Genomic DNA, 922,746 nt, shown 5'->3' with positions numbered 1-922,746 from the left:
ACAAGGTATTGATGTGTCTGTTAGATGTCAGCTCAACTCAAGCCAGATCGGCGCATGGTCCGAAGGTTTTTCCATGCCTCGCAGTTCATAGTCCACACCGGCGGCCTTCACCCGTGGCAACAAGCCGTGGGAGGCGAGGATCAGGTCGATGCGCAGGCCACGCTTGGGCTCGTCTTCGAAGCCACGGCTGCGATAGTCGAACCAGCTGAAGGTGTCGGTCACGTCCGGGTTCAAGTGACGGAAACTGTCGACCAGGCCCCAGTTCTTCAGACGGGCCATCCACTCGCGCTCTTCCGGCAGGAAGCTGCACTTGCCGGTTTTCAGCCAGCGCTTCATGTTGTCCGGGCCGATGCCGATGTCGCAGTCTTCCGGGGAAATGTTCACATCGCCCATCACCACCAGCGGCTGGTCGTTCTTGAACTGGCTTTCCAGCAATTGCTGCAAATCGCCGTAGAAACGCTGCTTGGCCGGGAACTTGGTCGGGTGGTCGCGGCTTTCGCCCTGTGGGAAATAACCGTTCATGATGGTCACCGGCACGCCGTTGGCGTCGGCGAAGGTGCCCCAGATGAAGCGTCGTTGGGCGTCTTCTTCGTCGGTGGCGAAACCTTTATGCAGGGCCAGCGGCTTCTGGCGCGAGAGCAGGGCGACGCCGTAATGGCCTTTTTGCCCGTGGAAGTACACGTGATAACCCAGGGCCTGCACCTCGGCCAGCGGGAACTGTTCGTCGTGGACCTTGGTTTCCTGCAAGCCGATCACATCGGGCTGGTGCTTTTCGATCAGCGCCGCCAGCTGATGGGGGCGGGCGCGCAGCCCGTTGATGTTGAAGGAGACGATCTTCATGGTCGGCAGTCCTGGCAAAAGGGCGATGCTAGCTGACATGTGGGAATCGGGCCAGTGTGGGGTGAGGGGATTCGGTTGTGCCTGTCAGATGTATATGGGCAGTGATGGCCCTTTCGCGAGCAAGCCCGCTCCCACAAAAGCAAGGCTGGCGCATCACCTGTGGGAGCGGGCTTGCTCGCGAAGGCGATTTCATTGCCTACACTCATTTCGGAACTGTGTCAGCGCCAACAGGCTCGTAACAACAAGAGCGCAGCCACCCGAGCTGTGCCGGGGAGATCAACCGTCATGCCCGAAACCTCGACCGCCATCGCCGATATTCACATGCTCGACAGCGGCTACGGCCGCGAAGCGCGTTCGTTGCTGTACCAGGCTTATCGACACGAGCCGACCTTCGGTTATCTGTTCGAAGCCGAGCGCCCCGGCTACGAACAGCGGGTTCGCGCCACCGTGCGCGAGTTGGTGACCCAGCACTTTTTTCAGGACCTGCCGGCCATCGGCCTGCTGGTCAACGACCGCCTGATCGGTATCGCCCTGATCGCACCGCCGCAACGTCGCCTTGGCGTCACCGAAAGTTGGGCCTGGCGCCTGCGCATGGTGCTCAGTACGGGATTTCGCTGCACCCGTCGCTACCTCGAATATCACGCGGCCGTGGAGGCCTGTGTGCCGAATGAATCGGTGCACGTCTTGCCGTTGCTGGGGGTTCATCCGCAGTTCCAGGGCAAACATTTCGGTGAACAACTATTGCAAGCCGTGCACAACTGGTGCGCAGTGGATGAAAATTCACAGGGCGTGATCCTCGATACCGGGAACCCTCGCTACCTGGAGTTCTATAAGCGCCAGGGCTATCAGGAAATCGGTGAAGTTGCCGTAGGACCGATTCGCGAGCACGTGTTTTTTCACCCCAATCCCCAGGTGTTACAAACAGCAACGGCTTGAACGGCGAACTTTCTTTGCATGTCAGGCTCTATCACGCTTCCATGTTCATGATCCATGCTCGTGATAGCATCCGCGCCTATGAAGTTTCCAGGAAGAATTACCAGCGGTGTGCTGATGCTGATGACCAGCTGCGCAGCGCTGGCACAAAGCGAATTGGATGTACGGATCAAACCGTCCAATGACGAGCTGAAAGCCAATATCGAAGGCTATATCGGCAGCCTCGGCGATCGCGATGAAGAAGCGTTGCTGCGCTTCAGCCGTGGCGCCGAAGAACAGGCGCGCAAGGCCGCCCAGGCCTTGGGCTATTATCAGCCGCACATCGACAGTGAAGTGAAGGGCGGCGAAAAGCCGCGCCTGGTGTTGACGGTCGACCCCGGCGAGCCGGTGCACTTGCGCAACGTCACGGTACGTGTCGACGGTCCGGCAGCCTCCCTCAAGGCCTTTCGAATTCCCAAAAGCGACGCGCTCAAGCCCGGCGCCGTGCTCAACCATGGGCATTACGAGGACGCCAAGCGCCTGATCCAGAATCAGGCTTCGCGTTATGGCTTTTTCAGCGGCCGTTTCACCCGTTCAAAATTGTCGGTCGATCCGCGGGCCGGCGTTGCCGATATCGAACTGATCTATGAAAGCGGTCCGCGCTATACCTTGGGCAAGGTCAGTTTCGAGGGCGATACGCCGTTCGATGACGAGTTGCTGCAACGCATGGTGCCGTTCAAGACCGGCACGCCGTATGACTCGGAGCTGATCGCCGAACTCAACCAGAACTTGCAATCGAGCGGCTACTTCGAAGGTGTGCGCGTGGACGCGGCACCCACGGCGTCCAGGGACGAGGCGATCCCGGTGGACGTCAAGCTCGAAACCCGCAAGCCGCGGACCATGGGCCTGGGCCTTGGTTTCTCCACCGACGTCGGCCCGCGGGCCAAGGCCAACTGGACCCGGCACTGGGTCAACGCGCAAGGGCACAGTTATGGCTGGGAAACCGAAGTCTCGGCACCTCGGCAAAACGTCGGGCTGTTCTACGACATTCCGCTGGACCCGCCACTGACCGACAAACTGCGTTTTGCCGGTGGCTACCAGAATGAAGAAATCGCCGATAAGGACAGCCACAGCAAGCTGCTGACCCTCGGCCCCGAGTGGCACAGCAAACTGCCCAGCGGCTGGCAACGGGTGGTGTCGCTGAAGTGGCAGCGCGAGGATTATCAACTGGGCGATGACTCGGGACTCAGTACCTTGCTGATGCCCGGTGTGAGCTATTCGTACCTCAAAAGCGACAACCGCATCGACCCGCACAACGGTTATCGCCTGCAATTCGAATCCAAAGTGGCCAAGGAAGGTCTGGGCTCCGACAGCAACCTGCTCTACGGCACGGCATTGGTCAAAGGCCTGACCACGGTGTTCGATAAACACCGCCTCCTCGGGCGGGTGCAGGTCGGCGGCAGTGCCACCAACGGTTTCAAATCGGTGCCGCCATCGCTGCGCTTCTTCGCCGGTGGCGACCAGAGCGTGCGTGGCTACGACTATCAGAGCCTGTCCCCGGAAAACTCCGACGGCGACCGCATCGGTGGCCGCTACATGGTCGCCGCCAGCGCGGAGTATCAGTATTCCATCGCCGAAAAATGGCGGATCGCGACCTTTGTCGATCAGGGCAACTCCTTCAACACGCTCGAACTGCCGAACCTCAAGACTGGCGTCGGTATCGGCGTGCGCTGGGTATCGCCGGTGGGGCCGATCCGCCTCGACCTGGCCCATGCGCTGGACGACGATGGCGGTATTCGACTGCACTTTTCCATGGGGCCTGAGCTGTGAAGCGTGGTTTGAAAGCAACACTGCTGACGATGGCGGCGCTGCTGGCAGTGGTTGTCCTGACGCTGGCCACGGTGCTGGCCACGGCGACGGGCAGCCGCTGGGCATTGGGTTTCGTGCCGGGCTTGACCCTGGAAAACTTCCAGGGCCGGCTGGGCGGGCAGTGGAGTGCCGACCGGGTGCTGTGGCAGCAGGACAGCAACCGGGTTGAACTGAGCAAGGTGATTTTCGCCTGGTCGCCGTTGTGCCTGACCCGCATGACCCTGTGCATCGAGCAATTGCAGGCCGATCAGGCCAGCCTGACGTTCCCGCCGGGTGCCGAAGAGCCAGACAGCGGCCCGATCACGCTCCCGGAGCTGAAGTTACCGTTGGCCCTCGAACTGGGAGAGATCAAGGTCGGCAGCCTGTTGTTCAACGGCAGCGAAGAGCTCAAGGGCCTGCAACTGGCGGCGCACTGGACGACGGCCGGTTTGAAGATCGACGCAGTGTCGTTGCAGCGCGATGACCTGAGCCTGGACCTGTCCGGCCTGTTGCAGCCCTCCGGCAACTGGCCCCTCAGCGCCTCCGGCAAGCTGACCCTGTTGTCGACACCTGCCCCCCTGGCGCTGGCGCTGAAAGTCGACGGCGACCTGCTCAAGACCCTGAACCTGAACGCCGACAGCAGCGGTTACCTCAACGGGCAACTGACCGGCGAACTGCAACCGCTGGTGGAAAACCTGCCGGCCAAGGTGCGGATCACCGCCGATGGCTTCAAGCCCAGCGCCGATCTGCCGGACACCCTGCAACTCAATCAGCTTGAACTCACGGGGGCAGGCGACTTGAAGAACGGCTACGCGCTGCTCGGCAAAGCCACGCTGCCCGCCGAGCAAGGGCCCGTCACCCTGGCGCTGCAAGGCAAGGTCGACGCCAAGGGCGCGCAGATCGCCGCGCTGGACCTGACCGCCAACGACAAGCAAAGCCTCAAGCTCACCGGACAGCTGGATTGGAGCAAGGGCTTGAGCGCCGAGGCGAAGATCGACTGGCTGGATTTCCCGTGGCACAGGCTCTATCCGCTCATCGACGAACCGCAGGTAGCGCTTCGCACGTTCACCGGCGAAGTCTCTTACACCGACGGCAAGTACCTCGGGCATTTCGCCGCGGCGGCGGATGGTCCGGCCGGCGCCTTCACCCTGGCCAGCCCTTTCGCGGGCGACCTGACGAAAATCTACCTGCAACAGATTCAACTCCAGGCCGGGCAGGGCAAGGCTGAAGGGCACCTGAACCTGCAATTCGCCGACGGCATTGCCTGGGACACCGCGCTGGACCTGTCGGCGATCAACCCGGCGTACTGGGTCGCAGAGCTGCCGGGCACACTGGCCGGGCCGTTGCGCAGCACGGGTGAGATGAAGAACGAGGTGCTCAGCCTCAATGCCGATCTGGACCTCAAGGGCAAACTGCGCGGTCAGCCAGCAGTGATCCAGGCCAAGGCCGATGGCCGTGGCGAGCAATGGAACCTCAATACCCTGCAAGTTCGCCTCGGCGACAACAGCATCAGCGGCAAAGGCAGCCTGCAACAGAAACTCGCCGGCCAGATCGATCTCAAGTTGCCGCGCCTGGCCCAGCTCTGGCCGCAACTGCGGGGCCAGCTCAATGGCCGCGTGGATGTCGCCGGCACACTCAAGGCGCCCCAAGGCAAGCTTGACCTGCAAGGTTCGCAGCTGGCTTTCCAGGACCATCGCCTGCAAAGCCTGAACCTGGACGCCACGCTGGACAGTGCGCAACGGGCGAAAGTCGACCTCAAGGGCAGCGGCATCCGGGCGGGCGACACTTTACTGGGAACCCTGACCGCCAGCGGCCATGGCGACATCAAGAACCAGAAACTGAACCTCGATCTGCAAGGGCCGAAGCTGAAACTGGCGCTGGGTCTGGACGGTGCGCTGGACAAAGGCAATTGGCGCGGACGCCTGGCCAGCGGTGATATCCAGGCCGGTGGCCAGGACTGGAAGCTGCAAGGGCCGGCGAAACTCGAACGTCTGGCGGACGGCAAAATCACCTTTGGCGCCCATTGCTGGGCCTCCGGCCAGGCCAGCCTCTGCGGTGAAGACTCGCGCCTGATGCCCGAGCCGAAGCTGCGTTATCACCTCAAGCAATTCCCGATCGACAGCCTCGCGCAGTGGTTGCCGAAGGATTTCAGCTGGCAGGGCCGGCTCAACGCCGAGCTGCAACTGGACCTGCCGGCCAGTGGCCCGAACGGCCAGGTCAGCGTCGATGCCGGCGGCGGCACGTTGCGCATCAAGGACAAGGACCAGTGGCTGGACTTCCCGTACCAGACCCTGAAACTCACCAGCAAACTCACGCCCAAGCGCATCGACACCGAGCTCAACTTCGTCGGTGGCAAACTCGGCGAACTGATGGTGCAGGCGCAGCTCAATCCGTTGCCGAAGAACAAACCATTGAGCGGCTCGTTCCGCTTGAGCGGGCTGGACCTGTCGGTGGCGCGACCGTTCGTGCCGATGGTCGAGAAGCTGACCGGTCGCTTGAATGGCAGCGGCACGATTTCCGGTGGGCTGCTGGCACCGCAGGTCAATGGCAGCCTGCAACTCAGCGACGGTCAGATCTCCGGTCCTGAATTGCCGATGGAGCTGAAAAATCTGCACCTCCAGGCGCTCATCGCCGGTGAAAGCGTGCAACTGAACGGTGGCTGGGACAGCGGCAAGGCCGGGCATGGCAGCCTGAACGGCAACGTCGCGTGGGGCCAGGCGCTGGTGGTGGATCTGGCGCTCAAGGGTTCGCAGTTGCCAGTCACCGTCGAGCCTTACGCCAAGCTGGAAGTCGCGCCTGACCTGAAAATCTCGATGAAGGGCGATGAGTTGGTCATCGCCGGCAAAGTGCTGGTGCCCAGGGGCGACATCACCATTCGCGAGTTGCCGCCATCGACGGTCAAGGTCTCCGATGACACGGTGATCGTCGGTCAGCAGACCGAGGAGGGCAAGCCGCCGCTGGCAATGAAAATGGATATCGAAGTGCTGGTCGGCGAGGACAAGCTGAGCTTTGCAGGATTTGGCCTGACCGCGAATGTGCAGGGGCACGTGCACATCGGCGACAACATGGACACCCGTGGCGAGCTGTGGCTCAACGATGGGCGATATCGCGCCTACGGCCAGCGGCTATCGGTGCGCCGGGCACGCTTGCTGTTTGCAGGTCCCATCGATCAGCCGTACCTGGACATCGAGGCCATTCGCAAGACCGACGACATCATCGCCGGCATTCGTTTGAGTGGCAGCGCCGAGCAGCCGACCACGCAGATCTTCTCCGAACCGGCCATGAGCCAGGAGCAGGCCTTGTCCTATCTGGTGCTCGGGCGTCCGCTGAGCAGCAATGGCGAAGACAACAACATGCTCGCCCAGGCGGCCCTCGGGTTGGGCTTGATGGGCAGCTCCGGGGTGACCAGCGGCATCGCCAAGAACCTGGGCATCCAGGACTTCCAGCTGGACACCCAGGGCAGTGGTGACGCCACCAGTGTGGTGGCCAGCGGCAATATTTCCGAGAAGCTCAGCCTGCGCTATGGCGTCGGCGTGTTCGAACCGGCCAACACCATTGCCCTGCGCTACAAACTGAGCAAGAGGGTCTACCTCGAAGCCGCCGGCGGCGTGGCCAGTTCGCTGGACATCTTCTACAAGCGGGATTTCTAGGCCCGCATTCCGTACAAAAGACCGAGTCGCCCCATTCGCGAGCAAGCCCGCTCCCACAGGTTCAGCGTGATCCCTGTGGGAGCGGGCTTGCTCGCGAAGGCGTCTGAGTTATCACCGCAATACCCGACTGCGTTTATCAGGTATTTAGCAAGCAACCTAACTATTGCGTTGACATTCGCTGCCTAGGCAGTAACATCTTGACATACATTCACTGCCTAGGCAGCTAATTGGTGGTCAGATGAAACATTTCTCCCCGGAAGATTTCCAGAATTGCCATCTCGGCCTGTTGCTCGGGCGTGCCGCGCTGCTCAAGGACCGGATCCTCGACACCCGCATGGAACCCCACGGCATCACGGCCGCGCAGTTCAAGGTGTTGATCATCATGGCCCAGTACGGCGTCGATTCGCCGGGCGAGTTGTGCCGTCACCTGTCCCTCGACAGCGGCTCGATGACGCGCATGCTCGATCGTCTGGAACAGAAAGGTTTCCTTGCCCGCCAACGCTCCGAAGCGGATCGCCGCCAGGTGCAGCTTGTGCTCACGGAAGAAGGGCAGAAGCTCGCCGGGCGGTTGCCGCACATCGGCGCAGAAGCCATGAATGAACTGGCCGGTGCCATCACTCCGGAAGAACTGAAAACCCTGGAGTTGATCCTGAAGAAAATTTTGGTGGCAGCCGGTGACGCGATCACCCTGCTGCGGGTAGGTGACAAATGAGCAGTAACCCCTTGCGTACCGGCTTGAGCCTGGTGCTGTTGGCCATGAGCGTCGCCGGTTGCGCCAGTTACAGCGGCCTGAAAACCGAAGGCGTCAGCCTCGACGCGAAGACCCTCAAGGCCGGGCAATCCCTCAGCGGTGTGACGTTGTCCCCCGCGGCCTGGCCAAAAAGCGACTGGTGGAAAAGCCTCGGCGACCCGCAACTCGATGACCTGATCCGCGAGGCCCTGCGCGACAGCCCGGACATGCAGATCGCCGATGCCCGTGCCCATCAGGCCAGCGCCGCAGCCTACGCCGCCGACGCTGCGCGGATGCCGACCCTGGATGCCAGCGCTGGTATCAGCCGCTCGCGCCTGGCCCGGGACCAGGACCCGCTCGGGCAGGGTGACGCTTACGCCACCGTTCGCAACATCAGCACCGGTTTCAACTACGACTTCGACCTGTGGGGCGGTCAACGCGATGCCTGGGAAGCGGCCCTCGGCCAGGCTCGCGCCGCCGAAGTCGACCAGCAGGCTGCGCAACTGACGCTGGCCGCCGATGTCGCCCGGGCCTATAGCGATCTCGGTCAGGCGCACATTGTCTACGACCTGTCCAACGAGGACCTCAAGCGCACCCGGCAAATGCTCGACCTCAGCCAGCGGCGCCTGACTGCCGGGATCGACAGCCAGTACCAGTTCCAGCAGACCGAAAGCCTGGAAGCCACTTCCCGGGCCAACCTGATCGACGCCGAAAAACGCTTGAACAGCGCGAAAATTGCCCTGGCCGTTCTGCTCGGCAAAGGCCCGGACCGCGGCAATGAAATTGCCCGACCCAACATTCTTCAGTCGAGTGCGGTAGCGCTACCTTCGGTGCTGCCGGCCGAACTGCTGGGGCGTCGCCCGGATCTGGTGGCCGCGCGCTGGCGGGTCGAAGCGGCGAGCAAAAGCATCGACGCCGGCAAGACCCGGTTCTATCCCAACCTGAACCTCAGTGCCGCTGCCGGCGCCGAATCCTTGCTGGGCGATGCGATGTTTGGTTCGGCCAGCCGTTTCTTCAACATTGCACCGACGATCTCTGTGCCGATCTTCGACGGTGGCCGCTTGCGCGCCGACCTCGATTCCCGTGACGCCGATTACGACCTCGCCGTGGCGCAGTACAACAAAAGCCTGGTCAAGGCGCTGGGGGATGTCAGCGACAGCGTCAACCAGTTGCGTGACATCGGCCGGCAGATCGCTGCCCAGCAGCACGCCACCGACATCGCCCAGGATTCCTACAACACCGTGGTCCAGCGTTACGGTTCCGGCATCGGCAACTACCTGGACGTGCTCAGCATCGAGCAGCAATTGCTCCAGGCCCAGCGCCAGCTGGCCAACCTGAATGCCGAGCAGATCGACCTGTCGATCCAACTGATGCAGGCGCTGGGCGGCGGTTTCCAGCCTGAGGCCATCGCCTCGGCCAACGCCACGTCAGCCACGCTGACCCACTAATTCAAGGTACTTGTCATGGCCACTGCCGATACAACTCAACCTCCTGAAAACACCCGGGGCAACCCCAATTCGGGCAAGCGCAAGTTCATGCTGCTGGTCCTGGCTGCCGTCGTCGTGCTCGGTTGCGCGGGTGTCTGGGCCTACCACGAATTCTACGGGCGCTGGAGCGAAAGCACCGACGACGCCTATGTGAACGGCAACGTGGTGGAAATCACGCCGCTGGTCACCGGCACCGTGGTCAGCATCGGTGCCGATGATGGCGATCTGGTCCATGAAGGCCAGGTGCTGGTGAACTTCGACCCGAACGACGCCGAAATCGGTCTGCAAAACGCCCAGGCCAATCTGGCGCGTACCGTGCGTCAGGTGCGTGGCTTGTACAGCGATGTGGACGGCATGAAGGCCCAGGTCAACGCCCAGAAAGCCGAAGTGCAAAAGGCCCAGGACAACTTCAGCCGCCGCAAGAACCTCGCCGCCGGCGGGGCGATTTCCCAGGAAGAGCTGTCTCACGCCCGCGACGACCTGACCTCGGCGCAAAACGCCCTGGCCAATGCCGAACAAAAGCTCAAGACCACCAGCGCGCTGGTCGATGACACCGTGGTTTCATCGCACCCGGACGTGATGGCCGCCGCCGCGCAACTGCGTCAGGCCTACCTGAACAACGCCCGCAGCACCTTGATTGCGCCGGTGACCGGTTACGTGGCCAAGCGTTCTGTACAACTTGGCCAGCGCGTGCAACCGGGTACCGCGCTGATGGCGGTGATTCCGCTGGATCAGCTGTGGATCGACGCCAACTTCAAGGAAACCCAGTTGCGTGACATGCGCATCGGCCAACCGGTGGAGATCGAGACGGACCTGTACGGCAGCAGCGTCAAATACAGCGGCACCATCGACAGCCTCGGCGCCGGGACCGGCAGTGCGTTTGCCTTGCTGCCAGCGCAAAACGCCACCGGCAACTGGATCAAAATCGTGCAGCGCGTGCCGGTGCGAGTCCACGTCAACGCCGAGGAGCTGGCCAAACATCCGCTGCGGGTCGGCCTGTCGACCATGGTCGATGTGGACCTGCACGACCAGAGCGGGCCGGTGCTGGCGCAACAGCCGCCGCAGAAGGCTTCGTTCAGCACCAGCGTCTACGACCGTCAGCTGACCGAGGCCGACGCGATGATCACCCAGTTGATCCACGACAACAGCGCCGCGGTCAGCAAGACCGCGCAACGCTGATATGCCATTACATCGACCCTGTGGGAGCGGGCTTGCTCGCGAAGGCGGAGCGTCAGGCGACATCCATGTTGAATGTGCCGACCTCTTCGCGGGCAAGCCCGCTCCCACAGGGTTAGCTGCGCCCGTCTGGTTTCAAAGGATTTGCGATGAGCAATAACGCGTCTTTCACACCGCCCAGCCTGTTGCTCAGCACCATCGGCCTGTCGCTGGCGACCTTCATGCAAGTGCTCGACACCACCATCGCCAACGTGGCGCTGCCGACGATTTCCGGCAACCTGGGCGTGAGTTCGGAGCAGGGCACCTGGGTGATCACCTCGTTCGCCGTGAGCAACGCCATCGCCTTGCCGCTGACCGGTTGGCTCAGTCGGCGTTTCGGCGAAGTGAAGCTGTTTGTCTGGGCGACATTGCTGTTCGTGCTGGCTTCGTTCCTGTGCGGAATTTCCACCTCGATGCCGGAGCTGGTGGGCTTCCGGGTGCTGCAAGGGGTAGTGGCCGGGCCACTGTACCCGATGACCCAGACCCTGCTAATTGCGGTTTACCCCCCGGCGAAACGGGGGCTGGCGCTAGCGCTGCTGGCGATGGTCACGGTGGTCGCGCCGATTGCCGGGCCGATCCTCGGCGGCTGGATCACCGACAGCTACAGCTGGCCATGGATTTTCTTCATCAACGTGCCGATCGGCCTGTTCGCGGCATGGGTGGTCACCCAGCAGATGAAAAAGCGCCCGGTGGTCACCAGCCGCCAACCGATGGATTACGTCGGTCTGATCGCGCTGATCATCGGCGTCGGGGCTTTGCAGATCGTGCTCGACAAGGGCAACGATGCCGACTGGTTCGAATCCAGCTTCATCGTGATCGGCTCGGTGATTTCGGTGGTGGCCCTGGCGTTCTTCGTGATCTGGGAAATGACCGACGAACACCCGGTGGTCAACCTGCGCCTGTTCGCCCATCGTAACTTCCGCTACGGCACCATCGTGCTGATCCTGGGCTATGCCGGGTTCTTCGGGATCAACCTGATTTTGCCGCAGTGGCTGCAAACGCGGCTGGGCTATACCGCGACCTGGGCCGGTTTTGCCGTGGCCCCGCTGGGGATCCTGCCGGTGCTGCTGGCGCCGTTTGTCGGCAAGTACGCACCGAAATTCGACATGCGCCTGCTGGCGGGCGGGGCGTTCCTGGCCATCGGCCTGAGCTGTTTCATGCGCGCAGGCTTCACCAATGAAGTGGACTTCCAGCACATCGCCATGGTGCAGCTGTTCATGGGGATCGGCGTAGCGCTGTTCTTCATGCCGACCCTGACCATCCTGCTCTCGGACCTGCCACCGAACCAGATTGCCGACGGTTCGGGGCTGGCGACGTTCTTGCGGACTTTGGGCGGCAGTTTCGCGGCGTCGTTGACCACCTGGATCTGGATTCGTCGGGCGGACCAGCACCACGCCTACCTGACCGAAAGCATCACCCCCTTCGATCCGGCGACCCGCGAAGCGCTGACCCACCTGGGCGGGGCAGGGGCCAAGGCCTACACGCAGCTGGAGCAGACGGTGATCAGCCAGGCGTACATCATGTCCACGGTGGACTACTTCACCTTGCTGGGCTGGATGTTCCTGGGGCTGATCCTGATTGTCTGGCTGGCCAAGCCGCCGTTTACGGCGAAGGCCGGGCCAGAGGCCTCGGCGGGACACTAAACACCGCAAAACCATTGTGGGAGCGGGCTTGCTCGCGAAAGCGGTGGATCAGTCGATATAGATGTCGACTGACACGCCCTCTTCGCGAGCAAGCCCGCTCCCACAGGGTTATGTGTCTGGTTTCAGTTCGCGGGTGCTGCCAGTTGCGGTGGCGGAGTGAAATCAAACGGCGCCAGCGCAAACCCTTGCTCATCCACCTGCAATGCCCACCCTTGACGATCCCAGTCCCCCAGCACAATGCGCCGGGCCGCTTGCTCGCCAAGCTGCAACTTGTGAATCGCGGGACGGTGGGTATGCCCGTGGATCAGGGTTTTCACGCCGAATTCCTGCATGATCCGCGGAATCTCTTCGGGCGTGACATCGACGATGTCATTGGCCTTCATCCGCGTTTGCGCACGGCTTTCACTGCGCAGTTTGCGCGCCAGCTTGTGCCGGGTGCGCAGCGGCAGATGCCGCAGGATGAACAGGGTGATCGGGTTGCGCAGGTAGCGACGCAGCTTCATATAGGCTTCGTCGCGGGTACAGAGGCTGTCGCCGTGCATCAGCAGCACCGGCTCGCCGTTGAACTGCACGACACTCGGATCCTTCAACAAGGTGCAGCCGGCTGCTTTGCAGAAGGCCTTGCCCAACATGAAGTCGCGATTGCCGTGCATCAGGAAAATGGCCGTGCCGCTGTCGCTCAATTCGCGCAGGGCCTGGCAGATGGAACGCTGGAAGGGTGTCATGGCGTCGTCGCCAATCCACACCTCGAAGAAGTCGCCCAGAATGTACAACGCACTCGCCGAGCGGGCGCGTCCGGCGAGCAAATCCAGAAACGCCCGGGTAATGTCCGGGCGCTCCTCTTCCAGATGTAAATCTGAAATCAGCAATATCACTCAATGATCTCGGCTTTCTCGATGATCACGTCGTCTGCCGGTACGTCCTGGTGGCCGGACTTGGAAGTGGTGGCCACGCCTTTGATCTTGTCGACAACGTCGGTGCCTGCGGTCACTTTACCGAATACTGCGTAGCCCCAGCCCTGAACGTTCTTGCCGCTGTGGTTCAGGAAGCTGTTGTCCGCCACGTTGATGAAGAACTGTGCGGAAGCCGAATGCGGCTCCATGGTGCGGGCCATGGCGACGGTGTACTTGTCGTTGGAAAGACCGTTGTCGGCTTCGTTCTGGATGCTTGGGCGCTTGTCTTTCTTTTCTTTCATGCCTGGCTCGAAACCGCCGCCCTGGATCATGAAGTTACCGATGACACGGTGGAAAACGGTGTTTTCGTAGTGACCGGCTTTAACGTACTCAACGAAGTTGGCCACGGTGATCGGGGCTTTGTCAGCGTTCAGTTCGAGGACGATGTCACCGAAGTTGGTAGTCAGTTTGACTTGGGTCATGATCGTTACTCACTTGAGGAATTCGTGGTGTTGGAACATCGCGTCCCGCCACCGGTTCAGCCTTTTTGGCCAAGGTGCGCAGTTTAGCGTGCCAGACGCGAATTTCGAGGCTGTTTTTTCATTTGCAGCCTATTAAATGCGACGGTTTACAGAGTGCGCTCTGTCAGGTACTTGACGGCATCGGCTATGATAGCGGCTTTGTTTTGTCCGGCCTTCATTACGGCCACGCACTTGTACGTTCAAGGATCCTATGAGCAAGCCCACTGTCGACCCTACCTCGAATGCCAAGACCGGCCCTGCCGTGCCGGTCAACTTCCTGCGGCCGATCATCCAGGCAGACCTGGACTCGGGCAAGCACACGCAGATCGTCACCCGTTTTCCGCCTGAACCCAACGGCTACCTGCACATCGGCCACGCCAAGTCGATCTGTGTGAACTTCGGCCTGGCCCAGGAGTTCGGCGGCGTCACGCACCTGCGTTTCGACGACACCAACCCGGCCAAGGAAGACCAGGAATACATCGACGCGATCGAAAGCGACGTCAAATGGCTGGGCTTCGAATGGTCCGGCGAAGTGCGCTACGCCTCGCAGTATTTCGACCAGTTGCATGACTGGGCGGTGGAGTTGATCAAGTCCGGCAATGCCTACGTCGACGACCTGACCCCGGAACAAGCCAAGGAATACCGTGGCAGCCTGACCGAGCCGGGCAAGAACAGCCCGTTCCGCGACCGCAGCGTCGAAGAGAACCTGGACCTGTTCGCCCGCATGAAAGCCGGCGAGTTCAAGGACGGCGCACGGGTGCTGCGGGCCAAGATCGACATGGCCTCGCCGAACATGAACCTGCGTGACCCGATCATGTATCGCATCCGTCACGCTCACCACCACCAGACCGGTGACAAGTGGTGCATCTACCCCAACTACGACTTCACCCACGGTCAGTCGGACGCCATCGAAGGCATCACCCATTCGATCTGCACCCTGGAGTTCGAAAGCCACCGTCCGCTGTACGAGTGGTTCCTCGAGCACTTGCCGGTACCGGCCAACCCGCGCCAGTACGAGTTCAGCCGCCTGAACCTGAACTACACCATCACCAGCAAGCGCAAGCTCAAGCAGCTGGTCGATGAAAAGCACGTCAACGGCTGGGACGACCCGCGCATGTCCACGCTGTCGGGTTTCCGCCGCCGTGGCTACACGCCTAAATCGATCCGCAACTTCTGCGAAATGATCGGCACCAACCGTTCCGACGGCGTGGTCGACTTCGGCATGCTCGAATTCAGCATCCGCGACGACCTCGACCACAGCGCCCCGCGCGCCATGTGCGTGTTGCGTCCGCTGAAAGTCGTGATCACCAACTACCCGGAAGGCCAGGTCGAAAACCTCGAACTGCCGTGCCACCCGAAAGAAGACATGGGCGTGCGCGCGTTGCCGTTCGCCCGTGAAATCTACATCGACCGTGACGACTTCATGGAAGAGCCGCCCAAGGGCTACAAGCGCCTGGAGCCGGCCGGTGAAGTGCGTCTGCGTGGCAGCTACGTGATCCGCGCCGACGAAGCGATCAAGGACGCCGATGGCAACATCGTCGAACTGCGCTGCTCCTACGATCCGGACACCCTGGGCAAGAACCCGGAAGGTCGCAAGGTCAAAGGCGTGATCCACTGGGTGCCGGCCGCTGCCAGCGTCGAGTGCGAAGTGCGTCTGTACGATCGTCTGTTCCGTTCTCCGAACCCGGAGAAGGCCGAAGACAGCGCCAGTTTCCTGGACAACATCAACCCTGATTCGCTGCAGGTACTCACCGGTTGTCGTGCCGAGCCTTCGCTGGGCAATGCACAGCCGGAAGACCGTTTCCAGTTCGAGCGCGAAGGTTACTTCGTCGCCGATCTCAAGGACTCGAAACCAGGTCAGCCGGTATTCAACCGTACCGTGACCCTGCGTGATTCGTGGGGCCAGTGATTTAGCGTCAAGGAATAAACGTGCTTACGATCTACAACACGCTCACCAAGAGCAAAGAAGTCTTCAAGCCGCTCGATGGCAACAAGGTGCGCATGTACGTGTGCGGCATGACCGTGTACGACTATTGCCACCTGGGCCACGGCCGCAGCATGGTCGCGTTCGACCTGGTGACGCGCTGGTTGCGCTTCAGCGGCTACGACCTGACCTACGTGCGCAACATCACCGACATCGACGACAAGATCATCAATCGGGCCAATGAGAACGGCGAGTCGTTCGAAGCGCTGACCGAACGCATGATCGCGGCGATGCACGAAGATGAAGCGCGCCTGAACATCAAGAAGCCGGACATGGAGCCGCGTGCCACGGATCACATCCCTGGCATGCACGCGATGATCCAGACCCTGATCGACAAGGGCTACGCCTACGCCCCGGGCAATGGCGACGTGTACTACCGCGTCGGCAAGTTCATGGGCTACGGCAAGCTGTCGCGCAAGAAGATCGAAGACCTGCGCATCGGCGCACGCATCGAAGTCGACGAGTCCAAGCAGGACCCGCTGGACTTCGTATTGTGGAAAGCCGCCAAACCGGGCGAACCGAGCTGGGAATCGCCATGGGGCGCCGGGCGTCCGGGCTGGCACATCGAGTGCTCGGTGATGTCCACCTGCTGCCTGGGCGAGACCTTCGACATTCATGGCGGCGGCAGCGACCTTGAGTTCCCGCACCACGAAAACGAAATTGCCCAAAGCGAAGCGGCCACCGGCAAGACCTACGCCAACGCCTGGATGCATTGCGGCATGATCCGTATCAATGGCGAGAAGATGTCCAAGTCCTTGAACAACTTCTTCACCATTCGCGACGTGCTCGACAAGTACCACCCGGAAGTCGTGCGTTACCTGCTGGTGTCGAGCCACTACCGTAGCGCCATCAACTACTCGGAAGACAACCTCAAGGACGCCAAAGGCGCTCTGGAGCGTTTCTACCACGCGTTGAAAGGCCTGCCGAACGTGGCGCCAGCGGGCGGCGAAGCCTTCGTCGAGCGCTTCACCCAGGTGATGAACGACGACTTCGGTACGCCGGAAGCCTGTGCGGTGCTGTTCGAGATGGTCCGCGAGATCAACCGCCTGCGTGAGAGTGACCTGAACGCTGCGGCCGGTCTGGCCGCCCGTTTGAAAGAACTGGCCAGCGTGTTGGGTGTGTTGCAACTCGAAGCCGATGACTTCCTGCAGGCCGGCGCCGAAGGGCGTGTGGATGCAGCCGAAGTCGAGGCGCTGATTGCCGCGCGTCTGGCGGCACGCGCCGGCAAGGACTGGGCCGAATCCGACCGCATCCGCGACCAGCTCACCGCCATGGGCGTGGTGCTGGAAGACGGCAAGGGCGGCACGACCTGGCGTCTGGCTGACTGATTGCCTTGTTGGCTACGCCTTTTACAAAAGCAGAAACCCGCCTTGTGCGGGTTTTTGTTTGTGGGTATGGCAGGAAAATGCTATTCCAGCAGTGCTGACGCCTTCGCGAGCAAGCCCGCTCCCACATTTGATCTACGGTGTGTTTGAGTTTGGTGTACGACGCAAATCCAATGTGGGAGCGGGCTTGCTCGCGAACGGTCTCAAGCCGAACATTGCCAGTGCCGATCACTCGTCATTCCACTTGGCGCAATCGCTTGTAAAGGGTATTACGGCTTACTCCGAGCCTGCGCGCCAGATGGGAAATATTCCCCCCAACCGCCTGCAGCTGCCGATTCAACTCCTCGGCATCATCAAGATCAACCGCCAACGGCTCCGGCGTCTCCACCGGCTCCATCTCCAGATCGACAAAAAAATCATCCGGCAAATGCTCCGGCCTTATCGGTTGTTCCTCGGCCATGGCCAACGCCACCTGCATCACGCTGCTGACCTGACGCAGGTTTCCCGGCCACGGATGGCGCTCGAACAGCTCCAATACCTCGCGGCTCAGTCCGGCCCATTGGCTTGGTTCGCGATGCTGTTCCCACAGGCGTTTGAACAACGCCTCTTTATCACTGCGCTCTCTTAACGGTGGCAGTTCCAGGGTCAGGCCGCCGATGCGGTAATACAGGTCCTCACGAAACCGCCCCAGTTGTACCTGTTCGCGCAACGAGCGATTGGTCGCTGAAATGATGCGCAAGTCCACAGGAAACAACTCGCTGCTGCCCACGGGCTGCACGCAACGCTCCTGCAACACCCGCAACAGTCGCGCCTGGGTTGGCAGTGGCATATCGCCGATTTCATCGAGGAACAGCGTGCCTTTGTCAGCCTTGCGGATCAGGCCGATGCTGCCTTTCTGGTTGGCGCCGGTGAACGCGCCTTTCTCGTAGCCGAATAGCTCTGACTCGACCAGTTCGGCGGGGATCGCTGCACAGTTCACCGCAATAAACGCCTGTTTGCTGCGAGAGCTGGCCTGATGCAGGGCTTTGACGAAAACTTCCTTGCCGACGCCAGTCTCGCCGTGGATTAACAGCGGAATGTCTTTTTCCAGCAACCGCTCGGCCTGGCGCACAGCTTTTTCCACGCGGCTGTCGCCGAAGTGCAGGGTGTTGAGGCTGATCGCGGCCGGTGTTGGCGCAGTCACGGCAGGTTCGGCGAACACTCGCGGCTGAATCGGAACCTGCTTGGGTCTTTTCAGCAGACACTGGAAGCGGTTGCGCCCGGAAGCCTGCAGCGAGAAGGGCAAGCCTTCGGGTTGGTTCAACAACTCCAGCAGCGAGACCTTGAACAGGCTTTCGACACTGACCCGCGACAGGCTGATGCCCAGCAGGTTGTCGGCCCGGCGGTTGGCCGACAGCACTTGGCCGGTTTCATCGAATATCAGCAATCCGGCCCACTGACTGTCGAGGTTGTTCAGCCCGGTGTTGAACGTCAGCTGAAAATGCTGGCCATGGAACAGGTTGAGGATCAACCGGTTTTCCACGGTCTGGCTCATCATCTTGACCATGCCCAGCGTGTGGGAGGGCGGCAGGTAGCTGTCGCTAGACACGTCCAGCACCGCGATCACCTTGCGCTCGGTATCGAATATCGGCGCGGCGGAACCGGTCATGAAGCGGTTGGCCTTGAGGAAATGTTCGTCGTGCTCGATGTGCACCGCTTGCTCGCAGGCCAGGGCGGTGCCAATGGCGTTGGTGCCGGTGCAGCGTTCCATCCAGCTGGCGCCGGCGCTGAAACCCCGGGCCAGTTTCGGTTCGATAAAACGCTGGGTGCCCCACGACGTGAGTACCTGGCCCTGATGGTCGGCGAGCATGATCAGGCAATTGGAGTTGCTCAGGATGTTCTCGTAGTAGGGCAGCACTTCCTGATGGGTGGTTTGCACCAGTGAATGCTGGCTCTCCAGCAGTTGCGCGATGCCCGCGGCCGGCAATTGGTCGAATGCCGGTGTGCTCTGATGACTGAGGCCGAACGCGCGGCAACGGGACCAGGAGTCCTGGATGATGGCGTCGTGGGACAGCGGCGAGGCGGGTGCGGCCATGGCAGTCAGTCTCTGAATCAGCATTTTTATTGTTGTTATGGGCAGCTCGGCAACACACCGAACTACAGGTGGGAGCGGGCTTGCTCGCGAAGGCGGTGTATCAGTCAGATCATCGCTGAATGACACACCGCCTTCGCGAGCAAGCCCGCTCCCACAGGATCTGCGTTTATTTCCATGTTCCGGGAAAGGCACAAAACATCCGTAGAGTGTTGTTCACTAATGTTCATTGTCAACCGTTGAAGTGTTCAGTTGTTCAGTCGCGGTTGTTCATTTGTGTTCAGCAATGAACGTGACTCTGTAGTCATTTTCAGGAATTTCAAACTGAATCAATCGTTTGCAATTTCTGGCACAAATGTCGCTATACAGCTCCGGTCGCTTGACTCCAATAAGAAAAAGGCCGAGCCATGTCACTCACCCTGGAACACGTCAGCCGCACCGTCGAGGGCCAGACCTGGATCGATGCTGCCAACCTGAGTTTTGAACCCGGTTCCTTCAACGTTTTGCTGGGTCGCACCTTGTCCGGCAAAACCAGCCTGATGCGCCTGATGGCCGGTCTGGACAAGCCCGACAGCGGTCGCATCCTGATGAATGGCGTCGATGTCACCCAGCGCCCCGTGCGCTTGCGCAATGTGTCGATGGTCTATCAGCAGTTCATCAACTACCCGACCATGACGGTGTTCGACAACATCGCCTCGCCGCTGCGTCAGGCCGGTGTTTCCAGCGAGCAAATTCAGAGCAAGGTGCTGGAAACCGCGAAGATGCTGCGCATCGAGAAGTTTCTCAAACGCTATCCGCTGGAGCTTTCCGGTGGTCAGCAACAACGCACGGCCATGGCCCGGGCGCTGGTCAAGGACGCCGAGCTGATCCTGTTCGACGAGCCGCTGGTCAACCTCGACTACAAGTTGCGCGAAGAGCTGCGCCAGGAAATGCGCGAGCTGTTCAAGGCGCGCCACACCATCGCGATCTACGCCACCACCGAACCCAACGAGGCCCTGGCCCTGGGCGGCACCACCACCATTCTTCACGAAGGCCGGGTGATCCAGAGCGGCCAGTCTTCGTCGGTCTATCATCAGCCGCAAACGGTGCTGGCGGCGGAGCTGTTTTCCGAGCCGCCGATCAACCTGATGCCGGGGCGCATTGCCGGCAACGAAGTGAGTTTCGCCAACTTCGTGCACTTCCCGCTGAACGTCGATCTGCGCCCGGTGGGCGAGGGCGAGTTCCGTTTCGGCGTGCGACCCAGCCATATCTCGCTGGTGCCGAGCAACGACGATGACCTCGAATTGGCGGTGACTGTCGAAGTCGCGGAAATCAGTGGCTCGGAAACCTTTCTGCACGTGCGCAACGAGCATTTCCTGCTGGTGCTGCACTTGCCCGGCGTTCACGAATACGACGTCGATGCGCCGATCCGCATCTACATCCCGACCCATAAACTGTTTGTGTTCGATACGCAGGGGCGGCTGGTCCAGGCGCCGGGCCGGCGTGTCACGAGGGTTGCCTGATGGCCGAAATCCGTTTGCAGAACCTCGCCCACAGCTACACCAAGACTCCGGCGGGACCGGAGGACTACGCGATCCGCGAGATGGACCACATCTGGGAGCAGGGTGGCGCCTACGCCTTGCTCGGTCCGTCGGGCTGCGGTAAATCAACCTTGCTCAACATCATTTCCGGGCTGCTCAGCCCGTCCCAGGGCCATGTGCTGTTCGACGGCAAAGCGGTCAACAACCTGACCCCGGAGAAGCGCAACATCGCCCAGGTTTTCCAGTTCCCGGTGGTCTACGACACCATGACGGTGTTCGACAACCTGGCCTTCCCGCTGCGTAATCAGGGCATGGCCGAGGCCCGGGTGCATAGCAAGGTGCAGGAAATCGCCGAAGTTCTCGACCTGCAGAACCTGTTGAGCAAAAAGGCCCGCAACCTCACCGCCGACGAAAAACAGAAAGTCTCCATGGGGCGTGGGCTGGTGCGCGACGACGTGTCGGCGATCCTGTTCGATGAGCCGCTTACGGTGATCGACCCGCACCTCAAGTGGAAACTGCGGCGCAAGCTCAAGCAGATCCACGAACAGTTCAATATCACCATGGTCTACGTCACCCACGATCAGCTGGAGGCCTCGACCTTCGCCGACAAGATTGCGGTGATGTACGGCGGGCAGATCGTGCAATTCGGTACGCCAAGGGAGTTGTTCGAGCGCCCGAGCCACACCTTTGTCGGCTACTTCATTGGCAGCCCCGGGATGAACCTGATCGAGGTGCAGCCGCAACCGGGTGGCGTCGGTTTCGCCTCGACTCACCTGCCGCTGTCCGAGGCGATGCAGCAGCGTATTGCTGAATCGGAGTGGAAAACCCTGAAGGTCGGCATTCGTCCGGAGTTCGTCCATGTGTGGGACGAAGCCTTTGATGACGCGCTGCGGGCACAGGTCGTACACGTTGAAGACCTGGGCACCTACAAGATCATGACCCTCAACCTCGATGGCGTCCCCCTGAAAGTGCGCCTGGCCGAAGACAAACCGGTGCCGCAAGGCACGGCCTACATCAGTTTTCCGGCGCAGTGGCTGATGGTCTACGCCGATGAATTTCTGCTCGAAGCCAATGCCAACCAAGAGGCGCAGCCATGAACAAGGTGCAGAACAACAAGGCCTGGTGGCTGGTGCTGCCGGTGTTCCTGCTGGTGGCGTTCAGTGCGGTGATCCCGATGATGACCGTGGTCAACTATTCGGTGCAGGACATCTTCGACCAGTCCAGCCGCTACTTCGTCGGCGCCGACTGGTACAAGCAGGTGCTGCTCGATCCGCGCCTGCACGACTCGTTGCTGCGCCAGTTCATCTACTCGGCCTGCGTGCTGTTGATCGAAATCCCGCTGGGAATTGCGATTGCCTTGACCATGCCGACCAAGGGACGCTGGTCGTCGGTGGTGTTGATCATCCTGGCGATTCCGTTGCTGATCCCGTGGAACGTGGTCGGCACCATCTGGCAGATCTTCGGCCGGGCCGACATCGGTCTGCTGGGGGCGAGCCTCAAGGCCATGGGCATCAGCTACAACTATGCGGCGAACACCATGGACGCGTGGGTCACCGTACTGGTGATGGACGTCTGGCACTGGACCTCGCTGGTGGCGCTGTTGTGCTTCTCCGGCCTGCGGGCGATTCCGGACGTGTATTACCAGGCGGCGCGGATCGACCGTGCCTCGGCCTGGGCGGTGTTCCGGCATATCCAGTTGCCCAAGCTCAAGAGTGTGTTGCTGATCGCGGTGATGCTGCGCTTCATGGACAGTTTCATGATCTACACCGAGCCCTTCGTGCTTACGGGTGGCGGTCCGGGCAATTCCACGACCTTCTTGAGCCAGACCCTGACGCAAATGGCGATCGGGCAGTTCGACCTGGGGCCGGCCGCCGCATTCTCGCTGGTGTACTTCCTGATCATCCTGTTGGTGTCCTGGCTGTTCTACACCGCCATGACTCACTCCGACGCCAACCGCTGAGGCCATCATGAGCAAGAGAAAGCTGATTCCACTGCTGATCTACATCCTGTTCCTGCTGGTGCCGATCTACTGGCTGCTGAACATGTCCTTCAAGAGCAACAGCGAAATCCTCGGTGGCCTGACGTTGTTTCCGCAGGATTTCACCCTGGCGAACTACAAGGTGATCTTCACCGATCCGAGCTGGTACACCGGCTACATCAACTCGGCGTACTACGTGAGCCTGAACACGATCATTTCCCTGACCGTGGCCTTGCCGGCGGCCTATGCGTTCTCGCGCTACCGCTTCCTCGGTGACAAGCACCTGTTCTTCTGGCTGCTGACCAACCGCATGGCGCCACCGGCGGTGTTCCTGTTGCCGTTCTTCCAGCTGTATTCCTCGATCGGGCTGTTCGATACCCACATCGCCGTGGCCCTGGCCCATTGCCTGTTCAACGTGCCGCTGGCGGTGTGGATTCTCGAAGGCTTCATGTCCGGCGTGCCCAAGGAGATCGACGAAACCGCCTACATCGATGGCTACAGCTTTCCCAAGTTCTTCGTGAAGATTTTCATCCCGCTGATCGGCTCCGGCATCGGCGTCACGGCGTTCTTCTGCTTCATGTTTTCCTGGGTCGAACTGCTGCTGGCGCGAACCCTCACTTCGGTGAACGCCAAACCGATCGCAGCGGTGATGACCCGCACCGTCTCGGCATCCGGTATCGACTGGGGCGTGCTGGCGGCGGCGGGGGTGTTGACCATCCTGCCGGGCATGTTGGTGATCTGGTTTGTTCGCAACCACGTGGCCAAGGGCTTTGCCCTGGGCCGGGTATGAGGAACTGATGATGGAATGGATGAGTTGGACCGTCCCCACGGCGGCGTTCTTCGGTGTCATTGCCTTGATCCTGGTGGGCATGACCACTTGGGAATTGCGTTCGCCGAGCGTGCTCAGGCGAGGTTTTCTACCGATTGCCACCACCCGTGGCGATCGGTTGTTCATCGGTCTTCTCGGCAGCGCCTACCTGCATCTGCTGGTAATCGGCGTCACCGACTGGAGCATCTGGGTCGCCTTCGCGATGTCCCTGGTGTGGCTGTTGGCTGTGATGCGTTGGGGCTAGTCGAATCGCTCGGCAATGTTGCTCCGAAACTCAATAAGGAGGTCTCTATGTTCGACAAAAACAATAAGCTGCGACATAGCATTTCATTGGCAGCCATGCTGGCACTCAGCGGTTTGAGCGCATCTGCCTGGGCTGATGCCTATGAAGACGCGGCGAAGAAATGGATCGGCAGTGAATTCAAGCCGTCCACCCTGACGGCCGATCAACAACTCGAAGAGCTGAAGTGGTTCATCAAGGCGGCTGAGCCGTTTCGCGGGATGAGCATCAAAGTGGTGTCGGAAACCATCGCCACCCACGAGTATGAGTCCAAGGTGCTGGCCAAGGCCTTCACCGAGATCACCGGGATCAAGCTGACCCACGACCTGCTGCAGGAAGGCGACGTGGTGGAAAAGCTGCAGACCCAGATGCAGTCGGACAAGAACATCTATGACGGCTGGGTCAACGACTCGGACCTGATCGGTACACACTTCCGTTACGGCAAGACCGAATCGATCACCGACCTGATGGCCAACGAGGGCAAGAACTTCACCTCGCCGACCCTGGACATCAAGGACTTCATCGGCATCTCCTTCACCACCGCGCCGGACGGCAAGATCTATCAATTGCCCGACCAGCAGTTCGCCAACCTGTACTGGTTCCGCGCCGACTGGTTCGAACGCGCGGACCTGAAAGCCAAGTTCAAGGAAAAGTACGGCTACGAGTTGGGCGTACCGGTGAACTGGTCGGCCTATGAAGACATCGCCAAATTCTTCAGCGAAGACGTCAAGGAAATCGACGGCAAGCGCGTTTACGGGCACATGGATTACGGCAAGAAAGACCCGTCGCTGGGTTGGCGTTTCACCGATGCCTGGTTCTCCATGGCAGGCGCTGGCGATAAAGGCATACCTAACGGCTTGCCGGTGGACGAGTGGGGGATCCGCGTCGAGGATTGTCATCCGGTCGGCTCCAGCGTGACCCGCGGTGGCGACACCAACGGCCCGGCAGCAGTGTATGCGACCACCAAGTACGTTGACTGGATGAAAAAGTACGCGCCACCGGAAGCGGCGGGCATGACTTTCTCCGAATCAGGTCCCGTGCCATCCCAGGGCAACATTGCCCAGCAGATCTTCTGGTACACCGCGTTTACCGCCGACATGACCAAGCCTGGCCTTCCGGTGATGAACGCCGACGGCACGCCGAAATGGCGCATGGCGCCGTCGCCGAAAGGTCCGTATTGGGAAGAGGGCATGAAGCTCGGTTATCAGGACGCCGGTTCCTGGACGTTCATGAAGTCCACGCCTGAGAAGCAGAAACTGGCGGCCTGGCTGTACGCGCAGTTCGTGACCTCGAAAACCGTGTCGCTGAAGAAAACCATCGTCGGCCTGACTCCGATCCGCGAATCGGACATCAACTCCCAGGCCATGACCGACCTGGCGCCGAAACTCGGTGGCCTGGTGGAGTTCTACCGCAGCCCGGCCCGCGTGCAATGGACCCCGACCGGGACCAACGTGCCTGATTATCCTCGCCTGGCGCAGTTGTGGTGGAGCCACATCGCCGAAGCCGCCAGCGGCGAGAAAACCCCGCAAGAGGCGCTGGATGGCCTGGCCAAGGATCAGGACGCAATCATGACCCGTCTGGAACGCTCGAAGGCACAAGCCACCTGCGCCCCGAAAATGAATCCAGAGCGCGACGCGCAATACTGGTTCGACCAACCGGGCGCACCGAAGCCGAAACTGGCGAACGAAAAGCCTAAGGGTGAAACCGTGAGCTACGCCGAACTGCTGAAATCGTGGGAGGCGGCGCGCAAGTAAAGCACTGGAGTTGTGAAAGGCGAACGGCACCGGGAGGTGCCGTTTTTTATAGTTGCTTGTGTCACCGCATTCGCCGGCAAGTTGGCTTGTTGGGTCGCCGCATTGCAGCGAAAACGTCGTTGAAACGATGTCGATAGTTCAGATCACCGCGCCACCCTCGGTTCGTGCAAGCCGGTCAGATCTCAATTGAGAGCTCGCCACCCTCGGCATATGTGCAACAAGCTAATGCGAAACCCGCCTCCAGTTCCGTAGTGCTGAGCGAGAAGTCAGGCGCTCTTTTGCATGCCCCGGAAATAACCTTGATCCTGCAACTGCCACAGATGCCTGAGCGACACTGACTGCGGATGGGTACCTGGTTGGCTTCCAACGCATCAAGCAGCGTTTGTCCACTACTGACCTGGAAATGGTGGTCCTGCTGATTTGATCGAGCACAGACAGTGGTCAGCGGGCTGTGTTCGGCTGCTGGTTCTGACTGTTCCACGCTGCTGAACGCTTCAATGAAACAGGGGATGTTGTGATTCAGCTCCTTGACCAATACCTGCTGGGCGACGGAAAAGCCATGGCTGCCGCAAATGACTGCCGCGTCGACGGGAACTGAATCCGGTAAGGAAAGTTTAACCAGCCGTCCTCCGGTAAAGTGGTGAGAGTGTGTATCGATTGATTCTCGAGTAATAAAAAAACGAACGTTGAACCAGTTCGATCGAAACGCTAAGGCGAGGAGTTCCGCGAGGAAAGGTATGCTCGCAATCGTAGGTGAACTAACCAGCAGCGTTACTCTGGGAATGGGTTTATCTTTGCTTTCAAGCTCGACAAGGCTACGGATCAGCGCGATCGGCAATGTGATGCCGATACCGCCTGCCAGCATCAAGACATGCCGGTAGGCGATAATACTGTCCGAAGTGATGTTGCCACCAACGTTGGAAAAACAAAGGAGTGATCCGCAGCCAACGTTCGAATACAAAGTGTCCGATACTCCATTGTTGCCGGTGCGCTTGACCGTGATTTCAATTTGATTGATATCTCGCACCGCCGTGATCGAGTAATTACGTTGTTGTGCCGTGCCAGAGCGGTCTGGATGATTGATCGCAATATATCGTCCCGGCTTTAATTCATTGGGTTCAATGCATTGGGGCAATCGCAGCAGGTAAGTCTTCGTGTTGGTTGCTGCATCTGAGATTTTCTCGCAACTCAAGAACGTAAGCCGCTCCATGGTCGTCCCCTTCATGGTAAAGAGATAAGTACGTTTTTAATGAGTTGTTCAAGAAGTGCCAACTGATATCAGTGGGTTTCTTCGAGACCTATTCTGCTCAGCAATTTGTCGACCGACTCGGTGTAAACGTTGACTTCGCCAAGTGTTGCCGTGTCGTGGATGATGTCCGCATAGCGAGGCAGGCGAGCATGAGAAAATGCCATTTCCCACGCCCCCATTTCATTGTTTGCAAACATTGATACGGTTTTCTTGATAATGGTCTTTAAGTGCTTTTTTTCATGTTGAGACAGCGTCGATATCAGATCTGCCGCTACATAACTGAATACGCTGGAATGGCTCCATTCATCCATTGCATGGGTCTTGGTGACTTGATGGCAAATGCTTTGAACGGAACTGTCTTCGGCCAACGTTTTAAGATAGTCCGTAATCAGCGTTTCACTGGCACAGGCGATACCGAAGCGAGTGAGCCTGCGCTCCCATTCGGCAGAACAGGACGATAGCACCCAGTTTTTCCATTTGATCAGGTTGAAGTCGGTGAAATTCAGGTGTGCAAGATCTCGGTGGTGATAAATGTAGTTGCATGCAGTGACCGACATCTTGGTGTGCAGTGCCTCATCAAGCAGTGCTTCGGAGATAGACTCCTGAAGCAATGCTCGATTCCTGGTTGCGCTGGGTGGCGTTTTGATGATGTCTTCGCAGGCTGGCGTGACGATGTCGCATTCGATATAAATGGTTTTCAGGTTGTAGATGATCCATGCATAGGAAAGGCATGTTGATTTCATTTCGGGAGAGGCTTCGATCCAGGCAGGGTGATTTCTGAAGGGAAGCAAGCTCTCGCAAAAGTCGTTTTTGCCGGGATCGAAGGCTAGCTCGGAATAAGTAGGTTGTTTGTTATTGACTGCGGCTCGGGTGCTCCAAAGCACCGAAAGTTTTTCGAGCATCTGTGCAACCGAGTAAGTTTGAATGTCGTGAGTGTTCATGATAGTTACCTTTTGTTCTAAATAGTCGGCCCGATGAGCTTTGTTAGAGTGGCAGGTCGAGCCAGTTTGAAATGATTTTCGGGGCAACGGTTTTCAATGACTTGCCGTGTAAAGCTACCTGTCGACGCAAGTCGCGAGGGTCAATTGAGGCCATGTTCAATTCGGCTGCGTGACCGATCAGCCATTGTTCAAAGCGGTCAGGATCAATTTCCAGGTGGAACTGTAGACCCAGTATGTTTTTGCCGACACTAAACGCCTGATTGGCACAGAGTTTACTGCTCGCCAAGTGATGAGCCCCTTTGGGGATGTCGAATTGATCTCCGTGCCAATGCAATACGGCGACATCGTCGTTCAATAGATCAAGGCAGGAAGGGTGTGCGTCATTACTCAACTGTAAAGGGCTGAAGCCAATCTCCAAGTGCCCCATTGGATAAACGGAGGCTCCCAACACCCTCGCTATCAGCTGGGCACCAAGACAGATTCCCAACGTTTTCTTGTTGCTTTGCAAACGTGCGGTGATAAGTGCAATTTCATTTTCTATGAATGGGTATTTTTTTTCATCATAAGCACCGATCGGCCCTCCCAATATCACCATCAGATCAGGCGTTATGGGATCAACTGCCTGCAGCTCTTCCGAAGTGGCATCAATAATATGAATATTATAATTGCGTTGAATCAACGGCTGTTCAAGTGTGCCAAGATCTTCAAAGTTTAAGTGTCGAATCACGAGTGCGTTTTTCATTGTGGCCCGTTTCTTGTAGTTGATCTGGGCGATAAATTAAACTCGGTACTCAGGTGTTGTCGAACGGCAAAATGTAAGAATTATGCAATAACATCTTTATTTGTTTGGGTTTTTATCCGTCGCCGGCCTCAATTCACTATGAATGCGAGGACTTTCTGACTCGGTCTTTAGGGGGGAGCGTGATGCAAACGCCGAATAAAGATTGAATATATGTGACAAGAACTGACGTTCACATGGGAAGCATCCCTTCGGAAACCTGAATCAATAGCTGTTTGCAATGCTTGGTTCTTGCTGTCGGCGATTTCTGATGGGACATACAGATATTCTCCAGCAATAGGGTGGGCATCGATCTTAAAAAAAACAAACGCAAAAACGCCACTCGGAGGTGCCGTTTTGTTTGGCCAGTGCCCCCGGATCGCCCCCGGAGCGGGCTCGCGAACAGGCCATCCGCTGCGCTGACATAAATGTCGGCAGCGTTCTCAATGAGCTTTCTGGCTTTACCCGAAAGCTGCGGATCATCACTGAGTGTCCAGAGTAAATTACGCGTGTCGAGTAGAAGCCTCATTCGTGAGTGCTTTCAAAAACATCAAGCATTTCAACTGGTAGTGGCGCGTCAAAATCTTCTGGAAGCACCAATTTGCCTTTCAACGTTCCGATTCGCTGCCCGACATTACCTTTGCGTTCGGCAGCAAAGGCATCGAAACCCTCTACGATTTCGGAAAAAATCTCACGTTTTATTGTTAATTCTCGCATTGGTTTATCAATCTAGAAGTCATTCAAGATAGAACCAAGTGCTCAATGCTGGATGTAGGACGAGGCGGGTAATCCCGCGTGAGCTTTCGGGGATTGTCGGAGGAGGGGAGCGCGCCGGTAACATATCCTACAAACGCAAAAACGGCACCCGAAGGTGCCGTTTCTGTTTACTACTGAATGGCTCTAAGCGATCAACCCGCCAGGCCCGACTGTTGAACCAGGTTCAGCAGCGGTTGTGGGTACAGGCCGAGGAAGAAAGCCAGTACCGCGATGGCCAGCAGCATCACGCCGCCTGCCTTCTGTTCCCAGTGCAATTGAGCGTCGACGCGGCGCAGGTTTGGCTCGATCAGGTACAGGGTGACCATCACTCGCAGGTAGTAGAACACGCCGATGGCACTGCCCAGTACCAGGGAGCCGACCAGCCACCACTGATGGGACTCGACGCCGGTGGCGATGATGTAGAACTTGCCGATGAAGCCTGCGGTCAGCGGGATACCGGCCAGGGACAGCATCATCACGGTCAGCACGGCGGTCAGGTACGGACGGCGCCAGAACAGGCCGCGGTATTCGTACAGGGCGTCTGCGTCACGGCCTTTGTACGGCGAGGACATCAGGGTGATCACACCGAAAGCGCCGAGGCTGGTGATCACGTAGGTGACCAGGTACACGCCGATGGCTTCCACGGCCAGGCCCTTGCTCGCCACCAGGGCGATCAGCAGGTAGCCGAAGTGGGCGATGGACGAGTAACCCAGCAGACGCTTGAGGTTGCTCTGGGTCAGGGCCAGCAGGTTACCGAACAGGATCGACGCGATGGCGATGATGGTCAGCACGTCGCTCAGCACACCGCTGCTTGCCGCTGGCGAGATCTGGAACAGGCGCACCATCACCGCGAACACAGCCACTTTCGAAGCGGTAGCGAGGAACGCTGCGACCGGCGCCGGAGCACCTTCGTAAACGTCTGGTGTCCAGAGGTGGAAGGGCACCAGCGACAGCTTGAACGCCAGGCCGATCAGCATCATGCCCAGGCCCAGTTGCGCCAGCGAGCTTGGCAGACCAGTGGCCGCCAGCGCCTGACCGATGCCGACGAAGCTCAGGGAACCCGAGTCTGCGTACAGCAGCGCCATGCCGAACAACAGGAACGCGGAGCCGGCAGCCGACAGCACCATGTACTTGATACCGGCTTCCAGCGAACGCTTGTTGAAGAAGGCATAGGCCACCAGACCGTAGACCGGCACCGACAGCAGTTCCAGACCGATGAACAACCCGGCCAGGTGCTGCGCGCTGACCAGCACCAGGCCACCGGCGGCGGCCATCAGGATCAGCAGGTACAGTTCTTCACGGTTGCCCGGGTAACCCGTGCCGCCATCGCCGAGGTAGGCGTGGGCGAGGGTGACACAAGCGAGGGTGGCGACCAGGATCAGCGCCATGTACAAGCAAGCGAAGCTATCGATTTGCAGCAGTGGGGTCACAGCCAATGGCGCGACCTTCAAGGCTGGCAGGATCGACAGCAACGCCAGGTTCAGACCCGCCACCGACAGCAGGAAGGTCTGGGAGTGGTTGCGGCGCCAGGCGATCGCCAGCATCACCACGATGATCGTGGCGCTGGTGATCAACAACGGCGCAAGCGCGATAAAGTGTTGAGTCGTGAATTCCATAGCGCTCTTACCGGGCCGAAGCGAGTTGAGTGAAGGCGGTGCCGAGCCATTGCTGCACGCCATGCATCGTAGCGGCAGAGGTATCGAGGAACGGTTGTGGGTACACGCCGATGTAGATCAGCAGTGCAGCCAGACCGACCACCATGATCAGTTCGCGACCGTCCATGCCATGCAGCACCGCGTCCGACTTGGCCGGGCCGAAGAAGGCACGGTGGACCATGATCAGCGAGTAGACCGAACCGAACACCAGGCCGGACGTCGCGATGATGGTGACCCATGGGGCGATCGGGAAGGTGCCGATCAGGATCAGGAACTCACCGACGAAGTTACCGGTACCCGGCAAGCCCAGGGACGCCGCCGCGAAGAACAGGCTGAGGGCCGGCAGGTAAGCGATCTTCGACCACAGGCCACCCATCTCGCGCATGTCGCGGGTGTGGGTGCGTTCGTACAGCTGGCCACTCAGGATAAAGAGTGCCGCCGCCGACAGACCGTGCGCCAGCATCTGCATCACCGCGCCCTGCAGCGCCAGTTGGCTGCCGGAGTAGATGCCGATCAGTACGAAGCCCATGTGGGAAACGGACGAGAAGGCAATCAGACGCTTGATGTCGGTTTGCGCGAACGCCAGGAACGCACCGTAGAAGATCCCGATCAGGCCCAGGGCCATTGCGAACGGCGCGAACTCGGCCGAAGCATTCGGGAACAGCGGCAGGGCGAAACGCAGCAGACCGTAGGCCGCGGTCTTCAGCAAGATACCGGCGAGGTCGACGGAGCCTGCAGTCGGCGCCTGGGCGTGAGCGTCAGGCAACCAGGAGTGGAACGGTACGACCGGCAGCTTGACCGCGAAGGCGATGAAGAAGCCGAGCATCAGGATGTACTCGGTGGTCATCGACATCTTGGTCTTCAACAGGTCGGCGTAGTTGAAGGTAATTACGCCGGTGTCGTTGAAGTTGACCAGTACCAGGCCCAGGATCGCCACCAGCATGATCAGGCCGGAAGCCTGAGTGAAGATGAAGAACTTGGTCGCCGCGTAGATCCGGGTTTTCTTGCCGTCCGAAGAACTGTGACCCCAGAGCGCGATGAGGAAGTACATCGGCACCAGCATCATTTCCCAGAAGAAGAAGAACATGAACAGGTCGAGGGCGAGGAACACGCCGACGACACCGCCCAGGATCCACATCAGGTTCAGGTGGAAGAAGCCCACGTGACGCTGGATCTCTTTCCACGAGCAGAGTACCGAGAGGACACCCAGCAGACCGGTCAGCATGATCATCAACAGCGACAGGCCGTCGAGGGCCAGGTGCACGTTGATGCCGAAGCGCTGGATCCAGACGTGCTTGAACTCAAGCGCCCAGGTCGGGTCGGCGCCAGGCGCCGGGGCAAATGAATAATCACCGTTGGCCCACAGCCAGAGGCCGAGGGAGAGCAACAGGGACATGGTGATCAGCGCAATCCAGCGGGGGAGGGTGGCGCCGAAGCGCTCACCCATCCAGCACAGCAGGCCGCCGATGAAGGGGATCAGGATTAGCCAAGGCAGAATCATGACGGGCTCAATTCCTTTCGCAAGTTCGCAAGGTTCATATCAGACCGCTACCAGCACGACGGCGCCGATAACCAGCACGGCACCAGCAGCCATCGAGGCGGCATACCAACGCAGTTGACCAGTCTCGGTACGGCTCAGGGCGGTGTGACCGCCTTTGGCCATGCGCGGGATCAGACCGATGGTCTGGTCGAGCGGGTCTTTGCGCAGGATGTGGCTGATCGCCAGGTATGGCTTGACGAACAGTTTGTCGTAGATCCAGTCGAAGCCCCAGGCAGCGAACCACCAGGCCGAGAGGAAACGGCCGATGCCGCTGTTGGCGATGGCGGTGACGAAGCGACGCTTGCCGAGGAACAGCAGCGCGGCCAGCAGGATACCGGCCAGGGCGATGGCGCCCGAGGCGATTTCCAGGCTGTGCTTGGCTTCGCCGCCGGCATGGCCGACGCTTTGCGGCAGTACACCGTGCAGCGGTGGAACGATCATCGCGCCGACGAAGGTCGACAGTACGATCAGCACCGACAGTGGCAGCCAGTGAGCGATGCCGTGACCGGCGTGGGCTTCGGTCTTCGCTTCACCGTGGAACGCAATGAAGATCAGGCGGAAGGTGTACAACGAAGTCATGAATGCGCCGACCAGACCTGCGTAGAGCAGACCGTTGTTGCCGCTGGCGAACGCTTCCCAGAGGATTTCGTCCTTGGAGTAGAAGCCTGCGGTTACCAGTGGCAGGGCCGCCAGGGCCGCGCCGCCGACGATGAAACTGGCGTAGGCCAGTGGCAGCTTTTTCCACAGACCGCCCATCTTGAAAATGTCCTGCTCGTGGTGGCAGGCAACGATCACCGCACCGGAGGCAAGGAACAGCAGGGCCTTGAAGAAGGCGTGGGTCATCAGGTGGAAGATCGCGCCGTCCCAGGCGCCGACGCCCAGGGCCAGGAACATGTAGCCGATCTGGCTCATGGTCGAGTAGGCGAGGATACGCTTGATGTCGGTCTGGACCAGTGCTGCGAAGCCAGCCAGGACCAGGGTCACACCGCCGACGATGCCCACCAGGTGCAGGATTTCCGGCGCCAGGGTGAACAGGCCGTGGGTACGGGCGATCAGGTAGACACCGGCGGTCACCATGGTTGCGGCGTGGATCAGTGCCGAAACCGGGGTAGGACCGGCCATCGCGTCCGCCAGCCAGGTTTGCAGCGGCAGTTGCGCGGATTTACCGACAGCACCACCGAGCAGCATCAGGGTGGCCATGACCATCCAGAAGTCGCCGGACTGGAATTTCTGCGGAGCCAGCACCAGCAGCTCCTGAACGTTCAGCGTGCCCAGTTGGGCAAACAGAATGAACAGGCCGATGGCCATGAACACGTCACCGATACGGGTCACGATAAAGGCTTTGAGTGCGGCGTTACCGTTGTTGCGGTTGCTGTAGTAGAAACCGATCAACAGGTAGGAGCACAGGCCCACGCCTTCCCAGCCGAAGTACAGGAACAACAGGTTATCGCCCAGCACCAGGAACAGCATGCTGGCGATAAACAGGTTGGTGTAGGCGAAGAAGCGCGAGTAACCGGCTTCACCGCGCATGTACCAGGACGCGAACAGGTGGATCAGGAAGCCGACGCCAACCACCACACCGAGCATGGTCAGCGACAGGCCGTCCAGGTACAGGGCGAAGTTCGGCGTGAAGCCTTCCACCGCCATCCACTGCCACAACACCTGGGTGTAGTGGCCGCCTTCAGGTGGTGCGACATTGAATTGCCAGATCACGTAAGCCGCGACGATGGCAGACAAGCCGACGGAACCGACGCCGATCAGCGCCGAAAGGTTTTCCGAGAGACGGCCGCGAGAAAACGCCAGCAGCAGGAAACCGATGAGAGGGAACAGGAAAGTCAGATAGAGAAGATTCATCCGCGCATCTCACTGGCAGCGTCGATATCGAGCGTATGGAAGCGGCGATACAGTTGCAGCAGAATCGCCAGGCCGATACTGGCCTCGGCGGCTGCCAGGCTGATCACCAGGATGAACATGATCTGTCCATCCGGCTGCGCCCAGCGGCTACCGGCAACGATGAACGCCAACGCGGAGGCATTCATCATGACCTCCAGGCTCATCAGCACGAAAAGGATGTTGCGGCGGACCATCAGGCCGACCAGACCGAGGCAGAACAGGATGCCGGCGACCGCCAGACCATGCTCCATGGGGATAGCAGGCATCGTCATTGCTCCTTGGCTTCGTTGCGGCCCAAGTGGAACGCCGTGACGGCTGCGGCGAGCAGCAGCATCGAGGCGAGTTCGACCACCAGCAGGTACGGACCGAACAGGCTGATGCCCACGGCCTTGGCGTCTACGGTGGTATGGCCGATGGCTTCACCGGTCTGGTGGGAGAACAGCACGTACAGCAGTTCCACCAGCAGCAGCGCAGCGAGGAGCACCGGGCCGCCCCAGATACCGGGCTTGAGCCAGACGCGCTCTTGCTGAACCGAGGCCGGGCCAAGGTTCAGCATCATCACCACGAACACGAACAGCACCATGATGGCGCCAGCGTAGGCGATCACTTCCAGGACGCCGGCGAACGGCGCGCCGAGGGCGAAGAAGGTCATCGCCACGGCAATCAGCGAAATGATCAGGTAGAGCAGGGCGTGCACAGGGTTGGTGTTGGTGATCACGCGAAGCGTGGACACCACAGCGATACCCGATGCGAAATAGAAAGCGAATTCCATCTTTCTTCCTTAAGGCAGCAAGCTCTTCACGTTGATCGGCTGGGCTTCGTTCTGCGCGGAGCCTTTCGGCTTCCCGGCAATCGCCATACCTGCAACACGATAGAAGTTGTAATCAGGGTTTTTGCCGGGGCCGGAGATCAGCAGATCTTCTTTCTCGTAAACCAGGTCCTGACGTTTGAACTCGGCCATTTCGAAATCCGGTGTCAGCTGGATCGCGGTGGTCGGGCAGGCTTCCTCGCAGAGGCCGCAAAAAATGCAGCGCGAGAAGTTGATGCGGAAGAAGTCCGGGTACCAGCGACCGTCTTCGGTTTCAGCTTTCTGCAGCGAGATGCAACCGACCGGGCACGCCACGGCGCACAGGTTACAGGCTACACAACGCTCTTCGCCGTCGGGGTCGCGGGTCAGGACGATACGACCACGGTAGCGCGGCGGCAGGTAGACCGGTTCTTCCGGGTACTGCAGCGTGTCACGCTTGCGGAAGGCGTGGCCGAAAATCATCACCAGGCTGCGAAGCTGGGTGTAGAAGCCATGCACGATGTCAAATATGTACTTCATGATTCTCTATCCTCACTGAGCCGCGACGGCGGGCGTGTTGAGCAACACGATCGCAGCGGTCACCAGCATGTTGACGAGGGTCAGCGGCAGGCAGAACTTCCAGCTGAAATCCATCACCTGGTCATACCGTGGGCGCGGAATCGAAGCGCGCAACAGGATGAACATCATGATGAAGAACGCGGTTTTCAGTGCGAACCAGATGAACGGGATCTGCGGCAGGATGCCGAACGGACCGTGCCAGCCACCGAAGAACAAGGTCACCAGCAGCGCCGAGATCAGCACGATGCCGATGTACTCGCCGACGAAGAACATGCCCCATTTCATGCCGGCGTATTCAATGTGGTAACCGTCTGCCAGTTCCTGTTCCGCTTCCGGCTGGTCGAACGGGTGACGGTGAGTCACGGCCACGCCAGCGATGAAGAAGGTCAGGAAGCCGAAGATCTGCGGAATGATGAACCACAGGTTCTGCGCTTGATATTCAACGATATCGCGCATGTTGAACGAGCCGACCTGGATCACGATGCCCATCAGCGACAGGCCCATGAACACTTCGTACGACACGGTCTGCGCCGAGGCGCGCAAGCTGCCCAGCAGGGCGAACTTGTTGTTGCTCGACCAGCCGGCGAACAGCACCGCGTAGACCGACAGGCCAGCCATGGCGAAGAAGAACAGGATACCGATGTTGATGTCCGCCACGCCCCAGGTCGGGGTGATCGGGATGATCGCGAAGGCAATCAGCAGGGCGCTCATGGCGACTACCGGTGCCAGGGTGAAGATCATCTTGTCGGCGAATGGAGGCGTCCAGTCTTCCTTGAAGAACATCTTGATCATGTCGGCGGCGATCTGGAACGCGCCGAACGGACCGACGCGGTTCGGACCGTAACGGTCCTGCCAGAGGGCGAGCAGACGACGCTCGACCCAGCTCAGCAGGGCACCGCAAACCACCACGGCGAGCAGAATCACCACGGCCTTGAGGACCGTGATGATGATGTCGATCACTTCAGGAGTGAACCAGGTCATTGAGCTGCCTCCTGCAGACCATCAACGGATTTGCCAAAGATCGCTGGCGGAATGCCGGCGATGCCCGCAGGCAATGCCACCAGACCGGCGCCGAGCTCTTCGTTGATGCGCAGCGGCAGACGCAGGGTCTGGCCAGCGACATTCAAGCTCAGCATCGCGCCGTCATTGACACCCAGGCGGTCGGCTTCGGACTTGGCCAGTGACACGTAGGCGGCCGGGATGCGTTCCTGAACCGGAGCGGCTTTCGAAGAGTTCTCTTCACTGCCGAACAGGTGGAAGAACGGCACGACTTGCCAGGTGCCCTGGGCCGGGTTGAACGCGCGCGGAACACTGGCGAACCAGTTCAGCGAGTCACCGCTGCTTTCGATCAGGCGGGTGCCCGGGTCGCCAGCGCGGATGTGACCACCGACTTCGTCCTGGAACTTGTTCCAGGCCTGCGGCGAGTTCCAGCCCGGAGACCAGGCGAATGGCACTTGCTGACGCGGTTCGACCGAGCCCGAGTAACCTTCCATCGAGAAGTTGAACGCGGTGTCGTTGTCTTGCGGGGCACGCGGTTCGTGCACGTTGATGTCGGCGCGCATGGCGGTACGACCGGAGTAACGCAGCGGTTCGCGGGCCAGTTTCATGCCCTTGATGCGGAACGCGGCGGACGGTGCGGCATCGACGATGCGATTCAGGATCGAAGTGCTGGAAGCGACGGCGGCGGTGGCGTGGTCCAGTTGGGTCCAGTCGATCGGCTGGTTCAGCAGGGTCGCGCGCAGGGCATGCAGCCAGCGCCAGCCTTCGTGAACCAGGATGCTCGCGTCCATGTACTTCGGATCGAAAACCTGGAAGAAGCGCTGGGCGCGGCCTTCCTGGCTGACCAGGGTGCCGTCGCCTTCAGCGAAGCTGGCGGCTGGCAGAACCAGGTGCGCGCGATCGCTGGTGGCAGTCTTCTGATGGTCGGCGACGATCAGCACTTTGGCGGCGGTCAGGGCGGCATCGACCTTGGCCTTGTCGGTACGGGTATACAGATCGTTTTCCAGTACGACGATGGCGTCGGCTTTGCCATCGATCACGGCTTGCAGCGCGGCGTCGACCGATTCGCCACCGAGCATGGCCAGGCCGAGGCTGTTGGCCTCTGGCACGATCAGGCTGATGGAACCGTTCTTCTCGCGCAGCTTCAACGCTTTGGCGATGTTCGCAGCAGCTTCGATCAACGCCTTGGAACCCAACGAGGTACCGGCAATGATCAATGGACGCTTGGCGGCGAGCAGGGCGTCGGCAATGCGCTTGGCCAGTTCGAGTGCTTCAGCATCCAGGCCTTCAACGGCTGGAGCGCTGGCGTCGAGGGCGTGAGCCACGGCGAAACCGATGCGGGCCAGGTCGTCTGGAGCGGCGTGAACGCATTCTTCAGCGATGTCGTCGAGCTTGGTTCCAGCCAGGCTGGCGATGAACAGCGGGTTCAGCGCGTGCTGGCCGATGTTTTTCACCGCGGCGTCGAGCCAAGGCTGGACGCGCATGGCGTCGGCCATGTCTTCGGCCTTGCCCTTGACCGATTGACGCAGGGACAGCGCCATGCGCGCAGCAGTCTGGGTCAGGTCTTCACCGAGGACGAACACGGCGTCGTGGTCTTCGATGTCGCGCATGTTCGGTACTGGCAGCGGGCTGTCTTTGAGCACTTGCAGGACCAGGCGGATGCGCTCCAGCTCGGCAGCTTCGATACCGGAGTAGAAGTGCTCGGCACCGACCAGTTCACGCAACGCGTAGTTGCTTTCGAGGCTGGCGCGGGGCGAACCGATACCGACGATGTTGCGACCGCGCAGCAGGTCCGCGGCTTTATCCAGCGCTTCGTCGAGGCTCAGCTTGGTGCCGCCCGCCAGCTGCGGTTGGCGTGGGCGGTCTTCGCGGTTGACGTAGCCATAGCCGAAACGGCCACGGTCGCACAGGAAGTACTGGTTTACCGAACCGTTGAAACGGTTTTCGATACGACGCAGTTCGCCGTAACGCTCGCCCGGGGAGATGTTGCAACCGCTGGAGCAGCCATGGCAGATGCTCGGCGAGAACTGCATGTCCCATTTACGGTTGTAGCGCTCGGAGTGAGTCTTGTCGGTGAACACACCGGTCGGGCAGACCTCGGTGAGGTTGCCGGAGAACTCGCTTTCCAGGGTGCCGTCTTCAACGCGACCGAAGTACACGTTGTCGTGGGCGCCAAACACACCAAGATCGGTGCCGCCGGCGTAGTCCTTATAGAAGCGCACGCAGCGGTAGCAAGCGATGCAGCGGTTCATTTCGTGGGAAATGAACGGGCCCAGTTGCTGGTTCTGGTGGGTACGCTTGGTGAAGCGGTAACGGCGCTCGTTGTGGCCGGTCATTACCGTCATGTCTTGCAGGTGGCAGTGACCGCCTTCTTCACAGACCGGGCAGTCGTGAGGGTGGTTGGTCATCAGCCATTCGACAACACTGGCGCGGAAGGCCTTGGATTCTTCATCTTCGATGGAGATCCAGGTGTTGTCGGTGGCAGGGGTCATGCAGGACATCACGATACGACCACGGGTGTCGTTCTCGTCGGTGTACTGCTTGACCGCGCACTGGCGGCAAGCGCCAACGCTGCCGAGGGCAGGGTGCCAGCAGAAATACGGAATATCGAGGCCCAGAGACAGACATGCCTGTAACAGGTTGTCTGCCCCATCGACTTCGAGCGCTTTGCCGTCTACGTGGATAGTGGCCATGGTTCAAAGTTCTTCGTTGGCCCGGTGTCAGCGGGCGTGGCTAATGGAATCTTGTTATCCGCGTGAATCAACACAGCCGTTAAAGGCGTCATCACACGAAAAGCGAAGGGCGCGGACCCTTCGCTTTTTAAGCGTTTACGCGCCGACTACGATCGGCCTTGCCAGAGGCGGGACGGCGGCGCTGACAGGCGCGATACCGGCTTCGAACTCATGGCGGAAGTATTTGATTGCGCTGCCCAACGGCTCCACGGCGCCCGGTGCGTGAGCACAGAAGGTCTTGCCTGGGCCGAGGAAACCGACCAGACCCAGCAGGGTCTCGATGTCGCCTGGCTGGCCTTCACCGTTCTCGATGGCCATCAGGAGCTTGACGCTCCATGGCAAGCCATCGCGGCAAGGGGTGCAGAAACCGCAGGATTCGCGGGCGAAGAACTGCTCCATGTTGCGCAGCAGGGACACCATGTTGACGCTGTCGTCCACCGCCATGGCCAGGCCGGTACCCATGCGGGTGCCCACTTTGGCGATGCCGCCGGCGTACATTTGTGCGTCCAGGTGTTCCGGCAACAGGAAACCGGTACCGGCGCCGCCAGGCTGCCAGGCCTTGAGCTTGTAACCGTCGCGCATGCCGCCGGCGTAGTCTTCGAACAGCTCGCGACCGGTGACGCCGAACGGCAGTTCCCACAGGCCCGGGTTCTTGACCTTGCCGGAGAAGCCCATGAGCTTGGTGCCCATGTCTTCGCTGCCTTCGCGAGCCAACGATTTGTACCAGTCCACGCCGTCGGCAATGATCGCCGGCACGTTGCACAGGGTTTCGACGTTATTCACGCAAGTCGGCTTGCCCCACACGCCAACGGCGGCAGGGAAGGGCGGTTTGGAGCGCGGGTTGGCGCGACGGCCTTCGAGGGAGTTGATCAGTGCGGTTTCTTCACCGCAGATATAACGCCCGGCGCCGGTGTGAACGAACAGCTCGAAATCAAAACCCGAACCCAGGATGTTCTTGCCCAGCAGGCCGGCTGCCTTGGCTTCTTCCACGGCACGGTTCAAGTGCTTGGCGGCGGTGGTGTATTCGCCACGCAGGAAGATGTAGCCACGGTAGGTTTTCAGTGCGCGGGCACTGATCAGCATGCCTTCGATCAGCAGATGGGGCAGTTGCTCCATCAGCATGCGGTCTTTCCAGGTGTTGGGCTCCATTTCATCCGCGTTGCACAGCAGGTAGCGGATGTTGATGGATTCGTCCTTTGGCATCAGGCCCCACTTCACGCCAGTGGGGAAGCCTGCACCGCCGCGGCCTTTGAGGCCGGAGTCTTTCACGGTCTGGACGATGTCGTCCTGGGCCATGTCGGCGAAGGCCTTGCGCGCAGCGGCGTAACCGTTCTTGGCCTGGTACTCGTCGAGCCATACGGCTTCGCCGTCGTCACGCAGACGCCAGGTGAGCGGGTGAGTCTCGGCCGAACGCTTGATGCGGTTGGCCGGACCGAAGGAAGTCAGGGTCATACGTAGCCCTCGAGCAATTTGGCAACGCCTGCAGGCTGCACATCACCGAAAGTGTCGTCGTCGATCATCAGCGCCGGCGCCTTGTCGCAGTTGCCGAGGCAGCAGACCGGCAGCAGGGTGAAACGACCGTCGGCGGTGGTCTGACCCAGGCCGATGCCGAGCTTGCTCTGGATTTCGCTGACCACGGACTCGTGGCCGCCGATGTAGCAGACCATGCTGTCGCAGACGCGGATGATGTGACGGCCCACTGGCTGACGGAAGATCTGGCTGTAGAACGTCGCCACGCCTTCAACGTCGCTGGCCGGGATGCCGAGGATCTCGCCGATGGCGTACAGGGCGCCGTCCGGCACCCAGCCACGTTCCTTCTGGACGATCTTCAGGGCTTCGATCGACGCCGCGCGCGGGTCTTCGTAGTGATGCAGCTCGTGCTCGATGGCCGAGCGCTCGGTTTCACTCAAGGTGAAACGGTCTGTCTGGATAAGCGTGCTGTTCATGCTTAGCGGTCCACGTCGGCCATAACGAAATCGATACTACCCAGGTACGCAATCAAGTCCGCGACCATGCTGCCTTTGATCACCGAAGGGATCTGCTGCAAGTGCGGGAAGCTTGGGGTACGAATCCGGGTGCGGTAGCTCATGGTGCCGCCATCGCTCGTCAGGTAATAACTGTTGATGCCCTTGGTCGCTTCGATCATCTGGAAGGATTCGTTGGCCGGCATGACCGGGCCCCACGAAACCTGCAGGAAGTGCGTGATCAAGGTTTCGATGTGCTGCAGGGTGCGCTCTTTCGGCGGCGGCGTGGTCAGCGGGTGATCCGCCTTGTACGGGCCTTCCGGCATGTTGCGCAGGCACTGGTCGATGATCCTGATGCTCTGGCGCATCTCCTCGACACGCACGATGCAGCGGTCGTAGGCATCGCCGTTGGCGGCCAGCGGCACTTCGAATTCGAAGTTCTCGTAGCCCGAGTACGGACGCGCTTTACGCAAGTCGAAATCGCAACCGGTCGAACGCAGGCCGGCACCGGTGACGCCCCATTCCAGGGCCTCTTTGGTGTTGTAGTCGGCGACGCCGATGGTGCGGCCACGCAGGATGCTGTTGTCCAGGGCGGCTTTCTGGTATTCGTCCAGACGCTTTGGCATCCACTCGACGAAGTCCTTGACCAGTTTTTCCCAGCCCCGCGGCAGGTCATGGGCGACGCCACCGATGCGGTACCAGGCCGGGTGCAGGCGGAAACCGGTAATGGCTTCGATCACCGTGTACGCGCGCTGGCGGTCGGTGAAGGTGAAGAACACCGGGGTCATGGCGCCGACGTCCTGGATGTAGGTACCCAGGAACAGCAGGTGGCTGGTGATCCGGAAGAACTCGGCCATCATGATGCGGATGACGTCGACCTTCTCCGGTACCTTGATGCCGGCCAGCTTCTCGACCGAAAGCACGTACGGCAGGTTGTTCATCACGCCGCCGAGGTAGTCGATACGGTCGGTGTACGGGATGAAGCTGTGCCAGGACTGACGCTCGGCCATCTTCTCGGCACCACGGTGGTGGTAACCGACGTCCGGTACGCAGTCGACGATCTCTTCACCGTCCAGCTGCAGGATGATGCGGAACGCACCGTGCGCGGACGGGTGGTTCGGGCCGAGGTTGAGGAACATGTAGTCCTCGTTCGGACCGGAACGCTTCATGCCCCAGTCTTCCGGCTTGAAGCGCGCGGACTCTTCCTCGAGCTGTTGCTTGGCCAGGTTCAGGGTGAACGGGTCGAACTCGGTGGCACGGGCCGGAAAGTCCTTGCGCAGCGGGTGACCTTCCCAGGTCGGCGGCATCATGATGCGCGACAGGTGAGGGTGACCTTTGAAGTCGATGCCGAACATGTCCCAGACTTCACGCTCGTACCAGTTGGCGTTCGGCCAGATGCTGGTGACGGTCGGCAAGCTGAGGTCGCCCTCGGACAAGGCAACCTTGATCATTACGTCACTATTACGTTCGATCGACATCAAGTGATAGAACACGGAGAAGTCGACGCCGTTCGGCAGCCCTTGACGCTTGGTGCGCAGACGCTCGTCCACGCCGTGCAGGTCATAGAGCATGACGTACGGCTTGGGTAGGTTACGCAGGAAGGTCAGGACTTCGACGAGTTTGGCGCGGGCAACCCAAAGCACCGGCATGCCGGTGCGGGTCGGCTGGGCGGTGAACGCCTCCGGGCCAAAACGGTTGTTCAGTTCGACGACCACATCCTGGTCGTCTGCCTTGTAAGGCGGGATGTACAGAGCACTGCCTGTAGTCATGGTTATTTATCGCTTTCGGTCAACGTAAAGAATGAAGCCAGGTTCTCGTTCTATTTAAGAAGCAGATCTGGATCAGACTTCGTCGGGGCTGCGCAGGTTGGTGACTGCGATTCGCTGTTCGCGGCGCTTTTCCTTCTCGGAAGGCATCTCGGCGCGATAGACGCCTTGATCACCAACGACCCAGGAAAGCGGGCGACGCTCCTGTCCAATCGACTCCTGCAACAGCATCAAGCCTTGCAGGAAAGCCTCAGGGCGGGGCGGGCAGCCAGGCACGTAGACGTCCACGGGCAGGAACTTGTCCACCCCTTGAACGACGGAGTAGATGTCGTACATGCCACCGGAGTTGGCGCACGAACCCATGGAGATGACCCATTTAGGCTCGAGCATTTGCTCGTAGAGACGCTGAATGATCGGCGCCATCTTGATGAAGCAGGTACCGGCGATAACCATGAAATCCGCCTGGCGCGGCGATGCCCGGATAACCTCGGCGCCAAAGCGCGCGATGTCGTGGGGCGCCGTGAAGGCGGTGGTCATTTCCACGTAGCAGCACGAAAGACCGAAGTTATACGGCCACAGGGAGTTCTTGCGCCCCCAGTTGATCGTGCCGTTAAGCACGTCTTCGAGCTTGCCCATGAAAATGTTTTTGTGGACTTGATCTTCTAACGGATCGGAAACGGTTTCCCGCTGGCCAATCGGATACTGCTCGTTAGGAGCATCGGGGTCGATCCTGGTGAGATTGTATTGCATTGCCAAAGCCTCATTGTTTCAGCTTCGCTTGCCGCTTGCGCCGAGCTTCCGGAGCCCAGTCAAGGGCGCCCACTCGGAATAGGTAGACAAGGCCTGCCAACAGAATTGCTATGAAAACGAGAGCTTCGACGAATCCGGTCCAGCCGCTTTCGCGGACGGACACAGACCATGCAAAGAGAAAGAGGGCTTCGATATCGAAGATCACGAACAACATCGCGACCAGATAGAATTTGGCTGAGAGCCGCAAGCGGGCGCCACCTGTAGGTAGCATGCCGGACTCGAACGGTTCGTTTTTGCTGCGGCCCCAGGCTTTTGACCCAAGGAGGCTTGAGACGCCCAGCATGAAGGCACAGAGGCCGACGACGCCTAGAAGGAAAATGGCAAAGCCCCAGTTGTGGGCCATGAGTCCTGTCGCTTCGGGCATGCTGGTAATCCTTAACAGAGAGCAAAGGTCTCTGAGCTTGAAAAGAAACAAAAGCAGTGACGATATGTCGCAGCAATCAATCCCGCTGATTTTATGGCTAAACACCCGGCAAGTAAAATTCCTATAGCGAAATTATTTATAGGAATAAGGACATAGCGCGCTTCAAAAGCCCCGCAGGCCTTGCGCCTTGGGCATTAGCCGGCATTTCGTCAATTATGTTTTGTAGGGAATGTAACGAACATAGTTGGCGCTAAATGATAATCAATATTGTTTGGCTTGGTTTTCAAACTGCTTATCCTTCGGATACTCCGGAAGTTGTCTTATATGGGCGTTACAGCAAGTAGCGGCGGAGAGCGTTTTAGCGGATTTTTCTGACGGTCGTAGCACTCTGGATCAATGTTTTTCCAGGTCACCACCATCCCCTGTAGGAGAGAGCCTGCTCGCGATGGTGGTCAACGATGACGCTGGGGGCCTGACACCCCACGGCGTCCTCAGGTTCATCGCGAGCAGGCTCGCTCCTACAGGGGGGGGCGCTCATTGAATCGCAGGCAAAAAAACGCCCCGAACCAGTCGGGGCGTCAGAGGTGCAGCGCTGCGGTTAGCTTTCTATTCGGCCCGCAGCGGCTGATGTCTCAGGCGAAGCAGATCAGTGGAACTGTTCTTCTTCAGTCGAACCGGTCAGTGCGGTTACCGAGGACGAGCCACCCTGGATCACGGTGGTCATGTCGTCGAAGTAGCCGGTGCCCACTTCCTGCTGGTGCGCCACGAAGGTGTAGCCCTTGGAAGCGTCAGCGAATTCCTGCTCTTGCAGCTTCACGTAGGCAGTCATGTCGTTGCGGGCGTAGTCGTGCGCCAGGTTGAACATGCTGTGCCACATGTTGTGAATGCCGGCCAGGGTGATGAACTGGTGCTTGTAACCCATGGCGGACAGTTCGCGCTGGAACTTGGCGATGGTCGCGTCGTCCAGGTTTTTCTTCCAGTTGAAGGAAGGCGAGCAGTTGTACGACAGCAGTTGGTCCGGGTATTCCTTCTTGATCGCTTCAGCGAAGCGACGAGCCTCGTCCAGATCCGGCTTGGCGGTTTCGCACCAGATCAGGTCGGCGTACGGAGCGTAGGCCAGGCCACGGGCGATGGCTTGATCCAGGCCGGCGCGCACTTTGTAGAAACCTTCCTGGGTACGTTCGCCAGTCACGAATGGCTGGTCGTACGGGTCGCAGTCGGACGTCAGCAGGTCAGCGGCGTTAGCGTCGGTACGGGCCAGGATGATGGTCGGAGTACCGGCAACGTCAGCAGCCAGGCGGGCGGCGGTCAGCTTCTGTACGGCTTCCTGGGTAGGAACCAGTACCTTGCCGCCCATGTGGCCGCATTTCTTCACGGAAGCCAGCTGGTCTTCGAAGTGAACGCCGGCGGCGCCTGCTTCGATCATGCTCTTCATCAGCTCGTAAGCGTTCAGTACGCCACCGAAACCGGCTTCGGCGTCAGCCACGATTGGCGCGAAGTAGTCGATGTAGCCGTCGTCGCCCGGGTTCTTGCCGGCTTTCCACTGGATCTGGTCGGCACGACGGAACGAGTTGTTGATGCGCTTGACCACGGTTGGAACCGAGTCCACCGGGTACAGCGACTGGTCCGGGTACATCGATTCGGCGGAGTTGTTGTCCGCAGCCACTTGCCAGCCAGACAGGTAGATCGCCTGGATGCCGGCCTTGACTTGTTGCACAGCCTGGCCGCCGGTCAGGGCGCCCATGCAGTTGACGAAATCTTTCTCAGGACGGAAGGCTGGCTTGGCACCCTGGGTCACCAGGTTCCACAGCTTCTCGGCGCCCATTTTTGCAAAAGTGTGCTCAGGTTGAACCGAGCCACGCAGGCGGACGACGTCAGCAGCGGAGTAAGTGCGTGTCACGCCTTTCCAGCGCGGGTTTTCAGCCCAGTCTTTTTCGAGGGCTGCAATTTGCTGTTCGCGTGTCAGTGCCATGGGAGATAAACCTCGTCGCGTCTTTATGAAAAGTTGTTCTGCGGTGGAAAATTCCTGCGCTCGCTGACCAGAAGCTTAAGCGGTCAAGTCGGATTCGGCGGGGAGGGCGACGGGATGAACGATCGGCTCGAGGGGAAGTGAGCAGGTAAAGGCGAACTGCGGGCGCATTCGGGCGTCGTGGGCCTTGGTGCGAACATCAGTGTGGTGCCGGGTTACCTATTACGCTTCCGTCCCTCGGGACAACTTCGTTCCAGTCGACAACCTCGTCAAACACACCTTGTGGGCGGTACAGACACGAAGCGGTTCGCGGGGTAGGTGCGAACATCGCCTCGAAGGCCCTTGCCAGGGCCTCTGATTAGCGGGAGCGAGGCCATCATGCCTTCGCTTTTTTGGCTCGTCAAACGTTTTGTAGTGCTTTTTTTAAGGCACTACATCTTTGGTCTAATACGACTAGTCAGTCAGTTTTTGGTGCTTTAGTCCAAGGTGTCGACTTTCACCCGCAAAGTCATGTCGTTGCGGCTCTGGGTCGAGTAGCTGCGGGTCAGGCCCTGTTTGTCGGCCTGGGTCTGGCCGTTGACCCCGGCCAGCAGGATCCACTCGCCGAGGTGGCCGGTGACGGTTGTGTCGGTGCTTTGTACGTTCACTACATCGGGACGTTCCTGGCTCATGCGGTCACGGTTGGTACTGATCGACAGGTGGACGATGTCGCCGGTGACGTTTGCGGTGACGTAGAAGCCCTGGGTGACGTTGCGGTATTCGGTCTGGCTGCGCAGGTCGCCGTAGGAATCGGTCTGCGAGCTGGTCAGCGGCACGCTCTGGCCGACCTGGATCAGCGCCGGTGTGCCTTCGCTGGCCTGCACCTGCTGAATGCCGCCGTCACGACTGTCGGTGGTGTAGTTGATGATGCGGGTCTGGCTTGGCTTGGCGCCGTTCACCGAATAACCCTGGTCACCCTGGAAGTTGTTGTCGCTGGTGTCGACGGTGATCAGCAAGCGCTTGGGTGCGGTGTCGAGTTGGGAAAGAAGGGCTTTAAGTTCGTCGATCTTGCGTTGATCGGCGTTGACGATCAATTGATTGCCATAGGCGCTGACCTGTCCGTCCTTGCCGACGAAATCCTGCGCCACCGGCAGCAGGTCGGCACTGGTGTGGTATTTGAGGGGGATGATTTCTGTGGCAGCCAGCACCGAAAAACTGCAGCCGAGCAGTAGGGTGGTGAGCAGGGTGCGTAGGGACATGTCCGTTATCTCCGCGTTCTAAAGGCTTGATATTGCCACTTTGTCGGCCCGGGGTTTGTAGGAGCGAGCTTGCTCGCGATGGGCGTGAACGATAATGCTGGAAGTCTGACACCCCCGCGGTGTTCTCAAGACCATCGCGAGCAGGCTCGCTCCTACAGTTTGTCGGCCCGGGGTGGGGTAAGTTGAATCGTAGACAGCAAAACGCCCCGGTATCCGAAGATAGCGGGGCGTTTTGTGGTGTTCTTCAGGCCGCCATCGCGAGCAAGCTCGCTCCCACAGGGATCGATGGTGTTGCTGAAATCTTCAGCAACTCACAAATCCAATGTGGGAGCGAGCTTGCTCGCGATGGCGGCACCTGGGCCTTATGCCGAATGGCGAACCATGTCCACGTGCGGAATCCCGGCTTCCAGGAACTCCTCACTGACCATGTGAAAGCCCAGCCGTTCATAGAACGCCGTGGCTTGTACCTGGGCGCTGAGCATCTGCTGCTTCAGCCCGCGCTCTTCGGCTTCACCAATCACTGCTTGCATCAGCGCATCGCCGACTTTCAGGCCGCGCCAGTCCTTGAGTACCGATACCCGGCCGACGTGACCGTCAGGCAGCAGGCGGGCGGTGCCAATCGGAAAGTCGCCTTCGAGGGCGAGGAAATGCACGGCCGTTACATCATCGGCATCCCATTCCAGCTCGGGCGGAACGGATTGCTCGGCGACGAACACCGTCTCACGAATGCGCCGGATCTCGGCGTTGTCCTTCTGCCAGTCTGCGACACGTACGTGAATCTTATTCATCGGCAAACCCCAGGCTTCCTTGCTTGACCAGTTCACACAGCAGCCCGCGACCGTCTTCGTCGCTCAGCCAGTCGCCAAGGTTGTCGGCGTGCAGCGCGTCGGCGGCGCAGATCATCTTCAACAATTCGCGCAGTTTGCCCGGCAGGTAACGGCTCTGGCCGCTGGCGAACAGCAGCAGGTCGTCATCGACTTCAGACCACGCCAGGCGTGCGCTCGGGTTGCGAATCAGGATCGCGCCTTGTTCCAGGGCGGACATGAAGTCCTCTTCTTCGACGTCTTCCGGGCCCACCACCAGTTCCGGGTAGCGTGGCTCGGTCATGAACTGGCCGAACCAGGTCAGCAGCAGGCGCTCGTCGCTCATGTGCTCGGCCAGCAGGCCTTTGAGGCGGTCGAGTGCGTCGCGCTGGATCTGGTGAGGATCGGCGGTCGGCAAGGCGTCGGCGTCGGTGTAGCGTTCTTCGTCCGACAGGAACTGGCTGAGGAAGTCGGTGAAGTGGGTCAGCACTTCAGCGGCGCTCGGTGCACGGAAGCCGACCGAGTAGGTCATGCATTCATCAACGGCAACGCCGCAATGGGCCAGGCGCGGTGGCAGGTAGAGCATGTCGCCCGGTTCCAGCACCCATTCATCGGTGGCTTCGAATTCGGAGAGGATGCGCAGGTCGGCGTGGGCCAGCATCGGGCTCTCGGTGTTGCACATCTGGCCGATCTTCCAGTTGCGCTTGCCGTGGCCTTGCAGCAGGAACACGTCGTAGTTGTCGAAGTGCGGACCAACGCTGCCACCCGGTGCGGCGTAGCTGATCATCACGTCGTCGATGCGCCAGCTCGGCAGAAAGCGGAAATTTTCCAGCAGTTCGCTGACTTCCGGGACGAACTGATCCACGGCTTGAACCAGCAGGGTCCAGTCAGTTTCAGGCAGCTTGCTGAATTCATCTTCGGCGAACGGGCCGCGACGCAGTTCCCATGGGCGCTCGCCATTCTCGATGATCAGTCGCGATTCGACTTCTTCTTCCAGCGCCAGGCCGGCCAGTTCGTCGGCGTCGATCGGGCTTTCGAAATCAGGAATGGCCTGACGGATCAGCAGCGGCTTTTTCTGCCAGTAGTCGCGCAGGAATTCCCGTGCCGTGATGCCGCCCAGAAGTTGAAGAGGAATATCAGGATTCATGTGTAACCTATTGAAAAAATGCACTTTTCAGACGGGAATAAAAACGCCCGGCGCGGCCGGGCGTCTTATAAAGGGTCTAGCGGTCGATCAGATGCGTTTGGCTTGTTCTACAGCGTTGCCGATGTAGTTCGCCGGGGTGAGCAATTTCAGCTCGGCCTTGGCGGCGGCTGGCATGTCCAGGCCGTCGATGAAAGTCTGCAGCGCTTCTGGGCTGATGCCCTTGCCGCGGGTCAGTTCTTTCAGCTTTTCGTACGGGTTTTCGATGTTGTAGCGACGCATCACGGTCTGGATCGGCTCGGCCAGTACTTCCCAGCAGGCGTCCAGGTCGGCGGCAATCTTCTGCTCGTTGAGCTCAAGCTTGCTGATGCCCTTGAGGCTGGCTTCGTAAGCGATCACGCTGTGGGCGAAGCCGACACCGAGGTTGCGCAGTACGGTGGAGTCGGTCAGGTCGCGCTGCCAGCGGGAGATCGGCAGTTTGCTCGCCAGGTGCTGGAACAGTGCGTTGGCGATACCCAGGTTGCCTTCGGAGTTTTCGAAGTCGATCGGGTTGACCTTGTGCGGCATGGTCGACGAACCGATTTCGCCAGCGATGGTGCGCTGTTTGAAATAACCCAGGGAGATGTAGCCCCAGATGTCGCGGTCGAAGTCGATCAGGATGGTGTTGAAGCGGGCGATCGCGTCGAACAGCTCGGCAATGTAGTCGTGCGGTTCGATCTGCGTGGTGTACGGGTTGAAGCCCAGGCCCAGCTCGTCTTCGATGAAGGCGCGGGCGTTGGCTTCCCAGTCGATCTCAGGGTAGGCCGACAGGTGGGCGTTGTAGTTGCCGACAGCGCCGTTGATCTTGCCCAGCAGCGGAACGGCAGCGACTTGAGCGATCTGGCGCTCCAGGCGGTAAACCACGTTCGCCAGCTCTTTGCCCAGGGTGGTCGGCGAGGCCGGCTGACCGTGGGTGCGCGACAGCATCGGCACGTCGGCGAAACGGATGGCCAGTTCGCGGATGGCGTTGGCAGTCTGGCGCATCAGCGGCAGCATCACGTCATCACGGCCTTCGCGCAGCATCAGGGCGTGGGACAGGTTGTTGATGTCCTCGCTGGTGCAGGCAAAGTGGATGAATTCACTGACCTTGGCCAGCTCCGGCAACTTGGCCGCTTGCTCTTTGAGCAGGTACTCGATGGCCTTGACGTCGTGGTTGGTGGTGCGCTCGATCTCTTTGACGCGCTCGGCGTGCTCCAGAGAGAAGTTTTCCGCCAGGGTGTTGAGCACAGCGTTGGCTTCGGCGGAGAACGCCGGCACTTCACTGATGGCAGGGTGAGCGGCCAGGCGCTGGAGCCAGCGCACTTCAACCAGAACGCGGGCACGGATCAGGCCGTACTCGCTGAAAATTGGGCGCAGGGCCTGGGTTTTGCCGGCGTAGCGGCCGTCAACAGGGGAAACCGCAGTGAGCGAAGAAAGCTGCATGGGGTGTTCTCGGACAGTCGGGCAACGAAATGGGGCGCGTATCATACATGAAAAAATCCGCCGGTCCGTCGCCAACTGACCGGCGTATTACGCGTATTGCTGAGTTCGGTTCTGTCGATGCGGGTTATTCGTTACGCATCAAGGGGTAAAGCTCTTTGAGCAATTTGCGGCGGCTGATCACCAGTTGCCAGCGATGACCGCCCAATTGCCGCCACAGGCGTGCTGAGCGAATGCCGGCCAGCAGCAGGGCGCGAATTTTCGAGGCGTTGCTCGGTTGTTGCAGGTTGCGCATGTCGCCGTGCACCTGAATGCGCTGGCGCAGCGTGCTCAGGGTGTCCTGATACAGCGCACCGCAGGCGGCGATCACGTTTTCGTGGGCCGGGCCGAAGTGTTCGACCTGGGACTGAATCTGCGGCAGGCGTTTGCCGATCACGTCGAGCATGTCGCCGCGTTTGGCCAGTTGACGCTCAAGGCCGAGCATGGCCAGGGCATAACGCAGTGGCTCGCGCTGCAGGGCACTTGGGTCGCGTTCGAGGGCACCGATCAGCGCGCGGTAGCCTTCGCGCAGGTTGATGTCGTCGCCACCATAGACTTCCAGCGTGTCCTTGGGGTCGCGGATCAGCAGGCTGCCGAGCATGCAGCTCAGGCCGGCTTCGTTGGTCTGGCCGGTCTTGGCGATCCTGTCCACCAGCACCGCGGCGAGAAACACCCCGCCCAGTGCCGTCAGTTGCTCCTGAATCGGGTTCATAGGGCCTGGCCCTTGCTCGTCCACGGCTCGGCTACTTCAATCACGCCGCCGCCTAGGCAGATTTCACCGTCATAGAACACCACGGACTGGCCCGGAGTGACGGCGCGTTGCGGATCATCGAAGGTCGCGCGATATCCGGTGGCGGTTTTTTCCAGGGTGCAGGGCTGGTCGCTCTGGCGATAACGCACCTTGGCGGTCAGTTTGCGCGGCTCGGTCAAATCGATCGGGTTGACCCAATAGATGTCCGAGGCGAGCAGGGCGCGGGAGAACAGGTAAGGGTGATCATTGCCCTGGCCAACGATCAGTTCGTTGTGTTCCAGGTCTTTGATCAGCACATACCACGGCTCGTCGCCGGCGTCTTTCAGGCCGCCGATGCCCAGGCCCTGACGCTGGCCGATGGTGTGGTACATCAAGCCGTGGTGACGGCCGATGACTTCGCCTTCGGTGGTCTTGATCTCGCCCGGTTGCGCCGGCAGGTATTGCTTGAGGAAGTCGCTGAAGCGGCGTTCGCCGATAAAGCAGATCCCGGTGGAATCCTTTTTCTTCGCGGTCGCCAGCTCGTACTTCTCGGCAATGGCGCGCACTTGCGGTTTTTCCAGCTCGCCGACCGGGAACAGGGTCTTGGCGATCTGTTCGCCACCGACGGCGTGCAGGAAGTAGCTCTGGTCCTTGTTCGGGTCCAGGCCCTTGAGCAGTTCGGTGCGACCATCGATGTCGCGACGACGCACGTAGTGGCCGGTGGCGATCAGGTCGGCGCCAAGCATCATGGCGTAGTCGAGGAACGCCTTGAACTTGATTTCGCGGTTGCACAGGATGTCCGGGTTCGGCGTGCGTCCGGCCTTGTATTCGGCCAGGAAATGCTCGAACACGTTGTCCCAGTACTCGGCGGCGAAGTTGGCGGTGTGCAGCTTGATGCCAATCTTGTCGCACACGGCCTGGGCGTCCGCCAGGTCATCCATGGCGGTGCAGTATTCCGTTCCATCGTCTTCTTCCCAGTTCTTCATGAACAGGCCTTCCACCTCATAACCCTGCTCGATCAGCAGGAGGGCGGAAACGGAAGAGTCCACGCCGCCGGACATGCCGACAATGACGCGCTTCTTTTGTGTGTCAGAAGGGGCTGGATCACGCATAGGGATTCAATGAGTGTCTTGAAAAAGGACGCGATTCTAGCAGGCTCAGGCCCGCAAGGCTAAAGAGAAGGACGGATCAATTCGAGGCCGAAGTGTTGGCCTGCCAGATAGTCGTCGATGCAGCGGATGATCAGCTCGCTGCGCCAGTTGTCGCGCTGCTCGATTAATTCCTCACGGGTCAACCACTTGGCGCCGACGATGCCGTCATCCAGTTGATAATCCGCGTGGTGTTTCAGTGGTTTGGCGATGAAGCAGACCCGCTGGTAGGTCACGCCATTGCTCGGGGCGGTGTAGAGGTAAATGCCCAGTACGCCGGTCGGTTCGACGTCCCAGCCGGTTTCCTCGAGGGTTTCGCGCACGGCGGCTTCGGTCAGGGTTTCGTTCGGGTCCAGATGGCCGGCGGGCTGATTGAGCACCACGCGTCCGTGCTTTTGTTCCTCGACCATCAGGAAGCGGCCGTTGTCTTCGACGATGGTGGCGACGGTGATGTGGGGTTGCCAATCCATATGGTTTCCTCGGTTTCCAGTGTTGAAATACAGTCAAATGTGGGAGCGGGCTTGCTCGCGAATGCGGTGGGTCAGTCAACATCGATGTTGAATGATAAACCGCATTCGCGAGCAAGCCCGCTCCCACATGGGGTGTGTGTAAGGTCTGAAAGCACAAACCCCGGCACAGGGCCGGGGTTTGTGATGTTCCCTTACAACCTTAAACCAGCGCAGCGACAGCCGCGTTGAAGGTTGCGCTTGGGCGCATGGCCTTGCTGATCAGCTCGGCGTCGGCGTGGTAGTAACCGCCGATGTCCACGGGCTTGCCCTGAACGGCGTTGAGTTCGGCAACGATGGTCGCCTCGTTCTCGGTCAGGGTCTTGGCCAGGGTCGCGAACTGCGCTTGCAGTGCAGCGTCTTCGGTCTGGGCAGCCAGGGCCTGAGCCCAGTACAGCGCCAGATAGAAGTGGCTGCCGCGGTTGTCGATATTGCCGACTTTGCGCGATGGCGACTTGTTGTTGTCCAGGAACTGGCCGGTGGCCTGGTCCAGGGTCTTGGCCAGAACCAGCGCCTTGGGGTTGTTGTAGGTCACGCCCAGGTGTTCCAGGGATGCGGCCAGGGCCAGGAATTCACCCAGCGAATCCCAGCGCAGGAAGTTTTCTTCCAGCAGTTGCTGAACGTGCTTCGGAGCCGAACCGCCGGCGCCGGTTTCGAACAGGCCACCGCCGTTCATCAGCGGCACGATCGACAGCATCTTGGCGCTGGTGCCCAGTTCCATGATCGGGAACAGGTCGGTCAGGTAGTCGCGCAGTACGTTGCCGGTTACCGAGATGGTGTCCTTGCCTGCGCGGGTGCGCTGCAGGGTGGACTTCATCGCGTCGACCGGGGCCATGATCTGGATGTCCAGGCCGGCAGTGTCGTGATCCTTCAGGTAAGCCTGAACTTTCTCGATCACTACGCCGTCGTGGGCGCGCATCGGGTCCAGCCAGAAGATCGCCGGGGTGCTGCTGGCGCGAGCACGGTTGACGGCCAGTTTGACCCAGTCCTGGATCGGCGCGTCTTTGGTCTGGCACATGCGGAAGATGTCGCCGGCTTCAACAGCCTGTTCCATCAGCAGGTTGCCCTTGCTGTCGGTGACGCGAACAACGCCGTCAGCCTTGATCTGGAAAGTCTTGTCGTGAGAGCCGTACTCTTCGGCTTTCTTCGCCATCAGGCCAACGTTCGGCACGCTGCCCATGGTGGTCGGATCGAACGCACCGTTGGCTTTGCAATCTTCGATCACGGCCTGGTAGATGGTGGCGTAGCAACGATCCGGGATCACGGCTTTGGTGTCGTGCAACTGGCCGTCGGTGCCCCACATCTTGCCGGAGTCACGGATCATTGCCGGCATCGAGGCGTCGACGATCACGTCGCTCGGCACGTGCAGGTTGGTGATGCCTTTGTCGGAGTTGACCATCGCCAGGGAAGGGCGAACGGCGTAGACCGCCTGGATGTCAGCTTCGATCTGCGCTTGCTGCTCGGCAGGCAAAGCCTTGATACGAGCGTACAGGTCGCCGATGCCGTTGTTCAGGTTGAAGCCGATCTGTGCCAGCACGTCAGCGTGCTTGGCCAGTGCGTCTTTATAGAACTCGGCAACGATCTGGCCGAACATGATCGGGTCGGAGACCTTCATCATGGTGGCTTTCAAGTGAACCGACAGCAGCACGCCTTGTGCCTTGGCGTCTTCGATTTCAGCCGCGATGAAGCTGCGCAGGGCGTTTTTGCTCAGTACCGCGCAATCGAGGATCTCACCGGCTTGTACGCTGGTCTTTTCTTTCAGGACGGTAGCGGAGCCGTCTTGGGCGATCAGCTCGATTTTCACGGCGTCAGCGGCGTCGATCAGGGCGGCTTTTTCGCTGCCGTAGAAATCGCCGTTGCTCATGTGCGCGATGTGGGACTTGGAGTCCTTGGCCCAAGCGCCCATTTTGTGCGGGTGCTTGCGTGCGTAGTTCTTGACCGACAACGGTGCGCGGCGGTCGGAGTTGCCTTCGCGCAGGACCGGGTTCACGGCGCTGCCCTTGATCTTGTCGTAACGCGCCTTGGCTTCCTTGTCGGCGTCGCAGGTCACGGTTTCCGGGTAGTCCGGCAGTGCGTAGCCCTGGGCTTGCAGCTCTTTGATCGCGGCTTGCAATTGCGGAACCGAGGCGCTGATGTTCGGCAATTTGATGATGTTGGCTTCAGGCGTAACGGCCAGGGCGCCCAGTTCGGCGAGGTGGTCGGCTACGGCTTTGTCACCCAGTTGCTCGGGGAAGCTGGCCAGGATGCGCCCTGCAAGAGAGATATCGCGGGTTTCAACGGCGATATCAGCCGAGGCGGTGAACGCCTCTACGATAGGCAACAGTGAATAGGTGGCGAGGGCAGGAGCTTCGTCGGTGAAGGTATAGATGATCTTCGAGCGGGTGGGCATATTCGGATTAACTCTCTCTTCTTTGCTAAAGCGTGCGCAGAAACTCGAGGGCGCCGGGTAAGCGCGTTCGTTCAAAGTCATCCATGAGCCGAATATCGAGGTTTCGTTGCTGTGATGTTGGGTGCATCAGTAGGGCGTCAAGTAGCCGGACTGCGATAACAGGCCGGCTTGCCGGGCGGAAAGTCTCATCGTAGAGCACTTCAGCCGTCGTGACCCTGTGGTCAGCGGGCGGCATTATACATAGGTAGCTGGCAATCTGCCGATGGTTCATATGCAACGAATGTCGTCCATTGGTCTAAAGGTCGCAGGGGCGAGCAGGGCGTAAGGTCACTCGTCGTGCTTGGTTTTGGCGCTTTTCCCTTTGCTTTCAGGCTTGTAGCGCGCAAGTTGCAAGGCTTTGCGCCAGATCGATGGAACATAGGGTTTGCGCGCCGATTCAACTGGGTTACGCTCGAACCAAGCCAGATGTTCAATCCAATCAATGGAGTTCAGCATGGGTTACAAGAAGATTCAGGTTCCAGCCGTCGGCGACAAAATCACCGTCAATGCAGACCATTCTCTCAATGTTCCTAATAACCCGATCATCCCCTTCATCGAAGGCGACGGCATTGGTGTCGACATCAGCCCGGTCATGATCAAGGTTGTCGATGCTGCTGTTAAGAAGGCCTACGGTGGCGAACGCAAGATTTCCTGGATGGAAGTGTACGCCGGGGAAAAGGCGACTCAGGTTTACGATCAGGACACCTGGCTGCCTCAGGAAACCCTGGACGCGGTCAAGGATTACGTGGTTTCCATCAAGGGCCCGCTGACCACCCCGGTCGGTGGCGGCATCCGTTCCCTGAACGTGGCCCTGCGTCAGCAACTCGACCTGTACGTCTGCCTGCGCCCGGTGCGCTGGTTCGAAGGCGTGCCTAGCCCGGTCAAGAAGCCAGGCGATGTCGACATGACCATCTTCCGCGAGAACTCCGAAGACATCTACGCGGGCATCGAGTGGAAGGCCGGTACGCCGGAAGCCACCAAGGTCATCAAGTTCCTGAAAGAAGAAATGGGCGTTACCAAGATCCGTTTCGACGAGAACTGCGGTATCGGCGTCAAGCCGGTGTCCCTGCAGGGTACCAAGCGTCTGGCGCGCAAGGCCCTGCAATATGTGGTCGACAACGATCGCGATTCGCTGACCATCGTGCACAAAGGCAACATCATGAAGTTCACCGAAGGTGCCTTCAAGGAATGGGCCTACGAAGTGGCGGCTGAAGAGTTCGGCGCGACCCTGCTCGACGGTGGCCCGTGGATGCAGTTCAAGAACCCGAAAACCGGCAAGAACGTCATCGTCAAGGATGCCATCGCCGACGCCATGCTCCAGCAGATCCTGCTGCGCCCGGCCGAGTACGATGTGATCGCGACCCTGAACCTGAACGGCGACTACCTCTCCGACGCCCTGGCGGCGGAAGTGGGCGGTATCGGTATTGCGCCGGGTGCCAACCTGTCCGACACCGTCGCCATGTTCGAAGCCACCCACGGTACGGCGCCGAAGTACGCCGGCAAGGACCAGGTCAACCCGGGGTCGTTGATCCTGTCGGCTGAAATGATGCTGCGCCACATGGGCTGGACCGAAGCGGCCGACCTGATCATCAAGGGCACCAACGGCGCGATTTCCGCCAAGACCGTGACCTATGACTTCGAGCGTCTGATGGAAGGCGCGAAACTGGTGTCGTCTTCCGGCTTCGGTGATGCGCTGATCTCGCACATGTAAGAAAACGCAGGCACACAAAAACCGCCTGATTCAAGTAGATGAGTCAGGCGGTTTTTTTATGGCGCTATGACGGTGTGGACTTACACTGTAACGGTCTGTTGCGGGGCGGATGCCGTTGCTTTCGAAGCGCCCGCCGGGTTGCCGATGTTGACCGCGTGCAGGCCTTTGGGGCCCTGGATGATATCGAATACGACAGCTTGTCCGGCTTTCAGGGTTTTATAACCTTCCATCTGGATGGCGGAGTAGTGGGCAAACAGGTCTTCTGCCTTGCCGTCCTCATTGATGAAACCGTAACCCTTGGCATTGTTGAACCATTTGACCTTGCCGCTGACCTTGCCGCCTGACATACCCAACTCCCTCTGCAACAGACTCCATCACTGGAGTATCATCCAGTACATCCGCAGTCGAATCTGTAAATAAGATTGACTCCGCGGACCTTTTTTACCCACTGTGGGCTCTATTGGTTGTAACACCGTTTTGCCGATAGTCAAGCTGACCCGGCAGTCGGAGTTGAAATCGCTGATAGCCGCCCCCACCACTGTATTTGAACAACTGACGAACCTTTCTTTCCATGCATGCAATCAGCCAGATTCGACTAACATTCAATCAGGATCGCCCGACTCTCCAGAAGGATCGCCCGGAGGAACACGACGACGATTCCGCAGGCATTGCTGTTCAGGAGGCCAAGCCTGCTTTACAGGCGCCGCCGATGTACAAGGTGGTTTTGTTCAATGATGACTACACACCGATGGATTTCGTCGTCGAAGTGCTCGAGGTGTTTTTTAACCTGAATCGCGAGCTGGCGACCAAGGTCATGCTGGCCGTCCACACAGAAGGACGGGCAGTATGTGGAGTGTTTACCCGCGACATCGCCGAGACCAAGGCCATGCAGGTCAACCAGTACGCCAGGGAAAGCCAGCATCCGCTACTCTGTGAAATCGAGAAGGACGGTTAATCGCCGGACACTTGGGTATGAGGTGAAGCTATGTTAAACCGCGAGCTCGAAGTCACCCTCAATCTTGCCTTCAAGGAAGCTCGTTCGAAGCGTCATGAGTTCATGACCGTCGAGCACCTCTTGCTGGCCCTATTGGACAATGAGGCTGCCGCCACCGTTCTGCGTGCGTGCGGCGCAAACCTCGACAAACTCAAGCATGACCTGCAGGAGTTCATCGACTCCACCACGCCATTGATCCCCGTGCATGACGAGGATCGCGAAACCCAGCCAACCCTGGGCTTCCAGCGTGTGCTGCAACGTGCTGTGTTTCACGTACAGAGCTCGGGCAAACGCGAAGTGACTGGCGCCAACGTGCTGGTCGCGATCTTCAGTGAGCAAGAGAGTCAGGCGGTGTTCCTGCTGAAACAGCAGAGCGTTGCCCGTATAGATGTCGTCAACTACATCGCCCATGGCATTTCCAAAGTGCCGGGGCATGGCGATCACTCTGAAGGTGAGCAAGATATGCAGGACGACGAGGGCGGTGAGTCTTCTTCCTCAGGCAATCCCCTGGATGCTTATGCCAGCAACCTCAACGAACTCGCGCGCCAGGGTCGCATCGATCCGCTGGTGGGGCGTGAGCTGGAAGTCGAGCGCGTTGCGCAGATCCTGGCGCGTCGGCGCAAAAACAATCCGCTGCTGGTGGGCGAGGCGGGCGTGGGTAAAACCGCGATTGCCGAAGGCCTGGCCAAGCGCATTGTCGACGACCAGGTACCGGACCTGCTGGCCAACAGCGTGGTTTACTCTCTTGATCTCGGCGCGTTGCTGGCCGGGACCAAATACCGTGGCGATTTCGAGAAGCGCTTCAAGGCGTTGCTCAATGAACTGAAAAAACGTCCGCAGGCGATTCTGTTCATCGACGAGATCCACACCATCATTGGTGCGGGTGCCGCGTCCGGTGGCGTCATGGATGCCTCGAACCTGCTCAAGCCGCTGCTGTCCTCGGGTGATATCCGTTGCATCGGTTCAACCACCTTCCAGGAATTCCGCGGCATCTTCGAGAAGGACCGTGCCTTGGCCCGGCGCTTCCAGAAGGTCGATGTGTCGGAGCCTTCGGTGGAAGACACCATTGGCATTCTGCGCGGCCTGAAAGGGCGTTTCGAAAGCCATCACAATATCGAATACAGTGATGAGGCCCTGCGCGCGGCTGCCGAACTGGCCTCGCGTTACATCAACGACCGTCATATGCCGGACAAGGCCATCGATGTCATCGACGAGGCGGGTGCCTATCAGCGCCTGCAACCGGTCGAGAAGCGTGTGAAGCGCATCGAAGTGCCGCAAGTCGAGGACATCGTCGCGAAAATCGCGCGGATTCCGCCAAAACACGTCACCAGTTCCGACAAGGAGCTGCTGCGTAACCTCGAGCGTGACCTGAAGTTGACCGTGTTCGGTCAGGATGCCGCTATCGACTCGCTGGCAACTGCGATCAAGCTGTCCCGTGCCGGCCTCAAGTCCCCTGACAAGCCTGTCGGTTCGTTCCTGTTCGCAGGGCCTACCGGTGTCGGTAAGACCGAAGCGGCGCGTCAGTTGGCCAAGGCCTTGGGTGTCGAGTTGATTCGTTTCGACATGTCCGAGTACATGGAGCGCCACACCGTATCGCGTCTGATCGGTGCGCCTCCTGGTTATGTCGGGTTCGATCAGGGCGGTCTGCTCACCGAAGCCATCACCAAGCAGCCACACTGCGTGTTGTTGCTCGATGAAATCGAAAAGGCGCATCCGGAAGTCTTCAACCTGCTGCTGCAGGTCATGGACCACGGTACGTTGACCGATAACAACGGGCGCAAAGCGGATTTCCGTAACGTGATCGTCATCATGACGACCAACGCCGGTGCCGAGACCGCAGCCCGCGCTTCGATCGGTTTCACCTATCAGGATCACTCGTCCGATGCGATGGAAGTGATCAAGAAGAGCTTCACGCCGGAATTCCGCAACCGTCTGGACACCATCATCCAGTTTGGTCGCCTCAGTCATGAGGTTATCAAGAGCGTGGTGGACAAGTTCCTTACCGAGCTTCAGGCGCAACTGGAAGACAAGCGAGTGTTGCTGGAAGTCACCGATGCGGCCCGCAACTGGCTGGCCGAAGGTGGTTATGACGCGGCGATGGGGGCTCGCCCAATGGCTCGCCTGATCCAGGACAAGATCAAGCGTCCGCTGGCGGAGGAGATTCTCTTTGGCGAACTGGCCGAGCATGGCGGTGTGGTACACATCGACATCAAGGACGGGGAGCTGACCTTCGAGTTCGAGACCACGGCCGAGATGGCCTGACGTTCAAAAGCAAAACAAAAAGGCGCCGAGAGGCGCCTTTTTGCTGTCTGTTGATCGGCATATCCGCTGTCTGTAGGAGCGAGCCTGAACTGGCCTAATAATTCCGGACACCTCTTAAGGGCGATATGATTTCGCCAACTTGGAGGTTCCATGAACGAAAGAAAGGTCTATACCCGCGAGTTCAAGCTGCATGCTGCCAGCATGGTGCTTGATGATAACTGCCCGGTTCCAGACGTTTGTGCATCGCTGGATATCGGGCCCACCGCTTTACGGCGCTGGGTCGATCAGGTTCGCAAGGAGCGCGAGGGGCAGCCAGTTAAAGGCACTAAGGCGATTACCGAAGATCAACGCCAGATCCAGGAACTGAAGGCCAAGATCAAGCGCATGGAAATGGAAGCCGAGATCTTAAAAAAGGCTACCGCTCTCTTGATGTCGGATCCCGATCGTTTTCGATGATTGCGGAACTAAGAGAGTCGTTCCCGACTGCCATTGTGTGTCGTGTTTTCGATGTGAAGCGCAGCAGCTTTTATGAGTGGCTTCAGCGGCGAGCCAAACCGCGGATCAGACGCGAAGAACTCAAGCTGAAAGTGGTTGAACTGCACAGCGAAAGCCGGGAAGCCATGGGTTCCAGAATGATCAGCAAGAACCTGAAGTCCCAAAACATCGCGATCGGAAGAGGCCTTGTCAGAACGCTAATGAGGGAGGCCAACATTGTCAGTAAACAACGCCAGCCTCACCCATTCAGATCCAAAGGTGTTGAAGCATTTGTCGTGCCCAATCGGCTCAAACGCAATTTTAAGCCGGCTGCAGTCGATCAGGTCTGGTGTGGCGACGTGACCAGCTTGATGGTGGGTGAGCGCTGGGTTCATCTGGCCATCGTGATCGATTTGTTTGCTCGCCGCGTCATTGGCTGGGCGTTTTCGCTGGTCAATGACGCCAACTTGGTCAGCAAGGCGCTACGCATGGCAATAGAGGTTCGAATGTGTCCTCCGGGACTGATGTTCCATTCGGATCAGGGCTGTCAGTACACCAGCCGCAAGTTTCAGGAAGAACTGAAGCGTCGAGACATATTGCAAAGCATGAGTCATCGCGGGCAGTGTTGGGACAACGCTCCAACAGAGCGATTTTTTGGCACGCTGAAATCAGAATGGGTGCCTCGTAGTGGCTACAGCAAGATCGAGGAAGCAAAAACCGATATGGTGCGCTTCTTCATGTACTACAACCGCACGAGGCTCCACAGCTACAACAACTATCTGTCGCCAATAGCCATGGAGCAAAAGGCGGCATAAGCACCGTAACCGGTGTCCGGGATTACTTGACCGGTTCAGCCTGCTCGCGATGGTCGTTAACGATGACGCGGGAAGTCTGGTTTCACGTGGCGCCCTCGGGTTTTTCGCGAGCAGGCTCGCTCCTACAGGGGGGAGGTAAATTACAGACAAACAAAAACGCCCGGCATAAGCCGGGCGTTTTGTATTGACTTGCTTAGCGAGTGAGCCCTATCTCTGTAGGAGCGAGCTTGCTCGCGATGTTCGTCAATGATGATGCGGGGACTCTGACTTGACGCGGTACCGTCAGGTTTTTCGCGAGCAGGCTCGCTCCAACCTTATCGAGCGCGGTAAGTGATGCGCCCTTTGCTCAAGTCATAAGGAGTCAGCTCTACGCGCACTTTGTCGCCGGTAAGAATACGGATGTAGTTCTTGCGCATCTTGCCGGAGATGTGCGCGGTTACGACGTGCCCATTTTCCAACTCCACACGAAACATGGTGTTGGGCAGGGTGTCGACGACAGTGCCTTCCATTTCGAAGCTGTCTTCTTTCGACATGCAGTAAAGCCCTCGGTGTCCAATGAATGGCCCGGTGCAACTGCGCCAGGCAAAAGCGGCGTGCATTGTGCCCGAAAAATGGGGTTTAAGCCAAGGGGTTTAGGGCCGGCTCTAGTTTAGAACCACCCAGCGCTGATTAATCAGCAACTCGATAGGGCGATATTGAGTCTTGTAGTTCATTTTTTTGCAGTTTTTGATCCAGTAGCCGAGGTAGACCGCATCCAGCCCCAGCCGCCTGGCCTCGGCGATTTGCCACAGGATCGCATAGCGCCCAAGGCTGCGACGCTCTTCGGAGGGTTCGTAGAAGGTGTAGACCGCCGAAAGACCGTTCGGCAGTAAATCGGTGACGGCGACGGCCAGCAGCCGGCCATTCAGGCGAAATTCATAAAATCTTGAAAACGGCAGGTCCCGCACCAGGAATGTCGAAAACTGGTCGCGACTCGGCGGGTACATGTCGCCATCGGCGTGACGCTGTTCGATATAGCGCTGGTAGAGGTCGAAGTATTCTTCGTTGAAACCGGGCTTGGCTGGACGTACCTGCAAATCCACGTTGCGCTTGAAGATGCGTTTCTGTTGCCGGTTGGGCGTGAACTGTCCCACGGGAATGCGCGCCGGAACGCAGGCATTGCAATTCTGGCAATGCGGCCGATAGAGATGATCGCCACTGCGACGAAACCCCATCTCCGACAGGTCTGCATAGACATGCACATCCATGGGCTGGCTAGGATCGAGGAACAGGGTTGTGGCCTGCTCCTCCGGCAGATAACTGCAAGAGTGCGGCTGAGTGGCATAGAACTTCAATCGCGCCAACTCGGTCATGATCAACCCTCGGGATAATGCTTTTGAATAAGTGTAAGCCACCTGCGCAAAAGTCGCTCAGCAAACCCAGCTAGCGCGATTGGGCTGGTCCAGATGCCTGGCCAGATAGTTGGCAAATTCATGGCGGGGTATCGCCCGGGCTCCGAGACTGTGCAGGTGATCGGTGGGCATCTGGCAATCGATCAGTACAAAACCCGAGTCTTTCAGATGCCGCACCAGTGTGGCAAAGCCGAATTTCGAGGCGTTGTCAGCGAGGCTGAACATGGACTCGCCGAAAAACAGCTGGCCCATTGCCAGGCCGTAGAGTCCGCCCACCAGTTCGTCCCCGTCCCACACTTCCACCGAGTGCGCGTGGCCACGCCTGTGCAGTTCGATGTAGGCGTCCTGCATGGCCTCGGTGATCCAGGTGCCGTCGGCGTAATCCCGGGGCGCGGCACAGGCGCGGATGACGGCGGCGAAGTCCTGGTCAAAGGTCACTTGATAGCGTTGCTGGCGTAGCAGTTTGTTCAGGCTGCGCGAGACGTGCAATTCGTCGGGAAACAGCACCGTACGCGGGTCCGGAGACCACCAGAGGATTGGCTGGCCCTCGGAAAACCAGGGGAAGCAGCCGTGGCGATAGGCCGAGATCAGCCGATCGGCGGACAGATCACCACCGGCAGCCAGCAGCCCGTTGGGGTCGCGCATGGCCTTTTCCAGTGGAGGGAAATGCAAGGTATTGCGTTGTAACCAAGTCAGCATGGCATCCGGGCTTGCAGAAGGGGAGGGCAGTGGCGGGTGTTGGCCCGCCATAAAGTTTGCCTTCAAACGGTTGGAATGTCGTCCAGGTATTTTTCAGCGTCCAGCGCCGCCATGCAACCGGCACCGGCAGATGTAACGGCCTGGCGATAAACGTGGTCGGCCACGTCACCGGCGGCAAACACACCTGCAATCGCCGTAGCGGTGGCATCGCCTTCGCTGCCACCCTTGACCAGCAGATACCCGTCGCGCATTTCCAGCTGGCCTGTGAACAGGTCGGTGTTGGGTTTATGGCCGATGGCGATAAACACCCCGGCCAGCGGCAGCTCCCGGGTTTCACCCGTGTGACTGTCCCGCAGGCGGGCACCGGTCACGCCGCTGGCATCGCCGAGCACTTCGTCCAGGTTTTGGTTCCAGTGCAGGCGAACATTGCCGTTGGCGGCCTTTTCAAAGAGTTTGTCCTGGAGGATTTTCTCCGAGCGCAGTTTGTCGCGCCGATGGATCAGGTGCACTTCTTTGGCGATGTTCGACAGGTACAAGGCTTCCTCGACCGCCGTGTTGCCGCCGCCGACCACGGCAACCACTTGATTGCGATAGAAAAATCCATCACAGGTCGCGCACGCCGAAACCCCTTTGCCGGCGAACGCTTCTTCCGACGGCAGGCCCAGGTATTGCGCGGAGGCGCCGGTGGCAATGATCAAGGCGTCGCAGGTGTAGGTGCCGCCATCGCCGATCAGCTCGAACGGTCGTTGTTGCAACTTGGCGGTATGGATGTGGTCGTAAACGATCTCGGTGGCAAAGCGTTCGGCGTGTTTTTGCATGCGATCCATCAGCACCGGTCCGGTCAGGCCTTCAACGTCGCCTGGCCAGTTATCCACTTCGACGGTGGTGGTGAGCTGGCCGCCTGCCTGGATGCCGGTAATGACAACCGGCTTGAGGTTGGCGCGGGCGGCATAAACTGCCGCGCTGTAACCGGCAGGGCCGGAGCCCAGGATAATCAGGCGGGAATGCTTCGCTTCACTCATAAAAAACACCTCATAAGCCTTTGTCACCAAAGAGAATGCATGCTCAAATTGAATGGCATGTCATGTGCTGTTGACTATGCTGCATCCAAGGGTCTCAAGCATGGCGTCGTGCGTACAAACCCGTACAATGCCCTGCGTGTTACATATATTCAGTGTGCGCCGTGTTTATAGAAACAGGGGTGCAGTGTTAAAAGTAGTCCCGGTTACACGTGTTAACTTTATTACCTGCCTGGATTGGGCAGTTTTTTCGCGGTTTTTATAGACATTCACCAGATGGACGCGCCATTGGCGCAGGAAAAGAAGCGTTTTGAAGAAATCCACCGCAGCACCCAAACCAGCCGTCGTGCCGCTCTGGCGCCAGCACTTGCACTACCGACTCAAGGAAGGTGCGCTGATCGCCATCGGTGCCTTGTGCCTGTTCCTGATGATGGCCTTGTTGACCTATGGCAAGGATGATCCGGGCTGGAGCCATAACAGCAAGATCGACGACGTGCAGAACTTCGGCGGACCAGCGGGCTCCTACAGCGCCGATATCCTGTTCATGGTGCTGGGTTACTTCGCCTACATCTTTCCGTTGCTGCTGGCCATCAAGGCGTACCAGATCTTCCGCCAGCGTCACGAACCGTGGCAGTGGAGCGGGTGGCTGTTCTCCTGGCGCCTGATCGGCCTGGTGTTCCTGGTGCTGTCGGGCGCCGCTCTGGCCCATATCCATTTTCATGCCGCGACCGGTCTGCCGGCCGGTGCGGGCGGTGCGCTGGGGGAAAGCCTCGGCGAACTGGCCAGGAACGCCCTGAATATCCAGGGCAGTACGCTGTTGTTCATTGCGTTATTCCTGTTCGGCCTGACCGTGTTTACCGACCTGTCGTGGTTCAAGGTGATGGACATCACCGGCAAGATCACCCTCGACCTGTTCGAACTGTTCCAGGGCGCCGCCAATCGCTGGTGGGCGGCCCGTACCGAGCGCAAACAGCTGGTTGCCCAGTTGCGTGAAGTCGACGACCGTATGGATGAAGTGGTTGCGCCGACCGTCACCGACAAACGCGAGCAGGCCAAGGTCAAGGAGCGCCTGATCGAACGTGAGCAAGCCCTGAGCAAGCACATGTCCGAGCGCGAGAAGCAGGTGCCGCCGGTGATTGCGCCCGCGCCGCCAAAGCCCGCCGCACCGAGCAAACGCGTCGAAAAAGAGAAGCAGGCGCCGCTGTTCGTCGACAGCGCCGTGGAAGGCACCTTGCCGCCGATTTCGATTCTCGATCCGGCGGAAAAGAAACAACTCAATTACTCGCCTGAATCCCTGGCTGCGGTTGGCCACTTGCTGGAAATCAAGCTCAAGGAATTCGGCGTTGAAGTCGCAGTGGATTCGATCCACCCGGGCCCGGTGATCACCCGTTACGAAATCCAGCCGGCGGCCGGGGTAAAAGTCAGCCGAATCTCCAACCTGGCCAAAGACCTGGCCCGTTCCCTGGCCGTGACCAGCGTGCGCGTGGTGGAAGTGATTCCGGGCAAGACCACGGTCGGTATCGAGATTCCCAACGAAGATCGGCAGATCGTGCGTTTCTCCGAGGTGTTGTCGACTCCGGAGTACGACAACTTCAAATCCCCGGTCACCCTGGCCCTGGGCCATGACATCGGCGGCAAGCCGGTCATCACCGACCTTGCGAAAATGCCGCACTTGCTGGTCGCCGGTACCACCGGTTCCGGTAAGTCGGTGGGTGTGAACGCGATGATCCTGTCGATCCTGTTCAAGTCTGGCCCGGAAGACGCCAAGCTGATCATGATCGACCCGAAAATGCTGGAACTGTCGATCTACGAAGGCATTCCGCACCTGCTGTGCCCGGTTGTCACCGACATGAAGGACGCCGCCAACGCCCTGCGCTGGAGCGTTGCCGAGATGGAGCGACGCTACAAGTTGATGGCCAAGATGGGGGTGCGAAACCTGTCGGGCTTCAACGCCAAGGTCAAGGAAGCCCAGGACGCCGGCGAGCCGTTGAGCGATCCGCTGTACAAGCGCGAAAGCATCCACGACGAAGCGCCACTGCTGCAGAAGCTGCCGACCATTGTGGTCGTAGTCGACGAATTCGCCGACATGATGATGATCGTCGGCAAGAAGGTTGAAGAACTGATCGCCCGTATCGCGCAAAAGGCTCGTGCGGCCGGTATCCACTTGATCCTTGCGACCCAGCGTCCGTCGGTGGATGTGATCACCGGTCTGATCAAGGCCAACATCCCGACCCGCATGGCGTTCCAGGTATCGAGCAAGATCGACTCGCGGACCATCATCGACCAGGGCGGCGCCGAACAACTGCTGGGCCACGGTGACATGCTCTACATGCCGCCGGGTACCAGCCTGCCGATTCGTGTTCACGGTGCTTTCGTGTCCGACGATGAGGTTCACCGTGTGGTGGAAGCCTGGAAGCTGCGGGGTGCGCCGGAATACAACGACGACATCCTCAATGGCGTCGAAGAGGCGGGCAGCGGCTTTGAAGGCAGCAGCGGTGGCGGCGACGGTGACGATCCCGAGGCCGACGCGCTGTACGACGAAGCGGTCCAGTTCGTGCTGGAAAGCCGTCGTGCCTCCATTTCCGCGGTTCAGCGCAAGCTGAAGATCGGCTACAACCGCGCTGCGCGCATGATCGAAGCCATGGAAATGGCCGGGGTCGTGACGTCCATGAACACCAACGGTTCGCGAGAAGTCCTGGCCCCGGGGCCGGTGCGCGACTGACCCGAGTATGAAAGGGGGGCGCCTTTGCGCCTCCCGCACTCCCACGAATGTTATGAGGACTCCCATGCGTCTGATCCGCATGCTGTTGCTGCCGGTACTGGCCTTGACCACGCTCCAGGCTAACGCCGATGACAAGGACGTGGCGCGCCTGACCCAACTGCTGGAAAAATCCCAGACCCTGACCGCACGTTTCTCGCAACTGACCCTTGATGGCACAGGCACCCAATTGCAGGAAACCGCCGGCGAGATGTCCCTGCAGCGTCCGGGCCTGTTCTACTGGCACACCGATGCGCCGGCCGAACAGACCATGATCTCCGATGGCAAGAAAGTCACCTTGTGGGACCCGGACCTGGAACAGGCCACCATCAAGAACCTCGACCAGCGCCTGACCCAGACCCCGGCCTTGCTGTTGTCCGGTGACGTGTCCAAGATCAGCCAGAGCTTCGACATCAGTGCCAAGGAAGCCGGCGGCGTGATTGACTTCACCTTGAAGCCGAAGACCAAGGACACCCTGTTCGACAGCCTGCGCCTGTCGTTCCGCAATGGCCTGGTCAATGATATGCAACTGATCGACAGCGTCGGCCAGCGCACCAATATCCTGTTCACCGGGGTGAAGGCGAACGAGCCGATCCCTGCGTCCAAGTTCAAGTTCGACATCCCCAAGGGTGCCGATGTAATCCAGGAATAAAACGCAAAACCCTGTAGGAGCGAGCCTGCTCGCGATGAACGCAAAGACACCGCAGGGTGTCAGGCTGCCAGCGTTATCGTTGACGTCAATCGCGAGCAGGCTCGCTCCTACAGGGAATAGAGGACCAGTGAGGTTTTAAACGTACGCCATGGATCTGTTTCGCAGCACCCCCATCGCCCAGCCATTGGCCGCCCGCCTGCGTGCGGCCAATCTGGACGAGTACGTCGGTCAGGAACACGTGCTCGCTCGCGGCAAGCCCCTGCGCGAAGCGTTGGAGCAGGGTGCCCTGCATTCGATGATTTTCTGGGGGCCGCCGGGCGTGGGCAAAACCACCCTGGCGCGATTGCTCGCGGAAGTCTCGGACGCGCACTTCGAAACGGTCTCGGCAGTGCTGGCCGGGGTCAAGGAGATCCGTCAGGCGGTGGAAATCGCCAAGCAACAGGCCGCGCAGTACGGCCGCCGCACCATTCTGTTCGTCGACGAAGTGCATCGATTCAACAAGTCCCAGCAGGATGCGTTCCTGCCCTATGTCGAAGACGGTACGCTGATTTTCATCGGCGCAACCACGGAAAATCCCTCGTTCGAACTCAACAACGCCTTGCTGTCGCGGGCGCGGGTCTATGTGCTGAAAAGCCTCGACGAAGCGGCCCTGCGCAAACTGGTGCACCGCGCGCTGACCGAAGAGCGTGGCCTGGGCAAACGTAACCTGACCCTCAGCGACGAAGGCTTCCAGATGCTGCTGTCGGCCGCCGATGGCGATGGTCGGCGCCTGCTCAACCTGCTGGAAAACGCCTCGGATCTGGCGGAAGACAACGGCGAAATCGGCACCGATCTGCTGCAAAGCCTGCTCGGTGACACCCGCCGACGGTTCGACAAGGGCGGCGAAGCGTTCTACGACCAGATTTCCGCGCTGCATAAATCGGTGCGCGGCTCCAACCCCGACGGCGCCTTGTACTGGTTCGCACGGATGATCGATGGCGGTTGCGACCCCTTGTACCTGGCCCGGCGCGTGGTGCGCATGGCCAGCGAAGACATTGGCAATGCCGATCCCCGCGCCCTGAGCCTGTGCCTGGCGGCCTGGGAGGTGCAGGAGCGCCTCGGCAGCCCCGAAGGCGAGCTGGCGGTGGCCCAGGCCATCACCTATCTGGCCTGCGCGCCAAAGAGCAACGCGGTGTACATGGGCTTCAACACGGCATTGCGCGCCGCCGCCGAGCACGGCTCGCTGGAAGTGCCGCTGCACCTGCGCAACGCGCCGACCAAGCTTATGAAACAATTGGGCTACGGCGATGAATACCGTTATGCCCACGATGAGCCGGACGCCTATGCCGCTGGCGAAGACTATTTCCCGGAAGAACTCGACCCGATCCCGTTCTATCAGCCCGTGCCCCGTGGCCTGGAGTTGAAGATCGGTGAAAAACTCAATCACCTGGCGAAACTCGACCGTTTAAGCCCAAGGCAGCGGAGAAAATAGTGCTTCCCTTGATCGTTGCGGTTTCCGTCGGCGGGATGGCCGGCACGTTGTTGCGCTTCGTCACGGGCAACTGGATCAACGCGAATTGGCCGCGGCACTTCTATACCGCGACGCTGGCCGTTAATATCGTGGGCTGTTTGCTGATCGGCGTTCTATACGGTCTGTTTTTGATACGCCCGGAGGTGCCCATCGAGGTGCGTGCCGGGTTGATCGTTGGCTTCCTCGGGGGGCTGACGACTTTTTCATCCTTTTCACTGGATACGGTGCGCCTGCTGGAAAGCGGGCAAGTGCCGCTAGCCCTGGGCTATGCGGCGCTCAGCGTATTCGGCGGGCTGCTTGCCACCTGGGCCGGCCTGTCCTTGACCAAACTTTGATAAACGAGAAACCGACATGCTCGATTCCAAACTGTTACGTAGCAACCTTCAGGACGTAGCGGACCGCCTGGCATCCCGTGGCTATACCCTGGATGTTGCGCGCATCGAAGCGCTGGAAGAACAGCGCAAGACCGTCCAGACCCGCACCGAAGCACTGCAGGCTGAACGTAATGCGCGCTCCAAATCCATCGGTCAGGCCAAGCAGCGCGGCGAAGACATCGCGCCGCTGATGGCGGACGTCGAGCGCATGGCGGGCGAATTGAGCGCGGGTAAAGTCGAACTGGACGCGATCCAGACCGATCTGGACTCGATCCTGCTGGGTATCCCCAACCTGCCGCACGAATCGGTGCCGGTCGGCGAAGACGAAGACGGCAACGTCGAAGTGCGCCGCTGGGGCACCCCGACTGCCTTCGATTTCCCGGTTCAGGACCACGTCGCCCTGGGCGAGAAGTTCGGCTGGCTGGACTTCGAAACCGCCGCCAAGCTGTCCGGCGCCCGTTTCGCCCTGCTGCGCGGCCCGATTGCCCGTCTGCACCGCGCCCTGGCGCAGTTCATGATCAACCTGCACGTCACCGAGCACGGCTACGAAGAGGCCTATACGCCTTATCTGGTCCAGGCCCCGGCGCTGCAAGGCACCGGCCAGCTGCCGAAGTTCGAAGAAGACCTGTTCAAGATCGCGCGCGAAGGCGAAGCCGACCTGTACCTGATCCCGACCGCCGAAGTGTCGCTGACCAACATCGTCGCCGGCGAAATCGTCGATTCGAAACTGCTGCCAATCAAGTTCGTCGCCCACACGCCGTGCTTCCGCAGCGAAGCCGGTGCATCGGGTCGTGACACCCGCGGCATGATCCGCCAGCACCAGTTCGACAAAGTTGAAATGGTGCAGATCGTCGAGCCATCGAAATCCATGGAGGCGCTGGAAGGCCTGACCGCCAACGCCGAGAAAGTCCTGCAACTGCTGGAACTGCCTTACCGCACTCTGGCGCTGTGCACCGGCGATATGGGCTTCAGCGCGGTCAAGACCTACGACCTGGAAGTGTGGATCCCGAGCCAGGACAAGTACCGCGAAATCTCGTCGTGCTCCAACTGCGGCGACTTCCAGGCCCGCCGCATGCAAGCGCGTTTCCGCAACCCGGAAACCGGCAAGCCGGAACTGGTACACACCCTGAACGGCTCCGGCCTGGCGGTGGGCCGTACCCTGGTCGCGGTGCTCGAGAACTATCAGCAGGCCGACGGTTCCATCCGTGTGCCTGAAGTCCTCAAGCCCTACATGGGTGGCCTTGAGGTCATCGGCTAAATGAACTATCTGCCGCTGTTTCACAACCTTCGCGGCAGTCGTGTGTTGGTCGTCGGCGGGGGGGAGATTGCCTTGCGCAAATCCCGCCTGCTGGCCGATGCCGGTGCGCTGCTGCGGGTGGTTGCACCTGAAATCGAAGCGCAATTGCGCGAGCTGGTTGCCGGCAGCGGTGGCGAGTGCCTGTTGCGTGGCTACGCCGAGGCGGATCTGGACGGTTGCGGGCTGGTCATTGCCGCCACCGACGACGAAACGCTGAACGCACAAGTTTCCGCCGATGCCCATCGGCGTTGCGTGCCGGTCAATGTGGTGGACGCGCCGGCCCTGTGCAGCGTGATCTTCCCGGCCATCGTCGACCGTTCTCCCTTGATCATTGCAGTGTCCAGCGGCGGCGATGCGCCGGTGCTGGCACGCTTGATTCGCGCCAAGATCGAAACCTGGATTCCTTCCACCTACGGTCAATTGGCCGGGCTGGCTGCGCGATTCCGTCATCAGGTCAAAGGCCTGTTTCCGGATGTGCAGCAGCGTCGGGCGTTCTGGGAGGATGTTTTCCAGGGCCCGGTTGCCGATCGGCAACTGGCTGGGCAGGGCGGTGAAGCCGAGCGGTTGCTCCAGGCGAAAATCGATGGTGAGGCGCCAGTGGCGACCGGTGAAGTCTATCTGGTGGGTGCAGGGCCAGGTGATCCCGACCTGTTGACGTTCAAGGCATTGCGTCTGATGCAGCAAGCCGACGTGGTGCTGTACGACCGTTTGGTGGCACCGGCGATTCTCGAACTGTGCCGTCGCGACGCCGAGCGGGTTTACGTCGGCAAGCGCCGATCCGATCACGCGGTGCCGCAGGATCAGATCAACCAGCAATTGGTGGATCTGGCCAAGCAAGGCAAGCGTGTGGTGCGATTGAAGGGCGGCGATCCGTTCATCTTCGGTCGTGGTGGCGAGGAGATCGAAGAACTGGCGGCCCATGGCATCCCGTTCCAGGTCGTGCCGGGGATCACGGCAGCCAGCGGTTGCGCGGCCTATGCCGGGATTCCGCTGACCCACCGCGATTATGCGCAGTCGGTGCGTTTCATCACCGGCCACCTCAAGGACGGCTCCAGCGATTTGCCATGGGCCGATCTGGTCGCCCCGGCGCAAACCCTGGTGTTCTACATGGGGCTGGTGGGCTTGCCGATCATCTGCGAACAGTTGATCAAGCATGGTCGCGCCGCCGATACCCCAGCGGCACTGATCCAGCAGGGCACCACGGTCAACCAGCGGGTGTTTACCGGCACCCTGGCGGACCTGCCACGACTGGTGGCAGAGCATGAAGTGCATGCGCCGACCTTGGTGATCGTGGGTGAAGTGGTGCAACTGCGCGAGAAACTGGCGTGGTTCGAAGGGGCTCAGGGGCAGGTCTGAGACCGAGTTGCCCTCATCGCGAGCAAGCTCGCTCCCACAGGGGATTTGTGAACGACACAAATCAATTGTGGGAGCGAGCTTGCTCGCGATGAGGCCTTCAAAACCTGCACAAATCTCAAGCTCTGCGCCAAACCCCTTTCCCACTCAACCGCTCCCGATCATGGGCCGCGGTGAAGTCCTGCGCCGGCCCTTTCGGCACCACACCCGTCGGGTTGATGGTGCGGTGGCTGGCATAGTAGTGGTTTTTGATGTGGGTGAAGTCGACGGTCTCGGCAATCCCCGACCACTGATAAATCTCCCGCAGCCAGTTCGACAGGTTCGGATAATCCGCAATCCGCCGCAGATTGCACTTGAAGTGCCCGTAGTACACCGCATCGAAGCGAATCAGCGTGGTGAACAGGCGGATGTCCGCTTCGGTCAGGTACTCGCCCGCCAGATAGCGGTTGGCGCCCAGCAGCAGCTCCAGTCGGTCCAGCTCGGCAAACACCTCGTCGAAGGCTTGTTCATAAGCCTGTTGCGAGGTAGCAAACCCGGCGCGGTACACGCCATTGTTCACCGCCGGGTAAATCCGCTCGTTCAACGCATCGATTTCTCCCCGCAGCGGCGCCGGGTAGAAGTCCAGGTCGTTACCGGTCAGATCGTCGAAGGCGCCATTGAACATGCGGATGATTTCCGATGATTCATTGTTGACGATACGCTTTTGCTGTTTGTCCCACAGCACCGGCACGGTGACGCGACCGGTGTAGTCGGCGGTGTCGGCGGTGTAGCGCTGGTGCATGAATTCGAAGTGGTCGAGCTTGTCGCCGGTCGAACCCAGGTTCCGGTCGAAGGTCCAGCCGTTTTCCAGCATCAACCAACTGACCACCGAAACGTCGATCAGGTTTTCGAGGCCTTTGAGTTTGCGCAGGATCAGTGTGCGATGGGCCCACGGACAGGCCAGGGACACGTACAGGTGATAGCGCCCGGGTTCGGCCGCGAAACCGCCGATGCCGGTCGGTCCCGGCTTGCCGTCAGCGGTCAGCCAGTTGCGACGCTGCGCCTGTTCGCGCTGGAACGCGCCGTCCTTGCTGCTTTCGTACCACTTGTCCTGCCAGCGGCCATCCACTAACAAACCCATGTTCAAGACTCCCGAAACCCATAATCGATGGAGTCGAGTCTATTCCGATGAGTTCGAACAAAAAGCGCAAAGATCGGACGCGAATGATCGATTAAATCGATTTGTCCCGCGCGGCCCAGTATTTTTCAGCGGTTTCGAAGGCCTGTTCGCGGGTCTGGCCAAGGCCACGCAGGGCCAAGGCCATGGTCGAGATCAGGGCCATTTGCGGGTAGCTGTCGACCACGTCGCCACGCCAGACCGCTTTCAAATGCTCAGGATCAAGCGAGGCAGGTTTGACGTGACGCTGCGCCGACAACTGCGGCCATTCCTCGTCCCAGCTCTCGCCCCCGGTGGTGCCGTACAGGTGACTGTCGGCGTCCGGGTTGATCTCGATCTCGCCGCCATCGCCCTTGATCACGATGGCGGTATCACCGAGCAATCCACTGGCGTCGCGATGCACGGCCTGATAACCCGGGTGGAAAATGCTCTGCAGGCCGCAACGGGCGCCCAACGGATTGAGGATCCGCGCCAGGGAGTGGATCGGCGAGCGCAGGCCCAGGGTGTTGCGCAGGTCGATCATGCGTTGCAGCTGTGGCGCCCAGTCCATCAATGGCATGAAGGCCAGGCCGCCGTTATCCAGCGCCGAACCCACCTGTTGCCAGTTACGGCACAACGGGATGTTCAATTCGCCCAGCAGTTGCTCGCTGTACAAGCGTCCGGCCGTGTGGGCGCCGCCGCCGTGCATGAAAATCCGCACGCCGTTTTGCGCCAGGCACTTGGCCGCCAGCAGATACCACGGCAAGTGCCGCTTCTTGCCGGCATAGGTCGGCCAGTCCAGATCCACTGCCATTGCCGGAGGATTCAGGCGTTCGCGCAAGGCTTCGGTGAAACCCGCCATCTCCTCGAAGCTTTCTTCCTTGTGCCGCAACAGCATCAGGAAGGCGCCGAGCTGGGTTTCCTCGACCTTTTCATCGAGCACCATGCCCATGGCTTCGCGGGCCTCGACCCGGGTCAGGTCACGAGCGCCGCGCTTGCCTTTGCCAAGGATCCGTACGAACTGGGCGAACGGATGCTCGGCGGGCGTTTCGAGTGTCAGTGCTGGGTAATCGGTCATACCTTCCGGAGCCTTGCTAACTGTTATATGTGGTTTATCTTCCATAAATCAGTCACTTACCTAATCTAACTATTTTTTAGTGTTTTTACGCGTGGAACGACTGAGTGACTGCCAACCTGCCTCATTGCAATCTCTTTGCAACCCCTCATTTCAGCGTTCGTCAGAGGAGGAGGTTAGTCTATGGCGGTCAGAGGGCACACGATCTCAGATTCGATTATATAATCGACTCAGCGAGTTCATCGAGGTGATGAGAGTGCTGTCCGCTAACAGACGGTTGGGCACCCTGTCCATTGAGAAGACGAAGCAGCGATGGCGGCCTTGCGAGGCAGAGTAAGTGGGTCCCCTTCAGCAGTGCCAGCGATCGGCAACGCAGCATCAATGAGATGCTCCTCGGAATCTGGTTCGGCTACTTCGATCAAGCTGCAGCGGCCAGTGACCTGGTGGTCCGTCGTATTCCGGTTTTGGGTACTGATACTCGCCTGTAAGCTCCTAAATACCACTTTGTAAATAGGAAAAGCTTATGACGATGCCTCACGAGCGTACTAGGGCGGTGATTGCCGCCGGAGTGTTTTTGCGAGAAATTTCTGAAGACATTACTCTGAACTATGAGTTGCGTGATTTGGCAGATCAAATACTTCGCCACTACCCCAGCAGGAGCGAGGTTTTGATGCAAGGACAATTCGAAGCAGGCTATCCCGAGACATTTGGGGTGTCGCCATTCTTCAGCCCAAGCGTAAGGCTGAAATAGCTACCTAGACGTCATTCACGAGCCTTCGAAAATGAACATTCGGGGCGTGAGTGTCGGTTGATGACCATAGACAATAAGGGCAGATTCCGGCCGATTCTGTTGAAAAAGTCGGCCATGGTTTCCTCAGCAGAAAAGTATGCGTCCGAGATTGAAATCTTTACTTTCAGCAGTGGCTCCCGGACTCAGATTTCACGTAGCAGCGTGCAAAAAAGGCGTTTTCACCAGTCAATGTCCAAGCCGTTTGGCCGGACCGACTTTTTCAACAGAATCGGCCAGAAGCTGCCGTTCAACAAAGGCCAAAAGCGAGCAGTAGCAAATAACTAGCGTCTGCCAAGTCCGGGAAGTTTAGGAACGAGCTCCAGCCTATTCAAGTAAGCAAAGGGATTGAGCGCACGCTTAGGTGAAAGGCTTTAAGCGTCATTTCAGAAATAAAACTCCCGCCGAGTGAGGTGAGTATTTTTGGCTCTGAAGGTGATATTCAGATCGGTACGACACGATATTTCAGCGGTAGATTAAATTTCAGCTGCAAGTAATTCAGATACGCTTGATCTTCGGGTGACAGGGCTTTACGTCCAACCGCGAACAGTAGGGTAACCCGCTGGGAATCAGCATCATGCGAGGGATAGTAAAAACCGTACTCCAGCAGTTGTCCCAGCGCCAGTCGAAGCACAGTACGCGGCACAAGATCAGACTTGATTTCAAAAAGCATTCGTTCGCCGGGTGTTTCTACAGTGATATCTACAAAATCTTTCTCGCAACAAATATCCGCGTTCGGGTATTCAGCTTTCAGCTCTTCAAGCAGTTTGGCTTGAATGAGTCCATGCTCCGGCGTGCATATTTTTCCAGCAGAGCCACTGCGATAAAACGGATTTTGATTCGGTGCATCCGGACGACCTTTCCGGCCCAGATGCCTTCGATCAATAAAAGGAACCTGGGCATTGTTTTTGATTTCATTGAACTGGTAGCGTCGAAGGGTTCGTACGTATTCATCCTCTTCGGCATAGGTGCCTGCTGGATACCAACGCACATTCTCCTGACGGAAACGTACGTTGATCATCCCGTTGACCCAATTCGGGTCGCCTAATGTAGAGACATTTCCATTCACTGCCACAATATCGGCCTGCATCTCGGCCAGCCAGCCATTAGCAACAAACTGAGCATGGATGGCTTCCGATTGTGAGTAACTGAGGCATTCAACATCCAGAATCTTGGCGACATACCGACGCTGCGACCCCGGCTCACATGTATAAAGCGTGACGTCGACCGCTTCTTCCATGCCAGCAACCGTTGAGCGGCTGTTATTTACGCCCTGCAAAAAACCATACTGCCAGCCATCAATTTGCCAATCAAACCGGAACAACCACTCTTCGTGACCGTAACCAAACATACGTGAAAAAGAGGGCGGGTTAGCAAGCTCAAGCAGCCGCGCCTCGCCAGTGGGACGTCGCCATCCTTGAGAGTTGAAACAGATCCTAGACAGATATTCCATGGGGTACGTCTCATTCTGTTCAAAATGGCCAGAATTAGGCCATTTTTTTAGCGATATTACATAGCAGTATGTTCAAGTAAATCCAGTAGTAGACTTGGGTCCAGCGTACGCTTCAGGCTGATAGCTTCCCTTTTCGAAGGGCTGCTTTGAAAGCGGGCTGTGGGATTGCTCATATTGCAGGAGGTGGGAAGTTTCAGGCAATACCCTGCTCGTGAGAGATCCTGTATGGAGCTAGCAGGCTACCCAAGCACCCGTAGTTTGTAATCCGTTGCCGTCTGATACAACCGTTCGACGTGAAGCAGCAGCCGCGCTAACTCTTCCGGCGGCGCACCGGATTCTTGCGCCTCTCGATAACGCTAATGAATGACCTGTAAGGCCTCATGTGGGGCTTGTATAATTACGCTAATAAAGCTACTAACCAATCGGTTGATCCGCCCCTAGTAACTGGATGAGTTTTAGGCCTTTTACCTAAAAAGTTTTTGCAAGATATTATTTATTGTCGGCGCTGATTGAAAACTGACCCACCCTGCCGATTGAAAATTGACCCAGGGCGGATTGCTGATTTTGGCATCAGCAATTGTGGATAAGCTTAGCAGTCGTGTCCCGGTGGAAGAGGCATTAAAGCCCCACCGCATTTGGGCATGCGGCAGGGTATTTTCGGTGCGGATCAAAACAGCTCATCGTCCTCGGCACCATCATTGTCTTTGCGCTTTCGTTCACGTGATTTGATCTTGGTCTGGGCGACCAAGCTGCTGTGTTGCAGGCGGTAGGACTCGTTGCCCGTTTCGACGATGTGGCAGTGGTGTGTCAGCCGATCCAGCAACGCCGTTGTCATCTTGGCGTCACCAAACACGCTCGACCATTCCGAGAAGCTGAGGTTGGTGGTGATCACCACGCTGGTGTGCTCGTACAGCTTGGACAGCAAATGAAATAACAGGGCACCACCGCTCTGGCTGAAGGGCAAATACCCCAGTTCATCGAGTATCACCAGGTCTGTTCGTAGCAGCCCTTGAGCGATGCGGCCCGTCTTGCCGTCGTACTTTTCGCGTTCCAGCAGATTGACCAGATCCACCGTGGAGTAGAAGCGCACGCGTTTGTGATGCATCGTGATCCCGGACACAGCCAAGGCGGTGGCGAGGTGTGTTTTGCCTGTTCCAGGCCCGCCGATGAACACGACATTCTGCGCGGTATCGGTGAACTCCAGGTTGGACAGATCCCTGATCAGGCGGGCATCTGCGCTGGAAGCGCTGAAGTCGAAGCCGGCCAAATCACGATGCATGGGGAGTTTGGCCATGTTCATCTGGTGGTTCACTGAGCGCACCGCTCGATCCGCATGTTCTTGTTGGAGAAGATGCTCAAGTAGCCATTTCGAGGATGCCGTCGAAGCTTCTCCTTGCGAGGCTAGTTCTTCCCAGGCGCTGGCCATGCCATGCAGACGCAGTTCTTTGAGTTCCGCCATAAGATCACGCATTGCGAGTCTCCTCATCGGTGGTACGGAGCCGGTCGTAGCGTGCCGTATTGGCGACAGGCGCTATCTTGAGTTGAAGGCTGGTTTCGGCGGACGGAGGGGCTGCTGTCGATGTCAGTCGAGCCAGGACATTCAGGATGTGCTCAGCACTCAAGCTGCCGGATTCAAGTACCAACTCCACAGCCACCAATACGGCGTCGAGCCCGGCGATGGGAACAGCCGCCAGTACTTGAGTCATGACTCGATCACCATTGGTGTGCCGCCTCAGACCGCGTTTTAGCAGTTGCAACGGCTTCGGCAGATCGGCAAACGGAGCGCCATTACGCAGCGCACCGGGCTTGCGTTCGATGAGCGGGATGTAATGCTGCCAGTCAAAACTGACCTGATCTCGATCAAACAGGCGCTCGTGACTGGCAATCATCGTTTCATCGGCGATGACCACCACCCGTGTGGGATACAAACGGCTGCTGACCCACTGACCGACCCGCTCACACGGCACCGAGTAGCGATTTCGCGCCACGCTGATCAGGCAGGTGCTGGAGACCCGTACGGTGCGCTCGACGTAGCCATCAAAGGCAGTCGGCATCGGCATCAATTCGGCGCGTTCCAGCTCCAGGACGTCCGCCACTGACAGCCCGTTGTACTGCGGGTGCACCAGTCCGTCCCAAAGCGCACGGCAGCGTTGGCCGAGCCAGGCATTCAATTCCTCGAAGGTATGGAACATGCAGTTTTGAGCATCGAGCCAGATGCGCCGTCGGCTGTCTTGAACGTTCTTTTCAACGATGCCTTTTTCCCAGCCGGAGGCCACGTTGCAGAAGTCCGGATCGAATAGGTAGTGGGCACACATGACGGCAAACCGGGCATTGACTGTGCGGCCTTTACCTTTGTTGACCTTGTCGACAGCCGTTTTCATATTGTCGTAGATGCCGCGACGCGGCACCCCACCTAACGCGCCAAACGAGCGGGTATGGGCATCGAACAACATCTCGTGGCCTTGGCTGGGATACGCAACCAACCAAAATGCGCGACTGGCGCACAGCTTCATATGGGAGACCTGGATGCGTCGGAACAGGCCGCCGATCAGCAGACCTTCTTCGCTCCAGTCGAATTGAAAGGCCTCCCCGAGTGCAAAGGTCAGCGGCACAAAGGCCCGTAAAGACTTGCCTTGCTCGCCGCGCCACGCGCGTATGAAGGCGGTGAGCTGGCTGTAGCCGCCGTCGTAGCCCACGGCCTTGATCTGTTCGAAGAGTGCTTTGGCACTCCTGCGGTTGTGCTTTGCCCGAAACGAATCGGCCTTGAGCGCCTGCTCCAGCGTCTCGTGAAATGGACTGAGTTTGTTGAAGGTTGCGCACCGTTGGTACGCCGGCTGGGTGGCTTCGGGTGCTCTGACCCATTTTCGAATGGTGTTTCTCGACAGTCCGGTACGCTTGGCTATCTGATGCAGCGAGAGCTTGTCGCGGAAGTACATCCGCCGGATTTTTCCCAACATTTCCATGCTGATCACCCTGTGTTCTCCTGCTCGAAAAGTGAGCAGAAGCAGTTGAACACCTGGGTCAGTTTTCAGTCGGCAGAACAGCCTTTACTGGGTCAGTTTTCGGTCAGCGGCAACAGTCTGGATGCACAAAAACGCAAAAAAAACTGTGGCTTCATATCAGTTCACTGATCCTTGCGGCAGCTCTGAACATGGGAAATGTTCATGCTAAGGAGTCGCCACTTCCTGAAGTGCGTGGCAACAATGGTTTGATGCAACTCATGGTTGATAATCGAGCGTACATCGCGCTGGGGGGTGATCGAACCGAGTTCAGCTATGACTCGCACAGCGATCAATATCAGTGTCTTGCTGGCAATCCGCTGACACTCAAACAACTGAGCAAAGGCGAACGAATCTATCAGGCCGCTACGGAAGTTGTCCGATGAAGACCCGCTGCGCCAAGGCCGAACGCCGATACCTAACGCGTCATGCCCATGAGGCGGCGTTTGAGAGAATGGAGCAACGAATGAAGGCCCATCCTGAAATGACGGTCAATCGTTGAGCATCCCTTCGGCAATTTCAAACAATAAATCTTCGGCAACGGCCGGTTCTTGTTGCGCCAGTTGCAGGGCGCTCGCGAAGAAATGGCGCTTGCGGTACAAGCCTACGACTTGAAAAGGGCAATCCAGATGCTGGGAGCACAGCGGCTGATGGCGCTGATGGGTTGAGAAACCCTTTATTCTCCGATTTCAGAAAAGCAAATGCCCCGACAAGTCGGGGTATTGCTTTTTAGGCGGGGCAGATTGTGTTTTCACACAGTCTGCACTGAGCGGCGTTTTCGATTGTGTGTAATTTGTTCGGCTGCAACAAAGAGAGGCCAGGATCTCTAGCTCCAGTCCGGCATTTTCTGAAAGAGTTCTTTCAATCCCATTCTTCAGGATTACAGATGCCGGCGAGAAATCCTTCGAAAATTAGTGGTTGGTCGAAAAGCTAGACTTCATCTAAGGTGTGGGCTGAAGTGTAGGCTGGGAAACTTTACCAAAAACCAGAAAAGCAAAGCCCTGATTAATCAGCGCTTTGTCGTATAAAAATGGCGGAGGCGATGGCGTCCTGTCCTGAAAAGGGCCGCGTCCGCCGGAGGGGGCTGTCAATGGCTCTTTATTTTCGATTTGCAAATTTCTCTCATGAGATCCTGGTACTCAAGTTTCTCCCAATTAAGACACTTTTATCAAGGTTATGTCTCATTCCTCCAGGATGACGCTCTCCGGAAATACCAAACTCCATTGATTTTTCGATTTAATTCCAATCTCAGAAAGAGCGTTTTATAGAAAATTTACTTCGTTTCTGGTTTGCCAATCAACGGCAATTTGGTCAACATATTTTTAAGTGCCAATGTATCCCACGGTAGGTGTTCGGCAATGCCTATCCCGACCACATCCACAACTTTTGCCACATCACCGAGTAGGCGAATAACTTGCTGCATGGTCATCTTGCCCTGAGCGATGCCATCCCAAGTGCTGGCAGGGACGTCCGGCTTTGCGAACAGTAATGAGCGGAATACGGAGGGGTCCAGCACATCAAGGTCGAAATGGATTGCCAGGTGTTTTGCCCCTGTGGATTTCAACCACTGCAAGACGGGTTCGCTGGTGTGCGCCAAGTCGGAAGGGCTTGCGCTCGACAGCCCGAGTCTGGCAATCATTGCGGTTTCCACCTCCATTGTTTCTTGCAGGCCTGCATACATCACATTGGCGGGTTTGATCGGACGTTTGACGGCTTTGACGAAGTCAGAATCTCCTTCACCCAACAGATTCCCCAGGACCATCGCATGGGCATGTTGAAAATCTTTGGGAGTGAGGATGTCCGGGTGGGCATCCACCCAAAGCACCGCCAACTCGCCATCATAGCGCTCGTTCAGGTAGGCGAAAGGCGCCAGGTCCACGAGGCAGTCACCGCCTAAAACCACCATGCGGTCGGGCTGGTGTTTCTCGATCAAATGCTGTGCATGGCTCAGTTGTTCCAAAAGCGCGCCGCGTGCAATGAGGCCATTCTCGAGTTCGAGTGTTTCGCCGCGAGGCTCGGCAACCTGCACTTCTTCAACGGGTCCAGTCGCTTCGGGCGCGAGCCAAGAGAGCAGTTGAGCGCCGAAATAGTAAGGAGCGTTGTTCCCACCCTGCCATTGAGGGAAGAGCAGGCGTAATGTTTTGCCAGGGGGATTACTCATCAGGAGTTTCCTTATGGTTGATTAAAAAAGCGCTTGTTCTTCACACCGCCGCGGGCAGTACGGGCTTCACTGACTCCTTCGCCTCCGCGGCAAAAATGGACAAGGTGACCAGCACCAAGGCTATGCAGTCAGTCGTGTGCAGTTGTTCGCCATAAAACAGAATCGAAAAGAACGACGCCGAAAGAGGAACCATCGCGAACGCCATACCCGTAGCGCTGGCAGGAATTTTGGTCACCCCCATGAAAAACAAAACGTAGGGAACTGCCCAAACCAGTGCGGCGTAATAGATCATTACTCCGGCGTTGCCGGCAGTCAGTTGGTGCCAGTCGAAGGAAAATCCCTGCAGGATCGCCATCGGCAGTGTGAAAAGCGTGCCGGTGAGGCAGACGCCGGCTGCCATGGTCGCCGGGGGCAGTTGGACGTCCAGTTTCTTGGCCGCGATCACGCATCCTGCGGACGAAATCGTCGACAGCAACAGGAAAACGATGCCGATCAAGGTGTTCTGTCCTGAGGTATCAGACGCCGGAATCGTCAGTACCAGTACGCCGCCAACTGCCAGGAGGATGGCGAGGATTTTTCTTATGCTTAACCGTTCTTTCAGAAACACTGAGGAGAGGGTAAGCACTGCTGCAGGTGCCAGACTGGTGAAGACCGAGGCAACAATAGCCGTAGCTGAAGAAAATCCGTATAGCAGAAAAACGGTGTACAGAACGGCTCCGAGCAGTGATTGGGCACTGATCGCTACCCATGCTCGTAGACCGATCTTGCTCAGGGCAATCTTGTCAAACACCCGAACGACGGGGTAAAGCATGGCGAAGGCCACGGCAAAGGTAATCGCCGTAAAGATCCAGATAGGGATTTGTGTCATCGCATCCTTTGCGATGGGATAGCTAATCCCGATCAACGCGTAGCACAACAGGACGTATACGTAGCCAGGGTTCATGTTAGACCTCAATTATTAGATTTATGGCAGCTACAAAAGGCAAAGCGTTCGCTCGATGGGGCGATTCGCAACAGGCATATCGAATTTTTTGTGTTTTAAATACAGGACTAGTCGGTCCAGTACGTTATCGATACTGGCCCTAACTGGATGCGGAGGCTTTACTGAGATTGCCAAGCATTGTGCCTGGCCCGCCAATTGGCTCAGTGATGATGCAGGAGTTGCTGAGGCGACACGCCATAGGTGTTCTTGAAGGCGCGACTGAAGTGGGAAAGGTTCGTGAAGCCGAAGGTAAGGGCTGCATCGCTCACGTGCTGGAAGCGTCCTTTGAGCAGCGCGTTATGACAAGCCGACAGTCTTTGATGCCATAGCCATCTGATGGCGGTTGTGCCTTCTTTCGCGAACAGTCGGTTCAAGGTTCGAGGGGAGACATAGGTGGCTTGTGCGACGGTATCGATCGTCAACTCTTGGTCATGAAGATTCGCTAATAAAAACTGTTTGATACGCTGCAGTTGCTCGGTTTGATGCGGCTTTCGCGTGATGTCAGAGGTTTCGAAGGCTGATTCGAAAGCGGTCGATAACACATCCAGAAACGAGGAATTCAAGCGCTCGCCGACTGAATCCGGCAAGGCTTGGGTGCTCCATATCTCCATTAACATCGTCTTGGCGAGACTTCCCAAAGCTGATTGGCTTTCCAAGGTCCGGCTCAGAAAATGCTCGGCATTGGAAATATGCTCCAGCAGGAGGGGGCGGGGCACTGCCAGGACAATTTGATTGTCCCCTTCGGGAAAGCTACAAACATAAGGTTGCGCACTGTCGAAGAGGACGATATCTCCCGCTCGTTGTATCGATCGCCTGTCATTTTGCGTGACATGCGCTTCAGGGCATAACGAGAGCGAGATGAAAAAGTGATCGTTATTATCGTCCCGACGGTGACGTTCATACTCGATTGGCAGGGATTTTATTTGGCTGAATGTCACACTCCCGAGCGTCTTGACATTTAATAGACCATCGAATTGCTCATCGCTCAGCTTACGGTTGTCCGTTGGTGCATAAGTCGAACACACCACATCCTGCCAGTAATCGAAACGCTCCTTAGCTCCGAGATCTTTCGTAGGGTAGAGAATGGCCATGAGAAGCCTCTGAGGTTGCATCGCATCGACAATGTATTTTTAGCTGAATCAGATTATCCGACATTTCGTCAGTGAGAGACACCAGCACAGCTTGATGCTGTCTGACCGAAACCGAATCTGGTCGCTAGACGCGCCGAAACAAGCATCGCGAGTAGGTAGGTGTATATCGCATTCATGTCGTAGGGAGCCAATTGCGGAGGCGTAAGGAGTCAAGCACCACCTCTGGTTTTGCGCTGCAATGGAACTCCAATTTCAGGAAGCCACTACCGTGCACATCATCGCTTATGTCATGCGTCGTAAACCTGGGCTGAGCCAGGAAGAATTTTTCAAATTGTATGCAGAACATGGACAAGTCATGGCCATGGCCGCCCGTGGCCTTCTGCGCTACGAGCAATACCCGCTGCGTGTGGCCGAGTCGCTGGGTGATGTTTACAGCACGGGTCTGCCGGAATATGACGCGCTGTCGGTCTATACCTATGAAACCGCCGAAGACGCCGAATTCACGTCGCGGTTAAACGAGGTGATTGAGGACAGCGAACGCTTTATTGATTTCGCGACAATGATCACGCTGCCTGTCAACAAACGTACCGTTGTTTGATGGTGTAAGGGAGAGAATTACCTTGAAGCAGCGCTGCTAAAAGCAGCGCTGCTTTGCCTGGCGGCTCATTACGGTATGAGTGTGATCAGAATAGAGTGACGATCTTCAGCCCAGCCACCACAGCATCATCCACCTGTTTAACACCCCCTGGATTGTGTACGTACTGAATGTTCGGACGAATCGTCAACCAGTTGGTGGCGTGGATGCCATAGTAGAGTTCACTGCTGTATTCAGTCCCTTGAAGGGGCATGTAGTTCGGCTCACTATAATCCGCAGCGCCGGATCTCTGATTCAAGAGCTCTTGGGAATCCCGAATCTTGCTGTTCACATGTGCGCTTGAGACGGCGAATCCGATCTGGTCTTTCGGACGCGAATCGAAGGGGCCAGTGGCAACTACACCAGCACTGTAGAAACGATCGACGAAGCTGGTATCGCGATCGTTGGCGTGGGCCTGCGCGAAGATCTCAACTGGACGGTTCGGGTCTGATGCAAATTGAGCAACCTGTTGGCGTGCCATTAACCAAACGCCACTACGCTCATCTCGATTGCGTGGGGCGGCGCCGGTTAAAACCCGTGGTTGCCCGTTCTCATCTTCAAAAACGTCATTGGCATTCATATTCATATGATAGGCGCCAACACGGTACTCACCCGGCAGTCCGAACAGAGCGTGTTGTGGCTTCCAGATCAGCTCGACCGGGAGGTTGACGCCGTTCGCACCGCTGGTGCTCACTTTGAAACCGTTGTCGTGTTCGAGCATCGTACGGTTATGTTCATAGACACCCGCTTGCAAGTACAACTCGGGCGCTACTTGCACTTTCAGACGTGTTCCCCAGACACTGACCGGCCAGCTATACCAGTCATCACCCGCCCAAACGCCTGCCTGGGAGGAGCAGAAAGACAAATTTTGGAAATCGCAGGGGAAGCTTTGGAAGTCTTCGCTTGGTGAGCCTCGACCTACCTTAAGGTCGACTACGCCGTTCAGATACGTTTGATGGAACCACATTTGGGTAAGACGCCAGATCTGCCCTCGTCCAGCGACCTCCATCGTAGACCCTACAGGTCCGCTGCGCGGATCGGTGAGACGCTGGCCGGTAAAGTCTTCGCCGTTTCGGTCAGTGATAAATAACTGGAAGTCCGCATTGTCGAGGCCGACGGTCTTTTGCAGGTCTACATTGAGACCAAAGACGAACTGGTCGGCGTAACCGACCTTGCCGTTCTTATCGTAACCACCATGAACGTTTGTCGCCGTGTTGGATACGTACTTTCCGATGAAGGAATATCCTTTATCTTGCCATTCCTGGCGAGTGCCACCCCAATCGCCCAGCATCCATGGTGAATCGCTGGAGAATGCATCAGCTGCCTGTGCGGTCAAACAAGGGCTAATTCCAGAAAGTGCAACAAAGCTCAATTGAGCCGCATTTTTTTTTGAAAGCTTGCTTAGGACGCTCATGGATTGGATCTCTTATTGTGCATGTTGAGTGACGAGCTGTTTTTTATGGCGATACGGGTCGTGCAGACGTGCTCCAATAAAACGCAGTTAGCGTCTAACGGTTTTTAAACTTGGTATTGCGGGTTTTTTAAAACTCTCTAGAACGACTTAATATTATTCAGACAAGAAAAAGCCGCCCTGACTTCACGCGACAATCTATGGGTTGGGCGCGACAGAATAGGGGGGAATAATATACGTTAATAGATTAACGATACGAATCTACGCATCGCATTGTTACGTTTGGGAGCAGGGGGTGAAATGACGTGGCCATGCGATGTGTTTAGCAGTCATGGCCATCTACGGGCGGGGAGGGAGGGCCTTAGCAGGTGAGTGCGTTAGCGTTGAATCAAGGTGTGCGGGCATACGCCGAAGGCTTTCTTGAAGGAGCGACTGAAGTGAGAAAAGTCGCTGAAGCCGCAATTCAGCGCTGCGTCGGTCACCTGCTTGAAGCGACCCTCACAAAGCGCCTTGTGGCTGGCATTGAGGCGCTGTTGCCACAGCCAGCGTATGGCGGTGGTCCCATCCAGGGCAAACAATCTGTTGATAGTCCTGGAAGTGACATTGTGCGTTCGGGCGATACGTTCAATATTCATCTCCGCGTCGTCCAGATTGGCAACCATGTAGTGCTTGATGGTGGCGAGGATGTGCTGGTGGCGAGTTGGCACCTCCTGTTGGCGGCTCAGTTCCATATCCATCGCGGTAGTGAGCATGTCGAGAAGGGCTGAGCCTGCCCGATTTTGCGCCGCCGAGGTGGGTAATTCCTGCAAGCGATGGCTATGGCGAATGGCGGCGGCTGCTATTTGGCCGATGGCCGTGTTGCCTTTCAGGGTGATCGCGGTCAGGTCGCTCGCCTGGCTCAGTCTTGAAGACAGCAGGTGGTGCGGGATCTTGAAATTCAGGGACTTGTGCGGTGTCGTGAAATCCAGTGCAAATGGGTGCGCGGCCTCATAAAGCACCATGTCTCCTGAACTCAGCACAGCCTGCCGCCCTTGCTGTGTGACATGGGCGGTCCCGCTCTCCAGCAGCATGAGCTGAAAGTCCGAGCAGGAATCCTCACGGAAGCCTTGCGCTAACCGTTTGTATTGCATCGGGATACTGCAGCGGTGATCAGTAAATTTGAGACTGCCAATGTCGGTCTGCGCGACCTGCGCACTGAAGTTGTGATTATTGATCAATTCGCATTGGACGCGTACGTAGGTCTGGCAAGCGACGTCCTGCCAGAATGCGGCGCGTTCTTTTGCCTTTACCTGCGTTGTGCTCTGCGTGACAGTCATGGCGCACCTTCACTTCTGGGTCTTGATTCGACATTGATCAAAGGCGTTAGCAAGAGCCATGCCGTTTTTGGTGGCTAGAGAGTGGCGTGCAGCATTGAAGCCTTGCATGTTAGTTAATATGTGAATGAATGTGCCGAATTTTTCCGTCACTTAACACATTTCGTGAGCGCGAGTTGTGCATCGAAATGGCGCGTGAGTGCGCCGTTGTGAGTCATAAAATTTTGTCGTTGTGAGTCTATTTAATGTCGCGGTGAAACAGGTCGACGCAACGTCGGCTTTCTATGCTTGTTCATAATTACATCGCCAGTAAGTTGTGAAAATATTCTTCTCGGAGTGTGGATGGAAACCTCAGGGTGGAAAATTTAGCGACGGTTGACTTTTAAAGTGCCCGGTGTGATGGCCGAAAATTTAAATGATGTCGAACGAGTGATTATTATGAATAACGAAGTGGTACTTCTCGCCAGAGGATTAACAAAAAAATATGGCGGCGTTGAAGCACTCAGTGACGTAGGTTTTGATCTGGTCACCGGCGAAATCCACGGATTGTGTGGCGAAAACGGCGCGGGTAAAAGTACGCTTATTAAAATACTGGGAGGGCTGGTCAAACCGGACAGCGGCTCAATCATGGTTCACGGGCGGTCGTTACGTTTGGGTAAGCGGGTTGACCCGGCGCTGATTTCGATCGTTCACCAGGAACTGTCGATCATCCCGCATTTGTCGGTGCTGGATAACATCATGCTGAGCTGTCCAGGCGGTGTTCTCTACTGGCGCGGCAGCTTGAAAAAACGGGCGCGTAACCTGCTGGACATCGTTGGTCTGGAGCATATCGACTCCGGGATGCTGGCACAGAAACTGTCACTGGCCGAGCAACAACTCGTCGAAATCGCGCGAGGTATTGCCACCGAAGCCCGAGTGTTGTTGCTCGATGAGCCGACGGCCACATTGTCTGATGCCGAAATCGGAAAAGTCTTTGCCGTCCTGCGCAAGCTGCGTGACAGCGGTTCTACAATCGTGATCGTCAGCCACCGTCTGGATGAGATCTTCGCGCTGACCGACAGGGTGACGGTGTTCCGCAATGGTCGACATGTGTGCACCCACCCGACCCGGACGCTGGACGGAACTTCGCTCGTCAAGGCGATGATTGGTCGCGATGTGGTTCGAGGGGCCCATCATGAAAAGCCTTTGGTGGAAGTGCAAAACAAGCCCTGTTTAAAAGTGCAGGGACTGACACTCAACGGAAAATTTGGTCCATTCAACCTCGCGTTTGGCCAAGGCGAGACAGTCGCTGTCGTAGGGCAGTTGGGATCGGGGGCCGACATCCTGCTGGAGGCGCTGGCCGGGCTTCACCCGCACATGCGCGGCGAAGTCTTCCTGGGCACTTCAAACCTGAACCTTCGCAGCATCAATGACGCCTATCACGCGGGAATCGCTTATGTGCCCGAAGACCGGGCAGGGAAGGGTGTGTTTCTTGATGAAAGCATCGAGATCAACATCACCACTCAGGTGCTCGACCGCGTCAGCGCCAAAGGCATGATTGTCCACGCCAAAGCACGTCAGTTGGCAAGTCGACTCGCCGGTGAGTTCCAGATTGACGGGAGCCGGTTGGCGTTCGACGTGTCGACCCTCAGCGGCGGAAACCAGCAAAAGGTTGCGCTGGCCAAAGCGGTGGCGATGAATCCGAAAGTCCTGCTGCTCAACGAGCCGACCAGAGGTGTGGATATCGGCGCGCGTGCCGAAATTTACGAACGATTGAACCTGCTGACCAAGGCTGGGATGGGCATCGTTTTTTACTCGTCGGATCTGGAAGAAGTCATGGAAATCGCCGATCGCGTCATTACGGTGTATCGAGGTCAGGTTGTGAGCGATAAGCCAAGGTGGGCCGTCAGTGCCGACGATGTGTTGCATGACATCCTTCACGGGAAAGACAACCTGGAGGCCTGTGCATGATGAGTAAGTCATCTACGCGTACGCACACATTTCGGGTATCGGCAGGGGCGGCCAGCGGAGTTTTGCGCAACAGTTTTTCGCCGCTGCGTATTCATGCGACGTCGGTCCGACTGGCGACCCTTCTACTGTTCGTCATCGCTGCCATAGGAGTGCCCAATTTCGCATCGGCGAGCAACATAGCGGCGATTATTTATGCGGCAGCTACCGTCGGAATCGCAGCAGTAGGGTTGGCTACGATCACGTTGAGTGGGAACTTGTTTTCACTGTCATTAGGGGCTACGGCCGCGTTTGCCTCGATAATCTTCGCGTCGTTTATTTCCAGCGGAATTTATCTTGCCGTCGCCGGCGCATTGGGCATGGGCGTGCTGGTCGGGCTGGCGCAAGGCGCTGCCATTGGAATGATGCGCTGTAACCCGATTATCACCTCGATTGCTGTCGCCTCGATTGTTACAGGCATCGCCTCGACCTTATCTGGCGGTCGCACAATCATGGGGCAAGGTGACACCAGTTGGTTAGGGTCGGGCGTGATCATTCCAGGGTTGCCCAATCAAGCCTTGGTCTTTTTGTTGGTCGCTTTGGTATTGGATCTAATTGTTCAGCGGATGCGCATTGGACGCGAATTGCGATTGACCGGAAGCAATTCTGTCGCTGCGCAGATGGCGGGATTGCGCACCAAATCTGCGGTGGTCATGGCCAATGTGATTTCTGCCACGACGGCGGCCGCAGCAGGCGTACTGATCGCCGCTCAGTCATCCACAGGTAACTTGCTGGTAGGCGCGGATCTGGATTTCAACGCGATATCCGCGGTGTTGGTGGGAGGCATTGCCATCGCGGGCGGACGCGGAAGAGTTCTGGATGCGGCAGTGGGCGCTTTGTTTTTGGCGCTGCTTGGCAACATTCTCCTGGTCAATAACTTTTCTTATGAAGTGCAACTAATGGTCAAGGGGCTGGCAGTACTGCTGTCGGTGGCTTTGGGTGCCATGTTGCTGCGCATGCGCCGCTGAACTGAACTGGAGACTCTAATCATGAAAGTATTTGCTTTTTCCCGTTCGGCCTTTATTCGTGTCGCCGTACTAGTGTGTCTGGTGGCATTTTTCAGTGTGGTAAACGGCGATTTTCTCGCACAGGGCAATCTGTATGCGCTGGGACAAAACTTCGCATTACTGGGGTTAGTCACTCTGGGGCTTGCGCTGACCATGATTGCCGGAGAGTTCGATTTGAGTCTCGGGGCAATTGTCGCTATCGCCGGATTGGTTATGGTTAAAACCGGAGACGCCGTGCCGCTTGTCGGACTCGGGTTGGCAGTAAGTTGTGGCGTGCTGCTGGGATTGATCAATGGCGCTCTGACGCTTGGGCTGGCGGTTTCCTCACTGGTCACCACACTCGGGACGATGATTTTATTGCGCGGCCTGGCGGTCTGGATTGAAGGTGGCGAAGTGGTCAGTTACTCCAACTTCGATGCTTCTGATGCGCTGGATCAACAGATATTGGGTGTTTTCTCACCGCGGAGCCTGATCACTATCGCCTGTTTCGTTTTGATCGCGGTTTTGCTTCGAGTTTCTCGAGTGGGCAGAAATATTATTGCAACCGGGAGTCGTCGCAAGGCGGCCGTGGCCAGTGGCGTCAACGTGAAACTCTCTATTTTCGTAGTCTTTGCGATTTCCGGAGGGTTTGCCGCGCTGGTCGGGGCACTAATGTCTATCAGCCTGGCTAGTGCTTCATCGCAATACGGCTCCAACCTTCTACTGCAGGCGGCTACCGCGGCCATTCTGGGCGGGGTCGCGTTGTCCGGAGGTATTGGGCGCCCCCTTCATATCGCATTGGGCGTGCTGATACTGACAGTCCTCAACAACGGGTTGAATCTGTTAGGAGCACCTTCAGCGCTGATCCTGCTGCTCAATGGTTTGATGTTGATGTTGGTCATGTTGTTTGATCGGGATACCAGCAGTTTCCTGCGCAAGATAAGTTTCAAATCGCTAAAAGCTCGTCCGTAACTCCCATAAAAAATCCAAGTTATCCGGAGCGTTAATCATGTTCGAAGTGTCTGTATTCCGACGTGCCCTGTTGGCTGTTGGTGCAAGTGTGTTGCTGGCCAGTGGAGTCGCCCAAGCCGAGTCGAAATCCTCGCGAGTGATCTTTCTCGGCGCTGATGATGTGTGTAGCTATTGCGCGGCCTACAACAGCACATTGCGCGACTATGCAAAAGAAAAGAACCTTGACCTTGAAATCGTTACAAACAAGTTTGACCCCGCCCAGCAAGCATCACAAATCGATCAAGCCATCGCCAAAAAGCCAGATGTGATTCTGCTGTGGGCCATTGACGGCGCGGCGCTTATTCCGTCCATTCGTAAAATCGATAAAGCCGGCATTCCGCTGTTGCTGACGGATGTTTTGCCGGATCGTAAATTCGAAAAATATTGGAAGAGTTATTCCGGCGCCGATAACGAGGCCGAAGGACGTTTAGCCGCACAGTTGATGGTGGATGGATTCAAAGCCAAAGGTTTCGAACTCAACGGGGACATTATCGCGATTACCGGCATCGTTTCTCAGGCACAGGTCATCGATCGCACCCGTGGGTTTGCCGAGGAACTCGCCAAGATTGCCCCGGACATCAAAATTGTCGGAGCTCAACCTGGCAATTGGGATCAGGGGATTGCAACCAATGCGACGGCGGGCCTGCTGACGCGATTTGGCAAAACCATTAAAGGCATTTATTCACATGAGGACGCGATGGTTGCAGGCTCGATCGTTGCTCTGGAACGTGCAGGCATGGATCCTTCCAAACTAGCGATCGTCAGTATTGGTTGTGAGCCTTCAGGGGTCAGCCTGCTTAAATCTGACAAACTGTACGCGACCGTCCTTCAGTCGCCGATTGATGACGCCAAGTACGCTATTGATAACGTCGTTGACTATCTGACCGGCAAGCCGTTGGAAAAACTGAAAATACAGCCGATGTCGGCGGTCACCAAGGCTAACGTCGATGAGGTCTGCGAACCTTGGCCGGCAAGCTGATGGTTGCTTGAAGCCAGGATGAAGAGTCGCGACAACCGCTAATGGGTTGTCGCGCAGTGCCCTGCGCGCAGGCATAGGATCTCGGCCCGTGTGCAGAGCATTCAGGCAACGTTCGGCTTACCAATCAGTGGCAGCCTTGCAAGCATGTTTTTCATGGCCAGGGCGTCCCAAGGTAGATGCTCGGCGATACCGAGGCCCACCACGTCCGCAACCTTAGCCACTTCTGAGAGCAATTGAACGACTTGCTCGATCTTCAGCTCTTCTTGCGCGATGTCATCAAATGTCCCCTCTGCAATGTCCGGTTTTGCGAACAGGAGAGAGCGGAAAAATGCAGGGTCGAGGGCGTCCAGGTCAAAGTGAACAGCAAGGTGCTTGGCGCCCGTCGACTTGAACCAGTCAAGGACAGGCTTGCTGCCCTGTTGGGCGAGTTGCGCCGGGCCGACATTTTGCAGTCCTAGCCGCTCCATCTCGCCGGCTTCCCATTCGCCAGGATCATGCAGCCCTACGTACATCACGTTCTGCGGCTTGATAGGGCGTGACACTGCTTCGACAAAGTCCGCATCCCCGTTGCCCAACAAGTTGCCAAGCACCATGGCGTGGGCATGCTGGAATTGTTCTGGCGTGACGATATCCGGATGCGCGTCAACCCACAGCACGGCCAACTCACCATCGTACCGTTCGTTGAGGTAGGCAAAAGGCGCCAGATCCACCAGGCAATCGCCGCCCAGAACGACGAGGCGATCCGGTTGATGCTTGTCGATCAGCGCGCGCGCATCGTGCAACTGGCGCAGTAACGCGCTACGGCCGACGATCCCACCTTCCATTGGCAGTGTTGAACCGTCAGGGACGCTGACAGGGACTTCTTCGACCGGGCCGATGTGTTCAGGTGCCAGCCAGGACAGAAGTTGGGATCCGAAATGATAGGGAGGTTGTTGCCACCCTGCCATTGTGGGAATAGCAATCGCAGGTCTTGCCGTTGGACTCAGACATTGTAAATTCTCCTGTCTAGGTACAAGCGGAATTAGCAGCGCAGCAAAACCGCACCGGTGGCTTGGCGAGAGGTCAGCCGCTGGTAAGCTTCGGCATACTGATCCATAGGAAATACGCTGTCGATATGAGGTCGCAGCTTGCCCTCATTGATGAACTGGCCAATCGCTTGCAACGCGTTAGCGACATCCTCATCGGTCTCAAGCCAAGCGTCATAGCCCAGGATTCGTTTCTCATAAATGACCACGTCAGGCACATCGAAGGTAGCCGTCGTGCCAGCGGCAAAGCCTATGGATATCACCGCTCCGCGAGTGCGCAACCCACTGATAAGCTCACCGAGAAGGGCGCCTCCGACCGGATCGAACGCCAAATGGGCACCTTCACCATTGGTTGCAGCAAGCACAGACTCCAACAATTTCTGCTTGGAAAGATCGATAACGACTTCTGCGCCTGCCTGGCGAGCGCGCTCGATCTTGGCGGTAGTGGAAACAATGGCAATCGGAACGGCGCCTAGCGCCTTTGACATTTGAATCAGGGCTTGACCCAAAGCACCTGATGCACCTGAAATCAGAACCAATTGACCACGTTTCACTTGGGCGACACGGGTGAGCGCTTGGTGGGCGGTGACGTAGTTGATAGGCAATGCGGCGCCTTCGTCCAAGTCAAAACTGGCCGGCAATTCGATGATGCGTTTGTCTTCGACCAGCGCCCACTGCTGCTGTAGGCCATCTTCAGTAATGCCTAACTGAGCCCCACCGTAAATCGCAACCCTGGTGCCTGATTTGAAGCGGTCACTTTGTTCGACCACTCCTGAACCATCATTGCTCAATACCAGTGGGGCCTTTGACTTGGCAACGAACCCGGTACGGACCTGGTTGGACAGAGGGTTTACCGTGGACGCATGAATCTTGACCAAGGTGTATCCGGGCTTGCATACCGGCATGGCTCGGTCTTCAATTTGCATCTGTGGGGGGGCCCCGAGCTGGATGGCAACGAGTGCTTTCATATGAACCTCCAAGAAACGGTTACGCCAAGGCTCCTCCGAAAAAGAGCGTGCTGGCAGTGATAGGTTGATTAGGTCTGCGAATTAAGTCAGAGCGTGCATGAGTGTTTTTTGCAGCTCAGCCATAAGCATCTCTGCACCTTGGTACAACGCGGACGAGGGAATGACGTGGGTCTTTTCGCCCTCGACCGCTAATAGCTGTGGTACCCCTTGAATCCTGTGCTGATTCATCAGCTTTTGCGCGGCCAGGAGACGTCTCTGCGTTCGCAAGGCAAGTTCATCATCTCGTTCGAGACGACGCTTGAAGGCGGATGCATCAATTTCCCAGCCGGACTTGTTCTGAAACGTGGCAGCGGCCTGCGCGACTACCTCGGTGTTCGATGTGTCCCGGCCCAGTATGTATCGCTCGATCTGCAATCGCTTTAGCAACAACGGTTCCAGCGGGGGGGGCTGATGGAAAGCGTTTCCGTCAGAGCGCGATTGATGGCACTCGAGTCAAAGCGACGCATGGAGTCCATCAGAACGTTGCGGTGATAGGCCTCGGTGAAATCCAGTCCCGTGAGGGAGGCGATACGCTGATCGCAGTTCCATGCGTAGGTCGCCCAATCAGGCGTCATGTCTCTTGCGCCTTTTTCTGAAAAAAGGCCGCAGGGCAGCATCTCCAATTGGTCAGGCCAACGTTTGGCTAGTTCAGCTACCGCTGAGGCGCTAGCGGATAAAAAATGTATTGAAAACGAACGACTGCCATCGTCAGCACCTTAAGTGAACGCAAGGCTGTACCTTATTCGCTTGTCTGGTGTGGATATACAGGGCAATAGTGGACGCTTTGTTGCACAGAGCACGCATATGGATCGATTAACAGCGGCGAAAGTCTTTCTTGAGACTGTGGCGAGAGGAAGCATCTCGGCCGCAGCCACTCATCTGGATATGTCCAGAGCGATGGCCACGCGGTACATAGGTTTGATGGAGGAATGGGCCGAGGTGCGGTTGCTGCACAGAACCACGCGCAAACTCAGCCTGACAGCAGCGGGCGAACAGTTGCTGCCCATTTGTAAAGAACTCGTGGCGCTGTCGACAGACGTTAAGGTGCTTGGCTCGCAAGCCGAGAGTGCGCCAAAGGGATTGCTGCGGGTCACTGCACCATCGATTTTTGCGGAATACTGCCTTACCGATGTGCTGATGGAGTTCCTTCAAACTTACCCTGCTGTGACCGTCGATCTGCAGGTTGCTGATCGCATCAGCAATCTCGCTGAAGATGGCATCGATTTAGCGATTAGAGTGACCGATAACCTTGATCCGGGCGTGATAGCGAAGAGACTCGGCCAAGTGGACTCGTACATCTGCGCGAGTCCTGCGTATCTCCAAAGGCATGGATTACCTGCCGATGTCAGAGACCTGGCCGCTCACAATTGCCTGACCTATGCGTACTACGGGCGTAGCCTCTGGCATTTTATCGTTGACGGTGAGAACGTCATGGTGCCGGTCACCGGCAGCTTCAGCACAAACGAAGCCTCCATCATCGTGCGTGCAGTACTGAGCGGGACAGGCGTTGCGATGCTGCCGCACTTCGCGGCCGAGCAGGCTATGAAGGAAGGGCGTTTGATTCGGCTTTTTCCAGAGTTTCGAATCAAATCCATTGGAATTCATGCTGTTTACCTGTCTCGCCAGCGTATGCCGAACGCCCTCAAAACGTTGATCGACTTTCTCTCCAAGCGCCTTGCAAGTTAAAGGCGTAGACCCTCGTGAATTACGATTTTAAATTTGAACGGGACTCAATTTTCAGAGAGTCCCGCTTGATCAGAAAGTATCAATCTATATGTTAGAACGCATAAACATAGCGCATCCGTACCCCTCTGTTCTCGAACGCATTGTCGACTTTCACATCGTGTATGTACTCAACCTGGATATTGTTTTTAGCATCCAGTTGCTTAGCCAAGCCCAAGGCGACTGTTTGGCCTGTCGTTCGGTCATTTTGACGGATGTCGTCCACCTCGGTTTCTCCCCCATTGACATAGCTGTACTTCGCCGACGCCCACAGCGTCGGAGTCAGATTGTACGAGTAGATGGCCTGCAGCGTAATTAGATCGTCCTTCTTCTGTTGCCTGCCAAAGTAGTCATCATTGTTTCCATAAAAATCAATGGCGGCTATCAGGTCAACATAGGTGTTATCCCCGAAACCTTGGGACAACCCGAATTCTGCGGTATAACTCCATCGGTTTGAGCCTAAACTGACGCCTGGCTGAGTGGAGTCGTACTTCCCGGTCGGAGCGGTGATATAGGGTGTGAAGGCTATGTAGGTTTTACTGTCAGGGTTGTTGACGAACCAGAAGGAGCTGAGAAATATCGCATCCCCCATGCCGCTACGCCGATCATCGACAGCGCCCGGTATATCCACATTCAGATTACCCATAGGTAAGATAATCTGTGGATCAATGATCATTCCGCCCAATTCCATAAAGTGGACATAACGAGCCACTACAAGATCGGATGAAAACTTGGCATCTATTTTTTTGTTGTCGGCGACATAGGTGTCGGATTGCTTGTGAACGTAGTAAAGGATGCCAAGGTCTACGCCCGCGGGTGCCGGTACATAGTCTCGAGCCATGGCGTCCCCTGCGGCGTGAGCTGCGTTACAGGCTATAACTGAAGTGATAAGGCCAAACGTGAGTGTTGATACTGTTTTCATTGATATACCATTTTTTATTTTTATTTTTTAATAGTGAGGGACGGAAAAGTTGACCAGTTTTCTTGCGTGAGTAGACCTCCTGATGTTTTAGGACGATGTTTGAGTGTTAGAGGGTTTTGTGGTGCCGGTCATGGCGTGGCGTGACCGGCTATTGATAGTGGCGTAAGTTCAGTACGGCCCAGTTTCGAGCAGGGTTTAGTGGTCAGCTCAGGCTTCTGGGCTTAGTACTTTCCTGTTCGTCACCAGCGAGTCTTTGCGTTTGCTGTCATAACGCCAGGCCAGCGCGAAGAACACCACGAGGATGCACGGTAGAAGAGTAGCGGTCTGAAAGATCGACGTCGTGGCAGCGACCAGAACCTGATCAAGTGCGGCGCTGCCTTCCTTTAGTGCCTCAAAGGCAGTAGCGCCACCGGCATTCGAAATTTTTGCTTCGTCGAACAGTTTTCCAAATATAGGCATGAGTGCGTAAGTCGATGACATGCCGGCAGACGCGGTTACACCGATAGCCAGCGATCCCCCGTTCGGAAAGCGTTCCGAAGTGGCAGCCAGCATCGTCGGCCACATGACGCTCGTCCCGATTCCGAATAGCAGGGCGGCGAATATGCCTGCCGATGGGCTTGCAGCTTGGCTCAGAAGGAAGAGGCCAGCCAGTGCAAAAAGCGACCCAAAGAAGAGAATTCCGCTGGACCCCAAAATGCGATAAAGCACCCCGGTAAATAGCCTTACTACGATATGGACGGTGTAGATGAAGGCCACCAGCCAAAACCCTTGGATGCCGACAATTTTGGTGAGTGTCAAATCGATCCAGCTTCCCGGAACCAGCTCCGTTGCTGCGGTCAGGAACATCGCACAAAGAAACAGATAGAAGGCCGGGCGGGCAAAGGTTTGTTGAAACATGCCCTTGAAAGATATGCCATGAGCGACGCGCTCGCTGGGTGGGTATTTGACGCGCGCGATCAGCACCAAAGCGATGATTGCGGGAATGAATACCAGGCATAACTGAACGCGCCAGCCCAGGGCGAAATGTTCGATCAATACACACGCGGGGGCAGCCAGCAGCATGCCGAGTGCATAAGCCGCATGGAAAAGATTGAGTTTGGGGACTTTGCGGGTGGGGTAGAGGGTCACCACTAACGGATTGAGTACTGCTTCTATTGATCCCCAAGCCAGTCCTTGTAGCAGCGAACCGCCCCACAGCAGCATGTAAGCCTGATCGGTTCCAGGAACTGCCATGACAATAGTCGCGGTGCCGGCTAGATAAAGCAGCACGCTGAGAATATGCACGCGACGTAAGCCGATTGCATCAACGAAGGGCGACATCACCAGGTTGGCAATGGCGAACCCGAGGAACAGTACCCCCAGAATCTCTCCGATCATTGCGCCAGAGGTCAGAACGTTTGTCGCATCGAAAAAATCATGCTTGATCGGGCTTGCGGCGTTGAGTCGAAACAGCACTTCAAAGCCCATACAGAACTGAGTCACAAAAGCTGCTATGAAAATCTGTGTGACCGGTATGCCTTTCAAGTAATTGGGATTACTTGTTTGATTTTGATTAGTCATTGCAGCAGGCTCCTTTCGCCAGAATTCGTTTGGCGAATGCGCGGGTTATTTTTGTTTTATTCGGAACGCAGTTGTTTAAAGCGATGTGTTATTTATGGCCTCCGATGCCGCCCTGAGGCGGCGTAAAGTAAAAAGGGCGCTTCGTCTGAAAAGCGGACTTAACTTTAATGTTTAGGGAGGTTCTGATTTACCCATTCCTATCGACTCAGACGGTCAGACAAGCGGCCGACTGAATGTGAGCTTGTGATGTGCTCTGTTGATCCGGCTTTTTGCTTAACGTGCTTACCGTGATAGGACTGGCTTTTTCGCTCTGTCTGATGAAGTCGACCAATCGCTCGGCAATCATGACCACTGGAGCCGTTGTGTTGCCTCGAACCAGGACCGGTATGACCGAAGCGTCAGCGACTCTAAGCCCCGAAATACCTCGAACCCTGAGTTGCAAATCGACCACCGCGGCATCATCGGCGCCCATGGCGCAGGTGCCGGCGGGGTGGAAGGCATTCTGAGCATGATTGCGCACGTACGCTTCCAACGACGCTTGATCGTCACCCACATCAGGACCTGGCATGATTTCGCCGTCAAGGAAGCGAGCGAGAGACGGGGCTTTGAGGATGCTTCTGGCCAATCTCACGCCGCGAACCAGATTCTGGACATCGGCGGGCTCGCTCAGGTAGTTCGCATTCAGGACCGGCGCAGCAGCAGGATCCTTACTGCGCAGTCGCACGCGCCCACGCGAATGGCTGGTCAAGCAGCAAGGAGCAACCGAGTAGCCATGGACGGGAGCAGTACCATCGAGTTTGCCCCAACTGGTAGAGGCCATCGCTAGCGTATGGATCTGGATCTCGGGGCGGCCATCGCCATCGAGGTCGAAAAAGCCTCCGTTTTCGACCAGGTTGGAACTGAGCAAGCCGCTGCGATACAGCATCCACTCCAGGCCATGGCGGAGCGCCTTGAGACCCCGGTCCTGACCGAGAAGACTGATGGGGTCCTTGAGTTTCCCATCGACGGGTACAACCAAGTGGTCCTGATAGTTTTCCCCGACGCCGGGCAAGTCACTGACCACCTCAATACCGTGTGCCCGCAGGTGTTCGGCGGGACCAATGCCCGAAAGCATCAAGAGCTTGGGGGATATCAGCGTACCGGCGCAGAGAATCACTTCTTTACGAGCAGTGATGAGAGTCTCGTTGCCCGATTCACCGACCAGTGCGACACCCACTGCCCGTTGATTTTCAATCAGCAGGCGAGCCACTTTGCTGTTGGTGCGCACAACCAGATTGGGCCGACGCAGGGCTGGACGAAGGTAGCCGCGAGCGGTGCTGCATCGTTCGCCGTTCTTGCTGGTGGTTTGGTAATAACCGACACCCGTCTGGGACGTACCGTTGAAGTCGTCATTGTAGTTAATAGGGATTCCGGCCGCTTCGCCCGCTTCTTGGGCCGCCTTAATGAAGGCCTCGCTGAGGATGTGTCGATGGCTGCAATCAGACACCGTTAATGGGCCGTCATTGCCATGCAACGCGCCACTCAGTCGTTGGTTGTTCTCGGCTTTTTTGAAGTACGGAAGAACATCGTCAAAGGACCAGCCCACACAGCCATTGGCCGCCCAGCCGTCGTAATCCTCACGCTGACCACGGATGTAGACCATCGCATTCAGCGAGTGTCCGCCGCCGAGCGTGCGTGCCTGCATCACGGGAATCGAGCGGTTGTTGGCATGGGGTTCAGGTTCTGTTTGGTAAGAAACGGTACGTTGCGTACCCATCAGCCTGAAGTAACCGCCATTCATGCGAATGAACAGGTTTTTGTCATGGGAGCCTTCTTCAAGCAGCAGCACGCGCTTTGAAGAATCTTCGCTCAGACGGGAGGCAACCACGCAGCCGGCAGCGCCGCCACCGACCACGATGTAATCGAAGGCATCAGTATTCATCTACTCACCTGTATCGCTAATTGTATTTTTTATGAAGGGTGCATGAGTTCATCCTAGGCTTACCGGGGAGGTGCAGCTTGGGTGGGCGCGCCAACTGCTTGGCTGGCTGCGCCAATCTTTTGCGAGGGCAGGAGCGGGTCAGCGAGCGGTGCGAAGCAATTGGTGCGGGGCGATACCGTAGGTTTTTTTAAAGGCTTTGCTGAAATGCGAGAGGTCATTAAAGCCGCAGTTGAGCGCGGCTTCGCTGACCTGCCGTACGCGGCCTTCGCTCAGGGATTTGTGGCTGGCGGCCAGGCGCTGAAGCCATAACCAGCGGATGGCGCTGGTGCCTTCGGCGGCGAACAATCGGTTCAGGGTTCTGACGGAGATATTGTGCCGGCTGGCGATACTCACAATGTGCAGATCCGGATCGCCGAGATTGGCCTGCATGTGCTGTTTTATCTGATCGAGTGGGTTGTGTCTTGATGATGCACAAGGCGCGCCTGAGTTGTATTCAAGCGTTGCGCTGATGATGTCCAGCATTCCGCTGGCCAGGCGCGCGTCGTTGGGCAGGTTGAGCCCTTCATCGAGCTGGAACGACTCGCGGATGAGGTTGCCGATCATGGCGCCCATGACGGAATCACCCTTCAGCGTGATAGCGGTCAGGTTCTCTGTGCAGGCAACCCGCGCAGCCAGTAACGGCCGTGGGATTTTGAGCACCAGTGAGCGTGATCCTTTCGGATAGGAAACCAAGGAAGGCTGCGCAGCACCGTAAAGTGCCAGATCACCTGATCTCAGGACTGCCTGGCGACCGTTCTGCTGGATGCACCCATTGCCCTCAGTGAGCATGACCAGTTGGTAGTGCTCTTCATGGTGGTCTTTGAGCTCCGAAACACCACGGCGATAGTCCATCGCAGGGGACAAAACATCGCTCATCTCCAACTGCCCCAGTTGGCGAACGTGAAGATGCCCATTGAGCGGCTCGTCAAGCTGAGGTCGGCAGTCCACGGCCAGATACGTTCTGCAGATCACCTCGTTCCAGTAGGCAAGGCGCTGGACATTTTCAACTTGTTGAGTACTGAAGGTAGTGGGCATGACGGACAAGCCTCGACGTTCTTATGATTATATAGTTAACAAGTTAACTATATAGCCTCGTCCCGTCAATCATTGGGCTCGGCCAAGCGCCGGTTGGCGCAGCGAGCCTAGCGAATGGCGCCCGCAACCAAGCGCCCGAGGATGAATCTGCCTAGCCTGAAAAAACGCTACCCACAATAAGAAAGGCCCATCCAATGTCCATGCCTAAAGCACTTGACCCTGCGCCTGCGGAACGTGATTTCGACTACATCGTTGTCGGTGGCGGCGCGGCCGGTTGCGTGGTTGCCGCGCGGCTGAGCGAGGACCCTTCAAAACGCGTACTGCTGATTGAAGCGGGGCCTCATGCTCGTCATCCGCTAATTCGTATGGCAGGCGGTTTCTTCAAATTGCACGGCACGTCGCGTAGCTACCTGTTCAAAAGTGAACCCGCAGAGGCGGCGAACGGACGACAAATGCCATTGTTGCAAGGCAGAACCCTCGGCGGTGGCACGGCGATCAATGCCATGGTTTATATCCGTGGGCAGCGCGAGGATTTTGACGGTTGGGCCGCAAACGGCTGCGAAGGCTGGAGCTATGAAGAGGTGCTGCCCTTCTTCAAGCGCGCTGAAAACAACAGTCGCCTCGGCGGACGACTTCACGGCTGCAATGGCCCCTTGCGCGTTTCCGATAACGCACACCGTCATGTGCTCAGCAGCGCGTTCATTCTGGCTGCTCAGCAGACGCAAGGGGAGGACGGACTACCCACGGCGTATAACCATGATTTCAATGGAGAGCGGCAACAGGGTGTCGGTTATTACCAGACGATGTGCTATCGGGGCGAACGCAGCAGCACCTTCTCCGCCTACATCGGGCTCGGTAAAACCCGCGACAACTTGACGGTCTGGACAGACGCCAATGTCTGCAAAATACTCTTCAGCGGAACCCGCGCGATCGGTGTGCGTGTTCGTATGTCTGAAGACGATCTGGATATTTTTGCCGCGCGTGAGGTGGTGCTTTCCGCCGGTACGTTCATGACGCCCAAACTGTTGATGCTTTCTGGTGTAGGCCCGGCTGAGCACCTGAAAGAACACGGGATCGAGGTGATTCTCGACGTTCCCGGGGTGGGTGAAAACTATCAGGATCACTTGCTGGTCCCTGTAGACGCGGACCTCAAGCAGCCTATCAGCCTCATGGGGCAGGATCGCGGTTGGCGCGCCGTTTCCAATGGCCTGCAGTGGCTACTGTTTCGCAGCGGCGTGTTGACCTCCAACGTGGTCGAGTGTGGCGGTTTTTATGACCTGGACGGCGATGGTCGGGCGGATACCCAGCTCAACGCACTGGCGGCGTCTTCATGTGGCTGGGGCGATCCAATCCCTCAGGTTCACCGGTTTTCGCTCGCGCCTTTGTGCAATACCTGTCATTCCCGGGGCACGGTTCGCCTGCGCAGCGCCGATCCGGCAGATATGCCCAAAGTGCAGGGCAATTATTTGAGCGGAGCCCAGGAAGTCAGCAACCTTATCAAGGGCATTCGCCTAGCCCGCAAAATCATGGCGGCGCCCGCGTTGGCACGCCATATCAAATCCGAATCCTTGCCTGGTCCCGGTGTGGGTGACAGCGACGAGGCGCTTGAAGCCTACGTGCGTGCCCGAGTGGGTACTGCGCTTCACCCAGCGGGCACATGCGCCATGGGCCTGGGGCCGAAAGCGGTGGTCGATGCTCAATTGCGCGTCCATGGACTGCAGGGATTGCGCATTGCGGACGCCTCTATCATGCCGAACATCGTGCGAGGCAATACCGCTGCCGCCACGATCATGATCGCTGAGCGCGCCGCTGTATTTATCAACCATTTTGAACAGCCACAGAGGTAGGACCGTGAGCAGAATTTTTCAGCCGTTTACCTTGCGCAGCGTCACCTTGAAGAACCGGATCGTGATGGCGCCGATGTTGATGTACACCGGGCAGGAGGACGGCAAAGTCAACGATTTGCATATTGCCCACTACGGCGCCCGAGCGTTGGGCGGCATCGGCCTGATCACCACGGAAGTGGTGGCGGTCGAGCCCCGAGGGCGCATCAGTCATACCGACCTGGGGCTATGGAACGATGAGCAGATCGATGGTCTAGAGCGTCTGTCCGGGATGATTCGTTCCTGTGGTTCCAAAAGCAGTTTGCAGTTGGCCCACGCGGGACGCAAATCGATGGTCGACGGCGTCATTTTCGGGCCTTCGGCGATACCCCACAGCGAAAAGCATCGCACGCCAAAGGTATTGACCACGCAGGAAGTTCAGGCAGTTGTCGAAGCCTTCAGACGTGCAACTGAACGTGCCATCGATACCGGTTTCGATTGTCTGGAGATTCATGCCGCGCATGGCTATCTGATCCATGAGTTCCTGTCGCCGCTCAGTAACCAGCGTGACGACCAGTATGGCGGCAGTCCTGAAAACCGATCACGGTTACTCCTGGAAATTGTCGCCGCCGTCAGAAGCGTATGGCCTGAAAACAAGCCGCTGATCGTTCGTTTATCAGCAGACGACAAGGCGGGTGAGGGCGGTAATACCATCACCCAATCCGCCAGGCTCGGCGTTCTGCTGAAAGAACTCGGGGTTGATTTGCTGAGCATTTCTGCCGGCGGGCTTACCCCTGTTTTTCATGGCGAGATTGTTCCGGGTTACCAGGTCGAATACGCCGCGCAGATGCGTCAAGCGCTCGAGTTGCCCGTGGGATGCAATGGTTCCATCACGTCCAGCGAGCTAGTCGAATCGATTTTGTACTCGCAATCGGCCGATCTGATTTACATGGGCCGAGAGCTACTGCGTAACCCGTTCTGGTTACTCGATGTAGCCCGTAAAGCCGGCGTTGAACCGCCGTTGGCGATACCGACCTATGCGCGTGCAACGGGGCCGTATGAACGTGGCCATTGATAATGCGCGCTCAGCCGCGATTTCGAGAAGATCAATATGAATGTAAATATCGGCAGTACCTCACAAGACACCAGGCTCGAGATTCTTCACCTGATTTATCAATATTCGTGGGGTTATGACTCCAACGATATGGCGCTTTTGGGCAGCGTATTCAGCGAGCAGGCCAATACGGGCGGTGTTGTGCAGGGCACGGACATCGGCTGGGGCTCTTGGGTAGGCAGGGATAATATCGTTAAGGAGTTATCTGCAATTCGCGATTCACAATCAGACAGACGTCGCCACGTCATTACGTCGACGCTGTTTGAAGAACTTTCCGAGCGCCATGCAACTGTCAGGGTTTATTTATCCCTCTTTGCCTATGGCGATGGAGAAAAGCCCCACCTTATTACCACTGGGAACTACATCATGAAAGCTTCAATACATGATGGCGTATGGCTGATGGACTTGCTTGATGAAGTTTTGGAATCACCCTTCTGATCGCTCCGCTATTGCGGCGTAGCTTGCAGTTGGATGGATTGAAAACTTTGCGCTACTTAAAGAGTTGGGAGTATGAAAATGACTAAACAAGTATACGTCTGGGCAAACGGGCAAGAAGTGCTGAATGTTCTGCATTCCTATGCTTGGGCCTTCGATTCAAATGATCGGGAGCTGCTCGCTTCCGTTTTCAGCGAGGGCGCGAAAACCGGCGGTATCGTGAGGGGCACCACATCGGGTTGGGGCCCTTGGGAAGGCCGGGACGAAATAGTGCGTAACCTGGGTGCCATTCGTGACGGACAGACCGACCGCCGTCGCCATCAGATAACGACGCCGCTGTTTGTCTCTCTGACCGATAACCACGCAGAAGTTAAGATCTATCTGTCTCTGTTCGGGATCGATTCTTCCAAAAATGTTCGGTTGGTCACCACCGGTGAGTATTCCGCGAAATTATCTAAAACCGATGGCCAATGGCGTATCGATGCACTCGAAGCCTTGTTGGACGGCGAGTTCTGATTTTTGCTTGAAGTAAGTTCGTGACTGGCTTCGATACCATGCAGCCTCTTGCATAGCAGTCGCTGGGTAACGATATTTTGGACTGGACTATTTATGACAAATCTTTTTGATACGTTCCAACTGGGTGATCTTCAATTATCGAACCGACTGGTTATGCCACCTCTGACGCGAGCACGTGCTGGCGAAGGTGACATACCCACTGAATTGATGGCGGAATACTACGAACAGCGCGCGAGTGCGGGTCTGCTGATCTCGGAAGCGACTAACGTCAGCCCGATGTCGCGTCCATTCGATAGAGCGCCGGGTCTTTTCACCCAAGAGCAAGTCGAAGGTTGGCGCCAGGTCACGTCACGTGTGCACAAAGCGGGCGGTAGAATTTTCGCACAGCTCTGGCATGGTGGCCGAATCGGCGCGATGGGTTTGCTGAACTGGCAACAGCCTTTGTCACCTTCAGGTTTCAACGAAGATATTGAAGGTCTGCATGTGTGGGCACTGCTCGCTAACCAAAACTATGTACGAATCAGCGCGACGCCTTCACGTGCAATGACGATTGAAGAAGTGCGCTCGACAATTGCCGAGTACAAACAGGCTGCTGCCAATGCTGTTGCCGCCGGTTTTGACGGTGTGGAAATCCATGCGGCTAACGGCTACTTGCCTCATCAGTTCCTCTCGGCCCATGTAAACCGTCGTACTGACGAGTACGGGGGGGCGGTGGCTAATCGTGCACGATTCCTGGAAGAGATCGTGGAGGCGGTTGCTGAGGTATTGCCACTGTCGCGAGTCGGTGTTCGTATTTCGCCTTACACCGCGTACAACAATGCCTTGGACGATCAGGTGCCTGAACTCTACGGGCACGTCGCGGGCTACCTACAGAAAAAGGGTGTGGGGTATTTGCACATTGCCGACGTGAATGGCTGGTACGGCGCACCTGATCTCGACAAAATCATGGATATCGTTGCTGGACCCTATCAGGGGCCAATCATTGCCAATGGCGGCTTATCGGTCGACAAGGCAAAAGAGCTGGTTGAAAACGAGACAGTGCCGCTGGTCGCCTTTGGTCGGTACTTCATCGCCAATCCGGATTTGGTCGAACGCTTGAAGGTGGGGGCGCCCCTGAACGAACTTCGTGAAAGCGAGTTGTATGGCCGCGGTGAAGCAGGTTACACCGACTACCCTTGCCACGTTTGACCGAAATATCTTCATCAAAATGCTGGCGGAGTTCTACTCTGTCAGCAGTTCCTCAACCAGTGACGAAACCTTCAGCTCCTGAACACCAGGAGGGCGCTTAAATAGCGCATGCGGTTCGTTTAACTGGAGGGGACCGAAGCCCCCCTCAGCAATGCTCATACGCGGAACTGATTGACCAATCGGCGCTGGTTCTCCGCCAGTGTGGTCAGCTCAACACTGGCCTGACTGGACTCGCCGGCTCCGCCAACCACTTCCACAGCAACCTGTCCGATGGTGATGATGTTGCGGTTGATGTCCTCGGCGACCGCGCTCTGTTCCTCGGCGGCACTGGCAATCTGAGCGTTCATATCGTTGATTACTGTCACAGCTTGAGTGATCGATTCCAGCGCCTGAGCCGCCACCTGGGCCTGCTGTACGCTCTCGTTGGTACTCGCTTGGCTCTGTTCCATTACGCTGACCACGTCGCGAGTTCTGTGTTGCAACTGCTGGATCATCGAGTGGATTTCTTTGGTAGCCAACTGGGTTTTCTGCGCGAGGTTGCGAACCTCTTCGGCCACAACGGCGAAGCCGCGTCCTTGTTCACCGGCGCGGGCCGCCTCGATGGCGGCGTTGAGCGCCAGTAAATTGGTCTGCTCAGCGATGCCGCTGATTGTCGTCAGGATGACATTGATGTTCTCGCTGTCCTTCGCCAGGCTCTGTACGACACTCACAGCACGAGCGATCTCTTCGGCCAGGGCACTGATATGACGCGAGGTATCATGCACCACGCGCTTGCCATGACTGGCAGCCTGATCGGCGCTTGCAGCTGCTTGCGCGGCATAGTTGGCATTACGCGCCACGTCTTGAGCGGTGGCACTCATTTCCTGCACCGCGGTCGCCACCTGGTCAATCTCGGCCATCTGTCGCTGCACGGCATGGTTTGTACGTGTGGCGATGCTCGCAGTATGTTCTGAGGTGTCACCGATCTTCTGCACCGAAACCACCACATCGCCAATAGTGCTCTGCAGCTTTCTGAGAAATGTGTTGAAGCCGTTAGCGATATCGCCGACTTCATCAACACGGTTGACCTCGAGTCGCACGGTGAGGTCGCCGTCTCCTTTGGCGATGTCATCGAGCATAGTGACCATCTTTTTCAGCGGGCGAGAGATACCGTAGCCAACGAATCCAATCACCAGAAGCCCGAGGCCGGCAATCAACAATCCAGCTACAGTCATGCCAATAATGTCGGATTTACGCTGTGCGCTCAGATCGCTCTGCAGTTGAGTCAGCTCCCTCATCACCACCTGCACCGGCAACTGGATCAGTAGCGTCCATCGTGCGTCTGTGTCACCTATACCAAACGGCACCATCAGTTCTATACGTTGGCTTGCCTGGTCGATGCGATAGGCCGGCGTTGAACCGGAAAGGCCGCGTAAGATATCCATCGTACTGGCGTCCAGGACCTTAGCGGCCTCTTCACCCACTTTGCTGCCGTCCTTCGAGTAGGCCACAAGGCGATGGTTTGTGCTGATCAGAGCCAGGTCTCCCGCGCCCCCATAAAGCTCCGTGCCGGCCTTGCCGAGCACATCCTGGATGAAGTTCAGCGAGAGGCTGGCGCCGCCGATGCCAAGGAATTTGCCCTTCGCCAGGATCGGGGCGTTGAATGAGGCGAGCAGTAAAACCTTTCCACCCACCTCATAGGGCGACGGTTCCATTGCACAGAGCTTTTTGTGCTCTTTAGGACAAAGGTAGTACTCACCCTGACGCACGCCGGTTGGCAAGATTTTCTCACTTTCCATAAAGTCGATGGTTCCCTGGTTGAGGCTACCGTCGGCATTACGGAACCACCAAGGCACAAAACGGCCGCTGGCGTTGGAGCCCTTATCCTTCTGATCGGCGTAACGGACATCCAGGCCATCAACAGCGTTGGGCTCCCAAGCGATGTAGTTACCGGTAAGCGAAGGATTACGTTCGATGGTTTGGCGTAACACGTTGGCCATTTGCTCGCGATTGATGCTCAACTGCGCTTGGCCTGTCTCGTTCGTCTCGCCTAACAGACTATTGAGGTTGGCCGTATTTTTGGCCATGGTCATGGGGAGATCCAGTTCTCGCTGTATCTTGCTGACCTCAGCGCTGGCCATGGCTAGCAAACGCTGTTCAATGACCTCTGCGAACAGTGCTTGGGTGCGTTGCTGCACCAGTTCTTGAGTACGAGCTGTGGAGAATTGTGTATAGAGTACCAAGGCAATAACCACAGCCAGCACACTGGTTCCTGCCAGAGCAGTAATTGAAAACTGGATAGACTTGAATCTCATATCATCACCTCTAAAGACCGAAAGAATGGGTCCTGCACTAGAGATGACCGCTGCTGATTTTCAACTTCTGCCGACGCACTTTTGAACCTGTAGTTGTGCGGCCAGCCCAGCCGCCTGACAGAGCGATATGCTCGCTGATGGTATTGCTGATCGCACGGAGCCTGCATTGTTCAGATCCTTATTATTTTTTAGCAATTCGTGCGCGACACTATGCTGATCAGGCGATAGCCGCTTGGCTCCCGCGGACATTCTCTAAGTTCTGCGCGCCAACCACACGTGCATAGCCAGGGCCGGTCATTGATGCGAAGGCATCTTTAATGACCGGCTTTCGGCTGCATTAATCTGATGGTGGTCGGTGTAAGGTGGCTCTGGATTTAACGACCGAGAAGCACTCGAACCCGTTCAACGGCTGCATTGGCGCAATGCCCGTCAATGGCCTCGGAGGAGCCGGACACACCAATGGCACCGATCACTTGACTGTCGAACAAAAAAGGCTCGCCCCCGCCGAATAGCGCCATATCACGTTGTAGAGGCAACCCCTGGCGGACACCTACCGAGCACTTTTCCAGACGTGCCTGCCAATCCTGCGTGGAGATTCCAAATCCCACGGCGGTCAGCGCTTTCTTCAGGGCAATTTCCCGCGATGGTCTGGACGCCATGTCCATATGAGCACTGTGAATCGGTTGGCCGCTGGCATCGACGACCACTACGCTGATACGTACTCGTTCCTCTTCGGCTTTGTCCAAAGCCGCTTGAAGTGCTTGCATGGCCAGTCGCAAGGTGAGGGTGTGTTGCTGACGTAAAAAATCGCTCATGCTCTTTGGCCTCGATAGGTGGCAGTTGAACAGTGTTATCTCGCAAGCAGTGCCTGGCCAAGAAGTTGATAGCTGGCAAGCCGGGCTTCGAACCCATGGGTCACCGTAACGATGCCAGCTTCACGTGTGCCAAACGCATCGCAAAGTCGGAGGATTTCCGCGCGGCAAGATGAGGGCGAACCGACGATCATACTGTCCAGAATTTCATCAAATGCGGCTCGCTGAGCGACGTTCATTTGCTGCTTGCGGCGTTCGACTTCCTCCGGACTCAGAAGCGGTTCGCGCAGGCCTCGGCCAGTCATCATTTTTCGATAGACGGCAGTACCGGCGATAAAGCGTGCCTGTTCATTCGTCTCGGCACAGACGACTGCCAGCGCCAGCAGTCTCTGGGATGGTTGGGTATGACCCGCCTTGATGAGCGCCTGATCATGATGACCAAAAATAGCCGGCGTGCAGGTTTGCGGCGCAATGAATCGCGCCAACGCCAAGCCCATTCCCAACTGCCCGGCCAGGCCCGCACTGCCGCCACCGGAACCGAGCATCCAAAGCGATGGACAGGCTCCTTCATCGGGCAGGCAATGCAATTGCGAAAAAGGGTGGCCGGCCGCAAAGCTGTTGCGCAAGAACGCGCATAGCTGCCCGGCTTGCTCTGGAAAGTAATCCACGTCATTTGGTTGTGCAGGGAACGCAAGGGCAGCACCACTCAACTGGCTGCCCCCAGGCGCGCGTCCGATACCGAGATCAATACGCCCTGGAAAAAGTGTGGCCAGCAGGCGAAAGACTTCGGCGACTTTGTATGGGCTGTAATGGGTCAGCATCACACCGCCACTGCCTATGCGCATGCGGCGCGTATGGCTGGCGATAAGCGTCAGAAGAATTTCCGGGGCCGGACCGGCGAACTGGATGCTGCTGTGATGTTCGGCGAGCCAGTAACGATGGTAACCGAGCTCGTCACAGGCTTTCGCCAGCTCCAGCGAGGTGTGCGGAGCCTGTTGAGCGGGGCGATCACCGTGAACAGGTGTTTGGTCAATCACAGTGAGTTGCACTGGCATGGATGTCGTCTCTGGATCGTATTGGGATGACTCGCATCAGGTGCCAGATTCGCCATTTCGACGTGTTGGACCGTTCGCGGGAACGGCATGGTTACAGCCGTTTTCCAGCGCTGCAAGCGCTACAAGTACCCCTCTATGGAAAGTGCAATCTTCCATCTGGAACGTGCATTTTTCTTCCGCGTATTGGCTTTCATACTGGGCTCGCATTCTTCAGTGGTTGTCTCGCAACACCCCAAGTGACCGAGGGCTCACGCCCTCCAATCGTCACGACTGTGTTGGTCATGAGCGATCGCTACGCACCCAATAATAAGCAGAGTCGAACCATGAAAAAGCCTAACCCCTTGCTCGAAGATCTCAAGTCTCTTTTGCCGGCCATCGCTGCCAACGCTTTCCAGGCTGAAGAGGACCGTCAGGTCCCGGCGGAAAACATCGCGTTGTTGAAAAGCATCGGGATGCACCGGGCGTTTCAGCCGAAAAAATTTGGCGGCATGGAGATCTCTTTGCCGCAGTTCGCCGATTGCATTGCCTTGCTTGCCGGCTCCTGCGCCAGCACGGCCTGGGCCATGAGTCTGTTGTGCACCCACAGCCACCAACTGGCGATGTTCTCGGCCAAGCTGCAGGAAGAGGTCTGGGGTGACGATCCGCACGCAACCGCCAGCAGTAGCATCGCGCCTTTCGGCCGTACCGAGGAAGTCGACGGCGGCGTCACGTTCAGCGGTGAGATGGGTTGGAGCAGCGGCTGTGATCACGCCGAATGGGCGATCGTGGGTTTCCGTCGCAAAAACGCCGAGGGCACTCAGGATTACTGTTTCGCAGTGCTCCCCCGCAGCGATTACGAGATCCGCGATGACTGGTACGCCATCGGCATGTGCGGCAGTGGCAGCAAGACATTAATTATCGACAAGGCCTTCGTTCCTGAGCACCGTATCCAGAAAGCCAAGGATATGATGGAAGGCAAATCCGCGGGGTTCGGTCTGTATCCGGACAGCAAGATTTTCTATTCGCCGTACCGTCCGTATTTCGCCAGCGGGTTTGCCACTGTCAGCCTGGGTGTGGCCGAACGCATGCTTGAAGTGTTCCGCGAGAAGACCAAAAACCGCGTTCGCGCTTACACCGGTGCAGCCGTCGGCGCGGCCACCCCGGCGCTGATGCGCCTGGCGGAATCCACCCATCAGGTGGCCGCCGCCCGCGCGTTCCTGGAAAAAACCTGGCAAGAACACGCCGAGCACAGCGAGGCGCACCGGTATCCGAATTCTGAAACCCTGGCGTTCTGGCGCACTAATCAGGGCTATGCCACCAAGATGTGCATCCAGGCCGTCGATCGTCTGATGGAAGCCGCTGGCGGCGGTGCCTGGTTCAAAACTAATGAGCTGCAGCGATTGTTCCGCGATTCACACCTGACCGGCGCCCATGCTTACACCGACTACGACGTCTGCGCGCAGATCCTCGGCCGCGAGCTGATGGGCCTCGAGCCTGATCCAACCATGGTCTGATCGTTCCTCAGTAACCGTCGCGCAACTCACATAACAACAATCAGGGCTGCCGTTCAACGCAGCCCGGGAGACTCCCATGTCCGCAGAACTCGATACTACCTTCGACACCCGCGCCTTTCGCCGCGCCCTGGGTAACTTTGCCACCGGGGTGACCGTTGTTACCGCAGCCACGGTCAGCGGGCGCAAAGTGGGTGTGACCGCCAACAGCTTCAATTCGGTGTCCCTGGACCCGCCGTTGATCCTCTGGAGCATCGACAAACGCTCGAGCAGCCATGAGGTGTTTGAAGAGTCCAGTCACTTCGCCGTGAACGTTCTGGCAGCCGATCAGATCGACCTGTCCAATAACTTCGCCCGACCCAAGGATGATCGCTTCGCCGGTATCGAATACGATCCGGGCGAGGGTGGTGCGCCGGTGTTCGCCGATTGCTCGGCACGCTTTCATTGCGAGAAATTCCAACAGGTCGATGGGGGGGATCACTGGATCATGATCGGCAAGGTCGTTGCGTTTGACGATTTCGGACGTTCACCGTTGCTGTATCACCAAGGCGCCTATTCGATGGTGCTGCCGCACACGCGCATGACCCGGCGCGAAGAAGGCCAGGCACCGAGCAGTCACTTTCAGGGGCGTCTGAGTCACAACCTTTACTACCTGATGACCCAAGCCCTGCGCACTTATCAGGCCGACTATCAGCCACGGCAATTGTCCACCGGGCTGCGCACCAGTGAAGCGCGCATGCTGATGGTGCTGGAGAATGACGCCGGTCTGAACATGGCCGATTTGCAGCGAGAGGTGGCGATGCCGGCGCGTGAGATTGAAGAGGCGGTCTCTAATCTGAAGCGCAAAGGCTTGGTCGATGATGAAGGCGATCGCGTGCGCCTCACCATCAAAGGCATCGACGAAACGGAAGGGCTGTGGGCAATCGCCAAAGAACAGCAAGACAAGGTGTTCGGACAGTTCAGTGATGAACAGGTCGAGCATTTCAAAACCGTACTCAAAGGCATTATTCAAGCGAGCTGATACGTCACTGGCCCTTGTAGGAGCGAGCCCGCTCCTACAGGAAAGCCGTACCCGTGATGACGCAAGCAATCAACGACCGACGATGGTAGAGTTTTAGTTAACAAATTAACTAAATCGAGTCTCGACGGTATCCCTATGCCTAAGCCGCGCCAATCATTGACTTTGACATTGCTCCAGGCCCGCGAAGCGGCCATGGGGTTCTTCCGTCCCTCTCTGAATCAACTCGGTTTGACCGAGCAGCAATGGCGAGTGATCCGGATTCTTAGCCAGCAAGGCGAAATTGAGATGAATCGCCTGGCCGAACTCGCCTGCATACTCAAGCCGAGCATGACCGGTGTACTCGCGCGTATGGAAGCGGCGGGCATCGTCGATCGCCGCAAGGCTGAGAAAGATCAGCGGCGGGTGCTGGTACGACTGGCTGAAAAAGGCGAGGCATGCTTCAGCTCGATGAGCCAGAACATGGAAGAGAACTACCTGCGCCTTCAGGCGCAATTGGGAGAGGAGAAACTGCAAACGCTGCTGTCGTTACTCGATGACTTGAAAGCGCTCAAGCAGCGCTAATCCTGTGCGCAGCGGTTGAGGGCGCGATGAACCAGGATCGCTGGCTCATCGTGATACGCATTGTCAGGCTGTACCGATCCCCAGGCACATGTACTTCTGCTCGATGTAATCATCTATGCCGTACTTCGAACCTTCACGTCCCAGCCCCGACTGTTTGATGCCGCCAAACGGCGCCACTTCGGTCGAGATCAATCCTTCGTTCACACCCACCATCCCATACTCCAGCGCCTCGCTCACGCGCCATGCGCGCCCCAGGTCGCGGGTGTAGAGGTAGGACGCCAGTCCGAACTCGGTGTCGTTGGCCATTGCAATCGCCTCGGCCTCGGTCTCGAAGCGGAACACCGGCGCCAACGGGCCGAAGGTTTCATCTCGCGCGACCAGCATCTCCTGAGTCACTTCACCGAGTACGGTCGGCTGGAAGAAGTTACCGCCCAGCGCGTGAGTTTCTCCGCCGGCCAGCAGGACGGCACCTTTGCTCAAGGCATCGCTGATATGCTCCTCGATTTTCGCCACCGCTTTGGCATTGATCAGCGGTCCTTGTTGAGCGTTATCCACGTCAGCGGCGCCGACTTTGAGTTGATTGACCGCAGCCACCAGGCGTCGAGTGAATTCATCGTAGACACTGTTCTGCACTAGAATTCGATTGGTGCAGACGCAGGTTTGCCCGCTGTTGCGGAACTTCGAAGCCATGGCGCCTTCGACCGCAGCATCGAGGTCGGCATCGTCAAACACGATGAAAGGCGCATTGCCGCCGAGTTCCAGGCTGACCTTCTTGATGGTCTCCGCGCATTGCGCCATCAGGGTTTTGCCGATGCCGGTAGAACCGGTGAAAGAGACCTTCTGAACAGCAGGATTGCCCGTCAGCTCGGCGCCGATTTCACGGGCACGGTTGCCGGTGACGATATTGAGTACTCCGGCGGGGATGCCCGCACGTGCGCCCAGTTCAGCCAAAGCCAGTGCCGACAGCGGGGTTTCCGACGCGGGCTTTACCACAACCGTGCAACCTGCGGCCAATGCCGGACCGACTTTTCGGGTAATCATCGCATTGGGGAAATTCCACGGCGTGATGGCAGCCACCACGCCGATGGCTTGCTTGATCACCACCAGGCGGCGGCCCTGCTTGTCATGCGGGATCACGTCACCGTAGATGCGCTTGGCTTCTTCGGCGAACCATTCGATAAAACTCGCACCGTAGGCAATTTCGCCACGGCTCTCGGCCAATGGCTTGCCTTGCTCCAGGCTGAGCAAGCGGGCGAGGTCCTCCTGGTTGACCATGATCAAGTCAAACCATTTGCGCAGGATGGTGCTGCGCTCCTTGGCGGTCTTGCCGCGCCAGGCGGGCAGGGCCGCCTGGGCCGCGTCGATGGCGCGAGCGGTCTCGGCCTGGCCAAGGGAACTGACTTCGGCAATGACTTCGCCATTCGCCGGGTTGGTCACCGGGAAACGATTGCCGTCATCGGCTTCGATCCATTGGCCATTGATGTAAGCCTGTTCGCGCAGCAGTTTCAGATCATTCAGTTTCATCGGACTTCTCGAAAAAATCAGTACACGCCGCCGGAGCTGGTGGGCGCCGGAGCATCTTTGAAGGTCGCGGCGAGGGTTTGCAGACCTCGCATCAGGACCGTGGTGTCAACTCCAACGGCAACGAATGCCGCGCCCAACTCGATGTAGCGCTTGGCCAGTTTTTGGTCCGCGCTGAGAATGCCGGCCGCTTTGCCGGCCTTCTGAATGCGTGCGATCGCATCTTCGATAGCCGCTTGCACGTCGGGATGCCCCGGGTTGCCGCGGTGGCCCATCGACGCACTCAAATCCGCCGGGCCGATAAACACCCCGTCAACGCCGTCGACTGCTGCGATGGCATCCAGATTGGCCAGACCTTCGCTGTTTTCGATCTGCACCAGCAGGCATATTTGTTCATCGGCTTTGTCGAGGTAGCCGGGGATGCTGTTCCAGCGCGATGCACGTGCCAGCGCACTGCCGACACCGCGAACACCGTGGGGTGGGTAGTGGATGGCTCTCACCAGTTCCCGCGCCTGATCCGCGCTTTCGACCATCGGTACCAACAACGTCTGCACGCCGATATCGAGCACTTGTTTGATCAGTGCTGTATCGCCAATGACCGGTCGAATGATCGGATGGCTCGGGTAGGGCGCCACGGCCTGAAGCTGGCCAAGCATCCCGCGCAGATCGTTGGGCGCATGTTCGCCGTCGATCAGCAGCCAATCGAAGCCGGCATTGGCGGCCAGTTCTGCGCAGTAGGGATCGGCCAGACCCAGCCATAGGCCGATCTGCGCTTCACCGCTTTTCAGGCGCAGCTTGAAGGTGTTGACAGGCATATCCATGGGGAAGACCTCCGATCAAACGAAACGACAGGCGATGGAGCCGAGCATGTCGTAATCGACATGGAAGGTGTCGCCAGGGTTCGCCGCCACAGGACGGGTGAAAGAACCGCCGAGGATGATTTGTCCTGGCAGCAAGCCGACATCATAGGCCGCCAGTTTGTTGGCGAGCCAGGCCACGCCCTTTGCCGGGTGATTGAGCACCGCTGCGGAGACGCCGGACTCTTCGATCACACCGTTGCGGTAGAGCACGGCGGGCACCTTGCGCAAATCGATCTCGGTCGGGCGCACGGCACGGCCACCCATGACCACGCCCGCGTTGGCGGCATTGTCGGAGATGGTGTCGAACACCTTGCGGGTGGCTTTGCTGTGCGGGTCGACCTGCTGGATGCGCGCATCGATGATTTCCAGCGCCGGGATTACCCATTCGGTGGCGTCCAGCACGTCAAAAATCGTCACGTTCGGGCCTTTCAAAGGCTTGCCCAGGATGAACGCGAGCTCGACTTCAACCCGTGGCACGATAAAACGCTCAAACGGAATGTCAGTGCCTTCGTCGAAGAACATGTCATCCAGCAGCGCGCCGAAATCCGGCTCGGTGATGTTCGACGACACTTGCATGGCCCTGGAGGTCAGGCCGATTTTATGCCCAACCAACTTGCGGCCGTCCTTGATTTTTTGTTCCACCCAGGCGCGTTGAATGGCATACGCGTCTTCGATGGTGATCTCTGGATGGTCCAGGGAAAACTGACGCACTTGTTCGCGTGAGCGCTCGGCGTGGTCGAGGCGGGCGGCGGCTTGTTGAATAAGCTGTTGATCAAGCATGACGATGATCTCTTATTGAGGGTTGACGATGGAGGACTGGGTGCGCAGCACCAGAAAACCGCCGAGCGCGATGAGCAGCGCAAGCAGATAAAGGGCCAGGTTGGCACTCTGGGTTGTGTCGCGCATCCAGCCGATCAGATAGGGCGCGAAGAACGCGGCGATGCTGCCAAAGGAACTGATCAGGGCAATCCCGGCAGCCTGGGTGCGGTTGGACAGAAACGCGGGAGGCAGTTGCCAGAACATTGGTAGCGCTGCGCAGGCACCCATGCCGGCGAGGATCAGACCGCCCAAAACCATTGTCGGATTGGTGGGGATGAGCCCGGCAATGGCGATGCCGGCAGCCGCCATCAGCAGTGGCACGCAAAGGTGCCAGCGGCGTTCATGGTGGCGATCGGACGAACGTCCGCAGCCGATCATGAAAAAGCAACCCGCCAGATACGGGATGGCGCTGAGCAGACCGACTTTGCCGTCACTGCCGATACCGGCACTGTGGATCAGCGTCGGCATCCAGAACGCCAGGGTATTGACCGCCAGCATCACCGCGAAATACACCGCCACTAGCAACCAGACCTGCGGGTTCTTGAGGATCGCGGAGAACGAGGTGATCGATTTGCGCTGTTCTTCATTGTTCAACTGTTCGCGCAACTGTTGCTTCTGCTGCGGTGCCAGCCAACTGACCGTTTCGAAGTTGTCCGGCAGACACTTGAGCACCACCAGCCCGAGCAGGATCACGGGCACGCCTTCGATCACGAACATCCACTGCCAACCGCGCAGGCCCGCCACATCATGGAAGCTTTCGAGGATGCCACCGGACAATGGGCCGCCAATCACGCCCGCCATCGGTACCGCAATGGCAAACAATGCGGTGATCTGCGCCCGGCGACCAGCCGGGTACCAACGATTCAGAAACACCAGAATGCCCGGAAAAAACCCGGCCTCGGCGACGCCCAGCAGAAAGCGCAAGACGTAGAATCCGGTCGCGCTGTAGATCAGGAACATGCTGGCCGACAGCGCACCCCACACCACCATCAGCGTTGCGATCCAGCGCCGCGGGCCGACGCGATCCAGCGCCATGTTGCTCGGCACACCAAACAACGCATAGGCAATGAAGAACAACCCAGCGCCGAAACCATAGACCGTGTCGCTGAAATTCAGGTCGGCGCTCATCTGCATCTTGGCGAAGCCGATGTTGATCCGGTCGAGGTGGGCGAAGAGGTAGCAGATCAACAGCAACGGCATCAGCCGCCACGTGATAGTGCTGTGAGTTCGGTCGCGTGCGACGGCGTTGAGGGTGTCGGCGGTAGTGGCTGTGCTCATGGTTTTATACTTTTTGTCTGAGAGGCCGATAAAACAAGCGGGCAGGGTGCCTTAACGGGCCTGAGCCTTGAGGAAGGCGTGCACGTTGTTTTCCTTGAAGTTGAGTTGTTCGTGCAGCTCGATCATTTCGAACGACAAGGCCAGCAGGCGTTGGGCCTGCAGGTCGGCGAAATGGCGGGTAATTACTTCGAAAAGTTGCTCGGCGACTTTCTGCCGGGTCGCCAGATCACGACCATGGCCAACCTTCAAGGTCATGTGGACGAAGGCGTAGTCATGTTTGCCGTCGGCCATGCGCCAGGTGTCCAGGTGCACGCCGCGGCTGCGGATACCGCCCAAGGGAAACACACCGCTGTCGCCCAGCGTTTGGTGGACTTTTTCGAACAGGCCGGGCAAGTCGGCTTGCTGTTCAATATTGTCGGTGTACTCAGCAATGAAGTGGGGCATGGGAGGGCCTCCTGCGTCGGCGGCGTTGAGTTGCAAGCTACAAGCGCCACATTGGGTGTCATTGGCTTGTAGCTTGTAGCTGTGGTTTAAACTGGAAAAATGGCGTTGATCTGGCCGGTGCCCGAGCTACCGAAAGGCTGCGTGATGATTTCCGCAGGCTTGTCGTAATCGGGTCCGCCGAGCAGACCGAGGAGCATGGCGGTGTCATGCATTTTGCCTTCGCCGAAACAGTGCTCGGCGTAGTCCGGGAGCATGGCGCAGAATTCTTTCCAGCGCCCCTGGCGCCAGAGTTCCACCACGTGCAGGTCGACCTGTTTGTCGAATTCGCGCGTCCAGTTATGGATATTGGCTTCGGCATTACGGTCATCGGAGAAACGGTGCGAGAGCGAGCCGGAGGCCAGCACCAATACTTTGCGATCACTCTTCTCGATCGCCCGGCGTACCGCGGCACCGAAGGTGAAGCTGTCTTGCAGACGGTGCCACGCGCACCAGGCGGCAATCGAAACGACTTTCAATTTCTGATCGTCCGGTACGCCCATGTGCATATAGCGCATCGGCACCAGCGTGCCATATTCCAGCTCCAGGCTCGGGATGTTGTGGGCCAGGGTGCGCACGTCGGCGGCGTTGGCCTCGGCGGCGATCAGTTCGCCCAGCTCTGGACAGCCCGGGTACTCGTACTCCATGTCTTTGATGAAGTGCGGCAACTCATTGCTGGTGTAAATACCTTTGAAGTGCTCGCCACTGTTGACGTGATAGGCGCTGTTGACCAGCCAGTGAACGTCAAACACCACGGCAGTATCGGCACCCAGCTCGCGAGCCCGACGACTGATCTCCTTGTGGCCGGCAATCGCCGCTTCGCGGCAGCCGTGATGCTTGCCAGGGAGTTCCGACAGATACATCGAGGGAACGTGGCAGATTTTTGCAGCCAGAACGACTTCGCCCATGTGATGCTCCTGAAGTTGTTGTTATGCGTTTCAATCTGATGGTAAGTGGAGCCCCGATAGGCCGATGCGCGACCCGTCGAAGGCTTCAGCAATCGATATTGTGGTTACAGTCCCCAGCGTGGAATGTGATGGCTGCCCATCGAGATGCAGATGTTCTTGATTTCGGCGAACACTTCGAAGCTGTACTGGCCGCCTTCACGGCCCGTGCCAGAGCCTTTCACGCCGCCGAACGGCTGGCGCAGATCGCGCACGTTCTGGCTGTTGATGAACACCATGCCGGCTTCGATGCCATAGGCCAGACGATGCGCCTTGCCGATATCCTGGGTCCAGATGTAGGACGCTAAGCCGTATTCTGTGTCGTTAGCCAGTTGCAGGGCTTCGGCTTCATCCTTGAACGGAATCAGGCACACCACCGGGCCAAAGATTTCTTCCTGGGCAATGCGCATCTTGTTGTTTACATCGGCGAACACAGTCGGCTGGATGAACTGGCCTCGATTGAGGTGCGCCGGCAAGTTCGCCGGCCGGTCAAGGCCGCCAGCGAGAAGGGTGGCGCCCTCTTCGATACCGATTTTGATGTAGCCGGTGACCTTGTCGTAATGCGCCTGGGTGATCATCGAGCCGACCTGGGTTTTCGGATCCTGCGGGTCACCGACAATCAGGCGTTTGGCGCGAGCGGCAAACTCGGCGACAAACTGCGGGTAAATGCTTTCCTGAATGAAGATCCGGCTGCCGGCGGTGCAGCGCTCACCGTTCAACGAGAAGATGGTGAACAGCGCAGCGTCGAGCGCGCGTTCAAGATCCGCGTCTTCGAAGATCAGCACCGGCGACTTACCACCCAGCTCCATGGAGTATTTTTTCAGGCCGGCGGTCTGCATGATTTTCTTGCCGGTGGCGGTGCCGCCGGTGAAGGAAATCGCCCGGACGTCGGGGTGGCGAACCAGCGCGTCACCGGCAGTGGCGCCGTAGCCCTGGATGACATTGAGTACACCCTTGGGAATGCCGGCTTCTAGAGCCAGACGACCGAGTTCGTTGGCGGTCAGCGGCGACAGCTCGGACATCTTCAACACGGCGGTATTACCCAGCGCCAGGCACGGTGCGGTTTTCCAGGTGGCGGTCATGAACGGCACGTTCCATGGTGACACCAAGGCACATACGCCCACCGGTTGGTAAAGGGTGTAATTGAGCATCTGGTCGTCGACCGGATAGCTGTGACCGTCCATGCGAGTGCAGACTTCGGCAAAAAAATCGAAGTTATGCGAAGCACGTGGAATCAACACATTTTTGGTCTGGTGAATCGGCAGGCCGGTATCCAGGGTTTCCAGATCGGCCAGATGCGGCACATTTTGCTCGATCAGTTCGCCGAGCTTGCGCATCAGCTTTGCGCGTTCCTTGGCTGGGGTCGCCGCCCATTTCGGGAATGCTTCCTTGGCAGCTGCTACCGCTTGAGCGACTTCCTCGGCACCGCCGCTGGCGACTTCGCCGATCGCCTCACCGGTGGCCGGGTTGTAGTTGACGAACACGTCTTTGCTTTCGACCTCACGGCCGTCGATCCAATGTTTGATCATGCTACTCAAGCCTCTTTCCGGGCGGAGAAGAATTCCGCTTCGCTGACAATTCGATTAACCAGACGGCCTACGCTTTCCACTTCCACAATTACCTCATCGCCCGGCACCACATCGGCCAGGCCTTCCGGCGTGCCCGTGGCGATCATGTCGCCGGGTTGCAGGGTCATGAAGCTGGACAGGTATTCGATCAGGTAAGGGATGTCGAAAATCATGTCCTTGGTGCTGCCTTCCTGACGCAACTCACCGTTGATCCAGGTGCGCAGTTTCAGGTTGCTCGGGTCCGGCACATCAGCGACGTCGACCAACCACGGGCCGACGGGCGTCGTGGCGTCGCGGTTCTTCACGCGCAGATTGGGCCGGTAGTAATTTTCCAGATAGTCACGAATCGCGTAGTCGTTGCAAACCGTATAGCCGGCCAGGTAGTCCAAGGCGTCTTCACGTTTGACGTTGCGCGCCGGCTTGCCGATGACGGCCACCAATTCGCACTCGTAGTGCATGTAGGCGACGTTATCCGGACGCCATGTCACCTGATTGTGGCCGGTGTAAGTGCCCACAGATTTGATGAAGGCCAGCGGCTCGGTCGGTGGCTTGAAAGCCAGCTCGGCGGCGTGGTCGGCATAGTTCAAGCCCAGGGCGAACATGTTGCCGATCACCGGTGGCAGCCACTCCACTTGATGCTCGGCAAGCAGGCGGCCATCGGCCAAACGGACCTGATTATTGTCTTCAACGGTGACGGCGAGGATTTCGCCTTCAAAACGAACACGTGCGTGTTTCATGGGAGCTCCTGTTACTGGGCCGCGATGTGATTGACGAGGCGGCCCAAGCCGCTGATTTCAACTTCTACGCGGTCGCCTGGCGCCACGTCGACGCGGCCTTCAGGGGTGCCTGTGATCAGTACATCGCCGGCATGCAGCGTCATGAATTCGCTGATTTCGGCAATCAATCGTGGAACGTCGCGAACGAAGTTGGCGGTGTTGTTTTGCTGACGAACCTCGCCATTGACGTACAGCGTAATGGCGAGGCTGTGCGGGTCGGCGATCTGCGCGGTCGGCACCAGCTCAGGCCCGATGGCACAGAATCCATCACGGCATTTCGCTTTGACGGCGGGGCGGTAATAGCTGTCTTCCGGCAGGCTGAACTCATTGACGATGGTGTAACCGGCCACGTAATCGAGTGCCTCGGCCGCGCTGACCCGGCTGATGTTTTTGCCGATCACCACACCCAGCGCCGGACCGGGTTGCAGACGCAGGCCGTTACCTGGATGCACAACTTCGGCGCCATGTTGATTGCGCGTGTTGGGCGTCTTGATGAACAGCACCGGTTTGACCGGCGGCTTCTGATACGGCGGTTGTTCGAATTCGGCGAGGTGCTGTTTCAACAGACCCTGGTAGTTCAGCGCGACACCCAAAAGGGTGCCGGTCGCGACGTCATGCAAGGCACGGCTCATTGCATTTCTCCTGACAGAGCTGGCAGGCTCTGGGATTGTTAATGTGTTAACAGTTATAGTTAATATGTTAATCATCGTCAAGCGTGACTGAAGCGCTGGGCAGTGGTTGTCATCCCGATTTAGGCGCAGGATGAAAGTGCCTGCCGTGTATGAGTCAAAATAAAAAACGAGTAAGCCGCGATGATTGACCGTCAACCCATTCCCAACATCAACATTGGCCAGGTCTACGACCAGCGCTACAGCGATGCGGAAGTCCATTACGACAAACTCTGCAACCTGGCCGGTTTCTTCGGCCGGAACATGCCCGTGCACCGCCACGACAGATTCTTCCAGGTGCACTACGTAAAAAGTGGAACGGTGCGGGTGTATCTGGACGATCAGCAGTACGTCGAGTCGGGGCCGATGTTCTTCCTCACGCCGCCCACCGTCCCGCATTCGTTTGTGACCGAGGCCGACAGTGACGGGCACGTACTGACGGTGCGTCAGCAGTTGGTATGGCAGTTGATCGAAGCGGATTCCAGCCTCGCGCCCGCTGGCGCACAACTGCCGGCGGCCTGTGTCGCGCTGACGCATCTGGGCCCGGAATATGCGAGCGAGGTGCGCCGTCTTGATTATCTGTTCGAGGAGTTGAGCGAAGAGGTGGTGAGTGAACGTCCGGGACGTAGCGCCGCGTTGGACAGCTTGACGCGACTGATCATGATCAGTCTGTTGCGCTTGTGCTCCAACTCGCTGAAGGCGAGGCCGGCCAGGCATGAAGATCTGAAGATATTCCACCGTTTCAATGAGTTGATTGAAGCGCATTATCTGCAACATTGGCCGCTGTCGCGTTACGCCGACGGTATCGGGGTCACGGAGGCGCGACTCAATGATGTGTGCCGACGGATCGCCGACCTGCCGTCCAAGCGCCTGATCATGGAGCGCCTGATGCAGGAGGCCAAACGCTTGCTGTTGTTCACCGGCAGTTCGGCCAACGAAATCTGCTATCAGCTCGGGTTCAAGGACCCGGCCTATTTCAGTCGTTTTTTCCAGCGCTACGCCCAGGTCACTCCGGGGGAGTACCGCCAGCGGCAGCCGGGTTTGCGTTGAGCAGGGCATAGGTTAACTGGCTGTGGTCTTGTTGATCTTGTGCTGATCATCATGGCCGCCGAGCCGGCACCGCAGAATGGCTTTTACGGTGAACTGATTGCACTTTTCACAGCGCGTCGGCAGGGAGTGAATTGACCTTGTGACAGGGGTAAAAAATGGGCAAGCAGGCGTTGCGCCGGTTGGCTGGCGACACTAAGCTGCCGACTCGCCCATTCAAGTAGTTCGATTATGGCTAACCCCAGACCTTCACTGACGCTGACCTTATTGCAAGCCCGCGAAGCCGCAATGGCATTTTTTCGGCCGGCCCTCAACAAGCACAATCTGACGGAACAGCAATGGCGGATCATTCGGATACTGCGTCAACAAGGAGAGCTTGAGAGCCATCAGCTTGCCCATCAGGCCTGTATTCTCAAGCCAAGCATGACCGGTGTTCTCAGTCGTCTGGAGCGCGATGGCCTTGTGCGTCGGCAGAAGTCCAGCCAGGATCAGCGCCGCGTTTTCGTCGCGCTGACAGAACGAGGTCAACAATGCTTCGTCTCGATGAGCGAAGGGATGGAAAGCAACTATCAGAGAATTCAGGAGCAGTTTGGCGCGGAGAAAATCGAGCAGTTGCTGGCCTTGCTTAATGAGTTGAAAAATATCAAACCCTGATGGCAGGCCGGTGGATTGATCATCCTCAAGTGGCCGGCGAATTTCGCTGCGAGCCCACGTGGCCTCAACGAGGATTTTTGCGTCATCACGATCAATAGACGCGGCGTGGAGTACAGGGTCGGATATCGCAATAAATGGAAGAACTGAACCGGAGTGGTCATCTGGCAGAGTCGCATAATGCCCTGTCCACGGACCTCGCGATTCTGCGGATTCAACACGGCATGGCGATGGCTAAAAGTCCCTCGCTTACAATCCTCACCGCTCAACCTCACATCAATACTGGCAGACAGCACGTAGGTAGGGTAGGGCGATGGTGTGCATCTATTTAAATGGATATCATTTTTAGCCCAAACAAGCGGTTTACCATGCGCCAACGAACCTCATATTTAAAGCCTCCAAAGCCTCCAAAGCCTTCAAAGCGCAAGTCGACTAAGAATGCTTGCAACCGGGCGCCTCTGTTGCCAGTGTCTCAATGAATCACGGCATTGACGCCAATGGTTGCTGGCCACGGCAATCTGAGTTAGTGCGCCGGTGCCGTCATTGATTGAAAATGCGGTGATCGTGCAGCTTATTTCACCGACCAGAACAGGTGTTTGCCATCGGGGAAAAAGGCCGAGGGACGAGGCCCGACGTGGGGCCTGATCAGCATTCTGGCGAGGCAATTTGATGGGGTGAATTGGAGGTCAGTGTCGTACCCCGCTCAGGCTAGAGACTTAGTCCTGACCTTAAGATACCGCGGCCACGATTTTTTCAGTCAGCGCTACGGTGTTAGCCTGGTCAATCGTCGCGGGCGTGAACGACTGCCCTATCGCCAACTCTCCGAAAGAGTCTGCCGTGTCGATATAGCGCATGGCTGACTTCATGTCCTTCCAGCCTACGTACGTCATCAGTGCTTTGATATCCCATCCATTGGCCGAGGCCCAGGTGGCGAAGCCGCGACGCAGTGAGTGACTGGTGTACCGATCGCCAGACACCCCCGCGCGCTTAAAAATTCGCCGCAGCAGTGGAATCAGACTGTTGGCATTCAAGCCGTCTTTCGCCAGATGCCCCTAACGATAGAGCTTTCTGAAGACGGGGCCCTGCGCAATACCGGCGACGGTGATCCAGTTCACATAAGCTTGCACCGGACAAAGTTTCTTCAAGGCGGGCGTACGGAACGTCGTGCCGTGGTGCTGGCGATCGCCCTTGCTGTGCGGCAGGTAGAAGGTGATGCCCACTCCGGCTTGCGCCTGGGTTTTTTCAACCTGCAAGCGCGACAACACATCTCCGCGAAAACCGCGCCAGAACCCGATCAGCACCAAGGCCATGTCACGCCGGCTGCGCAACAGCGCGGCCAGGTCCTAGCGGGCTGCGGCTTCGGGCTGTGGGGCTTGAAGCTGGATGCCGGAAGCGGACGGTCGGGGACGGGGAACCTGCCCGTCGGGGACGATGGCCAACCGGACGACAGTTACGCGCGTGCTGGCGGCGCGGTCAAAGTCAGAATTTCGAACACGGTGTTGAAGTTCGGGCAGATGATACCCAACTCGCCGGTATTCGCTCAGAGCACCAGTCGCCTGATGCCGCAGACGGCGACTGGCTTCAACCTGCTGAGTACCGACATCAGGAATCTTTCGATCGATGCAGGGCACTTCACCTCCAGTACCGATCAGGTCAACACCAACCGGGATGGAGAACTGTGGGCGACCTATGCCCACGTCACCACGCCCACGGTCGACTATGCTGGCGGCAAGTACAAGGTGAATGACAACTTTGCCGTTTCTCTCTACGGCAGCCGTTATGAGGACATCTGGAATCAGTACTACGGCAATGCGAACTACGTCTACGCGATCAATAAGGACCAGGCGCTGACGCTGGATTTCAACGTCTATCGAACGCTGGAGAGCGGCGAGGCCAAAGCGGGTGAAATTAATAACACGACTTTTGGCCTGTCGGCGGGTTACAAGTGGTCAGCACACACCTTCACCCTGGCTTACCAGCAGGTGCGGGGTGATCAACCATTCGACTACCTGGGGTTCGGCGATACCGGCCGCGCAGGCGGCTCTGTGTTCCTGCCCAATTCCGTCCAATATTCCGACTTCAACGGCCCCGGCGAAAAATCCTGGCAACTGCGCTACGACTTGAACATGGCGAGCTATGGCGTGCCAGGCCTGTCGTTCATGGCGCGTCACCTGCGCGGCTTCGACATCGATGGCAGCCATGTCACCAGCGGTGCCTACGCCCGCAAGTACGGCAGCGACGATCGCGAATTCGAGACCAATCTCGAAGCCCGCTATGTCGTCCAGTCCGGCCCGGCAAAAAACCTCTCCGTGCGCCTGCGGACCGCCTGGCACCGCGGTGATCTGAGCACGGGCGGTGCCCAGGATCAGTTCCGGGTGATTACCGAGTATCAGATCAATATCTTTTGATTATTCGCTGAGATCCGGGTTGAGTGCTTCCGACACGAGGCATTCAACCCGGGCAACGCTTGTTTGACGTCTTTAGCCATTGTGCAGTCGTTCCCGCCCCAAGACTACATCGGCCCTTATTCACCAATTCACGCTTCTGGCCAATGATGGCTACCCCTTGGCCTATACGGTGCTTCGGCGAAGCTTGGCCGCTGCTGCTACCCACGAAGGGCTGAAGGCGAACTTCGAGCATCGCTTGAAGCCGCTGCTCTATACAGCGGATAAGCCGGATTTCCAAATCTGCTATAGCGCTTTCGCTGCCGTCGCAGAGCGACTGCTGAACCACACCGCTTGACGTTCGATTTCCCGCTGATGGTTTAATCATCGCGGGCGATCGGTATTCCGGATTGCTCGATGCGGGATGTTATTTCGCAGTTTGTACGAGATGCGCCCATCCTTGCGTCACATCGAGGGCCGATGGATCGATGTTCTTCTGTCCAACATTGCGCTCGATCTATTTCTTCAGTACTGCCCAGCGTGATGGCTGGGCTTGGGTGTACCAGGGTGGGATTATCCGTGAAGTCAGTAGGGTCAGCACCTAATCAGCATTTCGCGCAGTGAGCACGTCAGTATCGACCGTGCGCGGCCATCAGTTTCCGCCTAGCGCGAAGGCTGTCCGTTTGCGTATTAGCCTCTAAGACAGGAACTCCGACTCCTAGGAGCCTGGTTGGACAATATTCGCCCGATGTTTTGCGCGATCATACTCGTCCGCGCGATGGGGGCAGAATCGTAAAATGACGAATGATGCTCCTAGCGGCTGATGGGCCTTGAAACCTCCTGAGGCTATAACCAACCGGGGGGTTATAGTCAGCTTCGGGTCCAGAGTGTGTAATAACGCATGCGCCGTTTTGAAGCCTGCGTTGTTACGTAAAATCTGCGGGTGCTTGTGTAATCAGTAGAAACAAAAAATTTGGATAGGAAAGCGGTTTTTTGTTCCAGCCTCGTCTGTCGATCGTGTTCTAAAAAGTTTTTATACCGCCTCGGTCGATTGCTGCCAGTGGTGCTCCCAGAACCCTAGGTCAGCTAGAAGCGAGGTCATTAAGCTCCAGCTCAACACGCTGCAAAAGCGCGGATACATCTTCCCCCTCCAATACGTAACTTTTTGCCAAAAGGGTAATTGGGTGGATACCTAGGGCCTTCGCGAGATCTTCAACCTTTTCGATTGAAGGGCTTTTCTTTCCATTCTCAACCTCGCTTACATACGCTTGGCTGGGGGCTAGCGTCTCCTGCGACAACCCCATGTGCAGCCGACTTTTTCTTAGCGCTAATCCAAACGCGATCTTCCGTTCCATTTTTACGACTCATAAAAGGAACGATGAAGCCGGTCAAGCGCGGAAAGGACTATACTCGATGGCGATATTATGACGACGGAGGTGCACCGTGTTCCGCACTTATGACTGGGCTGAAGCCATTTCAGTACCTTTTTTCGAGGATGATTTTCGCGTTTGGACATATGTCGAGTACGACGTCGGCGGGGTTTGGTTTCACGTCCAGATCGAGGAACGTGAACGCACAAAATGGCGTCGTTTTAATCTCATGATTAGCGGCGAATTCGCATTGCGATCTTTGATTGCCCGACAGTCTGAGCAGCTGGCAATAGTCAACGTACAGCTAGTTAGCGATAGTGAGGTTAACAACAGCGGACGGCTACTGATGGAGCCATTAGTCAAAGCTGAACATCTTTACCAAAAAAGAATGAAGGGCATCCTTTACGAGGTCGATAGTGGTCAGCGCTACTTGGTGGGTGATCCAATTCTTGATCCTGCTCAGTCTGATGGCCATGACCTGATTTTTGATTCATCCATGTGTCTAGGCTCTCAGCTTCGTGATTTGAAAAGCAGTGTGAAAAAATAAATACTAGATTTTCGTGCCAATTCAGTCTTGGTTGATGGCTATAAGTTCTAAAATTACGGCTTTATGCGCAATTATGCAGGAAATCATAATTCGTCTCAGGGAGTGGAAGGGAATGGTCATAGCCGCAGATGGATTATCGTGTCGGGCTTTAGCGTTGCCCAAAAAATGCTGATAGCAAGGAAAAGAAATGTTCCCTGTAAGTGCTGAAATCAGCCTTAAAGACAACATTTCTTTACTTTCGGCTAACCACTGCGCGGCATTGAGGAGCCCAGTTCAACCACATTTTTTTCTTTCAGCTTTTCCCTGAGCGTCTGGTTCTCGTCCAGCAGTACCTCATTGATGGATGCGATGCTGGCAAGCTTCGCCCGCAGGGCTTCAATCTCTTGACGGTAGTCTGCTGACTTTAGCCGTTCGACGATCAGATCTTGATGTTTCACATCCCGCATAGCGCGGCTGGATCGGCCCTGCTTCTGCCGTATGGTCTCCGCGATTGTGGGATAGTGATTGTGGATCAGCGCTGTTGATACGCCGGTTTCGCGTGCGACGGCGGCGATGGTCAGCTTGGTCTCTTTGGTATGGGCGCGACCGCCCTCAATCCGATAGATAGCCAGCCTGAGATCCTTTTCTCGATCCACGGCAGGCTTGTAATTGGCTGTTTTGTCCTTGTTCTTCATGCGGTCAGATCCTCCGAAGGCATGCCCAGCTGAACCAATACGTCTCGGCAGCGGTTCAGGTCGCGTATAACGCGCTGGCGACCTCCCTCTCCAATGTCTTTGCAGTGCATCAGCCCTTTAAGCTCATCGTACAGTCGCTGGTAGAAGGGTGCATGTGTACTCCCGATCACTGAGTGGTCGCAGCCACTGCAGCGAGAGCGTTCAAAGGTGTTGCCGACGCAGCCGTTGTTGTCCGCCGTACACCAAGCGTGACCGTTGCTGCGAATCGCTGTGCTCTCAGCAATGGACTTCAGCATCGAAGCGTGATCCTTGAAGATCAGCAGGTTTTCTGGCTCCCGCTGCCAGCCCTTGATGGCGCGCCCGTAGCCCCCTGACAGAGATTCATCGCTCATCCAGTTGTCGACGACGCCAAGCTTGATGTCTTCCAGTTCTCCTTGGATTTCCAAGTACAGATCAAGATCAAGATGCTTTCCCCAACTATCGTCCATCGCATAGCCCAGGGTCATGTCCATGGACCAGTGAGCGTAATGCTCTTTGAGGTAACGTAGGTCGCCAAAGCGGCTATGCGCGGCGTAGTTGGCGAGCTTGCGCCGAAATTGATGGCTAGTGAGGTTCCAGTTTAATCCGCAGTCTTCGGCGAATGCTTTTAAGAGGTTGACCCAACTGCTGTTTGAAAGAGTACGAACCCGGTTATCTTCATTAAAGTAAACCCCCAAAAACAGCGAATTACGATGTTTGTAAGCTTCAGCGATCTGAGGATCTTGCGGGTTGATTCGACGCCGCTTAGTGATTTCGTTGGCAATCATCGCTTGGTAAGGCGCAGCCCAGCGCTCCATGACGCGCAGAGCACGCACCGCAGCCTCTGGGATCATCCAGTCATGGATCCCTTTATCTGTCTTCTCTGACTTAGAGCGCATCCAGTGATAGATCTTGCCCTCATCATCCTCCGTGCGGTGGTACGCCCCCGATTGCAGGTTAGTCAGTTCATGATTACGACAGCCTGAGGTGCTCGCCAGGACGACGTAGCATGACATGCGCAAGTCTGAGAGGGACTTACTGAAAGTTCTTACGCCACCTTCCCAGCCCCTAGCATCCAAATACCGTTTTTTTGCATCGTACATACTACCTTTACTTAGGCTTTTGCAGCCCGCCGCGAAAGCTTCAAGATCATCTCGCAGATCGAGCAGTAGTTTGCCGCGCTCCACCTGCTGATGAGCCTTTCCGAACAACGTGCAGAACACGTCATCGGGAATTAATGGCGTTTTTCCGCCACGGGGCATACCGATAGTGCCAGCCATGGCTCTTGCAGAGGTTTCGGGCCATGGATGCTTAGGTATCTTTTCGTCGGTGTACTGGCTTAGCTCATAAATCGCCTCAACGATTGAGTAACGCTCCGCAAGTGATACTGGTTGCAACGGCTTGTTAGATTTGGTGATCCTGTGAACCTTGCAGGCCGCGACGTAGGTTGCTGCAATCATAGGCGTCACCGCCCCTAAATGATCGAGCCCAAGGGTCTCCAGATGTCGCAAGAATGGGATTGCCGATACAAAAAGGCGACGAATTCCCCCGCCCTTAGGCTGATAGCCGTCAACGCGACCACGCCTCATGTAGCGATAAATTATTGCTTTCATAGCCACCCGAAATGGCTTTGGCATGGTGGTGAAGTTTAGGTTTCTTTGACAGGCTGGGACGTTACTGGGCAGGCCCTGTAGCTGCCAAATGTCCTCACCGTAGCGGCTACGAATGACCCACTGCCCATCAACCTGAATTGCGTTGATGATCAGCATGTCGCGCTCTGAGTCGGACAGCCCACGTACATCGCCAGGCTGAGCGGTGATGGCCTCCCATATTAATTCGTCAGAGATATTGTCACTCATAAAAAGATCTCCAAGCTGGCAATGAGATCAACTGACCAGAAAGGGTGTGGTTTGGTACGGGCGCGCTCACGAGCGGCGTCCACGGCCGCGGCCTTGAAGGTGCCACGGCGAAGCCCCTCAGCGACGATGTAATGGTCGATAAGGCGCGGGATGTGTGCGTACTCGCGTGCCCAGCGCCGCTTGTCCATGCGGGAGCATTCAGTCAGCACGCGGAAGTAAAAGCTGAACAACTTGTACAGATCTTCGGCGGTCACTGCGTAGTGCTTACAGCGCAGGCAGTTCATGAAATTCATGCAGGTGGCGCCATCATGTTTTGGAGCAAACTGACCATTTAATGGGTCGCTACAGCGACCGACGGGGGTGTCCTTGTAGGTTGCGCCGATGGTCGCTGTTATCAGTTCCTGTACCAGTACCTCTCCCATGAACCGCCAGTTTCGACGAGCATCCTCGCTTGGCGCGAGATAGTTTTGATCAGCTATTCGCGGCGTATTCCCGAGAGCGGAGGCGGTGATTGCGAGATCTCCGTCCGTCAGTTCGAAGATGCGATTTGCAAAGGTTTTTCGTAAGCGGGAGATGTTGATGCGCAGAGGCTTTCCGTCGCTATCCTTCAGTTCGTACTTTTCTACGAGGCGGCTTATCGCGCTATGTAATATGGTCGTTTGCAGTGGAATGACTTGATCGTATGCAAACGTAGCCCGACTGCGGAATAGCCACACACGTCCTTTGAGGTCGTCAGGAGCTTCTGAATCTAAGGGCTCGGTCAGCATTATCACTCGACGGATTAGACGTTCTACGTTGATTCTGATGCTGGGCATCGCCTCAAGCAGATGTTCGCCTTTCGATTCAGCCCGCAAAGCTATTTTGCTGGTGTTGTAGCCACGCCGCTTCCAGAGAACCAAGAAGACGGTGTCGTCTTTAGGATGAGGGCGCAGGCAATTACGGCTCATTTCCAGCAACGGCGTGAGATTACGTCCGGTGTGGAGGGCTATGACCAGTAAGGCATATGCCATTAGGTCGCCAGTGATAGGAGTTCCATTGATCCATATGGGCTTAATGGCGTGCCGTAATGCCGCTGTAAACTCTTGTCGCTCACGCTTCGATAAAGCTGTCTCGCCCTTGCGCTTACGGTTGGAATTCGGAAATGGGTTGCGTGGGAAGGTGGCCTCATCGCCAGATATCACTAATGTGAAAAAACCGCGCTGCCCGAGTGCAACAAGCACTGACTTGGTATTCGTGTAGTAGTTTTTCTGTCCGGTGCTCGTTAGATCTTGCGCAGATAGGTGTACAAGATAGCCGTCGATCAAGCTCCGATTCAGATCATCCGACGTCAACGCACGCTCGAAAGCCATCGCTTGGAGTAGGCAATAGTCAAAAAAATTTTTAATCCAGTGCAATAACCAACCACAGTAGCAACCGAGGGGGCGCCATCTTGCCCCGCTAAGAAACGCTCAATTTGTCGCTGGCAGGCGTAAGTGATGGCATCAATGCCCGCGCCATACCACCTCGCAAAATCGAAATTTCGTCTGGAACTGGAGTTGCGCCCGAACGACACCATCGTAATCTTTGGAGGGATTGCTTCAGAAAGGATGACCACATTCCCTGCCGTGTCGATGTTGTGCTCGATTTGCGGAATGCTGAGGTCAGTCTTGGCAAATACCTTTCGCTTTCCCATCAGGCTGCACCCGCTATTTCGTTTAACTCGTCGTCATATGCCAGCACAGCCTCATCGGCCATTTCGTTGATCAGGTGCAAGTACACCATGGTGGTTTGAATCGAGTTGTGGCCAAGCTGCCGCTGAAGGTACACTAGGGGGTCGACCCCATTCTGGGGGGTGCGCTGAAGATTGACCAAGGTGTGGGTTGCATAGGTATGGCGCAGGATGTGCGTATGGACTTCTATTCCAGCTAATTTCCCTGTCTTGCTGATGATCCGGTTTAGGCTCTTGCCGGCGCTGGCATAGGGTTTTCCGAGATGGTTGAGAAGCAAAGCTTTTTGGTCCTCGCCTAAAGATGCCCGCTCACCACGCACCTTTGAAACGTAGCGATAGAGTTCAGCCATAAACTTGCGACTGACCCAGATTTGTCGCTCTTTACTACCCTTTGTCTCCATACCGCTGCCGTCGTACGGATCAAGGAGAATTTGAAGATTGCGCTCGGTTCGCCCAGCTTTGTCCGGATCGAAAACATACGCCACGGGGAAGGTGGCAAGTTCGTTACGGCGCAGGCCTGTGCGCAGCGCTAGCTGAATCATGATCCGATGATGTGGATTCTCCGCGGCAGCCATAAATGACTTGGCCTGGGCCATGCTCAGGAACTCGGGTAGGAGCCTGTGACGGCGAGGCATCACGTCGTTTATAAACGCTTTACCTCCGCTGGCGTCCACATGTTTAAGAAAGCCTATTTCGCGCTTTACGGTGCGCTCTACGTGACCAAACGGTAAGCGCTTCACCCAGCCCTTATTCAAGGCGAATTCATAAAACTTGCAGATGTACATCAGACGCTGGCCAGTAGTGTTGCGAGCCAGCCCGCATGTTACCAAGCAGTAGTCTCGGTAGGCAGCCACAAGGTTCTTGGCCTCTCCGCGATCTACGTCCCGCCAATCAAGATCATGGGCTTGCAGGAAGCTGAAGAAGTCGTACAGTGCCCGCCCAGTGCTTGGCCAGGATTGCTTTGAACCGATGTCCCCGTGAAGGAGGTAGGAGCGGAAGAACTGATTGGCCTGGCTGCAGCTCTCCATCGAGTCCCACAGCAGGATCGGAAACCCTTGGTAAGGTTGTCCGGCGATTACGAAATTCTTGGTGCCCCAGACAAGTTCCATCAATCACCCTGTCATTGACCAATCGATCGGTATCCCGTCTGAATGTACTGACTGAGGGCTACTGCTGCAGCCTTCCACTCCCGATCAGGTAGACCTGTGATTTCAATAACAGATAAATCTAACTATTACAACGCTCCGGATCATAAGCAATTCGTCGGTTTGGGCAGGCCCGCCAGTTTCGCGGCGAGTTTGGCGGGAGTGCCTTTGAACAGTCGGTTCAGGTGCAGGCTGTTGCCTTTTTCCGGGCCGAGTTTCAGGGCGGTGTACTTGATCAACGGGCGGGTGGCCGGTGACAGCTGGAATTCGGCGTAGAAACTGCGCAGCAGTTCGAGGACTTCCCAGTGTTCGGGCGTCAACTCGATGTCTTCGGCAGCCGCCAGGGCACTGGCCACATCGGCGGACCAGTCACTCAGTTCGACCAGGAAACCGTCCTTGTCCAGTTCGATGGCGCGGGGGCCGACCGTCAATGCCTTCATAGCCAACTGTTGACCTTGTCGTAGTGAATCGACAGCTCGACGAAGGCCGGGTAATCGATGGCACTGGCCCAGTCTGGAACCGCAAGCGCACGGGCCTGGGCATCTTCGGCCAGCACGAACAGCTTCAGGCCGCGCGTGCTGAGCGCAGTGAACGGCGCGGTGCCTGGTTGCAATGCATAGGCGGCATCACCGGACAATAGCAACCCGTCGTTGGCGCCGATCACGCGCAGGCAACTGGTCAGGCGTTCGTCGCCGAACGGGGAATGAGACAACACATGCAAAGTCGACATCAGAGGGTGATCACCTGGTCGTAACGGTCAATGAGGGCGGTGATTTCGTGGGCGGCCAATACCTGGGCTTCTTCCAGCGACAGGCCGCTGGGGTCCAGGCCACGCTGGGTGATGCTGTCGCCACAGGCAAACAGTTCCTCGACACCGAACATCGGCAGGGCTTGCAGGTTGGCGCTCAGGTCTTTCTGTTGCAGGGCCTTGGCGTTCTGACCGGCGGCCAGCTGGAACACGCCGTCATCGAGAAACAACAGGCCGATCGGCAGATCGAAAGCGCCCCCGGCCAGCACGATATCCAGCGCTTCCCGCGCGCCTGGGCCGGACCATGGCGACTGGCGGCTGATGATCAATATGGATTTGGCCATGTCATGCGCCTCCGAAACAGATCAGACGGTCGGCATCCTGCGCCGCGTCATGCAATTGGCCGAGGCCGGACAATTCCCACGGTGCGCCGACGGCTACAGCCTCACGCTGATAGCGCCTGGCTTCTTCCTCGTTCAACACGCCACGACGCAGCGCGGCGGCGATGCACACCACGCCATCGAGTTGATGGTCGCTGACAAAGGCGTGCCATTGCTTGGGCAAGTCCGGTTCATCCTGGGGCGTGACCACGCTGGCGGACGCGTTGTAGACGCCGTCCTGATAGAAAAACAGCCGGACAATCTCGTGCCCGCCGGCCAGCGCGGCCTGGGCGAACAGCAGGGCTCGGCGCGAGGAGGGCGCATGGGCGGCGGAAAATACGGCGATGGCGAACTTCATGACGGACTCGATCAGCGAAACTGCCGCCATGATAATGCTTTATCGGCGGGGCGGCTAAAGTGATGTTGTCTGGGCGGGCCTCATCGCGAGCAAGCTCGCTCCCACAAGGGATTTGCGTCGGACACAAAATCAGCAACCACCACAGGTCCACTGTGGGAGCGAGCTTGCTCGCGATGAGGTCCGCCCAGTCAACACCAGACTCAGCGCGGCATATACCCCAACTGCCAACGCCGCGGGATCTTCAACGACAGCACCCCGAGCCCGGCAGCCAGCAGGCCACTGGCAAACAACGCCTTGAGCCCCAGGTGGTGTTCCAGCACGGCACCGAGTACCGCGCCGGCGAACATGCCGGTCCAGGGGATCAACTGCACCCGCCAGCCGCTACGGCGCTCACCGAGCATCCAGCGGCCCAGCCCGCGGCCGAAACGCGACAGGGCACCGGTAACGTAGGTCAGGCCCACCGGCAGGCCATTTACTTCTTCCACCGCGGCGTTGAGCATGCCCATGGCGATGATCGCCGCCAGCAGGGCTGGCAGTTGCTCGTCATACGACCAGGCCGCGGCGGCGCACAGCAGGGCGGCAATGCACAGTAACAAGGGCAGGGTCCGGCGTCTGCCCAGGCGGCTGACGATAATGCCCAGCGCGTTGCCGACGATGAAGGTGGCGATGAGGATCACCAGGCGCAGGGTCAACCCAAGGTCGCCAGTACTGATGGCGACCGCCATCCGGGTGGTATTGCCGCTCATGAACGAGACGAAGTCGCCGCTGGCCATGAAACCGATGGCGTCGGTCATGCCGGCGAGTACCGAGAGCATGGCCACCAGGCTCAAGCCTATGCGCCCGCGCCATTTCTGTGTGTGCAAATGACCTGGGCTGGCGTGGGTCCTGGCGGTGTTGGGCAGCATCGGCGATGGCCTCCATGAACAGTGTTTACGGTTTTATCCCATTCAACTCGCAATATTCCAGCCAGTCCATGCCGGCCATTTCCGCCACTTCCCGGTGCACTTCAAGGCGCTGCGCTTCGTAGTCCCGGGGCGTGGCGGCAGTTAACTGCAACGTCAGTTCCCAGGCGAACAACTGCTGGCGTTCTGCTTCAGCTTCAAACGCTTCGTGCAGCCGTTCTTCGCGATACTGTGCCGCCGTTTCACCCTTGGCCTGGGCCAACAGCGGGTTGAGGTGGTCGAGTTCTTCGCGCAACTCGGGGCGCGCATCGAGAAACCGCTTCAGTGCTTGCTCATGCTGCAGTTCAGTTGCCGCCATGGTCGCTCCTTGTGAACGGGTTACGAGGATTGCTTCTTACTGGCCTTGGCCGCTGCCGCCAGGCATTCGAGGGCAAACTGTTCGGTGTAGGTCATCTGGATCGGCGTGGTTTCGCCTTTGACGGTTCTTTCGCCGTCGAGGATGTAACGAATACGCTTGTCGGTGACGCCGATTCGCTTGGCAATCCAGGAAGGCGTCTGACCGATCTGGCTGATCAGCTTGTCGGCATATTCAGTGCTCGGTTTGTAGAACTCGGCATTAGGTGTCATCAGGTTTCCAGTCATGGGTGCGATGGGGCGATATTGGCGCGACAGGGTGCGCGAATCGTTGCGCGCTGTCGCGGTATAAATGCAGTAAAGCAGAACGGTACGGCCCGCCGGGGTGATAAAGTCCGCTTTTTCCTGATGAGTGAATGCAATGCGAATTCTGATGGTGGCGCTGGCCGTGACGTTGCTGGCCGGATGCGCAGGCTCGGCGATGAACGACGCCCGCACCAAGGCCCCGTACAAGACCCTGAACTCGGAAAAACCGGGCAAAGACGTCGCCCAGTGCGTGCAGTTTTCCTGGCAGGACGAGGCCGTGTTCGGCGTCGATGCCGCTGCCTACCTGCAACCGGGGGAGAAGGGCGGCACGACGGTTTACACCCGTTCGGCGGAGTCCTTCGTCGACGTGACCACCGATGCCTCGGGCACGGTGTTGAGCTACTACGCTCAGAAGGATGATTTCGTGGCCAAGCGCCGGTTGGCGGCGTTGGCGACTTGCCTGTGATTCGAAGGCTTGCGCAGTAACTTGTGGGAGCGGGCTTGCTCGCGAAGACTTAGTGTCAGTCGCAATCAATGTTGGTTGATAGACCGCTTTCGCGAGCAAGCCCGCTCCCACAGTTGTTTTGTGTGTGGTCAGTAATTCAGGCGCTTCTGGAAGAAGAAGTGCTTGTGGCCCGGCGGGTAATCGGCAATGTGGCCGATCTCGCTGTAGCCGCATTTCTTGTAGAACTCCGGCGCCTGGAACTCGAAGGTTTCCAGCCACAGACCGACGCATTCCTTTTCCCGTGCAAGGTCTTCGGCCATCTGCATCAACCGGGTGCCCATGCCTTGTCCCCGGGCCTGTTCCGGCACCGCCAGCAAGTCTATGAACAACCACTGATAGAACAACCGGGCGTAAACGCCGCCGACGATTTCGTCGTTGTCGTCGCGTATCAGCAACGCGATATGTTCCGGTGGCGGGCTTGCAGACTTCGAGGAGTTGTAGGCGCGTAACGGCACGAGGATCGCCTCGCGCTCTTCGGTGCTGGGGTTGTGCTTGCGTTCGATACGCAGGTTCATGGCTATATCCTTATGGCAGTGAAACCGCAGCCTATCCCGGTTGTCGCGATTGTTCCATCCCCGGAAAAGTTGAACCGTGGCCAACGCGCAGCTGTCATTCCTTAAGACGCGTCACTCCAGAACGCAGCTGATGAGGAAAACCACCCCGTGAACATTTTTGAAGCCTTGCGTGAAAGCCACGAACGCCAACGGACCTATGCAAAGGCGCTGATCCATACCAGCGGCGATACGCCTGAGCGGGTCGAGGCGTACAAGCAACTCAAGTCTGAATTGCAGGCACACGCCACGGCCGAAGAGCGGCATTTCTACATCCCGTTGATGGAGGTCGACAACGGTATCGACCTCAGCCGTCATGGCATCGCCGAACATCACGAAATGGACGAAATGATGGAGGAACTGGACGACACCGAGATGTCCAGCCCGGCCTGGCTGGTGACCGCGAAGAAACTCTCGGAGAAAGTGCATCACCACCTCGAGGAAGAAGAGCAGAAGTTCTTCCAGATGGCTGGCAAGCTGCTCAACGACAAACAGAAAGAGTCATTGGCCGGACAATACGAGAAGGAGTACAAGGCGCAGCTTGCCTGAGGGGGCAAAGGCTGTGCGTTTTCACTTAACATGTGGACCCTCAGACAAATCACAGGACGCGTTGTCATGTCGAACACAGCCGAGCGGGTCAACATCCTTGAGTCTCAGGTATTGTCCCACGACTGGTACCTGCTCAAGAAAATCACCTTCGATTACCAACGCAACAACGGCGAGTGGCAACGCCAGGTCCGGGAGGTCTACGACCGTGGCAATGGCGCGGCGATTCTCCTGTACAACCGCGAAAAGAAAACCGTGGTACTGACCCGGCAATTTCGCCTGCCGGTATTCGTCAACGGTCACGATGGGCTGTTGATCGAAGTGGCGGCAGGGCTGTTGGAAGGCGCGGCACCTGAAGACCGCATCCGCGATGAAGCGGAGGAGGAGACGGGTTACCGCGTGCACCATGTGCAGAAGGTGTTCGAGGCGTACATGAGCCCCGGTTCGGTGACGGAAAAACTGCACTTCTTCATTGCCGAATACGACACGAAGTCGAAAGTCAGCGACGGTGGCGGGCTGGAGGCGGAAACCGAAGAGCTGGAAGTGCTGGAGTGGACGTTCGAGGACGCGCTCGAAGCGTTTTACCGTGGCGAAATCTGCGACGCCAAGACCATCATGCTGTTGCAGTATGCGGCGATGAAAAATCTCTTCGCCCCAACCTGACCCTGTGGTGGAAGGGCTTTTGTGGCGAGGGGGCTTGCCCCCGTTCGGCTGCGAAGCAGTCGTCATCGCGGAGCGTGCGAACGTCCAGAATAAAAGTACAAATGCTTTTGGGACCGCTGCGCAGTCCAACGGGGGCAAGCCCCCTCGCCACAAAGATGCAGTGCGTCCCTAAAACAAATCATCCATGTGACTGGCGCCTGACCACTCGCAGCCCTCCAGCGTCAGCAACAACGCCTTCGCCTCAAGCCCACCGGCAAACCCGGTGAGCTTGCCCGACGCGCCAATCACCCGATGACAGGGCGCCACGATCGAAATCGGGTTCTTGCCATTCGCCGCACCCACCGCCCTGACCGCTGCCGGGTTACCGATCTGTTCGGCGATCTGGCTGTAGCTGCGCGTCTCGCCGAACGGAATGGTCAGCAGCGCCGCCCAGACCTTCTTCTGAAATTCCGTGCCGGCAAAATCCAGATCCAGTTCGAAGCGATCGCGGGTGCCGGAAAAATATTCGCGTAGCTGCGCAGCCGTGCGCACCAGGATCGGATTGTCCGGCGCTTCGCTCATCGGTCCCAGGCGCACCCGCCCGGGTTTGTCGTTTTCCCAGAGGATGGCCGCCAGTCGTGAACCGTTCGCGACCAGCTTCAACTGGCCCACGGGGGAGGCCACGGTGGTGCAGGTATAGGTCATGCCAGGGCTCGCGCAAAATTGCTGAACAGGCGTTAAGGATACTGCCTCGGCGGGGAGGCGCAATACGTAATCCCGACCATACTTGCCTACTGCTTTCGTAACGTTCCCCTGTTTAATAACAAGAAGAGACCGACTCATGAAGTACGAACCTTTTGCCAAATCGCTGATTGCGACCTCCTTGGCGCTCAGCTGCCTGACCGCCCATGCCGCCTCCGTGGCCCCGGCTACCGGGGAAAACGGCATGGTGGTCACGGCCCAGCACCTGGCCAGCCATGTGGGCGTGGATGTGCTCAAGAACGGCGGCAATGCCGTGGATGCGGCGGTCGCGGTCGGCTATGCGCTGGCAGTGGTGTACCCCGCGGCAGGCAACCTTGGCGGCGGTGGTTTCATGACCATTCAACTGGCGGACGGGCGCAAGACCTTCCTCGACTTCCGTGAAAAAGCCCCTCTCGCCGCAACCGCCAACATGTACCTGGACAAGGAGGGCAACGTCGTTCCCGATCTGAGTACCCGTGGTCATCTGGCCGTGGGCGTGCCGGGCACCGTTTCGGGCATGGAACTGGCGCTGTCCAAGTACGGCACCAAGCCGCGCAAGGAAATCATCGCCCCGGCCATCAAGCTGGCCGAAGACGGTTTCGTGCTGGAGCAGGGGGATGTCGATCTGCTGGATTACGCCACCGACATGTTCAAGAAGGACATCAAGGATTCCGGCTCGATCTTCTTGAGTAACGGCGAGCCGATGCAGGTCGGCCAGAAACTGGTGCAAAAGGACCTGAGCAAAACCTTGCGGGAGATCTCCGAGAAAGGCGCCGACGGTTTCTATAAAGGCTGGGTGGCCGACGCCATCGTCACCTCCAGTCAGGCCAACAAGGGCATCATCACCCAGGCCGACCTCGACAAATACAAGACCCGTGAACTGGCGCCCATCGAGTGCGACTACCGTGGCTATCACGTGGTTTCCGCACCGCCACCGAGCTCCGGCGGCGTGGTGATCTGCGAGATCATGAACATCCTCGAAGGCTACCCGATGAAGGAACTGGGCTACCACTCGGCCCAGGGCATGCACTATCAGATCGAGGCAATGCGCCACGCCTATGTGGACCGCAACAGTTACCTGGGCGACCCGGATTTCGTGAAGAACCCGATTGCCCATCTGCTGGATAAAAACTACGCGACCAAGCTGCGCGAGGCGATCAAACCACAAAAAGCCGCGGTATCCAGTGAACTCAAGCCCGGCGTAGCGCCCCATGAAGGCAGCAACACCACCCATTACTCCATCGTCGACAAGTGGGGCAACGCGGTGTCGGTGACCTACACCCTCAACGACTGGTTCGGTGCTGGCGTGATGGCGAGCAAGACCGGGGTCATCCTCAACGATGAAATGGACGACTTCACCTCGAAGATCGGCGTACCGAACATGTACGGCCTGGTGCAGGGCGAGGCCAACGCCATCGCGCCCGGCAAGGCGCCGCTGTCGTCCATGAGCCCGACCATCGTCACCAAGGACGGCAAAGTGGTGATGGTGGTCGGCACTCCGGGCGGCAGCCGCATCATCACCGCGACATTGCTGACCATGCTCAACGTGATCGACTACGGCATGAACATCCAGGAGGCGGTGGATGCACCGCGTTTCCACCAGCAGTGGCTGCCGGAGGAAACCAACCTGGAAGCCTTCACCACCAGCCCGGACACGGTGAAAATCCTCGAGAGCTGGGGCCACAAGTTCGCCGGTCCCCAGGATGCCAACCACCTGGCGGCGATCCTTGTCGGCGCGCCATCCTTGGGTGGAAAACCGGTAGGCAATAACCGTTTCTACGGGGCGAACGACCCACGGCGTAACACTGGGTTGTCGCTGGGTTATTGAGGGTTGTGTCCGGAGGGGGACGGGCTTATGTTCGTCCCCTGATCCCTCGACATATCAAGGAAGGAAATCATGACCACTGCGTTATTAATCATCGACGTCCAGCAAGCTTTGTGTTCCGGGGAGTACGAGTGCTTCGAGATTGGACGGGTCATCAACACCATCAATGACCTGTCTGCCCGGGCGCGCAGGGCCGGCGTTCCGGTGGTGCTGATCCAGCATGAAGAAGAGGATGGTCTGTTGAAACACGGTGTCCCGGGCTGGCAATTGGCCGAAGGGCTGCAAACATCGCCCGAAGATCATCGCGTACGCAAAACCACTGGCGATTCGTTCTATCAGACCAACCTGCAACGGTTGTTGCCGGTAGAAGACTTCGAAAGGCTGGTCATCTGCGGCCTGCAAACCGATTACTGCGTGAATGCTACCCTGCGTCAGGCGCATCAATTGGGCTATGACGTGGTGTTGGCCGCCGACGCGCACTCCACCGTCGACAATGGCAATGTCACTGCCGAGGACATCATTGCCCAACACAACAAGGATTGGGCAGATCTGAGCGGCTCGGTGGCCCGGATCGATGTGGTCCCGGCTGCTGAAATCCGCTTCTGATAACACCATTGCGCCCCCCTTGTAGGAGCGAGCCGGCTCGCGATGGACGTTAACGATAACGCGGGGGGCCAGATACCCAGCGGTGCCCGGAAGTCCATCGCGAGCAGGCTCGCTCCTACAAGGGTGAACCGAAAATCTCGATCAGCTCGTTCAGGAACGCACTCACCAGATCCCGCTGCCGCGCCGAATGCCGCACCGCCGCATGAAAGCTCACCTCATAGCGCAGCAGGTCCGGGTTCAGCGGGTGCAACTGCCCCAGCTGTTCATGCCGGGTCGCGTAGTGCTGCGGCAGAAACCCCAGGTGCTGGCCGGACAGAATCAGCAGGGCCGCGCCGTCCATGCTGTCGGTGAGCACGGTCAGGCGTTCGATGGAGGTGGGGGCCGGCATTTCCGGTAGCGGATGGCTCGGCCAGACCCAGTCAAACCCGCTGACATCTTCCCGGGTCAGCGCGCCAACCTGGTCGAACAGTGGATGCGAGGGCGCGCAGTAGGCAATCTGGGTTTCCGGGAACAGCGGGAAATAATCGATGCTGGGCAAACGGTGCCAGAAGTAACCGATGGCCAGGTCGATATGGCCATTGATGATTTTTTCTTCCAGCAGCGACGACGACAGCTCGGTGAAGTGGAAGTACAGCCCCTCGTGCCGCGCCCGCAAACGGGCAATGGCCTGGCCGATTTTCCTGTTCGCCACCGGGTCGATTTGCCCTAGCAAACCGATGTTGATACTGCCCGAGACTTTGCGGTTGATGTGTTGCACTTCCACCCGGAAACCCTCGGCCGCCGCCAGCAGGCGTCGGGCCGCCTCGATGAATTGAGTACCTTTGGGCGTCACGGAAAACCCACCGCGCCCACGCTCGCACAGGCGGAAACCGACCCGCGCTTCCAGCGTTGCCAGTTGCGCGCTGATCGTGGGTTGCGTGGTGTTGAGAGCGGTTTGTGCCGCCGAGATGCCGCCCGCTTCGACGACGGTCAGAAATACCCGGATCAGACGCAGATCCAGCTCCGTAACAGTTCCCAGCATGGGGGCTCCCGATTCTCGCTTACATAGATACCGATCTATGTGAACAGTGTGCCTGCGATATTTTACTGCCAGAACTCACGCCCTACATTGCCGTGAAACCAGCGTCATCGTCAGCTTTTTCTGGAGTTTCACCTGATCTGGACGTCGTAGCGAGCGCTGTACCCACAAAAACAACAAACAACAGCATAGGAACAATCGTATGTCAGGTTCCCCAGTGTCTGCGCACGCCACCGAGGCGAGCGGCGGGTTGGCCATCGAAGGCCACTCCATCGATTACATTCCGGAAAACGAACGTCACGCCAAACTCGGCAGCCAGGGCCCATTCTGGTTCCTCGGCAATTTCCACTTCTTCACCATCTCCATCGGCTTTGTCGGCCCGAGCCTCGGCTTGTCGGCGCTGTGGACCATGCTCGCCGGTGCCCTGGGCATCATGTTCGGCACCATTTTCATGGCGTTCCACGGCTCCCAGGGCCCGGAAATGGGCCTGCCGCAGATGATCCAGTCCCGTGCGCAGTTCGGTTATCGCGGGGTGATCCTGGCGTTGATGGCGACGATGTTTGTGTTCGTCGGTTTCAATGTGGTGAACATCTCGCTGATCATGAACGGCCTTGAACATGTGTTCGGCATCGACCCGACCATCGTCGCCGTAGCCGTGGTACTGATCGGCGCGCTGTTGTCGATCTACGGCCACGACCTGATGCACAAGGCCTTCAAGTGGGCCTTGCTGGCGACCTTGCCGCTGTACGCACTGGTGACCATCGCCCTGATGTTCGGCGCAGGTTCCGAAGGCGTCACCCCGGCAACCGACCTGGGCTTCAACTGGGTGGCCTTCGCCACGTTGTTCGCCATCGGTGCCAGCTACAACATTTCCTATGCACCCTACGTGTCCGACTATTCCCGTTACCTGCCGAAAAACACCAGCCGGACGAAACTGATTGCGGCGGTGTTCATCGGCGCCTCGTTGTCGGGCAGCTGGATGATCGGCCTCGGTGCCTGGCTGGCGCAGCAATTGAAAGCGGCGGATGCGCTGGTGGCGTTGAATCAGGTCGGCTCGTCGATGATTCCGGGGCTGGGCAATCTGCTGGTGATCGTTTCGGTGGCGGGCTTCCTGCCGATCATCGCGCTCAACACCTACAGCGCCATGCTGACGCTGCTGACCGGCGTCGACTCGATCAAAAAAATCACCCCGACACCCCGCGCCCGTGTGCTCTCGATCAGTGTGATCAGCGTCATCCTGTTGACCTGCGTGCTGTCGATCAAAGGTGACGGCATCGCTCTGCTGAACACCTTCCTGGTGTTGCTGCTGTACTTCCTCGTGCCGTGGACCGCCGTCAACCTGGTGGACTACTTCTTCGTGCGCAAGGGCCGTTATGCGATCCCGCATTTCTTCACGCCAAAAGGCATCTACGGCGCCTGGCAATTTCGCGGCATCGTTTCGTACCTGATCGGCTTCGCCGCGATGGTGCCGTTCTTCTACATCTTCAACGCAGCGGCCAACAAGGAAGTGTTCGTTGGTCCGCTGGCGCGGATGCTTGAAGGCGTGGACATCGCCTGGCTGGTGGGGCTTGTGGTGTCGGGGCTGACCTACTACCTGCTCAGTCGCTCGATTGATCTGGCCGCCGAACGCCGGGTGATCGACGCGCTGAGCGAAAGCGACATCGTCGCCATGACCCATTCATCTGCGGAGACAGTGCGTTGAACAACGCTAAAAACACAGTGGTCGCCTGCTGCCAACTGGCACCGAAAATAGGCGACCTGGCCTACAACCGCACGCTCACCGAACGCGCGATTCGCCAGGCAGCCTTTCAGGGCGCGCAAGTCGTCGTGCTGCCCGAACTGGTGCAGAGCGGCTATCTGTTTGCCGACCGCTTTGAGGCGCTGGGCCTGGCGGAAACCGTTGATGGTCCGACTTTGCAACTTTGGCAGACCCTGGCCCGTGAGCTGAACCTGGTGATCGTCGGCGGCTTCTGCGAGCGCCTGCCCGCTGATGAACTGGCCAACAGCGCGGCGATGATCGACGCCAACGGCCTGCGCGCGGTGTACCGCAAGGCGCATCTGTGGGATGCCGAGAAGGACATCTTCACGGCCGGCGATGCGCCACCGCCGGTGGTCGAAACGCTGCATGGACGGCTCGGCATGCTGATTTGTTACGACCTGGAATTCCCCGAGTGGGTGCGTCTTGCGGCGCTGGCCGGGGCCGAACTGTTGTGCGCGCCGGTCAATTGGCCCGACGGTCCGCGGCCGCAAACCGAGCGCCCGGCCGAAGTGCTGCGGGTGCAGGCCAATGCCTCGGTCAACCGCATGTTCATCGCCGCCTGTGATCGCTATGGCCATGAGCGTGGAGTCGGTTGGGTCCAGGGCTCGGTCATCGTCGATGCCGACGGCTACCCGTTGGCCGGGCCGGCGGAGCAGGGTGGCGAGCAGATGTTGCTGGCCACGCTGAACCTCGCCGAGGCGCGCAACAAACGCATCAGCGCGCGCAATGACCTGCATCAGGACCGCAGGCCACAGCTGTACGGGCTGCACAGCACTTTGTAACCGATGATGTCATTGCGTGCTGGACGCTCGTCACGGGCCTATGGCATCGTCGAAACCAAAGGCCATGCAGTGAACGGGAACGCAATGATGGGGGAGGGAAATAAAGTCGAGGGCGACGCAACGATGGCCACGCTCAAGGCGTTCAATCATTGCGTATTGCACCTGGGGCGGCTGGCGCGGGAGAGCGGGGCGTCGCGGTTCATCGCCGATGGCCTGCAGGCATTCGGTCAGCTGGTGCCCTTCGCATCTGCCTGGTGGGGCGAAATGTCTGCACCAGGTCCTGAGGTGCCCATGCAAAGCTGGATGCATGGCAGCATCAATCTTCCTGAATCCTTTGCCGCCGAATGGCATCCGGTGGCGGCCAACGATCAGTTCTCCTACGCCACGCTCAATCGTCCCGGTGAGGTGGTGTGCGACACGGGTTTCAACGACCCTTGCGAGGCGGTCAATGATTTCGCCCGGCGCTTCGATCTCTATCACTTGATGAGCATCACCTACGAATTGCCCGAAAGCGGCCTGATGTTTTTCGTCTGCCTCTACCGGGGGCAGGATGAACAGGCGTTCGAGGAGAACGAAGCCGAGCTGTTTTCGGCGTTCTGCGATCACCTGTTCCAGCTGTGGCGGTTTCAGGTGCAGGACATGATTCGCTTCGACAGCGAAAACGGCGCGAGTGATTTTGGCGTCGCACGCATGGACGGCAGTCTGCTCTATGTGGGGGCCAGGCTGTGCGTCGCCATCCAGCGCGAACTGCCCGGCTGGAGCGGTTCCACGCTGCCACCGGAGGTAATCGCGCAATTGTCCAAAGCCCCCTGCGTGATTCGTCTGGGCCGCTGCGCCCTGACCCTGAGCCCCAACGCCGAACACGTCATCCTGTCCCTCGAAGCACCGTCGGGCGGGGACGGCCTGGCACCTCGGGAGCGCACGGCGGCGATGCTGTTCGCCGCGGGCCACTCCTACAAGGAAATCGCCAGAATGCTCGCCTTGAGCCCGTCGACCGTGCGCACCTACCTGCGTAACTGCTACTTGCAGCTCGGTGTGAAAAGCAAGGTGGAACTGGGCTCCGTCCTGCGTTCACCGGGTGCGCTGACGGAGTCCGTGCGCCGGGACTGATCCCCGCTGTTTCAATTATTTGCCTGACCCCTCCTCATTTGCAGAGGTCCATTCGCGCGCCGCGCCCTATAGGGTAGGCCCTGTCTATACAAGGGCTTGCGCAGTCGCTTCGGGCCGCTTCAAAACAATAAGAACAGGGGTGAGGCATTTGAGACTTTCCAGGTTGTTCATCGCCGTTGCATCGACAACGGCGTTTTCCTGCGTGGCGTTGGGCGCGACGCCCGCCGACACGGTCATGCGCAATGGCTACGTCTACACCGTCGATGGCCAGAATTCCGTGCAGCAGGCCATCGCCATTTCAGGTGGCAAGATCGTCTACGTCGGCAGCGATGCCGGGGTCGACGGCTACATCGGCAAGCAGACACAACTGATCGATCTTGCCGGGCGCATGCTGATGCCGGGCTTCGTCGATGCGCACATGCACCCGGGGGATGGGGGTCGCGCCATGACCTTGTGCGACCTGAAATACCAGACCATGACCCGCGCGCAGTTTCAGGCAAGCATCCAGGCCTGCCTCGATGCCGAAAAGGACAAGGGCCCGGACGTCTGGCTGGAAGTCGGCAGCTGGGACCGCATGGGCATGACCGGGCTCGACGGCGACGCCGACAAATCGACCCTGGACGCGCTCAAGACCCAGCGTCCGATCCAGGTGCGCTCCACCGATTTCCACACCGTGCTGACCAACTCCCGCGGCCTGGAACTGGCCGGGATCAACAAGAACACCGCCGACCCCGAAGACGGCAAATACCGACGCGACAGCGCCGGCAACCCGAACGGTATTTGTGAAGACGGCGCCGCCGAATCGTTGGCCGCCGTGGTGCCGCCGGCGACCGACACGGAAAAACTCAATCAGATGCGAGCGGCCCTCGACGCCATGCGCCAGCAAGGCATCACCAGTTTCTTCGATGCGCTGGCGGGGCCAGAAAACGGCAAGGCCTTCACCCGCCTGCAAAAGTCCGGCGAACTGACCGCCCGGGCCTTGCTGGCGATCAAGCTGGACCCGGCCGCCGCGGCCGCCGACCCGGTGAAAACCATCGCCGAGGCCAAGGCCCTGGCCAGCACCTACGACCAGGGTGAGGTGAAGGTCGTACCGGGCGTGAGCATGCGCCACGTCAAACTGTTCTTGGACGGCATCATCAATGCCCCGGCGGACACCGGCGCCATGTTGACCCCGTACCTGCACAACAGCGGCACCGACAAGGCGCCGCAGTGGACGCCGGGCAAGAACCTGGGCGAGCTGTACTTCCCGCCGCAGGTGCTCAATCCGCTGGTGCTGCAAGCGGTCAAGGCCGGTCTCGATCCGCACCTGCACGCCACCGGCGAGCGTGCGGTGCGCGATGCACTGGACAGCGTCGCCTACGTGCGCAAGGAACTGCCCGGTCAAGACTTCCGCCCGGCCATCGCTCACGCCGAGTCAGTCGACCCTGCCGATTACGCACGTTTCAAGGCACTGGACGTCACGGCCACCATGTCGTTCCAGTGGGCGCAGCAGGCCCCGTCCACGGTCGACGGTACCAGCGATCACCTTGGCGCCGCGCGATTTGCGCGCATGGAACCCTCGGGCAGCATCGCCCATGCCGGCGGCCGAGTGGCGTTCGGCAGCGATTGGCCGGTCGATCCGCTGGATGAGTTCCTGGCGCTGAAAGTCGGTGTCACCCGTTCCGGCGACCCGAGCAATCCGCACAGCTATGGCCCCAAGTATGCCGGGCGACTCAACGCCGATCCGGCGCTGTCGCGAGCCGAGGTGCTGCGCAGCATCACCCTCAGTTCCGCCGAACAGCTGAAGCTGGACGCGGTGCTGGGCTCGGTCGAAGTCGGCAAGTTCGCTGACCTGATCGTGCTCGACAAGAACTTCATGCAGGTGCCCGAGGAGGAACTGGGCCGCAATGACGTGCTGCTGACGTTGGTTGGCGGCAAGGTCGTGTGGGCCAAGGCGCCGTTCCTGGGACTGGCGCCACAGGTTGTTTCCCAAGTTGTCACTTCTCGATCCGTCCAATAAAAACTAGAGAGCGTTCCAATGCGATTCATTCCAAACCTGTTGGCCGCCGCGCTGGCATTGTCCTCGGTACAGGCGATGGCCGCCGCTGACCTGGTGTTGTTCAACGGCAAAGTGTTCACCGCCGAACCCGGCCAGGCGCTGGTGCAGGCTGTTGCGGTGCAAGACGGCAAAATTCTGAAAGTGGGCAGCGATGCCGAAATCAATGCCCTGGCCGATGCCAAGACCCAGCGCATCGACTTGGCGGGCAAAGTGTTGATGCCGGGCATGATCGACACCCACAGCCACCCGGTGGTAGGCGCTTTCGACAGCATGAAGGCCAACCTGCTGGACGAGGTCAAACCCTTGCCGGAACTGGAGCAATGGTTGATCGAGGAAGACAAGGCTGGACGCGCGCGCGCCGGTGATGTGATCAGCGTGGCCGGGGTCAGTTCGGCTTACTGGGAGAAAAGCCGTGAACTGGGCAAGGTGTTCAACCAGGGACGCTGGGCGGACCAACCGATTGTCTTCAGTGGCATCGACGGGCACACCGGTTGGGCCAACAACGCGATGCTCAAGCGCCTGGACATCGACGCGGCGCTGGTCAAGAGCCTGCCGGAAAAGGAACGCGGTTACATCGGCCATGAAGCGGACTTCACCCCTAACGGCTACTTTGCCGAATCCCGCTGGGACGTGGTGCGTAACGGGATTCCGGCGCCCAGCCCGGAGGCCATGCTCAAGGCCGCTCGCGAGGCGGTGAAGATCAACAATCAATTCGGCGTCACCGCCTGGATGGACGCGGCGGCGAACGGCGGCAGTGAGGATTCGCTGTTCGATTTCCATGCCACCGCCGAAAGTGTCGGCGTGCTGCCGCTGTACAAGGAACTGGCGCAGAACGGCGAACTCAGTGCCCACGTCGCCGCGCTGATGGTCACCAATCCGAAGAGCAAACCTGCCGACCTGGAGGTGATCGCCACAGTAATGAAACAGTTCGAGGGTGTGCCTAACCTGACGTTCCCCGGCGTCAAGGTGTTTGTCGACGGCATTCTCGAATTCCCGGGGCAAACAGCGGCGGTCGTCGTGCCGTACAAGAACAGCCACAAGGACGGTCAGCTGCTGACCGACCCGGCGCACTTTGGCGAACTGGTGGTGGCAGCGGAAAAACGCGGCTGGATCGTGCACATGCATGCCGTCGGCGACCGCGCGGTGCGTGAAGCGCTCAATGGCGTGGCGTATGCGCGCAAGCTCAGCCCGACACCTGTGCCCCACAGCATCGCGCACCTGCAACTGGTCAATCCCAAGGAGTTTGCGCGCTTCAAGCAACTGGGCGTGATTGCCTCGATGCAGCTGCTGTGGGCCACTGGCGAGTCCTACACCGTCGAGCTGGTCAAGCCTTACATCAGCGCCTTTGCCTACGGTTACCAGTATCCCGCGCGGTCCTTGCATAACGCCGGCGCGACGATTGCCGGTGGCAGCGACTGGCCGGTGTCGAGCGCCAATCCGTTCAACGCCATTGCTCAGGCCAGCACGCGCAAGGGGCCGTTGGGTGTACTCAATGCCAAGGAAAGCATCGACCGCCAGACCATGTTCTACGCCTACACCATCAACGCGGCGAAAACCCTGCGCCTGGATCAGCAGATCGGTTCGCTGGCACCGGGCAAGCAGGCCGACCTGATCATCCTCGACCGCGATGTGTTCAAAGTCAGCGATGACGAACTGTTCGAAACCAAAGTCCTGAACACCTTCTTCGCCGGCAAGCAGGTCTACGCCCCCGCGTCCTGACCTGCGTACACCCAGCACACGCAAAAACCGCCAGCCCCTCGTAGCGCGAGGGGCCTGGCATCGCCATGCCTGAAATTCCCGTACGCCATAACAACAAGAGAATTGTATGAACGCACTTTCAGCATTGACCCTCGCGACACTGGCATTGATCCCCCTGAGCAGCCAGGCCCTGACCCTCAACGATGATTTCAGCCTGGACATGACCCTGGGCGTGGTCAGCGATTACCGCACCCGGGGCATCTCGCAAACCCTGGGCGATCCGGCAGTACAGGGCGGCGCAACGCTGTTGCACAGCAGCGGCCTGTACATCGGAGCCTGGACCTCCAACGTCGATTTCGGCGGCGGCTTCGATACCCGCCAGGAGCTTGAGTACTACGCCGGTTATTACTGGCAGGCGACGGATGCCATCAGCCTGGATCTGGGCTACATCAAGTACGACTACCCGAAGAATTCCGACTTCAACCTCAGCGAGGTCTACGCCGTCCTCGACCTGTACGGCGTGAAGCTGGGTGCCTATTACTCCAAGGACACGCCGAACTTCTTCGGCGAGGACCAGGACACTCTTTACACCTACCTGGGCTACAAAATCGATTTGCCGGCCGAAGTCGGCCTGGACCTGCGCTTTGGGCGCAACGATGTAAATGACCCCGCGTTCTGGTCCGCCAATGGCGATAGCCGTGAGTCTTACTACGAGTGGGAAGCCAAGCTGACCCGCGACTTCGTCGGCGTCACCTGGGGCCTGAGCTATATCGACACGGACTTGTCGAAAAGCGAGTGCGCCAGTTGGTACGGCTATGACGACCTCTGCTCTGCAACGGTTGTAGCCAGTGCAACCAAGACGTTCTAACTTCCAACCCTGACAACAAAAACAGTTCCTCAAAGGAAACATCGTCATGAGTGCGCAACGAAGTCCGCTGATCGAGACTCGCTCGATCGATTTCATTCCCGAGGCTGAGCGTCACGGCAGCCTCTATAGCCAGTTCACCTTGTGGCTCGGCGCCAACCTGCAGATCACCGCCATCGTCACCGGCGCTCTCGCCGTGGTGCTGGGCGGCGATGTGTTCTGGTCACTGATCGGCTTGCTGATCGGGCAGGTGCTGGGTGGTGCCGTAGTGGCGCTGCACGCGGCGCAAGGTCCGAAGCTCGGACTGCCGCAAATGATCTCCAGCCGAGTGCAGTTCGGGGTGTATGGCGCGGCAATCCCGATTGTGCTGGTGTGCCTGATGTACCTCGGTTTCAGCGCCACCGGCGCGGTGCTGTCGGGGCAGGCGATTGCGCAATTGATCAGCGTCAGCGACAGCGCCGGCATCCTGATTTTCGCCGCGTGCATCGCGTTCCTGACGATCTTCGGTTATCGGGTGATTCACTTGGTCGGGCGGGTGGCCAGCGTGCTGGGGATCATCGCGTTCGCCTACCTGTTCACCCGGTTGATGACCCTCAACGACATCGGCTTGCTGCTCGACAATCGTCATTTTGGCTGGAGCACCTTCCTGCTGGCGGTTTCGCTCTCGGCATCCTGGCAGATCGCCTTCGGCCCCTACGTGGCGGACTACTCACGTTACCTGCCGAGCAAGACCTCATCGTGGAAAACCTTCGCCGCCGTGGGCCTTGGCACCGTGCTGGGGGCCCAGACTTCGATGGTGCTGGGGGTGTTCGCCGCCGCACTGGCCGGGGCGAATTTCCGTGGGCACGAAGTGGCGACCATTGTCGGCCTGGGCAGTAGCGGTGTGATCGCGTCCTTGCTGTACCTGAGCATTGTGTTCGGCAAGGTCACGGTGTCCACCCTCAACGCCTATGGCAGTTTCATGTGCATCGCCACCATCATCAGCGGCTTTCGTCGTCGCCTGGAAATCACCGCCCGCCAGCGCATGCTGTTTGTGCTGCTGATCGTCGCGGCGTCCACCGCGCTGGCATTGCTGGGGCAGTACTCGTTCCTCAACTCGTTCAAGTACTTCATCCTGTTCTTGCTGACGTTCTTCACCCCCTGGAGCGCGATCAACCTGGTGGATTACTACTTCATCAACAAGGAACGTTACGACATTCCTGCGTTGTCCGACCCGAACGGGCGCTACGGTCGCTGGAACGTGCTGGGGATCTGCGTGTACGTGATCGGCGTATTGATCCAGTTGCCCTTTGTCGACACCCATTTCTACTCCGGGCCGATGGTTGCACAACTGGGCGGCGTGGATATCTCCTGGATCGTCGGGCTGCTGGTGCCGGGTGTGATTTATTACGCGCTGGCCAAGCCGTCGATGAGTGGCGTAGTGGTTGAGCGGGGTTAATTCCCGCATTTGTGGCGAGGGGGCTTGCCCCCGTTGGACTGCGTAGCAGTCCCTTTTTTGGGTGCACTTCGTGCCCCAACGGGGCGATGCGGCGTTCCGACAAGCCCCCTCGCCACAGGGTTCAGCGTTTACTCGCGTTCGGGAAGTTCCCAGCGCTGGCGCAACTGTTCGTACTGCGCTTCGGGCAGTTGCACCAGCATCGGGGATTTTCCCGGGTCCAACCAGTTGAACAACCGCGCGATATCCGCCGGGTCCATGGCCGTACAGCCACGGGTCGGCGCCGTGGGTCCACGCCAGATGTGGAAGAAAATGCATGATCCGGCAGCGGGAGTGGCCAGGGTGTTGTGCCGGATGAAAATGCCCTGGCGATACAAGTCATCGCTGCGGCGCATGCGTTCGGAACTGTTCCAGTCTCTTGCAATGACCGAGCTGTCGACCAGCTCGTTGTAGCGAGCCGACTGGCTGTCGTCCACACATTCGATGGTCGCTGTCAGCGCCAGGTAGGGCAGGCGGGTATTGGCCGAAGGCTCGTAGCCAAACGCCGTGCCCAGGCTGAACATCCCGGCCGGCGCCTTGCCGTCGCCTTCCTTTTTGATCGGCCCTTCAGGTCGCCCGGGGTTGAGTTGGCCCTTGCCCCAGCCCATGCCATTCTTGCCGAGCACCACTGCAAAGGGCGCTTCGAATTTCTGCAAGGTCTGCCCGTGCCGTTCATAGCGCTGGGCAGTACCCTGGATGTCATCCCAGCCTTTACTGGTGACCACGATCAGTTGGTCACTGCCGTCGAGTCCCTGGGCCATGGCGGCCAGCGGAAAAAACGCCACCAACAGGGTCTTGAAGAGAATGTTCATGGTGCGAGCGGCGTGATGGGGAAGTTCATGACGTCCGGCTTCGGCGGATTCCCGCTGTACGTGAAGTGCCACCACTCGGCCGAATAACCCACAAAGCCTTCCTTGGCCATGGCACTGGTCAGCCGCTGGCGATTGGCCTTGGCCGTGGCGTTGATCAGCGCCGAGTCGGTGTGCGCCCGCTCATCGAAGCAATCGAAACCGGTGCCCATGTCGAGCGCGCCGTCGTGCCAGCGCTCGCCGTAGGGGGCGGTGCAATCTGCCGGTATCGCCGAAGGTGTCCAGGTGTCGGCGGGCAGGGCGTCAGGGCCGGTCAGGGTCAGGTCGACGGTGTTGCCTCGGGAGTGATTGGACACCCGGGCCACATAACCCAGGCGCCAGAAGTCCTGCTTGTCGACCCGTGGATAGAACTCGGTCTTGAGCGGGTCGCCGGGTTCGCTGGCGAAGCGTCCCATGTCCGCCACCGCGCGGGTCGGGCGATAGCAGTCGAATACCTTCAAGCCGTAGCCTTCGGCTTTCAGTGAGTTTTGCACTCGGGCTAACGCCTTCGCCGCATCCTCCGACAGCAGGCACTCTGCCGCCTGGTAGCCGTCGAGCGGGTGCCCGGTGAAGTTGTGCGCGCTGGCGTAGCGGATGTCCTGCGCGATGCCCGGGTCGACGCTGCGCACATACACCATGTGCCCGGGTTTCGACTCGTCGGCCATGCACGGCGTGGCAAGGCTCAGGCACAGCAACATCAGACAGGGTGAACGCGACATCGGGAACGGCTCCATGCATGACCAGTCATTCCATCATGGCTTGAAACCGTCCGTACCTCCATGAAGTTGTTGATCGGCGTGATAGGACGAACGCACCAGCGGCCCGGACGCCACGTTCTTGAAACCCATGCGCGTGCCTTCTTCGGCAAACCAGGCAAAGGTGTCCGGGTGCACGAAGCGCTGTACCGGCAAGTGACTGCGGGACGGTTGCAGATACTGACCGAGGGTCAGCATGTCGATGTCGTGCTCGCGCATGCGCTGCATGACTTCGATGACTTCTTCGTCGGTCTCGCCCAGACCCAGCATCAGGCCGGACTTGGTCGGAATGTGCGGCATCATCTGCTTGAATTTCTGCAGCAGGTCCAGCGACCACTCGAAGTCCGAACCCGGCCGCGCGGCCTTGTACAGGCGCGGTACCGTTTCCAGGTTGTGGTTGAACACATCCGGCGGCTCATGGGCGGTGATCGCCAGGGCCACGTCCATGCGTCCGCGATAATCCGGCACCAGGGTTTCCAGTTGAATGCCGGGCGACAGCTTGCGGATCTCGCGCAGGCAATCGACAAAGTGCTGGGCGCCGCCATCGCGCAAATCGTCACGGTCCACCGAGGTGATCACCACGTACTTCAGGCGCAGCTCGGCGATGGCCACGGCCAGGTTCATCGGCTCGTTGGCGTCCAGCGGCTTGGGCCGGCCATGGCCGACATCGCAGAACGGACAGCGACGGGTGCAGATGTCGCCCATGATCATGAAGGTCGCGGTGCCACCGGAGAAGCACTCGCCCAGGTTAGGGCAGGACGCCTCTTCGCAGACGCTGTGCAGCTTGTGCTTGCGCAACAGTTGCTTGATGCGGTCGACCTCGGGAGAGATCGGCATGCGCACGCGAATCCAGTCGGGTTTGCGCGGGAATTCATCCGCGGGAATGATCTTCACCGGAATCCGCGCAACCTTTTGCGCACCGCGCAGTTTGGTGCCGACCTCCACTTTGGCCGGGCTGTTGCCGGTCGACTCGACAATGGCGTTCATGATGCTTTCCTTTTGCAGCAATGGGCACGAAACCTGTGGGAGCGGGCTTGCTCGCGAAGAGGGAGTGTCAGTTGAAATTAATGTTGACTGACACACCGCCTTCGCGAGCAAGCCCGCTCCCACAAGGGGTTTTGTGTTGTGTGGTCAGTCGCGGTAGACCGGGAAGTCCGCGCACAGGGCGGCAGCCTGCCGTGCGACATTGGCTTCGATATCGGCATCGCCAAGGTGGTCGAGGATGTCGCAGATCCAGCCGGCCAGGGCAATGCTCTGCGCCTCCTTGAAGCCACGGCTGGTGATCGCCGGGGTACCGATGCGCAGGCCGGAGGTCACGAACGGCGATTGCGGATCGTTGGGCACGGCGTTCTTGTTCACGGTGATGCCGGCGCGACCGAGGGCGGCGTCGGCGTCCTTGCCGGTCAGGCCCTGGCGGATCAGGCTGACCAGGAACAGATGGTTGTCGGTGCCGCCGGACACCACGTCATAACCACGCTCGATAAACACCTGCGCCATGGCCTGGGCGTTGCGGGTCACCTGCGACTGATAGGTCTTGAATGCCGGCTCCAGCGCTTCCTTGAAGCACACGGCCTTGGCGGCGATCACGTGCATCAGCGGGCCACCCTGACCACCTGGGAACACCGCGGCGTTGAGCTTCTTCTCCAGTTCCGGATTGGCTTTGGCCAGAATCAGACCGCCACGGGGGCCGCGCAGGGTCTTGTGGGTGGTGGTGGTGACCACGTCGGCGTAGGGCAGGGGATTGGGGTACAGACCGGTCGCCACCAGGCCGGCGACGTGGGCCATGTCGACGAAAAAGTACGCGCCGACCTTGTCCGCGATCTGACGGAAGCGCGGGAAGTCCAGGGTCTTCGAATAGGCCGAGAACCCGGCGATGATCATCTTCGGCTTGTGCTCGACAGCCAGGCGCTCGACTTCGTCGTAATCGATCAGGCCCGTGGTGGTGTCGATGCCGTATTGCACGGCGTTGTACAGCTTGCCGGAAAAACTCACCTTGGCGCCGTGGGTCAGGTGACCGCCGTGGGCCAGGCTCATGCCGAGCACGGTGTCGCCGGCTTGCAGCAGGGCCAGATAAACCGCCGCGTTGGCCTGGCTGCCGGAGTGCGGCTGGACGTTGGCATAATCGGCGCCGAACAGCTGCCTGGCGCGGTCGATGGCCAATTGCTCGACCACATCGACGTGCTCGCAACCGCCGTAATAACGCTTGCCCGGATAGCCTTCGGCGTACTTGTTGGTCAGGCCGCTGCCCTGGGCTTGCATCACCCGCTGGCTGGTGTAGTTCTCCGAGGCGATCAGTTCGATATGGTGTTCCTGCCGTGCATCCTCGGCGTTCATCGCCGCCAGCAGTTCGTCGTCATAGCCTTTGATCTGGTCGTGCTTGCTGAACATGGTGTGGTCCTTTTTCGGATTCGGGAAATGCGTAGGGGGCTTCAAGCGTCGGCGTGTTCTGCGGTCAGGCGTTCATAGGCGTCTTGATCCAGTAGATCGCTCAACGCCTGGACATCGACCGGTTTGAAGCGAAAGAACCAGCCTTCGCCCAATGGGTCTTCGTTGACCAGTTCCGGGGTGTTCTCCAGTGTCGCGTTGATCTCGACCACTTCACCGTCCAGCGGCATGCCGATACTGCTGGCGGCTTTCACCGATTCCAGCACCGACACTTCAGCGCCTGCATCGAAGGCGCCCAGCTCAGGCACCTGAACGAATACCACATCCCCCAGCGCCTGCTGGGCAAACGCCGTGATGCCGACGGTGACCAGGCCATTGCTCTCAAGGCGCAGCCATTCGTGATCGACGGTAAAACGCAATTCGCTCATCTCAACTCCTTATTGTTTTAAGGCTCGTGGCGGGGCGACGAGCGGGGTTGGAGGAGTGATAGCAAGGGTGGTGCCAATGTTTTTTATTTGTTTTAAATCAATGGCTTGAAGTGATTCTGTAAGGCGTTGGAGATTCCGGCTGTATTGAAATGAATACAGGAAACCCGGGCTGTGGGTGCGGACGCCGTAATTGTGGGTGGGAAAGGTTTTGTCTTGATTTCGCTACGCTGTATCGATTTGAAGACGGAGAGCTCGGCAACAACACTGAGCCCCTGTGGGAGCGGGCTTGCTCGCGAAGGCGTCATCGCAGCCAATATCGATGTTGTCTGACCGACCGCTTTCGCGAGCAAGCCCGCTCCCACATTTTTGACCGAGCCAGGTTCAGGGTTTATTGGGAATCCCGTACTTGCGCAGGCGAATCGCGATGGCGCTATGGGATGTCTGCAGTCGTGCCGCCAGCAACCGACTGGACGGATAGCTGCGATAAAGCTGTTCCAGCAGGTTCTTCTCAAAGTCGCCAACGGCCTCTTCCAGGCTACCGACTTCGCCGTCGTTCTGCCGCTCTACCGCCGTGCGGGCGATGTCCAGATCGTCGATGTCCACCAGCGGATTTTCGCAAATCGCCGCTGCACGGAAGATCACGTTCTGCAATTGCCGCACATTGCCCGGCCAGCGGTTGCCGAGCAGGGCGCTGAAGGTGCTCGGTGCCAAACGACACGCCGGTCGCTGGATCTGCGCACAGGCCTGTTGCATGAAGTGATTGGCCATCAACAGGATGTCGTGACCGCGCTCGCGCAGCGGCGGTACTTGCAGGTTGAGCACATTGAGACGGTAGAACAGGTCTTCGCGAAAACGCCCTTCGGCGACCATTTTTTCCAGGTCGCGGTGGGTCGCGCTGAGCACCCGCACATTGACCCGGACCTCTTTATCGCCACCGACCCGACGGAAGCAGCCATCGCTCAAAAAACGCAGCAACTTGGCTTGCAGGTACGGCGACATTTCCCCGACTTCATCGAGGAACACCGTGCCCTGGTCGGCCAGTTCCAGCAGGCCGAGCTTGCCGCCCCTTTGCGCACCGGTGAAGGCGCCGGGGGCGTAGCCGAACAGCTCGCTTTCGGCCAGGCTCTCCGGCAGTGCCGCGCAGTTCAGGGCCAGAAAAGGCGCGTCGTGCCGTGGGCTGATGGCGTGGCAGGCGCGGGCCACCAGCTCCTTGCCGGTGCCTGTTTCGCCCTGGATCAACAGCGGCGCGTCGAGGGCCGCCACTCTTTGCGCACGCGCCTTGAGCGCGCGGATCGGCGGTGATTCGCCGAGCAGCGCATCGAAGCCTTCGGCATGGTCATGGTGCAGTGCCGACAGGCGTTCACCGATGCGATTGGGTTGATACAAGGTGAGCAGGGCGCCGGCGTCGGTGATCGGCATCGCGTCGAGGAGCAAGGTCTGGCCACCGAGGCTGACCTCGTGCATCGGCAGGCGGAAATGGTGAGCGATCAAGGTGCGTTGCAAATCGGCATCGTCGAACAGCGCGGTCAGCGATTCACCGGCCGGTTCGCGCCCGCACAGGGCGATCAGCGCCGGGTTGGCCAGCAGCACATGACCTCGGTCATCCACCGCCAGCACCGGGTCGGAACTGGCTGCCAGCAACGCGTCCAGTTGCAGGCGCCGGCGTTGCCCCGGAAGGATGTCGACCATGGTCACCGCTTGCACGCCGCGCACACCGAAAAGCGCCTCGCGCAACTCCTCCAGCACCTCGGCGCCGAGGGTCGGTGCATCGATGTAGACGTTCGGCGGCACCATCTCCACGGCGTCCAGATTGAAACTGCGTCCACCGAGCAGGGCCAGCACTTCCTGGGTGATTCCGACGCGGTCGATGAAGGTGACGTGGATGCGCATGACGGGCCTGCAAGGTTGGCGAACCGAATCAGTATGCCCGGCAAATTTTCAATTTGGCGAGTGTCACATCACAGCTGGCCGGTTTTACGGGCGCTGGCGGCCAGGTCTTCCAGGAACGCCTGGAGGATCGGCGGTGGTGCCGTGCCGCGACGGGTGATCACGTCGAACGGCGATTTCAGGCGCAGGCTTGCGGGTGCCAGTTGGTGCATCTCGCCGCTTTTCACCCACTGGCTGGCGAAGTGCTCCGGCAGGAAACCCACATAAGCGCCGGAGATGATCAGGATGGCCGACGCCTCGATGTTGTCCACGGTGGCCGCCGCTTTGGTGATACCCAGGTGTTCCAGGTCGTATTGCTGCATGTAGCCGCGCACGACGATGCGCCCCGCGCCGACCTCTTCGAGCAGCTCGGCGCCCTCGGCCTGGCTGCCGAACAACGGGTGTCGCCGGCCGCAATACAAACCCAGCGCTTCCTGGTACAGCGGTGATTGCAGCAGGCCCGGCACATGGATCGGGAAGTGCCCGATGGCCAGGTGCAGGCGACCGTCGAGCACCCGTTCTTCGAGTTCCGCCGGGGTGCCGACGTACACGTTCAGGTGCACGTCATGCCCGCGGGAGACGAAGCGCTGTGTGGTGCGCGGAATCGGCGAGTCGGGGTCGGTAATCGTGGTGTCGATGATCCCCAGGTTGAGCTTGCCGCTGATGTGCTGCTTGAGCACGTCGGCGTCCATGCAGAAGTTTTCCACCGCCGACAGCAGGCGCTGGGTGGCTTCATGAATCGCCACCCCTTGTTCGGTCAGGCGAAAGCCGCTGCGCCCACGCTGGCAGAGTTTCACCCCAAGACGGGTTTCCAGGTGGGTCATCTGTTCGCTGATGGTCGACTGCCCGGCATTCAACGCCGCCTGCGCGGCCGAGAAGCCACCGCAGCGCACAATCGTGGCAAACACCCTGAGCAGTTTCAGGTCGACGTCGTGCAGCTGGATCATCTTGAACCTCCGGCATGTGGATGCATCGGGAATGCCGATATGAGTATCTGATGTTTAGCATTTTTTCCACGAAAACCTGCGCCCATAGTCTTTCCAACGGCGGTCGCCTTGCAGTCCGTCAAGCCGATAACAAGAAGTGGAGAGGCTAGAAATGTCGAACAACGGTTATGAATCCGGTCGCCTGAACCTGCCATTCGTGGGTCATTGCACCTTTGGCAAATCCCCGGTGTGCACCGATTGGGATGCACTGGATGCCGACGTCGCGGTGCTCGGTGTGCCCAACGACATGGGCACCCAGTGGCGCTCCGGCGCACGCTTCGGACCACGCGGGATTCGTGAAGCATCGACGCTGTTTTCCTTCGGCCACGCCGGCGCCTACGATCATGAAGATGACGTGATGTACCTCACCGCATCGGACGTGCGCATGGTTGACGTCGGTGATGCCGACATCGTCCACACCGACATGGCTACCAGCAACAAGAACACCGAATACGCCGTGCGCAAGATCCTCGACGCTGGTGTCATGCCGGTTGTTCTCGGCGGCGACCATTCGGTGCACGCACCAGTGATCAAGGCCTTCGAGGGCCGTGGCCCGATCCACATCATTCACTTCGATGCGCACCTGGATTTCGTCGACGAGCGCCACGGTGTTCGCTATGGCCACGGCAACCCGCTGCGCCGCGCCTCGGAAATGAACCACATTGTCGGCATGACCCAAATGGGCATTCGCAACGTGTCGTCGTCCAACCGTGATGACTATGAAGCGGCCCACGAAGCCGGCTCGAAAATCCTCTCGGTGCGCGACGTGCGTCGTCTCGGCGTCGAAGGCGTGCTGGCGCTGATCCCGCAGAACATCAACTACTACATCACCATCGACATTGACGGTTTCGACCCGTCCATCGCCCCCGGCACCGGCACCCCGAGCCACGGCGGCTTTCTCTACTACGAAGTGCTGGAAATCATCCAGGCCCTGGCCAAGCGCAGCAAGGGCAACATCGTCGGCATGGACCTGGTGGAAGTGGCTCCGGTCTACGACCCGACCGGCATGACCTCGATCCTGGCCGCACAACTGCTGCTCAACAGCATCGGTTTCATCTTCCACGAACGAGGCAAGGTGCGGGCGGCCGCCGAAAGCGAAACCGCATCAGCCTGATCATCGAAACCAGTGACCCGGCAGGCCCTGACTGCCGGGCAGAGAGAACAAAAATGGACACGATCGTCAAAAGTTACCTGCAAAAATTCGGCGTCAGCGAAGCCACCCAGACCTTCCTCGGCAAGGTCCAGAAAATGTTCATCGGCGGCGCCTGGGTCGAGGCCAGCAACGGCGAAACCTCCGATGTGATCGAACCCTCGACCGAAGGCCTGATCACCCGCATTCCCATGGGCACCACCGATGACCTGGACCGCGCCGTGCAAGCCGCCCGCGCCCAGTTCGACGGCGGCGCCTGGCGCCAGGCCAAACCTGCGGAACGCGAGCGCATGATGCAGCGCCTGGCCGACCTGATCGAGCAGAACGCTGCTGAGCTGGCGCAAATCGAATCGATCGACATGGGCAAATCGGTTGCCTTCGCCAAGGACGTTGACATCCAGGGCACCGTCGATACCCTGCGCTACTTCGCCGGCTGGGCCACCAAACTGCACGGCCGTACTGTCGAACCTTCGCTGCCGGGCAACTACCTGGCCTATACCCGCAAGGAAGCGGTAGGTGTGGTCGGCGCCATCGTGCCGTGGAATTTCCCGCTGCAAACCATGGCCTGGAAGCTCGGCGCGGCGCTGGCCACCGGTTGCACCGTGGTGGTCAAGCCCGCCGAACTGACTTCGTTGTCGGCCCTGCGCTTCGCTGAACTGGTGCAGGAAGCGGGCATCCCTGACGGCGTGATCAACATCGTCACCGGGCGCGGCAGCGTGGTCGGCGCGGCCATGGCCACCCATCCCGGCATCGACAAACTGACCTTCACCGGATCGACCCCGGTCGGCCAGACTGTCGGCCGCGCAGCGCTGGATGACATGAAGCGCCTGACCCTCGAACTCGGTGGTAAATCACCGGTCATCGTCTGTGCCGACGCCGACATCCCGGCCGCCGCCCAAGCAGTCGCCAACGGCGTGTTTTTCAACTCCGGGCAGGTATGCGACGCCGGTACGCGGGCCTATATTCATAGCAGTGTCTACGACGAATTCCTGCGTGAGCTGATCGCCTACACGCGCACCCTGAAAATGGCCCCGGGCCTGGACCCGGACTGCTTCATCGGCCCGCTGGTCTCGGCCCTGCAAAAGCAGCGCGTGACCGAGTACATCGAAACCGGCAAGGCCGAAGGCGCCGAACTGGTCTACGGCGGTCAACCGGTCGATGGCCCTGGCTTCTTCGTCGAGCCGACCATTTTCGCTAATTGCCGCAACGACATGCGCATTGTCCAGGAAGAGATCTTCGGCCCGGTGCTGGTCACCGCACCGTTCGACGACGAGGAAGAAGCGCTGGCCCTGGCCAACGACTCGCCATACGGCCTGGCTGCCGCACTGTATTCCAACGACCTCGGGAAAGTGCACAGCCTGATCCCGCGCCTCAAGGCCGGTTCGGTCTACGTCAACGCCCACGGCACCCTCGATCCGTCGATGCCGTTCGGTGGCTACAAGCAGTCCGGATTCGGCAAGGACCTGGGCGCCGAGCAGCTCGACTACTTGCTCGAAACCAAGGCGGTGTGGATCACGCTGCCAGGCTGACCCGCCCCTTGTGGGAGCGGGCTTGCTCGCGAAGAGGCCGGCACATCCAACATTGATGTCGGCTGGTGCTCCGCTTTCGCGAGCAAGCCCGCTCCCACAGGTTTTGCACTAGGGCTGAAGGCAATCGAGCCTTTGAAAAACGGGAACGGCAAGGAAGCTCCCGGGCGTCGTTCACCCGAAAGAACGCGGTTATCTCGTCATGATCTTCCAACAATAAGAGTCCGTCATGAACACTAACGCCAAGTCCGCCCCGAGCGTGTCCAGCCTCGACGAAAAATCCGTCGTCGAGGGGCATTCGATCGACTTCATCCCCGAGAACGAGCGCACCGACAAACTGTCGAGCCAGGGCCCGTTCTGGTTCCTCGGCAATTTCACCTTCTTCACCATGACCATCGGCTTCGTTGGCCCAAGCGTCGGCCTGACCGCACTGTGGACCACGCTCGCCGGCACGCTGGGCATCATGTTCGGCACGCTGTTCATGGCGTTTCACGGCTCGCAAGGCCCGCACCTTGGCCTGCCACAGATGATCCAGTCCCGCGCGCAGTTCGGTTATCGCGGGGTGATCCTGGTGCTGCTGGCGACGCTGTTCGTGTTCGCCGGCTTCAACATCGTCAACCTGGTGCTGATGATGCAGGGGCTGCACACGCTGTTCGGCTTCAACCCCGCGGTGATCGCGGTGGCGGTGACCATACCGGCGGCGGTGCTGGCGATTCTCGGCCATGACTGGATGCACCGCAGCTTCAAATGGGCGTTGTTCCTGTCGCTGCCGCTGTATGGCCTTGTCACCGTGGCGGTGTTGATGGGTTGGGTGCCGGACGCGGTAATGCCGGCGCTGGCGGCGGGCGAAGTGGCCCGGGAGCCGCTGGGTTTCAACTGGACCGGTTTCATCGCGCAGTTTGCGGCGGCCGCCAGCTACAACATCGCCTATGCGCCTTATGTGTCGGACTACTCGCGCTACCTGCCGAAGAATACTTCCAGCGGCAAGCTGATCGCCGTGGTGTTCCTTGGGGCGTCGCTGTCCGGTGCGTGGATGATTTCCGTGGGTGGCTGGCTGGCCGATCACCTGCACTCCACTGACGTGCTGGTGGCCCTCGGGCAAGTCGGCAACACTGTGTCGCCGCTGGTGGGCACGGCGGTGGTGGTCGTTACCATCCTGGCGTTCCTGCCGGTGATCGCGATGAACATCTACAGCGCCAAGCTGACCACGCTGACCTGCGTCGACTCGATCAAGCACATCGAGCCAACCCGCAAGGCACGCATCCTGGCCATCGGCTTCGTGATCCTGCTGCAACTGGGCGTGGCCCTGAGCATCCAGAGTTCCGGCAAAGGCCTGTCGGTACTGGGGATCTACCTGGTGGTGATGCTGTACTTCCTGGTGCCCTGGACCTCGGTCAACCTCACCGACTACTTCTTCGTGCGCAAGGGCCGCTACGCCATCCCGCACTTCTTCATGCCCCACGGCAACATTTACGGCAGCTGGGGACTGCGCGGTATCGCCGCTTATGCCATCGGTTTTATCTCGATGATCCCGTTCTTCTACATCTTCGACGGCGTTGAACAGCGCGAGGTGTATGTCGGTCCGCTCGCCAAGGCGCTGGGCAGCATCGACATCGCCTGGTTGGTCGGGCTGATCGTATCGGGCCTGGCGTACTACTGGCTGAGCCGCTCGATCGACCTCAAGCGCGAAGAAGCGGTGATCCAGCAGATTGAGAAAAACTCCCCGCAATACACCACCGGCGACACGCTGACCCACAAACAGCAGCCTATGCCGGTATTCACTGAATCGACGGTCGGGAGATGACCATGGCTACGCAAAAATACGACTACATCATCATTGGCGCAGGCTCGGCAGGTTGTGTGTTGGCCAACCGCCTGAGCGAAGACCCGGCCACCTCGGTGCTGGTCCTGGAATTCGGCGGCAGTGACAAGAGCGTAGTGATCCAGATGCCGAGCGCATTCTCGATCCCGATGAACACCAAGAAGTACAACTGGCGCTACGAAACCGAGCCGGAGACCCACCTCAACGGCCGGCGCATTCACTGCCCACGGGGCAAGGTGCTGGGCGGCTCTTCGTCGATCAATGGCCTTGTGTACATCCGTGGCCATGCACTGGACTTTGACGAGTGGGAATCCCTGGGTGCTGAAGGCTGGGGCTATCGCAACTGCCTGCCGTACTTCAAGCGCGCCGAGAGCTACGAGTCGGGTGGTGATAGCTATCGCGGGCAAACCGGGCCGCTGCACACCACCAACGGCAATCACATGAAAAACCCGCTGTACGGTGCCTGGGTCGAAGCCGGCGCGGAAGCTGGCTACATCAAGACCGAAGACTGCAACGGCTACATGCAGGAAGGTTTCGGTGCCATGCACATGACTGTGAAGAACGGTGTGCGCTGCTCCACGGCCAACGCCTATCTGCGCCCGGCCATGGGCCGTCCGAACCTGACGGTGATCACCCATGCGATGACGCGCCAGGTCATCCTCGAAGGCAAGCGTGCGGTGGGGGTCATGTATGACCACGGCGGCCAGACCCACCAGGTGTATTGCAACCGCGAAGTGCTGATCTCGTCCGGGCCGATCGGTTCGCCGCACCTGCTGCAACGCTCGGGCATCGGCCCGGCGGACGTCCTGCGCAAGGCCGGGATCGGCGTACGCCATGACCTGCCGGGGGTAGGGGAGAACCTGCAGGATCACGCCGAGGTGTACATCCAGTTCGGTTGCAAGGAGCCGGTGACCCTCAACAGCAAGATGGATCCGCTGAGCAAGCTGATGATCGGTCTGCGCTGGCTGCTGTTCAAGGACGGCCTGGGCGCCACCAACCACTTCGAGGCCGGTGGATTCATCCGCTCCGAGAAGGGCCTGCGCTGGCCGGACATCCAGTTTCACTTCCTGCCGGCAGCGATGCGCTACGACGGCAACAAGCCGATCAAGGGCCACGGCTTCATGGTGCTCACCGGGCCGAACAAACCGAAAAGTCGTGGTTACGTGCGGGTGCGCTCGGCCGACCCTTACGAGCATCCGGAAATCCGCTTCAACTATCTGGAGCGGGAAGAGGACCGCGAAGGTTTCCGCCGCTGCATCCGCCTGACCCGCGAGATCATCGGCCAGAAAGCCATGGACCGCTTCCGCGACGGCGAAATCGCCCCGGGGGCGCAAGTAACCAGCGATGAAGACCTCGACGCGTTCGTGCGCGACAACCTGGAAAGCACCTACCATCCGTGCGGTTCGTGCCGCATGGGCGAGGACGACATGGCGGTGGTCGATTCCGAGTTGCGCGTGCGTGGTATCGCCGGTCTGCGGGTGATCGATTCGTCGGTGTTCCCGACCGAGCCGAACGGCAACCTCAATGCGCCGACCATCATGCTCGCCGAGCGGGCATCCGACCTGGTGCGTGGCGTGCAGATGTTGCTGTCGGCGGATGTGCCGGTGGGGCTGGTCGAGGGCTGGGAAAGCAGCCAGCGTACTTCGCTGCCGGGGCGTAATGTGCGGGTCTGACCGCAATCCGCAATCCAATGTGGGAGCCTAATGTGGGAGCGGGCTTGCTCGCGAAAGCGGCGTGTCATTCAACATTTATGTCGACTGACACGGCCTCTTCGCGAGCAAGCCCGCTCCCACAGTAGGCGGCGGTGTTTTCAGAAAATTTTACGTCGCTGTTGCCTCGCCATTGCTAGTCTGTAATTCCTTGAGACCGCAATGGAGCACCCTCATGGCTATTCAGGCCCTGCGCGCCGACGCATCGCACATCGACCAGATCGCCCCTTTGTTTGACGCCTACCGGATGTTCTACAAGCAGCCGTCGAACCTTTCGCAATCGCGCGCCTTTATCGCCGAGCGCCTCGCCCGGGATGAATCGGTGATTTTTCTTGCCCGGGACAGCGATGGTGAAAACCTCGGCTTCGTCCAGCTGTTCCCGACCTTTTCCTCGATCGACGCCCATCGCACCTGGCTGCTCGGTGACCTGTTCACCACGCCCGCCGCCCGGGGCAAAGGCGTCGGCACCTTGCTGATGAACACCGCCCGGGATTTTGCGAAGCTGGCCGGTGGCAAAGGCATGACCCTGGAAACCGCCACCGACAACGTCACCGCCCAGCGTCTGTATGAATCCCTGGGCTGGGTGCGCGACCCCGGTTATTACACCTATTGCCTGGATCTGCAAAAAGGCTGACTCAGCGCGCCTGCTCGCCAAACACCGGCCGCATGAATGAACGCTCGTAGCTGAGGATGAATTTCTTCTCCTCGGCGTACTTGAAGGCCGCGATGCACTCTGGATCGTTCATCGACTGCTGCCGGTAATGCTCGTACGCCGCCAGGCTGGGGAAGGTGAACAGCGCCAGGGCGATGTTGTTGGCGCCCTCCGACGGCAAAAAGTAGCCATGGTGCTGGCCGCCGAACTTTTCCACCAGGGGAATCCACATCTTGCCGTAGTGCTCGAAAGCGTCGAGCTGGTAGGGGTCGAGCACGTATTTCAGGTAGCAAGTGACCATTTTTTCGTTCCTTGATCAGGTTTTGAGGGCAGTCGCCACTGTAATGAACAGTGGGCGTGCGGCACAGCCGCTTGTTCGACATTGACCGGTAATTTTGCGCCAAAGGCAGCTACTGGCGCCGCAGCACTATTGGTTCAGTCAATAGTCACCATCAAGAATCGCAAGTTCTGTTTTTTGCGCAAAGGCGGAAAATTGCCTGCATTGAACACGCTGCTCAAGGAACCTGCGCGATGAAAATCTTGACCCGACTGGCTGTGATTGCCCTGTTGCTGGGCAGCGTTGCGTCCACCGCATCGGCCTTTGCCGAAGATGCACGCGCCTGCCATCTGCCGCCGATCACCGGCGGTCACAGCGGGCTGCAATACGGTCAGACGGTCGGGGTGCTCTACAGCGACAACACTGTGGAAAACCTGCAATACCTTGAGCAATACCACTCGGTGGCCGTCAACGGTGCGAAAAACGCACTGGATACGCGGATTCGCCAGGCGTTCGTCAACAGTTCCGATCCGGACCTGGCCATCGACTGGCTGATGGGTTCGTTGCACCACACTTTTCTGTCGGTGACGGTCTACGAAAATCTCGATGCCCTGGTGCAGGCCCATCCCGATGTGGTGGTGATGCTCGATACCCACAATCAGTTGCTGACTCAGCGTAACGACCGGGTCGAGGCGCGTTTCGCCGCGCGGTTCTACGACGCCAACCTGCAGTACATCGGCAAGGCCGAAGGCGCGGTGGAAAAACAACTGCCGTCGGTATGGGTGCATGACAAGACCGCGCCCGAGATCGCCGCGCAAATCGAACAGCAACGCGACCTGCAACTGACCGCGCTGAAACAGTTCGATGCATCGTTGAAGGCGCTGGTAACCGCCGGATTGACCGCAACAACAAATTAACAAGCCCGACGCCCATTGAGCGGCGGGCAACCCGATCCACCGTGGATTTCTATTCAGGACCTGATTCATGCGCACTGTTTTTGCCCCGACCCTGGCCTTCGCTTCGCTGCTGCTGGCCGGTTGTGCCACGCCGAATGATCCGACCATGACCTTGCAGACCAGCAAGTCGCCGGAGGAGTACACCCATTGCGTGGTGCCGAAGTTGCAGCACGATGCGCTCAACCCAACGGTGTCGCAGACCCAGCGCAGCTACCGGATCGTCGTATCAAGCAAAGTGTCGGCGGACAACGTGCTTGAAACCTATAAAGCCTCGAACGGCGGCAAGGTATTCCTGTACGAGCGCAAGCTGCTGGCGTCGACCTTCGTGCCGTCGACGTTCGAGCGTGCGGCGCAGGAGTGTTTGTAAGGGCAATTTCAGGCAAAAAAAAGCTGCCGGGACTGGCAGCGGAAAGTTAAAGCACGCATTGGATGGACTGAGTATGGCGCTCGGTTCATGACGATTCGATGACAGCTTGATGGCCATCCATCAGGATGCCGAAAATCCTGCCACTGTTGTGGTGTGGCTCAGAACTCCAGGCCTGTCATCCGGGTGTCATCAAAGCAATGGCAAGATCCTCGCAATCCGTCTTGAGTGCCCCGGTGGCCGTCTGAACCGGGTCTGCGGTTTGGCGTTCTGCATGGATTGATGAGCAAACACTAAAAACCTGCCAGCCGAGGAAAACCCATGACCGACCCCCGTCGCGTGCTGTTCGTCTGCGCCCGAAACGATGTCCGCTCACCCATGGCTGAAGCCCTGCTTCGCCACACCGATCCTGCCGATTTCCAGGCCTTCAGCGCCGGGCTTGAGGCCAGCGAGATCGACCCGCGCACATTCGAATCCCTCGATCACATCGGTGTCGATGCCAGCGGCTTGCGCAGCAAGTCCCTCGAAGATTTCGAAGGTCAGGAATTCGACTACGTCATCACCCTGTGCGACAAGTCTTGCGAAGAGGCCTCACGCATGCCGTTTACCGGTGAAGTGATGGTCTGGAGCTTCGAAGACCCGACCACCAGCGAAAGACACGACCCGTTCCGCCATACCCTCCAGGAAATCGGCGACCGCATCAAAATGTTCGTCACCGTGAAAACCCGCCCCATGCCCCAGGCGCCGTCAGTCAGCGACTCCTGAAACCCCTCGAACACCGTCTACCCTCATCGGTCACAACCATCATGATGAGCACAGGTCCCCTGTGGGAGCGGGCTTGCTCGCGAAGAGGCCTCCACATTCAACATCGTAGGTGGCTGGACTACTGCTTTCGCGAGCAAGCCCGCTCCCACAGGGATTGCGTCCATTTGACCACTTGGGATATCCCCGACCCGCATGTTCCAATAGCCATCCGGCAACACCCGACTGGAAACGGAACATGAAAAAACTCGCAGCACTGACCCTCGCCTCGGCGCTCACCGCGGGCCTGTTCAGCACACCCATCCTTGCTGCAGGCGATGTCCAGGCCGGGGAGAAAGTGTACAAGCGCCTCTGCAGCGGCTGCCATCAGATCGGTGAATCGGCTCGTGCCTTCTTTGGTCCGCAACTCAACGGCGTGATCGGTCGCCATTCCGCCGTCACCACGGACTACGTGTATTCCGATGCGATGAAATCCGCCAACCTGGTCTGGGACCGCGAAACCCTGATCGCCTACCTTGAGGCGCCGAAGAAAGTCGTGCCCGGCACCCGCATGATTTTCTGGGGCCTCAGCGACCCGGAAAAAATCGAAGACCTGCTGGCCTACCTGCAAACTTTCCCGGCGCAATGATCACGCCGCGGTCTGCTGCTCGGCCGCCAGGTTGTCGACCAGCCACTGGGTAAAGGCCCGCGCCATCGGGATGTTCTCGCTGTCACGGTGGGTCAGCAGCGCCCAGTTCGGGCCGCGGATGGTTTGCTCCACCATCGGCTGCAACAGCCCGGTGGCCCGTGCCTGCCGACTCAGCAACTGGCTCACCAGCGCAATGCCCAGTCCGGTACAGGCTGCGTCCAGCAGCAAACCCGGATCGGAAAAATTCAGCCCCTGATCCATCTGCCCCACATCTATGCCCGATTCCACCGCCCAGTGGCTCCAGTCCATTTCCCGCTCGCCATGCAAGGTGGTGCGCTGTTCCACGGGCACGGCCAACAGGCTCGGGTGACACGCCGGGTAGAGGCGGTCGGCGTGCAGCACCTTGAAACTGCATTCGGCCTGGGAGCTGATGTCGTCGCGCACCGCCAGGTCGATGGTCTGGCTGGCCATGTCCGGCACTTCATCGGTGCTGAAAATCCACAGATCGACCTGCGGATGCAGCCGGCGGAAATCCCCCAGGCGCGGCAACAACCAGTGCCGGGCAAACGCCGGGGTGGTGTTGAGCACCAGTTGATTGGGCTTCTGGTATTGCCCCAAGCGGCGAATGCCCACCGCCAGTTGCTGCAACAACGCCTGGGTGGTGCTCAGCAGATCGTGCCCGGCATCGGTCAGGCTGACGCTGCGCCCGCTGCGATGGAACAACGGTTGTTCCAGGTAGGCCTCAAGGCTGCGGATCTGCTGGCTGATCGCCGATTGGGTGAGGTGCAACTCGTCGGCAGCCTTGTGAAAACTGCCCAGCCGGGCGGCGGCTTCGAAGCCGCGCAGGGTGCTCAGGGGCGGCCAGTGTTTGAGCATATCGATAAGTTCCTCTAATCAGTTGTCTGCAAAATCCATCGTTTGTTTGCCCGTTTTTACAGCCGTAGCATGCATGCCAAGACCGCCAAGGCCGTTTTCATTGAACACAATGACTTAACTCAGAGGTGCTTGTCATGCAGCAGAACGTAATTCAAAACAGCGGTTGGACGATGCCGGCCGAGTGGGTCACTCACGCCGCCACCTGGATGGTCTGGCCGCACAACAAGACCCTGTGGGAGTCAGGCTGGCGGGTGACACTGCCACAGGTTCAAGAAGATTTCGCCCGCGTGGCCAACGCCATCGCCCGCTTCGAACCGGTGAAACTGGTGGTCGATCCTTCAGCCGTCGCCAGCGCCAAGGCGTTGTGCGGGCCGAACATCGAGTTGATCGAACTGGCGGTCAACGACAGCTGGTGCCGCGACTCCGGCCCGAGCTTCGTCTGCCACCCGCAGCAAGGCCTGGCCGGTGTGAGCTGGCGCTTCAATGCGTGGGGTGGCAAGTCGGCCCACGATCTGGACGAAAGCCTGGCCCGCCGTGCGCTCAACCATTTGGGGCTGGAGTGCTTCGGCACGGCGTTGAGCAATGAGGGTGGCGCGATTCATGTGGACGGCGAGGGCACGCTGATCACCACCGAATCGGTGTTGCTCAACCCCAATCGCAACCCGGGCGTGAGCAAGGCCGAGATCGAAGAGATCTTCACCCGACTGCTGGGCGTGAAGAAAACCATCTGGCTGCCGGGCGATCCGGACTACGTGACCGGCGACATGACCGACGGCCACGTCGATGGCGTGTGCGCCTTTGCCCGTCCCGGCGTGTTGCTGGTGGACGCCACCCACGACAAGCAATCGGTGTACGCCGAAGTGGCCCGGGAGAACCGCCGCGCCCTTGAACTGGCCACCGACGCCCAGGGCCGCCAGTTCGAACTGATCGAACTGTTCGAAGCCACCGATGCAGTGGACACCGAGGCCGAAGTGTTCTGCGCCTCCTACACCAATTTCTATATCGCCAACGGCGCGATCATCATGCCGGCCTACGGCATCGATGCCGACAAGGTCGCTGCCGAAGTGCTGGCGCAGGCGTTCCCCGGTCGTGAAGTGGTGCCGGTGCGGATCAACCATCTGGCCCATGGTGGTGGCGGTGTGCATTGCATCACCCAGCAACAGCCGGCCTGGCCGGTGCGGGGTTGATGCCATGACACTGCTGACCATCGCCACCACCCAGATGCCCTGCACCTGGGACCTGAAACACAACCTCGACCAGGCCGAGCAACTGGTCCGCGAAGCGGCGGCCAAGGGCGCGCAGGTCATCCTGTTGCAGGAGCTGTTCGCCACGCCGTATTTCTGCATCGAGCAACACCACAAACACCTGGCACTGGCCGAGGAGTATCGCGAAAGCCACGTGCTCCAGCGCTTCGCCGCATTGGCGAAAGAGTTGGGCGTGGTGCTGCCGTTGAGCTGGTATGAGAAGGCCGGCAACGCCTACTTCAACTCACTGAGCGTGGCCGACGCCGACGGGCGCCTGTTGGGTGTGTACCGCAAGACCCACATCCCCAACGCCATCGGCTATCAGGAGAAAGAATACTTCAGCCCCGGCGACAGCGGTTTCCGGGTCTGGGACACCGCGTTCGGGCGCATCGGCCTGGGCATCTGCTGGGATCAGTGGTTCCCCGAAACCGCTCGCTGCCTGGCGTTGATGGGGGCCGAAGTGCTGCTGTTCCCGACGGCCATCGGCTCCGAACCGGGTTGTGCCACTCTCGATTCCCGGGATCACTGGCAGATGACCATGCGCGGCCACGCCGCCGCCAACCTGCTGCCGGTGGTGGCGGCCAACCGGGTCGGCCGGGAAGCGGCGACCACCGACCCGACTCTGCAAATGAGCTTCTATGGCTCGTCGTTCATCTGCAACCACAAGGGCAAGTTACTCGCCGAAGCCGACCGTGACAGCACCGGCGTGCTGGTCCACAGCCTGGACCTGGCGGCCATGCGCGAGGACCGCCTGACCTGGGGTATCTACCGCGATCGCCGTCCGGAAATGTACGGCGCCTTGTTGACCCAGGACGGTCGTCAGATCCATTCACGCTGGGCAACCCAAGGGGTGTGACATGAACACGATCAACAAGCTGTGCCTGGCCATGGGGCTGGCGCTGAGCTGTGCGGTGCCTGCGTTGCACGCCGAAGAGAAAACCCTGCGGCTGTACAACTGGGCCGACTATTTCGCCGAGGACACCTTGAGCAAGTTCACCGCCGAAACCGGGATCAAAGTGATCTACGACGTGATGGACGGCAGTGAAACCCTGGAAGCGAAAATGCTCGCTGGCGGCAGTGGCTACGACCTGATCTTCCCCGGTGACACCGTGGCCGAACGCCTGATGCGCGCCGGCAGTTTGCAGCCCTTGGATCAGTCAAAACTTACTGCTCTGAACGACGTCGAGCCAGGGTTGCAGAAATTGCGCTCGCACTACGAGCAGTCGCGCCAGGCCACGATCCCGTACACCTGGGGCACCATCGGCCTGACCTACAACGCCGGGCAGATTGCCCAGCGTGCGCCGGATGCGCCGGTCGACAGCCTGGACATGCTGTTCAAGCCGGAACTGGCGGCGAAATTCGCCGACTGCGGCATCTCGATGATCGACTCGCCGGACGAAGTGCTGGCCGTGGTGCTCAATTACCTGGGCCGCGACCCGCGGAGCGCCAAACCGGCGGACCTGGCGGCGGCCAGTGACTTGCTGATGAAACTGCGGCCGTACATTCGCAAGTTCCAGTCGCAACCGGTGACCGACCTGGTCAACGGCAACCTGTGCATGTCCCTCGGCTACAGCGGCGACATGACCCAGGCGCAACGCACGTCTGACGGCGCTGGCAAGAAAACCGCCTTCCACTACCGCATCCCCCGCGAAGGCACCACGGTGTGGATGGACACCATGGCCATTCCCGTCGACGCCCGGCATCCGGAGTACGCCTACGCGTTCATCAACTTCGTGATGCGCCCGCAAAACATGGCAGCCATCAGCAACTTCACCGGCTACCCGACCTCCAACGCCAAGGCACGCCCGGATGTCGATGCCGCGATGCGCAACAACCCGGACATCTACCTCGATGATGCCACCTACGCGCGGCTGATTCCCGGCAAGGACATTCCCCAGGCCGACATGCGGGCACGCATGCGCACCTGGACCAAGTTCAAGACCGCTACAGTCAAATGATCATCGGCCGGCCCGAGGGCCGGCCAAACCTCGATTTCAGGAAATCACATGCCGACACGTCGAACATTCATCAAGCAGGTATCGGTCGCTGCCGGACTGGGCGCGCTGGCGTCCATGGGATTGGGCTTTGCCTCCCAGCCGGTGCGAGCGGCCGGTAAAGGCAACTGGTACATGCCCGATGAAGGGGACAAACACCAGCGGGCCTTCATCGCTTTCGGGGCACAGGCCGCGATCTGGGAGGACTTCACGCCCCATGTGCAAGACGCCCTTGGCCGGATCGCCCGCAGCATTGCCGAACACGAGCCGGTCACCGTGTTCTGTCGCCAGAGCGAACGGCGCCTGGCCGAAGCCAAATGCGGCAGCCACAACACCACCTTCGTGATCACCGAACTGGACGACATCTGGATGCGCGACATCGGCGCCAATTTTGTCGTCGACGGAAGCGGCGGCCTTGCTGCCGTGGACTTCAACTTCAACGGCTGGGGCAACAAACAGCAGCATGCGGACGATGCGCAACTGGCCGCCCTGGTCGCCGAAAACGCCAAGGCGGATTACCAGCAAAGCGAACTGGTGGGCGAGGGCGGTGGCATCGAAGTGGATGGCCACGGCACCGGGATCATGACCGAAAGCAGCTGGATCAACCGCAACCGCAATCCCGACTGGAGCAAGGCCGAGGTCGAGGCAGAGCTGAAAGAGCGTCTGGGGCTGCGCAAAATCATCTGGCTACCAGGCATCAAGGGCAAGGACATCACCGACGCCCACGTCGATTTCTATGCGCGCTTCGTCAAGCCCGGCGTGGTCATCGCTAACCTCGACAATGACCCCGAGTCCTACGACTACAAGGTCACTCGCGCCCATCTGCAGATCCTGGAAAACGCCACGGATGCCGATGGCCGCAAGTTGCAGGTGCATACCGTGTCGCCGCCACTCAACCCGCGCAACAGCCGGTTCAGCAAGGACAACCCGGATTTCGCCGCCGGCTACATCAACTACTTCGTGATCAATGGCGCGATCATCGCACCGCAATTCGGCGACGAAGAAGCCGATGCCAAGGCCTTCGACCTGCTGTCCGAACTCTACCCGCAGCGCAAGGTGGTGCAACTCGACATCGACGCGATCTCTGCAGGCGGTGGAGGGATTCACTGCGTGACCAGCCACCAGCCGATGGTTTAACGGTTTGCCCCTGATTTCAGGTTAAACACAAATCCTGTGGGAGCGGGCTTGCTCGCGAAAGCGGAGTGTCAGTCAACATCTTTATCGACTGGTTCGCCGCCTTCGCGAGCAAGCCCGCTCCCACAGGGATTTTTGGTGAGTCAGGTAAGTCAGGCCTTGCTGGCCTTCAGGTAAGCCCCCAACCGTCGCCCCATTTCCTCACCCAGCGCCTGCAAGCCACTGAGCGGCCGCACCATCACTTCAAACTCGACAATCTTGCCCTGTTCGTTGAAGCGGATCATGTCGATACCCTTCAGCTCTTTCTCGCCGACCCTGGCGCTGAATTCGAGAATCACGCTCAAGCCATCCGCCGTCGTCAGCTCACGGTGATAGGCAAAATCCTCGAACACGTCCATGACCGTATTGAGGATCATCGACACCACCGGCGCTCCCGGATACGGCGTGTGCGCCATCGGCGAACGGAACACCGCCTGCGGATCGAGCATTTCGGGCAAACCGCTCAAGTCGCGGTTGTCGAGCATCGCGTGCCACTGCTTCAGGGACGCTGCGACATTGGGGTTCAGTTTCAGCTCAGACATCTTCAACTCCTGTTTTTATTGTTGTGGTGCGAAAGCGTTGGTCGATCACCCTGGCGGCATCGTCGGCCCATTGACGGTAGAGCAGCGGCCCCGGATGAAAACCATCACTGGCCATCAGGCCCGGTTCGGGCGCCAGCGGGGTGGTCAGCATCGTACATTGATCCAGGCGTGCGGCCAGATCCGCAAGATGTGCATTGAACTGCCGCGCCCTGAAACCCAGAAACCAGCGCAGCGGCTGGGGCAGCGCGGGGAACAAATGCATCGGCGGAAGCGGCGACACCACAATCTGCCTCACCGCGTATTTATCGCACAGCAGCGCCATCAAGCGCCGTTGCCGAGCGAGCCACTGATCCAGGGTGAGAGAGCTGGTGACATCGTTGACACCAATCGACAACAGCGCCACATCGAACGGCTCGGGGGCGTGCTGTTCGAGCAGCTCCAGCAACCCTTGTGAATCCAGCCCCGAGTGCGCCCAGAGTTTCCACGACAACTGGTAATCATCGGCCAGGCGCGCGACCAGCCGACCACTGAGGGCTTCACCTTGAGTCGCCGCACCCACCCCCGCTGCGGCGCTGTCGCCGACAATCAACAAGCGCAGCACGTCACCGCTACCAGCCTCGCCCTGGCGGTCACCTTCGGCCTCCGGCAACTTGGGCGTCACCCGCCGCGTATACAGGCCCTGTACCAGCAATAACGGGCCGAGCAGGATTTTGGCGAGGGTTTCAATGTGGCTCATTTGACGTTATCGCCCTGCAATACACAGCTCCCCGGTCGCACGAATCATCGCCTGGCCATGCAAATAATCCTTGATCAGCGCGGAACGTTCGGTGGCCAGCCATTGCGGGCAGTTCGGGTCGTTGCGGTAGGGCAGGAACGCGGCGTACTGCGTGAGCAGCAGGTTCTGCAGGTTGTCGAGCTTGGGCCGGATGTCGTTGCCCAGGTCTGGCCGTGGCGTGTCCGGTGCCTTGTGCGCCGCTTGCCATTGTGCGAGCCGGCCGTATTGCACCAGTTTGCTGGCTTCAATCTGGGCGGCGATCAGGACGGCGACATCGTCGGGGTCAAGCTGGCGTTCAGCCGCCTGCTTCCTGGCGTTGGCGATGACTTGCGCTTCCCGGGTGTTGTCCTGGACCGGTTTGCCGCTGTCCCACTTGGTCAGCGCCACCAGTTCGCTGATGTTCAACCGCTCATTCATCGTCGCCAGCAAGGGCTGCAAGGCATCGGGCGCCGGGGGTGTCGTGCCGGCCTGGGCGCTGCCAGCGAGCAAACCGAGCAGGGCGCAGGCCAGCCAGTGCGGCAGGCGCAGGGAACGGGGCATGGGCAGAACCTCCTTGGACGCGAAAATCACTCCGGCTTGTGTATCACAAGTGCGGCCAGGGAACGACAGGTTGCGAAAGATTCAGGCCAGCAGCCGTTCAATCTGCGCCAGCTCCCAGGTGCTGAGCAAACTCACCGGGTCGGTGCCGAAGCGCTGCCCGTTGTCGAACACATATTCACGGCCATCGGGGCTTTGGCCGTGCAGGCAGTGGCGCAGGTGACCGGCGTCGACGTCGAGCGTCAGGCGCCAACCGTCGATGTCGACCTGTACATGGTCAGGCTCGCAGGCGTCGTCGACTCGCTTGAAGGTGCAGATGCCTTGAGCGGCATCGCGCAACGGCTGGTAAACCTCGCGGGCGGTGAGGGCGGGCACAGGTGTCTCCGGGGCGGAATCGGGGAGGCACAGGATAGATCATCAGCCTGCAAAAAAGCCCGGAAACGCCAAACAACCTTGTGGGAGCGAGCTTGCTCGCGATTAGGCCGGCACATCCAACATCGATGGCGCCTGACACACCGCCATCGCGAGCAAGCTCGCTCCCACAGGGGAATGCAGCCACCCGCAAATCCCGGAAACGCCAAACAACCTTGTGGGAGCGAGCTTGCTCGCGATTAGGCCGGCACATCCAACATCGATGGCGCCTGACACGCCGCCATCGCGAGCAAGCTCGCTCCCACAGGTTAATCAGCGCTCGTCTATTTCCTGTTCAACGCCGCCTCCGCCGCGGCAATTTCAGCCTGGCGCTTGACGATCATGTCGCCCACCGGCGGCCCCTGGAAGCGCCGGGCTTCAAAACCGAACCAGACGATGGCCGTCAGGATCAGGAAACCGATGGTGATGTACAGCGCCCAATTGTTCGGTGGCTGGATGCCGATGACGAAAATGATGACCATCGACAGGATCGAGAGGATGGCGAACACCGAGTACCAGAAACGCCCCAAGTTCCACGGTCCCATGGTCGGCCACTTCGCCGTCCCAAAGGTAAACAGGCCGAGCGCGATGGGAATGGCGAAGGAGAAGAACAGGAAGATCACCGTGCAGGACACCACGATCGTATAGACCGGCGTTGCCCCGACCGAGATCACCGACGAGCCCCAGTCGAACAGGACGGCGAGGGTGGCACCGGTCCAGATCGCCGCCACCGGGCTTCGAAAGGTCGGCGAAACGGAGGCCAGTGCTTTGGAACAGGGCAGGCCACCGTCCCGGGAGAACGCGAAAATCATCCGTGAAACCGAGGTGACGGTGGCCAGTCCGCAGAGCACCTGCGAGATGAAAATCGCCACGAAAAGCACCAGTTTCAAGGTCGGGTCGACCTGGGTGTTCATGGCCCAGAAAAACACGTTCCAGCCTTGCTTGGCCGCCTCGTCCATGTTCGGCAGCATCAGCACGAACGCGCTGAGCATCAGCCAGCCGAACAGCAACGACCAGACCACCGACATGACCATGCCGCGCGGCACCGACATGGCCGCGTTGCGGGTTTCCTCGGAGGTATGCGCAGAGGCGTCATAGCCGGTGATGGTGTAGATCGGCAACAGCAGGCCGAGCATGAAAACCCAGCCGTTGGAGACCTGCGGCCAGACGCTGCCACCCGCTTCGCCGGAATAGTTGCCGAAGGTCCACAGCCGTGCGAATTCATAGCTGGGTGCCGATATCAGGCAGACGATGGTCAGGGCCAGCGCCGTGGCGAAGATCAGGTAACCTGAGAAGTCAGTGAGTTTGGCGGTCAGGCCGATACCCAAGTGGTTGCACAAGGCCTGCAGGCCGGTGAGGATCGCCAGGAAAATCACCCTGACCGTGGTCGTGTCTTCCATGCCCAGTGCCGGCCCGAAGGCACCGAAAAAGAAGTAATAGGTACCGACGTTGATCGCGCCCAGCACCGTGACCAGCCCCAGCAGGTTGAACCACGCGGTCAGCCATCCGGTGAAGCGGTTACCCAGGATCGAACCCCAGTGGTACAGGCCGCCAGCGGTGGGGTAGGCCGAAGAAATCTGCGCCATGGCCATGGCGAATACCCCGGAGATCAGGCAACCGATTGGCCAGCCGATGCCGATGGATATACCCCCCGCGCCCGAGGTGCCCTGGGCCAGGGAGTTGATGCCACCCGAGAGGATGCAGATGATCGAAAAGGAAATGGCGAAGTTGGAGAAAACGCCCATTCGTCGTGAGAGTTGCTGGGCATAGCCCATGCTGTGCAGCACCTTGACGTCATCGTCGTGCGTTTCGGTGCCCGGCTGGCTTGCTGGGTTCATGATGTGTGCCCCTTTTCAGGTTTTGGACAGGCCGAACTAAGCCGCCGTAGGCTCGACCTTGGTTTTCTGTAGGAGCGAGCTTGCTCGCGATGAACGTCAACGATGACGCGGGGAGCCTGACACCCCGCGTCATCCTCAAGTCCATCGCGAGCAGGCTCGCTCCTACAGACGGCCGTGAAGTGCCGCGTCGAAAATCTTTGCCACGCCGTCCCGGGTCAATGGCAGCGGGTTGCCGCCAGCGGAAGGGTCGACAATCGCCATGTCGGCGATCAGGTCGGCCTGCCGGCCATCCACGCCCAGTTCAACCAGGGTATGGGGCACGCCGATGTCCTTGCGCAGCTTGAGGACGAAGGCCAGGAAACTGTCGAACCCCGGGGAGGGCAGGCGCAGGTACGCCGCCAGGCGGGTGATGCGCTCCTCGATGGCCGAGCGATTGAAGTGCAGGACATAGGGCATGAAGGTGGCATTGGTCATGCCGTGATGGGTGTCATACAACGCACCCACCGGATGGGAGAGCGCATGCATCCCGCCCAGGCCTTTCTGGAATGCCGTGGCGCCCATGGCCGCCGCCGCGAGCATTTGTGCGCGGGCCTCAAGGTCCGACGGCGTGTGTACCGCCTTCACCAGTGAGTTGGCCACCAGGCGCATGCCTTCCACGGCAATGCCATCGGCCAGGGGGTGAAAGCCGGGGGCGCAGTACGCTTCCAGGCAATGGGACAGCGCGTCCATGCCGGTGCCTGCGGTGATTTTGGCGGGCATGCCGACGGTGAGGGCCGGATCGCTGATCACCACGCGGGGCATCATTTTCGGGTGGAAGATGATGCGTTTGGTGTGGGTGCGCTCGTCGATGATCACCGCCGCACGGCCGACTTCGGAACCGGTTCCCGCCGTGGTCGGCACGGCAATGACCGGGGCGATGCGGCTGTCGTCGGCGCGGGTCCAGTAGTCGCCGATGTCTTCGAAGTCCCAGACCGGACGGGTCTGGCCGCTCATGAAGGCAATGAGCTTGCCCATGTCCAGGCCACTGCCGCCGCCGAACGCGATCACACCATCGTGCTGGCCGGCACGCCAGGCATCGAGCCCGCCGGCCAGATTGGCTTCCACCGGATTGGGCTTGAGGTCACAAAACAGCGCCACGCCAAGACCGGCGGCGCGCAATGCGTCCAGTGCCGCCGTGGTGATCGGTGCGCGCGCCAGGCCGCTGTCGGTCACGAGCAAAGGTCGCTGGATACCCTGGCTGCGACAGACCTCGGCCAGTTCGGCGATGCGCCCGACACCGAAACGAACGCTTGTGGGGTAGCTCCAGTTTCCTGTCAGGTTCATGGTCTACACCTCGTGACGCAGATGAAAGGATTTGGCCCGGGTCAGGTGCTCGTAACCCAGTGGCGACAGGGTGACGCCGCGACCGCTGTTCTTCACGCCGGTCCAGGCCAATGCCGGGTCCAGGTAGTCGCAGCGGTTCATGAACACCGTGCCGGTGGCGATCTCGTTGCCCAGGCGTTCGGCCGCTGCGAGGTCCAAGGTCCAGATGGAAGCGCTGAGCCCGAACTCACTGTCATTCATCAAGGCGATGGCTTCTTCATCGCTGGCCACCGGCATGATGCCGACCACCGGGCCAAAGCTTTCGTCGCGCATGACCGACATTTGATGGTTCACGTCCACCAGCACTTGCGGTGCCAGGTAGGCGCTGCCCGGCACGTCGGCGGGAAAGGACTTCGGATCGATCAGCGCTTTGGCGCCCTGGGCCAGCGCATCGGCAATCTGGCCGCGAACGAAGAATGCGGCGCCCGGTGTCACCAGCGGACCGAGGGTGGTGGCTTCATCCAGTGGGTTGCCCAGCACGTACTGGCGGGTCAGTTCGGCGAAGCGCTCGACAAACACCGGGTAGATTTTCTGGTCGACGTAGATGCGTTCCACGGCGCAGCAACTCTGCCCGGAATTGAAGAAACTGCCGTCCACCAGATTTTCCACCGCCTGTTCAAGGTTGGCGTCTGCCCGGACATAGGCCGGGTCTTTGCCACCGAGCTCCAGGCCCATACCGAGAAATTGTCCGCTGGCGACGCTTTCCATGACTTTTCCAGCCTCCACGGAACCGGTGAAGTTCACTTGCTGCACGCGCCCGCAAGCAATGATCGCCCCGGTCGACACATGGTCGAGCAGCAGATTCTGGAACAACCCCTCGGGCAGTTTTGCGCGACGCATGGCCTCGGCGAAACGCTCGCCCACCAGCAGCGTTTGCGATGCATGCTTGAGGATCACGCTGTTGCCGGCCATCAGCGCCGGGATAATCGTGTTCACCGCCGTCAGATAGGGGTAATTCCACGGAGCGACCACCAGCACCGTGCCCAGCGGCTCGCGTTTGATATAGCGGCGAAATCCCGCCACAGGCACCGGCTCTACGGCGGCCAGGGCTTGCGGCGCAATGGCGATCATGTGCCGGGCGCGTTCGGCAAAACCGCGCAGTTCGCCGGCGCCAAAACGCACCGGGCGGCCCATCTGCCAGGCAAGCTCCGGCACGATGTCGGCCTGCATCGACAGCATCGCGTCCACCGCGGCGCTACAGAACGCTGCGCGCTCGCTCAGTGAGCGGCGTTGCCAGGACGCCTGTGCGTTGGCAGCGGCCGTCAGTGCCTGCTCGATCTGCGTCGCATCGGCCACCTCGCGTTCGGCGTACACCCGGCCATCGACCGGGGAGATCAATTGAACCTTCGCAGTCATGATGTTCTCAATAGCGCTCGAAACCGCGCTGCAATTCCCAGTCGGTGATTCGCCGGTCGTACTCTTTCTGCTCCCACTCGGCGGTGTGCACGTAATGGTCGACCACCTCATCGCCGAACGCCTTGCGCAACATGCCGGAGGCCTTGAGTGCGGCGCTCGCTTCGCGCAGGGTCTTGGACACCTCCGGCAAATGCTCATCCAGGTAGGCGTCGCCTTCGAACGGCGGCGCCAGTTCGAGCTTCTCGTCGATACCGGCCAGGCCCGCCGCGATCAGCGCGGCGAAGGCCAGATAGGGGTTGAGATCGGCACCGCCGATGCGGCATTCGATGCGGATGGCCTTGCTGCCTTCGGCACACAGGCGAAAGCCGGCGGTGCGATTGTCGCGGCTCCAGACCGCCCGCGTCGGCGCAAAAGTGCCAGCCTGGAAGCGCTTGTAGGAGTTGATGTAGGGCGCGAGAAAACAGGTGATGTCGTTGGCGTACTTGAGCTGGCCGGCGACCCAGGAACGCATCAGTTTCGACATGCCGAATTCGGCTTTCGCGTCGAAGAACAGCGGCTTCTTGGCGTTCTTGTCCCACAACGAATTATGGATGTGACTGCTGGAGCCGGCAGCGTCGTAGCGCCACTTGGCCATGAAGGTGATCGCCTTGCCCTGCAATTGCGCGATCTCTTTGCAGGCGTGCTTGATGATGACGTGGTGGTCGGCCATGGTCAGGGCGTCGGCGTAGCGGATGTTGATCTCTTCCTGGCCCGGGCCCCATTCACCCTTGGAGTTTTCCACGGGAATGCCCGAGGCCTGCAAGTGCTTGCGAATCGCCCGCAGCACCGGCTCTTCGCGGGTGGTCTGGAGGATGTTGTAGTCTTCGATGTAATGGCCGGCGGTTTTCGGTTTGTGATAGTTGCGCTTGTGGATCGCCTCGTAACTCTCATCGAACAGATAGAACTCGAGCTCCGAGGCAAACATGCCGGTGTAGCCACGCTCGCGCAGGCGCTCGACCTGTTTTTTCAGAATCGCCCTTGGGCTGTGGGGCAGGTCCTGGCGATGGTGATGATCGAGCACGTCGCACAGCACCAGCGCCGTGCACTCAAGCCAGGGCACGCGCCGCAGGGTGGACATGTCGGGCTTGAGCACGAAATCGCCGTAACCCTTGCTCCAACTGGCCGCGGCGTAACCCGGCACCGGCTCCATGTCGATGTCATCGGCCAGCAGGTAGTTGCAGCAGTGGGTTTCTTCGTGGCCGCTGTCGATGAAAAACTCGACCTGGAATCGCTTGCCGACCAGGCGTCCCTGCATGTCGACCATGCAGACCAGTACGGTATCGATTTCGCCGGCAGCCGCGGCGCGCTTGAGTGCATCAAAGCTGAGGAGGGGCTCTGTCATCACGGCAATCCTGCGTGAAAGGTTTGGGCCAGTCTGGGATAGCTGTTGCAGACGCTCTCCAGAAAAACCCAAAACCTGCAGAACCGAGCATCATGAGCAACGAGTTGCTCAAAGCTTAGCCTACCGTTGCAATTGTAGGAGCGAGCTTGCTCGCGATGGATTTGAAGACACCGCGACTAATCAGAAAACCCGCGTCATCGTTGACGACCATCGCGAGCAAGCTCGCTCCTACAGGGTGCTCGTCTTCACTCCGGTAGCCCGGCCAGCCGCAGTCCATCGACGAAACGGGCGAAATCCTCAGGTCGTTGAATGGGCAACCAGTCCTTGAGGGTGCACAGACGCAAAGAAGGATCCAGCTTTTGCAGACGCTGCATCGCCAGATCCGCTTTTTCCATTCGACCGCCGAGCGCATCACTGGCCGCCACCAGCGCCGCCGCGACCAGCAGACTGGGCAGGTTGCCCAGGGCCTTCTCCGCCCACTGCGCAGCGGCATCGAAGTGCCCGGCGAAGAAATGCGCGAGCGCCATCCCCACCTGCATCCTGAACATTTCCGGATCCAGCGGACTCAAGCGAACGGCATGGTTCAAATGCTCGATGGCGGCGTCTGTTTCACCGTGCAGTGCCCGCAGGATACCGCCCAGAAACCAGGCGGGGGCGAGGTTGGGATTGAGCAGGCGCGCCCTGTCGAGCAGCGCAATGCCGCCGTCGACTTCGCCGGCGAGATGAGCAAGCGCATGTCCGCCCCGGGTCAACGCGACGGCATCGTCGCGGCCGAGGGTCACCGCCAGACGCGCCAGGCGTATGCCCTCGGCGATTTCTGCGGGTCGATCGCTCATCCAGCCATTGAGCTTGCGCCAGAAGTGGCACCAGGCGGCCATGCCATAGGCCGAAGCAAATTCCGCATCGAGTTCGATGGCCTGGTAGAACATCGGCAGCGCCTGCTCGATGGCTTCCCGGCTGCCGCTGTGCAGTTTTGCCATGGCCCGCAGGTAGTAGTCGTAGGCGTCCAGGCTTTCCGTCGGCTTGCGCTTGGCGCGTTCGATTTCTGCCCGCTCCAGTTGCGGCGCGATGGCACCGACGACGCTTTCGGTGATTTGGTCCTGCAGCTCGAAGAGGTCGTCGAGCAGGCCTTCGAAGCGCTCCGCCCAGATATGCGTCCCGCTTGTCGCGTCGATCAGTTGCCCGGTAATGCGCAGCCGGTTCCCGTACTTGCGCACGCTGCCTTCGAGCACATAGCGCACGCCCAGTTCCTGGCCGACGCCCTGTGCGTCCACGACCTGGCCCTTGTAGGTGAAGCTCGAATTGCGCGCAATGACGAATAGCCAGCGGATACGCGACAGGGCGGCGATGATGTCCTCCACGACGCCATCGGCGAAATACTCCTGCTCCGGATCGCCGCTCAGGTTCTGGAAGGGCAGGACGGTGATCGAGGGTTTGTCCGGCAGGACGAGCGTAGGGGAGGGGATTTGTTTCGGGGCAGCGCTTGCGCGTTCGTCGATGTCAGACTGTGGTGTTTGCCCGCTCAAGTCGCCGTTGATCCGACCAACGAAGCGGTAGCCCTTGCGGGGGACGGTGCGTACCAGGCGCTGCTCCTCACCGGTATCACCAACGGCCTTGCGCACCGCATTGATGTGGCTGGTGATCGTCGATTCTGAAACGATCCGGTCGCCCCACACCGCCTTGAGCAACTCGTCCTTGCTGACGACGCGGTCGGGATTGTTGACGAACAGCAGCAACAGATCGAAAACCTGCGGTCCGACGGCCACGATTTGCCCGCGCAGGGTCAGCTCCCGGCGCTCCTGATCGAGTACGTAGTCTTCAAACGTGAATGGCAAATTGAGCATCCCCTGGCGAAGCGCCCTCAACTCCGTGTCCCAGGCGGCTGGCGGTTGGTAACTGAGGCAGATGATACGGCAGCTCGACACCCGCTGCACCGTCTGCGGCAAGGGCGGCTGGACGAACGTCAATAGCTTTGGACATAAATCCAAGCACTCGCCAAGGCAAACCCAAGCCCGGCGCAAGGACTTGCCTGGTGCGCGCAGGCACTCTTTCTACACCGACGCAATGGTTGCAGTCGACAAGTGGAGAAAAGTCATGAAGATCGTCGTCATCGGGGGCTCCGGCCTCATCGGATCGAAACTTGTGAACACCCTGCGCGAGCGCGGCCATGATGCGCTCGCCGCCAGCCCCAGCACGGGCGTGAACAGCATCACCCGCGAAGGCCTGGCCGAAGCGATGGATGGTGCTGATGTGGTGGTCGACGTGGCGAACGCGCCGTCGTGGGAAGACCAGGCCGTTCTCGATTTCTTTGAAACGTCGAGCCGTAACCTGCTGGCCGCCGAAGCCGCTGCCGGGGTTCGTCATCACGTAGCCCTGTCGATTGTCGGCAGCGAACGGCTTCCCGATACCGGCTATTTCCGGGCCAAGGTCGCGCAGGAGGCCCTTATCAAGGCATCCGGCGTTCCTTACACCATTCTACGTGCCACGCAGTTCTCCGAGTTTGCCGGCGGCATTGTCCAGTCGTTCGCCGTTGGCGAGGAAATTCATGCTTCGCCGGCGCTGATCCAGCCGATAGCGTCCGACGACGTGGTAGCGGCGCTGGCCGATGTCGTGCTGGCAGCACCGGTCAATGGCACGGTTGAAGTCGGCGGCCCGGAAACCATGCCGATCGACGAACTGGCCAGGCGCTATCTGCAAGCGACCCAGGACAACCGCAAGGTCGTGCCGGATGTACATGCCCGTTACTTCGGCGCCGTGCTCGACGATCAATCGCTGGTCACCGGCAAGAACGCACGCCTGGGGGCGATCCGCTTCGACGACTGGCTGGCCCGGTCGACAGCGCAGTAATGGATCGCATCCGCACATTACTTTACGAATCCAGGAGAAATCCCATGGTTACCCGTTTGCTAATGGCCGCTGTCTTCGCAGCGCTCTCGATCAGCGCCGCATCAGCCGCCGAGCCGCCCCCCGGCAAGGTGACGGTGGTGTTCGACCGTCCCATTCCCAACATCCCTGGCAAGAGCATGAGGGGCGTGGTCGTCGAGTATGGGCCGGGTGCCGCGTCGCCGGCCCACACCCATCCGAAAACGGCCTTCATCTATGCAACGGTGCTGGAGGGTTCGTTCCGCATCCAGGTCAAAGGCCAGCCGGAAAAGATCTACAACGTCGGCGAAAACTTCGTAGAGGAGCCGGGCTCCGTGCACCTGGTCAGCGCCAACGCCAGTGACACCCAACCTGCACGCCTGCTGGCGGTGTTCGTCCTCGACACCGAGGAAAAGGTGCTCGTAACACCGATCAAACAGTGAGCCGATCACGCGCTCATGAAGGCTCGACCGCCGGGCGGCAGACGCTGTCGCCCAGTGGCTGAGTCAGTTCTTGGCACTGAACAGGAAATGAAAAAATGAACTCGCTCCTGGACAAGGCCGCCATTGCCACCAGCGCAAGTAGCGGCACTCCCGTGGCCGTGGTGCGGCGAAGCAAGCGCAAGATCATCGGCCTGTTGCTGTGCGTCGCGGCCTTGATGGTCGTGGCGGTTTGGGGAGCCATGGCGTTTTCAAGTGGCGTGACCTCGACCGACAACGCGTATGTCCGCGGGGACGTCACCTCGCTGGCCGCCAAGGTTGCCGGCTATGTCACGGCGGTCGAGGTCCGGGACAACCAGGCCGTGCGTGCCGGTGATGTGCTGTTTCGAATCGATGACCGCGACTACCGCGCCAAACTTGCGCAAGCCGAGGCCAATGTCAGCGCCGCCCAGGCGCGCCTGACCCATGTCGACGCACAGATCCAGCTCCAGCATGCGCTGATCAGGCAGGCCGAAGCGCAAAGGCGCTCAGCCTCCGCCGACATGAGCCTGGCGGCCAAGACCCACGACCGCAGCCGCAAACTGATTGTCAGCAATGCGGTGAGCCAGGCCCTGGTCGATGAAACCGGCACCGCGCAATCCAGAGCCGCGGCCTCGGTTTCGGCCGCTTCGGCAACGGTCGAGGCGCAACAGCAGCGCATCACGGTGTTTGTAGCCGAGCGCGAGGCTGCCGTGGCCGCTGTGGGCCAGGCAGAGGCCGCACGTGATCTCGCCCGGATCGATCTCGAGCACACCGTGGTACACGCACCTGTGGATGGCGTGGTCGGTAACCGTCAGGTTCGCCTCGGTCGTTTCGTCACACCGGGCGTTTCCCTGCTCGATATCGTGCCGGTCAATGATGTATGGGTCGTGGCGAACTTCAAGGAAACCCAACTGGAACATATTCGCCCCGGTCAGCCGGTGCGCGTCACGGTCGATGGCTACCCCGATGCGGCACTCGATGGCGTGGTCGACAGCTTTGCACCCGGCAGTGGCTCGGCGTTCAGCCTGCTGCCGCCCGACAACGCCACCGGGAACTTTGTGCGTGTCGTGCAGCGCGTTCCGGTGAAGATCCGCCTGGCTGAAAACCCCCTGCCGGGGCGCATCGTGCCGGGCCTGTCCGCGCGGGTGGAAGTTGCACAAGGGGCCGGCTCATGAGTCGCGTTGCCTGCACCACGCCGAGCAGCGCCAGGACAATGAACGGCGTCCTGCTCATGGTGGGCATCGTGCTGGCGACGTTGACGGAAGCGATCGCCAGCACCGTGCTGGCCCTCGGTCGCGGCGACATCATCGGCGACACCTATGCCACGCCCGACGAGTTCGCCTGGCTGGATGTCGGCTACATCGCGTTCAAGCTGATCGGGTTCATGCTCGCCCCTTGGCTGATGCGGCGATTTTCTGCGCGCAACGTGATCATCGGCGCCACCCTGGTCATGGGCCTGGCGTGCTGCGTGGCTGCCGTTACCGCCTGGCTGGAACTGCTGATCGCATTGCGCGTCCTGCAAGGCTTCGCGGGAGGTGCTTTGCTGGTGGCGGGCCAGGCGATCATCTTTCGCGGCTATCCGCGCGCGCTTCAGCCGATCCTGCAAGCCCTGTTCGCCATGGCGGCGGTGGTCGCGTCGGCGACCCTCGCGCCAGCCCTGCAAGGGTGGTTGATCGACAGCCAGTCCTGGACCTGGATTTTCTTCAGTGTGGTGCCGTTGGCCCTGGCGGCGATCGGCTTCTTGCTCATCGCCGACCACCCCATGCCCGCCAAGGGCCGGCAACCTTCGTTTGACTGGCTCGGCTGTGCACTGATCGGTGCCGCGCTGTTCTGTTTCACCTACGTGCTCAGCCAGGGCAGCCGCTGGGACTGGTTCGAGGAACCGCGCATCCTGGCACTGACGGTGATCGGTGCCGCCGCGCTGCTGGCCTTTCTCGGTCAACAGGTGTTGACCAACGGCCAGGGGTTGCTCGATTTCAGCCTGTTCAAAACAAGCGATTTCACCTTTGCCTTTATCGTCAGTTTCGTCGCCGGTGCCGCCCTGTTCGGCAGCGCCTACCTGATCCCGGCGTTCGCCCTGTCGGTACTCGCGTTCACACCGACCGATGCCGGCCTGCTCCTATTGCCCAGTGGCGGTTTTTTTGTCGGTTCGCTGCTCATCGCCGCCTATCTGTTCAGCGTGCGCCGCGTGCCGCCCGTGGCGACCGTGCCGTTGGGTATCCTGCTGATCATGGGGGCGATGTGGATGCTGTCCGGCTCCAACAGCGAAAGCGGCACCGACGACATGATGGCGGCCATCCTGTTGCGCGGCCTGGGCCTTGGCTTCCTGTTTCTGTCGATCACGCTGATCGCTTTCAGCCACCTCAACAGCCGCAACCTGGCCAGCGGCATCGGCCTGTTCAACACAGGGCGCCAGTTGGGAGGCTTGATGGGCGTCGCCGGGCTGCAGACCTTGATCGACCATCAGGTTGTCAGCAATGGCGTGGTCCTCGGCGCCAACGTCACCCCAGGGGGACACGCGGTCATCGAACGGCTGATGACCACAACCGCGATGCTGGCAGGGAAGGGCATGGATCAGGTGGCCGCTGGCCGGGCAGCCACGAGCTTGCTGGGCAAAGCGGTATCAGGTCAGGCCACGGTGATTGCTTTCGATACGGCGTTCTTCGCCGTGGCCCTGCTGTTCGTCTTTGCCGCGCCCATACTGGTGGGCATCAAGATTGGCCTCTCGCGATCCGCGAAAGTGCATGAACTACAAACGAATTGATAACCCGCACGAAAAAGCCCGGCTGTTGAAGCCTGATGCTGTTCAGTTAAATGAAAACGATCCCCTGTAGGAGCGAGCTTGCTCGCGATGGTCGTTAACGATGCCGCGTGTTTACTGACTAAACGCAGCGCTCTTGAGTCCATCGCGAGCAAGCTCGCTCCTACAGTGAGTGGATCATTCTCGCTTGATTGAGCAGCATCAGGCTGTTGAGGCCGGGCTTTTCGTTGAGTCTTGCGGTAAAGCACTGCATTCAGACAGCGCGGCTTTCGATCAGACGGTCGGAACCGCCTTCGGCAACACGTTTTTCCAGCAAGCGATCCGAGCCACCTTCAGCCACACGGCTTTCAATCAGACGATCCGAGCCGCCTTCAGCGACCACAGGTTGAGCAGAGTTTGCGGCGAAAGCGTTAACTGCGAAAACCGAGAAAGCGATGCTGAGGAGGGTTTGGCGTTTCATGATGGTGTGCTCCGGGGTGCTTATGGGTTGGTATGGAGCAGATGTTACGCCGGGGAATTTTCAAGAGAACTTCATTGAAATGATGGTGACTATCGATGCGCTCAATGGATCGCAGATCCCTGTGGGAGCGAACTTGCTCGCGATGGCAATTTCACGTTCAACATATGTGTCGATTGACACACAGCAATCGCGAGCAAGCTCGCTCCCACAGGTTTTCATGTGCCTGACAACGGGGCTCAAGCCTCACTGATCTGACTGACACTGGTGATCTGCCCATTCCAGACCATCTCGTAATGCGCCGTCTGCACAATCGACGAAACCGGCCTCGGCGTCATCAACGCCCAGCAATGACTGCCCGGCATCCGCACCGAGTGATAACGCAAACCGGGGCAACCGGCATCGCGCACCGCCTGCCCCAGCACACGGGAGTGGCTGTAGTCGTCTGGCGCATACACCGGATCGCTCATCGGCAGGGCCGTGGCGTCCTTCATCCCGCCATCGCCAAATGCACAGGCCAGTCCACGAAACACAAAGCGCTCATAGTTCAGGCTCGGCACCCTCGACCAATACAGCGCCTGGTGATGCCGCACCTCGGCCAACGCCGCTTCCATCGACTCCGCCAGGTACAACACCCCAAAACGGCCATCGCTGAAACGCGAGCCCGCCGGGTTGACGTGGGTAAACGGCGCAATGGCGTAGGAGCAACCCGGAATGCCGAACGGGATCTCGCGGCGCGCAATCAACTCCAGTTGACCCACCTCATTCTTCAACCGCGGATTGGTCAGAGCCTGAATCTCGAACAACACCTCGAACTCAGCCGCATCCGCCACATCATCAAACAACGCAATGGGCGGAAACTTCGAATTGACCAGGCGATAAGCCTGCAACGACTGACCGGCAAACACCGCCAACTCACTCGCCATCACCATTGCGCACCCCGCAGCATGTCGATGCGGCGGAAGGTTTCGTACAGCGAAATCATGTCGCCCTGGGCCATGATCTCCAGCGGCGAACGCCCGTTGAAAAACTCGTTGTCATTGGCCATCGAGGCAAAGCCGTACACGTTATCCGGGTTGTCGAACACCAGCCGCAACGTCGCGTGAATGTTCAACACAAAACTGATGCGCTGCATCTGGTCCGCATCCAGCGCCACCGCCCAGTCCGGGTCTCGCTGCCGGGCGCGGGTGTAGGTGCTGCGGGAAATACGCAGGATGCGACAGGCCTGGTCACTGTTGGCCTTCCACTTTTCCAGAATGCTCACGGCGGCACGCAGGCCGGTGACGCATTGGTTTTTGCTGAAGGATTGGGGTTGCAGGGGGACGGCCATGATCAATACCTATCTTGACTCCATAGACTCAAAGATAGGTTTGTTGAGTCTGTAGAGCAAATCGGTTCGACCAACGGAAAACTTCTCCCGTCGAGCATCATTGATGAAACGTCCGCCCCAACGCATCCAGCCGGGTCGCAATGGGCGGCAAGCGCCGACTGCTCAGCGCCAGTGTCTCCACATCATCCGCCGTGTTTTGCGCAATGCTTTGCACCGACTGCAAGCGCCCGACAATCTCGAAACTCGCCGTGGACTGTTCGCGGGTCGTTGTGACGATCCGCCCATTGAGCTCATCGATCTGCGAGATGTCGCTGCCGACGGCCTGCAACATTGCAGCGGCCACCTGACTGTCCTCGACGCAGCGCACTACACCTTCGCGGCTGTCCTGCATGGCCTCCACGGCTTTGCGGCTGCCTTGCTGCAAGGCCTCGATGATGGTGCGGATTTCCTTGGTGGACACCGCCGTGCGTTGCGCCAGGCTGCGCACCTCATCGGCCACCACCGCAAAGCCCCGGCCTTGCTCGCCGGCGCGCGCCGCTTCAATCGCCGCGTTGAGCGCCAGCAAGTTGGTCTGCTCGGCAATGCTGCTGATCACCTCCAGCACCGTACCGATCTGCTGCGCCTGCCCGGCCAGTACCTGCACGGTCTGGTTGGTGCCTTCCAGGCGCGAGGCCAGTTGAGTGATTTCCTGCCGCGCACGGTTCACGCTTTCCTGGCCGCGAGTGACTTGCGCGCTGGCCTGGCCGGCATGGGCAACGGCATGCTCGACATGCACCACGATGTGCTCCATCGCATCGCCCATGCGCTGCATCGACCCGGTCATCTGCGCGATTTCCGTCAACTGATGCTTCGCGCCTTTCTCCAGCGTGTTACTGGCCTTGGCCAACTCCTGGCCCAACTGACCCAAACCCTGAGAGTCACGCACCACCCCGTCCACCAACGCGGTGATCTGCATCAAAAACTGATCGAAGCGCTGTGCCAGCGACACATGCACTCGCGCCTTGTCACCTTGGCCGGCACCGACAGTGAACTGGGACGTGGTGGCGAGCATCTTGTCCAGCATGTCCTGGCTCTCCACCGCATCGGCCTGGCTGTGCATCGCCAGATAGAGCAGCGCGACGGTCTCCATCACCACATAAAAAGCGTGAACGAACACCATCGTCCAGCCACCGTGATGGGCCATCACAAACACCGGAAAACCCTGATGCTGCAGCGCATGAAACACCACGTGATGCAGCGCAATCGTCACCGCCGCCACCAGAATCGGCAGCCAGTCCCGATAAAACGTCAGCACTGCCAACAACGCAAAAATCCCGAAGTGCGACTCAATGACCCCCTCGGCCTGATTGATATGCAACGCCGCCATCACCATCAAACCCACGCCCAGCAGACAACGCATCAACCGCGTTCCGCCAATGGCTCGATACAACAGCGTCAGCAACACACTGGTGCCACCGCCCACCAGCAGCGCCTGCTTCAACGTGTCGTGCCAGAACGCCAGGCCGATAGCGAACGCGAACATCAGCCAGATCAGGCCCAGCATGATGCGGTCGGCTTTGCGGTAGTGGTCGAGGAAACGAGGGGGGAAGGGCATGTACGCTTACTCCATGTAAATGAGCCAGAAAAAAGCAGGGTTTATGGCAACACGGGACATCGCGAAGGCTTGGGTACGTTAAGGGGCAGACGTTTTCAGAGTCAGGGATGCGAATCTGTTGGCGGCATGGTCGAGCTGTATTTGAGATGTCGTGGAGAGCGTAGCCTTTGGCCATCATTCTAGGCAGCTACGACGTCGCTCGTGGAAAACAATGTCCGATATAGAGGCAAGTAATGCTGAAGTGACGGGGGAGTGCGACAGACTCCGTTGCAAAGCCTGTCGTACACCCGAGGCAGTTACGACTTCTTCGGCGGATAGTTACCGCGCAAGCCACCGGACTTGTTGCCGGTTTTGCTCGGCAGGTTCGGCACCAACGGACGGGATCTGGGTTGGGGGTTGGAGCGGCTTTGGGGTTGCGGTTGTTTGCTCATGTTCGCCTCCTGAATTTTCAGGGATTCGCGAAGTGGGTTACTGATGAAGTTTAGCTAATCGACTGTAAGCAGGGTCGTTTGGCGCTTGGGGAATGTGTTATGAGCGATCAGCTTTTCTGTTTCGGCCCCGTTGATAGACCCCCTTACGCAATTCTCGGATTCTGCCTACAACTTCGGCAGGAGTGACCCGCTATTCCAAAAAATGAAAAACGGGGAATATTGAAGGGGCAGGAAGGGGGACACTGGCCGTTCGGTGAGAGCCTTTTTAATAGCAAAGCCCGACAGGATGATCCATGCTACAAAACGACCGCGACAATCTGGAACTCGATAAACTACAAGTCGAGATCCGAAGGTTCATGGCCGAAGAAATGCGTAGCCCGACCTCGACCCGCGCTACTCTGCTGCCATTCGGCATCGGTGCCGCCCTGGCACTGATAATCTTTGCCGCCGCCGCCATAGTCGTCCGACTGCTCTAGTCACTTGTCCTCCCCCTGATGGCTGGGGCGTCTTGTTGATTCATACGAATTGAATCGAGCAGACGAAAAAAAGCCCGCGATGGGGAGAGCGGGCTGGAAATCACAAAGGAGCTGGATCCACCGTATGCCAATGGATGTGAAAATACTGTGATAGATGTCTGATTACTTGCTCGCGTTCGATTTGACGTAGCTGTGTGCCCTGCGAAGTCATACCGGTTGCATCACCTTTCGATGCACCCACTGAGCCTCGCTTTGCAGTTCCAGAACTTGCCAATGGAGGCGTTCCAGCGAGGCATTGTGGCCGACGCTGATCAGGATCGTCTCCGGCAGCGTTTGTTTGAGGAACTGATAGCAGCGCGCCTCGTTCGCCGCATCCAGCGCCGAACTGCTCTCGTCGAGGAACAGCACCGCGGGGCGGGCCAACAGGGCGCGGACGAAGGCACAGCGTTGCTGTTCGCCAACGCTCAGGATTTGCGACCAGTCCAGTTCGTCATCCAGTTGCTCGCTCAAGTGTTGCATTGCCGTAGCCGGACGGTGCGCTGATCAGCAGGCTGTCACCGGGCTCAAGTGAAAGGTTGAAGCTATTGAGCAAGCGCCGACCGTTCGGCAACCAGATGTCCAGATCCTTGCGAATGCCAGTCAGTTAAGCGTTTAAGCACCGCAAACCTTGTGGGAGCGAGCTTGCTCGCGATGACGGTTGGACAGTCACATAAGGGGTGACTGACGGTCCGCTATCGCGAGCAAGCTCGCTCCCACAATGTCCGGGGCTTAACTGACAGGCATTGGCCGAATAGGCGCCTTTTTTCATCACTGAGGCGGAGTAAAAATCCAGTCGTAATCGTCTGCTTTTGTCCGGTTGCTGCCTGTCGTGAAGGGCAGTAAACGACCCAACGCGGTCTCCGAAGAATCATGAGGCTGCCGCAAGATGGACTTAGACGCCTTCAGCCCCTTGCCGCAGGACTTGTATCAGCTGTCCAACAACGTGTGCTTCGACGGCACCTTCACTTGCGCCCGCCTCAAAAGCAGCGCAACAAGCCGATGCGTCGCCGTTGCAGATACGGTAAACGGCAATGACACTGCCAGGTCCGCAGCCTGTGTGTCCGCATAGGGAAAGTCCGCCGTCAATCGAACCCTGCATCACACCAAGGCCATAGCCCGGGGCGATCCATGGGCGCCCGGGAATCGGGCCACCCAATGTTCGTGCTGCCTGCATCTCCAGGAGCAGGCCCGGGGAGAGAAGGTCTCCAGAGAAGAGTCGATCCAAGAATAGCGCTGCTTGTGAAATTGGACCGATCAACAAACCATGATAGACCCAGGCGGGGTCATAATTTAAGGTCCCTCCAAGATGGGCCGTATGTAAGTCTGCACGCGTTTTAGCGAAGCGAACGTTCGACAGGCCCAGAGGGATAAGTACACGTTGACTCACTGCATCATCAAGCGTCAGATCCGTTAGCTGTTCAATGAGCCTGCCGATGAGCAAGTAGCCAACATTCGAGTAGCGCCAATCGGTTCCGGGGCTGTATCGAAGTCGAGCACCATCAAGGCGTTGCATCATTTCACTTGCCGACCAAGCTGACTCATTGTTAGCAACGGCGGCGTGATACTCCGCAAGTTCGCCATAATCGGCGAGACCTGCCTCATGTCGCAGTAGTTGGCGTAACGTGAAAGGCTGATCAAGAATTGGGTCGTCCAATCCGACCAACGCATCACGCACCAATGATAGGGCTGTCGCTGCCAGGACTGTTTTAGTAAAACTCCACCAGGGGGCCATCAGTTCTGATCGGTCAGGCGTTCGTGGTTGACCATTTGATACGAGTGAACTGAGCATTGGCTTCCTTGGAGTGTTGAGCGGATCGACAGCTCCACAAGATATCTCATTCACTTTACTTCGCCAGAGTGAAAAGCCAGTCGTTTGTACTGTCATGAACGACGGCTCTTGGCCGATAGCTGCCTATCGAGTAGACAGCTATTGACCCGTCGGTACCGGTCAAGTTCTTGCGCGGTTCTTTCTTGAGTAACAGTCTGGGCAGTGGAGGGACGGCTACCTGGTGGTCTTGGCAAACGTCAGTCGTAGTTGATGATCCCTAGTTGTTTGGCCATGAACAGTTCGTTTCGTTCTACGATTTCTTCGACAACCTTACCTTCCCCGTTAAAACGGAAATACGTAAGGGCTGTCCAAGTCAGGCTCTTACCTTCAACGTTAAAACCATGCCACGTATTTGACCCGGTGGCGAAATGCGTCAATGCGACCACCACAACGTCATCAGTGACGACTTCCTTACTGAAGGTAGTGTTAATTGCCTGGTATCGATCGAGAACATTTGTGCTCAAGGCTCGCTTGAAGTTTTCCAGGCCATGGATTGGAGCGTCGCAGTCAGGCCGGTGCACAATTACGTCGATGTCAAAGTATTCGGAAACTCGCTCGGCATCTTTTCCGTCTACGCAGTATTTAAAGTAATTTTTAACGGTTTCGAGGTTTTTGGCACTCATATAGTTCTTGCTCCGATTATGTTGATGATGGCGAAACTAGCCAGCAACTAAAAGCAACGACAAGAAAAGCTCTTGCTTTCAACTGTTAAGTTTTCAAGTCTGGTTGAGTGTTGTCGCTTCGGCGCGGCAACAAAGGCAGTGCATGTTGCTGGTGATATTTTCTATTAATCCGCCCTAGGTCTTTTAGGGGGGCTTTAATCATGCGTTCGAGTAGGAAGACGGCTCCCATGGACAGATTCTAGGGGGGGTTATGGTATTCGTAAATCTAGAATATAGTGATGGTGGTATCGGGAATTGGAATATCACATGGGACTGGACAGACTGGAAAGATGGGCGACAGTAAGGCACTTTCGCTTAGCTATAGCCTTGTTCGAATATGGCAGTGTCGTGCATGCAGCGCGCTCGCTTCACCTCTCACAGCCAACTGCCAGCAAGCTCTTGCAAGACCTTGAAGAGGCCGTGGGGGCTCAGCTCTACATACGGAACCGTCGAGGCGTTACACCTACAGAGCTTGGTCGGGCCTTTGTAGAGCGCAGCCGAATGGTGCTTGCTCAGCTAGACCATGTCTCCCAAGCTATTGATGCTCTTGGCAAGGGGCATGCGGGACGTGTTGCCATAGGAAGTGTGCTAACCGGATCAAGTTATCTCGTGCCTGCGGCTATTGCACGGCTTTGGAAAAAACAGCCAAGTGTCAGTATTAAAATTGTCGATGGAGTGAGTGGCGAACTGATACCTCGACTTATCTCGGGAGAGCTAGACTTCCTGATCGGGAGGCTTTCCGATGTTGGCTCAAGTGCTGCTGTCTCTCAGGAAGCTCTTTTTAGCGAGAATGCCATCGTTGTTGCGAGGAGGGGACATCCTCTTGTTCAACAATCAAAGGTTCAACTTGAAGAACTCGCACGCGAAGCCTGGATTCTTCCACCCGCAGAGACGACCTTGCGGAAGCAGTTTGATAGCATCTTTTATCGGGAAAATGTTGATCCGCCGTGTGCAGCTATAGAAACGGTGTCCTTCTTCAATATACTTTGGCTATTAAAACAGACAGACCTTCTTGGGATATTGCCCCAGTCGGTTGTTTTCGATCCGGCACACAGTAGTAGCCTTGTTCCGCTTCCCGCTTTAGAACCTATGATTCTGGAACAGATCGGTATTTCCCGCCTGGCAGGTACTACTTTACCGCCTGCCGCTTCCGCTTTAGTGGTGGCATTAAGGGAAGTGATGCATGGCACCTTAGACATCAGGGTGGACTTTCGAGGATGACTGAATTTAGTTCTCTGTAGTGAATGCTATGAGTCATGTTCAATCAGTCGCCATTGGCATGAATTTCCTCAGCCACCTGCGTTTCTGTCTGTGATGTTTTCGGCTGCTTCTGGCTGAAAGCGGTCCTTGGATGAGCGTCCGGTCTTGGCCTGTTCCCTTCGATACCGGCCGATCTATCCCTGCCGACCGGGTCTCTGGCAACGTTTGATAGCCCGCATCCGGCAACCCGATCCTAAGAGCGACCTGCCAACAGCGTCATACCTCAACTTCGCAAAACCCTCAAAGCAACCGTTCAATGGCAGAATCTCCTCAACTTGATCGTTTTGGAGAACTCCATGCTTCGTGCGTTTGAACGAAGGCTCGACCCCTTTCCTCCTGACGAGGTACCACCGCCACCCGATGGCCTGGCTCGCTTCCTGTGGGCCTGTACGCGGGGCGCCCGCGGTTACATCCTTGCACTTGCGCTACTAAGTGCCGGTGTGTCGATTTACGAAGCCTGGCTGTTTTCTTTCCTCGGGCAGGTCGTGGACCTGCTCTCGACCTGGCAGGCAGGCGGTGAAGCGGCTGCGCAGGAAAGTCGCGTGTTGTGGGGCATGGGCATCGTAATGGTGACCAGTGTCGGGCTGGTGGCGTTGCGCACCATGGTGCAGCACCAGATATTGGCGATTAACTTGCCGTTGCGGCTGCGCTGGGACTTCCATCGCCTGATGTTGCGACAAAGCCTTTCGTTTTTTTCCGATGAGTTTTCCGGCCGAGTCACTACCAAGGTGATGCAGACTGCGCTAGCGGTGCGCGACGTGCTATTCACCCTTATCGAGATCGCACCCGGGATCGGGGTGTATTTCATTGCGATCATCGCACTGGCCGGCGGCTTCGCTCTGAAACTGATGCTGCCTTTCGTTGCCTGGGTCGTGTTGTTCGGCCTGGCCATGCTGTACTTCGTGCCCCGTCTGGGGAAAGTCGGGCAGGAACAGGCTAATGCGCGGTCGATGATGACCGGGCGTATCTCGGACGCCTACACGAACATCACTACGGTGAAACTGTTCTCCCACTCCAATCGTGAAGCGCACTTCGCGCGCGCAGCGATGGAGGATTTCAAGCACACCGGCTTTCGCCAGATGCGCCTGGTAAGCCAGTTCGAAATCGTCAACCAGGCATTGGTGGTGGCGTTGATCATGGCAGCGGGTGGTTATGCCCTGTGGCTATGGCACCAGGGTGAGGTCGGCGCAGGTGCCGTGGCGGCAATCACCGCCATGGCGTTGCGTATCAATGGCATGTCGAACTGGATCATGTGGCAAATGACCTCGCTGTTCGAGAGCATCGGCACCGTGCAGGATGGCATGGCAACGCTGACCCAGGGCACCAAGGTGCAGGACGCGCCGGGTGCCGGCGTGCTGGTGACCTCCGGCGGCGCGGTAACCTTCGATAAGGTGAGCTTCAATTACAATGGTGAACGCCAGGTGCTCGATGGCCTGAGCCTGAGCATCCGCCCGGGCGAAAAAATCGGCTTGGTTGGCCGTTCTGGCGCCGGCAAATCCACGCTTATCAACTTGCTGCTGCGTTTCTATGACGTCGACAGCGGGGAGATTCGCATCGACGGCCAAAACATCGCACAAGTGACGCAAGACAGCCTGCGTGGCTGCATCGGTATGGTCACGCAGGATACCTCCCTGCTGCACCGTTCCATTCGCGACAACATCGCCTACGGCCGTCCCGATGCGACCGACGCGCAAATCCGCAGCGCCGCGGCCAATGCCCAGGCCGATGAATTCATAAGCCAATTGAGCGACCGGCAAGGCCATACCGGTTACGACACCCTTGTGGGTGAGCGCGGCATCAAGCTGTCGGGCGGCCAGCGCCAACGCGTCGCGATTGCCCGGGTGATGCTCAAGAACGCCCCGATCCTGCTTCTTGACGAGGCCACCAGCGCGCTGGACTCGGAAGTCGAAGTGGCCATTCAGGAAAGCCTCGATGAAATGATGCAGGGCAAGACGGTGATCGCCATCGCCCATCGGCTGTCCACGATTGCAGCCATGGATCGGCTCATCGTCATGGATGACGGACGCATCATCGAACAGGGCACCCACACCGAATTGCTCGGGAAGAACGGCGTCTATGCGCGGCTTTGGCAGCATCAAAGCGGCGGGTTCCTGGGGGAGGATAAGGGCGTGGTAGAAGAGGCTATGGATCAGGCGTGAGTGTGAAGGGTGCGTAGCAGGGGAAGGGGCTTTGAGCGGTGCAGTGGGACGAGAGGGGAGGGTCACGACCGTCGCCACTCGTCAAGGGCTGCTCTGATTCAGATTGAGCAAGCCGGTCTCTCACCCAACCGCTCTACCAACCTTACGAGATAACCGTCGGGATCCTGGACGATGAATTCGCGCTGGCCTACTTCTACATTGTCAGCCCGATACCAGGTGTCTTTGCATTCTCGATAGAGAGGAAATCCAGCCTGATCAAGTTTTTGGATGATGGGTGCGACAGCCTCAACATCAATCTGCAGGTTGATGCCTCTTCCAAACGGCTTGGTCAACGGCGCAGTCAGCCATTGACCCGCGTCCGAATCAACCTGCTCAAGCATTACTTGAGCACCATTCAAATCAAGGTATGCAAATCCATCTTCCGGGCGTTGATAAGCTACTTTGAACTCCAGGCAATAAACCCAAAAAGCCAGGCTGCTATCCAGGTTGCTTACCATTAACTCCGGAACCAGTTTGTTACGTTCGAACATGAGATGACTTCCATTTCAAAAGGCTCATTTTTGCGGGCGGACAGGTTCTGCACTTATGGCTTCGATTCTTCCCTTCCGAAAATCGTGTAGGAGTTTACCCCTCGTGGCAGGTGACGGAAAAATTGAGTCCATCAGGTTGATCAGGGCTTGACCCGAAGGCTCAGAGCACCCCGGGCACCACCAGGGTCAACCAGGCAACACAGGGTCCCACCAGGGCAACCACCGCGCTATAGATCAGCAGACTGCGCAACACTTTTTCTCGCTCCAGCGGGGGGGTATTGGCAACCACCAGCGCACCATTGGTGGAGAACGGGCTGGTGTCGACGATGGTGGTGGAAATGGCGATAGCCGCGACCACGCCGACCGCACTGATGTGGCCCTGGCTCAAGAATGGCACGGCCAAGGGAATGATCACCCCTAGCAACGCCGTGGACGAAGCGAAGGACGAGATAATTGCGGCCGTGAAGCACAGCAGCAAAGCGACCAGCAGCGGTTCACCCAAGCCGGAGATGCCATGGGCGACATAGTCGATGGTACCGATGGTCTGCATCACTCCGATGTAAGTGATGATCCCGGTAATCAGCAGAACAGTCGACCAACTGACCTTGTCGATGGCCGCCTTCTGCGCCTTGGGCGCGAACATGGCCAGGACTACCGCGACCGTCATGGCCACCAACCCGATATTGAACTTGAACACTAATGCCGAGATCGCCAGGGCCAACAGCCCGACCAGCGTCGACAGCTTGGCCCCGTCCAGGCCGCTGAGGGTATGTAGCGGCGCACCGGCACCCGTCAGGTCAGTACGATGATAAGCAGGGGACGCCGGCGTACCACCGTGGCCAAGAATGGCCAGCGATGCACCGGCAGCATGCAATTCGGGACCGGACGGGACCACCACCATTGACACGCGAGCGCTACGTAAACCACCGAAGACTACGAATACCACCATGGCAATCCCCAGGTTGAACAGCAGGCTGGCGATGAACAGAGTGAACGGTGCATAAGGCAGCCCGGAGGACGCAACGATCTGATTGGTTATGCCACCGAAAATACTCACAGGGGAGAAACTGCCGCCTTGAGCGCCGTGAATCACCATCAGTCCCATGAGCACGGGGTTGATGCGGTACTGCACGGCGAAGTTGAGAGCAATGGGCGCGAGGATGGCTGCCACCGCAGGGCTCAGCGCACCGAAACCGGTGAGCAGCGCCGCCACCACGAACATCACCCAGGGTATCCAGGCGACATGGCCACGCACCATCAACACTGCCCGTTCGATCAGCCAATCGATGGTGCCGTTGTTCTGGGCGATGCCGAATAAATAGGTGACACCGACCAAAGTCAGGAACAGGTCACTGGGAAAGCCGGCGAAGATGGCCGCCGGTGTCATGTCCATTATCACCGAACCGACGATAAAGACCGCCGCGAACGCCAGCGCGCCCATATTGATGGGCAACACGCTGGCGATGCCGAAAATGACCACTAGCACTAAAATCGACAGAATTTCATTATTCATTTCAATCTGACTCCCCGCATTCGGACGGTCCCGCAGGTACCGTCCTTGTTGTTATTGTTTCGGGATGTTTAGCAATCGACTCGCTTCGGGCCGAGCGTGACGAAACGAGGAAGCGTGGCTTGCCTGCGAAGTCGGTCGTACAAACACAGAAGCTTTCAACGCTGTCGTGCTAATTGCCATTAAATGCTGCTGGCCGGCGCTCGGCAAAGGCTGCCAGTCCTTCGCCAAAGTCAGCACTTTCGCAGGCTTGTCGGCGCAGTTCGGCAATCTGCTCCATCGCCTGCACCGGAATCGGTTGCAAGTCTTCGAGGATACGCAGCTGTTCCTTGACCGCCGCAACGGCTAGCGGCGCTTTGCAGGCGATGCCGTGTGCCAGCTCCAGCGCGGTCGCTTCCAGCACATCAGTGTCGACCAATCGGTTGACCAGACCAAACCGTTCCGCCCGCACCGCATCGAGCTTTTGTGCAGTGAAAAACATTTCCTTCAACACATGAATCGGCAAATTGTTGAAGAAGCGCAGCAATCCACTGGTGGTGTAGGGCAATCCAATGTTCACCGGAGTCATGGCAAAGCTTGCGCTGCGGTCCGCGACGACCATGTCGCAGCTCATTACCAGATCCACCGCGCCGCCCCACACCGAGCCGGACACCAGGGCAACCACCACGCCGGGATAGGCGCGGATGCGGCGCAATACCTGTTCGAGCGGTTTGCCATAGGCAATCGGGTCGCGGTCGTGTTGCAGTTCGCGGATATCGTGGCCGGCACTCCACACGGATTGGCCGACTTCGCTGCCGAGGATCACCACCGGGATGCGTTGTGACGCCAGTGCGATGAGACTTTCGTCGAGCGCCGTCAGCAGTTGCGCGCTGAGTGCATTGCGGTGTGTGGGGTTGCTGAAGACCAGCCGCGCGATGCGTTCATCGACCCGGTTGACGGTCACTGTTGTGGAAGAGGCTGAATTCATTGTGCGGCTCCTGTCGATTGCGCGCCGGTCATGTCATCGGCGTTCTGGAACACTATTTTAGCGGCGAGCAGTGCGTTGATTGATGCAGCGTCGAAACCGGCTTCGCGCAATACTTCGACGGTGTGTTCGCCAAGCAGCGGCGGTGGGCGGCTGACAACGCTGTCATTGGCGCAGAACACCGGGGTCACTACCTGACGCAGTGCACCAAGGGTCGGGTGCGTGAGTGTCTCGGTCAGTTGGCTGTGCAGTACCTGCGGGTCGTCGAAGACCTCATCGAGTGTGTTGATCGGGCCGGCGGGTAATCCTGCGTCGACGAACAGCGAGGTCCACTCGCGTTTGCTGCGGGTTTTCAAACGACTTTCCAGAATCTCTCTCAATTCGTCACGACGTTCGACCCTCGCTTCATTGGTGGCGAAGCGCGAATCATCCGGCAGCTCGGGCAAATCGAGCAGTATGCACAAACGCCCCCACATGGCCGAGGTGATCGGCGCCAGATTGAGCGGGCCATCCTTTGTCTGGAACACGCCGTAAGGTGCAATCACCGAATGGGCGTTACCGGTGCGGCGCGGCACATCCCCCAGGCTGAGGTAGCGTTGGCCGTGCACACTCAGCAACCCGACCAGACTGGCCAGCAGCGACGTGCTGACATGTTGGCCACGCCCGGTGCGCTCGCGCTCGAGCAGCGCGGCCAGCACCGCTGTCACCAGCCACATGCCCGAAGTCAAATCGCCGATGGCGGTGCCGGTGCGTGTCGGGTCGCCATCGACGAAACCGGTCAGGCTCATCAGCCCCGAGTAGCCTTGGGCGATCTGGTCGAAGCCCGGCCAACTGCTCATCGGCCCGTCGGCGCCAAAGGCGTTAATGCTGCCCAATACCAGTCGCGGATTGCGGGCGCTGAGCACCTCATAACCGAGGCCCATGCTTTCCAGCGTGCCCGGTTTGAAGTTCTCGATGACGACGTCGGCGTCATCGATCAGCTGCTCGATGGTGGTCAACCCTTCGGGGGTGCGCAAGTCAATGCACATGCCGCGTTTGTTGCGGTTACACGATAAATAGTAGGTGCTCACGCCACGGTCGAAGGGGCCCCAGGTGCGGCTCATATCGCCAGTCGGGCCGGGCTCGATCTTGATTACATCGGCACCGAGGTCTGCCAGCACCATGGTGCAGAACGGCCCGGACAGTGCGCGACTCAGGTCGACGATTTTCACGCCTTGCAAAGCTTGCATAGGACTCTCCATTGAAGGGTTGAATACCGGCCATTGCACCAAGGCCGTTGAAGCGCCATTCGCCTGTGACGACCGTTAGCGCTTCGTGTTGTGAGACGAGTCTAGGCGCCGTATCTCATAACCTTCAAATATGATATTCCTCTACATTCATCGGAAAATCATATGGCTTGGGAGGTACACATGGACCTGCGCCAGTTGCGGTATTTCATCAAGGTGGTCGAGTGCGGGAACATCACCCGCGCCAGTGAAACGCTGCATATCGCGCAGCCAGCCATCAGTCAGCAGATGCGCAACCTGGAACAGGACATGGGCATGCAACTGCTCGAGCGCAGCGTGCATGGCGTTGTTCCCACGGCGGCTGGGCAAACGCTTTATCGGCATGCCATCGAACTGCTGCGCCAGGCCGACGGCACCCACGAACTGCTGCGCCAGGACGCCGAATTCCCGCAAGGCAAAGTCTCGGTCGGCATGCCGTCGAGTACGGCGCGCATGCTGGCAATTCCGCTCGCACGCACGATTCGCAGCCGTTATCCGGGTATCAAGTTGGAATTGATTGATTCTCCGAGCGCCGAACTCGGACGTCTGATCACGGTAGGGCGAGTGGCACTGGCGGTGAATGTCGATGTGGTCGAAACCCGGGGCATGGCTTTCCGGCGGCTGTTAACCGAAACGCTGTACTTGGTGGCGTGGCCGGAGTTTTCATTACCGGATGAACCGGTGTCGATTGAGGCATTGGCGAAGATGCCGCTGGTGCTGCCCTGTGCTCCGAACACCATTCGCAGTCGGGTCGAATTTGCACTGCAGGAGGCCGGCCTGAAATGCGAGGTTGAATTCGAAGCCAATTCCACCGACCTGTTGTTCTCAGCCGTCAAGGCGCAGCTCGGTGTCACGATCCTGCCGTGGGCCGCGGCCCATGTTGAGCTTGTGCAACACAGGCTCAAGCTGGCCAGGATCGATCATCGACTGTTCAAGCGGGATCTTTCGCTGTGCTGGCATGACACGGTTGTAGAGAGCAATGCCGTGCAGAAGGTCAAGTCGACCATTTTCGAGCTGTTCGAGGAGTTCGAGCGGCAGCCGGGGTGGGCAGATGAACTGGTCAAAGGAAAGAACCTCCAAGACTACTGACAGGCTATATTGGGTCGAAGTAGTCGTTCGTGAGCGGCTGCTTTTGACGATTGCTGCCTGTCGCGAAGGTCTGAAAACGAAAACAGACGAAATTTACGCCACAGAACAAAAAGCCGCTTTTCTCGTCGGACAAAAAGAACGGGCACCTTTGGCGCCCGTTTTCATTCACTCCGCCACCTGCGCCCGCAACCGCCGCCCAATCACATCCATCAAATCACAACCATCCCTCAACGGAATGACCAGCAGCTTGGAAAAGTCCTCCAACACCACGGTGTCGCAACCAAGTTCTGATCGGTAGGCAATGTTTTCCAGCACTTGCGTGACTGTCCGAATACTGTAGTCGGCCATGGCTTGCAGGACGTCGAGGGGGGCTTGGGTGTCGATGAGCAGGGAGGCCGGAACCAGGTCGATTCCGGTGAGGGGCATGTATCTTTCCATAGATGAAACTCCGATCAGTGCAAAGGTTGACTGCCGCTCACTCGTCGCCAAACGAATGGGTGACAGCTGTACGCAGGTTGGCGAACCGGGATCGGAAAACCGGCAGACCCGAAGGTCTCCCGCGCACAGCTGCCATAAAGACAGCTTTGCGAAGGTGCAACAGCATCTGCAAAAAAGCACAGAGCTTTTGCATCCGATCGAACAGGTCGCCAAACCTGGTCGCCATTTGGGCGACGGGGCGGACTATAAGCTTCATCAAGGCCGTGGGCAAGGTGAGGGCTTCTGAGGTTGTCGTAGGATCGCCGATGATGAAACTTCAGACCTTTCACCTCACGTCGCTGGAAATATAAACACAGACCTGAGATGTTCACGGGCCCTTGGATTCAGCCACCCACGCTATCCTTAATCATCGCTCCGGCCGTCGAGATGGACCTTCCCGAATGCAAACCCAACCCCAACGCCCCCTCTGGAAAACCTACCTGTTGTTCCTCGCCCCCATGGTCCTGTCGAACTTCCTGCAATCCATGTCCGGTACGGTCAACAGCATCTACATCGGCCAGATGCTCGGCACCCAGGCCCTGGCGGCGGTGTCGGGGATGTTCCCCATCGTGTTTTTCTTCATCGCCCTGGTGATCGGCCTCGGTGCTGGCGCGGGTGTGTTGATCGGGCAGGCGTGGGGGGCGCGGGAGACGCATCTGGTGAAGGCGATTGCCGGGGCGACGTTGTTGTTGGGGGTGTTGATCGGGTTGGTGGCGGCGGTGGTGGGGAGCGTGTTTGCGCGGTCGGCGCTGGTGGGGTTGGGGACGCCCGCGGATGTGCTGGACGATGCGGTGGCGTATGCCCATGTGATGTTGTGGATCATGCCGTCGCTGTTGGTGTTCGTGTTGTTCACGCAGTTGCTGCGCGGGGTGAGCGATACGTTGTCGCCGTTGTTGGCGCTGGTGGTGTCGACCTGTGTGGGACTGGCGCTGACACCGGCGTTGATTCGCGGGTGGCTGGGTTTTGCGCCGATGGGGATTCAGAGTGCGGCGATTGCCGGGTTGGTGGGTAACCTGGTGGCGATGGGGTTGCTGGCATGGCGCTTGATCGGCAAGGGCCATCCGTTGGCGCCGGATCGCGAGTTCTTTGCGGCGATGAAGCTGGACGTGGCGATCCTCGGCAAGGTGCTGCGCATCGGTTTGCCCACCGGGTTGCAGATGGTGGTGTTGTCGCTGTCGGAGTTGGTGATTCTGGCGCTGGTGAACCAGCACGGGTCCCAGGCGACGGCGGCGTATGGCGCGGTGACGCAGATCGTCAATTACGTGCAGTTCCCGGCGCTGTCGATTGCGATCACCGCGTCGATCCTTGGCGCCCAGGCGATTGGGGCGGGGCGCATCGAGCGCATCGGGCCGATCCTGAAGACCGGGCTGATGATCAACGTGTGTTTGACCGGTGGTCTGGTGGTGCTCGGGTACTTGTTGTCGAGTTGGTTGCTGGCGTCGTTCCTCACTGAGGAGGCGACACTTGGCATGGCCGAGCACTTGTTGCACATCATGCTCTGGAGCCTGTTGGTGTTTGGTTTCCAGGCGATTATCGGCGGCATCATGCGCGCCAGCGGTACGGTGATGGTGCCGGTGGCGATTTCCATTGTGTGCGTGGTGGGCGTGCAGTTGCCGGCGGCGTATCTGCTGGATGCGAAGTTTGGATTGCAAGGGGTGTGGATGGCGTTTCCGGTGGCGTATCTGGGGATGCTGGTGTTGCAGACGCTGTATTACAAACTGGTGTGGCAGCATCAGAAGATTGAGCGGTTGGTGTAGGCGGAACGCTGCGGGAGGGGCATGCTGTTCACAGGTCCCTTGCCACAAAGCCCCTCGCCACAAAAGGACGGTGTGACTGAAAAAGACAGGCGCTATCGCCTGGGGAGGTTTTCAAATGAGCCCCTTGTCCCATTCCATCCTGCAAGACCGACCAGCAGCCGGGCGGCGTTTGATTGAGCCGTTGCTGCCTTACGCCAATCGCCCCGACGTCATCGTTCTGGCCTTGCCCCGTGGCGGCGTGCCGGTGGCTTATGAGGTGGCCACGGCGCTGAAGGTTCGCCTGGACCTGATGCTGGTGCGCAAGCTCGGCGTGCCGTCCCACCCGGAGTACGCCATGGGCGCGATTGCCAGCGGTGGTATCCAGATTCGTAATGAAGAGGCGCTGCGGGTGCACCCGATTGATCGCGCCGCTTTCGACGCCGTGGTCGAACGGGAAAGCCGCGAGTTGCTACGCCGCGAACAGGTCTACCGTGGCACGCGACCGGCGGTGCAGCTCAAGGATCAGGTGGTGATCCTGATCGACGACGGCTTGGCCACCGGGGCTTCGATGAGGGCGGCGATCCAGGCGCTGCGGGCGCAGGCGCCATCGCGCATCGTGGTGGCGGTGCCGGTGGCGCCGATCGAAACGGTGGAGGCGCTGCGCAGCGAGGTGGATGAGTTGATCTGTCCGCTGATGCCCGAGTGGTTCACGTCGATTGGTCATTGGTATATGAATTTTTCCCAAACCTCGGATGCCGAGGTGATCGACCTGTTGCGGCGGGCGTGGCAACGCGGGGAGTGCGGGTAGCGCTGGCGGCCAGCGGCAGGTGGTCGCAAATCAACGGGTGAGGTGGAATAAACGCCGGTTGTTTGCTTTAGTCCATCTGATACGACCCGACTTGTGCGGCACGCCAACTCAGGACGGGAGCCCTCCCGGAGAGCGTCATGAACCTTCGATCCGCGCGTTGCGTCGCTCTGGCCGGCACGTTGGTGTTCGGCCTGGTGCCGTTTGCTGGAGCCGTGGAATACAAGGATGTGAACGCCAGGGCCAGTACCTTGAGCTTCACCTATGAGCAGATGGGGTCGAGAGCCTACGGCACCTTTGGCAAGTTCAAGGCCAAACTGGACTTCGACACCGATAACCCCGGCGCCGCCCATGCCGCGCTGACCATCGACCTGAACAGCATCGACGCTGGCAACAGCGACGCCAACACCGAGCTGCAAAAACCGGCGTGGTTCGACACGGCGACTTATCCGGTGGCGACCTTCGAGTCGACGTCCATCAAGGCCCTGGGCAATAACCGCTACACCATCACCGGCAAACTTTCCCTGCGGGGGCTTACTCGAGAAGTGAGTGTACCGGTGCTGCTCAAATCCGAGAGCGCCATCGGCATCTTCGAGGGCCAACTGGTGCTCAAGCGTGACGACTTCAAGATCGGCGAGGGCGAGTGGGCGGACAGTGTGGTGTCCAACGAGATCAATATCCGCTTCCGGATGGTGGCGCCGCAAAGGTGACTGGGACCTCATCGATAGTTCGTCGGCCAATCATGTGACCATGCTGCCAGGGGGATGGAATGTGGTTTGTCTGATAGACCGAGGTGCCGCCATCGCGGGCAAGCCCGCTCCCACAAGGATCTTCAGCGAGCCTATAAATTATGCTCGACGCAGACCCCCTGTGGGAGCGGGCTTGCCCGCGATGGCGGTGTAACAGTCAATACCAAGGCTGAGATCCATCAGGCACTTTGCGGATAGAGCGGACAGTCAACAAAACCCACTTCGGTCCCACCGCACGCTGCACAAAAGAAAAACGCCCGATCCACATTGCATGGGCCGGGCGTCGATCAATCCGCTCTAGTTCGCCTTTATCGGCACCGTCACGGTTTTGCCGAAGGCCGATTTGATGGTCGCCGTCGGGCTAGGCGACGGGCCGCTGCCGGCGGTGGTCACTGCTATATTCCAGCGCGCGCCTGTGGCCGTAGGCGTCAGGACGGCAGCGCCAAGGTTCACCGTACCGGTTGTGGTGGTGGCCGTCGCCGTGATGGTATTGCCCGTGCCACGGGAGGTGGTGCCGGACAGGACCCAATACCAGCGGCTGTTGCTGCGGGCGGTGACGGTGGCGCTGGTAACGATCAGGCTCTCGTTGACCGCTGCCGAGACCGCCACGGATACCGGCGCCGGTGCCGACTCGGCACCCTTGGCATCGGCGGCCTTATAGGTAAAGGTCGCGGTGAACGGCGCAGGGACCGTGGCCGGTGGTGTGTAGGTCACGCGCAGGCCATCGGTGCTGACCACGCCCTTGCCGGAGTCCGGTTGCTCCAGACCCACCACTTTAAGTGGCACGTTACCGTCAGGGTCGCTGTCGTTGGCCAGCACGTTGATGATCACCGGTTGGCCGGTGTTACTGATGGCGCTGTCGGCGTTGGCAATCGGTTTTTGGTTATCGGGGTCCTCGACACGTGTATCGCCAGTGCGGAAAGTCGGCAGCGCCGCGGAATTGACGTAGGTGACGCCGTCCCAGCCGGGCAGGGGGGTTGGCATCAACTGGAACTGGCCGGGGTGCTCGACATCCCAGCGCAGCAGCATGGAGGTGTCCTCGTGCTGGGTGTTGTGGCAGTGCTCCATGTAGGTCCCGGCGAATTCGCGGAAGCGGATCGCTATCTCCACGTCCACCGAACTGTCGACTTCTTGCCCGATGCGATAGACGTCCTTGCGCGCCCATTTTTCCCATTCCGGCGGTGCCTTGCCGTCGCGCTTGAGGACGATCCCTTCTTCGAAGTGCACGTGCACCGGGTGGCTCCAGCCGTTGCCGCCGTTGATGATTTTCCACACTTCCAGAGTGCCGTCGCCGGAGAACCCGGCAGCGGTCGGGCCGGTAGCCAGTTGCGGAGCGGCGCTGATGATCCGAGGGTCCATCTGGTAGCCGAAACCGCCGTCGGTCTTGATGGTCCAGGGTTCTTCGTCGGTACCGTCGGAGCGGCCGAAGGTGAACTCGCGATGGCGCGCCGCCTTGAGCGTGGCTTGCACCGTCGGATCGTCACGGTTGAGGGTCAGCGGGATCATGCTTTTACCCACCGGCTGGCCTGGCTTGGCGGGTTCGTAGTCGGCGGGGTTCATGCTCACGTCCTGGCCGGCATAAGTCTGCACCACCATCTGCATGAACTTGCCCACCACCGGGTCGCCGGCGTCCCATTCCAGCCCTTTGCTGCCCAGCTTGAGCACCGCCTTGTACCTGCCGGACAAGACATCGGCCAGGCTCTGCGATGCAACCTCCGGACCCTTGCCGTCGTGGTGCTCCATCAGGTTGACGAAGTACAGCTTGTCGCCGGTCTTGATCCCGTGTTTCGAGAAGTTGACGATGATGTCGTAACGCTCGGCGATGGCCAGGGTGGGCAGGATAGCGTTGTGGTCCTGCACATCGCCGTCGGCGTCCAGGTCCATGCTCCCGTCGAACGGCACCGCGTGTTCCATGAGGTTGCCGTCGTTGGCGATCATATGGAACGGCACGCGGGTGTAAGACAGGCCGGAACCCGCCGGGCCGGGGAATTCGCCACCGGTACCGGCGATCTCACGCACCAGCGCGATCTTGAAGTAGCGCGACACCGAGCCATTGAGAATGCGGAAACGATAGCTGCGCGCCCGCACGTTCAGGCGCGGCTGGTACTGCCAGTTGACCAGCATCTGATCGCCAAGAAAACCATCGGTGTTGAACGGGTTGAACCACAGTTGGCCATTGGTATCCCAGGCCTTGTCGGCAATCATCAGGTTGACGTCATAGTCGCGGTTGCCCCAGGGCAACGCCGAACCGCTGGGCAGGCGCAGGTTGACGCCGTCTTGCAGCGCTTCGTTGCCACGATCCATGGCGCTGTAGTAGTTCATCATCACCGCGTTGCCCTTGTAGACGTTCTGCGCGGTGAAATCGAGCATGTGGTCGTGGAACCAGTGGGTGCTCATGGCTTCGCGCCAGTCGCCACGGATCTTGATGCTGCCGTTGTCGCAGGTCTTGAAGCCCGGCGTGGCATCGTTGACGAACAGGGTTTCACCCGGCGCGCAGGGGAACGCCGCGCGCGGATCCTGAGCGCTGGTGTTGATGGTGTCGTAACCGGCCAACTGGATCGGCCAGCGATAGTCGTAGTACTGCCCCGGAAAGAAAAACGCATTGGAATAGCCGTCGCTTTCGGCCGGGGAGTGGCCGTTGTGTTCGTGGGTGCTGAGGGTATGCAGGCCGAACCCCATGTTGGCCGACGGATCAATCGGCAGGGCGTTGTAGTGGCGCATCAGCACCGGTTGGCCGTACCGCACCATCAGCAGTTTTGGCGGAAAGGTGCCGTCGAAAGTCCAGAGCGCCTTGTGGTTCTGAATCGGCATGTTGGGGTGAAAACGGGTGTCGATACCTTTGGTGGTGCCTGTTATGACCGGGGTGTCCGAGGTCTGGTTGTAGAGCCCGCCCGGCCCGAACTCACCGACGGCGTAGTTGTGCAGCTGCCGGCGGTCGCGCATGCCGCCGTTGAGCTTGGCGCCGGCTTGAGCGGTCTTGAAGGCGACCTGTGGGTAGAACTCGTTCCAGCGCTGGTGCGACCAGCCTTTTCCTGGCGGACGACCTTCGGCCGGCGAGCCCACCGGATGGCGGTTGAGGAAGGCTTCGATCTGCGCTTTCCACGGGTTGCGGTCCAGCACGTTGGAATACTGCGCCGGAAACGGGTACAGCCCCGGCTGGCGCATGAAGGCTTCCAGCGCCGCGGCCGAAGGGCCGCTGCGGGCGATGTTGTTCGGGTCTTGCGTGGGCGCCGGGCCGACGATCGGAACCGGGAAAGTCAGGGGCGGTGCCGGCAGTGTCGGGTCGAGTTTTTCCGTGCCGAATTCTTCGAACAGCAGCAGTTGCTGAGTGTACGGCTGGGCCCCGAACAATGGGCTGGGCTTGCCGTTGGTGGGGATTTTGAAGGATGTCTGCAGGGCTGGCGGCAGCACGTTGTCGGTCGTTGGCGTGGTGCGGGTGCCGTACACACCATTGGGCAGGGCGTAGGAGCCCTGGTTGGTGGGAGGCATGGTCTCTATGGCATCCAGCGCGGCCTGGGGGTCGGCCGGCGGGTTGGTATACGCCGACGGATCTGTTGGCGGCGGCGGGCTAACATCGTCAAGCGGTGCTGCGTTGACGATGCCGAGGCTGACGTTGATCAGCATCACAGCGGCGATGCCCGGTTTGCTGAAAAAGCCGAGCGATTTGAGGTCAGTTTTGTTTTTCATCTTTTTTCCTCGGGACGCGTCGGTGTGGCTGACGTTCGCAAAACGCTGGACGCAATAGGTGTGCCAATCGCGGGGAAATTTGGGGGAAACAAAAAACTGTTTGATATCAAAAGGCTGGCGGTTTGGGTTTTGGTCCTGATGGCGCAGTAGGTGGGAATCCTCAACGTTGGGGGCTTTCACCCACCCGTTCTCCCCCGTTCATACCCGAGGTCGGTGTGGTGGTAACCGCTTTCGCGAGCAGGCGAGCTCCCACAGCAGATTGAGGTGTGGGCAATACCGCTGTCCCCTGAAGGAGCAGGCCTGATCGCGAAGAGGCAAGTTCATCCAGCACAATGTGTGCCGGACTCACTGTTGTCGGCCTTGAAAATGATGCGCATGGCTCAAGGAGGGTGGATGTCTGTCCATCACCTTCGGACCGGACGTGCCGGGCGCGCTATGATAGGCGGCCCTTGCCTCCCGGAGCCTGTCACCGCAATGCCCCTGATCAGCCATTTCAAAACCCCGTGCCCCGAGCACATCAATAGCCAGATCCTGCAGATGGTGGTCGACAACCTGACCGACATCAGCATGGTCGCGATCCCGCCCAGCAACCTGCTGTACAACCTCTATCAATACGCGATCGGCTATGAGGTGCACCTGTATCTGGAAGCGCTGAACGGTGAAAAAGGCATTGCCGTGGAGTTGATCGTCGCCACGGACGAAGACGACCCGCAAAAGGTAACGGGCTTTGTGCTGTACCTGCCGGTGCAGGACGACCCCGAGGCCTGCGGCGTGGCGTACATGGCAGTGCAGGCCGAGTATCGGCGCCAGGGCGTGGCCCGGCGGATGCTGCGGGAAATGGTCGGTCGCTACCCCCATGCCGAGCTGACCTGCGCGGTGGCCAAGGTGCCGTATTTCGAGGCGATGGGCTTTGGGGTGGTGGGCGTGCGTGCGACCCAGGTGTTGATGAACACTCGCGACCACGCTACCGCTGGCTTGATGGCGCTGCTGGATGTGGCGTCGATCTACAGCTCGCTGGAAGTGCGGCAGATTCATACCTACCTGCTGCAAAAGCATGGCAAGCGGGCCATGACCGACGCGGAAAAACAGCGCGACCGGCATCTGGACCAGCTGACGCGCAAGGCTCAGGCGTTTGTGCGGGGGCGGTTGGGTGACGATGCGGTGCCGGCCGCTGGCCCTCGATTGCGCCTGGTCTGATCGCACTCTCCTGAACCCCCACAAATCCCCCTGTGAGAGCGAGCTTGCTCGCGATGAGGCCGGGTCAGTCGACATTTACTGTGGTTGACCCCACCGCTATCGCGAGCAAGCTCGCTCCCACAATGAACAGTGTTGGTTTTCAGAGGTAAAAAAAGAGCCTCAAAGCTCTTGATGGGGAGGAAGTGGAGCCGTGAGGCTCAAGATGCGCATGAAACAAGTGGTGAGCTTGGTAGGGGTTCAGTTCACTCACCACCTACGCAGCGGCTTGCGCAAGCAAGCGGCTGCGTAAGTTCATCCTAAAAAGACCGAGTGTTTCACTCAAGTACCGCTAGTCGCATCCCCCGGCCAGCCGGCGCGGCGCAACGCCTTGAGCAAGGTTTCGGCATCCAGCCCCTGCACCCCATGCCCGTTGCCTTCGGCGGTGTCGGCGGCGAGCAGGGCATTGATGATGGCTTCTTCCACGGCTTCGGTGGCGGCCAGGAACAGCTCGCTGATGTGGTCGTTGTTGACCATGCTCAGATTGTGGGTGGTCGGTGCTTTCTTGCTCTCGTAGGCAGCCGGTGGCACGTGATCGTTACCGGTGGCGAAGGCGATGAAGATGTCGCCGCTGTGGTCTTCATTGCCGCCGCCGGTGCGGGCCAGGCCGAGGCTGGCGCGCTGGGCCAGGCGTGTGCACTGGTGCGGCAGCAACGGCGCATCGGTGGCCAGGCAGACCACGATCGAACCCATGCCCGGATGGGGCAAAGAGGCCTTGAGGAACGGCGAATCGACCTGTTCCATGTAGCGCCCGACCGGGTAGCCATCGACGCGCAACTCATTGCGAATGCCGTGGTTGGCCTGGACAATCGCCCCCACTGTCCAGCCGCCCTGGGCACTGTTCAAGCGGCGCGACGCGGTGCCGATGCCGCCCTTGAATTCGTGGCAGATCATGCCGCTGCCACCACCGACATTGCCTTCGGCCACCGGTCCGCCCGCCGCCGAACGCACGGCCTGGGCCACGTGTTCCGGCTTCACGTGAAAACCGTTGATGTCGTTGAGCAGGCCGTCGAAGGTTTCCAGCACCACTGGCATATTCCAGTAGAGGCGCCCGTCATCCGGCTGCTGCTCGCGGTCGAGCACGATCAGCGCGTCGCGCACCACGCCCAGGCTGTGGGTGTTGGTGAAGGCGATGGGGCTGGTCAGCAAGCCTGCCTCGCGTATCCACTCCAGCCCCGTGGCATCGCCGTTGCCGTTGAGCACATGCACGCCGGCAAAGCAGGGTTGCTGACTGGTGGAACCGGCGCGCGGTTCGATGACGGTGACGCCAGTGAGGATGTCGCGGCCATTGGCCGTGCGACCTCGTACGTCGCTGTGGCCGACCCGTACGCCGGGGACGTCGGTGATGGCATTGAGCGGGCCGGGTTGCAGTTGGCCGATCGGGATGTTCAGGTCGCGGGCGCGTGGCTTCATGGTTTTTCTCATCTTCGATTCGTGGCAGAAAAAATTGGTGGGGCACTGCAGTTTCTTGTGGGAGCGGGCTTGCTCGCGAAAGCGTCGTATCAGTCGCCAATAATGTTGGCTGGCACACCGCTTTCGCGAGCAAGCCCGCTCCCACAGGGACATGCGGTGTGTTTATTGACCGTTTTTGACCTTGCTCCAGATCCGCGTGCGCACGCGCTCGGTAGCGGGTGGCAGTGGCTGGAGGGTGAACAAGGTGGCCATGGCTTCGGCGGGTGGATAGACGGCCGGGTTGCTGCGGGTCGCTTCGGCCACCAATGTGGTGGCGCTGCGGTTGCCGTTGGGGTAGTTGAGGTGGTCACTGACCGGGGCGATGACTTCGGCGCGCATCAGGTAGTCGATGAAGGCCATGCCTTGTTCCGGGTGCGGAGCGTCCTTGAGCAGCACCAGCGTATCGAACCACACCGGCGCGCCTTCCTTCGGCAAGCTGTAGGCGATCTTCACGCCGTTGCCGGCCTGCTCGGCGGTGGATTTGGCTTCGAGCATCGCGCCGGACCAGCCCACCGCCACGCAGATGTTGCCGTTGGACAGGTCGCTGATGAACTTCGACGAGTTGAAGTAGGCGATGTGCGGACGCAGTTTCAGCAGCAGCGCTTCGGCCTTCTTGTAGTCCTCGGGGTTGGTGCTGTTGGGCGGCAGGCCGAGGTAGTGCAGGGCAACCGGCAGCATCTCCGACGGCGAGTCGAGCATGGCCACGCCGCATTCGCCGAGTTTCGCCAGGTTCTCTTCCTTGAACACCAGGTCCCAGGAATCCACCGGCGCCTTGTCACCCAGCAGCGCGCGCACTTTGTCGATGTTGTAGCCGATACCGTTGGTGCCCCACAGGTAGGGTACGGCGTACTGGTTGCCCGGATCGTTGTTGGCCAGTTTCGCCAGCAGTTCGGTGTCCATGTTCTTGAAGTCCGGCATCTGCGCACGGGGCAGGGGGGCGAGGGCGCCGGCCTTGATCAGCGTGGGCAAACTGAAGTTGCTGGCCACCACCACGTCGTAGCCGCTGCGGCTGGTGAGCAACTTGCCTTCGAGCACTTCGGCGCTGTCGAAGGTGTCGTAGACCGGTGCAATCCCGGTGTCACGCTTGAAGTCCTGCAGGGTGGTGGGGCCGATGTAGTCGTACCAGTTGTACACGTGCACGGTCGGGGCTTCGACCGCAAAAGCCGACAGCGAAACCGCCAGACAGGCACCCAACCCCAGATTGAAATACAAGCGGTGACGACTCATGATGCGGCACTCCTGGCCTGTTGCGGCCGGTGGTAATCAGGAGTTTGCAGCGTATCGACCGGGGTGGCCTTCACCCATTCCCATCATGGGTTACTCAAAAGGGGTAGTGCGTGGACGCGTTGTTGAAAGAGTTGCCGGTGCATCAGGGGCTGGCGCGGGTCTTTACGGCGGTGGGGCAGGACAGTTTCTGGCGTGCACTGGTCGATACCCTGCGCTTGCTGGTGCCGCTGGATAACGCGCTGGTGGCGCTGATGCGCCCGGGGCATGTGCCGCGCCTGCTGATTGACTTCGATGCCAAGGGCAACAGTGCTGAGCAGGAAGAGCTGGCGGACTACCGCGCCGGCATGTACCTGCTTGATCCGTTCTATCAAGCCGCTTGCGCCGGCATCGCCGACGGCTTGCACAGCCTTGATTCGGTGGCCCCCGACCAGTTCCAGCACAGTGAGTACTACCTGAGTTACTTCAGCACCGTGGTCGGTGGGGACGAATTGCAGTTCATGGTCAACGTCGATGGCGCCGTGCTCGGCCTGTCCCTGGGGCGTTCGACACGCTTCAGCCTCGAGGAGCAGGGCCGTCTGCTGTGCGTGCGTGACTGGGTGCTGGCGGCGATGCGCCGACACCTGGATTTGCTGCCACCGGAAGGGCCGGTCGCCGAAGCACCGGCCGGCGATCTGGCGACCTTGCTCGATCGCTTCGACGCACGCCTGACCCTGCGGGAAATCGAAACCGCGCGCCTGATTCTCCAGGGGTTCTCCAGCAAGGCCATCGCCCAGCAAATGGGCATCTCCCCGGAGACGGTGAAAGTGCATCGACGCAACCTCTATCACAAGCTCAACGTGAACGGGCATGGCGAGTTGTTTGCACTGGTGTTGCGGCCGCGTTAATCCGGATTGTCCGGTTGACCAGGCCGCTGCCTTCGCGAGCAAGCTCGCTCCCACATTTTGATCGCTGCCGAGCGCAGATTCCGTGTGCGCTGAAAATCACTGTGGGAGCGAGCTTGCTCGCGAAGAACGATGACTCGGTCAACCTGCCGAAACACCAGCCGTACCCCGCACCACAGGCCCGTCCGTCCGGGCCTTTTCAACGCCGATTGAATTATTGCGCCGTTCGCTGGCTCTGCTTGGTTAGGAGACGTTTGCATTCAACGTCCAGGCGCGAAGCAGGTGAGCCATGCCCCGCAACCTCGATGACTACAACCGCATGCGTGATTTTTCGGCGACCACCAAGCCCGCCGCCAAACTTTCACGCCCGGGAAAATCATCGCCACTGACCGGCGCACGCAAAGCCAGGCTGCCGGACCTGCTAAAGCCGGAGTTGGCGACGCTGGTGGAAAAAATCCCCGACGGACCATGGCGCTACGAAATCAAGTTCGACGGCTACCGGATCATGGCCCGCATCGACCACGGCGAGGTGAAGCTGATCACTCGCAATGGTCACGATTGGACCCACAAACTGCCAGGGCAGGCCATGGCCCTGGCCGCGCTGGGCCTGGAATCGGCGTGGCTCGACGGTGAAGTGGTGGTGATGGACGAGCAGGGGTTTCCTGACTTTCAGGCGCTGCAAAACGCCTTCGAAGCGGATCGCAGCGACGACATTCTCTACTACCTGTTCGACCTGCCGTACCTCAATGGCATGGACCTGCGCGAGGTGCCGGTCGAAGAGCGTCGAACTGCGCTGGCGACGGTGCTCACGGCCAGTGAGGAGCCGTTGCTGCGTTTCTCCAAGTCGTTTGGCGAGGAGCCCCGCGCCTTGCTCGACAGCGCCTGCCAGATGCACATGGAAGGGTTGATCGGCAAACGCCAGGGGTCGCCCTATGTATCCCGGCGCAGCAGCGATTGGATCAAGCTCAAATGCCAGCATCGACAGGAATTCGTCATCGTCGGTTTCACCGATCCGAAAGGCTCGCGCCATGCCTTCGGGGCGTTGCTGCTGGGACTGCATGATCACGATGACGGCCAGTTGCGTTATGCCGGCAAAGTCGGCACCGGGTTCAACGAGGCGACCCTGCGCAGCCTCCATGATCAGCTCAAGCCCTTGCAGGTGAAAAAGCCGCCGGTGGTCAATCCACCCGGCGGTTCGCAGGCCAGGGACGTGCACTGGCTCAAACCCCGGCTGCTGGCGGAAGTGGCCTTCGCTGAAATGACCAGGGACGGTTCGGTGCGCCATGCTGTGTTTCATGGCCTGCGCAATGACAAACCGGCACGAGCCATCACCGAGGAGCGCGCGAAAACCGTGAAAACCTCCACTGCGAAAAAGGCTGGCACGGCGAAGCCCGCTGCCACGGGAAAGAAAACCGCACCCGCCCCCTCACAACTCGGTCTGGAGGAGGGCAAGGTACGCATCACCCACCCGGACCGGATGATCGACCCCGGCAGCGGCACCACCAAACTGCAACTGGCGCAGTACTACGCCAGCGTCGCCGAGTGGATCCTGCCCGAGCTCAAGGATCGTCCGGTGGCGCTGGTGCGTGCGCCGGACGGTATCGCTGGCGAGCTGTTTTTCCAGAAGAATGCCGAGCACCTGGCGATCCCCAGCATCACCCTGCTGGACAAACAGCTTACCGGCCAGCCGATGATGCTCATCAACAACGTCGAGGCGCTGGTTGGCGCGGTGCAGATGAATGCCGTGGAACTGCATACCTGGAATGCGACGTCTGACAAACTCGACAAGCCGGATCGTTTTATCCTCGACCTTGACCCGGACCCGGCGCTGCCATGGAAACGCATGGTCGAGGCCACGCAGCTGACGCTGTCGGTGCTGGATGAACTGGGGCTCAAGGCGTTTCTGAAAACCAGCGGCGGCAAGGGAATTCACGTGGTGGTGCCGTTGACCCGCAAGCTCGGTTGGGATGAGGTCAAGGATTTCAGCCATGCCATTGTCAGTCACATGGCCAGGCTGTTGCCCGAGCGTTTTTCCGCGGTGTCGGGACCGAAGAACCGTGTCGGACGGATTTTCATCGATTACCTGCGCAACGGTCTGGGGGCGACCACCATTTGCGCCTACGCCGTACGTACCCGCGAGGGGTTGCCGGTGTCGATGCCGATCTGGCGCGAAGAGGTGGCCGAACTCAAGGGCGCCAATCAATGGAACCTGCACAACGTGCATGAACGTCTGGCCGAAGTCGGGGATGAGCCCTGGGCGGACATGCCCAAAACCCGGCAAGCGATCACTGCCGAGATGCGCCGGCGGGTGGGGATGAAGAAGTGAATTGTGCCGATAGGAGCTGCTGAAGGCTGCGACCTTTTTATGGTTTCAATAACCTGAAGATCAAAGGATCGCAGCCCGCGGCAGCTACTACGCGAGCAACCTGTTCTTACTTGAGGAACGCCTGGAAGTCGGTACCCAGTTTGTCGATCGCTGCCTTGAAGTCCTTGGCGGTAATCTTCTGGCTTTCGTTTTTCAGTTCGGTGCCGAACACCTTGCGCACCACTTTGGCTACGGTCTGGTTGCTCTTGGCGTCGACGAACTCGGCTTCGATGAACAGGGTGGTTTCCTGGTCACGGTGACCGGTGGCTGCCTGGGTTGCCCCGACTACGGCCGCGATGGGCACCACTTCATACCACTTCATGCCTTCGTTCTCGGCGTTCACCCCGGTAATCGCCGCGCGCATGATCAGAGGGCGCGAACCCGCCGGTGCGGATGAGGTGTTGGTCACTACGCGGTATTTCTGACCCAGCGTAGCCTTTGCCTTGCTGGTCATGTAGTTCTGAATGTCGGTCAGTGTCTGCTGGTTGACACGCTCATCGGGTTTGGGGGCCGGGTAGAGCTCCAGTTTGTTGAACACCACGGTGTCATAGGCATTCGGGTTCCACGCAGGGCTGACCCAACGCATCGCGGTGCCGCCGCTCGGCGTTTCGACTTCCTGCAGGTTGTTGTAGTTGGACAAGAAGCCTGAATATTGCTCCTTCTCAGTCACTTTCGAGGTGCAGCCGCCTAGCAACAGACTGGCCAGCGTAGCGCCGACGAGCAGTTTTCGGGACAGATTCATAGTGGTGTTTACTCCTTGGTTTAAATCGTCATTCTTTCGTTTACAAGACATCAGAATCGCCAGGTCATGTTTCCGTTTATAGCCTGAATCCAGGCATTGTCGAATTGACCGGAGATTCGATTGCCCGATACGGACTTGGCCTGGTCCACCGGCATGTCGCCGAGCCAGACCATGGCCCAACTGACGTTGACATCGGTGTTCTCGTTCAGAGCATAGGTGGCTCCTGTCGCAATGCGCCAGGATTCATTCATCGGCACGACCACGCTGCGGTTGCTGTCCGAGACGGCGCTGCTGTCGTAGGCCACACCGACGTTCCACAACCACTGCTCGGTGGCCTGGTATTGCGCGCCAAGGGAGAGGTGCCAGGTATCCTTGAAGCCGGCGTCGACTGTTGTCGATTGCGCTCCAAATGCCGTGGTGTCGACCTCTACGGCGATGTCGCCGAACTCGGACCAGTCCTGCCAGTTGGCCGAGGCGAGCAACGCCCATTGCCGGTCCAGTTGCTGGAAAAGGCTCAGGGTGACGGTTTGCGGCACCTTCATGTCTAGTTCGGTATCGGTGTTGTTGACGCGCTCGAGCAGGCGGCCGTCGCCCTTGACGTCCAGCCGGTCCTTGAAGTCCAGGTCGACCTGGCTGGTGTAGGTCAGGCCGATGCGCGTGCCGGGTTGTGGGGCGTAGATCACGCCCACGTTGGCGCCATAGCCCCAGGTGTTGTCCCGGTACTTGTATTGGCCGTCAGAGCGGTCAGTGAAGCCGAAAGGGGAGCGGTCGATGGCGGTGTCTGCCTTTAACATGCCGTACATGGCCTTGATGCCCAGGCCGACCGACCACTGCTCATTGAAGCGATAAGCCACGCTCGGTACCAGCGACAGGCCGAGCAGGCTGGAGTTCTGCGCAAAGTAGCGGCCGGACCAGTCGTTGTCGTAATTGACCGCCAGGCCGAAGTCGCCGTACTGGCCGAACCCGACGCTCCAGTGCTCGTCGAGTTCATGGCTGATGAAGAAGCTGCCACCGGGAATCGGATCGAGGGCGTTGCCACTGCCGCTGCCCGGGGTGTTGGTGCCGGAGTCGCGGTCGAAGCTCAGGTCGCCGTACAGAACCTGCAAGCCGGCGGTGATTTGCGTGCCTGGCAGATAGCTCATGCCCGCAGGGTTGCTGGCGATGGTCGAGGGGCCTTGGGCACGGGCGGCGGCACCGGCGTTGGCCAGGCCGGCGTTATCGGTGCCGATTTCATAGAGCATGATGCCGCCGGCCCAGGCTTGCTGGCAGCACAAGGCAAGTAGCGCAGAGGCGGGCAGGGTAGCTGTTTTCGTCGGCATGGAAATCCCTCAGCAATTGTCCATTTCGAATACGGGTGGACTGAACCCGCCACCCGTGGATTCGGCTGTTACTTGGCCATCTCTGCCCGAGCCGCGGCGATCTTGGCTTTAACCGAGTCGAGGTTGAAACTCGCGCCTTTTTGCATTGGTGGGAACTCGATCGCTGTTTCTGCCAGTTTGGCCACCTGCTGCTGGACGAACACGAAGCGCCAGAACTGGAATTTGAACCAGTCGAAGTATTGTTGCGAACCCTGCGCGGCCTGATTTTCCGGCCAGCCCATGCGCTCGAACGGGTCGAGTCGAAGATTGGTCAGTATCGGCACATCCACAGCAACTTTAGCCCCCATCCAACCACCCGGTTGGTCAATGAAGCGATATTTGTAGTCGTCTATGCGCACCGCACCCAAGGAGCTCTCTCCGAAGTAGAAAACTTCATGCCGGTTCGACGGACCTTTTCCGGTGATCATTGGCGTTTGATCATAGCCGTCCAGGTGAACTTTGTAGGTGGTGTCGCCCAATTGTTTGCCTTTGAGCAGTTCCGCCGTGATGTTCGGGTTACCTGCCGCCGCGACCAGGGTCGGGAACCAGTCCATGCCGGACATGATGCCGTTGGCAATCTGGTTGGCCGGCACCTTGCCTGGCCAGCGAATGATTGCCGGTACCCGGAAGCCACCCTCCATGACCGTGCCTTTGCCCATGGCGAACGGAGTCGTGCCGCCATCGGGCCAGGTGAAGTTTTCCGCACCATTGTCGGTGGTGAAAATCACGATGGTGTTGTCGTCCATGCCGTCTTTTTTCAGCTTCGCCAGGACGTCGCCCACAATGTCATCGAGCTGCGCCATACCGGCTTCCTGTTCCGACCAGCCATTCTGCGAGTTGCGCATGGCCTCGTACTTGTCGGACAGGTGCGTGACGATGTGCATGCGGGTCGGGTTGAGCCAGACGAAGAACGGTTTGTTGTCCTGCTTGGCCTTGTCGATGAACGAGAAGGCCTTGTCGCGAATCTCCTCGTCGACGGTTTTCATCCGCTCCGGATAGAGCGTTCCGGCGTCTTCGATTTTCTGCTTGCCGACCTTGCCCCAGCGCGGCATCACGGTCGTGTCATCCGTGGTGGAGGCCCAGCTGTGGACCATGTTGCGTGGGCCGACGCTGTCTAGCAGCTCCTTCGGATAATTGGGGTGTGCCGGATCTTCCATGGCGTCGAGGTGATAGAGGTAGCCGAAGAACTCATCGAAACCATGGACGGTGGGCAGGAACTGGTTCAGGTCGCCCAAGTGGTTCTTGCCGAACTGGCCGGTGGCATAACCCATGGCCTTGAGTGCGGTCGCGATGGTGACGGCTTCGGCGGGAATACCCACGGGCGAGCCGGCCTGGCCGACGGTGGTCATGCCTGTCCGAATCGGCAGTTCGCCGGTAATGAAGTTGGCGCGCCCGGCGGTGCAACTGGCCTCGGCGTAATAGTCAGTGAAACGCATGCCTTCGTTCGCTAGCTGATCAAGGTTGGGGGTTCTGCCGGCCATCATGCCTTGGTTGTAGACGCCGATATTCGACCAGCCCACATCGTCGCCCATGATAACCAGGATGTTGGGAGCTTTGTCGGCGGCCAGGGTCAGGCCGGGAAACGCCATCACAGACAGCAATAGGGGGGCCGCAAACAGCGTGGATAAGGTTGTCCGATTCATTTCGAGCTCCTGCGCACTCGCGTGAGTACATCGAGACGAGCCCCCAACCGTCGTTGAATTTCGTAACCCCCGCGAAGAGCGTAGGTTTGAATTGCGAAATATCCAGTAATGGATAGTCAGAAAGCACTGATTCAGGAGCATTGCGCCGAAAGAGTGTTCGCTCAAAAACACCCGCTAAATTGAGGCGGCGAGCGCTACTCGCCGCCTCAATCGCCATTACCGGTCGGCAGTGGCAGCCAGCAATGGTGCAATTTGCTCATCGGTCAATGCGGCATGCACGTCCATGCTCATCAGGTCGTTCCACTCCAGCACCCATTTTTGAATCGGCACCAGATCACTCGCCTCGGCAATGCCGAAGCCGGCCGAGCTCCCTACGGCGTGCCAGCGTCCGTGCATGGTGACGCCTTCGGGCGGTGCGCCACCGGTCTTGAGGAAACGTGCGATTGCGGCATCACGGTTGTCCGGGCTGATTGTCCAACTGACGATGAATAACATCGGCTACCTCCTGTTACGGATTGGCACCGGTTTTTATGCGCGCACCTGGCTGGCGCCGGGGCCGTGGCCGCGCTTGGGTTTGCAGTTCCATCCTGGCTGGCTTGCGGCAAAATCTCCCATGGAAGGCATAGCAGCGCCTCGCGATTCATGTACGACCGCTGATCTTGTTCAGGTGCCTGTTCGAGGGGGTAACGGATGCGTGTTTCACCAGCGAAACATGGGCAGCGGGCGCAGCGGCGAGCGAATGAATTGACGGGCAGAAAGCTTCATCAGCATCGAGTGAAAGCCGTGATCGGGAAAGGTCGACTGCACGGTTTTGATGAAGCTGCGGGGCAGGCCGAAACGCACCAGGCCCAGGGACACATCCACCAGATCGGCCTGGCGGAAGGGTTCGACGCTGGCAGCGTAGGCGCCGCGATACCGGCGCAGTTTGTGATGCTCAAGTATCAATGCGCTGACTTCATCCTTCAGTTCCGCTCGTTGCTGGTTGTCGAGGTACTCGGTGGCCAGGGCAATGGACGGCGGCAGGTAGTCGAGGGTGTCATCGGTCCAGATGCCCAGGTCATGAAACGCCGCCGCGATTTGGACGGCGGCCGGGGGCAGGCCATCGGCACCGCTGAGGGCTCCATGGAAATTCAGCACCCGGTAAATGTGGTTGCGGTAGCCCTGCAGGTCGGCCCCGATGGCCAGGGCGAACGAGGTGAGAATCTCGTCGGTGAGGGGGAGTTCGAGAAGAAGCTTCATCAGGCGTCACGCAACAGGTCGTTGGCATTGAGCAGTTCGTAGGCGATCTCCGGGCGCTTTTCCATGGCCCGGCGAATGGCGGCGGGGATGTTGGCGCGGGTCTTGCGGCACAGCCCCGGCAGTTCGCCAATCTGGATGCCGATGCCGCGCATGGTGCGCACTTCGTTGAAACCGGGAGCGATGTCCACGCGGATGCCCAACTGTTCGAGCATGCGCCGTTGCAGGTGCTCCAGATCGCTCAGGCTCTGCAGGTTCTCCAGGCGTTCGATCAGGCGTTTTTCTTCGTTGCGGGTCAGAAACAGAATGCGCAGGTCCGCCCCTGGTGTTTCCAGCAACGGGTCACGCCCGCAGTCGCAGGCGCCGGGCGGGCAGGGTGAGCGGATCGCAGCGGTGGTGGTCATGGGGATCAATCATAGAGCGCTGTGATCGAGTTTGCCCATAGGGATTTGGTGTGAAGGCGATCTAAAAATGTGGGAGCGGGCTTGCTCGCGAAGGCGTCCTGTCAATCGACAATTGCGTCGACTGACACTACGCCTTCGCGAGCAAGCCCGCTCCCACAGGGGGGGCGGTGAGCCAGCTTGTCTTACTTCAGTACCAGCATCCGGTAAACGCCATCTTCGACTTCGATCCCGTGGGTGTCATGGGTGAAGCCGGGGAAGGATTTGTCGAAGGCTTCCAGTGCCTTGAGATACGCCAGCAACGGACCGTCCGCAGGCCCTGCGTTCTCACCCGGCATGAGCAGCGGGATGCCTGGTGGATACGGCACGATACCGGTCGCGGCAAGGCGTCCGGCGGCTTCGTTGAGCGTCACCAGCTCGATGTCGTTACGCACCAGTTTTTCGTAGGCCTCCACCGGGCTGAACTCGGCTTTTGGCAGGGTGCCGAAGGCCTGGGACATGTTGGCGGTGGTCTTGTGTTTCTTCATGGCGGCGAAGATTTCGTCGGCCAGATCCTTCAGGCCCATGCCGGCATAGCGATGCTGGTTGGCGTTGTACAGGTCGGGCAGGCACAGCTCGAGCTCGGCGTTGTCGTCGTAGTCACGCTTGAAGTCGAGCAGGGCGTTGAGCAGCGTGCCCCACTTGCCTTTGGTGATGCCGATGGAGAACAGGAACAGGATGGTGAAATCGGTGGTTTTCTCGACCACGATACCCTGACGGCCCAAGTACGCCGTGACCACGCAAGCGGGGATACCGGAGGCGAGCAGGCTGCCGTCGTCGCCCATGCCCGGGCTGAGCACAGAGACCTTGATCGGGTCGAGCATGCAGTAGCCGTCTTCGATGTCGCCGAAGCCGTGCCATACCGCGTTCGGGTGCAGGACCCAGCAGTTCGGATCGGTTTTCAGCGTAGCCGGGTCGACCTCATGGAACGGCACGGCCGCTGCGCCAACCTGTACGGTCGGCGGCTGCCAGCAGGTGAAGAACCAGTCGTTCTTGCCCACCATCTCGTTGTGCATGCGCGAGAGAACCTGGCGGAAGCTGATGGCTTCTTCAATCGACTCGTTGGTGAGGATCTGCCCGCTCGGTGCTTCCATCATCGCCGAGCTGACGTCGCAGGACGCCATGATCGCGTAATTTGGCGAGGTCGAGGCGTGCATCATGTACGACTCGTTGAAGCGCGCATGTTCGATCGGGTTACGCCCGTCACGCACGTGGATCATCGAGGCCTGGGACAGGGCAGCCAGCAATTTGTGGGTCGACTGGGTGGCGAACACGGTCGGCTTGGACTTGTCGTGATCGGCCGGGTTGCCGTGCATGGCATGGCGTCCGCTGTACAGCGGGTTGAAGCGCGCATAACCGTACCAGGCTTCGTCGAAGTGCAGACGGTCCACGCTTTCGCCCAGCAGCTCTTCGACCCGGGTGACGTTGTAGGTCAGGCCGTCGTAGGTGGAGTTGGTGACAATGGCGTGCACTGGTGTCGGGTCGATGCCTTGCTTGACCAGCGGGTTGTTGGCGATGGCGGCTTTCACGCCTTCGGCGCTCAGGGTCTGCGGCAGGATCGGGCCGATGATGCCGTAGCGGTTGCGGGTCGGCACCAGGTAGGTCGGAATCGCCCCGGACAGGGTCATCGCGTGCTCGGCGGACTTGTGGCAATTGCGGTCGCACAGGGCGATCTGGTTGCGCGTGACGCTGGCCATGAGGATGACGCGGTTGGACATCGACGAGCCGTTGGTCACGTAATACGTGCGGTGGGCGCCGAAGACCTTGGCGGCATAGCGTTCACCCTGGCCGATAGGGCCACTGTGATCGAGCAGCGAACCGAGTTCGCCAACCGAGATCGACAGGTCGGAACGTAGCAGGTTCTCCCCGAAGAACTCGTAGAAGGCCCGGCCTGCGGTGCTCTTCAGGAAAGCCGTGCCGCCGGCATGGCCTGGGGTGTGCCACGAGTATTCATAGTTGCGGGCAAACTTCACCAGCGCGCCGAACATCGGCGGCAGGGCGGCCTGGCGATAGCGTTCGATGGCCGCCAGGATGCGCCCGCTGAGGAAACGGGAGGTGTCCTCGGGCAGCCAGATGAAGTCGTCGGCGTGTTGCATGACCAGCAACGGAATGCTCGACGCGGTGGTGCGGTCGCTGATCAGGAACACCGGCACTCGCGTGTTGCGCTCGCGCAGCTTGACCAGCAATTTGGTGCAATCGGCGTGGCCTTCGCTGGTGTCCATTTCCCACCGGATGAGCACGCATTGAATGGCAGGGTCCGAGCGCAGGATCGAGGCGGCGTCGGTGAGGCTTTCCGAGGCCAGTACGCTGACACCACGTCCCTCTACGTCGTGGACCAGTTGATCCAGGGCGCGGCCAAACACCGTTCGCTTGTCCGGCGGACTGCTGACCAGTAGCGCCAGCATGCCCAGCGAGTGTTTATATTCCGTCATGATTGATCCTCCAGAGTTAATTCAGGTTGTTGACCGGCACTGGCTCGGCAGTGAGGTGCTGCGCGCTGACGGTTTGTGTCGGTACGCTGTTGTTGAGCGCTTCGAGGCGGATCAGGCGGTTGTTGACGAAGCCGAACAGGGTGTAACCAACGATCGTGGCCACGCCGCCCAGCATCAGCGCCTGTTCACCGGAGCTGTATAGCGCCAGGTAGCTGTAGGCCGCTGCGATCAAGGCAATGATGTTGGTGGCCAGCGCCTTGCTTTCCGGCACGTTGGAGACTTTCTGCATGGTCATCAGCGCGGCCATGGACAGGATGTACGGCACCAGGTTGGTGACCACCGCGAGGTTGACCAGGGTGTCGAACTGCTTGCTCAAGTCGGGGCTGATGGTGAGCAGGGCCAGCGCGGTCTGCGCCGCCAGCAGCACCAGCATGCCGACAATCGGCGTTCCCGCTTTGTTGCCTTTGGCAAAGATCGACAGGAAGTAACCGGTGTCCGCCGAGCTTTTGTACACCTGGGCGATGGTGAACTGCCAACCCAGCAGCGAACCGATGCAGGCGAGCACCATGGCCGCCATCACGATGTCGCCGACCATCGGGGTGAACATCTTGGCGAACACCAGGCCGAACGGCGCAGTGGACGCGACCAGTTCTTCGTTGCCGACGATACCGAAGATGACGTTGGTGGAGACGATGTAGATCACCGCTGCACCCAGGGTGCCGCCCAGCACGGCAATCGGTACGTTGCGCTCAGGGTTTTCCACCGCGTCGGTGTTGGCGCAAGCCGATTCCAGGCCAAGGAAGGCCCACAGGGTAATTGCCACCGAGGCGCCTGCCGCTTCGAACCAGCCTTTGTCGTGGGGGTTCCAGCCAGCGGCGTAAACACTGCTGTCGAACCAGAACCAGCCCACCGTGGAGACCAGCACCACCGGTGCAATCACACCCCAGACCGTCACCGCGCCGATACGGCCGGTAATGCTGGCGCCGCCAAAGTTGGCGAAGGTGGTGATCCACAACAGGGCAATAGTGGCCAGGCCTACTTGCAGTGAGTCGAGTTCTATCCCGAACAACACCTGAATATAGCCGACCGCTGTAATACTGATCGCCACGTTGGCAATCAACAGCGAGAGGCCGTAGGTGTAGTTGGTGATGTAGTTACCTGCTTTACCGAAGGTGTATTCGGCATAACCGCCCATGCCGCCGGTCTTGCGGCTGAGCATCCCGCATCGCGCAAAGGCGTACGCCAGAGCGAGGGAGCCGGTGGCCGTTATCAGCCAGGAGAGGATCGAAATTGCACCGACTTCCGCGAGTTTCGTCGGTAGTAGCACAATGCCTGAGCCCAACATGTTGACCGCGGTCAACATTGTCAGTTGCCCCACACTCATTTTCTTTGCGACTGACATTCCGTTGCCTCACTTAGTTGGCGATTGAGAGTCTTAGCTATAGCAAAGGATTGAAAACTCGCAAGAAATAACGTCACTCATCTCGTTTTCGCATTAATTTGCAAAAAAGGCACGATGCTGGCCCCCAAGTTTAAAAATCCTCAGCAAAATTAGTTCATTTTCAGCTAGTTAAATAGGTCAAGATGCGCAAGACATGGATCTCGTTAATGCCGTTAGTTATCGCGGGTGTAGCCCATTCGGCTCAAGCCAAAGAACTGGCCACCCATGATCAATACATGTGCAGTTGGGGGGCGGGAACCGCCGCAAGGGCACAGGAGCTCAAGCTTTCAGGCGTTTCTCTGTACGCCGCACGCCAAAAAATCCAGGTCTACAAGTTTGCAAAATCCTGGATGCGCATGATGGCACTTGGCATTACAGAGCAAACTTATGACAGTCCGTCGCGATTCAAACCGACTGCTGTACGCCAGAGCTTTTATGAGGACTGCGTCAGGTACAAGTTGGCGCGTAAATAAAGTAGAAGGGGGCGCTGGTCGGATCGACCGCGGGGCGGGGCTGCGACGACTATATTGATTGACCATCCCAGCGACCCGATGGGGTGAAAACCGGTTTTTTACAACTCAATCAGGAGGTCATCATGAGCCAGATCGATAAAGTGTTGTACACCGCCCAAACCCACACCACCGGCGGGCGTGACGGCGCGTCCCGCAGCTCCGACGGAATCCTCGATGTGAAGCTGTCGTCCCCGGGCGCGGGTGGCGGTGGAACCAATCCGGAGCAACTGTTCGCTGCCGGGTGGTCCGCCTGTTTCATCGGCGCCATGCAAGTTGCAGCCAGGGAAATGAAAGTGGCGTTGCCCAAGGATGTGGCCGTCGATGCCGAGGTTGATTTGGGCACCAATGAAGGCGGCTATCTGCTGCAGGCGCGGCTCAATGTCAGCCTGCCGGGGCTGGACCGTGAAACCGCACAAAAAATCGTCGACACCGGGCACCAGTACTGCCCGTACTCGAAAGCCACGCGCAACAACATCAACGTCGTGCTCAAGCTCGTTTGAGATGACGTGAAAAGGACTCGTATTCACTGAAGATCAAACTGTGGGAGCGAGCTTGCTCGCGATGGCGGAGTATCAGGCGACATCGATGTCGAATGTTCCTGCCTCATCGCGAGCAAGCTCGCTCCCACAGGTCCTGTGTTTTAACTGACGGAGCAATCAATTCATCTTGCTGTGATCATGCATCATCTTGCTGTGATCCATGGTGCCGATCGCCTTGGCAACGGCTTCGACCTGAATCGATTCTTTCTCGCCCTTGGCGTCTTCCACGGTCAGGGTCAGTGGCACCTTGTCGCCTTCCTTGATCTGACCTGTGAGATTCATCAGCATGATGTGATAGCCATTGGGATCGAAGCTCACCGGCTTGCCGGCTGGCAGCGCAACGGACTGCACCTGCTGCATTTTCATCACGTCGTCTTTCATGCTCATTTCATGAATCTGCACTAGCTTGGCAACCGGCGTTTGCACGCTCAGCAACTTGCTGTCGCTGCTGGCGGTGACGGTCATGAAGGCGCCGCTCGACGGCTGGCCGGCCACGGTGGCGCGGACCCAGGCGTCGTCGACCCGGGTTTGTGCCGATACCTGAAAGGCCAGGCCGACCAGGGACAAGCCCAGTGCCAGTTGCTTGCAGCCTTGCACGAAGCGGTTTTTAGCTTGCGGGGCATTCATTTCAGCAAACCTCCATCACGGTGAGCAGGTCTTCTGCGCACTCTTTGGCCGTCAGGGACGCGGACAGCCCCAGGCGCAGATTGCCCCGGGAGTCGAAGACAAAACTGGTCGCGGTATGGGAGAGGGTATAGGTATCGCCGCTCGGGACTTTCTCAAAGAACACGCCGAATTCCTTGGCGGTGGCGGCGGTTTCTTCAAGCGTGCCGTACAGGGCTTCGAAACTCGGGTCGAACGCCTTGACGTACTGGTCCAGCAACTCTGGCGTGTCGCGTTCAGGGTCCAGGGTGATGAAGATAACCTGCAGCCTTTCGCCATCGCGACCCATCAGCTTCTTGGCCTGCGCGGCGCGGGCCAGGGTGGTCGGGCACACGGCCGGGCACTGGGTGAAACCGAAGAATACCATCGGCATCAGGCCGCGATAGCTGCCCAGCATCCTGGTTTCGCCCTCAGGGTTCTTGAGCTTGAAGTTACGCCCCATGATCTTGTCGCTGAGGTCCTTGCCGTAGTTGAACGACAGCTTGCTGCTGTCGTCGCAACCGGCGAGCAGGCCCAGGCTCAACAGGCCCATGCCTTGCAGGACAGTCCGGCGGGTATACAAAGTACTCATGAAAAAAGCATCCTGTTGAACAGGCTGAAATGACAGCGTGATGACTGTACAGACGAAAAAATCGGGGGGATGTTAACAAACTGTGCCGGTGTCCGAGGGGCGGATACGACCATTGGACCGACGCACAGGCGTGACATAGTGTCGCGCCGACAGGCCGACACCTGTGGCGAGGGGGCTTGCCCCCGTTGGACTACGAAGTAGTCCCGATCCAGGCAATGCGGTTAGTCTGAGTAACCGCGATTGCAGGGTTCAGGGTCGCTGCGCGACCCAACGGGGGCAAGCCCCCTCGCCACAATGTATCGGTCGGGTTTAGCGACGCAATTGCGCGCAATGATCCTGTTCCGGTTGCGCGGCGGTGTACCACACGTAATCCGCATTCTCGGCGGTCACGGTCTTGCCAGCTTCGGCCAGGATCAGCACCGCATTCCCTTCACCGGCACCGAGGTCCTCCAGGTGCAGTGGCACCCCCAGATCCTTGCGCACGTGGAAAGCACCGGCCAGCAGCAACGCCGGCGTCGGCGCGGCCATCAGGCGCTCGGCCATGCGCCGGTCACGCTGTTGTTGCACGGCGAGCATTGCCGGCATCTGTGCTTCGGGCAACAGGCCGCAATGGGATTGGCGGATGTCATCCAGCAAGGTCGCCCGCACCTGTTGGGTGGTGGACGCTTGCCCCGTAAGTACCGGGCGCTGTTTGTAGATCTGCATGATCTGCGCGCGGTCCAGGTTCGCCGCCAGCAGCGGATACGGTTGCCGCAGCGCGTAGGTGACGAGTGCGCCATAAACACTCCAGTCCCAATTGGCCTGCCAGGCCAGCGCCGTGAACGCATCGGCCGGTGGCTGGCCCGCGCGGGTCACGGCTTGCGCGGCATCGACCCTGGCCTGTTGATCGGGGTTGAGCATCTCCATCAGCAGGCTGCCCTGGGGGCGTTGTGTCGCCAGTTCGCGCAGCAGCCATAATTGCAGGGCGTGGTGGTCCGGGTTGTCGTGCTGTTCACCGACCAATACCCGAGGCACAACGGCCAGGCGTTGGACAAGTTCTTGCGGCGTCAGCGTACGGCCCGTGGCGAGTTCACGGATGACTCCGAGGTCGGCGTGATCACGGCCGTGCGGGGCGATCGGCGCCGGCAGTGGTGTGACCTGATGGATTTGGCAGGCAGCCAACAGGCTGAATGCACAGAGCAACAGAAAGCGCATCGGTTTTCCTTATTGGACAGGTGCCCCCTCAATGACGGAAGAGGGGGCGGCATCAGCGCGCGATGATCAGCGGGTGGCCGCGTTCCGGATGCTGGTGAATCAGCACTTGTAGTCCATACACCGCCGCCATCGCTTCGGTGGTCAGCACTTCTGCCGGTGGACCGTAGGCGTGGGGCAGGCCCTGATGCAACAACAGTAGTTGATCGCAGTAACGGGCAGCCAGATTGAGGTCGTGCAGAATCACCAGCACGGCAACCCCGCGCTCGGCGAAATCACGCACGGCTTGCAAAATGGTGTGCTGATGCAGCGGATCGAGCATCGATGTCGGTTCATCGAGCAGCAGGGTTTGCCCCTCGGCACCCGGCCAGAGCTGAGCGAGTACCCGCGCCAGATGCACGCGCTGGCGTTCACCGCCGGACAGGGCCAGGTAGCTGCGTCCGGCAAGATGAAGCGCATCGGCGGCTTTGAGCGCCTCGGCGACGATTTCGGCATCGCGCACGCGGCCGCTGGCGTGAGGCAAGCGACCCATGCCGACGATTTCATTGACCGAAAACGCAAAGCTCAGGCTCGAACTCTGCGGCAGCACGGCCAGGCGCTTGGCCCGTTCCTGTCCCGGCCAGTCGGCGAGTGGACGCTCGTCGAGGCTGACCCTGCCTTCACTGGTCGCCAGCTCACCACACAAAGCGGCGAGCAGGGTGCTTTTGCCGGCGCCGTTCGGCCCCAGCACACCCAGCACTTCACCGGGGCGCAACTCGATATCGATGTTGGTCAGCACCGTGCGCTTGCCACGGCGTACCAGCAGGTTGTTTGCCCGCAGCATCAGGAGCGTCCTCGCACCAGCAGATAAAGAAAGAACGGAGCGCCGATCAGTGCAGTCACGATACCGATTGGCAATTCGGCTGGCGCCAACAACAAACGCGCCGCCAGATCGGCCAGTAACAGCAGGCTGGCACCGGCCAGCAACGACGCGGGCAGCAACACCCGGTGATCCGGGCCGACCAGCAGGCGCATCAGATGCGGCACCACCAGGCCGATGAAACCGATCAGTCCGGCCGCCGCGACTGCCGCGCCGACGCCGAGCGCCGTGCACAACACCAGCTCAAGTTTGATCCGCTCGATGTCAAAACCCAGGTGACGGGCCTCCGATTCACCCAGCAGCAATGCATTGAGCGCCGCCGCCCTGCGGGGCAACCACAACGCCACGCCCAGGGTGACGATCAGCAACGGCCACAAGCGCGGGTAACTGGCACCGTTGAGGCTGCCCAGGTTCCAGAACGTCAGGGTGCGCAAAGTGGCATCGTCGGCCAGGTAGGTGAACAGCCCGACCCCGGCACCGGCCATGGCCGTCATCGCCACACCCGCCAAGAGCATGGTGGCAACGTCGGTTTGCCCGTTGCGGCGACCGAAGCGATACACCACCGCCGTGACGATCAAGCCACCGGCGAAGGCGCTCACCGACAGCAGGTAGGGTTCGATCGCAGGCGGCAAGCCACCGAGCAGGCTGCCGCCGACGATGGCAAGGGCGGCACCGAGCGCAGCACCGCCGGACACACCGACCAGACCCGGATCGGCCAAGGGATTGCGGAACAACCCCTGCATCGCCACGCCGGACAACGCCAGTACCGACCCCACGGCGATGCCGAGCAAGCTGCGTGGCAGTCGAATCTGCCCGAGGATCAACTCCGCCTGCTGCGTGTCACCACCGTCAAGTGGCAACCCGAGCAGACGCATCCCGCCCAGCAAGGTATCGCCCAGGGGCAGGCTGACCGGTCCGAGGGCCAGGGACAGCCAGAACACCAGCACCAGCAACAGCAGCAAAAAGATCAACGTCGGACGCGGCCGAAAAATGGCCGTCATGAGCTGATCCCGGCGGTCTGTGCTTTGGCGTCCGGGCAGGGCGTCGTGGCACAGGCCGGCAGTGTTTTGATACGCATCGGGACTATTCCTTAGCCGATCATAGGGTGGGGGCGGGTATCGAAACTTTCGTAGCGGGTGATGATGCCATCGACGCCCGGCTTACGCACACGCCACGGTTCGGTCATGCCAGAGGTTTTCAGGCGCAGGTTGGACATCGGGGCGAGCGCCTTGAACCAGATGTCCATCCAGCGCCAGTTGCGCAGTGCTTCTGATCATGAGAGGAACTTGTGATCATCACGATTAAAATGAGTTTGTCTCACTCGCTGACACTGTCGACAATGGCTCCCATCGAACGTATTGGAGTTATTTGACATGGCTGTGGCCCATTCCCTTGGTTTTCCGCGCATTGGTCGCGACCGCGAACTGAAAAAGGCTCAAGAGGCGTTCTGGAAGGGCGAACTCGACGAAGCCGGTCTGCGCACCGTGGGCCGCGACCTGCGCAAGACCCACTGGGACTTGCAGAAAAAGGCCGGCATCGAGTTGCTGCCGGTCGGCGACTTCGCCTGGTACGACCAGGTCCTGACCCACTCGTTGATGTTCGGTGTGATCCCTGAGCGATTCCGCCCGCACGATGGCAAGGCCAGCCTGCAAACCTTGTTCGGCATGGCGCGTGGTGTGAGCGACAGCTGCTGCGGCGGCGCGCATGCCCAGGAAATGACCAAGTGGTTCGACACCAACTATCACTACCTTGTCCCTGAGTTCAGCGCCGATCAGCAGTTCCAGCTCGGCTGGGACCAGTTGTTCGAAGAAGTCGAGGAAGCCCGCGCACTGGGGCACAACGTCAAGCCGGTGATCATCGGCCCGCTGACTTACCTGTGGCTGGGCAAGGCCAAGGGCGTCGAATTCGACAAGCTGGAGCTGCTGGATCGTCTGTTGCCGTTGTACGGCCAGATCTTCCAGCGCCTGGCGGCACAGGGCGTCGAGTGGGTGCAAATCGACGAGCCGATCCTGGTGCTCGACCTGCCGCAGGACTGGAAAAACGCCTTTGAGCGGGCCTACAACCTGATTCAGCGTGACCCGTTGAAGAAACTGGTCGCCACGTATTTTGGTGGGCTGGAAGAAAACCTGGGCCTGGCCGCCAACCTGCCGGTGGACGGCCTGCACATCGATCTGGTGCGTGCGCCTGAGCAGTACCCGACCATCCTCGATCGCCTGCCGGCCTACAAAGTGCTGTCGCTGGGCCTGGTCAACGGCCGTAACGTCTGGCGCTGCGACCTGGAAAACGCTTTGGCCACCCTGCAGCATGCTCATGAGCGTCTGGGTGATCGCCTGTGGGTCGCGCCATCCTGCTCGCTGCTGCACAGCCCGGTTGATCTGGGGCGTGAAGACAAGCTCGATGCCGAACTGAAAAGCTGGCTGGCGTTTGCCGTGCAGAAGTGTGAAGAAGTCGCGGTGCTGGCTCAGGCCGTCAACGAGCCGGAAGTGCCGAAGGTGCTTGAAGCGCTGACCCAAAGCCGCGCCGTGCAGGCCAGCCGTGCTGCGTCGCCACGCATCCACAAACCGGCCGTGCAGGCGCGTGTGGCCGCCATCACTGTCAAGGACAGCCAGCGTCATTCGCTGTTTGCCCAGCGTATCGAGAAACAGCGCGCCGGCCTGAACCTGCCGCTGTTCCCGACCACCACCATCGGTTCATTCCCGCAAACCGCGTCTATCCGTCTGGCTCGCCAGTCGTTCAAGCAAGGCAAGCTGACCGAAGCCGAATACACCGAAGCGATGCACAGTGAGATCCGTCACGCCGTGCAAGTGCAGGAAAACCTGGGCCTGGACGTGCTGGTGCACGGTGAAGCCGAGCGTAACGACATGGTCGAATACTTCGCCGAGCAACTTGACGGCTATGTGTTCACCCGTTTCGGCTGGGTCCAGAGCTACGGCTCGCGTTGCGTGAAACCGGCGGTGATCTTCGGTGACCTGAGCCGTCCGAAAGCCATGACCGTGGAGTGGATCCGCTACGCCCAGGGCCTCACCGACAAGGTGATGAAGGGCATGCTGACCGGTCCCGTAACCATGCTGATGTGGTCGTTCCCCCGCGAAGACGTGACCCGCGAAGTGCAGGCTCGTCAACTGGCCCTGGCGATCCGTGATGAAGTGGTGGACCTGGAAGCCGCCGGGATCAAGATCGTGCAGATCGACGAAGCCGCGTTCCGCGAAGGCCTGCCGTTGCGCCAGGCGCAGTGGCAGCACTACCTGGACTGGGCGACCGAAGTGTTCCGCCTGTGCGCCTCCGGTGTGCGCGACGAAACCCAGATCCACACCCATATGTGCTACAGCGAGTTCAACGATGTGATCGAGTCCATCGCCGCCATGGATGCCGACGTGATCACCATCGAAACCTCGCGCTCGGACATGGAACTGCTGGACGCGTTCGAAGCCTTCGCCTACCCGAACGAAATCGGCCCGGGCGTGTATGACATCCACTCGCCAAGGGTGCCGGACTCCTCGGAAATGGCCAACCTGCTGCGCAAGGCCGCCAAGCGTATTCCCGCCGACCGCCTGTGGGTCAACCCGGACTGCGGCCTGAAGACCCGCGGCTGGCCGGAAACTGAAGCGGCGCTGGTGCACATGGTCAACGCTGCGCGTCAGCTGCGTAAAGAGTGGGCCTGATGCTGTATTGAGTGCACCACTGAAACCTGTGGCCTCTTCGCGAGCAAGCCCGCTCCCACGGGGATTCCGGGTGAATACAAGATTTGTGTTCAACAGAAATCCACTGTGGGAGCGAGCTTGCTCGCGATGGCGGCGTGTCAGGCGGCAGGGATGCTGGCTGTGATGGCCTCATCGCGAGCAAGCTCGCTCCCACAGGGATTCCGGGTGAATACAAGATTTGTGCTCAACAGAAATCCACTGTGGGAGCGAGCCTGCTCGCGATGGCGGCGTGTCAGGCGGCAGGGATATTGGCTTTGATGGCCTCATCGCGAGCAAGCTCGCTCCCACGGGAATTCCGGGTGAATACAAGATTTGTGTTCAACAGAAATCCACTGTGGGAGCGAGCTTGCTCGCGATGGCGGCGTGTCGGTTTAAACCGTCATTCCTTCACGCTCATGAACTCCTCCGCGAAGCGGATGTATTCCTCGGGTTGCGTATAGGTGTGCGTCAGCTCGGTGGCGCTCAGGTCCGACGTCTGGGTGAGGATCTGGCGTTGTTCGCGCAGGCTGTCGTAGGTCGCCTTGATCGCGGCGAAGTACGCGCCATGGCCGTCGATGGTCACGCGCACACCCAGTTCGGCCAGGCGTTTGTCATCGCGCAGCAGCGGGTTGCCATAGGTCACCAGCATCAGCGGCACGCTCAGGTGCTCGGCGATCTGCTCCAGATGGTCGAAGTCCTTGATGCCCACCATGCAGATCCCGTCGGCGCCGGCGCTCTGGTATTGCCGGGTGCGGCTGATGATTTCCTGCACCGGCAGAATCCCGGCATGGGTGCGGGCGATGATTGCCATTTCCGAATCGCAGCGGGCTTCGAGCGCCGCGCGGATCTTGCCGACGCCTTCGGCGACCGTGATCAGGTCGGTGGATTTACGGCCGAACTGCGCGGGCAGCAGGGTGTCTTCGATGGTCAGCGCAGCCACGCCCGCACGTTCGAGTTCGACGATGGTGCGCATGACGTTGAGCGCGTTGCCGTAGCCGTGGTCGGCGTCGGCAATCACCGGCAACTGGGCGACACGGCCGATGCGAGTGGCCTGTTCAGCGAATTCGCTGAGGGTGATCAGGGCAAAGTCAGGGGCGCCCAGCACTTGCAGCGATGCGACCGAACCCCCGAGGATCCCGACTTCGAAGCCCAGGTCGGCGGCGATGCGGGCCGACATCGGGTCGAAAACCGAGGCCGTGTGGTAGCAGGTGTTGGAGGCGAACAGTTGGCGAAAATTGCGGCGCAAATCTTGATGGGAAAGCCTGGACATATGAGTTCCACCAATGGAATGGAAGGGCTTGAGCAAAAGTGTCAACGCCGAAGGAATAAAAGGCTATCACGCGCGCAAGGGGAGAATGATGACGAATTTGCTGGGTCAGTCCGATTGACATCGCCGCGATGGAACTGATAGGTCACGCCGCCACGGCCTGTTGTCGTTGGTCAAGCAGCGGCACGGCGCGCACCGAGTCTGCGGGTTGCAGCTGCAGGCGCTTGGCGGTCAGGCGATCAACCACCAGGCTGTTGCCTACCTGTCGGGCCGGGGCACAGGTAATGCGACAGTTTTCCAGGCGGCGGTTGTGAATCAGCCAGAGGGGCGCTTTATCGTCCGGTGAGCCGATGGCCAATGACAGCGGTCGGCTGTCGCGCACGGTGCGGATCCCGGAAACCGGGGCTTCGATGACCGGTCCGCCGTCGAAGATATCGATGTAACCCTGGTGGGCAAAGCCCTCGGCGCTGAGGATTTTCAGGGCTGGCTCGGTATTGGGGTGGGCCTTGCCGATCACCGCCTGGGCTTGTTCGGTGAGCAGGCAGGTGTACAGCGGCTGGCGCGGCATCAGTTCGGCGATGAACGATTTGTTGCCCAGCCCGGACAAGTGATCGGCGTGGCTGAAATCCATCTTGAAAAAGTGCCGGCCGAGGCTGTCCCAGAACGGCGAGCCACCTCGTTCATCAGCGCTACCGCGTAATCCGGCGATGAGCCGGTTGCCGAACAGCTGGGTGAACTCGGCCACAAACAACAAGCGCCCGAGGGAAAGCAAACGGCCGTTGCTGCCCTGGCGCTGATCGGGGCGCAGGTACAACGAGCAGACTTCCGATTGCCCGGTCAATTCATTGCTCAGGAACAGGGTCTGGATCTGGCGCTGGATACCCAGATCCGCCGAAGCGCTGACCGTCAGTCCGACCCGGTAGTTGTACCAGGGCTCGCGCAGACCGACGCCCCCCGTCAGGGCGCTGACGCCCACCACTTGCTGCTCGTCATCCTCGAGCACGAACAGGTAATCGGCATCGGCCCGGTCGACCTGTCCGGCGAAGGTGCGTTGGGCCCAGCGAATCCGGTAGGCCAGGCGTTCTTCATCGGCCGGCAGGCTGGTAAGCCCCGGAATGGCCTGCCGCACCAGCGTGAACAAGGCGGGCAGGTCGGTGATCTGGACCGGACGGACAATCATGGGGCGGTTCCTTGTGCGCGGGTGCTCGGGCGTTGAATCTGGCGGGTGTTCACAGGGCCACCAGCCGGACGGGGCTGCCCTCGGTCACCTTCAGCGCCGTGCACATGGCGGCGTCAAGGGTCACGGGTTGTCCGGGGATGTAATCAAGATCGGCGACGATGGCTCGGTAATCCTTCAAGGACTCGTTGCTCACCAGAAAGCGGCCGCGGGTGTCGATCACCGGGCCAGGCTGCGTTATGCCGCACTGGCTGTGGGCGATGGAGCGAATACCCGAGGTACGCGCATAGAGCGTCGGGCCTCCATCGAACAGATCGATGTAACTGTTGGTTTCGAAGCCTTCCCGTTCGAGGATATCGAAGGCTTCCTGGCCATCGGGGTGGATGCTACCGATACAGTCCTGTGCCGCCTGGGGCAGCATGGGCACGTAGATCGGATACTGCGGCATCAGCTCGGCGAGAAAGGTGCGGCTCTGCAGACCGCAAAGCCGTTCGGCCTCGACGTAGGGCAAGTCGAAGAAATGCTTGCCCACGGCGTCCCAAAATGGCGAGTGGCCTTCATCACTGCTGTAGCCGACGATCTCGGTGATCACCGTTTCGGAAAAACGCCGGGCGTGGGCGGCGATGAACAACAGGCGCGCCCGCGACAGCAGTTCGGAATGTGCGCTGCGCACTCGCGCGGCATCGATATGAAAGCCCCGCAGCAAGGTGTGACCACTGAGGTCGTGACACAACGACAGGGCCGGTACACCGTGCTCGATGTTCAGTTCCCGCGAGGCGCTGGTGAAGTGCCGGTTGCGCAGGCTGTAGAACGGCTCGTTGTAACCCGCCGTGGCGAGGATTTCCGAGCAGCCGGCCAGGTGCCGTGTCGTCAGGTCTTCGAGTACAAAGAAATAGTTTTCCGGGCCATGAGCCTGCACGTCCTTTTCGAACGAGGCACAGGAATCGAGGATTTTTCCGCGCAACCGTTCGCTATCGTCGGGCAGGGACGTGACGCCCACGAGGCTTTCACGGGCCAGCCTCTGCAACTGGGGCAGGTCGGCCAACTCGACTGGACGCAAGACCAGCATGGAGACACTCCTGTATCAAACGATTCGGCGGCTTGAGCCGAACCTGACTATCACTGTCGGTTTTTCCACACATTAAATCGGTGGTCATCTGAACGTTGTCAGGCGCCACGCTTTTTCTTATCGGATGTTTCTTGGGATGGACCGCATTAAACGAGGAGCAGGCGGTTCGGTCGGAGGTGGTGCCTGGCCAGGCGCTTGGATCGGGTATTCGAGTAAAGGCATCCGGGCTCCTGCTGGATGAGTGTGGCACGTGTTTTAACAATCCGTTGAAAGGAGTATTTAATCATCGCGTACTGCCTGTCTAGTGAATTTTCGCGTGGTCTGCTCGTGCCCGGAAAAGGTGCGAAGTGCCTGTACTACGGGGCTACGCCGATGTCGTAAAGTCTTGTAGGCGATTGCCTGCATTGCGGTCAGCCATGACAGAAAGTCTTGCAGGAAATGACTGAAGGAATCCGTTTCAAACAGGAAAATTAAACACCACCCGGGCCTGCTTTCTTGCGGCACAATTGCGCGATGGCGGTCACCTGACGCCGTCGTTTCTTTCCATCCCTGGAGTGATTGCTGGTGCAGGCAACCCGTTTAACCCTGATTTGCCACGCTCGAACCGTCGCCCAGAAATTGGCGCGCTTTCCTCTGGACGAGCCTCTGGAGATGGATTGGCAAGCGCTCAGGCTTTCCCGTTGCAATCAGTTCAAGGGCGCTCCACGTCTTGTCTGTGGTCCGGAGTTGCGCACCCGGCAAACCGCTGGACTGTTCGCCAGCGCGCCGCAGATTGTCGACGCCTTGAGGGACTGCGATTTCGGGCGCTGGGGCGGTGAGCGCATCGGCGATCTGCAAAAAACCGAAGCCCAGGCGCTCCAGCATTGGCTGGACGACCCGGCTTCGGCCCCCCACGGCGGTGAGTCGCTGGTGCAACTGGGCGAGCGGGTGGGTGCCTGGCTGACAACCTTGCAATCGACGCCGGGGCACATCGTTGCCGTTACTCATCCCTTTGTCATCCGCGCCGCGCTGACGCAAGTGTTGCAGGGGGGCGCGTCCAACCTGATCGACGTCGAACCCCTGTCGGCCATCGAGTTGAGGTTCCATGACCGCTGGCGGCTGCGCTTTCCGGGCATCGATCCCGAGGACCTGCTGTGATGAAAAAACTCCTGGTCATCGGCATCGGTGCCGGCAACCCCGACTACATCACGATGCAGGCCGTGAAGGCGCTGAATCAGGTCGATGTTTTTTTTCTCATGGACAAGGGCCAGAGCAAAGACAAACTCATCGATCTGCGCCGCGAAATCTGCGAGCGCTACATCACCGGCCACGACTACCGTTTTGTCGAAGCCCACAGCCCCGAGCGTGAGCGCGGTGAGGTGGACTACAAGACCAGTGTCGACGACTTGAACCTGGCCAAACAACAGACCTTCGAACGGCTGATCAATGAAGAGCTGTCCGACAGCCAGTGTGGCGGTTTTCTGGTGTGGGGCGACCCTGCGCTGTACGACAGCACCATCCGTATCCTTCAGGCGATCCAGGCCTCGGGCGTCTGTGGGTTCGAGTTCGAGGTGATTCCCGGGATTACCAGCGTCCAGGCATTGGCGGCACAACACAAAGTGCCGCTCAACCAGATTGGCCGCTCCGTTGAAATCACCACCGGCCGGCGCCTGGCGGCAGGGCAGGTGAGCGATGCCGACAGCCTGGTGGTGATGCTCGATGCCCAGGATGCTTTCCATCAGGTGGTGGATCAGGACACCGAGATTTACTGGGGGGCCTATCTGGGGACGCCGGATGAAATCCTGATCAGCGGCAAGCTCAAGGATGTCGCGGATGAAATCGAACGGGTGCGCAAGGCGGCGCGGTTGGCCAATGGCTGGATCATGGATACCTATCTGCTGCGAAAACCCTGATCAGTCGGTGATCGGGCTGACGCCTTCGCGAGCAAGCCCGCTCCCACAGTGGATCTTCAGTGTTCACACCATCGGTGTGGGAGCGAGTCTGCTCGCGATTGGGCCTTGAAGGTCAACCGAAGGTAAAGTGTTACCCCCCACGCCCAAACCGCTCCCGATACACCGAAGGCGGCACGCCAACCACCGTTCGAAACGCCACCCGGAAACTTTCCACCGAGCGATAACCACAGCGTTCGGCAATCTGCTCGGTGTTCTGGTCGCTGCTTTCCAGCAGTTCACGGGCCCGGCCCAGACGTTCGTGCTGCAACCAGGTTTTCGGTGACTGGCCGCTGGCTTCGGTGAAGCGGCGCAGGAAGGTGCGTTCGCTCATGGCGGCTTCGCTGGCCAGGTCGCGCACCTCCAGCGGCTCGTGCAAACGCTCACGTGCCCACTGCATGACGCGGGAAAGATTGCTGCGCGGTGCAGGACTGACCGGCGTCGGAATGAATTGCGCCTGGCCACCGCTGCGTTGCGGCGACATGACCAGGCGTCGCGCCACGGAGTTGGCCACCTGGGTGCCGAAATCCCGCGCCACCAGGTGCAGGCAGGCATCGATGCCTGCCGCGCTGCCGGCGGAGGTGATCAATTGGCCGGAATCGACATACAGCACGTCCGGGTCCACGAGGATGCCGGGAAACCGCTCGGCCAGTTCCGAGGTATAGCGCCAGTGCGTGGTCGCACCGTGCCCGTCGAGCAACCCGGTGGCGGCGAGGACGAAAACACCGGAGCAGATCGACAGCAACCGCGCCCCTCGGGCATGGGCCTGGCGCAAAGCAGCGATCAGTTCTGCTGGCACCGTGGCGCTGCGGTCGCGCCAACCGGGGATGATGATGGTGCGGGCATCGGCGAGCAATTCCATGCCGCCATCGGCGAGTACCTGGATGCCGCCCATGGCCCGCATCGGACCTTGATCGACCGCGACGATACGATGCTCGTACCACGGAAAATCGAATTCAGGTCGTGGCAGGCCGAAGATCTCCACGGCAATGCCGAACTCGAACGTGCACAGGCCGTCGTAGGCCAGAATCGCGACCATTCCTGGGGTGGGTTGCATTTGGCGGAAAGTTCCCGGTTAGTGTCTTGTGCGCCACTGTAGCCGCAAGTGGCTGGCGGATAAAGTCTTTCCACACCCACCACCTCTTTGGAGTACAGCCCATGACCAGCCTGGTTCGCGAAATTTCCGCCGCCCCATCGGCCATCGCCCTGATGCATTTCAGTAACCGTCTGACGTTCGAAACCGACTGTTCTGACGTCTACGGCAGCCAGCAGGCTGGCGAAGTCGATTTCATTCTGGTGGATGTACGGGGGCCGCTGGCGTTCGAGCGCGGGCATGTACCGGGAGCGATCAACATTCCCGGGCGCTTGCTGAGCGCCGAAGGTTTGGCGGGTTATCCGAAAAACTGCCTGTTTGTGGTCTATTGCGCCGGGCCTCACTGCAACGGCGCCAACAAGGCGGCGGTGAAACTGGCGGCCCTGGGTTATCCGGTCAAGGAGATGATCGGCGGCGTGACAGGGTGGCTCGATGAAGGGTTTGAGTTGAGTGTCGGGGTGCCGCGGCCGGTGAATGCTGTGATCGGTTGTGAATGCTGATATCCAGACACCATTGATCATTGTGGCGAGGGGGCTTGCCCCCGTCGGGTTGTGCAGCAACCCTCTGAAATAGTCGGGAGCGCTTCGCACTCCAACGGGGGCAAGCCCCCTCACCACAGGTATGTATTTCAGCGAAAGGAAGCGGCCGCCCACCACTCATCCAGTGTCGCCTGCAACCACGCCAGCACATCGGCGTAGGCCGCATCGTCCTGCGGACCTCGGGGCAACGGCGACTCATCGCCAAAATGCGCATTGAGCAGGGCCACCGACTCGGCGTTCCACTCCGGATGAAACTGCAGACCCAGCCGCGCCGGCCCGGCGCGGTACATCTGCTGCACACAGTGCTCGCTGCTGGCCAACAGCTGCGTGGCAGGCGGCAGGTCGATGGCGTCTTCGTGCCACTCCAGCACCTTCAGCGTTTTCCCATCGATAAAGGTCACGGTGGTCCATCCGGTTTCGGTCCGGTCCATCCGCCGTACATTCCCGCCCAGGCTCAACGCCAGCAACTGAGCCCCCAGGCATATGGCGAACACGGCCGCGTCCTGATCCAGCGTGCCTCTGAGCCATTGCCGTTCGGCTTCCAGCCAGGCCGGGCCGGCATCGGATTCATAAGGCCCGCCCAACAGGATCACGGGTTCGGCGCTGACGGGCGGCAATTGGCCGAGGTCGGCGCGAAACACCTTTAGCGTCAGCCCACGGGATTCGGCCCAGATGGCGATGGCGCCCGGACCTTCGGCGCAGTGGTGCTGGATCAGGTTCAACGTGGGCATCACGCTACTCTCGATGGGACGCAAGGGCGCTCAATGTGCCGCAAAACACCGGGCATCGCCAGCCGTCCCATTCTGTCGGATGGAGCCGGAAAGTCTGTAGGTCTGGTGTGAAATTGCGATATGTCTGACAGACTTTGCACCGTCATGGCGCGTTCACCTCGATGCCTCTCTCCGCGTGCCACTTTTCTATAAATATTTGTCGCCTCGGCGTAATTTGCCCTCCTGTAGCCGCTCTAGACTGCCGGCCACTTCGGTTCCCGCTCACGAAGCGATGACCGAGCGCTGCCAATCGAAGCTGCCAATAAAAGCCTCCGCACACAGGAGTTAAAAATGAAGAAGCTAGTGATGTTCGGTGCCCTGGCACTGTCGATGTTGTCCCTGACCGCCGTGGCCGAAGACGCCAAGCCGATTCGCATCGGTATCGAAGCCGGCTACCCGCCATTCTCGATGAAAACCCCTGACGGCAAACTCACCGGTTTCGACGTGGATATCGGCGATGCGCTGTGCGAGCAGATGAAAGCCAAGTGCACCTGGGTCGAACAAGAGTTCGACGGCCTGATCCCTGCGCTGAAGGTCAAGAAAATCGACGCCATCCTGTCGTCCATGACCATCACTGACGACCGCAAGAAGAACGTCGATTTCACCATCAAGTACTACCACACCCCGGCGCGCTTCGTGATGAAGGAAGGCAGCGACGTCAAGGACCCGCTGACCGAACTCAAGGGCAAGAAAGTCGGTGTGCTGCGCGCCAGTACCCACGACCGCTTCGCCACTGAAGTGCTGCAACCGGCCGGGATTGTCCTGGTGCGCTACGGTTCCCAGCAGGAAGCCAACCTGGACATGGTCTCCGGCCGCATTGACGCGCTGCTGGCCGACTCGGTCAACCTGGACGACGGTTTCCTGAAAACCGACGCCGGTAAAGGTTTTGCCTTCGTCGGCCCTGAGTACAACGATCCGAAATACTTCGGCGGCGGCGCAGGCATTGCCGTGCGCAAGGGTGATAAGGAACTGGCGGACAAGTTCAACACCGCCATCACCGAAATCCGTGCCAACGGCAAGTACAAGCAAGTGCAGGACAAGTACTTCAAGTTTGACGTTTACGGCGAGTAAGCGAGCGGGCTGAAAAAATGGCAACCGTCAGACGCGGTTGCCATTTTTTTTGTGCAATCATTTTCAGCGCAGAGAGACCTGTGGGAGCGGGCTTGCTCGCGAAAGCGTCGTATCAGGCAACATCGATGTTGAATGTACCGACGCCTTCGCGAGCAAGCCCGCTCCCACAGGTGATCTCACCGTGCAGACATCAGGAGTTTATATGCAACGCATCGACCACCAACTGCCCTGGAGCCACCTGGGCAGCGAGCGCACCCTCAGCGTGTTTCGTTATGGCGCGGGCACGCGCAAGGTGTACATCCAGGCCAGCCTGCACGCCGACGAATTGCCGGGCATGCGCACCGCCTGGGAGTTGAAAAAACGCCTGGCCGAACTTGAACAACAGGGACAATTGAAGGGTGTGATCGAACTGGTGCCGGTGGCCAATCCCATTGGCCTCGACCAGCACTTGCAAGGCAGCCACATGGGGCGTTTCGAGCTGGGCAGCGGCAAGAATTTCAACCGCTCGTTCGTCGAACTCAGTGCGCCGGTGGCCGCGTTGATCGGTGATCGTCTCGGCAGCGATGCCCAGGCCAACATTGCGTTGATTCGCCAGACCATGGGCCAGGTCCTCGACAGCTTGCCGGCAGCGGCATCGCAGCTGGAAGCCATGCATCGACTGTTGCTGCGCCATGCCTGCGACGCCGACATCACCCTCGACCTGCATTGCGATTTCGATGCGGCGATCCACATCTACGCGTTGCCGCAGCACTGGCCGCAGTGGCAATCCCTGGCGGCGCGTTTGCAGGCCGGCGTGGCGTTGTTGTGTGAAGACTCCGGCGGCAGCTCGTTCGATGAATCCTGTTCTTCGCCATGGTTGCGCCTGGCCAGGGTGTTCCCGGCGGCAGCGATTCCACCGGCCAACCTGGCGACCACCCTGGAACTGGGCAGCATGGGAGACACCCGCGTCAATCAGGCCCAGGCCAATTGCGAGGCCATTCTCGGGTTCCTCGCCGAGCAGGGATTCATCTCCGGCACCTGGCCGGCGGCACCGGCCGAATGCTGTGAAGGCATGCCATTCGAAGGCACCCAATACCTGTTCGCCCCGCATCACGGCGTGGTCAGCTTCCTGCGCGAGGCCGGGGAGTGGGTGGAGAAGGGCGATGCACTGTTCGAGGTGGTCGACCCGTTGAACGACAAGGTCACCACCGTGCAGGCCGGCACCAGCGGTGTGCTGTTTGCCATCGACCGTGGGCGCTACACCCAGCCAGGCAGCTGGCAGGCGAAGGTCGCCGGGCGTGAGCCGATTCGGGTGGGCAAGTTGATCAACGACTGAGCCAGGTACTTCGCCGTCTGTTCTGGCCTCTTCGCGAGCAAGCCCGCTCCCACACTGGATCGTTGTTGCACACCTATTATGTGTTCACTGAAGATCCAGTGTGGGAGCGGGCTTGCTCGCGAAGGCGGCATCGGCCACGCCTGAGATGTTCCTGTCTACTGCACAGTGTTAGGCTCTTGCGCGAATCCTGCATTCAGTGAAGGAAGACCCATGTTGAAGATTCTCGCGCTGCTCACGCTCCTGGTATCCACCGCTGTCCACGCCCAAACTCCGCTGCAAACCGATCTACCGCTCAAGTACCTGGCCCAGGCCAACGCCGATTCGAACCATCAACCCCTGGTGATTTTTCTCCACGGTTACGGCAGTAACGAGCAGGACCTGTTCGGCATCAAGGAAGTCTTGCCCGCGTCCTACACCTACCTGTCGGTGCGGGCACCCTTGGTGATGGAGGCGGGCAGCTACCAGTGGTTTCGCAAGAAGGGCGAAGGGGCCTACAACGGCGAGACAGATGATCTGAAGTCCAGCGGCCAGTTGTTGCTGGATTTCGTCGCACAGGCCACGAAGAAATATCACACCGAACCGGAGAAGGTGTTCCTGGTCGGCTTCAGCCAGGGCGCGATCATGACCTACGAAACAGGCCTGCGGCATCCCGAGGCGCTAGGCGGGATCGCTGCGTTGAGCGGACGGATTCTGCCGGTGCTCAAGTCCGAGCTCCAGCCGGATGAAAAACGCCAGTCGCTGGCTATTTTCATCGGGCATGGCGAGCAGGACAAACGCCTTCCCTACAGCGACGGTACTGAAGCCAACAGCCTGCTGCAGAGCGTGTCACTCGAACCCGAGTTCCACGGCTACCCCGGTGTCGGTCACAGCATCAGCGCCGACGAGATACAGGACTTGAGCGCCTGGTTGCAGCGTCTCAACCCCTGACGTTCATTTTCCGCTGACGATCTGCTTGACCAGGGTTTCGTGGGCCGCCATGTCGCCGGGGCGGGAAATCACCTGGATCACCGCCATGCGAGTGCCGGAGGCGGCCATTAGCGTGGTGGTGAGGGTCATGCCACCGCCCTGCGTGGCGGTGCCGTCGATCTGGCGCAGGCCCAGCCCGGTTTTCTGGGTCAGGGCTTTCTCGCTGAGCTTGTTGTAGTCGGGCAGGGATTTGTGTTGCGCCGCATCGAAATCGGCCACGGTGCCGTCGAGGAACCCGCCGTCGTTGTCCTTGACGCTGATACCGTTGGGTAGAGTGTTTTCAGCGGCGATCACCACGGTCTTGGTGGTTTCATTGCTGTAGAGGGTGCCGCTGGCACCGTCCGGGCTGGCCGGCAGCGGGTTGGCGACGAAACCCTTGGGCAGGTTGAAGGTGAACTTGCTGCCGAGCATGGAGACTTTATGGGCGGGCGCATCGCTGGAAGTGGCCTTGGCGGCCTGCGCATTCAAAGCCCCAAGGCCGGTAGCGGCTGCCAGCAGCAGTACAAGGGCTTTTTTACTCAACAATGACATTGGAATCTCCAGGGATGGGCGCGCGGTGGGGCGCGATCATCCCATGGAGGTTGCGATGCATTCCAGCGTGCTCTACCCAGCGGTCACCTTGGCTGAACACCCACCTATGCTCAGGGCCGCTCGATGAGCTGATGCAGCTTAGCGTTTGATGGCTGCTCTTTGAGTGTCAGTCGCCGGGCCGGCTGGCCGCGCCAGCAGGCGTTTGGTCACGCCCAACATGGCCACCGACACCGCGACGCCCAGCACAAAAGCGTTCATTCCCATCGTCGGCAGGGCCAGGGCCAACACCAGGCAGAAGGCGGCGAACGAGTACATGCCGGTGGCAGTGGCGCGCAGCAGCGCGGCGGTAAAGGCCGGGCCACGGGTTTGCTGGGAGAACACCGCCATCACGCTGCCCAATACGGGGAACACTGCCAGCAGGCCGCTCCAGCGGTCACCGACGGTGCTGGCCAGCAGTGTCACCACCAATGTGAGCAATGCACCGGCCACCATGCGCAACAGGAGCTTGTCGGATTTCGGCGCCAGGCCACTGAGCACGGGTTGCACAGTGGGGAACAGGTACGGTGCGGCGAGCAGGGCGGTGGCGGCGGCGCACACCGAAAACACCAGGGAGGCCGGGATTAACGACAGGACAACCGCCACCAGTGCCCAGACCGACAGCGAGATCAACAGCGCCAGCGGCCATCCGGCCCGTTGTGCGACCTGGGCGTAGCTCACGCAAAACGCAATCATCGCGAACATGGCCGACAGCGCGGCGGTGGCCGATTGCGCAGCGAACACCTGGCCTTGTTCGAGGGCGAGGAACAACAGGATCGGCCCGACCACCACCGGCAACCCCGACAACCAACCGGCCACGCTCGGCCCCCAGCGTTTGCCAGCCAGGGAAATCAGCAGCAGGAAGCCTGGGATCACCAGCAGTTTGAGGATCAACACGCGCACGTCTCCGACCTTGTGAGGTGGCAACGGTAACATTGCAGCGGGTAGATTGCTTTATGTGTATGTAGGTTTTGTATACAAAAATTGAGATTTTCGGGGATTCTACGAAAGGCTCTTTTGCGCAAACGTTTTATCAAGGCATCCCACGATGAGGACAGCTCACCTTGAAACGCCAACGTTTACCCCTGCGCCATGGTCTGTGGCTGCTTGTCTTGCTGAGCTGCCAGGCCCTGGCCAATTGGCAGGACTCGCTGCCCGGCGCGCAAATCCTCGGCAGTGGTGAGTTTCGCAAGTACGGCTTCGATGTCTACAGCGCACGGCTCTGGAGTACTTCGCGACCCCTGGCGAACGATCAGCCGTTCGCCCTGGAGCTGATCTACCAGCGCAGCATTTCCCGTGATGACCTGGTGAATGCCAGCGTCAGGGAAATCAAGCGACTCGCTGGCACTTCGGTCAGTGCCGAGCAACTGGCGTCCTGGCAGGTGCAGATGCATCAGTCGTTCGTCGACGTACAGGCCGGCACGCGGCTGACCGGTGTCTATCTGCCGGGGCAGGGCGTGCGGTTTTTTCTCGGTCAGCAGCTGCTGCGTGATGTGAAGGACCTGCAATTCGCCAAGGCGTTTTTTGCCATCTGGCTCGATCCGCGTACCGGCAACCCTGTGTTGCGTCAGCAGTTGCTGGGCGCGGCCCCGTAGACTTTGCATTTTGCCGGACCTGGCCCGAGGTTCGTGGTGATCAGTTGGTTGATTCTGCAGTTTCCAGGGTGACAGAACTGGCCCCTTCGCGGGCAAGCCCGCTCCCACAGTAAACCGCGTTCGTCTGGACAACTCGGTCAATTGTGGGAGCGGGCTTGCTCGCGAAGAACGATGACGCGGTCTAACTGAAAAAAACGCAGGCAAAAAAGAACCCGGTGCGACTTGCATCACACCGGGTGTTTTTCCAGGCGGTCACGGATCTTCGTGGGTCGCCGTGCCGTCTGTTGAACGCTGTTGGCTTAAGCCCGTTCGAGCGCCAGTGCCACGCCCTGACCACCACCGATACACAGGGTGGCGAGGCCTTTCCTGGCGTCACGCTTGAGCATTTCATGCAGCAGGGTCACCAGCACGCGGCAACCCGAGGCACCGATCGGGTGACCCAGGGCGATGGCGCCGCCGTTGACGTTGACCTTGTTCAAGTCCCATTCCAGGTCCTTGGCCACGGCCAGCGATTGCGCGGCGAAGGCTTCGTTGGCTTCGATCAGGTCCAGCTGGTCGATGGACCAGCCGGCCTTGTCCAGGCAGCGGCGGGTGGCCGACACCGGGCCGATGCCCATGATCGCCGGGTCGACGCCTGCGTTGGCGTAGGCGGCGATTTTTGCAAGGACTGGCAGACCCAGGGCCTTGGCCTTTTCAGCGCTCATCAGGATCACGGCCGCGGCACCGTCGTTCAGCGACGACGCGTTACCGGCGGTCACCGAGCCGTCCTTCTTGAAGGCGGCTTTGAGTTTGCCCAGGGATTCGGCGGTGGTGCCGGCCCGTGGCTGCTCGTCGGTGGCGAAGGACAGCGGATCGCCCTTGCGCTGCGGGATCAGGATCGGCGTGATTTCATCGACGAAGCGCCCGGCTTCGATGGCGGCCACGGCTTTCTGCTGCGAGGCGGCGGCGAACGCGTCCTGCTGCTCGCGGCTCAGGCTGTATTTCTCGGCCAGATTCTCGGCGGTGATACCCATGTGGTAATCGTTGAACGCGTCCCACAGGCCATCGCTGATCATGGTGTCGACGATTTGCGCGTGACCCATGCGCAGGCCGGTGCGGGCACCGGGCATGACGTAGTTGGCCAGGCTCATGTTTTCCTGGCCACCGGCGATGATCACCTCGGCATCGCCGCAGCGAATCGCCTGGGCACCCAGGTGCAGGGCCTTGAGACCGGAGCCGCAGACCTTGTTCAGGGTCATCGCCGGTACGGCGAAGGGCAGGCCGGCCTTGATTGCGGCCTGGCGCGCAGGGTTTTGCCCGGCGCCGGCGGTCAGCACCTGGCCCATGATCACTTCATCGACTTGCGCAGGATCCAGGCCGGTTTGCGCCAGCAGCTGACGGATCACCGCAGCGCCCAGGTCGACGGCGGACACATTGGCCAGCGAACCCTGGAAACTGCCGATCGCGGTGCGCGTGGCGGCAACAATGACGACTTCTTGCATGGAATGATTCCTCACTGGGCAGCGAACTGCATTTCCGGCACGTGGTCCGGCACGATCAGTTTACCGGCAGTCTTGGCGACGATCTCTTCGACGCTGACGCCCGGCGCACGTTCTTTGAGAATGAACGCGCCGTTTTCGATTTCCAGGTAGGCCAGGTCGGTCAGTACACGCTTGATGCACCCGGCGCCGGTCAGCGGCAGGCTGCATTGGGACAGCAGCTTGGACTCACCATCCTTGGATGCGTGGGTCATGATGACGATGATGTTGTCTGCGCCGGCGACCAGGTCCATCGCGCCGCCCATGCCCTTGACCAGTTTGCCGGGGATCATCCACGAGGCGATGTTGCCTTGCACGTCCACTTCAAAGGCGCCCAGCACGGTCAGGTCGACATGACCACCGCGGATCATCGCGAAGGACTCGGCCGAGGAAAAGATCGAAGCACCGATACGTGCGGTCACGGTTTGCTTGCCGGCGTTGATCATGTCGGCATCGATGGTGTCTTCAGTAGGAAAAGGACCCATGCCCAGCAAGCCGTTTTCCGACTGCAGCATGACTTCCATGCCTTCAGGGATGTAGTTGGCGACCAGGGTCGGAATGCCGATGCCCAGGTTCACGTAGAAGCCGTCCTGCATTTCGCGGGCGACGCGTTGAGCCATTTGTTCGCGGGAAAGTGCCATTGTTTTTATTCCTTCATTCGGTCCGGGGGCAGAGGATCACTTACGCACGGTGCGCTGTTCGATGCGCTTCTCGAACGTGCCGCAGATGATCCGGTCGACGTAGATGCCAGGGGTGTGGATCTGCGCCGGGTCCAGCTCGCCGGGTTCGACGATTTCTTCGACTTCGACCACGGTGATCTTGCCGGCGGTGGCCGCCAGCGGGTTGAAGTTTTGGGCGGTGTGGCGATAGATCACGTTACCGAAATGGTCGGCTTTCCAGCCTTTGACGATGGCGAAGTCGCCGGTGATGGATTCTTCCATCAGGTACTTGCGACCATGGAATTCGCGGACTTCCTTGCCGTCGGCGACAGGCGTGCCCACGCCGGTGGCGGTGAAGAACGCCGGGATGCCGGCGCCACCTGCACGCATTTTTTCAGCGAGGGTGCCTTGGGGGGTCAGGGTGACTTCGATTTCGCCCTTGAGCAGTTGCTCTTCGAACAGCTTGTTTTCGCCGACGTAGGACGCGACCACTTTGCTGATCTGGCGGTCGGTCAGCAGTACGCCAAGGCCGAAACCGTCGACGCCGCAGTTGTTGGAAACCACGGTGAGGTCGCGAGTGCCCTTGCGCTTGATCTCGTTGATCAGGTTCTCCGGAATCCCGCACAGGCCGAAGCCGCCGGCGATCACGGTCATGCCGTCTTCAAGACCTGCCAGAGCTTCCTCGTAGGAACTCACGCGCTTGTCGAAACCTGCCATATGCACCTCTTTTATTCTTTGTGGGCGGCTGGCTAGCCGAATGGGATGGAGTGTCTCGCTGTCAGATTCATTTGTTAAGTTGTTTTTTAGAGCGGATTGATTGATAAAGCTCAATAATGTGCTGCCCAGTCTCTTGCAGCTTAGAACCTGTAGCTTACAACCGGAGCGTTGCCCCATGACCGTCAAGCAGATCCGCGCCTTTCTGGCCGTGGCCCAGAGCCTGAGCTTTGCCGTGGCCTGCGAGCGCCTGCACCTGTCGCAATCGGCCCTGAGCCTGACCATCAAGGCGCTGGAGGAGGGCCTGGGCGGGCGCTTGTTTACCCGCAACACGCGTAACGTGGCGCTCACCGCCGAAGGCGAATCCCTGGTGCCGCTGGCGCGCCGGTTGATCGCCGACTGGGACAATGCCGAGGATGAACTGCGTCAACGCTTCACCCTGCAGCGCGGTCGCGTGACCCTGGCGGCGATGCCGTCGTTCGCCGGCAACCTGCTGCCGCCGATCCTCAAGACCTTCCGCGCCCGTTATCCGAATGTCAACGTGACGGTCAATGACGTGATCAACGAGCAGGTGCTGGAAATGGTCCGTGACCGCCAGGTAGAGCTGGGAGTGGCCTTTGAACCGACCCAGAGTTCGTCGCTGCAATTCACGCCGTTGTACATCGACCGTTTCGTCGCGGTGGTGCCTCTGGATTCGGCACTGGCCGAGCTCGATGACATCGACTGGCAGACCCTGCTCAAGGAGCCGTTCATTACCTTGCAGCGTCCGTCCACTGTGCGAGTCATGCTTGAAGAGCATCTGCAGGCCCGCGGGATGAAGCTGCCGGTGGAATTTGAAAGCCATCAACTGGCGACGGTCGGGCGCATGGTCGCCAGTGGCCTGGGCGTGAGCGCGGTGCCGGCTTTGTGCGCGGGGCAGATGCGTGAACTGGGGGCGCGTTGCATCACCTTGCGCGACCCGGTGGTGGAGCGGGCGCTGGGGGTGTTGACGTTGCCGGGGGGCGAGCTGTCGGCGGCGGCGCAGGCGATGTTTGATGTGCTGAAAGAGGAAAACCTTGGGCAGCGATTTTCGTGAGTTGTATGGGGGACCTTGTGGGAGCGAGCTTGCTCGCGATGAGGCCAGCACATCCAGACAGTTTATTGGCTGATCCACCGTCATCGCGAGCAAGCTCGCTCCCACAGGGATCGGGTTTCGTCAGTTGCCAAGTAGCTTCGCCAATATTGGCAACAACCGCTCGCACGCCCCCTCGATCTTCAAGTCCAGAATCTCGTCCGCCCGGGTCTTGCCCAGGTTGATCGCAATCAACGGCTTGCCCTGATCCACCACCGCCCGGCACAAGCGAAACGCCGAGTAAGCCATCAGCGACGAGCCGACCACCAACAGGCCGGCAGCCTGTTCGACGGCGGCCATCGCTTTCACCGCCGTGGCCTGTGCGACGTTCTCGCCAAAAAACACCACATCCGGCTTCATCCGTTCCCCGGCGCAATGCGGGCAGTGCGGGACCTGGAAGCGTGCCTCGAAGGCCGGGTCGAGCAAGGTGTCGCCGTCCGGCGCTTGCACCGCGTCGACGCCGGCCAGGTAGGGGTTCTGTGTTTCCATCAAGTGCTGGATCGAATCGCGCTCGCTGTGCCGGCCGCAATCCAGGCACAACACCCGGTGCAGACTGCCGTGGAGTTCGATCACGTCACGGCTGCCGGCCTGGTCGTGCAGGGTGTCGACGTTCTGGGTGATCAACCCTCTGATCTGCCGCGTGCCTTGCAAGCGCGCCAGGGTGTCGTGGGCTTCGTTCGGCTGCGCCAGACGCACCCTCGGCCAGCCGAGCATCGCCCGCGCCCAGTAGCGTCGCCGGGACTCCGGGGCCGAGAGAAACTCCTGGTACATCATCGGCTGCCGGCCCCGTCGCACGCCCTGGCTGTCGCGATAGTCCGGGATGCCCGAAGGCGTGCTGATGCCGGCCCCGGTCAGCACGGCAAACGGCTGATCCGCCATGAGCTGATGGAGGCGATCGAGTTGGTCACGGGTCTGGCGGTCGAGCATGCCGGGAAACCTGTAGGAGCGAGCCTGCTCGCGATGGTCGTCAACGATAACACTGTTAGCCTGACACCCACGCGCCGTGATCGCGTTTATCGCGAGCAATCGAGCGTCGACCGGCTGCTCCTACAGATGGCGACGGAGATTATTTACGCGCCTCCAGGATCAGGTTGAACGGTGTTTCCGTGGCCCGACGGAAACGGGTGAAACCGGCCTCGCTGAACACCTTGCGCAAACGCGCTTCACCGGCCTGGGCACCGAGGCCGAGGCCGACTTCCTGGGACAGCGAATTGGGCGTGCAGATGAAGGTCGACGCCGCGTAGAACAGGCGACCGATCGGGTTGACGTTGTCGTCGAGCAAGTCGTTGGCGTAGGGCTCGACCAGCAGCACCGTGCCGTCGTCCTTCAATGACTCATAGGCATGCTTGGCCGCGCCCACCGGGTCGCCCATGTCATGCAGGCAATCGAAGTAGCAGATCAGGTCGTAGTCGCTGCCGGGGTAGCTTTTGGCCGTGCCCTGGAAGAACCTGGCCCGACTGGATACGCCCCCTTCTTCGGCCCGTTGGGTGGCAACGGTAACGGACGGCGCGTGGTAGTCGAAACCGACGAAGCGCGAATCCGGAAACGCCTGGGCCATGATCACCGTCGAGGCGCCATGGCCGCAGCCGATGTCCGCCACTTTGGCCCCGGCTTCCAGTTTGGCCACCACGCCGTCGAGGGCCGGCAACCATTCGGCGACCAGATGAGCTTTGTAGCCGGGGCGGAAGAAGCGTTCGGTCCCGCTGAACATGCACGGATGGTGATCGCCCCAGGGCAGGGCGCCGTTGCCGCGCATGGCGTTGACCAGTTTGTCCTTGTCATGGAAAAACGACGCGACCACGCCGATCCCGCCCGCCACATAAACCGGTGAGTCTTCTTTTGCCAAAGCCATGGCCTGCTCTTCGGGCAGGCGGAACTGGCCGTCCTGGTGTTCCATGTAGCCTGAGGCGGCGTGGGCACTGAGCCATTCGCGCAGCAGGCGGGTGTTGCAACCGGTTTTCTCGGCAAGGGTTTCAGGGGTGATGGGCTGACTGTCGGCCATCGCCCGGTACAGGCCGAGTTCTTCGCCGAGGATGACGTTGGCGAGCATCGCCGCGCCGCCCATGTCATTAACCAGTTTGCCCATGAAATCGTTGAGTCTGGCCTCGTCCATCATGTGTGCTCCTTCAGCAGGATCACGGTCCAGAGGCATTGTCTGGCGAGGTGGTCGCCACTGGGCGGTGGTCGTGGGAATGTACAGGGCACCAAGCGGGCCCTGTGTGCAGTAAGTTTAGTTCGGGCCTTGTACCGCGCGGTCTGGCGCGACGAAAGCAACGTTTTTTCTGCCGGTACACGACCCTGTGGGAGCGGGCTTGCCCGCGAAGAGACCGGCACATTCAAAAGAGATATTGGCTGACCCACCGCTATCGTCGGAACGCCGCCCGGACCAAGCCCGCTCCCACAGGTATCGGCAGTGCCCGCAAGGATCGTGTGTATCCCACTGTATCCAGCCCCCTTTTCGACACAGTGACCTCTAATTCCGGCCCCAGCCGAACACAGTCCTGATACACCCCTTCGATTAACTCTGTCACATGGCGGGCACCGGCTCGCGTCCTTGAACATCTTGTGAGATCGACACCATGCAGACCTCCATTCCCCCCGTAGCCAAGGCCAGCGCAGGGCTTGGCCTGCGTCGCGGTTTACTCAAAGACCTCCAGGCCGCACCAGCAGGCGATTTCGACTTTCTGGAAATCGCACCGGAAAACTGGATCGGCATCGGCGGTGCCCACGGCGCGGCATTGCGGGCCCTGGCGGAACGCTATCCGTTGTCCTGTCATGGCCTGTCCCTGTCCCTCGGTGGGCCGTCGGCGCTGGACGTTGGTTTTTTGCAGGAAGTCCGGGTTTTTCTCGATCACTACAACGTGCCGCTCTACAGCGAGCATTTGAGCTATTGCAGCGATGACGGTCACCTGTACGACCTGTTGCCGTTGCCTTTTACCGAAGAGGCGGTGCACCACGTCGCCGCGCGTATCCGTCAGGCCCAGGACATTCTCGGGCGACGCCTGGCGGTGGAAAACGTCTCTTACTATGCCGCGCCTCAACAGGACATGGACGAGGTGACCTTCACCAATGCCGTGCTGCGCGAGGCCGATTGCGACCTGTTGCTGGACGTCAACAACGTGTACGTCAATTCGATCAACCACGGCTTCGATCCGCAGGCGTTCCTGGCTGGCATCGATTCGGGGCGGGTGGTGGCGATGCACATTGCCGGGCATTTCGATGAGTCTGACACCTTGAAGATCGACACCCATGGCGCTTCGGTCAAACCGGCGGTGTGGTCGTTGCTGGCCCAGGCTTATGCCCGGTTCGGTGCGCAACCGACCTTGCTGGAGCGGGATTTCAACTTTCCCGTCTTCGCTGAACTGGTGGCGGAATTGAAGACCATTCGCCGCCTGCAACAGGAGGGCGTGAACCGTGGGTAAGTCGAGTCTTTTGCATCAGCAAACCACCATGGGCCTGTACCTGCGCGACCCTGAACGCAACGGGCCACCCACCGAAATGGACCCGGCGCGGGCCCTGGTTTATCGCGACCTGGTGTTCGCCAACCTGTCTTCGCTGCTCAGTGGCACCTTTCCGGTTTTGGTTAAGATTCTGGGTGACGAGCACTGGCGTTCGCTGGTGCGGATCTTTCTGCGGGACTACCGCGCCCGCACGCCGAAATTCGGTGAGATCGCCCAGGAGTTTGTCGAGTTTCTCGCGGCCGGGCCTCAGGCGTTGAGTGATGGGCCGTGGCCGCCGTTCATGGTGGAGCTGGCGCATTACGAGTGGGTGGAAATGGCGCTGCAACAGTCTGACGCCGAGCTTCTGGTGGGTGGTGATGCCGCGTTGCTGCTGGATCGGCCCTTGCGGGTGTCGCCGCTGGCCTGGCCGTTGGCGTATGCCTGGCCGGTGCAAAGGGTGGGGCCGGATTACCAGCCTGATGTGGCGCCTGCTCAGCCGACCTTGTTGCTGGTGCGTCGCGCCGAGGACTGGAGTGTGAGGTTTTCTGAATTGAGTCCGTTGGCGTGGCGGTTGTTGCTGCGAATTGGCGAGTTTCCCGAGTTGACCGGGCGTGAGCAGTTGCAAGAACTGGCGATCGAGGCGGGGGCGGTGGGGGCTTCGGAGTTTCTGGAGGGTGGGTTGGTGTTGTTGCGGCAGATGCATGGGGAGGGGGTTGTTGGTGTTGGTTGATATTCTTTGACCTTGGCGGCCTTTGGGCTGACCAGGTTCTTGGTTGATTGAGTACATATCCGTTGCTGCGGTAACGGCGGCTGGCGGTTTCGCCCTTACGGCGAGTCCCTTTTGTCAAACGACACAAAAGGAACCAAAAAGTCTCGCCCCTTACGTACGGCCCCTCGCTGAGGCTCGGGGTTCCTTCGCTCCGGCATTCATCCGGGGGCATCGCCCTCCGGTTGGCTTCGCTGGCACCTACATGCGATGTGTTCGACTGCGTCGAACGGCGCTGCGCGCCAATCCCCGGATGAACACCTCCACTCAGCCTGCCGAGGGGGCGGGTGGATCAAGATCAAAAGCTGCAGGCGAGCTAACGCTCGACCTGATGAGTGGTGAGAAGCGTCTGTGTACGCCGATCTGTTTTTGCTCTTCTGTGGGAGCGAGCTTGCTCGCGAAGGCGGCCTCACAGTCGACCGAAATCTTGCAGATGTACTCGATACCTGTGGGAGCGAGCCTGCTCGCGAAGACGGCCTGCCGGCCGACCGAAATCTTGCAGATGTACTCGATACCTGTGGGAGCGAGCTTGCTCGCGATGACGGCCTGACAGCTGACCAATGTCTCAAAGGTGCACCCGATCCCCTGTGGGAGGCTCGCTCCCACAAAGAGTCGCTTTTCAGGGTTGGCCGCCGCTGGCACTCACGCGTGGTTGCTCGTTTGTTGCATTCACACCCTTGTCCCAAAGAGCAACCAACCCACCGAAAGTCCCGACATAGGCCGTGCCGTCCGGCGCCAGTGTGATCGGCGACCAGTTGTTGTCGAAGGCCTGGCCGACCCCGCTCAGCGCCTTGAATCGGGTCTGGCCGCTGTCGAAATCCAGCGCCATCAGGTACCAGGCGTTCTCGCCGTCGGGCTGCGGCTCGAAGGTGTAGAAGTACAGCAGACCGTTGCTCACCGAGAGTTTGGGGACCACCGAAGGCGAACGTTCCTTCGATTCCCAGATCCGGTCGCAGCCCGACTCATCGCTGCGGATGTCGATGCGGCTGATGCCGCCGTGCACGGCCTGCCAGTCCTTCTGCGCGAAGGCGCTGGTGTAGCCGGCGTTGTTCTCGAGGATGATCGAGCGACCCCAACCGATGGCCGAGTTGTCGGTGGCCGAGGCGTTGTTGTCGAACACCGGCAGCTTGCAGATCAGGCGATTGCCGGCGTAGTCCTGCTCGCGACGGTAGACCGGCAGGTTGATGCGTCCGTCGCTGTTGTCGGTGATGGTGACGTAGCGCTCGCCGAGCAGGGTCGGGGTGGTACCGCTGCCCTGATTGATCGCGCCGACCTTGCGCCCGGTGCCGCGGTCATAGACTTCGCGCCAGCCTTGCACGGGCTTGCCCTCGGCATCGGCGACGAAGCGGTACATGGCGTGGTCGGACACCAGGTAGACACCATCGGCCGCCACCGACATGCCGTTCTGGATTTCTTCGTGGGCCAGTTGAATGCCCTGGACCTTGCCGGTGTCGGGGTTCAGGGTGCCGATGCGGCCGCGCCGGGTGATCCACCAGATCAAGCCTCGGTGATCGGGCATGACCCCGGTGACGGGGTCGCATTCGCCTTTGGGGAACCAGTTGGCAGGCTTCACACAATCGTGGGGGACCTTGTCGCTCAGGTCCCAGTTGTCGACCGCTTCGAACGACCACGCACCGGACTCATCCTGACGATGCACGACGCGCTGGATGTGCTGCTCGGCATCGGCGATGACCACGCGATTCTGTTCGTCGACATAGAAATAGGCGCCGGAGGTGTCGGCCATGATCTTGTCCGGGTCCAGGGTAATCAGCGCGTGGAAAGTCGACGGACGCGGCGGCAGCGGGTAGCGGGCCAGCAGCTTGAGGGTGCGTGGTTCGAGCAATTGCAGTTCGAACTGCATCAGGTTGGCGCACAACACCACCAGGCGACCCTGCTGATCGAAGGTATGGATCGGGCACATGCCGCCGGGCTTGCGGCTGCCATCGCGACTGTTCACCTGAACATCCCGGCCCAACGGGCCTGGCCCCGGGTGCGTGTCGGAGCTGTAGCCATCGGAATGCATGTAGCTGCTGCCGTTGCTGGTCATGTAGGGGTTGGCGGGAATGGTACCGTTCAGCGGTTGCGCGACAGCGGCGCTACCGATCAAGGGTGTGGCGCTGCCGTTGCTGGCCAGCGGTTGCGGGTCATAGGGCTCGGAACAGGCACTGAGCAGGCCGAGCAGGGGCAGGGCAAGCAGGAGTGGAGCACGCATCGAAGCCTCGCGATCTTGTTATTGGTGTGATGCGCAATAAGCGGCAACGAGGCTGCCCGGGCATCGGCTGATTGGACTAACCTCGGTGAAAGGCCTCGCACCGCTGATCAAAGCGGACATGTATTTTGGCCATTTCGATCTCCTTTTGGCCTGCCTCACGCTGTGAACCGGCGACGCCGTCAGCAAGAATCAGACGCGGGTCGCTGAGTCGGCAACCCAAGGTGAAAACCACGACCAGACGCTTCACTTCCTTGCCCTTGGCTGTTTTCAAGGCTGCTGCCGTGTACAGAACATAAAAACCATCGAACTCACGCCACACTTGGGGAAATGATCCATGGACTCAATGAAACGCATACTGGGCGCCACCGTTTGCGGACTGTCGCTGCTGGCCAGCGCGGTGCATGCCGAACAGCGCGAATTGCGGGTGTACAACTGGGCGGACTACATCCTGCCGTCCGTGCCCAAGGATTTCGCCAAGGACACCGGGATCAAGGTGACCTGGGACACCTTCGACACCAACGAGTCCCTGGAAGCCAAGCTGCTGACCGGCAACTCGGGCTACGACCTGGTGGTGCCGTCGAACCAGTTCATCGAAACCCAGATCAAGGCGGGCGTGTTCCAGAAACTCGACAAGTCCAGGTTGCCGAACTGGTCGCACCAGGACCCTGCATTGCTCAAGCTGCTGGACAAGAACGACCCGGGCAACCAGTACGGCGTGCCCTACATGTACGGCACTGTGTTGATCGGTTTCAACCCGGCCAAGGTCAAGGCGGCGCTGGGCGAGAATGCGCCGGTGGACAGCTGGGACCTGGTGTTCAAGCCCGAGAACATGGAGAAGCTCAAGGCCTGTGGCGTAGCGATGCTCGACTCACCGTCGGAGATCCTGCCGCTGGCCCTGCATTACCTGGGGCTGGATCCGAACAGCCAGAACCCCGATGACTACGAAAAAGCCAAGGCATTGATGCTCAAGGTTCGCCCCTACGTCACCTACTTCAACTCCGCCAAGTACATGACCGACATCGCCAACGGTGATATCTGCGTGGCCATCGGTTACTCCGGCAGCTTCTATCAATTCGGCAATCGCGCCAAAGAGGCGGGCAACGGCGTGGTCGTCGACTGGCGCCTGCCGAAAGAAGGCGCGCCGATCTGGTTCGACACCTTCGCCATCCCGAAAAGCGCGAAGAACGTCGCCGAGGCCCACGAATTCCTCAACCACCTGCTGGACCCGAAAGTCATCGCGCCGATCAGCGACTTCCTCGGCTACCCGAATGCCAACAAGGACTCGCTGGCGCTGATCAACAAGGACATCACCGGCAACCCGAACCTGACACCGACCAGCGAGGCATTGAAGACGCTGTACGTCGTGCAGCCACTGCCGCAAAAGCTTGAGCGGGTCCGTACCCGGGTCTGGACCAATATCAAGTCCGATCAGTAACACCGGGAAATGGTGTGAGATATCTGTGGGGGCACAGATTTTGTGTACACCCATGATCCCTGTGGGAGCGGGCTTGCTCGCGAATGCGCAGTCTCAGCCAATGCAGGTGTCGACTGACCCACCGCTTTCGCGAGCAAGCCCGCTCCCACAGTTGAATGTGTTGTGCACAAATCCTGCGTACGAAGTAATGCTCCTTGTGGGAGCGAGCTTGCTCGCGATGGCGGACTGACAGGCAACAGAGATGTACGGTGCAGGGCTCAGCGAAAAAACTCCCCCGGTGTTTCACCGAATTGCTGGCGGAAGGCAGCGATAAACGCCGACGTCGAGTCGTAGCCACAGGCCAACGCGACGTCGGTCACTCGTTCGCCCTGTTCCAGTGGCGTCAGGGCGCCGAGCAGGCGCAAGCGCTGGCGCCAGGCGCGAAAGCTCAGGCCGGTGTCGCGCAGGAACAGGCGACTGAGGGTTTTCTCGGTGACGCCGAATTGGTCGCTCCAGTGACTGAGCGTGGTCTGTTGCTCCGGGTGTGACTCCAGGCTTTGAGCGATCTGCCGCAATCGACTGTCCTGAGGCAGCGGCAGCATCAAGTCGATCTGTGGCGCCTCGGCCAACTGATCCAGAATCACCTGGGCCAACCGACCGTGCGGCCCGTCCTGATCGTATTCCACCGGAACCTGACTGAAGGCGCGGATCAACTCGCGCAACAAATTGCTGACCCCCAATACATGACAGCCCGGCGACGCCCACGTCGAGACGCTGCAATCGATGTACAGGCTGCGCATTTCCGTGCGCGGCGAACTGAACACCCGGTGCGGCATGCCCGCCGGAATCCACACGGCACGCTCTGGCGGGGCCACGAAACGCCCGACGCCGGTCTGTATTTCGAGCACGCCCGCAATCGCATAGGAAAGCTGCACCCACGGGTGGCTGTGGCGCCGGGTCAGTGCGCGATTGGGCAGCGATTCGGTACGGCCGTAGAGCGGTCGTGGCAGGCTGGACAGCCCGGGAATACTGCGTCGAACACTCTTGTCATGTCCTTTAGGCGGCATCGGCTGGCTCATCGGCGTTAGTCGGTAATTATCAGGCACGTTAGAGTCACTTTCATGTACTGGCAACCCCCGGATGATCAACCCCATGACTCGCCCCCGTTTGTTACCCGACAACTTCACCCTGACCCTGATCGGCGTAGTGACGCTCGCCAGCCTGCTGCCCGCCAGCGGCCAGGTCGCGCTCGGTTTTGGCTGGCTGACCAACATCGCCATTGCGCTGCTGTTTTTCCTGCATGGCGCCAAGCTGTCCCGCGAGTCGATCATTGCCGGTGCCGGGCACTGGCGCCTGCATTTGCTGGTGTTCAGCCTGACCTTTGTGCTGTTTCCGTTGCTCGGTCTGGCGCTCAAGCCGCTGCTGTCGCCGCTGATCGGCAATGATCTGTACATGGGCATGCTCTACCTGTGCGCGCTGCCCGCCACGGTGCAGTCGGCGATTGCCTTTACTTCGCTGGCCCGGGGCAACATCCCGGCGGCGATTTGCAGCGCGGCGGCGTCCAGCCTGTTCGGGATTTTCCTCACGCCGTTGCTGGTGACCCTGCTGCTGAATGTCCATGGCGAAGGCGCCTCCACCCTCGACGCCATCCTCAAGATCAGCGTGCAGTTGCTGCTGCCGTTCATTGCCGGGCAGATCGCGCGGCGCTGGATCGGCAACTGGGTGGCGCGCAACAAGAGCTGGTTGAAATTCGTCGACCAGGGTTCGATTCTGCTGGTGGTCTACGGCGCGTTCAGCGAAGCGGTGATCGAAGGCCTCTGGCAGCAGATTCCGTTGTTGGATCTGCTTGGGCTGGTGCTGGTCTGCTGCATCGTTCTGGCGCTGGTGTTGGTGGCCTCGACCGTACTGGGCAAGGCATTCGGCTTCAACCAGGAAGACCGCATCACCATTCTCTTCTGCGGCTCGAAGAAAAGCCTGGCGACCGGCGTGCCGATGGCGCAGGTGCTGTTTGCCGGTAGCACCATTGGCTTGCTGATCTTGCCGCTGATGTTGTTCCACCAGATTCAACTGATGGTCTGTGCGGTGCTGGCGCAGCGTTATGCCAAGCGGCCGGAATCGATTCCCGAGCTGATGGCCCAGGTTGATCCCTGATTTGCCAGCCATGGCGGCTCGAGTGAGCCGCCACGGGTTACGGGTCAGCGCTTGTCAGCGACCAATGGCGGGGTACGCGGCGGGATCATGCGTTTGCTGCCGGTCGATTCGAACGCCGACGCCAAGTGCAGCAGCGACGAGTCGTCATAGGCGCGCCCGGCAAACGTCAGGCCGACCGGCATGCCGATGTCCGGCATCACGCCCATCGGTACGGTGACCGTCGGCACACCGAGATGACGGATGGCGAGGTTGCCATTGGCGACCCATACGCCGTTGCTCCAGGCGATATCCGCCGATTGCGGATCGACATCGGCATTCGCCGGACCCACATCGGCCACCGTCGGGAACAGCACCGCGTCGAGGCCCAGGCGATCCATCCAGTCTTCCAGATCGATCTTGCGGGTCTTTTCCAGGCCGCGCAGGCCGTCCGGCACCGTGCTGATCTGATCCCACGGCGTGATGCCGCGTTCGGCCATGCGCACGTATTCATCCATGCCGGCGGCCAGGTCACCCTCGCGGTTGGGCAGGGTGCCCGGGTCATGAGGGAAGATCTGCGGGCCGTCGACATCGACGAGGCGATTCAGTTTGGGATCGCCGTTCGCTTGCAGGAAATCATCGAAGGCCCAGGCGGACAGGTCCCACAGTTCATGGTGTAAAAATTCCTTGGAGACGATGCCGCGATTGAACACGGTCGGCGCACCAGGACGATCGCCCTCGCAATTGGAGACCAGCGGGAAGTCCACTTCGAGCACTTCGGCGCCCGCGGCTTCGAGGGCCTTGCGCGCCTGTTCCCAGAGCCCGATCACCGAAGGACGGGTGTTGATGCGTTGGCCAGTCGGGCCACCGATGCCCGGTGCTTCGGAGGTACCGGCTTCAGGGTCGGCGTTGATGTACATGCGCGGGATGCCGAATTTCTTGCCTTTGAGCGCATCGCTATTCGCGGCCAGCGCGGCATAGGACTCAGGGCGTACCGAAGAAGATTTCGGGATCGGTACCCAGGGCTGCAGGCGCCACAGGTCGCCACGGGTGTCCGGGTCATCGGCCACGACCACGTCGAGCACTTCGAGCAGGTCGGCCATGGTCCGGGCAAACGGCACGACCACGTCCATGGTCGGGGTCAACGGCCAGTTGCCGCGCACCGAGATCACGCCGCGCGAAGGGGTGTAGGCGCACAAGCCATTGTTCGAAGCCGGTCCACGGCCGCTCGACCAGGTTTCTTCCGCCAGGCCGAAGGCCGAGAAACTGGCCGCGGTCGCCGTGCCGGCACCGTTCGACGAGCCGGAGGCGAAAGGGGCGGTGAGGTAGTCAGCGTTGTACGGGCTCTCGGCGCGGCCGTAGACACCACGCTGCATCCCGCCGTTGGCCATTGGCGGCATGTTGGTCTTGCCCAGGCAGATGGCCCCGGCGGCGCGCAGGCGTTCGATGGTGAACGCATCGCGATAGGCGACCAGGTCCTTGAAGGCCGGGCTGCCGGAAGCGGCGGTGAGGCCCTTGACCAGATAGCTGTCCTTGGCGGTGTAGGGGATCCCGTCCAACGGCCCCAGCGTCTGGCCCTTGGCGCGACGGGCGTCGGACGCCTGGGCTTCGGCGAGCGCCTCGGGGTTGCGAACCACGACCGCATTCAGCGCGGTAGGCGTTTCGGGGCCGTCAAAGGCGTCGATCCGTGCAAGATAAGCCTGGACCAGTTCAACCGAGGTGGTCTGGCCGGATTCGAGCGCGGCGCGCAGCTCGGCAATGGAAACTTCGGTAACTTCGATCATGCTGCCACCGCCGCTTGCAGGTGGAGGGTCCCAAACACTTCACTTTTCTCGAAATGGACTTTCATATCGTTATTCTCGTTGCACTGTGTGGCACGACAGGGTCGGGTGTTAAAAATACTGAGCACTATTTAGCATTAAACCGGGATTTTAGGAATCCGTTGTCCAATTTATCTTACAGGCGACAGAAAAAAGGCCACCACAACCCGACGTTGTGGTGGCCCGAGGGTGACTTATTATAGTGGCCCGCGCGCGCAGGCCAATGGATCAGTGAGCGCCGGCGGCCTTGTTCAGGTCGCTTTCGGCCCATTCGGTGTAGACGCAGGCATCCGCGGTAGCCCAGCGCACCCGCACCGGGTCACCGGACTTGAGCGGCATGCCGGCGGCGGACAGCGCCTTGACCGTCATCGAGGTGCCGCCAGCGGTGACCACGCTGCACGTCTGGCTTTCACCCAGAAACAGCACTTCCACGACCTTGGCCGAGACTTCGTTCCAGCCGGCGGCCAGCGGTTCGGCAATGGCTTGTTCATTGCTCAGGGCCAGGGCTTTTTCCGGACGCACCATCAGCAGCACGTTCTGATCGGTTTGCAGGCCGGCCGTGAGTCGGATCGACAGCGGTTGCCCCTCGAAGGTCGCCACCGCATTACCCTGGGCCTTGAGTTTGAGGAAGTTGGAGTTGCCAAGGAACGAGGCGACAAAAGCATTCGGTGGATTCTGGTACAGGTCATAGCCGCTGCCCAGGCCGACGATCTTGCCGTGGCTGAAAATCGCGATGCGCTGGGACAGGCGCATGGCTTCTTCCTGATCGTGGGTCACGTAGACGATGGTGATGCCCAGGCGCCGATGCAGCTGACGCAGTTCGTCCTGCAAGTCTTCGCGCAGTTTCTTGTCCAGCGCACCGAGGGGTTCGTCCATCAGCAGGATGCGTGGCTCATAAACCAGCGCCCGTGCAATGGCGACTCGTTGCTGCTGGCCACCGGACAGTTGCGAAGGGCGGCGATGGGCAAACTGCTCAAGCTGCACCAGCTTGAGCATTGCATCGACCCGGCGTTCGCGTTCGGCGGCGGCCAGTTTGCGGATGGCCAACGGGAAGGCGATGTTGTCGCGTACCGACAGGTGCGGGAACAGCGAATAGCGCTGGAACACCATGCCGATATCGCGTTTGTGCGGCGGCACATTCACCAGCGACTGGCCGTTGACCAGGATCTCGCCGCTGCTCGGGGTTTCGAAACCGGCCAGCATCGACAGCGTGGTGCTTTTGCCCGAGCCGCTGGAGCCGAGGAAGGTGAGGAATTCACCGTCCTTGATGTCCAGCGAGATGTCGTCCACGGCGGCAAAGTCGCCGTAGTATTTGTTCAGGTTGCGCAGGCTCACCAGGGGCTTGTCATTTTGCTGCGCGGAATCTTTGATCACTGCACTCATGTCGTACTCCTGCGCGCTCAGGCGCTGATTTCATTGCGCCGGCGCAGTGCGGCGGCGATCACCATGACCAATACCGAGAGGCCGATCAGCAGCGTCGAGGCGACGGCGATCACGGGCGTCAGGTCCTGGCGCAGGGTGGTCCACATTTTCACGGGAAGGGTTTGCAGGGTCGGGCTGGCCATCATCACGCTCAGCACCACTTCATCCCAGGAGACGAGGAAGGCGAAGAGGGCGCCGGCCACCATGCCCGGACGAATCGCCGGGAAGGTCACCTTGAACACCGCTTGCAGGCGCGAGGCGCCGCAGATCACCGCTGCATCTTCGATCGACTGATCGAACAGCTTCAGCGAATTGATGATCGAGATGATGGTGAACGGCAGCGCGACGATGACGTGGCTGACCACGAACGCGAACATGGTCCCGGTGTAGCCCAGTTTCAGGAACAGCGCGTACACCGCCACGGCGATGATCACCAGCGGCACGATCATTGGCAGAGTGAACAGACCGTAGAGCATTTCCCGGCCGGGGAAGCGGCCACGCACCAGGGCAAAAGCTGTGGGCAGACCCAGCGCGACGGCGAAGAACGTGGTCAGCACCGCGACCTTGAGGCTGGCCATGGCCGCGCTCATCCAGTCGGCGTTGGAGAAGAACTGGCCGTACCATTTCAGCGTCCAGCCCGGTGGCGGGAACACCAGCCATTGCGACGAGCCGAACGACAGCAGCACGATGAACACAATCGGCAGCAGCAGGAACAGCCCGATCAGCCCGGTGGTGGCATACAGGCCGAAGCGCATGCGCCGGCTCATGGCATTGGGGGTCAGGAGCATGACGGCTTACCTCGCGTTGCTGGCGCCAACCGGGGATTCCGGCTGGAGCTTCAGGTAGAAGTAGAACAACACCAGCGTGATCACGATCAGCAACGCGGCGCCGGCGCTGGCCAGGCCCCAGTTGAGGAACGACTGCACCTGCTGAATGATGAACTCGGGCAGCATCATGTTCTGCGCACCGCCCAGCAGCGCCGGGGTCACGTAGTAACCGAGGGACATCACGAACACCATCAGGCCGCCGGAGAACAGCCCCGGCCGGCACAGCGGCAGGAACACCCGGAAGAAGTTGGTCCACGGACTGGCGCCGCAGATCGAGCCGGCCTGCAGAATCATCGGGTCGATGGCCTGCATGGTCGCCTGCAACGGCAGCACGATGAACGGGATCATGATGTAGCTCATGCCGATCACCACGCCGGTGAGGTTGTGCACCATCTCCAGCGGTTGATCGATGATGCCCATGGCCATCAACGCCTTGTTGATCACCCCGGAGGCTTGCAGCAACACCAGCCAGGAGTAGGTGCGGGCGAGCAGGCTGGTCCACATCGACAGCAGTACGATGTTCAGGATCCAGCGGCCCCAGCCGCGCGGCACCAGGGTGATCGCCCAAGCCAGCGGGAAGCCCAGCAACAGGCTGAACAGCGTCACCAGGCCGGCCACCGAGAAGGTGTTGAGCAACACCCGCGCATAGGCCGAGTTGGCGAACAGTTGCTCATAGTTGCCCAGGCCCGGCACCGGTTCCAGCACGCCGCGCAACAGCAGGCCAATCAGCGGCGCGAGAAAGAACAAGCCGAGGAACAGCAGGGCGGGGATCAGGTTGCTCGATCCGCGCCAGCGTTGCGCCAGGGTAGGGGATTGCGTCATCGCAGCCGCCTTGCCGACAGCGCCGGAGGCGCTCCCGACTGGCGTGGACGGACGGGACGCGGTTACCGCCATTTTCATTTGACCAGCCATTCGTTCCACCGTGTCGCGATGGCCGGACCGTTCTTGGCCCAGTACGCGAAATCAAGAGTGATCTGATCCTTTGCGTAGGCGGTCGGCAGGTTAGGGGCCAGCGCCGAATCCAGGCGCGCCACACTGTCGACGTTGACCGGGGCGTAGGCGGTCAGGTTGGAGAAGTCCGCCTGTCCTTTGGCGCTGCTGGCATTGGCCAGGAACTTCATCGCCGCGTCCTTGTTTTTCGAACCCTTGGGAATGACCAGGATGTCGGCCATGACCAGGTTCTGCTTCCAGCTTACGCCGACCGGGGCGCCGTCTTCCTGCAGGGCATGGATCCGGCCGTTCCAGAACTGGCCCATGCTCGCCTCACCGGAGGCCAGCAGCTGCTGTGACTGCGCGCCGCCGCCCCACCAGACGATGTCTTTCTTGATGGTGTCGAGTTTCTTGAAGGCACGGTCCAGGTCCAGCGGGTAGAGCTTGTCCGCCGCTACACCGTCGGCCAGCAACGCCAGCTCAAGCACGCCTGGGCTTGGCCATTTGTAGAGGGCGCGTTTGCCGGGGTAGGTCTTGGTGTCGAACAGCGCGGACCAGTCCTGCGGCTTGTTGGCGCCGAGCTTGCCTTCGTTGTAGCCGAGGACGAAGGAGAAGAAGAACGAGCCGACGCCGTGATCGCTGACGAAGCGCGGGTCGATCTTGTCGCGTTCAATGACTTTGAAATCGAGGGGTTCGAGCAAGCCTTCGGCGGCGGCGCGCAAGGCGAAGTCGGCTTCGACGTCGACCACGTCCCACTGCACGTTGCCGCTCTCGACCATGGCCTTGAGTTTGCCGTAGTCGGTCGGGCCATCCTGCACGACGGTGATGCCGCTGGCCTTGCTGAACGGGTCGGCCCAGGCCTGCTTCTGCGCATCCTGGGTGCTGCCGCCCCAACTCACGAAGTTGACGCTTTCAGCCGCCAGCAATGCCTGGCTGGTCACGCTCAGCAGTCCCGCAAAAAGAACTGCGGTCGCACGTTTGTTCAACACCATTTTCACGCCCTCATTGTTGTGTTTATGAGCGGGGCTTTGGAGTGCCCGCCTATCGGGAGCAGTAGGTCCGTCGAGTCAGTGCTGACTGTCCGGTCTATGGAATATCATATTATGGTATTCCAAACTTTGTGCAAGCATTTTGCCGTACCGGCTATCAGCCAAAAGGTGTTTTTTCTGTGGATCTGAACTTCGTCCGGCGACGCAATCCCCTGTGGGAGCGGGCTTGCTCGCGAAAGCGGTGTGTCAGACAACTTTGGGTCGACTGACACTCCCTCTTCGCGAGCAAGCCCGCTCCCACAGGGGATTGCGTTAAACCAAGAGTCACTCGGTGAATGGAATACTCTCCACCACCTCCAGGTCATACCCGGTCAAACCGGCATATTTCAGCGGCGGCCCGAGATGGCGCAGCTTGCCGACACCCAGGTTTTGCAGGATCTGCGCACCGGTGCCCACCTCCGAATAAATCCGCGACTGCGAACGGCTGAACTGCCGGGGCGTCTGGGTCAATTGCGGCACGCGTTCGAGCAACGCCTGGGAGGATTCGTGATTGGCCAGCACCACCACCACGCCGTGGCCTTCGGCGGCGACACGCTGCAAGGCGGCCCACAAGGTCCAGTTGGTCGGCCCGCTGTACTCGGCACCGACCAGATCGCGCAACGGGTCAATCACATGCACGCGCACCAGCGTCGGCTCATCGCGGCGCAGATCGCCCATGACCATGGCCATGTGGACACCGCCTTCGATGCGATCCTCAAAGGTGATCAGACGAAAGGTGCCGTGCACGGTGGGCAGATCACGTTCACCGATGCGCACGATGGTGTGTTCGGTGCTAAGGCGGTAGTGGATCAGGTCGGCGATGGTGCCGATCTTGATCCCGTGCTTGCGCGCAAACACTTCCAGGTCAGGGCGCCGGGCCATGGTGCCGTCGTCGTTCATCACCTCGACGATCACCGAGGCCGGGGTATGGCCGGCCAGGCGGGCCAGGTCGCAACCGGCCTCGGTATGACCGGCGCGGGTCAGCACGCCGCCTTCCCGGGCACGTAACGGGAAGATATGGCCGGGTTGCACGATGTCGGCAGGGCCGGCGCTGGCAGCGACGGCGGCGGCCACGGTGCAGGCACGATCGGCGGCGGAGATTCCGGTGGTCACCCCGACGGCGGCCTCGATGGACACGGTGAAGGCGGTGCTGAACACGCTGCCGTTGCTCGGCACCATCTGCTCCAGGCCCAGGCGTTTGCAGTGCTCGTCGGTCAAGGTCAGGCAGATCAGGCCACGGGCTTCGCGGGCCATGAAGCTGATCGCCTCGGGCGTGCAGCAGTCGGCGGCCAGCAGCAGGTCGCCTTCGTTTTCCCGGTCTTCGTCGTCGACCAGCAGGACCATTTTGCCGAGGCGGTAATCTTCGATGATTTCTTCGATGCTGTTGAAGGCCATGCTGGAGTCTCAGTGTTTGTTGGATGGGTATTGTGGTATACCATAATACAAAACAAACCGAGAGGTCACTATGAAGGCGTACTGGATTGCTCATGTGGATGTCACCGACCCCGATCAATACAGCCAATACACCCAGCGGGCGCCGAAGGCGTTTGCCCTGTATGGCGGTCGGATTCTGGCGCGGGGCGGGCGCAGCGAGGCGATGGAAGGCCGGCCTACGCCGCAACGCAGTGTGGTGATCGAGTTTGATTCCTATGAGCAGGCGGTGGCTTGCTATCACTCGGCGTTGTATCAGGAGGCCAGGGGACATCGCGAAGGCGTGGCGAAGGCAGAGGTCATTATCGTCGAGGGCATGGCGCCGCTCTGACCAACACCGCTTGACCCTGTAGGAGCGAGCCTGCTCGCGAAAAACGTTAGAGCAACGCGTTCGGTCAGTCAGCACGCGTCATCGTTGACGACCATCGCGAGCAGGCTCGCTCCTACAGGGGGAGTGGGGTTTTTTCAGCGAATGAAGTGAATCTTCCCGCTGTCGTCATTGCCCATGTAGATGCCATAAACCCCGGCCTGGCGCTCCTCGATATAGCGCTCAAGGATCTGCCGGATCGCCGGATAGTAGATGCTGTCCCAGGGAATGTCTTCGGGCGCGAAGAACTTGTAGTCGAGGGTTTCCGGGCCGTACTGCCCGGTAATCTCCAGCGCGATGGCGCGGAAGATGATGTACACCTCGCTGATCTTCGGCACGCTGAAGATCGAATAGGGCGAGACGATTTCGGCACGCACGCCGCTTTCTTCCCAGACTTCACGCAAGGCCGCCTGTTCGGTGGTCTCGCCACTTTCCATGAAGCCTGCCGGCAGGGTCCAGGTGCCGGGGCGCGGCGGAATCGCGCGTTGGCACAGCAAATATTTGCCGTCCTGCTCGATGATGCAGCCGGCAATGATTTTCGGATTGATGTAATGGATGTAGCCGCAACCGCGGCACATCAGGCGCTCGTGCGTATCGCCCGGCGGCAACTGTGACCTGAGGTCTGCGCTGCCGCACTTGGGGCAAAAGCTCGGGCTGAACATTTCAGCGACCTATGCGCGGTTCTTTCAGCGCGATGGGCAAGGTAATCGCCGGGATGTCGCCGGTTTCTTCCTGCTTGCGCTTGAGGTAGTCCAGGGCCACGGCAGCGGCCGCACGCACGTGGTCGACGCAAGCCTGGTGGGCGGCCAGCGGATCACCGCCCTTGATCGCCTCGACCATGCGTTCCATTTCCTGGTTACTGGCGCCGCGACGGTTCTCCTGGGATACCGAGGTCGCGCGCAGGTAGCTGATGCGTGCCTGCAACTGGCGCAATTGAGTGGCCGCGACATGGTTGCCCGAGCCTTCGAGCAGCACATCGTAGAAACCTTGCACCGAGTCGATGACCTGTTGCAGCTCACCGTCCTTGAGCGCCTTGCGATTTTCTTCGAGGGCTTTTTCCAGGGCCTTGATGTCCTTGGCCTTGGCGCGCAGGGTGAACAGTTGCACGATCAGCCCTTCGAGTACGCAGCGCAGCTCGTAGATGTCCACGGCATCGGCCAGGGTGATGATCGCGACACGCGGGCCCTTGGCGTCGGCGAATTCCACCAGGCCTTCGGATTCCAGGTGACGCAAGGCTTCGCGCACGGAGGTACGGCTGACGCCCAGGCGATCGCACAGATCGCGTTCGACCAGACGGTCTCCCGGCAGGAGCTGGAAGTTCATGATGGCGCTTCGCAGTTTATCCAGCACGATTTCGCGCAGGGTAACGGGGTTGCGATTGACCTTGAAGCTGTCGTCGAGTGGCAGGCGTTTCATGGGGTCCGCTCTGATTGTGGCTGTCCATGCAAAAAAGAGCACTTCGATTACGGGAATCTGGGTGCCCGGTCAGATCAAACAGCCAAGGGTTAACTGGAGGCCTCGGCATCGGCTTCGGCGAAGGCTTCACGGGCGAGCCGGAAACTGTCTACGGCAGCGGGGACACCGCAATAAATGCCGACCTGAAGCAATATTTCGCGTATTTGCTCACGACTCAGGCCGTTACGCAAGGCGCCGCGTACATGCAGTTTGAGTTCATGGGGCCGGTTGAGGGCCGAGATCATCGCCAGGTTGATCATGCTGCGCTCCTTGAGCGACAAACCCTCACGACCCCAGACATGACCCCAACAATACTCGGTGACCATTTCCTGCAACGGTCGGGTGAAGTCGTCGGCGTTCTCGATGGAACGATTGACGTAGGCCTCACCCAGCACCTGGGTACGGATCTTCAGGCCTTTTTCATACTTTTCGTTGTTCATTTGCGTAGCTCCCGCGGGCTCAAAGGCCGCCCATCAAGGTGTATTTGAGTTCCAGGTAATCCTCGATGCCGTACTTCGACCCTTCACGGCCCAGCCCCGAGGACTTGATCCCGCCGAATGGCGCGACCTCAGTGGAAATCAGCCCTTCGTTGATTCCGACCATGCCGTACTCCAGCGCCTCGCTCATGCGCCAGGCGCGGCCCAGGTCGCGGGTGTAGCAGTAGGCGGCCAGGCCGAATTCGGTGTCGTTGGCCATCTCGACGGCCTGGGCCTCGGTGTCGAAACGGAACACGGCGGCCAGCGGGCCAAAGGTTTCATCCCGGGCGACTTTCATCCGGGTGGTGACGCCGATGAGCACGGTCGGCTGGAAGAATCCATTGCCCAGCGCATGGCGTTCGCCGCCGCACAGCAGTTGTGCTCCGTGGGCCAGAGCGTCTTGCACGTGTTCTTCGACCTTGGCCACGGCGCGCTCGTTGATCAGTGGCCCTTGGGTGACGCCATCATCGAAACCGCTGCCGACCTTGAGTTGCGAAACCCGCTCGGCCAGGCGTGCGACAAAGGCGTCGTGGATGCCGGCCTGCACCAGGAAGCGATTGACGCAGACGCAGGTCTGCCCGGCGTTGCGGAATTTGGCGATCAGCGCGCCGTCAACCGCGCGTTCCAGATCGGCATCGTCGAAGACAATGAACGGCGCGTTGCCGCCCAGCTCCAGCGAGACTTTTTTCAGGGTCGGCGCGCACTGGGCCATCAGCAGTTTGCCGATGGCGGTGGAGCCGGTGAACGACAGTTTGCGCACAAGGCTGCTGGCGGTCAGCTCGCCACCGATGGCGATGGCATCGCCGGTGATCACGTTGAAAATGCCCGCTGGAATCCCGGCCTGTTCCGCCAGCGCAGCCATGGCCAGTGCCGAGAACGGAGTTTCCGGAGCCGGCTTGACGATGCACGGGCAACCGGCCGCCAGTGCCGGGCCGGCCTTGCGGGTGATCATCGCCGCCGGGAAGTTCCACGGCGTGATGGCCGCGACGACGCCAATCGGCTCCTTGCTGACCACGATGCGCGCATCGCCCTTGTGGCTGGGAATGGTGTCGCCGTAGATGCGCTTGGCCTCTTCGGCGAACCACTCGATGAAGCTCGCGGCGTAGAGGATTTCGCCTTTGGCTTCGGCCAGTGGCTTGCCTTGTTCGAGGGTGAGGATGTGTGCCAGGGCGTCGGCGTTCTCCAGCATCAAGGCATGCCAGCGCTTGAGCGTATTGCTGCGCTCCTTGGCGGTCAGTGCGCGCCAGGCCGGCCAGGCCTTGTTGGCGGCCTCGATAGCCAGGCGCGCATGCTCGGCGCCGAGGTTCGGCACTCGGCCGATCAGTTCACCGGTGGCCGGGTTGAAGATGTCCTGACAGGCGCCATCCGGCGCGTCCAGCCACTGGCCATTGATGTAGGCCTGTTGGCGGAACAGTTGCGAGGCTGCTGGGCTCATGCCGGCTCCTTAGTAGAGTGGTGGACCCTGTGGGAGCGGGCTTGCTCGCGAAGGCGGTGTATCAGGCGCCATCAATGTTGGATGTGCCGGCCACTTCGCGAGCAAGCCCGCTCCCACAGGGGGATTGTGTTCAACCATCAGGCCAGGGTGGGCAGGGGGCCCAGTTTGCCTTTGTGGTAGATCATCGGCGTCACCGGTTGGTCGGGCAGGATCAGGTTCTTCACCGCGCCGACGATGATCGCGTGATCGCCGCCGTCGTATTCGCGCCACAGTTCGCACTCGATGATCGCCGTGGCCTTGGCCAGGATCGGGTTACCCCGTTCGCTCAAGTGCCACTCGATGCCTTTGGCCTTGTCCTTGCCTTTACCGGCGAAGGCATAGGCCTCGGCGGTCTGCTCGGCGGACAGCAGGTGAATCGCGAACTGCTTGCTGTCGCGCAACACCGGGTAGGTATCGGAGCCGTAGTTGGGGCAGAACAGCACCAGTGCCGGGTCGATCGACAGCGCACTGAAGGCGCTGGCGGTGATGCCGACGATGCCGCCGTCCGGGTCCAGGGTGGTGACCACCGTGACCCCGGACGGGAACGAGCTCATCACGTCTTTGTAAATGCCGGGTTCGATCATTTTCCAGGACTCCTAGCGCATCACGAAGGGATCAGGCATCGGTGCCTGGGACAGGTTGATCCACACCGTTTTCAGCTCGGTGTAGGCCAGCACCGAATCGATGCCGCTTTCGCGTCCATAGCCGCTGTTCTTGAAGCCGCCGATCGGCGCCATGGCCGAGACTGCACGGTAGGTGTTGACCCAGATGATCCCCGAACGCACGTCCCGGGCCAGGCGATGGGCGCGGCCCAGGTCGCGTGTCCAGATGCCGGCGGCGAGGCCGAACTGCGAGTCGTTGGCAATCTCCAGCGCCTGGGCTTCGTCCTTGAAACGGATGACCGAAGCCACCGGACCAAAGACTTCTTCCTGCATGATCTTCATCGAATTGCGGTCGCACTCGAACAGCGTCGGTTCGTAGAACCAGCCGTCACCCAGATTCTCTGGACGCTTGCCGCCCAGGCGCAGGCGCGCGCCTTCTGCGATAGCATCGGCCACCAGGCCTTCGACCACGGCCAGTTGCTGTGCGGTGGCCATCGGGCCCATTTCGCTGCTGTCGTCCTGCGGGTTGCCAATGCGGATGCGCTTGGCGCGTTCCACCAGACGACCGACGAACTCATCGTAGATTTCGTCCTGCACCAGCAAGCGCGAACCGGAGACGCAGCTCTGCCCGGAGGCGGCATAGATCCCGGCGATGGCGCCGTTGATCGCGCTGTCGAGGTCGGCGTCGGCGAAGATGATGTTCGGCGATTTGCCCCCCAGCTCCAGCGACAGCTTGGCAAAGTTCTCGGCACTGCTGCGCACCACATGCCGAGCCGTCGCCGCGCCGCCGGTGAAGGCGATCTTGCGGATCAGCGGATGGCGGGTGAGGGCGGCGCCGGTGCTTGGGCCGTAACCGGTGACGACGTTGACCACCCCCGGCGGAATCCCGGCTTCCAGTGCCAGGCGCGCCAGTTCAAGAATCGTTGCCGAGGCGTGTTCCGACGGCTTGATCACGATGGTATTGCCCGCGGCGAGCGCCGGGGCGAGTTTGATCGCGGTCAGGTACAGCGGGCTGTTCCACGGAATGATCGCGGCAACCACACCCATGGCTTCGTGCACGGTGTAGGCAAACAGGTCCGGCTTGTCCAGCGGCAGGGTGCCGCCTTCGAGCTTGTCCGCCAGGCCTGCGGTGTAGTGGAAGAACTCCGGCAGATAGCCGACCTGGCCGCGGGTTTCGCGGATCAGCTTGCCGTTGTCACGGCTTTCGAGCTGCGCCAGTTGTTCTTTGTTCTCGGCGATCAGGTCGCCCAGGCGTCGCAGCAATTTGCCGCGAGCGGTGGCCGTCAAACCGCGCCATGCCGGGCTGTCGAAAGCCGTCTGCGCAGCCTGCACGGCACGCTCGACATCGGCTTCGTCGGCATCGGGCAGTTCAGCCCAGGGCTCGGCCAGCGCCGGGTTGAGGCTTTCGAAGGTCTTGCCGGACAGGGCATCGACCCATTCACCGCCGATGCACATCTGGAAGCGTGCGAGTGTCATGCAACGATCCCCTTGATCTGGTTTTGTTTGGAGTGCGCGGTCTGCAGAAACTCCAGCAACAGCTGGTTGACCAGGCGTGGCGACTCTACCGGCATCATATGCCGTTGCTCGGCGAGTACGGCAACGGTCGCGCCGGGAATGCGTTCGGCCAGTTGCCGGGCCATTTCCGGGGTTGAGCCGGGGTCCAGTTCGCCGGTGGCGATCAGCGTCGGCACCTGGATGCTGGCCAGGTCGTCGGCGCGGTACATGTCCTGGGTGGCGAACAGTTCATAAGTGGTCAGGTAACCCTGAGGGTCATTACCGGCCAGGGTCTGGCGAATCGCGGCGATCTGCGCCGGGTTCGCGGCCTGGTATTCACGGCTGAACCAGCGCGACAGTGCGGCTTCGGCATTGGCGTCCGGTCCGTGTTCGGCAGCCTGGCTGGTGCGGGCGATGACCCCGGCACGCTGTTCGGCACTGCGGTTGAACACGCTGTTGAGCACCACCAGGCCTTCCAGGCGTTGCGCGTAGTGCAGGGCAAAGGCCCGCGCCACCAGCCCGCCCATGGAAAAGCCGATCACCGTTGCCTTGGGCAATTGCAGGTGGTCGAGCAGCTCCAGCAACTGGTCGGCATAGCCGAGCAGCGGCGTGCCACTCTCCGGGCGCGGGCTGGCGCCATGGCCGAGCATGTCGTAGGCGATGACGCGGTACTTCGTGGCCAGGCCAACGATCTGGCCGCCCCACATTTCTTTGTTCAGGCCCACGCCGTGGATCAAGACCACGGGCTGGCCTTGGCCGGTCGCCAGGTAACTGGTGCCAGCCGGGGTGAGTTCAGCGGTGAGCCGAATCATGGAGCGCTCCTGCAATGCCTTCTTGTTGTCGTTCTGCTGGCCGGTTACTGGGCTTTTTCGGCGGCCAGTTCTTCCAGGTCGATGTAGCGGTTGCCGATGCGCGGGTGCAGGCGGCCGCCATCGGCGCAACCCAGGACCACGACGATTTCGTCGGCACGCGGCGCGTCTTCGATCTGCATTTCCAGGGTGATGTAGTGCGAGCGCAGGCCTTCGTCGTCCTTGTGCATCATAGGGATCTGGATCGAGGTGCCCGGGCCGCCGCGCTTGTTGGTGAAGCTCAGGTAGCTCTTGGCCTTGACCGCTTCGCGGTAATGGTTGCCGAAGCGCAGGGTGTGGATCACCGCCGAAGCGTGCTCGATTTCGCCATCGGCGCCGACCACGGCCGCCTTGCCGTACGCCTCGATTTTCTCCGCGCCGCCAATGATGCCCACCAGGCGCTCGACCATCAGCGCGCCGAGGTCGGAGCAGTTGGCGCGGATCTGTGGTTTCAGGTCTTCGACGAAGCCGTTGCCCAGCCAGGGGTTCTTCATCACCACGGCCAGACCGACCATGGTCACGGGCTTATCGGTGGCTTTGCCGCCTTCAATAAAGGTTTCTTCGACATAGCTGACGATCTTGCGGATTTCGAAACTCATGAGCTGCTCCGTAGAGGTTTGGGTGTCTGTGCGTCTGATGGTATACCATAATACCGGAAGCACAAGTCCCCGAACGGAGTTTCTGGCTGGATGGCGATAAAAGGGGGGCGGGCGAGGCGCTATGCGTGTCGGGAAGGACTTATAAAAGACGTAAAAAAACCCGGCTGATGAGGCCGGGTTTTCGTCGATTCCTGCGGTAAAGCACTGCATTCAGACAGCGCGGCTTTCGATCAGACGATCCGAACCGCCTTCGGCTACGCGGTTTTGCAGGAGTTTGTCCGAGCCGCCTTCGGCAACACGTTTTTCCAGCAGGCGATCCGAACCACCTTCGGCGACACGATTCTCGATCAGGCGATCGGAACCACCCTCGACCACACGGCTTTCAATCAGACGATCCGAGCCGCCTTCGGCGACCACAGGTTGAGCAGAGGTAGCGGCGAAAGCGTTAACTGCGAAAACCGAGAAAGCGATGCTGAGGAGGGTCTGGCGTTTCATGATCGTGTGCTCCGGGGTGCTTATGGGTTGGTATGGAGCAGATGTTACGCCGTGGATTTTTTAAGAGAACTTCATTGAATTGATGGTGACTATCGACGCAGTCAATGGTGGATTCGGCGATCCCTTGTGGGAGCGGGCTTGCTCGCGAAGGCGTCGGCATTGCCAGCAATGTTGTCGACTGACACAACGCCTTCGCGAGCAAGCCCGCTCCCACAGGTTTTTGCAGTGAACACAGGGTTCGCGGTGTTAGCGGGAAATAAGCCCATGATCGATCGCGTATTTGACCAGCGCCGCCGGCTTGTCGATGTTGAGCTTGCGTCGGATGCTCAGGCGATGGGTTTCCACCGTGCGCACGCTGATGTCCAGTTCCCGGGCCATTTCCTTGTTGTTCAACCCCTGCGCCATCTTCGACAACACCTGGCTTTCCCTCGGGGTCAGTTCGTTGTCGGTGTTCCTGTCGGCGATCAGCCGCTGGGCGATTTCCGCGCTGTAGAAGGTTCCGCCGCTGGTGATGGCCTCGATGGCGGCGATGATTTCCCGTGACGGGGCGTTCTTCAGCACGTAGCCGCTGGCGCCGGAGCGCACCGATTCACTGACGTATTCGTAATTGTCGTACATGCTCAGCACCAGCACCTTGAGCGACGGGTACTGGCTGCGCAGCACGCGGGTCAGTTCCAGGCCGTTCATGTCCGGCAGGCTGATGTCGACCAGCAGCAGGTCCGGCTGGCAACGTCCGACCATCTCGATGGCCGCGGCGCCGTTTTCCGCTTCGCCGACCATTTCCAGGGGCGACATCACGGCCAGCAGCGCCTTGATTCCGTCGCGGACCAGGGAGTGATCGTCGACCAGGGCGACGCGGATCGGGGAAGGCAGGTTCATCGCAGCTATTCACTCTTGTAGTTTTGGGCCGGGTCAGCGTTATGCGTCTGGTTTCATTGGCAGCCGCACATCCAGCTCACTTCTGCCCGGCATCGAAATCAAATCGAAGCGCCCACCAAAATGTTCGACGCGCTCGCGGATGTTACGCAAGCCAATGCCGGCCTGGCGACGTTCGACCTGGGCGACGTTGAAACCGATACCGTCGTCGACCACCGTCAGCCGCACGGACTCGTCGCAGCCGCGCAGTGTAATGGACACGTTCTTCGCCCGGGCGTGGCGTTCAATATTGGTCAGGCCTTCCTGGACGATGCGGAACAGCGAAACAGCCGCGCCGTCGACCAGTTGGCAGTCGAATTCATTTTCGTCATAGGTCACGGTCAGCCCGCTGCGCTGCTCGAATTCCGCGGCCAATTGGCCGATGGCCGCCGGCAGGCCGAGGGTGTCGAGCAGGGACGAGCGCAGATCATGGGAGAGGCTGCGGACTTCGCCGATGGCATCGCCCAGGCGCTCGGTGGCGTCTTTCAGCGTGCTCAAGCCCTTGTCGGGGGCCTGTCCGCGTTCCAGCAAATGGCTGGCCAGTTCGAATTGAAACTTGATCGAGACCAGCACCTGGCTGATGCCGTCGTGCAACTCGCGGGACACTCGTGATCGTTCTTCCTCCTGCAGGCTGACGATGCGTTGGGTCAGGCGCTGCAGTTTCTTGTCCGCCAGGCGATGTTCGCTGACGTTCAGGGTCATGCCGGTGGCGAAGACGAACAGCACCGCGACGAGGGCGACCACGGCAATCGCCATCATGGTCTTGCGGATGCCCATGGCCACTTCGGCACGGGCCTGCTGGGTGGCGCGTTCGACGTCTTCGAGGTAGATGCCGGTACCGAGCATCCAGCCCCAGCGATCGAGCATCACCACGTAGGCGAGCTTGTCGGTCACCTGGCCGGAGGAGGGTTTGTTCCAGGCATAGCGTTGAAAACCTTCGCCCGATTGCGCGCTTTTGAGCAGCGCCTGGATCACCGGCAGGCCGTGGGGATCTTTCATGTCCCACAGGTATTGGCCCACCAGTTCCGACTGGCGCGCATGCATCAGGCTGCGGCCTTCGTGGTCGTAGACGAAGAAGTAGCCGTTGATGCCAAAGCTGAGCTTGCGCAGTTCTTCCAGCACTTGTTGTTGGGCGTGGGCATCGCCGTGGCCGTCGTCGTACAGGGGCGCGATCAGGCTCTGGGCCATTTCCACGTAGTTTTTCAGCTCCGCGCGCTTGCTCGCCAGAATGCTGTCTTCGATCAGTTGCGCCTGTTGATCGCCCAATTGGCGATTGAGGGAAATCACCAGCGCGCAGATGACGGCAATGGCCAGCACCAGCGGCAGAATCCCGAGGGCGACGATCTTGTGTTTGAGCTGCATGTTGACTCCTGCCCGCGCGAAGGCTCGGGATCATATGCCAAAGATACATAGCCTTGTTGGACGGAATGACCATTGGCCGGGGTGAAATGCGAAACCAATGTGGGAGCGGGCTTGCTCGCGAAAGCGGTGTGTCAGCTGACATCAATATTGACTGATCCACCGCCTTCGCGAGCAAGCCCGCACCCACAGGGAGATCGGCGTCATCTACGTAGAACTACGTAGACGCCACGTACGTAGTAACGCGGATTTATTTGTGGACGACATGCGCAGATATTGGGCCAGCTCCGCACTGCGGACACAATTATAAAAATTACCGCCGCAGTCACTGGCTGTCGGCAGGAGACACGCTATGCCCCGTCTGGCTAAACACCTCGCCTGGTTTGCCGTGGCTGTCCTGGGAGCGATTGCGCTGAGTGTCGTGGCCCTGCGCCGCGGCGAAGCGATCAACGCCCTGTGGATCGTAGTCGCAGCCGTCGCCATCTACCTCGTTGCCTACCGCTACTACAGCCTGTTCATCGCCAACAAAGTGATGCAACTCGACCCCAATCGAGCCACTCCGGCTGTGCTCAATAACGATGGTCTGGACTACGTGCCGACCAACAAACATGTCCTGTTCGGTCACCACTTCGCGGCCATTGCCGGTGCAGGTCCGCTGGTCGGCCCGGTGTTGGCGGCGCAGATGGGCTACCTGCCCGGCACGCTGTGGCTGATCGCCGGCGTAGTGCTGGCCGGTGCGGTGCAGGACTTCATGGTCCTGTTCATGTCCACCCGCCGCAACGGTCGTTCCCTGGGCGACATGGTCCGTGAGGAAATGGGCCGCATCCCCGGCACCATCGCGCTGTTCGGCTGCTTCCTGATCATGGTCATCATCCTCGCGGTGCTGGCGCTGATCGTGGTGAAGGCCCTGGCCGAAAGCCCTTGGGGCATTTTCACGGTGATGGCGACCATTCCGATCGCGATGTTCATGGGCATCTACATGCGCTACATCCGCCCGGGTCGCATTGGTGAAATCTCGGTGATCGGCGTGCTGTTGCTGCTGGGCTCGATCTGGCTCGGCGGGCAGATTGCCGCGGATCCGGTGTGGGCCAAAGCCTTTACCTTTACCGGTATCCAGATCACCTGGATGCTGATCGGTTACGGTTTTGTCGCGGCGGTACTGCCGGTGTGGCTGATCCTGGCACCCCGTGACTATCTCTCCACCTTCCTGAAAATCGGCACCATCGTCGCCCTGGCCATCGGCATCCTGGTGACCATGCCCGAGCTGAGAATGCCGGCCCTGACCCAGTTCGTCGACGGCACCGGTCCGGTTTGGAAGGGCGGTCTGTTCCCGTTCCTGTTCATCACCATCGCCTGTGGCGCGGTCTCCGGTTTCCACTCGCTGATTGCTTCCGGCACCACGCCCAAGCTGCTCGCCAGTGAGGGGCATGCCCGTTACATCGGTTACGGCGGCATGCTGATGGAGTCGTTCGTGGCGATCATGGCCATGGTCGCGGCTTCGGTCATCGATCCGGGTGTGTACTTCGCCATGAACAGCCCGGCCGCCGTAGTCGGTGCCGATGCGGTCGCGGTTGCACAAACCGTCAGCAGCTGGGGCTTTGCCATTACCCCGGAAGCCCTGCAAGCGGTCGCCCATGACATCGGTGAAACCACCATCCTGGCCCGTGCCGGCGGCGCGCCGACCCTGGCGGTCGGGATCGCGCAGATCCTGCACCAGCTTCTGCCAGGTGAAAACACCATGGCGTTCTGGTACCACTTCGCGATCCTGTTCGAAGCGCTGTTCATCCTCACCGCAGTCGACGCCGGTACCCGTGCCGGTCGCTTCATGCTCCAGGACTTGCTCGGCTCTTTCGTGCCGGCGCTCAAACGCACCGAATCCTGGACCGCCAACCTGGTGGCCACCGCCGGTTGCGTGGCCATGTGGGGTTATCTGCTGTACCAGGGCGTGATCGATCCACTGGGTGGCATCAACACCCTGTGGCCGCTGTTCGGTATCTCCAACCAGATGCTGGCCGGTATCGCGCTGATGCTCGGCACCGTGGTGCTGATCAAGATGAAGCGCCAGCGTTATGTGTGGGTGACCTTGCTGCCGGCCGTATGGCTGCTGATCTGCACCACGACAGCGGGCTTCATCAAGCTGTTCGACGCCAACCCGGCGATCGGCTTCCTGGCCCTGGCGAAGAAGTACAGCGATGCGCTGGCCAATGGTCAGGTGCTGGCCCCGGCCAAGAGCATCGACCAGATGCAGCATGTGATCTTCAACGCCTACACCAACGCGACCCTGACTGCGCTGTTCCTGTTCGTGGTGTTCAGCATCCTGTTCTTTGCGCTCAAGGTCGGCATCGCTGCCTGGGGCACCAAGGAACGCACGGATAAAGAAGCGCCATATCAAGCGCTGCCGGATGCCTGATCATGTTCAATGACCTGAGTCGCCTCGGTAAATACCTCGGTCAGGCCGCGCGCCTGATGGTCGGCATGCCCGACTACGACAACTACGTCGAGCATATGCAGACCAAGCACCCGGACAAACCGGTGATGGACTACGAGGCGTTCTTCCGCGAGCGCCAGGAGGCCCGTTACGGCAGTAAAGCCGGACCGAAGTGCTGTTGAGTGACATAAAAAAACCGGCTGAAAGGCCGGTTTTTTATTGAATACAGGAATGCCCTGATGACAACGTCCTTGCAGCCAATGCTGCTCATCCACTGTGCAACTCGTTACTGATTTGAACTGTTTATCAGCTATCTCCAAAGATGAAGCGACAGTTTCCCCGACCGGGACTTTAATGGAGGGTCTGGAGCGACTGATCGCGGGGCTGTCATAGCCTCAAGGCTATGGATCCCATACCGAAAAGCTATTTCATCAATCGGTGATCCGGAGCCACGCTCAAAGGTGGTTAGCTGAAAACAAAATCAAGAGGAGATGCCATGTCAACTGAATCGAAATGCCCGTTCAATCACGCCGCTGGCGGTGGCACGACGAACCGCGACTGGTGGCCGAACCAACTGAACCTGAAGATCTTGAGTCAACACTCGCCCAAGTCTGACCCGCTGGGAGGCGACTTCAACTACGCCGAAGCCTTCAAGAGCCTGGACTTCCAGGCGCTGAAAAACGACCTGACTGCGCTGATGACCGATTCCCAGGATTGGTGGCCAGCGGACTTCGGTCACTATGGGCCTTTCTTTATCCGCATGTCCTGGCACGCCGCAGGCACCTATCGCACCGGTGACGGTCGGGGTGGTGCCGGTTCCGGCCAGCAACGTTTTGCGCCGCTCAACAGCTGGCCGGACAACGTCAGCCTCGACAAGGCCCGTCGGCTGCTCTGGCCGGTCAAGCAAAAGTACGGCAACAAAATCTCCTGGGCCGACCTGATCGTCCTCGCCGGCAACGTCGCACTGGAATCCATGGGCTTCAAGACCTTTGGTTTTTCCGCTGGCCGCCCCGATGTCTGGGAACCGGACGAAGACGTCTACTGGGGGGCTGAAGGCAAGTGGCTGGGTGGCGACGTGCGTTATGGCAAGGATGCCGGGCAAAATCCCGTAGAGCGCACTCTGGAAACCCCCCTCGCAGCCGTGCAGATGGGCCTGATCTACGTAAACCCGGAGGGCCCTGAAGGCAACTCCGATCCGGTTTCCGCCGGGATAGATATCCGTGAAACCTTTGCGCGCATGGCAATGAACGATGAGGAAACCGTCGCGCTGATCGCGGGCGGTCACGCCTTCGGCAAAACCCACGGTGCAGGTCCCGTCGATCATGTCGGACCTGAGCCCGAAGCCGCCGGCCTCGAACTGCAGGGCCTGGGCTGGAAGAGCACGTTCGGTACCGGTAAAGGTGGCGACACCATCTCCAGCGGCCTGGAAGTCACCTGGACCACCACGCCAACCCAGTGGAGCAACAACTACCTGGAGAACCTGTTCGGTTACGAATGGGAACTGACCAAGAGCCCGGCGGGGGCAAACCAGTGGAAGCCGAAAAACGGCGCGGGTGCCGGCACCATTCCGGATGCACACGATCCGTCCAGACGGCGCGATCCGACCATGCTGACCACGGACCTGTCGCTACGCTTCGACCCGATCTATGAACCGATTTCGCGGCGCTTCCTGGCCAATCCAGACCAGTTGGCCGACGCCTTCGCCCGTGCCTGGTACAAGCTGATTCACCGTGACATGGGTCCGCTCTCACGCTACTTCGGCCCGGAAATGCCGAACGAAGAACTGCTGTGGCAAGACCCGATCCCTGCCGTCGATCATCCGCTGGTCAATGACAGTGACGTGGCGGGCCTGAAAAGCAAGGTGCTGGCGTCCGGCCTGTCGGTCTCGCAGCTTGTATCTACAGCTTGGGCGGCGGCTTCCAGCTTCCGTGGCTCCGACAAGCGCGGCGGTGCCAACGGCGGGCGTCTGCGCCTGGCACCGCAAAAGTCCTGGGAGGCCAACCAGCCAGAGCAACTGGCCAATGTGCTGGCCAAACTCGAAGGCATCCAGAACGAGTTCAATAGCGCGCAAACCGATGGCAAGAAAATCTCCCTGGCCGACCTGATCGTGCTCGCCGGTGGCGCGGGTGTCGAACAGGCTGCGAAAAACGCCGGCCACAGTGTGACGGTGCCGTTCAGCCCGGGACGCATGGACGCCAGCCAGGAACAGACCGATGTCGAGTCCTTCGGATTCCTTGAACCGATTGCCGACGGCTTCCGTAATTACCTGAAGCAACAGTACCGGGTGCCGGCCGAAAAATTGCTGATCGACAAGGCACAACTGCTGACGCTCAGTGCGCCGGAAATGACGGTATTGCTGGGTGGCTTGCGCGGGTTGGACATCAATGTCGGCCAGAGCAAACACGGTGTGTTCACCACGCGTCCGGAAGCCTTGACCAACGACTTCTTCACCAACCTGCTGGATATGGGCGTGGAGTGGAAGCCCGTGTCGGATGCCCAGCAAGAGTATGAAGGACGTGATCGCAAAACCGGTGCAGTGAAGTGGACGGGCACCCGGGTTGACCTGGTCTTTGGTTCCAATGCGCAGTTGCGTGCGCTGGCTGAAGTCTATGCCTGCGCCGATGCGCAGCAGAAGTTCGTCAAGGACTTCGTCGCTGCGTGGACCAAAGTGATGAATTTAGACCGGTTCGACTTAAACCGCACTGTCTAGAGGGGATGTTGTCATAACGCTGGTTGTTGATGTTTGGTGGGCTGGCATGGGTAGTTTTAATGTGGTTCCTGCAAGCTATGATCGATACACACACTCAACACAAAAACCCGGCCACCGTGCCGGGTTTTTGTTGCCCGTTCATCTGCTCGAATGCACCCTGCAATCCACACAGCTTCAAACCAATACGACTTGCACTGTGACAAGACGCCCGGTGGGATCGATCGGCGAGCCAAGTAAGTCGCGACACGTTTCGCGAATCGTAAGCGTCTGGCCAAGGCATGATGGTCACCTTCCGACAAGAGAAAGCGAGCTCTCTCCTGTCGGTCCCTTTCATACATTGGAGCTTGTCAGCGCTTGGCAAAGCTGTGCCCGAATGATCGCGCCCTGTGATTTACGATAATGACGGGATTACTTCTCGACCAGTATTTTCGGGTTGGCACTGCCCCAGACGGTATAGAGGTCGGCCAGTAGCGCACCGTTGATCTCTTCGACTTCAGCCTGGCTGACCTCGCTTGCGCCTTGTTTGCCAAACAGCACTACTTCATCATCCGCCTTGACGTCGGGTGCATCCGTGACATCGACCATCACGGTGTTCATCGAAACCTTGCCTACCACCGGCACGCGATGACCATTGATCAACACCACGCCTTTATTGGTGAACACACGGCGATAGCCATCGGAGTAACCGACCGTGATATTGGCCAGTTTCGAATCACGTGTCAGTGTGAAGGTGCGGTCGTAACCCACTGTGTTTCCAGCGGGATAGTTATTGACCGAGGCGACATGCGATTTGAACTGCATCACGCGCCGATATTCAGTGCGCGAAATGACGGTATCGCCAAACAATGCGCCGCCCGTGCGCACCATGTCCAGGCGCGATTCGGGTACTTCCAGGGTGGCGAAGGAGTTGGCCGCGTGCAGGGTGATTTTCTTGCGATCGAGCTGGGCCACGTCCATCAGCCAGGCCGCTTGTTCGTTGAAGGTTGCCAGGCCCTTGCGTACATCGTCCTTATCTTCCACGGCGAAGTGGGTCATGATTGCGACCACTTCCAGATTCGGTACCTTTGTGATTGCCACGGCGTCTTTCTTGCCCTGTTCGGTGGCCATTTCCACGCCGTTACGGCTCATGCCGCTTGAGTTGAGACCGATGTGCACCTGCAGTTTGCGACCGTGTTTATGTGCAAGATCGGCCGCCTGGCGGGCGAAATCGAGGTTGCCAACCAGTTCCTCGACGTTGTACTGCAGAGCATTTTCCAGCTCCCCCAGGGAGGCGGTGCGAACACGGATTAACTGGCCTTTAAAACCGCTTTCGCGAACCACTCGCGCCTCTTCGTTACTGGCGACCGCTACACACGGTACACCCAGCGCGATCACTGAAGGCATCACCAATCCGATACCATGACCATAAGCGTCGGCTTTCAGTACCGCACAGAGTTTCGACTTGCCGGCCAGCTCGGCTTGCAGGGTACGGATATTGTGTTCTAACGCGGTCTTATTGATTTCTATCCAGGCATTACTGATTTGCGCAGTCAGCTCGGAGTTACCGTTAGCGAGTGACAGCGGCGGCGCCGCCTGGGCATTGCTCTGTAAAAAAACCAGGCCGAGGGACAACGCTAGAACAGTACGGGTAAAGGGCATTTGAAACTCTCCATGTAATCGGTCTTTTTATTATTCCGGTGCCGATTATTGGAAGGCGATGTAAGTTGCCGTTGTACGCCGGGTTCGAAGATGTAAAAACATGTAAGGAATTTGTTCGCGCTCAGCTTGGCCCTAAGCGATGGCATCAGGAAGGTTTGTTGCCAGAACGGTTACCGCACAACAGAAATTCATGTCGCGACATTGGAGAGGGCACGACCAACGCCACTCGCCTGCACGGGCACGCTCAGGTGCAGACCAACATCATGGTGAAGTGAACTGTTCAATGCTGTGGATTCATCTGTCTGCACCAGCTACTTTGAGATTTCACGCAAGGAGTTCGGACATGGCAGATAAATATGTTGGAAAAATAGTTGGGGTTGGCACAGATAACCAGGAATACGTGATTAACATCTATCAGGACGAGACCGTTGAGCGCTCACCAACTGGCATGGTTCGACATGAAGGTCTGAAGCATTTCGAAATGCAATTTGGTGGTGCCGTGAATAAAATTTCCGAAACTGAGTACGAGATTGTCGCTACGGGAGTTAGGGTCACTGTGCATGATGGTGAAAGCTAAGAGGCTCGGCCTCTCATGCCTGACGGTGAAAGAGTTCGGCTTCAGCATTGCCTGGTCATTCGCAACGGCTGGCTTCATCGGCGTGCTCGGCGTAGAGCAGGCTCGTCAGCTTGGCAAGCGCTGGGCTGAGCGAAAGGCAGACGAGATCCAGTTCGCGACACGTTTCGCGAATTAGCAAATTGTGTCGCGGATACCGGGAAGGCTCGAGTGCTATTCGCGAAGCTATCTGCCATCAATCGAATACTTGCCAGGACCAGTAATGCCCAGCAGCAGCAAGCCGCCCATGATACTGAGGTTCTTGAAATATTGGGTCATGTTGGCCGCGCGCTCTGGGTCAACCATAGTCCAAAAGTGATGTCCGATTAGAGCAGTACCGAGTACGAACAAGACGTAGAGAAATGCGAGTGGGCGGGTGTAGAAACCCACGACTATCGCTATAGCGACAAAGAACTCCATGACGACCGCAATCCCCGCAGCGACCATGGGCATGGGCACGCCGAGAGAGCTCATGTAAGTAGCGGTACCGTCAAAGTTGGTCAGTTTGCCCCAGCCGGAAATGATGAAAAGGATCATCAGAAGGATGCGCGCGAGCAGGATGATCTCGTTTCTCTGATTCTCGAACAGGTTGTATCTCATGACTACCTTCCTTTTGTGATGGGCAGTTTTATATTAGCTGCCGCCTGGAAGTTCGCCCGGGCACGACAACGCACTCTCTTCTGGTAGGACTCTGAAGGATTCCCATGACAACCAAGCAACCCGACTGGGAGGCAATTGAACGTGCCTACCGGGCCGGATTGCTTTCCACCCGTGAGATCGCATCTGCCTAGGGCATCACCCACGGTGCAATCAATAAGCGCGCCAAGCGTGATGGGTGGGAGCGAGACCTCAAGGTGCCGGTCAACAGCATCACTCACCTGCCTGTGCCAGCGCGGCAACCAGTTCATCGGTGGTCAGGATGGCGTGAGCGAAGGTCGGACCGTTCAGCTCATGGGCAGAATGCATCATCTCCGGCTTGAAGGCCGCGGTCGCATCCCGCACCAGGGTGACGTGATAGCCGAGTTCCTGAGCGTAACGGGCGGTTGCCTCGATGCAGGTATTGGCCAGCAGGCCGACGATGATCACGTGGGTGATGCCCTTTTGCTTGAGGCGAAAATCGAGGTCTGTATTGGCAAAACCGCTGGAGCCCCAATGTTCCTGCACGACGATGTCACCGTCCTTCGGCGCGAAGTCGGGGTGCCATTCGCCGCCCCATTCACCCCGTGCGAAGTGATGCATATGCATGACCTTGCACTGGGTGGGGCTTGGGTGATCCCAGTTTTCGTAGTCGCCTTTTTCCCAGCGGCGGTGCGGTACGATGACCACCGGGATGTTGAGCGCGCGAATGGTGCGATCAAGCGTGCGCAGGTTGTCGAGCAGGCCGACTTGCTTGGCCATCGGCTCGATCAAGGGGTAGATCTTTCCGCCCTCCGACAGAAAGTCGTTGTAGGGGTCGACCAACAGATAGGCAGTCCGGTCAAGAGGGTAGGTGGCGTTGGGCATGACGGTTCTCCGCAAAACAATCCGTGGATGGTGAAGTGTAGTTGCTCAGGAATTACGTTGATATGATAATCATAGCAACTAGGAAAGAGGCAATGCCGCATGTCGGTGAAAACAACCGTTTCTGAAACCCTGTGTCCGATTTCCCGGGCCGAATCCGTTGTGGGCGACCGCTGGACGGTGCTGGTGCTGCGGGAGTTGTTCATGGGCAGCCATCGCTTTGATGACATCCAGGCGCAGACCGGCGGTACGCCGCAAATGGTCGCGGCGCGCTTGAAGAGCATGGAGGCCGACGGGCTCGTAGAGCGCCGCGCTTATAGTGAGCGGCCAAAACGCTACGAATATCACCTCACGGAAAAAGGCGACGCGTTCTACTCGGTGGTCCTGGCGTTGCGGGCCTGGGGTGAAACCTGGTGCAAGTCGCCCGAGGAAGGCCTGGCGGTGGTCTATACCCACCGCAGTTGCGGCGAGCCGGCCGGGCTCGGACCGATGTGCGCCCATTGCGGGCAGCCCTTGCGCCGCGCGGACCTGATCAGTGAGCCGAGTGCCGCCTATGTCGCCGAACGCAGCGCCCGGCGCGACGCTTTCAAGGGCAGTCGCGGGGCGGCGGGGGAATAAGACCAACGACGTGCCCGCAGCTGCGGGTTTGTATCCGCAGGTATCCGCAACGCCCGCCGTTACCGGGGCATACAAAACCGCCGTTTCCCGACACCCGGGCGATACACGGCGGCCTTCAAATGGAACCACCGGCACCGCGTCACTTTCGGCGCGGTCTGGCGTGGTTCAATTGGAGGAAAGACAATGTTGCGTACCCACACCCGTCACACCCTCGGCAAGCTTGGTCTGGCTCTGGCCGCCGCTGGGCTCGCTACCGTAGCGAGTCTCTCTCAAGCCCAGGAAACACAGCCGGCCCCGGCGATGAAAAGCTGGCAGCAGGGCCTGCATCGCACCGACCTGGTACGCGAAGACCTGGGCGCCGCCGATCGCGAAGTCCTTCAAGTACTCGTGGACTTCGATCACGGCGTGACTTCACCCAAGCATGCTCACCCGGGCGTCGAGGTGGCACACGTGATCAGCGGCACCTTCGAGTATCAACTGGAAGGGCGGGCACCGGTGACGCTCAAGGCCGGTGATTCGCTGTACATCCCTGAAGGCGTCGCCCATGTGGCGAAGAACGTGGGTGGAGGCAAGGCCTCGGAACTGGCGACCTACATCGTGAAGAAAGGCGAACCGCTGCTGATCCTGAAGGAATAGTAGGAGCGAGCTCGCTCCTACACCTACAGCAATTGCGGTGTTCAAAAAGCCTGGCCTGACCGGTATCAAGACGTCAGGCCAGGCTTGTCCGCATCGGTCAAACCAGATTGATTTCGACGTCGATGTTGCCGCGGGTCGCTTTGGAGTACGGGCAAGTCTGATGCGCCATTTCCACCACCTTGCGTGCGATGGTCGGGTCCAGGCCCGGCAGGCTGACATTCAGACGGGCTTGAAGGAAGAAAGCGTTTTCGGACTTGCCCAGATCGATTTCGGCATCCACCGCAACGTCGTTCGGCAAGGCCACGTTCAGCGCGACGGATGCCTTGCCCATCGCCCCGATGAAACAAGCCGACCAACCCGCCGCCAGCAGCTGCTCAGGATTGGTGCCGGCACCTGAGGAGCCGGGAGGCGAAAGCTTGACGTCCAGACGTCCGTCGGTGCTGCGCGCCTGACCGTCGCGGCCGCCGGTGGTGTGGGTCTTGCCGGTGTACAGCACGGTATCGATTGCATTGATCATGGTGGTTTTTCCTGTCAGTGGGTCGCTGGAATGCTCGGAAAACCTGCGCTTTCCGATGCGCCACACTTTTTCATTTCCATGTACTGCACATATGTCCTGAACCTGGCGGATTTGTATCGCTGTGTAAGGTGGCCGAGGGGAAGTACAGTTCGATACAAACCGCTTGAATGCCTCCGACTGGGGAGGGTGTGGCGGTCAAACTTGGCGTTCCACACTCAGTTTCCCGGTGGTGTTATTGACTGCAAACCTCCCACACGCACCCGCGTAGCCAGCGATGCGCCGGGTCGGCGTCCATGCGCGGGTGCCACAGCATCGAAACCGTGATCGCCGGCGTGGCGAATGGCAGGGCAAAGCAATGCATTCCCTGGCACAGGTTGCCGACGTGCCGCTGCGGTACGCTGGCGACCAGGTCTGAAGCCCGCGCCAAAGCAATCGCCGAAGAGAAGCCAGCGACAATGGTGGCGATGTCGCGCGTCAGTCCCAGCTCATTCAAGGCGTCGTCCATGACGCCTTTTTCGTGGCCCCGACGCGAGACCAGGATGTGCCGGGCGGCGGCATAACGAACCGCTGTCATCTCGCCTCGAGCCAGTGGATGACCCTTGCGCACGACGCCAATGAACCGGTCGCGAAACAGCATCCGGGTCCGCACTTCCGGGCTGGTCGATTCGCCGATCACACCGGTTTCCAGGTCCACCGAGCCGTCGCGCAGCAGGATGCTGTCCTTGTTCAGCTTCTGCACGAAATTCAGGCGGACACCGGGTGCTTCCTGGTGGAGGCGGGCGATCAGTGGTGGTCCGAAATTTTCCACGAAGCCATCGCTGGTGCGCAGGGTGAAGGTGCGCGCCAGTTGATTGAGGTCCAGTGCCTCGGCGGGGCGCAGGACGGCTTCGGCATCCTGCACGAGTGCGCCGACGCGTTCACGCAGCTCCAGCGCCCGGGGCGTGGGAACCAGTCCGCGACCGGCCCGCACCAGCAGCGGATCACCCGTGGTTTCGCGCAACCGCGCCAGCGCCCGGCTCATGGCTGAGGGGCTCAGGCGCAAACGCTGCGCAGCGCGGGCCACGCTGCCTTCTTCGAGCAACACGTTCAGGGTGATCAGCAGATTCAGGTCTGGCATCGAATCAATTCCTGTGGGAGCGAGCCCTGTGGCGAGGGGGCTTGTCGGAACGCCGCACCGCCCCGTTTGAGTGCGTAGCACTCACAAGATCTTTGGTACATCAGAGATTTTGGGGCTGCTTCGCAACCCAACGGGGGCAAGCCCCCTCGCCACAGGGCTCGCTACCACATTTTTGAGTGTGGCGTTGTATGCACGTATAAAGTGCAAATGCTGCGTCTTCCGCCATGTTAGGTGCGGGCTTAGGCTCGAGACAACCTATTTGCGGAGTCGCGAGAAAATGAAGTCCATATCGATTCGGGGTGCCTTGGCCAGCCTGTCGTTATCCATGTTGCTGTCGTCCCTGGGCACCAGCATTGCCAACGTGGGTTTACCGACACTGGCCGCAGCGCTCTCGGCCTCCTTCCAGCAAGTGCAATGGGTGGTGCTCGCTTACCTACTGGCGATCACGGCGCTGATCGTGAGCGTCGGCCGGCTCGGCGACATCATTGGCCGTCGGCGATTGCTGCTGATCGGCATTGCGGTGTTCACCGTCGCCTCGTTCCTGTGCGCCCTGGCGGCCAGTCTGTGGTTGCTGATTGCCGCAAGGGCATTACAGGGCATCGGCGCGGCCATCATGATGGCGTTGACCATGGCGCTGGTGAGCGAGGCAGTGCCCAAGGCAAAAATGGGCAGCGCGATGGGCCTGCTCGGAACCATGTCGGCTATCGGCACGTCGCTCGGCCCGACCCTCGGCGGTTTTTTGATTGCCAATCTGGGGTGGCAGGCGATTTTTCTGGTCAATGTGCCGTTGGGTGTTTTGGCGATTGGGCTCGCGCATCGTTTTTTACCGAAAGATTGCCGTGAGAAGAGGGTGGATCGAGCGGTTTTCGATGTCCTCGGCACCCTGGTACTGGTCTTGACACTGCTGGCCTATGCGCTGGCGATGACCCTCGGGCGTGGCAGTTTTGGTCCGCTGAACACGGCACTGTTGCTGGTGGCGATGGTTGGAGCGGGCGTGTTTGTGTTCGTCGAGCGCACAGCCGAGTCACCGCTGGTTCGACTGACGATATTCCGCAACCTGCAACTGAGCGCAGGTTTCGCCATGAGCATGCTGGTGACGACCGTGGTCATGGCCACCCTGGTGGTGGGGCCGTTTTATCTCACCGGCGCACTGGCGTTGAATGCTACGAGCGTTGGCCTGGTGATGTCGGCGGGGCCGCTGGTCGCTGCACTGGCCGGGGTACCGGCGGGTCGATGGGTCGACGGATTGGGCGCACATCGATCCACCACACTCGGATTGATTGCCATGTTGACCGGCGCTTGCATCCTGCCCGCCGTGCCAACGGGCTTCGGTGCGTTCGGCTACATCGTGCCACTGGTGGTCATTACCGCCGGTTACGCGCTGTTCCAGGCGGCCAACAATACCGCCGTCATGTCGAATATTGCGACGCCGCAGCGTGGTGTGGTGTCCGGTTTGCTCGGGTTGTCGCGCAATCTTGGCTTGATCACCGGCGCTAGCGTGATGGGCGCAGTGTTCGCCTTCGGTTCGGCCAGCAACGATGTTTTGCAAGCGCAACCCGAAGCCATCGCACAGGGAATGCGGCTGACGTTCGTGGTCGCCGCCGGGCTGATCCTCGTCGCCCTGGCGATTGGCGCAGTCAGCAAAATCGTTTCACGATCGCCTGATCGCGCCGTGCTGAAAAACGGCGCGACTGTCGTGAAAACGACCTGTTTGCGCTGAACGCGAAGCCTCGCGAGTTTTCTGTTGAACGAGTGTTCAGTCTGGACTATGTTGAGGGCCACCTTCCCCCGGCTGGTTGCGGGCTTGCGTTTCTTCAATTCGAACGAGGCACTGGCATGCGGTTTTCACCCTTTGTTGAACGGATCAGTGGCCAAGGCGTTGCTGCCTGGGATATCCACTACGCGGCCAACGCTGCGCAGCGCAATGGCGAGGACGTGATCATCCTCAGCGTCGGCGACCCGGATTTCCCCACTCCCGATTTCATTACCGATGCCGCCATCCACGCCCTGCGCGAAGGGGATACCCACTACACCGAAATCGCCGGTCGCCAGGCCCTTCGCGAGGTCATTGCCGGCCGCTACAGCCAATTGATCGACCGCGAACTGCAGGCGACCAACGTCATTCTCACGGCAGGTGCGCAGAACGCCTTGTTCGCCACCTCGATGTGCCTGCTCGGTGCCGGCGACGAAGTGATTGCCTTCGATCCGATGTACGTCACCTACGAAGCGACCCTCAAGGCGTCCGGCGCCACGCTGGTGCGGGTGCCCTGTGCGGCGGACTCGGGTTTCCGCCTCGATGCCGCCGTGTTGGCCAAGGCCATTACCCCGCGCACCCGGGCGATTTTCTTCTCCAACCCGAACAACCCCACCGGCGTGGTGCTGGGTCGTGAAGAACTGCAAGCCATCGCCGACCTCGCCATTGCCCATGACCTGTGGGTGGTGGTGGACGAGGTCTACGAGAGCCTCGCCTATGAGCGTGAACACCTCAGCCTGGCAGCTTTGCCGGGCATGGCCGAGCGCTGCGTGGTGATCGGCAGCCTGTCCAAATCCCATGCCATGACCGGTTGGCGCATCGGCTGGGTCGTGGCCAATGAAGCCCTAGTCAACCATGTCGAAACCCTGGTGTTGAGCATGCTGTATGGCCTGCCCGGGTTTGTCATGGAAGCGGCGCTCAAGGCCGTGCAGTCCCATGACGAAGTCACCCACGGCATGCGCGAGATCTATCGTCGGCGCCGCGATCTGGTGGTGTCAGGCCTGGCCGATTGCCCGGGCATCAGCGTGCTCAACCCCGATGCCGGCATGTTCGTGCTGGTGGATGTGCGCGGCACCGGCTTGACCTCGCTGGAATTCGCCTGGCGCCTGCTGCGCGAAGCCGGTGTCTCGGTGCTGGATGCCGCGGCATTCGGTGAGCCGGCCCAAGGGTTTGTACGGCTGTCGTTCACCCTGAGTGACGAGCGACTGGCCCAGGCCTGCCAGCGCATTCGCGGCTTTGTCCAGGTACTCAATGGTGAAGCGCCCAGGCCGGTGATCGGCACGGTGACCAGCACCGCGACCGTCGAACCGGCCGCGGCCAGGACCATGATCGAGGTCGATGGCCTGCACAAACGCTTCGGCAATATCGAAGTGCTCAAGGGTGTTTCCCTGACCGCCCGCGAGGGCGAAGTGATCTCCCTGATCGGTGCCAGCGGCTCGGGCAAAAGTACCTTGCTGCGCTGCATCAACATGCTCGAAGTGCCGGACCAGGGACGCATCCTGGTCGATGGCGAAAGCATTCACCTTAACCAGAATCGCCCCGGCGCACCGCTGGTGTCAGATGCCAAACAGCTTGTGCGCATCCGTTCCAGCCTGGGCATGGTGTTCCAGAACTTCAACCTCTGGCCCCATCGCACGGTGCTGGAAAACCTCATCGAAGCGCCGACCCAGGTCCTGCGTGAAAGCCGTGCGGAGGCCACTGAACGGGCCGAAGCCCTGCTCGAACGCGTCGGGCTGGCGGCCAAGCGCAACGAGTACCCGGCGTTTCTCTCCGGGGGACAGCAACAACGGGTGGCCATCGCCCGGGCCCTGGCCATGCGGCCCAAGGTCATGCTGTTCGATGAACCCACCTCGGCACTCGACCCGGAACTGGTCGGGGAAGTGCTGCGGGTGATCCGCTCCCTCGCCGAAGAAGGCCGGACCATGATCCTGGTGACTCATGAAATGGCTTTCGCACGCGATGTCTCTTCCAAAGTCGCTTTTTTGCACCAAGGGCTGATCGAGGAAACCGGTTCGCCGGACGAAGTGTTCGTACACCCACGCAGCGAGCGTTGCCGACAATTCGTCAACGCTCATCAGACTCGCTAACTCATCATAAAAAGACGGGAAAACAACATGGGAAATCGACGTTTTGCAAACTGGTTGACCGGTGCGGCCTGCGTATTGCTGGCCGGCATGAGCGCGGCACAGGCACAACCGATCAGGTTCGCGGTGGCAGCCGAACCCTATCCGCCATACACCGAAAAACAGGCCAATGGTGAGTGGAAGGGCTTTGAAGTCGACCTGATCCACAAACTGTGCAGCGAAATGAAAGCCGATTGCGAGATCAAGGAAGTGGCGTGGGACGGCATCATTCCGTCGTTGCTGGCGAAGAAGATCGACGTGATCTTTTCCTCGATGTCGGTGACCGAAGAACGCGAGAAACAGATCGCCTTCAGCAAGGCCTACTACGATTCGGCGATTGCCGTCGTCGGCCCGAAAGAGGCGTCTGTGAAGAAGTACCCGGATGACCTGAAGGGCAAGATCATCGGCGTGCAGAACTCGACCGTGAGCGCCAGCTACCTGAAGACCTACTACGAAAAAATTGCCGACGTTAAGTACTACGACACCCAGGACTCGGCCAACGCCGACCTGATTGCCGGGCGCATCGACCTGATGATGGCCGACGGCACTGCCATGGCCGCATTCATCAAGACCCCGGATGCCAAGGACCTGGCCTACCTCGGCACCGTGCCTTATGACCCGATCTTCGGCAAAGGCGTGGGTGCCGGCCTGCGCAAGGACGACACCGAACTCAAGGCCAAACTGGACAAGGCCATCCAGGAACTGCTGGCGAGCAAGGACTACGACGACCTCTCCCAGAGCTACTTCGGCACCAGCGTGAAGCCTGCGTTCTGACGGCTGGTTAAACGCAGACCCCCTGTGGGAGCGGGCTTGCTCGCGAAGACGGCATCACATTCAGCAATGATGTCGACTGACACACCGCCTTCGCGAGCAAGCCCGCTCCCACATGGGTTAAGTGGCGCTATTGAGGTCACTGACTGGAGAACGAAATGCCAGCAATGTTCGATCTGATCAATTTCACTGAGCAGGGATGGGGCAGTGCGCTGTTGAAGGGGCTCTGGATGACCCTGCAGATTTCCGCCGGGGCCTTTGTCCTCGGGCTGGCTATCGGACTGGTAGTGGCGTGTCTCAAGCTCGGCGCGCCGAAGCCGATTGCAGCGCTGATGCGCGGCTACACCACGTTGTTCCGGGCGGTTCCGGAATTGCTGTTGATTCTGCTGCTGTACTACGTCGGCTCCATGCTCCTCAATTCGCTGATGACCCGGCTCGGCTACGGTGTAGTCAATGTCAGCGGCCCGCTGGCGGCCATCGTGGTGCTTGGGCTGGTGCAGGGCGCCTACGCCTCGGAGATTTTTCGCGCGGCGATCCAGGCGATTCCCTTCGGCCAGATCGAAGCGGCCAAGGCGTTCGGCCTGAGTGGTTTTGGGCTGTTCCGTCGAGTCACGCTGCCGATCATGGCGCCGTATGCGATGGCCGGGATGGCCAACCTGTGGATCAACCTGATCAAGGACAGTGCGCTGATCAGCGTGGTCGGCACCAACGAGTTGCTGTACACCGCCAAGCAAGGCGCGGGGTCGACGCGCCACTATCTGTTGTTCTACCTCACGGCTGCCGCGTTGTATTACGCGGTGACGCTGGCGTCGAACTATCTGTCGGGTCGGCTTGAGCGACGTATTCGTCGCTGGATGCCTTTGGCTGAGTGAATGAAATGATTCCAGCGTGGATAGTCGAATACGCGGCACTGTTGGGCCGGGGGCTGCAAACCACCCTCGTCATTCTGTTGGTATCGAGTGTGTTCGGTTACCTGCTGGCGGTGCTGGTGGCGCTGGCACGGATCTCGAAAAACAAGGTGATCGCCAAGGTCAGCCTGTTCTACACCAGCGTGACGCGCGGCACGCCGTTGCTGATCCAGATCTACATCTACTACTACGGGCTGGGCAGCCTGTTTGCCCAGTTCCCGCTGATTCGTGGCAGCTTTCTCTGGCCGTACCTGCGTGATGGCTACTGGTACATCGTGTTCGCCCTGGTGGTGTCGATGGGGGCCTATGTCGGCGAAGTGATTCGCGGTGGCCTGCTGGCGGTGCCCAAGGGTGAAATGGAAGCCGCGTCGGCCTTCGGCATGACCGCGCGCCAGTCGTTGTTGCGAGTGCGCTTGCCCCGAGCCCTGCGCCTGCTGTTACCAACCCTGGCCGGGGAAACCGTGATGCTGCTCAAGTCCACGGCACTGGCCTCGACCATCGCCGTGATCGACCTGCTCGGCGCCGCCAACGTGGTCCGCGCGCAGACCCTGCAGGTGTACGAACCCTTGTTGCTGGTGGCCGCCGTCTACGTCTGCCTGACGTTCCTGATCGAAGCGCTGTTTGCCTTTGCCGAACGGCGCGGGACGCCCGTGCGCAGGTCAGTCTGATGAGTTCGCCAACGGTTGACCGTTCGCTGCAGGGCATTGGCCTGTGCACCCTGGGCTACGCGTTCCTGGCCTTGCAGGACGCGGTCATCAAATGGCTGGTGGCCGACTATTCGGTGGTGACCATCCTGTTCTGGCGCAGCCTGGTGGTGGTCGCCGCGGTATTGTTGGCGGGGCGCCTGCGCCTGATCCAGCGGGCGTGGCGTTCACCGAGCCGGCGCTTGCTGGTGGTGCGCGGTTTGCTGTCGATCGTCGCCTGGGTGCTGTACTACACGGCGGCCCGGGACCTGACCCTGGCCGAGATGACCACCCTGTATTTTTCCGCGCCGATCATGGTCACGGTGCTGGCGGCGGTGATCCTCAAGGAGCGCGCCAGCGGTTGGCAGTGGTTCAGCCTGATCATCGGTTTTGTCGGGGTGGTCATTGCCTGTCGCCCCGACAACATGACCGATCCGTTGCCGATCGTCCTGACCCTGCTGGCGGCGATGTGCTGGGCGTTCACCTATATCCAGTTGCGTCAGGTGGATGAGCAGACCTCAGTGCTGGAGCAGATGCTGATCACCAACGTGGTGTTCGTGATTTGCATGGCGGTTGCCCTGCCGTGGACCCACACGCCATCACCGACGCCCGCCTGGCTGGGCATGCTCGGCGCCGGCCTGGTGGGCGGCATCGGCCAGTTCCTGTTGTTCGCCAGTTTCCGCCGCGCCACCGCCACCTTGCTTGCGCCGTTCGAATACACCGGGCTGATCTGGGCGTTTGCGCTGTCGAGCCTGGTCTGGGGCACGCTGATGGACATGTCGCTGATGATCGGCGCCGGGCTGATCGCCGTCAGTGGCACCCTGGCGATGATCTTCGGCCGGCATTCTTCACAGGATGTCGTCGGTGCTGAATGCTCCGTGACGCAGCCCCTTTATCCAGCAACGGCAGATGTGGAGTCCGTTGGCGGCGCTGAAGGTCTCGGGGTTCAGGCACCACTCGAGCCAGAGACCGTCGAGCATCGCCGATAAGCCGATGGCGGCCAGGCGCGTGTCGTGAATCACGAAGCCTTCGCTGGCGGCCAGCCCGTCGAGCAACTGACGGATCAGGTCGAGGTAGGCGCGGTAACTTTTTTCGTGGGACTGGCTGACGTGTTCGGAGTGACGGATCAGGCTCCAGAACACCACCCACACGCCGAGCAGTTGCGGGTCCATGACCCGGGGCGAGAACGAGCCTTCCAGGAAGGCATCGATCTTTTGCGCGGGTGTCTGGGCCTGCTCGATTTCCTGGAGCAGGGCGGTGGTCAGTTCGTTCGCGAGCCGTTGATAGGTGTCGGCGATCAGTGCCTCGATGCTGCCGAAATGGTGGTTGAGCAACCCCACGGACACGCCGGCTTCGGTGGCAATGCGCCGTACGGAAATCCCGGCGTGACCGTCGCGGCCCAGGCAACGCAGAGTGGCGGCCACCAGCATTTCGCGACGGTCATCGGGTTCGGCGCGGCGGTTTTTCGGGGCATCGGTTGTCACAGGGGTGTCCTTGGGTGAGGTTCCACGATTCCGAGCTTAGTTGAACGTCTGTTCAATCACCAGCTACAGCAGCGATACCATGTTTTTCAGCATTCATGACGGGAGGAAAGCCAATGCCGCAGGATATTTCGTTCAGTGTTCGCAACAACAATGGCGATGCCGTGCGGGTCGGTGCCTGGCGTTATGCAGGCGACGGCAGCGGGCCAAACGTGCACCTGCAAGCCGGCGTACACGCCGATGAAATCGCCGGGATGCTGGTCCTGCACCTGCTGATGCAACGACTGCACACCGCCGAAACCCAGGGCCGGCTCAAAGGCAACATCACCGTGGTGCCGCAGGCCAATCCGCTGGGCATCGGGCAGTTTCGCCAGGGGCGGATCCTTGGCCGTTATCACGACGCCACCGGGCATAACTTCAATCGCTCGTTCGACCAGTCGGCGGCCATGGCGCGACCTTCGACCTGCGTTCAGCAATGGCAAAAGAAACTGGTGCAACTGGCCGCCACGGCCGATGTGATGCTTGACCTGCACACCGATGACGAGGCGCTACCGTACCTGTACGTGCACCGCAGTTTCTGGCCCCGTGGCCGCGAACTGGCGGCGGCGATGAAGATGGACGTGGCGATCATCTGGGATGACGGCGGCGATGGCTCCTTCGAGGAAACCATCATTGCCCCGTGGATACGCGACGGAGTCACAGCGGGGCGGATGGCTGCGACCCTGGAGCTGCGCGGGCAGGGCGATGTCAGCGACCGTTTTGCCGAACAGGATGCCGCAGGGCTGTACAACTGGCTGTGCGGTTGCGGTGTCATCGATGAGTCAGTGGCGCCTGCAGAATGGCCCGTCGAAGCCGTGGAAATGGGCCACATGGAAACCATCCTCGCCCCGCAACCCGGGGTGCTGATCTTCGAAAAAGAGCTGGGGGATTTCGTCGAAGAGGGGCAGCGCTTTGCACGGATTCTCAGGACCCCGGGCGACCCATCTTCCGAAGTGGTACTGCACGCCGAGCAAGCGGGGCGCCTGGTGACGCGCTATCGCGACCGACTGATACCCCAGGGCATGGGGGTGGCGAAATTCACCGGCAGCCGGGTGTCGCGCAACTGGAGCGGCGGGTTGCTGGACCCGAACTAAGCCTCACCTTCGCAATTGTAGGGTCATGACATTTGTGGCGAGGGGGCTTGCCCCCGTTGGGCTGCGAAGCGGCCCCCGCTTTTCTTCAGTCAGATAGTGCAGGCAGGTTTTGCGACGGCTTCGCCGCCGAGCGGGGGCAAGCCCCCTCGCCACAGGTTCAGTGTAAGTCTCAGCCAACATCGGCCCGGCTCAGTTGTCAGGGAATGCTGAGGGTAATCAGGTAGCTCCCCGAGCGGACAGGGGAGCCTGCATCATCCACCAACACATACTGCTGATCGAAATAGCGACCTTCCCGACCACTGTCAGCGAGCAGTTTGACGTTGACGCTGGATTGACCGACTGCGACCACATTGGCGGTTGGCGCGATGGTGTTTGCTTCAATCCCCATCGCGCGACTCTGGGCCGGGCATTGGTAAAGTCCGAATGTGCCGTGCGTACCCACGCGTGACTGACAGCCCGGCTCCACAATGCTGCCTTGAAACCTGATGGTGCCCGGCGCCGCCAGGCACGCACCACTGAGTGCGAACAAAAGACTCAATCCCGCTGCTATACGTTTGCCGTTCATGCTTAACGCTCCTTGAGTTGTAAGGTCTAGGTCGTCAATGAACTCTAGAAGCTTGAGGCTTTTGTTGTATCGCCGTGTATCAGGGCGCCACATCTTCGTACAGCCATACAAAACCAGCGCTTTACGGATACAGCCGGGATACACCACCGGGGCCAAATAGACCTGCCAAAGCGAGAGGCACAACGCAGCTCGCAATCAGGTTTATCAACCCTTGTGGCACGACCAATAGTGGTCCAGCCGCGCAAATGATCCGGAGTATCAACATGTCTCGTATCCAGTCGAACAAAACCCGTATTGGCCTGCTCGCTGTTGCACTGGTCGGCGGTATCAACTTCGCGTCCACTGCGTTTTCCGCTGAAGCCTTGCCTCAGGGCTATCAACTGGCTTCCGCGGAGAAGACCAGCGAAGGCAAGTGTGGCGAAGGCAAGTGCGGTGCCAGCGAAGCCGGCGCGCAAAAGACCCAGGCCGAGGGCAAGTGCGGTGAAGGCAAGTGCGGCGATGCTTCGTTCGCGCGCACCGATACCGATGATGACGGTCGCGTGTCGCTCAAGGAACTGCTGGCGGTGGCGCCCAAGGGCACTGAGGAATTCAAGGCGATGGACACCAACGGTGATGGTTTCCTGTCCGAAGGTGAGGTGTACAAGTTCCGCACCAACCAGTACATCTCCAATGGCAAGAAAGTACCGACCGAGTTGTTCACCAAGTTGAGCCAGGCTAAAGACTGATCGGCCGCAAACAAAAAACCCTTCCTGTGTTGAATCGCAGGAAGGGTTTTTTTGCGTGGGCAGTACTGTATGGGAGAACTTTGTGAAAGTTCACTCAAGGAAGACTTATGTGTTTCTCAATATTTCATTACTTCAGCGGGCAATGACCGCTTTTCAACCCCTCCTGCCCTGGAACTCTGGAGCTAGCCATGTGGCAGGGTGGAGGGTTGGCGAATGCTACAGGGCTCATCAACACGCGGCTGCATTCGCGATAAACGGTCAGGTCAAAGTGGCGCACTTGCGATCCCTTGGAGTTGTCTAACTAGCCTCAACCCGCTGTAACGCAGTTCACGCTTACCATCTCCATCAACGGAGGGTAGAACCATGGCTACTATCCCTGGCACCCTGGGTGATGACTTTCTGCTCGGCACCGAGGAAGACGACCAAATAACCGGCCTGGCCGGCAACGACAGCGTGTTTGCCCTTGGCGGCAACGACAATGTCGACGGCGGTGACGGCAACGATGACCTCTTCGGCGACCTCGGCAACGACACACTTCTCGGAGGCAACGACAACGACACTCTCGACGGCGGATCAGGCGCCGATATCCTCACCGGCGGTGCCGGCATCGACAGCTACTTCTGGACCGTGGAAACCGGTAACGAGTCCAGCTCCCTGAGCCAGGACCGCGTCACCGACTTCGAAGGTGCAGGTCAGGTCGGCGGCGACATCCTGCGGCTCTCCAGCTTCCCCAACCGCCTGGTCTTCCAGGGCGTCCGCAACGACGTACCCACGGTGGGAACCAGCCTCGGTTTCGGCAATAACGGCTTCACCGAAGTCTTCTTCGCCCTCGGTGCCGCCAGCACCCTGCTGTTCGCCGACTCCAACGACAACGGCATCTTCGACGCCACTGACTTCGCTGTGCAGCTGGACGGCGTCCACAACCTGGACAGGAGCGACTTCGGCACCACCGCCTTCGTCCTGCGCGGCACTGAAGGCGGCGACGTGATCAATGGCACCAACGATCCCGACACCATCTTCGGCCTGGGCGGCGGCGATGTGATCAACGGCAATGGCGGCAACGACATCATCAATGGCGGCGACGGTAACGATACTCTGAACGGTGACGCGGGCATCGACCGGATCTCCGGCGGCACCGGCAATGACATTATCAATGGTGGCGCCGACCGCGACCTTCTGACCGGCAATGAGGGCAACGACATCATCAACGGTGGCGCCGGCAACGACACCACCCTGTCCGGCGGCGCTGGCAACGACGTCGTCAATGGCGGCGAAGGCAACGACACCCTCGACGGCGACGACGGCAACGACGTCCTCAATGGCGGCGTGGGCAACGACGACTTCTTCGGCGGCGACGGCAATGACCAGATCTTCGGCGAAGACGGCAACGACGAACTGTTCGCCGGCCCCGGCAACGACATGCTCAATGGCGGCGCCGGCAACGATCTGATCATGGGTGAAGGTGGCCAGGACAGTCTCACCGGTGGCGCCGGCGACGACGAATTCGAGTTCTTCACCGGCTTCAACCCCAGCTCGCCCTTCGCCACCTTCGACACCCTGGTCGACTTCCAGGGCGCTGGCGTAGTGGGCGGCGACACCCTGGAACTCAACAATGAGTTCTTCTTCCGCGGCCAGGTCAATGTCAATCCGCAACTGGGCGCCGTACTGGTGGGCGGTGGCAACGGCGTGACCGACCTGTTCTACAGCCTGCGCCCTGGCAACACCTGGCTGATCGCCGACGAAAACGACGACGGTGTGCTCGACAGCCTCGACTTCACCCTGCGCCTGCAGGGCACGCACAACCTGACGGCGGGCGACTTCGGTCGTAACACGAGCCTCGTCACCGCTGGCACCGAGGGGAATGATGTGCTCACCGGCACCGATGGCGACGATCGCATCTTCGGCCTGGGCGGTAATGACCAGATCTTCGGCCTGGAAGGAGCCGACTTCCTCGACGGCGGCAGCGGTGACGACGTCATCGATAGCGGCCTGGGCTTCGACGAGCTGCTCGGCGGTTCCGGCAACGACACCCTGATCGTCCAGGAATTCGCCAATGCCAGTGGCGGCGATGGCGACGACCAGCTGTTTGGGGGCGACGACCCCTTCGGCTTCCAGTCCAACCTCGACGGTGACGCCGGCAACGACACCCTGACCGCGGGCGCCAGCGGCGCCGTCATGGAAGGCGGCGTAGGCGCCGACGTATTGGTGGGCAGCAGTGTCGACGACTTCATGGTCGGTGACGTCTTCTTCGAGCCGAGCCTCGGTGCGGACAAGTTCCAGTTCGGTGCGGTGTGGGGAGCGGACACCATCTTCGACTTCGAGGACGGCACTGACCTGATCGACCTGAGCAATAGCGGTTTCACCTTCGCGAGTCTCGATATTGGAGAACAGTTCGGTGAGGCATTCATTACCGTCACTGGCCAGCCGGATGTGGGAAGCATCACCTTGACCGGCGTCCCACAGGCCGCGATCACCGAGGCGGACTTCGCCTTTACCTGAGTGATCGGCGCATGCTCACGCCGGGGATGGCGTGAGCATGCCGAGTCGCTCGCGTCTGGACCTGGGGCCTGGCTGGAGCTTTGTGGTGGCAGTGAAACCAGAAGGGGAAAGGGGACAGGGGAAAGGGGACCGGGAAAGGGGACTCCGGACCGGGAAAGGGGACTGATCTATTTTTTTATTCCGAATGTCGGGTCGATTTCAGCCGGTCGAGGAAGGCAGAAGTCGGCCATAAGCAGTCACTGTGGATCTCCAGGGCAGTGCGAGCAATGGCCCCTAATCGTCCTTCTGCAGGTACGATCAACTGCCAGTCCTGATCTTGCTCCAGAGACGGGTACGTACACGCTCCATTTTCAGCGATATCGGCTCCAGCGGGAACAGAGTATCCAAAACCTGCTTCGACGGATAAACGTCAGGGTTATTGCGAATATTCTCCTCGACCAGCGCGGTGGCGTCCTTGTTGGCGTTCGGATATGCCAAATAGTTGGAGGACTTAGCGATGACCTCAGGGCGAAGCATGTAATTGATGAAGGCCATTCCCTCCGCTGGATTCGGGGAATCGTTAAGCAGCACAAGGTTTTCCACCCAAACCGGGGCACCTTCGCGAGGAATGCTATAGATGATCTTGCGACCGTTGCCAGCAAGTCTGGAACTCTCTTGTGCCCCGAAAACTCCGCCAGCCCAGCCGAGCACAACACAGACGTCGCCATTGGCCAAGTCAGCGCTGAATTTAGATGAGTCGAAGTAACGGATGTACGGGCGCAGCTTCAGCAACAGCGCCTCAGCTTTGCGGAAGTCCTCAGGATTCTGACTGTTATAAGGCAGCCCAAGGTAATGCAGTACTATCGGAAAAATCTCGCCCGGTGCGTCCAGCATGGCCACGCCGCATTGGCTTAACTTGGCGAGGTTCTCCTCCTTTAAAATCAGGTCCCATGAATTGACCGGAGCATCCAGACCAAGAATCGACTTGACCTTGTTCGCATCATAACCAATCCCGGTGGTAGCCCACATATACGGAACGGCGTATCGATTGCCTGGATCGTTAGCTTGCAACTTGGCAAGGATATCCGGGTTGAGATGGTGATAATTGGACAATTGCGCCCGGTCTATTTCCTTGAGGACACCGGCCTTTATCAGGTTTGGCAATAGCCCATCGGTAGCAATTACCACGTCATAGCCGCTGCGGCCGGCCATGAGTTTACTTTGCATGACATCGGCGTTATCGAATGAGTCATACGTCGCTTTGATGCCGGTTTCTTCGTGAAAATTTTTCGTCGCATCCGGTGCGATAAAGTCGTACCAGCTGTAGATATTCATCTTGGGCTCAGAAGCCTCAGTACAGAGGATGCTTGTACTCAACAGTGAGGCAAGGACTAGCTGTAAACCGACTTTCGGGTTCATCTGGAGACTCCGGAGCGGTAGCGCTGTTTAAAAAAAAACAGCGCTGCGCCTGCTGATTGTTAGATTTATATGGCAGGGCCGACATCGGCAAGATCAATAACGTATTACGGGGGAAAAGAATTCGAGCGACTCAAGGAATCAGCAGCTCGCGACGACCGTCCGTATGCTCAAGTTGCTCACCTGTCAGATGCAGGCGACGGTCGTTGAGATAGTCGTAATCCCGACGGGAATCCTTGAGCTGGTCAAGATCAAGCGTGACCACCTGCTGACACTCCTCGCGGCCGGCCTCAAACATTATTTGTCCGAGCGGATTGACCACTGCGCTGCCCCCTGCAAACACCAGGCCGTCATCTCCTTCTCCCACCCGATTCACCATGACAGCAAACGCTTGGTTTTCCTGGGCGCGAGCCATGATTGCCGTGCGATGGACCGGGCCGTAGGGATCCATGTTGCCGTTAGTGACCAGTATCAACTCGGCGCCGAGCTGCCCAAGGGCACGGGCACTTTCCGGGAGTTCGATGTCGTAGCAAATCAGGATGCCTACACGCAGGCCCTTCCACAGTGCCGTGACATAGCGGTCACCCGGCTGGAACAGACCACGCTCCGATGGCCACAGGTGGGTCTTGCGGTAGCGCAAGGCGATACCTTCGGGAGTCACCAGCACTGAGGTGTTGTAAAAGATGCCGCCATCATTCTCCGCAATGCCGACGACGACCGAGACATTACGCTTGCGCACCAGCTGCTCGATGGCCTGCAAGGTGGGGCCATCCAAGGGTTCGGCAACACTCGCCAATTGCTCGGCATCGACAAATCCCGTCAGGTGGGTTTCCGGGAAAATCAACAGATCCGTGTCAGCCGCGCAGGTAGCGATGGCCTCCAAGGTACGCCCGAGGTTGTGAACGACATCGCCGTCACGGCCAGCCAGTTGCACCAATTCAATCTTCATCTCTGTTCCTTGCACAGTTAAGTAAGGGCCCAACCCGCCAGGGCTGGCCAGAGTATGGAGCGCGGTAGAGCGACATGTAATTACCCCCCAGGGGTAACCACAAATGAGTAGTGACGTGAAAGCGACATTGCAGGATAGGGTCGGAATTAAGTGAGCGCCCGTTAATCCAGACGGGGGACCGCCCCAGTTTCTGATTGACTCAGTCGCCCTGATGGACTCTACGTCCACATTAGGAATGGCAGCTCTGGGTCGGCTGCCACCCTTCGCGACAGGCAGCAAACGGCCGATTCTGTTGAAAAAGTCGGTTCTTCCAGACTGCTCGCAAACTGACCACTGAAAACGCCTTTTTCGCGCGCCGCCATGCGAAATCTGAACCCGGAATCCTCTGTTCAAAAAGTAAAGATTTCAATCTCAAGCGCGTACTTTTCTGTCGTGGAAACCATGGTCGATTTTTTCAACAGAATCGGTCGTTTTCTGCCGATCATAGCCATAAAACGTGGTAGTCAACTCCATACAAATGGTTGCTCAGCTCGAATGCAATCAGGTGAGCAAATCCATGCAATCCCCCATCACGCCTTAACCCAACGCTGCCGACTCCAACTACTCAACCCATCAACCGCAAACACCAGCACCAACATCGCCAGGATCACAGTACTAGCCTGGGCCTCCTGGAACAGGCTGAGGCTGACATAGAGCATCTGCCCCAAACCGCCGGCACCGACAAAACCCAGCACGCTGGCCATGCGGATGTTGTTTTCCCAGCGGTACAGGATGTACGCCAGCAGCTGTGGAAACAGGTTGGGCAGGGTGCCATAACAGAAGGCCCAGACGACGTTGCCGCCCTGCAGACGGATGGCTTCGGCCGGTTGCGGCGGGGTGTTTTCCAGCGCTTCGGCGAACAATCGACCCAGCACCCCGGTGGTGTGCATGGCCAATGCCAGGGTCCCGGCGTTGGGGCCGAGTCCGGCTGCCAGCACCATCAGCGCGGCCCACACCAGTTCGGGAATTGCGCGCAGGGCGTTAAGCACAAGGCGCGACGCACTCTGCAACGGCCAACCGAAACGACCGGCCGCCGGCAAAGCCAGGACCAGGCCGAATACCGCCGCGAGCAGGGTGCCGAGGGCCGACATGGCCATGGTTTCCACGGCGCCACGGCCGATGGCTTGCAGATGGCCGGTGCTCAGGTCCGGGCTGAGAAAACGCAGCACGTAGGCGCCCATCTGCTTCAGGTTACCGCTGCCCGTCAGTTCGCCGAGGTCGATGCTCAGGTAGCTGAACGAGGCCACGACCGCCGCGCAGATACAGAGGATCAGCAGCAGGTTGAAAAGGCGATTCATGCGAACCTCCAGCGCAACAGGCGGCTGATCTGATCGGCGAACAGCACCAGGACGAAAAAGGTCAGCAACATGCTCGCCACTTCACCGCCGGCGAACATGCGCAACGACAAGTCGATCTGCTGGCCCAGCCCGCCGGCGCCGACGAAGCCCATCACCACCGACGCGCGGATCGCGCATTCCCAGCGATACACCGTATACGACAGCAACTCCGCCCCGACATTGGGCAGGATGCCGTAGCAGAACGCCGCCAATCGGCTGCTGCCGGCTTGCAGCAGTGAGTGGGCGGGACGCTGGTCCACCGATTCGAAAATCTCCGCGTAGACCTTGCCCAGCATGCCGCTGTAGGTGATGGCAATGGCCAGCACCCCGGCCGTCGGGCCAAGGCCGACGGCGCGCACGAACAGCAAGGCCCAGACGATTTCCGGCACGCTGCGCAGGAAGATCAGCAACCCGCGCACCGGCCAGCGCAACAACCGTCCCAAGGCGCTCGGGCGACCGCTGCGCGAAGCCGCCGACAACGAGAGCGCCCGGCTGGCCAGCAGGCTGGCGGGGATGGCCAATAGCAAGGCCAGGGCCATGCCGGCGGTGGCGATGGCCAGGGTTTGCAACGTGGCTTGCCACAGCAACTGGAGGAACTCTTCGCCATGGGCCGGTGGCCAGAAGGCCGAGACAAACCGGCCCATCTCGCTCTGGCTGTCAGCCTGGAGCAGCACACCCAGGTCCAGTTCGCTGAAATGAATACCGGGCCACAACAGGGCAAGCGCCAACAGACTGAGCAGCAGGCGGGGCAGGGTGGCCGGGTCTCGTGTATCGCGGGTCAGCATCGTGGAATCTGCAGGCTCAAGGGCGCCACCGGCGCGGGCGGCGATTGCAGTTGCTCGTTGGCGTAGAGCTTGTCGAGCAAATCATGGTCGACGTCGCTGGCGGGAAGATCGAACAGGATCTGCCCTTCACGCAATCCGATGATGCGCGAGAAGTGCGCCAGGGCCAGTTCCACCGCATGCAGGCTGGCGACCAGTGTCACCTGGTGTTCCCGGGCGTGTCGGCAGAGAACTGACAGGGTGTGCCCGGCCAGCACAGGGTCCATCGCCGACACCGGCTCATCGGCCAGCAGCACTTCGGGCGCCTGGTACAGCACCCGGGCAATGCCCACGCGCTGCAGTTGGCCGCCGGACAATTGCTGGCACTGGGCGAACAGCTTGTCACCCAGGTCCAGCTTGAGCAGTGCCGCCCGTGCGCCTGGAACATCCACCGGATGCAGCAGGCTCAACAGGCTTTTGGCAAAACCCCATTGCCCCAGCTTTCCGGCCAGCACCGCCGTGACCACCCGTTGCCGGGGGGGCAGGGGTGGTGCCTGATGCACCAGGCCGATGCGCGCCCGCAACTGCTGACGCCGACGCGCGCCGAGCTGCCAGGCGTGTTCGCCGAGTACCTCGACCGCGCCGTTGTCCGGGCGCAGGGCGGTGGCCAGCACGTTGAGCAGGCTCGACTTGCCGGCACCGGACGGGCCGATGATTGCGACTTGCTCACCGGCGCCGATGTGCAGGTCGACCTCATGCAGCGCACGCACGCCGTTACCGTGGGTGATGCTGACCCGGTTCAGGTGCAAGGTCATTTCAGCAGGTCGGCAGCGCGCGCGGCTTCCTCGATGCCCTTGTAGTTCTCAGGCTTGGTCTCGATGAAGCGGCTGGCGGCTTGCAGGTCCAGAATCGCTTTTTGCTCCGGGTTGGCCGGGTCGAGCGCGAGGAATGCCGCCTTGATTTTGCCAGCCAGGGCCGGGTCGAGGGTGCCGCGCACGGTCCAGTTGTAGTCGAAGTAGGCCGGTGTGGTGGCGAAGACCTTGACCTTGTCGGTATCGACCTTGCCGGCCTTGACCAGTTTTTCCCAGACGCTGGCATTGAGTACGCCGGCGTCCACTTTGCCAGCCTGAACCCAGGCGACCGTGGCGTCGTGGGCGCCCGAGTAACCGACGCGACTGAAATAGGTTTCCGGCTTGATGCCGTCCTGCAGCATGAAGTAACGCGGCATCAGACTGCCCGACGTCGATGAGACCGAACCGAAGGCAAAGGACTTGCCCTTGAGGTCGGCCAGCGACTTGACGGCCGGGTCGGCGGTGATGAATTTGCTGGTGAACTGGGCGTCCTGCTCACGCTGTACCAGTGGAATGGCATTGCCGGTTTTCAGTCGCGCCTGCACGAAGGTGAAGCCGCCCAGCCAGGCCATGTCGATGCGGTCTGTGGCCAGAGCCTCGACCACCGCCGGGTAGTCGGACACCGGTACGAACTCGACCTTCATGCCCAGTTGCTTCTCCAGATACTCGCCCAGGGGCTTGAACTTGCGCAGCAATTCGGTGGGGGCTTCATCAGGAATGGCGCTGACCTTGAGGGTATCGGCGGCCTGTGCCAACAGGGCGGAAAAGGATAGGGACAGGCCGACGGCCAATGCCAGGGTACGTTTGAGCATGGAAGTTCTCCGGTTCAATAGCGGAAAAATGTCGATGCGCCCCGCACAAGCTGATTGCTGCACGACGCTTCGTGAGGGTAGACGAAAACGGCGCGATTATAGGGGCTCTTGCGTGCTTGACCAGCGTTGCAACAAGACCTAAGGCCAAAAAAAGACCTGTGGGAGCGGGCTTGCTCGCGAAAGCGGCGTGTCAGTCACATCGATGTTGGATGTGCCGCCGTCTTCGCGAGCAAGCCCGCTCCCACAGGTTTTGCGGTGTCCCACCATTCAGGTGATTTACATCCTTGCCAACGCCTGCGCCAGATCGGCACGCAGGTCCTCGACATCCTCGACGCCCACCGACAACCGCACCAACCCATCGCCAATCCCCAGTTCCGCGCGGGTATCGGGCGGGATGGTGGCGTGGGTCATGATTGCCGGGTGTTCGATCAGGCTTTCCACGCCGCCCAGGCTTTCGGCCAGGGCGAAGATCTGCACGCTTTCAAGGAAGCGTTTGGTACCGGCCAGGTCACTGTTGAGGTCGAGGGAGATCATCCCGCCGAAACCGCGCATTTGCCGCTGGGCCAGTTCGTGTTGCGGGTGCGACGGCAGGCCTGGGTAGTAGACCCGTGAGACTTGTGGCTGGCGCTCCAGCCACTGCGCCAGCTCCAGTGCGTTGCTGCAATGTCGCTCCATGCGCAGCGCCAGGGTCTTCACGCCGCGCAGGGTAAGGAACGCATCGAACGGGCCGGCGATGGCGCCGACGGCGTTTTGCAGGAAGCCCAGGCGCTCGGCCAGTTCGGCGTTCTGCCCGACCACGGCGATACCGCCGATCACGTCGGAGTGACCGTTGAGGTATTTGGTGGTCGAGTGCAGCACGATGTCGAAGCCAAGCTCCAGCGGGCGCTGGATCCACGGGCTGGCGAAGGTGTTGTCGGCCACGCAGATGATGCCGCGGGCGCGGCAGGTGCGGGCGATGGCGGAGAGGTCGGTGAGGCGCAGCAGCGGATTGCTCGGGGTCTCGACCATGACCATGCGTGTGTCGTCTTGCAGGGACGCCTCGAACGCCGCCAGGTCGGTCAGGTCGACGAAGCTGAAGCGGTGCCCGGCGCTGCGCTGGCGCACCTTGTCGAACAGGCGGAAAGTGCCGCCGTACAGGTCGTTGCCCGAAACGATGTGCGAGCCGGCGTCGAGCAGTTCGAGCACCGTGGAAATGGTCGCCAGCCCCGAGGCGAAGGCAAAGCCCCGGGTGCCACCTTCGAGGTCGGCCACGCAGCGTTCCAGCGCCCATCGCGTCGGGTTGTGCGAACGCCCGTAGTCCAGGCCTTTGTGCACCCCGGGGCTCTGTTGCAGGTAGGTGGAGTTGGCGTAGATCGGCGGCATCAACGCCCCGGTCGAAGGGTCCGGCGCTTGCCCGGCGTGGATCACCCGGGTGGCGAAGCCCTGTGGCGGGGCGCTTTTATCCTGTTGACTCATGGCAGGGATCTCCGCAAATGGTTGAGCATGTCGGTTCGGGTAATCAGGCCGTGAAAGCCCGAGGCATCCTGGATGATCGCCACCAGTCCACGGCCCAGCTCGGCTTCCAGTTCAGCCAGGGTGGCATCGGGGGACAGGGTTTGCAGTTTGTCGGTCATGGCGCTGGAGACGGCCCTGCGAAAGTGCGCAACGTCTTCATGCACGCCCAGCAGGATGTCGGACTCGTCGATCACGCCGACCAGTTGCTGCCCCTTCACCAGCACCGGCAGCTGCGAGACATCCGCCAGGCGCATGCGCTGGAAAGCCGTCAGTAGCGTGTCATCCGGGCCGACGCTGATCACTCGGCCATCCTCGAAGCGCCGCGCGATCAGGTCGCGCAGGTCGCCGTAATGCTTGCGTTGCAGCAGGCCCTGATCGTTCATCCACTGGTCGTTGTAGACCTTCGACAGGTAACGCGTACCGGTGTCGCAGACGAAGCTGACGACCCGTTTCGGCTGGGTCTGTTCGCGGCAGTAACGCAACGCCGCCGCCAGCAAGGTGCCGGTCGACGAACCGCCGAGAATCCCTTCGGCGCGCAGCAGTTGGCGGGCATGATCAAAGCTTTCTTCGTCGCTGATCGAATAGGCGTGGCGCACGCTGGACAGGTCGGCAATCGACGGGATGAAGTCTTCGCCAATGCCTTCCACAGCCCAGGAACCGGGGGTGGGGAGGGTGCCACCGCGGCTGTATTCGGCCATCACCGAGCCGACCGGGTCGGCCAGGACCATTTCCAGGTCCGGCTGTACCCGTTTGAAGAAACGGGTCAGCCCGGTGAGGGTGCCGGCCGAACCGACGCCGACGACGATGGCGTCCACATCATGCTGGGTTTGCGCCCAGATCTCCGGCGCGGTGCTGCATTCGTGGGCCAGCGGGTTGGCCGGGTTGTTGAACTGGTCGGCGAAGAACGCATCGGGAATTTCCGCTGCCAGCCGTGCGGCGACGTCCTGGTAATACTCGGGATGGCCCTTGCCGACGTCGGAGCGGGTGATGTGCACCTCGGCGCCCATGGCCTTGAGGTGCAAGACCTTCTCGGTGGACATCTTGTCCGGCACCACCAGCACCACTCGGTAACCCTTGGCGCGGCCGACCAGGGCCAGGCCGAGGCCGGTGTTGCCGGCGGTGGCTTCGACGATGGTGCCGCCGGGGCGCAGGCGGCCATCGCGTTCGGCGGTGTCGATCATCGCCAGACCGATGCGGTCCTTGATCGAGCCGCCGGGATTCTGGGATTCGAGTTTGAGAAACAGCGTACACGGGCCGGTATCGAATCGGCTGACGCGTACCAGAGGTGTATTGCCGATCAGTTCGAGCACGGCAGGGCGGGAGTTGTCAGTCATGTCGTCACTTCCTTGCGCTATTCGCACTGGGTGGACATCGACCGGCGCTGTGCCATCAGGCGTCAATCGCCGGCATTGCATCGCTAGGACCATAGGCCGGGATCAGGCCTCCCGCAACCTTGCACAGCCGACCGGTCGGCTCGACGCTTTTTCCTCGCCAGCAACCACAAAAAACATAATTTCGCTATTTCCCGGCTCCGAACAGAATGCGGCCAACACCCTGACACCGATAGCCGCAGCAGAAGAACAACAGTGATCAGAATCGAGGCGGCAGCCATGACCGACCTGAATCAAACCACCTTTCAGAAGTGCACAGCCATGACAGTTGATAAAACCGAAATTGATACGCTTGTTGTTGGCGCCGGCCAGGCCGGCGTGGCCATGAGTGAACACCTGAGCAAGCTCGGTGTGCCTCACCTCGTTGTGGAGCGCAATCGTATCGCCGAAGCCTGGCGCACCGGTCGCTGGGATTCGCTGGTAGCCAACGGCCCGGCCTGGCACGACCGCTTCCCGGGGCTGGAATTCGACGGTCTGGACCCGGATGCCTTCGCCGGGAAAGAGCAGGTGGCTGAGTACTTCGAAGCCTACGCCCGCAAGTTCAACGCGCCGATCCGTACCGGCGTGGACGTGAAGAAAGTCGAACGCAATACCGACCGTCCCGGTTTCACCGTTGAAACCTCTGATGGCGTGATCGAGGCCCGGCATGTGGTGGTCGCCACCGGTCCGTTCCAGCGTCCGGCCATTCCGCCGATTGCCCCACAAATCGCCGGCATCGCGCAGATTCACTCCGCCCAATACTACAACCCGCAGCAACTGGCCGAAGGCGCGGTGCTGGTGGTGGGCGCAGGTTCCTCGGGCGTGCAGATCGCCGATGAACTGCAACGTTCCGGCAAGCAGGTCTACCTGTCGGTGGGCGCCCACGATCGTCCGCCGCGTGCCTATCGCAACCGTGATTTCTGCTGGTGGCTGGGGGTGCTTGGCGAGTGGGATGCCGAAGCCATGCAACCGGGCAAGGAACACGTGACCATCGCCGTGAGCGGTGCCCGTGGCGGCCACACCGTGGACTTCCGCCGGCTGGCTCACCAGGGCATGACCCTGGTTGGCCTGACCCAAGCGTTCAACGGCGCCATGGTGAGTTTCGAAAACAACCTCGCTGACAACATCCAGCGCGGCGATGAAAACTACTTGGCGTTGCTCGACAAGGCCGACGCCTACATCGAACGCAATGGCCTGGACCTGCCGTTGGAACCCGAAGCCCGGGCCATGCTGGCGGACCCGGATTGCGTGACCAATCCAATCCTGGAACTGGATCTGCTCAAGGCCGGTGTCACCACGATTATCTGGGCCACTGGTTACTCAACCGATTACAGCTGGCTGAAGGTCGATGCCTTCAAGGAAAACGGCAAGCCGCAGCACCAGCGCGGTGTGTCGGCCGAGCCGGGGGTGTATTTCGTGGGGTTGCCTTGGCAGTCCCGTCGTGGCTCCGCGTTTATCTGGGGCGTTTGGCACGACGCCAAGCACATCGCCGACCACATCGTTAAACAGCACACCTATCTCAACTACCGGGATGCGACCCAGCGTCAAGCCGAAGCCGCCCGTGCACCTATTCACAAAGCCAGCCTCATGGGAGTTCGTTAATGCCTACTCATACCCGCATCCGCATGTTCAACACCAAAGACACCTACCCGAACCAGACGCTGGACAACGATTTGTGCCAGGCCGTGCGCGCCGGCAACACCGTGTATGTGCGTGGTCAGGTCGGTACCGATTTCAACGGCCAACTGGTGGGCCTCGGTGATCCGCGCGCCCAGGCCGAGCAGGCCATGCGCAACGTCAAGCAACTGCTGGAAGAGGCGGGCAGCGACCTGAGCCACATCGTCAAGACCACCACCTACCTGATCGACCCGCGCTATCGCGAGCCGGTGTACCAGGAGGTCGGCAAGTGGCTCAAGGGCGTGTTCCCGATTTCCACCGGCCTTGTGGTCAGCGCCCTCGGCCAGCCGCAGTGGCTGATGGAAATTGATGTGATCGCTGTCATCCCTGAATAAGGAATTCGCCATGACTTTTTCCATCGTGGGTCGCTGCGCCGAGACCGGCCAGTTGGGCATTGCCATCAGCTCTTCGAGCATTGCCGTCGGCGCGCGCTGCCCGTGGCTGCGGGCCGGTGTCGGCGCGGTGTCGAGCCAGAACATCACGCTGCCGGCCCTCGGCCCGCAGATCCTCGATGAACTGGCCAACGGCTCGGCGCCGCCCCAGGCGCTGGACCACTCATTGACCCGCAACGGCTACAGCCAATACCGCCAGGTGGCGGTGGTCGATGCCCACGGGCGCACGGCGGTGTTCAGTGGCAACCATGCCCTGGGCATCAATAACGCTGTGGCCGGTGACCAATGCGTGGCGGCCGGCAACCTGCTGGCCAACAGTGGGGTGATCGAGGCAATGGTCGCGGCGTTCGAAAACAGCGAAGGCTGCCTCGCCACCCGGCTGATGAGCGCCTTGCAGGCCGGGCAGGACGCTGGCGGCGAAGCCGGCGCGGTGCACTCGGCGGCGTTGTCGGTGGTGGGTGACCTGACCTGGCCGATTGTCGACCTTCGGGTGGACTGGGCCGAGGAAAACCCGATTGGCGAGCTGGGCAAACTGTGGACGGCCTACGAGCCGCAATTGCAGGACTACCTGACCCGCGCCCTCAATCCGACCCTGGCCCCCGCGTATGGAGTGCCCGGCGATGAGTGAGTTGCGCAGCCGCGCCATGCTCGCGCGATTGATCGGGTTCGCCACGGTCAGCCGCGATTCGAACCTGGAGCTGATCGAGTTCGTGCACGACTACCTGCACGAACTGGGCGTGGATTGCGAACTGATCTACAACGCCGAGCGGACCAAGGCCAACCTGCTGGCCACGGTCGGCCCGCGTGTGGCTGGCGGCATCGTGTTGTCCGGGCACACCGACGTGGTGCCGGTGGATGGCCAGGCCTGGACGGTCGAACCGTTTTGCCTGAGCGAGGCGGACGGCAAGCTTTACGGTCGCGGCAGCGCGGACATGAAGGGCTATCTGGCCTCGGTGCTGGCCGCTGTGCCGATGTTTCTCTCCAGCCCTTTAAAGCGCCCGGTGCACCTGGCGTTTTCCTATGACGAAGAGGTCGGTTGCCTCGGCGTGCGCGGCTTGCTGGAAGTGCTGCCCCAACGCATCCCGACACCAGCGTTGTGTTTGATCGGCGAGCCGACCGAACTCAAGCCGGTGCTCGGTCACAAGGGCAAGCTGGCGATGCGGTGTCACGTGCGCGGCGCCGCCTGTCATTCGGCTTACGCGCCTTATGGGGTCAATGCCATCGAGCAGGCTGCACGCCTGATCGGTCGGCTGGGGGACATCGGCGCCACCCTGGCCCGGCCGCCATTGCACGACAAGCGCTTCGATCCTGCGTTCTCGACCGTGCAGGTCGGAGTGATCCAGGGCGGTACGGCGCTGAACATCGTTCCAGCGGACTGCCGTTTCGATTTCGAGATCCGCGCCTTGCCGGACTTCGCCCCGCAAGTGGTCGTCGATGAGTTGCAGGACTACGCCGAGCAGACGTTGCTGCCGGCCATGCAGGCCGTGGACACCGATACCGGTATCCGCTTTGAAAAAATCTCGGCCTATCCCGGCCTGGCGACACCCGCCGACAGCGCAGCGGCCCGGCTGATTGCCCAGCTGTGCGGCAGTGACGAGTTCAGCACCGTGGCCTTTGGCACCGAAGGCGGGCTGTTCGATCGGGCCGGGATTCCATCGGTGGTCTGCGGTCCCGGCAGCATGGACCAGGGGCACAAGCCCGATGAATTTGTCAGCGTTGATCAGATGGCGGCCTGTGACCGCTTGATGGATCGCCTGGCGGCTTACTTGAGTGAATCCGAACACCCATAACAACAACGGGCCGACAAGCCCCGAGGAAGCGATCCATGTCCAGATCCTTGCGTTGCAGTGTTCCGTTTGCCCTGGCGTTGTTGAGTGCCAGTGTGTGGGCGGCCCCCCAGGACCTCACCGTGATTTCCTTCGGTGGTGCTACCAAACAGGCCCAGGATAAGGCCTACTTCCAGCCCTTCAACGCCAGCGGCGCGGGCAATATCATCGCCGGGGAGTACAACGGCGAGCTGTCGAAGATCAAGGCCATGGTCTCCGCCGGTCACACCAGCTGGGACGTGGTGGAAGTCGAAAGCCCCGAGTTGTTGCGTGGCTGCGAAGAGGGCCTGTTCGAGAAGCTCGATGCGGGACGCTTCGGTGATTCGGCGAACTTCGTGCCGGGTGCGCTGACCGAGTGCGGTGTCGCAACCTATGTCTGGTCGATGGTCATGGCCTACGACCAGAGCAAGCAGGCCAAGGCGCCGCAGTCCTGGGCCGACTTCTGGAACGTCGCCGACTTCCCGGGCAAGCGCGGCCTGCGCAAGAGCGCCAAGTACACCCTGGAAATCGCGTTGCTCGCCGACGGAGTCAAGGCGGACGACGTGTACAAGATCTTGAAAACCCCGCAAGGCGTGACGCGGGCCTTCGCCAAACTCGACCAGATCAAGCCGAACATCCAGTGGTGGGAGGCGGGTGCGCAGCCGGCGCAATGGCTGGTGGCCGGTGACGTGGTGATGAGCGCGGCCTACAACGGCCGGATCGCTTCGGCGCAGAAGGAAGGCATGAAACTGAGCATCGTCTGGCCGCAGAGCCTGTACGATCCGGAATACTGGGCGGTGGTCAAAGGCACGCCGAACAAGGCATTGGCGGAAAACTTCATCGCCTTTGCCAGCCAGCCGCAGACGCAAAAAGTCTTCTCGGAAACCATCCCCTACGGGCCGGTGCATCGCCAGACCCTGCCATTGCTGCCCAAGGATGTGCAGGACCAACTGCCGACCGCCGAGGCCAACCTGGCCGGCGCGCGGGCCGTGGACGCGGAGTTCTGGGTTGACCATGGCGAGGAACTTGAACAGCGCTTCAATGCCTGGGCTGCGCGCTAACACAGGCACCACATAACCCCTGTGGGAGCGGGCTTGCTCGCGAAAGCGGTATGTCAGTCACATCGATGTTGGATGTGCCGCCGTCTTCGCGAGCAAGCCCGCTCCCACAAAAAAGCCTGGTGCAAACCCTCAGGTTCAAACTTTGCCGCCTTCGCGCAGTGGTGATGGTAGTCAATTAAAACGCAGGACCCTGTGGGAGCGAGCTTGCTCGCAAAAGCGGTACTTCAGTCACATCGATGTTGGATGTGCCGCCGTCTTCGCGAGCAAGCCCGCTCCCACAAAAAGCACAGTGCAATACCTCGGGTTCATGCTTTGCCGACTTCGCGCAATGGTGATGGTAGTCAGTTAAAACGCAGGACCCTGTGGGAACGAGCCTGCTCGCGAAAGCGGTATGTCAGTCACATCGATGTTGGATGTGCCGCCGTCTTCGCGAGCAAGCCCGCTCCCACAAAAAGCACAGTGCAATACCTCGTGTTCATGCTCTGCCGACTTCGCGCAGTGGTGATGGTAGTCAGTTAAAACGCAGGACCCTGTGGGAGCGGGCTTGCTCGCGAAAGCGGTATGTCAGTCACATCGATGTTGGATGTGCCGCCGTCTTCGCGAGCAAGCCCGCTCCCACAAAAAGCACAGTGCAATACCTCGTGTTCATGCTCTGCCGACTTCGCGCAGTGGTGATGGTAGTCAGTTAAAACGCAGGACCCTGTGGGAGCGGGCTTGCTCGCGAAAGCGGTATGTCAGTCACATCGATGTTGGATGTGCCACCGTCTTCGCGAGCAAGCCCGCTCCCACAGGGATTTCGTCGTTCAGTTGTCATGGTGTTCTGATCAATATTTTATTTTTATTGGTTTTTTCTGCCGGTTATTCCGGAAAACCACGCAATCTTTTTTAAGGTTTAAAGGCACAAATTAACTAATTTTCCTCCCCACACTCTTTGGCCATGATCGCCTCCAACAAGAAATGCGCAGGTATGCCCGCGCACACCGAAGTACGAACACGTACTCATCCTTGCCTTGGAGTTCGTCATGTCCACCACCGCTTCATCCGCCCCGCTCATCGAGAAACACACGATCGGGTACGTCCCCCCTGAGGATCGCCAAGGAAAGGTCAAAGATCTGTTCACCCTGTGGTTCGGCGGCAATATCGCGCCGTTGCCCATCGTTACCGGCGCGCTTGGCGTGCAGTTGTTTCACCTGAACCTGGTCTGGGGCATTGTCGCGATCATCGTCGGCCACCTGGTCGGCGGTGTGCTGATGGCGCTGCACTCGGCGCAAGGCCCGCAGATGGGCATTCCGCAGATGATCCAGAGCCGCGCTCAGTTCGGTTCGCTGGGCGCGTTGCTGGTGGTGGTGATTGCCGGCGTGATGTACATCGGTTTCTTCGCTTCCAACATCGTCCTGGCCGGCAAGTCGCTGCATGGCGTGGTCGAGAGCGTGCCGGTGTCCGTCGGCATCGTCCTCGGCGGCCTTGGCTCGGGGATCATCGGCATCATTGGCTACCGCTTCATCCACGTGCTCAATCGCATCGGCACCTGGGTGCTGGGCCTCGGCATCGTGCTCGGTTTCGGCTACATCCTGACCCACGTGCAGACCGATGACTTCCTGACCCGTGGCAGTTTCAACATTTCCGGCTGGCTGGCCACGGTGTCGCTGGCGGCGCTGTGGCAGATCGCTTTCGCGCCCTACGTGTCCGACTACTCGCGCTACCTGCCCAAAGACGTGAAGGTCAGTTCGACGTTCTGGGCGACCTACCTCGGCTCCTCGCTGGGTTCAATCCTGTCCTTCGTGTTCGGTGCCGTCGCCGTGCTGGCAACGCCGGTGGGCATGGACACCATGGACGCGGTGAAACTCGCGACCGGCGCCATCGGCCCGCTGATGCTGGTGCTGTTCCTGCTCAGCGTGATCAGCCACAACGCCCTGAATCTGTATGGCGCCGTGCTGTCGGTGATCACCTTGCTGCAAACCTTCGCCCACCGCTGGATTCCGACTGCTTCGAGCCGGGCGGTACTGTCGCTGATCATCCTGGCCGGTTGCTGCGTGGCGGCCATCGGCGCCTCGGCGGATTTCATCGGGCATTTCGTCGACCTGGTACTGGCGTTGCTGGTGGTGCTGGTGCCGTGGACTGCGATCAACCTCATCGACTTCTACGCGATCCACAAGGGCGAGTACGACATCGCCTCGATCTTCCGCGTCGACGGCGGCATCTATGGCCGCTTCAACCCGCAGGCGCTGTTGGCCTACGCCATCGGCATCGTGGTGCAGATCCCGTTCATGAACACGCCGATCTACACCGGCCCCGTGGCAGTGCACATCGACGGTGCGGATTTATCCTGGTTGGTCGGGCTGGTGGTCACCACACCGCTGTACTACTGGCTGGCGAACCGTGATACGGCTTACCGTCGGCGCCAGAACATGGCCGGGTTGATGCCGACCAACAGTTGATCGGACCTGTGGCACAGGCGTACCGGGTTGAAATGATTGTGTAATTCGGGATGGTCGTTTGCCGGGCGTATGGCTATGCTCAGCAAGTTTGCCAAACGCCAATGATAACAATCACAGTGAAACCATGAGCCAATCAGACACGCGTGCGACTGTTCTAGCGCTGTATCCAGAAGACTCCCGCGAGGCGGCGGCGTTGCTCAAGCAGGCAGTGCCGCTGATGGTTCGTCACAACATTCCGCCCAACCCGGTGCACTACGCGCTCTGGTACACCTACAGCAAGGGCCAGGAGCCGGAGCTCAATCGGCACCTGGACCGGGTGGTCAATGACTTCGACTACTTCCCGCCGGAGTCGGCCGCCAAACTGTTTCGCGAGTACATCATCCGCGATGAACTGGCGGACGCCCGCTCCGGGCAGCAGGACGCGATCAATCTGGTCGACGACATGGAGCGCGATGTATCGCGCAGCGTGAAGGGTAACCAGGATTTCCAGGCCAGCCTCGGCCAATACCTGCAGATGCTTGAAGAGCCCGCCAGCGAGCGCTTGCCGAGCATCCTGACCCAACTGCAACAGAGCACCCGGCTGATGCAGGGGCAGCAGGAACACTTCCTCGCCCAGTTGCAATCGGCACAGCATGAAATCAAAAGCCTGCGTGACAAGCTGGAGCGCGCCCAACTGGCCGCGACCCTCGATGGCCTGACCGAATTGCTCAACCGCACCACCTTCAACCGCCAGCTTGAACAGGCCTTGAGCAACGTGGCGACGGGCGTGGCGCTGGTCATGCTGGATATCGACCACTTCAAGCAATTCAACGACCAGTACGGCCACCCCTTGGGCGACCGCGTGCTTCAGCATGTCGCCCGGGTGCTGCGTGATTCGCTGCCTGGCGAAGCGTTCGCGGCACGTTATGGCGGCGAGGAGTTTTGCGTGGTGCTCAAGGATTGTCCGGACCTGGCCGCCGCGGGCGCTTTTGCCGAGCGCCTGCGTTTGAAAATCCAGTCGCTGCGGGTCAAGGCCCGGGGCACCGACACGGTGCTGGACACCATCACCGCCTCGTTCGGCGTGGCCCATGCACAACCCGGCGATACACCGGAAAGCCTGGTGACCCGCGCAGACGACGCGCTGTACCAGGCCAAGCGCAACGGGCGCAATCAGGTCTGTCAGCAGCCTGACGTAGCGGTCGGGGCCGTTTAGCCAAGGATGAAGTAGACCTTTCGCACCGTGGTGAGGTTTTCCCAGGTGCCATTGAATCCGCTGGCGACCACAAAGGAATCACCGGGGCCGAACGTGCGCGCGACGCCCTCGGCATCGGTCAGGCGCACGGTGCCTTCGAGGATGTGACACAGCTCATCGTAATCGCACTGGCAATGCTCCCGGTGCGGTCCTGCCTCCCAGATGCCGGCCACGGCGTTTTTCTCAGGCGTCACAAAGTGCCGCCAACTCTTGCTGCGGTAAGGCGCGTCGACCACGGCCGGATCGTTGATTTCAGTTTCACGGGGGGCAAGGTCGCTGGCGAAGTCGATGACGTGCCGGGGCAGGGCTGTGGACATGGTGGTCTCCGGATCAGGAATCGAAACCGATGCCAAAGGCATCGAAGGTCTTGAGCAGCAGGTCACGGTGACCGTCGCGGTCCTCCCGCGCCAGTGAGCGCTGGGCCAGTTTCACGCCGACGTAACGCAAGGGTTCGGGCGGAAAGCGGAACGGCGCCTTGGAGGTCATCAGCAGTTCGGTGCGTTCGGTGCGCTCGCCGCCCAGCAGGTCGAGCATGTTCAGCGCGGCGAAGCGGCTGGCGGACACCCCTTGTCCGGTGAAGCCCAAGGCATAGGCGACGCGGCCCTGGTGTTCGCAACCGGTGAACATCGTGGTGCGCGCCGAGGTGTCGATGATGCCGCCCCAGGCATGGCTGAAGCGCACATCGCCAAGGGCCGGGAAAGTTTGGTGAAACTGCTCGGCCAGGCGCTGGAAGCTTTGCGGTCGCTGGGTCAGGGCTTCGTCGCGGCGCCCGCCGAAATGGTAGATGGCATCAAAGCCGGCCCAGAGAATACGGTTGTCGGCGGTCTTGCGCAGGTAGTGGAACTGGTTGCCGGCGTCGGCGATGCCGTAGCGACCGGTCCAGCCGATGGCTCGCAGCTGCGCATCGCTCAATGGTTCGCTGACCAGGCTGTAGTCGTAGACCGGGATCACGCTCGATGCCAGATGGCCGAGCAGCGGCGGGGCGATGTTGGTGGCGAGGGCGATTTGCCCGGCGATGACTTCGCCGTCGGCAGTGGGCAGGCACAGGCTGTCGCGGCGGGCATCGAGTTTCAGGACCGGGCTGTTTTCGAACAGTTGGACCCCTTGTTCAAGGCAAACGCGGCGCAATTCAGCGGCCATTTTCGCCGGGTTGAGGAGGGCGTAATTGGGTTCGAACAGGCCGGCCACATACGCCGGGGAGTCGAGTTTCTGCGTCAGAGCGCGGCCTTCCAGCCACTCGCAGTCAATGCCGAATCGCGCGTAGTTACGCTGCATCGAGCGCAACCCGTCGACCTGCCACGGTTGGCTGGCGACGTTGAGTTTGCCATGGCGTTCGAACTCGACGTGCATGCCAAAGCGTTGCAGGTCGGCGGCCAGTTCATCGAGGTTCTGCCGGCCGAGGCGGATCAGTTGCTCGGCTTCATCCGGCCAGCGCTTGAGCGCATTGGACACTCCATGGGAAATGCTCGGCGCGCAGAAACCGCCGTTGCGCCCGCTGGCCTCACCGCCGCAGCGTCGTGCCTCGATGATCGCAATGCTCAGCCCGGGGTTGCGCTGACGCGCCAGCAGGGCGGTCCACAATCCGGTGAACCCGCCGCCGACCACGGCCAGGTCGCATTGCACCGTGCCGGTGACGGAAGGTGCGGCGGGCGGCGGGGTGACGGTGTCCTGCCAGAAGGGATGGGGCAGGACATGGTCAAGCGCATCGAGAAGCGATGGGGCATTCATGCTGAAACTCCGGCGGTGTGTCGGGCAGCGACGATTGCGTTCGGTTGCCCGACGGTTTTTGTTGTTATGGCTAGAGTGCCAGGATCGCCCGCGCGGCAATGTCGGTGCCGCGGGTCGCCTGCATGCGCTCGCTGAACGATGTGAGGCGTTGTTTCATCGCTTGATCGGCCAGCAGTTGTTCGAGGGCGGCGGGCAGGGCGGCCAGGGGATCGGCAAAGCGCGGCAGGTAGCGGCCGACGCCGGTTTCCTCGGCGCGGGCGGCGTTGTCGTGGCCGTCCCAGCAATAGGGGATGATCAGCGATGGCAGGCCGAAGTACAGCGCTTCGCAGAAGCTGTTGTTGCCACCGTGGTGGATGAACAACTGGCATTCCTTGAGCACCGCCGGCTGGGCAAACCAGCTGTCCAGGTACACGTTGTCCGGCACGGTGGTGTACATGTCGCGGTAGGCGCCGACGTTGACCAGGAAGCGGTACGGCAAGCTTTCGATCGTGCTGATCAGGCGTTTCATCATCCCTGTGTCGGCGGCGCCGAGGCTGCCGAAGCTGAGGTAGATCAGCGGCGCGTCGTTGTGCCGTGGAAAGTCCGGGACAATGTACGGCGCTTCGCGGCGCACGCAACCGTCGAGGTACACGTAGCGTTGCGGGGCCAGCGGTTGCTGGCGCTCATAGCGCACTGGCGTCGGTGACAGCAGCAGGTTCAGCCATGGCGAGTCGGTGAGGAACTGCCCCGCTGGGCACGGCGCGGTGCCGTTGCCGAGGAGAAAATGCGAAAAGCGTTCATGAGCTGGCGCGACAGCCTTGAGGTACTGCTCGGTGTAACGCTCACAGGCCTGGGTGTCGCTGGTCAGGCACCCGGACAGGTACGGCGGAACGGCCGCATCCGGCAGTTCGGTTTCGGCGCAGGACACCACCCGCACCCACGGGCAACCGGCGTTGGCGATGGCCGGGAACATCACCACGTTGTCGAGCACGATCACGTCGGGCTTGAGGCGGCCGAGCAACTGCTGCAAGGGTTTTTCCGCTTCGATGGCGGTATCGATGATGGCTTCCCAGGCCGGCGCCACATAGCTGTCGATCTGTGCCAGCGGGGTCTGGTCGAAGTAGGGAATGCTGCGCTCGATGAAGCGTTCCCAGTAGTGCTGGTGTTCCGCCGCCGACAACGGGCTCGCTTGCGGAATCGGGTACTCGTCGAAACCGTATTCGGCGAACAACCCCTGGAAATGTTCATGGCAGATGAACACCGGCTTGGCGCCCAGTTCACGCAGCGACTGAGCGATGCCAATGCAGTTCAAGGCCGCGCCGAAACTGGCTTCCGGAAACAGGGCGATCAGTTTTTGTTTTTGCATGGCGAGGACTGTCCATGGCGGGTCAGACCCGCCGCTCCTGAAGGTGTTTTTGATGCTGTCTTATTTTCAAAAAAAAATCATCATGTTTTTGCGAGCTGGTTAGCGACGCCCGAACAGATGGCTTTGCGGGATGCCACGGTTGGCGGTTTGCGGCCGTTGCGCGGCGCTCAGGCGCAGGTGCAAACGCAGCAGGTCGGCGGCGATCTCCATCTGCCCGCGTTCGATCTGCGCGATGATTTGCAGGTGTTCGCGTAGCGCTTCCTGCAGGCGGTGCACGCTCACCGATGGCAGCAGGTTCGGCAGGCGGCGCAGGCCCTGATGCTGGAGCAGGGCGTCGCTGATGAAGCGGTTACCGCAGCTCTGGGCCAGCAGTTCGTGGAAGCTGATGTCCAGTTCGCGAAATTGTTGGATGTCGAAGTCTTCCACGGGGCGGGCGAGCAGGCTTTGCGTGGCGCTGCGCAACAGCGCCAGGCGTTGCGGATCGGCATTGAAGCTGGGGCTGAGCAGGGCTTCAGGCTCAAGGATCAGGCGGAATTTCAGGCTTTCTTCGAGGGCGGCCAGGCTGTTCAGCGACGGGCGAAACAGCCAGGACTGGCCGGGGCCGCGCTCGATGGCCTGGCTTTCGCTCAATTGCTGCAGGGCCTTTTGTGCCGCCGGCCGGCCGATGTCGTAGCGGCGCATCAGTTCGCTGATGCTGATGCTGTCGCCCAGGCGCCCGGCCATGCGGTCGCGCAGCACCGAGGCGGCCAATTCTTCTTCCTCGGCTTGCGGCAGGGTGGCGTTGAAGACTTGGCCCGCCGGCGAGGCCAGCAGTCGGTAGCCCTTGCCGGCTTCGTGGCTCAGCAGGTTTTCTTCCAGTAGCACTTTCAACGCGCCGCGAATCAGCGTGCGCGAGACCTGGAAGGTCCGGGCCAGGGCTTGTTCGGCCACCGGGTCGCCGGCCACCATTGCGCTTTCCTGGGTGTGCTCGAGGATGCGGCGGGCCAGCTCCAGGTGATTGGTGCGCGGTTTTTTTTCGGCTGTCGTGCTCAAGCGTCTTTTCTCGTTGTGATCCGCTGTCGGACTCAGGTGCTCATCTTATGTCATGCGCTGGCGAAGCGTCAGGCCGTAAAAAAGCGTTGACATCTTTTGATACTGGTCCTAATTTCTAAAAAAAAACACAAGCAATCGTTTCTCGTTTTGCCGTACTGCCTTCGAACACAACAATAAACAATCGTCGGGTGAGTATTTATGAGCAAGCTGAATGATCTTCTGTGCGTGGGATTGGCCGTTTCCCTGGCGATCGCTTCACAGGCTGCAAGTGCGAAAGACATGGTGATTTCCATCTGGGACGGCTACATGGCCCCGGATGCGCTGGAGAAGTTCAAGGCTGCCAGCGGTGTGGACGTCGACAAGGCGTTGCACGCCACCAACGAAGAAATCATGGGCAAGCTGATGGCCTCCGGTGGCGAAGGGTATGACGTGGTGTTCGTCTCCTCGCCTTTCGCCGAAGTCCTGCACAAGCAGGGACTGCTGGCGGACATCGATCCGGTCAAAGTCCCCAACCTGAAAAACCTCTACCCCGAAGCCACTCACCTGGAATATGACCAGGGCAACCGGTTCTCCGTGCCTTACACCTGGGGCACCACCGGCATCTGCTACCGCTCCGACAAGGTGACACCAGCGCCACAGAGCTGGAACGAGCTGCTCAATCCGAGCGATGCCCTCAAGGGCAAGGTCACGATGCTCGCCACCGACCGCTGGATGCTCGGCGCCGGTTTCCTCGCCAAAGGCTGGTCGGTCAACGACAGCGACCCCGCGCAAATCGCCGCGGTTCGCGACCAACTGATCGCCACCAAAAAACGCATCCTCTCCTTCGACGACACCACCTTCTATTCCAAGCTGGCCTCCGGCGAATCGCTGATGGCCCACGCCTGGGACGGCTGGTGCAACTACGGCACGCAAGCCAACGCGGCGATCAAGTTCGTGGTGCCCAAGGAAGGTTCCGACCTGTGGGTGGACACCATGGTGGTGCTCAAAGGTTCGAAACACCAGGACGAAGCCTTCAAGTTCATCAACTTCATGCTGGCCAAGGAAAACCACGCCTGGGTCGCTGAAAACATCCTCTACAAAGTCCCCAACCAGGCGGCTATGGCCGGGTTGTCCGCTGACTTGCTCAAGCAATACCCCAATCTGACCATCGCCCCCGCCGAGCTGCTGAAAATGGAGCAGTTGCGCGACCTGGGCGGCACCACGCAAAAGGCCTACACCCGCGCCGTCACCGAAATCATGGCGGCGCAGAACTAACGCCACGTCGATCCGAGGCATGCCCGGCATGCCTCGCCACGCTCGCAAGCCGCCTCTGTCCTGAGGCGGGAGGATATGGGTAATGAGTGCTTTGCATGCTGACAGGCGTCTGTCGGCCTGGCTTCTTGCGCCCGGCTTCGGCTGGCTGCTGATGTTCCTGGTGATTCCGTGCCTGCTGGTGCTGGTCTACAGCTTCGTCGAACGGGGTGCGTATGGCGGCATCGACTGGTTGTTCACCTGGGAAAACTACCAGCGTGCGTTCGATCCGCTGTACCTGGGCATCCTGCTCAAGTCGGCGAAAATCGCCGGGCTGGCCACGGTGTTCGCGGTGTTGATCGGCTACCCGGCGGCCTATGCGATTGCCCGCGCGCCACGGCGGCGTCAGGCGGTGTATCTGTTTCTGGTGATGCTGCCGTTCTGGAGCAACTACCTGATCCGCACCTACGCCTGGATCGTGCTGCTCAACCGCGAAGGCCTGATCAACCGCATGCTGCAATTATTCGGCTACAACGGCGAACCCATCAGCCTGCTGTACACCGAGTCGTCCGTCGTGTTGGGGCTGGTCTACAACTACATCCCCTTTGTGATCCTCGCGATTTTCTCGTCGCTGTCGCGGATCAACAACGAACTGTGGGACGCCTCGAAAGACCTCGGCGCCTCGGGCTGGATGACCTTTCGCCGGATCATCCTGCCGTTGAGCGTACCGGGTATCGCCGCCGGTGCGGTGTTTGTCTTCGTGTTGAGCATCGGCAACTTCATCACTGCCGATCTGCTGGGCGGCAAGCAGGTGCAGATGGTCGGCAACCTGATCTATTCGCAATTCCTCACGGCACGGGACTGGCCGTTCGGTGCGGCGCTGAGTTTCTTCCTGATCGCAATCATGCTGATCCTGTTGTTCATCCAGGCACTGGTGGCCCGTCGTGCAGAAGGGGCGCGCTCATGAGTCAGTCTCGTTCTGTCAGCGGCACCGTGCTGGGTTCGCATCTGGGGTTGGTGTACGCCTTCCTTTATATACCGATCCTGGTGTTGATCCTGCTGTCGTTCAACAAGTCCGGATTGCCCACCGCCTGGGGCGGCGTATCGCTGAAGTGGTACGCGGCACTGGCGCACAACACGGCGATTCTGTCGGCGGCACTCAACACTCTGGTCGTTGCGTTGTCAGCAACCTTCATTGCCTGCGTGTTTGGCACGTTCCTGGCGCTGGGCATCGAGTTGCGCCGCAAGGGCAACGACAAAGGCCAGGTGGTCGACACCTTGCTGATGGCGCCGATGATCATTCCCGACATCGTGCTGGCGATTGCGCTGCTGAGTTTCTTCAACCTGCTCAAGGTCGGCCTGGGGTTGCACTCGATCATCATCAGCCACGCGGTGTTCAACATCGCCTTCGTCTGTGCGGTGGTGCGCACGCGGCTCAAGCACTTCGATTATTCGATCCTCGAAGCCTCGATTGACCTGGGTGCGAGCTGGTTCACCACCTTGCGCCGAGTGCTGCTGCCGGTGATTTTTCCCGGTGTGCTGGCCGGCGGTTTGCTCTCGTTCACCCTGTCGGTGGACGAATTCATCATCGCTTTTTTCAACTCGGGCTCCGGCCAGGCCTCGACCACGTTGCCCATGCAGATCTACGCCATGATCCGCTTCGGCGTCACCCCGGAAATCAACGCTCTGGCGACGCTGGTGATGCTGGTCAGCATCACCGCGCTGCTGGCTTCGCAGCGTCTCAACAAGGCTCCTCGCACCCATGAATAATTCACCCGCGGTACTGATCCTGGATAAGGTCAGCAAGTCTTATGGCAACGGTCTGGCGGTCAACGAGGTGTCGCTGAGCATCCGCGAGAACGAGTTCTTCGCGTTGCTCGGGCCGTCCGGCTGCGGGAAGACCACGCTGTTGCGCATGCTCGCCGGTTTCGAGACCCCCAGCGGTGGTTGCATCTACCTGGACGGCAATGACATTTCGCCGCTGCCGGCCAACAAGCGTCCGCTGAACCTGATGTTCCAGTCCTACGCGCTGTTTCCCAACATGACCGTGCGCAAGAACATTGCCTACGGCCTGGAAATGGAGCGTCTGCCGGAAACCGAAATCCGTCGCCGGGTGGATGAAGTGTTGAGCACCGCGCAACTGGGTGAGCTGGCCGAGCGCAAGCCCGATCAGCTTTCCGGCGGCCAGCGTCAGCGGGTGGCTTTGGCCCGGGCACTGGTCAAGCGTCCGCGGGTGTTGTTGCTCGACGAGCCCTTGGGCGCCCTCGACAAGAAGCTGCGGGAAAAGATGCAGCTGGAACTCAAACGCCTGCAACACGAGAGCGGCATCACCTTCATCATCGTCACCCACGACCAGGAAGAAGCCCTGGTGATGTCCGACCGCATGGCCGTGCTCGATGGCGGCAAGGTATGCCAGTGCGGCAGCCCGACCGAACTCTACGAAAACCCCAACAGCCGCTTCGTCGCCAACTTCATCGGCGTCAGCAACCTGCTCGAAGGCGTGCGCTCGGGCCAGCACTCGGTGCGGGTCAACGGCCAGGAACTGAACGTCGAAACCGACGCGCCGCTGGTGACCGGCCAATCCGTCGCCGTGGTGGTTCGCCCCGAACGCCTGCTAGTGCTGACGGAGCAGGGCGGCGATTGCGCCAATCAGGTCAGCGGCAAGATCGTCGAAATCGCCTACCACGGCCTCGACACCAACCTGCACGTGCAGACCCCCCTCAGCGACAAACCGCTGATCGTGCGCGTGCCGTCCTCGCAGTTTGAATTCGCCCATTTTGCAATCGACACGACCATCCGGCTGGGCTGGCAGGCCCGGCATGCCCGCGTACTGACGCGCTGAACAATAAAAAGACCAGGCAGGAGCAGCACTCGATGAAACAGAAAGTGATCGCATTCTTTCCGGAAGCCGCCTACGGCCCGGCGCTGAATTCAGTGGGTATCGCCCAGGCCTGTGAAGCCCTGGGGCATAAAGCGGTGTTCCTCACCGACCCGGGCATGAGCGGTGTCTACGCCGGTTATGGTTTTGAAGAGCACATGGTCAACATGTCGGCGCCGATGCCGGCCGAAGAGATGGCCCGCTACTGGGTGGATTTCATCAACGGCCACATTCCGAACTTCCGCAAGTCGCCGCTGGAGCAGATCGACAACTACGTCAAGGAATGCTGGGCGGCCATCGTCGAAACCGCCAAGTGGGCGCAAAAGGACCTGCCGGCGGTGTTGGACAAGGTCAAGCCCGACCTGATCTGCGTCGACAACGTGATCCTGTTCCCGGCAATCAAGCAATACGGCAAGCCGTGGGTGCGGATCATTTCCTGCTCGGAGAACGAGATCGAAGACCCGGATATCCCGCCGCACCTGTCGGGCATGAGCATCGACGACAAGGCGGGCCACGCGCAATTCCGCCAGCGCTTCGAGGAAGTGGTCGGGCCGATCCATGAGGACTTCAACCAGTTCCTGCAAGCCCATGGCGAGCAGCCCTATCCGCTGGGGACCTTCTTTGAAGCCTCGCCGTTCATGAACCTGCTGCTGTACCCGGATGCGGTGAAGTTCGACCGACGCCATCCATTGCCGGCCGAGCGCTTCCATTACCTGCAAGGTTGCGTGCGCCACGACACGCCGTACGAGATTCCGCAGTTCCGTGCGAACCACGACAAGCCGCTGTTGTACGCCAGTTTCGGCAGCCTCGGTTCCGGCGATGTCGAGCTGCTCAAGCGCCTGATCGAGGCGGTGGGCAAGCTGCCTTACCGGGCGCTGTTCAACGTCGGCGAACACCTCGACGAATACCCGGACCTGCCGGACAACGTGCAGATTTCCAACTGGTTCCCGCAGCCGTCGGTGATTGCCCAGGTCGACGCGGTGATCCACCACGGCGGCAACAACAGTTTCACCGAGTGCCTGTTCTTCGGCAAACCGGCGATTGTCATGTCGTACGTCTGGGACGGCCACGACAACGCCATGCGCGCCGAAGAAAGCGGCCACGGCTTCAAGCTCGATCGCTACGAATGGAGCGAAGAACAGCTCGCGGAAAAACTCCACGCGTGCCTCAACGACGGGGCGATGCGCCAACGCCTGCAGCGCACCAGCGCGCAGATGCAATCACGCAAGGGGCCGCAAGACGCGGCCGCGATTCTCGACAAGGTGCTCAACGATGCCTGATTCATCCACCACGGCGGGTATCACGCCGTACCTCGAAGCCGTCAGCAGCCGCACCGATCTGGTGGACTGGGGCGTGCAGAGCGACGCCGTCGAAGGTGTCTCGCATTCCAGCGGCCGCTTGCTGTTCAAGGGCCCGAACAACAGCCCGGAAACCGGATTGTGGGTGTGCACCCCCGGTCGCTGGCGGCTGTCGATTCCCCGGGACGAGTTGTGTCACTTCATCGCGGGGCACGCCACTTACCGTAACGACAACGGTGAAGTGATTGAAGTGCGCCCCAACACCTTGGTGCTGTTCCCGGCCGGCTGGACCGGCGAATGCCACGTCCGGGAAACCCTGCGTAACGTTTATATGCTGGCTTGAACCTGTGAGAAACACTGCAATCCCTGTAGGAGCCAGCCTGCTGGCGAAGAACGTCAGGACAACGCGTTCATCCAGACAGCACGCGTCATCGTTAACGTCCATCGCGAGCAGGCTCGCTCCTACACACACACACAACCTGGAGAGCAACACATGACAACCCCGTTTCTGTACGACCCGCTGAGCATCACCGACGTCAAGGATTGGGGCGTGATCCCGACCATGCTTGAAGGTGAGTCCCGTGTATCCGGCGTGGTGCTGCACAAGGGGCCGGAAGGCCAGTCCGAATGCGGCATCTGGATCTGCACCCCGGGCAAGTGGTTCTGCCATGTCACCAGCGACGAGTTCTGCCACTTTCTCGAAGGTCGCTGCACGTACGTCCACGAGTCCGGTGAAGTGATCGAGATCAAGCCGGACACCGCCGCTTTCTTCGGCAAGGACTGGAAGGGTGTGTGCACCGTCCACGAGACCATCAAAAAGGTCTACATGATCCGGTGACTGCCATGACAGATGCACTGGCGTCATTGCCAACCCGTGACGACCAGCGCGCCGCCTTTCTGGCCCGCGCCGGTTTCGCCGGGACCTTGCTGGTCGCCTTGCCGGCGGATGCTTCGACCCGGCGTTATTTCCGCCTGGACGGCGCGGGCCTGCTGCTGATGGATTCGCCGCCCGACAGCGAGCCCATCGGCCCGTTCGTGCGGATCGCCCGGCAGTTACAGGGGCTGGGCCTGTCCGCGCCGGCCTTGCTGGATGTGGACGAGGCGGCGGGGCTGGCGTTGATCGAGGATTTCGGTCACGACACCTACACCCGGCTGCTGCTGGCCGGGCATTCGGAGTCGGCGTTGTATCACCTGGCGGTCGATACGCTGGTGGCGTTGCATTGCGCAACGCCAGCCACGGAACTGGCGCCTTACGACGAACAGCGACTGGCGGCCGAGTACGCGCTGTTCATCGACTGGTACGTGCCGCTGCTGATCGGCAAAGAGGCGGCGCACAACCTGCGCGATGAATATCTGGCGTTATTCGCCGACGCCTGCCGTGATGTCGCGAAACGCCGCGAAGCCCTGGTGCTGCGCGACTTTCACGTCGACAACCTGATGCTGCTGCAAGGCCGTGAAGGTGTCGCCGCCTGCGGCTTGCTGGATTTCCAGGATGCCCTGGTCGGGGCGGCAGCCTATGACCTGATGTCGCTGCTCGAAGACGCCCGGCGCGATGTGCCCGAAGCGCTGCGCAAGTCACTGATCAGTCATTACCTGTTGCAGCGCCCGGAGCTGGATGCGTCGGGCTTTCTTGAAGATTACCGGCGCCTGGCCGCCCAGCGTCACGCCAAGGTGCTGGGGATTTTCGTGCGCCTGGCCGGCCGTGACGGCAAGCACGGTTACCTGGCGCACCTGCCGCGCACCCTGAGTCTGTTTGTCCGCGCCCTGGACGCCGAGGCCTTTGCGCCGCTGCGCCAATGGCTCGACCGGCACGTGCCGGGCTGGCGTGAAGAACTGCCCGCCCAGACCCTGGCGACGTTGCGTGAAACCCCTTATCGATTGGTTCAAGGATCATCCCATGGCCACGTTCAACACTGACATTACATTGCGTTTCATCAACCCCGAGTTCCTGCCGCTGACTGAGGGCCGCGTGCGCGAAGTGCTCGACCCGGCGACCCTGCAACCGGTCGGGCAAGTCGGCGTGTGTGGCGAAGCCGATGTGCAAGCCGCCACCGATGCCGCCACCGCCGCGCAACGCCAATGGCGCCTGATCGACGCGAAAAGCCGCGCCGCGCGCCTGCATCAGCTGGCCAACGCCATCGAACAGAACGCTGCCTGCAACCGTGAAGTCGCGAGCCTGATGACCCTGGAAATGGGCAAGCCGTTTCCCGAAGCCATGGGCGAGCTGGCCAACTGCGCGCCGATCTTTCGCTACTACGCAGAAATGGCCCGGGACGATGCCGGCAAGGTCGCCGGCACCACGCAGATCGGCTCGTTCCAGCATGTGCGTTACGAGCCGTATGGTGTCAGCGTGCACATCATGCCGTTCAACTTTCCGATCCTGCTGATGTGCTGGACGGTCGCCGCGTCCTTGGCGGCGGGCAACGCCTGCATCATCAAACCGGCGGAAGCCACGACCCTGTGCACCCTCAAGTTCATGGAGCACTTCACCGCGTTGCTGCCTGGGCTGGTGTCTTGTGTACCGGGCGATGCGGTCACCGCGCAGTTGCTGGTGCAGTCGGCGCAGACCCACGCGGTGGCCTTCACCGGCAGTGTGGCGGCAGGCAAAGCGGTGGCCGTGGCCTGTGCCGAACGGATGAAACCTTGTGTGATCGAGGCCGGTGGCAGCGATCCGCTGATCATCTCCAGGCATGCACCGCTGGAAGTGGCAGCGGCAGGCGCGGTGACCGCGGCGTTCCACTTGAGCGGGCAGATCTGCACCTCGGCGGAACGCTTCTACGTCGTCGATGATATCCATGACGAATTTGTCGCGAAATTCGCCGAGCGCACCCGTGCCTTGCGCATTGGTCATGGCCTGGAACGCTCGGAGATCGGGCCGATGGTCAGCGAAGCCGCGCGCAATAAAGTCATGCGCCTGGTCGATGACGCCGTGGCCAAGGGCGCGAAAGTGGTGTGTGGCGGGCGCATTCCACCCGGGCACAGCGTCGGCTGGTTCTATGAACCGACCATCCTCACCGGCGTGACCGGTGACATGGCGATTTTGCAGGAAGAGTGCTTCGGCCCGGTGGCGGCAATCTGCCGGGTCAGCGATTTCGATGAGGCGGTGCGGTTGGCCAACGACTCGCCGTTCGGCCTCGGTGCCTCGCTGTTTTCCACTGACCTGGCCGAAGCCATGGAAGCCGCCGAGCGTCTGGAGGCGGGGATGGTCTGGGTCAACAATCCGCTGATCGACAACGATGCGCTGCCGTTCGGTGGCTGGAAGATGTCCGGCCTTGGGCGCGAACTAGGGCGTCAGGGGCTGGAAGCGTTCCGCCGTTCGAAAATGGTCATCATCGACCACCAGCCGAAGATTCAGGACTGGTGGTACCCGTACGCCGACGATGTGTTCTATCGCGATCCGGCCTGAAGCCGGGATGCACGCAGGAGGATGGTGATGAGCGACAACTTTGGTTGGCCGACGCTGGCGGTGATTCTCGCGGCCGGGCAGGGCACGCGCATGCGTTCGCCGCTGCCCAAGGTCTTGCACCCGGTGGGCAACCAGCCGCTGCTCGGTCATGTGCTGGCGGCGGTGGCGGCGGCGGGTATCGAGCAACGGGCTGTGGTGGTGGGCGCTGGCGGCGGGCAGGTGGCCGAGTACCTGCAACAGGTGGCACCGACGGCGCAGGTGTTTACCCAGCACGAACAACTGGGCACGGCCCACGCGGTGCTCGCGGCCCGACCGGCCTTGCAGGCGCACGAACAGCAACAGGGTTGTGTGCTGGTGCTGTTCGGCGACTCACCCTTGATCACCCCGCAGACCTTGAATCGCTTGCGCAGGGCATTGATTGACGGCGCGGCGGTGGCGGTGGCGGGTTTCCACACCCAACAGCCCGGGCCTTACGGGCGGCTGCTGGTGGAGCAGGGGCGCTTGCGGGTCATTCGCGAAGCCAGGGATGCAAGCCCGCGGGAGCTGGACATCAACTTCTGCAACGGCGGCGTCATGGGCCTGCGCGCCGATACCTGTCTGTGGCTGCTGGAGCGTATCGGCAACCTGAACGCCCAAGGCGAGTACTACCTCACCGAAGCGGTGGCGGTGGCCAACGAAGCGGGACTGACGGTGACGGCCGTGGAAGTGGATGAAGTCGACGTGCTCGGGGTCAATGACCGCGAGCAATTGCAGGTCGCCGAACAGCTTTACCAGCAGCGTCGGCACCGCAGGATCAAGGAGTGTCCCATGGGTGACTATCAACGGTTGTACATCGGTGGCGAATGGATCGCCCCGGTTCAGCGCGGTGTTTTCGACACGCTCGATCCGAGTGACGAGTCGGTTCTGGCGCGGGTTGCCTCGGCGACCGCAGAGGACATCGATCTGGCCGTGTCGGCGGCGCGCAGGGCGTTTGACGAGGGCGACTGGCCACGCTGGCCCGGTGCCCGACGGGCGCAAGTGTTGAGGAAAATCGCCGAGGGCATCCGCGCTCGCCAGGACGAACTGGCGGCCATCGAAGTGCGTGATAATGGCAAGCCGTTGCCGGAAGCATTGTGGGACATCGCCGATACCGCCGGGTGCTTCGACTTCTATGCGGGACTTGCCGAGCAGTCGGACTCACACAACGAGCAGTCGATTGAGTTGCCGGATGCGCGCTTCACGTCATCGGTGATCAAGGAACCGATGGGCGTGGTCGCGGCGATCATCCCGTGGAATTTCCCGATGCTGATGGCCGCGTGGAAAGTCGCCCCGGCACTCGCAGCGGGTTGCACCCTGGTGCTCAAGCCTTCCGAACTGACCCCGCTGACTGCCCTCGAACTGGCCGGCATCGCCGACAAGGCCGGGTTGCCGGCCGGGGTGCTGAATGTGGTCACGGGCTTGGGACGCGAGGCGGGCGCGCCGTTGGCCGAACACCCGCAGGTCGACAAGATCGCCTTCACCGGCAGCGTGCCGACCGGACGCAAGATCATGCAGGCCGCCGCCAGCGAGATCAAAAACATCAGCCTGGAACTGGGCGGTAAATCACCCTTCGTGATCTTCGCTGACAGTGACCTCGAAGCGGCGGTGGAGTGGATTCTGTTCGGGATCTTCTGGAACCAGGGGCAGGTCTGTTCAGCCACCTCGCGGGTGCTGGTGGAACGCCGGTTGTACCCGGCGCTGTTGGAGCGCTTGATTGCCGCCACCGAGCAGATTCAGATTGGCCAGGGCTTCGAGGAAGGGGTGAAGCTCGGGCCGCTGGTCAGCCAGGGGCAGCTGGACAAGGTGCTGGCGGCCATTGCGGCCGGCCAGACCGAGGGCGCCCGACTGGTTTCGGGCGGTGTGCGGCCGGTTAATCTGCAAAAGGGTTATTACCTGACGCCAGCGATTTTCGCCGATGTCCCCGAGGACAGCGCCGTTTGGCGCGAGGAGATTTTCGGCCCGGTGGTGTGCCTGCGCGCCTTCGACACGGAAGCCGAATCGATCCGTTTGGCCAATGACTCGCCGTTCGGCTTGGCGGCGGCCGTCATGTCCCGGGATATCCCGCGTTGCGAACGGGTCGCTCGCGGTTTTCGCGCGGGCATCGTGTGGGTCAACTGCTCGCAGCCGACTTTCGTCGAGGCACCCTGGGGCGGCTACAAGCAAAGCGGCATCGGTCGTGAACTGGGCGAGTGGGGGTACAACAACTACCTGGAAACCAAGCAGATCACCCGCTACAACGGCGAACCCTGGGGGTGGTATCTGAAGTGACGTGAGCGCCAGAGCGGCCTGCCTCAGAACAGGGGCAGGTGATTTTTTCCGATCTGTGTGCCTATGTGTGTAATCCCGGTGACACGCCACTCAACTCAGAGCCAGTACTCCCAAAGGCGCGCCATCTGCTCCTTGGCTTTCACACCGAGCGAGCGGCTCTGCCACTTTTCCATCTTGATTTCGTTCGACTTGGCCAGATCGGCCAGGAATGCCTCCTGCATTTTTTTTCCAAACCCGGCGCCCAGCACAACAACGTTGACTTCATCGTTGTGCAGGAAACTACGCCAGTCGAGGTTGGTGGAGCCGACAGTCGACCACACGCCATCGATTACTGCTGTCTTGACGTGGAGTAGCGCGTCTTTGCGTTCGTAAAGCTTGACGTTGGCTTTCAACAGCTCGCTGTAGTAGGCGCGTCCAGCATGGAACACCAGCCACGAATCGGTGCTGCTGGGCAGCACCAGCTTGACGTCGACGCCACGTGCTGCAGCCTCCTTGAGGGCCGCCAGCAACTGCGGGTCGGGAATAAAGTAGGCGTTAGTCAGCCATATCTCGGATTGCGCGCTACGCAGCGCCGAAATCAGCGTGGCATAGATCAGGCTGAACGGCTCATTTGGCGAGCTTCCGATGGCCCGCACCACCTCGGTGCCTTTGCGCTCAGGTGGCGGAAAGTAGTGGCGAGCCGCGAGTGGTTCGCCTTTCTGGGTAGCCCAGGTTCCGATGAACAGCTTCTGGAGTTCCGCAACCACAGGCCCCTCGATGCGCAAGTCGGTATCGCGCCAGGGCAAATCACCATTTGGGCGAGTCTTTGAGTAAGAATTGAACGAGCTCCCCGAATAGACGCTGCTGATGTTGATCCCGCCGAGAAAGGCAATACGGCCGTCCACTATCAGCAGCTTTCGGTGGTCGCGCTGGTTCACGTCCCAGCCCGCTTTGGCCGTCACCGGATTGACTGGGTTGTACTCCAGCACCTTGACGCCTGCGTCGGTCAATTGAGAGAAAAACGCCGATGATGTTTTAAGGGTTCCGACGCTGTCACGGATCAGATTGACCTGTACGCCTTGCCGTTGCCGAGCGATCAGCGCGGTGGCGAAGCGCTGGCCGACTTCATCATCGTCGAGGATGTAGGTCTCCATGTTGATGTGGTCGCGCGCTGCTTCCACGGCTTTGATCATCGACTGGTAGGTGGTGGGGCCGTCCTGCAGCAAGTCGACCTTGTTTCCTTCCGTCAGCGGGCTGCCGACGATGGACTCTTCGATTGCGAGGTGCACGTCGAAGATGTCGGTCTCTGCGCCGGTGGACTCGAGTCGCTCGAGAATGGCCTTGCTGCGCTCGGCTGACAGAGGCCCGTGTACCCCGTCGAGCTGCACTGGCGCAGAGGGCGCGTGAGCCATATCGGGCACTATCCTGGGCAATGTACTGCAGGAAACCACAAATGCCAGGAGCACAGCCATGCACAGAGCCAGAGGAACACACACACCCTTACATGTGGCAAGAAGATTCATCAGGCCCCCTCTTTGTGAGGACGGTGATAGCGAGTGGCGATGCCGTCACTTGCTTTGACTACTGCGTAAGGGCAGGGTTCGTCGTCAGAGAGTGCTTTTGGCCGATCGTCACTTTTCGGGAATGGGCCGATTGCTGCCGAGCAAACAAGACCGCCGGTGCGATCTTGCCAGTTCCTTACATCTCCACCTGTGTGCCCAGTTCTATCACCCGATTCAACGGCAACTTGAAGTACTTAAGGTTGCTGTTGGCGTTCTTGAGTAAAAAGGCGAAAAGGCTTTCTCGCCAACGGGCCATACCGATGCGCTTGGTCGGGATCACCGTTTCCCGGCTCAGGAAATAGGTGGTGCGCATCGGGCTGAAGTCCAGCTCGGCCAAGTGACAGAGACTCAACGCCAAGGGGACATCGGGCTCCTCGATAAAGCCAAAGTGCAGACTGACCCGGAAGAACCCTTCGCCATACGCTTCAACCTCAAACCGTCTATCAGCACTTACACGAGGGCTGTCTTCAGACACCACCGTAAGCAATACCACTTGCTCATGCAAAACCTGGTTATGCAGCAGATTGTGCAGCAGCGCATGCGGAACGGCATCGGACCTGGCTGTCAGAAATACCGCCGTACCCAGTACCCGATGAGGAGGCTGCGTGCGGATGCTACCGATAAACAGTGGTAGAGGCAGCGCGGTTTCGTCCAGCCGTTCAACAATGATCTTGCGCCCACGTTTCCAGGTGGTCATCAAAATGAACAGGCCAATGCCAGCAATCACCGGGAACGCACCGCCCTGGAAGATCTTCGGAGCATTGGCCGCGAAGTACAGGCTGTCTACCAGCAGAAAACCGAGCAGCATCGGAACGGCCAACCAGCGCGGGGTTTTCCATAGCAGCAGGACGACGGCCGAGGACAGGATGGTGGTGATCAGCATGGTGCCCGTTACAGCGACCCCATAAGCGGCGGCCAAAGCACTGGACGACTCGAAACCAAGTACCAGCAGCACAACACCGACCATCAACGCCCAGTTAACGGTACCGATGTAAATCTGTCCCTGCTCCTGGCTGGAGGTATGCTGGATAAACATGCGAGGGACATACCCAAGCTGGATGGCCTGGTGTGTCAGGGAAAATGCGCCGGAGATCACGGCTTGAGAAGCGATGATGGTCGCCAGTGTAGAGAGTGCGACCATCGGCAGCAGTGCCCAGCCCGGCGCGAGCAAATAAAATGGATTGCGCACCGCCTCAGGGTTTTCCAGGATCAAGGCACCTTGGCCAAAATAATTGAGTACCAGTCCTGGCAATACCAAAATGAACCAGGCGCGGGCAATGGGTTTGCGACCGAAGTGCCCCATGTCTGCATACAGTGCTTCGGCGCCCGTCAGCGCGAGCACCACTGCCCCGAGGATGGCCACACCGATTCCCGGATGAGCGATGAAAAAATGCGCTCCCCAGTATGGATTGAGCGCTTGCAGCACTTCCGGCCGCTGTAAAATGCCATAGACCCCCAGCGCACCCAGCACGACAAACCACAGCACCATCACTGGGCCGAACAGAATGCCGATACGAGCCGTGCCGTGTTTCTGTATCAAGAACAGCGCCACCAGCACGATCACTGACAAAGGCACGACCCAGTGTTCAATTCCGTCAAACGCCAGCTGTAGCCCTTCAACCGCAGAGAGCACCGAAATAGCCGGGGTGATCATGCTGTCCCCGTAAAAAAGTGCCGCACCAAACAGACCAAGCAGAACGAGTATTTTACTCATGCGCGGATAAGGGGCGGCTGCGCGGCGGGCTAAAGCCGTCAACGCCATGATGCCGCCTTCACCCTGGTTGTCGGCACGCAGGATGAACAGCACATATTTGATCGAGACGACCCAGATCAGTGACCAGAAGACCAACGACAGAATACCCAGCACGCCGTCGTGGTTGGCCTGAACTCCGTAGTGGCCAGAAAATACTTCTTTGAGCGTGTAGAGGGGGCTGGTGCCAATGTCCCCGTAAACCACTCCGACCGCGGCGACGAGCAAGCCCACTCCTGACGCTTTGGATTGCGAGTTTTCATGTACTCCGATTGCTGTTTCACTCAAGGGTCGCTTCTCTCGAATTACGGGGAGGAAATGCATGCCATCCTTGGGCAAAACGATGTGCCTGGGCCACTGAAGCCTCAAGGCGCATGGACGATCTAAAAAGTCGCGGCCAGTATCTTTGAGGGCGCAAACAGCAGTCGTAAAGAAAGCGTAAAAAATTTACGGCAGATACTCGAAACATCAGATCCAGTGGCTTGGGCCTGTCCCGCCCCAGCCCTGGCAAGCCGGGACGACGCGTCGTGCGAGCAATCAGACCTGCGCCTCGCCCGGGAACGTCGGCAGCCCGTACGTCAACGCAAGTTCCAAGGCCGGTTACAAGGGGTATAACTATCAGAACAAAAGGCGGGTCACCCAGAATCGGCCCTCCAAAGGCAGCGCCCGGGACGGGCGCCCCAGGCCTGATCGGCGCCAGCGGCGCGGAGCGATGTGATGAGTTCCAGAGCATGGCGATGGGCTCGCAAGAGCTTTCTTGGCTGCATCGAGCTGGCCGTGCTGGTCACTCCACTGTGCGCCAGCGCCATGTTCAAGTGCCAAGCCAGGGACGGAGCCATCAGCTACACCAGCCAAGCCATCGCCAGCGCCCGCTGCACTCGCCTCAATGGCATGGCGGGCGCCGGTGTCGGCGCCAAGGCAATGGCGCTGCCACGGGTTGTGCGGGACGACACCCCAGGCGCGGTGCGGATCCGGGTATGGACTTTCATCCACAAGGGTAATCGTCAATATGTGAGCCGGCGCCCAGTCGGGATCTCCGCACGGGTCGATGTCCTTGAGCTCTATTACATCAAGGGCTGCTATCTGTGCATGGCGCCGAAGGATTTCAAGGTCGCCTCACTGCGCCTGGACACCCATTCCTATCGACGGGAGATCGAAGCCGCTTCGGGTCATTATGGTGTCGACAGGGCGCTGGTCCGCGCAGTGATACATGCCGAATCGGCGTTTCGCCCCAACGTCATTTCCGAAGCCGGCGCCCAGGGGCTGATGCAGTTGATGCCCGCCACCGCCGAGCGCTTCGCCGTGGACGATCCGTTCGACGCACGACAGAACATTCGTGGCGGCGTGCGCTACCTGGCCTGGCTGCTCAAGCGCTTCAACGGCAACCAGATGCTGGCGTTGGCAGGTTACAACGCCGGCGAAGCGTCTGTGGTCCAGTACAACGGGGTGCCTCCCTACGCCGAGACGCAATCCTACGTCACCCTCGTGCAGTCCTTGACCGAACGCTATCGCAACCATAGCGGCCGTCCGTGAGGGGCAGAAACCGGCCAGGAGCGGACCTCGAACACATCACCTGATCGGCTGTTTTTTTTAGGACGAAGCGGTCACCCGTGTTCCGCTGCCAACATTGACCTGAACTGCGAAATGATCTCTGAAGATAACCCGGCAGCTTCGAACACTGCGCAGGTAAAGCTAACGGGTGCAGGACCTGGCGCAGTTATGATGCGGTCGGCAACCACCGCTACTTGACTGCTTCGATAAAGCGTGGCCCCGTCATAACCTGCGGCATTCTGTTGTAAAAAGTCAGCGCTGTTCGAAGTATGAGGGACCGTGTCGAGAAGCCCGGCCCTCGCAAGTGCCAGCGTCCCCCCACAGATACCTGCAATTGTCGCTCCACTTGAACGACTAGCATGAAGAAAGTCCCGAATGTCCGGTGCATCTGCACGCTCCCAGATCATTCCACCGATGACGACAACAACGTCCGGCTTCCAGTCCAGGCATTGTTGCAAGCTGCTATCCACAGTTACAGCCAATCCACCCTGCGAGCGGAACTGCCCCGTAGTAGAGGTGAAAAACCTGACGTCGATCCCGTAAAACGGGGATGCGGTTCCTGCAATGAAAGCGTATTCCCAGTCCGCAAAACCGGGTGTCAGTATCAAGCCCAAGCGTGCCATCAGTCCGAATCCTCCATGAAAACGAACAACATAAAGCGACAACAAACAGATCTCAACGTCCGCTCAGGTCTATTGTGTTGAAAAAAATCCCAACGCCATCCTGACTGTTACTGGACTTGAGAAAAAAACAATGAAGTCGCCGTTGCCTCTGTAGTTACCTCTTCAACCAGGTACTTGCCGGTTCTTCGCCTGCCCTCCATCCACATCCGCATGATTGATCCTCGTCTGAAGGTGAAATGAGTGGAGCTACCTCCAACAGATACCATAGAGGACAACCACTGACACGCCTCTGGGCGCTTGATACAGGGCAAAGGGATGACTGGAAAAACGGTGGGCAAGTCTGTGCAATTGCTCAGCCGGTGGAACTGCAAACCATTCTGGCAATCGAAACCTTAAAGGGCGAGACGGGCGTAGTATGGGTTACGCATTCGCATTGAACGCCCTGTAGGGCTGTAAAGCCGGGAGGGTTGCATGGAAAGGGACGCGATGTTCAGGTTCCTTGCGGGCTACCTGTTGATGTGTGTCCTGCTGGCATGGGGGGTGATCCAGGCGTCGCACTGGATTGCTTCTCGCTTGCTGCTGTATTGGATTATTTAGCGCCGACCCTCGCTGCTTCGCTTCTCCTTGTCGATTCTTCCAGTACCACAATGGTGCGATCCACTGTCTGGCCTTCTCCCTCTGACCCTCAGCCTGCTCGATCAGTCGCTGCAATCACGCGATCAGGCCGGTTCGCTGAACCGGCAACTGGCCCCATTCAAGGATTGAGCCAGTTGCCGATGCTGCCAGGTTAGTGGAACGGAAAGATGTAATTCATCCATGCCGCCATGCGCAGAAGGATTTTGCGCATCATCGCGATGTGATGGAAATGCTGGCTGTACAACGCCGCCTGGCCGTAGGCGCCGCCGGGCATCTGGTCGGCGTACTGGGCATAGTCGGGATCGGTGATCTCAATGATCACCGGAACCCGGCCGGCCGGTGGTGAACCGGTGAAGCTGATCAGTGTGCCTGACGGTTGGATCTGGCCTTCGGCGATGACCGAAACGACGGTCTTGACCTTGCCTTCGAAAACCTTGCCTGGAATGCCGTCGAAAGCGACCTCGGCCTCGTCGCCCTCGGTCAGGCGCAACAGGCTGTTCTGGCGCATCCACGCGGAGAAGTAATGTCCTTCGGCGGGAATGAAGACCATCGAAGGGCGCAGCGGCAACCTGGTCGCCATCATGCCCGGACGCAGTGAAACATGGGTGACGAAGCCTTTGCTCGGCGCACGGACGGTGGTGTTGTCGAGTTCGTACTGCGCGTTGTCCAGTTGTGCCTTCAGGTCATCACTGCGAGCGACCACCATATCCAGTTCCCGTTGGGTACTGAAGTTACGCTTGATCAGCTCGGTGATCCGGGCGCGATCGGCCTGGGCGGCAATCAGCTGTGCCTTGAGGGATTTCACCCGGTATTCGAAAGGCGCAGGGTCGATGCGAAACAGCACATCGCCTTTTTCCAGGGGATGGTTGGTCTTCACCGATACATCGATCACCTGGCCGCTGACCACGGGTATCACCGGAACCGATACAAAATAGGAACGCGCCACCTCGGAGTAGGGGTGGTTGTAGTTCATCGTGAAAATCAGCGTGCCGATAATCACGATCCCGCCCAGCACCGCCGTGGGCACCGTCCATTTGTTCAGGGGGATGCGGAAGATCTTGAAGATGGCTACGCAGAGAGCGGCATACGTCAGAATGAGTAAGAGATCCATGGCTCAAATGCCCTCGCCGAGATTGTCCGTTGGCACACGGTTCTGTGCCGTACCCATCGCTGACTCCAGGCGCTCGATCCGGCCTTGCAGCTCGGCGACCTGTTGTTCGAGGTGAACCACATGACTTTTGGGTGAGTGTCCGTCACTGAAACCCCAGCCCCGGTCCTCCCGATAGGCCATCGCCCAGATCCACAGGAACGGCCAGAGTGCGTGCAAGGTGAAGAGGCTGACCCAGCCGGTGGCGTGGATCGCATCCTGGTGAGGGTGGTTGCGGTGGACGGCAATTTCATAGGGGATGTCGTGGAGCAGGATGATCCCGTAGAACAAGAAGAGTCCTACAAATATCAGTACGCCCAGGGCGAAGTATTCAAGCATGAACCAGTCCTCTTGAAGCAGATAGCGTGTGCGCCTGAGTGTAGCCGTTCAATCTACACTTGACGGGGATGCGGATATCCAGCCGGAACAACCGGTGCTTGACCGACGAGGTGAGTTCATGCCAACCAATGCTCAATTCGAAAGGGCGCCTGTACTTGACCCTGTCGAGCGCATTACCGAGGTGATCTTCGGCCTGCTGATGGCCATGACGTTCACCGGCACCATCAGCGTGGCTACGGCAGACCAGGCCGCCGAACGCACGATGATGATTGCCGCGCTCGGCTGCAATCTCGCCTGGGGACTGGCCGATGCGGTCATGTACCTGTTGCGCGCACTGGTCGAGCGCACGCGCAGGATCAAGCTGTACATGGCCTTGCGTAATGGCACGGACGCCGCGGCCGGTCAGGCGCTCGTTGCGCAAGTGTTGCCGTTGCAGTTCGCGACGGCGGCCGGCAGTGAGGGCCTGGAGTTGTTGCGCCGTCGGCTGCTCGAGCAGCCCCCCTTGCCGATCAGGGCCGGCCTCGGCTGGAGCGACTTCAGGGGCGCCCTCGGTGTTTTCCTGTTGGTCGTGTGCTCGACATTTCCGTTGGTGGTGCCGTTCATGCTGCTCGATCAGACGGCGCTCGCCATCCGCCTGTCCAACCTGATCGGACTCGTGGTGCTGTTCATCGCAGGCTGGCTGCTCGCCAGATACGCTGGCGCCACGCAATGGCAGGGTGGGGTGATCATGGCCGCCACGGGGGGCGTGCTGATCCTTGCAATCATTGCGCTGGGTGGATAAAAACCGGGCATCATTCAACACACTAAAGACTCGTTCTCATTTACAATTGCCCTTCCATTTACGTCGGGCAGCCTGGCATGGATGTTTTCGCCGCAATCCATCTTCATTTATCCCAGTGGGTGATCGAGCCGGTCACCCGGCAGTTCCTGGGCATTTTCGACTTCAACGGCAGACTCGGTCTAGCCTTTCTCTGCATGTCTTACAGCGTCGCCTATTGCCTGTTCCGCTACCGCAAATCCCGGGGCTTGACCGACGCGCGCTCATTCGGGCAGTTCATCGGCGGCTGCCGGGTGTACCTGCATCGCTCGGCGCTGCTCGACTACCGCTACTACTTCGTACTCGCCATCCTCAAGGTTACCCTGGTCCTGCCCATCGTCGGCCTGGTCGATCCGTACGTCTTGCGTTCAGCGGACTACATCGCGTTCTTCACCCAGCTGTGGGGCGCGCGTACGCAAGTGGAAGAGAACCTGGCGCTGACCCTGCTCTATGGGCTGGGCGTATTTCTGGTCAAGGATTTCAGCCATTACTGGGGCCATCGCGCCTTCCATTCGCGGTATCTGTGGGCCTTCCACAAAGTCCATCATTCGGCGCCCGTGCTGGTGCCGGCGACGGCCAGCCGCGTGCACTTTCTGGAAGAAGTGGTCGAAAAGCTCACGGATATCATCTGCGTCGGCGCATTTGCCGGGGTCTTCTGGTACGCCTGCGGCGGGGAGATCAGCCGCTATACCTTGTTTGGCGTGACCTACATGGTGTTCATCTTCAATGGCCTGGCGGCCAACCTGCGTCACAGCCATGTCTGGTTTTCCTTCGGGCCGGTGCTGGAACGGGTGCTGAGCAGCCCGGCGCAACACCAGATTCATCACAGCGATGCGCCGCGACACTTCAACAAGAACTTCGGCATCAATCTGTCACTGTGGGACTGGATGTTCGGCACGCTCTACGTAACACAATCCAAACCCGAAACCATCCACTTCGGCACCGGCGAGCACGATCACGAGCGTTACTTGACGCTGCAGGGTTTGATCGTCACGCCGTTTGTGGACATCGCGCGCAAATTCCTTCCTGCAAAACGCCCGAAAGCACAGCCTGAAAGCGGATCTGATCCGTATTTTTCAGCGCAATCTGCCTCTGTAACGGATACAGCCTCCAGCCCACAATAAATCTCCGGTACGGCAGCCCCCGACGCTGCTGTACCGCCAATTCATAGTGTGGGAGGCCCTATGGCCAAGATGACGATTTTTCTCGGCGGTTTTCTGCTGTTGACCATCCTGATCGGTATGCTGGCGACGATTCCGCCGACTTGATTACACCCGTTGCCAATCAGGAACTCTGCCGATCAATATCGCGCCGCAGAACGACAGCGGTGGTGATGTCTTCAACGATTTCGTGACTGGCTACTGCATCTCTGACCCGATTCAGATCATCAATAGTTCGCGATTCGACCTCAATGACCAGGTCGAGCTGGCCACTGACCGAGGAGACTCGTCGTACCTGCGAGTTTTGGGCAAGCAGGTCCAGCAAGCTGATTGCGGGTGTGCGTTTCAGGCATACAAGAAGGATTGCGCGAATCACGTTGGCATCGATTTCGCCGATATCAGCTCGGTAGCCTCTGATCACACCATTGCGTTCAAGGTTGATGACTCGCTCGCTGGTAGCACTTCTTGAAAGCCCGATTCTCGCTGCCAGGGCCTTCAGGGCAATTCGAGCCTCTTTGGAAAGAATTTCGAGTATTTCGCGATCTTTCGTGTCCAGGTCGCGCATCAGAACTCCCTAATTTTGCTACCGAAATTGTGCCGGTCGATTCCGGCAATATGCAGGCTGAAGCCGACCGTATACCTACTGCCGTCCAAGGCTTTGCGTGCCAAGCTATCTGAAAAAAATGGCTTGGAAAACAATTACCATGACAAATCTTTCCCATCCTGCCCCCCAGTTCTCGACAGGGGATGCCGAAAAACTGAGTGAGCAGCTTTTCAACGTTATCGGTACGGCCACGCCTCTGGATGGCGAGCGCGACCGCAACTACCGGTTGAATACAGGAACCGATGCCGGATGGATTCTGAAAGTCGTCAACTCGACTGAACCTCGAGTTGAAAGCGAGTTTCAGACAGCCATTCTCAGTCACCTCGCCACGCACAGTCCCGAGCTTACCGTGCCTTTTCTCAAGAAAAGCCTTGCCGGTGAATACCTGGCCTCTGCGGTAGCGCCCTCCGGCGAAACCCATGCGGTCCGCCTGGTCAGCTGGTTGCACGGAACGCCGCTTGCCGAGGTCGAGCGCACGTTCGAATTGATGCGCAGCCTTGGCCAATCGTTCGGTGAGATAGATCGTGCACTTCAGGGCTTCATGCATCCAGGCGCGGTACGTGATCTCGACTGGGATTTGCGTCACGCCGCACGTTCGAGTTCACGCCTGCATTTCGTGAAAGATCCTGGCAGAAGGGCCATTCTGGAACGCTTCATAGAACGTTTCGAAAAAACCGTTCAACCGAAGCTTTCGCGACTGCGTGCACAAGTCATTCACAATGACGGCAACGACTGGAACATCCTCGTCGATTCCCGCAATCATCAGAAAGTCTCGGGCATCATCGATTTTGGCGATGCGGTCCATACGATTCTGATTGCCGAAGTCGCCATCACCTGCGCCTATTCCATTCTCGACACGGAAGATCCAATCGGCGCGGCTGCCGCCCTCACGGCCGGTTTCCATGAGAAGTACCCTCTGCAGCCGGAGGAGCTTGACGTCCTCTTCAATCTCATTGCGATGCGCCTGGTCACGAGCGTCACCTTGTCGGCATCGCGATACGACCGAACGCAAGACAATCCCTACCTTGGCATCAGCGAAGCGCCGGCCTGGCGCCTTCTGGAAAGGATGGATCGCATGAACCCTCGTCTGGCGACTGCGATCTTGCGTAAAGCCTGTGGTTTTGACGCGATCGAAGGCGCTGGTGCGGTTCGCCGCTGGGTGGCCGAAAACAGCAAGTCCTTCGCGGATATCGTGCGTCCATCCGCTGCGACGATGAACAAGGTCATTGCTCCGTTCGGAGACGCTTCGCATGTGATGACTATCGCTTCAGCCGAGCAACGTCCAGCGCAGGCAACGAAGTGGTGGAATGATTTTTCTGCCGAACACAAGGTGCCGCTCGGTATCGGGCCATGGGGAGAGGAAAGGACCATCTACACCGACACGGCGTTTGAATCACGATTCATTGAAGGGCAGCGTCGGATCCTTCACGTCGGTGTCGACTTGATCATGCCCGCTGGAACGCCTCTCTATACGCCCGTTGCCGGTGTGGTGCAGAGCGTCGAGGTCGAGCATGAGCCGCTTGGTTATGGTGGTTTGATCATGCTCGAGCACTCGCCTGAAGGTTGCCCGCCATTCCTGACGCTGTGGGGGCATATGGCTCATGAAGCCTTGGCGCGGCTCAAGCCCGGTGACCGCCTGGAGGCTGGCGAGCTTGTGGGATACATGGGAGCGGATACGGAAAATGGCGGATGGATTCCCCATGTGCATTTTCAAATGTCTACGGACACAGCGTTGAAAGCGAGCGAATTCATCGGCGTAGGTGAACGGGCTTATCTTGAGGTATGGGCCGACATTTTTCCCGATGCATCGAGTCTCGCGGGGATTCCTCCGGAAACCTACAGCCAGGACGGACGCACCAAGGCAGAGATTGTTGCGAAGCGAAAGGAGTTGTTGCTTCCAAACCTGTCGATTTCCTATTCAGATCCGATCAAGTTCGTTCGCGGTGATGGGGTCTGGTTGATCGATAACTTTGGTAGGGCGTATCTGGACTGCTTCAATAACGTGTGCCATCTCGGCCACTCTCATCCAGATGTGGTGCAAGCGCTTTCGCGGCAGGCATCACGCCTGAACACGAACACGCGTTATCTGCACGATAATATCGTGGAGTATGCAGAGCGACTCACCGCTACCTTGCCTGAAGGTCTGGCTGTCGCTTCCTTCGGCTGTTCGGGAAGTGAAGCAAACAGCCTCATGCTGCGTATGGCGCGCAATCACACGGGGCGTAACGATGCAATTGTGCTGGATTGGGCTTACCACGGCACTACGCAGGAACTGATCGACCTCAGCCCTTACAAGTACAAGCGTAAAGCCGGTAAAGGGCGTGCAGATCATGTGTTTGAGGCGGCCGTCCCGGATGCCTACCGTGGTGTGGATCACTGGTCGTTCGAGGAACTTGGCAAGCGTTTCGCTGAAAGCGTGGCGGATCAGATTGAACTCATGCGCAAGCAGGGCAGATCCCCGGCGTTCTTTTTGGCGGAGTCCATTCCAAGTGTCGCCGGGCAACTTTTCTTCCCGGAAAACTACTTGAAAGAAGTCTATGCAATGGTTCGTGCAGAGGGCGGTCTTTGCCTGGCTGACGAAGTCCAGGTCGGCTTTGGTCGCGTAGGTAGCCATTGGTGGGCTTTTGAAACCCAGGGTGTCGTTCCCGATGCAGTGTCCATGGGCAAACCCATTGGCAATGGGCATCCCATGTCGGCGGTTGTGACCACGCGAGAAATTGCAGACAGCTTCAACAATGGCATGGAGTACTTCAATACCTTCGCCGGCAGTCCGGTTTCCTGTGCTGTAGGGCTCTCGGTGCTCGATGTAATTGAGCGCGATAACCTGAAACTCAACGCACTGACCGTTGGCAACTATCTGCTCGACGGCTTCCGTAAGTTGCAGCAGCGATACGATGCAATAGGCGATGTGCGCGGGTTGGGTCTTTTTCTCGGGATAGAACTTGTCACGGACCGCAAAACGAAAGTTCCAGCCACGGAGCTGGCCAGGAAAGTAGCCGATGGTGCAAGGGAGCGAGGCATCTTGATCGGTACTGAAGGCCCCCATGACAATGTTCTGAAAATGCGCCCATCGATGATTTTCAGTCAGAAAAACGCTGATTTTCTGCTTGAGGTCCTGGACGAAAGCTTTAAGGCCGCACTCCGGTAGATCGCAAAGGGCGGGGCGTGCGACAAGACACCAGGTTGGACGATGTGGCTCCCCGACATAGTGTCGGCCAACTCCGGCAATGTGTCAGGTTGGCTGACACCTTGCCGGGTGCTTTCCAGAAGTGCCTATGCAAGACTTTTCATGAAGGCCGGGTGAATAACCCCAAGAAAATAATAAACAATTCTTCCAAGGTGCCATCCATGCTAACTAAAAAGCTCAAGGGTTTGATTGTCGCTTCTACCGTGGCGGCAGCGGCGCTACTTTCCACTTCAGCTGTTCATGCTGATGATTTGAAGTCGATCCAGGATTCCAAAGAGATCCGTATCGCGATGAGCGGTCAATACTCTCCCTTCAGCTTTGCAAACGAGCAGAACCAGATCGTCGGATTCGACGCCTCCATCAGCGAGGCGCTGGCTGAGCGGATGGGGGTAAAGGTGACGATCATCACGACGCCATTCGACGGGATAATTGCAGGACTTCTCGCGAAGAAATATGACGCCATCGTCGCTTCGATGACCATTACCCCGGAACGCCAGAAAGCAGTGGATTTTGTTGGGCCTTATTACCACGCTGGCCGAACGATCGTAGTGAAGGACAACTCTTCGATCAAAAGTCTTGATGATCTTAAAGATGTTGTTGTCGGCGTTACCCTTGGGGATGCACACGATAAATGGGCCAGGGCCCGCGGCAACCTGAAGGTGAGAACGTACAAAGGTCTACCCGAAATGCTTGTCGACCTGGAGGCCGGGCGCATCGATGCGATAGTGATGGACAGTGTTCCGGTGTTGGTCGCCGTCAAAGAAACAGGGCAGAAGGTTCGCATCATTACTCCACCGGATAGCGATGGTGGCATTGAAGGCATGGGCATTGCCCTGCGCAAGAATAACCCTGAGCTCAAGGCGACCATGCAGAAGGCGCTTGAAGACATGCTCGCCGATGGCACCTACGAAAAGATCTCGATGAAGTGGATTGGCAACGATATCCGCTGATTCATGTTCAGCATGGCCCGACCTGTCGTCGGGCCAGCCAATCCGACTTTTCCGAGCGTTCCCATGGATCTGACTCTCATACAACGCACATTCCCGTTTTTCCTGGAGGCGGCCTGGATTACGGTGCAAATCTCTGTACTTGCTCTTCTGCTTGGTTTTCTGGTCGCAATCGTGCTGGTTGCTGCCCGGTTGTCCACTGCTCTCGCATTTCGATACCTTGCAAGACTCTACATCAGCGTTTTTCGCGGCACTCCCTGCCTGGTTCAGCTGTTCATCATTTACTTTGGTGGGCCGCAGATCGGAATTGAACTGGAGCCGTTTGCCGCAGGGGTAATCGGCTTGGGCCTGAACATCGCTGCCTACATGGCGGAATCCATTCGTGGCGCTATCACCAACGTTGACCCAGGCCAGGAAGAAGCTGCACGTTCGATTGGTTTCGGGCGTGGCCAGACCTTATGGTTTATCACGCTGCCACAAGCTGCAAAGTTGATGATCAGGCCGCTGGGAGTGAACGCTGTCGCTCTTATCAAAGGTTCTGCACTGGTGTCGACGATCTCTGTTGTTGAGCTTTCATATACAGCGCAACGCTTTATCAGTTCAACGTACAAACCTTTTGAGATTTTCATGGTGTCGGCACTGCTTTACATCGTGATGGTCTACTCGGTCAGATTTGTTGTTGACTATCTCGATAATCGCTTCGCGGCAAGGTGAGAGCATTCAGATGCAAAGCCTGGATCTTAGTATAGTTACACCCTATTCCGAGCTACTTGCGACCGGTCTTTGGTGGACGGTTGTGATGTTTGTAAGTTCCAGCATATTGAGTTTGATGGCAGGGGTAGCCTTTGCACTCATCGTTCTTTATGCGCCCAGGATCCTGGCGCTGCCCGTGCGTTTTATGACGTGGTTGCTCATGGGCACTCCACTGCTTCTTCAGTTGTACTTGATTTATTATGGTCTTGTACAAGTGGGGATTGATATTCCTGCCCTGGTGGCAGGCATCATAGGCCTCAGTTTGCACTTTGCCGTCTACAATGCCGACGTTATTCGTGCCGGTGTGGTATCGGTAGACCCTGGTCAGATTGAAGGTGCCCGCTCCATTGGTCTCAGCCGTGGACAGACTCAGCGTTACATCATCGTACCGCAGGCGCTTCGCAGGACTATTGCGCCGCTGGGAAACAATCTGATTGTCCTGTTGAAGGACACCTCTCTGGTTTCCATAATCGGTATTGCCGAGTTGGTGTACAGCGCACAACTTGCCGTGAGCGAGACCTATAGCCCGTTTGAGTTTTATCTGACTGTCGCGGTTATTTATTATGCAGCCAATCTAGTTCTCGAAGCCGGTCTGCATCTTCTCGAAAACAAGGTAGAGATGTCACGATGATCAGCAAGGAATTCATGGTTGAGGTGAAGGGCGCTCGCAAGGCTTACGGAGCACTTGAAGTACTCAAGGGAATCGATCTTTCCATATCTCGCGGACAAATTGTCGCCATCATCGGCCCAAGTGGATCTGGCAAAAGCACGCTTCTGCGGTCAATCAACCACCTGGAGGTGCTTGACGATGGCGAGATATGGTTAGAGGGTGAGCAAGTCAATCGGCCATTGAAAGGTCGTGCGTTTGAACAGCATATAAATGCTGTGCGTCAGCAGATGGGTATGGTATTTCAACACTTCAATCTATTTCCGCATTTGACCGTGTATGAAAACATCGCTCTTGGTCCGATAAAACTCAAGGGCCTTACAAAAAAAGCATCTCGTGAGTTGGCAATGGAATACTTGTCAAAAGTTGGCTTGGCCAACAAGTTCGATGAGTATCCTTCTCGCCTGTCAGGCGGACAGAAACAGCGCGTTGCCATAGCAAGGGCACTGGCGATGCAACCAAAAGTCATGTTGTTCGACGAGGCTACATCGGCACTGGACCCTGAGCTTGTCGAAGAGGTCAACCTGGTCATGAAGCAACTCGCTGCGGAGCACATGACAATGTTGATCGTCACTCACGAAATGCGCTTTGCCGGCGAAGTGGCAGACCGGATTGTCTTTATGGACGGCGGGGTTGTAGTGGAGGAGGGGGCACCGCAAGAGATCCTGCAAAACCCTGTCCAGGAACGAACCCGGTCATTCTTGAAAAAGCATCTGCACGACAGATAAGTTGCGCCTTCCCACAAATCTTGCGTGATCTTGCAAAACCTAGTCTCGCAGACAAAGCCGGCACTGGTGGACAAGCTGGCGGACGTTTTCATCGGTGGTCAGTGACAACGCTGGCGCTCACCGGTACTCATCATGCCGACGCCACCAGGGCCCCGTTTCATTGCGTCCCTTGGGCGCGCGGTCGAGCCATTGGTACATGCTCCACAATCCGTCCAGGCCCCGCGCGTAGGTGGAGTAGGTGTGATAAATCTCGCCGTCCTCCAGCACAAACGTACTCAACCCCGGCCTGTCGCGGGTATAGGTCGGCGCATCGGTGCCACAGGTCGCGGCGAATTGTTTCACCGGTTCCGGGATCTGGCTGGCGTCCATGGCATGGCCGCCGCGCTGGTAGTTGTATTCGATCAAGCCTTCGCGCTGCTGCGCTTCGGTGAAGTAGACATTGAAGTCGGCGGTGAAGTCGCTATCGGCGGCCGAGGCCCAGGGGAAGGTCCAGCCCATTCGGCGCTTGTAGGCCTGCAGTTTCGCCAAGGGTGCGCGGGATATCGCCATCAGGGTCACGTCGTGGTTCGCCAGGTGGACGACGATGGGGTCGAAGCCATCGGCGATGGCTGAGCAGGAAGGGCAGCCGGCTGTGTAGTCGGGGCCGAACATGAAGTGGTAGACCAGCAGTTGCGAGCGCCCTTGAAAGAGTTCGGCCAAGGTGGCGCTGCCGTTGTCGGTATCGAAGCGGTACGTCTTGTCGAGGTGAAACCATGGCAATGCCTGGCGTTGCCTGGCCACATCATCGCTGCGTCGGGTCAGTGCTTTTTCCGCTTCAAGCAGTTGCAAACGTGCCGCCAGCCATTGTTCCCGGGTCGCGGTTTTGTGGGTGTTCATCGTTGTACGCTCCTGGTGAAAGCTCGTGATTTAGACTAAACCCGGGTATCGAATGATGGGAGTGACAAGCGTGGCGGGATTACGATGGACTCGATGATCACGGCAGCTGCACAGGCGCTGGCGGCGGGCAATCCGCTGGGCGCACTGGACCGCGTGGCCTTGCGCGACGATGCGCCGGCCCTGGCCCTGCGCGGTATCGCCATGGCGCAACTGGGCGATCTGGTGCGGGCCAGGGCGCTGGTCAAGCGGGCGCAACGGGCCTTTGCGCCCAAGGAAGTGCTGGCCCGGGCGCGATGTGTGGTGGCTGAGGCCGAAATCGCCCTGGCTTCGCGGGAGCTCGGGTGGCCGGTCAAGGCGCTTGAAACGGCGCGGGTCACCCTTGAACACCACGGTGACCGGGTCAATGCCGCCCATGCGCGTTATCTGCAAATCCGCCGTCTGCTGTTGATCGGCCAGCTCGATGAGGCACAGCAGTTGCTGGCCGGACTCGACCCCGGCCCATTGCCACCGGCCTTGCGGGCAACCCATGAACTGGTGCTGGCGGGGATCGCTATTCGGCGCCTGCAATCGCACGCGGCGCGGGAGGCGTTGAACAGGGCCGGGCAGGCTGCCGGTCAAGCCGGAATTGCGGCGCTGATGGCTGAGGTCCAACACGCTGTGTATCTGCTCGATGCCCCTGCGGCACGCCTGATTGCCCAGGGTGAAGTACGGCCGCTGTTGCTCGATGATGTTGAAGCGTTGTTCTGTTCAACGTCACTGGTGGTGGATGCCTGCCGGTACGTTGTGCGCGGTTGTGGCATGTCGGTGTCGCTCGCGACGCGGCCGATCCTGTTCGTGCTCGCCCGTGCGTTGGCCGAGGCGTGGCCCGCCGACGTTGCGCGGGAAACGCTGATCGCCCGGGCGTTTCGTCTGAAGCTTTCGGATGAATCCCATCGCGCCCGGCTTCGCGTGGAAATCGGCAGGCTGCGTAAAGCACTCAAGCCATTGGCCGGCGTTATCGCGACAGCGCGCGGTTATGCCTTGCATTCGCCGGTGTGTACGCATGTGGTGACGCTGGCGCAACCGGTCGAGGAAAAATTTGCCGCGGTGTTTGCCTGCCTCGCCGATGGCGAGTCGTGGTCGAGTTCCGCCCTGGCACTGGCGCTGGGCACCAGCCAGCGCACGGTGCAACGGGCGCTCGATGCGCTGGCGGAGCAGGGCAAGGTGCAGTGGTTTGGCCGTGGTCGAGCGCGGCGCTGGATGACGCCGCCCGTGCCGGGATTCGCGACGACCTTGTTACTCCCGGCGCCGCTGCCCGGTGGCTAGGATGAACGGCACCAACCCCATCGAGGAATGCCAGATGAAACACGCAACTGCTGAAATCATTCGTGAATATGGCCCGTTTGCCGATGTCGACCACGTGTGCGGCGTCACCTGGGACGGCGAAAAGGTCTGGTTCGCATGCAACAGCAAAATCAACGCCCTGGACCCGGAAAGCGGCAAGGTTCTGAGCTCGATCGATGTCGCTGCCCATGCCGGCACCGCGTTTGACGGGGAGCACCTGTTCCAGATCGCCGAAGACCGCATCCACAAGATCGACCCCCGCACCGGTCGCATCCTTTCGACGATTCCTGCTCCCGGCGCAGGCGCCGATTCGGGGCTGACCTGGGCCGAAGGGACGTTGTGGGTGGGCCAGTACCGCGAACGCAAGATTCACCAGATCGACCCCGAGAACGGCAAGATCCTGCGCACCATCGAATCCAACCGTTTCGTCACCGGCGTGACCTGGGTGGACGGCGCGCTGTGGCACGGTACGTGGGAAGGCGATGAAAGCGAGCTGCGCCGGATCGATCCGCAAACGGGCGAAGTGCTGCAGAGCCTGAAAATGCCCGAAGGCGTGGGCGTGTCGGGGCTGGAGTCCGATGGTGGCGAGCGGTTGTTCTGCGGTGGCGGCGATAGCGGCAAGGTGAGGGTGGTGCGCCGGCCTGCCTGAGTGAGGCCGGGTTACCAAGTGCAACCTGTGTGGGAGCGAGCTTGCTCGCGATTGCAGAGTGTCAGGCAACATCGATGTTGACTGATTTGACGCCATCGCGAGCAAGCTTGCTCCCACAGGGTTAGTGGATGTACGCAAAATCTGCGAGCAACCGAAATCACTGTGGGAGCGAGCTTGCTCGCGATAGCGGTGGGTCAGTCGATATCAATGTTGAATGTGCTGACCTCATCGCGAGCAAGCTCGCTCCAGCCACTCAGTCCGTTCGTGGATGCTGATCGTTGATGTCGTACCAATCCGCTTTCGAGCTGACAAAAACATGTTTTTGCTTGTTTGGTCGTAACGCCGTATCCAGCGTACCGAGGGCAATCGAAATCCACTCGGAAAACGCTCCTGTCGAGTCAGTCCAGAACAGTGAAGATCCGCAGTGAGAACAGAACTGCCGTGTGACACCCCTGGACGATTCATACGTCTTCAGCGAATCTGCGCCGGTCATGATGCCAAGCGCCGAGGCGGGTGCGCTGGCATAGGTTGCAAATGCAGCCCCATGGCCCTTTCGGCATTGGCTGCAATGGCAATGGGTGACGGCTTTCAGCTCGGTCGACAAGCGATATTTGACGGCGCCGCAGAGGCAACTGCCGTGGTGAAACTCATCCATGTAAAGTCATCCGTGGATCGATAGTATTTTTCCGTCCTGCCATGTTTTCTGCTGGTCGAAATCGGTCTAAAAGCCCGGTTGGCAAATGTGTCTGTTTTGCTATCCTCAAACCTGTAGGTGAAGACGCAGACTGATGCGCAAAAGGATAGCAAGGAGACGTGGGGCGCGTTCCGAAGGGTACACGGTTAGAAAGATCCCCGCGCTGGGATCCAGCCCTTATGCCGTGTGAAGCAGAAGAGTTCCATTACAGTTTCACGACTCTTTTGTGGGAGGCCTGATAAACCTTGTAAGCCGGAGACCAGCACCGGCCACCTACTTGTTACATTCACCCACAAAGCCCGCTCAGTGCGGGCTTTTTAATGCCCGCAAGGTGGGTCCGGTCAGCGGCTCAAGGCGCGCCAAACAGCATCGTCCAGTAAACACCGTTGTCGCTGCGCGCGTTGGCGGCGTAAGCGGCACCGACCTGGGTGAACATCGGGTTCATCAGGTTGGCGCAGTGCCCGGGGCTGGCGAGCCAGCCGGCCATGGCCTTGCTGGGTGAACCTTGCCCGGCGGCGATGTTTTCACCGATCTGCCGGCCACGGTAGCCAGCGGCCCTGGCGCGGTCGGAGGGCATGTCACCGTCGGCGTCCTGGTGGGCGAAATAGTTGCCGTAGGCCATATCCTTGCTGTGGCTTTGTGCTGCGGAGCCCAAGGCTGCACTCCAGGACAGCGGCCGTGCGGCGGCGAAACGCTGGCGACCACACAGTCGCGGTTTGGCCCGGGCTGCGTTGACCTGCGCCAGCAACGCCTGAGCGGCGCTGCGTGGATCGCCGGTTTTCCCGTCGAGCACCGGCCGTGCCAGCACCACTTGCCACTCACTCCCAGCGCGGCTGACGCCGATGTCGGCGTACTGATTGTCGAGCAGTGCGGCGCAGTGCTCGTCCTGGAACATGTCGAAGGCTTCTTCGGCATCCCGTGCACCCACCACGCGGATGGACCTCACCATGGTGGCCTGATAGCCGGAAGCCTTTAACCGGTCCCGCAACCCACCGCCATAGCCAACGGGCAGGGCCAGGTTCGACTTGAGCGTCAGGGGTGATAAGCGTTGCGTCGGCCGCCGGTCGCAGCGTTGCGGATGGGCGCGATAGTCGTTGATGGCGTCTACCAGTTGCCGTTGCCCATCGGCGTGGGCGGGGCTTGCAAAAACGGGGAGCAGGGAAAACAGGCACAGCGAAGATAAGCGCAAGGCAACGACAGTTTGGCGCATGGACGGACAACTCTGATGAGATGACAACGAAGAAAGTGGGGAAAAACGCTGGGCTATGACTGGTGCCTTGAAACAAGGTTCACGGCGGGCACCTGTCTATTTGCGGGCGAAGCCATGAGTCCGACGAAGGGTGTCAGGTCGTCGGAAACCGGCAGCAACGGTTGTCACGCCAGCGCTAGGCTGGCTGATCGGTATTGCCTGAAGCAGGCTCTGTCGCGACGTCCGGGGTTTCGCTCGGACGCAACCTGAAGCGACAGACATGCCCGCCGCGCACCATGCACTCGCTGTGCTCGACTTCACCGCCGCCCAACGCGCCAATCAAGGCCAGGTCCAGTTCGCAGACCACCGGGTGGGCAGCGGCCAAGCGATGGAACACGCAGTTATGCGCGACGATTTCCGGGGGGCCGCCTGAGCGAAAAAACACCTCGGCTTCGTAGCCCGCCTGGTTCATGTGCTGGACGATCCTGGCTTCATCCACGACCTGCTGTTCACGGTCCGAAGCCAGTTTGCGGCCCATGCTGCGCATCAGCGAGGCCAGGGCTTCAGGGCCGATGATGGCAGCGACTTCATCAATCAATACGCTGGCCAGTAGCTGATAATGGCGAGGGAACTGCTCCCGCGCGTGGTCGGTGAGCTGATACAACTGCTCGGGGCGACGGCCCGTCGGCCGGGTGTCGCCGCGCAGCACCAGAGCGTCACGCTCCAGCGCCGCCAGGTGTTGGCGGATCGCCGTGCGCGTGACTGCCAGGTGCTCAGCCAACTCGTCAATGCTCATGCCGCCCCCATGGTGCAGCAGTGCGTTGAGCAGGTCCTGCTGTGTTCGGCCCAGTCCTTCCAGCATGGTGTGCCCTCGCGCGATATCAGAACTTGTCCGGGAATTGCTTGACCAGCGCGCCGGTCAAGGCGTCGGCCAGGGCCAGGATGTGCGTGCGCATCATCGCCCAGGTGCGGGCTTCGCCGGTGTAATCGTGTGCCGAGAATTCATCGATCTGGGCAACGTGGTGACCGCCATGGGCCGACAACATGTTGACCAACGTGGCTTCAGGCAGATTGGGGTTGGCGGTGGCCAGGAAAGTCGCAATCGCCTTGGCATCGCCGGTCAACTCGGTAACGGCAGCCTGCTTGCCTTTCGCGTCTTTCGCGACGGTGGCATCGCTGTAGTGTTTCACCGCGCCCCAATGACCGGCAAGCAGCTTGAGCAACTGATCGGCTGCCGGTTGGCCGTAGAGCGGGGCGATGCTGTTGGCGATTTTGGTGGCGTTGTCGACCACTTGGTCCGCCGCCACTTTGGCTTGCTTCTGGTCGGCGGATTGATTGGCCAGCGCGTAGTTTCTGATCCAGAAAATGTGTTCGACCCAAAGGTCGCGAAGGGCCAGGCGCGTGGTCAGCGCGGGGCTGTCGGCAGCGGCAGGTGAGGCGGCAGGCGTCTGGCTCCAGACCGGTTGCGCACAGAAAGCCAGCAGGAGCAAAGCCAGGATCTTGATATTCATGACGGCACCCTCTGAGAGTGGGAATGTTCGACAATATCAATATAGGCATAAAAATATGTTTTTATTCGGCGTGGGTGAACTCTCGGATTAACGGTCGTATTTCGTCATGGGAAAAGGCACCTCGCACTCAGGTTTTACAACCCTTCACGCAGACGTTTGAGGTAGTCGGGGCTGTCACTGATCGAGTTATGGCCCGACCCCGCAATGACCTGCAATGACGCCACACCACGGGTGAAGTGACTCAACAGGCGCTCGGTGCTTGAGCGCGCAATCACCTCGTCATGCTCGGCCGCGATCAACAATGTCGGCACGGTGATGCGGGCGGCGTACCGCCAGGACTGAAACTTGTCCTTCAACAACCAGCGCACCGGAAACCAGCGGAACTGACGGGCAGCGAGCCCTTCGAGGCTGTTGTAGGGCGTGATCAGCACCAGTCGCGCCGCCGGGCGCTCGCTGGCCAGGCGCACGGCCACCCCGGAGCCCAGGCTGCGTCCGACCACTGCCACATGCGGATGGCTGGCATGTACCTGGTCGAACAAGGTGATGGCATCGCGGGCAATGGCCTCTTCGGAAGGCGAGCCGGAACTCCCGCCATAACCCCGGTAATGCAGCAGATACAGGGCGTAGTCAGGGAATGCTTGGGAGAACCCGGGCAGGTTGCGCGAGACGTCTTCGGCATTGCCGCCAAAATAAATCAGCGCGTTGGGACCCTCGTGCGGTCGGATGGACACCAGCACCTGTGCGTCGGCAGTCGGCAGGGTGAGCAGCGTCGCGGCAGTCCCGACGGCGCGCGGTTGCGGGTAGTAAATCAGCGCTCGCTGGAAAACGAACAGCGCCACGCACAGCGCCAGGTACAACGCAGCGACGATGACGACGAGTAACAACAGGGTGCGCGACATTCGACTAACGTTAGTGGGCGGCATTGACTGCTCGGGGTTTGAAAATGGCTGGCGCCACAAGGCTTTCTGAGTGTAGTCAATCGACCCTTGGCGCGGGTTATCCGTATTGTCGGCGCAACAGGCCGGACCCTGGCGACTGGTGAGAAGCGTTTTATGAGCCATCCTGTGGGGTACACCCGTAGAGCAATACTCACGCTGGCTGCCGGTGCTTCGGCGGTCTTCACGTTCGGTCAGGCGGGGGCACAACCCGTGCCGTCGACGGGAACAGGAGGCAAGACCATGCAGACCCGCGCCATTCCTTCCAGCAACGAGTCCTTGCCGATCGTAGGGTTGGGCACTTATCGCGGATTCGATGTCGAGCCTTCGCAACCGGCCTACAAGGACTTGCCCGCGGTGCTGGACGCGTTGTTCGAGAAGGGTGGCAAGCTGATCGACAGCTCGCCGATGTACGGTCGCGCCGAACAGACCACCGGCGAACTGCTGTCGATCCATGAGCCGCGCTCGCCGGCCTTTCTGGCCACCAAGGTGTGGACCCGGGGCCGCGAAGAAGGCATCGCGCAGATGGAACAATCCTTCGCCCTGTTGCAGACCGACCGGATCGACCTGATGCAGATCCACAACCTGCTGGACTGGCGGACGCACCTGCCGACCCTGCGCCACTGGAAGGAAGCTGGGCGCATCCGCTACATCGGCATCACCCATTACACGGCGTCGGCCTATGAAGAGGTGGAAGCGGTACTCAAGGCCGAGCCAGTGGATTTCTTGCAGATCAACTACGCCCTGGATGATCGCGGCGTAGAGAAACGCTTGCTGCCGTTGTGCCGCGAGCGGGGAGTGGCGGTGATCTGCAACCGGCCGTTTGGCGGTGGCGGCTTGCTGGCCAAACTGAAAGATAAGCCGCTGCCAGGCTGGGCGGCGCAAGTCGGGGTCAAGAGCTGGCCGCAACTGGCACTGAAGTACCTGCTGTCACATTCGGCGGTGACCTGCGTGATTCCCGGCACCGGCAACCCGCGCTACATGGCGGAAAATGTCCGGGCCGGTTTCGGCCCGATGCTCACCGATGCCCAGCGTCAGCAACTGATTGCGCTGGTGGGCTAGCGACGTGTTCAACCCGTTGCGGCGAGTCGCCGAACCTCTCCTATACTGAGTCGCGTCCATGCCGCGGGAAGCGCATTCGCTGCCCTGACGGCGTCCCTGTCCATCACTGCAAGGAGATCGAACATGGCTATCCGCATTGGCGACGAAGCACCGGATTTCACCGCCGACACCACCGAAGGCACCCTCAACTTTCACCAATGGATCGGCGATGGCTGGGCCATCCTGTTTTCCCATCCCAAGGATTTCACCCCGGTGTGCACCACCGAACTGGGTTACCTGGCCAAACTCAAACCGGAATTCGACAAGCGCAACACCAAGGTCCTGGGCCTCAGCGTCGACCCGGTCAGTGACCACAACCGTTGGGTCGGTGACATCGCCGAGACCCAGGGCACGGCGGTGAACTACCCGCTGATCGGCGACGAAAACCTGGTGGTGGCCAAGCTCTACGACATGATCCACCCCAATGCCAGTGGCGGCGCGCGCACGGCAGTGGACAACGCCACGGTGCGTTCGGTGTTCATCGTCGGCCCGGACAAGAAGGTCAAGGCCATGCTGATCTACCCGATGAGCGCCGGGCGCAATTTCGATGAAGTGTTGCGTCTGCTTGATTCCCTGCAACTCAATGCCAAACACACCGTTGCCACGCCAGTGAACTGGCGGCCGGGTGAAGACGTAATCATCCCGACCTCGGTGTCCGATGAAGACGCGAAGAAGAAATACCCGGATGGCTTCAAGACCCTGAAGCCGTATCTGCGGACCGTGGCTCAACCGAAGTAGTCACCAACAGTCATACCGCCATCGCGAGCAAGCTCGCTCCCACACTGGATCTCCAGTGAACACAAGATCTGTGTGCGACAGAGATCCATGTGGGAGCGGGCTTGCTCGCGAAGGGGCCAGCCCCGGACTTCCAGTCAAACCAGATACTTGCGAAACCACCCCAACGTCCGCTCCCACGCCAGCTTGGCCGCCGCCTCGTCAAAGCGCGGCGTCGAATCATTGTGAAAGCCATGATTGCAGCCCGGATAAATGTAGGCCTCATAGGTCTTGCCCCCGGCCTTCAACGCTTGCTCATAGGCGGGCCAGCCTTCGTTGATCCGCGTATCCAGTTCGCCGTAGTGCAACATCACCGGGGCCTTGATCCGGGGCACTTCCTCGGCCGTTGGCTGACGGCCATAAAACGACACGGCGGCCCCCAGTTCCGGATAGGCCACGGCAGCGGCGTTGGTCACGCCACCGCCGTAGCAGAATCCGGTGATGCCGACTTTTCCGCTGGCGGCAGGGTTTTTCATCATCCATTCGACGGCGGCGAAAAAGTCGTTCATCAGCTTTTCCGGGTCGACCTTGGCCTGAAGCTCGCGGCCCTTGTCGTCATTGCCCGGATAACCGCCGACCGAACTCAGGCCGTCCGGGGCGAGGGCGATGAAGCCGGACTTGGCCAGCCGCCGGGCCACATCTTCGATGTACGGGTTGAGCCCGCGGTTTTCGTGCACGACCACCACTGCTGGTACTTTGCCGGTGGCTTTGGCCGGACGCACCAGATAACCGCGAACCTGGCCGTGGCCCTTGGGCGACGGGTAGGTGATGTACTCGGCAATAATCTCCGGATCGGTGAAGGAGACCTGCTCGGCCAGCGCATAGTTGGGGCTTAGCGCGGCGAGCAGGGCTCCAGCGGTCAAACCGCCGAAGGTAAACAGCGCCGCACGGTCGAGAAACTCCCGGCGGTTGATCTTGCCGTGGGCGTAGTAGTCGTACAGTTCCAGCAGTTCGGGGGCGAAGTCTTTTGCGGTTAGACGGGTCATGGATTCAGCTCCTCTCGTCTGGTTTAACGGGGCCCCTGTGGGAGCGGGCTTGCTCGCGAAAGCGGTCTGTCAGACAGCAATGTCTTCGACTGACACTCTCTCTTCGCGAGCAAGCCCGCTCCCACAGGGGAAAAGGGTGAAGCCAACATCTCATTTCAGGCTCTGCGCCCCGGCCTTAGCTACCTGCGCATCCTGTTCGGGCTTGACGCCCGACACCCCGACAGCACCAATCACCTGTCCATCAAAAACAATCGGCACGCCACCCTCAAGCGAAGTCAGCAAGGGTGCCGAGAGGAAAGCGTAGCGCCCAGCGTTGACCATGTCCTCATAGCTTTTCGATTCGCGCCGCCCGAGGGCTGAGGTGCGTGCCTTTTCGGTAGCGATATACACGCTGGCAGGCGTGCAGCCATCGAGGCGTTCGAGGGCCAGCGGGTGGCCGCCGTCATCGACCACCACTATGGTCACGGCCCATTGATTGGCCTGTGCTTCGGCGCGGGCGGCGGTGAGGATCTGGCCGACTTCGGCCTGGCTCAGGACAGCTTTGCGGTTCATGGGCATCTCCAGGGTTCGGTTAAGGCAAGTTGGCTTCGACCAGTTCGATCCAGTGCCGCACCGGGGTTCGCCCTGCGCCGTCGAGGTGCGACTGGCAGCCGATGTTGGCCGTGACAATGACCTCCGGATGGCCGCTTTCCAGGGCGTCGAGCTTGTTGTCGCGCAGTTGTCGCGACAGTTCGGGCTGGGTCAGCGAATAGGTGCCCGCCGAGCCGCAGCACAGGTGCCCGTCGGGGACAGACGTCAGGTTGAAACCGAGTCCGGTCAGCAGCGCTTCCACGGCACCGCCGAGTTTCTGCCCGTGCTGCAAGGTGCAGGGGCAATGGAAGGCCAGACGTTGCGAGGCGTGAATGCCGAGTTGCTCCAGCGGTTCGTCGCGCAACACTTCCACCAGATCCCGGGCCAGCGCACTGACCTTTTTTGCCTTGTCGGCATAGGCCGGATCGCTGGCGAGCAGGTGGCCGTAATCCTTGATGAAGGCGCCGCAACCGCTGGCGGTCTGCACAATCGCCTCGGCGCCTTTTTCCAGGCTCGGCCACCACGCGTCGATGTTGCGACGGGCACGATCGAGGCCGATGGCCTGGGCGTCCAGGTGGTAGTCCACGGCGCCGCAGCAACCGGCTTCGCGGCTCGCGATGACGCTGATCCCCAACCGGTCCAGCACCCGCGCCGCCGCGGCATTGGTGTTGGGGGACAGGCTGGGCTGCACGCAACCTTCGAGCATCAGCACCTGACGCTCGCGCAGGGTCATGGGTCGCGGCTTGGCCGGGTAGACATTGCGCGGCAACTTGCTTTGCAGGTTGCCGGGCAGCAGCGCGCGGAACACCTGACCGCTATTGACCAGGCTCTTGAACAGCTCTGGATGCGGCACAGTCTGCCGCAAACCCTCGCGCAACAGGCGCTGACCGAGCGGGCGTGGCACCGCCGCATCGACCACAGCCCGCCCGATGTCCAGCAGGTTGTGGTAGTCGACGCCCGACGGACAGGTGGTTTCGCAGTTGCGGCACGATAGGCAGCGGTCCAGGTGCTGCTGGGTCTTTTGCGTGACGTCGTTGCCTTCCAGCACCTGCTTGATCAGGTAAATGCGACCCCGTGGTCCGTCCAGTTCATCGCCGAGCAATTGATAGGTCGGGCAGGTGGCATTGCAGAACCCGCAGTGCACGCAGGTGCGCAGGATGCTTTCGGCTTCTGCGGCGCGTGGCAATTGGCTGGCGCGTTCACTCAAGGTCGTCTGCATGGTTCAAAGCTCCGCGTACAGGCGTCCGGGGTTGAAGATACCCCGTGGATCGAGCTGTTGTTTCAGGTTGCGGTGATAGCGCATCAGGGCCGGGGGCAGAGGCTGGAATGGAGTGTCGGTCAGGCCGTGGCTGAAGCAGGTGGCATGGCCACCGACCTCGTCGACGACCTGACGGATGTACGCCGCTTCGGCATCGGATTTCAGCCAGCGCTGGGCGCCCCCCCAGTCGATCAACTGGCGCCCCGGCAACGACAGAAGCGGCGTGTTGTGTGGCAGTGACAGGCGCCAAAGCGGTTGGTCTTCATCGAAGAAACTCAAGCGCTGTTCGTTGAGATCGTCCCACCAGCAAGACTCCAGCCGTTCGCCTCCGAGGCGCTCATGGGCCGCCGATACCGAACCTTCACCGCCCTCAAGCCGCAGGTGCAGGCGTGAACCGTCGTGACAAGCCGCGCTGATCGGCAACGGCTGCTGGCCCCATTCCGCCAGGCGCAACAAGGCCCGTTCGGCGTCCATTTCCAGGCTGATACTGAGGCACTGCCGGGGTTTGGGCAGCACTTTGAGGGACACTTCGGTAATCAGCCCGAGGCTGCCGTAACTGCCGGCCATCAGGCGCGACAGGTCGTAGCCGGCGACGTTTTTCATCACCTCGCCACCGAAGCGCAACAGCTTGCCTTGCCCTGTGATGACCCGCGTGCCGAGCACGAAATCGCGCACCGAACCGGACCACGGGCGCCGTGGCCCGGACAGCCCGCAGGCGATCATGCCGCCGACGGTAGCGCCGTCGCCGAAGGATGGTGGCTCGCAGGGCAGCATCTGTTGCGCGGCGTCCAGTACCTGCGTCAGTTGCGACAACGGTGTGCCGCAACGGGCGGTGATCACCAGTTCAGTCGGGTCGTAACTGACGATACCCCGGTGCGAGCGGGTGTCGAGAATCTCCCCGGCCGTGGTGCGGCCGAGAAAGGCTTTGCTGTTGGAACCCTGGATGCGCAAGGGCGTGGCGTTTTCCAGCGCCTGATTGACCTGTTCCAGCAGTGACTGGCTGTCATCGAAATCTTCAGGGCCGTGCATCAGAAGCGCTCCAGCTCGGGGAAGGGCAATTGACCGCCATGTATGTGCATGGCACCGAATTCGGCGCAGCGGTGCAGGGTCGGAATGTTCTTGCCGGGGTTGAGCAGGCCGCTGGGGTCGAAGGCGGCCTTGATGGCATGGAACAGGGTCAGCTCATCGCTGTTGAACTGCGCGCACATCTGGTTGATCTTCTCGCGGCCCACGCCGTGTTCACCGGTGATGCTGCCGCCGACTTTCACGCACAACTCCAGAATCTTGCCACCCAGGGCTTCAGCTCGATCAAGTTCACCGGGTTGATTGGCATCGAACAGGATCAGCGGGTGCATGTTGCCGTCGCCGGCATGGAACACGTTGGCCACCCGCAGGCCGTATTCGTTCGAAAGCTCGGCGATGGCGTGCAGTACGCCGGGCAGTTCGCGACGGGGAATGGTGCCGTCCATGCAGTAGTAGTCCGGCGAGAGGCGACCCACCGCCGGGAAGGCATTCTTGCGCCCGGCCCAGAACAGCACGCGCTCGGCTTCGTCCTTGGCCTGGCGTAACTCGGTGGCGCCGGCCTGTTGCAGTACCTGGCGCACCCGGTCGCAGTCCTCTGAGACATCGGCTTCGACACCATCGAGCTCGCACAGCAGAATGGCCTGGGCATCCACCGGATAACCGGCGTGGATGAAGTCCTCGGCGGCGCGGATGGCCAGGTTGTCCATCATTTCCAGGCCACCGGGGATGATGCCGGCGGCAATGATGTCGCCGACGGCGCGCCCGGCTTTTTCCACGGAATCGAACGCCGCCAGCAGCACTTTGGCGGTCTGCGGTTTGGGCAGCAGCTTGACCGTGACCTCGGTGATCACCCCGAGCAGGCCTTCGGATCCGGTGAACAGCGCCAGCAGGTCGAAACCGGGGGCGTCGAGGGCGTTGGAGCCCAGGCTCAGGTGCTCGCCATCGACGGTGAGGATGTCGACCTTGAGCACGTTGTGCACGGTCAGGCCGTACTTCAGGCAGTGCACGCCACCGGCATTTTCCGCGACGTTGCCTCCGATGGAACAGGCGATTTGCGAGGAAGGATCCGGCGCGTAATACAGGCCGAAGGGTGCCGCTGCCTGGGAAATCGCCAGATTGCGTACGCCGGGCTGAACCCGAGCGGTACGGGCGGCTGGATCGATGTGCAGGATGTTGTTGAAGCGCGCCATCACCAGCAGCACGCCTTTCTCCAGGGGCAGCGCGCCGCCGGACAACCCGGTGCCCGCGCCACGGGCCACGACGGGGACGCGCAGTTCATGGCAGACCCGCAGCACCCCCTGGACTTCGTCGATGGAGCGGGGCAGCACCACCAGCATCGGCGTGGTGCGATAGGCCGACAGCCCGTCGCATTCGTAGGGCTTGGTTTCCTCGCGCTGATGCAGGATCTCAAGAGCTGGCAAGCGGGTTTGCAGTGCGTGCAACAGCGCCTGTTTGTCGACGTCGGGCAAGGCGCCGTCAACGCGTTCATCGTAGAGAATGTTCATCGGCGCTCGACACTCGTTTTGTTGATGCGTGAGGTCTGTTTTCGCGGTCCACTGTCTTAATCATTGGCCCGTCAGGCTCAGCTGTCCATGGGATCGTTGTCTGCTCGACGTACCACCATCCATAGATGTGGGAGCGAGCTTGCTCGCGATAGCGGCAGACCATTCGACATCTATGTTGAATGACACTCCGCCATCGCGAGCAAGCTCGCTCCCACAGGGATCAGGTTTCCCACTGGGATCAGGCTCAAGCAGAATTACGCTTGTATTCGACTCAATGCCCGCCCACCACCATATGGCTGAACGGCGCGACGTAGGCCTGCAGCGTCACCAGGCCACCGACCAGGATCGCCAGCACAATCGAGTGGAAGAATACGTAGCGCAGGATTTCCCCTTCATGGCCGTACCAGCGGGTGGCGGTGGAGGCGACCACGATCGACTGGGCGTCGACCATCTTGCCCATGACCCCCCCGGAACTGTTGGCGGCAGCCATCAACACCGGGCTGATGCCCAACTGCTCGGATGTCACCCGTTGCAGGCCACCGAACAGCACGTTTGACGCGGTGTCCGAACCTGTCAACGCCACGCCGAGCCAGCCGAGCAGGGTGCCGAACATCGGGTAGAAAATGCCCGTCGCGGCGAAAGCCAGGCCCATGGTCGCATCCAGGCCCGAGTAGCGCGTGAGGAAGCCCAGCGCGAGCATCGCCGCAATGGTGATCAGCGAATAACGCACCACCCACAAAGTGCGCAGGTACTGGTGAATCAGTTGCGGGATCGAGTACCCCATCAGCAAACCGCCGACAATCGCCGCCAGCAGAATGCCGCTGCCGGTGGCGGTGAACCAGGTGAACTTGTACACCGCTTCTTCGGTTTTCGGCGCGGCCACCACGGGCGGGACTTTCTCGACCTGCAAGTGCAGGGTGGTGAAGGTCACGACCGGCGCAAACAGCGGGTTCGCCTCGCGCATCGGCTTGCCCTGAGGATCGAGCTTGGCGGCACTGGTTTGCGGGTCGATGGCGGGGCGGGTGTCGAAGGTGTTCTTGAAGCCCTGGGTGCCCCAGATGAACACGAAGACCGTGAGGATGAGCCACGGCATCCACGCCCGCATCACTGCCGGTTTTGCTTCATTGGCAAAGGTTGCAGTGGGTACAGGCTTTTCGTCGTGCTCGGCGTCGATCTTCGAGTTGTCGACCCGGCCGGACAGGGCGGCGGAGGTATGCACGGTGGCCGGTTTCCACACTTTGAGGAAACCGGTCAGGCAGGCCATGGAAATCAGTGCGGCGATCACGTCCACGAGCATCGGCCCGTGATAGTTGGACACCAGGAACTGCGGCACGGCAAAACTGACCCCGGCCACCAGGATCGCCGGCCAGATTTCCACCATCTTGCGCCAGCCGGCAAAGGCCCAGATCAACCAGAACGGCACCAGCACCGAGAAGAACGGCAACTGTCGGCCGACCATCATCGACAGCTCCATTTCATCCAGTCCGGTGACCTTGGCCAGGGTGATGATCGGTGTGCCGAGGGCGCCGAACGCCACGGGGGCGGTGTTGGCGATCAGTGCCAGCCCTGAAGCGGCGAGCGGCGAAAACCCCAGCCCGATCAGAATCGCCCCGGTCACCGCCACCGGCGTACCGAAACCGGCCGCGCCCTCGAAAAACGCCCCGAAGCAGAAGGCGATCAGCAGCAATTGCAGGCGCCGGTCATCGGTGATGCGCGCCAGGGAGTCTTGCAGCACCTTGAACGAACCGTTCTCGGTGGTCAGGCGATGCAGGAAGATGATGTTCAACACGATCCAGCCAATCGGCAGCAGGCCGTTGGCCGCACCGAACAGCGCCGCGGAACCGGCCATGTTCGCCGGCATGCCGAAGGCGAAGATCGAGATCAGCAAGGCCGAGGCCAGGGCGAGCAACGCCGCCAGGTGCGCCTTGATATGAAAAAACGCGAGGGACGCCAGCATCACCACCACCGGCACAGCCGCCATGAGCGTTGAAAGCACCGGGTTACCGAACGGATCGTAGACTTGCTGCCAGACCATGTTCCACCTCTGCTTTTTATTGTTGGACGTGCAGATCCCCAGGGGGGAGGTGGCCTTGAGTATAGGTGGCATTGCGCCGCTGTCAGGGCCGGCCTCCGGTCCTGCCAATCGGCGCATTCCGGAGGGCTGAGCTAGCATGGCCAGTAGGGTTTGAATTCAGTCAGGGGAGCAATGCAGTCATGACCGAGCGCCATATGGAGCACAAGGAAACGCTATCGAACGGATGCAACATCAAAGTCAAGGCAGAGATATTGAAGGACGGTTCGTTGGGTATGTTCATCGGTGTCTATCGGCCGGACGGCTCGGCCATCGATGAGAACCACGACCCGCGGCCGCACATGCTGGACATGGAAGCGGCGATGGATTGGGGGATTGATATTGCCAAGGGGATCGGCAATAGCCAGCGAACGTTGTGAGCGGTTGCCGTCCGTGCCCGGGCGACCGGCGGTCGCTGTCAGAACCCGAACGAACGGGCCGAGCTTTTTGCCAGTTCGACATCCAGCAGATGCTCGACCAGCACATCATTCAAAAAACGGAACTGATCATTGAGCCCGACCACTTCGTTGCTGAAGTGATGATCGGCTGCCGGGATCAGCAACGCCTCGAACTTCTCGTCGAACAGAAGAGTCAACTCTTTACGTGACTCGAATTCCTGCGCGTAGAAATTGTTGCCGAACACCGGAAAACGTACGGCGAGGGTGACAGTGTGAATCATGATGTTTGTTCCTCGCTCAGGACGTACCAGGCAAACACACTCAATGTGAACGCCGTCAGGGCCAGGCAGGTCAGCAGATGGATCAGCATGAGGTTCCCCTCCGATTCGGGGTTTCGTGTTGGCTTGGAATTGATCCTACGCTGACGGCGTTCAAGCGGAAGGCAATCGCGGCGATGGTGAATATCGACGCCAGTGATGGTGGTTTTTGTGTTGTTGATGCGGACCCCTTCGCGAGCAAGCCCGCTCCCACAGGTTCACCGCCAACCAAGGTGGGAGCGGGCTTGCTCGCGAAGGCGGCCTCAAGGGCACAGCCACCTATACTTAAACCGATGGTTTCGAGTATCGGGCATTTCGTCCGGTGCACACTGCGGGAAGTCGCAATCTTGAGCCTGCGTTCGCTGATCGTCGCCGTGCTGGTGGTGTTGGCGGGGTGCGCCACACCGCCGCGTGCGCCGGTGGAAGTGGCGCCAGTCATCGTTCCCGCCAGCACCTGGCAGCAAGTGGACCGGGAGATCGTCGCTGCGTCGCAGTCAGCCACCGAGCAGACCAGAATCTATGCCCGCGGCGCCATGGAGTACTGGCGTACACGGGTCTATGAGTTGACCGAACAGAATTTCATTCCGTGGTTCAGCAGCTACTGGACCCAGGAATGGCTGTCGGTGAAGGTCAGCTGGTACACCCTCAGCGCCAGGGGTGAGCAGGACGCATCGGAAAAACGCCTGGCGGCGTACCTGCTCGAAGCCTATCAGGAGAAGGTCCTGGCCCCGGCGGCATTGGAAGTCGATCCCGATGCGATTCTCGGTCTGGCAGCGGCGTTCTACGTCGACATCCTCAAGGAAGAGCTGCAGAAAATCTCCACCCGCCACGGCGTGCCGATGGCCCAGCTCAACGGGCGCATCCAGAAAATCCCGGCCATCGCCCTCGGGCCGCCGCCGGCGCGGGACGCTTCGTTGTACCAGATCGTGCACACCGAATCGCTGAACACCTTGCCGGCCTTCGCCGCGCTGGTCGACAAAATCCACAAGGCCGGTGGCGACAAGGGGGTGGGCTCGACCGACACCGCGATGGCGCCGGTGGCCAGGCGCGCCAGCCGGCGGATGGAAGCCGAGATGGCCCCGCGCGGGGCCGCCAGCGCCGTGGCCGCGGCAGCCGGGAGACTCGCCGGTGGCTTGATCACGATAGGGGTGGCGGGCATTCGCGCACTGATTCAGGCCAATGACCGGCCCGACAGCGAGGCGCTGATCCGCAGCAGCCTGGGCAATACCTTCGACAAGGCCTGGCTCAAACTGGTGCAGAACCCGACCACCGGCGTCATGGCTGGCACGCTTTACATGGCGGGGCAGATCGAAGGCAGCCTGGCGGTGAGTACTGAACCACCGGTCGGTTTGAGTACCGGCGCTGTCGATTGGACGCCAGCGCAATCGACTACCCAGCAGAACACCCCATGACCCAAGGAGAGATACTCATGTCATATGTCGATGGTTTTATTGCTGCCGTACCTACCGCCAACCGTGAGCAATACATCAAACACGCCGAAATCGCCGCCTCGATTTTCAAGGAAAACGGTGCCTTGAGCGTGGTCGAATGCTGGGGCGAGGATGTCCCGGAAGGCAAGGTCACCTCGTTTCCAATGTCGGTGAAGCTCAAGGAAGGCGAAACCGTTGCCTTTGGCTGGATCGTCTGGCCGGACAAGGCCAGGCGCAATGCCGGAATGGACAAGATGATGCAGGACCCGCGCATGAAACCGGACGTCAATCCGATGCCCTTCGATGGCCAGCGCATGGTGTACGGCGGGTTCGAATTGCTCTTCCAGGCCTGACGCCGCACGCGGGATCACTCCGGCGTCGGGGTGATCCTGCAACTCTTTCGATGGCGGATCTCGTCGTCCGTCGGCCGCTCGCGGATGAACTCGAAGCGCGGCTCGCCTTCGCTGTAGTGCACCAGCCAGCCCCATTCCAGCTTGAGTTCATCCTGGCCGGGCTCGGGCGGTCTGGCCCACCATGGTTCCTTGCTGATGATCTGTCGCATGGCCCCCTCCGGTTTTTCGGGATGCTAAAACTATAACGCGCTTGCCCCACGATGCCAGAAATGCGCTGGTCGGTACGCGAGTGTTGGGTACACTCAGGCAGTCTTCCCACGAGGTGTCCGGCATGAACGACGAATCCCGCGAGCCGTTCAAGCGTCTGTTCTTTGCGCTGAACTGCGCCCCGGCCCAGCGCCGGGAGATAGCGCAGTGGCGCAGTGCGCTGCAACTGCGCAACGGACGGCCGGTGCCGGCGGAAAACTTTCACCTGACGCTGAAGTTTTTGGGGGCGGTGGGCGCGGCGCAGATTGCCGATATCTGTACCGCTGCGGCGGCGATCCGTACACCGGGCGAGCGTTTGACGGTGGTGCTGGATCGGCTGGACGTGTGGCGCAGGGCAGGGGCGCTGGTGCTCGCACCGGAGCAGGCGCCCCCGGCATTGTTACGCCTGGTGTACGCCCTGGAACAGGCGATGTTGCCGTTCGGGCTGGAGGAAGCGCCAAGGGAATACCGTCCGCATCTGACCCTGGCACGGCAGTATCGGGCACCGGTGCCGGAGTCCGCAACGGCGCCGGAATTCCTCCTGCGTGCCGACCGGTTCACCCTGTTCGAATCCCACAAGGGCCGCTATCGGGCGCTGGCCGAATGGCCTTTGATCGATCCCCAATAAAAAAGGCGCCCGAGGGCGCCAAAATTCACCTGAACCGAGGGAGCCAGGTGAGGCCGTTCTACTTGCAGGAGAGGCAGCGGTGGTAAGGCGCTGCGTGAACGGAAAATGTTGAACCCCTCCGATCAACTGTGGGAGCGGGCTTGCTCGCGAAGAGGCCGGCACATTCAAGAGAGATGTCGACTGACCTGACGCCTTCGCGAGCAAGCCCGCTCCCACATTAGGTAGGTGGGGTTCTGGATTACTGGCCCAACTTCACCTTGGTCCAGCCACGGGTCATGATCCGCTGGACGGCAATCGGCTGGTCCGGCACGGCATAGAGCGTGGCCATCACCGCTTCCGGCGGGTAGGAGCCCGGATCGTTGCGGATCGCTTCATCGACCAGTGGCGTGGCCGCAGCGTTCGCGTTGCTGTAGCCGATGTTGTTGGTGATGTCGGCAATCACGTCGGGGCGCATCAGGAAGTTCATGAACAGGTACGCGTTCTCGACGTTGGCGGCATCGCGCGGGATGGCGAGCATGTCGTAGAAACTGGCGGCGCCTTCTTTCGGGATGCTGTAGTCGATCTTCACCTTGTCCCCGGCTTCCTGGGCGCGGGCCTTGGCCTGCAGCACGTCGCCGGAGTAACCGACGGCCACGCAGATGTTGCCGTTGGCCAGGTCCGAGATGTATTTCGACGAATGGAAGTACGCCACGTTCGGGCGAATCTTCATGAACAGCGCCTCGGCTTCGGCGATGTGCTGTTTGTCCTGATCGTTCACCGGGTAGCCCAGGTAGTGCAGGGCGGTCGGGATCATTTCAGTCGGCGAATCGAGGAAACTGATGCCGCAGGCTTTTAGCTTCTCGGCGTTTTCCGGTTTGAACAGCAGGTCCCAGGAGTTGGTCGGGGCGTTGGCGCCGAGCACTTCCTTGACCTTCTGCGGGTTGAAGCCGATGCCGATCGAGCCCCACATGTACGGGATGGCGTGGGCGTTGTCGGGATCGCTCGCGGAGGCGTTTTTCAGCAGCACCGGGTTGAGGTTTTTCCAGTTCGACAGCTTCGACTTGTCCAGTTCCTGATAGACACCGGCCTTGACCTGCTTGGCCAGGAAGCTGTTGGACGGCACGACGATGTCGTAGCCGGATTTGCCCGCCAGCAGGCGTGCCTCAAGGGTTTCGTTGCTGTCGAAGACATCGTAGGTCACCTGGATGCCAGTCTCTTCCTCGAACTTCTTGACGGTATCCGGGCCTATGTAATCCGACCAGTTATAGACGCGCAGAACCTTGTCATTGGCCTGGGCGCCGGTGGCGATTGCGCCCAATAAGGACAGTGTCAGCAGAGTCCTGCCAAACATTTTCATCGGTACAACTCCATTTTTTTATTCAAAAACACAAAACAGTGAACACAACACCTGTGGCGAGGGGGCTTGCCCCCGTTGGGTCGCGCAGCGGCCCCAAAACCGGATTCCGCGGTGTTTCAGTTACACCGAACGCACTGGTTTTACGGTTGCTGCGCAGCCGAACGGGGGCAAGCCCCCTCGCCACAAAGAGCAAACCACAGCGTCTTAGGCGGTGGCTTCTAGCATTTTCTTTTCAGGTTGCTGCCAGGATTCGCTGGCGGTCTGGTCCATGGCTTCCTGGATCGCGCGCTTGCGGCTTTCTTCGGCACGGCGGCTGAAGTACCAGACCATGAAGGTCACGATCGACACTGCCAACAGGATCAGGCTGGCCACGGCGTTGATCTCGGGCTTGACGCCCAGACGCACCGCCGAGAACACCTCCATCGGCAGGGTCGTGGAACCCGGGCCGGACACGAAACTCGCCAGCACCAGGTCATCCAGCGACAGGGCGAACGACATCATGCCGCCGGCCGCCAGTGACGGCGCGATCATCGGAATGGTGATCAGGAAAAACACCTTGAACGGCTTCGCACCCAGGTCCATGGCCGCTTCTTCGATGGACAGGTCCAGTTCGCGAAGGCGGGCGGAGACTACCACCGCCACATAGGCGGCACAAAACGTGGTGTGGGCGATCCAGATCGTGACGATGCCACGCTCCATCGGCCAGCCGATCAACTGCGCCATGGCCACGAACAGCAGCAACAGCGACAGGCCGGTGATCACTTCAGGCATCACCAGCGGCGCGGTGACCAGGCCACCGAACAGCGTGCGGCCCTTGAAGCGTGTGACGCGGGTCAGGACGAACGCGGCCAGCGTCCCTAGTGCGACTGCCGCAATCGCGGTGTAGCAGGCGATTTCCAGCGAGCGCAGCACCGAACCCATCAACTGGCTGTTGTCGAGCAAACCGGCGTACCACTTGATCGACCAGCCACCCCACACCGTCACCAGCTTTGAGGCGTTGAACGAGTAGATCACCAGAATCAGCATCGGCAGGTAGATAAACGACAGGCCGAAAATCAGCATGAACTTTGAAAATCCGAAGCGTTTCATCCCCGTGCCTCCATCTCTTTGGCCTGGCTGCGGTTGAACAGCAGAATCGGCACAATCAGGATCAACAGCATTACCACCGCCAGGGCGGACGCCACTGGCCAGTCGCGGTTGTTGAAGAACTCTTGCCACAACACACGGCCGATCATCAGGGTTTCCGGGCCGCCCAGCAGTTCCGGAATCACGAACTCACCGACCACCGGAATGAACACCAGCATGCAACCGGCGATGATGCCGTTCTTGGCCAAAGGCACGGTGATTTTCCAGAAGCTGTTGAAGGTGCTCGAACCCAGGTCCGATGCGGCCTCCAGCAGGCTCTGGTCATGTTTGACCAGGTTGGCGTACAGCGGCAGCACCATGAACGGCAGGTATGCATACACCACGCCGATGTAGACGGCGGTGTTGGTGTTGAGGATCTCGATCGGGTGCGACGTCAGCCCGGTCCACATCAGGAACCCGTTGAGCAGGCCGTTGTTGCTGAGGATGCCCATCCACGCATAAACGCGGATCAGGATCGCGGTCCAGGTCGGCATCATGATCAGCAGCATCAGCACGTTCTGCGCTTCCTTGCTGGCCTTGGTGATGGCGTAGGCCATCGGGAAACCGATCACCAGGCACATCACGGTGCTGAAAAACGCCACCTTCAACGAGCCCAGGTAGGCAGACAGGTACAGCTCATCCTCGCCCAGCAGGGTGTAGTTGCCGATGTTGAGCAACAGCTGGAATTTCTGCTCGGCGAAGGTGTAGATCTCCGAGTAGGGCGGAATGGCCAGGGCTGCTTCCGAGAAGCTGATCTTCATCACCAGGAAGAATGGCAACATGAAGAACAGGAACAGCCAGATGAACGGAATCCCGATGACGAACTTGCGCCCGCTGGGGACCCACCTCAGGAATTGCTGATTGAAGGTTTTCATGCGCGCAGTACCACGCCGCTGTCGTCTTCCCACCACACGTAGACCTGATCGTCCCAGGTCGGACGCGCACCACGGCGTTCGGCGTTGGCCATGAACGACTGGACGATCTTGCCCCCAGGCAGTTCGACGTAGAACACCGAGTGCCCGCCCAGGTAGGCGATGTCATGCACTTTGCCAGCGGACCAGTTGTAGCGGTTATCCGGCTTGACGGTGCTGACCAGCAGTTTTTCCGGGCGGATCGCGTAGGTGATCGACTTGTCCTGCACCGAAGTGCTGACGCCGTGACCGACGTAGATCTTCTGCTCCAGGTCCGGACTGTGGATGATCGCGTGACCTTCCAGGTCCTCGACCACGGTGCCGTCGAAGGCGTTCACGTTGCCGATGAATTCGCAGACCATGCGGCTGACCGGTGCTTCATAAATGTCCACCGGGCTGCCGATCTGGGCGATCCAGCCCAGGTGCATGATCGCGATACGCTGGGCCATGGTCATGGCCTCTTCCTGGTCGTGGGTCACCATCACGCAGGTCACGCCCACGCGCTCGATGATCTCCACCAGTTCCAATTGCATCTGCGAACGCAGCTTTTTATCCAGTGCGCCCATCGGTTCGTCGAGCAGCAGCAGCTTCGGACGCTTGGCCAGGGAACGGGCCAGGGCCACGCGCTGACGCTGGCCGCCGGACAGTTGGTGCGGCTTGCGCTTGGCGTACTGGGTCATGTGCACCAGGCGTAGCATCTCCTGCACCCGGGCGTCGATTTCGGCCGCTGGCAAACGGTCCTGCTTGAGGCCGAAGGCGATGTTCTGCGCTACCGTCATGTGCGGGAACAGCGCGTAGGACTGGAACATCATGTTGATCGGTCGTTCGTACGGCGGCATGTCGGTGATGTCGACACCGTCGAGCAGAATCCGGCCTTCGGTCGGGCGCTCGAAACCGGCGAGCATGCGCAGCAGGGTCGATTTGCCGGAACCGGAACCACCGAGCAGGGCGAAGATTTCACCCTGGTGGATCTCCAGGGACACATCGTCCACAGCGATGGTTTCGTCGAACTTCTTGGTGACGCGATCGATTTTCACCAACACCTTTTTCGGTGCCTGGTGACCCTCAAGAGCCTTCCTGTAGATGCTGGAGGCGTTTGCCATGTGAAACTCCCAACAGGTTTCAGTCGCCCGGCCAACACGGCCCGGCTTAATAGTGGATTGCAAACCCTTATCAGATGATGTCTGTCAGTCCAACGCAGGACCCTGTGGGAGCGGGCTTGCTCGCGAAAGCGGTGTGTCAGGCGACAGCTGTGTTGATTGTGTCGCCGCCTTCGCGAGCAAGCCCGCTCCCACATGGGGTTGCATCAGGTTGACCGGCATTGCACTGCGGCCGGGTTTATTCGGCGCCGCCATCCTGGCTGCCTGGTCGTACTTGTTGTTATTGCAGTGTGTTGTTTTCGCGAGCGAGGCACGCACAAGCGCCTGCCCGCTCGCGTTGGGCAGTCAATCGTTGAATGTGGATATCAGGTCGTCAGCTCGAGTGACGCAATGCCGCCCGTTGCCGGCAGGCTTCGCCGAACGCCCGGAAAATACTCAAATAAGGAGGGTTGTTCAGCACTTGCCATTCCGGGTGCCATTGCACACCGAGGGCAAAGGCCTTGCTGTGCTCGACGGAGATCGCTTCGATCAGGCCATCAGGCGCGACGGCTTCGGCGCGCAGGCCGGGCGCGAGGCGGTCGATGCCCTGGCTGTGAATCGAGTTCACCTGGAACACCGCAGGCAGCTCCAGCGCTTCGAACACACCGCCGGGCTGCACATTCACCTCATGGGCGGGTGCGTATTGCACGGCCAGGTCCGGATGGTCGGCCTCGCGATGGTCGAGCAAGCCAGGCAGTTCATGGACCTTTTGATGCAGGCTGCCACCGAACGCCACGTTCATTTCCTGGAAACCACGGCAGATGCCGAGTACCGGCACGCCCGCTGCAATAGCGGCGCGGATCAGGGGAAGGGTGGTGGCATCCCGCGCCGGATCATGATCCGTGCCGGGGGCGCTGTCGGGGCCTTGATAGTGGAAGGGTTCCACGTTCGACGGCGAGCCGGTCAGCAACAGACCGTCGAGCTGCGGCAGCAGGTCATCGATTTCGGTCAGGTCGCCTAAGGAAGGAATAACGACAGGCAGCCCCAGCGCCGCAACGCTGACAGCACGCAAGTACTTGTCACCGCTGATGTGGTAGGGGTGCAGGCCAATCTGTTTGACGCACGCAGTAACGCCGATCAATGGCTTGAGTGCCATTTTTATCACCTCGAAGTTTCACACTTGAACGAGCTTTTCCGGAGCTTAGCCTTGTTGATTTTAATTAACAACTCTCATGTAAAAAATTCTAAACGCCGCACGTCCGATCTTCAGGGTTTACGCGTGTTTGAGGGCGTATCTGGCACTCTCGTCCCCCTGTGAGGCCCGAAAATAAACGTTGAAAGGCCAGGTGTTCGCTATTGACTTCACTTTGCCTTTCGGATTGACTGGGCTCGTGAAAGGGCGGTGAACATAATAATTAACAGTAAAAAAATAGGTGCATCATGTCGGTCCCTCTGCGTGCCGTTCAACTCAACGAAGCAAACGCATTCCTTAAGAAACATCCTGAGGTTTTGTACGTCGACCTTCTGATTGCGGATATGAACGGTGTGGTGCGCGGCAAGCGCATCGAGCGCACCAGTCTTCATAAGGTTTACGAGAAAGGCATCAACCTGCCGGCCTCTCTGTTTGCTCTGGACATCAATGGTTCCACGGTGGAAAGCACCGGCCTGGGTCTGGACATCGGCGATGCCGACCGGATCTGCTACCCGATCCCCGGCACCCTCAGCATCGAGCCATGGCAGAAGCGCCCGACCGCGCAACTGTTGATGACCATGCACGAAATCGAAGGCGAGCCATTCTTCGCCGACCCGCGTGAAGTGCTGGCCAATATCGTGCGCAAGTTCGACGACATGGGCCTGACCATCTGCGCCGCGTTCGAACTGGAGTTCTACCTGATCGACCAGGACAACGTGAACGGTCGTCCGCAATCGCCACGTTCGCCGGTGTCCGGCAAGCGTCCGATGTCGACCCAGGTGTACCTGATCGACGACCTCGACGAATACGTCGATTGCCTGCAAGACATCCTCGAAGGCGCGAAAGAGCAGGGCATCCCGGCTGACGCCATCGTCAAGGAAAGCGCCCCGGCGCAATTCGAAGTCAACCTGCATCACGTGGCTGACCCGATCAAGGCCTGCGACTACGCGGTCCTGCTCAAGCGTCTGGTGAAGAACATCGCCTACGACCACGAGATGGACACCACCTTCATGGCCAAGCCGTATCCGGGCCAGGCGGGTAACGGTCTGCACGTGCACATTTCGATTCTCGACAAAGAAGGCAACAACATCTTTGCCAGCGAGGATCCCGAGCAGAACGCCGCGCTGCGACACGCGATCGGCGGTGTGCTCGAGACCCTGCCGGCGCAGATGGCGTTCCTTTGCCCGAACGTCAACTCGTACCGTCGTTTCGGCGCACAGTTCTATGTACCGAACTCGCCGAGCTGGGGCATCGATAACCGCACCGTGGCCGTGCGTGTACCGACCGGCTCCAAGGACGCCGTGCGCATCGAGCATCGCGTGGCCGGTGCCGACGCCAACCCGTACCTGCTGATGGCATCGGTATTGGCCGGTGTTCACCACGGTCTGACCAACCAGATCGAACCGGGCGCCCCGGTGGAAGGCAACAGCTACGAGCAGAACGAGCAGAGCCTGCCGAACAACCTGCGCGACGCACTGCGCGAGCTGGACGACAGCGAAGTCATGGCGCGCTACATCGACCCGATGTACATCGACGTGTTCGTGGCGTGCAAGGAAAGCGAGCTGGCCGAGTTCGAGAACTCCATCTCGGACCTTGAGTACAACTGGTACTTGCATACCGTTTAAGACGGATCACACCGATCAACTGTGGGAGCGGGCTTGCTCGCGAAGAGGGCGGCACAGTCAACACTGATGTCGACTGACACATCGCCTTCGCGAGCAAGCCCGCTCCCACAGGGGATCGTATTTCCAAGGTCGTAATTGGTTGGCGTTCAATCCGGCGACCACCTATTCCCCTGCGTCGAGTCACAACCATGACAAACACTCGCAGCGATTGGGAGCAGCGCTTCCAGTCCCTAACCATCGAAGGTCGCGCATTCATTGACGGCCAATACTGCGCAGCCGCCAGCGGCGCGACGTTCGAATGCATCAGCCCCGTGGACGGTCGTTTCCTGGCGAACGTCGCCAGCACCGACGAAGCCGATGCCAATGCAGCGGTCGCCGTGGCGCGCCGCACTTTCGAATCCGGCGTGTGGGCCAACCTGGCCCCGGCCGAGCGCAAGCGCATCCTGATCCGTTTCGCCGACCTGATCCTGGCGAACCAGGAAGAACTGGCCCTGCTCGAAACCCTCGACATGGGCAAGCCGATCAGCGACTCCATGAGCATCGACATTCCGGCGACCGCCAACGCGATCCGCTGGACCGCCGAAGCCATCGACAAGATCTACGACGAAGTCGCCGCCACGCCCCAGGATCAACTGGGCCTGGTGACCCGCGAAGCGGCCGGCGTGGTCGCGGCCATCGTGCCGTGGAACTTCCCGTTGATCATGGCCAGCTGGAAATTCGCCCCGGCCCTGGCGATGGGCAACTCGTTCATCCTCAAGCCTTCGGAAAAGTCCCCGCTGACCGCGATCCGCATCGCCCAGTTGGCGCTGGATGCCGGCATCCCGAAAGGTGTGTTCAACGTCCTGCCGGGCTACGGCCACACCGTCGGCAAGGCACTGGCGTTGCACATGGACGTCGACGTGCTGGCCTTCACCGGCTCCACGGCGATTGCCAAGCAGCTGATGGTTTACGCCGGGCAGAGCAACATGAAACGCGTATGGGCCGAAGCCGGGGGCAAGAGCCCGAACGTGGTGTTCGCCGACGCGCCGGATCTGCGCGCGGCAGCACAGGCGGCGGCCAGTGGCATCGCCTTCAACCAGGGTGAAGTCTGCACTGCCGGTTCTCGCTTGCTGGTGGAACGTTCGATTCGCGAGCAGTTCATGCCATTGCTGGTCGAAGCCCTGCAGGCCTGGAAACCGGGCCACGCCCTCGACCCTGCGACCACCGTCGGCGCGGTCGTCGACCAGCGTCAACTGGACAACGTACTGCGCTACATCGGCATCGGCAAAGAGCAGGGTGCCGAACTGATCGCCGGCGGCAGCCGCACCCTCGAAGACACCGGTGGCCTGTACGTGGAACCGACGATTTTCGACGGCGTGACCAACGCCATGACCATCGCCCGGGAAGAAATCTTCGGCCCGGTGCTGTCGGTCATCACCTTCGACACCTTCGATGAAGCCCTGGCGATTGCCAACGACAGCATCTTCGGCCTGGCCGCCGGTGTATGGACCAGCAACCTGAGCAAGGCCCACACCTTCGCCCGTGGCCTGCGTGCCGGCAGCGTCTGGGTCAACCAGTACGACGGCGGCGACATGACCGCGCCGTTCGGCGGGTTCAAGCAGTCGGGTAACGGTCGGGACAAATCGCTGCACGCGTTCGACAAGTACACCGAACTCAAGGCGACCTGGATCAAGCTCTGATAACAATAAAGCGACGGTCGCCGGCTCTGTCGGCGGCCATCGGAGAACTGTATGAAACAAGCACATGTAAACAGCTACTACGCCGCCACCCGCAACTTCACCGGTGATTTCCCAGTGCTGGAAGGGGCGGTGGACTGCGACGTCTGCGTGATCGGCGCCGGCTACACCGGCCTGTCCTCGGCTCTGTTCCTCGCCGAAGCGGGCTACAGCGTGACCGTGCTCGAAGCGGCCAAAGTCGGCTTCGGCGCCAGCGGTCGCAACGGCGGCCAACTGGTCAACTCCTATAGCCGCGACGTCGATGTCATCGAAGAGCGCTACGGCGACAAGACTGCCGAAGTCCTCGGCAGCATGATCTTCGAAGGCGCCGACATCATCCGTCAGCGCATACAGCACTACGACATCCAGTGCGACTACCGCCCCGGCGGCATCTTCGCGGCGATGAACAAAAAGCAACTCAAGGGCCTGGCCGAACAGAAGAAGAGCTGGGAACGTTACGGCAACAAGAACCTGAAAATGCTCGACGCGGCCGACATCAAGCGCGAAATCGGTTCCGATGCCTATGTCGGCGGCCTGCTGGACATGCAGGGCGGCCACATTCACCCGCTGAACCTGGCCCTCGGCGAAGCCTCGGCCATCATCGGCCTGGGCGGCAAGATCTACGAGCAATCGGCGGCGGTGGAAATCACCTATGGCGAGCCCATCACCGTGCGCACCGCCAAAGGCGTGGTGAAGGCCAAGTACCTGCTGATCGCCGGTAACGCCTACCTGCCGCAGGGCCTGGACAACCGCGTGACCAGCAAGAGCATGCCGTGCGGTTCGCAGATCGTCGTCACCGAGCCGTTGTCTGAAAAGCAGGCCCGAAGCCTGATCACCAACAACTACTGCGTGGAAGACTGCAACTACCTGCTCGACTACTACCGCCTGACCGCCGACAACCGCCTGCTGTACGGCGGCGGCGTGGTCTACGGTGCGCGCGAGCCGGACGACATCGAACAACTGATCCGCCCGAAGATCCTCAAGACCTTCCCGCAATTGAAGGACGTGAAGATCGACTACCGCTGGACCGGCAATTTCCTGCTGACCATGTCGCGCATGCCGCAATTCGGCCGTATCGAGAAAAACGCCTACTACATGCAGGGCTACAGTGGCCACGGCGTCACCTGTTCGCACCTGGCCGGCAAACTGATCTCGGAAATGATCCGTGGCGACGCCGAGCGCTTCGATGCGTTTGCCTCGCTGCCGCACATGCCGATGATCGGCGGGCGTACCTTCTCGGCGCCGTTGACCGCCCTCGGCGCGGTGTACTACTCGCTGCGTGACCGTTTCGGCATCTAAGCTTTACCTCGCCGGCGGCATCTCCCCAAAGGGTGCCGCCGGCTTTTTAATACCAGAAACACCAAATCCCCTGTGGGAGCGGGCTTGCTCGCGAAGAGGCCATATCAGCCAAAACTGATGGCGCCTGACACACCGCTTTCGCGAGCAAGCCCGCTCCCACAGGTTGTACAACTTCGTGGCAAATGGCTATTTTTCCAGCCGTTTATCGAACCTGCTGAGCATTACCAACAAACGTGATTTAATAGCCGCCTTTCACGTTTCCGGGACCGGAAAACGGCGTGATCCGCGCCTGCACTCCACCCCTCCATTATCCCTGTAGGAGCGAGCCTGCTCGCGAAAGCGTTGGTTGAGTCGACATCAATGTTGAAGGTCAGATCGCAATCGCGAGCAAGCTCGCTCCTACGGGTTGGCACATAAGGCTGTCATGGACACGGGCTCACGACTCAAATTAGTACGCGAAAGCTACAAACTGTCCCAGCGCGAGCTGGCCCGGCGTAGCGGCGTCACCAATGCAACCATCTCCCTGATCGAACAGAATCGGGTCAGTCCTTCCGTCAGCTCCCTGAAGAAATTGCTGGAGGGCATCCCCATGTCCCTGGCCGACTTCTTCACCTTCGATCAGCCGCCGCGCGAACACCAGTACGTCTTCCGCGCCAACGAACAGCCCGACCTCGGCCGCCATGGCCTGCGCCTGCTGCTGATCGGCGCGTCCGTGCCAAGCCGGCAGATGCGCTTGCTGCGCGAGCAATACGCACCGGGCGCAAGCTCCGGCGAAGAGCCGATCGTGCATTCCGAAGGCGAGGAGTGTGGGTTGGTGACCCGGGGTACCGTGGAGTTGACCGTGGATGGCCAGGTGAGTGTGCTCAACGCCGGGGACGGCTATTACTTCCCGACGACCTTGCCGCACCGGTTTCGCAATATCGGGGCAGATGAGGCGGAAATCATCAGCGCCAACACACCGGCGAACTTCTGATAACCGCTTTGCGGGCAGGGATCATCAGGATCCAGCCGTTAAAACCCGCATCTGATGCGGGTTTTTTTATCATTTGAATCTGGTTTGGCCGGGCATCTTGAATGTGCAGTGTTGGTCATTTCCAATGTTCAAGACGAAATACTGCACCCTTTGCGGGTTATTTCGATCTGTTGGTAGTCGGCACGCGTTTCTTTCTGCAGGGTGGCCAACAGAGATAAAGTGGCTTGCGGATCATTGAGCGGTAATGTCTTGAGTACCTCGACATCAACATCCCACCACTTGCTGTTGATCAGCGCCTCAATCAACTCGGGTGTATGCCGATACTTGACAATTTTTGCCGGGGTGCCGGCAACAATGGCGTACGGTGGCACGTCATGGGCAACCAGGGCGCGGGTTGCGATGACAGCGCCGGTGCCTATAGTCACGCCTTCCAGGATCATCGCGCTATGGCCGATCCAGACGTCATGCCCAATCGTGATGTCCGCAACCTCCGGGTCGTAAACCAGCGCAGTGTCGGTATATTGAAAGGGATGTGAACTGAGCCAGCCCAACGGATGCGAGCTCTTTTGTTGGCCGATAAAACAGCTGCTGCCGATGGAGCAAAACCTGCCAATGGATGAGACCGCGGAAAGGACGCAGTCACTGCGGATATAGGTATGCGCACCGATCTCCAGCTTTTTTGACTCTATGACCACATGCCCAAGCGTCACGCCTTCTTCTAGGGTCACTGTCGATCTTTTGTGCAGCGACAATAAACCGCCCGCCACTTTGCATTTGTGTTTGCGGATCCATCTTTTCCAGTAACTATTTCGCAAATAACTAATTATTGTTTTCATGAACCGCTGTCTTGGATATCCGTTATCGGGCATGGCCCGGCCCCATGAGCCAACGGCGAGTCTAAATGAATCGGCCGGGGTAGATGAGCTTTTTAGACGTTACTCAAAAACGGTTTTTGCGCGTTTCAGTCTGCTGATGGCTGCTGTAGCCAACTGAACGGTGGCCATTGAAAACCCGCAGAAATGCGGGTTTTTTTTTGCTTGAACAATGTCACTGCTTCTTCGGCCCCTCAAACCCCCGCTGCTCGATCACCCCAAACACATCCCGCACATCCTGAAGCAGAATCCGCGAAATGTTGGTCACGGTGTTGATGTCGTTTTCGGCGTAGTCGGGGAGGCTGGTGCAGGCCATGAGGTTGAGGTATTGCAGGACGGCGTTGAGGCGTTCGGCGGCGCAGTTGTGGAGCTCGCGCAGCGGGGCGTCGCTGTCGATGAGGAGGACGGGGTAGCTGGTGGCGATTTGTTTCATGGGGGTGAAGCGGGGATGCGGACTGTTAGTCGTCATAAGTAAAACTTCCTCGTATCTGTAAGAAGAACTACTCCCGGTCGCTGCGATTCGAATGGGGTGGTAGCTATGTGCGGGTTCGCAGACCGAGGATACGAGGAACCCGGCAGACCCGAAGATCTCCCACACACAGCCACCATAAAGCGACATGCGGGCGCAGATGCGACCGTCATCGGCTTGATGGACTGCAAGGTTACTACACGTATCTACAGGGCTGCGAAACCCTGTCGCCAATTCAAGTCAGCGACGGGCGCACATTAGGTGTCGATCTCCAGCGCTGCAACCGGCCTGTAGGACGCCAAATGACCCCTGTGGCGAGGGAGCTTGCTCCCGTTCGGCGGCTCTGCCGCCGTAAAACCGGGCACTGCGATGGGTCTGAGGAAATGAGTTGCAAAGGATCAGGGCCGCTTCGCAGCCCAGCGGGAGCGAGCTCCCTCGCCACAAAGGGACAAGTCCTACAAATTTTCCAGACGTCAAGATTGAACGTTCGTCGGATGGCGGGTTGCTACCATCGCAATTGCCTGCCGATATCAACACGGCTGCTACGCTTGGTCGTTGCAGTGCCCGAGTTCCATTCCTGCTCACGCTGCAAGGGTAATCACGGAGTGCGACATCCATTCCTGTCGGCAACCTGCACGGAGGCAGGCGATGGTGATCAAAAGCATGGCCGATTCGACTGCGGCGGGGAGACCCGAGCCGCTCGATCGGGAAGAAATCGAGCGGGTGCTGGCGCTGTTGCTGGTCAGCCCGTTGTTTGCCAAATCCAGGCGCATGGGCAGTCTGTTGCGCTTTCTGGTCGAGCACGACCTTCAGGCTTGCAATACGCCGCTGACCGAACACGCCATTGGCATCGCGGTGTTTCGTCGTGACCCGGCAGTGTATTGCACGGGCGACGATCCGGTGGTGCGAGTGCAGGTGGGGCGCTTGCGGCGCAAACTTGCAGCGCATTACGCCGGCAACGGCCAGCAGGACCCGGTGCGCTTCAGCATTCCACCCGGGTGTTATCGCTTGACCTATCAGCGGCTGCGGCCCAAGGGCGTCGGCACTCGCCATCCCGTGGTCCAGATCCAGCCGTTTACCTGCCTCACCCGCGATGGCGATGACTTTACCCGGGGCTTGTGCGAGGAGTTGAGCTGCCGACTGTTCGAGTCGTTCGAGCAGGCGCAGACCGGGACCAATCATGTGTTGATGCGGGTGGCACGCAACAGCGAGCCGGTACCGGACTTCAAGCGTGGCGGGCGTTACAGCTATTGCCTGGAGGGCAGCGTGCGGGTCGAGCCTTCGCGGGTGCGAGCGTCATTGCGCCTGGTGGATGTGGCGCAGGGGCGGATTCGCTGGTCGGCGCAGTTCGATCGTGATCGACCCCATGGCATCGCCACCCAGGAGGACCTCGCGCAGTCGATCTGTCGCTCGCTGACGGGCTACTTCGCCACGACGGGCAAAGAGGAGTGAAAGGGCAACCGCAAGGTTGCCCCGGCATGACGGTTACACGGTTTTCCACTGACCGCCTTCGTAAAGGCGACCTGCGGTGTTATCGAACGTCAAGTCGATTTCGATCGCCTTGGAGCGTGAGGTACTGAACATGGTGCTGGTCTGTACGTTCTGTTCGAACCACACGAGGATGGTTTCCACCGGCGTCAGCACGGTTTCACCGGTGACCACCTGATCCACCGCAACGTAAATGGGGGTGCTGACCTGATTGCCATCAATGCCGGTAGATAACTGGTTGATACCCGGATGGATGGGGTCGTAGTCATTTACAAAGGTTATGGAAATGTTCGGTCCCCCGGTAACCGCCGAACTCAGCAGACCGTGCTCATCGAGTGTCGATGTTTGCCCCAGGCCGATATTGACGATGTTGGTCGAGACTTTGACCTGCACATTTGCCTTGAACAGGTTGGACGCAAACAGCTGATATTGAGGCGTCCAACTGAACTCGTTGTTGCTCAGGTAAGCATCATAGGACTGCCAGACCACGTTGTAGTCGGCGTCACCCACCTTCTTGGCAAAGCACAGCTTGTAGCCGGACTTCTTGAGCAGCGCCAGGTCGCCGGCGGCGATTTCGATGGTGACGGTTTTTTGCGAAGCCGCCAGGGCCGACCTCAGTACCCGGCCGTAATCCGCCGCTTTCAGTTGCGTTGCACCCATGATCGACTTGACGGCTTCTTGCACATCATTGTGAAGCTGCTGGCTCTGTTGGCTGACAGCGATTGATTTGCTCATGGTTTCCTTCTTCCTTGGTGGTGTGTTGGGCAAACAATGGGCTGCTGGCGCTTGGCGCTGCTGTCCATTGACGGCTTCACTCTAGGGGCGAGGGGCAGGGCGGCTAAGTGTCTTGGTGTTACAAGCGGGTATCGGGGGTGTATCAGGGGCCGGGTCAGCGGGGCAGCCGATCGGCCGCCCCGCCTTGACCTCAGGCGGCCCGGGCATCGGCCCAGACGAAGTTCCAGCTGGTGCGTTTGCCCTTAGCGATCTCGATCAGCTTGTTCTCGTACACCGTGTGATTGACCACGCCGGTGTAGGTCAGGGTGCGGGCCGCATTGGTCCCGGTGACCTCGCCCGGCTTGCCGCCCGACTCGACCATGGCTTTTTTCATGTCGGCATCCGACGGGGCGCTGCTCTGGTTTTTTTCCACTTTGACGAAACTCATGATTCACCTCTTCCGTGATGGGGGGATCGGTGCCAACGCGGGCCGACAAGTCGACGACCCTGTTCCACACCGACGGCCATACTCTATTGGCCAGTTCGGCGGCGCAGAAGTGACAACTGTGGCGCTGAGGTAACAATCGGGAAACAGCGCCACGCATTGAAGTATCTGCGACGTATCAAGCGTGGATGCACATCGAAGAAGGTTGCAGCGAATGCCTGGACGCGAAACCTGGCTTCGAGGGGATGAGCGCAGACGGTTCATGGCTCTGTGACTCGATGGAACCAACTACGTCAATAGCGTCTAAATTTCAGGGAACATTTCCCACCACGAAGGAGCGACTCATGTTCAGGTCTCGATCTTTGATTGCAGCAATCACCTGTTTGACCCTGATCAGCGGCTCGGCGACGGCGCTGGCTGATCCCGGTAACGGCCAAGGTGGCGGGAAGGTCAACCATGGCAACCAGGGCAGTCATGGCAACAAGAACAAGAATTCCGGCGGAGGGGACTGGAGCAATGGCCCTAGCATCAACCGCAGCAGCGTGCTCCAGATCATTGGCGTGAACACGGGCTACTGGAGCCCCGGGCCTGATTTGCCACCGGGCATTCAAAAGAACCTTGCCCGAGGCAAGCCGCTTCCACCCGGCATCGCCAAAAAACTGGATGGCCGGCTGGTCGGCAGGCTGCCCCACTACGATGGCTACGAATGGCAGCAAGTCGGTACGGACCTGATCCTGGTTGCGCTGGCCACCGGGCTTGTCTATGAGATTCTCGACGGTGCGTTTGATTAACGTGGGGAAGGTCGTCTTCCCGTTGACTGAGGGCGCTCCAGCCGTCTGTCGTGGCACTTGAACTGTCCGAGGGATATCGCGTCATACGTCACGCGATATCAACCTCCTACGGAAGCAATCATGCTTTTTAAAAACAAGAGTCTCGTTGCTGTAATGTCATGCGCCATGATGCTTGCAGCCGCTCCGTTACTCCCTGATGGCCTGTCGATCATGGGTTCCGCATACGCGAAGGACGGCGGTGGCGGTGGCGGCGGAAACGGCGGCGGTGGCGGTGGCGGAAACGGCGGTGGTAATGGCGGTGGCAATGGCGGCGGAAACGGCGCAGGTCACGGCGGCGGTATGGGGGGCGGACACGCCGGTACAGGCCACTCCGGCAGTAACGGCCGCGGCAACGGGCTGGACAGCGACCATGCCGGCAAATCCGTGCGCGACCATGGCCTGAGCGGGAACCACTACGGTAGTGAGCGCAACGATGATAACGGTCATGGCACCACGACCTCAGGCATCGCCCATTCCAAAGATACTCGCGGCATCTCCAAGGCCAGGGCTATTTCGGCCTCGACGCCGGGTGAGCACAACACCAAGGGCTTGAGTAAAGCAGGGCAGTCGACCTCGAAAAAAGCCCATTGAGTTCGCGGCGACAGATCAGTTTCTGAAAAGCAAAAAACCCGCTGGAAGGCGGGTTTTTTTATACCTGGAAATTGACCACCGGCCACCACACACCGCGTTCCCCGCCAGGCACATCACCCTCAACCAGCCCCCCCCAGCGGGCATTACACGGACAGAAAACGAGCCGCCTGGACACATCGCGCAGTGATTTGCGTTCGCGGGCGATTTGTCATGTTCAACGCCATTTCATTGTAGATATTAGTCAGCCCAACGCGATTTCAATGAGGCTGCACTGTGTTCCAACGACTTGTGTGTTCGCTGTCTGTTTTGAGCCTGTCCATCGCTGCCGCCCAGGCGGCCGAGACTGTCCCCCTCAACACTCCTCGCCTGAAGAGCATCGATAACCTGCGCGATGTCGCCGGTCTTGCCACCGCGTATTCCACGGCCAATGACGGCACCATGCGTGGCGGGGTGTTTTACCGCTCCAACGCGCTGACGCCATCGGCGGCGGATCTGGTAACCCTCAACGGTATGGGCATCAAGGCGGTCTACGACCTGCGCACGCCAACCGAAATCGCCGCCACGCCCGACACGATGCCCACGGGTGCGACGTACACCAACATCGACATCATCGGTGGCTCCACGTCGGGTGCGAACATCACCAACGTTGCGTTCCACAGCGCCGCCGAAGCCACCGCAATGATGCAGGACACCAACCGTGATTTCGTCCGCAACCCGGGGATGCGCAGCGAGTTCAACCAGCTGTTCAATGAACTGGCCACGGTCGACGGCGCCGCGCTGTTCCATTGCACCGCCGGCAAGGACCGTACGGGCTGGACCGCCGCCGTGCTGCAAAGCATCGCCGGGGTCGACGATGCCACCATCATGAGCAACTACCTGGCGACCAACGACTACACCGCCGCGCGCATCAAGGCGACCCTGGCGGCGTTGCCACCGAGCCTGGCGACCATCTATGGGCCGCTGATCGGTGTGGAGGCCAGTTACCTGCAAGCCGGCCTGGACGAGGTGACCGCGCAATACGGCACGATGGATAACTACCTCAAGCAAGGCCTCGGCCTGTCCCAGGAAACCATCTACGTGCTGCGCGGCAAGATGGTGTTCTACAACAGCCTGCCTGGCGCAGCGGACCTGGCCGGCAACGCCGCGGCCGGCGCGCAGTTGTTGCAGCAACTGCAGAACAGCAACCTGTCGGGCACCTACAGCGCCTACAACTACTACCTGCAGTCGGCCATCGATGCCCGCAGCCTCGGGGGCGTGGAGTCCACCGTCGGCGGTCAGGTGCACGCCGACGCCGCGAGCTACCTGCTGCGTCAGGGCGCGATGATCGAACAGGCCGCCGCGCCGTTCACCAGCGGCATCGACCTCAAGGCCGGGCAATATCGCCTGTGGAGCACCGCCCTGGCGGGGTACCTGGGCACGGATGGTTCGTCCCAGGCCTCCAGCAGCAACGAGCATAGCCAGGGCATGATGATTGGCCTGACCCAGCGCTTTTCCGAACAGCTCAGCGCCCATGCCGGCTTCGGCTACAGCAGCGGCAATGTCGGTGGTGCAGGTGGCGAAGCCGATACCGACCTGACCTTCTTCAGCGTCGGCGCACGCTTTGCGCCGAACGGTCTGGAACGTGGCCTGTTTGTGGATGCCAATGCCAGCGCCGGCTATCTCGATTACGAGAGCAAGCGAGAACTCGGCGGCGGTCTGGGCACGGCCAGGGGCGACAGCCATGGCAACCTCACCGGCGCGACCCTGGCGCTCGGTTACCGTGTGCCGGTGAACGGCGTGACCCTCGAGCCGAGCCTCGGTGTGCGGGTCAGCCGCGTCAACCTGTCGGGCTTCCAGGAAAAGGGCAGCGAACTGGCCCTGGACGTCGACGGCATCCACGAGACCCGCAAGAGCGCGGTGGCCAACCTCAACGCATCCTTTGCACCTGTCAGCCTCGGTGCCTGGCAAGTGGTGCCGGGTGTGCAAGTGGGCTACGAGCATGTGTTGGGCGACCATGAAGTCGACAGCGAAGGGCAACTGCTGGGCCTGGACATCGAACAGCAAGCCGCCTTCGACAACCGTGACCAGTTCACCGGTGGCGTCAATGTCATGGCCAACCTGGGCCCATGGAGCGTGGGTGCGCAAATCGGCGCCAGCGGTGGCGGCGACAGCCACGGCTTCAATGGCGGGTTGAAGGCCAGTTATCTGTTCTGACGATCAGTCAAGGCAATCTGTGTGAGTGAGCCTGCTCGCGAAGAGGCCGTGTCAGTCGACGTAGATGTTGAATGTCACTCCGCCTTCGCGAGCAAGCCCGCTCCCACAGTGGTTTTTTGTCGTACGCGGGATTTGTGTTCGGCACCGATCAAAGTGTGGGAGCGGGCTTGCTCGCGAAGGCCAACTCACAGCCAACGAATAGGGCGGCTGACACTCCGCTTTCTCCCACACATCCTCAATTGGTCGCCATGGGTCGCGTTCGCCGGCCTTTTCTCACGTCTGCGGGACTGATGCCGTAGGCACTCTGGAAATACTGGCAAAACCGGCCGACATTGCTGAAGCCGTGTTGCAAGGCCACGTCCGTGACCGAAGGCGACACACCCTGGGACAGCGCGGCAAAGGCGCGCTCCAGGCGTACCTGGCGCTGATAGGCAACGATTGAAGTGCCCATGAAACGCTGAAAACCCTCCTGCAATGCGCGCAGGCTGACGTTGGTCAATTGCGCCAGTTCGGTACCGCTGGCCAGTCGGTCGGGATGCGCCTGAATGTACTCGACGGCCAGTTTCACATGTCGCGGCGCTATCAGTGGGGAGGGGCGCTGAAGGGCCTCGGTGAAGTTGTGCGGCCAGGTTTCGAGCACCGCGTCGACCAGCATTTCGCGAAGGCGTGAGGGCATCAGCGAGCCCGTATTGATCAGCAGGTCGAACTCGGTTCCGGTGGCCAGGTCCACCAGCGCCTTGATGCCCTGCAAGGCGGGTACGCTCAGATCCACCACGGGCTCAAAACAGATTTTTTGCAGGATCGGCTTGCCGAGCAACATCGACAGTCGTTCGGTGATCAGCGCCCGGCTGATCGAGATCCCGTGTTGCGCATGATTGTCGACAAAGCGCGCCGAGCGGACCTCGGCCTTGTCGATGGCCAGGCCGATCTGGGCGAAGCCAACCGACTCGGTGACGTGGTTGAAGATGATCTTGCCGGCGGTGGGAATGACGAACGTGATTTCATCAAGGGGGGCGGGAAATGCCACCGTGAAGTCACCGTGAAAGTGCATGCGACGAAAGCTGACACCTTCGTGTCTGCCGTAGACCCCGCCGATGCTGATGCTTTTTGGCGGCGGCGCAGAGTCGGAGTAAAGGTTGCCGAACAGGTTCAAGAACAACGCGCCAAAGTCGTCACAGCTCATGTCGTTGGACCTGATGATGATTTGCTTGCGCGTCGTGCTTGAGTACACCTGTAGTGTCACCTTGAGCGGTTGGGCAAAGCCCGGTACGGGGAACTGCCGATCGGAGTTCGAACGGATGCGGTTCGGGAAAGCGCTAGGACGTTATCAGTGACTAATGACAGGTTTGTTACCGGTTGTTGCCACTGTCGTCGCCGGCTCCGTTCACCCGACGCCACCGCTCGCACCGCACAACGGGTGGCACGAGCGGTACCGGGGCGTGGGCGGCCTGCAATGGCCGCGGCTATTTCACCGGTTCTGTTGCCTTGATATCCCCGCAAAAAATATCGACGTTGCCATCGGTCGAAGCCGTTCGCACGACCACCGAATACTTGCCGTCAAGCAGGGTTTGCAACGGCACAGGCGCGGTTCTGGTAAAAGACCAGCCGCGTACGGGTTGGCGTTCGGTGTTGACGGTGTCGTTCATCGCGTAGGCGACTGACCCGGGTTGCTGGCAGGTGCCGTTATTGATGAAAGAGTAAAGACGCAGGGGCAGCGTAACCCCCATTGGAGCACCGCTGATGAAGAAACTGAGTCCGGTTTTCTTGTCCCAGTCGGTCAAGGTGACGGTGCCGATCTGACCGGCGTTTTGCCGGGTGGCGACCAGGTTAACGTTCACGCCGTGGGTCGAAGAAGTGGTGCAGCCGAAAAGGCTTGCCGCAACCACGAGTGCTGCCAGTGAGGTTTTGAGCTTCATTGCCAAACTCCTGAGTTGAAGAACTGCAATGGGGAGAATTAGCGGGTATAGCTCATTTATCGCTTTCATGACGTCGTCCATACGAGGCTTCCACTTTCAGGAAGGACGTGTTGGAGGTATTCGGGCTCAATCAACGAATCCCTTCATCGCCGCGCAAACCGGCTACATTTGTAATCTACCGAGCCCGATTGCCCGGACGTTTGCCGGTGTATTCAACCCATGCCCCACCCTTGGAATTTCCTCAACCTGAGCTGATTGCCCGCCGGCACACGCGCTTCGATGCCTTTGAGGGTTTGCAATGGTTGCGCGTGCAGTTAAAGGATTGTGCGGTCAGTCGAGCCCACTCATCATCCGCATGGAAGATTTGCCACTGGAGTGACCGATGAATCAACAAGGCAGCCATCCGCAAGAGCGGATTCCAGGCACTCCACAGCGGAGAACCTTGCGCAGCCTGTTGATCCCGGAGTGGCTCGGCAGCTACCGGCCAGACTGGCTGCGCAGCGATGTGGTCGCGGGGCTGACGGCAGCGGCCGTGGTCATTCCCAAGGCGCTGGCGTACGCCACCATTGCCGGCCTGCCGGTGCAGGTCGGGCTGTACACGGCGCTGGTACCGATGGTGATCTATGCCGTGCTCGGCACGTCGCGCCCGCTTAGCGTCAGCACCACGACCACCCTGGCCATTCTCGCCGGCTCCGCGTTGGGCCAGATCAGCCCCGATGGCGATGCGGCGACCTTGCTCGCCGGTTCCGCCACGCTGGCCCTGATGGTGGGTGCGATCCTGATTGTCGCGGGGTTGCTGCGCCTGGGTTTCGTCGCCAATTTCATTTCCGAGCCGGTACTGGTGGGTTTCAAGGCCGGCATCGGCGTGGTCATCGTGCTCGACCAGTTGCCCAAGCTGTTGGGCACGCACATCGACAAAGGCGGCTTCCTGCACAATCTGGTGGCCACGGTCCAGAGCGTCGGCCATGCCTCGCTGCCGACCGTGGCGGTCGGTGTGTTCATGGTCCTGCTGCTGGTGGGCATGAAGCGTTTTACGCCCCGGCTGCCCGCACCTTTGATTGCGGTGGCGCTTGGCATCATCGGCATGAGCCTGTTTGGCCTGGAGCGCTTTGGTGTGTCCGCCGTCGGCGTGGTGCCGATCGGGTTGCCCGCACCGACCCTGCCGGTTTGGTCGATGGTCGAAACCCTGTGGTCCTCGGCGATGGGTATCGCGCTGATGAGTTTCACCGAAACCATCGCGGCGGGACGCGCTTTCGCCCGCAGTGACGAGCCCGCGCCACAACCGAATCGGGAACTGCTGGCCACAGGCGTTGCCAACATCGGTGGCGCGTTTCTCGGGGCCATGGTCGCCGGTGGCGGGACCACCCAGACGGCAGTGAACCGCCTGGCCGGCGCCCGTTCGCAACTGGCCGCACTGGTCACCGCCGCACTGGCGCTGGGCACTTGCCTGCTGCTGGCACCGCTCATTGGCCTGATGCCCAACGCCACGCTCGCCGCCGTGGTGATCGTGTATTCGGTGGGCCTGATCGAACCGGCGCAATTTCGCGAAATCCTGTCGGTTCGCCGTACCGAATTTGCCTGGGCCGTGGTGGCCATGATCGGCGTGATACTGCTGGGCACGCTGCAAGGGATCGTCGTGGCGATTATCGTCTCGTTGCTGGCCCTGGCCTACCAGGTCTCGGACCCGCCCGTGCACGTACTGGGACGCAAGCCTGGCACCAACGTCTATCGTCCGCAGGCCACCGACAACGAAGACGACGAACACTTTGACGGATTGCTGTTGCTCAGGCCCGAAGGCCGGGTGTTCTTCGCCAATGCCGAGCGCATCGCCGACAAGATCCGGCCGCTGATTGACGTGGCGAACCCCAAGGTCGTGGTCCTGGACCTGCGCAGTGTGTTCGACCTGGAATACACCGCGCTGAAAATGCTCACCGGCGCGGAGCAGCGCATGAGAGAGAAAGGCATTTCACTGTGGCTGGTGGGCATGAGTCCGGGCGTATGGGACATGGTCATCAAGGCACCCCTGGGCCATGTGCTGGGCGAGGCGCGCATGTTCCTGAACCTGGAACAGGCGGTTGAACATTACCAGCGCAGCCGACGCTGAATGAACGCGGCCGGGCGCGTTCCGGACACTGTGTAACGCATTGAAGGAGGTAACGGGCATGGCAAAGAAGAAGGCGGCAACCAAAAGCAAACCGGTCGAAAGCGGCAAGCTAAAGAACAAGGATTATCTCGAGGAACTGGCGCGGCTGCATGTCGAGCTGGTCAAGCTGCAAGAGTGGGTGCAGCACTCGGGCGCCAAGGTCTGCATCGTCTTTGAGGGCCGTGATGGCGCCGGCAAGGGTGGGACAATCAAGGCGTTGACCGAACGGGTCAGTCCGCGGGTGTTCCGGGTGATGGCGCTGCCGGCACCGACCGAGCGGGAAAAAAGCCAGATGTATGTGCAACGTTATCTGCCGCACCTGCCGGCGGCCGGTGAAGTGGTGATCTTCGATCGCAGCTGGTACAACCGCGCCGGTGTCGAGCGGGTCATGGGGTTCTGCAGCGACGAGCAGGTGCACACCTTTCTCACCGGGGTGCCGCGCGTCGAGCAGGCACTGGTCGAATCGGGAATCATCCTGATCAAGTACTGGCTTGAAGTGAGCCAGGAGGAGCAGACCCGACGCCTCAAGTCGCGTATCACCGACGGGCGCAAGATCTGGAAGCTGTCACCCATGGACCTCAAGTCCTATAACCGCTGGTACGACTACTCCCGTGCCCGGGACGACATGTTCAAATTCACCGACACCGAATTCGCCCCGTGGCGGGTCGCCAACTCGAATGACAAGCGACGGGCGCGACTGAACATCATCAGTGATGTGCTGAACAGTATTCCTTATGAAGAAATACCGCGGGCAAAAGTGAAACTGCCCAAACGCCAAAGTCCCGGAAACTATCGGGATCCGAACTATCCGTTCAAGTACATCCCGGAAAAATTCTGATCGATGCATTGGGCAGGAGCCGGCCCACGCCAGCTCCTGCTGCATGCCATCAGGCCTTGATCACGTACCCATACGCCCGGGTACGCCCGCCTTCCTGCTTCAGGTACACGCCCTGCAGTTCCGGTGTGAACCCGGGCAAGCGGTTGATGCCTTCCTCCAACGCCAGGAAGTACTTGAGCACCGCGCCTCCCCAGATTTCACCCGGCACCACGCACAGCACCCCCGGCGGATAAGGCAACGCACCCTCGGCCGCAATGCGCCCGTCGGCATCCGCCAACGCCACCAGTTCGACGTTGCCGCGGATGTACTCGATTTGCGCTTGCTGCGGGTTCATGGCCTTTTTCGGGAAGTGTTCCTTGCGGAACATGTCCTTCTGCAACTGCTGCACATTGTGGTGGCGGTACAGGTCGTGCATTTCCTGGCAGAGCTGGCGAATGGTGTAGTTGCGATAGCGCTCCTGATGCTGCGCGTAGATGGCCGGCAGCACCCGGCTCATCGGTGCGTCATCGCTGATGAAGCGTTCGAAGCGGGCGATCTGCGCGGCCAGGTGGGTCATCTTCGCCCAGTCTTCGGCCGGGGTGAGCAGGAACAGGATGGAGTTGAGGTCGCATTTTTCCGGAACGATGCCGTTCTCGCGCAGGAAGTTGGCCAGGATGCCGGCGTGAATGCCGAAGTCGGTGTAGCTGCCATCCACCGGGTCGATGCCCGGCGTGGTGAACAGCAACTTGCACGGGTCGATGAAGTACTGCTTCTCGGCGTAGCCGGCAAAGGCGTGCCAGCGGTCCTTGGGATGGAACTCGAAGAAGCGGATGTCATTGGCAATGTCTTCGGTTGGATAGTCTTCCCAGGCGCGCCCTTCAATGGTATCCGGCACGAACGGGCGGACCATGGTGCAGGCTTCGAGGATCAACTTGCGCGCTTCGATGCCGAACTTCACACAGTCTTCCCACAGGCGCAGGCCGCTGCGGCCCGAGTGAATGCGCGCATTCACATCCAGCGAAGCGAACAGCGGGTAGAAGGGGCTGGTGGACGCCTGGGCCATGAACGCGTTGTTGAGCCGGTGATGGTTGCAATAGCGCGCCTGGCCTTTGATGTGGCGGTCCTTCTTGTGCACCTGGGAGGCCTGGGAAAAACCGGCCTGCTGTTTGTGCACCGACTGGGTGACGAAGATGCCCGGGTCGTTCTCGTTGAGGTCGAGCAACAGCGGCGAGCAGTCTTTCATCATCGGGATGAACTGCTCGTAGCCGACCCACGCCGAGTCGAACAGGATGTAGTCACACAGCTTGCCGATGCGGTCGACGACTTGGCGGGCGTTGTAGACGGTGCCGTCATAGGTGCCCAGTTGAATGATCGCCAGGCGGAACGGCCGTGGCAGTTGCGCCTTGTCCGGGGCGACTTCGGCGATCAGTTCGCGCAGATAGTCTTCGTCGAAACAGTGGGCGTCGATGCCGCCGATGAAGCCGTAGGGGTTGCGCGCGGTTTCCAGATACACCGGCGTGGCGCCGGCCTGCAACAGCGCGCCCTGGTGGTTGGATTTGTGGTTGTTGCGGTCGAAAAGCACCAGATCGCCGGGGGTCAACAGGGCGTTGGTCACCACCTTGTTCGACGCCGAGGTGCCGTTGAGCACGAAGTAGGTCTTGTCGGCGTTGAACACCTGCGCGGCGTGTTTCTGCGCCAGCAGCGCCGGGCCTTCGTGGATCAGCAGGTCGCCGAGCTTGACGTCGGCGTTGCACATGTCGGCGCGAAACAGCGTCTCGCCGAAAAAATCGAAAAACTGTCGCCCCGCCGGATGCTTGCGAAAGAACTGGCCGCCCTGGTGACCGGGGCAGGCAAAGGTTGCGTTGGCCGCCTCGGTGTACCGTTTGAGCGAATCGAAGAAGGGCGGCAGCAGGCTTTCTTCATAGGCTTTGGCCGCTGTCTCCAGTTGGTTGCCATGGTATTCGACGTTACTGGGGGACAGGTCGAAGATGCCGTTCACTTGCAGCAGCACGTCATTGAGGTGTTTGTAGACCTCCCGGGGGCGGGTGCTGGTGCCGGGGGACGGCACCAGGAAAATCGGCACATCAAAACCGGTGCGCTGAATGACGTCCAACGCTCCAGCCAACACATCATTGACCGACACCACGGCCACGGCGACGTCGGTGAAGTCGGTTTGACTGAGCGGGACCACCTCCCGGGTGTTCAGGAAACATTCGGAGGTGCCATCGCTGGCGGCGATTTTCAGAGCTTTCATGGGTGGTGTCTCCTGGCGGGCACTCATTTGTCCGCGGCTTTTTTAGAGAGCAACTTCCGAGGGAGCCTTCCAGTTCCCCTGATCGGAAATCATGTCACCACTGGTTATAGAGCATATTTCTGATCTGTCAGGCGTTTTACCGCGACCTTGCACAACTTGACGTCTCACGACCTGTCGGTCAGGCGTGTACCAGCGCAATCGTGAACGAGACCACGATCATGCACGCAAAAGCAAAATTGATATTCATGAGGTTTCCATCCGAAACATGAGTGACGGCGCCATCTTGAACAGGTCACAGCAAAATAAAAAATTCGGCATAATGATTTGAAAGATCGAAAAAAATGATACTTGGAGGTGTTTGCCCGGCCGCCCGTTTGTGTTTGTCCCATGCTTTGGCTAATCTCGCCGAAGAGCGCAATTTCACGCATAAGCGGGCAAAAACATGCACGACAACCATTCCGCTGCCGAACTTCCATCCGTACGCCGGCAAAAAATCCTGTTGATCCTCGAACGTGACGGCAAGGTCATGGCCTCGGAGTTGATCCAGCATTTCGCGGTGTCCGAAGACACCATCCGCCGGGATCTGGCGGAACTGGCCAGTGTCGGCCTGGTGCAGCGGGTACACGGCGGGGCGTTGCCGCGTCCCAAGGACACGGGCAAGGACTATTTCACCCGGATCAGTGAAACCGATGAGGTGAAAACCCATCTGGCGCAACTGGCTGCGCGACGGGTGCAAGACGGTCAGATCGTGGTGTTCGATTCCGGCACTACCACCTTGCAGATCGCGCGTTCGCTGCCGGGGGACATCGCCATTACCGCGATCACCGCGTCGCCGATGACCGCCATCACCTTGTCCGAATACAAAGGCATCAAGGTGATTCTTGCGGGCGGCCAGCTCAACCCGGTGACGATGTCGGCCAGCGGTCACGAAACCCTGCGGTTGCTGGCGGGCATCAAGGCCGACCTGCTGTTTACCGGGGTTTGCGCGATTCACCCGCAGGTGGGCTTGAGCTCACTGCATTTTGATGAAGTGCCGGTGAAACAGGCGATGCTCGACTGTGCCTCTCACGTGATTGCCGTCACCACGGCGGACAAACTCGGGGCGGTGGAACCCTTTGTCGTCGCGCCTTGCAACCGCGTGCACACGCTGATCACCGAACGACATGTGGCGTCTGGCAATGTTGAAGACTACCGGGGGCTGGGGATCGAGGTGGTGCAGGCGCAGGCTTGAGCAGTTTTTTGTGTCCACCGAAGATCAAACTGTGGGAGCGGGCTTGCTCCGGGCGGCGATCCGACGAAGGCGCTGTGACTGCCGCTGAATATGTGTTGAATGTACCGACCCCTTCGCGAGCAAGCCCGCTCCCACAGGGATTGATGTCGAGCTCAAGTATCGAGGCCAGCACAAACACGTGATTGCCGTCACCACGGCGGACAAACTCGGGGCGGTGGAACCCTTTGTCGTCGCGCCTTGCAACCGCGTGCACACGCTGATCACCGAACGGCATGTGGCGTCTGGCAATGTCGAGGACTACCGGGGGCTGGGGATTGAGGTGGTGCAGGCGCAGGCTTGAGCACTTTTTTGTGTCCACCGAAGATCAAACTGTGGGAGCGGGCTTGCTCGCGAAGGCGGTGTGACTGCCGCTGAATATGTGTTGAATGTACCGACCCCTTCGTCGGATCGCCGCCCGGAGCAAGCCCGCTCCCACAGGGATTGATGTCGAGCTCAAATATCGAGGCCAGCACAAACAACATCCATGTTGAATGTATTGGCCGGTAACCTCAGCGCAGTCGCTCAAGCATCTGGTAGTACCACATGCCGGCGGCGAGCATCGGGTTGCCGAGCAGGTCGCCCATGGGCACGCGGATGTGCTGGCAGGCGGCGAAGGTGTCGAACTGTTCCAGCTGCCCGGTGATCGCACGGCCCATTATTTCGCCCATGATGTGGGTGGTGGCGATGCCGTGGCCGGAGTAGCCCTGGCAATACCAGACGTTGTCCGACAGCTTGCCCAGTTGTGGGATGCGGTTGATCACGATGCCCATCGCGCAGCTCCACTGGTAATCGATGGCCACGCCTTTGAGCGCCGGGAAGGTCTGCTCGATGCACGGACGCAGCTCGGCGGCGATGTCGCGCGAATCCTTGCCGCTGTAGTTGGCGCCGCCCCCGAACAACAGGCGACCGTCAGCGGTGAGGCGGTAGTAATCGAGCACGAAGCGGCAGTCATAGACCGCCAGGTCTTCGGGGTTGATCTGTCTGGCCAGATCGCCCAGAGGCGCAGTGGTGACGATGCCGCCCATGGCCGGGAAAATCTTGCCCTTGAGCTTGCCCGGTTCCAGCTTGTGGTAGACGTCGCCGGCCAGCAGCACCTGGTTGGCGTCGATGTGTCCGTGGGCGGTGCGCACTCCAGGCGTGTCCCCATGGATGATCTCCAGCACTTCGCTGTTCTCGAAGATCAACGCACCGAGGCTTTCGGCTGCGCGGGCCTCGCCGATGCACAGGTTGAGCGGGTGCAGGTGCATGTTGCGGGTGTTCTTGATCGCGCCGTGGTAGAGGTCGCTTTGCAGCAGATCGCGCACCTGGCTGCGGTCGAGCAGGCTGACCTCGTCGCCCATGCCACGGTGCACCGCCTCTTCGTAATCCTTGCGCAAGCCGGCCATGTGCGCGGGTTTGTACGCCGCATGCAGGTGGCCGTGCTTGAGGTCGCAGGCGATGCCGTATTTTTCCACGCGCTGCCGGATGATCTGGTGCCCGCGCCAGCGCAGGTTCCAGATGAAATCATCGACTTCATCACCGATGGTGCGGCGCATCTGTTTGCGCATGGCTTCATCGCCCGACAGGCTGCCGGTGACCTGGCCGCCATTGCGCCCGGTGGCACCCCAGCCGATCTTGTGGCTTTCGACGATGGCGACCTTCAGGCCTTTTTCCGCCAGCTCGACGGCAGTGGCCACGCCAGTGAAACCGCCGCCGATGATCACCACGTCAACCCGGTGCCGGCCTTGCAGCGTCGGGTAATCGGTATCCTGGTTGAGGGTGGCGGTGTAGTAGGAATTGCAACGTTGAGTCATGTCGGTGTCCAGGCAGAATTGGGAGAAACCAATGCCGGTCAGGTGAGCACAGTCATTGTGGGAGCGGGCTTGCTCGCGAAGAGGCCCGCACATCCAGCACTTGAGGTGACTGACACACCGCTTTCGCGAGCAAGCCCGCTCCCACAGGTTCTGTGTATGGCTGAGCAGGGTTCACGCGTACCGGGATAGCGAAGGAGGGGGCTCGCCGATCAGGCGAGCAGGGCGCTATCCGGCGGACGTGCGGAGTGACGCAGTTTGGAGCGGCGCAGGGCCATGGGCAGGTTGACGATGCGCTTCATGCAATGCCGTCCACGGCCAGCAGCGAGGTGGCCTGGATCGAGAGGTTCAGCAGGTGCTGTTCTGACGGCAAAGTACGCATGGCGCAGGTTTCCGGCGGCGGAAATCGTCGGTGGCCAGTAGCACAAGCCATCCGGGGGATGGCTGGATACTAGGGAGGATTGCGGCGCGTGTAAATGTTTGATTCAGAACATCAGGTGCACACCCAGGCCGATCAACCCGCAGCCGATCAACACCTCGATCACCCCGCGCTTGAATCCAAGCAATGCAACGCCCGCGACTATCGCGATCAGCAGCGAAGGCCAGTCCAGTGCTCCTTCGAAGCCTTTGGGCCACAGCACGTGGTAGGCAAAGAAACAGGCCAGGTTGAGAATCACGCCCACCACGGCGGCCGTAATGGCCGTCAGTGGCGCGGTGAACTTGAGTTCGTTGTGCGTCGATTCCACCAACGGCCCGCCGGCGAGGATGAACAGGAACGAGGGCAGGAAGGTGAACCAGGTCACCAGCGATGCGGCGATGGCGCCGGCAACGAAGGCCTGATCCGGGCCGAAGACCTGATGCACGTAGGCGCCGATAAAACCGACGAAGGCGACAACCATGATCAACGGACCTGGTGTGGTTTCACCGAGCGCCAGGCCGTCGATCATCTGCGTCGGCGTCAGCCATCCGTAGTGGCCGACCGCGCCCTGGTAGACGTACGGCAACACCGCGTAGGCGCCGCCAAAGGTCAGCAGCGCGGCCTTGGTGAAGAACCAGGCCATCTGGGTCAGCGTGCCTTCCCAGCCGAACAGTGCGGTGAGCATGGCCATGGGCAGTGTCCACAAGATCGCACCGATCACGGCCAGACGCGCCAGTTTCCAGCCACTGAAGCGGGCGTGTCCGGGGGTTGGGGTGTCGTCGTCGATCACTGCCGGGCCGTAGGAGCGTTTCGCAGCGCTGTGGCCACCGGTCCTGAATTTTTCCGGTGCCAGTCGCCCGCCGAAATAACCGATGACCGCCGCGCCGAGCACGATCAACGGAAACGGCACATTGAGCACGAAGATGGCCACGAAGGACGCGGCGGCGATGCCCCATAACCAGCCGTTCTTCAGCGCCCGCGAGCCGATCCGGTGAGCCGCCTGCACCACGATTGCCGTGACCGCAGGCTTGATCCCGTAGAACAGTCCGGCGACCACGGGCACGTCACCAAAGGCGATGTACACCCAGGACAGCGCAATCAGGATGAACAGCGAAGGCAATACAAACAGCACGCCAGCGATCACACCGCCCCAGGTCCGGTGCATCAGCCAGCCGATGTAGGTCGCCAACTGCTGAGCCTCAGGCCCGGGCAGCAACATGCAATAGTTGAGGGCATGCAGAAAGCGCCGCTCGGAGATCCAGCGCCGGCGTTCGACCAGCTCCTGATGCATGATCGAAATCTGCCCCGCCGGCCCGCCGAAACTGATGAAACCAAGCTTGAGCCAGAACAGGAAGGCTTCGCGCAGGCTGATGGACCGGGGTTGCAGTACATCCTGTTGCGTGATCGGGGAGGGCGTGGGGCTCAAGCGGAAACTCCTTGTGCAGAAAAGCTTTGAGCCGATGACTGTAGCTAGGCCGGAGCGCGTTGCATAGCCGCCTCATACGGCCTATCTGCCCAGCGCTCGACGGCTGACCGGTCGCTGTCACGGGCATCGACCCAGCGTGCGCCGGACGCCACGTCTTCGCGTTTCCAGAACGGTGCGTCGGTTTTCAGGTAGTCCATGATGAATGCACAGGCTTCGAAAGCGGCTTGACGATGGGGGCTGCTGACGCCGACAAACACGATCGGCTCGCTGATCGACAACGGGCCGATCCGATGCACGATCTGCACGGCGTTCAATGGCCATCGGGCCCTGGCATTGTCGACGATTTTTTGCAGCGAACGTTCGGTCATGCCCGGGTAGTGCTCCAGAAACAACCCGCTGACCGCCTCACCCTGATTGATGTCGCGCACATAGCCGACGAAGTTGACCACGGCACCCACCCCCGGATCGTTTGCCTGCAGGCTGTCGATCAGCCGGCCGACGTCGAACATTTCACGCTGGACCCGAACCGTCATGTCTCAACCCCCGGTGACCGGTGGAAAAAAGGCGATCTCGTCATAGTCCTCGATCACCCGGTCTGGATGGCACAGCTCCTGGTTCAGTGCACACATCAGGTTGCTTTCACCCAGCACATGGCTCCACACCTCACCGCGAGCCATCAGCAGTCGGCGCACGTCCTCGATGGTCTTGAGGCTGTCGGTCAGGGGCAGTTTTTCACCGCCCAGGTTGAGCTGCTCGCGGTAGCGGGCGAAGTAATTGATCAGGATCATTGCGCGTCCTCGAACTTGAAATGACCGGAGCGGCCACCTTGTTTACTCAGCAGGCGGATGTCATCGATGACCATGCCCCGATCCACCGCCTTGCACATGTCATAGAGGGTCAGCGCCGCCACGCTGACGGCGGTCAGGGCTTCGAGTTCGACCCCGGTCTGGCCCTCGACGCGGCACGTACTGAGGATTTTCACGCTGTCCGGAGTGCAGGCCTTGAGTTCGACGTGGATCGAACTGAGCAGAAGGGTGTGGCACAGCGGGATCAGCTCATGGGTTTTCTTTGCCGCCATGATTCCAGCGATCCGCGCCACGGCAAATACGTCGCCCTTGGGGTGGCCGTCGCTTTGAATCAGCTTCAGGGTTTCCGGGCGCATCCGCACCCAGGCCTGGGCCTGGGCTTCACGCAGCGTCGAGGTTTTTTCGCTGACATCGACCATGTTGGCGCGACCCTGGCTGTCGAGGTGGGTCAGGCCATTGGGCGATGCATCTGAAATGTTTGTCATGGGAGGTTCCTGCGCTAACGGTTGGGGCGCGAGGGCATTGGTGTCGCTTCGAACATCGGCTTGTTCAACTTGGCACAACATGAAAAGAACCTCGAAGCGCTGAATTAAGTTCAGGCTACGGGTAACTTTAAACAGCGTCCAATCGCTTGTTCCGATGTGCCGATTGGTGATGTCTATCAAACTGGGCAAACATGTCCGGTTCGGTTTTATATAAAGCCGAAACTTGATCAGTCAGTCCGGCTGAATAACGTTCGTGCTTCGGCGAAACACTTTTCGGCAATCGCCGAACGCGGTTCGGTCTTGCGCATCACCAGGCCCAGGGGCGCGAGTACGCTGGCATCCGGCAGTTCGATGAACGCCAGGTGTTCGATGGGCTCTTCCAGGCCACTGTCCAGCGGCATGATCGCGCAGCAGAAACCCTCGTGAATCGCCTGCAGCAACTGGTAAGTCGAATCGCTTTCCAGGATCGGCTGCGGGTCCAGTCCGCGGCTGCGAAAGCTCAGGTCGATGGATTTGCGGTAGTGCATGCCGTTGCTGAGCATCCCCAGCGGCAGTTCGGCGGCGTCCTCCCAGCTCATTTGCGTGCCGTCGAAATGGAAGTGACGATTGTCGTACAGCAGGCCGACGCGGGTTTCGCCGATCTCGAAAAACTCGAAATAGCTCGGGTTGACGTGATCGAGGTAGCACACGCCCAGGTCCAGCTGATTGTTGCCAAGGCCCTCGATGATCTGGTCGGAACTTAAAGACGACAGGCTGTACTTGAGCTCGGGAAAGCTGCGGGACAGGCCCTGAATGTAGGTGACCGGGTTGAAGCTGCTGAGGGGTACCAGCCCCAGGCGCAGGTTGCCCACGAGCTGGCCCCGGCACGCGGCGGCCTCGGCGAAGAGCCCGTCGTGGGCGGCCAGCAGGGTCCTGGCCCACGCCAGCACCCGTTCGCCGGCCTCGGTAAAACCCTCGAAGCGCTGGCCTCGGGTGACCAGCACCAGGTCCAGTTCATCCTCAAGGTTGCGCAGGCGCATCGACAGCGTGGGCTGGGTGATGTGGCAGCGCGCGGCCGCCTGGCCGAAGTGGCGGGTCTGCTCCAGGGCGATCAGGAACTTGAGTTGTTTGATGTCCATGACGGCACCTGCTGGCGGGGAGTGAAGGGTTAAGTATTGACTCAGGTGCGCAAGACACAAGGCGAGGCAGAAATCGTGAGCCGAGACGATCTCATTGTCTTCGGTGTGCGTCCAATCACTGCTATCTAAGGTGTTATCGACGGGCTCTATCATTGCTGTTGTTTCTGGTCTTTTTATATTGATAGATTGGCTCGATAGTCTGGTTGGTTAGAGTGATTAGACACGGCTTGAATTATCGAATTAGTCTCCGGAAGTCATTTAATCAATATCTGCCGGAGAACCCCATGAGCGTCAAACCGGATGCATTGTTTATACCCCTGAATATTGCCGTGTTGACCGTTAGCGATACCCGCGAATATGCCAATGACACCTCCGGCCAACTACTCGTCAGTCGTTTGCTGGAAGCCGGCCACACCCTCAGCGAGCGCAACCTGCTCAAGGACGACCTGTACAAGATCCGCGCGCAGGTGGCGAACTGGATTGCCGACGACGGCATCCAGGTGGTGCTGATCACGGGCGGCACCGGGTTTACCGGCCGCGACAGCACACCCGAGGCGGTGGCCTGTTTGCTGGATAAACAGATCGAAGGCTTCGGTGAGCTGTTCCGGGCGATTTCGATCCTCGACATCGGCACCTCGACGGTGCAGAGCCGGGCATTGGCCGGGCTGGCCAATGGCACGCTGGTCTGCTGCCTGCCGGGTTCCACGGGTGCCTGCCGCACCGCGTGGGAAGGCATCCTCGCCGAGCAACTCGACGCGCGCCACCGGCCGTGCAATTTCGTACCGCACCTCAAGCCTACGCAGGCTTGCGGGACGCGGGGATGAGCTATTCACCCTTGATGCCGGTGGAGGATGCCATCGAACGGTTGCTGACAATGGCCGAAGCACAGAGGATTGAAGACAGTGAAGCGGTGCCGCTCAGTGCCGCACGGCAACGGGTGTTGGCCAATGACCTGGTGGCGACCCTCGATCTGCCGCCGTGGCCGAACAGCGCCATGGACGGCTATGCCCTGAATGTCGACGGTTGGGACGGGGCACCGCTGACCGTGTCGCAACAGGTATTTGCCGGTCACGCCCCCCAAGCACTGGCACCGGGAACCTGCGCGCGCATCTTCACCGGCGCCCCGGTTCCGCCGGGTGCCAACGGCGTGGAGATGCAGGAGAACACGCAAGTACTGGATGACGGACGTATCCGCTTCAAGCAGCCATTGAGCGCCGGCAGCAACATCCGCCCGCAAGGTCAGGAGAACCGCGTCGGCGATGTGCTGCTGCGCGCCGGCAAGCGCCTCGGTCCGTTCGAACTGGCGGTCGCGGCAGCGCAGGGCTGCACCCATGTGCAGGTCGTGCGGCGACCACGGGTGGCGTTGCTGTCCACCGGCAATGAACTGGTCGATCCGGGCACACCGCTCAAGCCCGGCAGCATCTACAACAGCAACCGCACATTGTTGAGCCATTGGTTGAATGCGTTGGGTTGCGAGGTCATCGAGGCCGGCATTCTCCCCGACGAGCCACGCCAGACGCGACTCAAGCTCGAACAGCTGCAACACACGACGGACCTGATGCTCAGCACGGGCGGCGTGTCCGCCGGTGACGCCGACTGCCTCGGCCAGGTACTGCGCGAGTGCGGCAAGCCGTTGCTGTGGAAACTCTCGATCAAACCCGGCAAGCCATTGACCGTGGGCCACTTCGGCCGCGTGCCGGTGATTGGCCTGCCGGGCAATCCGACATCGGCGTTGGTCACTTTCGGTCTGTTGGCCCGGGTTTATCTGTTGCGAATTCAGGGTGTCGAAGACGTCGAGCCTTTGAGCTTCCCGGTCAGGGTCGGCTTTGCCTGGCCCAAACCCGGAAGCCGCCGCGAGTACCTGCGGGCGAAACTCGAAGCCGGTCGCGCGGTGCTTTATCCGAACCAGAGTTCCGGCGTGTTGCTGGGCGCATCCTGGGCCGATGGACTGGTGGAAGTGCCGGAAGGTTGCACGCCGGAAGCTGGCGACACGGCGCGGTTTATTCCCTTCAGCGAGCTGTTCTGAATACACCTGAAATACCTGTGGGAGCGGGCTTGCTCGCGAAGAGGCCGGCACATTCAACAGAGAGGTTGACTGACCTGACGCCTTCGCGAGCAAGCCCGCTCCCACAGGTTTTGTGTTTTTCCTGAAAATCAGTTCAACACAAAATCCACCGGCTCCAGTTGCGGTGGCAGTTCCGTCACACCCAGGGCCGCCAGCACATCGCGCTCGATATTGCGCACGATGGCATCGGTGGGCAGGTCGTTTTCGTCGCGGCCGAAGGGGTCTTCCAGTTCATCGGCAATCGCATCCAGGCCGAAAAAGGTGTAGCTGACAATCGCGGTGAAAATCGGTGTCAGCCAGCCCAGGGGTTCGGCCATGGCAAAGGGCAAGAGGATGCAGAACAGGTAGATGGTGCGGTGCAGCAGCAGGGTGTAAGGGAAGGGTAACGGGGTGTTCTTGATCCGTTCACAGACGGCCTGGGCATGGGTCAGGCTGGTCAAATGGTTGGCCATGAGCGTGTAGCGCCAGTCGTTGATCGCCCCGGACTCGTTGAGTGACGAGCACTGTTGACCGACCTGCATCAGTATCTGCCCGCTGATGTCCGTGGTGTTGCCCTTGGGCATCGGGTGCAGCCAGTCGCCACTGGCGGCCATCTCGTTTTCCTGGCGCAGGCGCGCGTTGAGGGCATGGGCGAAGCCGCAGAGGTTGCTGAGGATCGTGTGGCGCTCAGCGGTGTCCTTGATCATCAGGGTTTCACGAATCATCGAGCGGATCTCCACGATCACATCGCCCCAGGCCTTGCGCGCTTCATACCAGCGGTCGTAGCAGGCGTTGTTGCGAAAGCTCATGAAGATCGACAGCGACAAACCCAGCAGCGTGAAGGGCGTGGCGCTGACCTTGGAAAAGTAGCTGGGATGCAAGGTTTCGATGAGCACGATGGCCGAGGCGAGCAGCGTCACCATCAGGCTGCGCCAGGCGATGCGTTTGGCAATCGAACCCTTGAGGGACGTCAGCACGCCGATCAGGTTGGGTTTGGGTCTCACGATCATGGGTTTCAGCCGCCCGTCATGTTCATGAAGCGAATGACCTGAACATCGTCGTTCACTTCGAAGTTGTGTCGATAAGGCTTGAGTTTCATCGCCTCGATAATGGCTTTTTCCAGGCGCTCGGGCTGTCCGGGGTGGCTGCGCAAGACCGCCTTGAGATCCACGGAGTGCTCATTGCCCAGGCACAGCAGCAGGCGTCCCTCCACGGTCAGCCGCACCCGATTGCAGGTGCCGCAAAAGTTGTGGCTGTGGGGTGAGATGAACCCCAGGCGAATCTGCGGCGCCTCGGCCAGGCGCCAGTAGCGCGACGGACCCTGGGTCGACTCGGCGGAATCAATCAAAGTGTAGCGTTCGGCAATGCGTTCGCGGACCTGGGCACTTGCGAAAAACGATTCGGCGCGGCTGTGCTCGTCGATGGTGCCCAACGGCATTTCCTCGATGAAGGAGATGTCGAGGTTACGGTCGATGGCGAAGCTCACCAGATCATTGATCTCATGGTCGTTGCGGCCTTTCATGACCACGCAATTGAGCTTGGTGTTGCGAAATCCCGCCTGGTTGGCCGCGTCGATGCCCTTGATGACCTGCGCCAGGTCACCGGTGCGGGTCAGTTCGCGAAAACGTTGCGGGTCCAGGCAATCGAGGCTGATGTTGAGGCGCTTGACCCCGGCTTCGAACAACGGCCCGGCCAGTTTGGCCAACTGCGAACCGTTGGTGGTCATGCACAGTTCACGCAGGCCGGGCAGGGCGGCGATCTTCTCGCACAACTGCACCACGCCCGGACGGATCAGCGGCTCGCCACCGGTCAGGCGGATCTTGCGGGTGCCCAGCGCCACGAAGCTTTGTGCAAGTTGATAAATCTCTTCCAGGGTCAGCACCCGTTGGCGGGGCAGAAACTGCATGTCCTCGGCCATGCAATACACGCAACGGAAATCGCAGCGGTCGGTGACCGACATCCGCAGATAGTCCACGCGCCGGGAGAATCCATCGATCAAGACTTGTTCTGACATGACACCCTCGCTTGGCACGCATTGAATGAATGTTCCGTGTAGGAGCGAGCCTGCTCGCGATGGTCGTTAACGATTACGCGCGCTTGCTGGCTGAACGCGGTGCTCTTGAGTCCATCGCGAGCAGAACTCGCTCCTACAAATATTGCGCTGATAACGGGTTTATTGAGCGCAGATGTAGGAGCGAGTCTGCTCGCGATGGTCGTAAACGATTACGCGTGCGTGCTGGCTGAACGCGGTGCTCTTGAGTCCATCGCGAGCAGAGCTCGCTCCTACAAATATTGCGCCGATAACGGATTTATTGAGCGCAGTTGTAGGAGCGAGCCTGCTCGCGATGGTCGTTAACGATTACGCGTGCTTGCTGGCTGAACGCGGTGCTCTTGAGTCCATCGCGAGCAGAGCTCGCTCCTACAAAAAATGCGCTGAAAACGGATTTGTTGAGCGCAGGTGTAGGAGCGAGCCTGCTCGCGATGGTCGTTAACGATTACGCGTGCGTGCTGGCTGAACGCGGTGCTCTTGAGTCCATCGCGAGCAGAGCTCGCTCCTACAAATATTGCGCCGATAACGGATTTATTGAGCGCCGGTGTAGGAGCGAGCCTGCTCGCGATGGTCGTTAACGATTACGCGTGCGTGCTGGCTGAACGCGGTGCTCTTGAGTCCATCGCGAGCAGAGCTCGCTCCTACAAATATTGCGCCGATAACGGATTTATTGAGCGCCGGTGTAGGAGCGAGCCTGCTCGCGATGGTCGTTAACGATTACGCGTGCTTGCTGGCTGAACGCGGTGCTCTTGAGTCCATCGCGAGCAGAGCTCGCTCCTACAAAAAATGCGCTGAAAACGGATTTGTTGTGCGCAGGCTAAGAGCAACTTGTCGGCCCGTCCAATCACTATTAGTAACCGGTTGATCGAGTGCATCTATGATGGATAAAGTTGCAACGTGAACAGCTGTTTAAATCTTACAATCTATTGATAATCAACAATAAATATCGATGATAAATATCCTCGATCATGTGGTCGTAAATAGCGATTAGACAATAATTATTCCCTGTTCATATGCTTTCTCCGTCAAACGATCAATGGCCTGAATCAGGTCACGGAGAAGTACCATGTCTCAAGTCGACCGCTACAAACCCTACAAAGGTGCCGCCGCTGGTTGGGGCGCGCTGATTGCTGTTACCAAAAACTGGCTGGGCAGTGAAAACGCGCTGAAGAATATTCGCGCCATGCTCAAGACCAACCAGAACGGCGGGTTCGATTGCCCCGGTTGTGCCTGGGGCGAGTCGCCGGAAAACGGCATGGTCAAGTTCTGCGAGAACGGTGCCAAGGCGGTTAACTGGGAAGCCACGGGCCGTTTGGTCGACCCGGCCTTCTTCAACAAATACAGTGTCTCGGCGCTGGCCGAGCAGAGCGATTACTGGCTGGAGTATCAGGGCCGCCTGACCCACCCGATGCGCTATGACGCGGCCACCGACCGTTACGTGGAAACCACCTGGGACGAAGCGTTCGCGCTGATCGCCCGGCACCTCAACGCGCTGGAATCGCCGGACCAGGCCGAGTTCTATACCTCGGGCCGGGCCAGTAACGAAGCCGCCTTTCTCTATCAGCTGTTCGTCCGGGCCTACGGTACCAACAACTTTCCGGACTGCTCCAACATGTGCCACGAAGCCAGCGCGGTGAGCATGATCGAAAGCCTCGGCGTGGGTAAAGGCACCGTGGTGTTCGACGACCTGGAACATGCCGATGCGATTTTCGTCATCGGTCAGAACCCCGGCACCAACCACCCGCGGATGCTTGAACCGTTGCGCGAAGCGGTCAAGCGCGGTGCCCAGGTGATCTGCATCAACCCACTCAAGGAGCGCGGGCTGGAGCGCTTCCAGCATCCACAGCACCCGATCGAAATGTTGATGAACGGCTCCGAGCCGACCAACACAGCCTACTTCCGCCCGGCACTGGGCGGCGACATGGCAGTCATGCGCGGCATGGTCAAGTTCCTGCTGCAATGGGAGCGCGAAGCTCAGGTCAGCGGCGGCGAACCGGTGTTCGACCATGAGTTCATCGCCGAACACACCTCGGGGATGGGCGCCTACCTGGGCGAAGTCGACGCAACCAGTTGGGAGCACATCGAGCAGCAGTCGGGCATGCCATTGGCGGACATCGAACTCGCCGCCCGCATGTACGCCCGGTCCAAGCGGGTGATCATGTGCTGGGCGATGGGCCTGACCCAGCACACGCACTCGGTGCCGACGCTGCAGGAAGTCATCAACCTGATGCTGCTGCGCGGCAACGTCGGCCGCCCCGGCGCAGGCCTGTCACCGGTTCGCGGTCACAGTAACGTGCAGGGCGACCGCACCATGGGCATCAACGAACTGGCGCCCACCGACTTGCTCAATGCCCTGGAAAAACGCTTCTCCTTCAAGCCACCGCGCGAGCACGGTCACAACACCGTGATGGCGATTGGCGCGATGGAGCAGGGACGTTCGAAAGTGTTTATCGCCCTGGGTGGCAACTTCGCCCAGGCCACCCCCGACACGCCACGCACCCACGCCGCGTTGCGTAAATGCGACCTCACCGTGCACATCGCCACCAAACTCAACCGCAGCCATCTGGTCACCGGCCGTGAAGCGCTGATCCTGCCGTGCCTGGGCCGCACCGACATCGACATCCAGGCCGAAGGGCCGCAAGGCGTCACCGTGGAAGACACCTTCAGCATGATCCACATCTCCCACGGTCAACTGAAACCGAAGTCGAAACACCTGCGCTCCGAGCCTGCGATCATTGCCGGCATCGCCGCCGCGACACTGGGCAAGCACCCGATCGACTGGAACTGGGCCATCGGCGACTACGGCCGAATCCGCAACATGATTGCCGACACCATTCCCGGTTTCGAAGATTTCAACCAGCGCTTGCTGCATCCGGGCGGTTTCCACATGCCCAACGACGCGGCCAGGCGCATCTGGAAAACCGCCAGCGGCAAGGCCCAGTTCACTCCGAGCGTGCTGCCGGAGCACCTGATCAGCGAGGGCGTGCGCAACCTGACGGTCAAGCCACACCTGATTCTGCAGACCATGCGCTCCCACGATCAGTACAACACCACGCTGTATGGCCTGGATGACCGTTATCGCGGGGTGTACGGCATGCGCGACGTGGTGTTCGCCAACGAGCAGGACATTCGCCGGCTGGGTTTTGAGCCTGGGCAGAAGGTCGACCTGGTGGCGCTGTGGGACGACGAGCGCGAGCGTCGGGTCAGCGGTTTCACCCTGATCGCCTACGACATTCCGGCCGGTCAGGCGGCGGCGTACTACCCCGAGACCAACCCGCTGGTGCCGCTGGAAAGTTACGGTGACCGCACCTTCACCCCGACTTCCAAGTTCATCGCCATCCGGCTGGAGCAGGCGAAGGCCAGCAACCTGATTTCGACTTCCGCCGCGTAGCACCGGGGGCGGCCGGGTGCCGCTCACCTAACCCTTTCGACTTGTGTTGGCTGCAGGCCCCCCGGCCTGACGGTGGCCCGGTCGTGTGCCGCCGTTTTTCAGCCGCAATGAGGATATCGACATGTTTAACCTGGAGGCACTGGACCTGGCGCGCATTCAATTCGCGTTCACGGTTTCGTTCCACATCATCTTTCCCGCCATCACCATCGGGCTGGCCAGTTTCCTGGCGGTGCTCGAAGGGCTTTGGCTGAAGACCCACAACGACACCTACCGCGATCTCTACCATTTCTGGTCGAAGATCTTCGCCGTCAACTTCGGCATGGGCGTGGTCTCGGGGCTGGTCATGGCTTATGAGTTCGGCACCAACTGGAGCCGTTTCTCCGACTTCGCCGGCAGCATCACCGGGCCGTTGCTGACCTATGAAGTGCTCACGGCGTTCTTCCTCGAGGCCGGTTTCCTCGGGGTCATGCTGTTCGGCTGGAACCGGGTAGGGCGTGGCTTGCACTTCTTCTCGACGGTCATGGTCGCCATCGGCACCCTGATTTCGACCTTCTGGATTCTTGCGTCCAACAGCTGGATGCAAACGCCCCAGGGCTTCGAGATCGTCGACGGTCGGGTGATGCCGCTGGACTGGCTGGCCATCGTGTTCAACCCGTCGTTCCCGTACCGCCTGGCGCACATGGCGATTGCCGCGTTTGTGGCCACGGCATTCTTTGTCGGCTCGTCGGCGGCGTGGCACCTGCTGCGCGGTAACGACACCAAACAAGTGCGCAAGATGCTGTCGATGGCGTTGTGGATGGCCTTGATCGTCTGCCCGATCCAGGCGGTGGTCGGTGACGCCCACGGCTTGAACACCCTGGAACATCAACCGGCGAAGATCGCTGCCATCGAAGGGCACTGGGAAAACAACGGGAGCGAAGCCACGCCCCTGGTGCTGTTCGGCATCCCCGACATGCAGGCCGAGAAAACCAGGTACGCCATCGAGATTCCGTACCTGGGCAGCCTGATCCTGACCCACAGCCTCGACAAGCAGATCCCGGCGCTCAAGAGCTTCCCGAAAGAGGACCGACCCAATGCGACGGTGGTCTTCTGGAGTTTCCGCGTCATGGCCGGGCTGGGCATGTTGATGGTGCTGGCCGGCGTGCTCGGCCTGGCCCTGCGCAGCAGCGGCGCCATCTACCGCAATCGCTGGTTCCTGCGCCTGATGTTGTGGATGGGGCCAAGTGGCCTGATCGCCATGCTGGCCGGGTGGATCACCACCGAAGTCGGGCGCCAGCCGTGGGTGGTGTATGGCCTGCTGCGTACCGCCGATGCCGCGTCCAATCACAGCGTCGCGCAGTTGAGCATCTCGCTGGCGCTGTTCGTGGTGATCTATTTCTCGGTGTTCACGGTGGGCATCGGCTACATGATGAAACTGGTCGGCAAAGGACCACAGCCCCATCACGGGCATCCGGTCGACGGGCACTCCGATCAGCTGGTCACACCGCGCCGGCCGCTGTCCGCCGACGCAGAAATTCTCGAAACCGACGCCCGCGTCAATTGAAGGAAGGGAGTTGAGTCATGGGTATTCAAGGTATCGATTTATCGCTGATCTGGGGCGTGATCATCGCCTTCGGCGTGATGATGTACGTGATCATGGACGGCTTCGATCTGGGGTTGGGCATTCTGTTTCCGCTGATCCCGGATGCGAAGGAGCGCGATGTGATGATGAACACCGTGGCACCGGTCTGGGACGGTAACGAGACCTGGCTGGTGCTGGGCGGCGCGGCGCTGTATGGCGCGTTCCCGCTGGCCTATTCAGTGATTCTGGAAGCGCTGTACCTGCCGCTGATCCTGATGTTGTGCGGCTTGATCTTTCGCGGTGTGGCGTTCGAGTTCCGATTCAAGGCCAGCCCTGAAAAGCGTCATGTCTGGGACATGGCGTTCATCGGCGGTTCGCTGCTGGCGACCTTTTCCCAGGGCGTGGTGATCGGCACTTACATTGCCGGCATCCCGGTGGTCGATCGCCAGTTCGCCGGCGGTTCGCTGGACTGGCTGGCACCGTTTCCGCTGTTCTGCGGTGTCGGTCTGATCGTCGCTTATGCGCTGCTCGGCAGCACCTGGTTGCTGGTCAAGACCGAAGGCATGCTCGAATCGCGGATGCGCCTGTTCACCCGGCCCCTGGCGTGGCTGCTGTTGGCGGTGATTGGTGTGATCTGTGTGTGGACGCCCATCCTCCATCCGGAAATCGCCACCCGCTGGTTTGCCCATGCGCACCTGGCGGTGTTCGGAGGCCTGGCGCTGCTGGCCTTGCTGGCGATGTTCGGCTTGCTCAGGACCCTGCGCCAACGTCACACCCATTGGCCGTTCGCCTTCACCCTGATGCTGGTGTTCCTGGGTTACATCGGCCTGGCGTTCAGTATCTGGCCGAACATCGTGCCGCCGTCGATCAGCCTGTGGGCAGCGGCGTCACCGCCAACCAGCCAGTTGTTCATCCTGATCGGCGCGCTGTTTATTCTGCCGATCATCCTGATGTACACGGTCTGGAGCTACTACGTGTTTCGCGGCAAAGTGAGGATTGGCGATGGCTATCATTGATTCTTGTGAACGGGCACCTTGGTACAAGCGACTTGGGTGGCTGGTGGTGATCTGGTTGGGCAGTGTGGTTGCGTTGGGAGTGGTGGCGGGGGGATTGAGGATGTTGATGCATGCGGCCGGGATGAGTAGCCACTGATGGCAAGTCATTAAAGAGCTCCAGCTCACTTTGATGCGTATGTATGGATTGGGTGAATATCCATTCCTGCGGTAACGGCCACCTATGGTTCCGCTCTTACAGCGGGTCACTTGGAAAAGCGGAGCGCCGCCCGGCCCCAAGTAACCAAGGGCTCTTGCCCCTGACGTTCGGTGCCTCGCTGTGGCTCGGCATGCCCTCGCTCCGGTCCTGCTCCGTGGGCCCGCCGCCATCGGCCATCCATGGCCGGCGGCGGCTAACCCGGCATCCATGCCGGGTTGCCCACTACGCAGAACCTCCGCTCGGCCTCACGAGGGGGCGTGTACCGCAAAAGCGCCCGAGGCGGCCTATCGGCCGGCCTGATCACAATTGAAGTCGTTTCCCTGTAGGAGCGAGCTTGCTCGCGAAAAACGTCAGGACAACGCGGGCATTCAGACAACCCGCGTTATCGTTGACGTCCATCGCGAGCAGGCTCGCTCCTACAGGTACGAGGTAGCTCGGGCTTTTGATTTTGATCTGCCCCATCGGCCTGCCTGCCCGATCGCAATTGAACTCGTTTCCGTGTAGGAGCGAGCTTGCTCGCGAAAAACGCCAGGACAACGCGGGCATTCAGACAACCCGCGTTATCGTTGACGTCCATCGCGAGCAGGCTCGCTCCTACAGGTACGAGGTAGCTCGGGCTTTTGATTTTGATCTGCCCCATCGGCCTACCTGCCCGCAATTGAGCTCGTTTCCGTGTAGGAGCGAGCTTGCTTGCGAAGAACGTCTGAACAACGCGGGCATTCAGACAACCCGCGTTATCGTTGACGTCCATCGCGAGCAGGCTCGCTCCTACAGGTACGAGGTAGCTCGGGCTTTTGATTTTGACCTGCCCCGTCGGCCTGCCTGCCCGATCGCTATTGAGCTCGTTTCCGTGTAGGAGCGAGCTTGCTCGCGAAAAACGCCAGGACAACGCGGGCATTCAGACAACCCGCGTTATCGTTGATGTCCTTCGCGAGCCAGCATCGCTCCTGCAGGTGCCCCGTTGGATGGCCCGTCCGCGACACATTCAGAGTCTTGTCATTACTGCGCCCCAAACATCGCCGTCCAGTAAATCCCCGCATCGCTCTTCGGATCGGTCGCGTAAGCCGCGCCCAGTTCGCGGAACTGTGGGTTCATCAGGTTGGCGCAATGGCCGGGGCTGGCCAGCCAGCCTTCGACCACCTTGTGTGCGGTGTCTTGGCCGGCGGCGATGTTTTCGCCGATCTGCTGGAAGTCGTAGCCGGCCAGTTCCGCGCGGTCGCCCGGGGTGCGGCCATCGCGGTCCTTGTGATCGAAGTAGTTGTTGTTGGCCATGGAGCGGGCGTTGCCTTCGGCGGCGGTGGCCAGCGCGGCGTTCCAGGCCAGCGGTGGCGCGGCGGCGAAGGACTGCGCGCCGCATTGGCGTGGTCGGGTGCGTGCGGCGTTGAGTTCGGTGAGCAGCTTCTGGCCTTCGGCCTGCGCGTCGCCCAAGCGTGCGCTCAACAACGGCCGTGCGACCACGATGCGCCATTCACGGTCCTGGCGGCTGACGCCGACATCGACGAATTGCGGGTCGAGGACGATCTGGCAAAAGCTCTCCTGAATCGCCTTCATCGCCGAGGCGGCATCGCGAGGCCCGGACAGGCTGATGGCTTGCACATTCTTCATGGGATAACCGGCAGTGACCATGGCCTGCTGCAGATTACCGATGTTCGGGGCGGTCAGCACCAGGCGCGGGTCGGCCGACAGGGGTGGCAGCTCCGATGAAGCCTGGCCTGCGCAGCGCTGCGGTTGGCTACGGTAGACGTTGATCGATTCGATCAATTGCGCTTCGTCGGCCGCCACGGCGTTGGCGGCGAATACCAGGCCCAGTGATACACCGGCCAAACGCATTGCGGATGAAATGAAACCCATGAAAATCCCCCTTGAGCAGATTGCGCCCATGATGCGCGAAGTTGGCCCATTTAAGACAACGGATTTATCCAGAGTGTAGTGGGGTGGGCGAAATCATTTCACTACTAGACTCAATTGAACCACTCACCATGTGACACCGACCATGCGCTTCGACTGGATCGCCACCTGCCTCGCCCTGACGTTGCTTGCCGGCCCGGTATCCGCTACGGATCAAGCGCAAAAGCAGGAATCGGCCGAGAACAAGGCCGAGGTGCTGGAACAGAAAGCCGCCGAGAGCAACAACCCGGCACCAGCGCCCAAGGCAGAAGCCATTACCCCGTCAGAAGTCCAGGCTGTCGACCCGGCCGGCGCCGCGCCGCTGGACGATGCGATCACCTGCCTGGCCCGGTCCATTTACTGGGAAGCCAAGGGCAAGGACGCCGCCGACATGGAGGCGGTGGCCAATGTGGTCATGAATCGCCTGGGCCACGAGGGCTTTCCGGACACGGTGTGCAAAGTGGTCAAGCAGGGTTCGGAAACCAAGAGTTGCCAGTTTTCCTGGTGGTGCGACGGTAAATCCGATTCGGTCCAGGAGGAAGTGCCTTACGCGATGGCCAAGGAAATCGCGCGCAAGGCCCTGAACAAGGAACTGCCGGATCGCACCCAGGGTGCACTGTATTTCCATGATCGTACCGTCAAGCCGGATTGGGCCAGGCAATACATCAGGACCGTGGATATCGGTTTGTTCCGGTTTTACAAACCCCATGGCGGATCGGCCAGATAACCACGGTGTTTTCGGCCGGATATTTTTTTTCGAGGTGGCGCGAGGCGTTATCCAAACTGAAATGTGTCTGTTTTATAAGCTTCATAACGCAACCGTGCGCGAATGAAGCCATAAGCAGGGACTACACATGAAGTTGACGAGGGTCCGGATCAGTCATCTCGCGTCGATCGCGGCGCAGTCGCCGGCGCGTTTCCCATGACCGTACTGGTCACCGGTGCGGCCGGTTTCATCGGCTTTCATACGGTCCAGCGCTTGTGCCGCGAGGGTCAGGAGGTCGTTGGTATCGATAACCTCAACGACTATTACGACGTGGAACTCAAGCACGCACGTCTCAAGGTGCTGGAGACTCTGCCGGGTTTTCGCTTCCGGAAAATGGACATCGTCGACAAACCTGCCCTGATGAGCCTGTTTCAACAACACGCTTTTACCGAGGTGGTGCACCTGGCGGCCCAGGCCGGGGTGCGCTACTCGCTGGACAACCCGGATGTCTACGGGCAATCGAACCTGGTGGGTTTCCTCAATGTGCTCGAAGCCTGTCGGCACCATCGCCCCGACCACCTGATCTACGCCTCGAGCAGTTCGGTGTACGGCGCCAACAGCAAGATGCCGTTCAGTGTCGAGGACCCGGTCGATCATCCCGTTTCGCTGTACGCCGCCAGCAAACGCGCCAATGAACTGCTGGCTGAAAGTTACTGCCGTTTGTATGGCCTGAAAGCCAGTGGCCTGCGCTTCTTTACCGTCTACGGCCCGTGGGGTCGTCCGGACATGGCGCTGTTCAGGTTTACCGACGCCATCCTCAAAGGCCTGCCCATCGACATCTACAACCAGGGGCAGATGTACCGCGACTTTACCTTTGTCGACGACATTGTCGAAGGGATCGCCCGACTGCGGCCAAGGCCTCCGGTGCCGGAAGGCTCTGTCGCCGGGGTCAACCGGATCTTCAACATCGGTCGCGGCATGCCGGTGGCATTGCTGGATTTCGTCGAGTGCCTGGAGTCAGCCCTGGACCTGCAGGCCCGGCGCAACTACTTGCCAATGCAGGCCGGTGACGTGGTCAAGACCTGGGCCGATGTCTCGGCGCTGGCCGATTGGGTGGGCTTCAGCCCGCAGGTGACGCTGGAAGCCGGCGTCGGTGAGTTCGTGAAGTGGTATCGGCAGTTCTATCAGATTTGAAGCGTTCGCCTCTGATCTCGAACAATCAAAAAAGGCGAGAGAGCCCCCATGAGCCAAGACATTTTTGTATCCGTACTGATTCCCGCCAAAAACGAAGCGAACAACCTCAAGCCATTGCTTGAAGAAGTCCGTGTGGCGCTGGCCGATGAGGCTTACGAAATCATCGTGGTCGACGATGGCAGCACCGATTCGACCCTGCAGGAACTGCGGCAGATCCGCCAAAACGGCTTGAACACCTTGCGCATCCTGCATCACGAGCGGTCGCTGGGGCAGAGCACCTCGCTGTACCACGCGGCCCGTGAGGCACGCGGGCAGTGGCTGGCGACCCTCGATGGCGACGGCCAGAACGACCCGGCGGACATTCCCGGCATGCTGGCGCTGGTGCGCGGCGAACCGGGCAAGGTCGATGTACAACTGGTGGCCGGGCACCGGGTCAATCGCCGTGACACCGCGAGCAAGCGCTACGCCTCGCGGTTCGCCAACAACCTGCGCCGGCGCCTGCTCAGGGACGCCACCCCGGACACCGGTTGTGGCCTGAAGCTGATCGAGCGCGCGGCGTTCTTGCGCCTGCCGTACTTCGACCACATGCATCGCTATATTCCGGCGCTGATCCAGCGTCATAACGGGCGCATGATCGTGCACCCGGTCAACCATCGTCCGCGCACGGCTGGGGTGTCGAAATACGGCAACCTCGACCGTGCGCTGGTCGGCATTCTTGACCTGATCGGCGTCTGGTGGCTGATCAAACGCACACGCCTGAACACCCAGGCCCAGGAGCTCGAAGGATGATTCTGACCCGTGAAACTCTGTGGTTGCTGGTCGGCTTTGCCGGGCAGGCTGCCTTTACCGGGCGGTTTGTCTTGCAGTGGTTGTACAGCGAGTACAAGAAACGCAGCGTGATCCCGACCAACTTCTGGTACCTGAGCATCGTCGGCAGCACCTTGTTGCTCGCCTATGCCATTTACCGCCAGGACCCGGTGTTCATCGTCGGGCAGGCGTTTGGCTCCCTGGTCTATTTTCGCAACCTGCAATTGATTGCCAAAAGCAAAAGCGCAAAGGAATAAGCAATGCGTAGATCGTTGTCGCCCAGGGTCGAGTGCCTGGGTCTGATGCTGCTTGCCCTGTTGCTGATCGGCGCGGGCATGGGGTTGCGTCAGGCTCAGAATGTGGACGAAGAGCGTTTCCTCGGTGTCGCGCTGGAGATGCTGCAGAACGGCTCGTGGCTGATCCCGCACCGGGCCGCCGAGATCTACGGTGACAAGCCGCCGATTTTCATGTGGACGGTGGCGTTCTTCACCTGGCTGACCGGCAAACCCAACATCGCGCTTTATATCCCGGGACTGTTTTCGGCGGTGACGGTCACGGCGATGGTCTATGACCTGGGCCGTCGCCTGTGGACCCAGCGTACCGGGCGCAACGCCACGCTGTTGTACCTGGCGACCTACCAGACCTACAGCATCCTGCGCACCGGTCAGATCGACAGTTTCTTGATTCTGTTCACCTCCCTGGGCCTGTACGGTCTGGCACGGCACCTGCTGCTGGGACCTGCGTGGCGCTGGTTCTACGCGGGCTGCGCGGCCATGGGCATTGGCGTGATCACCAAAGGTGTGGGTTTCCTGCCGGCGCTGTTGCTGATTCCCTACGCCTATGGGGTGCGCAAAGGCTGGCCCGGTGTGGTGGCGATGCCGGGCGAGGCGCGCAAGTGGTTGCTCGGGTTTGCGCTGATGCTTGGCGCCATCGCGATCTGGCTGTTGCCCCTGGCCTTGTCCATCCTCTTCAATGGCAGCGCGGACGAAGTTGCCTATGCACGGGAGATCCTCCTGCGCCAGACCGCGGGCCGCTATGCCGCCGCGTGGCATCACCGCGAACCGTTCTGGTATTTCTTCACCAACGTAATCCCGCAGTATTGGCTACCACTGGTGCTGGTGCTGCCATGGCTGGTGCCGGCCTGGCGCCGTCAGTTGCAAAAACGCGACGGCCGGGTCTTGGTGTTGCTCGGTTGGGTGGTGCTGGTGGTGCTGTTTTTCTGCATCAGCACAGGCAAGCGCAAGTTGTACATCTACCCGGCGCTGCCTGGGCTGGTGCTGGTCGCCGCGCCGTTGATCCCGTGGCTGCTCAGGCGCTGGTTCAAACGGCACCCGCGTATGCGTCGGGTGTTCCCGGCACTGGTGGCGACCTGGTTCGCGTTGTGGTTCGCCCGTGGTTTCATCGAACCGCTCAAGGACGGCACCAACGTTGATCAGGTGCTCATGACCCAGGCGGCGTCCATGACCCGGGGTGCCGATCTGGTGCTGGTCAACTGGGAGGAGGGGCACTGGTTGTTCGCTCGGCAACCGATCGTGCATTTCGGCATGGACAATTCGACCGTCGAAAAGGCCGCGCGGTATCTGCGCGAACACCCCAAGGCCTACGCATTGGTGCCGGATGACGTACTGAAGCAGTGCTTCAAACCCGAAGCGGCCCGTGAATTGGGGGAAAACGCCCGGGCGAACTGGTCGATCGTGGGCGCGGATGCCGACAACGGCAAATGCCTGCCGCAAGAGGCCGGCAAAGCCTATCGGTTCACCTGGATTGACCCGCACATGCCATTGGCGCCTGCGCAGGTAGCCAATCCCTGAGGGGATTTGTAGGAGCCGGCTTGCCGGCGATGGACTCAAATGCGCCGCGTTTATCCAGCTCACGCGCGTTATCGTTAACGACCATCGCTGCGATGCGGCGACCCGACAAGCCAGCTCCTACAAGAGACCGCGTTTGAGTCGAAAATGAAGTGACTTCCAAACCAGTCTTCGTTCGTCGCCTGTCACTGACTGGCGTCCAGCACCACGCGGTAGCGCGCCTTGCCACTGCGCAAGTGATCGATGGCCTCGTTGACGCGGCTCATGGGAAACATCTCGACCTGCGGCACAATCTGGTGGCGTGCGCAGAATTCCAGCATGGTCGCGGTGTTGGCGGGCGAGCCGACCGGTGAGGCGGACATGGTTTTTTGCTGGGGAATCAGCTCGAACACGTGCATCGGTATGGCATCGGGCACGACGCCGACAAAGTGCAGGCGACCCTTGCCGCGCAGGGTGGCGAGCATGGCGCTCCAGTCGAGGTTGGCGTTGGCGGTGACCAGCAGAAAATCCAGGGTGCCGGCAATGGCATTGAGCGCATTGGTATCGGTCGAGGCGACCACCTTGTGTGCGCCCAGGCGCCTGGCTTCGTCCTGCTTGCTCAGCGATGAGGTGAACGCCGTGACTTCGCAGCCCCAGGCGTTGAGAAAACGTAGCGCCAGGTGACCGAGACCGCCAATACCCACCACGCCGACCCGGTCAGTGGGCTTGATGCCGAATTCCAACAGCGGGTTGAACACGGTCGAACCAGCGCAGAACAGCGGCCCGGCCATTGCCGGATCGAGTCCGGCCGGGATCGGCAGGGCCCAGGCCCAGTGCGAACGAATGCGGTCGGCAAAGCCGCCGTTGCTGCCGATGATGGTCGGTTGCACGGTGCGGCACAGGTTATGGGAACCTTCGATGCACGACGTGCAATGCATGCAACTGCCCTTGTACCAACCGATGCCCACCCGTTGCCCCATTTCCAGACCGCGAACCTGGTCGCCCAGCCGCACGATACGGCCGACCACCTCATGGCCGGGAATAAACGGGTAGTGGCTGATACCCCAATCGTTGTCGATCAACGACTGGTCGGAGTGGCAGACGCCGCAATACTCCACGGCGACTTCCACCTCGTCGTTGCCCAACGGACCGGGATCGTAGCTGTAGCGTTCCAGTGGCGCGCCCGCTGCGGTGGCGGCCCAGCCGGTAAAGGTGGTGAGTTCGCTGCTGTCGCTCATGGGATACCTCCAGATCAGAAGTCAGGGGTCTTGACCGCTTTGGTGCCGCGGCGGAGCGAGGAAAGTGTAGCGGGTTGCCGGCGTTCCATCGGGTGCGAGCCTGGATACATGAAAATACAAAGGCGCCCGATGTGGACACAGTGCAGATACATGAGCGCGGTTTCATGGGGCAGGTCCCACGCATACAGAGAGATCAGTCATGTTCCGCAAACTGCAGCAGGTTGCCAGATTGTTCAGCCAGAGCGCCCGATTGATGGTGGGCGTTCCCGAGTACGACAACTACGTGGCACAAATGGCCCGCAACCGTCCGGGCGAGCCAGTCATGAGCTATGAGATGTTTTTCCGCGAACGCCAGGAAGCGCGTTTTGGCCGGGGCAAATGCAATACGCGGTGTTGTTGAAGGCGTTGGGCGTATACGCGGTTTGAAAGAATCCGACGCATACGCCCGTCATGGTCACAACGGCCTAATCGAGTGGCTTGCCGGCCGTTTCCTTGACCATCGCCAGCCCGATCAAGGTCAGGCACAGGCACGCCATGACATACAGCGCCGGGGCGTTGTTATTGCCGGTCAGGCCGATCAAACCGGTGGCGAAAAACTGCGCGAAGCCGCCGAACACCGAGACACCCAGGCAATAGATGATCGATAACCCGGTGGCGCGAATCGCCCTTGGGAACAGTTCAGTGACCAACACCAGGGTCGGCACGGTGATCAACACCAGCAACAGGGTGGTGACCAACGAGACGGCCAGCAGCATGCCGAGCGTCGGGAACTGGTTCATCAGCATGAACGCCGGATAGATCAGCAACAGCATCGGGATACTGCCCAGAGCGATGGTGCGGCGCCGGCCGATACGGTCGCTGAGCCGGCCGGCCCAGATCGACAGGCTGATCTGCACCAGCGCGCCGAGGCAGGCGGCGGTGGTGCCCATGGTCATCGGCAGGTGCAGCACCGTGACCGTGTAGTTGGTCATGTAATCGAGCACGATGTAGCTGGACGCGGTGCTACCGATCACCAACAGCACCCCGGTCACGATCAGGCGACGGTAGCCGGTGAAGATCACCCGCACGCTGGAGAACGCTTCATGACCTTGTTCGGCGGCGGTTTCCTTGAGGTGACGACGGATATAAATGCCGACCGGGATCACCAGCATCCCGAGGGCAAACGGCACCCGCCAACCCCAGCTCTCCAGCGCCTCGGGCGGCAGGGACGAGCTCAGTGCCAGGGCCACCAGTGCGCCGAGCAGAAAGCTCAAGCCCTGGCTGAACAGCTGCCAACTGCCGTAGAACCCGCGGCTTCTGTCATCGGCGTGTTCCATCAGCATTGCCGTAGAGGCTCCGACCTCACCGCCGATGGCGAAGCCCTGGATCAGGCGTGCCAGCACAATGATCAACGGTGCGAAGACGCCGATCTGCGCATAGGTGGGGGCGATGGTGAACAACAGCGAACCCAGCGCCATCAGCCACAGGGTGAGCATCATCGCCGGTTTGCGCCCGACCCGGTCGGCATAGGCGCCGAGTACCAGGCCACCGATGGGGCGCATGCCGAAACCGACACCAAAGGTCGCCAGGGATAGCAGCAATTGCCCGAGCGTGCTCTCGACCGGGAAAAACTGGCGACCGATCAGCGTGGCGAAGAAGCTGTAGACGGAAAAATCGTAGAACTCGAGACCGGAGCCGATGGTGATGGCGGCGATGGCTTTCGCACCAATCGGCTGCCGGGTCGCAGCGGTATCAGGCATGGCGGTAGAGACGGGAGTGGACATTTGACGAACTCCAGAAGACGAGGGCGATAGGGATGAGGTCAGGCCAGGAAGGTCTCGACCAGCCGCACCCAGTAGCTCGCACCTGTCGGCAGGCAGTCATCGTTGAAGTCGTAGCCGGGGTTATGCACCATGCAGCCGCCTTCGCCATCACCGTTGCCGATCAGCAAATAACAACCGGGGCAACGCTCCAGCATCACGGCGAAATCCTCACTCCCGGTCAGCGGTTGCATGTTCGCGATCAAGCCGTCTTCGCCCACCCAATCAAGCGCTACTTGCCGGGCGAACTCGGTGCTTTCGGGATGATTCAACAGAGCCGGGAAGCGTTGCGCCTCGTCGACCGTCACCGTGGCGCGGGCGCCGAAACTCGTAGCCTGGGCCTCGGCCACGGCGGTGATCCGTACAATCAGCTCGTCACGCACCTGCGCCTTGAGCGCACGCACGCTCAACTGCAACTCGGCGTGATCGGGAATCACGTTGGCGGCAATCCCGGCGTGGAACGCGCCGACGGTCACAACCGCTGTGTCGAGCGGCGCGACATTGCGCGAGACAATGCTTTGTAATGCCATGACGATGGCCGAGCCGGCCAGTACCGGGTCAACGGCCTTGTGCGGCATGGCGCCGTGACCGCCAACGCCGTCGACCCGAATGGTCACGGTGTCGGTCGAGGCCATGAACGGGCCAGCGAGGAAGCCCAGTTTGCCCACCGGCAGTCCTGGCATGTTGTGCATCGCGAACACCGCGTCGCAGGGGAACAGCTCGAACAGACCGTCATCGAGCATGCGCCGAGCGCCGCCGTCGCCTTCCTCGGCCGGCTGGAAAATCACCACCAGCGAGCCGTCGAACTCTCGGCTCTCGGCCAGGTAACGGGCGGCCGCCAGCAGCATCGCCGTGTGCCCGTCGTGACCGCAGGCGTGCATCACGCCTTCGTGGCGGCTGGAGTAGGGCAACCCGGTCTGCTCGATGATCGGCAGCGCATCCATGTCGGCGCGCAGGCCGATCGTTTTGCCGCTGGAGCCTTGGCGCAACAGCCCGACCACACCGGTGCCGCCCAGGCCGCGATGTACCTGGTAACCCCAGGCCTGGAGCTTGCTCGCCACCAGGTCAGCGGTGGCGAACTCTTCAAAGCTCAATTCCGGATGGGCGTGGATGTGTCGGCGCAGGGCGATCATCTCTTCTTCGAGTGCACGAATGCCGGGCAGGGCGGGCAAATCGGTCATCAGATTCTCCTCGTTTTTATTGGTCGTTTTCGGCTGTTGGACTGATACCCTGTGATGCTAATGAGTTGGCGAATGTCGCGGCAGTCGCAAAAAAGGTGGGCTGAAAACCGCTGGTTTACACCCTGGTGCATCAGGAGGAAGGGATGAAGCTGCATCAATTGCGGGCGCTGGTGATGATTGCCGACTGCGGCAGCATTCGTGCGGCGGCGCGGCAACTGGGGGTGTCGCAGACGGTAGTGGCCAAGGCGTTGCGCGAGCTGGAGGAACACTTGAACCTGCCACTGCTGTTGCGCAATGCCAGCGGTGTGGTGCTGACCACCTACGGTCAGTCACTGTTGCAGCATGCGCGGCAGATGCTCAGCCAACTCGAACGCGCGCAACTGGAACTGGCACACCTGAGCGACCAGGCCGAAGGGCAGTTGCGCCTCGGCATTTCGCCGTGGATGGGCATGACCTTGTTACCCGAGGTCGTGACGCTATTCCGCCAGCGCATGCCACGGGTACGCCTGGAGATTTTCGAAGGCTTGATGGCGGTGACGTTGCCGCGATTGCGCGACGGCACCATGGAGTTTGCAGTGGGGTTGGTGTCATCACTGCTGCCGCGCCCGGAGTTCGTCAGCGAGCAGATTCTGTCTTACCGCATGGCCGTGGTGGCCCGCCATGAGCATCCACGGCGCGACAGCCGCTCGATCCACGATTTGCTGGATCAGGATTGGGTGGTCAACTACCCGGATGCCAGCCATGAAGGTTTGATGACCGAGTTGTTTTGGCAACACGGTGCGCAGATCGATATGCAACACATCCACCGCGCGCATTCACCGCAGTTGACGCTTTCATTGGTGGAGCAGACAGACATGCTCAGTTACTTCCCGGAGCCGATGCTCACCATCCCGGGCTACCGCGAACGGGTGGGGCGCCTGGCGCTGGCGGAAACCTTCGCCACCGACACCATCGGCATCGTCACCCCGCGCAATGCCCAGTTGGGGGTCGCCGGGCAATGCTTCGTCGACTGCCTGTTCCAGGTCATCCGCCGCCGCGCCCGGTCGACACGGCCGGAAGATGTCGAACTGTTCGATACGCTGGAACTGTTGATTTGAGGGTCGCTTCACAGATCCAGATCGATCACGAAGGCATCATCGAAATCAGGATTTTCATTGATGCCATTCTTGGCATAGCCCCGGGGGTTGCAGACCACGCGGGTGTTACCCACTCGATAATCAAAGCTGCCATGGGTATGGCCATGCAGCCACAGTGCCGGCTGCCAGTCCTTGATCCGCGCTTCGAGGTCCGAGACAAAGCTTGAGTTGATCGGCGAACCGGCAAAGGTCGGGCTGATGCTCGACTTTGTCGGGGCGAAATGAGAGACCACCACCGTGGGTGTGCTGCTGTCGCGGGTGAAGCAGTCTTCCAGCCAGGCGACCGTCTGCAGAAACACCAGCTGGGAAATGGCCGGCGTGAACAGGTCAGGGAAATCGGGGGCGATCTTGATGTGGCTGAAGTCACGAATCAGCCGGGTCGCCAGATCGATGCCCAGCGCCCGGTCCTCGGGGCCGTCGAGAAGGCGATAGTCAGACCACAAGGTGCAGCCGAGAAAACGCACGCCGTCGTGGACGTACTCCGAACGTTCCAGAACGTGGATCTGCGTACCTTGCGTCAGGCTGTTCAACTGTTCGTAGGTGGAGACCAGGTCACTGCCATAAAACTCGTGATTGCCTGCCACGTACAGCAATGGAACCGGGCAGGCTCTGGCCCACTCGATGGCCTTGGCCGGCCGGGCGATGTCCCCGGCGAGCACGACAATATCGGCATCCACGACGGGAAACGGGATCGTGTTGACGGACAGGTGCATGTCGGACAGCAAGGCGATGCGCATGGATCAACTCCGGCGTGTCGTTAAGGGCAGGTCATCAACTTACGCGTAGATAACCCGTTGCCACAAGTCTGCCGCCCACAGTTTTGATCTTCAGTGAACGCTGATCCAACGACCGGCCACCATCCCTCTGGAAGGGGTTCAAACGCTTACCTGACTGGCATTGCTCTCCAGGGGCCACTTTTGTGAGCAAATGTCCTGATCAGAAATATTTGAGCCATCTGATATCGCGACGGCGTGCCTTCAATGCCGCGAACCAGCGCACGGGTAAATACAGGGATAAAGCCAGGAGCACCGCCGTCAGCCACACAGCCCAAATGCTGTCGAAACCGAAAAAATTTCCCTGGTTCAATCCGAACAACGCCACGCTGACCAGATACAGCGCCTTGAGTACGTAAAGGTGGAGCAAGTAGAAGAACATCGGCGCCGCGCCAAAGACTGCCAATGCATTGACCCACTTGCGTTGTTGAGCCTGTTCCAAGGCGCGAAGCAGTAACAGGCCAATGCCCGACGTCAGCAAAAGGAACAACAGGGAGGGCGGGTATTTTGTAATGTTGAAGAAGCTCATGAGGGTTTGCGTGATGCCTTCATGAGCGACCCAATGCACCTCGCCATAACCATTGACTGCTCGCAGTGCGACAAACCCGACCAATGTCCCGGCCCCGGCAAGCAGCAGAGTACGTTGACGCTCCGCGGCCAGAACCTGGCCAGCAAACCAGGGGCCGATACTGTATCCAAGGGCGATCACACCGATCCAGGGAAGCACAGGATAAGAGGTGCGCAGACGTAAGCTGTCGCAGACATCGATCCAGCCGCGATCATGCAGAATGGCCCAGGGTATATGCATGGGCGAGCCTGTCGCGAAGTGCACATTATCCAGCAGATTGTGCCCGGCCACGATCACCAGGCCCAGGCAGCACAGCATGAGCCTGGGTAACCAAACCAGTCCGGCCAGGGCAATCATGCAGATGCCAATGGCCCAAATCACTTGCATGTAGATCGCCGTAGGTGGGAGCTGAAATGTCCAGGCGAAATTCACCAGGGTGAACTCCAGCAGTACCAGCAATAGACCGCGCTTGAACAAAAAGGCTGACACATCGCCCTTGCCCTGGTGCTTTTGGCCATACAGGTAAGCGGAAAGTCCAGTAAGCAGTATGAACACCGGCGCACACAAATGAGCAAGTGTGCGGCTGAAAAACAGCGCCGGCTCAGTGGATTCGATGTCCATGGGGTCTGCTACTTGACGGTGCAAAAAGAACGTTTCGCGCACATGATCCAACAGCATAAGGAGGATTACCAATCCCCTCAGGGCATCAATGGACAGCAGGCGTTGGTTCAAGCTTTTGATGGGGGGGATGTGAGTAGAAGTTGTCATCGAATGTCGCAAGCAGGGGGTGGACGGCTCTGCCAGTGGCGACTGACAGTTCATGTTTATATAAGATATAACATAACATGTTTGCCTGCCGCGTGTGCATTCGCATGGGGTGGCTCGGCGTCATCGGAACTGGAGGAGGGCGGCAGCATAACCATGATCGTTTGCATATCGCCTTCAACGTCGGCGAGGAGGGCGAAGGGAGTCGCTCGTACCTCGTCGACGTTTCTAGCCAGCTTCTACAACCCAATGAGCGAGTACAGCTGTTTCGGGCCGGTTTCGCAGGTTGGCGGTGCATCGCCGGTGTTGCAGGCGAATTGCCCTTGGCGTCGCACTAGCGACGATAGTAGCGGCGATCGTCCTCATAGCGGTGCCGCATGGCCCGATCATGGTGGCGTTCCCAATAACGTTGGCGTTCTGCTTCGCGGCGGGCCTGCTCTCTGCGCCAGTTATCTCTGCGCCAGTCGTCACGGCGCCAATCGTCTCTACGAGAGTGCCAGCGGCCGTCATGCCAGTATCGGTCGTCATGGGCAAGCAACGGCCCTGGTTGCTTGCTGACCATGCTGGCCAAGGTCGGCCAAGGATTGCCGGCAGTCTGGGCCGGCACCTGAACGACTGCGACTTCAGGTGCGAAAACAGGGGTTGAGGTCTTCATCTGTGTTGCTGATGCCGAGCCCACTGCCGCGAACGCGAACAGGCCGAAGAGCACCATCCGTGGGTCATGGAATTTCATGAGCGAAGACAACCTCTGGTTGATTTGTGGGGGAGCCTGCGGGTTCGCGTTTACCGAACGGATGTGGCTATCCACATAGACCGATAAATAGAGAAAAGTTCTAGGGGCCGCTGCTTAAATAGCTAACGGCGCCAGGGTGCGGCCCCTTTGAGGCTTGCTATCTCGATAACCGTTCCTGGCGGTTTACAGCCTTTAGTGAACGCCAGTAAACGACTGTGGACTCAACTGGTCATGCGTCCAGTAAATCGGGGCGACTCAAATACAACGCGCTGACAGTGGGCTTTCGGTCGAATATCGGCGACGGCGACCGGCAGCGTTCAGTCGATTCTGTTGAAAAAGTGGACTCGGCCAAGTAGGGGGATGATGGCATCCAGGCGTATATTGATAGTGTCGATCCAGATAGTTGAGGCGATAGTAAATCGTCGGTGGTGTGACAGGCGACAACGCTGGGGGAGCTAGATATCCCGAAGCATTTGGAGGTGTTACATGAGCCAGTATCAACGACTCTTTCTGATAGCCGGTCCAGTCATGCGTCACACCCCGGCGTTGGAGCGAGCTGTCGCCATTGCCGAAGCCACTGGCGCAGCGCTGCATATCACGGTGTTTATCGAAGACTCCAACCTCTTGGGTTTGATGAGCGCCGGTGCGCGTTTTCGTGAGGCCTGTCAGCAAGAAAACGAAAAGTGGCTGAAGGATGAGGCCGGTCTAATCCGCGGACGCGGAGTTGCAGTGAGCACCGAAGTGATTGTTACGCGCACCGCGCTGCAAGAAATACTTCGGCATGTGGCAGAAATGCAACCGGATCTGGTTATCAAGGACGTGCAACACGAGTCAGCGCTCAAACGCGTTTTCATTACGCCTCTGGATTGGCACTTGTTGCGCGAATGTCCGGTGGCTGTGCATCTGGTCAGCGAACTCAGGTGTCCACTTCCACGGGTGGTAGTGGCGGCAGTCGATCCGTCACAACCCGAGACCCAGATCACTGGCATCAACGACCGTATCATCCAGGCGGCGAACGGGTTGTCGATGCAATGCAATGCGGAGTTGCATCTGCTGTATGCCTACGATCTATCGCTGACACATATATCCGACGCAGGCGCTGGTGCAGTGACGATGCCAGGCTTCAGCAGCGATGTACGCAAGTCACTGCAAAAGTCGTTTATCGCATTGGCCGACCACTATGGCGTACCCACTGAGCGGCAACACTTCGTTGCAGGACCGCCTGGCAAAGCGCTGGCCGACTTTGCAGCGCATCACCGGGCCGATGTGATCGTCATGGGAAATGCGCATCGCAAGGGACTGGGCAAATGGGTGGGCAGTACGACGGAGCATGTTCTGTATCAAGTGCCCTGCAACATTTTCGCCGTTACGGGTTCTGCGGATCAGTGATCGAGAAGACACCGCAAGGCGTAGGTGACTGGAATATTCCCACTGACGCATGGTTATGACGGAGTTTGGTTGATTGCAGCCAGTGACCATGGGAAAGGCTCGGGCAAAGCGCATGACAATGCCAAATGAGTCGCAAGCCCCGAAGCGAAGTGGGGTTTGCGACTTTTTTTCGAGATCTGTCGCACAGTCCGAAACACTGGCACGGGGTATCGGTGCCGACGCTTTCAGCGACTTCGAGACGATGGTCAAGGCATAGGTTGGAGGCTGGTTTTGAAGGTAGTGACCACTCGGTTACGGCCTTCGTGTTTAGCGTGATACAGGCGTTGATCGGCTGTACGCAGAATTGCCTCGATGGTGTCGCCATCGCGACCGGATTGCGATACGCCGATGCTCACTGTGACCACGGTGGAGCGCTGCTGGCCATGAAAAGAACTATTTGCAACGGTGCTTCGCAGACGCTCAGCGATTTCGTGCGCGCCTTCAAGTGAAGTCTGAGGCAGCAGTATCATGAATTCCTCCCCACCCACTCGGGCTACACCGTCATACGGGCGGATCGAATCGAGGCATTTCTCCACGAAACTCTTCAGGATGTCATCGCCAACCTGATGCCCGAAGCGATCGTTGATGGACTTGAAATTATCCAGATCGAGTGCCAACACGGAGAACGGCGCACCGCCGCGTTTGGTCCGGCCAATTTCGACTTCGACCCGCTCCATGAACCGACGACGATTATCAGCGCCGGTCAGTGGATCGGTCGCCGCAAGGTGCCCGAGTTCTTGATTGGTGCGCTGGAGTTCCTGCAGGGCGCTCTCGGCATACGCCATCGCTTCGGCAAGACGCACCATCAACTCCTCTTGGCTGTAAATCTTCGAAAACGACCGCGTGGTGAGGAACGCTTGCACTACCCCATAGCTCAACATGAAGAATCCACCGGCGAAGATCGCATGAGCGAGCCACCACATATGGTTCCAGGGACGTGCAAGGATGAAGGCAAGAGAGGACAGCGCGAACGCGGTGACCGAGATGATAAAAATGGTCATCAGCGGCGAACGGATACGGCGCAGCAGGAGTATTGTCACGGTCAATGTGGAAAGAACGAGGGCACCACCTTCCATCGATAGGCGCACCGCGAGATTGCTGGCGATCGGCGAATTCGCGACGTACGCCACTGCCACGTCAACCAGCAGGAACAGTCCTATCCAGGTCAACCACGGGCGGGCCTTCATTCGTTGGTCCGCGGCAACAGGTGGGCGGTGGTACGACAGCATTCCGACTAACAGCAGAATCGACATGACCAGGCGAGAGGCCGGTCCATAAAGCAGGAAGAGCCAGATATTGTGGTGTGCTTGCCCGGTGAACGCGCCATGCAATGCATAGATCAGTACAAAGCCGAGAAAACCAAGCGTCATCCATCGCAGCAGCGGATCTCCCGATGACTGATAGCAGCGCCACGTTACGTACGTAACAAACGAGCCGGCCAGGGTGGCGGTCGTGATCGCAACTATATGGAACAGGTGATTCTCGAATGTAAGCGTGGGGTCCTGAAAAAAGTACAAGTACCCAATCAGATAGGCCGGAACAAACGCAAATCCTGCGAGCAGCAAGTAGGCGTAAACCCTGACCATGAGGCGAACGGCTTCAGGTGACTCGTCGGTGGCGATGAGATTGTTCATGGTTCCCTCCAGTTTTAAATCAATTCAGAGTTCTTTCAGGAAGCCCAACAGCAGCTCATTGACCTCTGTCGCGCGCTCTTGCTGTATCCAGTGGCCGGCACCTTCGAGGATATGACACCCGCGCAGTCCCGGCAGAGTCTGCGCGAAGGCTTCGATCTGCCGCGGGGAACTCGGAAACTTCAGCACGCCGTCGCGGCTCCCGGCAATGAACATCGACGGCTGCCGGATAATGCAACCGCGCCAAGGTGCCAGAAGAGCCCATGAGCGCGTCATGTTGCGGTACCAGTTCAAGCCGCCGCGAAATCCGCTGCGGGTGAATTCGCGGGTGTAATAGGCAATGTCCTCAAGGCTTAGCCAGACTGGCAGGGTTTCGGGCTCGACCATCGCGCCCAGGAAGCCCTGGCCCGGCTGCAGCTGGCCGAACACCGGCCAATCGGGTCCGTCACCCGAGCCACTGAAGTAGATGCGCCGGATCGACGACTCGACGTCCCTTTCCAACTCGGCCTCGGCCACACCCGGCGTCTGGAAATACTGGATGTAGAAGTCGCTGATACCCCGCGAGGCAAGCGCGCTGAGGAGCTCCACGCGCGTCGGTGGCGAAAAGGGAACGCTCATGCCGACCACCGCGCGGAACAGATCGGGTCGCATCAATGCTGCGCCCCAGGCCACCTGCGCGCCCCAGTCATGGCCGACGATCACGGCTTGCCGTTCGCCGAGTGCGTTGACCAACTCGACCATGTCGCCTACCAGGTGGAGCGTGGTGTAGGCGTCGGGTTCGGCCGGCGCATCTGTGCCGCCATAGCCGCGCATGTCGGGCGCTACCGCTCTGTAGCCGGCGGCCGCCAGCGCAGCAAGCTGGTTGCGCCACGAGTACCCCAGCTCCGGGAATCCGTGGCATAGCAAGACCAAGGGACCGGAGCCCTGGATGGCGACCTGCATGCGGATGCCATTGATGTCTAGCAGTTCGAGGTGTGGCTCGTTCATGTGCGCTTCCTGCGATTCAAGCGATGACCTCCAGCAAACGCGGCAGATTCGTCAGAGCCTGTTGCCTGCTGACAGAGAGCCGACGCAGCTGTGCCAGTTTCTCGGTGTCGGTTTCTTGCAAGCCCCTGACCACCGCCGTCATGAAGTACAAACGCGACTGCCTGATCCAGCGGGACAGACCTTCATGCTCTCCCCAGCGTAGCTGGTTACCCAGGTAGACGGCCCAGATTCTGATCCAGTCCGTGGGGACGTGAGGCGGGGGGACCATTGTGCAAAACGCGTTCATTTGCGCTTGATCGTCCAGGTGGCTTTCCACATAAGCGATCAAGGCCGCGCTGAACAAGGGTTGGCAGCTGCTTACCATCAACAGGTTGATCTTGCCGCCGTCGAACACCTGCATTTCAGGGAGTGTCGGGATGGCACTGGCGCTGCAATCGATGTGCAGAGCATTTGGGCTCGTGGCGATGCTGCCCTGCTCGAGCACGATGCGCGTTGGCTCGATAACGCTCACTCTCCCCAGGCGCACAATGTTGTCGATGCGTCGAAGCTCGCGTAATTCCGCTTGAGTGACGGTGGCGCAGCGGTAAGCAGTGGGTTCGACGGACGTATCCAGGCGCAAGAGCTGGCCCGCCGCCTCAAGCCTGGAGAACAGGTCCGGGATCGAGTCCGCGGCTGCGATAGCCTCGAGCTGTGCCGTGAGGCCGCCGATTGTTCGTTCGAAGCTGTCGAGGCCGGGTTGCAAGTTGGCCCGGTCGATCAACCACGGATCGTTCGGCATGATCCAACAGATTTTTTCGGGCGCAACACCGTTTTGCAGACACCACAGGCAGGCGTCGATCCCGGTCTTGCCCGATCCCACCACTACGTAGCCAGTGTGTGGGTGCCGGATCTTCGGCAGGTCGTTGAGTGGCACGCATTGCACGCCGGGCTCCACCTTGTATCTGGGCGGGTGGGTCGAGGGCACCGCCGTCTGGGCATGGGTGGCGTCCACCACCTTTTTGTGCACCCGCACCTGATGGCTTACGCCGCTGATCAGCGAGGTAAACCGGTGGTCGTCAATGCGGTCGCCGGTGTAGTCGCACATGGGGAAGTAACGGACCTGACCTGACGGCAGAAACTGCTGATTCATCACCTGGTCGAAGTAGCTCATCACCTCGGCGCCGGAGGCCAGCTCATACAAGCCCTCGTTCAGTGCCGTTGTGTCTTTCGTTGCGCTGCCCAGTTCCCGTGAGTTGACGCCATAGAAGGCCGAGGGCTGGTGCAATCGGACAAAAGGGTAGGCATCATTCCAGTGCCCGCCAGGTCGACCGTGCCGATCCACCATCACGATACGTGCATTCGTTTCCTTGAGTAGCGTATCGACGAAGGCCATGGCCGTCGCGCCAGCCCCGATGATCAGATAGTCGGTTTCGATCGGATTTGCGTCCATATGGTTGCACCTTCCTGACGGTTGCCCCCCTCAACCTCCGTAGATTAGCCACCCATGCCGCGCGCAATAGAACGAATGCTCCTCACCCACATAACCAATGGAATTAATGGCTGCAGCCTGAATGTCCATACTCAAGCCGGCATGCGCGAAGAAAAACTACGCGGCCTGGATTTCAGTTAACCGGTGGTCATGACATTGCCGAACAGATGGCAACTGGCGTAATCAGGCAAGGTCGGATCGCCGCACGCTACCGTGCTGGCGCTATTCGTCCATGCTGACGCCCGATCCCCCTAATTCGCTGGGGACATCCTTCAGCTTGGGCAACCCGTCTTTGATGTGCAGCCTGGCCTCTTGATAGTGCACGTGAACTCCTGGCGAATACGCGAGATCCGGGATGACAGCGGCATACACGTCGATGAGCCCCATCCCTGGGTGTTCGGTGAAGAGGTGCCCGCCGCAACTCTTGCACCATTTGCGATAACTCTGCGGTGTCTTGTTGTAGGTGCCGATGTTGTCAGCCCCCCGAGTTACTTGCACCGCCTCGGGTTTCCACAGCGTGAAGGCATTGACCGGCGCTGCTGACCAATGTCGACACGACTCGCAATGGCAATAGCCCATTGCGGCCGGCTCTCCGCTGACGGTGAACTCGACTGCGCCGCAAAAACAACTGCCTTTGTAAGACCTTTGAATGCTCATGGAATGACTCCTTCATCAGTTATTACACATACCGTCGAAGTTGGGATGGATCGCCTTAGCGTTGGTTAGCGTCACTCGTCGATGAGGCGCACCGCTGTCGCCGGCGTGCGTCGCACCTGCAGTTCGAAAATGTCAGGGCGCGCATAGTGCCCGGTGACGTCGAGCGTCCGTCGCGCTGGCGCCACGAGTGAGGTGTCGATGTCCGCATACAGAATGCCTGCCTCACGGTGTAATGGACCGGCTGTGATCCGGCCTTGAGGGTTGACCACCACCGAGTCGCCATCGTTGATCCACTCTAGCGGATCGGGAAACAGTTGCATGCGAGCCGGGAAATCATCGGGAATGTCGCTGCCACGCAACGAGGTGCCACTGCCGATCACCCAGCATCGACCTTCCAGTGCAATGTGACGCATCGTGCTGATCCAGCCATCGCCGGTGTCGTACGTGGGGGCGACATAGATTTCCACTCCCTGGGCATACAATGAATAGCGCGCCAGGGGCATGTAGTTTTCCCAGCAGATGAGCGCACCAATGCGGCCGACGGGTGTATTGACCGTACGCAACCCTGACGCATCACCGAAACCATGGACCATGCGCTCGGGGTTCGTTGGCATCAGCTTGCGATGCCGGTTGAGCACTTCACCGTTCGTACCGATAACGACTACGCTGTTGTAGAGCGTGCCGCCTCCATTGCGCCGCTCGCATTCATTGATGCCGCACACGATCGTCACGGCATGAGTGCTGGCGGCCTCGCACAATTCGTTCAGGTCACCGTTCGCGATATCAACGGCGTTGGCCAGCAGACGCGTGTGTAACTGGCCCATTAAAGCCCCGTCTTTTCCCGCCGCCAGCCGCCAGATCCACGACGGGTAACCTGGAATGAACGATTCGGGTAAAACAACCAACGAGGCTCCAGCCGCCGCAGCCTCAGCGACCGATTGCACGGCTCGGGCGATCGTCGCGCTGCGATCGAGCAGCACTGGCGGCCGCTGAATGATGGCTATCTTGGTCATGGCGTTCTCCTGATACGGTGGCTTTGGCAGGTTTCAGCGTGCGCGTGGCGATACCGCGAGGCTAGTTCAGAATCTGAAGCGTTGTATTTGCGGAGTACGGGCGATGGATGAAAGCTACGGTCAGTTCTGTACGGTCGCGCGCGGTGCTGAAGCACTGTGCGAGCGCTGGACGCCTTTGGTCGTGCGCGAGCTGCTGTGCGGCAGTAAACGCTTCAATGAACTGCACCGCGGCGTACCACGTATGTCCACCAGCTTGCTGGCACAGCGGCTGCGCCACCTGGAAGATATCGGTGTCGTACATCGCACGGCCACGGGCAAAGTCTGGGAGTACAGCCTGACCGAGGCAGGCGAGGAACTGCGCCCCATCATCATGGCGCTAGGGCATTGGGGCGCGCGTTGGATAGGTAGTCGCCTTCGCGATAACGAACTCGACGCGGGCCTGCTCATGTGGGACGTGCGCCGGTTCGCGCGCATCGAGATGTTCCCGTCCCGGGCGGTGGTCATTCACTTCAGGTTCCGCGACGCGCGGTCCGGCGAGCAAGAGTGGTGGCTCGTGGTCGAACATGGTGTGGCAGATCTGTGCCGCGACGACCCCGGACGCGAACTCACACTCGTCGTGGACTCCAGCGTGCGCGCGTTGACCGAGGTGTGGACTGGCGACCGCACACCAAGGGAGGTTCTTCAGTCGCGAGAGCTGCGTGTAGACGGCGCTGTGCAGGATGCGGAAAACCTGTGGCGCTGGCTTGGCACGAGCGCGTTCGCCGGTACCCGGAGCGCTGCAATCCAGCCTTTGCAATAGCCATCTCGAGATTGCGATAGAGCATCAGCAGCTTGTCCGCCATCCGAATGGCTCGGCGACAGGGGATGGGCTTCCAGTTCGCCGAATGGCGCGGCGAAGTGCTGTTGCTGCAGGGGGCTCCCAGGCTGCAGTCCTGGGGCGGTCTGCATCAGGCTGCGCAATTGGAGAATCGCCTGCGCAATCGGGGAGGTTGGCAGGCAGGGCAATCGCTAGCTTAGGGCCCATCCAACAACAAGAACTCGCTTAAGGAAGGCTTATGCAATTCAGGCTTGCCATCTCCCACCGTGTGCCCTGCGCTTTTGAGTCGACTAAGGGAAACCTTTAGCCGGGTTGAAGTTTTCCCCCCAACGGATGCTGTTCATCTCGATATCGGCGCGGCGCCTACTCACTTACCTTGGGTAGACAAGAGGCGTGTCGTCTTGGCTGGCTGTTCCACTGAGCCCGCCTGGCGCTTTACCCCATAACAACAATAGGTCTGACAATGCTCGAACCCATCGTTCTTTATATCCCTGATGCAATCCGCCTTCCTGTGCAAGAAGGCTCGGTGTTCGGCTGCCGGCATTTTTAGTTTTTAGTTCGAATCTGCTCCTATAAATACAGTGCCCAGCACATACAGATGTGGAGAAGTTAGATGTATCAGGTAAAGCAATGTTGCCGTGGGCTAGGTATTGCCGGCGTGTTGGGAATTATCTGTTCGCCATTGACGGCCTATGCCGATGTTGTTGATGACAGTCACTTGAAAGTGGATACGCGAAACTTCTACTTGCACCGTAACTACACCAATACCAATGCGCCGGTTTCCGAAGTGCATAGTTGGTCCCAGGGTTTCGATGCACAGTTTACCTCCGGTTACACCGACACGGCCCTGGCAATCGGCCTTGATGTGGATGCGCAGTACGCGGTGCGCCTGGACTCGTCGGGCAATGACGGTTCGCTGCCGTACAGCGTCCGCGACCAGCAGACGGCCGATGACTACAGTCGCGCCGGTGCAACTTTCAAGATGCGCTACAGCAAGACCGAGTTGAAGGTCGGTGACCTTCGTCCACAACTGCCGGTGGCGTCCGATGACCCCAGTCGGCAACTGGATACGATCTATCAAGGCGCCGTGGTCGAGTCCAGGGAAGTCGATGGGTTGACGATGACCGGTGGCCGGTTCTGGTCTGCCGTGACACGGGAATCCTCCAACCACGAGAAACTGTACAAGTTTGGTTCCACCGATAATCTCGACAGTGACGGCCTGGACTTCGGCGGCGCAACTTACGACATTACCAAGAACCTGCAAGCCAGTTATTTCTACGGCGTGTTGCACGACATTTATCAGCAACACTATTTCGGCCTGATGCATATGGCTGACCTGGGCAGTGGCTACAAACTTAAAACCGACTTGCGCTACTTCAATAACAATGAAGATGGCAATGCCTTGAACGGTGAGATCGACAACCGTTCCTACGGCGCCTTGTTCACCTTGCTCAAAGGCGCCCACATGTTTGGCCTCAGTTACCAGCGCATGCTCGGTGACAGCGTGTTCCCGACGATGAACGGTTTTATCCCGCAACCTTACCTGGTGCACTGGTCGTCCCTGGGGTTTGTCCGCCCGGATGAAAAGTCCTGGGGGGCGCGCTACAGCTATGACTTTGCCGGGATGGGCGTGCCGGGGCTGAAGCTCTACACCCGCTATATCAAGGGAACCAACTGGGACCGTGGCAACAACCTGAGCGACAACCAGGAAAGCGAACGCTTTCTGGGTCTCAGCTACGTGGTCCAGAGCGGGGCGCTGCAAGGCCTGGGGCTGGACCTGCGCAACATCGACGTGAAACAGAAGTACGGCTACGACTACAACGAATTCCGTGTCGCCACGACCTACACCTGGAAGTTCTGGTAAGCCCGGTCCACCCGGGATTTGTCCCCATAACAATAAGAGGCCTGACCATGTTCGAACCCTTTGTCCTTTGCATCTGCCCCGCAACTTTCCAGTCGTTGTTCTGCGCACCGCTGCACGCATGAGCGGATTCCAAGAGGAGCAAACACTAGTGAATATCCAGGTCGATAACGCGGTCCTGCAGAAGAAGAAAACCTACATTTACGAGTGGTACGTGGTCGGCCTGTGCATGATCGCCTACATCTTTTCATTTGTGGATCGGCAGATCCTGGCGCTGATGATCGAGCCGATCAAAGCCGACCTGCAGATCAGTGACACCCAGTTCAGCCTGCTGCACGGGTTGGCCTTTTCGTTGTTCTACGCCTTCATGGGCATGCCCATCGCCTATCTGGCCGACCGTTTCTCCCGACCGAAGATCATCGCCGTCGGCGTCGTGTTCTGGAGCCTGGCGACGGCAGCCTGCGGCTTGAGCAAGAACTTCCTGCACATGTTCCTCGCCCGCATTGGCGTCGGTGTCGGCGAGGCGGCCCTGTCGCCCTCGGCCTACTCGATGTTCAGCGACATGTTCCCCAAGGAGAAACTCGGCCGCGCGGTGGGCATCTACTCGATCGGCTCGTTCGTCGGTGGTGGCCTGGCCTTCCTGGTGGGCGGCTATGTGATCGCGATGCTCAAGGACATGAACACCATCGAGGTCGCCTTTCTCGGTGCGATGAAGGCCTGGCAACTGGCGTTCTTCATCGTCGGTCTGCCCGGCATCGTGGTCGGCCTGTTGATCTGGCTCACCGTGCGCGATCCGGCGCGCAAAGGCCTGCAGGTGGATGCGCAGGGGCGGGCCAAGAAGGTCGGGATGGGCGATGGCCTGCGCTTCCTCGCTCGCCACCGCGCCACCTTCACCTGTCATTACCTGGGCTTTTCATTTTACGCCATGGCCCTGTTCTGCTTGATGAGCTGGAGCCCGGCGCTGTACATCCGCAAGTTCGGTCTGTCGCCGATGGAGGCGGGCTACATGCTCGGCACCGTGCTGTTGGTGGCCAATACCGGCGGGGTGCTGTTCGGTGGATGGCTCACCGATTATCTGGCCAAGAAAGGTCATCAGGACGCTGCCATGCGCACCGGCGTCATCGGCGCCCTCGGCATGGCGGTGCCGGCTGTGCTGTTCTCTCAAGTCGATCAACTGTGGCTGTCGGTGACCCTGTTGGTGCCAGCGATGTTCTTCGCCTCGTTCCCGATGCCGGCGTCCACGGCGGCGATGCAGATCCTCGCACCGAACCAGGTGCGCGCACAGGTCTCGGCCGTGTTCCTGCTGATCAGCAATCTGCTGGGTTTGGGCCTGGGCACTACGCTGGTGGCGCTGTTGACCGACCGCTACTTCGGATCGCCCGCGGCGGTAGGGTCGTCGATGTCACTGGTGATCGCCGGTGCATCGGCGTTGACCGTGCTGCTGCTCTGGCGTGGTTGCCGTCGTTTTCGCGAAAGTTATGCCCGGGAGTATCCGACCCGGGCTTGATTGGTCATAGTCCACGATCGGCGTCTCGGCCTCGCTCCTGTCAAAGGGAGCGGGGCCGAGACGCTCCACGTCAGGAGAACCCTTGATGTTGAATGACGTACACCTGCTGGAACGGCACAGCCTGCTCAGTTCGGCCGATTACCGCGAGATCAAGGACAAGGTCAGCCAATACCTGTGCCCGCACAGCTTCAACGTGCTGCGTGACGAGCCGATCTACACTCGGCTCAACGGCGTATTCTTCGGCGATTCGGCGCTGCTCGACCTGCGTTATGGCGCGCCGGTGGAGATCACCATCGGCGACATTGCCGATCAGTACCTGTTTCGCATCACCTTGCAGGGGCATTGCGAAGTGGCCCACGGGCGGCGCAGCGCGGCGATGCAGTCGGGCTACCTGAGCGTTTCCTCGCCGTTCGCGCAAAGCCGCATCGTCACCGATGGCGAGTGCCGCAACCTGATCCTGCGTGTCGACCGTGATGCCCTGGAGACGCAGCTGCAACGCCTGCTCGGCCGCAGCCTGCGCCAGTCGGTGATCTTTGATGTCAGCGTCGACCACCTGGGCGCCGGCGTCGTCAGCCTCTATCACACCCTGGACTACATCTGCCGGCTCTACGGCAGCGGCGTTGACGGTTCGCGCCTCGCCAGCGGCCTGTCCGAATACCTGATGCAGTTGCTGCTCACGCAGCTGCCGCATAACTACTCCGCGGATCTGTTGATCGATTCGCGCGTGCCGCTGCCGCACCACGTGAAAAAGGCCCGTGACTACATCGAGGAACACCTCGACGAACCGATCAGCCTGACGACCCTGAGCGAACTGTGTGGTGTCTCGGTGCGCACCTTGCAGAACGGCTTCAACCAGTTCCTCCGGCAGGCGCCGGTCGAGTACATCCGCGACCGGCGCCTGGCGGTCATCCACGAGTCGCTCAAGCAGGGCAGGGCCGGCGAAACCGTCACCGATATCCTGTTGCGTCATGGCATCAACAGCTTCGGGCATTTCTCCAGCGCTTATCGGCAACGCTATGGTTGCCTGCCGTCGGACACCCTGCGGCGGCAGAAGCATTGAGACACCTGCGCAATCGGTCATTCGGCTGCGCAATCGGAGGAGTCTGTGGCGGTGCGGCTCGATAGGATCGAGTCTCTGACAAAAAGGAGTATCTGCATGAATATTACCGTGCTGGGTGGTGGTCACGGCTGTTACGCCGCTGCTGTCGAAATGGCTGAAAAGGGGCACCAGACCCGCCTGTGGCGTCGAGATTCCACAGCGCTCAAAGAGCTGCTGGCCATCGGCAGCCTGACCATCAAGGACTACCGGGGCACTCGCCAGTTGTCAGTCGGCCAGAAGGGCGACAAGTTGTCGTTCACCGACGACCTGGCCGAAGCCCTGGGCGACGCGCAACTGGTGATCATCCCGCTGCCGTCGACCTCCCACGAAGACCTGGCCAGACATGTTGCGCCGCACCTGCACGACGGTCAGGTGGTGTTCCTGCCGCCGGGCACCTTTGGCAGTTTCGTGTTTGCCAAGGCCATGGCCGATGCGGGCAACCGGAGCAAGGTCGCCTTCGCTGAAACCGGTACGCTGCCGTACCTGGTACGCAAGCATGGCGCCAGCGACCTGGTGATCAGCGGCTATGCCACCCGCCTGCCGACCGGTGTATTCCCCAGCAACCTGTCCGAGCATGCTTTTGCGGTGCTGCGTGAAGCCTACCCGAGCGTCGAACCGATTGAAGACGCCCTGAGCGGTGCGTTGATGAACGCAGGACCCATCATCCATCCGCCGCTGATCATGATGAACGCGGGGCCGCTGGAGCATTTCGAGGCCTGGGACATTCACAACGAAGGCACCCAACCGTCGATTCGTCGCGTGACCAACCAGCTTGATGCCGAGCGCATGGCCGTGCGTGAAGCGCTGACCTACGGCGCGCCGCACTTTCCTCTCGCCGACCACTACAACACCACCGAAGGTGATGAGTGGATGTACGGTCGCGGTGCCCATGGCAAGTTGACCGACAGCGGTGACTGGCGCGAGGACATCGACCTGCAGAAGCATCGCTACATGCTCGAAGACACCCGCCTGGGCCTGTCCTTCCTGGTGTCCGTCGGCCGCTGGGCCGGTGTGCCCACCCCGGTCGCGCAGGGCCTGCTGAGCATTGCCTCGGTCGTCGCTGCACGGGATCTCTACGCCGAAGGCCGCACCCTGGAAAACCTCGGTCTGGCCACGCTGAGTCGGGCGCAGATGACCGAACTGCTGACCAGGGGCTACAACTGATGAACGCCGCGCTACCCCAAGTCAGCGTGGTCGGCGCCGGCCGGATGGGTGAGGGCATTGCCCTGGCGTTCATCCATGCGGGCCTGCCGGTCACCCTCATCGATATCAAGGATCGCGCCGAGGATGAGCGGCACGGCTACTTCGAACGTGTGCGCAACAACATCCGCAGCGAATTGCAGATGCTGGTACGCCTCGGCATGCTCCGGCTGGAACAGGCCGACATCGCGATAGCCCGGTTGACGCTGCAATCCAGATCCCAGGCCGCAGATGCATTGCGCAGGTGCGACCTGGTGTTCGAAGCGGTGCCGGAAGTCATCGCGGTCAAGCAGGAGACCTTCGCCTGGGTCAGCGAGCATGTGCCGGCGTCGACCATCATCGCGTCGACCACCTCGACTTTCCTGGTCACGGAACTGAGCGAAATGGTCAGTACGCCTGCGCGCTTCGTGAACGCGCACTGGCTCAATCCCGCGTACCTGATGCCGCTGGTGGAAGTCAGCCGCAGCGAAGCGACCTGCCCGCAGGTGGTCGAACGGCTGCTGCAACTGCTCAAGCGCATCGGCAAGGTGCCCGTGGTGTGCAACCCGGTGGCTGGCTACATCGTGCCGCGCATTCAGGCATTGGTGATGAACGAAGCGGCACGGATGGTGGAAGAGGGCGTGGCCAGTGCAGAAGATATCGACACGGCGGTACGCGTCGGCTTTGGTTTGCGCTTCTCGGTGCTGGGCCTGCTTGAGTTCATCGACTGGGGTGGCGGCGACATTTTGTACTACGCCTCGCGTTACCTGAGTGGAGCGCTGTCACCGCGTTTCGAGTCACCACAAGTGATCGCCGACAACATGCAAAACGGCCGCAATGGCTTGCGCGATGGCCAGGGTTTCTACGACTACCGTGACATGGACGTGGACGCCTACAAGCAGCAGCGTCTGGGCGACTTTGTCCGCAAGCTGGAGTTGTCGGGGCTGACGCCCGCATTCGATGGAGCCCTGAGGCAGGCTTGAGCATCAGGGCCCGGAGGCCGGGCCCTGACACGCTTGACGATTTTCCGGTCCTACAGGCAGTACTGGCTGGTGGGCAGCACGTCGATCTTGTCGAAATCGATGAAGCGGCTGCAGCTGTCCATCATCGCCGCCAGGTTGCGCTGGAATTTCGCTTCGTCGCCCGCCGCATCGAAAAAGGCCATGGGATCGGTCATGGCCGCTGGCGGAAAACATTCTTCGACGATGGCATCGATCCGTGGCGCGCCGTGGGTCAGTGCCGACACCACCAGGTTTTGCACGTACTGGAAGTTGGCTTGGGTGTCCACGGCCACCGTCGTGTGATGGTTGCGCCAGATGTCCAGCCAGGCCTCGGGAGTCAGGCGTGGAGGGCGGGTCAGCAGGGCCAGTTGGGCAAACCCGTGGGTACGCTCACCGGGTGTTGCAGGGACGCGGGTATTGGCGATGGCGACCGACTCGCAGACCAGGTAGGCGGCCATGCGCGCCGTTGCCGCGCTGATCAGGGTATCGAAAGGGCGGCGAGCCGGCCCGTTGGCACTGTCCAGCCACAGCGACAGGCTGCCATCGGGCAATGGTCGGTTGTTTTCCTGGCGCAGGCCGGCGGCGGGTTGCACATCGGCATCGGCCAGGTTCAATTGCACACCACGGGCGCCGAGTGCCTGCAATTGCCCGGCGACCTCACTGCGCAGGCGATGGGCGAAGGTTTCAGGACTGACTTGGGTATCACGCCACAGCAGATAGATGACTTTTTCCATAGCTATCAAGCTCCTCGTTGCGGTTGATGGATGGAGCGGCGGTCGTGCTGCCTGGTCCATCCGGATGACCGAAAATCCCTGGCGTCATAGTCAATCAAGGTCAGCGTTGGGTAATACCTCAAACAGACTATTGACCCACACTATGAGGGCAACGGCTGACGCTTCTGGTTCGGGCTCGGCGCCGGGCAGGTCCGCAGAACAGCAGCTAAGCTCTCTTGCGCTGGGGCGGCGCTGGAAGTGTTGCCTCGGGATGTCCATTTCCGGCAAGGGAGCCATCCGCCATGAGTGCCGAACAGAGTCATTACAGTCCGCCGACCCTGCTGGTGGTCGATGACACGCCCGACAACCTGATGCTGATGACGGATCTGCTCAAGGATCGCTACCGGGTCAAGGCTGCCAATAGCGGTGAAAAGGCTTTGCGCGTACTACAGGGCGACGCACTCCCTGACCTGATCCTGCTGGACGTGATGATGCCCGGGCTGTCCGGCCATGAAGTGGCGCAGCAGCTCAAGCGCGACCCGCGTACCCGTGACATTCCCATCATCTTTCTGACGGCCATGGCCGACACCGAAGACGAGATCCATGGCCTGGAACTGGGGGCTGTCGACTACATCACCAAACCAATCAGAGCGGCGCTGGTCCTGGCGCGGGTGGATACCCAGCTCAAGCTCAAGGCGGCGGCAGACTTCCTGCGCGATCACAACGACTATCTGGAGAAGGAAGTGGCGCGTCGGACCCGCGAGGTGATTGCGATCCAGGATGTGGCCATCCAGGCCATGGCTTCACTGGCCGAGACTCGCGATAACGAAACGGGCAACCATATCCGGCGGACCCAGCATTACATCAAGGTGCTGGCCGAGCATCTGCGTGCTCATCCGCGCTTCAGTCACTTTCTCACCGAGGACACCATCGAATTATTGTTCAAGTCGGCGCCGCTGCACGACATCGGCAAGATCGGCATCCCCGACCATATTCTCCTCAAGCCGGGACGCTATACCGAGGAAGAATTCGAGATCATGAAGACTCATACAACGCTGGGACGTGACGCCATCCAGCATGCCGAGGATCAGCTCGGCATTCGCGCCGAGTTCCTCAGCCTGGCCAAGGAGATTGCCTACAGTCACCAGGAAAAATGGGATGGAAGTGGGTATCCGCAAGGGCTGGCGGGTGACGACATCCCCGTCAGCGCCCGGTTGATGGCAGTGGCGGACGTCTATGACGCATTGATCAGCCGTCGGGTCTATAAAGCGGGGATGCCCCACGCGCAGGCCGTCGAGATTATTCGTCAGGGGCGAGGTACGCACTTCGATCCCGATATCTGCGATGCCTTCCTCGATTGCCTCGAACAGTTCCAGACCATTGCCGAGCGCTTCGCCGATACCGACCAGGATATGGCCGGCAAGCGGGCTGCCCTGGAGCGTATCGGCCAGGCTCCGTGAACCCGCCATTGCCCCTTCGTCAGTGTTTTCATCAGGTCCACGAGGATAGTCATGGCCGGATTGCGTACCCTGCTTGAGCGCCTCGCGCTGCTTCACAAACTGATCCTGGGGTTCTCGGCGCTGCTGCTGTTGGTGCTGGTGCTCGGCGTGCAAAGCCTGCGCACCCAGCAATCGCTGAAGCAGGACATGCAGAACCTCTATCTGCAGGAACTGGTCGGCATGGAGCACCTGCAGGAAGCCCGTGTGCAATTGCCCCATATGATGCAAGCACTGCAGCGTGCGGTGGGCACCGACAGCGCGCAGATTCGCGTCGAATCCCTGCAGCAACTGCATGATATCCGCGAAGGCCTGCAGCAGGCCGTGGCCCGCGCCAAGGTGACCTTAAGGCGAGCGGACAATCTGGCGCGCCTCGCCGAGCTCGACCTGCTGCTGCAACAGTTGCAGCGCCATAGCGACCAGGCCTTTCTATCGATCGACCAGGGCCAGCAGAACAAGGCGTTGGTGCTGCTCAATAGCAGTGAATTCCAGCAACTTGCCCGGCAGGCCGACGGCCTTTTGTACGCGATCGTCCAGATCAAGGAAGCCTCGATTCGCGACACGGCCAAGGACATTGCCGAGTTTGCCGAACACAGCACCAGGTTGACCTACGTACTGTTGTTCGGTGGTTTGTCGCTGGCGTTGCTGTTGTCCTGGGTCGTCAGCCAGTCGATCCGCAATCCACTGAACCGGGTGCGGGTGGCGGTAGACCAATTGGCCGCGGGGCAGCTCGATCAACCGATTCCCCACACCGACCTGAACAACGAAACCGGCGATCTGGCGCGGGCCATCGCCAAACTGCAGACCGAATCCCAACAGCTTGAGCGCCAGCGCTGGATCAAGGCCCATACCGCCCAATTGCAGGTCGATCTGCAGCAGGCAGAAACCCCGGCGGAACTGGCGCAGGTGTTCCTGCAATGCATGGCCAGCCTGCACGGAATCTGCCAGGGGGTGCTGTACAGCGCGCAGGAGGATTCCGGCACGCTGCTCTTGATGGGTCGTTATGCCACCGATTCCGAGCGGCCACCCGAGGCGCAAGTCATGTTCGGCGACGGCCTGTTGGGGCAGTGCGCGGTGGATCGCGTGCCGCGTCAGTTTCAGGCGATACCGGAGCAATACTGGCGTTTGCGCTCGCCCCTTGGCGAGGTCCCGGCCCGTTGCCTGCTGCTGCAACCCATTGTCCGTGGCGAGCGGTTGCTGGGGGTGCTCGAACTGGCCGGGCTGGAGCCCTTGGGCGAGCGTGAACTGCTGCTGTTGCAGGAGGCCACCCCACGTTTGGCCGCAGCCATGGCGATTCTGGAGCGCAATCAGGCGGTCAAGACCCTGTTGGCGGAAACCCGTCGCCAGGCCAATGAAATGGCGGAACAGGCGCTGCAACTGGAGCAGCAGGCGCAGGCACTGGAAACCCAGCAATCGGCGTTGCGCGCCACCGAAGCCTGGTATCGCGGGATTATCGAAGCGGCGCCGGACGGCATGCTGGTGGTCGATGCCCAAGGACAGATCCTGCGCACCAATCGCCAACTGGATCAGCTGTTCGGCTATAGCGCCGGTGAGCTGCTCGGCGAGTCCATCGATCGTTTGGTGCCGTTGGCCAGCAGAGGGCGCCACGAGGCGCTGCGCCAGGGCTTCATGGCCCACGGCGCCACTCGCCAGATGGGGGCCAACCTGGACGACCTGCAAGGCGTGCGCAAAGACGGAAGTCTGTTCTCGGCAGAGATCAGCCTGTCGCATCTGCCGAGCCTGGAAGGGGACGGCGTATGCGTGTGCGCGTCGGTGCGCGACGTGAGTGAACGGCGTCATCTGCAGGCGGCACTCAAGACCAGCGAGGCACAGTTGCGCGCAGTCCTCGACAGCAGCCCGGTGGCCATGGTGATCAGGGACGTCGATGGCCGTCCGACCTACTGCAATCCGCAGTTCGACAGTCTGTTCGGGACTCGTCTGGCTGAACTCGAAGGTGCGGATCCGGCGCAGTTCTGGGTCGACCCGCAGGCACACCAGCGCTTTCTCGAAGCGGCAGCGCAAGGTGCAGTGCTGAACTTCGAGACCACCCTGCAGCGCGCTGGAGGCGAGCGCTTCGACGTACTGGTTTCGGCCGTCACGATGACGCTGGGGGAGCGGGGCATGGGGGCCAACTGGTACTTTGACATCACCGACCGCAAGACCGCCGAGGCCGAGGTGCAGCGCGCACGGGAGGCCGCAGAAGAGGCGACCCGGGCCAAGAGCAACTTCCTGGCCACCATGAGCCACGAGATCCGCACACCGATGAACGCCATCATCGGCATGAGCTACCTGGCATTGCGAACCGAGCTCGACCACCGCCAGCGCAACTACATCGAAAAGGTCCATCGCTCGGCGGAATACCTGTTGGTGATCATCAACGACATCCTCGACTTCTCCAGGATCGAGGCCGGGAAAATGCACCTGGAGCACATTCCCTTCCACCTCGAGACCGTGCTCGACGGCTTTGCCAGCATGATCGGCCTCAAAGCCGAGGACAAAGGCCTGGAATTGCTGTTCAGCACCGATGCCGAGCTGCCGACCGCCTTGATCGGCGACCCGTTGCGCCTTGGCCAGGTGCTGATCAACCTGGGCAACAATGCGACGAAGTTCACCGAGCAGGGCGAGATCGTACTCGGCGTAGAGCACCGGGGCGCGGCAGGAGAGCAGGCGCAGCTGCATTTCTGGGTACGCGACACCGGGATCGGCATGAACGCCGAGCAATGCTCGCGCCTGTTTCAACCCTTCAGCCAGGCCGATAGCACCACCACCCGCAAATACGGTGGCACCGGGTTGGGCCTGGCCATCTCTCGGCATCTGGTGGAATTGATGGGCGGGCGCATTTGGGTAGAGAGCGAGCCGGGCCTTGGTTCCACTTTCCATTTCGAGGTGAGCCTGGGGGTGCAGCGCGACAGCCATTTACGGCGCATGGTGACCGCCGACGAATTGCTGGGCAGCCGTGTGTTGGTGGTCGATGACAACGCCAGCGCGCGGGAGATCCTGTCCAGCATGGCGCGCAGTTTTGGCGTGGAGGTGGACGTCGCGCAAAGCGGCCGGGCCGCACTGGCCATGCTGGTGGACGCCGAAGCGAAGGTGCTGCCCTATGATCTGGTGCTGATGGATTGGCGCATGCCTGGCATGGACGGCGTGGAAACGGTGCGGCAGATGCAGGCCGCCAAACTGGCGCAAACGCCGTCGGTGATCATGGTCACGGCGTTCGGTCGCGAGGAAGCCCGCGAAGAGGCCAGTCGGTACGGCATTCATTTGCCGGTGGTGCTGACCAAACCGGTGACGCCGTCCACTTTGCTTGAGGCGCTGGGCACGGTGCTCGGCAAGATCCCCCAGGCCGATACCCGGGCCATCTCGCGACTCGGCCAGAGTGCCAGCGCCATGGCCAGCCTGCGTGGCGCGCGACTGCTGTTGGTCGAAGACAATGAGCTGAACCGCGAGCTGGCCTGTGAACTGCTGGAGAGCGCCGGGATCGAGCTGTGCCTGGCCGTTCACGGCGCAGAAGCGCTCGACCAACTGGAGCGTGACGCAGACTTCGATGGTGTGTTGATGGACTGCCAGATGCCGGTGATGGACGGTTATACCGCGACCCGCAAGATACGTGAGCAGCCACGCTGGGCGAATCTGCCGGTGATCGCCATGACTGCCGACGCCATGGCGGGGGACCGCGAGCGGGCGTTGGCCTGCGGCATGAACGACCACATCTCCAAACCCTTGAACGTCGACGACATGTTTGCCACGTTGGCCAAGTGGATACATCCGCGAGCTGACCGTGGCGCGATGTCGGCCGACGTTTCGCCGGTCACCACGGAGTCAGCGGCGAGCCTGCCAGCCAGCCTTCCCGGCATTGATTTGAAAGCGGGCCTGGGCACCTGCATGGGCAAGGTCGAGCTCTATCTGCGGCTGCTGCGCAAGTTTCGCTCCAGCCACCAGGCTTTTTGCGCCGAGTTCCTGGCTGCCCGAGGCCAGGGCGATCGTTCGACGACGGTCAGGCTGGCCCATACCCTGCGCGGAACGGCGGGCAACATTGGTGCCGTTGAAGTGGCGAATGCAGCCGCCGCACTGGAGCAGGCGTGTCTGAACGATGGGACGAGCGATGGGGTGGAGCAGGACCTGGCTGACCGGCTGGTGGAGGTCGAGCGTTGCCTGACAACGGTGCAGGAAGGCTTATCGGTGCTCGGCGAGCCGACATCGTGCGCAGACTCATCAAGCGTGCCACCGGGCAGCGAATGGCACGCGCAATTGGCCCACGTCCGGTCTCTGCTGGCCGAGAGCGACACCCAGGCGCTGACGGCCTTGCTCAAACTGCAGGGGCTGGCTTCAGACCCGCGGATGACCGAGCAATTGCTTCGGGTTGTGCGGCAAGCGGAGTGCTTCGATTTTGATCAGGCGCTGGAGCTGCTTGAAAACCTGTCCTGAGGAATCAACGCAACTTCAGCGGATCGACCATCTGCGCCGCGATGGCCATGCCCACCAGGTCCGGCAGCGTGTTGGCCTGCATGCGTTTCATGACGCGCGCGCGATACAGATCAACGGTTTTTGCACTTACGCCCAGTTGTTCCGCGATTTCGCGGGTGGTGTAACCCTGCACCAATGGCAACAGGATATCGCGCTCGCGCGGGGTCAAGGTCAACAAGCGCGCCTGCAAGGCTTCGTGGCCCTGGTTGCCCGAACGGTTGGCGGCACAGTTGCTGAGCGCCTGTTGCACGCTGTCCAGCAACAGCTGTTCGTTGTAGGGCTTCTCGATAAAGTCATGGGCACCGGCCTTGAACGCGCGCACCACGATCGGCACATCCGCATGCCCGCTGACGAAGATGATGGGCAGGTTCAGTTGGCGCACACGCATTTCTTCCTGCACGTTCAACCCGCCCATACCGGGCATGCGAACGTCCAGCAGCACACAAGCATCGAGGCTTGCATCGCAGGCATCGAGGAACGCGACGCCACTGGTAAACGGCAAGGCCTTGAGCCCGACCGACTCCAGTAACCAGACCGTCGATTCGAGCATGCCCTGGTCATCATCGACCACGTACACAACGTGCTCCGTTACACCTGCCATTACCTGATTCCTATTGTTGTTTTGTTGGGCCGGCAAGCGGCAAGCGGCAACACATCAGCAGCCCGACAGGCTGGCGCCGGGCATTCAATTCGCCACCGAAACCTTCGATGATGCTGCGGCTCATGGACAGACCGAGCCCCAGGCCATCGGCCTTGCTGGTGTAAAACGGGGTAAATATCTGTTCCAGTTCCGGCTCGCTGACGCCCGGCCCCTGGTCTCGCACACTGATTTCCACGCAGGCGCCACTGCCATGCTCCACGGCCATCACGATCACAGAGGGTTGCCCGGGATGTTGCTCACGGTTGGCATCGATGGCATTGCGCAACAAATTGAGCAACACCTGTTCCAGCAACACGCGGTCGGCATAAACGGGGGGCAGATTATCGGGCAGTCGATCCTCGATTGTCACTTGGCAATTACTCGCCTCCCAGGCACACAAACGCACGGCTTCGCGGGCGACGTCGGTCAAGTTCAGCGCCTGCATGCGACGCTGTCCCTTGCGCAAAAAGGAGCGTAACCGTCGGATCACTTCGGAGGCGTGGGTGGCGTGATGGGTAATGCGTTCCAGGCCCTGGGTCACTCTGGCAGCGGCCTGGGGATTGGAATCCAGCGTTTGTAGATAGCGCTGGCTTGCATTCGCATAGTTGACCACGGCAGCCAGCGGCTGGTTGATTTCGTGGGCAATCCCCGAGGCCAGTTCACCGAGAGTGACCAGCCGTGCGGTGTGTGCCAGTTCGTCCTGATGACGGCGCTGTTGCACTTCCCGCAGCTCGCGCTCGGTCATGTCGCGCGCGACCAATGAGTAATAACGCTCACCGCCGGCGGAACGGTGCGCCAGCAGTACCAGCGACACCGGCACCGATGTGCCCCCGCCCGGTGGTTGCAAACGCGCATCGGTGCTCCAGACACCGTCGCGCTCGGCGCGCCTCCAGCCATCGCGTTGCAGGCGCGCAAGGTCGCCGCTTGCGAACAACGTGGCCAGGGCCGGCATGGGTTGTTGCTCATCAATCCCGAGGATGCGTCGCGCGGCTGGATTGAGGTAAGTGACCTGGCCCTCGGGAGCGATGAACAACACCGGGTCAATGTTGGCCTCGACCACTTCGGCCAGGCGTCGCTTGTTCTCCTCGGCCTGCACCCGGGCCGTGATGTCCCGGGATATGCTGACGATTTCGACCACCGCCCCGGTGTAGGTTTCGCGGATCGCCCGGCTGGCGGTTTCGAACCACAGGTAGTGGCCGTCGCGATGGCGAATGCGATAGGTCATGGTGTGATAGCCATCCTGCTCCAGCGCATCGCGCGCGCGCTGCACCAGAGCGGCCAGGTCCTGGCTATGAAACAGGCCCTGGGCCATTTGCCCGCGCAACTCTTCAGGCCAGTAACCGAGCAGGGTCCAGGACGCCGGTGATGCATCGATAACGCGACCTTCGGGGGTGTGACGGGATATCAGGTCAGTCGTGTTTTCGATGATCAGCCGGTACAGCCGTCGTGCGGTGGCCGCTTCACGCTCCGCCAGCACTTGCGCCGTGGCGTCGCGGCAACGGGCGAGCACTCGGTTGTCCTGGGGATCGGGAATGAACGTCCAGATCAGGATCTGCGTTTCAAACTGAGCCTCGACACCTTCGACGGCGCGTTGCTGGTCCAGGCAGGCACGCACCAGCACCCGATGATTGACCGGTAAAAAGCCCAACACATCGGTCAGTGACTTCTCGGCGAGCAGCGCCATCAGTGCCGCGTTGAACTCCAGCGGTCGACCTTGCGCATCGAGCAACAGGCTCGGTTGCGGATCGTGACCCAACAGTGGCGAACCACGCAGCAGGCCGTTGACGCTGCTCAGCAGCGTCGTCAGCAAATCCTGCACCCAGCCCAGCCAATCGAGACTCACGCCCTCGCGCACTTCCACCAGCAACAAGCCCGGCTGCCCCGGCTGCAAGGCCAGATCAAATACCTGGCCATGGCTGATCGCGGCCCGGCGCAACCGGCCGGACAACCAGCAATCGAGTTGACGGACTTGAGCCAGGTCCAGGCGGCCTGCCTCGACCAGATGCTCGAAGAGCAACTGGTCGCTGGCCAGCGCCGGGTCGCCAAGTCCCGGCGGCAAATGCTGAGCGGCGCCCTCATGGCTGTAGATCCGCGCATTGGGCTGCCAGCTCAGGTAAACCGCCCGCTGCACCTCAGGGCAATCCTGCAGCGCCCGACACAGCGCATCGGCCCGGGTGGCCAGAGACACACCCTCGCGCTGCAGGCGCAACCAACTGTGCAATCGAACGGGCGTCAGGGTCATTGCGGGTCCACTTTCTCAGGGAAACCAAGCATATACCAGCCTTGGAGCGTTGGCGGCATTGATTCGGACTTAATAGAAATAGATATAGTATTAATACTATACGACGTAGGTTCTACTTCCATATCAATGACGCAGTGTTATATAAAGTCATCCGGACTTTGAAGGTGACTGCGGCGACTACGCTGCAAGGTCAACCATAGAGCTAACAATCAGCCATCGAGTACCCGCACATGTCTATCTATGACCAAGGCCTTGGCCCTTCGGCTGTCAATCACATTGCCTTGTCTCCGCTGAGTTTCATCGAGCGCACCGCCAGCACTTATCCCGATCACCTCGCCGTCATCCACGGTTCGATTCGCCGCACCTGGGCGCAGACCTACACCCGTTGCCGACGCCTGGCCTCGGCGCTGGCCGGTCGCGGTATCGGCAAGGACGACACGGTGGCGGTGATGCTGCCCAACATTCCCGAGATGCTTGAAGTGCATTTCGGTGTGCCGATGATCGGCGCCGTGCTCAACCCGCTCAACGTGCGCCTCGATGCCGAGGCGATCGCATTCATGCTGCAGCATGGCGAAGCCAGGGTGTTGATTACCGACCGCGAGTTCCATGATGTGATCCAGGCAGCGCTTGGCATGCTGGATCACCCGCCTTTGGTGATCGACGTCAATGACCCGGAATACGGTGAAGGTCAGGCCGCGAGCGACCTTGACTACGAAGCGCTGTTGGCCGAAGGCGACCCGGCATTCGACTGGCAATGGCCGGGCGACGAGTGGCAGGCCATTTCGCTGAATTACACTTCAGGCACCACCGGCAACCCCAAGGGCGTGGTCTACCACCATCGCGGCGCTTACCTGAGCGCATTGGGCAACCAGATGACCTGGGCCATAGGCAACCATCCGGTGTACCTCTGGACCCTGCCGATGTTCCATTGCAATGGCTGGTGCTATCCATGGACCATCACCGCCCTGGCGGGTGTGCACGTTTTCCTGCGCCGGGTCGATCCACAGAAAATCCTCACGCTGATCCGCGAGCATCAGGTCACTCACCTGTGCGGTGCGCCGATCGTGCTCAATGCACTGGTGAACATGCCCGAATCAGCGAAAGCGGCCATCGATCACCCGGTCAATGCCTTGGTCGCGGGCGCTGCGCCACCGGCCAAAGTCATCGGTGCCGTCGAAGAGATGGGCATCAAGGTCACCCATGTGTTTGGCCTGACCGAAACCTATGGCCCGGTGACGGTCTGCGCCTGGCACGCCGAATGGGATGAGTTTTCCCTGGAGGAGAGGGCGCAGATCAAGTCGCGACAGGGCGTGCGCTACCCGACGCTGGAAGGCTTGATGGTCGGCGATAGCACAACGCTGGAGCCAACCCCGCGTGACGGCCAGACTATCGGTGAGATTTTCATACGCGGTAACACCGTCATGAAGGGCTACCTGAAGAACCCGAGCGCCACTGCCGAAGCGTTCGAAGGCGGCTGGTTCCACACCGGTGACCTGGCCGTCTGGCATCCTGACGGTTACGTCGAAATCAAGGACCGGCTCAAGGACATCATCATCTCGGGCGGCGAGAACATTTCCACCATCGAACTTGAAGGGGTGCTCTATCGCCACCCGGGTGTGATGGAAGCAGCCGTGGTCGCCCGTCCCGATGAGAAATGGGGCGAAACGCCCTGTGCCTTCGTCACCTTGAAGGCTGACCACCAGGACGTTCGCGAGGCTGACATCATCAGTTTCTGTCGTGAGCATCTGGCCGGATTCAAAGTACCGCGCACAGTGATCTTCACGCTCTTGCCAAAGACTTCCACAGGCAAGATCCAGAAGTATGTGTTGCGCGAGCGGGCCAAGGCGCTCTGACCCGATCTGACATTGCATCCATCTGGCAGCAGGTGTTTGACCTGCTGCTGCGGGTTCGTGCAGGCCGAATTCGGCTGTGCCGTGCCCATGACACAACCGTGCCAACGAGGTTTACGTTATGCCCGAATTCAAAGTCCCGCTGCGCGACATGCGCTTTGTGCTGCACGAAGTGTTCGATGCTCCGGCCATGTGGGCGCGCCTGCCGGCCTTGACCGACAGCATCGACACCGATACGGCAGACGCCATTCTCGAGGAGGCGGCCAAAGTCACCTCGCACCTGATTGCGCCCCTCAATCGCAGTGGTGACGAAGAAGGCGCGCAGTGGCACGAGGGCCGGGTCACCACCCCCATCGGTTTCAAACAGGCTTACGCAACCTACATCGAAGGCGGTTGGGTGGGACTGTCCGGCAACCCCGGGTTTGGTGGCATGGGCATGCCGAAAATGCTGGCCGTGCAGTTCGAAGAGATGCTCTACGGCGCCAACTCAAGTTTTGCGCTGTATTCCGCATTGAGTTCCGGTGCCTGCCTGGCGCTGGACGCCCACGCCAGCGATGCCCTGAAAAACCTCTATCTGCCGCCGATGTATGAAGGCCGCTGGGCCGGCTCCATGTGCCTCACCGAGGCCCATGCCGGTACCGACCTGGGGCTGATCCGCACCCGCGCCGAACCTCAGACTGACGGCAGCTACAAGATCACCGGCAGCAAGATTTTCATCACCGGGGGCGATCAGGACCTGACTGAAAACATCGTTCATCTGGTACTGGCCAAACTGCCGGACGCGCCTGCTGGCCCGAAGGGCATTTCGCTGTTTGTCGTACCTAAAGTCCTGGTCAATGCCGACGGTTCCCTCGGCGCGGCCAACGCCGTGAGTTGCGGTTCGATCGAACACAAGATGGGCATCAAGGCCTCGGCCACCTGCGTGATGAACTTCGACGGCGCCAGTGGCTGGCTGGTCGGTGAAGAGAACAAAGGCTTGGCGGCGATGTTCACCATGATGAATTACGAACGCCTGTCGATTGGCATTCAGGGCATCGGCTGCGCCGAGGCGTCCTACCAGAGCGCCGTCACCTATGCTCGCGAACGCGTTCAAGGTCGGGCTCCCACCGGTGCCTTGGCCCCGGACAAACCGGCCGACCCGATCATCGCTCACCCGGATGTGCGGCGCATGCTGCTGGGCATGAAAGCCATGACCGAAGGCGGTCGCGCATTCGCCTGCTATGTCGGGCAACAACTGGATCTGTCGAAATTTTCCGACGATGCCAGCGAGCGCGATTGCGCGCAGATCCTGGTTGCGTTGCTGACGCCAGTGGCCAAGGCGTTTTTTACCGACACCGGCCTGGAAAGCTGCATCAACGGCCAGCAGGTTTTCGGCGGCCATGGCTACATTCGCGAATGGGGTCAGGAACAATTGGTCCGTGATGTGCGTATTGCACAGATCTACGAAGGCACCAATGGTATCCAGGCATTGGACCTGCTCGGACGCAAAGTGCTGGCCAACGATGGCGTCGCGCTACGCCTGTTCGCTCGGGAAGTGCGCCACTTCGCGCTGCACCACGAAAGCGCGTATGGCAGCGAACTGCTGAAGGCCCTGGAGCGTCTGGAGGGCCTCAGCAACTGGCTGCTGGAGCGGGCCAAAGCCAACGCCAACGAAGTCGGCGCAGCCTCCGTGGAGTACCTGCACCTGTTCGGCTATGTCGCCTACGCCTACATGTGGTCGCGCATGGCCGCCGTGGCCCGGTCCAGACTTGACCGGGACCCGCCGTTCTACGCTGCCAAACTGGCCACCGCCGAGTTCTACTTCGCCCGCCTGCTGCCACGGACGCTGAGCCTGGAAGCCAGCATCCGCGCCGGCAGTGCGCCCCTGTACGGCCTTGCAGACGAACAGTTCTGACGATTGAGCGTTGCGCGGCGCCTTGCCACTCCCCGGGCCCGCGCTTTTTATTCACTGGCCCTCTCAAAGTACGGCAGGAAAGCCTGATGAATATGCAAACAAGTACAACGCAAGGTCACTTGAACTGGGACGACATGCGCTTCTTTCTCGAGGTCGCTCGTGCTCGCACCGCAAGCGGTGCAGCTCGCCGCCTTGGGGTGGACTACACCACGGTAGCGCGACGCATCCGCGCCCTGGAGCAGAGCCTGGGCGCCATGTTGTTCGAGAAATCGCGAACCGCGGGCTTCGTGCTGACCGTGGAGGGGCAGCGCCTGGTCTGTCACGCCGAAACCCTGGAAAGTACACTGCTGGTAGCCTGCGAACAGGTTTTCGGCACCACCGGAGGGCTTGCCGGGCACCTGCGCATCGGCTGTACCGAAGCCTTCGGGTCCTGTTTCATCGCAGCGCAGATGAGCCACTTCCTCGAGCACTACCCGAATATATCGGCGGATATTTTGCCGGTCCCGCACTTCGTCAACCTGTCACGGCGCGAGGCGGACATCGCCATCACCCTGGAACGGCCCGAGCGCGGTCCGTACGTGTGCTCGCGGCTGTGCGATTACCGCCTGCGTGTGTATGCGACGCCGGAGTACCTGGCCAGTCATCCGCCGATTGGCTGTCGCGAGGATCTGGCCGGTCACCCGTTCGTGACCTACGTCGATGATCTGGCCTTCAGCTTCAAGCTGCTCTACCTGAACGACCTGATGCTCGGCGCGCGCAGCCGCCTGCGCAGCACCAGCGTGGTCGCCCAGTACCATGCGGCTCTGGAAGGGCGGGCGCTGGCGATCCTGCCTTGCTTCCTCGCCGGTCCCGACCCGCGCCTGTGCGAGGTGCTGCCGGATCAGGTGGAGGTCACGCGACAGTTCTGGATGTACTACTGTGAGGACCTGCGCAACCTCAAGAGGATTACCCTGGTGGCCGACTACCTGCGCACCTGCGCGGAGCTCAATCGTCCGCTGCTGATGGGCGAGTCACACCAGATGGTCTACCCGCCGTTGCTCTGAGTTGCAGGTCTGGGCATCGATTGGACCCTAAAAAAATAAAAATCAGGTGTCTCTATGCTTCTCGAACATGCGTTGTTAACCGATGCCAGCGGCAAGCCGATTCACCAGCATCACAAAAGTTTTTCAACCGAGTGGGATGAAATCAGCGACTGGTCGGATCGCATGTATATGCCCTACCGTGTGGCACCCAAAGGGCAGGCCATCAAGCCGCACGCCACCATGCATTCGTCCAGGATTGGCGAGTTGACGCTGACTCGTTTTGCCTATGGCGTGCCGGTGAGCGTCGATGAATTTTCGCCCGAAGCGGGGAATGCGCTACTGCTCACCACTATTCGCGGCAATGCCCGGCACTGGACCCGGCGTTCCGTCACCGAGGATACGGCAATGGGTGAATCATTCGTTGCCGATTGCAGTCGTGTCGATTACCGGATCGACCTCGACCCTGATCACCTGCAACTGAATCTGACCATTCCTCATGCCGTATTGGAGCGGATGGCGCTGCAGTGGTTTGGGTTCGTGCCCGATGATCAGTTCTGGAGACACAAGTGCGTCATCGGCGGAGTCGGGTCGAGCTGGCTGAGTTTGCTGGAGTACACGGTTCGTTGTATTGCCGAAGCTCCCGCACACATGGCTGAAGGGCGAATGGGTACTCACCTGGAGCAAAGTCTTTGCGTTCATATGCTGCAAGAATGGGCTGGCCGCGCCGGGCGGGCAGGGCTTGATTTGAATAGTCCACTGAACCGGATTGCACCCCGTTATGTCAGGGCTGCCGAAGAGTTCATGAGTGCCAATGCTGCGAGCCTGCCGACGATGGGTGAGATTGCCAGTGCGGTAGGGACCAGTGTGCGGACATTGAGTGGTGCCTTCGCGCGTTTTCGCGGCATGACGCCCGGTGCGTTCCTGCGTGAGCAGCGATTGCAGGGGGCGCACCGCGATCTGCTGGCGGCGGACCCGCAATCGGGAACCACCGTTTCGGCCATCGCCTTTCGCTGGGGTTATCTGAACCTGGGTGAATTTGCGGGGATCTATCGCAAGCGTTTCAGTGAATTACCCTCCCAGACCTTGCAGCGCCGGCTGCGCTAGCGATTCGAGGCGGTACGAGGGCATCGAGAGCGGTGTCCATCCCGCTCTCGGTGCCATTCACTGTGGGTCAGAACACCCACAACAGCCTTAGGTTAACCCGCTGGTTTTCCTTGAAACCGTTGTCGACCGAGACGTCCTGGCCGTAGTTGAGCAGGGCCTGGAAGGAGGGGGTTATCCAGTATGACGAGCCGACACGGTATTTGCTGGTGTCGGGTTCATCGTTCTGATCCTGACCGTCAATGCGCGTCTCACCACCCCAGAGTCGAGACGCACCCACATGCACCGAAAGCTTTGGTGTCACGGCGTACCTCAGGTAGGTCTGGGTTTGCCACTGCGGCTTCTGGCGCAACGTCAGGTCTTGACTCGTGAGATCGTCATTTTTGCCAAAGAAGGTCACATCCGCGGTGAGGTCCAGGGAAAGTTTTTCAGTGAGACCGGTCACATAGCCTGTCTGCAATGTCATCTTCCAACGGTTTTCGCCAAGGTTGAGTGCATCGTTGCGGTCATAGTTTCCGGTCGGCACGTACAGGTAGGGTGCAATACCCCAGTAACGATTTTTCGCCGGGTCATTCACGAGCCATAGAGTGGACGCCAGAATCAGATCGCCCATGCCACTGGTTTGTCCCAGCGAGTCGTTATCGCGTGTTCCTTCCAGGCGACCGAAGGGCAGCAGGAACTGTGTATTGATCGTGTAGTCGCCCAACTGCTGGTAATGCGCGGCGCGCAGTATGCCGATATCCGAGTCGAGCCCCGCTTTGATCGCAACCTTGTGACCATCACTGTAAAGCGACCGCCGCTGCGCATGCTGCAGGTAAAGCAAACCGATATTGCTGCCGGCTGGAAGCGCAGCGGTGTATTCGCCGGCGTCCACATCGATGGCCTGGGCGTTGCCCGCCAGAATCGCCAGCACGAGGCCGGCACCGATCGTTGAAGTGTCAAGTGCGCGCACCAGGGGCCGAACGCGCGCAGGGGTACGTGTGGAGATCTCCATGAATCACCTGTTTTGTTTTTGTTGGTTTTTGGAGAGGAATTTTTTCGTGCAGCATCGCCTGGAGCCCCGGGGGGCTCTCATGCGATCTGCATCGAATCAGTGCCGGGTCAGCGGGTCAGATAGCGGTAGGCCGCCGTTTCGAAATCCAGATAGGCATTGACCGAAACGGAATCGGCGAACGGCAGTATCTGGGTGGCCCAAAAACCGCCGATGCCGTTCTTGCGGTCGATCCAATAGAAAAGATTGGCCAATCCGGCCCACGCCAAAGAACCCGCAGGGCGACCGGTGGGGGCGTCTTGATCGTTGATCATGAAACTCATCGCCCACGACTTGGGCATGCCCGGGAAGAACTCTGCGGTATTGGTGAGACTGGGGATAACGCCGGGAAGGGCTTTTACTTTCAGGTTTTCGAGACCATTTTTTTCCGCGAAACGAATCGTTTCCGGTTTGAGAATCCGTCCGTGATCCCCCTGTCCATCGTTAAGCCAGGCACGGATAAACTGACAGTAATCCTTCACGGTCGAATACAGGCCATGGCCTCCCATGTGCACTTCGGGAGCCTGTGGCAGGATGAAATCCTCGAGTGCGCAAAGCGATCCATCCTCTGCGCGTTGGTGCATGCTGGCTCGCCGCTGGAGCATCGACGGGGTCATGGTAAAGGCGGTATCGGTCATGCCCAGCGGCTCGAAAATACGCTGCTGCATGACTTCACCCAGACGCTTGCCGGTGATGGCCTCGACCACCAGGCCGGCCCAATCCATGTTGGAGCCGTATTCCCACTGTTCACCCGGCTCAAACAGCAAGGGTGTTTGAAGCGCCGCCAACGACCCGCTGATGATGCTGGGTTGTCCTTGTGCCTGGGCTAGTCGGTTGTAGTTTTCGTTGAAGAACTCATAACCCAGACCTGCCGTATGAAGCAGAAGCATTCGAGTGGTGATGTGTTTTCTGGGGGCGCGAAGGCGAGGCGTTCCGTCGCTATCAAACCCTTCGAGCACCTGCAGTTCGCCGATCATCGGCACATAGTTCCTGGCAGGCGCATCGAGATCCAGTCGGCCCTCTTCGAACAACTGCAGCACCGCCGTGGCGGTTATCGCTTTGGTCGTGGAAAACATGGCGAAAACGCTGTCGGTCGTCATGGCAGGGGCTTGACCCTGCGTCCGTTGACCTGACGCACCCTCATAGACCAGACCGTCACGCCCGACTAATGCCGCGACTACGCCTGGGACGCGCTGCGATCCAGCCGTGGCAGCATCGAGCAAGTGGTTGAGTGATGATGTAAAACCTGGATTCATTATTTTTATTCTCCTTACACCCGACCCATAGCCCGCTGGGCTGGAGCTTATGGTGGGGTGTGCAGTGGCAGGACTGATTGACCCGATGTGAAGCGATGAACATCGGGGCCAGTGGAGAGTAAGAAAATAAAATCCGAGGGTTTGTCGGCTGTCGGCAGAGGGTGTCGGAATCAGGTACTTATTTAAGTGCCTGGGAGGAGGGCGATGCGTGAACGACTGCCGTCTCAGTTGCCCGCAATGCACCCTGCAGGGTACTCATCACCATCTCATGCAGCAGCTTGCGGCGTGCTCCAATGCCGGCCTTGGGCTGCCCAACCCAGGCCGGTAGTTGATTGAGCAAGGACACGATGCCGCTAACGGTCGCGCGCCGGGTGACGCTAGCCGGTTTACCGGTGAGTTGGTCTATGGTCTCCACCAGATGCTGCTCGTAGTGTCGGCGCAGGGTCAGAATCGAGGCTTGCTGTTCGCAGCTCAAACAATGGAGGTCGTACTCAGCCAGGCGGAAATGCGCGGCCATACGCTCGTGGAGCCGCAGGTGCGCCTCAAGCAGGCCGTGCAGTCGTACAGTGGGGGCGGATTTGCGACGGGTCACCAGGCTGGCGCCGTCAAGCAACGCTTCGTAGAGCTCCTCGATCAGTTCAAACAGCAGTTCCTCTTTGCTATCGATGTGGTTGTAGAGGGAGCCGGCGGTGATCCCCAGGCAAGTGGCCAGGTCGCGCATGCTGACTCGGCTGAAACCATGTCTGGCGAACAACTCGACAGCCTTGTGCCGGGTTTCCAGGTAACGCGTGTTGCGTTCTTCGTCGACAGGCACGGCAAAAAGGGTTTTGGAGGGCTGCATGTGACTCATCGACCTCATACGCGAAACTGTCCCAATAGCCGATTGAGCTGACCCGCAAGTTGGCCCAGTTCCTGGCTCGCCTCGTTGGACCGGTCTGCTGCCTGGGCACTTTCGTGGGCCAGGGAGGCTGCGCGGGTCACGTTCTGGTTGATGTCTTCGACCACGTGTGACTGCTCCAGGGTGGCGCTGGCGATCGAGGCGTTCAGTTCAGTGACATTGCGTAGTGCGCCGAGTACCTGGTGCAGGCTTTCAGCCGTTTGGTGGGCCTGTTCCACGGTTTGTCGAGCGGCTTGGCTGCTGGCATTGATGACATCTACTGCAGCTTGCGAGTTGCCGTGCAGGCGCTCGATCATGTCCTGGATTTGCGCGGTGGACTGCTGGGTGCGCTGGGCCAGCAGGCGCACTTCGTCTGCTACCACGGCGAAGCCGCGACCCTGTTCGCCAGCGCGCGCCGCCTCGATGGCAGCGTTCAGCGCGAGCAGATTGGTCTGCTCGGCGATGGCGCGGATCACTTCCAGCACGCTGCCGATCTGGGTGCTTTCCCGGGCCAGGCTCTGGATCACCTCGACGGCCTGGCCGATGGTATCGGACAACTGGTCGATCTGGAGCAGGCTGATGTCGATGTTGTGCTGGCCTCGACGTGCCTGTTCTTCGGCCTGGCGAACTTCGTTGGCAGCGTGCTCGGCGTTCTTCGCCACTTCCTGCACGGCGTAGGAGACCTCGTGGATGGCGGCGGCCACCAGTTCCATCTGCTGCGATTGCTGCTGGCTGTGGTTGTGGCTATCGGCGGCGATTTCGCCGAGCGACTTCGAAGCCTGGTCCAGGCTGTCAGCGGACTGTATGGACTGACCGATCACGCCGCGCAGCTTGTTGGTGAACACGTTGAAATGGCCGCTCAAGTCTGTCAGTTCATCGCGCCAGCGGTTATCCAGATTGCGGGTCAGGTCGGCTTCGCCGCTGGCGATGTTCTCCATCGCATCGACCACCCGCGCCAGTGGCGAGGCGATACTGCGGGCAATCAGCAGGATCAGCGCACTGAGCAGCAGGGTGATCGTCAGCAATATGACGCAGGCCTGAATCAGCTGGCGGCGGAACTCGACTTGCACGTCGTCTATGTAGATCCCCGAGCCGACAATCCAGCCCCAGGGCTTGAACAATTCGACGTAGGAAACCTTTTCCACCGGCGCGTCGGAACCCGGTTTTGGCCAGCGGTAGTGCACCAGGCCGGCGCCATCACGTTTGGCCGTGGCGACCATTTCGTCGAACAGCGCCTTGCCGTCCGGATCGAGTGTACCGGCCATGCGCTTGCCCTCGAGCCCGGCGTTGGGGTGCATGATCATTCGCGTGTCGAGGTCTTCGAGCCAGAAGTAATCCTCGCGGTCGTAGCGCAAGTCGCGCATGACCGCGATGGCCTGCTGCTGCGCCTGCTCACGACTGAGGCCCTGGCCTTCCAGGCTTTGGAAGTGACGCAGGATGCCGCTGGCGGTCTCGACCACGTGGCGGGTTTTCAGCGCCTTGGCGGTATAAAGGTCGTTATAGCTCTGCTTGAGCATCAGGCCGGCGAGTATCAGCAGCATCAGGATGGATGTCAGCAAAATCAGCCACAGACGGCGGCTAATGGAAATATTGCGCAAGCCGGGCATGGGCAGCTCCACAAGGGGCAAGACAGGGAAAAGCCGGACGCGGCAGTCGCGTCCGGCTGGAGGAGGTCAGAGCGCGTAGTGGCTCAGTTCGCGGGCGATCAGCAGGCGCTGGACTTCACTGGTGCCTTCGTAGATCTGGGTGATGCGCGCGTCGCGGTAGTAGCGCTCTACCGGGTAGTCTTCCAGGTAACCGTAGCCGCCATGGATCTGCATGGCGCTGGAGCACACGCGCTCGGCCATTTCCGAGGCGAACAGCTTGGCCTGGGAGGCTTCGGACAGGCACGGTTGCCCGGCGCTTTTCAGGCGCGCCGCATGCAGGATCAGCAGGCGGGTGGCGTTGAGTCGGGTGTGCATGTCGGCGAGCAGGTTGGACACGCTCTGGTGCTCGATGATCGGCTTGCCGAACTGGATGCGTTCGCGGGCATAGCCCAGGGCAGCCTCGAAGGCGGCGCGGGCGATACCCAAAGCCTGGGCGGCGATGCCGATGCGGCCGCCTTCCAGGTTGGACAGGGCAATGGCCAGCCCCTTGCCGCGTTCACCCAGCAGGTTGGCCTCGGGGATGGTGCAGTTGTTCAGAGTCACCGCGCAGGTATCGGAGGCCTTGATGCCCATCTTGTGTTCGCTGCGGTCGACCACGAAGCCGGGGTTGTCGGTCGGTACCAGGAAGGCCGACAGCCCCTTCTTGCCCAGCTCCGGATCGGTGACGGCGAAGACAATGGCCAGCTTGGCGCGCCTGCCATTACTGACGAACTGCTTGGCACCGTTGAGTACCCACTGACCGTCGCGCAGCTCGGCGCGGGTGCGCAGGTTGTGTGCTTCGGTGCCGGCCTGTGGCTCGGTCAAGCAGAAGCAACCGATCGCCTGGCCACTGGCCAGAAGCGGCAACCAGCTGTCTTGCTGGAGCGGGCTGCCATATTTCAGCAGAGGGCCGCAGCCCACTGAATTGTGGATGCTCATCAATGCGCCGAGGGCACCGTCGCCGGCCGAGATTTCCTCCACGGCCAGGGCATAGGCCACATAGTCGGTGTAGCTGCCGCCCCAAGTGTCCGGCACGACCATACCCAGCAGGCCCAACTCGCCCATCTGCGCCACCACGGCGTCATCGATCCAGCCGGCCTTCTCCCAGGCCTGGGCATGCGGCGCGACTTCGCTGCGGGCGAAGTCGCGCGCCATGTCGCGGATCATGCGTTGTTCTTCGGTCAATTCGATATCGTGCATTGCAAAGTCTCCTGCCGATCAGGCGGTGCGTACGGGCTTGCCGCAGGCGCGTTGAAACTCGTTGAAGAAGGCCTGCACCCGGGCAGGTTCCAGCTCTGCCAGGGTTGGCGGGTTCCAGCGTGGGCGCTTGTCCTTGTCGATGATCAGGGCGCGCACACCCTCCATCAGGTCGCCCTTGTCGAACCACTGGTAGTCCAGGTGCAACTCCAGAGCGAAGCACTCGGCCAGGCTCAGGTAACGACCACGGCGCAACAACTCAAGCGTCGTGGCCATCGCCAGTGGCGAGCGGCTGTCGAGCAGTTTCACCGTCTGTTCGGCCCAGTCTTGCAGCTCGGGGCGTTGTTCACGCTGCAGCGCGGTACGAATGGCCGGGACATCGGGCAAGGCGAAGTACTCGTCGATCGCCTGGCGACAGGCCTTGAGCTCGGACCCGGCAAGACGCTCTGTGGCCATGTCGGCAAGCAGATCCTGCAAGTCTTCGTCGGGCGCAGCGGTCCAGTTCAGGTGGTCCAGACAGGCATCCAGCTCGGCCAGCCGTTCGCTGGGCAGGTAGTAGTCGGCAAGGTTCGCATAGAGGGCATCGGCGGCACGCACCTGGCAGCCGGTGATGCCCAGATAGGTTCCCAGTTCCCCCGGCAGGCGCGGCAGGAAATAGCTGCCACCGACATCGGGGAAAAAGCCGATGCCGACTTCCGGCATGCCCATCCGCGTACGCTCGGTGATCACCCGCAGCGAGGCGGCCTGGGCCAGGCCCATGCCGCCGCCGAGGACGAAACCATCGAGCAGCGCCAGCACGGGCTTGGTGTAACCATGCAGGTATTCGTCGAGGGCATACTCTTCCTCGAGGAACAGCTCGTGCTGGTTGTCGCCGGCCTTGTAGCTGTCGTACAGCATGCGAATGTCGCCGCCGGCGCAGAAGGCCTTTTCACCGGCGCCGCGAATGGTCACGGCGACGATCTGCGGGTCTTGTTCCCAAGCCCACAGGTGCCGGCATAGCAGGCGCACCATGGGCAGGTCCAGGGTGTTCAACGCGCTTGGCCGATTCAGTGTCAGGTGGCCGACGCGGTTGCGTACGCTGGCCAGCACCGGGGCTTGCTGCTCGCTCATGCTCAGGCTTCTCCGCGGAACAGTTGGATGATGGCGGAGAAGTCCAGGCCGCCATTACCTTGCAGGCTGAAGGTCTGGTACAGCTGCTGGGCTACAGCACCGAGCGCAACCGGTTGACGCGCGTGCCTGGCCGCTTCGGTGGCCAGGCCCAGATCCTTGAGCATCAGGTCGCTGCCAAAGCCGCCGCTGTAGCCGCGTGAGGCCGGCGCGTTTTCCAGTACACCCGGGAACGGATTGTTGACCTCCGAGCTCCAGCAGCGACCGCTGGAGGTATTGATGATCCCGGCCAGCACCTTGGCTTCCATACCCAGGGCCACACCCAGGGCCATGGCTTCGGCGACGCCGACCATGGAGATGCCGAGCAGCATGTTGTTGGCGATCTTGGCCACTTGGCCGTTGCCGGCTGCGCCGCAGTGCACGATGTTCTTGCCCATGGCCGATAGGATCGGCAGGGCCTGGTCGAACACACTGTCCGGGCCACCGACCATAAAGGTCAGGGTGCCTGCCGCCGCGCCGCCGGTGCCGCCGGATACCGGCGCGTCGAGCATCGGGTTGCCTTGGGCAAGGGCATATTTGGCCACTTCGCGGGTGCTCAGCGGGTCGATGGTCGAACTGTCGATAAGCAACACGCCTGGGCCGATATTGGCCAGCAGGCCGTCCTTGCCGCGATAGACCTGCTTCACGTGTTCGGCGGTCGGCAGCATGGTGATGATCACCTCGACCCTGGCCTTGGCCACGGCGGCGGGCGAGTCGGCGGCGCTGGCACCGGCCTCTACCAAGGCGGCGACCGCCTGGGGGAAGGGATCAAAGACGGTCAGGCTGTGGCCAGCCTTGAGCAGGTTACGGGCCATTGGGCCGCCCATGTTGCCGAGGCCGAGAAATCCGATATGCATGTTGGCTACCTTTTACGATAGGGGGCAGTGGCGCAGGAAATCCTGCGCGCGCTTGTCGTCGGCCGACGCAAGGCGCCGGCCGGCAAAGGTCATTTCAGGGTGATGGTGGTGTTCACCGCGCCGCTGGTGTCGTCCTCGTCGAACCAGCGCTGGGTGATCGTCTTGGTCTGGGTGTAGAAGGTCACCACTTGCTTGCCGTAGGGGCCCAGGTCGCCCAGCTTGGAGGCGCGCGAACCGGAGAAGGAGAACAGCGGGACCGGTACCGGGATTGGCACGTTGATGCCGACCTGGCCGACGTCGATCTCTTCCTGGAAGTGACGCGCGGCAGCGCCGGAACGGGTGAACAGGGCAGTGCCGTTGCCGTTCGGGTTGGCGTTGATGATCTCGATTGCCTCATCCAGGTTGGCGGCGTGCATGACGCACAGTACCGGGCCGAAGATCTCTTCGCGGTACACGGACATTTGCGCCGTGACGCCGGAGAAAATGGTCGGGCCGACGAAGTTACCGTCCTGGTAGCCCGGCACGCTCGGGTTGCGCCCATCCAGTTCAAGCTTTGCACCTTCTTCGATGCCGCTGGCGATCAGGCCGTTGACGCGGTCCAGGGCGGCGCAGGAAATCACCGGGCCGATGTCGGTGCCTGGCTCGGTGCCGCCATTGATCTTGAGGGTCTTGGTTCGCTCAATCAGGTCCGGTAGCCAAGCCTGCGCTTCACCGACCAGGATCACCACGGGCAGAGCCATGCAGCGCTGGCCGGCGGCGCCGAAGGAGGCGCCCAGCAGGTTGTTCAGGGTCTGCTGCCGGTTGGCATCGGGCAGGACGATGGCATGGTTTTTCGCGCCCATCATGCATTGCGCGCGCTTGCCGTTCTGGGTGGCGCGGTTGTAGACGTGGGTGCCGACCTTGGTCGAGCCGACGAAGGACACGGCCTTGATATCCGGGTGGTCGCAGATCAGGTTCACCGCGTCGACGCCGCCGTGGATGACGTTGAGTACACCCTTGGGTACACCGGCTTCCAGCGCCAGTTCCACCAGGCGCATGGTCACCAGCGGGTCTTGCTCGGACGGCTTGAGGACGAAGGTGTTGCCGGTGGCAATGGCCATCGGGAACATCCATAGCGGGATCATCGCCGGGAAGTTGAACGGGGTGATGCCGGCGCACACGCCCAGCGGTTGCAGCAGGGTGTAGGTGTCGACGCCGTTGGCCACGTTGTTGGCCAACTCGCCCATCTGCAGGTTGCCGATGCTGGCGGCGTGCTCGACCACTTCCAGGCCGCGGAACACGTCACCTTCGGCATCCGGCAGGGTCTTGCCTTGCTCGGCGGTCAGCAGGGCGGCCAGTTCCTTGATGTTCTCGCGGATCAGTTGCTGGTACTTGAGGAAGACACGGGAACGGGTACCGATCGGGGTCTTGCGCCAAGTCTTGAAGGCTTGCTTGGCGCTGGCGACGGCGGCGTTCATTTCCTCGGCGGTGGCGAAGGGGACGCGGGCCAGGACTTCCTGGGTGGCCGGGTTGACTACGTCGCGCCACTGAGTGCTGCGCGATTCGACGAATTCGCCGTTGATGAGAAGCTTGACGCTTGGAATGCTGGAAGAGGTCATTTTCAGTTCTGCCTACTTTCTTTGGGTCGAGTTAAGCCACTCGGCCTGGATGGCCGAGCGGTCGGATTTGGATTCAGAAGGGCCGGCGTACCGGCCTGGGTTCAGCCCTTGAGTTGCGGGAAGTCTTCTTCGAAGTATTCCTGCGGGCCACGTGCGTCGCCCTGACGGCGCTGCGTTTCCATTTGCCGCAGTTCCACCCGGCGGATCTTCCCGGAGATGGTCTTGGGCAGCTCGCTGACAAATTCGATGCGCCGTACCCGCTTGTAGGGCGCCAGGTGCTCGCGGGCGAACGCGAAGATGCTGCCGGCCAGTTCGTGGCTGCCCTGGGCTTCATGGGCCAGGATCAGATAGGCCTTGGGCACTGCCAGGCGCACCGGGTCGGGGCTTGGCACCACGGCCACTTCCATCACCGCCGGGTGCTCGATCAGCGCGCTTTCCAGCTCGAAGGGGCTGATGCGGTAGTCGGAAGCCTTGAACACGTCGTCGGCGCGGCCGACGAAGGTGATGTAGCCCTCTTCGTCGATCTGCGCGGTGTCGCCGGTGCGGTAGTAGCCGTCGCGCATCACTTCGGCGGTCTTTTCCGGGCTGTCCTCGTAGCACAGCATCAGGCCGAGCGGGCGCACATCCAGCGGCAGGGCCACTTCGCCTTCGTTACCCGGCACGCCATCAGGGTCGAGCATGGTCACCCGGTAGCCCGGCAGCGGACGGCCCATGGACCCCGGCTTGAGCCGCTGGCCAGGCGTGTTGCCGACCAGGGCGGTGGTTTCCGACTGGCCGAAACCGTCGCGCAGCAACAGGCCCCAGGCGTGCTGGATCTGCTCGATGATCTCCGGGTTGAGCGGCTCACCGGCGCCCACCAGTTCACGCAGGCGCAGGCGTGTCTTGTAGCTGGCCAGGTCTTCCTGGATCAGCATGCGCCACACGGTAGGCGGCGCGCACAGGCTGGTGACGCCGTAGCGTTCCAGCACGCCGAGCAGGGCTTGCGCGCTGAAGCGTGCGGTGTTGTGGATAAAGATGCAGGCACCGGCATTCCATGGTGCGAAGAGGCAACTCCAGGCGTGCTTGGCCCAGCCCGGGGACGAAATGTTCAGGTGCAGGTCGCCCGGCTGCAGGCCGATCCAGTACATGGTCGATAGGTGGCCGACCGGGTAACTCTGGTGACTGTGCAGCACCATCTTCGGCTTGGAGGTGGTGCCGGAGGTGAAGTACAGCAGCATCGGGTCGGTGGCGAGCGTTTGGCCCTCGACTTCGAACTGTTCGGAATATTCGCTGGCAGCGCTGTGCGGGGTCCAGCCTGCGGGGGCCGGGCCAACACAGATGCGGCTGCAGCCTTCACCCAGGCCGTCGAACTTTTCGACATGAGCGGCGCCGACCACCAGATGACGCACATGGCCACGCTCGATGCGATCACGCAAGTCTTCAGGGGTCAGCAGGGCGGTGGCGGGGATGACCACGGCGCCGAGCTTGAAGGCAGCCAGCATGGTTTCCCACAGGGCGATGTCGTTACCGAGCATCAGCAGGATGCGCTCTCCGCGGCGCACGCCCAGGGCACGCAGGTGATTGGCCACCTGGTTGGAGCGCGCGGCCAGCTGCTGGAAGCTGTAGCGTTGTTCGCTGCCGTCCTCTTCGACGATCCACAGGGCATTGGCCTGGTTGCCCTCGGCCATGGCGTCAAAGTAATCCAGAGCCCAGTTGAACTCGGTCAACTGTGGCCAGCGGAAATCACGCACAGCTGTGGCGTAATCGGTGCGGTGTTCCAGCAGGAAGTCTCGGGCGGCGAGGAAAGGTTGGCAGTTGTTGTTCATTGGAGTCTCCCGAGACGCGCGCGGGTACCTGAACGTGGGGAGACGACGGCAAGCAAGAATGGCTTCACGGTGGGTGCCCTGTTTATTTTTATTGGGACTGACCTGGTTCATGACCAAGCGGTTGAATCGAGTATAGGCAGGCATAAATCAAATAAGAATGCTCAAAAAGTCTCGTGCGTTGTGCAAAAAAACACAGGCTGGCGGCATCCCCGATGCGCCAGAAATGCACAAGGCGGGTGCTGCCCGCACCGTCAAGCGATGTGAGCGGCACCCGCCTTGTGCGGGGCCTTACCAGAGCGCCAGGGTATAGCTGAGGATCAGGCGGTTCTCGTCGAGATCGTTGCCGAAGTGGGCGGTGCGCACCGTAGCGTTGCGCCACTTCAGACCGAGGTTTTTCAGCGGGCCGCTCTGCACCACGTAGCCGATGTCGGTGTCGCGCTCCCATTCGCGACCCTCAGGCCTGCGGGCGCCCAGATCGATGCTGTCGCCGGCCAGGTAGCGGGTCATGAAGGTCAGGCCGGGAATGCCGAGCGCCGCGAAGTTGTAGTCGTAGCGCGCCTGCCAGGAACGCTCGTCCTTGTTGGCGAAGTCGTTGATCTGCACGAAGTTGACCAGGTAGGCGTCGCTGCCATTGACGTAGGCAAAGCCGGTGTCGCCACTCATGCGTTGGTAGCCCAGACCGAAGGCATGGCCGCCGAGGGCATAGGTGAACATGGCGCCGAAGGCGTTGTTGTCGATGTTGCTGTTACCGTCGTCGGTGGAGCGGGCGTAGCGCAGGTCGCTCTTGAGCATCTGGCCTGGGCCCAGCGGCAGCACGTGGACCAGACTGAACTGGTGTTGGTGGTAGAAGTCGTCCAGGCCGCCGTAGTTGTAGCCCGTGTTCAGCCGGTCGTTCCACTGGTAGGCAAGGCCGGCGAAATTGAAGGCGTCACTGCGGGCCTGGCCACTGACAATGCCCTTGGCGCCGGTGGTGGTGATCGCCATTTTCTCGTAGTCCGAGGAGTCGCGCTGGTTGACCCGATCCACGCGCCCGGCATCAACGCTCAGGCCTTTGATCTCCTGGACGTTCAACTGCCCACCGCGGAATGTTTGCGGCAACAGGCGCGAGTCATTGGCCAACAGCACCGGCAACTTCGGGGTCAGGGTGCCGAGCTTGAGCACGCTGTTGGACGCTTTGAACTTGGCCGTCAGGCCCAGTTCGCCATACTCGTCCTTGGCGCGTTTGGGCGGCTCGTTATCGCGCTTGAGCAGGCCGGAGCCGGAGCGATCGGGACTGGAATCGAGCTTGACGCCGAGCTGGCCAAGAGCGTCGATACCGACGCCGATCATGCCGTCGGTATAGCCGGATTCGTAGCGCAGAAGGAAACCCTGGGCCCATTCTTCTTGCTTGGACTGGGCGGCATTGGCCTGGCGGAAGTCGCGGTTGAAATAGAAGTTGCGCGTTTCCAGCCTGGCCGTGCTGTCTGCGAAGAAATCGGCGTGAGCCTGTGCGGCGAGGCCGGTGCCGGCCAGGAACAGGGTGAGGGTGGTGGGTTTCATTGGTTGCCTTTTGTTGTTTTTGTTGTCGACGAGCCGCTCCCGCGCCGCTTGGCGTTGGCGAGGGAGGGGCGCTTCTGGGGTGTCCTGCGCCGAGCGGCGCAGGTCGGGCGTAAAAAAGCGCGAAGCAAAGGAGCGGACTCGCGCTCGGGGCGTCAACCCCGGAAAAAGCAGCGTCAGTGACTGCTGGCCATGGCAGCTCCAAGGCCGGTCTGGGCACGGACGAACTGGTCGGCATAGGCGGCGCGCTCGCGGTCGGCGCGTTCGCTGCGGTCAAGCCTGGAAGCGACCACTATGACCAGGAAGGCCAGTGGCATGGAGAACAGCGCCGGCTGGTCGTAAGGGAAAAGCGCTTGGGCATGCCCCAGTACGCCGACCCACACCGACGGCGAGCCGATCACCAGGGCCAGTGCGCTGACCAGGCCGGTCAGGCCGCCATAGAGGGCGCCGCGGGTGGTCAGGCCGCCCCAGTACATGGCCATGATCAGTACCGGGAAATTCGCCGAAGCGGCGATGCCGAACGTCAGGCCGACCAGGAAGGCGATGTTCTGCCCCTCGAACAGAATGCCGAGGGCAATCGCAACGATGCCCAGGCAGATGGTGGCGATGCGCGACACGCGCATTTCCTGTTTCTCGTCGGCGCAGCCCTTCTTCAATACCGACGCGTAAAGGTCATGGGAGATGGCCGAGGCACCGGCCAGGGCCAGGCCAGCCACCACTGCGAGAATGGTGGCGAAAGCCACGGCAGAGAGGAAACCGAGAAAGAGGTTGCCACCCACCGCCTTCGCCAGGTGCATGGCCACCATATTGCTTCCGCCAATCATGGCCCCGCCTAGCTTGCCATCGACGTAGTACTGAGGATCGGTGCCGACGATGACGATGGCGGTATAGCCCAGGACGCAGACCACCAGGAAGAAGAAACCGATAAACACCGTGGCGAACAGTACGGATTTACGCGCTTCCTTGGCATTGGGCACCGTGAAGAAGCGCATCAGGATGTGCGGCAGGCCGGCAATGCCGAAGACCAGCCCAAGGGATAAGGACACCGCGTTGATCGGGTCGGCCAGCAAGGTGCCCGGGCCCATGATCTGCACGCCGCTGGCATGCACGGCCACAGCCTGGGCGGCCAGCGTCTCGAAGCTGAAATCGAAGCGACTCAGGGCCATCAGCACCAGGGTCGTGCCGCCCGCCAGGAGCAGGACCGCCTTGGTGATCTGTACCCATGTGGTGGCGAGCATGCCGCCGAAGATGACATAGACCAGCATCAGCAGTCCGACTACCACCACCGCCGTGCGGTAGTCGAGACCGAACAGCAGTTTGATCAGTTGACCGGCACCGACCATCTGCACCACCAGATAGCAGCACACCACGGTCAGCGATCCGAGGGCGGCGAAGCTGCGCACGCGGGTTTGATCGAGGCGGTAGGAGACGATGTCGGCGAAAGTGTAGCGCCCCAGGTTGCGCAAGCGCTCGGCCATCAGGAAGGTGACGATGGGCCAGCCGACGAAGAAGCCGATGATGTAGACGAAGCCGTCGTAGCCCTTGGCGAAGACCAGGCTCGACAGGCCCAGCAGAGTTGCCGCCGACATGTAGTCACCGGCGATTGCCAGGCCATTCTGGAAGCCGGTGATGCCGCCACCGGCGCTGTAGAAGTCGGCGGCGGAGCGGGTGCGTCGTGCCGCCCACCAGGTGATCAGCAGGGTGGCGAGGACGAAGACGAAAAACATGCCGATGGCGTGCAGGTTGAGCGGTTGCTTCTGCGCAATGATGGGCTCGGCATGGGCCAGCACAGGGCTGAGGGCGAGAAGGGCGGACAGGCGTTTCATGCGCGGGACTCCTGCAGGATCTGCGAGCTGAGTACGTCGAAGCGGGTGTTGGCGCTGTGCACGTACCAGGCGGTGAGTAGCCAGGACAACAGGATGATCGTCACGCCGATTGGCATGCCGAGGCTGAGGTGGCTGCCGTCGTAGAGCGGCAGGTGCAGCCAGGCAGGGGCGAAAGCCACCACCATGATGAAGCTGTAATAGATAGCCAGGACCGCGCCGCTCAGCGTCCAGGCCAGCAGTGCACGCTGGCGCGCGAGGCGGTGGAACTTGGGGTTGGCCCTGACCAGTGCACAGGTCTGGACGTGGTTCGGATGGTCGGTCGTCATGGTGCAGCTCCGCATTTCTAGTTGTTTTTGTTGTTCGGCCTTTTGAGGGGCGTACGGGTACCCGGGCAGCGACCCGATGCGGGACGCCACCTGAATGCTGATGTGCTGGAGTTATTGCCGCCCGGATGACCTTGCGGTGGAGAGAGGGCGGTGCAGGAGGGCGAGCCCGATCCGCTGCGCGGCGAGCAGTGGATCGGGCCAACGGCAGACGAGAACCGTGGCCGCGATTGCGCTGTTGCGCAGCTGTTTGTGTCCGGCGTGCAAGCCGGTGTTTATCCATGCGCTCATGCTGTCAGCCCTCGGTATTTATTATTGGGGTGGGGGGCTTTCCTGGCCTGAAAACGACGCTGGCCAAGTTGGGTGAGATGCGAGTATATAAGTGCATATTTCCCATATGTATTGGCAGAAAAGCCCGATGGATATGCAAAAAAGCACAACGCAGAACCCACTGAACTGGGACGACATGCGTTTCTTCCTCGAGGTCGCCCGTGCCCGCACCGCCAGCGGTGCAGCTCGCCGCCTGGGGGTGGACTACACCACGGTGTCGCGGCGCATCCGCGCCCTGGAGCAGTGTCTGGGTGCTCTGTTGTTCGAGAAGTCGCGAACCGCAGGTTTTGTCCTGACCGTGGAGGGGCAGCGTCTGGTCAGCCACGCCGAATCCCTGGAAAGTACGCTGCTGGTAGCCTGCGAGCAGGTTTTCGGCACCACCGGGGGGCTCGCCGGGCACCTGCGCATCGGCTGTACCGAAGCCTTCGGGACCTGTTTCATCACTGCGCAGATGAGCCACTTCCTCGAGCACTACCCGCATATCTCGGCGGACATTTTGCCGGTCCCGCATTTCATCAACCTGTCACGGCGCGAGGCGGACATCGCCATCACCCTGGAACGGCCCGAGCGCGGTCCGTACGTGTGCTCGCGGCTGTGCGATTACCGCCTGCGTCTGTATGCGACGCCGGAGTACCTGGCCAGTCATCCGACGATTGGCTGTCGCGAGGACCTGGCCGTTCACCCGTTCGTGACCTACGTCGAGGATCTGGCCTTCAGCTTCAAGCTGCTCTACCTGAACGACCTGATGCCCGGCGCCAACAGTCGCCTGCGCAGCACCAGCGTGGTGGCCCATTACCACGCAGCCCTGGAGGGGCGGGCGCTGGCGATCCTGCCTTGCTTCCTCGCCGGCCCCGATCCCCGCCTGTGCGAAGTGCTGCCCGGTGAAGTGGAGATCACGCGGCAGTTCTGGATGTATTACAGCGAGGACCTGCGCAAGCTGAAGCGGGTCACTCTGGTGGCCGAGTACTTGCGTGCTTGTGCGGAACTGAATCGCCCGCTGCTGATGGGCGAGTCACGTGTGATGAGCTATCTACCGTCACCCTGAGGGGGGAGTTGTGCAGCCAGAAGTAAAGCGAAGTAGTCAGTCAGAGGTGTTTTCGAAATCAGAGGCTACTCACACCACCGCAGTCAGCTATGAACACTCAATCGTTATGGTTTGACTGCGTGATCACTGTCAATGTGGGGAGCGTCCGCCGGTTACTTTTGCGGAACGATAAAACTCACTGTCGTACTGGTGAGGATTTTGTGAGTCGGGTCGGCCACTTCAAGCAGAACCTTGTGAGTGCCGGGCGTCAGTCCAACCAGGATGATCGGGTCTTCGCTGGTGTGCGCCCATGTGCCTTTCCAGTCGTCGACCGTCACGTGGAGGTGACCGAGACGTGGTGATACTTCAACAGCTGCTTTGCCAAATACCGGCATGATCCTGGCGTGTTCTGTTCGATACTGGATAATGACAACACCGCGGGCGAGTGGCTCGGCAAGCGGCGGGTAGGCAATGAGTTTTGGCGCAGTCTCGGATGCCAATGGAAGTATTGCCGGTGGGGAATCGGTGTCTGCTACCCCTTGTCCGTACACGGCTGTGCAAAAGAAGACACCCAAAGCCAGGGCCAATAGATTTCCGGGAGCGAGGGACATGGTTTTTTTCCCGCGTGATTTCATTCAAGCCTAGATCAAACCGGGTATCTCCCAGTGTTTATTTGAAACTGGAACCACTCACGTATTTCATCCGTGCCATCCAGGCAGGTTGACCATGGACGACTCAGCGCTTGTAACGCAGCGCGTCCACCACTACGCCGAACGCTGAAGAATGCTCACGGCGATTGGGGTAGTAAAGGTGGTAACCGGCAAAAGGCTGGCACCAGTCTTCGAGTACCCGCACAAGGCTTCCGTCGGCAAGCTCCCTGGCCACCATATCTTCTGGCAGGAACCCCAGCCCGCATCCGGCGACAGCAGCGCGCAGGATCGGCACGCTGCTGTTGAACGTCCACTGTCCTTCGACACGCGCCTTGAGTTCGTGACCGTCCTTCTCAAAATCCCATTGCATCAGGTTCCCGTGGGTGGGCAGGCGCAAATTGATGCAATTATGTGCGGCCAAATCCCTTGGCTCTTTCGGATACGGCCGCTGTTTGAAGTATTCGGCAGACCCCACTACGGCGATGCGCAACGGGGGGCCGATCGGGACGGCGATCATGTCCTTGGCCACCTGATCGCCCAGGCGCACGCCCGCGTCGTAGCGCTGCGCGACGATGTCGCAGAGGGCGTAGTCGACGGTGATTTCGACCTTGATGTCCGGGTAGTCGGGAAGCACCTTCGACAGCTTGGGCCAAAGGATGTTGTTCGCCGCATGTTCGGAGGCTGAAATCCGCACGTTGCCTGCCGGGGTATCGCGAAACTCGCTGACCGCAGCCAGTTCAAGTTCGATTTCGTCGAAGCGCGGTGCCATGGACTGATACAACCGCTGGCCAGCCTCTGTGGGGGATACGCTGCGCGTGGTTCGGGTCAACAGGCGAACGCCGAGCCTGGTTTCGAGAGCGCGCATGGTGTGGCTCAGCGCGGACTGCGAGACGCCCAGCTGTGCGGCGGCGCGAGTGAAGCTGCCTTCGCGGGTAATGACCACGAAGGCTTGCAGATCGTTGAGATTGGCGCGAGACATTGATGAGAGCCTCTCATGCGGAGAGCGGGATTATTCCATGTAATCAGGTTCCGCATGGATGCGCGACCCCAACGAACCAATCACAAGGTTCTTGCGTAGAACGGCGTCAACTTGCCGAGTGCAGCGTCCACATACTTGGGAACCCAGTAGGTTTCGATGTGCGTAGCGCCGTCGATGATGAACAACTCCTTGTCCTTGGTACCGGTGGCCTTGGGGAACGCATCCTGGGTCATGTACAGGCTGTCGGCCTTGCTGCCGGCGATCATCAGCAATGGCTGATTGATCAGTTCGATCTGGTTGGTGGCGTCGAAGCGCATCAGGTCCAGCAGGCTGCTCGTGGTGTACTTGAAGGTTGAATCAGGGTGGGCATGGGTCTTCCAGTAGTACTCATAACCCTGGCGATACAGCTCGAACGGCAGTTTGGCGATCTGCTCGTCGGTGAGGTTGGCATCGCCCGAATAGAGCACTTCACCTCCGGCCGCTTCCTGGGCGCGGGCAGCGGAAGCCTGTTGCAGGCGTTGCTCGATGGTGTCCAGTTGCGAGTCGTTGTAGCCATTGCGACGCACCCGGCCAGAGTTGAACATGCTCACGGTCGCCACCGACTTGAATCGCTTGTCGGTTTGCGCGGCGGCCAACGAGTAGCCACCGCCACCGCAGATGCCGAGCAGGCCCAGACGCTTGCCGTCGACGCCAGCATACTGGGTGATGAAGTCCGCCATGCCGTGGATATCCTCGATGCGGTACGCCGGCTTGTCGATGCTGCGCGGTTGTCCGCCACTTGCGCCCTGATACGCGGCATCGGCGGTAATCGTGATGTAGCCTTGTTCGGCCAGTCGCTGGGCATACAAACCGGCGACTTGCTCTTTCACACCGCCATTGGGGTGCGCCACCACCACCGTCGGGTAGGCCTTCTTCACATCGTAGTTGGCAGGGGTGTAGACGTTGGCAGCGATGTCCAGGCCATTGAGTTTGTAGCTGACCGGATGGATGTTGACCTTGCCGGGTTCATTCTTGGTAATTGCACCGTCGTAAGCCAAGGTGAACGGGTTCTTTTTGTAGTCGGCGGCGCCGGCTTCGCCAGCAGAAATACCGACCATGGCGGCCATCAGCGAGGCTTTCAAAATTGTATTTCTCATAAGTGTCTCCGAAGCATTAAAAGGCGCGTTAAAAAATGTGCTGAAGCCGTCAATCCAGATGCTTTTCTGTCAGAAACCCGGACACCAGGTCCGCGATCTGCACGTTGTTCAGATCCGACATGGGGAAGTGGGTATTGCCCTTGATGCCAATCTCCGGCAAGTGGATCAGCCTCACGTCACCGCCGTGTTTGTTGACGGCATCGCGCCAAAGTCGGGCCATGGTGAGTCGGGCGCGCCAGCTGTCCTGAGCGGGCAGGTCGACGGCTTGCTCCGGGATGTTGTCGCCGTAGAGGATCAGGATCGGAATGCGCGTGAGCGCCATGAACTGATCCATCGGCACCGCTGCGCCTTGTACCGTGTCGAACGCGCTGGGAATCGGCGCGGGTACTTCACCCTGCGGGAAGACGAAGCTGCTGCCCGGCTCGAAAGCCACGATGGCCTTGACCTTGTTGTTCTTGATCGCCGTCAACCAACCAGGCCCGCCACCCTGAGAGTGCGTGAACAGGATGCCGTGGCCGATTTTGTCGAAGACCGCCGACACGCCATCGGAGACCACGCCCATGTCGAATGGACCGGTGTTTGGCGTCATCGCGCGGAAGAACTGGTCGCGGGTTTGCGCATCCCGGGCAACCTGCACACCCTCGAAATAGTTGGGCCACAGGCCGATGCGGAATTGGTTGAACCAGAGCTGCTCGTCCGGGACAGGCTTGACCGTTGCTTCGACCATGCTGCGGCCGGCATCGCCACGGCGCGGCTGGTCGATCAGATACACGCCGAACTGGCGCCGCAGAAAAATATTCTGGAAGCCTTCGCGGCCATCCGCGGTGGTTTCCCAGGTCTTGGAAAACTGGCCTGCGCCGTGCCACATGACGATGGGCAGTTTTCGCGCATCGACCGAGATTTGGTAGAAGGTGTAGGCATGGTCGCCGTGGTAAGTCTGGCCGTCTGGCGTCATCGGTTTGCGCGGATTGAACGTGCCCGGTGCGGTGATCATCGTCCCGCCGGCGGCGAAGCTGCCTTGCTCCTGAATCATCAAGGGAGCAGCGGCAGTGGCATGGCTTGCACAGGCGGCAAGCACGCTCAGCAGGGTGAAGTTCAGCAGGTTTTTTCCAGTCTTCATGTTCAACCTCCCGAGGCAGCAAGTGCCTGTGTCAGGGCAGTGCTTGCACGTTTGGCGGATTGTTCATCGCCGTGCTCGGCCAGTACCTCGATGACTTGGCGCAATTGCTCCACGCTCAACCCAACCCGCAGGCTCGCCCCCATGTGCGAGCGCAACTGCGACTCCACACCCGGCGTTGCGGCCAGAGCGCCGACGGTCGCCAGCTCGCGGCTTTGCCAGTCGAGGTTGTCGCGCTCGAAGATGTCGCCGAACAGATGGGTTTGCAGAAACCGGTTGATGACCGGGGCGAAATCGAACACCGGCCCCTTGACCGGCCCACCCGAAATTCGGGTTTGATTGGCCGTTCCTGCCGCGAGCAATGCCTCACCGGTTGCAATGGCACGGCTGGGTTCACGTCCAGGCTCATCGTGAATGCCACGTTGTTTGCGCGCTTGCACCACCGTCATCAGTTCATTCAACGCATTGAGGCTGCGCGGGAAGCCGACATAGGCGTAGAGCTGCACCAGGATTTCCTTGGTTTCGCTGACCGTCAGGCCGGCGTCCAGGCCTTGGTTCAAGACAGCGTTGAGCCTTGGCATGTCACTGGTCGCCATGAACGCTGCGATCAGTGGAATGGCCTGTTGCCTGGCCGACAGCGTTTGTGCCGCAGGTTGTGTGCTGGTCATGGGTTGCGATGCCTCGGCGTTCTGAGTGGCCACACCCGACATCAAGCCAAGGCCCAGACACAGGGCTATCAGCGCGGGGAGGGCACCGGTCTTGCGATGTGCAATCGGTGTATCAGTGGTCATCGTGAAAGCTCCATCCATTGCTCATCACTGCCTGGCAGGCGGTGCTCGATTGAGGTTGATCTACAACAAACAGCTACAAGCCCTGCGCGGGCGATTGACCTTCGTACTGCGCATCCGAGACTTTTTCCGCCCAGGTGACAGCCTTGCCGTCCTCGGCTTCGGCGATGGCGATGTGAGTCATTCCGTGGGTGGCCGTCGCGCCGTGCCAGTGACGTGTGTGCGGCGGGATCCAGACAATGTCGCCCGGACGGATTTCCTGACGTGGGCCACCCTCTTGCTGCACATAACCAACCCCGGCGGTGACGATCAGCGTTTGCCCCAGCGGATGGGTATGCCAGGCCGTGCGGGCGGCGGGTTCGAAGGTCACCGTGCCACCGCCGATGCGGGCAGGGGAATCCCCCTTGAACAGGCCATCAACCCGAACCGTGCCGGTGAAGTTTTCCGCAGCCCCCTTGATGGAGGGCTGGGAGCCGGCGTGGGTGATGCGGATCTCGTTGGAGGACTGGGCGCAGGCTTCCCCGGCCATGAGCGATAAGGCCACCAATGGGGCGATCAAGGGATTCATCAATGTTGCTCCTAAAGGCGGGTCAGCCAACTGCGAGGCAGCCGCCGTGGGTGTTGAAGGGGAGATGGTTTTCCCTCTCAGGTCGTGGGCCGTCAGGAACGAGCACACAACGGGCGGGATGGTTTCACCCCAAATTCCCGCTTTTGATGGTCAGGTTGCACGTCAGTGGTATCGGCTGGGTGCAGGACCGCCGGGGAAACAGTAAGCGAGCTAATGGATGAGTACTAGACGGGTAAATCGGCAAGGGTTCATGAGGCTTGTTCATCAATCCGGGCAAGTGCGCCATGTCACTCAACATCGCCGGAGAGCGTTTGTTTAACGGTGTTTAAGGTTACTTCATGCAAGCTACAAGACCTTGCGCCGTTGCCTACGGTTACGCCAGAATCCGCCGGCTTGTGCGCCTTGGGGGCCATCGGTAACTTGATTCGCGTCACTGCCCATCAGTGATCGGGTTTAGTCGCCCGTTGGTTTCACGAAGCGTATTTCCATTAAGGCAGTCAGGTCATTGCATGCCTGCACTTCATGGTAGCTGTGCGCAGGGCGCCTTCGGGCGCGCCGGTTTCGTGTCTCCCCGGTCGACTAACCTGCGTACAGCTGCCACCCCCTTGTTTAGTCGCAAGTCGGTGATGGCTCCATTTTTTGGAGACAGAAATATGTTCAAGGTAACGCCAAACCCACCGGAGGTTGATCCGGTCTCCCCACATGAACCCGACTCAAGCAGGCTCAACGAAGCCGCCCCCGATTTTCACATCCCCTCGATAGCCGATATCAAAGCCACACCGCGTGCCCCCTGTACCCTGTTCACCGTGGACCCGCAGGCGAGTCCCGAAACCTTGATGGTTTATCAGGTCGAAACCCTCGCGTCGGTCGATGTGATGGTCCATCAGTTGGTGGATCACCTGGACGGAGGGTCGCGCAATGCGCTGCTGGGGATTTCCAACAGCGTGATGCTGGCGGAGATCACGGCGAATCGGGTGCTGGATCAAATCGACCCGTAGGAGCGAGCCTGCTCGCGATGGAGGGTAACGATGACGCGGGAAACCAGACGGACCGTGGCGCCCTTGGGTTTTGCGCGAGCAGGCTCGCTCCTACAGGGGGCGGGATGTGGTTTGGAAGTGAAAGCAATGGACCCGCCAGGGTGGCGGGTCCGAAGGGGGGTCAAAGTTTCGGCAATTGCCCGATGCGGCCCATCATTTCGGTCACGATCTGCAAGTCCAGCAGGAACTGCTCGGTGGTCTTGAACTCGTTGTCGTTGTGACCGGTGTATTTGACGTCCGGCATGGCCAGGCCGAATTGCACGCCGTTGGGCAGTTCATGCACGGAGGTGGCGCCGGCGGAGGTGCCGAACTTGTGTTCCATGCCGAGGTTTTCGCTGGTCACAGCGAGCAAGGCCTTGACCCATTCACCCTCGGGGTTGCGGTACATCGGTTCGGCGATCGACAGGTCGAAGGTTGGTGCGATGCTGGTCTTCTTGCTCCAGGCGTCCAGCTTTGCGGCGATTTCGGATTTGAGCACATCCGGCGTCTTGCCCTTCGGCACGCGTAGGTTGACCGCGAGTTTGAAGGCTTTGTCATCCATCCCGACATAGGTCAGGGAGGTGGTCAGCGGGCCCATGAATTCATCGGAAAAACCGACTCCCAACTTGCCACCCAGGTAATCCAGCCCCCAGTTGTCGGCGGCGTAGCGGGCGGCGTCGGTGATCTGGTTGTGCTTGAGCGCGACCTTGCCGTCGAGGCCATTGATGAAGTCGAGCATCCTGGCCACCGGGTTGACGCCGGACTCGGGCTCGGAGGAGTGGGCGGACACACCGGTGACCGTCAGTTTGACGTCCTTGCCGTCGACCTTGGCAGCGACCTCGAAGTTGCCGCCGTTACGCTTGGCATATTCGGTGCCGGCCTTTTGCAGGCTGGCGGCCAGTTCGGCGGGCTTGTCGGTCACCAGGGTCGCAACCGATGTCGATGGAATCTGGTTGGTGGCCAGGCCGCCGGTCATCGAGGTGATCTCTGCGCCCTTGCCTTGCGCGGTGCGCTTGGCGAAGCTGGCCATGACCGTGCCGTAGCCTTTCTCGGCGATCACCACCGGGTAGCCGCCATCCAGCGCCAGGTTGTAGTTGGGTGTGGGGTTGCGTTCGAAGTAGTAGGGGATGGCGTCGCCCGTGGTCTCTTCGGTGGTGTCGACCAGCAGCTTGAAGTTGCGGGCCAGCGGCAGCTTCTCCTCCTTGATGATCTTCATGGCGTAGAGCGCCACCACGATGCCGTTCTTGTCATCCTCGGTGCCGCGGCCATACATGCGATCGCCGATCAGGGTGACCTTGAACGGGTCGAGGCGGGTGCCGTCCTGCAGCACCCAGTTTTCTGGCGTCACCGGCACCACATCGGCATGGGCGTGAATGCCCACGACTTCATCGCCGCTGCCTTCCAGGGAGATCTCGTAGACGCGGTTGTCGATGTTGCGAAAGTTCAGGTTGAACGCCTGGGCCAGGCCCTTGATCTTCTCGGCAATCTTGAGGAATTCGGGATTGTCGTGCTGGTCGACACCGTCCACGCGCACGGTCGGAATGGCCACCAGCTCCTTCAGGGTTTCGGTGGCCGCGCTGCCGTATTTCACCCGGGCATAGAGGCCGAGCAAACGATGGATTTCGTTTTGTTGCCCGGCGGTAAGGGGCTTGTTGTCGAGGAAGGCACGGATGGCCGGGCCGAGGTCGTCGGTCTTGGCGATATCGCTCTTGGCCAGGCTTCCCAGGAACTGCCTGAAATCCTTGACCGATGCATCACTGAAGGTCTTGAGGATGATCGCGTTCTGTTGCGGGGTGATGTTGGCGTGGGCAGCGGTGGTGAACGACGAAAGGCTGGCGAGCATGAGGGTGGTCGCAGCCAGGTGCTTGAGGGAGAAATCCATTGCTGGGGGCATTCCTTTGCAGGCGGTTCGTAGGAAATATCTGATCGACTGATCAGAAACATCTCAAAGCTAACACCGCGAGCGTGTGAAACGGGAGACCCTGAAGTGGGATCTGTCGCACAGAAATGCAAAAGCGGCGCAGAAATGAAAAACCGCTCTATCAATGCTTACATTCCGCCATCACCACTTTGCAGGTACTTGGCGTGCCGCCGGATCGGCCGGAATAGCGTATGCAATTACTCAGGGATTTCTGGCGAGCCATGTCCAGGGTGTCGCCCCAGGCGAGGCCTCCTTCGCCGACAGTGGGGAGGGCTTTTGCATAGCAGGTCGAGCCGACGCTGGGGGCAGAATGCTGAGCCGTGCTGGCTTTGCCTGAACAGCCGGCTATCAGCGCCAGATCGACGGCGAGCAGGGATAGCAGGATCCACGACGAGCATTGGCGCACAGTGTGTCCCGTCATCCCGGTTCCCCTGTAGCAAGAGGCGCATTTGAGATCGTACCTGGCCGGATCAGGGCTGGGGCACTCTCTTACTTGAGCCTATCCTTGCGGCATCGATCCTGCTGCTCCTTTCGTCCGCTTTCCCAGGTTCGGTGTGTCCGGCCGTCCGAGAGCCGGGCCGAGGTCGCTACAGACCACTGAACATGCTGATGATCACGGCATTGACCAGGTCAATGAAAAAGCCACACACCAGCGGCACGATCAGGAAGGCCTGGTGCGCCGCGCCGTACTTTTGCGTCACGGTCGACATGTTGACGATGGCCGTTGCCGTGGAACCGAGGGCAATCCCGCCGAATCCGGAAGCGATCACGCTGGCTTCGTAATTGCGCCCCATAAAACGGAAGACCACAAAATACGTATAGGCGACCGTCAGCAGGATTTGCAGGGTCAATGCGCAAAGAATGAACATCAACGCGCCGCTGAGTTGCCAGAGCTGAAGACCCATCAGGGCCATGGTCAAAAACATGCCCAGACAGATATCGGAGATCAGCGACAGGCCCAGGCTGGCACCGCTCCAGGTTTTCAGTCGCTGGTCACCGACAAAGGCCAGAACGAGGTGGTGAATGACGATGCCGGCGAACAGGCAGCTGACAAACTTGGGCAGGGTGATGCCGGCATCGACCAGCAACAGGTTGAGTCCATAGCCGAGCATCAGGGTCAGGTTGAGCCACATCCAGGCCCAGAGCACGTCGTAGTAGTCCAGCGCCTTGCTCGGTTGTTGCTCGAGAATGCCGACTTCCAGCTCCGCATCCCTGGACGGCGTCAGTTGATAACGGCGTATCAGCTGGTTGGCGATAGGGCCGCCGATGACGCAAGCGGCAATCAGGCCGACAGTGTTGCTGGCGATGCCCAGTTCGTGGGCGTTGCTGATGCCCAGCTTTTCGACGAAGAGCGGTGCCCAGGCCAGGGTCGTGCCCACCCCACCCGTGAGGGAAATGGAGCCCACCATCAACCCCGCCTTGGGATCAAGCCCAAAAGCCTCGGCCACGCCCATGCCCAGCGAGTTCTGCAGCAGAATGAACACAGCGGCGAGTAACAGCAGGATCAGCAGCGGGCGCCCGCCCTTGAGCAGTTGGCGCATGTCCGACTTCAAGCCGATGCCGGCAAAGAAATAGAGCAGCAGGGTGTCGCGAACTTGCAGATCGAATTCGATCTGGATATTCAGGCCAAAGTAAAGCAAGGACGTAACCGCCGCACAGACGAAGCCGCCGACGACCGATTCGGGGATACAGTATTGACGGAGAAAGGCGTTGTGCTGGACGAGGGTTTTGCCAAGGAAAAGCAGGAGGATGGCAAGGGTAAAACTCACGAGGCCGTGAACCTGGAAGAGCTGTGAAGTCATTTAAGGCCTACCTAAAACTGAAAAGTCATTATCAGGATTCGGTCATTCAATGTTTAGACCTGGATCAATGAACGGTCGAAACACCCTTGCTCGTCCAGATGGCTTCCCAGTCATCAGGTGCGTCTGTACGCCAGGAGTGAGGACAGCCTAGCCTGAAGGGGAACCCCCATCCGGGTTGGCATGGCCGCCATCACGCTCCCGATGGCCAGTCAGACGGTGACGTCAGCGCTTGATCAGAGAAATCTTCGTTCCCTCGATACTGACCCCCGCCATTAACCCTTGCTGGTCGAAGATAAACGCGTAGGCGTCGTCTTTGAGCGTCGAGCTGGACAGGTTCTTCGCAACCCCTTCATCCACAAACACAACAGTTGGCCCGACACCGATTTCCCAGCCCTTGGTTTTGGCGACATAGTCCACGGCTTTATCGGTCATCAGGAAAACCACATAGCCGTACGATTGGGCGCCGGCCTGCAGCCCCCATGAACCGCTGACAGAGTTGTAGTAGTTCTCGACTTTCGTGCCCTTCATTAAAACGCCTTCGCCATAACTGCCGCCGAATACAAGTCCCGCCTTGATGATGTTCGGGAAGACCAGCACAGCCTTGGCTTGGTGCGAGATGGTTTCGGAGAATGGATTGGTCTTGTAGAGCGTCTGCAACGCTTGTCGAGCGTCGGCATTCAGATCCTCGGCGGTGGCCGCTGCGGCATTGTTCAGGAAACCGGCCGATGCCAATGTTGCAATCGCGAGGAAGAACGACCGGAAGAACTGCATTGATCGAGTCATTTGCGTACTCCGCTGAGGGAGCAGGGGATGAGAGCAGCGGCAAGTGCCTGCGTCACACAGGAACCGAACCCGCTGAGGTTATCCGGCGCACCCTGAAATGTGTGAATTGCAGGCTGCGCTCGTGAAAGAACTGGGCTCTGGGCCACTGATCGTTTGCGCTGCCATCAGCTGTTATGACCACTGCGTATCGGCCGGGTTCGCTGTCAGTTTTGCTTCTGGCCGATGGTTTTCCGCCTCGCATGCATTCGCGACTAGAATTTCACTGCCAATCATTCTTGAGCAAGATCAGTTTTTTCGCCCTCCGGGAACCAGATATGACAAATTCTCAAGATAAAGCCGAATCCGACGCGGATTTAGCTCAAATGGTTATAGGGCTAGGGCCCTGCACTTATCTGTTGTTGCTCTTGCTAGGGTTGATCCTCCTGTTTCCCTTTCTTGAGGAGGGGCTGATTGCTCGCATGTTGCTCGGCATTCTGTTTTCGGCCGTGCTGCTCGTGGGTGCTTTCGCCACCCGGCAGACCCGGCGGGGCTTCATCCTCAAACTGTGCCTGGCGTTGCTTGGGATTTGTCTTCAATGGGCGGCCTTGTGGACCGAGAGTGTCGCGACGCTTGAACTTGCCGGGATCACCTATGCGGCGTCACTTGCGGTTTCGTTCAGCGGAGTGCTTCGCTACCTTCTCAAACGCGGGCCAATTACAGCCGACAAGCTTCATGGCGCGCTTGCGGGCTACATCATGCTGGCCTTCGCTTGGTCCTTCATCTATGCCCTGGTCGAGATTTCCGCCGCGGGCTCATTCGGCCCTGGCAACTTCGATTTCAGACAAGCCGGCACTTTCTTCAAACTGATCTATTTCAGCTTCACGACGCTCACGACCACCGGTTACGGGGATGTTATCCCGTTGACCAACCACGCCCGCTCACTGGTGATGGTCGAAGAGTTTTCAGGCGTCTTTTACGTGGGGGTCGTGATAGCGCGGCTTGCCGGCATTTATCCGTCGCATCAGGCCAGGTGACGCCCGATTTGCCTGGGCCACCACCGGCCTTCCGCTGCCCCGGTATTTATTGGGTCAAATGACTTTAACGATCCATGGATTACCGGAAACAGGCTTGAGTGCTGACGAGCTGAGGAATCGAGCGGTCCATGCACTTTTATAAAGCGCCATGCCTAACAACGTGCACCAGTCGGAAGCGCCGCAAAGCGCTATCGCCTGCGGTAACTCCAACGTCGTGACAATCCCCCCTGGCTCAAGAGTCAGTGTTTCCAGATAGTTGAAGTCTCTGTGTCGCTGGCTGGCACAAAGGCTGCAAGGCTGACTTCAGGTCCACCTGGAACGCATTCGTGTGGACAGCCCCCTCGGTCAACGACGATCGATTGGCCGGACAGGTCGTGGGCAGCATCGGTGGATCAGGCATAGATGCCTGGTTTGTACACCGCAAAAGAACAGGCAAAGACGCCTGGAACCGAAAGGTTTCAGGCGTTTTTTTTTGCTTTTAAAACCGTGATTGGCTCGGGCTGGGTGCTTTCTATGAATTCCAATGTTGCCACGTTGAACAAGATGCAAACGCTGATCGTGATCGGTAATGGCATGGTCGGACATCATTGTGTCGAACAGCTGATCGAGCGGGGAGCGCTTGACCATTACCGGCTGCACGTCTTCAGTGAGGAGCCGATGCGCGCCTATGACCGTGTGCATCTTTCCGAGTACTTCTGCGGTCGTGATGCCGAGTCGCTGGCGCTGTCCGATGCGTCGCTTTACCAGACGCCCGGCGTTACGCTGCATTTGGGTGTGCCGGTATTGGAAATCGACCGCGCCCGTCGCCAGGTGGTCACCTCGCAAGGTTGCGTCTCGTATGACAAATTGGTGCTGGCCACCGGTTCTTATCCGTTCGTTCCGCCAATCGAAGGCGCCGAAGGGGAATCGCGCCTGGTCTATCGCACCCTGGAAGACCTCGATGCCATTCGGGCTGCTGCGGCCAATGCCCGGCGCGGCGTGGTGGTCGGCGGTGGCTTGCTGGGGCTGGAAGCCGCGAACGCGTTGAAGAGCCTGGGCCTTGAAGCCCACGTGGTGGAGTTCGCGCCGCGCCTGATGCCGGTACAGCTGGATGACCTCGGTGGCCAGGCGCTCAAGGCGCAGATCGAACGATTGGGCGTCGGTGTACACCTGTCCCGCGCCACGCAATCGATCAGTGCGGGCGAGCAGTACCGCTATCGCATGAATTTCGCCAATGACGAATTCCTCGAAACCGACCTGATCGTGTTTTCCGCCGGTATCCGCGCTCAAGACGCGCTGGCTCGTCGATGCGCGCTGGAGATCGGTCCGCGCGGTGGCGTGGTGATCGACGACACGTGCCTAAGTTGCGACCCGAACATCTACGCCATCGGTGAATGCGCTTCATGGAACGGCAGCCTGTTCGGCCTGGTCGCACCGGGCTACCAGATGGCGCGCAGCGTTGCGGCCCGTCTGTGCAACGAAGTCGCCGAGCCGTTCACCGGTGCCGACATGTCGACCAAGCTCAAGCTGCTGGGGGTGGATGTCGGCTCCATCGGCGACGCCCACGGCAACACCCCGGGCGCGCGCAGCTATCAATTCATCGACGAAACCAGCGCCAGTTATCGCCGCCTGGTGGTGGATGCAAGTGGCAAACACGTCCTCGGTGCAGTGCTGGTCGGTGACAACAGCTATTACGACACCCTGCTGCAATACATGCAGAACGCCATTGCCTTGCCGTCGGAACCGGCCAGCCTGATTCTGCCGTCCTCCGAAGGCGCGCCGGCCCTGGGCCCGGGTGCGCTGCCCGAGTCGGCCACGGTGTGTTCATGTCATAACGTCACCAAGGGCTCCATTTGTTCGGCCATCGACGGCGGCTGTACGGACCTGGGCCAGCTCAAGTCGCAGACCAAGGCTTGCACCGGCTGCGGCGGTTGCGCCGGCCTGCTCAAGCAAGTGTTCGAGCATGAGCTGATTGCCCGCGGCGTCAGTGTCGACAAGAGCCTGTGCGAACACTTCGCCTATACCCGTCAGGAGCTTTATGCGCTGGTACGGGTAGAGGGAGTGATCACCTTCGAAGAACTGTTGGCCAAACATGGCCGTGGCCACACCGGTTGCGACGTCTGCAAACCGGCGGTGGGCTCGATCCTCGCCTCGTGCTGGAACCAGCCGATCATGGACACGTCGCTGGTGCCCTTGCAGGACACCAACGACACCTTCATGGCCAACATGCAGAAAAACGGTACGTACTCGGTGGTGCCGCGTATTCCCGGCGGCGAAATCACCGCCGACAAGCTGATCGCGATTGGCGTGGTGGCGAAGAAATACGACCTCTACACCAAAATCACCGGCGGGCAGCGCATCGATCTGTTCGGCGCTCAGTTGCATCAGTTGCCGGACATCTGGGCCGAGCTGATTGAAGCGGGTTTTGAGACCGGGCACGCCTATGGCAAATCGACCCGGACGGTGAAGTCCTGTGTCGGCAGTACCTGGTGCCGTTATGGCGTACAGGACAGCGTACAAATGGCCCTGACCATCGAAGACCGCTACAAGGGCCTGCGCTCGCCGCACAAGCTCAAGTTCGCCGTCTCCGGATGCACCCGTGAATGCGCCGAGGCGCAGAGCAAGGACGTGGGCGTAATCGCCACCGAGAAAGGCTGGAACCTCTACGTGGCCGGTAACGGCGGCATGCGTCCGCGCCACGCCGAGCTGTTTGCCACCGACCTCGATGACGCGACCCTGATTCGTTACATCGACCGCTTCCTGATGTTCTACATCCGCACCGCCGACAAGTTGCAGCGTACCTCGGTCTGGCGCGAGAGCCTGGAAGGCGGCCTCGACTACCTCAAGGACGTGATCATCAACGACAGCCTCGGGCTGGGTGAGGAGCTCGAGTCGCAGATGCAGCTGGTGGTCAACCGCTACGAGTGCGAATGGGCCAATGCCCTTAAAGACCCGGAAAAGCTCAAGCGCTTCCGCACCTTCGTCAACGATCAACGCCCGGACCCGGACATCCATTTTGTCCAGGAACGCGGTCAGCGCCGGCCGATCATGGCCGCTGAACTCCACCTTATCCCTGTCATTGAGGAGATTGTCTGATGAGCCAGTCCGATACCCAGCGCGCCTATTCCAGTTCCTCCCTGGTCCATCCCGATGCCTGGCAAGCGGTGTGCAGCCAGGATGATCTGGTGAGTAACTCCGGCGTCGTCGTCTGGCTGGACGGTGCACAAGTGGCGCTGTTCTACCTGCCGGCTGCCGAAGGCAAGACCCTCTACGCCATCGATAATCATGACCCGCAATCCGGGGCGAATGTCATCGGTCGCGGGCTGATCGGCAGCATCAAGGGCGATCTGGTGATTGCCTCGCCACTCTACAAACAGCATTTCCGCCTTGAGGACGGCAGTTGTCTGGAGTATCCGCAGCAGCGTCTGCGGGTCTGGCCTGTGCGCCTCAACGGAGGCCAGGTGGAGGTCGCGGTGGCCTGACCACATGGATTTCCACGCGGTCTGAACGCTCACTCAATTAATGATTCATGCCAGGCTCCGGCGGAGTCGATGATCAATGACAAACAGTATCGGAGGCTCGTATGAAAACAGCCGCACAACTGCTCAAGCTCAAGGCCGTGCAGAACCGACGGGTGCATAGCATCGCGCCAGACCAGACGGTGCTTGAAGCGTTGAAGATGATGGCCGAAAAAAATGTCGGTGCGTTACCTGTCATGGAGGAGGGGCAGGTGGTCGGCGTTATCAGCGAACGCGACTATGCGCGCAAGGTCGTTCTACAGGGGCGCTCTTCGGTCGGTACGCCAGTCCGGGCCATCATGAGTGCGCCCGTGGTGACAGCAGACAGTCAGCAGAGTATTGAGCGTTGCATGGCGGTCATGACCGACAGTCACCTGCGCCATCTACCGGTGGTGGAGGGCGACCAACTGATTGGCCTGTTGTCGATTGGTGATCTGGTTAAAGAAGCCATCGTCGAGCAGGCCGAACTGATCCGGCAACTGGAACACTATATTCGCGGACATTAAAGCGACCGGGGCAGGGTGGATCGAAGGCTTGTGAGTACATGCAGTTTTCAGATGTGCCGGGCGTCGGGCGGGAATTGATCAGGGAGCATATGACATGGCCAGGTTGAGCACGGCACAACGTATCGTCATCGGCTTTGCAATTGCGCCGTTGGTACTGACAGGTTTGGTGTTGTATGCGTTGCACGATCTGGCAACGCTAAAGGAACAGGCCATGCTGATCGTCAAACGGGACTGGCCGAAAATCGATCCGATCATGGTCATTGCCACAGGTGTACGGGACAACGCCAGGAACACCCGGGACTTGCTGATCGACAAAGACAATCAGCAAGTGCAAGAGGCCATCGATGCCACCAAAAAGCGTATCAGCCTGGCCCTGAAAACCCTCGAGCCGCTGTTCGATCTGCCGGAAGGCAAGACCGCCTATGCTGCCCTGAAAAAGAACCGCGAGGCTTACGTCGACGCATTCACCCAGGTGCAGGTGTTGATCCGGCAAGGCGCTTTTGATGCCGCGATGGCGCAGTTGAAACAGCACGTCGTCCCCGCCGAACAGCAGGTTTATAAAAGTCTGGACGCCTTGATGGCGCTGCAAGGGCAGATCTTCGCCGACCGTGAAAGATCGGCGCAGGCGCTGTACGAAGAAGCGTATCTGAACATGTTGGGGCTGCTTGCATTCTGCCTGGCCTCGGTCATCGCCGCGGCGGTCATCGTGACGCGCAGTGTCACCCGGCCCTTGGGTGGCGAGCCCGATGATGCCGCGCGGGTCTTGAGTCAAATCGCGCAGGGCGACCTGACGATTCAAGTGCCAGTGAATGCAAATGCCGACGGTAGCGTGATGATGAACATGCACCGGATGCAGCAAAGCTTGAACGCGATGGTCAGGCACATCGCCGTGTCGGTCGATCAGGTGGCCAGTTCGTCCGAAGAGCTGAGCACGGTCAGCAGTCAGACCAGCAGCAGTTTGCAACTTCAGGGCCTGGAGATCGAACAGGCTGCGGCGGCGGTCAATCAGATGACGGCGGCCGTCGACGAGGTCGCACGCAATGCCGTCAGCACCAGCGAGGCGTCCCGGGTTTCCGAGCAAACGGCACAACGCGGCCGTGAGCAAGTTCAGGAAACGGTGGCCTCGATAGGTGCGCTGGCGGACGGCATGATGGATACCTCCGAACGTGTTCAGCAATTGGCCGGACGTGTACAAGACATTAGCGCGGTACTGGATGTAATTCGCAGCATTGCCGAGCAAACCAATTTGCTGGCCCTCAACGCAGCGATTGAAGCGGCTCGTGCCGGTGATGCCGGGTGTGGTTTTGCGGTAGTCGCCGATGAGGTGCGGGCGCTGGCCCATCGCACTCATGTGTCGACCCAGGAAATCGAGCAGATGATTGGCAATATTCGGCTCGATACCGGGCACGCGGTGACCGCAATGCAAAGCAGCGGTCACCTGGTGCAGACGACCCTGGAAGTCGCGCAACGCTCCGGCGAGGCACTGGAGGAGATCACCCGGTCGATCTCGCAGATCAATGAACGCAACCTGCTGATCGCCAGTGCCACGGAGGAGCAGGCCCTGGTGGCGCGTGAGGTGGACCGCAACCTGGTGGGCATTCGTGACTTGTCCGAGCAGATCGTACTGGGTGCCCGACATACCCACGCAGCCGGTCAGGAGCTGGCGCAGATGGCTGGAGCGCTGCACCAGACGGTGGCGCGCTTTAAAACCTAGGCAGATTCGTTTTGCTTGTAGCAAGAGGGCCTCAAGGAGGCCCTCATCGCCAACGCCTGGTTGTACTCAGTTCGCCTTTATCGGCACCGTCACGGTTTTGCCGAAGGCCGATTTGATGGTCGCCGTCGGGCCAGGCGACGGGCCACTGCCGGCGGTGGTCACCGCTATGTTCCAGCGCGCGCCTGTCGGTGTCTGCGTCAGCACGGCGGCGCCAAGGTTCACCGTACCGGTTGTGGTCGTGGCCGTCGCCGTGATGGTATTGCCCGTGCCACGGGAGGTGGTGCCGGACAGGACCCAATACCAGCGGCTGTTGCTGCGGGCGGTGACGGTGGCGCTGGTGACGATCAGGTTCTCGTTGATCGCTGCCGAGACCGCCACGGACACCGTTGCCGGTGCCGACTCCGCGTTCCTGGCATCGCTGGCCCTATAGGCAAAGGTCGCGGTGAACGGCGCAGGGACCGTGGCCGGTGGTGTGTAGGTCACACGCAGGCCATCGGTGCTGACCACGCCCTTGCCGGAGTCCGGTTGCTCCAGACCTACCACTTTAAGTGGCACGTTACCGTCAGGGTCGCTGTCGTTGGCCAGCACGTTGATGATCACCGGTTGGCCGGTGTTACTGATGGCGCTGTCGGGGTTGGCAATCGGTTTTTGGTTATCGCCGTCCTCTTCACGTCTATCGCCAGTGCGGAAAGTCGGCAGCGCCGCGGAATTGACGTAGGTGACGCCGTCCCAGCCGGGCAGGGGGGTTGGCATCAACTGGAACTGGCCGGGGTGCTCGACATCCCAGCGCAGCAGCATGGAGGTGTCCTCGTGCTGAGTGTTGTGGCAATGCTCCAGGTAGGTCCCGGCGAATTCGCGGAAGCGGATCGCAATGTCCACGTCCTGCGAGCTGTCGATGCCTTCGCCGATGAGATAGACGTCTTTGCGTGCCCATTTTTCCCATTCCGGCGGCGCCTTGCCGTCACGGTTGAGGACGATACCTTCTTCGAAGTGCACGTGCACCGGGTGGCTCCAGCCGTTGCCGCCGTTCCTGATTTTCCACACTTCCAGGGTGCCGTCGCCGGAGAAGCCGGCAGGGGTCGGGCCGGTGGCCAGTTGCGGAGCGGCGCTGATGATTCGAGGATCCATCTGGAAGCCGAAACCGCCGTCGGTCTTGATGGTCCAGGGTTCTTCGTCGGTACCGTCGGAGCGGCCGAAGGTGAACTCGCGATGCCGCGCCGCCTTGAGCGTGGCTTGCACCGTCGGGTCGTCACGGTTGAGGGTCAGCGGGATCATGCTTTTACCCACCGGTTTGCCCGGCTTGGCGGGTTCGAAGTCGGCGGGGTTCATGCTCACGTCCTGACCGGCGTAAGGCTGGACCACCATCTGCATGAACTTGCCCACCACCGGATCGCCGGCGTCCCACTCCAGCCCTTTGCTGCCCAGCTTGAGTACCGCCTTGTACCTGCCGGACAAGACATCGGCCAGGCTCAGCGGTAAAGCCTCCGGCCCCTTGCCATCGTGGTGCTCCATCAGGTTGACGAAGTACAGCTTGTCACCGGTGCTGATCCCGTGTTTCGAGAAGTTGACAATGATGTCGAAACGCTCGGCGATGCCCATGCTGGGCAGGATGGCGTTGTGGTCCTGCAGGTCGCCGTCAGCGTCCAGGTCCATGCTGCCATCGAACGGCACCGCGTGTTCCATGAGGTTGCCGTCGTTGGCGATCAAGTGGAACGGCACGCGGGTGTAAGACAGGCCGGAGCCTGTCGGGCCGGGGAATTCGCCACCGGTGCCGACGATTTCACGCACCAGCGCGATCCTGAAGAAGCGCGACACCGAGCCGTTGAGGATGCGGAAACGATAGCTGCGCGCCCGCACGTTCAGGCGCGGCTGGTACTGCCAGTTGACCAGGATCTGATCGCCAAGAAAACCATCGGTGTTGAACGGGTTGAACCACAGCTGGCCATTGGTATCCCAGGCCTTGTCGGCCACGGTCAGGTTCACATCGTAGTCGCGGTTGCCCCAGGGCAATGCCGAACCGCTGGGCAGGCGCAGGTTGACGCCGTCTACAAACGCTTCGTTACCGCGATCCAGGGCGCTGTAGTAGTTCATCATCGTCGCGTTGCCCTTGTAGACATTCTGCGCGGTGAAATCGAGCATGTGGTCATGGAACCAGTGGGTGCTCATGGTTTCGCGCCAGTCGCCACGGATCTTGATGCTGCCGTTGTCGCAGGTCTTGAAGCCCGGCGTGGCATCGTTGACGAACAGGGTTTCACCCGGCGCGCAAGGGAACGCCGCGCGCGGATCCTGAGCGCTGGTGTTGATGCTGTCGTAACCGGCCAACTGGATCGGCCAGCGATAGTCGTAGTACTGCCCCGGAAAGAAAAACGCATTGGCAAAGCCGTCGCTTTCGGCCGGGGAGTGGCCGTTGTGTTCGTGGGTGCTGAGGGTGTGCAGGCCGAAACCCATGTTGGCCGACGGGTCGATCGGCAGTGCGTTGTAGTGGCGCATCAGCACCGGTTGGCCGTACCGCACCATCAGCAGTTTTGGCGGAAAGGTGCCGTCGAAGGTCCAGAGCGCCTTGTGGTTCTGAATCGGCATGTTGGGGTGAAAGCGGGTGTCGATGCCTTTGGTGGTGCCCGTTATGATCGGGTTGTCCGAGGTCTGGTTGTAGAGCCCGCCCGGCCCGAACTCACCGACGGCGTAGTTGTGCAACTGGCGGCGGTCGCGCATGCCGCCGTTGAGCTTGGCGCCGGCTTGAGCGGTCTTGAAGGCGACCTGAGGGTAAAACTCGTTCCAGCGCTGGTGCGACCAGCCTTTTCCTGGCGGACGACCTTCGGCCGGCGAGCCCACCGGATGGCGGTTGAGGAAGGCTTCGATCTGCGCTTTCCACGGGTTGCGGTCCAGCACGTTGGAAAACTGCGACGGAAACGGGTACAGCCCCGGCTGGCGCATGAAGGCTTCCAGCGCCGCGGCCGAAGGGCCGCTGCGGGCGATATTGTTCGGGTCCTGCGTGGGCGCCGGGCCGACGATCGGAACCGGGAAGGTCAGGGGCGGTGCCGGCAGTGTCGGGTCGAGTTTTTCCGTGCCGAATTCTTCGAACAGCAGCAGTTGCTGAGTGTACGGCTGGGCCCCGAACAACGGGCTGGGCTTGCCGTTGGTGGGGATTTTGAAGGAAGTTTGCAAGTTTGGCGGCAGCACGTTGTCGACCGTTGGCGTGGTGCGGGTGCCGAACACGCCGTTGGGCAGGGCGTAGGCGCCCGTGTTGGCGGGTGGCATGGCCTCTATGGCATCCAGCGCAGCCTTGGGGTCGGCCGGCGGATTGGTAAACGCCGAGGGGTCCGTCGGTGGTGGTGGGCCGAAATCATCCAGCGGCGCGGCTTCTGCCGTGGCCAAGGTAAGGAACATCGCACAATGCAGGCTTGATTTGCGCAGCAAGCCGAAGGAGTCGCAAGATGGAGTAGTGCGTTTCATTTTTCACCCCACGCGTGATGCCCCGTCGTCTCCAAATCCGGGGCGACAGCTGTTACGGGTACCAGGGGGTGTGCAACTAATGAGCCATTACTGTAGGGCGAAGAAAAAATTCAATCTAATTAACAATCTGTTTCTAAAGTGTTTTAAGCCAGAGAAGGGGGAGTGGGGAATATTCCTCAAGTTTGGTGGTAAACCCCTGTTTGGGTGGGTGTAGTGCCCCATTTATGGCGATAGTCGCGGAGAAGGACCGCACCTGCTTCAACCACAGCAAAACTGAACAAGAGCTTGGCCTGAGTTTCCGGGCGCTAGAGCTGACAATCACCGACACGGTGGCGTGGTACCGCGATCACGATTGGTTCGAGAGTCAAACCTTAAGTTCCCGGAACCGCACTTCTTCCACATTGACCGCACACCTGAACAAGGACGTAAACATACTGTGAGTAGGGAAATAATCCTGATGCGTCACGGCCAGCCAAAGCTGGTCGCAACCGACAAAATGTCAGCGCTCGATATGAAAGACTGGATCGAGCAATACAACCAGTCCGAAATAACCGATCAACCCGTCCCGGATGCCAGCATGCAGCTCGCCGCAACCGCCACGGTGATTGTCTCAAGCAGCGCGCCTCGTGCGCTGACCTCCGTCCAGGCTCTTGGCCTGAAACCCGCCCTTGTCGACGCGCTTTTCTGTGAAGCGCAACTGCCTTACGGTCACTGGAAACTGCCACGGCTATCGCCGTTTACATGGGCATTTATCCTTCGAGTCTTATGGTTGTGCGGTTACTCACGCAGAGTCGAATCCGCCGGCACTGCGAGGATGCGCGCCAGCACGGCAGCTCGACGACTTCAGTCCCTTGCCAGCGAAGGACCGGTTCTGCTGCTCGGTCATGGCTTTATGAATCGAATGATCGCCAAACAACTGGTGGCAGATGGATGGATTCGCCAAAAACGTAACGGCAGCCAGTATTGGAGTGCGACGGTGTATCAATATGGCGGTGCTTAAAAGGTGCCTGGACAGATACCTGTTGCTGCGGGTGGCGACAGGCAGAATCCGGCCACAAGCGGTCATTCCTGACCGCTAGCAAGCGGCCCTACGATTGCGCTGCATGGGTTGCTGGCCTGACGCCTGTGCACGATGCCCTGCAACCAGGCATCACTCCCTGTTCAGCACATCGATGATAGGGCAAGCGGCCCCGCCGTCGCCTGCATCGCACTCCTGCACCAGTCCGCCCAGCACCTGCCGAATTGCGGCAAGGTCGGCCATCTTTTGCTCGATCAGGGCCAGTTTGCGCACGGCCAGTGCTCGAGTCTCGCGACAAGTGCAGGCCGCATCAAGTGTCAGCAGTGCGCCCACCTCATCCAGCGTGAATCCCAGCGCCTGCGCCCTCTTGATGAAGCGCAACCGTTTGACCTGCTCCGGTAGATAGTACCGATAACCACTGAGCGGCTTTGGCGGCACATCCAGCAAGCCGCGTCGCTGGTAATAGCGAATAGTCTCGATGTTCACCTCGGCAGCTTCCGCCAACTTGCCGATACTCAGCCCTGTCGCCATCACACGCCCCTTGATTCTGTACCCGGGTACGGAGTGTAGAGTGACTCTAGGTTAGATCGATTCAATGAAGAAAACGATGGCTCAACAGATCGGCGGACCCTGAGGCGTTGACCAAGGCGACGACGAATGCGGGTTATCCCTCCACCATGCACAAATGAGGCAACCATGAGCGCCGTCATCCTCGAATCCGTGTTGACCTGCCCGCATTGCGGTTTCGCCAGGCAGGAGGCCATGCCCACGGATGCCTGCCAGTTCTTCTACGAGTGTGGCAGTTGCAAAACCCTGCTACGCCCTAACCCCGGTGACTGCTGTGTGTTCTGTTCGTTTGGCACGGTGAAGTGCCCGCCGTTTCAGGAGCAGCGCGGATGCTGTGGTACGGCCTAACCTATGTTTATTCCGTTGATCAGACGCCCCTGACGCGCCTCCAACGGTGGTTATGGGAGGTTAGTGACATGTGGAATCACGCTCTGGTGCTCGTGATGGTCTACCTCACTATCACCCTCACCATCGGCTGGTTGTATACCATGGCTCTCCTGTATTGGCTTTGACCCAATTGGTGACGATCGGTCGGTCCGCATTTGGTGCCGTTTTCGGCAGCTAGCTTTGTCCCGATTACAGTCGTTGGGGAGTGCCTGCAATGGGTCGGTTGCTACTCTTGGTGACAGGCAGAAATCGGCCAAAAAGCGGACGCTCGCAATAGGCGGCTGTCGGCCAATAGCCGTAAGTAAAAAAATATTGTCTTCATGGCTATTTTCAGCACTTATAGGAAATATTCTTTTCCTTACTGCTGGCATTTTTGGACAAGGATTAAGTACGGGACAACAATCGCGCGTGCGGCCATAAACCGTCACCGTTCAGATTTGACCAACGCGCCTCGTATTCTGACCGGCAGAAAACGCCCCAAAGGCCTAGGTTCTGTACGAAAAGTCGGTGCGGGTAGAATCGCCGCCATGATTGGTTGGAGGCCCGCATGGCAAAAGGGGTACGACGCGGAGCACCTGCGTCAGTACTGCGACCGCTACCGCATGCAGCCGGTGATCCCACAGCGCACCATGAAGCGCAAACCCAACCCTGGGCTGCCCCGGCTGTTTGACCGTCCGAAGTACCGACAGCGGAACATCATCGAGCGGATGTTTGCCTGGCTGAAAGAGAGCCGGCGAATCGGCACCCGCTACGACAAGTTGGCCAAAAGCTTTGCCGCGATGGTCACGCTGGCCTGCACGCTTCGATGCCTACGGCATTACTTTTCGTACAAAACCTAGTAAAAACTGCGCAAAATCAGAACATTCTAGGTATCTGGATGCCAACTCACCAATACCTTGTCATAGTTGAAAATAGTCGGCATGGAGCAGTCAGTTATCATGCTCCATGCCGAGATGGGTTTATGTCAGCAGATTACGGTGCAGTTCGATAAACTGCGCAGGGGTCAGCAGGGGCTGGCCGATGATAGCGGTACCGATGCTGTCTAAACCTTCCAAGCGCCTTTCACGTTGGTCAATCTTTACTGCACTGAAATGCGAAAAATAGGAGCGATCGTGGTCCAGACCCAGCAGGGAGACGAAGTCCTCAACCGGGATCTGTTCAAAGCGCACCTCCTTGCCTAGAACAGTGCTCAGGAGGCCGGCTAGTTCCTGGTGGCTGTATTCTTCTGGCCCATGCAGTTCATAAGTCTGATGGCCATGCCCTTCAGGATTGGTCAGGATACCTGTAACGATGCGTCCGATATCACTTGCAGCCAAGGGAGCAAATCGGCTGTCAGGGTCGAATGGCGTGACATACCGGCCAAACCGAATCAGGGGCGCAATGTAGAGCATCCACTCGGCAAAGAAGGTAATACGCAGATGAGTGGTGGGGATCCCAGTCCAACTAAACACTTGCTCGGACATCCAGTGATTTAGGGTGGCCGGACTGCGCGCATCGGGACGTGATTGCTTTTGGGACAAATTTACAATGTGCTTTACCCCTTGTTCTCTTGCCGCTTGGGAAAATATCACTGCCGCTTCAACTAATCCCGCGGTTAGTGGATAGCAGAAGTATGCCCCATCAACGCCTTCCATTGCCGTGCGAACGTGCTTGAGGTTTAGCAGATCTCCTACAAAGACATTAGCACCCTGATCTTGAAGTTTTTGGGCGCGCGCATCTTCGCTGCGAACAAACGCATTTACTCGATGACCTTTCTCCAACAGGAATTTGACAGTCGGAGAACCTGTTGCGCCGGTAGCGCCTGTAACCAGAAAAGTTTTCATCAGTAAGCACCTCTAGTTGTAGGCAAGGGAACTTCATTAGAGACTCGAAGTTCCCCGCACATTGGGATCGTCACATGCTGGGTTGAGGGCACCACTTCTATCGACAGAATATTCAGTGATGCCACGGTTCCGGCGCAACAAATCAGACGGTTAACTGAGTTAAAAGCCGGAGTTAGACCAAGTTGATTTCAACATCGATATTGCCGCGAGTCGCCTTCGAATAGGGACAGGTAGAGTGCGCAGTATCGACCAGCGAGCGAGCAACTTCGGGATCTACACCGGGGATGCTGACATTGAGGCGTGCTTGTAGGAAATATGCGTTGCCGTTGATGCCGAGATCCACTTCGGCATCAACGGTCACATCCGTGGGGCGCGTTACTTTCAGCGTGACAGCGGCTTTTCCAATGGCCTCGATGAAGCACGATGACCAACCAGCAGCTAGCAACTGCTCGGGGTTGGTGCCAGCGCCGGAGGATCCTGGAGTCGACAACTTTATGTTCAGACGACCATCGTCGCTGTGCGACTCGCCAGCACGCCCTCCGGTGGTGTGAGTTTTTCCGGTGTAAAGTACGTTTTCGATTTGGTTGATCATGGGGATACCTTATCAATTGGATGTGTGCCATTTATTTGCGAGTGTAATCGGGCAATGGCGTAAACCCGATATAGCTAAATAGTTAACTTGCAGATGCAGGCGTGCCCCTACATTTGAATCAGTGGAAACTCTGAGTCAAATCTTCCACACGAATTCAAAGCTCTAAAGCACTTAGGATTTGTTTGCGAATACACCTAAACTAGTTTTGACAAGTAGAGATATGTTCACGTCTTCTATCAGCTTGGTTTCAACGCCAGGTCGTTGCCGTCGCTGAGATCGGCTTCAAGTACTTCAACCGTCCGCTGAGTCTCTCGGGTGATGCGGTTAGCCAGGGCATTAAGACGTTCGCGATTACGGGCCACGAGGATCAAGTCGTAGCCGCGACGCGCCAGACAGTCTGCGTAGGTCGCACCGATACCGAATGAGGCTCCGGTGATGAGTGCGCTGCTGGGATGTGCGTGAGCCATGTTGGATCTCCGAGGGAGAGTGAACCTGAAGCTGATATTGCACCGATTTGACGGCGGCCTAAATGACGTTTATGGTCGTCTTTTAGGACATCGGAGGAAAAGCGTATGCACCGCATCGGCTATCTGCTGACGGATGGGTTCCAGATGCTTACATTGGGGACGCAGACGGTGTTCGAATACGCTAATTTCGTTGTGAAGAGCCCTTTCTACACGATAGGGATTTTCTCGCCGGCTGGTGGCCTGGTGCGCTCGTCGCTGGGGCTCGCAGTTGATACGCGCCCAATGGAGGCGCCCAGACTGGCTGACACGTGGATCATCGTCGGGGTCCCCGATCCACTGACCGCGGAGCCTGTGGAGACCGTGTTGGACTTCGTGCGACAGGCCGGTAGTCAGGCACGGCGCACCGCTGGCGTCTGCACCGGTGGCTTCATATTGGCCGAGGCCGGTCTGCTCGATGGGCGCCGCGCCACGACCCACTGGTTTTTCGCCCAAGAAATGCAAAAGCGCTATCCGAACATCGATGTCGACGATGACCGCATCTACATTATCGACGGACCAATCTGGACCTCTGCCGGCATGACCGCAGGACTCGACCTCGCCCTAGGTATGGTAGAAAAGGACCTTGGGGCAGACGTAGCGCGTTCGGTTGCGCACAATTTAGTGATGCACCAGCGCCGTTCGGGTGGGCAATCGCAACATTCAGAGATGCTTGACTTGGCCCCTAAGTCGGATCGCATCCAGAACGTGCTGAACTATGTGCGTCAAAACCTGACGCGGCCGCTCAGCGTAGAGGAGTTGGCAGAGACCGCACACTTGAGCCCGCGCCAATTCACCCGAGTGTTCACCGCGGAAACAGGGCAATCGCCAGCGAAGGCCATCGAAGGTCTGCGGCTGGAGGCTGCGCGGTTAATGATCGAACAAAGCCGCCACTCTCTAGAAATGATCGCGAGGGAAACCGGGTTTCGCGATCGTCGACACATGCGCGAAGCTTTTATGCGAGGTTATGGTGTGCCCCCCCAGGCGGTGCGCCAGGATGCTCGAGGTGTCGCGCTTTAGCTACGGTAACTGGGTCAATGCCGACCCGTACGCGAGATTCGATGAAAAGCCCCTCCCTCAGTAACCCTGATTGCTCTGAGTTTCGCCGGCCTGGGAGGGGGCATATTGATTGCGATAAGAGTCATTTGGCGCCCGTAGCCCTAGGTTTTGTACGAAAAGTAATGCCGTAGGCATCGAAGCGTGCAGGCCAGCGTGACCATCGCGGCAAAGCTTTTGGCCAACTTGTCGTAGCGGGTGCCGATTCACCGGCTCTCTTTCAGCCAGGCAAACATCCGCTCGATGATGTTCCGCTGTCGGTACTTCGGACGGTCAAACAGCCGGGGCAGCCCAGGGTTGGGTTTGCGCTTCATGGTGCGCTGTGGGATCACCGGCTGCATGCGGTAGCGGTCGCAGTACTGACGCAGGTGCTCCGCGTCGTACCCCTTTTGCCATGCGGGCCTCCAGCCAATCATGACGGCGATTCTACCCGCACCGACTTTTCGTACAGAACCTAGGATACTGAGAGACGGTTTTATTCACCTTATTTCCCCAGCCTCCTGCACACTTGGCTTTTCGTCGCCGAGACATGTCTGCAGATAAATTATGATTTTTTGCATAATTGCGAATTAAGCCAATAACCTAGGCTTTTCTGCCAGCCACTACCAGAAAATGGCAATAAAAATCTAAAGCATCTAGCCGTTAAACTATTCTGGCATCTGCCTTTTTGCTCTTGCTCCGCGTATTTCAACTTTTGCTCTGGCTACAGCAGCTTGTTTGGTCGATTTCTGTCTGTCGCAACCGTCAGATTTGGGTCGATTTCAGCCGGTTGTCGCAGGCAGAAATCGGCCAATAGCAGTCGTCCAAACTGATCGTAATACTGCGCAAGCCTTTCTGCTCCCGGTCGCAGATCACTTTTATAGCGCATGACGCTTGTGCCAGCCCAAAATCGGGCATTGGTCATTATTGTTTTCAAAAACCGACATGTGAGTGTCGGTTACAAATAAGTCGTCGTTTATAGGCATCTCTCGCGCATGTGCTACGAATGTGCACACGCTTGATAAGCACGCGCTCAAAATCAAGCGTTTTCCTTATGGCTCCCGCCCTGAAAACCCTCAGCGTAGAGACATTGGGTGATGTCGTTTTTGGATCCGTTCAAACATAGGTAATTGGGTATGACCTTTGCAGGTTGAATAGGACCAACCCCACCAACTTTTGGATGGGAGTATAAAAAGAGCCTTTGCCTGAGGCCAATCACCCGCTTTGTGTGAGGAGATACCGCGATGACGACGTTCAACTCCGGGGCTCAACCCCAGAACCGTGCGCCTCAATCCATCGGCTTTCTGTTGCTGGACAATTTCACGCTGATTTCTCTGGCGTCCGCTGTAGAACCGCTGCGCATGGCCAACCAGTTGTCCGGTCGCGAGCTGTATCGCTGGACCACCCTCACCGTCGATGGCGGCCAGGTCTGGGCCAGTGACGGCCTGCAAATCACCCCTGACGCTTCCATGCACAAAGCCCCGCCGATGGACATGATCATCGTTTGCGGTGGCATCGGCATTCAGCGCACCGTTACCCGTGAACACGTATCCTGGCTGCAAAGCCAGGCCCGCAAGGCCTGCCGACTCGGTGCGGTGTGCACCGGCAGCTGGGCCCTGGCTTGCGCCGGACTGCTCGATGGTTTTGATTGCAGTGTGCACTGGGAGTGCCTGGCGGCGATGCAGGAAGCTTTCCCGCGGATAGTAATGAGTACCCGTTTGTTCACCCTCGACCGTAACCGCTTCACCAGCTCCGGCGGTACTGCGCCGCTGGACATGATGCTGCACCTGATCAGCCGTGATCACGGGCGTGAACTGTCGGCGGCCATTTCGGAAATGTTTGTCTATGAGCGCATCCGCAACGAACAGGATCACCAGCGCGTGCCGCTCAAGCACATGCTCGGTACCAATCAACCGAAGTTGCAGGAAATCGTCGCGTTGATGGAAGCCAACCTCGAAGAACCGATCGACCTGGACGAACTGGCGGTGTATGTCGACGTGTCCCGTCGCCAGCTGGAGCGGCTGTTCCAGAAGTACCTGCACTGCTCGCCGTCGCGTTACTACCTGAAACTGCGCCTGGTCCGTGCGCGCCAGTTGCTCAAGCAAACGCCGATGTCGATCATCGAAGTGGCGTCGATCTGTGGCTTTGTGTCCACGCCGCACTTCTCCAAGTGCTACCGCGAGTACTTCGGCATTCCGCCGCGTGACGAGCGCGTCGGCTCCAATACCACGCAGCAGGTGGCGATGATGCCGCTGCCGCAAGCATTGGTGCTGTCGCCGTTGTCCGGGCCGTTGTCAGCGTTGAGCCAGGCACGTAACGAGTCAACCTTTGCCAGCGTTCGTCTATAAATCTTCACCCCTATCCTGCGAAAGCATAACGTTCGCAGGATAGGGGAGGGCGCGTCATTTAAGTGTTGCGCAGAGGGTTACTCGACGGCTTTGACCATGTCTTCGATGACCTTTTTAGCGTCGCCGAACACCATCATGGTCTTGTCCAGGTAGAACAGTTCGTTGTCCAGGCCGGCGTAGCCGCTGGCCATCGAGCGCTTGTTGACGATGATGGTCTTGGCCTTGAACGCTTCGAGGATCGGCATGCCGGCAATCGGCGATTTCGGATCGTTCTTCGCGGCCGGGTTGACCACGTCGTTGGCGCCCAACACCAGTACCACGTCGGCCTGGCCGAACTCGGAGTTGATGTCGTCCATCTCGAACACCTGGTCGTAAGGCACTTCGGCCTCGGCCAGCAACACGTTCATGTGGCCGGGCATACGACCGGCAACCGGGTGGATCGCATACTTCACGGTCACGCCGCGATGGGTCAGCTTCTCGGTCAGCTCTTTCAGTGCGTGCTGCGCACGTGCCACCGCCAGACCGTAGCCCGGCACGATGATCACGGTGTCGGCGTTGGTCAGCAGGAAGGTCGCGTCGTCGGCCGAACCGGACTTCACCGGACGGGCTTCTTTCGAACCCGCCGGGCCGGCCGCGTCCGCCGTATTGCCGAAGCCCCCGAGCAGTACATTAAAGAAGGAGCGGTTCATCGCCTTGCACATGATGTACGAGAGGATTGCACCGGACGAACCTACCAGCGAGCCGGCGATGATCAGCATCGAGTTGTTCAGCGAGAAGCCGATGCCCGCCGCTGCCCAGCCGGAGTAGCTGTTGAGCATCGACACGACCACGGGCATGTCCGCGCCGCCGATCGGGATGATGATCAGCACGCCGAGCACGAAGGCCAACGCCAGCATCACGCCGAAAGCGGTGTAGTCGCCGGTGAGCATGAACGTCACGCCCAGGCCCAGTGTGGCCAGGCCCAGCAGCAGGTTCAGCTTGTGCTGGCCACTGAACTGTACCGGTGCACCCTGGAACAGGCGGAACTTGTACTTGCCAGACAGCTTGCCGAAGGCGATCACCGAACCGGAGAAGGTGATTGCACCGATGGCGGCACCGAGGAACAGTTCCAGGCGGTTACCGGCCGGGATCGCGTCACCGAGTTGCTTGACGATGCCCAGCGACTGCGGTTCGACCACGGCAGCCACGGCGATGAACACCGCGGCCAGGCCGATCATGCTGTGCATGAAGGCGACCAGCTCCGGCATCTTGGTCATTTCAACGCGTTTGGCCATGATCGAACCGGCGGTGCCGCCGATCAGCAGGCCGACGATCACGTAGACGATACCGTCCTGGGCCAGTTCGGCACCGAGCTTGTAGATCAGGCCGACCGTGGTGAGGATCGCCAGGCCCATGCCGAGCATGCCGAACAGGTTGCCACGGCGCGACGTGGTGGGGTGCGAGAGGCCCTTGAGCGCCTGGATGAAGCAGACCGAGGCGATCAAATACAGGGACGTAACCAGGTTCATGCTCATGCTTGCTGCACCTCGGCCTTGACTGCTTCAGCTTTGGCGGCCGGAGCTTTTGCCGGCGCTTTCTTCTTGAACATTTCCAGCATGCGGCGGGTGACCAAAAAGCCACCGAATACGTTGACCGCGGCCAGGGCCACGGCCAGGGTGCCCATGGTCTTGCCCAGTGGCGTCACGGTGAGGGCGGCGGCCAGCATGGCACCGACGATCACGATCGCCGAGATCGCGTTGGTCACCGCCATCAACGGGGTGTGCAGCGCAGGCGTGACGTTCCAGACCACGTGGTAACCGACATAGATCGCCAGCACGAAGATGATCAGGTTGTAGATACCGTCAGAGATCAGCATGTCTTCCATTGTTTTTATCCTCAGCCGTTCTTGCGCACGATCTGGCCGTCGCGGCACATCAGGCACGCGGCGACGATATCGTCTTCAAGGTTGATCACCAGTTGTCCTTCTTTATCGAACAACAGTTTCATGAAGTCCAGCAGGTTGCGGGCGTACAGCGCCGAAGCGTCAGCCGCCACGGCGCTGGCCAGGTTGGTCGGGCCCACGATGGTCACGCCGTTTTCGACGACCACCTGGTCGGCCACGGTCAGCGGGCAGTTGCCGCCCTGGGCGGCCGCGAGATCGATGACCACCGAACCCGGTTTCATCTGGGCCACGGTTTGCGCGCTGAGCAGCGTCGGTGCCTTGCGGCCCGGAATCAGCGCGGTGGTGATAACGATGTCCGCCTGCTTGGCGCGTTCGTGCACGGCCGCGGCCTGGCGCTGCATCCAGCTGGCCGGCATCGGGCGAGCGTAACCGCCGACACCGACGGCGCATTCGCGCTCTTCATCGGTCTCGTAAGGCACGTCGACGAACTTGGCGCCGAGGGATTCGATCTGTTCTTTTACCGCAGGACGCACGTCAGACGCTTCGATCACCGCCCCCAGGCGCTTGGCGGTAGCGATGGCCTGCAAACCGGCCACACCGGCACCCAGAATCAGCACGCGGGCCGCTTTCACGGTGCCCGCAGCGGTCATCAGCATTGGCATGAAACGCGGGTAGTAGTGAGCGGCCAGCAACACAGCCTTGTAGCCGGCGATGTTGGCTTGCGACGACAGTACGTCCAGGCTCTGGGCGCGGGAGGTGCGCGGCGCGGCTTCCAGGGCAAAGGCGGTAATGCCGCATTCGGCCATTTTGGCGATGGTTTCATTGCTGAACGGATTGAGCATGCCCACCACTACGGTGCCGCTCTTGATCAGGGCGAGCTCGCTGTCGCTGGGGGCGACGACTTTGAGAATCAGCTCGGCAGCAAACGCATCGTTGGCGCTGCCAATGCTTGCGCCTGCCGCTTCATAGGCACTGTCGACAACGCTGGCATTGATGCCGGCGCCGCTTTGTACAGTGACCTTATGGCCCTGGCCGATCAGCTTCTTGATGGTTTCCGGGGTTGCAGCAACCCGTGTTTCACCGGTCTGGGTTTCGAGAGGAACACCAATGTGCACGTCAAATCTCCTGCGTGATCTTATTGAGTAAACCCATGCACTACGGATGAATGGGGGCGGCAGGGACGTCCTGTCAGCACGACTCCGCCAAGTCGAAACGATCAATCATTCGAACACTGGCAAAAGTCGATTCGTTTCGTGCCTGGTCGAGCGCTGTCAGTGGTTTAGTTGATGACTGCTGCGTAGTCGCAAGCGTTGCCGGTTTGCGACTCATGTCAGAGCCGGAACGCTCGTCGCTAGGTGGAACACCAAAGTACTCGCGATAGCACTTGGAAAAGTGTGGTGTGGACACGAAACCGCATACGTACGCCAGCTCAATGATCGACAATGATGTTTGCTTAAGCAGTTGTCGCGCTCGAATAAGACGTAACCTTAAGTAGTAGCGTGACGGCGTACAGTGAAGGTATTTCTGAAATAGCCGTTCCAGCTGTCGACGTGACAGATCAACGTATTCTGCAAGGTTATCCAGGTCGATCGGTTCCTCGAGATTGGCCTCCATCAACGCGACGATCTCCTGCAGCTTAGGCTGATGAGTTCCCAGCACATGCCTGAGCGGAACCCGCTGATGGTCCTGTTCGTTGCGTATGCGCTCGTAAACAAACATCTCAGAGATGGCTGCGGATAGTTCACGACCATGATCGCGACCAATCAGGTGCAGCATCATGTCCAGCGGCGCTGTTCCCCCGGAGCTTGTGAATCGGTTTCGGTCCAGGGTGAAGAGACTCGCGCTGATGCTGACTCGCGGGAAAGCTTCCTGCATGGCGGCCAAGAATTCCCAATGCACGCTGCACTCGTAGCCGTCGAGCAGCCCGGCTTTGGCGAGCGCCCAGCTGCCGGTGCACACACCTCCCAACCGTCTGGATTGACGCGCCAAGGCTTGCAGCCAGGTAATGTGCTCGCGGGTAATCACGTTCTGGATTCCAACACCACCGCACACGATTACAGTGTCCGCCACTGATGGATTGTTCCACGAAGCATCCGGAGTGATCGGCACGCCGTCACTGGCCCAGACAGGCTCTCCATCGGGGCTGAACGTATGCCAGCGATATAGCTCTCGTCCCGACAACTGATTGGCCATGCGCAGTGGCTCTACTGCGGACGCCAGGGAAATAAGTGTGAATTTATCCAGCAGCAGAAAACCAACGGATTGAGTCGTACCGTCGGACACGGTGGAGTTCGATGACATCGTGGTCATGTCCTCACAGAGAGCGATTACGGCCTGAGACGCAGGAGCTGGTAATACTCCCCAGCCTTGGCGCAGGGAGCAGGTTTGGCGCAAATACCTCCTTGGTTTATCCCACTGACGTCACCCTCGCAGCGTGCGCAGGGTGACGCGACGTCACAAGGCCGATAAAGGAAATCGCCAGCGCCAGGCCAATGGTTGTGCTGACTTCGGTACGGTGCTCAGGGGTGATCATCATGACTGCCAGCGCTGCGCATATGAACGCAATCACCAGCCACGTCAGCCATGGAAACAGCCACATGCGAAAGGTCAGCTCAACGTTCTGCCGACGCAACATCCGGCGCATGCGCAGTTGCGACACCGCAATGGCCAGGTACACCAGCAAGGCAATCGCGCCGGAGCTGGCCAGCAGGAAGTTAAACAGCCCGGCGGGCATGAAGTAGCTCCACACGGTGATCGCCGCGCCCAGCACGGTGCTGGCGATGACTGCTGCACGCGGCACGCCCTCGGAGGAAGTCGCCTTCAGCGACTTCGGCGCATCGCCACGACGGCCCAGCGAGTACAGCATGCGCGAAGCAATGTAGATCGAGGAGTTCATGCAACTGGCCACGGCGATCAGCACCACCACGTCCACCATGAACTTGGCGTGGGGAATGTTCATGATCTCCAGTGCCCGCTGGTAGGAGCCTACCTGGGCGAGCAGCGGATCGTTCCAGGGCACCACGGAGATGACCACGAAAATCGACAACAGGTAGAACACGCCGATGCGCCAAATCACCGAACGCGTGGCCTTGGCAATGTTCTGCGAGGGATTGTCGGATTCGGCGGCGGCGATGGTGACCGCTTCAGTACCAATGAAGCTGAACATGATGGTGATGAAAGCGCCGACTACCGCCGACAGGCCGTTGGGGGCAAATCCGCCATGCTCGGCCATCAGTCCGCTCAAGCCGCTGACTTCCCGATCGGGAACCCAGCCCATCAGCACGGCAAAACCCACGCCGATGAAACCGATGATCGCCACCACCTTGGCCATGGCGAACCAGAATTCGAATTCGCCGTACTTGGAGACACTGAACAGATTGGTGATCACCAACGCAATGATCGACACCAGGGCGAACAGCCAGGCATCGATCTGGGGAAACCACTGGTTCAACACATGGCCGGCGGCCAGTGCTTCGATAGGGATCACTAGTACCCAGAACCACCAGTACAGCCAACCGATGGTGAAGCCTGCCCAACGACCTATTGCCTGGTCGGCATAGGTGGAGAACGAGCCTGTGTCCGGGTTGGCCACCGCCATTTCACCGAGCATACGCATGACCAGAACGACAAGCAGGCCTGAGAATAGGTAGGCCAGCAGGACGGCCGGGCCAGCAGCTGCAATGGCATGTCCTGAGCCAACGAATAAACCGGCGCCGATAATTCCGGCGATTGACAGCATTGTTACGTGACGAGGCTTGAAGCCCTGTGCCAATTGGCCATTCGAATCCTTGGAGCTCGGGCTAATCATCGGGTTTTTTTTCTCTGCTGATCGACATTTAAGCGAAGTGATGGGGGCAACGGATCATCATCGTTTCCTGCTGCCGCTTCCTGAAAGTGGCACCCTTCAAACGCTGCCGTACTTATCAAACCCATCGTCGCGATGTGGTTATTTCCATGAAAAGAGGCGCCACCTTACCCGGCTTGTCCGATAATTCAGTTACCTGTTCACGCCACCTCCTTGCCTGATATCGACACGTGCCTATTTAACGTTCACAGCGAAAACCAATCGGTCACGAATTGGCCAGGTGGAATCGTTTTGTTTTTTTGAGGATTCTGCTAAAGCAGCAACGAATGGGGATTGTCTGGAAGGTTTAAGCGGCCGAGAAGGTTTCGGGCCGAGGGCCGCGAGATCTCTGCGGGAAGAGCGGATTGGATGATTACTGCCTGTCGCGACCGGCTGAATCCATAGCCGTTTACTGTCGGTCAAGAAGGTCAGTTGGCGACCTTTTTCCTGTAGCGGCGCTTTCAGCTTGGTCGAGGGGTTACCAAATGGTTTTGTAACGGCTCTGAAAAGCAGCACCGATTCCCAAACCCCAGAAACGACAAAGCCCTGAATAATCAGGGCTTTGTCGTATAAAGATGGCGGAGGCGATGGGATTCGAACTCATGGACCTGTTACAGTCGACGGTTTTCAAGACCGTTGCCTTAAACCACTCGGCCACACCTCCGTTTGCGTTGCGGGCGCCATAATACCTGAATGAAACACACTGTCAAACTCTCTGCATAGCTTGTTACAGAGCGTCTGTTATGATCTTTGCGACTGAACGTTTCAAACCAACAGGAGTGTCGCCATGCGCGAACAGGATTACGCAGTTAATAACAGCGTGCAGGCTGAGCAGCTAGAGGTTAGCCGCGTCCTGCGCAACACATACGGCTTGCTCGCCCTGACCCTGGCTTTCAGCGGTGTGACAGCCTACGTTGCCCAGCAGATGCATGTTGGCTACCCGAACATTTTCGTGGTGCTGATCGGCTTCTATGGTCTTTTCTTCCTCACCAACAAACTCCGTGATTCGGCCTGGGGCCTGGTGTCGGCATTTGCCCTGACCGGTTTCATGGGTTTCCTGCTTGGCCCGATCCTCAACCGTTACCTGGGTATGCAGGGCGGCGCTGAAGTGGTCAGCTCGGCTTTCGCGATGACGGCGCTGGTGTTCGGCGGACTGTCGGCGTATGTGCTGATTACCCGCAAGGACATGAGCTTCCTCGGTGGTTTCATCACGGCAGGCTTCTTTGTGCTGCTGGGTGCGACGCTGGCGAGCCTGTTCTTCCAGATCAGCGGCCTGCAACTGGCGATCAGCGCAGGTTTCGTGCTGTTCTCCTCGGTCTGCATTCTGTTCCAGACCAGCGCCATCATTCATGGCGGCGAGCGTAACTACATCATGGCTACCATCAGCCTGTATGTATCGATCTACAACCTGTTCGTCAGCCTGTTGCAGCTGTTCGGCATCATGAGCCGCGATGACTGATCCTCGGCCTTGAACTAAAAAACCCGCTCAGGCGGGTTTTTTATTGCCACAAATCCAGGCCTACTCTGTAATGACGATGCTGCCGTCGGCTTGCTGGCGGTAGATTGTGTAGGGCAGCAGCAGTGTGTCCATCGCCCCGGACACGACCACGTCGAGCAGCACGATAGCGGGGGCGGGACCATGTACCTGCGCATCCCGGCCGTCTTCGAGGGGCGCGTTCAGGTAGCAGAAGTCGTAGGTCACGCCGCTGTAGATTCGCGGTACCGCGCCGCAGTAACTCTTTTGTTCCTTGAGACTTTTCGAGGCCACTTCGTCACTGCGCACAACCGTCTGAATCGTGCCGCAACCCGCCAACATCGTAGCCACCAGTAACATTGCCTGAGTTTTCATGCCGTCAATCCTTCGCCGGAAACCATCAATCTACTTCAGTCTGAAATAAATATCACTCACGCCATGGGCGGCAACCGGCGCTTGACCGGGGTTTTCTTGACGATCGCCGTATTGGTTTCAGCGTGGGTGTTGAGTCGGTCGAGCAGGGTGTCCAGTTGTTCCATCGAGCGCACATGCAGGCGCGCGATGAAACAGTCGTCGCCGGTGACCTTGTCGCACTCGGTGAATTCGGGAATGGCCATGATTTGTCGCTCCACTTCCTGCAATTGCCCCGGCAACGGGCGAATACGCACGATGGCTTGGAGTTGATAGCCGAAGCATTTCGGGTCGATTTCAACGGTGTAGCCCTTGAGCACGCCTCGCTCTTCCAGGCGGCGCAGACGCTCGGCAACACTGGGGGAAGACAGGCCGCTGATTTGCGCCAGGGCCTTGAGCGAGCGTCGCGAGTCCTCCATCAGCGCCGTGATCAGCAGCTGGTCGATGTCATCGGTCATGGCGAAACCCTCTGTTAGGCATTTTTTAAAAAAGGCCTTGATAAAAAAGGCAGATCACGAGTTTAGCCTGCTTTTTGCTCTGGAGTAGCCCCTGGGTGCATTGGCATACTTTGGCCACAAACACAGGAGTCTGATGATGGACAAAACCCTACGCCGCGGTTCGTTCGAAATGACGGCCGCCATGCTGATCTCCGGCACCATCGGCTGGTTCGTGCTGGTGTCCGGGCAACCGGTGCTGGATGTGGTGTTCTGGCGCTGCCTGTTCGGTGCTGGCACCTTGCTGCTCATTTGCGCGGCTTTCGGCTTTCTGCGCCCCGGCATTCTGACCCGCACCACGTTCCTGCTCGCAGTGCTCAGCGGTGTGGCGATCGTCGGCAACTGGGTGCTGTTGTTCGCGTCCTATTCCCGGGCGTCAATTGCCATCGGCACCGCCGTCTATAACGTCCAGCCTTTCATGCTGGTCGGGCTGGCGGCGTTGTTCCTCAACGAAAAGATCACCGCGCAGAAACTGACCTGGCTGGGTGTTTCGTTTCTCGGGATGCTGGCGATTGTCAGTGCCCATGGCAGCCAGGGCGAAAGCGGCAGCGATTACCTGACGGGCATTGCCTTGGCGTTGGGCGCGGCGTTTCTCTACGCAATTGCCGCGTTGATCATCAAGCGCCTGACTGGAACCCCACCGCATTTGATCGCGCTGATCCAGGTCAGCACAGGCGTGCTGTTGCTCGCGCCCTTCGCGAATCTTTCCGTATTGCCCCAGGCGCCAAGCGCGTGGGCCAGCCTGGTGACGCTGGGTATGGTGCACACCGGCGTGATGTATGTGTTGTTGTACGGCGCGATTCAAAAACTGCCGACGGCGTTGACGGGCGCGCTGTCCTTCATCTACCCGATCGCGGCGATTTTCGTCGACTGGTTTGCCTTCGGTCATCGCCTGGAGCCACTGCAATGGATTGGAGTCGCGGCGATTCTGTTGGCCGCTGCCGGCATGCAACAAGGCTGGTCGCTGAAGTTTCGGCGCACGGTGACGCCTTGAGTGCCAACCAGGGGCGTCAGATGTTCCAGCGCGGCGCGCTCTTGGCCAAGCGCTGGCGCATCTCCCCGACGTTGGCGGCCAGTTGTTGGGTCAGCAAACGATACCCGTCCAGCGTGTTGTAGACCGGCGCATCAAGGCTGACAAGCGGTACATCCACGGGGCGATTGAGCCGCTGGGCGGCGCCTGATTTCAACGCCCGGGCCATGCCGATCAATTGCACGCGAATTTGTCGATGCTCGGCTTTCAATGCCGTTTGCATCAGCGACATCGCCTCGAGGTCATTGGCATCCGGTCGGGTATTGCCGAGGATTTCCAGGGTGCTGACGCACATGCGCAAATTGCGCTGGAGGGCATCGAGTTCGGTCATGGAAATCTTCACTTCCTTGGACACCGAGGGCATCAGTGAGCGAAGTTGCACCATCGCCGCGTTCAGGCGAGTCATGAGCTTGAGGTGTTCGTCGGCGGTGATGGCCTGGCCGTCAATGATGCGCCCGTAGACTTTCGCGCAATCACGTAGCGCATCGGCCAGGTTGTAGCGCCAGGAATAAACCGCGTACAGCGGCAGGGCAAAGGAAAACGCCAGGGCCAGGGCAATGCCGATCAGGATATCCACCCCGCGCCACAAGCCATCGGTGACCGGGTTGTCGCCGTGCCCCGCGACGATGAACACGGTAATCGCCGACAGCAGCGCCGTGTAACCACCCTTGCCGATGGCGTGATACGAGAAAAACCCGCAGACCACCGACATCGCGAAATAGGTCAGCCAGGGCATCCCCAGCCAGGCCTGTTGTGCCACCAACACCAGGCCGACACCGGCGCCGATCAAGGTGCCAATGGCGCGCTCGGCGGCTTTCTTGCCGATGTTGCCGTGGTGCTGCAAGCCGCCTATCACCACCAGCATGGTCACCGACGCCCACTCACCGTGGGGTAGATTGATGCCGGTGGTCAGCAGGATCGTTGCCAGCAACCCGAGCGACACCCGCACCGCATGGATCACCCGGGCATGGCGGTAGCGCCGGTACGGGTCCAGTAACGGACGCAGCAATCGGCGCAACAGCGGTGGCAATCGTTGGGCTCTGGATGTACTCAGGCTGGCTCTCCTCAGAAGATGTAGTCGGTGGTCAGGAAGCTCGAACTGCGGCCGCTGATGATCTCGCTGATCAGGTCTTTGTTGGTCTCCTGGAACTTGGTCGCCACCAGGGTGCGGATCGAAAACACCCGCAGTGCGTCATGGACCGACAAGGTGCCTTCGGCCGAGTTCTTGCGACCATTGAAGGGATAGGTGTCCGGGCCGCGCTGGCACTGGGCATTGAGGTTGATGCGCCCGACCTGATTGGCGAAGGTGTCCACCAGCCGGCCAACCGCCACCGGGTTGGTGCCGAAGATGCTCAATTGCTGGCCAAAGTCCGACTCCAGCACGTAGTCGATCACGGTATCCAGATGACGGTAGGGCACGATGGGGATGACGGGGCCGAACTGTTCTTCCTGATAAACCCGCATCTGCGGCGTGACCGGGTACAGCACCGCCGGGTAGAAGAATGACGCACGAGCCTCGCCACCGTTGGGGTTGACTACCTTGGCGCCTTTGCTTTCGGCATCCGCCACCAGTGCATGCAGATAGTCGACCTTGCCCGATTCCGGCAGTGGCGTCAGGGCTACGCCACTTTCCCAGGGCATGCCGGGTTTGAGGTTGGCGAGCCTGGCATTGAATTTGTCGATGAAGGACTCGACCACGTCTTCGTGGACAAACAGGATCTTCAGAGCGGTGCAGCGCTGGCCATTGAATGACAGCGAACCGGTCACCGCTTCACTGACCGCGTTGTCCAGATCCACTTCGGGCAGGACGATGCCCGGGTTTTTCGCATCCAGGCCCAGCGCCGCGCGCAAGCGGTGGGGTCTCGGATGGAGTTTTTTCAGGTCACTGGCGGCCTTGTTGGTGCCGATGAAGGCAAAGATGTCGATCTTGCCGCTGGCCATCAACGCACTGACCGTCTCGCGGCCGCTGCCGTAGATGACGTTGATCACCCCGGTCGGAAAGCTGTCGCGGAAGGCCTCCAGCAGCGGGCGAATCAGCAGCACGCCGAGCTTGGCCGGCTTGAACACCACGGTGTTGCCCATGATCAGCGCCGGGATCAGCGTGGTGAAGGTTTCGTTCAACGGATAGTTGTAAGGCCCCATGCACAGGGCCACGCCCATCGGTACGCGACGGATCTGGCCGAGGGTGTCCTGTTCCAGTTCGAAACGGCTGGAGCGGCGGTCGAGTTCCTTCAGGGCGTTGATGGTGTCGACGATGTAGTCGCAGGTGCGGTCGAACTCCTTTTCCGAGTCCTTGAGGTTCTTGCCGATTTCCCACATCAGCAACTTGACCACGGCGTCGCGCTGCTCGCGCATGCGCCCGAGGAAGGTTTCGACGTGCTGGATGCGTTCGGCCACGCGCATGGTCGGCCACAGGCCCTGGCCACGGTCATAGGCGCGGACTGCAGCGTCGAGGGCGGTCAAGGCGGTGTCGGCATCCAGCAGCGGTGTGCTGCCGAGGATCACCTGTTCATCGCCATTCGGGCCTGCCAGGTACACCGGGCTGCGGACCAGGGCCAGCGGCCCGTTCCAGGTTCTGAGTTGGCCATCGACCAAGTACTCGCGCTGCTCGGTCTGGCCGTCAAGGCGGTACTTTTCCGGGATCTCGGCGGGGCTAGGGAACAGGTTCTGCAGATTATTGGCTGTGGTCATGTCGCTACCCCTCTGGATTGGCTGATGCACTGATGAATCGTTTTAGCAGACCTCAGCAACGCTTGTCATGACTCATCTCAGGGTTTTGCCGAACAGCATGATGTCCGGGGACTTATCGGTGCCTTGCGTCATGGCCTCAGAAGCGCCCCTTGTTGGCCCCCAATGCCCTCAACCTGCCCGCGCGGGGTGCCTTAATGTTGACTCTCCTTGATCACAACAAAAAAGTGCACCCGGCCGGCCGGGCAGCCATTGAGAGGACAGCCATGCGGGCAAGCCGATTAACTGAAAAGCCTAGCCTTTGTTTGGCCTTGGTGGGCTGTGTCTTTGCGGCGTTGCTTGCAGGGTGCGGCAAAGAGCCGAACAACCCGCCGACCCGCAGCGAAGCAGGTGCCGCGAGGCCCGCCGACGCGGAACTCGCGCAGGTCTACGACAACAGCTGCAAGCTTTGCCATGCCAATCCGGCGGCCGGGGCGCCGCTGACCGGCGATATCAAGGCCTGGCAACCACGGGTGTTACAGGGCGCCGACACGCTGCTCGATCACGCGATCAACGGTTACAACGGCATGCCGCCGATGGGGATGTGCATGCAGTGTTCGCAAGAACAGTTCCTGGCGCTGATTGCCTTTATGTCCGGCCAGCAAATCCAATAACAAGAACGGCAGGGTGCGATTCATGACGATGGACCTGACACGGCGTCAGTTGTTGCAACGGGCGAGCGTCATTGGCGCCTTTACCGCGCTCGGCTCAACGCCGGCAGTGGCCGAGCTGCTGCGCGCGCCACGCCTGATTCCCTGGCGCAATTGGTCGGGAGGCCAGAGTTGCCTGCCGGCTGCGCGGTTGGCGCCCAAGAACCTGGATGAGTTGACGCAAGTGGTGCGCCAGGCCCCCGGCAAGATTCGTCCGGTGGGCTCGGCGCATTCCTTCAGTGCGCTGGTGCCCACCGACGGCACCTTGCTGTCGCTGAGCTATTTCACGGGTTTGCTCGATCACGATCGGCAAACGCTGCAGGCCGAGTTCGCCGCCGGCACGCCGATGTCACGCATGGGCACGCCGCTCAAGGACATCGGCCAGGCCCTGCAAAACATGGCTGACATCGATTACCAGACCCTTGCCGGCGCGATCTCGACCTCGACCCACGGCACCGGCAAAGACTTTCAATCGTATTCGGCGCATGTCTGCGGCTTGCAGTTGGTGGCCGCCAACGGCGACGTGCTGGACTGCGATGCCAGCCGCCATCCTGAAGTGTTCAGTGCCGCGAGGGTGTCCCTGGGCGCGCTGGGCGTGGCCACCAGGGTACGCCTGCAAAACCGCCCGGCGTATCGATTGCGGGAGCGCCAATGGATCGCTAAAACCGAAGAGTTACTGGAAGACCTGGACAAGAACACCCGGGAAAACCAGCACTGGGAAATGCTCGTGGTGACCCATTCCGACTACGCCCTGTCGATCGCCCTGAACGAAACCGGCGACCCGGTTACACCACTGGTCCCGGCGGATGAGGAGGGCGGCAACGAGTTTGTCACGCTGATCGAGAAGATCGACAAATACGCCAGCGACTTCCCGGACCTGCGTCGCACGACGCTCAATAACTTGCGCCACCTGGCCAGTTTCGATGACCGGGTGGGTGACTCGTTCGACATCTATGCCAACGTGCGCACGGTACGTTTCAATGAAATGGAATACTCCGTGCCGGCCGAGTACGGCCCAGCCTGTTTGCGCGAGATCCTCAAACTGATCCAGGACAAGGACCTGCGCACCTGGTTTCCGATCGAGTACCGTTACGTCAAGGCCGACGACATTCCCCTGAGCATGTTCGAAGGTCGCGACAGCTGTTCGATCTCGGTCCACCAGCATTACCAGATGGATCATCACAACTTCTTCGCCGCCATCGAGCCGATTTTCTGGAAGTACAACGGCCGGCCGCACTGGGGCAAGTTGCACACGCTGAATGCGAAAAACCTGCAGCCGCTGTACCCGCGCTGGCAGGAATTCATCCAGGTGCGGCAGGCGCTCGACCCCAGCGGCAAATTTCTCAACGCGCACTTGTCATCCATTCTGGGGGTGAGCTGATGGCCGTCAATCGCCGCAATTTCTTGCTCGGCACCGCCGGTGTCGGCGCCTTGTTGGTGGGTGTCGGGGCGTGGCTGCGGCCGGGTGACCGAGGCGCGCCGTACAGCGATTACTTCCTTGCGCTGAACCGCGAACTCAAGGACCACGGCCCGATGCGACCGGTGATGCTGATCGACCTTGATCGGCTGGATCACAACATCGATGTGGTGATGCAATCGGTCAAGCGCGCCGGCAAGCACCTGCGCCTGGTGGAAAAATCACTGCCGGCACCGGGGCTTCTGGCCTACATCGCCCAGCGCGCCGGTACGCAACGGCTGATGTCGTTTCACCAACCGTTTCTCAATCATGACGCGGTGCAGTTTGCCGAGGCCGATATTCTGCTGGGCAAGCCGCTGCCGGTGCGTTCGGCCGAGTTGTTCTATCAGTCGCACAAGGGTTCTTTCGACCCTTCGAAGCAATTGCAATGGTTGCTCGATACGCCGCAACGCTTGCAGCAATACCTCGCCCTGACTCAAGGGCTGGGCACGCGAATACGGGTGAACATCGAACTGGATGTCGGGCTGCATCGCGGTGGCGTCAGTGACCTTGGCGTACTCGGGCAGATGCTGGCGCTGATCAGCCAGCACCCGCAGCACCTGGAATTCGCCGGGTACATGGGCTACGACCCGTTCGTGGGCATGGGCGTGCCGGGGATCCTGGGCTCGCCCGAGGAGCTGTTCGCCAAGGTGATGGTGGTTTACAACCGCTGCGTCGATTTCACCCGTCAGCAATACCCCGGTTTGTGGCGCGAAGGGCTGACCCTCAATACGGCCGGCAGCCCGAGCTATCGCATGCATGAACACGAACAGCTCAGCAGCGAAGTGTCGGTGGGGACGGGGCTGCTCAAGCCCACTCATTATGATTTGCCGTCACTGGCGGAGCATGTGCCGGCCGCTTTTATCGCCACGCCGGTGCTGAAAAGCACCGGGGCTGTAAACATCCCGGCGCTGGATGGCAAGTCCAGGCTGTTTTCCTGGTGGGACACCAATCAGCGCGAGACGTATTTCATCTATGGCGGTAACTGGATGGCGGAGTTCGAATCGCCAGCGGGGTTGCAGAGCAATGGCGTGTATGGCCGCAGCTCGAACCAGGAAATGGTCAATGGTTCGGCCGCGGTGGGGCTGACGGTTGAGGACCAGGTGTTCTTGCGGCCTGCCCAGACGGAGTCGGTGTTGTTGCAGTTCGGGGATTTGCTGGCGGTTCGGGGTGGGCGGATTGTGGATAGCTGGCCGGTGTATTCCTGATGTTTTTTGGGTGATTGTCCCGACGCCTTCGCGAGCAAGCCCGCTCCCACATTTGGAATGCATTCCCCTGTGGGAGCGGGCTTGCTCCGGGCGGCGTTCCGACGAAGGCGTCAGTTCAGTCAGAACGCATAGGGAATACTGACCTTGGTCCAAAGCATTTCCCCTTCAGGCCGGTTTTCCACGTCGAACTCCTTGGCCCAGCGAATCTCCGCGCTGGCGTATTCGAGAAAGGTCCAGTGCAGCGCCGGACCAATGGCAAACACCTGGCCGCGCACCCCGTCGTTCACGTCCTGGCCATTGAACTGCACGGTGTGGCCGAACTGTTTGTCGTCGGTAGTTTGCTTGAGATAGTAGCCGTTCAATCCGAGCATCAGGTCGTCGGTGATCTTGAAACTGGCGGAATAATCGAAGTGGAAAATCTGCCCCGACTTGTAGTCGGTGTCCTTGTTTTTCTCGTTGAAACTGTAGGTGGTCTTCATCGACACCTCGGTTCTGTCCGTCGGCAGCCAGGTGAAGGAGAACAACGGTTTGTAGGTGTAGAAGTTGTTGCTGGTGTTGGCCAGGCGGTCAACGCTGTACTCGCCGGTCGGCACGGTGATTTCGATGGCGGCGCCGAGGGTCAGGTTCGGGCCCATGTCCCAGAGAATGATCGGCGCAAACGTTGTGTCACCCATGCCTTCACGGGTGTCCTGCGGCAGTCCGAACACCGAGACTTCCTGCTTGAGCCAGGGCTGCGCGATGTAGCCGGCCAGCCGGCCGCCAAACACGCGCACCGGGCTGAGGTAATCCAGGCGCGGAATGACCGCCGTGGACTCGATCTCGACGTTCGGCACCTTGCCGCCGAGCGAGCTGATATTGAGCTTCGTGGCTTTGTAGTGGTTGTAGTAGAGGTTGAACGCAACCATGTTGTCCGGAAGGCTGTCGGGCGAAAGCGGCAACACGAAAAAGCCGTCGGTGCCGGTGCCGATGTTGTCCACGCCAGTCTCGGTGGCCAGTGCCGGTTGCAGGGCGCAGACGCCGGCCAGGCCAATGACCATCAGGGGGAGTGTCGTGCGGGTCGGGATCATGGGTGTACTCATTATTATTGTTGTCGGGCTGTCCGGCATCCATACGAGGGCCGCAACATAGAAATAAGCTGTCTGTGCCCTGCAAGGCAGGGTATTGGCGGCCATTTAGGGGGACTTCTGCGGACAGTCTTTGAGCCCTGTGCTAACTTCCTTCGACATAACCGGTTACAAAAATAAGAATGCAGCTCGACCCGGAATGTATAGCCCCATGCAAATGAAAGTGATCGATCCCACCTTTGAACTGGCGCTGGTGTCGCCGTTTCTCCTGCAGACCCTGGCCGAAGTCGCCGAGCAAAAAGGCATCCACCCCGAGAGCCTGTGCCGAGGGTTGGGCTTTACCTTTGAAGACCTGCAGGACCCGGCGCAGCGTATTTCCCATCGCCAGGCCGTGGCCATGATTCAACGCGCGCTCAAGGCCTTGCCCAATCAGGGGCTGGGCCTGTGGGTCGGCGCGCAGAATGTGCTCGGCACGCTGGGGTTGTTGGGGCATGTGTTGTCGCTGTGCAAGACCCTGCGCGATGCCTTCGAACTGGGCATTCGCCATCAACACACCTCAGGCGGCATTGTCGTGTCGAGTGTGGAGGAGGCGGGGGATCGGGTGTTTGTCGACGTTGAATGCCGCTTGCCGTTCGCCGACGTGCAGTTGTTCGCGGTCGAGGAGTTTTTCGCCAGCCTGCTGGTGTACGGCCGGGCGCTGGTCGGGGCGGATTTCAAGCCGACGGCCGTGGAGTTCGTGCATGCCGCGCCGGACTATCTCGGCGAATATTCGCGCCTGCTGGGGCCGGACGTGCGTTTCGGTTGCCTGCAAAACCGCATGGTGATCGATGCGCATTGGCTGGACGTTCAGTTGCCCAATCACCATTCCCTGGCCCTGCGCCAGGCCGTGAAATTGCTCGAACTGGAAGCCGCGCAGGTGCACCAGAAAATGGATCTGATCCAGGCGGTGGAACGGGCGATTGCCCGGGACCTGACCGAGGGCAGCCACATCGAGAAAATCGCCGGCGACCTGAACATGAGCAGCCGCACCTTGCGCCGCCGTCTCACCGAACATGCGCTGACGTTCGAAACGCTGCTGGAACAAGTGCGCCAGGCCCGCACCATGAGCCTGCTGGCCAACCCGGACATGTCCATCGAACGCATCACCGAGGAAGTCGGCTACAGCGACGTGCGCAGCTTTCGCCGGGCTTTCAGGCGCTGGACCGGCAAGAGCCCGAGTGCGTTCCGCAACGAAAGCCCCGGCGTGGTTTGATCTTCTGTGGCGAGGGGGCTTGCCCCCGTTGGGTTGCGAAGCAGCCCCAAAACCTGGCGACTCGGTATGACTGAAAATATAGGGGAGCGCTACGCGCTCCAACGGGGGCAAGCCCCCTCGCCACACAAGCCCCCTTTGCCACAGGTTCCTGGCCTCTGACGGCACACAAACCCTCGTACTCCGGTTAAACTCCATGCTCTTTTTCGAGGAGTTCATATGAGTCATTACCAGCCGGGCATTCTCGCCACCCCCGTTCCGCCTCAAGCTCGCCATATGTTCTTCGCCCTCGAATCCGTTGCTGCTCTACCGACCGCGCTCGATAACCTGCAAGGCCTGGTGGACGGCAAATCGGTGGTGGTCGGCTTCGGTGAATCCCTGGTCAAGGCGCTGGACGGGCAGATCGAAGGCCTGCGCACTTTCCCGGCACTGACTGGCGTCGGCGTCGACAATCCGTCGACCCAACACGCGCTCTGGTGCTGGCTGCACGGTGAAGACCGTGGCGAATTGCTCAACCGCAGCAACGCCATCTCGGCGGCACTGGCCCCGGCGTTGCGCCTGGTGCAGATGAACGAAACCTTCCGCCACATGACCGGCCATGACCTGACCGGCTACGAAGATGGCACCGAGAACCCCCACGACGCAGCCGCCGTGACCGCCGCCCTGGTGGGTGAGGGCGCGGACGGCACGGTGGGTGGCAGCTTCGCCGCGATCCAGCAGTGGCAGCATGACTTGAAAGGTTTCCATGGGCTGTCGGCGGATGAAAAAGACAACATCATGGGTCGCCGCTTGAGCGATAACGAAGAGATCGACGACGCGCCGGTTTCCGCCCACGTCAAACGCACCGCCCAGGAAAGCTTTGCGCCTGAAGCCTTCGTGGTGCGCCGCTCGATGCCGTGGATCGAAGGTGACCGTGCCGGCCTGATGTTCCTGGCCTTCGGTTTTTCCCTTGACGCCTTCGAAGCCCAACTGCGCCGCATGAGTGGCCTGGAAGACGGCATCACCGACGGTCTGTACCGCATCAGCCGTCCGCTCACCGGTGGCTACTACTGGTGCCCGCCGCTCAAGGACGGTCGACTGGACCTGCGCGCATTGCGCGTCGGCTGAGCCGCAAGGAGTGCCTATGAACCTGGTGCGCTGGGGCATGATCGGCTGTGGCAGTGTCGCTGAACGCAAAAGCGGGCCGGCCTTTTACAAGGCACCCGGATCGGCGTTGGTCGCGGTGATGGGCCGGCGCCTGGAAGCCGTCACCGACTACGCCACGCGCCACGGCATCGCTCGGGTCTACACCGATGCGCAGGCGCTGATCAACGATCCCGAGGTCGACGCGGTGTACATCGCCACGCCGCCCGACAGCCATCACGCCTATGCTTTGCAGGTGGCCGCGGCCGGCAAGCATTGCTGCGTGGAAAAACCGATGGCGCTGAATGCCGGGCAAAGCCGTGAAATGCAGCAGGTGTTTGCCGATGCCGGGTTGCACCTGTTCGTGTCCTATTACCGACGTTCGCTGCCACGCTTCCGGCAAGTGCGGCAATGGCTGGAAGAGGGGCGGATCGGCGAGGTCCGGCACCTGAGCTGGACCCTCACCAAAGCCCCGTCGGCAGCGGACCGGAGCGGCACCGATAACTGGCGCACCGACCCGGCAATTGCCGGTGGAGGTTACTTCGCCGATCTTGCCAGCCATGGCCTGGACCTGTTTCAGTACCTTCTCGGCGATATCGTCGAAGTCGCCGGATTCACTGCGCGGCAGGCTGGTTTGTACGCGGCCGAAGATGCCGTCAGCGCCACTTGGCGGTTTGCCAGCGGGGCACTGGGCATGGGCTGCTGGAACTTCGTTGCAGACCGTCGCGAAGACCGGGTCGAAGTGATTGGCAGCGAAGGCCGGATCACTTTTTCAGTGTTCGATGAACACCCGGTCGAGCTGCACGCCGACGAGCTGCACGCTGGCGAGCACCTCAGCCTGAACATCGAGCATCACGCACACATTCAGTGGCACCACGTATTGGGCATGAATGCGCATATTCGTGGCGAGACGCAGCACCCCGCCGTGGCCGAGCAGGCGCTGAAGACCGATTGGGTGATGGACCAGATTCTCAAGCGTGATCACACATAACCCCCTGTGGGAGCGGGCTTGCTCGCGAATGCGGTTCAACATTCAACATCTGAGTTGACTGACACTCCGCCTTCGCGAGCAAGCCCGCTCCCACATTTGTTCTTGCTTCGCACTTCTAACCTTATGCGCATTCGGTATTTCTCAACCCTGTCATAACTTATCTAAGATCACGTCATAACTCGTTATAACAAGTGATCTGCCATGACCGATAACGTTCTATCCCTGAGCAGCGTCCCGTTGCACACCCAGCTGCGAGATGTGCTGCGCGCCCGCATCCTCGACGGCGAATACCCGCAAGACAGCCAGATGCCTTCAGAAAGCGAGCTTGGCGCGTTGTTCAAGGTCAGCCGCATCACCGTGCGCCAGGCCTTGGGCGATCTGCAAAAGGAAGGGCTGATCTTCAAGATCCACGGCAAGGGCACTTTCGTCGCCAAGCCGAAAACCTTCCAGAACGTCAGCACCCTGCAAGGCTTGGCCGAGTCCATGACCGATCGCGGCTATGAGGTGATCAACCGCCTGCGCAGCTTCAAGTTCATTGCCGCCGACAAGCTGGTGGCCGAGCGTTTGCAGGTCGCCGAAGGGGAGGTCGTGGCGCAGATCAAACGTGTGCGCCTGATCAATCGCGAGCCGGTTTCCCTGGAAATCACTTACCTGCCCAAGGCCATTGGCGAGCGCCTGGAAAAAGCCGACCTGGTCACCCGCGACATTTTCCTGATCCTGGAAAACGACTGCGGCTTGACCCTGGGGCACGCCGACCTGGCCATCGATGCGGTACTGGCCGATAGCGACCTGACCCACGCGCTGAACGTTGAACCCGGCTCGCCGATCATGCACATCGAACGCCTGACCCACGATGTCGACGGTCGGCCGCTGGACTTCGAACACCTTTACTACCGTGGCGATGCCTTCCAGTACCGCCTGCGGATCGACCGGGAAAAAGGGGAGCAGGCATGACCCGAAGCACATTGGAGCAGGAATACGACATCGTCGTGATCGGCGGCGGCACCGCCGGCCCCATGGCGGCGATCAAGGCCAAGGAACGCAACCGCGACCTGCGGGTGTTGTTGATCGACAAGGCCAACGTCAAGCGCAGCGGCGCGATCAGCATGGGCATGGACGGCCTGAACAACGCGATCATTCCCGGCCACTCGACACCGGAGCAGTACACCAAGGAAATCACCATCGCCAACGACGGCATCGTCAACCAGACCGCGGTGTACGCCTATGCCACCCACAGTTTCGAAACGATCGAACAACTGGACCGCTGGGGCGTGAAATTCGAAAAGGACGAAACCGGCGACTACGCGGTGAAAAAGGTCCACCACATGGGCGCTTATGTGTTGCCGATGCCGGAAGGGCACGACATCAAGAAAGTCCTCTATCGGCAGTTGAAGCGCGCGCGGGTGAGTATCACCAATCGCCTGGTCTGCACCCGATTGCTGACGGATGAAGAGGGCACGGTCAACGGCGTGATGGGCTTCGACTGCCGTACGGCGGACTTCCACGTGATCAAGGCCAAGGCCGTGATCCTCGCTTGCGGTGCCGCCGGACGCCTGGGGTTGCCGTCTTCGGGCTACCTGATGGGCACCTACGAAAACCCGACCAATGCCGGCGACGGCTACTCGATGGCCTACCATGCCGGGGCCGAACTGGCGAACCTGGAATGCTTCCAGATCAACCCGCTGATCAAGGATTACAACGGCCCGGCCTGCGCCTACGTCACCGGCCCCTTGGGCGGCTACACCGCCAACAACAAGGGCGAACGCTTCATCGAGTGCGACTACTGGAGCGGGCAGATGATGTGGGAGTTCCATCAGGAACTGGAAAGCGGCAATGGCCCGGTGTTCCTCAAGCTCGATCATCTGGCCGAGGAAACCATCCAGAACATCGAAGAGATCCTGCACAGCAACGAGCGTCCGAGTCGTGGCCAGTTCCACGCCAATCGCGGCACCGACTACCGCACGCAGATGGTCGAGATGCACATCTCGGAAATCGGTTTTTGCAGCGGGCATTCGGCGTCGGGGGTGTGGGTCAACGAGAAGGCCGAGACCTCGGTCAAGGGTTTGTACTCGGCTGGAGACATGGCTGCGGTGCCGCACAACTACATGCTCGGTGCGTTTACCTATGGGTGGTTCGCTGGCCAGAACGCGGCGGATTTTGTCGCCGGGCGCGAGTTTTCAGCGCTGGATGCCCGGCAGATCGAAACCGAAAAACAACGGGTCTACGCACCGCTGGAGCGTGAGCACGGCCTGCCGCCAGCCCAGGTCGAATACAAGCTGCGGCGCTTGGTCAACGACTACCTACAACCGCCGAAAGTGACCAGGAAGATGCAGATCGGCCTGCAGCGCTTCAGCGACATCCAGCGCGATCTCGACCAGATCAAGGCGCACAACGCCCACGAGCTGATGCGCGCCATGGAAGTCAGCATGATCCGCGACTGCGCCGAAATGGCCGCCCGCGCTTCATTGTTCCGCGCCGAAAGCCGCTGGGGGCTTTACCACCATCGCGTCGATCACCCGCAACGCAACGACCGCGACTGGTTCTGCCATTGCCACCTGAAGAAAGACGAAAACGGTTTGATGAGCAGTTTCAAGAAAGCCGTCGAGCCTTACATCATCCCGCTCGATGCCGACGAGATGCAGGCCTACGACCGGCTGCGGGTCGGCGCGGATGCCGCCTGAGCATCACCCCAAGAGAGACCGTGAAATGGCCTATCAAGCCCAGGAAATTTTCTTCCGTTCCAACGCCCCCGTCACCGTCGACGAGGACAAATGCATCGCCCACAAAGGCTGCACCGTGTGCGTAGACGTCTGCCCGATGGACCTGCTGGCGATCAACCCGGCCACGCAAAAGGCCTACATGGCGTTCGACGAATGCTGGTACTGCATGCCCTGTGAAAAGGACTGCCCGACGGGTGCGGTGAAAGTCGAAATCCCGTACCTGCTGCGCTGAAACACTGTCCCTGTGGGAGCGAGCTTGCTCGCGAAGAGGCCGGCGCAGCTGGCATCTTCATTGACTGAAAGGACGCATTCGCGAGCAAGCCCGCTCCCACAGTGGATCGAGGCCAGTCGCAAGTCCTGCATACACCATAAAAACCTGTGGGAACGAGCTTGCTCGCGATGAGGCCCGCTCGAACAACCCAAAACGCCATCCGGCACCACCGGACGCCTGATTCAAGACACCCCTCGTTTCCCACCGCGCCCTGATCGTGGCGGAGACGAACATCCTATAAATGATTCGAGGGGAAACACTCATGATGTTGCGTGCAGCTTTGGCCGGTCTGGTACTGGCTTCATTCACCCTGTCGGCCTCGGCCGAAACCATCCGCATTGCCATCGGTACCCAGGACACCACCATCAACTGCGCCGCCGGCGGATTGTTGATTCGCGAACTCGGGCTACTGGACAAATACCTGCCCCACGATGGCCCCTACAAGGACGCCCAATACGAGGTGCAGTGGAAAAACTTCACCAGCGGCGCACCCCTGACCAACGAAATGGTGGCCGGCAAACTCGACTTCGGCGCCATGGCCGACTTCCCCGGCGCGTTCAACGGCGTAGCGTTCGAAACGGCGGGCAAGCACAGCCTGTTTATCAGCGTGCTGTCGGGCAGCATCAAGGGCAGTGGCAACGGCATCGTGGTACCGAGCGCATCGGGTGTGCAGTCGCTGGCAGAGCTGAAGGGCAAGACCATTTCCGTGCCGTTCGCTTCCACTGCCCATGGCATGCTGTTGCGCGCCGTCGCGGCCCAGGGCTGGGACCCGCTCAAGGACGTGAACATCATTGCCCAGCCGCCGGAAGTCGCCGGCTCCGCGTTGCAGGCCGGCAAGATCGATGCTCACGCTGACTTCGTGCCCTTCGCCGAACTGTTCCCCAGCCGTGGTTTCGCCCGCAAGATTTATGACGGCGCCCAGGCCAACGCGCCGACCTTCCACGGTGCGCTGGTCGATCAGGCCTATGCGAAAAAGTACCCGGAAATCGTCGTCGCTTACCTGCGGGCGAGTATCGAAGCCAACCAGCTGCTAGCGGCTGAGCCGGAGAAATACAGCGAGTTGATCGCCAAGGTCACCGGGGTCGATGCCGAGGTCAATTATCTGTTCCATGGCCCACTCGGTGTGCAGACCCGCGACCTGAGCTGGAAGCCGGAATACCGTCAGGCCGTTGGCACCGCCATCGATACCCTCAAGTTGTTGAAGAAGGCCGATCGCGGTCTGGATCTCAACACCTTCATTGACGACCAATACATCCGCGCCGCCTTCAAGGCCTCGAACCTGGACTACAGCGCGCAACTGGCCAGTTACGGGCAGGCGCCGCTCAAGGCCGTCGATGCCACCAGCGGCCAAGCCATCACCGACTTCAGCCACGTGGCGGAAATCTGGGTGCGCGGCGAGCCGAAAGTCCGCCAGTACGCCTCGGCGCAAGCGGCGTTTGCCGCGCTGGCCAGCCTCAAGCAGGAAGGCAGGAGCATCCGCGCGGTGTACGCCCAGGCCCGCGACAGCGGGATCAAGTTGCTGGCGGATCAGGCGTGGTTTGCCACCGACGGGAAAGGGCAGCTGAGCGCGTTCCTGCTCAAAGGTCAGGCCCAACAGTTCGCCACGGCGCAGGGCGGCAAGGTCCTCGACTTCACTGATGCCACTGCCCAGGCCGTGGCTGTTCGCTAATCCCAAGTACCCCTCGGGCAAATGTGGGAGCGGGCTTGCTCGCGAATGCGGATCAACATTCAACATCTGAGTTGACTGAAACACCGCTTTCGCGAGCAAGCCCGCTCCCACAGAGATCTTGGTTGTGAGGAGGAATTGTGTACCTATCATCTATACGCTGGATCCCCAGAGCCGCATCCTTGCTGCTCTGCCTGCTGTTCTGGCAACTCGCCGCCAGCTACCACTGGAACCTCGGCCTGGTGACCTTCGCCAACGTCCCGACACCCGTGGCGGTCATTGAAGCCGCCCTCGGCCTCGGCGACTCGGGCAAGCTCGCCCAGCACCTGGGCAGCAGCCTCGGCCGGGTGTTCGCCGGTTACCTCGCGGCGCTGATCATTGGTGTGGCCCTGGGCCTGGCCATCGGTCGCTCGAAATGGGCCGAAGATCTCTTGCTGCCGCCCCTGGAGGTGCTGCGCCCGATCCCGGCAGTGGCGTGGATTCCCCTGGCGATCCTGATGTTTCCCTCGTCGGAACTGTCGATGGTGTTCATCACCTTCACCGGCGCATTGTTCCCGATCCTGCTCAACACCGTGCACGGCGTCGAAGGCGTCGATCCACGGCTGATCGCCTCGGCGAAAAGCCTCGGGGCAGGGCGCCGGGCAATCCTGCTGGAGGTCGTTCTTCCGGGTGCTGCGCCCAGCATCATCACCGGTCTGGCCATCGGCATGGGCACCTCGTGGTTCTGCCTGGTGACGGCGGAAATGATCTCCGGCCAATTCGGCATCGGTTATTACACCTGGGAGTCCTACACCATCCAGAACTACGCCGACATCGTCGTCGGCATGCTGCTGATCGGCGTGCTCGGGATGGGCAGCAGCCTGTTGATCAAGCGTCTGGGCGGGCTGTTCACGCCTTGGCATCGACCACGAGGAAAAGCCTGATGAGCGTTTTTCAACACCTGGAAGGGCGTATCGACATCCGGGGGCTGTCGATCAGCCTGGGCGAGGGGGGCGCGGCTTTCGAAGCGGTACAGGGCCTCGACTGCCGGATCGAGCCAGGGCAGTTCGTGTGCATTCTCGGGCCGTCCGGTTGCGGCAAGTCCACCTTGCTCGGCGCCCTGGCCGGCCACCTGCAACCGCGCACGGGCATGCTGAATGTCGATGGCGCAGCGGTGTCGGGCCCATCGCCCCAGCGCGGCATGGTGTTCCAGCAGCACACACTGTTTCCTTGGCGCACGGTGCGTGACAACGTCGCCTTCGGCCTGAAAATGCGTGGCGTCGGCAAGGCCGAACGGCACAAGGCGGCGGATGAAATCCTCGCCCTGGTGGGCCTCGAAGGTTTTGCCGGGCGCTGGCCCGACCAGCTCTCCGGTGGCATGCAGCAACGGGTGGAAATCGCCCGGGTGCTGGTCAACCGTCCGCGCCTGTTGTTGATGGACGAACCCTTTGGCGCCCTCGATGCCCTGACCCGGTTGAACATGCAGGAACTGCTGCTGGATATCTGGACGCGCATCCGCACCACCGTGGTGTTTGTCACCCATGACATCGACGAAGCGCTGTTCCTCGCTGATCGCCTGTTGGTCATGAGCTCGCGCCCCGGGCGAATCATCGAAGACCTGCGCCTGGACTTCCCCAGGCCGCGCAGCACGGAACTGATGACCCGCCCTGAATTCTCGCACCTCAAGCGCCATTGCCTCGAACTCCTGCGCCACGAAGACGGTCGGCAACTGCCGCGCCTGAACCCGCTCGGACTTCCCCCTGAAAACAAACTGCCGCGATTTGCCCTATGACCTCACTATTCGATGTAACCGATAACGACGACATTCTTGCCCTGCAACCGCGCCTGACCGATGACGACCCCGGCGTACGCCGGATCGCGCTGATCGAACTGGCCGATCTCGAGGAGCCGGATGGCCTGCAGTGGTTGATCAATCGGCTGGCCGAAGACCCGATTGCAGACGTTCGCGCCGAAGCCGCGCGGTTGCTGGAAGCCTGGGAGGACGAGCCCGTAGTCGAGGCGTTGTGCCAGGCGCTGACGGATCCATCCCCGGCGGTGCAGGCGGCCGCAGCGCAGAGCCTTAGCCTGCTCAAGAGTGAAGCGGCGGGCCGGGTCATTCTGCCGTGGACCGGGCACGCCGACAGCGGTGTACGCATTGCCACATTCAGGGCGTTGCGCGAGTTGCGTTGCCCCGATGCCGCCGATGCGGCTGCCCGGGCACTGGACGATGAAAGCGCCAGTGTGCGCCGCGAGGCGGTGGGCGTGCTCGGCTGGCTCAAGCAACTCGATGCCTTGCCGACCCTGGCGCGGTTGGCCAGCGCTGACCCGGACACTGAAGTTCGGCGTGCCGCCACCGGGGCGTTGGGCCTGGCGTCTGACGCGCAGGTGCTGCCGGCCCTGCGCCAGGCCTTGCGCGACGCTGCCTGGCAAGTCCGCGAAGAAGCCGCCACCACCCTGGGCAAGGTCGGCCACCTCGACGCCGGCCCGGCCCTGATCGACGCCTTGGGCGACGATTACTGGCAAGTGCGTCTGCGCGCCACCCGCAGCCTCGGTCGCTTACGTTATGGACCGGCGATCGATGCGTTGATCGACACCCTCGGCCACCGCATCAGCAACCTGCGCAAGGAAGCCGCGTTGGCCCTGGGCGAATTGAACGACCCACGGGCCATCGCGGCATTGCAGGCCGCGCAGGACGACGGCGACCCGGAAGTGCGCAAGGCCGTGCGCATTGCCTTGAGTCAACTGCAATGAATCCGCTGGCGGTGGGTAATTCTCGAAGCAAACAGCAGTTGCGACTGAACTGGCCGGATGGTCGCGAACAGGTGTTGGACCATGCCGAATTGCGTCGCCAGTGCCCGTGTTCGCAGTGTCGGGCGTTTCGGTTGCGGGGGCTGACGCCGATGGTTGATGGGCGGGTTCGGGTTATTGAATTGCACTCGCAGGGGTATGGACTGCAACTGGTGTTCAGCGATGGGCATGAGCGGGGGATTTATCCGTGGGCGTATCTGGCGCAACTCACCTCTTGAGTCACTGAAATCCAATGTGGGAGCGAGCTTGCTCGCGATGCGGCCCGGTCAGTCGACACACATGTTGAATGAAAGACCATCGCGAGCAAGCTCGCTCCCACAGGTCACTGGTCCTGTCACCAGATGATTGACGGTCCTTGCCAGGCAAAAGCCAAAAGAGTACAAATGTACTCCATGACGACTCTGACTCCCCGCCGTACCGCCATCCTGACCTTTATCCGCGATCGCATCGCCGAGCACGGTCAGCCTCCGAGCCTCGCTGAAATCAGCGAGGCGTTCGGTTTTGCCTCCCGCAGCGTGGCGCGCAAGCATGTGCTGGCGCTGACCGAAGCCGGGTTTATCGAGGTCAACCCGCATCAGGCCCGGGGCATTCGCCTGCTCGGGCAGCCGCCGCGTCCCGAGTTGCTGGACATCCCGGTACTCGGCCGGGTGGCGGCCGGTGCGCCGATCGGGGCCGATGCTGAGGTCCATAGCCGCTTGCTGCTCGATCCGTCGATCTTCTCGCGGGTGCCGGACTACATGCTGCGGGTCCGGGGTGACTCGATGATCGAGGACGGCATTCTCGATGGCGATCTGGTGGGCGTGCACCGCAACCCCGAGGCGCTCAATGGCCAGATCGTCGTGGCGCGACTCGACGGCGAAGTCACCATCAAGCGCTTCGAGCGGGTCGGCGATGTGGTTCGCCTGCTGCCACGCAACCCGGCCTACAGGCCGATCATTGTCGAAGCCGACCGGGACCTGGCCATCGAAGGCGTGTTCTGTGGCCTGGTGAGGCAAGGCTGATGGGTGCCGTCGTTGCGCTGGATACGCTGTTCAATGGCGGCCAGGTCTGGAAGGGCCGGCCTGCGCCACCGGCCGCCAGCCCGCAACCCACCGGGCATGCCGCGCTGGACGCCGCATTGCCCAGCGGAGGCTGGCCGGAGGCGGCGCTGACGGAAATCCTCTTGGCCGGGCAGGGCGTGGGCGAGTTGCAACTGGTGTGGCCGACGCTGGCACGGCTGTCGGCGGCGGGCGAGCACATCGTGCTGGTGGCGCCGCCTTATGTGCCGTATCCCCAGGCGTGGCAGGGTGCCGGGGTCGATCTGCGTCAGTTGTCGATCATCCAGGCCAGCGAGCGCGATGCGCTGTGGGCCGCGGAACAATGCCTGCGTTCGGGCAGTTGCGGTGCTGTGCTGTGCTGGCCGCACAAGGCCGATGACCGTGCCTTGCGCCGCTTGCAGGTGGCGGCGGAAACCGGCCAGACCCTGGCCTTCGCCTATCGTCCCCTCAATGAAGCGATCAACCCTTCGCCGGCAGCCTTGCGCATCGCCATCGATACCCGACCGGCACAACTGCGTGTGCTCAAGTGCCGCGGCGGCCTGGCCCGTTCGGCGCCGATTGCCTTCGCCGTGGGGCATTGAGGTTGCCATGCGCTGGGTCTGCATTGTTTTCCCGCAATTGGCGCTGGACGCAGTACTGCGTCAGCGCGCCGATCCCGAGGAACCCCTGGCGTTGCTGACCGGCCCGGCCCAGCGCCGGGTGCTGCAGGCGGTTAACGACGCGGCGCGGGCGCTGGGCTTGCGTCCCGGTCAGTCCATGAGTGCGGCACAGGCCTTGAGCAAAGGCTTTGCCACGGCTGAATACGACGCCGCCGACATCGAACACTGGCAGCAGTTTCTCGCCGCCTGGGCCTATCGCTTCAGCTCCCAGGTCAGCGTGCATTACCCCCGGGCCGTGGTATTCGAGATCGAATCCAGCCTCGGTTTGTTCGGCGCCTGGCCGCAATTCGAAGCGCTTTTGCGCCGTGAGCTCGGTGAGCTGGGGTTTCGGCACCGCATCGTGGCCGCGCCCAACCCGGTGGCGGCGCGGGTGCTGGCCAACGCCTATGACGGTCTGGTGGTGCCGGACGATCAAGCCTTGCAGCATCACCTGGGGCAAATGCCTGTCGACCGGATCGGCCTCGAAGCCTCGGTCGCCACGGCCTTGTCGCGCATGGGCTTGCGCACCTTGAGCCAGGTGCAGGCGCTGCCCCGGCATAGCCTGGCCCGGCGTTTCGAGGCTCAGGTGCTCAAGCATCTGGATGCCCTGTCGGGTTTACGGCGGCTGGCGCTGGCGTTTTACCTGCCGCCGGACCGCTTCGATGTGCGTATCGAGCTCAATTTCGATGTGCAGTCCCATCAAGCCTTGCTGTTTCCGTTGCGCCGGCTGACTGGCGACCTGTCGGCGTTCCTCTGTGGTCGCGACAGCGGCGTACAGCGTTTCGACCTGCATCTGGAACATGCCGGGTTGCCGGATACGCTCATCAAGGTCGGCCTGCTCAGCGCCGAGCGCGATCCGGCGATGCTCTTCGAACTGGCCCGGGGGCGGCTGGAGCAAGTCCAGGTCGAGGCGCCGGTGCGCGGCTTTCGCTTGCGCGCCGAGGATTTGCCGACCTTCGTGCCCCAACATCAGGAACTGTTCGACGATCGCCCGCAGCAGTCCTTGCCCTGGGAGCAACTGCGCGAACGCCTGCGTGCACGGCTGGGGGATGACGCGGTGCATGGCCTGCGCTTCCAGGCCGATCACCGCCCCGAGTGTGCATGGCAGGCCAGTGCCGACAGCCAGCCTTGCGTGGTGCCGGCCGCGGTGAAACGGCCGGGCTGGCTGCTGACTGAACCGCTGGCCGTGCATCAGGGCTCGGCGCGGATCCTCATGGGGCCGGAACGCATCGAGTCCGGTTGGTGGGACGGTGACGACGTACGCCGTGACTATTACCTGATCGAAACCCGTGCAGGCCAACAGGGCTGGGCCTACCGGGCGGTCGGTGAGGACGGCCCGCTGTGGTTGCAGGGCTGGTTCGCATGAGCATCGACTATGCCGAACTGCACTGCCTGTCGAACTTCAGCTTCCAGCGCGGTGCCTCCAGTGCCCTCGAGCTGTTCCAGCGCGCGAAAAAACAGGGTTATCAAGCCCTGGCGATCACCGACGAATGTACCCTGGCGGGCATCGTGCGCGCCTGGCAAGCGGCGAAGTCCGTGGAGTTGCCGCTGATCATCGGCAGTGAAATACGCATCGAGAACGGTCCGAAACTGGTGCTGCTGGTGGAGAGCCTCGAGGGCTATCAGGCGCTGTGCCGATTGATCACCCGCGCCCGGCGGCGCACGCAGAAAGGCCAGTATCAGGTGCTGCGCGAAGACTTCAGCGAACCGTTGCCGGGCCTGTTGGCGTTGTGGGTGCCGGACGCTGTCGATGCCTTTGAACAGGGGCGCTGGCTCAAACAGGTCTTCGCCGAGCGCGTGTGGCTGGCGGTGCAGTTGCACCGCGGTCAGGACGATGCCCGGTGCCTGAACGATCTGCTGAGCCTGGCCAGGGAGTTGCGTATTGCGGCCGTGGCCAGTGGCGATGTGCACATGCATGCTCGCGGCCGGCGCGCCTTGCAGGACACCATGACCGCGATCCGTCATCACCTGCCGGTGGCCGATGCCGGGCTGCGCCTGCATCCCAACGGCGAACGCCATCTGCGCAGCCTGGACGTGCTGGGGGAACTTTATCCGCCCGGCTTGCTGGCAGAAACGCTGAACATCGCCCGGCGCTGTACCTTTGATCTTGGCCAGTTGCGTTATCAATATCCTCGCGAACTGGTGCCAGAAGGGCACAGCGCAGAGTCCTGGCTGCGGGCGTTGACCGAGCGCGGCATGCGCGAGCGATGGCCCGACGGTGCAAGCGAAAAGGTTCGCGGGCTGATCGACAAGGAGCTCGGGCTGATCGCCGAGCTGGGTTATGAAAGCTATTTCCTGACCGTTCAGGACATCGTCGCCTTCGCCCGGCGCGAGAAGATTCTCTGCCAGGGCCGAGGCTCTGCGGCCAACTCGGCGGTGTGTTTCGCCTTGGGCATCACCGAGATCGACCCCGAGCGAATGAACATGCTGTTTGAGCGCTTTCTCTCCAGGGAGCGCAACGAGCCACCGGATATCGATGTGGACTTCGAGCACGAACGCCGCGAAGAAGTCTTGCAGTACGTGTTCCAGCGCTATGGTCGGACCCGCGCGGCACTGACAGCCGTGGTCAGCACTTACCATGCGGCCGGTGCGGTACGCGATGTGGCCAAGGCGCTGGGTTTGCCGCCAGACCAGATCAATGCCCTGGCCGATTGCTGTGGTCACTGGAGTGATGAAACGCCGCCCGTGGAGCGCCTGCGTGAAGGCGGTTTCGACCCTGAAAGCCCGGTGTTGCGCCGGGTGTTGAGCTTGACACAGCAACTGATCGGCTTCCCCCGGCACCTGTCCCAGCACCCCGGCGGCTTCGTCATTTCCGAGCAGCCGCTGGATCACCTCGTGCCGGTGGAAAACGCCGCGATGGCCGAGCGCACCATCATCCAGTGGGACAAGGACGATCTCGATGCGGTCGGGTTGCTCAAGGTGGATATCCTGGCCCTGGGCATGCTCAGCGCGATTCGTCGCTGTTTCGACTTGCTGCGCCGTCATCGCAACCGGGACTTGAGCCTGGCAACGGTGCCCTCCGAGGATTCACAGACCTACGACATGATCGGTCGTGCAGACACCATCGGCGTGTTCCAGATCGAGTCCCGGGCGCAAATGTCGATGCTGCCCAGGCTCAAGCCCCGCAAGTTCTATGACCTGGTGATCGAGGTGGCCATCGTTCGCCCCGGACCTATCCAGGGCGGCATGGTGCATCCCTATCTGCGGCGACGAAACAAGGAAGAGCTCGAAAGCTACCCCTCCGAAGAGTTGCGGGAGGTGTTGAAACGCACCCTTGGCGTTCCTCTGTTTCAGGAACAGGTGATGCAGATCGCCATCGTCGCCGCCGACTACAGCCCCGGCGAGGCCGACCAGCTACGCCGCTCCATGGCTGCCTGGAAACGCCACGGCGGGCTCGAACCGCACAAGGATCGACTGGCCGCCGGCATGAAGAAAAAAGGCTACACGCCGGAGTTTGCCGCGCAGATCTTCGAACAGATCAAGGGCTTTGGCAGCTACGGTTTTCCCGAGTCCCACGCGGCCAGTTTTGCCTTGCTGACTTACGCCAGTTGCTGGTTGAAATGCCACGAGCCGGCGGCCTTCGCTTGTGCGCTGATCAACAGTTGGCCGATGGGGTTCTACAGCCCGGACCAGATTCTGCAGGACGTCCGGCGCCATCATTTGCAGGTTCGCCCGGTGGACGTGCGCGCCAGCGACTGGGATTGCAGCCTGGAACCGATCAGCGGTGCGCAACCGGCGATTCGCTTGGGGCTACGCATGATCAAGGGCTTTCGCGAGGACGATGCCCGACGCATCGAGGTGGCACGCTCCAAAGGGGCGTTTGCCGACATTGCCGACCTCGGCGAACGGGCGCGACTCGATGCCCGCGCCCAGGAGCAACTGGCCGATGCGGGCGCGTTGCGTGGTCTGGCCGGCGACCGGCATCGGGCACGTTGGGAAGTGGCCGGGGTACAAAAGCAGCTGGGCCTGTTTGTCGGCCTGCCGAGCCGGGAGGAGGACGCGGTGTCGTTGCCAAAACCCACCGTGGGCGAAGACCTGCAAGCCGATTACGCCAGTGTCGGCACCACCCTCGGGCCGCATCCGTTGGCCCTGTTACGCGGTGAGTTGAAGGCGCGGCGCTGCCGTAGTTCGAAGGAGTTGCTGGACGTCGAGCACGGTCGGCCAGTCAGCGTTGCCGGGCTGGTCACCGGCCGACAACGCCCGGCCACCGCCAGCGGCGTGACGTTCGTCACCCTTGAGGACGAGTTCGGCAACGTCAACGTGGTGGTGTGGCGCGACCTGGCCGAGCGTCAGCGTCAGGTGCTGGTTGGCTCGCAGTTGCTCAAGGTCGATGGGCGCTGGGAGAAAGAGGGCGAGGTCCGGCATCTGATAGCCGGACGCTTGAGTGACCTGAGCCCGTTGCTGGATGGCATTACTGTGCGCAGCCGGGATTTTCATTGATCTGCTGCGGGAGCTTTTGTGGCGAGGGGGCTTGCCCCCGTTCGGCAGCGAAGCCGTCGTAAAACCGTTGAATGCGGCGTGCCTGAAATTATTGCGGTGAGTGGTTTGGGGGCTGCTTCGCAGCCCAACGGGGGCAAGCCCCCTCGCCACAAAAGCCGCTCCCCCCAGGGTTTGTGTTAATGCCTGTTATTTGGCCAGCGGCCAAAACCGTTCCCCACCCCCCGGCGCATCCGTCCAGGCCTGCAACGAGCGTGTCGGCAAGTCGAAGTAATCCCGCGTACGCGCATAACCATGCCCGCCCATGCGTCCGATCGCATCCAGCCCCAACTGGTCGATGTACAGGGTTTTCGGATCGATCAGTTCGTCACGCACATGGGCCATCAGCACTTCACCAAAGATAATCTCCCGGGATTGGCCGATGGACAGGGCCATCATCCGCCGACACTCCAGCGCCACCGGAGCTTCGCCGATGCGCGGGCATTTGACCGTGGTGCCGGGGATGGCAGTGAGGCCGGCGGCGGTCAGTTCATCGAAGCCGGGGGCGAAGGGCACGGCGCAGACGTTCATGGCTTCCACCAGGGCATCGCTGACGATGTTTACGGTGAATTCCTGATTGAGCTGGATGTTGCGAGTGGTGTCCTTGGGGCTTTGGTCGCCGTAGTTTTCCACGCCCAGGGCGAGGATCGGTGGATCGGCGGAAAGCGCATTGAAGAAGCTGAACGGCGCTGCGTTGATCCGGCCTTCGCCGTCGACGGTGGTGACCAGGGCTATCGGCCGTGGCACGACGCTGCCGATCAGGATCTTGTATTTGTCCCGTGGGCTCAATGTGCTGAAGTCGAAGCTTTGCATGGGCAGAAATCTCTAGAGAAGTGGATCAATCGCGCTCAGTGGTGCCTGTGCGCTGTAGTCGTCGGCGAACGGGATGGCGGGCTGGAACAGGCTTTTCCAGTCCGGTTGATCAAAGGCCCGGTCGCTGTGGCTGCGCATCAATTTTTCGAATTGGCGTTGGGCCTGGCGTTGCAGGGCGGGGTAGTCGAGGCCCTCGACCTGGCCGTCCCGCATCACGCAGCGGCCGTCGATGTAGCTGGCGATACAGTCGTCACCGCGACCGGCCAGAACAAGATTTTTCAGTGGATCGAATAGCGGCCCCAGGTGCATCCCGCGCAGGTTGAACACGGTGATGTCGGCCTTGGCCCCGGGCGCCAGGCGTCCGAGATCGTCGCGGCCCAGTGCCTTGGCACCGCCGAGGGTCGCGGCGTTGTACAGGTCCAGCGTGCTGGTCAGATCGTTACTGCCTTCCATAAGGCGAGCGATGTTCAAGCCCTGACGCATGTTGTCCAGCAAGTCCGCCGGCCAGGTGTCGGTGCCCAGGGCGAAGTTGATGCCTTTGGCCCGATAGCGTCCGAACGAATTCAGCGCCTCGCCATCCCGGGCGAACACCACCGGGCAATGCACCAGGCTTGCGCCACCGTCCACCACCCGTTGCAGGTCGTCATCGCCGCGGGTGTAGATGCCGTGGGGCAGCAGGCTGCGCGGGGTCAAAAGCCCAAGCTGCTGCAGCCAGCCCAGTGGCGAGGTGTCGCGCAGTTGCTCGACCATCGCCACTTCACCGAGGCCTTGGCAGCAGTGCAAACGCATCGGTGCGTTGAGTTCGCGGCTCAGCGCGGCGGTGCGTTGCAGCAACGCCGGGGTACAGGTCTGGATGCGATCGGGCAGCAGCGCACCGCGAATCAGGCCGTTGTGCGCGCCGTCGAAATCCCGGAAAAACCGCTCGGCGGCGTCGAGCCCGGCCATTCCCCGGGCTTCGTCCCAGTGGTGCGCCAGGGTTCCATCGGCCTGCCAGTAACTCATGCCGCTCATGTAGCAGGGACCGAGGTAAGTGCGTAGCCCCAGTTCGACGGCTACACCTGCCACCGCCGCAAATTCGTCGTAGGTCTCGGCCCACTCGCGGTAATACATCGAGGTGATCGGCATGGCCGTGGTGATGCCGTTGCGGATCAGTTGGGTGAAGGCGTAGCGGTATTTGAAGACTTCTTCTTCGGGGCTGTAGCTTTCCCGCGATCCACGCGCCAGATACTGCGCCGACCACATCCGGCCCATGTCGCGCTCGTCGCCGTTGTCCAGGGTCAGCACCGTGGAATCGAGATCGCCCAAGGCATCCAGATCGATGAAGCCGGGACCGATCAGCGCATTACCGTAATCAACCCACTGATCCACCGGCCCCGCATAACCACGCCCGACAAACTCGATGCGCGCGCCTTCGAACACCACTTCGCCATCGCGCCACAGCACATGCCGCGTGCCGTCGAAGCCGACCACGCAACTGGCCCGCAAGCCGATGCGCTTCACAGACGGCTTTCCAGCAAACGGCCACCCGCAGCAATCAACTGACCCGCGCGATAGACCTGACGCAGCGGCCGTGAAACCACCGCCTCACCCAGTGTTTGTACCGGCATCAACAGGAAGTCCGCCGGCTGGCCAATCTCCAGGCGATTGGCTTGGCAACCCAGCGCCTGGGCGCCGTTGACGGTCGCCGCCTCGAACGCTGCCGCCAGTTCTTCGTCCTTGTTCAAGTCGAAGCGGAACGCCAGCAACATCGCCCGCTCCAGCATGTCGCCGTTGCCCATGGGCGACCAGGCATCACGAATACCGTCCGAGCCCAGGCACACATTCACGCCGGTTTCGCGCAGGGCCAGGAACGGCGGCACCGCGCAATCGGCCGGGGCCGAGCTCATCAGCGAAATGCCCAATGTGGCCAGACGTTCGGCCACCGGTTTGACCTGGCTCCACGGCAACATCCCCAGGCAGTACGCGTGGCTGATCATCACCCGGCCTTGGCGGCCGAAGCGCTCGGTGTAGTCGGCGATCAGGGCGATCTGCCACAGGCCCAGCTCACCTTTGTCATGCAGGTGAATGTCGACGCCCCGGTCGAATTCGCTGGCCAGTTTGAAGACGAAATCCAGTTGTGCGACAGGGTCGTTATCGATACCACACGGGTCCAGCCCGCCGACGTTCTCCACGCCCAAGGCCATGGCTTCGCGCATCAGTTCGGCGGTGCCGGGGCGGCTGATCAAGCCAGTCTGCGGGAACACCACCAGTTGCAGGTCGATCAGGTCGCGGTAGTTTTCACGCAGTTGCTGCATGGCCTCGACATGCCGCAGGCCGAATTCCGGGTCGATGTCGACGTGGCAACGCATGGTCAGCGAGCCGCGGACGATGCAGTTTTCCAGCAGGGCGCCGGCGCGTTGCGCAATCGGTGTGGTGACTTCACGCAGGATGCGCCGTTCGTTGGCGATGTAGTCCTTGAGGGTCGGGCCGGCACTGTTGGGGCGCCACGGCTGGCCCCAGAGGGTTTTGTCCAGGTGCACGTGGCTTTCCACCAGGGCGGGGGTGAGCAACTGGTCCTGGCCGTCGATGTCGGTGGCCGACAGGGCTTCGTTAGAAGCGGGGCGGCGTTGGCTGAAGCGGCCGTTTTCGATCAGCAGGTCTTCGGCGGTGGTGCCGTAGGGGCGCACGTTGCGCAGCCAGCGGGGTTGGGTCATGAGTAACCTCAATGAATTCTCAGGTGTCTGTGTTGGCCTCTTCGCGAGCAAGCCCGCTCCCACATTGTCCGTGTGAACACTGGAGATCCCTTGTGGGAGCGGGCTTGCTCGCGAAGGCCGCGACGCGGTTTCAAGTCAAACGATCAGCCCTTGAGCTTGGCCCAAATGCGGTCCTGCAGCTCCCGCGCCTTGTTGCTGCATTCCTTTTCCGGGCGCAGGCGCGCGGCGAATTCGTCGGGCATGTTGATGGCGTCCATCACCCGCCATTTGGCGTCGATCAGCTTGTCGCTCTGGATGCCGTTGGCGTAGGCGATGGCGTTGGACACGGCGGCGGCGTTTTCCGGTTTCATCATCCAGTCGATGAAGATCTTCGCGTTGCCGGGGTGTGGCGCGCTTTTCGGTACGGCGAAGTTGTCCTGGAACATTGCCAGGCCTTCACGGGGGTAGACGTACTTGATGGTGCTCTTCTGCAGGGTGGCCCGCGCTGTAGAACCGTTCCAGTTCTGCATCATGATCACTTCACCGCTGGCCATGCGGTCGACCGTGTTGTCCGAGCTGTACATCTTCAGGAAGGGTTTCTGTTTTTGCAGCAGTTCGAGGATGCGCTTGGCGTCCTGCGGGTTTTCGCTGCACTCGTCGACATTCAGGTAGTGACTGGCGGCGTTGATCACGCTGCTGGAGGTGTCGAGGGCGGCGAGCTGACCTTGCAGTTCCTTGCGCGGCTCGAAGAACTCTTTCCACGAGTCGTCAAGCTTGCCGCCGGGCACCCGGGCGCTGTCATAGGAGAACCCGGTGGTGCCCCACAGGTACGGTGCCGAGAACTTGCGGCCGGGGTCGAAGCTCGGGTCGCGGAACGCCGGTTTGACGTACTGGAAGTTGGGCAGGGCCGAGGCGTCGATTTCCAGCAGCAGGTCCTGGTTGATCAGGGTGCGCATGATCGATTGCGACGGCACGATCACGTCGTACGCCGCGCCGCCGGCCTGCAACTTGGCCAGCAGGGTTTCGTTGCTGTCGTAGCCGTCCATGGTGACCTTGATCCCGGTCTCCTTTTCGAACTTGGCCAGCAGCTCCACCGGGTAGTAGTCGGTCCAGTTGTAGAAGAACAGTTCCTTGGGCTCGGCGGCCTGGGCGCTGAACGCCGTGAACGCCGTGAAGCAACTCAAGGCCAGACCGGCAACGGCGAAACGCATGCTTTTCACTTTCTTGCTCATATAGAAGTCTCCAGGCTTATTGTTGTTTGCCGCGCTGTCCCAGCCAGAAGGCCAGCACCACCAGCACGATGGAAATCACCAGCATCAGGGTCGAAATCGCGTTGATCTCTGGCGTCACGCCGGCCTTGATGGCCGAGAAGATGTACACCGGCAGGGTGGTCGAACCGGGACCTGCGACGAAGAAGGTCATGATGAAATCGTCGAGGCTGACCACGAACGCCAGCACCGAACCGGACAGCACCGCCGGCCACAGCAGCGGCAAGGTCACCCGGCGAAACACCTGCCAGGGGTTGGCGTACAGGTCGTTCGCCGCTTCCAGCAGGCTCTTGTCCAGGTCGTTGAGCCGCGCGCGGATCGGCAGGTAGGCGAAGGGAATGCAGAAGCCGATGTGCGCGACGATCACCGTCAGCAGACCGAGCTTGATCCCCAGTGCCATGAACAGCAGCAGGGTGGCCACAGCGGTGACGATCTCTGGCAGGATCAACGGCAGGTTGATCCCGCCCTCGACCATTTTCTGTCCGTAGAACGGCCGGTAGGTCGCCAGTGCCGCGAGCAGGGCAATCGCGGTGGCGCAGACCGTAGCGATGCTGGCGACGATGATCGAGTTGAGCGCTGCGGTCTGGATCGACGGGTTGGCCAGGATTCGCCCGTACCAGTCGAACGAGAACTCGGTCCACACCGTCGCCGAGCGGTTGGCGTTGAAGCTGTAGGCGATCAGCACGAATATCGGCAGGTACAGGTAGGCCAGCATCAACAGGCTGACTTCACGGGTCAGGGGCAGTTTCTTCAGGTGCAGGGCGATCATGCTTGTGCTCCCGGGCGTTGGGTCTTGGCGGCTTTGCGGCTATAGAGGGCGTAGAGCACCAGGGACAGCAACATGATCCCCAGCAACAGGAACGACAGCGAACTGCCCAGCGGCCAGTTGCGCGCGGTACCGAACTGCTGCTGGATCAGGTTGCCGATCATCAGCGTTTTGCCGCCGCCAAGGATCGCCGGGGTAATGAAGGCGCCCAGGCTTGGCACGAACACCAGCAAGGCACCTGCGATCACCCCCGGCATCGACAGTGGCAGGATGATCCGCCGCAACGCGTGCCAGCGATTGGCACCCAGGTCATAGGCGGCTTCCACCAGACGCCAGTCGAGTTTTTCCAGGGTCGAGTAGATTGGCAGGATCATGAACGGCAGGAAGCTGTAGACCAAGCCGACGCTGACCGCGAAGTCGTTGTAGAGCAGGGTGATGCCACCGGCCTGGGGGAACAGCGCGTTGAGGCTCTGGGCGACCCAGCCGTGCTCGCGCAGGATGATCAGCCAGGCGTAGTTGCGGATCAGCAGGTTGGTCCAGAACGGGATGGTGATCAGCAACACCATCAGGTTGCGTCGACGGGGTGTCAGGCTCGACATCCACAACGCCACGGGGAAGCCGAACAGGAAACACAGGACTGTGGTGCCACCGGCCTGGAACACCGAACGCAGCAATGCCTGGGCGTAGACCCAGTTCAGCTCCAGTTCGCCGTCGAAACCTTCCTGGAAAAACAGTTGCACGTAGCTTTGCAATTGCCAGTCGGCCTGCCAGTCGACGCCGCCATAGACGTTGCGCGGCAGCAGGCTGATGTAGCCCATGATGCCCAGCGGAATGGCGATCAGGGCCAGCAGGGTCAGGACCACCGGGCTGAGCAACAGCGCGCGGTTGAGGGCTGGGGAAGTGCTGCTGACGCTCATCTCAGGCCTCCATCAACAGGCAGGCGTGGGGCGGCAGGTTGACCGCGACGCGATCACCCACCACCCGACCATGGTTCAGGCCTTCGTTGTTCTCGCGCAGCATGACCTTGATGTCGTTGTTCAGGCGGCATTGATAGAGCGTGGCCGTGCCGACATACAGCACGGCCTCGATCACACCGCGCAGGTGATGCGGCTGCGTCGGCTCGACCAGTTGCGAACGCTCCGGGCGGAAAGCCAGTTGCACCTTGCTGCCGTCAAAGCCCTGGGCCGGGCAGGGGATTTCCACGGGCATGCCGTTGGGCACGAAGAGCTTTTCGTTCTGCTGGCCGCGCTTGAGGTGGCCGGGGAGAAAGTTGATGTCGCCGATGAATTGCGCGACGAACTGGTGTTGCGGCCGTTCGTAGATTTCATTGGGCGAGCCGATTTGCAGGATCTTGCCGGCGGACATCACGGCGATGCGATCGGACAGGGTCAGCGCTTCTTCCTGATCGTGGGTGACGAAAATGAAGGTGATCCCGGCTTCTTTCTGTACGCGCTTGAGTTCGACCTGCATTTCCTTGCGCAGCTTGAGGTCCAGGGCCGACAGCGGTTCGTCCAGCAACAGCACTTTGGGTTTTGGCGCCAGGGCCCGGGCCAGAGCCACCCGTTGCTGTTGGCCGCCGGACAGCTCGGCCGGTTTACGCTTGGCCAGGTGCTGCATTTGCACCAGCGCGAGCATCTCATCGACCCGCTGCGGAATCAGTTTGCGATCAAGGCCCTGCATCTCGAGGCCGAAGGCGATATTCTGCGCAACACTCATGTGCGGAAACAGCGCGTAACTCTGGAACACCGTGTTGACCCGACGCTTGAACGGCGGCAAATCGTTGACCGGCTCGCCCGCGAGGCGGATCTCACCGTCGCTGACATGCTCGAAGCCGGCGATGGTGCGCAGCAGGGTGGTTTTGCCGCAGCCGGAGGGGCCGAGCAGGGTGAAGAATTCGTTGTCGGCAATGTCCACCGAGACGTTATCGAGGGCTGGTGCCAGTCCCGGATCGTCGGAATATCGCTTTGAGACGTTTCGCACTTCGATTGCTGTTGGATGACCCATTATGGTGCATTCCTCTAATTATTGTATGCAAAATCTGGATGCAATTTAGAAATACCCGGATTAATCTGTCCGTGCAAGCCCCTTTTTCAATGGCTGTTCATTCGCCAGGGTCGTTTGCACAGGGCGCAAGGAGTTGATGAATGACGGAAAAGAAACTGGAAACTACGGTCGACCGCGTCTACCAAGGGGTTTACGAGGCGATCAGCAAGCGCTCGTTGCGTCCGGGCATGAAGCTCGGCGAAGCCTCTTTGGCCGAGCTGTTCAATGTCAGCCGCACGTCTGTCCGGGCCGCGCTCAAGCAATTGGAGGCCGACGGACTGGTCACCACCGAGCCCAATAAAGGTGCGTCGGTGTCGCTGCCCAGTGACGAAGAGATCCGTTCGCTGTTCGAAACCCGTCGCCTGGTCGAGATCGGCATCGTCAGCGAACTGTGCCGTCGGCGTGATACGGCGGTGACTCAGGACCTGCGCGATCACTTGCTGTTGGAGGATGAAGCGCATCAAAGCGGTGATCACGAGCGGTTGATTCACCTGCTCGGCGAGTTCCACATCAAACTGGCCCGCAGCCTGAACAACCCGGTGCTGCTCGACTGGTTCCAGAAGCTGATTTCCCGGGCGTCGCTGTATGCCGCCGCTCTGGATGACGACAGCCACGAAGCCTGCCGCGACGACGAACACCTGCGGCTGATCGAATACATCGAAGCAGGCAACCAGAGTGCGGCCATCGAACTGACCTGCATGCATTTGAATGGCATCGAGAAGGCCATTCTGGATGTCGCGGCCACCCTGAAAAGCAGTTACAACCCGCTGAAGCACTTGATCGAGGTGTAGTGCACGGACTCTCGGTTACCGAGGACCAAATTGTGGGAGCGGGCTTGCTCGCGAAAGCGGTGTATCAGCAGACGAATATGTTGAATGACACACCGCCTTCGCGAGCAAGCCCGCTCCCACAAGGGATCTCCAGTGGCCCGCGAGAATCAGCTATACCTCTATGAAACGAATAGCGTGCAGGATGCTCGAAACAAACGGGTGCAACTTACCGGGATAGAGCCAGCCGATGCAGTTTCTAGAGGAAAGCCACGGGTGCTCCGGGTGGAACGGCGAAATGGCCGGGCGCATTCGTGCGTTCGACTGGAGCCGGACCGAACTTGGCCCGCTCGATTCATGGTCCAGGAGCCTGAGCAGCGCGGTGCAGTTGATGCTCGCGTCCCCACTGCCGATGGTGATGCTCTGGGGCCAGTCCGGGTACATGATCTATAACGACGCTTATTCCAAGTTTGCCGGTGGGCGTCATCCGTATCTGCTCGGCTCTGCCGTAGAACTGGGTTGGCCGGAAGTTGCCGAATTCAATCGCCACGTGGTCGACACCTGCCTGGCGGGCGGCACCTTGTCCTATCGCAACAAAGAACTGGTGCTGCTGCGTGACGGGGTTCCGGAAGATGTCTGGATGGACCTCTACTACAGCCCGGTGGCCGACGATGACGGGTGCCCGGCCGGGGTCATGGCCATGGTGGTGGAAACCACCGATCGGGTGATCTCCGAACACCGGCGACAGGCGGCTGAAGACGCCTACCGCGCCGACAACGAACGGGTACGCCTGGCGCTGAACGCCGGCGCCTTGCTCGGTTCCTTTGTCTGGGACATCAAGGCCAACGTGATGTCGGGTGACGAGCGCTTCGCTCGCGCGTTCTCTTATCCACCCGGGCAAGACCTGCAAAACCTGTCTCAGGAAATCGCTGAAAGCCGGATCCATCCGGATGACCGCAGTTGGGTTCAGGAACGAGTCAGACTGTCGGTGGAGACGGGCGAGCCCTACAACGTCGAATACCGGATCCGGCGCCCGGATGGCAGCTACCTCTGGGTACTCGCCAGTGGTTGTTGCGAGTTCAATGAGCAGGGCGAGGCGTTTCGTTTCCCCGGCGTGCTGATCGACATCCACGAACGCAAGACCGCCGAAGAGTCCCTGCTCAAGTTCACCCGCAACCTGGAGCAGCGGGTGGCCGATGAAGTCGAGGCGCGGCTGGCGGCGGAAGAACAACTGCGCCAGTCACAGAAGCTCGAAGCCATCGGCGGTCTCACCGGTGGTGTGGCCCATGACTTCAACAACCTGTTGCAAGTGATCGCCGGCAACCTGCACTTGCTCGCGCGTCATGAGCCGGGTAACGCCAATGTGCAGCGCCGGGTCTCGGCGTCGATTGCCGCTGTCGAGCGCGGTGCCAAGCTGTCTTCGCAATTGCTGGCATTCGCCCGCCGCCAACCGTTGTCACCCGCGGTCTTCACCTTGCGGCAGATTTTCGATGGCCTGGCGGAGCTGTTGCTGCGTGCCCTGGGTGAAACCCTTCAGGTTCACATGACGGCACCCGAAGATTCCTGGAATGTGTTTGTCGATCGCAACCAACTGGAAAACGCCATTCTCAATCTGGCGATCAATGCCCGTGACGCCCTTCAAGGCGAGGGCAGGATTGACCTGTGCGCGGAAAATATCGTCCTCGATCGCAAATTTTGCGCCGCAAAGGGCATTGCCCCCGGGGACTATGTACGGGTGTCCGTGACGGATACCGGCGTCGGCATGCCGCCGCAGGTGCTGGCCCAGGCGTTCGAGCCGTTCTTCACCACCAAGGCCGACGGGCAGGGCACCGGCTTGGGCTTGAGTATGGTGTTTGGCTTCGTCAAGCAGAGTGGCGGTCATATCGAAATCGCCAGCGACGTGGGGCGGGGGACCCGGGTGCAGCTGTACTTCCCCCGCACCTTGCGCGCGGCACCCAGCGAAACGCCGGGCCCTGATGTGCCGCAACGGGGCGGGCACGAACGCATCCTGGTGGTCGAGGACAATGAGGCCGTGAGGGTATCGGCGGTGGAGTTGTTGCGCGAGGAGGGCTATCAGGTCCTCACGGCCACCAACGGTGACGTCGCCATGCAAATGTTGCTGGAAGGGCTGGCGGTGGACCTGATTTTTACCGACGTGGTCATGCCCGGCCTGATCAAGAGTTCGGACCTGGCGGCCTGGGCGAAAGTGCAGGAGCCACCGGTGGCTGTGTTGTTCACCTCGGGGCATACCCGCGACATTATCTCGCGCAATCACCAGCTCAGCCCCGACACCCACCTGCTGAGCAAACCCTACAACCCCGAGGCACTGACGCAGATGGTGCGCACGGTGCTTAACGGCTGACAAAAACAGGTGATTCTCCACGCAGGTTTTCAAAGGTGACCGAGTGATCGTCAACCGGTGGAGGCGCCAGCGCAGGCAAGGTTTTATCCCATTGGCGACCGGACGACGAACGGACACCGCTGGTCTGACAGGTGGTCGACAGAACAGGCTAACCGAGGCCATTCTGATAGTTGGTGAACGCAATTGATCGCGTTTCGCTGCCGATCAACAAACGGAGGTGTTCCATGCCGGTGCCCCATGACCTTTATCAGGATCTGAAACGCTCAAAGGAAGAAGTCCAGCAGAAACGCACCAAGGATCCGTTACTGGATTCACTGCTTAACAAGTATTCCCAGGCGGATGCCGAAGTGGTGAAAGCAGAGGAGGCCAAGTCCAACGATGACACCGTAAGGAAGCTCAAGGAGGCACGTCTGCTGGTCAAGGACAAGATCGTCAAGCAACTTGGCTCGTCGTCCTGACCCAGCGAGCTGCCACCGACGACCGGTGGCGGGAAAGTTGGAACGGCATCACAACCGGCACCTCGAATGTTCAGAGACCGCTGTTATGGCTCTCAACGAGGTGCCTCATGACCCAGCCCAAATACCCCAGTGAACAACAGGGTGGCTACGACCCGATCCCCACTCATCCCGAACCCCTGAGCCCCGAACACACCACGGTCAATCCCGAGGAAGAGCCGGGCATCGATGAGTGGCCGGATGATGAGGGTGTCGACATCGATCCAGAGTGAACACCGCCCTCTGTAGGAGCGAGCTTGCTCGCGATGGTCGTTAACGATGCCGCGTGTTTACTGACTAAACGCAGTGCTTTTGAGTCCATCGCGAGCAGGCTCGCTCCTACAGGGGGGCTTCGGTGAATTCAGGAAGGGGGACTGTTCATTGCAATGCCTTGCTTAGCGGCAATCGCACCATGTTCCGGGCTTTCAGCGAACCGAAATACAACCAGTCCCCATACTCGCGCACGGTGGTGATGGGGGAGTAATTGTCGCTGCTGCCGTCCTGCAGGTTGGCGATCACTTTGCCATCAAGGTCCAGGCCCAGGGCAAATCCGTGTTTTTCCACGGGCTTGGGCAACACGGTCATGGCCCGCACGATCATCTTGCGCACGAACGGATGCGCCGCCGTGGCGTCGAGCAAGGGGTTTCGGGGGGCATACAGCGCCACCCAGAACCGGTCGTGGCCATTGAACGACAGGTTGTCCGGCAGCCCTGGCAGGTTGTCGATAAACAGGTCGTGGGTGCCGGCCTTCGGACCGCTGAGCCAATAACGAGTGATGCGGTAGGCGCCGGTTTCATTGACCAGTACATAGGCATCGTCCGGTCCCAGGGTCACGCCGTTGGCAAACTCCAGCTTATCCAGCACAACCGAGGTTTTGCCGGTCTGGAAATCGTAGCGCAGCAGTCGACCGTCGCCGCCGTGTTCGATCACGGCCTCACCGTCGTGACCATAGCCGAAGCGGCTCGAAGCATCGCTGAAATAAGCGTAGTGGCCGGGTTTGTCGATGACCACGTCGTCGGTAAAACCGAAGGGAACGCCGTCGGCCTCTGTGGTCAAGGCCACCAGGCGTCCCTGGGCGTCGAGGGACAACAAGCCTTTGACGGCATCGGCGATCACCAGCAGGCCATTGGGATGCCGGGCCAGGCCCAGTGGCCGGCCACCGGTATCGGTCAGGATTCTGGTGGTCTTGCCGTCCAGGCTCGTACGGATCAGGCGCCCGTCGTGCAGGCCGGTGATGAGCGTGTCGTTTTCCAGTAACAAGGCTTCCGGCCCGTCGATATTGGCGGCGCCGACGCGTTCCACCTCCTTGAGCCGCTGATTGTCGGCGTAGATTCCGCTGGTGAGGGACGGCGCGGCTTGTGGTGTCCAGGCCACCGGCCGCACCTTGGTCGGCATCAGCAGCAGGAAGGCGCCGATGACGACGATGACCAGCAACAGACATTTGAAGGTTCTGCTCACACGCCGACTCCTGTCGCGGCCAGATACTTCTGTGCCATGTCGCGCAATGCCAGCATCGACGCCGCCGATTCCCGGTCGATGCGCCGCTTGAGCAACAAGCGGTTGGCAATGCGCATTGCCACGCCGCTGAATTGATATTCCAGGGTGCGGACGAAACGTGTGTCTTCGCCTGTGGCATCGCATTCATAGGTCACCACCAGCGACAGGCCGTGGTCACCCCGGGCCTCGGCGCTCCAGCGCCGCCCGGGCAGGTACTCCGCCACCTCCCAGCGCAAGTGCCCGTCGCGCCCGCCGGCATGGATGTCTTCCTCGAAACGTGCGCCGGCATGCAGCGGGCCTTTTGGCCCGTCGATGCGCAGCGACGACGGATGCCATTGCGGCCAAAGGGTCACGGTGCTGGCGTAGGCAAGTACCTGGATCGGGTTTCCGGCAATGACAACCTGATGCTGCATGCGGGTCATGGGGGTTCTCGTCGGGTTGAGCGGCTCAGGTTCCGGCTCCCAATAGAGGGTGCCGAACAGGTAGTCCATCAGCGGGAAAACGATGTTGAAATTACGCGCCTGCATCAGTTCACGGCGGTGGTGCAGTTCGTGCAGCCGGCGCATCTGGCGGATCCACGGCAGCCGTGTGAGCGGGTTGCGCGACGGCAGATGCTCGCAGGCATGAAACACTTCATAGGTCAGGTAGCCGAGGACAAGAAGGCCGCCGACCAATCCGGCGACGTTGGTATTGATGTGCTTGAGCAGCCACCAGAGGGGCAGGGCGACGACGAGGGTGTGCAGCACGATCAGCCACGCCGGAAACAGAATCACCCGCCAGTCGCGGGCGTTGTCGTAGGTCATGTGGCCGGGGGTGAAAAAGCTGTGGTGGTCGCCTGCGTGACGGGCGTAAAACAGCCGGGCGAAGCTCTTTTTATGATGCCCCAGGTGGCGATGCACCATGTACACACCGAGGCTGAACAACAGCAGCGTGACGGGCACCGCCAGCCATTCCGCTGGCCGCACCTGTTGTACGTTGCTCCAGAACACGCTGATTGCCAGTGCCCCGAACACCAGGACAAACGCGCCATGCAGCCAGGGGTTGTAGAGCGGATGAATGTCGGCGCGGTAACGACCGCGGAATCCTTCGGTGGTCTGCCTCACTGCAATCACCTGTCGTTTTTGTTATCTCTTTCAGATTAGCCGATCCCGGTGATTTGACGGACCGAACCTTAAGGACACAACGGCCATGATCCGGTGCAAACCGGTCTCAGGTCAGTGGATCCCATCGCTGCGACCAGTCTTCGTCGGAGTCGATGACTTTGCGCAGCAGGTCGAAGGCGCGTTGCAGCGTCGGCGAGTCACGATCGCGCGAGTAGACCAGATAGGTCGGGTAGTTGAATTCCGGCGCCTTGGGCACCCGTTCCAGGGCGCCGCTTTGCAGATAACTCTGCACCACGCGGGTGCGGAAGTAGCCACTGCCGCCGTTTTCGAGAAGATACTGCAAGCCCAGCGGGCCCAGATTGAAACTCAGCGCAGCCTTGGCCTTCTCCGGCAGCGCGGCGTCGTGCTGGCGTCGGAAATCAGCGCCCCAATCGATGTACACATAAGGATCGGGCTTGTCGGCCAGGCGCACGAGAATCAGTTTTTCTTCGAGAATCTGCTCGACCTGCAGACGCGGCCAATATTCGGGCTGATACACCAGCGCGGCATCCAGAACGCCCAACTCCAGTTGGCGCAGCAGGTTTTCCCCGTCGCGGATTTCCATGCGCAGGGCATGGCTGGGGATGTTCTTGCGAATTTCACCGGCCCAGCCGAGCATCAACGGGTTGCACAGACTCACCTCGCCACCGATGTGCAGCACATCGCGATAACCTTCGGGCAACGGCAAATCACGCCGCGCGGCTTCCCAGGTTTGCACCAGCTGATTGGCATACACCACGAACGCTTCGCCATTGGGCGTCAGGCGGGCGCCGGCACGATTGCGCACGAACAGGGTGCTGCCCAGTTGGCTCTCGAGTTTTTGTACCCGTGCGGTGATCGCGGTCTGGGTGACATGGAGCTTCTCGGCAGCCGCGGCCAGGCTGCCATGGCGAACGATTTCGAGGAAGGTGCGGGCGAGGTCGATGTCCATGGGGTGGCCGGTGGTGTAAGTGCCCGCATTGTAAGAGCACCACCTGACCTGTGGCGAGGGGGCTTGCCCCCGTTGGGCGCGAAGCGGCCCTTGACGTCCTTCCGATAAGTCGAAATCTCTGGTTGTGCGACTGCTTCGCGGTCGAGCGGGGGCGAGCCCCCTCGCCAAAGGACCAGCAAAAACGACGAATCCCGCCACTAAGGGCGGGATTCGTTTGCAGCAGGCACGCTCCCGAAGTTCGGGAACCAGGTGCTTACGACGGGAACAGCTCAGACAGTTTCATCGCCAGCATCATGTCGCCTTCAGCGCGCAGTTTGCCGCCCATGAACGCTTGCATGCCGTCAGTCGAACCGTCGACGATGCCTTGCAGGGTTTCGCCGTCCATCACCAGGGTCACCTGGGCGTCCGGGTTCTCGCCTTCCTGCAGCTCGCAGGTGCTGTCCTTGACGATCAGCGAGAAGTTTTTGGTGTCGTCGATGCGGAAACCGAAGACCAGGTCCAGACCGGCGGCAGCGGCTGGGTTGAACTTGGCTTTCATTGCTTGTACGGCATCAGCTACGGAGGTCATGGTTCGATCCTTTCTTGGGTAATAAGAGCTGGGTGATTACAGCCAGGGTCACAATAGTCCGGACTCAGCGAAACGTGATGAGTTCCGGGGCCTTCAACAGTTGCAGGTGCGCATGACTGTTGAAGGAAGCCAGGGACACCTCGCGACCACGAAACTTAAGCTGGTTGAGCGAGGTGTTGACGATTTGCCAGTTCAATTCAAAGGCCTGCCGGGCAGGCATTTGCGTAATCAGGTGGAGCAGGGCGGTGATGGTGCCGCCGGACGTGAACACGGCGATTTTCTGGGTGTTGTCGGCCTGGTCGAGAATGCGGTGCAGACCGGCCCGCACCCGCTCGACAAACCCCAGCCAGCTCTCCAGGCCCGGTGTGTCGTAGGTGCCGGCCAACCAGCGCTCGATGATCAGGGCGAAGATACGCTGGAACTCACCACGGTTTTGCGCGGCGTTGCGCAGGATGTCCAGGGCCTCGGGTTCGTCCGGCAGCATGGCCGGCAGCAGCGCGCGGATCACTGCATCGGCGTCGAACTCGTTGAAGGCGGAGTCGGTTTCCAGCAGCGGCACCGGCAGGCCCGCCGCGGCGAATTGTTCCAGCGCGCTGTTGGCCGTGTGCTGCTGGCGGCGCAGATCCCCCGCCAGGCAGCGGTCGAAGCTGATCCCGAGTTCGGCCAGGTGCCGACCCAGGATTTCCGCCTGACGAATACCGGTCGGCGACAGCACGTCGTAGTCGTCTGCACCGAAGGAGGCCTGGCCATGTCGAATCAAATAGATGCTGCCCACGTCCGCGTCTTCCCGGTACGTTGAAGGTTTGGCGAGGTTATGAGGATGGCGGTGTGCTGTCAATGAAAAAACATACGCTTGTTTGAAATGCCCGTTACAGGCCTGTTACCAGAGCTTTCACGGCTGGTAGCAAGGTCGACGCATGGGTATGCTGGAGGTATCCCGCGCGCGTTCAAGCCGCGCATCGTTTGAGGAGTCCCTGTGGAGTTTTTTTCCGAGTACGCCATTTTTCTGGCCAAGACCGTGACCCTGGTGATCGCCATTCTGGTGGTCCTGGCCAGTTTTGCGGCCTTGCGCAGCAAGGGGCGGCGCAAGTCGTCGGGCCAGTTGCAGGTCAGCAAACTCAATGATTTCTACAAAGGGCTGCGCGAACGCCTGGAGCAGACGTTGCTCGACAAGGATCAGCTCAAGGCCTTGCGCAAGACCCAGGCTAAAACCGACAAGAAACAGAAGAAAAAACCGGAGGCCAAGCCCCGGGTGTTCGTGCTCGATTTCAATGGCGATATCAAGGCTTCGGCCACCGAAAGCCTGCGCCACGAAATCACTGCCTTGCTGACCCTGGCCACACCGAAGGACGAAGTGGTGCTGCGCCTGGAAAGCGGCGGTGGCATGGTTCACAGCTACGGCCTGGCCTCCTCGCAACTGGCGCGTATCCGTGAGGCCGGCGTGCCCTTGACCGTGTGCATCGACAAGGTCGCGGCCAGCGGTGGCTACATGATGGCGTGCATCGGCCAGAAGATCATCAGCGCACCCTTCGCGATCCTCGGCTCGATTGGCGTGGTGGCGCAGTTACCCAACATCAACCGCTTGTTGAAAAAGCACGACATCGACTTCGAAGTGCTGACCGCCGGTGAGTACAAACGCACACTGACCGTGTTTGGCGAAAACACCGAGAAGGGCCGGGAGAAGTTCCAGCAAGACCTGGACATCACCCATCAACTGTTCAAGAACTTCGTGTCGCGCTATCGCCCGCAACTGGCGATCGATGAAGTGGCCACCGGCGAAATCTGGCTCGGCGTGGCGGCGCTGGAAAAACACCTGGTCGACGAACTCAAGACCAGCGACGAGTACCTCGCCGAACGCGCCAGGCAGTCCGAGCTTTATCACCTGCACTATGCCGAGCGCAAAAGCCTGCAAGAGCGCATTGGCATGGCCGCCAGCGGCTCGGTCGATCGTGTGCTGCTGAGCTGGTGGAGCCGTTTGACCCAGCAACGCTTCTGGTAACGGGGCAGGAGATATTGCAAAACATCCAGCCGGGGCATTAGCCCCGGTTTTTTTGCCTGCGAATACTTGCCTGATGTCCTCCACGGCCCGGCGAAATCTCTGTAGGCAGCAGGCGACCGTTCCTGCTTTCGGTAATGCGGCGGTTGGTTATGTTGGTGTTCCGGAATAATTGCCATGGAACGCATATGAATGACCATCAGACACCGCTTCATCCCGATCTTGTGCCGCTGCGCGAAACACTGACGTCTGTGGTGGGTGCGGCTTTGCCGCAGTCTCCCGAGCAGTTCGGTGCCCAGTTGATCAAGGCAAAATGGGGGCCAGACATCGACCCGCAAAAGGCCCTGTTGGTCACCCTGGATTACCGCTATCGCGGGCACCCACCGCAGGACGGTATCGAGCAAGGCCAGGTGGCAAACACGCAAACCCTGGTGCAGGCGTTGCTGGCGAACTACCAGACCGTCGGTGACGGGCGTTTTGCCGAAAGCGCATTTGGCTTGTACACACCGCCCGATGTCGGTCCGTCCGTTCGCATCGTGGAGCATGTCGATGAATTCGCCGATCACGGCAATGGCAATCACCACACCTACGAAGGGATTTATCGCCAGACCACGCCACAGGTGTATGGGCCGGCAACGCAAATTGCCCTGAGGCCTGCGGCGTTCAAACAGTGGGTGTGGGAGCTGGATCTGCAAACCCGCTATCAGGCTTACCTTGATCGCGCGTGGCCCTCCGATAAGCGTATCGTCCAGGCGGCGCCTTACGACCTGAGAACCTCGGCCAAGGCCGCCTTTATCATGAGCGCCTGCCTGCAACATCAGGAGGGCAGTTTGAGTCAGGAAGGCCTGGTCTTGGCCATGCAGGCCGCCGGGTTGCCAGCGCAGCAGACCTGGAATGCGTTGACCATCGGCCAGGTGCAGGCGCCCACCCGCATCAGTGCGCCGATCGAGGTCGGGCGGCTGACGATCTATCGCTATACATCGGACGATATCTGGTGTTATCGCTACCGTCACAGCGGCCGGGTCTTGCTGAACATTCCCGGCAACTCCTCACCCTTGCATGAATTCGCCGACTTCCGGCACCTGCGCCAATGGATCGTGGACCAAGGCAGGGTTGCCGCCAAACGGCAAGCGCTGGTCGCGCATTTTGCCGAGGACGATCGTGAAGACGGTACCTTCCATGCGGGGGTGTCGACGGCGTTGGAGGGCATGGCGGTTTACCCGAAGGAACACTGGCTGAAAAAGAACGCAGGGTTGTTCAACAACGACGGTTTCTGGGACCCGCAGGACTACATCGACCTTGAACGTGCACCGACTGACACCGACCCGTTCGCGCAATTGGTGCTGACCATGAAGCAGGCCTCCATGGCCAGCGTCAAAACCATCCGCGACGATGCCCAGGTCAATCGCGACAACCTGAGCGCGGTGGTGGAACCGCTCGTGCAGTGGATCAACCGGCTGGGGCCATTGGCATTGTTCATTCCGGGAGGTGAGGGCGTCCTGGTACTGGCCGGGCTGATCGACGCCGGTTATGGCCTCGATCAGGCCGTCAACGGTAAAACACCGGAGCAGCGCTCCGAGGGCGTGACGCGCACGGTGTTTGGCTTGCTCAATGCACTCCCGCTGGCCGGGGCGGTGGCGGCACTCAAGGGCGAAGAAGAAATCGCCGGAACGTTGCACGAACCGCGGGAATCCGGGAGCGAGCCGCATCCCGAAACGCCGGCCGAGCTGGCCCCCGGATCGGCTCCGGTGCCCGTGTCGACACGTGTGGAGCTGATGCGTGGCGTCTGCACCCCCCTTGCTGCCTTCAGTGATGAGGTATTGGCGCAGATCGCCCGGGTCAGTACGGTCGATGACGATATGCTGCGCCTGATGCATGCTGGCCGTCCGCCGACGCCGTTGCTCGCCGACACCATCACACGCTTCAAGCTCGATCAGGAACTCGAAATCGTCGCCGACCCGCAAGCACGGGCCGGATTGTTCAATGCCCGATATCAGGCGCTCCAGCACTCGGACCAGGAGTGGGTTCGCCTGTTTCAGCGTGAGTACCAAGGTTTGCCGAAAAGCGCCGTGGAGCAGATCCTCGACCGTTCGGGAGTTGACATCAATCGGCCCGTCGATGCTGACGAGGCGCTGCTACTGTTCAAGCGCCTGGACAGCAAGTCGCGGGAGTATCAACAACATGTACGACTCAACCGGGCTTATGAAGGTCTGTACTTGCGTTCGATCGTCCATCCGGAAACCGATGTCCTGGCGTTGCATTCCCTGCCACGCCTGCCCGGTTGGCCGAAAGACTTACGCATCGAAGTGCACGACGGGTCAATCAGTGGCCGGGTCCTGGACCGTTGCGGCCCGCCCGATTCGGCGGATTGCCGGCGCTTGATCAAGGTCGGTGATCGCTATCGGTATTCCACGATGGCGGCCACCGACGGCGAGGGTTCGGATCTGTTTACCGCACTGGTCGATCTATTGTCAGGGGAGGAACGCGCGGCGATGTCGCTGCGCTCCCCAGACGCGGCCAGCCAGTTGCGCCTGCGTATTGGCACACATGCCTTGCCCCGCTCCGAGCTGATACTCGGCTTGAATCGAATGGATTCGCGGTTGCCCTTCGAAGCCAGGGGGTTGCGCGGCGGCGGCTTTCCGAATACGCCACAGGCCGCTGCGCTGACCCATGAAATCATGCGACTGCAGGTCAAGAATCTGTATCCGGATTTCACCGATGCCCAGGCGGATGAGCTGCTCCTGATGGCGGGTAACGGCGCTCAAGCGCTGGTGGATCGCCTGATTCTCGAGATGCAGCAGTTGCATGCCGATCTGCGCCAGTGGATCGACCAGGCCGTGCTGGATGTCGATGACATGGATGTGGATTTTCTTGCGGTGGACGATGATGACGCCGCAGGCATGAGCCCTGAGCAGGTGGCGGCACACAATGTCGAACTGCTGCAAACCGTGATTGGCTATGAGCGTGAAACGCGAATTGAATTGGGCGACGAACTGATGGGTATCTGGCAAAAATGCCCGCCCCAGATCAATAGAGTCATGTCCGGCGAGACGTTCTCTGGTTACAGGCTGGATATGGGGTTCGAGGACTACGTTACAGGCTGGATATGGGGTTCGAGGACTACCATAGGTTGCCAACGATGAACGTACGCTTCAATGAGGTCGTCGAGTTATCGATGCGGGGCTTGCACCTGGTCGAGCGCGAGAGCCTGAGCGACTTTCTCGAAAGTTTTCCGAACCTGCGTTCCCTGAACCTGGAACGTGTCGACCTGCGGCAACTCAACGCAGACGGCGTGCTGGAAGGTGTGTTGCCTCCACCGATTCGGCAAATGACCCGCCTCACTACGCTCAACCTGAGTTCCACCTTTTTGCAGCTTCAAGAGAGCACGGCTTCGCAGTTTCGTGAGCTGGCGAGCTTGCAAATGCTCGATCTGAGTGACAACCCGTTGACTGTGCCGCCCGTGGTATTGGGGATGAATGAGCTGCGTGTGTTGAACCTGAGAAACACCGGAATCAGCCATTGTCCGATAGGCATCGCCGATCAGCCGTACTTCACCTCGCTCGACTTGCGAGGCAACCGGATCGGTCGGGTTCCCTACTCGATACTGATTCAGGCGGTGTCCCGGGACCGGGTGAAACTGTGGGGCAATCCGCTGACGGATGAAGACACGTTGTTGCGCCTGGTGAGTCATCGTGAGCGCACCGGTATCAATTTGTGGTTGAGTGAGCCGGGTGCCGATTACGGCAGTGCGACGCCCTGGCTGGAGGAGGGTGATGAAAGCGTGCGCGAGACGCGGCAACAGATCTGGCAACGATTGGCCCTCAAACCATCGGGCAGTGCGTTGCTCCGGGTCGTGGATGGATTGAGCCTGACGGCGGATTTCCGGGTCGGTTATTGGTCGCTGCAGGCGCGTGTGTGGCGCTTGCTCCACGAAGCGGATGCGTCAGAAGAGTTGTGGGGCTGGTTGCTGCACTGTGTCGAAACGCGGATGGTCGATGCGGACAATCCGTTCAGGCTGTTCGTGGTGCTGGAGGATCGAGTCCGGCTGTACTGCGACTGGGTCGCCATGGGGCGTCCGATTCCGCTGGTGGATAATCCGGTGTTTTAGCGCGAAGGGTAAAACCCCTTGAACCCCGGTTCGGGGTTCAAGGGGTGACGGTCAGCGACGACGGAACAGCGGCAGCGGTTCGTCGGCAGCGGCCTGGTAGGTCACCGAGAAGTCCTTGAGGCCTTCAAGGGCTTCGTGCGGGTCTTTGTCGGCGCGAATGGCGAACGCGTCGAAACCACAGCGATGCATGTAGAACAACTGGTCACGCAGCACGTCGCCAATGGCCCGCAATTCGCCCTTGAAACCGTAACGGTCACGCAGCAGGCGGGCGTTGGAGTAGTTGCGGCCATCGGTGAATGCCGGGAAGTTCAGGGCGATGACCTGGAATTGCGCCACGTCTTCTCCGATTTCCTCGGCTTCTTCATCGGCATCCAGCCAGATGCCCAGGCCACCGTCGCGGGCCAGGAGCATGCGGCTGTGTTCGCGCCACAGCTGTAACGGCACGATGAGGTCGTCGCAGTTGCTGATCTCGTCGATGTTGAAGTCCTTGGGCAGCAGGTGCCAGGTTTCGTCGACGACCTCGTTGTTCTTAATGATTCGCTGCATAGACACGCTCCTTGAAGAGGTCGATACCAATACGCTGATAGGTGTCGATGAAGCGTTCGTCTTCGGTACGTTGTTCGATGTACACGTCGATCAGCTTTTCGATCACGTCAGGCATGGCTTCCTGGGCAAAGGACGGGCCGAGGATCTTGCCCAGGCTGGCGTCACGGCTGGCGCTGCCGCCGAGGGAAACCTGATAGAACTCTTCGCCTTTCTTGTCTACCCCCAGGATGCCGATGTGGCCGACGTGGTGGTGACCACAGGCGTTCATGCAACCGGAGATGTTCAGGTCCAGTTCGCCGATGTCGAACAGGTAGTCCAGGTCGTCGAAGCGGCGCTGGATCGATTCGGCGATCGGGATCGACTTGGCGTTGGCCAGGGAGCAGAAATCACCGCCCGGGCAGCAGATGATGTCGGTCAGCAGGCCGATGTTCGGCGTGGCGAAACCTTGCTCGCGCAACTCGCCCCACAGGGCGAACAGCTTGTCCTGCTCGACGTCGGCCAGGATGATGTTCTGCTCGTGGGAGGTGCGCAGTTGACCGAAGCTGTAGCGGTCGGCCAGGTCGGCCACGGCGTCGAGCTGTTTGTCGGTGATGTCGCCCGGTGCAACGCCGGTTGGTTTCAGGGACAAGGTCACGGCCACGTAGCCCGGCTTCTTGTGGGCCAGGGTGTTGCGCACGCGCCAGCGGGCGAAGCCCGGGTGCTGCTGGTCGAGCTCGGCCAGGGCGGCGGACTGGTTGTCCAGCGCCTTGTAGTCCGGATCGACGAAGTGTGTGGCGACGCGCTGCACTTCGGCTTCGGTCAGCGTGGTCTGGCCACCGCGCAGGTGCTCCATTTCCGCATCGACTTTCTGTGCAAAGACTTCAGGCGTCAGCGCTTTGACCAGGATCTTGATCCGCGCCTTGTACTTGTTGTCGCGACGGCCATAGCGGTTGTAGACCCGCAGGATGGCGTCGAGGTAGCTCAACAGGTCTTGCCACGGCAGGAATTCATTGATGAACGCGCCCACCACCGGCGTACGACCCAGGCCACCGCCGACAAGCACGCGGAAGCCCAGTTCGCCGGCTGCGTTGTGCACCGGCTCAAGGCCGATGTCGTGGACTTCGATGGCGGCACGGTCGGAAGTCGAACCGTTGACTGCAATCTTGAATTTGCGCGGCAGGTAGGCGAATTCCGGGTGGAACGTGGTCCACTGGCGGACGATCTCGCACCATGGGCGCGGGTCGATCAGTTCGTCGGCGGCGACACCGGCAAACTGGTCGGTGGTGACGTTGCGCAGGCAGTTGCCGCTGGTCTGGATCGCGTGCATCTGCACGGTGGCCAGTTCAGCGAGAATGTCCGGAATGTCTTCCACGGCCGGCCAGTTGAACTGCACGTTCTGCCGGGTACTGATGTGGGCATAGCCCTTGTCGTAGTCGCGGGCAATCCTGGCCATCATTCGCATCTGGCGCGAAGTCAGTTGGCCGTAAGGCACGGCGACTCGCAGCATAGGCGCGAAACGCTGGATATAAAGGCCATTTTGCAGGCGCAGGGGGCGGAATTCTTCTTCGCTCAGCTCGCCTGCCAGATAGCGTCGGGTCTGATCACGGAACTGCTTGACGCGGTCCTCGATGATCCGCTGATCGTATTCGTCGTATACGTACATATAAGTCCTGTTCTCAGGCTTGGGCCGGTCGGAAACAGCGGCGTTTTTTGGCTTGCTGGCGTCCGATAATACCTCGGCAATTCTGCGCGCACGGCCGCGCACTCCCTACGGAGCCGGGGCACGATACCAGTTTGCAGTTATGCGTAAAAGTGATGTTTGAGCATATGTAAAGAACCAAATCGACTAATGAGAGTCGTTGTTACGAAGACCCTGTTTGTGATGCGGGCAATCGTCGTCTTTACTCTGCTCGAGTCTTTATGCAATCACCGATAAAACCGACAAGAGGCGATGCAATGAGCAACCCAACCAAAGCACGGAAAAGCGATAGCACCGTTGATGCATGGGCCATTTTGTTCCTGATCATTCTGGTCGTGGGGACCGCGGTATTCTGGGTCAGTCATCAGTAAGCGACCCCGTCCGGGCCCGGTTCCGACGATTGTCTGACAAAAACCGGAAAAGTCGCCGTTTTACGGACGTTCGCTGGCTATAATGCGCGGCGAATTTCCGGGGGCTCGGACGACACATGTTGAAGTTTCTAAGGGGTGTATTACTGGCGCTGGGCATGGTCGCGGGACCGTGCGCTCAAGCGGCGTCAGTGCTGTTCCTCAACCCGGGAACCACCAAGGAAGCTTTTTGGGTCAGTTACTCGCAGTTCATGCAGGCCGCCGCCAGGGATCTGGGCATGGACCTGCGGATCCAGTACTCCGACCGGGTGCCTGAAAACATCATCAAGCAGGCGCGCGAAGCCCTCCAGGGACACAATCGTCCCGACTACCTTGTGTTCGTCAACGAACAATCCGTTGCCCCCGAAGTGCTGCGCCTGGCACAAGGCAGCGGGGTGAAGTTGTTTCTGGTCAACAATGCCTTGACTGTGGATCAGGTAAAACTGCTCGGCGCCCGACCCGACAAGTATCCCGACTGGATCGGCAGCCTGGTGCCCAACGATGAGGAGGGCGGCTACCTGATGCTCAAGGAGTTGATTCGGTTGCATCCCCCGGTGGCCCCGGGCCAGATGATTGACCTGCTGGCTTTTTCCGGTTTGAAGGTCACGCCGTCGGCGCAGTTGCGTGAGAAGGGCATGCGTCGGGCGCTGGCCGAACACCCGCAAGTGCGTTTGCGTCAGTTGGTGTACGGCGGCTGGACACGTCAGCGCGCGTACGAGCAAGCCAAACTGTTGTTCACGCGTTATCCGCAGACTTCACTGGTGTGGGCGGCCAACGACGAAATGGCGTTTGGCGTCATGCAGGCGTATGTCGAATCGGGCGGTGTTCCCGGCAAGGATGCATTGTTCGGCGCCATCAACAATTCACCCGCAGCATTGCAAGCGCTGCTCGACAACCGCCTGAGCGTGTTGCTGGGCGGGCATTTCAGCCTGGGCGGCTGGGCACTGGTTGAACTGCATGACTATGACCAAGGGGTCGACATCAGCCAGTACGGCGGTCGGGACCGACAACTTCCGCTGTTGCAACTGATTAACCGGGCGCAAGCCAAACAACTGCTGGCGTTGGGCAGCGCACAGAATTTCGGGGTGGATTTCCACAAGCTGTCGGCGAAGGGGCGACCAGCGTCCTACCGCTATCCGTTCAGCCTGCAAATCCTGATGCACTGAGCCGTTTCAGATCCCTGCCAGCAGCAACACCAGTTTGACGATGCCAAACAGCGTCAGGGCAAACACCGTGGTGAACAAAATCCCCAGGATCACGAAATGACTGGGCTTGCCGTGGGTAAAATCCCGCGCCCGGTTCTTGTTGCTCTGCACTCCGAACGCTGCCGCCATGACACTGTGCAACATCTGCCAGAAGGTTGGCGGCTTGTTGTCGACCGGATCGTCCATAAATCCCTCGCCTGTCAGTAAGTCCTCAGAGCATAGACAATCTGCCGGCCAGTGGTGCGGCCGGCCTGCGAATCGACGCATTTTGAAATCAGTCTGGGCCGATGCGATAACTATCTACCGCAGATACGGTTCACTGAAATGATGTTCTGTCGTTCCATTTTTCAGGAGCGACACAATGTCTACCCATCCCCCCTCTGTGCCCCGTCAACCTCTGGTTGCGGGCCAAACCAGCATTCACCGCGAGCTTCTTGAACAGCTGACGCCTGATTGGTTGATCGATGCCACGCCGCAGCGGCGGGCAGCCATAAAAGCCAGCGGCTCACTCGCGCCGCGCTGGTACTCGCGAGCCTCCAGCGAGCAACAGCAGGCACTGAAAGACCGTTTCAACGACAGCCTGGTTTGCCAGACCCTGCTCGACAAAACCATGTCGTCGCTGCCAGATGCCGAAAGCTTTGCCGAGCCGATACTGCAAAAGGCGCTGAAGGATCAGTTCGGGGTCGAGGCCGATGTCAACAAAACCCTGGTGTGCCTGAGGCGAGCGCTGGAAGTCAGCGATCTTGAAATCGAAATCGGCACATTCGAGGTCATGAAGCTTTCGTTGTTGCAGGCGGCACTGCATAACTTCGAAGCGTCCGAATGCGAGGCGGGCGCCTTTCATCGCGGGTCGGGCTTTGTCGTCGAGACTTCCACGCCTGGTACGTTCGAGGTCGCTACCCTCAACATGTCGGTCACGCAATTCCTTTCACTCTGCCGCAAGCTGGATATCGGCGCGCAGTATCAAACCCGTGTCGAGGCGTTTTTCCAGGCAACGGCTGCGCAGAAGAAATCGACAGTGTCCGAGCAATTCATTGCCAGTCAGAAAGCGGCAATGAGAGCAGCCGCTGAATTGGCGCTGCTGAAAAAAGATATCGAACCCGACGATTACGCAATGATCCTTTCGGTGGTTAATGGCGAGGTCCATCCCCGTGTAGGCAACAGGCCAGTCTGGTTTCGTGACCTGAACCTGATGAAGCGCAGGATGACGGGCTGTGTCGTGTTCAGCATCAGTGAACAATATCGCTATACCAACGACTACATCGTCTACATTCCCCACGATCCCGAGCACCCGCTCAAACGCTATACCTCTGAGCAGCTGCGTGAAGAATTCAAGCGCCAGTTCACCGCCCAGGACGCATTGCCCGCCAGTGGCAGCGAGCCGACCGTCCACCAGCGTTTTTTCAGCCAGTTCGTCGCCTACGCCGACCGCCCTTATTACTTCAGCCAGTTCACCCGCAAGGCTGCCGACTCTCCGACTGATCCTTTGCATTCATTCTGGTTGAAGGTCCTCCAGTACGTGCCCCCGTTGTCGTCCGTCGCCCGCATCAAAGAGCTGCCGCCAGAGCCTGCGGGTAAGCGTGAGCCGGTCGAAGATCCTTATCTCAATCCATTCGGGATGATTCGCGAGGGCGTGGCGGGCATCTGGTCCGCCAACAGCGATCTGTGGACTTATCTCTACGAGCAAAACCGCAAGAAAGTCATCGCCGACGCACGCAGCCATGCGGTGCCCACGGCGGACGTCGATGCGCGAGTACGGGCGCAAAAGCTCAACCACCTGCTGGAAATCGGCATGCTCGGATTGAACATGGTGTCGATGTTCGTGCCGGTGCTGGGGGAGATCATGCTGACGGTCATGGCGGGGCAGTTGCTGTACGAGTCGTTTGAGGGGGCGATCGAGTGGAGTGAAGGGGATCGAACGGCGGCCAAGGCGCACCTGGTCGATGTGGCCGAGAATCTGGCGCTGGCCGCGGTGATGGCCGGTGCGGGCAAAGGCTTGGCCAAGCTGACGGCGGTGAAACCCGAGCCGCTGGTTGAAAGCCTGCAGCCCATCCAGCACGCCGACGGCAAAACCCGCTTATGGAAACCTGACCTGAGCGGTTACGAACGTAACCTCATCCTGCCTCGCCATTCAGTCCCTGATGCGTCGGGGCTGCACCGGATAAATGGCAAAACCTTCATTCGGCAGGGAGGCAAGGTCTACGAAACAACCTTTGACCCATCGCTGAAAAAATGGCGCATTCGGCATCCGACGGATACCGACGCCTGGCAACCCATACTCGAACACAACGGGCATGGCGCCTGGCGCCATGCGCTGGAGCGTCCCCGGACCTGGGATCGGCTGACACTGCTGCGGCGCATCGGCCATACCACCGAGGCATTTTCCGATGAGCAACTGCTCGACATCGCCGAGGCCTGTGGTGTCGAGGACAATGCCTTGCGCAAGATGCACATGGATCACCTGGCGCCGCCGCCGGAGCTGGCCCACGCCTTAGGGCTGTTCGAAGCCGACCCCGGCACCGGCGGACCACTGCTCGAAAAATTGCAACGCGCCAGCCCGGGGCTGAGCAATGCCGCTGCCCGCAGGATTCTGCTCGATGCCAATGCCGAAGAGCTCACCCGCCTGAAATCAACGAGTCGAATTCCCCTGAAAATGCTGGAGGAGGCCCGTTGGTATACGCAACGGGGGCGCCAGGCCCAGGCTTTTACGGGCCTGCGCGCGGAATCTGCGCTGTCCGCTGACAGCCGCTGGCTCGCACTGCATGCCCTGGAAAAAATGCCGGGCTGGTCCGACGAAGTGCGGCTGGAGATCCGCGATGGCCACATCGGGGGTTCGCTTATCGATGGGATTGGCAGCGAGGCCGCGACGATCCGCAAGTACCTGGTTAAAAATGGCCCGTCCTATCAGGCATTCGACGAGCTTGGCGAAACACTTAACGGCGTGCCCGCCACCGGCGATAACTTTTACGCCTCGATCATGCACGCATTGCCCGATGAATCCCGTCGCGCATTGGGCGTTCCACACGTAGGTCAAAGCGCAGGTCTGAAGCAGGGAGTGATCAAATCGGCGTTCGAGCATCGCGCGCAATTGTCGCGCATGCTGGAGCAGCGCAGCGGTCACCGCAAGGCGTTCAAACCACCCGTACGCGTAACCGAGCGCCGGGTCGGCTACTACGCCAGCGGGCGCGGGCAAGGTTTGAATCCTTCGCTGGTGTCGCGGGTTCAGGATGTCTACCCGGCGCTGACGGATCAACAGGCCAATGGATTTATCCTGGCGCAACTGCGCGCGGGAAAAACCGACGCACAGATTTATAGCCTTCTGCAGGAGCGTATGCGCGAGTGGGAGACCCTCGAGGCAACGCTCGATCAATGGGTTGGCGAGCCGACAGCGGGTACTGTCCTGGAGTCGATGCTCGGAGGCAAGGCCTCGGTCGCCGAGAGTCTCAAGGAATCCTGGCGCAATTCGCCACTGGCCGCAGAGCGTTCGCGCTACAGACTGCTTGACCTGGTTTGTGATGACCCAATCCCCGCGCTGTCGGCGGACTTCTCCCATGTGCGAGATCTGTATGTCCGGGGTCGAAGCATCACCGACGCCAATGTCGATGCGATGCTGGCGAATTTTCCAAAGCTCAATCGACTGCGGATCAATGGCACAGGCAACAATTTCAGCACCGTGCCCCAGGTACTGAGCAGCATGCCGGATCTCAGAGCGCTTAGCCTGTATTCTGCTGCGCCCTTCGCCGCAGACATGCCGTCGAGGCTGGGGGCGTTGACGACGCTCGAGGAACTCAGCGTGTATTCAACCTGGGGCGTTCCCGTGGCGCTGGACGTCAGTCGGCTACGCAATCTGCGTCAGCTTGAAGTGATTGCACCGTCCATGGATCAATGGCCAACCGGGGTTCTGGAACTGCCCCGTCTTGAACGTCTGAACCTCACCGGGACTGCCATTAGCACCTTCCCCGATGGCATTTTCGAAGGGCATGAAAAACTCTGGTCCGGGTTGTCGCTGGATTGGTCGAACATGCCGCGTCCAAACTTCAAACAGGCCTATGAGTATCTCCGGCGTCAGCCCCGGCACCTTGTTGTTCTGGAAGAAATGGTCAGGGATTACTGCAAGGGCGAGTTGAAGCGTCTTGCTGAAGGCATCAATTCCCCGTCCGCGGGATTGTTCAATCAATTTGTCGAGCAGTGGCAAGACGCAGGGGCGAGATTCGACGCCGTCGAAGCATTGAGCGAGCAGCATCATCAGCTCAACCGGCAGCTTGATGACTGGTCCCAACGCGCGCTGCAATTGCCCGGAGCGGCGAACGAGATCATGGGGCGTACATTGACGGCAAATGCCCTGAGAGCCTGCTGGCGCAACGGCGCATTCAAACGCTACGGCTCGACGGCTGAAGCTTCGGTACTCGACTGGCCGAGCCTGGCGTTGAGTGAGTTTCCCGAATTGCCGGACGGCGCCTTCCCTGAAGTACGAACCTTGTATCTGAAGGGTAATAGAGCCCCCGTCGAGCAGATCCGCAATTTCGTACGCAAGTTTCCCGGGCTTGAAAAACTTGACGTGAGTGGCGGCGGTCTGGCCGAAGTGCCCTTTGCGCCCGGTGATCTTGAAAAGCTGACTGATCTGGATCTTTCCAATAACGCAATTGTTGGCGACGCCGGGGTTCAGCAAGCTTTTGATGGATTGCAGGCACTGCAATACCTGGACTTGAGCAACAACCCGTTGAATGCCTTGGATGTCAGTGCAATGACCCGCCTCAAGTCCTTGAACCTAAGTGGCACAGCGCTGCAAGAATGGCCGACCGGGGTACAGGAGCTGCCAGAGCTGTATTGGCTGGACTTGCGAGACAGCAGGGTCAACGCGCTGCCGGAGCCGCTTGCGGATGAGACGCTGCTCAAGACCAACCTCGCGGGCACACCTTTAACCCCTCAAGCCGTCGCCATGCGCAACGCAGCCAGGCATCGAATGGAAATGGCCAAATGTCTTCCGGCCGGCGCGCTGGAACGGTTCGACCTGGAACAGGTGCCACAGGATTTCCCGCCGTTCGAAAGCGGCAGTTCGATCGCGCTTCAATTGTTGCCGCTGCCGGAAGTCCCGGCGGGAGAAGGGGTTGCGGTTTTGACAAAGCGCCTGCAACGACTGAAACCGACACTCGCCGATGATGACGCTTTGCAAATGATCGAACAGATGCAGGGGAGCGAAGCTGCGAGCGTGAAAATTGCCGAATGGGAGAAAACCTATGAAACGCTCACGCGCCAATTGAATGGCTGGCTGTTTACCCGGGGATCCCGCGGTAATGGCTGGATGACGTCTTCCAGCATTCGCAGGCAGGCTGCCTTGCGGATCCTCGAATGCTGGCAAACAGGTCTGAGCGGCACGGGCGCGGTGGCTGATGCGGTGCTGGATCTGAACGGTCTGCAACTGGGTGACCTGCCTGAGGTGCCGGTATCGTTCGAGCATGTTGGCACGTTGAAACTGACGAGCGTAAAACTTACCCGGCAAGGTTCCGATGGGTTCCTCAAGGCCTTTACTCGCCTGAAAACCCTGGACCTCAATGGCAATGGGCTGGATGCCGTTCCAGAGCCGGTCCGTTACATGGACAGGCTCGAGCGTCTGGAAATGTCCTCGAACCAGATGGCCGATACCGAGCAGCTGTATGCCTCATTGAACAGTCTGGAGCGTTTGCGCTGGCTGGACTTGAGCTACAACGCATTGGATGCCTTTGATATCAGTATTTTCGAGCAATTGGAGACGCTGGATCTGCGCAACAATAATTTGACCGAATGGCCGGACGGGGTGTTCGACAGCCAACACCTGGGCACGCTCAATCTCAGTGGCAACGACATCACGTCGATCCCCGAGCAGGCCCTGAGTGGCGACCATGACGTTTTGACGGCCGGTACGGATCTGAGCGACAACGACAACCTGTCGCTTGAGAGCCTTGAACGACTCAGGGATTACCGTGAAGCGGGTTTCCACGACACGGTGCTGGGGATCTCGCGGGCCGATCTTGACGAGTTGATCGATGACGCCAACGGCGATGGCGGCGATAGCAGTGAAGGCATCGATACGGATGAGGACCTGTCAGAGACCGAGCCGGATCCCGAGCAGAAAACACCGTGGTTGGCCAATCTTCCTCCTGAGGAGGTGGCGAGCAAAACCGCGTTATGGAATCAACTCGCGGCGGAACCGGGCAATGAGGCGTTTTTTCATCTGCTTTCACGACTGCGGGATACTCAGGAGTTCAGGGTGGCAAACGCCGATCTGACGCGGCGGGTATGGACGGTCATTGAAGGCGCCGCCAGCGATTCCGAACTGCGGGAGATCCTGTTTGCCAGTTCCAGCACCCACGGCACGTGTGTCGACGGTCGAATCCTGACGTTCAGCGGACTGGAAAGCAGAGTCTTCACCCACAACGCCTTGCTTGATATTCCCGTCGGGCGCCCGAGTGTGAAGGGGCATGCACTGCTGAATCTATCCCGGCAGCTGTTTCGACTGGACAAGGTCGACGATCTTGCGAGGAAAATCGCCGCGCAAAGCGGGCAGGATGAAGCCGAAATACGCTTAGGCTATCGAATCGGGCTGACACAAGGGTGGGCGGACGGCCTGGAGCTGCCAGGGCAACCGAAACACATGACCTATGCCTCGGGAGTGACCGCTCAACAACTGGCGGACGCGCGAATCGAGATCGTCAACGCAGAGCAGTCCGATGGTTTCTTTGAAGACTTGATCCAGCGCGACTATTGGGAAAGTTATCTCAAGGAAAAACATCCTGACGTGTTCAAGGCTCTGGATGAGATGGATGTGCAGGAGGAAGTTGAAAACGCTGACGATGCGGCATTACTGACTCAGCTTTTCGAGCAGAGGGCGGCGCGTAACGCGAAGATGATCGAATTGTCCCGACAGGAGGTCGCGGAGCTGACGACTGCCTCAAACAGGTAAATCACCTGTGGGAGCGAGCTTGCTCGCGATGGGGGCTTGATGTTCAACATCAATGTTGACTGATACGCCGCTATCGCGAGCAAGCTCGCTCCCACAAGGTTTTTTTCAGTTGATCACTCAGTTGTCGTAACCGAGATTCGGCGCCAGCCAGCGCTCGGTAACGCTCAGTTCCTGGCCTTTGCGCGACGTGTAGCTCTGCACCTGGTCCTTGTCGATCTTGCCCACGGCGAAGTACTGCGCCTGCGGGTGAGCAAAGTACCAGCCGCTGACCGCTGCCGCCGGGAACATCGCGTAGTGCTCGGTGAGGAATACACCGCTGCGGCCTGCGCGCATTTCCTGGGCCTCTGGGTCTAGCAGGGCGAACAGCTGGGCTTTCTCGGTGTGATCCGGGCAGGCCGGGTAGCCCGGAGCCGGACGAATTCCGCTGTACTGCTCCTTGATCAGAGCCTCGTTATCCAGCGCTTCATCCTTGGCATAACCCCAATAGTCTTTACGCACCTGCTGGTGCAGCCACTCGGCGCACGCCTCGGCCAGTCGGTCGGCAAGTGCCTTGACCATGATCGAGTTGTAGTCGTCGCCAGCGTCCTGGTAGGCCTTGGCCACTTCTTCGGCGCCGATGCCGGCGGTGGTGATGAAACCACCCACGTAGTCGGTCACTTCACTGTCCTTGGGCGCGACGAAGTCGGCCAGGGAGAAGTTCGGCTTGCCGTCGGTCTTGATGATCTGCTGGCGCAAGTGATGCAGCTTGGCCATTGGCTTGCCGTCATCGCCATAGAGCTCGATGTCGTCGTCATGCACCTGGTTGGCCGGCCAGAAGCCGAACACCGCGCGAGCGCTGATCAGTTTTTCGTCGATCAATTTGCGCAGCATTTCCCTCGCGTCGTTGTACAGCGAGGTGGCGGCTTCACCGACCACTTCGTCCTGGAGAATGCGCGGGAACTTGCCGGCCAGGTCCCAGGATATGAAAAACGGCGTCCAGTCGATGTATTCGGCCAGCACGTCGAGGTCGATGTTGTCCAGCACCCGCGCGCCGGTGAAAGTCGGTTTGACCGGCGTGTAGGACGCCCAGTCGAATTGCGGCTTCTTGGCAATGGCTGCGCCGTAGCTCAGACGCTCGGTACGGGCACTGCGGTTGGACGTGCGCTCGCGAACTTCGATGTAATCCTGGCGGGTTTTCTCGACAAAACCGGCCTTGAGTTCCTTGGACAGCAACTGGGTCGCCACGCCCACGGCGCGGGAGGCGTCGGTGACGTAGATCACCGCGTCGTTGCTGTACTTCGGCTCGATCTTCACCGCCGTGTGCGCCTTGGAGGTGGTGGCGCCACCGATCATCAACGGCAGGTGGAAGTCCTGACGCTGCATTTCGCGGGCGACGTGGACCATCTCGTCCAGCGACGGGGTGATCAGGCCGGACAGGCCGATGATGTCGCACTTCTGTTCCTTGGCCACCTGCAGGATTTTTTCCGCCGGCACCATCACGCCCAGGTCGACGATGTCGTAGCCGTTGCAGCCCAGCACCACGCCGACGATGTTCTTGCCGATGTCATGCACGTCGCCTTTTACGGTCGCCATCAGGATCTTGCCCTTGGCCTCCGGCTTGTCGCCTTTTTCCAGTTCGATGAACGGGATCAGGTGGGCCACGGCCTGTTTCATCACGCGGGCGGATTTCACTACCTGAGGCAGGAACATTTTGCCGGCGCCGAACAGGTCGCCGACGATGTTCATGCCGGCCATCAACGGGCCTTCGATCACTTCGATCGGGCGAGCGAAGGACTGGCGCGATTCTTCGGTGTCTTCGACGATGTGGGTGGTGATGCCTTTGACCAGTGCGTGCTCCAGACGCTTGTTGACGTCCCAGTTGCGCCACTCTTCGGTCTCGGCTTCCTTGACGCTGCCGTCGCCCTTGTACTTGTCGGCGATGGCGAGGAGGGCGTCGGTGCCTTCCGGGGTGCGGTTGAGGATCACGTCTTCCACGGCATCGCGCAGTTCCAGCGGGATCTGGTCGTAGATCTCCAGTTGCCCGGCGTTGACGATACCCATGGTCAGCCCGGAGCGGATCGCGTACAGCAGGAACACCGAGTGGATCGCCTCGCGCACCGGGTTGTTGCCACGGAACGAGAACGACACGTTGGACACGCCACCGGAGGTCAGGGCATACGGCAGTTCGTCACGGATGTAGGCACAGGCATTGATGAAATCGACGGCGTAGTTGTTGTGTTCTTCGATACCGGTGGCCACGGCGAAGATGTTCGGGTCGAAGATGATGTCTTCCGGCGGGAAGTCCACTTCGTTGACCAGAATGTCGTAGGAACGTTTGCAGATTTCCTTCTTGCGCGCTTCGGTGTCGGCCTGGCCGGCTTCGTCGAAGGCCATCACCACCACGGCGGCGCCGTAGCGCTTGCACAGTTTGGCGTGGTGAATGAACTGCTCGACGCCTTCTTTCATGCTGATCGAGTTGACGATGCCCTTGCCCTGGATGCACTTGAGGCCGGCTTCGATCACTTCCCACTTGGAGGAGTCGATCATGATCGGTACGCGGGAGATGTCCGGTTCACCGGCAATCAGATTGAGGAAGGTCACCATGGCCTTCTTCGAATCGAGCATCCCTTCGTCCATGTTGATGTCGATCACCTGGGCGCCGGCTTCGACCTGCTGCAGGGCGACTTCCAGGGCTTCGGTGTAGTTGTCTTCACGGATCAGGCGGGCGAACTTGGCGGAACCGGTGATGTTGGTCCGCTCGCCGACGTTGACGAACAGCGAGTTGCGATCGATGGTGAACGGCTCCAGACCCGAGAGGCGGCAAGCCTTCGGGATGTCCGGAATCTCGCGCGGCGCATAACCGGCCACGGCCTTGGCGATGGCCTCGATGTGGCCCGGCGTGGTGCCGCAGCAGCCGCCGACGATGTTGAGGAAGCCGCTCTGGGCGAACTCTTCGATGACCTTGGCGGTTTCCGACGGCAATTCGTCGTACTCGCCGAATTCGTTCGGCAGGCCGGCGTTCGGGTGCGCGGAAACGTGGGTGCTGGCCTTGTTCGACAGCTCCTCGAGGTACGGGCGCAATTCACGGGCGCCAAGGGCGCAGTTCAGGCCGACGGAAATCGGCTTGGCGTGGGCCACGGAGTTCCAGAATGCTTCGGTGGTCTGGCCCGACAGGGTGCGGCCGGAGGCGTCGGTGATGGTGCCGGAAATCATGATCGGTAGTTCGACGCCCAGTTCCTCAAACACGCCTTGTACGGCGAAGATCGCGGCCTTGGCGTTCAGTGTATCGAAAATGGTTTCGATCAGGATCAGGTCGGCGCCGCCTTCGATCAGGCCTTTGGTGGATTCGGTGTAGTTTTCCACCAGTTCATCGAAGGTCACGTTGCGGTAGCCAGGGTTGTTCACGTCCGGCGACAGCGAGCAGGTGCGGCTGGTCGGGCCGAGCACGCCGGCAACGAAGCGCGGCTTGTCCGGGGTTTCCAGGGTCTTGGCGTCGGCGACCTTGCGCGCCAGGCGTGCGCCTTCTACGTTTAACTCATACGCCAGGCCTTGCATGCCGTAATCGGCGAGGGATATCTGGGTGGCGTTGAAGGTGTTGGTTTCCAGAATGTCGGCGCCGGCATCCAGGTAGGCTTTTTCAATGCCGCCAATCACGTCCGGGCGAGTCAGTACCAACAGGTCGTTGTTGCCTTTGACATCGCTTGGCCAGTCAGCGAAGCGTTTGCCACGGTAATCCTGCTCTTCGAGCTTGTAGCTCTGGATCATCGTGCCCATACCGCCATCGAGAATCAGGATGCGCTCTTTGAGGGCGTGCTTGAGAGCTTGAAGGCGAACGCTGCGATCGGACATTTGGACTACTCGGTAAGGCCATGACGAAGGGCCGGGATGATAGCAAACCTGTGCGCTTTTGGAGCGTGACTCGAATTTGCATGAATATCGTTCATGTTGGTAAGGGTGACAGACCGGTAGAATCGCGACGTTTTTTCAGGATTCGGGACCAGGGACATGTCGTATCGCTTCGTCATCGGCACATTGCTGCTGTTTTTAAGCTGGGGCGCCGTGGCGCAAGGCCCGGCGATTTCCTCTGCCATGTCACCTGTTATCTCCTACAGCCGCGACATTCAACCGATCTTCACTGAAAAGTGCGTGGCCTGCCACGCCTGCAATGACGCCGCCTGTCAGCTCAACCTGGGCAGCGGTGAGGGCGCGGTGCGGGGCGCGACGAAAGTCCCTGTCTATGACGGTGACCGCCGCCAGGCGGTTGCACCGACCCGACTGTTCTATGACGCCTCCGGCAAACAAGCCTGGCAGCAAAAGGGCTTCTATTCGGTGCTCGATGCCCAGGGCAGTCAGGCCGCACTGATGGCGCGGATGCTGGAGCTTGGCCACAAGACTCCGTTGCAACCCAACGCGAAGCTGCCGGAAGACATCGTCCTGGGCCTGAACCGGGAAAACATGTGTGCCATGCCCGCGGAGTTCGACGGCTATGCCGCCAAGCATCCGAAGGAGGGCATGCCGCTGGCAGTGACCGGCCTGACCGACCAGCAGTACCAGACGCTGCAACGCTGGCTGGCGGCAGGCGCGCCGATCGATCAGCAAGCGCTGGCGCCCAGCGCCAGGGAAGCCTTGCAGGTGGTGCAATGGGAAAACCTGCTCAATTCGCCGGGAGCCCGGGAAAGCCTGGTGGGGCGCTGGCTGTACGAGCACTGGTTCCTGGCCCATCTCTACTTCAAGGACGGTGAGCCTGGGCATTTCTTCCAGTGGGTGCGTTCGCGCACCCCGACCGGCCAGCCGATCGACCTGATCAACACCCGTCGCCCGAATGATGATCCGGGCACGCAGTTTTACTATCGCCTGTGGCCGGTACAGGGCGTGATCGTGCACAAGACCCACATCACCTATCCGCTGGGTCCGGCGAAGCTGGCGCGGGTCAAGAGCCTGTTCTACAGCGGCAACTGGCAGGTCGACGCATTGCCGGGCTATGGACCGCAGAGCCGGGCCAACCCCTTTGCCACTTTCGAAGCGATTCCGGCCCAGGCGCGCTATCAGTTCATGCTCGATAACGCCGAATACTTTGTGCGCACGTTCATTCGTGGGCCAGTGTGTCGCGGCCAGATCGCCACGGACGTGATCCGCGATAATTTCTGGGCGCTGTTCCAGGCGCCCGAGCACGACCTGTATGTCACGGATCCGAACTATCGCGGGCAGGCCACGCCATTGCTGGCGATGCCGGGGCAGAACGATGATGTCGGCAGCGTCCTCAGCCTGTGGCACGACTACCGTGACAAGCGTAACGAATACGAAGCCTTGCGCCGGGACAGCTACGCCGATGAACCAGCACCGAGCTGGTCGACCCTGTGGGCCGGCAACGACAATGCGTTGCTGAGTATCTTCCGCCATTTCGACAGTGCTTCGGTGACCAAAGGCCTGATCGGCGAGGTGCCGCAAACGATATGGCTGTTCGACTATCCGCTGCTGGAGCGCACCTACTATCAACTGGCAGTAAACTTCGATGTGTTCGGGAACCTGTCCCATCAGGCTCAGACGCGCTTGTATTTCGACTTGATCCGCAACGGTGCCGAACAGAATTTCCTGCGCCTGATGCCCGCCGACTCCCGGGATGACTACCTTGATGACTGGTATCAGAACAGTGGCAAATTCAAGATGTGGCTCGACTACGAGACCATCGACGACGACAAGCCGACCGCGCTGAAGCTTGACGCGCTGGACCCCAAGCGCGACTTTGCCATGCAGTTGCTGGCCCGTTATGGCGATCTCAATGCAAGGCCCGACCCGATCAATCGCTGCGACGGCGCTTACTGTTCGCGGCCAAACATCGATCCGGACCTGCAAAGTGCCGAGCAGGCATTGAGCCGCCTGACTTCGCGTCCGGCCGCCGGACTGAGGGTCATCGATCAGTTGCCGGAGGCCACGCTGCTGCGTATTGAAACCGGCAGCGGCAAGCGTGAGGTCTACAGCCTGTTGCGTAACCGTGCCCACAGCAACGTGGCGTTTTTGCTCGGTGAATCACTGCGCTATCAACCGGGGCTCGACACCCTGACGATTTACCCGGGTGTGCTCAGCAGCTACCCGAACTTCATGTTCAACATCCCGGCCGGGCAAGTGCCGGCGTTTGTGGATGCGATGGAAAGCGCCAAGGACACCGACAGCTTCGAGAAAATCGTCGAACGCTGGGGAATACGCCGCAGTCATCCGCAATTCTGGGCTTATTTCCATGACCTGAGCCGCTACATCCACGAAAACGATCCGGTGGAAGAGGGCGTGCTGGACATGAATCGCTACGAGAACCTCTGATCGGACGCAGATCCCCTGTGGGAGCGGGCTTGCTCGCGAAAACGGTGTGTCAGTCGCAATTGATTTGCCTGACACGACGCCTTCGCGAGCAAGCCCGCTCCCACAATTCTTTCCCGACAAAAATACTAGGACTTTGTCCGGCGCGTTGATTGGCGTAAACTGCGCCCAAGCCTGCGAGGAGTTTCCATGACCGCTATTACCATCACTGACGCCGCCCACGATTACCTGGCTGATCTGCTCTCCAAGCAGAACACCCCGGGCATCGGCATCCGCGTCTTCATCACCCAGCCTGGCACCCAGTACGCCGAAACCTGCATTGCCTACTGCAAGCCGGGCGAAGAAAAACCCGAAGACACCGCGCTGGGGCTCAAAAGCTTCACCGCGTACATCGACCACTTCAGCGAAGCCTTCCTGGACGATGCCGTTGTCGACTACGCCACCGACCGCATGGGCGGCCAGCTGACCATCAAGGCGCCAAACGCCAAGGTACCGATGGTCAACGCCGACAGCCCGATCAACGAGCGCATCAACTACTACCTGCAAACCGAGATCAACCCGGGGCTGGCCAGCCACGGCGGTCAGGTCAGCCTGATAGACGTGGTCGAAGACGGCATCGCCGTCCTGCAGTTCGGTGGTGGTTGCCAGGGCTGCGGCCAGGCCGACGTGACGCTGAAGGAAGGCATCGAGCGCACCTTGCTCGAGCGCATCCCGGAGCTCAAAGGTGTTCGCGACGTGACCGACCACACGCAGAAAGAAAACGCCTACTACTAAGGTGTTCGCTGCGAATTGAAAAAACGGCGCCCCGTGAGCGCCGTTTTTTTATGGGTCGAATTCACTGAAGCCTTCGCGAGCAAGCCCGCTCCCACAGGGGAATGCATTCCAAATGTGGGAGCGGCGGTGCGGCGATCCGACTTGCTCGCGAAGAGGGCGCTATGGGCGATAGAGATGCGCATGCCCCGCACGATACAGCGATGACTCGCTGAAGTGGTCACTGCCCAGCACCCGACCCACCAGAATCAACGCCGTACGACGAAATCCCTTCGATTCAACCTTCCCGGCTATATCTGCCAGCGTGCCCACCACCCAATCCTGATCCGGCCAGCTCGCGCGGTGCACCACTGCAATCGGGCAATCGGCGCCGTAATGGGGCAGCAGTTCCTCGACGATCTTCGCCAGGTGACTGACCCCCAAATGAATCGCCATGGTCGCGCCGTGCTGCGCCAGGCTGGAGAATTCCTCTCCGGGTGGCATGGCGGTTTTGTCGGCGTAGCGAGTCAGGATCACGCTCTGCGAAATGTCCGGCAGGGTCAGTTCCGCGCCCAAGAGCGCTGCACAAGCGGCTGTGGCAGTCACGCCGGGTACGATTTCGAACGCAATGCCCAGTTCACGCAGATAGCGAATCTGCTCGCCAATGGCGCCATACAGGCTCGGATCGCCAGAGTGCACCCGGGCCACATCCTGGCCTTTGGCGTGGGCGGCCTTGATCAGGTCGATGATCTGTTCCAGGTGCAGTTCGGCGCTGTTGACCACCTGTTCGGCACAGTGACCTTCCAGTACGGCGGCCGGCACCAGTGAGCCGGCATATATGATCACCGGGCAACTGCGAATCAGCCGCTGGCCCTTGACGGTGATCAGTTCGGGGTCGCCGGGACCTGCGCCAATGAAGTAGACGGTCATCGTCGGTTCCTGTGGGAAAAAGGGGCTGAACAGGTCTTCAGATGAAGAATGTTCATGATCAAAGGCGGGGATTATCGGTTTTTACGCAGCACCAGCCAATGCCAGGGTTGCCTGGGCATATTTTTGTCGTGGAATCAGCAGTTTTGCCGGGGCCTGGGCCAGTTGTTCGGCCAGGGCCAGTGCGGCGCTTTCCGCAACGCCGTAGCAACCGGTGCGTTCAAACGCTATTTGCGATTGATGGCTGAGTTGCGGTTCATAAGCGGCCAGTTGCTCACTGCTGAAATACATCAGTTCCAGGCCGAGTTGCTGAGCCAGTTCGATCAGTGCAGGTTCGTCGCGCTTCGAATCGATGCTGGCCAGCGCCTTGATTTCATGACGGGCAATCTGGTGCGCCTCCAGCGCCTGATCGAGCAGCGCCAACAACGTGCTGACGGGGCAGCCCCGTTGGCAGCCCAGACCGACCACCAGGGTCGGCGCTGTGCTGACGTCAGTCATGCGTTGTATTGACCATCGCTTTTGCGACGGAACAACCAGGCGCTGATCAGGCCCAGGGCCAGCCAGAATGCCACGTTGGTCAGTTGCGAAGCGATTTTGAACCGGGTTTCCAGTGCCTCTGGAGCAAGCATCGAATGCACCTCCGGTTGCGGCGCGCCAATCACATGGGGAACGGCGAGGATCGCCGCGCCGAGGACTTTCATCAGCCAGTGACGGCTGAACACGATCAGCGCAATACCGACGGCGGTGGAGGCGGCGGTACCGACCCACCACAGTTGCCGTTGTGCCAGGTCGGCGGCGGCAGTGCCTGGCAATTCAGGCGGCAGGCCGAGGGTCGGGGCGAGCACGAAGGTCGCGTAACCGGCCAGGCCCCAGAGCAGGCCTTGAGAGGTTTTGGTCGGCGCACGCAAGGTGTACAGGCCGGCCAGCATCAGGGCGAAACCGACCGCCACCACCAGGTTGCCACCGGTGGTCGACAGCACGCGCTGCCAGCCGTCTTGCGGCTCCCAGGCTTGAGCATCATGAGTGTGGGCAGCCACCGCACCGTCGGCGTGTTCATGCATTTCAACAGCGGCCGGTTCGGCTTTTTCGTAGGTCTCGGCCTGCAAAATCAGCGGGGCGACCCAGAAACTTTGCAGCAGGGTCAGCAACAGGGCGGCCAGCAGCCCGGTGAAACCTGCGGTTTGCGCAATACGCTTGATCATGTCGACAGCTCTCAATGGCACGGGAACGCGGAGCTGTGACGGGTATCGTGGGCGGCGTTGTGCACCGCTTCGATGTGCGAGAAACCGGCGAAATACACAAGGCACGCGCCCAGGATCGACGCGCAGACGGCGGCGGCCAGACGTTGAGTCAGGGTTGAGGTGGTGCTCGCGGCTGTGTGTTCGGCGCTGCTGATGATCGACATGGCGTTTCCCTCTGGTCTGTCAGCGGGGAATTAAGAGCGCATGTAAAAACCCGCACGACCAGGCGCGCAAGGTTTCAAACAGCGCCCGCCCACCGCGGGTTTGTTGGTTCAGTGATCGTACTGGTCACTTTGTGTTGCGGGCCGGTCTCCGGGCTCACGAGGGGCAAAGGCTTGCGCCTGGACCTGAAAGCATCACCTTCCCATGCCGCAGTGGCACAGTGGATCTGACGCTTCGCTCGCTTACCGTTGCGGGGGCAGCACCGGACTGACATGGCTTAAGAGTAAAGCACATGATTCACCGGTTTCCCGTTTCACCCTGTGAAGGGCACCCGTAACAAGGTGTGTAGGAGAGCATGGGCGGGGGTTGGGCGTCAATTGGCAGGGGTTCTCGTTTGAGTTTCTGTGGCGAGGGGGCTTGCCCCCGTTGGGCTGCGAAGCGGCCCCCTTACTTTTATCCAGACAAAGCGTGCACTCTGGATTTGCGACGGCTTCGCCGCCGAACGGGGGCAAGCCCCCTCGCCACAGGGATCGCAAGCATTGACCCGCCCCAAGACCATGCGTAGCCTTGCGCTTTCGAGGTTCTTCGGCGTTTGTCGAAGCTAAGAAGGGAACGCGGTCAATGCCGCGGCTGCCCCCGCAACTGTGAACGGTGATGTTCGTTGCCACGCCACTGCTGACTCAATTCATGAGGCCGGCGGGAAGGCGCAGCGAATGCCAGGCTCAAGCCCGGCACACCGTCAGCCAGGAGACCTGCCTCGTCACAGATTCTCACTTTCAACCGGGCGGGGTGATCCGGTGGCGAACTCTTCAGGTAATCGCGTGCGCGTTGCCGGTCGTCGTCCCGTATGCCCGCCAGCTTAGCCATAGGGCATCCGATGAAAACACTGGCCAAACTCCCCGTCACCATCGTCACCGGCTTTCTCGGCTCGGGTAAAACCACGCTGCTGCGCCACATGCTCGACAACGCCCAGGGTCGCCGCATTGCGGTGATCGTCAACGAATTCGGTGAATTGGGCATTGATGGCGAAATCCTCAAGCAATGCTCCATCGGTTGCACCGAAGAAGAAGCCAACGGCCGTGTCTATGAACTGGCCAACGGCTGCCTGTGCTGCACCGTCCAGGAAGAATTCTTCCCGGTGATGCGCGAACTGGTGGCCCGTCGCGGCGATATCGACCACATCCTCATCGAAACGTCCGGTCTGGCACTGCCAAAGCCGCTGGTGCAAGCCTTCCAGTGGCCGGAAATCCGCAGCGCCTGCACGGTAGATGCGGTAATCACCGTGGTCGACAGCCCGGCCGTGGCCGCCGGCACCTTCGCCGCGTTCCCGGATCAGGTCGACGCCCAGCGCAAACTCGACCCGAACCTGGACCACGAATCGCCGCTGCACGAACTGTTCGCTGACCAACTGGCCAGCGCTGACCTGGTGATCCTCAACAAAACCGACCTGATCAACCCGACGGACCTGGCCCGTGTGCGCCTGGAAGTCGCCGAGGAATTGCCGCCAGCGGTGAAAATCATCGAAGCCAGCAGTGGTCGCCTGCCGCTGGACGTGCTGATCGGCCTGGGTGTCGGCTCCGAAGAACACATCGACAGCCGCCACAGCCACCACGACCATCATCACGATGGCGACGACGATCATGATGACCACGATCACGACGCCTTCGATTCGATCTCCATCGAACTGCCGCAAGCCGACGAAAGCCTGCTGCTGGACGCGCTGACCCAGTTGGTGGTCCAGCACGGCATCCTGCGCGTCAAGGGCTTTGCGGCGATTCCGAACAAGCCGATGCGCCTGCTGATCCAGGGTGTGGGTACGCGTTTTGACAAGCATTTCGACCGCCAGTGGGGCGCCGAAGAGGCGCGAGTCTCTCGCCTGGTGCTGATCGGCCAGAAACTGGACGCCACTGTTCTCGAAGCGCAACTGCGCGCCGCGCTCAGCGTGTAAGCCATGCACCTGCTCAGGACCCAGCCCGGCGGTTTCGTGTCGGATGACAACATTGCCGACCTTGGACAAACCCCCGCCGAGCTGGTGGTCCTGTGCAGCGGCGATTCCAGCCTGGCGCTGCTCGCCGAAGCTGCGCAGCAGTTGCCCGACGATTACCCGAGCGTGCGCCTGGCCAACCCGATGCAGGTGCAGAACCATGCCTCGGTTGACCTGTACGTCGATGAAGTCTTGCGCCACGCCAAGGTCATCCTGATCTCGCTGCACGGCGGCATCGCCTATTGGCGTTATGGCATCGAGCGTCTGGTCGAGCTGTCGCAGCGCGGCGTGCAGCTGATTCTGGTGCCGGGTGATGATCGCCCGGACCCGGAACTCAGCGACTTGAGCACCGTCGGTGCCGAGGATCGCGACCGGCTCTGGCAGTTTCTGCGCCAGGGCGGCATGGGCAACGCCCTCGACTTCTTCCGCTGCCTGGCCAACCGCTGGCTGGCGAGTGATTACACCTGGGGCGAACCGCAAACCCTGCCACGCACGGCGATTTACCATCCGCACAAACATTCTGCCGCACTGAGCGACTGGCAGGCCGATTGGCATGCCGATCAACCGGTGGCGGCGGTGCTGTTTTACCGCTCGCATCTGCAGGCGGCGAACACCGCTTTCATTGACGTTTTTTGCCAACGGTTGCAGGCGGCGGGGTTGAATCCGTTGCCAATCGCGCTGGCGAGCCTGAAAGAACCCGGCTGCCTTTGCGTGGTCGAGGACTGGCTCGACGAGGCCTGCGTCTCAGTGATTCTGAACACCACCGGCTTTGCCCAGTCCAGCCCGGAAGCACCGCATGTGCGGCCATTCCGCCGCAATATTCCGGTGATCCAAGCGATTTGCGCCCAGGACAACGAACCGGGTTGGCGCGCCAGTGAACAGGGGCTTGGCCCTCGCGACCTGGCGATGCACATTGCCTTGCCGGAACTGGACGGGCGCATCATCAGCCGCCCGATCAGCTTCAAGGACCTGGCGTGGCGCAGTGAGCGCAGTCAGTCGGATGTAGTCTGCTACCGGCCACAACCGGAGCGCATGGACTTCGTTGCCGAACTGGCGCGGCGCTGGATCGATCTGGCGCGGGTGCCCAATGCTGAAAAACGCATTGCCTTGATTCTCGCCAACTACCCGACCCGCGACGGTCGCATCGGCAATGGCGTCGGCCTCGATACCCCGGCAGCGGCGCTGAATATCCTGCGGGCGTTGCATGCCGAAGGTTATCCATTACCGGCTGAGTTACCAGACAGCGGCACCGCGCTGATCCAGCAGTTGCTCGGCGGCGTCAGCAACGATCTCGAGACCCTCGACCTGCGTCCGTGCCAGCAAAGCCTGGGCATGGATGATTATCTAGTGATGTTCAACGCCCTGCCTGAAGCCAATCGCGCGGCGGTGCTCGAACGTTGGGGGGCGCCGGAAAACGACCCGATGTGTCGCAGCGGGCGGATGATGATCGCCGGCCTGCGTTTCGGCCTGACCTTCGTCGGCATTCAGCCGGCCCGGGGTTATCAGGTCGACCCGAGCGCGGTGTATCACGACCCGGACCTGGTGCCGCCCCACGGCTACCTGGCCTTCTACTTCTGGCTGCGCAACACCTATGGCGCCCACGGCGTGATCCACGTCGGCAAACACGGCAACCTCGAATGGCTGCCGGGCAAGGGCGTGGGGCTGTCGGAACATTGCTGGCCAGACGCTTTGCTCGGGCCGCTGCCGAACATCTATCCGTTCATCGTCAACGACCCGGGCGAGGGCGCCCAGGCCAAGCGGCGTACCCAGGCGGTGATCATCGATCACCTGATGCCACCGCTGACTCGCGCCGAAACCTACGGCCCGCTGCGTAACCTCGAGCTGTTGGCCGACGAATATTACGAAGCGCAGCTGCTCGATCCGCGCCGAGCCCGAGAGTTGCAGCGCGACATCCTGCAACTGGTGCGTGACACCCACATCGACCGTGAACTGCAACTGGACGAACAACTCGACAGCGATGCCGACGCGGCGATCTGGTTGCCGCGACTCGACACTTACCTGTGCGACTTGAAGGAGTCGCAGATCCGCGACGGCCTGCATGTGTTCGGCGAATCGCCCACCGGACGTTTGCGCATCGATACCTTGCTGGCGCTGTTGCGCATTCCACGGGGCGATGGCCGGGGTGCGCAGTCGAGTCTGCTGCGGGCGCTGGCCAAGGCCTTGGGACTAGGATTCGATCCGCTTGATTGCGCCTTGGCCGAGCCGTGGACCGGGCTCCGACCGAATGCCTTGTCGTTGATCAGCACTGAACTGTGGCGCACCACCGGCGATACCCGCGAACGCCTCGAACTGTTCGCCACACAACTGATTTCGCAGGCATTAGCTGACCCCTGTGGGAGCGAGCTTGCTCGCGATGGTGTGTCAGTCGACACCAATGTGGCTGACACACCATCGCGAGCAGGCTCGCTCCTACAGGAGGCGGGCTGGTCTGAGGTGCAAGCCATCCTCGACAGCCTGCGCGAAGTGGTCGCGCCAAGGCTGGACGCCTGCGGTCCGGCGGAAATGCGCGGATTGCTCGACGCGCTTGGCGGTCGCTTCGTCCCGGCCGGTCCCAGCGGCGCGCCCAGTCGTGGTCGTCTTGACGTGCTGCCCACCGGGCGCAACTTCTATTCGGTGGACGTACGCAACCTGCCGACCACCACGGCGTGGCGCATCGGGTTCCAGTCGGCCAACCTGATTCTCGAACGGCACCTGCAAGACCACGGCGATCATTTGCGCCAGCTCGGCTTGTCGGTGTGGGGTACCGCAACCATGCGCACCGGTGGCGATGACATCGCCCAGGCGATGGCGCTGATGGGCGTGCGCCCGGTCTGGGCCACCGGTAGCCAGCGGGTCGATGATTTCGAGATTCTGCCGTTGAGTTTGCTCGACCGCCCGCGGGTGGACGTGACCTTGCGTGTGTCCGGTTTCTTCCGTGATGCCTTTGCCAATCTGATTCGTTTGTTCGACGCGGCGGTGCAAGCGGTGGCCGATCTCGATGAGCCGGACGACCTGAACCCGTTGGCGGCCAAGGTACGCGCCGAGCGTGCAGCCTTGCTGCAGGCGGGGCTCGATGAAGACGCAGCGCGACGTCAGGCCGGCTGGCGGATATTCGGGGCCAAACCCGGTGCCTACGGCGCGGGTGTACAGGGCGCCATCGACGGTCGCCTGTGGCAGAGCCGCGAGGACCTGGCCGAGGTCTACCTCAACTGGGGTGGCTACGCTTACGGCGGTTCCGACGAAGGCACCGCCGCCCGCGAACAGTTCAGCCAGCGCCTGAGCCAGGTACAGGCGGTGCTGCAAAACCAGGATAACCGCGAGCACGATCTGCTCGACTCCAACGATTACTACCAGTTCCAGGGCGGCATGCTCGCGGCGGTGGAGAGCCTGAAAGGCGAGGCGGCGGCCAGCTATCATGGCGACCACAGCCAACCGGACCTGCCGAGGATTCGCACCTTGAAGGAAGAGCTGAACCGGGTGATCCGCTCCCGGGCGGCCAACCCGAAGTGGCTCGAAGGCGTTAAACGTCACGGCTACAAAGGTGCGTTCGAATTGGCTGCGACGGTCGACAACCTTTTCGCCTTCGACGCCACCACGCAGTTGATCGACGATCACCAGTACGCGTTGCTGGCCGATGCCTATTTGCTCGATCCGGGCACCCGGGATTTTGTCCGCGAACACAATCCTCATGCCTTGCGCGATATGACCGAGCGCATGCTCGAGGCGCAACAACGGGGAATGTGGAAGGAGCCCGGCGAGTACCGCGAGGCGCTGGAGAATCTGTTGCTCGATATAGAGGAAGACAGCTAATCACCGCAAATCCTGTGGGAGCGGGCTTGCCCGCGAAGCCGTCAACACAGTCGACATCGATTTCGACTGTCAGGCCGCCATCGCGAGCAGGCTCGCTCCCACAGGGATTGGGGTGGCTGTGACGATTACCGACCATGACCGAGATAGAACAATGACCGACACCCCGCATTTCCCGCTCTGCGCCGTGGTCGGCGCCGACGATTTGAAGCTGGCCCTGTGCCTGACCGCCATCGACCCGAAAATCGGCGGCGTCCTGATCGAAGGCCCGCGGGGCATGGCCAAGTCGACCCTGGCCCGCGGTCTGGCGGATCTGCTGGCCAGCGGTCAGTTCGTCACCTTGCCGCTGGGCGCCACTGAGGAGCGGCTGGTCGGCACCCTCGATCTCGATGCGGCACTGGGCGAAGGTCGCGCACAGTTTTCCCCCGGCGTACTGGCCAAGGCTGACGGTGGCGTGCTCTATGTCGACGAGGTCAATCTGTTGTCCGATCATCTCGTTGACCTGCTGCTCGATGTGGCCGCCAGCGGCACCAATCTGGTGGAGCGTGACGGCATTTCCCATAGGCATTCGGCAAAATTCGTGCTGATTGGCACCATGAACCCGGAAGAGGGAGAACTGCGTCCGCAATTGCTTGACCGTTTCGGTTTGAACGTCGCCCTCGGTGGTCACACCGCGCCGGTCGAGCGTGGTCAGATCATCCGTCGTCGCCTGGATTTCGACGCCGACCCGCAAGGTTTCTGCGCCGAATGGGAATCCGCACAGGCGACTCTGCGTGACCGTTGCCAGAACGCACGCAATGCACTGGCAAGCATTCCCCTCGACGACCAGGCGCTGGCACACATCACCGAACGCTGCTTCGCCGCTGGCGTCGATGGTTTGCGCGCCGATCTGGTCTGGCTGCGCGCTGCCCGGGCTCACGCTGCCTGGCGCGGGGCGAACGCCATCGCCGAGGAAGATATCGACGCAGTCGCCGAGTTCGCCTTGCGCCATCGCCGTCGCGAACATTGCGCACCGACGCCTCAGTCATCCCAGGCGACGCAACAATCGGCGCCTCAGCACGCCAACCCGAGCGAAGGGCAGGGCCAGTGGGGCGAGTTGCCTGCCCAGGCGCTGGCGGTCGGTGCACGACGTGAAGTGCCGAGCTGGCCAAAAAAGCCCTAGGCATTCGCCCACGCTCCCATGCGGGGGCGAATGCCAGACCCCGAGCCGGGCGGCTGGACCACGGCAAACAGGGTAAGCGTCATACGGCCCGTAGCGGCTCGGTCAACTGGCCTGGCACATTGCTCAATGGCCGACCGCGTCAGCGCGACGACCTGTTGTTTCAGCTGCGCACTCGCTCGCCCCACGAACTGTGGCTGGTGATCGTTGATGCCTCCGCATCGACCCGTCGTCATCAGGCATTGAGCGATGCCAAGGGCTTGCTGGCGCAGTTGTTCGACGATGCCTATCGCCAGCGTGCGCGCCTGGCCCTGCTCACGGCCAGCGGTGCTGCACCGAAGTGGCAGGTGCAGGGGTTGAAGGCCTCGACCGGGTTGCGCCATTGGCTCGATGGCCTTGGCGCCGGGGGCGGTACGCCGTTACTGGCCGCGTTGGGCGAAGCGGGGCGATGGCTTGGTGCACGGCAAAAGCGTTTTCCGGCAGAGCAGCAGCGGTTGTTGCTGGTGACCGATGGACGGCTGAAGGACTGGCCGTTGTTGCCCGTCCTGGAGTGCCCGGGGTTATTGATCGATATCGAGCGCGGGCCGATCCGGCTTGGGCGCAGCAGGGTGTTGGCGACGCAGTTGCAGGCCGAGTATCGGCACATTGACGAGCTGCTTCCTGGCTGAAGTTTACTTTGTCTGCACGGGCCTCATCGCGAGCAAGCTCGCTCCCACATTGGTCCGGGTGAACACAAAGTCTGTGAACACCGAATGATCCCTGTGGGAGCGAGCTTGCTCGCGAAGGCGGAGGGTCAGTCAACATCAATTTCGGATTACTCCCACATTGGTCCGGGTGAACACAAAGTCTGTGAACACCGAATGATCCCTGTGGGAGCGAGCTTGCTCGCGAAGGCGGAGGGTCAGTCAACATCAATTTCGGATTACTCCCAAATTGGTCCGGGTGAACACAAAGTCTGTGAACACCGAATGATCCCTGTGGGAGCGAGCTTGCTCGCGAAGGCGGAGGGTCAGTCAACATCAATTTCGGATTACTCCCACATTGGTCCGGGTGAGCACAAAGTCTGTGAACACCGAATGATCCCTGTGGGAGCGGGCTTGCTCGCGAAAGCGGTGGGTCAGCCACCACCAACTTCGGATTACTTGCCCATCGCCTGCCGGTATTGCCGGGTGCGCTTGCCAATGTATAACCGGTCGAGAATCAACGCCCACAACGCCGAGACTTCAGGTCGGGTTGTGCGCCCACGGCTCAAGCGATGCAGCTGGAACTTGACCACCGCCATGCTCGCCAGCGCCGCCAGTGGTTTGCGCTTCCAGCGGATCGGCGGCAGTTGCGGATGACTGTCCTGGCCTTCGCGCCAGTGCTTGACCAGCTGTGGTTCCACAGCGAGCGCGGTGCCGATGCCGGCCATGGCAAGGCCGCTGTCGAGGACCTGTTCGACGATTGCCAGACGCCGGATCCCACCGGTCACCATCACCGGCATCCGTGCCACGCTGGCCAGTTCGCCGGCCATTTCCAGAAAGTACGCCTCCCGCGCCAGGGTTCGGCCGTCGCGCGCCTCGCCTTGCATGGCAGGTGCTTCGTAACTGCCACCGGAGAGTTCCAGCAGGTCGATCGGTTGTTCGTTGAGCCACTGGATCACTTGCCGCGCATCATCGGCATCGAAACCACCGCGCTGGAAATCTGCTGAGTTGAGTTTTACCGACACACAAAATTGCGGCGACACCGCTTGGCGAACCGCCTCGACGACGGACAACAGCAGACGCGCACGATTTTCCAGGGATCCGCCCCATTGATCGGTGCGCCGATTGGTCAGCGGCGAAAGGAACTGGCTGATCAGGTAGCCGTGGGCGGCGTGGATCTGCACGCCGGTAAAACCGGCTTTCTCGGCCAGTGCGGCGCTGGTGGCGAAACGTCGGATCACCTCCTGGATGTCGTCCGCGCTCATGGGTTTGGGTTCGGCGAACATCTTCGAGAACGGGCCCAGATCCAGCGCAACCGCCGACGGCGCCAGAGCTTGCTGACCAAGGTTGGCCATGGTCTGGCGGCCAGGATGGTTGAGCTGCACCCAGAAATGCGCACCGCCGGCCCGACCGACGCTGGCCCACTGGCGGAAGCGCTCCAGGTGGCGCTCGTCTTCCAGCGCTACTCCGCCGGGACCGGTCATGGCGCGACGGTCGATCATTACATTGCCGGTCAGCAACAAGCCGGCCCCGCCCTCGGCCCAGGCCTGATACAGGCGAAGCAGTGCCTTGTCGGGTACTTGATCGGTATTGGCGAGGTTCTCTTCCATCGCGGCTTTGGCAATGCGATTGCCGATGGTCTGGCCGTTGGGCAAATTCAACGCTTGAAAGGGCGACATGCTTGACTCCTCGTAGTGATGAGCAGAGGCTAAGCTTAAAGTTAACTTTAATGTCAAGCAGGTAAATGAGGCCGCAATGAAGATCGGTGAATTGGCGCAGTTGAGCGGGTTGACCGCATCGCGGATCCGCTTTTACGAGTCTCAGGGGTTGATCCGCCAGGTCGAGCGTTCTGCCAACGGTTATCGGCGTTACTCGCAACAGGCGCTGCAGACCCTGCAAATCATCCAGTGCGCACAACAGGCCGGTTTCAGCCTGGAAGAACTCAGGCAATTACTGCCGGATAATGTGACGGGCGCGTTCTAGCACGATGAGTTGATGGCCGGCCTGTATCGCAAGATCGAGCAGATCGAAGAGATGCAACGGCACCTGGCCCATAGCAAGGCGCAGTTGCTGGGCTGGATCGACACCCTCCAGGCCCGGCCCGAAGGCATGAGCTGCGATGAAAATGCCGAGCGGGTGATGACGTCATTCAAGCACTAGGTCAGCCAGGGACACGGGAACGGGATCGCGCATCAGTGTACCGGCCCTGCGCGCGCCCGACTGTGAGCACGTTTCTCGCGGGATTTTTACTGTTGAGCGGGCAAAACAGTTTGAGTGACAGGGTAGGCAAAAGACTCAGTGTTATCGATAGTCGCAAAAACGATTTGCTCCTCTCCCGGCTTTATGGGAGCAGATACGTTTCGTGAAAAGCTGATGTATCGGTCTGGTTTCCAGCGGGTTGTACTCAAGCCTATGAGATACGGGATTAAAGTAGCCCCCGTATAAAACTCGCCAGGTGGAACAGAGAAAATGGTGGTAATGGAGGTTTTAATTGGAAAAAAGATCGCGCCAGGGTAAGTGCCACATAACGGATAGTTCGGAGCTCCTTGTGAACATTTTGACGGTGGCTCCTGGCCGACTACCAGTTTGGTGGGTGGTGAACTTACACCCGTGACCACAACCGAAAATGAAATGCCCTTGCCTGGCAGGCTTTGCAGATTCAATTGTGACATCGTGAAGTTACCGTTAGACAGCGTGGATACCTGCTTCAAAATGACGTCATCGCTGGTTTTCGCCGTTACCATGAACGGGCCTGTAGCCGTGGTCCCAACGATCGTGCCCGAGATGGATGTGGCACTTTTTGAAAGCGGTGTCGTAATGCAAACTTCAGGGCCATTCTGGCCGATGTACTCTCCATTGACCAGGCTGCTGCACTCTTCGCTGACCGTGGAAACAGTCGCGTCCGGATCAATATTGCAACCCGTTAAACCCATCCCCAGCGTCGCGCAAAAAAATAAAGTTCTCGCCGTATTCATGTTCGATCCCCTTTGGTTTCGATAGTCGATGCGGCGCCAGTATTTCCTTGCCTACTCAGAAGCGTCTACTGTCATAGTTGACAGTAGCAAGCAGATTGGTCGGGTTTAAACAGATCTTTTTTCGGTGGCACACATCGCTCGGTTAGCGATGAGGACGCGCGGTGCGGTAGGTGGGATAGATAGCTTTATTGATGAAATGTGTAGCGATCCTTCCTGGTATGTTTTGACTCATACAAGGCCGCATCGGCCTTGATCAGCGTCTGGTTCAGTGTGTCACCGTCGAGCACCCGGGCCAGGCCGTGCGTTTGGTAACGTTTTTTTTTCTGTTTTACGCATCCTTTGATTCAAAACAAATTTCAATCTGCCTCACATTCCCTCCGCATCCTGTGGCACACTTTCTGCCGTCTATTCCGTTGTTATATACCAAGTTCCGCTATAGCGGAATTAATGAGGCGGCGGACAGTAAGCTCGATAGCGCTATGGTCCGCGACAAACTGATTGTGGTTGCCGGCAGCACGAATGCGCCTTGGCACCTCCAGGACTTTTCAAAAGCACGCGCTTTCAACCTTCACTTTCAATCAGGAGAAACACGCATGAGCATTACTCGTTACGGCACCGGCAGCACCGCCGGCGGCGGTCAGCCTCGTCCATTCGCCCGCGCTGTCGAAGCCGATGGCTGGCTGCACGTGTCCGGCCAGGTGCCGGCGCTGGATGGCGAGATCATTGTCGGTGGTATCGTCGAGCAGACTCACCAGACCATGAAGAACCTGATCGCTATCCTTGAAGAGGCCGGTTATGGCCTCGAAGACGTGGTGCGTACCGGCGTGTGGCTGGAAGACCCGCGGGATTTCTGGAGCTTCAACAAGGTGTTCTCCGAGTACTTCAAGCCAGAACATGCCCCGGCGCGGGCCTGTGTGCAGGCGAACATGATGGTCGACTGCAAGGTCGAGATCGACTGCATTGCGTACAAGAAAAAGGCTTGAACCGAGTCGCGCCCATCGCGGGCAAGCCACGCTCCCACAGGTTTGTGTGCTGCCACAGATTGCAGACACACCACCATTCCCTGTGGGAGCGGGCTTGCCCGCGAAGGCGGCCTGACGATCAGCGCGGCACACTGGGTAAACTCCAGGCGACCATGAATGGGAACCACTGAAATGACCGAAGACACCATCAAGCGCCGGGCACGCGGGCTGGACCGGGCGTTCGATATCCTCGATTTCCTCAAGGAGATCGGCCAGCCCTTGCGCCCGAACGACATCGCCAACGGTATCGGCAGCCCCAAATCCACGGTCTACGAACTGGTGGCCTCGCTGCTGGAACGACGCATCCTGGAGCCGGTGGGCAAGGACGGTCATGTCTACCTCGGTCGCCAGTTGTACTTTCTCGGGCAGGCACACCTGCGACATTTCGACCTGACTCGCGAGGCCGATCACGCCTTGCAGGAAATCGTCAGCCAGACCCGTGAAACGGCGCAGATGTGCCTGCTCAACGGGCGCAAGTACACCGTTGCGCTGATGAAGGAGGGGGAGCGGCATTTCCGCATTTCCTCGGACATCGGTGAAAACGCGCCCATCCCCTGGACCGCATCCGGGCGCTTGCTGCTGGCGCACCTGAGCGACCAGGCAATCGTCGACCTGATCGACCACGACGACTTCATCCTGCCCAACGGCGAACGCTTGGAACTTGCGCAATTTCTCAAGGAAATCCGTCAGGCCGGTATCGATGGTTTCTTTTCCTTCGATAGCGTCGCCGACACCTTTACCCATTGCTTCGCCGCACCGGTCAAAGACCCCAACGGCGTGGCCATCGCGACCCTGTGCATCGTCGCCCCCCGGGCCGATGCCAAGAACAACTACAACGACTACCGCCGGGTGCTGATCGAAAGCGCCAATAGCCTGGCCCGTCGCATCAACGAATAACAGCGGCTGCCTGCGGCCGCGTGAACGAGGAGTTCGACCATGTCTTCTGCCCCCAATACCGCCGCCGTGGAAAAAGGCACCGCACCCAAGGGCGCGAACCTGGTGCGTGACGTCAGCCTGCCTGCGCTGGTACTGCACCGCGAGGCACTGGAACACAACATTCGCTGGATGCAGGCGTTCGTCAGCGACAGCGGAGCGGAACTCGCGCCCCATGGCAAAACCAGCATGACCCCGGCGCTGTTCCGGCGCCAACTGGACGCCGGTGCCTGGGGCATCACCCTGGCCAGCGCCACCCAAACCCGTGCGGCCTACGCTCATGGTGTGCGCCGGGTGCTGATGGCCAACCAGTTGGTCGGTACGCCGAACATGGCGCTGATTGCCGACCTGCTGGCCGACCCGACGTTCGACTTCTATTGCATGGTCGATCACCCGGACAACGTCGCCGACCTCGGCGCCTATTTCGCTTCCCGTGGCGTGCGTTTGAACGTCATGATCGAATACGGCGTGGTCGGTGGTCGCTGCGGTTGCCGCAGCGAGCAGCAAGTGCTCGACCTGGCCAAGGCCATCGCCGCGCAACCGGCGCTCGCCCTGACCGGGATCGAAGGCTACGAAGGGGTGATCCATGGCGATCACGCAGTGACCGGTATCCGCGATTTCGCCGCATCACTGGTGCGCCTGGCGGTGCAGTTGCAGGACAGCGGTGCCTTCGCCATCCCCAAGCCGATCATCACCGCGTCGGGTTCGGCCTGGTATGACCTGATTGCCGAGTCGTTTGAAGCACAGAACGCCGCCGGGCGTTTCCTCAGCGTGCTGCGTCCCGGCAGTTACGTGGCCCATGACCATGGCATCTACAAGGAAGCGCAGTGCTGCGTACTCGACCGTCGCAGCGACCTGCACGAAGGCCTGCGTCCGGCGCTGGAGGTGTGGGCGCACGTGCAGTCGCTGCCGGAGCCGGGGTTTGCGGTGATTGCCCTGGGCAAGCGCGACGTGGCCTACGACGCCGGTTTGCCGGTGCCATTGCTGCGCTACAAGGCGGGCGTCGTGCCGGCCAAAGGCGATGATGTGAGCGTCTGCAAGGTGACTGCGGTGATGGACCAGCATGCGTTCATGACCGTGGCACCGGGGGTTGATCTGCGGGTGGGCGACATCATTTCGTTCGGCACTTCGCACCCGTGCCTGACGTTCGACAAGTGGCGTGTCGGTTGCCTGGTGGATGAGCAACTGAACGTTATCGAGACCATGGAAACCTGCTTCTAAGACTGAAATCGCGGCGCGGCTTTCGCGAGCAAGCCCGCTCCCACAGGGTTGTGTGTACACCGAAGATCCAATGTGGGAGCGGGCTTGCTCGCGAAGAGGCCCTACCAGACAAAAAGAGAAACCCGCGTATGAACACCATCAACACCTTGGGCCCCGACACTCCACGCATCGCCCTGATCGGCGAGTGCATGATCGAGTTGCAGCATCGCGCCGATGGCAGCCTGCAACAGAGCTTCGGCGGCGACACATTGAACACGGCCGTGTACCTGTCCCGGGAACTGGGAGAGGACGGTTCCGTGGACTACGTCACCGCCCTGGGCGATGACAGTTTCAGCGACGCGATGTGCCAGAGTTGGGCGGCGGAAAATATCGGGCTCGCCATGGTCCAGCGTCTGCCCGGACGCCTGCCGGGTTTGTATTGCATCCAGACTGACGCTGCCGGTGAGCGACGCTTCCTGTACTGGCGCAACGAAGCGGCCGTCCGCGATTGCTTCACCACCCCGGCCGCCGCGCCGATTCTCGCCGCGCTGCCGGATTATGATGTGCTGTACTTCAGCGGCATCACCCTGGCGGTACTCGGTGCGCAAGGTCGGGAAAAACTGCTGGAAACCCTGATCGAAGCCCGCCAGCGCGATGCGCGGATCGTGTTCGACAACAACTACCGGCCACGGCTTTGGGCATCGGTCGAGGACGCCCGGGCGGCATATCGCAGTGTGCTGGCGTATGTCGACCTGGCGTTGCTGACGGTGGATGACGAACAGGCGTTGTTTGGTTATGCCGATGCTGACGCGGTGTTTGCCGCGTATGAGCAAATCGGTACGCCGGAAGTGGTGCTCAAGCGCGGCGCACAAGCGTGCCTGATTCGTTGTGATGGAGAGTCGTTCGAAGTGCCGGCGCAGAAGGTCGAGCGGGTGGTGGACACCACGGCGGCGGGGGATTCGTTCAGCGCGGCGTATCTGGCTTCGCGGCTCAAGGGCGGCAGCCCTTCGCAAGCCGCCGAGGCCGGGCATCGGTTGGCGAGCCGGGTGATTCAGGTGCCGGGGGCGCTGATTCCCAGAGATTGAAATGCATTAACTGGGGCGAGGGGGGCTTTGTGGCGAGGGGGCTTGCCCCCGTTGGGCTGCGAAGCAGCCCCAAACCCTGTCTACCGGATTTATCTGACATGCCGAGTGCAGCGAACTCACGAGTGCTGCGCACTCGAACGGGGGCAAGCCCCCTCGCCACAGGGGCCTGACCAGCCACTCAATCCCGGTAAAACACCTGCACCAGGTGATACCCGAACTTGCTCTTGATCGGCCCATGCACCACCCGCAGCGGTTTCTTGAAGATCACCGCATCAATTACGCCGACCATCTGTCCCGGCCGCACTTCACCGAGATCGCCGCCGCGCTTGCCCGATGGGCAGGTCGAATACTTCTTGGCCAGTACGTCGAACGCTTCGCCCTTGGCGATGCGTTGTTTGAGCTGCTCGGCTTCTTCCGAGGTTTTCACCAGAATATGGCGGGCTTGAGCTTTCATGTGGCGGTTACCTTGCAACGGTGGTGGCTATGTGGGCGGCAGTGGGGGGCGCGCGATTATGCCTCAACTCAGTCCGGTTGACTGATCATCGTGCGAATCTTGTTGGCCAGCAGATCGATGGAAAACGGCTTGGCTACCATGTCCATGCCCTCTTCGAGAAAACCCTGGCGCTCGGCGGCGATCTCGGCGTAACCGGTCATGAACAGCACTTTCAGTTCGGGACGATGCTGGCGGGCGATTTCCGCCAGTTGGCGGCCGTTCATGCCCGGCAACCCGACGTCGGTCACCAGCAGGTCCACCCGCAGGTCCGACTCCAGCAGTGGCAGGGCGCCCTTGGCATCTTCGGCTTCATGGGCGCGGTAACCGAGCTCATTGAGCAGGTCCAATACCAGCATGCGCACCGCCGCATCGTCCTCGACCAGCATCACGGTTTCGCCGGCAATCGCCGCCGGTGCCTCGCCGATGACGGGCGACAAAACTTTTTCCGACTCGGTCGAATGCAGGCGCGGCAGGTACAAACGCACGCTGGTGCCCCGTCCCGGCAGGCTGAACAGACTGACGTGGCCCCCCGATTGCTGGGCGAAACCGTAAATCATCGACAAGCCCAAACCGGTGCCCTGGCCGATGGGCTTGGTGGTGAAGAAGGGGTCGAATGCCTTGGCCAGCACCGAGGGCGTCATGCCGGTGCCGTTGTCGCTGACGGCAATCATCACGTAGTCACCGGCCTTGACCGGTTCCAGGGTCGTCATGTCACTCCCGTCGAGGTACACGTTGGCCGTTTCGATCTGCAGCTCGCCGCCATCGGGCATGGCGTCCCGGGCGTTGATCACCAGGTTGAGCAGGGCGTTTTCCAGCTGGCTGACATCGGTGTTGACCCGCCAGATGTCCTCGGCCAGTTGCAGGTCGAGCTCGATATGGTCGCCCTTGGTACGCCTGAACAAGTCTTCCAGAGAGTGGATCAGCTCGTTGGGGTTGAGCGGCTTGCGATTGAGTGATTGGCGCCGGGAGAACGCCAGCAAGCGATGGGTGAGGGCGGCGGCGCGGTTGGCCGAGGACACGGCCGCTTCGGTGAATCGACCGATCTCGCTGGCGCGGCCGTCGGCAATGTAGCGTTGCATCAGGTCGAGGCTGCCGATGATGCCGGTGAGCATATTGTTGAAGTCATGGGCGATGCCGCCGGTAAGCTGGCCGACCGCTTCCATTTTCTGCGCATGGCGCAAGGCGTCTTCGGCACGTTCGCGCTCGAACATCTCGTTCTGCAGACGCTCGTTGGCTTCGGCCAGTTGGCGGGTGCGGGCGGCAACCCGTTCTTCAAGGGTTTCGTTGAGGTTACGCAGGGCTTCTTCGGTCTTTTTACGCTCGGTTTCATCGATCACGAAGATGTAGAAACCGTTCACGGCGCCATCCGCGCCGTGGCGTGGCAGGTAATTCATCAAGGCCTGGCGGATGCTGCCGTCGCGGTGTGGCGTGCTGATGCTGAAACAGCAGGGCCGGCCGGACAGCGCCTCCTTGATGTGCGGAGCGCGCAGCGCATAGGCTTCTTCGCCGAGCACTTCAAGAATGGTTCGCCCGTAAAGCTCTTGCGGCGTCAGCCCGTACCAGTCGAGGTACGCCGCATTGTTCAGGCGAAAGCGCTCTTCGCGGTCGACGTAGCTGATCAGGACCGGCATGGCGTTGATGATCAGTTGCAGCTCGGTCTGGCTCTGGCGCAGGGCCTGTTCGGTGTGTTTGCGCTCGGTCAGGTCCAGGGCGGCGCCGAGGAAGCGCACCGGCCGGCCATGGTGATCCTTGTAGCAGCGACCCCGGGCAAATACCCAGCGCATCTGACCGTCGGTTTGCAGCAGGCGATACTCCTCGGCGTATTCGGTGCCATGGGTGATGCAATGCTTGATGCTGCGGGCGATCAGGGCGCGGTCTTCGGGGTGTACGCCGTGCAGGTATTCACTGATCGGCAATTGACTGGCCATGGCCGGGTCGATGCCATGCAGTTGGGCAAAATGCGCATCGGCGATGAAACGGTCCTCGCTGATGTCCCAGTCCCAGGTACCGACCGCATCGGTGGCGGCGAGGGCCAGTTGCAGGCGTTCCTCGGTTTCACGCTGGGCCTTGAGGCTGGCCGCCGAGCGCTGTTCGAGTTCGAGGGCGATGCGCCGGCGTTCGTTGGTTTCGATGGCGGTGACCAGGATCCCGGACACCTGGGCACCTTCGTCGCGGATCGGGCTGTAGGTCAGGTCGAGCCAGAAGTCAGACTCCCGGTCCCCGCGTTGCAGGGTAAAGCGCTGCTCGCTGTAGGTGCGCACCTGACCTTGCAGGACGGCGCTGTAGATCGGGTCGGTGAAGTCTTGCAACTCTGGCCAGATCAGGTGTGTCGGTTGTCCGAAAGCGTGCGGATGCTTGTTCCCGGCGAGCAGGGCGAAGCCGTCGTTGTAGATTTGCGTCAGTTGCGGGCCCCATAACAGCAGCATCGGCATCGGTGAGTGAATGACGATGTCCACGGCGGTTCGCAGGCTTTGTGGCCAAGTGCTGGCAGCGCCCAGCGGGCTGCTCGCCCAGTCGATTCGGGCGATCAAGGCCTGGGCATCGCTGGCGGTTGGTATTGCGTTCATCTGGGAGTCCTGCGCCAATTCGCTATAGCTGGCGTCTATTCTTGCACAGGTGACAGGCGCAGGTTGATTCGAAGGCTTGAGCGGCTACTGTGGGAGCGGGCTTGCTCGCGAAGAGGGCGTGTCAGTCGACATCTTTGTTGGCTGACCTGCCGCCTTCGCGAGCAAGCCCGCTCCCACAGGTTTTTGTGGCGCTTCAAGACTGGAGTTCGGGCCTGTTTCGGTACTGCTCCAGCGCCTCGGGATTGGCCAAGGCATCAGTGTTCTTCACTTTCTGCCCATGCACCACATTGCGCACCGCCAGCTCAACGACCTTGCCGCTGATGGTCCGGGGAATGTCCGTCACTGCAACAATCTTCGCCGGCACATGACGCGGCGTGGTATTGGCGCGAATCACCTGGCGGATCTGCCGTTGCAGGGCCTCGTCCAGTTCGAGCCCGTCGCGCAAGCGTACGAACAGCACCACCCGCACGTCATCCTGCCACTGCTGACCGATCGCCACGCAGTCGAGCACCTGGGGGACTTTCTCCACCTGGCGATAGATTTCCGCCGTGCCGATGCGCACGCCGCCGGGGTTGAGCACGGCATCGGAGCGACCGTGGATCATCATCCCGCCATGGGGCAGTTGCTCGGCGTAATCACCTTGGGCCCAGACGCCGGGGAACAGGCTGAAATAGGATTTGCGCAGTTTTTCGCCATCAGGATCGTTCCACAGGCCAATGGGCATCGCCGGGAAATGCCGGGTGCAGACCAGTTCGCCTTTTTCACCGATCACCGGGTGGCCTTCGTCGTTCCACACTTCAACGGCCATGCCCAGGCTCTTGCCCATGATTTCGCCGCGCCGCACGGGCGACATCGGGTTGCCGTTGACGAAGCACGAGACGATGTCGGTGCCGCCGGACATCGAAGCCAGGCACGCGTCAGCCTTGAAGTCGCGATAGACGAAGTCGTAACTGTGCGGCGACAGTGCCGAGCCGGTGCAAAGCAACGTCTTGAGGCTGCTCAGGTCATGACTTTCACGGGGCTTGATACCGCTGCTTTCCAGGGTTGCGAGGTATTTGGGACTGGTGCCGAAGACGCTGATGCGTTCGTCGTCGATCAGGTCGATCAAGCGTTGTGGATCGGGCTGGAACGGTGAGCCATCGTACAGCACCACGGAGCTGCCTGTGGCCAGTGCCGACACCAACCAGTTCCACATCATCCAGCCGCAGGTGGTGTAGTAGAACAGCCGTTCACCGGGGCCTAGATCGCCATGCAGGCCGTGTTCCTTGACGTGTTGCAGCAACACGCCGCCGGTGCTGTGGATGATGCATTTGGGCACGCCGGTGGTGCCGCTGGAGTAGAGGATGTACAGCGGATGGGCGAAGGGCACGGGGACGAAATCCGGCTCGCCGCCGGGTTCGTAGAAATCGTCCCACAGCGTCACGTTGGCCTGGGTGTGGAATTCTTCGATGTGCGCCTGTGGCCGGGCGTAAGGTACGACGATCAGCTGTTGCAGCGAAGGCAGACGCTGGAGGATCTCGTTGACCTTGGCGGTCTGGTCTATCTCCTTGCCGGCATAGCGGTAGCCGGCGCAGGTCACCAGTACTTTCGGTTCGATCTGACCGAAACGGTCAACCACCCCCTGGGTGCCGAAGTCAGGTGAGGAGCAGGACCAGATAGCGCCAAGGCTGGTGGTGGCGAGCATGGCCACCAGTGTCTGCCAGGTGTTGGGCATGCACGCGGCGACCCGGTCACCCACACCGACACCGGCGGCGATCAAGCCATTCTGAAAACCGGCGACCTGCTCGGCGAGTTCAGCCCAGGTCAAATGTTCACGCTGACCGTTTTCGCCGACGGCTATCACGGCGATCGCATCGTCGCGACGCTGTAGCAGGTGTTCGGCAAAGTTCAGCGTTGCACCGGGGAACCATTGGGCGCTGGGCATCCGGGGGCCTTCGAGCAGCACGGCGTCGGGCTGATCGTGGAAGCGGATGTCGAAGAAATCGACGATGGCCTGCCAGAAGTCCGGGCGTTGATCGATGGACCACTGGTGCAGGGCAGGGTAGTCGTCGATCTTGAGGTGGTGTCGCTGATTGATGAAGCGGCGAAAGGCTTCCATGCGGGTCTTGCCAATGCGTTTGGCGTCGGGTTGCCAGAGGATGTCGGACATGGTTTGCCTCTTCTTTTTTATGCCTTCACACAGGCTGATGTGGCGCCGGCTTTTGTGGCGAGGGGGCTTGTGTGGCGAGGGGGCTTGGCCCCGTTGGGTGGCGAAGCCGCCCCAAAAACTCACAGACGATTCAGGTTGTCTGATTCACGACTGCTTCGCAGCCGAACGGGGGCAAGCCCCCTCGCCACAAGGGTCTATCAGCCAGTCACTGTGCCAACCACCCACCATCAACATTCCACGCCGCGCCCCGCACCTGGCTGCCGGCTTCGCTGCACAGGAACAGCACCAGTTCACCCAGTTGCGGCGGTGTCACGAATTCCAGCGATGGCTGCTTTTCAGCGAGCAAATCGTGCTGCGCCTGCTGCGGGTCAACTCCACTGGCGGCACGATCATCAATCTGCTTTTGCACCAGCGGCGTCAATACCCAGCCTGGGCAGATCGCGTTGCAGGTGACCTGGGTGGTTGCGGTTTCCAGCGCGACCACTTTGGTCAAGCCGATCACCCCATGCTTGGCGGCGACATAGGCAGCCTTGCCCACCGAACCGACCAGGCCATGCACCGAGGCAATGTTGATCACCCGGCCCCAGCCCTTGGCGCGCATGCCCGGCAGGCTCAAGCGGGTGCTGTGGAACACCGACGACAGGTTGATGGCGATGATCGAATCCCAACGCTCCACCGGAAACTCATCCACCGCTGCCACGTGTTGAATGCCAGCGTTGTTGACCAGAATGTCGACGCCGCCGAACTCGCGCTCGGCGTAGGCGATCATGTCGGCAATTTGTGCCGGATCGCTGACATCGGCCGGGTGATGGCCGACCTTGCCGCCAAACTGTTGCACCTGGGCGATCACTTGGGAGGCATCGCCAAAGCCATTGAGGATCAGGTTGGCCCCGGCCTTGGCCAGGCTGAGGGCGATCCCCAGGCCGATGCCGCTGGTTGAGCCGGTGACCAGTGCGGTCTTGCCCGAAAGAGTCGTCATGAATACCTCACACAATGCCAGTGGCGTAGAAAGTGCCGATCACCACGAAAACCGCCAGGGTCTTGATCAGCGTAATACAGAAAATATCTTTGTAAGCCTCGCGGTGGGTCAGCCCGGTGACCGCCAGCAGGGTAATCACCGCGCCGTTGTGCGGCAGGGTGTCCATGCCGCCGCTGGCCATCGCGGCGACCCGGTGCAGCACTTCCAGCGGAATGTTCGCCGCGTGGGCTGCGCTAATGAACTGCTCGGACATCGCCGCCAGCGCGATGCTCATGCCGCCGGAGGCGGAACCGGTGATGCCGGCCAGCAGGGTCACGGTAATCGCTTCGTTGACCAGCGGGTTGGGAATGCTCTTGAGCCAGTCGGCCAGAACCAGGAAACCCGGCAGGGACGCGATCACCGCCCCGAAACCGTATTCCGAGGCCGTATTCATCGCCGCCAGCAAGGCACCGCTGACCGCACTTTTACTGCCTTCGGCCAGCTTTCGGCTGATCGCCTTGTAGCCGAACACCAGCACCATGAGGATGCCGACCAGCAAGGCTGCCTGTACCGCCCAGATCGCCGTGAGCTTGGCGATTTCCGTGGTCACCGGCGTGGCCATGCCCGGCAGCGCGAGGCTGTGGGTCTTGCCGTACACCTGCGGAATCCAGTGGGTGAACAGCAGGTTCATAATGCCCACCGCCAGCAGTGGCGACAGCGCCAGCCACGGGTTGGGCAGCTTCAGGTCGGGGGCGGTTTCCGGCTCGTTGCGCAGGTCCGAACCATAGCCTTCACCGGTACGCTGGGCCTTGTTGCGCTGGCGCTGGAGAAACAGCATGCCGGCGCAGAACACGAAGATCGTGCCGATCACGCCCAGCCACGGCGCCGCCCAGGCGGTGGTGTTGAAGAAGGTGCTGGGGATGATGTTCTGGATTTGTGGCGTGCCGGGCAGGGCGTCCATGGTGAACGAGAAGGCGCCCAGCGCAATGGTCGCCGGGATCAGTCGCTTGGGGATGTTGCTCTGGCGGAACATTTCAGCGGCAAACGGATAGACCGCGAACACCACCACAAACAACGATACGCCGCCGTAGGTCAGCAAGGCGCAGACCAGCACGATCACCAGCATCGCCTGGCGGGTGCCGAGCAGGCGAATGGCTGCCGCGACGATGGAGCGCGAGAAACCGGACAGTTCGATCAGCTTGCCGAACACCGCGCCGAGCAGGAACACCGGGAAATACAGCTTGATGAAGCCGACCATTTTTTCCATGAACACCCCGGTGAAAGCGGGGGCGACGGCAGACGGGTCAGTCAGCAGGACAGCGCCGAGGGCGGCAATCGGGGCAAAAAGGATAACGCTGTAGCCACGGTAGGCAGCCAGCATCAGCAGCGCGAGGGCTGCCAAGGCAATGATCACACTCATGGTGTGTCTCCTGGGTTGTTATTTTTGTTGGGTGAAGCCTGGTGGGAGAGGCGTATAGCGAGTTTTGTGCCATCTTGTTAAGTTGTTGAAATATAAGAATATATTTGATTTATGAGGGTTGAGTTCGAAGGCTTTGTCTCTAATTTGAGACTTTTGGCGATGGTGCTGCCCTCATCGCGAGCAAGCTCGCTCCCACAGGGGGACGGAGTAGTTCAGTAGAGCAAGGTCTAATGTGGGAGCGAGCTTGCTCGCGATGATCTGTCTATCAATGGAGATTGCTGTCTCTCTATTGAGACTCGGCAATCCCCAGCGCCGCCATTTTCTTGTACAACGTCGACCGCCCCAGCCCCAGTCGCGCCGCCGCATCAACCACCTTGCCCCCGCATTGCGCGAGGGTGGTTTCGATCAATTGCCGGTCAAATCGCTCCCGCGCCACACTGAACGTCTCGTGGGCAAGCGGTTCGATGGTCAAGGGCGCCACGCGTTCCACCGGTATGAATGTACCGATCGCCCCGCGGATGTCCGCCACCGTCAGGCGCAAATCATCACTGAGCAGCGCGGCCCGCTCCAGCACATTGCGCAGCTCCCGGATGTTCCCCGGCCAGGCGTGTTGCCCCAGCAGTTCCAGGGCCTCGTGGTGCAATTCATGCTGGCTGCGCAGTTCTTCGAGAATGGCCTCACTGAGCGCCGGCACGTCATCGAGGCGGTCACGCAGGGGCGGAACCTGGATCGGCAGCACGTTGAGCCGGTAGTACAAGTCGGCGCGGAATTCGCCGCGCTTGATCGCGGCTTCCAGGTCCGTAGAGGTCGCGGCGATTACCCGCACATCGCTCTGGATCACTTCGTTGGAGCCCACCGGCTCGAATTCCTTTTCCTGCAGCACACGCAGCAGTTTGCTTTGCAGGGGCAGCGGCATGTCGCCGATTTCGTCGAGGAACAGCGTGCCGCCCTGGGCGATCTGCAATTTGCCGGCGCGGCCCTTGCGGTCGGCACCGGTAAACGCGCCGGGGGCGGTGCCGAAGAATTCGGCTTCCAGCAGCGATTCAGGAATCGCCGCGCTGTTGATGCTCACGAAAGCCTTGTGCGCGCGGGGCGAGGCGTTGTGGATCGCCTGGGCCAGCAACTCTTTGCCGGTACCGGTCTCGCCGAGCAGCAATACCGGCGATTCGGTGCTCGCACTGCGCCGGGCGCGGCGTTTGACTTCCAGGCTGGCGGCGCTGGTGCCGATGAAGTGGGCGAAGTTGTATCTGGTCTGCCGCGCCCGCAGCAGCGAGCGGGTGGAGGCCAGTTCTTCCTGCATGCTCATGTAGCGCTTGAGCATCGGCGACAGGCTGCGCAACTCGTCGAACAGGGCGAAACCGATGGCGCCGATGACTACGCCGGCATCGTCGTGAATCGGCAGGCGCATGACCACCAGCGGTTCTTTGGAGGTGTCTTGCATATCCAGCAGAATCGGCCGGCCGGTGCGCACCACCTCACGCAGCAGGCTGCCGGGGATCACGCTTTCGCAGGGCTTGCCGATCGCGACTTCGGCCGATGGCAGGCCGAAGCGTCGGGCATAGCGCTCGTTCATCCAGACGATGTTGGCATCGCGGTCGACAATCACCGTGCCCTCGCTTGATTGTTCGATGATTTCGAACAGCGAACGGATCGCCAGCAAGCGAACGCGCTGGTAGTCCTTGAGGCTTTCGGTGGTGTTCATGGGTTTGATCCTGATGATTTATTGCCTGTGGCGGCCCCTTCGCGAGCAAGCCCGCTCCCACATGGGATCTGTGAACGACACCGATCAACTGTGGGAGCGGGCTTGCTCGCGAAGGCCGCAACGCGGTTTAACGGCCAGATTATGCCTGCCCCAACATCGCCGCCGCCAATAGCTCCTTGGTGTACGGATGCTGCGGTGAGTCAAACACCTCATGGCTGGCGCCGCGCTCCACCACTTTTCCGTCCTTGATCACGATCATGTCGTGGGCCAGGGCGCGCACCACTGCCAGGTCATGACTGATGAACAGATAGGTCAATCCGTATTTTTCCTGAAGCTGACGGAGCAGGGCGACCACTTGTTTTTGCACCGTGCGGTCCAGCGCCGAGGTCGGTTCGTCGAGCAGGATCAGCGCCGGCTTCAGCACCAGCGCCCGGGCGATGGCGATGCGCTGTCGCTGTCCACCGGAAAACTCGTGGGGATAGCGATGGCGACTTTGGGGGTCAAGGCCGACTTCGTTCAGTGCCCGGATCACTTCGGCATTGCACTCTTCAGTGCTCAACTGGCTGTGCACTTCCAGGCCTTCGCTGATGATCTGCGCGACCGACATCCGCGGGCTGAGGCTGCCGAAAGGGTCCTGGAACACCACCTGCATCTTCTTGCGCCACGGCCGTAGCTGTTTTTGCGTCAGACCGTCCAGCGCCTGGCCTTGAAAGCGAATACCGCCTTCGGAGTCGAGCAAACGCAGGATCGCCTGGCCAAGGGTGGACTTTCCCGAACCGGACTCGCCGACGATGCCCAGGGTCTTGCCGCGTTGGATATTCAGGCTGATGCCATCCACTGCACGCAGCCAGGTCTTGCGCTGAAACAGGCCACCACCGACGGGAAACCGCACCTGCAGGTTGTCCACCTCCAGTACGTTTTCGCGCTCGTCCCGGGGCAAGGCTTCGCCCTCGGGTTCAGCGTGCAGCAGTATGCAGCTATAAGGGTGCCTGGGTTCGGTGAACAGGGTTTCGCACGGCGCCTGCTCGACAATTTCCCCGGCCTTCATCACGCACACGCGCTGGGCGATGCTGCGCACCAGATTGAGGTCATGGCTGATCAGCAGCAGCGACATGCCCAGCCGCTGTTGCAGGGATTTGAGCAGCAGCAGGATTTTGCGCTGCACCGTCACATCCAGCGCGGTGGTCGGTTCGTCGGCAATCAGCAGTTCCGGTTCACACGCCAGGGCCATGGCGATCATCACCCGTTGGCGCTGCCCGCCAGATAATTGGTGGGGATAGGCCTTGAGGCGCTCTTCGGGTTTCTGGATGCCTACCAGATGCAACAATTCGAGGATCCGCGCTTGCGCCGCCTTGCCCGCCAGGCCTTTGTGCACCAGCAAGGTTTCACCAATCTGTTTTTCGATGCTGTGCAGCGGGTTGAGGGAGGTCATCGGCTCCTGGAAGATCATCGCGATGCGATTACCGCGCAGTTTGCGCAACTTGCCGGCATCGGCGCCCACCAGTTCCTGGCCGCGATAGCGGATGCTGCCTGTCGTCTCGGTATCGGTTTGCGGCAGCAGTTGCAGGATTGAGTGGGCCGTCACCGACTTGCCCGAGCCCGATTCGCCCACCAGCGCCAGGCATTCGCCGGGGCGGATGTCCAGGCACAGATTGCGCACCACGGTCTGGCCACTGAAGGCCACGCTGAGGTCACGGATTTCGATCAGGTTGGTCATATCAACATCCGCATCAAGATCGAGGGTCAAGACCGAGGATCAAAAGCGTCGCGCAGTGCTTCGCCAATGAACACCAGTAAAGAAAGAATCAGCGCCAGGGTGAAGAACGCCGTCAGTCCCAGCCATGGCGCTTGCAGGTTTTGCTTGCCCTGACCGATCAGTTCACCCAGGGAAGCGCTGCCCGCAGGCATGCCGAAGCCGAGGAAGTCCAGCGCCGTCAGGGTGGAAATCGCCCCGGTCAGAATGAACGGCAAGTAGCTCAAGGTCGCGTTCATGGCGTTGGGCAGAATGTGCCGCACGATGACTTTGCGGTCGGTCAGGCCCAGCGCGCGCGCGGCCTTGACGTATTCCAGGTTGCGCCCGCGCAGGAACTCGGCGCGCACCACGTCCACCAGGGCCAGCCATGAAAACAGCGCCATGATTCCCAGCAGCCACCAGAAATTCGGTTCGACGAAGCCCGACAGGATGATCAGCAGGTACAACACCGGCAACCCGGACCACACCTCCAGCAGACGCTGGCCGAGCAAGTCCACCCAGCCGCCGTAATAGCCTTGCAGGGCTCCGGCCGCGATGCCGATCAGGGCACTGACAAAGGTCAGCATCAAGGCAAACAGGATCGACACCCGGGCACCGAAGATCACCCGGGCCAGAACGTCCCGTGCCTGGTCGTCGGTGCCCAGCCAATTGATGCTGGAGGGCGGACTGGGGGCGGGTTTGTTCAGGTCGTAGTTAGGGGTGTCATCACTGAACGGAATCGGCGGAAACAGCAACCAGCCACCGTCCTTCCTGATCAGCTTCTGCACGTAGTCGCTGCGGTAGTCGGCCTGAAACGGCAGTTGTCCGCCGAACTCCTGTTCGGTGTGGCGCTTGAAGACCGGGAAATACCACTGGCCCTGATAGCTGACCATCAGCGGTTTGTCGTTGGCGATCAGTTCGCCGCCCAGGGTCATCAGGAACAGGCCGACAAACAGCCAGAGCGACCACCAGCCCCGCCGGTTTTTCTTGAACCGCTCAAAGCGGCGACGCGCCAGCGGTGAAAGCTTGAGCATCAGGCGTTCCTCGCGGCGAAGTCGATACGTGGGTCGACCAGGGTGTAGCAGAGGTCGCCGACCAGTTTTATCAGAAGGCCAAACAGGGTGAAGATGAACAGCGAGCCGAACACCACCGGATAGTCCCGGGATACTGCCGCTTCGTAGCTCATGCGGCCGAGGCCGTCGAGGGAGAAGATCACCTCGATCAGCAGGGAACCGGCAAAAAACACACTGATGAACGCCTGGGGAATGCCCGACACCACCAGCAGCATGGCGTTGCGGAACACGTGCCCGTAGAGCACCCGTCGTTCACTCAAGCCCTTGGCCCGGGCGGTGACCACGTACTGGCGGGTGATTTCATTGAGGAACGAGTTCTTGGTCAGGATGGTCAGCGTGGCGAATCCGCCGATCACCAGGGCGGTCACCGGCAGCACCAGATGCCAGAAGTAGTCGGCCACTTTGCCAAGGGTCGACAGCGATTCGAAGTTGTCCGAGACCAACCCGCGGACCGGAAACCAGTTCAGCGAAGTGCCACCGGCAAAGACTACGATCAGGAACATCGCAAACAGGAACGCCGGCATGGCATAGCCGATGATGATCGCGGTACTGCTCCAGATGTCGAATTGGCTGCCATGGTGCACGGCCTTGCGGATGCCCAGGGGAATCGACACCAGGTAGGTGATCAGCGTCGCCCAGAGTCCGAGGGAAATGGTCACGGGCATTTTTTCGAGGATCAGATCGGTGACGGTGGCGCCGCGGAAGAAACTCTTGCCGAAGTCCAGGCGCGCGTAGCTGGTGAGCATCAACCAGAGGCGTTCGTGTGCCGGTTTATCGAAGCCGTACTGCTTTTCAATGTCCTTGATCAGCTGCGGGTCGAGACCGCGACTGGCCCGGGACTTGCCGCTCACGGACTCGCCGGAACCGCCGCCGACCGCAGCGCCGCCAATGCCTTGCAGGTGCGCGATGGCCTGTTCGACCGGCCCGCCCGGCGCGGCCTGGACGATGACAAAGTTGACCAGGAGAATAATCACCAGCGTCGGAATGATCAGCAGCAGGCGCCGCAATATGTAAGCCCACATCAGTGCGGCCCTCCGGGTTTGCCTCGGCTGATACGCTCGGCCGTCATCTGTTGGTTGGTCAATGGCGTGGTGCTCATCTCCCACCAACTCTCGATGGCTTCGTCATTACTCGCTTGCACGTTCGGGATGCCGAAGCGGTTCCACCACACCGTTGAGGTGCCCGGCGGGTAATAGTTGGGAATCCAGTAGTAATTCCATTGCAGCACCCGGTCCAGGGCATGGGCGTAATGCAACATGTCAGCCTGGGTATTGGCGCGGATCAGCCCGGTGATCAGGGTGTCCACCGCCGGGTTCTGCAACACCATGTAGTTGTTGGAGCCAGGGTCGGTGGCCGCCTCCGAACCGAAGTAATTGACCAGTTCGCCCCCCGGAGAGGTGGTGACCGGGTAGCCGGTGACGATCATGTCGTAGTCGCGGCTCATCAGGCGATTGACGTACTGGGACGAGTCGATGCGGCGGATGTTCAGGTCGATGCCGATCTGTTTCAGCGTGCGTTTATAGGGCAACAGCAGGCGGTCCATGCCGTTTTGACTGACCAGGAACGTGAAGCTCAGCGGTTCGCCGTGGGCATTGACCAGTTGGTCGCCATCGGGTTTCCAGCCAGCCTGTTCGAGCAAGTCCAGGGCCTGCAACTGCTTGTCGCGAATCACGCCGCTGCCATCGGTCTTCGGCGCCTCGAACACTTTGGTGAAGACTTCGTCGGGAATCTGCCCGCGCAACGGTTCGAGAATCGCCAGCTCACCGGCATCCGGCAGTTGCCGGGCCGCGAGATCGGTATTGGAAAAAAAGCTCTGCTGGCGGATGTACATGTCGCGCATCATCTGCCGATTGCTCCACTCGAAGTCCCACAGCATCACCAGTGCCTGGCGCACTCGACGGTCCTGGAACATGGGCTTTTGCAGATTGAACACAAAACCCTGGGCCGGTTGCGGCGCCTCTGTGGCGAGGTGGGCTTTTTGCAGGCGACCATCGCTCAGGGCCGGGCTTTCGTAGCCGATGGAGTAAGCGGTGGCGGAAAATTCCCGGTTGTAGTCAAAGGCGCCGCCGCGCAACACCTGGCGCGCCACGTCGGTATCGCCGAAGTACTCGATGCTGAAATGATCGAAGTTGTACAGGCCACGGCTGACCGGCAGATCCTTGCCCCACCAATCGGGGTTGCGCTCGAAGGTGATGCTGCGCCCCGAATCGATCTTGCCGACTGTATAGGGACCGCTGCCCAGCGGCGCTTCATAGCCGCCGCCACCGGCGAAATCGCGGCTCTTCCACCAGTGTTCGGGAAACACCGGCAAGGTTGCGATATCCAGGGGCAGGGTGCGATTTTCGTTGTTCTTGAAATCAAAGCGGATGGTCAGTGGCGATTCCACTTCGACGCTTTTGACGTCGGCGAATTGGGTTCGGTAGCGCAGGCTGCCCTGGGTCATCAGCAGGTCGAAGGTGTAGCGCACGTCTTGGGCTGTAATCGGTTTGCCATCGGCAAAACGCGCCTTGGGGTTGAGGTAAAAGCGCAGGGACAGGCCGTCCTCTGAGCGCTCCATCTTCTCAGCCACCAGACCGTAAACGGTATAAGGCTCGTCCAGCGAGCGTTGGGCCAGTGGCGAGTAGATCAAGCCGTCAATCTGTGTAACGCCGATGCCTTTGTCGATGTAAGGCAAAACATGATCGAACTGACCGATTTCGATCGCCGATCGCCGCATCGTGCCACCCTTGGGGGCCTGCGGGTTGGTGTAGGCGAAATGACTGAAGCCGGGAGGGTATTTCGCCGGTTCGCCGTACACGGTCATTGCCGGTTGCGGTGCCGCATGCACGCCCGAGGCACCCATCAGCAGGGCCACGGCCGTGAACAGCAAAGTAGGGAAAGCCAGTCGCATTGTCAGCCTTAGAACCGGGAGGTCGTTAACGACAATTTGTACGCTAGCGGCGCGTCCCTCGCCAGCCGTATTGCGCGTTGAAAACACAACGGCCCACCAATAGGCGGGCCGTTGAGTGAATAGCTCAAGCGTCGATCAGTCCTGACGGCTGGTCACTTCCAGAAGGTGGAAACCGAACTGGGTCTTGACCGGGCCCTGGACCACGTTGAGCGGTGCGCTGAAGACCACAGTGTCGAATTCCTTGACCATCTGGCCCGGACCGAACGAACCCAGGTCACCGCCCTGGCGGCTGGAAGGGCAGGTGGAGTTTGCCTTGGCAACTTCGGCGAAATCGGCGCCAGCCTCGATTTGGGCCTTGAGTTCGTTGCACTTGGCTTCGGAGGCAACAAGGATGTGACGGGCAGTGGCTTTAGCCATGGGAAAATACTCCTTTCAATACTCGATAAAGTGCTGAGCCTACCGGATTCAGTGAGCTATTTCTCCTCAAAGTTCCGTTCCACGCGGGATCCGCGGCAGTCGGACCTCAAAGGCCGGCGTCCCTCAAGCGCCTGGCGTGCTGGACATACAGTTCAATCGGGTTGACACCTTTACGCAGTTGACCGGCCGGCTGGCCAATGGTGTCCAGATGATCCAGTGGATAGTCGGACCGGATAACCGTTCCCAGATGGGAGCTGAAACGACCGACCAAACCGTCGTTCTGCTCGCTTTCCGTGACGAAATAACCGGAAAGGGCTCGGCATAAGACGTTGAACGGATCGAGCGCATAAAGCCCTTCTTCGAGCGCATTCGACGGCAGCACGCCGCTCCACGAGTAGTAATGAACACCGTTGACCCGTTCGCACCCCTTGCCACCCCAGGTGGCTGGCAGTCCTTGTGGGTATTTGTCGTTGAATGCGCCTACGCCTTCGGTGGTCAGCGCGTTGAGGGCGGCAATGGCGTTCCGCGGTAGATACTGATTGTCGCTTAATGCCGCGAGGAAGTCGGCGAACAGGGTCACCACTGTCTCGGCCACATGTTCCGGCAGGCAGCCCGGTGTCAATGCCTTGCGCAGGAAATCGGCCAGTTCCGAACCATGGTTCGGCCCGCTGACGGAGGTGACCGATGCCACGTTGTGTGGCGCAATCGCCGCGGCATAACGTGCTGTCAGTGCGCCCTGGCTATGACCTATGAGGTTGACTTTGTGTGCACCGGTTCCTTCCAGTACCCGCTCGATCTGAGCGAGCAATTGGTCTCCGCGTACCTCGTTGTCATGGATGGCCGACAAGTGGGGAACGAACACCCTGGCTCCGGCGTTCCTCAGCGCCTGCCTGATGTCGTGAAAGAGCTCGAACTTGCCGATTCTTTCGAAGCCGAAAAGGCCGTGGACCAGCAGTATTGGGTAACAAGTGCTTGCATTCCTTTGCATGTTCATACCTTTACGCAGAAGTTCATTGAGACTGCATGGCGCTTCACTCTAAAACACTCGAGGTTGGCGCGATGTATGAAAAGTCCGGCGAAACTTGCGGAAAACGGAATAGAACAAGTGCGAATACCCACGAGTGGCTGAAGCCTTGGTCGGAATCGATTGAGGACTTTTCGCGGCAATCAGCTTGTTGCTGATCAAAGACCTACTTTGCATGTATCGACTTTCCGAGCGGGTCAGCGTTTGAGGCCGACATCGCGATTGTTTGCCATGGGGTTAAATAGCCGTCCAGAGCCGGCCACCTGTCCGGTGTCTATTCCAGGGAATGGAGCGAATGAATGACTGCTTATGAACCCGATACCTTGAATCTCGCGCAGCAACCATTACCACCACCCATGCTGGAGCAGGCGCAAAACGGTGTTCTGAACCCTTCCGACAAAAAAGCCGTCATCAGGGTCCAGCCGTATCCAGGCATGACCTGCGGCGACAAATTACTGTTGAGTTGGGCGGGGCTGGATGCCGATGGCCTCGCCTGCAAGCATCAGGTGGCGCGTTTCGTCAGTGAGGAACGGGTCGGCGAGGACATCATCTTTGCCGTAGGTAGTGCACATATCGCGGCGCTTGAGGGGGGCTCACTGGAAATCGGTTACTCACTCACGAGCACCCGATTTGCCGAGCCCGTGCATTCCCATCGTCTGCAGCTGAGTGTCGGTGACGTGCAATGCGACCTGTTGCCCGCGACGGTGAACGATGCGGTGGGTAGAACGCTTGATCCCGATAGGGTAAAAGAAGGGGCGATCGTTACGATCAAACCCTATGCGCGCATGGCGGCGGGCGACTGGGTGTTGCTGACCTGGGCGGGCGTTTCGGTCGACTCAAGTTTCAGTGATGCACTCAAGGTCGAGTCCTTCGCGGTGGGGGACGAACTGTCGTTCTGGGTCAGTCCGGAGTGCATTACGCTGAATCTGGGCTCCTCAGTGTCCGTCGATTATTGCGTCAAGCAAGCAGGGCAGGGGCCTCGTTATTCTGAAGTAACGGCACTGATGATTGGCATACTGGAGCGCCGACCACTGCAAGCACCCACTGTGCTGGAAGCCGACGAAGGTTGGGTGGACCTGCAGGATGCGCAGGATGGCGTGACCGTCGTCATCGAGAACGCCAGCGCTGAAAAAGGAGAACGGATTTACCTGGAGTGCGACGGGGAGAAACTCAATCACCATGACGACCGCGAAATAACCAGGGACACCGCTGGCGAGCCGTTGGTGTTCATCATTCCCTACCCGTTCTGGAGGGAACATCGAGATTCGGCGATCCGTATTTCCTATTCAGTCGAGCGCCTTGACGGCGCCCGACAGCAATCGGAGGTGACGCTGGTTCAGGTGCAGTCCCTGATGGGACATTGATTGCCATTTGCCCTCCAGTCTTTCCATGAAGACCGGAGGGCGGACGGATGATGTCGATTAACGGGCGCTGTCTTGCGCTTGCAACCGATCCGCCGCTTCAAGCAGCAGTTGTTCTGTTCCTCAAGTAAATCGTTGAACACGGCTTGCAATCGACCATGATTCGAGCCGGAATCCTGAGTCTGGTCAGGTGGCTGTTTACCTGGGCGACCGCGCGGTCAGTGCTCCGTGGTGAGGTCCTATGAGGTTGACTTTGTGTGCACCGGTTTCTTCCACTACCCGCTCGATCTACGTGAGCAATTGATCATCGAGTACTTCGTTGTCATAGGTGGCTGATAGGTGGGGAACGAACACTCTTGCTCCGGCGTTCCTTCGCGTCTACCTGATGTCGTGAAAGACCTCGAACTTGCCGACTCATTCGGTCTTCGCCGGAATGTCTGAACGTAATTCGTCAGAAAGAAAATTGTAAAGCGCCAATTCCTACCGCATCAATATCAATATTCTCCGTGGCGCGAAGTGCTCTCCCGACATCATGAGATTTTTTTATGACGTTTAATAGGCTTCGTTCGATGCCGATTGTTGGGAAACGAACTTTCAATGGATTGATAGGGAGAAGTTACACGTGGCAGATAACGGATTTGTTCGAGGCGAAACTTACTATATTAAACCTACGCACATTGTTGCTGGGCGTCAGCAAACCTTCGGTCCGGGTGGTGGCGGTGGTTACAGCGGAAGTAATGGTGGATGGGGGTTGCAGGAAGGGCCTCGTAGAGGGGAGGGAGGCTCAAGTGGAATTCGGGATATCGCGTTGCCAAACGTTATGGCTGAGTTTATGAATGAACAAGTCTACAATCAGCAGCAGATTGATAATGAATACAATGCACGATTCAATACACTCCTCACCGATACCACGCGTGAACTGGAGGAAAGAAAAAACGCCGCAAAAAGTGCTCAGGTTTTAGCTCCCCCAGAATCTGCTGCCGTAGACCAACAGGTCACCCTAGAGCTTATTGACTTAAAAAAGAAGCAGTACATATCCATCGCACCAAATATCTATGGCCTTTTTGGTCAGAGCCCCTTCTTCATGATGGAGGTGCTGCCGCGTCAGAAGATGCGTGAGTTTCTGAACTCCGGTAGTGCCGACTCCCAAGCACTCATGAGCCTATATGCCATGTTTGACAATGTCTATAAATCGGCATTGGAGCTAAAAGCGCTTTCACTCTCGGTGGACATTCTGGCTGGCAAACTCGCAGATCTAGCTAACAGCAGAAACCAAGCGGAGTCGGTAGTTCCTCTAGATGGTACCGCATGGTTCGCTGTGCAGAGCCAGAGACTCAGCATTATTGGTTTGGAACTGAATATTCACGCTCAGCAACTTCCCGAGTTTCTTCAAACAGAACTCGTTGCTGCAGCAGGTTCCCTGACAGGCATGACCCAAACTCAAGTGTTATTACATTACAAGGCGACGCTAGAGCGTATGGCTTCGACCAAAATGGCAGAGATCAAACCTGTCGTTGCACCGCCTCCATACAAAAGTGGTGGGATAACCATCAATTTTCGAGCGAATAACCCGAAAATCAGCGCACCTCTGAGCAAGCCAGAATTAGAGGCCCTCAACGAGTTGGTTTATCTGCAAACCCACACCCCGATAGGGACAAAGTGGCTCAGCTACCACGACGCATTGTTGAAGGCCGAATCTGCGAGGCACCTGACTTCAACTTCAAATGCGTTGGGTGGCTTGGCAGAACGGTCAAATGAAGCTGAACAGATCCAGAGTGCAATCAAATTTACTACGGATTTTTATAAGGAGGTGAGTGAGAGATTTGGTGTAAGAGCCGAGGCGCTGGCGAAAGAGCTTTCGGAAAATGCAAAAGGGAAGACGATTCGTAATGCTGGTGAGGCAATAAAGGCCTTTGATCAGTATAAGGATGTTTTGAGCAAAAAGTTTGGAGTTCAGGACAGGGAGGCGATTGCTCGGGCTCTTGACGCTCTTGATAAAGAGGTGATGTCTAAAAATCTGACAGCATTCGGTAAAGGGCTGAAGACTATTGGTAATCTCACTGATCTTTTCAGCTTGCTCGCAGAAGCGCAAACATCATCAAAGAGTGGTGATTGGATACCGTTTTTTGTCAAAGTTGAGTCTTTAGTTGTGGGCAAGGGGGCAACCGCTCTGGTGGCGTTCATGTTTGGTCTGACGGCTGCGACACCCATGACTATTCTAGGATTTGCATTGCTAACGGCTGTGATTAGTTCATTGATTGATGACGCGCTCGTGGGCAAGATCAACGACTACGTGATAAATCTCTGATATGTAAAAGGGGTGGCAGCTTTCACCCCCTTTTTAAGATCATGCATATTAAGTAAGCGCTGCCCAGTGGGATGGCGAAGGCGAGGCAAAAAAATATAAATAGTGCATTTATTCCTGTAGAGTCACCCTTGATAAAAAAATCCTTTCTCCAGAACTCAGGTCCTGTCAGTTTATAGGCGCTGGCGGTTATCCAGTACCTGGAAAACGGGTATAGCAACGTGCTGAGTAGCATGAGTGTGACAAGCTTAATGTCATGGTAGAAAAGTTTGTCACCAATATAAAAAGCAGCACTAGCTGTAATTAGGTACAGCGCGCTCAATAGTAAATGTTTAGTAAAATATTTTTTATCCATCCTTGACCTCGTTACTGTTGATGACAATGTGCCGTGCCAGCTTGAATCGAGCTGGCGTCACTTTCTTCTTACTCTGTAGATTTGCCTCCATACATAATCATCCAGGTTTTTCGACAGAACTCTTGTGCTTCAATCGTCCTCCAAAAGTTTCACGAGTGCAGCGTCTAAACGTTACAAATTGTTCGGGGGGTGAGGAGCTCAGCTTGCGTCATATGGAACGCAAGGGAGCTCAACACCAGAGCGATTGTTAAGTGCGAATTTGTTTCCGCAATCTATCCGCTGCATCGCGCAACAACGTTTCCGTCCCAGACCAGCCCAGGCAACCATCCGTAACCGACACGCCATACTTCAGCGTCGAACCTAGCGGCTGGCAGCCTTCGAACAAATGGCTCTCGATCATCATGCCGATCAGCGAACGATCGCCTTGCAGGCGTTGTTCAAGTACATCGTTGAAAACGGCTGGCTGGCGCAACGGGTCTTTGCCGCTGTTGGCATGACTGCAATCGACCATGATTCGAGCCGGAATCCTGAGCCTGGTCAGGTCGCTGTTCACCTGGGCGATGCTGGCGCTGTCGTAGTTCGGGCCGCGATGGCCGCCGCGCAGTACCAGGTGCGTGTCCGCATTACCCGGGGTTTGAATGATCGCCGGATGTCCCTGGCTATCGACACCGAAATGGCGATGGGGATGGGCGGCGGAGCGCATGGCGTCGCTGGCGACGCCGACACCGCCGTCTGTCCCGTTCTTGAACCCTACAGGCATGCCCAGGCCGCTGGCCATTTCCCGATGGATCTGCGACTCCGTGGTCCGGGCGCCAATTGCGACCCAGCTCAACAGATCATCGAAGTAGCCGGCCGCCATCGGTTGCAGCAGTTCAGTGGCAACGGGCAGGCCCAGGCGGAGCATTTCGCGCATCAACTCGCGGGACAGCGTCAGGCCGGCGGCCATGTCATCGCTGCCATCGAGGTGCGGGTCGTAGGCCAGGCCTTTCCAGCCAACCGTGGTACGGGGTTTTTCGACGTAGGCACGCATCACCAGCAGCATTTCGTCGCTGACTTCGGCGGCGAGGCGGGCAAGGTTGCCAGCGTATTCGAGGGCTGATTCGGGATCGTGTATCGAGCAGGGGCCGACGATGACCAGCAGGCGGGAATCTTCACCGTTGAGGATCGCGCGAACCGCCTGGCGGTGGGCGGTGACTTGCCGGGTCAGGGCGTTGCCGAGGGGCAATTGCTGTTTGAGTTGCAATGAGCTGGGCAGGCGCAGGGTCAGCGCTTCATTGGCAGGGCTCAAGGTGGACAGCGGCAGTGCAGAGACGGACGAGTTCATATTCAAGGCTTCCTGGGCTGGTGGCGGGTTCGTGCCCGCGCGCTCGGCCCTACTGGGGTGTTCGACAATTGGCCGGATTGGCTGCGTGTGTGTGCTTGCCACCTGTGGGTGACCGATCGGAGGCGGCAGGCTGTCCCGAGCGGAGGGTGGTAAATCGCCAGGCGGTAAAACTGTCGTAACGGTAATAAGTGGCGTAGTTCATGTTCTTAATCCTCTGAATGTCTGGTGTGTCGCTAAAAGTGTTGGGGCTGAAAAAACAAAACCCCCGGTCGGGAGGCCGACCGGGGGTTGAGAATTCTCTGGTGGCGACCCGTTTAAAGTGGGCGCCGTGTGGGTATCAGGCGCGCCAGTGGCTAAACCAATACCCAAAATAAAAGCTGACCGGAGCACAACCGTCGTTCACCCGGGCAGCCGCAACCGAGCGCGGGGCGCTGGCGGTACCAAGCTGTAAGAGGGCGTTGAACATGGTCTGTCTCCGATGGATGGGTCGAGCTTACTAGAGGCCGGTACGCAGATTCAATCAGAAAATGCTATCGGCCAACGTCGTCCCTTTCTATCGCTTGAGTACCCCGAAGGTTGTGACACACTCTGCGCTTCAATAAAAAACATATCGTCACAAGGACGCACCTGACCCTCGCCGTGGAGCTGGAATGATGGAATGCCAATGGCGTCCGGCAATACCGGATGACCTGGAATTTGCCCGCGAACTGACCCGTAGGGGCATGCTGCGTTACTACATTGAGCATGACCTGTTGTGGCTGGACGAAGCGTTTGACGTGGCCTGGGCCGGGCGGGACAACCGCTTGATTGCATGGGGCGACAAAGTGCTGGGTTATGTCAGCCTGAGCCGTGATGCCAGGGCCTTGTATATCCGTGAATTGCATATCGTCGAAGCGTTTCGTGGGCAGGGCGCTGGATCCTGGGCGATCGATCAGGTACTGGTTCTGGCGCGCCAGGAGCGGCGCCCGGCGTTGCGCCTGACGGTTTTCGAAAACAACCCGGCGCAAGCGTTGTACGAGCACAAGGGATTGAGGGTAGTGGGCAAGGACGAATGTTTCCTGAGGATGCAGCTGGATATCCCCGGCCTGGATCGCTGCAACACGCTTGCGGCAAGCCTTTCAAGATGAATTGAAACTTTTAATCTGACGCTTTCCGCTAGGTCTGCCAGATGCTTTTTGCTAAGGTGTCTGACAACCCAATAAGACCAAATCGCGAGGTGTCTGCTTGATTAGGGTGCTAGTAGTCGATGACCATGATCTCGTTCGTACAGGCATTACACGAATGCTGGCTGACATCGATGGCCTGCAAGTAGTCGGCCAGGCCGAGTCGGGTGAGGAATCCCTGATCAAGGCGCGCGAGCTGAAACCCGATGTGGTGTTGATGGACGTCAAGATGCCGGGTATCGGCGGTCTTGAAGCCACTCGAAAATTATTGCGCAGTCATCCGGATATCAAGGTCGTCGCGGTGACCGTGTGTGAAGAGGACCCGTTTCCTACGCGGCTGTTGCAGGCCGGTGCGGCAGGTTACCTGACCAAGGGGGCAGGTTTGCCGGAAATGGTCCAGGCCATTCGCCTGGTGTTTGCCGGGCAACGCTACATCAGTCCGCAAATTGCCCAGCAATTGGCGATCAAGTCCTTCCAGCCGACCAACGATTCGCCTTTCGATGCCTTGTCGGAGCGGGAAATCCAGATCGCGCTGATGATTGTCGGCTGCCAGAAAGTACAGATCATTTCCGATAAACTGTGCCTGTCCCCGAAAACCGTGAACACCTACCGTTACCGCATCTTCGAAAAGCTTTCGATCAGCAGTGATGTCGAGTTGACGCTGTTGGCGGTTCGTCATGGCATGGTCGACGCCAGCCTCTGAAAATGAACGACACCTTTGATCCGAGCGCCTTTCTGTCGACCGTTAGCGGGCGCCCCGGTGTGTACCGCATGTTCGACAGCGAGGCGCGGTTGCTCTACGTCGGCAAGGCGAAGAACCTCAAGAATCGCCTGTCGAGCTACTTTCGCAAGACCGGGCTTGCCCCCAAGACCGCCGCGCTGGTGGCGCGTATCGCCCAGGTCGAGACGACGATCACCGCCAACGAAACCGAAGCCTTGCTGCTTGAGCAGACGCTGATCAAGGAATGGCGCCCGCCCTATAACATCCTGCTGCGCGACGATAAATCCTACCCCTACGTCTTTCTCTCCGACGGAGAGTTTCCGCGCCTGAGCATTCATCGCGGCGCGAAAAAGGCCAAGGGCAAGTATTTCGGGCCTTATCCGAGTGCTGGCGCGATCCGCGAAAGCCTGAGCCTGCTGCAAAAGACGTTTTTCGTTCGGCAATGCGAAGACAGTTATTACAAGAACCGCACGCGCCCATGCCTGCAATACCAGATCAAACGCTGCAAGGCGCCCTGTGTCGGGCTGGTGGAGCCGCAGGTGTACGCCGAGGATGTCCGCCATTCGGTGATGTTTCTTGAAGGGCGCAGCAATGCACTGACTGACGAGTTGTCCGCCGGGATGGAAGAGGCGGCGATCAATCTCGAATTCGAACGTGCAGCCGAGTTACGGGACCAGATTGCGTTACTGCGCCGGGTCCAGGATCAACAGAGCATGGAGGGCGGGACCGGGGACGTCGATGTGATTGCCGCCTTCGTCAACCCGGGCGGCGCCTGTGTCCACTTGATCAGCGTGCGGGGCGGGCGGGTACTGGGAAGCAAGAACTTCTTCCCTCAAGTCGGTATAGAAGAAGACGTTTCTGAAGTCATGGCCGCATTTCTAGGCCAGTACTTCATCAGCAGTCCTGAACGCGACTTGCCAAGCGAACTGATCGTCAACGTGGTCCACGATGACTTTCCCACGCTGATCGCCGCCATCGACGAGTTGCGCGGTCGTGAACTGACCATCAGCCATCGCGTGCGAGGAACGCGGGCGCGCTGGCAGCAATTGGCGGTGACCAATGCCGAGCAGGCACTGAGTGCGCGCCTGGCGAATCGTCAGCACATTACGGCGCGCTTCGATGCACTGGCCGAGGTGCTGAAGCTGGATGAACCTCCACAGCGCCTTGAGTGCTACGACATCAGTCACTCCAGCGGCGAGGCGACGGTGGCGTCCTGCGTGGTCTTCGGTCCCGAAGGTCCGATCAAGGCCGATTACCGCCGGTACAACATTGAGGGCGTTACGGCCGGCGATGATTACGCGGCGATGCATCAGGCGCTGACCCGACGCTTCAGCAAACTGAAGGACGGGGAGGGCAAGCTGCCGGATATCCTGCTGGTGGACGGCGGTAAAGGTCAGTTGTCCATGGCCCGTGACGTGCTCGATGAGCTGGCCGTGCCTGACCTGATTCTGCTCGGCGTGGCAAAAGGTGCGACGCGCAAGGCCGGTTTCGAAACCCTGTACCTGAACGACGCCGCACATGAGTTCACCTTGCGCGGGGATTCACCCGCGCTGCACCTGATCCAGCAGATTCGCGACGAAGCCCACCGGTTTGCCATTACCGGGCACCGCGCCCGACGTGGAAAAACCCGTCGGACGTCTACACTGGAAGGCGTCGCTGGCGTCGGACCCACACGTCGGCGTGATTTGTTGAAACATTTTGGTGGATTGCAGGAGCTGTCTCGTGCAAGCATCGAAGAAATTGCCAAAGCCCCCGGGATCAGTAAAAAGCTCGCAGAGTTGATTTATGCAAATCTGCACAGCGAGTAGAATGCCCCCTCACCTCGTAGCCAGTTGTGCCGATGAATATCCCTAATCTGATTACCGTTCTACGCGTTCTGCTCATACCGATCTTCATTTTGCTGTTCTACCTGCCTTACCAGTGGAGTTACATGGCCTCCGCTTCGGTCTTCGCATTCGCTGCCGCGACCGACTGGCTGGACGGGTACCTGGCCCGCCGGCTGGAACAAAGCACACCGTTCGGGGCTTTCCTCGATCCGGTTGCCGACAAGCTGATGGTTGCGGTTGCATTGGTCCTGTTGGTGCAGGAACACGGAAACCTGTGGCTCACGCTGCCGGCTGCCGTGATCATCGGTCGCGAGATTGTCGTCTCGGCACTGCGCGAGTGGATGGCCGAACTGGGCGCTCGTGCCCACGTCGCCGTATCGAACCTGGGCAAATGGAAAACCGCCGCGCAAATGCTGGCGCTGGTGATCCTGCTGGCCAACTCCAAGGATTTCAGTTTCTGGGTCTTGCTGGGCTACACCTTGCTGATGGTGTCGGCTGGCCTGACTTTGTGGTCGATGGTCCAGTACCTGCGGGCTGCCTGGCCACATCTGAAGACCGACGTTGAAAAGAAATAAAACTTTTTTGAATCAAAGGGTTGACGGGGCTTCTGGATTCTATAGAATGCGCCACACCAAGACGCGGGAATAGCTCAGTTGGTAGAGCACGACCTTGCCAAGGTCGGGGTCGCGAGTTCGAGTCTCGTTTCCCGCTCCAAGTTTGTACGCATTTGATGTCGCGCTACTGACAGCAAATGTTTTGAGGCCGAGTAGCAAAATGGTTATGCAGCGGATTGCAAATCCGCCTACGCCGGTTCGATTCCGACCTCGGCCTCCACTAATAAACAAGCTCCGTAGATCTATGATTTACGGAGCTTTTTTATTTGCAGTAGCCTGCAAGATTTAGTCTTGAAAAGGGTATTTGCGAACTTGCTTCACTGGGGCGGGATGTATATATTTCCACCTCTGCTGCACAAGCGTCAGAACTGCCAGAGCGTTATTTGGCAAAAGCTTGACGCTTCACCGCGCTACCGCCCGAATGGCGAAACTGGTAGACGCATGGGACTTAAAATCCCCCGCTCGTAAGGGCGTGCCGGTTCGATTCCGGCTTCGGGCACCATATATATCAAGGGTTTGCGAGCGAAAGCTGAGCAAACCCTTGTTCGTTTCTGGTCCGCAATTATTGATCTGGTCCGCAATTCACTTCGTTGGAGAGACCTTTTTCCCCTTTCGATTGCGGATGTACTGCTCGGTCATTACGACGGTCGTATGCCCAAGTTGATCTCTGGCCTGCAAAATATCGCCGCTTGACTCCGCCTTGTCCGTGCCGGCTTTAGCGCGCAAATCGCGCATCTGGAACTCGGATTTTGCAACCCCGGCTGCTTCTCTGGCCAAGTCAAACCTTCCCCGCAACATCGCCACCGACATTGGTGTGCCATCCTCGGTAACGATCAGCCGCGTTGAGCGAACATTGTGTTCTGACTTTCGGGACATGATTCGATCAATCAAAACCTTCAGCTCCCCAGTGATTTCGATTCGGCGCTTGGCGTTTGTCTTGCCCTGCAGCACCCATATCTGACCCTCTCGGACGTCGCGTTCATCCATCAATCGAGTGTCGGTCACCCGTTGGCCAGTCAAATAGGCAAGGTCCATCGCATCCCGTAGGCCGGCGTCCGCTTTCTCGTACACGCGCTTGAACAGTGCGTCCTCGATGTAGATGTCCCGCCCCGTTTCCTTGTTTCCCTTGATTCCTGCGCAAGGGTTGGCGAGCGCGGTATAGCCGATATCCCGGGCGAAGTTCCATATTGCACTGAGCAGGGCCTTCTCCCTGTTGGCGCGCACCGGCGCCGCCTTGCGCCAGGTCAGGTATTGGCGGACGTGCAGGGGCTGGATTGTTTCGAGCGGAGCCGGCGGGTCGTCGAAGAATGACATCAGGTTTTTCAACTCCCTGACGTTGTCCTTTTGCGTTGCTGGTTTCTTTGATGGCACCACGTCGACCAAATACTTCTCGGCCACGTAACGGAGGGTGATCACCTTGGCCACCAGGTCGGTGGCGGTGCGATCACGCTCGAGTTTCGCGTACTCCATGATCGCCAGACCGTAATCGCTGCCCAGCGGAATTTCTTTGCGGTCCTTGCCGCCGGTGTCGTAGTAGTAGAAAACCCGGCCGCTGGCTTTCTTGCGCTCTCTCAGCCGGGCGATTGATCCGGGTTTGCTTGGTCGTCGTCCCATGTCAGCTAGCCTTGCGTGGTGTCCATACGGGGTTCTCTGGCTCAAACATACCGACCGCCGTCACAGCCACCGCCGTAACACTTGGCCAGCCATTCACCTTAATGGTGTGCCTGACACCGTTCTTCTTCAGGTTGAGGATTTGGCCTGCCTTGGTCCGTGCGCCGGTAAGCTCGCAGACCTCCGTGTGGGAAAGAAACTGAATGTTCATAAGCGTCTCCATGCCGTGGGTGGCGGCAGAAGGTGGGTGAGTGGAGGTGGCAGTTCGTTTGCTGAAGGCGCCAAGTCGGCGGCTGTTGCGCTGATGTTAATCAGCGTCTTGCGGGTCCGGGTGAAACCGGGTGAGTCGGTTTTCTGTGGGCATGGGGATGTCCTTCGCCGATGATCGGCTACAGTTGATAGGTCACTGATATGGAGATCGAATATGAAGTGCTTAATCTGTCAGGCTGCCGCTAGGATTGTTCAAGCGCCTGGAGACTGGTCAGAGGTCAAATGCTCAGCTGGTTGTGGACACTTCAGGGTTTCAGCGAACCTTGTTGCGAGGATGAAGTTTAAGAAGGAATCCTTCGACATCGAACGCACAAGGCGATGGCTTGATATGTCCCGGAATGAGGAGCCTGTGCCATTGATATCGACCTACGATTACAACGTTTCCTTACTACATCGGGGTGCAGAAGAGAGATCTACAAACCTGCGGAATCGTTCTAGAAAGTCGGTAACTTCAGATTAGATAGAAGTTCTTGCTTCGATCTGGCGAAGTGCATGCCGCACGGCGGTGATGACCAGCTTCATCACCGTCGTGCGCTCATCCTATGGCGGCACGACAGATTTGGTTTTCTGTGGGCATGGGGCGTCCTATGCCGGGGCTTGCCATTCTTATCGCGGACGACAGGGGCTGGCTGGATCAAAACGATTTCTTCAGGCATGACTTCGTCCTTGCCGCTATAGCGGCTGACTTTGAAGGGGAAAGTGGTGTTACTTGTGGGGAGAGGCAGAGAATTTGGAGTAAGTGTTGATATCAGTTGTGGCAAGAAGGCTGCGGCCATCTTTGAATTTTGCGTAGAAAGTTATTTCCTTTTCTTTATCACATAGCCACCAGCCTGCAACTAGTCCAACCGGACCTAAAAGCAATGCTCCAGCCAGACTCCATCGAATAACGCTCCCTTTTTTATTAACTATTTCCTCGGTTGCTGTTTCTAAAGTTTCTAGTTTTGAAATGGGTATCTTTATTTTAAGAGAGGGTTTTACTGCGGATTGTAAAATGAACAGTCCAGATTGAAATTCAGCATCACCTGCCAGAAAGTCACCGGATATCACCGTTATCTTCGACATGGTGTTTCTCTTCCGATCAGGTTTAGCCAGCTGATTACTGGGCTCCAAAGGTCCCTGTCAGTCAATCGGCTTGCGACAAAAGGTGGGGTTGATGGTCTCCATCGATACCAGATCATGGGCCTTCACAACCGTCATGCTGAGGCGGCCAGCGATCAGCACTTCCAGTCCTGCACCTTTCGAATGCTCCCAGCCAGGGAGCGTTGCCTCGGTGTCGCAGTTCATCAGGGCTGCGATGTCGCGGCACATGCAATCGTTCCAGGTTCCGCAGCCCGGGTTGAGTTCGCACAGCACCGACCTGCGCCCCTCCTGTATGGCGACTACCGCCGTGGTAACAGCGCCGCCCTCCGTGACCGGATGCGACAGGGTGTAGTGGTACTTTTGTTGTGGGTGAGCTATTAATCTTTCAGGTCGGCATGGGGTCGGTTCAAGGAGTTTGAATGGTCAGTGATCGCGAAATTGCACTTGAGCAGGCGCTTGTAGCAATTATTGGAGCGGCCATCGCCAGCGGGCTTGATGTAAAAAGCCTGATTGACAACGCGACAGCCGGCTTACTTGGAAATGCTTCATACCGCTGGGCTGAACATCCGCATGTATCAAACGCCATTAAAGTGATGATTGATGCATATGATCAAGTCAAGTAGTGGGCACTGCGCCAGTGCAATAACTAGACCGTCAGATTTCGACACCGGTCTTGGCAGACTCTTCAAACTGTCGCGACCACTTTTCCTTAACGACGATTTCAGGTCGCGACATGCTCGCAAAGCGGGCGGACTCTTCGGCAGGCACGGTTGCAAGGGTGATCAGGAGCGTTGATACAGTCTCCTGCCATTCCTTGAGCCTGTGGCGCTCGCCTAGCACCTGTCAGCCACAATTCAGCAATCAGACACCGCCATCCGTGACCGGATGCGGCAGTGTGTAGGGGGTATTCAGAAGAGAAGGGTGAACCAGTTGGCAGAATGCAGGTCCATCGAATCGGGGATTGGTACTCAGAACCTGACAGGCTTTATCCTCATAAAAATAATAAGGAGGGCGCCATGAGCTGCCTGATTTGCGCCGGAAGCGCTGAAAACATCCAGGTTGGTGGTGACTTTGAAGAGCGCGACTGCCCTTCATGCGGCCACTATCGAATTTCCAGAGCGCTGGTTTTAACGCTCATGGAGCAGGGTCAGATTTTCGATGTGAAGAGAATGAGGGGCTGGTTGGCCGAAAAGCGCGAGCTTGTCGATATTCCCGCCATTGAAATCCATGAGGCACTGCTCGTTCCCTGAGATTGGGTCGAGTGGGATCGAGGAATTGCCGAGCTCATCAATTCGGCGCGAAGTGTTCGTCGCCCGGGTCTTTTCGCAGCTCCCGCAAACTCTCATCTCGAAACATTCGCGCCACGTTTTCGCTTATCTGAACTTTGTGGCGCGGACTTTCAATCGCTTGGAATGACAGGGTTGGCCCGAGCGCATGAGCGTTCAGAATTAGGTTCTGCACCGCCTCGCTCATTTCCTCGATTCCGTTCCAGGCCATCAATTCATCAAGCTTCTGTCTTGTACCTAGTCTGACCCGGTGCCGCAGTTCCTTCTCGTCGAACTGGATCCGTTTCTCGGCGGTCTTCGCCGATCGCTCTTGTCCGCTCTTGGACATGGCCTGCCTCTTCAATTCCGTGGGCCGGTAAATCCAGCCATGTCTGTCGTCGGCGTTGCTGCACCTGGTTGCTGATGCGTCTCATGCTGCCCTCTGCTGATTCCAGACATCCACGGCGTCGAACACCTGGGCGGCCTGCTCTTCAGTCAGCGATATTTCGGCGGGGATGGCGATCCAGCCCGAAGCGACCCGGTGATTCGGATTGCTCTCGGCGACCAAGTCCTTGTAGGTTTCCTCGATCACGTCTTCGAGGTGCGCGGCCAGATAGTTGCCTTGGGGAGCAACCTCTATTGATTTAGTGTAGCGGTGCCCTCGTTGATCGCGACACTGGACGCTGAGATAGATCGTCCAACGGTGGGGGAAGTCGCAGACTGCTTCGGCCATGCGTTGTCCTGGCGGGATGCTCTTGTAGCTCTTCCTGTTGATCATCCCTTGGCGCCCGCTGGGGTCGATGTGGACCACCGCGACGTCTGGCGATTGGCCTTGGCTTCAAACTGTATGGCGAGTTCGTGAGCGGCCTTGTAGTCGTCACGGAAGGCGCGAGTCTTGCCGGTGGTGCGGTCTTTAATCTGGTACATGCCGACGCTTCTCCCGGCGACTTGGTAGCGCACCGGTTTGGCTAGCGCTGGTCGATTTATACGGCCGGCCCGGGCGGCATTAGTTTTCTGCAGTAGCACACCGAGTTCATCGAAGCGCTCTTGAAATGATGGATGCATACTGATCCCTCGGAGTAGGTGATGTGTATTCGTCAGCACTCCGCCTACCTGCTGGTTGATTAATTACCGGGGTTTGGACAGGCCCGCTTCAATGCGCTGGGTGATCTCTTCTCGATGCACTGCGACTTCCTTGGGAGCGCTTGTCCCGATGCGTACTTGTTGGCCGCTCACACCCAGCACGGTGATCGTTATGTCGTTGCCTATGTTGATGCTTTCGCCTGCTTTACGAGTCAAAATCAGCATTGTCCATTTCCTTGCATGAGTTGGTTTACATCCCGCTGCACCCTGTCGCCAAGGTGCAGCAGTGATGCTGTCCATCCAATTGCCGCCGGAGGGGCGGGGCGCATTGCTTGCCGGGTCATTCACACGGTTCTGGGGTTCACCATCGAGCAGCCGCCCAGGTTGTTCCTGTCGTTGGCAGGCTTTCGGGCCTGTCTGCTTGCCGGTCGCCGGTAGAGGCAATGCGGTCTGTTGTTTGTTGCGCTGATTGTTAAAGAGTGGCGCGGCTTTCGCTGCTGAGCCGATGGCTTGAGAAGCAAATTACTAGCGATAATAAAACCAGTCAAGACCGCAGGTAATAAAAAATACGACAGATAATAAAAAACCCGCTCAATTGCGGGCCCTCTTCACGCTTCGCAGTACTCTCGCCACCCGATCCTGATGGCACCACTCTCAAGCCGATCCATGCGGATCCCATCGGTTTCTTCAATTTCCTGCAGAACTTGGAGCCATGCTTCGGCAGATTCGTTCTCTGACCTGGTGATTACGACGGATTGGATCTTCTGCGCATGCGGCGCAGCGATCAGGCGTTGGATTCGTCGGCGCAGAATCGCACATGAAGTCTCAGATGAGTTTGCAGGAGGTGGGCGATGCATACGGTGATCCTTAGTTTTTTCATTTGGAAGCGCCACCACAAAATGTCAAACATTTGACGGGTTGGGATAGTCCATTTCGGCAAGCTGCAAAAATCTTTATACAAAAAAGAGGAATACACGCCGCAAACTTACGAAAGTGAAAGAGTTTGTGAGGACCAAAGACGAAAAAGCCCGCGCATGGCGGGCTTTCTAAAGGCAGGCTAGATGGGGGACCAATGTCCTATAGCTTTTGCAGCGCCCTTACCACGACTCCAACGATTCGGCAGTTCTCTGCACACATCTCGGTAGGGTAGGCAGGGTTCAAGGGCCTTAAGTAACGTCGACCACCGTCATCTACGAGCTTCTTGAAGGTGGCTTGGTCGCTGTCAGCCAATTTGGCCACAACAAGTTTTCCAGACTGAACATCAGCCTCGGTATCAACAAGGATCAGCGTTCCTTCAGTAATGCTTGTCCCGACCGGAGATGTCATCGAGTCGCCCTTCACCTCAAGCCAGAAGGCCGGCCCCTTAGAGTTGTAGTCCGATAACTCGTATCGATCTGAAAACCCAGGAGGGAAGGGTTCGACTGCTTCCGCCCAGGCGCCAGCAGCAACCCAGCTGATGACCGGGTAGCGGAATGACTCATTAGGTTGTCGAGTTGAAGCGACATATGAAGGTTCAGAGCTTGAAAGCTTGTCGATTTCTTTAGCAAGGCGCTCGCTAAAGGCTGAAACGGGGACTTTCAAATAGCGCGCAAAAACAGAAGCGGCCTCGATATTCAAGGCGTTTCGCCCTGTCAAATAATGGCTCGCAGCGCTCTGGCTATTGGCCTTGAGGCCTTCTATAGCAATTTTTTCTTGGCTAAGCCCGAGTTCTTTTTTCTTCGCTTTATAGAGCGCGTTCAGCGCGGCGCATTCCTGCTGCTCTACGTCGCTCAAGGGGCGTTTTTTCAAAGGTTTATTCATAAACGCACTGTATTACGTCAGGTAATATCAATCTAAGACCGCCGATATTGACTTAATAAAGACCGCAGGTAATACTTTTGTGCATGCACAGTGAAAGAGGTCCTGTATGCAGCGCATACCACTCAAAGATTTTGTGACCAAAGTTGGTCAGCTAAAAGCGGCGTCAGCGCTTCGTATGAGCCAGGGCGGCATCAGTAAAGCCTTGAAGGCAGGGCGGGAGGTTTATGTGACCGTGTTTGATGACGGCCGCTTCGAGGCGGAAGAGGTGAAGCCCTTTCCCGGCCAACCCCAGCGCTTCACAGGTTAACCAACACATTATCTAGCGCTCCATTGAAGCCAGATTAGGAGAGAGCAGTTCATATGGAAACGTCCAGTCCAAGACACAGCATTCAAACCCGGGATCAGGTGCTAGTCGCGCATGCGGCAAATCAGATCGCGCGCACCAACCTGAGTCAGGACGATTTCGCCCAGGCGCTGAGCCGGGAAATTTACGTAATCGTCCCTGCCGCGAAGATCGAATTAGCGAAGGTTCCTGATTTCGATGAACTGGCGCGGTTGAACGATGTTCTTGGGTTCGTGAGGGCAACAGGACGCTGGCTCAAGCGTGTTCAACGCTGGCTATCGAGCGAGCAAGAAATTCCTTCTTGGCTGGAAGAGTCCTGGGTCAATGCACTCGAGCCTGAGTTCCGTGATCACTGCGTGAATGAACTGGCCAGCCGTCACGGTTTGATTGGTGCCCGCCAGATGGCGACCGAACAATGCGGGAACAAAAGCTTCAGTGCGTTGATCCGCGCCTTGGGGGATGTGATCGACACGGGAAGCGAAGTTTTCGACGATCAGGTGATGAGCGAAAAGGACATGCCGCACCTACCAGCGTTCGCCAAGGAATGTCGACAAGTTGAAGCAAGGGCAGGGGAGCTTGGTCGGAAAGCCGAGGAGATGATCGAAAAGTCTCGCTCAGCATTGAAGTCGATCGCCTGAGTTATAGACACAAAAAAACCGACGGAGAAGGTCGGCTGATTCGCAAAACTAGAGAACAATGATTATGCACAGCCACATTGCCCCAAGCAATACCCTCGATGTCGTGACACGTTTCGGTCAATCGCAAAACATCTCATGCCTCACCATGTCGTCACACGATATTGCCGAGCTGATAGGCAGTTCGCATGACAATGTCCGGAAGACAGTCCGAGCGCTGGCTACCAAGGGTGTCGCGTCCTCAAATGACACCCCCTACAAAGTAACAGCCCTGAAGCCTGATCCGGAAGCCAGCATCCAGCGAGCTGCATTCGACCCTATGGTCACCCCGAAAGGCCTTGTTCGCCTTGCTGAGCTTCTGCAGGAGAGCATGTAATGGCCGGCGATTGGATCAAATTCGAACTCACTACCCTAGATAAGCCAGAGGTCTGCCAGATCGCTGACCTAGCCGACATCGATCCGGACGCGGTAGTGGGCAAGTTGATGCGTGTATGGGGTTGGTTCGACCAGCAGACGGAGAGCGGTAACGCTCCTAGCGTTAGCAAAAAGTTACTTGATCGGCTGGTGGGCGTTATCGGTTTTTGCGAGCACATGAAATCCGTGGCATGGATGCAAGAAGTGGATGGCGTAATCAGCCTCCCGCATTTCGAGCGTCATAACGGGAAAACCGCCAAAAACAGGCTTCTCACTGCCAAAAGGGTAGCCAACCACAAAGCAGCTAACGCCAAAGGTAACGTTCCAAGCGTTAGCAATGCGTTACCTAAAGAAGATGGAGAGAAGAATAAAGATCAACACAACACTCTGGGCGCGAGCGATCGTTCGGCGGCAGTCGAGATGTCGCTTGAGTGGGTGCCTGATCAACAGCTCTTGCAGGCTTACGCGCTACGTATGGCCCTACCGCTAACTACGTTCAGCGCGGAGGCCACGGCTGCTTTCGTTTGCCATTACACCGCGAGTGGTCGTTTCGAGACGCAAGCAGCCTGGGTCAGCCTGCTCGTGAAGTGGATCAAGCGCGATGTTGCCAAAACGGCCAGTTCCAACATTCGGCAATTTCCCGTGAAGCAGGTCAACGGCCCAGATTTCGACGACACGACCTGGTCTGATGACCTGGGTGACTTGTGATGACCCAAGCCAAAGGCGTGCCTCAGAGCGCCAACCGACTGCTGAGCAAGATGAGCAACCTGCCGCTCGTGACGCTGGAGCAGCGGAAACAATTGCCGCCTGGTACCGCTGATGTCGTTAACGCGCTGTTCAAGGAATTGCAGGCGATCTTCCCCGCGTGGAAGCAAGCTTGGCCCGATGATCAAGCCCTACGCGCTGCAAAACGCAGCTGGGTCAAGGCTTTCGTCGCCGCCGAGATCAATACTCTCGAGCAGATTCGGTACGGCTTGCAGAACTGCCGACAGCACGGCGGCGATTTCGCGCCGAGCGTCGGTAAGTTTGTGAAGTGGTGTCAGCCAACTCCTGAAATGCTGGGCATTCCTTCGCACGATAAGGCCCTTCGTGAAGCGCTGGTCAATTTGGACCCGAGCCGAGCACTTTCCCGCGAGTGGTCGCACCCGGCGGTACGTCATGCCGCCCTTCAATGCGAGATGCATAACCTGAACAGCCTGGTGTCCGAGAAGGCCAGCAAGGTCTTTGATCGCGCCTATGACATCACCATCCGGATGTTGGTCAGCGGACAGCCGCTCGAAGACATCGCCATTGGCATCGGCCACGACTCGCAAAAGCTCGAAACGCAACTCGCGGAAGAGTACGGCGAGGCGCGGTTGTTGATGACCATGTCGCAACAGTCGATCCCGCTTGACGGCAAGGTCGCCCGTGCCCAGTTGCTGGCTCGTTTTGCCAGTGGCCCGGGAAAACGCGAGCAGCAACAAGCCTCGCTTCCAGGTACCGGCTTGAACTCCCTCCCTGATCCAATCAATCCCACAGGTGGCTTCTGATGAATGCAGCCAAGCAACAAAACATGCTGGCCGGGCAATCTTCACTTGCCCGCAAGGTGTTCCAGGTCGTGCCAATCCAGGAGCGTTGGAGTGCCCACGACATTTTCAATTCGTTGATGGTTTCCGAAGCCACGGGGGCTCAGTTTCCGGCTGTCCGGCGCGGCTTGGGTGAGTTGAAGGAGGCAGGTCTCATTCGCGAACCCGTTAACGGTCACTTTCAGCGTACCGCCGTTACCATCAAATCCCCGAGAGAGCAGGGCATGCCAAAAGAAACCCAGTCAGCCGTTTGGACCATTAAAAAAGCCGATGCCAGCGCCCTGGATACGTTGGCGGTGCTGTCTGGCGAGGTCATCAGCTTTGCCGAGGAGGTCGGTCATCGCATGAAAAAGCTCGCCGCGCGTATCGAGGAAGTGGCGTTGTCCGTTGAGGCAGAGCGCGAGGTCAATGCTGAAGCACTCGACAAATTCAAGCTCCTGCAATCTCTGCTGAAGGAGGGCTAATGGGTAATTGGATAGCTGTGGTGAAGACCCTGACGGTGAAGCTGTCGGACGCCGAGATCGAGCGAAACGCCAAAAAATTGCATGTCCGTGATCTGCGTGATGCGAGTCATCCGGCGTTGCATTTTCGCTTCGCAAAGAATCGTTCTCGTGGCTCTTGGTACTTGCTCAGCAAGCGCGCCTGGCATCGTATTGGTGGATTCCCGGATCTGAGCACCAAGCAGGTGGTTGCGGCGCTGCCGACTGTCCGTCTGCGGGTTGCTGCCGAAGAAGGTTCAACCGTTTCTAAGTGGGTCATGACCGGTGAGCTGATTGAGTGGTACGCCGAGCGCATGGCGCGTGATCGCAACTTGTCCGGGAAGCGCAAGAAAACCGGTGCCTCCATGATCAAATGCCACCTGATGCCGCGCCTCGGCGAACTGCCATTGGCCGCCCTCGACAAGGCGACCCTCGACAGCCAGCTCATGTGGCCTCTGCAGGAAAGCATTTCCATCGACTACGTGCGTTCGGTGTTCCAGCTGCTGGCCCTGGCTTTCCGTCAGGCGTTCAAGTTGGGCCTGATTTCGTCCAACCCAATGGCGAGCATCAAGTTCAACGACTTCTCCAAAGCCAAGGTCGGGATCAAGCCTTCTCGGTTGCGTGGTACCCAACTCCAAGACCTGATGAGTCGCTTGCTCGGCGCCATGGCGAACAACCCTGCGGACTGCCTGTTGGCTCTGATGATGCTCTGCCATGGCACCCGCATCGGCGAAACCCGGCAGGCACGCTGGTCGCACATCTGTCTGGCTGAGCGTGAGTGGTTCATTCCGGCCGAACACACCAAGACCGGCGTCGAGCATCACCTGCCGTTGACCGACCAGGTGCGCAAGGTGCTCATCAGCTATCGCGAGATTCAGCGGGCCAAAGGGTATGACGGTCAGTTCCTGTTCCCGTCCCGTAACGGGAAGGCACTCAGCGAAGGGCAGGCGAGTACCGTGTTCGTGCGGCTGGGGCAGGGTGAGTGGACCAGTCACGATCTGCGCAAGGTAGCTCGTACCGGCTGGGCAGACCTCGGCATCGACCACTTGATTGGCGAGCTGCTGATCAACCATGCGATGGGGCACAACGTGAAGGTGTACATCCAGTCGGATGTGATGGGTCGCAAGCGCGATGCCCTAGAGCAGTGGCATGCGCTTCTAGATACGAAGGGTTTTGACCAGATTCATATGTTGACCGGCGTTAGATTCGGAGATTCCGGTAATGCGCTGGAAGCCACACAAGACAAGGGCTGCAAGGCCATTCAAGAATCAACCATAGGCGAGGATTTAAAACATGCAGAACGGGCAGGAGCTTGGCTTTAAGAGGCTGCGGATCGAGCTAGAGCCTTGCCCGACCTGCAAGGGCAAAGCCGTAGTGAAAGGGCTGTTTTACGAGTTGATTTGTACTGCTTGCAATGGCTCAGGCTGGGTTATTCGGGATAGCAGGTTGGTACTTTCTTCGGACGAGTTGGTGACTCAATTGAGCTTCAAATTGCAGCGGGCTCAGCGAGAGATTGAAGCCCTCCAGCGTGGCTCGTCGATACCTGGCCCGGCCGAGTACTACCAGCAGAACAACCGTCGCGGCGCCGGCGGATCAAATTACACAGGGGATTGAGAATATGATGATTCGCAAGCCGGCAGGCCGACCTTTGGGCGATACCGAGTACTTGCTGGAACAATGGGGATGGTGGCGGATGGACGGGGCGGGGATACCCCATTACACCTCACCAACCTTTGCGCTGATGCGCCAGGCAATGCCGCAGATGTCTCCGAGTAAAAATTATTGCATTACCGACGACTGGGCAATTGCTATCGACAATGCTGTGGCCAGGCTTGCGCACCGCGATCAGCAAATGGGCGATATTATCTGGCTGTACTACGGCGCTAAATGGCCCATGGTCCGCGTTGGCAAGCACTACGGCATAAGCGAAGGGAAATCTAGGGAATTGGCTAGAGCAGGAGCGGCATGGATCGATTGCGCTGTCGATGCAATACGCCAAGCCGCTTAATCAACCTGACCACCTGCTTGGAACGAATTTGACCTAGAAGCTTCGATGCATTAGCCGGCGCAAAATGACCAAAATCAGCCCTTCGTTAAGGGCTGATAGACCAGAAGCGGACGCTCGAGTATGGACGTCCAAGCAAGCTGGTTACTTGGATCTGGTTCGCCTCCGGACAAAAGCAGGTAATTCAGTGTGCCTAAGTATATAAGGATGATTGAACTTGCTATAGGTTCTGTAGGTTTTTGGCCTCCAAGGGTGTAGTGGTTCTATCGAGCCACGCCATGATGGTGTCCTCAAACAAGTGTATTTTTTGCAGTTTAGGAGCGGTCACACGTTGAGTAACATTAAGAAGGACAATCATTATGTCCCGCAGGCCTATCTTAGGCAGTGGACGATCAAAGACGAAATACCTACATACCGATTGTTAGTTCCGCATGAAAACTGCGAGATGTGGAAAAAACACTCTCCCGGCAGCATTGCCAAACATCAACATTTGTATACTTACTATTCAGGTAGCGCAGATACTGACGAAGTCGAACGCTGGCTTGACAGGGATTTTGAAAGTCCGGCGATTGTATCGATTAATAAGGTAGTGATGGGTAATCCTATTGATCCTGAGGATTGGAATAACTTATTTCGCTTTGCTGTAGCCCAGTCTATTAGAACGCCAGCCGGACTCCATCAATTTACCGAAAGGCAACAAAAGACCCTGCCAGGCTTGATCGACGACACCTTGAAAAAATCCATAGCCAAACTGGAAGCAGCGGTAAAGACCGGTGTGAAGTTACAATCCAATCCTGCTGAAGATGTCGGTAACAAGCTGCCAATCAAGGTTTCACGCGTTAAGATTTCTGATGGTGCGGAAGGGGTACAAATAACAGCGCTGAATGGGAGGAAGATGTGGATTTGGCAATTGCGTCATTTACTAACCCACACAATTCATCGGCTGCCAAAATATCGTTGGACTATCTTGCACGCCCCTCCAGGAATAACTTGGCCTACAAGTGATAACCCTCTAATTAAAATCTGTTTCAATGCAAGAGGTGAATATTACCTCAATGGCGGATGGGCCACACCCGGAGTGCAAGTAATACTCCCACTCAGCCCTAAGCATCTTCTTTACACGAAGCTGGGGACTCGCCCCCCTCCAAAAGGCACCACTATCAGTTGGCAAGAAGCAGTTTTTTTCCGCCAGGTTATTCTTGAGAGTGCGCTTCGATATGTTTTCGCTGTTGATCCCACCGAGATTCATATTATTAGACCTCGCACAGTCTCCCAAGAACGGTGCCGACATGAAATTAAAATGTGGTCGGATTGGCATAACACTCAATCTAAAGAAGAGGCTGAATACCCAGATTGAGTGCTGATGAGCGAAATAGGATTATAAGTCAGCTTAACTGGCCGGAGACTTCTAGAGAAAAACCGGGGCAAGCAGCGCTTGCCCCGAATGAGGCATTGAGTTCGTCTACCGTTTTAGGATTTTTCATAATGGGAATCGAATTCTTTAAGAATATTCGGATTATAAAAAATCTTTGGAATCCCGGTAGTGCTGCCTGGAGTGAGGTAACGCTTATGCGCAAGCTTCTCATCAGTCTCCAATACTTTACGTATGGAGTGATAGTTGTTATTTTGTTTAAAGTTTTTAAAGCGGCGAGCTAGGCGCGTGGTAAGATTCTGATAATCCCATGGGTACTTCTCAGATATATCTAGCTCAGTGATGATTATTTTTGTTGCAGTGCTATCTGTAGAGTATTGGATTGGCAATCCAGAGTCGCTTTTTACCTTTTGAAATTTTATATCAACCCTTAATGTTAAGTTATAAGAGCTTATATCGTCATCGTCATAAGTTTTTTCAATTTTACCTATGTAATCCAATACTTTCTTTTCTTTCGGATTCAGCATGATTCCTGGCGCTTCGTCAAACCCTCTAAAAAAAGAAATGGGCATTAAGTAAAAGTTGTATCTTGAAAGAATGTCGCCATGCCAACTCTTGACAATATTTGCGTAGTTTTGAAGTGAGGCACTGCCCAGTTCTTGTATTTTCAAGCTCAGCAAAAGGTCATCATTGATGAAGTGAATCGAGTTATCCCTGATTTCGCTTAGCGCCGTTATATTATCAATGACTGCCTTTTCTATCTTGCTTCCAAACTCCTCTGTAATTATCCGAAATGCTTCAAACATACTAATAGACATTGGATTTCCAGATCGATTGGTTTTCGGTCTAGAGAGCTTGGATTTTTCACCACTCTTAAGTGTTCGATATTCCATGGCATAAAGTGAAGCTATTTTATTGCTTGATAGGCTTAGTATTTTTGCCTTGAATAGTAACTCCCAAGCGTTGATGCATAATACCGAGAAACTTTCTTCTCGGTATTTAAAGTCAGGCTTATTATAAATCTCCATTGCTGATAGCATTGCAGATATGGATTTCTCCAACATGCTTCGCGAGCGTGACTTCATGCTCAAACCTCCCTGAGATATTTCATAAGAACGTGTTGAGGCTAGTGTCAACTCGGCGTCAAAGAAATTCAAGAAAAGTTATGTATTTCAGCGAGCCTTTCCCCTCTTCCCACGCTCATTCCCGAAATAAAATCGAAATCGATAGCAACCATCGCGAGCCTACTAGCCTGTCGATATTGCCTAATTCGCAAGAAAGTCGCAGATAAAACAGCCAGATCCGTAATGTATGACAGGCAATTAATGGTCGAAGTCCCTGTCGTGGAAGGCTTTATGCTATCGGCGCGCATGCGTTTTTTATGACTTGAGCTATACCTCAATGGCCACATTGCAAAGGAGGCAACCATGAGTAAAGACCGAGATAGGACAATATCCAGGCGATCCGACGGAACCTGGGAAAACAAGCGTAATGACGCAAGCCGCGCATCAAGCGTCCATGACACCCAGGTGGAGGCCCAAAAAGCCGCTCGCGAGATGCTCAAGAATCAAGGGGGAGGCGAACTGACGACGAAAGGAGTGGATGGACGAATTCGCGACAAAGATACGGTAGCTCCTGGTAACGACCCAAATCCGCCGAAAGGCTAAATTTAAGCCCCCTGACGGGGGCTTTTTACTTGCGTGCCAGAGCATTTGCTTTGAAGGGATAGTCGGGGTGCAATTTCACATTTACGCAGAAAAGCCTTTTCCGCGCGGAATAGACCTGCTTTCATAGCAGCGTGTGTTGCTGTGAACGCAGCGAGACGCCTTCTAAGAGCCCGACCATTGAGTCGGGTTTTTTTGTGTCCTTTACAAGCCCTGCCATCGAGCAGGGTTTTTCGTTTTCGGCTCCGCCACACCCATCGCTCCAAGCTTGGAGTGCTGCTGGAGCCGGACCTATTGCGCTCCCCCGAAAGGGAGGAAACCGGATGACCAGCATGCCCGACAAACCAGACACATGGCTGCTCGTTTTCGCGTGGTTGGGGCAGCATGCGCCGACGATTTACGCCGGAGCATTGTCATTCGTGGTCGGTGCCTTGCGGATCATTTATGGCGGCGGCACGCGACGACAGGCACTGCTTGAAGCTTCGCTTTGCACGCTGATCACCATCGGTTTGATCCCGTTGCTCGAGTACTTCGGTCTACCGCAGAACTTCGCCACGGCTGCGGGTGTGTTCATCGGATTTCTTGGCGTGAAGAAGATCGCCGATCTGGCTGATCGGTTCGCCGACTTCAAGTTTCCCAAATCGGATTCGACGCCATGAAGCGCTGCCCTTGGGTACTGCCTCTTGTACTCCTGCTGGCCTACGCCGTGACGGGTCACATCCACTGTGGTGATTCGTCCGCATGTCAGCCGCTTGCCGCTCAATCATTCAATCGTGAGATTTAGAGAATGGCCTACACCCAATACGAAACCGTCGTCGCCAACACGCCCGAGGAGTTGACGGCCAAAGTGGCACAGGCCATTGCCGATGGTTGGCAGCCTTATGGTAGTCCTGTCTCCATCACTGAAGGCTTTCAAGTGCTTCAGGCTGTAGTGAAGGGATCAAGCAATGTTGGCAGTGCACCGGGTGACATCACCTCTGACAACATCACGGACGCGTCGGATGTCGGTAAGGCGGTGCTGGTCAGTGTTGACGCCGCGGCTGCGCGTGCCGCAATTGGCAGTGGGACTTCGGACTTCTCCGGTAGCTACAACGATCTGACCGATCTGCCTGCCATTCCCGTCGAAGGTGATGCCGCGATGCTGGAAGCCGGCACTGACGTCGTTGCGCATACCTGGTCAGCCAAACTGATCCATGACGAGGTTGCCCGCCAGATTGCTGCGATATCCGTATGAGCCGTAAACAAGCGATCTCATCATGCAAAGTAATGCTCTTAGTCGACTGCCTCCGTTTCAAACGCAGTGAGTGACTTCGACAGACGGCAGAGGCCCGGGGACCCTGGCAACTTCCAAGGAACACGGGGCATAAGACTCGCGCAAACGCGTTAGCGGCACCCCGTCAAAGTTAGTTAACTGGTTAACTCGATTGGTTAACCAGGCTGAAAGCCTTATGGGCTGTGGCTTACAGGGCGGTTAACTTAGGAGTTAACCAGGTTAACGCGGTTCACCCATGATTCGTCTGTAAGCCACGCGGGCCGTGGTCTGTAGAGCGGTTAACTAAGGAGTTAACCGAGTAAAACAGTTGGTTAACTCCCACAGTCGCTATAAACACGCCTGAAAGCCAAACGGGCTGCGGCTTTCCAGCGGTTAACCAGAGTTAACCGAGTAAATTAGTTGGTTAACTCTGTTAACTCGCGACTCCGCCGGGTTAACCGAAAGGCATGGACATGACAGCACTCACCAAAGCGGAGTTCGCCGCTCGCCAAGGCTGGTCGAAACCTTATGTGTCGAAACTGGCCAAGAGCGGTCGCCTGGTTCTGATGGCGGACGGCATGGTGGATGTCGAGGCCACGGACCGACTCCTGTTCAGCACAGCGGATCCGAGCAAAGCTAATGTGGCGGCGCGGCATGAGCGCGAACGAACTCTGCGCAAGCCGGAAGGGCAAGCCTCAGTCCCGTCCATTGAGTACGAGCTTCCACATTCAGTTTCAAGCCAGGCGCCATTGTCCATCGAGGGCATTCCGGACTTTCAGGAGTCTCGCGCCTATCGCGAGTTTTATGAGTCACGCCTGACCGAGAGCGAGTTTCACAGGAATCGCGGCGCCCACGTCGAGTTGGAGGCCGTTAAAACGGCGGCGTACACGACCGGGCGGATGTTACGGGATCTGTTGTTGGGTATGCCGCCACAGTTGGCCCCCGAATTGGCCGCCATGAGTGATCACTGGCAAATCGAGAAGCATCTCACTGCCGCATTGCGCCGGGTGTTGGACGATGCCGAACGGATGTCCTCGACAGACCTCATCCATTCTTTGACTGCAGCGAGCTAATCCATGTCAGCGGAAATGCCCGACGGTGCAGCGGTGTACCGGGAGGCGTATTTCCGCGGGCTGCGGCCAGAGCCGGATGTCTGGATCGATCAGTGGGCTGACGAGTTCATGCGCATCCCGCGGGATGCAGGGGCCGCCGAACCCGGGCAGTACCGCACGGCGCGTACGCCGTATGCCCGCGAGCCCATGCGTTGTTTGTCACCAGCCCATCCGTGCAAGCGCGTGGTCACCATGGTGGCCTCGCAGTTGATGAAAACCCAGATCGCTTTGAACTGGATTGGCGGCCTGATCCATATGGCGCCGTCCAACATTCTCACGCTGCTGCCCAGCCTGGGGTTGGCCAAACGAGTCTCGTCGCGCATCGGCAAGACCATCAAGGCGACCCCAGTGCTGCGCGAACGAGTGGCGGCGAACCGGGCGCGCGATTCGCGCAACACCATGGACACCAAAGAGTTTGAAGGTGGTTCGCTGTATGTCACCACCGCGGGCTCGGCGGCGAACCTGTCGGAGTTGTCGGCCCGGTACATCTATGGCGATGAAGTGGATCGCTGGGTGGTGGACGTGGGCGAGGAGGGTGACCCGATTGAGCTGGCTGAAACCCGGGGCAGTACGTTTGGCCGCAACGCCAAGTTCTACTTTTCCAGTTCGCCGACGATCCGGGGCGCCTCGCGCATTGCCGATCTGTTCGAGACCAGCGACCAGCGTTTTTACTACGTGCCGTGTCCGAATTGCGGGCACATGCAAGTCCTGGAATGGGAACGCCTGCATTACTCGGCGGATTGCCAACGGGCACACTACCAGTGCGCCGGGTCTGACTGTGATGTGTTGATCGAGGAGCACCATAAGGGAGAGATGTTGGCCAAGGGCGAGTGGCGCGCCCATGCCCAAGGTGATGGCGAAACCGTCGGCTTCAACCTCAATGCGTTGTACTCGCCGCCCGGCTGGACCGGTTGGGCAGCTCTGGCCAAGCAGTTCGAGAAGGCCAAAACAGCTATGTCCCGTGGTGATCTTGAGCCGATGCAGGTGTTCTACAACACTCGTCTGGCCAAGGTCTGGGACAGCGCCCAAGAGCAGACCAAAGCCGATGTGCTGATGGCTCGGGCCCGCCTGGAAACCTATGGTTTGGGGGCGATGCCATTCGCCGTGCTGATGCTCACAGCCGCGGTCGATGTCCAGGCCAACCGGCTGGAGTTCATGGTGGTGGGTTGGGGGGCCGGCATGGAGCGCTGGATCATCGACTATCAGGTGATCTGGGGCGATCCCTCCGACGAACGCACCTGGTCCGTGCTCGACGACAAACTCAAGGCGCGTTATCCGCATCCGTGTGGCACGGACCTGACAATCCGGGCAGCCGGCATCGACTCCGGCGGCAACCACACCGACGAGGTGTACCAGTTCTGCCGGCTGCGGCGCTGGCGCAACATCTTCGCGGTCAAGGGCGCGAGTAAGTCGGGTCGGCCGGTGATTGCGCAGCGGCCATCGATGATGGATGTCACCTGGAAAGGCCTGACCGAGCGCAAAGGTGTCGAGCTCTGGTTCATCGGTACCGACACGGCCAAGGACTGGATTTACAACCGCTATCCGGTGGAGGACGGTCCCGGCGCGTTGCACTTTGCCAACGACCTGCCGGATGATTTCTTCGCCCAGTGCGTCGCCGAGCGCAAGGTGACTCGCTACATCAAAGGCTACAAAAAAATCGAATGGGTCAAGGGCAAAGCGGAGCGCAACGAAGCCCTCGACTTGATGGTGTACAGCCTGGCGATGGCGCATTACCTGGGCCTGAATCGCTACAAGGAACACGACTGGGAACGAGTGAGAAGCGCCCTGTTGCAGGCGGCGCCTGCGGGTGAAAAAACCATTGCAGTCGAACGTGTCCGCGCTCCGGCACCATCTCCGCAGCAACCACCTGATCCCGTATCGCCACCGGCCAAGCCGGTAATAGCACCGCTGCCTATTGCACGGCCGCCACAGCGTCGAAGCTCCAGCAGCGGCTACCTCAAAAAACGACGCTGAGTGAAGGCGCACCGTTGCAACCCACGTTGTCTTATTACTTTAGAGCGATCCCCATGGCTTTTACCCAACAGCAACTCGATGCGGTCGAGAAGGCAATTGCGCGTGGCGAAAAAATCGTGCGTTACGCCGATCGCAACGTCGAGTACCGCGACATCGACGAATTGCTCAGGGCACGCGACGAAATTCGTAGCTCGTTGATCGCGGCGGCCGGACCTCGTTCGCGCATCGTGCGGCTTTACCATGGAGGCAAGGGACTGTAATGGCTCGTCACTTTCCCACCTTGGGCCGCAGCGGATTCTTGATTCCCTCGAACATCAAGGCCAGCTATGAAGGGGCTGCCGAAGGGCGCCGCTCTGCCAGCTGGGATGCGCCCGACGCCGGTTTCAACAGCATTGCCATTCCGGCGCTGCGCAACCTGCGCTCGCGTTCCCGCGCGGCGGTGCGCAACGACCCGTACGCCTTCAACATCATCGACAAGCGGGTCAGCAACCTGATCGGCACCGGCATCACGCCGCGGCCAAAAACCCAGGATGACGAGCTTCGGCATTTGCTGCAGGAGCTTTGGGCCGACTGGACCGAAGAATCCGACGCCGATGGTCTCACCGACTTTTACGGACAGCAGGCGTTGATTGCCCGGACAGTGGAAACAGCCGGTGAATGTTTTGTCCGCCTGCGCCCGCGCAGCCGCGATGAGGGGCTGGTGGTGCCGCTGCAACTCCAGGTGCTGGCGCCGGAGTTTGTGCCACACGACAAATCCGAAATGGCCCGTAACGGCAACGTCATTCGCGCCGGCATTGAGTTCAGCCCGGACAGCCGCCGGGTGGCGTACTGGATGTATCGCTCGCATCCTGGCGATGCCTCGTCGTTGAACAGTGGCTACAACCAGCTGGTGCGCGTACCGGCCAGCCAGGTGCTGCACATTTTTGAGCCGGTCGAACCGGGTCAGCTGCGTGGTCTGCCGCGTTTATCGCCGGTGCTCAAGCGCCTGCGCAGTCTGGACAACTACGACGATGCGGTGTTGTTCCGCCAAGAGGTGGCCAACCTGTTCGCCGGCTTCATCAAGAAGCCATCACCGGATGACATTCAGACGCCGGTTGACCCAGTGACCGGTGCGCCGCTGAATCTCGCCTCGGATGGCTTCACGCCCATGGTGGCGTTGGAGCCCGGGACCATGCAGGAGTTGCTGCCAGGCGAGGAGGTCGAGTTTTCCTCGCCGCCAGATGCCGGCAACAACTATCCGGATTTCATGCGTCAGCAATTGATGGCGGCAGCGGCCGGCGCCGGGATGCCATACGAGATCCTCACCGGCGACATGCGCGAAGTGAACGACCGAGCGCTGCGAGTGGTGCTCACTGAGTTCCGGCGTCGACTGGAGCAGCTGCAATTTGGTGTGTATGTGCACCAGTTGTGTCGCCCGGTGCGGGCTGCGTGGATGGACATGGCGGTGCTCAGCGGCGCCGTGTTGTTGCCGGACTACGCCCAACGACGCCGTGAGTACCTGCGTACACGCTGGGTGCCACAAGGCTGGGCGTATATCCATCCGGTTCAGGATGTTCAGTCACGCACGATGGAAGTGAACGCCGGCTTTGCCTCGCGTAGCGAAATGGTCCTGCGCACCGGTTATGACGCCGAAACGGTGGACGAAGAAAACGCCGCCGATGCCGAGCGCGCTCGCGGCAAAGGTCTCAATTACAGCACGCTCGTCGAACTGCTCCAGGCGTTCGACGACAAGGAGCAGACATGAGCAAGAAAACGCCGCCGCGTATTTACAACAAGGCCGGCCAGCAAGTGCCGGTGCAGGATAAAAGCTGGTACGCCGTACACGCCAGCGGCGAAGCGACCGAGCGTGTAATCGAAGTCTTTGTGTATGGCGAAATCGGCACCTGGGGCATTACCGCGAGTCAGTTCATGCAGGATCTACGCGCGGTCGACGACGGCGTGTCGCCGGTGATCGCGGCGTTCAACAGCATCGGCGGCGACCTGTTCGACGGGTTGGCTATGCACAACACCTTGTCGCGGCTGGGCGAACGTTGCACGGCGCGTGTCGATGCATTGGCTGCAAGTGCGGCCAGTGTCGCGGTGTGCGGCGCACACAAAGTGGTGATTGCGTCCAATGCGATGCTGATGATCCACAACCCTTGGACCTATGCGGCTGGGGATGCCGATAGCTTTCGCAAAGTGGCGGATGTCCTCGATCAAACCATGGAGGCGATCATCGCGGCCTACAAGGCCAAGGCACCGGACATCGATGAGGCGGAGCTGCGAGGTTTGGTGGCTGCCGAAACCTGGTTGACCGCCAGCGAGGCGGTTGCCTTGGGGCTGGCCGATGAGGTGGGTGACGGGGTGCAGGTCAAAGCGTGTCTGGGGCAGGGCGGGGTGATGCAGCGTTATCAGCACACCCCAGCTGAATTGCTGGCCCAGCTCGATGAGTTGCCTGAGCCAGATTCGGAGCCGGCGCCAAACGACCCACCCAAGCCGGTGACGGACTCGGCCAAGTTGGCGTTGTTGATCACTCAACGTTGCGCGGTGGCGGGGATCAGCAATCTGGTCGCGCCATTGCTCAGTTCGACCCAGCTTGAAAGCGAAGAAGTCGTCCAGGTGGGGTTGACCCGGGCCAAGGCGGTGTATGACCTGTGTGTCGCGGCACGACTGCCAGAACTCAGCCTCGAGTATGTGGCCGCGGGGCTGGATGAGCCGGCGGTACGCGCGCGGCTGTTCGACAAGATCGTCAGTAGCGGCAACGGTTTCGAAATCGACAACAGCGTGCCCCTCCACGAGGACCCAGCACCGAAGGTGCAGGCGAAACAACCGAATCCGTCTTCGATCTGGGCAGCCCGTCAGGCCGCGCAGGCGGGGCAATCCAACAGTGCAAAAGGAGCACGAGCATGACCGTAAAGTACGAAACGCTGCACGCTGGCGAGTTTCTGCTCTCTGAAGGGGCCGGGAAGATCTCTCGTGAATCCATTCTGGTGGCCGCCGGTGCCGCACTGAATGCCGGCCAGGTGCTGGGGCTGGTCACGGTGACCAATGAGTTTGCCCCCTACGATCCCGCCGCCACCGACGGCTCCGAAGTGGCGGCCTGCATCCTCTACGGGCCGCTGGGCGAGTCGACCGAGGAGCGTCGCGCCAGTGCCGTGGTGCGGCTGGCCGAGGTCAGCGAGGTGCATTTGACCGGTTTCGACGCTGACGCTGAAGCCGCCTTGGCGGCTCAATTTGTGATTGCCCGCTAAGTCTGCCCCCTTTTATCCCAACCCCGCCTTGTGCGGGGTTTTGCTTTTCTGGAGAGTCCCTTCATGGCCGACATTGGCATTTTTACCGACGATGTTTTTTCCGTGTCTTCGCTGACCGCGGCGATCAATGAGCAGGAATACCTGCCGGGTCGCATCAGCAGCCTGGGCCTGTTTCGCGAGGAAGGCATCAGCACCCTGACCGTGCAGATCGAAAAGGACGGCAACACCCTGGCCCTGGTGCCGGCGGGTGAGCGCGGCACCTCGGGTCTGGTCGTGGGTGCCAGCAAGCGTCAGATGATTCCGTTTAACACCGTGCACCTGCCGCAGCGTTTCACCATCAAGGCGGACGAAATTCAGGGCATTCGCGCCTTTGGTACGACCACTGAGTTGCAGGCCGTGCAGGGCGTGGTCAACACGCGCCTGAGCAAGGCCAAGCGTCAGCTCGACGCCACCCATGAATTTCAGCGCATGGGCGCGCTGAACGGCCTGGTGCTGGACGCAGATGGTTCGACGGTCCTGCTGAACATCTATCAGGCGTTTGGTGTGGAGCAACAAAGCTTGTCCATGGGCCTGAACGACCCGGCTACCAAGGTTCGGGTCAAGTGCGCCGAAGCGCTGGACATGCAGGACGATGAACTGGGCAGCGTCACCAGCTCGGGCGCGCGGGCCTTCTGTGGCAAGAATTTCTGGAACAAGCTGGTCACGCACAAATCGGTTGAGGAAACCTACCTCAATACGATCCAGGCAGCTGAGTTGCGTGGTGATGCGCGGGACAGCTTCGAGCTGGGCGGCATCGTCTGGGAGCGCTACCGCGGGCGGATCGCCGGGGTGTCGTTTATCCACGACGATCAGGCGTTGTTGATTCCCGAAGGCGTGCCGGAACTGTACATCTCCTGCTTTGCCCCAGCGGACTACATGGAAACCGCCAACACCCAAGGCCTGCCGTATTACAGCAAGCTGGAACCCCTGCCGTTCAACAAGGGCATGGCCGGTGAAGCCCAGTCCAACCCGTTGCACCTGTGCACGCGTCCTCGGGCGCAGATCCTGCTGACGCTCTGACCATGGCCTTTCGAGACCTGGTCGTGGAGATCGACAGCGTGGTGTTCGACACCCTGGCCGATGTTGGCTTCATTGAAGGTCGGCGCGTGCTGGGCATGTTCTCGGCGCCTTGGTTGCAGCCCAAAATCGGACGCTTGAACACCGGCTTGCGCGAGCCGTGCTTTCACATTCGGGTGGCCGACGCCGCGGGCGTTGAAAAAACGCAGACAGTACAGATCGAGTTGCCCGTCCTGGACGGTGGTGGCGAGTACACCCTGATTCACCTGGAACCGGCGGGTGATGGTCTGGTGGCCTTGTCATTGAGGTTAAAAGCATGAGTGCCGTACCGGTTTCTCTGCAGTTTTCCGCAGACGATATGCAGGCTTTTAAACAGCTGGCCAAGGTGGTGCCCAAGGCCGCTGCCGCGGCGCAACGGCGGGCAATCAACAAGACGTTGGGCTGGCTGGCCACACACATGGCGCGCGATGTCAGCAAGCAGGAGCGGATTGCCGTCCGCGCGGTGCGCCAGCGCTTGCGCAGCTATCCCATCAAAGGCCAGGGGCAGTTGGGCAAACTCTGGTTCGGCACCAACCCGATGGAGGCCAGCCGGATTGGTAATCCCCGGCAGGGCAAGGCCGGTGTCTCGGTGGCGGGGCGGCGCTACCAGGGCGCCTTTTACAAGCGCGTGTATGGCAACAAGGCGGACATCTGGATCCGCACCTCCAGCAAACATTTCAACCCGGATGACTATCCCGGCAGCAGCGCGTCCGCCGGTGGAGGCACAAGTTCGGGCTGGATCGCGGAAAACGACAATCGCTTTCCACTGGCCAAGGCCAAGGTCTCGCTCGAAGACGTTGAAGGTCCGTTTTACACCTGGGCCAACAAGGCCGACGAGCGTCTACTGGTCGTGTTCAAACAAGAGATGAACTTTGAACTGCACAAATACCTGAAGGGGAGCGCTCGTGTCTGATCCTGCCTTTTCGCTGGATGCGTTGTACGCCGCCATCGAGGACCACATCCGCCAGGCACTGCCCACGGTGCGGTTTGTGGCGACCTGTCCGGACATTCAGGACCGGATAGCGTTGCCGGCGGTATTTCTCGAGCCGGTTGAGTTTGAGCCCGGGTCCGACATCGGCACCGGTGAAACCGTGTTGATCCAGCGCTTTGAAGCGCGGGTCATTGTCGCGCCCGAGTTGGCCCGTCATCAGCAACTTGGCGCCCAGTTGGCCGCACAACTTGCCGTTCTGTTGCGGGCACAAACCTGGGGGCTGGATAACGTCGAACAGGCGCAGTTTGTTGCGTCGCGTCAGGACTGGACCAAACCGGAACTGGATGGCTACACCGTGTGGACGGTGGAGTGGACCCAGCAAATCTACCTCGGCGAGGTTGAGTGGCTGTGGCCTGTCGAGCCTCCGGGCACGCTGTACCTGAACGTCGATGGCTGCACCGGTACCGGCAATGAAGATCACTACTTTCAGCCGGAGGATCTGGCATGGGATACGCAAGCGCCGAACACGACCGGATGATTGCAGCGATGCTGATGCCCTGTGTGGTGGTCGGTCTCGATCTGAGCGCCGGGCGGGTGCGGGTCAAGGCCGGCAACTGGGTCAGCGCCTGGGTGCGCTGGCACAGCCAGGCGGCCGGCAAAGCCCGTCACTGGCGGGCGCCGAGCCTGAATGAACAGGGCGCGCTGTTCAGCCCCAGCGGTGATCCGGCCATGGGTACGTTTCTCCCGGGGCTGTATGGCAACGCCGGGGCTCCGCCGGACAACCGCGATCACGTCGAGGCCTGGTACTTCGACGATGGCGGCTCGCTGGTCTACGACTGGCAAGCCGGCAGCTACAGCATCGCGTTGCCCGCCGGCAGCCGCGCGACCATCACGGTCGGTGGCTCGCAGCTTGACGTGACGCCGGAGCAAATCCGGGTGACGGCCAGCCAGATCACCCTGGCGGGTGAGGTGAGCATCGACGGTGCGTTGAGCGTGTCCGGCGACATCAGCGGCGCCGGCACGATCATGGATGCCGGAGGCAACAGCAGCAACCACTCGCATTGAGTGAACATTCACCTTCAGCCCGCCGCGTGCGGGTTTTTTTATACCTGGAGTAATCCATGACAAGCAAAACCAAGGAAGTAGCAGCCGCCAGCGAGGCGCCCGCGTCGGCCACGCAGAGCGTCTTTCGCGACACGTTGTACACCTCGCGGGTGCTGGTCCTGCTGGACGCCGAGCGCACCTTGAAAGTCGCAAAAGGCCAGGTCGCGGTGGCCTCGGATGACACGGTCGCGCTCGAGTATTTGCATGCCCGCAAGGATTTTGTCGCGGTCGAGGGCTGATCCCATGATCGGGATGATCGGACTGGATCGCCACACCGGCCAGCTCATTTCCGGCCTCGATCACCTGCGCCAGTCCATCGAAGACATCTTGTCGACGCCCTTGGGCAGCCGGCGCATGCGCCCAGAATACGGCAGCAAGCTGCGGCGCTTTGTCGACCTGCCGGTCAATGACGGCTGGAAGAGTGCCGTGCAGGCCGAGGTGGCCAGCACGTTGGGCCGTTGGGAGCCACGGCTGAAACTGGGCCGGGTGCGCGCCGTGGCCATCCTCGACGGGCGTATCACGTTCGAGCTGACCGGGCAGTACCTGGGCAGCGACGTGACTTTGGAGGTGTCCGCATGACCATGGAACTGGCGGCCCTGCCGCCGCCGCAAGTGCTGGAGGACCTCGACTTTGAGGAGGTTTACCAGGAGAAACTGGAAGCCTTCCGCCTGAGCATGGGCGACAACTGGAGCGCGGAGCTGGAAAGTGACCCGGTGCTCAAGCTGATCGAGCAGGCCGCGTACGGCGCCTTGCAGAACCGGGCGCGGGTCAACGACGCGGGCAAGGCCTTGCTGTTGGCCCATGCCGAGCGGGCCGACCTCGATCACTTGGCCGCCAACGTCAACCTGCAGCGCCTGGTGATTCAGGCGGGAGACCCGAGCACGGTGCCGCCGACGCCGCAGGTGCTCGAAGAGGACGATGCCCTGCGCGAGCGGGTGCAGATGTCTTATGAGGGCCTGACCACGGCGGGGCCGCGCAACAGCTACATTCTGCATGCGCGTAACGCCTCGGGCTTGGTGGCTGATGCCACGGCGGAAAGCCCGTCACCGGCCGTGGTGGTGGTCACCGTACTCAGCCTGGAAGGTAGCGGCGCCGCCTCGCCGGAGTTGCTGGAACAGGTCCGCCTGCACCTCAATGACGAGGACGTGCGGCCGGTGGCCGATCGGCTCACGGTGCAGAGCGCCGTGGTCATCGATTACCACATTGAAGCGGTGCTGTACCCGCAGGCACCGGGGCCGGAAAACGAAGCCTACCTGGCCGAAAGCCAGAAACGCCTGAGCGAGTGGATCAACCCGCGCCGCCGCCTGGGTCTCGAAGTGGCGCGCTCGGGGATCGATGCGCAATTGCACGTTCCCGGCATCGCCCGGGTTGAGCTGCTCGACTGGACGGACGTCAGACCGAGCAAGGCCGAGGCGGCGTACTGCACGGGCTACAGCGTGACGCTGGGGGCCTGACATGAGCAGCCAATTACCGCTCAACAGCACGCCGCTGGAGCTGGCCGTGGAAGCGGCCAACTATGAAAACACGCTGATTCCGCTGCGCAGTTTGTACAACGCCGACACCTGCCCCGAACACTTGTTGCCGTACCTGGCCTCGGCCTGGTCGGTGGACCGCTGGAACAATAACTGGACCCAGGAGGCCAAGCGCACGGCGATCCGTTCGGCGTACGACGTGCATGCACGCAAAGGCACCATCGGTGCGCTGCGGCGGGTGGTCGAGCCTTTGGGCTACCTGATTGACGTGGTCGAGTGGTTTGACACCGTGCCGGAAGGCGTGCCCGGTACGTTCGCCCTGGAGGTGGGGTTGAATGACGCCGGCATCACCGAGGAACTGTACGAGGAACTGGCGTGGTTGATCGACGACGCCCGTCCGGTCAGCCGGCACATGACCAACCTGGCGCTCAGCCTGCAGACCGAGGGGGTGCTGGGCATTGCCGTGTGCGTGCAAGAAGGTGAAGAGATCGACGTGTACCCGCCGGCCCCGAAAGACATCGACGTGACCGGCACTTTTGGCCCGGCGCTCTGCGTCGATGAAACCGATACTTTGGACGTTTATCCCTATGATTGATAAAACCAGTCAGTTTTTTGCCATTCTCACGGCGGTCGGCGAAGCCAAACACGCCAATGCCATCGCCATGGGCCTGGACTGGATGTTTACCGAGATGGGCTTGGGGGATGCCAACGGCACCGACCCGATTCCCGACCGTCTGCAAACCCAGTTGATCAACGAATGGCGCCGGGCGCCGATTAACCAGATCCGCGTTGATCCGGCCAACCCCAACACCGTCATCACCGAACAAATTATTCCGCCCGAAGTCGGCGGTGAGTGGATTCGCGAGATCGGTCTGTACGATGTCGACGGTGATCTGGTGGCGGTGGCCAACTGCGCACCGAGCTATAAACCATTGCTGGACCAGGGCAGTGGCAAAACCCAAGTGGTGCGGATGAACTTCATCGTCAGCAGCTCGGCGAACATCGTGCTGAAGATTGACCCGGCGGTGGTGCTGGCCACGCGTGAATATGTCGACCTGGCTATCAGTGAGGCGCTGGCCAAGCTGGATCACAAACAGTCAGCGCGGGTGGCGGCCACGGTTCCCATCACCCTGAGCAATGTGCAGACCATCGATGACGTGGCCGTGGCCGCCGGTGATCGCGTGCTGGTGACCGCCCAGGCAGAGACCCAGAACAACGGTGTCTATGTCGTCAGCGCCGAAGGCTGGACGCGGGCCGCTGATGCCGACAACAGCCTGGAAGTGACACCGGGGTTGTTTATCCACGTCGAGCAGGGCACGACCAACGGCGACAGCCTCTGGCAGTTGGTCACCGACGCGCCGATCACCCTCGGCACCACCGGTTTGCAGTTTGAAATGATCGCGGGCGGCAGTGGGGGCGGTGTCGGCACCTTTCGCAGTGTCACCGTCGATGCCCTTGGGCGTGTGATCGCTGGCACCAACCCGACCACCTTGGACGGCTACGGCATCACCGATGCGATGGCGGTCAGCGAAAACCTGGGCGATGTTGCGGATGTGGTCGAGGCTCGGAATAACCTCGGGCTGGGCACCGCCGCAACCGCTGCTGTGCAGGTCCATCTGCACGATGAAACGCCTGATGTGCTGATGAAGGTCGGAGCGTTCGGCTGGGGCGGGCCCGCCTATGCGGTCAGTGATGTTGACATCGGTGGCTTGAACGCGGAGACGGCCCTCTATTTCATCAGCAATGGCATAGGAGGGCCAGGTGGCGGGATCTATGAGGGTTGGGTTCGCGTCTCGGCGATTACACCAGGTCAATACGCCTTCCAGGAGATTTATGGGAATGCCGACCACACCCTAAACCGCCGGGCCTTGACTGCCGGTGTTTGGAGCGAATGGGAAAGCACCTGGGACTCAAGCGATCTAGTTAAACAAATCTACCCCCAAGATGACACGCCAGGCCGTGTACTGCTCACGGGTGCTTATGGCATCGGTCACGGGGGGATTGTCCTTCCCGACGGCACCGATCTAAACACAGTCACCACCGTGGGTATTTACCGGGTGAACCCCGGCCCGAACGTTCCAGAAGGGTGTCAATTCTCCCCCATGCTGGTTGCGGTCAGTCAAGACACCCTCTGGCAACAAATCATCGGCTATAACACCGGTACAACTATTACTCGTGGCGGTGTTCAGACCCCAGAGGGATACGTATTCAGTGCGTGGGTAACGGGCTGGGACACTAGTAACTTTGACCCTGCTGCGTACCAACCTGCGTTGGGCTTCACTCCCGTGCAGCAAAGCGGGGGGGCGGGTCAGGACGCCAATAAAATCTACATTGGTTATCACAACGCCTCGGGCCAAATAAAAATACAGGTTGATGCGCAGGATTTCGGGGCGCTCTGGACCCAGACCAACTTTGATCCTGCTTCCATATTTGCCGTCCCTGTCGGCGTGCCGTTTCCATGGCCAACCGCTACGCCGCCCGAAAAATGCGTCCTGATGGCGGGGCAGCCGTTCAACGTCGAGTGGTACCCAGTATTGGCCAATCTGTATCCCGGCGGCATCCTGCCAGATCTGCGCGGAGAGTTCGTTCGAGGCAGCGATAACAATCGGGGGGCTGATCCGGGACGAGCCCTGCTTACCTGGCAAGACCATATGTTTGCAGCGCACGCTCACGTGGCATCGGTGGGCAGCGGCAACAACGTTCTGGATGGTGGAGGCGTTCCCGCGCCAACGGTGGGGAGCACAGACACATCCTCAACGGGCGGGATCGAAACACGGCCGCGTAACTTGTCCTTTAACTACATTTGCAGGATGTATTGATGCCTATATTAGTGGATGGTTTTTTTGATGAGAGCGGGTGGATCGACGTCTACACGTACAGTGAAACCACGGCGGAGTACCTCGGCCACCATGCAGCCTATGTCAGCACCGGTTGCGGTCTGCCGGCGGGCGCCACGTTAGAGGAACCGCCCGAAGCCGGTGACGGCGAGGTGGTCGTCTGGAGGGATGAGGTCTGGGTGGTGGTGCCCGATTACCGTGGCCCGGTGTTTCAGACAGCCGATGGCGCCGAGGTAAAACACACGATGCCGGGCGAGTTGCCCCCCGAGCTGACGACCTTGCCGCGACCGAGTGCGGCCCATCTCTGGGCTGGTCTCGATTGGGTGCTGGATGCTGCCCTGGACCTGCAGCTTCACAGCCAGCAAGAGCAGACGTGGATCGAAAGCGAACTGCGGTTGGCGGGCCGAGAGATCGACAAGCATCAGGATGCTTACCTGGGCGCGATCAGCACGGAATCCGCCTGGCGCACCTACCGCAACGAGCTGCGGGCCTGGCCAGCCAACGCCTTATTTCCTACCAAGGAGGAGCGCCCTGTAGCGCCAAGTACCTCCTAAAACGCCCCGCATTGCCGGGGCGTTTTCTTTTCCGTTACGCGTCACGTCATTCACAGCCTCGCTTATGCGGGGCTTTTTCGTTACTGGAGCATCACTCTATGAGTTTTTTTCACGGCGTCACCGTGACCCTGGTGGACACCGGCGCCCGGCATATCGCCACCCCGTCCGCGTCGATCATCGGCCTGTGCAACACCTTCACCGTCGGGCCGCCGGCAACCGCAGCGGCCAACGAATTGCTGCTGATCACCCGCGAAAGCGAAGCGGTGGCGGCCTGGGGCCCGGACGCGGCGATCACCCAGGACTGCAAAGCCATTTTCAAACGGTCCAAGGCGGTGATTGTCGCCGTCGGCGTGCCGCTGCTGGAAGACCCGGCCGAGCAGCTGTCCGCGATCATCGGCGGGGTTTGGGCCGACGGCAGCCGTACCGGCATGCAGGCGTTGCTCAACGGTAAAAGCAAGTTCAACGCCCAGCCACGGTTGTTGGTGACTCCGGGGTACTCGGCGACGCTGGCGGTCGCCACCGAGCTGGTCGCGCTGGGTGACAAGATGCGGGCTATGGCCATCATCGACGGGCCGAACACCACCGACGAAGCCGCGATGGCCTATGCCGAAAACTTCGGCAGCAAACACGCCTACATGGTCGACCCGGGCGTGCAGTTCTGGGATACCGGAACCAGTGCCACCGTCAATGCACCGGCTTCGGCTTGGACTGCTGGCCTGTTTGCCTGGACCGATGCCACCTACGGTTTCTGGGCCTCGCCGTCGAACAAGGAGTTTGTCGGCATCACCGGCACCACGCGGCCAATCGAGTTTCTCGACGGCGATGCCTCGTGCCGGGCCAATCTGCTGAACAACGCCAATATCACCACCATCATTCGTGACGACGGTTATCGCCTGTGGGGCAACCGCACGCTGTCCAGCGACCCGAAATGGAAGTTCGTCACCCGCGTGCGCACGCTGGACATCGTCATGGACGCCATCCTCTACGCGCACAAGTGGGCAGTCGACCGCTCGATCACCGCGACCTACGTCAAGGACGTGACCGAAGGCCTACAGGCGTTCATGCGCGACCTGAAAAATCAGGGCGCGATTATCAACTTCGAGGTGTATGCCGACGAAGAGCTGAACACTTCCAGCGAACTCAGCGACGGCAAGGTGTACTGGAACATTCGGTTCACCGACGTGCCGCCGGCTGAAAACCCGAACTTCCGCGTGGAGGTGACCGATCAGTGGATCACTGAAGTGCTGGACACCGCTGCCTAAGGAGACCGTTTTATGATTCCGGAAGTGCTCTACAACACCAACCTGTTCGTGGACGGCATCAGCCTGCAAGGCGACGTGCCGAGCCTGACCCTGCCCAAGTTGACCCTCAAGACTGACGAATACCGCGCGGGCGGCATGGACGCAGCGGTCGAACTCGACATGGGTATGGAGAAACTGGAAGCCAGCTTCCTCACCAATGGTGTGCGCCGCGAGGTGCTGAAGTTCTTCGGTCAGTCCGACTTGACCGGGTTCAACGCCTCGTTCCGGGGCGCCTTCAAAGGCCAGAAAGGTTCGGTCAAGTCGGTGGTCGCCACCCTGCGTGGCAGCCTCAAGGAAGTCGATCCGGGGGACTGGAAACCGGGTGAAAAAGGCGAGTTCAAGTACGCCGTCGCGGTGACCTATTACAAGCTGGAAATCGACGGCAGTGTGATGTTTGAAATCGATCCCCTCAACTCGATCCGCGTCATTGACGGCGTCGACCAATTGGCCGCTGTGCGGTCTGCCCTGGGCATGTAAGGAGCCACACCATGAGCAACGCAAAAGACATCCTGCCCAAGTGGCTGCAACTGGGTGATGGCATTGCCACCGTGGCCCTGTCTCGGCCGAGTCAGGCCAACGGCATTCAGGTCGACAAACTGACCCTGCGCGAACCGACGGTGCGCGAGATGCGCGCCGCCACCCTGCAGGGCGGGAGCAACGAAGAAGAGCAGGAGATGGTCTTGTTCTGCAGCCTGGCGAGCATCGGCCGCAGCGATCTGGAGGGGCTGCTGATGCGTGATTACCGTCGTCTGCAGACCGCCTATTTTCGTCTGGGAGCAGACGACGGGGTTTAACCCCCAGCTGCAAAAGGCCCTGGCCAAACGCTTGGCCGTCGAGCTGAATTTTTCGGCGGCTGAGATTCAGGGGCTGTCGTTTTCCGAGATGGTCTGGTGGCTCACGGACTGAGCCCATCCCCCTCTGCACACAGGTACCCTGCATGGCGAACAAACTCTCGCTCGGGTTGGTGATTGGCGGCGCCGTCGATTCCTCCCTGGGCGCCGCCTTCAAGAATGTCAGCGGCGAAATGAAAAAGCTTGAGGCGCAAACCACCCGTGCCAAAGGTTTGCAGAAAGCCATCGGCGAGACCATGCGTCTACGCGATGAATGGAAAAAAGCCCACGACAGCGGGGCGGCCAATGCCGACTCCTTGTTGCGCAAACTGGAAACCAACACCAGCAGCCTGCGCAAACAGGGTGTCGAAGTCGGGCGCCTGCGTCAGGAGTACCTGGCGCTGGGCAAGGTGGTGCGCAGTGCCGAGTTCAAAGCCAAAGGCATGGGGCAGGTCGAAGAGGGACGGGAGAGCTTGCGCAGCGGTTTCGGTACGGCGGTGGCCGGTACCACACTGGCAGCAGTGCCGACCAAGGTCAGCGCGGATTTTCAGGCGATCATTCGCGACATCGCGATCAAGTCCGGTACCGCCAACACCCAACAGGAAGTGGACACCGCCCGCGACATCATCCAGACCTCAAAAGACACTGGCATGGCCAACACCCAGGTGGCTGACCTGGTGAACCAGTTGGTTGGTGGCGGCATGGATCTGACTGACGCGCTGAAGTACGCTCCGGTGGCCGCCAAGTTTGCGGTCGGGCAGGGCGCGTCGGGCACCGACACGGCGAAGATGATTCTGGCGATGCAGAACAACGCCAAGATCACCGCCCCCAAAAAAATGGAACAGGCCTTGGCGTCGGTGGCCCTGCTGGGCCAGCAAGGCAGCTTCGAGGCGGCCGACATGGCCAAGTGGTTTCCGGAACTGTTGGCGCAGATGGCCAGCAGCGGCATCACCGGTCAGGACGCGGTGACCCAGCTGGGCGCCATGCTGCAGGTGCAGATCAAGAGCGCCGGCAGTGCCGATGAGGCGGCGAACAACCTGAAAAACTGGATCGCGAAAATCGGTTCAGGGGAAACCGTCAAAGGTTATGCCGATGCCGGGATCGACTATCAGGGCTCGATGAACGCCGCCATCGCCAAGGGGCTGTCGACCTTTGAAGCCAGTTTTGAACTGGCCCGCCGGTACGTGGAAAAGACCGACCCGAAAAAGGCCAAACAGCTGGATCGGGGCCTGATCAAGATCAGCCAAGAGACGGACCCGGCCAAGGCGCAAGCGATGGCCGATGCCCTGGCCGCGACACTGCGTACCGGCGATCTGTTTGCCGACATGCAGGTCAAGACGGCGCTGATGGCGTACACCCAGAACAAAAAATTCTACGCGGAGCTGAAAAAAGGCGCCTCGGACCCCGACGGCCCGCGCAAGGACATTCTCGACAAAAACCTGAGCGAACGTCGCGAGAGCTCGTCGCAACGTTGGGCCGAAACCGGTCAGGCGTTTAACGATTCGCTGCGTGCGATCGGTGATGCCCTGCGGCCGGCGACGGATGCGCTGGCCACCGGTATCGGTGCGGCAGCGCGTGGCTTGACCGCCTTGTCCGAGGAGACGCCCAAGGTGGTGCTGGGCCTGGCGGCGTTGAGTGCCGGAGCATTGCTGACGGGCAAGGCCTGGGCCGCGCTGAAGATCGGTCGGGGGCTGCTGAACATCGCGCGCGGTTCGGCCGGCGACCGGTCCAATATCGTGCAGCGGGTGTTCGTGACTAACGCGGAGGACGGCGATGACAACGGGCTGGATTACGATTCAGGTCGAAAGAGAAAAGGCCCTGCAAGTCGGCCGTCCCGTGGCATGAAAGTGGGCGGGGCGCTGGCGGTGGTCGGTGCCGGCGTTCAGATGTTGAACACTTACCAGAATGCGACCACTCGCGATGAAAAGGCCGAAGGCTACGGCGAGGCAGCGGGTGGGCTTGCCGGTGGATTGGCCGGTGCAGCAGCTGGTGCCGCCATCGGTTCGGTCATCCCGTTGCTCGGTACCGCAGTGGGCGGAATGATCGGTGCCTGGCTCGGGGCGTGGGGCGGCGGCGACGTGGGCGCGACCATGGGCAAGGCGTTGTTTGGCGGGCCGGACACACCAATCGTACCCAAAGCACCGCTCGGCATCTTGCCCGTGGCTGCACGCCAAGGTTTGGGTGATGTCGTGCGTTCGATGGACAGCGCCCCCACCGCGCCGGTCACGGCAGCGGCATTGATGTCGACCGCAACAGCAAAGACGCCCGAATGGCCAAAGGTCGATCAGCAATTCACCTTCGCCCCGGCGCCGATCATTACCGTGCAAGGCGATGTGAAAGACCCGGCGCAGCTAGCCCAGGAGCTGATGCCACACCTTCGCCGTCAGTTTGACGACTTCGCCCGCGAGGCGCGCGCCCGGCAGTTGTTTGATGCGCCCCACGTGGGCTGAGGAAGTGATATGGCGGATGAAAAAACCTACCTGCAGCAACTGCAGGGTGGGCTGAAGTATATGGTCGACGCGGGGGAGGCCGGGCGCACTGACCTGGAGTCGATGACCGGGCCCATGAATGGCGCGCTCAATGAGATCAGTGGGGCGGCCGATGCGCTGGAAGGTCTGCCCTTTATCAGCGAGGACCTGAGCGACAAGACCCGGCGTCTGCAGGATGCGATCAACTCGGCGCAGGCCAAGATTGGCAAGGTGGCCAGCTTCTACAACCAGACCCAACGCGCGCTGGCCCAGTTCGATGAGCACTTTTCCGCGCTGACCGAACAGATCGGCCGGTTTGGCGCGGCGTTCAACAAGGTGGCCGGCAAGGCCAATGCCGCGTTGGGCAACATCTTTCCCACGGAATGGTTTGCCGGCGACATGTCACCGATTCCCGACGCGGTGAAGCCGTTTCCGCACCTGCTGATCCTCTACCCGCTGAAAGCCAATGAGCGGCCGTACTACTTCAACCTGGACACGGCAGCCTTCGATGAACTGCGCCGACAGACGGCGTTTCGCTGGGCCGCGCAGGAACGCCTGACGCGGCGGCCAGCGCAGCAGGCGGTGGGCTTGGGGGAGGAAAAAATCACCATCAAGGGCGCGATCTACCCGAGCTTCAAAGGCGGGCTGAAGCAGCTGGATAGGCTACGCAGCATCGGTGCCAAGTTGCTGCCACTGAACCTGACTACCGGTTATGGCGAGGTGCTGGGCAACTGGTGCCTGACCAATATCGACGAGGAACAAAGCGCGTTGCTGCCTGGGGCGATCCCGCGCAAGCAGGGCTTTTCATTGGAGTTTGTCCGTTATGGCGATGACCTGCAGAACGGCTGACGGGGATCTGCTCGACACCCTGTGCCACCACTATTACGGCCATCTGAACCGCAGCGTCGAGGCGGTGCTGGCCGCCAATCAGGGCCTGGCCGATGAGCCGCAGCCGTTCCGGGCCGGCCTGCTGATCACGCTGCCGGACCTGGTGGTGGAGACTGATAGCGTGATTTCACTGTGGGATTAATCCCGTTACCCAGCCCGCCGCGTGCGGGCTTTTTCTTGTCTGAGGTACCGTCATGCAACCACTTTTCCGCATCGTCGCCGATGGCGCCGACATCACCACCTTGATCAATGATCGGCTGGTGTCGCTGCAGCTCTCCGATCGGCCCGGGATGGCCTCCGATTCGTTTGAGCTGCGCATTGATGACCGTGACGGCGCGGTGTCGCTGCCCGTACGTGGCGCGAGCATCGAGGTCTACCTTGGTTATGCCGGCGCCGACCTGACGCGCATGGGCCGCTACACCGTGGACGAGGTGGCCGTCTCCGGCCCGCCGGACACGCTGGTGATCAGCGGCAAAGCCAGCGACATGCGTGGCAGCGGCAAGACCACGCGCAGCGGCAGTTGGGAGAACGTCAGCCTGGCGCAGATTGTAGGCGATGTCGCCGCGCGCAATGGCTGGCAGCCGTCGTGCCCGGTCGACACCCGGGTACCGCGCATGGACCAGCTCAACGAGTCCGACTACAACTTCATCACCCGGGTGGCCAAAAAACACGACTGCACGGCCAAGGTGGCCGACGGCAAGCTGCTGGTCCTGCCGCGACAGGGCGGGCAGAGCGCCAGTGGCAAGACCTTGGCGATCATCACCCTGCAGCGCAGTAACGTGACCCGCTGGCAATTTCGCTTGAGCGACCGCAGTACTCATCAGGGTGTCAGCACCCAGTACCAGGACCCGGCCAGCGGGGAATTGTTGGTCTCGCACCTGGACAATCCCAACGTGCCCGAGGGCCTGCCGCCGGTGCACACCGATCGCCATATCTACCCGGACCGCTCGGCAGCTGATGAGGCCGCCAAGGCGCGCCTGGCGGCGTTCAACCGCTCCACCGCCTCGGTGCGCCTCGACCTGCCGGGCCGGACCGACCTGTTTGCCGAAATCATGATCCAGGCGCAAGGCTTCAAGCGCGGACTCGATGGTGAATACCTGGTGGAGTCGGTGGATCACACCTTCACTCCATCGGGGTGGACGGTTTCGGTTGAGTGCAATGGTGGCAAGGAGGGCAAGGCCAAGGCCTCCGGTAAGCCGCAGAAAGTCGTGCTCGACGTGGCCGATTGATTGCCCGGGCGTGTGAGTCGCCCCGGGTCAAAGAGGGTTTAACCCCGAATTAAAAGGAGCGGCCAGTCTGGATGCGTCAACATTCAGCCTGGCCACCGTCCCCGCAGATTGTCCCTGCAAGTCCCGCCAAGGCTCCTGCTCTGTGCACAAAGCAGAGCGAGCCTAGCACCTGTTTATTTATACAGTAAAGGTCTTGCTATCTATGTCTTCACCCATCATCCCTTGGATGGGCGGCAAACGCCGCCTGGCCGATCGTCTTATCCCGCTGTTTCCACCCCACGAATGCTACGTCGAAGTCTTTGCCGGCGGCGCCGCGCTGTACTTCATGCGGCCCCAGGCGGCACCCGTCGAAGTGCTTAACGACATTAATGGCGATTTGGTGACGCTCTATCGCGTCGTGCAGAATCACCTCGAAGAGTTCGTGCGCCAATTCAAATGGGCGCTCAGCTCACGACAGGTGTTTGAGTGGCAGAAGATGACCCGCGTCGAAACCCTCACCGACATCCAACGCGCCGCCCGATTCTTCTACCTGCAGCATCATGCTTTCGCCGGTAAGGTATCCGGGCAGACGTTCGGTACGGCGACCACCGGCCCGGCCATCAATCTGCTCCGTATCGAGGAAAACCTCTCAGCCGCGTGGCAACGCCTGTCAGGCACCTACGTGGAGAACTTGCCTTGGCTGGAATGCGCCGAACGCTACGATCGGGAGCACACCTTCCACTACATGGACCCGCCGTATTGGCAGACCGCAGGGTATGGGGTGGATTTTCCGTTTGAGAACTACGAACGCATGGCCGATTTCATGCGCCGCTGCAAGGGCAGGGTGATGGTCAGCATCAACGACCACCCAGACATTCGCCGGGTGTTCGAAGGCTTTCACTTTGAGAGGCTGGATATTCGTTACACCACGACCAACCAGCGGCAGGGTAAGGCCGAGGTCAGTGGTGAACTGGTAATCATGAACTGGGAGCCTGAAGCATTGGGAGGCCTGTTTTGAAGTAACTGCTTTCAATTGTGACATTGGCCAAAGGCAGAAATCGGCCAAAAACGGTCATTCAATTTCGCTGCTCATCTACCCCCCGAGCGTGCGAAATTACCATCCTTTCAATTTCTCTCAAAGGCATGTGTCTAGTTTGTCGGGCATGATTGGCATCTCAGGTCCTCCCGATGCGGGAGCAAAAAAAAGCCCCGGCGTGATGCCGAGGCTTGATGCGATACTTCTTTGTGGCTTCGAGGCTTTTAATCATCTGGCTTGGGGCTTGTGCCAGGGTTTTTCTTTTCCTCTTCCAGCGCCTTTTCACGCAAAAACTGCTTCGTTTGCTGCGCCCAATAAAGCGCACCAACAGAGATGCTCGCCGCCTCCCAATTGGAAAAGATTCCTACAATCTTCTCCCCTTCATAAACCACCCAAAGCAACTCCGGAGGGTTTTCTGGAATCGTTACTCCATCACTCCATTTGCTCTTCAGGCTTTGAATTTGAATGACGTTACGCTGCTTTACTTCAATCAAGCCCATTTATGCTACTCCCCGGCGACAGCCGCTAGAGTAAAGGCTGATATATCAAGTAGCAAGACAGACAGGAGCTTCGGCACGCCGGGCTTCGTGTACCTCCGTCAAGAAGGCTGCCTCCCCGCACCGGGCGGCCTTGAGCACAGGCGCCATACCCTCATCCACACGTGGGATTTGCGGCGTCGCGTCCTCGCGTCCACATCCCGTTTCCGCATCCAGGTAGTCCGAATCTCCTACCCCGATTGGGAGTATCGGACCATGCCCAGTCCCCCGGCCGTTCTTCATAGTGATGGCGTATAGCAATGCAAGGTCAACGGTCAGGCCTCGATGACCGGAACTCCATTGGAGAACGTCATGGCTATCACGTTGAGCGGCAGCATCACCATTGATGAATCAGGCAACATGCAGAACGCCACGGCCACACCCGGCATCCCTGGCGACAACACCGATAACGACATTGCCGTTGCCGCAATCAACGGCACCGACGAAACCAACGACCTCCCGTTGGCGTTCGAGTCCCGATTGTTCACGCTGTTGGGCGCCGTTACTCCAATGCAGACTGCACTGAGTGGCTATACCGGCGCCGCTGGCAACACCGGTACCGAGCTGATCACCATCACCGGCAACTACCTCGATCTCGCCTTCACCGATGCCGAGGGCAAAGCGCTCGGCGACCCGACCAATGCCAATGCCGGTACGGACTGGAGCGGTCTCTATACCCTCGATGGCAGGAGAATCTTCCTGTACACGGACTCCACCAACAACAACATCGTCCTGGGCCGCATAGGCGCTGAGGGGGCCACCGACGCGCCCGAGGACGACGTGGCAGATCCGAGCGGCACCATCGTTTTCTCCGCCTATCTGGAACAGACGGCAACCGGCGCCAAGGTCTGGATGGCGCAGCTCGCGCCGCTCCAGAACCCGGACACCTCGAACCCCGACGACGTGGTCGACATGACGGACCACCTCTGGGCCACCGCCAGCCAGGATGCCGCCTTCGACTTCGCCGGAGTACCGTCGGGGCAGAACAAGTTCCTGATGTTCAAAGCCGGCAGCTCTGACGTGGGGCTCGTCGTCACCGGCCTGGATCCGGACAAGATCGTCAATGGCAAGGATGCGGGTGACACCGTCAATACCAGCCAGGGCGGCGGCGCCACGACCATCGGCACCAACAACCAGGGGGTCGATCCTGGCGAAGGGATGATCTTCACCTTCGTGACCAACCCCAACCCGGCCTACACCGTGCCCGGCCTGACGCACGGCGAGGCGATCGTCGAAGACAACATCGACTTTGGCGGACTCTTCGGCGCGACGGGTGCGACCTTTGTCATTGCGCAGCAGACACCGCCCAAGGCGTCCACGGCCACGATCAGCGCCTACACCACTGATTTCGAGGAGAAGAGTGTCTACTACGAGGGGCTCCTGGACGCGGACGACAACCTGGCCTACATCACCAGCGTCACGATCCGCGATGGCAGTGGCAATATCATCACCGGTCTCGACGGAGTCACCGCCAACACGACGGTTGGCAATATCACCGTGACGTTCAACCTCAGCAATGGCGGCGCCGATCGCACCGTGACGATTGCTGGCTTCCAGTCCAAATACTCGATCGAATACACCACCAGCGAACTGCACAACCGCGTGTTGATCGAGAACATCGGAAATGCGAATGCCCAGCTTAACTCCCCCTTCGATATCGGCGGCTTCCGTTTGCCCAATATCGTCGCCGTGCCCCAGGAAATCGGCAGCGCGGTGAACTTCGAGGACGATGGCCCGACAGCCTCGGCGGCGCTCGGTGCTGGCCTGGTCCGGCACGATGAAACGACGGGCAATGACGCTGATGCCGACGACGTGACCGGCCCGCTTGCCGTGTTCGCCGCCGTTGCCACCGTCAGCAGCGACATGACCGCGGCCTACGCCCTGGGCAGCGCCTCGGTGATCGACTCCAGCGCCAGCAGCGGCGGCCAGGATGGTCTGGCCAGCACCGTCTACTCGCTCAATGTCGCGAGTGCCGGCGTCGACTCCGGCCTGGACACGACGGAAGGCAATAACATCCTGTTGACCAAGGAAGGCGCGCTGGTGGTCGGTCGCATCTCCGGCGGCGCCGATAACGGCGAAGCCGCCTTCGCCGTGGCGATCAACGCCAGCACCGGCGTACTCAGCATCGTGCAGTACCACTCGATCAAGCACCCCACCGGCGGCGCCAGCCACGATGAGTCGCTCGCTATCGACAACGCCGCGCTGCTCGCGGTCGCCACTGTCACCGATGGCGATGGCGACACCCAAGCCGCCTCGGTCGGCATCGGCGCCCGTGTCGCCTTCCAGGACGATGGCCCGACGGCCTCGGCGGTGCTCGGCGCGGGCCTGGTCCGGCACGATGAAACGACGGGCAATGACGCTGATGCCGACGACGTGACCGGCCCGCTTGCCGTGTTCGCCGCCGTTGCCACCGTCAGCACCGACATGACCGCGGCCTACGCCCTGGGCAGCGCCTCGGTGATCGACTCCAGCGCCAGCAGCGGCGGCCAGGATGGTCTGGCCAGCACCGTCTACTCGCTCAATGTCGCGAGTGCCGGCGTCGACTCCGGCCTGGACACGACGGAAGGCAATAGCATCCTGTTGACCAAGGAAGGCGCGCTGGTGGTCGGCCGCATCTCCGGCGGCGCCGATAACGGCGAAGCCGCCTTCGCCGTGGCGATCAACGCCAGCACCGGCGTACTCAGCGTCGTGCAGTACCACTCGATCAAGCACCCCACCGGCGGCGCCAGCCACGATGAGTCGCTCGCTATCGACAACGCCGCGCTGCTCGCGGTCGCCACTGTCACCGACGGCGATGGCGACACCCAAGCCGCCTCGGTCGGCATCGGCGCCCGTGTCGCCTTCCAGGACGATGGCCCGACAGCCTCGGCGGCGCTTGGCGCGGGCCTGGTCCGGCACGATGAAACGACGGGCAATGACGCTGATGCCGACGACGTGACCGGCCCGCTTGCCGTGTTCGCCGCCGTTGCCACCGTCAGCACCGACATGACCGCGGCCTACGCCCTGGGCAGCGCCTCGGTGATCGACTCCAGCGCCAGCAGCGGCGGCCAGGATGGTCTGGCCAGCACCGTCTACTCGCTCAATGTCGCGAGTGCCGGCGTCGACTCCGGCCTGGACACGACGGAAGGCAATAACATCCTGTTGACCAAGGAAGGCGCGCTGGTGGTCGGCCGCATCTCCGGCGGCGCCGATAACGGCGAAGCCGCCTTCGCCGTGGCGATCAACGCCAGCACCGGCGTGCTCAGCGTCGTGCAGTACCACTCGATCAAGCACCCCACCGGCGGCGCCAGCCACGATGAGTCGCTCGCTATCGACAACGCCGCGCTGCTCGCGGTCGCCACTGTCACCGATGGCGATGGCGACACCCAAGCCGCCTCGGTCGGCATCGGCGCCCGTGTCGCCTTCCAGGACGATGGCCCGACGGCCTCGGCGGTGCTCGGCGCCGGCCTGGTCCGGCACGATGAAACGACGGGCAATGACGCTGATGCCGACGACGTGACCGGCCCGCTTGCCGTGTTCACCGCCGTTGCCACCGTCAGCACCGACATGACCGCGGCCTACGCCCTGGGCAGCGCCTCGGTGATCGACTCCAGCGCCAGCAGCGGCGGCCAGGATGGTCTGGCCAGCACCGTCTACTCGCTCAATGTCGCGAGTGCCGGCGTCGACTCCGGCCTGGACACGACGGAAGGCAATAGCATCCTGTTGACCAAGGAAGGCGCGCTGGTGGTCGGCCGCATCTCCGGCGGCGCCGATAACGGCGAAGCCGCCTTCGCCGTGGCGATCAACGCCAGCACCGGCGTACTCAGCGTCGTGCAGTACCACTCGATCAAGCACCCCACCGGCGGCGCCAGCCACGATGAGTCGCTCGCTATCGACAACGCCGCGCTGCTCGCGGTCGCCACTGTCACCGACGGCGATGGCGACACCCAAGCCGCCTCGGTCGGCATCGGCGCCCGTGTCGCCTTCCAGGACGATGGGCCGACGGCCTCGGCGGCGCTCGGCGCCGGCTTGGTCCGGCACGATGAAACAGCGGGACTTGATGGTGATGCGGACGACGTAGCCGGCCCGCTTGCCGTGTTCGCCGCCGTTGCCACCGTCAGCAGCGACATGACCGCGGCCTACGCCCTGGGCAGCGCCTCGGTAATCGACTCCAGCGCCAGCAGCGGCGGCCAGGATGGTCTGGCCAGCACCGTCTACTCGCTCAATGTCGCGAGTGCCGGCGTCGACTCCGGCCTGGACACGACGGAAGGCAATAGCATCCTGTTGACCAAGGAAGGCGCGCTGGTGGTCGGCCGCATCTCCGGCGGCGCCGATAACGGCGAAGCCGCCTTCGCCGTGGCGATCAACGCCAGCACCGGCGTACTCAGCGTCGTGCAGTACCACTCGATCAAGCACCCCACCGGCGGCGCCAGCCACGATGAGTCGCTCGCTATCGACAACGCCGCGCTGCTCGCGGTCGCCACTGTCACCGACGGCGATGGCGACACCCAAGCCGCCTCGGTCGGCATCGGCGCCCGTGTCGCCTTCCAGGACGATGGGCCGACGGCCTCGGCGGCGCTCGGCGCCGGCTTGGTCCGGCACGATGAAACAGCGGGACTTGATGGTGATGCGGACGACGTAGCCGGCCCGCTTGCCGTGTTCGCCGCCGTTGCCACCGTCAGCAGCGACATGACCGCGGCCTACGCCCTGGGCAGCGCCTCGGTAATCGACTCCAGCGCCAGCAGCGGCGGCCAGGATGGTCTGGCCAGCACCGTCTACTCGCTCAATGTCGCGAGTGCCGGCGTCGACTCCGGCCTGGACACGACGGAAGGCAATAGCATCCTGTTGACCAAGGAAGGCGCGCTGGTGGTCGGCCGCATCTCCGGCGGCGCCGATAACGGCGAAGCCGCCTTCGCCGTGGCGATCAACGCCAGCACCGGCGTACTCAGCGTCGTGCAGTACCACTCGATCAAGCACCCCACCGGCGGCGCCAGCCACGATGAGTCGCTCGCCATCGACAACGCCGCGCTGCTCGCGGTCGCCACCGTCACCGACGGCGATGGCGACACCCAAGCCGCCTCGGTCGGAATCGGCGCCCGTGTCGCCTTCCAGGACGATGGGCCGACGGCAAACGGCACGCCCGTGACAGCGACGGTGGACGAGGACGGCTTGCCCGGCGGGATCACAGGCGGGACCAACGATGTAAGCGGGGAGGTCGCGTTCGCCTCAGGCAGCATCGCCTCGATCTTCCAGTCCGGCGTCGACAATCCGCTGACCTATGGCCTGTCCACGGACACCAGCAATCTGCTGCAGACGCTGACCTCCAAGGGCGAGGCGGTGAAATATAACGTGACCGGCAACACGTTGACGGCCTACGTGGACGTCGGAGCCAGCGACGGCATTTACCAAGCCGCTGACCGCGAAGTGTTCACCTTTGCGCTGATCGCGGCGACCGGCGCCTACGTTTTCACGCAGCTCGACCAACTCGACCACCCGAGCCTCAATGGGGTGGCGGGCGACAACACCGAGAACGACCTTGTCCTCCAGCTCGGCACCATCCTGCAGGCTACCGACGCAGATGGCGATACGGTGACGGCCGCAGCCGAAAAGCTGGTGATCACGGTCGATGATGACTCGCCGGTGGTAACGGCCAAGTCGAACCTGGTCTACCCGAACTCTGCCAATCCGACCCCCGGTGGCACCGGCACCTTCGCTTACGACATCGGCGCGGATGATCGACTGGGAACACTCTACAGCGCCTCGAACAGCGACTTGTCCCTGAGCATGACGGGTGTCTCGGTAGGAGCGAACGCCATTACCAACAGGTCGGTAACCTGGTTCTCGGAAACCGACGCCTCGGCGGTGTTCAACATCGCCTTTACCTATGTGTCCAACAACCCGACCCAGGGCGCTACCACCAATGCGACCGGTACGCTGACGTTCGACAAGGTGGCCGACACCTATACGCTGAGCCTGACCGACGAGATCGACAGCTTCAGCATCCTGAGGACGTCGACTGCGAAGGGTTTCACCGGCTACGCGATCAACAGCATGACGCCGATCAACCAACAGCCGCCGGTCTCGGTGGCCAATCTGGCCGACGACTTCTTCGTGCAGTTCCGTGGGTACGCCGAGCAGCAGGGCGGAACCGGGGCCAACAACATCAAGGCGGGTGGCGACAACGCCTTCAGCCCTGGTGAGCTGTTCTCGACGGCGACGTCCTGGGTGAGTGTTTCCGGGACCGCGGCCGGCGTGGCCGGTGATACGATCCAGCAGGGCGAGGTGATGGATCTGGCTTTCTACGCGAAAGATCCAAAAGGGGTAATCGACGGACCAGACCGTACCACGAGCAATGGGATTTTCATCAAGTTCGACGGCATCGGCAGCGAGGATCTGGTGCTGGTGCTGAAGCTGATAGATCCCGACGACCAAAGCCAGATCACCCGGGCGATCATCGTCGACAGCCAGGACATCATTCTGAAAAACCCCTCCACCACCGCCAACAACTTCCATCCAATTGCGAATCCCGCGGCGTACGGGATCACACTGGATCAGAACGACGGCGCGGTGATCCTCGAGCGCAATGACTACAACTTCGGCGCCGAGAACTACCTGATCCAGGGCCTGCAGGTGCTGGTTTCCACCGAGGGCGTCACCGGCAACGGGTACAACCTCAATGGCAACGTCGGCGTCAGCGGGGCAAGCACCGGTGCCACATTGGCATTCGGAAACGAAGATGGTGAAGGCAGCAAGAGCAATCCCGTGGAGGCCGGCGAAGCAGGAACATGGGACGGCGACGTGGTCAAGATCGTCGACATGGGCTTTGTGACCTCGTCGACGCCTGACGCCCGCCTGACCTTCGACGTGACAGTGACGGACTTTGACGGAGATTCGACCGCTGCCCAGACCCTGGACGTGACCATCGCTGGTGGCAAGACCTTCACCGGCGGCGCGGGTATGGACACCTTCAGCTTCAAGGCCCTGGATGCCGATATCGACGCGCTGCTGTCCGCAACGACTAGCGTGATCTCCGCCGGCTTCGTCTCCGGCGTCGACAAGCTGGACTTCACGACGGCAGGTTCTGGAGCCAACTACAGCGAAGTGCTGGCACCCGTTGCCAACCTGGCCGGATTCATCTCGGCCGCCGATGGCGCGCTGAACGGCACCACCAACTACTACTTCGGCGTCGTTGGAGGCGACGGCTACCTGGCACAGGACGGTGACGGTGTGGGTATCACCAACATCATCCAGTTGGTCGGTGTGACCAACATGGCAAGCACTGACATTGTCTGAATGCTGCTGCAGGTAGACGGTCTGGCTCCCCCAAACGGGGCCAGGCCGTTTTCATTGGGCAACTGCGTTCCTGAACCCATGCGGCCAAAGGAACTGATACGCAGGCGGATGGGGCAAATAGAGGAGGGATCGACCAGCGGGTCGCTAAGTGCATTCTACAAAGGAGGGGCCTAGGAGGCCCTAGCAGCAGCCCGCCTGGTGCGCTGCATCGGCGGACACTTCACCAATCTGTGAAAGGAACCCCGTCATGCCGATGATCGACAGCGAACACCTCAAGCCCGGCCTGCGACCGGTACAGATAGCAGAAGCAGCTTGGTATGAGGCATTGGTGGCCCGCGAAGTGGCCGCTCCCGAAGACTTGCCCGCCGCCCGTGAAGCGGCCGATAAGGCACTCAAAGCGTATACCGATGCCTGCGTGGGGCTGTATAGCTTTATTCAAGGCGCGATGCAAAACGCCGAGGCGGAGGCCGTACAAAAAGGTAGCCCAGAATCCCGAGCCTAGGGCCGAACAGATGGTGCTGCTTCAGGGGGAGCCTGCTGAGGACTTGTGCTTCAAAATTAACCCCGCGCTGGGCAGCGCACGTAACTAGGGATGCGGATTGATTGAACCGGGAGGAATCTGCAATGAGTATCCAAAATCGCAAACTCACAGATTTCATCTTGAAGGCCGGCCCGTTTGAGGCTATGCATCGGTTTCAATGGGCTTGAACTTCACTACATCCTCGTCAAGCCATTCGTTGATTCGATCAAGCTTGAATGACCGCTTGTGGCCGTTTTCTGCCCGTCGCGAGAGGCAGAAAACGACCCATAGCAGTTATTCGCTAACGTCCAAGTGAGCGATACTGATCGACTTTTTTGGTAACCATTTATTTGGGCCGAGTAAGCAATACAAATAAGCCAAGAATAATGTCACCAAAAACCCAAAGGCCAATAATCATGACAGCTCCAATACCTGTACCTATAGCGGCTCCAGCTTGTTCTGCACTGGAAGCTGCTGTATCTATAGCTGTCGTTGCGACTCGCATGCCGGCAATAAGCCACCACCCCATGAGGATATTGAATAGCACAAAAGTGTACTTTATGAGCTTTCCAAAAAAGCCTCTTTTGGGCTTTCTTAATTGAACCCCGCACTTTGCACAGCTCAGTGCAGAATCGCTAACTTCGGTAGAACATTCTGGGCATATTATAAGCGCCATTCTTACTCTCCTTGCGTAGATAAATATTTTATTGGCTTACTATGGAAAAATCTTTAATAAAGCATGAAGATGAATTCGCCTGGTCGTGAATGAACCCCATGTTGAATTTCAAATAGCGACTTTCCGATTTTGCCTTTATTATTTCATATATAGTTCTGTTGTTTGAATCAATCTTCGTTTCGCTTTTTGCAAAGTGATTACACTGTATCTCAATATCTTTTATATCTGCGACACTATTGTTTTTTATTAGTAAATCCGCCTCCATGATCGCACCAAGACTTTTCTTTTTCCACGTGTACTCTAGGCTTACTTCGTTGGATACTTTCTTTTTAATAGTAGCCGGGCTTTCGGCTTCTTCTTGAGGCTTTGGTTTGCTCGATGAATTTATTGCCCCAATGACAATTAACGCGCCAAAAATAATTCCAACCCATTGAATTGCACTAATTTTTTTCACTTTTTTTCCGCAGTCAGGGCATTTTTGTGCAATCTTTGAGATCGTCTTGCCACAAGACTTGCATTTTGTAAAAAGACTTTCACTAGGCATTGTTATTACCTCGATAAACCAAACGCTTAATCTGACTGAAAGGTAAAAGCGGAGCTTTTGACCATCCAAATAAATAGGTGATCCTGCGCCATAAAATTAGGGCCCCTTCATCAGCGGCTATAGCTTCGCTCGAGAACTCCGGCATTTTTCGCATATCCAGGATGCGCTGAACGGAAACACGCAGAGGATTTTCATCGTAGGCAGTTCGAGTCATGGTTTGCGGGCTCACTTTTTTCAGACGCTCAGAAGCTACTATTTCGCCATCATCTTGTCCACGATACAGAAAGGGTATGATCCATAGTGACCGCTTATGGCCGATTGCTGCCTGTCTTCCAGGGTAACAATCGACTGTGTATTCAACCTGTCGAGCTTCTGCTGCGCTTCATGTGTATAAGGGCCGAACGGCCGTTTCCCAAAGAAGGTCGCTCCTCAATGGCATAAGGCACAAACCCAAGCTTAGGGTAGAGCAGCAGCCCTGCCGTGTTTTTGTTGAAACAGGAAATCTGCACCTCCTTGGCTCCGTAACGCTCGAATGCCAACTTGGTCATCGTCTCTACGATAAACGTCGCCACTCCTTCGCCCCGAGCGCTCGGCGAGACGATGACATTGCCGATACAGCAAACGCCATTGCATTCAACTCGATAGAAATTGGCAAACCCAACGACAGTCCCGTTGATCTCCACGACGGTAGAGTCGAAGCGTTGGGAGATCGCGGACATCAACTGCGCTTCCGTTAGCGGGAAGTGCGCCTTCGGAAACATGAAAAACAACTCTTGAGCGTTCTGAGGAAAGCCGCAGATCATTTTAACGTCGCTAGCCTTCACTGGCCTGTGGTTCAGTTTCATTGCTCGTCTCTAAGCTCCATGACCCAGTACTTTAGCTGCTAGTTCAGGGGGCTGGAAAGCAATGGCATATCCGCGAATGGCTGATGGCTGCCCTTAGTGAGAGGCAGCTTCTGGCCGTTTGCAGTCACTCTGGCGCCATCATCACCGCGAGCGTCATCTTGATGAATTCTTCGTTCTTATCGATGGCTTCCAAGGCGCAGCGCACGTTGTCGGCGACATCGGCCGATCCGCGCTGTTCGACCCAGTTCGACAGTTCCAAGATGGCTGCTTCCAGGGCGATTTGGTTTTCGTTGAGCTTGAACAGCAGGGAAGGGAGCAAATCTGAGTTTGGCATCGCGAATCCTCCGTGGAGATTTCAGCGTAGCATCGGCAAATTGGGCATGAGGGGATTGGTGTTCGGTCGGCAGGACGCCAGGGGAGGGTGCCAAAAAGGCGTGCGTGACTTTTGCGTGACTTTCTCACGCACTCGTAAGCTCTTATGGGCATTCGATTGCAGCGAGCGCCAGTAAAAACGGCCATTACAAAGGGGGTTGCATGGGGCCAGCGTGCATGGGGTGCTAGGGGGCGAGACGACATCAGTAGAGCGCGTGAAGTATGCATGATCGGCATAGCACTGATGGTTATCACGCTGCCTGAGTGCACATTTTCGATGCTTGAATCATGGGTTTTTTTTGGACCGCAACCTTCTAAGGTTATGCGGAAACATTGGGCTGTATGGCAAGCCAATAGGCTTGATTGCGGTCCGGAAAACCTATTGGAAGCCCCGGTCTGATTGATTTTCCCTCGGGACTTAAAATCCCCCGCTCGTAAGGGCGTGCCGGTTCGATTCCGGCTTCGGCACCATATAAATCAAGGGTTTGCGAGCGAAAGCTGGGCAAGCCCTTGTTCGTTTCTGGTCCGCAGTTATTGGATTGGTCCGCAATTCACTTGGTTGGTGAGACTTTGTTCCCTTTCCTGTTGCGGATGTACTGCTTGGTCATTACAACGGTTGGGACAGATCTTTCACACCGAGCGCCCCCAACAGTTCTTGCTGATCCATTCTCGGTCGGGCCAAGTGCCTGCGATTACGCGTATCGAGACTACAAAGCATCGATTGATTGTGGAGAGCACGCGAAAAGGGTTAGGGTGGCTCAAGCGCCGTACTCCGTGACCGGATGCGACAGGGGGTAGTGGCAATTTGGTTGTGGGTGAGCGATTAATCTTTCAGGCCGGCATGGGGTCGGTTTAAGGAGATGCAGTGGTTAGTGATCGCGAAATTGCACTGGAACAAGCGCTTGTAGCAATTATTGGAGCGGCCGTCGCCAGCGGGCTTGATGTAAAAAGCCTGATGGACAACGCGACAGCCGGCTTACTTGGAAATGCTGCATACCGCTGGGCTGAACATCCGCATGTGTTAAACGCCATTAAAGTGATGAATGATGCATATGATCAAGTCAAGTAGTGGAGACTGCGCCAGCGCAGTAGCTAGACCGCCAGATTTCGACACCGGTCTTGGCGAACCCTACTAGCTTTCGCGACCACTTTTCAGAAACTACGATTTCAGGTCGCGACATGTTGGCGAAGCGGGCAGACTGATCGGCAGGTGCTTTGGCCAGATTGATGAGGAGCGTGGACAACGTCTCCTGCCACTCCTCGAAGTCGTGGCGCTCGCCCTGCACGTGGTTGTTGATAAGGGCTTCCAGAGTTTCTTGTTGGATGGTTTTTTTATGACTCATCCCACCGGAACGCGGCGAGATTTTCCATCCCGCTAAAGACCAAGTTCATCGTCGAATGATAGCCGCAGCTGATGCTTTCCAGCAGCATGACGGTCAGGTAGGCCGCTATGAAATCGACTTCATTCTGCTGATCTCTGGCTTCGTTCATTTGCGAAATGATGGGAATCATGTAGTTGACTTTTCCCTCAACCGACAACGCCATAAACCCAGGTAGTCCGCCTATGTCGTTTTCCAGGGCCCGTTGATACTTCCGCAACCTGTGAGACGTCATCAGCTTGATGGTGGTACTGAGGGGTTTGAGACGGAGCGAGAGTCCCTCGAGGTCTAGTTCAAGCGCTAGTTGTCGCTCGGGTTTGAAAAACAGCATGCCGAACTTCCTTTCTGATTAGCGTGTTCACTCTTAAGCCGCAAAATGTATGCACTGGTGCACCAGCGGTTTGGGGGCTTCGTTGCCATCAGCGGCGCAGCTTTCAACCAGCAGCGCCTTGTCTGTACCGGGCAATTGGACATAGCCCCCGTCAGTCGTAATGCGCGGGCTACCTTTTTGCTGCGGCCCGCGCTTCAGCGTTTTGCACCGCTCCTTGAATGTAGTCAAAGCCCATCGATCACCGGCAAGGCTTGCAGCGGATCCCGATCAACCCCTGAACTGTCTCCCATACTCAAGCATGATCCATGCCCGTTCGTTGTTCACGTCGGCCACCCACTGCGTCGCTTCCTCGGTTCTGATCTCCCCGGCCAGGCATTCGTTTCTTGCACCAGATGCTGCGCCTTGGCGTACTTGGGGGCGGAGGAGGGATTTTTGACCAGGCGCGCGCCGTCGTCCCCCAGCCACGCCTGCGGTCTGAATGTGTCGTTTTTTCTGCATACCTGCACCCGTCTAAAACAGGCCCAGGTTGGGGGCTGTGTACGCGAATGTGGGGCGGAAAAAGCCTGCAGATCGATGGGTCAACATGAAAAGCCTGAAGCACCCAGGGGGAGGGTGCAGGCAGAGGTCCATCTGCTGTTTGTGCGTGCAAACACACAAACGGACCCCAATATGCACGCAGCGGCGTTCTTTAAGCTTGTGCTGCTCGCCAGTTCACAGCGCATGGGATCAAGGGGATCTCGTATCTGAACTGCAAAAAAAATGCGAGGGTGGTTTCCTAGGCCACCCTCGCATCCGTTCACGCGCAAAGCTTCAAGCACTGCCAAAAAAGACGTCGGTATTCAGAACATCAACCCCGACCAAGGTGATGGTCGTTGTTTGTCCGCCCGTCTCGGCAACCGTCACGATGCTGTCGGCACCGGTGTTGTTGATCGATTGGACAACGGCGTTCGGGTCGCCGTTGAGTACCAGCTTGTCCCGCACGCCCAGGCCCGCATCGAAGCCGGTGACCTGGTACAGGTTCTCATTGACTGACAGATCGATGTTGAACGCATCTTGCTCACCGCCCGTGCCAACCAGCGTGAAGTCGAAGGAAGCGTTGGCCGGGTCGTTGGCGAACAGGTTGGCGTCAAAGGTACTCGTCGCCGAGTCCCCGTCCTTGTCCGTCAGCGTCGCGCTGAACGCCAGCTGGACATCGCTGGCCAGACTCTCGCTCTGCTGAATGAACTGGATCACCGGAATCTTGATATCGCCCCGGCCCATCGTCAGCTGAACCGCGTCGATCAGTGTCGTACCCGCCTTCTCGACGAGGAAGGACACTTGCCCTCCAGCCTCCGGCGTCAGGGTGTTCACCTCGATGCGGTCTGAAAACGTGCCATTCTCGTAGTAGATCCTGTAGTACAGGTCTTCGGTCGCGGTGTTGTAACCCGCCACGGAGTTGTCGATGAAGACCTTCATTCCCGTCAGCAGGCTCTCTGGATTGATGACGAAGCTTTCATCGGCGGCGCTGATTGCCGCCAGGTTATCGCCCTGGAACACGTTGTTGGCGACGCCGATGCCGGACGTGCTGACGTTCATGGCCGCCGGGTCGATGTACCCCGGCAGGGGGTTGGTCTGTAGCGCCGCTTCGGTGGGGTCGGGTGCTCCGAGCCCGATACCGGTCAGGATGTCCGCAGTCGACGCCAGCGCCTTCGCGGAAAAGAACACGATCTCCTCGGATGTCGAAGGAATAGCCGGGTTACTCGTCTGCGGAATCAACAATGTGCGCACCGGGTCCGGGCCACCGGCAGTGAGCGAGCCGTCGGCACTGCTGAGCACGATCGTCGAACGGAAGCCTTGCACCAGATCCAGTGCATAGCGACCATCGGCATAGGCGGTCAACGTGTAGTCGACGGTGGTATTCGCCGTTGCGGCGTTGTTGTCGAAATCACCGGTCAAGGTTCCCGCGAACTGGTACGCGCCATTGGCATCCGGTGACAGCGCCAGCTCGTTGAGCGTGCCGGTCCCGGTCGTGGTCGTGTTGTCTGGCCTGACGAGGGTGAACTGGTTATTGACCAAAGAGATATCCAGACCCGCCGCCCCCAGGCCATCGGCTCCCGTCGCCATACTCCAGAACCCGGATTGCGCAAGGACGCTACCGGTCCCGATCAGGTTGCCGAAACTGAGTGCCGGCCCGTCGTCCTTGAACACCAGGTTCTGCCCGATGTTCAGCGTTGCCTGGGCGCTGTCGCCGTCCCCGTCGGTCTTGATCGCCGTCAGCGTCACCAGATTGTCCGAGGTCAACGACTTCGAATCATCGGGATTGCTTGGGTCGGAATGCACCACGGCGCGGAGCTGGTCCAGCGTGACGCTGCCATTGGCGGCGACGCTGACCGTGAACACCAGCAGATTACTCGTGGCCGTGCGGCCTTCCACCACGGTGCCATTGAGCGACAGGTTCACCGCCTGGTTCGAGGCCGTGTCCGTCAATCCGGAAGCCCCGGCCACCACGCCCAGCGCATAGCTCAGGGTGCCAGCCCCATCGGCGCCAAACGCCGAGGTGAAGTTGGCGGCGAAGCTCTGGGTATCATTGGTCGCCAGTACCGTCTCGTCCACTGTCAGGGTTGGCTCCGTGCCGGTGGTGGTGATGCTCGGCCCGTCGTCCTTGAACACCAGGTTCTGCCCGATGTTGAGGGTCGCCTGGGCGCTGTCGCCCTCCTTGTCGGTAATGGTCGCGGTCAGCGTCACCAGGTTGTCCGAGGTCAGGCTCGTCGAGTCATCGGGATTGGTGGCGTCGGGATGCACCACGGCGCGGAGCTGGTCGAGGGTGACATCACCGTTGGCAGCCACGCTGACCGTGAACACCAGCAGGCTGGTGGTGGCCGTGCGGCCTTCGACCACGGTGCCGTTGAGCGACAGGTTCACCGCCTCGCCTGTCTCCGTGTCGGTCAACCCGGAAGCTCCGGCCACCACGTCCAGCGCATAGGTCAGGGTGCCGGCGCCATCGGCGCCAAACGCCGAATTGAAGTTGGCGGCAAAGTTCTGGGTATCGTTGGTCGCCAGCACCGTTTCGTCCACTGTCAGCGTCGGCTCCGTGCCGGTGGTATTGATGCTCGGCCCGTCGTCCTTGAACACCAGGTTCTGCCCGATGTTCAGCGTCGCCTGGGCGCTGTCGCCGTCCCCGTCGGTCGTGGTCGCCGTCAGCGTCACCAGGTTGTCCGAGGTCAAACTCGTCGAGTCATCCGGATTGGTTGGGTCGGGATGCACCACGGCCCGGATCTGGTCCAGCGTGACGCTGCCATTGGCGGCCACGCTGACCGTGAACACCAGCAGGTTGCCGAGGGCCGTGCGGCCTTCGACCACTGCACCGTTGAGCGACAGGTTCACCGCCTCGCCTGTCTCCGTGTCGGTCAACCCGGAAGCTCCGGCCACCACGCCCAGCGCATAGGTCAGGGTGCCGGCACCATCGGCGCCAAACGCCGAGGTGAAGTTGGCGGCAAAGCTCTGGGTGTCGTTGGTCGCCAGTACCGTCTCGTCCACCGTCAGCGTCGGCTCCGTGCCGGTGGTGCTGATGCTCGGTCCGTCGTCGTCGAAGATCATCTTGGAGCCGATTTCGGTGGTCGTGACAGAGGCTCTGACCAGCGTGAAACCACCGATATCAAAGTCGGCGTGGTCATTGCCCTTGGCAGTGACGGCCGCACCGTTCTCGATAAGCACGCGGTTGTGATCCGCCGTAGTGGTGTATTCAATCTGGTAGCCGGCTTTAATGCCGGTGAGGGTTGCGACCCCTGCAGCAAAGCTGATGGTAATGGCCGGATCATTCACCGATCCGTCTGAATTCTCGATCACCAGCCCGGTGCTATTGTTGATCACGCGAACATTGGTGATGGCCACCGACGTATCGCCTGCGTATCCATTGATGAAGTTCACGCCAGGTTCAGCCGCGGTGCTGAATGCGCTGATTTTTACGATAGCGCTCTTGCCGCTTTGCAATTGCACGACGTCGAAATTGGCCGACTTCGTGTTGTAGACGTCGGTAAAGTCGACGTTGGATTCAAGGTCGGCTTCGTTCTGATCCAGGTTGGGAATGGTCACATTCTGCCTGGCACCCGTGACGAACGAAAAGCGGATGCCCTCTTGCTCCACAATCATCTGATTGTTGGTGCCGAAGGTGGTCGGGCCACCCGCCTGGCTGGTATTGATCGTGTCGCCAGTGTTTATGTTGACGCCGCTTGACTGGTCTGCGGGGTCCTTGCCGGTGGCAATGATGGTGGGATCCGTGATCCGCAACACACCACCGACATCGACAACGTTCGGGTTCGCCTTCGTGAACATCAAGAACAGGTTCTGACCGGAGGGCGCATTGGCCAGGCTGAACACCAGATCCTCACTGGCTCCGATGAAAACCTTATTCAGCAGATTGAGCGAGTCATCGGCATCCGTCATATCGGGATGCTTGAGCGGTTGGTACTCCACGGTCCAGATCTTGCCGCCCGTGACCGGCGAACCGGTTTCTTCAATGTAGGCAGCGAACACGATCGCACCGGCCGGGCCACCGGCTCGACCCAAAACGATGTTATTGTCGTTCGTATCGGTATAGAGAAGGATGCTGGTGCCATCGAGGGTATCGAGTCCGCTGTCCAGGCCATTGAGCGGTGCGCCTGAACTGTCGGTGAAGCTGATATCGGTAATGCTTCCTCCGGGCGCGGCGGTGACGGTGAATGCATCGCTGCCCGTGTTGCCCGCGGCACCGGTATAGCCGCTCAAGGCCGCACCCGTGGCGGTGCCTGCTCCCAGTCCGGCCAAACGGTTAGCGAAGGTCGTGGGCAGGGACGCCACCAGGATGTCGTTGTCGTCAACGTCCCCCGCTGGGGTTGGCGTGGCAGTGGCGTTCTGCAATCCGGCCGTTTCATCCAGGGTCACGTCTTCGCCGGTGGCCACGACGCCCAAAGCGCTGGCTGTAACCGACGTTGTCACCAATGACTCGTTGAGGTCAGTGGTGAGGGGCTGGGTGAATAGAGCGATCTGATCGTTCGTTGACGATGAGTTTTTTTTCTGAGTAGCCATGACTTTCTCCAAAGCAATTGCAGTCACCAAGGCCGGACCGCGGACCTTTTTTTGGTACATGCCACAACTATGGATAAACGCCGGGCGATATACATCGGCCGATACTCCCAGGCGGGGCAGGAGATTCAGACTACTGGGAAGGGGAGACGGGATGACGCGAAGGAGCGGAGTCGAATATTCCGCCTGTGAATGAGGGCATGGCGCGGGTGTTCAAGGTTGCCGGGGCTTTAACCTCCAGCGTGTCGAACTGAGGTTGAACCTGCTCAGGCGGCCGGGTAGTAAGGCGACATGGATTTAACTGGTCGAGAAGGGCCGCTTTTTGCCGAGGCTGTGTAAAAACGGTTTAGAGCAGGTTTGACAGTCAGAACCAGAACGAAAGTCGCGTTCCCACGTAAATTTCAGGTCGGGCCGATATACCAATCATTGGCAGTCTTTACGTAGCGATGCAGATTTCAAAACAGTCTCTGCGTTTACACAGCCTGGACCCATTGCTGCCGGTGGCGATAGTCAAAGAACGGCCTTTAGCGGTCGTTTGAACTTGAAAGGCTTATGAAGAATTCGATCCAACGCTTTCAGGTTCCAAACTGGCTCCCGATTACTATTCGACCTTCAAGGCTCCCGACCCTGGCAAGTCCGTCACCAGATCGGCCCCCAGCAGCCTCGCTGGTGTGTAAGTGCCGCCAGCCGGACGCATCTGCAACAGGTAATCGACCACGGTCAACGCACCGTAGATCGTCAAGCTGTAGACGTTCGCGGTGTGCACGCGCGCCACTTTGCATTCTCCGTGAGCGTTACGGGCTTCGCCCCACACATAAGTGCCTTGATCTGCACGCTTTTCGTCATCAGGGCCGATCACCGTCTTGCCGATGCGTGCCTTGAGCAGCCTCTGCACGAACGGCAAACCCAGCAGCGGACGAATGAAGTTGGTGAACCTGGCGCCGCGAATCATACCGGCAGAGCCTGGTATGAACACCTCAATGTTGGGAATGCCGGTGGTGTGCCACGCCGTGGAAACGTCACCCCAGGGAATGGTCATCGCCAGCTTCTCGCCGTCGCCGAAGTCGATACGACGCACCTGATAGGCCAACGGAACAGACACGATTTTCCCGTTGCGACGTATCTTGCCGCCCTGCGCCATGCCTTCGATTGACGTCTTGGCAGTGCCAGGCGAAAAGCTGGAGCGAGAATCAAAACCCAGCGCCAGATGCGTTGCATCCGGCAGCGCACTCTTGAGTGCAGCGGCGACACAGTCAGTGGGGATCACGTCGAAGCCGACTCCAGGGCAAATGACTACGCCCGCCGTTTGCGCACGTTCTTGCAGGGACTGGGCATGTTCGAATACGGCAATTTCGCCGGTGATATCCAGGTAGTGCGCATTGGCACGCAAGCAAGCGTCCATCATCGGGGCGGCGGTCGCCGAAAACGGCCCTGCGCAGTGCAGAACCAAACCATGACCCTTGATCTGGGCGAGCAATCGCGCCTCGTCATCCAGTCCGAAAACACGGGCTTCAAGACCCAGCTCCCGGGCCAGGACTTCGATCCTGTCGCGGCTTCGTCCCGCCAAAACCGGCCTGAGTCCACGCTTGACGGCTTCGCGAGCGATCAACTCGCCGGTATAACCGTAGGCGCCATAGATCATCCATTTCATCTGCGTCACAGGGTTGTCTTGCTGACTCATGCATTGCTCCTGACAGAATTGATGAAGTGCGTTATTGCCTTGCCCAATCAGCGTCAGACGCTAACGTTAAAGTCAGGTTTAGAGTCAAGCAGAAGTTTGCCAACGCCGACGGCAAACCTTCAGAGGTGCAGGGGTTGACCTTAAAGAAAGGTTTAAGGTGAGCATGCACGGACATGCATGACTGTTGGAACCCGGATGATGTTAAAGACCTTTCTTTCTTGTGCGTTGGTATTGATTGGCGGTGCTTTCATGACCTTTTCAAATGCTGAGCCGAACCCTTCCACTGCTATTGCGAAGGATCGCCAGATACTGGTGATCATGACCAATCACGCAAGCTATCCCTCACGAACCGACACCACGGGGCTGTGGCTGACCGAGCTGACGCATTTCACCGATGTTGTGGAAGCGGCCGGCTACACGACGGTTTTTGCCAGCCCTAAGGGTGGAGCTGTTCCTTTGGACGAACGCAGCCTCGGTTGGCTCTATATGGACAAGGCCGCCCGTGAGCATTTGCAGTCACCGGCCTTTCGCGCTCGACTGAAAAACACGATACCGGTTGCCGATATCGATCCGTCTCGATTCAGCGTCATCTATTTCACAGGGGGGCACGGTGTCATGTGGGACTTCCCCGGAAACCCGGACCTGCGTCGTGTCGCCGAAAAAATCTACAACCAGGGCGGCATCGTCTCTGCTGTCTGCCATGGCGTAGCGGGACTACTGGATCTTAAGGACGAGCAAGGCCAGTTGATCATCAGCGGCAGAAACATAACCGGATTCTCTGATCGCGAAGAGCTGTTTTCAGGCATGAAGAGTCAGGTTCCCTTCTTCCTGGAGGACAGGCTGATGAAACAAGGTGCGCGTTACCGCAAGGCCTGGCTGCCATTCACGCCATTTGCCATCACCGATGGAAGGCTCGTGACGGGCCAAAACCCTCAGTCGCCCAAGGCCGTGGCTGAAGCCGTAATGGCCGTGCTCTCCGCTGGCACTGTAACTCGCTAAGCCTTTGTCGACGAAACGCTGAAAACACTGCTGCGAGCAAACTTGAAAATCTGTCTCCATGGTGCTTGACCTTAAAGTTCAGTTTAACGTTAAGGTTTCTTTCGGCAGGCATTAAAGCCTGCTCTGGCGAATTTCGACTGGCGTGACCAGCGCGGGTTATCAAGCGCAGTGAGTGCTCAGCGAAGTTCTCTGGTCGACGCCATCAAGCAGATGCAATCACCTGGTGAGAGAAAGATTGAAACTCGCAAGCGCCGTTTTAACAGGATTGCTTTTCAACACTTTTGCCAACCATGCGTTGGCGGGGATGCCTGAAATGCCCAGCCAGAACGACACAACCATGATCGATATCGCAGGTCACCAGGTGCCTGTCGTCAAGGGCGGCTTGTACGATCGCTTTCGCTCCAATCCTCCTTTGTCGGTGATTGCAGCAGAAGTACCGGGCGTTGATTTAGGCTGGTTCAAAGGATTGGAGAAGACCAAGGTCGACATTGGCTTTGAGTCGTACTCGCCAAACTTTTACTACGAGAACAACCGCGTGACGGCTGTCTATACGGCGGATCTGAACAAGCTCCGGGAACTCATGCCACCCGAGGTACTGGCAACCGTCCAACCCCTGCAGATCTGGCCGGGCCGAGGCTTGATCGCATTTACCGCGTACACCTATCAGCACTGCGATAACGACGCTTATAACGAAGTCGCTGTGTCGATCATCACCAACAAACCTGGCAAAGCCAATCTTGGTCCGCTCACGCTGATTGGCCAGTCGATGTCTGGAGATTTCTGGGGTTATGTGCTCAAGCTGCCGGTCAATACCGAGCTTGCGAGGGTTCGCGGTGTCGTCGGTTACAACCTGCCGAAATGGCTGACGGGCATTGACCGAAAAGAGGATGCCCAATCGGTGGTCTATGACATCACCGACAGCCAGACCGGCAAAGTGGACGCGTCCTTCAAAGCGAAGAAGCTCGACGACCTGTCCAGTGACGTCGATATTGTCACCAGCAGTTTCACCAATCTCGATCACCAAGGCCAGTTAGCCTATGGATATGCTGTTTCCCGCCAGCTCAGCCACGGCTCCAGCAGGAACGAGGATTCGGCAACCCTCACGCTGGGCGACGGCAGCCTGTCGAACTACATCCGCTCCTTGAAGCTGGGGAAAATGATGAAGTACGAATACGTGCCCGCGTTCCAAAGTGCGCTCTACGCGCCGAAGCCGTTAGCAGCACTGGCTAACGCGCACTGATTCAACGATCCGGCAAAAACCTGTCAGACCTCACAAGCCTGACAGGTGACATTTTACTTGGACGACGCAGTACCACGGCCGCGTGGTGCTGCCGCCACGCCTTCCTCGCGTAGACGATGCAATAACAACTGCGTGTTGTCCACGCAACCCATGCCTTCAGGCTTGCTTTCAACGCCCTCGATAACTAGAAGAAGTTGCGCTTTATTGTGGGCCAGCCGTTGTTGCAGGACTTCGATTTCCTCAACCTTGCGCTTGAGTCCACTGAGCAACTCTTCATGCCGCCAACCGTTCGCATTCATCGGCAGTAATTGTCGGATTTCTTCCAGTGAAAACCCCGCCGCCTGGGCGCCTGTGATGATCTCCAAAACCCACTCCGTATCAGGTGCATAGTCCCGATACCCATTGGCTTTGCGCCCGACAGATGTGATCAGGCCGCTCGCTTCGTAAAAGCGGATCCGTGAAGGCGCCAGTCCGCTGATTTTCGCCAGTTCGCCTATTCTCATATTCCACTCCGGAAAACCATTGACCTTAAAGTTGACTTTAAACCTAAAGTTATTTGGCGACCAAGCGGCGCAGATGTAATGCGTTGCTAAATCGCCATGGAATTCTGGGGTAGGCGAAAACCAGACCAGGACCATTCCCTCTGAACTGCCTATTGGATGGGCTGCACGTTATTGAACAAGGGCAAGGTTCAACAAGGGGCACGATCAGAACACGATTGGTCATACCCTCCATTTCATTCGGGAGATGCGAACATGGGTTATGTCACTACGCAGGACGGTGTTGAGATCTTTTACAAAGACTGGGGACCACGCGATGCCCAGGTGATCTTTTTTCATCACGGATGGCCACTCAGTGCGGACGACTGGGATGCGCAGATGCTCTTTTTCCTGGCGAACGGCTACCGGGTCATTGCACACGACCGGCGTGGTCACGGGCGATCCAGTCAGGTCTGGGACGGGCACGACATGGATCACTATGCTGATGACGTCGCGGCCGTGGTCAACCATCTTGGGGTACAAGGCGCAGTTCATGTGGGGCACTCCACCGGCGGTGGTGAAGTCATCCATTACATTGCGCGCCACGGCGAAGACCGAGTGTCGAAGGCCGCCATAATCAGCGCCGTGCCACCCTTGATGGTTCAGACACCGAGCAATCCAGGCGGCTTGCCAAAGTCGGTTTTCGATGACTTGCAGGCACAGCTGAAGGCCAACCGCGCACAGTTCTACCATGACGTTCCAGCTGGACCTTTCTACGGTTATAACCGCCCTGGTGCAAAACCGTCTGAGGGCATCATCCGGAACTGGTGGCGACAAGGCATGATGGGCTGTGCAAAGGCGCATTATGACGGGATCGTGGCCTTTTCCCAGACCGACTTTACCGAGGATCTAAAGAGCATCACGATCCCCGTGCTGGTGATGCATGGTGATGATGACCAGATCGTGCCTTATGAAAACTCGGGGCTCTTGTCAGCCAAACTGTTGCAAAACAGCACGCTGAAAACCTATTCGGGCTTCCCGCACGGAATGCCTACGACGAACGCCGATACAATCAACGCCGATTTGCTCGCTTTCCTACGAGGTTAGACAACTGGGGGGTGGGTAAAAAACTGCCCCCCAGTTTCTTCAAAGCCAAAAAATCGATGCGTTGAAGATTCGACTAAGTGGCTAAAAAACTGAGCTGACCGAGTGTCCGCTTGCGATTCACTTCGTCTATGTTTTCTGTTCCTCACTGGACTAAAAAAATGGGGCTGTTAATCAATTAATTATTTGCCCTGTTCAGGCTGCCCAGCGTAGTCCGGCGACGCTCAGCAGGATCATGCCGATCCAGACAAGTTTCCAGAACGATACCGCATCACCCATCCAATACATTCCAACGACGGCTGTGCCGGCAGCGCCGATGCCGGTCCAGACCGCATAGGCGGTTCCTACAGGCAGCACCCGCAAAGCCATCGTCAACAGGCTCAAACTGCCGGCCAATACTACGACCGTGCCGACCAGCAGCCAGGGCCTTTCAAGGCCATTGGCAGATTTCAAGCCGACCGCAAAGAAAATCTCCAGGAGTCCGGCAACGATCAGCAGTAACCACGATGCGTTGTAAGTCATTCGATGAAACCTGTGTGGGCAAAAAAAAAGCGAGCCGGTCAAGGCTCGCCAAAGGGAGGTAAAAGGTCAGTTGGCCAACAGTTTGCCGCTGAACAGGCTGATCAGGGTTTTCACCAACAACACGGTCAGTGCCACGGTGAGAAACAACAGAATTACAGCAGCGATTACCATCAGCGCGGTGTTGTCCTGGGCATGTGCATATTTCAGCGCGGCATTGCTCAGGGCCGCGATGGGAAAGCTGATTGCCCACCACGAAGGGGTAAAGGGCACATCGCGACGGAACACTTTGAAGCCGAGCACCACGAACAGAAACAGGCCGAAGTAGAACAATACGCTGGCAAACCTGTCGATCTCGCCGAACACGTTGGTGTACGCCAGGAAACCGACTTCAAAGGGGGCAATAAGGACCATCAGCGAAGGCACCATGCCTTTGGCCAGCGTTGTCTCATGCACCAGCCGCGAAAAGATCCGGGTGAAGAAAACCAGCGCCAGCACCGCACCCACGGCGAGGGCAAACAGGTTGAACTCAGCAACCCAGGCCATGGGCATATGCGCACCGGTAACCGCGATATCGAGGGTGGCAACACCCGGAATCAACCAGGCAGGTACGGCATTCAACGAATCCTGATTGCCCGACAACAGACGAAAAACCACGAGGCCTGCGAGCAACACCGTCAGTGCGCTGCCCAGTATCCAGAGAGCCCGTCCGAGCAATTCGTTGTGGGGCGCGGCGACTGCCGAAAGCAGCAACAGTGCAATGGTGACGGTGCCGAAAAAGTTGCTGGCGATCGGATGGTTGAACTCGGCCCTTACCGCTTCTGGATGTTTCACCCATTTGCCCAGGTAACCCAAGGTCAACAGCACGAATGCCAGGCCGGCCAGGGCGCCAATCGCTTCACCCAACACTCCGCCGACGCCGTAATACTGACCACTCAAGCGCCAAGCCAGTCCCAGACCGGCCAGACCCATGACCGAGCCGAACAGATTGACAGGCAGGTTTTTGATCGACGTATTGCTGGTTTGCACCGATTGAGCGGCAGCGACCGTGGGGGTATATGCAGTGTTCATGGCAGTCTCCCGTTTGACTGAATTTGCTGTTGGGGCTATTTTCAGCCAAACAGACTTTGGCTGAAATAGTCATTAAGCGACGTATTCAGCCAATGATTCGACGAGGACAGACATCATGCGCATAACCCTCCTGGCCTTCCCCCGCGTGCAACTGCTGGACGTTGTCGGACCTGCCGATGTCTTCGCCGAAGCAGCCAGGCAACTGGGCAACCCACGCGCCTATCGGGTTGAAGTGATCGGCACCGGCAAAGGGATGATCAAAAGCTCAAGTGGTTTGAAGCTTGCCATCGACGACACCTTTGAAACGTATAAAGGCAAGATTGACACCTTGCTTGTCGCTGGCAGTCCACACATCGATGAAATTGCCCTGGACCCTGCATTGCAGGAATGGCTACGCCGGCAGGCGAAATCCGTACGTCGTATCGGCTCCGTCTGTAGCGGTGCTTTTTTGCTGGCCGCCGCCGGGCTGCTTGACGGACGCCGTGTCACCACTCACTGGAACTCCAGCGCAAAGCTGGCCAGGGAACACCCGCAAACCCATGTCGACCCGGACAGCATCTTTATCAAGGATGGCAACATCTACACCTCGGCAGGGGTCACGGCGGGCATGGACCTGGCTTTGGCGCTGGTCGAAGAAGACCACGGCAGAGAACTGGCGCTCAGCGTTGCCCGTGAAATGGTGATGTTCTTCAAGCGGCCCGGCGGACAATCGCAGTTCAGTGCGCAATTGGCAGCACAAACCGCCGAACGCAGCGTGATCCGAGACGTGCAGGATTATGTTGTGGAACACCTGAAGGCCGACTTGAGCGTACCCATCCTGGCCGCCCGCGCCGGTATGAGCGAGCGCAACTTCGCCCGTACCTTCAAGGCCGAAGCCGGTTCAACCCCGGCCGAATTTGTCGAACTGGCGCGCATCGATGCGGCCAGACGGTTAATCGAAGACTCGGACGTATCACTCAAGCGCTTGGCCGATACAGTAGGTTATGCCAATACGGACGGGTTCAGGAGGGCATTCATGCGGCGTCTCGGGGTTGGTCCCAGTGATTATCGAAAGCGGTTTTCATCGGTGTAATGTAGAGGGGCCTCATCGCTAAACGTTGCCGCCACATCATGGGCAACCCGAAGCGTGAGCTCCAGGATGGCGGCATTTAGGGCGGGTAGGGCGAGCTGATTTGGGTTGATTTTGAAACGCAGGCATCGCTGGGTGCTGCGGCCTGAAGGTTCGCTGTTTTGGTAATTCACATCACTCAATGCTCATGGGCATGCGAATGGATGGAAAGGGCACCAGGGACCTTGGTGCGTTCGAGCCCCCCACGTTCCAGCCACCGAAGGGTCTGCTCATAGGCACGCTGCAGCAAAGACTCGGTCTGGTCAAAGTTGAAAACCGAGACATCCACCGGGCACAAGGGCGGGACGATGTGCAGACTGGTGACAGTGCGGAAGTGTTCGATGTCGCTCACCAGTTGGCGCATGCTCATCAGATTGACGGTGTGCAGGGCCAAGGCGACCAGTCCTCGGGGAGGTTGCGTCAGGTCGCAACTCACTCCGGTGGGGATTACCACGACGTTGGTGGCTCCCAAGGCTACGGCAGTCGAAATAGGTGTATTGCTTGCCACGCCGCCATCAACCAGAAACTGATCGGCGATTTGTACGCAGGGGAACACCAGCGGAATGGCAGCGCTTGCCAGTAACGCCTGCTCGAGTTCGCCACTGGACAGGACCGTCTCGGCACCACTGAGCAGGTTGGTGGTGACGATGTACAGGGGCAGCACCGCATCCTCAATGCGGTGAATGGGCAGTGCCTGACCCAGCAGCCGATTCAAGGCCGACGGCTGCAACAGATAGCCACGCCGTTTGATCAATCCTCTACAGGTATCGAACCAAGAGAGGGGGAAGATGTCAGTTTTACTCAGCCCGCGCCAGAATCCGGCGAGTGCCTGGACGCCATCGGAATCGGGTCTTGCGGCAAAGTAGGCACCGTTGATAGCGCCTACCGAAGCACCAATCACCATGTCAAATCGAACATTGGTTTCGACCAGGGCCCGCAACATTCCCACCTGCACCGCCCCCAAACTGCCACCGCCAGCGAATACGATTGCGGTTTTGGTCGTCATGGCGGAAGTCTCTGTGCGGAAATGTATCGAATGAGTGTAGCTGGCGGGGTCCAGGACGATGAATTCGCGCTGGCCTACTTCTACATTGTCAGCCCGATACCAGGTGTCTTTGCATTCTCGATAGAGAGGAAATCCAACCGGATCAAGTTTTTGGGTGACGGGTGCGACAGCCTCAACATCAATTTGTAGGTTATGCAATTGCCGGTAGCCGAGCATCTGAATCAACACTTCGTAAAAAACGAACAATTCGCAACGAATAAACGATTTTTACTGATGCTACATGCCCGTTAGCATGACCTCTTCCAGCCCATTTACTTCATGCGGAGACAGTCATGCAAATGGCCATCCAATGCCGCGGTTTCGAGATTACTTCAGCAAGCGCCTGGCCTACAGCTTAAGTCACTGCGCCGCCCGCATTGGGGCGGGTGATCGTGCGGCGCTATATGAGTATCGGCCAACCTTGGATAGTTAAATGACCACCATTAGCGTCGGCCAATCTTGGATGTGGGTCGCCTTTATCGGGTTCGTCCTCGCCATGCTGGCGCTGGATCTTTTCGTCTTCGGCGGGCGCAAGGCGCATCGTGTTTCAGTACGCGAAGCGCTGGCCTGGGTCATCGCCTGGACCAGTTTGGCGTTGGTCTTCTCCGTCCTGCTCTGGTGGTATCTGCGCGGCATGTTCGGCGCCGAAGTGGCCCAGCGTACAACGCTCGAATTCCTGACGGGCTACCTGATCGAGCAGTCGCTGTCGATCGACAACATGTTCGTTTTCGTGATGATCTTCGGCTATTTCGCCGTGCCGCCAGAGTTGCAGCGCCGCGTCCTGCTCTATGGCGTGCTCGGCGCCATCATCATGCGCGCCGGTATGATTTTCGCCGGTGTCTGGCTGGTGCAGGAGTTTGCCTGGCTGCTCTATGTCTTTGGCGCTTTCCTCCTCATCACCGGCTTCAAGATGCTGATCTTCGCCAACCAGCAACCAGACCTCGAAATGAACCCTTTGCTGCGCTGGCTGCGTAGCCATCTTCGCATCACCGACGGTTTTCACGGCGAGCGCTTCTTCGTGCGCCAGAACGGCCTGCGCTGGGCGACGCCGATGTTCCCGGTGCTGGTACTGATCGAGGCCAGCGACCTGGTGTTCGCGGTCGACAGCATCCCGGCTATCTTCGCCGTCACCACCGACCCCTTCATCGTGTTCACCTCCAACATCTTCGCCATCATGGGCATGCGCGCACTGTATTTTCTGCTTGCCGACATGGCCTACCGTTTCCACTTGCTCAAATATGGTCTGGCCATCGTACTGGTGTTCATCGGCGGCAAGATGCTGGTCGCGCCGTGGTGGCACATGCCGATCCAATGGTCGCTGACCACAGTCGGCGGCATCATCTTGATTTCGGTACTGTTGAGCCTGACTTTGACGAAGAGCAAAACACGGGTTACGGGAGAACAATGATGAATTTGAGGCAAGAACGGGCGATGGCGGCACCGACGCTAGCTGAGCGCGACAGTGATGGTCGACTGATCGGCATAGTCATCGACCGGTTGAATCCACAACCCAAAGCAGACGGTGGCGACAGGCAAAAGTCGGCCAATAGCGGCCTACCTGAAAATCAAGCTTTCAACAAAGCATCCGCGATTGTTCCTGAAAAAGTCGTCTCTACCGGCCCGGTGAGAAAAACTGATCCCTCGCCATCCCATTGAACCGTTACAGCTCCGCCGTCACATTCGACCTCAACGCAATTGTCTAGCAAGCCACGACGAATTCCGTTAACTGCGGCGCCGCAAGAGCAGGAGCCTGAACCCAGCGGGATACCGCCCCCGCGCTCCCAAATTCGCAACCGGATGTGCTTTCGGTCAATGATCTGGACGAAATGCACGTTCGTCCTGAGGGGAAACAAGGGGTTGGTTTCAACTCCCGGTCCAATCGTTGCAATCTCAACGGCTGTCAGATCATCCACAAAATAGGTGCAGTGCGGATTTCCCATGCTGCAAGCTGTTGGGTGACCGGCAAGTGGCATCACTAAAGTGTCCATTTCCAAAGCCAGAGGAACATCCGACCAACCCAAAAGTGGCTTTCCCATGTTTACAGAAATGGCGCCGGTTGAAGTTCGTTCGCAAGTCAGCAGGCCACGGTTGGTTCGCAGTGCTGCCGAAGTCATATTGGATTCACGCATCAGCATATCAGCGGCCCCGCGCGTTGCGCTGCCACAAGCATCCAGCGTTGAGCCATCTGCATTCCAGAACATCAAACGCGCATCTGCATCATCGCAATCAAACACCACCGCGAGTTGATTGAAGCCGACTCCTCGGTTCCGATCTCCCATCAGACGAGCCATATTGCTGGTGATTGGATTCGGTGATTTTCGCGAGTCGACGATAACGAAATCATCGCCATTGGCGTGCATTTTATGAAAGCTGAGCGGCATAAATAGACCTGGCAGCGAGACATGTGATGAGTTGACGTTTCAAAGTGATCTATCCCTATTCGCATGATTTTTTCAAGCTATGTGAAAACTCATGGGGCGAATGTGTTTGGCAGACCGGACACATCGTTGTGTTTGATTCGTCACCGGCTGCTTTTGGCCGAATTAGGTCAGTTTCGACAGGCGAAGACCGACCCGATGCAGGGAGTCCCTCTCACTTTTCGAGACTCTCGGTATGGCTGACAGCTACCTGCCGCCCGCGCTCCAGGTTGACGCCGGCCAGGATCAGCAGGCCGACAACGAAATAGCTGCCGGTAATCAGCATCGCCAGGCGGTGATCGCCTCCGGACAGCCAACTGGTCAGGCCGTAAGTCATGGGGCCGAGGATTGCCGACAGTTTGACCGCCAGCCCCCAGAGGCCGAAGAACTCCGCCAGCCGTGTCGGCGGCGCGAGCAGACCGACTATCGCACGTCCGGCCGATTGGCTGGCGCCCATGCACAGACCGGCGAGGTTGGCCGCCAGCCAGAACAGCCCGGGGCCGCGCGCGACCCAGACCAGACCGACCATGCCGAGCCAGCCCAGCAGGGTCAGCGCCAGCGTGGTGCGATGGCCGAGGCGATCCTGCAGCCAACCGAACAGCACGGCACCGATGGAGGCCGTAATATTCACCACGAAGATCAGCAGCAGCGTGTCCTGGGTATTGAAGCCCATGACCTGATTGGCATAGATGGCAGCCAGGGTGATCACCGCCGAGATACCGGCCTGGTAGCAGACGGTGCAGGCAAGGAAGCGCAGCAGGTCACGATAGCGGTCGGCTTCGCGCAGCGTCTGCGCGAAGCGCGCCAGCGCCGCCTGCGGGATAGGCCTGTCGCTGCTCCCTGTCTGCGGCAGGCTGCGTTCACGCAAGAACAGGAAGGTCGGTACGCTGGCCAACGCGAACAAGACCGCAGTGATCAGCATGCACACCGGCACGAACTGCGCCGCCGTCTGGCCTTGCGCCTGGGCCCAGCTGACGAAGGCCAGGCAGGCGCCCAGGCTGACCAAACCGCCAATGTAACCCAACCCCCAGCCCCAGCCGGACACCTTGCCCAAGGCATCCGCACGGGCGAGCTGGGGCAGGAAGGCAGCAATCAGGTTCTCGCCGCTGCCGAAGCAGTAGTTGGATAGCACGATGAACAGAATCGCAACGCCGAGCTCCCCCGGCCCGGCCAACGCCAGTCCAGCGGTAAAGACGACGCAACCGACCGTGCTGAACAGCAGCAGACGCTTCTTGCAGGCGAAGGCGTCGGCGTAGGCACCGATCAGCGGAGCGGTCAGGATGATCAGGGCGTAAGAGAGGGATATGGCGCTGGTCCAGGCCAGCGTACCCCAGGCTTCGCCCTTGGCGACCACGGCGACGAAGTAGGCGTTGAACACGGCGGTGATCACCACGGTCGTGTAGCCGGAGTTGGCGAAATCGAACATCGCCCAGGCCCAGATTTCTCGGCGTGTCACTCCGGGGGCAAGGCTGGCTGGCATGGCAGATCTCTCTGCAGGGGCTGCGTTCTTCAGAAGCCTAGCCCCGGCTCACCCATCCTGCGAGCGCTGCAGCTGATGATGGCATTCCCAGTCGCCTCCGTAGGCGCATAATGGCAGTTGGCAAGGATCTACACACAGAGTGTTCTGTCATGAGGGGCTGCCGATGCCTCGTCCGCCTCCAGAAACCCGTGCCGTTCCCCGTTGCGATGGGGACGCGGAAAAATTGCTCGAAATTGTCCGGCGCACCGTGGTCGAGCTGCGCCCGCAAGCGGCAGAAGGTTTGCAAGTCACCTTGCACAGCGTGCTGGATCGGGATCTGGGCGTAGACAGCCTGACTCGAGTCGAGCTCTGGTCACGTATCGAGCACGAATTCGGTGTGCGCTTACCGGAAAACCTGTTCGCCTCGGCAGACACCCCCACCGACATACTGCGCGTGCTGCGCAGCAGGCATGGCGCCGAGGCCGTACGTCCGTTGCCCTCCAGCGACTCCAGCGAGACTCTGATAGCAACGGGGCAGCCGCCAGACGCCGCGCGGACCTTGATCGAGGTACTGGACTGGCATGTGCGCCAGCAGCCGCAGCATCTCCACGTGCGCCTGCTAGGTGAAAGTGACCAGCAGGAAGATATCAGCTATGGCGCCTTGCACCATGGGGCCTTGGCCGTTGCCGCAGGGCTGCAGCGCAGTGGCTTGCACGCCGGTCAAACCGTGGCCCTGATGCTGCCCACAGGCCGCGACTTTCTCCAGGGCTTTTTCGGCATCCTGTTGGCCGGTGGTGTGCCGGTGCCCATCTACCCACCGCTGCGCCTGTCGCAGATAGAGGATCATCTGCGCCGCCAGGCCGGCATTCTGCGCAACGCCGAGGCCAAAGTGCTGATTACCGTGACGCAAGCGAAGCTGCTCGCCCGGTTGCTCCAGCCGCAGGTCCCGAGCCTGACGCGCATTGCCAGCGTGGCCGAGCTGACAGGCGAGGGGGGCGAGTGCATCACACCACCGCGGCAACCGGATGACATCGCCTTCCTGCAGTACACCTCGGGCAGTACTGGCCAGCCCAAGGGTGTGATGGTCAGCCACGCCAATCTGCTGGCCAATCTGCGCGCCATGGGGAGGGCTCTGAAGGTGGGACCGCAAGACGTGTTCGTCAGCTGGCTGCCCATGTACCACGACATGGGATTGATCGGTGCCTGGCTGGGCAGCCTGTACTACGGCTACAGCCTGATGCTGATGTCGCCGCTGGCTTTCCTGGCACGGCCGGCGCGTTGGCTATGGGCCATCGACCGCTTCCGAGGCACGATGTCGGCGGCGCCCAACTTCGCCTACGAGCTGTGTCTGAACAAACTCGCTGACGACGATCTCGAGGGTCTGGACCTGAGCAGTTGGCGCCTGGCCTTCAACGGTGCCGAACCGGTCAGCCCGCAGACCTTGCAGCGCTTCGCCGAACGTTTCGTACGCTACGGCTTGGCCCCTACCGCGTTGGCGCCGGTCTATGGGTTGGCCGAGGCTACGCTGGGCGTGGCCTTTCCTCCCCTGGACCGAGGACCGCTGATCGACCGGGTACAGCGCGACGCGTTCCAGGCCCGTGGCAATGCACTGCCCGTCGAAGCGGATGCCGGTGCAACGCTGCGCTTCGTCTCCAGCGGTCGACCACTGCCGGGCCATCAGATTCGTATCGTCAATGGCAGCGGAATCGAACTGCCCGAACGCAGCGAAGGGCACCTGCAATTTCGCGGGCCGTCTACCTCGGCAGGCTACTACCGCAACCCCGAAGAGACCCGCCGGGTGCTGCGCGATGGCTGGTTCGACTCGCTCGACTTCGCCTACATGGCCGGCGGCGAGGTCTACCTGACCGGCCGCGCCAAGGACTTGATCATCCGTGCCGGGCGCAACATCTACCCCTACGATGTCGAAGCAGCGGTCGGCAATCTGCCCGGGCTGCGCAAAGGCTGCATCGCGGTGTTTGGCAGTCCGGAGCCGGCCACCGGCACCGAGCGCCTGGTGGTGTTGGCGGAAAGCTACGAGAAGGACGCTGCTGCGCGGCAACAGCTGCAGCAGGAGGTCAACCGTATCGTGTTCGACCTCACCGGTGTGGCGCCCGACGATATCGTTCTGGCGCCACCGCATAGCGTACTGAAAACCTCCAGCGGAAAGCTTCGCCGTGCTGCCAGTCGTGAACTGTATGAGCGCGGCGAAGTGGGGCGGCCGCACCTGGCCGTTTGGCGCCAGCTGCTGCGCCTGGTATTGCAGGCCTTGCGCGGGCATTTCGGTCGCAGCTGGCAGACCTGCCGCGCCGCGTTGTATGCCACTTACATCTGGCTGCTGTTCTGGCTGGTCACACCGCTGACCTGGCTGGTCGTTGCGATCCTGCCGCGCCAGCGTTGGTGTCGCAGCTTTACCCGTGGGGCCTCCCGGCTGTTTCTGCGCCTGGCGGGTGTTCCGTTCAGTGTCACGGGACTCGAGCGCCTGCCTTCCTCCTCGGTGAGCGTGCTGGCTGCAAACCATGCCAGCTACCTCGATGGTGTCATTCTCAGCGCGGCCCTACCGCCGCAGTTCAGCTTCGTTGCCAAGCGCGAATTGGCTGGCCAGTGGATCGCCGGCCGGTTCCTGCGCAAGCTCGGCGCCCGCTTTGTCGAACGCTTCGACCTGCAGCGCAGCGCCGCAGACACCGAGCCCCTGGCCGAGGCGCTGCAGGCTGGCCAGCCCCTGGTGTTCTTTCCCGAGGGAACCTTCACCCGCGAGCCAGGATTGCGAACGTTCCACATGGGCGCCTTCGTGCTAGCTGCGCGTGCCGGCGTGCCGCTGCTGCCGGTCGCAATTTGCGGCACGCGCAAGGTGCTGCGCGACGGTCAGTGGTACCCGCGCCATGGTGCAATCCACGTCAACGTCTGTCCTGCGCTGTTGGCAGACGGGCCGGACTGGATGGAGGCAATCAAGCTGCGGGATGCGACGATAGCGGTGCTGCTAGAGCACCTGGATGAATCGGAACGAGCCCAGCGCGCAGGTTAGGCGACTACTTTGCTACCGTCGTTTTTCCGGAGCCGTTTATAGAGTGGGCACACGTCAAAATCTAAATCCGCTGTGAGCGCCCGCTTTTGGCTGACTGCTGCCTGTCGCGAAGGGCCGAAAGCGACTCAGTCACTCCGGTGCCATCATCACCACAAGCGTCATCTTGATGAGTTCTTCAATCTTATCGATGGCTTCCAGGGCACCGCGTACGTTGTTAGAGACACCGGCTGACCCAAACTGCTCGACCCAGCCCGGCGCTACAGCGGAGGGCGGGCCTGCACCCGGCCCAGGGCGGTTTCATGCTCTGGGCGCAGCTGCTGGAATATTTCGACACACTGCTTGAAACGGGCTTTACTGGAACAAGTCGTGCGGATTATCGAGGGCTGCATGTGCTCGGCAGCCAGTACTGGCTGGATGTTGAGTTCAAAAACTACACCCGTTGTGGTTGAGGAGCAGTCCTTGCCCATGTCCCGGTTTCTCTGCGCCATGCTGTTCGCGCTGCTGCTCGTCGGCTGCGCCACCACGCGCTTGCCTCACGAATTCAGCGAGGCGATACCCGCCAGCGATTCGGCGTTCGGGCGCTCGATCCAGGCTCAGGCCGCCGAACATGAGGGGCGCTCGGGTTTTCGCTTGCTGCCCAACAGCAGTGAAGCATTCCGGGCGCGCGCCGAGTTGATCCGCAATGCGCAGAAAGCCGTCGATCTGCAGTACTACATCGTGCATAACGGTTTCAGCACTCGGGCGCTGGTGCATGAAATGCTGCTGGCAGCAGATCGCGGCGTACGGGTACGCATCTTGCTCGATGACACTGCCAGCGACGGCCAGGAAGAAGTCATCGCTACCCTGGCGGTGCACCCGAACATCCATATCCGCGTCTTCAACCCTTTGCATCTGGGGCGCAGCACCGTGGTCACTCGAACCATGGGCCGCCTGCTTGATCTTTCCCAACAACACCGACGCATGCACAACAAACTGTGGCTGGCCGACAACAGCGCAGCCATCGTCGGCGGACGCAACCTGGGGGATGAATATTTCGACGCCAGGCCCGACCTCAACTTCACCGACATGGACCTGCTGGGCATCGGCCCGGTCGCCGAGCAATTGGGGCACAGCTTCGATCAGTACTGGAACAGCGCCTTGAGCCAGTCGATCAGTGACTTCCAGCTCAACAAGCCAACAGCGCAAGACTTGCTCGAAAGCCGCCAACGCCTGGAGCAATCGCTCCAGACATCACGAATCGAGAGCAAGGCGTTGTACAACCATCTCATGACCTACCAGACTCAACCGCAACTCGAGACCTGGCGCAAGCAGCTGATCTGGGCCCATAGCAAGGCGATGTGGGACGCTCCAAGCAAGGTCCTGGCCAGCGGCGAACCGGCCCGCGCGCTATTGATGGCCACACAGCTGCGGCCTGAACTCGATAGCGTCAATAGCGAGCTGATCATGATCTCGGCCTATTTCGTCCCGCAAAAGCCGGGCATGGACTATCTCCTGGGTCGTGCCGATGCCGGCGTTGATGTGCGCCTGCTGACCAACTCACTGGAGGCCACCGATGTGCCGGCGGTGCATGGCGGCTATGCACCGTATCGCAAGACTCTGCTCGAACATGGCGTGAAACTCTATGAGCTGCGGCGCCAGCCGGACGATCCTGGTCGTAGCTCCTCGTTTGGTTTCAGTGGTGGCTCTGACTCCAGCCTGCACACCAAGGCCATGATCCTGGACAGACAGAAAGTGTTCGTTGGCTCGTACAATTTCGACCCGCGTTCAGTGTTCTGGAACACTGAAGTCGGGGTGCTGGTCGATAGTCCCGAACTGGCCGGCTACGTACGCCAGCTGGCGCTTGAGGGCATGGCGCCGGCCCGGAGTTACCAGGCCCGACTGGAAAACGGCGAAATTGTCTGGCTCACCGAGGACGACGACCGCCTGCATACCTTGCGCAAGGAGCCCGGCGGCAAGTGGCGCAGCTTCAAGGCCTGGCTCAGCGACAAGATCGGCCTGGAGAAAATGCTCTAGATCGAAACCCGGAGTACACCCACTGACCTCACGCCCACGTGTGAGCATTCAATCAGTGCGCAGGGCTTGCGTCAGGCCGCCGTGCAATAGGGACTTACAAAGAAGCCTCTCGATAAGGGTGACGCGATCAAGCTGGATGTCTTCTGACGTTTTTGTCTTCACCTGCATGACTCAGGCGCCTTGCAGTAAACGGAGGGTACCTTATGCCCTTATTTTTGAGGGTAATGAATGAAACAAGGACAGGTTCTGCTGTTGGCTTTGTTGATGCTGTTTTTAACGGGGTGCACGACCACGCCGCCAAAAGACCAAGGCAATCTCTGCAGTATTTACCGTGAGTATCCCGACTGGTATGAGGACTCGCTGCAAATGCAGAGTGAATATGGGACGCCTCTGCATGTGGCCATGGCGATCATGAAGCAGGAAAGCAGTTACGTGGCGGACGCATTGCCGCCTCGTGACTACCTGCTCTGGGTGATCCCCTGGGGGCGAGTCAGTTCGGCCTACGGTTATGCGCAGGCTCAAGACCCTGTGTGGGGTGAGTACAAGGACAGTACAGGCAACGGTGGTTCGCGTGACAGTTTTGACGACGCGATCATGTTTATCGGTTGGTACACCACCGGCACCCAACGCCAACTCGGAATCTCCAAATGGGACACCTACAATCAGTACCTGGCCTATCACGAGGGGCGTGGGGGCTTTAGCCGCAATACCTATCGCAGTAAACCCTGGCTGATGCAGGTTGCCCAGAAAGTGCAAAAGCAGTCAGAGATTTACAACGCTCAACTTAAAGTGTGTCGCCAAGAGTTGGAAGATGATCGTAGCGGGTGGTTTTAACGCATTTACGAAAAAAAAACCCGCATCTCCTGGGGGAAGATGCGGGGAAAAGTATTGCACATGGTGAGGAAGGTCGGCCTCCTCGAAAGCAGACTGGCTGTATTCGAAGCGTCCGTTAAAGGTGTCACCTGTAAACCTCACCTTGGCCAACGCCCCCTCGACGCATATTTAAAGTCGAGGGAGAGGGGCGAGCGAAATCAATAATTATCAAAGACAGATTAATAAATACGGATATGACGTCGTGGATAGCTTCTCGGTGATGGCGTCGCGAGGTCAAGCCTGTTCCAAAAGAAGTCTGGCGGTGCTGATAGGCAAGGGGTGAGGTGCATTGATCCGGCCTTCCAATCTGATCACGAACGCCAAGGCCTCTGCGTAGCTGCGAAACTCAACGCACCACGCGTTCATCCATACATTCCAGCCTTCCGGTTTGCTCGCTTTCTCGATTTTTATCAGCATCCTGGAATCCCTCCATGTGGTGGTTTAGCCTGGTCTCGAACCGGGGAAAACCGAAGTGCGGTATGTGAATGTTTGTCTGCGTGGCCTGGGTGACGACGCGGGACAAAACAGTGAATCTGCTCAGGAAAGTCAGCCTCTGCAAATGCGGTTTTGATGGCGGTCGAAGCTTTCGTCAAAAACGTCACCTGCAGGCCCTGCCATGGCTAACCCTCCTCTTGGCACATTTAAAGCCGATAGAGGGGAGTGTTTGGAAATTAATAATTATCAAAAATGGATTTACGGCGGCGGGGGGATTCAGACGTTGGAACCGTATTTGCGTTCGATTGGGCATTCTCTAAAGCAAGGGCTTGCAAGCGAAAGCGGATGCAAGCCCTTGGTTTTTTCTGTTCCGTTATTTCTATCCTGATCGTGATTGCCTGATGTTTTTCAGGACGTCGGATCTGCCTTGCGGCGATCGCTGCCGGCCGGGTTGCCGGTATCGATCAGCCTTCTTTCCAGCAGTACGTTTTCCAGTGCCTGGCGGTCTGACGGGTTCATTTGATGTTCTCGCTCCTTGAGTTCCAACAGGATCGGGGTCGACCACTGGCGGTAGGTTTGTTCAGCACTACGATTGAGTGACATGGGTTCCTCCTTGATCAGGCTCCTGCCAATAAAGGCGCCGCACTTCGATACGCCAAAAACCCTAGTCGACGAAGCCTGTTCCCGCCACTGCTTTACGTCGGACGGCCATTGCCCCAGATGCCCGTAGCGGCGGTGCGCCGTACGTAGTCGCCAAAGTCGCGCGCCGGCCGGCCCAGCGCCCGCTGTACACCATCGGCTACGGGTGTGTTGCGCCCGTCCAATACAGTCGTGAGGAGATACAACACTAGGTCGATCAACGCCGGGGGAAGTTGTTCCTGTTCCATTGCCTGTCGATACGCGTCTGCCGGTACGGCCACGAATTCGATGTTGCGACCGGTGGCGCGAGCAATCTCGGTCACGGCTTGGGCAAAGGTCAACGCCCGAGGGCCGGTCAGTTCATAGAGCTGGTTGGTGTGTCCGGGTTGGGTCAGTGCCGCGACGGCACACTCGGCGATGTCTTCTGCATCGACAAAGGGCTCGGCGACCTGGCCGACGGGGAGTGCAAGCTCACCTTGCACAATGGGTTCAAGAAAGTGTGCCTCGCTGAAATTCTGGCAGAACCAACTGGCTCGCAGAATCGTCCAGTCAATCCCGCTGTCCTGTACGACGCGTTCGGCCTGTTGTGCTTCAACTTCGCCGCGCCCGGATAACAAGACCAGCTTGCGGACGCCGCTTTTCACCGCAAGTTCGGTGAACGCCTGGATGGTTTCAACGGCGCCTGGAACGGCGAGGTCCGGTTGAAAGGAAATGTAGACGCAATGAACGCCATCGATCACGGCGTCCCAGGTCGATCGATCTTCCCAGTCGAAGGGCGGATTGGCATCGCGCGAACCCCGGCGAACGGGCAGGCCGGCAGCCTCGAGCCGTTGTGTGATGCGCCGTCCGGTTTTGCCGGTGGCGCCGAGGACCAGCGTGATGGGTTGGGTCGTTTTCATCGCGTTCATCTCCATCGATTAATGTGAGTGATGCTCATGTTTAAAAGATGATAGATGCTCATGTTTCGCCGTCAACCCATCAGATCGAATTCCCCGACGTGTGGCATCTGTTGTTGGGCGTAGGGAATGGCGATGCTAAGGTGAGTACATGTCACGTTTTTGATCGGGAACTCACTCGTGCGCAAAAAAACCTCTGAAACCCTCGAACAGCCTGCTGCAGAAGCGGTTCGACGCAAACCCACGCAACAGCGCAGCCGCGATCGTCAGGAGCGGATTCTGGCCATGGCCACTCAATTGATCGCGGACAAGGGCAGCGATCAACTCAAGATGAGTGAAATCGCCGAGCGCTCCGAGATCTCGATCGGTTCCCTTTATCAGTACTTCCCCGACAAGAGTTCCGTGATCCGTACGCTGGCCGAGCGCTATAACGCTGAAAGCCGTCGTTGCATTGCCGAGGCAATGGAGGCTGTCGAGGATGCCCGGGGTTTGCGCGCCGCCTATTCGCAGTTGCTCGATCAGTATTACGAGATCGTGATGGCGACACCGGTGATGCGTGACATCTGGTCCGGCATGCAGGCCGACAAGCAGTTGTTGCAGCTGGAACTGGAGGAGAGCCGGGTTGCCGGAGCCCTGCTGGCCCAGGCGATGCTACGCGTGTATCCCGACTGCGACGAGCAACAGGTCGAGGAGTCCGCGTTTTTGATCTGGCACCTGGGTGAGGCGACCATGCGGTTGGCTGTCACTTGTGCACCCGTTGAGGGGCGAGCACTGGTCGAGGCGTTCAAGCGCATGTCCCTGCGCGAGATCATGCAGCCCGCGCGCAGGGACATCGACTTGCCGTAAAAACCTGGCAGCTACTTCATGCTCCCTAAACGAAGGGTTGGCCGCCAAAGCCACGGGGCAATCGTTGCAGGCCGGCCATCGCGGTCAGCCGCTCGGTCCAGGCTGAACGCCAGTCATTGGCGGTATGCACGGCTTTGGCTTTGCGTGCTGCGCGGCGGGCAGCGTTGCGCTCAGCCTTGCGGGCTTCTTTGTAGGCGTCGGTGTTTCGGCAGCTTCGGCATTTCACCCGGTTGAGTTCGCGGGTCGATACGAGGTTGTTGCCGTGGTGACCGCAGGCCAGGTGCCCGCTGACTTTGAAATGAGTGACCATTGGAACGTCTCCTTCGTGACGTGTGAGCGGTTGACTCCACGTGAGCGGGGACGTTCGATTGGTTTTGCGCAACAAAAAATCCCGGTTCCAGGCCGGGTTGTGAGAAGGGATGGAAATCCAGCAGGCAGCCAAGGGTGTGGAGACGTACGGTCACCGATCATGCTGCCCGAATAGGGCCTTTTCCCGCACCGCGAATTCGTGACGGATCATCTGAACCGGGGCAGAGGCCGGTCGACAGGCTTGAGAGACGACAGCGTGTGCCGGATCAGCGGCGTGTCCTTCTCAATGTCGTTCAGGCGATCACGAATTCTGAGGGCGGTGGGGTGTCCGCCTTGATGATCGACCCAGTCGGCGATTTCCTTGCAGGCGGCGGCCAGGCGAGCCTGACGGGAGTCCAGCAAGGTGAGCAGGGTGGTGATGGACTCTTTTTCGGACATGGGAAGCACCTCCGTTCAAGAAACCTGGGTGTGGCAGCAAAAAGCCCGCCTGGGGCGAGCTTTCTGCCGAAAGGGTTACTGATCCTTCAACTAACTCAGTATAGACCCGTTAAAAAAAGGTGACGAGCCGTCAACTTTGTCGGGCTGTCACTTGTGATTGAGCGTTCAACTGATGGCAAACACGCACAGCGTCTTCTTCGTTATCGTAGCCATCTCCGATGAAGCCTTGGGTGCGGGTATCGGCGATGCGGTACCAGACTGCGGCATCCGGTGGCAGGTGGTCATATTCACCCGCACGTCGACCATGGATGATGATCTTTTTGCAACGCTTCACGACGAAAATGTCTTCCATGGCGTCTCCGCAGCGGATACGTGTTCAGTTCAACTATAGAAGCCATTGGTGATCGTGCAAAAAACAGGCAGGTCAATTCGTCGGTTCAGGCGCTGACCTCTGCCCGGTGCAGTCGTGCCTTCGGATTTACGCCAGCACCGCGACCGCTTTGATTTGTGCCCACAGTGGCTGGCCGGGATGGATGTTCAGTTGATCACGGGAATAACGGGTGATCCGCGCAAGCAATGGCGTGCCGGCGGCGTCCAGGCGAATCAGCACGTGGGCGGCGTTGTCGGCGCTCATTTCGCTGACCACAGTGACCGGCAGGCGATTGAGAATGCTGCTTTGCCCGGTATTGTCCAGGCTCAGGCTCACATCCCGTGCCTGGACCTTGCAGCGCAGTGCCTGGCCCGCATCCAGTGGCGTATGAGGCACACGGATGTTGAGGGTGGTGTCGGGCAATTGCAGGCTCAGCAATTGATAGTCGGCGTCATAAGCGCTGACGCGACCTTCGATCACCACACCAGCGTCATCCCCCATTGCCAGCGGCAAGTCAAGGCGTGCCAGAGTCTGGCCGATCGGGCCGCTGGCCAGTGCCTTGCCGTTGCTGAGCAACACGATATGGTCGGCCAGCCGCGCGACTTCATCCTGGGAGTGGCTGACGTACAGCACCGGGATGTCGAGTTCGTCGTGCAGGCGTTGCAAGTAGGGCAGGATTTCACCTTTGCGTTGGGCATCCAGCGCCGCCAGAGGTTCGTCCATCAACAACAGTTTCGGGCTGGTGAGCAAGGCGCGGGCGATGCCGACGCGCTGTCGCTCACCGCCTGAAAGGTGTTGCGGGTGCCGGTCCAGCAAATGGCCGATGCCCAGCAACTCGGTGGCGTGGGCCATGTCGACGCGGCGTTGCGGCTTGGGGATGCGCTTGAGGCCGAATGCCAGGTTGGCCAGCACCGACAGATGAGGAAACAGGCTGGCTTCCTGGAACACGTAGCCCAGCGCGCGCTTGTGCGGCGCGACGAAGATCCGGTTGTCGCTGTCTTGCCAGACTTCATCGTTGACCTGGACAAAGCCTTGCTCAGCCCGCTCCAGGCCGGCGATGCAGCGCAGGCAAGTGGTCTTGCCAGAGCCGGAGTGGCCGTAAAGCGCAGTGACGCCACGGCCAGGCACCTGCAGATCGACGTCCAGGGCGAAGCCCGAATAACGTAGTTTCAGACGCATTTGAATCATCGGTCAGCTCCAGCCCGCTTTGGTTTTACGACTGGAATACAGCGCCAGCAGGACGACAAACGAGAACACCAGCATTGCCCCGGCCAGCCAATGGGCCTGGGCATACTCCATGGCTTCGACGTGATCGTAGATCTGCACCGAGACCACGCGGGTCTTCTCGGGAATATTGCCGCCGATCATCAGCACCACGCCGAACTCGCCGACGGTGTGGGCAAAGCCGAGAATGGCCGCGGTAATGAAACCGGGGCGGGCCAGGGGCAATATCACGCTGAAAAAGGTATCCCAGGGATTGGCCCGCAAGGTCGCGGCCACTTCGAGCGGGCGCGTGCCAATCGAGGAAAAAGCGTTTTGCAGCGGCTGGACCACAAACGGCATCGAATACAGCACCGAACCGATGACCAGCCCCGCAAAACTGAACGTGAGGGTGCCAAGGCCCAGTGATTGGGTGAGCTGGCCAAGGTACCCGTGAGGGCCGAGGGCCAGCAACAGATAGAAACCAATCACCGTCGGTGGCAGCACCAGGGGCAGGGCGACAATCGCCCCGACCGGGCCGCGCAACCAGGAGCGGGTGCGCGACAGCCATAACGCAATCGGAGTGCCGACGATCAGCAGGATGACGGTCGTCAGGGACGCCAGTTTCAGGGTCAGCCAGATGGCGGAAAAATCGGCACTCGATAGCGACATTTAGATTTCGTAACCGTAGGACTTGATGACAGCTGCCGCTTTCGGCCCCTTGAGGTAGTCAACCAGTGCCTTGGCGGCCGGGTTGTCCTTGCCCTTGTTGAGAATCACTGCGTCTTGCTTGATCGGGTCGTGCAGGTTGGCGGGAACGATCCAGGCCGAACCGCTGGTGATCTTGCCGTCCTTGTAGATCTGCGACAGGGCGACAAAACCCAACTCGGCGTTGCCGGTGGAGACGAACTGGTAGGCCTGGCTGATGTTCTGGCCTTCAACGATCTTGTCCTTGACCTTGTCGGTCAAACCTTCCCTGGCCAGTACCTGGGTCGCCGCCAGGCCATAAGGCGCGGCTTTGGGGTTGGCGATGGACAGGTGCTGGTATTCGTTCTTTTTCAGCACATCGCCCTTGGCATCGACGTAGCCTTCCTTGGCCGACCACAGCGCCAGCGTACCGACGGCGTAGGTGAAGCGCGAACCCTTGACGGAGTCGCCTTCGGCTTCAAGCTTTTTCGGGGTGCTGTCGTCTGCCGAGAGGAACACTTCGAACGGCGCGCCGTTTTTGATCTGGGTGTAGAACTGGCCGGTGGCGCCAAAGGAGGCGACCAGTTTATGCCCGGTGTCTTTTTCGAAATCAGCGGCGATGGCCTGGATGGGGGCGGTGAAGTTGGCGGCGACGGCCACCTGGACTTCGTTCGCCTGGGCTGAGCCGAAGGCGAATACGGCGAGAAGGCTCGCCAGGCAGGTCGGGGCAAAACGTGAGGCACGAATGGTCATGAAACGGCTCCGTTAAAGGCAATGGCGGCAGGTTAATCGTTATGTACAAAAATATATAGCGAATTGCCTTTAAACGGAATGTGTTGCCGCAAAATTGTATACAATTTTGATGGGAGTGATGCTCAGGGACGACCCAGCAGTCTCGCTAATCCTTCTTCAGCCAGCTTTCTAGTCAGTGCCTCGGTGGTCAATTCGACCCCGAGGGTAAAGGCCTGGCCGGCCCACAGGTTGCTGAAGTCCGCTTCACCTTTGGCCCGCAACGGCATCAGCGCGCCACCGGCAAGGGGGAAGGCCGGGGCCTTGGCGCTCATGGGCCCCAGTTCACGCATCACCCGATTGAGGATGCCCCGGGCCGGGCGGCCGGTGAACACGTTGGTGACGGCCGTCTCGCTTTCCCGGGCGGTTCGCAAGGCTTTGTGATGGGAAGGGCTGACCTTGGCCTCTGGCGTGAACAGGTACGCCGTACCCACCTGCACCGCCGAAGCACCGAGCATGAAGGCCGCGGCGACGCCTCGTGCGTCAGCGATGCCGCCGGCGGCAATCACCGGCACCTTCACCGCATCGACGACTTGGGGCACCAGGGCGAAAGTCCCCACCTGACTGCTCAGGTCATCGCTGAGAAACATTCCGCGATGGCCCCCGGCTTCGTAGCCCATGGCAATGATTGCATCACAACCATGCTGTTCCAGCCACACGGCTTCTGCGACGGTGGTGGCCGAGGACAGCACCTTCGCGCCGGTGGCCTTGACCCGGTCGAGCAGGGATTTTTCCGGCAGGCCAAAGTGAAAACTCACCACTTCAGGGCGAAACGCTTCGACCACTTCGCAGGCCGCGTTATCGAACGGCGCCCGGTTGGACACCGGCGTCGGCGCATCGAAGTCGGCGCCGAGTTCCTGGTAGTAAGGTTGCAGCAGGTTTTTCCAGTCCTGCACGCGTTGCTCATCCGGAGCCGGTGGCTGATGACAGAAGAAGTTGACGTTGATCGGGCGCTGGGTGTGTTGGCGGATGGTTTTGAGCTCTTCGCGCAGTTGATCCGTGCTGAGCATCGCCGCTGGCATCGAGCCCAGGCCGCCGGCATTGCAGGTTGCAATCACCATGGAAGAGTTTGTGGCACCGGCCATCGGCCCCTGAATGATTGGCAGTTCGATCCCGAGCAGGTCAAGAATGCGGGTATCTGGCCATTGGTTCATGTGCTGTGTTCTCCGACGTTGAATCCGGGTAGGGGCGGTAGAACAGGATTTGTAACGCAACGACTGGCGCAAGGCCAGTCGTCATTTCAGCGGGTGAGGCTTATGTGTTATTTCAATTGCACCACCCACAGACTGATTCCATTGAGAGGTCGTAATGTTCAAAGGCATTTTGATCGACAAAGACGACAGCGGTTACCGGGCCACACTGCAAGAGATCCAGGACGATCAATTACCCGAGGGCGATGTCACGGTGCGTGTGGCCTACAGCACGCTGAACTTCAAGGATGGCCTGGCAATTACCGGCAGCAGTCCGGTGGTGCGCAAATTCCCGATGGTTCCGGGCATCGATCTGGCCGGTGTCGTCGAAGTCAGCGGGCATCCGGACTACAAGGTCGGTGACCAGGTCCTGCTCAATGGCTGGGGCGTGGGTGAGGGGCATTGGGGTGGATTGGCGCAGAAGGCTCGCCTGAACGGTGACTGGCTTATAGCGCTACCCAAGGCGTTTACCGCGGCTCAGGCGATGGCCATCGGTACGGCGGGCTACACGGCCATGCTGTGCATCCTGGCACTGGAGCACAACGGCGTGACGCCCGGGCAGGGCGACATTCTGGTGACTGGCGCCAACGGTGGCGTCGGCAGTTTTGCCATCGCCTTGCTGAGCAGGCTCGGCTACCGGGTGGTCGCGTCCACCGGACGGACCTCGGAGCACGACTACCTGAAGCAACTGGGCGCCAGAGAAATCATCGATCGCGCCACCTTGTCCGCGCCGGGCAAGCCGTTGGCCAAGGAGCGCTGGGCAGCCGTCATCGATTCGGTCGGCAGCCACACCCTGGCCAACGCGTGCGCCAGCACCCAGGCCAATGGCACCGTCGCGGCCTGCGGTCTGGCCCAGGGCATGGACTTTCCCGCATCCGTTGCGCCGTTCATCTTGCGCGGCGTGACCCTGGCCGGCATCAACAGCGTGACCCAGCCCAAAGCCAAGCGCGTGGAAGCCTGGAATCGCCTGGCCCGGGATCTGGACTTCCACCTGTTGCCGCTGATCAGTCACGAAATCGGCTTGAGCGAAGCCATTGAAGCCGCGCCACGCTTGCTGGCCGGGCAGTTGCGCGGGCGCGTAGTGGTGGATGTGAATCGCTGATCACTGCGATTCGCGCTGCAGCAATTGACGTTTGCGCTCGACACCCCAGCGATAGCCCGACAGATTGCCATCGCTGCGCACCACGCGATGGCAAGGGATCGCCACGGCCAGGCTGTTCGCGCCGCAGGCCTGGGCCACGGCGCGAACGGCTTTTGGTTGATCGATGCGTTGGGCGACATCAGCGTAGCTGGCAGTGCTGCCCACGGGAATCTCCCGCAGCGCTTGCCAGACACGCTCCTGAAACGCCGTGCCGCGTACGTCCAGCGGCAAATCAAGGCCAATGGCCGGCGCCTCGATAAAGCCGACGACCCGGGCAATCAATTGCTCGAACTCATGATCGGCACCGATCAGGTTGGCGCGGCGGAATTTGTCTTGCAGATCACAGACCAATTGGTGCGGATCATCGCCCAGCAGGATCGCACAGACCCCGCGCTCACTCTGCGCCACCAGAATCGCTCCCAGCGAACACTGGCCGACGGCAAAACGAATGTCGTTGTTTTGACCGGCCGCGCGGTAGTCCCCGGGTTTCATTCCCAGCAGTTGGTCTGCCGCTTCATAAAACCGGCTGTTGGAGTTGAAGCCGGCGTCATACAGGGCATCGGTCACCGAGCCGCCGTGCGCCAGTCGCTCGCGTACCTTGCGTGAACGATGGGCATCGGCGTAGCCCTTGGGCGTCAGGCCGGTGACGGCTTTGAACACGCGATGGAAGTGGAAGCTGCTCAGGCCCGCCGCCTCGGCCAATTCGCCCAGGGCGGGCAGCGTTTGCGCGCTTTCGATCTGGCGGCACGCGGCGGCCACGGTGGCGGCATGTTGCGCGGCGAGTTCGCTCTGATCCTTCGTCGCGCGTTTGCTCGGACGATAACCCGCGGCCCGGGCCTGCTCGGCGCTATCGAAGAATTCGACATTGTGTGGCTTGGGCAAGCGCGCGAGGCTGCTGGGGTTGCAGTAGATGCCTGTGGTCTTCACGGCATAGACAAACTGCCCGTCAGCCTTGGGATCGCGCGCAACCACGGCGGCCCAGCGCGGATCGTTCTCAGTGGCGATTTTGGTCGATCGGGTTGTCATGGCGTCACGTCCATTGAGGGGTTGCCTGCACATTAACCGTGGGGCAGTTGCCACACACTCCGGCGCTTGCGGTCAAATTCGAAGGCTTTATCCGGCGGTACGGAAGGTGAAGTTGATGCGTTGCTCGCCCAGTTTCGGATGATGGCCGTCCTTGATCGGCAACACGCCGTGATAACGCAGGCGATCCACGCCACCCCAGACCACGATGTCGCCATGGAACAGGGGAACGCGCTGACTTTTGTCGCTGCGTGCAAAACCGCCGAACAGGAACATCGCCGGCAAACCCAGGGATACCGAAACGATGGGGGCGGCGTAGGAATGTTCGTCCTTATCCTGATGCAATGACATTTTTGCCCCGGGGATATAACGGTTGATCAGGCAGGAATCCGGCGCAAAACCGGTGAACCCTGCTGCCTGTGCCGCCGCTTGCGCCAGTTGGAAAAACACCTCGGGCATCATTGGCCAGGGCTTTGCGGTTTGTGGATCGAGGCGGGTGTACCGATAACCGCTGAGGTCAGTGGTCCAGCCGAATTGGCCACAACTGCTCAGGGCAACCGACATGGTGAAACCGCCGGGTGTGACCATCTGCCGAAACGGCGCCGCCGCCAGCACTTCTTCCAGGGCAGGCAGCAAACGCTCCAGCCAGGGCAGGGCGAAGCCTCTGAGCACGTAGGACTGTTCGCCGATCTGCTCGCGCCTGGGCTGTTGCTCGGGTTCTGCATCGGCAAACAGATCGAAAGTCTGTGGATTCATGGGGTCATGACGCATCGTGAAAGATGATTCCAAGGGTATGCCGTTTACCGCTGTGCAGGCGACTCACGCCGTGGCGCAGGGTAACGCGGTAGTAACCGCGAGTGCCTTTGACTGGACGCTGGTTGACCGCAAAGATCAGCCCGTCACCTTTCTTCAGGCCGATGACCATCGGGCGTGACTGCATTCGCGGGCGCTGTTCAGTCAGGACAAATTCGCCGCCGGTGAAGTCTTGATCCGGGTCTGACAGCAGGATCGCCACTTGCAGCGGGAAAACGTGCTCACCGTACAGATCCTGATGCAAGCAGTTGTAGTCCTGCGGACCATATTGCAGCAACAAGGGTGTCGGACGGTTCTGACCAGCGGCATGGCAACGTTCGAGGAAGGCTGGAAGGGTTTCAGGAAAACGCTCCGGCAAGCCCATCTGTTCATGCCAGCGATTGGCGATGGGCACCAGTCGTGGGTAGAGCGCGCTGCGCAAGCGGGCCACAAGTTCCGGCAAGGGGTAGTTGAAATACTTGTACTCGCCTCGGCCGAACCCGTGGCGAGCCATCACCACGTGGGAGCGAAACAGTTCAGTGTGAGGGTACCAGGCGCTGACCTGCCCGCAAGCCTTGTGACTCAGCAGTGACGGGATGACGGCGCAGCCGTCCTGATCAAGTTGCTGCTCCAGCCGGGGCCAGTCCAGCCTGTCCAGATATTGCTCGCTCATTGCCGGGCCTCTTGTTATGGAGGTGGTCAGTCTGCAAGGCAAAAATAAAACTGGCACTCCGCTGCTTGCGGTCGAACTGCGAGCGGGAGCCGACGTCCATTGTCGCTCCGGATCGTGTTACAACGCTTTGCTGACGCTGATGTCGCTGATGACGTCGTCCTGTCCATGAATGGCGTCCAGCGCCGCCTTGGCTTCTTCCTGGGTGCCGTTTTCAAGCTGGGCAAACTCGAAGCGGCGCTCACCGTTGAGTTTGTATTTGATGACGTACTTGGTCGTTTGGGCCACGGTTGTATCTGCCTGTCTTGTGTTTCGGGTTCGCTGATCAGCTCAGTTTCGTGCTGGAGCGGCGAATGATTTTGATCGAGTGCGTCAGGGTGGGTTTGCGCGTCACGCTGATAGCGCGGCGGTTGACGGTGTCGATCGTGATGTTCCAGAAACCGGTGCTCGGGGCTGTGATGCGGGCTGGAAACGTGTCGAATGCACCGCCGTGATAGGTGTGACGACCACCATTCTTGAAGCTGCGGAAGTTGGCGTCGTTCATCAAGCGGATGTTGCACATTTGGGAGCATTGAATGACGACGATGTCGTCTTCATTGAGGTGCTCGCGCTGATGGATAAATTTCATGAGGCGCCTCCAGAAGGGCTTTTTCTACAAAATCAAAACGATAGCATGGGCGATTGGCGCAGTTTATCAGCCCGAAGGCCTTATTATCCGGTCGCTTCGACAATTAAAAACGCTTATTTCACATTTGATGAGCGATAAAGCAGTTTGTCTCGGAGAAAAATCGCAGTTGCGCTGTCCGAGGGTCTTTAATGGAGGTTTGGTATGAAGTGGGGTTTGTGGTTGTTGCCGATGGCATTGACGATCAGTGGTTGCGCGAACGTCTCGGACATCAACGAGTCCTTGCCGACGATGAACGTGATTTCTGGCAAGAAGCCCCATGAATACGCGCAATGCCTGAGCGAAAAACTGGCCGATAGCCGAGGCGCCTTGCAGATCCAGTCGCACAAGGATGGCTTGCGCGTGATCGTGCCGCTCAAGTTCTCCGTGGGGCCGTCTGCCGTGTTTGACATCGAAGAACGCTCCGGCGGCAGCAGCATCAAGTTGCACGAGAGCATGTCCAATGTCCCGGTGCGGCCAAAGGATGTACAGAAGGCTGCCAACGAGTGCATTTCAGGCTGATAGACTATCGACCATCAGCACCGATGCCGCCAAAGCCCTGCTTTGGCGGCATCGTTATTTCTGGAGTCGAACATGAAGCGAGAGCAGGTACGGGAGCGGCATGCAGAGGGTTTAATCTCTGCCACCCATGTGATTCAGAATCCGGCGGAGCTGGGGGAATGGATCGTGTTTTTCAAGAAAAGCGCCGGGCGCAGCTATTTCCTGGTGGATGACAATGATGAAGTCGAGTCCTTCAGCCGCCTTGATGATCTGATCGATACCGTGCGCGGGCTTGGAATCAAATTCGCCGAAATCCATATGTAGGGCGCGGCGGGTTACCTGCAGATCACCACGACGTTGCGGCTCTTGTAGTTACCGACGTCGGCGCCGAGAGTCTTTTCGCTCTCTTTGAGCGAGGGGGTACCATCGGTTCCGACAATCTTGTAGCCGGTGCCCGCGCAGGACGCATCGGCCTTTTCGTAGCACGCAGCCCAGGAGTTGGCTTCACCGGAGCAGTCAATCGATAGACCCTGCTCTCCGTTAGCCAGGTAGGTTTGTTCCGACGTTGCGCAGCCGCTCAGGGCCAATACCGTCAGCAAAGGCAAAACTTTATTCATGGCTTGATCATCGTCAGGGGGGTGGGCTAAGGCTGAGACAGCGCCGGATTCAAAAGGTTATAGCCAAAGGCCACTTCTTTTTCAGTATTCATAAAAAAGCCCTGCGCTATGCCAGGGCTTTTCGCATCGGGCGTCGATCAGCTCTTGTCCTTGCCGCGTCGCTTGGGTTCCGGGTGCTCAAGCTCCAGCACCGAGGCCACTTCGATTGCCAGGGCTTCGGAAGGGAAAGGCCCGGCGATATTTTCACCGGCGACACTGGCCACCCACCATTGGCCGTCTTTCTCCTGATTGATCAGGAATCCGTTGACGCTTTTTACTGCCGACATCTACTTGCCTCGTTGTCTGGTTCAATCGCGCCATGATACCGCCAAACGCACGCAGCAGGTGCCATTGGGGGGATGGCGGGATGTCAGTTGCGGTAGAAAGCGTGCATTTGTGCGAATCTCTGCTATGCATAAGAGTTTGCCCGGTAACCTGCACACCCGCGCAGGGAACTATCGGCAAGAATATTTCTCTATGTTGGCATCGGTTAGCCAGCGCGGGGCATTGTAAGGTACACGCCGCCTGATTAGACTGCGCCGAAACTCGTACACACAGCCGTTACAAGGACTTATATGATCAAGAAATGCTTGTTCCCAGCAGCCGGTTACGGTACTCGCTTCCTGCCAGCGACTAAAGCCATGCCCAAGGAAATGCTGCCGGTGGTAAACAAGCCACTGATCCAGTACGGCGTCGAAGAGGCACTGGATGCCGGCTTGAACGAGATCTCCATCGTCACCGGTCGCGGCAAGCGCGCCCTGGAAGACCATTTCGACATCAGCTACGAGCTGGAAAACCAGATCAAAGGCACCGACAAGGAGAAATACCTGGTCGGCATCCGCCGCCTGTTGGATGAGTGCTCGTTCTCCTACACCCGTCAGACCGAAATGAAAGGTCTGGGTCACGCGATCCTGACCGGTCGCCCACTGATCGGTGACGAGCCGTTCGCCGTGGTGTTGGCGGATGACCTGTGCGTCAACCTGGAAGGTGACGGCGTACTGAAGCAGATGGTCAAGCTGTACAAGCAGTATCGCTGCACCATCGTCGCGATCATGGAAGTAGACCCGCAAGAAACCAGCAAATACGGTGTGATTGCAGGCGACCTGATCGGTGACGACCTGTACCGGGTGCGCAACATGGTCGAGAAGCCAAAGCCGGAAGATGCCCCGTCGAACCTGGCGATCATCGGTCGTTACATCATGACGCCGGACATCTTCAGCCTGATCGAACAAACCGAGCCAGGCAAAGGCGGCGAGATCCAGATCACTGACGCCCTGATGAAACAGGCGCAGGATGGTTGCGTGATTGCCTACAAGTTCAAGGGCAAGCGCTTCGACTGCGGTGGCGCCGAAGGCTACATCGACGCGACCAACTTCTGCTTCGAGAACTTCTACAAGACGGGCAAGGCGTACTGATCGCTTTCGACCTGACTGTATTGAAAAGCCACCTTCGGGTGGCTTTTTCATTTTCAGGCCCCATATCGACTGCAGCGCTTGCCCAACAAATGTCTGCGGGTATGCTGGTCACCTGCCGAGGAGATTGAAAATGGCCTACGATTTTGACCTTTATGTGATTGGCGCCGGTTCCGGCGGTGTGCGGGCTGCGCGGTTTGCCGCCGGGTTCGGTGCGAAAGTGGCTGTGGCCGAAAGCCGCTACCTGGGCGGGACCTGTGTGAACGTCGGCTGCGTGCCGAAAAAATTGCTGGTCTACGGTGCGCACTTTGCCGAAGACTTCGAGCAGGCTTCCGGTTTTGGCTGGGGCCTGGATGAGGCGCAGTTCGACTGGCCGACGTTGATCGCCAACAAGGACCGCGAGATCAATCGCCTCAATGGCATTTATCGCAACCTGCTGGTCAACAGCGGCGTGACCTTGCATGAAGGTCACGCGAAGATCGTCGATCCGCATCAGGTCGAGATCAATGGTGAGCGTTTTACCGCCAGGAACATCCTGATCGCCACCGGCGGCTGGCCGCAGATTCCGGAGATTCCGGGGCATGAGCATGCCATCAGTTCCAACCAGGCGTTCTTCCTCAAGGAGCTGCCCAAGCGGGTGCTGGTGGTGGGCGGTGGCTACATTGCGGTCGAGTTCGCCGGGATCTTCCATGGCTTGGGTGCCAAGACCACGCTGCTGTATCGCGGCGAACTGTTCCTGCGCGGCTTCGATGGTTCCGTGCGCAAGCATTTGCAGGAAGAGTTGACCAAGCGCGGCATGGACCTGCAGTTCAACGCGGACATCGAGCGAATCGACAAGCTGGCCGATGGCAGCCTGAAAGTCACGCTCAAGGATGGTCGCCAGCTGGAAGCCGATTGCGTGTTCTACGCCACGGGTCGTCGTCCGATGCTGGACAATCTGGGGCTGGAAAACACCGGGGTGAAACTCGACAGGAAAGGCTTTGTCGAGGTCGATGAGCTGTATCAAACCGCCGAGCCGTCGATCCTGGCGCTGGGCGATGTGATCGGCCGTGTTCAGCTGACGCCGGTGGCCCTGGCTGAAGGCATGGCGGTGGCGCGACGCCTGTTCAAGCCAGAGCAGTATCGTCCGGTGGATTACAAGATGATCCCGACGGCGGTGTTCAGCCTGCCGAACATCGGCACCGTCGGTTTGACTGAGGAAGAAGCTCGCGAAGCCGGTCACGAGGTGCAGATCTTCGAAAGCCGCTTCCGGCCGATGAAGCTGACCCTGACCGAATGCCAGGAGCGCACGCTGATGAAACTGGTGGTGGACGCCAACACCGACAAGGTCCTGGGTTGCCACATGGTCGGCCCGGAAGCTGGTGAAATCGTCCAGGGCCTGGCGATTGCCTTGAAGGCCGGCGCCACCAAGCGCGACTTCGACGAAACCATCGGGGTGCACCCGACGGCCGCCGAAGAGTTCGTCACCATGCGTACGCCGGTCGCCGGTTAAGCGTCCTTCGCTGCGTCTGCCGCTGCCGCAAGGGTCGCGGCCAGACGTACGCGTTCTTCCAGATCCGCCCGGGTCTTGGCCAGATCCATTTCCAGTGACCTGTTGAGCTGCGACTGCTCGTCGACGTTCTGCTTGAGTGCCTGGCTTTCCAGCAGGGCGACGCGCAGGCGTTCCTGGAGGAGGGTGCGCTCACCGTCGACGCGGGTGGCCTGTTCCAGCAACTGATCCTGACGGGTATTGCTTTGCTTGAGCTGTTCTTGCAGCAGGCTCAGTTCGCGCAGCGTGCCGCGGTTTTCAGTCAGCAAACGTTCGTTGTCGCGGTGCAACTGGGTGATTTCATCCTGACGTACCAGTGCGCTTTGTTGCGCCTGACGCAGTTCCATCTGTATCTGTTGCACCTGGCCTTCGTGGCGACTCATTTCCTGTTCGCGCTGTTCCTTGACCGCATTGCGGTAGTGCTCCAGTGCGTCGCGAGTGTGCAGGTGTTTTTCTTCAAGGGAGCGGATCTGCTCGTCCTTGTCCTTCAAACGCAATTCGAAATCAGCCAGCGCCTGATTCAACCCGGCGTTGCGGGTTTGCTCCGTTTGCAGCATGGCTCGGGTTTCTTGCAGGGCCTCGGATTCCTGAGTCAGCGCCAGGCTTTGAAACTCGTATTGCTGGTGCAGTTCGCTGTTGTCCTCTTGCGCTTCGCCGAGCTGGTTTTCCAGCGCCTTGCGTTGTTCTTCGTACTGCGCGCGCGCCTGGTCGATGGGCTCTTGCGCCTGCTCCTTGAGTCTTTGCGCGAGCCGTGCCACCAGCGCCATCAGTTCGTCGTCGATCGGTTCTGTGGGTGCCTCGACAGGTTCGACCCGGTCATCGAGCTCCTTGAGGTAGCGATGAATCGTGGTTTTCGAGCCGGTATTGCCCATTTCGATGCGTACGGCATCGATGCTGGGGTTTTCGCCGCGGGCGAGGATCGCCAACCGAGCGGCTTGAACCACCGCTTTATTTACACCGCCGCGTGCCATGAGATCTCCCGGGTTTTGATGATGTGGTACGTACCACGTAAATACACATTGTACCATTCAATTTAAAAAGTTAAATGCCGAATGTAACTAACACGGGATATACTGGTATTACCCCGTGTGAGCGAAATTTTTAGGTATTCCTCGCACTGTTTCCGTACACCAACCCTTGTAGGAGCGAGCTTGCTCGCGAAAAACCCGAGAACGCCGCGGGGCACCTGGCAGCCAGCGTTATCGTTGACGACCATCGCGAGCAAGCTCGCTCCTACAGTGTTTTGTGTTTTTCGCGCCAGCGGCCGATACCCCTTGTAGGAGCGAGCCTGCTCGCGAAAAACCCGAGAACGCCGCGGGGCACCTGCCAGCCAGCGTTATCGTTGACGTCCATCGCGAACGAGCTCGCTCCTACAGCGTTTTGTGTTTTTCGCGCCAGCGCCGATACCCCTTGTAGGAGCGAGCCTGCTCGCGAAAAGCCCGAGAACGCCGCGGGGCACCTGCCAGCCAGCGTTATCGTTGACGATCATCGCGAGCAAGCTCGCTCCTACAGTGTTTTGTGTTTTTAACGCCAGCGACCGATGCCCCTTGTAGGAGCGAGCCTGCTCGCGAAAAACCCGAGAACGCCGCGGGGCACCTGGCAGCCAGCGTTATCGTTGACGACCATCGCGAGCGAGCTCGCTCCTACAGTGTTTTGTGTTTTTAACGCCAGCGACCGATGCCCTTTGTAGGAGCGAGCCTGCTCGCGAAAAACCCGAGAACGCCGCGGGGCACCTGGCAGCCAGCGTTATCGTTGACGATCATCGCGAGCAAGCTCGCTCCTACAGTCGGTTAAAACAGGTTCATTTCCTATGAGCGATCTGGATCGCTATCTGCAAGCAGCGACTCGCGACAACACCCGTCGCAGCTATCGGGCGGCCATCGAGCACTTCGAAGTCACGTGGGGCGGTTTTCTGCCGGCAACCGGCGACAGCGTGGCGCGCTACCTGGTGGCCCATGCCGGCGTGTTGTCGATCAACACGCTGAAACTGCGTTTGTCGGCATTGGCGCAGTGGCACAACAGCCAGGGCTTTGCCGATCCCACCAAGGCGCCGGTGGTGCGCAAAGTTTTCAAGGGCATTCGCGCGCTGCACCCGGCCCAGGAGAAACAGGCAGAACCCTTGCAGCTTCAGCACCTGGAACAGGTGGTCAGTTGTCTGGAGCAAGAAGTGCAGACCGCCAGGGCCACAGGCGACCGACCGGGTTTGCTGCGGGCCAGGCGCGACATGGCCCTGATCCTGTTGGGCTTCTGGCGTGGCTTTCGCAGTGATGAGTTGTGCCGGCTTCAGGTGGAACACGTGCAGGCCAGCGCCGGTTCCGGCATCAGTCTCTATCTGCCGCGTAGCAAGAGTGATCGCGATAACCTTGGCAAGACCTATCAGACACCGGCCTTGCAACGCTTGTGTCCGGTGCAGGCTTATATCGACTGGATTACCGAGGCGGCACTGGTGCGTGGGCCGGTGTTCCGTGGCATCGACCGCTGGGGGCATCTGGGCGAGGAGGGCTTGCACGCCAACAGCGTGATTCCGCTATTGCGTCAGGCGTTGGCGCGAGCAGGTATCGCCGGTGAGCTTTACACCAGTCATTCCTTGCGTCGCGGCTTTGCCACCTGGGCGCATCAAAGTGGCTGGGATCTGAAGTCGCTGATGAGCTATGTGGGCTGGAAGGACATGAAGTCGGCCATGCGCTACATCGAAGCCAGTCCGTTTCTCGGCATGGCGCGTATCACGGAAAAGCCCGTCTCACCCTAGATACCGTTTTCTTCTATTAATACAGCTGGCTAATAGCGAAAGCCAATCAGCAGCATCAGGTTTGCCAATGAGCCTTCCGTTCGTCGAGTGGGTAAAGTTCTTTCCATCAACTTCTTAACCCCCTGACGGAGAGTCAACGATGCCTATCATCAACAGCCAAGTTAAACCGTTCAAAGCTGACGCATTCAAAAATGGCGACTTCGTAAAAGTCTCGGACGCAGACCTGAAAGGCAAGTGGTCTGTGGTGTTCTTCTACCCGGCCGACTTCACCTTCGTCTGTCCGACCGAGCTGGAAGACCTGGCTGACAACTACGACGCGTTCCAGAAACTGGGCGTCGAGATCTACAGCGTTTCCACCGACACTCATTTCGCCCACGCTGCCTGGCACAACACTTCGCCAGCCATCGGCAAGATCCAGTACACCATGATCGGCGACCCGACCCACGCCATCTCCCGCAACTTCGACGTGCTGATCGAAGAAGCAGGCCTGGCTGACCGCGGCACCTTCGTGATCAACCCTGAAGGCCAGATCAAGATCGTTGAACTCAACGACGGCGGTGTAGGCCGTGACGCTTCCGAGCTGCTGCGCAAGATCAAGGCTGCCCAGTACGTCGCTGCTCACCCAGGTCAGGTTTGCCCGGCCAAGTGGAAAGAAGGCGAGGCCACTCTGGCGCCGTCCCTGGACCTGGTCGGCAAGATCTAAGTCTGTGATCGCACCATCAGGGCGGAACTCCGCACCTACTCGGTAAGCTGCACCGCCCAATAAAAACGCCCGGGCGAGATTCTCTCGGGCGTTTTTTTATGCCTGCTCTAAATGAATCAGTCAAAAGGAAATCGCCCGTATGTTGGACGCCAATCTTAAAGCCCAGTTGAAATCGTACCTGGAACGGGTCACCCAGCCGATCGAGATCGTTGCCTCCCTCGACGACGGTGCGAAATCCCAGGAAATGCTTGAATTGCTGAAAGACGTTGCCAGTCTTTCCAGCCAGATCACTTTGCTCGACAACGGTGACGATGCACGCAAGCCATCGTTCTCGATCAATCGCCCGGGTGCCGATATCAGCCTGCGTTTCGCCGGCATTCCGATGGGCCACGAATTCACTTCGCTGGTGCTGGCCTTGCTGCAAGTCGGCGGCCACCCTTCGAAGGCCAGTGTCGAAGTGATCGAACAGATCCGCTCGCTCAAAGGCGAGTTCAACTTCGAGACTTACTTCTCGCTGTCTTGCCAGAACTGCCCGGACGTGGTCCAGGCGCTGAACCTGATGGCGGTACTGAACCCGGACATTCGCCACGTCGCCATCGACGGCGCGCTGTTCCAGGCTGAAGTCGATGAGCGCCAGATCATGGCGGTCCCCAGCATCTACCTTAACGGTGTGAACTTCGGCCAGGGCCGCATGGGCCTGGAAGAAATCCTCGCCAAGATCGACACCAGCGGCATCGAACGCCAGGCCGAGAAGATCAGCGCCAAAGAAGCCTTTGACGTGCTGGTGGTCGGCGGTGGCCCGGCCGGTGCTTCGGCGGCAATCTACGCGGCCCGTAAAGGCATTCGCACCGGTGTCGCGGCCGAACGTTTTGGTGGCCAGGTGCTGGACACCATGGCCATTGAGAACTTTATCTCGGTGCAGGAAACCGAAGGCCCGAAACTGGCCGTGGCCCTTGAAGAACACGTCAAGCAGTACGACGTGGACATCATGAACCTGCAGCGTGCCGACAAACTGGTACCCGGCAAGAATGGCGAGTTGCACCAGATTCACTTCGCCAGCGGCGCATCGTTGAAGGCCAGGACCGTGATTCTGGCGACCGGTGCGCGGTGGCGAGAAATGAACGTTCCCGGTGAGCAGCAATACCGCAACAAGGGCGTGGCGTACTGCCCGCATTGCGACGGCCCGCTGTTCAAGGGCAAGCGCGTGGCGGTGATTGGCGGCGGCAACTCCGGCGTCGAAGCGGCCATCGACCTGGCCGGTATCGTGTCCCATGTCACGCTGCTGGAGTTCGATGTGCAGTTGCGTGCCGATGCGGTATTGCAGCGCAAGTTGCACAGCCTGCCGAACGTCACCGTGATCACCAGTGCGCAAACCACTGAGGTCACCGGTGACGGCCAGAAGGTCAACGGCCTGCGCTACAAGGATCGTCAGAGCGACGAATTGCGCAGCGTGGAACTGGAAGGGATCTTTGTGCAGATCGGTCTGTTGCCCAACACCGATTGGCTCAAAGGCACCATCGAATTGTCGCCCCGTGGCGAGATCATCGTCGACGCTCGCGGTGAAACGTCGGTGCCGGGTGTGTTCGCTGCCGGCGACGTGACCACGGTGCCGTACAAGCAGATCGTGATTGCAGTGGGCGAGGGTGCCAAGGCTTCCCTGAGCGCTTTCGATCACTTGATCCGGACCTCGGCTCCGGCATAAATCGGACGCTGAAAACAAAAAACCTTGTAGGAGCGAGCTCGCTCGCGATGGTCGTCAACGATAACGCTGGTTGGCAGGTACCCCGCGGCGTTCTCGGGTTTATCGCGAGCAGGCTCGCTCCTACAAGGGGTATCGGCGCCGGCGCTGCAAATACACAACCCTGTAGGAGCGAGCTCGCTCGCGATGGTCGTCAACGATAACGCTGGTTGGCAGGTACCCCGCGGCGTTCTCGGGTTTATCGCGAGCAGGCTCGCTCCTACAAGGGGGTATCGGCGCCGGCTCTGAAAACACAAAACCCCATGATTGATCATGGGGTTTTGTGTTTCACATATTCCAAATGTGGGATTTGTTGTGAGGGTTACAGCGGTGCTGGCTGAATGATCTCGACCCAATAGGCGTCCGGATCCTTGATGAACGCCAGGCTCTTCATGCGGCCATCGCTCAAGCGTTTCTGGAAATCGCAGCCCAGTGCTTCAAAGCGCTCGCAGGCGGCGACGATGTCCGGCACCGAGATGCAGATGTGGCCAAAGCCGCGCGGGTCGGTGTTGCCATTGTGGTAGGCGAAATCCGCATCGTTTTCGGTGCCGTGGTTGTGGGTCAGCTCCAGGATGCCGGGGATCGATTTCATCCACTCGGTGCGCGCGGCGGCGTCGGCCGGGATCTGGTTCTTGTCCACCAGCGCCAGGAAATACAGGCTGAACTCGGCTTCCGGGAAATCGCGTTTTTCCACCAGGGTAAAACCCAGGATGCGTGTGTAGAAATCCAGGGACTTGGTGATGTCCTTGACCCGCAGCATGGTGTGGTTGAAGACAAATTTCTGTGTAGCGGCGTCCGGTTGGGCGGTGACGCCGGGGAAGGTGTTCAATTCGTGCAGGCTCATGGGCCCTCCGGAAAATATGTGGGCTAACGAATGGCGACAATGATACGCAAGGGTTCGGACATCACCAAACCCAAACAGTCGGCTATTGCCTGACAGCCGGCCTGGGCCCAGACTTTACGGCTTGAACCTTGAGTGCCCATTGCAATGATTCGACTCCGTAACGTGCTGTTCATCCTGCTAAGCGTGCTTTCGCTGGCTGGCGCTGCTCGCGCCGATGCGCCAGTGGTGACCTGGCCGCAAGGCTGGCAGGTCGAAGACGTGCCTGAATCGGCGTCGGGGGTCAGTCGCCAGCGGGCGGTGAAAAATGATCAGGATGGATCGCCGCTCATGGTGATGGAACTGACCATGAGCCCGGTGCAAAGCGATCACCAGGTAAACCTTGAAGGCGTACTGCTGGAGATGCGCAAGTCGGTTCAAAAAGACTTCTTTCAGGGCGGATATCAAAGTGTCTGCACGCGCATTCATTCGACTACGTTGAGTCGATTGGCCGCGCTGGAAACAACCTGCACCATCACGCAAAACGGCAGGCATGTGCTTTCTCAAACATTGGTGGCCGCGGTGGATGCCGATAAGGCCTATGTTCTTTCCTACGCAGGGCAGGCTGAGGCTTATAAGGCGAGCCAGGATGAAATAGACGCTGCCCGTAACAGCTTGAAACTTTAGTAAGCGCCAGTGCTTTTTCGGTGCATGAAAAATATTTTAGATATCCAAATGGATTAAGCACAAAGTTGATGGCAGTTAGTAATTGTCGGGTGTCGGCCCCGGGAATTTAGATAGCCCATGAAAAAGCCCTGCATAAGCAGGGCTTTTTTGTCGCCGCGAGAGTTAGCCGCGCAACCAGGAATCAACGGTGGCTGCACCGTACTGTTCTTTCCAGGCTTTCAGGCCGCGGTGGTTGCCGCCCTTGGTTTCAATCAGCTCGCCGGTGTGCGGGTTCTGATAAACCTTGACCACACGGGCGCGGCGGGTTTTAGGGGCGGCTGCCTGCAGCAGACCGGATTTTGCCGGGTTGGGATCGAGAATGGCGATGATGTCGCGCAGGCTCTTGCCATAGGTTTTCATCAAGCCCTGGAGCTTCTCTTCGAATTCGATTTCTTTCTTGAGCCCGGCATCGTTCTTCAGGGATTCCAACTGCTTGAGCTGTTCTTGAAGGGCCTTTTCGGCTGCACGAAATTCAGCGAGTCTGGACAATATCTTTACTCCAATAGTGTGTTTGGTTGATGCCAACCGCAAACAAAGCTATAAGCCAAGAGCCTTGAAGCGACTCGGTGATAGTGGCTCACCTGCCAATTTAGCGCAGGCATGAAAAATTGTAGTAGTTAATTGGCCAAGAGTAAATCCTGTCTTTTTCTTCATGTAACGTCAGTAGTGTTTTGATTCAAATTGGTGCGTGTAATCGTTTGTTTTGGCGATTGAATTCGCGAGTTAATGGTCGCTTAATGCACTAATGAATTCCGTGCCGGGCATGGGTTTTCCGAACAGATAACCTTGCAGGAAGTTGACCTGGTGTCCGCTCAGGTAATCACTCTGTTCGCGGGTTTCGACACCTTCGGCCACCAGGGCAAGGTCGAGTTTGACCGCCAGTTCGATGATGCTGTCGAGGATGTGGCTCGACAGTGTGTCGACGCCGATCGTGGCGACAAAACTCTGGTCGATTTTCAGAAAATCGACATTGAACTGCCGCAGGTAGCCAAGGCTTGAGTGGCCGGTGCCGAAGTCGTCGATGGCGATTTTCACGCCCAGTTCGCGAAGTCGTTCGAACAGTTGCAGGGTGATGGCCGTGGGCTCGATCAATTCACGTTCGGTCAGTTCCAGTACCAGATGGATCGAGCCTGGCTCGAACGCATCGAGAAACTCGCGGCAATCCTTGACCAGTTCCAGGTCCTGGCAATGGCTGGCGGTGATGTTGATGCCAATGTGAAACGGCTTGTTGAAGCTGGCCGATTGCGGTGCGAGCAGGGCGGCGGTTTGTCGCATCAGCGAGCGGGTCATCGGCACGATCAGCCCGGAGTGCTCTGCAAACGGAATGAACAGATCCGGACGCACCAGGCCTTCCTTCGGATGTTGCCAGCGCATCAGCACTTCAGCGCCGGACCAGCTTTTGCTGTCGCCATGCACCACGGGCTGGAAATACGGAATGAACTCTGAAGCTTCCAGTGCCCGCTGCATTTCCTGGGTAGGTGCCGAGGAGCGCTTTTGCAGGACGTGACCAATAGCCCCGGCAATCACACCGAAGAAAATCAGCAGACTGAGCAGCGGCGGATATTCGCTGCGTATGTATCGCCAGATTTCGCCTTTGGGAAAACCGGCTTCCACGGCAAAAGCATAGCGCCCGGAGGTCAAGCGACTTTGCGCAACGGGCAGGTCAGGCGCAGTGCCGGTATGAACCTTGCCATCGGCGGATATCCAGTCCGGGCCAACTTGCAGCACCAGCAAGGTATTGCGACCGATCAGGCGCAGGGTATTAATCAAGTGATAACCATCGAGGGTCGACAGTGCGCCTTTTTTTCCTTCGCTCAGCCGGTATATCAGCACGGCGGTGTTGGGCGTTACCGGATTGCCGCTCAAGAGCCATAAGGCGCCCTGGGTGTAGTCACCGGGGTTGACCTTCTCCTGGTAGTCGCCGAACAGAGAGCTGCAATAGAGGTTGTTGTCCCACACCAGATTGGTTGAACGCACGAAGGGGCGGCGAGTGACCTGCTCGCGCAGCGCCAGTGTGACTTCACCGCAACTCTGGCCTGCCAGCGGCAGCAATTCACGAGCGGCCTGGGCGTTGTTGTCGAGCATCAGATCGAACTGACGAATCGCTTCTTCGGCGGTTTGTTCGGCGTCTTGTTTGAGCGCACGCCCGGCTTGCATGTAAAGAATGGCGGCCCCCAGCAGCACCGGGAGCAAGCCACTGATCAGAGTGACGGCAATTCTTGTGCTGCGACTGCGGGTTTTGGCTTTAAGCGGCATTCGCGAGTCCTGTCACGAAGATGTAAGGCTCTCAATTGATGGCGGGGCAAAACGCCTCCCATGAAGAGTTCGGGTATGGGCCATGATAGTTGGCCGTTGGCGGTTATGCCGCTCAACGCAAGTCAAGGCTTTCGGCCAGCTTGATAAAGGCCAGTGTCGCGGGTGATGCCTGGCGTCGATCGAGCACCGCCAGGCCGACCTGGCGCAACACCGCCGGCGACAGCGGTTTTTTCACGCAGCGGCGGTCAATCTGATTAGGCAATGAACCTTCGGCAACCACCGTCACCCCGTCGCCACGAGCGACGACATCCAGGGTGCTGATCAACTGCGAGCAGCGATAACGGATATTGGGCGTCAGTCGGGCCACTGTGAACAGACGTGAAACCAGCTCCGAAGAGCCGGCCTCGGTCAGCACGAACGGGAAGTCGCACAGATCCTTCAGGCTCAGGCTGTCGTGAACCGCCAGCGGGTGGTCGGAGGGCAGCAGCGCGACCATCTGGTCTTCGATCAGCGCGACCGTGTCGAAACGCTCCTCGGGCAACACCACAAAGCCTATGTCGATCCGCCGTTCCTCCAGCCACTGGAGTACCTGACGGTCGGGGCCTTCGTCGATATGCACTTCGATGCCGGGATGGGCGGCGCGGTACTGCTGCAGAATCAACGGCAGCAATTTGATCGATGAAGTCGGGCCGAAGGAGCCGATTCGCAGCGTGCCGCGTTTCATGCCCCTGGCATCGGCCGCTTCCTGGCGCAGGGTGTTGGCCAGGCCGAGCATCGCCCGGGCGCGCAGCAACAACTGCTGGCCAATGTCGCTCAGTTCGACCTGAGATTGATGCCGGCGCAGCAGTTCGACACCCAACTCCAACTCCAGGGACTTCAAGGCATGGGACACGGCCGATTGGGAAATACCCAAGCGATTGGCCGCTGCCGTGAAGCCGTGGAGTTCGGCCACGAGGGAGAAAATCTCCAGTTGAGTGAGGGTCATGAGTGTTTGCTCATTTTACGATGACTGGGTATTAACCGAATGATACGGCATCTCTCCGACATCCGGTCCTGGAATCTATGACGATCTGCGAGCAAAGCCTGTCAAAACCATCGGATCTTCCGGTGTATCTGAAACTGGCGGCGGTCACCATGGTGTGGGGTGGCACCTTCGTTGCCGGACGCTATCTGGCCGCTGCCCTCAGCCCGCTACTGGCTGCCAGCCTGCGGTTTCTGCTGGCCAGCGTGGCGTTGCTGCTGTTTATACGCATGGCACGGACACCGCTGGTCCGGCCCAGCCCCCGGCAATGGCTGCAATTGTCATTGCTTGGCTTTTTCGGGATATTTTTTTACAACCTGTGCTTCTTTTATGGCCTGCATTACATCAACGCTTCGCGGGCATCCTTGATCGTGGCGCTGAATCCGGCGGTGATCGGCCTGGCTTCCTGGCTGCTGTTCAAGGAGCGTTTGAATCGGGCGAAAGTCGTCGGCATTGCGATCTGCGTGGCGGGCGCGAGCATGGTGATCGTCAGTCGCGACCCGCAACTACTGGCTGGCGGTGCCGATGTCTGGCTCGGCGATTTGCTGATTTTCGGCTGTGTCCTCGGCTGGGGTGTCTACTCGCTGTTCTCCAAAGAGCTGAATCACACCCTGGGCCCGGTGCAAACGGTGACCTATTCGATCCTGCTGGGCACCGTCATGCTCTGGATGACCTGCATCGTGCGCGGCGAGGTGAGTGTCGCCGCGATCGCCCAGTTGGGTGCGCAGCAATGGTTGAGCCTTTTGTACCTGGGCGTGCTGGGGTCGGCGCTGGCGTACATCGGCTACTACGACGGCATTCGCAAAATCGGTGCGACCCGTTCCGGGGTGTTCATTGCCTTGAACCCGTTGACGGCGGTGATCCTTGGCGCGCTACTGCTGGATGAGCCGCTGACGCTGGCCATGTGCCTGGGTGGCGGGCTGATACTGGCGGGGATTTTCCTCTGCAACAAACCCCTTGCGCGGGCATGGAAAAAGGGGATTTGATACAGAAGGCGGACAAACTGATTTACGCTGTGTAGAATCGGGTTACGCATACAATAATAATCGTCTTCTGGCAGCAGAAGCCTCGCCCGCAAGAGCCTTGGGTCGAAAATGAAGATATTCGGGTTTCAACTGATCTACGGTGACTTTCTCGCCCGCAGTGTGCGGGGCATCTCCTGTGCGCCACCCACCGGTCTCAGCATTGCTTACAACTAACCTTTGTTAATTGATAAAAAAATGATGAGGCGCCGACCATGGCAGATTTATACGAAAACCCAATGGGCCTGATGGGCTTTGAATTCATCGAGCTCGCATCGCCGACCCCGAACACCCTGGAGCCGATCTTCGAGATCATGGGCTTCACCAAGGTGGCGACCCACCGTTCCAAGGACGTGCACCTGTATCGCCAGGGCGCGATCAACCTGATCCTCAACAACGAACCCCACAGCGTGGCTTCGTATTTCGCGGCCGAGCATGGTCCGTCGGTGTGCGGCATGGCGTTTCGCGTCAAGGATTCGCAAAAAGCCTACAAGCGTGCCCTGGAACTCGGCGCCCAGCCGATCCACATCGAAACCGGCCCGATGGAACTGAACCTGCCGGCGATCAAAGGCATCGGCGGCGCACCGCTGTACCTGATCGATCGTTTCGGCGAAGGCAGCTCGATCTATGACATCGACTTCGTGTTCATCGAAGGCGTCGACCGCCATCCGGTCGGTGCCGGCCTGAAGATCATCGATCACCTGACCCACAACGTGTATCGCGGTCGCATGGCCTACTGGGCCAACTTCTACGAGAAGCTGTTCAACTTCCGCGAAATCCGCTACTTCGACATCAAGGGCGAATACACCGGCCTGACCTCCAAGGCCATGACCGCACCCGATGGCATGATCCGCATCCCGTTGAACGAAGAGTCGTCCAAGGGCGCCGGGCAGATCGAAGAGTTCCTGATGCAGTTCAACGGCGAGGGCATCCAGCACGTTGCGTTCCTGTCCGATGACCTGATCAAGACCTGGGACCACCTGAAAAGCATCGGCATGCGCTTCATGACCGCGCCGCCTGAGACCTACTACGAAATGCTCGAAGGCCGTCTGCCGAACCATGGCGAGCCAGTGGACCAACTGCAGGCGCGGGGCATTTTGCTGGACGGTTCGTCCGAGTCGGGCGACAAGCGTCTGCTGCTGCAGATCTTCTCGGAAACCCTGATGGGGCCGGTGTTCTTCGAGTTCATCCAGCGCAAGGGCGACGACGGCTTCGGCGAAGGCAACTTCAAGGCGCTGTTCGAATCCATCGAGCGTGACCAGGTGCGTCGTGGTGTTCTCTCCACCGACTAAGCCGTTACACCGATAAAACTGTGGGAGCGGGCTTGCTCGCGAAGGCGTCGTATCAGGCTACTTGAATAGTGACTGACACACCGCATTCGCGAGCAAGCCCGCTCCCACATTTTGTTTTGCGTGTGCTTAAGGTCTGCGCTGCCGGACCAGATGCTTGAACCCTTCAAACACCAGCACCAGCACGGCCATCCAGATCGGGATGTAAGTCAACCATTCCCCGGCCTTGATGCTTTCTCCCAGCAGCAACGCCACGCCCAGCAGCAACACCGGTTCGACATAGCTCAACAAGCCGAACAGGCTGAACGGCAGCAGGCGGCTGGCAATGATGTAGACCACCAATGCCGATGCGCTGATCACGCCGAGCATCGGGATCAGCAGCGATAACCATGGATGTTGTTCAAACACACCAAAACCTTGCGCGCCGCTCTGGACGAACCAGATCGCCACCGGCAGCGTCAATGCCATGTCCAGCCACAAGCCACCGAGGTTGTCCGCCGCCAGTCGTTTGCGCAGGACGAAGTAGGCCGGATAACCCACGCAGACCAGCAAGGTCGCCCAGGAAAAACCACCGACCTGATACACCTCGTTGACCACCCCCAGGCAGGCGAACACCACCGCGACTTTTTGCAGATAGGACAGACGTTCGCCGTAGGCCAGGCGACCGGTCAAGACCATGGTCAGCGGCAGCAGGAAATAGCCGAGTGATACGTCGAGGCTGTAGCCGTTCAACGGTGCCCACATGAACAGCCACAGTTGCACGCCGAGCAGGGCAGAGGAGGCAATCAGCGCGCCCATCAGTTTCGGATTGGCCATGGCGCGCCGAACGATCTCCAGCACGCGCTTCCACTCCCCGGACACCACCATGAACACGGTCATGCACGGCACGGTCAGCAGCATGCGCCAACCGAAGATTTCCACGCCGCTCAAGGGGCTGAGCAGCGACGTGTAGTAATACATGACGGCAAACAGCACCGAGGCTGAAACCGATAGAGCGATACCTTTAGACAAGCTGTCCTCGCGAGGTTGAAGGTGAAACGGGGGGCGGAGGATACGTGGTTTTTGTGCTGAATATTGTCCGGATGATCAATATTTCCAACATCCCCTTGTAGGAGCGAGCCTGCTCGCGATGAACGACCAGACACCGCGGGCAGGCAGGCTCCCCGCGTTATCGTTGACCACCATCGCGAGCAAGCTCGCTCCTACAGTGGCTTATGTTTCTTCAGTTAAGCGGTCTGCGGCCGGATACAAAGTGGCTCACATCATTGAACCCAGGAGTCGACGCATGCCCCGGTGTCACCAGCGAATCGATGAACGCCTCATCCTCTGCCGTGATCTTCACTGCCTGCGCCTTAGTGTAGGCGTCCCACTGCGCTTCGGTACGCGGCCCGACAATGGCTGAGGTGACGGCGCTGTTGTTCAGCACCCAGGCAATCGCGAACTCGACGATGCCGACGCCGCGTTCCTGAGTGTATTGCTGGATTTGCTGGGCGATGCGCAGGGATTCGACGCGCCATTCGGTTTCCAGGATGCGTTTGTCCTGGCGTCCGGCACGGCTGTTGGCATCAGGTTTCACATCCGGCGCGTATTTGCCGCTGAGCACCCCGCGCGCCAGCGGGCTGTAGGGCACCACGCCAAGGCCGTAGCTTTGCGCCGCCGTGATCTGCTCGGTTTCTGCCTGACGGTTGACGATGTTGTACAGCGGCTGGCTGATCACCGGCCAGTCAACGCCCAGTTTGTCGGCCACGCGAATGACTTCGGCGATGCGCCAGCCACGGTAGTTGGACAGGCCCCAGTAACGGATTTTCCCTTGGCGGATCAAGTCACCGATGGCCGATACCGTGACCTCCAGCGGCGTATTGTGGTCTTCGCGGTGCAGGTAATAGATGTCGAGATAGTCGGTGCCCAGGCGCGTCAGGCTGGCATCGATGCCATTGAACAGGTGCTTGCGGCTCAGACCGCTGCGGTTGGGAACGCCGTCCACGGGACCGAAGCCGACCTTGGTGGCCAGCACCCATTCATGGCGGCGGCTGGCGATGGCCTCGCCGACGATTTCCTCGGAACGGCCGTTGGTGTAGACGTCGGCGGTGTCGATGAAATTGATACCCTGGTCCCAGGCCTTGTCGATGATCCGCAGGGAATCTTCGGTGCTGGTCTGTTCGCCGAACATCATGGTGCCCAGGGTCAGGGTGGACACCTGCAGACCCGAATGACCCAGCGTGCGGTAGCTCATGAGCAAATCCTTTTACCAGTGGGAAAGGCTCAATCAGATACCAGAACAGTCGCATGGATCAAACAGAAATATCGAACGCACCAGATCAAATGTGGGAGCGGGCTTGCTCGCGAAGGCGTCGTATCAGGCTACTTGAATAGTGACTGACACACCGCATTCGCGAGCAAGCCCGCTCCCACAGGGGATTTGTGTTGATCAGGTGCGCAGGGTTCGGGTCATGCGCAACGCCAGCAAACTGCCGCAGACAATCACACCCGCCAGCAGGTACAGCGCCGCATCGGTCGAGCCGGTGCTGTCCTTGACCCAACCCACCAGGTACGGGCTGAGGAACCCGGCCATCTGCCCCATCGAGTTGATCAGCGCCAGGCCTCCGGCGGCAGCGCCCGCACTGAGCAGTGAGGTCGGCACCGGCCAGAACATCGGCAGGCCGGTGAGGGCACCCATGGTGGCGATGGTCAGACCGAGAATCGCGATGGCCGGGTTGGCGGCGAAGTTCACCGCAATCAGCAGCCCCAGCGCCCCCATCAGCATCGGCACCACCAAATGCCAGCGGCGTTCTTTGCGCAGGTCGGCTGAACGGCCGACCATTAGCATGAATACGGCGGCGAGCAGATACGGAATCGCACTCAGCCAGCCGATCACCAGGTTATCGCTGAAGCCCAGGTTCTTGATGATCGACGGCAGCCAGAAGTTGATCGCATAGACGCCACTCTGGATGCAGAAATAAATCAAACCGAAAGCCCAGATCGCCGGGTTCTTGAACACCGCCAGCAGCGAATCGGTCGTGGTTTTCGGCTTGTTCGCCAGATCTTCGGCGTGGTCGGCTTCCAGCACCGAACGCTCAAACGGAGTCAGCCACTTGGCATTGGCGTAGCTGTCGCTGAGCAGGAAGTAAGCCAGCGCACCGAGGATGACGGTGGGAATGCCTTGCAGCAGGAACATCCACTGCCAGCCGGCGAGACCGCCCTGGCCAGCGGCGAAGTGGTTGAGAATCCACCCGGAGAACGGGCTGCCGAGCAGGCCGGATACCGGGATCGCCGACATGAACAAGGCCATGATGCGGCCACGGCGGAAGGTCGGGAACCACTGCGAGAGGTACAGCACCACGCCCGGGAAGAACCCGGCTTCGGCCGCGCCGGTGAACAGGCGCAGGGTATAGAACTCGGTCGGCGTGGTGACGAACAGCAGGCAGGTCGACAGGGTGCCCCAGGTAATCATCATCAGCGCAATCCAGCGCCGCGGGCCGAATTTGGTCAGGGCCAGGTTGCTTGGCACGCCGCACAGCACGTAACCGATAAAGAAGATGCCGGCGCCGAGGCCGTACACGGTTTCGCTGAACTTCAGCGCGTCGAGCATTTGCAGTTTGGCAAATCCAACGTTTACCCGGTCGAGGTAGTTGAACAGGTAGCAGATGAAAATGAAGGGGATCAAACGCAGGGTGATGCGCTTGTAGACGGCGTTTTTATCGTCAGCGATGGCGTCGGACGCTACGGCGCTCTGTGTCATGGCGGCTCTCTCTTTATTATGATTTTTTGCGATGCAAAGGGTAACGTTGATCGCCCAGAGAGTCTCGACCACCCTCAGGGTGGCTGTCTTTGTGCCTGAGCACAGGGTTTGCAACCAAGGCCTGTGCGGGTGAACAACCCGTTCCATCACTGTCTTCAAGGATCACTTGCATGTTCGAACTCGATCACGACCTGGCCCAGGACATCGTCGACCGGGCGATGGCTATCCTGCCGTACAACGTCAACGTCATGGACAGCCAGGGCTTGATCCTGGGCAGCGGCGAACCGGAGCGGGTCAACACCCGACATGAAGGCGCGCAACTGGTATTGGCCAATGGCCGGGTGGTGGAAATCGATGCGCAGACGGCGATTCACCTCAAGGGCGTACAACCGGGCATCAACCTGCCATTGATGCTCGATCAGCGCCTGATCGGCGTGCTGGGCATCACCGGCGAACCCGAGCAACTGCGCACCTACGCCGAACTGGTGCGCATGACCGCCGAAATGCTGGTGGGCCAGCGCAACCAGCAGGCCGAACAGCAGTGGCGGCGCCAGCGCTGCGATGACTTGCTGGCGCTGCTGCTGAGCGAAGCCGGGGATTCTCCACGACTGGTCGATGAAGCGCAGCAGTTGGGCCTCAAGCCACAAATGACTCGAGTGCCGTACTTGTTCGAACTGGGCCTGGAGCACGCACCAGGACAAACCGTCGAGGCACTGAGTGCCTGGTTGACGAGCCGTCATCCGGACAGTTGGTGCGTGAGCTCGGCCAAAACCTCGTTGCTCTGGTGCCGGCCGGCCAGCCAGACGGTCGAGAACGAGCGCTTGCTGGACAAACTCGACGGCCTGGGCTGGAACATCCTGCGCATTGCCGTGGGTGGGCAGGCCGATGGACTTTCCGGATTGCGTCGCTGCTATCGCCGGGTCGGTGACTTGCTGGCCTACGGGCGCGAAGTGCTGCCGCGCTCCCGATTGCTGACGCTCAACCGCTATCGGCTGCCGGTGATGCTCTGGCGCCACCGCAACGACGACGCCCTCGACGAATTGCTCAATCCGCTGCGCAAGGTCATTGCCAAAGACAGCAACGGCCAGTTGCTGGCCACCCTGCGCAGCTGGTGCGAACACGGCGGCCAGAGCCAGGCCTGCGCCGATGCACTGGGCATTCATCGCAACAGCCTGCGGTATCGCATGGAGCGGATTGCCGAACTCAGCGGAGTTGATCCACTGCGTCTCGATGGCATGCTCGCGTTGTATCTGGGCGTGCAACTGCTGCCCGAGTCAGACTCAATTTCGTGAGCGACAAAATCCCCCTGTAGGAGCGAGCTTGCTCGCGAAAAACCAGAGGACGCCACGGTAAGTCTGATTTCCCGCGTCATCGTTACCCTCCATCGCGAGCAGGCTCGCTCCTACAAGGGATGGTGTGAACGCTCGGGTTTTGTGGAAATGAACAATAATCCTCAACACCGCTTGTGCAGCGGCCTGGCGTTATTGTTCATGGCGGCTGGCAGCATGTGGGCATTGGAACTGGAGAATTCCCATGAAAATCGTGATCGCCCCCGATTCGTTCAAGGACAGCCTCAGCGCCCAAGGCGTGGCCGATGCCATTGCATTGGGATTGGCGCAGGTCTGGCCTGATGCCCAACTGATCAAATGCCCGATGGCCGACGGCGGGGAAGGGACTGTCGAGTCGATCCTGGCCGCGTGCGAAGGCCAGCAGCGCCGCGCCCTGGTTCGCGGGCCGCTGGGGGCCACCGTGGAAGCCGCCTGGGGCTGGTTGCCCCAGAGCCACACCGCAATCATCGAAATGGCCGAAGCCAGCGGTTTGCAGTTGGTCCCGGTGGCGCAACGGGATGCGTGCATCAGCAGCACCTTCGGTACCGGGCAACTGATCCGCGCCGCGCTGGATGCCGGAGCGCAACGGGTGATCCTGGCGATTGGCGGCAGTGCGACCAACGACGGCGGCGCCGGTGCCATGCAGGCCTTGGGCGTGAAATTGCTCGATGCCCAGGGGCAGACCCTGTCACCGGGCGGCCTCGCCCTTGGGCAGTTGGCCCGCGTCGATCTGAGCGAGATTGATCCGCGCCTGGCCCAGGTGCGCTTCGACATCGCCGCCGACGTCAACAACCCGCTGTGCGGTCCCCACGGTGCCTCGGTAATTTTCGGCCCGCAAAAAGGCGCCTCGCCCGTGCAGGTCGAGCAACTGGACCGCGCCTTGGGGCACTTTGCCGACCACTGCGCGCGAGCCTTGAACAACGACGTGCGCGACGAGCCTGGCAGTGGCGCGGCGGGCGGCCTGGGGTTTGCCGCCAAGGCGTTCCTCGGTGCGCAATTTACGGCCGGGGTCGAGGTGGTTGCCGAACTGGTGGGGCTGGCCGACGCCGTTGCAGGCGCCGATCTGCTGATCACCGGTGAAGGGCGTTTCGATGCGCAAACCCTGCGCGGCAAGACGCCGTTTGGCGTGGCGCGGGTCGCCCGGGAACACGGCGTGCCGGTCATTGTCATCGCTGGCACGTTGGGCGAGGGCTATCAGGCACTGTACGAGCACGGTATCGACGCTGCGTTTGCCCTGGCGAGCGGGCCGATGACCCTGGAGCAGGCTTGTGCCGAAGCGCCGCGCTTGTTGCGTGAGCGGGCGACCGATGTGGCGCGGGTTTGGCAGCTGGCCAGTCGCTGACCTTTCGAACACCCCAGTCCCTGTGGGAGCGAGCTTGCTCGCGATGACGGTGTGTCAGCGACATCAATGCTGACTGACATACCGCTATCGCGAGCAAGCTCGCTCCCACAGTTTTTTGAGTGTTGGCGGACTATTCAGGTGGATCAATCTGATCCAGCACCCGGTTCGCCGTGATCTCCGCCAGCATCACGCTGTTGGAAATCCCCAGCAGCGCATTGCGCGTTCCGCCGTCCAGATGATCCACCAACTGGTGAACCATCACGTCGACTGAGGCCAGCGTTTCCACCAGGTAAACCACCAGGGTTTCGGTCGTGGCTTCTGGGTTCACGGTGAACAGTGTGCCGGGAGTGCGCGGCGTGGCGTTGATGTCGGCGATCGAGGGGAAGTGAAAGGCGAGGGCGCGTTCGGCGGCTTCGTTGAGTTTTTTTGAATCGGGTTCGTACGGGGAAACCGGATCGGTGTCCGGCGGGTTGGGTGTGACTTTGAACATAGATGCTTCCCTTTTCAGTAGGGCTGCAACCATCTCGCGACTAAACGAAGGGGTGGCAGCTGTGCGCAAGTTAGTCGACCGGCAAGGGAAAGCAAAACCGGCGCGCCCGAGGGCGCCAAGCGCACAGCTACCATCAAGTGCAGGCAGAAACCTGACTGACGATGCTCGTGCGACCGCTTTTCCTTAGCCGGGCGACTAAACCCGATCACTGATGAGCGGTGACACGAATCAAGTTACCGATGGCCCCCCAGGCGCACAAGCCGGCGGATTCTGGCGCAAGCGTAGGCAACGGCGCAAGGTCCTGTGGCTTTCATGAAGTAACCTTAAACACCATCAAACGCGCGCTCGCGAGGTGCCGTGTTGCGCGATTTGAGATAGGGTTGTGGCCAGGAATACGCGCGACAGGAGAACGCCATGCGCTACTCAGCCTTGACCCAACGAATCGCCGGTGACGGAGCGGCGGCCTGGCAGATTCACGATCGAGCGCTGGCGCTGCGCGAGCAGGGTGTCGATGTCTTGCTGCTATCGATCGGCGACCCGGATTTCGACACCCCACAACCCATCGTCCAGGCCGCGATTGGCAGTTTGCTGGCCGGCGACACGCACTACCCGGCGGTGCGCGGCAGCCAAGGCCTGCGCGACAGCATCGCCCGCCATCATCGCCGGCGTAGCGGCCAGGCCGTGGATGCGCAGCACGTGATCGTATTCCCCGGGGCGCAGTGCGCGGTGTATTCGGTTGCGCAATGCCTGCTCGACCCGGGGGACGAAGTGCTCGTCGCCGAGCCGATGTACGTGACCTACGAAGGCGTGTTCGGTGCCTGCGGGGCGAAAGTGGTGCCGGTGCCGGTGCGCTCGCAGAACGGCTTTCGGGTCGATCCGGCCGATGTCGCGGCACTGATCACGCCGAACACCCGCGCGATGTTGCTCAACAGCCCGAACAACCCCTCCGGCGCCAGCCTGCCGCTGACGGCCTGGAAAGCGCTGGCCGCATTGTGCATTCGCCATGATCTGTGGTTGATCAGCGACGAGGTGTACAGCGAGTTGCTGTTCGAGGGCGAGCACATCAGCCCCGCGAGTTTGCCGGGCATGGCCGAACGCACGGCGACGATCAATAGCCTGTCGAAATCCCACGCCATGAGTGGCTGGCGGGTGGGTTGGGTGATCGGGCCGCACTCCCTGTGTGAACATTTGGTGAATCTGTCGTTGTGCATGCTGTTCGGCATTCCGGATTTCATCCAGAACGCCGCGCAATTGGCGCTGGATGAAAACCTGCCGCACGTGGCGCAGATGCGCGAGGAATATCGCCAGCGTCGCGACCTGGTGTGCGCCAGTTTGAATCTGTGCCCTGGCATCCAGGCAATTCGCCCCGATGGCGGCATGTTCGTGATGGTCGACGTGCGCCAGACCGGGTTGTCCGCCCAGCATTTTGCCGAGCGGCTGCTGGACGGTTATGGCGTGTCGGTGCTGGCCGGCGAAGCCTTCGGGCCGAGTGCGGCGGGGCACATTCGCATCGGTCTGGTGGTGGACCGGCCGAAGCTGGCGGACGCCTGCCGACGTATCGTGATGTGTGTGACGAATATGCTTGAAGGGCGGCGGGCCTGAGTTTTTTTGACTTGGGTTGAGCGCTGAGCGTCCAATCCAGCCTCATTTTAACCTGTTCAAACCGCGTGAAAAAAGTGTGGGTACCTGTCAACTTTGACAGTATCGCGTTGTTAAAAACTGCCGTTTAATTCGCTCAAGGTCCAGTTACCGAGCAGAGCGAAGGGCAGTGTTGTGCTTACCCGATGTCTCGATCTGCCAGACAGGCTTGGTGGCCCTTGCGTGCGCAAGGGTCGAAGTGGTGTTCATGGGAGAACGATGTCATGGCGAGTGAAATCAGCAACCAATCATTACCCGCATGGAGTCAACGAGTACCCGGACGCAATGGCCCATTGGCGTTCGTCAAGCCGGATGTCAGTACCGTCACACTGCCTGGAAACCCGCCAGGCCTGTTCCCTCGGGCGTCACTGGATGCCGGGATCCCGCTGGAGGTTACAGCCTGGGCGACGCTACCCCCTGTCGGTGAAACCGAAACCGTGACGCTTCAGATTGCACGGGCAGGCAGTGATGAATACGAAGATGTTGCGAGTGTCGACTACACCGAAGGTACGTCCACTCTCCCTTTGCCGATAACCCTCCCGGCTGACTTTTTGTTGAAGGATGAAAACGAGGGGGCATTCAAGATCCGCTATCTACATGTGAACTGGGTCGGGACGCCTGCAGAGTCGGAAGATGTACCAGTCTTTATTGACAAGACCCCGCCTAACGGTACCGCGGCGCCTGGCAAGATTACATTTTCAATCACGCCGCCTTTCACCGAGACCAAACTTGTCGGGTTGACGGACGTAGAGGGCACCATTCCAGCCTGGACCGGGGCTGCGCAAGGCGACAAGGTGGCCTTTGCCTGGATGAAGGACCGGTTGCCCGAAGACCCGAACGATATTATTCCGATTGACGTGGTCGAGTTGGGGGCGGATCGAAAGGTGAAGTTCCCGGTTGCGTTGATTCGCTCACTGGGTGACGGTGGTTTTTGTGGTGGCTATACCATTTTTGACAAGGCGGGTAACCGCAGCAGGATTTCATTGTATGACTTGATCCCCGTTGCTCTCGGCACCCTTCCGCCAACACCCTATCCAACACCGAGCGTGCCGGAAGCAGGTCCTGGCCCGTGGAGAGTGACTTCAAGGCCAATGCGCCGGCATCGCTGGCGCGGTTGTCGGTTTGACGCATGAAGCTGGACTGAAACTCCACGTCATCCTCGGCCACGGCCGGGCGAATCTCCAGCATCGCAAGGCTGCCACCGGCAAAAATGAAAACGGGGAACAGACGACGGGCAGGCGTTATGTTGCGGTACGGAAAAAAATCATGGCAAACGTCCGCACCTGTTAAAGATCGAATTGAACCGGCAACGTCATCGGGTCTCCCATTCATCATCATTGACGGCGTGGGCGCGGCAGAATCGTCCTACTTCATAAAGGCATGGTTCGCTGGGCCGTCCTACAAAGCCCGGTACAGGGCTGTAGGTGAGGTCTTTTTATAGCGCGAATCCTCCGACTTGGAACCTGTCAGAAATTACAGGTGAGGGACTTTAATCAGGCGTTATGGAAAAGGCTGTCAGCCGAATACTCCAGTGGTTGTAGGAGGGATCATCGAGTGATGACGTCCCGAGGAATGCGCGTTAATTTTTTGATTAGACGCGGTTTTGTGTATTGAACGGAGTCGAGTCACCACGCAGATTTTCACCGGATAGATGCCGACGCAAGAGGCAGTTTTCGATCGGCACCGATATGCCCGTCCGTCGCTGCAATTGCGCGAGCAGGGCGTCGATGTCCTGTTGTTGTCCATCGATCCGGATTTCGATATTCCCCCAAACCTATCCCCGGGCTAGATCTGGCCGTGACAAGCATAGAAATCAACTGACCGCCACTATCAGCTCTGTCAGTGGTGCTGCACTCGCAATCGGTATTTTAATGGAAACAGACAAACCGTTGCTGGAGGCTTCTGGATGAGCTGGCATGAATACGAACCACCTTTGACCGATACCGCTTACGTAGTGCCGCCAATCTCCATTACCGCGTCCGCCCAGTCGACGTCGACCATACGCGTGATCTGGGGGTACATGGCCGGTGGCGGGCATACCGGTTCGCGGGTGAAGTGGGGAGTGGTCGGCGGCTCCACCGTCGGCGAGTTCGATGTTCCCATCAATTCCTTGACCTACATCATCAGCGGGCTCAATCCGAACACGCAATACCTCATCCAGGTCTTCGGGCTCAAGGGGAGCGAGGTATCGCCAGTCAGCAAGGACGCTCAGGCCAAAACCCATCCCGCAGCCTCTGTGCCGGCAAGCCCGACCAACCTCAGTGCCACACCCACCAAAAACACCATGGCCCTGACCTGGTCCGGCCCCGCCGATGCGTCGAGCTACAAGATCAGCTACGGACTTGCCCCCAGTGGCGCGGTGATCGGCTCCACGACATCGGTGGCGGCGGCTCACACGGTCAGTGGCCTGAGCGCCGGTACCAACTATTACTTCGATGTGCGGTCGTCCAATAACGTCGGCGATTCGCCACCGACGCGGATCAATAAACAGACCTTGCCTGAGGCGGCGAACGTGGCGCCGCCGATTACCATCACCGCCTCCGCTCAGTCGACGTCGGCCATACGCGTGATCTGGGGGTACACGACCGGTGGCGGGCATACCGGTTCGCGGGTGAAGTGGGGAGTGGTCGGCGGCTCCACCGTCGGCGAGTTCGATGTTCCCATCAATTCCTTGACCTACATCATCAGTGGGCTCAATCCGAACACGCAATACCTCATCCAGGTCTTCGGGCTCAAGGGGAGCGAGGTATCGCCAGTCAGCAAGGACGCTCAGGCCAAAACCCATCCCGCAGCCTCTGTGCCGGCAAGCCCGACTAACCTCAGTGCCACACCCACCAAAAACACCATGGCCCTGACCTGGTCCGGCCCCGCCGATGCGTCGAGCTATAAGATCAGCTACGGACTTGCCCCCAGTGGCGCGGTGATCGGCTCCACGACATCGGTGGCGGCGGCTCACACGGTCAGTGGCCTGAGCGCCGGTACCAACTATTACTTCGATGTGCGGTCGTCCAATAACGTCGGCGATTCGCCACCGACGCGGATCACCCGGCAGACCTTGCAAGTGCCCGGGGCGCCCGCTGGCTTGCGGGCGACGGCGACAATCTCGACGCTGGAGGTTCAATGGTCCGCCGTCACCGGCGCCGTCGATTATGTCATCCGTTACGGTGTCGAACCCGGCGGGACAGTCTATCCACTGACCACGCGACTTCTGCGCGAGACGCTGGCTAACCTCAACAAAAATACCCTTTATTTCGTCGAAGTCAGCGCTCGCAATGCCAACGGCGAATCTTCCCCGTCGCGCATCACTCAACGAACGCTGGATGGCCCACCGTTGCCCCCCAAGCCAGGCCCGTTGGTCGTGCTGGACACCTTTGATACCGTGCGCGTCAGTTGGGCCACGATCAATCAGCCAGGGTACGAGGTGGCCTATGGCTTGCTCAGTCAACACCCGCAAGTCATTGCCCGATATGAAACCGAGCACCTGACCTGGCTGTTGAGATACCTGTCTCCCGATGTGACCTATTTCATCGAAGTGCGAGCCTTCAACGAGACAGGATATTCATCACCCTCATACGCAACCGTCACCATCGGCCCGGACCGGACACAACCCAGAAACCTGAGTAATCCGGGCAGGACGTTCAACGAAGCGAGGTTGACTTGGGACGCGCCCCAGGACGCCTCTTATCTGATCGACTATGAAGTTACCTGCCCGGGGCGGCCGGTCGTTCGCACCAGCACCCGTGAACATATCGCCACGGGGTTGATACCCGAACGGGAGTATCGGTTCACCGTTCAGCCTCGTCGGCCCGAAGGTCCCGTACCGGCCCTGCCAGCTGTGATCAACGTGGTGACCCATGACCTGGTCCCGCCGATTCGCGTGACGGCCCTCAAGCTGACGCCTTCGACACCTGGTAACGCACTATTGAGCTGGAGTGCATCGCAGGACAATGTCGCGGTTACCGGCTATGAGGTGCGTCGCAACTCGGGTAGCTGGATTGCGGTGAGCGGTACCAGTTACCCGGTTTCAGGCTTGGGGAGCCCGGACGTTTTTGAGGTAAGGGCCAAAGATGCCGCTGGAAACCGTTCCCTGTCGGTAACGATGACGTTCACTGACGGCGTGGCGGTCGCTACGTCATCCTGACTTCGCGCGATCAGGCCCGACTTTCCAGGCAGCGGCATTCACCAGATTTACCGGTCGCTGCCCGCTCAGCGCCGCCAGCAGGTTGTCGACCGCACAGCGGGCCATGGCTTCCCGTGTCTCGTGGGTGGCCGAGCCCATGTGCGGAGTCGCCACCACATTGTCCAGTTGCAGCAATGGCGAGTCATGACTTAGCGGCTCGCGCTCGAACACATCCAGCCCGGCGGCGCGAATCTGTCGTTCGCTCAGGGCCTGGATCAGCGCCGCTTCATCCACGACTTTGCCTCGGGAAATATTGATGAAGATGGTTTCCGGGCGCATCAGCGCGAACTGCCGTGCCCCGATCAGCCCTTCGGTTGCGGCGGTCAACGGCAGTGTCAGGCAGACAAAATCCGCCTGCTGCAGTAGGTCGTTGAGGCTGCGGTACTGGGCATTGAAGCGTTTTTCGACCGCCGGTTTCGGCGAGTGGCTGTGATAGATCACCGGCATGCCGAAGCCGAAATGCCCGCGCTGGGCCAACGCTTCGCCGATGCGGCCCATGCCGATGATGCCCAGGGTCTTGCCGTGTACGTCACTGCCGAAATGTGCGGGGCCGATGTTGCGGGTCCATTGGCCGTCGCGAACCATGTTCGCCAATTCCACCACGCGCCGCGCAGTGGCCAGGATCAGTGCGAAACCGGTGTCGGCGGTGGTTTCGGTGAGCACGTCCGGCGTGTTGCTGAGCAGGATGCGCCGCTCGGTAAGGTAATCGATGTCGTAGTTGTCGACGCCCACCGAAACGCTGGCGATGGCTTCAAGGTTGGGCGCCAGATTCAGCAGTTCGGCATCGAGTTTCAGGCTGGCACCGAGCAGACCGTGGGCATGGGGCAGGGCGTCGCGCAGTTTACCGAGACCTTCGGCATCGAGGTTGTCGATCAGCGTCACATCGGTGTGCTCATGCAGACGAGTCATGAGCAGCGGCGAGAGTTTCTTGTACAGGACGACCTGCTTTTTCATCTTCGTGATCTCAACTTCAATTCAGGAATGAGCCGTGAGGGGGCGCGCTACCGTGGGCCGCTCCCGGTCGCTGGCGCCGGGCTTGAGGAACACCGTGAGCACCACCGAAAGCATCAGCGCACCGCTCATCAACAGATAGGATGCGCCGGGCGAACCGGTGGAGCTGTTCAGGTAACCGACCAGATAAGAGCCGCCAAACGAACCGAGCGCGCCCATGCTGTTGATCAGCGCCATGGCACCGCCCGCGACGTTGGCCGGTAGGATTTCCGGGATGATCGCGAAGAACGGACCGTACGGCGCATACATGCACGCACCGGCAATCACCAGCAGGGTGTACGACCACCAGAAGTGTTCGGCGCCCAGCGCGTAGGAGCCGTAGAAAGCAATCGAGGCAATCAGCAGCGGCGGCCAGACGAAGCGTTTGCGCTTTTGCAGTTTGTCCGAACCCCAGGACACCAGCAGCATGCCGATCACCGCCGCCAGATAAGGCAGCGCCGATAGCCAGCCGGCCTCGACCATGTCCATCTGCGCGCCGGCCTTGAGGATCGACGGCAGCCACAACACGAAACCGTAGACACCGATGCTCCAGCAGAAAAACTGCAGCGCGAGGATGATCACTTTGGGTGAGCGAAACGCTTCGGCGTAGTTTTTCACTGCTTTGATGCCGACCTGTTCGGCCGCCAGTGCGCTTTCCAGATCCTTTTTTTCCTGATCGTTGAGCCACTTGGCCTGGGACGGACGATCATCGGCCAGACGCCACCAGATGAAGGCCCAGAGCACTGCCGGCAAACCTTCGACAATGAACATCCAGCGCCAGCTGTAATGCTGCACCAGATACCCCGAGACCACCGACATCCACAGCATGGTCACCGGGTTGCCGAGGATCAGGAAGGTGTTGGCCCTTGAGCGTTCGGCACGGGTGAACCAGTGGCACAGGTAGATCAGCATCGCCGGCATCACCGCAGCTTCGACCACGCCGAGCATGAAGCGGATGACGATCAGCCAGTAGGCGTTGGAGACGATCCCGGTCAACGTCGCCAGGCTGCCCCAGAGGATCAGGCTGACGAAAATCAGTTTCTTCACGCTGTGTTTCTGGGCGTAGATCGCCCCCGGCACCTGGAAGAAAAAGTAACCGAGGAAGAACAGCGCGCCGAGCATCGACGACAGGCCCGGCGTGATCATCAGGTCGGCGGCCATCCCGGAGGCGGCGGCAAAACCGTAGTTGGCGCGATCGAGGTACGCCAGGCTGTAGGTGATGAACACGATGGGCATGATGTACCACCAGCGGCGGGTGGCGAGCGTTGCGGTTTTCATGGGTGATGCTCCTGAGCTTGTTGTTTTTGTCGCAGCAGGTAACGGTTTAGATCTTCAGTGACTGTGCCGGCCTATTCGCGAGCAAGCCCGCTCCCACAGGGGATTTGTGTCGGACCTGGATCCAGTGTGGGAGCGGGCTTGCTGGCGAAGACGCCCTCGAATTCAATGGACATTTCGGATCTGCCGGGCAACCCCTCCATATCCCCCCGACTCTGCACCGCACGGCTGCCAATCCAGTTGGCCCGCCGCACGGCGTCGGCAAAGCTGTGGTTTTCCAGGAGTGCGCTGATCATGCCGACGGCAAATCCATCGCCGGCACCCACGGTGTCGACCACCGTTTGCACCGGTACACCGGCGACGAAACCTTGATCAAGATGTGTGCGGTAATAAGCACCGTGGGGGCCGAGCTTGATTGCCACGGCTTCGGCGCCCTGGTCGAGGTAGAACGCGGCGATGTCGGCCGGGTCTTCGAAGCCGGTGAGCAGGCGACCTTCGCTCAGCCCTGGCAATACCCAATGAGCGAGGGCGGCGAGGCGGTTGGTCTCGGTGATCATCAGTCGCTCGCTGGCCCACAGGCTCGGGCGCAGGTTGGGGTCGAACGACACGCTGCGCCCGGCATCGCGCATGCTGGTCATCAATTCGAAGGACATCTGCCGTGCCGTTTCCGACAACGCCGCAGGAATGCCGGTGGCGTGCAGATGCCGGGCCTTGAGCAAGTCGGGCACGATCGAATGCGACGACAAGTGACTGGCCGCCGAGCCACGGCGAAAGTACTCGACGACAGGATCGCCGCCATCGTCGGTGCGCGATTTGAGTTGGAAACCGGTGGGGTGCGCGGGGTCGATGTCGACGTGGCGGCAATCCAGGCCTTCCTTTTCCAGGCTGTCGATCACGAATCGGCCCAGGGAATCGGCGCCGACGCGGCTCAGCCATGCCACTTTGAAACCCAGGCGCGACAGGCCGATGGCAACATTGCTGTCGGCGCCGGCAATGCGTTTGTGGAACGCGTTGACGCTGGCCAGGTCGCCGGTCTGCTCGGCAACGAACATCGCCATGGTTTCGCCGAACGAGAGGATATCGATCTCAGACATGAGCGTTCTCCAGCGACGATTGGCCGAGGTGGGCGAGGGCGGCGACATGCGCGGTTGTCAGCTGCACCAGGTCTTCGCCTTGCAGCGGGTATTCCGCGGCTCGCATAACGCCTTGGTCCATGTGCCGCAGCAGGTGTTCCCACTGTTGCAAGTCGCTGGCGGCGGGTGGGATGGCAACCAGTTTGCCGTCGGCACGGCGCGTCACCGCTTTACAGTGCACATAACCGACGTGCCGGCCGAGCAACCGCGCGGCGCTGGCGGCGGACTGATCCTGCCACTGCCAGTTGCCGATATCGAAGGTCATTTTGATCGGCAGGTTGTGTTGCTCGACTTCATTGAAGAAACGCTGGAACGGTTCGATGCGGCCACCGTGCAGGGTCTGGTCGTTCTCCACCAGCAATTGCACCGCACTTTCGCCGAGCATGGGGGCGAGGCGTTGCAGGTCGCTGTTGTCGGTGAAGTAACCCAGCGATACTTTCAGCCATTTGGCGCCGAACATTTGGGCGCGTTGCAGTGCTGTCAGCAATTCGGGATTGGGTCTGGATTGACCGGCCAGCCACAGTTCCATCGGTGATGAGTAGACGCTTTCCAGGCCCTCGGCCTGAGTCGCGTCGGCCAGGTGCTCGGGGTTCTCAAAGGTCAGCAGCTCTTCGCGCCATTCGATGCGCGTGGCCCCGGCGGCGGCCAGTACTGCGATGAAACTGCCCTGGCCGCGTTGGCGCACCAGATCGGCGCCGTAGCTGGAGAGACTGATGGAAACGGCTGGTTTATTCATTGTTTTTCTACCTCTGAAACCGGTTTCATTTTTGTTCAAAAAAATATCAGTGAGTGATGTGTTGTTCTTTCGGGCCTCATCGCGGGCAAGCCCGCTCCCACAGTGTTTTGTGTCGTACATAAATGTTGTGTACCCCAGAGACTCCTGTGGGAGCGAGCTTGCTCGCGATGGGGCCAGTCCAGTCATCTGAAAACGCCAAGGGTCGACCCCCGCACAACCAGCTGCGGCGAAAAATCCAGCGTCCGCACCGCCCCGTCATCCCCCCGCAACCGCTTGAGCAAACACTCGAACGCACTCGCGCCAATCTCGGTGGTCGGCTGGGCCAAAGCGGTGATGCCACTGCCCACCAACGGGTACCAATCCAGATCGTCGAGGGCTATCAGCCCCACGTCTTCAAACAGATTGCACTTGAGCTCACGCAAGGCATGGGTGCTGGCCAGCGCCGCGATCCCGTTCGCGCAAAACAGCGCTTTCGGACCGGGGCCTGGCGTGTCGAGGAAGGATTTCAGGTGCGCAGTCAGTTCGCTGCCGGTCTCAATCATCGTGCCGCGCAGGGCCGGGCGCTGTGCGATCTGTGCCTTGAAACTGCTGACCCGCTCGATCCGCGAACTGGTGCCGTCAAACGGCTCTGTCACCAACAGCACGTCGCGATAGCCGCGTTCTTCAAGGTGGGCAAGGGCCATCTCGACAGCCGCCGGGTTATCCAGGCCGACCATGTCGCTCTCAAGGTGTTCGACTTTACGGTCCACCAGCACCAGAGGCATTTCCCGGTGCAGTTCATGCAACTCGTCACGGTGATGGCCGAGGGTGTTCACGATCAGGCCTTCGATGTTGTACGAGCGCAGCAGGGCCAGGTGCTGGCGTTCCTGCTCGTCGTCGCGATCGGTGTTGCACACCACCAGGCTGTAGCCGTGTTGACGGCAGGCGGTTTCCACCCCGTGCATCACGGCAATCGAATATGGGTTGCGGATATCGGCCACCAGCATGCCGATCAGGCGGGTACGCCCGCGTTTCAGGCCACGGGCCATCTGGTTCGGGCGATAACCCAGTTCGGCAATGGACTGTTCGATGCGCTGGGCAATGGCATCGGAGAGCAGGGCGCGGTCTTCGCCGATGAACCGCGAAACGCTCGCCTTGGAGACCTTGGCGTGTTCGGCCACGTCGAGCATGGTCACGCGGCTGCGCTGGGCGGCGGAGAAATCGTTCACGGTCTGAAACCTTCTTATTGGATTTATAAGGCAGAGCGCATTGCGCTGAAACCGGTTTCAGAAGACACCAGAAATGAATCCGTCGTCAAGTGTTCGATGAATCACAGGCCGACAAAAAACGACCAATGGAGCTCAGGCGAGCACGCTCAACCACGCCGAACCCAGCAACAACAGGCCCATGCAGCGGTTGAAGCGCTGCATCGCCCGAGGTGAACGCAGCCAGCGACTGGAGCCGGCGCCGAGCACGGCCCAAGCTCCAAGACACGGCAGCGAGACCAGGAAAAACGCCAACGACAAATACATCACATGCACAAACCGGTCTTCACCCACTCCGGCAAACACGCTGACCACCGCCAGCGCCATCATCCAGGTTTTCGGGTTGATCCATTGCAGGCTCGCCGCGCCCAGCAAGCCGAGGCGCTTCTCGGCATTGTCGGCGGCAATGGCGGCAACCGGGGCGCGGAAGATTTGCCAGGCCAGATAACTCAGCCATGCCACGCCGGCCCACTGCATGAGCGTTTGCAGCGCAGGCCATTCGGTCAGCGAAGTCCCGGCACCGGTGCCCACCAACAACACCAATATCGCAGCACTGGCACAGGCGCCAAGAATGATCGGAACGGCAGCCATCAAGCCGAATCGGGCACTGTTGCTCAGCACCAGAATGTTGGTCGGGCCGGGGGTGATCGAGGCCACAAAGGCGAACAGCAGAAAGGGCAGAAACGTCGGAAAAGAGGACAGCATCGCAGGCAAACTCCGGTGAAGATCATTGAAGTCGATCTTCACAAGCCGGGCGCTTATCTGTCTGGAAGATTTGAGCAACGCTTGCGGTACAGCGCTGGTGTCAGACCGTAGGCGCGCACGAACCAGCGACCCAGGTGACTCTGATCGGCAAAGCCCAAGGTCATGGCCACGGTTGCAGGTTGCTCACCACGGGCCAGCAATCGACGCGCGGTGACCAGGCGCAACTGCACCAGATACGCGTGAGGTGCGATGCCGTAGGCGGCCTTGAACGCACGGGTCAGGCGAAAGCGGTCGACACCGGTGACGGCGGCCAGTTGGTCGAGGCCAATGTCGTATTGTGCGTTGGCGTGCAGATAGTCCCGGGCCTTTTGCGCAACCAGGGGCAGGCGCGGATCTTCGCCATAGCGAGTGCGCCAGTGCAGATGGCTGGTGAGGCGTTCGAGCAAGCCATCGAGCGCGGTCTGGCGAACGATCTTCATTTCACCACCGTGCAGCGTCTCAAACGCAAGGCTGGTGGCGTGGGTCAGGCGCGAATCGCTGGCCAGGGTGTTGGCGAAACTCAACTCGCTGTTGTCCGGCGCGTTGTCAAACACCGCGCCTAACTCACGCTGCAACCACTGTGGGTCGAGGTACAGCATGCGATAGGTAAAACCATCCGCGGTCGGCGCCTCACCGTCGTGGATGTCGCCCGGTTCCAGCAAAAACACCTTTCCCGGCGTGCTTTGGTGTCTGGCTCGCCGACAATTGAATTGCTGCACCCCTTGCTCGGTGACACCCACCAGATAGCTGTCATGCCAGTGCGGATCGTAGGCATGGCCCTCGAAATGCGCACGCAGGGTCTCGATGCCGGTATCGGCGTCCTGGGCCAGATCGAGCCAGTTGTGAGAAGTCATGCTGCACCTGCACGGCAGATTTACCGACCCATTTAACGCCGCGCCGAGGGTGGTGACTAGAACGTTTGTGCAGCTTTCAGTTGAACAGCCCGGCGGCGATGTTGATCGAGAACCCGAGAATGGCCGTGTTGAACAGGAAACCTATCAACGACTGCGCCAGCACGATCTTGCGCAAGTCACGAGTGGCCACGCCGACATCCGAGGTCTGCACCGCCACGCCGACGGTGAACGAGAAATACAGGAAGTCCCAATAATTGGGCGTTGTCAGGCCTTCGGCAAAACGCAACGCCGGCTCCTTGCCTTCCCAGGTATAAAACAGACGCGCGTAGTGCACGCTGAAAATCACCCCGATCAGCAGCCACGAACCGATCACCGTCAACGCGGTGAAGCCGTAGTGGAGGAGCTTGCGCGTGGTTTCCAGGTCTTTGCCGCCGGCCAGTTCGAGGGTGATGGCTGCCAGACTGGCAATTGCCGCAACGCACACCACGAACAGCACCAGCCCGGCGTTCTCGTCCTCGATTTCGGCAATGCGTTTCACATCAGTCGCTTTCGAACGCACGACGAGCCAGGACATCAGGATCAGGTAAGTCCAGACCCCGGCATTCCAGCCGATGAGTATTTTGCCGATGACCGAATCGGCCGGAACCAGGATACCCGCTGCGATACCTAGCGTCGTGGCGGCGGACAGGCGAGGGTGGGTGTGGGTGAGGTAGGGCATGAAGACTCGATGGTTGGTACTTTGCAATCACCATAGCCCAGCGTGGTCGATCGTGACCACAATCCTTAGGCCAATGAAATCGAATGTGGGAGCGGGCTTGCTCGCGAAGGGGTCATCACATTCAACATCCATGTCGACTGAGCATCCGCCTTCGCGAGCAAGCCCGCTCCCACATTGGGTAGGTGTTGTTTGTTAAATTTCTTTATGTCGCTTGCGCACCAGCTTCATCACCACCACAAAAAACACCGGCACGAACACCACGGCCAGCGTCGCCGTGATCATCCCGCCGATCACCCCGGTGCCGATGGCCTGCTGGCTCGCCGAACTGGCGCCGGTGGCGATTGCCAACGGCACCACGCCAAGGATGAACGCCAACGAGGTCATGACAATCGGCCGCAACCGCAGGCGTGCCGCTTGCAGGGTCGCGTCGATCAGGTCGTGGCCTTCGTCGTACAGGCTCTTGGCGAACTCGATGATCAGGATCGCGTTCTTCGCCGACAGGCCGATGATGGTGATCAGCCCGACCTTGAAGAACACGTCGTTGGGCATCCCGCGCAAGGTCACGGCCAGCACCGCGCCGAGCACGCCCAGCGGCACCACCAGCAGCACTGAGGTGGGGATCGACCAGCTCTCGTACAACGCCGCCAGGCACAGGAACACGATCAACAGCGACAGCCCCAGCAGGATCGGCGCCTGGCTACCCGACAACCGTTCCTGCAACGACAACCCGGTCCATTCCTGTCCCAGGCCCGCCGGGCCTTGCGCCACCAGCCGCTCGATCTCGGCCATGGCTTCTCCGGTGCTGTGGCCCGGGGTCGGTTCACCGGAAATGCTGATCGCCGGATAGCCGTTGTAGCGGGTCAATTGCGCCGGGCCCTGAGTCCATCTGGCCTGTACGAAGGCTGACAAGGGCACCATTTTTTCGTGGGTGTTACGCACGTGAATCTTCAGCAGGTCTTCCACCTGACTGCGCTGGTCGCCTTCGGCCTGCACCACGACGCGCTGCATCCGCCCCTGATTGGGGAAGTCATTGATGTAGGCCGAACCCACGGCCGTGGACAGCACGCCGCCAACATCGGCAAAGGACACGCCCAGCGCATTGGCCTGCTTGCGATCGACGACCAGTTGCACCTGCGGTGCCTCGGCCAGGGCACTTTCGCGCACGTTCATCAGGGTCGGGCTTTTTTCGGCTGCCGCGAGTAACTCGGTGCGCGCTTGCATCAACTTCTTATGGCCGAGACCACCGCGATCCTGCAGGCGGAACTCGAATCCGCTGGACGTACCCAAGCCATCCACGGGCGGCGGCAGTACGGCAAACGTCACCGCGTCCTTGATCTGGCTGAGGGCGACGTTGGCCCGGTCGGCAATCGAAGCCGCCGAGTCGTCGCTGCCTCGCTCGGACCAGTCTTTGAGCGTGCTGAACGCCAGCGCCGCATTCTGCCCGCTGCCAGAGAAGCTGAATCCGAGAATCACCACGCTGTCCCGAATGCCCGGTTCCCCGGCGTTGTGCGCTTCAACCTGCTCGGCCACCTGCACCGTGCGATTCTTGCTCGCACCCGGTGGCAACTGGATGTCGGTGATGGTGTAACCCTGGTCTTCCACCGGCAGGAACGAGGAGGGCAAGCGACTGAAGGCCAAGCCCAGGCCGATCAGCAGCACGCCGTAGATCAGCAGGTAGCGCCCGGTCCGTTTCAACGCATAGGCGACCCAGCCCTGATAGCGCTCGGTCAGTTGTTCGAAGCGACGATTGAACCAGCCGAAGAACCCGGTCTTTTCGTGGTGCTCGCCTTTGGCAATCGGCTTGAGCAGTGTCGCGCACAGGGCCGGGGTCAAGGTCAGGGCGAGGAAGGCCGAGAACAGGATCGAGGTGGCCATCGACAGCGAGAACTGTTGGTAAATCACCCCGACCGAACCTTGCATGAAGGCCATTGGAATGAACACCGCGACCAGCACCAGAGTGATGCCGACGATGGCCCCGGTGATCTGCTGCATGGCCTTGCGCGTGGCTTCCTTGGGCGACAAGCCCTCGGTGGCCATGATCCGCTCGACGTTTTCCACCACCACGATGGCGTCGTCCACCAGAATGCCGATGGCCAGCACCATGCCGAACATGGTCAGCACGTTGATCGAAAACCCCAGCGCCAGCATTGTCGCAAAGGTGCCCATCAGCGCCACCGGCACCACCAGCGTCGGAATCAGCGTGTAGCGGATGTTCTGCAGGAACAGGAACATTACCGCGAACACCAGCAGCATCGCCTCGAAGAGGGTGTAGACCACTTTGGTGATCGAGACCTTGACGAAGGGGGAGGTGTCGTACGGTATCGAGTACTCGACGTTCGCCGGGAAATAGCGCTTGAGTTCGTCCATCTTCGCCCGCACCAGGGTTGCGGTGTTCAGGGCGTTGGCGCCGGGCGACAGTTGCACGGCGACGGCGGTGGACGGTTTGCCGTTCAGGCGCGTGGAAAACTGGTATTCCTGGCTACCGATCTCGACCCGCGCCACATCGCTGATGCGCACGGTCGAGCCGTCCGGGTTGGCCTTGAGGACGATGTCGGCAAACTCTTCGGGGGTCGACAACTGGCCCTTGACCAGAATGGTCGCGGTGATTTCCTGGGTGGTGCGGGTTGGCAGGTCACCGATGCTGCCGGCCGACACCTGGGCGTTTTGCGCGACGATGGCGGTGTTGACGTCCGCCGGCGTCAGGTTGAAGGCGAGCAGTTTCTGCGGGTCGATCCAGATCCGCATCGCCCGTTCTGCGCCGTACAGCTGCGCCTTGCCGACACCGTCCAGACGCTTGACCTCGTTCATCACGTTGCGCGCCAGGTAGTCGCTGAGCGCCACGTCGTCGAGCTTGCCGTCGCTGGAGGTCAGGGTGATCAGCAGCAGGAAACCGGAGGAGACTTTCTCCACCTGCAAACCTTGCTGGATGACCGCTTGTGGCAGGCGAGACTCCACGGCTTTCAGGCGGTTCTGCACATCCACCTGAGCCAGTTCCGGGTTGGTGCCCGGCTGGAAGGTGGCCTTGATGGTGGCGCTGCCCAGGCTGCTCTGGGATTCGAAATACAACAGGTGATCGGCGCCGTTGAGCTCTTCCTCGATCAGGCTGACCACGCTCTCGTCCACGGTTTGTGCCGAAGCACCGGGGTACACGGCGTAGATTTCGATTTGTGGCGGTGCAACATCGGGGTATTGCGCCACCGGCAGTTGCGGAATGGCCAGCGCACCGGCCAGCAGGATGAACAGGGCAACCACCCAGGCGAACACCGGGCGGTCGATAAAGAACTGCGGCATAAAAAAGCGTCCTGCTTACTGACCAGTCGCCTGGGCAAGTGGAAGAGGGGTGTCGTCGATCTGCACTTTCTCGCCGGGGCGGGCGTGCTGCAGCCCTTCGATGACGATGCGGTCGCCTGCCTTCAGGCCGCCGGTGACGATCCAGCGATCGTTCTGCACGGCACCCAGTTCGACCGGTTGCTGCCCGACCCGCTGTTCGGCGTCGAGCAGCAGCACCTGGGCGATGCCGGCGCTGTCGCGCTGGATGGCCCGTTGCGGCACGCTGATGCCCTGCTGGTTGACCGCTTGTTCCAGGCGTACGCGCACGAAACTGCCGGGCAGCAAGTCGAGGTCGGGGTTGGGAAACTCGCTGCGCAGGATGATCTGGCCGGTGCCCGGGTCGACGGTGATGTCGCTGAACAGCATTTTGCCCGGCAGCGGATAGAGGCTGCCGTCATCCTGAATCAACGTGGCTTTTGCCTGGTCCTGGCCGACCTGTTGCAACTGGCCGGAACGGAAGGCGCGGCGCAGTTCGTTGAGTTCGCGGGTGGACTGGGTCAGGTCGGCATGAATCGGGTTCAGTTGCTGAATCAGCGCCAGGGGCGTGGTTTCGTTTTGCCCGACCAGTGCGCCTTCGGTGACCAGTGCGCGACCGATACGCCCGGAAATCGGCGCGGTGACCGTGGCGTAACCGAGGTTCAACCGGGCGCGTTCCACCGCCGCCTTGTTGCCGGCGACGTCGGCAGCGGTCTGCCGGGCATTGGCCCGGGCGTTGTCGTAGTCCTGGCCGCTGATGGCCTTGTCGTCGATCAACCGGGCGTAGCGCTGTTCCTGCAATCTGGCCTGGAACGCGTTGGCTTCAGCCTTGCGCAGCGCGGCTTCGGCGCTGTCCAGGTCAGCCTTGAACGGCGCCGGGTCGATGCGGAACAACACTTCGCCCTGTTTCACGTCACTGCCTTCACGGAAGGTGCGCTGCAAGACAACGCCAGCCACCCGGGCACGCACTTCGGCCATGCGCGGTGCGGCAATCCGCCCGCTCAGTTCACTGCTGATGGTCAGTGGCCGCGCTTCGATGGTCTCGATGCGAACTGTGGCCAGCGGCGCCTGTTCCTCGGCATTCGAGGACTTGTCACACGCGCCCAGTGTCAACGCCAGTGCAATCAGGCTGAGCCTGGCAAGCAGATTCTTCGACATGTAATACCCCAATAAAGACCCCCAGCATCCTACTGGGCGAAGGCGAGGGTAGCGGTGAAGCTTTGTTGGTGCTGTGTGAAATTGTGTAAGGGTTTTACTCAGGTGTGCGTGAGGGCGTATATCCTGCAGTCCTTGATTTCTATTGCGCCGGATAGATTGCCATCGCGAGCAAGCTCGCTCCCACAGTGGCCAGTGGTGTTCATATCATTTGTGGTCACCTCAAATCCCTGTGGGAGCGGGCTTGCTCGCGAAGAGGCCGGTGCAGACGCCAAAGTACTTTCTGGAAACACCCCATGCCCAACATCCTCCTGGTCGAAGACGACACCGCCCTCGCCGAACTGATTGCCAGTTACCTGGAACGCAACGGTTATTCCGTCAGCGTGATCGGTCGTGGTGACCACGTGCGCGAACGTGCGCGGCTCAATCCGCCGGACCTGGTGATCCTCGACCTGATGCTGCCCGGCCTCGACGGCTTGCAAGTCTGTCGCCTGCTGCGCGCCGATTCGGCGACCCTGCCGATCCTGATGCTCACCGCCCGCGACGACAGCCACGACCAGGTCCTGGGCCTGGAAATGGGGGCCGACGACTACGTCACCAAACCCTGCGAGCCGCGGGTGCTGCTGGCCCGGGTGCGGACCTTGTTGCGCCGCAGCAGCCTCAGCGAGCCGCAGACTGCCAACGACCGCATTCTGATGGGCAACCTGTGCATCGACTTGTCCGAGCGTACCGTCACCTGGCGCGGGCAATTGGTGGAGTTATCCAGCGGTGAGTACAACCTGCTGGTGGTGCTGGCCCGGCATGCCGGTGAGGTGTTGAGCCGCGACCAGATCCTGCAACGCTTGCGCGGCATCGAATTCAATGGCACCGACCGTTCGGTGGACGTGGCGATTTCCAAGCTGCGACGCAAGTTCGACGACCACGCCGGCGAGGCGCGCAAGATCAAGACCGTGTGGGGCAAGGGTTACCTGTTCAGCCGTTCCGAGTGGGAATGCTGAGCCGATGTTCAGAATCCTCTTTCGTTTGTACCTGGTGACCATCGTCTCGTTCAGCGCGGCGATCTATCTGGTGCCGGATCTGGTGGTCAAGGTGTTCCAGGAACGCTTTGTCACCTACAACCTCGATTACTCGCGAGGGCTGCAAACGCTGATCGTCAAACAGTTCCATGGGGTCCCGGCCGAACAGTGGCCGACCCTGGCCGCTGAAATGGACAAGGACTTCTCGCCTCTGCACATCGTGCTCAGCAGCAATGACGACAGCAGCCTGACGCCCGATGAACAGCAGCGCTTGCGCCGCGGCGAGAACGTCGTGCGCGTGGGCGACTGGGGCTGGCGCACGCTGGCGGTCGCGCCACTGAATGAGCGCACCGTGGTGCAAATGGTCGTGCCACCGGATCCGCTGGACGTCAATCTGTTGTACTGGAGCATCAACGTCCTGATCGGCGCGACCATGCTCGCATGCCTGTTGTTGTGGCTGCGCCCGCACTGGCGTGACCTGGAGCGCCTCAAGGGCGCCGCCGAACGCTTTGGCAAGGGCCACTTGGGCGAGCGCACGCAAATTTCCCCGAGTTCCAACATCGGTAGCCTGGCCAGTGTGTTCGACACCATGGCCGGCGACATCGAGAACCTGCTCAACCAGCAGCGAGACCTGCTCAATGCGGTGTCCCACGAGTTGCGCACGCCGCTGACGCGCCTGGATTTCGGCCTGGCGCTGGCCCTGTCCGACGACTTGCCGGCGGCCAGCCGCGAGCGCTTGCAAAGCCTGGTGGCGCACATTCGGGAACTCGATGAATTGGTGCTGGAGCTGCTGTCCTACAGCCGCCTGCAAAACCCGGCGCGGCTGCCGGAGCAGGTCGAAGTGTCGATGGATGAATTCATCGACAGCATTCTCGGCAGCGTCGACGAAGAAATGGAGTCTCCGCAAATCGTCATCGACGTGTTGCTCCACGGCCAGCTCGAACGCTTCAGCCTGGACCCGCGCCTGACCGCCAGAGCCCTGCAGAACCTGCTGCGCAACGCCATGCGCTATTGCGAGAAGCGTATTCAGATCGGTGTGCAGGTCTATGCCAGTGGCTGTGAAATCTGGGTCGACGATGATGGCATCGGCATTCCGGATGACGAGCGCGAGCGGATCTTCGAACCTTTCTACCGCCTCGACCGCAGCCGCGACCGCGCCACGGGTGGTTTCGGACTGGGGCTGGCGATCAGCCGCCGTGCACTGGAAGCCCAGGGCGGCACGTTGACGGTGGAAGCCTCGCCGCTGGGCGGGGCTCGGTTTCGTTTGTGGTTGCCGGCTTCGGCCTGACGCGCTTCGCAGGCGCTGTCGCAGCGCCTGCGTTGTGCCAGGGATTCTCAGGTGCTCAGGCGACTACGCAACAGTTTCGCCATCTCCTCCAGGTCCGCCATCGGCTGATGCCCGATCAGCATCCAGGCGTGTTCCATGTCGGCCCAATACACGATGTTTAGCTCGCGCCGCTGTTCCCGGGCGAAATGGCGACTGCCGCTGTTGGAGCGGGTAACACACAGCGCCATGGGGCCATGGGCCGGATCGAGGTAGGTGATCTGGGCGATGGGTGCACCGTCGTACTCGAGGATTTGCGCGCGCCTGAACTCGGCACGGGGCAGGCTCAGTTTTGCCGGCGCGAGGTTGAGGCCCAGACGCGCATCGATCGTGCGCAGTTGTGCCCGTTGGGCAGCTTCATCGCCGGGCAGGTGATCCAGGGTTTCCGGCACATAGAGCGCCATGTAATCGGCCACCAGGCCGCGCCAGCTATGTGACTGTTGGCTCGCTTGCCAGCCGAGGAACAAACGGTCCGCCAGCACGCCGCCGGCCAACAGCCCGGCCGCGGCGGCCAGGAACCAGCGTCGATTGAGCCCGGGGCGGGCGGGTGAGGGCATTGTGGCGAGCATGGTTTGCAGGCGATCGACCGGCGCCTGTCGGGTCAGTTCATCGTAGGCGTCCTTGAACGGCAGGCTGCTGCGATCCAGCCATTGCAGACGCAGGCCGAGCATCGGGTCGGCGCCGATGGCCGCGTCGATGCGCGAGCGCTGCTCGGCATCGAGTTGGTTGTCGAGGTAAGCCACCAGTTGTTCGTCCGAGGGTATCGCGTTCATCAATGTTCTCCTCGGTTAGGGGTGGGCACCGTGTGCAACGGTGGATATTCGGCCAGTTTCGCCCGAGCGGCGGCCAGGCGACTCATGACGGTGCCGATGGGCACTTGCAGCACCTCGGCGACTTCGCGGTAGGACAAGCCTTCGACATAGGCGAGAAACACCGTTTCGCGCTGGGCCTCGGGCAAGGCATCGACACGGCGGATGACCTGCGCTGCCAACACGTGGGTTTGCGCCACGGATTCTCCATCGAACGACAAGGCCTGATCGGCGTCTACCTGGCCCTGCCCCTGGCGCACCCGCCGGGCGCGGACTTCGTTGAGCCAGATCGAATGCAGAATGCTCAGCAGCCAGTGGTCCATGCGCGTTCCCTGCACGTATTGCCCGGCCCGTTCCAGCGCCCGCAGGCAAGTGGCTTGCACCAGGTCATCGGCGACATGCCGTTGCCGGGACAGCAGCAGGCCGTAGCGCCATAAACGCGCCAGATGCTGGTTCAGTTCCGTTCGTATTGCCTGATCGCTGGCGATGGCGACCTCCGTCCGCTCGGGTTGTCAGGTTTTCGATGAGCCGTTGATGGCTTCGGCCAGGTCCTGGTACTCCTCGCATTGAGTACTGCCACAGATGGATTCGATCTGCCGCAGTTGCTCCTGTGCAAGATCCAGCCGGCCTTTGACCACATAGGCTTCGCCGAGGTATTCGCGGACCTGCGCATATTGCGGGTCGAGCTTCACCGATTGCAGGTAATAGCCGATGCCTTCGTCGGTACGTCCCAGTTTACGCGTGGCGTAGCCGCGATAGTTCAACGCTTTTGCGGTATTTGGCTGTTTCAGCGTGTCAAGCAGGGCCAGGGCTTCTTCATAACGCCCGTCCTTGGCCAGTCGATAGGCATAGTTGGTACGGTCTTCGTCCGGCACCAGGCTACTGGTCTGCCGGACGCAACGTTTCGATTTGCTGTCGAACACCTGACCTTTCGGGCAGTTGGGTCTGATGGGCGCGTCGTCGTCCCCGCCACCGCCGTTGGCCAGGGCGAGGGAACCGGACAACGCAACGGCCAGCAACAGAGGGGGCGTCAGAACAGCAAAACGAATATTCATGGGCTTTGCTCCAGAGCTTCAGGGGTTCAGATCGGGGCGCGTCCGGCCAGACGCAGTGCAAGGTTGATGTGACGAAAACACCGCAGCATGAACAATTATTCGTTATGTCCTGGCGGTGTTTTTCAAGGAAAGCTCATATCGGGGCGGATGCATGTTTTTTGCCTTGCGTAGTGTTGTGTGCGCTGAAGAACCCTGTGGGAGCGGGCTTGCTCGCGAAGGCGGAGTGTCAGGCAGCATTAATGTTGATTGACCCACCGCCTTCGCGAGCAAGCCCGCTCCCACATGGGATTTTCGTCGAGCACAACATCCTGGCAGCATTCCGACGATGACGAGGTATCAACCCAGCAAACGAATGGCTGAGCCCGCCGCCCAGGCTTGAATATCCTCGATCATTTGCGAGAAAAACAGCCGGTAGTTCTGTTGGGTCACGTACCCGACATGGGGCGTCGCCAGTACATTGTCCAGGGTCCGGAACGGATGGTGGGCGGGCAGCGGTTCCTGTTCGAAGACGTCCAGGGCGACACCGGCCAGCCGTTGTTTCTGCAGCGCCTTGATCAGCGCCGCTTCATCGACAATGGGGCCACGAGCGGTGTTCACCAGCAGCGCCGAGGGCTTCATCCAGCCAAGGGCTTGTGCGTCCACCAGACCGCGGCTGCGCTCGCTGAGCACCAGGTGCACCGACAGCACGTCGGCCTGTTCGAACAGTTCCTGTTTGCTGACACGGGTCACACCGACCTGCGCCGCGCGTTCGGCGGTGAGGTTTTCACTCCAGGCGATGACGCGCATGCCGAACACCTGACCGAACTGCGCGACTCGCTGGCCGATGCTGCCCAGACCGAGGATGGCCAGTGTCTTGCCATGCAAGTCGCCACCCAGGCCTTGTTGCCATTGCCCGGCGCGCAGGGCATTGGCCTCGACCACCAGGTTGCGGGTTGCGGCCATGATCAGCGCCCAGGTCAGTTCCGGCGCGGCGTGTTTGTAGCTGTCGGTACCGCTGACCTGAATGCCCAGCGCGGCAGCGGTTTTCAGGTCCAGGGCCGCGTTGCGCATACCGCCGGTCACCAGCAGCTTGAGCTTGGGCAGGCGACTCAGCAGGTCTTCATCGAAGCGGGTGCGCTCGCGCATCACGCAGATCACCTCGAACCCGGCCAGGCGCTCGGCCAGGGATGAGGTATCGGTGGGGTAGTCATGGAGAAAACTTACCTCACCGACGCTGTCCAGTGCCGACCAGTCCACTGCATTGCGCGCCACATCCTGCCAATCATCGATCACTGCAATCTGCACAGGCATCAGCCTTTCCTCTTCAATGCACGGGGTTGGTCTTGTTCAGCCAGGCGAGCAGGGCCTGGTGGAATCGGGCCGGTTCTTCCATTTGTGGCGCGTGGCCCATACCGGGGAATTCGACCAGCGTGGACTGGGGAATCATCCCGGCTACCTGTTTGCCGAGGACGTCGTAGTGCCCGATCTTCGCCTTGACCTCGGGTGGGGCGATGTCACTGCCGATGGCGGTGGTGTCGGATGTTCCGATCAACAGCAGGGTTGGCATCTTCAGGTTCTGGAATTCGTAATACACAGGTTGAGTGAAGATCATGTCGTAGATCAGTGCCGAGTTCCACGCGACTTGCGTATGCCCCGGGCCTTTGTTCAGGCCGGCAAGCATATCGACCCAACGATCGAACTCCGGCTTCCAGCGACCGCCGTAATAGGTGGTGCGTTCGTAGTTGCGGATACCCTCGGCACTGAGCTTGAGTTCGCGCTCGTACCATTGATCAACGGTGCGATAGGGCACACCGAGGGCTTTCCAGTCTTCCAGGCCGATGGGGTTGACCAGCGCCAGTTGCTCAACCTGTTCGGGGTATTGCAAGGCATAGCGAGTGGCGAGCATGCCGCCGGTGGAATGCCCCAGCAGGGTGGCTTTCTGGATGCCCAGTGCCTTGAGCAATTGCTGGGTGTTCGTTGCCAGTTGCTGGAAGCTGTACTGATAGTGCGCCGGCTTGCTGGAGGTGCAGAAGCCGATCTGGTCCGGGGCGATGACCCGATAGCCGGCGTCGCTGAGGGCTTTGATCGAACTGTCCCAGGTGGCGCCGCAGAAATTCTTGCCGTGCATCAGCACCACGCTGCGGCCATTGGCCTTGCCGTTGGCGGCGACGTCCATGTAACCCATTTGCAGGGATTGGCCCTGGGAATCAAAGGCGAAGTGCTTGAGCGTGTAGGGGTAGTCGAAACCTTGCAACTCGGGGCCGTATTGCGGCCCTTCGGCGTGGGCGATGACGGGCAGGACGGCGGTCAGTAAAAGGCTGGGTAACCAGCGGGAGAAGGGGCGCGACATGGGAGAGCTCCATGAAAAATCCGCCTATGTTGGATCGACACGATTAGGGCGGCATTAATCACAGGCAATCGCCGCCCTTGATGGTTCAACCCATCCAGCCCAAAGTCGCCAACGCCAGCACGCTGTAGCGGGCGCCTTTGGCCAGGGTGACGATCAGCAGGAAGCGCCCCAGCGGCTCGCGCATGACCCCGGCGACCAGCGTCAGCGGATCGCCGATCACAGGCAGCCAACTGAGCAGCAATGACCAATGGCCGTAGCGTTGGTAATGAAGCCGGGCCTTTTCCAGATGCCGGGGGCTCACCGGAAACCAGCGTCGGTCGTGGAACCGCTCGATCCCGCGCCCCAGCCACCAGTTGATTAGCGAGCCCAGAACGTTGCCGAACGTTGCCACCGCCAGCAGTGCCCAGAGCCAATAGCGATCGCTGAGCAGCAGTCCGACCAGCACGGCTTCGGATTGCAACGGCAGCAGCGTGGCGGCACCGAATGCCGCGAAAAACAATCCGAGATACGCGCCGGACATCAATGGGCGGGGTAGTCCGCAACCACCACGTCAGTGCCGTCCTTTTTCAGGCCGATGACCTGATAGGCATCGCTCATGCCGTCCATTTCCATGCCGGGCGAACCCATGGGCATGCCGGGGGCCGCGACGCCCAGCAGATCGTCGCGTTTGCTCAAGGCCAGGACCTGGTCGTCCGGGACATGGCCTTCAACGAATTTGCCATTGATCAATGCGGTGTGGCACGACGCCAGGCGTGGCGGCACGCCGTGCTGTTGCTTGAATTCGCTCATGCTGGCTTCTACGTGGTCTTCGACCTTGAAGCCATTGGCCTCCAGGTGGGTGATCCATTTTTTGCAGCAACCACAATTGGCGTCGCGATGAACCTCGATCGGAATGAGGTCGGCGGCCTGGACCAGGGAAGACATGAACAGGGCGCTCAGGGCGATCAGACGCAGAGGGTTTCGCATGGAATTCGTCTCGGCTAACAGGCAAAAAAACGCATTCTGACCATTTTTTACGGTCAGGCGCTCAAGGAGTGTTTCGAAGTACTACAAAGATCCGCCGTTCGATGATGGTAGATCAACGCTGTCAGGCAGATGAGGGGCACATTACAAAATTGTCAGGTTGAAACGCCGAAGGTGCGTGTCCATGTGATCCCCGGGTTCAAAAAAGGTTCTTCACGCAATCCCGGGGAACACCGATACCTGTAGGAGCGAGCTTGCTCGCGATGGACTGGAGAGCGCCGCGGGGTGCCTGCCAACCAGCGTTATCGTTGACGACCATCGCGAGCAAGCTCGCTCCTACAGGGTTACTTTGAAAAGCGCAAAGTAACCAAACGCTCTTGCCCCTGACGCTCGGCCTCGTTGTTTGGTGGTGCACGCGTTCCCCTGCAGGAGCTGCCAAAGGCTACGATCTTTTGATCTTGCTTTTGCGATCTGGAGTTGCCCGGCCCGCTCAATTCATCGAACGGGCCGGCGACCCTTACCGGTCGAGCAGTTTCATGACTGCTTCCGGATAACGCAGGCCAGCGGTGGCATTCGTCGCAAAGACCGCTTGCAGCGCCCGGCCGGGCAATGACTTTTACCGAAAGGATTCAGGCCGTTGAACCGCTGTTAACGATGTGGGCAGTAACCTGGTCCGCCATGGTCATCGCCGCAATGAAGCCAAAACTCTTCATCGGCTGTAACATGAGACCCCGCTTGTAGCCACTTATCCCGAAACAGGGTAAGCGCTTGGCATGCGCGTCGATACAAACCGGATACATTTTCAGATTCAGGAACCCGCAATGACTCAGTCGCAACGTTTGAAATACTCGATTCTGATCTCTCTGGTGGTGCTGGGGATCATGTTTGGCCTTTCCTGGTTGCAGAACACCGGCGTCATCAGCGAAAAACTGTTCCAGTACATCGCCATTGGCGTGGCGGTGGTCGTGGTGGTCATCAATGGCGTGATGCGCCGCAAGGTCAAACTCTGATCATTCGATCATCGGTTGCGTAAAATAGCGGCAGCCTGGGGATGCAGGCTGTAGCTCTTGTCGGGGTTGAGGACAATCACCCCTTCGCTGCACAAACGCTTCAGCACTTCACGCACGCTGAGAAAGGACAGGGGAATATCCAGGTCCAGCAATTGGCTGTGCACGCCACGCACGCCAAGGCTGCGGTCGTTTTCGGCGGCCGTCAGCAGGGCATCGATGACTTTCAGGCGGATCAGACTGGTTCGAAGGCCAAAGCTTTTGAGCAGGACCCTGATCCGCTCGTTGCCGTGGCGATCGGTACGCGGCTCGAATACGCCGACTCCCATGGAAGTACCCTTTGGCGCGTTGCTACCGTCCGTTGGCAGTTGCGAGTTGTACATTGCAAAACTCCTTTCAGAGCCTGATCAGGAAAAAATGGGCGCTCTTACAGCATTAGACGTATGAGCAGCCCGAATCATGAAGGCTCGAATGTAGAAATTTTGTCGCCATCGCGTGATCAACCTGTCAGACCATGAGGCGTTGCGCAGTAATCTCCTAAATTTTTGTGGTGAGCTTCGTCCCTACAGGGAGGCCCGGTGCGCGTGGGTATGCGCAGCCGTGACCATCGTTTTTTCGATCAGGAGCGAGCGTGATTATTTCCAGCCAGTTAACCAGGTTGAGCCTGGCGGGTGTGACTCTGGGATTGAGCCTGGGGCTGAGCCTTGCGGCGAGCGCGAGCGATACGCCTGCGCAAACGAGCGCCGACATCCGCCGCACCGGTTTCGGCGTGCCGCACATCCGCGCCGACAATGAGCGCGGGCTCGGCTACGGTATCGGCTATGCCTACGCCCAGGACAACCTGTGCCTGTTGGCCAACGAAATCACTACGGTCAACGGTGAACGTTCGCGGTATTTCGGGCCGGATCAGTTCACCGTCGAAGAGCGCGAGAACCTGGCCAGCGATGTATTTTTCACCTGGCTGAACACTCCGCAAGCCGTCGCCGGTTTCTGGCAGGCCCAGACCCCGCCAGTGCGTGAGTTGGTCGAAGGCTATGTGGCGGGGTACAACCGCTTCTTGAGCGAGCGACGCGTCCAGGGATTGCCGCCGCAGTGCCAGGGAGACTGGGTGCGCGACATCACCACGTCGGATCTGGTCAAGCTGACCCGGCGCCTGTTGGTCGAAGGTGGCGTCGGCCAGTTTGCCGAAGCCCTGGCCGGTGCCACGCCACCCCAGGCCGTGGCCCGGGCGTCGAGCGCACAGGCAGCGTTCCAGGTGGCCGCTACGCGGATGCAGCGTTTTGCCCTGGACCGTGGCAGCAACGCCGTCGCAGTCGGCAGCGAGCGCTCTTTCAACGGACGCGGCATGTTGCTGGCCAATCCGCACTTTCCGTGGGTGGGCGGCATGCGTTTTTATCAGATGCACCTGACCATTCCCGGCAAACTGGACGTGATGGGCGCGGCGTTGCCCGGCCTGCCGGTGATCAACATCGGTTTCAATCAACATCTGGCCTGGACCCACACCGTGGATTCGTCCAGGCACTTCACGCTGTATCGCCTGCAACTCGATCCCAAGGATTCAACCCGTTACCTGCTCGACGGCCAGTCCTTGCCGATGGACAAGCAGACCGTGACCGTCAACGTCAGGCAGGCGGACGGGCAGGTCCGGGCAATTTCCCACGAGGTCTACAGCTCGAAATTCGGTCCGGTGGTGCAATGGCCGGGAAAACTGGATTGGGATCATCAATACGCCTACAGCCTGCGCGACGCCAATCTGGATAACGACCGGGTTCTGCAGCAGTGGTACGCGATGAACCGCGCTGAAAACCTCGAGGATTTCCAGGCTTCGGTGCACGAGATCCAGGGCATTCCGTGGGTCAATACGCTGGCAGCGGACGATCAGGGGCAGACGCTGTACATGAACCTCTCGGTGGTGCCCAACGTCAGTGTCGACAAGCTGGCGCAATGCAGTGATCCGCGCGCTGGCTTGCAGATGATCATTCTCGACGGCTCCAACAGCGCCTGTGCCTGGGACATCGACCCGCAGGCTGCACAGCAGGGTATCTATGCAGCGGACAAGTTGCCGCAATTGCTACGCAAGGACTTTGTCCAGCACTCCAACGACTCGGCATGGATGGCCAACCCGGCGCAACCGCTGACCGGCTATTCGCCGTTGATCAGCCAGGACAGTCAGCCACTGGGGCTGCGCTCGCGCTTTGCCCTGGACCGTTTGAGCGCGCTGGCCCAGGCCGGCAAGGTCGAGGCAGCGGACTTGCAACACATGGTCATGGACGATCGGGTTTATCAAGCCAGCCTAGTGATGCCGGACCTGCTGCAATTCTGCGCGGCGGATCTCGGTACCGATGCCAAAACGCTCGCGCCACTGTGCGCCAGCCTCAAGGCCTGGGACCGCAACGCCAACCTGGGCAGCGGTCTGGGCTTTGTGCACTTCCAGAATGTCATGGAGGCGTTGGAGCCGGTGCCGGACGTATGGCGTGTGGCATTCGATCCACGGGATCCGCAACATACCCCACGGGGTCTGGCAGTCGATCACCCGCAGGTGGCGAAGGCGCTGCGGGCAGCGATGCTGGCTTCGGCTGAGCAGGTCAAGGCGGCAGGACTCAAGCCGGACAGTCGCTGGGGCGATATCCAGGTGGTCAGCAGCGGCGGACAACAGACACCGATCCACGGCGGGCCGGGAACGTTGGGGGTCTACAACGCGATCCAGAGCGTACCGCGCAGCGATGGCAAGCGCGAAGTGGTCAGCGGTACGAGCTACCTGCAAGTGGTGACCTTTGACCAAAACGGACCGCAGGCCAAAGGGCTGCTGGCATTCTCGTTGTCCAGCGACCCGGCCTCGAAGTATTCACGGGACCAGACGCAGGCCTTTTCCAGGAAGCAATGGAGCGTGCTGCCTTTCACCGAGCAACAGATCCTGTCCGATCCGGACTATCAGGTGCAGACGATCCGCCGGCAGGATGCAAAAGTGGCCGCGCAGTAAGGTAGTGGGTTTTTGCATGAACGCTGAAGGCCGCATCCGCAAGGGTGGCGGCCTTTTCAGCTTTTCGGGGAGATTTGCGGAATCGCGTTGACCACCAGATTGCCGTTCTGGTTACGGGTCAGGTAGACCGGCAGGACCCGCGGCAAGGACTTTACCAGGCCGTTGATCTCTTTGATGTTGTAGATGCCGCCGATATGGATCGAGCCGGTGCTGTGGTCAGCCACCATCAACGGTTTGTCCAGGTAGCGATTGATCAAGGGCAGCGCATCGCTCAAGGCCAGATCGTCGAGCACCAGCTTGCCCTGGCGCCAGGCCAGCGAGCTGTCATTGTCATAGGTCTGGCTGATGCGGGGAATGAAGTCGCCGCGGCGATAACTGGCCTGCATCGCCGGGCCAAGGCGCAAACCGTCGCCTTGCAGGTCGGCGTTGCTGCTGACCAGTACCGATCCTTCGATCAGGTTTACTTTGACCTGGTCTTCATACATCCAGACGTTGAATTGGGTGCCGGTCACGCGAATCCGGCCTTCGGCGGCCTTGACCACGAAGGGGTGGCGGGTGTCATGGCTGACCCTGAAGAAGGCTTCGCCTTTATCCAGCGTGACTTGCCGCTGATCCTTGTAGTTGCTGTACGTCAGCTCGCTGCCCAGGTTCAGCTCAACCTGGCTGCCGTCTTTCAAGGTGACGGTACGCACATTGTCGGTCGCTTCGAAATGCTGGTACGCGTTCGGTACCCAGCCCAGGTGCCAGCCGCCATAACCGGCCAAAGGCAGTGCCAGGGCACATACAGCCGCGGCAATGGCCAGGCGGCGCCACGGGGTTTCGGGGTGGCGGCGAACCAGCGGCACGACGGGTTCGGGACGAGGCAAGTCGCCGGCGACATCCCAGATCTCCAGCATCGCTTTGTACTCGAAGGCATGGAGCGGATGTGCATCACGCCATTGCTCGAACGCCTGGCGCTCTTGCTCGGTGCAGTCACTGGCGTGCAGACGCATGCACCAATGCGCGGCAGCATCGGTGATGGCGTCGAATTCGGCTTCCGAAAGTGTGTGGTCGGTCATTGGCCCTTCCTGATTTCCTGCATTCTAACCTTGGGGGAAGTCTGCGAGAACATCAGTCATGGCATTTAACCATCAATGTGTTGTTTTTTTTCAACGCATCGCCTTTGGAGCATCGGTTGTCGAATAAACAGTATCCATAGGGTGCGTGAAAAAAACATCAAGTCAAACACCGTTGTGCTGCGCAGACCCGGGGATCTGCGCGTTGTTACGCCGCGGTCAGGTTCCAGCGGTCGGAGTGACCGGCACCGGGTCCAGTTGCCGGCCCATTTCGCAGATCAAAAAGGCGATCGAGTCGGCATTGTGCAAAATGACATCGGTTCGGAACTTCGATTCCTGCCTGTTTAAAAAAGCTTCCCGTGCCTTATCCATGGTCTGGCTGCCCGTCAGTGTCAGGATGGCCATGCCGATGTGGCGAGAACCCGGAATCGAATCCAGGTCGATCCACGATTGCAGCCCACTGTTCCAGCGCGCGAACAATTCCTCCTCTGGGGTATCCATCGACAAGGCATTTCGCTGGAAGTCCAACTGAGATTGTTTTCTTGCCGCGCCAAAGCCGGTGACCGACGCTACCAGATCGCTGAACGGCAGCCTGGCCTCAAGGTATGCAATGTCCACGGCCCCGGAAAACAAATGAGCGAATTCGTGTATCAGGGTCGCGGCCTGGCTGTGGCCGTCGACATCGAAGGGCTGTGTCAGGCTGGATTTGTACCAGTCGAGTTGTTGATTGAAGAATTTTTCCGTGAAATGCACATTGCGCTGTAGATCCTTGTCCACGACAAACGCGACGAGGTTGTCCTTCGGGTCCCGGCTTGAACCCACGATAAAACGTTGCGAGTTCATCCAGTCTTCATCGGGATCGACCAGCGCGTTGCAGACGGGGACGATGGCCTGTTTGATTTTTTCCAGTAGTGCTTTGTCGACCTGACCAACATCAAAGAACTGTTTGAGGAAGGTATCGAGCCGTGTGCCCGGGAGGAGTTTCCTGAGTTGCACCAGATTGTGCAGGCTGTTGAACGCATAATAACGAGCCATGTCGATGGCCTGCACGATCATGCGGGCTTTAGCGGGATGCTTTGCCCGGATTTCGTCCATCCCCCGGGCCTCGATATTCAGGACCGCCCGGGCAACATAGGCGTTGGCAAGCTGGTTGTGCATTTTCGAGACGACTTTGCCGAAGTGAACGGTGTGCAGATCCGGGTCGATGACCAATTGTTTGTCAGGAGTAATCGTTAACACGGGGCCTTCTTCCCCGCCTTTGATCGTTCTCCAGACCGCTCCGGTCTTGTTCACGCCGTACACCTTTCCGGCAATGGCGGCGAAGGTTTTCTTGCTGCCCGTGTCCAGATAGGTGCCGTCAGTGCTGTTTTTCGCCAGGTCCTTGAGTTCAACCGTGGTTTCGAACGGTTGCAGCCGGGTGCGCATTGCTGCTGTCGACCGAATCTTCGACCAGGGTTGCGCGATCACGGGGGTGACAAGCGGTGGAGCAACGGCTTCGCCGGTTTCCTGGGCGCTTTCGCCCCATCCTTCAAGTGACAGCCGGCCCAATGACAGGATTTGCGCCGCCCCGGCAATAAACTCGCGCAACGCGGTCATCCAATGATGGTCCTGCAAGGCTTCGGCCGAATTGAGGGCATCCTTGTAGGCCTTCCAAAGAAACTGCACGTACGCGAGTTTGCCCGGCAGCAGGCTTGAAATGCGCTCGATGCCGGCACCGAACAGGTGTTTAACGGCCTCCCAGTCCGACTGACCGCTAGCGTGTGACTGGCTGGCGAGCATCTTCACCAACAGTTGGGTGTTGTCATGGAACAAATGGGTGAGCAGGTTGCCGCCGATGGGGTTGGACGCAAGGGTGATTTCGCTCGACTGGCCGACGGTGGACTCCAACAGGTTGCGAAACACCGTTTGCTCACTGTCCGGCAGGCGACGTATCAACATGTCCTGCAATGGCCCCGGTGTGTTGAGTGCCGAAACAACGCTGGCCTCATTGTCGAACTCAACGAAGGGTGAACCACTCGGGTGGTAAGGGGCATAGAGGATTTTTGGGCCTGCCTTGCCCGTGCCTGGGCCAATCAGGTACAGGCCCAGCGCCTTGACGGCGGCGGCACCGGTTGTCTTGATCAGTTCCAATGGTCGGGCAATGGCGTGGGCACCTTCTACGGTCGCCCGGGCGATGGCGTCCGGCATGTCGAATACTTGCCGAAGCAAATCGAAAGCGCTGTCGGAAAGCCGTTGCTGCAGTTTCAGTTCGTGTGCGTGTTGCAGCAGTTGCCAGGGCAGTTGCTTGATGAAGCGCAACATCCTGCTTTCCACGTCGGTCGCTTGATTCGACAAACTGTCCGTGACCTGTTTGGCGTAGTTCTGCGCAATGTCCAGTGATCGCAATAGTCGGCGGACAGCCGCCTGATCCAGATTCCGGGGCAGCGTTTGAGTGGTTGCCGACCCGACCTTGAACCCTGTGCCTTGCGCAATGTCGACGTGCTGCAAGGCGAACTCGGTGAGGCTCCGGGCGGGGCCGACCAGGGCCAGGTCCGGGGTAATTTCGATATTGTCAGGGTCCAGCGCTGTTGCGGGGAAGCGGCTGGCGAGCAACGATTTCAGTGTTTCATGCACATACGACTTGAGGGGTTTGATCCCGTGTAAATAGTCTTTGTCCTCAACAACGCTGTGGCGGTATTGCTCCAGCAGTTCAAGGTGCAGTCGCTGCTCTTGCAGAGGAGCCATTCCCAGCCAGGCGGGCAGGGACTGCTGCTGGCTGATCGCCCGGGCAATCGACGTGGCTCTTCCCAGGTTGGTGTTGAGGACCGTTGTGGTCAGGTCTTCAAGGGCTTTTTTCTGCTTCGTGTCGCTCAGGTCGAAAGTACGTACGTGTTCGCAGCGAGCCAAAAAGTGCTCGATGGACGATTGCGCGACCCGTTCCAATACAGACCCTTCAATCAGCCGCAACGGTCCCAGTGAGTAGCGTTGGTGAAAGACGCGCTGGGCCGGGGTCAGGTTTTCCAGCAGCGCCAGGCGTTGCTGCGGCTCGAGCAGGCGGCGGTTCAGTTCCAGCCGTGCACGACTGATGGTGTCAAAGACTTCCAGGCCCTCGGCGGGTGTCCACAGGATCGTCCGGCCGGAATGCGAGGGATCGAGTCCGCCACGCTCGGTCACGAGCAGACAATGGGCCAGGGGCAGGACATCCTGCTGGCCGGAGCGCTCCAGCGTCAACGAGTAGGCATCGGGGCGGAAACCCTTGAGTGACAGGCGGTTTTGTCGGTCGGGCTGGTCCGGGTTGAAGACTGTTTCGACAATGGCCCGATCCGCATCCCGCAGTGTTGCGCCAAGCACCCGCAGGCTGGCCTCGCCACGCAGGCCAACGGCAAGTGCATGGGCCAGGCGGGGTTTCATGTTTTCCAGATAGACCCGTTGCAAGGCCAGAGACGCAACCGGTTGTGCTGCAAAATCCGCGTTGATCAATGTTTCGATGTCGCGGAAGGTTTTGACGAAAGCTGCCGCCGTATCGGCCAGCACTGTGGAGGGATGCTGATTGCCGGATAACACGGGACGTGTGCTCCAGCGTCCGCCGGCATCCAGCGTCAGCAGTCGCTCGCTGATCATCGAGCGGATATCCAGCGCCTTGTCGAACAGGGCGTGGATGTCCACGCTGCCGTCACTGTGACGGAACACCTGCAGGGCATATTCCATGTTCTGCCGTTGCTTGCTGATGATCCGGTCGAAGAGCTTGGGGAAGATCGCGCCGCCAATCACTTCCCCGGTCACATTCGGCCGGTCAAAACCAATGAAACGCTGGCGTTCATCCAGGCTCAGCAGACCATAGAGTTCATCCTCATGACCGGCCGCACTGAGCTTGCTCAGCACCGTATCGCACAAGTCCAGATAGTTCTCGAGCACCTGCAGGCCTGCGGTGGGCGTGTAGAGAAACGCATTGCCGGCGCTGACCATCAGTGAGCCGGCCAACTCTGCATAGTTGGCCTGGTACTCCCACAGACGCACGGTTTCGACCGTCATAGCCTTGTTCGTCCGGCTGGCCGTCGAGATCAACGCGTGCAAGTCCTGGCTTTGCTCAGGGGTGATGATCCCGGCTTCGCGCTTGAGCAGCAGTTGTACCCGCGCCTGGTCGGCGATGGCCTGGCCGAAGAACTGGCGACGCGATGCGCCTTCGGTGCTCGCCGCAGCCCAGAAACCTTCGAGCTGCCCGATCAGCAGGCTAGTCAGTTGGCGCGAGATTGTGGTGACGGCTGCTTCCCAGAGTGGCTGGTCGGCTTTTGCCGGGGACTTTCCCGGATGGGAAAATTCATGGGACTGCCCGGATGGCCAACGCTGATGGCGATAGTGCAGGAGTACCGCGTCACTCAGGGAAAGGGAGTTGACCCAGCGTCGCGCCGGATGGCTTTCGCCCGCTTTTTCTGGCGTTGTAGCCAGGTAGAAGTTCACTTGGGTCCGGCTCTGATCCAGGTCGGGGAAAGACGCCGCCAGCCGTTGACTCAGCAATGTGTCGAGCAGCGAGGTCAGGGACGGCAGCGCTTTCAATTGGTCGAGCAGGGCCTGGTCGTTAAGTTGCTGCTGGCTGGAGAGGGTGTTGCGCTGGTCTTCGAACACGTCGCCGTCGATGGTTTGAAAGTCCAGCTCGATGTCGGCGGCGCCCACCACGACCTTGCGTTGAGACAGGGCCATGAAGGCCAGCAGGTCGTTGTCTTCACCGGCCGCTTTGAGTTGCGTCACCAGCTGTTCGGTCAGGGCCCTGCGGTCGGCGAACTTTTTTATTCCCGCGTACGGGGTGTAGAGAATCACGCCATTGTCATCGGGCGTCGCGGTCAGCAAAAAACTGCCGGCCAGCGGCACGGGTTCCAGTCCAGGGATTTTCAACAGGATTTTCTTCGCCAGCATGGGCGGCGTCTGCTCATCGCGCAGTGCCTGGGTAGCCAGTTCGATATGGCTGAACCATTCGAAGTCCCTTCGCGTCAGCCCGTGGGTTTGGCCAAGTTCTCTCCAGAGACCGCGCGACATCAGCGCCTCGGGGAAAAACAGCGGAGTTACTGATGTAGACATCGTCGAGTCTCGTTCTAGGTGCCACTCAAAGGCGCCTGTGGATTGAGCATCGAGACTAAAAGCCGGTGCGTTGACGCGGGTGGTAAATAGATAACGCACGGGTCGCGGGCGTTTGTGACAGGGATAGACCTCATCGACCCTGAGCGAATGGTTGACAGTTCGCACGCCGCGCGTTGTTAATCGGCGGGTCTTTGTACGCTGTTGTTCCCTCCAATAATCAGTCTGGAGCTTCAGATGTCTGCGCCACACGATCACGCCTCTACCGCGGTCCCGTCACACCTGTCACTCGAAGCGCTGAGCGCTTTGCTGGAGAAGATTTTTCTGCGTCACGGCACCTCGGCCGAAGTTGCCCGGGTGCTGGCGCAAAACTGCGCCGGTGCCGAGCGCGACGGCGCGCACAGTCACGGGGTATTCCGCATTCCTGGTTATGTTTCGACGCTGCAAAGCGGCTGGGTCAATGGTCAGGCCGTTCCGCTGGTCGAAGATGTGGCTTCAGGGTTTGTGCGGGTCGACGCCAATAACGGTTTTGCGCAGCCGGCCCTGGCGGCGGCACGCGAGTTACTGGTGCAGAAGGCCCGAAGTGCCGGCATCGCGGTGCTGGCGATCCGTAATTCGCACCATTTCGCGGCCTTGTGGCCGGATGTCGAACCCTTCGCTGAAGAGGGCCTTGTGGCATTGAGCGTGGTCAACAGCATGACCTGCGTGGTGCCCCACGGTGCCGACCGGCCGCTGTTCGGCACCAACCCGATTGCCTTCGCTGCACCGCGGGCCGAGGGCGGGCCGATTGTCTTCGACCTAGCCACCAGCGCCATTGCCCATGGCGATGTGCAAATTGCCGCCCGCGAGGGTGAACGCTTGCCGGAAGGGATGGGCGTAGACAGCCTCGGCCAGCCGACCACGGACCCGAAGGCGATTCTCGAGGGCGGCGCGTTGCTGCCTTTCGGCGGGCACAAGGGCTCGGCGTTGTCGATGATGGTCGAGTTGCTCGCGGCGGCACTGACCGGTGGCAATTTTTCCTTCGAGTTCGACTGGAAGAACCACCCTGGCGCCAAGACCCCCTGGACTGGTCAGTTGCTTATCGTGATCGATCCGGACAAGGCGGCGGGGCAAAGCTTTGCCGAGCGCAGCCAGGAACTGGTGCGGCAAATGCACGGTGTCGGCCTGAAGCGTTTGCCGGGTGACCGGCGTCATCATCAACGCGCGAAGTCGCAGGTCAATGGCATTGAGCTGGATGCCAAGACACTGGCGAACTTGCGGGAGCTGGCGGGGGAGTGATCCGTTAGATACGCCGCAACCCCCTGTGGGAGCGGGCTTGCTCGCGAAAGCGGTGTGTCAGCCAATATCCAGGTTGCTGACACACCGCTTTCGCGAGCAAGCCCGCTCCCACAGGGTTCAGTGTTAGCCAGTGCTTAGCGACGACCCAGCAACAACCCCACCACCAGGCCAAACCCGGCGGAAATCGCCACGGTTTGCCATGGATGCCCGCCGATATAGGTTTCAGTGGCCTCGACCGCGGGCCGGGTGCGGTCGCGCACGCTGCTCACCGAATCCCCTGCCTGCCGGAGTTTCAGGGCGATTTGTCCACGAAGGGTCTCTGCTTCTTCCCCGACCATCGAGGCACTGCTTTTCAGCAGTTTTTCCGATTCTTCGATCAGCGTTTGAAGTTCGCTGAAGGCTTGATCCTTGATTTGATCTTCGGCGGCTTGCGCGGCGGTTTTGCGGGCCATTGAAGTACTCCTTGCAGGTAAGTGGACAGTGAACAATGGAGTCTGCCGTCGTCGGAAAAGTTGCAGCTATTTTGCCCGTGGAGGCCATCTTGCTGAAAAACCGGCGCAGGACTTTTCGTCCTACAGTGTAAGATGTCGCCTATTTTACGCAGCAGGAAATTCCCATGAGCTTCAATCTGGCCGACAAACCCCTCGCCGAGCGCGCAGCGCTTGAAGACGAGAAATCCCGTCTGTTCGAACTCTGGCAAAACAACCTGGGCAAGGCCAAGGGTGAGGCTGCGCGGTTGTTCGGCGAACGGGCCAAGCGCAAAGGCAAATGGGCCGAATGGGTGCGCGCCGAACTGGACGGCATGTCGCCGCCGGAATACGCCAACATGGTGCGCAGTGAAGTCAATCGCCTGATGGCGGCCAACAAGTAACAACGCTGTCAGGCGAAACTCGCGACGATTGCCTCGCGCACTTTCAAGAGCACCGGGTCGAGCTGGGTGCTGGTCCGCCAGCCCAGTTCGATCGGGTAGCGCGGCAACGCCAGGGGGCAGGGCAGCAGCGCCAGCCCGCTGAGTGTTGCGATGCTTTGGGCGGCATGGGCCGGAATGGTCGCCACCGCCCGACTGCCTTTTAGCAAGTGCGGCAACGCGGCAAAATGCGTGGTCGAGGCGCACACCCTCCGGCTCAGCCCCAGCGCCGCCAATCCCTCATCGGTAATCCCGATAAAACCGCCGGACGACACCAGAATGTGTTCGCGGGCCACAAACTCCTCGAGACCGATGCTCTGCTGGCCCTCGACCAGGCTCGACGGGTCCACCAGGCACAGATAGCCACCTTCCCCCAGCACTTGACGGCTGAGCAGCCGCTCGGCAAACCCGCCCGCGGCAATCGCCAGGTCGATACTGCGCTCCATCAACGCCTGGGCGACGATCTGGCTGTGGGTCTGGCGGAAAATCAGCCGCAGTTTCGGCGCGCAACGGGCGATCTCTTCGATCAGCCGCCGGCCGTAGGCAATCTCGAAATCATCCGACATGCCGACCGTGACCGAGCGACCTTCGTACTGTTGCGCAGCCGGATCGACCATCGCCAGGCTCTGTCGGCATTTGTTCAGGGCATCGCTGACCACCGGTTTGAGCTGATTGGCCTTGAGCGAGGGGGCCAGGCCGCGTCCGGTGCGCACGAACAGCTGATCGCCATACAGCTCGCGCAAGCGACGCAAGGCCGCGCTGACGGCCGATTGCGTCACGCCCAGGCGCAGCGCGGCACGGCTGGCGCTGGACTCTTCGTGCAGCGCTTCGAAGACTTTGAGCAGGTTGAGGTCGACGTCGGTGATATTCATTTCGTTCATATCATTCAGCAGTGAATCGGTCTTTATTGATGATTGCCTGACGCCGGAGAATGAGCAACACCTGATGCGAATGGAGTTTCCAAGATGCCCAAATCAATTGTCGCGGCCCTGCAGATCGGCGCCTTGCCCGGCGGCAAGGCTGAAACCCTGGAACAGATCCTGTCCTATGAAAACGCAATCATCGAATCCGGCGCCGGGTTGGTGGTGATGCCGGAAGCGCTGCTGGGCGGTTATCCCAAAGGCGAAGGCTTTGGTACGCAATTGGGCTATCGCCTGCCACAAGGGCGCGAAGCCTTTGCCCGCTATTTTGCCAATGCCATCGATGTACCCGGCGCGGAAACCGAGGCGCTGGCGGCGCTCTGCGCTCGCACCGCAGCCAATCTGGTGATCGGAGTGATCGAGCGCGCCGGCAGCACCTTGTACTGCACCGCGCTGTACTTCGATCCGCAGGCCGGGCTGGTGGCCAAACATCGCAAACTGATGCCCACCGGCACCGAGCGGCTGATCTGGGGCAAGGGCGATGGCTCGACCTTGCCGGTGATCGACAGTCAGGTCGGGCGTGTCGGTGCGCTGGTGTGCTGGGAAAACATGATGCCGCTGCTGCGCACGGCGATGTACGCCAAAGGCGTGGAGGTATGGTGCGCGCCGACCGTGGACGAACGGGAGATGTGGCAAGTCAGCATGCGCCACATTGCCCATGAGGGGCGCTGTTTCGTGGTCAGCGCCTGCCAGGTCCAGGCATCGCCCCAGGCCCTGGGCCTGGACATCGCCAACTGGCCGGCGGATCGACCGTTGATTGCCGGTGGCAGTGTGATCGTAGGCCCCATGGGCGACATCCTCGCCGGACCGTTGCTTGAAAGTGCCGGGTTGCTCACAGCGCAAATCGACACCGACGACCTGGTGCGCGCCCGCTACGACTATGACGTGGTCGGCCACTACGCGCGGCCGGATGTGTTCGAACTGACCGTGGACGAACGCGCCAGGCCCGGGGTGCGCTTCACCTCCTGATGCCCAGCGGGCTTTGGCCAAAGCAGTCAGACAACTTGATAGCTTTGACCATTGCCCGGTAACCCGCGCAGAGCGAGTATTTCCCTGTTGATTACGGTTCCCCCCAACCTAATAAAAAACACAGTGGGATTCTGGCAATGCGCGATTACTTGTCTGCTACTTCTCAGTTCAATTATCAGCACACCGTCGATGCCGCGCTCGCGGGCGACTTGACGGCCCTCAACGCCTGTGTCGAATGCTGTGACCGGCATGCCTTGCCGGGTCGCATCGCGCTGTTCTGGGAAGGACGCGATGGCACTGGTGCTTCGTACACCTTCACCGACTTGCAGGACAAGGCCGCGCGTTTCGCCAACTACCTGCTGGCCCAGGGCGTGAAGAAAGGCGACAAGGTCGCCGGCCTGTTGCCCCGCAATATCGAACTGTTGATCACCGTGTTCGCCACCTGGCGCATCGGCGCGGTGTATCAACCGCTGTTTACCGCATTCGGCCCCAAGGCCATCGAGCACCGCCTGGGCTGCTCTGGCGCCAAAGTGGTGGTGACCGATGCAGTGAACCGGCCGAAACTCGCCGAAGTCGCCGATTGCCCGACCATCGTGACCGTGACCGGTGCCAAAGGGCAGGGCCTGGTGCATGGCGATTTCAGTTTCTGGGCCGAACTGGCCAACTATTCCGCCGCCTGTGAACCGGTGCTGCTGACCGGCGAAGATCCGTTCCTGCTGATGTTCACCTCGGGCACCACCGGCCCGTCGAAAGCGCTGTCGGTGCCACTCAAGGCCATCGTAGCGTTCCAGAGCTACACCCGCGATGCGGTGGATCTGCGCCCGGAAGACGCCTTCTGGAACGTCGCCGACCCGGGCTGGGCCTACGGCATTTATTTTGGTGTCACGGGGCCAATGTCCATGGGCCATCCGATCACCTTTTACGATGGCCCGTTCACCCTCGAAAGCACCTGCCGGGTGATCAACAAATACGGGATCACCAACCTCACCGGTTCGCCCACGGCCTACCGCTTGCTGATTGCCGGCGGCGATAAATTCGCCAAGTCGATCAAGGGCAAGCTGCGTATCGTCAGCAGCGCCGGTGAGCCGCTGAACCCGGAAGTGATCCGCTGGTTCGCCGATAACCTCGACGTGGTCATCCACGACCACTACGGCCAGACCGAACTGGGCATGGTGCTGTGCAACCACCACGGTCTGGAACACCCGATTCACATGGGCGCCGCCGGTTTTGCCTCGCCGGGCCACCGTATTGTGGTGCTGGATGACGAGTACAAGGAACTCGGCGTTGGGCAGCCGGGCATCCTGGCTATCGATCGCAGCCAGTCGCCGATGTGCTGGTTCGCCGGCTACGAAGGCGGGCCGACCAAGGCCTTTGTCGGCAACTATTACCTGAGTGGCGACACCGTGGAGTGGAACCCGGACGGCAGCATCAGCTTCGTCGGTCGCAGTGATGACGTGATCACCACCTCCGGCTACCGGGTAGGTCCCTTCGACGTGGAAAGTGCGCTGATCGAACACCCGGCCGTGGTCGAGGCCGCTGTGGTCGGCAAGCCCGATCCGGAGCGCACCGAACTGGTCAAGGCGTTCGTCGTGCTCAGCCCGCAATACCGCGCCGCCTCCGAGTTGGCCGAAGAGCTGCGCCAGCACGTGCGCAAGCGTCTGGCGGCGCACTCGTATCCCCGTGAAATCGAATTTGTCAGCGAATTGCCGAAAACCCCCAGCGGCAAATTGCAGCGCTTTATCTTGCGCAACCAGGAAATCGCCAAGGCTCAAGAGGCTGCGGCGAAGAACCTTCCAGCTTGAATCCAGGGAAATAATGATGCAGATCCAGAACAAGATTTTTATCGTCACCGGTGGCGCTTCCGGCCTCGGTGCCGCCACCGCCGAGGTGCTGGTCGCCGCCGGCGCCAAAGTGATGCTGGTGGACATGAACGCCGAAGCCGTTGCAGCCCAGGCCCAGCGCCTTGGTGCACAAAGCGTGGTGGCGGACATCAGCAACGAAGCAGCGGCCGAAGCTGCCGTGCAGGCGACGGTCAAGGCCTTTGGTGGCCTCAATGGCCTGGTCAATTGCGCCGGCATCGTGCGTGGCGAGAAGATTCTCGGCAAGACAGGTCCGCATGCACTGGCCAGTTTCAGCCAGGTGATCAACGTCAACCTGATCGGCAGCTTCAACATGCTGCGCCTTGCGGCCGCGGCGATTGCCGAGAACGAAGCGGATGCCGATGGCGAGCGCGGCGTGATCATCAACACCGCGTCTGCCGCGGCTTACGACGGCCAGATCGGTCAGGCGGCTTACTCGGCGTCCAAGGGCGCGATTGTCAGCCTGACCTTACCGGCGGCCCGTGAGCTGGCGCGCTTCGGCATCCGTGTCATGACGATCGCCCCCGGCATCTTCGAGACGCCGATGATGGCCGGCATGACCCAGGAAGTCCGCGATTCCCTGGCCGCTGGCGTGCCATTCCCGCCGCGTTTGGGCAAACCGGCCGAGTATGCCGGGCTGGTCAAGCATATTATTGAAAACAGCATGCTCAATGGCGAGGTGATCCGTCTCGACGGTGCCTTGCGTATGGCGGCCAAGTAAGGAGGATTTGTCATGACAATGTCCAACGATCCAATTGTTATCGTCAGCGCCGTCCGCACCCCGATGGGCGGTTTCCAGGGCGAACTGAAAAGCCTGACCGCACCGCAACTCGGTGCGGCCGCCATCAAGGCCGCCGTCGAACGTGCCGGTGTTGCCAGTGATAGCGTCGACGAAGTGCTGTTCGGCTGCGTGCTGCCGGCAGGCCTTGGCCAGGCCCCTGCGCGTCAGGCGGCGCTGGGCGCGGGGCTGGATAAATCGACCCGCTGTACCACCCTGAACAAGATGTGCGGCTCCGGCATGGAAGCGGCGATTCTGGCCCACGACATGCTGGTGGCGGGCAGTGCCGACGTGGTGGTTGCCGGTGGCATGGAAAGCATGTCCAACGCGCCTTACCTGCTGGATCGCGCCCGTGCCGGATACCGCATGGGCCATGGTCGGGTGCAGGACTCGATGTTCCTGGACGGCCTCGAAGATGCCTACGACAAGGGCCGCCTGATGGGCACCTTCGCCGAAGACTGCGCCGAAACCAACGGCTTCAGCCGTGAAGCCCAGGACGCGTTTGCCATTGCCTCGACCACTCGCGCGCAACAGGCGATCAAGGACGGCAGCTTCAAGGCCGAAATCGTGCCGCTGACCGTAACTGTTGGCAAAGAACAGGTGGTGATCAGCAACGACGAGCAGCCGCCAAAAGCCAGGCTGGACAAGATTGCTTCGCTGAAGCCGGCATTCCGCGAAGGCGGTACGGTGACGGCGGCCAACTCCAGTTCGATCTCCGACGGTGCCGCCGCGCTGGTGCTGATGCGCCAGTCCCAGGCACAGAAACAAGGCCTGAAACCCTTGGCGGTGATTCATGGCCACGCTGCGTTCGCCGACACCCCGGGCCTGTTCCCGGTGGCGCCGATTGGTGCAATCAAGAAGTTGATGAAGAAAACCGGCTGGTCGCTCAATGACGTGGATCTGGTGGAAGTCAACGAAGCCTTCGCCGTGGTCGGCATGGCCGCGATGACTCATCTGGAAATCCCTCACGAGAAACTCAACGTGCACGGCGGCGCGTGCGCCCTCGGGCACCCGATCGGTGCGTCCGGCGCGCGGATTTTGGTGACCCTGCTTTCGGTCCTGCGCCAGAAAGGCCTGAAGCGTGGTGTCGCGGCGATTTGTATCGGCGGTGGTGAAGCGACGGCGATGGCCGTGGAATGCCTCTACTGAAACTGACGCTATCCCATGTGGGAGCGGGCTTGCTCGCGAAAGCGGTGTGTCATCCGACGATGATGTCGACTGACACGGCCTCTTCGCGAGCAAGCCCGCTCCCACAGGGTTCTACGTCGTAACCAGATTCAAGGATTCACCATGATCCCCAATGACGACCAACAACAGATCCGCGACATGGCCCGGGACTTTGCCCAGGAACGGCTGAAACCCTTCGCTGCCGAGTGGGACCGCGAGCACCGTTTTCCCAAGGAAGCCATCGGCGAAATGGCCGGGCTGGGCTTCTTCGGCATGCTGGTGCCGGAGCAGTGGGGCGGATGCGACACCGGTTACCTGGCCTATGCCATGGCGCTGGAAGAAATCGCCGCCGGCGATGGCGCCTGCTCGACCATCATGAGCGTGCACAACTCCGTGGGTTGCGTACCGATCCTCAACTACGGCACCGATGAGCAGAAAGAGCGCTTCCTCAAACCATTGGCCAGCGGTGCGATGCTCGGTGCCTTTGCGCTGACCGAGCCCCAGGCTGGTTCCGACGCCAGCGGCCTGAAAACCCGTGCGCGCCTGGAAGGCGATCATTATGTGCTCAACGGCTGCAAGCAGTTCATCACCTCCGGGCAGAATGCCGGGGTGGTGATCGTGTTTGCGGTGACCGATCCGAGTGCCGGCAAACGTGGCATCAGCGCCTTTATAGTGCCGACCGATTCGCCGGGCTACAAAGTCGCGCGGGTCGAAGACAAGCTCGGCCAGCATGCGTCCGACACCTGCCAGATCCTCTTCGAAGACGTGAAGGTGCCGCTGGCCAATCGTTTGGGCGAGGAGGGCGAAGGCTACAGGATTGCCCTGGCCAACCTTGAAGGCGGCCGCGTCGGCATCGCTTCGCAATCGGTGGGCATGGCCCGTGCCGCGTTCGAAGCGGCGCGCGATTACGCCCGTGAGCGCGAGAGCTTCGGCAAGCCGATCATCGAGCACCAGGCCGTGGCCTTCCGCCTGGCGGACATGGCGACCCAGATCGCCGTGGCGCGGCAAATGGTGCACTACGCCGCCGCTCTGCGTGACAGTGGCAAACCGGCCCTGGTCGAAGCGTCGATGGCCAAGTTGTTCGCCTCGGAAATGGCCGAGAAGGTATGCTCTTCGGCGCTGCAAACCCTGGGCGGTTACGGTTACCTCAACGATTTCCCGCTGGAACGGATCTACCGCGACGTGCGGGTCTGCCAGATCTACGAAGGCACCAGCGATATTCAACGCATGGTCATTTCGCGCAATTTATAAGAAGGAGTCCCCTGTGAGCTACGAAACGATTTTGCTGGAAACCCACGGCCGCGTTGGCCTGATCACCCTCAACCGTCCACAAGCGCTGAATGCGTTGAATGCGCAGATCGTCAGCGAACTGAACCAGGCCCTCGATGGCTTCGAAGCCGACTCGAACATCGGCTGCATCGTCCTGACCGGTTCGAAAAAAGCCTTCGCCGCCGGTGCCGACATCAAGGAAATGGCGGAGCTGACCTACCCGCAGATCTACATCGACGACCTGTTCAGCGACAGCGATCGTGTGGCCAACCGCCGCAAGCCGATCATCGCGGCGGTCAACGGTTTCGCCCTGGGCGGCGGCTGTGAGCTGGCGTTGATGTGCGATTTCATTCTGGCCGGCGACAACGCCAGATTCGGCCAGCCGGAAATCAACCTCGGCGTGTTGCCGGGCATGGGTGGCACCCAGCGCCTGACCCGCGCCGTGGGCAAGGCCAAGGCCATGGAAATGTGCCTGAGCGGTCGCTTGATCGATGCCGTGGAAGCGGAACGTTGCGGCATCGTGGCGCGTATCGTGCCGAGCGATGAGCTGTTGGATGAAGCGCTGAAAGTCGCCGCGTTGATCGCTAAAAAGTCGTTGCCGATTGCGATGATGGTCAAGGAAAGCGTCAACCGTGCTTTCGAAGTGAGCCTGGCCGAAGGCGTGCGCTTTGAGCGTCGGGTGTTCCATGCGGCGTTTGCGACGCAGGATCAGAAGGAAGGGATGGCGGCGTTCATTGCCAAGCGTGAGGCTGAGTTCCAAGGCAAGTGATGTAGTCTCCTTTCGGACGCTTTCGCGAGCAAGCCCGCTCCCACATTGGACCTCAGCGTTTATGAGATCCCCTTGTAGGAGCGAGCCTGCTCGCGAAAAACCTGAGGGCACCGGGTTGATTCAGGTACCCCGCGTTATCGTTGGCCACCATCGCGAGCGAGCGCGCTCCTACAGGTACAGGGCATCAAATCAGGTAGTTCTTCAGCTCGCGGGCAATCACCATCCGCTGAATTTCGCTCGACCCTTCGTAGATCTGCGTGATCCGCGCATCCCGGTAGTACTTCTCCACCGGATAGTCTTCCAGATACCCGTATCCGCCATGAATCTGAATCGCGGAGGAGCAGACCTTTTCCGCCATTTCCGACGCAAACAGCTTGGCTTGTGACGCCTCCGACAGACAGGGTTTGCCGGCCGTGCGCAGGCGTGCGGCGTGCAGGATCATCAATCGCGCGGCGTTCAACTGCATGTGCATGTCGGCCAGCAGGTTGGCGATGCTCTGGTGTTCATTGATCGTTTTGCCAAACTGCACACGATCACGGGAATAAGCCAGTGCCGCCTCAAACGCTGCGCGGGCGATGCCCAGTGCCTGGGCGGCGATGCCGATGCGGCCGCCTTCGAGGTTGGACAAGGCGATGGCCAGGCCCTTGCCGCGCTCGCCCAGCAAATTGGCTTCGGGGATGGTGCAGTTGTTCAGGGTCACCGCGCAGGTGTCGGAAGCACGGATGCCCATCTTGTGTTCGGTGCGGTCGACGATAAAACCGGCGGTGTCGGTCGGTACCAGGAACGCCGAGATGCCACGTTTGCCCAGGTCCGGATCGGTCACGGCAAACACAATCGCCAGTTTGGCGCGCTTGCCGTTGCTGACGAATTGTTTGGCGCCATTGATCACCCACTGGCCGTCGCGCAGTTCGGCGCGGGTGCGCAGGTTGTGCGCCTCGGAACCGGCCTGGGGTTCGGTCAGGCAGAAACAGCCGATGACCTGGCCGCTGGCAAGGTCCGCCAGCCAGGTCTGCTTCTGTTCTTCGCTGCCGTAGTTGAGCACCGGCCCGCAGCCCACGGAGTTGTGGATGCTCATGAAGGCGCCGGTAGCACCGTCGCCGGCGGAAATTTCTTCTACCGCCAGTGCATAGGCCACATAGTCGACATAGGTGCCGCCCCATTCCTCTGGGACCACCATGCCCAGCAAGCCCAGTTCGCCCATTTTCGCCACCAGACCGTCATCGATCCAGCCGGCCTTTTCCCAGGCCTGGGCATGGGGCGCGATTTCGCCGCGGGCAAAATCCCGGGCCATGTCGCGGATCATGACTTGCTCTTCACTCAATTCGATATCGTGCATGGCTCAGCTCTCGCTCCGGTCAAACTCGCTGAAGAAGCTCGCCACGTGTTCGGCGTCCAGTGCCTGGAGGGTGGGCGGGTTCCAGCGCGGTGTCTTGTCTTTGTCGATCAGCAAGGCGCGCACGCCTTCGATCAGGTCGCCGCGCTCGAACCACTGACGGTCCAGGTGCAGCTCAAGGGCGAAACATTGTTCAAGGGGCAGCTCGCGTCCGCGACGGAGCATTTCCAGGGTCACGGCCATGGCCAGCGGCGAGCGGGTTTCCAGCAGGTCGGCGGTGGTGACGGCCCACTCATGGCTGTCGGCGACCGTTACCTGGCGTAGTTGCTCCACAATACTCGGCACATCGGGTTGGGCGAAGAAGTGGTCGATGGCCGGGCGCAAAGTCGCCAGTGGCGCATCGGGCAGTTGCTGCACGGCGAATTTCGCCAGCAGGCCTTGCAGGTCCTTGAGCGGCGTGTCGTGCCATTCGAGCTGGTCGAGTTTTTCGTCCAGGACGCCAAGCTTGTCGCTTTCCAGGTACCAGTCGGCCAGGCCGCAATACAGCGCATCGGCGGCGCGAATCTGCACGCCGCTGACGCCGAGGTAAATACCCAGTTCACCGGGGATGCGCGGCAGGAAGTAACTGCCGCCGACGTCCGGGAAATAGCCGATGCCGACTTCCGGCATCGCCAGGCGGCTTTTCTCTGTGACCACGCGCAGGTCTGCGCCTTGCACCAGGCCCATGCCGCCGCCGAGGACAAAACCGTCCATCAGGGCCAGCACCGGTTTGCGGTAGTGGTGGATCGCGAGGTCGAGGGCGTATTCCTCGACAAAGAAATCTTCGTGCAGGGTGTCGCCGCTTTTGAAACTGTCATGCAGCGAGCGAATGTCGCCGCCGGCGCAGAAGGCTTTTTCCCCGGCACCGCGCAAGACCACGGCATGGACTTGCGAATCCTGGGCCCAGGCGTCGAGCTGGCGGTGCAGGTTGCGCACCATGTCCAGGGTGAGGGCATTGAGGCCGGCGGGGCGGTTGAGGGTCAGGTGACCAATGTGGTTGCGAACCTCGGCCAGCACTTCGTTTTGCATGGCATCCATGGACTGAGTCCCGGGAGAAAAAACCTGAGCAGTCATCACTAACTCCCTGCTTTTATTGTTCTTTATCAAGATGCTCGCGCGCGAGCGATGGCGGATCGTATCAGTGCAAATTTGCCTTGTACAACCCGGATAAGTGCAGGTTATCTGTGCATTTTTGCATGACAGTGTCCGGCATTGTTACAGCGTAGACCACGACGTAGTCAGGCAAACGCCGCGAGCAGATCCTCTTCGAATGCCTTTTGTGCATCGCCGGCCACTTGCGCCCGGTGCCGGGCCAGATGAAACGCGACATCGAAACTCATGTCGCCTCGACGCACGGCCCTGAGCAAACCCTTGTTTTCCCAGGCATGGGCGAAGTGGCTGGGCAAATAACCGACATGCTTGCCGGAAAGGATAAAGGCGAGGGTGCCTTCGACTTGTTCCGAGCGCGCCGAACACAGCTTGCCCTGGAAGGGTTCGTCACTGCGCAGGAAACGGTAGGGGTGATCGACCCGGTCGCTGGCCTGCAGATCCTTATCGCAGGGGGCCGGGTTGGTGAACAGCGGATGGCCGGGGGCGCAATACAGATGCTGGGTTTCAATGAACAATTGGCGGTAGTCAAACGCGCTTTGCACTTGCGAGAAATAGCCGATGGCCAGGTCCAGCCGCTGTTGCAGTAGCAAGCGCTCCATTTCGCCGGGCATGGCGCTGATCAGTTCGATGCGCACTGACTCGTCCCGCTCACGGAAGCGCCGGATCGCCTCGGCCACCCGTTGCAGCACCGATTGATCCAGGGCTTCGGACAGACCCAGGCGCACTTCACCGATCAAGCGCCCGGCCACGCCGTTGGATTGATGGCGGAAGGCTTCGATGGACTCGAACAGGGTGCGTGTGGCGCTGAGGAGTTGTTCGCCCTTGGCGGTGACCTTGAATCCGCCCTTGCCGCGGCTGCACAGGCGATAGCCAAGGCGGGTTTCCAGCTTGGCCATTTGCTGGCTGATGCTCGACTGGCTCAAGCCCAGCTCACCCTGGGCGGCACTGAAACCGCCGCACTCCACCACGCTGACAAACAGACGCAACAATTGCAGGTCCAGATCATGGAGTTGGCCGAGCATCAAACATTACTCCGTCATAAAGTCAGGTTAATTAACTTGATATTTCACCAATGTATCCGACGACGCATCCTGCAACCACTTCCTCTGGTCAGGTGTTCGTCATGGCTCCCATGTTCAAGCTGTGTTTACCCGCGCTGTTGCTCGCCGTGGCTGTTTCGGCCCAGGCCGAAGACAAGGTGGTCAATCTGTACAGTTGGGCCGATTACGTGGCCCCCGAAACCCTGCAGCGGTTCGAGCAGGAAACCGGCATCCATGTGCGCTACGACACCTTCGATTCTTCGGAAGTACTGGAGACCAAGCTGCTCACCGGCGGCAGCGGTTATGACGTGGTGGTACCGTCCTCCAGTGTGCTGGCCCGGGGGCTTGCAGCCGGGGCGTTGAATCCGATTCCCCACGAAGGACTCAAGGGTTACGCCAACCTAGATCCGGACTTGCTGGAAAAACTCGCCGCTGTCGATCCCGGCAACCGCTATGGCGTGCCTTATACCTGGGGCACGCTGGGATTGGGCATGAACGTCGAGGCGATCAAGCAGCGCTTGCCGAACGTGCCGCTCAATAGCCTGGACCTGCTGTTCAAACCCGAGTACGCGAGCAAGTTGAAGGACTGCGGCATCGCCATTCTCGACTCGCCCCAGGAGGTGATCGGACTGGCGATGCATTACCTGGGTAAAGATCCCTACAGCACGGACAAGAATGATCTGTCAGCCGCCGAGGCGTTGCTGCATCAGCTACAGCCGAATGTGCTGTACGTCGCCACCGGTCGGCAGATCAGCGACCTGGCCAATGGCAGCGTGTGCCTGGCGTTGACCTACAACGGTGACGCCAGCATGGCCGCCGACCAGGCGCGCAAGGCCAACAAACCCTATGAAATTGCCTACCGGATTCCCAGGGAAGGCACCCTCGTGTGGCAGGACAACCTGGCGATTCCCAAGGACGCGCCGCACCCAGAAGCCGCCCGCGCCTTTATCGAATTCATGTTGCGCCCCGAGTCCGTTGCGGCACTGACCAACACCTTGTTCTTCGCCACAGCGAACCAGGCCGCCACGCCGCTGGTGGATGAAGCGGTGCGCTCCGATCCGGACATCTACCCGCTGGCCGACGTGCGCGAACGGCTGTACGCCGACCGCAGCATGAACCTCAAGGACATGCGCCAGCGCACGCGCTTGTGGACCACTTTCCGTAGCCGCCAATAACTATAAAAGAAGGAGCCTTCAATGGACGTCCCGATGCAGAACGATCAAGCCCTTACCCGTGACAGCCTTTACGGCACGGCCGCTGAAAGTACCTACGCCGGTATCACCAGTTTCATGCGTCGCCGTTACAGTCGTGACTTGCGCGGTGTCGACGTGGCAGTCAGCGGCGTGCCGTTCGACACGGCCACCAGCAACCGCCCCGGCGCACGCTTCGGGCCACGGGGCATTCGCGCCGCCTCGGCCGGGATCGCCTGGGAACGGCATTGGCCGTGGACGTTTGATCCGTTCGATCACCTGGCGGTCATCGACTACGGCGATTGCGATTTCGACTACGGTTCGCCGCAGTCGACGCCCGAAATGATTGAGGCCCACGCCGAGCACATCCTCAATGCTGGCACGGCAATGCTGACTTTTGGCGGCGATCACTTCATTACTTACCCGCTGCTCAAGGCCCATGCCCGCAAGCACGGGGCATTGTCGCTGATCCACTTCGACGCCCACAGCGATACCTGGCCGGACGAAGAGGGCAAGCGCATCGACCATGGCACCATGTTCTGGCACGCGGCCAGGGAAGGGCTGGTGGACCCGTCGCGCTCGGTACAAATCGGCTTGCGCACCACCAACGATGATCATCAGGGCTTTCAGGTGCTCGACGCACGGCAGGTGCACCGCCGTGGCTGCGAGGCGATCGTCGAGGCGATTCGCGCGCGGGTCGGCGACAACCCTGTGTACCTGACCTTCGACATCGACTGCCTCGATCCGGCGTTTGCGCCTGGCACCGGAACACCTGTATGCGGCGGCTTGAGCACGGTGCAGGCGCTGGAGATTCTCGGCGGTTTGCGCGGGATCAACCTGGTGGGCATGGACGTGGTGGAAGTGGCTCCGGCCTATGACAGCGCGGAGATCACCTCACTGGCGGCGGCGACGCTGGCGATGGAGATGCTGTGCCTGTATGCGGCCAGGCATAAGGTCGATAAGTAATACAAAACCCAATGTGAGCTCAGTGTGGGCGAAGCTACAATTTGACGACATTTAGACTTCCCCATCACCAAGCACAAGTGCCTTAACGAAATAGGTTGCGTCCTCGTCAGCGCTCAGGGAGGAGAGGTCGATACCCTGGATAAAGTGGGGTGTTAATCCGCTTTCACGTCCAGGACGCATTCCATGGCACCGCTCTGCAGCGTACGCTGTTTTCTTGAAACGACTTCAAGCGCGCGGTCAACGGGCAGTACGGGAACGCCGGAGCCCAGAAAGATCGGAATGGTGGTGATGAACAGCTGCTGCAATTCCCCGGCGTCGGCAAAACAGGCTGCCGTTTTGCCGCCACCGACCAGCCAGACATTCTTGCCCTTGGCCGCTTGCTTGGCCGCGGCCGCGATGGCCCCGGCATCACCGCGTACGAAGGTGATATCCAGATTGGCGGGGGCTGACCGATTCCGGTTGCTCATGACAAAGGCGGGTACATCCTGGTAGGGCCACTCATCGGGAGCGTTCGACTTGATCCAGTCATAGGTCTGCGACCCCATGACCACCGCTCCGACCGTCTGATAAAAATCATCATAGGCCGTTGCGTCATCCCCCAGCGCAAAGTTCTCCAGCCAATCGAGTTTGTGTTGTTGAGTGGCAATATAACCATCCAGGGTGGCAGCTACGTAATAGACCAGCGTCGACATGTGTTTTCCTTGTAATCATGCAGTTGGGAAATGACCCGTAAATAGAGAGCCCCTCTGGAAAGTGGCGAGAGGCGATGGTGATCATTTATTTCGGGTAGGCGAAGGTAATGCCGTTCCCACGCTGTTTTCAATGAGGGTTCTGAATTCAACCTCGTTGCGCTCCTTGCCACCGGCGATACCGAACAAGGACAGCATGTAAAGATCCATCATTGTGCCCGTGGGATTGGGCTGGGCACTTTCACCCTGGTCAATCACCAGGTCCACTACAACCAGCAGCGCACTGTCCGGCATGCTCTTGAAGAATTCCCCGACGACGATTTCGACGCAGCCAGCTTTTCCAATCTTGTGCATTTGTTCCTGCGCGATTTTTGCCGCGCCGGGTAAATCGAAGAGTATGCCTTAGCTTTCTGGCCACTTGTCCAGCATGTGCAACAGCAAATGCCCTGAACCACCCCCTACATCGACAATGATCTCACCGTCCTGCAGGTTGATGTTCTCCAGTATTTCCGGGATCTCCAGGTCCAGCCCCACCAGGGCAACTGAAGTCGTAATGGCAAAATGATTCATCGTTGTGATATTCGCCCCGGGCACCGGAACACCTGTATGCGGCGGCTTGAGCACGGTGCAGGCGCTGGAGATTCTCGGCGGTTTGCGCGGGATCAACCTGGTGGGCATGGACGTGGTGGAAGTGGCACCGGCCTATGACAGCGCGGAGATCACCTCACTGGCGGCGGCGACGCTGGCGATGGAGATGTTGTGCCTGTATGCGGCAAAACATAAGGTCGATAAGTAAAACGCAATCCCTCTGTGGGAGCGGGCTTGCTCGCGAAAGCGGTGTGTCATTCAATACCAATGTCGACTGACACGACGCCTTCGCGAGCAAGCCCGCTCCCACAGTTTTGATTTGTGTCAGGCCACTGGAACGATTGGCAGGTCGAGGATCTGACCACCGCTGAACCGCGCGAACGAACCGGAAATGGATTCGTGCGGCACGCCTTTGTCCACGTCACTGACGCCGTCCAGTCGTGCCAGTTGTTCGCTGCTCAACTGCACATTCAGCGCGCCCAGGGTGGCATCCAGCTGCTCACGGGTCCGGGAGCCGAGGATCGGAATCAGCGCCGTGGTCGAGCGCCTGGCTTTTTCCCGCAGCCAGGCGATGGCCACGTGGGTCGGGCTGGCGTCCAGTTCTGCGGCGACATCGATCAAGGTGTCGAGCAGGGCGGTTTCGCGGGCGCTTTTTTCGGCGTGGATCAGCACGCCGAGTTTGTTCGCGCGATTGTCGCCCTCACTGTTGCGATATTTGCCAGTCAGGAAGCCGCCACCCAGCGGCGACCACAAGGTCGCGGCCAGGCCCAGGGCTTCGGCCATCGGCAATTGTTCACGCTCGGCGGTGCGTTCGGCGAGGCTGTACTCGACCTGGATCGCGGCAATCGGGGCAAAACCGCGTACCTCGGCCAGCAGGTCGGCGCGGGCGATGCGCCAGGCGGGGAAGTTCGAAAGCCCGGCGTAATGAATCTTGCCGGCACTGACCAGATCGTCGAAGCCGCGCAGGATCTCTTCCATGGGCGTGACGCCGTCGCTCATGTGCGCCCAGAACAGGTCGATATGCTCGGTCTTCAGCCGTTTCAGGCTTTCTTCGACGGCGCGCACCATGTTCTTGCGGCTGTTGCCAGTGTGGGAAATGCCGGCTGCCGGTGTAGTCCCGAGGGTGTATTTGGTGGCGATGACCAGGCGATCCCGTTCTGCGGCGATGAATTCGCTGAGCATGGCCTCGGACTGCCCGCCCTGATAGCCATTGGCGGTATCGATGAAATTGCCACCGGCTTCCAGATAACCATCAAAAATCCGTTTGGCTTCGTCACGCTCGGCGCCATGGCCCCAACCGGTACCGAAATTACCCGCGCCCAGCGCCAGTTCGGAAACACGCAAGCCGGTTTTACGACCGAAAACTTTGTAATGCATGGGATGACTCCAGAGGGATGGCGACAAGGTTTAATAGATTATCTAAAGCATCTAATTAATATGATGCTGGTAATTTAAAGCGTCAAGGTGCTTTTCCTGTCTGCACAAAACTGCCGATCACCGGTCGCGTTATCCATGGGCAATGGCATACTGCCGCCCATGACTATCGATTCCCCCTTAAGCGCCTGGCAGCATGCCATCGAACAAAAGGGCTTCGTCCAGGACGAGGCCCAGGAACATGCGGTGTGGGCGCTGCAAAAATGCCACGAAGCGTTGCACGCAGACCGCGCGCCCATTTCCGGTGTGTACCTGTGGGGGCCGGTGGGGCGGGGCAAGACCTGGTTGATGGACCAGTTCTACCAAAGCCTGCGAGTACCGGCGCGGCGCCAGCACTTTCACCACTTCATGGGCTGGGTGCACCAACGCTCGTTTCAACTGACCGGCACTGCCGATCCGCTCAAGGCGTTGGCCCGTGAATTGGCTGAAGAGGTTCGCGTGCTGTGTTTCGACGAACTGTTCGTCAATGACATCGGCGACGCGATCATTCTCGGGCGCCTGTTCCAGGTGATGTTCGAACAGGGCGTGGTGGTGGTCTGCACGTCCAATCTGCCGCCGGACCAGTTGTACGCCGATGGCTTCAATCGCGACCGTTTCATGCCCGCCATCGCGGCGATCAAGCAGCACATGCAGGTGATTGCGGTGGATGGCGGGGAAGACCATCGCCTGCATCCGGGGGCCGGTTTGCAACGTTATTGGGTGGCCGAGCCCGGTAACCCCTGCGCGCTGGGTGAAGTGTTCCAGTTGTTGAGCGTCGGCCAGTCAGTATCGAGCGAGCCGGTCAAGGTCGGTCACCGTTCCCTTGAGGTGGTCAAGGCCAGCCCGACGGTGCTCTGGACCCGTTACGCCGCGCTGTGCGAGCAACCCTTCGCGGCCATGGATTTCATCGCCCTGTGCGATACCTACGGCGCTATCCTGTTGAGTGACGTGCCCAACCTCAGCGCACAGAAGCGCGCAGGGCGCATTGCCCGCGGCACCGAGGACGGTGTCGAGCGGGTGGAGGCGGGAGATCGCGAGTTGCCGCAGTTGTCGGTGCATGACGATGGTGTGCGACGGTTCATTGCCCTGGTGGACGAGTGCTACGACCGCAAGGTGCCGCTGTACCTTGAAGCGCAAGTGCCAATGGCATCGCTTTACACCGAGGGTTATCTGGAATTTCCGTTCCGCCGCACCCTCAGTCGATTGCAGGAAATGCAACTGCAGCGGTTTGCCGAAGTTTGATCGGGTTTTGATCGGGAGCAGCGAACATGAATCAGCCCCTGTCACACCATTTGCTGACCATGGCCTACCAGAACGCCTGGGCCAATCACCGACTGGCCAAGGCCTGGCGTCAGTTGAGCCCGCAGGAACTGAGCGCATCCCGGGTCAGCTTCTTCCCCTCGATCCGCGCCACCCTCAACCACATCCTCACCTGTGACTGGTTTTATGTGGACGCCCTGGAGCGCGAACTGCGCGGCGACGACCCGCATCCCGATTGCCGGGTGTTTTTCAAGGAGGACGAACCCTGCCTCGTGGCAACGGACCTGGTTGGCGAACAGGCCCACGTCGACCGCCGGCTGATCGCCTACTGCGAGCAGATGCGCGACGCCGACCTGGGCAAAATCGTGACCATCGCCCGCGACACCCCACAACACGACAGTCGCTTGCGCCTGCTGTCCCATTTGTTTGAACACCAGATCCATCACCGCGGCCAGATTCACGCCATGCTCAGCGGCACCTCGGTCCAGCCACCGCAACTCGACGAGTTTTTCTGCGCCGGTGAGTCGCACTTGCGGGCCGAGGATTTTGCCGAACTGGGGTGGACGGAAGCCTTGATCTGGGGCGCTTGAGGCCAAAGATTTTCTCGGTTGCGATTGTCGTTGGCACATTGCTCGCGCTATGGTCTGCCGGCACTTCAGCGTGAGTACATGCTGGGGGCTACTTCATGTGTGATCGAGGATGGAAATGGACTCCGCAGAAATTCTTGTGCTTCAGGCCAGTTACACCAATCCGGTGCACGCCGAGGCTATTTGCCTGGTGCTGAACCACTACGCCGAGGACCCGATGGGGGGCGGCCAGCCGTTGCCGGCCAATGTACTGGAGCAGCTCCCGGGCGAACTTGCCCGGCGCCCCCACGCATTCAGTGTGCTGGCCTTTGTCGGTGGCGAGCCGGCCGGGCTGGTCAATTGCTTCGAGGGGTTCTCGACGTTTGCCTGTCGGCCGCTGGTCAATGTGCATGATGTGTCGGTGGTGAAAAAGTTTCGCGGCCTGGGCTTGAGCCAGAAGATGCTGCAAAAGGTCGAAGACATCGCCCGTCAGCGTGGCTGCTGCAAGCTCACCCTGGAGGTGCTGGAAGGCAATGCCGTGGCCCAGGGTTCCTATGAAAAAGCCGGTTTCGCCGCCGGTATGTTCGACCCGGCCCATGGACGGATGCTGTTCTGGACCAAGAACCTCTGATTCAGCAGGCAAAAAAAGGGCGTCCATCAGGACGCCCGACAGTCTTCTACCTAGAACTGCAATCAGACGTCCATGGATCATTTCGGTCTGTAGGTTTCAGTCATTTGTGCGGTTTGATCGTCCGGAACCCGCAGTTCAATGCTTTGGATGGGGTGGCCCAGGGCTTCTTGCTGGGCCAGTCGCAGGCTTTCGTAGTAATAGCGCATGCGTTCGGCCCCACCTTCGGCAAAAGCACTGGTTGAGCCCAAGGCCATCAGGCCGGCGAGAATCATTGCGGTGTGTTTCATGGTTTGCCTCCCACTACAGATGTCGGATGCCTTTCGTCCATGAATCAATGAAGCAGTGTCGAAATGGCATTATCCGCCGATTCGGTCAATTGGGAATCAACTTCACCAACGACCTGCATGGCTGCAACGGGAGCATGAAAAAGGGGCCGGAACCGGCCCCTGAAAGGATTACTGCTGAACGACAGTCGGTGGCGTTTTGGGCTTCATCAAGCTGAAGTCGATCAGCGCACGCTGCTGACGCTCATACGGGTTGCCGATCATCAATGGCCGGGCCTTGAAGCTGTCACTAACCAGGCTTTTGCTGCGATCGAGTTCGTCGAAGCTCAGGCCCGCCAGGTCGGCCCAGGTGTGAATCAGGTGCGAGCTGCTGTAAGGGCGCGAGAGATCACCCGCGAGGTTCCAGTCATGGGTTGCGCGCCATTTTGGCGATGCCCAGGCCATGAACGGAATGGTGTACATCGGTGCTGTCGGCTTGTTCTCGTTGCGCCCCAAGGTGCTGTGGCCCACGGAATCGAACACGTCTTCGCCATGGTCGGACAGGTACAGCAGGAAGCCGTTCGGATCGGTCCTGGCGTAGTCCTTGATCAGGCTGGACACCACGAAGTCGTTGTACAGCACGGCATTGTCGTAGCTGTTGTACGTCGGCAACTGGTCATCGCGAATGCCGGCAGGCACGCCCTCACGGTCCTGGAACCTGTCGAAGGTCGACGGGTAACGGTACTGGTAGCTCATGTGCGTGCCGAGCAAATGCACGACGATGAGTTTGCGTGGTGCCCCGTCGGCCAGGGCCTTGTTGAAAGGCTCGATCACGTCGCCATCGTACTGGGCGGCGTTCTGGTTGCGGTTGTTGTTCAGATACACCTGTTCATCGGCCTGTTCGGAAAAGGTCGTGAGCATGGTGTTGCGTTTGGTCATGGTCTGCTGGTTGGTGATCCAGAAGGTCTTGTAACCTGCCTGTTTCATCATGCTGACCAGCGATGGCGTCGACAGGTACAGGTCGGGGTTTTCTTCGTCCGCGAAGGTCAGGACCTGCTGCAGCGCCTCAATGGTGTAGGGGCGCGGCGTAATGACGTTGTCGAAAACGTCCAGTTGATCCTTGAGCTTGTCCAGTTCCGGCGTGGTTGCCCGGGGGTAGCCGTACAGGCTCATGCGCTGACGGTTGGTGGACTCACCGATCACCAGCACCAGAGTCGCAGGCGTGTTGGCCATTGCGTCCTTCAGGTTGTGCAGCGGTGGAATCTTGCTGGCGTTATTGAGCATGTCCTGCATGCCGGCCAGGGTTTCCAGGTAGCGGTGATAGGCCACGGCCATTTGCCATGGCACCGCCGGCTCGATGCGGGTTTCGAACTTGTCGAAGCCTTCGGCGAAACTGCCGGTGCGTGAGGTTTGCTTGATCAGCGGATAACCGACTACCGCCACGACAATGGCCACCGCGGCCACGATTGCCTTGCCACGGGGCAGGTACACCGGGCGCAGGCGTGTCCACAGGAACCAGGAAAAAGCGGTGTGTGCCAGGAACGCCGGCACCATCCACCAGGCAAAGTACTGGGTCATGTACTCGCCGGCTTCAGCCACGTTCGACTCAAACATGATGAAGATGACGCTCTGGGAAAACTCCTGCTGATAAATGAAGAAGTAACCCAGGCTCGCCATGGAGCACGCCCACAGTACGACGCCGATCACGGCAGCCATGACGCGGGTTTGCCGGGGGAACAGCAACATCGGCGCCAGCCAGAAGGCGCTCATGACGAAGGCCTGGCGGAATCCGCTAAAGCCGGAGGTGCCAGTCAACTGGATGAGTAGTTGGGTGATGCCGGAAAAGTACCAGAAGAATACAAACAGCCAGACAAATCCGGCCCAATCAAAACCTGCCGCAGTCGTGTTGCTGCGTTTAAACAAAGACATTCAGCGCTCCAGCCGAGAGTTCACTACCACCGCCGGGACTTGGATATCACGGACGACGAACGAGGGCCGCGCGGAATCGGGCGACCTAAACGAGTAATTGTCGTGTAACAATTGTGAAAATTTTGTGAGTTGCCAGGGGCGGCAGGGCGTGAGCCGGTGCGGAAGCAGTGCAGACCGCTCCCGCTTCAAAGAGGGGGGGTCAGGCGAGTGGGGCGTGTTGCACCACAGCCAGGGGCTGCACTTGATTGGTTTGCAGCAGCAGCCGCAATTGTGCCAGTTCCTGCTTCAACTGATCGCGTTCGTCTTTCAACTGGCGCAATTCATCGCGACGGATTGTGACGTAAAGGGTTTGTGCTGGCAGTGCGGTATGTACTGTGCCCATTGCTCACCTCGCAAATGGCGTGTCTCAACTGTAGGTACGCCTCGAAATCCGGGGCTGACCTACTATCGGCGCCAATTTTGATTTCTTTTGCCCCAGAATGGAACTTTTTTATTTTTCATGGTCGTTGTGTCTTCGGTTTGATTCCCGACGTTATCCATCAGGATCGGGCACAATGCCCGGAAACTTCGTGCCAACGCTCTGGACTAACCTCATGAGTCGCGTTGGGCTATAACCTTTGACACACTTAATTTGTAGTAGGGAGCATCAGCACATGCAACTCGGGATTATTGGACTGGGCCGCATGGGCGGCAATATTGCGCGGCGCCTGATGCTCAACGGGCACACCACCGTTGTTTACGATCGCAATACCGCCTTTGTCGAAGCCTTGGCTACAGAGGGCTCCACGGGCGTCACCGATCTGCCGGCGCTGGTCGCCGGCCTGGCCAGGCCGCGTGCGGTCTGGGTCATGCTGCCAGCTGGCGCGCCGACCGAAGAAACCATCGACACCCTGAGCACCTTGCTCGACGCCGGCGATACCATCATCGACGGCGGCAACACCTTCTATAAAGACGATATCCGCCGGGCGAAGACCCTGTCGGAAAAAGGCCTGCACTACATCGACGTCGGTACCTCCGGCGGTGTCTGGGGCCTGGAGCGCGGTTACTGCATGATGATCGGCGGCGATGCCGAGACTGTTAAGCGCCTCGACCCGCTGTTCGCATCCCTGGCCCCTGGCCTGGGCGACATCCCGCGCACCAAGGACCGCAAGTCCGACGACGATCGTGCCGAGCGTGGTTACATTCATGCAGGTCCGGCCGGTTCCGGGCACTTCGTGAAGATGATCCACAACGGCATCGAATACGGAATGATGCAGGCGTTCGCAGAAGGCTTCGACATCCTCAAGACCAAAAACAGCGAGAGCCTGCCGCAAGACCAGCGTTTCGACCTGAACGTCGCCGATATCGCCGAAGTGTGGCGTCGTGGCAGCGTGGTGTCCTCGTGGTTGCTGGACCTGACTGCCGACGCCCTGGCCAGCGATCCGAAACTCGACGGTTTCTCCGGGTCCGTGGCCGACAGCGGTGAAGGTCAATGGACTATCGAAGCTGCCATGGAACAAGCGGTGCCGGTGCCGGTGCTGTCGAACTCGCTGTTCTCCCGCTACCGTTCCCGTGGGCAAGGCACCTTTGGCGACAAGATTCTCTCGGCCCAGCGCTTCGGCTTCGGCGGCCATGTGGAGACCTCGAAAAAATGACCCACGCGATCCGCAGGAAATCCAAGGCTGAACCCGCGCCGCCGACCACGCTGTTCCTGTTCGGCGCCCACGGCGATCTGGTCAAGCGCCTGCTGATGCCGGCGCTGTACAATCTCAGCCGTGACGGTTTACTCGGGAATGGACTGCGGATCATCGGCGTTGACCACAACGCCATCAGCGATGAAGGCTTCGCGAAAAAACTCGAAGACTTCATCCGCAACGAGGTGGCCACCAGGACCGGCAAGGGCGATCAAGCCCTTGACCCGGCGCTGTGGGCCAAACTCGCCAAAGGCATCAGCTACGTCCAGGGCGATTTCCTGGACGACAGCACTTATCAAGCGCTGGCGGCAAAAATCGCCGACAGCGGTACTGGCAATGCGGTGTTCTATCTGGCCACCGCGCCGCGTTTCTTCAGTGAAGTGGTGCGCCGTCTTGGCTCGGCCGGCTTGCTGGAAGAAACCCCCGAGGCTTTCAGAAGGGTGGTGATCGAAAAACCCTTCGGTTCCGACCTGCATACGGCCGAAGCCTTGAACGCTTGCCTGCTCAAGGTGATGACGGAAAAGCAGATCTACCGCATCGACCATTACCTGGGCAAGGAGACCGTACAGAACATCCTGGTCAGCCGGTTCTCCAACAGCCTGTTCGAAGCGTTCTGGAACAATCACTACATCGACCACGTGCAGATCACCGCCGCCGAAACCGTGGGCGTGGAAACCCGTGGCAGTTTCTATGAGCACACCGGCGCGCTGCGGGACATGGTGCCCAATCACCTGTTCCAGTTGCTGGCGATGGTAGCGATGGAACCGCCCGCCGCGTTCGGCGCCGATGCGGTGCGCGGCGAGAAAGCCAAGGTCGTTGGCGCGATCAGGCCCTGGACGGTGGAGGAAGCCCGCGCCAACTCGGTGCGCGGCCAATACACCTCCGGTGAGATCGACGGCAAGGCACTGCCGGGCTATCGCCAGGAAAACAACGTCGCACCCGATAGCAATACCGAAACCTATGTGGCCCTCAAGGTCATGATCGATAACTGGCGATGGGTCGGCGTGCCGTTCTATCTGCGAACAGGCAAGCGCATGAGTGTGCGTGACACCGAGATCGTGATCTGTTTCAAGCCGGCGCCCTATGCGCAGTTCCGCGATACCGAGGTCGATGAGCTGCAGCCGACCTATTTGCGCATTCAGATCCAGCCGAACGAAGGCATGTGGTTCGACCTGCTGGCCAAGCGTCCCGGTCAGGCCTTGAAAATGGACAACATCGAGCTGGGGTTCGCCTACAAGGACTTCTTCGAGATGCAACCGTCCACCGGCTACGAAACCCTGATCTACGATTGCCTGACGGGTGACCAGACGCTGTTCCAGCGTGCCGATAACATCGAAAACGGCTGGCGCGCCGTGCAGCCGTTCCTGGATGCCTGGCAGCAGGATTCCAGCGTGCAGAGCTACGCTGCCGGGGAAAACGGCCCCAAGGCCGGCGAAGAACTGCTTACCCGTGACGGTCGCGTCTGGCACCGCCTCGGATAACACCTATCTTCTGTGGGAGCGAGCTTTTGTGGCGAGGGGGCTTGCCCCCGTTCGGCTGCGAAGCAGTCGCCATTTCATCACTCGGTGTACCTGCTACAGCGTAGTAGTAGGTTTTGGGGCCGCTGCGCAGCCAACGGGGGCAAGCCCCCTCGCCACAAAGGCTCGGCGGTGTCAGAGCCAGTAACTCACCGCATACCAGCCCAATGTCCCCATCACCACGGTGTACGGCAGCGCCATCCAGACCATCCGCCCGTACGACAGACGCACCAGCGGTGCAATCGCCGAGGTCAGCAGGAACAGAAACGCCGCCTGACCGTTGGGCGTCGCCACGCTCGGCAGGTTGGTACCGGTATTGATCGCAATCGCCAGGGTTTCGAAGTGCTCACGGGTCATCTCACCCGCCATGAACGCGCGCTTCACTTCGGTGATGTAAATGGTTGCAACGAACACGTTGTCGCTGATGGCGGACAGCAGGCCGTTGGCAATGAACAGCATGCCCGGTTGTTGGTCTGCCGGGAGCGTCAGCACCCAGTGAATCAGTGGGGCGAACAGTTGCTGGTCGTGAATCACCGCGACCACGGCGAAAAACACCACCAACAATGAGGTGAACGGCATGGCGTCCTTGAACGCTGTGCCCAGGCGGTGTTCGTCGGTGATGCCGGTAAAGGCGGTAATCAACACGATCACCATCAAACCGATCAAACCCACTTCGGCGATGTGGAACGCCAGCCCGGCAATCAGAATCAATGCGGCAAAGCCTTGCACCAGTAGCGCTGCACCTTGGCGCGTGGTGCGCTCGGCATTGTCTTCGGCGGCGTAGTTGGCCAGCACCGCACGAACGTTATCCGGCAGCAGCGTGCCGTATCCGAACCAGCGCAGCTTTTCCAGCAGGACGCAGGTTACCAGCCCGGCAACCAGTACCGGCAGGGATACCGGCGCAACCCGGGTAAAGAACTCAGCGAAGTGCCAGCCCATTTCATGGCCGATCAGCAGGTTCTGCGGTTCACCGACCAGCGTACAGACACCGCCCAGCGCGGTGCCCACGGCGCCGTGCATCAGCAGGCTGCGCAGGAACGCGCGGAACTGTTCCAGATCACCGTGATGCAGGGTGGGCAGATGTTGGTCGTCGCTGAACTCGCTGTCCTGGCGCGGATCGTTGCCCGAGGCGACGCGGTGATACACCGAGTAAAAACCTACGGCGGCACTGATGATCACGGCGGTCACAGTCAAGGCATCGAGGAACGCCGACAGAAAGGCCGAAAGAAAGCAGAACATCAGGGACAGCAAGGCTTTGGAGCGGACCCCGAGCAGCAGGCGCGAGAACAGGTAAAGCAACAGGTCCTTCATGAAATAGATACCGGCCACCATGAACATCAGCAGCAGGATCACCGGGAAGTTGTGCAACAACTCGTCGTACAGCGCCTGGGGCGTGGTCATCTTCAGCAGCAGGGCTTCAATCAACAGCAGCCCGCCGGGCATCAGCGGATAGCATTTGAGTGCCATGGCCAGGGTGAAGATGAACTCCAGCACCAGTAGCCAGCCGGCAGCCACCGGGCCTGCGGTCCAAAGCACCAGGGCATTGAGGATGAGAAAGCCGACGATGCAGGCCTTGTACCAACGGGGCGAGTGCCCGAGAAAGTTGTGCGCGAACGCCTGGGCCATTGAACCGGACATCGGCTGCTCCTTGTCTTGAGAAGCGCGCAAGTTGCCGCAAGCGCACGAGAAGATCAAGCGCAGGAAAAATGCCGGTGTTTATCCCTGGAAACGAGCGATGACCGCCTTGTAGTTTCCGTGCAGCGAATAGCCTCCCACTACAATGTTTCCATCGGCGTGCGCGGCGACACAGGTGGCGGTATCCAGGCTGGGGCCCAGGCGCGTACGTGTATAGCCGCTGCCTTTGCCAAAACGGCGATCGGGAAGGCCGTTGGGCAGGTATCGCCCGAGAATGAAGTCTGCTTCGACGCCGCCGATGGTGGCGCCCGCCGTGAGCACACTGCCATCAGGCTGTAACTGCGCGGCGGTCCACTGGCATCCGCTGTAACCGATTTCCCGCCGCTGCGGATGTCCTCCGTTGCAATGACTGTCGGGGCGGCCGTTGCTGTGCATTTTAAATGTCAGGCAGTGCATCGGCTCGCGACTGCTGCCAAAACACAGGATTTCGCCTTCGTTTTGCTGGACCACCTGACAGACCCGGGCGCCATGCCCTTGGGCCTTGAAGGTCATGAATCCATCCACGGCAAATCGGTCGTCGAGGCGCCCGTCCGGGTGATAGCGTGCCAGCAAGCCTTCCTCGGGAAAATTGATCGATCCACCGACCAGGATTCGGCCATCACGTTGTACCGTCAGGCTGCTGAGCCAGGTATTCATCAGCAGGTGCCTGACCATCACGAAGCCGCGGTCGTTGAACGAGCAGTCCAGCGAGCCTTCGACATCCAGGCGTATCAGCATGCCGACGTGATCGGCCAGTTCGTAGTGATGGTTGGCCAGGATCAGGATCCGGCCGTCTTGCTGTATGGCCACATCGCAGGCTTCTGCGCCCGGCACACCGAGAGGCAGCCGGATATCGCGCATGCCCAGGGACAGATCGCCAGGTAATCGCACGACACGGTGGCCATTATCGCCAAAACCTTGCACCAGGCGGCCATCCTGATCCAGCAATGCCAGGGCCGGGAGCGTGCGGTGCGCGTTTACGTATTGCAGGCCAGCCAACAGGATGTTGCCGTCGGGCAGGATCAGGACCTTGGTGCCCATGGCTTCGAACCCCGGTTCGAATTGCCCGATGACACTGCCTTGTTTGCCGAACGTCAGGTCTGCGCAACCATCCGCCAGCAAGCGGGCCAGGCCAAAGCGGATGCCATCGGCCATGCCGACTTTTGCAGCTACCAGCAAGCGACCTTGCGCATCGATCGCAACGTCATTGGCCAGGCTGAAAAGGCTGTCGGCGAAATAGACCTGGGTTTTGCCGTTGGCGGCAAACGTCATATCGAGGGCCCCGGCGTTGGTCCGGGTAGCGGAGTAGGCAAAAGCGGACTGGCTTGACATGCACCGCATCTCCTTGCGAGTCGTCCTGATCCAGAAGTTTGGGTGGCGACTTGATAGGGAGATTATTCAATCCCTGAATGAAGGGATGCACAACGGTAAGAACTAACAGACGGAGGGTCGCTGTGTGCCACAACAGTGTCTTTTCGAACCAATGGCGAGCCTGCAAAGTATCAGGCGTATGTGAAGTTCGAATTAAACAGTGTCACGTAGTGTGCGCGGCCAGAAAAAACTGCGAACTAAAGACAGGAAAAGGGCGCGGATTACCCCGGAGTAATCCGCAAAACGATTAGTGCGGCATCGACCACGACTGCAGAGTGTAACCTTCCTCGCTCAGTTCGGCGCGAGCCTGTTCCAGCAGCCGTTCGAGTTGCGCTGGATCGGAATAGGCGCTGCTTGGGATCTGCTTGCGGCCAATGCTGGTGCTGGTGCGGTCGATAACGGTCAGGCTGAGTTCGCCATTGCCGTCTTGTGGGGCCCAGGCCACGCATTTGAATGGTTTAAATGCGCGGTCGGCAATCAGAAGTGCTTCGTTGATACGGAGCGGGGCGTTCATAGGGTCTTCTCTCTGTATGCCCAATCAAGTGATAGGCCGACGGTTGGGCTTACCGTTCAGCTGGTTACTTGTACTGATGCCCGCAACCGGGGTTCGGGTCACACACAATCAAAAGAAAATTCCACTTTATTTCACAGATTCAAGGAAGAGCCTGACATTGAAAGCTGAATGAAAGGAAAGAGTCGTTAGGTAACTAACATATTCGCAACTTATAACTGGTTTTGTGACATCCCTATAGTCAAACAGTACAAGGCCCTGTCAAATTCTTGCTAATGTTACAGCCAGGTCTGCCAAATGACTGTTTTTATTAAATTTTCATAAATTTGGCGCCAAGGATCAGTCATGAGTGATGCGCCTGCCTTACGACGTTTGTTAGTGGTGGACCCCTGTGACGATTGCTATCGCCTGCTCCCTGGATTGCGCGCCATCGGTTGGGACGTTGACAGCTGCACGCTGGAGAACGCCGTTGACCGAACCTGTGACGTGGGCTTGCTGCGCTTGCAGCCCTTTCACCTTGAGCACCCGGAGGCCGTCAAAGAGCTGATCAGCCGCAGCGGCACCGAGTGGATAGCCGTACTCAACCAGGATGTACTGCGGCTGCAAAATGTCGGCGACTTCGTCTGTGAATGGTTTTTTGACTTTCATACCTTGCCGTTCGATGTGTCCCGGGTCCAGGTAACACTGGGGCGCGCGTTTGGCATGGCGCGCTTGCGCGGGCAGGGCACGGTCTATGTCGACCAGCCCGAGCACGAATTGCTGGGCGACAGCAAACCTATTCGTGAGCTGCGAAAGCTGTTGAGCAAACTGGCTCCGACCGAATCTCCGGTGTTGATTCGCGGTGAAAGCGGCACTGGCAAGGAACTGGTCGCACGAACCCTGCATCGTCAGTCCCAGCGTCACAGCAAACCCTTCATTGCGATCAATTGTGGTGCGATTCCCGAGCATTTGATCCAGTCCGAGTTGTTCGGCCATGAGAAAGGCGCATTTACCGGCGCGCACCAACGCAAGGTCGGACGGATAGAAGCCGCCAACGGTGGCACCCTGTTTCTCGACGAGATCGGTGACCTGCCACTGGAGTTGCAGGCCAACCTGTTGCGGTTCCTCCAGGAAAAACACATCGAGCGGGTCGGCGGCAGTCAGCTGATTCCGGTGGATGTGCGGGTTCTGGCAGCAACGCATACCGACCTTGAAGCCGCCATCGAAAAGAAACGCTTTCGCGAGGACCTGTATTACCGCTTGAACGTACTGCAAGTGGCGACCGTTCCGCTGCGCGAGCGCCATGGCGACCTGGCGGTGTTGGCCAACCACTTCTCCCATTTCTATAGCCATGAAACCGGGCGCCGCCCACGTAGTTTCAGCGAAGACGCGTTGATTGCCATGGGCAAACACGACTGGCCAGGCAATGTTCGAGAACTGGCCAACCGCGTTCGTCGCGGGCTGGTGTTGGCCGAAGGCCGGCAGATCGAGGCCCGTGACCTGGGGTTGATCAGTCAGCATACGCTCGCAGCGCCGATGGGCACCCTCGAAGAATACAAGTCCCGGGCCGAACGCCAGGCGTTGTGCGATGTATTGAGTCGCCACAGCGATAACCTGAGTGTCGCCGCCAAAGTATTGGGTGTGTCGCGACCGACCTTCTACCGGTTGTTGCACAAGCACCAGATTCGCTGAACCCCGGCCGCAAACCAAAACCCCGCTGCGATTGCAATTGCAGCGGGGTTTTTGTTCGGGTCAGAAGTAGTAGGGGAGTTTCAGGCTGAACTGGAAGTCCGGGGCATCGTCCGTCATGCCGATGGACAGGTTGGGCACGATGGTCAGGTTGTCGGTGGCCGCAATGGTCATGCCGATGTTGAAGTAACCGGCGTTGGCATCGCTGGAGACCACCGCTTGCCAATCCCCGCCATCTTCCTTGAGCTTGCTTTTGCGTTGCACCAGGTCAGAGACCGAGAACGACATACTCATCTTTTCGTTCAGGGCGAACGCAATGCCGGCGCCGATCTGGAAGCTGTCGCCAATGCGTACTTTGCCCGGTGTCTCGACCGCCGGGTTGGAGCTGATGTCGTCGAAAGACTCTTCCATGTTGTACGTGTAGGACAGGCTGCCGAACAGCACCGCCGGATCGAACGTCTTGACCAGGGAGATCCCCGGCGTAATCGACCAGACGCCGTTACCGGTAGGCAAGGATTCAGGCACGGCCAGGTTAGAGTTATCGGCCACCCGAACCAGCTTGATGCCGAACGGGTCTTTGCCGGTAGGCGCCTTGACGCGCAAGGTCACCACGGCATCCGGCGTGTTGGCCGATTCGTCGAGGAACTTGTAGGCGATACCGAAGTTGACGTCGCCTATGGTCGGGTCTTCCTTGACGGTGTCTTCGGTCGTGACGTTTGCGGCGCCGCTATTGCCGCCACCGGACTGGTACGTGGACTCACGGTAGACCACCGGCACGTTCAGGTCGAACTGCCAGCGATTGTTGAAGTTGTAGCGACCGGTGAGGTCAAGCGTCCAGGTGTCGGCCTTGATCCGGTCCAGGTTGATAGCGCCCAGGAAGATCGAGTCCAGAGCGAGAAAACCGTTGAGGACCAGTTGGCGGGAATCGTAGCGGGAGTAGGTTATCCCGGTTTCGACGCTGAACTTGCCACCGCCGAAAAAACCGCTGGCCTCGTCATACAGGTTCGAAACGCTTTGCGCCGGTTGCGAGTCATTGGCCAGCGATTGTCCATAAGAGCTGCCGCTGCCTCCGGCGGCTGCGGCTGCGGCGCCGGTGCCGACGCCTGGATTACCCTTGAGATCCGCGGGCGACTTGGCCAGGCGTTTGGGAGGGGGCGAAGCGGGCTGCTCTTCGACCTGGCGGACCCGTTGTTCGAGAACCGCCAAGGCTTTTTGCTGTACTTCGTATCGTTGTTTCAACTCCAGAAGCTCTTGTTTGAGCGCCTCCAGTTCCGGGTCAGGTGCTGCCTGCAACATCGCCGCCGGGAGTAGAGCACTCAAGCATGCAACTGCACGCAGTGATACTGATCGGTACATGAAATAAGCCGTCCATTTGTGCCCAATGGTCCAGACTCAGCGTAGTTCAATAGCCCATGGTCCGTAATGCAGCGAGTTGGTTGAGGTTGCAGTCCAATGCACCCGCACTCGGGCCATTATTGTTGAGCACAACGTCGAGTTGAGTCATGTTGTCGACCACATTGCTGCTGCCCAGCAACCGGGTGTTTTGCAGCAACCCGCCTTGGGCGACTTGTTGCAGGCTGGTGCCCTGGTTGTTGTTGGCGGTAATGGCCATCTGAACGCCGCCGCTGGTCGCGGATACCGCGACACTGCCTGCGGCATTGCTGCCGGTGATGGTTTGACCGGCTATCAGCGCCTGGCCCTGGCCCGGCACCAGTGCAGGGGCCGTGCTGGCCTCTTTGACGTTGATTGCGATGTTGTTGTTTGCGCTGTTGCCATCACCTGCGGCCCGTGTGACCTGGGTTATGCCCCGGGAAGTGCTCAGGGCTGCGCCCCCCGACACGTGACCGCTGCCCGACCTGGACGTGCCGCCATGACCCGATTGCTTGATGGTCGAAACATAGAACTCGGGCTTGACCGTTGCGGCTTGAAGCTGCATCGAGGTGGAGGCTCCGATCAGGTCACCACTGGCATTGCGCCAGGTACTGCTCATGACGACACCGAAGCTGATGACCCGCCCCGGCATCACATATCGGCCACGCAACTCGGCCAGTTCCTCGTCCTTGATTTCGATGGGTCTGAACTCATCAGCAAAACCTGAAGTGTTCGCTGCCAGACAGACAGCGACCACCCAATACGAGGTTTTCATTTGCTGCTCCCGGAGCGTCCTGCCCCCTATCATCTTGTTGGCGATTAAAAGAAGTCGCTCTGTATGAAACCAAAGTCCATCAATTCGGCATCTTTGACCGGGTTGAAGTTATCCATCTTGTTCTTGGCTGTCAGCGGTTCCGGTGGACTGCGTAACGCATTGGACTTGTCGTAACCGGGACCGACGATAGCGAAAATAATGCCATTCCAGCCTTTGACAAAGTCATCGTGGGAGTAGCGTTTGTGACCGAGTACCGGATCGCCGATATAGACCCAGTTCTTGTCCGCCCGCTGCAACACCACGAAGTGCTTGTAGCCGCGAATTTCCATCAATACCACCACCGGAATCGTCACGGCTTCGAGCCTTTCCGGCGGGATCCTGTAGCCCCGGGCGCGCATGCCGATGCGCTCTATGTAGCGCTTCATGTCCAGCATGGAAAAACCCTGGGTACGCACAAGGTCCTGGTCTGCGGTGACCAGCATGCCCTTGATGATGTGCTCCTCATCGACGTCGAGCCAATAAGCCTGGCGCAGTATCGTTGCCAGCGCGGCGGCGCCACAGCTGAAATCGGTTTTTTGTTCGACGATGTCGCTGAACTTGCGCTCGCGCAAACTCTGTACGTGCTTGTACACCAGCACGCCGCCCGGCAGGGCGGCAACCGGCATCTGTGCAGCCTGGGTCAGGCCAGACAGGCAGAGCAGGGCGAAAAGGACAGTCTTACGCATGATCGATACGCCTTGGGACTGTGGAAAAGCCCCGTCGCCGGGGCTTTCATTGCAATCGCGATTACAAACAGGACTTGCAGCCCGCGGCGATGGACAGCGAGTTGCTTTGCTGGTTGCCCACACCAGACGATACGTTGGCTCCGCCGTTGCCGGAGAAGTTGTTCATCGAGCCCGTTATCGACGCATTGTTGGTTACAGGGGCTTTCCAGCCCTCTGGCGTGATCACTTGTTGAGTGGTTACGCCCGCCAGACCGAGTACACCCACGGTAGCGAAATCAGTCTGGGTGCTGTCGTCATGGTTGGCGTTGTTGGTGACGTTCAGCCCGGTCGTGCTTTGGTTGGCCGCCGCCGCCGCTTGCGCTACACGACCGCCCGAAACGGCAATCGCCAGGTTGTTTTTCTGTTGGTTGAAGTCGCCGGTGGTCACGTTGATGCCGATGTTGCCGGAACCGCTGTTGCCTGCGTTGTTGAGCGTTGTGTTGTTGGTGCTGGAGTGGTTCCTGGCGGTGTTGCCGTTGCTCTTCTGAGTCGCGCTGGAGACAGCGACCGCGGTGCCGAAGATGAAGCTTTCGTCAGCCGTGGCAAGGGCGGCGGCGTTGTCTTGCTGGTTGCCGTTACCGGCTGCAACGTTGGCGCCCATGTTGCCGTTGGAGTTGTTCAGGGAGTTATCGACTCTAGCGTCGTTCCTGGTGTCCCGGTTCAATGCGCTACTGTCACTGCTTTCCTGCGAGTCCAGCACGGCGGCCCCGGCGCCTGCCGTAATCTGCAGAATTTGTTCCAGCGTCGGGCCTTTAGGCTGATGGTTGTTACTCTGGCCATCGCTCTGGCCGCTGCCTTGATCATCATCAAGGCTGCCTGCTTGTGCTGCAAATGCCATCACTGCTGCCAGAGCGAAAGCCAGAGGTTTGAGAGCAGTTGTCGGGTTCATGGTGTTTCTCCGTGCTCATTAGTTGGTCAGGTGTTGGTACTTCCCTAATCGCACTGTTTCGGGTCAGTCAGCGACCCGGATGCTCAAGGTGTTAGCCATTCGGTTCCCCACCCCGGCACTCTGGTTTACCTGGATCACTCCCCGGCTGCCGGTGAAGGCCTGGTCGCTTGTCACGACCTGGCGACTGCCATTTGGGGCGCCAGTTGCTCCCGAGTTCGGTAACAACGCCACGTTCTGTTGAGAAAGGGCACTATCGTCGATGGCTTGCGGTGCGGCGCTGATGCTGATGCGCATGGCGTTGGCCATCTGGTTGTTCGCCCCGGCGCTCTGGTTGACGCCCAGTACGCCGTTGCCATTACTGAAGGAGGAGCCGCCGATAGTGGCCGTCGCGTCCATCGACGGATTGGCAGGCGTAGTGATTTTCTGCCGGATGCTGGTGATCGCACCGGCCTGGGTGCCAATGGCGATCGCGCGGACGTTGGCCTGCTGTTGTTGATCGCCAGCCGCCTGGTTGACGTTGAAGTTGCCGCGGTATTGAGTACCGGAATCCTGGAGGGTGGCATTGTTCACCGAACCGACGCCCGAATCGGCCATCACACTGGTGCAGCCGAGCAGGGCAAGTAACAGCAGGGATCGACTCATCTCATTGGCCTCCCGCCATTCTGCCCAGTGAACCGAGGCCGCTGCTCATGGCGCGGTTGATGGTTCCGGAAATCGCGCTGCCACTGCCACCACCGTGACCCACAGACATGCCGGGCATACCGTTGGGGTTGGTGACGACGTTGAGGCCTTGCAGGCCGCCCAGGCTTTGCCCGTTGTTGTGGCGAAGGGCGGTTCCGGTGGTGACCCCGGCGATGTCGGCGTCACTGAGTTCGCCGGTGACGCGGGCCGATGGGTTGGCATTGAGGGTGTTGGGGTTTGGATCCCTGCCGCCGCTGCGACCGATGGGCGTCGGGTGAATGGTGCGATCAAGCACGATGACGCCGTTGCCTTCGGCTTGAACGTCAAAACTGAAAAACGCGCCTGCAGCGCTCGCGATCAGCAGCAGGCACGTCAAGGCATGTTTATCGAGTATCCCCACGACGGTCTTTCCTTCTCATGTGGGCTGGTTCTGGTCGGCTTTTTGAAGGAAAGAGCGAAAGCTGTGCCGGTTTTTGAATATCTCGTTGATTCAATGGCTTATGGATATTGCCCGGATAGCCTTTGCCGAGAATGTTTCAAAGGTGAGACAAAACCCTGCGCAGGCAGCCCTTATTTGCGGATAAATCGCTCTGGAACAAGGGTTTCGGCGGTGTTGTATCAATGACTTAACAAATCCGATGATCCAGCGGCGAAGGGCGCTGAAACAGGTGGTTTGAGGCGGGAAGGGTGTTTCAGGATCGGACACTTTTCCCCCGGGACAGGGGGGGTAGTGGGGAAATTGCCCCAAAAGGCCGGTCAGACGCCGAGCAATCGGGTCACGGCGTTCAGTGCCTGGAATCGGCGTTCTGCCCAATCTCCGCGCAGTACTTGAACCGGTTGGGCGTGGCGCTCAAGCCAGGCCAGGGTCTGCTCGAAAAATGCCTGGCGCTCACTCAATCGGGGTTGGCAACGCTGGCCATCATCCGTCCATTCGACGTGTTCCGGCGACAGCAGCAAGTGCAAGTCGTAATGCCGGGCCAGTAGCGCTTGTTCGAGCCAGGCGGGGCAGTCGCCGAACAGGGTTTGGCTCCAGAGGATATTGCTCAGCAGGTGCGTGTCGAGGATGAGCAAAGACGGTTGTTGCGCACGGGCTTCGTCTTCCCATGCCAATTGTCCGCGGGCGATGTCCGGAATGTCGGCCAAAGTGGTGTCCCGGGAATTCTGCTCGATGAACCAGCGCACATACTCCTCGACCAGAATCCCGCCGAAACGTTGCTGCAACTCGGCCGCCAGCCAGCTTTTACCGCTGGATTCAGGGCCTGTGAGTACCAGGACTTTCATGCGCGCAACGCCGGATCGGCGCGCCATTGGCGCCAGCCCTGCACGGCGATTACGGCGAACAGCCCGTACAGGGTGGCGGTCAGGTACAGGTCCTTATAGATGAACAGCCCCACGAAAATCACATCCAGGGCGATCCATAGCGGCCAGCACTGGACACGTTTTTGCGCCATCCAGACCTGCGCCACCAGGCTGAATCCGGTCAGGGCCGCATCGAGCCAGGGTTGCGCGGCATCGGTCCAATGGGCCATGGCCGCCCCCAGCAACAGGCTGCCGAGTGCACCGATGGCCAGGCTCAACGCCGCGGAACGGGAATCGAGCCAACTGACTTCGCGGCCATGGGTCGTTTCGCCAGCCCGTGTCCACTGCCACCAGCCGTAAAGCTGCAAGGCGGCATAGACGACTTGCAGCAACATGTCCGAATACAGCTTCACCTCAAAAAAGATCCAGCTATAGAGCAGCACCATGACCAGACCGATGGGCCAGCACCAGGCGTTCTGTTTGACCGTCAGCCAGACGGCAATGACACCGAGGGCGGCGGCAAACAGTTCAAGCCCGGACATGGAGGTTCCTTGGTGAAATCGAAGAGGGGGCCGATTGTAACCGGATTGGCGTCGGGAATCCCGTGGAGCAGGGTTTGCTTCAATGGCGCGCGATAACGCGGCAGCGCCGATCGGACTTGTCTGATAGGATTCCGGCCCCGCGCGGGTAAACCCGGATCAGGATTGTTTTTTCACAGGATTTTGACGGTTCCGTGGTGATCCTTGATGTGCGGGGCTTCAGCTAGGCTGATCGCAATTCAAGCTTTGGAAAAATACTAACGGGGCATGCCGGCGCGCATAGCCTTTTGGGGGATTGATGGATCTTTGGACCGCCTTTCAGGCATTGATACTTGGGGTTGTAGAAGGGCTGACCGAGTTCCTGCCCATTTCCAGCACCGGCCACCAGATCATCGTGGCCGAGATGCTCGGCTTCGGGGGCGAGCGGGCGATGGCGTTCAACATCATTATCCAGCTGGGTGCCATCCTGGCGGTGGTATGGGAATTTCGACGCAAGATCTTCGATGTGGTCATCGGCCTGCCGACCCAGCCGAGCGCTCGGCGGTTTACCGCGAACCTGTTGATTGCGTTCTTCCCGGCCGTGGTGCTGGGCGTGATCTTCGCCGACATGATCCACGAGTACCTGTTCAATCCGATCACCGTGGCAGCGGCGCTGGTCGTGGGCGGGTTCGTCATGTTGTGGGCCGAGCGCCGGCAGCATGAAGTCCACGCCGAAACGGTGGATGACATGACCTGGAAAGATGCCCTGAAAGTCGGCTTCGCCCAATGCCTGGCGATGATTCCGGGCACTTCGCGTTCGGGCTCGACGATCATCGGCGGGTTACTGTTCGGCCTGTCGCGCAAGACCGCTACCGAGTTTTCGTTCTTCCTGGCGATGCCAACCATGGTCGGCGCAGCGGTGTACTCGGGCTATAAATACCGTGACCTGTTTGTCCCGTCCGATTTTCCGGTGTTCGCGATCGGCTTCGTCACGGCGTTCGTCTTCGCGATGATCGCGGTCCGCGGGCTGCTCAAGTTCATCGCCAACCACAGCTATGCGGCGTTTGCCTGGTATCGCATTGTGTTCGGCCTGATCATCCTGGCGACCTGGCAGTTCGGTTGGGTCGACTGGAGCGCGGTCAAGTCGTGAGTGACTCAAGCTCGCGCAATAACCCCGGGCACCAGCCCGGGGGACAGATCCGTAATCCACGGCTGAAGTGGCTGGTGTTTGCAATCCTGTGTGCGTTGCCGCTGTCGGGGGCGGTGTCTTCATGGCTGCACGGGGTGTCGCTGATTCCCTTGGCAGCCTACGGCATCGTCAGCGTCGTGACGTTTTTCCTGTACTGGAGCGACAAGCGCAAGGCCCGCGCCGAGCAATGGCGTACGCCGGAGAATGTCCTGCATGCGCTGGAGCTCGCCGGCGGCTGGCCCGGTGCCTTGCTGGCGCAGCAAGCGTTCCGGCACAAAACCCGCAAAATCTCCTACCAGTTGGTGTTCTGGATCATCGTGCTGATGCACCAGGTGTTCTGGATCGACCACCTGTTCCTCGGCGCACATATGTTCGCCTTGTTCTGATCAACAAGGTCCTAAAGCAACAAGCCGACTTGAGTGCGCTTGGGCAGTTTGCTCACCACCAACTGGTGGGAACGCTGCAACAAGCCTTGTAGTTCTTCGTTGCCGAGCGGGTAGGGCGTTTCCATGATGATCCACTGGGCGCGCGCCAGATAAGGCGCCGGATGAATCCCCGGGCGGTCGCAATGACCGAGAAACAGATCCTTGTCGACCTTGAAGGCCAGGGAATCACCCCGCAGGCCCTGCAAGGCGAACATCTTGTTCCCGGCAATCGAAAACACCCGCACGCCGCCCCATTTATAGTCTTCCCGCGCTCCGGGCAGGGTAAGGCAGAATTTCGCGACATCCTCTTCGCTCATCCGTCCGGCTTTCATAACAATCGTTCCCCACAGGCATTGAATGACTCGACCAGATGGTCAATCCAGGCGCGTACCGCCGGCATGACCCCGCGCCGATGAGGATAGACCGCTTGCAGCCAGCCACCGGGCAACGACCAGTCGGGCAACAACTGCACCAGTGCGCCGTTTTCCAGTTCCTGCTCGCAATACATCATGGGCAGCATCGTAAAGCCCAGGCCAGAGAGGGTGCTGGCCTTGCGCACGATAAAGTCATCGATGCCCAGCCGGGCCTCGAGCGCCAGTTCGCAACTTTTGCCTTTTTGATCCAGCATGCGGATGTGCACCATGCGGTCGGCCTCGAGGGCGCCGAGCACCGGCAGGTTTTTCAGATCGTCGGGATGGTTGATCTCACGGCCAACGAGGAAGCCGGGACTGGCGACCATCAACATCTGCGCCTGACGCAGGCGGCGGGTCACCAGCAGCGGGTCTTCGTCGCCCAGCTCGCGCACTCGCAGGGCCACGTCAATGCCTTCGTTCACCAGGTCGACCCGGCGGTTGAGCAGCATGACCTCCAGCTGGACTTGTGGAAACCTTTCCAGAAAGTCGCTGATCACCCCCGGCAATATTTCATGGGCCAGCCCAACCGGGCAGGACACCCGCAAACGCCCGCGGGGCTCGCTGGACATGCTGGCCACGGCCTCGTCGGCCATTTCCGCCTCCAGCAGCATCGCCTGACAGTGCCTGAGGTAACGCTCACCGACGGCAGTCAGTTTCAGTTGTCGGGTGGTGCGTTGCAGCAGTCTTGCGCCGAGGCGCTCTTCCAGTTCGGCGATGCGCCGTGACAATCGGGACTTGGGGATGCCCAGCAAACGCCCGGCCGCGGCGAACCCCCCGGCTTCCACGACTTTGGCGAAGTAATACAGGTCGTTGAGGTCTTGCATGATGTGAATCCAATTGTCCTATCTGTGGGACGAACTATCGCATTGTTACCGTCTAATCAGCTATTGGTTTCGTGTGTAGGATTAGTCCCATCAGATCGCCCTTGTGGGCGATCCTCACTTGGAGATCCCACATGAAACTGCTGCATATCGATTCGAGCATCCTGGGCGACAACTCGGCTTCCCGTCAGTTGAGCGGTGAAGTCGTCAAAGCCTGGCAAGCCGCCGAGCCAACCGCCGTGGTGACTTACCGCGACCTGGCCGCCGACGCCATCAGCCATTTCTCCGCCACCACCCTGGTCGCCGCCGGCACCACCGCTGAACTGCGCAACGCCGCACAACAGCACGAAGCCGAACTGAGCGCCTCGACCCTGACCGAATTCCTGGCTGCCGATGCCGTGGTGATTGCCGCACCGATGTACAACTTCACCATCCCGACTCAACTCAAAGCCTGGATCGACCGCATCGCGGTGGCCGGCCAGACCTTCCGTTACACCGAAGCCGGCCCTGAAGGCCTGTGCGGCGGCAAGAAAGTCGTGATCGTTTCGACCTCCGGCGGCATGCACGCCGGTCAGGCAACCGGTGTTGCCCACGAAGAGTATTTGAAGTTGCTGTTCGGTTTCATCGGTATCACCGACATCGAAATCGTCCGTGCCGAAGGCCTGGCTTACGGTGACGACGTGCGCAACAAGGCCATGAGCGCCGCCCACGCACAAATCAGCGAGCAGTTGTTCGCCGCTGCGTAAGGCTTGGGTAAAAGTAAGCAACCGTTCAGGTAAAGCCCAAAAAACTCTGTATTCTGGCTACGCAAGTACCAGTTACGGAGTTTTTTGTTTCTGGCCGTTTCAGATTGTGGCCCGACTCATGCAGTCCAGGGCGTACGTCTCAAGTCCGGTAACAAGGCGGGGCATCCATGATGCGTCTTTGTGCAACTTTACTGATTTGCCTGCTCAGCAGCTTGAATACAGTGCACGCCGCGCCTGCACCGCATCCTCACTGGAGCGTCGGCTTCCACGAGATGACTTTTCTCGACCCGCTGGACTTGCAGCCGATGCGCGCCATTGCCTTCTATCCTTCCAGTGATCGGGAGCACACCAGCAAGCTCGAGGGTTACACCGTCGAAGCCGGGGAGGACACCAAGGTCGCCATCGGCCGGTTTCCGATGCTGATGCTGTCCCACGGAAATACCGGTACCCCGCTGGCCCTGCACGACCTTGCCACGTCACTGGCGCGCAAAGGCTTTGTCGTGGTGGCGGTGATTCACCCCGGTGACAACTCCAGGGACCACAGCCGACTCGGTACTTTGAGTAACCTGTACGGCCGGCCGATCCAGATTTCCGAAGCCATTACCGAGACCTTGGGCGATCGTATGCTGTCGCCGTTCGTCAATGCCGATCAGGTGGGGGTCATTGGCTATTCGGCCGGTGGCGAGACCGCATTGATCCTGTCCGGCGCGACCCCGGACCTGGATCGCCTGCGCCGTTACTGCCAGGAGCGCCCTGATGACCGCGATGCCTGTAACACCCAGGGCGAATTGATTGTCGACCGCGACGACCTGCAACCAGTGGCCGATCCTCGCGTCCACGCCTTGATGCTGATGGCACCGTTGAGCCTGAAGTTCGGCCGCCACACCCTGGCCGATGTGCATGTGCCGGTGTTGCTTTACAGCGGCGATGGCGACAAGCTGGTGGCTGTCGACAAGAACGCCGCGGCGCTGGCGCGCAAACTGCCGACCGCGCCCGACTTCAAGTTGTTGGCGGGAGCAGGGCACTTTGTCTTCATGGCGCCGTGCAATGACGAGCAGATCGTAATCATGCCTGCGCTGTGCACCGATGCCGATGGCGTCGACCGGCAGGACATTCATCGCAATCTGATCTCCGAAGCCGGACGCTTCTTCACGCGTACCCTGGGCAGGCCGACCCGGGCCGGAATGCAGACCGCCGATCAGTAATGCGCCACATATTCTGTGGGAGCGGGCTTGCTTGCGAAGGCGGTGTGTCAGGCAGTACTTATGTCTACTGACACACCGCCTTCGCGAGCAAGCCCGCTCCCACATCAAGCCATCGCGCGGCGCTTGAGTAGCAGGGTCAGCCCCAGCCCCGTCACCGACAACAATGCAGCACTGAAGAAAATCCACGCATATCCCAGGTTCAGCGCCACTGCGCCCATCAAGGGGCCGGCAATCGCCAGCGCCAGATCGAAAAACACCGCATAAGCACTCAAGCCCGCCCCCCGGCTGGAGTTGGGCACCTGTTTGATGGCCTCGACACCCAGCGCCGGATACACCAGGGACAGGCCAAATCCAGTCAGGCCGGCACCAATGAGCGCATACCCGGTCGAAGGGGCCAGCCACAACAGCACCAGGCCAACCGTCTCAACGCACATGCAGGCAATGGCCGACGTGAACCCGCCAAACCGACTGATGGCGGATATGAACAGCAGCCGCGACAGAATGAAACACACACCGAACACGGTCAGGCAGTAGGCCGCGCCGGTCCAGCCACGATTGACGTAGTACAGAGTGATAAAGGTCGTCAGGGTGCCGTAGCCAATGGACGCCAGGCTCAAACTCGCGCCAAACGGCGCAATGCGCCCGAACACCGCCCAAAACGGCAGGCGCTCGCCGCGCACCACGGGCACCGAGGGCTTGTTGCGAATCAGCAACAGTGCGACCAGGGCCAACAGCGACAGAGCGATACCCAGGCTGGCGAAACCCAGTTGTTGCACCATGACCACACCCAGCGGTGCGCCAATGGCAATCGCCCCATAGGACGCGATGCCGTTCCAGGAAATCGATCGCGCGGTATGCTCGGCGCCCACCTGGCCCATGCACCAACTGATGGTGCCGACACCGATCAACCCTTGGGCGATTCCCAGTAGCAGGCGCCCGGCGATCAGGATCAGCAGGCTGAGCAAGGGAAAGCCTTGCAACAGGGTCGACAGCAAGGTCAGCACGCCGCTGAGCACAATCCCCGCCAAGCCATAGATGATTGCGCGCTTGGTGCCAACGCTGTCCGACATCCGCCCGGCCATGGGCCGGCTGAGCAGGGTGGCGAGGTATTGCGAGCCGATGGTCAGCCCGGCCACGATGGCGCTGAACCCGAGTTGCTCGTGGACATAACCCGGCAATACCGCAATCGGCAAACCGATGCAGAGGAAGGCAATGAATGTATAGAAAACGATGGAGACGATCTGCAGGGTGATCGCCGTGGAGCTTTGAGGGGCAGTTTGCTGCACAGACATGAAGGCTCGTTCGCGGGCGGCGGTGGGAGACCTGCATCATGGCGCGGCGTTGGGATAAAAGAAAGCAGGCTAACTACTTTTGCCGTGACATTATCGTTGTTCCTCATGGCCTCATCGCGAGCAAGCTCGCTCCCACATTTTGAAATGCATTCCCCTGTGGGAGCGAGCTTGCTCGCGATGAATTATGCACCAACAAGAAACCTTGGCCCGGAATGCAAAAAGCCCCGTCACCAGGACAGGGCTTTTCACTTGAGGCTGGCAGCTAAAGACTTGAAGCTGCCTTTAGAACACTACACCCTGGCTACGCAGGTAGTCGTCGTAGGTGCCGCTGAAGTCGGTCACGCCGTTAGGGCTCAGCTCGATGATGCGGGTGGCCAGGGACGATACGAACTCACGGTCGTGGCTGACGAAGATCAGCGTGCCCGGGTAGTTCTCCAGCGCCAGGTTCAGCGCTTCGATCGATTCCATGTCCAGGTGGTTGGTCGGTTCGTCCATCACCAGTACGTTCGGCTTTTGCAGGATCAGCTTGCCGAACAGCATGCGGCCTTGCTCACCACCGGAGATGACCTTGACCGACTTGAGGATCTCGTCGTTGGAGAACAGCATGCGGCCCAGGGTGCCACGGATGATCTGCTCGCCCTGAGTCCACTGGCCCATCCAGTCGAACAGGCTGACGTCGTCTTCGAAGTCGTGGGCGTGGTCCTGGGCGTAGTAGCCCAGCTCCGCGCTTTCGGTCCACTTCACGGAACCGGCGTCCGGGGTCAGTTCGCCCATCAGGGTGCGCAGCAGGGTGGTTTTGCCGATACCGTTCGGGCCGATGATCGCCACGCGCTCGCCGGCTTCTACGGTGAAGCTGAAGTTCTTGAACAGGGTCTTGCCGTCGAAGCCCTTGGACATCTGCTCGATGGTCACGGCCTGGCGGTGCAGCTTCTTGGTCTGTTCGAAGCGGATGAACGGGCTCACACGACTCGATGGCTTGACTTCGGCCAGCTGGATCTTGTCGATCTGCTTGGCGCGGGAAGTGGCCTGCTTGGCTTTCGAGGCGTTGGCCGAGAAGCGGCTGACGAACGTTTGCAGTTCGGCGATCTGGGCTTTCTTCTTGGCGTTGTCCGACAGCAGTTGCTCGCGGGACTGGGTCGCCGCAGTCATGTACTCGTCGTAGTTGCCCGGGAACAGGCGCAGCTCACCGTAGTCCAGGTCGGCCATGTGGGTGCAGACGCTGTTGAGGAAGTGACGGTCGTGGGAAATGATGATCATGGTGCTGTTACGCACGGTGAGAATCGATTCCAGCCAGCGAATGGTGTTGATGTCCAGGTGGTTGGTCGGTTCGTCGAGCAACAGCACTTCCGGATCGGAGAACAATGCCTGGGCCAGCAATACCCGCAGTTTCCAGCCTGGAGCCACTTCGGACATCGGGCCGAAATGCTGTTCCAGGGGAATACCCAGGCCCAGCAGCAGTTCGCCGGCACGGGACTCGGCGGTGTAGCCGTCCATTTCGGCGAATTCGGTTTCCAGCTCGGCCACGGCCATGCCGTCTGCTTCGCTCATTTCCGGCAGCGAATAGATGCGATCGCGCTCGGCCTTGACCTTCCACAGCTCTTCGTGACCCATGATCACGGTGTCGATCACGGTGAATTCTTCGTAGGCGAACTGGTCCTGGCGCAATTTACCCAGGCGCACGTTCGGCTCCAGCATAACCTGGCCGCCGGACGGCTCGAGGTCACCGCCGAGAATCTTCATGAAGGTCGACTTGCCGCAACCGTTGGCGCCGATCAGGCCGTAACGGTTGCCACCGTTGAACTTGACCGAAACGTTTTCGAAGAGCGGCTTGGCGCCGAACTGCATCGTGATGTTAGCTGTAGAAATCAAAGGTTTTTCCTGCGAAGCATTCAGAGTAGCTAGGGTTGCGGCAGTACCGGTTCAGTACCTGTTTCCACTGTTGGGCCCCCGGGACATTCATCCCGATCGGCAGTGGAAGATCCATCTGGCATCAAGTGGACAGCAGCATGTGGCGCGCCTGGCCCGAGACAACGTGCGCTGAAAGGGGATTTTCCCGCTCTCAACCTGGGGGCGCGTAAAGTTTGGCGGCGATTGTACTGGTCTGGCTCTTTAAACGATAGGGCGATGGAGGCCTCTGCAACGCTTTGGCGGTTTTTGCGGACACATTTTCACAGTTGCGGGTTAACTATTGGTTACAAACTGTGGCTAAAATGCCATCCATCAGCTGAAGGCCGACCATCGGCGTGGTTCGATGGCACCAAGGGGGCCTCTGTTTCGCATTCAGTCGCTGCACAAGACCCGGGGACCGGCATGCCGGTAAAGGGCGCAGTTTGTTTATTTCCAACCTGTGACGATTTCCGTGAAACTGATCATTGCCGTTATCTACGTTGTCTCTATTGCGTACGTCCACCTGCGTGGTCGAGTGCGCCACAAGCTGGGGCGCCAGTTGAGTGATCACTCGACGTTCCTGGCACCGATCAATTGCTTTCTTTATCTGTTTTCGAAAATCCCCAACAAACCGTATCTCGATCCGGCTGATTTTCCCGACCTGAGCCCGCTGCAGGCGCATTGGGAAGAAATTCGTGCCGAAGGCCAGAATTTGCTTCACGCCGGCGAGATCAAACGTTCGAACCAATACGATGACGTCGGTTTCAACTCGTTTTTCAAGACCGGCTGGAAGCGCTTCTATCTCAAGTGGTATGGCGATAGCCACCCGTCGGCCATGAAGCTCTGCCCGCGCACCACCGAACTGGTACAGGGCATTGGCTCGATCAAGGCGGCGATGTTCGCCGAGTTGCCACCGGGCTCCAGACTGGTGCGCCACCGCGACCCGTATGCCGGTTCGTACCGTTATCACCTCGGACTGGACACACCCAACGCTGAAGGTTGCTACATCAATGTCGATGGCCAGAACTACCATTGGCGCGATGGCGAAGCGGTGATGTTCGATGAGACCTACATTCATTACGCAGAGAACACCACGCCACGCAATCGCATCATCCTGTTCTGCGACGTCGAGCGGCCGATGAAGTATCGGTGGGCAGCGGCATTCAATCGCTGGTTCAGCCGCACTGTCATGTCGGCGGCGGGTGCACCGAACGAGGACGGAGACCGCACCGGCGGAATCAACCGGCTGTTCAGCAAGGTCTACAAGGTTCGCCTGCGCGCCAAGGAACTGAAAAAACGCAACCGCAAGCTTTACTACCTCCAAAAATGGTCGATCTTTGCCGGGTTGCTGGCGGTCTTCATTCTGATCTGATTTTTTCGGTGTAGCGTACCAAGGCTTCGCGAGCAGGCTCGCTCCCACAGTGGACCGGTGTGTGTAAGGCAGGATTTGCCTTGCTGCGAAAATCCCTGTGGGAGCGGGCTTGCCCGCGAAGAGGTCGGGACATCCAACGGATCACTTACTGGCTTTCTTCCGGGCAACCGGTTTGCTGCCCGCCTTCGGCCTGGACGCTGCTTTACCGCTGCCGAGGCTGCGCTTGAGCAGTTCGGTCAGGTCAATGACATCCGCCGTTTTGCGCTCCTCTTCACTGGAAGCGGTTTCGACGTCTTCGATCTTGCCTTCACGGGCCTTCTTGTCCACCAGGGCCATGATCTTGTCTTCGAAGCCGTCCCGATAGTCGTCCGGCGTCCACTCGGCACTCATGTCCTCCACCAGGCGTTTGGCCATGTCCCGTTCGCCCTTGGCCAGTTCGGGGCTGGTCACTTCGCTGCCCAGCGCCAGTTCATCGAGACTTCGCACCTCGGCCGGCCAGCGCAGCATCACCAGGACCAGTGCCGATTCCAGCGGCATCAATGCGGCCAGGTGCTGGCGGGTATGCAAGACCACGCGGGCGAGGGCGACCTTGCCGGTTTTGCTCAGGGTTTCGCGCAGCAGCGCATAAACCTTTCCGCCGCGTTTGTCGGGGGCCAGGTAGTAAGGCGTGTCGATGTTCTGCAAGGGAATCTGCTTGCCGTCGACAAAGGAGAAAATGTCGATGGTCTGGGTCGAGAGCGGATGAGCGGAACGGATTTCCTCTTCACTGAGCACCACGTACCGGCCCTTTTCGTACTGCACGCCCTTGACGATGTGCTCCTTGGTGACTTCCTTGCCCGTCACCTTGTTGACACGCTTGTAGCCCACCGGGTCCATGCTGCGGCTGTCGAGCCAGTCGAAATCGACGCCTCGGGAGGACGTTGCGGAGACCAGCGCCACGGGGATGTGCACCAGTCCGAAGCTGATTGCGCCTTTCCAGATTGCCCGTGCCATGGTCGTCTACTCGCGAGTGATGTTCAGGTGACCTGCGGTCCTTTGCAAAAGTTTCTGTGGTCCGCGCGCCGGTTCCCCCGCCGGATCAACCGGATGCCAGATCGTGCCGGGGAGTTTTTGGTTAACAAATCCGAACCTCGGGCGTAGCGTGGTATCGAAGTCCTTACCCACGCGGACGCAGAGAGGCACCCCCCATGAACCGATACGTGTTTGGCGCCATTGCACTGGCCTTGAGTGGCGTACTTGGCTCCTTGGTCCAGGCCGACGTCTCTGCTTCGTTGCAGTTGGCCCAGAACCTGCCGGGCAGCACCAACAACAACCCTTATAACAGTCCGATTCGCCGGGCCAACCCCAACAGCATGCAAGGCACCCAACCCGGCACCCCGGCCATACGAGGACCCAATACCGTGCCGGTCCCACGCCCGCCGACGCTGGACAACGGTGGCATTGGTAATCGCTACCCCGACCGGACAGCGCCCGCCAGCCCACCGAAATTCATTCCCAATCCACCTCCTCGAGACACTGGTAGCAGCAACCGTTGAGTGGCAGGCATGACGTCTGCCCGCTACTTTTCACCAAGTCTCATTTCCATCAGAAAAGGAATCCTGCATGTTGCGTAAAAACCTGTTGGCAACCCTCTGTGCCGGCGTATTGATCAGCGCCACTGTCCCTGTGCTTGCCGCGCCGGCCCAGACGATGAAAAGCGAAGATGGCACCCTTGAGGTCACCCCCATCGTGACGGGGCTGGAACACCCCTGGGCCCTGGCATTCCTGCCGGATAGCAAAGGCATGCTGGTGACCGAACGGCCCGGCAACCTGCGACTGGTGACCGCCGAAGGCAAGTTGTCCGCACCGCTCAATGGCGTACCCACGGTCTGGGCCAAGGGGCAGGGTGGATTGCTCGACGTGGCGCTGTCACCCGACTTCAAGCAGGACCGGATGGTCTATCTGTCCTATGCCGAAGGTGGCGGTCAGGGCGGCAAGGCCGGCACGGCGGTGGGCCGCGGCCGGCTCTCCGACGATATGACGGCGCTCAAGGATTTCCAGGTGATCCTGCGTCAGGAACCCAAGCTCTCGGTGGGCAACCATTTTGGCTCGCGGCTGGTGTTTGATCGCGACGGCTATCTGTTTGTGACCCTGGGGGAAAACAACGACCGCCCGACCGCCCAGGATCTCGACAAGCTGCAAGGCAAAGTGGTGCGAATCTACCCGGATGGCACAGTGCCCAAGGACAACCCCTTTGTCGGCCAGGCCAACGTGCGCCCGGAGATCTGGTCCTACGGGCAGCGTAACCCGCAAGGCGCTGCGCTCAACCCGTGGAACGGCACGCTGTGGGAAAACGAACACGGCCCTCAGGGCGGCGATGAAATCAACATCATCGAGCGCGGCAAGAATTACGGCTGGCCGCTGGCGACCCATGGCATCAACTACTCCGGTCAACCGATTCCCGAAGCCAAGGGTGAAATCGCCGAAGGCACCCTTGTCCCGAATCATGTCTGGGAAAAGTCCCCGGGCCTGAGTGGCATGGCGTTCTACGATGCCGATCGTTTCAAGGTCTGGCAGCGCAACGTGTTTGTCGGCGCGCTGATCAGCCAGGAACTGATCCGCCTGGAGTTCGATGGCGACAAGGTGATCCACGAGGAGCGCTTGCTCGGGGATTTGAAAAAGCGCATCCGCGACGTACGGCAGGGACCGGACGGATACTTGTATGTTTTGACCGATGAGGAGAACGGTGGCGTTTACAAAGTGGGTTTGAAGTTGCCGGCTGACTAAGGCACCTAAAAACTTGCCATTGACTTGCCATCAACGTCCGGCTAATTTCGAGCCATGACTTCCACCGTATTGCGCTGCCAGCCAAGCATTATTACCGCCATTCCTCATTTGGCGGGCTAGCTCACGACTGCAGCACCCAACCCGCCCTCGAGGCGGGTTTTTACTTTCTGTCTCCCGGGCCCCGATCAATGTCAGGAGACGACGATGAGTTTCACAACCGATCAACAGGCCTTGCTTGAAGGCTACGTGAAAAAAATCCTTGCCGCGCCGGTCTATGAGCTGGCCGTGCGCACGCCTTTGCAACCGGCACCGGCCTTGTCCGAAGCCTTGGGCAACCAGATCCTGCTCAAGCGCGAAGACTTGCAGCCGACCTTTTCCTTCAAGATCCGCGGTGCCTACAACAAGCTGGTGCAACTGAGCGAGGCGCAAAAGGCTCGCGGCGTGGTCACGGCCTCTGCGGGCAATCATGCGCAGGGCGTGGCACTGGCGGCGCGGGAGTTGGGGATCAACGCTACCATCGTCATGCCCTGCACGACGCCGCAGTTGAAGGTCATCGGCGTGCGCAGTCGCGGCGCCGATGCGGTGTTGCACGGCGAAAGCTTTCCGTTCGCACTGGCCTGTGCGCTGGATTTGGCCCGGGAAACCGGTCGCACCTTTGTTTCACCCTTCGACGACCCGGAGGTGATCGCTGGGCAAGGCACGGTGGCGATGGAAATCCTGCGCCAGCATCAGGGGCCTCTGGACGCGATCTTCGTGCCGGTGGGTGGTGGGGGGCTGATCGCGGGTATCGCCGCCTACGTCAAATACTTGCGGCCGGAAGTTCGCGTCATTGGCGTCGAGTCGGAACATTCCGCGTGTCTGCAAGCGGCGATGCATGCCGGCGAACGGGTCGTGTTGCCGAGCGTCGGCACCTTCGCCGACGGGGTGGCGGTGGCGCAGATCGGCGCTTACGGTTTTGAGGTCTGCCGGTTTTGCGTCGATGACGTGGTGACGGTCAGTAACGATGAACTTTGCGCCGCAATCAAGAATATCTACGACGATACCCGCTCGATCACCGAACCTTCCGGTGCGCTGGCCGTGGCCGGGATCAAGAGATACGTCGCGCAGACCGGTGCCTTGGGGCAGACCCTGGTGGCGATCGACTCGGGTGCCAACATCAATTTCGACAGTCTGGGGCACGTGGCCGAGCGCGCCGCGTTGAGTGGCGCCCCGGCATGATGCCTGGGCAGGTCGACAGCGGACGCCGCGAGGGTCCGCGCGATGGCAAGGTTATTCCTGAATGGCTTTCTCGACCTTGGTCGACGCCGACCAGATCCGATAGCGCACTTCGATGTCCTTGGGTACGTACAGCACGAGCGGCAGCTTGCTGTTGTAACGCAGCAGGAAGCCGTCACCGACCACCGGTACAAAACCCTGTTTGCTCGTGCCGCCCGGGCAGGCCATCAGCGTGCTCATCGGACCAATGACTTTTTCCAGGCGATAGAACGGATAGCCCCAACCCTCGAGGTTCTTCTCCTCGAGAATACCGCCCAGACGCGGGTTGTTGCAGTCAACGGTCATCGTCTTGCCGGCCAGGATCTCGACCTGGAAGTCGTTTTCCCGGGTTTGAGGCGCTAGGTGGATCACCTGGCGGGTGAACCCGCTTTCGGCCTTCGGATAGGGTGCGGTGTCTTCGAGTTTGGCGGCATGCGCCACGCCGGCAAGCCCCAGTGCGAACAGCGCCGTGCAAGCGTTAACGGTCAAAGAATTCATGATGCCTCCTTGCTTGAAGTGAAGGGCGGCATTTTCACTGTCGTGTGCAGTGAATGCAAACCCGGGATCCTCCGCATGCAAATTGCAGGGTCGCCAGGGGCGTTCATTGCAAACCGCATGGCAGGTTTAAGGTGATTCGTCTAAATCCTTGAAGTGCCGATGAACTGCACCACGAAAATCAAGGTATGTTTTATGCTGTAGGTGCCCTTGAAGCTTGCCGGGATTGCAAATGAGCGAGCATTGATCGTCCGGCAGTCTCACAAAGGAGGGAGTCGCCATGTTTCTTTCTGCCTTGGAAGTTCGCAATATCATCGAAAGCAGTTTTCTGCCCCAGCGCTGCCAGTGCACGCTGTCACCGGACCTGTCGATGACCGTCAAGGTCTATGCGGACGGGCAAACCGATCAGCTCGATCTATTGGTCACTGGCATCGATGCCTCCGGGCTCAATGGTTGTCGGGAAATCAACGAGCTGATTGCCCAACTGCGTTCCAGGCAGCATCACGTAGAGGTCGAACCGCACTCTATGCTGGGCAAAGCACTCTAGTCTGCTGTTTCGGGTTCCAGGGACACGCGCCGGGTCTGGAAGAACGCCAGGCCCAGCGCCAGTTCAAACCCGACCGCCAGTAAAATGCCCGGTCCGACATGGCCGTTGAGCCATTCGGCAAAACCCAGCACGGCCAATCCCCAGCAGCCGACGACGAAGCCGAGGCTCAGCGCATTGCGGGTTGCGCAAGGAGGGGCGTTGCGAACCAGAAAAGAGAACACGCTTAACGCCCCAAACAGCACGGCGGTGCGTCGCGCGACCAACCCCACCGCGAATGAAAACTCGATATCCCAGAACGACAATAACCATTGCGGTGTCAGACCCCAGACCAGACTGAGCAAAAGACATAGGGCGGCGCAAAACAACGACAGCGTGCGAAACGACAACTGCATGGCGAATCCTTGCGGGCAGAGAGGGAGGCGCTAGAGCATAGCGCCGCAACCCTCAAAGGAATACTGCCAAGTACCAAATCAGACTTTTCGGTCAGCCCTGGTTCTCGCAAGCGTCGGAAAGTTTACGGTAGGAAATTTCTGCGGGTTTTCCCGTTTCATCGATGTACTTCATCTCGGCCTTCACCACCTTGCACTCCAGGGTGTCCGGCTCGGTCAGTGAAATCACTTTGCTGACATGCAATGGCATGCCGTAGTGATAGGGCACGGCTTGAGAGGTCGTGGTTTCATTGGCCTGAGCCAGGCCGGCAAACGCGGTGCAGGTGAGAGCGGCGGTAACCAGCAGGGTGCGAGTGTTCATCAGCGATCTCCGGTGCGGACGGAATGTCAGTTCGATGTGTCGCTTGTCGAACTTGCCGCACTGGGCGTCAGAACAGTCTGAGGGCGTGCGGTCCAGTGAAGTGTTGGATCGCACGGTTAAGCGAGGGTTAACCCGGCTGAACACCGCCTGTCGCGGATGCGCGATCCTGTATATCAGTTAAGACCATCGGGCGCCTGATAGAAAGTCATCGCGAGCAAGCTCCCACAATGCCCGAGCGTCGACACAAATGTTGTGAACGACCCGCAACCCTGTAGGAGCGAGCCTGCTCGCGAAGAGGCCCTCGAATTCAGCGCACATCCAGTTGCTTGCGATAAGGCAAATCCGGCCCGGTCTTGCTGCACGTCAGCGCCGCCGCCCGCACCGCGAACTTCAGCATGCAGTCGATCTGCTCGCGGCCAAGTTGCTTCACGCCCTCTACCGAATCCAGCTGGTGTTCGGTCAACCAGGTTATCAGCGCCGCCTGAAAGGTATCGCCCGCGCCCACGGTGTCGGCGATTTTTACCGTAGAGGCGGGGGTGGACCACGAACCATGTGCCCGACTGAATACGGTCGCGCCTTCGCCGCCCCGGGTCAGGAGTACCAGCTGACAGCGGTGCTGCAACCAGCCCTGGACCACCTGGGCCGGGTCCTGGCCGGGGTACAGCAGATGCAGGTCCTCGTCGCTGACCTTGATCAGGTCGGCCAGTTCCACCAGTGTCGCGACTCGTTTACGCCACAGGTCGATGTCCGGCTCCGGGTTCAGGCGCACGTTCGGATCGAGGCTGATCAGGCGCTTGCCGCTTTCCCGGCGCACCAATGCCAATAGCGTGTCGGCAATCGGCTGCACCACCAGGGAAAACGAGCCGATATGCAGGCCGCGTACCTCAGGCCCGAGTGTCGGCAGGTGCTCCGGTTGCAATTGTCGATCCGCGCAGCCTTCGCCACGGAAGCTGTACTGCGGCGAGCCATTGGCCCCCACGGCGACCATCGCCAGGGTGGTCGGCGCGGCAAAATCCACCAGGAATTCCTGGCGCACGCCTTCATCTTGCAACACTTGCAACAAGCGCCGGCCCAGGTAGTCGGTGGACAACCCGGCCAACAGTGCCGCGTCCACGCCCAAGCGGCGCAGGCCCACCGCCACGTTGAACGGCGAGCCACCGGCAATGGCCTTGAAGTTCACTTTGGACGCCAGCCCACTGGCGTCGTTTTCACTGAAAAAATCGAACAGCGCTTCGCCACACACCAGGTACATAGTTGTTCACTCTTCAAAGGGTTGCGACATGCTGTTGATAGCGTTCATACGCCTGCTGACAGGCTTGCACATTGTCGGCGACCGGCAGGGTTTCACTGGCCGGGTCGAGTTTTACGCAGCGCTCGCACAATTGCGCCAGGCTGTCTTCGTGCCCGCTCGCCCGGGATACGCACCAGGCTGCCTGAATCGCCGCACCCAAGGCTGCGGCCTCGCTTTGTTCGGTGCAGATCACCGGCGTATTCATGGTGTCGGCGACGATTTGCCGCCAGACCGCACTTTTTGACCCACCTCCAATCAGCCGAATGCTGCGGCTTTGTAAGCCATTGCGGCGTAGCAGGTCCAGTCCGTAACGCAAACCGAACGTCGTGCCTTCGACCACCGCGCGGCACAGGTTGGCCCGGGTCAGGTTGGTCATGGTCAGGCCCGACAGGCTGGCGCTGGCATGGGGCAGGGCGGGCACACGTTCGCCATTGAAGAACGGCAGCATGCACACACCGTCGGCACCGATTGGCGCCTGGGCAACGAGGTCGTTGAATTGATCGATGTCGAGGTCCAGCAGCTCGCGAATCAGGCTGGTGGCATTGGTCAGGTTCATGGTGCAGATCAAAGGCAGCCAGCCGCCACTGGAAGAACAGAACGTGGCAACCGCGGCATCCGTGACGACGTTCGGCTGATCGGCGTAGGCGTACACCGTGCCTGACGAGCCGAGGCTCATGGTGATTGCACCAGGCTGGATGTTGCCGGTGCCGATGGCGCCCATCATGTTGTCGCCACCGCCACTGGACACCAGTGCCCGAGGGTTGATACCCAGGTGTTCGGCGATGCCTGGCAGAATCGTGCCGACCGCCTGATGGGGGGCGATCAGTTCCGGCAGCGCCGCTTGCAGGCGTCCGCTGGGGTCGATGTCACGCAACAATTGCGAATCCCACTGGCGCGTACGCACATTGAAATACCCGGTGCCCGAGGCATCGCCGTATTCGCTGCAACTGCGGCCAGTGAGCCAATGATTGAGGTAGTCGTGGGGCAGCAAGATGCGGGCGATCCGGGAGAACACTTCGGGATGCTGCTCTTTGGTCCATAACAGCTTGGACAGGGTGTAGCCCGGCGCGATGACAACGCCAAGGCGTTTCAGCGAACCCTTTTCGCCACCCAGGTGGGCCAGCAGTCGGTCATTCTCCGGGGTGGTTTCGGTGTCGCACCAGAGTTTAGCCGCACGCAACACCTTGCCCTGATCGTCGAGCAGCACCAGGCCGTGTTGTTGGCCGGACACGCCAATACCGAGGATCGACTGACCATTGGTTTTGGCCGCGAGCAATGCGCGGCGAGTGGCGGTGGCGAAGGCTTCCAGCCACTGCTGGGTGTCCTGTTCGCGGCGGCCATCGGGGCCGCTGATCAGGCTGTGGCTGGCGGCTCCCTGACCGAGCACCTCACCATTGGCCGAGTCGAGGATGACGGCTTTGGTGCCTTGGGTTCCGCAGTCGATGCCGAGGAAGAGTTGTCGGGTTGTCATGCAGTATTCCTGGTCGTCAGCTAGATACAAGTCTGGATTCACTATCCCCGATGCCTGTCAGGCCACCTTCGCGAGCAAGCCCGCTCCCACAAGGAGTTTTGTGAGCGACACCAAACCCTGTGGGAGCGGGCTTGCTCGCGAAGACGGCAATTGCTACACCACCGACCTTAAGCCAGCACCCGTTCCAACGTCCGCGACACCCCAACCTCGCGCAAACTGTTGCAGCACCACTCAAACGCCGCGACAAACTCCGGCGAGCGCGCAATGGCCGTACCAAAAATCTCCTCGACCGCCAGCAAGCGCTGGGTAAGCAGCACATCATCGGCTACCAGCGCCTGACAGAACGCCGCCCGTGGATCCGCAATCGTGTAGGTCTCGCCCTGTTCATCCACGCCTTTGAGATACAGCGCCCACGCCGCCACCACCAACGCCGCGCGCCGGGTTTCGCGGCCATCGGCGATCAAGCGGTTGATGGTCGGTACGGTGAATTTCGGAAACTTCGACGAACCGTCCGAACACACCCGTTCAAGCTGATCGGCAATCGCCTGATTGGAGAACCGCGCCACCAGGGTGTTCTTGTACTCGGTCAGGTCGATTCCCGGCACCGCCGGCAGCTGTGGCGTCACGTCCAGGTCCATGTAGGCGCGCATGTAGCGCACGAACAGCGGGTCGTTCATGGTTTCGTGGACGAAGCGGTAACCCTTCAGGAATCCCAGGTACGTCAGCGCCAGATGACTGCCGTTGAGCAGCTTGATCTTCATTTCTTCGTAGGGCGTGACGTCGTCGGTGAATTGCACGCCGACTTTTTCCCAGGCCGGGCGACCGTTGACGAACCTGTCTTCCAGCACCCATTGCGCGAAGGGTTCGCAGACCACCGGCCAGGCATCGTCCACGCCATGCCGGTCCGCCAGTTGCAGGCGATGGAGGGTGCTGGTCATCGGTGTAATGCGGTCGACCATGGCGTTGGGGAAACTGACGTTGGCGTCGATCCAGTCACGCAACTGGCTGTCGTGCAAGGCGGCAAAGGCCAGCAGGGCCTTGCGGGTGACGGCGCCGTTGTGCGGCAGGTTATCGCAGGACATCAGGGTGAAGGCCGCTGTGCCAGCGGCGCGGCGCTTGGCCAGTGCGGCACACAGGAAGCCGAACACGGTTTTCGGTGCGCCAGGGTGCGCCAGGTCATGCTGGATCTGCGGCAAGTGCGCCATGAACTCGCCGGTGCTGTCGTCGATGCAGTACCCGCCTTCGGTGATGGTCAGCGAGACGATGCGGATCTCGGGGCTGGCCAGCTTGTCGATCAATGCTTGGGCACTGTCCTCGGCCAGCAGCATGTCACGAAGGGCGCCGATCACCCGCACTTCGGTGTCGTCGCTATCGCCGAGTTCGAACAGGGTGAACAGATAATCCTGATCCTTGAGATCGTCGCGGGCGCGACGGTCTTCAGCGCGCAGGCCGACACCGCAGATGGCCCAGTCCAGGCCTTCGCCGGTATTCATCAAGGCGTCGGTGTAGTACGCCTGATGGGCTCGGTGGAAACCGCCGACCCCGATGTGCGCGATACCTTGGCGGGTCTCGCCCAGGGCGTAGGCGGGCAGGACCACTTCAGGGGCGAGGCGGTTGAGGTTGAGTTGGTTCAATTTCATCGCAGGCTCTCTGAAATCAGGCAGCAACGCGCAACGGGCGGGTCAACGCCACGCCGTCGGCATCGAATAAATGGCAGTGCTGCGCATCCAGATGCAGGCTCAGGGTTTCACCGTAGCGGCTGGCCAGATCGCCGCGAACGCGCATGGTCAGGGCTTCGCCGGATGCCGTCCGGACGTGGCAGAAGGTGTCGCTGCCCAGGCGCTCGCTGACATCGGCGGCGACCTGCAAGGCGCAGTCGCCGGGTTTGGCCAGTTCCAGGTGCTCTGGGCGAATGCCCAGCGTCACCGCACTCCCGACGCTCAGACGCCTGCCGCCCAAGGGCAGGCTGACGCGGGTTCCGGCGTCGAGCTGCACTTCACAGCCCTGGCTGTCGACGCCGGTGACCTTGCCCTTGAGCAAGCCCATTTTTGGCGTGCCCAGGAAACCGGCGACGAACAGGTTGGCCGGCTGGTGATAGAGATCCAGCGGCGAGCCGACTTGCTCGATCTTGCCGCCATTGAGTACGACCACTTTGTCGGCCATGGTCATCGCTTCGACCTGATCGTGAGTCACGTAGATCATCGTGGCTTGCAGTTCTTTGTGCAGGCGCAACAGTTCCAGGCGCATCTGTACCCGCAGGGCGGCATCGAGGTTGGATAACGGTTCGTCGAACAGGAAAATTTTCGGGTTGCGCACGATGGCCCGGCCAATCGCCACGCGCTGGCGCTGGCCGCCGGACAGTTGCTTGGGTTTGCGCTCCAGCATCGGCCCCAGTTCGAGGATGCGCGCCGCTTCGCTGACCTTCTTCTCTACTTCGGCTTTCGCCACGCCGGCCAGGTCGAGGGCGAACGACATGTTCTTGCGCACGCTCATGTGCGGGTACAGGGCGTAGGTCTGGAACACCATCGCCAGATCGCGCTTGGCCGGGCTCACTTCGGTGATGTCGCGGCCGTCGAGTTCGATGGTGCCGCCGCTGACTTCCTCCAGCCCGGCGATCAGCCGCAGCAGCGTGGATTTGCCGCAGCCCGACGGGCCGACGAATACCACGAACTCCTTGTCGTTCACCTCCAGGTCGATGCCCTTGATGATGGAAAAGCCTTCGAAGCCTTTTTGCAGATTCTTGATTTTCAGGTTGGCCATGGTGATGGGCCTCCGTTTGTTTTTATTCAGTTGAATAGGGCATGCCTTTCTGTAGGAGCGAGCCTGCTCGCGATGGGCTCACAGGCGACGCGTTTATTCAGGCCGCACACGTTATCGTTCACGTCCATCGCGAGCAGGCTCGCTCCTACAAGGGTTCATTTCACGGCGCCGAACGACAGACCACGCACCAATTGTTTCTGGCTGATCCAGCCGAAGATCAGGATCGGCGCACAGGCCAGGGTCGAGACGGCCGACAATTTGGCCCAGAACAGCCCTTCGGGGCTTGAGTACGAGGCGATCAATGCGGTCAGTGGCGCGGCTTTCGACGAGGTCAGGTTCAGCGACCAGAACGCCTCGTTCCAGCACAGGATCAACGACAGCAGCACCGTGGATGCCAGGCCGCCCTTGGCGATGGGCAGCAACACCCGGAGCATCTCCTGAGCCAGCGTTGCGCCGTCCAGCCGCGCGGCTTCGAGGATGTCCCTGGGGATGTCCTTGAAGTAGGTGTAAATCATCCAGACCACGATCGGCAGGTTGATCAGCGTGTAGATGACGATCAGCGCGATCCGCGTATCGAGCAGGCCGAAACTCTTGGCCAGCAGATAGATCGGCATCAGCACGCCCACTGGCGGCAGCATTTTGGTGGAGAGCATCCACAGGAGCGTGCCTCTGGTGCGTTGGGTTTCGTAGAAAGCCATGGAGTAGGCCGCCGGCACCGCGATCAGCAGGCACAGCGCGGTGGCGCTGAAGGAGATCACCACCGAGTTCCAGGCGAAACTGAAATAATCGCTGCGCTCGTTGATGTGCAGGTAGTTCTCCAGCGTCGGCATGAAGATGAACTGCGGCGGCGTGGCGAAGGCATCGATTTCGGTTTTGAAACTGGTCAGTACCATCCAGAAGATCGGAAAGAAGATCAGGATCGCGATGGCCCAGGCCAACGTACCGAGCAGCAGGCTTTGCAGGCGACGGGATTGTTGAAGAGTCATGGCAGGCCTCAGGCTTTGTCGGTCAGGTTTTTGCCGATCATCCGCACCAGGATGATCGCGGCGATGTTGGCGATGACCACGGCGATCAGGCCGCCCGCCGAGGCCATGCCGACATCGAACTGCACCAGCGCCTGGTTGTAGATCAGGTAGGCGAGGTTGGTCGAGGCGTAGCCGGGACCGCCGTTGGTGGTGGTGAAGATTTCGGCGAACACCGAGAGCAGGAAGATGGTTTCGATCATCACCACCACCGCAATCGGCCGCGCCAGGTGCGGCAGGGTCAGGTGCCAGAAAATCGCGATGGGCCCGGCACCGTCCAGGCGCGCGGCTTCTTTCTGTTCCTGGTCGAGGGACTGCATGGCGGTCATCAGGATCAGGATTGCGAAGGGCAGCCATTGCCACGAGACAATGATGATGATCGACAGCAGCGGGTAGTGCGCCAGCCAGTCCACCGGTTGCGCGCCGAACAGCTTCCAGACGTAGGCGAGAATCCCCGACACCGGATGGAAAATCAGGTTCTTCCAGATCAGTGCGCCCACCGTGGGCATGATGAAAAACGGCGAGATCAGCATCACCCGTACGATGCCGCGACCGAAAAACTCACTGGCCTCCAGCAATGCACTGATCAGCACGCCGAGTACCACACTGATCAGCAGCACGCTGCCCACCAGCAACAGCGTGTTGGTGGCGCCGGGCAGGAATCCGGAATCAGTCAGGAAATAGGTGAAGTTCTCCAGCCCGACGAATTCGTTTTCACCGGGGTTGAGCAAGTTGTAGCGAATCGTGGAGAAGTAGACGGTCATACCCAGGGGGACAATCATCCACAACAGCAGCAATGCCACCGAAGGGCTGACCAGAAACCAGCCGGGATTGGCCACGCGGCTTTTGCGCTGCGGCTGGGCTATGTCCATGTGAGCTTTTGCAGTTGATGTATTCATGGTGATCAGAACCGATTGATTACAGGCATATGAAGATCAACTGTGGGAGCGGGCTTGCTCGCGAAGAGGCCAGTACATCCGACACAACTTTCGCGTTTGGAATGCCGCTTTCGCGAGCAAGCCCGCTCCCACACTGGATACGGGGTTACTTGGGATAACCCGCGCGCTTCATCTCGCGCTCGGTGGTTTGCTGGGCCGCCACCAAGGCCTGGTCGACCGTGGTCTGGCCGATCAGCGCCGCAGAGAAGGATTTGCCAACCTGAGTACCAACGCCCTGGAACTCGGGAATGGTCACCAACTGAATACCGATGTAAGGCACCGGTCTGGCCCCCGGCTTGCTCGGGTCCGCGGCCTTGAGCGATTCCAGCGTGACCCTGGCGAACGGCGCGGCACTCATGTACGCATCGCTATAGGTCGAGGCCCGGGTGCCCGGCGGCACGTTGGCGATGCCGTCTTTTTCCGCGACCAGTGCGCCGTATTTTTTGGAAGTGGCCCAGGCGCTGAAGGTTTTCGCCGCGTCCTTGGCCTTGGAACTGGTCGGAATGGCCAGTGCCCAGGAATACAACCAGGCCGAACCCTTGTCAGTGACCTGATGTGGCGCGAAGGTGAATCCGACGTGATCGGCAACCTTGCTCTGGGTCTTGTCGGTGACGAACGAGCCGGCGACGCTGGCATCGACCCAGATCGCGCATTTGCCGCTGTTGAACAACGCCAGGTTTTCGTTGAAACCGTTGCTCGATGCGCCCGGCGGACCGGATTTCTTCATGGTGTCGACGTAGAAGTTCAGCGCGTTTTTCCACTCAGGCCCGGTGAATTCCGGTTGCCACTTCTCATCGAACCAGCGCGCGCCATAGGCGTTGGCAACGGTGGTGACCAACGCCATGTTTTCGCCCCAGCCAGCCTTGCCGCGCAGGCAGATGCCGTACTGTTCTTTATCTTTGTGGGTGAGTTTGCTGGCGAATTCGCTGATCTGTTCCCAGGTCGGGCGCTCGGGCATGCTCAGGCCGGCGTCCTTGAACAGGTCGGTACGGTAATAGGTGATCGAGCTTTCGGCGTAGAACGGCAAGGCATACAGCGACCCCTTCACCGACAGGCCTTCGCGCACCGACGGGAATACGTCTTCGAGGGCATAACCAGCCGGCAAATCCTTCATCGGCTCCAGCCAGCCCTTGGCGCCCCAGAGTGCGGCTTCGTACATGCCAATGGTCAGCACATCGAATTGCCCGCCCTGGGTGGCGATATCGGTGGTCAGGCGCTGGCGCAGGACGTTTTCTTCGAGGACCACCCAATTGAGCCTGATGTCCGGATGCTCGGCCTCGAAGGTTTTCGAGAGCTTTTGCATGCGGATCATGTCGCTGTTGTTGACGGTGGCGATGGTCAGGGTCTGGGCGCCAAGGCTGACGCTGCTGAGAGTCATGCAGGTGAGGGCAAGCAGAGCTTTTACCGAAGGTTGCATCGTGCACTCCTTTTCTGCAGCCGGCGGGCTACAGAAGGACAGTTATTGTTTTTGTGTCTTCCGTAGGCAGGAAGAATGTGTGCTGATTACATCCTTCAATCGAGGGCGAGACAAATCATCCATCGCACTTCAATCGATACTTTTTTGCACTGAAGTTTTGAGGGGTAGACGCGGGGAAGGGCTTTTCAGCGAAGGAGGGGTATTGAATCCGTACAGGTTTCAGGGGGTAACGCTGTACCTGTGGGAGCGAGCTTGGTCCGGGCGGAGATCCGACGATGGCGGTGTATCAGGTTAATAAATGTCGACTGACACGGCCTCATCGCGAGCAAGCTCGCTCCCACAGGAATTTGAGGAGTGTCTTCAACCCAGGTTTTGCTCGGTCAACCGCTGCACCATCAGCCGCCGGTAGTGCGAAGGCGTCATGCCCTTGAGTTGCTGGAAGCGCCGGTTGAAGTTGGAAATATTGTTGAAGCCCGATTCGAAACACACGTCGGTCACCGGTTTGTCGCCATCGGCCAGCAGTTCGCAGGACTTGCTGATCCGCAGTCGATTGACGAACTCGATGAAACAGCGCCCGGTGGCCTGTTTGAACACGCGGCTGAAGTACGTCGGCTTCATGCCCAGGTGTGCTGCGACTTCCTCCAGCGGCAGCTCCCTTGCGTAATGGGCGAAGATGTAATCCACCGCGCGGTTGGTGCGATCGATGTTGTGCTCGTCGGCCAGTTGCGGGGTCGTGGCGCCAGAAAGCAATTGGTAGTCGTCGGAGGCCGCGAGCAACTCCAGCAAAATGAAAAAGTGCCCGAGCCGGGTGATGCCGCTGGTATCGGCGATGCGCTGCATCAGGTCCATCGCTTTGCCGATGGTGTGCTTGCAGCGAAACTCGATGCCGTACTGCGCGCGTTCCAGCAGCGGCGCCAGGGCCTTGAGTTCGGCGAATACCTGATAGCCGCTGTCGAACAACTCGTCGGTGAAATTGACCAGCATGTCGCGCTTGGGCACCACTTCGTCCTCGGCCACCTGGCTGATCCAGTTGTGGGGCAGGTTGGGGCCGGTCAGGAACAGGGTATGTGGGTAGAAGTTGCCGATGTAGTCACCGATGAACACCTTGCCGGAACTGGCGACGATCAGGTGCAGTTCGTATTCCTTGTGGAAATGCCAGCGCACCAGCGGGCAGGGGAAGCCATGCTGGCGATAGATGATGGACAACCCGTTGTGGTCGTCCATCAATTCATAGGAAGGGTCGGTGATTCTGGCAATACGGGGCATGTTGATACACTTTTCTTGTTTTCGCGCCCTGATCATGCCTCTTGTGGGGTGGCTGATGCCAGTTGTCGATGTCGCGAAACCTGACAGGAGCCTTCTCGGCTTTCGGGACTATCTGGCTCTTCTGGCATTTATCAAGCTCGCGCTTCGGCAGTAGGAAACCAGTTTCGATTCTTCCATGAAATCGACATTGATAATGTTGCACCTTTCGCTTTGGGAGTGGGTGAAGGGATCAAACCAGGTGTCCAGTTCATCATGGATATCGACGGGGCCTCCCAGCTTCGAGTAGCTTGTGGCGGACAGTGACCACAAGGTGGTGCGGGGAGGTGGAGTCCACAACACGTTCGATATGTGCTGCTCCAGTTCCTGGACATTTGTGTCGCCAATCCCGCTCCATTTGTGTTCGACTGTCTCGCAGAACCAGGCGGGATTTAACTCCGGATGTTGTTGGGCCGCTACCAGAACTCGCTGCTCTCCGCTGATTTTCTTGAGCTCGCCAAGTGGCAGACCGCTATTGTCGGCAGGGATTATTCTCTTGCCAAGATAACGGAGCATCATCTCGTTGAAGAGTGCGTAGTCGAACGGTTGTTGTCCGTCCTTGAGTTCATGAAAATCCAGAACCACAAATTCGTCAGGGTTGTCGCGTAAAAACAGATTCACAGCCGCAAACAAACCCAGCACGTTACGAGATGAGCGAAAGCCATTGTGCTGGAATCGGAATTTTTCAAACTCTATGGCCGGCTCGTCAAAGTCCAGCCGTAAATCAAGTACGCGCGAACCGTTGTTGAGTTGAGCGGCGAACGAATCGTGCTGGCAGGCCAGCCAGTGCGCGCCGGGGATCAATGGATAGCTCGCTTGCCAGTCGCACCCGGCATTGTGCGTGCCGGGTAGTGTAAGTTCACTAAGCGACAGGTTATCGATTGCCGGCGTAGAGCTCATCCAGTTATTGAGTGCGTAATTGTCTTCGGTTGTATTGTTCATTAATGCATCCTTGCATTGATTGATGAATAACAAGTTGCGCCAAAGCAGTGTTGGTTGGCGGCAATCAATTTGTTTTCGCGCCTCGATCATGCCTCGTGCAGAGAGGGGCCGTAAACGGCCTTCATGCTGCTGGCACTCCAGCAATAGCGGACAATTCTGGATTCATCGAAAAAGTCGGTATTGATGATGCTGCAACGCGTCACCCAGTCACGGGTGGTGTGGAACCAGTCATTGATCTCTTCTTTGATATCCCTTGGCCCGCCAAATACTGTGTACGTAGTTGCCGACAATGACCAAAAAAATGTCTCGTAAGGCGCATCTTCCAGCGTTTTTGCGATGTAGTTGCGCAGATCGCCCGAACTGGTGAATGGACTGTTGCGCCATTTGTGCGGGATGCGCGGCCAGAAGTAATCATCGTCCAGGCCGGGTTTGAACTGCGCCGCCATGACGATGCGCCGAAGAGTACTGGAGCGCTTGAGCTCGCCCACGGCGGCATACCTGTCGGAGGGCAGGATGACCCGCTGTCCGAGTCGAAGCACAAGCAGATCGTTTAGCTTTTTATAATCGAAAGATTTGCCAGCATCGCTGAGTTCGTGAAAATCCAGTACGACGAATTCATCCGGGTTTCGATCAAGAAACGCCAACACTGCATCGATCAGTTCGTCCAGTACCCGACCTGATCGATGGCCACTGTGGTGAAAGTAAAAGACCGGGTCCGGATCTGTCGCGTATTGAAGACGAATATCGAAGACCCGTGCTCCATTGGCTAGTTGAAAGGCAAACGAATCGTTCTGGCACGTCGTCCAGTTGCCGGTCACATCGTCGACATTGGGGGCTTTTTTGTCCATGCCCGCGTTATGGGCGCAGGGCCAGACAATATCGGTGAGTTTTAATATGTCTACGTCGAGGATATTGCTCATCCAGTTCTGTTTGTAGAGAAATTCCGCGTTTCTAACCGTCATGGTGGATCCTTTGTCTGAGTGCACTGGCAAGTTCCAGGAAGTCCAAAACTAGCCGGGCTGACAAAAGCAGAGGTGCTATTTATGTACAGCGTCCTTGTGTCTTGATCATGTTAGCCACCCTGAAATGCAAAACGCCGACCTGATACAGCCAGTATCTTGTCGGCGTTTTTGTTGGGGATAAGGACGAGCCTTACAAGGCGTCTGCCTGGTTGCGGTTCTTCGCCTCGATCCATTGCGCCATATACTGGGTACTTTTGTGCTGATGATGGCGCAACATGCTGCCGGTGAAGTTATCGCGCCTGATGTGTGGCAGATTCCTTTGGCATTCGATCAGCCTTTCAATCAACGCAGGGCCATGGCTGGACTGCGGGTAGCGGCTGGCCAACAAGTGCCGGGCCTGCGCCTGGGCAGCCAGCCACTGAGTCTTGTCTTGATAAAGTTGCACGGCGCTGTCGGCGAACTCGCGCGCCGTACGGGTTACGGCACCGGGCCAGGGCTCTTCACCGTGCATGGCTTCTGCGCCGAGCGGCGTGGTCACATTGGGCGTGCCGCACAGCATCGCATCGACGATCTTGCCTTTGATACCTGCACCGAAACGCAGCGGTGCCAGGCACACCCGCGTTTTCGACATCACGTGCAAGGCATCTTCCGCCCAGTTCATCACATGAAAACCCTGTGCCGCGTTGTGCAGGGCGGTAGCCTTGGGCGGGGTATACGCGCCGTAGATGTGCAACTGCGCATCAGGCAGTTGCGCGCGAATCAGCGGCCAGATCGCGGTTTTCAGCCAGAGCACGGCATCCCAGTTGGGCGCGTGGCGAAAGTTGCCGATGTGCAGAAAATGCGCGCGATCTTCGTACTCTACTGGCGCGCTGGTCGGCAGATCGACCATCAACGGGCACCAGTGCAGCAGGTTGCGGGGAAACCTGAACTGCTCGACCAGCAATTCGACTTCCACTTCGGAAACCATCAGCGTCAAATCACAACGATAAAATGAGGCGATCTCGCGCTTCGCCAGATCGGTATCAGCCATGTGTTCGAACTCTTCGCGCGCCGCCGGGGCGAACAGTTCGTTGAAGTCATTGTTGTCGTCGCTGGCCTTCAAACGCTCCTTGAGGCGTTGATGCCGACCCAGCCTCAGGCTTTGCAGGTCGCAACTTTCGAGTACGCGCAAGGCATCGGGGCAATGTTTCTCGACCCGCCAGCCGAACTGTTCCTCCATCATGAATTGATCGAACAACACGATGTCCGGCGCCAGTTCGCTGATGAATGCGTCGAAACTGCTGTTGTTCAGCTCGATGGGTACTTCGTCAATACCCAACGCTGTCAGGTCTGCACGTTGCTCGCCAAAGCCTGCCGGGCTGCTGAACGTGATATCCCAGCCCTGGTCCAGGAAAACGTCGAGAATCTGCATGACATGCCCGCTGGCCGCGGAAGAGCGGGGCTCGGGCCAGACGTAACCAATGACCAGGACTTTGGTTGCGCGGGGCTCAATCATGTACGGGATTTCCTTGAAGCGAAGACAGGGCAGGGATGAAAAAGGCGCGCATTAAACCACAGCGCAGCGCAGCATCACTCGAGAATGCTTTTGACCTTGTCGCGCAACTGATCAATGGAGAAGGGCTTGCCGATCAGGTGCATGTCGTCGGCCACGTCGATGTTTTCGGCATAACCGCTGGCGAACAATATCGGAAGGGCTGGACGTAAAACTCTTGCTTCATTGGCCAGTTCGCGTCCGTCCATGACCGGCAGGCCAACATCGGTCATCATCAGGTCAATGTGTTGGTTCGCGTCCTTGAGCATCACCAGTGCCTGTTCGCTGCCATCGGCTTCCAGCACCTTGAATTCCAGTTCTTCCAGGACGTCGACGATCAGCATGCGCACGATGGCATCGTCTTCGACGACAAGGATGGTGGAGGCGTTGGCGGATGACATGGTCGAATTCCCGAAAAAGATTGGCATTGCCGGTCGCTGGAAATCACCGGCCTCTTGCATGAGTAAGTGGCGGATCCCGACAAGTTCCCTGCGCGATGGAAAAAGGATTGGCGGTACAGGCCAGGCAAGGATAACGCGGGAGCAGTGCAATGTAGGACCTTGCGCGCAAACATGTCAGATAATTGGATCAATTTGCCAGTTTTGGGGCAAACTCCTTGCATTCTGACAGTTCGACAAGGCCTGCCCCATGACCTCAGCGTCCTCGGTTGATGAGCAACGATTTCGTAAACTCCTGAGCCGTAACATCAGCCTGCCGTTGGGTCTGGGTCTTATCAGCGCTGTGTTTTTCGTGTCGCTGATCAGCTATTTGCTGTCGACCATCCAGTGGGTGGAGCACACCGACCGGGTGATCAATAACGTCAATGAAGCGGTCAAGCTGACCGTGGATCTGGAAACCGGGATGCGCGGTTTCCTGCTCAGTGGCGACGAGCATTTCCTCGATCCCTACGAAACCGCCAAGCCGCGCATCGCCGTCGCGCTCGACACCTTGCTTGAACTGACCGCCGACAACCCGGTGCAGACTGATCGCTTGCTACGGTTGCGGGCCTTGCAGCTGGAGTGGACCAACTACGCGCAATCGATGATCGATTTGCAGCGCAGCAGCGGTGATTATCGCGCCATCGTCAAGGCCGGACGCGGTAAGCGCCTGACCGATGAAATTCGCAAGCAGTTCGAGGCGGTGATCGACACCGAGCAACAGTTGCGCGCATCGCGCAATGACGAAGTGCGTGGCACCACCATCATGAGCATCAGTCTCTACCTGTTGTTCATAGCCGGGGTCAGCGGGTTGCTGGCGTACGTCGGGCGCCGCGATTTGTTGACCCTGTCGCAGAACTACAGCGTCAACCTTGCCGCCCAACAGGCCAGCGCCCATCGTCTGGAGCAACAGGCCTGGCTGCGTAACGGCCAGACCGAGCTGGCCGAGCAGGTGCTGGGACAATTGAGCCTGAGCATGCTGGGTCGCAATATCCTGCAATTCTGCGCGCAGTACCTGGGCACCGCCGTGGCGGCTATTTATGTGCGCGAAGACCATGGCGGCCTCAAGCGCATCGCCACTTATGGTTTTTCCCGTGAACAGGAAGGGCGTGAACAGCAGATCTACAGCGAAGAAGGCATTGTCGGCCAGGTGGCGCAACAGGCACGGCTGATTCGCCTGGACGAGGTGCCGGGAGATTACTTCAAGGTCAGCTCCGGCCTCGGTGACGGTTTGCCGTGCAGTGTGCTGGTGGTGCCAACCAGCGACGACGAGCGGGTCAATGGCGTGATCGAGTTGGGCTTTCTGCGTCCACTGACCGACCGTGACGTTGAATTGCTTGAGCTGATTGCCGGCAACATCGGCACCTCGATCGAGGCGGCACGTTATCGCCAGCGTTTGCAGGAGGTGTTGGCCGAAACCCAGCAACTCAACGAAGAACTGCAGGTTCAGCAGGAAGAACTCAAGACCGCCAACGAAGAGCTCGAAGAGCAGTCGCGGATTCTCAAGGAGTCCCAGGCGCACCTGGAAACCCAGCAGGTGGAGCTGGAGCAGACCAACGAACAACTCGCCGAGCAGGCAGAAGTACTGGCCGAGCAGCGCGACGCCATGGACCTGAAGAATACCGAACTCAATCAGGCCCAGATCCAGCTCGAAGAACGCGCGGTAGAATTGCAGCGCTCGAGCAAGTACAAGTCCGAATTCCTCGCCAACATGTCCCATGAGCTGCGCACGCCACTGAACAGCTCGTTGATCCTGGCCAAGCTGCTGGCGGAAAACCCGGAAGAGAACCTCACTGCCGAGCAAGTCCAATTCGCCGAGTCGATCTACTCCGCCGGCAACGACTTGCTCAACCTGATCAACGACATTCTGGATATTTCCAAAGTCGAGGCCGGCAAGCTGGAAATCCGTCCGGAGAACACCAGCGTGGCGCGCCTGGTGGATGGCCTGCGCGGCCTGTTCCAGCCATTGGCAACGGACAAGCAACTGGATTTCCGGGTGGATATGCAGGACGGTGCGCCGTTGATGCTGTTCACCGATCGCCAGCGTCTGGAGCAAGTGCTCAAGAACCTGCTGTCCAACGCGGTGAAATTCACGCAAAGCGGCAGCGTCAGCCTGTCCGTCGCCACGGCGCCGAATGACGGCATCGCGTTCAGCATCCGCGATTCCGGGATCGGCATCGAGGTGGATCAGCACGAAAGCATCTTCGAAGCGTTCCGTCAGGCCGACGGCACCACCAATCGGCGTTACGGCGGCACCGGGCTGGGGTTGTCGATTTCCCGTGACCTGGCGGCCTTGCTCGGCGGCTCCATCAGCGTGACCAGCACGCCGGGGCAGGGCAGTGTGTTTACCCTGGTCTTGCCACAGCAGTACGTGGAACCGGGCGAAGTGCCTGTCGAACCGATGCGAGCCGTTCCTGTGGCGGCAGTGTCGAGTGTATCGCCGCCCACGTTGTCGCCATTGGTGGCCGAAGTCGACATTCCGCGCTTCGACGACGACCGCAACAAAGGGCCGTTCACCAAACGCTGCATTCTGGTGGTAGAGGATGAGCCGAACTTTGCGCACATCCTCTACGACCTGGCCCATGAGCTGGGTTATCAGTGCCTGGTGGCTCACGGCGCCGACGAAGGCTACGACCTGGCCAAGGCGTTCATCCCCGATGCGATCCTGCTGGACATGCGCCTGCCGGATCATTCCGGCCTGAGCGTGCTGCAACGTTTGAAGGAACACGCCGAAACCCGGCACATCCCGGTGCATGTGATTTCGGTCGAAGACCGGGTCGAGGCGGCGATGCACATGGGCGCCATCGGCTACGTGGTCAAACCGACCACCCGCGAGGAACTCAAGGATGTGTTTGCACGCCTTGAGGCCAAGTTGACCCAGAAGGTCAAGCGCGTGCTGCTGGTCGAGGACGACGACGTGCAGCGCGACAGCATTGCCCGCCTGATCGGCGACGATGACATCGAGATCACCGCCGTTGGCCTGGCGCAGGAGGCGCTGGACCTGCTGCGCTCATCCGTCTTCGATTGCATGATCATCGACCTCAAGCTGCCCGACATGCTCGGCAATGACCTGCTCAAGCGCATGTCCACCGAAGACATCTGTTCCTTTCCGCCCGTCATCGTCTATACCGGGCGCAACCTGACCCGGGATGAAGAGGCCGAACTGCGCAAGTATTCGCGTTCGATCATCATCAAGGGCGCACGCTCGCCGGAGCGGTTGCTGGATGAGGTGACGCTTTTTCTGCACAAAGTCGAATCACGGTTGTCCCATGAACGGCAGAAGATGCTCAAGGTCGCCCGCAGCCGCGACAAGGTCTTCGAAGGCCGCAAGGTGCTGCTGGTGGATGACGACGTGCGCAATATCTTCGCCCTCACCAGCGCGCTGGAGCAAAAGGGCGCAGTCGTGGTCATTGGCCGCAACGGCCGCGAAGCGATTGAACGATTGAATGAGGTGCAAGACATCGATCTGGTGTTGATGGACGTGATGATGCCGCAAATGGATGGTTTTGAAGCCACCGTTGAAATCCGCAAGAATCTGCGCTGGCGCAAGCTGCCGATCATCGCCGTGACGGCCAAGGCCATGAAGGACGATCAGGAGCGCTGCCTGCAGGCCGGCGCCAACGATTACCTGGCCAAGCCCATCGACCTCGATCGCCTGTTTTCGCTGATTCGTGTGTGGTTACCGAAGATGGAACGTATCTAGTGGAGCGCAATTTTTCAGTGGATCGAAACAGCGAAATCGAACTGCGGTTGTTGATCGAGGCGATCTATCTCAAGTACAGCTACGATTTTCGCGATTACTCCGGCGCTTCGATCAAGCGCCGGGTTAACCATGCGTTGAGTCAGTTCGAGTGCAGCACCATCTCGGCGTTGCAGGAAAAGGTCCTGCACGATCCCGCCGCGTTCATGCAACTGCTGCAGTTGCTGACCATTCCGGTCAGCGAAATGTTTCGCGACCCCTCGCACTTCCTGGCCATCCGCAAGGAAGTGGTGCCGCTGCTGCGAACCTACCCTTCGATCAAGATCTGGATCGCCGGATGCAGCACCGGTGAAGAGGTGTATTCGATGGCCATTTTGCTGCGCGAAGAAGGCCTGCTGGACCGTACCATCATCTACGCCACCGACATCAATCCGCGCTCGCTGGAAAAGGCCAGGCAAGGGATTTTCTCGATGGAGAACGTCCGCGCCTACACTGCTAATTACCAGCAGGCCGGTGGCCAGAGTTCGTTTGCCGACTACTATACGGCGGCCTATGGGTACGCGATTTTCGACAAGACCCTGCGCGAGAACGTGACCTTCGCCGATCACAGCCTGGCGACGGACAGCGTATTCTCCGAAACTCAATTAATTTCATGCCGTAACGTACTGATTTATTTTAATAAAAATCTACAGGGTCGGGCGTTCGGGCTGTTTCATGAGTCCCTCTGCCATCGCGGTTTCCTGGTGCTGGGCAGTAAGGAAACCCCGGATTTCTCAGCCTTCGGCGATCAGTTCGAGCCGCTGGTCAAACAAGAACGGATCTATCGAAAATCATGAAAAGTGCAACGAAATTGCCGGCTATCGAAGCGATCGTGATCGGTGATTGCACCGGTCGCGTCGAGGCGCTGTTGAACATCCCCGGCCCGCTGCGCGAAGGCTTCGCACTTCCGGTCATTCCTGTACGCGGCATCGGCCGTCTGCTTGTCGAGCTGGAACGAATCGCATGCTGAGTAATATCCAGGCCAAACTGCTGATCGTGGACGATCTGCCGGAGAATCTGCTGGCGCTCGAAGCGCTGATCAAGCGTGAGGACCGCATTGTGTACAAGGCGCTGTCCGCCGACGAGGCCTTGTCCCTGCTGTTGCAACACGAATTCGCCTTGGCCATCCTCGATGTGCAGATGCCCGGCATGAATGGCTTCGAGCTGGCCGAGTTGATGCGCGGCACGGAAAAAACCAGGAACATCCCGATCGTTTTCGTCAGCGCCGCCGGCCGTGAACTCAATTACGCCTTCAAGGGCTATGAAAGCGGTGCCGTGGACTTCCTGTACAAACCGCTGGACCTCCAGGCGGTCAAGAGCAAGGTCAATGTGTTCGTCGACCTCTATCGCCAGAGCAAGGCGATGAAGGAACAAGTGCTGGCCCTTGAGCAAAGTCGCCGCGAACAGGAGACCCTGCTCAAGCGATTGCAAAGCACTCAACTGGAACTGGAGCAGGCGGTACGCATGCGCGATGACTTCATGTCCATCGTCGCCCACGAAGTGCGCACGCCGCTCAACGGCCTGATCCTTGAAACCCAGTTGCGCAAGATGCACCTGGCCCGGGACAACTCCGCCGCCTTCACCCTGGACAAGATGCACGCGATGGTCGACCGCGACGAGCGGCAGATCAAAAGCCTGATTCGATTGATTGAAGACATGCTCGACGTCTCGCGCATTCGCACCGGAAAGTTGTCGATCCGGCCCAAGCGCTTTGACCTTTCAACGCTGGTTGGCGAGCTGTTGCACAACTTTTCCCAGCAGATCGACGCCGCCGAAGCGTCGGTCTCGCTCGATGCCACGCAACCGGTGATCGGAAACTGGGACGAGTTTCGAATTGAACAGGTCATTTCCAACCTGCTGACCAACGCCTTGCGCTACGGGGCCAAGAGCCCGATCTCGGTGAAGGTCTACAGTGAAGGTGGCCAGGCGTTGGTGGACGTGCAGGATCGAGGGATTGGCATCAGCGAGGAAAACCAGAAGCGGATCTTCCAGCAGTTCGAGCGGGTATCGGCCAGGCACGCCGTCGCCGGGCTGGGCCTGGGATTGTTTATTTCAGAGCAGATTGTGGCCGCCCATGGCGGTACTATTACCGTCCAGAGCAGGATCGGCGAAGGCGCCTTGTTTCGCGTTTGTCTGCCGCTGTAGGAAAACAACCGGATAAACGCAACCTCTGGTCGACCCCACGGTCTATCAGCAGCAATTGACCGAGCAAAGGCTTCCCATGAGCGAAGATGCACAAGATGTAGTACTCGTCGTCGAGGACGATCCCTCGATTCTGATGGTGCTGTCCGCTTATCTGTCGGGCGAGGGTTACCGCGTATTGCAGGCCGAAAACGGCGAGCAGGCTTTCGAAATCCTGGCGAGCAAACCGCACCTGGACATGATGATCACCGACTTCCGCCTGCCCGGAGGAATCTCCGGCGTGCAGATCGCCGAGCCCGCCGTGAAACTGCGACCGGAACTCAAGGTGATCTTCATCAGCGGCTATGCTCAGGAAATCCGTGAGACCGACAGCCCGATTACGCACAAGGCACCGATCCTGGAAAAACCTTTCGATCTGGATAAATTGCAGGAATTGATGCAGGACATGCTTTCGTAAGCCTTCAGGCCCTGATCATCTCCCTGACCTTCGCCGTCAACAGGTCGAAGGTAAACGGCTTGGTGATCATCTGCATGCCCGGATCGAGGAACCCGCCACGCACCGCGGCGTGCTCGGCGTAGCCGGTGATGAACAGCACCCTCAGCTCGGGACGCAACTGCCGGCCGATTTCCGCCAGTTGCCGGCCATTCATACCGGGCAAGCCGACATCGCTGATCAGCAGGTCGATGCGCTGGGCCGAATCGAGTATCGGCACCGCGCTATCGCCATCACAAGCCTCGACGTAGGCATAACCCAGATCGCTCAACACCGTGCTGACCAGCACCCGCACCGCCGGATCGTCCTCGACAATCAACACCGTCTCGCCACTCCTGGCCAAAGGTGACTGTTCGACGTCCAATGGATGGTCCCGGGGCAGGTCTCCACCGAAGCGTGGCAGGAACAGGCTCACCGTGGTGCCTTCGCCCACGACGCTTTGGATGGCGACGTGACCTCCCGATTGTTTGCTGAAACCATAGATCATTGATAACCCCAGCCCGGTGCCCTGGCCGATGGGCTTGGTGGTGAAGAAGGGGTCGAAGGCGCGGTTGATGGTGCTTTGCGGCATGCCACAGCCGGTGTCCGTCACGCAGAGCACTACATAGTCACCCGCATCGAGATTGCCATGGCCTTGGGTGAAATCCTCGTCAAAGTGCTGGTTCGATGTCGAGACCACCAGACTGCCGCCATTGGGCATGGCATCGCGGGCATTGATCACCAGGTTGAGCAGGGCGCTTTCCAGTTGATTGGGGTCGGCTTGGGCCACCCACAGGTGTTCATCCAGTTGCATGTCCAGACGAATGGTTTCGTTGATGCTGCGTTGCAGCAGTTCATCCATGGAGATCACCAGGGTGTTCATCTCCACGGGTTTCGAATCCAGCGACTGGCGCCGGGAAAACGCCAGCAGGCGGTGGGTCAGGCCCGCCGCGCGATTGGCCGAAGTCACCCCCAGATCGATCAGGCTGTCCAGGTCTTCGGTTCGCCCCCGGGCCAGGCGTCGACGCAACAACTCCAGGCTGCCGATGATACCGGTCAGCATGTTGTTGAAGTCATGGGCGATGCCGCCGGTGAGCTGGCCGACGGCCTCCATTTTCTGCGACTGGCGCAACGCTTCCTCGTTGTGACGCAGTTGCGCGGTGCGCTCTTGCACCTGCTGTTCAAGGGTTTCGAGGGTGTTCTGCAGGCGCAATTCGCTCTGGCTCAGGTCGATCAACCGATCCCTGGCTTCGTACTGTCGTCGCCGCCCGCGCAGGGCCGTGGTGACCAGGCTGATCAGTGTGACCGGGTGAAATGGCCGTTCGAGGAAGGTCACGTTGCCCAATTGCGGGCCGAAGCGCGATGCCGGGTTCTGTTGCGGGCCGCCATGGTGTGTCATCAACACGATAGGAAGATCCGACCACGCGGGCTGCTGTTCGATCAGGTGGATCAGCGGTTCCAGATCAGCGCCCAACAACGCCTCGCAAGAGATCAGCAGCAGGCCGGCACCCTGTTCCAGTTCGGCGCACAATCCGGGCAGGTCGGGGCTGATCACCCCGTGAACCCCGGCCTCGTTGAGCATCATCAGGGCGATCTGGCCGTCGCGCCCTCGCGGTGCAAGGATGATTGCGCGCTCGGACGTCGCTTGCATGTCCGTCACGGGATTTCGTCCGCGAGCAACGGGTTGCTGGCGCCGAGATACGTGGGTACGCCGCGCAATACGCCCTGAAAGGCTTCCAGGGGCTCGCCGATGGTCATGCCCCGGGCGCTGATGCGGTATTCACGGATGGTCGACTCATGGCTGCCGGTACGTTTCTTGATGATCGAAATGGCCCGGCGCACCTTGCCCAGGGCTTCGAAGTAACGCAGCAGAATGACTGTGTCGGCCAGGTAGGTGATGTCGACCGGCGCCTGCATGTCGCCGACCAGGCCGTGCTGGGCGACTGTCATGAAGGTCGCGGCGCCCTGGCGATTGAGGTACAGCAGTAGCTCGTGAATGTGTAGCACCAAGGCGTTCTCTTCCGGCATCGCCGTCTGATAGCCGTTGATGCTGTCGATCACCACGGTCTTGATATTGCCTTCGTCCACGCAGCGCCGGACCCGGTGGGAGAACTCGCCGGGGGACAGCTCGGCCGCGTCCACTTGCTCGATCAGCAAATTGCCGCTGTCTAGCAGGGCCTGCAAATCGATGCCGATGTTCTTCATGCGTTCGAACAACAACCCCAACTCTTCATCGAAAATGAATAGCGCGGCCTTTTCGCCCCGGGCCACGGCCGCGGCGGCGAACACCATGGCGATCAGCGATTTGCCGGTCCCCGCCGGGCCGAGAATCAAGGTGCTGGAACCCGTCTCGATACCGCCGCCCAGCAGCGCATCCATTTCCCGGATGCCGCTGGTCAATTGCTGACGCAGGTATTGACCGCGATGTTCGGCGGCCACCAGGCGCGGGAATACACGCACGCCATCGCCCGTGATGGTGAAGTCATGGAAGCCGCCGCGGTACTTCTGGCCGCGGTACTTGACCACGCGGATGCGACGTCGCTCGGCGCCGTAGTTCGGGGTCAATTCTTCCAGGCGAATCACGCCGTGGGCCACGCTGTGCACGGTTTTGTCCAGGGACTCGGCGGTCAGGTCATCGAGCAGCAACACCGTGGCGTCGTAACGCACGAAATAATGCTTTATGGCCAGTATCTGCCGACGGTAGCGCAGCGAACTTTGCGCCAGCAGGCGAATCTCGGAAAGGCTGTCCAGGACAACGCGGGTCGGCTTGACCCGCTCGACCACCTCGAAGATCTGGCGGGTGGCTTCGCCCAGTTCCAGGTCGGAGGAATAGAGCAGTGTCTGCTGCTGTTCGGCATTGAGCAGGTTTTCCGGGGGCGTCAGTTCGAAGATATGGACGTTTTCGTCCATCTCCCAGCCATGGGACAAGGCGCCCTGGCGCAGCTCGCGTTCGGTTTCAGAGAGCGTGATGTACAAGGAGCGTTCGCCGGCTTGCGCGCCTGCCAACAGGAAGTGCAGCGCCACGGTGGTCTTGCCGGTGCCCGGCTCGCCTTCGAGCAAAAACACATGTCCGCGGGACAGTCCGCCATCGAGGATATCGTCCAGACCTTCGATACCGGTGGCGGCCTTGTCTCGGTTCAAATCGTTGGATAGAGACAAACAAGCGTCCTCATATGGCCAGGTTCAACGAGGCAGTTGCTGCGAAGTGCCACAACGGGCTGCCTGTTCACTTGACCCTTGGCCAGGACGACGGTTCAACGAAATTTCAGTCGGGGTCAAAGCCCTTGTTGCAACGCCGGATCATCGGGGTTCATCTGTTCGAGTTGGGCCAACAGAATCTGCACGTTTTGCAGCTGCCCGCTTTCCTTCCAGTAGTTGATCAGCAGCACCCGGGCCTTGCGATCGTTCGGATGGCGCTGAACTATTTCCTGCAACTGTTTCTGCGCCGCTTCGAGCTCCTGCTCACTGTGCAACGTGGTGGCCAGGTCGTAGCGGTAGTCCCGGTTATTGGGCTCAAGTTCAACGGCCTTGGACAGGCCGAGCAGGGCGAATTCGCTTTGCTCGTGATGCAGCAGCCAGAGCCCCAACGCGTGTTGCAGGTAGGCCGAGTTGGGTTGTGCCTGCAGTTGCCTGGCCAACAGTTGCCGGGCAGCGTCGTTCTGGCCCTGTTTATCCAGCACTTCGATTTGCAGTACCAGCGCCGGCAGGTTGTCCGGCGCCAGGCGCAGGGTGTTGTCCAGCGCCTGTTGCGCTTGCTTGAGCTCGGCGTTGTGCAAGTGCAGTCGGGCGAGTTGGTATTGGTTTTCGGCACTTTGCGGCGCGCTCTTGAGCACTTGCTCCCAGGCATCGATGGCTTGTTCCAACGGCCCGAAATACAAACCCAGTTCATCCGGGGACAACCCCAGCAGCGCGTTGATCGCCGCCAGCCGCACGCTTTGTTCGCTGTCATCGAGCAATGGCCCCAGCAGCAGACTGCGCTGACCGTTCGGTACCAGGCCGCTGATGCTTTTGATCGCCGCGATACGCACCTCGGGCGACTCGTTCTGCAAGTCGGCATCCGCCAGCTTCAGGGCCACCGAGCTTGGATAGTTGGGCAGCTCGGCATGCAACCCGATACGACGTTTGGGGGACAGGTCCGGACGGGCCAATTGCTGATAGAGCACCCGCGCGGCACCCGGTTGGCCGGCCCGGGCAGCCGCCAGCGCTTCGCTGTAGCCGTGCTGGATGGCTTCGGGAACCACCGGGGTAGTATCGCGCAGGGAAAACCAGACACCGCCGATGACGAGCAGGGCGAAGAGGCTGATAAACAGAAGGCGGCGGGACTTAGGCATGCAGGAATCCGGAAGCTGGCAAGCTTTTGCAAAGGCGCAAGCTTCGGTCAGGCCAGGCTTTGAGTCAAACCTTGACGACGCTCACTGACGATTCAAACCGTTGAACAGCCCTTCAGCCGACAATCCACGGGCCGGCAAGCTGCGTCGATGGCAAAACCTCTCGAGGCACCGCAGCAGTGACTACGCTTGCTGGAGGTGTCTCGACGGGTGTTCCCATGCAAGCGTTGTTGCAATACTTCAAGGCGATTTTCAACCCCGGCCCCGGGGTGTTGCTGTTTGCCTTGCGAACCATCGCGGCCGGGTTGTTGACCCTGTACCTGGCGTTTTTGTTCGATCTGGACCAGCCCAAGTGGTCGATCATGGCGGTGGTCATCATTAGCCAGCCACTGGCTGGCATGGTGCTGGCCCGCAGTTTTGGCCAAGTGATCGGCACCACGCTGGGGGCGGCCGTGGCGGTGCTGATCATGGCGATCTTTCCCCAGGCACCGCTGCCGTTCATCGCTACCCTGGCGTTGTGGCTGGCGCTGTGCACAGCCGGTGGCACCTTGTTGCGCTACACCAGCTCCCAGGCGTTTGTCCTTAGCGGCTACACCGCCGTGGTGGTGGCCTTGCTGGCGGTGCCGGATCAGGACGGCATGTTTTTGCTGGCGGTGACCCGCGTCACCGAGACGCTGTTGGCGGTTGCCTGTGTGTGCGTGGTCAGCCTGCTCACCGCCAGGCCTGAAGCCGTGGCCCGGGATTACTTCGCCAAAATCGACCAAATCACCCGGTTGCTGGCCACCCATGCCAGCGCCGTCATTCGCACCGAAGAGAGCGAAGCCGAATTCCAGCAGCGGCAAATGCAGCTACTGGGCCAGATCAGTGGCCTGGAGGGCGTACGCCGGCACATGTATTTCGATGCGCCACGGTTACGCAGTGCCAACGGTCTGGTGCAACTGCTGGGCAACCAATTGGTGCTGTTGACCGCGCGGCTGACCGCCTTGCGCCACCAGCGGCTGTTGTTGACCGAACGCTGGGAGGGCGAGTTGCCTGAAGAGATTCAACGGCTGCGTGCCGAAGAGCTGGCCTTTCTCGATGAACTGGCGCGGGAGGGGCGTTCGCTGTCCAGTGAAAAGCGCCATCATTTCACATCGCTGCAACAACGCTTTGATGAGCTGGCCTACAGGGCCGAACAATTGACCGAGCCGCTGCCGGCCACCTTGCGTTCGCTGGCCTGGTCGCTGCGCTGGGAGCAGGCGCGCCTGTTGCAGCAGCTTGAGCAGATTCTGGAGCTGAGCGATGCCATCCAGAGCGGGCGACCCGCCAGCAGCGTGTTTCGCGGGCGGGAAAATCCGCTGCATCTGGACTTCACCCTGGCGACGATGAATGCCGTCCGTGCCTTTTGCGCGCTGTTGATCGCCGGCCTGATCTGGATCGAAACCGGCTGGGACGGTGCGCGAGCCGGGATGGTGCTGGTGGGCATCCTTTGCTCGCTGATGTCGACGTTTCCCCGACCGCTACTGGCTGTTCAAAGCTATGCCAGGGGATTCGGGCTGGCACTGGTGGCCTCGGCGCTCCTTCAGTTCATGTTTGTGCCGATGATCAGCAATTTCGAGATGCTTGCCTTGCTGCTGGCGCCCTTGCTCTACGCCGTAGCGGTGGGGCTGGCCAGTCCACCCACCACAGGTACCGGGATTGGCCTGGGGCTCACGACGTTTTTGTTGCTTGGCCCGTTGAATGTGGGGATTGGTGAAAACACCGCGAGCCAGTGGTTCGAGTTTGCCGGTGCCTATACCTGTGCGACCGTGCTGGCTTTGAGTGTCTATGCGCTGATCTTTCCGTTCAGGCCGGATTTTCGCATGCGCCGGCTCTACAAAGAGAACTGCGAGCAGGTGTACGCCTTGCTGAAAACGTCGGCGAGCGATGAACAGCAGTTTGCGTTCGAGAGCCGTATGGTTGACCGCCTGACCATGATGTTGGGGCTACTGCCGGCGACCCGGGAGCCACAATCGCGCGAGCTGTTTCAAGTCAGCCTGGCCTGCATGGCATTGGGTATCGCCTTGAATCAGCTGCGGCAGCAAGGGCAGAACAACGCACTGCTGAGTCAGGATCTGCAACGTCGCCTGTTTTCGACAGTCCGGGAAACGGGCAGGCTGGTTGCCGGTCGGCCCGGGGTCGAAGTGGTGCAGGTGCTTGATAGCCTCCACACCTTGGGAGACGACCTGGATGCCCTGCACACCGATGTTCACGAGCACCTGTGGTCGGTGTTCCGCATGCGTGTGGCACTGCTGATCGTGGTGTCGTTCGTGGAACGCTATCGCGGCCACTTTCAACCCTCAGGCCTTGAAGGAGACCCTGTCCTTGCCCATTGATCTGGAAGTGGGTGGCGCCTATCTGCCCCCGATTGCCCAGGCGCTGCTGCTGGGCTTGCCGATTTTCCTGTTGCTGGACTGGACATTGCGGCGCCTTGGCGTGCTGCAGTTTGTCTGGCACGAGGCGTTGTTCGAAGGCGCGTTGTATGCCTGCGTCTGCGCCACGTTGATTCTGGTCATGGGAGCCTGAAGCCTTGAAGAACATCCTTTCCCGACTCACGACGGTGGCGGTGGTATTGCTGGCCTTCATCCTGGGCTGGTTCGCCTGGGAGCATTACACCCGCGCACCCTGGACCCGGGATGCCCGGGTGCGTGCCGATGTGGTGAGCTTGTCCGCCGACGTTTCGGGGCGAATCGTCAGCCTGGCCGTGCAGGACAACCAACGTGTGAGCAAAGGCCAGGCGCTGCTGGAGATCGATCCGGCGCGTTACACCCTGGCGGTGGAGCATGCCAAGCGCGCGGTGGAGGTGGCGAAAGCCTCGCTAGGGCAGGCCCAGGCGGCGATTATCTCCAGCGAAGCGTTGCTCAAACAACGTCAGAGCGAGGAGCAGCGCCGGCGCACGCTCAAGGATCGCTCAGCGATTTCCGGTGAAGAGTGGGAGAAAGCCAGCACCGACGTGTCGGTGGCCCAGGCCGACTTGATGCGTAATCAGGCCAGTCTGGTGTTGGCCCAGGCCAACGTGCAACTGGCCATCGCGGCATTGACCCAGTCCGAGCTCGACTTGCAGCGTACCCATGTCGTCTCCCCGGTGACCGGTTATGTCACCAATCTGCTGACCCGGGAGGGTGATTACGCCTCGGCTGGCGGCCCATTGTTGGCGCTGGTGGACAGCGAGTCGTTCTATGTCAGCGGTTACTTCGAAGAAACCAAGTTGCCGCGGATCGGAGAGGGCGACCGGGTCAAGATCGAGTTGATGAGTGGCGAAACGTTCGGCGGCAAAGTGCAGAGTATTGCCTTCGCCATTGCCGACCGGGAAAACCTGCCGGGCGGCCGTCTGCTGGCCAGCATCAACCCCAGCTACACCTGGATCAAACTGGCGCAACGGGTGCCGGTGCGGATCGAGATCGATGCCGACTATGCCGGTAAAGACAAATTGCGCGCCGGGACCACCGCGACGGTGACCGTCCTGGAACACCACAAATCCAAAGACCAGCACTGACCCCACCCTGTGGGAGCGGGCTTGCTCGCGAAGGCGGTATATCAGTAGACATATGTATTGCCTGACACACCGCCTTCGCGAGCAAGCCCGCTCCCACAAGGGGGATGTGTTGTTTTTGATAGGCAAAAAAAAGCCCCGCGACCGAATGAGACGCAGGGCAAGGAAATTGGTTGGTTGCGGCCAACCAAAGGAGCGCTTTAAAAACCGTACTACTTGCTCGCGACCGTCTCCGGCTGCCAGCCGCCACCGAGGGCCTTGTAGATCGCGACGATGCCGCGATACAGATCAACCTCGGCCTGGGCCTGGGTGTCTTCGGCCGCCAGGCGTTCACGCTGGGCGTCGAGCAGTACGAGGAAATCGGACGTGCCTTCGCGGTAGCGGATTTGCGCCAGGTCGGCAGCCGAGCGGCTGGACTCGCTCTGGCGAATCAGCGAGATCAGGCGCTGTTGGCGTTTGCCGTAGTCGCTGAAAGCGTTTTCCGATTCTTCCAGGGCCAGCAACACTTGCTGCTCGTAAGTCGCCAGGGCGCCTTCGGCATCGGCGTCGGCGCCACGTATGCGGGCTTTTACGCTACCCAGGTCAAACGCGGCCCAGGTGATGCTCGGGCCCAGCGCCCAGGCGTTGGCCGCCGAAGAACCGATCTGCGAACCACGTCCGGCAGTCCAGCCGAGGAAGCCGCTGAGGCTGACCCGCGGGAACAGATCCGCCTTGGCCACGCCGATACGCGCGGTGGCCGAGGCCAGTTGGCGTTCGGCACTGCGAATGTCCGGACGGCGTTGCAGCAGTTCACCCGGATCGCCGATCGGCAGGGCCTTGGCAATCGCCGGCAGGTCTTTGGGGCTCAAGTCCACGGTCAGCTTGTCCGGACGCTCACCCAGCAGGGTGGCGATACGGTTTTTCTGCCGAACCTGTTCGGCCTGCAGCTGCGGCACGCTGGCCTCAACCGACGCCAGTCGCGCATCGGCGCGCTCCACATCGAGCTGGTCGCCGACGCCGGCATCACGCAGGCTGATGGTGATCTTGCGCGACTCCTGCTGGTTCTCCAGGTTGGCCAGGGCGATTTTCTCCCGCAACTGCGCGCCGCGCAGTTGCCCGTAGGAGTCCACCAGTTCGGCAATCATGGTGACTTGCAGTTGGTACAGATCGGCCTCGAATGCCTGTTGCTCGGCGTTGGCCGACTCCAGGTTGCGCTGGATGCGACCGAACAAGTCGATTTCCCAGGCCATGTCCAAGCCCAGATCATAGCGTTCGCTGTTGACCCGGTCGGTGGTCTGGCCCGGAATCTGGCCTTTGCCCAGGTCACTGCTGACGCGGCTGGTGATGGTCGGCATGGCGTCGTTGCTGACGTCATCGCGGATCGCCCGCGCCGCTTTCCAGCGGGCGAAGGCGACGCGCAGATCACGGTTGCCTTGCAGGGATTGCGTCACCAGCTGGTTGAGGGTCGGGTCTTCGAACTGCTGCCACCAGATGCCTTCGAAACGCGAACGGTCAAAGTTCTTCTGGCCGGCGGCGCCATCGGTGGCGGCCGTGATGTTGGCCGCCTCGGTGGTTGGCGTCTTGTAGTCCGGACCCACGGCACAGGCACTCAGGGCCAGTACCAGCAGGCTCGGCAGGAAGGCTTTCAAACTCATCAGTGCGACTCCAGCTTCAGGGTGGCCTTGGCAGCTTTGCGTGCCTGGCCGCGCTCGACAAAGTTACGGATCAGTACGTAGAACACCGGCGTCAGCAACAGACCGAAGAAGGTCACCCCAAGCATCCCGGAGAACACCGCGACACCCATGGCGTGGCGCATTTCGGCACCGGCGCCGCTGGAGAACACCAGGGGCACCACACCCATGATGAACGCGAAGGAGGTCATCAGGATCGGCCGCAGACGCAGGCGGCAGGCTTCCAGGACCGCAGCCAGCGGGCTCAAGCCTTCCTCCTGTTTATCCTTGGCGAACTCGACGATCAGGATCGCGTTCTTGCAGGCAAGCCCCACCAATACGATCAAACCGATCTGGGTAAAGATGTTGTTGTCACCGCCGGAGGCGATCACACCGGTGATGGCCGACAGCAGGGTCATCGGTACGATCAGGATCACCGCCAGTGGCAGGCTCCAGCTTTCGTATTGAGCCGCCAGTACCAGGAACGCCAGCAGCACACAGAGCGGGAACACGAACAGTGCGGTGTTACCGGACAGGATCTGCTGGTAGGTCAGGTCGGTCCATTCGTAGGTCATGCCGTTGGGCAGTTCTTCCTTGAGCAGTTTCTCGATGGCTTTCTCGGCCTGGCCGGAGCTGTAGCCGGGGGCTGCCGCACCGTTGATTTCAGCGGTGATGAAGCCGTTGTAGTGCATCACGCGGTCCGGGCCCGAGGTGTCGCTGACCTTGATGAAGGTCGCCAGCGGGATCATCTCGCCCTTGTTGTTACGCACTTTCAGCTGGCCGATCTGGTCGGATTCGAGGCGGAACTGTTGTTCGGCCTGAACGTTGACCTGATAGGTACGACCAAAGCGGTTGAAGTCGTTGGCATACAGCGAACCCAGATAGATCTGCAGGGTGTCGAAGATGTCGCTGACGGCCACGCCGTGGGTCTTGGCTTTTTCCCGATCGATGGCGGCATCGACCTGGGGCACGTTCACGGTGTAGCTGGTGAACAGGCCGGCCAGTTCCGGCACGTTGTGGCTCTTGTTGATGATGTTCATGGTTTCCTTGTACAGCTCTTCGTAGCCCAGGTTGCCCCGGTCTTCGATCTGCAGGCGGAAACCACCGATGGTGCCCAGGCCTTGTACCGGCGGCGGCGGGAAGATCGCCATGTAGGCTTCCTGGATATTCGCGTATTGGCCGTTCAAGGCACCGGCAATCGCACCGGCGGACATGCTCGGGTCTTTACGTTCGTCGAACGGTTTGAGGGTCACGAAAACGATGCCGGCGTTCGGACTGTTGGTGAAACCGTTGATCGACAGGCCCGGGAAGGCCACGGCGCTTTCCACGCCGGGCTGTTTCAGCGCCAGCTCGGACATGCGCTTGATCACGTCTTCGGTACGGTCCAGGCTCGAGGCATCCGGCAGTTGCGCGAAGGCCACCAGGTATTGCTTGTCCTGGCCGGGGACGAAACCGGTCGGGGTGCTGGAGAAACCGAAGAAGGTCAGGACCATCAGGCCGGCGTACAGCAGCAGGGCGATACCGCTTGAGCGGATCACGCGGGCAACGGTGCCGACATAACCATGGCTGGCCTTTTCAAAGAAGCGGTTGAACGGACGGAACAACCAGCCACCGAAAATCTTGTCCAGCACCTTGGAGAAACGGTCCTTCGGCGCGTCGTGGCCCTTGAGCAATACCGCGGCCAGCGCCGGCGACAGGGTCAGGGAGTTGAAGGCCGAGATCACCGTGGAGATCGCGATGGTCAGGGCGAACTGCTTGTAGAACTGGCCGGTCAGGCCGGAAATGAACGCCGCCGGAACGAATACCGCACACAGCACCAGCGCCGTGGCGATGATCGGGCCGGTTACCTCGCCCATGGCTTTTTTGGTCGCTTCAACCGGGGTCAATCCGAGTTCGATATTCCGCTCGACGTTCTCCACCACCACGATGGCGTCGTCCACCACGATACCGATCGCCAATACCAGGCCGAACAGCGACAAGGCGTTGAGCGAGAAGCCAAACAGATGCATCACGGCAAAGGTACCGATCAGCGATACCGGCACAGCGACCAGCGGAATGATCGAGGCGCGCCAGGTTTGCAGGAATAGGATCACCACGAGTACTACGAGGATCAGTGCTTCGAAGAGGGTGTGAACCACCGCCTCGATGGAGCCGCGCACGAAGATCGTCGGGTCATAGACGATGCTGAAGTCCATGCCTTCGGGGAAGTTCTTCTTCAGTTCGGCCATTTTCGACCGCACTTCGTTGGAGATTTCGATGGCGTTGGAACCCGGACGCTGGAAGATCGGGATCGCCACCGCCGGCTGGTTGTTCAGCAACGAACGCAGGGCGTACTGGCTGGAGCCCAGCTCGACGCGAGCGATGTCTTTGAGGCGAGTGATTTCACCGTTGTCGCCAGAGCGAATGATGATGTTCTCGAACTCTTCCTCGGAAACCAGACGGCCCTGGGTGTTGACCGACAACTGGAAGGCCGTGGCATTCGGTGCAGGCGGCGCACCCAAGGCACCGGCCGCCACTTGACGGTTCTGCTCACGAATCGCCGTGACCACATCGGTGGCGGTCAGGTTGCGCGAAGCGGTCTTGTTCGGGTCGAGCCAGACACGCAGGGAGTAATCGCCCATGCCAAACAACTGCACATCGCCAACGCCACCCAGACGCGCCAGCTCATCCTTGATGTTGAGCAAGGCGTAGTTGGACAGGTAGAGCATGTCGTAGCGTTTGTCCGGCGAGGTCAAGTGCACAACCATGGTCAGGTCGGGCGAAGCCTTGTCCACGGTGATACCGATGCGCGTCACTTCCTCGGGAAGTTTTGGCTCGGTCCGGGTCACACGGTTCTGCACCTGCACCTGTGCGTTGTCCAGGTCAGTACCCAGCGCAAAGGTGATGGTCAGGGTGATCTTGCCGTCAGCAGTGGACTGCGAGGACATGTACAGCATGTTCTCGACACCGGTGATGGCTTGCTCCAGTGGAGCGGCCACGGTTTCACCGATGACTTTTGGGTTGGCACCCGGGAAGTTGGCACGAACCACAACGGTCGGCGGTACCACTTCCGGGTATTCGCTGATCGGCAGCTGGAACAGCGAGATGGCGCCGGCGATCAGGATCAGCAGCGAAAGTACCGCTGCAAAGATCGGCCGTGAAATGAAGAATTGGGAAAAATTCATCGTAAAAATCCCTTAACCGCGTGGGGTCGTGGCAGCCAGTTTCACAGCGGTGCCCGGCGCAACCCTGGCAGGCGCGACTTGGGGCAGGTTGCTGGCTTCCAGCGCTTGGCGTTGTTGTGCGAGTGCCGCGAGGGTTTGTTCGCTGGCCATCGGAATCACTTCAGGGGTGACCGGTGAGCCAGGGCGCACCCGTTGCAGACCCTTGACGATGATGGTGTCGTCCTTGTTCAGGCCATTGCGCACAATGCGCAGACCTTCGATTTTCGGACCCAGCTCCACCGCGCGGTAGGCGGTCTTGTTGTCGGCATCCATCACCAGCACGAACTTCTTGCCCAGGTCGGTGCCGACCGCTTCGTCATTGATCAGCATGGCGCTGTAAGTGCCGCTGCCCACCAGCTTCAGGCGTGCATACAGGCCCGGGGTGTAGCTGCCATCGCTGTTGTCGAACACGGCGCGCCCACGAATGGTGCCGGTCTTCGGGTTGACCTGGTTGTCGACGAAGTTCATCACGCCCTGGTGCGGGTTGCCGTCCTCGTTGGACAGGCCCATGTAGACCGGGGTGGTGGCGCCGCGCTTGCCCTGGCGAGCGAGCTCGGTGTACTTGAGGAACACACGCTCGTCCGCGTCGAAGTAGGCGTACACCTTGTCAGTAGAGACCACGCTGGTCAGCGGGGTGGTGTCGGCAGTCACCAAGTTGCCGGCGGTGATTTCCGCACGGCTGACGCGGCCGCTGATTGGAGCAGTCACACGAGTAAAGCTCAGGTTCAGCCTGGCCAGATCCAGCTGCGCTTGCAAGGCGCCGACCGCGGCGCGGGCTTCCTGGGCGGCGCTGGTCCGCGAGTCGGCCAGTTCGGCGGAAATCGCGTTGCTGGTGCGCAGACGCTCACCACGCTGGGCTTCGTTTTCGCTGCGGGTGGCATTGGCGCGCGATTGTGCAACCAGTGCTTCGAGGCGGCGGACCTCAGCCTGGAACGGACGCGGGTCGATCTGGAACAGCAGGTCGCCTTTCTTGACCAGGGCGCCTTCCGTGAACGCCACTTCATCGATCTGGCCGGAGACCCGTGGACGAATCTCGACGGTTTCCGGCGCTTCGAGACGGCCGGTGAACTCGTCCCATTCGTTGACCGGCTGTTCCAGCACCTTGGCCACGCTGACCTTGGCCGCTGGCATGCTGGCGGCGGTTTCCGGGGCCTTGCCGCAAGCGCTGATCACCACTACGGCCAACAAAGCCAACGGGAAGCGCAAATGTTTGAGTGACTGTTCCATGGATGCATCCGCCAATGTGTTGAGATTGGCGAATGATGCGCGGCGGGTTTGTATCTCACGAATCGAATGGGGCGAAGGTAACTATCATCCGGAATGATATAAGACCCAAGCCAGCCCTCTAGCCTGCGCCTTGTGTTCGGTCGTCATCAACTGGATTGATGACAATTGTGTGTTGCATTGGATGCAATGGTCAGATCTGGAACCGTGTTGCGGCCATCGCGAGCAAGCTCGCTCCCACATTGGATCTTCGCTGTTCCCAAATCCCTGTGGGAGCGAGCCTGCTCGCGATAGGGCCAGAAGCCCTGCAAAATCAGGATCAGGCCAGACTGTCCGGATCCCCGAAAAACATTTTGACTCGGCTCTAGCACGGTAGTTGCAGCCTGAAAAAATCGAATTGTGCCCCCAGTTTTGCCCCCGTTCGTACCGGATGTGCGAGCGATCGCGAATGGCGATTTCTGACGCGGACCTCGGTTGTCGGCGCTGATTGAAAACTGACCCACCCTGCCGATTGAAAATTGACCCAGGGCGGATTGCTGATTTTGGCATCAGCAATTGTGGATAAGCTTAGCAGTCGTGTCCCGGTGGAAGAGGCATTAAAGCCCCACCGCATTTGGGCATGCGGCAGGGTATTTTCGGTGCGGATCAAAACAGCTCATCGTCCTCGGCACCATCATTGTCTTTGCGCTTTCGTTCACGTGATTTGATCTTGGTCTGGGCGACCAAGCTGCTGTGTTGCAGGCGGTAGGACTCGTTGCCCGTTTCGACGATGTGGCAGTGGTGTGTCAGCCGATCCAGCAACGCCGTTGTCATCTTGGCGTCACCAAACACGCTCGACCATTCCGAGAAGCTGAGGTTGGTGGTGATCACCACGCTGGTGTGCTCGTACAGCTTGGACAGCAAATGAAATAACAGGGCACCACCGCTCTGGCTGAAGGGCAAATACCCCAGTTCATCGAGTATCACCAGGTCTGTTCGTAGCAGCCCTTGAGCGATGCGGCCCGTCTTGCCGTCGTACTTTTCGCGTTCCAGCAGATTGACCAGATCCACCGTGGAGTAGAAGCGCACGCGTTTGTGATGCATCGTGATCCCGGACACAGCCAAGGCGGTGGCGAGGTGTGTTTTGCCTGTTCCAGGCCCGCCGATGAACACGACATTCTGCGCGGTATCGGTGAACTCCAGGTTGGACAGATCCCTGATCAGGCGGGCATCTGCGCTGGAAGCGCTGAAGTCGAAGCCGGCCAAATCACGATGCATGGGGAGTTTGGCCATGTTCATCTGGTGGTTCACTGAGCGCACCGCTCGATCCGCATGTTCTTGTTGGAGAAGATGCTCAAGTAGCCATTTCGAGGATGCCGTCGAAGCTTCTCCTTGCGAGGCTAGTTCTTCCCAGGCGCTGGCCATGCCATGCAGACGCAGTTCTTTGAGTTCCGCCATAAGATCACGCATTGCGAGTCTCCTCATCGGTGGTACGGAGCCGGTCGTAGCGTGCCGTATTGGCGACAGGCGCTATCTTGAGTTGAAGGCTGGTTTCGGCGGACGGAGGGGCTGCTGTCGATGTCAGTCGAGCCAGGACATTCAGGATGTGCTCAGCACTCAAGCTGCCGGATTCAAGTACCAACTCCACAGCCACCAATACGGCGTCGAGCCCGGCGATGGGAACAGCCGCCAGTACTTGAGTCATGACTCGATCACCATTGGTGTGCCGCCTCAGACCGCGTTTTAGCAGTTGCAACGGCTTCGGCAGATCGGCAAACGGAGCGCCATTACGCAGCGCACCGGGCTTGCGTTCGATGAGCGGGATGTAATGCTGCCAGTCAAAACTGACCTGATCTCGATCAAACAGGCGCTCGTGACTGGCAATCATCGTTTCATCGGCGATGACCACCACCCGTGTGGGATACAAACGGCTGCTGACCCACTGACCGACCCGCTCACACGGCACCGAGTAGCGATTTCGCGCCACGCTGATCAGGCAGGTGCTGGAGACCCGTACGGTGCGCTCGACGTAGCCATCAAAGGCAGTCGGCATCGGCATCAATTCGGCGCGTTCCAGCTCCAGGACGTCCGCCACTGACAGCCCGTTGTACTGCGGGTGCACCAGTCCGTCCCAAAGCGCACGGCAGCGTTGGCCGAGCCAGGCATTCAATTCCTCGAAGGTATGGAACATGCAGTTTTGAGCATCGAGCCAGATGCGCCGTCGGCTGTCTTGAACGTTCTTTTCAACGATGCCTTTTTCCCAGCCGGAGGCCACGTTGCAGAAGTCCGGATCGAATAGGTAGTGGGCACACATGACGGCAAACCGGGCATTGACTGTGCGGCCTTTACCTTTGTTGACCTTGTCGACAGCCGTTTTCATATTGTCGTAGATGCCGCGACGCGGCACCCCACCTAACGCGCCAAACGAGCGGGTATGGGCATCGAACAACATCTCGTGGCCTTGGCTGGGATACGCAACCAACCAAAATGCGCGACTGGCGCACAGCTTCATATGGGAGACCTGGATGCGTCGGAACAGGCCGCCGATCAGCAGACCTTCTTCGCTCCAGTCGAATTGAAAGGCCTCCCCGAGTGCAAAGGTCAGCGGCACAAAGGCCCGTAAAGACTTGCCTTGCTCGCCGCGCCACGCGCGTATGAAGGCGGTGAGCTGGCTGTAGCCGCCGTCGTAGCCCACGGCCTTGATCTGTTCGAAGAGTGCTTTGGCACTCCTGCGGTTGTGCTTTGCCCGAAACGAATCGGCCTTGAGCGCCTGCTCCAGCGTCTCGTGAAATGGACTGAGTTTGTTGAAGGTTGCGCACCGTTGGTACGCCGGCTGGGTGGCTTCGGGTGCTCTGACCCATTTTCGAATGGTGTTTCTCGACAGTCCGGTACGCTTGGCTATCTGATGCAGCGAGAGCTTGTCGCGGAAGTACATCCGCCGGATTTTTCCCAACATTTCCATGCTGATCACCCTGTGTTCTCCTGCTCGAAAAGTGAGCAGAAGCAGTTGAACACCTGGGTCAGTTTTCAGTCGGCAGAACAGCCTTTACTGGGTCAGTTTTCGGTCAGCGGCAACACCCACTGCGCAGATACCTCTGCGCATCGCCTGCTTATCTCGTATTAGCCCCGCCGATTGTGCATCCCAGAGACCTGCAAAACCACAGCACGTTGAGCTTTCAACCCATAGGAAACAGTTGGGCATTCGAGAGCAAGGACGGCCCGATTCAATTGACAGTAAGCCTCTCCATTAACGCCAACGAAGCGCATCTGCTCTTCAGCTGTGCAATGGCGGGGAATGGAATAGCAATCCTTCCAGAGTATTTGGCCGTGCCTGCATTCCGAGACGGCACTCTAGTGAATGTTCTGGAGGAATACACTCCTCTGAATTATGCAATCAAGGCTCAGGTTCCCTCGGCGCGCTTACTGGTTCGCCGTATCACGTCATTTATCAGCTTTCTGCAGGAAAGCTTCCTTCCCGAACCGCCATGGCTCCGTGATCAATAACTTTTGCACAGTACGGCGGGATCGTAGCTGCATGCGGCCTAGCTCAGGGTATGGAATTCCCCGCGACTGTGGCCCCCTTCATTTTGCGGGGTATTACCCTCGTTGGCATCGACAGTGTCATGCTCTCGCGTGAAAAACGAATCAAGGCCTGGAACCGACTTGCACAGCTTGTTGACCCTGAGCCACTCAAGCAAGTTACGCGCAAGGTCAACCTCACGCAAATTGGCAGACTGGCGGAAGAGCTGCTTGCAGGCGAAGTGCGACGATGCATTGTCGTGGAGCTCTGATCCAAGCCTATCCAGGTGACCAATTCGGACCTGGACTACGCTCACACACCGCGCATTTTAGTTGCGCGTCCACCCCCTCAGACCTTCACAAGCAGCACCGCGAATAACGCTTTCGTAAGATTGCAAATCAATGCTCAACTCCTATCAAATCCTGTTGAGTTGCAAAGATGACTACTGTGGCGGCGTTGCGATTTGCGGCACTCGCAAGGTGCTCAGGGCGCTACGTGCACTCACAGCGACGCGAGATTGTGGGTGTAACGCCTTGGGCGGTCGGCGAAATCGCAAAACTATTGCTTGTTTCAGCGTGCACCAACATGTAGAAGAGCTCTCAATGCACGCCTGGTACTTTATCGTGATGGGCTTGTTCAGATTCGATAGGCCGCCCCGGGGTGTGGATGCTGCAACAGGCGGTTTTGGTTGAAGAGCTTTTCTCTCAACGTCCCAGGTGTGTATTCAGTCTTGTAGATTCCCCGCTCCTGAAGGACGGGAACCAGTAACTCGACGATGTCCTTGATCGTGTCAGGCGCCACTGCATACGCCAAGTTGAAACCATCAATATCGGTTTCCTCTATCCACTGTTGCAGTTCATCAGCGACCCGTTGAGCTGAGCCTACAATCAAGGGACCAGAGCCACCTACGGCGATGTGTTCGGCGACTTCACCTACCGTCCAGACCCTGTTCGGATCGGAAATGGTGAAGCGATCAATCGCGGTATGCATGCTGTCGTTACGGATATGCTTGATTGTATCGCCTGGATCGCACGAGGCGAAGTCAATGCCTGTCCAGCCCGACATCAGCGTCAGTGCACCTTCATAACTGGCGTAGCGCTTGTATTCAGCGAGTTTTTCCTCTGCTTCCGCATCGGTTCTGCCGACAATCAATGTCATCATGCCAAACACAGCAACACTGTCGCGAGACCGTCCTTCAGCGACAGTGGCAGCCCTGAGCTTTTTGACAGTCGCCGCAAGTACGGTTTTCGTAGGACTGCTGGCGAATACACATTCCGCATGGCGACCTGCGAATGCTTGCCCTTTCGGCGATGCTCCGGCTTGATAAAGAACGGGCGTGCGTTGCAGGGAGGGCTCGCTGAGGTGGATACCCTTGAGTTGGAAGTATTGGCCATCGTGATCAACAGCGTGAACTTTAGCGGGATTAATATAAACGCCGGTTTCTACGTTCCGTTCTACGGCATCTTCTTCCCAGCAGCCTTCCCACAGTTTGTACATGAGCTCCATGTACTCTTCAGCAATTTCATAACGCGTATCGTGACCGGTTTGTGCCTTCGCGCCGCTGGCTTTTGCTGCACTGTTCAGATAGCCAGTGACGATATTCCAACCGATTCGGCCATTGGTTAAATGGTCCAACGTGCTCATTTTCCGAGCGAAGGTATACGGCGGTTCATACGTCAACGAACCGGTGACCCCAAAGCCGAGGTGTTGGGTGACTGCGGCCATTGCTGGAACAATAACGAACGGATCGTGGCTCGGTATTTGGACGGCATTGCGTAGCGCCGCGTCGGAGTTACCCCCGTACACGTCATAGACTCCGGTCACATCTGCCAGGAAAAGCCCGTCAAAAAAACCGTTTTCCAAAGTTTTTGCCAGATCCTGCCAGTAAGCGATCGTTTTGTACTCGGACGAACGATCACTTGGGTGACGCCACAATCCCTGAGACTGGTGTACAGGGGTGTTCATATCGAATGCATTGAACAGAATTTTTTTAGACATTATGTATATTCCGATGGTCGAGCGAAGGGATGGAGATTATTGATGCTCGAGAGTGGCGTACTTGCCGCTGTGGTAAACAAGCGGCTCACCACCATTGATTGCAGTGTTGATCACTCTTCCAATGATGATAGTGTGATCGCCACCGCTGTAAGATTCGTGAACTTCGCATTCACCGTGCGCCAAAGCACCTTCAAGGCATGGGCTGCCGGTGATGCCTTTATAGAAACTTACGTTATCAAACTTGTCATCGGATTTTGATGAGAATAGTTGTGAAACAGTGCTCTGCTCTTTGCTAAGGAAGTTGATGCAAAAATGACCGTTGTCCAGAATCGCAGTCAAGGTCTTGGAATTGTTGTCAAGGCTCACCAAAAACAATGGCGGTGTCAGGGAGAGTGACATGACAGCGGTCATTGTAATGCCCGCACACAGACCCTCGTCGTCAGCGGTTGAGATGACGGATACGCCTGCTGCAAATTGGCCAGCGAATTTGCGCAGATCGACTTCTGGTGTTTTTTTATTATCAAGTTGCATGAGATTTCTCCTGTTTGCCTGAATAGATAGTGCTTAGCGCCTCTCATCAATTCAAACGAATAATTCTGGAGGTTTGACTTCGATTTTTTCGATGCGAGAGGCTTTGCTGATTTTTTTGCACCACTTCGCAGCGCTGGATTGATGCTCGCGACCTAGTTGACCTATTTCAGAAAGCCCAGATCCAGAGGGTAATCGAGGATGATTCGGGTCTGGTCGAGGTCGTTGGCAATGGCTCCGTAATCACCGCCTGTTCGCATTGAGGCGAACATCAAGCGTAACGATAGATTCTTGGCGGGGCCCGACTGCACGACGTACTTGACCCACAGATCACGCTCCCATTGGGAGCCATTGCGCACGGCCTGATAACGGGAGTACGCGCCGCCTGCATCCCTGCCGTCGATATCGGTACCGCGTAGATAGCGCGCGGTAAAGCTCAGACCCGGTACACCAAGCACTGCAGCATCCAGGTCGTAGCGTGCACTCCAGATTTTCTCGTTGGGACTGTTGAAGTCACTCCCTTGGGCGGCTGAGTCCAGCTCGATATCGAAACTGTTCCAGACATAGTCGAACGGCTGGTCGCCATCGATCTGCGTGTAGGCAAGTTCGACCTTGTGTCCTGCCAGGGCATAACCGACACGGGTGCTCCAGGCATCGTTGCGAATATCACCCAATAAGGCGGCGCCGGTATTACGCGTGCGGTAGTAGTTGACCCCGGTGTTGATCACGCCACCGACGGCCAAGGGCAGGCGGTAGTCAATAGAGGCGAACTGCTGGTTCCATATATCATCCAGTTCGGAACCGAATAGTTTGATCTTGACGTTGTTGATGCCCGTATAGATACCGCCGTAGTAACTGACAAACTCGGTGTTAGCTTGGCGCCCGCTGTAGGCCGTACCGAGATGCCCGCCATGATTGGGTTGCGCCCGGTCACTGCTGGAGACGAAACGACCGGCGTTGAGGGTCAGGCCATCGAACGAGCGGTCCGTGGCATTCCAGCCCCTGAGGGTTTGTGGCAAGAGACGAATGTCACCGTACTTGAGCACCGGAGAATCGGGGAACAGGTCGCCGTAGGCCAGTTCCGTTTGGCCCACCCGCATCTTCAGTGCACCACCGGCCTTAGAGTAGCCGCTCTTCGGATCGCCCTGATTGTCTCGCGAAACGATGCCGCCATTGCCGATGCCATCGCCGACCCGTCCATTACCACCATCGAGCTTTAGTGCGCCCATGTAATGCAGGTCCAGTCCGAACCCAACCAGCCCTTGCGTATAGCCGGAGTTAAACTTTGCCAAGACGCCTTGCGCCCACTCTTGCCTATAACTTTGCCGTTCGCCTTCGGGATTGCGGTAACTGCCGTTGCGGTTATCAGCATTCCAGTAAAAGTTGCGCAGGCCTACTGAGGTCGTGCTCTCTTCGATGAATCCCTTGGCCGAGTCTGCCGCGGCCACACCGGCACTGCTCAGGCAGGCACTGGCGCCGGCCATGCCCAAGGTTATAAGTTTAAACCACATAGTGCGCTTCCTCGTTGCCAACACTGAGCTGTCAGCCTGAAATTTTTATTGTTATCAAGCACGTTTGTCTAAAGCGCATCGCGGTATTTCTATCGTTTGCTACGGGGGGATCAGTTGCAGTCTGTATGTTTGCTACTTGCGAGTAACGAATGAGCGCTTGTTAGAGTGCTCTAAACTGCTATGCGCATTTTAGAAATGCCCGCATAAGGCATTTCTTCGTAACTCACGTATTCGATAAGATCGCGTATGCTCACTATTCGTAGAGCATGCTTTTTCGCGAAGTTCATAAGTTCCGGTAATCTGGACATACTTCCATCATCGTTGGCGATTTCACAAATAACGCCGCTGGGCGTCAAACCTGCAAGTCTTGCCAGTTCAACTGAGGCTTCAGTATGTCCATTACGACCAAGGACACCTTGCGGATGAGCAATCAACGGGAAGACGTGGCCGGGTCTGCGAAAGTCTTGCGGCCTCGCAGAGGGGACCAGCATTTGTCTGATCGTGTTTGAGCGGTCGCTTGCCGAGATCCCCGTCGTCACATCATTTACGCCGTCAATTGAAATGGTGAATGCTGTGGCAAAGCTTTCCGAGTTCTCGGACACCATCAGCGGCAGATTCAATTGAATAGCCAGTTCAGGCTGAATGGACACACATATCAGCCCTCGCCCGAGACGCATCATGAAAGCGATAGTCTCGGGAGTGACCAGATCGGCGGCGACGACAAGGTCGCCTTCGTTCTCTCGGTCTTCGTCATCGACCACAATGACCATCTCACCTTGGCTGATTGCGTGAATCGCACTGGCGACGCTATCCAATTTCATAGCTATCAAGCCTCTTTTTAATCAAGTTTGGTTTTGTTTGACTCCAGTGAACGGGTCACTGCCATTACAGAATGTGGATAGGGCAGAGGGCGCACTGTGGAGGTACGCCCATTGACCATTAGCGCCTGAGGTCAATGCCCTTGGTCTCTCGCATGAAAAATACGACCACGAACATGATGACGTTGAGGGCCATTACGTAAGCGGAAAACACCCAGGCTTCGCCAATCGAATGAAACCAGGAATTAAGGTAGGGTGCTGTTCCGCCGAAAAGACCAGCGGCCAACGATGTCATTACGCTGACGCCCATGCCCCTCATTCGAGCAGGCACCAGTTCGGCCATCAAAGCCGGGTAATGCCCTACGCCGATGGCATAGATAAAAAGACCCAGGCTTTGTGCAATGAATAGCGATGACGGCTCGCTTGACAGAAGCGCCTGGATTGGAAGGCCGCACAGAACGACCAGCGCAGCGAATGTCATTGAATTGATCCGCCGCCCCAGCTTGTCCGAAACCCATCCGAAAACTGGCAAAAATGCAATCATGCAAGCTTGCGCACCAAGGCTCGACAGAAAGGCGCTGTTTGGATTCATGCCATGCTGTGTAATGGCCATTGCTGGAGCAAAGGCGACCCACGTGTAATACCAGACGTTCATCGCCGCGTTGATCACCATCACTGTCATGATGATGCGACCGATGCTTACGGGTTTGCCGGGGGCGTCGCTCGCTGGCGGAAGCTTCCCCGCATCAGCCGCATTGAAGACCTCCGTTTCATGGGCACTTTTACGCAGATACATTACATATAGACCGAGCACCGAACCTGCACCGAAGCCGATTCTCCAGCCCCATTCATTCATCACGTCGGCTGTAAAAATCGACGTCAAGCCCGCAGCAACGGCCGTGGCAATCATAATGCCCAGAATGACACTCACGTAGACCGAGCTAGTCCAGAGACCTCGTCTATCCCTGGGCGCAATTTCCGCCACATACACGTAGGAAACCCCTGACTCACCGCCATGAGCAAATCCCTGAAGGATCCGCATCACGAGCAGGGCAAAGGAAGCAAATGCTCCAGCGGTCTCATAGGTGGGGAGGAGGGCGATGCCTAAGCTTGCTAATGCAAGCAACGTCATCGTAACGACCAGGGTAAATTTTCTTCCTCGACGATCAGCAATACGTCCGAAAAACCAACCGCCCAAAGGTCTTGCGACGAAGCCGCCGGCAAAGATGGCCAAGGTGGACAGCAAGGCGGAAGTAGGGTCAGCTTTTTCGAAAAAGTTTGCCGCCAGGTAAATAGATAGCGTGCTGTAGATTGTCCAGTCATACCACTCTAGGACGTTCCCTGCCGCCGCTGCTTTCAGTGATTGTCGGCGCTGGGCCATCGTCAGGGAACAGCCGTCAGACAGGGGAGATTCCTCAGCATCAATCAGCCGGGCATTCGCTACTGTATCGCTCATTGTCATCCTCCCTTTACTTTCGTAAAGATATCGAATTTTTATAGTTGTTATATTGAAGGAGCGTTCTTATTGTTATAAGCGCGCAACATGATAGACAGCGCTCTTTACGAGCGCTGTAGGATGAGGTCAGTCTCTTATACAGCTCCTATACAGCTCCAACCGTCCAGCGAGCGGGCGGCAGCGTACCATTGACGGCAAACTCCCCAACTATTCGCTGTTTATAGACATGCGGATTGTGCGAGGCGATGGTGCGCGCATTTCTCCAATAGCGGTCAAGTCCCAGCCCCTGTTTGGTGCTGGAAGCACTCATTGCATCAAATGCCTGAGTGGCTGCGTTTAAGACCAGATCGATAACAACGGACTGGATCTGAGACGTCTCGATTTCGAGGAGCGGACATGCTCGGTCATAAGCGTCCTTGTCGCCGTCTCTCAATAAATTGACGACGTTCTCCATGCTTTCAGCAAGTCGCATCACCAGCGCACCTGCTGAGTAAGCCATGCCTCGTACGGCACCGACTACTTGCAAAAGTTGTGGGTCGTGTGAGGATTTGCTGGCGGCGCCGTGTGAGTAAACGCGCGTTCTTTTCGCCACAAATTCGGCAGTATCATTGGCAATGCCACGCGCAATGCCCGCCAATGTAGCGAGGTGGTACAGTTGAAAGTACGGTAGCGAATGCCCAAACCGTGTTGAGTGCTTGCGCAGATCATTCTCCGCCACTATCACATTGCGGAAATGTGCGGTGCCACTGGCAGTGAGCTTTTGTCCAAAGCCATCCCAGTCGTCGATGATCTCCACGCCCTCTGCGTGCCTGTTGATCATTGCCAACACTGCATCGTCGGTAGCGTCGGCCGCGTTGACTTCAATCCAGTCGGCGTACATCGCCCCCGTTGAATAATATTTTGATCCCGTGACGAAAAAATTCCCGTCTTGTTCAATCAACTTCGTCAGCAACGATTTCTGCATCGCCCCCGGGCCGATTTCCGCCATGGCGTTAGACGCTGTTTCATTACGTCCAGCAATGGTCAACCAGCGATCCGCGAAGGGCGTTGCGCCGAAACTCATCAAGTCCTCCACGAAGGCAAAGTGGCCTCGCAATGCTTGTGCGATATTCGAGTCAGCTTCACCCAGCTCGATAATCATCGCGAAGAATTCAGGGAGGGTGACCGCCGAGCCGCCGTAGTCGACAGGTACTCGGGTCGCGCCAAAACCTAGCGCTTTAAGTTCATTAATTTGTGGGCCAGGTAAAATTCGATTGGCATCTCGCTCGGCCGCCCCCTTCTTGATGTCGGCCAAAACAGGTCTGATCTTCTCAACAAGTGAAGCGTACCGAGGTGAAGGCGGGCAGCCCCAAGTACGGGTATCCAGTTTGTCTGTCGATAGTTCGCTCGTAGTGCTCAACACATCTATCACCTATGTATTATTGGAGCATTGCTCGGCAGTGAAGCGACACGTCCTGTCCTGAAAGTTGGAGATCCAGTTGTTATGCAGCTCTGACGTGTCGGGTTATTCATGTGCTTCGATACAACATGCGCTGCTGCGCTTCGTCATGACTTGAGACTGCGGGGGCAGACTTCAGGTATATCAGGCCATCATTTCGGGCTGGTTGATGTCCATGAATGAGATGTGCAAAACCTCTTTCAGTCGTTTGTGACGTCTGTCACCTCCTAGACATTTCGAGGCCGATAATTTGCCAAGTGCGATTGAAATTCAAACGAAAAAACTTTGTCGGGGTTAATCGATAATTTCGATGGGGAGGTGTGACCGTGAGACAGCGCTGGGCTGTGGAGCACATCTCACGCTCGCTGGCAGTCAGAGTTCGGGGCGCCACGTTCCCGACTGGATGATACTGTCCTGCCCGATACGCGTTTCCTTGGCAGCGCTCTGGTGAGGGTTGCACGCGAGGTGTGTCCTGCTTGACTGGACCGGCCTGATGGCGTGTGATGACCCGACGAATTGCCACATTCGAGATCGATTACAAGGTGGCCAAGAAGTGGTCGCCGGCGCTTAGGGTTAATCACTTCCAAGTGCAGCTTAATCATTGAAGAGAATAAAAAAATATGAATTTCCGACAACTCGAGACATTTTTGGTAATCGCCGAACTTGGAAGTTTTTCTGCGGCGGCAGATCGCCTGTGTGTCACACAGTCTACGATTTCGGCTCGCATCATTGAGCTTGAACAGGACCTTGGCGTCGAACTATTTGATCGATCGCAACGTCACGTGCAACTGACGTTCAAAGGGAGAGAGCTTGTTGTCTATGCTCAACAGATGGAGACGTTGTCCGAGCAAATAAAACACACAGTGGGTTCGAAGAGTTCACTCACCGGAATCATTCGAATTGGCGTTGCAGAGCTGGTCGCCATGACCTGGTTGCCGAAGTTTGCGGCCCTTATCAGAGCCCGTTATTCTGGCCTTCAAGTGGAATATGAGGTTGGACTGAACCCCTTTCTTTCAGAGGGCATCCGGAGTGGTAACCTGGACTTGGCCGTTGTGGCAGGTCTCTCTCCGGAACCTGGCCTGATTGCACGTGAACTTGGAACGGTTTCATTTGCCTGGATGGCCAGTGACTCTCTTATTCCCTGCAACGAAATGATGCCTGTGGAGGAACTGCGCAGGTGGCCAATTTTGTATCAGGGCACGGAGTCCTACACTAACAACTTGATCGATGATCTTTTGAGCGTGTCCATCGGCCGTAAGCAGCGAGCGGCGACTTGTAATTCTCTAGGCGCAATCATTTCACTCGCCCGTGGCGGACTGGGCATCAGCTTGCTGCCAATCTCATCCTGTGCCAGTTACATCAAGAGCGGCGAACTGAAGATTTTGAAAACAGACCCCGAATGTTATGAGATGCCCTTTACTGCGGTGTATGACCGACACCCCAACGCTAATTTGTTGGCCGCTATCGCAGACATCAGCTACGAAGCCAGCAGTTTTCATCGCTAGTGAAAGAATGTCCTGGCGCACGTCATTCAAAGCATTTATCGGTACACCACTCTGCCTAGAATCATTTCCTATTGACTGGTCGGTACAGAGCCGTTATAAATTTGCGAGGAATTCAAACCGCGCGCGGTCATGCATCGTCGTAGGGAACATCTAAAAGCCCACACGGGCATTGGAGCCAACAAGAATAATGAGCAATCACCTCACGCAGACCGCTACCTCATCCGTGTCCGCGAGGCTGATAGGGCTGACCTGTTTTGCCATGGTCGCGTTCGCCGCCAACTCGTTGCTGTGTCGCCTAGCGCTGAAACACACTGGCATTGATGCAGCGAGCTTCAGCGTCGTTCGACTGGTGAGTGGTGCTTTGGTGTTGTGGCTGATTTGCGCCCTCAAACGGCCTTCAACGCCGGTCAAGGGAAGTTGGTTGGGCGCCGCAGCGCTGTTTATTTATGTGTTCGCTTTTTCCTTTGCTTACCTTCACCTCGAAACGGGAACGGGCGCATTGCTGCTGTTCGGTGCTGTGCAACTGACCATGGTTCTCTATGGCGTTTTCAAGGGCGAGCGGATGCGGCTACCGGCGATTGTCGGTCTATTGTCGGCGCTGGGTGGCTTGATCAGTTTACTGCTCCCTGGGGCGACGGCTCCCGACCCTTTGAGCGCGATCATAATGCTGGTATCGGGGCTTGCATGGGGGAGCTACTCGTTGCTTGGCAAAGGCGTATCTGACCCTTTGGCGACCACGGCAGGCAACTTCATTCGGTCGATTCCTCTGGTTCTTCTTGCCAGCCTGGCGTTTTTACCAGGGCTGCGTTGGGATCCGCTGGGCCTGCTCTATGCGGTGTTTTCCGGAGCGCTGGCTTCGGGCGTCGGGTACGCGATTTGGTACAGCGCAGTGCGCGATCTGGCATCGTTTCAAGCGGCTACCGTGCAATTGAGTGTGCCCATCCTGGCCTCGCTTGCGGGCATCATTTTCCTCAGTGAAAGCCTCACCCTACGGCTGGTCGTAGCCTCCTTGGCTGTCCTCGGCGGCGTCGCGTTGGTCCTGGGCAGCAAGCAACAACGCTAAGTGCTGCAACGTCGTGACAGTTGTGACAGGCATTCCTAACGTGGCTAATGACAGCCCAGGTTAGCGAATGCCTGCCCCGTTACTTGAGCAACATCGCGCTAACGACCTGGCTTCAGCGTTGAGTTGAACCGAGCGCTTGCTGCAAGTCGTCTATCAGGTCTTCAATCGCCTCTATGCCGACCGACAAACGAATCATCTCTGGCTTCACGCCGGCCTTGGCTTGTTCCTGCTCGTTCATCTGGCGATGGGTGGTAGAGGCTGGGTGGCAGGCCAGAGACTTGGCGTCACCGATGTTCACGAGACGCTTGAAGATTTGCAGCGCATCGTAGAAACGCACGCCTGCTTCGTAGCCGCCCTTCAAACCAAACGACAGGATCGCCGATGGCTTGCCCTGCATGTATTTCTGCGCCAGTGCGTGATGTGGATGATCGGGCAGGCCCGCGTAGCTGACCCATTCCACCTCAGCATGCCCTTGCAGGAACTGCGCTACCTTCAGGGCATTTTCAGTGTGGCGCTCCATGCGCAAAGCCAGGGTTTCCAGCCCTTGAAGCAACAGGAACGCGTTCATAGGTGCCAGCGCCGCGCCGGTGTTGCGCAGTGGCACAGTGCGAGCGCGGGCGATAAAGGCAGCCGGGCCGAATTTCTCTGTGTAGACCACGCCGTGATAGGCCGGCTCGGGCTGGTTGAGGCCGGGAAATTTTTCCGGGTATTGGGTCCAGGGGAATGTGCCACTGTCGACGATCACACCGCCCAGGGAATTGCCGTGTCCGCCGACATACTTGGTCACCGAGTGCACGACAATGTCGGCACCGAACTGGATCGGCTTGCACAAAATCGGCGTGGCCACGGTGTTGTCGACCATCAACGGCACCCCACGGGCGTGAGCGACTGCGGCCAGGGCTTCGAGGTCGATGATATTTCCCGCTGGATTGCCGATGCTTTCGCAGTACACCAGCTTGGTATTGTCATCGATCAGTTCGGCGATGGCCTCGGCGGAGTCGTTGCGGGCGAAGCGCACATCGACGCCAAAACTCGGCAACAGGTGGGCAAACAGGGTGTAGGTGCCGCCGTAAAGTTGCGGGGTGGTGACGATGTTGTCGCCTGCGCGGGTCAGGGTCTGTATCGCATAGTGGATCGCGGCACTGCCGGCCGAGACGGCCAGAGCAGCGATACCCCCTTCGAGGGCGGCAATGCGCTGTTCCAGCACGTCGTTGGTGGGGTTCATGATTCGTGTGTAGATATTGCCGGGCACTTCCAGATTGAAAAGGTCGGCGCCGTGCTGGGCGTTATCGAATTCGAAAGCGACGTTTTGATAGATCGGTACGGCGACGGCCTTGGTGGTCGGATCCGACTTGAAACCATGGTGCAGTGCGATTGTGGCGTCTTTCATGATGGTTATTGACCTTCTCTAAGGTGTCCCGGATTTTGTTTGAATTGAGTGAGGTAGCGACAGGGGAGGGCGCCTCGCCTGGGCCGCGAGGCTCCGGAAGTTTGTCCGAGTTATTAATGACGATCGAGCCATACCGTCTGTGCGTTACAGAATTCACGTACCCCAAAGTGCGAAAGCTCGCGACCAAAACCGCTCTTCTTCACGCCACCAAAGGTGACTCGGGGGTCGGAAGCGCTGTAACCATTGATGAATACACCACCGGTTTCAAGCTCGCCTGCCATTTTTTGGGCGCGGTCAACATCGCCTGTATAGATCGTTGCAGTGAGGCCGAACTCACTGTCATTTGCCAATTCCAACGCATGGGTGGCGTCGCGTGCGGTGATGATCGACGCGACCGGGCCGAACAGTTCCTGCTTGAACGAGGTCATCTGGTCGGTGACATGGGTCAAAACCGTTGGCTCGTAGAAGTTTCCCGGGCCTTCAGTCTTCTGGCCACCCAGCAATAACGTCGCGCCTTCTCTCAGGGTTTCGCGCACTTGTTGATCCAGTTCATCACGCAAATCAAAACGAGCCATCGGGCCGACGTAAGTTGTGGCGGCGAGTGGATCACCGACCACCAGCTTGCGTGTGGCTTCGACAAACTTGCGGGTGAATTCCTCGACAACGCCTTGCTCGACAATCAGGCGCTTGGCCGCTGCGCAGACTTGCCCGGTGTTTTGATAACGACCGATCACGGCGGCTTTCACCGCATCGTCGAGGTTGGCATCATTGAGTACGATAAACGGGTCAGAGCCGCCCAGTTCCAATACGCACTTTTTCAATGCTGCACCGGCCTGCGCGCCGATGGCCGTGCCGGCCCTTACACTGCCGGTGATGGTGACCGCTGCAATGCGTGAGTCCTTGATCGCCGTGGAAACACCGTCCGGCGTGACGTTGATGACTTCGAAAACCCCCTCGGGGAATTCCGCCTGCTTCAATGCGTCCTGCAAAAGATAAGCGCTGCCCATCACGTTCGGTGCGTGTTTGAGCACGTAGGTGTTGCCGGCAAGCAAGACCGGGACGGCGCCGCGCAAGACTTGCCAGATCGGAAAGTTCCACGGCATCACCGCGAGAATCGGGCCGAGCGGACGGTATTCAATGCGCGCCTTACCGCCTTCTATCATGGTTGGCTCTGCTGTCAGCATCGCAGGTCCGTGTTCGGCGTACCACTCGCAGAGCTGCGCACACTTTTCGATTTCACCACGAGCCTGGGTGATCGGCTTCCCCATCTCCAGGGTGATCATGGTTGCCATCGCTTCTGCGTTGTTGCGCAAGACGTTGGCCAGGGTGATCAGCCGTTGCGCACGCTGCGCTACGGGTGTGCCGCGCCAGGCACTAAACCCGGCCGCGGCACGTGACAGTGCGGTGTGCAGCGCCGCGTCCGATTCAAAAGGGTAGTGGCCGATCTGCTCGCCGTTGGCGGGGTTGATCGAAATGGCGTGGGTGAGGCTGGAAACGTTGGTCATTGTACCGCCCTGCGTGGTGGGGATGCGTTCAAGCTACGGTGGCTACAGATCACTGGAAATTGATTAATTCTGATTATATCGTTCACGATTGGAGAATGACTTGGATCTGGTTCAGCTCGAAATTTTCAAAGCTAGCTCCGTTCATGGCTGCGTCACAGTGGCCGCTCAGCACAATCGATCGGGTGCCAATGTGAAAATTCTGAATGAACCAACATGATTCTTTGGCGTTGTCTGAACCCTTTCTTAGGGGGCTTTCAAACAGTTGGACATGCAGGCAACTGCTTTGCTATCGGGTCGATCATCGACAAAAAACCCCTCTCGATTCGGCATTTTCAGGTTTGCTAATGTCGACGCGTCGACCGTCGCATTGGCGTCGAGCAGTTTGTTAATGTGCAAGACGTAGCCGGTCACCGCATAGACCTGCTCGTTGGTTAGCGACTGAGGAGCCTGGAACGGCATTGCCCTGCGTATGTAGTCGAAGAGCGTCGTCGCATAGGGCCAGTAGCTGCCGACTGTCTTCAGCGGCTTTTCAGTAGTCAGCGACCCTTCACCTCCAGTTAACGCTGGACCTACGCCGCCTTCGAGTTTCATACCATGGCAGCCGACGCAGCTGCTCATGTAAACCTTTTCGCCGTCCGCGACTGTGGCGCTCCCCGGTGGCAATACCTTGCCATCGGGTGCTACATCGATGTTCCAACCGGCGATCTGCGCCTCCGTAGCTTTTGTGCCCAAGCCGTATTTGGGTTCCGCCGCGGCATAAGTGAACACGCATGCACCCAGCACGCCAAAGACTAGCGATCCACATTTAAGCCCGCCCATTGGTCACCTCCCCATTGCTGGATACGCGCCACGGTTGCACTGAGTTGTTGTGATAGAACGAGACCTTGCCACGCTCGTCGATCAACTGCTCCATCATCGGCTGTACGTATCCGGTCTCGTCAATGGCACGGCTCATAATCATCAGTTCCTGGCCGTTCCATTCGAAGGCTGCTCTAAAGGCGGTTAGCGCCTTAGTCAGAATGGGCTCCTGTAACCTTGCTTGAGTCCAGTTGTTACCGCCGTCTACGGAGACGTCGACACGTGTGATTTTGCCGTGGCCGCTCCACGCAATCCCACGCATTTCATGGACGCCCTTGCGTGTCAGCTTCTGGGTGCCGGAGGGGTAGGTAATCAGTGATTTGCATTCCATGACAAAGGAAAACTTCCGGGCTTTGCCGTTGGCCATTAAATCGGTGTACTTGGCGGTTTCCTCTCGACTGTAGGCAGGTGCGTCGGTGACGTGTAATCGACGCAACCATTTGATGTGAGTATTGCCTTCGTAGCCTGGAACAAAAAGACGTAAGGGGTATCCCTGTTCTGGCCTCAGTCGCTCGCCGTTCTGGCTGTACACGACCATCACATCGTCCAGACACTTCTCGATCGGAATACTTCGCGTCATCGCTGCGCCGTCGGCACCTTCGGCGATTATCCACTTGGCTTCGGGCTTCAGGCCGGCCTCATCCAGCAGTGTCCTCAGAGTCACTCCAGTCCATTCAGCGCAACTCACAAGGCCGCTCACTTCGGCCGCAGTTTTACCCCACGGAGGGAGGAATGACGGATTGCCCGAGCACTCCATGAAATACACCCGCGATACCGCGGGAAGCTGGCGAATCTCATCCACGGTGAATATAAGCGCTGTTTCGGTGAGGCCATGGATCATCAAGCGATGTTCCGCAGGATTGATCTGCGGGACGCCTGCGTGGTGGCGCTCATAAAACAGACCATTGGGCGTAATGATGCCGTCCAGCTCTTGAAGCGGCGAGGTGCTGTAGGCCGACATCGTGTCTTTCAGGCCGGGGTACAGACTCCTGATAGCCTTCGTTTCGAACGTTGAAGGTTTGCCATAAGGGCTTGCTGTGGGTGTGCCCAGGCTGCGAGTCCATTGTGGGACTTCAAGGGGTAGGTTCGGGTCAAGGCCGGTCGCGCTGGTGGTGTCTGCCATGACGAGTTTGCTGTCAACCAGGCCAAAGGCGGCGGTGCCAACAAGTGCGCCGCTTTTAATCAGAAAATCTCGACGAGCCAGTGGCGTTTTAGACGCTTCTTGCTCAGCGGAGGCAGTGGATTTTTTTGTCATTTTTTTCCTCTGGAGCTTTGCCGACACAGATATACCGATCAATGGACCGATCGGTCAGTCTGGTGGGAGCTTAGATCGGAAAATACGGCTGGTCTAGTCTTTGCTAGCGACGACAAAGTGTTAAAGCAGATTTGGGTGAGGGGGGGGCAGCGGGGAAGCGGCGCATGTGATGCACCGCTGATAGCCGTCAAGCTTGGCGTTGCGCAGTTTTGAGTCCGGGCAGAATGGTGTCGCAAAAGAACATTGCGATGGATTCGGGAGAGCGCGGGCCTCCTGGTTTGATCCACAGGTAACTGTAGTGGTGAATGCCAAGGATCGCCTTGACGGCCAATGAGTCGGAAGTATGGAACGTACCCTCGCTGACGCCTGCCTTGAGGATCTGCGACCAGAGCTTTTCATACTGACGGTGCAGGTCGAGTAGTTCGGTCTGGCGTGCACCAATGACGGAATACACTTCACGAAAACAGACCGTCATCTCGGCTAGATGAATGACGATCGTACGCATGACGATGGTGGAGAACTGGCGAAATTTGTCTTCGGCAGGCAGATCGCTTTCGCACAGTGGGATGCCTTCAGCGATCAAGACCCGCAGGTAGCGGCTGGTGATCTCAAACAGCAACTCTTCCTTGCTGCCGATATGGTAATACAGCGCACCTCGACCAAGCCCCGTGGCCTTTTCAAGCTCGGCCATACCGGTCGCGTGAAAGCCCCGAGTGGAAAACAACTCCGCAGCGATTCTCAGTATCCGTTCCTTGGTGCCGATTTCAGTCGGTTCTACAGTGACGGCAATGTTTTTCTTTCCCATGAGTCCATTTCCAGCTTGTTAGGCACCAATCATACGCATGCAGTCGTGTTGAAGGATATCGATGCGAGCATTGGAGAATAGCCCTATTGACCGATCGGTACAGCAGGATTATAAATTGCCTCCCAAATGGACAGATCCGTTAAGGCGTGCAGCTCTAGGAGTATTTCTGAAAAATTTGGGATGAGTGATATCCGTTGCGACCATATTGGCATGCAGTATGCCTAAGGATCCCGCGTTTTGACTTTGATGTCAGGTATGTCGCGTCTTGCCTGCAGTACGAAATATTCAACGTAGCATTGTGCGACGGTACAGTGAGCGCGCCCCGCTATCAAACAGGGTCGGCTGAAGTTTGAGGCTTTAACGAAATCTAGTTTTCTTAAGTATGTCAGGGTAAATCGATTTTTTGAACACTTAAGTGAGGTATGTATGATTTTAGACAATTTCCATACCATATATGCGGAAAGGTTCTTCGCGCAACATGCTGAGTTGTTTTCCCCCTATTTGGCAGAGGTTGGGCTCAGTGAAATTATTTTGCGTTCTCCCAGTTATGAAATCCCCTTATCTGAATACGTTGCTTTATGGGAGGTGCTGGGCAGGGAAGTATCACAAACCATCGGGCTAAAGGTCGGAATACGAACAAGCTGTCATGGCTGGGGTATCTGGGGGCATGCAGTCCGGAGCGCGCCGACTGTGGATTTGGTACTTCATTGCTTGGGGCATTACATTGATGTCCTTATTCAAGGCGTTAGAATTGAAGTTGATAAAACGGATCGGTTGATTAGTGTTAGTTACCAGATTATTGATCCACTCATCATTCAGCGCAAGCAGGATGCTGAATTCTCAATTGCCTCTGGACTTAGCTTGATGCGGGAGGTTACAGGTTGTGATGAACTTTCACCAGTATTCGTAGAGTTCGAGCATGGCGCCTCAGGTGACTTGGATGTATATAAAGAAATATTTAATTGTCCTGTTTTTTTCAATCGACCTACAAATCGCTTATGCTATTCTGCCGCCCTTTTAGATATGCCTGTGCGCACTGCCGATATTCGTTTGTTTCAGGCGTTGGAGGGGGTGCTGGAACAGAGGCATGCAGTTAGAGTGGGCCCTAATGATTTGCTGAATGGACTTTTGCGCCACGTCGCTGATAACTTGAGCAGTGGATGCCCAAACATAGATCAAATAGCCGCCTCAATGAAATTGGGGGTTCGGACGCTACAACGTCGTTTGGCCGATCAGGATTTGGATTTCAGTCATCTTGTTGAATCGGTTCGTCGGTCTTTGGCAGAAAATTATGTATCGTGTTCCAACCACAGCATAACCGACATTGCGCTATTGCTTGGGTATACCGAGGCAAGCTCCTTCAGCCGTGCGTTCCGGCGCTGGATGCAGTTGACTCCGCAGCAGTACAGGCAGCAGGCAAGGGCAAAGTCGAATCCAGTTGGCACCTGATGCCTGTGTTTTAGTCGCGCTCGGACAAGCCCATCTGTCGTACTTGCAGTAGCTTCGCAGTTTTGTAGGCACATGCCGGAGAGCGAAGATGTTAATGCAGATTGAAAATTCTGATAAGTTTTTTATCGGCGGCACTTGGATGGGTCCCCAAGGCGATTACTCATGTCATGAGGTCATAAATCCAGCGAATGGTAGCGTATCAGGGTCGGTTTTGTTTGGCTCATCGGCTGACGTTGAGTTGGCTATACAAGCCGCTTTCGATGCCTTTCCTCGATACTCCATCACCCCTGTCGACTTTCGTGTTGCGCTATTGGAACGAATATGTGCAATTTACGAAAGACGTCTAGATGATTTAGCTAAAGCAATTACGCTTGAAATGGGCGCGCCTTTACATCACTTATCTCGACCTTTACAAGCTTCGATTGGACTTTGGCATTTTCAAGCTGCACTGGAAACGCTTAAAAATTTCAGGTTTGAAACCCAGCAAGGAACAACACTCATTACTAAAGAGCCTATTGGAGTATGCTCTTTGATTACGCCTTGGAACTGGCCCATGAATCAGGTTGTATGCAAAGTCGCCCCAGCGTTGGCCGTGGGGTGCACCATGATACTTAAGCCAAGTCAGAATGCACCTTACTCAGCATTGATCTTAGCTGAGATATTAGAGGAGGCAGGTGTTCCTGCTGGCGTGTTCAATATGGTGAATGGAGAGGGCCGTAAACTGGGGCAGCAATTGGCCTCCCATCCGCTTGTGGACATGGTGTCATTGACGGGTTCCACACAGGCGGGGAGTAGCTTGACTGTTGCGGGTGCTGAAACAATAAAGAGAATGTCATTAGAGTTGGGTGGGAAATCTGCGAATATTATCCTGTCTGATGCAGATTTAGAACAGGCGGTCCGGCATGGCGTTCTACATATGATGTCAAACTCAGGTCAGTCCTGCACCGCGCCCTCTAGAATGCTTGTTCCGCGAAAAAAATTTGAAGAAGTTGAACGGATTATCATAAAGGTGTGTTCTGATATAAAAGTCGGTGATCCTATGGACCCTGAGACCATGATGGGTCCAATGGCGAATGAGCGACAATACAATCTTGTCAGGGACTTAATACAGGTCGGTATCAACGAAGGGGCGAAGATATTAGTAGGAGGTACTGGGAATCCAATGAAAAATAACGAAGGATTCTACATTGCTCCAACTGTATTCACTCGTGTTGATAATAAAATGTTGATTGCGCAAGAAGAAATTTTCGGCCCTGTGCTAGTCGTCATCGGATACGACAGCGAAGAAGAGGCTGTCGCTATAGCTAATGATTCGATATACGGTCTTTCCGGGTACGTTTATTCATCTAATCTGTTGCGCGCCAAAGAAGTTGCGAAGCTTATGCGCACGGGTATGGTTCATCTTTGCGGCGCCCCAACCGACATCAATGCGCCTTTCGGCGGCTATAAGAAATCTGGAAATGGGCGGGAGTGGGGAATTGCTGGTTTTGATGAATTTTTGGAGACCAAGTCAATAATGGGTATGTTGTAAGAATAGGGGGGGATTGCTCAGTTTGTTGAGGAGTCCTCCCTTCTCTTTCGGAGGTGAGATCGGACGTTTCGATTGCCATACGCGAGGGCGCTCACTTGCTTCCAATCCCCTGCTTGCGATTGTTTACTCACGACCTGGCAGGCTGCGAGTTCATCTTTCGAAATTTGCACTTGTTTTTATAAGTTTCACAGAAAGTCGGGTAGGCGCTCCGGAAGCGTTCGCATTTTACCCGCGATTACTGCTTTCTGCGTCATTGCCGCAGAACCATCATTGCGCAAGGAGTCGATTGTCATTCGATGTCAAGCATTCTGTCGTCGGATGGCAAGCGACTGCCTCGAATAATGAATACTTTGCTTGCTAGGTGAGCAGTAACCTTAACCGCAGTTTTTAGCTCGGATGGTTTTAAGGGCGTACTAGCTAACCAATAACAAAAATCAAAAGTGCGTGTACCGATTATATTGATCCTCCGTTTTCTGTCTTTTTCCCGGCAGAGCTAAGGTCTCTTTATTTTCGTGTCGCAAGCGCTTGAGTGGTTTTCTGTATTTCTGAGCCTTGCTTCTGTCCAATTAAAAGAAAAGAACCAGGAGAGCTTCATGAAAATGCTAACATTCTCATTGTTAGGTGGCGCGCTGTGCGCTGCGCTTGGCGTAGGCTGCGTGCAGGCCTCTTCCACAATTGACGCAAGCAAGCTTGGAAGCGACCTTACCCCTATTGGTGCGCAGAGGGAAGGCAATGCTGATGGGACGATTCCCGCGTGGGACGGGGGACTTACCAAGGCGCCCGCTGGCTGGTCACCAGGTCATGGCGATCCATATGCTGGCGATAAACCACTCTATTCAATTGATGCGGCTAATGTGGCCCAGTATCAATCGAAACTGCCAGCGGGTCAGGTGCAACTGATCAAAATGTACCCGGGTTATCGTGTGGATGTGTATCCGACACGACGCACTTGTGCTATCCCAACTGAATTGGCTCAGCGTACCAAGGAGTTTGCCGGGCAAGGCAAGATCGGTGCTGACGGTTGGCGGTTGGAGCAGGCAGTTGGCGCTGCTGTGCCGTTTCCCGTACCGCAGAATGGTATTGAGGTAATGTGGAATTACAAGCTTCGCTATATGGCAAAAGGGCGTCGCGCTCAAATATCTTTTTTGGCGCGGGACAATTCAGGTACATTAACTGAAGCCAAACAATGGGCCTATGAGTATTACCCCTACAATGACCCTTTGGTCAAAGGTCCAGTTGATACCGGTGGCATCGAAGCTAAGCTGCTTTACGACATTCTGACGCCGTCATCCCGAGCGGGCGAGATGTATCTCGTCCACAGCTATTTTGATAAGCCACAGGACGCTTGGATTTATTTTCCCGGTCAGCGTCGCGTGCGGCGTGCTCCATCCTTTGCTTATGACAACCCTATCGCAGGTAGTGACGGTCTGTACTTTGTCGATCAGATTAACATGTTCACCGGAGCGCTAGACCGTTACGACTTCAAGTTGCTCGGAAAAAAAGAAATCATCGTACCTTATAACTCCTACAAGTTGGTGGATAAGTCCAACAAGTATCAGGATCTGATTGGGCAGAACTACCTTAAGCGCGATGCGCAGCGCTACGAGACGCATCGTGTATGGGTCGTCGAAGCAACGGTTAAAGCGGACAAGCGACACTCTTTCGCCAAGCGGGTATTTTTTATCGACGAGGACAGCTGGACACTGCTGCACGTTGATATGTATGACACAAAAGGCAACCTCTGGCGTGTGCAGGAAGGCAGTATTTGGGCAGACCCAGGAATTCAGGCCTGCACTAGTTTCGAATATTTAAGTTACGACCTTGTTGCTCGGCGCTATATAGCGGACGGTTTCACTCAGGAAGGCGAGGTAATGGATTTGACTGCCGGAATGGAAGGGCGCGTAAGCGACAAAATGTTCAACTCGAATGAACTGCGTCGTCGCGGTGAGCGTTAATTTCCTCGGAGTTCACCCAAATGTTCAAAATTAAAAAAAGCGGTGCTATCGCGCCGCAGCGTTTCCCGCATGCCTGCAGTTCGCTGACTATTGGGATGATGGCGGTCTCGACGCTAATGTGGGCGCAACCGAGCCACGCGTTCCGTTTCGGTTCTGAAGATGGTATATCAGGTAGCTTCGACTCTTCCTTGAGCTACGGATTTGCTACTCGCATGGATTCCCCGGACTGTAAACTCCTGGGTGGAGATAGTGGTGGTTGTAATAACGGTACCAGCACTGGACTTGGTAATTACTATAACTTGACTAAAGGCAACGGTTACGCCAATGCCGACATCAACTACACCAATTCGGATGACGGCAATCTCAACTACAATAAGCATGATGTTTTTTCTGAAGTGCTTAAGGGGACTCATGAGTTGAGTCTACAATTCGGCGATGGCTGGAGTGCTCTGGGCCGAGTTGCGTGGGCCAAAGACCTCAAGATGGACAACACTCGACGCACCCCTCTGGACGACGAAGCCGACCGCGATGCCACTGAGCGTCTCGATCTCCTCGATCTATGGGTTGCCAAAAGTTTTGACCTGGGTGATATGCCGACAAAAGTTAAAGTTGGTAACCAGGTGATCAGTTGGGGAGAGGAAATCTTTATAACCGGTGGCATCAATCAAATTAATGCCCTCAGTTTACCCAAATACCACACGCCCGGAACCCAATTGAAAGAGGTATTCATTCCGGCACCGATGGCGTCGTTTAATGTGGGCCTTACAGAAACCCTGAATCTTGAGGGCTACTACCAGTTCAAGTGGAACGCTTATGACCTTGATCCGGTAGGAACCTATTATTCGAGTGCTGACGTAGTAGGCGAAGGTCGTCAGCCTATTTACTATTCAACTAGTTATCTTGATAACTTCGCAGGCGCGGGGACGTGTAATGCGATTACGCCAACCGGTCGATGTGGCGAACCCCTGATCAGCGGTCTGAATAATGCTCAGTTGGTCGCGAGCGGCCTTGCTGTTCCTTACGGCGGTGAACGTAAGCCGGATAATGGGGGGCAATATGGTGTGGCGCTGCGCTGGACAGCGGAGGATATCGGCGCTGAGTTTGGTGTTTTTTACGAGCGGTATCATGACAAACTCCCGTTCATTGGCTACACCGCTCTATCTGATCCGGATGCGTTACATACAGACAACTTCTTCGTAAATTATGGAGAAGATAAAGACTTGTTTGGACTGTCAATGTCCACCATGTTGGGTCCGGTAGCCGTAGCTGGAGAAGTGTCATTTCGACCTAACGATAGCGTCGCAATTGATCCGACGGTACCATTTGGCCGGGCGTTCACCGGATCCTTTAACAAGTACAGCGTATATGACACGGGCGTACACAATGGTTACGTCGAAGAAAAGAAATGGCAGATGGATGTTAACGCCATCTACACCTTCGCTGCCAATGATCCTCTCGGCTTCATTCCCCGTAGCCTAGGTGCATCTGACGGTTTTATCTTGGTCGAGGCAGCGGTTACCCACTACCCGGATCTCGATACCTCTGGCAAAACTCCATACTTTCTGCCGGACTACTCACTGCCAGATAAAACGTCTTGGGGCTATATCACGGAGATCGGTATCAATTATCCGAATCTCTTTGGGACCGGCATAACTGTGACGCCGCAGCTTGATTTCAGTCATGACGTTAATGGGACGACGCCGAACTCATTGCCCTTTGTAGAAGGTCGTAAGTCGCTGACCAGTTCTTTGCTGTTCAACTACCGAGATCGTTGGAAAGGTGGCCTGCAGTGGGTGCAGTTCTGGGGCGGTGGCGGTAACAATCTGATGGCTGATCGCGATTTTCTCAGCGGTAACATCTCCTATTCGTTCTGAACCTATGCCTCCTCCGTTGGAGGAGGCTGTTCACTCCTTCAGGTATTTTCACCATGTTGGCTTCTATGGTGCTCGGTCTCGAGCGTTTCTTCTTTCGCCATCGATTGGCGACGCTAGCAGTACTGGCGGTTATTACGCTGGTGATGGGGCTGTTCGCGTCGCGTTTGGAAATGTCGGCAGGTTTCGACAAGCAGCTTCCTCAGCAGCATGCGTTCATCAAGACGTTCAACCAATATCGGGACGTACTCTTCGGCGCCAACCGCATAATCGTGGTGCTGCATGCCAAGCACGGCGATATCTGGAACCAGCAAGCGCTGACCCGATTGTATGACCTGACTCAGGCAGTGTTCTTCATGCCCGGTGTTGATAGGCGGAGTGTTACCTCACTTTGGACACCTAATACGCGTGCGGTGCAGATTACCGAGGAAGGTATGAAAGCCGAAGACGTTGTGGGCGGTGAAGTCACCGTTGGTACTCTCGACGATAAGGCTATTGCTGGTATTCGCGAACGTACTCTTATCGGTGGATTTGTTGGCAGCCTGGTAGCGAACGACCATTCCGGAGCGATGATCGTGGCCGAGCTTGCAGATCCAGACCCACAGACAGGTAAGCGTTTGAACTACTTGGAATTCAGTCAGCGTCTTGAAAATGATCTGCGCAGTAAATATGCCGACGCCGACTACGATGTTCAAATCATTGGTTTCGCCAAGCAAATGGGCGATATCGGGGCAGGCGCCAAAAGCGTCATAGTTTTTTTTGCATTGGCTTTCGTACTCACCGCGCTGGCTGTGTATTGGTATACGCGTTCCTGGGCACTGACGTTCTTGCCGCTATTTTGCTCTTTGGTTTCGGTGGTCTGGCAATTTGGCACGATTACCTTACTTGGCTTCGGCCTTGATCCGCTTGCGATTCTAGTGCCGTTCCTGGTTTTCGCTATTGGCGTATCTCACGGAGTGCAGCAGATTAACTTTATCTCAAGGGAGGTATGTAACGGTGCTGATGGTATGACTGCTGCGCGCCGGAGTTTTGGGGGGCTTCTAATTCCCGGGACCTTGGCATTGATTACCGCTTTTGTTGGTTTCGCCACCTTGGTATTGGTCCCGATTCCAATGATCCGAGAATTGGCCATCACTGCATCGGTAGGAGTGGCCTATAAGATCATTACCAATTTGATCATGCTGCCAGTGCTGGCTAGTTATTTTCGCTTCGACACTGCCTTCGTAGCTAAGGTAGAGCGTCTTCGCCAATGGCGTGACAATGCCATGGTTGGGCTTGGGCTAATCGCCGAACCACGTAATGCTGCGATTGGGGGTGTCATTTGTCTTGCATTAATGGTGCTCGCGGTGTGGCAGAGTCAAGGACGTCATGTGGGTCATGTTCTGCCAGGGGCGCCCGAGCTCCATTCGGATTCACACTATAACCTTGATGTAGAGAGCGTCGTGCGTCACTTCTCACTGGGTCTGGACTTGTTCACCGTCGCAGTGGAAGCCCCTGAAGGTGGATGCTACCGGCACGATGTAATGAGTTATGTTGATCGTTTGACTTGGCATTTGGGAAATGTGCCAGGTGTACTGTCAGCTCAATCCTTACCGGCGTTGACTAAACTGTCAGCTTCTGGTGTGAACGAAGGCAATCCGAAGTGGACGGCTCTTCCGCTGGACGAGCTGTCGCTGGCTGAAGCCGTGCGTCAGGTACCTGAGTCTCTGCGTTTGTACAACGCTGACTGTACCTTGTTGCCGATCAATCTTTACCTAACTGATCACAAGGCCACTACCTTGAAGCGCGTTGTACAGGCCGTCGAGCGCTATCGACTGGAGCATGCCCTCAAGGGCGTGACGGTACGTTTGGCCAGCGGTAATGCTGGTGTGCAGGCAGCCACCAATGAGGTGGTGGAAACCTCTGAGTTGCCAATGATGCTCTATGTCTATTTGACAATTATGGTGCTGGTGTTACTGGTCTATCGGGACTGGCGAGCAATGATCGCCTGTTGCCTTCCTCTCACTCTTGCAACCTTTCTTGGCTACTGGTTCATGAAGGAACTGGATATAGGGCTCACTGTTGCGACTTTGCCGGTGATGGTACTCGCCGTTGGTATCGGTGTGGACTATGCGTTCTATATCTATAACCGCCTCCAGATGCATCTTGTCGAGGGCCTGAACATCGTTGAAGCCTTTCAATTGGCTCTGCGTGAGGTTGGAGTGGCCACTGTGTTTACTGCAATCACCTTATCCGTGGGCGTTGCCACGTGGTCGTTCTCTGCACTGAAGTTTCAAGCCGATATGGGGCTGCTGCTTACCTTTATGTTCATGGTCAACATGATCATGGCCATTACCCTTTTGCCAGCAATCGCCGTAATGCTGGATGTTCTCATTCCCCGCCGGGGACCCGTTCGTGCTCCCTTGGTTGCACATTGATAGGAGTACATCTGATGTCCGCGACTCGTTCTCTGCGTCCGATGTTGTTGTCGCTGATTCTGCTGGGAGCCGGCGCTGAAGGCGGGGGAGTAGCCCTGCCGCTAGCCCATGCACAAAACGCTCCGCTGCTCGCTGTCACCCATACCGGCCAACGCTTGGTTGCTATTGGCGATCACGGGGTGGTGATACTGTCCGACGACGGTCAAACCTGGCGACAGTCCAGGCGCGTCCCGGTGGATGGACTGCTCACCGCTCTGAGCTTCGCTGATGCTCAGCAGGGCTGGGCAGTTGGCCACGGTGGCGTGTTACTGAAAACCGAGGATGGCGGCGAAACTTGGACCCTGCAGCAACGCATGGAAGGGCAGCCAGTGCTGCTTTCTGTATGGTTCGAAAATAGCCGTCACGGCATCGTTGTTGGCGCTTACGGTTATGCCGCACAGACCGAGGACGGAGGCCAAAGTTGGACACGCCTGATTGTCGGCGAGGAAGGGGATGACTATCATCTCAATCATATTTTTTCGGGACCCGATAAGAGCCTTTTCATTGCTGCAGAGATGGGGCATGCCTTCCGCTCTTTGGATCACGGCACTACGTGGGAAAAGCTCGATACCGGTGTAAGAGGGTCGTTGTGGGGAGGGATCGGCCTAAGATCTGGCAGAGTGCTTCTTGTTGGAATGAGTGGCCGAGTGTTGATCAGCGACAACATAGGTGACACCTGGCGCGAATTGAACAGCGGCAGTCATGAGGCGATCACGGCTGTCGCCCAGCGTGCTGATGGTCGTGTGGCACTGGTTGGTAACGGTGGTCTGGTCGCCGAATCAGATGCCAATCTGGAGCGTTTCACCACCTCGCTCAGGGAAGATCGTATCAACCTGGCTGCCTTGGCACCCATGGATGACGGACGTCTGCTGTTGTTCGGTTCTGTAGGTGTGGTGCAGTAATAACTTTGGTGAAAGTCGTTTGATGCTTGCACCTGATACGTCTGGGTGCGGTGCCTATAAGCGACTTTCGCTTTTTTCATTTTTCCGCGGGCAACCGAGTCGCCTCGGAGCCGTGTTCGTTCTTGGCGCATATTTTCGAATGTGAGTTGCGCAGGATCCTGATACATCGCATCGGGTTTCATTACAAAGTATTATGTGCATACACAACTGGTCCGGTGAATTGTCGCTACGATCCAAACTATTATTACTTAATGTCTTTTTGCTAACTCTTTTACCATTGTCCTTGTGCCTTTAGGGGGGCGCTCTGGGTTACGCGCGCACGATCAAATGACCCGTCGCGTAGAGCCGTTCGTACTGGTACCCAGCGCGCGGTGGTAGCTATCGAGCGTAGCTTGATACATTTGCATGGCAGTGTCGCGCATGCCATTCAGCCGAGTAGGCCCAGCAAGGAATTATCGGTGCTTCGGGAGAAATTTCCGATCTGGCTTCACAGGTTGCCCTTTCGGTTGAACTGCAGGGTGCCGTCACTGATGAATTGAGCTCCAACATTGTCTCTGTAGATCAAATGGCAGAAGAGATTAGTTGACTGGATATTTCAGCACCGCAGGAGCAGGCGAAAGTGGCTGAACAGATGAAGGAGCTTGGGCAACACGATTCAAGCTTTGATATTTATTTGTGACACCTGATGCCAAGTGTTTTGTCACGTTGGGTCAAGCCGGTCGGCGTTAATAAAATTAAGCTGCAGGTACATGAATAATAATCGCAAGTCACTGGATCACACTCTATGCTCAATCGTTCACTCCGATATTTGATGTGCGGGCTGTCATTGGTCAACGTGGCTCTGCCAGCACTAGCGTTACCCGCGCCAATGGCATCAGCGACGGAGTTCGTGCCAGAGCAGGTTCGAGTCGAAGTGCTCGGCGATCATCACGGCCAGAATTGGTTCTGGGCATGGGGTAGTAACGCTCCAAGCATGGGGAGTGGCCGCGTCTTGCTATTTGATGATGCGGGTCGCAATCTTGGGCAGTTGAGCACCGGAATGTGGTTCAACAGCCTGGTGCCATCTCGCAAGCGCGACGAGCTTTACGCTGTTGAGACCTACTTCAGCCGAGGGGTTCGCGGTGAGCGCACGGATGTTGTCACGGTATATGACTCCAAGACTTTGAGCCCAAAAGGCGAGATCAAAATTCCGGCCAAGCGCATGAGTGCCCTGATTTCAACAGGGCTGAGTGTGTTGTCGGACGACGATCGTTTTCTTATGGTGTTCAACTTCACTCCAGCACAATCGGTCAGCGTCATTGATCTTGAAAACAATCGGTTTGTGCAAGAGGTAGCGACGCCTGGCTGCGCCGCTATGTATTCCGCAGGGCCTAGGGACTTCTACTCCATTTGCGGAAACGGTGCCTTCTTGCATCTCGAACTTGACGATCGAGGTCGGGTGATGCGACAGGAGCGCAGTGCCCCAATATTCGATCCACTGCAGGATCTTTTGCTGACCACAGGTTCTCGCAAGGGCAACACCTGGTACTTCGTCTCACAAAAAAGTTTTGTGTACGGGCTCCAGATGAGCGCCAGTGGAATAGAGCAGTCGCAGCGCTGGTCATTAGTCAACGAGCAGGAGCGCGCGGACGGGTGGGGTGTGGCCGGTAACCATGGCACTGCGATGCACGAGAAGAGCGGTCGGCTGTACGTACTTATGCACCAGGACAAGCCGGAAAATTACCAGAAGCCTGGTACGGAAGTCTGGGTCTATGACACTAAAACCCAGCAGCGGGTCTCTCGCATAAAGCTCAACGAATTAAGCGTCGCCATTGCCGTTAGTAAGGGCGAACAACCGCGCCTCTATAGTCTCGACTACATGATACCAATGCCAGCGGAGTTCATAAGCTCAATCTATGCGTCCAAAGGGGAAGCCGGGCTGCTACCGCTCATGCGACAGAGTATCAATCTGTACGATGCCGACAGTGGCAAGCACTTGCGTAGTGTCGATGATATACCCGCAGGCGCCATGAACGAGGTGATGTCGTGGTGATTCCAACTGTTCTTCAGGACCCACTTGTACATCTCGCCAGTGCACTTGGTTTGGGCTTGTTGCTCGGAGCGGCAGCGCTGCACAAGTTGCAGGATGGGCAAAATTTTTCTCGTGTGCTGGATGACTATGGCATCGCTTTGGGCAAGGCGCTGCCTCTTTGGTTGCGTCCGCTGCTGAGACGTTTGCTTCCATGGCTGGAAATCACGGCCGTCATGGGGCTCTTGCTGAGCTTCTGGATACCTTGGGCTGCGATGGGTGCAGCGATCCTTATCGGGTTCTACGCCCTCGTACTGGCGATAAGTGTCGCGCGAGGGGCAGTGATTGAAGACTGTGGCTGCAATTTTGGCGGTGATCACCAGACACTGAGTAGAACGCTGGTCTGGCGCAATCTGTTCTTGCTTTTGCCCGTGTTGAACTTGATGGCGCCGATGCGGGATCGACCACTGGTGTGGTTAGACGCTGTCACGCTGGGCTTCTTGCTGCCAAGCGCTGCAGCGCTCTACATCCTGACAAATCTGTTGATCTCCAACCGTGTTTCCCTACGAGCGCTGTGAAAATCATGACGAATGCACTGATTATTTCGAGTATTTTTTCCTGGCTCATGATCTTCGGTCTGGCCTTGTCCGTATGGGCTTTGGCACGCCAGATTGGACTTCTTCACGAGCGGATCAAACCTGTGGGTGCTTTATCGCTTGGCAAGACGATCAAGACCGGTGAAATAGCGCCGATCTTTACCTTGCCTAGCTTGAACGGCGGTTCAGTCAGCATTGGGGGGGGCAATGCCCAGAGACAGTTGACCCTGCTGTTTTTCCTGTCGGATACCTGCCCTGTGTGCAAAACCTTGTTGCCTGTAATCAAATCGATTCAGGAACATGAGCGTTTACGTCTTCGAGTCGTGCTCGCCAGTGACGGTGATGTCACCGCTCATCAGGCGTTCATTCAGACCCACCGTTTAAAGGATTTCCCTTACCTGCTTTCAAGGGAAGTAGGGGTGGCCTACCAAATCAGCAAGTTGCCGTACGGTGTGCTGATCGATGCTGCGGGTGTTGTGGTCACCCACGGGCTGATCAACACCCGCGAGCATCTTGAAAGTCTCTTCGAGGCTAAGGCAATGGGCTATCCAACGATGCAGGAATTTCAAGCTGCCCAGGCTGGGACTAAGCATTCCCTTTACAAGCAGGTACATTAACAATGGCGATCAAATGGTTTGACGAGGCAACCGAAATTCTAGCTCGTGCTACTGCTCGCAACACCTCGCGACGCGGTTTCCTGGGTGGGTTGGGCACCGTATTGATCGGCGCGGGCGCAGCAACGCTGCTGCCGGTCTATCGCGGCAGTGCCTTTGCTCAGCCGGCTTCCGCCTTGATGGAGGAGGGCGACCCTAACAGTTGTGACTACTGGCGGTATTGTGCCATCGATGGGTTTCTCTGCGGTTGCTGCGGCGGATCGGCGACCAGTTGCCCGCCAGGAACAATACGGTCGGATATTACGTGGATCGGTACATGCCACAACCCGGCTGACGGGAAGGACTATGTGATTTCCTACAACGACTGCTGTGGCAAAGAAAACTGTGGTCGTTGTGTTTGCCAGCGCGACCAGGGCGATTCCCCTATGTACCGTCCGCAGAGTTCCAATGACATCAATTGGTGTGCCGGAAGTCATGCGGATATGCCTTATCACTGCTCGCTGTCAGTGGTAATCGGCGTGAAGGGGTAAGGTGATGTCGGTTCGCACGCTTTGCGCCGCTGCTTTTACGTGCTTCGTGATGATCGGTTCTAGTTCTCTGTGGGCCACCGAACAGAGGCAGTTCGATTACATGCTCAATTGCCAGGGTTGTCATTTACCGGATGGTAGCGGCAACCCACAGCGGCAAGTACCGGCATTTTCCGGCCAGTTAGGTAAATTCCTTGGTGTGCCGGGCGGCCGCGCCTATTTGGTTCAAGTGCCTGGCTCAGCACTCTCGGGGCTTTCGGACGAAGCGCTGGCCGGCGTACTCAACTGGATGCTGGAGACCTTTAGTACGGCTGAACTTCCCTTCGGATTTAAACCTTACACCGGGGCGGAGCTGCATGAGTGGCGTCAGGTTGCTATGCCTGATATCGAGGGGGTTCGTAATGAATTAGTCCGACGTATCGCCCGTCAAGATGAATAACAACGTAAGGGATCTTGAACCCATGAAAATGAACATCAGTGTTGGCCTATTCGCGCTTTTCGCCACGTTTAACGTCTGGGCTGTCGAGGCACCTAGCGCTGCGGCACTCAGGACCTGTGTCGCATGCCATGGCGAGCAGGGGCAGGGCAACGCCGCGCTAGGTGTTCCAAACTTGGCTGGTCAGCATCGCGATTACCTTGCGCAGCAAATGCGCGATTTCAAAGTCGGGTCTCGGGGTTATGACCCCAAAGACACCTACGGAGCGCAAATGCGCGCCATAGTGACCAATCTCGACGAAGCTGAAATCGAACGTTTGGCGCTTCATTATTCGCGGCTGGAGCCGGCACGATCGCAGGTGGTTGCCGGGGATCAAGCAACTCGGGGCCGAGATCTTTATCAGGGAACGTGTTCCAGCTGCCATGGGCCGCAAGGCGAGGGCTTTGCTTATCTCAAAGCTCCCAATCTCCGTATTCTCGACGCCAGTTATCTCGATCGCCAGCTCACACATTATGTTGAGGCTTTGCGCGGCAGCGGCGATCAAGCCGATCAGTTGGGGCTTTGGATGCGAGGCATTTCTTTGCAAATTAGCGGAAATACTGATCGCAAGGCCATTATCGATTACATCGTAAGCCTATCTGCGAGTGGTAGTGGCAGCAAATAATTACGCCAAAGTTGTTTGTTGTTACCTTGCAATGCTTTACAAAGTTTTGAAACGAGTTTGAGTGCAAGTCAAAAAATGCAATTAAAGTTGGAAGTACAGATTTGACTGAATTGTTCATAGTAAACTAATGAGCTTTTGACCAAGCTGTGCTCGCCTGTTAGTTCGCGATCCAATCGCTAAGTGTTTCAGTGGCGGCCGGAAATGAGCGGTTTTTCCTGCTTGATGCTCACAGTTATTACCATGCAGGCATTTGGTCGTCTCTTGTGCAAGGCATTACAGCAGCAAAGAATTTTTTGAAGTCAATACAAGCGATCCGGGATATATGATCATGGTCCAAACAAAAATAATTACTCCCGCACCAGGGGCGTATAGCTATCCGCTGTTGATCAAAAGTCTGCTGCTCTCAGGGCAGCGCTATGAAGCCGAAAATGAAATAGTCTACGCTGACAAGCTACGCTATAGCTATCGCACTCTCAATAAGCGTATTCGGCAAATGGCTAACGTGTTGACTGCTGCGGGCGTAAAGGCAGGGGATACAGTGGCGGTACTGGATTGGGACAGCCATCGGTATTTGGAGTGTTTTTTCGCAGTGCCGATGATCGGCGCCGTTTTGCACACCGTTAATGTTCGCCTGTCTCCTGAGCAAGTGCTTTATACGATCAATCATGCTGAAGATGATTTAGTCCTTGCACATGACGATTTTCTACCGCTTCTCGAGCAAATACATGGTGAACTGGTCACCGTCAAAGGCTATATCCAGTTGAGCGACGACCATGCAAAGCCAACAACTTTGCCCGTAGTTGGCGAGTACGAGCAGTTGCTGTCCCAGTCTCTCGCTACTTACGACTTCCCCGATTTTGACGAGAACTCGGTTGCCACCTTGTTCTACACAACAGGCACAACCGGTAATCCGAAGGGCGTTTACTTTAGCCATCGCCAGCTGGTCCTGCATACCCTGGCTGGGGTCGGTACCTTGGGGGCGTATCAAGGATTGCCGATGCTACGCTCTGACGATGTATACATGCCAGTCACTCCAATGTTCCACGTACATGCTTGGGGAGTGCCTTATATGGCGACACTCATGGGCATTAAACAAGTTTACCCGGGACGTTATGAGCCCAATGCTCTTATCCGCCTCTTTAAGCAGGAAAAGGTAACTTTCAGTCACTGCGTACCAACCATCTTGCAGATGATCCTGGCTTGTCCCGAGGCAACCGGGACTGATTTCAGTGGCTGGAAGGTGCTTTTGGGTGGAAGCGCCCTTGCACTAGGTACTGCCGGTCAGGCGGCGGCGAGTGGGATGAAGGTGTTTAGCGGCTACGGTATGTCTGAAACTTGCCCGACACTATGTAGCACCTATCTGCGGGCTTCTGAGCTAGAGCTGTCAATTGAAGAGCAATTGCCTATCAGGATCAAGTCCGGAGTGCCATCGGCCATGGTCGACATAAAAATCGTCGATGCCTGCGGCAAGGACTTACCACATGACGGAGAGTCAATGGGGGAGGTTTTGGTGCGCGCGCCTTGGCTGACCCAAGGCTACCTCCATGATCCGGAAAAGGGCGCCGAGCTCTGGGAGGGCGGCTGGCTGCACACTGGTGATATCGGCTCTATAGATATGCGTGGTGACTTGGAAATCAAAGACCGAATTAAAGATGTTATCAAGACTGGCGGCGAGTGGATCAGTTCTTTAGAGTTGGAGAGTCTGATTAGTAAGCATCCCGGCGTTGAGTCCGTTGCGGTGGTTGGAATTCCTGACCTTCAGTGGGGGGAACGACCAATGGCGATGGTCATTTGCACACCTCCATCACAGATCAATCAGGCAAGTCTAGTTGTTCACCTAATGCAGTTTGTTGATAGCGGCATCATTAATAAATGGGCGATCCCAAAAAAATTTCTGTTTGTTGATGACATCCCTAAAACAAGCGTTGGCAAAGTAAATAAAAAACTCATTCGAGAAAACGAGCTCGCGCACCAGCAGCTAAACTGCGTCGAGGTCCAGCTCTATATTCAGTGAGTTAGAAAAAAGCTAAATTTTATTGTGGTGATGGTGAATATCTGTGTAGCTGTAATGTTTATGTAAGGGGAGGTATAGCTTCCGTTTTTAGGTCTTTGCTGAGTTATGATGATAAATATCCATCGATGGTGCGTTAAATAGATAGGGTTATTAATTAACTCCACAAGCAAAATGCAAAATTGGTGTGCAGATGCTTAGCCAATGTTGCGCTCTACTAAAGGCATGCGAGTTTTGCAATAAAGCTTGCCGCACACAGGGGAACCGCCAGTGCCCAATAACAATAATATCTATCCCACCAACATCCGTGCCTGGGGTACTGTCGCTGTATTGATGGCGGCCTACGTGTTGTCCTTCATTGATCGGCAAATCCTCAATCTCCTTGTCGGTCCGATTCGCCGCGATCTGATGATTAGCGACACCCAAATGAGCCTGCTGATGGGGTTGTCTTTTGCCTTGTTCTACACCGTATGCGGCATTCCCCTCGGGCGCTTGGCCGATACCAGAAGCCGACGCGGGTTGATCGCTTTCGGGATATTGTTCTGGAGTGCGGCCACGGCAGCCTGCGGCTTGGCAAGGCTTTATTGGCACTTCTTGATCTGCCGCATCGGTGTCGGTGTGGGAGAGGCAGCCTTGTCACCCGCTGCCTATTCACTCATTGCTGACAGCTTTCCTACCGAGCGCCGCGCCACGGCCATTAGTTTATATTCGATGGGGGTTTATCTAGGCTCGGGTTTTGCGTTTCTGTTTGGCGGACTGGTTATCAAGCTGGCGTCTGCCCAGGGCGACATATTACTGCCGCTGCTCGGAGAAGTCCGTCCCTGGCAGTTGATCTTTCTCGCACTTGGCGCCGCAGGGTTACTTTTTAGCCTGCTCCTGTTAGCGATTAAGGAGCCTGCCAGACAGGGCGTCGGAGCCGGGATTACAGTACCGTTGTCTGAGGTTGGTCGATACATCCTTGCTAACAAACGCACAGTACTCTGCCATAACTTCGGCTTTGCTGGCCTGGCTTTTGCCAGCTACGGCAGCGCAGCCTGGATTCCGACTTTCTTTATCCGTACGTATGGTTGGGACGCGGGGCAGGTCGGCGTCGTCTACGGCGGCATAGTGGCGACATTTGGTTGCCTGGGCATCGTCTTTGGCGGGAAGTTGGCTGACTGGATGTTGAGAAGGGGCAGAAGCGACGCCCACATGCGTGTCGGTCTATATGCAGCAATTGGCGCAGTACTTTTCGTGCTGGCCTTTCCTCTGATGGAGAGCGCGCATTGGGCAGCAATTCTGCTGACGCCAGCAGTGTTCTTCCTGAGTATGCCATTTGGTGTCGCACCTGCGGCGATTCAGGAAATCATGCCCAACTCGATGCGTGGTCAGGCCTCAGCTGTTTACCTCTTTGTCATCACGCTGATTGGCCTGGGAATTGGGCCAACGGCGGTAGCTATAATTACCGACTATGTCTTTGGCGATGATATGTCACTTCGCTACTCACTCATGATTGTTACCAGCATTGCGGTGATGAGCTCAGTTGTGCTGTTGAGCATGGGCTTGAAACCATATCGTGACAGTGTGGCGCGTCTTGAGTTGTGGGCGATTAGAGCGACCTGATCATTCGTGTGTGTTGGGATCAAGACGAATCTCGCGTGCTTTGGTCCATGAGAGCTGATTGATTAGTGTTCTTTGTCATTTAACCCATCGAGAGGCAGCAGGCCGCAGTCAGCTTTGGATCTCCATAGTCCGGGTTGCCAGCCACGCTAGCGTTCGGTCGTGTTGAACTATGGGTCAGTTAATCAGTTCGAGCTCGAACGGCTTCAGCGCAAATGCAGCTCATGGAGGTCCGCAGGCAACAGATCGGCGAACTGCAGGGCCAGTTGCGTCGGCAACACCACACAAAGATCTGTTGATGACACAATGTGCACCGCTTGAGGAAGTTATCCAGATCTAGCCCGTTTAAGTCGTGGATGGCCTTGGCGACTCGCTACTTTAAGTTTGATTAGGGGGACGGCTGTTCATTTCACACCGCTATCAAAACCCAATACAACCTTGCTCGAATCTTTGAATGCAGGTCATATCAGTGTCCCAATCTTGTTGGGTTGTGGCCGACGCCAGGCAGAAGTTTTATAAGCCTGGCCACCGCACTGCCGGTGTTGTGCATGGGTTTACTTGCGCCACTGGCACCGCGTCTGGCGCTGCGCTGGGGGTTGGAGCCCGCCATAGCTCTATGTTACCGCTCTATGTCCTGCAGCGAGCCACCGCAGCCTATTCGAGCGTAGATGGCCTTGAACAAATCGACCGGCTGATTGCGCAATTGAATGCCGTGCTGAGCTACAGATCGCATTTGGCTTTAACTTAGCCCCTTATTTGTGCAGTCCTTGTATGGATTGGTAGATGGTCTTTGGCATTGCTTCACCGAGGGCCACGAACAATGCCAGAGTTGCCGGGCGACTCCTGAAGTCGAAAATGACAATGATCAGCTTTTAATCTCCATAATCCGGGTTACAAACCACGCCAGCGCTGGGTCGTGCTGGCGGTGGGTCAGGTGAACAAGTTCGAGCTCGAACGGCCTTAGCGCAAATGGCAGCTCATGTAGGTCCAGAGGCAACAGATCGGCGAACTGCAGGGCCAGTTGCGTCGGCAACACCACACAAAGATCAGTGGATGACACAAGGTGCGCTGCTTGCAGGTAGTTCGGGGTGGTGTAAACGATTCGCCGCGACAGGTTTTGCTCGGCCAGCCACTGGTCGACCATACCGCGAGTCTGACCGCCATGTACCCAAAGGTGACGCAGTTTCAGGAAGGTATTCAGATCCAGCCCGTTATTGAGTTGCGGATGGCCTTGGCGAGTCGCTACTCGCAATGTTTCGCTACGCCAGGGGAGGCGGGTGAAGCGTGCCGGCAAGTCGTCGAAGCGGCCCAACACCAAGTCCAGCTGGCTACGATCGAGTGCGTCAACCGGCAGGTTCGGTGTCAAGTGTTCGACATCGATACGCAGGTTTGGCGCCTGCGTCTGGAGACATGCCAATAATCGTGGCATGCACAGTTGTTCCAGGTAATCGGTAAGAGCTAAACGCAATTGGCGTTGACTCCGGAACGGATCGAAAGGATCACTCGTGTCCATGGCCTGCGCGATTTGTTGTAACGCCGCCCGGATCGGTCCTTCAAGTGCTAGCGCTCGTGGTGTCGGACACATGCGTCGTCCGACACGCACAAGAAGAGGGTCGTCAAACTGATCGCGCAAGCGCGCCAAGGCGTTGCTGACTGTGGGCTGGGTCACCGCCAGCCGCTCGGCTGCGCGCGAGACATTCTGCTCGCGTAGGAGCATGTCGAAGACCCGGAGCAGATTGAGATCAAAGTTCAGTGTATTCATGCGGAGAATATATAGCATGGAAAACAATGATTTTTAAAATACATTGGGCCTCGTTAGGGTGTCGGCTGTTCATCTCACACAGCTACAGGAGCGCTGCACGTGAATTCACCCTTCGATATCCAGCAAATTGCCGTAATCGGCGCAGGCACCATGGGCCGCGGTATTGTCATAAGCCTAGCCAGTGCCGGATTGCCGGTGTTATGGCTGGATAGCAATACTGCGACGCTAGACGCAGGACTGACGATGATCGAGCAAACGTGGTCGCAGCTTGTCGGCAAAGGGCGCATCACTCAGTTCGAGGCAGACGCCAACCTGCAACGGGTGCGGGCAGCGAAAGATTACGCAGCGCTAGCTGAGGTCGACCTGGTGATCGAAGCCGTGTACGAAAGTCTGGAGTTAAAACAGCAGATCTTTCGCGCGCTCGATGTGCATTTAAAGTCTCAAGCTATCTTGGCCAGCAACACTTCGGCCTTGAATATCGACTCTATCGCCGCTGTCACAAACCGTCCACAGCAGGTGCTGGGACTGCATTTCTTCAGTCCCGCGAACATTATGAAACTGCTGGAAATCGTTCGTGGCGAGCACACGCATAACACGGTGCTGCAAGCGGCACTTGAACTGGGTCAGCGTATAGGCAAGGTGGCGGTGGTGTCGGGTAACTGCCCTGGCTTTATTGGTAACCGCATGCTGCGCACCTACATTGCCGAAGCGCGCAAATTACTGCTCGAAGGTGCGTTGCCGCAGCAGGTGGACGAGGTGCTGCAACAATTTGGCTTCGCCATGGGCCCGTTCCGCATGTTTGACGTGGTCGGCATCGATCTGGAGTGGCGCGCTCGCCAACTGGCTGGGCATAGCATGGAAGAACCGCTGATGCAGATCGACAATGCCTTGTGCGATCTCGGTCGCTTCGGTCAGAAGACCGGGCAGGGCTACTACAGTTATGCCCCTGGTAGCCGCCGGGCCGAGCACGATTCACTGGTCGATGCGCTTGTGCTCAGGGTTTCCATGGGATTGGGCTATCGCCGTCGCGATATTACCGCCGAGGAAATACTTGAGCGTTGTCTTCTGGCGCTGGTCAACGAAGGAACGAAGATCCTCGAAGAAGGTATTGCTGCTAGCAGCCATGATATCGATCAGGTCTGGCTGAACGGATATGGTTTTCCTGTAGAAACCGGTGGACCGATGCATTGGGCGGACGAGCAGGGTTTAACAAAGATTCTTGCTCGGCTGGAGCGCTTGCACGGGTTATTCGGCGAGCATTGGCGCCCTGCTGGCCTTATTCACCAATTGATGGCCAGCAAAAAGCGCTTTGCCGAAGTACAGGAGGGCGGGCATTACCTTTCAGGCTCCCCAGCGCGACATGCGAGTTGTATTGCTTGAATGATTCGATGTCTCTGGGCGCTGTGAAAAATTTCTCAAGCAAGCCTGAGATTTACTATGCAATTGCTTCTGTTCGAACAAGGGATTTCAAGCATGAAAGACGCCATCATTGTATCCACTGCCCGCACACCAATCGCCAAGGCGATGCGTGGTGCATTTAACGACTTCAAGACGCCGAGCATGACTGCCATCGCTATCCGCGCTGCGGTCGAGCGTGCGGGCATCGAGCCGGCGCAAATCGAAGATTTAGTGCTGGGTACGGCAATGCCAAGCGGCACCGCGGCCAACAATCCGGCGCGTCTTGCAGCCTTGGCTGCCGGCCTGCCGTTATCGGTGAGCGGGCAGACTGTCGATCGTCAGTGCGCATCAGGATTAATGGCCATCGCCATCGCTGCCAAGCAGATTATGGTCGACGGAATGATGGTCACCATCGGCGCCGGACAGGAGCAAATCAGCCTGGTACAAGCTACACACAACCAATGGGCGATCGAGTCGTACGATCCTGAAGTACTGCGCCTCTGCGAGCATGCCTACATGCCAATGCTGCAGACGGCCGAGCTGGTGGCGCGTCGCTATGGCATCAGCCGAGAAGCGCAGGACGCGTACGCGTTGCAGTCACAAAAGAGGACCGCAGCTGCTCAGGCGGCCGGATTGTTTGCTGACGAGATCGTTCCGGTCGCGGTGCGTAAACGTGTCGTCGACAAGGCGAGCGGTGCGGTCAGCTTTCAAGATGTCAGGCTCACTGAGGATGAAGGCAACCGGCCTGGTACCGTGCTCGCCGACCTGCAAGGACTTAAGCCGGTGATAGAGGGTGGCTGTATTACCGCAGGTAACGCCAGTCAGTTGTCCGACGGTGCCAGCGCTTGCGTACTGCTGGAGGGGGCGCTGGCTGCCAGGTCAGGTTGCACCCCGTTGGGACTTTATCGTGGGATTGCCGTTGCAGGTCTGGCGCCGGAAGAGATGGGGATCGGGCCTGTATTGGCGGTGCCCAAGCTGCTTCGTGCGCATGGTTTGAAGGTGGACGACATCGGTTTGTGGGAGCTCAACGAAGCGTTCGCATGCCAAGTGCTGTACTGCACCGAGCGATTGGGAATCGACTCGATGAAGCTGAACGTCAATGGCGGTGCCATTTCGATCGGGCATCCCTACGGTATGAGCGGAGCTCGGATGGTTGGGCATGCTTTGTTAGAGGGAAAGCGGCGCGGAGTGAAGTTTGTGGTGGTGACGATGTGCGTGGGCGGCGGAATGGGGGCGGCGGGATTATTCGAGGTTTTATAACAAAGCGGGAATTTGATCTGCCAGCACGCATGCCGTTGCTCAGGAGATGTTTCCCTGGTCCAAATATTCCCCAGTGGCCGGAACTGAAAGTCTGCCTCGTGCAGGCCGTACCGGTGCGTCGTGTAAGGTGTAGCTCGAGGAAAGCAATGAATAACAAGACAACTCAGGTGGTGGTCGGGTCCTTCGAACTCGATGAGCGTCAGATCAAGCGCTATGGTGTGAAGGGGGCCTGGCGATCTGCTATCCAGCGCGACTGTGACTGGCGCTGTATTGACGCCTATGGCCATGTCAACAACGTGATTTACCTGGACTGGTGCCAGGAGGCGCGTAGTCGTCATTTCGCACAAGTGACTGGCCATTTCCCAGGGCAGGGCGGGATTGGACTGGTGGTGCGCGCGGTCGAGTTTACTTACCACAAGCCGATGTTATTGGGTGAACAGGCCTTGATAACCACTCGTCTCAAGCGCATGGGGAACACCAGCATCGTGCAAGAGTACGCCATTTGGAACGGCGAGCTGTGTGGCGAAGGGGTCGCAACTTGTGTGTTTTACGATGCTCAGGCCGGCACCAAGGCGGCCCCGAGTCAGGCGTTACGGGAAGCAATGGTGGCGCGTGAACCGCTGCTCGGATCACACGTGTATCTTCAATGATGACGCTTCCCAGTGATCAAGATCCGCCATCTTCAGTGCGAGTGGGACTTCCGATTACGCCGCTCGCGCATATTGAGTCAGCTTGTTACCCTCCCCTTTAATGCGCGTGCCTGAGTACGATGGTAACGTTACGCGGAACATGGGCTTAAACAGCGCGCCACGGTGGTGCTCGATAGCTTCTTAATGATTCATTTGAGCCCATAAAGTAAATATTTGGGAATGGTCCTATCCACGTATTTCTTAATTAATAGCTAAAGCTGGCAGCCGTAAGCCACGCCAGGTGAAGGTCTGCAAGAAACCCGAACACCGGCGAAGTCGTCGAAACCAAAGGCGGCAATCACAAACGCTGAAGGAATGGAAAGCTGAGCACGGCTCCGCGACCGTTGAGTCCTGGCTGACCAAGTGATTTTGGTTTGAGTAAAAAAGGGCCCGCGAGGGCCTTTTTTGTTGAGGGTGTCAGGTGAGGTGGACTTATGACTTGCCTCAGATAAGATCCAAATCTTTTCGCTAAATCGGGTAGTTATCGATGTCCATCAGCGCAGATCAGTTTGCTGAATATCAAGTCTTCGCCGAGCAGCTAGCCGAGGCTGCCGCCGTAGCTATTCAGCCGTACTTTCGAGCAAAGCTGGATGTGGAGAATAAGGGCGGTCATGTTTTCGACCCGGTAACCTTGGCGGATAAGGCTGCCGAACGAACGATGCGTGAGCTGATTCAGGATCGGTATCCTGCACACGGAATCCTTGGAGAGGAGGAGGGCTCAATCGTAGGCAGCTGCGAGCTCACCTGGGTGCTCGATCCCATCGATGGTACTCGAGCTTTCATCACCGGCTTGCCACTATGGGGAACGCTTATAGCTCTCAACGATGGTCAGCGGCCTGTGCTTGGCTTGATGAATCAGTCGTTCACTGGCGAACTCTACATTGGCACTCCGGATGGTGCCAGGTGCAATGGTACAAAACTGCAGACGCGCTCATGCCAAGGTCTGTCCTCAGCAACACTGATGTGCACAACACCCGATATGTTCGACTCATCTGTACGGCGAGACGCTTTTGAATCCGTGGCGAGTCAGGCGCAATTAGTTCGCTTTGGCGGTGATTGCTACGCTTACTGCATGCTGGCTTCGGGTTTCGTTGATGTGATTATCGAGGCCAGTCTTCAGCCCTACGACGTTCAGGCCCTGATACCGATCATCGAAGGTGCCGGTGGGGTGATTACCGCATGGGATGGGAGCACAGCTCAGAATGGTGGGACTGTCGTTGCCTGTGGTGATCCTGCATTGCATGCCCAGTTAGTGAAGCTGCTCAAGCACGCTGCATAATTTGAGCTCAGTGTACTGACTCAGGATTGTTGGGTAGCGAGGTTAGAGAAAAAACAGCCTGGTCGAGTTACCAAGAGCGACAGAAGGTTGCCTCGAATACCCCTGAAGTTTCGGCGATTGTTCCCTTCCATAATGCCTATGACTATCAACGATAGTCATAGGCATCGAGCACTCAGTAACGAGCAAACGTATCAGGGAATGAGAATATATCTTTAAGCACGCAAATTCAGTCTTTGGCGTAAATAAGGCGGATGATGTCCTTAGTGGTTTCGATGTAGCCATCGACATCGTCGTCAGTCATAGGGAGCGTAAGTCCTACTTGACCACGGTGAACTGGATAGTAGCCACGAGTAGCCATTTCTAACGCGTAGATACTCATACTGTTTTCGTCAATCTTATGCCAGTAATCACGGTGAGTGTTAATGGTTTGGCCGAGCTCTTTGGTAAACGCATAGGCAAATACCGAGAAGGATCCAAAAACGGTAAATGGATATTTAGATTCTTTGGCCCAAGTATTCAGCTCGGATTTGATCTTCGCCGCCATTTCGTTGAGTCGTGCATAAGCTTTCTCATCCATTGCTTTAAGGCAGGCAATGCCCGCTGCGCAAGCCAATGGGTGGCCATGGTGGGTGCCCGAGATCATGACTTGATTTTCTTCTATGACCCGGAAAACCTCTTTGCTGCCGCCCACTGCGCCGATTGGTAGGCCGCCACCGATCATTTTGCCAAGGACTGTCAAATCCGGCTTGATTTGATACTCACTTTGCAAACCTTTGAAGTTCGCACGGAGTGTAATGGTCTCATCAGCGATTAGCAGGATGCCCAACTCTTTAGTAAGAGCTCGAAGCTTTTGTACGAAAGTTTTATCCAGCTCTACGATTCCGCCCGCACAAGTCTGCAATTCCATGATCAAACATGCAATTTCGTCCGCGTTGCCACGGAGGATTTTTTCGCAGGACTCAAAATCATTTTGGGTCAGAACAATGACGTTATCGCTTTTATAGGCAGGAATTCCGTCGGAATCTGGAAGTGCTTTTGGATTAGAATCCGGGCCAGGGAAATTGTTTGGGTTAGGGTGGGCGGAAATCGCCAAGTCATCGGAAAACCCGTGGTACCCGCCCTCAAATTTTGCAATCTTTTTACGGGCTGTATAGCCTCTGGCGATACGTACGGCACTCAAACATGCCTCGCTAGCAGAGCAAAAAAACTTTACCTGTTCAACAGAGTCGATGCGCTCACAAATCAGCTTGGCCAGATCAAGTTCGTGGTTGGTAGGATTCCCGAATGAGAAACCATTGGGTAGCGTTTCCTGAATTGCTTTTATAATTGCTGGGTGATTATGACCTAGCACATTTGTAGCGAAATTATTATTGAGGTCGAGAAGTTTTTTACCTTCGATGGTATGCAGGTATTGAGCTTCGCCTTTATCGACGAAAATCGCATGTGGGCCATAGCCAAATGTGCGCCTGCTAAAACCTCCTGGAATGTATTCCTTTCCTTTCGAGGTTTCTTCCTTGGAAAGAGAAAAGGCTTCAGAGAAATTTTTTAGCGATTGCTGGTAATTAAGCTTCATGGCTATTTCCAAATTTACTTAAATTATGGTTGTTTTTGAATGATTCTCAGACTTTGCCAATAGTTTATGCACATTACTATTTTGGATTTCGACACCAGAATTGAACGTCATGAGGTTTTGCGCTCTCCTCACTAATACAGCTTCGGCTCCTGTGCACTTGACGAAAGCTAAGGTCATAGTATTTTCACAGTTAGTACGTGAGCAATGGTGATTTATAGATTGCTTGATCAGGTTTTGTGATCGCTGCTTGTTTGCAAAAAAGCTTACGAAATCGGGCATCTTGCACCGCTGCAGGTAACCGTCCATTAGCTCCATTATTCAGACTCAAATGGAATATGGCCGTGAATTGAAAAAATATGGCGTTCCAGAGGGGAAATAGGTGGGGACGAGGCATTGCACAATTCGCTGAAGTGTTACCGCTCAGTACGGTTTGTTACTGTGTGCTTCTTAGCTGCCCATATGCACACTATTAAGGGCATTTTTTGTTGGTTCGCCCAGCAGTCGCAGTTCCTTGATCATGAGCTAGGCGGCGCTGTGAGCGCTGTGATGAGCGTTGAAGAGTGATTCAGGCCTCATCGAGATGCCTGTGTGTGAGAAATATGAACGAATTGCCCCGTTTGGGCGCATTATTCATTTAGTAAGGCGACCCGGAATCCGCAGGTCGGGTAGGGCATCGCTGCCTCTCCGCGAATGCGGTAATTTGCATGAATTTTGCTACGTAATAGCTCTTCCAAACGTTCCGTGAGTAGCAGGTACCCCTCAATGGACACTAGACAGCTTCACTTGGCAACCAGGCTTGCCGAGACCCTCCATTTTGGTAAAGCAGCCGAGATCGAGAACATTGCCCAATCTGGCTTGAGCGCTCAAATTGCTAAGCTTGAGAGCGAGCTAGGCTTCAGATTATTTGAACGTACCAGTCATCGTGTTTCATTGACTGAGGCAGGTCAGGCGTTCATAGATCAGGCTCGCACGCTCTTAGGGGGCATGAACAATACGATCCTGGAATGCCGAGCCCTAGCTGAAAACAGTCGTGGTGTCCTGAAATTAGGCTTTTTTGGAGATGCTGCGGGTGAACTCACCCACCTTATTTTCACACTCTTTCAGCAGAGCAATCCTGGTATCCGGTTGGTGTTTACTGAGCTGTCTATGACAAATCAGGTGCAAGCGCTCATCTCTGGCAAAGTAGATGCTGCCCTCGTTAGGCTACCGATTTGCGATCCGCGTCTTGAGCTCGATGTGATGTTTGATGAGCCGCGAGTCGCTGCCGTACCGGCCAATCATGAAATGGCACATGCCTCGATCCTTACTATTTCAGACTTGATCGAGCAACCATTCGCAGTAGCGGGTGAGGGAGCGCCCACCGAATGGGCTGCTTACTGGAGTTTGGGGTCTGAGCGGCATGAGGCCTGCCGGATTGGAGCTTATGTCCAATCGATTCCAGAAAGCTTGGCTGCTGTGGCCTATGGTGGCGCGTTTGATACGTTCCCACTGACAGCCACTCGCCTATTTAGTCACCCAGGCGTGCGCTACGTACCACTAGCTGACGCTCCACGTAGCTCATTGGCTTTGGCCACACTTGCAGGTAACAGGTCGCCATCAGTTAGATCGCTTCGACGCTGCGTGGCAGAAACTCTTGAAAGCTCTCTTTCCTGCATTCCTGAGGCTCGTCGCTACGAAGTGGCTTAACCGCTTGCGAACCCCAGGAGTGTATGTGGCTACCCCTCCAGTCAATAACCAACTGGAGGGCTTACTCAAAAGGGATAGTGGCGGGGTTGCCGCTGAACAGACACCCATTGAGTGGTTGTGAACTCATCAATTGCCCAGTCGCCATTGAATCTGCCCAGGCCTGAGTTCTTCTCCCCGCCAAAGGGGACGTTAGGGGCATCTGCAACCGGCATGTCGTTCACATGGGCCATACCAGAATGGATGCGTCGAGCAAATTGCACCCCGCGTTCGATATCACCCGAAAAGACTGCAGCGGAAAGTCCAAAACGGGTAGCGTTAGCCAGTTCCAATGCGTGATCGGCATCCCGTGCACGCATTATCCCGGCGATAGGCCCGAAAATCTCTTCGTAGGCTAATTCCATGTCGGATGTCACTTCAGTGAAAACGTGCGGCGCAAATACGAGTCCTGCAGATTCGCCAGCGTAAGCCAATGTTGCGCCTTCCGCTTTGGCCTGTTCGACCTTGTGAGCTAATCCGGCAAACTGTTTGCGGTTGATTACCGGCCCAACCGAGGTCGCCGGGTTTTTAGGATCACCGATTACCAGGTTACTGACGCGCTGAATGAACAGGGAAACAAATGAGTCGTAAATCGGCTCCTCCACAATGATTCTATTAATAGCCATACAGATTTGGCCTTGATGCAGAAATTTGCCTACAACAGCCGCATGAACTGCTTGCTTGAGATCCGCATCAGCTAGCACTACAAAAGGGTTGTTACCGCCTAGTTCCAACGCCACATGTTTCAAATAATCGCCACTGCCAGCCTGGCGGGCGATGTTTTGGCCAATCGGGGTTGATCCAGTGAAGGAAATAAAGCTTGGTGCAGGATGGAGAACGAAGTCATCGCCAATCTCTGATCCCGCTCCCACTATCACGCTGAGAACTCCTTCAGGCAATCCTGCTTCTTCAAAGATACGCGCAAGCAGTAGGCCTCCGGTGACTGGAGTGTCACTGGCAGGTTTCACAACTACAGCGTTGCCGAGAGCCAACGCTGGTGCCAGAGATCGCTGGGTAAGATGGAATGGGAAGTTCCAAGGGCTGATTACACCCACAACGCCGAGTGGGCGCCGATAAACGCGGCTTTCTTTATTGGGCACATCTGATTCCACGATGCGGCCATGAACCCGGCTTGGGAATGATGCAGCCTCCAAAGTGATAGCTTTAGCTGACGCCCATTCGATCTCAGCTTTTATTCGCGTGCTACCTGATTCAGAAATGATCCATTCAACCAACTCGTCATGGCGCTCATCAAAAATCTGAGCAGCTCGTAGGAGCACTCCCGCTCGCGCAGACGGGCCCATTGCCGCCCAACCGGGTTGTGCTGCTTTGGCTTTAGCGTAGGCTTCATTCAGGTCGTCCTTGTTAGCCAAGGCAATCTCAAGCAGCGTTTGCTGGGTGAACGGGTCGCTAACAGTCATGGAACGCCCCGTCCGACCTTCGCGCCAAACTCCCCCGATCAACTGCAGATTCAGGTCGCTGTAAGGATGATTTTTGATCACTTTATTCTCCGAAATTTATGACGACCGTAGCATTGGATTCTGGGTCGCTGGCCTTTCTGGGGTGGCCCCACAATTTAAGAACCACCCATCGATATATATTCAATTTTGCTAGTGGGGAGGTGGTCGCCTCAGGAAATCGCCGGTGTCACAGGAAATCTCCCCCTGGTTCGGAGTCCATTAATAACTCCCAGCAAGGCCGCTATTACCACCAACCATGGAAGCAGCGTTGCGATACCTTCCTTAGCCCCGGTGAGTTCGCCAAAATTTGCCACCGCGAGAACAACGGCGGTTGCCAATCCACATCCACCAAGGGTGGGAGCGATCACGCCTTGCCATTTACTGCATTTCTGAGTTTTGAGAGTGAATCCCACGACAGCGGCTGCCCCCAACGTCTGCAAGGCGAGTACAGCAAGGGTGCCAAGTCCAACCATCCACATGTAGAGGTGCATTATCGGGTCGGCATTGGTGACCATGAAGACACCAACGGCGACGACGGTTGTGATCGATAGCGCAATGCTTGCAACGTGAGGGCTAGCGTGTTTTGGATGTACTCGGCTGAGCTGCTGAGGTACGAAGTGGCTGCGAGCCAGTGCGAAAAGGTAGCGGCTCAGGGCATTGTGGAAGGAGAGCAACACGGCGAAGACGCTCGTCACTACCAGGATTTTCATGATTTCGGTAGAAAGGGGGCCGACGTATTGTGTGTTGGCATTGAATACGAAATTGATCATGTCATTGGCGGCGAGGCTTTGAACATCGCTATTCGCGTAGGCCAGGCCGAGGCACCATGTGGTGAGCGTGTAAAAGATCCCGATAATGGCAATGGCAACATATGTAGCAAGGGGCACGGTGCGGCTAGGGTTCTTCGCCTCTTCTCCATATATGGTCGTGGACTCGAATCCTACAAAGCAACAAAACGCGAACATCAACGCCACACCAAGGCCAGATGTGAATATCTGGGAGGGCATGAAGCCATTCCAAGAAAAATTCTTAGCATCGGTTTGGGCGATAACTGCGACGTCAAAGATAATCAAGATTAGGATCTCGAAAATCATGAGCACGCCTAACACCTTGGCTGACACTTTAACGTCCATGTATCCGAAAATGCCGACCAGTCCGATGATGAGAAGAGCGATGATGCGCCAATCCACATGTAATCCTGCGACAGACAAAGCGAGGTCTGCGCCGAACGCAGCGAATTGACCATAGATGCCAGTCAACATCGCGATATAGGCAAGCAGCGCGATTCCACCAGCTGCGTTGCCTGCTGCTCGCCCTAATCCGTGGGTCACCAGCTCTGCGAAGCCGCCAGCACTGATCACATGACGACTCATCGCTGCAAATCCAATTGCAAAAAGCAGCAGGACGAGCGAGGCGATCAGATAGATGCCTGGGGCACCTGCACCTCCCATAGCGAAAACTACAGGGCCGGCACCAAGGGTGGCGCCGAGCGGTGCCGCAGCTGCAATTACGAAAAAGACGATGTCGGAGACACCTAAGGATTTGGGCTTAAGCCCTGGTTGTGTCGGCTCAATTTGCATACAGGCCTCCCCTACGGCAAGACGGGATTTGAATTGTTATTGGTATCCTGATTTTTCGCTCAGTGACTCAGACTGGCAATCCGCAAACGCTGATCGTTCGATCTTAGTCGGTGATTGAACTGACGCTTGTCCGTAATCATGGGTAGGTATGCATAGCCCTTGGTTGCCCGTTTGCCAATTTGCGTCCACAAGCTTTGATCTGAAGTCGCGATCATTCAATCAGCAAAACGCCATTGCCAAATACACCTAAAGGCTCAAAAAATCAGTCCGCCTGACGCCACATTTTTTGGGCTGGCTGAGTGTGATTCGTCCGCACAGGAAATCATCGGAGCTTGCTATAGAGCTTTAGGTTTCAGTTGTAACGAAAATTCTGCCAAATTAATTTTGATACTATAATAAATATAAGGGCGCATTATGCCGTTTAAGTCTGAAAGTAAAAAATTTGGATATACTTCGATGGCATTGGCGGTAGGTGCTTTAGCCTTGCCCCTAGAGTCCCGTGCTTATGAGCTATACAGTCAGGGCGGTAATGTACTTAACTCCAAAGTCGACGCAGTATTTGCCGCGATGCACAGCGACGAAAGTTATTCGACAACTGGAACGCGGGATTCAGGCTCTTCAAATTGGAGAGAGGGGTTTATCAAGTATGGGCTGAATGGAAGCAGCGAACTTGAAAGTCAATCAAGTGTATATGGTGCCTTTAGTCTCTTGAGTTCAGGCACGTGGGGTGATGGGGATGCTGCGGGCTTCACGGAGGGCACCGAGCGACGCACAGCGGTCGAAGATGCTTACCTAGGTTGGCGCTCGGGAAGCCTTTTTCCGACTTTAGGAGAAAATGGAATCGAATTTTCCGCCGGACGCCAAGAGGTTGTAGTTGGAGACGGATTTCTTATCAAAGGTGATGCACTAAACTTCGGTGATGTCGACCTAGGTGAAAACTATGACCGGGGTGGAGCTTATTATTTAGCTGCCCGCAAAGCATTTGATAAAACAGCGGTGCTTCGCGTCGGTGGGGAAAAAGGGTGGCGAGGGGATCTCATGTGGCTAGGCTCGGATAATCGAGCACAAGCGGACACTAAATTAGCTGTGGCCACTTTAGAGCACGTGGCAGACGAAGGAACATTGGGACTGACCTACATTAAAGGACTTGATGTTGATGAGCGTTTTGCCACTCCTTTTCAATTAGAGCGAGACGGCATGAAAACTGTCAGCCTCCGGGGAACAGGCTCTTTAGGAGTCAAGAATCTTAACCTTGCATTCGAGTATGCTACTCAAGATCGAGACAGTGGTCGAGAGAATGCCTGGTATCTTGAGGGGAGCTGGACGTTTGCCGATGTACAATGGTCTCCAACTGCTACCTATCGCTATAGCCGCTTCTCTGAGTCGTTTGACCCACTATTCTACGGCCTGAGTCGTGGCTATGGAACATGGTTTCAAGGTGAAGTGGCATCCAACTATGCAGGCCCTTTTAATAGCAACACCCGCGTCCATCATGTTGGATTAAAGGTCTCTCCGCGTGAAAATCTAACACTGGGTGCATTGTACTTCGACTTTGATCCGATTGATCGAAGCCTTGGGAACCTCGGTGGACGAGAGTTCGATCTATATGCCGAGTTGGCGGTTAATGAGCATGTTTTCATCAGTCCAGTAGTCGGATTCTATAAGCCGGAAAAAAGTGCCGATCAGGGCGGACTTCAGTTGTACGGCGATGATACAAATACCTACCTCCAGCTCATCGTGGGAACCTCCTTCTAAAAAAGGATTTTTTATGGGCGAAAGTCCAGTTACTTGATCGGATGATGTGCTTCAGGTGCGGGCGACATAAAGCATTAATCCAGGTAAGAAATAAAGATGAATTGCGAATTTGCTGTTCATTACCTTGTTTAGGATAAGAACAATGAGAACTAAAGTTGCAATTATCGGCGCTGGCCCTTCTGGCCTGCTGCTTGGTCAACTGCTTCTAAAAGCTGGCATTGACAACATAATCATTGAGCGACAGAGTCCTGATTATGTATTGGGGCGAATCCGTGCCGGCGTGCTTGAGCAAGGGACTGTAGATTTGCTGCGACAGGCGGGTGTTGCTGAGCGAATGGATCGCGAAGGCCTAGTTCATGACGGATTCGACTTGGCGTTCGATGGGCGTTGTGAACATATCGACTTGAAAGGTTTGACCGACGGTAAAACGGTAATGGTTTACGGTCAGACCGAAGTCACTCGTGATCTAATGGAGGCCAGAAGCTCCTGCGGAGGCATTAGCTATTATAGCGCTGCGAATGTACAGCCGCACGATATGAAATCCCCCGCTCCTTACATTACCTTTGATCATGATGGAGTGGCAGTTCGCTTGGACTGTGACTACATCGCAGGTTGTGATGGGTTCCATGGTGTGTCGCGCAAGACAATTCCGGACGGGGTTCTCCAGGAGTTCGAGCGTGTCTACCCATTCGGTTGGTTGGGGGTGTTGGCGGATACACCTCCTGTGAGTGAAGAACTCATTTATGCCAATCATGAGCGCGGTTTCGCTTTATGCAGCATGCGGTCACCTACGCGTACCCGGTATTACATTCAGGTATCTACCGAGGAAAAAGTCGAAGATTGGTCTGACGATCGTTTCTGGAAGGAACTGAAAAAAAGGCTCCCCAAAGAAACAGCCGACAAACTTATAACGGGGCCGTCCATTGAAAAAAGTATTGCCCCACTTCGCAGTTTCGTTGTCGAGCCAATGCAGTACGGGAGCCTGTTTCTACTGGGTGATGCGGCACATATTGTGCCTCCAACTGGTGCGAAAGGCCTCAACCTCGCGGCCAGCGATGTCAGCACACTTAGCCGCATTCTCGTTAAGGTTTACCAGGAGGGACGTACGGATCTACTTGAACGCTATTCTGAAATTTGCCTGCGTCGAATCTGGAAGGCCGTGCGCTTCTCCTGGTGGATGACCTCAATATTGCATCGCTTTCCTGGTACTGATGATTTTGGACAGCGCATACGGCAGGCAGAGCTCGACTACTTTGTCCGCTCTGAGGCAGGACGTCAGACGATTGCAGAAAATTACGTGGGGCTTCCGTACGAGGCTATTGAGTAGGTAAGTCAAGCTTTAAGGTTTTTCAAGTCACTCAGGGCCCATTATTGTGGGTCGGTCGTAGATCTGCGTGAATGAATAATACTTTGGCAAACTTGAAGCGTTGGGGACTTCATGATTCGTCGGGACAAACTCCCGTTTCTCCTGGCCATGAGCCTTTTCGTTTTTACCAAGTGAAAAATAATGGATGCGGTCAGCACGGATCGACTTTGCATCTCTTGATGTGGTCTCCGTACTAATTTCGAGGATGTGCGATGATCTTGCTCAGGGATACAATTAAATTCCGCATGCTTGTAATGGTGGGGGCATGTCTCGGCTTGATAGTGCTTTTATTAGTCGTGATATCTATATACAGAACGAATAAAAATACAAACTTGGTAAGTGCTGAGGCTCAGACGCTTCTCAAAGATTCTGCTAATAAAATGCTACTGGCTGAAAGCGCGCTGCAACGCAGCTCAGTGCAAAAACATTTTCAAGCTGGTTATCACGGTGGACTTGATCTGGCAGACAATGCAGTTCAATTTCGTAGGATGATACTTGGCGGTGATTTAGAGGCACTTACTGCCAGGCGAGAGCTTACAAAGCTGGTGGCAGATAGACTTGTTCGACATTCTGAGTTGCTGAGCCTTTATGTCGTGTTTGAGCCTAATTCGCTCGATGGACATGATAATGATTTTATCGGTCGTAAAGAGTTGGGGAGTAATGAGACTGGTCGCTTTTCTATCTACGCTGCGCAGCAGGATGGGCGTCTTGTATTGCAACCAACGCCTGAGGCTCTGATAGCTGACACAACGATTATGCTTGATGGTACCCCTTTTAATAAATGGTACACCTGTCCGAAGTTAACTGGTAAACCTTGTTTACTATCTCCTTATTTTGACGAGTCATCTGGCCGGAAGACGCTAATTACGACCCTATCCTTTCCCCTCATAGAGGATGGAAAGGTACTGGGAGTGGTGGGAATGGATGTCAGTTTGGAGTCAGTGCAACAGCTAGTACAGGAAAGTAGCAAAAAACTTTTTGGTGGTGAAGGACAGGTAAGTATTTTCAGCCCTACCGGTCTCCTAGCTGGCCATAGCGGAGATGCAAAAAAATTAGGTTTGCAATTAGTTCAAGCGGGTGTTGGTGATGCGCTTAACCTGGAGAGTTCAGTTAAAAGTGGATTGACGTTTCTCGGGGTTATAAACAACACTCAAAGGGTGGCTGTTCCCGTGCAACCAATTCCAGGATCATCTTATTGGGGGGTTGTACTAGATATTCCTAGTAATGTGGTGATGCAGCCAGCCAACGCTCTTAAAATAAAATTGGATGAGCGTAATTTTGTTGATACTGCATGGTCGGCAGTATATGGCTTGGTAGCTTTATTCTTTGGGTTGATTATAATTCTTGTAATTGCCCGAAAAATAACAGTTCCGATTCACCGCATTTCTGAAATGTTAAGAGAGGTTGCGGGTAGTGGAGGTGATCTTACAAAACGATTGCAGTATTCCCGCAACGATGAGCTGGGAATGTTGGTGATGTGGTTTAACGCTTTTCTCGATAAGTTACAGCCAATGATGTCTGAGCTTAAGCGGCTGGTTTTAGACGCGCACACTAATGCTGATCGATCTGCAATCATCTCCAGTAAAATCAGCACGGAAATGCAGCAACAATACCGAGAAATCGACCAGGCGGCGACAGCCTCAAATGAAATGAGCTCATCAGCTCAGGAAGTGGCATGTGGCGCTGCTAGAGCGGCTGACGCTACGGGAGTGGCTAGTATTGCAACTCAGGATGGCCTGCGGGTTATTAGGTTGACTTCTGAAACGATTGAAGGTTTGGCTGAGGATCTCTCGATTGCAATGTCGAAGATTGAGGGTTTAACCGGCAGTAGCGAGCGCATCGGTAACGTCCTCGGGGTGATTCAGGCAGTTGCTGAGCAAACCAACCTTCTCGCGCTCAATGCTGCAATCGAGGCTGCTAGGGCGGGAGAGGCAGGGCGTGGTTTCGCAGTAGTGGCTGACGAAGTTCGCAATCTTGCCAGCAACACCAGTGATTCCATTGAAGAAATTCGTGACGTTATTCAGCAGTTGCAGAGAAATACCCTTGAGACTGTTAGCGCAATGAAAAAAGGTTCTGCTCAGGCCGGCGTCGCTGTAAAGCATGTTAACCAAGCTTCAGACGCATTCGATCGAATCAAAGAGTCTGTGGGAATCATTAGCGAAATGAATTTCCAGATTGCTGCAGCGGTTGAGGAGCAGAGTAGGGTAGCGGAGGAGGTTAGCCAGAACGTGGTGACGATTCGGGATGTCACTGAGTCGCTTTCAGCGCAGGCGCAGGAGTCTCAGAAAGTAAGCAGATCTATTAATTCATTGGCCATCAAGCAGCAAGCGCTTGCCAACCAATTTTTGACCTAGGGTCAGCAGTATTTCCTGGTTATGTCCTGCCGAAAAAGTAGGTCGCATTGAGTCCTCCCTCCAGATGACCCGGCTTTGTCACGCCGGGCTCTCATGGTGTAGCTGACAATGACCTAATTTTTGGCATTGGCCTTGCCCTAAAAGCACCTATTCCTTTGCCGAACTGGAGCTGGCCTACGGCGGGCGATTAGGGCTCCCCGACTAAAAATAAGCCGCTTACGCCGACAGGTATTCGTCTACTGATTTAACGGTCGCATAGCCGAACTCAAATGCGGCCATCACCGTTGCATGCGCTTGAGCAGCAGGAACAGTCGCGCCGTGAAACGTCAGATCCAAGGTGGCGCAGGCATCATGCAGCACGGTAACGGGATAGCCCATGTCTGCTGCAGCGCGTACTACGGCGTCGATGCACATGTGGCTCATTGCACCTATGACCACGACCTCCTGGATATCAGCAGCATTCAACTGTTCTTTGAGATCAGTTTCCTTGAAGGCGTTGATGTGCTTTTTCACAATCACGCACTCGTCACCTTTAGGTGCTACAGCTGGTTGGATTTCCGCGCCGGTAGATCCCTTAATGAAAATTGGAGCGCCTTCATTATCCGACTCATGCCGTATGTGAAAAACTGGGATACCTGTTTCGCGCGAGTGGCTGATTACTCGGATGGCATTCGCGACAGCCGCTTCTATTCCGGTCAACGGCAATTTGCCAGTGGGCAGGTATTCGTTTTGCAGATCAACTACTACAAGACCTCGTTTCATGAACGATCTCCGGTCGATTTATCCAATGATATGGAGGTTAAATCTGAGATCGGGGAGTAAAGAACCTGTCTTTACGCCGACTCAGAAAGGTTTAAGTCAGAACTCCAGGGAAGCGCCGTCTTCCGGAATATCCACGCGACTCTCGATACCTTGCTTCTTAACGTAGGTGCGGAGCGCTTCACGTGTTAGGGACGTATGGTTGATTGCATTCATATGCACGGCGACTATTTTCGCGTTTTTTGCGGCTTGGGATGCGTGTAGGACGTCGTCCTCACCCATGATGATTGCGCTATCGAACCCATTCACCTTCGCTTTCCCAGTGTTGAGTACGATGACTTCGGGATGATATTTTTCAATGGTCTGGTCTACCTCTTTACGCCAGATAGTGTCACCGGCAAGGTAGAGAGTTTTGTAGCCTGGGGCTTGGAACACAACGCCCATGGCCTCGCCCAAAAGTTTCGCGAGGGGGGGCACGGCATACATCTCGTCTGTGCCGTGCTGGCCACCGGCCTTAGTGATTTTGACTCCGCCAAACTCAACTTCGTCAGTCAGTACGCGCACATTCTTGAAGCCTTGGGAGCGAACCAGTTTCGCGTCTTCCTCATCTTGAGTGAACAGCGGAATGTCTTTAGGTAGCGCTTTCTGCGCGGCATCGTCCCAGTGGTCAAGATGCGTGTGTGTGAGGATGACGGCGTCTACGCCAGCGATTACCTCGGCAGGTGATTCAGTGAGATCGACCATTGGGTTACGGAGGTTGCTTCGGTAAGTATTTTCAAATCCAGGGTAGGTTCCTTTTTTCGCGAGCATCGGATCGACGAGGAACGTCGTGTCGCCATAGGTGATTTTCACCGTTGCATTACGAATTTGCTGCAAGTCCACTTTGTGGGCTGCGGTCGGTGCGGACGAGACATTTGTATCCGCGAATACCCATGTGCTGGTAGCAGCGCAAGCGAGGCTGAGGGCAAGAGGAAGCGTTCTGAAATTCATGGGATTGATCCTGTTAATACATCGAGAAGAGCATTCTTCCCGAGTGCTCTACATCGCAACAGTGGCCTGAATGACATATTTCGATATAATCAGGCCAGTCGATCAGCGTAGGTATGAGAGAGGCCTAGAGCAAGCGTCCACTCTGCAAAAGCGATCCTATGAAACGGTCAACCGGCAACCCGAGGCTATCTGATGCAATCCATACGTGTTGCTGTTCTGGCTTTTAATGGCGTAAGTCTGTTCCATCTTTCCGTGCCTGGAATGGTGTTGGGTACGGCTCATTCTGCACCTGGTGAACCTCAATACGAGGTCAGCTACTGCGCGGAGATGCCGGGAATGGTGACTTGCGACCAAGGCATCGACTTAGCGGTTGTTAATGGCCTGGAGCTGATGGAAGCATCTGATGTAATCGTTATTCCCGCCTGGGGGGATCAACTGATCACCGCATCTGCACAACTCGTGAAAGCGCTACAGGCCGCGAACTGCGAAGGTAAGCTCATAGTAGGGCTATGCTTAGGCGCGTTTGTGCTTGGAGATGCCGGGCTGCTTAATGGGAAAGAAGCAACCACTCATTGGGCAGCACGAGAAGAGTTCGCGCAACGTTTCCCTGAGGTTCGTTTCAAGCCCGAGGTGCTCTACGTCAGTGCTGGAAATATCATGACCTCTGCGGGAACTGTGGCGGCAATCGATTGCTGCCTTCATTTGGTACGCGAGCGACTTGGTGCTGACGTTGCGAATCGCACCGCGAAGATGCTGGTGACGCCGCCTCATCGGCAAGGTAGGCAAGCTCAATACGTTGAGCATCCTGTGCCGCAACTGTCCAGCGAGACGCATTTGTCTGATGTACTGGCGTGGGCCCGAGTAAACCTTGCCAGTGATCTTTCGCTCGACGTGCTGGCGGACATGGCCAAAATGAGCAGGCGTACATTTACCCGGCGATTCAAGGAAGCGACGGGCAGTACCGTTTCAAAATGGTTGAATGCTCAGCGCGTCGTCAGAGCGCAACAGCTGTTGGAAACCACAGACCTTCCTATCGAATGTATTGCGGGCGAGGCAGGTTTTGGGACGCCCTTGTCGTTGAGGCTACAATTCGGGGTTCACCTCGGCACGTCGCCTTCTGAATATCGGCGTACGTTTTCTCGCCAAATTACCCTGAGTCGAAAAGTGAGCGGCAATTAGCGGTGTGGGATTTCACGCAGGTCTTGGCAAAAAAACGAAAGCCCAGGTTGGGTGCCTGGGCTTCGTTAACGCAGGGTTCAGCCTTTTACAGCAGCCAAGATTGAGCGTGGCGTTTTTGTTGCTTCCTGGCCCTCATTCGATCGGGCATTCACATCAATGACGATACGCCCGACCAGCTTTCCAGCCAGCATTTCTTCTGCCGACGTTTTGAGATTCAGCAGGGGAACCACCTTTGCGCTGATCAAATTGAGCAATGGCGTTGGCATCGATTCGACTGCATCTGCCCAGGCTTTCAGTCGGGTCTCGTAGTTGATCGAGACAGAGTCTATTCCGATCAAGCGCACGCCTCGCAAGATAAATGGCATTACTGAAGTCGGTAAGTCCGCCCCCCCAGCCAATCCACAAGCAGCAACAACGCCCCCATAGTTCATCTGTGACAGTACGCGGGCTAGCACTCCGGATCCGACTGCATCAATAGCTCCCGCCCAGCACTGTGATTCCAATGCCTTGCGCTCATCCGCCCAGTTAGCATTGTCAATGACTGCTATGGCACCAAGCCTGCGAACATAATCCATTTTTTCGGGGGTATTGATCAGCGCTGTGACCGAATAGCCAAGATGGGTAAGAATCGCTATGGCAACGCTGCCAACACCACCCGCCGCTCCGGTCACCAAGACAGGTCCAGACTCTGGTTTCACGCCGGCATCGCGTAAAGCGTTAACACATAACATTGCGGTCAGGCCGGCAGTTCCGAACATCATCGCCTGCTTGCTGCTGAGATTTTCAGGAAGGGGGACCAGCCAATCACCCTTGACCCTTTGGTATTGACTATGACCACCCCAGTATTTCTCACCCACGCCCCAGCCCGTTAGAACTACTCTCTGCCCAGGCTTAAGACGAGGATGGGACGTCTCCACGACCGTACCAGCGAAGTCGATGCCGGGCACCATAGGCCAACTCTTCACGATCGGTCCACTGCCCGTAATGGCCAGCGCATCCTTGTAGTTCAGAGTCGAATATTCAAGTTGCACCAGCGTGTCTTCGTCCGGCAGATCTGCGAACGTTATCTGCTCGAGATTTGCGTTGAATCCGTCAGCTTCTTTTCTTAAAACCAGTGCCTGAAACGTCTCATTAGCAGTGCCCAAAGAGTCAGCCACCGAGCTGTTTTTGAGCAAAGACTTGTGAGGGGATTGAAATCGTTGATCCCGCCAGACCAAGGCCGCTTTCAGTCCATCCTCACGTGCAATATCCATAAAAGCTCGTTTGTCTGGCGAACCCTTCGATTCGATAGCGTGGTCTATATCAAGCGCCCGTTGAAGGGCTCCTTTGAGTCCCATTGCCTCGACACTCTGATTGATCGCTATCTTGGTTAACTTCATCAATTCAGGATCCATCACAGCAATGGTCTGTGCGACTTTTATGGCCTCCTCCAAGTGCTTTCCGATCGGTACAACTCTATTGACCATCCCTAGACGCCTGGCTTCTTCCGCAGGGATATTATCAATGCCGCAAAGGATGATTTCTTTAGCGTGCTTGGTTCCAATCATCCAAGGCAGCAGCATTGTCACAATACCTGCTCCGAACTTCAGTTCAGGTTCGCCGAAGGTGGCGTCCTCGGAAGCGATGGTGATGTCACATGCGAGCGCTATTTCAAATGCCCCCGCCAGGCAAGATCCATGTACCGCAGCGATTGTGGGCTTAGGGCAATCCCAGAATCGCATGGTGGTGGAGAAATCCCTCGCCAGAATTTCGCGCCACGCAGCTGCTCCTTCCGGGCGATTGTTCATTTGTTCTTTGAGGTCGAATCCGGAGGAGAACGCTTTGCCTTTTCCGCTGATGACAATGGCCTTTACTGAAGGATCTTCCTCAGCTAAGTCCATGGCAAGATTGATCTCCTCCAGCGCCATCTTGCCCAGCGCATTGAGTCTTTCAGGACGATCAAGCATCAGTTGCCCGATACCACCATCCACTTCGTAGCTCAGGGTTGTAAAATTATTCATGCCACTGTTCTCCCACTTTGTTTGATCGAGGCTGGAGTCAACGTTCCGCCGACGATCATCATTTTCAATTCGCGTCTATCGGCTTTGCCTGTGCGCCCCAGTGGTAAGCACTCTGCCGTGTAGAAAACGTCCGGAACTTTGTACTTCTCCAGCTTCTCCATGAGGAAATCCTGTAGACGTTCAAAGTCCACTGACGAGGGGAGAGAGGGAACGATCAGAACGTGGATCTTTTCGCCGAGCATCGCGTCCTCGACGCCAGTTGCCATTGCAGTAGTGATACCTGGGAACATGAGCACTGCTTGTTCAATTTCCATCGGTGTGACTTTGTTTCCTCCACGAACGATGATCTCTTTCTGACGGCCTCGGAATTGAACATCGCCTTCGGAATTAATGAACGCTAAATCCCCTGTTCTGAAAAACCCGTCGCTGTGGGCCGCGACTGTCAAATCAGGGTCGTCAAGATATCCGGTCATGAGGTAGGGGCTACGGATCTGTAGTTCGCCCTGTTGGCCTGGTTTCACAGGTAGGCCGAGTTCGTCGACGATACGGTAGCTCACTCCGCTTGCCGGAAGTCCCAGGGCAAACGGCTTGATACGCCTAAAATTTGGCAACTGGAAGAAGTCGCAACTGAGCGTTTCGGTCAGGCCGTAAATGTTGATCAGGTCGGCATTTGGAAAAACGGCCTCGACCTGGTCGGCGAGGAGCTCACTCAATTGCTCTCCGCCAGTGAAGATCTGGCGCAGACGGGCGCAGGGCTTCATGCCATGTCCCTGGGTAACAAGTGCCAATATGCCTCGCAGCATGGTGGGAACCACTCCTACACGATCGATAGGGTGTTCTTGAAGCCGATCTAAAAGCTCTGCCGATCCGAGCTTTTTGGTGATTACTAGCGTGCCGCCGCTGATGAGGGTGAGTAGCGACATCCAGATCCCGAATACAAACGTGATGTTCAACACAAGAAGCGTTCGTTCTGCGGATTTGAAATGCGTCATGGCATCTATCGCCATCAGCTTCATAGCAAAAGCGTGGTGACCGATGATTACGCCTTTGGGGCTGCCGGTAGATCCGGACGTGAACAATACGAATGCGGCGCCATCCAGCTGCGGACGAAACTCGGGAGCATCGATACACAAGCTTGTCAGTAAGTCCTCACCCGAAACGGAAGAGTCTGTGATGTTTATCTGAAACCGTGCCTTTGTCTTTTCTTGCATTGCATCGCATGCGGGTAACGGAGTAGTACGGTGGATGGGCACTGCGACGCAGCCGGCAAGCCAGATGCCCAGTACTGCCGAAAAATCACTTGGCAAGTTTGAGACACGAACGTGAACAGGTTCGTTCGCCGTTGCGCCTGCGGCTAACAATGCTGATTTTACGATTCCTGCCTGTTCGAACAGTTCTGCTCGACTGACGACGCAATCGTCTGCGTCGATAGCGATAGACCGAGGCTCTCGATTACAGGCTGTAGTTATTAGGTCGCCCAGGTTCAGAGATGAATTCATT

At 59.4% G+C, this 922,746-nt stretch carries 816 protein-coding genes, 5 tRNA genes, 28 pseudogenes and 2 riboswitches; of the genes and pseudogenes, 388 read left to right on the top strand and 461 right to left on the bottom strand.

Annotated elements, in window-relative coordinates; genetic code table 11:
- Positions 1–27: 27 nt before the first annotated feature.
- Complete coding sequence (xthA, locus tag PspS34_RS18325; protein ID WP_154861360.1) at positions 28–840, bottom strand: exodeoxyribonuclease III; 813 nt, start codon at positions 838–840, stop codon at positions 28–30.
- Positions 841–1,125: 285 nt separating this feature from the next.
- On the opposite strand from xthA, the gene PspS34_RS18320 reads away from it, so the two are divergent.
- From PspS34_RS18320 to PspS34_RS18290, 7 genes are all read left to right on the top strand, one after another.
- Entirely contained in the window at positions 1,126–1,776 is a 651-nt protein-coding gene (locus PspS34_RS18320; RefSeq protein ID WP_154861359.1) for a GNAT family N-acetyltransferase, read from the top strand.
- A gap of 78 nt (positions 1,777–1,854) precedes the next feature.
- Positions 1,855–3,582: an autotransporter assembly complex family protein gene (locus PspS34_RS18315; protein WP_102671588.1), complete on the top strand. Its 1,728-nt coding sequence runs from the start codon at positions 1,855–1,857 to the stop codon at positions 3,580–3,582.
- On the top strand, positions 3,579–7,250 hold the full coding sequence (locus PspS34_RS18310; protein ID WP_154861358.1) for a translocation/assembly module TamB domain-containing protein: 3,672 nt from the start codon (positions 3,579–3,581) through the stop codon (positions 7,248–7,250). The genes PspS34_RS18315 and PspS34_RS18310 overlap by 4 nt, the downstream gene beginning before the upstream one ends.
- Before the next feature lie 238 nt (positions 7,251–7,488).
- A complete protein-coding gene (locus PspS34_RS18305) occupies positions 7,489–7,962 on the top strand; it encodes a MarR family transcriptional regulator (RefSeq protein WP_154861357.1) in 474 nt (157 codons plus the stop codon).
- Complete coding sequence (locus PspS34_RS18300; RefSeq protein WP_154861356.1) at positions 7,959–9,428, top strand: efflux transporter outer membrane subunit; 1,470 nt, start codon at positions 7,959–7,961, stop codon at positions 9,426–9,428. Before PspS34_RS18305 ends, PspS34_RS18300 begins: the two co-directional genes overlap by 4 nt.
- A 15-nt stretch (positions 9,429–9,443) precedes the next feature.
- Positions 9,444–10,646: an HlyD family efflux transporter periplasmic adaptor subunit gene (locus PspS34_RS18295; RefSeq protein WP_154861355.1), complete on the top strand. Its 1,203-nt coding sequence runs from the start codon at positions 9,444–9,446 to the stop codon at positions 10,644–10,646.
- Positions 10,647–10,792: 146 nt separating this feature from the next.
- Entirely contained in the window at positions 10,793–12,325 is a 1,533-nt protein-coding gene (locus PspS34_RS18290; protein ID WP_150812604.1) for a DHA2 family efflux MFS transporter permease subunit, read from the top strand.
- A 122-nt stretch (positions 12,326–12,447) separates the two neighbouring features.
- Here the strand turns inward: PspS34_RS18290 and lpxH are convergent, their stop codons facing one another.
- Together lpxH and PspS34_RS18280 are read right to left on the bottom strand one after the other, a co-directional pair.
- Positions 12,448–13,200: a UDP-2,3-diacylglucosamine diphosphatase gene (gene lpxH / locus PspS34_RS18285; protein WP_090456633.1), complete on the bottom strand. Its 753-nt coding sequence runs from the start codon at positions 13,198–13,200 to the stop codon at positions 12,448–12,450.
- A complete protein-coding gene (locus PspS34_RS18280) occupies positions 13,197–13,700 on the bottom strand; it encodes a peptidylprolyl isomerase (protein ID WP_008053603.1) in 504 nt (167 codons plus the stop codon). Before PspS34_RS18280 ends, lpxH begins: the two co-directional genes overlap by 4 nt.
- A 250-nt stretch (positions 13,701–13,950) precedes the next feature.
- Here PspS34_RS18280 and PspS34_RS18275 point away from each other — a divergent pair, with 250 nt between their 5' ends.
- Both PspS34_RS18275 and cysS read left to right on the top strand, forming a co-directional pair.
- Complete coding sequence (locus PspS34_RS18275) at positions 13,951–15,648, top strand: glutamine--tRNA ligase/YqeY domain fusion protein (protein WP_150812606.1); 1,698 nt, start codon at positions 13,951–13,953, stop codon at positions 15,646–15,648.
- 20 nt (positions 15,649–15,668) lie between these two features.
- Positions 15,669–17,051 carry a cysteine--tRNA ligase gene (cysS, locus tag PspS34_RS18270; protein WP_007970481.1) on the top strand — a complete coding sequence of 461 codons (1,383 nt, stop codon included), beginning with the start codon at positions 15,669–15,671 and terminating at the stop codon, positions 17,049–17,051.
- A 232-nt stretch (positions 17,052–17,283) separates the two neighbouring features.
- On the opposite strand, the gene PspS34_RS18265 is transcribed toward cysS, so the two are convergent.
- Positions 17,284–19,122: a sigma-54-dependent Fis family transcriptional regulator gene (locus tag PspS34_RS18265; RefSeq protein ID WP_150812607.1), complete on the bottom strand. Its 1,839-nt coding sequence runs from the start codon at positions 19,120–19,122 to the stop codon at positions 17,284–17,286.
- Between the two features lie 404 nt (positions 19,123–19,526).
- On the opposite strand from PspS34_RS18265, the gene PspS34_RS18260 reads away from it, so the two are divergent.
- Genes PspS34_RS18260 through PspS34_RS18235 form a run of 6 tightly spaced genes read left to right on the top strand, consistent with a single transcriptional unit; the run spans position 19,527 to position 25,480 of the window.
- Positions 19,527–20,621 (top strand): ABC transporter ATP-binding protein, encoded by a 1,095-nt coding sequence (locus PspS34_RS18260; protein ID WP_150812610.1) that lies wholly within the window; start codon positions 19,527–19,529, stop codon positions 20,619–20,621.
- Positions 20,621–21,736 (top strand): ABC transporter ATP-binding protein, encoded by a 1,116-nt coding sequence (locus tag PspS34_RS18255; protein ID WP_057714146.1) that lies wholly within the window; start codon positions 20,621–20,623, stop codon positions 21,734–21,736. The genes PspS34_RS18260 and PspS34_RS18255 overlap by 1 nt, the downstream gene beginning before the upstream one ends.
- The gene (locus PspS34_RS18250; RefSeq protein WP_008046507.1) at positions 21,733–22,599 is read left to right on the top strand and encodes a sugar ABC transporter permease; all 867 of its coding nucleotides are present in this window, start codon (positions 21,733–21,735) and stop codon (positions 22,597–22,599) included. Before PspS34_RS18255 ends, PspS34_RS18250 begins: the two co-directional genes overlap by 4 nt.
- A 7-nt stretch (positions 22,600–22,606) precedes the next feature.
- Positions 22,607–23,407 (top strand): carbohydrate ABC transporter permease, encoded by an 801-nt coding sequence (locus tag PspS34_RS18245; protein ID WP_008046506.1) that lies wholly within the window; start codon positions 22,607–22,609, stop codon positions 23,405–23,407.
- A gap of 10 nt (positions 23,408–23,417) precedes the next feature.
- Entirely contained in the window at positions 23,418–23,690 is a 273-nt protein-coding gene (locus tag PspS34_RS18240; RefSeq protein WP_057716585.1) for a DUF2160 domain-containing protein, read from the top strand.
- A gap of 47 nt (positions 23,691–23,737) precedes the next feature.
- Positions 23,738–25,480 (top strand): ABC transporter substrate-binding protein, encoded by a 1,743-nt coding sequence (locus PspS34_RS18235; RefSeq protein WP_150755568.1) that lies wholly within the window; start codon positions 23,738–23,740, stop codon positions 25,478–25,480.
- A 175-nt stretch (positions 25,481–25,655) separates the two neighbouring features.
- On the opposite strand, the gene PspS34_RS18230 is transcribed toward PspS34_RS18235, so the two are convergent.
- From PspS34_RS18230 to PspS34_RS28320, 28 genes and pseudogenes are all read right to left on the bottom strand, one after another.
- Positions 25,656–26,690 carry a 2Fe-2S iron-sulfur cluster-binding protein gene (locus PspS34_RS18230; protein WP_159390264.1) on the bottom strand — a complete coding sequence of 345 codons (1,035 nt, stop codon included), beginning with the start codon at positions 26,688–26,690 and terminating at the stop codon, positions 25,656–25,658.
- Between the two features lie 68 nt (positions 26,691–26,758).
- Complete coding sequence (locus tag PspS34_RS18225) at positions 26,759–27,670, bottom strand: diiron oxygenase (protein WP_223473541.1); 912 nt, start codon at positions 27,668–27,670, stop codon at positions 26,759–26,761.
- 43 nt (positions 27,671–27,713) lie between these two features.
- Entirely contained in the window at positions 27,714–28,412 is a 699-nt protein-coding gene (locus PspS34_RS18220; RefSeq protein ID WP_154861348.1) for a glutamine amidotransferase, read from the bottom strand.
- 448 nt (positions 28,413–28,860) lie between these two features.
- Positions 28,861–28,977 (bottom strand): annotated as a pseudogene (locus tag PspS34_RS28680) (PIN domain nuclease); the annotation flags it as partial.
- Complete coding sequence (locus PspS34_RS18210) at positions 28,974–29,165, bottom strand: hypothetical protein (protein WP_154861347.1); 192 nt, start codon at positions 29,163–29,165, stop codon at positions 28,974–28,976. The pseudogene PspS34_RS28680 and the gene PspS34_RS18210, both read right to left, overlap by 4 nt.
- A 191-nt stretch (positions 29,166–29,356) precedes the next feature.
- A complete protein-coding gene (nuoN, locus tag PspS34_RS18205) occupies positions 29,357–30,820 on the bottom strand; it encodes an NADH-quinone oxidoreductase subunit NuoN (RefSeq protein ID WP_095943711.1) in 1,464 nt (487 codons plus the stop codon).
- A gap of 7 nt (positions 30,821–30,827) precedes the next feature.
- Positions 30,828–32,360: an NADH-quinone oxidoreductase subunit M gene (gene nuoM, locus PspS34_RS18200; protein WP_102670548.1), complete on the bottom strand. Its 1,533-nt coding sequence runs from the start codon at positions 32,358–32,360 to the stop codon at positions 30,828–30,830.
- A 39-nt stretch (positions 32,361–32,399) separates the two neighbouring features.
- A complete protein-coding gene (nuoL, locus tag PspS34_RS18195) occupies positions 32,400–34,253 on the bottom strand; it encodes an NADH-quinone oxidoreductase subunit L (RefSeq protein ID WP_150812614.1) in 1,854 nt (617 codons plus the stop codon).
- A complete protein-coding gene (gene nuoK / locus PspS34_RS18190; protein ID WP_007946416.1) occupies positions 34,250–34,558 on the bottom strand; it encodes an NADH-quinone oxidoreductase subunit NuoK in 309 nt (102 codons plus the stop codon). The genes nuoL and nuoK overlap by 4 nt, the downstream gene beginning before the upstream one ends.
- A 2-nt stretch (positions 34,559–34,560) precedes the next feature.
- Complete coding sequence (gene nuoJ, locus PspS34_RS18185; RefSeq protein ID WP_053161453.1) at positions 34,561–35,064, bottom strand: NADH-quinone oxidoreductase subunit J; 504 nt, start codon at positions 35,062–35,064, stop codon at positions 34,561–34,563.
- Positions 35,065–35,073: 9 nt separating this feature from the next.
- Positions 35,074–35,622, bottom strand: a complete 549-nt coding sequence (gene nuoI, locus PspS34_RS18180; protein WP_041474818.1) for an NADH-quinone oxidoreductase subunit NuoI — start codon at positions 35,620–35,622, stop codon at positions 35,074–35,076.
- A gap of 9 nt (positions 35,623–35,631) precedes the next feature.
- Positions 35,632–36,639 carry an NADH-quinone oxidoreductase subunit NuoH gene (gene nuoH / locus PspS34_RS18175; RefSeq protein ID WP_090456620.1) on the bottom strand — a complete coding sequence of 336 codons (1,008 nt, stop codon included), beginning with the start codon at positions 36,637–36,639 and terminating at the stop codon, positions 35,632–35,634.
- Complete coding sequence (gene nuoG, locus PspS34_RS18170) at positions 36,636–39,350, bottom strand: NADH-quinone oxidoreductase subunit NuoG (protein ID WP_159390263.1); 2,715 nt, start codon at positions 39,348–39,350, stop codon at positions 36,636–36,638. Before nuoG ends, nuoH begins: the two co-directional genes overlap by 4 nt.
- Before the next feature lie 135 nt (positions 39,351–39,485).
- Positions 39,486–40,841 carry an NADH-quinone oxidoreductase subunit NuoF gene (nuoF, locus tag PspS34_RS18165; RefSeq protein WP_057714158.1) on the bottom strand — a complete coding sequence of 452 codons (1,356 nt, stop codon included), beginning with the start codon at positions 40,839–40,841 and terminating at the stop codon, positions 39,486–39,488.
- Positions 40,838–41,335 carry an NADH-quinone oxidoreductase subunit NuoE gene (gene nuoE / locus PspS34_RS18160; RefSeq protein WP_008020715.1) on the bottom strand — a complete coding sequence of 166 codons (498 nt, stop codon included), beginning with the start codon at positions 41,333–41,335 and terminating at the stop codon, positions 40,838–40,840. The genes nuoF and nuoE overlap by 4 nt, the downstream gene beginning before the upstream one ends.
- 2 nt (positions 41,336–41,337) lie before the next feature.
- Positions 41,338–43,122, bottom strand: a complete 1,785-nt coding sequence (gene nuoC / locus PspS34_RS18155) for an NADH-quinone oxidoreductase subunit C/D (protein ID WP_057714159.1) — start codon at positions 43,120–43,122, stop codon at positions 41,338–41,340.
- 72 nt (positions 43,123–43,194) lie between these two features.
- Complete coding sequence (locus tag PspS34_RS18150) at positions 43,195–43,869, bottom strand: NADH-quinone oxidoreductase subunit B (protein WP_046037844.1); 675 nt, start codon at positions 43,867–43,869, stop codon at positions 43,195–43,197.
- A 10-nt stretch (positions 43,870–43,879) separates the two neighbouring features.
- Positions 43,880–44,293 carry an NADH-quinone oxidoreductase subunit A gene (locus PspS34_RS18145; RefSeq protein WP_003223812.1) on the bottom strand — a complete coding sequence of 138 codons (414 nt, stop codon included), beginning with the start codon at positions 44,291–44,293 and terminating at the stop codon, positions 43,880–43,882.
- 646 nt (positions 44,294–44,939) lie between these two features.
- Entirely contained in the window at positions 44,940–46,265 is a 1,326-nt protein-coding gene (gene aceA / locus PspS34_RS18140) for an isocitrate lyase (RefSeq protein WP_034146910.1), read from the bottom strand.
- Positions 46,266–46,738: 473 nt separating this feature from the next.
- Positions 46,739–47,500, bottom strand: coding sequence for a secretin N-terminal domain-containing protein (locus tag PspS34_RS18135; RefSeq protein ID WP_150812618.1), 762 nt, complete (start codon positions 47,498–47,500; stop codon positions 46,739–46,741).
- Positions 47,501–47,862: 362 nt separating this feature from the next.
- Positions 47,863–48,288: a GNAT family N-acetyltransferase gene (locus PspS34_RS18130; RefSeq protein ID WP_150812619.1), complete on the bottom strand. Its 426-nt coding sequence runs from the start codon at positions 48,286–48,288 to the stop codon at positions 47,863–47,865.
- The gene (locus tag PspS34_RS18125; protein WP_008053451.1) at positions 48,281–49,450 is read right to left on the bottom strand and encodes a cupin domain-containing protein; all 1,170 of its coding nucleotides are present in this window, start codon (positions 49,448–49,450) and stop codon (positions 48,281–48,283) included. Before PspS34_RS18125 ends, PspS34_RS18130 begins: the two co-directional genes overlap by 8 nt.
- Before the next feature lie 87 nt (positions 49,451–49,537).
- Complete coding sequence (gene purB / locus PspS34_RS18120) at positions 49,538–50,908, bottom strand: adenylosuccinate lyase (protein ID WP_007972090.1); 1,371 nt, start codon at positions 50,906–50,908, stop codon at positions 49,538–49,540.
- Positions 50,909–51,032: 124 nt separating this feature from the next.
- A complete protein-coding gene (gene hflD / locus PspS34_RS18115; protein ID WP_057714163.1) occupies positions 51,033–51,656 on the bottom strand; it encodes a high frequency lysogenization protein HflD in 624 nt (207 codons plus the stop codon).
- Positions 51,653–52,786, bottom strand: a complete 1,134-nt coding sequence (gene mnmA / locus PspS34_RS18110) for a tRNA 2-thiouridine(34) synthase MnmA (protein WP_150812620.1) — start codon at positions 52,784–52,786, stop codon at positions 51,653–51,655. Before mnmA ends, hflD begins: the two co-directional genes overlap by 4 nt.
- Before the next feature lie 59 nt (positions 52,787–52,845).
- Positions 52,846–53,292, bottom strand: a complete 447-nt coding sequence (locus PspS34_RS18105; RefSeq protein WP_154861345.1) for an NUDIX hydrolase — start codon at positions 53,290–53,292, stop codon at positions 52,846–52,848.
- 199 nt (positions 53,293–53,491) lie between these two features.
- Positions 53,492–55,717, bottom strand: coding sequence for an NADP-dependent isocitrate dehydrogenase (locus tag PspS34_RS18100; protein ID WP_154861344.1), 2,226 nt, complete (start codon positions 55,715–55,717; stop codon positions 53,492–53,494).
- Positions 55,718–56,044: 327 nt separating this feature from the next.
- On the bottom strand, positions 56,045–56,212 hold the full coding sequence (locus PspS34_RS28320; RefSeq protein ID WP_167362871.1) for a hypothetical protein: 168 nt from the start codon (positions 56,210–56,212) through the stop codon (positions 56,045–56,047).
- Here PspS34_RS28320 and icd point away from each other — a divergent pair.
- The gene (gene icd / locus PspS34_RS18095) at positions 56,211–57,467 is read left to right on the top strand and encodes an NADP-dependent isocitrate dehydrogenase (RefSeq protein ID WP_007972065.1); all 1,257 of its coding nucleotides are present in this window, start codon (positions 56,211–56,213) and stop codon (positions 57,465–57,467) included. The genes PspS34_RS28320 and icd overlap by 2 nt on opposite strands.
- 80 nt (positions 57,468–57,547) lie before the next feature.
- Here icd and cspD read toward each other — a convergent pair whose 3' ends face one another.
- Positions 57,548–57,814, bottom strand: a complete 267-nt coding sequence (gene cspD / locus PspS34_RS18090; RefSeq protein WP_154861343.1) for a cold shock domain-containing protein CspD — start codon at positions 57,812–57,814, stop codon at positions 57,548–57,550.
- Positions 57,815–58,038: 224 nt separating this feature from the next.
- Here cspD and clpS point away from each other — a divergent pair, with 224 nt between their 5' ends.
- The 4 genes from clpS to PspS34_RS18075 all read left to right on the top strand — a co-directional run bounded on the left by clpS (position 58,039) and on the right by PspS34_RS18075 (position 62,012).
- The gene (gene clpS, locus PspS34_RS18085) at positions 58,039–58,422 is read left to right on the top strand and encodes an ATP-dependent Clp protease adapter ClpS (protein ID WP_020799529.1); all 384 of its coding nucleotides are present in this window, start codon (positions 58,039–58,041) and stop codon (positions 58,420–58,422) included.
- Positions 58,423–58,452: 30 nt separating this feature from the next.
- Positions 58,453–60,723: an ATP-dependent Clp protease ATP-binding subunit ClpA gene (clpA, locus tag PspS34_RS18080; protein WP_057714168.1), complete on the top strand. Its 2,271-nt coding sequence runs from the start codon at positions 58,453–58,455 to the stop codon at positions 60,721–60,723.
- A 150-nt stretch (positions 60,724–60,873) separates the two neighbouring features.
- Complete coding sequence (locus tag PspS34_RS28675; protein WP_008047186.1) at positions 60,874–61,179, top strand: IS3 family transposase; 306 nt, start codon at positions 60,874–60,876, stop codon at positions 61,177–61,179.
- Positions 61,176–62,012, top strand: coding sequence for an IS3 family transposase (locus PspS34_RS18075; protein WP_223509062.1), 837 nt, complete (start codon positions 61,176–61,178; stop codon positions 62,010–62,012). The genes PspS34_RS28675 and PspS34_RS18075 overlap by 4 nt, the downstream gene beginning before the upstream one ends.
- A 314-nt stretch (positions 62,013–62,326) precedes the next feature.
- Here the strand turns inward: PspS34_RS18075 and infA are convergent, their stop codons facing one another.
- From infA to trxB, 4 genes are all read right to left on the bottom strand, one after another.
- Entirely contained in the window at positions 62,327–62,545 is a 219-nt protein-coding gene (gene infA, locus PspS34_RS18070) for a translation initiation factor IF-1 (protein ID WP_002553999.1), read from the bottom strand.
- A gap of 111 nt (positions 62,546–62,656) precedes the next feature.
- Positions 62,657–63,364, bottom strand: a complete 708-nt coding sequence (locus tag PspS34_RS18065; RefSeq protein WP_057714169.1) for an arginyltransferase — start codon at positions 63,362–63,364, stop codon at positions 62,657–62,659.
- Positions 63,365–63,421: 57 nt separating this feature from the next.
- The gene (aat, locus tag PspS34_RS18060; RefSeq protein ID WP_057714170.1) at positions 63,422–64,102 is read right to left on the bottom strand and encodes a leucyl/phenylalanyl-tRNA--protein transferase; all 681 of its coding nucleotides are present in this window, start codon (positions 64,100–64,102) and stop codon (positions 63,422–63,424) included.
- A 62-nt stretch (positions 64,103–64,164) separates the two neighbouring features.
- Positions 64,165–65,124 (bottom strand): thioredoxin-disulfide reductase, encoded by a 960-nt coding sequence (trxB, locus tag PspS34_RS18055; RefSeq protein ID WP_057714171.1) that lies wholly within the window; start codon positions 65,122–65,124, stop codon positions 64,165–64,167.
- A 307-nt stretch (positions 65,125–65,431) separates the two neighbouring features.
- Here trxB and PspS34_RS18050 point away from each other — a divergent pair, with 307 nt between their 5' ends.
- From PspS34_RS18050 to cysG, 6 genes are all read left to right on the top strand, one after another.
- The gene (locus tag PspS34_RS18050) at positions 65,432–67,843 is read left to right on the top strand and encodes a DNA translocase FtsK (RefSeq protein ID WP_057714172.1); all 2,412 of its coding nucleotides are present in this window, start codon (positions 65,432–65,434) and stop codon (positions 67,841–67,843) included.
- Positions 67,844–67,907: 64 nt separating this feature from the next.
- Entirely contained in the window at positions 67,908–68,531 is a 624-nt protein-coding gene (gene lolA / locus PspS34_RS18045) for an outer membrane lipoprotein chaperone LolA (protein ID WP_008049385.1), read from the top strand.
- Positions 68,532–68,679: 148 nt separating this feature from the next.
- Positions 68,680–70,002: a replication-associated recombination protein A gene (locus tag PspS34_RS18040; protein WP_154861342.1), complete on the top strand. Its 1,323-nt coding sequence runs from the start codon at positions 68,680–68,682 to the stop codon at positions 70,000–70,002.
- Positions 70,002–70,376 carry a fluoride efflux transporter CrcB gene (gene crcB, locus PspS34_RS18035; protein WP_057714174.1) on the top strand — a complete coding sequence of 125 codons (375 nt, stop codon included), beginning with the start codon at positions 70,002–70,004 and terminating at the stop codon, positions 70,374–70,376. The genes PspS34_RS18040 and crcB overlap by 1 nt, the downstream gene beginning before the upstream one ends.
- Before the next feature lie 16 nt (positions 70,377–70,392).
- Positions 70,393–71,673 (top strand): serine--tRNA ligase, encoded by a 1,281-nt coding sequence (gene serS, locus PspS34_RS18030; protein ID WP_057714175.1) that lies wholly within the window; start codon positions 70,393–70,395, stop codon positions 71,671–71,673.
- Positions 71,674–73,068 (top strand): siroheme synthase CysG, encoded by a 1,395-nt coding sequence (gene cysG, locus PspS34_RS18025; RefSeq protein ID WP_154861341.1) that lies wholly within the window; start codon positions 71,674–71,676, stop codon positions 73,066–73,068.
- A 115-nt stretch (positions 73,069–73,183) separates the two neighbouring features.
- Here cysG and PspS34_RS18020 read toward each other — a convergent pair whose 3' ends face one another.
- Positions 73,184–74,185, bottom strand: a complete 1,002-nt coding sequence (locus tag PspS34_RS18020) for a glutathione S-transferase family protein (protein ID WP_154861340.1) — start codon at positions 74,183–74,185, stop codon at positions 73,184–73,186.
- A gap of 91 nt (positions 74,186–74,276) precedes the next feature.
- A complete protein-coding gene (locus tag PspS34_RS18015; protein WP_057714178.1) occupies positions 74,277–75,278 on the bottom strand; it encodes a glycosyl transferase family protein in 1,002 nt (333 codons plus the stop codon).
- Between the two features lie 520 nt (positions 75,279–75,798).
- Here PspS34_RS18015 and PspS34_RS18010 point away from each other — a divergent pair.
- Positions 75,799–76,026, top strand: coding sequence for a BPSL0761 family protein (locus PspS34_RS18010; protein WP_159390262.1), 228 nt, complete (start codon positions 75,799–75,801; stop codon positions 76,024–76,026).
- Between the two features lie 478 nt (positions 76,027–76,504).
- Here the strand turns inward: PspS34_RS18010 and PspS34_RS18005 are convergent, their stop codons facing one another.
- From PspS34_RS18005 to istA (PspS34_RS17995), 3 genes are all read right to left on the bottom strand, one after another.
- A complete protein-coding gene (locus PspS34_RS18005; protein ID WP_159390261.1) occupies positions 76,505–77,515 on the bottom strand; it encodes a hypothetical protein in 1,011 nt (336 codons plus the stop codon).
- A gap of 667 nt (positions 77,516–78,182) precedes the next feature.
- Entirely contained in the window at positions 78,183–78,986 is an 804-nt protein-coding gene (gene istB / locus PspS34_RS18000) for an IS21-like element helper ATPase IstB (protein WP_159389514.1), read from the bottom strand.
- Positions 78,979–80,478: an IS21 family transposase gene (istA, locus tag PspS34_RS17995; protein WP_159390378.1), complete on the bottom strand. Its 1,500-nt coding sequence runs from the start codon at positions 80,476–80,478 to the stop codon at positions 78,979–78,981. The genes istB (PspS34_RS18000) and istA (PspS34_RS17995) overlap by 8 nt, the downstream gene beginning before the upstream one ends.
- 293 nt (positions 80,479–80,771) lie before the next feature.
- On the opposite strand from istA (PspS34_RS17995), the pseudogene PspS34_RS17990 reads away from it, so the two are divergent.
- A pseudogene (locus PspS34_RS17990) lies at positions 80,772–81,182 on the top strand (IS5/IS1182 family transposase); the annotation flags it as partial.
- A 605-nt stretch (positions 81,183–81,787) separates the two neighbouring features.
- On the opposite strand, the gene PspS34_RS17985 reads toward PspS34_RS17990, so the two are convergent.
- From PspS34_RS17985 to PspS34_RS17975, 3 genes are all read right to left on the bottom strand, one after another.
- Positions 81,788–82,675: an arginase family protein gene (locus PspS34_RS17985; RefSeq protein ID WP_159390260.1), complete on the bottom strand. Its 888-nt coding sequence runs from the start codon at positions 82,673–82,675 to the stop codon at positions 81,788–81,790.
- Positions 82,676–82,715: 40 nt separating this feature from the next.
- Positions 82,716–83,618, bottom strand: coding sequence for a DMT family transporter (locus PspS34_RS17980; protein ID WP_159390259.1), 903 nt, complete (start codon positions 83,616–83,618; stop codon positions 82,716–82,718).
- 200 nt (positions 83,619–83,818) lie between these two features.
- The gene (locus PspS34_RS17975) at positions 83,819–84,748 is read right to left on the bottom strand and encodes a helix-turn-helix domain-containing protein (protein ID WP_159390258.1); all 930 of its coding nucleotides are present in this window, start codon (positions 84,746–84,748) and stop codon (positions 83,819–83,821) included.
- Between the two features lie 268 nt (positions 84,749–85,016).
- Between PspS34_RS17975 and PspS34_RS17970 the strand changes: the two genes are divergently transcribed.
- Positions 85,017–85,346: an EthD domain-containing protein gene (locus PspS34_RS17970; RefSeq protein WP_159390257.1), complete on the top strand. Its 330-nt coding sequence runs from the start codon at positions 85,017–85,019 to the stop codon at positions 85,344–85,346.
- 85 nt (positions 85,347–85,431) lie between these two features.
- Here the strand turns inward: PspS34_RS17970 and PspS34_RS17965 are convergent, their stop codons facing one another.
- Together PspS34_RS17965 and PspS34_RS17960 are read right to left on the bottom strand one after the other, a co-directional pair.
- Positions 85,432–86,796 (bottom strand): carbohydrate porin, encoded by a 1,365-nt coding sequence (locus PspS34_RS17965; RefSeq protein WP_159390256.1) that lies wholly within the window; start codon positions 86,794–86,796, stop codon positions 85,432–85,434.
- 374 nt (positions 86,797–87,170) lie between these two features.
- Positions 87,171–88,109, bottom strand: coding sequence for a helix-turn-helix domain-containing protein (locus PspS34_RS17960; protein ID WP_159390255.1), 939 nt, complete (start codon positions 88,107–88,109; stop codon positions 87,171–87,173).
- A 396-nt stretch (positions 88,110–88,505) separates the two neighbouring features.
- Between PspS34_RS17960 and PspS34_RS17955 the strand changes: the two genes are divergently transcribed.
- From PspS34_RS17955 to PspS34_RS17940, 4 genes are read left to right on the top strand one after another with little or no spacing between them, the layout of a single operon-like run.
- Complete coding sequence (locus PspS34_RS17955; RefSeq protein ID WP_159390254.1) at positions 88,506–90,056, top strand: sugar ABC transporter ATP-binding protein; 1,551 nt, start codon at positions 88,506–88,508, stop codon at positions 90,054–90,056.
- A complete protein-coding gene (locus PspS34_RS17950; protein ID WP_159390253.1) occupies positions 90,053–91,060 on the top strand; it encodes an ABC transporter permease in 1,008 nt (335 codons plus the stop codon). The genes PspS34_RS17955 and PspS34_RS17950 overlap by 4 nt, the downstream gene beginning before the upstream one ends.
- A 21-nt stretch (positions 91,061–91,081) precedes the next feature.
- Positions 91,082–92,050, top strand: a complete 969-nt coding sequence (locus PspS34_RS17945; RefSeq protein ID WP_159390252.1) for an ABC transporter permease — start codon at positions 91,082–91,084, stop codon at positions 92,048–92,050.
- Positions 92,051–92,087: 37 nt separating this feature from the next.
- Positions 92,088–93,068, top strand: coding sequence for a sugar ABC transporter substrate-binding protein (locus tag PspS34_RS17940; protein WP_159390251.1), 981 nt, complete (start codon positions 92,088–92,090; stop codon positions 93,066–93,068).
- Between the two features lie 101 nt (positions 93,069–93,169).
- On the opposite strand, the pseudogene PspS34_RS17935 reads toward PspS34_RS17940, so the two are convergent.
- The 3 genes and pseudogenes from PspS34_RS17935 to PspS34_RS17925 form a co-directional block, all read right to left on the bottom strand.
- Positions 93,170–94,035: pseudogene (locus tag PspS34_RS17935) on the bottom strand (arginase family protein).
- Between the two features lie 54 nt (positions 94,036–94,089).
- The gene (locus tag PspS34_RS17930; RefSeq protein ID WP_159390250.1) at positions 94,090–95,061 is read right to left on the bottom strand and encodes a zinc-binding alcohol dehydrogenase family protein; all 972 of its coding nucleotides are present in this window, start codon (positions 95,059–95,061) and stop codon (positions 94,090–94,092) included.
- 81 nt (positions 95,062–95,142) lie between these two features.
- Positions 95,143–95,487, bottom strand: a complete 345-nt coding sequence (locus tag PspS34_RS17925) for a hypothetical protein (protein ID WP_159390249.1) — start codon at positions 95,485–95,487, stop codon at positions 95,143–95,145.
- Positions 95,488–95,904: 417 nt separating this feature from the next.
- On the opposite strand from PspS34_RS17925, the gene PspS34_RS17920 reads away from it, so the two are divergent.
- Positions 95,905–96,786 carry a LysR family transcriptional regulator gene (locus tag PspS34_RS17920; protein ID WP_159390248.1) on the top strand — a complete coding sequence of 294 codons (882 nt, stop codon included), beginning with the start codon at positions 95,905–95,907 and terminating at the stop codon, positions 96,784–96,786.
- A gap of 91 nt (positions 96,787–96,877) precedes the next feature.
- On the opposite strand, the gene PspS34_RS17915 is transcribed toward PspS34_RS17920, so the two are convergent.
- The 4 genes from PspS34_RS17915 to PspS34_RS17900 form a co-directional block, all read right to left on the bottom strand.
- Positions 96,878–97,744, bottom strand: coding sequence for a transporter (locus PspS34_RS17915; RefSeq protein WP_159390247.1), 867 nt, complete (start codon positions 97,742–97,744; stop codon positions 96,878–96,880).
- 207 nt (positions 97,745–97,951) lie between these two features.
- Positions 97,952–99,304 (bottom strand): MFS transporter, encoded by a 1,353-nt coding sequence (locus PspS34_RS17910; RefSeq protein WP_159390246.1) that lies wholly within the window; start codon positions 99,302–99,304, stop codon positions 97,952–97,954.
- A 205-nt stretch (positions 99,305–99,509) separates the two neighbouring features.
- The gene (locus tag PspS34_RS17905) at positions 99,510–101,225 is read right to left on the bottom strand and encodes a GMC family oxidoreductase N-terminal domain-containing protein (protein WP_159390245.1); all 1,716 of its coding nucleotides are present in this window, start codon (positions 101,223–101,225) and stop codon (positions 99,510–99,512) included.
- A gap of 138 nt (positions 101,226–101,363) precedes the next feature.
- Positions 101,364–102,299, bottom strand: coding sequence for a helix-turn-helix domain-containing protein (locus tag PspS34_RS17900; RefSeq protein WP_159390244.1), 936 nt, complete (start codon positions 102,297–102,299; stop codon positions 101,364–101,366).
- A gap of 194 nt (positions 102,300–102,493) precedes the next feature.
- On the opposite strand from PspS34_RS17900, the gene PspS34_RS17895 reads away from it, so the two are divergent.
- The 5 genes from PspS34_RS17895 (at position 102,494) to PspS34_RS17875 (ending at position 107,375) form a co-directional block, all read left to right on the top strand.
- Entirely contained in the window at positions 102,494–104,146 is a 1,653-nt protein-coding gene (locus PspS34_RS17895; RefSeq protein ID WP_238786586.1) for a GMC family oxidoreductase N-terminal domain-containing protein, read from the top strand.
- A gap of 4 nt (positions 104,147–104,150) precedes the next feature.
- Positions 104,151–105,197, top strand: a complete 1,047-nt coding sequence (locus PspS34_RS17890; protein ID WP_159390243.1) for an NADH:flavin oxidoreductase/NADH oxidase — start codon at positions 104,151–104,153, stop codon at positions 105,195–105,197.
- A 36-nt stretch (positions 105,198–105,233) separates the two neighbouring features.
- Entirely contained in the window at positions 105,234–105,674 is a 441-nt protein-coding gene (locus PspS34_RS17885) for a nuclear transport factor 2 family protein (RefSeq protein ID WP_159390242.1), read from the top strand.
- 78 nt (positions 105,675–105,752) lie between these two features.
- A complete protein-coding gene (locus tag PspS34_RS17880) occupies positions 105,753–106,187 on the top strand; it encodes a nuclear transport factor 2 family protein (protein WP_159390241.1) in 435 nt (144 codons plus the stop codon).
- 93 nt (positions 106,188–106,280) lie between these two features.
- Positions 106,281–107,375 (top strand): alkene reductase, encoded by a 1,095-nt coding sequence (locus PspS34_RS17875; RefSeq protein WP_159390240.1) that lies wholly within the window; start codon positions 106,281–106,283, stop codon positions 107,373–107,375.
- Between the two features lie 155 nt (positions 107,376–107,530).
- On the opposite strand, the gene PspS34_RS17870 is transcribed toward PspS34_RS17875, so the two are convergent.
- From PspS34_RS17870 to PspS34_RS17860, 3 genes are all read right to left on the bottom strand, one after another.
- A complete protein-coding gene (locus PspS34_RS17870) occupies positions 107,531–109,669 on the bottom strand; it encodes a methyl-accepting chemotaxis protein (RefSeq protein ID WP_159390239.1) in 2,139 nt (712 codons plus the stop codon).
- Between the two features lie 374 nt (positions 109,670–110,043).
- Complete coding sequence (locus PspS34_RS17865) at positions 110,044–110,484, bottom strand: heme-binding protein (protein ID WP_159390238.1); 441 nt, start codon at positions 110,482–110,484, stop codon at positions 110,044–110,046.
- Between the two features lie 35 nt (positions 110,485–110,519).
- The gene (locus PspS34_RS17860) at positions 110,520–111,536 is read right to left on the bottom strand and encodes an MsnO8 family LLM class oxidoreductase (protein ID WP_159390237.1); all 1,017 of its coding nucleotides are present in this window, start codon (positions 111,534–111,536) and stop codon (positions 110,520–110,522) included.
- A 323-nt stretch (positions 111,537–111,859) separates the two neighbouring features.
- On the opposite strand from PspS34_RS17860, the gene PspS34_RS17855 reads away from it, so the two are divergent.
- The 3 genes from PspS34_RS17855 to hpaR (PspS34_RS17845) all read left to right on the top strand — a co-directional run bounded on the left by PspS34_RS17855 (position 111,860) and on the right by hpaR (PspS34_RS17845) (position 114,608).
- Positions 111,860–113,029, top strand: coding sequence for a p-hydroxyphenylacetate 3-hydroxylase oxygenase component (locus PspS34_RS17855; RefSeq protein WP_159390236.1), 1,170 nt, complete (start codon positions 111,860–111,862; stop codon positions 113,027–113,029).
- Positions 113,030–113,105: 76 nt separating this feature from the next.
- Positions 113,106–114,047 (top strand): p-hydroxyphenylacetate 3-hydroxylase reductase component, encoded by a 942-nt coding sequence (locus PspS34_RS17850; RefSeq protein WP_159390235.1) that lies wholly within the window; start codon positions 113,106–113,108, stop codon positions 114,045–114,047.
- A 135-nt stretch (positions 114,048–114,182) separates the two neighbouring features.
- On the top strand, positions 114,183–114,608 hold the full coding sequence (hpaR, locus tag PspS34_RS17845; protein ID WP_159390234.1) for a homoprotocatechuate degradation operon regulator HpaR: 426 nt from the start codon (positions 114,183–114,185) through the stop codon (positions 114,606–114,608).
- 63 nt (positions 114,609–114,671) lie between these two features.
- Here the strand turns inward: hpaR (PspS34_RS17845) and PspS34_RS17840 are convergent, their stop codons facing one another.
- The 9 genes from PspS34_RS17840 to PspS34_RS17800 all read right to left on the bottom strand — a co-directional run bounded on the left by PspS34_RS17840 (position 114,672) and on the right by PspS34_RS17800 (position 123,486).
- A complete protein-coding gene (locus tag PspS34_RS17840) occupies positions 114,672–116,132 on the bottom strand; it encodes an NAD-dependent succinate-semialdehyde dehydrogenase (RefSeq protein ID WP_159390233.1) in 1,461 nt (486 codons plus the stop codon).
- Positions 116,133–116,149: 17 nt separating this feature from the next.
- Positions 116,150–116,950, bottom strand: coding sequence for a 4-hydroxy-2-oxoheptanedioate aldolase (hpaI, locus tag PspS34_RS17835; protein WP_159390232.1), 801 nt, complete (start codon positions 116,948–116,950; stop codon positions 116,150–116,152).
- 15 nt (positions 116,951–116,965) lie between these two features.
- Positions 116,966–117,769, bottom strand: coding sequence for a 2-oxo-hept-4-ene-1,7-dioate hydratase (gene hpaH / locus PspS34_RS17830; protein ID WP_056739622.1), 804 nt, complete (start codon positions 117,767–117,769; stop codon positions 116,966–116,968).
- A 12-nt stretch (positions 117,770–117,781) separates the two neighbouring features.
- Entirely contained in the window at positions 117,782–119,086 is a 1,305-nt protein-coding gene (locus tag PspS34_RS17825) for an MFS transporter (RefSeq protein ID WP_159390231.1), read from the bottom strand.
- 51 nt (positions 119,087–119,137) lie between these two features.
- The gene (locus PspS34_RS17820; RefSeq protein WP_159390230.1) at positions 119,138–119,530 is read right to left on the bottom strand and encodes a 5-carboxymethyl-2-hydroxymuconate isomerase; all 393 of its coding nucleotides are present in this window, start codon (positions 119,528–119,530) and stop codon (positions 119,138–119,140) included.
- Positions 119,531–119,616: 86 nt separating this feature from the next.
- Positions 119,617–120,474, bottom strand: a complete 858-nt coding sequence (hpaD, locus tag PspS34_RS17815; protein ID WP_159390229.1) for a 3,4-dihydroxyphenylacetate 2,3-dioxygenase — start codon at positions 120,472–120,474, stop codon at positions 119,617–119,619.
- Between the two features lie 104 nt (positions 120,475–120,578).
- Positions 120,579–122,039 (bottom strand): 5-carboxymethyl-2-hydroxymuconate semialdehyde dehydrogenase, encoded by a 1,461-nt coding sequence (gene hpaE, locus PspS34_RS17810; protein WP_159390228.1) that lies wholly within the window; start codon positions 122,037–122,039, stop codon positions 120,579–120,581.
- Between the two features lie 5 nt (positions 122,040–122,044).
- The gene (locus PspS34_RS17805; protein WP_159390227.1) at positions 122,045–122,815 is read right to left on the bottom strand and encodes a fumarylacetoacetate hydrolase family protein; all 771 of its coding nucleotides are present in this window, start codon (positions 122,813–122,815) and stop codon (positions 122,045–122,047) included.
- 11 nt (positions 122,816–122,826) lie between these two features.
- Positions 122,827–123,486, bottom strand: a complete 660-nt coding sequence (locus PspS34_RS17800) for a fumarylacetoacetate hydrolase family protein (RefSeq protein WP_159390226.1) — start codon at positions 123,484–123,486, stop codon at positions 122,827–122,829.
- A 180-nt stretch (positions 123,487–123,666) separates the two neighbouring features.
- Between PspS34_RS17800 and hpaA the strand changes: the two genes are divergently transcribed.
- Together hpaA and hpaR (PspS34_RS17790) are read left to right on the top strand one after the other, a co-directional pair.
- Positions 123,667–124,572: a 4-hydroxyphenylacetate catabolism regulatory protein HpaA gene (hpaA, locus tag PspS34_RS17795; protein ID WP_159390225.1), complete on the top strand. Its 906-nt coding sequence runs from the start codon at positions 123,667–123,669 to the stop codon at positions 124,570–124,572.
- 228 nt (positions 124,573–124,800) lie between these two features.
- The gene (gene hpaR, locus PspS34_RS17790) at positions 124,801–125,223 is read left to right on the top strand and encodes a homoprotocatechuate degradation operon regulator HpaR (protein WP_159390224.1); all 423 of its coding nucleotides are present in this window, start codon (positions 124,801–124,803) and stop codon (positions 125,221–125,223) included.
- A gap of 725 nt (positions 125,224–125,948) precedes the next feature.
- On the opposite strand, the gene PspS34_RS28420 is transcribed toward hpaR (PspS34_RS17790), so the two are convergent.
- Positions 125,949–126,251 carry a tyrosine-type recombinase/integrase gene (locus PspS34_RS28420; RefSeq protein ID WP_202982160.1) on the bottom strand — a complete coding sequence of 101 codons (303 nt, stop codon included), beginning with the start codon at positions 126,249–126,251 and terminating at the stop codon, positions 125,949–125,951.
- Positions 126,252–126,272: 21 nt separating this feature from the next.
- Complete coding sequence (locus tag PspS34_RS28670) at positions 126,273–126,530, bottom strand: hypothetical protein (protein WP_238786585.1); 258 nt, start codon at positions 126,528–126,530, stop codon at positions 126,273–126,275.
- On the opposite strand from PspS34_RS28670, the gene PspS34_RS17775 reads away from it, so the two are divergent.
- A complete protein-coding gene (locus tag PspS34_RS17775) occupies positions 126,414–127,628 on the top strand; it encodes an OprD family porin (RefSeq protein ID WP_275113811.1) in 1,215 nt (404 codons plus the stop codon). The two genes, PspS34_RS28670 and PspS34_RS17775, sit on opposite strands and share 117 nt — an antisense overlap.
- A 1,058-nt stretch (positions 127,629–128,686) precedes the next feature.
- Here PspS34_RS17775 and PspS34_RS17770 read toward each other — a convergent pair.
- On the bottom strand, positions 128,687–128,959 hold the full coding sequence (locus tag PspS34_RS17770; RefSeq protein ID WP_159390221.1) for a helix-turn-helix transcriptional regulator: 273 nt from the start codon (positions 128,957–128,959) through the stop codon (positions 128,687–128,689).
- An 88-nt stretch (positions 128,960–129,047) separates the two neighbouring features.
- On the opposite strand from PspS34_RS17770, the gene PspS34_RS17765 reads away from it, so the two are divergent.
- On the top strand, positions 129,048–129,521 hold the full coding sequence (locus tag PspS34_RS17765) for a hypothetical protein (RefSeq protein ID WP_159390220.1): 474 nt from the start codon (positions 129,048–129,050) through the stop codon (positions 129,519–129,521).
- A gap of 242 nt (positions 129,522–129,763) precedes the next feature.
- Here the strand turns inward: PspS34_RS17765 and PspS34_RS17760 are convergent, their stop codons facing one another.
- From PspS34_RS17760 to PspS34_RS17705, 11 genes and pseudogenes are all read right to left on the bottom strand, one after another.
- The gene (locus PspS34_RS17760; protein WP_174245525.1) at positions 129,764–130,195 is read right to left on the bottom strand and encodes a TetR family transcriptional regulator; all 432 of its coding nucleotides are present in this window, start codon (positions 130,193–130,195) and stop codon (positions 129,764–129,766) included.
- On the bottom strand, positions 130,192–132,072 hold the full coding sequence (locus PspS34_RS17755) for an integrase (protein ID WP_159390219.1): 1,881 nt from the start codon (positions 132,070–132,072) through the stop codon (positions 130,192–130,194). Before PspS34_RS17755 ends, PspS34_RS17760 begins: the two co-directional genes overlap by 4 nt.
- Positions 132,069–133,744: pseudogene (locus PspS34_RS28315) on the bottom strand (hypothetical protein). The gene PspS34_RS17755 and the pseudogene PspS34_RS28315 overlap by 4 nt, the downstream one beginning before the upstream one ends.
- Positions 133,744–134,889 (bottom strand): site-specific integrase, encoded by a 1,146-nt coding sequence (locus tag PspS34_RS17740; RefSeq protein ID WP_159390217.1) that lies wholly within the window; start codon positions 134,887–134,889, stop codon positions 133,744–133,746. The pseudogene PspS34_RS28315 and the gene PspS34_RS17740 overlap by 1 nt, the downstream one beginning before the upstream one ends.
- 140 nt (positions 134,890–135,029) lie before the next feature.
- The gene (locus PspS34_RS17735; protein WP_057714179.1) at positions 135,030–135,365 is read right to left on the bottom strand and encodes a TusE/DsrC/DsvC family sulfur relay protein; all 336 of its coding nucleotides are present in this window, start codon (positions 135,363–135,365) and stop codon (positions 135,030–135,032) included.
- A complete protein-coding gene (gene tusB / locus PspS34_RS17730; protein ID WP_150814742.1) occupies positions 135,362–135,655 on the bottom strand; it encodes a sulfurtransferase complex subunit TusB in 294 nt (97 codons plus the stop codon). Before tusB ends, PspS34_RS17735 begins: the two co-directional genes overlap by 4 nt.
- Positions 135,655–136,017 (bottom strand): sulfurtransferase complex subunit TusC, encoded by a 363-nt coding sequence (gene tusC / locus PspS34_RS17725; protein WP_154861339.1) that lies wholly within the window; start codon positions 136,015–136,017, stop codon positions 135,655–135,657. Before tusC ends, tusB begins: the two co-directional genes overlap by 1 nt.
- Before the next feature lies 1 nt (position 136,018).
- Complete coding sequence (gene tusD, locus PspS34_RS17720) at positions 136,019–136,411, bottom strand: sulfurtransferase complex subunit TusD (protein ID WP_154861338.1); 393 nt, start codon at positions 136,409–136,411, stop codon at positions 136,019–136,021.
- A 200-nt stretch (positions 136,412–136,611) separates the two neighbouring features.
- Positions 136,612–137,316, bottom strand: a complete 705-nt coding sequence (locus PspS34_RS17715; protein WP_090456597.1) for a YoaK family protein — start codon at positions 137,314–137,316, stop codon at positions 136,612–136,614.
- Positions 137,317–137,341: 25 nt separating this feature from the next.
- A complete protein-coding gene (locus tag PspS34_RS17710) occupies positions 137,342–137,671 on the bottom strand; it encodes a DUF6388 family protein (RefSeq protein WP_057714183.1) in 330 nt (109 codons plus the stop codon).
- A gap of 20 nt (positions 137,672–137,691) precedes the next feature.
- A complete protein-coding gene (locus PspS34_RS17705) occupies positions 137,692–137,940 on the bottom strand; it encodes a hypothetical protein (RefSeq protein WP_008015571.1) in 249 nt (82 codons plus the stop codon).
- A gap of 148 nt (positions 137,941–138,088) precedes the next feature.
- Here PspS34_RS17705 and PspS34_RS17700 point away from each other — a divergent pair, with 148 nt between their 5' ends.
- Entirely contained in the window at positions 138,089–138,439 is a 351-nt protein-coding gene (locus PspS34_RS17700) for a hypothetical protein (protein ID WP_090456593.1), read from the top strand.
- A gap of 128 nt (positions 138,440–138,567) precedes the next feature.
- Here the strand turns inward: PspS34_RS17700 and PspS34_RS17695 are convergent, their stop codons facing one another.
- Positions 138,568–138,993 carry a GNAT family N-acetyltransferase gene (locus PspS34_RS17695; RefSeq protein ID WP_150814740.1) on the bottom strand — a complete coding sequence of 142 codons (426 nt, stop codon included), beginning with the start codon at positions 138,991–138,993 and terminating at the stop codon, positions 138,568–138,570.
- A 147-nt stretch (positions 138,994–139,140) separates the two neighbouring features.
- Here PspS34_RS17695 and PspS34_RS17690 point away from each other — a divergent pair, with 147 nt between their 5' ends.
- Entirely contained in the window at positions 139,141–139,578 is a 438-nt protein-coding gene (locus PspS34_RS17690) for a hemerythrin domain-containing protein (protein ID WP_150814739.1), read from the top strand.
- A gap of 66 nt (positions 139,579–139,644) precedes the next feature.
- The gene (locus PspS34_RS17685; protein WP_154861337.1) at positions 139,645–140,238 is read left to right on the top strand and encodes an NUDIX domain-containing protein; all 594 of its coding nucleotides are present in this window, start codon (positions 139,645–139,647) and stop codon (positions 140,236–140,238) included.
- Positions 140,239–140,406: 168 nt separating this feature from the next.
- On the opposite strand, the gene PspS34_RS17680 is transcribed toward PspS34_RS17685, so the two are convergent.
- Complete coding sequence (locus PspS34_RS17680) at positions 140,407–140,922, bottom strand: methylated-DNA--[protein]-cysteine S-methyltransferase (RefSeq protein ID WP_154861336.1); 516 nt, start codon at positions 140,920–140,922, stop codon at positions 140,407–140,409.
- Positions 140,923–141,058: 136 nt separating this feature from the next.
- Here PspS34_RS17680 and ggt point away from each other — a divergent pair, with 136 nt between their 5' ends.
- On the top strand, positions 141,059–142,786 hold the full coding sequence (gene ggt, locus PspS34_RS17675; protein ID WP_150814736.1) for a gamma-glutamyltransferase: 1,728 nt from the start codon (positions 141,059–141,061) through the stop codon (positions 142,784–142,786).
- Between the two features lie 69 nt (positions 142,787–142,855).
- Entirely contained in the window at positions 142,856–143,389 is a 534-nt protein-coding gene (locus tag PspS34_RS17670; RefSeq protein ID WP_154861335.1) for a cysteine hydrolase family protein, read from the top strand.
- Between the two features lie 115 nt (positions 143,390–143,504).
- Here the strand turns inward: PspS34_RS17670 and PspS34_RS17665 are convergent, their stop codons facing one another.
- Positions 143,505–144,410: a LysR family transcriptional regulator gene (locus tag PspS34_RS17665; RefSeq protein WP_150814734.1), complete on the bottom strand. Its 906-nt coding sequence runs from the start codon at positions 144,408–144,410 to the stop codon at positions 143,505–143,507.
- A 199-nt stretch (positions 144,411–144,609) separates the two neighbouring features.
- On the opposite strand from PspS34_RS17665, the gene PspS34_RS17660 reads away from it, so the two are divergent.
- The 7 genes from PspS34_RS17660 to PspS34_RS17630 all read left to right on the top strand — a co-directional run bounded on the left by PspS34_RS17660 (position 144,610) and on the right by PspS34_RS17630 (position 154,097).
- A complete protein-coding gene (locus PspS34_RS17660) occupies positions 144,610–146,109 on the top strand; it encodes a cytosine permease (protein WP_154861334.1) in 1,500 nt (499 codons plus the stop codon).
- A complete protein-coding gene (locus tag PspS34_RS17655; RefSeq protein ID WP_154861333.1) occupies positions 146,106–146,948 on the top strand; it encodes a nitrilase-related carbon-nitrogen hydrolase in 843 nt (280 codons plus the stop codon). The genes PspS34_RS17660 and PspS34_RS17655 overlap by 4 nt, the downstream gene beginning before the upstream one ends.
- 87 nt (positions 146,949–147,035) lie before the next feature.
- Entirely contained in the window at positions 147,036–148,058 is a 1,023-nt protein-coding gene (locus PspS34_RS17650) for a helix-turn-helix transcriptional regulator (protein WP_154861332.1), read from the top strand.
- A gap of 202 nt (positions 148,059–148,260) precedes the next feature.
- Positions 148,261–150,057: an amidohydrolase gene (locus PspS34_RS17645; RefSeq protein WP_159390418.1), complete on the top strand. Its 1,797-nt coding sequence runs from the start codon at positions 148,261–148,263 to the stop codon at positions 150,055–150,057.
- Positions 150,058–150,075: 18 nt separating this feature from the next.
- Positions 150,076–151,815 carry an amidohydrolase gene (locus tag PspS34_RS17640; RefSeq protein ID WP_150814731.1) on the top strand — a complete coding sequence of 580 codons (1,740 nt, stop codon included), beginning with the start codon at positions 150,076–150,078 and terminating at the stop codon, positions 151,813–151,815.
- 106 nt (positions 151,816–151,921) lie between these two features.
- A complete protein-coding gene (locus tag PspS34_RS17635; protein WP_150814730.1) occupies positions 151,922–152,662 on the top strand; it encodes a TorF family putative porin in 741 nt (246 codons plus the stop codon).
- Between the two features lie 46 nt (positions 152,663–152,708).
- Entirely contained in the window at positions 152,709–154,097 is a 1,389-nt protein-coding gene (locus tag PspS34_RS17630; protein WP_154861331.1) for a cytosine permease, read from the top strand.
- Positions 154,098–154,225: 128 nt separating this feature from the next.
- On the opposite strand, the gene PspS34_RS17625 is transcribed toward PspS34_RS17630, so the two are convergent.
- The 7 genes from PspS34_RS17625 to PspS34_RS17595 form a co-directional block, all read right to left on the bottom strand.
- The gene (locus PspS34_RS17625; protein WP_154861330.1) at positions 154,226–154,945 is read right to left on the bottom strand and encodes a L,D-transpeptidase family protein; all 720 of its coding nucleotides are present in this window, start codon (positions 154,943–154,945) and stop codon (positions 154,226–154,228) included.
- Positions 154,942–155,700, bottom strand: coding sequence for a M15 family metallopeptidase (locus PspS34_RS17620; RefSeq protein WP_154861329.1), 759 nt, complete (start codon positions 155,698–155,700; stop codon positions 154,942–154,944). Before PspS34_RS17620 ends, PspS34_RS17625 begins: the two co-directional genes overlap by 4 nt.
- 33 nt (positions 155,701–155,733) lie before the next feature.
- Positions 155,734–156,723, bottom strand: a complete 990-nt coding sequence (lipA, locus tag PspS34_RS17615) for a lipoyl synthase (RefSeq protein WP_154861328.1) — start codon at positions 156,721–156,723, stop codon at positions 155,734–155,736.
- A gap of 144 nt (positions 156,724–156,867) precedes the next feature.
- Positions 156,868–158,124, bottom strand: a complete 1,257-nt coding sequence (glyA, locus tag PspS34_RS17610) for a serine hydroxymethyltransferase (RefSeq protein ID WP_154861327.1) — start codon at positions 158,122–158,124, stop codon at positions 156,868–156,870.
- A 41-nt stretch (positions 158,125–158,165) separates the two neighbouring features.
- On the bottom strand, positions 158,166–158,549 hold the full coding sequence (gene gcvH / locus PspS34_RS17605; RefSeq protein WP_057714203.1) for a glycine cleavage system protein GcvH: 384 nt from the start codon (positions 158,547–158,549) through the stop codon (positions 158,166–158,168).
- 381 nt (positions 158,550–158,930) lie between these two features.
- Positions 158,931–160,439 (bottom strand): sigma-54-dependent transcriptional regulator, encoded by a 1,509-nt coding sequence (locus tag PspS34_RS17600; protein WP_150814724.1) that lies wholly within the window; start codon positions 160,437–160,439, stop codon positions 158,931–158,933.
- A 68-nt stretch (positions 160,440–160,507) separates the two neighbouring features.
- Positions 160,508–161,422 carry a LysR family transcriptional regulator gene (locus PspS34_RS17595; protein ID WP_150814723.1) on the bottom strand — a complete coding sequence of 305 codons (915 nt, stop codon included), beginning with the start codon at positions 161,420–161,422 and terminating at the stop codon, positions 160,508–160,510.
- A 151-nt stretch (positions 161,423–161,573) separates the two neighbouring features.
- Here PspS34_RS17595 and speB (PspS34_RS17590) point away from each other — a divergent pair, with 151 nt between their 5' ends.
- The 5 genes from speB (PspS34_RS17590) to PspS34_RS17570 all read left to right on the top strand — a co-directional run bounded on the left by speB (PspS34_RS17590) (position 161,574) and on the right by PspS34_RS17570 (position 168,302).
- Positions 161,574–162,575 (top strand): agmatinase, encoded by a 1,002-nt coding sequence (gene speB / locus PspS34_RS17590; RefSeq protein ID WP_057714206.1) that lies wholly within the window; start codon positions 161,574–161,576, stop codon positions 162,573–162,575.
- 53 nt (positions 162,576–162,628) lie between these two features.
- Complete coding sequence (locus PspS34_RS17585; RefSeq protein WP_150814722.1) at positions 162,629–164,140, top strand: aldehyde dehydrogenase family protein; 1,512 nt, start codon at positions 162,629–162,631, stop codon at positions 164,138–164,140.
- A 226-nt stretch (positions 164,141–164,366) separates the two neighbouring features.
- Entirely contained in the window at positions 164,367–165,941 is a 1,575-nt protein-coding gene (locus tag PspS34_RS17580; protein WP_090456554.1) for a cytosine permease, read from the top strand.
- Between the two features lie 2 nt (positions 165,942–165,943).
- Positions 165,944–167,632, top strand: a complete 1,689-nt coding sequence (betA, locus tag PspS34_RS17575; protein WP_154861325.1) for a choline dehydrogenase — start codon at positions 165,944–165,946, stop codon at positions 167,630–167,632.
- Between the two features lie 211 nt (positions 167,633–167,843).
- Positions 167,844–168,302 (top strand): GNAT family N-acetyltransferase, encoded by a 459-nt coding sequence (locus PspS34_RS17570; protein WP_150814720.1) that lies wholly within the window; start codon positions 167,844–167,846, stop codon positions 168,300–168,302.
- 1 nt (position 168,303) lies between these two features.
- On the opposite strand, the gene PspS34_RS17565 is transcribed toward PspS34_RS17570, so the two are convergent.
- Positions 168,304–168,621, bottom strand: coding sequence for an NIPSNAP family protein (locus PspS34_RS17565; RefSeq protein ID WP_102670496.1), 318 nt, complete (start codon positions 168,619–168,621; stop codon positions 168,304–168,306).
- Between the two features lie 230 nt (positions 168,622–168,851).
- On the opposite strand from PspS34_RS17565, the gene PspS34_RS17560 reads away from it, so the two are divergent.
- From PspS34_RS17560 to PspS34_RS17545, 4 genes are all read left to right on the top strand, one after another.
- Positions 168,852–169,514 carry an ATPase gene (locus PspS34_RS17560; protein WP_154861324.1) on the top strand — a complete coding sequence of 221 codons (663 nt, stop codon included), beginning with the start codon at positions 168,852–168,854 and terminating at the stop codon, positions 169,512–169,514.
- A gap of 67 nt (positions 169,515–169,581) precedes the next feature.
- A complete protein-coding gene (locus tag PspS34_RS17555) occupies positions 169,582–169,920 on the top strand; it encodes a hypothetical protein (RefSeq protein WP_057714212.1) in 339 nt (112 codons plus the stop codon).
- Between the two features lie 318 nt (positions 169,921–170,238).
- Entirely contained in the window at positions 170,239–170,682 is a 444-nt protein-coding gene (locus PspS34_RS17550) for an arsenate reductase ArsC (protein ID WP_150814771.1), read from the top strand.
- Positions 170,683–170,917: 235 nt separating this feature from the next.
- Entirely contained in the window at positions 170,918–171,307 is a 390-nt protein-coding gene (locus PspS34_RS17545; RefSeq protein ID WP_154861323.1) for a cytochrome c family protein, read from the top strand.
- Here PspS34_RS17545 and PspS34_RS17540 read toward each other — a convergent pair whose 3' ends face one another.
- Positions 171,308–172,183 (bottom strand): LysR substrate-binding domain-containing protein, encoded by an 876-nt coding sequence (locus PspS34_RS17540; RefSeq protein WP_154861322.1) that lies wholly within the window; start codon positions 172,181–172,183, stop codon positions 171,308–171,310. It lies immediately after the preceding gene.
- A 134-nt stretch (positions 172,184–172,317) separates the two neighbouring features.
- Between PspS34_RS17540 and PspS34_RS17535 the strand changes: the two genes are divergently transcribed.
- Genes PspS34_RS17535 through PspS34_RS17520 form a run of 4 tightly spaced genes read left to right on the top strand, consistent with a single transcriptional unit; the run spans position 172,318 to position 176,558 of the window.
- Entirely contained in the window at positions 172,318–173,370 is a 1,053-nt protein-coding gene (locus PspS34_RS17535; protein ID WP_154861321.1) for an agmatine deiminase family protein, read from the top strand.
- A gap of 4 nt (positions 173,371–173,374) precedes the next feature.
- The gene (gene aguB / locus PspS34_RS17530; RefSeq protein WP_057714218.1) at positions 173,375–174,283 is read left to right on the top strand and encodes an N-carbamoylputrescine amidase; all 909 of its coding nucleotides are present in this window, start codon (positions 173,375–173,377) and stop codon (positions 174,281–174,283) included.
- Position 174,284: 1 nt separating this feature from the next.
- A complete protein-coding gene (locus tag PspS34_RS17525) occupies positions 174,285–175,385 on the top strand; it encodes an extracellular solute-binding protein (protein ID WP_154861320.1) in 1,101 nt (366 codons plus the stop codon).
- Positions 175,386–175,433: 48 nt separating this feature from the next.
- Positions 175,434–176,558 (top strand): agmatine deiminase family protein, encoded by a 1,125-nt coding sequence (locus tag PspS34_RS17520; protein WP_154861319.1) that lies wholly within the window; start codon positions 175,434–175,436, stop codon positions 176,556–176,558.
- A 149-nt stretch (positions 176,559–176,707) separates the two neighbouring features.
- Here PspS34_RS17520 and PspS34_RS17515 read toward each other — a convergent pair whose 3' ends face one another.
- The 9 genes from PspS34_RS17515 to PspS34_RS17475 all read right to left on the bottom strand — a co-directional run bounded on the left by PspS34_RS17515 (position 176,708) and on the right by PspS34_RS17475 (position 186,631).
- Positions 176,708–177,136 carry a nuclear transport factor 2 family protein gene (locus tag PspS34_RS17515; protein ID WP_154861318.1) on the bottom strand — a complete coding sequence of 143 codons (429 nt, stop codon included), beginning with the start codon at positions 177,134–177,136 and terminating at the stop codon, positions 176,708–176,710.
- On the bottom strand, positions 177,129–177,872 hold the full coding sequence (locus tag PspS34_RS17510) for an SGNH/GDSL hydrolase family protein (protein ID WP_154861317.1): 744 nt from the start codon (positions 177,870–177,872) through the stop codon (positions 177,129–177,131). The genes PspS34_RS17515 and PspS34_RS17510 overlap by 8 nt, the downstream gene beginning before the upstream one ends.
- Positions 177,873–177,878: 6 nt before the next feature.
- Complete coding sequence (locus PspS34_RS17505; RefSeq protein ID WP_154861316.1) at positions 177,879–178,451, bottom strand: chorismate mutase; 573 nt, start codon at positions 178,449–178,451, stop codon at positions 177,879–177,881.
- Positions 178,452–178,532: 81 nt separating this feature from the next.
- On the bottom strand, positions 178,533–178,823 hold the full coding sequence (locus PspS34_RS17500; RefSeq protein ID WP_057714224.1) for a hypothetical protein: 291 nt from the start codon (positions 178,821–178,823) through the stop codon (positions 178,533–178,535).
- Between the two features lie 320 nt (positions 178,824–179,143).
- Positions 179,144–180,697, bottom strand: coding sequence for an amino acid permease (locus tag PspS34_RS17495; RefSeq protein ID WP_154862436.1), 1,554 nt, complete (start codon positions 180,695–180,697; stop codon positions 179,144–179,146).
- A gap of 162 nt (positions 180,698–180,859) precedes the next feature.
- On the bottom strand, positions 180,860–182,020 hold the full coding sequence (locus tag PspS34_RS17490) for an iron-containing alcohol dehydrogenase (RefSeq protein ID WP_154862435.1): 1,161 nt from the start codon (positions 182,018–182,020) through the stop codon (positions 180,860–180,862).
- 3 nt (positions 182,021–182,023) lie between these two features.
- Positions 182,024–183,415, bottom strand: a complete 1,392-nt coding sequence (locus tag PspS34_RS17485) for an aldehyde dehydrogenase family protein (protein ID WP_154862434.1) — start codon at positions 183,413–183,415, stop codon at positions 182,024–182,026.
- Positions 183,416–183,422: 7 nt separating this feature from the next.
- Positions 183,423–184,796 (bottom strand): glutamine synthetase family protein, encoded by a 1,374-nt coding sequence (locus tag PspS34_RS17480; RefSeq protein ID WP_154862433.1) that lies wholly within the window; start codon positions 184,794–184,796, stop codon positions 183,423–183,425.
- 245 nt (positions 184,797–185,041) lie between these two features.
- A complete protein-coding gene (locus PspS34_RS17475; RefSeq protein WP_154862432.1) occupies positions 185,042–186,631 on the bottom strand; it encodes a winged helix-turn-helix domain-containing tetratricopeptide repeat protein in 1,590 nt (529 codons plus the stop codon).
- Positions 186,632–186,890: 259 nt separating this feature from the next.
- Here PspS34_RS17475 and PspS34_RS17470 point away from each other — a divergent pair, with 259 nt between their 5' ends.
- The 4 genes from PspS34_RS17470 to PspS34_RS17455 all read left to right on the top strand — a co-directional run bounded on the left by PspS34_RS17470 (position 186,891) and on the right by PspS34_RS17455 (position 190,883).
- Positions 186,891–187,643, top strand: coding sequence for an SDR family oxidoreductase (locus PspS34_RS17470; RefSeq protein WP_154862431.1), 753 nt, complete (start codon positions 186,891–186,893; stop codon positions 187,641–187,643).
- A gap of 44 nt (positions 187,644–187,687) precedes the next feature.
- Positions 187,688–188,101 (top strand): cupin domain-containing protein, encoded by a 414-nt coding sequence (locus PspS34_RS17465; RefSeq protein ID WP_090456521.1) that lies wholly within the window; start codon positions 187,688–187,690, stop codon positions 188,099–188,101.
- Between the two features lie 95 nt (positions 188,102–188,196).
- Positions 188,197–189,294 (top strand): HlyD family secretion protein, encoded by a 1,098-nt coding sequence (locus PspS34_RS17460; RefSeq protein ID WP_154862430.1) that lies wholly within the window; start codon positions 188,197–188,199, stop codon positions 189,292–189,294.
- Positions 189,291–190,883, top strand: a complete 1,593-nt coding sequence (locus PspS34_RS17455; RefSeq protein WP_154862429.1) for a DHA2 family efflux MFS transporter permease subunit — start codon at positions 189,291–189,293, stop codon at positions 190,881–190,883. The genes PspS34_RS17460 and PspS34_RS17455 overlap by 4 nt, the downstream gene beginning before the upstream one ends.
- Positions 190,884–191,142: 259 nt before the next feature.
- Here the strand turns inward: PspS34_RS17455 and PspS34_RS17450 are convergent.
- The 5 genes and pseudogenes from PspS34_RS17450 to PspS34_RS28830 form a co-directional block, all read right to left on the bottom strand.
- Positions 191,143–191,340: pseudogene (locus PspS34_RS17450) on the bottom strand (hypothetical protein); the annotation flags it as partial.
- Between the two features lie 236 nt (positions 191,341–191,576).
- A complete protein-coding gene (locus PspS34_RS17445; protein ID WP_150814790.1) occupies positions 191,577–192,269 on the bottom strand; it encodes an RES family NAD+ phosphorylase in 693 nt (230 codons plus the stop codon).
- On the bottom strand, positions 192,263–192,667 hold the full coding sequence (locus PspS34_RS17440; protein WP_090456513.1) for an antitoxin Xre-like helix-turn-helix domain-containing protein: 405 nt from the start codon (positions 192,665–192,667) through the stop codon (positions 192,263–192,265). The genes PspS34_RS17445 and PspS34_RS17440 overlap by 7 nt, the downstream gene beginning before the upstream one ends.
- Before the next feature lie 97 nt (positions 192,668–192,764).
- The gene (locus tag PspS34_RS17435) at positions 192,765–194,261 is read right to left on the bottom strand and encodes a methyl-accepting chemotaxis protein (protein ID WP_150814792.1); all 1,497 of its coding nucleotides are present in this window, start codon (positions 194,259–194,261) and stop codon (positions 192,765–192,767) included.
- A gap of 296 nt (positions 194,262–194,557) precedes the next feature.
- Entirely contained in the window at positions 194,558–194,692 is a 135-nt protein-coding gene (locus PspS34_RS28830; RefSeq protein ID WP_256355847.1) for a hypothetical protein, read from the bottom strand.
- 293 nt (positions 194,693–194,985) lie between these two features.
- On the opposite strand from PspS34_RS28830, the gene PspS34_RS17430 reads away from it, so the two are divergent.
- Positions 194,986–195,168, top strand: coding sequence for a hypothetical protein (locus PspS34_RS17430; RefSeq protein ID WP_150814793.1), 183 nt, complete (start codon positions 194,986–194,988; stop codon positions 195,166–195,168).
- 207 nt (positions 195,169–195,375) lie between these two features.
- Here PspS34_RS17430 and PspS34_RS17425 read toward each other — a convergent pair.
- The 3 genes and pseudogenes from PspS34_RS17425 to PspS34_RS17415 all read right to left on the bottom strand — a co-directional run.
- A pseudogene (locus PspS34_RS17425) lies at positions 195,376–195,796 on the bottom strand (ABC transporter ATP-binding protein/permease); the annotation flags it as partial.
- Between the two features lie 303 nt (positions 195,797–196,099).
- Positions 196,100–196,996, bottom strand: coding sequence for a serine hydrolase domain-containing protein (locus PspS34_RS17420; protein ID WP_154862437.1), 897 nt, complete (start codon positions 196,994–196,996; stop codon positions 196,100–196,102).
- Between the two features lie 236 nt (positions 196,997–197,232).
- Positions 197,233–197,658, bottom strand: a complete 426-nt coding sequence (locus PspS34_RS17415) for an ester cyclase (protein ID WP_150814795.1) — start codon at positions 197,656–197,658, stop codon at positions 197,233–197,235.
- Between the two features lie 306 nt (positions 197,659–197,964).
- Here PspS34_RS17415 and PspS34_RS17410 point away from each other — a divergent pair, with 306 nt between their 5' ends.
- Together PspS34_RS17410 and PspS34_RS17405 are read left to right on the top strand one after the other, a co-directional pair.
- A complete protein-coding gene (locus PspS34_RS17410) occupies positions 197,965–198,918 on the top strand; it encodes a LysR family transcriptional regulator (RefSeq protein ID WP_154862426.1) in 954 nt (317 codons plus the stop codon).
- Positions 198,919–199,253: 335 nt separating this feature from the next.
- Positions 199,254–201,116 carry an ABC transporter ATP-binding protein gene (locus PspS34_RS17405; RefSeq protein WP_090454898.1) on the top strand — a complete coding sequence of 621 codons (1,863 nt, stop codon included), beginning with the start codon at positions 199,254–199,256 and terminating at the stop codon, positions 201,114–201,116.
- A gap of 98 nt (positions 201,117–201,214) precedes the next feature.
- Here PspS34_RS17405 and PspS34_RS17400 read toward each other — a convergent pair whose 3' ends face one another.
- The 4 genes from PspS34_RS17400 to PspS34_RS17385 all read right to left on the bottom strand — a co-directional run bounded on the left by PspS34_RS17400 (position 201,215) and on the right by PspS34_RS17385 (position 205,349).
- A complete protein-coding gene (locus PspS34_RS17400) occupies positions 201,215–201,646 on the bottom strand; it encodes a VOC family protein (protein WP_150814797.1) in 432 nt (143 codons plus the stop codon).
- Positions 201,647–201,806: 160 nt separating this feature from the next.
- Positions 201,807–203,159, bottom strand: coding sequence for an SLC13 family permease (locus PspS34_RS17395; protein WP_154862425.1), 1,353 nt, complete (start codon positions 203,157–203,159; stop codon positions 201,807–201,809).
- A 169-nt stretch (positions 203,160–203,328) separates the two neighbouring features.
- Positions 203,329–204,123, bottom strand: coding sequence for a methylmalonyl-CoA decarboxylase (gene scpB, locus PspS34_RS17390; RefSeq protein WP_090454900.1), 795 nt, complete (start codon positions 204,121–204,123; stop codon positions 203,329–203,331).
- Entirely contained in the window at positions 204,120–205,349 is a 1,230-nt protein-coding gene (locus PspS34_RS17385; RefSeq protein ID WP_150814799.1) for a CaiB/BaiF CoA-transferase family protein, read from the bottom strand. Before PspS34_RS17385 ends, scpB begins: the two co-directional genes overlap by 4 nt.
- 180 nt (positions 205,350–205,529) lie before the next feature.
- Here PspS34_RS17385 and PspS34_RS17380 point away from each other — a divergent pair, with 180 nt between their 5' ends.
- The gene (locus tag PspS34_RS17380; RefSeq protein WP_150814800.1) at positions 205,530–206,474 is read left to right on the top strand and encodes a LysR substrate-binding domain-containing protein; all 945 of its coding nucleotides are present in this window, start codon (positions 205,530–205,532) and stop codon (positions 206,472–206,474) included.
- Between the two features lie 165 nt (positions 206,475–206,639).
- Here the strand turns inward: PspS34_RS17380 and PspS34_RS17375 are convergent, their stop codons facing one another.
- A complete protein-coding gene (locus PspS34_RS17375) occupies positions 206,640–206,912 on the bottom strand; it encodes a hypothetical protein (RefSeq protein WP_159390216.1) in 273 nt (90 codons plus the stop codon).
- Between PspS34_RS17375 and PspS34_RS17370 the strand changes: the two genes are divergently transcribed.
- The 4 genes from PspS34_RS17370 (at position 206,899) to PspS34_RS17355 (ending at position 210,202) form a co-directional block, all read left to right on the top strand.
- Positions 206,899–207,198 (top strand): hypothetical protein, encoded by a 300-nt coding sequence (locus tag PspS34_RS17370; protein ID WP_154862423.1) that lies wholly within the window; start codon positions 206,899–206,901, stop codon positions 207,196–207,198. The genes PspS34_RS17375 and PspS34_RS17370 overlap by 14 nt on opposite strands.
- A gap of 154 nt (positions 207,199–207,352) precedes the next feature.
- Positions 207,353–208,708, top strand: a complete 1,356-nt coding sequence (locus PspS34_RS17365) for an MATE family efflux transporter (protein ID WP_150814801.1) — start codon at positions 207,353–207,355, stop codon at positions 208,706–208,708.
- 115 nt (positions 208,709–208,823) lie between these two features.
- On the top strand, positions 208,824–209,495 hold the full coding sequence (locus PspS34_RS17360) for a phosphoribosyltransferase (RefSeq protein WP_154862422.1): 672 nt from the start codon (positions 208,824–208,826) through the stop codon (positions 209,493–209,495).
- A 137-nt stretch (positions 209,496–209,632) separates the two neighbouring features.
- Positions 209,633–210,202 (top strand): YceI family protein, encoded by a 570-nt coding sequence (locus tag PspS34_RS17355; RefSeq protein WP_150814803.1) that lies wholly within the window; start codon positions 209,633–209,635, stop codon positions 210,200–210,202.
- Positions 210,203–210,538: 336 nt separating this feature from the next.
- Here the strand turns inward: PspS34_RS17355 and PspS34_RS17350 are convergent, their stop codons facing one another.
- On the bottom strand, positions 210,539–213,928 hold the full coding sequence (locus PspS34_RS17350) for a multicopper oxidase domain-containing protein (RefSeq protein ID WP_159390215.1): 3,390 nt from the start codon (positions 213,926–213,928) through the stop codon (positions 210,539–210,541).
- 474 nt (positions 213,929–214,402) lie between these two features.
- Between PspS34_RS17350 and PspS34_RS17345 the strand changes: the two genes are divergently transcribed.
- Positions 214,403–215,125: a GNAT family N-acetyltransferase gene (locus PspS34_RS17345; protein ID WP_150815266.1), complete on the top strand. Its 723-nt coding sequence runs from the start codon at positions 214,403–214,405 to the stop codon at positions 215,123–215,125.
- A 318-nt stretch (positions 215,126–215,443) separates the two neighbouring features.
- Here the strand turns inward: PspS34_RS17345 and PspS34_RS17340 are convergent, their stop codons facing one another.
- On the bottom strand, positions 215,444–216,574 hold the full coding sequence (locus PspS34_RS17340) for a P1 family peptidase (RefSeq protein WP_154862071.1): 1,131 nt from the start codon (positions 216,572–216,574) through the stop codon (positions 215,444–215,446).
- A gap of 162 nt (positions 216,575–216,736) precedes the next feature.
- Positions 216,737–217,840, bottom strand: coding sequence for an extracellular solute-binding protein (locus PspS34_RS17335; protein WP_154862070.1), 1,104 nt, complete (start codon positions 217,838–217,840; stop codon positions 216,737–216,739).
- A gap of 110 nt (positions 217,841–217,950) precedes the next feature.
- Here PspS34_RS17335 and PspS34_RS17330 point away from each other — a divergent pair, with 110 nt between their 5' ends.
- Positions 217,951–218,724 (top strand): helix-turn-helix transcriptional regulator, encoded by a 774-nt coding sequence (locus tag PspS34_RS17330; protein ID WP_154862069.1) that lies wholly within the window; start codon positions 217,951–217,953, stop codon positions 218,722–218,724.
- A gap of 286 nt (positions 218,725–219,010) precedes the next feature.
- On the top strand, positions 219,011–221,047 hold the full coding sequence (ligD, locus tag PspS34_RS17325) for a DNA ligase D (protein ID WP_154862068.1): 2,037 nt from the start codon (positions 219,011–219,013) through the stop codon (positions 221,045–221,047).
- A 106-nt stretch (positions 221,048–221,153) separates the two neighbouring features.
- Here ligD and PspS34_RS17320 read toward each other — a convergent pair whose 3' ends face one another.
- The 8 genes from PspS34_RS17320 to potE all read right to left on the bottom strand — a co-directional run bounded on the left by PspS34_RS17320 (position 221,154) and on the right by potE (position 230,339).
- Positions 221,154–221,828 carry a DUF3313 domain-containing protein gene (locus PspS34_RS17320; RefSeq protein WP_057715435.1) on the bottom strand — a complete coding sequence of 225 codons (675 nt, stop codon included), beginning with the start codon at positions 221,826–221,828 and terminating at the stop codon, positions 221,154–221,156.
- 50 nt (positions 221,829–221,878) lie between these two features.
- Complete coding sequence (locus PspS34_RS17315) at positions 221,879–223,147, bottom strand: OmpP1/FadL family transporter (RefSeq protein WP_150814998.1); 1,269 nt, start codon at positions 223,145–223,147, stop codon at positions 221,879–221,881.
- 68 nt (positions 223,148–223,215) lie between these two features.
- Positions 223,216–224,829, bottom strand: a complete 1,614-nt coding sequence (locus PspS34_RS17310) for an arylsulfatase (protein WP_057715433.1) — start codon at positions 224,827–224,829, stop codon at positions 223,216–223,218.
- Positions 224,830–225,045: 216 nt separating this feature from the next.
- Complete coding sequence (locus tag PspS34_RS17305; RefSeq protein ID WP_057715432.1) at positions 225,046–225,324, bottom strand: DUF3303 family protein; 279 nt, start codon at positions 225,322–225,324, stop codon at positions 225,046–225,048.
- Positions 225,325–225,528: 204 nt separating this feature from the next.
- Positions 225,529–226,068, bottom strand: coding sequence for a phosphohydrolase (locus PspS34_RS17300; RefSeq protein ID WP_150814999.1), 540 nt, complete (start codon positions 226,066–226,068; stop codon positions 225,529–225,531).
- A complete protein-coding gene (locus PspS34_RS17295; RefSeq protein WP_008050481.1) occupies positions 226,068–226,469 on the bottom strand; it encodes a hypothetical protein in 402 nt (133 codons plus the stop codon). The genes PspS34_RS17300 and PspS34_RS17295 overlap by 1 nt, the downstream gene beginning before the upstream one ends.
- A gap of 182 nt (positions 226,470–226,651) precedes the next feature.
- Positions 226,652–228,937 (bottom strand): Orn/Lys/Arg decarboxylase N-terminal domain-containing protein, encoded by a 2,286-nt coding sequence (locus tag PspS34_RS17290; protein WP_057715430.1) that lies wholly within the window; start codon positions 228,935–228,937, stop codon positions 226,652–226,654.
- A 16-nt stretch (positions 228,938–228,953) separates the two neighbouring features.
- A complete protein-coding gene (potE, locus tag PspS34_RS17285; RefSeq protein WP_150815000.1) occupies positions 228,954–230,339 on the bottom strand; it encodes a putrescine-ornithine antiporter in 1,386 nt (461 codons plus the stop codon).
- Positions 230,340–230,521: 182 nt separating this feature from the next.
- Here potE and PspS34_RS17280 point away from each other — a divergent pair, with 182 nt between their 5' ends.
- A complete protein-coding gene (locus tag PspS34_RS17280) occupies positions 230,522–230,851 on the top strand; it encodes a hypothetical protein (RefSeq protein WP_057715428.1) in 330 nt (109 codons plus the stop codon).
- 122 nt (positions 230,852–230,973) lie between these two features.
- On the top strand, positions 230,974–231,390 hold the full coding sequence (locus PspS34_RS17275; RefSeq protein WP_046040328.1) for an organic hydroperoxide resistance protein: 417 nt from the start codon (positions 230,974–230,976) through the stop codon (positions 231,388–231,390).
- Positions 231,391–231,546: 156 nt separating this feature from the next.
- Here the strand turns inward: PspS34_RS17275 and PspS34_RS17270 are convergent, their stop codons facing one another.
- The 6 genes from PspS34_RS17270 to PspS34_RS17245 form a co-directional block, all read right to left on the bottom strand.
- The gene (locus tag PspS34_RS17270; protein ID WP_154862067.1) at positions 231,547–232,056 is read right to left on the bottom strand and encodes a copper chaperone PCu(A)C; all 510 of its coding nucleotides are present in this window, start codon (positions 232,054–232,056) and stop codon (positions 231,547–231,549) included.
- 1 nt (position 232,057) lies between these two features.
- Positions 232,058–232,663 (bottom strand): SCO family protein, encoded by a 606-nt coding sequence (locus tag PspS34_RS17265; RefSeq protein WP_057715426.1) that lies wholly within the window; start codon positions 232,661–232,663, stop codon positions 232,058–232,060.
- Between the two features lie 309 nt (positions 232,664–232,972).
- Entirely contained in the window at positions 232,973–233,857 is an 885-nt protein-coding gene (locus tag PspS34_RS17260; RefSeq protein WP_154862066.1) for a ChaN family lipoprotein, read from the bottom strand.
- 52 nt (positions 233,858–233,909) lie between these two features.
- Entirely contained in the window at positions 233,910–234,677 is a 768-nt protein-coding gene (locus PspS34_RS17255; protein ID WP_150815003.1) for a heme ABC transporter ATP-binding protein, read from the bottom strand.
- Positions 234,677–235,660, bottom strand: coding sequence for an iron ABC transporter permease (locus PspS34_RS17250; RefSeq protein WP_174245550.1), 984 nt, complete (start codon positions 235,658–235,660; stop codon positions 234,677–234,679). The genes PspS34_RS17255 and PspS34_RS17250 overlap by 1 nt, the downstream gene beginning before the upstream one ends.
- Positions 235,661–235,803: 143 nt before the next feature.
- Positions 235,804–235,977, bottom strand: coding sequence for a hypothetical protein (locus PspS34_RS17245; RefSeq protein WP_223508090.1), 174 nt, complete (start codon positions 235,975–235,977; stop codon positions 235,804–235,806).
- Between the two features lie 109 nt (positions 235,978–236,086).
- On the opposite strand from PspS34_RS17245, the gene metE reads away from it, so the two are divergent.
- The gene (gene metE / locus PspS34_RS17240; RefSeq protein ID WP_150815006.1) at positions 236,087–238,375 is read left to right on the top strand and encodes a 5-methyltetrahydropteroyltriglutamate--homocysteine S-methyltransferase; all 2,289 of its coding nucleotides are present in this window, start codon (positions 236,087–236,089) and stop codon (positions 238,373–238,375) included.
- Between the two features lie 418 nt (positions 238,376–238,793).
- Here metE and PspS34_RS17235 read toward each other — a convergent pair whose 3' ends face one another.
- The 3 genes from PspS34_RS17235 to PspS34_RS17225 all read right to left on the bottom strand — a co-directional run bounded on the left by PspS34_RS17235 (position 238,794) and on the right by PspS34_RS17225 (position 241,906).
- Positions 238,794–239,663 (bottom strand): oxaloacetate decarboxylase, encoded by an 870-nt coding sequence (locus PspS34_RS17235; protein ID WP_046043248.1) that lies wholly within the window; start codon positions 239,661–239,663, stop codon positions 238,794–238,796.
- Positions 239,664–239,805: 142 nt separating this feature from the next.
- Entirely contained in the window at positions 239,806–240,840 is a 1,035-nt protein-coding gene (gene astA, locus PspS34_RS17230; protein ID WP_154862063.1) for an arginine N-succinyltransferase, read from the bottom strand.
- 49 nt (positions 240,841–240,889) lie between these two features.
- Positions 240,890–241,906 carry an arginine N-succinyltransferase gene (locus PspS34_RS17225; protein ID WP_150815008.1) on the bottom strand — a complete coding sequence of 339 codons (1,017 nt, stop codon included), beginning with the start codon at positions 241,904–241,906 and terminating at the stop codon, positions 240,890–240,892.
- A 564-nt stretch (positions 241,907–242,470) separates the two neighbouring features.
- Here PspS34_RS17225 and PspS34_RS17220 point away from each other — a divergent pair.
- Together PspS34_RS17220 and cobF are read left to right on the top strand one after the other, a co-directional pair.
- Positions 242,471–243,043, top strand: a complete 573-nt coding sequence (locus PspS34_RS17220) for a histidine phosphatase family protein (protein ID WP_150815009.1) — start codon at positions 242,471–242,473, stop codon at positions 243,041–243,043.
- Positions 243,043–243,798, top strand: a complete 756-nt coding sequence (cobF, locus tag PspS34_RS17215; RefSeq protein WP_150815010.1) for a precorrin-6A synthase (deacetylating) — start codon at positions 243,043–243,045, stop codon at positions 243,796–243,798. The genes PspS34_RS17220 and cobF overlap by 1 nt, the downstream gene beginning before the upstream one ends.
- 130 nt (positions 243,799–243,928) lie before the next feature.
- Here cobF and ftrA read toward each other — a convergent pair whose 3' ends face one another.
- The gene (gene ftrA, locus PspS34_RS17210; RefSeq protein ID WP_150814344.1) at positions 243,929–244,891 is read right to left on the bottom strand and encodes a transcriptional regulator FtrA; all 963 of its coding nucleotides are present in this window, start codon (positions 244,889–244,891) and stop codon (positions 243,929–243,931) included.
- 101 nt (positions 244,892–244,992) lie between these two features.
- Here ftrA and PspS34_RS17205 point away from each other — a divergent pair, with 101 nt between their 5' ends.
- Positions 244,993–245,427 carry a rhodanese-like domain-containing protein gene (locus PspS34_RS17205; protein WP_154862062.1) on the top strand — a complete coding sequence of 145 codons (435 nt, stop codon included), beginning with the start codon at positions 244,993–244,995 and terminating at the stop codon, positions 245,425–245,427.
- Between the two features lie 128 nt (positions 245,428–245,555).
- Here PspS34_RS17205 and PspS34_RS17200 read toward each other — a convergent pair whose 3' ends face one another.
- Positions 245,556–246,197, bottom strand: a complete 642-nt coding sequence (locus PspS34_RS17200; protein ID WP_154862061.1) for a type 1 glutamine amidotransferase — start codon at positions 246,195–246,197, stop codon at positions 245,556–245,558.
- 330 nt (positions 246,198–246,527) lie between these two features.
- Here PspS34_RS17200 and PspS34_RS17195 point away from each other — a divergent pair, with 330 nt between their 5' ends.
- The gene (locus PspS34_RS17195) at positions 246,528–247,307 is read left to right on the top strand and encodes an ABC transporter substrate-binding protein (protein WP_090456345.1); all 780 of its coding nucleotides are present in this window, start codon (positions 246,528–246,530) and stop codon (positions 247,305–247,307) included.
- Positions 247,308–247,379: 72 nt separating this feature from the next.
- On the opposite strand, the pseudogene PspS34_RS28665 reads toward PspS34_RS17195, so the two are convergent.
- Positions 247,380–247,487: pseudogene (locus PspS34_RS28665) on the bottom strand (metal ABC transporter ATP-binding protein); the annotation flags it as partial.
- Positions 247,488–247,509: 22 nt separating this feature from the next.
- Here PspS34_RS28665 and PspS34_RS17190 point away from each other — a divergent pair.
- Both PspS34_RS17190 and PspS34_RS17185 read left to right on the top strand, forming a co-directional pair.
- Positions 247,510–248,622 (top strand): succinylglutamate desuccinylase/aspartoacylase family protein, encoded by a 1,113-nt coding sequence (locus PspS34_RS17190; protein ID WP_154862060.1) that lies wholly within the window; start codon positions 247,510–247,512, stop codon positions 248,620–248,622.
- Between the two features lie 210 nt (positions 248,623–248,832).
- On the top strand, positions 248,833–249,549 hold the full coding sequence (locus PspS34_RS17185) for a dienelactone hydrolase family protein (protein ID WP_154862059.1): 717 nt from the start codon (positions 248,833–248,835) through the stop codon (positions 249,547–249,549).
- A 3-nt stretch (positions 249,550–249,552) separates the two neighbouring features.
- Here PspS34_RS17185 and PspS34_RS17180 read toward each other — a convergent pair whose 3' ends face one another.
- Positions 249,553–250,119 (bottom strand): hypothetical protein, encoded by a 567-nt coding sequence (locus tag PspS34_RS17180; protein WP_154862058.1) that lies wholly within the window; start codon positions 250,117–250,119, stop codon positions 249,553–249,555.
- Positions 250,120–250,257: 138 nt separating this feature from the next.
- Positions 250,258–251,052, bottom strand: coding sequence for a hypothetical protein (locus tag PspS34_RS17175; RefSeq protein ID WP_154862076.1), 795 nt, complete (start codon positions 251,050–251,052; stop codon positions 250,258–250,260).
- 167 nt (positions 251,053–251,219) lie between these two features.
- On the opposite strand from PspS34_RS17175, the gene PspS34_RS17170 reads away from it, so the two are divergent.
- Positions 251,220–251,750 carry a chalcone isomerase family protein gene (locus PspS34_RS17170; protein WP_154862057.1) on the top strand — a complete coding sequence of 177 codons (531 nt, stop codon included), beginning with the start codon at positions 251,220–251,222 and terminating at the stop codon, positions 251,748–251,750.
- A 299-nt stretch (positions 251,751–252,049) separates the two neighbouring features.
- Here the strand turns inward: PspS34_RS17170 and PspS34_RS17165 are convergent, their stop codons facing one another.
- Genes PspS34_RS17165 through PspS34_RS17155 form a run of 3 tightly spaced genes read right to left on the bottom strand, consistent with a single transcriptional unit; the run spans position 252,050 to position 254,643 of the window.
- On the bottom strand, positions 252,050–253,231 hold the full coding sequence (locus PspS34_RS17165) for an acetyl-CoA C-acetyltransferase (protein ID WP_102672648.1): 1,182 nt from the start codon (positions 253,229–253,231) through the stop codon (positions 252,050–252,052).
- Between the two features lie 11 nt (positions 253,232–253,242).
- Complete coding sequence (locus PspS34_RS17160) at positions 253,243–253,908, bottom strand: CoA transferase subunit B (RefSeq protein ID WP_008021761.1); 666 nt, start codon at positions 253,906–253,908, stop codon at positions 253,243–253,245.
- Between the two features lie 36 nt (positions 253,909–253,944).
- Complete coding sequence (locus PspS34_RS17155; protein WP_034150336.1) at positions 253,945–254,643, bottom strand: CoA transferase subunit A; 699 nt, start codon at positions 254,641–254,643, stop codon at positions 253,945–253,947.
- 175 nt (positions 254,644–254,818) lie between these two features.
- On the opposite strand from PspS34_RS17155, the gene PspS34_RS17150 reads away from it, so the two are divergent.
- Positions 254,819–255,715 (top strand): LysR family transcriptional regulator, encoded by an 897-nt coding sequence (locus tag PspS34_RS17150; RefSeq protein WP_150814351.1) that lies wholly within the window; start codon positions 254,819–254,821, stop codon positions 255,713–255,715.
- Between the two features lie 120 nt (positions 255,716–255,835).
- On the opposite strand, the gene PspS34_RS17145 is transcribed toward PspS34_RS17150, so the two are convergent.
- Positions 255,836–256,678 carry an NAD-dependent protein deacetylase gene (locus PspS34_RS17145; protein WP_154862056.1) on the bottom strand — a complete coding sequence of 281 codons (843 nt, stop codon included), beginning with the start codon at positions 256,676–256,678 and terminating at the stop codon, positions 255,836–255,838.
- 139 nt (positions 256,679–256,817) lie between these two features.
- Positions 256,818–257,864, bottom strand: a complete 1,047-nt coding sequence (locus PspS34_RS17140; RefSeq protein WP_154862055.1) for a class I SAM-dependent methyltransferase — start codon at positions 257,862–257,864, stop codon at positions 256,818–256,820.
- A gap of 466 nt (positions 257,865–258,330) precedes the next feature.
- Between PspS34_RS17140 and PspS34_RS17135 the strand changes: the two genes are divergently transcribed.
- Positions 258,331–259,173 carry a DUF692 domain-containing protein gene (locus PspS34_RS17135; RefSeq protein ID WP_154862054.1) on the top strand — a complete coding sequence of 281 codons (843 nt, stop codon included), beginning with the start codon at positions 258,331–258,333 and terminating at the stop codon, positions 259,171–259,173.
- Positions 259,166–259,921: a putative DNA-binding domain-containing protein gene (locus PspS34_RS17130; RefSeq protein ID WP_154862053.1), complete on the top strand. Its 756-nt coding sequence runs from the start codon at positions 259,166–259,168 to the stop codon at positions 259,919–259,921. The genes PspS34_RS17135 and PspS34_RS17130 overlap by 8 nt, the downstream gene beginning before the upstream one ends.
- A gap of 655 nt (positions 259,922–260,576) precedes the next feature.
- On the opposite strand, the gene PspS34_RS17125 is transcribed toward PspS34_RS17130, so the two are convergent.
- On the bottom strand, positions 260,577–262,169 hold the full coding sequence (locus tag PspS34_RS17125; protein WP_159390214.1) for a hypothetical protein: 1,593 nt from the start codon (positions 262,167–262,169) through the stop codon (positions 260,577–260,579).
- A gap of 76 nt (positions 262,170–262,245) precedes the next feature.
- Complete coding sequence (locus PspS34_RS17120; RefSeq protein WP_154862051.1) at positions 262,246–262,488, bottom strand: hypothetical protein; 243 nt, start codon at positions 262,486–262,488, stop codon at positions 262,246–262,248.
- Positions 262,489–262,503: 15 nt separating this feature from the next.
- Between PspS34_RS17120 and PspS34_RS17115 the strand changes: the two genes are divergently transcribed.
- On the top strand, positions 262,504–263,604 hold the full coding sequence (locus tag PspS34_RS17115; RefSeq protein WP_154862050.1) for a polyamine ABC transporter substrate-binding protein: 1,101 nt from the start codon (positions 262,504–262,506) through the stop codon (positions 263,602–263,604).
- Positions 263,605–263,861: 257 nt separating this feature from the next.
- Here the strand turns inward: PspS34_RS17115 and PspS34_RS17110 are convergent, their stop codons facing one another.
- Entirely contained in the window at positions 263,862–264,650 is a 789-nt protein-coding gene (locus PspS34_RS17110) for a helix-turn-helix transcriptional regulator (protein WP_154862049.1), read from the bottom strand.
- 85 nt (positions 264,651–264,735) lie between these two features.
- On the opposite strand from PspS34_RS17110, the gene PspS34_RS17105 reads away from it, so the two are divergent.
- Positions 264,736–265,734 (top strand): bile acid:sodium symporter family protein, encoded by a 999-nt coding sequence (locus PspS34_RS17105; protein WP_150814359.1) that lies wholly within the window; start codon positions 264,736–264,738, stop codon positions 265,732–265,734.
- A gap of 44 nt (positions 265,735–265,778) precedes the next feature.
- Here PspS34_RS17105 and PspS34_RS17100 read toward each other — a convergent pair whose 3' ends face one another.
- The 6 genes from PspS34_RS17100 to ribBA all read right to left on the bottom strand — a co-directional run bounded on the left by PspS34_RS17100 (position 265,779) and on the right by ribBA (position 273,132).
- A complete protein-coding gene (locus PspS34_RS17100) occupies positions 265,779–267,494 on the bottom strand; it encodes an amidase (protein ID WP_102671430.1) in 1,716 nt (571 codons plus the stop codon).
- A 264-nt stretch (positions 267,495–267,758) separates the two neighbouring features.
- Positions 267,759–268,913, bottom strand: a complete 1,155-nt coding sequence (locus tag PspS34_RS17095; RefSeq protein WP_150814361.1) for an ABC transporter ATP-binding protein — start codon at positions 268,911–268,913, stop codon at positions 267,759–267,761.
- Between the two features lie 17 nt (positions 268,914–268,930).
- On the bottom strand, positions 268,931–269,740 hold the full coding sequence (locus tag PspS34_RS17090) for an ABC transporter permease (protein WP_090456315.1): 810 nt from the start codon (positions 269,738–269,740) through the stop codon (positions 268,931–268,933).
- Positions 269,741–269,746: 6 nt separating this feature from the next.
- Positions 269,747–270,679 carry an ABC transporter permease gene (locus tag PspS34_RS17085; protein WP_167362897.1) on the bottom strand — a complete coding sequence of 311 codons (933 nt, stop codon included), beginning with the start codon at positions 270,677–270,679 and terminating at the stop codon, positions 269,747–269,749.
- Positions 270,676–271,701: an ABC transporter substrate-binding protein gene (locus PspS34_RS17080; protein WP_095967714.1), complete on the bottom strand. Its 1,026-nt coding sequence runs from the start codon at positions 271,699–271,701 to the stop codon at positions 270,676–270,678. Before PspS34_RS17080 ends, PspS34_RS17085 begins: the two co-directional genes overlap by 4 nt.
- 321 nt (positions 271,702–272,022) lie before the next feature.
- Entirely contained in the window at positions 272,023–273,132 is a 1,110-nt protein-coding gene (gene ribBA / locus PspS34_RS17075; protein WP_154862048.1) for a bifunctional 3,4-dihydroxy-2-butanone-4-phosphate synthase/GTP cyclohydrolase II, read from the bottom strand.
- Positions 273,133–273,202: 70 nt separating this feature from the next.
- Here ribBA and PspS34_RS17070 point away from each other — a divergent pair, with 70 nt between their 5' ends.
- Positions 273,203–273,499, top strand: coding sequence for a DUF1330 domain-containing protein (locus PspS34_RS17070; RefSeq protein ID WP_159390213.1), 297 nt, complete (start codon positions 273,203–273,205; stop codon positions 273,497–273,499).
- Between the two features lie 134 nt (positions 273,500–273,633).
- Here PspS34_RS17070 and PspS34_RS17065 read toward each other — a convergent pair whose 3' ends face one another.
- The 11 genes from PspS34_RS17065 to PspS34_RS17015 all read right to left on the bottom strand — a co-directional run bounded on the left by PspS34_RS17065 (position 273,634) and on the right by PspS34_RS17015 (position 283,255).
- Positions 273,634–274,197: an NUDIX hydrolase gene (locus tag PspS34_RS17065; protein ID WP_102671435.1), complete on the bottom strand. Its 564-nt coding sequence runs from the start codon at positions 274,195–274,197 to the stop codon at positions 273,634–273,636.
- Position 274,198: 1 nt separating this feature from the next.
- Entirely contained in the window at positions 274,199–274,951 is a 753-nt protein-coding gene (locus PspS34_RS17060) for a GntR family transcriptional regulator (protein WP_015095667.1), read from the bottom strand.
- Positions 274,952–275,040: 89 nt separating this feature from the next.
- On the bottom strand, positions 275,041–275,430 hold the full coding sequence (locus tag PspS34_RS17055) for a carboxymuconolactone decarboxylase family protein (RefSeq protein WP_007991919.1): 390 nt from the start codon (positions 275,428–275,430) through the stop codon (positions 275,041–275,043).
- 19 nt (positions 275,431–275,449) lie between these two features.
- Complete coding sequence (locus PspS34_RS17050; protein ID WP_154862046.1) at positions 275,450–276,901, bottom strand: NAD-dependent succinate-semialdehyde dehydrogenase; 1,452 nt, start codon at positions 276,899–276,901, stop codon at positions 275,450–275,452.
- A 137-nt stretch (positions 276,902–277,038) separates the two neighbouring features.
- Positions 277,039–277,524, bottom strand: a complete 486-nt coding sequence (locus PspS34_RS17045) for a flavin reductase family protein (RefSeq protein ID WP_154862045.1) — start codon at positions 277,522–277,524, stop codon at positions 277,039–277,041.
- 12 nt (positions 277,525–277,536) lie between these two features.
- Positions 277,537–279,018 (bottom strand): aldehyde dehydrogenase, encoded by a 1,482-nt coding sequence (locus PspS34_RS17040; protein ID WP_154862044.1) that lies wholly within the window; start codon positions 279,016–279,018, stop codon positions 277,537–277,539.
- A complete protein-coding gene (locus tag PspS34_RS17035; protein WP_102671439.1) occupies positions 279,015–279,848 on the bottom strand; it encodes an alpha/beta fold hydrolase in 834 nt (277 codons plus the stop codon). Before PspS34_RS17035 ends, PspS34_RS17040 begins: the two co-directional genes overlap by 4 nt.
- 44 nt (positions 279,849–279,892) lie before the next feature.
- A complete protein-coding gene (locus tag PspS34_RS17030; RefSeq protein ID WP_007978708.1) occupies positions 279,893–280,483 on the bottom strand; it encodes an amino acid synthesis family protein in 591 nt (196 codons plus the stop codon).
- A gap of 210 nt (positions 280,484–280,693) precedes the next feature.
- Positions 280,694–280,978: a hypothetical protein gene (locus tag PspS34_RS17025; RefSeq protein ID WP_154862043.1), complete on the bottom strand. Its 285-nt coding sequence runs from the start codon at positions 280,976–280,978 to the stop codon at positions 280,694–280,696.
- Positions 280,979–281,224: 246 nt separating this feature from the next.
- Positions 281,225–281,857, bottom strand: coding sequence for a response regulator transcription factor (locus tag PspS34_RS17020; RefSeq protein WP_090456295.1), 633 nt, complete (start codon positions 281,855–281,857; stop codon positions 281,225–281,227).
- A gap of 39 nt (positions 281,858–281,896) precedes the next feature.
- Positions 281,897–283,255 (bottom strand): cache domain-containing protein, encoded by a 1,359-nt coding sequence (locus PspS34_RS17015; protein WP_154862042.1) that lies wholly within the window; start codon positions 283,253–283,255, stop codon positions 281,897–281,899.
- 349 nt (positions 283,256–283,604) lie between these two features.
- Between PspS34_RS17015 and PspS34_RS17010 the strand changes: the two genes are divergently transcribed.
- From PspS34_RS17010 to katG, 3 genes are all read left to right on the top strand, one after another.
- Positions 283,605–285,662, top strand: a complete 2,058-nt coding sequence (locus PspS34_RS17010; RefSeq protein ID WP_150814372.1) for a carbon starvation CstA family protein — start codon at positions 283,605–283,607, stop codon at positions 285,660–285,662.
- A 2-nt stretch (positions 285,663–285,664) separates the two neighbouring features.
- Positions 285,665–285,862, top strand: a complete 198-nt coding sequence (locus PspS34_RS17005) for a YbdD/YjiX family protein (protein ID WP_007976534.1) — start codon at positions 285,665–285,667, stop codon at positions 285,860–285,862.
- A 314-nt stretch (positions 285,863–286,176) separates the two neighbouring features.
- Positions 286,177–288,390, top strand: coding sequence for a catalase/peroxidase HPI (gene katG / locus PspS34_RS17000; protein ID WP_154862041.1), 2,214 nt, complete (start codon positions 286,177–286,179; stop codon positions 288,388–288,390).
- A 408-nt stretch (positions 288,391–288,798) separates the two neighbouring features.
- On the opposite strand, the gene alr is transcribed toward katG, so the two are convergent.
- Positions 288,799–290,028, bottom strand: coding sequence for an alanine racemase (gene alr / locus PspS34_RS16995; RefSeq protein ID WP_154862040.1), 1,230 nt, complete (start codon positions 290,026–290,028; stop codon positions 288,799–288,801).
- Positions 290,029–290,371: 343 nt separating this feature from the next.
- Here alr and PspS34_RS16990 point away from each other — a divergent pair, with 343 nt between their 5' ends.
- Together PspS34_RS16990 and PspS34_RS16985 are read left to right on the top strand one after the other, a co-directional pair.
- Positions 290,372–290,605, top strand: coding sequence for a hypothetical protein (locus tag PspS34_RS16990; RefSeq protein ID WP_154862039.1), 234 nt, complete (start codon positions 290,372–290,374; stop codon positions 290,603–290,605).
- Complete coding sequence (locus tag PspS34_RS16985; protein WP_154862038.1) at positions 290,589–290,780, top strand: hypothetical protein; 192 nt, start codon at positions 290,589–290,591, stop codon at positions 290,778–290,780. Before PspS34_RS16990 ends, PspS34_RS16985 begins: the two co-directional genes overlap by 17 nt.
- Before the next feature lie 47 nt (positions 290,781–290,827).
- Here the strand turns inward: PspS34_RS16985 and PspS34_RS16980 are convergent, their stop codons facing one another.
- Entirely contained in the window at positions 290,828–291,241 is a 414-nt protein-coding gene (locus PspS34_RS16980; RefSeq protein ID WP_154862037.1) for a DoxX family protein, read from the bottom strand.
- A 270-nt stretch (positions 291,242–291,511) separates the two neighbouring features.
- A complete protein-coding gene (locus tag PspS34_RS16975; protein ID WP_154862036.1) occupies positions 291,512–292,144 on the bottom strand; it encodes an isochorismatase family cysteine hydrolase in 633 nt (210 codons plus the stop codon).
- A 99-nt stretch (positions 292,145–292,243) separates the two neighbouring features.
- On the opposite strand from PspS34_RS16975, the gene PspS34_RS16970 reads away from it, so the two are divergent.
- A complete protein-coding gene (locus PspS34_RS16970) occupies positions 292,244–292,759 on the top strand; it encodes a helix-turn-helix domain-containing protein (RefSeq protein WP_154862035.1) in 516 nt (171 codons plus the stop codon).
- A gap of 183 nt (positions 292,760–292,942) precedes the next feature.
- Entirely contained in the window at positions 292,943–293,395 is a 453-nt protein-coding gene (locus tag PspS34_RS16965) for a cupin domain-containing protein (RefSeq protein ID WP_154862034.1), read from the top strand.
- 97 nt (positions 293,396–293,492) lie between these two features.
- Here the strand turns inward: PspS34_RS16965 and PspS34_RS16960 are convergent, their stop codons facing one another.
- Both PspS34_RS16960 and PspS34_RS16955 read right to left on the bottom strand, forming a co-directional pair.
- A complete protein-coding gene (locus PspS34_RS16960; RefSeq protein ID WP_154862033.1) occupies positions 293,493–293,912 on the bottom strand; it encodes an organic hydroperoxide resistance protein in 420 nt (139 codons plus the stop codon).
- A 232-nt stretch (positions 293,913–294,144) separates the two neighbouring features.
- On the bottom strand, positions 294,145–295,029 hold the full coding sequence (locus PspS34_RS16955; protein ID WP_159390212.1) for a LysR family transcriptional regulator: 885 nt from the start codon (positions 295,027–295,029) through the stop codon (positions 294,145–294,147).
- A 277-nt stretch (positions 295,030–295,306) separates the two neighbouring features.
- On the opposite strand from PspS34_RS16955, the gene PspS34_RS16950 reads away from it, so the two are divergent.
- The 6 genes from PspS34_RS16950 to PspS34_RS28650 all read left to right on the top strand — a co-directional run bounded on the left by PspS34_RS16950 (position 295,307) and on the right by PspS34_RS28650 (position 302,256).
- Positions 295,307–296,749, top strand: coding sequence for an MFS transporter (locus PspS34_RS16950; protein ID WP_154862031.1), 1,443 nt, complete (start codon positions 295,307–295,309; stop codon positions 296,747–296,749).
- A 116-nt stretch (positions 296,750–296,865) separates the two neighbouring features.
- Positions 296,866–298,869, top strand: coding sequence for an aminotransferase class I/II-fold pyridoxal phosphate-dependent enzyme (locus PspS34_RS28825; RefSeq protein ID WP_154862030.1), 2,004 nt, complete (start codon positions 296,866–296,868; stop codon positions 298,867–298,869).
- A gap of 27 nt (positions 298,870–298,896) precedes the next feature.
- Positions 298,897–299,679, top strand: coding sequence for a transporter substrate-binding domain-containing protein (locus tag PspS34_RS16940; RefSeq protein WP_090456270.1), 783 nt, complete (start codon positions 298,897–298,899; stop codon positions 299,677–299,679).
- Between the two features lie 155 nt (positions 299,680–299,834).
- The gene (locus PspS34_RS16935; protein ID WP_150814382.1) at positions 299,835–300,548 is read left to right on the top strand and encodes an ABC transporter permease subunit; all 714 of its coding nucleotides are present in this window, start codon (positions 299,835–299,837) and stop codon (positions 300,546–300,548) included.
- Between the two features lie 5 nt (positions 300,549–300,553).
- Positions 300,554–301,252: an ABC transporter permease subunit gene (locus PspS34_RS16930; RefSeq protein ID WP_150814383.1), complete on the top strand. Its 699-nt coding sequence runs from the start codon at positions 300,554–300,556 to the stop codon at positions 301,250–301,252.
- Entirely contained in the window at positions 301,252–302,256 is a 1,005-nt protein-coding gene (locus PspS34_RS28650) for a DMT family transporter (RefSeq protein WP_154862029.1), read from the top strand. The genes PspS34_RS16930 and PspS34_RS28650 overlap by 1 nt, the downstream gene beginning before the upstream one ends.
- Here PspS34_RS28650 and PspS34_RS16920 read toward each other — a convergent pair.
- Positions 302,212–302,697 (bottom strand): annotated as a pseudogene (locus PspS34_RS16920) (TetR family transcriptional regulator C-terminal domain-containing protein); the annotation flags it as partial. The gene PspS34_RS28650 and the pseudogene PspS34_RS16920 sit on opposite strands and share 45 nt — an antisense overlap.
- Before the next feature lie 167 nt (positions 302,698–302,864).
- On the opposite strand from PspS34_RS16920, the gene PspS34_RS16915 reads away from it, so the two are divergent.
- Positions 302,865–303,881: a succinylglutamate desuccinylase/aspartoacylase family protein gene (locus PspS34_RS16915; protein WP_154862027.1), complete on the top strand. Its 1,017-nt coding sequence runs from the start codon at positions 302,865–302,867 to the stop codon at positions 303,879–303,881.
- Between the two features lie 196 nt (positions 303,882–304,077).
- Here the strand turns inward: PspS34_RS16915 and PspS34_RS16910 are convergent, their stop codons facing one another.
- Positions 304,078–304,446, bottom strand: coding sequence for a type 1 fimbrial protein (locus tag PspS34_RS16910; RefSeq protein WP_154862026.1), 369 nt, complete (start codon positions 304,444–304,446; stop codon positions 304,078–304,080).
- 263 nt (positions 304,447–304,709) lie between these two features.
- On the opposite strand from PspS34_RS16910, the gene PspS34_RS16905 reads away from it, so the two are divergent.
- Both PspS34_RS16905 and PspS34_RS16900 read left to right on the top strand, forming a co-directional pair.
- Positions 304,710–305,171 carry a hypothetical protein gene (locus PspS34_RS16905; protein WP_154862025.1) on the top strand — a complete coding sequence of 154 codons (462 nt, stop codon included), beginning with the start codon at positions 304,710–304,712 and terminating at the stop codon, positions 305,169–305,171.
- Between the two features lie 363 nt (positions 305,172–305,534).
- A complete protein-coding gene (locus PspS34_RS16900) occupies positions 305,535–307,670 on the top strand; it encodes a calcium-binding protein (RefSeq protein ID WP_154862024.1) in 2,136 nt (711 codons plus the stop codon).
- A 297-nt stretch (positions 307,671–307,967) separates the two neighbouring features.
- Here PspS34_RS16900 and PspS34_RS16895 read toward each other — a convergent pair whose 3' ends face one another.
- From PspS34_RS16895 to PspS34_RS16860, 8 genes are all read right to left on the bottom strand, one after another.
- Positions 307,968–309,068, bottom strand: a complete 1,101-nt coding sequence (locus PspS34_RS16895; RefSeq protein WP_154862023.1) for a polyamine ABC transporter substrate-binding protein — start codon at positions 309,066–309,068, stop codon at positions 307,968–307,970.
- Positions 309,069–309,198: 130 nt separating this feature from the next.
- The gene (locus tag PspS34_RS16890) at positions 309,199–310,014 is read right to left on the bottom strand and encodes a carbon-nitrogen hydrolase family protein (RefSeq protein WP_154862075.1); all 816 of its coding nucleotides are present in this window, start codon (positions 310,012–310,014) and stop codon (positions 309,199–309,201) included.
- Between the two features lie 569 nt (positions 310,015–310,583).
- Positions 310,584–311,351 carry a phosphonate ABC transporter, permease protein PhnE gene (phnE, locus tag PspS34_RS16885; protein ID WP_154862022.1) on the bottom strand — a complete coding sequence of 256 codons (768 nt, stop codon included), beginning with the start codon at positions 311,349–311,351 and terminating at the stop codon, positions 310,584–310,586.
- Positions 311,348–312,175, bottom strand: coding sequence for an ABC transporter permease subunit (locus tag PspS34_RS16880; RefSeq protein ID WP_154862021.1), 828 nt, complete (start codon positions 312,173–312,175; stop codon positions 311,348–311,350). The genes phnE and PspS34_RS16880 overlap by 4 nt, the downstream gene beginning before the upstream one ends.
- Positions 312,169–312,966, bottom strand: coding sequence for an ATP-binding cassette domain-containing protein (locus PspS34_RS16875; protein WP_154862020.1), 798 nt, complete (start codon positions 312,964–312,966; stop codon positions 312,169–312,171). Before PspS34_RS16875 ends, PspS34_RS16880 begins: the two co-directional genes overlap by 7 nt.
- Positions 312,963–313,814: a putative selenate ABC transporter substrate-binding protein gene (locus PspS34_RS16870; protein ID WP_102671911.1), complete on the bottom strand. Its 852-nt coding sequence runs from the start codon at positions 313,812–313,814 to the stop codon at positions 312,963–312,965. Before PspS34_RS16870 ends, PspS34_RS16875 begins: the two co-directional genes overlap by 4 nt.
- Before the next feature lie 276 nt (positions 313,815–314,090).
- Positions 314,091–315,269, bottom strand: a complete 1,179-nt coding sequence (locus PspS34_RS16865; RefSeq protein ID WP_154862019.1) for a PLP-dependent aspartate aminotransferase family protein — start codon at positions 315,267–315,269, stop codon at positions 314,091–314,093.
- Positions 315,266–316,642, bottom strand: a complete 1,377-nt coding sequence (locus PspS34_RS16860; protein WP_090456244.1) for a pyridoxal-phosphate dependent enzyme — start codon at positions 316,640–316,642, stop codon at positions 315,266–315,268. The genes PspS34_RS16865 and PspS34_RS16860 overlap by 4 nt, the downstream gene beginning before the upstream one ends.
- A 276-nt stretch (positions 316,643–316,918) precedes the next feature.
- Here PspS34_RS16860 and PspS34_RS16855 point away from each other — a divergent pair, with 276 nt between their 5' ends.
- The 7 genes from PspS34_RS16855 to PspS34_RS16825 all read left to right on the top strand — a co-directional run bounded on the left by PspS34_RS16855 (position 316,919) and on the right by PspS34_RS16825 (position 325,243).
- Positions 316,919–318,280 (top strand): NAD(P)/FAD-dependent oxidoreductase, encoded by a 1,362-nt coding sequence (locus PspS34_RS16855; RefSeq protein ID WP_174245524.1) that lies wholly within the window; start codon positions 316,919–316,921, stop codon positions 318,278–318,280.
- Entirely contained in the window at positions 318,280–318,690 is a 411-nt protein-coding gene (locus tag PspS34_RS16850) for a RidA family protein (RefSeq protein ID WP_003201555.1), read from the top strand. The genes PspS34_RS16855 and PspS34_RS16850 overlap by 1 nt, the downstream gene beginning before the upstream one ends.
- 10 nt (positions 318,691–318,700) lie before the next feature.
- A complete protein-coding gene (locus PspS34_RS16845; protein ID WP_090456242.1) occupies positions 318,701–319,375 on the top strand; it encodes a DUF1028 domain-containing protein in 675 nt (224 codons plus the stop codon).
- Positions 319,368–320,537: an acetylornithine deacetylase gene (argE, locus tag PspS34_RS16840; protein ID WP_159390210.1), complete on the top strand. Its 1,170-nt coding sequence runs from the start codon at positions 319,368–319,370 to the stop codon at positions 320,535–320,537. The genes PspS34_RS16845 and argE overlap by 8 nt, the downstream gene beginning before the upstream one ends.
- Before the next feature lie 35 nt (positions 320,538–320,572).
- Positions 320,573–321,613 (top strand): ABC transporter substrate-binding protein, encoded by a 1,041-nt coding sequence (locus PspS34_RS16835; protein WP_102671907.1) that lies wholly within the window; start codon positions 320,573–320,575, stop codon positions 321,611–321,613.
- 1,022 nt (positions 321,614–322,635) lie between these two features.
- The gene (locus PspS34_RS16830; protein WP_159390209.1) at positions 322,636–324,051 is read left to right on the top strand and encodes a cytosine permease; all 1,416 of its coding nucleotides are present in this window, start codon (positions 322,636–322,638) and stop codon (positions 324,049–324,051) included.
- A gap of 124 nt (positions 324,052–324,175) precedes the next feature.
- The gene (locus PspS34_RS16825) at positions 324,176–325,243 is read left to right on the top strand and encodes a GGDEF domain-containing protein (protein WP_150815045.1); all 1,068 of its coding nucleotides are present in this window, start codon (positions 324,176–324,178) and stop codon (positions 325,241–325,243) included.
- On the opposite strand, the gene PspS34_RS16820 is transcribed toward PspS34_RS16825, so the two are convergent.
- The 4 genes from PspS34_RS16820 to PspS34_RS16805 form a co-directional block, all read right to left on the bottom strand.
- Complete coding sequence (locus tag PspS34_RS16820) at positions 325,240–325,599, bottom strand: cupin domain-containing protein (RefSeq protein WP_150815044.1); 360 nt, start codon at positions 325,597–325,599, stop codon at positions 325,240–325,242. The two genes, PspS34_RS16825 and PspS34_RS16820, sit on opposite strands and share 4 nt — an antisense overlap.
- Positions 325,600–325,612: 13 nt before the next feature.
- Positions 325,613–327,010, bottom strand: coding sequence for an FAD-dependent oxidoreductase (locus PspS34_RS16815; protein ID WP_159390208.1), 1,398 nt, complete (start codon positions 327,008–327,010; stop codon positions 325,613–325,615).
- A 70-nt stretch (positions 327,011–327,080) separates the two neighbouring features.
- Positions 327,081–328,355: a glycosyltransferase gene (locus PspS34_RS16810; protein ID WP_159390207.1), complete on the bottom strand. Its 1,275-nt coding sequence runs from the start codon at positions 328,353–328,355 to the stop codon at positions 327,081–327,083.
- Between the two features lie 99 nt (positions 328,356–328,454).
- Positions 328,455–329,387 carry a GntR family transcriptional regulator gene (locus PspS34_RS16805; RefSeq protein ID WP_150815041.1) on the bottom strand — a complete coding sequence of 311 codons (933 nt, stop codon included), beginning with the start codon at positions 329,385–329,387 and terminating at the stop codon, positions 328,455–328,457.
- 198 nt (positions 329,388–329,585) lie between these two features.
- Between PspS34_RS16805 and PspS34_RS16800 the strand changes: the two genes are divergently transcribed.
- The 11 genes and pseudogenes from PspS34_RS16800 to PspS34_RS16755 all read left to right on the top strand — a co-directional run bounded on the left by PspS34_RS16800 (position 329,586) and on the right by PspS34_RS16755 (position 340,485).
- Complete coding sequence (locus PspS34_RS16800; RefSeq protein WP_154862013.1) at positions 329,586–330,641, top strand: spermidine/putrescine ABC transporter substrate-binding protein; 1,056 nt, start codon at positions 329,586–329,588, stop codon at positions 330,639–330,641.
- A gap of 82 nt (positions 330,642–330,723) precedes the next feature.
- The gene (locus PspS34_RS16795) at positions 330,724–331,584 is read left to right on the top strand and encodes an ABC transporter permease (protein ID WP_150815039.1); all 861 of its coding nucleotides are present in this window, start codon (positions 330,724–330,726) and stop codon (positions 331,582–331,584) included.
- A complete protein-coding gene (locus tag PspS34_RS16790) occupies positions 331,581–332,387 on the top strand; it encodes an ABC transporter permease (protein WP_159390206.1) in 807 nt (268 codons plus the stop codon). Before PspS34_RS16795 ends, PspS34_RS16790 begins: the two co-directional genes overlap by 4 nt.
- Complete coding sequence (locus PspS34_RS16785) at positions 332,380–333,459, top strand: ABC transporter ATP-binding protein (RefSeq protein WP_154947380.1); 1,080 nt, start codon at positions 332,380–332,382, stop codon at positions 333,457–333,459. Before PspS34_RS16790 ends, PspS34_RS16785 begins: the two co-directional genes overlap by 8 nt.
- A gap of 32 nt (positions 333,460–333,491) precedes the next feature.
- Complete coding sequence (locus PspS34_RS16780) at positions 333,492–334,775, top strand: glycosyltransferase (protein WP_159390205.1); 1,284 nt, start codon at positions 333,492–333,494, stop codon at positions 334,773–334,775.
- Positions 334,768–335,136 (top strand): cupin domain-containing protein, encoded by a 369-nt coding sequence (locus tag PspS34_RS16775; protein ID WP_008049636.1) that lies wholly within the window; start codon positions 334,768–334,770, stop codon positions 335,134–335,136. Before PspS34_RS16780 ends, PspS34_RS16775 begins: the two co-directional genes overlap by 8 nt.
- 150 nt (positions 335,137–335,286) lie before the next feature.
- Positions 335,287–335,631: a cupin domain-containing protein gene (locus tag PspS34_RS16770; protein ID WP_007976122.1), complete on the top strand. Its 345-nt coding sequence runs from the start codon at positions 335,287–335,289 to the stop codon at positions 335,629–335,631.
- A 5-nt stretch (positions 335,632–335,636) separates the two neighbouring features.
- A complete protein-coding gene (locus tag PspS34_RS16765) occupies positions 335,637–336,710 on the top strand; it encodes a phosphotransferase (protein ID WP_154862008.1) in 1,074 nt (357 codons plus the stop codon).
- Positions 336,691–338,199: an aldehyde dehydrogenase family protein gene (locus tag PspS34_RS16760; RefSeq protein WP_159390204.1), complete on the top strand. Its 1,509-nt coding sequence runs from the start codon at positions 336,691–336,693 to the stop codon at positions 338,197–338,199. Before PspS34_RS16765 ends, PspS34_RS16760 begins: the two co-directional genes overlap by 20 nt.
- Before the next feature lie 21 nt (positions 338,200–338,220).
- Positions 338,221–338,682 (top strand): annotated as a pseudogene (locus PspS34_RS28645) (NTP transferase domain-containing protein); the annotation flags it as partial.
- A gap of 324 nt (positions 338,683–339,006) precedes the next feature.
- Entirely contained in the window at positions 339,007–340,485 is a 1,479-nt protein-coding gene (locus tag PspS34_RS16755; RefSeq protein ID WP_223532239.1) for an aldehyde dehydrogenase family protein, read from the top strand.
- A 95-nt stretch (positions 340,486–340,580) separates the two neighbouring features.
- Here PspS34_RS16755 and cls read toward each other — a convergent pair whose 3' ends face one another.
- Together cls and PspS34_RS16745 are read right to left on the bottom strand one after the other, a co-directional pair.
- A complete protein-coding gene (gene cls, locus PspS34_RS16750) occupies positions 340,581–341,876 on the bottom strand; it encodes a cardiolipin synthase (RefSeq protein ID WP_223532229.1) in 1,296 nt (431 codons plus the stop codon).
- A gap of 286 nt (positions 341,877–342,162) precedes the next feature.
- Positions 342,163–344,004, bottom strand: coding sequence for a potassium transporter Kup (locus PspS34_RS16745; RefSeq protein WP_223532237.1), 1,842 nt, complete (start codon positions 344,002–344,004; stop codon positions 342,163–342,165).
- A gap of 489 nt (positions 344,005–344,493) precedes the next feature.
- Here PspS34_RS16745 and PspS34_RS16740 point away from each other — a divergent pair, with 489 nt between their 5' ends.
- Positions 344,494–345,309: a lytic transglycosylase domain-containing protein gene (locus tag PspS34_RS16740; protein ID WP_090456229.1), complete on the top strand. Its 816-nt coding sequence runs from the start codon at positions 344,494–344,496 to the stop codon at positions 345,307–345,309.
- 71 nt (positions 345,310–345,380) lie between these two features.
- On the opposite strand, the gene PspS34_RS16735 is transcribed toward PspS34_RS16740, so the two are convergent.
- From PspS34_RS16735 to PspS34_RS16725, 3 genes are all read right to left on the bottom strand, one after another.
- A complete protein-coding gene (locus PspS34_RS16735; protein ID WP_159390200.1) occupies positions 345,381–345,950 on the bottom strand; it encodes a DJ-1/PfpI family protein in 570 nt (189 codons plus the stop codon).
- Between the two features lie 787 nt (positions 345,951–346,737).
- On the bottom strand, positions 346,738–347,697 hold the full coding sequence (locus PspS34_RS16730; protein WP_159390199.1) for a biotin/lipoyl-binding protein: 960 nt from the start codon (positions 347,695–347,697) through the stop codon (positions 346,738–346,740).
- A 3-nt stretch (positions 347,698–347,700) separates the two neighbouring features.
- Positions 347,701–348,072: a DUF3302 domain-containing protein gene (locus tag PspS34_RS16725; protein WP_090456221.1), complete on the bottom strand. Its 372-nt coding sequence runs from the start codon at positions 348,070–348,072 to the stop codon at positions 347,701–347,703.
- Between the two features lie 118 nt (positions 348,073–348,190).
- Here PspS34_RS16725 and PspS34_RS16720 point away from each other — a divergent pair, with 118 nt between their 5' ends.
- Both PspS34_RS16720 and PspS34_RS16715 read left to right on the top strand, forming a co-directional pair.
- Positions 348,191–348,853, top strand: a complete 663-nt coding sequence (locus PspS34_RS16720) for a hypothetical protein (RefSeq protein WP_150814615.1) — start codon at positions 348,191–348,193, stop codon at positions 348,851–348,853.
- 77 nt (positions 348,854–348,930) lie between these two features.
- Complete coding sequence (locus PspS34_RS16715) at positions 348,931–350,013, top strand: sterol desaturase family protein (protein ID WP_154947390.1); 1,083 nt, start codon at positions 348,931–348,933, stop codon at positions 350,011–350,013.
- Between the two features lie 160 nt (positions 350,014–350,173).
- Here PspS34_RS16715 and PspS34_RS16710 read toward each other — a convergent pair whose 3' ends face one another.
- Positions 350,174–350,614: an Lrp/AsnC family transcriptional regulator gene (locus PspS34_RS16710; RefSeq protein ID WP_102671896.1), complete on the bottom strand. Its 441-nt coding sequence runs from the start codon at positions 350,612–350,614 to the stop codon at positions 350,174–350,176.
- 139 nt (positions 350,615–350,753) lie between these two features.
- Between PspS34_RS16710 and PspS34_RS16705 the strand changes: the two genes are divergently transcribed.
- From PspS34_RS16705 to PspS34_RS16685, 5 genes are all read left to right on the top strand, one after another.
- On the top strand, positions 350,754–353,801 hold the full coding sequence (locus PspS34_RS16705; protein WP_159390198.1) for an aminotransferase class III-fold pyridoxal phosphate-dependent enzyme: 3,048 nt from the start codon (positions 350,754–350,756) through the stop codon (positions 353,799–353,801).
- A 200-nt stretch (positions 353,802–354,001) separates the two neighbouring features.
- Positions 354,002–354,790 carry an ABC transporter substrate-binding protein gene (locus PspS34_RS16700; protein WP_159390197.1) on the top strand — a complete coding sequence of 263 codons (789 nt, stop codon included), beginning with the start codon at positions 354,002–354,004 and terminating at the stop codon, positions 354,788–354,790.
- Between the two features lie 63 nt (positions 354,791–354,853).
- On the top strand, positions 354,854–355,501 hold the full coding sequence (locus PspS34_RS16695; protein WP_159390196.1) for an amino acid ABC transporter permease: 648 nt from the start codon (positions 354,854–354,856) through the stop codon (positions 355,499–355,501).
- Positions 355,502–355,511: 10 nt separating this feature from the next.
- Positions 355,512–356,171, top strand: a complete 660-nt coding sequence (locus PspS34_RS16690; RefSeq protein ID WP_154861997.1) for an amino acid ABC transporter permease — start codon at positions 355,512–355,514, stop codon at positions 356,169–356,171.
- Positions 356,168–356,935, top strand: coding sequence for an amino acid ABC transporter ATP-binding protein (locus PspS34_RS16685; RefSeq protein WP_154861996.1), 768 nt, complete (start codon positions 356,168–356,170; stop codon positions 356,933–356,935). The genes PspS34_RS16690 and PspS34_RS16685 overlap by 4 nt, the downstream gene beginning before the upstream one ends.
- 117 nt (positions 356,936–357,052) lie before the next feature.
- On the opposite strand, the gene PspS34_RS16680 is transcribed toward PspS34_RS16685, so the two are convergent.
- Positions 357,053–357,811 (bottom strand): DUF899 domain-containing protein, encoded by a 759-nt coding sequence (locus tag PspS34_RS16680; protein WP_159390195.1) that lies wholly within the window; start codon positions 357,809–357,811, stop codon positions 357,053–357,055.
- Positions 357,812–357,895: 84 nt separating this feature from the next.
- On the opposite strand from PspS34_RS16680, the gene PspS34_RS16675 reads away from it, so the two are divergent.
- Positions 357,896–359,116 (top strand): helix-turn-helix domain-containing protein, encoded by a 1,221-nt coding sequence (locus PspS34_RS16675; RefSeq protein WP_159390194.1) that lies wholly within the window; start codon positions 357,896–357,898, stop codon positions 359,114–359,116.
- Positions 359,117–359,150: 34 nt separating this feature from the next.
- On the top strand, positions 359,151–359,783 hold the full coding sequence (locus PspS34_RS16670) for a PQQ-binding-like beta-propeller repeat protein (RefSeq protein WP_150814606.1): 633 nt from the start codon (positions 359,151–359,153) through the stop codon (positions 359,781–359,783).
- A gap of 253 nt (positions 359,784–360,036) precedes the next feature.
- Here the strand turns inward: PspS34_RS16670 and PspS34_RS16665 are convergent, their stop codons facing one another.
- The 5 genes from PspS34_RS16665 to PspS34_RS16645 form a co-directional block, all read right to left on the bottom strand.
- On the bottom strand, positions 360,037–360,438 hold the full coding sequence (locus PspS34_RS16665) for a GFA family protein (protein WP_154861993.1): 402 nt from the start codon (positions 360,436–360,438) through the stop codon (positions 360,037–360,039).
- Between the two features lie 388 nt (positions 360,439–360,826).
- Positions 360,827–361,687, bottom strand: coding sequence for a CAP domain-containing protein (locus PspS34_RS16660; protein ID WP_154947394.1), 861 nt, complete (start codon positions 361,685–361,687; stop codon positions 360,827–360,829).
- A 175-nt stretch (positions 361,688–361,862) separates the two neighbouring features.
- Positions 361,863–362,528, bottom strand: a complete 666-nt coding sequence (locus PspS34_RS16655; RefSeq protein ID WP_159390193.1) for an HTH domain-containing protein — start codon at positions 362,526–362,528, stop codon at positions 361,863–361,865.
- A 19-nt stretch (positions 362,529–362,547) separates the two neighbouring features.
- On the bottom strand, positions 362,548–363,177 hold the full coding sequence (locus PspS34_RS16650) for a hypothetical protein (RefSeq protein WP_159390192.1): 630 nt from the start codon (positions 363,175–363,177) through the stop codon (positions 362,548–362,550).
- Positions 363,178–363,311: 134 nt separating this feature from the next.
- Positions 363,312–364,100, bottom strand: coding sequence for an alpha/beta fold hydrolase (locus PspS34_RS16645; protein ID WP_159390191.1), 789 nt, complete (start codon positions 364,098–364,100; stop codon positions 363,312–363,314).
- A gap of 129 nt (positions 364,101–364,229) precedes the next feature.
- Here PspS34_RS16645 and PspS34_RS16640 point away from each other — a divergent pair, with 129 nt between their 5' ends.
- Positions 364,230–365,174: an aldo/keto reductase gene (locus PspS34_RS16640; RefSeq protein WP_174245523.1), complete on the top strand. Its 945-nt coding sequence runs from the start codon at positions 364,230–364,232 to the stop codon at positions 365,172–365,174.
- A 123-nt stretch (positions 365,175–365,297) separates the two neighbouring features.
- On the top strand, positions 365,298–365,951 hold the full coding sequence (locus tag PspS34_RS16635; RefSeq protein ID WP_056727305.1) for a peroxiredoxin: 654 nt from the start codon (positions 365,298–365,300) through the stop codon (positions 365,949–365,951).
- A gap of 134 nt (positions 365,952–366,085) precedes the next feature.
- Here PspS34_RS16635 and yghX read toward each other — a convergent pair whose 3' ends face one another.
- From yghX to glcD, 5 genes are all read right to left on the bottom strand, one after another.
- A complete protein-coding gene (gene yghX, locus PspS34_RS16630; RefSeq protein WP_154908615.1) occupies positions 366,086–366,973 on the bottom strand; it encodes a YghX family hydrolase in 888 nt (295 codons plus the stop codon).
- Positions 366,974–367,123: 150 nt separating this feature from the next.
- The gene (locus PspS34_RS16625) at positions 367,124–367,525 is read right to left on the bottom strand and encodes a heme-binding protein (RefSeq protein WP_159390190.1); all 402 of its coding nucleotides are present in this window, start codon (positions 367,523–367,525) and stop codon (positions 367,124–367,126) included.
- Between the two features lie 19 nt (positions 367,526–367,544).
- Positions 367,545–368,762 carry a glycolate oxidase subunit GlcF gene (gene glcF, locus PspS34_RS16620; RefSeq protein WP_154908612.1) on the bottom strand — a complete coding sequence of 406 codons (1,218 nt, stop codon included), beginning with the start codon at positions 368,760–368,762 and terminating at the stop codon, positions 367,545–367,547.
- Between the two features lie 3 nt (positions 368,763–368,765).
- Positions 368,766–369,830 (bottom strand): glycolate oxidase subunit GlcE, encoded by a 1,065-nt coding sequence (gene glcE / locus PspS34_RS16615; protein WP_150814590.1) that lies wholly within the window; start codon positions 369,828–369,830, stop codon positions 368,766–368,768.
- On the bottom strand, positions 369,830–371,329 hold the full coding sequence (glcD, locus tag PspS34_RS16610) for a glycolate oxidase subunit GlcD (RefSeq protein WP_154908610.1): 1,500 nt from the start codon (positions 371,327–371,329) through the stop codon (positions 369,830–369,832). The genes glcE and glcD overlap by 1 nt, the downstream gene beginning before the upstream one ends.
- Before the next feature lie 100 nt (positions 371,330–371,429).
- On the opposite strand from glcD, the pseudogene PspS34_RS28640 reads away from it, so the two are divergent.
- Positions 371,430–371,546, top strand: a pseudogene (locus PspS34_RS28640) (metal ABC transporter ATP-binding protein); the annotation flags it as partial.
- Positions 371,547–371,600: 54 nt separating this feature from the next.
- Here the strand turns inward: PspS34_RS28640 and PspS34_RS16605 are convergent.
- Positions 371,601–373,364, bottom strand: coding sequence for an L-lactate permease (locus tag PspS34_RS16605; RefSeq protein ID WP_150814589.1), 1,764 nt, complete (start codon positions 373,362–373,364; stop codon positions 371,601–371,603).
- Between the two features lie 179 nt (positions 373,365–373,543).
- Here PspS34_RS16605 and PspS34_RS16600 point away from each other — a divergent pair, with 179 nt between their 5' ends.
- On the top strand, positions 373,544–373,780 hold the full coding sequence (locus PspS34_RS16600; protein ID WP_090456183.1) for a hypothetical protein: 237 nt from the start codon (positions 373,544–373,546) through the stop codon (positions 373,778–373,780).
- A 38-nt stretch (positions 373,781–373,818) separates the two neighbouring features.
- On the opposite strand, the gene PspS34_RS16595 is transcribed toward PspS34_RS16600, so the two are convergent.
- On the bottom strand, positions 373,819–374,079 hold the full coding sequence (locus PspS34_RS16595) for a hypothetical protein (protein ID WP_150814588.1): 261 nt from the start codon (positions 374,077–374,079) through the stop codon (positions 373,819–373,821).
- A gap of 383 nt (positions 374,080–374,462) precedes the next feature.
- Here PspS34_RS16595 and PspS34_RS16590 point away from each other — a divergent pair, with 383 nt between their 5' ends.
- Both PspS34_RS16590 and PspS34_RS16585 read left to right on the top strand, forming a co-directional pair.
- The gene (locus tag PspS34_RS16590; RefSeq protein WP_154947727.1) at positions 374,463–375,527 is read left to right on the top strand and encodes a hypothetical protein; all 1,065 of its coding nucleotides are present in this window, start codon (positions 374,463–374,465) and stop codon (positions 375,525–375,527) included.
- A gap of 17 nt (positions 375,528–375,544) precedes the next feature.
- Positions 375,545–375,898: a DUF1428 domain-containing protein gene (locus PspS34_RS16585; protein ID WP_102671872.1), complete on the top strand. Its 354-nt coding sequence runs from the start codon at positions 375,545–375,547 to the stop codon at positions 375,896–375,898.
- 14 nt (positions 375,899–375,912) lie between these two features.
- On the opposite strand, the gene PspS34_RS16580 is transcribed toward PspS34_RS16585, so the two are convergent.
- Positions 375,913–376,107, bottom strand: coding sequence for a hypothetical protein (locus PspS34_RS16580; protein WP_150814393.1), 195 nt, complete (start codon positions 376,105–376,107; stop codon positions 375,913–375,915).
- A 122-nt stretch (positions 376,108–376,229) separates the two neighbouring features.
- On the opposite strand from PspS34_RS16580, the gene thpR reads away from it, so the two are divergent.
- Complete coding sequence (thpR, locus tag PspS34_RS16575; protein WP_150814394.1) at positions 376,230–376,772, top strand: RNA 2',3'-cyclic phosphodiesterase; 543 nt, start codon at positions 376,230–376,232, stop codon at positions 376,770–376,772.
- A 238-nt stretch (positions 376,773–377,010) separates the two neighbouring features.
- On the opposite strand, the gene PspS34_RS16570 is transcribed toward thpR, so the two are convergent.
- From PspS34_RS16570 to PspS34_RS16550, 6 genes and pseudogenes are all read right to left on the bottom strand, one after another.
- Positions 377,011–378,108 (bottom strand): polyamine ABC transporter substrate-binding protein, encoded by a 1,098-nt coding sequence (locus PspS34_RS16570; protein ID WP_159390189.1) that lies wholly within the window; start codon positions 378,106–378,108, stop codon positions 377,011–377,013.
- A gap of 204 nt (positions 378,109–378,312) precedes the next feature.
- Positions 378,313–379,197 (bottom strand): ABC transporter permease subunit, encoded by an 885-nt coding sequence (locus tag PspS34_RS16565; protein ID WP_154908602.1) that lies wholly within the window; start codon positions 379,195–379,197, stop codon positions 378,313–378,315.
- Positions 379,194–380,108 carry an ABC transporter permease subunit gene (locus PspS34_RS16560; RefSeq protein WP_090456173.1) on the bottom strand — a complete coding sequence of 305 codons (915 nt, stop codon included), beginning with the start codon at positions 380,106–380,108 and terminating at the stop codon, positions 379,194–379,196. The genes PspS34_RS16565 and PspS34_RS16560 overlap by 4 nt, the downstream gene beginning before the upstream one ends.
- Positions 380,105–381,247, bottom strand: a complete 1,143-nt coding sequence (gene potA, locus PspS34_RS16555; RefSeq protein WP_102672777.1) for a polyamine ABC transporter ATP-binding protein — start codon at positions 381,245–381,247, stop codon at positions 380,105–380,107. The genes PspS34_RS16560 and potA overlap by 4 nt, the downstream gene beginning before the upstream one ends.
- Positions 381,248–381,334: 87 nt before the next feature.
- A pseudogene (locus PspS34_RS28630) lies at positions 381,335–381,466 on the bottom strand (metal ABC transporter ATP-binding protein); the annotation flags it as partial.
- Positions 381,467–381,617: 151 nt separating this feature from the next.
- Positions 381,618–382,379: a gamma-glutamyl-gamma-aminobutyrate hydrolase family protein gene (locus PspS34_RS16550; protein WP_159390188.1), complete on the bottom strand. Its 762-nt coding sequence runs from the start codon at positions 382,377–382,379 to the stop codon at positions 381,618–381,620.
- A 284-nt stretch (positions 382,380–382,663) separates the two neighbouring features.
- On the opposite strand from PspS34_RS16550, the gene PspS34_RS16545 reads away from it, so the two are divergent.
- The 4 genes from PspS34_RS16545 to PspS34_RS16530 all read left to right on the top strand — a co-directional run bounded on the left by PspS34_RS16545 (position 382,664) and on the right by PspS34_RS16530 (position 388,027).
- Entirely contained in the window at positions 382,664–384,040 is a 1,377-nt protein-coding gene (locus tag PspS34_RS16545; RefSeq protein WP_090456168.1) for a glutamine synthetase family protein, read from the top strand.
- 188 nt (positions 384,041–384,228) lie between these two features.
- Entirely contained in the window at positions 384,229–385,719 is a 1,491-nt protein-coding gene (locus tag PspS34_RS16540) for an aldehyde dehydrogenase (RefSeq protein WP_159390187.1), read from the top strand.
- A gap of 51 nt (positions 385,720–385,770) precedes the next feature.
- Complete coding sequence (locus PspS34_RS16535) at positions 385,771–387,054, top strand: FAD-binding oxidoreductase (protein ID WP_159390186.1); 1,284 nt, start codon at positions 385,771–385,773, stop codon at positions 387,052–387,054.
- A 424-nt stretch (positions 387,055–387,478) separates the two neighbouring features.
- Positions 387,479–388,027 carry a cupin domain-containing protein gene (locus tag PspS34_RS16530; RefSeq protein WP_007975263.1) on the top strand — a complete coding sequence of 183 codons (549 nt, stop codon included), beginning with the start codon at positions 387,479–387,481 and terminating at the stop codon, positions 388,025–388,027.
- 128 nt (positions 388,028–388,155) lie between these two features.
- Here PspS34_RS16530 and PspS34_RS16525 read toward each other — a convergent pair whose 3' ends face one another.
- Positions 388,156–388,863: a CatB-related O-acetyltransferase gene (locus tag PspS34_RS16525; RefSeq protein ID WP_159390417.1), complete on the bottom strand. Its 708-nt coding sequence runs from the start codon at positions 388,861–388,863 to the stop codon at positions 388,156–388,158.
- A 211-nt stretch (positions 388,864–389,074) separates the two neighbouring features.
- Complete coding sequence (locus PspS34_RS16520) at positions 389,075–389,368, bottom strand: fructose-bisphosphate aldolase (RefSeq protein WP_150814401.1); 294 nt, start codon at positions 389,366–389,368, stop codon at positions 389,075–389,077.
- Positions 389,369–390,016: 648 nt separating this feature from the next.
- Between PspS34_RS16520 and PspS34_RS16515 the strand changes: the two genes are divergently transcribed.
- Positions 390,017–390,820 (top strand): hypothetical protein, encoded by an 804-nt coding sequence (locus PspS34_RS16515; RefSeq protein WP_154861980.1) that lies wholly within the window; start codon positions 390,017–390,019, stop codon positions 390,818–390,820.
- A 33-nt stretch (positions 390,821–390,853) separates the two neighbouring features.
- Here PspS34_RS16515 and PspS34_RS16510 read toward each other — a convergent pair whose 3' ends face one another.
- Entirely contained in the window at positions 390,854–391,591 is a 738-nt protein-coding gene (locus PspS34_RS16510; protein ID WP_150814404.1) for a hypothetical protein, read from the bottom strand.
- A gap of 190 nt (positions 391,592–391,781) precedes the next feature.
- Positions 391,782–392,018, bottom strand: a complete 237-nt coding sequence (locus PspS34_RS16505; protein WP_090456158.1) for a hypothetical protein — start codon at positions 392,016–392,018, stop codon at positions 391,782–391,784.
- Between the two features lie 341 nt (positions 392,019–392,359).
- Here PspS34_RS16505 and PspS34_RS16500 point away from each other — a divergent pair, with 341 nt between their 5' ends.
- From PspS34_RS16500 to PspS34_RS16490, 3 genes are all read left to right on the top strand, one after another.
- Positions 392,360–392,806: an anti-virulence regulator CigR family protein gene (locus PspS34_RS16500; RefSeq protein WP_090456156.1), complete on the top strand. Its 447-nt coding sequence runs from the start codon at positions 392,360–392,362 to the stop codon at positions 392,804–392,806.
- 120 nt (positions 392,807–392,926) lie between these two features.
- Entirely contained in the window at positions 392,927–393,436 is a 510-nt protein-coding gene (locus tag PspS34_RS16495; RefSeq protein ID WP_178122801.1) for a hypothetical protein, read from the top strand.
- 273 nt (positions 393,437–393,709) lie between these two features.
- A complete protein-coding gene (locus tag PspS34_RS16490; protein WP_159390184.1) occupies positions 393,710–395,629 on the top strand; it encodes a tyrosine-protein phosphatase in 1,920 nt (639 codons plus the stop codon).
- A gap of 235 nt (positions 395,630–395,864) precedes the next feature.
- Here the strand turns inward: PspS34_RS16490 and PspS34_RS16485 are convergent, their stop codons facing one another.
- Positions 395,865–396,812, bottom strand: coding sequence for an AraC family transcriptional regulator (locus tag PspS34_RS16485; protein WP_223473444.1), 948 nt, complete (start codon positions 396,810–396,812; stop codon positions 395,865–395,867).
- Positions 396,813–397,092: 280 nt separating this feature from the next.
- Complete coding sequence (locus PspS34_RS16480; RefSeq protein ID WP_090456151.1) at positions 397,093–397,545, bottom strand: hypothetical protein; 453 nt, start codon at positions 397,543–397,545, stop codon at positions 397,093–397,095.
- Positions 397,546–397,927: 382 nt separating this feature from the next.
- Between PspS34_RS16480 and PspS34_RS16475 the strand changes: the two genes are divergently transcribed.
- The gene (locus tag PspS34_RS16475; RefSeq protein WP_159390183.1) at positions 397,928–399,649 is read left to right on the top strand and encodes a SulP family inorganic anion transporter; all 1,722 of its coding nucleotides are present in this window, start codon (positions 397,928–397,930) and stop codon (positions 399,647–399,649) included.
- Positions 399,650–399,707: 58 nt separating this feature from the next.
- On the top strand, positions 399,708–400,526 hold the full coding sequence (gene ppk2, locus PspS34_RS16470) for a polyphosphate kinase 2 (protein WP_159390182.1): 819 nt from the start codon (positions 399,708–399,710) through the stop codon (positions 400,524–400,526).
- Positions 400,527–400,575: 49 nt separating this feature from the next.
- Here ppk2 and speF read toward each other — a convergent pair whose 3' ends face one another.
- The gene (gene speF, locus PspS34_RS16465) at positions 400,576–402,759 is read right to left on the bottom strand and encodes an ornithine decarboxylase SpeF (RefSeq protein ID WP_159390181.1); all 2,184 of its coding nucleotides are present in this window, start codon (positions 402,757–402,759) and stop codon (positions 400,576–400,578) included.
- A gap of 442 nt (positions 402,760–403,201) precedes the next feature.
- On the opposite strand from speF, the gene PspS34_RS16460 reads away from it, so the two are divergent.
- Both PspS34_RS16460 and PspS34_RS16455 read left to right on the top strand, forming a co-directional pair.
- Positions 403,202–403,990, top strand: coding sequence for a DeoR/GlpR family DNA-binding transcription regulator (locus PspS34_RS16460; protein WP_159390180.1), 789 nt, complete (start codon positions 403,202–403,204; stop codon positions 403,988–403,990).
- 175 nt (positions 403,991–404,165) lie between these two features.
- Positions 404,166–404,330 (top strand): annotated as a pseudogene (locus tag PspS34_RS16455) (DeoR/GlpR transcriptional regulator); the annotation flags it as partial.
- Positions 404,331–404,538: 208 nt separating this feature from the next.
- On the opposite strand, the gene PspS34_RS16450 reads toward PspS34_RS16455, so the two are convergent.
- The 6 genes from PspS34_RS16450 to PspS34_RS16425 all read right to left on the bottom strand — a co-directional run bounded on the left by PspS34_RS16450 (position 404,539) and on the right by PspS34_RS16425 (position 410,072).
- Positions 404,539–405,822, bottom strand: a complete 1,284-nt coding sequence (locus tag PspS34_RS16450) for an FAD-binding oxidoreductase (protein ID WP_150814412.1) — start codon at positions 405,820–405,822, stop codon at positions 404,539–404,541.
- A 482-nt stretch (positions 405,823–406,304) separates the two neighbouring features.
- Positions 406,305–407,663, bottom strand: coding sequence for a chromate efflux transporter (chrA, locus tag PspS34_RS16445; RefSeq protein WP_154908580.1), 1,359 nt, complete (start codon positions 407,661–407,663; stop codon positions 406,305–406,307).
- A 44-nt stretch (positions 407,664–407,707) separates the two neighbouring features.
- Positions 407,708–408,196 carry a molybdopterin synthase catalytic subunit MoaE gene (moaE, locus tag PspS34_RS16440; protein ID WP_159390179.1) on the bottom strand — a complete coding sequence of 163 codons (489 nt, stop codon included), beginning with the start codon at positions 408,194–408,196 and terminating at the stop codon, positions 407,708–407,710.
- A 3-nt stretch (positions 408,197–408,199) separates the two neighbouring features.
- A complete protein-coding gene (moaD, locus tag PspS34_RS16435; protein ID WP_090456136.1) occupies positions 408,200–408,451 on the bottom strand; it encodes a molybdopterin converting factor subunit 1 in 252 nt (83 codons plus the stop codon).
- Positions 408,448–408,954, bottom strand: coding sequence for a cyclic pyranopterin monophosphate synthase MoaC (moaC, locus tag PspS34_RS16430; protein ID WP_159390178.1), 507 nt, complete (start codon positions 408,952–408,954; stop codon positions 408,448–408,450). The genes moaD and moaC overlap by 4 nt, the downstream gene beginning before the upstream one ends.
- A 227-nt stretch (positions 408,955–409,181) precedes the next feature.
- On the bottom strand, positions 409,182–410,072 hold the full coding sequence (locus PspS34_RS16425) for a LysR family transcriptional regulator (RefSeq protein ID WP_090456130.1): 891 nt from the start codon (positions 410,070–410,072) through the stop codon (positions 409,182–409,184).
- Positions 410,073–410,356: 284 nt separating this feature from the next.
- Here PspS34_RS16425 and moaB point away from each other — a divergent pair, with 284 nt between their 5' ends.
- Positions 410,357–410,896: a molybdenum cofactor biosynthesis protein B gene (moaB, locus tag PspS34_RS16420; RefSeq protein ID WP_154861959.1), complete on the top strand. Its 540-nt coding sequence runs from the start codon at positions 410,357–410,359 to the stop codon at positions 410,894–410,896.
- Positions 410,893–412,098 (top strand): gephyrin-like molybdotransferase Glp, encoded by a 1,206-nt coding sequence (gene glp / locus PspS34_RS16415; RefSeq protein ID WP_159390177.1) that lies wholly within the window; start codon positions 410,893–410,895, stop codon positions 412,096–412,098. Before moaB ends, glp begins: the two co-directional genes overlap by 4 nt.
- A gap of 128 nt (positions 412,099–412,226) precedes the next feature.
- Here glp and PspS34_RS16410 read toward each other — a convergent pair whose 3' ends face one another.
- Both PspS34_RS16410 and moaA read right to left on the bottom strand, forming a co-directional pair.
- Positions 412,227–413,126: a bestrophin family protein gene (locus PspS34_RS16410; RefSeq protein ID WP_154861957.1), complete on the bottom strand. Its 900-nt coding sequence runs from the start codon at positions 413,124–413,126 to the stop codon at positions 412,227–412,229.
- Positions 413,127–413,131: 5 nt separating this feature from the next.
- Entirely contained in the window at positions 413,132–414,130 is a 999-nt protein-coding gene (gene moaA, locus PspS34_RS16405; RefSeq protein WP_090456122.1) for a GTP 3',8-cyclase MoaA, read from the bottom strand.
- Between the two features lie 1,102 nt (positions 414,131–415,232).
- Between moaA and PspS34_RS16400 the strand changes: the two genes are divergently transcribed.
- From PspS34_RS16400 to PspS34_RS16385, 4 genes are all read left to right on the top strand, one after another.
- A complete protein-coding gene (locus PspS34_RS16400; protein WP_159390176.1) occupies positions 415,233–417,557 on the top strand; it encodes an FdhF/YdeP family oxidoreductase in 2,325 nt (774 codons plus the stop codon).
- A gap of 121 nt (positions 417,558–417,678) precedes the next feature.
- Positions 417,679–419,100: a cytochrome ubiquinol oxidase subunit I gene (locus PspS34_RS16395; protein WP_159390175.1), complete on the top strand. Its 1,422-nt coding sequence runs from the start codon at positions 417,679–417,681 to the stop codon at positions 419,098–419,100.
- Positions 419,101–419,117: 17 nt separating this feature from the next.
- A complete protein-coding gene (gene cydB, locus PspS34_RS16390; RefSeq protein ID WP_150814424.1) occupies positions 419,118–420,134 on the top strand; it encodes a cytochrome d ubiquinol oxidase subunit II in 1,017 nt (338 codons plus the stop codon).
- Positions 420,121–420,270: a DUF2474 domain-containing protein gene (locus tag PspS34_RS16385; protein WP_102672341.1), complete on the top strand. Its 150-nt coding sequence runs from the start codon at positions 420,121–420,123 to the stop codon at positions 420,268–420,270. Before cydB ends, PspS34_RS16385 begins: the two co-directional genes overlap by 14 nt.
- 1,059 nt (positions 420,271–421,329) lie before the next feature.
- Here PspS34_RS16385 and PspS34_RS16380 read toward each other — a convergent pair.
- On the bottom strand, positions 421,330–422,181 hold the full coding sequence (locus PspS34_RS16380; protein ID WP_154861951.1) for a CAP domain-containing protein: 852 nt from the start codon (positions 422,179–422,181) through the stop codon (positions 421,330–421,332).
- Positions 422,182–422,323: 142 nt separating this feature from the next.
- Between PspS34_RS16380 and PspS34_RS16375 the strand changes: the two genes are divergently transcribed.
- The 5 genes from PspS34_RS16375 (at position 422,324) to PspS34_RS16355 (ending at position 426,735) form a co-directional block, all read left to right on the top strand.
- Positions 422,324–422,944, top strand: a complete 621-nt coding sequence (locus tag PspS34_RS16375; protein WP_154861950.1) for a cell wall hydrolase — start codon at positions 422,324–422,326, stop codon at positions 422,942–422,944.
- A 195-nt stretch (positions 422,945–423,139) separates the two neighbouring features.
- Positions 423,140–424,117 (top strand): NAD-dependent epimerase, encoded by a 978-nt coding sequence (locus tag PspS34_RS16370; RefSeq protein ID WP_159390174.1) that lies wholly within the window; start codon positions 423,140–423,142, stop codon positions 424,115–424,117.
- A 48-nt stretch (positions 424,118–424,165) separates the two neighbouring features.
- A complete protein-coding gene (locus PspS34_RS16365) occupies positions 424,166–424,906 on the top strand; it encodes a glycosyltransferase family 2 protein (protein ID WP_154861948.1) in 741 nt (246 codons plus the stop codon).
- The gene (locus PspS34_RS16360) at positions 424,903–425,181 is read left to right on the top strand and encodes a lipid-A-disaccharide synthase N-terminal domain-containing protein (protein ID WP_102672335.1); all 279 of its coding nucleotides are present in this window, start codon (positions 424,903–424,905) and stop codon (positions 425,179–425,181) included. Before PspS34_RS16365 ends, PspS34_RS16360 begins: the two co-directional genes overlap by 4 nt.
- A 3-nt stretch (positions 425,182–425,184) precedes the next feature.
- Positions 425,185–426,735 (top strand): glycosyltransferase family 39 protein, encoded by a 1,551-nt coding sequence (locus PspS34_RS16355; RefSeq protein ID WP_159390173.1) that lies wholly within the window; start codon positions 425,185–425,187, stop codon positions 426,733–426,735.
- A gap of 182 nt (positions 426,736–426,917) precedes the next feature.
- Here the strand turns inward: PspS34_RS16355 and PspS34_RS16350 are convergent, their stop codons facing one another.
- Complete coding sequence (locus PspS34_RS16350; protein WP_154861946.1) at positions 426,918–427,949, bottom strand: NAD(P)-dependent alcohol dehydrogenase; 1,032 nt, start codon at positions 427,947–427,949, stop codon at positions 426,918–426,920.
- A 199-nt stretch (positions 427,950–428,148) separates the two neighbouring features.
- Here PspS34_RS16350 and PspS34_RS16345 point away from each other — a divergent pair, with 199 nt between their 5' ends.
- Entirely contained in the window at positions 428,149–428,349 is a 201-nt protein-coding gene (locus tag PspS34_RS16345) for a CstA-like transporter-associated (seleno)protein (protein ID WP_150814436.1), read from the top strand.
- A gap of 64 nt (positions 428,350–428,413) precedes the next feature.
- On the opposite strand, the gene PspS34_RS16340 is transcribed toward PspS34_RS16345, so the two are convergent.
- Positions 428,414–429,712 carry an MFS transporter gene (locus tag PspS34_RS16340; RefSeq protein ID WP_090456097.1) on the bottom strand — a complete coding sequence of 433 codons (1,299 nt, stop codon included), beginning with the start codon at positions 429,710–429,712 and terminating at the stop codon, positions 428,414–428,416.
- Between the two features lie 38 nt (positions 429,713–429,750).
- Entirely contained in the window at positions 429,751–430,929 is a 1,179-nt protein-coding gene (locus PspS34_RS16335; RefSeq protein ID WP_154908537.1) for a M20 aminoacylase family protein, read from the bottom strand.
- A gap of 143 nt (positions 430,930–431,072) precedes the next feature.
- On the opposite strand from PspS34_RS16335, the gene PspS34_RS16330 reads away from it, so the two are divergent.
- On the top strand, positions 431,073–432,026 hold the full coding sequence (locus PspS34_RS16330; RefSeq protein ID WP_159390172.1) for a LysR substrate-binding domain-containing protein: 954 nt from the start codon (positions 431,073–431,075) through the stop codon (positions 432,024–432,026).
- 8 nt (positions 432,027–432,034) lie between these two features.
- On the opposite strand, the gene PspS34_RS16325 is transcribed toward PspS34_RS16330, so the two are convergent.
- The 3 genes from PspS34_RS16325 to PspS34_RS16315 form a co-directional block, all read right to left on the bottom strand.
- A complete protein-coding gene (locus PspS34_RS16325; RefSeq protein ID WP_150814438.1) occupies positions 432,035–432,802 on the bottom strand; it encodes a metallophosphoesterase in 768 nt (255 codons plus the stop codon).
- 199 nt (positions 432,803–433,001) lie between these two features.
- Complete coding sequence (locus PspS34_RS16320; protein ID WP_159390171.1) at positions 433,002–434,174, bottom strand: DUF1624 domain-containing protein; 1,173 nt, start codon at positions 434,172–434,174, stop codon at positions 433,002–433,004.
- A gap of 331 nt (positions 434,175–434,505) precedes the next feature.
- On the bottom strand, positions 434,506–434,904 hold the full coding sequence (locus tag PspS34_RS16315; RefSeq protein WP_159390170.1) for a hypothetical protein: 399 nt from the start codon (positions 434,902–434,904) through the stop codon (positions 434,506–434,508).
- Positions 434,905–435,390: 486 nt separating this feature from the next.
- On the opposite strand from PspS34_RS16315, the gene PspS34_RS16310 reads away from it, so the two are divergent.
- On the top strand, positions 435,391–436,293 hold the full coding sequence (locus PspS34_RS16310; RefSeq protein WP_159390169.1) for a universal stress protein: 903 nt from the start codon (positions 435,391–435,393) through the stop codon (positions 436,291–436,293).
- Between the two features lie 245 nt (positions 436,294–436,538).
- Here the strand turns inward: PspS34_RS16310 and PspS34_RS16305 are convergent, their stop codons facing one another.
- The 5 genes from PspS34_RS16305 to PspS34_RS16285 all read right to left on the bottom strand — a co-directional run bounded on the left by PspS34_RS16305 (position 436,539) and on the right by PspS34_RS16285 (position 442,088).
- A complete protein-coding gene (locus PspS34_RS16305) occupies positions 436,539–437,966 on the bottom strand; it encodes a GGDEF domain-containing protein (protein ID WP_159390168.1) in 1,428 nt (475 codons plus the stop codon).
- Positions 437,967–437,990: 24 nt separating this feature from the next.
- Positions 437,991–438,950 carry an alpha/beta hydrolase gene (locus PspS34_RS16300; RefSeq protein ID WP_154947620.1) on the bottom strand — a complete coding sequence of 320 codons (960 nt, stop codon included), beginning with the start codon at positions 438,948–438,950 and terminating at the stop codon, positions 437,991–437,993.
- Positions 438,951–438,966: 16 nt separating this feature from the next.
- On the bottom strand, positions 438,967–440,379 hold the full coding sequence (locus tag PspS34_RS16295) for an FAD/NAD(P)-binding protein (RefSeq protein ID WP_159390167.1): 1,413 nt from the start codon (positions 440,377–440,379) through the stop codon (positions 438,967–438,969).
- A 261-nt stretch (positions 440,380–440,640) separates the two neighbouring features.
- Complete coding sequence (locus PspS34_RS16290; RefSeq protein ID WP_154908529.1) at positions 440,641–441,075, bottom strand: GFA family protein; 435 nt, start codon at positions 441,073–441,075, stop codon at positions 440,641–440,643.
- 71 nt (positions 441,076–441,146) lie between these two features.
- Positions 441,147–442,088: a carbon-nitrogen hydrolase family protein gene (locus tag PspS34_RS16285; protein WP_159390166.1), complete on the bottom strand. Its 942-nt coding sequence runs from the start codon at positions 442,086–442,088 to the stop codon at positions 441,147–441,149.
- Positions 442,089–442,191: 103 nt separating this feature from the next.
- On the opposite strand from PspS34_RS16285, the gene PspS34_RS16280 reads away from it, so the two are divergent.
- The 6 genes from PspS34_RS16280 (at position 442,192) to PspS34_RS16255 (ending at position 449,534) form a co-directional block, all read left to right on the top strand.
- Positions 442,192–442,887, top strand: coding sequence for a helix-turn-helix domain-containing protein (locus PspS34_RS16280; protein ID WP_090456076.1), 696 nt, complete (start codon positions 442,192–442,194; stop codon positions 442,885–442,887).
- Positions 442,888–443,518: 631 nt separating this feature from the next.
- Positions 443,519–444,769: an OprD family outer membrane porin gene (locus PspS34_RS16275; RefSeq protein ID WP_159390165.1), complete on the top strand. Its 1,251-nt coding sequence runs from the start codon at positions 443,519–443,521 to the stop codon at positions 444,767–444,769.
- 148 nt (positions 444,770–444,917) lie between these two features.
- The gene (locus PspS34_RS16270) at positions 444,918–446,273 is read left to right on the top strand and encodes an MFS transporter (RefSeq protein WP_154908524.1); all 1,356 of its coding nucleotides are present in this window, start codon (positions 444,918–444,920) and stop codon (positions 446,271–446,273) included.
- A gap of 85 nt (positions 446,274–446,358) precedes the next feature.
- Complete coding sequence (locus PspS34_RS16265; RefSeq protein ID WP_154908522.1) at positions 446,359–447,333, top strand: AraC family transcriptional regulator; 975 nt, start codon at positions 446,359–446,361, stop codon at positions 447,331–447,333.
- 96 nt (positions 447,334–447,429) lie between these two features.
- A complete protein-coding gene (locus PspS34_RS16260) occupies positions 447,430–448,536 on the top strand; it encodes an NAD/NADP-dependent octopine/nopaline dehydrogenase family protein (protein WP_150813934.1) in 1,107 nt (368 codons plus the stop codon).
- Complete coding sequence (locus tag PspS34_RS16255) at positions 448,536–449,534, top strand: 3-hydroxybutyryl-CoA dehydrogenase (protein ID WP_154861932.1); 999 nt, start codon at positions 448,536–448,538, stop codon at positions 449,532–449,534. The genes PspS34_RS16260 and PspS34_RS16255 overlap by 1 nt, the downstream gene beginning before the upstream one ends.
- Before the next feature lie 50 nt (positions 449,535–449,584).
- Here PspS34_RS16255 and PspS34_RS16250 read toward each other — a convergent pair whose 3' ends face one another.
- Positions 449,585–450,286, bottom strand: a complete 702-nt coding sequence (locus PspS34_RS16250) for an EthD domain-containing protein (RefSeq protein ID WP_159390164.1) — start codon at positions 450,284–450,286, stop codon at positions 449,585–449,587.
- Positions 450,287–450,567: 281 nt separating this feature from the next.
- On the opposite strand from PspS34_RS16250, the gene PspS34_RS16245 reads away from it, so the two are divergent.
- Positions 450,568–451,725 carry a two-component system response regulator gene (locus PspS34_RS16245; RefSeq protein ID WP_154908518.1) on the top strand — a complete coding sequence of 386 codons (1,158 nt, stop codon included), beginning with the start codon at positions 450,568–450,570 and terminating at the stop codon, positions 451,723–451,725.
- A 51-nt stretch (positions 451,726–451,776) separates the two neighbouring features.
- Positions 451,777–456,186 (top strand): response regulator, encoded by a 4,410-nt coding sequence (locus PspS34_RS16240; RefSeq protein WP_159390163.1) that lies wholly within the window; start codon positions 451,777–451,779, stop codon positions 456,184–456,186.
- A 4-nt stretch (positions 456,187–456,190) separates the two neighbouring features.
- Here the strand turns inward: PspS34_RS16240 and PspS34_RS16235 are convergent, their stop codons facing one another.
- Together PspS34_RS16235 and PspS34_RS16230 are read right to left on the bottom strand one after the other, a co-directional pair.
- Complete coding sequence (locus PspS34_RS16235; RefSeq protein ID WP_102672425.1) at positions 456,191–456,826, bottom strand: response regulator transcription factor; 636 nt, start codon at positions 456,824–456,826, stop codon at positions 456,191–456,193.
- Between the two features lie 10 nt (positions 456,827–456,836).
- Complete coding sequence (locus tag PspS34_RS16230; RefSeq protein WP_154861928.1) at positions 456,837–459,107, bottom strand: PAS domain-containing sensor histidine kinase; 2,271 nt, start codon at positions 459,105–459,107, stop codon at positions 456,837–456,839.
- A gap of 230 nt (positions 459,108–459,337) precedes the next feature.
- Between PspS34_RS16230 and PspS34_RS16225 the strand changes: the two genes are divergently transcribed.
- From PspS34_RS16225 to PspS34_RS16210, 4 genes are all read left to right on the top strand, one after another.
- Complete coding sequence (locus PspS34_RS16225; protein WP_150813940.1) at positions 459,338–460,960, top strand: acyl-CoA synthetase; 1,623 nt, start codon at positions 459,338–459,340, stop codon at positions 460,958–460,960.
- Positions 460,961–461,078: 118 nt separating this feature from the next.
- A complete protein-coding gene (locus PspS34_RS16220) occupies positions 461,079–462,851 on the top strand; it encodes an acyl-CoA dehydrogenase C-terminal domain-containing protein (RefSeq protein WP_150813941.1) in 1,773 nt (590 codons plus the stop codon).
- A gap of 86 nt (positions 462,852–462,937) precedes the next feature.
- Positions 462,938–463,894 (top strand): LysR family transcriptional regulator, encoded by a 957-nt coding sequence (locus tag PspS34_RS16215; protein WP_154861925.1) that lies wholly within the window; start codon positions 462,938–462,940, stop codon positions 463,892–463,894.
- 54 nt (positions 463,895–463,948) lie between these two features.
- Positions 463,949–464,977, top strand: a complete 1,029-nt coding sequence (locus PspS34_RS16210) for a helix-turn-helix transcriptional regulator (RefSeq protein ID WP_150813943.1) — start codon at positions 463,949–463,951, stop codon at positions 464,975–464,977.
- Between the two features lie 67 nt (positions 464,978–465,044).
- Here the strand turns inward: PspS34_RS16210 and PspS34_RS16205 are convergent, their stop codons facing one another.
- The 12 genes from PspS34_RS16205 to PspS34_RS16150 form a co-directional block, all read right to left on the bottom strand.
- Positions 465,045–465,968, bottom strand: a complete 924-nt coding sequence (locus PspS34_RS16205) for a transporter (RefSeq protein WP_154908504.1) — start codon at positions 465,966–465,968, stop codon at positions 465,045–465,047.
- Positions 465,969–466,075: 107 nt separating this feature from the next.
- Positions 466,076–467,260, bottom strand: coding sequence for a serine hydrolase domain-containing protein (locus PspS34_RS16200; RefSeq protein WP_159390162.1), 1,185 nt, complete (start codon positions 467,258–467,260; stop codon positions 466,076–466,078).
- Positions 467,261–467,438: 178 nt separating this feature from the next.
- Positions 467,439–468,119: a TetR/AcrR family transcriptional regulator gene (locus PspS34_RS16195; RefSeq protein WP_159390161.1), complete on the bottom strand. Its 681-nt coding sequence runs from the start codon at positions 468,117–468,119 to the stop codon at positions 467,439–467,441.
- The gene (locus tag PspS34_RS16190; protein ID WP_159390160.1) at positions 468,116–469,744 is read right to left on the bottom strand and encodes a methyl-accepting chemotaxis protein; all 1,629 of its coding nucleotides are present in this window, start codon (positions 469,742–469,744) and stop codon (positions 468,116–468,118) included. The genes PspS34_RS16195 and PspS34_RS16190 overlap by 4 nt, the downstream gene beginning before the upstream one ends.
- A gap of 66 nt (positions 469,745–469,810) precedes the next feature.
- Complete coding sequence (locus PspS34_RS16185) at positions 469,811–470,962, bottom strand: acyl-CoA dehydrogenase family protein (protein WP_159390159.1); 1,152 nt, start codon at positions 470,960–470,962, stop codon at positions 469,811–469,813.
- An 18-nt stretch (positions 470,963–470,980) separates the two neighbouring features.
- A complete protein-coding gene (locus PspS34_RS16180; RefSeq protein ID WP_154861919.1) occupies positions 470,981–472,069 on the bottom strand; it encodes an enoyl-CoA hydratase/isomerase family protein in 1,089 nt (362 codons plus the stop codon).
- Positions 472,070–472,071: 2 nt separating this feature from the next.
- Positions 472,072–472,962 (bottom strand): 3-hydroxyisobutyrate dehydrogenase, encoded by an 891-nt coding sequence (gene mmsB / locus PspS34_RS16175; protein ID WP_090456035.1) that lies wholly within the window; start codon positions 472,960–472,962, stop codon positions 472,072–472,074.
- Positions 472,963–473,051: 89 nt separating this feature from the next.
- Positions 473,052–474,560, bottom strand: a complete 1,509-nt coding sequence (locus PspS34_RS16170; protein WP_150813951.1) for a CoA-acylating methylmalonate-semialdehyde dehydrogenase — start codon at positions 474,558–474,560, stop codon at positions 473,052–473,054.
- 101 nt (positions 474,561–474,661) lie between these two features.
- Positions 474,662–476,365: an AMP-binding protein gene (locus tag PspS34_RS16165; RefSeq protein ID WP_154908494.1), complete on the bottom strand. Its 1,704-nt coding sequence runs from the start codon at positions 476,363–476,365 to the stop codon at positions 474,662–474,664.
- A 288-nt stretch (positions 476,366–476,653) separates the two neighbouring features.
- Positions 476,654–477,904 (bottom strand): OprD family porin, encoded by a 1,251-nt coding sequence (locus PspS34_RS16160; RefSeq protein ID WP_159390158.1) that lies wholly within the window; start codon positions 477,902–477,904, stop codon positions 476,654–476,656.
- Between the two features lie 173 nt (positions 477,905–478,077).
- Positions 478,078–479,727, bottom strand: a complete 1,650-nt coding sequence (locus PspS34_RS16155) for a cation acetate symporter (protein WP_102672730.1) — start codon at positions 479,725–479,727, stop codon at positions 478,078–478,080.
- Positions 479,724–480,053: a DUF485 domain-containing protein gene (locus PspS34_RS16150; RefSeq protein ID WP_090456027.1), complete on the bottom strand. Its 330-nt coding sequence runs from the start codon at positions 480,051–480,053 to the stop codon at positions 479,724–479,726. The genes PspS34_RS16155 and PspS34_RS16150 overlap by 4 nt, the downstream gene beginning before the upstream one ends.
- A gap of 394 nt (positions 480,054–480,447) precedes the next feature.
- On the opposite strand from PspS34_RS16150, the gene PspS34_RS16145 reads away from it, so the two are divergent.
- Positions 480,448–481,425: a LysR family transcriptional regulator gene (locus tag PspS34_RS16145; RefSeq protein WP_159390416.1), complete on the top strand. Its 978-nt coding sequence runs from the start codon at positions 480,448–480,450 to the stop codon at positions 481,423–481,425.
- A gap of 152 nt (positions 481,426–481,577) precedes the next feature.
- On the opposite strand, the gene PspS34_RS16140 is transcribed toward PspS34_RS16145, so the two are convergent.
- From PspS34_RS16140 to PspS34_RS16115, 6 genes are all read right to left on the bottom strand, one after another.
- The gene (locus PspS34_RS16140; RefSeq protein ID WP_159390157.1) at positions 481,578–482,015 is read right to left on the bottom strand and encodes a DUF6130 family protein; all 438 of its coding nucleotides are present in this window, start codon (positions 482,013–482,015) and stop codon (positions 481,578–481,580) included.
- A 124-nt stretch (positions 482,016–482,139) separates the two neighbouring features.
- Complete coding sequence (locus PspS34_RS16135; RefSeq protein ID WP_154861915.1) at positions 482,140–483,033, bottom strand: LysR family transcriptional regulator; 894 nt, start codon at positions 483,031–483,033, stop codon at positions 482,140–482,142.
- Positions 483,034–483,113: 80 nt separating this feature from the next.
- Positions 483,114–484,169: an alpha/beta hydrolase gene (locus PspS34_RS16130; RefSeq protein WP_159390156.1), complete on the bottom strand. Its 1,056-nt coding sequence runs from the start codon at positions 484,167–484,169 to the stop codon at positions 483,114–483,116.
- A gap of 49 nt (positions 484,170–484,218) precedes the next feature.
- Complete coding sequence (locus PspS34_RS16125) at positions 484,219–485,289, bottom strand: alpha/beta fold hydrolase (protein ID WP_159390155.1); 1,071 nt, start codon at positions 485,287–485,289, stop codon at positions 484,219–484,221.
- A 2-nt stretch (positions 485,290–485,291) separates the two neighbouring features.
- Entirely contained in the window at positions 485,292–486,077 is a 786-nt protein-coding gene (locus PspS34_RS16120; protein ID WP_159390154.1) for a carboxymuconolactone decarboxylase family protein, read from the bottom strand.
- A gap of 73 nt (positions 486,078–486,150) precedes the next feature.
- Positions 486,151–486,642, bottom strand: coding sequence for a cupin domain-containing protein (locus PspS34_RS16115; protein WP_159390153.1), 492 nt, complete (start codon positions 486,640–486,642; stop codon positions 486,151–486,153).
- 653 nt (positions 486,643–487,295) lie between these two features.
- Here PspS34_RS16115 and PspS34_RS16110 point away from each other — a divergent pair.
- On the top strand, positions 487,296–487,640 hold the full coding sequence (locus PspS34_RS16110; RefSeq protein WP_159390152.1) for a DUF6124 family protein: 345 nt from the start codon (positions 487,296–487,298) through the stop codon (positions 487,638–487,640).
- A 160-nt stretch (positions 487,641–487,800) separates the two neighbouring features.
- On the opposite strand, the gene PspS34_RS16105 is transcribed toward PspS34_RS16110, so the two are convergent.
- From PspS34_RS16105 to PspS34_RS16090, 4 genes are all read right to left on the bottom strand, one after another.
- Positions 487,801–489,540 carry a dipeptidase gene (locus tag PspS34_RS16105; protein ID WP_159390151.1) on the bottom strand — a complete coding sequence of 580 codons (1,740 nt, stop codon included), beginning with the start codon at positions 489,538–489,540 and terminating at the stop codon, positions 487,801–487,803.
- A gap of 160 nt (positions 489,541–489,700) precedes the next feature.
- Positions 489,701–490,000 (bottom strand): DUF4189 domain-containing protein, encoded by a 300-nt coding sequence (locus tag PspS34_RS16100; protein WP_150813963.1) that lies wholly within the window; start codon positions 489,998–490,000, stop codon positions 489,701–489,703.
- A gap of 166 nt (positions 490,001–490,166) precedes the next feature.
- Positions 490,167–491,381, bottom strand: a complete 1,215-nt coding sequence (gltS, locus tag PspS34_RS16095; RefSeq protein WP_102672736.1) for a sodium/glutamate symporter — start codon at positions 491,379–491,381, stop codon at positions 490,167–490,169.
- A gap of 222 nt (positions 491,382–491,603) precedes the next feature.
- Positions 491,604–492,164, bottom strand: coding sequence for a lipid-binding SYLF domain-containing protein (locus tag PspS34_RS16090; protein WP_159390150.1), 561 nt, complete (start codon positions 492,162–492,164; stop codon positions 491,604–491,606).
- A gap of 314 nt (positions 492,165–492,478) precedes the next feature.
- Between PspS34_RS16090 and PspS34_RS16085 the strand changes: the two genes are divergently transcribed.
- The 5 genes from PspS34_RS16085 to PspS34_RS16065 all read left to right on the top strand — a co-directional run bounded on the left by PspS34_RS16085 (position 492,479) and on the right by PspS34_RS16065 (position 498,894).
- A complete protein-coding gene (locus tag PspS34_RS16085) occupies positions 492,479–493,177 on the top strand; it encodes a potassium channel family protein (RefSeq protein WP_159390149.1) in 699 nt (232 codons plus the stop codon).
- 513 nt (positions 493,178–493,690) lie between these two features.
- Positions 493,691–496,252, top strand: a complete 2,562-nt coding sequence (nirB, locus tag PspS34_RS16080) for a nitrite reductase large subunit NirB (RefSeq protein WP_159390148.1) — start codon at positions 493,691–493,693, stop codon at positions 496,250–496,252.
- Entirely contained in the window at positions 496,252–496,638 is a 387-nt protein-coding gene (gene nirD / locus PspS34_RS16075) for a nitrite reductase small subunit NirD (RefSeq protein ID WP_090456004.1), read from the top strand. The genes nirB and nirD overlap by 1 nt, the downstream gene beginning before the upstream one ends.
- A 101-nt stretch (positions 496,639–496,739) precedes the next feature.
- Positions 496,740–497,180, top strand: coding sequence for a CBS domain-containing protein (locus PspS34_RS16070; protein WP_090456003.1), 441 nt, complete (start codon positions 496,740–496,742; stop codon positions 497,178–497,180).
- A gap of 94 nt (positions 497,181–497,274) precedes the next feature.
- Positions 497,275–498,894 (top strand): methyl-accepting chemotaxis protein, encoded by a 1,620-nt coding sequence (locus PspS34_RS16065; protein ID WP_159390147.1) that lies wholly within the window; start codon positions 497,275–497,277, stop codon positions 498,892–498,894.
- A 66-nt stretch (positions 498,895–498,960) separates the two neighbouring features.
- Here the strand turns inward: PspS34_RS16065 and PspS34_RS16060 are convergent, their stop codons facing one another.
- On the bottom strand, positions 498,961–502,281 hold the full coding sequence (locus PspS34_RS16060; protein WP_223532363.1) for a multicopper oxidase domain-containing protein: 3,321 nt from the start codon (positions 502,279–502,281) through the stop codon (positions 498,961–498,963).
- Positions 502,282–502,577: 296 nt separating this feature from the next.
- On the opposite strand from PspS34_RS16060, the pseudogene PspS34_RS28625 reads away from it, so the two are divergent.
- Together PspS34_RS28625 and PspS34_RS16055 are read left to right on the top strand one after the other, a co-directional pair.
- Positions 502,578–502,787: pseudogene (locus tag PspS34_RS28625) on the top strand (oxidoreductase); the annotation flags it as partial.
- 17 nt (positions 502,788–502,804) lie between these two features.
- Positions 502,805–503,347 (top strand): histidine phosphatase family protein, encoded by a 543-nt coding sequence (locus tag PspS34_RS16055; protein WP_159390145.1) that lies wholly within the window; start codon positions 502,805–502,807, stop codon positions 503,345–503,347.
- Positions 503,348–503,497: 150 nt separating this feature from the next.
- On the opposite strand, the gene merR is transcribed toward PspS34_RS16055, so the two are convergent.
- The gene (merR, locus tag PspS34_RS16050) at positions 503,498–503,896 is read right to left on the bottom strand and encodes an Hg(II)-responsive transcriptional regulator (RefSeq protein WP_154861903.1); all 399 of its coding nucleotides are present in this window, start codon (positions 503,894–503,896) and stop codon (positions 503,498–503,500) included.
- 165 nt (positions 503,897–504,061) lie between these two features.
- Between merR and PspS34_RS16045 the strand changes: the two genes are divergently transcribed.
- A complete protein-coding gene (locus PspS34_RS16045) occupies positions 504,062–504,280 on the top strand; it encodes a GDCCVxC domain-containing (seleno)protein (RefSeq protein WP_150813972.1) in 219 nt (72 codons plus the stop codon).
- A gap of 593 nt (positions 504,281–504,873) precedes the next feature.
- A pseudogene (locus PspS34_RS16040) lies at positions 504,874–505,158 on the top strand (transposase); the annotation flags it as partial.
- A gap of 120 nt (positions 505,159–505,278) precedes the next feature.
- On the opposite strand, the gene PspS34_RS16035 reads toward PspS34_RS16040, so the two are convergent.
- The 3 genes and pseudogenes from PspS34_RS16035 to PspS34_RS16025 form a co-directional block, all read right to left on the bottom strand.
- Positions 505,279–506,142, bottom strand: a complete 864-nt coding sequence (locus PspS34_RS16035) for an NmrA family NAD(P)-binding protein (protein WP_174245522.1) — start codon at positions 506,140–506,142, stop codon at positions 505,279–505,281.
- A gap of 172 nt (positions 506,143–506,314) precedes the next feature.
- Positions 506,315–506,734 carry an organic hydroperoxide resistance protein gene (locus PspS34_RS16030; RefSeq protein ID WP_154908414.1) on the bottom strand — a complete coding sequence of 140 codons (420 nt, stop codon included), beginning with the start codon at positions 506,732–506,734 and terminating at the stop codon, positions 506,315–506,317.
- Positions 506,735–506,932: 198 nt separating this feature from the next.
- A pseudogene (locus tag PspS34_RS16025) lies at positions 506,933–507,201 on the bottom strand (SDR family NAD(P)-dependent oxidoreductase); the annotation flags it as partial.
- A gap of 105 nt (positions 507,202–507,306) precedes the next feature.
- Between PspS34_RS16025 and PspS34_RS16020 the strand changes: the two are divergent.
- Positions 507,307–508,257, top strand: a complete 951-nt coding sequence (locus PspS34_RS16020; protein ID WP_154908412.1) for a GlxA family transcriptional regulator — start codon at positions 507,307–507,309, stop codon at positions 508,255–508,257.
- A gap of 140 nt (positions 508,258–508,397) precedes the next feature.
- Here PspS34_RS16020 and PspS34_RS16015 read toward each other — a convergent pair.
- A pseudogene (locus PspS34_RS16015) lies at positions 508,398–508,682 on the bottom strand (transposase); the annotation flags it as partial.
- A gap of 834 nt (positions 508,683–509,516) precedes the next feature.
- Here PspS34_RS16015 and PspS34_RS16010 point away from each other — a divergent pair.
- A complete protein-coding gene (locus PspS34_RS16010; protein WP_150815365.1) occupies positions 509,517–510,620 on the top strand; it encodes a GlxA family transcriptional regulator in 1,104 nt (367 codons plus the stop codon).
- Positions 510,621–510,697: 77 nt separating this feature from the next.
- Here the strand turns inward: PspS34_RS16010 and PspS34_RS16005 are convergent, their stop codons facing one another.
- From PspS34_RS16005 to PspS34_RS15980, 6 genes are all read right to left on the bottom strand, one after another.
- Positions 510,698–512,134 (bottom strand): NAD(P)(+) transhydrogenase (Re/Si-specific) subunit beta, encoded by a 1,437-nt coding sequence (locus tag PspS34_RS16005; RefSeq protein WP_057712570.1) that lies wholly within the window; start codon positions 512,132–512,134, stop codon positions 510,698–510,700.
- Positions 512,131–512,484: an NAD(P) transhydrogenase subunit alpha gene (locus tag PspS34_RS16000; RefSeq protein ID WP_057712569.1), complete on the bottom strand. Its 354-nt coding sequence runs from the start codon at positions 512,482–512,484 to the stop codon at positions 512,131–512,133. The genes PspS34_RS16005 and PspS34_RS16000 overlap by 4 nt, the downstream gene beginning before the upstream one ends.
- 11 nt (positions 512,485–512,495) lie before the next feature.
- On the bottom strand, positions 512,496–513,617 hold the full coding sequence (locus PspS34_RS15995; protein ID WP_102685615.1) for a Re/Si-specific NAD(P)(+) transhydrogenase subunit alpha: 1,122 nt from the start codon (positions 513,615–513,617) through the stop codon (positions 512,496–512,498).
- Positions 513,618–513,690: 73 nt separating this feature from the next.
- Positions 513,691–514,812, bottom strand: coding sequence for a GlxA family transcriptional regulator (locus PspS34_RS15990; protein ID WP_150815111.1), 1,122 nt, complete (start codon positions 514,810–514,812; stop codon positions 513,691–513,693).
- A 97-nt stretch (positions 514,813–514,909) separates the two neighbouring features.
- Positions 514,910–516,310 (bottom strand): GABA permease, encoded by a 1,401-nt coding sequence (gene gabP, locus PspS34_RS15985; RefSeq protein WP_154859722.1) that lies wholly within the window; start codon positions 516,308–516,310, stop codon positions 514,910–514,912.
- Positions 516,311–516,922: 612 nt separating this feature from the next.
- A tRNA-Ser gene (locus PspS34_RS15980) sits at positions 516,923–517,010 on the bottom strand.
- Between the two features lie 123 nt (positions 517,011–517,133).
- Between PspS34_RS15980 and PspS34_RS15975 the strand changes: the two genes are divergently transcribed.
- Entirely contained in the window at positions 517,134–517,805 is a 672-nt protein-coding gene (locus PspS34_RS15975; protein ID WP_057714309.1) for a Bax inhibitor-1/YccA family protein, read from the top strand.
- Between the two features lie 60 nt (positions 517,806–517,865).
- On the opposite strand, the gene PspS34_RS15970 is transcribed toward PspS34_RS15975, so the two are convergent.
- Positions 517,866–518,195, bottom strand: a complete 330-nt coding sequence (locus PspS34_RS15970; RefSeq protein ID WP_090455721.1) for a YceK/YidQ family lipoprotein — start codon at positions 518,193–518,195, stop codon at positions 517,866–517,868.
- A 56-nt stretch (positions 518,196–518,251) separates the two neighbouring features.
- A complete protein-coding gene (locus tag PspS34_RS15965) occupies positions 518,252–518,689 on the bottom strand; it encodes an Lrp/AsnC family transcriptional regulator (RefSeq protein ID WP_046038550.1) in 438 nt (145 codons plus the stop codon).
- A gap of 136 nt (positions 518,690–518,825) precedes the next feature.
- On the opposite strand from PspS34_RS15965, the gene PspS34_RS15960 reads away from it, so the two are divergent.
- A complete protein-coding gene (locus PspS34_RS15960) occupies positions 518,826–519,719 on the top strand; it encodes a DMT family transporter (protein ID WP_154859759.1) in 894 nt (297 codons plus the stop codon).
- Positions 519,720–519,735: 16 nt separating this feature from the next.
- Here the strand turns inward: PspS34_RS15960 and PspS34_RS15955 are convergent, their stop codons facing one another.
- Both PspS34_RS15955 and PspS34_RS15950 read right to left on the bottom strand, forming a co-directional pair.
- The gene (locus tag PspS34_RS15955) at positions 519,736–520,776 is read right to left on the bottom strand and encodes an FUSC family protein (RefSeq protein ID WP_154946792.1); all 1,041 of its coding nucleotides are present in this window, start codon (positions 520,774–520,776) and stop codon (positions 519,736–519,738) included.
- A 44-nt stretch (positions 520,777–520,820) separates the two neighbouring features.
- Positions 520,821–522,446 (bottom strand): NADP-dependent glyceraldehyde-3-phosphate dehydrogenase, encoded by a 1,626-nt coding sequence (locus PspS34_RS15950; RefSeq protein WP_090455715.1) that lies wholly within the window; start codon positions 522,444–522,446, stop codon positions 520,821–520,823.
- A 263-nt stretch (positions 522,447–522,709) separates the two neighbouring features.
- On the opposite strand from PspS34_RS15950, the gene PspS34_RS15945 reads away from it, so the two are divergent.
- From PspS34_RS15945 to PspS34_RS15935, 3 genes are all read left to right on the top strand, one after another.
- Positions 522,710–523,096, top strand: a complete 387-nt coding sequence (locus tag PspS34_RS15945; protein WP_057714317.1) for a c-type cytochrome — start codon at positions 522,710–522,712, stop codon at positions 523,094–523,096.
- Between the two features lie 28 nt (positions 523,097–523,124).
- Positions 523,125–524,513: a D-arabinono-1,4-lactone oxidase gene (locus PspS34_RS15940; protein WP_174245548.1), complete on the top strand. Its 1,389-nt coding sequence runs from the start codon at positions 523,125–523,127 to the stop codon at positions 524,511–524,513.
- Positions 524,514–524,587: 74 nt separating this feature from the next.
- On the top strand, positions 524,588–525,796 hold the full coding sequence (locus tag PspS34_RS15935) for a DSD1 family PLP-dependent enzyme (protein WP_174245547.1): 1,209 nt from the start codon (positions 524,588–524,590) through the stop codon (positions 525,794–525,796).
- A 119-nt stretch (positions 525,797–525,915) separates the two neighbouring features.
- Here the strand turns inward: PspS34_RS15935 and PspS34_RS15930 are convergent, their stop codons facing one another.
- On the bottom strand, positions 525,916–526,863 hold the full coding sequence (locus PspS34_RS15930) for a transporter (RefSeq protein ID WP_159390142.1): 948 nt from the start codon (positions 526,861–526,863) through the stop codon (positions 525,916–525,918).
- Between the two features lie 208 nt (positions 526,864–527,071).
- Here PspS34_RS15930 and PspS34_RS15925 point away from each other — a divergent pair, with 208 nt between their 5' ends.
- The 15 genes from PspS34_RS15925 to PspS34_RS15855 all read left to right on the top strand — a co-directional run bounded on the left by PspS34_RS15925 (position 527,072) and on the right by PspS34_RS15855 (position 543,781).
- A complete protein-coding gene (locus PspS34_RS15925; RefSeq protein WP_154859763.1) occupies positions 527,072–528,112 on the top strand; it encodes an AraC family transcriptional regulator in 1,041 nt (346 codons plus the stop codon).
- A gap of 216 nt (positions 528,113–528,328) precedes the next feature.
- Complete coding sequence (locus PspS34_RS15920; RefSeq protein ID WP_154859764.1) at positions 528,329–529,216, top strand: Dyp-type peroxidase; 888 nt, start codon at positions 528,329–528,331, stop codon at positions 529,214–529,216.
- A 16-nt stretch (positions 529,217–529,232) separates the two neighbouring features.
- A complete protein-coding gene (locus tag PspS34_RS15915) occupies positions 529,233–530,222 on the top strand; it encodes a Gfo/Idh/MocA family oxidoreductase (protein ID WP_154859765.1) in 990 nt (329 codons plus the stop codon).
- Between the two features lie 201 nt (positions 530,223–530,423).
- Complete coding sequence (locus PspS34_RS15910; protein WP_154859766.1) at positions 530,424–531,176, top strand: GntR family transcriptional regulator; 753 nt, start codon at positions 530,424–530,426, stop codon at positions 531,174–531,176.
- On the top strand, positions 531,173–532,903 hold the full coding sequence (locus PspS34_RS15905) for a fumarate reductase/succinate dehydrogenase flavoprotein subunit (RefSeq protein ID WP_159390141.1): 1,731 nt from the start codon (positions 531,173–531,175) through the stop codon (positions 532,901–532,903). Before PspS34_RS15910 ends, PspS34_RS15905 begins: the two co-directional genes overlap by 4 nt.
- Before the next feature lie 25 nt (positions 532,904–532,928).
- Positions 532,929–533,174: a ferredoxin family protein gene (locus tag PspS34_RS15900; protein ID WP_008050632.1), complete on the top strand. Its 246-nt coding sequence runs from the start codon at positions 532,929–532,931 to the stop codon at positions 533,172–533,174.
- A gap of 301 nt (positions 533,175–533,475) precedes the next feature.
- Entirely contained in the window at positions 533,476–534,882 is a 1,407-nt protein-coding gene (locus tag PspS34_RS15895) for an ABC transporter substrate-binding protein (RefSeq protein ID WP_174245521.1), read from the top strand.
- 137 nt (positions 534,883–535,019) lie between these two features.
- A complete protein-coding gene (locus tag PspS34_RS15890) occupies positions 535,020–535,802 on the top strand; it encodes an ABC transporter permease (protein WP_159390140.1) in 783 nt (260 codons plus the stop codon).
- The gene (locus PspS34_RS15885) at positions 535,802–536,650 is read left to right on the top strand and encodes an ABC transporter ATP-binding protein (protein WP_159390139.1); all 849 of its coding nucleotides are present in this window, start codon (positions 535,802–535,804) and stop codon (positions 536,648–536,650) included. Before PspS34_RS15890 ends, PspS34_RS15885 begins: the two co-directional genes overlap by 1 nt.
- The gene (locus PspS34_RS15880) at positions 536,647–537,609 is read left to right on the top strand and encodes a HEAT repeat domain-containing protein (protein WP_159390138.1); all 963 of its coding nucleotides are present in this window, start codon (positions 536,647–536,649) and stop codon (positions 537,607–537,609) included. Before PspS34_RS15885 ends, PspS34_RS15880 begins: the two co-directional genes overlap by 4 nt.
- Entirely contained in the window at positions 537,606–537,884 is a 279-nt protein-coding gene (locus PspS34_RS15875) for a DUF971 domain-containing protein (RefSeq protein ID WP_154859770.1), read from the top strand. The genes PspS34_RS15880 and PspS34_RS15875 overlap by 4 nt, the downstream gene beginning before the upstream one ends.
- A 165-nt stretch (positions 537,885–538,049) precedes the next feature.
- Positions 538,050–538,667, top strand: coding sequence for a transcriptional repressor LexA (gene lexA, locus PspS34_RS15870; RefSeq protein WP_008016176.1), 618 nt, complete (start codon positions 538,050–538,052; stop codon positions 538,665–538,667).
- A complete protein-coding gene (gene imuA, locus PspS34_RS15865; RefSeq protein ID WP_154859771.1) occupies positions 538,667–539,284 on the top strand; it encodes a translesion DNA synthesis-associated protein ImuA in 618 nt (205 codons plus the stop codon). The genes lexA and imuA overlap by 1 nt, the downstream gene beginning before the upstream one ends.
- 7 nt (positions 539,285–539,291) lie before the next feature.
- A complete protein-coding gene (locus PspS34_RS15860; protein WP_154859772.1) occupies positions 539,292–540,707 on the top strand; it encodes a DNA polymerase Y family protein in 1,416 nt (471 codons plus the stop codon).
- Entirely contained in the window at positions 540,683–543,781 is a 3,099-nt protein-coding gene (locus tag PspS34_RS15855) for an error-prone DNA polymerase (RefSeq protein ID WP_202982158.1), read from the top strand. The genes PspS34_RS15860 and PspS34_RS15855 overlap by 25 nt, the downstream gene beginning before the upstream one ends.
- A 186-nt stretch (positions 543,782–543,967) precedes the next feature.
- Here PspS34_RS15855 and PspS34_RS15850 read toward each other — a convergent pair whose 3' ends face one another.
- From PspS34_RS15850 to PspS34_RS15820, 7 genes are all read right to left on the bottom strand, one after another.
- Entirely contained in the window at positions 543,968–544,630 is a 663-nt protein-coding gene (locus PspS34_RS15850) for a flavin reductase family protein (RefSeq protein ID WP_007973324.1), read from the bottom strand.
- Positions 544,631–544,642: 12 nt separating this feature from the next.
- Complete coding sequence (locus PspS34_RS15845) at positions 544,643–546,130, bottom strand: amidohydrolase family protein (protein ID WP_159390136.1); 1,488 nt, start codon at positions 546,128–546,130, stop codon at positions 544,643–544,645.
- Positions 546,127–547,323 (bottom strand): amidohydrolase family protein, encoded by a 1,197-nt coding sequence (locus PspS34_RS15840; RefSeq protein WP_159390135.1) that lies wholly within the window; start codon positions 547,321–547,323, stop codon positions 546,127–546,129. The genes PspS34_RS15845 and PspS34_RS15840 overlap by 4 nt, the downstream gene beginning before the upstream one ends.
- Before the next feature lie 143 nt (positions 547,324–547,466).
- The gene (locus PspS34_RS15835; RefSeq protein ID WP_090455671.1) at positions 547,467–548,534 is read right to left on the bottom strand and encodes an extracellular solute-binding protein; all 1,068 of its coding nucleotides are present in this window, start codon (positions 548,532–548,534) and stop codon (positions 547,467–547,469) included.
- 16 nt (positions 548,535–548,550) lie between these two features.
- Positions 548,551–549,339: an ABC transporter permease gene (locus tag PspS34_RS15830; protein WP_057714357.1), complete on the bottom strand. Its 789-nt coding sequence runs from the start codon at positions 549,337–549,339 to the stop codon at positions 548,551–548,553.
- Positions 549,336–550,253 carry an ABC transporter permease gene (locus PspS34_RS15825; RefSeq protein ID WP_090455669.1) on the bottom strand — a complete coding sequence of 306 codons (918 nt, stop codon included), beginning with the start codon at positions 550,251–550,253 and terminating at the stop codon, positions 549,336–549,338. Before PspS34_RS15825 ends, PspS34_RS15830 begins: the two co-directional genes overlap by 4 nt.
- A gap of 1 nt (position 550,254) precedes the next feature.
- The gene (locus PspS34_RS15820) at positions 550,255–551,340 is read right to left on the bottom strand and encodes an ABC transporter ATP-binding protein (protein ID WP_154909259.1); all 1,086 of its coding nucleotides are present in this window, start codon (positions 551,338–551,340) and stop codon (positions 550,255–550,257) included.
- A 140-nt stretch (positions 551,341–551,480) separates the two neighbouring features.
- Here PspS34_RS15820 and PspS34_RS15815 point away from each other — a divergent pair, with 140 nt between their 5' ends.
- The 4 genes from PspS34_RS15815 to PspS34_RS28310 all read left to right on the top strand — a co-directional run bounded on the left by PspS34_RS15815 (position 551,481) and on the right by PspS34_RS28310 (position 555,235).
- Positions 551,481–552,170, top strand: a complete 690-nt coding sequence (locus tag PspS34_RS15815) for a GntR family transcriptional regulator (RefSeq protein WP_007973313.1) — start codon at positions 551,481–551,483, stop codon at positions 552,168–552,170.
- A gap of 226 nt (positions 552,171–552,396) precedes the next feature.
- Positions 552,397–554,508 (top strand): ATP-binding protein, encoded by a 2,112-nt coding sequence (locus PspS34_RS15810; protein ID WP_150814448.1) that lies wholly within the window; start codon positions 552,397–552,399, stop codon positions 554,506–554,508.
- A gap of 224 nt (positions 554,509–554,732) precedes the next feature.
- Positions 554,733–554,966: a DUF465 domain-containing protein gene (locus PspS34_RS15805; RefSeq protein WP_057714363.1), complete on the top strand. Its 234-nt coding sequence runs from the start codon at positions 554,733–554,735 to the stop codon at positions 554,964–554,966.
- Between the two features lie 107 nt (positions 554,967–555,073).
- Positions 555,074–555,235, top strand: coding sequence for a hypothetical protein (locus PspS34_RS28310; RefSeq protein ID WP_173677945.1), 162 nt, complete (start codon positions 555,074–555,076; stop codon positions 555,233–555,235).
- Positions 555,236–555,380: 145 nt separating this feature from the next.
- Here PspS34_RS28310 and PspS34_RS15800 read toward each other — a convergent pair whose 3' ends face one another.
- The 5 genes from PspS34_RS15800 to PspS34_RS15780 form a co-directional block, all read right to left on the bottom strand.
- Positions 555,381–556,460 carry an SMP-30/gluconolactonase/LRE family protein gene (locus tag PspS34_RS15800; RefSeq protein WP_154859776.1) on the bottom strand — a complete coding sequence of 360 codons (1,080 nt, stop codon included), beginning with the start codon at positions 556,458–556,460 and terminating at the stop codon, positions 555,381–555,383.
- Positions 556,457–557,602: an SRPBCC family protein gene (locus PspS34_RS15795; RefSeq protein ID WP_154859777.1), complete on the bottom strand. Its 1,146-nt coding sequence runs from the start codon at positions 557,600–557,602 to the stop codon at positions 556,457–556,459. Before PspS34_RS15795 ends, PspS34_RS15800 begins: the two co-directional genes overlap by 4 nt.
- A 106-nt stretch (positions 557,603–557,708) precedes the next feature.
- Positions 557,709–558,572, bottom strand: coding sequence for a LysR family transcriptional regulator (locus PspS34_RS15790; protein ID WP_057714369.1), 864 nt, complete (start codon positions 558,570–558,572; stop codon positions 557,709–557,711).
- Between the two features lie 253 nt (positions 558,573–558,825).
- Entirely contained in the window at positions 558,826–559,140 is a 315-nt protein-coding gene (locus PspS34_RS15785) for an SCP2 sterol-binding domain-containing protein (RefSeq protein WP_007946492.1), read from the bottom strand.
- A gap of 64 nt (positions 559,141–559,204) precedes the next feature.
- A complete protein-coding gene (locus PspS34_RS15780) occupies positions 559,205–559,915 on the bottom strand; it encodes a histidine phosphatase family protein (protein WP_154859778.1) in 711 nt (236 codons plus the stop codon).
- A gap of 201 nt (positions 559,916–560,116) precedes the next feature.
- Between PspS34_RS15780 and sohB the strand changes: the two genes are divergently transcribed.
- Together sohB and PspS34_RS15770 are read left to right on the top strand one after the other, a co-directional pair.
- Positions 560,117–561,139 (top strand): protease SohB, encoded by a 1,023-nt coding sequence (sohB, locus tag PspS34_RS15775; protein ID WP_090455662.1) that lies wholly within the window; start codon positions 560,117–560,119, stop codon positions 561,137–561,139.
- A gap of 185 nt (positions 561,140–561,324) precedes the next feature.
- A pseudogene (locus tag PspS34_RS15770) lies at positions 561,325–565,244 on the top strand (DUF6543 domain-containing protein).
- Between the two features lie 51 nt (positions 565,245–565,295).
- Here PspS34_RS15770 and PspS34_RS15765 read toward each other — a convergent pair.
- Positions 565,296–565,790, bottom strand: a complete 495-nt coding sequence (locus PspS34_RS15765) for a DUF934 domain-containing protein (protein ID WP_057714377.1) — start codon at positions 565,788–565,790, stop codon at positions 565,296–565,298.
- Positions 565,774–567,432, bottom strand: a complete 1,659-nt coding sequence (locus PspS34_RS15760) for a nitrite/sulfite reductase (RefSeq protein ID WP_159390134.1) — start codon at positions 567,430–567,432, stop codon at positions 565,774–565,776. Before PspS34_RS15760 ends, PspS34_RS15765 begins: the two co-directional genes overlap by 17 nt.
- A gap of 523 nt (positions 567,433–567,955) precedes the next feature.
- Between PspS34_RS15760 and PspS34_RS15755 the strand changes: the two genes are divergently transcribed.
- Positions 567,956–569,041 carry an ABC transporter substrate-binding protein gene (locus PspS34_RS15755; RefSeq protein WP_150814454.1) on the top strand — a complete coding sequence of 362 codons (1,086 nt, stop codon included), beginning with the start codon at positions 567,956–567,958 and terminating at the stop codon, positions 569,039–569,041.
- Positions 569,042–569,047: 6 nt separating this feature from the next.
- Here the strand turns inward: PspS34_RS15755 and PspS34_RS15750 are convergent, their stop codons facing one another.
- The gene (locus PspS34_RS15750; RefSeq protein WP_057714552.1) at positions 569,048–569,266 is read right to left on the bottom strand and encodes a DUF2970 domain-containing protein; all 219 of its coding nucleotides are present in this window, start codon (positions 569,264–569,266) and stop codon (positions 569,048–569,050) included.
- A gap of 175 nt (positions 569,267–569,441) precedes the next feature.
- Here PspS34_RS15750 and PspS34_RS15745 point away from each other — a divergent pair, with 175 nt between their 5' ends.
- Positions 569,442–576,020: an NEL-type E3 ubiquitin ligase domain-containing protein gene (locus tag PspS34_RS15745; protein WP_159390133.1), complete on the top strand. Its 6,579-nt coding sequence runs from the start codon at positions 569,442–569,444 to the stop codon at positions 576,018–576,020.
- Positions 576,021–576,137: 117 nt separating this feature from the next.
- On the opposite strand, the gene metH is transcribed toward PspS34_RS15745, so the two are convergent.
- Positions 576,138–579,848 (bottom strand): methionine synthase, encoded by a 3,711-nt coding sequence (gene metH, locus PspS34_RS15740; protein WP_159390132.1) that lies wholly within the window; start codon positions 579,846–579,848, stop codon positions 576,138–576,140.
- Positions 579,849–580,004: 156 nt separating this feature from the next.
- Here metH and PspS34_RS15735 point away from each other — a divergent pair, with 156 nt between their 5' ends.
- Together PspS34_RS15735 and nfuA are read left to right on the top strand one after the other, a co-directional pair.
- Positions 580,005–582,314: a fatty acid cis/trans isomerase gene (locus tag PspS34_RS15735; RefSeq protein WP_159390131.1), complete on the top strand. Its 2,310-nt coding sequence runs from the start codon at positions 580,005–580,007 to the stop codon at positions 582,312–582,314.
- A gap of 186 nt (positions 582,315–582,500) precedes the next feature.
- Complete coding sequence (nfuA, locus tag PspS34_RS15730; protein WP_008059275.1) at positions 582,501–583,085, top strand: Fe-S biogenesis protein NfuA; 585 nt, start codon at positions 582,501–582,503, stop codon at positions 583,083–583,085.
- 159 nt (positions 583,086–583,244) lie between these two features.
- On the opposite strand, the gene cobM is transcribed toward nfuA, so the two are convergent.
- From cobM to PspS34_RS15710, 4 genes are all read right to left on the bottom strand, one after another.
- A complete protein-coding gene (cobM, locus tag PspS34_RS15725; RefSeq protein ID WP_150814460.1) occupies positions 583,245–583,991 on the bottom strand; it encodes a precorrin-4 C(11)-methyltransferase in 747 nt (248 codons plus the stop codon).
- Between the two features lie 81 nt (positions 583,992–584,072).
- Entirely contained in the window at positions 584,073–584,486 is a 414-nt protein-coding gene (locus PspS34_RS15720) for a cobalamin biosynthesis protein (RefSeq protein WP_102671349.1), read from the bottom strand.
- Positions 584,483–585,190: a CbtA family protein gene (locus PspS34_RS15715; RefSeq protein WP_150814461.1), complete on the bottom strand. Its 708-nt coding sequence runs from the start codon at positions 585,188–585,190 to the stop codon at positions 584,483–584,485. Before PspS34_RS15715 ends, PspS34_RS15720 begins: the two co-directional genes overlap by 4 nt.
- A gap of 11 nt (positions 585,191–585,201) precedes the next feature.
- Positions 585,202–585,393, bottom strand: coding sequence for a CbtB-domain containing protein (locus PspS34_RS15710; RefSeq protein WP_057714565.1), 192 nt, complete (start codon positions 585,391–585,393; stop codon positions 585,202–585,204).
- A 121-nt stretch (positions 585,394–585,514) separates the two neighbouring features.
- Positions 585,515–585,741: riboswitch (cobalamin riboswitch) on the bottom strand.
- Positions 585,742–585,952: 211 nt separating this feature from the next.
- Positions 585,953–586,166: riboswitch (cobalamin riboswitch) on the top strand.
- A gap of 102 nt (positions 586,167–586,268) precedes the next feature.
- Between PspS34_RS15710 and cobW the strand changes: the two genes are divergently transcribed.
- The 4 genes from cobW (at position 586,269) to PspS34_RS15690 (ending at position 593,009) form a co-directional block, all read left to right on the top strand.
- Positions 586,269–587,339 (top strand): cobalamin biosynthesis protein CobW, encoded by a 1,071-nt coding sequence (gene cobW / locus PspS34_RS15705; protein WP_159390130.1) that lies wholly within the window; start codon positions 586,269–586,271, stop codon positions 587,337–587,339.
- 3 nt (positions 587,340–587,342) lie between these two features.
- A complete protein-coding gene (cobN, locus tag PspS34_RS15700; protein ID WP_159390129.1) occupies positions 587,343–591,185 on the top strand; it encodes a cobaltochelatase subunit CobN in 3,843 nt (1,280 codons plus the stop codon).
- A gap of 151 nt (positions 591,186–591,336) precedes the next feature.
- Complete coding sequence (locus PspS34_RS15695) at positions 591,337–592,344, top strand: ATP-binding protein (RefSeq protein ID WP_102671353.1); 1,008 nt, start codon at positions 591,337–591,339, stop codon at positions 592,342–592,344.
- 119 nt (positions 592,345–592,463) lie between these two features.
- Positions 592,464–593,009: a VWA domain-containing protein gene (locus tag PspS34_RS15690; RefSeq protein WP_174245520.1), complete on the top strand. Its 546-nt coding sequence runs from the start codon at positions 592,464–592,466 to the stop codon at positions 593,007–593,009.
- Positions 593,010–593,479: 470 nt separating this feature from the next.
- On the opposite strand, the gene PspS34_RS15685 is transcribed toward PspS34_RS15690, so the two are convergent.
- On the bottom strand, positions 593,480–594,703 hold the full coding sequence (locus tag PspS34_RS15685; protein WP_159390128.1) for an NADH:flavin oxidoreductase/NADH oxidase family protein: 1,224 nt from the start codon (positions 594,701–594,703) through the stop codon (positions 593,480–593,482).
- A gap of 76 nt (positions 594,704–594,779) precedes the next feature.
- On the opposite strand from PspS34_RS15685, the pseudogene PspS34_RS15680 reads away from it, so the two are divergent.
- Positions 594,780–595,184: pseudogene (locus PspS34_RS15680) on the top strand (MerR family transcriptional regulator).
- A gap of 86 nt (positions 595,185–595,270) precedes the next feature.
- Here the strand turns inward: PspS34_RS15680 and PspS34_RS15675 are convergent.
- Positions 595,271–595,999 carry a hypothetical protein gene (locus PspS34_RS15675; RefSeq protein WP_159390127.1) on the bottom strand — a complete coding sequence of 243 codons (729 nt, stop codon included), beginning with the start codon at positions 595,997–595,999 and terminating at the stop codon, positions 595,271–595,273.
- A 185-nt stretch (positions 596,000–596,184) separates the two neighbouring features.
- Positions 596,185–596,304: pseudogene (locus tag PspS34_RS28615) on the bottom strand (GGDEF domain-containing protein); the annotation flags it as partial.
- A 288-nt stretch (positions 596,305–596,592) separates the two neighbouring features.
- Between PspS34_RS28615 and PspS34_RS15670 the strand changes: the two are divergent.
- The 4 genes from PspS34_RS15670 to PspS34_RS15655 all read left to right on the top strand — a co-directional run bounded on the left by PspS34_RS15670 (position 596,593) and on the right by PspS34_RS15655 (position 600,239).
- Positions 596,593–596,982, top strand: a complete 390-nt coding sequence (locus PspS34_RS15670; protein ID WP_057714589.1) for a RidA family protein — start codon at positions 596,593–596,595, stop codon at positions 596,980–596,982.
- Positions 596,983–597,153: 171 nt separating this feature from the next.
- Positions 597,154–597,918: an IclR family transcriptional regulator gene (locus PspS34_RS15665; RefSeq protein WP_150814471.1), complete on the top strand. Its 765-nt coding sequence runs from the start codon at positions 597,154–597,156 to the stop codon at positions 597,916–597,918.
- A 39-nt stretch (positions 597,919–597,957) separates the two neighbouring features.
- On the top strand, positions 597,958–599,175 hold the full coding sequence (locus tag PspS34_RS15660) for an amino acid deaminase (protein WP_150814467.1): 1,218 nt from the start codon (positions 597,958–597,960) through the stop codon (positions 599,173–599,175).
- A gap of 128 nt (positions 599,176–599,303) precedes the next feature.
- Positions 599,304–600,239, top strand: coding sequence for a sugar kinase (locus tag PspS34_RS15655; RefSeq protein ID WP_154859792.1), 936 nt, complete (start codon positions 599,304–599,306; stop codon positions 600,237–600,239).
- Positions 600,240–600,417: 178 nt separating this feature from the next.
- On the opposite strand, the gene PspS34_RS15650 is transcribed toward PspS34_RS15655, so the two are convergent.
- From PspS34_RS15650 to PspS34_RS15595, 12 genes are all read right to left on the bottom strand, one after another.
- Positions 600,418–600,693 carry a peptidylprolyl isomerase gene (locus PspS34_RS15650; protein ID WP_007898282.1) on the bottom strand — a complete coding sequence of 92 codons (276 nt, stop codon included), beginning with the start codon at positions 600,691–600,693 and terminating at the stop codon, positions 600,418–600,420.
- A gap of 68 nt (positions 600,694–600,761) precedes the next feature.
- A complete protein-coding gene (locus tag PspS34_RS15645) occupies positions 600,762–603,299 on the bottom strand; it encodes a PAS domain-containing sensor histidine kinase (RefSeq protein ID WP_159390126.1) in 2,538 nt (845 codons plus the stop codon).
- A gap of 193 nt (positions 603,300–603,492) precedes the next feature.
- Complete coding sequence (locus tag PspS34_RS15640) at positions 603,493–605,448, bottom strand: acetoacetate--CoA ligase (RefSeq protein WP_154859794.1); 1,956 nt, start codon at positions 605,446–605,448, stop codon at positions 603,493–603,495.
- A gap of 205 nt (positions 605,449–605,653) precedes the next feature.
- Entirely contained in the window at positions 605,654–606,427 is a 774-nt protein-coding gene (locus tag PspS34_RS15635; RefSeq protein WP_154859795.1) for a 3-hydroxybutyrate dehydrogenase, read from the bottom strand.
- Positions 606,428–606,434: 7 nt separating this feature from the next.
- The gene (locus tag PspS34_RS15630; RefSeq protein ID WP_090455620.1) at positions 606,435–607,826 is read right to left on the bottom strand and encodes a GntP family permease; all 1,392 of its coding nucleotides are present in this window, start codon (positions 607,824–607,826) and stop codon (positions 606,435–606,437) included.
- Between the two features lie 286 nt (positions 607,827–608,112).
- Positions 608,113–609,528: a sigma 54-interacting transcriptional regulator gene (locus tag PspS34_RS15625; RefSeq protein ID WP_150814069.1), complete on the bottom strand. Its 1,416-nt coding sequence runs from the start codon at positions 609,526–609,528 to the stop codon at positions 608,113–608,115.
- Positions 609,529–609,667: 139 nt separating this feature from the next.
- The gene (locus PspS34_RS15620) at positions 609,668–611,245 is read right to left on the bottom strand and encodes an ABC transporter ATP-binding protein (protein ID WP_057714606.1); all 1,578 of its coding nucleotides are present in this window, start codon (positions 611,243–611,245) and stop codon (positions 609,668–609,670) included.
- Positions 611,246–611,271: 26 nt separating this feature from the next.
- Positions 611,272–612,294: an ABC transporter permease gene (locus tag PspS34_RS15615; RefSeq protein WP_150814071.1), complete on the bottom strand. Its 1,023-nt coding sequence runs from the start codon at positions 612,292–612,294 to the stop codon at positions 611,272–611,274.
- Positions 612,294–613,355 (bottom strand): microcin C ABC transporter permease YejB, encoded by a 1,062-nt coding sequence (locus tag PspS34_RS15610; protein WP_102671498.1) that lies wholly within the window; start codon positions 613,353–613,355, stop codon positions 612,294–612,296. Before PspS34_RS15610 ends, PspS34_RS15615 begins: the two co-directional genes overlap by 1 nt.
- The gene (locus PspS34_RS15605) at positions 613,355–615,223 is read right to left on the bottom strand and encodes an extracellular solute-binding protein (RefSeq protein ID WP_154946734.1); all 1,869 of its coding nucleotides are present in this window, start codon (positions 615,221–615,223) and stop codon (positions 613,355–613,357) included. The genes PspS34_RS15610 and PspS34_RS15605 overlap by 1 nt, the downstream gene beginning before the upstream one ends.
- Positions 615,224–615,358: 135 nt before the next feature.
- A complete protein-coding gene (locus tag PspS34_RS15600) occupies positions 615,359–615,640 on the bottom strand; it encodes a peptidylprolyl isomerase (RefSeq protein WP_008051985.1) in 282 nt (93 codons plus the stop codon).
- A 106-nt stretch (positions 615,641–615,746) separates the two neighbouring features.
- A complete protein-coding gene (locus PspS34_RS15595) occupies positions 615,747–616,628 on the bottom strand; it encodes a triacylglycerol lipase (RefSeq protein WP_159390125.1) in 882 nt (293 codons plus the stop codon).
- A gap of 335 nt (positions 616,629–616,963) precedes the next feature.
- Here PspS34_RS15595 and PspS34_RS15590 point away from each other — a divergent pair, with 335 nt between their 5' ends.
- Entirely contained in the window at positions 616,964–618,028 is a 1,065-nt protein-coding gene (locus PspS34_RS15590) for a hypothetical protein (RefSeq protein WP_159390124.1), read from the top strand.
- Between the two features lie 207 nt (positions 618,029–618,235).
- Here PspS34_RS15590 and PspS34_RS28605 read toward each other — a convergent pair.
- Positions 618,236–618,460, bottom strand: a pseudogene (locus PspS34_RS28605) (triacylglycerol lipase); the annotation flags it as partial.
- A 187-nt stretch (positions 618,461–618,647) separates the two neighbouring features.
- On the opposite strand from PspS34_RS28605, the gene PspS34_RS15585 reads away from it, so the two are divergent.
- A complete protein-coding gene (locus PspS34_RS15585; RefSeq protein WP_146023717.1) occupies positions 618,648–620,333 on the top strand; it encodes a colicin-like pore-forming protein in 1,686 nt (561 codons plus the stop codon).
- 22 nt (positions 620,334–620,355) lie between these two features.
- Here PspS34_RS15585 and PspS34_RS15580 read toward each other — a convergent pair whose 3' ends face one another.
- Positions 620,356–620,685 carry a colicin E1 family microcin immunity protein gene (locus PspS34_RS15580; protein WP_102671503.1) on the bottom strand — a complete coding sequence of 110 codons (330 nt, stop codon included), beginning with the start codon at positions 620,683–620,685 and terminating at the stop codon, positions 620,356–620,358.
- A 247-nt stretch (positions 620,686–620,932) separates the two neighbouring features.
- Positions 620,933–622,009, bottom strand: a complete 1,077-nt coding sequence (locus PspS34_RS15575) for a 3-deoxy-7-phosphoheptulonate synthase (protein ID WP_102671504.1) — start codon at positions 622,007–622,009, stop codon at positions 620,933–620,935.
- A 653-nt stretch (positions 622,010–622,662) separates the two neighbouring features.
- Between PspS34_RS15575 and PspS34_RS15570 the strand changes: the two genes are divergently transcribed.
- The 7 genes from PspS34_RS15570 (at position 622,663) to PspS34_RS15540 (ending at position 626,835) form a co-directional block, all read left to right on the top strand.
- A complete protein-coding gene (locus tag PspS34_RS15570) occupies positions 622,663–623,136 on the top strand; it encodes a GNAT family N-acetyltransferase (RefSeq protein ID WP_159390412.1) in 474 nt (157 codons plus the stop codon).
- Positions 623,137–623,233: 97 nt separating this feature from the next.
- Positions 623,234–623,875 carry a UvrY/SirA/GacA family response regulator transcription factor gene (gene uvrY, locus PspS34_RS15565; RefSeq protein WP_032829778.1) on the top strand — a complete coding sequence of 214 codons (642 nt, stop codon included), beginning with the start codon at positions 623,234–623,236 and terminating at the stop codon, positions 623,873–623,875.
- Between the two features lie 2 nt (positions 623,876–623,877).
- On the top strand, positions 623,878–625,701 hold the full coding sequence (uvrC, locus tag PspS34_RS15560) for an excinuclease ABC subunit UvrC (protein ID WP_057714618.1): 1,824 nt from the start codon (positions 623,878–623,880) through the stop codon (positions 625,699–625,701).
- Positions 625,702–625,733: 32 nt separating this feature from the next.
- Positions 625,734–626,294, top strand: a complete 561-nt coding sequence (gene pgsA / locus PspS34_RS15555; RefSeq protein WP_057714620.1) for a CDP-diacylglycerol--glycerol-3-phosphate 3-phosphatidyltransferase — start codon at positions 625,734–625,736, stop codon at positions 626,292–626,294.
- A 63-nt stretch (positions 626,295–626,357) separates the two neighbouring features.
- Positions 626,358–626,433 (top strand) — tRNA-Gly (locus PspS34_RS15550).
- Between the two features lie 46 nt (positions 626,434–626,479).
- Positions 626,480–626,553, top strand: a tRNA-Cys gene (locus PspS34_RS15545).
- Between the two features lie 195 nt (positions 626,554–626,748).
- Positions 626,749–626,835 (top strand) — tRNA-Leu (locus PspS34_RS15540).
- Positions 626,836–626,915: 80 nt separating this feature from the next.
- On the opposite strand, the gene PspS34_RS15535 is transcribed toward PspS34_RS15540, so the two are convergent.
- From PspS34_RS15535 to PspS34_RS15520, 4 genes are all read right to left on the bottom strand, one after another.
- Complete coding sequence (locus PspS34_RS15535) at positions 626,916–627,947, bottom strand: tyrosine-type recombinase/integrase (RefSeq protein ID WP_159390123.1); 1,032 nt, start codon at positions 627,945–627,947, stop codon at positions 626,916–626,918.
- Position 627,948: 1 nt separating this feature from the next.
- On the bottom strand, positions 627,949–628,155 hold the full coding sequence (locus tag PspS34_RS15530) for a DUF4224 domain-containing protein (protein WP_159390122.1): 207 nt from the start codon (positions 628,153–628,155) through the stop codon (positions 627,949–627,951).
- 764 nt (positions 628,156–628,919) lie between these two features.
- Positions 628,920–629,276, bottom strand: coding sequence for a hypothetical protein (locus PspS34_RS15525; protein WP_159390121.1), 357 nt, complete (start codon positions 629,274–629,276; stop codon positions 628,920–628,922).
- A 57-nt stretch (positions 629,277–629,333) separates the two neighbouring features.
- Positions 629,334–629,567 carry a DUF4406 domain-containing protein gene (locus tag PspS34_RS15520; RefSeq protein ID WP_275113785.1) on the bottom strand — a complete coding sequence of 78 codons (234 nt, stop codon included), beginning with the start codon at positions 629,565–629,567 and terminating at the stop codon, positions 629,334–629,336.
- A 146-nt stretch (positions 629,568–629,713) separates the two neighbouring features.
- Between PspS34_RS15520 and PspS34_RS15515 the strand changes: the two genes are divergently transcribed.
- Positions 629,714–629,917, top strand: a complete 204-nt coding sequence (locus tag PspS34_RS15515) for a hypothetical protein (RefSeq protein ID WP_159390119.1) — start codon at positions 629,714–629,716, stop codon at positions 629,915–629,917.
- 393 nt (positions 629,918–630,310) lie between these two features.
- Positions 630,311–630,544, top strand: coding sequence for a hypothetical protein (locus tag PspS34_RS15510; protein ID WP_159390118.1), 234 nt, complete (start codon positions 630,311–630,313; stop codon positions 630,542–630,544).
- Positions 630,545–630,581: 37 nt separating this feature from the next.
- Here the strand turns inward: PspS34_RS15510 and PspS34_RS15505 are convergent, their stop codons facing one another.
- The 6 genes and pseudogenes from PspS34_RS15505 to PspS34_RS15480 all read right to left on the bottom strand — a co-directional run bounded on the left by PspS34_RS15505 (position 630,582) and on the right by PspS34_RS15480 (position 633,442).
- Positions 630,582–630,908, bottom strand: a complete 327-nt coding sequence (locus PspS34_RS15505; RefSeq protein WP_159390117.1) for a hypothetical protein — start codon at positions 630,906–630,908, stop codon at positions 630,582–630,584.
- A gap of 81 nt (positions 630,909–630,989) precedes the next feature.
- Positions 630,990–631,376, bottom strand: a pseudogene (locus tag PspS34_RS15500) (hypothetical protein); the annotation flags it as partial.
- Entirely contained in the window at positions 631,334–631,486 is a 153-nt protein-coding gene (locus PspS34_RS15495; RefSeq protein WP_159390116.1) for a hypothetical protein, read from the bottom strand. The gene PspS34_RS15495 and the pseudogene PspS34_RS15500, both read right to left, overlap by 43 nt.
- 201 nt (positions 631,487–631,687) lie before the next feature.
- On the bottom strand, positions 631,688–631,867 hold the full coding sequence (csrA, locus tag PspS34_RS15490) for a carbon storage regulator CsrA (RefSeq protein WP_159390115.1): 180 nt from the start codon (positions 631,865–631,867) through the stop codon (positions 631,688–631,690).
- A gap of 383 nt (positions 631,868–632,250) precedes the next feature.
- A complete protein-coding gene (locus PspS34_RS15485; protein ID WP_159390114.1) occupies positions 632,251–632,499 on the bottom strand; it encodes a DUF1654 domain-containing protein in 249 nt (82 codons plus the stop codon).
- A gap of 220 nt (positions 632,500–632,719) precedes the next feature.
- The gene (locus tag PspS34_RS15480; RefSeq protein WP_159390113.1) at positions 632,720–633,442 is read right to left on the bottom strand and encodes a S24 family peptidase; all 723 of its coding nucleotides are present in this window, start codon (positions 633,440–633,442) and stop codon (positions 632,720–632,722) included.
- A 106-nt stretch (positions 633,443–633,548) separates the two neighbouring features.
- Between PspS34_RS15480 and PspS34_RS15475 the strand changes: the two genes are divergently transcribed.
- From PspS34_RS15475 to PspS34_RS15430, 10 genes are all read left to right on the top strand, one after another.
- Entirely contained in the window at positions 633,549–633,749 is a 201-nt protein-coding gene (locus tag PspS34_RS15475; RefSeq protein ID WP_108217324.1) for a Cro/CI family transcriptional regulator, read from the top strand.
- Between the two features lie 53 nt (positions 633,750–633,802).
- On the top strand, positions 633,803–634,423 hold the full coding sequence (locus tag PspS34_RS15470; RefSeq protein WP_159390112.1) for a hypothetical protein: 621 nt from the start codon (positions 633,803–633,805) through the stop codon (positions 634,421–634,423).
- Between the two features lie 64 nt (positions 634,424–634,487).
- Entirely contained in the window at positions 634,488–634,796 is a 309-nt protein-coding gene (locus PspS34_RS28600; RefSeq protein ID WP_238786583.1) for a hypothetical protein, read from the top strand.
- On the top strand, positions 634,796–635,542 hold the full coding sequence (locus tag PspS34_RS15460) for a DnaT-like ssDNA-binding domain-containing protein (RefSeq protein WP_159390111.1): 747 nt from the start codon (positions 634,796–634,798) through the stop codon (positions 635,540–635,542). The genes PspS34_RS28600 and PspS34_RS15460 overlap by 1 nt, the downstream gene beginning before the upstream one ends.
- Positions 635,542–636,363, top strand: a complete 822-nt coding sequence (locus PspS34_RS15455) for a replication protein P (RefSeq protein WP_159390110.1) — start codon at positions 635,542–635,544, stop codon at positions 636,361–636,363. Before PspS34_RS15460 ends, PspS34_RS15455 begins: the two co-directional genes overlap by 1 nt.
- A complete protein-coding gene (locus PspS34_RS15450; RefSeq protein ID WP_159390109.1) occupies positions 636,363–636,863 on the top strand; it encodes a hypothetical protein in 501 nt (166 codons plus the stop codon). The genes PspS34_RS15455 and PspS34_RS15450 overlap by 1 nt, the downstream gene beginning before the upstream one ends.
- Complete coding sequence (locus PspS34_RS15445; protein ID WP_159390108.1) at positions 636,863–638,200, top strand: site-specific integrase; 1,338 nt, start codon at positions 636,863–636,865, stop codon at positions 638,198–638,200. The genes PspS34_RS15450 and PspS34_RS15445 overlap by 1 nt, the downstream gene beginning before the upstream one ends.
- Positions 638,172–638,492, top strand: coding sequence for a hypothetical protein (locus PspS34_RS15440; protein ID WP_159390107.1), 321 nt, complete (start codon positions 638,172–638,174; stop codon positions 638,490–638,492). The genes PspS34_RS15445 and PspS34_RS15440 overlap by 29 nt, the downstream gene beginning before the upstream one ends.
- A gap of 4 nt (positions 638,493–638,496) precedes the next feature.
- On the top strand, positions 638,497–638,886 hold the full coding sequence (locus tag PspS34_RS15435; protein WP_174245519.1) for an antiterminator Q family protein: 390 nt from the start codon (positions 638,497–638,499) through the stop codon (positions 638,884–638,886).
- 328 nt (positions 638,887–639,214) lie between these two features.
- On the top strand, positions 639,215–640,240 hold the full coding sequence (locus PspS34_RS15430) for a DUF4238 domain-containing protein (protein WP_159390106.1): 1,026 nt from the start codon (positions 639,215–639,217) through the stop codon (positions 640,238–640,240).
- A gap of 113 nt (positions 640,241–640,353) precedes the next feature.
- Here PspS34_RS15430 and PspS34_RS15425 read toward each other — a convergent pair whose 3' ends face one another.
- Positions 640,354–641,340 (bottom strand): DUF3644 domain-containing protein, encoded by a 987-nt coding sequence (locus PspS34_RS15425; protein ID WP_238786582.1) that lies wholly within the window; start codon positions 641,338–641,340, stop codon positions 640,354–640,356.
- Between the two features lie 342 nt (positions 641,341–641,682).
- Between PspS34_RS15425 and PspS34_RS15420 the strand changes: the two genes are divergently transcribed.
- The 28 genes from PspS34_RS15420 to PspS34_RS15285 all read left to right on the top strand — a co-directional run bounded on the left by PspS34_RS15420 (position 641,683) and on the right by PspS34_RS15285 (position 665,193).
- On the top strand, positions 641,683–641,922 hold the full coding sequence (locus PspS34_RS15420) for a DUF2188 domain-containing protein (RefSeq protein WP_159390105.1): 240 nt from the start codon (positions 641,683–641,685) through the stop codon (positions 641,920–641,922).
- A 320-nt stretch (positions 641,923–642,242) separates the two neighbouring features.
- The gene (locus tag PspS34_RS15415; RefSeq protein WP_159390104.1) at positions 642,243–642,578 is read left to right on the top strand and encodes a phage holin, lambda family; all 336 of its coding nucleotides are present in this window, start codon (positions 642,243–642,245) and stop codon (positions 642,576–642,578) included.
- A gap of 128 nt (positions 642,579–642,706) precedes the next feature.
- Positions 642,707–643,153: a DUF1737 domain-containing protein gene (locus PspS34_RS15410; protein ID WP_159390103.1), complete on the top strand. Its 447-nt coding sequence runs from the start codon at positions 642,707–642,709 to the stop codon at positions 643,151–643,153.
- Positions 643,154–643,644: 491 nt separating this feature from the next.
- Positions 643,645–644,244, top strand: a complete 600-nt coding sequence (locus tag PspS34_RS15405; protein ID WP_159390102.1) for a terminase small subunit — start codon at positions 643,645–643,647, stop codon at positions 644,242–644,244.
- A 3-nt stretch (positions 644,245–644,247) separates the two neighbouring features.
- Entirely contained in the window at positions 644,248–646,257 is a 2,010-nt protein-coding gene (locus PspS34_RS15400; RefSeq protein ID WP_159390101.1) for a phage terminase large subunit family protein, read from the top strand.
- Between the two features lie 53 nt (positions 646,258–646,310).
- On the top strand, positions 646,311–646,517 hold the full coding sequence (locus tag PspS34_RS15395; protein ID WP_027923826.1) for a hypothetical protein: 207 nt from the start codon (positions 646,311–646,313) through the stop codon (positions 646,515–646,517).
- On the top strand, positions 646,517–648,001 hold the full coding sequence (locus PspS34_RS15390) for a phage portal protein (protein ID WP_159390100.1): 1,485 nt from the start codon (positions 646,517–646,519) through the stop codon (positions 647,999–648,001). The genes PspS34_RS15395 and PspS34_RS15390 overlap by 1 nt, the downstream gene beginning before the upstream one ends.
- Positions 647,998–649,146: a head maturation protease, ClpP-related gene (locus PspS34_RS15385; protein ID WP_159390099.1), complete on the top strand. Its 1,149-nt coding sequence runs from the start codon at positions 647,998–648,000 to the stop codon at positions 649,144–649,146. The genes PspS34_RS15390 and PspS34_RS15385 overlap by 4 nt, the downstream gene beginning before the upstream one ends.
- On the top strand, positions 649,143–649,487 hold the full coding sequence (locus PspS34_RS15380) for a head decoration protein (RefSeq protein WP_159390098.1): 345 nt from the start codon (positions 649,143–649,145) through the stop codon (positions 649,485–649,487). Before PspS34_RS15385 ends, PspS34_RS15380 begins: the two co-directional genes overlap by 4 nt.
- Before the next feature lie 63 nt (positions 649,488–649,550).
- A complete protein-coding gene (locus PspS34_RS15375) occupies positions 649,551–650,546 on the top strand; it encodes a major capsid protein (RefSeq protein WP_060539985.1) in 996 nt (331 codons plus the stop codon).
- 2 nt (positions 650,547–650,548) lie between these two features.
- Positions 650,549–650,863: a hypothetical protein gene (locus PspS34_RS15370; RefSeq protein ID WP_159390097.1), complete on the top strand. Its 315-nt coding sequence runs from the start codon at positions 650,549–650,551 to the stop codon at positions 650,861–650,863.
- Complete coding sequence (locus PspS34_RS15365; RefSeq protein WP_159390096.1) at positions 650,860–651,495, top strand: hypothetical protein; 636 nt, start codon at positions 650,860–650,862, stop codon at positions 651,493–651,495. The genes PspS34_RS15370 and PspS34_RS15365 overlap by 4 nt, the downstream gene beginning before the upstream one ends.
- The gene (locus PspS34_RS15360) at positions 651,488–652,051 is read left to right on the top strand and encodes a hypothetical protein (protein WP_159390095.1); all 564 of its coding nucleotides are present in this window, start codon (positions 651,488–651,490) and stop codon (positions 652,049–652,051) included. The genes PspS34_RS15365 and PspS34_RS15360 overlap by 8 nt, the downstream gene beginning before the upstream one ends.
- Entirely contained in the window at positions 652,018–652,578 is a 561-nt protein-coding gene (locus PspS34_RS15355; RefSeq protein WP_159390094.1) for a phage baseplate assembly protein V, read from the top strand. The genes PspS34_RS15360 and PspS34_RS15355 overlap by 34 nt, the downstream gene beginning before the upstream one ends.
- Positions 652,579–652,634: 56 nt before the next feature.
- Entirely contained in the window at positions 652,635–652,856 is a 222-nt protein-coding gene (locus PspS34_RS15350) for a hypothetical protein (protein WP_159390093.1), read from the top strand.
- A gap of 13 nt (positions 652,857–652,869) precedes the next feature.
- The gene (locus tag PspS34_RS15345) at positions 652,870–653,196 is read left to right on the top strand and encodes a GPW/gp25 family protein (RefSeq protein WP_159390409.1); all 327 of its coding nucleotides are present in this window, start codon (positions 652,870–652,872) and stop codon (positions 653,194–653,196) included.
- Entirely contained in the window at positions 653,193–654,071 is an 879-nt protein-coding gene (locus PspS34_RS15340) for a baseplate J/gp47 family protein (RefSeq protein ID WP_159390092.1), read from the top strand. The genes PspS34_RS15345 and PspS34_RS15340 overlap by 4 nt, the downstream gene beginning before the upstream one ends.
- Before the next feature lies 1 nt (position 654,072).
- Complete coding sequence (locus PspS34_RS15335; RefSeq protein ID WP_159390091.1) at positions 654,073–654,684, top strand: phage tail protein I; 612 nt, start codon at positions 654,073–654,075, stop codon at positions 654,682–654,684.
- Entirely contained in the window at positions 654,677–656,908 is a 2,232-nt protein-coding gene (locus PspS34_RS28375; protein ID WP_159390090.1) for a phage tail protein, read from the top strand. The genes PspS34_RS15335 and PspS34_RS28375 overlap by 8 nt, the downstream gene beginning before the upstream one ends.
- Complete coding sequence (locus PspS34_RS15325) at positions 656,908–657,480, top strand: hypothetical protein (RefSeq protein ID WP_159390089.1); 573 nt, start codon at positions 656,908–656,910, stop codon at positions 657,478–657,480. Before PspS34_RS28375 ends, PspS34_RS15325 begins: the two co-directional genes overlap by 1 nt.
- A gap of 98 nt (positions 657,481–657,578) precedes the next feature.
- Complete coding sequence (locus tag PspS34_RS15320) at positions 657,579–658,742, top strand: phage tail sheath family protein (RefSeq protein WP_159390088.1); 1,164 nt, start codon at positions 657,579–657,581, stop codon at positions 658,740–658,742.
- 12 nt (positions 658,743–658,754) lie between these two features.
- Entirely contained in the window at positions 658,755–659,258 is a 504-nt protein-coding gene (locus PspS34_RS15315; protein ID WP_159390087.1) for a phage major tail tube protein, read from the top strand.
- Positions 659,259–659,269: 11 nt separating this feature from the next.
- A complete protein-coding gene (locus PspS34_RS15310) occupies positions 659,270–659,575 on the top strand; it encodes a phage tail assembly protein (RefSeq protein ID WP_159390086.1) in 306 nt (101 codons plus the stop codon).
- A gap of 143 nt (positions 659,576–659,718) precedes the next feature.
- A complete protein-coding gene (locus tag PspS34_RS15305; protein WP_159390085.1) occupies positions 659,719–662,061 on the top strand; it encodes a phage tail tape measure protein in 2,343 nt (780 codons plus the stop codon).
- A 9-nt stretch (positions 662,062–662,070) separates the two neighbouring features.
- On the top strand, positions 662,071–662,928 hold the full coding sequence (locus tag PspS34_RS15300) for a phage tail protein (RefSeq protein WP_159390084.1): 858 nt from the start codon (positions 662,071–662,073) through the stop codon (positions 662,926–662,928).
- Positions 662,903–663,109 (top strand): tail protein X, encoded by a 207-nt coding sequence (locus tag PspS34_RS15295; RefSeq protein ID WP_159390083.1) that lies wholly within the window; start codon positions 662,903–662,905, stop codon positions 663,107–663,109. The genes PspS34_RS15300 and PspS34_RS15295 overlap by 26 nt, the downstream gene beginning before the upstream one ends.
- Positions 663,110–663,161: 52 nt before the next feature.
- A complete protein-coding gene (locus PspS34_RS15290) occupies positions 663,162–664,196 on the top strand; it encodes a contractile injection system protein, VgrG/Pvc8 family (protein WP_159390082.1) in 1,035 nt (344 codons plus the stop codon).
- Between the two features lie 202 nt (positions 664,197–664,398).
- Complete coding sequence (locus PspS34_RS15285) at positions 664,399–665,193, top strand: DNA adenine methylase (RefSeq protein WP_159390081.1); 795 nt, start codon at positions 664,399–664,401, stop codon at positions 665,191–665,193.
- A 242-nt stretch (positions 665,194–665,435) separates the two neighbouring features.
- Here PspS34_RS15285 and PspS34_RS15280 read toward each other — a convergent pair whose 3' ends face one another.
- Positions 665,436–665,711 (bottom strand): hypothetical protein, encoded by a 276-nt coding sequence (locus tag PspS34_RS15280; RefSeq protein WP_159390080.1) that lies wholly within the window; start codon positions 665,709–665,711, stop codon positions 665,436–665,438.
- 348 nt (positions 665,712–666,059) lie between these two features.
- Between PspS34_RS15280 and PspS34_RS15275 the strand changes: the two genes are divergently transcribed.
- Positions 666,060–673,019: a DUF5801 repeats-in-toxin domain-containing protein gene (locus tag PspS34_RS15275; RefSeq protein WP_159390079.1), complete on the top strand. Its 6,960-nt coding sequence runs from the start codon at positions 666,060–666,062 to the stop codon at positions 673,017–673,019.
- Positions 673,020–673,266: 247 nt separating this feature from the next.
- Positions 673,267–673,521, top strand: coding sequence for a hypothetical protein (locus PspS34_RS15270; protein ID WP_159390078.1), 255 nt, complete (start codon positions 673,267–673,269; stop codon positions 673,519–673,521).
- 364 nt (positions 673,522–673,885) lie between these two features.
- Here PspS34_RS15270 and PspS34_RS15265 read toward each other — a convergent pair whose 3' ends face one another.
- The 4 genes from PspS34_RS15265 to PspS34_RS15250 all read right to left on the bottom strand — a co-directional run bounded on the left by PspS34_RS15265 (position 673,886) and on the right by PspS34_RS15250 (position 675,938).
- Positions 673,886–674,215 carry a zinc ribbon domain-containing protein gene (locus tag PspS34_RS15265; protein WP_159390077.1) on the bottom strand — a complete coding sequence of 110 codons (330 nt, stop codon included), beginning with the start codon at positions 674,213–674,215 and terminating at the stop codon, positions 673,886–673,888.
- 28 nt (positions 674,216–674,243) lie between these two features.
- A complete protein-coding gene (locus PspS34_RS15260) occupies positions 674,244–674,759 on the bottom strand; it encodes a zinc ribbon domain-containing protein (protein ID WP_159390076.1) in 516 nt (171 codons plus the stop codon).
- Between the two features lie 356 nt (positions 674,760–675,115).
- A complete protein-coding gene (locus tag PspS34_RS15255) occupies positions 675,116–675,604 on the bottom strand; it encodes a GNAT family N-acetyltransferase (RefSeq protein WP_159390075.1) in 489 nt (162 codons plus the stop codon).
- A 124-nt stretch (positions 675,605–675,728) separates the two neighbouring features.
- Positions 675,729–675,938 carry a hypothetical protein gene (locus PspS34_RS15250; RefSeq protein WP_159390074.1) on the bottom strand — a complete coding sequence of 70 codons (210 nt, stop codon included), beginning with the start codon at positions 675,936–675,938 and terminating at the stop codon, positions 675,729–675,731.
- A 387-nt stretch (positions 675,939–676,325) separates the two neighbouring features.
- Here PspS34_RS15250 and PspS34_RS15245 point away from each other — a divergent pair.
- Both PspS34_RS15245 and PspS34_RS15240 read left to right on the top strand, forming a co-directional pair.
- Positions 676,326–676,447: transfer RNA gene (locus PspS34_RS15245), tRNA-Leu, on the top strand.
- A gap of 394 nt (positions 676,448–676,841) precedes the next feature.
- Positions 676,842–677,045: a hypothetical protein gene (locus tag PspS34_RS15240; protein ID WP_057714624.1), complete on the top strand. Its 204-nt coding sequence runs from the start codon at positions 676,842–676,844 to the stop codon at positions 677,043–677,045.
- Here the strand turns inward: PspS34_RS15240 and PspS34_RS15235 are convergent.
- The 4 genes from PspS34_RS15235 to PspS34_RS15220 form a co-directional block, all read right to left on the bottom strand.
- Positions 677,038–677,319 (bottom strand): hypothetical protein, encoded by a 282-nt coding sequence (locus tag PspS34_RS15235; RefSeq protein ID WP_238786581.1) that lies wholly within the window; start codon positions 677,317–677,319, stop codon positions 677,038–677,040. The genes PspS34_RS15240 and PspS34_RS15235 overlap by 8 nt on opposite strands.
- Positions 677,309–677,686, bottom strand: a complete 378-nt coding sequence (locus tag PspS34_RS15230) for a hypothetical protein (RefSeq protein ID WP_154859801.1) — start codon at positions 677,684–677,686, stop codon at positions 677,309–677,311. Before PspS34_RS15230 ends, PspS34_RS15235 begins: the two co-directional genes overlap by 11 nt.
- Before the next feature lie 810 nt (positions 677,687–678,496).
- A complete protein-coding gene (locus tag PspS34_RS15225; protein ID WP_159390073.1) occupies positions 678,497–682,729 on the bottom strand; it encodes a DUF5801 repeats-in-toxin domain-containing protein in 4,233 nt (1,410 codons plus the stop codon).
- Positions 682,730–683,327: 598 nt separating this feature from the next.
- Positions 683,328–684,407: a saccharopine dehydrogenase NADP-binding domain-containing protein gene (locus tag PspS34_RS15220; protein ID WP_154859805.1), complete on the bottom strand. Its 1,080-nt coding sequence runs from the start codon at positions 684,405–684,407 to the stop codon at positions 683,328–683,330.
- Between the two features lie 195 nt (positions 684,408–684,602).
- On the opposite strand from PspS34_RS15220, the gene PspS34_RS15215 reads away from it, so the two are divergent.
- Positions 684,603–685,406, top strand: a complete 804-nt coding sequence (locus tag PspS34_RS15215) for a type 1 glutamine amidotransferase domain-containing protein (RefSeq protein WP_159390408.1) — start codon at positions 684,603–684,605, stop codon at positions 685,404–685,406.
- Positions 685,407–685,641: 235 nt separating this feature from the next.
- Positions 685,642–686,646, top strand: coding sequence for an acetoacetate decarboxylase (ADC) (locus tag PspS34_RS15210; protein ID WP_159390072.1), 1,005 nt, complete (start codon positions 685,642–685,644; stop codon positions 686,644–686,646).
- A 53-nt stretch (positions 686,647–686,699) separates the two neighbouring features.
- On the opposite strand, the gene PspS34_RS15205 is transcribed toward PspS34_RS15210, so the two are convergent.
- Positions 686,700–687,149, bottom strand: coding sequence for a MerR family transcriptional regulator (locus PspS34_RS15205; protein ID WP_159390407.1), 450 nt, complete (start codon positions 687,147–687,149; stop codon positions 686,700–686,702).
- Positions 687,150–687,401: 252 nt separating this feature from the next.
- Here PspS34_RS15205 and PspS34_RS15200 point away from each other — a divergent pair, with 252 nt between their 5' ends.
- Positions 687,402–688,232 carry an alpha/beta hydrolase gene (locus PspS34_RS15200; protein WP_090455529.1) on the top strand — a complete coding sequence of 277 codons (831 nt, stop codon included), beginning with the start codon at positions 687,402–687,404 and terminating at the stop codon, positions 688,230–688,232.
- A 192-nt stretch (positions 688,233–688,424) separates the two neighbouring features.
- On the opposite strand, the gene PspS34_RS15195 is transcribed toward PspS34_RS15200, so the two are convergent.
- Both PspS34_RS15195 and PspS34_RS15190 read right to left on the bottom strand, forming a co-directional pair.
- Positions 688,425–688,751: a multidrug efflux SMR transporter gene (locus PspS34_RS15195; RefSeq protein WP_150814091.1), complete on the bottom strand. Its 327-nt coding sequence runs from the start codon at positions 688,749–688,751 to the stop codon at positions 688,425–688,427.
- A gap of 66 nt (positions 688,752–688,817) precedes the next feature.
- Positions 688,818–689,819: an SLAC1 anion channel family protein gene (locus PspS34_RS15190; RefSeq protein WP_159390071.1), complete on the bottom strand. Its 1,002-nt coding sequence runs from the start codon at positions 689,817–689,819 to the stop codon at positions 688,818–688,820.
- Positions 689,820–689,934: 115 nt separating this feature from the next.
- On the opposite strand from PspS34_RS15190, the gene PspS34_RS15185 reads away from it, so the two are divergent.
- Positions 689,935–690,891 (top strand): DJ-1/PfpI family protein, encoded by a 957-nt coding sequence (locus PspS34_RS15185; RefSeq protein ID WP_090455525.1) that lies wholly within the window; start codon positions 689,935–689,937, stop codon positions 690,889–690,891.
- 175 nt (positions 690,892–691,066) lie between these two features.
- Here the strand turns inward: PspS34_RS15185 and PspS34_RS15180 are convergent, their stop codons facing one another.
- Both PspS34_RS15180 and PspS34_RS28415 read right to left on the bottom strand, forming a co-directional pair.
- The gene (locus PspS34_RS15180; RefSeq protein ID WP_150814113.1) at positions 691,067–691,933 is read right to left on the bottom strand and encodes a patatin-like phospholipase family protein; all 867 of its coding nucleotides are present in this window, start codon (positions 691,931–691,933) and stop codon (positions 691,067–691,069) included.
- A gap of 45 nt (positions 691,934–691,978) precedes the next feature.
- Positions 691,979–692,125: pseudogene (locus PspS34_RS28415) on the bottom strand (VOC family protein); the annotation flags it as partial.
- Positions 692,126–692,405: 280 nt separating this feature from the next.
- Here PspS34_RS28415 and PspS34_RS15175 point away from each other — a divergent pair.
- Entirely contained in the window at positions 692,406–693,380 is a 975-nt protein-coding gene (locus tag PspS34_RS15175; protein WP_150814092.1) for a TerC family protein, read from the top strand.
- A 157-nt stretch (positions 693,381–693,537) separates the two neighbouring features.
- Here PspS34_RS15175 and dapF read toward each other — a convergent pair whose 3' ends face one another.
- Together dapF and PspS34_RS15165 are read right to left on the bottom strand one after the other, a co-directional pair.
- Positions 693,538–694,353 carry a diaminopimelate epimerase gene (gene dapF, locus PspS34_RS15170; protein ID WP_150814093.1) on the bottom strand — a complete coding sequence of 272 codons (816 nt, stop codon included), beginning with the start codon at positions 694,351–694,353 and terminating at the stop codon, positions 693,538–693,540.
- A gap of 211 nt (positions 694,354–694,564) precedes the next feature.
- Positions 694,565–695,869 carry an MFS transporter gene (locus PspS34_RS15165; RefSeq protein ID WP_150814094.1) on the bottom strand — a complete coding sequence of 435 codons (1,305 nt, stop codon included), beginning with the start codon at positions 695,867–695,869 and terminating at the stop codon, positions 694,565–694,567.
- Between the two features lie 163 nt (positions 695,870–696,032).
- Between PspS34_RS15165 and PspS34_RS15160 the strand changes: the two genes are divergently transcribed.
- The 4 genes from PspS34_RS15160 to PspS34_RS15145 all read left to right on the top strand — a co-directional run bounded on the left by PspS34_RS15160 (position 696,033) and on the right by PspS34_RS15145 (position 701,717).
- Complete coding sequence (locus PspS34_RS15160) at positions 696,033–698,870, top strand: AMP-binding protein (RefSeq protein ID WP_238786580.1); 2,838 nt, start codon at positions 696,033–696,035, stop codon at positions 698,868–698,870.
- 299 nt (positions 698,871–699,169) lie between these two features.
- On the top strand, positions 699,170–699,319 hold the full coding sequence (locus tag PspS34_RS15155) for a hypothetical protein (protein WP_159390070.1): 150 nt from the start codon (positions 699,170–699,172) through the stop codon (positions 699,317–699,319).
- Between the two features lie 16 nt (positions 699,320–699,335).
- Positions 699,336–700,883 (top strand): phospholipase D family protein, encoded by a 1,548-nt coding sequence (locus tag PspS34_RS15150; protein WP_150814095.1) that lies wholly within the window; start codon positions 699,336–699,338, stop codon positions 700,881–700,883.
- Between the two features lie 228 nt (positions 700,884–701,111).
- Positions 701,112–701,717 carry a hypothetical protein gene (locus PspS34_RS15145; protein ID WP_154859815.1) on the top strand — a complete coding sequence of 202 codons (606 nt, stop codon included), beginning with the start codon at positions 701,112–701,114 and terminating at the stop codon, positions 701,715–701,717.
- A 273-nt stretch (positions 701,718–701,990) separates the two neighbouring features.
- On the opposite strand, the gene PspS34_RS15140 is transcribed toward PspS34_RS15145, so the two are convergent.
- The 3 genes from PspS34_RS15140 to PspS34_RS15130 all read right to left on the bottom strand — a co-directional run bounded on the left by PspS34_RS15140 (position 701,991) and on the right by PspS34_RS15130 (position 703,729).
- A complete protein-coding gene (locus tag PspS34_RS15140; protein ID WP_057714641.1) occupies positions 701,991–702,173 on the bottom strand; it encodes a hypothetical protein in 183 nt (60 codons plus the stop codon).
- Between the two features lie 426 nt (positions 702,174–702,599).
- On the bottom strand, positions 702,600–702,794 hold the full coding sequence (locus tag PspS34_RS15135; RefSeq protein WP_090455493.1) for a hypothetical protein: 195 nt from the start codon (positions 702,792–702,794) through the stop codon (positions 702,600–702,602).
- 92 nt (positions 702,795–702,886) lie between these two features.
- Positions 702,887–703,729, bottom strand: coding sequence for an NAD(P)H-binding protein (locus tag PspS34_RS15130; RefSeq protein ID WP_154947249.1), 843 nt, complete (start codon positions 703,727–703,729; stop codon positions 702,887–702,889).
- Between the two features lie 177 nt (positions 703,730–703,906).
- Between PspS34_RS15130 and PspS34_RS15125 the strand changes: the two genes are divergently transcribed.
- Positions 703,907–704,572, top strand: a complete 666-nt coding sequence (locus PspS34_RS15125) for a TetR family transcriptional regulator (protein ID WP_159390069.1) — start codon at positions 703,907–703,909, stop codon at positions 704,570–704,572.
- A gap of 25 nt (positions 704,573–704,597) precedes the next feature.
- Here the strand turns inward: PspS34_RS15125 and PspS34_RS15120 are convergent, their stop codons facing one another.
- The 7 genes from PspS34_RS15120 to PspS34_RS15090 all read right to left on the bottom strand — a co-directional run bounded on the left by PspS34_RS15120 (position 704,598) and on the right by PspS34_RS15090 (position 709,519).
- Entirely contained in the window at positions 704,598–704,882 is a 285-nt protein-coding gene (locus PspS34_RS15120; protein WP_057714648.1) for a hypothetical protein, read from the bottom strand.
- 206 nt (positions 704,883–705,088) lie between these two features.
- Positions 705,089–705,319: a hypothetical protein gene (locus PspS34_RS15115; RefSeq protein ID WP_057714650.1), complete on the bottom strand. Its 231-nt coding sequence runs from the start codon at positions 705,317–705,319 to the stop codon at positions 705,089–705,091.
- Positions 705,320–705,449: 130 nt separating this feature from the next.
- The gene (locus tag PspS34_RS15110) at positions 705,450–705,671 is read right to left on the bottom strand and encodes a hypothetical protein (RefSeq protein ID WP_154859818.1); all 222 of its coding nucleotides are present in this window, start codon (positions 705,669–705,671) and stop codon (positions 705,450–705,452) included.
- Between the two features lie 126 nt (positions 705,672–705,797).
- Positions 705,798–706,877, bottom strand: coding sequence for a molybdenum ABC transporter ATP-binding protein (gene modC / locus PspS34_RS15105; protein ID WP_154859819.1), 1,080 nt, complete (start codon positions 706,875–706,877; stop codon positions 705,798–705,800).
- Between the two features lie 3 nt (positions 706,878–706,880).
- The gene (gene modB / locus PspS34_RS15100) at positions 706,881–707,561 is read right to left on the bottom strand and encodes a molybdate ABC transporter permease subunit (protein ID WP_057714653.1); all 681 of its coding nucleotides are present in this window, start codon (positions 707,559–707,561) and stop codon (positions 706,881–706,883) included.
- Entirely contained in the window at positions 707,562–708,329 is a 768-nt protein-coding gene (modA, locus tag PspS34_RS15095; RefSeq protein ID WP_154859820.1) for a molybdate ABC transporter substrate-binding protein, read from the bottom strand.
- 122 nt (positions 708,330–708,451) lie between these two features.
- A complete protein-coding gene (locus PspS34_RS15090) occupies positions 708,452–709,519 on the bottom strand; it encodes a nitronate monooxygenase (RefSeq protein WP_159390068.1) in 1,068 nt (355 codons plus the stop codon).
- Between the two features lie 154 nt (positions 709,520–709,673).
- Between PspS34_RS15090 and PspS34_RS15085 the strand changes: the two genes are divergently transcribed.
- Positions 709,674–710,657, top strand: coding sequence for an MDR family oxidoreductase (locus PspS34_RS15085; protein WP_159390067.1), 984 nt, complete (start codon positions 709,674–709,676; stop codon positions 710,655–710,657).
- Here PspS34_RS15085 and ada read toward each other — a convergent pair whose 3' ends face one another.
- The 5 genes from ada to PspS34_RS15065 form a co-directional block, all read right to left on the bottom strand.
- On the bottom strand, positions 710,658–711,722 hold the full coding sequence (gene ada, locus PspS34_RS15080; RefSeq protein ID WP_159390066.1) for a bifunctional DNA-binding transcriptional regulator/O6-methylguanine-DNA methyltransferase Ada: 1,065 nt from the start codon (positions 711,720–711,722) through the stop codon (positions 710,658–710,660).
- Positions 711,723–711,809: 87 nt separating this feature from the next.
- Positions 711,810–712,490 (bottom strand): DNA oxidative demethylase AlkB, encoded by a 681-nt coding sequence (gene alkB, locus PspS34_RS15075; RefSeq protein ID WP_159390065.1) that lies wholly within the window; start codon positions 712,488–712,490, stop codon positions 711,810–711,812.
- On the bottom strand, positions 712,480–713,184 hold the full coding sequence (locus tag PspS34_RS15070; RefSeq protein ID WP_159390064.1) for a 2OG-Fe(II) oxygenase: 705 nt from the start codon (positions 713,182–713,184) through the stop codon (positions 712,480–712,482). The genes alkB and PspS34_RS15070 overlap by 11 nt, the downstream gene beginning before the upstream one ends.
- A gap of 117 nt (positions 713,185–713,301) precedes the next feature.
- Positions 713,302–713,469 (bottom strand): hypothetical protein, encoded by a 168-nt coding sequence (locus PspS34_RS28290; RefSeq protein WP_090455470.1) that lies wholly within the window; start codon positions 713,467–713,469, stop codon positions 713,302–713,304.
- Positions 713,470–713,506: 37 nt separating this feature from the next.
- Complete coding sequence (locus PspS34_RS15065) at positions 713,507–713,809, bottom strand: DUF1883 domain-containing protein (RefSeq protein ID WP_007912251.1); 303 nt, start codon at positions 713,807–713,809, stop codon at positions 713,507–713,509.
- 201 nt (positions 713,810–714,010) lie between these two features.
- Here PspS34_RS15065 and PspS34_RS15060 point away from each other — a divergent pair, with 201 nt between their 5' ends.
- Both PspS34_RS15060 and PspS34_RS15055 read left to right on the top strand, forming a co-directional pair.
- Complete coding sequence (locus PspS34_RS15060; protein WP_057714660.1) at positions 714,011–714,367, top strand: hypothetical protein; 357 nt, start codon at positions 714,011–714,013, stop codon at positions 714,365–714,367.
- Positions 714,368–714,439: 72 nt separating this feature from the next.
- Positions 714,440–714,670 (top strand): hypothetical protein, encoded by a 231-nt coding sequence (locus PspS34_RS15055; RefSeq protein WP_008053025.1) that lies wholly within the window; start codon positions 714,440–714,442, stop codon positions 714,668–714,670.
- An 11-nt stretch (positions 714,671–714,681) separates the two neighbouring features.
- Here the strand turns inward: PspS34_RS15055 and PspS34_RS15050 are convergent, their stop codons facing one another.
- Both PspS34_RS15050 and PspS34_RS15045 read right to left on the bottom strand, forming a co-directional pair.
- On the bottom strand, positions 714,682–714,963 hold the full coding sequence (locus PspS34_RS15050) for a hypothetical protein (RefSeq protein ID WP_057714661.1): 282 nt from the start codon (positions 714,961–714,963) through the stop codon (positions 714,682–714,684).
- 137 nt (positions 714,964–715,100) lie between these two features.
- Positions 715,101–715,289, bottom strand: coding sequence for a hypothetical protein (locus tag PspS34_RS15045; protein ID WP_007985505.1), 189 nt, complete (start codon positions 715,287–715,289; stop codon positions 715,101–715,103).
- Between the two features lie 288 nt (positions 715,290–715,577).
- Here PspS34_RS15045 and galU point away from each other — a divergent pair, with 288 nt between their 5' ends.
- Together galU and gorA are read left to right on the top strand one after the other, a co-directional pair.
- A complete protein-coding gene (gene galU, locus PspS34_RS15040) occupies positions 715,578–716,417 on the top strand; it encodes a UTP--glucose-1-phosphate uridylyltransferase GalU (protein ID WP_007975949.1) in 840 nt (279 codons plus the stop codon).
- 130 nt (positions 716,418–716,547) lie between these two features.
- The gene (gene gorA / locus PspS34_RS15035) at positions 716,548–717,906 is read left to right on the top strand and encodes a glutathione-disulfide reductase (protein ID WP_090455468.1); all 1,359 of its coding nucleotides are present in this window, start codon (positions 716,548–716,550) and stop codon (positions 717,904–717,906) included.
- Here the strand turns inward: gorA and PspS34_RS15030 are convergent.
- Positions 717,903–718,913 carry a DNA-binding protein gene (locus PspS34_RS15030; RefSeq protein ID WP_150814109.1) on the bottom strand — a complete coding sequence of 337 codons (1,011 nt, stop codon included), beginning with the start codon at positions 718,911–718,913 and terminating at the stop codon, positions 717,903–717,905. The two genes, gorA and PspS34_RS15030, sit on opposite strands and share 4 nt — an antisense overlap.
- A gap of 839 nt (positions 718,914–719,752) precedes the next feature.
- Between PspS34_RS15030 and PspS34_RS15025 the strand changes: the two genes are divergently transcribed.
- The 3 genes from PspS34_RS15025 to ahpF all read left to right on the top strand — a co-directional run bounded on the left by PspS34_RS15025 (position 719,753) and on the right by ahpF (position 723,096).
- The gene (locus PspS34_RS15025; RefSeq protein WP_154859828.1) at positions 719,753–720,691 is read left to right on the top strand and encodes a site-specific integrase; all 939 of its coding nucleotides are present in this window, start codon (positions 719,753–719,755) and stop codon (positions 720,689–720,691) included.
- Between the two features lie 139 nt (positions 720,692–720,830).
- Entirely contained in the window at positions 720,831–721,394 is a 564-nt protein-coding gene (gene ahpC, locus PspS34_RS15020; protein ID WP_007975937.1) for an alkyl hydroperoxide reductase subunit C, read from the top strand.
- 139 nt (positions 721,395–721,533) lie between these two features.
- Positions 721,534–723,096 carry an alkyl hydroperoxide reductase subunit F gene (gene ahpF / locus PspS34_RS15015; protein ID WP_159390063.1) on the top strand — a complete coding sequence of 521 codons (1,563 nt, stop codon included), beginning with the start codon at positions 721,534–721,536 and terminating at the stop codon, positions 723,094–723,096.
- 358 nt (positions 723,097–723,454) lie between these two features.
- Here ahpF and gloA read toward each other — a convergent pair whose 3' ends face one another.
- Positions 723,455–723,976, bottom strand: coding sequence for a lactoylglutathione lyase (gene gloA / locus PspS34_RS15010; RefSeq protein WP_090455458.1), 522 nt, complete (start codon positions 723,974–723,976; stop codon positions 723,455–723,457).
- 144 nt (positions 723,977–724,120) lie between these two features.
- On the opposite strand from gloA, the gene PspS34_RS15005 reads away from it, so the two are divergent.
- Positions 724,121–724,639 carry a DUF4946 domain-containing protein gene (locus tag PspS34_RS15005; protein ID WP_150814066.1) on the top strand — a complete coding sequence of 173 codons (519 nt, stop codon included), beginning with the start codon at positions 724,121–724,123 and terminating at the stop codon, positions 724,637–724,639.
- A 162-nt stretch (positions 724,640–724,801) separates the two neighbouring features.
- On the opposite strand, the gene PspS34_RS15000 is transcribed toward PspS34_RS15005, so the two are convergent.
- The 3 genes from PspS34_RS15000 to PspS34_RS14990 all read right to left on the bottom strand — a co-directional run bounded on the left by PspS34_RS15000 (position 724,802) and on the right by PspS34_RS14990 (position 727,919).
- Entirely contained in the window at positions 724,802–725,167 is a 366-nt protein-coding gene (locus tag PspS34_RS15000) for a histone-like nucleoid-structuring protein, MvaT/MvaU family (protein WP_008051761.1), read from the bottom strand.
- 234 nt (positions 725,168–725,401) lie between these two features.
- Positions 725,402–726,934 carry an EAL domain-containing protein gene (locus PspS34_RS14995; protein WP_154859831.1) on the bottom strand — a complete coding sequence of 511 codons (1,533 nt, stop codon included), beginning with the start codon at positions 726,932–726,934 and terminating at the stop codon, positions 725,402–725,404.
- Between the two features lie 112 nt (positions 726,935–727,046).
- The gene (locus PspS34_RS14990) at positions 727,047–727,919 is read right to left on the bottom strand and encodes a LysR family transcriptional regulator (RefSeq protein ID WP_154859832.1); all 873 of its coding nucleotides are present in this window, start codon (positions 727,917–727,919) and stop codon (positions 727,047–727,049) included.
- A gap of 77 nt (positions 727,920–727,996) precedes the next feature.
- Between PspS34_RS14990 and PspS34_RS14985 the strand changes: the two genes are divergently transcribed.
- Positions 727,997–728,941 carry an EamA family transporter gene (locus PspS34_RS14985; protein ID WP_154859833.1) on the top strand — a complete coding sequence of 315 codons (945 nt, stop codon included), beginning with the start codon at positions 727,997–727,999 and terminating at the stop codon, positions 728,939–728,941.
- A 251-nt stretch (positions 728,942–729,192) separates the two neighbouring features.
- On the top strand, positions 729,193–730,269 hold the full coding sequence (gene hppD / locus PspS34_RS14980; RefSeq protein WP_057714671.1) for a 4-hydroxyphenylpyruvate dioxygenase: 1,077 nt from the start codon (positions 729,193–729,195) through the stop codon (positions 730,267–730,269).
- A gap of 126 nt (positions 730,270–730,395) precedes the next feature.
- On the opposite strand, the gene rarD is transcribed toward hppD, so the two are convergent.
- From rarD to PspS34_RS14965, 3 genes are all read right to left on the bottom strand, one after another.
- Entirely contained in the window at positions 730,396–731,277 is an 882-nt protein-coding gene (gene rarD / locus PspS34_RS14975; RefSeq protein ID WP_150814059.1) for an EamA family transporter RarD, read from the bottom strand.
- A 211-nt stretch (positions 731,278–731,488) separates the two neighbouring features.
- A complete protein-coding gene (locus PspS34_RS14970) occupies positions 731,489–732,499 on the bottom strand; it encodes an aldo/keto reductase (RefSeq protein WP_159390062.1) in 1,011 nt (336 codons plus the stop codon).
- A 195-nt stretch (positions 732,500–732,694) separates the two neighbouring features.
- Positions 732,695–734,005, bottom strand: coding sequence for an MFS transporter (locus PspS34_RS14965; RefSeq protein ID WP_159390061.1), 1,311 nt, complete (start codon positions 734,003–734,005; stop codon positions 732,695–732,697).
- A 170-nt stretch (positions 734,006–734,175) separates the two neighbouring features.
- Between PspS34_RS14965 and PspS34_RS14960 the strand changes: the two genes are divergently transcribed.
- Positions 734,176–735,297, top strand: a complete 1,122-nt coding sequence (locus tag PspS34_RS14960; protein WP_159390060.1) for a sugar diacid recognition domain-containing protein — start codon at positions 734,176–734,178, stop codon at positions 735,295–735,297.
- A gap of 241 nt (positions 735,298–735,538) precedes the next feature.
- Positions 735,539–736,675, top strand: a complete 1,137-nt coding sequence (locus tag PspS34_RS14955) for a glycerate kinase (protein WP_159390059.1) — start codon at positions 735,539–735,541, stop codon at positions 736,673–736,675.
- Positions 736,676–736,805: 130 nt separating this feature from the next.
- Here PspS34_RS14955 and PspS34_RS14950 read toward each other — a convergent pair whose 3' ends face one another.
- Positions 736,806–737,165: a DUF6124 family protein gene (locus PspS34_RS14950; protein WP_159390058.1), complete on the bottom strand. Its 360-nt coding sequence runs from the start codon at positions 737,163–737,165 to the stop codon at positions 736,806–736,808.
- Positions 737,166–737,579: 414 nt separating this feature from the next.
- Here PspS34_RS14950 and PspS34_RS14945 point away from each other — a divergent pair, with 414 nt between their 5' ends.
- The 3 genes from PspS34_RS14945 to PspS34_RS14935 all read left to right on the top strand — a co-directional run bounded on the left by PspS34_RS14945 (position 737,580) and on the right by PspS34_RS14935 (position 742,944).
- Complete coding sequence (locus PspS34_RS14945; RefSeq protein WP_150814053.1) at positions 737,580–738,767, top strand: pyridoxal phosphate-dependent aminotransferase; 1,188 nt, start codon at positions 737,580–737,582, stop codon at positions 738,765–738,767.
- 260 nt (positions 738,768–739,027) lie between these two features.
- A complete protein-coding gene (locus tag PspS34_RS14940) occupies positions 739,028–739,936 on the top strand; it encodes a hypothetical protein (protein ID WP_159390057.1) in 909 nt (302 codons plus the stop codon).
- 773 nt (positions 739,937–740,709) lie between these two features.
- Positions 740,710–742,944, top strand: a complete 2,235-nt coding sequence (locus PspS34_RS14935) for a fibronectin type III domain-containing protein (protein WP_159390056.1) — start codon at positions 740,710–740,712, stop codon at positions 742,942–742,944.
- Here PspS34_RS14935 and PspS34_RS14930 read toward each other — a convergent pair.
- From PspS34_RS14930 to PspS34_RS14885, 10 genes are all read right to left on the bottom strand, one after another.
- Positions 742,936–743,937, bottom strand: coding sequence for a D-glycerate dehydrogenase (locus PspS34_RS14930; protein ID WP_159390055.1), 1,002 nt, complete (start codon positions 743,935–743,937; stop codon positions 742,936–742,938). The genes PspS34_RS14935 and PspS34_RS14930 overlap by 9 nt on opposite strands.
- A gap of 21 nt (positions 743,938–743,958) precedes the next feature.
- On the bottom strand, positions 743,959–745,251 hold the full coding sequence (locus tag PspS34_RS14925) for an MFS transporter (RefSeq protein ID WP_159390054.1): 1,293 nt from the start codon (positions 745,249–745,251) through the stop codon (positions 743,959–743,961).
- A 71-nt stretch (positions 745,252–745,322) separates the two neighbouring features.
- Positions 745,323–746,342 (bottom strand): sugar kinase, encoded by a 1,020-nt coding sequence (locus PspS34_RS14920; protein WP_159390053.1) that lies wholly within the window; start codon positions 746,340–746,342, stop codon positions 745,323–745,325.
- Positions 746,335–747,117, bottom strand: coding sequence for a TIM barrel protein (locus PspS34_RS14915; RefSeq protein WP_159390052.1), 783 nt, complete (start codon positions 747,115–747,117; stop codon positions 746,335–746,337). Before PspS34_RS14915 ends, PspS34_RS14920 begins: the two co-directional genes overlap by 8 nt.
- A 182-nt stretch (positions 747,118–747,299) precedes the next feature.
- Positions 747,300–748,325, bottom strand: coding sequence for a LacI family DNA-binding transcriptional regulator (locus PspS34_RS14910; RefSeq protein WP_159390051.1), 1,026 nt, complete (start codon positions 748,323–748,325; stop codon positions 747,300–747,302).
- Positions 748,326–748,457: 132 nt separating this feature from the next.
- The gene (locus tag PspS34_RS14905) at positions 748,458–749,066 is read right to left on the bottom strand and encodes a LysE family translocator (RefSeq protein ID WP_159390050.1); all 609 of its coding nucleotides are present in this window, start codon (positions 749,064–749,066) and stop codon (positions 748,458–748,460) included.
- Between the two features lie 53 nt (positions 749,067–749,119).
- Entirely contained in the window at positions 749,120–749,959 is an 840-nt protein-coding gene (locus PspS34_RS14900) for an AraC family transcriptional regulator (protein ID WP_159390049.1), read from the bottom strand.
- 76 nt (positions 749,960–750,035) lie between these two features.
- Positions 750,036–750,677, bottom strand: a complete 642-nt coding sequence (locus PspS34_RS14895) for a DUF1345 domain-containing protein (protein WP_154909133.1) — start codon at positions 750,675–750,677, stop codon at positions 750,036–750,038.
- A gap of 192 nt (positions 750,678–750,869) precedes the next feature.
- Positions 750,870–753,968, bottom strand: a complete 3,099-nt coding sequence (locus PspS34_RS14890; protein WP_159390048.1) for an efflux RND transporter permease subunit — start codon at positions 753,966–753,968, stop codon at positions 750,870–750,872.
- A 15-nt stretch (positions 753,969–753,983) separates the two neighbouring features.
- Entirely contained in the window at positions 753,984–755,141 is a 1,158-nt protein-coding gene (locus PspS34_RS14885; RefSeq protein WP_150814044.1) for an efflux RND transporter periplasmic adaptor subunit, read from the bottom strand.
- 293 nt (positions 755,142–755,434) lie between these two features.
- On the opposite strand from PspS34_RS14885, the gene PspS34_RS14880 reads away from it, so the two are divergent.
- Together PspS34_RS14880 and PspS34_RS14875 are read left to right on the top strand one after the other, a co-directional pair.
- Entirely contained in the window at positions 755,435–756,136 is a 702-nt protein-coding gene (locus tag PspS34_RS14880; RefSeq protein ID WP_057714693.1) for a response regulator transcription factor, read from the top strand.
- A 4-nt stretch (positions 756,137–756,140) separates the two neighbouring features.
- Positions 756,141–757,442 (top strand): ATP-binding protein, encoded by a 1,302-nt coding sequence (locus PspS34_RS14875; RefSeq protein ID WP_159390047.1) that lies wholly within the window; start codon positions 756,141–756,143, stop codon positions 757,440–757,442.
- Positions 757,443–757,489: 47 nt separating this feature from the next.
- On the opposite strand, the gene PspS34_RS14870 is transcribed toward PspS34_RS14875, so the two are convergent.
- From PspS34_RS14870 to PspS34_RS14840, 7 genes are all read right to left on the bottom strand, one after another.
- Positions 757,490–758,251: a transcriptional regulator gene (locus tag PspS34_RS14870; protein ID WP_154909130.1), complete on the bottom strand. Its 762-nt coding sequence runs from the start codon at positions 758,249–758,251 to the stop codon at positions 757,490–757,492.
- Complete coding sequence (locus PspS34_RS14865) at positions 758,251–758,745, bottom strand: sigma-70 family RNA polymerase sigma factor (RefSeq protein WP_079246746.1); 495 nt, start codon at positions 758,743–758,745, stop codon at positions 758,251–758,253. Before PspS34_RS14865 ends, PspS34_RS14870 begins: the two co-directional genes overlap by 1 nt.
- Positions 758,746–758,799: 54 nt before the next feature.
- The gene (locus PspS34_RS14860; RefSeq protein WP_057714697.1) at positions 758,800–759,342 is read right to left on the bottom strand and encodes a tetratricopeptide repeat protein; all 543 of its coding nucleotides are present in this window, start codon (positions 759,340–759,342) and stop codon (positions 758,800–758,802) included.
- Positions 759,343–759,678: 336 nt separating this feature from the next.
- The gene (locus tag PspS34_RS14855; protein ID WP_159390046.1) at positions 759,679–760,632 is read right to left on the bottom strand and encodes a D-2-hydroxyacid dehydrogenase family protein; all 954 of its coding nucleotides are present in this window, start codon (positions 760,630–760,632) and stop codon (positions 759,679–759,681) included.
- Between the two features lie 13 nt (positions 760,633–760,645).
- Positions 760,646–761,671, bottom strand: a complete 1,026-nt coding sequence (locus tag PspS34_RS14850) for an alpha/beta hydrolase (protein WP_159390045.1) — start codon at positions 761,669–761,671, stop codon at positions 760,646–760,648.
- A gap of 85 nt (positions 761,672–761,756) precedes the next feature.
- A complete protein-coding gene (locus PspS34_RS14845) occupies positions 761,757–762,191 on the bottom strand; it encodes a YqaA family protein (RefSeq protein WP_159390044.1) in 435 nt (144 codons plus the stop codon).
- A complete protein-coding gene (locus PspS34_RS14840) occupies positions 762,191–762,637 on the bottom strand; it encodes a DUF411 domain-containing protein (protein WP_159390043.1) in 447 nt (148 codons plus the stop codon). The genes PspS34_RS14845 and PspS34_RS14840 overlap by 1 nt, the downstream gene beginning before the upstream one ends.
- A gap of 818 nt (positions 762,638–763,455) precedes the next feature.
- On the opposite strand from PspS34_RS14840, the gene PspS34_RS14835 reads away from it, so the two are divergent.
- A complete protein-coding gene (locus tag PspS34_RS14835) occupies positions 763,456–763,644 on the top strand; it encodes a hypothetical protein (RefSeq protein ID WP_102670389.1) in 189 nt (62 codons plus the stop codon).
- 8 nt (positions 763,645–763,652) lie between these two features.
- On the opposite strand, the gene PspS34_RS14830 is transcribed toward PspS34_RS14835, so the two are convergent.
- Positions 763,653–764,024 (bottom strand): hypothetical protein, encoded by a 372-nt coding sequence (locus PspS34_RS14830; RefSeq protein WP_057714705.1) that lies wholly within the window; start codon positions 764,022–764,024, stop codon positions 763,653–763,655.
- 248 nt (positions 764,025–764,272) lie between these two features.
- Here PspS34_RS14830 and PspS34_RS14825 point away from each other — a divergent pair, with 248 nt between their 5' ends.
- Positions 764,273–766,621, top strand: coding sequence for an acylase (locus PspS34_RS14825; protein WP_159390042.1), 2,349 nt, complete (start codon positions 764,273–764,275; stop codon positions 766,619–766,621).
- A gap of 56 nt (positions 766,622–766,677) precedes the next feature.
- Here the strand turns inward: PspS34_RS14825 and PspS34_RS14820 are convergent, their stop codons facing one another.
- Entirely contained in the window at positions 766,678–767,679 is a 1,002-nt protein-coding gene (locus PspS34_RS14820) for a FecR family protein (RefSeq protein ID WP_159390041.1), read from the bottom strand.
- Between the two features lie 216 nt (positions 767,680–767,895).
- Positions 767,896–772,728, bottom strand: a complete 4,833-nt coding sequence (locus PspS34_RS14815) for a DUF6543 domain-containing protein (RefSeq protein WP_159390040.1) — start codon at positions 772,726–772,728, stop codon at positions 767,896–767,898.
- Between the two features lie 234 nt (positions 772,729–772,962).
- On the opposite strand from PspS34_RS14815, the gene PspS34_RS14810 reads away from it, so the two are divergent.
- Positions 772,963–774,003, top strand: a complete 1,041-nt coding sequence (locus PspS34_RS14810) for an Ldh family oxidoreductase (protein ID WP_150814030.1) — start codon at positions 772,963–772,965, stop codon at positions 774,001–774,003.
- A gap of 134 nt (positions 774,004–774,137) precedes the next feature.
- Here PspS34_RS14810 and PspS34_RS14805 read toward each other — a convergent pair whose 3' ends face one another.
- A complete protein-coding gene (locus PspS34_RS14805) occupies positions 774,138–774,455 on the bottom strand; it encodes a DUF883 family protein (RefSeq protein ID WP_150814029.1) in 318 nt (105 codons plus the stop codon).
- A 164-nt stretch (positions 774,456–774,619) separates the two neighbouring features.
- Between PspS34_RS14805 and PspS34_RS14800 the strand changes: the two genes are divergently transcribed.
- Positions 774,620–774,874: a hypothetical protein gene (locus tag PspS34_RS14800; protein ID WP_007970091.1), complete on the top strand. Its 255-nt coding sequence runs from the start codon at positions 774,620–774,622 to the stop codon at positions 774,872–774,874.
- Positions 774,875–774,882: 8 nt separating this feature from the next.
- Here the strand turns inward: PspS34_RS14800 and PspS34_RS14795 are convergent, their stop codons facing one another.
- On the bottom strand, positions 774,883–775,791 hold the full coding sequence (locus PspS34_RS14795) for a LysR family transcriptional regulator (protein WP_154909121.1): 909 nt from the start codon (positions 775,789–775,791) through the stop codon (positions 774,883–774,885).
- A gap of 84 nt (positions 775,792–775,875) precedes the next feature.
- On the opposite strand from PspS34_RS14795, the gene PspS34_RS14790 reads away from it, so the two are divergent.
- The 6 genes from PspS34_RS14790 to PspS34_RS14765 all read left to right on the top strand — a co-directional run bounded on the left by PspS34_RS14790 (position 775,876) and on the right by PspS34_RS14765 (position 782,641).
- On the top strand, positions 775,876–776,799 hold the full coding sequence (locus PspS34_RS14790; RefSeq protein ID WP_159390039.1) for a carbon-nitrogen hydrolase family protein: 924 nt from the start codon (positions 775,876–775,878) through the stop codon (positions 776,797–776,799).
- A gap of 137 nt (positions 776,800–776,936) precedes the next feature.
- Complete coding sequence (locus PspS34_RS14785; RefSeq protein ID WP_159390038.1) at positions 776,937–778,601, top strand: AMP-binding protein; 1,665 nt, start codon at positions 776,937–776,939, stop codon at positions 778,599–778,601.
- A 16-nt stretch (positions 778,602–778,617) separates the two neighbouring features.
- Entirely contained in the window at positions 778,618–779,379 is a 762-nt protein-coding gene (locus PspS34_RS14780; protein WP_159390037.1) for an SDR family NAD(P)-dependent oxidoreductase, read from the top strand.
- A gap of 12 nt (positions 779,380–779,391) precedes the next feature.
- Positions 779,392–780,585 carry an acetyl-CoA C-acyltransferase gene (locus PspS34_RS14775; RefSeq protein ID WP_159390036.1) on the top strand — a complete coding sequence of 398 codons (1,194 nt, stop codon included), beginning with the start codon at positions 779,392–779,394 and terminating at the stop codon, positions 780,583–780,585.
- Positions 780,586–780,726: 141 nt separating this feature from the next.
- Positions 780,727–781,854, top strand: a complete 1,128-nt coding sequence (locus PspS34_RS14770; RefSeq protein WP_090455386.1) for an acyl-CoA dehydrogenase — start codon at positions 780,727–780,729, stop codon at positions 781,852–781,854.
- 13 nt (positions 781,855–781,867) lie between these two features.
- Positions 781,868–782,641, top strand: a complete 774-nt coding sequence (locus PspS34_RS14765; RefSeq protein WP_057714717.1) for an enoyl-CoA hydratase — start codon at positions 781,868–781,870, stop codon at positions 782,639–782,641.
- Between the two features lie 73 nt (positions 782,642–782,714).
- Here PspS34_RS14765 and PspS34_RS28595 read toward each other — a convergent pair.
- The 4 genes and pseudogenes from PspS34_RS28595 to PspS34_RS14750 all read right to left on the bottom strand — a co-directional run.
- A pseudogene (locus tag PspS34_RS28595) lies at positions 782,715–782,792 on the bottom strand (outer membrane lipoprotein carrier protein LolA); the annotation flags it as partial.
- Positions 782,793–782,825: 33 nt separating this feature from the next.
- A complete protein-coding gene (locus tag PspS34_RS14760) occupies positions 782,826–783,977 on the bottom strand; it encodes an acyl-CoA dehydrogenase family protein (protein WP_090455384.1) in 1,152 nt (383 codons plus the stop codon).
- Between the two features lie 3 nt (positions 783,978–783,980).
- On the bottom strand, positions 783,981–785,087 hold the full coding sequence (locus PspS34_RS14755; protein WP_159390035.1) for an enoyl-CoA hydratase/isomerase family protein: 1,107 nt from the start codon (positions 785,085–785,087) through the stop codon (positions 783,981–783,983).
- A 164-nt stretch (positions 785,088–785,251) separates the two neighbouring features.
- Positions 785,252–786,145: a LysR family transcriptional regulator gene (locus PspS34_RS14750; protein ID WP_159390034.1), complete on the bottom strand. Its 894-nt coding sequence runs from the start codon at positions 786,143–786,145 to the stop codon at positions 785,252–785,254.
- Between the two features lie 101 nt (positions 786,146–786,246).
- Between PspS34_RS14750 and PspS34_RS14745 the strand changes: the two genes are divergently transcribed.
- Positions 786,247–787,338 carry a polyamine ABC transporter substrate-binding protein gene (locus tag PspS34_RS14745; RefSeq protein WP_159390033.1) on the top strand — a complete coding sequence of 364 codons (1,092 nt, stop codon included), beginning with the start codon at positions 786,247–786,249 and terminating at the stop codon, positions 787,336–787,338.
- A 21-nt stretch (positions 787,339–787,359) separates the two neighbouring features.
- A complete protein-coding gene (speB, locus tag PspS34_RS14740; protein WP_154859875.1) occupies positions 787,360–788,319 on the top strand; it encodes an agmatinase in 960 nt (319 codons plus the stop codon).
- Positions 788,320–788,471: 152 nt separating this feature from the next.
- Here speB (PspS34_RS14740) and PspS34_RS14735 read toward each other — a convergent pair whose 3' ends face one another.
- The 3 genes from PspS34_RS14735 to PspS34_RS14725 form a co-directional block, all read right to left on the bottom strand.
- Positions 788,472–789,011, bottom strand: coding sequence for a dihydrofolate reductase family protein (locus PspS34_RS14735; protein WP_159390032.1), 540 nt, complete (start codon positions 789,009–789,011; stop codon positions 788,472–788,474).
- A gap of 81 nt (positions 789,012–789,092) precedes the next feature.
- The gene (locus tag PspS34_RS14730) at positions 789,093–789,362 is read right to left on the bottom strand and encodes a hypothetical protein (protein ID WP_154946480.1); all 270 of its coding nucleotides are present in this window, start codon (positions 789,360–789,362) and stop codon (positions 789,093–789,095) included.
- Between the two features lie 48 nt (positions 789,363–789,410).
- The gene (locus PspS34_RS14725) at positions 789,411–789,578 is read right to left on the bottom strand and encodes a hypothetical protein (protein WP_159390031.1); all 168 of its coding nucleotides are present in this window, start codon (positions 789,576–789,578) and stop codon (positions 789,411–789,413) included.
- A gap of 10 nt (positions 789,579–789,588) precedes the next feature.
- Between PspS34_RS14725 and PspS34_RS14720 the strand changes: the two are divergent.
- Positions 789,589–789,804: pseudogene (locus tag PspS34_RS14720) on the top strand (arginase family protein); the annotation flags it as partial.
- 12 nt (positions 789,805–789,816) lie between these two features.
- Here PspS34_RS14720 and PspS34_RS28590 read toward each other — a convergent pair.
- Both PspS34_RS28590 and PspS34_RS14715 read right to left on the bottom strand, forming a co-directional pair.
- Positions 789,817–789,924 (bottom strand): annotated as a pseudogene (locus PspS34_RS28590) (metal ABC transporter ATP-binding protein); the annotation flags it as partial.
- Positions 789,921–790,973: an aldo/keto reductase gene (locus PspS34_RS14715; RefSeq protein ID WP_159390030.1), complete on the bottom strand. Its 1,053-nt coding sequence runs from the start codon at positions 790,971–790,973 to the stop codon at positions 789,921–789,923. The gene PspS34_RS14715 and the pseudogene PspS34_RS28590, both read right to left, overlap by 4 nt.
- Positions 790,974–791,132: 159 nt before the next feature.
- On the opposite strand from PspS34_RS14715, the gene zapE reads away from it, so the two are divergent.
- From zapE to PspS34_RS14700, 3 genes are all read left to right on the top strand, one after another.
- Complete coding sequence (gene zapE, locus PspS34_RS14710; RefSeq protein ID WP_102670460.1) at positions 791,133–792,251, top strand: cell division protein ZapE; 1,119 nt, start codon at positions 791,133–791,135, stop codon at positions 792,249–792,251.
- A gap of 26 nt (positions 792,252–792,277) precedes the next feature.
- The gene (locus PspS34_RS14705; RefSeq protein ID WP_154909112.1) at positions 792,278–792,859 is read left to right on the top strand and encodes a DinB family protein; all 582 of its coding nucleotides are present in this window, start codon (positions 792,278–792,280) and stop codon (positions 792,857–792,859) included.
- A 115-nt stretch (positions 792,860–792,974) separates the two neighbouring features.
- Positions 792,975–793,466, top strand: a complete 492-nt coding sequence (locus PspS34_RS14700) for a GNAT family N-acetyltransferase (RefSeq protein WP_150814019.1) — start codon at positions 792,975–792,977, stop codon at positions 793,464–793,466.
- 77 nt (positions 793,467–793,543) lie between these two features.
- Here PspS34_RS14700 and PspS34_RS14695 read toward each other — a convergent pair whose 3' ends face one another.
- The 3 genes from PspS34_RS14695 to PspS34_RS14685 form a co-directional block, all read right to left on the bottom strand.
- On the bottom strand, positions 793,544–793,753 hold the full coding sequence (locus PspS34_RS14695) for a hypothetical protein (RefSeq protein WP_159390029.1): 210 nt from the start codon (positions 793,751–793,753) through the stop codon (positions 793,544–793,546).
- A gap of 168 nt (positions 793,754–793,921) precedes the next feature.
- The gene (locus PspS34_RS14690; protein ID WP_154946478.1) at positions 793,922–795,658 is read right to left on the bottom strand and encodes a phosphoethanolamine transferase CptA; all 1,737 of its coding nucleotides are present in this window, start codon (positions 795,656–795,658) and stop codon (positions 793,922–793,924) included.
- A 199-nt stretch (positions 795,659–795,857) separates the two neighbouring features.
- Entirely contained in the window at positions 795,858–796,040 is a 183-nt protein-coding gene (locus tag PspS34_RS14685) for a DUF6026 family protein (protein ID WP_090455368.1), read from the bottom strand.
- Positions 796,041–796,311: 271 nt separating this feature from the next.
- Here PspS34_RS14685 and gnd point away from each other — a divergent pair, with 271 nt between their 5' ends.
- Positions 796,312–797,292 (top strand): phosphogluconate dehydrogenase (NAD(+)-dependent, decarboxylating), encoded by a 981-nt coding sequence (gene gnd, locus PspS34_RS14680; RefSeq protein ID WP_159390028.1) that lies wholly within the window; start codon positions 796,312–796,314, stop codon positions 797,290–797,292.
- Complete coding sequence (zwf, locus tag PspS34_RS14675) at positions 797,289–798,812, top strand: glucose-6-phosphate dehydrogenase (protein WP_154946476.1); 1,524 nt, start codon at positions 797,289–797,291, stop codon at positions 798,810–798,812. The genes gnd and zwf overlap by 4 nt, the downstream gene beginning before the upstream one ends.
- A gap of 171 nt (positions 798,813–798,983) precedes the next feature.
- On the opposite strand, the gene nhaB is transcribed toward zwf, so the two are convergent.
- From nhaB to PspS34_RS14660, 3 genes are all read right to left on the bottom strand, one after another.
- Positions 798,984–800,486, bottom strand: a complete 1,503-nt coding sequence (gene nhaB / locus PspS34_RS14670; RefSeq protein WP_159390027.1) for a sodium/proton antiporter NhaB — start codon at positions 800,484–800,486, stop codon at positions 798,984–798,986.
- 78 nt (positions 800,487–800,564) lie between these two features.
- On the bottom strand, positions 800,565–801,854 hold the full coding sequence (locus PspS34_RS14665) for a hypothetical protein (RefSeq protein ID WP_154859882.1): 1,290 nt from the start codon (positions 801,852–801,854) through the stop codon (positions 800,565–800,567).
- Between the two features lie 286 nt (positions 801,855–802,140).
- On the bottom strand, positions 802,141–802,407 hold the full coding sequence (locus tag PspS34_RS14660; RefSeq protein ID WP_150815212.1) for a hypothetical protein: 267 nt from the start codon (positions 802,405–802,407) through the stop codon (positions 802,141–802,143).
- Between the two features lie 342 nt (positions 802,408–802,749).
- Between PspS34_RS14660 and PspS34_RS14655 the strand changes: the two genes are divergently transcribed.
- Positions 802,750–804,075, top strand: coding sequence for a sigma-54 dependent transcriptional regulator (locus PspS34_RS14655; RefSeq protein WP_154859883.1), 1,326 nt, complete (start codon positions 802,750–802,752; stop codon positions 804,073–804,075).
- Positions 804,076–804,135: 60 nt separating this feature from the next.
- Here PspS34_RS14655 and PspS34_RS14650 read toward each other — a convergent pair whose 3' ends face one another.
- From PspS34_RS14650 to pnuC, 8 genes are all read right to left on the bottom strand, one after another.
- Complete coding sequence (locus PspS34_RS14650) at positions 804,136–805,428, bottom strand: hypothetical protein (RefSeq protein ID WP_159390026.1); 1,293 nt, start codon at positions 805,426–805,428, stop codon at positions 804,136–804,138.
- 46 nt (positions 805,429–805,474) lie between these two features.
- Positions 805,475–806,218, bottom strand: coding sequence for a hypothetical protein (locus tag PspS34_RS14645; protein WP_154909108.1), 744 nt, complete (start codon positions 806,216–806,218; stop codon positions 805,475–805,477).
- A gap of 44 nt (positions 806,219–806,262) precedes the next feature.
- Complete coding sequence (locus PspS34_RS14640) at positions 806,263–806,943, bottom strand: C39 family peptidase (protein WP_150815216.1); 681 nt, start codon at positions 806,941–806,943, stop codon at positions 806,263–806,265.
- Between the two features lie 61 nt (positions 806,944–807,004).
- Positions 807,005–807,871, bottom strand: a complete 867-nt coding sequence (locus PspS34_RS14635; protein ID WP_150815217.1) for a heme utilization protein — start codon at positions 807,869–807,871, stop codon at positions 807,005–807,007.
- Between the two features lie 63 nt (positions 807,872–807,934).
- Positions 807,935–808,513, bottom strand: a complete 579-nt coding sequence (locus PspS34_RS14630) for an adhesin (protein WP_150815218.1) — start codon at positions 808,511–808,513, stop codon at positions 807,935–807,937.
- 1 nt (position 808,514) lies between these two features.
- On the bottom strand, positions 808,515–808,952 hold the full coding sequence (locus tag PspS34_RS14625; protein WP_154859886.1) for a hypothetical protein: 438 nt from the start codon (positions 808,950–808,952) through the stop codon (positions 808,515–808,517).
- A gap of 356 nt (positions 808,953–809,308) precedes the next feature.
- On the bottom strand, positions 809,309–809,833 hold the full coding sequence (locus tag PspS34_RS14620) for an AAA family ATPase (RefSeq protein WP_154860189.1): 525 nt from the start codon (positions 809,831–809,833) through the stop codon (positions 809,309–809,311).
- The gene (pnuC, locus tag PspS34_RS14615; RefSeq protein WP_159390025.1) at positions 809,830–810,393 is read right to left on the bottom strand and encodes a nicotinamide riboside transporter PnuC; all 564 of its coding nucleotides are present in this window, start codon (positions 810,391–810,393) and stop codon (positions 809,830–809,832) included. The genes PspS34_RS14620 and pnuC overlap by 4 nt, the downstream gene beginning before the upstream one ends.
- Positions 810,394–810,688: 295 nt before the next feature.
- On the opposite strand from pnuC, the gene PspS34_RS14610 reads away from it, so the two are divergent.
- Together PspS34_RS14610 and PspS34_RS14605 are read left to right on the top strand one after the other, a co-directional pair.
- A complete protein-coding gene (locus tag PspS34_RS14610; RefSeq protein WP_159390024.1) occupies positions 810,689–811,519 on the top strand; it encodes an undecaprenyl-diphosphate phosphatase in 831 nt (276 codons plus the stop codon).
- Entirely contained in the window at positions 811,516–811,944 is a 429-nt protein-coding gene (locus PspS34_RS14605; protein ID WP_150815223.1) for a DUF1294 domain-containing protein, read from the top strand. The genes PspS34_RS14610 and PspS34_RS14605 overlap by 4 nt, the downstream gene beginning before the upstream one ends.
- Before the next feature lie 11 nt (positions 811,945–811,955).
- Here PspS34_RS14605 and PspS34_RS14600 read toward each other — a convergent pair whose 3' ends face one another.
- On the bottom strand, positions 811,956–812,315 hold the full coding sequence (locus PspS34_RS14600) for an MmcQ/YjbR family DNA-binding protein (RefSeq protein ID WP_057714747.1): 360 nt from the start codon (positions 812,313–812,315) through the stop codon (positions 811,956–811,958).
- Entirely contained in the window at positions 812,312–813,220 is a 909-nt protein-coding gene (locus PspS34_RS14595) for a LysR substrate-binding domain-containing protein (RefSeq protein WP_090455344.1), read from the bottom strand. Before PspS34_RS14595 ends, PspS34_RS14600 begins: the two co-directional genes overlap by 4 nt.
- Before the next feature lie 131 nt (positions 813,221–813,351).
- On the opposite strand from PspS34_RS14595, the gene PspS34_RS14590 reads away from it, so the two are divergent.
- Both PspS34_RS14590 and PspS34_RS14585 read left to right on the top strand, forming a co-directional pair.
- Positions 813,352–813,963, top strand: coding sequence for an FMN-dependent NADH-azoreductase (locus PspS34_RS14590; protein WP_154946472.1), 612 nt, complete (start codon positions 813,352–813,354; stop codon positions 813,961–813,963).
- A 167-nt stretch (positions 813,964–814,130) separates the two neighbouring features.
- A complete protein-coding gene (locus PspS34_RS14585; protein WP_102671535.1) occupies positions 814,131–815,168 on the top strand; it encodes a dienelactone hydrolase in 1,038 nt (345 codons plus the stop codon).
- 104 nt (positions 815,169–815,272) lie between these two features.
- Here PspS34_RS14585 and PspS34_RS14580 read toward each other — a convergent pair whose 3' ends face one another.
- A complete protein-coding gene (locus PspS34_RS14580; RefSeq protein WP_154859888.1) occupies positions 815,273–816,460 on the bottom strand; it encodes an MFS transporter in 1,188 nt (395 codons plus the stop codon).
- A 282-nt stretch (positions 816,461–816,742) separates the two neighbouring features.
- A complete protein-coding gene (locus PspS34_RS14575; protein ID WP_033052720.1) occupies positions 816,743–818,329 on the bottom strand; it encodes an ABC-F family ATPase in 1,587 nt (528 codons plus the stop codon).
- Between the two features lie 490 nt (positions 818,330–818,819).
- Between PspS34_RS14575 and lpxO the strand changes: the two genes are divergently transcribed.
- Positions 818,820–819,719: a lipid A hydroxylase LpxO gene (gene lpxO, locus PspS34_RS14570; protein WP_159390023.1), complete on the top strand. Its 900-nt coding sequence runs from the start codon at positions 818,820–818,822 to the stop codon at positions 819,717–819,719.
- A gap of 141 nt (positions 819,720–819,860) precedes the next feature.
- On the opposite strand, the gene PspS34_RS14565 is transcribed toward lpxO, so the two are convergent.
- Complete coding sequence (locus tag PspS34_RS14565) at positions 819,861–820,712, bottom strand: Ku protein (protein ID WP_154946469.1); 852 nt, start codon at positions 820,710–820,712, stop codon at positions 819,861–819,863.
- A gap of 194 nt (positions 820,713–820,906) precedes the next feature.
- On the opposite strand from PspS34_RS14565, the gene PspS34_RS14560 reads away from it, so the two are divergent.
- The 3 genes from PspS34_RS14560 (at position 820,907) to ilvA (ending at position 823,703) form a co-directional block, all read left to right on the top strand.
- Positions 820,907–821,254 carry a hypothetical protein gene (locus tag PspS34_RS14560; RefSeq protein ID WP_090455332.1) on the top strand — a complete coding sequence of 116 codons (348 nt, stop codon included), beginning with the start codon at positions 820,907–820,909 and terminating at the stop codon, positions 821,252–821,254.
- A 67-nt stretch (positions 821,255–821,321) separates the two neighbouring features.
- Positions 821,322–822,485, top strand: coding sequence for a PQQ-dependent sugar dehydrogenase (locus PspS34_RS14555; protein WP_150815285.1), 1,164 nt, complete (start codon positions 821,322–821,324; stop codon positions 822,483–822,485).
- A 204-nt stretch (positions 822,486–822,689) separates the two neighbouring features.
- Positions 822,690–823,703: a threonine ammonia-lyase, biosynthetic gene (gene ilvA / locus PspS34_RS14550; protein ID WP_150815286.1), complete on the top strand. Its 1,014-nt coding sequence runs from the start codon at positions 822,690–822,692 to the stop codon at positions 823,701–823,703.
- Between the two features lie 51 nt (positions 823,704–823,754).
- Here the strand turns inward: ilvA and eco are convergent, their stop codons facing one another.
- Positions 823,755–824,237, bottom strand: coding sequence for a serine protease inhibitor ecotin (gene eco / locus PspS34_RS14545; RefSeq protein ID WP_154859892.1), 483 nt, complete (start codon positions 824,235–824,237; stop codon positions 823,755–823,757).
- Positions 824,238–824,514: 277 nt separating this feature from the next.
- On the opposite strand from eco, the gene PspS34_RS14540 reads away from it, so the two are divergent.
- Positions 824,515–824,781, top strand: a complete 267-nt coding sequence (locus PspS34_RS14540; protein ID WP_150815288.1) for a DUF1652 domain-containing protein — start codon at positions 824,515–824,517, stop codon at positions 824,779–824,781.
- Here the strand turns inward: PspS34_RS14540 and PspS34_RS14535 are convergent.
- The 14 genes from PspS34_RS14535 to PspS34_RS14470 all read right to left on the bottom strand — a co-directional run bounded on the left by PspS34_RS14535 (position 824,778) and on the right by PspS34_RS14470 (position 839,568).
- Positions 824,778–825,173, bottom strand: a complete 396-nt coding sequence (locus tag PspS34_RS14535; protein WP_057714759.1) for a hypothetical protein — start codon at positions 825,171–825,173, stop codon at positions 824,778–824,780. The genes PspS34_RS14540 and PspS34_RS14535 overlap by 4 nt on opposite strands.
- A 91-nt stretch (positions 825,174–825,264) precedes the next feature.
- Positions 825,265–825,531 carry a DUF2790 domain-containing protein gene (locus tag PspS34_RS14530; protein ID WP_150815289.1) on the bottom strand — a complete coding sequence of 89 codons (267 nt, stop codon included), beginning with the start codon at positions 825,529–825,531 and terminating at the stop codon, positions 825,265–825,267.
- A 307-nt stretch (positions 825,532–825,838) separates the two neighbouring features.
- A complete protein-coding gene (locus PspS34_RS14525) occupies positions 825,839–826,783 on the bottom strand; it encodes a carbohydrate kinase (RefSeq protein ID WP_154859893.1) in 945 nt (314 codons plus the stop codon).
- Positions 826,784–826,796: 13 nt separating this feature from the next.
- Positions 826,797–828,293, bottom strand: coding sequence for a xylulokinase (gene xylB, locus PspS34_RS14520; protein WP_154859894.1), 1,497 nt, complete (start codon positions 828,291–828,293; stop codon positions 826,797–826,799).
- 167 nt (positions 828,294–828,460) lie between these two features.
- Entirely contained in the window at positions 828,461–829,933 is a 1,473-nt protein-coding gene (locus tag PspS34_RS14515) for a mannitol dehydrogenase family protein (protein WP_159390022.1), read from the bottom strand.
- A 16-nt stretch (positions 829,934–829,949) separates the two neighbouring features.
- Entirely contained in the window at positions 829,950–831,053 is a 1,104-nt protein-coding gene (gene ugpC, locus PspS34_RS14510) for a sn-glycerol-3-phosphate ABC transporter ATP-binding protein UgpC (RefSeq protein ID WP_154859896.1), read from the bottom strand.
- A gap of 155 nt (positions 831,054–831,208) precedes the next feature.
- Entirely contained in the window at positions 831,209–832,039 is an 831-nt protein-coding gene (locus PspS34_RS14505; protein WP_057714765.1) for a carbohydrate ABC transporter permease, read from the bottom strand.
- A gap of 8 nt (positions 832,040–832,047) precedes the next feature.
- On the bottom strand, positions 832,048–832,947 hold the full coding sequence (locus PspS34_RS14500) for a sugar ABC transporter permease (protein WP_224794376.1): 900 nt from the start codon (positions 832,945–832,947) through the stop codon (positions 832,048–832,050).
- A 172-nt stretch (positions 832,948–833,119) separates the two neighbouring features.
- Positions 833,120–834,430, bottom strand: a complete 1,311-nt coding sequence (locus tag PspS34_RS14495) for a sugar ABC transporter substrate-binding protein (protein ID WP_159390021.1) — start codon at positions 834,428–834,430, stop codon at positions 833,120–833,122.
- 360 nt (positions 834,431–834,790) lie between these two features.
- Entirely contained in the window at positions 834,791–835,696 is a 906-nt protein-coding gene (locus tag PspS34_RS14490; protein ID WP_154859899.1) for an AraC family transcriptional regulator, read from the bottom strand.
- 108 nt (positions 835,697–835,804) lie between these two features.
- A complete protein-coding gene (locus tag PspS34_RS14485) occupies positions 835,805–836,674 on the bottom strand; it encodes a phospholipase (protein WP_159390020.1) in 870 nt (289 codons plus the stop codon).
- 86 nt (positions 836,675–836,760) lie between these two features.
- Positions 836,761–837,636, bottom strand: coding sequence for a phospholipase (locus tag PspS34_RS14480; protein WP_159390019.1), 876 nt, complete (start codon positions 837,634–837,636; stop codon positions 836,761–836,763).
- Positions 837,637–837,826: 190 nt separating this feature from the next.
- Complete coding sequence (locus PspS34_RS14475; RefSeq protein ID WP_159390018.1) at positions 837,827–839,131, bottom strand: glycosyltransferase; 1,305 nt, start codon at positions 839,129–839,131, stop codon at positions 837,827–837,829.
- Positions 839,132–839,205: 74 nt separating this feature from the next.
- A complete protein-coding gene (locus PspS34_RS14470; protein WP_150812983.1) occupies positions 839,206–839,568 on the bottom strand; it encodes a response regulator in 363 nt (120 codons plus the stop codon).
- A gap of 247 nt (positions 839,569–839,815) precedes the next feature.
- On the opposite strand from PspS34_RS14470, the gene PspS34_RS14465 reads away from it, so the two are divergent.
- From PspS34_RS14465 to PspS34_RS14445, 5 genes and pseudogenes are all read left to right on the top strand, one after another.
- Complete coding sequence (locus PspS34_RS14465; protein WP_159390017.1) at positions 839,816–843,307, top strand: response regulator; 3,492 nt, start codon at positions 839,816–839,818, stop codon at positions 843,305–843,307.
- Complete coding sequence (locus tag PspS34_RS14460; protein WP_159390016.1) at positions 843,307–844,140, top strand: protein-glutamate O-methyltransferase CheR; 834 nt, start codon at positions 843,307–843,309, stop codon at positions 844,138–844,140. The genes PspS34_RS14465 and PspS34_RS14460 overlap by 1 nt, the downstream gene beginning before the upstream one ends.
- Positions 844,137–844,265, top strand: a pseudogene (locus PspS34_RS14455) (chemotaxis protein CheB); the annotation flags it as partial. The gene PspS34_RS14460 and the pseudogene PspS34_RS14455, both read left to right, overlap by 4 nt.
- A 41-nt stretch (positions 844,266–844,306) precedes the next feature.
- Positions 844,307–845,488, top strand: a complete 1,182-nt coding sequence (locus PspS34_RS14450) for a hybrid sensor histidine kinase/response regulator (protein WP_154859904.1) — start codon at positions 844,307–844,309, stop codon at positions 845,486–845,488.
- Between the two features lie 76 nt (positions 845,489–845,564).
- The gene (locus PspS34_RS14445; RefSeq protein ID WP_057714773.1) at positions 845,565–845,942 is read left to right on the top strand and encodes a response regulator; all 378 of its coding nucleotides are present in this window, start codon (positions 845,565–845,567) and stop codon (positions 845,940–845,942) included.
- Between the two features lie 4 nt (positions 845,943–845,946).
- On the opposite strand, the gene PspS34_RS14440 is transcribed toward PspS34_RS14445, so the two are convergent.
- From PspS34_RS14440 to PspS34_RS14430, 3 genes are all read right to left on the bottom strand, one after another.
- A complete protein-coding gene (locus PspS34_RS14440) occupies positions 845,947–847,617 on the bottom strand; it encodes a response regulator (RefSeq protein ID WP_159390014.1) in 1,671 nt (556 codons plus the stop codon).
- The gene (locus PspS34_RS14435; RefSeq protein WP_154859906.1) at positions 847,614–849,116 is read right to left on the bottom strand and encodes an ATPase domain-containing protein; all 1,503 of its coding nucleotides are present in this window, start codon (positions 849,114–849,116) and stop codon (positions 847,614–847,616) included. The genes PspS34_RS14440 and PspS34_RS14435 overlap by 4 nt, the downstream gene beginning before the upstream one ends.
- Before the next feature lie 116 nt (positions 849,117–849,232).
- Positions 849,233–850,288 (bottom strand): tetratricopeptide repeat protein, encoded by a 1,056-nt coding sequence (locus tag PspS34_RS14430; protein ID WP_150812988.1) that lies wholly within the window; start codon positions 850,286–850,288, stop codon positions 849,233–849,235.
- A 215-nt stretch (positions 850,289–850,503) separates the two neighbouring features.
- Here PspS34_RS14430 and PspS34_RS14425 point away from each other — a divergent pair, with 215 nt between their 5' ends.
- Genes PspS34_RS14425 through PspS34_RS14415 form a run of 3 tightly spaced genes read left to right on the top strand, consistent with a single transcriptional unit; the run spans position 850,504 to position 853,799 of the window.
- A complete protein-coding gene (locus PspS34_RS14425; RefSeq protein WP_159390013.1) occupies positions 850,504–852,639 on the top strand; it encodes an FUSC family protein in 2,136 nt (711 codons plus the stop codon).
- On the top strand, positions 852,629–852,829 hold the full coding sequence (locus PspS34_RS14420; RefSeq protein ID WP_032829912.1) for a DUF1656 domain-containing protein: 201 nt from the start codon (positions 852,629–852,631) through the stop codon (positions 852,827–852,829). The genes PspS34_RS14425 and PspS34_RS14420 overlap by 11 nt, the downstream gene beginning before the upstream one ends.
- A 4-nt stretch (positions 852,830–852,833) precedes the next feature.
- Positions 852,834–853,799: an HlyD family secretion protein gene (locus PspS34_RS14415; RefSeq protein WP_159390012.1), complete on the top strand. Its 966-nt coding sequence runs from the start codon at positions 852,834–852,836 to the stop codon at positions 853,797–853,799.
- A 209-nt stretch (positions 853,800–854,008) separates the two neighbouring features.
- On the opposite strand, the gene PspS34_RS14410 is transcribed toward PspS34_RS14415, so the two are convergent.
- From PspS34_RS14410 to istA (PspS34_RS14390), 5 genes are all read right to left on the bottom strand, one after another.
- Positions 854,009–855,430 carry a TolC family protein gene (locus PspS34_RS14410; protein ID WP_090455289.1) on the bottom strand — a complete coding sequence of 474 codons (1,422 nt, stop codon included), beginning with the start codon at positions 855,428–855,430 and terminating at the stop codon, positions 854,009–854,011.
- Complete coding sequence (locus PspS34_RS14405; RefSeq protein WP_057714780.1) at positions 855,430–858,609, bottom strand: efflux RND transporter permease subunit; 3,180 nt, start codon at positions 858,607–858,609, stop codon at positions 855,430–855,432. Before PspS34_RS14405 ends, PspS34_RS14410 begins: the two co-directional genes overlap by 1 nt.
- A 12-nt stretch (positions 858,610–858,621) precedes the next feature.
- Complete coding sequence (gene mexE / locus PspS34_RS14400) at positions 858,622–859,875, bottom strand: multidrug efflux RND transporter periplasmic adaptor subunit MexE (RefSeq protein WP_057714781.1); 1,254 nt, start codon at positions 859,873–859,875, stop codon at positions 858,622–858,624.
- A gap of 642 nt (positions 859,876–860,517) precedes the next feature.
- Complete coding sequence (istB, locus tag PspS34_RS14395) at positions 860,518–861,321, bottom strand: IS21-like element helper ATPase IstB (protein ID WP_159389514.1); 804 nt, start codon at positions 861,319–861,321, stop codon at positions 860,518–860,520.
- Entirely contained in the window at positions 861,314–862,813 is a 1,500-nt protein-coding gene (istA, locus tag PspS34_RS14390; protein WP_159390378.1) for an IS21 family transposase, read from the bottom strand. Before istA (PspS34_RS14390) ends, istB (PspS34_RS14395) begins: the two co-directional genes overlap by 8 nt.
- Before the next feature lie 592 nt (positions 862,814–863,405).
- Here istA (PspS34_RS14390) and PspS34_RS14380 point away from each other — a divergent pair.
- The gene (locus PspS34_RS14380; protein ID WP_159390011.1) at positions 863,406–863,642 is read left to right on the top strand and encodes a hypothetical protein; all 237 of its coding nucleotides are present in this window, start codon (positions 863,406–863,408) and stop codon (positions 863,640–863,642) included.
- A gap of 365 nt (positions 863,643–864,007) precedes the next feature.
- Here PspS34_RS14380 and PspS34_RS14375 read toward each other — a convergent pair whose 3' ends face one another.
- From PspS34_RS14375 to PspS34_RS14350, 6 genes are all read right to left on the bottom strand, one after another.
- Positions 864,008–865,369, bottom strand: a complete 1,362-nt coding sequence (locus tag PspS34_RS14375) for an LLM class flavin-dependent oxidoreductase (RefSeq protein WP_159390010.1) — start codon at positions 865,367–865,369, stop codon at positions 864,008–864,010.
- Positions 865,370–865,405: 36 nt separating this feature from the next.
- Positions 865,406–865,900 carry a flavin reductase family protein gene (locus PspS34_RS14370; protein WP_159390009.1) on the bottom strand — a complete coding sequence of 165 codons (495 nt, stop codon included), beginning with the start codon at positions 865,898–865,900 and terminating at the stop codon, positions 865,406–865,408.
- Positions 865,901–866,061: 161 nt separating this feature from the next.
- On the bottom strand, positions 866,062–867,408 hold the full coding sequence (locus PspS34_RS14365) for an OprD family porin (RefSeq protein ID WP_238786579.1): 1,347 nt from the start codon (positions 867,406–867,408) through the stop codon (positions 866,062–866,064).
- 170 nt (positions 867,409–867,578) lie between these two features.
- Positions 867,579–868,229, bottom strand: coding sequence for a 3,4-dihydroxy-2-butanone-4-phosphate synthase (gene ribB, locus PspS34_RS14360; protein ID WP_159390008.1), 651 nt, complete (start codon positions 868,227–868,229; stop codon positions 867,579–867,581).
- Positions 868,230–868,347: 118 nt separating this feature from the next.
- Entirely contained in the window at positions 868,348–869,682 is a 1,335-nt protein-coding gene (locus PspS34_RS14355; RefSeq protein ID WP_159390007.1) for an MFS transporter, read from the bottom strand.
- Positions 869,683–869,827: 145 nt separating this feature from the next.
- Positions 869,828–870,976, bottom strand: a complete 1,149-nt coding sequence (locus PspS34_RS14350; RefSeq protein WP_202982157.1) for an acyl-CoA dehydrogenase family protein — start codon at positions 870,974–870,976, stop codon at positions 869,828–869,830.
- Between the two features lie 764 nt (positions 870,977–871,740).
- Here PspS34_RS14350 and PspS34_RS14345 point away from each other — a divergent pair.
- Together PspS34_RS14345 and PspS34_RS14340 are read left to right on the top strand one after the other, a co-directional pair.
- Positions 871,741–872,625: a LysR family transcriptional regulator gene (locus PspS34_RS14345; protein WP_159390005.1), complete on the top strand. Its 885-nt coding sequence runs from the start codon at positions 871,741–871,743 to the stop codon at positions 872,623–872,625.
- Between the two features lie 223 nt (positions 872,626–872,848).
- A complete protein-coding gene (locus PspS34_RS14340) occupies positions 872,849–873,688 on the top strand; it encodes a DMT family transporter (protein ID WP_159390403.1) in 840 nt (279 codons plus the stop codon).
- Between the two features lie 112 nt (positions 873,689–873,800).
- Here PspS34_RS14340 and PspS34_RS14335 read toward each other — a convergent pair whose 3' ends face one another.
- The 5 genes from PspS34_RS14335 to PspS34_RS14315 form a co-directional block, all read right to left on the bottom strand.
- Complete coding sequence (locus PspS34_RS14335; protein ID WP_159390004.1) at positions 873,801–875,078, bottom strand: O-acetylhomoserine aminocarboxypropyltransferase/cysteine synthase family protein; 1,278 nt, start codon at positions 875,076–875,078, stop codon at positions 873,801–873,803.
- Positions 875,079–875,191: 113 nt separating this feature from the next.
- Positions 875,192–876,583 (bottom strand): aldehyde dehydrogenase family protein, encoded by a 1,392-nt coding sequence (locus tag PspS34_RS14330; protein ID WP_159390003.1) that lies wholly within the window; start codon positions 876,581–876,583, stop codon positions 875,192–875,194.
- 243 nt (positions 876,584–876,826) lie between these two features.
- Positions 876,827–877,402: a cytochrome c gene (locus PspS34_RS14325; RefSeq protein ID WP_159390002.1), complete on the bottom strand. Its 576-nt coding sequence runs from the start codon at positions 877,400–877,402 to the stop codon at positions 876,827–876,829.
- Positions 877,389–878,696: a sulfite dehydrogenase gene (gene soxC / locus PspS34_RS14320; protein ID WP_159390001.1), complete on the bottom strand. Its 1,308-nt coding sequence runs from the start codon at positions 878,694–878,696 to the stop codon at positions 877,389–877,391. The genes PspS34_RS14325 and soxC overlap by 14 nt, the downstream gene beginning before the upstream one ends.
- A 187-nt stretch (positions 878,697–878,883) precedes the next feature.
- Entirely contained in the window at positions 878,884–879,501 is a 618-nt protein-coding gene (locus tag PspS34_RS14315) for a TetR/AcrR family transcriptional regulator (protein WP_159390000.1), read from the bottom strand.
- 426 nt (positions 879,502–879,927) lie between these two features.
- On the opposite strand from PspS34_RS14315, the gene PspS34_RS14310 reads away from it, so the two are divergent.
- The 15 genes and pseudogenes from PspS34_RS14310 to PspS34_RS28820 form a co-directional block, all read left to right on the top strand.
- Complete coding sequence (locus tag PspS34_RS14310) at positions 879,928–880,950, top strand: AraC family transcriptional regulator (RefSeq protein WP_159389999.1); 1,023 nt, start codon at positions 879,928–879,930, stop codon at positions 880,948–880,950.
- Between the two features lie 88 nt (positions 880,951–881,038).
- A complete protein-coding gene (locus PspS34_RS14305; protein WP_342791909.1) occupies positions 881,039–882,481 on the top strand; it encodes an aldehyde dehydrogenase family protein in 1,443 nt (480 codons plus the stop codon).
- 593 nt (positions 882,482–883,074) lie between these two features.
- A complete protein-coding gene (locus PspS34_RS14300; RefSeq protein ID WP_159389998.1) occupies positions 883,075–884,436 on the top strand; it encodes a DUF1329 domain-containing protein in 1,362 nt (453 codons plus the stop codon).
- A gap of 20 nt (positions 884,437–884,456) precedes the next feature.
- Positions 884,457–886,310, top strand: a complete 1,854-nt coding sequence (locus PspS34_RS14295; RefSeq protein ID WP_159389997.1) for a DUF1302 domain-containing protein — start codon at positions 884,457–884,459, stop codon at positions 886,308–886,310.
- A 53-nt stretch (positions 886,311–886,363) separates the two neighbouring features.
- Positions 886,364–888,724, top strand: a complete 2,361-nt coding sequence (locus PspS34_RS14290) for an efflux RND transporter permease subunit (RefSeq protein WP_159389996.1) — start codon at positions 886,364–886,366, stop codon at positions 888,722–888,724.
- 14 nt (positions 888,725–888,738) lie between these two features.
- The gene (locus tag PspS34_RS14285) at positions 888,739–889,665 is read left to right on the top strand and encodes a YCF48-related protein (protein WP_159389995.1); all 927 of its coding nucleotides are present in this window, start codon (positions 888,739–888,741) and stop codon (positions 889,663–889,665) included.
- 784 nt (positions 889,666–890,449) lie between these two features.
- Positions 890,450–891,697 carry an amine dehydrogenase large subunit gene (locus PspS34_RS14280; RefSeq protein ID WP_159389994.1) on the top strand — a complete coding sequence of 416 codons (1,248 nt, stop codon included), beginning with the start codon at positions 890,450–890,452 and terminating at the stop codon, positions 891,695–891,697.
- The gene (locus tag PspS34_RS14275; protein ID WP_159389993.1) at positions 891,691–892,251 is read left to right on the top strand and encodes a MauE/DoxX family redox-associated membrane protein; all 561 of its coding nucleotides are present in this window, start codon (positions 891,691–891,693) and stop codon (positions 892,249–892,251) included. Before PspS34_RS14280 ends, PspS34_RS14275 begins: the two co-directional genes overlap by 7 nt.
- 5 nt (positions 892,252–892,256) lie before the next feature.
- Entirely contained in the window at positions 892,257–892,886 is a 630-nt protein-coding gene (gene mauD / locus PspS34_RS14270) for a methylamine dehydrogenase accessory protein MauD (RefSeq protein WP_159389992.1), read from the top strand.
- Between the two features lie 2 nt (positions 892,887–892,888).
- Positions 892,889–893,413: a methylamine dehydrogenase light chain gene (locus PspS34_RS14265; RefSeq protein WP_159389991.1), complete on the top strand. Its 525-nt coding sequence runs from the start codon at positions 892,889–892,891 to the stop codon at positions 893,411–893,413.
- 4 nt (positions 893,414–893,417) lie between these two features.
- Entirely contained in the window at positions 893,418–893,849 is a 432-nt protein-coding gene (locus PspS34_RS14260) for a hypothetical protein (protein ID WP_159389990.1), read from the top strand.
- A 22-nt stretch (positions 893,850–893,871) separates the two neighbouring features.
- Complete coding sequence (locus PspS34_RS14255; protein ID WP_159389989.1) at positions 893,872–894,510, top strand: c-type cytochrome; 639 nt, start codon at positions 893,872–893,874, stop codon at positions 894,508–894,510.
- A gap of 328 nt (positions 894,511–894,838) precedes the next feature.
- A complete protein-coding gene (locus tag PspS34_RS14250) occupies positions 894,839–896,524 on the top strand; it encodes a fatty acid--CoA ligase (RefSeq protein ID WP_159389988.1) in 1,686 nt (561 codons plus the stop codon).
- A gap of 267 nt (positions 896,525–896,791) precedes the next feature.
- Positions 896,792–898,123: an MFS transporter gene (locus PspS34_RS14245; protein ID WP_159389987.1), complete on the top strand. Its 1,332-nt coding sequence runs from the start codon at positions 896,792–896,794 to the stop codon at positions 898,121–898,123.
- Positions 898,124–898,626: 503 nt separating this feature from the next.
- A pseudogene (locus PspS34_RS28820) lies at positions 898,627–898,740 on the top strand (MFS transporter); the annotation flags it as partial.
- 245 nt (positions 898,741–898,985) lie between these two features.
- Here PspS34_RS28820 and PspS34_RS14235 read toward each other — a convergent pair.
- Complete coding sequence (locus PspS34_RS14235; RefSeq protein ID WP_159389985.1) at positions 898,986–899,900, bottom strand: LysR family transcriptional regulator; 915 nt, start codon at positions 899,898–899,900, stop codon at positions 898,986–898,988.
- Positions 899,901–899,981: 81 nt separating this feature from the next.
- On the opposite strand from PspS34_RS14235, the gene PspS34_RS14230 reads away from it, so the two are divergent.
- The 5 genes and pseudogenes from PspS34_RS14230 to hisN all read left to right on the top strand — a co-directional run bounded on the left by PspS34_RS14230 (position 899,982) and on the right by hisN (position 904,508).
- Positions 899,982–901,262 carry a 3-hydroxyacyl-CoA dehydrogenase gene (locus tag PspS34_RS14230; protein WP_159389984.1) on the top strand — a complete coding sequence of 427 codons (1,281 nt, stop codon included), beginning with the start codon at positions 899,982–899,984 and terminating at the stop codon, positions 901,260–901,262.
- A gap of 93 nt (positions 901,263–901,355) precedes the next feature.
- Positions 901,356–902,540 (top strand): acetyl-CoA C-acyltransferase, encoded by a 1,185-nt coding sequence (locus PspS34_RS14225; protein WP_159390401.1) that lies wholly within the window; start codon positions 901,356–901,358, stop codon positions 902,538–902,540.
- A 146-nt stretch (positions 902,541–902,686) separates the two neighbouring features.
- Positions 902,687–903,190, top strand: coding sequence for an acyl-CoA thioesterase (locus PspS34_RS14220; protein WP_159389983.1), 504 nt, complete (start codon positions 902,687–902,689; stop codon positions 903,188–903,190).
- 250 nt (positions 903,191–903,440) lie between these two features.
- Positions 903,441–903,596 (top strand): annotated as a pseudogene (locus PspS34_RS28410) (histone-like nucleoid-structuring protein, MvaT/MvaU family); the annotation flags it as partial.
- Between the two features lie 120 nt (positions 903,597–903,716).
- Positions 903,717–904,508: a histidinol-phosphatase gene (hisN, locus tag PspS34_RS14210; RefSeq protein WP_159389982.1), complete on the top strand. Its 792-nt coding sequence runs from the start codon at positions 903,717–903,719 to the stop codon at positions 904,506–904,508.
- Between the two features lie 226 nt (positions 904,509–904,734).
- Here the strand turns inward: hisN and PspS34_RS14205 are convergent, their stop codons facing one another.
- Positions 904,735–906,081 (bottom strand): aminotransferase class III-fold pyridoxal phosphate-dependent enzyme, encoded by a 1,347-nt coding sequence (locus PspS34_RS14205; protein WP_159389981.1) that lies wholly within the window; start codon positions 906,079–906,081, stop codon positions 904,735–904,737.
- Between the two features lie 762 nt (positions 906,082–906,843).
- On the opposite strand from PspS34_RS14205, the gene PspS34_RS14200 reads away from it, so the two are divergent.
- Entirely contained in the window at positions 906,844–907,767 is a 924-nt protein-coding gene (locus PspS34_RS14200) for a LysR family transcriptional regulator (protein WP_159389980.1), read from the top strand.
- Positions 907,768–907,832: 65 nt separating this feature from the next.
- Here the strand turns inward: PspS34_RS14200 and PspS34_RS14195 are convergent, their stop codons facing one another.
- Positions 907,833–909,302, bottom strand: coding sequence for an aldehyde dehydrogenase family protein (locus tag PspS34_RS14195; protein ID WP_159390400.1), 1,470 nt, complete (start codon positions 909,300–909,302; stop codon positions 907,833–907,835).
- A gap of 131 nt (positions 909,303–909,433) precedes the next feature.
- Positions 909,434–910,843, bottom strand: a complete 1,410-nt coding sequence (locus tag PspS34_RS14190; RefSeq protein ID WP_159389979.1) for an APC family permease — start codon at positions 910,841–910,843, stop codon at positions 909,434–909,436.
- A gap of 456 nt (positions 910,844–911,299) precedes the next feature.
- On the opposite strand from PspS34_RS14190, the gene PspS34_RS14185 reads away from it, so the two are divergent.
- The 3 genes from PspS34_RS14185 to PspS34_RS14175 all read left to right on the top strand — a co-directional run bounded on the left by PspS34_RS14185 (position 911,300) and on the right by PspS34_RS14175 (position 916,318).
- Complete coding sequence (locus PspS34_RS14185; protein ID WP_159390399.1) at positions 911,300–912,598, top strand: hypothetical protein; 1,299 nt, start codon at positions 911,300–911,302, stop codon at positions 912,596–912,598.
- 142 nt (positions 912,599–912,740) lie between these two features.
- On the top strand, positions 912,741–913,925 hold the full coding sequence (gene pobA, locus PspS34_RS14180) for a 4-hydroxybenzoate 3-monooxygenase (RefSeq protein ID WP_159389978.1): 1,185 nt from the start codon (positions 912,741–912,743) through the stop codon (positions 913,923–913,925).
- Positions 913,926–914,176: 251 nt separating this feature from the next.
- A complete protein-coding gene (locus PspS34_RS14175; protein WP_159389977.1) occupies positions 914,177–916,318 on the top strand; it encodes a methyl-accepting chemotaxis protein in 2,142 nt (713 codons plus the stop codon).
- A gap of 216 nt (positions 916,319–916,534) precedes the next feature.
- Here the strand turns inward: PspS34_RS14175 and PspS34_RS14170 are convergent, their stop codons facing one another.
- Positions 916,535–917,080 carry a cysteine hydrolase family protein gene (locus tag PspS34_RS14170; RefSeq protein ID WP_159389976.1) on the bottom strand — a complete coding sequence of 182 codons (546 nt, stop codon included), beginning with the start codon at positions 917,078–917,080 and terminating at the stop codon, positions 916,535–916,537.
- Positions 917,081–917,176: 96 nt separating this feature from the next.
- Positions 917,177–918,067 (bottom strand): MBL fold metallo-hydrolase, encoded by an 891-nt coding sequence (locus PspS34_RS14165; protein WP_159389975.1) that lies wholly within the window; start codon positions 918,065–918,067, stop codon positions 917,177–917,179.
- Positions 918,068–918,259: 192 nt separating this feature from the next.
- Here PspS34_RS14165 and PspS34_RS14160 point away from each other — a divergent pair, with 192 nt between their 5' ends.
- Positions 918,260–919,246 carry a helix-turn-helix domain-containing protein gene (locus tag PspS34_RS14160; RefSeq protein ID WP_159389974.1) on the top strand — a complete coding sequence of 329 codons (987 nt, stop codon included), beginning with the start codon at positions 918,260–918,262 and terminating at the stop codon, positions 919,244–919,246.
- A 77-nt stretch (positions 919,247–919,323) separates the two neighbouring features.
- Here PspS34_RS14160 and PspS34_RS28815 read toward each other — a convergent pair whose 3' ends face one another.
- Both PspS34_RS28815 and PspS34_RS14150 read right to left on the bottom strand, forming a co-directional pair.
- On the bottom strand, positions 919,324–921,246 hold the full coding sequence (locus tag PspS34_RS28815; RefSeq protein WP_202982156.1) for an acryloyl-CoA reductase: 1,923 nt from the start codon (positions 921,244–921,246) through the stop codon (positions 919,324–919,326).
- On the bottom strand, positions 921,243–922,745 hold the full coding sequence (locus PspS34_RS14150; RefSeq protein WP_159389973.1) for a class I adenylate-forming enzyme family protein: 1,503 nt from the start codon (positions 922,743–922,745) through the stop codon (positions 921,243–921,245). Before PspS34_RS14150 ends, PspS34_RS28815 begins: the two co-directional genes overlap by 4 nt.
- Position 922,746 lies beyond the last annotated feature (1 nt).

The sequence above is a fragment of the Pseudomonas sp. S34 genome (assembly GCF_009866745.1).
In the GTDB taxonomy this organism is placed as follows: domain Bacteria; phylum Pseudomonadota; class Gammaproteobacteria; order Pseudomonadales; family Pseudomonadaceae; genus Aquipseudomonas; species Aquipseudomonas jessenii.
Note: the sequence above shows the minus strand (reverse complement) of the source record. Positions and strands in the feature narration are given on the sequence as shown.

Bases quoted from the DNA above. Each gene is read 5' to 3' on its own strand.
- PspS34_RS17140 (WP_154862055.1), bottom strand. From the start codon at position 257,864: ATGGACGAGGCCAGACTCAACGATTTCATGGGCAAACTGGTTAATGAC.
- PspS34_RS16785 (WP_154947380.1), top strand. From the start codon at position 332,380: ATGAATAATTCACCCGCGGTACTGATCCTGGATAAGGTCAGCAAGTCT.
- dapF (WP_150814093.1), bottom strand. From the start codon at position 694,353: ATGCCGCTCAGCTTTCATAAAATGCACGCCAATGGCGATGATTTCGTT.
- PspS34_RS16735 (WP_159390200.1), bottom strand. From the start codon at position 345,950: ATGGCACGCTTGGGCTTGATACTGACACCCGGTTTTGCGGACTGGGAA.
- PspS34_RS14705 (WP_154909112.1), top strand. From the start codon at position 792,278: ATGAATCAGCCCCTGTCACACCATTTGCTGACCATGGCCTACCAGAAC.
- PspS34_RS17405 (WP_090454898.1), top strand. From the start codon at position 199,254: ATGCTTCGTGCGTTTGAACGAAGGCTCGACCCCTTTCCTCCTGACGAG.
- PspS34_RS15395 (WP_027923826.1), top strand. From the start codon at position 646,311: ATGGCTTTTACCCAACAGCAACTCGATGCGGTCGAGAAGGCAATTGCG.
- PspS34_RS18225 (WP_223473541.1), bottom strand. From the start codon at position 27,670: ATGAACACTCACGACATTCAAACTTACTCGGTTGCACAGATGCTCGAA.
- PspS34_RS17650 (WP_154861332.1), top strand. From the start codon at position 147,036: ATGGGGGAGGGAAATAAAGTCGAGGGCGACGCAACGATGGCCACGCTC.
- PspS34_RS15820 (WP_154909259.1), bottom strand. From the start codon at position 551,340: ATGGGTCATCCAACAGCAATCGAAGTGCGAAACGTCTCAAAGCGATAT.
- PspS34_RS15440 (WP_159390107.1), top strand. From the start codon at position 638,172: ATGCAGAACGGGCAGGAGCTTGGCTTTAAGAGGCTGCGGATCGAGCTA.
- PspS34_RS17310 (WP_057715433.1), bottom strand. From the start codon at position 224,829: ATGAATCGGACAACCTTATCCACGCTGTTTGCGGCCCCCCTATTGCTG.
- PspS34_RS17855 (WP_159390236.1), top strand. From the start codon at position 111,860: ATGAAAAAGCCTAACCCCTTGCTCGAAGATCTCAAGTCTCTTTTGCCG.
- gloA (WP_090455458.1), bottom strand. From the start codon at position 723,976: ATGAGCCTGCACGAATTGAACACCTTCCCCGGCGTCACCGCCCAACCG.
- phnE (WP_154862022.1), bottom strand. From the start codon at position 311,351: ATGAATCGCCTTTTCAACCTGCTGCTGATCCTCTGTATCTGCGCGGCG.
- lipA (WP_154861328.1), bottom strand. From the start codon at position 156,723: ATGAACGCCATTGTCGAGTCGACCGGCAACAGCCCGGCCAAAGTGGAG.
- PspS34_RS16460 (WP_159390180.1), top strand. From the start codon at position 403,202: ATGCACGACAACCATTCCGCTGCCGAACTTCCATCCGTACGCCGGCAA.
- PspS34_RS17635 (WP_150814730.1), top strand. From the start codon at position 151,922: ATGAACGCACTTTCAGCATTGACCCTCGCGACACTGGCATTGATCCCC.
- PspS34_RS14715 (WP_159390030.1), bottom strand. From the start codon at position 790,973: ATGCATTACAAAGTTTTCGGTCGTAAAACCGGCTTGCGTGTTTCCGAA.
- nuoC (WP_057714159.1), bottom strand. From the start codon at position 43,122: ATGACTACAGGCAGTGCTCTGTACATCCCGCCTTACAAGGCAGACGAC.
- PspS34_RS17550 (WP_150814771.1), top strand. From the start codon at position 170,239: ATGACCGACCCCCGTCGCGTGCTGTTCGTCTGCGCCCGAAACGATGTC.
- PspS34_RS16200 (WP_159390162.1), bottom strand. From the start codon at position 467,260: ATGAATCCAGGTTTTACATCATCACTCAACCACTTGCTCGATGCTGCC.
- PspS34_RS15290 (WP_159390082.1), top strand. From the start codon at position 663,162: ATGCAACCACTTTTCCGCATCGTCGCCGATGGCGCCGACATCACCACC.
- PspS34_RS14640 (WP_150815216.1), bottom strand. From the start codon at position 806,943: ATGCGTAAGACTGTCCTTTTCGCCCTGCTCTGCCTGTCTGGCCTGACC.
- PspS34_RS14735 (WP_159390032.1), bottom strand. From the start codon at position 789,011: ATGTCGACGCTGGTCTATTACGTAGCTGCCACCCTGGATGGTTATATT.
- PspS34_RS16820 (WP_150815044.1), bottom strand. From the start codon at position 325,599: ATGTCCACAGCCCTGCCCCGGCACGTCATCGACTTCGCCAGCGACCTT.
- PspS34_RS15390 (WP_159390100.1), top strand. From the start codon at position 646,517: ATGGCTCGTCACTTTCCCACCTTGGGCCGCAGCGGATTCTTGATTCCC.
- PspS34_RS14445 (WP_057714773.1), top strand. From the start codon at position 845,565: ATGAGCGAAGATGCACAAGATGTAGTACTCGTCGTCGAGGACGATCCC.
- PspS34_RS14915 (WP_159390052.1), bottom strand. From the start codon at position 747,117: ATGAATAAACCAGCCGTTTCCATCAGTCTCTCCAGCTACGGCGCCGAT.
- ligD (WP_154862068.1), top strand. From the start codon at position 219,011: ATGCCCCGCAACCTCGATGACTACAACCGCATGCGTGATTTTTCGGCG.
- PspS34_RS16580 (WP_150814393.1), bottom strand. From the start codon at position 376,107: ATGCGACAGATCATCAGCAAGGAACCATGGTGGGCCAGACCGCCCGAG.
- PspS34_RS17365 (WP_150814801.1), top strand. From the start codon at position 207,353: ATGCAAACCCAACCCCAACGCCCCCTCTGGAAAACCTACCTGTTGTTC.
- PspS34_RS17205 (WP_154862062.1), top strand. From the start codon at position 244,993: ATGACCAGCCTGGTTCGCGAAATTTCCGCCGCCCCATCGGCCATCGCC.
- PspS34_RS15655 (WP_154859792.1), top strand. From the start codon at position 599,304: ATGAACACCATCAACACCTTGGGCCCCGACACTCCACGCATCGCCCTG.
- PspS34_RS15745 (WP_159390133.1), top strand. From the start codon at position 569,442: ATGTCTACCCATCCCCCCTCTGTGCCCCGTCAACCTCTGGTTGCGGGC.
- nuoM (WP_102670548.1), bottom strand. From the start codon at position 32,360: ATGATTCTGCCTTGGCTAATCCTGATCCCCTTCATCGGCGGCCTGCTG.
- moaD (WP_090456136.1), bottom strand. From the start codon at position 408,451: ATGATCCTGATCAATTACTTCGCCCGCTACCGCGAGCAGCTCAACCTG.
- PspS34_RS17630 (WP_154861331.1), top strand. From the start codon at position 152,709: ATGAGTGCGCAACGAAGTCCGCTGATCGAGACTCGCTCGATCGATTTC.
- PspS34_RS15280 (WP_159390080.1), bottom strand. From the start codon at position 665,711: ATGGGCTTGATTGAAGTAAAGCAGCGTAACGTCATTCAAATTCAAAGC.
- metH (WP_159390132.1), bottom strand. From the start codon at position 579,848: ATGTCCGATCGCAGCGTTCGCCTTCAAGCTCTCAAGCACGCCCTCAAA.
- PspS34_RS14405 (WP_057714780.1), bottom strand. From the start codon at position 858,609: ATGAATTTTTCCCAATTCTTCATTTCACGGCCGATCTTTGCAGCGGTA.
- PspS34_RS15790 (WP_057714369.1), bottom strand. From the start codon at position 558,572: ATGGACATCGACCTCGCCCGCACCTTCCTCGAAATCGTTCGCCATGGC.
- PspS34_RS16600 (WP_090456183.1), top strand. From the start codon at position 373,544: ATGACCGAGCGCCATATGGAGCACAAGGAAACGCTATCGAACGGATGC.
- PspS34_RS16315 (WP_159390170.1), bottom strand. From the start codon at position 434,904: ATGAAATTCCATGACCCACGGATGGTGCTCTTCGGCCTGTTCGCGTTC.
- PspS34_RS16770 (WP_007976122.1), top strand. From the start codon at position 335,287: ATGACAACCCCGTTTCTGTACGACCCGCTGAGCATCACCGACGTCAAG.
- PspS34_RS14855 (WP_159390046.1), bottom strand. From the start codon at position 760,632: ATGCCTGTGCAGATTGCAGTGATCGATGATTGGCAGGATGTGGCGCGC.
- PspS34_RS15045 (WP_007985505.1), bottom strand. From the start codon at position 715,289: ATGTCGGCAGTAAAAAGCGTCAACGGATTCCTGATCAATCAGGAGAAA.
- PspS34_RS15990 (WP_150815111.1), bottom strand. From the start codon at position 514,812: ATGACCACGATGTCATCGAACTCCACCGTGTCCGACGGTACGACTCAA.
- PspS34_RS15135 (WP_090455493.1), bottom strand. From the start codon at position 702,794: ATGTCACTCAATCGTAGTGCTGAACAAACCTACCGCCAGTGGTCGACC.
- glcE (WP_150814590.1), bottom strand. From the start codon at position 369,830: ATGCACGGCCCTGAAGATTTCGATGACAGCCAGTCACTGCTGGAACAG.
- PspS34_RS16700 (WP_159390197.1), top strand. From the start codon at position 354,002: ATGCTAACTAAAAAGCTCAAGGGTTTGATTGTCGCTTCTACCGTGGCG.
- PspS34_RS17045 (WP_154862045.1), bottom strand. From the start codon at position 277,524: ATGATCGAACCCGGCATTTACAAAGACGTGATGAGCTCGTTCCCGTCC.
- PspS34_RS14560 (WP_090455332.1), top strand. From the start codon at position 820,907: ATGAACCGATACGTGTTTGGCGCCATTGCACTGGCCTTGAGTGGCGTA.
- PspS34_RS15185 (WP_090455525.1), top strand. From the start codon at position 689,935: ATGCGCATAACCCTCCTGGCCTTCCCCCGCGTGCAACTGCTGGACGTT.
- PspS34_RS16425 (WP_090456130.1), bottom strand. From the start codon at position 410,072: ATGGACATCAAACAACTCAAGTTCCTGATCGCCCTGGAGCAGACCCGC.
- PspS34_RS14540 (WP_150815288.1), top strand. From the start codon at position 824,515: ATGTTTCTTTCTGCCTTGGAAGTTCGCAATATCATCGAAAGCAGTTTT.
- PspS34_RS14935 (WP_159390056.1), top strand. From the start codon at position 740,710: ATGAGCTGGCATGAATACGAACCACCTTTGACCGATACCGCTTACGTA.
- PspS34_RS16070 (WP_090456003.1), top strand. From the start codon at position 496,740: ATGAAAACAGCCGCACAACTGCTCAAGCTCAAGGCCGTGCAGAACCGA.
- PspS34_RS16370 (WP_159390174.1), top strand. From the start codon at position 423,140: ATGACCGTACTGGTCACCGGTGCGGCCGGTTTCATCGGCTTTCATACG.
- PspS34_RS16530 (WP_007975263.1), top strand. From the start codon at position 387,479: ATGGACACGGGCTCACGACTCAAATTAGTACGCGAAAGCTACAAACTG.
- PspS34_RS16535 (WP_159390186.1), top strand. From the start codon at position 385,771: ATGAAACAAGCACATGTAAACAGCTACTACGCCGCCACCCGCAACTTC.
- nirD (WP_090456004.1), top strand. From the start codon at position 496,252: ATGAGCCAGTCCGATACCCAGCGCGCCTATTCCAGTTCCTCCCTGGTC.
- PspS34_RS14170 (WP_159389976.1), bottom strand. From the start codon at position 917,080: ATGAAACGAGGTCTTGTAGTAGTTGATCTGCAAAACGAATACCTGCCC.
- PspS34_RS14295 (WP_159389997.1), top strand. From the start codon at position 884,457: ATGTTCAAAATTAAAAAAAGCGGTGCTATCGCGCCGCAGCGTTTCCCG.
- PspS34_RS17535 (WP_154861321.1), top strand. From the start codon at position 172,318: ATGCAGCAGAACGTAATTCAAAACAGCGGTTGGACGATGCCGGCCGAG.
- PspS34_RS18305 (WP_154861357.1), top strand. From the start codon at position 7,489: ATGAAACATTTCTCCCCGGAAGATTTCCAGAATTGCCATCTCGGCCTG.
- PspS34_RS14900 (WP_159390049.1), bottom strand. From the start codon at position 749,959: ATGACTTCTCACAACTGGCTCGATCTGGCCCAGGACGCCGATACCGGC.
- PspS34_RS14725 (WP_159390031.1), bottom strand. From the start codon at position 789,578: ATGAATCATTTTGCCATTACGACTTCAGTTGCCCTGGTGGGGCTGGAC.
- PspS34_RS15195 (WP_150814091.1), bottom strand. From the start codon at position 688,751: ATGACTTACAACGCATCGTGGTTACTGCTGATCGTTGCCGGACTCCTG.
- PspS34_RS16350 (WP_154861946.1), bottom strand. From the start codon at position 427,949: ATGAGCGACAGCAGCGAACTCACCACCTTTACCGGCTGGGCCGCCACC.
- PspS34_RS17850 (WP_159390235.1), top strand. From the start codon at position 113,106: ATGTCCGCAGAACTCGATACTACCTTCGACACCCGCGCCTTTCGCCGC.
- PspS34_RS14835 (WP_102670389.1), top strand. From the start codon at position 763,456: ATGACTCAGTCGCAACGTTTGAAATACTCGATTCTGATCTCTCTGGTG.
- xthA (WP_154861360.1), bottom strand. From the start codon at position 840: ATGAAGATCGTCTCCTTCAACATCAACGGGCTGCGCGCCCGCCCCCAT.
- cobF (WP_150815010.1), top strand. From the start codon at position 243,043: ATGAAAAAACTCCTGGTCATCGGCATCGGTGCCGGCAACCCCGACTAC.
- PspS34_RS14150 (WP_159389973.1), bottom strand. From the start codon at position 922,745: ATGAATTCATCTCTGAACCTGGGCGACCTAATAACTACAGCCTGTAAT.
- PspS34_RS17620 (WP_154861329.1), bottom strand. From the start codon at position 155,700: ATGTCGCGTTCACCCTGTCTGATGTTGCTGTGCCTGAGCCTTGCCACG.
- hpaA (WP_159390225.1), top strand. From the start codon at position 123,667: ATGATTGACCGTCAACCCATTCCCAACATCAACATTGGCCAGGTCTAC.
- mauD (WP_159389992.1), top strand. From the start codon at position 892,257: ATGACGAATGCACTGATTATTTCGAGTATTTTTTCCTGGCTCATGATC.
- PspS34_RS15675 (WP_159390127.1), bottom strand. From the start codon at position 595,999: ATGAATACGGCGAGAACTTTATTTTTTTGCGCGACGCTGGGGATGGGT.
- PspS34_RS14635 (WP_150815217.1), bottom strand. From the start codon at position 807,871: ATGAACCCGACAACTGCTCTCAAACCTCTGGCTTTCGCTCTGGCAGCA.
- PspS34_RS17165 (WP_102672648.1), bottom strand. From the start codon at position 253,231: ATGCAAGAAGTCGTCATTGTTGCCGCCACGCGCACCGCGATCGGCAGT.
- PspS34_RS16065 (WP_159390147.1), top strand. From the start codon at position 497,275: ATGGCCAGGTTGAGCACGGCACAACGTATCGTCATCGGCTTTGCAATT.
- PspS34_RS16640 (WP_174245523.1), top strand. From the start codon at position 364,230: ATGAGCCATCCTGTGGGGTACACCCGTAGAGCAATACTCACGCTGGCT.
- PspS34_RS17150 (WP_150814351.1), top strand. From the start codon at position 254,819: ATGACCGTCAAGCAGATCCGCGCCTTTCTGGCCGTGGCCCAGAGCCTG.
- PspS34_RS17135 (WP_154862054.1), top strand. From the start codon at position 258,331: ATGCAGACCTCCATTCCCCCCGTAGCCAAGGCCAGCGCAGGGCTTGGC.
- PspS34_RS15225 (WP_159390073.1), bottom strand. From the start codon at position 682,729: ATGGCTACTCAGAAAAAAAACTCATCGTCAACGAACGATCAGATCGCT.
- betA (WP_154861325.1), top strand. From the start codon at position 165,944: ATGGCTACGCAAAAATACGACTACATCATCATTGGCGCAGGCTCGGCA.
- PspS34_RS17440 (WP_090456513.1), bottom strand. From the start codon at position 192,667: ATGGCCGTCCCCCTGCAACCCCAATCCTTCAGCAAAAACCAATGCGTC.
- PspS34_RS18100 (WP_154861344.1), bottom strand. From the start codon at position 55,717: ATGCCCACCCGCTCGAAGATCATCTATACCTTCACCGACGAAGCTCCT.
- PspS34_RS17460 (WP_154862430.1), top strand. From the start codon at position 188,197: ATGAACTCGCTCCTGGACAAGGCCGCCATTGCCACCAGCGCAAGTAGC.
- PspS34_RS15475 (WP_108217324.1), top strand. From the start codon at position 633,549: ATGCAGCGCATACCACTCAAAGATTTTGTGACCAAAGTTGGTCAGCTA.
- pgsA (WP_057714620.1), top strand. From the start codon at position 625,734: ATGAATATCCCTAATCTGATTACCGTTCTACGCGTTCTGCTCATACCG.
- PspS34_RS15260 (WP_159390076.1), bottom strand. From the start codon at position 674,759: ATGCCTAGTGAAAGTCTTTTTACAAAATGCAAGTCTTGTGGCAAGACG.
- cydB (WP_150814424.1), top strand. From the start codon at position 419,118: ATGGGTATTCAAGGTATCGATTTATCGCTGATCTGGGGCGTGATCATC.
- PspS34_RS17430 (WP_150814793.1), top strand. From the start codon at position 194,986: ATGCTACAAAACGACCGCGACAATCTGGAACTCGATAAACTACAAGTC.
- PspS34_RS17805 (WP_159390227.1), bottom strand. From the start codon at position 122,815: ATGAAACACGCACGTGTTCGTTTTGAAGGCGAAATCCTCGCCGTCACC.
- PspS34_RS15190 (WP_159390071.1), bottom strand. From the start codon at position 689,819: ATGAACACTGCATATACCCCCACGGTCGCTGCCGCTCAATCGGTGCAA.
- PspS34_RS18135 (WP_150812618.1), bottom strand. From the start codon at position 47,500: ATGTCCCTACGCACCCTGCTCACCACCCTACTGCTCGGCTGCAGTTTT.
- PspS34_RS15070 (WP_159390064.1), bottom strand. From the start codon at position 713,184: ATGAGCGAGCAATATCTGGACAGGCTGGACTGGCCCCGGCTGGAGCAG.
- PspS34_RS17270 (WP_154862067.1), bottom strand. From the start codon at position 232,056: ATGAATGCCCCGCAAGCTAAAAACCGCTTCGTGCAAGGCTGCAAGCAA.
- PspS34_RS17005 (WP_007976534.1), top strand. From the start codon at position 285,665: ATGTTCAATGACCTGAGTCGCCTCGGTAAATACCTCGGTCAGGCCGCG.
- tusD (WP_154861338.1), bottom strand. From the start codon at position 136,411: ATGAAGTTCGCCATCGCCGTATTTTCCGCCGCCCATGCGCCCTCCTCG.
- glyA (WP_154861327.1), bottom strand. From the start codon at position 158,124: ATGTTCAGCAAGCACGACCAGATCAAAGGCTATGACGACGAACTGCTG.
- soxC (WP_159390001.1), bottom strand. From the start codon at position 878,696: ATGACAAAAAAATCCACTGCCTCCGCTGAGCAAGAAGCGTCTAAAACG.
- PspS34_RS15235 (WP_238786581.1), bottom strand. From the start codon at position 677,319: ATGAGTCATAAAAAAACCATCCAACAAGAAACTCTGGAAGCCCTTATC.
- PspS34_RS16205 (WP_154908504.1), bottom strand. From the start codon at position 465,968: ATGGAGATCTCCACACGTACCCCTGCGCGCGTTCGGCCCCTGGTGCGC.
- PspS34_RS15515 (WP_159390119.1), top strand. From the start codon at position 629,714: ATGGTCAGTGATCGCGAAATTGCACTTGAGCAGGCGCTTGTAGCAATT.
- PspS34_RS16860 (WP_090456244.1), bottom strand. From the start codon at position 316,642: ATGACTGACAACTCCCGCCCTGCCGTGCTCGAACTGATCGGCAATACA.
- PspS34_RS16245 (WP_154908518.1), top strand. From the start codon at position 450,568: ATGAGTGCCGAACAGAGTCATTACAGTCCGCCGACCCTGCTGGTGGTC.
- PspS34_RS17915 (WP_159390247.1), bottom strand. From the start codon at position 97,744: ATGAAAACAGTATCAACACTCACGTTTGGCCTTATCACTTCAGTTATA.
- PspS34_RS14425 (WP_159390013.1), top strand. From the start codon at position 850,504: ATGCAAGCGTTGTTGCAATACTTCAAGGCGATTTTCAACCCCGGCCCC.
- PspS34_RS15965 (WP_046038550.1), bottom strand. From the start codon at position 518,689: ATGACCGATGACATCGACCAGCTGCTGATCACGGCGCTGATGGAGGAC.
- PspS34_RS14990 (WP_154859832.1), bottom strand. From the start codon at position 727,919: ATGACCCTCACTCAACTGGAGATTTTCTCCCTCGTGGCCGAACTCCAC.
- PspS34_RS28675 (WP_008047186.1), top strand. From the start codon at position 60,874: ATGAACGAAAGAAAGGTCTATACCCGCGAGTTCAAGCTGCATGCTGCC.
- PspS34_RS15335 (WP_159390091.1), top strand. From the start codon at position 654,073: ATGAGCAGCCAATTACCGCTCAACAGCACGCCGCTGGAGCTGGCCGTG.
- aat (WP_057714170.1), bottom strand. From the start codon at position 64,102: ATGCTGACTTGGTTACAACGCAATACCTTGCATTTCCCTCCACTGGAA.
- PspS34_RS14220 (WP_159389983.1), top strand. From the start codon at position 902,687: ATGAATAACAAGACAACTCAGGTGGTGGTCGGGTCCTTCGAACTCGAT.
- PspS34_RS15180 (WP_150814113.1), bottom strand. From the start codon at position 691,933: ATGACGACCAAAACCGCAATCGTATTCGCTGGCGGTGGCAGTTTGGGG.
- hpaH (WP_056739622.1), bottom strand. From the start codon at position 117,769: ATGCTTGATCAACAGCTTATTCAACAAGCCGCCGCCCGCCTCGACCAC.
- potA (WP_102672777.1), bottom strand. From the start codon at position 381,247: ATGGCAAACGCCTCCAGCATCTACAGGAAGGCTCTTGAGGGTCACCAG.
- tusB (WP_150814742.1), bottom strand. From the start codon at position 135,655: ATGTCGACTTTGCATGTGTTGTCTCATTCCCCGTTCGGCGACGAACGC.
- PspS34_RS17625 (WP_154861330.1), bottom strand. From the start codon at position 154,945: ATGAACATTCTCTTCAAGACCCTGTTGGTGGCGTTTTTTCCGCTGGCC.
- PspS34_RS17565 (WP_102670496.1), bottom strand. From the start codon at position 168,621: ATGGTCACTTGCTACCTGAAATACGTGCTCGACCCCTACCAGCTCGAC.
- PspS34_RS18005 (WP_159390261.1), bottom strand. From the start codon at position 77,515: ATGGAATATCTGTCTAGGATCTGTTTCAACTCTCAAGGATGGCGACGT.
- istB (WP_159389514.1), bottom strand. From the start codon at position 78,986: ATGCGTGATCTTATGGCGGAACTCAAAGAACTGCGTCTGCATGGCATG.
- PspS34_RS17195 (WP_090456345.1), top strand. From the start codon at position 246,528: ATGAAGAAGCTAGTGATGTTCGGTGCCCTGGCACTGTCGATGTTGTCC.
- PspS34_RS17305 (WP_057715432.1), bottom strand. From the start codon at position 225,324: ATGTTATTCATCGTCAGTTGGACAATCAGCCCGGACAACCGTGATGCC.
- PspS34_RS15315 (WP_159390087.1), top strand. From the start codon at position 658,755: ATGATTCCGGAAGTGCTCTACAACACCAACCTGTTCGTGGACGGCATC.
- PspS34_RS14660 (WP_150815212.1), bottom strand. From the start codon at position 802,407: ATGAACGCCCCGCTCCGTATCAACGAAGCACTTCTGATTGCCGACCGC.
- PspS34_RS16215 (WP_154861925.1), top strand. From the start codon at position 462,938: ATGAATATGCAAACAAGTACAACGCAAGGTCACTTGAACTGGGACGAC.
- PspS34_RS28670 (WP_238786585.1), bottom strand. From the start codon at position 126,530: ATGGCCTTGGTGCTGATCGGGTTCTGGCGCGGTTTTCGCGGAGATGTG.
- PspS34_RS16605 (WP_150814589.1), bottom strand. From the start codon at position 373,364: ATGGTCTGGCAGCAAGTCTACGATCCGTTCGGTAACCCGGTGCTTTCA.
- PspS34_RS17950 (WP_159390253.1), top strand. From the start codon at position 90,053: ATGATGAGTAAGTCATCTACGCGTACGCACACATTTCGGGTATCGGCA.
- PspS34_RS14885 (WP_150814044.1), bottom strand. From the start codon at position 755,141: ATGTCGAAGAATCTGCTTGCCAGGCTCAGCCTGATTGCACTGGCGTTG.
- clpS (WP_020799529.1), top strand. From the start codon at position 58,039: ATGCATGCAATCAGCCAGATTCGACTAACATTCAATCAGGATCGCCCG.
- PspS34_RS16675 (WP_159390194.1), top strand. From the start codon at position 357,896: ATGGACTCGATGATCACGGCAGCTGCACAGGCGCTGGCGGCGGGCAAT.
- PspS34_RS14590 (WP_154946472.1), top strand. From the start codon at position 813,352: ATGAAACTGCTGCATATCGATTCGAGCATCCTGGGCGACAACTCGGCT.
- PspS34_RS17975 (WP_159390258.1), bottom strand. From the start codon at position 84,748: ATGGCCATTCTCTACCCTACGAAAGATCTCGGAGCTAAGGAGCGTTTC.
- PspS34_RS17965 (WP_159390256.1), bottom strand. From the start codon at position 86,796: ATGAGCGTCCTAAGCAAGCTTTCAAAAAAAAATGCGGCTCAATTGAGC.
- PspS34_RS17395 (WP_154862425.1), bottom strand. From the start codon at position 203,159: ATGAATAATGAAATTCTGTCGATTTTAGTGCTAGTGGTCATTTTCGGC.
- nirB (WP_159390148.1), top strand. From the start codon at position 493,691: ATGAATTCCAATGTTGCCACGTTGAACAAGATGCAAACGCTGATCGTG.
- PspS34_RS16855 (WP_174245524.1), top strand. From the start codon at position 316,919: ATGACCGACCTGAATCAAACCACCTTTCAGAAGTGCACAGCCATGACA.
- PspS34_RS16170 (WP_150813951.1), bottom strand. From the start codon at position 474,560: ATGACCTCTTCCAGCATTCCAAGCGTCAAGCTTCTCATCAACGGCGAA.
- PspS34_RS15940 (WP_174245548.1), top strand. From the start codon at position 523,125: ATGGACCTGACACGGCGTCAGTTGTTGCAACGGGCGAGCGTCATTGGC.
- PspS34_RS16930 (WP_150814383.1), top strand. From the start codon at position 300,554: ATGATTCCAGCGTGGATAGTCGAATACGCGGCACTGTTGGGCCGGGGG.
- PspS34_RS14950 (WP_159390058.1), bottom strand. From the start codon at position 737,165: ATGTTCAAAGTCACACCCAACCCGCCGGACACCGATCCGGTTTCCCCG.
- PspS34_RS15310 (WP_159390086.1), top strand. From the start codon at position 659,270: ATGAGCAACGCAAAAGACATCCTGCCCAAGTGGCTGCAACTGGGTGAT.
- PspS34_RS18130 (WP_150812619.1), bottom strand. From the start codon at position 48,288: ATGAATAAGATTCACGTACGTGTCGCAGACTGGCAGAAGGACAACGCC.
- PspS34_RS15610 (WP_102671498.1), bottom strand. From the start codon at position 613,355: ATGTGGGCTTACATATTGCGGCGCCTGCTGCTGATCATTCCGACGCTG.
- ribB (WP_159390008.1), bottom strand. From the start codon at position 868,229: ATGAAATTGGATAGCGTCGCCAGTGCGATTCACGCAATCAGCCAAGGT.
- PspS34_RS15750 (WP_057714552.1), bottom strand. From the start codon at position 569,266: ATGGACGATCCGGTCGACAACAAGCCGCCAACCTTCTGGCAGATGTTG.
- PspS34_RS15670 (WP_057714589.1), top strand. From the start codon at position 596,593: ATGAGCATTACTCGTTACGGCACCGGCAGCACCGCCGGCGGCGGTCAG.
- PspS34_RS15175 (WP_150814092.1), top strand. From the start codon at position 692,406: ATGACCACCATTAGCGTCGGCCAATCTTGGATGTGGGTCGCCTTTATC.
- PspS34_RS15090 (WP_159390068.1), bottom strand. From the start codon at position 709,519: ATGAACCAATGGCCAGATACCCGCATTCTTGACCTGCTCGGGATCGAA.
- PspS34_RS17905 (WP_159390245.1), bottom strand. From the start codon at position 101,225: ATGAATACTGATGCCTTCGATTACATCGTGGTCGGTGGCGGCGCTGCC.
- PspS34_RS15340 (WP_159390092.1), top strand. From the start codon at position 653,193: ATGACCATGGAACTGGCGGCCCTGCCGCCGCCGCAAGTGCTGGAGGAC.
- PspS34_RS16145 (WP_159390416.1), top strand. From the start codon at position 480,448: ATGTATTGGCAGAAAAGCCCGATGGATATGCAAAAAAGCACAACGCAG.
- PspS34_RS17700 (WP_090456593.1), top strand. From the start codon at position 138,089: ATGCGAATTCTGATGGTGGCGCTGGCCGTGACGTTGCTGGCCGGATGC.
- PspS34_RS14175 (WP_159389977.1), top strand. From the start codon at position 914,177: ATGATCTTGCTCAGGGATACAATTAAATTCCGCATGCTTGTAATGGTG.
- PspS34_RS16990 (WP_154862039.1), top strand. From the start codon at position 290,372: ATGGCAGATAAATATGTTGGAAAAATAGTTGGGGTTGGCACAGATAAC.
- PspS34_RS16880 (WP_154862021.1), bottom strand. From the start codon at position 312,175: ATGCTGACCCGCGATACACGAGACCCGGCCACCCTGCCCCGCCTGCTG.
- PspS34_RS17400 (WP_150814797.1), bottom strand. From the start codon at position 201,646: ATGTTCGAACGTAACAAACTGGTTCCGGAGTTAATGGTAAGCAACCTG.
- PspS34_RS16545 (WP_090456168.1), top strand. From the start codon at position 382,664: ATGTCGGTCCCTCTGCGTGCCGTTCAACTCAACGAAGCAAACGCATTC.
- PspS34_RS17320 (WP_057715435.1), bottom strand. From the start codon at position 221,828: ATGAATCTGTCCCGAAAACTGCTCGTCGGCGCTACGCTGGCCAGTCTG.
- PspS34_RS14580 (WP_154859888.1), bottom strand. From the start codon at position 816,460: ATGTCTGTGCAGCAAACTGCCCCTCAAAGCTCCACGGCGATCACCCTG.
- PspS34_RS14285 (WP_159389995.1), top strand. From the start codon at position 888,739: ATGTCCGCGACTCGTTCTCTGCGTCCGATGTTGTTGTCGCTGATTCTG.
- PspS34_RS14505 (WP_057714765.1), bottom strand. From the start codon at position 832,039: ATGACTCTTCAACAATCCCGTCGCCTGCAAAGCCTGCTGCTCGGTACG.
- PspS34_RS16525 (WP_159390417.1), bottom strand. From the start codon at position 388,863: ATGAAAACAATAATTAGTTATTTGCGAAATAGTTACTGGAAAAGATGG.
- PspS34_RS17930 (WP_159390250.1), bottom strand. From the start codon at position 95,061: ATGAAAGCACTCGTTGCCATCCAGCTCGGGGCCCCCCCACAGATGCAA.
- uvrC (WP_057714618.1), top strand. From the start codon at position 623,878: ATGAACGACACCTTTGATCCGAGCGCCTTTCTGTCGACCGTTAGCGGG.
- PspS34_RS16395 (WP_159390175.1), top strand. From the start codon at position 417,679: ATGTTTAACCTGGAGGCACTGGACCTGGCGCGCATTCAATTCGCGTTC.
- PspS34_RS14165 (WP_159389975.1), bottom strand. From the start codon at position 918,067: ATGAATTTCAGAACGCTTCCTCTTGCCCTCAGCCTCGCTTGCGCTGCT.
- speB (WP_154859875.1), top strand. From the start codon at position 787,360: ATGGACGTCCCGATGCAGAACGATCAAGCCCTTACCCGTGACAGCCTT.
- PspS34_RS14480 (WP_159390019.1), bottom strand. From the start codon at position 837,636: ATGACGGTTAGAAACGCGGAATTTCTCTACAAACAGAACTGGATGAGC.
- PspS34_RS16305 (WP_159390168.1), bottom strand. From the start codon at position 437,966: ATGAACAATCTCATCGCCACCGACGAGTCACCTGAAGCCGTTCGCCTC.
- PspS34_RS17055 (WP_007991919.1), bottom strand. From the start codon at position 275,430: ATGAACAACGAAAAGTATGAAAAAGGCCTGAAGATCCGTACCCAGGTG.
- PspS34_RS15735 (WP_159390131.1), top strand. From the start codon at position 580,005: ATGTCGTATCGCTTCGTCATCGGCACATTGCTGCTGTTTTTAAGCTGG.
- cobW (WP_159390130.1), top strand. From the start codon at position 586,269: ATGAAAACACTGGCCAAACTCCCCGTCACCATCGTCACCGGCTTTCTC.
- PspS34_RS16500 (WP_090456156.1), top strand. From the start codon at position 392,360: ATGTTCAGGTCTCGATCTTTGATTGCAGCAATCACCTGTTTGACCCTG.
- PspS34_RS16125 (WP_159390155.1), bottom strand. From the start codon at position 485,289: ATGAAGACTGGAAAAAACCTGCTGAACTTCACCCTGCTGAGCGTGCTT.
- PspS34_RS18040 (WP_154861342.1), top strand. From the start codon at position 68,680: ATGGATCTGTTTCGCAGCACCCCCATCGCCCAGCCATTGGCCGCCCGC.
- serS (WP_057714175.1), top strand. From the start codon at position 70,393: ATGCTCGATTCCAAACTGTTACGTAGCAACCTTCAGGACGTAGCGGAC.
- PspS34_RS16895 (WP_154862023.1), bottom strand. From the start codon at position 309,068: ATGAACCCGAAAGTCGGTTTACAGCTAGTCCTTGCCTCACTGTTGAGT.
- PspS34_RS16085 (WP_159390149.1), top strand. From the start codon at position 492,479: ATGACAAATTCTCAAGATAAAGCCGAATCCGACGCGGATTTAGCTCAA.
- PspS34_RS17540 (WP_154861322.1), bottom strand. From the start codon at position 172,183: ATGCTCAAACACTGGCCGCCCCTGAGCACCCTGCGCGGCTTCGAAGCC.
- PspS34_RS17115 (WP_154862050.1), top strand. From the start codon at position 262,504: ATGGACTCAATGAAACGCATACTGGGCGCCACCGTTTGCGGACTGTCG.
- PspS34_RS16295 (WP_159390167.1), bottom strand. From the start codon at position 440,379: ATGGACGCAAATCCGATCGAAACCGACTATCTGATCATCGGGGCTGGC.
- PspS34_RS17410 (WP_154862426.1), top strand. From the start codon at position 197,965: ATGGGACTGGACAGACTGGAAAGATGGGCGACAGTAAGGCACTTTCGC.
- PspS34_RS17960 (WP_159390255.1), bottom strand. From the start codon at position 88,109: ATGACTGTCACGCAGAGCACAACGCAGGTAAAGGCAAAAGAACGCGCC.
- PspS34_RS14465 (WP_159390017.1), top strand. From the start codon at position 839,816: ATGACCTCAGCGTCCTCGGTTGATGAGCAACGATTTCGTAAACTCCTG.
- PspS34_RS15275 (WP_159390079.1), top strand. From the start codon at position 666,060: ATGGCTATCACGTTGAGCGGCAGCATCACCATTGATGAATCAGGCAAC.
- PspS34_RS17355 (WP_150814803.1), top strand. From the start codon at position 209,633: ATGAACCTTCGATCCGCGCGTTGCGTCGCTCTGGCCGGCACGTTGGTG.
- PspS34_RS16845 (WP_090456242.1), top strand. From the start codon at position 318,701: ATGACTTTTTCCATCGTGGGTCGCTGCGCCGAGACCGGCCAGTTGGGC.
- PspS34_RS17760 (WP_174245525.1), bottom strand. From the start codon at position 130,195: ATGAAGAACAAGGACAAAACAGCCAATTACAAGCCTGCCGTGGATCGA.
- PspS34_RS17185 (WP_154862059.1), top strand. From the start codon at position 248,833: ATGTTGAAGATTCTCGCGCTGCTCACGCTCCTGGTATCCACCGCTGTC.
- PspS34_RS14630 (WP_150815218.1), bottom strand. From the start codon at position 808,513: ATGAGTCGATCCCTGCTGTTACTTGCCCTGCTCGGCTGCACCAGTGTG.
- PspS34_RS14840 (WP_159390043.1), bottom strand. From the start codon at position 762,637: ATGCGAAACCCTCTGCGTCTGATCGCCCTGAGCGCCCTGTTCATGTCT.
- PspS34_RS17515 (WP_154861318.1), bottom strand. From the start codon at position 177,136: ATGTCTGAGCTGAAACTGAACCCCAATGTCGCAGCGTCCCTGAAGCAG.
- PspS34_RS17035 (WP_102671439.1), bottom strand. From the start codon at position 279,848: ATGATTCGGCTCACCGCTGAACTCACCCCGGCTGGCACCAGTTACCTG.
- PspS34_RS17880 (WP_159390241.1), top strand. From the start codon at position 105,753: ATGACTAAACAAGTATACGTCTGGGCAAACGGGCAAGAAGTGCTGAAT.
- hppD (WP_057714671.1), top strand. From the start codon at position 729,193: ATGGCAGATTTATACGAAAACCCAATGGGCCTGATGGGCTTTGAATTC.
- PspS34_RS15085 (WP_159390067.1), top strand. From the start codon at position 709,674: ATGTTCAAAGGCATTTTGATCGACAAAGACGACAGCGGTTACCGGGCC.
- PspS34_RS14810 (WP_150814030.1), top strand. From the start codon at position 772,963: ATGTCTGCGCCACACGATCACGCCTCTACCGCGGTCCCGTCACACCTG.
- PspS34_RS14535 (WP_057714759.1), bottom strand. From the start codon at position 825,173: ATGCAGTTGTCGTTTCGCACGCTGTCGTTGTTTTGCGCCGCCCTATGT.
- PspS34_RS17420 (WP_154862437.1), bottom strand. From the start codon at position 196,996: ATGCTCAGTTCACTCGTATCAAATGGTCAACCACGAACGCCTGACCGA.
- glcD (WP_154908610.1), bottom strand. From the start codon at position 371,329: ATGAACATTCTCTACGATGAACGCGTTGACGGCGCCTTGCCCGACGTC.
- PspS34_RS14430 (WP_150812988.1), bottom strand. From the start codon at position 850,288: ATGCCTAAGTCCCGCCGCCTTCTGTTTATCAGCCTCTTCGCCCTGCTC.
- PspS34_RS14185 (WP_159390399.1), top strand. From the start codon at position 911,300: ATGGCATTGGCGGTAGGTGCTTTAGCCTTGCCCCTAGAGTCCCGTGCT.
- PspS34_RS16705 (WP_159390198.1), top strand. From the start codon at position 350,754: ATGACAAATCTTTCCCATCCTGCCCCCCAGTTCTCGACAGGGGATGCC.
- mnmA (WP_150812620.1), bottom strand. From the start codon at position 52,786: ATGCGTGATCCAGCCCCTTCTGACACACAAAAGAAGCGCGTCATTGTC.
- PspS34_RS17840 (WP_159390233.1), bottom strand. From the start codon at position 116,132: ATGAAACTGAATGATCTGAAACTGCTGCGCGAACAGGCTTACATCAAT.
- hflD (WP_057714163.1), bottom strand. From the start codon at position 51,656: ATGAACCCGATTCAGGAGCAACTGACGGCACTGGGCGGGGTGTTTCTC.
- PspS34_RS15110 (WP_154859818.1), bottom strand. From the start codon at position 705,671: ATGGAAGACATTTTCGTCGTGAAGCGTTGCAAAAAGATCATCATCCAT.
- gcvH (WP_057714203.1), bottom strand. From the start codon at position 158,549: ATGAGCGAATTGCGTTTTACCGTCGATCACGAATGGCTGCGCCTTGAG.
- PspS34_RS15815 (WP_007973313.1), top strand. From the start codon at position 551,481: ATGACGGAAAAGAAACTGGAAACTACGGTCGACCGCGTCTACCAAGGG.
- PspS34_RS18210 (WP_154861347.1), bottom strand. From the start codon at position 29,165: ATGCGAGAATTAACAATAAAACGTGAGATTTTTTCCGAAATCGTAGAG.
- istB (WP_159389514.1), bottom strand. From the start codon at position 861,321: ATGCGTGATCTTATGGCGGAACTCAAAGAACTGCGTCTGCATGGCATG.
- PspS34_RS17520 (WP_154861319.1), top strand. From the start codon at position 175,434: ATGCCGACACGTCGAACATTCATCAAGCAGGTATCGGTCGCTGCCGGA.
- PspS34_RS17525 (WP_154861320.1), top strand. From the start codon at position 174,285: ATGAACACGATCAACAAGCTGTGCCTGGCCATGGGGCTGGCGCTGAGC.
- PspS34_RS14830 (WP_057714705.1), bottom strand. From the start codon at position 764,024: ATGTACAACTCGCAACTGCCAACGGACGGTAGCAACGCGCCAAAGGGT.
- PspS34_RS14375 (WP_159390010.1), bottom strand. From the start codon at position 865,369: ATGTCTAAAAAAATTCTGTTCAATGCATTCGATATGAACACCCCTGTA.
- PspS34_RS14755 (WP_159390035.1), bottom strand. From the start codon at position 785,087: ATGACTGCTCAGGTTTTTTCTCCCGGGACTCAGTCCATGGATGCCATG.
- PspS34_RS14890 (WP_159390048.1), bottom strand. From the start codon at position 753,968: ATGCCGCAGTTCTTTATCGACCGCCCGGTGTTCGCCTGGGTGGTTGCC.
- PspS34_RS18220 (WP_154861348.1), bottom strand. From the start codon at position 28,412: ATGAAAAACGCACTCGTGATTCGACACTTAAACTTTGAAGATCTTGGC.
- PspS34_RS15140 (WP_057714641.1), bottom strand. From the start codon at position 702,173: ATGCTGATAAAAATCGAGAAAGCGAGCAAACCGGAAGGCTGGAATGTA.
- PspS34_RS15880 (WP_159390138.1), top strand. From the start codon at position 536,647: ATGACCTCACTATTCGATGTAACCGATAACGACGACATTCTTGCCCTG.
- nuoG (WP_159390263.1), bottom strand. From the start codon at position 39,350: ATGGCCACTATCCACGTAGACGGCAAAGCGCTCGAAGTCGATGGGGCA.
- PspS34_RS16360 (WP_102672335.1), top strand. From the start codon at position 424,903: ATGATTCTGACCCGTGAAACTCTGTGGTTGCTGGTCGGCTTTGCCGGG.
- PspS34_RS17445 (WP_150814790.1), bottom strand. From the start codon at position 192,269: ATGGTGATGGCGAGTGAGTTGGCGGTGTTTGCCGGTCAGTCGTTGCAG.
- PspS34_RS17885 (WP_159390242.1), top strand. From the start codon at position 105,234: ATGAATGTAAATATCGGCAGTACCTCACAAGACACCAGGCTCGAGATT.
- PspS34_RS15970 (WP_090455721.1), bottom strand. From the start codon at position 518,195: ATGAAAACTCAGGCAATGTTACTGGTGGCTACGATGTTGGCGGGTTGC.
- PspS34_RS14365 (WP_238786579.1), bottom strand. From the start codon at position 867,408: ATGTGGTTTAAACTTATAACCTTGGGCATGGCCGGCGCCAGTGCCTGC.
- PspS34_RS17050 (WP_154862046.1), bottom strand. From the start codon at position 276,901: ATGAGCCCAGCAGCCTCGCAACTGTTCCGCCAACAGGCCTACATCAAT.
- PspS34_RS15145 (WP_154859815.1), top strand. From the start codon at position 701,112: ATGAAACAAGGACAGGTTCTGCTGTTGGCTTTGTTGATGCTGTTTTTA.
- PspS34_RS16250 (WP_159390164.1), bottom strand. From the start codon at position 450,286: ATGGAAAAAGTCATCTATCTGCTGTGGCGTGATACCCAAGTCAGTCCT.
- PspS34_RS14300 (WP_159389998.1), top strand. From the start codon at position 883,075: ATGAAAATGCTAACATTCTCATTGTTAGGTGGCGCGCTGTGCGCTGCG.
- PspS34_RS17060 (WP_015095667.1), bottom strand. From the start codon at position 274,951: ATGAAACGCCTGCCACTCGACGACAGCTTCAAGGTCAATCGCAACCCC.
- PspS34_RS16000 (WP_057712569.1), bottom strand. From the start codon at position 512,484: ATGGAAGACATGCTGATCTCTGACGGTATCTACAACCTGATCATCTTC.
- PspS34_RS17735 (WP_057714179.1), bottom strand. From the start codon at position 135,365: ATGAAGGCATTGACGGTCGGCCCCCGCGCCATCGAACTGGACAAGGAC.
- PspS34_RS15055 (WP_008053025.1), top strand. From the start codon at position 714,440: ATGAAGCGAGAGCAGGTACGGGAGCGGCATGCAGAGGGTTTAATCTCT.
- PspS34_RS17695 (WP_150814740.1), bottom strand. From the start codon at position 138,993: ATGAACCTGCGTATCGAACGCAAGCACAACCCCAGCACCGAAGAGCGC.
- PspS34_RS16870 (WP_102671911.1), bottom strand. From the start codon at position 313,814: ATGCTCAAACGTACCCTGGCATTGGCCGTCGGCCTGTCCCTATCCTTT.
- glcF (WP_154908612.1), bottom strand. From the start codon at position 368,762: ATGCAGACGACCTTGAGTGAACGCGCCAGCCAATTGCCACGCGCCGCA.
- PspS34_RS14790 (WP_159390039.1), top strand. From the start codon at position 775,876: ATGCCCAAATCAATTGTCGCGGCCCTGCAGATCGGCGCCTTGCCCGGC.
- PspS34_RS17665 (WP_150814734.1), bottom strand. From the start codon at position 144,410: ATGCTGGGAACTGTTACGGAGCTGGATCTGCGTCTGATCCGGGTATTT.
- ftrA (WP_150814344.1), bottom strand. From the start codon at position 244,891: ATGCAACCCACCCCAGGAATGGTCGCGATTCTGGCCTACGACGGCCTG.
- PspS34_RS14905 (WP_159390050.1), bottom strand. From the start codon at position 749,066: ATGCTGTCCTCTTTTCCGACGTTTCTGCCCTTTCTGCTGTTCGCCTTT.
- PspS34_RS17145 (WP_154862056.1), bottom strand. From the start codon at position 256,678: ATGCTCGACCGCCAGACCCGTGACCAACTCGATCGCCTCCATCAGCTC.
- PspS34_RS16320 (WP_159390171.1), bottom strand. From the start codon at position 434,174: ATGACAACTTCTACTCACATCCCCCCCATCAAAAGCTTGAACCAACGC.
- PspS34_RS15605 (WP_154946734.1), bottom strand. From the start codon at position 615,223: ATGCGACTGGCTTTCCCTACTTTGCTGTTCACGGCCGTGGCCCTGCTG.
- PspS34_RS18315 (WP_102671588.1), top strand. From the start codon at position 1,855: ATGAAGTTTCCAGGAAGAATTACCAGCGGTGTGCTGATGCTGATGACC.
- PspS34_RS17340 (WP_154862071.1), bottom strand. From the start codon at position 216,574: ATGAAGCCACGCGCCCGCGACCTGAACATCCCGATCGGCCAACTGCAA.
- PspS34_RS17685 (WP_154861337.1), top strand. From the start codon at position 139,645: ATGTCGAACACAGCCGAGCGGGTCAACATCCTTGAGTCTCAGGTATTG.
- PspS34_RS16450 (WP_150814412.1), bottom strand. From the start codon at position 405,822: ATGACTCAACGTTGCAATTCCTACTACACCGCCACCCTCAACCAGGAT.
- PspS34_RS15860 (WP_154859772.1), top strand. From the start codon at position 539,292: ATGCGCTGGGTCTGCATTGTTTTCCCGCAATTGGCGCTGGACGCAGTA.
- PspS34_RS14650 (WP_159390026.1), bottom strand. From the start codon at position 805,428: ATGTACCGATCAGTATCACTGCGTGCAGTTGCATGCTTGAGTGCTCTA.
- PspS34_RS17485 (WP_154862434.1), bottom strand. From the start codon at position 183,415: ATGACTGCGAAGGTTCAATTGATCTCCCCGGTCGATGGCCGGGTGTAC.
- PspS34_RS14250 (WP_159389988.1), top strand. From the start codon at position 894,839: ATGGTCCAAACAAAAATAATTACTCCCGCACCAGGGGCGTATAGCTAT.
- PspS34_RS18020 (WP_154861340.1), bottom strand. From the start codon at position 74,185: ATGGGTTTGTTAGTGGATGGCCGCTGGCAGGACAAGTGGTACGAAAGC.
- tusC (WP_154861339.1), bottom strand. From the start codon at position 136,017: ATGGCCAAATCCATATTGATCATCAGCCGCCAGTCGCCATGGTCCGGC.
- PspS34_RS16935 (WP_150814382.1), top strand. From the start codon at position 299,835: ATGCCAGCAATGTTCGATCTGATCAATTTCACTGAGCAGGGATGGGGC.
- lexA (WP_008016176.1), top strand. From the start codon at position 538,050: ATGTACTCCATGACGACTCTGACTCCCCGCCGTACCGCCATCCTGACC.
- PspS34_RS17415 (WP_150814795.1), bottom strand. From the start codon at position 197,658: ATGAGTGCCAAAAACCTCGAAACCGTTAAAAATTACTTTAAATACTGC.
- scpB (WP_090454900.1), bottom strand. From the start codon at position 204,123: ATGAATTCAGCCTCTTCCACAACAGTGACCGTCAACCGGGTCGATGAA.
- PspS34_RS16780 (WP_159390205.1), top strand. From the start codon at position 333,492: ATGAAACAGAAAGTGATCGCATTCTTTCCGGAAGCCGCCTACGGCCCG.
- PspS34_RS15950 (WP_090455715.1), bottom strand. From the start codon at position 522,446: ATGACCACAGCCAATAATCTGCAGAACCTGTTCCCTAGCCCCGCCGAG.
- PspS34_RS14955 (WP_159390059.1), top strand. From the start codon at position 735,539: ATGAAAATCGTGATCGCCCCCGATTCGTTCAAGGACAGCCTCAGCGCC.
- PspS34_RS16220 (WP_150813941.1), top strand. From the start codon at position 461,079: ATGCCCGAATTCAAAGTCCCGCTGCGCGACATGCGCTTTGTGCTGCAC.
- PspS34_RS16230 (WP_154861928.1), bottom strand. From the start codon at position 459,107: ATGACCCTGACGCCCGTTCGATTGCACAGTTGGTTGCGCCTGCAGCGC.
- modC (WP_154859819.1), bottom strand. From the start codon at position 706,877: ATGATTCAAATGCGTCTGAAACTACGTTATTCGGGCTTCGCCCTGGAC.
- PspS34_RS16975 (WP_154862036.1), bottom strand. From the start codon at position 292,144: ATGCCCAACGCCACCTACCCTCTTGACCGGACTGCCTATCTGTTGGTC.
- moaB (WP_154861959.1), top strand. From the start codon at position 410,357: ATGAGCGTCAAACCGGATGCATTGTTTATACCCCTGAATATTGCCGTG.
- PspS34_RS14800 (WP_007970091.1), top strand. From the start codon at position 774,620: ATGAGCTTCAATCTGGCCGACAAACCCCTCGCCGAGCGCGCAGCGCTT.
- PspS34_RS15580 (WP_102671503.1), bottom strand. From the start codon at position 620,685: ATGGATAAAAAATATTTTACTAAACATTTACTATTGAGCGCGCTGTAC.
- PspS34_RS14160 (WP_159389974.1), top strand. From the start codon at position 918,260: ATGCAATCCATACGTGTTGCTGTTCTGGCTTTTAATGGCGTAAGTCTG.
- PspS34_RS16100 (WP_150813963.1), bottom strand. From the start codon at position 490,000: ATGACGGGACACACTGTGCGCCAATGCTCGTCGTGGATCCTGCTATCC.
- PspS34_RS14880 (WP_057714693.1), top strand. From the start codon at position 755,435: ATGCCCAACATCCTCCTGGTCGAAGACGACACCGCCCTCGCCGAACTG.
- PspS34_RS16285 (WP_159390166.1), bottom strand. From the start codon at position 442,088: ATGACCAAGATAGCCATCATTCAGCGGCCGCCAGTGCTGCTCGATCGC.
- PspS34_RS15960 (WP_154859759.1), top strand. From the start codon at position 518,826: ATGGACAAAACCCTACGCCGCGGTTCGTTCGAAATGACGGCCGCCATG.
- PspS34_RS17020 (WP_090456295.1), bottom strand. From the start codon at position 281,857: ATGAACCTGCCTTCCCCGATCCGCGTCGCCCTGGTCGACGATCACTCC.
- PspS34_RS17985 (WP_159390260.1), bottom strand. From the start codon at position 82,675: ATGAGTAATCCCCCTGGCAAAACATTACGCCTGCTCTTCCCTCAATGG.
- PspS34_RS14495 (WP_159390021.1), bottom strand. From the start codon at position 834,430: ATGCAACCTTCGGTAAAAGCTCTGCTTGCCCTCACCTGCATGACTCTC.
- PspS34_RS15615 (WP_150814071.1), bottom strand. From the start codon at position 612,294: ATGCTCAAGCTTTCACCGCTGGCGCGTCGCCGCTTTGAGCGGTTCAAG.
- PspS34_RS17105 (WP_150814359.1), top strand. From the start codon at position 264,736: ATGACTCGCCCCCGTTTGTTACCCGACAACTTCACCCTGACCCTGATC.
- hpaI (WP_159390232.1), bottom strand. From the start codon at position 116,950: ATGGATATGCCTGTCAACACCTTCAAGCTGCGCCTGAAAAGCGGTGAA.
- PspS34_RS18230 (WP_159390264.1), bottom strand. From the start codon at position 26,690: ATGGAGCGGCTTACGTTCTTGAGTTGCGAGAAAATCTCAGATGCAGCA.
- nuoF (WP_057714158.1), bottom strand. From the start codon at position 40,841: ATGACCCTGACTTCCTTCGGTCCGGCCAACCGCATCAAGCGTTCGGCC.
- PspS34_RS15435 (WP_174245519.1), top strand. From the start codon at position 638,497: ATGATGATTCGCAAGCCGGCAGGCCGACCTTTGGGCGATACCGAGTAC.
- PspS34_RS15400 (WP_159390101.1), top strand. From the start codon at position 644,248: ATGTCAGCGGAAATGCCCGACGGTGCAGCGGTGTACCGGGAGGCGTAT.
- PspS34_RS17580 (WP_090456554.1), top strand. From the start codon at position 164,367: ATGAACACTAACGCCAAGTCCGCCCCGAGCGTGTCCAGCCTCGACGAA.
- PspS34_RS16550 (WP_159390188.1), bottom strand. From the start codon at position 382,379: ATGGCACTCAAGCCATTGATCGGCGTTACTGCGTGCGTCAAACAGATT.
- nuoN (WP_095943711.1), bottom strand. From the start codon at position 30,820: ATGGAATTCACGACTCAACACTTTATCGCGCTTGCGCCGTTGTTGATC.
- PspS34_RS17800 (WP_159390226.1), bottom strand. From the start codon at position 123,486: ATGAGCCGTGCCTTGCATGACGTCGCGACCGGCACCCTTTTGGGTGTC.
- PspS34_RS15645 (WP_159390126.1), bottom strand. From the start codon at position 603,299: ATGAACGCAATACCAACCGCCAGCGATGCCCAGGCCTTGATCGCCCGA.
- PspS34_RS15050 (WP_057714661.1), bottom strand. From the start codon at position 714,963: ATGAATAAAGTTTTGCCTTTGCTGACGGTATTGGCCCTGAGCGGCTGC.
- PspS34_RS17955 (WP_159390254.1), top strand. From the start codon at position 88,506: ATGGCCGAAAATTTAAATGATGTCGAACGAGTGATTATTATGAATAAC.
- PspS34_RS16680 (WP_159390195.1), bottom strand. From the start codon at position 357,811: ATGAACACCCACAAAACCGCGACCCGGGAACAATGGCTGGCGGCACGT.
- PspS34_RS16375 (WP_154861950.1), top strand. From the start codon at position 422,324: ATGCGCTTCGACTGGATCGCCACCTGCCTCGCCCTGACGTTGCTTGCC.
- imuA (WP_154859771.1), top strand. From the start codon at position 538,667: ATGGGTGCCGTCGTTGCGCTGGATACGCTGTTCAATGGCGGCCAGGTC.
- PspS34_RS17065 (WP_102671435.1), bottom strand. From the start codon at position 274,197: ATGTTCAGCCCGAGCTTTTGCCCCAAGTGCGGCAGCGCAGACCTCAGG.
- thpR (WP_150814394.1), top strand. From the start codon at position 376,230: ATGAACGACGAATCCCGCGAGCCGTTCAAGCGTCTGTTCTTTGCGCTG.
- PspS34_RS18275 (WP_150812606.1), top strand. From the start codon at position 13,951: ATGAGCAAGCCCACTGTCGACCCTACCTCGAATGCCAAGACCGGCCCT.
- PspS34_RS17190 (WP_154862060.1), top strand. From the start codon at position 247,510: ATGCAACGCATCGACCACCAACTGCCCTGGAGCCACCTGGGCAGCGAG.
- PspS34_RS14310 (WP_159389999.1), top strand. From the start codon at position 879,928: ATGATTTTAGACAATTTCCATACCATATATGCGGAAAGGTTCTTCGCG.
- PspS34_RS18010 (WP_159390262.1), top strand. From the start codon at position 75,799: ATGACGATGCCTCACGAGCGTACTAGGGCGGTGATTGCCGCCGGAGTG.
- PspS34_RS14315 (WP_159390000.1), bottom strand. From the start codon at position 879,501: ATGGGAAAGAAAAACATTGCCGTCACTGTAGAACCGACTGAAATCGGC.
- PspS34_RS17225 (WP_150815008.1), bottom strand. From the start codon at position 241,906: ATGCTGGTCTTGCGTCCAGTCGAGTTGGCCGACCTGCCCCAGTTGCAG.
- eco (WP_154859892.1), bottom strand. From the start codon at position 824,237: ATGAATTCTTTGACCGTTAACGCTTGCACGGCGCTGTTCGCACTGGGG.
- PspS34_RS15415 (WP_159390104.1), top strand. From the start codon at position 642,243: ATGACCAGCATGCCCGACAAACCAGACACATGGCTGCTCGTTTTCGCG.
- PspS34_RS15285 (WP_159390081.1), top strand. From the start codon at position 664,399: ATGTCTTCACCCATCATCCCTTGGATGGGCGGCAAACGCCGCCTGGCC.
- PspS34_RS17875 (WP_159390240.1), top strand. From the start codon at position 106,281: ATGACAAATCTTTTTGATACGTTCCAACTGGGTGATCTTCAATTATCG.
- PspS34_RS17755 (WP_159390219.1), bottom strand. From the start codon at position 132,072: ATGAGTGACAATATCTCTGACGAATTAATATGGGAGGCCATCACCGCT.
- PspS34_RS14290 (WP_159389996.1), top strand. From the start codon at position 886,364: ATGTTGGCTTCTATGGTGCTCGGTCTCGAGCGTTTCTTCTTTCGCCAT.
- PspS34_RS16020 (WP_154908412.1), top strand. From the start codon at position 507,307: ATGCACCGCATCGGCTATCTGCTGACGGATGGGTTCCAGATGCTTACA.
- PspS34_RS16720 (WP_150814615.1), top strand. From the start codon at position 348,191: ATGCCAACCAATGCTCAATTCGAAAGGGCGCCTGTACTTGACCCTGTC.
- PspS34_RS15505 (WP_159390117.1), bottom strand. From the start codon at position 630,908: ATGTCCAAGAGCGGACAAGAGCGATCGGCGAAGACCGCCGAGAAACGG.
- PspS34_RS15455 (WP_159390110.1), top strand. From the start codon at position 635,542: ATGACCCAAGCCAAAGGCGTGCCTCAGAGCGCCAACCGACTGCTGAGC.
- PspS34_RS16755 (WP_223532239.1), top strand. From the start codon at position 339,007: ATGGGTGACTATCAACGGTTGTACATCGGTGGCGAATGGATCGCCCCG.
- PspS34_RS15120 (WP_057714648.1), bottom strand. From the start codon at position 704,882: ATGGTCACTCATTTCAAAGTCAGCGGGCACCTGGCCTGCGGTCACCAC.
- PspS34_RS16760 (WP_159390204.1), top strand. From the start codon at position 336,691: ATGGCCACGTTCAACACTGACATTACATTGCGTTTCATCAACCCCGAG.
- PspS34_RS28650 (WP_154862029.1), top strand. From the start codon at position 301,252: ATGAGTTCGCCAACGGTTGACCGTTCGCTGCAGGGCATTGGCCTGTGC.
- PspS34_RS15320 (WP_159390088.1), top strand. From the start codon at position 657,579: ATGAGTTTTTTTCACGGCGTCACCGTGACCCTGGTGGACACCGGCGCC.
- PspS34_RS15885 (WP_159390139.1), top strand. From the start codon at position 535,802: ATGAGCGTTTTTCAACACCTGGAAGGGCGTATCGACATCCGGGGGCTG.
- PspS34_RS16690 (WP_154861997.1), top strand. From the start codon at position 355,512: ATGCAAAGCCTGGATCTTAGTATAGTTACACCCTATTCCGAGCTACTT.
- gabP (WP_154859722.1), bottom strand. From the start codon at position 516,310: ATGATTAGCCCGAGCTCCAAGGATTCGAATGGCCAATTGGCACAGGGC.
- PspS34_RS16210 (WP_150813943.1), top strand. From the start codon at position 463,949: ATGCTTCTCGAACATGCGTTGTTAACCGATGCCAGCGGCAAGCCGATT.
- PspS34_RS17235 (WP_046043248.1), bottom strand. From the start codon at position 239,663: ATGTCCAGGCTTTCCCATCAAGATTTGCGCCGCAATTTTCGCCAACTG.
- PspS34_RS14685 (WP_090455368.1), bottom strand. From the start codon at position 796,040: ATGGGCACAGTACATACCGCACTGCCAGCACAAACCCTTTACGTCACA.
- PspS34_RS16795 (WP_150815039.1), top strand. From the start codon at position 330,724: ATGAGTGCTTTGCATGCTGACAGGCGTCTGTCGGCCTGGCTTCTTGCG.
- nuoE (WP_008020715.1), bottom strand. From the start codon at position 41,335: ATGAACAGCACGCTTATCCAGACAGACCGTTTCACCTTGAGTGAAACC.
- ugpC (WP_154859896.1), bottom strand. From the start codon at position 831,053: ATGGCCAACCTGAAAATCAAGAATCTGCAAAAAGGCTTCGAAGGCTTT.
- PspS34_RS17025 (WP_154862043.1), bottom strand. From the start codon at position 280,978: ATGAAACGCCAGACCCTCCTCAGCATCGCTTTCTCGGTTTTCGCAGTT.
- PspS34_RS17710 (WP_057714183.1), bottom strand. From the start codon at position 137,671: ATGGCGGCAACTGAACTGCAGCATGAGCAAGCACTGAAGCGGTTTCTC.
- PspS34_RS16240 (WP_159390163.1), top strand. From the start codon at position 451,777: ATGGCCGGATTGCGTACCCTGCTTGAGCGCCTCGCGCTGCTTCACAAA.
- PspS34_RS17940 (WP_159390251.1), top strand. From the start codon at position 92,088: ATGTTCGAAGTGTCTGTATTCCGACGTGCCCTGTTGGCTGTTGGTGCA.
- PspS34_RS17040 (WP_154862044.1), bottom strand. From the start codon at position 279,018: ATGACACTCGCACGCTTCCAGATGTGCATCGGCGGTGAATGGGTCGAT.
- ggt (WP_150814736.1), top strand. From the start codon at position 141,059: ATGAAGTACGAACCTTTTGCCAAATCGCTGATTGCGACCTCCTTGGCG.
- PspS34_RS14780 (WP_159390037.1), top strand. From the start codon at position 778,618: ATGCAGATCCAGAACAAGATTTTTATCGTCACCGGTGGCGCTTCCGGC.
- PspS34_RS14730 (WP_154946480.1), bottom strand. From the start codon at position 789,362: ATGCACAAGATTGGAAAAGCTGGCTGCGTCGAAATCGTCGTCGGGGAA.
- PspS34_RS28375 (WP_159390090.1), top strand. From the start codon at position 654,677: ATGATTGATAAAACCAGTCAGTTTTTTGCCATTCTCACGGCGGTCGGC.
- PspS34_RS16835 (WP_102671907.1), top strand. From the start codon at position 320,573: ATGTCCAGATCCTTGCGTTGCAGTGTTCCGTTTGCCCTGGCGTTGTTG.
- PspS34_RS16810 (WP_159390207.1), bottom strand. From the start codon at position 328,355: ATGCAAAAACAAAAACTGATCGCCCTGTTTCCGGAAGCCAGTTTCGGC.
- PspS34_RS15495 (WP_159390116.1), bottom strand. From the start codon at position 631,486: ATGTACCAGATTAAAGACCGCACCACCGGCAAGACTCGCGCCTTCCGT.
- PspS34_RS16905 (WP_154862025.1), top strand. From the start codon at position 304,710: ATGTCTCGTATCCAGTCGAACAAAACCCGTATTGGCCTGCTCGCTGTT.
- PspS34_RS15930 (WP_159390142.1), bottom strand. From the start codon at position 526,863: ATGATCCCGACCCGCACGACACTCCCCCTGATGGTCATTGGCCTGGCC.
- PspS34_RS14525 (WP_154859893.1), bottom strand. From the start codon at position 826,783: ATGTACCTGGTGTGTGGCGAAGCGCTGTTCGATTTTTTCAGTGAAAAC.
- PspS34_RS15595 (WP_159390125.1), bottom strand. From the start codon at position 616,628: ATGCAAAGGAATGCAAGCACTTGTTACCCAATACTGCTGGTCCACGGC.
- PspS34_RS14665 (WP_154859882.1), bottom strand. From the start codon at position 801,854: ATGTCAAGCCAGTCCGCTTTTGCCTACTCCGCTACCCGGACCAACGCC.
- hpaR (WP_159390224.1), top strand. From the start codon at position 124,801: ATGGCTAACCCCAGACCTTCACTGACGCTGACCTTATTGCAAGCCCGC.
- PspS34_RS14965 (WP_159390061.1), bottom strand. From the start codon at position 734,005: ATGACACAGAGCGCCGTAGCGTCCGACGCCATCGCTGACGATAAAAAC.
- PspS34_RS16665 (WP_154861993.1), bottom strand. From the start codon at position 360,438: ATGGATGAGTTTCACCACGGCAGTTGCCTCTGCGGCGCCGTCAAATAT.
- hpaD (WP_159390229.1), bottom strand. From the start codon at position 120,474: ATGGGCGAAGTCGTTCTGGCTGCAAAAATCTGCCACGTTCCCTCGATG.
- PspS34_RS16695 (WP_159390196.1), top strand. From the start codon at position 354,854: ATGGATCTGACTCTCATACAACGCACATTCCCGTTTTTCCTGGAGGCG.
- astA (WP_154862063.1), bottom strand. From the start codon at position 240,840: ATGATTGTCCGTCCGGTCCAGATCACCGACCTGCCCGCCTTGTTCACG.
- aceA (WP_034146910.1), bottom strand. From the start codon at position 46,265: ATGGCACTGACACGCGAACAGCAAATTGCAGCCCTCGAAAAAGACTGG.
- ada (WP_159390066.1), bottom strand. From the start codon at position 711,722: ATGACAACCCGATCGACCAAAATCGCCACTGAGAACGATCCGCGCTGG.
- PspS34_RS15060 (WP_057714660.1), top strand. From the start codon at position 714,011: ATGAAGTGGGGTTTGTGGTTGTTGCCGATGGCATTGACGATCAGTGGT.
- PspS34_RS15710 (WP_057714565.1), bottom strand. From the start codon at position 585,393: ATGTCGATCATCAGCAGCGCCGAACACACAGCCGCGAGCACCACCTCA.
- PspS34_RS14475 (WP_159390018.1), bottom strand. From the start codon at position 839,131: ATGATTGAGCCCCGCGCAACCAAAGTCCTGGTCATTGGTTACGTCTGG.
- PspS34_RS17660 (WP_154861334.1), top strand. From the start codon at position 144,610: ATGTCAGGTTCCCCAGTGTCTGCGCACGCCACCGAGGCGAGCGGCGGG.
- PspS34_RS16160 (WP_159390158.1), bottom strand. From the start codon at position 477,904: ATGAAACCCACCACCCTCACCCTGTTCCTGGCCGGCACCGGCCTCGCC.
- PspS34_RS15065 (WP_007912251.1), bottom strand. From the start codon at position 713,809: ATGAAATTTATCCATCAGCGCGAGCACCTCAATGAAGACGACATCGTC.
- PspS34_RS15030 (WP_150814109.1), bottom strand. From the start codon at position 718,913: ATGGCACGCGGCGGTGTAAATAAAGCGGTGGTTCAAGCCGCTCGGTTG.
- PspS34_RS15720 (WP_102671349.1), bottom strand. From the start codon at position 584,486: ATGACTGACGTCAGCACAGCGCCGACCCTGGTGGTCGGTCTGGGCTGC.
- PspS34_RS14370 (WP_159390009.1), bottom strand. From the start codon at position 865,900: ATGCAACTTGATAATAAAAAAACACCAGAAGTCGATCTGCGCAAATTC.
- PspS34_RS17455 (WP_154862429.1), top strand. From the start codon at position 189,291: ATGAGTCGCGTTGCCTGCACCACGCCGAGCAGCGCCAGGACAATGAAC.
- PspS34_RS14920 (WP_159390053.1), bottom strand. From the start codon at position 746,342: ATGTCTGAGATCGATATCCTCTCGTTCGGCGAAACCATGGCGATGTTC.
- PspS34_RS16475 (WP_159390183.1), top strand. From the start codon at position 397,928: ATGAATCAACAAGGCAGCCATCCGCAAGAGCGGATTCCAGGCACTCCA.
- PspS34_RS16635 (WP_056727305.1), top strand. From the start codon at position 365,298: ATGGCTATCCGCATTGGCGACGAAGCACCGGATTTCACCGCCGACACC.
- PspS34_RS14345 (WP_159390005.1), top strand. From the start codon at position 871,741: ATGAATTTCCGACAACTCGAGACATTTTTGGTAATCGCCGAACTTGGA.
- PspS34_RS16090 (WP_159390150.1), bottom strand. From the start codon at position 492,164: ATGACTCGATCAATGCAGTTCTTCCGGTCGTTCTTCCTCGCGATTGCA.
- PspS34_RS14490 (WP_154859899.1), bottom strand. From the start codon at position 835,696: ATGCCCCGTATTGCCAGAATCACCGACCCTTCCTATGAATTGATGGAC.
- hpaE (WP_159390228.1), bottom strand. From the start codon at position 122,039: ATGATCAAACATTGGATCGACGGCCGTGAGGTCGAAAGCAAAGACGTG.
- PspS34_RS16130 (WP_159390156.1), bottom strand. From the start codon at position 484,169: ATGAGAAATACAATTTTGAAAGCCTCGCTGATGGCCGCCATGGTCGGT.
- PspS34_RS14260 (WP_159389990.1), top strand. From the start codon at position 893,418: ATGTCGGTTCGCACGCTTTGCGCCGCTGCTTTTACGTGCTTCGTGATG.
- PspS34_RS16265 (WP_154908522.1), top strand. From the start codon at position 446,359: ATGTTGAATGACGTACACCTGCTGGAACGGCACAGCCTGCTCAGTTCG.
- purB (WP_007972090.1), bottom strand. From the start codon at position 50,908: ATGCAGCTTTCTTCGCTCACTGCGGTTTCCCCTGTTGACGGCCGCTAC.
- PspS34_RS14235 (WP_159389985.1), bottom strand. From the start codon at position 899,900: ATGCTATATATTCTCCGCATGAATACACTGAACTTTGATCTCAATCTG.
- PspS34_RS28320 (WP_167362871.1), bottom strand. From the start codon at position 56,212: ATGCTGAACTCCATTGATTGGATTGAACATCTGGCTTGGTTCGAGCGT.
- zapE (WP_102670460.1), top strand. From the start codon at position 791,133: ATGACTATCGATTCCCCCTTAAGCGCCTGGCAGCATGCCATCGAACAA.
- PspS34_RS16140 (WP_159390157.1), bottom strand. From the start codon at position 482,015: ATGTCCCTCGCTCCCGGAAATCTATTGGCCCTGGCTTTGGGTGTCTTC.
- PspS34_RS14500 (WP_224794376.1), bottom strand. From the start codon at position 832,947: ATGGACATAGCCCAGCCGCAGCGCAAAAGCCGCGTGGCCAATCCCGGC.
- PspS34_RS14565 (WP_154946469.1), bottom strand. From the start codon at position 820,712: ATGGCACGGGCAATCTGGAAAGGCGCAATCAGCTTCGGACTGGTGCAC.
- PspS34_RS14470 (WP_150812983.1), bottom strand. From the start codon at position 839,568: ATGTCATCCGCCAACGCCTCCACCATCCTTGTCGTCGAAGACGATGCC.
- icd (WP_007972065.1), top strand. From the start codon at position 56,211: ATGGGTTACAAGAAGATTCAGGTTCCAGCCGTCGGCGACAAAATCACC.
- PspS34_RS16685 (WP_154861996.1), top strand. From the start codon at position 356,168: ATGATCAGCAAGGAATTCATGGTTGAGGTGAAGGGCGCTCGCAAGGCT.
- PspS34_RS14940 (WP_159390057.1), top strand. From the start codon at position 739,028: ATGGCGAGTGAAATCAGCAACCAATCATTACCCGCATGGAGTCAACGA.
- PspS34_RS14280 (WP_159389994.1), top strand. From the start codon at position 890,450: ATGCTCAATCGTTCACTCCGATATTTGATGTGCGGGCTGTCATTGGTC.
- nuoJ (WP_053161453.1), bottom strand. From the start codon at position 35,064: ATGGAATTCGCTTTCTATTTCGCATCGGGTATCGCTGTGGTGTCCACG.
- PspS34_RS16655 (WP_159390193.1), bottom strand. From the start codon at position 362,528: ATGCTGGAAGGACTGGGCCGAACACAGCAGGACCTGCTCAACGCACTG.
- PspS34_RS15600 (WP_008051985.1), bottom strand. From the start codon at position 615,640: ATGGCTAAAGCCACTGCCCGTCACATCCTTGTTGCCTCCGAAGCCAAG.
- nuoK (WP_007946416.1), bottom strand. From the start codon at position 34,558: ATGCCTGCTATCCCCATGGAGCATGGTCTGGCGGTCGCCGGCATCCTG.
- PspS34_RS17900 (WP_159390244.1), bottom strand. From the start codon at position 102,299: ATGCCCACTACCTTCAGTACTCAACAAGTTGAAAATGTCCAGCGCCTT.
- PspS34_RS16380 (WP_154861951.1), bottom strand. From the start codon at position 422,181: ATGGGTTTCATTTCATCCGCAATGCGTTTGGCCGGTGTATCACTGGGC.
- PspS34_RS16300 (WP_154947620.1), bottom strand. From the start codon at position 438,950: ATGAACGAGCCACACCTCGAACTGCTAGACATCAATGGCATCCGCATG.
- nuoH (WP_090456620.1), bottom strand. From the start codon at position 36,639: ATGACCTGGTTCACTCCTGAAGTGATCGACATCATCATCACGGTCCTC.
- PspS34_RS17490 (WP_154862435.1), bottom strand. From the start codon at position 182,020: ATGAACCTGACAGGAAACTGGAGCTACCCCACAAGCGTTCGTTTCGGT.
- PspS34_RS17825 (WP_159390231.1), bottom strand. From the start codon at position 119,086: ATGAGCACAGCCACTACCGCCGACACCCTCAACGCCGTCGCACGCGAC.
- PspS34_RS14225 (WP_159390401.1), top strand. From the start codon at position 901,356: ATGAAAGACGCCATCATTGTATCCACTGCCCGCACACCAATCGCCAAG.
- PspS34_RS16900 (WP_154862024.1), top strand. From the start codon at position 305,535: ATGGCTACTATCCCTGGCACCCTGGGTGATGACTTTCTGCTCGGCACC.
- cysG (WP_154861341.1), top strand. From the start codon at position 71,674: ATGAACTATCTGCCGCTGTTTCACAACCTTCGCGGCAGTCGTGTGTTG.
- PspS34_RS15025 (WP_154859828.1), top strand. From the start codon at position 719,753: ATGAGCGATCTGGATCGCTATCTGCAAGCAGCGACTCGCGACAACACC.
- galU (WP_007975949.1), top strand. From the start codon at position 715,578: ATGATCAAGAAATGCTTGTTCCCAGCAGCCGGTTACGGTACTCGCTTC.
- PspS34_RS14335 (WP_159390004.1), bottom strand. From the start codon at position 875,078: ATGAAAGACGCCACAATCGCACTGCACCATGGTTTCAAGTCGGATCCG.
- PspS34_RS15160 (WP_238786580.1), top strand. From the start codon at position 696,033: ATGCCTCGTCCGCCTCCAGAAACCCGTGCCGTTCCCCGTTGCGATGGG.
- PspS34_RS16235 (WP_102672425.1), bottom strand. From the start codon at position 456,826: ATGGCAGGTGTAACGGAGCACGTTGTGTACGTGGTCGATGATGACCAG.
- PspS34_RS14325 (WP_159390002.1), bottom strand. From the start codon at position 877,402: ATGGGCGGGCTTAAATGTGGATCGCTAGTCTTTGGCGTGCTGGGTGCA.
- PspS34_RS15640 (WP_154859794.1), bottom strand. From the start codon at position 605,448: ATGTCCGACATCCTCTGGCAACCCGACGCCAAACGCATTGGCAAGACC.
- PspS34_RS14305 (WP_342791909.1), top strand. From the start codon at position 881,039: ATGTTAATGCAGATTGAAAATTCTGATAAGTTTTTTATCGGCGGCACT.
- PspS34_RS15385 (WP_159390099.1), top strand. From the start codon at position 647,998: ATGAGCAAGAAAACGCCGCCGCGTATTTACAACAAGGCCGGCCAGCAA.
- PspS34_RS15410 (WP_159390103.1), top strand. From the start codon at position 642,707: ATGGCCTACACCCAATACGAAACCGTCGTCGCCAACACGCCCGAGGAG.
- PspS34_RS15405 (WP_159390102.1), top strand. From the start codon at position 643,645: ATGACAGCACTCACCAAAGCGGAGTTCGCCGCTCGCCAAGGCTGGTCG.
- PspS34_RS15825 (WP_090455669.1), bottom strand. From the start codon at position 550,253: ATGAGCGTCAGCAGCACTTCCCCAGCCCTCAACCGCGCGCTGTTGCTC.
- PspS34_RS14700 (WP_150814019.1), top strand. From the start codon at position 792,975: ATGGACTCCGCAGAAATTCTTGTGCTTCAGGCCAGTTACACCAATCCG.
- PspS34_RS16185 (WP_159390159.1), bottom strand. From the start codon at position 470,962: ATGCACGATATCGAATTGACCGAAGAACAACGCATGATCCGCGACATG.
- moaA (WP_090456122.1), bottom strand. From the start codon at position 414,130: ATGTCAGAACAAGTCTTGATCGATGGATTCTCCCGGCGCGTGGACTAT.
- PspS34_RS16035 (WP_174245522.1), bottom strand. From the start codon at position 506,142: ATGAAAACTTTTCTGGTTACAGGCGCTACCGGCGCAACAGGTTCTCCG.
- PspS34_RS15915 (WP_154859765.1), top strand. From the start codon at position 529,233: ATGAACCTGGTGCGCTGGGGCATGATCGGCTGTGGCAGTGTCGCTGAA.
- PspS34_RS14970 (WP_159390062.1), bottom strand. From the start codon at position 732,499: ATGAGCTACCGCACGCTGGGTCATTCGGGTCTGCAGGTGTCCACCCTG.
- PspS34_RS16495 (WP_178122801.1), top strand. From the start codon at position 392,927: ATGCTTTTTAAAAACAAGAGTCTCGTTGCTGTAATGTCATGCGCCATG.
- PspS34_RS14995 (WP_154859831.1), bottom strand. From the start codon at position 726,934: ATGCCGCTTAAAGCCAAAACCCGCAGTCGCAGCACAAGAATTGCCGTC.
- PspS34_RS28825 (WP_154862030.1), top strand. From the start codon at position 296,866: ATGCGGTTTTCACCCTTTGTTGAACGGATCAGTGGCCAAGGCGTTGCT.
- PspS34_RS16330 (WP_159390172.1), top strand. From the start codon at position 431,073: ATGAAGCTGCATCAATTGCGGGCGCTGGTGATGATTGCCGACTGCGGC.
- PspS34_RS18260 (WP_150812610.1), top strand. From the start codon at position 19,527: ATGTCACTCACCCTGGAACACGTCAGCCGCACCGTCGAGGGCCAGACC.
- PspS34_RS15635 (WP_154859795.1), bottom strand. From the start codon at position 606,427: ATGACGACTCTTTCGGGCAAGACCGCACTGGTCACCGGCTCAACCAGC.
- PspS34_RS14205 (WP_159389981.1), bottom strand. From the start codon at position 906,081: ATGAAGCTTAATTACCAGCAATCGCTAAAAAATTTCTCTGAAGCCTTT.
- PspS34_RS17370 (WP_154862423.1), top strand. From the start codon at position 206,899: ATGTATCTTTCCATAGATGAAACTCCGATCAGTGCAAAGGTTGACTGC.
- zwf (WP_154946476.1), top strand. From the start codon at position 797,289: ATGACCCACGCGATCCGCAGGAAATCCAAGGCTGAACCCGCGCCGCCG.
- PspS34_RS17865 (WP_159390238.1), bottom strand. From the start codon at position 110,484: ATGAGCGATTTTTTACGTCAGCAACACACCCTCACCTTGCGACTGGCC.
- PspS34_RS15660 (WP_150814467.1), top strand. From the start codon at position 597,958: ATGTCTTCTGCCCCCAATACCGCCGCCGTGGAAAAAGGCACCGCACCC.
- PspS34_RS16915 (WP_154862027.1), top strand. From the start codon at position 302,865: ATGCCGCAGGATATTTCGTTCAGTGTTCGCAACAACAATGGCGATGCC.
- PspS34_RS15835 (WP_090455671.1), bottom strand. From the start codon at position 548,534: ATGAGCAAGAAAGTGAAAAGCATGCGTTTCGCCGTTGCCGGTCTGGCC.
- PspS34_RS17260 (WP_154862066.1), bottom strand. From the start codon at position 233,857: ATGCGCTTTCTGTTGCTCTGTGCATTCAGCCTGTTGGCTGCCTGCCAA.
- PspS34_RS16815 (WP_159390208.1), bottom strand. From the start codon at position 327,010: ATGAATGCCCCATCGCTTCTCGATGCGCTTGACCATGTCCTGCCCCAT.
- PspS34_RS16010 (WP_150815365.1), top strand. From the start codon at position 509,517: ATGACGACGTTCAACTCCGGGGCTCAACCCCAGAACCGTGCGCCTCAA.
- PspS34_RS14530 (WP_150815289.1), bottom strand. From the start codon at position 825,531: ATGAACACTCGCACCCTGCTGGTTACCGCCGCTCTCACCTGCACCGCG.
- PspS34_RS17470 (WP_154862431.1), top strand. From the start codon at position 186,891: ATGAAGATCGTCGTCATCGGGGGCTCCGGCCTCATCGGATCGAAACTT.
- PspS34_RS15650 (WP_007898282.1), bottom strand. From the start codon at position 600,693: ATGAAAGCTCAAGCCCGCCATATTCTGGTGAAAACCTCGGAAGAAGCC.
- PspS34_RS15370 (WP_159390097.1), top strand. From the start codon at position 650,549: ATGGCCTTTCGAGACCTGGTCGTGGAGATCGACAGCGTGGTGTTCGAC.
- PspS34_RS17640 (WP_150814731.1), top strand. From the start codon at position 150,076: ATGCGATTCATTCCAAACCTGTTGGCCGCCGCGCTGGCATTGTCCTCG.
- PspS34_RS14450 (WP_154859904.1), top strand. From the start codon at position 844,307: ATGCTGAGTAATATCCAGGCCAAACTGCTGATCGTGGACGATCTGCCG.
- PspS34_RS16260 (WP_150813934.1), top strand. From the start codon at position 447,430: ATGAATATTACCGTGCTGGGTGGTGGTCACGGCTGTTACGCCGCTGCT.
- PspS34_RS15620 (WP_057714606.1), bottom strand. From the start codon at position 611,245: ATGACCAACCTGATCGAAATCCGTGACCTCAGCGTGGCCTTCAGTGGC.
- PspS34_RS16005 (WP_057712570.1), bottom strand. From the start codon at position 512,134: ATGAGCATGAACCTGGTTACGTCCCTGTATTTGATCGCCTCGGTCTGC.
- PspS34_RS17090 (WP_090456315.1), bottom strand. From the start codon at position 269,740: ATGCTCCTGACCCCCAATGCCATGAGCCGGCGCATGCGCTTCGGCCTG.
- gorA (WP_090455468.1), top strand. From the start codon at position 716,548: ATGGCCTACGATTTTGACCTTTATGTGATTGGCGCCGGTTCCGGCGGT.
- nhaB (WP_159390027.1), bottom strand. From the start codon at position 800,486: ATGTCCGGTTCAATGGCCCAGGCGTTCGCGCACAACTTTCTCGGGCAC.
- PspS34_RS16120 (WP_159390154.1), bottom strand. From the start codon at position 486,077: ATGACCACTGATACACCGATTGCACATCGCAAGACCGGTGCCCTCCCC.
- PspS34_RS16595 (WP_150814588.1), bottom strand. From the start codon at position 374,079: ATGATTCACACTGTCACCCTCGCCGTACGTTTTCCGGTGTTCGGCAAC.
- PspS34_RS15630 (WP_090455620.1), bottom strand. From the start codon at position 607,826: ATGAGTGTGATCATTGCCTTGGCAGCCCTCGCGCTGCTGATGCTGGCT.
- PspS34_RS15530 (WP_159390122.1), bottom strand. From the start codon at position 628,155: ATGAACATTCAGTTTCTTTCCCACACGGAGGTCTGCGAGCTTACCGGC.
- PspS34_RS16275 (WP_159390165.1), top strand. From the start codon at position 443,519: ATGTATCAGGTAAAGCAATGTTGCCGTGGGCTAGGTATTGCCGGCGTG.
- aguB (WP_057714218.1), top strand. From the start codon at position 173,375: ATGACACTGCTGACCATCGCCACCACCCAGATGCCCTGCACCTGGGAC.
- PspS34_RS17375 (WP_159390216.1), bottom strand. From the start codon at position 206,912: ATGGAAAGATACATGCCCCTCACCGGAATCGACCTGGTTCCGGCCTCC.
- PspS34_RS15920 (WP_154859764.1), top strand. From the start codon at position 528,329: ATGAGTCATTACCAGCCGGGCATTCTCGCCACCCCCGTTCCGCCTCAA.
- PspS34_RS17555 (WP_057714212.1), top strand. From the start codon at position 169,582: ATGCGCACTGTTTTTGCCCCGACCCTGGCCTTCGCTTCGCTGCTGCTG.
- cobN (WP_159390129.1), top strand. From the start codon at position 587,343: ATGCACCTGCTCAGGACCCAGCCCGGCGGTTTCGTGTCGGATGACAAC.
- PspS34_RS17335 (WP_154862070.1), bottom strand. From the start codon at position 217,840: ATGAGTCGTCACCGCTTGTATTTCAATCTGGGGTTGGGTGCCTGTCTG.
- PspS34_RS16740 (WP_090456229.1), top strand. From the start codon at position 344,494: ATGAGTTCCAGAGCATGGCGATGGGCTCGCAAGAGCTTTCTTGGCTGC.
- PspS34_RS14945 (WP_150814053.1), top strand. From the start codon at position 737,580: ATGCGCTACTCAGCCTTGACCCAACGAATCGCCGGTGACGGAGCGGCG.
- PspS34_RS14805 (WP_150814029.1), bottom strand. From the start codon at position 774,455: ATGGCCCGCAAAACCGCCGCGCAAGCCGCCGAAGATCAAATCAAGGAT.
- PspS34_RS16560 (WP_090456173.1), bottom strand. From the start codon at position 380,108: ATGAAAACCTTCAATCAGCAATTCCTGAGGTGGGTCCCCAGCGGGCGC.
- istA (WP_159390378.1), bottom strand. From the start codon at position 80,478: ATGGAAATGTTGGGAAAAATCCGGCGGATGTACTTCCGCGACAAGCTC.
- PspS34_RS17095 (WP_150814361.1), bottom strand. From the start codon at position 268,913: ATGAGTGCAGTGATCAAAGATTCCGCGCAGCAAAATGACAAGCCCCTG.
- PspS34_RS15850 (WP_007973324.1), bottom strand. From the start codon at position 544,630: ATGCAAAGCTTCGACTTCAGCACATTGAGCCCACGGGACAAATACAAG.
- PspS34_RS14745 (WP_159390033.1), top strand. From the start codon at position 786,247: ATGGCTCCCATGTTCAAGCTGTGTTTACCCGCGCTGTTGCTCGCCGTG.
- PspS34_RS17300 (WP_150814999.1), bottom strand. From the start codon at position 226,068: ATGAAGCTTCTTCTCGAACTCCCCCTCACCGACGAGATTCTCACCTCG.
- PspS34_RS16505 (WP_090456158.1), bottom strand. From the start codon at position 392,018: ATGAGTTTCGTCAAAGTGGAAAAAAACCAGAGCAGCGCCCCGTCGGAT.
- PspS34_RS15785 (WP_007946492.1), bottom strand. From the start codon at position 559,140: ATGACCTCCGTAGCTGATGCCGTACAAGCAATGAAAGCCAAGTTCAAC.
- speF (WP_159390181.1), bottom strand. From the start codon at position 402,759: ATGAAAGCTCTGAAAATCGCCGCCAGCGATGGCACCTCCGAATGTTTC.
- PspS34_RS17350 (WP_159390215.1), bottom strand. From the start codon at position 213,928: ATGAAAAACAAAACTGACCTCAAATCGCTCGGCTTTTTCAGCAAACCG.
- PspS34_RS16775 (WP_008049636.1), top strand. From the start codon at position 334,768: ATGCCTGATTCATCCACCACGGCGGGTATCACGCCGTACCTCGAAGCC.
- PspS34_RS14960 (WP_159390060.1), top strand. From the start codon at position 734,176: ATGTTCGAACTCGATCACGACCTGGCCCAGGACATCGTCGACCGGGCG.
- PspS34_RS14785 (WP_159390038.1), top strand. From the start codon at position 776,937: ATGCGCGATTACTTGTCTGCTACTTCTCAGTTCAATTATCAGCACACC.
- PspS34_RS15905 (WP_159390141.1), top strand. From the start codon at position 531,173: ATGACCCGAAGCACATTGGAGCAGGAATACGACATCGTCGTGATCGGC.
- PspS34_RS18075 (WP_223509062.1), top strand. From the start codon at position 61,176: ATGATTGCGGAACTAAGAGAGTCGTTCCCGACTGCCATTGTGTGTCGT.
- PspS34_RS16195 (WP_159390161.1), bottom strand. From the start codon at position 468,119: ATGAGGTCGATGAGTCACATGCAGCCCTCCAAAACCCTTTTTGCCGTG.
- PspS34_RS15155 (WP_159390070.1), top strand. From the start codon at position 699,170: ATGCTCTGGGCGCAGCTGCTGGAATATTTCGACACACTGCTTGAAACG.
- gltS (WP_102672736.1), bottom strand. From the start codon at position 491,381: ATGACTTCACAGCTCTTCCAGGTTCACGGCCTCGTGAGTTTTACCCTT.
- PspS34_RS15445 (WP_159390108.1), top strand. From the start codon at position 636,863: ATGGGTAATTGGATAGCTGTGGTGAAGACCCTGACGGTGAAGCTGTCG.
- merR (WP_154861903.1), bottom strand. From the start codon at position 503,896: ATGGCGACAGGGCTGAGTATCGGCAAGTTGGCGGAAGCTGCCGAGGTG.
- PspS34_RS14610 (WP_159390024.1), top strand. From the start codon at position 810,689: ATGGATCTTTGGACCGCCTTTCAGGCATTGATACTTGGGGTTGTAGAA.
- PspS34_RS15220 (WP_154859805.1), bottom strand. From the start codon at position 684,407: ATGAGTCAGCAAGACAACCCTGTGACGCAGATGAAATGGATGATCTAT.
- PspS34_RS16165 (WP_154908494.1), bottom strand. From the start codon at position 476,365: ATGAACAACAACTGCCAACCTTTCCTCGCCGCCCGAGACTTCCTGCTG.
- PspS34_RS17495 (WP_154862436.1), bottom strand. From the start codon at position 180,697: ATGAACCCAGCAAGCCAGCCGGGCACCGAAACGCACGACGATGACGTC.
- PspS34_RS14655 (WP_154859883.1), top strand. From the start codon at position 802,750: ATGAGTGATGCGCCTGCCTTACGACGTTTGTTAGTGGTGGACCCCTGT.
- PspS34_RS16960 (WP_154862033.1), bottom strand. From the start codon at position 293,912: ATGATCAATGCAATCGATACCGTGCTGTACACCGGCAAGACCCACACC.
- PspS34_RS17360 (WP_154862422.1), top strand. From the start codon at position 208,824: ATGAGCCCCTTGTCCCATTCCATCCTGCAAGACCGACCAGCAGCCGGG.
- PspS34_RS16965 (WP_154862034.1), top strand. From the start codon at position 292,943: ATGTTGCGTACCCACACCCGTCACACCCTCGGCAAGCTTGGTCTGGCT.
- PspS34_RS15300 (WP_159390084.1), top strand. From the start codon at position 662,071: ATGGCGGATGAAAAAACCTACCTGCAGCAACTGCAGGGTGGGCTGAAG.
- PspS34_RS16055 (WP_159390145.1), top strand. From the start codon at position 502,805: ATGCGTCACGGCCAGCCAAAGCTGGTCGCAACCGACAAAATGTCAGCG.
- PspS34_RS14515 (WP_159390022.1), bottom strand. From the start codon at position 829,933: ATGAAATTGAACCAACTCAACCTCAACCGCCTCGCCCCTGAAGTGGTC.
- PspS34_RS14820 (WP_159390041.1), bottom strand. From the start codon at position 767,679: ATGACCGACCACACACTTTCGGAAGCCGAATTCGACGCCATCACCGAT.
- PspS34_RS14690 (WP_154946478.1), bottom strand. From the start codon at position 795,658: ATGTCTTTGTTTAAACGCAGCAACACGACTGCGGCAGGTTTTGATTGG.
- PspS34_RS16310 (WP_159390169.1), top strand. From the start codon at position 435,391: ATGAGCCAGTATCAACGACTCTTTCTGATAGCCGGTCCAGTCATGCGT.
- ahpF (WP_159390063.1), top strand. From the start codon at position 721,534: ATGTTGGACGCCAATCTTAAAGCCCAGTTGAAATCGTACCTGGAACGG.
- PspS34_RS14760 (WP_090455384.1), bottom strand. From the start codon at position 783,977: ATGCACGATATCGAATTGAGTGAAGAGCAAGTCATGATCCGCGACATG.
- PspS34_RS16150 (WP_090456027.1), bottom strand. From the start codon at position 480,053: ATGACGACCGACCATCCGAACCACGTCCAGACCTGTGCACTGGTCAGG.
- lolA (WP_008049385.1), top strand. From the start codon at position 67,908: ATGCGTCTGATCCGCATGCTGTTGCTGCCGGTACTGGCCTTGACCACG.
- PspS34_RS15150 (WP_150814095.1), top strand. From the start codon at position 699,336: ATGTCCCGGTTTCTCTGCGCCATGCTGTTCGCGCTGCTGCTCGTCGGC.
- PspS34_RS16115 (WP_159390153.1), bottom strand. From the start codon at position 486,642: ATGAATCCCTTGATCGCCCCATTGGTGGCCTTATCGCTCATGGCCGGG.
- PspS34_RS16510 (WP_150814404.1), bottom strand. From the start codon at position 391,591: ATGAGCAAATCAATCGCTGTCAGCCAACAGAGCCAGCAGCTTCACAAT.
- PspS34_RS16335 (WP_154908537.1), bottom strand. From the start codon at position 430,929: ATGACCGATTTGCCCGCCCTGCCCGGCATTCGTGCACTCGAAGAAGAG.
- PspS34_RS16400 (WP_159390176.1), top strand. From the start codon at position 415,233: ATGTCTCAAGTCGACCGCTACAAACCCTACAAAGGTGCCGCCGCTGGT.
- PspS34_RS17680 (WP_154861336.1), bottom strand. From the start codon at position 140,922: ATGACCTATACCTGCACCACCGTGGCCTCCCCCGTGGGCCAGTTGAAG.
- pobA (WP_159389978.1), top strand. From the start codon at position 912,741: ATGAGAACTAAAGTTGCAATTATCGGCGCTGGCCCTTCTGGCCTGCTG.
- PspS34_RS16715 (WP_154947390.1), top strand. From the start codon at position 348,931: ATGGATGTTTTCGCCGCAATCCATCTTCATTTATCCCAGTGGGTGATC.
- PspS34_RS16060 (WP_223532363.1), bottom strand. From the start codon at position 502,281: ATGTTCCTTACCTTGGCCACGGCAGAAGCCGCGCCGCTGGATGATTTC.
- PspS34_RS18290 (WP_150812604.1), top strand. From the start codon at position 10,793: ATGAGCAATAACGCGTCTTTCACACCGCCCAGCCTGTTGCTCAGCACC.
- PspS34_RS18265 (WP_150812607.1), bottom strand. From the start codon at position 19,122: ATGGCCGCACCCGCCTCGCCGCTGTCCCACGACGCCATCATCCAGGAC.
- PspS34_RS16355 (WP_159390173.1), top strand. From the start codon at position 425,185: ATGCGTAGATCGTTGTCGCCCAGGGTCGAGTGCCTGGGTCTGATGCTG.
- PspS34_RS15685 (WP_159390128.1), bottom strand. From the start codon at position 594,703: ATGTCGCCCTTTCAAGCGTTGAATTTGCCCAACGGCCAGACCATCGGC.
- PspS34_RS15810 (WP_150814448.1), top strand. From the start codon at position 552,397: ATGCAGTTTCTAGAGGAAAGCCACGGGTGCTCCGGGTGGAACGGCGAA.
- PspS34_RS17255 (WP_150815003.1), bottom strand. From the start codon at position 234,677: ATGCTGCGGGCAAACAACCTGCTGGTACGCCGTGGCAAGCGCACGGTG.
- PspS34_RS17480 (WP_154862433.1), bottom strand. From the start codon at position 184,796: ATGACAGAGCCCCTCCTCAGCTTTGATGCACTCAAGCGCGCCGCGGCT.
- PspS34_RS17275 (WP_046040328.1), top strand. From the start codon at position 230,974: ATGAGCCAGATCGATAAAGTGTTGTACACCGCCCAAACCCACACCACC.
- PspS34_RS15115 (WP_057714650.1), bottom strand. From the start codon at position 705,319: ATGTCCGAAAAAGAGTCCATCACCACCCTGCTCACCTTGCTGGACTCC.
- PspS34_RS16985 (WP_154862038.1), top strand. From the start codon at position 290,589: ATGATGGTGAAAGCTAAGAGGCTCGGCCTCTCATGCCTGACGGTGAAA.
- PspS34_RS15470 (WP_159390112.1), top strand. From the start codon at position 633,803: ATGGAAACGTCCAGTCCAAGACACAGCATTCAAACCCGGGATCAGGTG.
- PspS34_RS15345 (WP_159390409.1), top strand. From the start codon at position 652,870: ATGATCGGACTGGATCGCCACACCGGCCAGCTCATTTCCGGCCTCGAT.
- PspS34_RS17160 (WP_008021761.1), bottom strand. From the start codon at position 253,908: ATGGCACTTTCCCGCGAACAAATGGCTCAACGCGTCGCCCGCGAAATG.
- moaE (WP_159390179.1), bottom strand. From the start codon at position 408,196: ATGACGGTTCGGGTCCAGCGTGAAATGTTCGACGTCGGCCGGCTGATC.
- PspS34_RS16105 (WP_159390151.1), bottom strand. From the start codon at position 489,540: ATGGATTTCTCCCTCAAGCACCTGGCTGCGACCACCCTCATGCTCGCC.
- PspS34_RS15525 (WP_159390121.1), bottom strand. From the start codon at position 629,276: ATGTCGAAGATAACGGTGATATCCGGTGACTTTCTGGCAGGTGATGCT.
- PspS34_RS14750 (WP_159390034.1), bottom strand. From the start codon at position 786,145: ATGCTCGGCCAACTCCATGATCTGGACCTGCAATTGTTGCGTCTGTTT.
- PspS34_RS15200 (WP_090455529.1), top strand. From the start codon at position 687,402: ATGGGTTATGTCACTACGCAGGACGGTGTTGAGATCTTTTACAAAGAC.
- argE (WP_159390210.1), top strand. From the start codon at position 319,368: ATGAGTGAGTTGCGCAGCCGCGCCATGCTCGCGCGATTGATCGGGTTC.
- istA (WP_159390378.1), bottom strand. From the start codon at position 862,813: ATGGAAATGTTGGGAAAAATCCGGCGGATGTACTTCCGCGACAAGCTC.
- PspS34_RS18125 (WP_008053451.1), bottom strand. From the start codon at position 49,450: ATGAATCCTGATATTCCTCTTCAACTTCTGGGCGGCATCACGGCACGG.
- trxB (WP_057714171.1), bottom strand. From the start codon at position 65,124: ATGAGTGAAGCGAAGCATTCCCGCCTGATTATCCTGGGCTCCGGCCCT.
- PspS34_RS16340 (WP_090456097.1), bottom strand. From the start codon at position 429,712: ATGTCCACTCCCGTCTCTACCGCCATGCCTGATACCGCTGCGACCCGG.
- PspS34_RS14330 (WP_159390003.1), bottom strand. From the start codon at position 876,583: ATGACCAACGTTTCCAGCCTCACCCACGCCATTTCGATCAACCCCGCC.
- PspS34_RS15575 (WP_102671504.1), bottom strand. From the start codon at position 622,009: ATGAACTCGTCCGTCTCTGCACTGCCGCTGTCCACCTTGAGCCCTGCC.
- PspS34_RS15830 (WP_057714357.1), bottom strand. From the start codon at position 549,339: ATGATCGCCCTGCACCTGAAGAAACTGCCCCTGACCCGTGAAGTCAGC.
- PspS34_RS17200 (WP_154862061.1), bottom strand. From the start codon at position 246,197: ATGCCCACGTTGAACCTGATCCAGCACCACTGCGCCGAAGGTCCGGGC.
- PspS34_RS15480 (WP_159390113.1), bottom strand. From the start codon at position 633,442: ATGAATAAACCTTTGAAAAAACGCCCCTTGAGCGACGTAGAGCAGCAG.
- PspS34_RS17670 (WP_154861335.1), top strand. From the start codon at position 142,856: ATGACCACTGCGTTATTAATCATCGACGTCCAGCAAGCTTTGTGTTCC.
- PspS34_RS14585 (WP_102671535.1), top strand. From the start codon at position 814,131: ATGATGCGTCTTTGTGCAACTTTACTGATTTGCCTGCTCAGCAGCTTG.
- PspS34_RS16970 (WP_154862035.1), top strand. From the start codon at position 292,244: ATGTCGGTGAAAACAACCGTTTCTGAAACCCTGTGTCCGATTTCCCGG.
- PspS34_RS16800 (WP_154862013.1), top strand. From the start codon at position 329,586: ATGAGCAAGCTGAATGATCTTCTGTGCGTGGGATTGGCCGTTTCCCTG.
- PspS34_RS15250 (WP_159390074.1), bottom strand. From the start codon at position 675,938: ATGCCAAACTCAGATTTGCTCCCTTCCCTGCTGTTCAAGCTCAACGAA.
- PspS34_RS16940 (WP_090456270.1), top strand. From the start codon at position 298,897: ATGGGAAATCGACGTTTTGCAAACTGGTTGACCGGTGCGGCCTGCGTA.
- PspS34_RS16650 (WP_159390192.1), bottom strand. From the start codon at position 363,177: ATGAATATCAAGATCCTGGCTTTGCTCCTGCTGGCTTTCTGTGCGCAA.
- PspS34_RS16030 (WP_154908414.1), bottom strand. From the start codon at position 506,734: ATGATCAACCAAATCGAAAACGTACTTTACACCGGAAAAACTCACACC.
- PspS34_RS15130 (WP_154947249.1), bottom strand. From the start codon at position 703,729: ATGAAAACGACCCAACCCATCACGCTGGTCCTCGGCGCCACCGGCAAA.
- PspS34_RS17870 (WP_159390239.1), bottom strand. From the start codon at position 109,669: ATGAGATTCAAGTCTATCCAGTTTTCAATTACTGCTCTGGCAGGAACC.
- PspS34_RS17595 (WP_150814723.1), bottom strand. From the start codon at position 161,422: ATGATCCAGCTGCACGACGTCGACCTGAAACTGCTCAGGGTGTTTGCC.
- PspS34_RS16830 (WP_159390209.1), top strand. From the start codon at position 322,636: ATGTCCACCACCGCTTCATCCGCCCCGCTCATCGAGAAACACACGATC.
- PspS34_RS18105 (WP_154861345.1), bottom strand. From the start codon at position 53,292: ATGGATTGGCAACCCCACATCACCGTCGCCACCATCGTCGAAGACAAC.
- PspS34_RS28815 (WP_202982156.1), bottom strand. From the start codon at position 921,246: ATGAATAATTTTACAACCCTGAGCTACGAAGTGGATGGTGGTATCGGG.
- PspS34_RS18295 (WP_154861355.1), top strand. From the start codon at position 9,444: ATGGCCACTGCCGATACAACTCAACCTCCTGAAAACACCCGGGGCAAC.
- PspS34_RS15270 (WP_159390078.1), top strand. From the start codon at position 673,267: ATGCCGATGATCGACAGCGAACACCTCAAGCCCGGCCTGCGACCGGTA.
- PspS34_RS17770 (WP_159390221.1), bottom strand. From the start codon at position 128,959: ATGGAACGGAAGATCGCGTTTGGATTAGCGCTAAGAAAAAGTCGGCTG.
- PspS34_RS14985 (WP_154859833.1), top strand. From the start codon at position 727,997: ATGACGATCTGCGAGCAAAGCCTGTCAAAACCATCGGATCTTCCGGTG.
- PspS34_RS15165 (WP_150814094.1), bottom strand. From the start codon at position 695,869: ATGCCAGCCAGCCTTGCCCCCGGAGTGACACGCCGAGAAATCTGGGCC.
- PspS34_RS16565 (WP_154908602.1), bottom strand. From the start codon at position 379,197: ATGAAACGCTTCGGATTTTCAAAGTTCATGCTGATTTTCGGCCTGTCG.
- PspS34_RS17980 (WP_159390259.1), bottom strand. From the start codon at position 83,618: ATGAACCCTGGCTACGTATACGTCCTGTTGTGCTACGCGTTGATCGGG.
- ppk2 (WP_159390182.1), top strand. From the start codon at position 399,708: ATGGCAAAGAAGAAGGCGGCAACCAAAAGCAAACCGGTCGAAAGCGGC.
- PspS34_RS28600 (WP_238786583.1), top strand. From the start codon at position 634,488: ATGCACAGCCACATTGCCCCAAGCAATACCCTCGATGTCGTGACACGT.
- PspS34_RS18065 (WP_057714169.1), bottom strand. From the start codon at position 63,364: ATGACCGAGTTGGCGCGATTGAAGTTCTATGCCACTCAGCCGCACTCT.
- alkB (WP_159390065.1), bottom strand. From the start codon at position 712,490: ATGCGTCATGACCCCATGAATCCACAGACTTTCGATCTGTTTGCCGAT.
- nuoL (WP_150812614.1), bottom strand. From the start codon at position 34,253: ATGAATCTTCTCTATCTGACTTTCCTGTTCCCTCTCATCGGTTTCCTG.
- PspS34_RS16955 (WP_159390212.1), bottom strand. From the start codon at position 295,029: ATGCCAGACCTGAATCTGCTGATCACCCTGAACGTGTTGCTCGAAGAA.
- PspS34_RS16765 (WP_154862008.1), top strand. From the start codon at position 335,637: ATGACAGATGCACTGGCGTCATTGCCAACCCGTGACGACCAGCGCGCC.
- PspS34_RS15945 (WP_057714317.1), top strand. From the start codon at position 522,710: ATGCGGGCAAGCCGATTAACTGAAAAGCCTAGCCTTTGTTTGGCCTTG.
- PspS34_RS16890 (WP_154862075.1), bottom strand. From the start codon at position 310,014: ATGAAGATTGAATTGGTGCAACTGGCTGGCCGTGACGGCGATGTCGTT.
- PspS34_RS16280 (WP_090456076.1), top strand. From the start codon at position 442,192: ATGGATGAAAGCTACGGTCAGTTCTGTACGGTCGCGCGCGGTGCTGAA.
- PspS34_RS17860 (WP_159390237.1), bottom strand. From the start codon at position 111,536: ATGCCAGTGCAACTCACTGTGATTGACCAAACACCTGTTCACGGTGAT.
- PspS34_RS18320 (WP_154861359.1), top strand. From the start codon at position 1,126: ATGCCCGAAACCTCGACCGCCATCGCCGATATTCACATGCTCGACAGC.
- PspS34_RS18145 (WP_003223812.1), bottom strand. From the start codon at position 44,293: ATGCCCGAAGCGACAGGACTCATGGCCCACAACTGGGGCTTTGCCATT.
- PspS34_RS15205 (WP_159390407.1), bottom strand. From the start codon at position 687,149: ATGAGAATAGGCGAACTGGCGAAAATCAGCGGACTGGCGCCTTCACGG.
- PspS34_RS17155 (WP_034150336.1), bottom strand. From the start codon at position 254,643: ATGGCAGGTTTCGACAAGCGCGTGAGTTCCTACGAGGAAGCTCTGGCA.
- PspS34_RS16850 (WP_003201555.1), top strand. From the start codon at position 318,280: ATGCCTACTCATACCCGCATCCGCATGTTCAACACCAAAGACACCTAC.
- PspS34_RS16155 (WP_102672730.1), bottom strand. From the start codon at position 479,727: ATGAAACGCCTGTCCGCCCTTCTCGCCCTCAGCCCTGTGCTGGCCCAT.
- PspS34_RS15215 (WP_159390408.1), top strand. From the start codon at position 684,603: ATGATGTTAAAGACCTTTCTTTCTTGTGCGTTGGTATTGATTGGCGGT.
- PspS34_RS15590 (WP_159390124.1), top strand. From the start codon at position 616,964: ATGACTGCTTATGAACCCGATACCTTGAATCTCGCGCAGCAACCATTA.
- PspS34_RS16670 (WP_150814606.1), top strand. From the start codon at position 359,151: ATGAAACACGCAACTGCTGAAATCATTCGTGAATATGGCCCGTTTGCC.
- PspS34_RS14815 (WP_159390040.1), bottom strand. From the start codon at position 772,728: ATGTCTACATCAGTAACTCCGCTGTTTTTCCCCGAGGCGCTGATGTCG.
- PspS34_RS16110 (WP_159390152.1), top strand. From the start codon at position 487,296: ATGTTCAAGGTAACGCCAAACCCACCGGAGGTTGATCCGGTCTCCCCA.
- pnuC (WP_159390025.1), bottom strand. From the start codon at position 810,393: ATGTCCGGGCTTGAACTGTTTGCCGCCGCCCTCGGTGTCATTGCCGTC.
- PspS34_RS14925 (WP_159390054.1), bottom strand. From the start codon at position 745,251: ATGAAAACCGCAACGCTCGCCACCCGCCGCTGGTGGTACATCATGCCC.
- PspS34_RS16290 (WP_154908529.1), bottom strand. From the start codon at position 441,075: ATGAGCATTCAAAGGTCTTACAAAGGCAGTTGTTTTTGCGGCGCAGTC.
- PspS34_RS14410 (WP_090455289.1), bottom strand. From the start codon at position 855,430: ATGAGTTTGAAAGCCTTCCTGCCGAGCCTGCTGGTACTGGCCCTGAGT.
- PspS34_RS15005 (WP_150814066.1), top strand. From the start codon at position 724,121: ATGATTCGACTCCGTAACGTGCTGTTCATCCTGCTAAGCGTGCTTTCG.
- PspS34_RS15900 (WP_008050632.1), top strand. From the start codon at position 532,929: ATGGCCTATCAAGCCCAGGAAATTTTCTTCCGTTCCAACGCCCCCGTC.
- PspS34_RS17920 (WP_159390248.1), top strand. From the start codon at position 95,905: ATGGATCGATTAACAGCGGCGAAAGTCTTTCTTGAGACTGTGGCGAGA.
- PspS34_RS15805 (WP_057714363.1), top strand. From the start codon at position 554,733: ATGCCGGTGCCCCATGACCTTTATCAGGATCTGAAACGCTCAAAGGAA.
- PspS34_RS18250 (WP_008046507.1), top strand. From the start codon at position 21,733: ATGAACAAGGTGCAGAACAACAAGGCCTGGTGGCTGGTGCTGCCGGTG.
- PspS34_RS14770 (WP_090455386.1), top strand. From the start codon at position 780,727: ATGATCCCCAATGACGACCAACAACAGATCCGCGACATGGCCCGGGAC.
- PspS34_RS17385 (WP_150814799.1), bottom strand. From the start codon at position 205,349: ATGCAAGCTTTGCAAGGCGTGAAAATCGTCGACCTGAGTCGCGCACTG.
- PspS34_RS17180 (WP_154862058.1), bottom strand. From the start codon at position 250,119: ATGTCATTGTTGAGTAAAAAAGCCCTTGTACTGCTGCTGGCAGCCGCT.
- PspS34_RS14930 (WP_159390055.1), bottom strand. From the start codon at position 743,937: ATGAAAAAGCAGGTCGTCCTGTACAAGAAACTCTCGCCGCTGCTCATG.
- PspS34_RS14595 (WP_090455344.1), bottom strand. From the start codon at position 813,220: ATGCAAGACCTCAACGACCTGTATTACTTCGCCAAAGTCGTGGAAGCC.
- potE (WP_150815000.1), bottom strand. From the start codon at position 230,339: ATGTCAGTCGCAAAGAAAATGAGTGTGGGGCAACTGACAATGTTGACC.
- PspS34_RS14200 (WP_159389980.1), top strand. From the start codon at position 906,844: ATGGACACTAGACAGCTTCACTTGGCAACCAGGCTTGCCGAGACCCTC.
- cspD (WP_154861343.1), bottom strand. From the start codon at position 57,814: ATGTCAGGCGGCAAGGTCAGCGGCAAGGTCAAATGGTTCAACAATGCC.
- xylB (WP_154859894.1), bottom strand. From the start codon at position 828,293: ATGACAACCCGACAACTCTTCCTCGGCATCGACTGCGGAACCCAAGGC.
- PspS34_RS15925 (WP_154859763.1), top strand. From the start codon at position 527,072: ATGCAAATGAAAGTGATCGATCCCACCTTTGAACTGGCGCTGGTGTCG.
- PspS34_RS18280 (WP_008053603.1), bottom strand. From the start codon at position 13,700: ATGACCCAAGTCAAACTGACTACCAACTTCGGTGACATCGTCCTCGAA.
- PspS34_RS17125 (WP_159390214.1), bottom strand. From the start codon at position 262,169: ATGCGTGCTCCACTCCTGCTTGCCCTGCCCCTGCTCGGCCTGCTCAGT.
- PspS34_RS17295 (WP_008050481.1), bottom strand. From the start codon at position 226,469: ATGACCACCACCGCTGCGATCCGCTCACCCTGCCCGCCCGGCGCCTGC.
- PspS34_RS14875 (WP_159390047.1), top strand. From the start codon at position 756,141: ATGTTCAGAATCCTCTTTCGTTTGTACCTGGTGACCATCGTCTCGTTC.
- PspS34_RS17080 (WP_095967714.1), bottom strand. From the start codon at position 271,701: ATGGTGTTGAACAAACGTGCGACCGCAGTTCTTTTTGCGGGACTGCTG.
- PspS34_RS18245 (WP_008046506.1), top strand. From the start codon at position 22,607: ATGAGCAAGAGAAAGCTGATTCCACTGCTGATCTACATCCTGTTCCTG.
- PspS34_RS17740 (WP_159390217.1), bottom strand. From the start codon at position 134,889: ATGGAACTTGTCTGGGGCACCAAGAATTTCGTAATCGCCGGACAACCT.
- PspS34_RS15695 (WP_102671353.1), top strand. From the start codon at position 591,337: ATGACCGACACCCCGCATTTCCCGCTCTGCGCCGTGGTCGGCGCCGAC.
- nfuA (WP_008059275.1), top strand. From the start codon at position 582,501: ATGACCGCTATTACCATCACTGACGCCGCCCACGATTACCTGGCTGAT.
- PspS34_RS16725 (WP_090456221.1), bottom strand. From the start codon at position 348,072: ATGCTTGAATACTTCGCCCTGGGCGTACTGATATTTGTAGGACTCTTC.
- PspS34_RS16790 (WP_159390206.1), top strand. From the start codon at position 331,581: ATGAGTCAGTCTCGTTCTGTCAGCGGCACCGTGCTGGGTTCGCATCTG.
- PspS34_RS15450 (WP_159390109.1), top strand. From the start codon at position 636,363: ATGAATGCAGCCAAGCAACAAAACATGCTGGCCGGGCAATCTTCACTT.
- PspS34_RS18255 (WP_057714146.1), top strand. From the start codon at position 20,621: ATGGCCGAAATCCGTTTGCAGAACCTCGCCCACAGCTACACCAAGACT.
- speB (WP_057714206.1), top strand. From the start codon at position 161,574: ATGTCGAACAACGGTTATGAATCCGGTCGCCTGAACCTGCCATTCGTG.
- PspS34_RS15460 (WP_159390111.1), top strand. From the start codon at position 634,796: ATGGCCGGCGATTGGATCAAATTCGAACTCACTACCCTAGATAAGCCA.
- PspS34_RS16660 (WP_154947394.1), bottom strand. From the start codon at position 361,687: ATGCGCCAAACTGTCGTTGCCTTGCGCTTATCTTCGCTGTGCCTGTTT.
- csrA (WP_159390115.1), bottom strand. From the start codon at position 631,867: ATGCTGATTTTGACTCGTAAAGCAGGCGAAAGCATCAACATAGGCAAC.
- cls (WP_223532229.1), bottom strand. From the start codon at position 341,876: ATGGCTCACGCGCCCTCTGCGCCAGTGCAGCTCGACGGGGTACACGGG.
- PspS34_RS17895 (WP_238786586.1), top strand. From the start codon at position 102,494: ATGTCCATGCCTAAAGCACTTGACCCTGCGCCTGCGGAACGTGATTTC.
- PspS34_RS14380 (WP_159390011.1), top strand. From the start codon at position 863,406: ATGGAATTCCCCGCGACTGTGGCCCCCTTCATTTTGCGGGGTATTACC.
- PspS34_RS14850 (WP_159390045.1), bottom strand. From the start codon at position 761,671: ATGTCGCGCCCCTTCTCCCGCTGGTTACCCAGCCTTTTACTGACCGCC.
- PspS34_RS15375 (WP_060539985.1), top strand. From the start codon at position 649,551: ATGGCCGACATTGGCATTTTTACCGACGATGTTTTTTCCGTGTCTTCG.
- cobM (WP_150814460.1), bottom strand. From the start codon at position 583,991: ATGACCGTCTACTTCATTGGCGCAGGTCCCGGCGACCCCGAACTGATC.
- PspS34_RS15350 (WP_159390093.1), top strand. From the start codon at position 652,635: ATGACAAGCAAAACCAAGGAAGTAGCAGCCGCCAGCGAGGCGCCCGCG.
- PspS34_RS15230 (WP_154859801.1), bottom strand. From the start codon at position 677,686: ATGCTGTTTTTCAAACCCGAGCGACAACTAGCGCTTGAACTAGACCTC.
- PspS34_RS16980 (WP_154862037.1), bottom strand. From the start codon at position 291,241: ATGAGATACAACCTGTTCGAGAATCAGAGAAACGAGATCATCCTGCTC.
- PspS34_RS15255 (WP_159390075.1), bottom strand. From the start codon at position 675,604: ATGAAACTGAACCACAGGCCAGTGAAGGCTAGCGACGTTAAAATGATC.
- mmsB (WP_090456035.1), bottom strand. From the start codon at position 472,962: ATGCATATCGGATTTCTCGGCCTCGGCAACATGGGCGGCCCAATGGCC.
- PspS34_RS18015 (WP_057714178.1), bottom strand. From the start codon at position 75,278: ATGACCGATTACCCAGCACTGACACTCGAAACGCCCGCCGAGCATCCG.
- PspS34_RS17110 (WP_154862049.1), bottom strand. From the start codon at position 264,650: ATGCCGCCTAAAGGACATGACAAGAGTGTTCGACGCAGTATTCCCGGG.
- PspS34_RS17465 (WP_090456521.1), top strand. From the start codon at position 187,688: ATGGTTACCCGTTTGCTAATGGCCGCTGTCTTCGCAGCGCTCTCGATC.
- PspS34_RS18150 (WP_046037844.1), bottom strand. From the start codon at position 43,869: ATGCAATACAATCTCACCAGGATCGACCCCGATGCTCCTAACGAGCAG.
- ribBA (WP_154862048.1), bottom strand. From the start codon at position 273,132: ATGGCCTTCAACAGCATCGAAGAAATCATCGAAGATTACCGCCTCGGC.
- PspS34_RS15295 (WP_159390083.1), top strand. From the start codon at position 662,903: ATGGCGATGACCTGCAGAACGGCTGACGGGGATCTGCTCGACACCCTG.
- PspS34_RS18300 (WP_154861356.1), top strand. From the start codon at position 7,959: ATGAGCAGTAACCCCTTGCGTACCGGCTTGAGCCTGGTGCTGTTGGCC.
- glp (WP_159390177.1), top strand. From the start codon at position 410,893: ATGAGCTATTCACCCTTGATGCCGGTGGAGGATGCCATCGAACGGTTG.
- PspS34_RS14620 (WP_154860189.1), bottom strand. From the start codon at position 809,833: ATGAAAGTCCTGGTACTCACAGGCCCTGAATCCAGCGGTAAAAGCTGG.
- katG (WP_154862041.1), top strand. From the start codon at position 286,177: ATGTCAACTGAATCGAAATGCCCGTTCAATCACGCCGCTGGCGGTGGC.
- modB (WP_057714653.1), bottom strand. From the start codon at position 707,561: ATGTCGCTATCGAGTGCCGATTTTTCCGCCATCTGGCTGACCCTGAAA.
- PspS34_RS14265 (WP_159389991.1), top strand. From the start codon at position 892,889: ATGGCGATCAAATGGTTTGACGAGGCAACCGAAATTCTAGCTCGTGCT.
- PspS34_RS14355 (WP_159390007.1), bottom strand. From the start codon at position 869,682: ATGAGCGATACAGTAGCGAATGCCCGGCTGATTGATGCTGAGGAATCT.
- PspS34_RS14860 (WP_057714697.1), bottom strand. From the start codon at position 759,342: ATGAATATTCGTTTTGCTGTTCTGACGCCCCCTCTGTTGCTGGCCGTT.
- hpaR (WP_159390234.1), top strand. From the start codon at position 114,183: ATGCCTAAGCCGCGCCAATCATTGACTTTGACATTGCTCCAGGCCCGC.
- PspS34_RS15665 (WP_150814471.1), top strand. From the start codon at position 597,154: ATGACCGAAGACACCATCAAGCGCCGGGCACGCGGGCTGGACCGGGCG.
- clpA (WP_057714168.1), top strand. From the start codon at position 58,453: ATGTTAAACCGCGAGCTCGAAGTCACCCTCAATCTTGCCTTCAAGGAA.
- PspS34_RS14485 (WP_159390020.1), bottom strand. From the start codon at position 836,674: ATGAACAATACAACCGAAGACAATTACGCACTCAATAACTGGATGAGC.
- moaC (WP_159390178.1), bottom strand. From the start codon at position 408,954: ATGACAAACATTTCAGATGCATCGCCCAATGGCCTGACCCACCTCGAC.
- PspS34_RS17510 (WP_154861317.1), bottom strand. From the start codon at position 177,872: ATGAGCCACATTGAAACCCTCGCCAAAATCCTGCTCGGCCCGTTATTG.
- PspS34_RS28830 (WP_256355847.1), bottom strand. From the start codon at position 194,692: ATGAGCAAACAACCGCAACCCCAAAGCCGCTCCAACCCCCAACCCAGA.
- hisN (WP_159389982.1), top strand. From the start codon at position 903,717: ATGTCCATCAGCGCAGATCAGTTTGCTGAATATCAAGTCTTCGCCGAG.
- PspS34_RS15760 (WP_159390134.1), bottom strand. From the start codon at position 567,432: ATGTACGTATACGACGAATACGATCAGCGGATCATCGAGGACCGCGTC.
- PspS34_RS16730 (WP_159390199.1), bottom strand. From the start codon at position 347,697: ATGGATCTCTTACTCATTCTGACGTATGCCGCTCTCTGCGTAGCCATC.
- PspS34_RS14795 (WP_154909121.1), bottom strand. From the start codon at position 775,791: ATGAACGAAATGAATATCACCGACGTCGACCTCAACCTGCTCAAAGTC.
- PspS34_RS16345 (WP_150814436.1), top strand. From the start codon at position 428,149: ATGTTCCGCAAACTGCAGCAGGTTGCCAGATTGTTCAGCCAGAGCGCC.
- gnd (WP_159390028.1), top strand. From the start codon at position 796,312: ATGCAACTCGGGATTATTGGACTGGGCCGCATGGGCGGCAATATTGCG.
- PspS34_RS16180 (WP_154861919.1), bottom strand. From the start codon at position 472,069: ATGAGCGAGCAGCAAGCCCCGGTGCTGGCCAGCGTACGCAACCGCGTC.
- PspS34_RS18240 (WP_057716585.1), top strand. From the start codon at position 23,418: ATGGAATGGATGAGTTGGACCGTCCCCACGGCGGCGTTCTTCGGTGTC.
- PspS34_RS14695 (WP_159390029.1), bottom strand. From the start codon at position 793,753: ATGAAACACACCGCAATGATTCTCGCCGGCCTGATGGCCTTGGGCTCA.
- PspS34_RS15625 (WP_150814069.1), bottom strand. From the start codon at position 609,528: ATGAACACCACCGAAAGCCTCAAGGACTACCAGCGCGTTCGCTTGCTG.
- PspS34_RS17280 (WP_057715428.1), top strand. From the start codon at position 230,522: ATGCGCAAGACATGGATCTCGTTAATGCCGTTAGTTATCGCGGGTGTA.
- PspS34_RS15510 (WP_159390118.1), top strand. From the start codon at position 630,311: ATGAGCTGCCTGATTTGCGCCGGAAGCGCTGAAAACATCCAGGTTGGT.
- PspS34_RS15380 (WP_159390098.1), top strand. From the start codon at position 649,143: ATGACCGTAAAGTACGAAACGCTGCACGCTGGCGAGTTTCTGCTCTCT.
- PspS34_RS17435 (WP_150814792.1), bottom strand. From the start codon at position 194,261: ATGCCCTTCCCCCCTCGTTTCCTCGACCACTACCGCAAAGCCGACCGC.
- PspS34_RS15485 (WP_159390114.1), bottom strand. From the start codon at position 632,499: ATGCATCGCCCACCTCCTGCAAACTCATCTGAGACTTCATGTGCGATT.
- PspS34_RS14645 (WP_154909108.1), bottom strand. From the start codon at position 806,218: ATGAAAACCTCGTATTGGGTGGTCGCTGTCTGTCTGGCAGCGAACACT.
- PspS34_RS17820 (WP_159390230.1), bottom strand. From the start codon at position 119,530: ATGCCCCACTTCATTGCTGAGTACACCGACAATATTGAACAGCAAGCC.
- PspS34_RS14255 (WP_159389989.1), top strand. From the start codon at position 893,872: ATGAAAATGAACATCAGTGTTGGCCTATTCGCGCTTTTCGCCACGTTT.
- yghX (WP_154908615.1), bottom strand. From the start codon at position 366,973: ATGACCCGTCTAACCGCAAAAGACTTCGCCCCCGAACTGCTGGAACTG.
- PspS34_RS15420 (WP_159390105.1), top strand. From the start codon at position 641,683: ATGAGTAAAGACCGAGATAGGACAATATCCAGGCGATCCGACGGAACC.
- PspS34_RS16255 (WP_154861932.1), top strand. From the start codon at position 448,536: ATGAACGCCGCGCTACCCCAAGTCAGCGTGGTCGGCGCCGGCCGGATG.
- PspS34_RS16585 (WP_102671872.1), top strand. From the start codon at position 375,545: ATGTCATATGTCGATGGTTTTATTGCTGCCGTACCTACCGCCAACCGT.
- PspS34_RS16950 (WP_154862031.1), top strand. From the start codon at position 295,307: ATGAAGTCCATATCGATTCGGGGTGCCTTGGCCAGCCTGTCGTTATCC.
- PspS34_RS15305 (WP_159390085.1), top strand. From the start codon at position 659,719: ATGGCGAACAAACTCTCGCTCGGGTTGGTGATTGGCGGCGCCGTCGAT.
- PspS34_RS18235 (WP_150755568.1), top strand. From the start codon at position 23,738: ATGTTCGACAAAAACAATAAGCTGCGACATAGCATTTCATTGGCAGCC.
- PspS34_RS17085 (WP_167362897.1), bottom strand. From the start codon at position 270,679: ATGAAAATGGCGGTAACCGCGTCCCGTCCGTCCACGCCAGTCGGGAGC.
- PspS34_RS17505 (WP_154861316.1), bottom strand. From the start codon at position 178,451: ATGCCCCGTTCCCTGCGCCTGCCGCACTGGCTGGCCTGCGCCCTGCTC.
- PspS34_RS16710 (WP_102671896.1), bottom strand. From the start codon at position 350,614: ATGCGCGACCTGGACACGAAAGATCGCGAAATACTCGAAATTCTTTCC.
- PspS34_RS16485 (WP_223473444.1), bottom strand. From the start codon at position 396,812: ATGAGCTGTGACGACTTTGGCGCGTTGTTCTTGAACCTGTTCGGCAAC.
- PspS34_RS15325 (WP_159390089.1), top strand. From the start codon at position 656,908: ATGCCTATATTAGTGGATGGTTTTTTTGATGAGAGCGGGTGGATCGAC.
- PspS34_RS17030 (WP_007978708.1), bottom strand. From the start codon at position 280,483: ATGAGTTTCGAAATCCGCAAGATCGTCAGCTATGTCGAAGAAACCTTT.
- PspS34_RS16385 (WP_102672341.1), top strand. From the start codon at position 420,121: ATGGCTATCATTGATTCTTGTGAACGGGCACCTTGGTACAAGCGACTT.
- PspS34_RS17715 (WP_090456597.1), bottom strand. From the start codon at position 137,316: ATGCTGCCCAACACCGCCAGGACCCACGCCAGCCCAGGTCATTTGCAC.
- PspS34_RS14775 (WP_159390036.1), top strand. From the start codon at position 779,392: ATGACAATGTCCAACGATCCAATTGTTATCGTCAGCGCCGTCCGCACC.
- PspS34_RS17070 (WP_159390213.1), top strand. From the start codon at position 273,203: ATGAAGGCGTACTGGATTGCTCATGTGGATGTCACCGACCCCGATCAA.
- PspS34_RS16865 (WP_154862019.1), bottom strand. From the start codon at position 315,269: ATGAGTCAACAGGATAAAAGCGCCCCGCCACAGGGCTTCGCCACCCGG.
- PspS34_RS16625 (WP_159390190.1), bottom strand. From the start codon at position 367,525: ATGAACCGCAAAGCTGTCCTGAGCCAGGCCGAAGTCGGCCAGATCCTC.
- PspS34_RS15875 (WP_154859770.1), top strand. From the start codon at position 537,606: ATGAATCCGCTGGCGGTGGGTAATTCTCGAAGCAAACAGCAGTTGCGA.
- PspS34_RS16520 (WP_150814401.1), bottom strand. From the start codon at position 389,368: ATGACGACTAACAGTCCGCATCCCCGCTTCACCCCCATGAAACAAATC.
- PspS34_RS15355 (WP_159390094.1), top strand. From the start codon at position 652,018: ATGGGATACGCAAGCGCCGAACACGACCGGATGATTGCAGCGATGCTG.
- PspS34_RS16225 (WP_150813940.1), top strand. From the start codon at position 459,338: ATGTCTATCTATGACCAAGGCCTTGGCCCTTCGGCTGTCAATCACATT.
- PspS34_RS17100 (WP_102671430.1), bottom strand. From the start codon at position 267,494: ATGATCGAAGTTACCGAAGTTTCCATTGCCGAGCTGCGCGCCGCGCTC.
- PspS34_RS17560 (WP_154861324.1), top strand. From the start codon at position 168,852: ATGAAAATCTTGACCCGACTGGCTGTGATTGCCCTGTTGCTGGGCAGC.
- PspS34_RS17345 (WP_150815266.1), top strand. From the start codon at position 214,403: ATGCCCCTGATCAGCCATTTCAAAACCCCGTGCCCCGAGCACATCAAT.
- PspS34_RS14845 (WP_159390044.1), bottom strand. From the start codon at position 762,191: ATGTCCGGCGCGTATCTCGGATTGTTTTTCGCGGCATTCGGTGCCGCC.
- PspS34_RS15975 (WP_057714309.1), top strand. From the start codon at position 517,134: ATGCGCGAACAGGATTACGCAGTTAATAACAGCGTGCAGGCTGAGCAG.
- PspS34_RS17600 (WP_150814724.1), bottom strand. From the start codon at position 160,439: ATGCGCATCCACGTCACCTTCATCGACCGCGTCGGAATCACCCAGGAA.
- PspS34_RS15570 (WP_159390412.1), top strand. From the start codon at position 622,663: ATGGAATGCCAATGGCGTCCGGCAATACCGGATGACCTGGAATTTGCC.
- PspS34_RS15265 (WP_159390077.1), bottom strand. From the start codon at position 674,215: ATGGCGCTTATAATATGCCCAGAATGTTCTACCGAAGTTAGCGATTCT.
- modA (WP_154859820.1), bottom strand. From the start codon at position 708,329: ATGACCATTCGTGCCTCACGTTTTGCCCCGACCTGCCTGGCGAGCCTT.
- PspS34_RS16825 (WP_150815045.1), top strand. From the start codon at position 324,176: ATGAGCCAATCAGACACGCGTGCGACTGTTCTAGCGCTGTATCCAGAA.
- PspS34_RS16540 (WP_159390187.1), top strand. From the start codon at position 384,229: ATGACAAACACTCGCAGCGATTGGGAGCAGCGCTTCCAGTCCCTAACC.
- PspS34_RS15715 (WP_150814461.1), bottom strand. From the start codon at position 585,190: ATGATCAAGCGTATTGCGCAAACCGCAGGTTTCACCGGGCTGCTGGCC.
- PspS34_RS14600 (WP_057714747.1), bottom strand. From the start codon at position 812,315: ATGAAAGCCGGACGGATGAGCGAAGAGGATGTCGCGAAATTCTGCCTT.
- PspS34_RS15755 (WP_150814454.1), top strand. From the start codon at position 567,956: ATGTTGAAGTTTCTAAGGGGTGTATTACTGGCGCTGGGCATGGTCGCG.
- PspS34_RS14895 (WP_154909133.1), bottom strand. From the start codon at position 750,677: ATGCCCTACCTCACCCACACCCACCCTCGCCTGTCCGCCGCCACGACG.
- PspS34_RS16410 (WP_154861957.1), bottom strand. From the start codon at position 413,126: ATGATCGTGAGACCCAAACCCAACCTGATCGGCGTGCTGACGTCCCTC.
- PspS34_RS16325 (WP_150814438.1), bottom strand. From the start codon at position 432,802: ATGCGCATCGCCTTGCTGTCCGACATGCACCTGTCCGTCAACACGATC.
- PspS34_RS16480 (WP_090456151.1), bottom strand. From the start codon at position 397,545: ATGAAGCTCAAAACCTCACTGGCAGCACTCGTGGTTGCGGCAAGCCTT.
- metE (WP_150815006.1), top strand. From the start codon at position 236,087: ATGGCTGTGGCCCATTCCCTTGGTTTTCCGCGCATTGGTCGCGACCGC.
- PspS34_RS16190 (WP_159390160.1), bottom strand. From the start codon at position 469,744: ATGCCCGGCTTGCGCAATATTTCCATTAGCCGCCGTCTGTGGCTGATT.
- infA (WP_002553999.1), bottom strand. From the start codon at position 62,545: ATGTCGAAAGAAGACAGCTTCGAAATGGAAGGCACTGTCGTCGACACC.
- PspS34_RS15840 (WP_159390135.1), bottom strand. From the start codon at position 547,323: ATGACCCAACCCCGCTGGCTGCGCAACGTGCGCCCCTACGGCACCACC.
- PspS34_RS14870 (WP_154909130.1), bottom strand. From the start codon at position 758,251: ATGAACGCGATACCCTCGGACGAACAACTGGTGGCTTACCTCGACAAC.
- PspS34_RS17545 (WP_154861323.1), top strand. From the start codon at position 170,918: ATGAAAAAACTCGCAGCACTGACCCTCGCCTCGGCGCTCACCGCGGGC.
- PspS34_RS16135 (WP_154861915.1), bottom strand. From the start codon at position 483,033: ATGTCTCGCGCCAATCTCAACGATCTGCAAGCCTTCGTGGTCATTACC.
- PspS34_RS17315 (WP_150814998.1), bottom strand. From the start codon at position 223,147: ATGCCGACGAAAACAGCTACCCTGCCCGCCTCTGCGCTACTTGCCTTG.
- alr (WP_154862040.1), bottom strand. From the start codon at position 290,028: ATGCCCTTTACCCGTACTGTTCTAGCGTTGTCCCTCGGCCTGGTTTTT.
- PspS34_RS15425 (WP_238786582.1), bottom strand. From the start codon at position 641,340: ATGAAGTCACGCTCGCGAAGCATGTTGGAGAAATCCATATCTGCAATG.
- PspS34_RS16365 (WP_154861948.1), top strand. From the start codon at position 424,166: ATGAGCCAAGACATTTTTGTATCCGTACTGATTCCCGCCAAAAACGAA.
- PspS34_RS17265 (WP_057715426.1), bottom strand. From the start codon at position 232,663: ATGAGTACTTTGTATACCCGCCGGACTGTCCTGCAAGGCATGGGCCTG.
- PspS34_RS16570 (WP_159390189.1), bottom strand. From the start codon at position 378,108: ATGAAAATGTTTGGCAGGACTCTGCTGACACTGTCCTTATTGGGCGCA.
- PspS34_RS15895 (WP_174245521.1), top strand. From the start codon at position 533,476: ATGATGTTGCGTGCAGCTTTGGCCGGTCTGGTACTGGCTTCATTCACC.
- PspS34_RS17705 (WP_008015571.1), bottom strand. From the start codon at position 137,940: ATGACACCTAATGCCGAGTTCTACAAACCGAGCACTGAATATGCCGAC.
- PspS34_RS14555 (WP_150815285.1), top strand. From the start codon at position 821,322: ATGTTGCGTAAAAACCTGTTGGCAACCCTCTGTGCCGGCGTATTGATC.
- PspS34_RS16515 (WP_154861980.1), top strand. From the start codon at position 390,017: ATGGTGATCAAAAGCATGGCCGATTCGACTGCGGCGGGGAGACCCGAG.
- PspS34_RS17910 (WP_159390246.1), bottom strand. From the start codon at position 99,304: ATGACTAATCAAAATCAAACAAGTAATCCCAATTACTTGAAAGGCATA.
- PspS34_RS17015 (WP_154862042.1), bottom strand. From the start codon at position 283,255: ATGCAGCTCAAACACAAGATCGTCGCCCTCGGGATTCTGCCGCTGGTG.
- PspS34_RS16875 (WP_154862020.1), bottom strand. From the start codon at position 312,966: ATGACCTTGCACCTGAACCGGGTCAGCATCACCCACGGTAACGGCGTG.
- PspS34_RS16645 (WP_159390191.1), bottom strand. From the start codon at position 364,100: ATGCCGCCCACTAACGTTAGTCGAATGTCGCGCACCCTGTTGTTACTC.
- ahpC (WP_007975937.1), top strand. From the start codon at position 720,831: ATGCCTATCATCAACAGCCAAGTTAAACCGTTCAAAGCTGACGCATTC.
- PspS34_RS17010 (WP_150814372.1), top strand. From the start codon at position 283,605: ATGCCCCGTCTGGCTAAACACCTCGCCTGGTTTGCCGTGGCTGTCCTG.
- PspS34_RS17570 (WP_150814720.1), top strand. From the start codon at position 167,844: ATGGCTATTCAGGCCCTGCGCGCCGACGCATCGCACATCGACCAGATC.
- PspS34_RS17945 (WP_159390252.1), top strand. From the start codon at position 91,082: ATGAAAGTATTTGCTTTTTCCCGTTCGGCCTTTATTCGTGTCGCCGTA.
- PspS34_RS16910 (WP_154862026.1), bottom strand. From the start codon at position 304,446: ATGAACGGCAAACGTATAGCAGCGGGATTGAGTCTTTTGTTCGCACTC.
- PspS34_RS17290 (WP_057715430.1), bottom strand. From the start codon at position 228,937: ATGACGGAATATAAACACTCGCTGGGCATGCTGGCGCTACTGGTCAGC.
- PspS34_RS14190 (WP_159389979.1), bottom strand. From the start codon at position 910,843: ATGCAAATTGAGCCGACACAACCAGGGCTTAAGCCCAAATCCTTAGGT.
- PspS34_RS15535 (WP_159390123.1), bottom strand. From the start codon at position 627,947: ATGGGACGACGACCAAGCAAACCCGGATCAATCGCCCGGCTGAGAGAG.
- PspS34_RS15365 (WP_159390096.1), top strand. From the start codon at position 650,860: ATGAGTGCCGTACCGGTTTCTCTGCAGTTTTCCGCAGACGATATGCAG.
- PspS34_RS15765 (WP_057714377.1), bottom strand. From the start codon at position 565,790: ATGCAGCGAATCATTAAGAACAACGAGGTCGTCGACGAAACCTGGCAC.
- PspS34_RS17585 (WP_150814722.1), top strand. From the start codon at position 162,629: ATGGACACGATCGTCAAAAGTTACCTGCAAAAATTCGGCGTCAGCGAA.
- PspS34_RS15910 (WP_154859766.1), top strand. From the start codon at position 530,424: ATGACCGATAACGTTCTATCCCTGAGCAGCGTCCCGTTGCACACCCAG.
- PspS34_RS17380 (WP_150814800.1), top strand. From the start codon at position 205,530: ATGGACCTGCGCCAGTTGCGGTATTTCATCAAGGTGGTCGAGTGCGGG.
- PspS34_RS16045 (WP_150813972.1), top strand. From the start codon at position 504,062: ATGAGCGCCGTCATCCTCGAATCCGTGTTGACCTGCCCGCATTGCGGT.
- ilvA (WP_150815286.1), top strand. From the start codon at position 822,690: ATGAGTTTCACAACCGATCAACAGGCCTTGCTTGAAGGCTACGTGAAA.
- PspS34_RS28310 (WP_173677945.1), top strand. From the start codon at position 555,074: ATGACCCAGCCCAAATACCCCAGTGAACAACAGGGTGGCTACGACCCG.
- mexE (WP_057714781.1), bottom strand. From the start codon at position 859,875: ATGGAACAGTCACTCAAACATTTGCGCTTCCCGTTGGCTTTGTTGGCC.